Raw genomic sequence first — 922,746 nt, 5'->3', positions numbered from 1 at the left:
CTTGTTTCATCATAGAAAAAAATATCCATTATATCTCCGTTTCTCACAATTCTTTCACCTGTTTGCGGTATATCTTCCAAAGTGCAGATTTCCAGTGGTAGTGAATCCACGTTACAGGGGGTACCGTTTCCCAGTAAATTCATGTGGTAGTTGAATATTACAAATCCCTTACGTTTAAAATCAAGTCTGATTCCGTATGGACGGCTTGTAAGGAAGGCGTCTGCAGCTTTTGTTATATAATTCTCCATGATAGTTTTCTGATGTAAAAGTCATGCAAAGTTAAGGCTTTTTCCAAAGGTGTACAAAGCCTGTATCCTGTTTTTCTTGCCATTCGTCATGGTTGCCTGTGTTTGGCCAGCTCTTTCGGATATTCCCTGCAAAATTGTGGGGCTGCCTTTGTCAACCGTCAAACCGGGACACTGGCAGATTGCCTGTTCATGAAAAATCTTCCTCTGACATGCAGAGCGTATTTGTTCATGCCCTCATTTGTCTTGTTGCAGCAGTCCCACCCTATGGGCAGAAAATATCCCGATGGGCTGGCTGAAAGCCGGCAAGCAGAGGGAGTTAAACAAATGAGACTATGGCAGCAATCAACGAAAATCTGAAAAGGCAGTTGGCAAAGAAAATGTATCACTTCGTTAAATATTTCCCTGTACGCATCAGAAATGTAGGGGAAGATGCAGTCGAAAACCGTAAACTCGTATGGGGATTTAAGGATGCAAATCGTGAAGTCACACTTAAAGTGGCACAGATGACCGCATCATATCTCCTGAACGAATTTGGTGATAAGGTGAAAAGTATTGTTTTTGTATGTATTCCGGCAAGTACATGCGAACAGAACGAAAATAGGTACAGGTTCTTCTGCGAGCAGGTTAGCAGTCTGGCAGGTGTTATGAACGGATTTTCCCATATCCGGATTCTGGCTGACCGTCCGGCGGTTCACGAAAACCGGAAGAAAAAAACACATGTGGATTTTTCCGAACGGTTAATGAAATTTGATGAAGATTTCTTTAAGGAAAAAGACGTACTGATTTACGATGATGTTGTCACTACCGGAATGAGTTATGCAGAGCTGGCCGAACGTTTGGAATTTTTGGGAGCAAATGTTTTGGGAGGGCTCTTCTTGAGTCGTACATACTATAAATACCAATAAATATGGAAAAAACAAAAATTTGTAATAAAGGTGTCGCTTTTACAGGACACAGAGATATTTTGTGTTCTAAACGCAGAGAGTTAAGGCAAAGGTTATCTTTTTGCGTGAGGAATTTGTATCACGAAGGAATGTTGGACTTTTATTGTGGTGCAGCTTGGGGATTTGACCTTTTGGCAGCCGAAGTTGTATTGTCTTTGAAAGGTGAGTTGCCAGCCATTCGATTAATTTGTGTACTCCCATATAGGGGGCAGTCTGAAAAATGGAATTTGATTGAGCAAGCAAAATATAAACGTGTAATATCAAAAGCTGATGACGTTGTCATATTGAGTGAAAATTATTTTGGAGGCTGTTTTTTTCGTCGAAATGATTATTTGGTAAATCATTCATGTGGGATAGTTGCCTATTATGACGGAAAGCCAAAGGGAGGAACTTTCTATACGGTCAGAAAAGCCCAGGCGAAAAGTTTATGGGTGATAAACCTTTATCATTAAGGGTCGTTCTCATAAGAGTACTTTTCGAGGCCACTAAGTCCTTTAATGTTAATAATTCTTTGAAGGACTTAGTGGCTGAAGACTATTCCCTCTTTTAAATGTCAACGCTAACATTTATTCCGGTTTATTTTTCTTGTTTTTATTGCGTGGCCCACTGAATTTTCCCCGGTTTAACTTTACACCATATTTATTGAGAATGCGAAAAACGGAACTTCTGCTACTGAATCCGCTCATTTCAAAAATATCATCAATGGAATGTCCGTTGTTGTACATGTCAACTATCATTCTTTCACGCTCTGTTTTAGATATGGATCCTCCGGTTTTAGAGGGTTGCTTAATGTATTGTTGCAAATGCATTATATGCGAAGATGACTTGCGTAAGGCAGCAATTTCTTCAGGAAGAGAACCAAACATTTTAATAACATCTGATACTTTTGTATCCGGGAATAATTCATCTTTGGTATCTATCCCGTCATGTATGGAAATAATGCGTGCATCTTTTATACGACATAGTTCAAGGAACGTTGCCAATTCACGTGTACCACGTACTGCATTACTGAACTTCGATACAACTATTTCATCTCCTCTCTCAATACTGGCCATCAGTTGTTTCCATAGAGGACGCAAAATCTCATGATCGGTAGATTCCTCAAATACTTGTACACATCCATATTGTAGCATCCATTCCTTGTCTGCCTCAAGCATATCATACTGGTTTGCCATAAAAATGTAACCTACTTTTGCCATATATTTAGTTGATGTTATTGATAACAATTGCAAATATAGAAGTTTTATTCTGTATTAAATCATACTTTAATGAAATTTTGAAAATCGTCGATTCTAATCATTTATTCTTTCTCTTTTTATCATTGTAAATCAAACTATTGAATATGATAGTACAATTAAATCAAAATCTGTTTTTTGATGCATTGTTTCCTGAAAATAATATATAGATTTGCATAGTAAAATATGAATTAAGAATATGAAAATTAAAAAATCATACTTTGAAATCATGGGCTTGATAAACAGATTTGCGCCCATTTTATTTTCCATCTTGCTGTTTATTTCTTGCAGCGGAAAAAATGGAAAAAACATTGTTGATAGTGTAAATGATCCTGTCACAAAATACAAGACTTACTTGAACAAAGTGCGTAAAATTGAAAATATATCAGTGAGCGACCTTATATTGTATGTTAACGATTGGCAGAAACTTAAAGATACCGTATCGGTACTTATCAGTCAAGATACAATAAAGGCTCATTCTACAGCACAGATAGACTGTGCTCTTTTATATGATTCCATTCGCATGGAGTTTTCTCGATTAGTTATGGAAGTCCCTCGCACCTATAAAGAGGTGCTTATAATTAAAGAGCGTTTATCGCCATACGATTCTATTAAAGAACTTCAATCTTCAGTTGACAAGATAAGACCATTTTTTAGTTCTTTGGATAAGCATGCAACTCATAAAGAGGGCCGAAATGGTATCTTGACTATTTATCGTTCCCTTTTGAAAGAGACGCTGAATAAGGGTATTCATAACATAGATGAACTTAAGAACTTCATTGAAAAAGAAGATATAGTATTCAGATCATTTCTCCCATATATGAGTGAGTTGAATGATATGGACATAACTGATATCGCCAGAAATACGGATAAATGTTATTCTTTCGTTTTTTCTAAATACGGTTGCCATGACATAACCTACACTGATGCTATGGTATATATAGCAATGCGAACCAATCGTAGGTTAATTCAGAATGTCCGGATGTGTCTGGAAGACATACACCAAGGAAAAGTGAAGAACAAGCAACAGGCTTGGGCCTATATCTACATGATTCTACAGCCTTATGCTTCCTTGGATTATTTAAATACAGCAGTGCTTTCACATAGAGAAAAAGAAGAGCTGTATGATATGGCAGCCTGCATTCCCAGAGCTTTTGAGATACTGGCAGCAACTCTGGAAACTGAGGATAAAAGATTGAATGATCTGCCGGGTATGCTTATTGATATATTCATAAGTTCATTATAAATTCTATTTTGATATATTAGGTATTATGCTGAGACATTTTTTGGATGATTTTTTATCGTTTGTTCCACTCCAACTGCCACAACTGCTTGATGTGACAACAATGGAGGAGCCAAAGTTTTATGGCGATTATGTATTACTGACATTCCCTCTAAGAGATCCGTATGAATTGGAAGAAGTAATGGATATGTTTGAGGATGATATGGAGTTGATAACCCTTTATCATCATATTCCTATGCTGTCTGAAAAGTTTGGTCATTGCACTTGTGCTTATTCCAATCCTTCATTTGGCCAGATGTTTAAGATGAATGCACGGACAGATGATAAGGGAATGGTAACTTTCATCACAGCTACTGTGTATGATTCATTAGAACAGATGTATGGTGATTTGTGTCTTGATCTTGATGTGCATTCCAAAGGAGGAACTTTCAAATACAAGAAGGAGAAGGAAGACATATTGCTAGATTTTATGTAAGTCTACACAGAATGCGACATACTTTATACAAGCGGCTTGTTTATTGGATTGATGCCAACCAAACTTGGATAGAAGTGGTCAATGACAATCTTTACAAGGAGCAGCTCATCAAAGGATATGGACGAACAGGATACTGGGTTTCACGGAACCTGATGCTGAAAGCATACCGTTCCAATGGTGCATATAAAAAAGGAACGACTTGGATAATTCCCGAGAATGATTTGGATAAGGCATTGGCAGCTTATCGTAAAAAAGATCCTCTGTTCAAACAGCGCATTAAAAGGCATCCCGATAGTCTGACTGCCAAAGATACCGAGGTTATCATCCAAATGGCCACATATGGCCTTGTACGATTAGAACTAGATAAATATTCCATTTTTACAATTCCAGAAATATACAAACTATGACTTGGATTATCTTACATTTCATTTTCCTTTTAATACCGGTCGTTGTACCTGTTGCTTTGTACAGGAACAAAGGACGTATAATGACACATTTCTATTTGATAATGGCTATGAATGTCAAGGCACGAAAGTTCTATGTTCGATTCTGGCTTCTTTTGCTGCTACTATTTCATTACGACAGTACATTTTTGCTGAAGGACAGGTTGGGCATTATGTTATCGACAATATTTTGTATAATGATGTTTTCCTTCAAATGGTCTGACCGATGGATGAAAGATGTACATGACCGCATAAGGACAGTTGTCATTTTGTCTATAATGGCATTGGTTGCTGTTGCCATACCACAGTTGTACACACTGTCGATTAGTATTGTCCTATTTCTTACGGCATCTCTTTTTTACCCATCATCAAAGGTTATATCCGAATGTCAGGATACGGATAATGTCCAAAATTTATTGAAACATCCTGATGAGCTGATCAAAAGCTATTACAATTATCATCACGCATAAAGCCACGATTTTGCGGATAGTGGCATTGGGGTTCATCCGCATGAAAAATCAATCAATTAAAACATGACAGAATGAAAAATAAGCAAAAATTATCCGCTTCAATAGTAGCGGACGTGGAGGTCTTTGACTTCCTTAAAGAAAAAGTAGGTGAAAGGAAAACACGAACGGAAGCATATTGTGATTTATTGGACAAGTCACAAAATGGTTTTATTTCCCCTTTTTTAAGAAGAGTGGATTATGCACTTGAGCCGCATCAGTGTCATGTGACCATATCTGACCTTGCAACGGAATGGCGTTGGCATCGTGCTACTGTACGTTCGTTTTTGGACACCCTTGAGGAAATGGGGCAATTGAAAAGGGTTAAGTTGGCAAAAAGTGTAGTAATCACAATGGCATTGCATGAACAGGAAGAGAAGGCTGATAATGTACACGAAGAATCAGCTTTTACCATACGCTTGATGGAAGCATTGTCCAATTGGATTGTTGGCAAAACAGATTCAGTCATGACAGGTAAATCATGTACTGAGATAATACAACAGAAAACAGGTGTATTGTTCAACAAAGAAGACTTCTTGGTATCTGGTACCGTTTTAGATGAGTCGGCTTCTTATTGTGAACAGCAAAACGAAATTAGGGAAATAACAATGAGTTGTATTGCCTTTGCCGCATTACAAAAGGTCTTGAGAAAATCAAGGTTTGATGAAAGGAAGCCGTTACAGGAGTTTTTCCAGAATGATTGTTGTGGTCAATGGGATAATTTTCTTGAGTTATGCAAGACTCTTGCAGAACTTGTAGTAACCGGAACAGAAAATGGAGCTGATACAGATTCTCCAATAAAAAAAGAACTCAAATCCCTTCGTTCCCCTTTTCTTTCATTGCTTGCAAAATCGCAGGAGGTTATCTGAGTTCTAACCGATTTCAAATGATTGTATAACTACGGATATTTCTTATTGTTTCGGCAGTATGGCGTACTACCTTTTGTAAATGGCATCCGGGCTTGCCCGTCTGCCACGAAACAGAGGGAAGGGGGAGCCTAATACCCCTGGTGACTTACGTCACCGGGAGAGGTGTCCAGACAAGCAGCAAGCTGGGACACATGGATTATCCTGAATTAATAGAATTGTAGTATGGTTAAAGCAAAACAGGTACTTGATGTACATGTATCAAAAGGCATTACCAGGGCGCAAAGCAATGAGCATCTGCGTTGCCGTAGCGCAAAAGCCACAGAATATGCCATGAGCAAGGGAAACTATGATCCTACACGTGAACGCCTCAATTTTGAGATTGTTCGCGGTGGAAAGGTGCAGCAGGTAGATACCAGCCGCAGCATCCCGGACCGGATGGCGGTATTGTTGCGTAGCCGTGGAATAAAGGACCCTAATGAAGGACTGGCGGAACCTAAATACCGTACAGTGGTCAACATTATTTTTGGTGGTTCAAGAGAGCGTATGCAGGAACTTGCTTTCGGCAATCAGAATGTGGATTTTTCCAAAGATAGTGATAACTCCCATATTGTAAGAAAGCCGGAAATTGAACAATGGGCAAAAGACGTTTATTCATTTGTTTCTGATAAATATGGAGAGGAGAACATTGCAGCTTTTGTTGTACATCTCGATGAGCTGAACCCGCACGTCCATTGTACGCTTTTGCCAATCAAAAATGGGCGGTTTGCATACAAAGAAATTTTTGCGGGAAAGGATAAGTTTGAATATAGCGAACGAATGAAGCAGCTTCACAGTGATTTTGCGGAGGTGAACAGAAAATGGGGAATGTCACGAGGTACAAGTATTTCGGAGACAGGTGCTAAGCACAGATCCACGGAAGAATACCGACGTATGCTTTCCGAAGAGTGTACAACTAAAGAAGAACAGATTGAACGCCATAAGGCTGTCTTAGCTTCACTCCAGTCTGATATAAGATTGGCAGAACGAAGAGTGAAGGGCCTTACCTCCATGGTAGAGAATCTAAAGCATGATATGGAGAAAAAGCAGGCTCAGCTGTCATCATTGGAAAATGAATTGAAGGAACAAAAGGGCGATGCTTCTGCCATTTCGGAACAGAAAGAACGGCTTGAAAAAGAATTGGCTGCTATTCAATTGAAACTGGCAGACAAGCAGGAAAAGCTTGATGTCGCTGATAGACAGCTCTCTGATTTAAGGGAGAATATGAATGCCATTAAAGAGCGGACAGAAGAGCTGAAAGAAGAAGCTTATCGGTATTCTCGTGATGTACATTCTAAAGTGGACAGTTTGCTTAAAGACGCAATGCTGGAAGAAATGGTTAACGAACATCGTGGCTTATCGGCAAGGTTGCCTCTTTCAGAACGGCAGATTTTTGACGATTCACTTGTCCGATCTGTAGCAGAACGCGGTACTGAAGTCATGCAATGTGCTACAATGCTGTTTCTCGGAATGGTGGATGATGCCACTACTTTTGCCGAAACACATGGTGGTGGAGGTGGTGGAAGCGATCTCAAATGGGGACGTGATGAAGACGAGGACAACCGTGCCTGGGCACGGCGTTGCATGAGGATGGCATCACGTATGATGCGTCCTGCCAGTGGCAAGAAACCTAAGCGTTAATTGGCAAAGAATTGTCGTTAGGTAATTTTTTAACTCATAATTAATTCGAATATGATAAAACTGATTACTATTTGTTTTGTTACGTTATGTACGATACAAACGTATGCAAGTGAGCAATACCATTATACAGATACTGTACAATGTAAATCGCGTGAGTATAGCCAGGAGATTTTACAACCTCTGGAGCCAACCTGGCTTGATGGTGTGCTTGTTCCGGCAGGTAGAAGCGGCAACTGGTTTGTCACGGTTGCAGGTGGATTGAATGCATTTCTTGGAACACCGTTGGGGTGTGATGATTTGTTTGGCCGTATGAAGCCGGCCTACAGTTTTGCTGTAGGCAAATGGTTTACTCCGGCTGTAGGCGGCCGTATCAATTATAATGGGATGGCATTTAAAGATGGTTTGTTGTCCGATCAGAAGTATCATTATGTCCATGCGGATCTGATGTGGAATATATTTGGGCGCAGGTATGCCAGACAGGAACAGGTACGATGGACTGTCGCTCCTTTTGCAGGTGTCGGAATGATACATCACGCTACCAATGGTAATAATCCTTTTGCTCTGTCTTATGGCATCCAGGGACAATATAAACTCTCCAAAAGAGTAAGTCTGCTTATGGAACTTTCTGGCATGACTACCTTTCAGAATTTCGATGGTTTAGGCCGTCCGAATCGTCCAGGAGACAATATGCTTCTGCTTACAACGGGATTGTCATTCTCTATTGGAAAAACAGGATGGAAACGTGTTGTTGATGCCGGACCTTATATGCGAATGAATGAACAATTGGTTGGATATGCCAATTCTCTTTCAGCGGAAAACCGTTACTATGCCGGTAAGAATGAGAAGAACAAACGGACTTTGATTGAACTGAAAAAAATTATGGAGATAGAAGGATTACTCGATAAGTATTCCCATCTTTTTGCCGATAGTTGTGAACATGCCGGACACACTTACCCTGTAAATAATTATAGTGGTTTGAACTCGCTTTTGGCAAGATTGAAGAATAAGAAATGGAATGGCAAATCGGTTGACGAAAGTTCAAGTCAGATTCCTGTAACGTTTCCGAGAGATAGCCTGTGTTCAAATGACAATAATACTCAGGGGGTATGTACTGCTGAAGAATTGGAACCAAAATATTTTTCGGAAGTAGATTCTGCATATATGAAAAAATATGCCGGTTGTTTTTCTAATGGAATCATTGGTTCACCTGTATATTTCTTTTTCAATTTAAATTCGGTACAGCTTACCGATAGGTCACAATCCATTAATCTTGATGCGTTAGCCCGAGTTGCCGTTAAATACGATTTGTGTGTAAAGGTTACTGGTGCGGCTGATAAGGAAACAGGGAGCTTTGCTATCAATGACTCGTTGAGTCTGACAAGGGCCAATTATATCTCGGAGCAACTGCAATGCCGGGGTGTAAAAGCTGAAAAAATAATTGTGGATAGTAAAGGTGGCATATCAGATTATTTGCCTACAGAGGCTAACAGAAACACTAAAGTTGAACTGCTTGTTCCGGATATAGTGAGGGCTTCTGGAATGTAGGAAAAATAAGTATAGAGAAGGATTGTCTGATTGTTAAGTTTTGTGGTTGATCAGAAAGCAGGGCCGGATTTTGTTTTTGACCCTGCTTTCATTCGTTTTGTATAATAAGAAAATTATGTTATGAGCAGACAATTACCAGCTGTTGGTCAAAAAAGCATTTCCAACGATCAGGCTGTCGGCTGAGAGTGTTATTGTTGTAAAGAGTGGTCGCTTTTTGTCCACGTTAAATACTTCCTTGTAAAAAACTATATAGGCACATCTGAACTCAATAGTTCTAAAGACGGAATTGTCATCAGTTCTGTATAAAGTGATTTTCCCACTGACGGGTTTGAATTGGCTGTTCACCATTGATTCAAGAATTTCTGTATCCTTTGTGGCCTCTATGCTGAATGTTAGTCTTCCTCCTATAACAGATGTTACAGGTCTGCCTTTATTATCTGTCTTGCGACTGAATTCAATGTGAGAAAAAAGAATATCTATTTCTCTTCCACGCATACTTACGGTTGCTCTCAATGCTCCCATACTATTGTTGTTTAATGGTTATGAATCAGGATTAATAACATTCTGATTAAAGCAGAGCCCCGCTTTCGAAAAATAAAAAGGATGTCTCAAAAAACAAATATAGAATGAAAATGTATTTCTTCCAAACAGTTTTGGGAAAAAGGTATGTTTTTAGTTTGAAAAGTCATGAAAATAGCTATTCTTGTGGTAGATAAAAAGAAATAAAGATAAAGATATCGTAGAATTACACTGATTTTGTATCTTTGCTATATACGAACAACTGATAACTTAAAATTATGATTACTAGAAAAGACTTTGATACAATTGTTATAATTGCTGATAATATATGCTATTCCAAAGAATCTGTTGGAATTTACAGCAGAGAACCAGATAGAGCCCAAAAAAGCAATGTTGACAGTTTAATTGATAGCATGAAGAAAATATTCAACAATGTTGTTTTATATAATAATCCTGCACTATTTTTAGAAAAAGCTACATTACATAAAAATGATATAATTTTTCCTTACTGGCATGGAGAGAAATCGAGAAATAAGCAGGCACTTGTTGCTTCTATATGTGAGACTTACAATATGATTTATATTTGCATATTCCGGTGGATACCCGTTCAGCATTTCCGGTGATATCCGTTCAGTCCCCAGTTAGTATTCAGTATCGTTGGCAAAGTTAATACTTCTTTCTTAGGCTCTCTCCTTTGAGGTCAAATTTTATTGCCTTATGCACGATTCTGTCCAGACAGGCTTCTGCAATGAGCTCGCTTTGGAACACATCATACCAGTCTGCAACGGGAAGCTGACTGGCCAGAATGAGTGCTTTCCGGTTGTACCGGTCATCTATGATCTGTTCAAAGTCATGCTGTACTTGTCCGTCCAGCTTGACCATCCCAAAATCATCTATGATCAGAAGGTCATGTGCATTCAGCTTACGGAAGAAGTTTGTCTCCCGTCCTTCCAGGTGTACAAGCTTCAGGTTCTCGATGAGCATGTTCATCGTGAAGTACAGTACCTTCCGGCCGTTCCTGCATGCCCTGTCACCCAAGGCACAGGCGAAGTAGGACTTTCCTGTTCCTGCCGGTCCGGTAATGATGACCGTCATTCCGCCCGTGATGTAATTTCCGGTCGCAAGGTCGGCTGCAGAGCAGGCCTGTATTCCCCTTGCCGTGTCTGTTTCCAGTTCTTCCATCGAGGCTCTCAGACGGAAGCCGGCATTCTTTATAAGACGCTGTATGCGGTTGTTTCCTCTCGTGTCACGCTCGTGCTGGAGCATGATCTGCATGCCTTCACGCAGGGTAAGCTTGTCCAACTGATGTGTTTCTTCCAGGGAGCTCCAGCAGCTTGCCATTCCCGGAAGCTTCAGCTCGTGCAGTGTTCTTTCTGTTTCGTTGCTCATAATCATTTATTGTTGTTTGTTCATGTCATTTCCTGTAAAATAGCTTCTTCCACGCATGTTTCCGTGGTTTGCCGGTATAGGCGCGTGGAAGATTACCGTCTCGTCGGCAGATGCGTTCATACCGTTACGCCTGAGTATGGCTTCAAACTTGCTGTAGGAGTAAATACCGTACTCCATGCACTGGCGGCAGGTAAGGTCAAAAGTGGCCAGGTCGTACTTCCGTCTGAGGCTGACTATGGAGTTGCACAGCTTGTAATACACCTCTTCAGGCTGTGTGGTACGTTTTGGGTCAAAGATTCTCTTTACATACTCATGGCAGTCAGGCGATATGTCTTTCGCTTTCTCCACATAATAGGCCGCCGAACGTTCCATGATTGCCCTGCTGCTGGATGCGAGATGTTCCCTGACTGTGGTATAGCCGTATGTATGGCTGCGGATGTGTGAGGCTACCAGTTTCTGCTCCACATAGACCTTTACCCATGAACGCGTAAAGACTACTCTTGCCTGTTTTCCTACATGGATATAGGGTACGGAGTAGAAATGGGTCACCTTGTCCTGTCTCAGTTCCACATGGCAGTTTGCCTGTACTTTCAGGTCGGCATACAGGCGCATCTCATAAGGCTCCGGTTTCAAGGGTTTCAGCAGCTCCTTCTCCATGGCATGAAAGCGCTCCTCACGGCTGTAGGGACGCTTCTGCATACGTGTCCGGTTGTGCCTTTCCATCAGTTCCCATACGGCACGGTTCAGTTCCATGAGTGAATGGAAGGTGTGGCTACGCAGTCTGGCATAAATACGGTTGTATGTGATTCTTACAGAGTCCTCTACCAGAGCCTTCTGGGTGGGCGATGCAGGGTCACATGGCAGCACTACAAAATGGTAGTAGTTGCCCATGTCCTCAAGAGCCTTGTTCAGCTTCGGCTCATGCCTGTCATTGCTGATTACCGCCGATTTGAGATTGTCGGGAGTCAGTATGGGAGGCACGCCGCCCAGATGTTCCAGACACATCCTTATGGCATACAGGAAGTCCTCCGTTTTCTGTGAAGGTACACATGTCACATAGGTATAGTCGCTGTAAGGCATACAGGCGACAAACACCTCCACCTTTATGACTTCTCCGGTTTCGGCATCCACATAGCTGAGCTTGTCACCGGCAAAGTCCACCATAAGTTTCTCACCCGGTTTGTAGGTGCTGGCCAGTACGGCTGTAACATCCTTTCTGGCGACGAGATTCTGCTTCAGATGATAATAGAACTGGGACTTGCCGTAACCGTCGGGATGGGTCGTACGGTATTCATCGAACAGGACCTGCCGGCTTACATGGGATTTGGGATCCGTCAGCAGTTCCCTGTATCTGGGCAGCAGACTCAGGAACTCTTCCATTCTCCTGTCCGTATATGCCGGAGAACCGGCATGGAACATCCTTTCCAACTCGGGATCGTCAATCTCAAGGAGGTCGCTGATGTTCCATCCGTTGGCTTTTACTGTATTCACATAACCGTTGACGGTTTCCTTATCAATCGGTAACTTGCGGCTTACACCGCGGTTGGATTCTCCGGCCTGCTTGAGCTGGAGTACTTGTTTTATGAGACTCATATCCTTTGTTGTTCCTGCCATGATGCCGAAAACGGAGCATCCCCACCCACTCTGAACGGCTTAATCCATCCAGTTTTACCGCTAAATTGGCCTTGAAAAGTGCCTGAAAAACGGAGTATATCCGTTCATTTCAGCTAAAAACGCCACAAAACGCCATAAAAAACGGAGCATATCCGTTCAGTGGTTTGGATATTACGATAGAATCTCCGTTTTCTCTACAGAAATCGGAGTATATCCGTTCACTAATGAGAATGTAATAATACTATAATCAGTTGTCTACATACGGAAAACGGAGTATATCCGTTCACCTTCTCACAGAAACGACAATGCCTGCATAAAAAACGGAGCATGTCCGTTCACTTGCTACTCTTTTCCCGTATCTTGTATGCAGAAAACAATCTTCATACGATACGACTATGGCAGGAAAAAGTAAGAATATGAGCCAGATCAAACAACTTCTTCTACTAAAGAAGAGCGGAATCTCCAACCGCAAGGCTGCTGATATAATCGGCATGAACAAGGAGACAGTGAACAACTACATGAACAAGGTCAACGCTGACAGCCTGAGCCTTGATGAACTTATCAGGTTGGATGATCCCATTCTTGAGCACCGTCTCAAGGGCGGCAATCCTGCATATAGCGACAAGCGTTTTGAAACATTCAAAGCCCTTCTTCCATATCTTCAGGAGGAGATGAAGCGCAAGCATGTCACGCTGAAGCTGCTTTGGGAGGAATACCGTAATGAGCATCCGGATGACCACTACAGCCTGACACAGTTCCGTTTTCATTACAATCAGAACACAGAGGCCAGAAAGGAGTCGCCATCCACCATACTTGCCGACATGCGTACGGGCGGCGAAAAGCTTTTCCTCGATTTTGCCGGTGATACTATGGGGTACGTTGATATGGAAACCGGTGAGGTCGTCCAGTGCCAGGCTTTTGTAGCCACTCTGCCTGCAAGCGACTACGGTTATATCCTCTTCGTACGTTCACAGCGCACGGAAGACTTTGTATATGCCATAACGCAGTGCCTGAAACATCTTGGCGGCGTACCAAAGATGCTTGTCCCTGACAACCTTAAAGCTGCCGTTGTCAAGACAGACAGATATGAGCCTTCGCTTAACCGTGTAATGGAGGATATGGCCAATCATTACGGCACGGTCATCATACCGGCACGTCCCGCACACCCAAAAGATAAAAGCAACGTGGAAGGGACCGTGAGGCTTGTCTATATGCGTGTGTTTGCCGAACTCCGCAATGAAACCTTCCATTCACTGGAAGAGCTTAACCGGGCAGCCTCGCTCAAAATGAAAGCGCACAACCAGAAACGCATGCAGAAGCATCCTTATACGCGTGAGGAACGGTTCCTTGCCGTAGACAGGCCTAATCTTATGCCGCTGCCTGACAGGGATTTTGAGATTGTGTCATATACCGATTTGAAGGTGTCAACCAACTGCTGTATCTATCTCGGACGTGACCAGCACTATTATACAGTACCCTATCAGTATATATCCAAAACTGCACATGTTGCATATACACGCACATTGGTAAAAGTATATGTGGACGGTGAACTTGTAGCCACTCACATACGTGATTACAACAGGGGAAAGTATACTATCGTAAAGGAGCATCTTGCAAGCAACTCCCGGGAATACAGAGGGATGAGTGCAAAATCATACATAGAGCGTGCCGAGCGTGCATCCGGCATACTTGGAGATGTAATCCGCCGCATATTTTATTCTTCCACAATGCCTCCGGAGACTCATTACAAGACCTGCGACGGGCTTCTAAACCTGCAAAGGAGCAGTGATCCGGTCGTTTTCCAGAAAGCCTGCGAGACAGCCCTGAATGTAGACAGATGCAACTATCGCTTTATCCGTTTACTGGTAGAGAGCAAGTGTGCCGGTGTGGGGCAGCCTTCATTTTCCTTTGCTCCTCCGCAGCACTGTAATATCCGTGGAAAATCACAGTTCAAATGACAGACTTCTAACACTCAAAACAAATAACGATGGATGAAATTATCAATGCTCTAAGAAACCTTAAGATGCCCGGAATGGCCCATTACTGGGCTACCATGCAGGAGACGCGACAGGCAGAGTCGCTCTCCTTGAAAGACGGTCTGCAACTGCTTATACAGGCTGAACTGGATAACCGGAATCAAAGCCGGAATGCCCGTCTGATAAAAAAAGCACACTTCCGTTATCAGGCTTCCATAAGTGAAGTTATCTATGACTGCAAGCGTGGCGTGGACAAGCAGAAAGTACTTAATCTTGCCACTTGTGACTATGTGAAAAACGGGGTATCCATACTTATTACGGGTGCTGCCGGTACCGGTAAAAGCTGGTTGGGTACAGCGTTTGGTCATCAGGCCTGCATGAACGGATATAAGGTTGCTTATTATAACCTGTACAGGCTCTTCGAGGAAATAAGCCTTGCCCGCATATCCAGTACTCTGCATCGTTTCTTCGCCAAGCTGGCACAGACTGACCTGCTTATACTGGACGACTTCGGCATGAAAGTTCTTGACGGACAACAGTTGCTTGACTTTATGGAGATTATAGAAGACCGCCATGGACAAAAAGCTACGATCATCATATCACAACTGCCGGTTGCTAACTGGTACGATGTGATGAAAGGCAACACGACTGCAGCTGATGCAATATTAGACAGGCTGGTACACACAAGTGTGCGCTTCGAGCTACAAGGCAGCAGTTTACGTCAAAAAAGACATCAAAACTGCAACGTTACAGACGAAAATCAATAAATTTGCATCGCCATAGGTAAAGAGTATGAAAAGTGAACGGATATCCCCGTTTTGGGTGAACGGATATCAACCGTTTTCAGCAGCCATGATTGTGCTGTTTCGTATAAATTTACCAGCACAAAGGAAACTGAAATCGGAGAAAGAATGAACGGATATGCTCCGGAAATGAAGATATGCACGGATGATTCTATGCACGGTTGAACGGATATGTTCCGGAAAAATGGAGAGCATACGCTTAAAGTGAACGGGTATGCTCCGGAAAAAAGGTGTTGCAACGTGCAATTCTCGAAAGTGAACGGATATGCTCCGGAAAAATTGAGATTTTAATGTCTGGTTATCCATTTTTTCATCCTTTTAGGGGATGAACGGATATAAAATTGCGTTTTTAAGGCCTGGTTTTATGCCTTAATAAGCTGCCGGAAAGTGAACGGGTATGCTCCGGAATATGCATTATATTGGTGGAGATGCTTATACCAATATCGTTTGTTGCGACAAAATTTTATCAAAAGATATCTGTAGATTATCTGATATAAAAACGCCAAAACATATGGTGGTGAACAAACTAGTTACAGATATTGATTTATCACGACTTAAATACCCATTACTCATAAAGCCAACGTATGAAGGAACTTCTATAGGTATAACTCAGGATAACTTAATTTTTAGCGAAGATAAGTAAGCATTCGAAGAAATGCACCTTTTACACTTTGAGGTTTGGTTGTAGCTTTGCGGCAGTGAATACAATCAAACCTCAATTATTATGAACAGACAAGAATTTGAAGAATTAGAATTGCAGGTGCAACAAAGCGAGCTGCCGTTGAAGTCGTACCTTCAACAGATAGGTGTAAGTTATTCAACCTATCACTACTGGCGTAGAAAATGTTCCGTTGACAGGAGCAGTATCAAACACGAGTTGGCTCCTATCAGTTTTAAACAGGCATTTACGGAGTCTTCCCAAGAAGAACAATTGCCGCATGGTGTTGCGCTGCTGTTTCCCAATGGACTTCGTGCCCACTTCGGGAGCGGTTCTGAAGATTTGCTGAAGGAAATATTTACCCAAAGTCTTCGAAACGGTCATGTTTAACCTGAACGACACGATGCGCTACTTCCTGTGTCCTGGCAGGACAGATATGCGCAAGGGTATCAGTTCGCTATGCGGAGTGGTACATGAGAAAATGAACAGTGAAGTGAGGAACGGTGATGTCTTCATCTTCATCGGTTCCAGCCGCAGGCTAATGAAACTCCTTCATGCCGAAGACGGAGGTATGGTAATGTATGTAAAACGTCTGGAGGCCGGTCGCTTCAAGTTGCCGGAGTATGATCCCAAATCAAACAGCTATCCCATGGAGTGGCGCGATCTGGTGATGATGGTTGAAGGAATACAGGAAAACCCGGAGCAGAGGCTCCGGCGGTTAAGAGCCGAACGTAAGGAATACCATGTATAACATGTTTTTTATGTGAGTAAACTTTGGATATTGTTGCATAATTCACTGTTAATTAGTATATTTACATCATTAAAAGAAGTATAGACAATGGAAGAAAAAGAAATTTTACTCAAGACGATAGAAGGGCTGAATGCCTCTATAGCCTCATTGTCTACTACTAATAAGAATCAATCCGAACAGATAAAAAATCTGCAGGAACGTATCAAGGAGTTGACGGCTCAGGTCGCATGGCTGAACCGTCAGCTCTTTGGTCGTAAATCGGAGAAACTTCGCGTATATGATCCTAATATGCCAGATCTCTTTGCCGACGAGTTTTCCGGACTCCGGCAGCAGGCGGAAGAAAAGCGGGACGAGGCTGTGGAAAAGATTGAGAAGGAATCGGTGGAAGACGTAAAACGAAATCGTCAGAACCGCAAAATGATAGAGGACTTGCCCGTATTGGAAACCGATACAATAGAACCGAAAGGCGTAGACTTGTCTTTATACCGTAGAATAGGCGAAGAGATAACAAAAGTCGTCAAACACAAGCCGGGAATGCTTTACGTCAAGGTGATCATCCGTCCCAAATATGCTCTCAAGGATAGTACCCTGCTTCCTCCAGCCGGACAGAAAGGCGTAGAGATAGCTCCCATGCCGCTGATGCCGGTCGACAAGTGCATTGCTGACACCAGCCTGCTTGCCGAGATACTGCTTCAGAAGTATGAATATCATGTCCCGTTCTACCGTCAGATACAACAGTACCGCCATCTTGGAATGAAAGGCCTGACGGAAAGTACGCTGGACGGATGGTTCAAGAAAACAGTAGAACTGCTTAAGCCTCTGTATGAAGAACTCAAACGGGAAGTATTCTCCTGCGACTATGTACAGGCGGACGAGACTACAGTTCCGGTCATTAACAGAGAAAAACACAGAGCCGACAAGGAATATCTCTGGATGGTAAGATCAGTCATGGAGAAACTGGTCATCTTCCATTACGACGGGGGATCACGGGCCGGAGCGGTCATCGAATCCCTGGCAAATCAATATAACTTCAAGGGATATCTTCAATGTGACGGTTTTGCAGGTTATGAAACAGCCTTCAAGACCAACCCCGATGTGCGGCTACTCAACTGCCTGGTGCATATACGCCGTCATTTTGAGCAGGCTTTGGATGAAAACAGGGAGATGGCGCAACATGCACTGACTCAGATACAGCATATCTATAAAATAGAACGCCAGTGTGACGAAGCCGGCCTGGCATATGATGAGCGCAGACAGACGCGTCAGGAACTGTCCAGGCCAATCATGGAGGCAATGAAAGTATGGATGGAGACAGAAGGAATTAAATACAGTCCAAGTTCTTTGACAGGCAAGGCCATAACATATGCCTATACCAAATGGGATAATATTATGAGATGTCTGGACGATGGCCGCCTGTACTGGGACAACAATCTGGCGGAAAATGTCCAACGGCCCATCACTCTGAGCAGAAAAAATTTTCTTTTCTGTGGTAATCACGAAGCTGCGGTTAATATGTCTGTTATCTGTTCCCTATTGGCTACTTGTAAGGCACACGATGTAAACCCAAGGAATTACCTGAATGATGTAATCGCCCAAATGCCTTATCACAAGAATGCAACTCATGAGATACTTTTGGATCTGCTTCCACACAAGTGGAAGCTGAAACATCCGGAAAGCATATTAACAAAACAACATGGGGTATCTGACAACTAATGCCATATGCAACATATAGGTTCAACAAAATAATAGCGGCTGAAACTATTAGGTTCATAGTGACAGTCGCTATTGTTGTATATAAAGGTTTAAAACTTGTAGTTTATCGAATGCTTACGAAGATAAAAATCGAATTATTAAACTTATCAATAATCTATATGAGAATTTGAACCAACCTATCATTATAGAAGAATTTATAGGAGGTAAAGAATTAAGTGTAAGCATTATTGGGTGGAAAGACAATATAAAGACTTGGGGAGTTGTTGAGAGATATTCGGAATTTAATGACAATTATTTCAATAATAATATACATAGTTTTGAGGATAAATTATATCATAAAATAAAACTAAGAAACGGCAAACACTTATTAAACGATTACAACATATCTAACCTCTTTAAATTATTTAATTGGTTAGATAAAGTTGAATATATTAGAATTGATGGCAAGCTAGTTAATGATACCTTTTACTGTTTTGAATTATCGCATGATACAACATTAAATCCGTCAGGGGCATTCTTTACTCCATTTTATTATGAAGGCTATAATTATCTATCTGTTCTCGAATTACTTATTGATAATTGTTTAGAACGGTATAATAATCTATGTCCCAGTTAACAATTAACACAGGGAAAAAATCACTTCGGATAATAGATGGTACTTGTGGATAATTATTTGTCAATAGTTTGCTATAATGACTAGCTAAAAAAGGAATATTTTCTTCATCATCTATTAACTTTGCGTATTTATAGCAGTTATAGACAACAGATTGAAAAATTGAACTGTTTTGATAATAGGACTTTCGTAAAGAGACTAACAAATTTTGATAAAATTCAACACCGCTATTTTTATCTTTTTGAATTATACAACAGCATAATAAATTAGATTGTATTGCAATAGAATCATCTGAATTTGTACAAATTTCAAGTGCTCTATATAAATTTAATAAAACCTTTCCAGATATATCTTGCGCCAGTATTCCTAGTACAGATTGATTATTGTAAAACATATACATTGGGAATACGGCCTTTTGAATGTGGTAGCTAGCTTCATTCATCCATTTATTGGCTTTTTTATAGTTACCCATAAATAGATAATCTCGCATTAATGTTAAACAAGAAGCAATAATTCCGTATGAATTGTTTCGAGTTCTAAATATATTATAGGCTTCTTTTATACGTTTTATCCTAAACTCCAAATCATTGTGAATACATAAACATGAATAACGCAAGAAATCGCCTTCCCACAATGAATTATTAAATACTTTATTCTCATAATATTCCATCCATAAATTATAGCAGTCATGTTTCTTGCGAAGAGATCTTAGCGTTCTCAATTCAACAAGCTTAAGCCCTAGATTATAAATTGAATCTTTTTCTTTATTACTCATTATGATATTCATAGCTTCCTGTGGGCTCTCACTTGATAAGGCTGCTATATAACATAATTTCACTCGTATATCTTCTATTGTTGAAAAAGAAATCTCATCAATAATCTTTTTATAATAGCCACAACGGAAATAAATATAAACAGACCATTTAATGATTTCTTTGTCAAATTCGTCATCTAGTTTGTTCGCATCATATGTTGCTCGTATTAAATTTAAATAATTAAGAACTGTATCAATAGGGAAAGAAGCTAAATCATCGTTTATTTGCTCAAGTATTTCAATAATATCTAAAAAAGAGTTGAGTTTTAAATAAAATGAAATCAAGTATAAATAGTTGTTTATTCTCTCTTCAATGCTTAGTTTTTCTTGATTTTTTTCTTTGTAGTAGGCAGCCATTCTCCTTAAAACAACAATGTATATTTTTTTTAACTCATCAAGCTTATTTAGTTCTTTAAATAGGCTGTCATGTGTTAATTTAATATCTATTGGAGTACATTCTATTATGTAATTATCCATTAAGAGTCTCAATGAAGTATCGATTTCCCTGCAATTTATAAGATCTGATAAATGTGTCGCTATTAGCTCATACAATTTAGTATAAGAAATGCCATTTCTATGAGATTCTATAATTATCAAAATTGCCTTTATTGAGTTGTTAAAATTATTAACAAGATTCTTAATCGTTTCACTATAAACTAATTCTTTATGAAGCTTTAAACATTTGGCATCATTTAAAAGTAACGAAAGCTTAAAAAGATTCCCATCAGAAGTATCATATGATTCATTGAGAATGCCAATGATTATATCGTCCTTAACTCCAAGAGTTTTAATAATTTCAGCTTTGTCAAGTTTAGAAAGAGTATATTCAGATATATCTGCTGCTGCTTGAAAAAAATCATGTAACTCTGGAATAGAAAAGTTATAACGAATACCAGTAGTGTATTCAAAAATCAAATAAGCGTTATTTGTTGATTGAATAATTTCCTTTAAAACTTGTACCGAATAATTATCAATATTTTGGATATTTTCAATGGCTAAAATTAATTTTCTTCCTCTTAATACATACTTAATATATTCTTTTCCCAGTAATAGTAGATTAAATTCATTACCTAACCATTCTTGGATATTATCTTCCGTTGATTTTACATGATCAAGGTAATTATCAATACCTACTGAGGAAAATATTTTTTTTATTGTTATTTCACCAATTATTTCTAAAAGGTTTTTTTTTAATGAAAATTCATGAAATCTTAAATACCCGGCTTGATCGTGCAAAGCATTAATATCAAGCATCTTAACTATCCTTTTTATAAAAAAGCCAAGATCACATTCTTCAGATTCACTTTGTTTTATTTTTACTCTATGATCTAAATCGTAATTTAGCTTGTTTTTTACAACCTCATCAATTAATGATGATTTACCCAAACCTGATGGACTGCTTATTATGACTATTCTAGATTTAGAACGAGCTAATGTTATATCTTCTTGAAAAAATTTCTTTTCAATTTTCCTATTTATAAATATTCTAGTAATCATAATTTTAAGTTATCAGTTATTCATACCGGTATTTTTCCTGGTGATATTCACTTTCTCGATGCTTTGTATTTCTTTCCTTTGCGAAACTTTAATATATACCAGAATGAAAGAAGTAATTGAACAGCAGAGAAGTTATACAGCTATTAAAAATGTGATGAGTGACTTTTTGTCTCATTGTCGATATGAAAAAAGACTAAGTGAAAAGACGATTAAAGCCTATAAGGTAGATGGACTTCAGTTTGAAACTTTTGTCAACGGTGATTTTAATGTTACCTATTTTGAACACATAACCAAGGAAATGATAAAAAGATATATACAGACTATATCCACATTTAAGCCAAAGACAATTAAAAGAAAGATAGCATCACTGAAAGCATTATTCTCGTATTATGAATACGAAAATGATTTATTTGTAAATCCTATACGAAAAATTAGACTCCAGGTAAAAGAGCCTAAAGTATTGCCTGTAGTTATGCACTATAATGAGGTCGAGCAGATTCTCAGATATTTGTACGAAATAAGGGAAGAGAATGTTAAACCTCAAAGCTACACTTATTTGGCCAGAACACGTGATGTATGCATGATCGAAGTCCTGTTTGCTACTGGAATACGGGTTGCAGAACTATGCAGTCTGTCCTGTAATGATATAGATCTTGAGAATGGTGTTCTAAAAGTGAATGGTAAAGGCAGTAAGGAGCGAATAATACAAATATGCTCATCGGAAGTACTTGATATTCTAAAAGAGTATTATGTTTTAGTACAGCCCCAGACTTTTTTCTTCGTGAATCGCTTAGGGAATAGAATATCCGAGCAGTCAGTTAGATTGTTAATCAAAAAGTGTGTAACCGGTCTGCAGATGAACAAGAGAGTAACCCCTCATACATTTCGGCATACATTTGCTACATTACTTTTGGAAAGAGGAGTTGATATAAAATATATCCAGAATCTTCTCGGACATAGCAGTATCGTTACGACGCAAATCTATACGCATGTAAATATGAATATGCAAAAAGAAATACTACAAAGCAAACATCCAAGAAATGAATTGAAACTTATCGGTTTCAAAGCGGATGTTGATACTGAATTATAGCTATATTTAATGCCTATCTTTATATTGCTCAATTATTTGATTTATACAAAAATGCTTATGTAGTTTTATTGGGCAAGTCGATTGAAACAGTTTCCTATGAAAAAGGGAACCTTTTTTCGTATTGCTTACCAAACTTTGAAAGGAATAATCAGCGAACATACCAATAAAAGAAAGCCGGCTAATAAACAATTAGCTGGCTCTCTTTTTCACACTATTAATCAATCAAATTAGCTCAAAATGGTTATCTTTATTTCTCCTCTTTCCTTAAAGGATTATCAATAAATATCCAGGAAGAAGATTCCCAGACAGTATATTCACCGTTGCTTACAGATTGTCCTTCATACGTAACCTTTGCCTTGCCATCTTTGAAAGGGAAGGCAAATTTATAGCTTGGAGGGATGATTACTATTCCCAGAGTATCTGCAAATCCGATGGCACCATCTTCGTCTATAATTCTGAATAGCCCTTCTTGTGGGTAGTCTGGTCCATTGTCATACTTGAATACGTTAAAAAGCTTATTGCCTTTTTTGTCAAGGCATACTATTTTCCCGTTTCCTTCAGCCACAAATCCAATATGATTGATTGTGTCGGTATAGGCAAATGGATACATACATGGTATTACAGTATCACCATTTTCTGAGACATATCCGAATAAACCGTTATCTTCGACCACGAACAACTTCTCGTCAGGCGTTCTCGTACAACATGCAAGCCCGACTGTGCAGATGAATGAAAAATACAATAGGGTTCTGTTCATGATTCTTTCTATAGGTTATTGTAAAACATAGAGCTCAACATCGCCACAATCCGTAAAATAAGCTTTTCCTTCCACTTTTTCACCATTAAACAAATCCACATGTCCGGAAGCATCACTCCAATTACAGTTCTTGAAGATTATGATACCTTTTTTCCCTTTGAAGTCTTCCAGTTTTTTCCCTTTTATCGGTGTGCCGCCTATCTTTTGCTTGATGAAGCTAAGCATGTCAGTTACTCTATAAAGATACCATTTCTTGTCCTTTCCCGAAGATGTGGCACCGTCATAGCGTGATATGGGCATACCTGAATAGTTAAAGGCATACGACAGACGTATTGCGCATGCGTTGGTGAAGAAGCCGGCTTTTATGTTCTCTTCTACTTTTCCGCCGATTAGTTTACCGACCGCTGATGTTGGTAGATCCTTAACTTTGCTGAAGTTGGAACTCAGTGTTGAATAAGTAATGCTCATAATGTTCTTTTTTAGTTCGTTAAACATTCATTATAGAATAGCTTCAAGTAGTTGCTTCATCTTAAAGGAACCATAAGTTGGCTCGTAATATAATAAAACTTATTGATACTTGAAAATATTTTCAGGAACTTATTAATGTTAATAATGAAATTAGGTATCTTTGTAGAAGAAATTAAAAAATAATGCAATGGATATAAGGCAAATAATAAAGGAAAAGCGTGATATTTTTAAAGCCATGGATCAGGCAATAGACAAAACATTAAATGTACAAGATGCTCAAATGCGTAAAGAAGGTAGATTGGATCTGGATAAACTACGGGGCAAAGACCCGGCAGTACCTTTTTTTATCGGTTATGCGTATGAATTTGAATATGATTGTTCTAAAGATACAAAGTATGCCCAAAAAGCAATAGAAGAGTATAATAATCTTATTAATTATGAATATGCTTTTTTACATGCAAATATTGAACGGTTGCAGAGTGCTGTAAATAGTGTAAATCCATAAATGTATAAAGAATCTATATTCTTGAAAAGATGTTTGCTCGGGGTAAGAACAGACATCTTTTTTATTGTGAGTTTTGCTATATTCAATGAAGATTGATAAGATTGTCAAATATCTTAATTCTAACACAATTATGGGAAATAATATAAACCTTTGTGATAGTGTTGTTGACATAATATCATTGATATTATGGATATTACTAATGATGTTATTAGTAACAATGTGTTCTGGCAACAAATTCATGCATCGATTTTTACCTATTGGATTTGTAGAAAGTAAATGGAAATATTTCCTTATATCTTTTATTCTGGCTTTTGTGTTGATTTTTTTCTTACTTCTTGTTTGCATTTTTAATGAAGGGGAGTTTTTCTGGATAGTGAATAAGAATATCTCAACAGAATGGGAAACTTGGGGAGGTTTTGCCACTTGCTTGTCTGCAATCTTTACGTTGATAACTGTCTTTTATGCCTATACCGCATTTACGAATTCCAATAGGGCTTTGAAGTCACAACAGAAAGCTGCCGAAAGAGCCTCATTTGATGCGACTTTTACACAGATGTTTGCACAGCATAATATATTGTATGCCAAAAACAGATGTTTGAGGTACAAGCATTGTCATTTTGCAGAGTTTGTTGAGTTCTTTGAACGAATGTCCGTTAAGCAGGACATAAGTATATCCAAAATGTGGAGTAAATATAACGAAGTTCTGGATTGTGGTTGTGGTGCAGGATGTTCAAGTAACTTCAAGAACTATTTTAAGTATATACATAGGGAGCTGACTTTCATACGTGGAAAAATAGAAGCTCAAAATGGTATAAATGGAAGTTCTTCCTGTTGTTCTAACCGACAATATGAAGCGAATCCGATGCCTGCTTTCTTGGCTGATTCCATAAAGGAATATGTAAGGTTAATAGAGGGGCAGATGAATAATGACGAGTTGTTCTGCTATTTCATAAATCAGTTGGATTATTATGAGAACCATCTTAATGAAGAGAAGGAACTACAGTGGTATTTTCAATATTTAATAGATATGGCATTCTTCAAGGAGATATGTAAAGATACATACAAGTACCATAGCATGGTTAGACGGGCTGTTATGATATTTATGATAAATGGCGGTCAACATCAAAAACATCTTCCTATTAAGTTAGAGTGGATAAACTATAGCGAGTAATCCTCCTCGCTGTTGGTTTATTCTGCTTCTATGAGTTCAAGAAAGCAAGGATTTCATCACAGCAGGCCGCTGCATGTTTGAATCCTTTTGGTAATACCATTAGGCATCCATTGTCGCTGTATAGGGCACCTGTTCGGGGATTTTCGTTTTTATATAGTTGACGAATAACTCCATTGAAATCCCCACAATCAGTTATGCGACAAAGAAATCTTCCTTGATTCTGACTTAGCCAATATCCTCCATGCATTCTATTTTCTTTGGGAATCTTCCAAAAATCAATAAGTACAATGCGCTTTTGGTTTCCATGCAAGAAATTCATTCTTTCCAGGAGGTTATTGCAATACAAATCTCCAAAGCTATATCCTGCAATTACCAGTTTGTGATTTCTGATGATACAGTTGGTCATATTGGCATGATAAAAGTCAAATGGAACGCAGTTTAGCTTATCCGTTTTACGCAATCCTGTAACGATTGGAGAAGAATAATATGTTTCTCCTGATTGGGTACAAGGCTGGCTTTGTCCTCGTCCCATCATCAATCCTTTAACTATCTCATAGTCAGGATATTTATATAAGTCATTTGATAGATAATTATAAATATCAGTATTCGGATCTTTATATGACTGGAAGTAATAATTTATACATCCATGCAGATGATTTATAGTAGATAAGCCATTCGGATTTTCAAACAACTTCTTGGGATTGAACCGTAGGAATGCATCTTGAATTTCATCCAGTTCAAATCCATCCTCATAATTTTCTATTGATTTCTCAATTGTAGTGTCATAGTTTAATACAAAGAAGTCACTGTTTTCGCCAAACTGTTGATAAAATCTCCAATACCATTCATTCACCTGTTCTTTCATGATGTTGGAATCATACCCATTTACAATATCCATTATTCTGAGGATAAATTGGTCCATGACAGAACGAAGTGTATTAGGATCAAAGTCTATATTCGGTTTGGTGAAAGGAGCAAAAACCGGATATCTATTCGGATTATTACATTTTTTGTTCCATACCCAACTGTAAGCATCTAACATCTCTAATACGTGAAACAAATGTTCAAAATGAATATAGGGGGCAGGTGTTCCACTTATATATGGATTAGAACACTCTGATGGATAATTTTCCATGAGCCAGTTGTAGATATCATTTACAATAGTTATTGTATCCCCTTGAGTAAGATAATTTTTGTAAGGTCTGCAAACATCTTCTGTGATTTTTGTAGTTGCAGGTTTAATCACATCTTGTGGTAAAACCAAGTCAAGCGGTGTTCCTGCACCTATTAAAAATGTTGTACGATTATTTTCCATAATTCGCTATATTTACTCATTGAAACATTTCAGGAACTATATCTTCAATTTCAATTCCATCTATTACCTTGGCCGAGAGTTTTTTGCCAAAGTCGCGTACTTTATTACCTGCATACTTATCAAAGATATAAGTACTCTTGTGGGCGAAATCAAAGTTCTCCAATATCATTTTGTTAATTCCTTCGTCTTTACATCCATATCCTATGATTATCAGTTTTTCTGCATTTCGCAGGTTCTTTCTGAATCTTTTGAAGAGTTTCTTGAAAAGTAAAGGATTGTTGTATCTTTCTATTTTAGAGGTTGTGCCGGTCAGAAAATCGGCGTGGTAAGCAATCGGGCAACTTTCATAACCTATTTTGCTTCGTATTCCTCTTAATAAGTCACTCACGCCAATACCTTCCCTTATTTTCACATACTTAATGGGTATCATGAAATTGTTCTCAACAGTCTTGTAATAAGGCACATAATCTAAGCTACCATGTAATTTATAAAGCCTTATAGGAGCGTCGTATCTGGCTGCGTATCTTTCTAACCGGCAATGATAAGTAGCATTGTCTCTATTCAGTATTCCATAGAACTCCGAACCATATTCATCAAAGCCGTCAGAAATGCTACCATTGATATATTCAGTCTTATTAAAAGATTCAAAAAGTAAATCATGGTTCAGTGTATGCACATCAATGATATAATCTTCTTTCAAGTGATTTAGGTATTTCAGAAAGCCATCGTAATGTTCCACATATCCTACGTGGAATGGCTGGTTTTCGTAAAAAGAATTACCATCTTTATCTCTCAACAAATATCTCACCATCTGATTATAGATGTCGGGGAGACTGAAGACGAAACTTCCATAGTCTGTATATTCGTCTAATAAATCATCACACAATGTTTCGTAGCATGAGTTATATACTTCTTCACTTTTTATAAAGTCATAAAACTCTTCATAGTCGAACTTATGTGTCTCTGCATACTTTTTTATTAGACGCTTGCAAAATACGAAATGTTTTTGATGCAGATTAAGTATCCCTTCTTCTTGAAAAGCTGGTTTTTCTCCAGTTGTTGAGCAACATAATACACCACTTGGTGAAAAATCTGCATTATATTTTTCAAAGTCCAATATATTCTCATTCAGAGTATTTCCTATCGGATACCCTTGTGGCGCAGAAAAGCCAGCTCCAATTAAGATGGAGATGTGCTTTCTACCTGTCAAAGGCTTTTCTGGTATTTCATAGCCCAAATCTATATCTTTTTTCATAATGAGTCCTTTCTTTTATATAAACTTATTTATCAAATAATGTGTCTATATTTATGTACTAGCTTCTGCTCTGATTACAGTGGCGAGTTGTTGAAGATGGGCAGGAATGTCCGTTCTTTCATTCCCAACTTTCTGGATACTGGGAGTACAATCATTTTAATACCTTTATCAAAGGTGTAGTTTTTTCATTTTATCTTCAAAGTACGTTTTCATATTTTTCAAGATTTTACCATTAATACAAGTATTGTCATTAGGTGATGTACCTACCCCGATATTCCGATTCACTATAGATTAATTATTATAAGAATAAATATAACATAACTCCCATATTATATTTACAGTCTCATCTTTTCCAATCTTACAAAAAAAAGATTTTTGTTTTTGATTTAATTTGTTATATATATCAATTATTATTGGAGCTGTTTTTTTCTTATCCCTTAAAACAGCCTTATCTTTACATTTTTCAATTACTAATTGAAAAAATGGTAATATAAAATTATTGTATACATAGTTTCTTTCCAATCCAAAAGAAGGAGTAGTTAACTCTCTTTTAGATACCGTGATTAGATTTGACAATATATTAGAATCAATTATGTTGTTGATTCTGTTATGACAATTTTCAATTAAGGATTCATTATATAATGCATTTGTTACTATTTTTAATTCTATATTTGCAGATAAACTATATAACCCATCATCAGGCCTATCAATTGGACCAACCCACAGTGAGACGTTTATTGAATTTGATTGACTCAACCTAAATATAATATAGCTATAATATATATCCTCTAAATGTTTACAAAACACAAACAAGTCTTTATAGCATAATTTATTTAAACATTTATATCCATCTATATGGGGCGATGTTTCAATTGTTTTAACTATATGTTTCTTTAAAGAAATTCTATCCATTTACTTACTATAATAATTTTTACCATATGTCCAAGTAATACCACTTTTCTTCATTTTTCTTAGAAGGCTTCTCATTTCAGGACTTTTTCTTGGATCATGATCAAAATGCCAATGGGGATTAGCTTTCATTGATAATTTATTTGCTATATCCTTATTTAATTGAGTATTCATCCTTTTTAAAGACTCTTTACTTCTTGGACCTTTTGAGAAATTGTCAGATTTAAATTCGATATCTACCCCATCTACATATTTATCATAAACTCTTCCTCCAATCCGTCTACCATCACCCTCTCCAAAAATTTCTGTTGCACGTTTATCATGCCAAATCTTTGCGTAATTAAGCCATATACGTCCAGCCAATCCCAATATATCAATCCACGTATTGGAATCATTGACATACCCGTAAAGGTTATGTATTCCCCCAGCCAGCCCAATCGAATCTTGCGAGATATACATCCCCATTTGCGGCGAGTAATACCTGAATCGGTTGTACGCCAGCCCTGTCTCTCGGTCATAATACTGTCCTTGGAACAGGAACGGTATCATTCCGATATTTCCGGTCTCCTCGATGACTTCTCCGTTCATATCCAGAGTCCTGCTCCACACCTCGTTGCCTTGCGTGTCGTATGCCTCGGTTGGTGTACCCAGATGGTCTGTCAGTATAGAGTAGGCCCTGCCTTCTTTTATCATGGCGGCAGGCACGAAGGATTCCTCCTCAAAGAGCCAGAGCGTGCGGTCTTTACGCTCTTCCTCGGTCAGCCACGCATCCTCTTCCATTGAGTAGCTCCGTCTCTGCTTCCACTGGTGCAGTGGCACGTTCCCGTTCCACATCCATCGTGTCACGGTCGTTCCGAAGCTCTTCGAGAGCCTTCTTCCCAGCGCATCGTATTCGAATGTCACTTCCTCACCGTCAGGTCGTACCACCTTTGCCAGCGATCCGTCAGCGTTCCACCTGTATTTCCAGTGCTCCTTCTTTCCGTCCAGCCATCTTCCCGTACCGATGTATCGTTCTGTCAGATTCCCGTCCTTGTCATACTCGCAGTGCCACTTCCCGTCCTGTTCCATGGCTCCGCCTTTCAGGAAGCGGCGTACCATGCAGTCGGGGTCGGGGTACAGGTTTCCCAGGCTGTCGCTCTTTCTCCACTGTTCCGTTCCGTCTCCGTACTCGGCATACTCCAGCTGTCCGTTCGGAGTGTACCCGTACCGTGTCGTTCCCCGTCTGCTATCTTCCGTTGCGAGCAGCCGGTCAGCCTTGCCCCAGCGGTAGCGGCGCAGGTGTCGTGTCCGTGCATCCTTTCTCGTGCGTGCATCCACAAGGCGGCCAATGTTGTCGTAAGCGAAACTTCGCATTACGCCTCCGGGTAGCATACGTTCTGTTTCAAAGCCCAGTGTGTCATAGCTGTGCTGTGACTTCCACGGCATTTCACCGTTCCCGCAGCCGTCTCCGGCTCTGAACTCCGTCAGTTCTCCGAATTCGTTGCGTTTGTATTCCAGATTCGCCCCGAGCGTACTTTGCAGGGACAGTATCTGTCCGGTCCTGTCGTAGGTGCGTCTGATGGTCTCACCGTCTGCCGTTTCCATTACCGGCAGTCCTAGTGCGTTGTAGGCAAACTCCACTCGGCTTTCACCCCGTGTTGCTTCCACGAGCCTTCCCGATATTCCATATTGGTAGGTCTGGTCGGGCTCATCCGTTGTCACATACGACACCCTTGTTACCCTCGATGCATTGTCATATTCGTATTCCCTCACGATTCCGCTCGGCAGCCTTTCGCTGGTTACACGTCCGGCGATGTCACGTTGGTATATCCTTGTTCCCCGGTCAAACCCTGTTTCCCGGATTACGTTGCCTACGTCGTCAAGATCGAACTCATAGTATTGCATCCGCTCGTTTATCACGTGGCGCAACCGTTCTTCCCTGTCATAATGGAAACCTACTACACCTCGGCTGTCCTTGCGGTGTGTCAGCTTCCACATGCCCGAGTAGGTGTATTCCACTTTCTGCAGGTCGTCCCGGTATTCCAGCAGGTTGTCTATGCCGTCATATCTCAGGTGTATGTGGTTGCCGTCGAAGTCCTCCACTTCCGTCACGCGTCCTATGGCATCATAGTGTCTTGTCTGTACAGCACCTTTCGGATTTGTCACCTGTGTGCAGCGTCCCAGTCGGTCATAGCGGTAGCTTGAGGTGTTTCCCCGGCTGTCTGAGGCTTCCGTCAGGTTGCCGTCTTTGTCGTAGCTCAGTACAGTTTTTACACCATACGGGTCAGTGATACTTTCGGCCAGTCCTTCGCTGTACTCTATCTGTGTTTTCGCCCCTTCTGGGTTAGTACGTTTAGTCACATTTCCCTTTGTGTCATAGTCGAACTTCCATGTACCTCCGTCCGCTGTGGTCACGCTCAGCGGCCTGTTGCGCAATGCCCCCTTACGGAAAAACACGGCCGATACGCTGCCGCCTCCCGGATCGGAACTGTCGGTACAGTTTCCCCAGCGGTCGTATTTGTACAGGCTGCTGTTGCCTGCTGGATCAGTTTCCTGCAGGAGCTTGCGGTCCGAGTCGTATTTCCATCGGTGTTCGCCTCCGTTGGCATCCACCTTCCGATACACTAGTCCGTCCTTGTGGCAATATTCTGTCGGCTTGTCATGGCTGTCAAGCACTCTGGTCATGCCATCGAGGAATTGCAGTTTGTGGTCGTATATGCCTCCGTCTCCCCATGTATGTATGCATCGGGATCCGATTTCGCTGCCGTCGTATTCGAAGAACCAGTTCAGTCCGTTTCTCCATGTTTCCTTTACGATCAGCCTTCTTTGGTATTCATATCGCATGGCATCACCCACGGCGTTGCGCTGGCATATCATGTTTCCCTCCGCATCGTATTCGTATGATGCGAGTATTGTTTCTTCTCCCTTGTTCTCGGGATGAGGGCCTTTTATTATCAGAATGTGTCCGTTACGCTCGTCGCATTCTACGGTAAGCTTTCTTCCCGCACTGTCGGTAATCTCCTTCAGGTATCCCTTGTTGTTGTACCCGAACCGTATGGCGAACCCGTTCGCGTCCGACATGCTCTCCAGCAGGTGTACATCGTCATATTCTTTCTGTGTGAATCGGTAGTACAGGTCTTCGTCCATATCCCAGATGCAGTAGCCGTCCTTTTCTTTTCGTGCCTCCTTGCGTTCTGCACGGATGAACGAGGGCTTCTTCTCAGTAGGTAGCGGGAAGGCTACGGGTATTCCGTCAGACATTCGTAAGGTGAGGATACCGTCTTCCACTACGATGCCCATGTCGTATGCATGATGCCATCCATTGCCCAGTGGCCCCTGGTAGTCGCTTCGGCTGTACCAGGTACGTTCCCAGGAGAGAGGGATTGGACCGTCTATCCAGAAGTCCTCTTCATCTGTGAAGAATGTGCCGCTTGCCACGTCCACCGGGTGTCCGGTTACGGTACAGATGGTCTTGTGCAGCATGTCCTGCAACTTTCCGCTCTTTATCTTGTCATTTACGGCTCCATGCAGTTTGTCTGCCAGCTTCTCGGTTTTTTTCTTGTACAGTCTTCCGAAAGCCCCCATGCACTTGCGTGAGAGGGCAGCCATCGGGTTAAACGGCACGGGCACGGGGCTGGTCAGAATCTGTCTGACCGGAGGGATCGGGTTGATTACGCCTGTCGGCAGGAACAGTCCCGGCACCTTGTGTACGCTCGACATGCCCAGGTCGTTGCAGTCCAGATGCATGTGTGTTCCTCCTCCCGACAGCGGAAGTCCGTCGGCAAGTACGGTCAGACTTCCCATGAAGGCATGTCCGTTGTTTTTCGGGATTGGTATTGAGTTTGCGGCAAATCCGGCTCCCATCGGTACATGCGGTATGCTGCGTGTGGGGGTGGAAGCCACGGCACGTGGAATGAATCCGCCGATTTTTACGGTGGCACCCATCATGCCCACGGCCATGGTCAGTGCCGTGTGGCCTATCTCTGCGAGCTTGGCCGAGTCTGCATCCCCGGTTTCTTCCGCTGTGGGCGGAGGGGGGATATACGAGGCTACCGCCGCCGTCATGAAGTCCTGCGGACAAAGCAGTGTCCCTACATACGGGTGAGGCATCGGCACGCTTGTGGCCGGTGGTATGTTCACCAGGTGAATATCCACTCCGATTACAGGGTCGAGCTGTTTGGAGATGGGCAGGCACGCCTGTCCTTTCATCCCCAGTGCTCCGAGCACGGGGAGTACGGCTGCCTCGCTCACGTTGTCTGCCAGACTGCCCAAGGCTGTGGCTGCCTTCAGTCCGGTGTCAAGCGCGTTGACGGACGGGGATACACCCGCCTCCGCATTGGCGGAAGCTCCCGAAACCACACCCGACATCTGTGCTCCTACGGTGGCTTCAAGCTGTGCGCTTACCTGGTCGAAATACCCTGTTCCTGATGACATAGTTTATAGTTGTTTTTAGAGTGGGTTCAAGTTTTGAAAAACAGATAGGCCGACAATAGTATGGACAGCACTACGATAACTCCGAGCCAGAAACGGAATCCGTTTGGCCCCAGCAGGTCAAGCCAGAAGTTCCCTCCCCAGCTTCCGGGGCGGGCATAGGTCCATTTCCAGTCCAGTATCAGTCCTGTCAGCCATATCAGCAGAATCAGGATGACTACAAGGTAGCCCGATTTCGGGTTTTCCTTGATGTACCCTGGGCCTTCACTGAACATTTGCTGAAGGGTCGTCCATATTTTGTTGATCCATTCCATGATATTTTCCTAGATTTCGTTTGTATTCATACAGAAAGTCCTCCCAGTCTTTGCCGATAACACGGCTCAGCACGGAGTTGATTTCCTCATTGCTGACTGACGGCTGGCGTTTCCGGCTTTCCAGCAGCTTGAGCAGTAGCAAAGGGTAAGACGAATGCTTTATCAGGTCTGACGACAGTTTGTCTGCCAGTCGGAATCCCTCAATGTAGCACTCCGTGGCTCTTTCCGTATCGTATGCTTTCTCCCGGCACCACCCGCACATTCTCAGTGTTTCTGCCTGCATGAGGTAATCCTTGCAGTTTGCATAGGCGTCTGCCCCCATCCGGTAGGTTTCTGCGGCATCGTTCCATGCGGATTTCCGTATCTGTATGGATGCTTTCCCTACAAGCGAGCTGCCGAGAAGACGTCCCGAAAGAGACGGGTCTAGCTTTCCTTCTCCCATCCTTGCCGCTTCTACCGCTTTGTTGGCAAAATACAGAGCCATGTCCAGATCCTTATGATTAATGCGGTCTGTATATAGGATGGTATATACTGTTACGAACTGGCTCAGCCAGTTCATGTCTTTTTTTACATTGGCAAGTGCCATATCGAGGCATTTGCGTGCGTATAGGTCTGTTTGGGCAGCGTCTCCTTTCTTGACGCTGCTCATGAGTCTGGTCAGTGCCAGTCTGAATTCTGAGGCGGCAGGATCGCTCCGATCTTCGTTGGCTGCTTGTTCTGCCAGTTTTTCGGTTGCCCCGTCCATATCTATCGGAGGATAGATGGAAACCGTTTCCTTCGGATAGGTCGTCATGAGTTTTCCGAATTGTTCCTGGCCGGTGATATCTCCGGTTCCCCATACCATCTGTTTGTCAAATGGTTGGGAGAGTGCCTGATTGAACCATTGCCGGCATCCTTCATAGTCCGCAGTGCCTTCCAGATCGAAAATGAAGCTGCATTTCATGTCGGTACCGTTGACAAGTTCACGGGTCAGCCGGTTGAGATTTTCCACTACTGTCTGGGCTGCATTTCCGCTATTTATGGAGCTGTCGTTAGCCTGCCATTCCACTTTTTCAAAAATGATGTCTTCAGGCTTCTTGGAGTTGTTCCAGTACTCTATTTGTTTGCTGATATATTGCAGTACATCTTTGCTGAACTCCATTGCGGATGTAAATGGGAGAGTGATGATGAAGACCATGTCTTCTTCTTCGCTGTCGATGGCCAGCATGTAGTCATAGAAGGCCTTGAGCATGGTTTCGTCACCCGGATTGATGACAATGCGTATCATCTTTACCGGTTGTGTCACGGTATTCTCCCAAAGGTGGAGCATATTGTCCGCTATTTGTTGTATGGCATTGCTCATAGGTCAGTTCAGTTTTACGATTGTACCTGCTATGGCGGTTGTTCCGCTGGAGTCCACGGTTGCCTGCGTGGTACCCGAAAGGGTTGCCGTTTTGCTTCCCGTAGCGGTCACGTCACTTCCTTTTATGTTATATGCTTCTTCGGCACTGCTGTTTATTGTTTTTGCAGTCTGCGTTATTTCGTTGGCGGCCGTTTCCGTAATCTGGGCTTCTGCGGAGGATTTGATGTTTCCTTCGCTGTCCAGTTCAATGCTGGTATTGCCTACGCACAGCATGATGGATTTGGATGCGGAAATCTTGATGTTTCCTTTTCCGTCGGCGGCATAGCTGTTGCCGGCCTGATCCGTCATGGTGATGCTGCCTTCGTCATCATCTATGGTGAGGGTACATCCGCTCCGGGTGGTCAGGCTCTTTTTCTTGTTGCCGCTGTCACCGCCTGTTCCTGTCTTCCCGTTGAACAGGCTGCCCATTACGAACGGACGTTTCGGGTCGTCATACCGGAATCCAACCAGTACGATGTCGTCCTTTTCCGGAATGAAGACAAAACCTCTGTTGGTTGATACTTTATTGCTTATTCCGGCATCAGGAGTCATGACACGTATCCATGAGGTTGTCATGCCATCGCCCTGCCAGTTCATCTTTACCTGTACGCGTCCCTGTTTCTTGGGGTCATCGTTGCTTATCACTACCGCCTGCTGTGTCTGTGCCACGGGTAGAGGTACTTCCGGGGCAGGAAGACTTGTTGTCTGCGAGTAGAGTGCGGTAAAGTTGTTGTTATAGCTTTCTCCGGTTCCGGCTATATGGGTAATTTCAGTGATGAAATATTCACCTAAAGTCTTTTCAATAAAATCAAATTGGAAGTTCTGGATTGCGGTTTGTATTTCCACTACGCTGCCGAGTGTTATCCGGTTGCAGTCCGTTTCACAGGATATATAGTGTGAAGGCGAGGCATCGCTCTGCTGTTTCTTTTGGAAATGGTTTTCTGCCTGACTGTCGTTGGCAACCCTGATTTCCGTATGTTGGAATGCTTTCGATTTGAAGAGTTTGACAGATGCGTCAAAAGCTGTTTGTCCCAGCATGTTCATGCCGGTAGGAACATTGGAAGCGGCACCTTTGCTGAATTTGCCGTTGGCGGAGTCGTATGAGTTTCCCTCTACCAGGCGGGCAAGCGTCTGGATTCCGATGTTCAGGTCGGATATTTCGCGTCCGTAGCTCAGTGGTATGGCTGATGGCAGTTTGTCAGGCTTGCCGAATACAAGTTGTTTCCCGTCATAATACAGCCATTCGTGATATTGTCTGGCCAGCCTGCGGATAAAGTCGAAGTCGCTTTCCATATACTGGCATTCGTATTCTATGTCAGCTGTATATTCCGGCTTGATGGCGCAAGGCACACCGGCCCTGTCGCATATTTCCTTTACTATGCTGAATAGCGTGGTATTGGTCCACGAAGCACAGTTTAGTTCTGTTTCAAGGAGGAAGGTCAATGAATACCCCTGGATAAGCAGATAGCCGTGATTGCCTTTCGAGCGGTGCAGTCCCACATGTGTCACTATTCCTTTGAAGCTGTTGCCGCCCAAAAGGATTTCCGCTTGCTTGCCTATCCAGTTCATGCTGTTGTCAAGCGTATGAGTCTTGTAAAATTCACCGGACTCTATATCCATGTGAACTTCAAAATAATGATGATCATTGATGCACTGTTTCAACACAACCTGAAAAAAGGAAGGAAGAGGAACATCATCAATATTGACGGTTGTCATCTTCTGCTCAAGCATAACGGCAATGATTTTTTAGGTGAATAAATAAAATTGCCGCTTGACGGATTGAGCCCTTCAAGCGGCAATATCTTACATTCCGCTTAGGGGCGTTGCCCCGGAGCGTTTAGTTTTTCGGCCATCTGTTGTCAAGCGCAGCGTTGCCCACATTGATAAGCTCAGCGGAGAATGTGAGTGCGATGGTCATCGGCACGTCGTTGTTCACGTCAAGAGTTTCCTTGTAGTGTACGATGTAGGCGTTCTTGAACTCGATTTCCTTCATCTTAGCATCCTCTTCAATCTTCTTGTACACGATTTTTCCTTCCACCTGCTTGAACTGGCTGTTCAGCATGGCTTCGATGGTCGCAGTGTCGTCAGTTGATTCGATAACTACCGAAACACGTCCTCCCTGGATGTTTGAGGATGGTTTTCCCTTCGCGTCTGTTGTACGACTGAATTCATACTCAGAGTGCAGTACGTCATACTCTTTTCCTGCAAATTCCAATGTAGCTCTAAATGATGCCATAATTGATAGAATTTAAAAGTTTAACAATAAATTTGAATGACTCCGTTTCCCTTTTCTGAATCCTGTCGTCTTCCGTCAGAAAACAAAAAAAGAGAAAACTTCAAAAACGATCTTTTGAAATTTCCTCCGGTTCTTCCAGACGATTTCTGTTTTATTTGTGGAAAAAGAAGAAGAAAAATAAAACATCATCTTTGTCAATCGCAATTATAGGGAAATAAAATCATATATCCAAATATTTCTCCGATTTTTTTAGAAAAAGTTTTTTTGTAATCTTATATTATATGGATTTATCTTGTTGTAGTATTATGTTTTGCTCTTTTTCTTTGAACATTATTGTTTCTTTGGCAAAACTATAACGGATAATTTGTAGTTCAGATAAAAAACAATAGATTTGCAAATGTCACAATCTGAAATTTTGGAAATATATGAAAGAGAACAATACATTCGTGGCTCTATGTACAGAGTCTTTTACTTTCAATCATGCCGCAATATGTTCTGTTGCTATGGTGAAGGTGATTAATTCTGTAATAGTGCAGGAGCTCAATTCGCTTATCAGACCAGTTGCCGGTAAAGGAAACATGCTGGACACGTTTCTCTCCGTATTTGGTGGTAGTAAGTATGCCAATGCACCGGAGTTCCCGGAAGTGTTACGTTTGATGGAAATATTTACAGGTAATTGTAAGGTTGTGGTTTACGATGAGAAAGTAATTGTACGGTTGCGTAAAAACTGTAGATTCTTTGGCGCTGAGAGCACCTCTTTTTTTACTAATGAGTTTTTTTGTATTTCCCGTATGCCGGGAGAGGAGTTGGAGGAATCATGTGAGTGCTACAAGATTAAGCTGAAAGCTGATTGTTCTTTGCTTGATAAGGCACGTGCCTGTGCCGGATTGTATATGAAAGTCGGGCAGGCTCATAGGCTGTCTTCAAATGAATTGTGCGATGCTTGGGAACTTTTTTCAATGGGTAAGGAGGATTTGTATAATTTGCTTCCGGATCATGAGATTACAAACAGGAATACAATATTTTATCATAAGCATATTTTTATCTCCGGTATTTTTTCCCGATATCCGGATATCAATGTCTTGCTTTCCAAACTGCATAAGTTCGGAGCCATTAACTTGTTTTCATTTTCTTATACAGCCGATATGGTTGTTCTCGGAAAAGGGGCTGACCGCTCGGTTTGGGAAAAATTAAGACAAGATAATAATATTCAAATACTTACGGAAATTGCATTATATGATATTCTGGATGATATTGAAGGACGATAGAATTATGCTTTCGGTAGTTGGTATTCCCGTTCTATTTTAGCAGACAGTTCTTTTGAGTCTGCCTGCCAGTCTTCGCCATAAAGGTTTTCCATCCGTCTTGCTATTTCTTCACGTTCTTTTCCATCCAGAGAATATATTTTATCAATGTAGGTGCTTGCAATGAAAGAAAGGTTTACGGTTTTCAGTTCATTGTCATCAAGTGCATATCCGTATTCAAAGGCTTCTGTAAGGATTGGTTCATAAAAAAGCCTGTCTTTTTTAAGTGCGGCAAGCAGTGCATAGCCATATTGGTTGACTGCTATGGATTTCAATTCCTCTTTCTTGGCAATTTCAGCTCCTTTAAGGAAGCATTTTACAGCTTGTTTGGTATCTCTTGAAAGATTGAATGCGATACCCTTATAGTCATATAGCTGTATCAGAATCTGGTTGCATTCCTTGGTTTCTTCTTTAGCCGTTTGTACAATGCTGATTCCTCTATCTAGTATTTTATGAGTGAAGGCAGATTCGCTTTTGAAACTCAGCATGAATCCTCCATAAATCAGATAGGCTGAAGCCCACATTACCGTTCCTCCAATTTCACGGCATATATCCACAAGCTCTTCTCCCAAATTTTTCACTTCCTGCTTTTTGCCTGCATTTGCAGCTTCTCCCAGTTCAAATAGGCATTTTCTATATCTCACTTGTGGATCATGAGGGTCTCCTTGTGTGGCTATTTCCTTGTAGGCTCCTGACATATTCTGGTTAGGTATTTTAATCAGGCACGCCTTTTCCTTAAGCTTCTCTAGCAGTGGTTTGTATATTTCTCGGCCGTTATAGTCTGTTAATATCAGACTGGACTGGGTTGGAAGAATCTCCGCCAGTTCCTTTATGCACTTGTTTAGTGATTCCACATCTGCTATTTTGTAAACAACGACTGTTATACCCAGTATATTATCCGTGATTCCGGCAAAGGTTTTGAAACTGGTTACCAGACGGACATAAAATGATTTCATTTCGTCAATATCGTCATAGTTCAGTTCTTTTGCTTCCTGTTTCAGTTGTTCGAAGTCCGTCCATTTCCATTCCGGGTATTTTTTCATATCAGTCTCAAAGGACGTAATCCATTCAGTTATCAGAAAAGCATATAATGCCTTTGGCGATTCATAATCCGTCATGAATGCAAGAATAATGTCACTGCTTTTTCCGTAAGCAGATCCTTCCAGACGGATAAATCCTTCCACTAGTGGGTAGTCTTCCTGATTACAAGTTAGACAATATACCTTTGCATCTGGACATTCTTGCCTTTTCTCCATCCAAAGATTCTGTATATAGCCTACTCTGATAGCTATCGGATTATGTTCGTTATTTATCATATCGGATTATATTTCTATTGTTTTAGCAAACTTTGTACTCGTTATTGTATATTCTTTGTTCAAAGACAAAGTCATGTCAGTAAATCATGAGCCCGGATATTGGCGAATATTTTCTGTGGTTTCCGGAAAGCCTGTAATGATTTCGTGTAGTGTTCTTGATACATACGATTCCTTGAAGAATACCAGATCGTTGTTGGGCTTGTTGATGTCTGACTGCAAAGTTTTGTTGGCATAGGACAGGATATCTCGGTCTCTGCTGTTATCATGCTTTCCAATCCGTCCTGAAGCAGCGAGTTGAAACGCAGTTTGAATGGTGGACGGGTAATCTTCGCATTCTTCAGATAGAATCGGATATTCACCATTTTGTAGATGTATCTCATGAGTACAATAATCTTCATGATTGTACTCTTACAGCTGACAGACTTGTCGATAAATACGGTCAGTGGCTTGATATATCTTATTTCCACTTCTTTAAGTGGGCCTAAGTTTTTGATGATTATGGATTCTTTCATTATTTGAAGTTGTTTTCTTATAGACAAAGATAGAGAATAATTAATGGATTACGGGTGTGTGGGGACTGATTTTTCAATATTTAATTTGTTTGCCTCTGTCTCAAACGGTTTTAGTGTTTGTTTGACTACATGTGCCAACGTACATTAGAACAGTTAATAGCCTGTTTTCTTGGTTGTTTTCAGGTAAAAGGCTATCTTTGTAACCAAAATACATTGATTATGTGCAAATTCTCTGAATCTACTAAACAGAAACTTGGTAATGCGATTATATATATTGCGCGTCATACATCCAGTCTCAGCAAGACAAAGCTGTTGAAACTTTTGTATCTGATGGAGGAACGTATGGCGTTGAAATATCATGTCCCTTTCATTGGTATTCCGTTTGAGGTATGGCAGGCAGGCCCTGTAGCGAAGGATGTTTTCGTTGACCTTTCGGACGGCCCGTATCTTCTGAAGTCTTTTGTAAAGACAGATTTCAAGGATGGCGGTACCTTCATTGAGGCGGTAGCAGATTTTGATGACAGCGAATTCTCAGAATGTGAGATAGAGATGATGGACGAGATACTGGCAAAATATGGCAATATGACTGCTTCCGACTTGGTTGCAGAGACACACAAGGAGGGTACTCTTTGGTATCGGGTGGCTGCTCGCACGGGATTGCTGGAAGCATTCAATAAGCATGAATGCAACAACTCCGACCGGCAGATCGACTTTACTGAAGCAATGACTGATTGTGCGGCAGAGGATTATCGCGAGAGTTTGAATATACGGCAGACAGCTAACCTCTTAAATGCGGAATCCCATGTTTGAAGAAGGTAATTTGTTGTTTTTCCGTCCTTTTTTGTTCAAGAACGGAGCTGAGCCGCAGAACAAGTTTTTCCTTGTGCTTAAAAAAATGGAAAGTGATATTTTGCTTGCCAGTTTGCCTACATCTAAAGACCATGTACCATCAGATTTGGAGGTTAAGTATGGATGCTTGAACATTCCGGAGAGGATGCTGAATATTTTTGTGTTTATGGCTGGTGAGAATGTGGCTGTTAAGGATGACGGTACACCTTTTGCGTTTGATGAGAATACTTTTATTTATGGCTCCGATCTTGATACCTATCCGGCTGGACAGCTGGATTTACAGGAGCGTATGGCGCAGACTTCTATTGAAAAAATAGGTACATTGGATGAAGGTGTTTTTAATAATCTTATCGCTTGCCTGTCAGAAAGCAAAATGGTGAAGAATAAGTTCAGAAGAATACTGCAAGATTAGACGTATACTTATGTAAATCTCTATGATTGATTTAAATAATATTGTGGCCAAAGAGGGTATTGGTGAGGGAGGCAATTGGAAAGTATATAGATGCCTGTTGCAGGACTGTTCATCTGTGATTGTCAAGGAGTCTAAAGGTTTTGTTGATATGGTCATAAAAGGCAGTATAAAGAAATATCAGCTTATCAAAGCTTTAGATATTCCTACCACATCGTTTTTGGAAGTGGTTTCTCTGGATGGCAAGTCTGTATTGGTTACAGAGGATTTGAATAGTAATAATCTATGTTTTGTATCTCCTAATAGTGTTAAGACAGAAACAGATGAACTCCTGGCTTGCTTAAGGGATAATTCTATTCCTTGTTTATCTTCTGAAAGGATAGATTCTAAGGCTGAGCAGTATTTTTATAAGAACAAAATAAAGGAAATTTCAAACTTTCCGTCTTTTTTACAACGTGTTAAAGAAGATATTAACAAGGCTGCATGTCACAATATATCTATTGCCTTCGACTCTTATTTCTTCTCTATCGAGAAAGGTAAATTCTGTTCCGTTATTGATTATAGGATTGCAGATTGGGATAATATAGAGGAATGTGAAGATATAGATTTCAAGGAATTATTGAATGCTAATATTGTGGAGTTTCAGGATGCTATGTTTCGGTTCCTTGAATTATTTGTTCAGGAAGGAGAAAAAAGGGAACTTTATCAATCATTGATTTCAGGTCTGACTCCGTAATATTGTAATAAACTTACTGATATATTTTAAATTGATTATTGGTTTTATATATTTATGAATAACTTTTGGATTGTTTTTGTCAAGACTTTGAATCAGACATTAAACATGTTGACTTTGGTTTCTGTCATCCTTGTTTTTTGTTTGGATATGTGGCTTTTTGATATTCCTGCTCCCTGCCAGTTCTTTGTTGCTTGTGGAAAATTCTTTTATGGAGTCGGACTGTCGTTCATTGCCGCCTACATATTCTACCTCATAACAGTTCATTATCCTGAAGTAAAGAAGGCAAGGACTGTTTATAAGGTTTCTGACTTTCCGGCTATGGCAATAGTTACGAATATCGAACGGATATTCTTTGATATGGCAAAGAAGCAAGGAATGGATATTAAGAGGGAGAACCTGAATGAAAAGTTGATTAAGGATATTCTTTCTTCTACAAGATGTTATGATGATTCAACTCTCAATGATATTGATTCTCAAGGGAAAATAAAAGCAAAAAACTGGCTTGGGTATATTGTTTCCGTTGAAAAGACTTATCGCTCATTTATTAATGGTGTCAAACCACTCTATTCTCAGCTTGATTCAGAATATGTTGCTGCTATATCTGAGATTGAACAATGCGATTTTTCTCAGCCTATTATGGCGATGCTTCCCTTTTTAATATTACGACAACAGGCAAAACAGGAATCACAACAAAATACAGATTCAATTACTTTTGAGTTTGGTCTAGAGGATTTTTTTCTTAAGTTATATAATAAATCTCAAGTTTTGCGTAAGATTATTGAAGAACGTCGGCTGAGATATAAATATTAAATTTGTTTTGTATTTTAGCTCTATCCTAAATTGTAGAATAAGTCAACGAAAATCATCAGTGAAACATTATAAAATAGGCTTTTTATACTAACGTGAGTTCGATATAAGAATAAATATAATCTATTGAAAAATAGGAATATAGTAGTAAAGTGTTAAATTTATAGTGTCTAATTAGGGACATTCAGTAAATAGTATAAAATTAGCCAACTAATTCATACACAAAGTGTTGCGAATTAGTTGGCTTTTTTGTATCTTTAGGTATTCCCTCGCAAATAAGGTTTGGCAGCCAAAACGGGGGAAATTCCCCAACTAAGATATGGCTAAGATACAAAATATTTCAGAAATTCACCCTACTTTGGGCTTTACAGAATTTGATATTCTGGAAAAATACCGCAAGAGTTTTAACGAGAGTGAGCTTGGCAGGCTTCACTCGGTGTTTCCGTTTGAGCGTATGGCAAAAGCCTTGGGCCTGTCGGAACAGCGACTGGGACGCAGGAACATCTTCAGCCCTGCGGCAAAGATTGCTCTCATGGTCCTGAAGGCATACACCGGATTCTCCGACAAACAGCTGGTGGAACATCTGAACGTCAACATACACTACCAGATGTTCTGCGGAATCATGATAGACCCGTCCTTTCCCATAACCAACTACAAGATAGTCAGTGCCATCCGTAATGAGATGGCATCCCGTCTTGACATTGAATCCCTTCAGGAAGTGCTGGCCACACACTGGAAGCCGTATCTTGAAAACCTTCACGTGTGCATGACCGATGCCACATGCTACGAAAGCCACATGCGTTTCCCCACAGACATGAAACTCCTCTGGGAAAGCCTCGAATGGCTCTACAGGCATATGTGCCGTCATTGCAGGAATCTGGGCATAAGACGTCCCCGCAACAAATATGATGATGTTGCCAAGGCTTATCTGTCCTACTGTAAGAAAAGAAAGAGAAAGGCATCAAGGACAAGGATGCTCAAGCGCCGTATGATCAGACTCCTTGAAAAACTCCTTATGCAGAGGGATGGAATTCACAGGGAGTATGGAGCCTCACTCCGGTATACTCAGGATTACCGGAAGCGAATTTCCATCATCAGAAAGGTTCTTGTACAGGAGAAGGAAATGTTTGAAGGCCGGAAGGTCAGTGACCGCATCGTCAGTATTGACCGTCATTATGTGCATCCCATCGTCAGAGGAAAGGAAACGAAATCCGTTGAGTTCGGTGCGAAGGTAAACAACATACAGATAGACGGCATATCGTTCATCGAACACCTCTCGTTCAAGGCTTTCAACGAGGGTATACGCCTGAAGGACTGTATCCGCATGCAACAGAAGCTCATGAACGTGAGGGTAAGATGCGTGGCTGCCGATTCCATATATGCCAATAACGCCAACAGGAGGTTCTGCACGAAATACGGAATATCCACGTCCTTCGTACGCAAGGGAAGGGCGGCCAGGGATGAATCCTTGAGGAAGGTTCTCAGAAGTGAACTCTCCAAAGAAAGGGCCACCCGGCTTGAAGGAAGCTTCGGCACACAGAAGCAGCATTACTCGCTCTCCAGGGTAAAGGCACGGAACAGGAGGACGGAAATCCTGTGGATTTTCTTCGGAATACATACGGCAAATGCCGTACTGATGATTGACAAGATTAGGAACAGGGCGGTTAAAGCGGCATGATATGATTTTACTGACGGAATCGGAAGAGGTCATCTGGCTTCTTCAGAAGTGTCATGTCCTGACGGATAGAATTATGTAAGAATACATGGAAAAATGACAATAAAAAATGGCATATGAAGATGATAGACCATAATCATTTCATATGCCATCTTATTTTGGGGACATTTACTGAATATCCCTAATTATAACATTTAAACGATTACCACTATGTTCGCAGAGTCTAAAATTACAGAGATTTATTGTATGGCCGATGATTTTTGCAAGGAATTTGCGTTGCAACAGGAAAAATATATGATTGAAGATAAGAATACCAAGCAACGAAACAAACCAAACCGCATGAGCGATGCTGAAGTTATAGTGATTCTTATCCTGTTTCATTCCGGTGGTTTTCGTTGCTTCAAGCATTATTACAAGGAGTATATCTGCAAACATCTGAAAAACCTATTTCCGTGTCAGGTGTCCTACAACCGTTTTGTTGAACTGGAAAAGGAAGTACTGCTTCCCCTAACCATTTTCATCAAGAAAGTACTGTTAGGGACCTGTACCGGCATCAGCTTTGTTGATTCCACTCCCTTATATGTTTGCCGTAATCAGAGAATATTGATTTATAAGACATTCGAAGGACTTGCTGAACGTGAAAAATGTTCTATGGGATGGTTTTCGGATTTAAGATTCATCTGATTATTAATGACAAAGGTGAAATCCTCAATTCCATGTTTACTCCCGAGAATGTGGATGATCGGGAACCGTTGAAAAGGGGAAAGTTCCTGGAAAACATCAAAGGAAAACTATGTGCAGACAAGGGATATATCGGTCAGGCTCTATTCGAAAACCTTTTTCTTAACGGCATACAGCTTTTCACTAAAGTTAAAAATAACATGAAGAATACCCTAATGAGTATAGCCGGCAAGATTCTGCTTAGAAAAAGAGCTTTGATTGAAACTGTCAATGATGAATTGAAGAACATAGCACAGATAGAGCACTCCAGACACCGTTCCTTCAACAATTTTATTGCTAACTCTTAGTCGGCTATTGCAGCATACTGCTTCTTTGAGAAGAAACCCGCCATTGATGTTAATTTTATCAATGACGGGCAACTTCCTATCTTTTGATTTTATATCGAATTCACGTTGTATTAGAATAGCCTTTTTGTTCCCTATCCTTATAGCCCGTTCCCGATAGTTGTTTTAACCACTTAACACCTGTTTGTTTCCCTGAAAAAGAAAGCCCCCAATCCCTCAATTATCATACGGGGAGAAAAAACGAACAAATATGTACTAAGCACAAAGGGAAAGCTAATCCCTTAAAACCAACAGAAGAAGACAGGGAAAACAATTAAAATACCTGTTGATAACTTTTGGGGAGAAGGTGATTTTTTAATCATTGTATTACCATGTTTTATACTTATATAAGATTATTCGTTATTATTTATAGATTTTTCTTGAATGACTAATAAAGCATTATGAATGTAATCAATACTTCTCGAACTAAATAATTTTAATGGTGTATTAAAGTTCTCTTCAAAATCAATTATTCTTAAATTATTCTTATATAGCATTGAAACAGGACAAATTTCAAATATAATTTCTCCATTTCCAAAAGAAATATCTGCATAGAGTTTTATTTGAGATTGCTCCAACCTGATTTCAATGGATAATATAATTTCATCTATCCAATCTTCTTCTGATTTCTTCCAAGCCTTATTACATACAGTACTTATATTCCAATTATATATATCTTCTCTTAAATCTACTTCTATTCTCGAATACGCAACATTATCCATATTAAAATTCTTAATTGCTGAATTTATATGTGCTAATGTTGGTTTTATGAATAGTTCACTCCATTCTCCAAGACTTACAATATTGCTTAGCTTCTTACCCATAACCATTTTAATGACAAATTTTGACTGAATCTGTTCTTGCTTGTTGAACTTGTTCCGCTAATGGATTAGGAACACCTTCTTTACCCTTTAAGTTACCCCATTCGGTTATTTTAACTTTATCAGGATCATTTTTTGGTTTAATACTAATGTGTCCTCCACCGTCATCAACTGCTATCAAATCACTGCCTAATTTAGATAAATCTAAAACTTGAGCTTTCTTTACATTTGGTAATCTTTGTTTTAAGACATCAGTACTTGAAAATGTGGAAAGTCCTTCTATATCTTTCGGTAATGATGGAGTATAGTTATTTAAAGTATTTCCACCAGCTCTATATACTGTGCCCTCTGTTAAAATATCGCCTTTCGCTAGTCCAAATACATCAACCTGACTATTTATATCAAAAACATAAGCATACAGTGTCGGATTATTCCCTGCAAGCCCTATGGGGTCTTGCGATAAATAATTGCCAGTATTAGAATCATACCAGCGGAAACGATTGTAGTACAGCCCATCAAGTTCGCTTTCAGCGTACATTCCTTGCATACAGAACGGAATGAAGCATTTTTCTCCTGAATATTCTTTCGCGTTTCCGTACACGTCCAGCAGCATTTCCCAAACAAGCTTTCCCTTGCTATCGTATGCCTGCGTAGGCGTTCCCAGATAGTCATGCACAATCGTGTACCGTTCCTGTTCCGTCACCTTGGCTACGGGCGTGAAGTTCTGTCCGTCATACACCCATGTAATGACATTTTCAAATGTCACCTTATGGTCATAACTCTCCCTTCCCATGTCGTCCGTCACAAGCCGTGGCCGTTCGTTCTCCCTGCAGTCCCATTCATGCAGCAACACGTTGCCGTCCCAGCAGAACATCCTTGCCGTTCCGTCAGAGGTCTTTGCCGTGCGTCTGCCCAATGCGTCATACTCAAAGGTTACGGTCTTTCCTTCCGGTGTGATGACGCTTTCCAGCATACCGTTGGCCAGCCACGTGTAGCAGGTGTCTCCCGGCTGCCATGCCTGTGCATCGTCTGCTTTTGCTTTCTCACTTCCCGAGAAGATACCCAAGAATCCGTGCTTTGCCTGTGCCTTTGGCGCTTCTGTCAGATTTCTCCGGCTCTTGCATACGAGGTTCCCCTCGCAGTCATAGCTGTAGTGGAACTCGCCGTCGCTTAGCAGCCGTCCGCCCCTGTCGTAGGTGCGGTCTCTGCGGTTCTCGTCCTGGTAGATGTTTCCCACCAGGTCGGGTGTGCGGAAGATGCGGTCGAACATACCGTATTCTCCCCGTATGAGGTTTCCCACCGAGTCGTAGTCGAAGATTACCGGTTCTGCCGACAGGTTGCAGCGCATCGACATCAGCCTTGCGCCCACATCCCATCTGTAGCTGCGGAATCCCGTATGCCTTCCGCCTGAATACACGTGGCGCGAGCGCACCATTCCCGTGTCGTCATAGTCCGTGGCTATGCGTATTCCTCCCGTGGCGAAGCGTTCCACCTCGCGTCCGGCATCGTCACGTCTGATGCCGCTTTCCCATTTGGGATTGGCTTCCTTGCCGCAGCTTGCACTTACTCCGCTTACCAGTCCGAAGCTGTCATAGTCCAGCCTCACGTCTGCGCCCAGCGAACTCCGTACCCTTGTGCGGTTTCCGTAGCCATCGTATTCCGATTCCACGGAGGTCACTTCCACGGGTGTGTCTCCTCCGGGCAGTTCCATGCTTTCCCTGGTGATGCGTCCTGCCGCGTCACGCTCCAGCCGGATGCGTGCCGATGCGTTTGCCGCCATTACCAGGTTGCCGTTCTTGTCGTAGGAGTATTCCTCTTTCGTGCCGTCATGATATGATACAGTACACACGCGTCCCTTTGCGTTATATTCGTAAGCGGTGCTTCTTCCTCCGGGGCGTTCCACAAGTACGGTCTCTCCGGCACGGTTGCGTATGTAATTGCGCGTCATGCCGTCAAATCCCCTTTCCGTGCATACCTGTCCGGCCTTGTCACGGACGAAGCTGTATGAGTCGCCACGTTCATTCACCACGTCCGTCAGCCTTTCCATTCTGTCATAAAGGAATTTTACCTCACATTCGCCTTCCGCACGTGTGGCAAGGCTTCCCAGCGGAGTGTATGTCATCCTTACGTGGCGGTGTGCATCCCGTGCTTCCGTCACGCTGTCGTATGCGTCATATCCCAGTTCCACCGTGTTGCCGTCATGTGCGTACACGCGTGTGACACGTCCCAGCGCATCGTATTCGAAGCGGTCAGGCCGGAGCATGGGCGAGTGTTCTGCAGTCACCTGTCCCTTGTGGTCATAGTCCCACCGTCGCAGTGTCTTGCCGTTCTCGTTCCACGAAACGAGGTTGTACTGCTCGTCGTATGCCAGTTCGCTTACCCGGTCTCCTTGTGTCATTCTGACGAGCATTCCGTGTTCATCATATCCAAAGACCGTCACCTCTCCGGTTGGTCCTATGGTTCTGGCTACCAGATGTCCGCGTTCCTCATCGTACAGCCGGTGCGTACGGTGCCCTTCTGCATCCACCCGTATTATGGGGCGTCCCAGTTCGTCATATACATACATTTCACCGGTCCCGTCAGGATGTGTCACTCCAGTGAGGTTGCCTTCCGGATCATAGCTGTAGCCTGTTACGCGTCCTTCGGGATCGGTTACGCGATACAGTTCCGAATGTTCGGTATATTCATATCGGGTGATGTTGCCCAGAGGGTCTTCTTCCGAAGTGACGATTCCGTCCGGCCTATATCTGTAGGTGGTTACTCCACCCGTGGCATCGGTCACCAGGTTGTAGCCCTTTTCCGGATGGTACTCGATGCGTCCCTCCTGAATGCCGTCCTTGCCCCAGGTATGCACGCAGCGTTCCTTGCCGTCATATTCCCAGTGGAAGGTATCTCCGTTGCGGTCTGTCTTTTCTGTCATCAGATGTCCCTCGTACATGATGCGTGTGGTCTGTCCGAGTGCGTCAGTGATGGCCGTCATGTTTCCGTCCCTGTCATAGTCGTAGGCCACCAGTGTCTCTGTTCCCTTGTCTGTCTCAAGCGATAGCCGGGTGATGAAGCCGCGTCGTTCTGTTTCTATACGGATGCGCCTTCCGGTCGCATCTGTCATTCCCGACGGCTTTCCGTTGCTGAAGCCTATTGTGGTACCCAGTCCGTCCGGGTTCACCGCCTTTGTCATGCGGAAACGCAGTCCGTCACCTTCGCGCATATCAAACACATAGGTCATCCATGTGTCTTGGTCGTATGCCTCGTATCCTGTTTTTGTATGCTTCAGGGTGATTCGTTCTTCACGGAGGTAGAATTCTTCGCCTTCAGCTATAGCCGGAAATGCCACGGCCCGTCCGTCTTCCATGCGAAGTGCCACTGCATCGTCTTCGGGCAGTTCCTGTACGGTACGGTCATAGATACTATGCACACCGTGCCCCAGCCATCCCGTGTAGTGGGAGTCTGAGTACCATGACCGTTCCCAAGACAATGGCACCGGTGAAGGAAAACGAAAGTCCAGCCCTTCGTAAACCACCACGCCGCTTACCAGATCGACCGGCTCGAAGCCCATCTTACAGAATTTTTCGGACAGTTTCTTTGTGCCTGGCACTTTCTGCATTACCTTGCTTTTAAGTACCTTGTGGTTGAATTCTGTCAGTATCTTCTTGCCAATCTTGCTGCCGCTTTTTACAGCGGCCTTCAGCACGGAACTGAACCCGATGCTTGAAAGCAGTCCCATGGCCGCCCCTCCGATGTCCGGGATATATGGGCCGCCTACAAATACGGGCTTTCCCGTCGGGGCGGGGATGGAGAATGATGTCGGCGCGAAGAGCGTAGGCTTCAGCTTCTTTTTTCCTGCCTTGCTTTTTCCCATGGTGGCAGACAGCGGAAGCCCCGTGTCGTTACAGGTCATCACCATGTATCCTTTCGGACTCAGGCGGCTGCCGTCAGAGAATACACTCTGTGATGAGAAAAAGTTCATGCTTTCATGTCCGATGACGGGTGCCATCGTAAAGGCTCCCACCAGTGGGATATGCGACATGGTAAGCAGCATGCCGCTCGTATCGGACACACCTCTTTTCATTCCGTTTATGGTGACGTTTGTCCCGAGAAACGGAATGTAGTCGGCCGGGTCAATCACTATCCCTATGTAGGGATGGATGGGATTGTAGGGCGGTACGGTGGTTGTATGTACGTCCACGCCCGTAACCGATGTCATGTGTGTGTCCGCAAGCAACATAGAAAGTTTCTTTAACTTAAAGTGTTTATGTAAATGAATATATGCTTCTGTGACATAGCACCAAGATTCTTCAAGATTTTATCATAATTTTTGATAATATAAATTACTTGTTCCTTTCGTTAAGTTATTATTTATGGTCTATTGATAAAAAGTTTAACCGCATTAAATTCTTTTGCGTTGCATCTAATTTTGAAAATATTTTTTTTTGTTCTTTTATGAGTCATTATTAATTTGTTGTCTTTTAAATAAAAGACAACATTATTTAGGCTTGTTTTACCTTTTCCTCCATTACCCCATTTACAAGGGAAAAAATATAAAACTTGATTTTTTTCTTTGTTAATGTCTATAAATCCGTTTTTATTCTTTCCGCAAACAACTATTAAGCGAAGAGTGTTCTGGGTTTCTATATATGAATCCACAGAAGGTTTGGAACAAACCAATATACCTATAAGCATATGTATTAATACCATTTTCATTTACTTGCATTTATTTAATTTTTTTATTTTATCTGCTAGAATTGAAGGCGTTACACCAAATAAAAGATTTTTTTTGTACCATGGAATTTTTATCTCATTTATTCCCGCTGCTTGAGATGCTCCATATGCAAAACTTGCACATTGTCTATTTCTAAGGTTATAACCTATTCCATTTCCATTTTTTGAAGCAAATTCATTGATATAGCTTCTTAAATTGCTCATTTGAGTATCATCTATATCATAAGTTATACTAACTAAATCAGGGCTATGCAGATGGGATACATCATTATAATCCAACGCTCCTTGCATGTCTGAAAAAGTAATTCTTAGGATATCGCCTTTGCCACTAAATCCAGGATCAGGCCATTGACCTATATATTCAGTTGTACCATTTTCTGTAATACTAATAAAGGCATGTCCTATCGGATCTCCTTTAGGAGAATCTGAATATATTGTAATTTGTCCTTTTAATCCTAATAAGTCTATTTTTATATTAGCATTATTTACATAGGAATAAATATTTATACCTCCGATAATCGAAAGAGGATCTTTACTAGTATAATTTCCCATTTCAGGAGAGTAGTACCTGAACCTATTGTAATATAGACAAGTTTCGCTATCTTCATACTGTCCCTGATACCTGAACGGAACAAAACATTTTTCTCCTGTATATACCTTCGCGTTCCCGTACACATCCAGCAGCATCTCCCATACAAGTTTTCCCCTACTATCGTATGCCTGCGTAGGCGTACCCAGATAGTCGTGTACTATCGTGTACCGTTCCTGTTCCGTCACCTTGGCCACGGGCGTGAAGCTTTGTCCGTCATATACCCATGTGATGACATTTTCAAATGTCACCTCACGGTCATAGCTTTCCCGTCCCATGTCGTCCGTCACAAGCCTTGGGCGTTCGTTCTCCTTGCACTCCCATTCGTGCAGCAGCACGTTGCCGTTCCAGCAGAACATCCTTGCCGTTCCGTCGGAGGTTTTTGCCGTGCGTCTACCCAGTGAGTCATACTCAAAGGTCACGGTCTTTCCCTCCGGCGTGATGACGCTCTCCAGCATACCGTTGGCCAGCCATGTGTAGCAGGTGTCTCCCGGCTGCCATGCCTGTGTATCGTCCTTATCCGTTTTTTCACTGCCCGTGAAAATGTTCAGGAAGCCATGCCTTGCCTGTGCCTTTGGTGTTTCTGTCAGATTCCTCCGGCTCTTGTGTACGAGGTTCCCCTCGCAGTCATAGCTGTAGTGGAACTCACCGTCGTTCAGCAGCCGTCCGCCCCGGTCGTAGGTGCGGTCCCTGCGTTTCTCGTCCCGGTAGATGTTCCCCACCAGGTCGGGAGTCCGGAAGATACGGTCAAACATGCCGTATTCTCCCCGTATGAGGTTTCCCACCGAGTCATAGTCAAAGATGACCGGTTCTGCCGACAGGTTGCAGCGCATCGACATCAGCCTTGCGCCCACGTCCCATCTGTAGCTGCGGAATCCAGTATGCCGTCCGTCGGAATATACGTTTCGCGAGCGAACCATGCCCATGTCGTCATAGTCCGTGGCTATGCGTATTCCTCCCGTGGCGAAGCGTTCCACCTCGCGTTCGGCATCGTCACGCCTGATGCCGCTTTCCCATTTGGGATTGTCTTCCTTGCCGCAGCTTGCACTTACTCCGCTTACCAGGCCGAAGCTGTCATAGTCCAGCCTCACGTCTGCGCCCAGCGAACTCCGTACCCTTGTGCGGTTTCCGTAGCCATCGTATTCCGATTCCACGGAGGCCACTTCCACGGGTGTGTCTCCTCCGGGCAGTTCCATGCTTTCCTTGGTGATGCGTCCTGCCGCGTCACGCTTCAGCCGGATGCGTGCCGATGCGTTTGCCGCCATTACCAGGTTACCGTTCTTGTCGTAGGAGTATTCTTCTTTTGTACCGTCATGGTATGATACGGTACACACGCGTCCCCTTGCGTCATATTCGTAGGCGGTGCTTCTCCCTCCGGGACGTTCCACAAGTACGGTCTCTCCGGCACGGTTGCGTATGTAGTTGCGTATCATGCCGTCAAATCCCCTTTCCGTGCATACCTGTCCGGCCTTGTCACGGACGAAGCTGTATGAGTCGCCCCGTTCGTTCACCACGTCCGTCAGCCTTTCCATTCTGTCATAGAGGAATTTCACCTCACGTTCGCCTTCCGCACGTGTGGCGAGACTTCCCAGCGGAGTGTATGTCATCCTTACGTGGCGGTGTGCATCCCGTGCTTCCGTCACACTGTCGTATGCGTCATATCCCAGTTCCACCATGTTGCCGTCATGTGCGTACACGCGTGTGACACGTCCCAGCGCATCGTATTCGAAGCGGTCCGGTCGGAGCATGGGCGAGTGTTCTGCAGTCACCTGTCCCTTGTGGTCATAGTCCCACTGTCTCAAGGTCTTTCCATTCTCGGTCCACGAGACGAGGTTGTACCGCTCGTCGTATGCCAGTTCGCTTACCCGGTCTCCCTGTGTCATTCTGACGAGCATTCCATGTTTATCATATCCGAAGACTGTCACCTCTCCGGTCGGTCCTATGGTTCTGGCTACCAGATGCCCTCGTTCCTCATCGTACAGCCGGTGCGTACGGTGCCCTTCTGCATCCACCCGTATTATGGGGCGTCCCAGTTCGTCATATACGTACATTTCACCGGTTCCGTCAGGATGTGTCACTCCCGTGAGGTTGCCTTCCGGATCATAGCTGTAGCCTGTTACGCGTCCTTCGGGATCGGTTACGCGATACAGCTCCGAATGTTCGGTATATTCATATCGGGTAATGTTGCCCAGAGGGTCTTCTTCCGAAGTGACGATTCCGTCTGGCCTGTATCTGTAGGTGGTTACTCCACCCGTGGCATCGGTCACCAGGTTGTAGCCCTTTTCCGGATGGTACTCGATGTGTCCCTCCTGAATGCCGTCCTTGCCCCAGGTATGCACGCAGCGTCCCTTGCCGTCATATTCCCAGCGGAAGGTATCTCCGTTGCGGTCTGTCTTTTCTGTCATCAGATGTCCCTCGTACACGATGCGTGTGGTCTGTCCGAGTGCGTCAGTGATGGCCGTCATGTTTCCGTCCCTGTCATAGCCGTAAGCCACCAGTGTCTCTGTTCCCTTGTCTGTCTCAAGGGACAGCCGGGTGATGAAGCCGCGTCGTTCTGTTTCTATACGGATGCGCCTTCCTGCCGCATCTGTCATTCCCGACGGCTTCCCGTTGCTGAAGCCTATTGTGGTACCCAGTCCGTCCGGGTTCACCGCCTTTGTCATGCGGAAACTCTGTCCGTCACCTTCGCGCATATCAAACACATAGGTCATCCATGTGTCATGGTTGTATGCCTCGTAGCCTGTTTTTGTATGCTTCAGGGTGATTCGTTCTTCACGGAGGTAGAATTCTTCGCCTTCAGCTATGGCCGGAAATGCTACGGCCCGTCCGTCTTCCATGCGGAGTGCCACTGCATCATCTTCGGGCAGTTCCTGTATGGTACGGTCATAGATACTATGCACACCGTGCCCCAGCCATCCCGTGTAGTGGGAGTCTGAGTACCATGACCGTTCCCAAGACAATGGCACCGGTGAAGGAAAACGAAAGTCCAGCCCTTCGTAAACCACCACGCCGCTTACCAGATCGACCGGCTCGAAGCCCATCTTACAGAATTTTTCGGACAGTTTCTTTGTGCCTGGCACTTTCTGCATTACCTTGCTTTTAAGTACCTTGTGGTTGAATTCTGTCAGTATCTTCTTGCCAATCTTGCTGCCGCTTTTTACAGCGGCCTTCAGCACGGAACTGAACCCGATGCTTGAAAGCAGTCCCATGGCCGCCCCTCCGATGTCCGGGATATATGGGCCGCCTACAAATACGGGCTTTCCCGTCGGGGCGGGGATGGAGAATGATGTCGGCGCGAAGAGCGTAGGCTTCAGCTTCTTTTTTCCTGCCTTGCTTTTTCCCATGGTGGCAGACAGCGGAAGCCCCGTGTCGTTACAGGTCATCACCATGTATCCTTTCGGACTCAGGCGGCTGCCGTCAGAGAATACACTCTGTGATGAGAAAAAGTTCATGCTTTCATGTCCGATGACGGGTGCCATCGTAAAGGCTCCCACCAGTGGGATATGCGACATGGTAAGCAGCATGCCGCTCGTATCGGACACACCTCTTTTCATTCCGTTTATGGTGACGTTTGTCCCGAGAAACGGAATGTAGTCGGCCGGGTCAATCACTATCCCTATGTAGGGATGGATGGGATTGTATGGAGGCACGGTTGTCGTATGTACATCCACGCCCGTAACTGTTGTCATGTGGGTGTCCGCCAGTAACATAGGCTGTTCCTCCGATTTGTATTGTTGTTTTATTTTACATATTCAAGTTCAATATGCCACCTTTCACGTTGGTCATTGTTTTACCGTCCACATCAATCATAGTTCCTTTGATGGCAACGCTCTGTTTTCCCTCTGCTTCGATGGTAGGAGCGTTTTCTTTGATTACAGTAGAACTTTTGATTGCAGTTTCCGTAGTCCCGTCAATCTTGATTTTGTCACTTGTCATGCTTGCTTCTGTCTTACCGTTGGCATCTATCTTTTCATCGGCATGTATTTCGATTACTTTGGAATGTAGTGTAATCTTCTCTTCCGAGTCGATGGTAATGGTTTTATCACCGCCCAGCAATACTTTGCTACCGCTCGGATCTGTGATAAGGATACTTCCTGCATCATCATCTATGGTGATGGTGCATCCGCTCCGGGTAGTCAGGCTCTTTTTCTTGTTGCCACTGTCACCGCCTGCACCGGTATTTCCGTTGAACAGGCTGCCCATTACGAATGGACGGTTCGGGTCATCATGCCGGAAGCCTACCAGCACGATGTCGTCCTTTTCTGGGATGAAGACAAATCCCCTGTTGGTAGATACTTTGTCGCTCATTCCGGCATCCGGTGTCATGACACGTATCCATGAGGTCTTCATGTCCCCCGACTGCCAGTTCATCTTTACCTGTACACGTCCCTGCTTCTTGGGGTCATCGTTGCTTACCACTACCGCCTGTTGCGTCTGTGCCACGGGTAGAGGTACCTCCGGAGCCGGCAGGCTTGGTACAGTTGCGCTCAGTGCCGTAAAGGTATTGTAATAGCTGTTGCCAGACCCTATGATATGGGTGATTTCCGTAATGATATACGAGCCGAGTGTCTGTTCTGCAAAACTGAAGTTTTCGATTTGTATGGCCGTTTGTATGTCAACCACACTTCCTACTGTCAGGCTGTAGCAGTCGCTTTCGCTGGTAATGTAGTGTGAAGCCGCAGTATCGCTTTGTTGTTTCTTTTGGAAATAGCTGTCAAGTTCCCCTTTGTTGGATATACGGGGTTCGGCCGACTGATTGGCTGGTGATTTGAACAGCCCTATGGAAGCCTGAAATGCCGCGTGTCCTAAATTTCCGAGACCTTTTGGGGCATCAGGCGATGTTGATTCATACTTTTGTCCGTCCGGCGAATGATAGGATTGACCAGCCAGTGGGCGGGCAATGGTTTGGATGGAGATATCTAGGCTTTGCAGATTACGTCCATACATCAGCGGTATGCCTGCTGGTACAGCCGGCTTGCCAAATATGAGTTGCTTGCCGTCGTAGTACAACCATTCATGGTATTGTCTGGCCAGCCTGCGGATAAAGTCGAAGTTGCTTTCCCTGTATTGGCATTCGTACTCTATTTTCTCTGTATATTCAGGTGAAACCTGTGCGGTTACGCCTGCTTTCTCACAAATTTCGCTGACGATATTGGCCAGAGTCTTGTCCAGCCACGAAGCGCAGGTCTGGTCCGATTCCAGAAGGAATGTATTTGAATATCCGGTCAGAAGCAGACAGCCGTGGTTTCCGTCAGCTCGGTGCAGCGAAACATGAGTGGCGATTCCCACAAAGGTGTTTTCACCCATCTGTATGACTACTTTTTTCCCCAGCCAGTTTTTCGCCTGTTCCAGCGAATGCGTGGCATAGGTTTCTCCCACCTCTATATCAAGACTGATCTCGAAATAGTGATGGTCATTGATTACTTGTTTCAGCATGACCTGCAGAAAAGAGTGCAGCGGATTTCCATCTATGCTGATTGATATTTTCTTTTCTTCCAGCATGGCACAGTATGTTTAAAGTTCAACAACCGGAATTCTCTTACTGAAATATGTCAGGACATAAAAACAAAAAGAGAAAACTTCAAAGCCTGATCTTTTGAAATTTCCTCCTTGCCCTTCATCTGATTTCAGTTTTATTTAGAAGAAAAGGAGAAAAATAAAACATCATCCTTGCTAACCGCAAATATACGTGAATGAAAAGACAAAACCAAATTTTATATCTGGAATTTTATGCCGAGAGATATTCAATAAAAGCCAGATAATAACTCACTTAGAAAAATAAAGTGATTATTACTTGGCTTTTGTTCCCTTATTTTGTATTATATTCAACAATGCCGTATATCCATTTTGGGGAGTGGAAAGAATAGTCTTTATATTCTCCATTCTTATATGTAATAGACATTATTAAGAAATCATCAGTATCATAATATGAAGCTGCAAATTCAAATTTTTTCAAATATCGATCGCTTTCATTCTTTTTATCTGTAGCTTCTAGTTCTTGAAAGTCGGTATCATATTGATTTATAAAATCCAGAATTTCATTTTGGGCATTTGAATTTCTCTTGTTTATTATTTTTACAACTTTTCTTAATTTCAATCCATCTTCAGTTACGGTGATATTTTTCAACGGATATTCTTTTAAGGTTCGTTCATTATCTATTTTGAATACAATGAAACGGCCTATTAAATTACCCAACTCTTTTTCTGGATCCATTATTTTTATTTTTCTAACAAAAACTATTGCCCCATCTTTTATGCCAAAAGGTTCTAAGGATTTACCTACTACTTTTAGTTGTTCCAAGTTTGACATATCTACCTCGGCTATGCCTAGTTTGTATTTAGGGGCATTTTTGGGAAGAGGTGCAATATCTATGTTGGAAACATCGGATGATGGATGGCCTGCAAATACAATTTTATGTTTCACCGTCATTTTTTTCGTGATGAAATTCATGCAGATATAGGCTGCAGTTATTGCCAATATTATAATAGTTACTGTCATTTCCTTTAATTTATCTTTTTTCAACTTCATACGATGGACTAACCACATATAATGCTGAAACTTTTAATAATATGATACAACCGAATAAGCATGTAATACTTGCTATTTTTTGAAGCTCACAGGAATGATAAAAAATGCTTATTAACAATGTTACAAAAACAGAAAAGATCGCAAAGTATGATGCTTTTATCCAGGTTGGATTTAATTGCTCGTTTTTACCAATAGTCCAAAGTTGATAGAGAAAATCAACAAAAAATGCTATAATCCATATAAGCAGAGGAGCTATGATTTTTGTATAAAAATCTTCATTGGTAATGGGAGAAAAGTCTCCTTTTACTATTTTATGAATGGACGATATGATTTGATTGAATGAAGACACTAAAGAAACTATTGTCCAGAACAAAGTATAGACAATATTTTTTAGAGTGAAGACAAACTTTGTCTTATCAATTTTTATGTTAAATCTCATAATTATAACCCTTCATTAATGTATTTCATGAAAAAGATATGCAAAGATACTATTTTCCTTTTATATTTTCAATGATACACAATGACTTATTATAGAAGGACCTTATTCATCCTTCAGTATACTTGAGAAATGTTATGCTTTTTGTTGCAATGATTCACAACTCCAATGAACAATAAATATTGCCGCTTGAAGGTTCTTGCACCGTCAAGCGGCAATTCCTTTCTTCACTCTAATGGTCTTACCCCGGAGCGTTTAGTTTTTCGGCCATCTGTTGTCAAGCGCAGCGTTGCCCACATTGATAAGCTCAGCGGAGAATGTGAGTGCGATGGTCATCGGCACGTCGTTGTTCACGTCAAGAGTTTCCTTGTAGTGTACGATGTAGGCGTTCTTGAACTCGATTTCCTTCATCTTAGCATCCTCTTCAATCTTCTTGTACACGATTTTTCCTTCCACCTGCTTGAACTGGCTGTTCAGCATGGCTTCGATGGTCGCAGTGTCGTCAGTTGATTCGATAACTACCGAAACACGTCCTCCCTGGATGTTTGAGGATGGTTTTCCCTTCGCGTCTGTTGTACGACTGAATTCATACTCAGAGTGCAGTACGTCATACTCTTTTCCTGCAAATTCCAATGTAGCTCTAAATGATGCCATAATTGATAGAATTTAAAAGTTTAACAATAAATTTGAATGACTCCGTTTCCCTTTTCTGAGTCCTGCCGCCTTCCGTCAGAAAACAAAAAAAGAGAAAACTTCAAAAACGATCTTTTGAAATTTCCTCCGGTTCTTCCAGACGATTTCTGTTTTATTTGCGGAAAAAGAAGAAGAAAAATAAAACATCATCTTTGTTAGTCGCAATTATAATCAATTATTTTATAAAAAACAAATTTCCATTATTTGTTTTAATCTATTTAACATTATTCGAGGCAAATATCTCTAATAGTGTCCCATAAATATGAATTGTTCATTTCCTGTATTCATTTCAGTTACGTTTTCCATACCATGCTATCAGGAGCGAACTTGCTATCAGGATTGTTATACCGATAATCCACAGATAAATGTAGTTCTCGCGTTGGTTCTGCTCAATAATCCGTGTCTGATATCTGTTATATTCTACCAATGAACTTATCTGCTCTTGCTGGGAGCGGATTAAATCCAGCAATTCCTGATTGATTTCCTGTTGTCCTTTGAGCGATTGAGTCACATTCTTGAAGTTTCTGTTTATGGTGTACTCATCCTTGATATAGCCCATGGTACTGATTTTCATTTCCTGTATAGAGAGGCTGTCTTGCCTCTCTATAATAGGTGGGGTGATATCTTCTTTTTGGGCATAATGTTTGAAGCAGAGAATGCCAATAAGAATACCGCTCAAAAGAAAAGCTATGAGTGCTATAATGATATAGAACAGGTAGTTTTTACGCACAGTTGCGGTTGTATCTGTTCTGGCGTTTCTTATTTCAGTCTTGCTTTCATTCATTCCTGTGTTCTCTGGCTGTGGACTTGTATCTTGGTTCATTTCCTTTTCCTCCATGGCTTTTCTTTTACTCATCTCAATAAACTCTCGTTTGTTAATTTGGTACTTGTCACCTTGATATAGGACCACCTCATTTTTTACCAGCCAGTCCAAGGCTTCACGTACACTGCGTTCCGTAACTTTGATATTCTGGATGTTCCAGTATACTTCTGAGCAGGTTACCCAAACGGGCTTGACAAGAGATTTTGCATAGAGAATCTCCATGATCTCTTTCTGTAATTGTTCTTTGGTCTGTTCCATACGCTTTTACGGTAATAAATGTTTTGGAATGAAGTAATATGTTTCTCCCGACATTGATACGGTTTCGAATGACTGTTCCGCATACATTCCTTCCAGTATCTTAAGCTTGTTAATTACAGCCGGATAAATGGAATGGAAGCCGTTTTTCTTGCATTTTCTTTGTCTCAGTTTGCGGATCTTCAGGTTGTAAAGCAGTTCTTCTTCTGCTGGAATCCCTGTACGGTAATAAAACAGGTCTGATATTACCGCATTTCTTTTCAGAAGCTTGCGATGGAATGACCGGTTTATACCGCTTCTTTGTTTCCTATATACCTCAAATCCGCAACCGCCCTCATAAGATGACACAGAGGTCAAAAAGGTAGCGACACTGTGGCAAAAGAGGGTGCAACGCAGCAAAAATCGCCACAAAGACGCATTAAATCCCCTTACCCCACCATGCGACTTGAGGCAATACGCAAAATCACGACCATAAGTTGTCGGTGTCATCCAAAGTCATTCTGGAACACATCAGCATAAGCGTTGTTGCATGAATAGATATTCAGCACATACTGCCTTGATGTCCTGACCCATTTGGCTGGCACAGAGATGAACTTGAAGACAAACGCCTTGATGCGGCTTGTTGCTTTGAGTCCGAACCTCTTCACGTCAAGCCTCGCCATGATGAATTTATAGAAGTTGCGTATGAGTGCCGTAAGCAGAAGAAACACCGTGTTTTCTCCCATGAAGGATTTTGGAAGCCTGTTCCAGCCGAATCCGTTATTCATGTCATCGAAGATGCGTTCCTTCCCTCCACGGAGGTTATAGAATTCGACAATCTCTTTCTCGGAAGACTCGTAGTCATTTGTAAGGATGCAGCGGTAGGTGTATTCTCCTTCCCACAGGTCGAGTTCGCCGTCTATCCGCTTCTGTCTTTGAATCACAAGACGGTATGCCTTCCCTTTCCATTTCTCGATGAGAATGGAGGCCAGCTCAAACTCAATGCCGCCCAATTCCACTTTCTTCCAACCTCTGAGGGCAAAGATGTCATTGTAGAGCGAACTGCATCGGTTGGCACGGATATAGAAGGTCTTGCAGTGTTTAGCAATCTCTTCCACTATCTCTTCAGAACACGAGCCGCAATCAGCTCTGAAACGGTTGATCATAAGCTTGTTCTTTTCAAACCTTTCAAAGAACCTCTTCAGCGTGTCCTTCTGGTGGAAACGGACATTTGTGTTGCCGTCGCTGTTCTCAATGCCGACAATCAAGTCGCCAATAACCGCCACGCCAGGACGGTATCCGAGAAACTTCTTGTATGTGGGTTTCGCATCAAACTTCTCAGCCTCTATGAACTGGTGGTCGAAGTCAACGTCATACCCCTCGCCATCTTTCAGCTGCCCTGTGGACAATAGGCAATTGAGGAGCAGTGTATTCAGCATGTCTGCCGTGTTTAAGTCGTAGGTCTTGCCAGTGTCGGATGTGTAGGAAATGTTATCCTGGGTCAGTTCCTTTATGGCTCTGAGAATCGTGTCGGCACTGCATGTGCGAAGTGTCGGATGAAGCGAGAGGTGATACATCAGATGAGTGGTGACATCCTCTATGCATGAGCCGCCACAGAAATAAACGCTCATAAGCGAACGGATGATTTCGCTGTATTGATAACCATACAGCCTACATCTCATACCGAGGGTTGAGTCGATTACAGATGAGAGATTGGAGTCAAATTGCTCCATTATTGAAAAAATTCCTCCAAAAGGAGAGAGTTTCTCAGATTTTATTGCTACCTTTGCCATGTCTGTCGGGTTTGATACATATTTTGATTTGCAACACTAAGATAGGTGAAAAATCTGACATGGCAAAATCCTGAGCAACTTTTTGTTGCTCAGGTACTTATAAAATAAGTTAAACTAAAATGCTGCGGAATTTAGGATATATTCTTCGCAATATACGGAATTCCTTTTTTTGTATGCTGTCTGCAAATTCAGGGAGTAATCCACGATAGTTCTGCAATAGGTTTTCAAGTTCCTTTTCACTGAAGACATATCCTTCCTTATATTTCCAAAGTGATGAATCTGGTATGGAAAGTTTTGTGAAATAAGTGTCTGTTACGCTGTTACGGCTTATTCTTTCCATTCGTATGGTATCATTTTTATATACTTTTCTGACAATTTCTTTTAGATCATCTGTCGGACGGCTTCTTAATGTTCCCAGTTTGCTTTCATGATATTGCAAGGATTCTAGCAGTGTTGCATTTGTCGTCTGGATATTCATATTGATAGAGTCCAGTGCAAGTTCCAATGCTGTATTGTGCAGGATACCTCTTCCTTTTGGGAATATGATACCTCCTGCTGAAAGGCTCTTGGATGGTACGTCAAACAAAAAGATATTTGCCTCGTCTGTTTCCAGATTCCTGAAGAGTTCTGGCTTGATCAGCTTGTCATCTACAATATAGTTGGCTATATGGTTCACATATTGTCGTGACAGCTCATCCAGTGTAGATTTGGCTTGTAGGACAAAGTCTTGATATGGTGTGTCATAGGAGCGGTTTGTCTGTACAAACAGAAAACTGGCTGATTTTTGTCCCGCTCTGGCAATCAGGCTCTCATTTATTTTCAGGTTTTGATTGCTTCCTAATATGATGAACAGATTCTTGTCAAAGACATTTCCGTTTATCGTATTCATTATTCTGCTTAAAGCGCTGTTCAGTCCTGAATTTTCGCGTGATGTTGAAAATTGAATGCTGTCAGTCGTAATGAAATCGATCCATTTGGAAAAATCGGAAAGTACTTGAGAGTAACGGTTGCCGGTATTGGATATACATGTGGCGGTGAATCTGTATTGCACATCCGGAGATAATTTCATTTTCATGTTTTGCAGGGTATTGCAAAGCATATTCGCACGTTGCTGCTCATGCTCGAAATAAAGGAAATGGATGTTTACCAGATTATTTTCTTTTTCCATACGTCTGATATCAGAAGAATGGATATTTCCTCCTTTGATGTTTATCAGATTGTTCCATCTACTGTTCCATACCAGAACGGGAATATTGATATCCGTGTGTCCGGATTCCGACAAGCCGGATTGTCGGACATTCCCTGCATAGTCAAACAGTATCCTTGATTGTAGGCTGGCTTCCTGTATCTGAAGGGTATCATGCGTTTGGGTCAGTGCGGGAATTGAATCGGTATAGTGCGCATTGCTCAGCAGGAACGACCTGTTCTGGCCGACTTCTGCAATCAGGTCAGAAGGTACCCATCCGAATACTTTTCGGGAATCATCGTCCAGAGTGGGACAATCTGATACCAGGACAGATCGTTTGCTTTTGTCGTACTTATAGGCATAGACGATTTGTCCGCTTAACAGGCCGCCTTCCATCTTGTTTTTCAGGAGGGGCTCGCCGAAAACACACAATGTGTCTCCTCTGAAATATCTTCCCATGTCGAGCAATCGGTTCGGCATCGTCAGTCCTACACGGAATTTTACAGGCTGGTTGTTTTCTTTATCAATGTAGGCATGGTCAAACATCAGTATATTGTCCGCAGGAATCCATCCGGCATATTCGACCTTTGAAGGATCTTTGAAATGCCTTTTCTTGGATAACAGGAAACTGTAAAAGACCTTGGGCTTGCCTATAATGTCCTGATCGGCACGGACAAGACTGTAGTTCCCGTTTTCCTCATCAATGATGTAGTATGGGACGCCAATTTCTTGCTTTCCTCTTTTACGCTGGAAATAAGCATCCTCGTATGCCTGATTGCCATTTCTGTCGGAGTAGACAATCAGATTGCTTCTGTCTTTTTTGACTGCAGGATTTTTCCCTGCATCCGGCAGATAATTGAATATGTTTTTCCCTGTTGTTCTGGTTCTGTTCCATGCAGATACTTGCCCGGATACGTGTACGGGCATACTGCATCCGGCCCACACCAGAAATAATATGGCTATGGATTTGTAGTATTTCTGTTTCATCTCTCTGTGTAACTTTGGGTTATTTGGATAGTTGATACACAATGAAGTTTGTCGATAAGCACTTCATCAATGCGGACGCGTCGTTTGGTATTGCTTTCGAGGAAATGAAGCCCTTGGCAGTAACCGGTAAAGTCATTGTATTTGTCTCCGTTTACCACGACTGCGACCCTGTCAGCAGGGATACAGAAGTATTTGTTCCGTATGTAGTTATAGTGTTCGTAATAGACAGAGTGCTGTGAAACACGTGCATCTGCAATGGCTTGCAAATGTTGGCGAATGTCGTTCTGTGCCAGTACGAGTGAATCCACTGTTACTATTTCTTCTGCTTTTTCAAAGCGTGGCAGGATTGTTATGTGATGTTTTACAGGGTACTGCGTTGTATTCGTTTGCAGTTTTACAGTATATTCTCCCGGATTCTCATAGGTATATACCACCTGCTGGTCGTATGCATCAACAGTACCGCTCTCTCCAAATTCCCATTGCCAGGAATTCATGCCATATCCCTCTGCCGCAAAGACGAGCTCTTCCCCCTGATAGCCTTCAGTTACGCCATAAATATGCGGAACAGAATCAATGGCTGCACGTTCAGTTCCGGATATTACTTTTATGTATTTGTTGATAGTGTAGCTGTTGTCTATTTTCAGTGTTACCAGATATTTACCCGGAGATTCATAGCTGTATTTCATATTGCTTTTGTCGCTTATTGCATCACCGTTTCCCATCTGCCACAGCAGTTTCCTTCCTTTTACGGCAGCTGTATCGTTTATCATGAATTCCAGCTTCTCATTCACTTCGTAATGATAATTGTCATTGGAATCAAATACATAAAAGTCGATGTTGCTCAATTGAGATTTAGAGGGCAACAACAGGATGATGATTATACCTCCTATGGCAAGTATACCAAGGGCGGTGATGATAATTTTTCTCTTGTTATCCATATCGCTTATAGATTAGCTTTACATTCTTCCAGGTCTTTTTCTATTAGCTCATTGTTGTGTTTCAGTGCACTCAGTTCTTCCTGTATGTCGAAGTGGAATCTTAATGTTTTGGAAGTCAGTGCACCGAACATGAATCTCGAATTCATTCCGTTTTTGGTGTAGATTTCCTGAAGGCCATATATTTTTCCCTTTATTTCATCCATACGCTGTACCTGGTATGCGTTGAAATCCAATGAATCGATTTGATTCCATATTACCGAAGATTTTTTTGCATGTTCCTTTTGTTCGGTAAATATGGTTTCCGAGTGGTTGATGTCCTTGATCAGCTCCGAGCTTTCTTTCATTGGAACATCAAACACATACTTGCATAGGATGATAAAGGTCAGCACTACGGTAAACACCAGCAATATCGCAAAGCGTACATTACCCCATATATTTTCATCTTTTGTCATGGTTTCTGCAATTTTTCTTTTGTTAATTCCTGATACTTATTCCTGCATTTCTCCAATTGCTCAATATTGGATTCTCTTTTTTTAGCTTCACGGTCAAGGTTATCCATGGTAACCTGTATCTCTTTTATCTGGTCGAGCATTACCTTGTATACCTCATAGTTCTGCTTGTTGGATGCGAAGCTGGTTATCTCATTCTCCATCAGCTGGCGCTTCTTGGTTATCAGATTTTGCAAATGCTTGTGTTCGCTCGCATTTCGCTTCTTGGTTTTCAGACTGTTCAGTTCACGGAACAGTTCTTCAATCTGGAAATTGAGTTCAGCCTGTTTCTTGAACACTTCGTCGTATTCCGACTTTTTGTTTTCAAGAAGTGCGATTCCTCTCTGGGCTGTCACAATCGAGATGCTGCCGCATAAGGCAATGACCAGTAAGGTGACGACGAATATGATGGAGAATTTCCACTTGGCGCTTTTGCGCTCTTCTATGTTCATTGCTTCCATAATTCAGTTTTTTAATTACATGAAAGACCATTTCTTTTTCTTCTCTTCTTGGGGGGAAGCAGTGCTCTCTTCTCCGACTACAATATTTTCTCTCACTAGGCCGATATATTCAAGTTCTCCCATTTTGTGAAACATCCGTTCCAGAAGAGAAAGAAATGCGCCTAAAGTATGCAGTGAAGAACTGATATCCGTATGCTCGTATGTAATACCGGCGACTTTTTCAATGCTGTGCATAAAGTCTGATGGAGTAATATTGGTCCACTCGTAGTAATATTGCAGCAGCTCCTCACGCATGGTTTCAGACAAGGTCTGTAATGCGGAAACAAGCCCGTTGGCCAATTCATTGACGGCCTGGATAAGAAAAATAGGAGGCTGTTCTTGAGCTATCTGTTCTATAAAGAAGATATGGCTGTTATAAAAACTGCTGAAAGCATTGCACAGGACAAACGTATTGTTGGCCAGAGCATCCCTGCGCTTGTCTGACAGGTTACGGCTGTATATAGTCCTTATATCCTCCCGTATGTTGTGCAGAATGTGTGTCAGTTGGTTTATGAATGATTTCAAACCGTCATGATAGACAGATTTCTGCAATGGCGGTATATACTGGCGATTTACTGCAAATGCGTTTCCATGGGATTTTATTTCTCCGATTATCAGAAAGTTTTTGCTGTAGAATGCCTTGTTCGTTTGGTTTTTGGGTATAATATGCATTTTTATGCCTGGCAGTACATGAGGATGATGTAAGGGTACAACATCCGGATCTGGCTCGCCTATGGGTATCATTTCATAAGGGTTTATTGATACAAGAATGAGGAACACATTGTCCTCTATAGAGAGTGGATTGCTGTCTGGCAATGTAGCTGTAGGCACGTAATCTCCATATAGCCCTTCATAGAAGATGATTGGAATACCGCCTCTCGTCAGTCCGTTACATTTCTTCAGGCGTACACACAGGGTATCAAGGGATTCTCCGGTTATATCGAATTCTATATTGTCATTTGAGTTGTCAAGTGCTTTCCCGATTCCATAGTTGTAGTCAGTCAGTTGGCCCTCGATACTTCCATATAGAGATTCTATCATGTTATAATAATTCCCGAAGAAATGATCCTTTGTCAACTTTACTCCGTTGACCCAATTGATCGGTAAATGTTCTATCTTCATATGCTTACTCTTTTGTTGAAGTTAATTTTACTCTTCTGATATATATAGGTCGATTGTTCCTGATTTTGTTCTGCTTACTGTCCTTGTGGGGATCAAGAATCCGTATCAGCAGCGGATAACTGAACCATTTTGTTGTATAGAAAGTCCATCCGACCTTGTAACCGTCTTTTCCTGTTTCGATTCGGTTCTGCGGAAATCTGCGGTTTTGGTCTTCTATAAACCAGTTGAACCAATTACCCAGAGAAATGCCGTCCGGCAGCTTTACAACCAGCGAAACGTAATTCTTGTCACCTATCTTTCGGTTGATTTTTACTTTTACGGACTTGAACTCAAAGCTGTCAATATTGTCCCAATAGTTACGGTCGAAAGTCCCGAATTCCAGTTCCCACGGAGCATAGATGGGAGGCGGTATAAGCAGAAACAGTTTTCTGCCCAGCATAATCATGTATGGTACAATGAACCATAGTACATTCAGTGCTCCCCAAATGGCATACGGAAGATTGCTTATCCTCTCAAATATAAGGTAATATATCCATCCTCCGAGTATGCCGGAAACAGAAAGCAGCAGTATTGTTCCTCCGGTGGATTCTCCAAGTCCGACTGCTTTGAAAGAATCTGATTCTGTGTACTTCCAGAAGATAAAGCCCAGCCCGATGTAGCATAGGATTGTCAGAAGAAGTCCGCCCCATACGAATTCATTTCTGAGAAGTCCCAACAGGCAGGGAAGGGCAATTATCAAAGCTGAAACAAGTATGAAGATAATGGCTTTTTTCATACTCAGCTTCCGTTTCAGATTTTTCATGCCGTTCAGGAAAAACAGCATGACCGTTACGAGCAGCGGTGCTAACAGGTATTTCAAGAAAAAAGATAATAACATTTCCATATTCTAACTTTTTTATCTGTTGTTTATAGATTCATATCATATCCCAAACGGTTTTCTCCCAGAATACAGTCGGTACGTCCCTGTATCAGGTGTTTTATGTGTATTTCTCTGAATGAAAGTATAAAGAAGCTCAATATCTCTGTCACAATAGTGTCGATACGTGATTGCCTGTTGTAGTCATCTGAATTATCTGACTGTCCGAAGACTATGGTCGCTTCCATATCGTCGCCTTCACATTCTACATCTCCGTTCAATCCAAGATTTTCTCCCAGAATACCTTCATTGATAGGCGAATATTGTGAAACGGAAATCACATGCGGTATATATCTGAGCCTGACTTCAAGGTCAAGAACAACAGAAAACATCCTTTCAATGGCCGGGAGATTCTCCATGTATCCATCCGATTGGCAAAGAAAAAGGAACAATTTGTACTTTTGATGGCTGGTGATATCCAATGGTATGCCCAGCATCGTTTCTACAAGGTGGTTCAGATTTTCACGCATTGTTGGATTTGAAAAGAAATTCAAATCACGGTCGATGATTTTGACACGTTCCTTGAAGAAGGCTGTATCGAATGGAATAAAAAAAGAAATCAGCTCCTTCTCCTTTTTTTTGTTGGCACGTATCGCATCCACAATTTCCTTGTTGCTCATTCCCGGTGTGCTTATGACGAGAGGATGGAACAGGAGTTCCGGAAGCTGGTGATACATACTGTTCCTTGCTAGATGCAGGGCTACAAATTCCTTGTATGAATTTGACGTAGAGAAATAACGTAATGAAGCGCTCATAATGTCTTTGGAGTGGACACGCGGATTCATCCCGTGACAAATTATCATGAGAGAATCCAGCAGGTCTTCTTTGAGGATGAACTGCAATTCCTCAAAAAAGACTTCGGCAATGTAATTGTTTGCACTGCTGCGTTTCAGTTCGCTTATTTTTTCTTTCCTGTCTATTGGAGTTCCCATACAAGTTCGTTATTTCTTAAATTGACTACAATATTGTCACCTGGTTTGATCTGTTCCGAAACGATAAGTCTTGATACCGTTTTTTTAATATACGTTCTTATTACTCCTGCTATAGGGCGTGCACCGTATTTTGGTGAGAATCCTTTTTGTGAGAGGTACTGAAGTGCTTCTTCCGTCAGCTCAAGATTGATGTTCTTTTGTTCAAGTAACTGCTTTTTCAATCTTGAAAAATGCAATAAGAAGATTTCTTTGGCCACATTCTCATTTATAGGGGAAAATGGTACCACCTCTGTCAGTCGCCCAAGAAATTCAGGCCTGAAGTATTGGGCCATAACCTCTATAAGTTTTGCAGATGTTGGGGTATGGCCGGCCTGTATCTGATCCACAATCCATTGACTTCCAATGTTGGATGTGAAAATGATTATCGAGTTGGAAAAATCACCTTCTCTACCCAGTTTGTCATGTATCTTACCTTCATCCATCATTTGAAGAAATACATCATATACGCTGGAATGTGCTTTTTCGATTTCATCAAAAAGGACTACAGAGTAAGGCTTTTGTCTGATTTGTGTCACCAGCAGACCACCTTCTTCGTAGCCGACATATCCCGGAGGTGCTCCATAAAGCAGGGCAGCTGAATGCTCTTCCTTGAATTCGGACATATCAAACCTGATCATGGCAGATTCATTGTCAAACAGCAGTTCTGCCAATGATTTGGTCAGCTCAGTTTTACCTGTTCCGGTAGGTCCAAGGAAAAAGAAGGAGCCTATGGGCTTTTTGGGGTCACTCAATCCACTTCGTGATTCGATTATGGCATCAGACAAGGTAGTAATCGCTTTGTCCTGACCTTTGACTCTTTCCCTAAGCTTTGATTCTATACCGAGAAGTCGGTCTTTCTCCCTTGCCTGTATTTTTCCTATAGGAATATTGGTACATTCGGCCACGATTGCTTCAATTTCCGCTGCGGTTACGGTTCCTATGGTGCGGAGTGATAGATTTTCCAGCTCTGTCAGGATTTTATTAATCCATTGGAGTTTTACCTCATATTTGTCTTCATCATTCCATGTGTAGGTATCTGAAAGTTTCGATGTTATAACTGAACCTATTTTGTTGAAAATCATCCGGTAAAGTAATTGCAAATCGGAATTCTGAATTGTACCTTCTGCATTCTCCTGCAGGCGTTCGAATTCTGCCCGGATATTTTCTATTGTATTTCTTGCATTTTTGTTGCACAGACGGACTGCGGCAGAAGTTCTGTCCAAAAGATCAATTGCTGCAGATGGAAGACTGCGTTCCTTGAAATATCGGCGTGATAATTGTATTACATTTGGAATGCAGTCATCAGAAATTTCAAGACCGTAATGGCTTTCTATTTCCTTTTTGTGCAGGTGCAAGGCACATAATAGAGTGGAATAATCCAGCTCTTCCGCATTTATGATAACCAGTTTGCTTTCTATAGATTGCTTTTCTATGTGTTTGCGGTATGCATCTTTTGTAATGGTAAATATGAGATTGCAGGCTCCTTCACCAATCTGGGCATTGAGAATATTTATCAGAGTAGTTGATTTACCTGTATTCCCGTTTTCCAGTAACACATGAAGGTCATCTATCACAAGAACTACTTGCTCAATTTGTTTCAGTTTATGTATCAGGGCCACAGTCTTTTGGGATATCTCATTTTCTGATGATGTTCCGGCCAATAATTTGGCTGTGTCCATTCCTACAACAGAAACTTGTTGCAGCATTTCGTCTTTATTATAACAGATTTCTTTGACAAAAGCATTGATTATGGATGTTTTGCCTATACCTGAATCGCCTATTATCATTATGGCTTTATTTTCTGAGCGTTCCAGACATTCAAGCATGGTTCTGATTTCCTTGTCTCTGCCTACCACTATACTTCCGTTTTTGATGGTCGCTTCTGTTTTCAGATTCTCAGCGTATGGAAACGAGGCCAATATCTGGTTTTCTTCTCCTTGAAAGGAATAGGCCGGTGCAAGGGCGTCATAATATTTTAGAATATCCTCTTCACTTACTCCAAGTAATTCTATTTGCTGGTGCGAATAGATGACACCTTCTCTGGATATGGCTGTAAATACACAGAGGGCGTCTATGTGGTCACTTCCCAGCTTTATTTTGGAGCGTTCTGCTTCATCCAGTACTTTGGACAGTTCATCATCCGCGCATATTTCGTCTGAGTCGCTTTCCGACGATGTGTACATTTCTTTACGCGTGTCAAACCAGTCCATCAGATAGGCAACGTCCTTTTGCATGGATTGCAGGATCTCCTTAAGGCCTGTACTTTCTGTCAGCATGGCTAACACCAGATGTGGAACACCGTATGTACTTTGTCGTTCCTGCCGGGCCATTGATTGGGCTAATTTTATGGCAGAAACCAGACTGGGGCTGTAGTCGTTGTTTGTCATAAGAATACAATTTTATAAGATGAATTGCATACGGACTTTTCAGTCAGATCCTTTTCAAGAAAATGAGCGAAAACGGACAGATCCAAGAAGTCTCCTATATTTTGTTTTAATTTTATTTCAACTTGAACTATGCGGACAAACCCTTTTTTCCTTTCCGGAGAAATGGCTACACCGTCCTTAATCTGTATATTCTCTACATTGTTTCCTATCTTGTGGTAAATATAGTTATATATATCCTGCTTTGATACGATTCTGTCTCTGCTGACAAGTCCGTATCTCAGGCTGTGTACCAGATTGGATTCTTCTGTATGCACGATTCCGCCTTGAACGGGAGTTCTGAAAACAAGACTTGTAGCATCATATTTTTCCATGTTGAACTGTTGGATAAATGCCCTTTCATCAAGTCCGTTGGCCAGTCGTCCTGAAGTGATCCAGAATTTTACTTCCGCACTCGTAGCATTGGGGGCTGGTACCGTCAGAGCGAAAATACGTTGCCTTTTTTCATCCCTGCTTACGTTTTCTACAGTCTTTTCAATCTCGGAAAGTTTTGTGAACAGCTCTTTCAGTTGCGCTGTCAGCAAATCTGGATTTAATGCGGAAAAGGCATTTCCGTCTTCTCTGATTCTTTGTAGAATCTGGCTGATCAGATCAATGGCACTGTCCGAATCAAAGCGTTCCAGGTCTCCGAAGTACAAATCAAAAACACCTGTCGGATTTTCGTCATACTGCTGCAATCGGTTGGGGTACTCCTTTCCTGTATTGTCACAAATGGAGCGGATATTAAGGAAATAGGCTCCTTTTGGACATGGAAGAGGAATGTAACGCCCGTTGGTCGCAAAATTATGCTGTTTATAAACCAGCTTTCTGTTTACTACAGGGTATGTGTTCAGATATATGTTCAGTGAGTCAAGGGAATCTTGTGAATTGAAGACTTCAGGTAAACGGAGTTTTATCCAAAAGTATCCGTTCTTTATGTCTATATCCTGATTCTCCTGATTGGTCTGAGGTATAATTTGTGGTAATGCTTTGAGTGATTTGTCTGCTCCTGTTAGATTTATTTTAATAAAATAATCGTTGTAGAAGTCTTTTATTTCCTCAAAATAGTGAGCGTTATTGAACGGATCCTCCACAGTAAGACCAGATTGGGATGGCATCTTTTTCCCGTTGCAATCATAAAATTGGGCCATTTGCAAGAAGGGGACAAAGGACGTGTCGTCAGGAATCAGGCAAAGTGTCATTTCCTGTGTTTCTGCCAAATGTTCTTCGTCTATATCGATACCGAGCCAGACAACATATGATTCTATCTGATCTTTACGGCTGAGGAATACATTGGAAGCAGTACTCCTCTCAGAAAAGGTTTTGATGGTATCACCGTGGGCAACGAAACGGAGCCGGCCATTCACCAGAGGATAATTGAAGAGAGGAGTAAAGAATACTTGTACACTTTCTTTGCCGAAAATGAATTTCTCAGTATAGAAGTGGTCTTCCGCATTTAGTATGCAGGTTTCATTATTATTGGGGGTTACAGACATTAATGCGTGGGCCGGAATAGGCAAGGCCCATTTGTTGTCTATAAGTATACGTGACAACTGATGGAGCAAACGGGAGTCCGACGCTTTTATTTCCTGATGCAGACGGGCCGTTTCGTATGCGAAGACATCCAATAACAAATCGACTACGGGATCCATGTTGCGTGAGTCATTGATACCCCATAGTTCCATAGCGAATCTCAGAATTCTTTCCTTTATTTCAATATGTCTTTTGTCTGGCATAGTCTTTACTATTTTATTATTGTGATAACGGACTTATATAAACAAGCGTGCTGAAATAGAACGGTTGGTCCGTTGAACTTATGTTTCCTCTCACTGTTATTTGAGCTTTTCTGCGTACATGAGTATCTTTTTTATTCTCATCGTCAATCTCGGATAAAACCACATTTACGGTTACCTCTTTCAAGCGCTGTTCATACGTCGTTATGGCTTGTAACAAAGACTCCTGAACTTTATTCTCCCAATCGCTGATTTTTACCAATTGACTGAATTCCAGTTCCCATATTACAGAGCCATAACTTTCTTTACCAATTACCTCTCCATAACGTGAAACAATCAGCAACATTATCTGCTGTGCAATGGATTCTTCATAAGAACATCTTTCGAGTTTCCCGCTTACAGCTGCCTTCAAATCTATTGGTATTTTCAGATAACTCATGTCTTTTAGCTTTTATGTTTATTGTTGGTTTTCGCAAATATACGGTTTTTTATTAAAAACCCTAAGTTTTTCCATAAGATTCTTCTATATAAATTTGATGAAACAAAAATAAATTCGTATATTGCGCCCGATGCATCTTAAGAGTGAATTAAAACGGATTATTAACATATAAAGAAAAAATTTATGGGAATGTACAATTACGGAATTGGCGGCAATGAAGTTAAGGTCGATGCGAATGAGTCTATAGCCGAGATCCCTTCCAACCGAACTTTAATTGTCCAGAAACTGACAGACGATGCTCCTTCTGAGCCTGAGTGTGTTTACGGTTTGCAGACCATAGAAGATGTGTTTGGGCGTTTTGAGCCTACCGTGCAACTGGAACATGTAGATGCAGAAGGCAACGAAGTAAAGGAGGTTATGACTTTCAAAGGCCTTGGAGACTTTGGAGCGGGCAAAATTAAGGAGAACAGCGAGTTTTTGAGCGAGCTGGATATCGAACGTGAACAAAGTATCAAGATTGCCCGACAGCTTTCTTCTAATAAGGCTCTCCAGAAAGTGATAGAAAATCCTGCTTTAAGGGAAGCTTTGGCTGAAGTCCTGGAAATCTCTATGCAAGAGATTAATGAAGCTCAATCTAAGTCTAAAATTTAAAATTGAGATTTATGAAACCTGAAAATGAACAAAAACTACAACAGGCTGTAACGGCTACTTCTGTTCAAACAACCTCTCAAGGTAAGGCCGCTTCTGCCTCCGCAATAGATCGCCTGAAAGAATTCGGTGGCTTTTCATTCTTGGAAAATATTATTGACGGGTATTCAAACATGAACCCTAACAGAAAGGCTCGTCGAAATATTTTCTTGACTGATGCACAGTGGGATGCTGAGCGTAAAGCTCTCGTCAGACGTTTAGGTGTATGGGTAGATTTGCTCCGCAACAATACCACCACAGAGCAAATGCGTGATAAGGCTAAGGAAACTGCTCTTCAGGCCGAAGAATTGTTGAATAAGAATTTGAAAGCCGCATTGGCTCGTACCCATGATTTGGAAGTAGCTTACCGTTCCGTTGCATATTTCTATAAAAATACGGAAAATGACAAGGTCAAGAATGTTACAATTGTTAATGCCAGTATGGAACAGTTGCGTGATTTGGATAATACTGTTTTTGCTGACTATATCAACAAAGAATTGAAACAAAATTTTGACCGCCTGGATTTACGCCGTAATTATTCTTTGCTTGTTGTGCCTGGTTATTTGGGCTCTAATGCTATTTTGGACAAATGGTCTAAGATGGCTTATGACAACAAGGCATTCCTTATTACAGACTTCCAAGACTTGGAGTCTCCTGATGATGTAATTGATATATTCTTTAATGCAGATCACACAAGTGGTGATGCTTTCAAGTCAAATACAGTGATGACATGTAACTGGCTGCTTGGCCGTGCAAAGGAGGATTCCGTAGGAGAAGAAGAGAATCTTTATGTTCCGCCATCAACAGCACTCGCCGGTAAAATCTATGGGACATTGATGTCTCAGGTTGTTGCCGGAAAGAAATTTGGAGGACTCAATGAAGTTGAAAGTGTTCGTTTTGACTTGAAGCGTAGTGAAATCTCTGAACTTGAACGGATGGGACTTGTTCCGATGGTTAATGAATATAGCAAAGTAATGGCTTTCTCTGCCAAAACTTTGTTCAATGGAGATAACCTCGGTTTGCAGACTTATTCTGTTGTACGTGTGTTCGACTATATTACGAAAGTATTGTTTGACTTCCTCAACCGTCGTGCATTTGAAAACTGGAACACTCGTACAGAAGCGGATTTACGCTCTCAGATTGTAAAGTTCCTGGATAGTGTAATGGGGCCCAACAAACTTATCGAACGCTTTAAGGTGGTGAAGATTGAACAGGATCCGAACCAGAAAGACCGTATCTTGTTGGATATACATATTACACCGTTCTTCCCTGCTAAGAGTTTCGTCATTCAGCTTGCCGGTCACAAAGGTGACGGTCCGGAAGAAGCTGTTTGGGAAAGTGAGTACAAGCAAGAGTAAATTATTCTTTTACCAGCAAGCAATATGTCCTTTTTTGAGAAGGGATTATTGCTTGCTGTCTTTTTATACAATGGCTTTATGGATAATATCGAGAATTTAGGGTTAGTATCTTATCTTAATTCACAATTGGCATCGGCATGGCGTATGGCTGCTGATAGTTCAAGCTATGCAGAAACGCCAGAACAATATTTGTGTAAAACGATAAATATGTCTCTCAAAACAAACCCGCAAACAAAGGTTGAATTGGATTTATTTGCCCAAGAAGCAATGAAACAGTTGCTTTCGAACTCGATGCTGTTGAGGGAGAATGGAATTCCTACAGAAAATAATTCTTCTTTCTTTGACAATTCTTTAAATGTCGCAGGTAAAGTTAGTAGTGGTGTTGGATTTTATGCCGGTTATAAACAATACGACCTTTACATTGAAGCTAAGTGGAATAATGGTGTGGGGAAATGGAAAGGGAAAAACGGTGTATGGTATATGGAAAAAGTTGAAGGGAAAAAGAATTTCTTTGGAAATCAATATACCGGTGCAAGAAAAAATATTATTGCTGAATCAGAAAAATATGCTAATATTGGAAGCAAACTGTTTTGGATAGGTTGCGGTATTTCTATATATCAAGGTATTAAATCTTTTCAGGCGGGAGATGGTCAAGGGGTAATTAAAGCTGGAGCTGATATAGCCGTAGGAATTATAGCTACATGGGGTGGTCCGGTTGGATGGGCTATTAGCGGAATTTATATGTTTTTAGATTTGGCTGGAGCATTTGATCCAAGGTATACTAAGTGTGTATCACCTTATGCCAATAACCCTCATGTTCATTTGCGGGATAAAACCTATGTTAAACCTCCTGTTATGCCTACATATTTACCCAGGAGAGTGTCATCAGCTCCTACCAGCAATGCAGTATTCCGACAAGGTTATAAAAGATATTAATTTATATGAATGTTTGGAAATATATCTATATTAAGTTTTATAAATTTCGACGATGGGGGTTGGGTAAAACACTCGGAGAAGATTATGCTGCAATGTTGTTTGTAGCATCTTTTGATGTGCTTTTGTATTTTGGAATACTAATACTTATAGACAAATGGGTAGATAATGTATTATCAATAAAATATGAGCCATTGTATTTTGCTCTTTATTTATTGGGAATGTTTACTATTGAACGGCTTCGTAACCGTTCAATGTGTAAAAATGGAGCTTTTGAGCGTATTAAAAAGGAAGTTGAGAATGAACCTGAAAAGTTGAAATGGGGTCTTTTATCCATCCTATATATGATATTTGTGTTTCTCTTTTTTTTATCGTGTTGCTACATTGGAAAGTACGGATTAAACTTTTGAGGATGACTGTATGAACCAAATACAATATACCCCACTGGGTGTTTGAGAATATAGATCTATTGAAAGGAACTTTTTCAGTCGTTTATTTTATTTACGATTATATTTGTGACATTGGTCATGTATTGCAGATGTCGGTTTTAGCTTCATCTTGAAGACTATTTCAGAAGATCAGAAGCTCATTGTTGATTGGTGTCCTTTTTTGTCTAATGTTTTTTTACATGGATTGGTTTATATTGATTTTAGCATATTTTCATCATTCAACCATATAAAAGCATTGAGCCTTATTTTATTAAACTGGTATTATATTCTTCCTCCTTATTTCTCTGAGATAAATCCTATTTTACTCTGAATATTTAATTTCCTGTTTTAGACTTCGTACTAATTATCTTGCTGTTTATTTTGCTCTCTTGGCGTTATTGTCGGCCAGATTTTATTATGCAAAGATACATCTCAGGCTGTACCACATGTACCGCTTTGCTAATTTACGTCATATTTTTTCAGAAGTCTTCCACAAATCGTAGATTAGGGTATTCTATAAAAATATTCCTTCATTTACATGTCTGAACATCCCTTATCGCTGATATTCTAAGCATATAAAATTCATTCCCGACAATGCAAGCTAAGAGCTTCAAAAAAGAGGGAAAAAGATGTTTAACAATTAAAAACTTGGAATTATGCCAAATTGGTGCAGTAGCAGTTATGTCTTGATAGGCAGCGCAGATGAAGTGAAAGAACTTTATGGAATAATGAAAAAGCTGGAACAGAGAAAAAAAGCATCCATTGAAAACGGTTTCGGAATAACTTGGCTTGGCTGTCTTGTTGATGCATTGGGAGAAGACTGGAAAAAAGTGTCTTGCCGTGGGGAATGGAATGCAGTCAGCAAAAGAGGAAATACATTGAGGTTTACGACAGAAACGGCATGGGGACCTTGTAATCAGGTCTTTGACCTTGTTTGCAGAAAATATCCTTCTATCAGATATTATTTTCAGAGTGAAGAACCGGGAATGGTTGAATACCTTACCAATGATAAGGAGGGAAAATATTTCAAGGATAAGTATTGTGTCGATGTTTATACTCCGGAAAAAGAATTTAAGCATAGGCATTTTTTAGATGAACAAAGTCTGTATAAATGGCTTGGAGATATACTTGGTACTATCGTCACTTCTGCTGATGATGTTGAAAAACAAAATAAACGATGGTATGATACTGGCAGTTCGGCTTTTTGCCACATTTATGAGTTCAGGAAAATTTGAATATATTGTGAGTGGAACAGGAATGACATTATCCTGTTCCACTTTTTTGTAATCTTATGGGGATAAGATACTTTTATATACCATCGTGTCCTGCCTTTTCTAAAAAATAGTCTTTTTATTTTGGTAGCATATACCCTTGTCTCACCATTTATCCTTGCCGTCTTGATTTTACCATGCAAAGGTAAAGCGTACGGAAGGATTCCAAGTACCGTTTTCACTATCAGTTATCTGATTTTACCGGCAGCCTTCCACAAATCAAAGATTTGGGTATTCCAACAAAATCATTACTGCTTACTTGGCTTACCATCCTTTCACGCTTTTGTTTTCGGCATGAAAATTCATTCCCGACAATGAAATGGAGCGAAAAGCTTCAAGTAAAGGGAAAATAAGATGTTTAACAATTAAAAAACTTGGAATTATGCCAAATTGGTGCAGCAGTTCGTATGTCATTGAAGGTGACAAGAATGAGGTTAAGAAACTTTATGGTATCATGTCTGAACTCGAAAAAATGGAAACACCAGCCGTTGAAAACGGATTCGGGACAGCGTGGTTAGGATGTCTGGTAAATGCTCTTGGAGCTGATTGGAATAAAGTCTATTGCAGAGGAGATTGGAGCAGTCTTGAAATGGAGCGAGACACTTTGAAATTTTCGACAGAAACAGCATGGGGGCCTTGTAATGAAGTCTTTGACCTGATACAGCAAAAGTTCCCTTCATTGAGTTATTATTATCTGAGCGAAGAGCCAGGTATGGGAGTATTTCAGACAAATGATAAGGATGGCAAGTATTTTACGGATAAATTTCGTGCCGATATTTGTACTCCAGAAGAAGAGTACCAGTGCGAATATTTTGAAGATAAGCCAAGTATGTTCAAATGGTTGGAAGAGATATTCGGTCAGCCAGTCACTTCTGATGAAGATATTGAAAAATTAACTGATGAATGGGAGAATGCCAATGAGAATGCGTTTTGCAACATTGATGAATTTGTAGTGATAGAATAGAAATTGGTGAAGCAGGGTTATGGACACTAACATGACTCTGCTTTTTGTTCTTGGCAACATAGCTTTTATACCCTTTTTATTACTGGCCTGTACGGATTTTCTTTTTCCCTCTTTTATTTACCGCTTATAAGTATTCAGCTCATGCTTTTACGCAGTCGCCGGCCTATCCTTGCTACTGAATTTTATGATGCAAATTTACAGCATCGGGACGGACATCAAGTACCGCTCTGCTAATTTGCTTCTGAATTTGTCGGCAGCCTTCCACAAATCACAGATTGGGGTATTCCGTTAAATTCGTCTGCCATTTACTTGCCTTTACCATCCATTGAATGCTGTCGGTTGCATATAAAATTTCCTTCTGCAAGGAAGCCGGGAAAGCTTCTACAGGAAGGGAAAAAATGAAGTTTAACAATTTATTTTTTTTGTATTATGCACAGTAAGATTTTTCAAATTACCCAGAAACGTGTAGAAAAGGACTGTTATTTGAATGAGGATACTCTTATGCAGGGGGCAGGTAGTTTTTTTGACTATTGCGGAGAAATTGATGAGGAGGAACGTCAGTTACATATTGAAAATTTGGTGAATGGAGTATTGCCAAAAGGGATGTTTGAGTTTGTGTCCAAAGATACCATACGATACTTGGGGGGTGCAGATGAATGGAAACAAAACTTTGCCAAAGCAGTTCGCTTAAAGGCAGAAGACGTAATACCTGAGAAAGTACAAGAGTGGATTGGCCCGGTCTATCAGCTTGAGAAATTCCTTAAAAATCCTTTGGATACTGGCTATTGGTTTTACATGGATGAGAATGGCGTGCAGTCTTATGCAGAGCAATCCTACGAGTTCTTGCGTGAAGTTTGTGGTCTTGAGCCTGGTACATTGCTTTATATAGGTGGTGTTATTGATTATCATTTCTGATTTTATGTCATGTAGGTGGCTTGCTGGTATTCATTACCGGCAGGCTGCGTCTTAATTAGAGCAAGTACACTTTTATAGTTGCTTCCCCTTTTTATCTTTTTCATACTCTTCTTCCTTTTCTACATCTTTAGGAGAATCTCCGTATTTTGCAATAAACTCGCGTCATTTTGTTTTTTACTCAGCAAATGTACGGTGGACGGATGGCTGCCCAAGTACCGCTGTCGCTACATCGTCAAATTTTTCCGAAACTTTCCGGAATCACAGATTACGGTTTTTCATAAAATTTCATCCTCTGTTCCTTGTTTTTCATCCTTCTTTCCGCCGTGATGTTCGCACGTAAAAATCAACCTTTCGGCGAGTCTAAAGGCTCAAGATAAGGGAAATAAATAAACTTAATAAATATTTGATTATGGGAAAATATGATTTTATCAAGGAAGGAAATGTCTTGTTTTGGCACGACCCTGACAATGGACTCTCTGACGGTGTGTATCAAGTAGTTTCTGTGCCGGAAGTTATAGAGGACGATAGTATAATTCTTATTTCAGCATCAGGTTCTGAAGCGGAGGTTTATCCGACGGAACTGTCCCCGATAAATTCAGGCAGGAGTTACAAGGAAACATTCTTACGTTGGAAGGCCGAGCGTGAGGCAGACGGTAAGGTGTTTTATGACAGGCTTTCAAAGGTAATGAAAACGGACAGTAAAATGAAAGTCGGTGATAGGGTCATCTTTACAAACGATGCCGGTCTTGTGTACGGGCCTTATGAGGTGCTTGCTTTTGACAAGCCCGATAATGGCAGATCCCGGTGCGTATATATCGACCACGATTGCTATTGGCTTTCGGAAAGTCCCGACGATTTGCTGCTCGTTCCAAAAAAGAAGTACGTGATGACAAAGGAAGACAAATATCTTAGTAGGCTTTGCAAAAACATTATTGCTGGACGTTTTGATTGGCGTAAGTACTGTAGGCAACAGAGTTACTTCGGTCGTGAAATCTGTGTGACTCCATTGTTCTGCTCTTATGGGCAGGTAGGCTATACGGTTTACTTCCCATATTCCGGTATGCCGGATGTGGAATATGATTGGGAAATGAGAGAACTCACAATCGACGAAATGGATTATCGGAAATATTTTGAACAGGAGCAGGGGTGAAAGACAGAGAGGACGGGAAGGCACTCCCGTCCCTCTGTTTCGCCCCTCTGTTTTACCTTCTGAATCCGCTTCGTTCCATTTCTTCCTCTTCTTGGTATTCTTCCATACTTTCCAGCTTTTCATTCACTTCCGTCAGGTTGTCATCCAGCGCCTTATCATGGTTATACTCGAAGCTGTGCTGCACTGCCAGTCCCGAATTGGTTGCAGAGCCTACGTCCAATGTGTCTTTTTCCCTGTTATAGTTGATATACAGCACTTCGCCATTGGGCATCTCAAAGGCCGGAATATTCTTTTGTGATATTTCCGCAAATTGTTCTGCTACCATAGCTTTTGCCACCTCCTTTACGTCATTGCTGGCTCTGCCTATTCCATATCTGCGGATATGGTCACGTACTTCTTCTTCCGTATATTTCAGCATAATGTCATAGGTTCCACCTACGCTTCCGTTATACACCACGGCGAAGTTCTGGTCTTCAATCAGCAGGTCATCTCCACGATTCTGTAATGGTGATGAGTAAGTGTACTGTTCATCCATGCCGTTACCGTCATAATATTCTTTTGCAAGGGTTAGCAGACCGTTATAGTCCCCCTTGTCCTTCAGTTCTTCCAATTGCTTGGTATCATCCGCCATTTGCAGATAGGCTACAGATGCGTAATACATCTTTTCTTTTGGTGCTTCTGTCTGTTCCTGCTTTTCCGCCTTTTCTATTTCTATATCTCTGGCAATCTGGTCTATTTTCTGCGTAATCATGGATGATGCTTTCTTTACATCCATTAGCACAGTCTTAATGTACTGGGGGGACTCCTTCAGGTTATCCAGCCACGATTTCAGGTACGGACAGCTGTCTTCCTTGATATGCTTTGTAATGCCGTATCGTTGGGCTGTCAGTGCTCCGCATAACTCAGCCACAAGCTCCTCGTCGCTGTACTCCTTTGAACCGAATGCGGTCGGCTTAAAACGGTCTAGTACGCCTTCTGCGCCTGTCGAATGTCCCATTTCATGGAACAGGGTTCCATAAAATGATTCTCCGCTCTTGAACTGCACTTTCTCCGGAACGGTGATTTCGTTCTTGCTTATTGAATAGTAAGCATCATCCTGATGTCTCACATTGATGGGGCAGATCCACAGGTTGTCACGTATCATTCTGTCAGCCGGTTCAAAGCTGAACATTTCGCCTTCATGAACAAATGGGCGTCCGTTTTCCTGTTCCAGCTTTTCCCACAGTTCTGGACGAGCTTCTTTCAGATTTGTCTGAGCGACGTTAAACACGCGGAAAACCTGCATTTTGGGGTACACGTTATACTGTTCCTTCTCATCATTTGACAGACTCTTGTACTCATCATATTTGATCTTTTCCTTGGTTTCCTTGTGGATGCAGGTGAAGGTGGTCAGCATGACAGGAAACGATTTCTCGCCTTTCTGTACCGAAACCCGCGGCAATTCTTCACCGTCCTTGCCCGGCTTGTTCAGTCGCTGTACACAATCAAAGGTGCAGAACCTCGGTATATTGTATCCCTCTTTTTCGCAGTGAAACATGAGTAGGCTCGGTATGGGACGCCTTGTCGTCTTTCGGCGATAGGTTTCCCCATACCTGCCTCCAAACCGAACGTACATGTCTCCATGTATTCGGCTTTCCGTTGGTAATGTCAATTTTCTGTTAAACATAGCTTTGAATCAGTGTATTGCATTTTTCGCATACTGCCAATGTCTTGCGTCCTCTCTTCAGCATCAATCTATTCCACTCCGTATCTGCTTTCAGTTTACAGAGTGTTCTGACATGGTGCATTATCAGTGGCGCTTTATTTCCGCAAAGTTCGCACACACAGTTATTTAGCCTTTCTACAAGCGATGCCTGCGGCAGAAAATATGTATTCGGCATGTGGTCACATTCTGCAAAATCATTGACAGTTTTTCTTCTGAACCCCTCATTGTACAATACCCTGCACTTTTCTTGACCCTTGTTGTCCATATATCGGACAACAAAGTCCTGTCCTTCACGATAACGTTTCCATTCTTTACGCATGGTACTGTTATGTTTGTGTGCAAGAGTTTTAATGCAACTGCGTTTCATGATACCTCCGAAAGTACCTCCGACAGCTGAGATGTTATTGGCTATCGAATAGTAGTTATAGAACCCTCTTATTTCAAGGTTGTATCTGGCTATGATATCCTCCTCTTTCATGCTTGTTAGGAAACCTCTGGATTCAGCCCACCATATTTCTTTGCCATTGACTTGTTTTATTGCCATAGCATTCATAGCGAGCAGTTTCTCCCTTGCAATTTCAGTAGGGACATGTAGCCTTACATTTCCGTTGAACATTCGATTCGTTCTACCGAGGCTATTCTTTACCTTGCTTTCGGAACGTTGTACATAAATTTCATATCCGAGAAATTTTGCCTTGTCCTGTGCGTTTGTGATTAAGGTCTTTTCCTCAGACAGCTCAAGTTTTAGTTGTTCTTGCATGTACTTTTTGAGGTCTGCCTTTATCGCTTCACAGTCAGCTTTACTGCCGATAACCCCTATAAGGAAGTCGTCAGCATATCTCACGTATTTTAGTCGTCTGTACTGTTCATCCATGTCATTCCCATACGGGAGTTGTTGCATTTCTGTACGCATGTTTCTGATTTGCGAGATAAGGATTTTCCTTTTCTCCACGTCAGTTTCGGCGTTCAGTTTACGTTTCAGCGAGTTTCTTTTGTTGCAAATACGGTTGTAGGCTGGATTTACCCGTCTCTTGTTACCCTTGTCGAACCTCTTGGCATACTCGTTCATGAACTTATCAAACTTGTCAAGATAGATATTCGCCAGTATTGGACTGATGATTCCACCTTGAGGTGTTCCCGAATAAGTATGATTGAACTGCCAGTGTTCTACATATCCGGCTTTAAGGAACTTTCTAATCAAGCGAATAAAGCGAACATCGTTTATTCTTTCTTCAAGTATGCTTATCAGTACGCTATGGTCTATGTTGTCGAAGAATCCTTTAATGTCTCCCTCGATGAACCATTTAGCTCCGACAAACCTTTTCTGAATGCTTGATAGTGCGGTGTGGCAGCTTTTGAAAGGTCTAAACCCATGTGAGGTGTATTCAAAATACCCTTCATATATGGCTTCAAGTATCATTCTTACCACCTCCTGTACAAGTTTGTCTTCAAAGGAGGGTATGCCCAACGGACGCATTTTACCGTTCTTCTTGGGAATATATACCCTCTTTGCCGGATTAGGTTGATATGTCTCGTTTTTGAGACTTGCTATAAGAGATTCTATTCTTTGAATGCTCATTTGGTCAATGGTCTTGCCGTCAGTGCCAGGTGTCATATTGCCTTGCTTAGTGTAAATACGTTGATAAGCAACATAAAACATCTGTTCATTGAATAGATTTCGATACAGCCTTTCGAACCTGTAGCCCGAAACTTTGCTGTGTTCACATAAATTGTTTAATACTTGCTTTGGATTTCTCATAATGTCTCTCACATTATCCGTTGTTTGTATTAAAATTACCAACTGCTTCCCTTCGCCATGTACAAAGCTTTCCCTTGCTCAGACTACTACGGAAGCTCCGTTGCCATGTCGGGTATTCAGAGTCTTTACCCATAGCCTTTTGGCATCCCGATTTAGGCAATCTCCAGTTAGCACGCATAGTAACTATTGGCACGACAGATTGTCGGATGCGACTTTCGTTCTTTTCTTGCTTATCGCAAGTGCGTCGTGGTTGATACCTTTTGCCCATATTCCTAATGCTTTGGAATTGAGTACCACGAGAGGGCGTAGATATAACTGCCTTTCCGCCCACGCCACGCCTTATGCCGCTGAACTATCGTTGAACCAATGCAGGCTTCATCCTTATATCTGTCTTTCCCCCTCACGGAACTGTGTCGCATGACAGTTAGCCACACATTCCGTTTTACTGAAATGCTGTTTTCACCTTTTGCTTTCGCTCGGGGCTTATTCAGTTGGGAGTAGAACATATTGTATCCTATTCTAATCTCTTGCCACAGAGATATTTACTATGCGACCATTCTGGACGCACGCATCAACGCATTCATGCCGTTGTATTCGCGTCCGGCCAGATTACGGGGCCACTGGAGTGCTCCCTCTGTAAACCAGGGTTTTTTCCAGTCCTTACCGATGGTCTCCAGCTTTTCTATCATCATCTCAGCGAACAGGTCAAGAGCCTTGTCTTCGCTGTTCGGTCCGTCCGCATTGCGTTTCCTGTAACTTGCCATATCGTCAGTTGTCGTTAGATGCCGGAACGTATTGGTTTATCTCCTGACAACGGCATGTAATATCAACTTTGCCGTTATACAAGGAGAAATCGATTTCACCTTTTGCCTCTATTTTGGTAGCAGGCTGCAACCAGGATTCACGTTGTTTGTCGAAACAAAAGAATCTTACCCACAGGTATTCGAAATTTTCATTTACCTTTTCTGCGCTAAAGGCTGAAAAACTGAAGAACGGTTTGCCGTTTTTGTCCGTTCGTTCATCTACAGTTTTTCCAACTTTGCCGCGGAATGTGAGTTCCCCCTGCAGGCTGTCTGTGTCGCCTGCTCCGGCTGGTACGATACTTTCTGCCGACAGGTTGAAGTAAGTCTTGTCGCCCCTGTGTTTCGGTATCAGTACGCCTGTCACCTTTACACGCATACCGCTTCGCAGACGTGATGCTTCTTCCTGTGTACCGTCCATGCTGACGCTGATTTCCACTGTCCCGCTCTGGCCGTCCTTTCCTTGGATGGCGGTCTGTACGGTCATACTGACGAACTGTTTCCCTTCTTTTCCGTTTCTGATGATGGCATCACGGCTGATTAAGCCGCATACCGTTACATTACATTTGATCATAAAGTGTCTTGTTTATTAGTGTTACATGCCCACAGACCATGTATGTGCTGAATATTGATGTTGAATGCTGAAATGATTCTGTCTAATCGGGTGCACGGATTTTTATATAGACCATCCATGCGGCGATGGCTACCTGTACGGTTACGACGACTGCCGTACCTTTCCAGCCGACCAGCCGGTGGCATATCAGGATATGCATTGCCAGTGTGGATAGTCCGAGTACACATTTGCTTATTGTTATCACCACGCGTTTTGTCATGTCTTTTATGTGTTTGTTATGTCTATCTTTTCATGGTTTCCGTCTGTGTCTGCTGTTGCGACATGCCTTGTTCGAAATTACGGGAGGCGGTTTCCGAAAGAATTACGGTATTCAGCAGTCCGGTCACCCGCATCCGTTTGGCTTCTTCTGAAAGCTCGTTGTTGTTTAATACGGCAGACAGTCGGCTCAACTCGGCCGATGTCAGCTCGCGTGATATTTTCAGTTCGCCGTTATCTGCTTTCAGGATAGCCTTCCCGTTTTCTTCAATGCTCAGTTCACAAGTTCTCATGCCCGGCATCAGGGATGTCAGGTCAAGCCTGTGCCTGTCCATTGCAGCCGAGATTGCGGCATTCTGCTCTTCTTCGCTTTTCGCATCTATCTGCGTAGCTAATAGCATCAGTGATGTGAAAGCGGTCATCGCCATTTCTACGATGGGGTCATTGCATCCCGATATGCCGACACCGCTATCCTCCGAGGAAAGCAGTTTCTTCATCCAAGCATCAGGATTCATGGTCTTATCTATGTTTATGTTCTCGTTATCCCTGTACTTGGCTAGAAGGTCACTTCCGTTGTACATCACCTGCTGTTTTATATTTCCTTTTTGGGCGATCTCTGCTAGATAGGCCGCCGGATCCACCTCACGTTTCGTTCCGTCGCTGTATATGTTTGTCACACCGAAATGCAGATGCTCACCGGTTGTTCTGGTTCCCGTGTTTCCGGAGGTTCCGAGCCGTTGTCCTGCATTTACGCTGTCACCGGCTTTTACGGCGATGTCGCTCAGATGCATGTAGGTGCATTGTACCTTGTTCCCGTCCGGCCTACTGTATTCTACTGTTATCGTCTTACCTCCGCCAGAGTTCACATTATTGTTCACCGACACGACCTTTCCTCCGTTTTCCGTAGCCAGCACCGTGTCCCCCTTGCATCGTATGTCAAGTCCCTTGTGCATCTGCTGCTTCTCCTTGTTCATCGGATCCTGGCGCATACCGAAGGCCGACGTTACAAAGAGGAATTCCTTGCGTTCCACCGGAAATGAATACTTTTCTGCCGTTCCTGCCTTTTCTTCTCCGTGCAAAGGATTCTGCTCAATACCGAAATTTTTTCCCTGCGCGGCCATTTCCTGCATGACCTGACGATCGTATTTGTCAAGACCGTTATTTTCGATGATTTTCTGTAGTGTAGCTGCATAGTTTCCTCCAGTTGCATATCCGGCTTTTGCTATTCCTTCTGTCCATCCCTTATAGTCATCCGCACGGAGATTGAAGCACTCGGCATAGCGGCTGTTCTCTTTCAAAAATCTGGAATGATGTTCGAATGATTCGCCCACATTGTCATAGCTGCAGAATTTTTCGTTCGGCTTGTCATCTGTGTAAAGTCCGTATCGGCCACCCTGCGCAATCCAGTCGGGAGTAGCCTTGATCCCGAAGTGGTTATTCTCGTTCTGTGCCAGACGGCTCTGTCCGTTGCTGCTTTCCAGAATGCCTTGGGCAAGTGTCACGGATGCCGGTATGCCGTAGCGGCGCATCTGCTCCATGGCATACTCTGCATACTTGTCTGCATATTCTTTATTTTTACCTGCCATATCCTTATCTTCTTAATGTTGTACGTTGTTCCTCTGATTCTTTGCTCCCGTCTTGTCCGGGCACTTGGCCTGTATCTCTGGTTGTGCCTTCGGATTGCCTCCCACCCGACATGCCTTCAGACTGTTGCGCGGCTTTGCCTCTTGCTTTCTCCAGTTCCGGAGCATCACAGATGACTACACGTTCACCGCCTCTGATCAGTTTGGGCAGGTACTCGTCCAGTTTATGATAAGGAAACTCTGCCGATTGTGCAAAGCCCCGTTCACTTCCTCCCGAAAGCTTTTTTACGATAATTCCCAGTATGCTGGCACCCTTTTCTGCATCTTCATTGTACATACGGTAAAAGTCACCCTTCCGTACCAATTGCAGGGCATCAGGATGTTTTGCCTTTATCCTGTCCCAGGATTCCCGCTGTGCAGACGTTTCATTCTGTATCGTCTTTTCAGCACTGTCTTTTGCGGTCTCAGTTGTCTGTTGTCTTTCGGCATCCTTTTCCTGTTTTTCTCCGGCGTGTTCTTCCTGCGTCTGTCCCTGTTGCAGTACGTCTGCAAACAGCGTTGCAGCCAGGTTGCGTTTATACTCATTCTTGTCCTCTGCCAGCCACATGCGTTGCCACTGCTGGGGAGTCATGCTTCTCGGTTGCATACGGTTGCCGTCTATGGTAGCCGCACACTGGATGCCGTCTTTCTTCGTCTTGAATACGCAGACCTTCTGTATGCGGTTCAGGTCTATATCCCTGGTGTCAGTACTGAACAGGTCCACCTTCAGGTCTGGTTTTATCTCTGCCAGTGCATAATACTTGTGTGCCAGCTCCATGCGTACCTTGTCGATGTCATCCATTGCCTGTTTCAGCGTGGTGAAGAAACGGTTCACATCCTCCTTGTCCGGATAAACGCTGTATCCCGGTTCATTCTCCGGTTTCAGATACAGGGCCCAGCGGTTCTTGTCATCCTGTACCATCTGTATCTTGTCAAAGCATTTTTCATTGGCTTGTTTTACGGCTGGAGTAACGTCCAGCGTAGAGAGTACTTCCATTGTCCAGTTTTTCAAACGGGCCAGCGACACTTGTTTTTCTGCGAAATACGCATCATCGGGTCGGTAGCCCAAGGCACCGTCCGGATTGAAGAAACGTACGTTTTCTATACCTTCCAGTCGCAAGGCACGTTCGATACGTGCTTTGTTCATGCCCGGAACCTCATTGTCCACCTCCGTAGAAGCGCCTGCAGGCAGTACCACGTCTGCCTTCTTGCCCTGACGGTCTATGACAAGCACGATGTTCTTGTCTTCCTTGTTCGGATATCTGCTGATTTCATCCGCTACAAAATAGTGCTTTGGAAGCTGGTCGCGCAGGTCAGTTGTCTTTTGCCGGTTACGCAAAGTGGCATATTCTATTCTTTCGCCTTTCTCCGCTTTGTGAATCACCTCAAGGGCGTTGTTCACGTCACTTTCCAATGCGTCTATCAGAATAGGGTTTTCTTTGAGTTCCCTGTTCCAGTAGTCTGCCATCTTCATGCTTTCTTCCGTCAGTCGTGCCGGCAGGCCAAGTTCCAGCATCTTGATTCCGGATGCTATTTCTACTACCAGCCTTTCCTGTTTCAATGCATCTTCCGAAGGTGGCATCCCGTTTTTCATCACCATACCTTCTCGTGCAAGTCGCTGCTGGTGGCCGGTGGCACTCACAATCTGACGAAGGGCTTCCTGTATATAGTCATGGTAATGTTTGAAATCTCGCTGTCGGGGCATATACACCGCGTCACGGTCTGTCTCATAGTGGGGCATACCGCTTCCGTCCGAACGTACAGGGACAAGATACTCGCGCATTTTCAGCAGGAAATCGTTGAATCGGATGTGCAGCTTGCGTTCGTCAGCCTCCGAATATCCTTTCTCCGTGATGCCGCCGTCGGTCTTCAGAGCAAGGTCGTAGCCCCTTTCGTCCACAGAGGGAAATGTCGTCTGATCGATGTTGAACAGGGTGCGTATTTCACGGTTGTGAATGCCTTTGTACTGTTCCTTTACTTCCGGTTCCAGCAGGAGATAATCCCTTCGGGTGATAATATCCTCCGGGTTGTTGCGGTTCACATAGCGGTTCCAGTTGTAGTAGAGGAACGGGACTCCCTGCTCATGTTCCCTTACTGATGTGCCGCGTGCCTTGGCATCGGTGTACAGGGTGAACAGATTTGTCTTGCACCCTTTGCTGTCCGAATGCAGGGCCATAAACAAGGCGTTGAACGGACTGGCCGAGACTCCTTGCGGGTAGAGTCTCGGATAGTGCTTACCGGCTGCATTGAGCCAGTGGCCGTTGGCATCCGAAGCGCTGCTCAATGCCGACGAAAGCAGTTCTACTTGCTTTTGTGCGGCATTCTTCTCTATTTGCGACTTTTCTTTCATATATTGGATGTGTTTGTGTTGTTGATTTTCTGCTAGTTTTACTGGATACCTCTGCTTCTGGCCGCTGATTCCTGTTGGCTGCTGTCGTAATTTTCCGCAGCCATCTGACGCAGTCTGTCACTTTGGGCCAGTATGGCGTTGGCCAGTGTGTTCAGAGGCACTGCGCCGCTGCGGTAGGCATCCGCTACTGTCGGACTGATTTGTATGGTGCAGGGCACACGATCTATCGTGGCAATTAGCGTGCAGCCCTGCAATACCGGATTTGCGATACGTGGATTCAAAGGTTCGTCCGCGTACCGCTTGTATTGCAGGTTTCCGCTTTCTTTACGGGAATATCCGTTATCCTCGTTCTGTTGGTTTGACAGGGCCTCCTTACTGGCCTTGTTCAGCAGATTGGCACCGCCAAGTCCCATGAGAAGTATTTTCAGCAGCGGGTTTCGGACAAACAGTCCGGCTACAATGCTGGCTATCGGCAGAAGGTTGTCTTTCAGTCCGAGGGATTTCGTTTTTCCGGTAAATAGTCCCAGCAGCATATCCGGCAGCATGGCAATGATATAGCCCAGATTACCGGCTACTTTTCCCATTCCGTCAAGACCGAAAGAGCGCAGAAGACCGTCCCATCCGTTTATGTTGGTTTGTTCAGCTTGGCTTTCCGTCTTTTCCCGGGTTTCGATAGCTGTTTCGACATCCTCCGCATTTTGTCCGGTATATCCGTCGGTCTGTGTTTCAGTATTATTCTTTGTCTGTTCCCTTTCAGCTTCAGCTTTTTCCTTCAGCATTTCCTGTTCTTTCAGGTAGGCATCCTCATATCCCGGGGCTACCACAAGGGGGACGTCTTTGTACTGATCTTTACGTTCTTTTCCCGGCATACTGTAGTTCTTCATCCATACCGGTTTTTCATTTTCTTTTTTGCTCCAATCCATAAAACCAAAATTGATGACAGGTATTTTGTTTCTCAGCTGTCCGTTGACTTGGGCAATCAGTGTATTTTCCTTGGCTGGAATCATGGTCGCTTCCTTACGGAAAATGTCGAACACATTGTTCTCCTTCCCGAATACGCCTTTGCTGATACATTCCTCTACGGATTTTTCCCGGGGAGTATCAGGCATAAGGCTGTCGGCGGCAGCAGTCAGTGCCACATCCATACCCACGAATCTGGCAAGAGAGGCCCACGAGCCGGCACCTCCCAGCATAATGGCGTCAGCCGAAGCGCCCAGTACATTTCCGGCACCCTTTTCCAGCGTACTTGGATGATAGGCAGCCTCACTGCGTGATTCTATCTCTTCGGCCAGCGGCGAACGTCCCAGTGTCTGGGCCAGTCCCAGCAGACTCGATTGTCCGGCCTTTCGGATAATGTATTCGGCCGATGACTTGGGTATCCGGTCGTTCACCAGCTTGTCCACCATCAGTTGGTCCATCCGGTAGTCCAGATAGGCATACGCCAGATCACATCCCAGTTTCTCAGAAAGGGCATCGTAACGCTTACGTCCGATTTCCGCCACTACGGTTTCACGCCACCGACCGGCCATACAAGCCAGGTCACGCTGGATGTCATCCGAGGCCAGAATGCGTTCCTTACACATTCCGATATACTCTTCCGTAGTCTTTGAGTTCCATTCTCCGGTCAGTTTGAGTGTCTGGTATGGATCTCCTAAAGGTTGTCCTGCAGTTGCCATCATACCGAGAATACCGCTGACCGAGGTAGAGTATTCCTTCATTTCCTCCACCTGCTTACGGTTAAGATAAGCCTGCGTTTCATTCATTACCGGTACCAGGTAACAGCGGAAATAACTGCTTGCAAGAGCCTCCATTTCCGCAAACCGTCTGCTATTGATTCCGTCCATATCTTGTTATTGTTTCGCTATACCATGTTAATCTGTTTGAGCAACTGCTCCTTGGTCTGCTCGATGGCGTGGTGATATACTTCCATCTGTCTTGGAAAATATTCTTCCAGCCATTTGTCCTTCTCTATGTTGTCCTGCAGGAAGCGTACTGCCTGGTCACGTTCAATTTCCACCGATGCTTCTCCTTCATCATGGTTGTTGAACCATGCCTTTGTCCACCAGCGGATGCCGAACCGGTCAGGATATACAGAAACTATCCTCGGAATGTCGAAGCTCTGGATGTCTATATCCAGTCCCGCCAGCGGATCGATCACACCTCCGCTGGCTATTGCTTCGCTATGGAGTTTTTTTTTAATTCCTCATCAGTCGTATTCAGGAATATTTCGTGTCTGAGTGCCAGGTAGTTCAGAAAATCCCTGATAAGCAGGTTCTGTACCTTTCCGGCAAGTGGCAGGGCCCTGTGTCCGAGTCCCAGCGGATTGGCCATACTGGGCATTCTTTCATAGAAGTACTCCTTTACGGCTCCCATGGTGAACAGATGACGCAGGTTCTGTTCCGTATGTTCCGGAAGCGTATAAGCACCGGATCTCAGGTCGTCCATATAAAGTGGAAGGAAACGGAGCATCAGTTTTTCTATTTCCTCTCTGTCATTATCGTAGTCAGTTACTACGGTCATTCCTTCTTCGTCAAAGTCTGCTGCGCTGCCGGTTGTCTGTCTGGCTGCCCGGATATTTCCGTACAGCATGGTCAGAAATTCAAGCGGATTCAGTTCTTCTCCTTTGAAGCGGGTTTCCAGATGCAGCAGGTCACCGCTAAGTGCCACTGTCTGTCCGGCTTTTACACGCTGTCCGAACTGTGCAAATACGTTCGACAGATGCCCGTAGGTCACTTCGTAGCAGTCATATCGGATAGTCTGACAGATACCGTGCACCGGATTGTTTGACACGCCCGACACGATACCGTCCGCAAGGGCTGACAGCATCCGGCAGTGCACGTTGAAGTCAATGCCGTGATGAAAGAACTTTTCTCCAGTTGTCGGATGTACCTGTTCGCCATATCCCAGCGACATTTCCACATCTTTTCCACGTACTTCCTCAAACGGCATACAGTAGCCGCTTTTCGAGTGCAGGATCATTTCTTCTGTATATTTCATATATTGTATTGTTTTTAAGTTCTATCTTCTCATGCCTCCCGGTCGCACTTGCTCTTCTTCCGGGGCGGCTTGTGGTTGTGTCCTTACGGCATTTTCCTGTGTGGGTGTACGGGCAATACCCGAATTGTTGCCGATAAGCATCATTCCCAGCAGTGCACCGGCGATTTTGCCGAGCCATCCGAAACGGCCGAATACGAGGAATGCGGCCGCTACCAGTCCTGCGATGCTCAGGCCTGATACGTTTCCACGCCCCAGATTGCCGAAAAAGTTTCCTATCATCGTTCCAAGTCCTCCGCTTGTCGTTTCTTTCAGGAAGTTTGATATTCCGTCCAGTTTCCCGTCCAGCCCGGATACAGCTTCCGTTACTGTATCCATTGCCGCTCCGGCTTTTTCCTTCAGGGCTTTCATTCCATCGGTCGTACCGGCAAGGGTATCCGTAGCATTTTTGCCTACTACAGCTTCGCTCACAATCCTTGCCACGCTTTTGTCCGATGTCAGTTTTTCCCAGCCTACATAGCCCACAGCACCCGTTACCGTAGCTGCCTTTATAGCATGACCGGCCGTGCGCAATGTTCTCGTAGGATGCAATATTGCACTTCCGGCCGTTTTTCCGGTCTCGGCAGCTGCTGCTCCTACACCTTTGGCAGCCTTGCCGCCATATTTTAATAAACTGCTCCAAAATCCCATATCTTTTCGTATATTAAGGTCTTACATTCTTTCCTGCCTGTTTCCACCGCCTTTTGGCCGCTTCTACAATGTCCCGCTTGTCTGTCACGGGCCGTGCGCCTTCGTCTATCTCCAGCCAGATGTCACCAAACGTGGTGTACTTTACGGCTTTGGTCAGCCGTTGCAGTTTCTGGTTCATTATCCTTAGTTTGGGACGGATGCCGAATACGATTTCCATCCGTTCCTTTTCGGTCATCTTGTTGTCAGATATACAGACGGACCGTATGTCATTCACAATTTCCACGCTATTCAGTATCAGTTCCCTGTATATGGCATTTCGCCTGGCGGAGAGGGCTACTGCTACGGCGTTCGGAGAATTCCGTGCCAGCTGCCGGCTGAAGTCACCCATATTGTCCGTCAGTTTGGATACTTCGTGGTAGAATCCGTATGTCTGCGCCGCATAGCTGACTATCGAGCGGAACGAGTCCAGATAATTGTTGAATTCCCGTTGCAGGTCGGTAGTTGCTTCCACCTCTTCCTTGGTCCAGATATGACCAGTTGTCTGCATCAGCATTACCTTCTCCTGGTTCTTCAGTTCCTTTTCCGCTTTCTCCGTGTACAGCAGGATCATACCTGCAAGTACCGGGTCGTTCTGTGCCCGGACTTTTGAAAGCCCCGTACACAGCAGAAGTGTCATTATTAATATTATCCTGTTCATTTTGCCTTGTTTTATCGTGTCATGGCTGCAGCCCTCCGCCAGCGCGACATGGCTGTTCTGGCCACTTCTCCGTTATTTCGTTCTATCATCCCGGCTGTCACGTTGTTCCATACGTCATTCAGTGTATAATAGCGCACACTCAGATAGAGCAGATGCAGTTTGCGGCTGAAAGCCGACAGCTTGTCATTCAGTGCCCACAGTGTCTTGCTGCGTTCTGCGCCCGTCAGCATGTTCTCTGTTCCTCCCTTGGCTACGGCATCGTTCAGCAGCGTAAAGACAGACACCAGTTCGGTGGCCGTCTCTATATACAGGTTGTTCATGCTCATTCCGGCTGCGATACCCTGTGGATTGTCACGCACGGCCTTGCCAAGTTTTCCCAGTGTAAGAAAAATCCTCACTCCGTCGTTGTACAGATGGGTACAGGCTTTCAGCGACGATGCATAGCCGTTTACGGTCTTCAGATAGCTGTTGTACTGTTTCTCCCACTGGTGGATGCGGTTGAACTCTGCTGCAATGGTATTTTGTAACAGTGCAGTCTGTGTCTGTCCCTTAATCTGCTTTTCTATCTGTCCGTTTATCAGGTCATTGCCCTCGGCCAGCGCCATCCATTCCAGAGGATTCGAAGCTGCTACCTGTGCACGGAGCGCCTGTGGAACTATAATGGCAAGTGCCAGCAGTATGCTAATGATTGGTAATCTCATATATTCCCTTTTTTCGTTTGTTGTATTCCACGCGTTCGCGTATCAGAGTCACGATTCTGTCACTGCGTTTCATCCCCAGCAGATCAAGCCGGGGCGTGTTCCGGTCCATCGAGAGGATGCTTACTGTTTTCAGTCCGCATATCTGTTGTAGGATACTCTGTTTCTCCTGAAAATCCACGATGCGGTACAGTTCCATATAATCCACTTTTCTTAACAGAATACCGCGCTCGCATACAAGCTGTTCGGCAGTGATGTCGTAGCGTATTCTGCGCAGGTAGATGTAGCGGTACAGCAATACAAGAAGTGTTAATGCAGATATTATGGTCGCCATGCTGCTGAGAGGCATATTTTCCATGCCTCCGTATATCAGTCCAGCAATACAGACCGACATCAGCGGCAGTTCATTGATGACAAACTGTGCCGGATGCGGTCGGAAGTTGATGATATTGTAATGTGTCATTTGCATAGGCAGACTCTGTTTATCGGTGAAACCGTGGTTGGTTCTCTTCTTTTATCTCTGGTAAGGAATCGGATATCTCTTTTTCCAGGCGGGATAGTTCTTCCCGGATTTTGTACATCTCCTGGAAACCTTTTTCAGGCATTCCCTGATCTTGGGTTTCAAAGGAGAATATTATTTTGTCCGCACGCTCAATTCTCTGTCGTACAGCCTTATAGTCCGCTTCGTCATACGTCCCGGTACGGATATGTTCCGGATTGACTTCCGGCAAAGCTGCCAAAGCACGGTTCAGAGTGGCTTTTCCGCTTATCTCCTGAAGTTCGTTCCTCTTTTCTTCTATTGGCCTCCCTTGGTCTAGTAGCTGGTCGTTCCAGTCCTTGTAGCCGTCAGCTGCCGGCTCATAGATGATACGGGATGTGGTGTTAGGGTCCAAGGAATCCGGCCTTCTTGCCGCTTCGTTTGTATTTACCGGCTCTTCTCCCTGTTTCCCAAATGGTTGGATTATCTTGTCAAAGTCAAAGGGTTCCAGCTTTATTTCATGGCGTAGGTTTCCTTTTCCGTTTTCCTGAATGACAAGCAGGTCCGCTTCCGGGGTGAAGCTGGTAAATTCCATTCCGGCATGGGTGAGGGCAAAGGTTATTGCATAGATTTTTCCCGCACGGTCACGGTCAAAGCAAAGGTGGTGTGAAGCCTGTGGCGCTGCTTCAAGCATTCCTCTGAACTGCTGGCGGCTCGGTGAACCTCCGGTAGATACAAACACGGCCTTTCTCAAATCCCTGTTTGTTTTCTGGTGCAGCTGGTAATAGGCCATTGCGTCGTATGCGCTTTCAAACCAGTAGATATCTTTTGCGTCAGCCGGCTTGGTCTGTGCAGGACTGGCGGCCCAGACACCTTCATTCGAATTGCTTCCTTCTGCCTTTCCTTTGTAGCTTCCGCTTCCGTCTGGTCGCGGACGACCCCTTTCCTCAAATCCCACAGTCTTGTCCGGCTCTTTTGGCAGAATCAGCGGAAACGACAAGTTTGTATAGGATCTCCCGTCTTCCAGATGTCTGGTTGCCAGACAGAAATTCCTGTGAAAAGCATATTGGGTGTACAGGTCTATACCTCTGCTCTTGAAATAAGGATAAAATCTTTTCTGTGTTTCCCGATCCTGTGGGTTGAATTTATGCAACTCGTAATGTTCAATGTCAAAAGGCCTGATATCCCGTTTGGGCTGTAGGATGCGGGCACTGCGCTCCTCTATGGGGTGGTTGAGCAGACGGCAGCATACAAGGTTCACCAGTCTGTCAGGTGAGACTCCGGTTTTGTATTCGGCAAAAAGCTGCGGATGCTCCTTGATGAACGATATTATATTGTAAAGTTTCTGTTGCGGTGGCTGGAAACAGCATTGTCCGTTGGCTGTCACTATGAACTTGTCGCCACGGATACGTCGTCCGTCGCTGTCCGTGCGGACATACGAAGGATAGCGCAGGCCGTCCCGCCTGTTCAGGCGGTAACCCGCATCAATCAGCACATCCTGAATGTTCAGTCTGCGCAGATAGTCGTCGTATGTAAGGTCTCCGTCTCTCATATTTACCTTCCTAATCTCATATCTGTTATTTCCTGGTTCATTTCTGCTTCGAAGTAGCGTATTGCCACATCCCTTGGAGTGTCAACTCCCGGTTTGTAATAGGGTCTCGGTCCGCAGTAATGCTCGCTGTACACCTCAGGGGCATGATGGCACCGCAGGTTGTGTGCCACTTCCGAGGCTACCACCGTACCTGCAGTCAGTGCGGCAAGTATCTTTACGCCCAGCCCCTGTCGGGCTTCCGGACGCATTTTCATGTCCACTTCGTCAAACACTTTCGAGAACAGTTTCATCCTGTGATAGTCATCAACTGCAAGAAACTTGTCATATTCCTTCTGACTTATCTCATGGCTCACAACCTGTCCGTTAATTACGGCACTCATCCGGTACTTTCCCTCGGATTCAGCAGGATGTACGGCTATTTCACCCACTTCGACCTCACGTCCGTTTCTTTCTTCCCTGTACCAGCCCATCTTTTCGTTGATGGGTGTGAGGTCACGTCCGTCCACAGTAGCTGCTGCCTGTATGCCTGTTGTCATCCGTTGTTCCTGTACCTGCTGTTCCTGCAGGAAAGTGTTTTCCTGCAATTGGTTTTGCTGTTCTATTTCCTGACGTATTTCAGGATGCAGTCCGATGGCAATACGGCTGTTGCTGTTCAGCGTTTCCATACTTACCTTGTCGGCAAAGTCCGGACTGATGATATCGTTTATCAGGCTGATGCGTTTTTCTGCCGGATGCTCTTCTATCGAGTTGGAGGTCAGTATGGCTGCCTCTTCATCCGATAGGTCATAGACCATGTCCACCGTTTCTTGTTCCGACTGTACAGTCATGGTCTTGGCTTCCTGATCAATGATTATTCCGTGCGATGACAGGCATTCCTGCCATTTCTCATTGGAAAAATATACCGGAGACGTTATCAGTTCGCGGTATGGAATTGCCGGTTCCGCACTTCTCGGTCGGCTTGTCATCGGAGTGATTACAGCCTGAAGGTCCTGCAGTACGTCCCGTTCTTGCTGTGGCTGGGGTTGCTTGTTCCCCTTGTAGTAGAAGCCGTAACCGCCTGACTGCAGTTCTCCGGGTTTCATCCGTCCGTCCCATCGTTCCGGCACAGCCGGTCCTCCCGGATAGAACAGGTTGCCTCCCACTCTGCGCAGATGAAAGCCCCACTGGTTGCGTGGAGTCCATCCTAAAAACGGAGGCGGCATCCTGAGCCATGCAGTCCGTCCGTATTCTCCTATGCCTATCCTGTAGCCGTGTAGTCCCATGGCCACACGCCCGTTTGCGTTTCTTGCATGTACAAAGTTCTTGGGCAGATAAAAGTCACTGCCTATAATGCTGGTAAATACATTGTAGGCTTTCTTGTTTGCTGTGTTTGTTCCCCAGTCCGTAAGGGCCAGCATCTGGCGTTCGGTGATGGCGTAGGTCAGCAAAGGTGAGTCATGTCCCTGAACGACCAGTCTATATCCCGTGCCGTCAGACACCACATGGGCCTGCATCCCGTTGCGCATCAGTATTTTTTGCATTTCGGGTTGCAGATCCATTTCCCGTGGATTGGTATTTTTTCGTATCGCCATAGTCCGTTGTGTAGTCTTTTGTTAGTTGTTTTTCTATGCTTCTCCGTTTTCCATGGCAGCTTCAAGTTCAGCATCCTTATGGCGGACAAACTCGGCTGCTGATTCGTTTCCTATGGAAAAGCCGTTCTCTTCGCAATAGCGGCCGTACTCCTCCTGCCACTCAGCAGAATAATGGTTGATGTAGTCCAGCCAACCGTATTCGCCGCTTTCCATTTTTTCCACCAGAATATCTTCTGGATAATATTTTTGTTCTGACATCTTTTTTTATTTAATGATTTTATAATGCTGTCTTATTTATGAAGGGCTGTCGCACGGTTCCTTTCCCCGCTTTTCTTCTGCTCGTTCCAGATTTCTTCTGTGTACTCTTCTTCCGGCACATAATCCAGGTTACCATCATCGTCCATTACCCAGCATCCGTAGCAACCGAAGTTGTATTTGTCCCATTCACGTTTGTCACGCTCTTTCCATTTCTGTCCGTCACCGGAGCAGAATCGGATCCCTGTCGGGGTTGTCAGGTCGATACCTACCGTAACCGTATCGTCATCTACCAGTAGGGTAAGCGGATCTCCGTGCTGCATACTCTTGATTTCCACTGCCCCCAGACGCAGTTCCTCGGCGAGAACCTGAAGGTTGCGTCCGATGATGGGTGTGGGTACCGACATTACCTGTTTCGTCCCCGGATCTATCTGTACGAAAGCCTTGCCGTGTCTGCCGTCGGTCTGTATTACATCTGCAATGATGGCTTTCCCGTCCAATAATTCTTTTTGTTGTTCAGGTTTGTATTGTTCCAGTGGCGATGATTTCAGTACCGGATAGAATACTACGTCTGTCGTTCCGTCATCCTTTCGGATACATACAAAGCGTGTACGGCTCTCTGCAGTCTGTCCGTTCTCATCAGTTACGCGTACAGGTAATACCGGTGAATGTCTTCCGTTGCATATTTCTTTCAGTACACGCATGGGAAGGTCTTCTATCATTTCTCTGCTAAGCCCAAATTTTGACAGTACCTGATAAGGTAACTCACTAAGATCGAAATTATTATTTTTCATATTTTAATTCCATATTAAAATTATACTCTGCAAATATATCTTCAATATCTAATTGCTGTAAACTATCAGATATATAAAGAGTTATATTATATCTTTTTTATGATTTAAGTATGATTATACTCCAAAAATCATATTCTAATATTAAAATAATCATATTTTAATCACATAGTTTTGTGGAAATTCGTCCTGATATGTTGGTCCCATTATCTTTGCTCCATGAGAAAAAATATATTGATTGGTCTGATGGGTATTTCAATTTTTGCTGAGTCTGTTTATGCACGAGCGTGTCCACTTGTGACAATGGATGATTCCTATAAATCAGACATATTGATTCTAACTGACAATAGTGGTGCTGTCAAATCGTTCGGGAGTGTTAATCCTGATAATTCCGAGATGTCAGGAAAAGCGGACGAAGCAAGAAAGTTTTGGACAGAAAGATATTTGAGTGTAAGTCTTCCGCTGAAAGCCCTGACGGTAACGTCATCTTACGGTTATCGTACCGATCCTTTCACCGGAAAGAAAAAATTCCATGGAGGTCTTGATCTTCATGCCAGAAATGAAGCAGTTCTGGCTATGATGTCCGGAATAGTAGTTAAAGTCGGGCAGGATAATGCTTCTGGAAAATATGTTGTTCTACGTCATGGAAATTATCTGGTCAGTTATTGCCATCTTTCACGGATTCTGGTGGGTAAAGGAAAACAAGTAAACCCCGCAGAACCAGTCGGAATAACTGGTTCTACGGGGCGCAGTACGGGCGAGCATCTACACGTTACGTGCAAGCTAAACGGAAAAAGTATCGACCCGTGGATTCTTTTCCGCCACATCAAAAATATTAAGGATGAATGTGTAAGGGCTTTGAGAGACCTGTAATGGCATTTCAAGGTTTCATGCTTATGTCGCTGTTTCATCTTTTCCTCGTTTTCAGCAGGCATTTTACCTGAATATACCAGACGTGCATTCTCAGTAAAAAAAGCGGCGGAACTTCCACCGTCTTCCCATAGAAGATGGCAGCTGTTACCCGTCCGCCGTGCCGTTCTATCTCTTTCTTATACTCGGATACGCTCTGCCCGGTGGTCATCACGTCGTCCACGATGACGATGTTTTTTCCTTCTACCTCGCCGGTGATGCTATAGTTCCGTTTGAGAATACGTTTTTTGCCGCCTTTCATCTTGTGCAGGCTTTCGCGTGTTCCGGTTATCACCACATCGTTCAGTCCCGAGGTCATCTGCGGGCAATGCATGGATATATATTCGTCCAGCCGTCTGAAGCGGCGGATGTATTTCTCACGGCTGCTGCACGGCATGAACATGATATGCAGGTTCCCTTCTTCAAGATGCAGGGCTTCCATGCAGGATTTGAAGAATCTCACTCCGCTGATTCCACCGTCCTTAAATCTGAATAGCGCATGGCAGAACATCCGCTGCCTGTCACTCAGCAGCTTTTCGTAGCGCATGGGGTAGTAGTAGCCGTAGAAGGCCATTTTCATCCCCCGGAAGCTGTACGGTTTCAGCGGTTGGCGGCTCTCGTATATGTCCGTATGTGAAAAGAAGAACATTCGGCAGGCATTCCTGTTACCGGCCAGTACGGACAGTCGGCAATACCGCTCACGCTCTTTCTTGTCTATAGCGGCTTGTGCAGCAGCAAAGGCAGCATCGCCGGCTTTCCTTCGCCAGAATCCTATGACGTAAAACAGAATGCACACCAGCGTACATAGAAGCGTGAATACGGATTTCGCAAACATATCTGTTTTATCGGGGGCTTTGGAATAGTTTTCTGATATCCATCGAGAGGAAATTTTCTACGCTGATGCCGCCGTCGCCGACAATGAACGAAGCCTGTGGTGCAAACAGTTCCCTGAATTTATCCAGGCCGTCTGTCCTTTTCTCGGCATTGCTCTTTACCTCGATGGCTATTGTTCTGTCTTTCTTTCGGATGACAAAGTCCACTTCATCATTTCGTTCCCTCCAGTAGAACACTTCAAACCGGTGGATGAACCCCTGACTTACAAGGTATGCTCCGATGCCGGATTCAAATATATGGCCCCATACCCGACGGTCAAGCAGGGCTTGTTTGAATGATACAGGGCTGTACACCGTCTTCAGTGCATTGTTGAACACCTGGAACTTCGGAATGCTGGCTTTTCTTCGGGCCGTATCAATGCTGTACTTCTGTAAGCCGCACAGCAGTCCGCTTTCTTCCAGCAGATTGATGTAGCCGGCCAGTGTGGCCGTGTTCCCTGCATCCTGAAGGGAACCGAGCATCTTGTTCAGCGACAGCAGGTTGCCTGAGTATGCCGCTCCCAGTTCAAAGGTCTGTCGCAGCAATGCCGGCTTGCTGATGGGGGTATCCATCAGGATGTCTTTGTTGATGGTCGCCTCGATAATGGCAGACTGTATATATTGCTGGAAACGGTCTTCGTCACCGATAAGTGAGGCTGCGCCGGGATAGCCTCCGTAATAGAGATATTGATCGATTGAGAAACCGAAACTGTCCCTCATCTCCGTATAGCTCCAGTGGCTCATGCGTATCTCTTCGAATCTTCCGGCAAGAGATTCCGACAGTCCCTTTTCCAACAGCACGCGGCTGCTGCCCAACAGCAGCACCTTGATGTTGCGGTCATGAAATGTGTCATCGTCCCATTCCTTTTTTACTACCTCGCTCCAGTTGGATATCTTCTGTATTTCGTCTATTACCAGGACGATCTCTTCCCATCCGTTGTTTTCTTTGAGGCTGCGCACTGCCGCCCAGCAGTTGGATATCCATGCACTGTTCGTAGCCGGTACATTATCAGCGGAAAACAGCTGATACGGAATGGATATATCCTTCAATACCTGTTTAACTACTGTCGATTTTCCTATCTGGCGTGCACCCATCACGACCTGAATGAACCTTCTTGGTTCTTCTATTCTGCTTTTAATTATCTGGTATTCAGCTCTTTTATACATAGCTTTACATTTTACGCAGTGGAGTGCGTATTTTTACGCAGTGCAAATATAATAAATTTATCAGACTATATCAATTTATTGAAGTACAATATTTTGCAATTATGTTTTTGGCCATGCTGTTCTACAGTCGCACCTTTTTTATCTCAAGATCTGGACAATCCAGATGATATGTACTACAAGTCTGGTATATATTTTATTTATTGCATGTCTTGATATGCTGAGGAAGAAAAAGAGCCTACTTCTTATTTGATTTATATTATAATATCAACATAATTCCCAAACCAACATAAGGACAGAAAAGCTATCTATCTGTTAACGACACATAGGCATACAGAGCGGCCATTATATATTCCTTTATTGGAACCTGGAAGTTTAAGATATAAATGTGAGATAAGCACTGTATTATGAAAGGAACGAAAAGAATATGACAGAATTTCTTCCACGGAATTGGGTGAATTTAGAAGGATTCTATTCCGATATAGATATAATTTGATGTTATCAGTTTCGACTCAGGGGCGACCTCAACGAACCGTACCGAGTCGGGATAATTTATTCCTCTTTTGCATTACGTACTTTACGGAGGCTTACATAACATCTGACGGATGATGCATTCTAAGCAGTAATCGGGTGGTTTTCACACGGAAGCAAACTGGTCTATGCGATTGAAAAAAGAACTCAAAAATTTCAGGTGTTATGCATTAACTGAATAATATTACGTCAGTATGGAAAGGGCTTTTCCGTCTCATTGACGAATAAGATTTTAGGGTATATTGCTATATTTTCTAAAAAAAAATAAATAATTTGTTGTTTTGTTATTTGTTTTCTAAATTAGCATTAGATAGTATTTCTATTTTTATTAAAACGCACAAAATTTGTAAGTATATGAGCAATTCAATAGATGGTTGGACATATATATCCGCAATATTCCAAGTTATGATAGATTCTTTAGATAAAAATAATCTAATTGAACCTAGACTCATTTTTCGGGGAGTAACAAGTAGATACTTTTCATCCTCAAAATCTATACCTAGTTTTTTAGAAAAAAATCCTAATTTTGTAACATTAGATAAACATAAAGACTCAAAACAAGAAAGGGATAAAAAAGCTTATGAAGTGTTTTATAAAAGGTTTTGTACATATTATAAAGATGACCTAAAAAAGAGAGGAATTACAAGTATAGAAATTCTTCAAGAACTAATGAAATGTGAAGAATACAAATATGTACCGCCAGAGTATATCAAATCTGGTGCAGCAATAAGGATGCAAAAACTTAAGAATCGATCACATATCGACTATATTAATTATATTAAATATTTAATTCGTGATGCTAAAATCAGATTCCCAGAATATACAGAAAATTATTCTGATATTGAAATATTAGCAGATATTCAGCATAAGGGAGGAGCATCTTGTCTTGTTGATTTCAGTAACAATTTTCTTATTTCTCTATGGTTTGCTACACAGACAAATAATGATGATAATAATTTCGGGTATTTATTTTGTTACGACATCAATTCAGAAATGATAGAAAAAGACAATTTATCTATTTTGTCATATTGTCGTAGTAAAAGTAGAATCGAAGATTTATTATATGCTACAACAAAAAGTACAAGATATAGCGAAGAAAAATCTCATAGATTCTGGATATGGAAACCATCTTTCTTGAATGAAAGAATAGCTAGACAAGATAGTGTGTTCATTTTTGGATTAGACCCGTTTTATATCAAAGAACATGGAATTATTGTTATTCCAATACCAGCAGATTGGAAAAAAGCTATTCAAGTTGCATTGAAATCTTATTTTGGAATCACAGAAGAAAGTATATTTGGTGATAATAATGGTTTCGCAACATCACACGATAAATCAAAACCATATGAACGCGTTATATCTCATTATTTTAATGAACAATTTTCTCCAATATCAAAAAATAAAAACTTGATTCTTAGCAATTTACAGAATGGGATGTCTTGCTTATTTCATGATGAATATGATTTGGCTTTGAAGTACTTTTTATCTTTTGAATCAAGTATTAAAGATAAAATTAGAGACATTTTAGACAAGCGACCACGAATTTCTTCAATAGACGATAGTGCGCAAGATATCAAAATGTTTCTAATAGATATAGAATTACACTTTTCAAAAGCTTTATGTCTTAGACACTTAGACAATAAATATAGAGCCATAGAAGAGTATGAATTGACACGGAAACATTGTATTGTATTGATTGAGAAAATTGAAGAAAATATTAATCATTGGGACAATAAACATATATCTATAGAGGAAATAAGTAAAATTGAAAGACTCAAAATGTATGCTCTGACAAAATATCAAAAGACGATAAAGGATTTAATTGATTTATTATACGATACAAAACAATATAATAAGGCTTTAGATCTTGTATCCTCTATCAAGAAAGTAATGCCCCAATTATCAAAACCATTACTGGAAACGATAACAAATGAGCTTAATACATTACATGAATTGTTTAAAAATAAAAATAGCGAAAATAAGATAGATAGTAATATAATTAAATCTACTTCAGCTGGCACTATTCAACCTTTATGCTACGTTCTAAATTATTACTTTATTTGTATACTAAAATCTGTACGTAAACAACAGATAGATACAGAATCATTGAATAATTTATGCGAAAAAATAGCATCAAAAAAAAATATGGATTATTCAACACAATGTCATTTTACTCAATGGGATTTTTCGGATATAGTCTCTGCAATAGAATCTTATAAGGAATTTAATCCTAATTTATACCACGATTTAATTACTGTAACTGCAAAAGTTGAAGAATTTATGGGATTTATTAATGGCAAATTGAGAATACCTCCATATTAATAAATGTGTTTTATGAGAATTGAAGAGGCTGTGTCAAATTGAAGTGCACCCCAAAAGTTAGATACAAAACTTTTGGGGTGTTTTTTATGAAGTACAGTTACGAACAAAGGCTTATTATCGTAGCCGGGTAAAACAAGGAGAGTTAATAGCTCATTTGTCGAAAGAGTATCATATCAATAAGACTCAGATATTGGCATGGGTGAGAATGATGGGTAGCCACACATGTGTCCTCATGAGCTTTGTTAGGCTTTGGTTCATGTCTGTTATTGCTGATTACCGCAGATTTGAGGGTGTCCTAGTGTCAGTATTGGAGGTACATGTCATGCATGGGCATAGTCGCTGTAAGGCATAAAGGCAACAAACCCCTACTCTGATGATATCTTCGGTCTCGGTGTTCACATAGCATATCACTTTTATATTCCTCCTTTGGCAGATTTTCCATTTTTATCCGAACAGCAGTTCCTTTTTTACCGTTACATGTTCCGATTTATTTCCTGTTCCGCCTCACATATGGTACTCATCACCGGCATTGATTTTCTTCGCGAATCTACTGGCCGGTCCGAACCTACAGGTACCGCTCTGCTAACCGGGTACGGATTTGACGGCAGCCTTCCGCAAATCAAAGATTTTGGTTTTCCGTGAAATCCGCAGCCGCTTTCCCTGCTTTTGTCGTCCGCTTTTCCAGTCTTCATTGCTCAAAAATTCCAATCCCGGCATGAGAGTCCGAAATGGCTCGAACTAAGGGAAATTAACAATTAAAAAATACAGGTATGGACACAACAACAGCAACAACAATGCATCCGGCAGAAGCTTATCTCCGTAACGAACAGAACCCACCGGTCTTGTATGTCAGGATTTACGGGGAACGCCGGAAATTGTTTATCAACCGTGGTAGGGAGAACGTCGTCGGTATCATTGCGAAAGGCAAACGCAAACATGGCTACATCTTTTCAGACTGGAACCGCATCGAAAAAATCTATTACCCGTCACAGGAAAAGGAGAACGAAAAGGATTTAGACCGGAAAATGATACTCAAATACCAGCGGCTGGCCGCTCTTGCCACACATACCAACGACTGGCTCCGGAAGATTGCCGCAGCAGACCTTGAGAAGTCCCTGTACGAAAACCGTATTACCACAGGAACGGCTATTGACGGAAAGTGCATCCGCCTTTCCACGATTGAGAAGTATTGCGGAAGCTGGAACATGCAGCGGTTCCGCCAGGCCATGAAGAATAAGGAGAAATTCTCGACGCTTCGTTTCGACTTTTGCGGATACGACGGTACGCTTTGGTGCGAGCCGCGGGACAACGACGACATGGCTGCCGGTTTCAGCAAGGAATACCGGAATTGCGGCAACGGCTATTACTATCTGCTTATCAATGACGACTTCATGATTGGTTACGATATTGACTGATAATCCACGGACAGACCTTACCGGGGGGCCGGCAGGGTCTGTTCCGGCTTCGGTCTGCCGACGGCAAATTCCCTTTTTATCGATGGCATTGCCATGCGCCGTTCCTTTTTTACCTCAGATTTTCCTTTTCTATCTTTCCATCCGCCTGTTTTCAATCCTTTTTTATTCATCCCTCTTGTAGCTGCTCTTCCGTTCTCCACCGTGCGACCTCGGGGGATTGGATTTTTCAGCAAAGGTAACCGCCGGTTTCCATTCCTGCCAATGCCGGCATTCTGCCCGTGGGGTCTCGGAAAAATCTTCCTCTCCGGCTGTCGAGCGTATTTTTCCTTACCGGCCATGGCAGATGGCCACCGCCACCTTTCAAAGCAGAAAAATAATCCCTGCGGCCGCAAACGGGCCGAAAAAAGGGAAATAAAAAAATTAGGTTAAATCATGGGTTACAACAAATTGACATCATTATCGGCCAACATCAAGGCCATAGAGACAGCAGTAGCTATTCGCATACAGGGCAGGACGGCTACACAAGAGGAAAAACAGATATTGGCGCAGTATTCAGGTTTCGGCGGTATCAAGGACGTGCTGGACTTGGGTACGGACAAACCGCTTGACAAAGGCGTGTCCGAGCTGTTGAACCGTCTGCTGGATGCGTTAAGGACACTTGCAGGGGGTGACGAAGCCGCTTGCCGTTCACTTGTTGAAAGCATCAAGTCATCAGTCCTGACAGCGTTCTACACACCGCAATTCCTGATTGACGCAGTGGCGGCACAGATACACGGCACTTTTTCCGCAAACGGCTTGCAGATGCACAGCTTTCTTGAACCGAGCGCAGGCATCGGCGGTTTCCTGCCTGTAGCCATGTCCGGCACACACAGCTATGCTTTTGAAAAGGACACCATTACAGGACTTGTACTTTCGCTGCTGCATGAGGACGCAACCACCGTAACGGCAGGGTTTGAAACGATAGGCACACAGGAGCTGGAGCATCGGAAATTCGATGTCATTGCGTCCAATATTCCTTTCGGCAATTTCCGTGTATTCGATGCCGACCTGTGGAAAAAGGGCGGTATCTACGAACAGGCCACCAAGACCATACACAACTACTTTTTTGTCAAGGCTATGGAGCTGCTTTCCGAGGGCGGCCTGCTTGCCTTTGTCACTTCAAGAGGTGTGGCCGACACGGCAGGAAACAAATTTGTACGTGAGTATCTGGTGAGCCATGCCGACCTTGTCAGTGCAGTACGTTTGCCTGACGCTCTTTTCATGCAGACAAGCGGTATTGAAGTGGGCAGCGACCTGCTCATATTCCAGAAGCATACCAATAAGGCGGCACTTTCCGCACGTGAACAGATGTTTTTGCAGGTAGCCAAGGAAATGTACGACATGAACGGAACAATGACCGAAAATGCCAACAGGCTGTTTTCCATGCCGAAGACCGTACTGGCAACCGACAGCCGTATCGTGATGAACCAGCACGGCAAATATGTACGCAAACACCAGTGGCTCGGCTCTGATGCGGCCATGGCGCAATACCTTTCCGCACTTCTGAAATACGACTTTGACCGGTATTTCCGCAAAAGCCTTTTCGGACAGCAGGGCGAAGCGTCCGTACAGATGTCGCTGTTCGGGATGCAGGAGACGACCGCACTCTCCGTAAACAGAGGACGGAGGCCATATACTGAAAAGCTCGATGATTGGATGAAAAGCGGTACATTGGTAATGTTCGAGGGGCAGATTGGTACGGTCGTGTTCCGCAAGTCAAGCCACTATGTCGATGTGGCCGTGGATTTCGTTCCGGTGGACGAGGGAAAGGTCAATATGGAGCGTGCAACCGACTATTTCCCTGTCCGTGAGGCGTACTTTATGCTTTCTGTCAGGGAAAGGGATCTGCAGACCGAACAGACGGCCATACGTGAGCGGCTGAACACGCTGTATGATGCCTTTGTCACCAAATGGGGATTTTTCCATGAGAACGACAACAAGGAGTTTATCATGCTTGACAGCCTCGGTGTCGAGGTGTTCACTATTGAAATGCAGCTTGGCAGCGATATAGTCAAGGCCGACATCATGCGTGAGCCTGTAGCTTTCACAAAGATTGTGGCTGACCGCATTTTACAGCCGTCGGAAGCGCTGGCAAGCAGCCTCAATTTCTACGGGAAGGTGGAAATGGACTACATCATGCGCTCTACCGGCTTGTCTGATGAAGATGTAATCGCAGCACTGCAGGGCGAGATATACTACAATCCCCTCACGGAAGAATGGGAACACAAAGGCAGGTTCCTTGCCGGAAATGTGGTGGACAAGTACAAGGAACTCACATCCTGCCTTGACGACCTGTCCGGCAGGGAAAGGGATTGGGCGGAAATCTCCGCAAGGGCACTGGAGAACGCAACACCCGAACTGATACCTTATGAAGAGCTGGATATCAATATGGGCGAGCGTTGGATTGACCCCCAGCTTTACGCCGACTTTGCGGCAGACCTTTTCGGGGTGGAAGCCGAAGTGATGTACTTTGATGTAAACGATACCTATGTGGTACGTCTGAAAGGTTACTCCCCGGCAGCATACAACACCTATTCCGTGCGCAATTTCAACGGTGAAGACCTGTTTGTTCATGCCTTGCACGATACCGTACCCGAAATAACCAAAGAGGTGTATCGAAATGGTGATAAGATACGTGTGCCCGACGAGGAAGCCATTCAGGAAGCGGCTACCAAGATACAGGAAATCCGCAGCAATTTCAACCAGTGGCTCGATGCCTGTCCTCTGGAAGTCAGGGATGAACTGGTACGCACATACAACGAGCGTTTCAACTGCTATGTTCGTCCTGCCTATGACGGCTCGGCACAGACCTTTCCGCAGCTTTCCTTTGAGCAGTTCCCGTACAATGAACTCTACCCGTCGCAGAAAGACGCAATCTGGATGATTAAGCAGAACGGCGGCGGTATCTGCTGGCACGAAGTAGGTACAGGCAAGACGATGATAATGTGCGTCTCGGCCTATGAAATGAAGCGTCTGGGATTGGTACAGAAGCCTCTGATTATCGGCCTGAAAGCAAACGTCCACGAGATAGCCGACACATTCCGCAAGGCATACCCGAACGCCAAAGTCCTATACCCGGGCAAGGAAGACTTCACGCCGGCCAACCGCAAAGAGGTGTTTTCCAAAATCAAGAACAACAACTGGGATTGTATTATCCTGACGCACGACCAGTTCGCCAAGATACCGCAGTCCGAGGAAACCATGATAGAGATATTCACCGAAGAGCTTTACGATGTGGAGCGAAGCCTTGAAGTGTTGGAACAGTCCACCATGCGCTACCGCAGCCGTAAGATGCAGAAAGGGCTGGAAGTAAGGCAGGAGAACCTGAAAGCGAAGCTGTCCGAACTCCGTAGAAAACTGGACGACCGCAAGGATGATACCGTGGACTTTCATTCAATGGGTATAGACCATATCTTTGTCGATGAATGCCACATGTTCAAGAACCTCATGTTCCAGACACGCCACAACAGGGTGGCAGGTATCGGCAATACTAAAGGCTCGCAAAGGGCTATGAACCTGCTTTTTGCCATCCGTGACATCCAGCACCGCACAGGCCGTGACCTTGGGGCTACGTTCCTGTCCGGTACGGTGGTGGTAAATGCGCTGACAGAGCTTTATGTGATGTTCAAGTATTTGCGGCCACGTGAACTCAAGCGTCAGCAGATTAGCTGTTTCGATGCCTGGGCGGCCATATTTACAAAAAAGACAGCCGACTATGAGCTGAACGTGACAGGGGCAATCAAACGCAAGGAGCGTTTCCGCACTTATATCAAAGTGCCGGAACTGGCGATGTTCCTGCGTGAAATCACCGACTACCGTACCGCCGACATGATAAATCTTGATGTGCCGGAGAAAAACGTCCGCTTTCTCTCTCATGCACCGACAATCGAGCAGGAAGAAATGATCGGACGTCTCGTTTCCTTTGCCGGTAGCGGAAACTGGGAAGACCTCGGACTTGATACTCCCGAGCCGGACAACCTCGACAAGGCAAAGATGCTCATTGCTACCAATGTGGCACGCAAGATGGCTCTCGACATGCGTCTTTTGGGTGATAGGTTCAGCGATGATGCCAGTAACAAGGCTTCCATTTGTGCCCGAACCATCTATGACTATTATGTACGTTCGGCAGCCAATAAGGGTACGCAGTTTGTCTTCAGCGACCTAAGTACCTACAAGCCTAACGAGTGGAATATCTATACCGACATCAAGGAGAAGCTGGTACGCCTCGGCATCCCGGCTGATGAAATCCAGTTTATCCAGTGTGCCACCACGGAAAGGGCGAGGAAACGCCTCTTTGAAGACATGAACAGCGGCAGGGTACGTGTCCTCTTCGGTTCTACATCCATGCTCGGTACAGGGGTCAACGCCCAGCAGCGGGCTGTGGCAGTGCATCATCTGGAGATACCGTGGCGACCTGCCGACATGGAGCAGCGCAACGGTCGTGCGGTACGCAAGGGCAACACCGTGAAACTCTGGGGCGGTAACGTGGTGGATATTGTAATCTACGGAACGGAAAAGACGCTTGACGCCTACAAGTTCAACCTGCTCAAAAACAAGCAGATGTTCATCAACCAGATAAACAACGGCACTATCGCCGTGCGCCGCATCGACGAGGACAGCATGGACGAGGACAGCGGAATGAACTTTGCCGAGTTCGTGGCTATCCTTTCAGGAAATACCGACCTTTTGAACAAGGCCAAGCTCGACAACAGGATTATGCAGCTGGAGAAAGAGCAGGCCATATTCAAGAAAGAGCGCATCCGTGCAGAGCGTAAGATTGCAGCCAACACGGAAGCTGTCGGTATGGCAGAGCGCATCATGGCACAGGTTAGGCAGGATATGGAGTATATCGCATCCTATAACGGCAACAGGGAAACGCTGTTGCTCAATCTGCCGCAGGCTACCCGGGAAGAGACAGGTCGTGAACTGCACCGCATAGCCAAGACATACAGGAGCGAGGCATACCGAACCATAGGCAGCTATATGGGACTGAACCTGCTTGTCCGCAGCGAGTACACTCTTTCCGGCTCGTTCGACCGTAACGCTTTCTTTGTCGAGGGCGTAAGCGGACTGAAATACCGCTGTGGCGTGTCGGGAAGCCTGCCGTTGGGATTCGCTGAATCGGCACGCTACCCACAGGCCGCACTTGAAAGGATGCCGTCACTGATAGAGAAGCAGCAGAAACAGATAGCCATGCTGCAGCACGAAATACCTACCTTGCAGGAAATCACCGCCCGGAAGTGGAACAAGGCGGAAGAGCTGGAGCGGTTGAAACAGGAATGTAAGGACTTGCAGCAGCGGATTGACGAGGCACTTAAGGAAGCCGAGTGTCCGAAGCCGGAAGTTCCCGAAGAAGAAAACACTGTCAGGGCAGCCTGACCATGATTCATTGATTTAACCTTTTGCCTGTCCGGTCGTGATGATCGGGCAGGTTTTCCTGTGTTCTGTCCTGCCGGGGCCCAGTTGGCTTTTATAGCCTGGCATCTGCCTTTTTTATCCTCCTTTCCCCTTTTTATCGCCTCCCTTTATATCTGTCTTTCAATCCTTTTATATCTTTGTCCTTGCAGTCCGTCCTGACCTTCCGGCTTATTGTTCCGCGAAAGTAACGGATAACAGCTGTACCTTGCAAATCCTCACGGCCTGCGGTGGCCGACGGAAATCTTCCTTCTCGGGGAGAAGCGTATTTCTGTCGCCAGATTTGTCCGGTTGCCGTTATCACTTTCGTGATGCGGAAAAATAAATCCGGCAAAGGTCTTTAAGGACCGAAAGCAGGGAAAGAAAAAAGTAAACTTAAAAGAAGTAGCATTATGGAAAATGAAATCAGAGAAAGGGAAGTGGTTGTTGACGGCAAGACTCTGACATTGTTACGAAAGGACGGAAAATGGGTTTTTCCGCTTGTCACATATTACAAGCATGGACTCGGAACACCGCTTTGTCTGGCATTGTTGGCGTATGTGGAAGACAGTAACGAATTTGAGTCAGAAGCTGTTATTACGGTCAATCTTCCTGGTGCGGAACGCGGTGCCGGGTGTCAGTTCATCGACACGAACAACAACGGAGAAGAAGTTCTTGGCTGGCTTATGCTTTACGGCTTGTGTACTCCTACCGGCAAATACGCCGTTTCCGGTTTCTGCAAGTACCCCGAGGTGGACTTTTATCAGAGCGAACGCTTCATGCGACAGAAAGAGCTTTGTGACAGGTATTTCAACTTCGTTGATTGACAGGCAGGAGAAGGCGGTCATACAGGACTGCCTTCATGGCCTTGCCTGCCAGTGCCCTTTTATACGAATACCTTTCCGGTATTTCCTTCCTTTTCTATCCGGCTTTCCCACCCGAAGATCTAAGGTATGGTGTCTGTGCCGCAGTCCGCCCTTCACTTCAAGGTACGGAAGGCTGTGCCCGATCAACGGCAGTCTGCATCATGCCGCTTCATGCCGGAGCTTCGACCTGTCGAAACAACCGGTATTCCGCTATATGGGCATCCTGCCTGGTTGTTGCTCCGGCACATTTCGCCTTTTGTCCGCAGCTTTCCTTTCCGGGCCGACGGCGTCATGGGCAAACGGTGACACATTCTGCTTGTGCCGTCCGTCGAACCTCCGGAATGTCACAGTCAGAAAGAGTCCCCATTTTGTTTGCCCGGCAGACCGTTTCTTTTACCCGCCCAAGCCGTCATTCCTTTTATCAGATGCCTTTTATACAGGCCGATGGCCAATTCCATTTCTATTTGCGATTATTGCCTGCTGTCATTCCTTGTCTGCCACCGCATAGGTTTTATCGGGTGCGAATGTAGGCTGTCGCGCCTGATTCTTCCGTTTTGAAATGCATTTTGAAGGAAAATCTTCCTTGCGGGCAAGAGTATTTTGCTTCAAAAAAACGTCGAATGGGCTTTACCGACATCCATTGTCTGCACCATAAAACCCCAAGGCGGTTCGGCAGAAAGGAACCGACCAGAGGGAAATAAAAATATTATTAACAATTAAATTCGATGAATTATGGAAAAAACAGGAATGCAGTCAGTAGAAGAAAAGAACATCAGTATGGTAGCATTGGCAGACATTCAGCCGAGCGGTTACAACCCACGCAAGCATTTTGACGAGGCGAGCCTTGCGGAACTGGCAGACAGCATCCGTCAGCAAGGGGTCTTGCAGCCTATCGGTGTACGCCCGATTGAAGAAAGCGGAAAGTTTGAGATAGTGTTTGGAGAACGCAGATACCGAGCTTCCCTTATGGCAGACATGACGGAAATTCCTGCTGTCATTCTGAATGTGTCGGAAGAGGTGGCAGAGGAAATGGCGGTGACGGAGAACCTGCAACGTAAGGATGTCACACCTATTGAGGAAGCAAACGCATTTCAGAAACTCATTGAAAGCGGACGACACGACATTCAGTCTTTGGCCGTTCAGTTTGGCAAGAATGAAACCTATATTCGTACCCGATTGAAGTTCACAGCCCTTATTCCCGAGATAGCGGAACTTTTGGAAAAAGACGAACTGACTATCAGTGTGGCAAGTGAAATCTGCCGTTATGATACTGATATTCAGAAAGAAGTGTTCGACAAACATCTGAAAGAGGGTGTTATGTATGGCAGTTGGAGAGGTATGAAAGCTACCGAGGTGGCAAAGAACATTGAACGTAATTATACGACCGACCTTAGCCGTTACAACTTTGACAAGGCCGTTTGTGCTTCCTGTCCGCACAATACTAACAACATGACTCTGTTTTGTGAGGGTGGTTGTGGAAATTGTGCAAAGCGCAGTTGTCTTGCTGAAATGAATACGGCATTTATTGTTGAAAAGTCTGTTCAGGCGTTAAGTGCCCATCCGCTACTTTCTCTCGGGTACAATCAATACTGCTATGATATGGAAGCTGTAAACCGCCTTAAAGAGTTGGGCTATGAAGTTACAGAACTTTCAGGCAGATGTTACCAATACCCAGAATTGCCGGAAGAACCGCAGTCCTCTGACTATGAAACGGAAGATGCATTCCGGGAAGCCAGATTGGAGTATGACCAGGAAGTCAACGACTATATGGAAGAATGTAAGGAACTGGTTCGAAGAAACGAAGAGGGAGAGATAAGCCTGTATGCTCAGATAGGTCAGAAAGATATTTCCATGTGTTATGTGGAAGTGGCAACCCAAAGTTCAATTGGCGGACAGCCTACAGGACAGGAACAGCTCTCACCGATACAGAAGCTGGAAAAACAGGATAAGCGTAACAAGGAAATAGCACGTGAGAAGACGGTAGATGATACCAAGAGACGGATTTTTGAAGTTGATTTGACCGAAGCCAAATTCGGGGCAGATGAAGATAAAATGATATATTTCTTCCTGCTTTCATCGCTTCGCAAAGAGCATTTTGCAACCGTTGGATTGGTGGATGAAAATATTCCATATTTGACTGACGAGAACAAACTGAACATTATAGCAAATCTTACTCCAAAGGCAAAGGCTGTTATCCGCAGGGATTATCTGATTGCCAATTTCAAGAGTAACGCATACGGAAATAATGCAGTAGCCGACATGTTGCTTGAATTTGCACAGAAACACATGCCTGAAGAACTGGCTGAAATCAAGGGTACGCATGACGAGGTGTACGAAAAACGCCACCAGCGTATTGAGGAAAAGAAAGCTGTTCTGCAGGTGCAGGAACAGGCAAAGCAGGAGACAGGGCATTCAGAAAGTGATAGTACCGAACAACAGCCTCATTCACAAGAGGCTGCTGCCTGACCATAATTCATGATTTGTATCAGATACAGGGCGGAGGAATCTGTCCTGTATTTTTTTGTGTCGGTATCTCATGTGCCCGCCAGAATCACTTTTTTAATTACCTGCTTTTTCTCCGGTAGCCTGTAGCTACTGGAGATATTCGGTCCGGATCTATGGCTGATGACGGAATCCGGCACGAGCCGTCTTCTGTCATCGGCCGCTCCGGGAGCCTTTATAATCTTCCTCTTATATACGCCAGGGTTCTGGCTGTCCTTTTTATCAGCTTCTTGTCTTTCGGCAGCTTTTGGCTGCTGAAACAATACGCTCCGGGAATTTGGCTGATTTCTACTGACAGCACAAGCAGTCATCCGTCATCGGCCGTCCCGGGAGACTTTTATATCATTCCCTGTATCATGTGTGGTTAATGCTCTTTTTTATCCACCTCCTTATCTTCCGGTAGCCTGTGGCTACTGGAATCATCTCGGTCCGGATCTGTGGCTGATGACGGAATCCGGCACGAGCCGTCTTCTGTCATCGGCCGCTCCGGGAGCCTTTATAATTTCTCCGGTTATACACCATCCGTCACATTGCCCCGCCGCCACCCTTGTCCCTTTATATTTTCCCTTTTATACAGAAGTTACTGGATGTCGAGTTTTCCTTTCGCCCTTCCTTTGTCACCGCATTGGTTTTATCAGGTGCAAATTTAGTCAGCCGCGCCTGCTCCTCACGTTTTGAAATGAATTTCTTGATAAAATCTTCCTTGCCTGAACAAGAGTATTTTACCAAGAAAAAACGTCGGAATAGGCTTTTACGGCAGACATTTCTCGCACCATAAAACCCGAAGCGGCTCCGGTAATAAGGAAGCCGAACTGAGGGAAAAAATAAACGAGTTTTCAATTTAATAATAGAATCAACTATGGACAAAAACATTCAGGAGTCTAAAGAGTTCCGCCTTGCCAAGGATTGGGAAATGGCGGTGAACAGTTTTTCTTTCAATCCGAAACGCTTTGCGGCTGCAATCCCTACAATGCATCCTACGCTGCAACAATGCCTGTACAGACTGATTAGGGAATGTATCAAGGTTATGGCAGATGATACTCGTTACTACGATGACCGTAACATGGCTTCGCATGAGGAAGCGAAATGTTTGATGGAATACCTCAATAAACATGGACGTAACATACCGCTTAAATAATTGAATTATGAAAACAAAGGAATATCATTTTGACGGCAGCACTTATGTATGTCGTATTGTTCAAGCCAACGATGGTGAAGAACTTGTTATCGCACCTACCGCTTTGTTGGATGTCATCCAACCAGGTAGCATTGAAGATGAAAATGAAGGCTTTGCCAATAAGGAAGCCGAATATATTTATGACGAGATTTTTTTCTTTACTGATGCGGAAACTCTTGCTTTACCCGAGGAGCAGTTTATCGAAGAGCTGAAGAAAGATAACCGTGGGTAGTTTGAATAATTAGTATGTAATCATTAAATACTTTAGCATTATGGATAAAGATTATGTTATGCGTATAGCTGAGACTATCCGCGAACAGCTGGTAACAATGACCGACACAGCAGTCCTTTTGTCATGGGGTATTCATGAATTTATGGCAACGGTATATAAGGATTTGCCTGGATTGAAGTTCCGTGTCAACGGATGTCTCTTTCAGGGGTATGTTTTGATTTGTCTGAACAGTTCAGATTATTATGAGGTGTATCTTCAGAATGAGGAAGGAACTAGGTGCATTAGTGATGAAGTTTGTTTTGATAAACTGGGAGAGGTTATTGACTGGTATATCGAACTAAATATTGATGAAGGTGTCGTATGATTTGTTAGACTTAAAATAATTCTTTGATATATTTGTGAGTCATTTAATATTTATATTTTCTATAGAATCTTATACGTGAAATATTTATAGAAGTTCATAAATTAAAAGCTTAATAGGTGAATTTAATTAGGATTAAGACATGATGAATGCCTCATTATTGAATCTGTAAGAAAATGGATAGTTTATTTTTGATGTCACACTATAAATAAGTTTTTTGATATATCAATTTTCGGGTGACACCGAATTATAGCTTTATAATAGCAATTTTCTTCAGATTCTTTGAGGATTTCCCAAAAAAATACTACATTAGGGCCCGAAAGGTTGTTGCTTTATGAAAACATGAATATACTGTAACTTTTATTCAGAATGCTATCAAACGTTTTTTTACCGGTGCGTAGAAATTCGTAACTTTTATTAAAAAGAGGTGGAAGGGGCACCGACCTAATACCTCACAATACAAATAGTATGAAAATAGCTATTTTTTCAAGCGCAGCATTGTTGGACGAATCTTCTCTCCAGCAATTGAAGGGTGGTATTAATGACAAACTGGAGCATCTGGAATTGTCTAATTCTAACTCAAATTCGAATAGCAATTCGAATTCTAACAGTAGCATTGCTTCAATGCAAATGGCAAGTGGATGCAACTGTGGTTGTAGTTGTGGCTGTAACTGTTAAAGTGCAAAATGTTTTTATGTATGGGTTTATTCTTAAGCCCATACATAAAATAAATTAACAAAAGGATGAAAAAGTCTAGTAGATATAATCGATATATAATTGTTGATGATGAACTTTATGTTTATAATTTGTTGTCAAGAGCATTAATATGTCTTGGAAATATAGAGCTTGGTGATAAGCTTAGGAATAATTCTTTTTCTGATTTTGATGCGGTATCTTTGGACGTTTTGGAGAAGAATAAGTTTATCTGTGATGATTCTATAGACGAATATTTACAAATTGTACGTCTGCAAAGAATTATTAAATATGGAAATAGAAATGCTCGTCTAACAATTCTTCCAACGTTGAATTGTAATTTTAGATGTTGGTATTGTTATGAAGAACATACGGCAAAGAACCTATCAGAAAAAGATTGCGAGATTTTACTGAAATATGCAGAAAATCTTTTGAATAATAATCACTTAAATAGTCTAACTTTGGATTGGTTTGGGGGTGAGCCAATGCTTAAGTTTAATGATATAATTGTTCCTCTTTCATTAGAAATTAAACAGTTATGTGAGAAGAAAGGAGTTGTATTCTATAACATGATAACAACAAATGGCGCTCTCATTTCAGAAAAACAAATTGCAGACATGGATCGTATTGACCTTAAAAAGTTTCAGATTACGTTAGATGGTGGTAAGGAGTTTCATAATAAAACAAGATTTTCAAAGAAATTTCCTGATTCTTACGATTGCATTGTAAATAATATATCCATGTTAATTAATTGTTTGTCTAATCTTGATTTAACATTAAGGATTAATTGTACGCCGGAAAATATTGAATCAATTATGTCAATAATCGATTCTTTTTCTATGGAAGTAAGAGGTAAAATACATGTCAATTTTCAACCGATTTGGCAAGAAATAGATACCTTAAAAAAACTTTCTAAACGAGTAACGGAAATTACAGCCCATTTTTATGAAGCAGGTTTTTCTGTTCCATCATTTACTATACTCCCAACAACCCCCAATATATGTTATGTTGAAAATATGTTACATTATACAATAATACCAGGATTGGAAGTATATAAATGTACCGCAAGGGATTTTAAGAAAGATTCAGTAAATTATATTGGGAATATATCAGATGATGGGGCTTTTATTTCGAATGATAATATTTTAAGATATTATTGTAATTCTTTTTTGAAAATGAAAAGTGTAGAGAATGTGAAGTCCTTCCAGTATGCAGAGGAAACTGTATTCAGAAATGTGTTGAAAAAAATAGGTTGGATTGTCAAAAGGAAAATTTAATAAAAGGTGTTGATTCAATTGTAATTGCTATGATTAAACGTGCGAAGTCATAACAATGTCAGGAGATAATCTATTCTTTCATTACCATTATTTATAATTTGTTATGCTCCGTGTTATTCATAGACTTTTTGGAAAGTGTTTTCCTATTATTTTGCAGAAAGATAGCATGCAGTGTGGTGTCGCATGTTTGAGTATGATTAGTTCATATTACGGTCGTTCATATTCGTTAGATTTTCTGTCAAAAAAATGCTTTCCTACAAAGGAAGGTGTTTCTATGCTTTCTATATCTAAAGCAGCAAAACAAATCGGATTGGATAATATAACGGGATTGATAAGCCTAGAAGAGTTGATGCGTGCTCCATTACCATGTATTTTGCATTGGTCCCAAAATCATTTTGTTGTATTATATAAAGTTAAAAAATGTAATACATTTTATTTGTCTGACCCGGCAAAAGGTAAAGTAAAACTTTCCTTAAATGAGTTTTGTGCTCATTGGCTTAATCAAACAGGAAAAAACGAGAATAAAGGTGTTGCTATGTTTTTTGAGCCTGAGCCCGAGTTTAAAATGCATATGGAAACTAATGTGTCAGAAGTCCATTCTTTGAGGTTTCTAAACAAGTATGTTAAAGAATATAAAAAATACTTGTTTCAGATTCTTTTAGGATTAATATTGGGCTGTATTCTACAATTAATAATGCCTTTTTTGACTCAAGCAATTGTAGACATTGGAATAAAACATAATGATGTTAGTTTTATTTGGCTTGTATTAATTGGTGAGTTGATAATTGTAATTGGCAAGACCATAACTGATTTTATTAGAAGATGGTTAGTCTTGTACATCTCAATGCGAATTAATATTTCTTTGGTAAGTGATTTCTTTATTAAATTACTTAAACTTCCAATGGCTTTTTTTGATACCAAACTAATGGGAGATTTATTGCAACGTATAAATGATCACTCTCGTGTACAATCTTTTTTGACAAATCAAGTTCTTGGAGTTATCTTTACATTTCTCAGCTTTATTGTTTTTGGTGTTGTTCTGTTGATTTACAATCAAACAATTTTTTATATTTTTACTATTGGTAGCGTAATATACGGTTTATGGATAACAAAGTTTTTGCACAAACGAAAAATAATAGATTATGAATTGTTTGAGCAACAAGCCAAAAACCAGAATAAGACGTATCAATTGATTACTTCCATGCAAGAAATAAAGTTGCAAGATTGTGAACAGCGTCGTAGGTGGGAATGGGAAGATGTGCAGGCTGATATATTTTCAGTGCAAATGAAATCATTGAAGTTACAGCAAACGCAAGAGGCAGGATCTATTTTTATCAATGAAGTAAAAAATATAACTATTACCGTACTTGCAGCTACTGCTGTAATAAACGGTCAAATGACTCTTGGTGCAATGCTTGCAGTACAGTATATAATAGGGCAACTAAATTCCCCAGTAGAACAATTTATGTCTTTCATTTATTCTCTTCAGGATGTTAAGATTTCTCTTGAACGTATCAATGAAATACATGAAGGGAATGAGGAAGAAACAAGTGATAATAAAAGAAAAGGTTTCGATTCTGAGAAATCAATAAGAATAAGTAATATAGATTTTAAGTATGATCAATATGCGATGAAGAAAACTCTGGAAGGAGTTTCTTTTGAAATTCCCGCAGGGAAGGTTACGGCAATTGTTGGGGCATCTGGAAGTGGTAAAACTACTTTAATAAAGCTCATGCTTGGCTATTATAAGGTTATGTCAGGTAGTATTTTAATCGCTGGTCACGATATAAATGAATATAATCTTAAATGGTGGAGGCGCCATTGTGGTGTTGTATTACAGGATGGAGTGATTTTCTCCGAATCTATTGCTAGAAATATAGCAATAGGTGATGGTGATATAGATTGGGAGCAATTGGAATGGGCTGCTAAAATAGCCAATATACATGATTATGTAATAAGTTTGCCTTTAAAATATGAGACACTAATTGGACGAGATGGGATTGGTTTAAGTCAAGGGCAAAAGCAAAGAATTTTAATCGCGCGTGCAGTATATAAAAATCCAGATTTTATCTTTCTCGATGAAGCCACAAATGCTCTTGATGCAAAAAATGAAAAATTAATAGTGGAGCGACTTTCAGATTTTTATAGAGGAAAAACAGTAATAGTTGTGGCACATCGTCTTTCAACAGTTAAAAATGCTGATCAAATAATAGTTCTTGATGAGGGTAAGGTTGTAGAAATAGGTACTCATACGTCTTTAATTAATATCAGAGGTGTCTATTATAATCTAATTAAAAATCAATTGGAATTAGGTAGTAACTAAAATTGCAATAAATATGAAGAATTATTCTAAAATGAGTTTAAAGGTCTTTTTTTCTATATTTTGCTTTGTATGCTTCCCCTCATTGAGAGGAATAAGTCAAACACTCGATAGTATATCAACTATTGACTTGAAGGAAGTGGTAGTGAAAGCTCAGATGCATCGAACAGATGCATCCTCTTCTACTTTTACTCCTACAATAAATCAAAAAGCTTCCGCACAAAATGCAATAGACCTTTTGAAACAACTTGCTATTCCTCAAATCAACATAAACATGATGGACAATACAGTCACTACGCCAAGTGGACAGAGTGTAGCCATATACATCAACTATATTCTCGCTTCAGCAGAAGAAATGGAAGGTATATCCACTTCAGACGTACGGCGAGTGGAATATCTTGACTTTCCATCGGATCCTCGCTTCCAAGGAAATGAGCATGTGGTTAATTTTATTGTACAGAAATATGAATACGGTGGATATACAAAGGCGACATTGAATGAAAACTTTCTGATAGGCAAACTTTCAAGCCGGGCTTCGATTTATTCTAAGTTTGTGTATAAACGTATGACCTACGATTTGTATGTGGGGGCTTCCAATCACAATATCAATCATTCGGGCAATTCCGTTTCGGGAGTTTACAGTCTGGAGAATGAAGCGGGAGAAGCCTATCAGATAACTCGAAACGAAACATTAGAGGGTGCCCATCTCAAGTATAACCAGTATCCGGTTACGTTCCGGGCCGTCTATGACACAGATAAAATGCAAATAGCCAATACCGTCGGCTTCAACTTTGACCAGACTCCATTGTCGGAAACAAAGGGTATGTTGTCGTTTGTTCCTCAGCAAAACACGGATTATTCCTATTATAAGAATGAACCATCCACTAGCCGTTATTTTGTCTGGTCGGGTAATTATTATTTCATCCTTCCTCGGGATTTTCATCTTAGCGTATCGCCTGGCATGAATTATGGGCATACGAATTATTCGTATATTTATCAGACCTCATTGCCTGGCAATTCCAGTATCGCGAACATTTCAAGAGAAAATGTTTGGCAGTTTCGTGGAAGCGCTACTTTATTCAAAAAGTTAGCTGACAAGCAGAGTGCTTTCTTCCGGACATGGTTTGGATCGACATCCAATGATGTGAGCTATTCCGGTACTTCGCCCTACGATAATGAATTCTTAGATATGTACGCCGGTGCCGCACTGGGTTATAATTTCTCAAACGACAAATGGAACGTCCGGGCCGATGCCGCCTTCCAATGGGAAAAGAACCAGATTAATGATCAGTCTGTGGCGGAAGTCTATCCGCTACTGAACTTGTCTGCAGGTTTCTCTCCCTCACAAAAGCACTCGTTCCGTACTTTCTTCCATTTCGGGGCAAACTATCCAGGGGCCAGTGAAAAGACGCCAAATGTTCTTCAGCAGAACGAACTGATGTACTATACGGGAAATCCCACCATCGGACTTTCCCGACAGGTGACCTTCAACCTGTCCTACAACTGGATACCGACGAGTGCATTCTCTGCTTCGGCATTTATGCAGTACTTCGGCGAATATGACCTGTATGTGCCGGTTTACCAGCCTTATCAGGAAGGTAAGGCTTTGCTGCGTACGTTTGAAACGGATGGAGCATACAACCGGACACAGATAGGTTTGTCGTTTAATTACAGGTTACTCAATGGAAAACTGCAACTGGCGGCCTCTCCTTCGGTCTCCTTCTATCGCATGACAGGGCTTTTCGACATTTCGCAGTCCCCGTTCTACTGTAATGCCTCTGCCACTTATTATTTAGGTAACTTCTATTTTCAGGCAGCCTATCAGACCCGAAGCCTTACGGTACAGGGCAATCGGGGCGTAATTTATAAAGACCGTGATTTCTATCAGGTTTTAGCCGGATGGAGTCATTCCAACTGGAACATTCGTGTTAGCGGAATGAATCTGTTCCGGAAGGATTGGCTGTGTGCCACGAATCTATTGTCTACACCTCTTTATTCCGAAACCCAGCTTGTGGAGGGCAACAATTTCCATCAGCGCCTAAACTTGTCGGTTACCTATACATTCGGATATGGCAAAAAGGTTAAACGAGGGAACGAGGTCGGCGAACAATCAGGAGCAGCATCAGCAATTATGAAATAAAATGCATATTAGTAATGACAAAATATTAAAGTTATATTTGTCTGGTTGGTGATATGTATATCTTAATCACGCAAAAAATATAGAATAAAATTAAATGAATAATGAGTTCTCGAAAAATATTGATTCACGTTCAGAAAAGGTTCGTAATCTTTTGGGGGAAAAACCTCCTTTCTTTGTAAGGTGGGGTACATCAATAGTCGTAATTATGTTTTTGATTCTATTGTTGATACTTTTAGGTTTGCAGTATCCTTATTCAAATGGAGAAAGCATATTGCAACATTTACTTCGTTGAAATATGATTATTTTTAAATTCTGATGAGAAGAAATAAAGAAACAAATTTCTTCAATACAAAATAGCCATATAGAACTTTTTAGAAGTTTGTATGGCTATTTGTTTTTTACATTATGGGGTATATAGAAGATGTAATTCTATGAGCCTACGCCTTTTTATGGATGCAACTGATTTACCATTGTAGTAACAATAAGAAACATATTCCTCATAGATATTCCTGTCACCAACCTCCAGTTTTCGAATAAGTCTGCTTTTAGGCATTTTTTTTGTACCTAAAAGTCTGTAGGCTCCCACCTTATGTAAACTTTTACATAATGTCGGTTATGTAAGCAATTTTATTATGTAAATAAAGAAAATATAAATCATTGATTAACAAATAGTATATTCATTTTTCACAGGATTACTTTTTACATAATATTCCTAACTTATTAGGTAAAATCATAGCATTATTTCCTAATAAGAGATATATTGAAGCTCCATCAAATCAAATAGATGGAGCTTCAATTAATATCAAACAATAAATAATGTTTTTATGGAAGAAAGTAATTTTTATGATTTAAGGAAACAAGTTGTCCAGCAACTGCGTGAAAGACATTATGCACCTTTAACTATTTGTGCATTTAAGAGTAGTTATAATAAACTGGAATGTTATATGCTGGAAAATAGAATTGAAATCTATTCTGCTCGTGTAGGGGAAGATTTTTTGAAAACTCGCCATAAAGGTGTTGCATACGCCCAACTGTCTGATTTTGAGAAGAACATGGTTAGACATATAAGAATAATGAATGAAGTTCTGCATACAGGAATTATCATTGGAAAACCAACACCGCGAAGTCCCATGTTTGAATTCAAAGGAGATTTAGGCATACAATTCAATGAATTTATTTGTCATGAAAGGAGAATTAAAAGTCCTCTAACAGTAAGTAAATATCACTTGTATTTGAGAGATTTGTTTAATTTTCTAAAAGAGAACAACAAGCTCGTTAAAGACTTTGACATTCCCAGTTGCTTATTATTCTTACGTGATTTGAAGCGACAGAAACGTCCTTGGCCTCATGTTGTATCTTCTGTAAGGGCTTTTATTAGATACTCATGTGAACGTAACTTATTAGGAGATTGTAATTTTTTTCGTTGGGATAAAATATTATGTCTCCATCGTCCAAGAAACCCTCAATTGCCATCGTATTATAGTAAGGAGGAAATAGAGAAATTATTGGTCACAATAGACAGGTCTTCTCCGAAAGGCAAACGTGACTATGCAATGATTTTACTTGCAGCACGTTATGGGCTCCGCGCTTCAGATATAGTAGGAGTTACATACGCCAACTTTGAATGGGAACTCAATCGTTTGTCCCTTGTCCAGACAAAAACAGGAAAACCTGTTTCATTTCCATTATCAGAAGAAATTGGAAGTGCCATTATTGATTATATCAAATTTGGACGACCAGAAATTGACAGTCCATATGTCTTTTTGGAACACATGGCTCCATACCAAAGAATTTCCCCCCAGGCATTACCAGGAATTGTTTCTGAATGGATGCTTTCTGCCCAAATAGATATCTCAACACGTAAACACGGTCCTCATTCTTTACGTCATAGTCTTGCTATTAACTTGTTTGAGAATGGTGAAACTCCAAGCGTTATATCTGAAATACTTGGACATTCTAATTTATCAACCACTTTAAATTATGTGAAAGTTGATTTAAAGCATCTAAGACAATGTGCACTTGAAGTTCCTCAAATTCCTGAATTTTTTTATTTAGATATATATGAGAAAGAGAACTGGTAAATTATGCAGCGTATTCTCAGGGTTAATTACCCAATATGTAGAATATAAACAAAACATAGGTTGTAAAACAACCGTAATGGAATTTATGTTGAAGCGATTTGACAAGTTTGCTAATGACAGAAACGAGAAAGCCCTTGGTATTTCCAAAGACTTGGCAGATGCCTGGTGCTGTAAATTTTCTGGAGAGTCCGAAGAAAACCGCTATTATAGGATCGTCATTCTTCGAGGATTCTCTTCTTTCCTGCAAATAATTGGATATAATTCATATATTCCAATATTACCAAAACATCAATCAAATTTTACCCCCTATATTTATACATCTGATGAAATAGAGAAGATTTTCAAGGAATGTGATAGGATTAACTCCTATTATCACTTAGTCAATTCAGCCCGATTTTCCATGCCATGCCTAATCCGTTTACTATATGGGACAGGAATCCGTGTAGGTGAAGCTCTAAAATTGAAACACAGTGATATCGATTTCAAAAATGAATGCTTATTGCTTAGAGAATGTAAAAATGGGAAAGACAGGTATGTGCCTCTTTCTCCTTCCTTGGTACTAATGTGCCATGATTATGTAGCCCAAAAACAGAAATTTGGGTTTAGTATTAATCCAGAAAGCTATTTCTTTGTAAAATGTAATGATACTTCCATCTCACCAAGGACTGTTTCAAATCATTTCAATCATATATTAGAACGTGCTGGTATTATGCGAAACGAAAATAGAAAAGGTCCTCGTCTACACGATCTCCGACATACATTCTGTGTAAATTCATTTGTGCAATTATGCAAATCAGGGAAGGATATACATAATGTGATGCTAATACTAATGACATATATGGGACATCAATCCATTAAAGCCACAAATAAGTATGTCAGAATAGTAGAGGCTATGTTTCCTGAAATTGTAGAACAGGTGGATATGGCTCATAATCATATTTTCCCTAATATGAATGAAATGATTGATTAGTTATGCGTTAAGACTTGGAATTATGACAGATTTTGGAAAATATCTCACAGATTATTTAAACCGTTATCTCACAATGGAATGTGGTTGTTCCTATCAAACGGTAAAACAATATAGTGTAACATTTATGCTTTTTATACAATACATGTATAAAATTGAACTAATAGCTCCGGAAAAACTATGCCTTAAAGAATTTACAAAAGAAAGAGTTTTGGGATTTTTACATTGGCTGGAAGATACAAGAAAATGTTCAATATCAACAAGGAACAACCGTTTATGCGCCTTACGGTCATTTTTTAAATTTCTTCAATATCGTGAGGTTAAGGGTATGGCTTATTGGCAAGCTATATTGAGTATCAAACAGAAAAAGACACCTTTTAAGGAAATGTCTTATCTGACTACGGAAGGAGTAAGGGTATTGCTTGAACAACCGGATTTATCAACTCGCAAAGGGCGTAGAGACTTTGTTCTTATGGGGCTATTATACGACAGCGGTGCCAGGGTTCAAGAAATCATAAACCTCACCCCGGAAAATATAAGATTAGGAGAAACTACGACTGTAAAATTACATGGGAAAGGTAATAAAATCAGAGTAGTTCCTCTCTCTACCAACCAAGTGAAAAATTTAAGGTTGTATATGGACGAAAACAATCTTTTTGCAGCACAATATAGATGTCATCCATTATTCCCTAATCCCAAAGGAGAAAGGTTGACAAGAATGGCTGTATTAGATATTGTGAAAAGACATGCAGAAAATGCAAGGAAACAATATTCAGAGTTGATACCCAATAATATATCTTGTCATACTTTTCGACATTCAAAAGCTATGCATATGCTGGAAGCAGGTATAAATCTCGTTTATATTCGTGACTTTCTTGGACATACTTCTACAACAACAACGGAAATATATGCCAGGGCAAGTGAAAAAATAAAAGAACAGGCATTGAAGAAACTGACTTCTGGTATTATTCAAGAAAGCAAAACTACATGGCAAAAAGACGGAGATTTAATGGAATTCCTAAAAGCTTTACAAGTAAAATATAAATAGAGGAATAGAATAGAGTGAAGAGTATTAGTTTAAAATTCTCTTCACTCTATTAAATATAATGTAAACAATTCAATAACTACAAAGTTAATAATCAGATAATTAACAGATGCTTTTTACATAATAAAATTGCTTACATAACCAACCTGGTATGCCAGACAGGCTAAAAGCACTGAATCATGGCCAAATTTACTGAATAAACGGCAAAGTTTCATCATGTCCGCTCTTAAGATAGAATCTCCCTGAGCTTTTGTGATGTCGTTGGTAAATCTCTCTCCGGGAAGGACCTTATGTCCCCATCCAACATAAGGCCAGTGTCTTTTTTCCCCATGCCAACCTTCATAGAATTTTATACAACTTATAGCCCTTTCCAGCGGTGGAAGACTGTATATGGACAGTTGGGTGGATGCCGGTTTTGCTCTGTACCTTTCCTGCCCATATACTGTCGTCATAGCCGCTATCATCAGCATGAAGATAAATATTTTTCTATGCTTCATTTTGCTCCGCGTTTGTTTAGTACATCCTTAATCATTTCCTTCACATCCAGTCCTACCTGTACAAAGTTTTTGTACAGGATGCGTTCCCTTTCATCCCTTGAATTGAATGTATAAAATTTGGGCAGTGGTACATATCCGGCTTCTTCTTTCTTTATTTCTTCCATATCGAAATCCGTTTTACAGAAGAACTTTGTGGTCTTGAATTCTTCTGATTCCTGAATGTTCATTGTTCCTCCGTTTCCTACCTTTGTTTTCACAAAGTCACGGGCTGTCTGTCCGCATATCCATCCGGTAGGCATGTCGGATATCTTTGATGCAGGTACCAGGCTGTCCATATTCTCGTTCAGGTTGATACTTGTCTTGTCGCGGTCTATGGTTACGCCTTTTTTCAGCTGAACCACTTTTCCGAAGATGTCATTCGACAGCCATTCCAGTGTTTCTTTCGAGCGAGCAGAACCGCTTACCACGTTACCCACTGTAGTGATAATTTTCTGCATACCAACCTTGCCGTAGTCGGCTTCAAGCTGCGGCAGTTCTTGGAATCCCAGCGTCACGCTTACCTTGTTGCTTCGTGCTGTTCCTATAGCCGGTCTATCTTGTGGAAATATAGTGTCGGCAGCTCGTCCACGATGATGCTCACTGGGATATTCTTGCCCTGTCCGGTATTCACACGGGTTACAAGGCGGTTCAGGATAAGGGCGTTCAGCGCACCTATGATACTTTCCATTTCCGGATCGTTGGCTATGAGCAGGTAGCTTGGGTCCTTCGGGTCACTTACTTTCAGGTCGAAATCGTCCCCGTCCTTGTGGAATATCCAATATGATTCCTTGGTAGCCAGACGGGAGGTATATACTCTCAAGGTACCGATCATACCTTCCAGCTGCTCCATGGCCTTGTTCTTGAAAGCCGTTTGGAACGGGCCAAGAAGGGGAGCCACCTCATTGTCTGTTTCCAATACCTCGAAGATGGTCTGGTAGCTCTCGTTCAGGAATGACAAGATGTGTGGCATATCCGAGTATTTCCCCAGCCAGTAAGCAGGTTCTACAATATTGCCGTCTTTCTTGTCACGTACCACGCCGGTCGGCTTCCAGAATTTTGTTTCAGGATCCTGACGTTTCTCAGCATACAGCATGTTACCGTCCTTGTCGTAGGGTTCTCTCTCATAGTTGACAAAAAAGTAAATGCAAGCTGCCAGAAAGTTCACAGCGGAGGTCTGGAAGAATTGGTCGCTTCCGCCACCTCCTTCCTTCTTTCCTTTCTGCAATGATTCAAGCAAGGTCTCGGCAGTTTCGCTGGCGGCGGCCAGATTGTTTATATACTTTGCCTGTATGGGGTTCACACGACGGCTGTATTCTACATCCACAAAGTTGATGATGTTGAACTTGCAGCCTTTTGGCAGCTTGCCGAGTTTCTGGTTCTTCTTGTAATGATAATACAGTTTTGTCGCCAAGGTAGGGAACTTATAATCGTACACGACCATAGCGAATCCCTTGGCAGAGTGCTGTCTGATAAATGGTTCGATGATTGAAAATGTCTTACCACTACCCGGTGTACCTACTACCCATGTCCCGCGAAAGGGGTTGCTTATGCTTACCCAGCCCTTGCGGAATTTACCTTTATAGTAGTAGCGCATGGGGATATTTACACTGTATTTGTTTTCCTGTATTTCCTCGCTCTGCTCAAAACTCTCGTTCTCGAAGTTGAACCTGTCTTTCATCAGCCCGTCCTTCAGGAACTTTGAAATGTTGTCAAGGGCAATATGCGCCAGTATGACACCGGCAAGTGAGGTTGCCATGTAGAGCCAAATGTTCAGCGGCAAGGTGTACAGCCGCATGCCCATTTTATATCCGAACAGCCATACGGACAGTACAATCAGCCCTACACCGCCCACAAGCGGATACAGCACCATTCGCCGGGCATCAAATTCCAGCTGTTTTTTGTTGCGGGTGCCGATACAGGTGATACAGATGAGCAGGAAGGTTGCTACCTTGCTGTACACCAGGTGTCCGTCATTATATATCATCCAGCGCTTGATACGTCCGTGTATGTCACACAATATTCCGCTCCAACTGTCAAGCAGGGCCGGCTCCAGTGCATATTCAAAGAATTCCATAAGCACGGATATATAGATTACAGCCCGGAATATTCTGTAGAATCCCTGCAACTCTTTACTTTCTTCCATAATCTTTATTGAGTGTGTTTGTGTATGATGATAACCGTTTTCGAGTTGTTCTCTATTTTTATTTGTTCAGAGAGACAATAGGTCTTATACGGTGAGCTTGTGTCTTCGGTGTTTCCTGCATTGCTCCGCTGCCTAACGAATAGAGCCAGGCTTTTGCCGTCTGCTGTCCATCCACTTCTGTCGAAGTCCAATACCAGCAGTCCTCGGAGGTTTCCGGAAGCGGATCTCCACCGCATAGCTCTATTACGGGGTTTATAGTCTGGCGGGCAGTGTACAGCAAGCGCATCTCTGCTACTGAAGGGATAAAGGCACTCTGTCCGTATCTCCACATGTCAAGCACGGATTCTGCCATGGGAGAGGCAGTCTCATTTGTGTCGTAGAGGGCAAATGTATTGGCATTGCCGTCATAGGCATCTGTATTGGCAGATGTTCCTTGTTCGATACCCAGACTGTCTGCAAACGCCTGTTCCTTAAATTCCCAGAGATAGACGGCATACCCAATTCCTTTTTGACCGTCACGGATGCCTGTGTCAAATACTACAGCGATAGCTTTTTCCTTTGTCTTGTCGTACATTTCATAAGGTACAGTCGAACCGTCTTCACAAAGGATATGTCCTGGACGTACAGTCATGTCTGTTTCCTCGATGTGTGCATCACAAGCTGTCAGCATTGCGGCAATCAGCGTTGCCGGCAACAACCGGCAGATTCTTGTTATAGTCTTTCCTTTCATCTTTTCCCTTATTTTATCGGTAGTTTTACACCCAGTGCTATACCTGTACGAAACAGGTCAGCTCCATTGATCATCACGTCGTTTTTTACCTGCCAGTAAAAAGTCCAGCCTGAGCGTAGTACATAGTTATGCTCATAGCCCAGATGTATTCCTGCCACGAATTTCTGTGTGTCACTTCCTCCTGAACCTCCAATGCGAAGACTTCCGTAGTGGTTACGTCCTCTGATTACGCAGGGCTTGTATGCGATTCCGACTCCCCAGGTGCGATAATTCCTCCAGAAACTTTCCGGACATACATGTCCGCAGGTTCCGCAGTCCGTCCATTGCAGATAGCCGTTGGCAAAAAACTCCCATGTGTGTCTGTAGTTTACCTCATGTTCGTAGGCGAGTGTAGCTTCCATACCGTTCTTGTATAATAGTCCGGTACCAAGCAAAAGACGGCCGCTGTTACGTTGCGCCGATACGCTTATACAGAGGAACATGCACAAGAGGGAAAAACAAATCATCTTTTTCATGGCTATTCCTCCTCCAAAAGATTAGAATTAAACGAATCGGCCGAAAGGACATCTTCATAATCTATGTTCAGACTGATGTTGCGTCCGCTTATCTGCTTCTCTGTCATTTCAATGGTCAGCACCTTGTCATTGGGAAATGTCAGTTTCTTTATGGCAATCACGTTACGGTAACCGTGTCTGAATGTCTTGCCAGGTTCCAGAACAAGAGCCGGTGCCAGTTCGATTACCTGTGAATTGGTGGCTTTTGTTACTTTCTTGTCGGCAAGTTTGATACGTATTTCGTCAATGTCAAAGCGGATGTTGGTCTTGTTTTCAATGGAGAAGTCTATGAAAAAATAATCACCTACTGAATAGATGTTATTCAGGCGCATGACCATCCGATGCTCTTTGCTTGCTACGTTCCTGATTTTGGCCGGTGAATTCCAGATACGTCTGGCAAATCGGGCCATATCGGCAAGTGGCATCGAAACTGCCGGATTGTTGAAGGCTTCACGTTCTTGTAAAAGCACCTCTTTGTCCGTAACAGCTTCCCGCATCCGGGTTGTATAGAGTAAGGCATATTGCGTACGGTAGCGTTCTGTTACGATAGTCACAATAGCAAGTATGTCACCGTCTTCATGCCCGGCTTCTTTTGGCTTTAGGCGGATAATGTTGTCTATGGGCTGATCCCCAACAATTTTTTCAGTAGAGATATCTACAAAACGTATGGGTTCGGATGCTGTAATCACGGTTGTAACCTGTTCGTTTACTGTCAGATGTTCCATCTCTTCATAGGTACGCTGTGCCAGCACCTCACGTCCGGCAAACAGCCCCGTTGCGAGGAATAATACCATTATTGTTCTTTTCAAGTTCATATACATTTCGTTTTGTCCTTTTATTATTCTTTTGTTGCCTGTATTTCAGTATTATGTTGCTGCAGCTCTTCGTCAACACGTTTTTGGGCTATCTCATAATAGCTCTTTTCGGTTTCAAAGCCTATATAATGTCGCCCTGTCCGGATTGCGGCTACTGCAGTTGTGCCCGAGCCTATGCAATTGTCCAGAACTATGTCTTTTTCGTCCGTATAGGTTCGTATCAGATATTCCAGCAAGGCTACCGGCTTTTGCGTCGGATGATAGAATGTGCCCTTACGGTGTTCCTTGGGTATGGCGATTACCGAAGTGGGATATTTGTCATCAGCCATACGTATGGGAGACAGTTCTGTCTTGCCATAGCACCGGTTGGTAAATCCTTCTGTTTTCCGGCGGCTGTGGTTTCTTTGCTCCGGCAGGCTGGGCTTCATCTGCGGATGATAAACTGGTTGGTGCCTGTAGAAGATTATAATATCCTCATGCTGGCGCAGCGGCATCCGGTTGGCGTTCAAGTGTCCTGTTACCCTGTCCTTATGCCATACAAGGTTATACCTCCACATTTGTGGTTGCGAAAGCATCAGCTTTGCTGTAAACATGCCTTGTGAAAACAGGATGATGGGACTCTCCGGCTTGGCAATACGAAGATATTGTTCCCACAGCAGGTCCAAGGGAAGTTGTTTGTCCCATACTGCTGAATGGTTTCTGCTGTTCAGTACACCATACGGTAGGTCGGCAATGATGGCATCTACACTGTTGTCTGCCATTTGGTTCATTCCTTTCAGGCAGTCCATGTGGTATATGTGATCTGTTTCTATCATAATCTTTTATTGTTTGTTATTACCATTTACCAGATAGACAAAGGTTCCGTATTTCAGCTTCACCTTGTTTTTTTTGATGGCCTTGCCGATAGCGTTGCTCGTTTTCTGGTAGGCATTCTGCATTGCTTGCATTCCCCATTGGGCCAGACTGTTCCCGGCCCCCGTTGTGTTCATGCTGATGTTGCCTGTTACGGCACCACTTGCAACATCTTTGCTCGTTTCCCGGAACTGGCTGTTGGGTACATACAGTCCTTCCAGTCCATCCGTGTCATACAGTGACAGACTTACTTTCACCAGTTCGTCATCTACAAGTATGCTGTTGATGCTGCCTTTTACCCGCCCGGAAGAGAATCCGCTCATGGTGGCATACAGGTAAGAGCCGCGTTTGACTACATGTTCGTCAATTTCCACATCATCAAGTAGTCTTAGACGTACACGTGAACCGTCAACAGCCTTGATATTTTCATCAATGATGGCCTGTATGAGCTTTGGTTCACGGGAGTTTTTAGCCAGTGTATTGAAGTAGTCGGAGGTTGTCTTTACTTTCTTCACCACTTCACTGGCTTTTGCTGTTTCAGCAGGGGCTTTCACCGAACGGCTGTCTTCTTCAATTTTTCCCGCAGAATGGATTGTGTCCATGGGTATGGCTGTGGCATCAGAATCTCCAGCTATAGGTTCTATTGCTTTCTGTCCTTTTAACCTCGCTTCTGCCAAAGCCTTCTCCAGTTCCGCAAGGGCTTCTTTTTCTCTCTCTTTGGTATCGGTCTCTTGTGTGGCCATAGCCTTGTCTTTCTCCTGCTGGTCGAGCAGGGCGATGTCATTTTGTGTGTATTGCGATTCATAAGCTTGTTTGTTTTCGTCCGGTTCATCACGGTCGATGTTATCTACTGCGGAATAGTCTTGTATTTTACCCCATGATTTTGCCATGTTCTCATATTTGCTTCCGATTCCGTCTCCGTCTTTGATTTGGGCGTCCGGAAGCTCAGGATTCAGAAATTCCGTCGTCTGCAGCGTTTTATCCGGAATCTCTGCTTTTTCTGCATGGAACAGGTCGAAGATAAAGTACGATCCGCCCATCAGCGGAATGTAGAGGATTGCCGGTAACATAAATTTGGGCTGCCTCCAGTTGATTTGCTTGATTTTTTCCTTTATGTTCATTGCTCTCATTAATTGATTTGTACATATTTCCCTTCTAGGGCACACGTCTTTAATATTTCTGCATTGTCTTTTCCAAAGGCGATAAGGATACTTCCACATCCGGGCGAATCACCGCGTGTACCGTCCGGACGGTAGAATCTGATGCGGTGGCGTAGAAACTTCATGGCTATTGCTTTCTTGAAGATGATGTCCTGGAACATCTTGGAATCACATCGGTTATACAGCAATGCGATGCCGTTTCCATGTTCTGCCAGCCGGCGCACAAACTGCTCTATAAGTGGACGTGAGTAAGGTGGATTGAGCCATACGCGGCCTTCCCATTTTTGAGACAATCCGTCAATACGTTTGTCATACATGACTGTAGCTGTCGGCCACAGCGGAGCGACCGGTGCACAGGGGTCAAGGTCGAATTTTCCCAATGCCTCCAGTACATCTTTGGGAGTATACCATTCATCTGATGCCTTTTCAGTCCTTTCAAATCTTGTATTCATACGTGTCATGGTTGTGTTTGCTTTTTTCTGGATTTGTTTTTATGGGCTTTTTTCTTCTGCTTTGCTGCTGTTATGTTCAGATGGCGTGTAAAAGACTTTTCGCCGTTCTTTGAGTACGGAGTCTTGCATTTCGGTTGCTGTTCGTTGCACGGGCTGATGACGGTACACTACAGAAATGCGGTAAATGTTCCATACCAGTCCACCTAAGACAAAAGCAAAGACAATGACCAGAAACAGGTTCCGGTGCATGTTGGCAAACCCTTGCACTTTGGCTGCCGCCTTGTCTATTCTGGTTGCTTTGGCAAATTTGCGTCCGGCTTCTATGTCACGCTCGTAGCGTTCCTTGTATTGCGGATCATTCTTGTCCGGCATTTTCTCGCCGAACAGCATTCGTCTGAATCCTTTGGTATTCATGTTACTATAATTTTAGTAGTTTATTTTGGTTTTCTGTTCTATGTCTTTGTTCAGCAGCGTGCGCCAGTTGGTGATGAGCAGTCCGTGGGGGTTGTTATCGGTTCTCGGCACTCTTTTCAATTGGCCTGCTGTCACAAGTTCACGCATCAGGATGCTGCTGCGGCGTTCGATACGCTGCCTGCCATAGTAGGTGAACTCCATTTTTTCCTTGTCAAAGGCTATACTGTCACAGAAAATCGAAAACACGGCACTTGTTCCCAGAATATTGGAATAGAATCCTTTTTCTTTTAGTGTATTGTACTGTGCAAGTCCTGTCTCATCCACCAGATACATGGCTTTTTCCATCGTGTATCGGATATATTTGTCATCCGGTGCCAATGTGAAGAAATAGTGGTGGAACATTTCCACATGGCTTCTGGCTTCCACGTCCAGCGTTTCGTCCATAGTTGTGCGGTTTACAAGTATGGGGACGTTTCCGTCCAGTACATACACTTTTTTCTGGGCGTCAGTTACCATGGTACGGGCTGTCCAGATGCTCGACACACTGATGATGATACACCCTATGAGGAAGGCGGTACAGATAATACCTACCAGTTTTATCTTGTTCTCTAAGTTCTTTATTACCATAATTCTTTTATTTAGTTGTTCAATGTCCTCATATATTCCGCATGAAGCATTGGTATGAGGGTTAAGCGCAGTTCCGGCAACAGCCGGTCGAATTCTTTAGCGAAATACTTTACGTCATGTCCCAGTAGGATAACCTGTACAAATACCCACCAGATTCCTTCTCTGCGCTTCTTGGAGTTTTTTTTCAGTTTGGCACGGTGCAGTCTGTACACCAGATAATCTACTACCGGTACGACATACCGGTCGTCACGCCCGAAGCATTCATCCAGTTCCTCATATTTCAGGTCATACGGATAATTGTTCAGTATATACCTGGCTATTTCGGTAGTACGCTTTTGCGCGAAGCTCATGAATGCTTCATCTTCCAGCCATTTGTCAACTTTCTCTTTGCGTTTCATTTCTTCTTTTATATGTTGTTTTATCTCATTATTCCTCCTACGGCTCCGGTTGCCGTCATCTTGGCCTGTTGGGCAACTCCTTCTCCGAAGTTTCGGGTAGAGAATGCCGTATCGCCTTCCGGAATCATCCATGCCGCGAGGTCAGGTACGAGGTTCAGACACTTGAGTGCCACGATACTAGCCGCCATCAGATAGCCGGCAGAGAAGAACGAGTTTTGTAAGTAGGCTGCCATCGTTTGTTCGCTTGCGGTTATCGCCGTAAGGTTCTCTACCTGTATGCACAGTACGATGTCAAACAGCAGTAGCACGTAGAACCCCACAAAATACAGCATTGCCCCGTAGAAATGTACCGTCAAGTACCTTGTCAGCCATTTGGCCCAGGCACTTTCCCATTTCGGCAGGAGGGAAAATGCCCATTGTATAGGTCCGAAGATGGTCAGCATCCCCAGCAGGATCTGCTGGCAATATATGGTAGCCCACCAGCCTATGCGAAACACGATCAGGGCTATGAGCATGATGATTTTGTCAATCCCCACCATTACACCGGAAGTCAGTGAGGTAAACCACAGCTTGGCAGCATCCTTTTCCATCCCTGTCACTTCGTCCACACCGGTCTGTTCCATTGTAGCCTCTATCAGTCCGGGGTCTGATGTTCCCGTATGGGCCACGTCCGCCTGAGCCTGAAGGCTGGTGTAGAGTGTGTCGCGTACGTATATCAGTTCTTGTACTTCCGCGAACTTGTCTGATATTTGGGTGGCTTCCGCTTCATAGAGGTCATGCGTGTACGAACCGATGCAGTTGGGTATGTAGGACAGGAAGTCCAGAAAACACCAGCTGTTTCCGCTGTTCGCCATGCCTGTGTCCGCCGGAGGGTACCACCAGCATAGCACCACAGAAATAGCAAGAGGCCGGAACAGTTTCATCACGTCCAGAGGCTCGTGTTTTACCATCATTTTGTAAGTCATTCCGGCTGCCATAACAAGAGAAAACAGTGCGGCCAGTGCCATGCACATCTGCAGGATCCACCAGAAAGGGCCTTGTGACCCAGTAAAAGTCGCGTCAGTAAGAAATTCGTTCGTTTGGAATATCACGTCATCTATTTCCTCTTCAAGAATATTGATGCCGAAGTCTGATAGTATGTTTCCGTCTGCCATTTTTTCCTCCTTTTCCCTCTTATCTGTTTACTGTTTCTTCACCGTCACCGCCTTGTGTGCCGCCCGTATCCTGCGAACCGCGTACGGCAAAGCGTGATTCGTTCCATCGGTTCATCGCTTCCCTGGCAATGCTTCCTTTTTCGGGAGTTCTGTCCACCACATTCGCATTCAGCAGTTCACTTGTCAGCGAGGCGTTCTGTCTCTTTGCCAGATAGCATACAAGGATCTCGTTCTCTCGGGCCACATCCTCATAGATGCGCAGGTATTCCTTCTTGCGCTGTGCATTGGGCATATAGGCATCCCGAGTTGCGCTTATGGCGCATTCGTAGATTTGGTAGTATTCTGTCCACCGTTCTCTGTCGTCAGGGGTGCCGCCGGCAGTCAGGATGCGGTCGATGTTCCGCTTGAATCGTTCCATCTGTCCGTTTATCTTGTCTCCTTCAGCCTGCCATGCAAGGTCTATCTGGCGGTCTGCCACGTTCAGTGCCTCAATTTCCGCACGCTTTACCAGTGCGGAATCTATTGCTTCCGCATCGTCCACCTGTCCGTATAGGTTGGCTCCCGCAAGGGTACGGAAAGACAGTTTGTTTTTTGTCGCCGCCGTCTTCTTGTAGCTATTGTGCAGCGCCCAGTAATACAATTCAGGAGTGAGCGCACCCGTACCGGTTTCCATTACTGTAATCTGATTCTGCTTGGGTGAATCATGGTTGTAGGTCGCATACTGTGCATGAACCGTCGTAGCCTGAACGGCTATCACGGCAAGCAGGATAAATGTCCTTGATGTCTTCATATCTTTTTTGTTTTTATCGTTAATAATCCAGACGACCGGCACCGCGCCAGCGGCCGAAGGCACCGTCTATGATTTCCTGTTTGGTTCTTTCTCTGTATATCTTTGCTTTCCAGTAGCCGATTCTTACCTGAATGTATCTCCAGGTCTCTATGTAGGCCTGGTTCAGATGACGCTCGATGTCATCCAGCGATCGGTTCACCGATTCCAGTACCATCAGCAGGTCGGCGGTCGAGCAGGCGGCGGCACCCGTTGCATAAAGCACAAGGTCGCTAACCGACTTGTATAGCTGTTCCCCGTCATGGGCGATATCCCGTATGGCTCTTTCATTAATGGTGATTATCAGCAGGTCCGACGGATCTGCACGCCCATGCTGCAGTATCTTTTCGTTATAGGCCCCCAGCATGTCCTTGTAGTCACTTATGCGGTTGCTCACCGTGGTATAGGTGTTCTTTACGTTCAGCACCGTCCGCAGTGACTGGTACATCACGTCGATTATGTCAAAAGCTCTGGTATAACGGTCCAGATCAATATTCACTTCCTTGTAATTGCCTACCTCGTCCCGGCTGTATTCATGCAGCAGCTTGTTGCTGTATTCCAGTGTACTGCGTGCCAGCAGCAGACTGCGCTGTTTCTTGTGGTCGTTGATGTAGGCTTCTACCGATACAATATCAAAAGTCCATTGGGCTTTTGCTGCTTCCGGCAGAAGGATAATCAGCAACAGGCCGATAATCAGATAATGTTTCATGGCTCTACCTCCTTTCTGCTTGTCCTTTCCGGAAGGTTTCTGGCATTTTCCACCCACCGTTCATGGCATTCTTCCACCAGTGTCCGGCGGCGTCCTTCGTCCCAGTCCAGTGTAGGGGCGATGTCCTTCAATACGTCAATGATATTCCGTTTGTAGTGCATCATCTTTTCCAGTGATACAAGGTCGGCGTATATTTTCGTGATGCGCGAATCCACTTCTCTGGCTATCTCCAGACGGTCGCTTGACCAGAGCAGATGATATACCTCTCCGGTGGGTGTCTCTTCCAACGGAGGGGTTTTCATGTATTCCGTCGTAATCTTGCACGACGGGTACTGGCGGGCAATTTCCGCTATACGGTCATTTACCTGCTTTGTCTTCTCTGTATCGGACATGCCCGGGTCCAGCGTGATTACTTCGGCTACATGGGTATCCGTGTAGTCCGAGGTCAGTTCCCAGCTTATCTGTACGATAGCGCGGTGTATCTTGATGCCGAGAAAATATTTCGGTTTTCTGGCTATGGATACTGTCGCTTGGAAAGTGATTACCCCGTTAATGTTGGGCATGGTGGCCTTACGGACAAATGTGTAGCCGTTCCATGAACCGCTGTCCTCCCAGCGGAGTCCGTAGGTGGTCTTGCAGTCCTGCATGATGGCAGGTATGCGGTAATAGTCGTCCGTAGCCACCGAATTGTCCGCTGCGGCATCGGCTTTGGCCTGTTCGTATTCAGACAGTTTCCGTTCCCATTCGGAAAGCTCTGCCTTCAGCTTGTCTATCTGCGTCTTGTTCGCATTGTATTGCTGGCGGAGCACGGCAGCGTCTTCCACACTGGCTTCCGAGATTTTTTTCAGCAGTATGGCGTTCTCTTCCTCCAGTGCCTTGATCTGTGCTTCCAGCGATGCTTTCTTGTTTTGTGCTTCCTGAATTATGCCGTCCAGTTCCGACAGGTCCAGTTCGTCATCCGTCACCGAGGTCTGCATGGCACATTCTTTTGTGTGTGCGTTGGGAGAGCTGCCGCACTTTCTGCATTTGTATTGGGTACTCCCTTGTCCGAGAGTCACACCGTCCGAACAGGTTACGCTGATGGTCACGCTCTCACACCCCTGAAGCTTCACTTCATCCGTGGCCTGATAGTAGTTCCTGCCGTCCGATGCTATATAATAGGTGTAGCCGTCCTCGTTCTCATTGAACTCCGACAGCCGTGCGTTCAGTTGCGCCTTGAAGGTGTTCAGGTCCATCGAGTAGGAATCGAAGACCTCTTCATATACGATTTCCTCATGGTTCCAGCTTTTCTTTACATGAATCTCGTATGCATAGGCTTTCTTGGTCTGTTTGCCGCCCCGACTGATGATGTAGCTCTTCATCCAGTAGTTTATACTGTAGTTGTTTCCGTCATTTTGTCTGTTAAGCTGTTCCACACGGTTTCTCGACCATCCCGCGTAGCGTTCTGAGTTGGCCAGCGCCTGCTCTCTCTGCGATGCGTTCGGATAGAATCCGGCATCCGTGGTGGCAAAGCGTGTCCATTCGCCGCCGTTGAGGATACTGTTGTCGTCTGTGGGAGGATAGTAGTCACACAGTGCGATGCTTCCCTGGTCGCGGCGGGCTATGTACCACCGCTGGGTATAGTAGGTGCCGGCAGTTTCATCCAGATAGTCTGTTATCCATTGGGTGAGGTTATAGTTGCTGATGTCAAAGAGGCCTGCCACGTTGTCCGGACCGCCTACCATGTCTATCAGCAGTCCGCCGGCGTCCAGCTCGGCGCGTTCCATCAGTCCGCTGTAATGGTCGTAAAGGTTGAATATTTCCTCCACCTTTCCGTTCATCAGGTTGTGGAACGCACTCTTTTGCAGCAGGGCTTCCCCCAGATTGGCCGTACCGGCGGTGGCAAGTCCCACTCCCAGATTGTACAGGTTGTCTATGTCCTGACGCAGATTTTCTTTGGTAAAGTTACCCGGGACACTGGCCAGATCGTCCAGCATACGCTGCCAGTCAATGTTTCCAATTTCCGACAGTCTCAGAAGCGGGGCTATTTCCTCGCTGATTTTCAGAAAGGTGATGTCGGAGAAGGTCAGCGAACTGTTGGTTACGATGCTTTCAAACTGCATACACAGGTTTTTCGTGTCGTCGCAGACCTTCATCAGATAGCTCCCCCAGTAGATGGCCGTTTGCGGCGAATGGAGCATCTGTTTGGCCACAACCACAATTTTGGGCAAGATTTTTTCCGCTACCATGCGGTAAATGCGTCGGTAATAGTAATTTTCCGTACTGCTGCACCAGATTCCCAAGTCTGTAAAAGCCTTGTGCTGAAGAAATTTCGATGCGAATATTCCTGCTGCGGCCACTTCCGCGGCGTTGTAGTGCTTCAGAATATTATCCACCTGTTCACCGTAATAGCCCTCCGCTACGGCTTCCGTACCGAATGCGGCCGCCATGGCCGCCACGGTACGTGCGTCGTAGTTCACGCTGTAATACTGGGCATGTACGGGTCGGGTGACAGCCAGCAGTAGTATTGTTATGATAAGTGACAGATGTTTCATTATGGTTGCTTTTGCTATAGGTTACTCCAACAAATGGTATCATACACGTCTATTTCCCCTTGGCTCATGCTGGGATGCAGACCTTTTCGGCAAGCATGTCCTTTATGTGCTGTAGGTTCTTTCCTTTGATAAAGGGAATATTTGAAAGCTATTCTTCGGTTTTCCTGCACATTTCTCTATGGTTACAATATCCGCCTGCATCAGTGCCTTGCGGATAACCATATACGGACGTACCTATTGTGATGTGCATGATTGAGATATGCGTCTTTACATTCATTCCATCGTCTGCTTGTTTTTTGATGGCTTCAGATTCAATACTTTCCCGGCTTCATTCACTTTCTTTGCAAAGGGAAGTGATTTGCTGATTCCGCTGGCATCCCAATCACGACAGTAGGCTTCGATGGCTTCCTGATGAGAGCATCCCAGCTCTTTCTTGTATAGTTTCAAGGCTTCCTTTTCCGCACGTTCCGTCGTATAGGTCATATAGCATTCATGCGGTTCCTCCACACCATACACACCGCTTGTACTTCCTCTTCTGATAAATACCTCCCTGAAGAAACTTCGTCCCTCCTTGTTTTCAAGGCGGTTTACAGTGAATATCTTTTTGCAATCCACATCGGTAAGTCCGAGGATTGCCTTGATTTCATCAAAGCGTTCTCGGAATTTGCTTTGATCAAGCAGCATGACCACATCCGAATTGTTTATGATGGCTTCTTTTACTATCGGACTGCCGATAATATCCTGTATTTCCTGGGTTACAACTCCTACCGAAGCCCAGAATTTACGGGCGGTCTTGTACATAAATTTGATATACTCGGCCATCAGCGGGCTGGCGATGGCTTTCCATGCTTCCTCGATTACAAGCACCTTACGGTTCTTCTTGATACGCATCTTCTGCAGGAATACATCCATGATAATGAGCGTAACAAGAGGGAACAGGAGGGGATCATCTTTTATACTGTCGATTTCGAAAACAATGAATGTTTCATCAAACAGGCTGCTGTCCATGTTCTCGTTTAATGTCTTCTCATGGTTGCCGCCTCGATAGAAGTCTTTCATCATATACCGGTAGGTGGAAAGGTCAATCCCTGAAATTCTGTTTTCACTGCAAATGTCCGGGATACGCTGTACAGAGAACTCGTAAAAGGAATTGAAGGAAAGTTCCTTCACCTTCAGTTCTTTGCGTCGTCTTTCCATCTCGTTTATCATTCTGTCTATACGTGCATCCCGCTCTCTTTCGCTTTCATCCCGCCTGTCGTTGTGATTCCGCTCATCTATCTGAAGGCTCTTTTGTAAATCCTCACGCTGCGTTACGGTAAATCCTTCGAAACCATTAAAATACGTATCGTAGTATTCAGTGATTACCTGCTCTATCAGGCGGTCTTCCGTCTTTGTCACCGTACCCTGCGAGCCTTTCCAGATAAGCAGAACAAGATTTTTCAGGAAGCCGGTCTTTTCCACATTCAGTTCGGCACGGTTGATGCGGAACGGATTCATGGTTATCGGCTTTTCTTCCGTATAACTGATGTACTTGCCGTTCAGATATTCACAAAGTCCTTCATAGGAATTACCGGTATCTACCATCACTACATCCGTACCTTGCTCATATAACTGTCGTACTACCGAGTTCATGTGGAAGCTCTTGCCGCTTCCGGAAGGGCCGAGACAGAAGAAGTTCGAGTTGTCTGTCAACTTGTATTTTCCTTCTTTTCCTGTTATGTCGATAGCCACAGGTACACCCTGACGGTCAGTATAATATATTTTCAGTGGGGTTTCCTCACTGTGCTGGATACGTTCTTTATACATCAGACACATGGCCGCATCACTGAGCGTCAGAAAGCGGTCATAGTCCTCGCTCATACTGTAGCAGTTACCGGGGAAGGAGCTGACAAACAGTTCCAGTTGGTTATAGGCCCGTTTGCTGATATGGATGCCCAGACGTGAAAAAGTATTCTCCAGATGGTTTGTACATTTCTGCAAGTCAGTATCAGCCGGAACGGCTACTATCAGGTTATAATGGGTATAAACCAGTTGCTTGCTCTCTCTGGCGATTACTTCCTGTACTCGTTTTATGTCTTCTACTGCCATTTGGTTTCCAGGGTTTGGTATGCTTGCATGGCGGTTCTTCTTCTTGTCAAGTAAGGCCAATTCTCGTTTCTGGTTAGGCAGGAAGATAATCTGGTTATACACCACAGTTTCTGCATTTGGGATGCTGTCTATGGCCGAAAGCAGATCAACAGGCATCTCACTGTTGTTCACTTCAATATTTGAGTATGGACGTATAAGTGATGGCAGGCTTACACAGTCCACATCTACCAGGCTGTACACCTTGCAGCGTTTGTCACCCATTGACAGATTTTCATCACTCGCTTTGAAGTTGGTCATCGAAACTGTCTTGTTTTTGAAATCCATGGCAAAGAAGCGGTCTACATAACTGCTCGCCTCTGTTTCATTCAGGAATACTGCCTGTACACCTGCATCGTGCAGCAGGTCATGCACCTTGCGGATTTTTACCAGGAAGTCGCGCCACTTCTTGTTGTCAAATGAGAAAAGGCGGCTTTTCTTGGATTCCTGCGTAATTGTCAGATAGCATACACTGTCCGTGTAGTGTCGTCCGTTGAAATACCTGAAATAGGCTGCCGACAGGAATTCATGCTGATCTCCGCTTCCGTCTTCAAACTGTTTGCGGATAAATATGTCTTGCTTGTGAATGGCATACCCTTCGCCTAAAGTTTGTGCAATGGCAGAAAACAGATGTGTAAATTCATAATAGCTGTCTGTATTGGCCGAGTATTTCTGCACCGGATTTTCTATTTTCAGGATGGCGGAATATTCTCCGGTTTTGGTATAGATGATACCTATGCCATCTGTATTCTCTACAGAGAAATAGATGTCTCGGAAAATGTGCTTGCGTTTTCCGCCGGTACCGAAAGCATGGACAGAAATAGCCATTCCGATACATAAGGCGATGAAGATTAGAAGAATATATATTGTCATTTCTGTATTATTTCAATCAAATAAGGGCAGATTCACCTTCAGTGAAGGCGAACCTACCCGCATTCAAAATTTAACATTCAACTTGCCCACACATGTCTCATGATGGTTTATTTTTATTCAATCACATTTTCTTGGAACTTGCATAGACGAACACTCCCTTGTCGATTCGTTTGGAGTGCAGTCCCTGTCTTTGTTTCACGATGATCAGTGAGATGCCTGCCGACAGGATGGCCGTCAGGGCTATCAGTCCGGCAACAAAACCGAGCAGGCAGTAGGCGGCGATGAAGCCTACAATGGCTCCACCTGCCGTACCTGCAGCCCAGTAGATGTATCGCCCCTGAATCCCCATGAGTTCAAGCGGACGTTGCAATCCCTTGAACACCGGATAGTCAGGATAACGGGTCTCTTTGCTTTTCATCTTCTTTACACTGTTTTAGGCTGTGATTCCAAAGAACAACGGGAGTGCCTGAGCTGCTGCAATCAGGAAGATGCAGGCGCCTACTACCATCATAATCTTCTTCTTCACGTCCTGTTCCTCGTTGTTCATGGCGATATAGACGCTGATAGCACCCACAATGGCAACTACACCGGCAATGGCGTAGCACAGTTTAACCATGATTGGCACATACTTCGCAATTTCTTCCGCCACGGTGGACAGAGCATTTGTTCCTGCCGTGTAATCACCGGCCGTATTCTGTGCCATGAGCGAAGTTGCTCCGCACAGCAGCATAATCAAAAGCATCTGCACTTTCATGGATGCGGATGCTGTCATCCTTTTGAAAAACCCCTTTACTTGCTTGATCATTCTTTTTTACTTTTTTGTGTTATACTTGTGTTTGTTTTGGCCTCGTTTCTTCCATTCCGTTCCTTTATATGCGGTATCCGAAAAAGGCCGGAAAAACGATTGATGCTCCGATGATGAACAGGCAGGCGCCTACCAGAGTGGTAATTGATTTCGTGATACCGTCTTCACCTGTGTTCATTTTGATATAAATCTGGAGCGCGGACACGACAGCAAAGACTGAGGCGAATGCGTAGCAGATGTACAGGACATACAGCATCATTGTCACCACATAGTCGTGCATTGTCGCTAGTGAATCGGCGCCCCAACTGTAGTTTACGCTTCCGCATTTGGCGAATGCGTAATAGGGCATCAGACATAAAATACATAGTAGTTTTCTCGTTAGTTGCATTGTATTGTTTTACAGTTTGTCTCTGATTGGTTTCCAGGCTAAGGCCGGACGGTTGTCTATGTGTCCTCCCGATACCATTGCTTTGTACATTTCTTCTGTCGTAAATGCATCCGACAGATAAGGTTCGGTTTCTTCCATCCGTTCTTCGGCTTTTGCTTTCAGCCGTTGCAATTTCTCTTCCGGCGTTTCTGTTGGGGGAGCGGTTTCCGGTTCTTGCTGTTCTTCAGTAGCTGTACTGCCTTCTGTTTCATATTGCTCGCCACCTACGCTGAAACCGGTATCACTTTCTGTGACTGCGACGCTTTCCTCCTCGGACGGATCCAAGTCGAATACCTCTTCCTCTGTCTTTTCTTCCCTTTTTTTGCCATAAAGTTCCTGTGCGATGATTACGGCGTAGTAGATGATATATGCCACCGTTAGGACAATGGCGAAAATTAAGTATGATTCCATATTTTATTATGATATGATTATATGGTTTAAATATGATGATGCAAAGAAATATTTAAGATTCAATATTCTGAAATGCTTGAATATTAAATATATATCATCTTAATAAGATTTATCCAAAAACAAAAAATCATATTCAAAAATCATATTATAATATTGGATTGTATGAAGTAAAGTTTGATTTTACGGCAATAAATAATGGTATTCGTATTTCGATGTAACAATTCAAGAAGCTGATATCTGTATATATTACTTTTGAGATAATAATATTTATTAATGAGTTGGATTAAAATATTCGTTACTTTTGTAGATGGTGTAGTGAAACTGATATTTAGAATCACTCCTTGAATGTTTAATTTTAAGTGTAATTGTATATGGGAATAGTTAAAGACATGCAGGCAGACTACGAAAGCGGTCTTATGCATACTTTTGATGAAGATAGGAAAGTTTGTGCAGAACATTTTAGTGATCCATATTTGAAGGAGTATATTCGTAAGAACGGGTATAAAGGAAAATGTTCATATTGTGGCAAAACAAATACTTTAGTATTGGATATGAAAGGTTTTATGCAATATATTGAAGGACGATTGTCACAAAGATTATGTTCTTTGGATGATGCAAATTTGCCACTGGCTAGTTCATTCTACGATGATGACGAGGAAGAAATACCCGGTTTTTGCCGTGCCGGGTCTTATATCCTGCCTGAGAAAGTAGAAAAGTATGATGATGTACTAGATTTGATGGATAGCTATGGCCTTTGTACACAAAATGATGATCTTAATGAGGATATTGCTTCTTGTTTCAATGATAGCGAATGGACACAAACGGATGCTTTTGCAGAAGATCTTGATGAAGAATTGTCTTATGCATGGGATTATTTCTCCAAAATGGTTAAATACAAAAAGCGTTACACTTTTTTTCAGGATCCGCATTTCATAAGGCAAGAGGAATGGAAAGATGATGTATTGACAGAGCTAAACCAACTTTGCGGAAATATTCTTATATCCAGACTTAATAAGGGAACCCTCATATTCAGAGGACGTCCCAATGATACAGGTGTTCCACGTACTTCATTTAAGGATTTGACAGCACCTCCAACTGAGGCTGCCAAGGAAAATAGAATGAGCGCTGCAGGAATTTCTATGTTTTATGGTGCATTGGATAAGGAGACTCCGGTAAAGGAAATCAGAAATTATACTCCAGGTGCCGTGATAGATTTGGGTGAGTTTGAATTGAAAAGAGAACTTGTGGTTATCGACTTGTTCAAGATACCTGAACACCTGTCATTTTGGATGCCCAAATATTTCAGAGAATATAAATTCCTAAAGAAGTTTCATTCGGAAATAACACAACCTGTAGGTAAGAATCCGGGAATTGATTATGTGCCCACTCAAATTTTTACAGAATACATAAGGTTTATGAATAATTACCACATTGATGGTATTATATATCGAAGCTCTATGACTGGTGAAAAGAATATTGTACTTTTTTATGACAATGATACTTCCAGTGAAGTTCTATTGCTGAACAAGGTAGTTACAGCATAAATTTTGATATAAAAGGAGGGCTTCATAATGAGGCCCTCCTTTTATATGATTCCTTTAGCTTAAAGTAATTTGGCTTTAGAAAAACGGCACTTTATAGAGTAATGGCAGGGCTAAATATTTCTAATCATTTTTTGTCCTGTGTAGGATCAGTTTTTTTTAAAAACTCATATATTTTTTTTATTATTTCTTCTGCATCTTCTTTGGTTAATCCTATTATTTTATTTGCTTCTTGTAAATCTTTAATCGCTTTTTCTTTTTTCTTTTTCCATATTGAATAGCTGATTTCACCAATTGCAAATAAACTACTTATTATACTTAATGATTCTTCCACAATTGGAAGCCAATCTAGATTAAATCTTTGATCCTTACATCGTCTCTCTTTTACAGAAAGCAATTCATCAATCAAAAGTGATTTAATTTCAAATTCATTTTCATTAAAATAATGTTCAATCATCATTTTTAAAAAATCTTTTTTAAGTTAAACTCCAAATCTAATATATAATTATATAACATACAGTCTGGTGAATTACCCATTCCTTCTGGTACAATATAATTTCCTTCAGGTAATCTTGATATACGCATTCTACATCTTTTCTTTATAGAATCAAATTGTTTGAATTTCTGACAATAAGATCCATGGTGTGGACACATCGTTTGATTTAATGGACATTGAAAATATCCTGTTTCTAGGAATGTATTTTTTACAGCATGAGAAAATAGTCTGCATAATGTTTCTCTTATTGAACCTTGATTATTCTCAAGAATTTTCCTTATTTTTTCTTTATCTGAATCGAAATCAAAAAGTAGTTGCCGCTCTCTTATATTACTATTGAACCACTCCGTGTAAAAATTTGTAAGTCCAGTATTATAAATAATATAATTTCCTAGAAGGTGGATGATTTCTAGGCCTTGTCCATTGCAAAATAATATTTTTTGATGCATATATTGTAAAACACGTAATGCAGGCCAATTAAGAAAATCTTTATACTGCTCCTTTTTTATTAAAATGCCATTAAGTTGCTCGGTAATCATATTTTCTTTATGAGCAAAAAACCGTTTCATCAATGCATGATCTATCGACTGATACGTCTCTTCATAAGTTGGCCATCCAAGTTTGGTTGAGACCCAATCATGGAAAGTTATATAAAAATCCTCATTATCTTTTGCAGCAGGAAATCCTTGATTATCTCGTACAGCCTTTATTATTTTATAAAGGCGTAAGGGAGGACAAAAGTCCTCTTTTTTATAAGTTCCTGTTTCTGTTTTGTTTAAGATGTATTCTAAACTAGGTATATTCATTGAGACTTCTAAAATACATCTTGTAATATTATATATTTCTTCCGCCTTACTTTTTCTTAGATTTAATGGAATGTCGTGTTTATAGTAATCGAATAATTCTCTATAGTCATTTCTAATAAATGCAATGAATATAATGATTATATGGTTGACAAGCTGGTATTCATGATTAGCTTTAAGTTTAAGAATATCTATATTAATTTTTTCATTCTCGAATTTATATGGGAATAGTTTCTCTTCATTTGCGATTTGATGTAGAAGTTTGCATTCATCATTGTTTTCAGCCATATAAAAGACATCCCAGAAACTCTTATTATTTGCGCTACATTCAATTAAATCCTTGAATGATACGGCATAATTATCTAAAAATGATTCATTTGGGCTATGAAAGTTATATTCATCGTCTTTGGGCTTTTTATGTTTTTGTTCAAATAGATAATTTTTCAAATCTATAATTTTCCTTAACTCTTCTTTGGCTTGAGCATATTCTTCATTGAGTGTTAACTTATTATTGTATTCAATGTTTTTTGCATCTAAGAGAGGAAAACGAATGTCTGGATGGTGACTTAAAAATTTGATGTGACCAGCAATCCAGTCTGATATCTCTGCTTCTAATATGCAGGCAAAATTACTTAGATCTTGGACATAATGATTTAACTCATGCCAAAAATGGATACATTCACGCGTAGAATCAATATCAGCTATAGGGGAATAGGATAAATAGTTTTTTATTCTAGAATCAAATGAATATTTGTCTTCTCTATATTTATCTGGTTCAATAGGTTGCTTTATAAAAAAACAACCGCTATTATAAACCAAATTGTTGAAATTATCTTCTGATTGTGTCATAAAATTGTAAGTTAAAAAATATATTGAAAAAATTATTTAGCAATGATGGTGTCGTATTCTGTTATATCTGGAGACATGGCAGTGGTATTCTTCTGTTTGCTATCCAGGCCTGTTTTGTACCATATGTCTGTTATGCATGTGGAATTTATAAATATATTTAAGACTTTTGAAGCCTGCATAGACTATGGCATACCTTTCTCTTTCATGAACGCTTTGAACCCGTTCACAGTTATGTCATTGGCTTGTTCATACATGTCCTCCATACATTCAAGAATTTCCGGGTAGTACTCTTTGATGAAAAGTAAATCCTGAATCTGTCTGGATACAGCTTCCCTGATGTTGTTGCAGATATGCGTGTTGGGAGGGATGATTTTACCGTCTTTTATCAGTGTGGCCATACATAGCGTACAGAAATGTCCGGCCCAGCACGAACGGCATTCCTCACGGTTGATTATGCGGAAATAATCTGCGTACATCTGCTTTACAGTGCTTTCGTGGATGCCGTCAGCAACATTTCCTATCGGTTTGGAAAAGTCGGTGCGCTCGCACAAGTGCAGATTTCCCCTTGTGTCCACGAAATAGTTGGCTCTTCCGGCAAAGCATGAGTTAAAATAATTGCTGTATATCGCAGGTGTCGTGGCTGTTTTTTGCAGGATAGTGTAGATGAATTTCAGCCACGAGCGGACAAGAGGCTGGCTGACCAGGCTTTTGTATAGTTCGGAGCCTCTCAGTCCGGCATTATGCAGTTCGAGGATATTCTTTTTGATATCAAATTCCTGCAGCTGTCTGTCTTGCTCATGTTTATTTCTGTAATCACTGAACTCTATATAGTTGAGTTGTTTCACCCCGCCGATGGATTCTCCGATAGTACGGTTTCTGAAATAGCTATCCACCGCCGTATGGTCATAGTTGGGGGCGAGTACGGCCTGTATCTGTACATTGTTCAACAGATACGGTTCAGAAATTCTTCGTATCATACTGAATACTTTCTCTATTCTTTGGCCGGTTCCTTTTCCGTCTTTGAATACCCTGTTCTTGTCATTCTCTTCAGGGGGACCGTCATAGCTGATGGTGAGCGAAAAATTGTTCTGTATCAGAAAGTGAAGTTTCTCTTCTGTCAGCAGTGTCCCGTTTGTAGTGATATGAAACATCACTTTTTCATTGGGTATGTCGTACTTTTCCCATGGCAGCGTACGCGCATAGCGGCTTAATTCCTTCATCAGACCGAATTGCAACAATGCCTCGCCTCCGTAAAAGCCGATTGCGGGAGGATTCCTTTTGAGATAATATTCCCTGTATTGGCTGGGTACCTTGCCAAAGATATTTACATACGAGTTGAAATAGTTCTTTATTCCAGATTTTCCGGATTCTGCCGAAAGGGTGGCTGTCCCATGGGCTTTGCCATTTCCGTTTTCCTCATGAATGGTATATGGGCAATATTTGCAACGCAGATTACATGCGTTCGTCAGCTCAAGTGTAACCTTTTTGGGCACTGCATCATTCATGGCCTGCTGCCAGATTCTTTCTATATTATCTTCTTGCGTGTTGACCCTTGAGTCAAGTATGCCGGGAACCAGCACGTTATTTCGCTGTAGTTTTTTGATGAAATCTGTATCATCGGAAGAGAGATTCACATGGGCTTCCTCTTCCGATGACTCATTCAGACTCAGATATCGTGAAATAGTGTCACTTTCTTTGGGAGAAAGGCACAGAAAAATGTTTGCCCTTCCGTCATATAGATAAGTGTTGCCTTCTTTGGCGGCGAATGTCTTGATTAGAGGAAAGTTTTTGTATTTTTCTTTTTTCATGGATACCCGAGATTAAGTGTGACAATTCTGATTTCTTTTGTATGCAGCAGACGGCTTATTGCCAGGACATAGACCAGTAGTTCAGCTGCTGTCCCTGTGTGTCACCTTCTTGATAGCATACACATTCACAGACGCAATTATCCAAAACGGATGATTGTCCGCCTTTGATTTTTTCAAGCTGTTCAGCGTTGAGATCGTTCGCCGGTAGATCTTCAGGCCGGAGATTCAATTTTGACAGTTGTTTTTTCATAACATGTTAGATGGAGTTGGTTATGATGCCATATTTCTGCTACTCCTTTAGCAGATTAGGCCCTTTTTCAAATATACGAAAAAAAGTACAGAATCTTCTGTTTTGGAATGAAAAGAGTTCAAATATTTTGCAAAAAAAGAGAAAGAGTGACTTCCTACGATAAAAACAGATTCTATCGTTCACCATTTCACCCGTGTTCATAAAATCTGAACACGTCCGGACGAATGAACAGTCATAGCCATAAGCTTATGAAAATAATTTTCTATAAAAAATATTTTTATTAAAATGGATTGCGCTTCTTTACAGATGAAAGTATATAAAGCGGAAAAACGATGGGTATATCTAACAAGCCATCGGTAGAAGCTGATGATTTCTTTGGAAGAAAAAGGAAATTCGCAGGGCAGATGGGAGCGGAAAGACCTCATTGCTCAAAAGAATGTATTTCAGCATAGAGAATAGTGGCAAACAGCTTAAGCCGGTATTTATTGAGGGAAAAGAACTTTTCTCGACCGATGATATATGAAAGTTTTGTCCATTGCAGGATGATTCCTGCAGGACTGTTCTGTTGATTGACAATATCCAGCACTATTTCGAGAGGACTGATAATACCGAGCAGTATAATTTGAGGGGAAAGCTCAATAAAGCCGGTGCGCCCATTCTGATAGCGACATCCGACAAGGTGCTGCCGGCATTCACCGATTATGAGTCTGCTTTCTTCGAAGGATTGAAGATTTCTTATATACGGCCGCTTGCCGTTACTGATTACAGTATGTTCGTAGGGAACGAGACGGATATGGCACGTTTGGAAAATCTGATGTCTTACCTGCCTAAGACACCCCGTTCTGTACAGATAGCCGCAAAGATTATTGAAGATTCAGCAAGTCTGGAAACGGATATCATGCTTCTCATAGATTATTTCTCTTTCTATTATCAGGTAAAGTATGAGGGCTATGTAGTGCAGATTCAAAGGATTTTGTCGGCTATAGCAAGGGTTGAAGATGGAGTCAGTCTGCAGGAGATCTGTCAGATGACAGGTCAAGACAACGGTAAGATATTCCCGTATTTCAAACTGAAGGCTGACCGGAAAATTATAGATAAGACATCCAAAATCCAGCGGGGAGGTATATATAACATTGCAGACCCGCTGTTTAGATTATGGCTGCAAACTAATGTGTATTGTTCCCAGCATAATATTGTGACTCTAGTTGGAACGCTATGATGCGAAGTCTAAGAAAGACACACTCTTATTTCTAATAAAAAAGAGGAAAGTATATTGAATCTAATATTACTGAGCAATATGTTAAGCACAAAAAAGGGAGAGCACATAGACTCTCCCACAAATAATATAAATAAGTTAATCACTTACTAAAAGTACATTGTGCTATATAACCGGAAGAAGGAGTTGTCCCTTTTCCCTTAAATTCCCATTTAAATCCTTTATTTGGAACATTTGCATCCCAATATGAAGTCCAAGTAAATCTTGTGTTCCATAACGGCCCCGTTCCACTGAACGCTACACTTTCAGGTGTTAATATATTATCGTCCGGACTAGGTTTTGCGTTTGGATTTAATACTTCAAAGAAATAATAATTGAATGTAATGCTGTTATTAACAGCAACATCCATTATTAATGTTCTACTTGAATCATAAAAAACTCCAGTGGATGCGTCAGGAGATCCTCCGAATATATTAAGGGTTGGATAAATAGCTCTAGTTTGCGCAGTTACACCATTCGCTACAGAAAAGTCAAACCCGGCATCTTCTTTTACTTTCTTAACCAATGTCTTTCCATTTACTGAGAATACCATGTAGGCTGTATTAGGATTTGCGATGGCCTCTGCTACTTGTGCATTTAACACTTTCAATTCGGACTCATACTTTTCAAGACTTAACGGACTAACTTTTTCTAAATCTTGCCAATCCGAACCTGTAACGTAAGATAAGGCTCTTGTTTTCTTGTTCTCGTTAATGTAATACTCGTTTGTTGTTTCATTTACATCAACAAATCGGGAAATGACTTCCATGTCAGTCTGAGTGTTACTAACAACAGGTTCCATAACCTCATTATCACTACATGAACATACTGCAAGAGTTGCAAGAACTCCCAATGCGATTGAACTAATTTTTTTCATATTACCTCCGTTTTTGGTTAATGAATTGTATTTTCCACAAATATACATTTTTTTTTCGTATATTTGCATGGAATTCAATTTTTTTATAGCAATGAAAGCAAAAATCTTAATTATACTGTTCTCATTTCTTTTTATAAGCTGCATTGAAAGAAATGGATATTATTCTTACGAAGAAGAAAGTGTTATCTCACTTATTTGTGACATCACTTGGTCTACAAGTACATATAAAACAGAGAACGATGAAATAGGACAAACGACATACAATTTTAACCGAAACGGAATTTATAAGAGAACTGATATAGTAACAAATCAAAATGGAGAAGAAAAAAAATCTGAATATAATGGAAGATGGACTTTTGGAGACCCTAGTTTCAGTACTATATATTTCGGAGGTAATCATTATTGGGATATAGACAAATTGACCGAAAAAAAGTTTTCTTTCTATGATAGAACTGGAGAGTTTGGTGACCCCTTTATGTACAGAGAATATTACGAATTAATTCCTTATCAAACTTTAATTAATTAGTTCTATAAGATATTGAAACTTCTCAGGTGTTGGCGTAAACGAGTTTTTTGTTCGCGTCATACTCGTAGGCGTGGCTGTTGCGTGTCTTAATGATGTTAACAAAAAGAGGCAATCTGCCTCTTTTTGTTTTCTAGATTTTCAAATTGACTTTCATTTAATCATATGTATTCAATAATTTTTGCCGCAATTTATAGAACTCGTGTTTTGGAGGATAATCTTTATTTTTGAGTAAATCAAGCAGAGTTCTATTGTCGTCTTTTCCATATATGGTAATACGCCTATTAAGTGACATCCCTTTTTCATTGCATAAATAATCTACAATATCAAGTTTTTCTAAAACGACGGGATAATCAAGGATACATTCTCCATTAATCTCCATATAAGGGGATACATGCCCTTGTTCTATGAGTATTTTTGTATAAGTCAATGAAGTGCATACAGCTATAAATAATGGATTTTTCTTTAAACTTGTTGTTGAATCTAAAGTTACAATATTGGGATTTGCTCCAAAATTTAATAAATCTGTAATAAATCTTGGATCCGAGTTATAATTATCGTCAATCAAACCAGCTGCCAGTATTAGAGGAGTGTCGCCATTTTGGCAAATACTGTTTGGATTTGCTCCAAGTTCTAAAAGACATCTGAATGCTTTATATTTTCTATTGAATATAGTCCACATTAAAAGAGGCTTTCCGAAAATAGCATCAGGGGTGTCTATATTTAATTTTTTTTTATGAATATATAGTTTCATTTGAGTAGTATCTTCTCTATCTACAAGTTTTGCGAAATTCTCTATCGCAGTACCTTTATAACACTCAACATTATAAAATGTTATATTCGTTGTATTTTGACGGCAAGAAGCCGCCAAAATACAACAAAATGCAAGCCTTATGAAAGTAGCCAAATTCATTTCCTAATAATTTTTTCTTTTAATGTAGAAAGCGTATGATTCTTTACCCTTTGTCCTGAACGTATTAAATCGTCTATTTTTGTAAACGGTATTTTCGGACAATAATTTGCAGGTAAATATACCCTATTGCCTTCTGCATGCATATTTATTAAGCTTTGCAAATAGTCAACAATCTCTCCAGTTACGATATAAGCGGTTATATTGGGCTTATAATATAAATTTAGAGTTTCTTTTGTACTATTACTTAGTGCTGCGGCATTAAATGTTATAGCAGGATTACCTGTTGCCAAAGCATTTGCACTTGCTAGTCCGCCACCTAAAGAATGTCCAACAAATGTTAATTCTTTGTCGGAAATCATTTGGGAACGGGATAACAATCTAGCATTACTAACAGATTGATTGTATTGTTCTGATTTTCCAAATAATTGTTTGACATTATTATTCCAATCTTTATAACTATCAAATTTTGTTCCTGCTGTCGCGTAAACAAATTCAGTGTAAGTATCAGTTTTGTCATCATACCTTCCATACAACGCTGATTGGAATCCTGTTTCTTCATTTGATGTTCGAAATCCTGTTCCTAAATTTTTAGTGTTACGTATATATCGCCAATTTCCAGGTATTTTATTAGTACCAGGTGCATACGCATCTTCAGCCATTGCTAAAGCTTCTACATCTGTAGGTTCAAATCCATGGTCGTCAATATAATTAAGTGGATTATTAAATGTAAAACAGAGGCTACTAAAATTGGGATATTTTTCTTGCATCGGGTCTGTTGACATCCAAAGACTTATTCTTGGGTCATAATACCTTGCACCGTAGTAATACAGTCCTGTTTCCTCGTCGAATTCCTTCGCGTTGAAGAGGTAAGGCGTATTCCAAATGTTGTTCCGCTCTTCAATGAACACTTCGCCGAACGGCACGTACTCTATGTGTTGTACCACTTCGCCATCCAGGTTGGTGATGTAACTGCTGCTACCCAAATGATCGGAATGGTAGTAGAACTGCAGATTCTCGTAGACGTCGCCTTCCTGGAAGTTGTCCTCCAGTGCCTTTGCCATGGCACGTGTCTGGGCTGCTTCCATCGAGCCGTCGTCACAACAGAATCCCTCACCGTTTACATAGTCGTTGTTGTCCGTTCCGTTGTACGGCACCTCAAAGGTAACATAATTTTCTTTGATTGCCTCCTGTTGAGCCGAATATTTTCCGGCATAGTCCACAGATATGGCATCTGCCTCGCTTCCTGCATATTGTATGCGTCTCGGGTCCGAGCCGTAGGATGCGAAGTCACCTATCTTGGATACAATGCGCTGACTGCCTATATAGATGTGCTTGGTGTAGCGTCCGCCTTGGTTTGCCACGAGATAAGGGCTCACGTAGAGTGAGAATTTGGCCGTGTTGGTGCGTCCGCCGGCAAACTCTGAGTTCACATATACCTGCTCGCTCTCGCCGCTGGTCTTCACTGTGCGCTCGCCGTCTGCGTCATACCAGTAGTTGGTCACGAATCCGTCGTCGTCAGAGGCCAGCAGACGGTTCTCCTCGTCCCATTTCAGCTTGCGCTCATGGGCTTTCTCGTCTGTCGTTCCGTCCTTCTTTGTGCGTCCGGTATTTACGTAAACAAGGTTTCCGTTCGCGTCATACTCGTAGGCATGGCTGTTGCGGGTCTTCTGGTTTTCGTTCGGAGTGACTTCCGTGCGATAGTTCACGTCACTGACGTTGTCAAGCTGGAATTTCTTTCCATCTTCCTGTCCGTAGGTGTACGTCAGGTCATAGCCCACGTTCAGTGTGCCGTCAAACTGCAGGTTGCCCTGTGTCAGGTGCTGGCTCTTCGAGGTGATGCGGTGCATGTTGTCGTAGCCCATTGCCAGTGTGTAGCTTGCCGCCTTGCTGTCTGCACCCGTGTAGGTTCCGGTTGCGCCTGTCAGGCGATATAGTGCGTCGTAGGTATAGCTGTGGCTCATCTGTCCGCCGGCCTTGCCGCTCTGTGGCAGGGCTGCTCCGTTTGCCACGCTCAGCACGTTGCTCACTGCGTCATACGTGTAGGCGTTGTCCATGATGGTATTGCCTCCGGCATTTACTTTCAGGTTCTGCAGTCTGCGACGCTGCGGGTCGTAGGTGTAGAATGTCTCCGCTCCGTTGCAGTACTTCATGTACGTTCGCTGGCCGAATCTGTCATATCCTATGCGGTTCACATAGTCATATCCGTACGACTTGTATCCGTGTACGTTCGTAAGTTGTCCGCCCAGGTCATACGTATAGGTCACTTTCTCTTCGTCCGGGTAGATCATCTCCAGCAGTCGGTTGTGGCTGTCGTAGGTCCATTGTGTCACGTAGGTGGCGATGGCCTGGTTAGGCACGATCATAGTGCGTCGGGTCTTGGTTACTTCGCCCATCTTGCCGTAGAAGTATTCTATGGCACCTGTCCCGTCCTCACGCAGCATCAGTCGTCCTATGCGGTTCTGTGAGGCGTTGCGTCCGCCGTAGTAGTACTTCACGTTGTTCTCCGGATGGTCGGGATAGTTGATGCCCGTCAGTCGGTTGTAGTCGTAGTCATAGGTTATCGACTTGCCTTCCTTGGCCAGGTTGGCTGTCTGCTTGCTTGTCACGTTGCCCAGTGCATCGTAGGTGAATGTGGTCTTTCCGCTGGCCGGGTGGTTCACCTCCGTGCGGCGGTCGCCCATGTCATACGTCGAGGTCGTCACGTTGCCGTCAGCATCTGTTACACGTACAAGTCGCTGGATGCCGTCGTATCCGAATGTGGTAACTATGGCTCCGTCCGGACCGCTTTCCTGTATGCTCTTCAGCGTCTTTCCGCTGCCGCTCGTATGGATGGTCTGCACATTGTTCAGTGCGTCTTCCACGCTTGTCACCAATGCATGGCTGCTTCTTTCCATGCTGTATGTGGTCTTTGTCTCTGCATTGTCCGGCAGAGTTACCTTGATGGCACGATCGAGCACGTCATAGGCTGTGATAGTCGGGGTCACATTGTCAAAGGCCTTGTTGAAGGCAGCTTTGTTTCCCAGTGGCTCCGTGGTCGGATAGTAGGTCTTCGCTACGCGTCCGAATGCGTCATACACGTTCCGTCCGCTTACTATCATCACGTTCTCGGCGCTTGATGCGCTGCCGTTCGCCACGTCGGTCACTGTGCCGTCCTTCTTCACCTGTACCGCACGCCCGAATCCGTCAACGAATGTCACTGTTTCTATGTCGTCTTCAGGATGCTGTATGTCGTAGTGCTTCGTCACAGCGTATGCCGGGGCAGTGATGCCGTTTTCATTGAAGGTGGCTTTGGGCTGGTATTCAAATGCGATGATATAAGGCACACCTGTGGCCAGTTCGTTTGGTCCGCGCACGCCGGTAATACGGCCCAGATTGTCGATGTCGGTTTCGTAATAGAAATTGTTCAGGTCGCGGCGTTCCAGGGCGATACCGTAGCGGTAGTCGAAGTTGCCCGCTTCGCTTCGGTAGCCGAATGCATCCTCTACGCGTTCCACGTACATGTTCATTTCCGGCTCATAGCGGTACTTGTACCACATGCGCTGTCCTTCGGCGTTCTCCGGCAGGGTCTTCTGCGTGATGTTTCCGTATGCGTCATATTTGTAGTCGGTCACGGCTGTTCCGTTGCCCAGCTGCTGCGTTATCTGCGTCAGGTGGTTCGGATAGTTCGTATTATAGGTGGCCGATACATTGTGATATACCGTTCCGTCTCCGCCGGTTACGGTCACGTTCACGGGCAGACCGAGGATGTTCTTGGTACTGTTGGAGGTGTACTGGATGGCAGTCTGGTAGTCGAAGCTGCCGTTTCCGTCCTCACCGAGTGTGCCTTTGTCACTGTACTTGTACGATTTCAGCTCGCCGTGGTGGCCGGTCAGGTAGTATTCGTTCCATGCTTCCGAAGTGATCATGCCGTCAGCTGTACCTTCATACTGCAGGTTGGCCGTGTAGCGCAGCGGTACGAACGCCGATGCACGGTCGCTGCACAGGTTGCTCTGTGCCGTAAAGGTGTAGTCGTCACCGTTGGCTGTCAGATAGTAGCCGTCATATTCGTTCTTGGTTTCGGTGTACTTGTTGCCTGCTGCATCCTGTACGGAAGTATTGGTCAGGTTCCCCTGTACATAATAGTTGGCCACGTCGTATTCTTCCACGGCCTGACGGTACAGCGCATTGCCCTGTTCCGTGTCGAGGTTCTTGGTTATTACTTCACCGAATCCGAGGAACTCACGTTCATGGCGGTCACGCCGACCATTGCGGTATTCGAATGCGGTGGTCATTGTCGGTCCGTCATCGCGGATACCGTCGTCCACTGTCAGTTCCGACATTACCCATTTACCGCCCGGCAGTCCGTAGGTCGGGTCTGTATGTTCATAGTCGAGGGTAAAGGTTCCTCCCAGTGAATTCACTACCGATTTCAGCATGTTCGTGCGCCCGATAGCCGAACGGGTCACCTTCAGTTCGCTTTCCTTGTCAGATTCCACGATGTCAAGATATCCGTCGCCGTCCACATCCTGCAGCGTGTAGTTCACGCGGCTGATGCTGTTGCTCAGTGACACATTCGGATTGACAGAAAACTTGATAGGTATGATTTTCGGAGTGACGTTTACTGTAAAGGCCACATTGCCAGATTCGGAAGTTGATGCGGATTTGTTCAGGGCTGTTGCACCTTCCCACGAAATCGCTTCTGTAAATCCGTTTCCTATGTTGAAGGCTACCATGATGCCTTCTCCTGATACCCATACCTTGTCTGGCAGGCCGTCAGAGTTTACGTCCATCAGATTATACTGCTCACCATTCTGTGTGGTGACCATATTATATCCTCCGGCAAAACTCGTAGAACCGCTTTCCAGATTTTTGAATTTATTCTTAAATGGATTTTCACCGCCCGTTCCGCTTGCTCCTACATTGATGGAAGTTGCTTCACCGCCTTGTATGCGGTCAATGTCCCATTCAATAGGTTCAGAGAACGTATACCCATAGTTCAGACGAACTTTCTTATCCGATTGTATTTTGTCTGGCAGACCGTCACCGTTTACATCTACAAAGCTTTCTGTACTATGATCTTCATTATGCGGAATACCAAGAGAGACGTTGACACTTGCTTTTGAGTCTGCGCTTGATTTCTGGGTTTCTGAAGCGCGTTTCCATCCGGCTATGTGTCCTACCGTCATACTGGCAGATATGACAGGAGCACTTCCTGCTCCCCAAGTGGTTGCTTCGTTGGTACTGCTTATTGTTCCAATACCGGAATATCGTTCTCCGCTTATACCACCTAACGTATTGGTATATTGGATTGTTCCGTTGGCTATGATGTCAGGATAACCGTCTCCGTTCATGTCCATCATAGTGGAGCGTGTTGTACTTCCACCTGATGCTTCGCTCCTGGTGATTCCTACAAGTCCCACTTGTGTGACTGTGCTTGTACTGATTACTTCCTGAGTTATGGCTGCTGCTCCGGTTCCTTGCAGACAATCTCCGGTAAGTGCGGCCACATCTCCTAATTCGTCAAATGGATTGGTCAACACTACGTTTTGCTCAGTCAGGCGGGCAGTTCCCATTTCCGAAGCTGTAAGATATATCTCTGGCCTCTGTCCACTCCACCTGTCAAGGGTATTGAGGTCAGTCCCCACGGGAGTGAAAGCCCATGTCAATGGATCTATCTGGTCATTTTCATCTTCAGGCAGATTGAGCAAGGACTCATTGATGGGATTTGCATATCTGCCTTCTGCTGTATTATATGTGAATCCTCCCCAGCCGCGATATAGCGGTCCGAATCCAGTAGAGTTTTCCGATGTATATAAATTGACAGCGATTATTTTCGGGATTACTAACGATAGAGTGTCTTGTGGATTGTCTATTGAAACAGAAGCTTGCAATAGCTTATCTGACAATTGAGTGTCGTTGGAAAAGATTTCAAACCATACCGTATCACCCTCAATCTCACTGCGATTTATGATAATGGAGTCCGTTACAGATTCTTGTGTATTAATCTGGATAGAGCGTTTCCCAAATAGTTTGTTTATTCCCTTGACTGTCAGAGTGACATTTCCGTTATAATTGACTAACGGTTTGAATGTTAAAATTGGCTTGATGGACAATAATGAATCTTCTTCTGCAAATGCGTAAGGTTCAGCAGTGAATACATGGTTGGTATATAGCTTCATATCAGCACTGGTATTCCATTGCTGTTCATTGTTGTCTGAATCCTTATAAATAACTATCGGTTGCCATTTGATGTCTTCCCATCTGACGTTTGAGGATGCTGAAATCTCAAAGCGGAAGTTGGTGAACAAGTCCGGATTCTGGATTTGGAACTTCAGACTGTCATCAAACTCTTCGTTCCATGCAAATGTTCGTGCAAAAACTTCTTTTTCCTGATAGTTAGGATTCGCATTTCCTTCTCCATCTGCTTTATTATTGGACGCAAAAGCCTTGAGGATAACATCGTCAGATGTAACCGGTTTTACAAATTTACCGGAAACAGATACAATGCTGTTTCCTTCATCAATCATAGCTGATGAAGATGCATAGTAAACTGCTCCTTCGTCTGGTTTGTATATGTTGGACGTATATCCGTCAGGCGTTGTATGACTGACTCCTGTATATGTTATAACTGGTGACCAGTTAACATTGTCAAATGAGCCATTGCTCATTTCATTTGTACCGGACTGTACACGGAAATAGATCCTATCGTTTTTCTGAACGGTAAGATTATTTACATTCGCAGGATATGCAGTAGCATCCCCTTTGGATATTGTTTTATTCCAGCGTTCCGTACCCCCTGACTGTATGGCTACTCTTACTCCGTCAGCATGTTCATACTCGTTGGCATCATAGTCGCCTGAAGGAAGAATCAGATTAACTGTTCCGGTAATATTGACAATACCATTGTACGGGGCACGCCATACACGTACCATATCAACCATGGGGGAGGTTCGGATAAGCTCCGCTTGTTCCTCTGGATCAACGGCACCGATTGTTTTGTCTATGTTATTTGGGTCGTATATGATTGGGCTTGGAGTATCTGCACTGCTAAGAGTGAATGTCGGGATAGCGTTCCCGTTATCGTCAAACTCCAAATGGTTGAAATACACTTTCCCATTTGACACAAGGTCTATCAGCCCATCCCCGTTGATATCAGAGAAGTATTCTTTGGTCTTGGTATTGGTTCTTGAATTGTCAGAACCGGCAGTTCCAACTATTCCACCCCAACCGATTTTTACGTCACCTCCTCCTGAGTAAGAATTACTGCTGCTGGTCGAGAAGCTTGAAATACCTATGACTTTAATCGCTGCTCCGTATTCTACTGAACTGTTATTTGACGATTTTAATTGAGGACGGTAATAGACAGCCCCACCTTGACGGAAAACTTTGTCAGGCAAGCCGTCGCCGTTAAGATCTACAAATGTGGATAGTCCTTTTGTTTGGTCATTGCTGTAGTTGAATGATCCACCGGCTGTAGAACTTGTTGAAGGGCTTTGGTCATCTGGTCCGACACCGACATAGAACGAGCCACCGATAGAAGAACTGGTTGTTCCACCCAAAGCTGTTGGACGGTCACTGAATGTACCGAAAGATTGTAATGGATTGATGAATCCTGCATCCAGACCGTCGTCATGGAGGTTCCATGTCTCGCTGCTGCTTTGGAACGGTACATAGCCGTTGCCTGACTGTACGTCGTCATAATAGTCAAATGTCTGGAAGGCTACTTCCTGATTGTCGGAGTCAAACTGCCTCACGCTTTCCAGAACCTCCTTGAAGAAGGCACCATCCTTGTAGGTGAAGGCATAGCTTCTCAGCTCCTCTCCGAGGAAGTTTACAGTGACTTTCTCCAGCAGGCGGTTGGACGAGGTAAGGAATCCGTAACGTGCATTGTTCGATTTCAGTTGTTTTACCTTGTTTCCCTCAAATACGATAACCGTATGCGGTTCCTGTCCGGCGTTACCGGCATGTACTTCTTTCAGGTAGATGGCCTTTGCCTTCAGGCCTCCACGTACATCCTCGTCGGCCGTTTCATATACATATTCTATATAGTCACCGTGGGTTTCTTCCACACGTGCGAGTTTCCATTCGGAAATCACTTCCCGGGTTGCGCCGGTAGCGTCCGTTATAGTGCCTTTCAGCACGGCGTCCTCGCCTCCATAGGTGTATTTCACTCCCTGTTTGTCGGTCACTTCCCAGTAGTACTCCGTTGGCGAGTTTCCCTTGCGGATGATACGGGCGAAGTCGCCGCCCTGTCGGGTATAGAATTGCCGGTCGGCCTTTCGGCTCATCTTTTCGCCGCGGTGGGCCACACCCATGGTTCCATTTTCATCCATGGTGGAGAGCATGGCTCCCGACAGCAGGTAGGTCTCCGTTTCCTTTTCCGTGTCGTAGCGTGGTACACCCCAGCGTGTGTCCAGTGTGATGGACGGTACCGGCATGTTCCAGCCTTCTCCCAGCCAGCCGCTACCGCCCTCGCTGCTGTACTGGATGCCGAGCGAAGGTGTCATGCCGTTTCGGGCAGGAGGCATCTCAAAGGCATACTGTAGGTTGGCGGTTCCCCGGCTGTTGGCTGCCGGAGGTGCTATCACGTTGATTTTCGAAGTCGGATCAGCCGCCTTGATGTCGTTCATCATCGTAGGGGCAAACCCTTCAGTCTCCGGAGACTCGGGTGCCTGGATGACACCGTTTATCATGTCCGTGAAGTGGGTTGTCCTTGATACCACACAGGCAGCTTCCTTATCTACTTCCACTCTTTCCAGAGCTACCCAGTGACGGGTATCGGTATCAAAATAGTAGGTTCTGATATCATCTTCGGTATATCCGCTAGGTATTCTTGTCCGGTCGTATTTCAGTTTTACCGTAGCGCCTTCACCTGCGAAATGGTTACCATGAGGCAGGAAACGGTAGCCTTCACTTTCAGCAGTGACATTTGTCATGCCGAAGTCCAGAGCCGGTACATCAATGTCACGCAATGAGTTGACCGACAGTCTTCTGTCACTCAATAATATATCTTTTCCTACAACCAGCTTTCCTCCGCTGATGCTGATGCTGTCTGCGGTTTCCTTGTTGAAAAGCTTGGCTACAGGTCTTGATGTATATGCAGTATATTTACGGCTGAAATCGGCTTTCCCTCCGTCGCTTACTGCAAATGTTCTGGTAGCTATGCTTCCGTCGGCTTTCGACGCTGTGATGGTTACCTTTCCAGATTTGGCGCTGACCATTCCTTCAAATTCACCGTCGGTCAGATTAAGCGGTTCGCTTTCGGCTTTCACGGTATGGATGCCATTGCCTGTAAAACCGTGGATATATGTTTTTCCCTCATAGGCTATAGGCATGAGCGCAAGAGATATGCTCTCATCATTTCCATCTGCTGTTTCTATTCGCAAATTGCGTACGGAATATGCGGGCATTCCTTCCACGGCTGTGAACAGAATGCGGTTGGTGCCTTTATGTAACCATGAAGGATTGATTTCTTCGCGGACTGTAGTCCAGTCTTTGTTTACAACAGCATGGTAACCGCCTGTAGCGGGCCGGTCATTGATACTCTTGCTTACGCCGTTCCCGGAGCTGATACCATACAGGTCGTATGCCAGCCATACCCGTTTGTTGCCTGCAATATTTTCAGCCAGTTCTATTTCAAAGAGGTTGTCCTCAGGATTGTCCGAAGCTTTTCCTTCCGGTATTCCTATATGGCCTATACTTTGCTCCGAGGTTATTACCAGCATTGGAGTTGATGCTGGAGTTTCGGATTTCTCAGGGTCGGAAGATGGCGAACCTGCGGTTATGTTGCCATGTTTTTCAGACATCTGGTCATTTTGCTCAGCAACGGGTGCCGTTGGCTGATATCCTTTTCCGGACACAGTATCAGGAGAGTGGTCCGAAAAATGCCGTGATGTGGCAAAGCCGGCGACAGCCAGTACCAGGGCTGCCGTGGCAATTATATGTGATCTTCTCATAATATTGTTGCTTTAGTCGTTATTTTACAATAATTTTTCTTGTAAACTCTTTGCCGTCTGCTGTAAGGACTTTGATGATATAGACACCTGGACCAGGCACCCTGAATTCTGTATTTTTCACGGATTCACCTTCCATGTCCTTATTTTCTATCATTCTGCCCGATGCATCAAAGACAATCAGTGTTGCTGATGACGTTATGTCACGCTCCAGTACCGCATCATAAATTCGTGTGGCATTACCTTTTTCATTGACAATGAGGTTGTTGTGCTCTGTGTTTCCAGTATTGTTGCCGTTCTGGATTTCAAAGTTCTGTTTTTCCCTCATTTCCTCCGTACCGTTAGGGAGTGTATCGTCACATTCGCTGCCCACATGTACGGTCAGATTTACGGTATTCGACTTTGGCGTTTCAATTTGTACGCTTCCGGAAGTTGCAAATGATTCAACCGGCTTACCGTTTACCGTAAGATTGGTAATGTGTGTTTCTCCGGTTCCGTATTTGATGCAGAAACGCCATGACCGGAGTGACCAGACCGTTTCACGATGGAATACCACACCGTTCACACGGTAAACCACTTGCATACTACCCACCGAAACGCTCAGTACATCACCCTCTTTTATCGTGGCATACTGTGTTATGCTGGTATAACCGTCGTATATGATATGTGCTCTGTTGCCGCGTACGTCAAAACCGTATTGCGTGATTTCGTCGGTAAGAGCAGGCTCAAGTCCCACACGATAGTTGGAGTTGGTTTCAGCTACTGTCCATGTAATTTCACCGGACAGATAGGTATGTGTATCGTGCGAATAGCTGGTGTATAGCGCATTTCCGCTGCCGTAGATATCATTTCCACCTCCTTGTGTGACGGAAAGCGTATAGGTTCCCGGGGCAAGGCTGTCAATCCGGTGTGTGTCACCTATAAATGTTCCGCTTGCTACTGTGGTACCGTGTTCCATTCCTGCCACAGTATCTACCGACAAGATATAGTTATACACAGGGGTGCCTATATTTACTCCGATTTCTATCGAACCGTCGTTCTGCGGCACTCCGTTTTCACAGCTGGAAGGGGTTGGTTCCGCCTCAATATCCAGACCATCATAATAGGCAAAGGTGAACATGTCACTGCCGCTGCCGTCAGCATCCCAGAATATATTATGGAATATGGTCTTTCCTCTGGCTATGTCAGGTTTTGAACATCTCACTACTATCATGTTCTCTGGATCGAACGTTCCTTCTCCGCTAGGATCTATGAGCATGACAGTGCGCTTACGGCAGTAGTCGGCAAATTCACTTCCGGCTGTCAGATTATAACTGAGCTCTGCCTGGTTCCCGGTATCGCCGATACCTCCTGTACGTAGAGAGATAATAGACAGGGGTACTTCAGCCGATTGCGTCCGGATTATTCCGTTTGATGTTCCCGTAGTATCAGGTGCGGCCATAGTGTAGTTGGCGCTGCCTGAGCCGTCTATACGGAGAAACAGATAGCCGTTTTCACGACGGATTGAAAGCATTCTTCCGCTGACTCCGGTTGCCACAGTTCCGGAAGATACCTGCCCGTTATTGATGGTATATACAGAACCGTTATTGCCGATTCTGAATCCATAGACACATTCATTGCCACCGGCGGTAAAACCGATATCAAAGGTCGGATGTGTTGTCGGGCATCTGAACTCCATTGCTCCTCCTCCTGTTGGCATAGCTGGGGTTATGGCGTATGCTCCTGCTGTTGCAGTTGTTTGGGTAATATCGTCCAGGAATCCTTCGCTCGTTACATCAAGTCCGTTTCCGGTCCATCTGGCCATGAGGCTGTCTGCGCTTGCCGGCATATTGCTTTTTACTAGCCAGGTACGGTTCATGATATGCCACAGTGTGTCATTCGGTGCGGTATAGGTTGATGTCTGGGCATCATCGTCTCCCCAGAATACATAGCTGTTATCCGGCATCGTATTGCCATATTCTCGTCCCATAACCAGCAGGTGCGCAGCTGAAGGGAGATTGTATGAATTGGACTGATAATAACTGTCGTTCTCTTTTAATGACGAGTAGGCAGGGGCTTCTTCGTAAGAAGTGGAAGATAGCGGCTGCATGAGTTCTCCATTCACATCCTGGCCAAAGGCTGCCACTCTGTTATGATACGGCCGGTATTCGTCCCTGTCCCATATCAGGTTCCCTTCACTGTCGAGATATGATCCGTTTAATGTTATACCGTATTTTACAGCCAGATAACTTTCCACTTTTCTCCTTTCTATGGGAGTGAGATATCGGCTGTAAACAATATATTCTGGTGTGTAGCCGTCAAATTTCTCATTTCCGAAGGATGATACGTCAAAAGAAGTGCTGTAATCGGTATCTGTTGATGAATATGCACTGCCAAAAGATATGGCGGTTTGGCTGTCTTCTCCCCACAGATTGAAGTTCGGTCTGTCGGCTTTCAGGTAAGTCGCAATACGGGGTGATTGCTCCTTGAACTCATCTTCAGACAGCGAATCGGAAGACGAATATACCAGATCTTCTCCGTTTTCACTTCCGTAGTCAAGCGGGTCAGTTCCTTGTGTACGGACTGCTTTATCTTTCGTAAATACGGTACCGGAGCCTTTGCGGCCGTTGATGGCATATAATACCATGTCTTTATTGCTGCTTGTCGATAAAGGAGCAAATACTCCGAAAACGGTCGCTTGTGACAGGTTGGAATACTTCAGATGGGCAGACTTACCGAACGAACCCTCTGATAGGTTGAATGCTGGATGAAAGTTGATAGCATGCAATGTGGCACGTGACTGTGTAAATTCTGTAAGTACTGAACTGCCAAGCCTGCGTTGGTTAAGTCTCACGGAATCGCCGGAATGATCCAGCCAGTGATAGTACCCTTGCAAGTTGGATGTCACCGGTGATGCCTTGAACCAAAGATCGGTTCCATTTACACCACCAGGCGATTGTGCATGTGCATGCAACGCTCCAATTCCTAATAGAATTAGTAAAGTCTTTTTCATGGGTAAAGTTTTTGTTGTGTAATTGTAAAATGCATTGTAGAAAAGCAAAGTTTCAAATCATTTCAGACTTGAACTCATCGAGAGGATGCCACTTTCAGTGCTTGTTCGCAAAGAGGCTGATGGACTATACATACTTTCTAATAGGGGATAATATGCCGGCTATATCGAGTGTCCGGCTGACAATAGATTGTTGATTCTCCCCTAACCCCGTCTAAATTTATATATAATATTTTCGTGACAAAATATTTTGATGTTAAATTTTATTGATTTATAATTTTTTAATATTAAGTTTATATTCTATAAAATCTGAAAAGTATTGTTATATTGCATGGGGATGGCCGTATTGCTGGTTAAAAAAATAAGAGCCCACTTTTAAGGAGGGCTCTTGAAAAAAAAGTGATAATTGCACATTACATTTTTCTGTCACGTAAATAATCATTCAGATCCTTATATTCGAAATATCTTGATGATTCGTCGCTAGTGTGTTCTGCATAAATTCCAGAGATTGTCTCTACCGTCTTTTTCCCTGCCATGTCGTTGTCAAGGTAACAATGGATTTGTTGGTAGTCATTTATGACCCCCAGAGTTTTCTTCAGATTATTGACTGAATTCATGACAAGGTAATCAGAGGGAAAGTCAATACAGACCTCTTTGTTGTCGGACTGTTTCAGTGTCAGGTAGGAAAGAAAGTCCATGAAACCCTCGAATATACAAACATGGCATTGTATTTCGTCATGTCGGTGTCTGATAATAGATATATCTTTGGTTTTGATGCATCCTTTGTAATATGGATTCCGGATTTCAAATCCTTCTGACTGGTTTCTGAAGCCAAGGGCAAAATATTTTCGCCCTCTCAGTTCATAGTGTATCTCCTTGCAGAACATTTTTGCCACTTCTGTATTAATAAGTCGAGTCCTAAGATAGGAAAGCAAGGCATGGTTCTTGAGTGGAAGCACAATCAGATTGCTGATTTCCGGTTCTATCGGCTGTGATACTGGACTAGGCAAACGGATGTGTGGTATGACAGTTCCTTTTACATGTTGCTCTATGTTGGCCAGCACCTCACTCACACTGTTTGTCTGGTACAGATGCTTTCCCAGTTCCACCAGGTCACCGCCGGTTGCTGCTCCGAAATCGTACCATTCATTGATCCGGCTGTTTACCTTGAATGAAGGTGTCTGTTCTTGCCTGAATGGAGACCGGTACCAGTACTGTCCGGATTTTACACATTGTGCATGATACCCAAGCGATGCCAGGTAGTCCACGATGCATAATCGTTTTGCTTCTGCTATGGTCATATTGTTTATCTGTTTTACCTTTCGGTTTAGTTTGGTTTATTTCCTTTATATATAGATACTAAATTAAACTGAATTATATAGAGAACCGGCCGCCGTCATTCTTCATCAAAAAGCATGGCTTCGGCTTTGCTCATGTCATAATAGAAAAGTTTGTCTCGTTTTATAATCAGTTTCAGGTTGTCTGTCAGGTATTGCAATAATTTGACCATGACATTGCGTCCGCGTTTGAAGCCGATGCCTTCATAGGAGACCATCAAAGCCTGCAGCATGTTTTCAAATCCTTTGATAGGTTTGTCATTGAAGGCAGCTGACAGGGCTTCTCGGTGTTGCTCAATGCTGAGTTCGGTATAACTCGACCTTTGTCTGGGTTTCGGCTTATCCGGTGAGGTACTGCATTCTGCAAGAATCGGGAGTCCGTTGTCATCTATGGTAAAGGCAAATGGCTGGAACTCTTTTTCACGGATGTGCAAAGCATGCACCTCACTGACAGAAGGGTTTTCATTGTTTTTGCTGATTACAAGAACTGTTTCCGCCTTATTGCTCATCTCTGTGCCAATATGTCCGCGCACATTGTTGTCCCCTTTGTTGAGATGTAGGACACAGTGGATGTGCAGATCGTATTTTGATGACCATTCCATCATCTTATTGATAACCTCCACTGATTCGCTGGTGCTGTTGATATCCAGCATGAGGTCACGTATTCCGTCTATAATGACTAACCCGTATCCTCTTTTTTGTTGTAAGGCATAGTCAATTATCTGTATCCTCAATGACGGAGAATATTCTCGCAGACCGATAAAATCAAGATTATCGTTATCGGCTGTTGTAGGCATATCGGCTAGTTTTAGAATACGCTCAAGTACATTGTGACAATGGTATCTGCTCTGTTCGGTGTCTACATACAGTATTCTACGTTTGCCTTCAGGTAAATGGGCTCGGTAGTTCAACACTTGCTTGCCGGCTAGTGAAGCGGCTACGATGGCAGATACGTTAAAGGTCTTTTTTGATTTTGCCTTACCTGTTGATGCACTGAAATTTCCAAGCGTGGCTATTGTCGAATTGTCTATCCAGATTATTTGTGGAGGGGTTTCGTATGTGTCTGTTACCTTGATCTGGCAGGCTGACAGCATCTCTGATAGCTGGTTTATGTCAAGATCTCCACCGGATGTGTAATTAGTTTTTCTTTCTTCTTCCATATTGATTGTGATTCTTTAATGGTTGTGTTGCAGATATTTCAGTAGCTAAATGCATGGCTTCGTCTGCTGCTGGTTCGTAGTTCTGCAACAGCCAGTTGTCCAGATCTTTTTTTGTGAAATAAATTTTCTTTCCACGTGGCTTGTAATGGGGTATTACTTTGTTGGCGGTAAGTTTGTAGAGCAGACTTTCCGATACACCGATATAGACACAGGCTTCCTTGAATGTAAAGACATTCTTTGTCGTATAGATACTGTCTTCAAGTGTGTTCATACGCTCCAGGATTCCTTCTATGGGTCCCAGCTTTTTGATAGCAGCTTCCATTTCACTCAGCTGTTTGTTCAACCGTTCCATGAGTGTTGTTCTGTTCGACATATAATAACTTTTTAAAATTTGACAATAAGAATGTTCCTCCGTTGAGCGGCGCGCTAACGGAGGATAAAGGTACAATCTGTATTCTCTGATACCGAATTTATTGCGTGATACTAAACACGTATCACTGCTACTATCACGCTTTTACCTTTCACATTCTTTCATTTCAGTCTTTTCTTGTCATTTTCTCAGTCTTTCTATTGCCTCCCTTATATTGTAGGCAGCGGAAGTCATATTGTTCTTTGCCGCAGATAATGCGGAAGAAAGACTGGAAGCGGAAACGAATCTTTTACCGTCTTTTGAACGTAAAAAATGCCCTTTGCTAAGGATGGATTGCCAGTTTAACTGGATAAATCTGTTTTCCAAAAGGGCATCAAACAAAATGGCCAAAAGCCTGATATTATTTACTTGTATGCAGAACCCTTTTTCACAATAAAGAAGATTCTGCATATCCTTGATGGTAAGTGTAGAAACACAAAACAGATGGTAGGTATCAGCGCAAGCTGTAATACATACCATCTGTTCTGCTGTAATATTGCATCCCAAAGAAGGGGGAGGAGTACGCATGAGAGTGCTCAAACTATGTGCCTCAGTTGTTTTCGACGGAACTGATGAATCGTACATCTGTTTAAGTTCCATGCATTTCTCAAATGATAATGTACCGTGAGTAAAAGAACTTCTTACGATCCCAGAATACTCTGTCAACAGAATCTTCACTATGTGAATATTCATTTCATGACAATTCCTGCAAGCAACATCGTCACATTCTATGTAACGATGGCTGTTTACAAAATCATCGACATAGCGCGAGTACTGTTTGCTGCTTTCCAGTACTTCCTGCAAATAAACCTTTTGTGCTTCCTGTAGCAGGGTGCACAGTTCGTTAGCAACATCTTCTACTGTTACGAAATGGTTCACGTGTTTGCCTTTCCCAAAAAGAGAGAAGGCAATAGCCTAAATCTTTTTTCATAATAGAAACTTTGAATTAAGTTAAACGATATTATAATTGATTTTACTCCAGCCTTTTATATGACTGGAGCATAACTTGAGGTTTTCTTTTGCAGAATTATAGTGTCATTTTATTTTTTTCATTCAAATAATCCGTTGGTCAAATTTACTGCCAGTCCCTTACGCTGCTCAATCATTTTTGCGTACTCAAGAGCCATCTTTATATCTGAGAGCCCAAGTAATTGGGACGTTGTATAAAGATCGGCTCCTAGTGTGAGCATCATAGCAGCGAATGTATTACGTGCTGTCTGGAACGTTATTTTTTTTTGTATTCCTGCTGCCTTGCCCCAGGATTTGATAAGCAGGCTGATCATGACAGTTGAAGGCAAGTCGAAAACATAATCATCGGCTTTCTTTTGCCCGCGTTCAGGCATCCATTTTACCGCCTCTGAAGATAAAGGAATATGGATGGGGGATTTGCCTTTTCGTATTTCCATCTTCAAATGATATTGTCCGTTGTTAATATAAATGTGACTCCATTTCAGTTCACGTATATTGCCGATACGGAGTCCACAGAAACAAGAAAACAGGTAGGCACTCTTCACTTCTCTATTTTTCATTGGAGTTGCTATCAGTGTGCGTATTTCATCTAACGTCATATATTCCCTCCTGCACTCAGGTTTATGGATCTTGCAGTCAGAACTTATTTGAGTAAAAGGATTCACTTTTATATGGCCGGCTCGTACTGCGGCATTTAGTGCACTGTTAAAGACTCGGTAATAATTGTATAGTGTATAGTTCGATACGTTTTTTCCGTTCGGGCGGTACTTTTCAGTCAGGTAATTAATGAATCCTTGACAGAACTCCTTGTCAATATGTTCCAATAAAACTGGTGTTTGTACATAGTCGCCAAGGATCCGCGTGGCAACTTTTATTTGCTCACTGTCCTTTTTCCCTTTTTCTTTTTGATTTTTCTTATAGATATTCATCCAATCAGATAGAGATATTGCTTTCAGGGAATTATTGCCTGTTCCTGCTTCCTGATTGGCTAATTCAATTATTCGCTTTGTCTTGATTTTATTAGCAGCTGCCAATATAGCCTGATTTTGGTTTCGGGCATTATTATCGGTTTCTGGTATCAGATACATTTTCAAATACTCGTAAGAGCGTTGCCCGTTATGGTATATATCCAGATATAGGCTGTAGTTCCCATTTGTGAGTGCCTTCATCCGGAGCCGGACAGGTTCTTTTACCCTTGTTGATTTTTTCACTCGTGCCATAGGACATATTCTGTTGTCTATATAACAAAGTTAACGATTAGAATTGACAAAAAGAAACAAATAAGAAACAAAATATTCCTTGAAATCAACCATGGATCACATTCTGATATGCGGAATAAAATATATTATAATTCCCTGAATGATAGATAATTCATGTGAATAATAAAAGTGTTCAATTATTTTGTATTATTTGTCGATTAATAAATTTCTATAATTTATACACTAAAAGCATGGATTTGTCATAAAATAAACATTTGTAGTATTAATCTTTAATTAGAATCTGGCTATAGACTCATCTATTTCTATTTTGTGTCTCCCTGAAATTGTTCGTAAATTTTTCCTGACGGTCTCGAATGATGTATTCACAAACCATTCGCTGAATGTCTCCATTACAAATGTAGCTGTCGCTTCACTGCTTAGGTTATATTGGAAAGCAATATTCCAGGCAAAGTTCTTCAAGGAAATTTGTGTTACCGCCATTCTTTTTTTTATGTGAATGCCCTTAATGGAAAGAACCTTACGATTGGTAACAAAATAGCGGACACATTCATTTATTTGAAAGATTTCTGACTCGTCAAATCCCAATTGCTGGAACGTATCACGTGTATATCTTAATACGGCACATAGCTTTTTGTTTTCTTCTCTTTCTTTTTGTGAAATGTATTGCTGATGCTCTTGTTGATATTCATAATGAAATAGCTCCATTCTTTTTTTCAATAGAATCAGGTCACTTTCTTCCTGATTAACATCTTGGGAGGTATTCTCATTTACTCCATCTGTGGAAGTAGTTGATTCCAGTTCTTTGAACATGTATATGAAGTAATGAAATATGAGTTTGAGTGGAATATAGATGGACACAATAACTACGGGCAGTAAGATGAGTTTTGTACCAAACAGATTACATGCCTGGAATGCAAACATAGACGCCAACAGTATTGTTATGGCTTGGACTGTCAATGACCAGAATAGGTTTCGTTTTTGGCTCATATCTATTTTTATTTATTGATGTGACAAAGATATAATAGATTTCCATAAATAAAGAAAGACAAGAGCCCTCTGCCTGATTGTAATTTTTTGACTTATAGAAAGTTATGAAAAGAAGAGCCGAACAACTGCAAATAAATCCTCAAAAATGAAAGGATATGAAAGTAAAAAATACTCAGTTAAAAAAATATAAATATTCGTGATGGTAATTTATTGCTTAATTATATGTTATTGTATGAAGGGAGTAGAGTAGATTCTTCTTATTATGAAATTATCTTTTAATAAAAACAGACAGGATATTACCGCCCCTCCCGGAACAGACCTTCGATTATCGTAATACCATGAAGAACTTTACAATGAGATTATAATTTTCGATAAAAACGAAAGGTTTCTTAGCACAAAACACTTCATAATACCCTAATAATCGTTTTCTTGTAAAGAACTAATAGCAGACAAACTGTAAAGGATAGAGGATAGTAAGCATTGTATGTCGCTTTATTTTTTCCTCTGTTTTGCCTAACAGCTACCATCTTTATATTTCTGTCATGGATGCAATAAAGAACAACCAAGTAAAGCTGAACGGAAAATACGTTAATCGCTTACAATAGAGAGGAATATTTTTCAGTTCATCCCTATGACTGTCAACCGGCATTGTCAGAATTGTGACGGGCAGGTATTTTCGCAATAAAATAACTCTGCCGAGGTTGTACAGCTGAATGGTGAAACATGGGATAAAAGAGTTCTGTTAATAACAGGAAAGTGATATGCAATATAGAATGAAACGAGAAAAGCTGCTGATTTTTTTTAGAACAGAAAAAATGTGTTACTTTTGCAGCAACATGCTTACCCCGCTTCCCATAAGAACAGCGCGCTCAGGGTGAGCTTTTTATTTTATATACTCATGGAGACGAAAACGAATAAAATTCCTTATCCCAAGCATCAGACAAAAACTAATTTTTAGAGTATGGTGTTCCCAATGAGTCTCAAGCTATATTGAGTTACAAGGAGGAGCCATGAAGTAGAGAAAGAAAAATAAGATACAACTTTTACAGGACTTGAATATAGTACTGTTTGTAGTGCTATCGTTATTTGGCAGAAGATTGAAACTGATTTATTCAATATAAAATCTGCGAATATCCTTTGTGGTAAAATGCATGCCAGTGTGCATACACATTATTAAGAAAGCAGCAAAAAGAAAAATTCGGAAGTATATTGTCTAATAGTCTAAGCAAAAGACTAGATACCAAATTTGATAAGGTTTTGGGTGCTAATAACCAGTTTAGTTTAGTTTAGTTCCCCTATATATAGATACTAAATTAAACTGAATTATATAGAGGTCCGCGCGTGCCATCTTTTCCAAACATTGTGATAATTTGTGTAATATGTGAATAACTAGGTTTTTAGAAATTATTTTTGTAGCATGAGAAAATATTTCATAGCTCTTTAACTCTCCCGAAGGCATACAGGAAAGATGTAACCATTTGTTTATGCATCTCCATATAAATGTTTTCAACTTTACATTTTACTTCTAAAGAATAGATTCTTTGTTCTGTTTATTCCTGGTCTCAATGTTAAAAATATTTCACCTTTGCAGTACAAGTGTCTGCTAAAATCACCGATCGATGGATATGCTATGAAATTGCGACAACCATTGATCATGGAATTTCGTGGTTAAGGTTTATAATTGGCTTTAAGATATTACATTCTTTACTTCCAGCATATAGTTGTGCTTGTGAATTATGCGATGTTTATGAATATGCGCATTGATTGCCTACAACACTGAAAACTAACTGGGGACTGAACGGATATCACCAAAAATGCTGAACGGGTATCCACCGGAATATGCACATAGATGATTATTTAATAGTAAGAATTGGCTGTGAAACGATTTTTTTCGTATAATTGCTCAATCTTTTTTTGAGGGCTTTTTCCCCTATTTTAAGCTTCAAAAAGTACTGCTATAAAATACCCATATTTGTACCATGTTATACATAACTAACTGATTTTCAGCACACGTTATCTTTGAGGAAGTCAAATGATTCCGATAAGTAAACAAATAATAAACAATAAGCAAAAGCGTGCAGCTCAACGAGTTGCACGCTTTTTGCGTTTATAGGGTTCATGGTTTCTATGTGTTTTCTATAGGCTTTTTTATCTCTTATTTGCGACATATTTGCGACAAGACAAAAAAGTAGATAATGTGGAACTAAATTCTACTTATCTATACTAATACATACTTAAAAGTAGATAATATGCCAACAATCGGATTTGAAATCAAAAGGAAGTGCAAAGTCTGCGGCAAGGTTTTCGTCGCAAAGACACTTGACAGCTATTATTGTTCCCCAAAATGTGGTAAAGTGGCTTGGAAGCGCAAAAAGGATGTAAAAGATAGAAATGCAAAATTAGAAGCCATTGCCCAACAAGTACCAGACATCAGAGAATATATTTCTGTAAAGGAGGCAGTAGCAATGTTTGGGGTAGAACGTAGTACTCTCTATCGCTTAATCAAATTGGGACGTATTCCAGTCATCAATTTGGGTACAAGGCTCACGCGTATCAAACGCTCCGAAATGGAACAACTTTTCCTAAAGAGACCGGAAAGTATTGCCGAAAAAGAAAAACCTGTTCCTAAAACATATAGCTTAGAGCCAGAGGACTGTTATACCATTACAGAGATTTGTGAGAAGTACCATATTAATGATAGTTCAGTATGGGCGCATGTTAGAAAATACTCTATTCCTTCAAGACAAATAGGAAACTATGTATATGTACCCAAACAAGAAATAGACAATCTATATAAATCAGAAGTAGAATGAAGAAAGCATTACCAAACACCAAAGTGACCGTCAAACTCAGGAAATCAAATTATAAAGATGAGTGGTATCTTATTATAGAGTCATACCCGGTTTACAAGCGAGGCTCTAAACGGGCAAGCCGTGTGGTTGAATCAATTAACCGAACCATATCCACACCAATTTGGGACAAGTCTTCCATTGCACGAATCTTGCCGGATGGAACATTCAATTACAAACCTAAGCGTGATTTGAATGGAATCATCCAATGCCGTTCAACGATAGATCAAGAGGCTTGTATCTATGCCGACAATGTGCGTAAGTTACGGCAGCATGAATACGATAGCGCAATTCTATATACAGATAAAGAGAACGAAATCGCTGCACAAAACGAGCGGAGCGAACAAGACTTTATCAAGTACTTCAATAGCATTATCAGTAAAAGGCATCCCAACAGTTCCGATTCAATTATAGTCAACTGGAGACGTGTGGGCGAACTGTTGAAGATTTATTCTAAAGGACAACCAATCCCATTCAAGGAAATCTCCGTTAAACTACTCGAAGATATTAAGATGTTTCTGTTACGTGCCCCCATGGGAGGAAATAAAAAAGGAACGATCTCACAGAATACTGCATCTACCTATTTCTCTATACTCAAGGCCGGATTAAAACAAGCGTTCGTTGATGAATATCTTACCGTTGATATAGGTGCAAAAGTAAAGGGGATAACAAACATTGAGAAGCCTCGTGTTGCACTTAGTATGAATGAAGTGCAAATGTTGGTTGATACTCCTTGTAAGGACGATGTTTTAAAACGTGCTGCCTCCTGGATTTCACGTCCTCTGAAAGTTTGGATAGAAGCATCCGGTATAAAGAAGCATATCACCTTCCATTGCGGAAGACATACCACTTCTCCTTACACGTTGAAAACAAGTAATTTACAAAGAATATCAGCTTAACAGGTAACGATATAGAAACCAGCGGGCTTCTCTATTCTGCAATGTTCTGCACTAATCAAAAGAACGCTTTTCTTATTTGCAAAAGTAGTGTTTTTATCCCTTATTACCAAAGTTATTCTTCTGAAAAATAGAGAAAATCAAACATCTTTTCATTATTGCCATTAGTTGCTCATCTTGGTGATGAAAAATCAGTAGCACTGCACCCGCGTTTAAATTCATACTGTTCCTCAATTGTATTTAAGCTTTTCTGTTGACGGATTAGTCTGTTGGAAGGTTTGCCTGTCTGCCAGTGTGCCAGTAGGCAGGTAAGCTGGCGGGCCAGTCGGCAGGCAAGCAGGACGGCAGGCAGGTTGGAACGCGAGCTGGTTTGCAGGCCAGTGTGTGTATGTCCATACGCTTTTGTTTATTTATTGCTTCATTATTACATTGATAGCCAAATGTATTGTACCACAGATTTACATCATCCAAGCTCTACCCCTTAAAATCCGCACCCCATTGCTGATACTTTTATTTGAAGTTTTGCTGTTGTAAACCAGTACGACAGCAAAACGATAAATCAGCGTACCATTGAAACTATGTTGCAGCAAACCTGTATAGAATGAATTTTCTGAATGTTCGCTTCTGCCCGTCATCGTTTTTGCAAACCATTGGTTCCATGCGTTTGCAAACAAGCGAAGATGTATCTGCCTAAAATTGCATTTCTCTATTGGCATAAAGCTGATTTTGGCTGTAATTGGCACATATAGGCATCGAACTGACGCTATTGCCTGTATAGCAGAAGAAAGGAAACATAACTTTCATTCTCCGTATCCTCAAACTAAGGTTCAGACTTGTACACAGACTTATTCCCGTTCTTCTTTTGGGCAGTTTGGGCATCAGGAAACGATGCTTTGGGAGCCGTAATAACAGCACAATTTCCAATCCATTTGCTGACGGATTTCTTGTGCTCTTAAAAGCACAGCAAGGTGTCCTTCGAGTTACCCGAAGGCTTTTCGGTTACTGCCGAAAAGTGGCAGCAGCAAGGTATGTTTCGAGTTACTCGAAACCTTTCGGGTTACTCCGAAAGCCTTGCTGCCGGGTTGCCTCTCCGAAGTCGGGCAACCTGTTCTAACCTTGTGGTGTTCTTGGTCTATTCCTTGTACTTTATGCCGTATAATCTTATCTTGTTGTACAGCGTGGTACGTCCGATGCCGAGCAATGCCGCAGCCAATTTGCGGTTGCCTTTCGCCTGTTCCAGCGCACGGATAATCTGTTTCTTTTCCATATCGTCCATTTCCAGTGAAGCGTCAGACGTCAGCGGCATTTCATCGAATTCCAACGTGTCCGCCGTGACCGTATCGCCCTCGGTATGCAGCACCGCCAAATGCACGACCCGTTTCAGCTCTCTCACGTTGCCGCCCCACGTATAGGCAAGCAGTCGTTTTCTTGCCTCCGCGTCAAAGCCTTTTACTTGCTTTTCAAATTCCTCGTTGGCAAGTTGTAGGAAGAACTCCGCAAGCGGTATGATGTCCTCCTTGCACTCGCGCAGCGGCGGTATGTGCAGGGTGTATTCTTTCAGCCGTTGGTAGAGGTCAGCCCGGAAACGCTTTTCAGTTATGGCAACCTGCAAATTTTCGTTGGTGGCGGCGATGATGCGCACATCAGCCCGCTTGTCCTTGCTGCCGCCCGTGGGTCTGTACATTTTGGATTCCAACGCACGGAGCAGCATCTGCTGCACTTCTATGGGCAGGTTGCCTATCTCGTCAAGGAACAACGTGCCTCCGGCGGCTTCCTCCCAGAAACCTTGTTTCTTGCTTTCGGCTCCTGTGAACGCCCCTTTCTCATGTCCGAACAGGGCGGAGGCGGCAAGCTCCTTTGAAAGCAGGCCGCAGTCCACCGCCACGAATGGCTTGCCTGCCCGTTTGCTCCTCGCGTGTATCTTCCCGGCAATGTGTTCCTTTCCTGTTCCGCTTTCGCCTAATATCAATACGTTCATGTTGGTCGGGGCGACCAGCCTTATCCTGCGGTCTATCTCACGGAAAGCCGCGCTCTGCCGCTCGTAAATCGGTGTGTCGTGCCGCTCCGTCCTTTTCTGCAAGGTTTTCAGGAGCGGGAAAAAGTTGGCTTCAATCAGCGGCTTCGGGATGTAATCTTCCGCGCCTGACTTCATCGACCGGACGGCCGTGGGCACTTCGTCGTAGTCGGTCATGACGATGTAGGGATTGTTCATGCCCTGTCTCCGCAGTTCTTCCAGCAGGGCGATGCCGTCTCCGTCGGGCAGGCGCAGGTCGGCAAGCACGATGTCGTCCTCCCGCATCTTGGAAAACAGTTTCCTTGCCCCGTTGCAGGTGGAGGAGCTGACGCTTTGGAATCCCTTGCTCTCCAGCAGTCCGCACACATAACCGGCGAATACGGGATTGTCCTCTATCACGATTATCCGTCCCATCGTTCCGCCTCCTTCCTCGCCAAATCTACAATCAGTTTGCCTTGTGCCAGTACGGCGTCAACGGCTGCCTTCACTTCGTTATCTGATATTTTTCCTTTGTGGATTGTGTCATACAATACCGCCAACGGCTGTTCCGCCTTTATCAGCATCCACGAGCTTCTGAGGTGGTGTATCCAGCTGTCCAACGCCTCCATGCCCCCGGCTTCCGCCGCCTTGCGCACTTCATCCATGTCGGATTGTGTCGTGGCCGCCAGCTTTTCCAACGTGCGCTGCTTATCGCCGAAAGCGAGCAGGGGCGACAGATCTATATTGCTTGTGCCCTTTGGCTTGATGCAGCGTTCCGTGACTGCAAGCAGTTCGTCTATGGAATAAGGCTTGTACAGCACGGCGGCAAATCCTTTTTCCGTCAGTTCCTTTTCTTCCACATAGCCTGCGGCGGTGGCTGCAACAACGGGGATGGTCTGCGAGTTGCCGATCTCCGACGTGCGCAGCAGTTCCAGCACCTCATAACCATTCACCTCCGGCATCTTCAGGTCGGTTACCAGCAGGTCGTAGTCCTTTGTGCGCATACGGTCCGTCAGTTCGTCCACGCTTTGGCAGGTGTCGCACTTTACGCCGCTTTGCCTGTACATTTCCTTCATCATGTCCAGCAGCATCCCGTTGTTGTCTATCGCCAGCACGGAGTATCCGGAAAGCGTGGAATGCTTAACAGTTGTCTTTTCGGTGGCCATTGTTTCCTCCGCTTTGGGCAGTGGCAGGCTTACGGTGAAGCGGCTTCCTTTGCCCGGTTTGCTTTTCACTGTGATGCTTCCATTCAACAGTTTCACCGTGTCGCTGACGATGGCAAGCCCTAATCCGAAGCCGTCCTCCGTCACGGAGTTGCCCAGCCGCTCGAACGGGACGAATATCCGCAGTTGCTGTTCCTTTGTCATGCCCGTGCCTGTGTCTGACACTGACAAGGTAAATATGCCGCTGGTATATTCGGTTGTCAATGTGACACTTCCGTTTTTGGTAAATTTGATGGCGTTGGAGAGCAGGTTGCTCCCGATACTCAGGATGCGGTTTTTGTCACCACCCACTATCTCGTTCGCATGGTTTTTCACTGTGAAGGCAAGATGTTTGCTTGCTGCTAATGGCCCGAACTCCGTTTCCAATGTTCCGGCAATGGAGCATAGTTTGAACGGCTTTATGACGGGTGTTTCCTTGCCGCGGTCCAGACGGAAATACACCAGCAGGCTGTTTATCATCCCTGCCATGCGTCCAGCGGCATCATGGATGGCGTGTGCATGGCGCATGCGGCTGTCAGCCTCCGTGTCGTCCAGCAGCAGTTCGGCGTTGCCGCCGATGGCGGTCAGCGGGGTGCGCAGTTCGTGGGTGACGTTTTGGATGAGGTTGCGCCGCAACTTGATTAGCTTTTCATTTGCGTTATTGCTCTCCTGCAACTTTCCGATGAGTTGCTCACGCTGTTTCCGTTCGTGGTCGTTACGCCTGATTTCCCGGTGGATGGCAAGACCGGAGAGGAACAGCAGTACGATGGCGGCGGAGATGGTGGCGGTCAGCAGCCTGACGGACAGTGCCTGCGCCTCCGATATGTCCTGTTCTCGTGCGTCGAATGCGGCCTGTGCCTGCGTGTCGAGGTCGCGTATCAGCCGCCCCAGTTCCCTGTTCAGCGTCCGGTTGCGGATGCGCAGGCTGTCGGCGTATGCTTCCATCTCCGCCGCCTGTTTCCTTTGCAGGGCGGTCAGGCTGTCGCTGAAGGCGTGGAGTTCCCCGGCGGATGGCAGCACCTGTACGGTCTTCTTGCCGCCGAAGAAGCCTGCCAGCCCGCTTTTCTTCTTCCTCACGGTGCGGACACGTGTAGCCCGTCGGGCTACTTCGGGCAGGTGGTTCACCAGCAGGCTGTTTGCCTCGTCCTGCCGCTCCATCACCTCCATGATGTGCCGCAGATGGGTTTCCTTGTCCGTCAGGAGGGAGCGGAGCGTGTCTATCTGTGCCGGGCGCACGTATTCGCGGCAGAGCGGTTTCATGGCTTGCAGCAGGCTGTCGGTGCTCAGGAGCTGGGCATGGTAATGGCGGTAGTCCGTTTCGTCCCAGCCGACGACGCCCTCGCCCAACAGGGCAAGCCGGGTGATACAACGGTGGGCCTCACTTATGTCACGGCGCACCTGCCGGATGGTTTCCGTGCCGGCTTCTATCTCCCTGATGCGTTTGCGCTCATGCACCAAAATGGCGGCCATGCTGCCGATGACCGCCATCATGATAACGTAGCCTGCAAGAATTTTAAATTGTAACACTTAATAACAATCTGTAAATTTATGTAAATAGCTACACTTTGGCAAGAAGTTCATACGTAAGTTCTGTTACTGAAGAAACCAGCCTGTCAGCATGAACCGATGATAATTCTGCTTCTGAGCCATAGCCATAGAGAACACCAACACATTCCATTCCGATAGCATGGGCACCTGATACATCGAACTTGCGGTCACCCACCATTATGGCACTGTCCATATCGGTAATGTTTGCCAGCTGACATAAATAACGCATTACTTCGACCTTACTTTCCCGTGAACGATCGAAAGAAGCTCCTCCAATATAATCGAAAAAAACGGATAATCCAAAATGTTCCAATATCCGTACGGCGAATTCCGTGGGCTTGGAGGTTGCCACATAAAGATGCTTGCCTGCTTCACACAATGTCTTCAACATCTCCGGGATACCGGGATAGGCTGTGTTCTCGCACCAACCTTTTTCGGAAAAATATTCACAGTAATATCTTACCGCCTCGTCCGCCTGTGCATCGGAGAAATGATAAAATTCTCTGAACGAATAGGTCAATGGCGGTCCAATGAACGGGGTTAACTTATGCAAATCGTTTTCAACGATGCCATAGCGAGATAAGGCATATTGCACACTGTGGACTATACCTTTGAATGAGTCGGTCAGCGTGCCGTCCAAGTCAAATAGGATATGATGTTTGGAGCTCATATCTTACTTTCCTTAAATGTAAAACTGACCAGCAAGGACAAGGCAATGAAAGTCAGTCCCGCTATGGCTGTTCCCGTCCATTGAAAATGCTCCCAGCAGATGCCGGCTACAAACGTTCCCACAGAACCGCCAAGAAAATAAATGGTCATGTAAAGCGTGTTTACACGGTTGATGGCTTCAGCGTCAAGCGTTACTACACTGGTTTGATTGGCAAGATGAATGCTCTGCATTCCCGCATCAATCAGAAGAATGGCAATGATAATGCCTGCGTAGCTGTCGCCGCCCCACCATGCTGTCAGCCAAGCCACCAGCATAACGGCTCCACCCATGAGAGAAAAACGTCTGGCTCCATAAACAGAAATATATTTACTGATGAATACCACAGTAGCAGCTCCTGCCAATCCGCAAAATCCCAATGCCCCTATGATATCATCTCCGGCAAAAAAAGGGGCTTGCTTCATCTTGAAGGCAAGGCAACTCCATAAGGCAAAGAAAGCGCCATAAGCCAATGCCGCCCGAGCGGAAGCAATGCGCAGGTATGGATATTTCCGCAGAATATGCCATAGCGACTTCATCAGCCTTCCGTATGTTTCTTTTGCCTGTGCGGGCAATGCGGGAAGCACTTTGTACATCATCAACCAGCAATACGTCATCAGTCCGGCCGCTATGAAATACACCATGCGCCACCCCCAGGCATTGGCAATCAGTCCACTCAGTATCCGTGAGCCCAAAATTCCCACCAACAGACAGGACTGCATGATGCCTACATTGCGCGTCTTATGGCTTGGGGCTGAATGATAAGACACAAGCGGTATGAAGAACTGAGGCATGACAGACGTCGCTCCGGTTATCAGCGATGCCACCCATACGATACGGATGTCCTGTGCCGTACCAATCGCCAGCAGAGAGCAGGCTGCAAGAACGTAGTTGGTTAATATCAACTTACGGCGTGAAAGCAGGTCTCCCAATGGAATGACAAACAGCAGACCAAGCATATAGCCGACTTGCGTTAAGGTCGCTACCGCATTGGCGGATAAATCATTTATTTTAAAATCTGTGGCTATACTGCCCAACAAGGGCTGGTTATAGTAACAGTTGGCGACTGATAATCCGGTTGCAATGGAAAGCATGACCAGCAATGAAGCCGGAATACCCTGGTTGGCTTTCAATTCATATTTCATGTATTCCCCTTTCAGTAAGAAACAATCTTCAAACCTATCAAAGACGCTATCAGCGTGAACAAGAAGAAAAGCCGTATCGGTGTGGCCGGCTCCTTAAAGACAAAAATGCCTATCAGGACCGTACCTACCGCCCCGATACCCGTCCAAATGGCATAAGCTGTGCCTAACGGCAACGTTTGTACGGCCTTGGCAAGCAGTGTCATGCTTAATATTGTGGAGACAAGAAAACCTCCGCCCCAAAGATAGAACTCAAAACCGGATGCGGTCCGAGTCTTCCCCAAACAAAAAGTCAGGCTTACTTCAAAGAGTCCGGCCAATAATAAGATAATCCAATTCATAAAAAATCGCCTTAAGTAAATCGTGTGACATTTTTATCTAATTATACGGTAATACCCTTCTTTTCGTGTGACGGCAGGCGCTGGTTTGCCATCAGGATAGCCCAACGCCAAAGCACCGATGCCCATCAGTCCGTCAGGCAGCTCCCATGACCTTATCATCTCTTTCCCTTCATCCGTGATGAACATTTCTTTCTCTCTATGAATCCAACAGCTTCCCAAGTTCAAGGCATGAGCTGCAAGCATCATATTTTCAAGCACACAAGTTCCATCCTCGATAGCAGTATGAGCATTTGAGGGAGCAAAAACCAATACATAAGTGGGAGCATCGTAAAAAGGATTTGATTTGGATCCAATTACTGCCGCATTCATTGCAGCCAGTTTTTTGCGCTGCTCTTTATTCTGCACAGCTACGATAAACGCACTTTGGCGCCCTCCTGCTGAAGGTGCGTAAGTTCCTGCTTCAAGTACGGCATCCAATTCCACGCGAGAAATTTGTCTGTCCTGAAATTTACGACAACTGCGTCGCGTCTTAATAATCTCCAAAAAATCATGTTCCATATTATTCCGTGTTAAAGTTTGATGCAAAAGTAGGTACATCTTACACTAAACCTTTTTACATTTGGCAAAAAATGATTTCGCATTTGACAAAAAGAGACATGCTTCCTGATTTATGACGCATCTTTTTGTTACCTTCGCAGGGTGATAAGTGTTGATGGAGTATGAAACTGGAACAGATTTTAAGTTTAAGATACCCTCTGCCTGAAAAGTCTTTAGACAAATTGCATCGTTGTATGTCAGAGATTACATTGCCTAAAGGATTTCATATATTGGAAATAAACAAGGTAGAGAAAGATATATTTTTCATTAAACAGGGTATTGTCAGGGCTTTTACTTATGTTGACGGAAAAGAAATTACGTTTTGGATAGGCAAGGAAGGTGCTACCATTGTTTCTATGAAAGGATATGTAAACGACGAGGCTGGATATGAGACAATGGAACTGATGGAGGATTCTGTTCTGTATGTCTTGAAGAGGAAGAAATTGCAGGAATTGTTTTTGGAAGATTTGCATATTGCTAATTGGGGACGACGGTATGCGGAAATGGAACTTTTGGAGACTGAACAACGATTAATCTCCATGCTCTCAGCTATCGCCTCAGAGCGTTACAGGCAACTGGTTGAGATGGATCCGGAACTCTTGCAACGGCTGCCATTGGGCAGCATAGCCTCGTATCTTGGCATTACGCAGACAAGTTTAAGCAGGATAAGGTCACGAATGAAATAGCTTTATTTACAATTTAGCTTTTGCAACCATTTTGCAGTGTCACTTCATATAATAACGCCACAGGCTTCCATATCGGTGCCAAATGCTTCCACGCATGCACAAGGTGATTGGCTTTTGCCAACCTAGTCTTTACTTTGCGTTGCCATGCAAAACGATATTCCCAGAGTATGAAAGATTGGGACAGCAAAATGCCACAAGCTGCCACCTAATCGCATATCCATCTCATTACGGAGAATACCGATTTACTTTGCAGGCAAAAACCAAGTATCAACATTAAAAGCAGTATCGACAATGGAAATTTTGATTATTCAGAAAGAGGCATTCGAGGAAATGGCGGCGAAGTTCAGCCGTTTCGCGGAACGTGTGGATGCCCTCCTTGCCAAGCAGGGCGGCAAGTCATTAAACCGCTGGATGGACAACCAGGAAGTCTGCCAGCAGTTGAACATCAGTCCGCGCACGTTGCAGACGCTACGCGACAACGGCACGCTGGCCTATTCGCAGATTAACCACAAGGTGTTTTACAAGCCGGAGGATGTGCTGAGCATCGTAAAACTAATTGAGGGCAAACGGACGGACAGAGTCGTTTGATTATTATTGTCTTACCACTAAATCCAACGTGACAATGAGTGAAATGATAACCAAGAACCATGCGCTGGTCGCCCAGTTCGGCGACACGCTTGACCGTCTGCTGGACGGCATCGAGAATCTCGTGGCAAACAGCCGTCCGACATTGGGCGGCGAACGCTTCCTGACGGACAGGGAGGTGTCGGCACGGCTGAAAGTGAGCCGCCGCACCTTGCAGGACTACCGCAACAACGGGATGATTGCTTACTATCAGTTGGGTGGAAAGATTCTCTACAAGGAATCGGACATCGAAAAGATGCTTGCCGCCAATTACCGCGAAGCATTCAGGCGTGTCGGCACATAATGCCTGCCGTCCCATGATGAAGAAGCCGACAACGGAGAATTTGCCTTTCCTGCCTGTTGTCGGCTGTTCTTCCTTTCACCTTTTCTAATTGTTCACTCTCAAACCATTATATGGAGAGAGCGAAAAGAAAAGGTTTATCGGCTTGCTATTGCGGCTCGTAGTCAGGCATTCCACAACGAACCGTCTGAAAGCCATACATTCCCTGCTCCGCAGCTTGAAAGCGACGGCGACCACCATTTCAAGGCTGAACACATCATAGCTTATCCTTCCGTCCTGCCTGACATGGCGCACCGTTTCTTCCTCCGACAGTTCCTTGTTCTTGTAGATGGCAGCAATGACCTTGCGGACATAGCAACCGAACACATTGAACGCATCGGACATTTCCTGCTGCGTCATCCATACGGGAGCGGTCGGCATAGCGACCGCCCCGTTTTCCGTGATTGTGATGATTCCGCGTTCCATATTCATTACCCTATTTGCCCATTATCAAAGTCTGTTTCTTTTGGCAATTCTTGCCTTTTGTACCATTTGCCTGTTCCGTACATCATTCTGACCGCCATCAGGTTGTCCATGTCCTTTGAAATTTTCTTGTCCGTAACCTCCGCGTACCGCTGGGTTGTTCTTATACCGGAGTGGCCCATCATCTTGGCGATGCTTTCGATGGGTATTCCCTCCGAAATCAAAAATGTTCCGAAGGAGTGTCTGGCTTGATGGTAGGACAAGTTTTCTTCCCTTCCTATCGCAACGCCCAATTCGTGTATTTCGAACCACATCTCGTCACGGCTCGGAAGCGGAAAGACGGACTTGGTGTCGTCCGTGGTGTTGTAGAGGTCGAGTATCTGTTCCGCTATCGGGTGCAGGGGGATGAACGCCTCCACGTTGGTCTTCTTGCGGTTGATGCGGATGTAACGCCTGCCGTCCGCCGTCCTGCCGATATGGTGCGGATGAAGCAGCATGATGTCCACATACGCCAAACCGGTGAACGTCGAAAACAGGAATGCCCTGCGCCCCAATTCCTGCATGGGGTCGAGCATGGGAGTTTCAAGGATGTTTTTCAGTTCCGCACGGCTGATGTGCCTGTGCTTCGGTGCAGGCTTTTTCTCGTATTCCATGTCCTCCAACGGATTGGCGCGGAGTATCTCGTAGTCCACGGCAAGGTACACCAGCTTGCTCAGCCAGCACAGACACTTGTTCGTCTGTGACGGACTGAAGTTCTTGTAGCGTTTCAGAAAGGCTTTATAGGAATTGCCGAAATCCTCCGTGATGTCGGTGAACTCAATGTCCTCCTTGCCCAACGAGGTGAGGTATTCTTTCAGATATTTCTGATAATATCCCGAATGGCGGTAGGTGGACGTGGAGTTTATCTCCTTTGAACGGGCAAGCAGCCGTTCACGTTCCCTTTCGCCCATCTGTAACAGCTTGGTGGGGATAACTGCTCTTTTCGCCAATGTGTTTTTCAGCAGTTCGGCGCTCACCACGTTCTGTTTCTTCAACGAGTCCTCATAGGCAAGCTCAACGGATTTGCGGAACTCCTGCAAGCGGTTGTTCTCTCTGACGGTGCGGATTACGCCCGTCTTGTTGTTCCAGTCCTCCGGCCTGCAATAGATGCCCGTTGCCATCGTGGAACTCTTGCCGTCTATGGTGATGCGGCACAGGACGGCGGTCGTGCCGTCAGCTTTCACTTTGCTTCGGTTGATATACGGTAATATGGAAAATGTACTGCGCATAGATGTATTGTTTTTAAATTGCTGATTTTAATTGGTTACAAAACAAGTTTCAAGTCTTTGGTCGCTTCGATGTATTTGTCCATGTCCTCAAATAGCTTCTTCGGGGTGACACGGGCATAGACCTGCGTGGTCTGGATGTCGGAATGGCCCAGCATCCGGCTGATGGTTTCAATCGGCACTCCGGCCTCCAGCGTAATCAGCGAGGCGAACGAGTGACGTGCCTGATGATAGCACAAGGTACTGCTCACCCCTGCAAGAACGGCGAGCGATTTCATGTGTCGGCGGAGGTTTGGATGGTATATTATCGGGAACAGCGTCGGGCGGTTGTCGTCATGGTATTTCTCTATTAGGGCGAGTGCTTCGGGCAGCAACTTCACGCTTGCCCGAAGCTCGTTCTTCTTGCGGCGATATTTCAGCCAGAGGCTCCCATCGTCGTCCGTGTAGAGGTTCTCACGGGTGACGCTCACCACATCCGCATAGGCGGTTCCCGTATAGCAGGCAAACAGGAAAAGGTCGCGGACGAGTATGTGTGTGGTGCGCCATGCGGGTATCTCCACATCACGGATTTTCTCGAAGTCCTCGCGGCTCAACGCCCTCGGTGTCCGCTCTGTCTTTTGAGGCAGAGTGAAATTGGCAAAATGGCATCTTTCCGCATATCCCTCCTTGTAGGCTATGCTGCATACCTTTTTCAAGATGGCGAGGTAATGGCGCACCGTGTCCACCGCCAAGCCTTTCACGTCCATCACATAGTTCTGGTAATCGTGGATGAACTGTTCAGTAAGCTGCCCGAAAGCGATGTCCTTCGTCTTGAACTGCCACTCGATGAACTCGCCCAATGTCCTTCTCATGTAGTAATAGCCGGGATAGGTTCCTTTGGCACGGTCGATGCCGATATGCGACTTCAAGTCCTCGCAGATACGGTCGGTCATTCTCAGCAACGTCATCTGCGTGTCCATGCTTCCCTGAAACAAGTCCTTGACCGCCGTGGCGTCAAAGTCCCGCTCGCGCTCCACCAGCGTGTCGAACGCCGCATTGACCGCAAGCAGCAGCTTGTCCAGTTTTGCGTTGGTTTCCACCGCCTCGCGGCTCTTGCCGTCCAGACGGCTTTCTCGCGCGTTCCACAAATCCGGCCTGCACGACAGCTTGCATCCGAACTGCGCCATCGTACGGTTCACTGTGATACGACCCATTATCGGGGCTTTGCCCGACTTGTCCGTTCCGCTCTTTTTCAGGTAGAGCAGCACCTTGAATTTTTCTACTTTCATACGCTTACTGTTTTTGTTGCAAAATTAACTTATGAGTAAGCGTCCATTGATTTGCAGAACGGTGCGTATCAGCGCAATCGGCACGGGCGTACAACAATTTCATTTTCCGTGCGTTACCTGTCCTTGCTTCGGTAACTGACAGCTAACGGCTTGGTAACTGAAATGGTGCAATATTCCGCACTCCGTTGCGTTTCCGACATTTGGCAGAATAATGAAAAACCGCTCATTTCAAACGGGTTACGTTTTATCGTTACTTGTTTACCAACGGCTGCTTTGTGGGTTCTGTTCCACCACGGAGGACACAGCTTCGCTTCACTATTGCTGGAAAATGGTGTTGACATATATACCATTAAAGATTTAATGGGTCATACAAATGTCAGAACCACGCAGATTTATACGCATATCGTGAACGAGAAGAAAGAAAAAGCGGCTAATACGCTGCATATAGATAACCTGAATTTATAAGTCAAGGCAGAAATTCCGACTATTACAATTCAGCAACTCAGGTTAAGTAATCCTCAAATCCGCAACCGCCCTCATAAGATGACACAGAGGTCAAAAAGGTAGCGACACTGTGGCAAAAGAGGGTGCAACGCAGCAAAAATCGCCACAAAGACGCATTAAATCCCCTTACCCCACCATGCGACTTGAGGCAATACGCAAAATCACGACCATAAGTTGTCGGTGTCATCCAAAGTCATTCTGGAACACATCAGCATAAGCGTTGTTGCATGAATAGATATTCAGCACATACTGCCTTGATGTCCTGACCCATTTGGCTGGCACAGAGATGAACTTGAAGACAAACGCCTTGATGCGGCTTGTTGCTTTGAGTCCGAACCTCTTCACGTCAAGCCTCGCCATGATGAATTTATAGAAGTTGCGTATGAGTGCCGTAAGCAGAAGAAACACCGTGTTTTCTCCCATGAAGGATTTTGGAAGCCTGTTCCAGCCGAATCCGTTATTCATGTCATCGAAGATGCGTTCCTTCCCTCCACGGAGGTTATAGAATTCGACAATCTCTTTCTCGGAAGACTCGTAGTCATTTGTAAGGATGCAGCGGTAGGTGTATTCTCCTTCCCACAGGTCGAGTTCGCCGTCTATCCGCTTCTGTCTTTGAATCACAAGACGGTATGCCTTCCCTTTCCATTTCTCGATGAGAATGGAGGCCAGCTCAAACTCAATGCCGCCCAATTCCACTTTCTTCCAACCTCTGAGGGCAAAGATGTCATTGTAGAGCGAACTGCATCGGTTGGCACGGATATAGAAGGTCTTGCAGTGTTTAGCAATCTCTTCCACTATCTCTTCAGAACACGAGCCGCAATCAGCTCTGAAACGGTTGATCATAAGCTTGTTCTTTTCAAACCTTTCAAAGAACCTCTTCAGCGTGTCCTTCTGGTGGAAACGGACATTTGTGTTGCCGTCGCTGTTCTCAATGCCGACAATCAAGTCGCCAATAACCGCCACGCCAGGACGGTATCCGAGAAACTTCTTGTATGTGGGTTTCGCATCAAACTTCTCAGCCTCTATGAACTGGTGGTCGAAGTCAACGTCATACCCCTCGCCATCTTTCAGCTGCCCTGTGGACAATAGGCAATTGAGGAGCAGTGTATTCAGCATGTCTGCCGTGTTTAAGTCGTAGGTCTTGCCAGTGTCGGATGTGTAGGAAATGTTATCCTGGGTCAGTTCCTTTATGGCTCTGAGAATCGTGTCGGCACTGCATGTGCGAAGTGTCGGATGAAGCGAGAGGTGATACATCAGATGAGTGGTGACATCCTCTATGCATGAGCCGCCACAGAAATAAACGCTCATAAGCGAACGGATGATTTCGCTGTATTGATAACCATACAGCCTACATCTCATACCGAGGGTTGAGTCGATTACAGATGAGAGATTGGAGTCAAATTGCTCCATTATTGAAAAAATTCCTCCAAAAGGAGAGAGTTTCTCAGATTTTATTGCTACCTTTGCCATGTCTGTCGGGTTTGATACATATTTTGATTTGCAACACTAAGATAGGTGAAAAATCTGACATGGCAAAATCCTGAGCAACTTTTTGTTGCTCAGGTACTTATAAAATAAGTTAAACTAAAATGCTGCGGAATTTAGGGTAATTACATGTTTATCGTTATTTGCCCCTCATTAAGCACCGGATTTTTGAGGGGTATTTTTTACTGGTATGAATTTTTTTACCAAAGATTATAGATTAAATAGTCTATAATGATTTATATACAACATAACCTATAATTGTGTAGAAGGAAAAATACTTCGTTTTTCCACCTGCTTGATTCACTATAAAAAATTACCGGATAGCTAAATCTTTAATGTAGCATACAAACATTAGCCCCCCCAGATTTATATGCCCAGCGTGAACGAACAGAAAGAAAAAGCAGCTAATACATTACACATCGAAAATTTGACTTTGTAGGTCATGGTGGAAACTTCCACCCTTGAGCATCAATAACTTATAACAAAGAATCATAAACACATCATAATTTACCCCTCATTAAGCACCTGCTTTTGAGGGGTATTTTGCATCATAGACACTCTCAATGGAGAGCATTTTACTATAAAAAGAGTTTGCTCCCTCTTTTATTATCCTTTTGTGTTAATGAAAATTAAATCTATCGGTGGTGAATGAGTGGGTAATTGGTGACTTTCAAGCACCTATTTAGCACCCATAAACATAAATATACTTTTGCGGCATTAACTCCAAAATACGAAAGATATGGCTTATAAAGTAAATTCGTTGGAGGAGATGCCAAATGCATTGTCCTACCTGATTGAGTCCGTAGAGGCTCTACAATCTAAAGTAAATGCCCTGCAGAATAAGCAGGCAAGTAATTCACCCAAGTGGATGGATATAGACGAGCTTTGTGCTTACCTACCATCGCATCCTGCCAAGCAAACGGTTTATGGATGGGTTTCAGCCAAACAAATCCCCGTACATAAAATAAATAAGGCTCTGGCTTTTCTACAATCAGAAATTGATGACTGGTTGAAGAACAAATCGCATAAGACACAGGATGAATTGATGGAGGAAGCCAGACGATTTGTTGAATCCAAAAAGATTATCAGATGATGGGAACGGCTGATTATTGTTTTTCATTCTTTCGCAAACCCATCCAGAACATCGAACCGATAAGAGCTGTAGGTATTGTGGATGTGTACCGCTATATCACCGGGCATTATGCACAACCACAAACCGAAGCCTTACGTCTGATGGCTACTTCTCCTGAAGCCAAAAGGTACAAAGCCACCCATTTTGACTATTGTACCTTTTCTGGACTATTCCGTAAGCGGAATGAGAGGGAACTGATAATGCACTCCGGATTGATGTGTCTGGATTTTGATCATGTGGAAAATATTATGGAACTAAAGCAAAAGTTACTCAACCATGAGTATTTCGATACGGAGCTATTATTTGTCAGTCCATCCGGTAATGGATTAAAATGGATAATACCCGTTGACTTGAAAGGCTGGGAACATTCCCGGTACTTTAAGGCTGTTACCAACTGTATCAAAGCAACAGGCTTGCCGTTGGTAGATATGTCCGGAAGTGACGTTGCTCGTTCATGTTTTTTGCCACATGATCCACAAGCATATATTAACCCTAAATACAAAGATGATGTCGAAGAAAATATTTTTCGCCCAAGATTGGGAGAATGTCCCTTCTGAAACACAGCAAACAGATATGCCAAGTATCACTCCACTATATAATAAGGTGGAAGAAGATGTGGAACATATTGTCCGGGAAATAGAGCAGCGTGCCATTGATATAACACCCAATTATAAAGATTGGGTAGAATTGGGCTTTGCGCTTGTGGACGGATTGGGAGAAAATGGACGAGAGTATTATCACCGCATTAGCAGGTTTTACCCTAACTATCAAAGGGAAGAAACCGACAAACAATATACACATTGTCTGCAATCCAAAGGACAAGGTATTACCATTCGTTCTTTCTTCCATCTTGCGAACCAAGCCGGAATTTCGCTGGCTCCATTCAACAAAGAACATTTATCCATTTTGCCAAATATCCAAAATGGAAAAACGGGTAAATGGATAAAGTCAGAGGAAGAACTTCCAGCATTTCCTGAGTGTGTATTCGATCATCTTCCCTCTTTTCTAAATGAGGTTGTCAACAATTCTATATCGCTGGATGACCGTGATACAATATTGATTGGGGCGATTGTGTGTTTATCTGTCTGCTTTCACAATATTTGTGGAGTGTACGATGAACGCATCGTTTATCCGAACCTTTATCTGTTTGTAGTAGCAGATGCCGGTATGGGGAAAGGTGTGTTGACTTTGTGCCGGGAACTTGTAGCACCTATCAATCGTAATTTGCATGAACTTTCCAAACGATTGGAGCAGGAGTACAAGGAAGCAATGAACACTTACATCAAAGGCAAGAAAGATGGTGGAATGACCATGCCAACTGAACCGCCTATGCGAATGCTTGTCATTCCTGCCAACAGTAGCGCAAGTTCTTTCCTGAAGATATTGGGAGATAATGACGGAATCGGACTGCTATTTGAATCGGAAGGTGACACATTAAGCCAGACTTTGAAGTCGGACTATGGTAATTATTCAGATGTATTACGAAAGGCATTTCACCATGAGTTAGTCAGTTTAAGCCGCCGCAAGGACAGGGAATATTGCGAAGTCAGCAATCCAAGAGTGCCAGTCGCTTTGGCTGGAACTCCCGAACAGGTAAGGAAATTGATACCTGATGCGGAAAACGGTCTGATGAGCCGTTTCTGTTTTTATATCATTCGTTTCAAGAGAGGTATAAGAAACGTGTTTGCCACAAATGATATTTCCCAATCCAAGAATGCCATGTTCAAACTGATGGGGGATAAATTCTGCCATCTGCATGAAGAATTTGTCAGACAAGGTAATTATTCCTTTTCTCTTCCCTCTGATTTGCAGGAACACTTTATAGAATATCTAAGTCAGGTGAATGAGGAATGTTGCGACGAAGTAGATAACAAGATGCAGGGTGTAGTCCGACGGATGGGGCTGATTGCCTATCGTATAATGATGGTATTGACTGCTGTCCGACATTTGGAGAATATGCCCCACGAATCATCTTCCTTTGACAAGACTATACAATTGATTTGCCATAAATATGACTATTCCATAGCCATGAGTATCTGCGAGACCTTGCTTTGCCATGCAGTGTTCATCTATCGAAATTTGTCAGGAAATCAGCCCAAACGTCTACAATCCCTTTCACAAGAAACGGGCATTTACGCACGAAGGAATACCCTTTATAATATGTTGCCAGAAACATTCACCAAAAAAGATTATGACGCAACTGTTTTAGCTTTAGATGAAAATGGAAGTACGGCAAACAAATGGATAGAAGCCTTTATCAAAGATGGCAAACTAAGCCGAATAGAACAAGGTAAATATAGGAAGATTTTTTGAGTGGCAAGTTTGTGTTTTAGTGTCACTAAAACCTATATGGCAATCGGATAGAACTGCCACTCTCAAAAAATCAATTTATGTACATCAAAGTTTATATAAGTATGAAGGAAAAGAAACTTGGTGGTCGCCCAAGGTTGGCGAGTTACCAGAAACGCACGAAATGTTTCCGGGTAATGTTTACCGAGAACGACTATATCTATATACAATCCAAAGCCCAACAGGCAGGATTGTCTGTTAATGAATTTTGCCACCAGGCTGCAATGGGCTGTGAAGTCGGTCAGCGCATCAGTCCGGAAATGGCGTCGGCAATCCGTGACCTTTCCGGTATAGCCAATAATGTCAACCAGATCGCCCATCAGATGCACGTCTATGGTTTGGAAGCAGTGAAACAACAATGCTTTTCTATTATATCAGAAGTCAGCAGAATTATCACCCAAGTAAAAAATAACAGTCATGATAGCGAAGATTAAAACAAGAGCCGATTTTGGAGGAATAGTAAATTACGCCAATGACCAAAAGAACAAGAAAAAGAGTGCCACACTTTTGGCACATGAAGGTGTTTGTGCTATCAACAATAAAACCATAGCAGATTCTTTTCAGATACAAGCCTCTATGCGCCCGAAAGTAAAAAGTCCGGTGAAACACGTATCACTTGCTTTCTCTCCGCAAGATACCATCCATTTTCCCGACGACGAAAAAGGAAATGCGCTTATGGTGGAGATTGCCAAGAAATGGATGGAACAAATGGGGATTCGCAATACCCAATATATCATAGCCAGGCATCATGATACGGAACATCCACATTGCCATATCGTATTCAACCGGATAGACAATGACGGTAATCTCATTTCTGATAGCAACGAAAGGATACGAAATGCAAAAGTCTGTCGTGCTTTAACCAAAGAGTATAAACTTTACTTTGCTCCTAAAAACAGCAAAGCCAGAAATAAAAGCCGTTTGCGTCCTCATCAATTACGTAAGTATAATCTTCGTTCCTCAACTCTTGATGCTTTAGCAGCATCTCGCTCATGGCATGACTTTTTCCGTATGCTCAAAGAAAAGGGAATAGATGTACGTTTTAATCGTGCAGAAAACTCTGATAATATTCGTGGTATATCCTTTTGTATGGATGAATTTAGCATTGCCGGTTCTAAACTTGATTCAGATCTAAGTTTTAACCGTCTTTGTGCAACATTGGGTAATGTGGCAACAGAACTTATAGTGCAACCCCATCAAGCAATTGTTCCTAGTGCAGGCGGAGGAACCAGTAACGAACAGGGATGGCGGGATGATAAGAACAAGGATAACCAAAGAAACGAATCTTTTTATAAAACCTCAAAACGTAGAAGATAATGAAAGAAGATGTAGTAGCTGCAAATCTCGCAAATTTGCGTCAAAGTATCAATGAATTAAAGGAATGCGTTAATAGGCAGAATGTAACTCCAAACCAAACGGAGCAACATATAAAGGTGGATTTGGATGAAAAGACCATTTATAATGGAGTTGCCAAAAGCTTCTGTACTTGCTGGAACGATGCACTGTCAGTAGTGAAGAAACATGTTTGGAAACAACAACCTGATACATTGCCATTTTCACTATGGTTCCCCAAAATTGTTGACATATTCAAGCAAAAATCAAGGTTACTTGAATACATATATACCCACACTGCTGGGCACTTAGTCCCAGCTGATTTTCAATTGTTTATAATTTAGTTCTTTGACATTTTTGTAATCGCAATTGGTAAGCATCTCTCTTACAGGCGTTTTATCCAGTAGAGAAAAACTCAAAATTTGTAGGATTTCGTAGATTGGACGGTTAACTTTCAATTTGTAAGCGACAATGGCAACCAGACAGTATGTTATGATGGCACAGTAGACTTGTGTCTTGACTGCATTCATCGTGGTTCCCCAAAAAGATTTTACTTTCAGGTGTTGCTTTATCCATTTGAAAAATAGTTCCACCTGCCAACGGTTCTTGTATAGCAAGGCTACTTCCTCTGCTGAGAGTTCCATGTTGTTGGTGATGAACACAAATTCTCTGCCCAGTTCTTCATCGTAGTATTTAACCCGCCGAAGTTTGTCCGGATATGCTTTGAGCGATTTATACGTTTCAAGTATTCCAATCTGGTCACATTTTATTCCGGTTGTTTTATCGACTTCACGGGAATACATTCTACGGAATCTCATATTATCCTTTGCACGTGTAACGAAGTAAGCACCACAGGTGTGAAGCTTATGCAAACGGGTGAAGTCAACATATCCTTTATCCATGATATAGAAACTTCTCTTTTCATAACTCAACTCATCCAGCATGTTTACGTCATGTACTTTAGCATTGGTTACCAGTACGATTGTCGGTATGGAAGTCTTTACATCATACAAGGTATGAAGTTTGATGCCTCCTTTGTGTTTCCTAAATTCCGCCCACCAAAAAACATTCAGACAAAGGTCTATGGTGGAGGAATCAAAGGCATAAACATTACCGTCAACTTTCACCTCGAAGTCATTTTTGTTGTAGCTATTACGGGCTTCCGCAATCAGGGTATAAGCAAATTCTTCGTAGATACGATGATCTCTATTCCGGTTTGCTTTCCCCAGATTGGTACGGCTAACTGTTGCACCGAATCCCAAGTGATAGTACTTGCTCTTGTGTGCCTCAAGGCTGAGCATAAGCTCACGCATACTATCTCGGGCGGTCAGTTGTCCGAAAATCATGCACAGCATCTGATTCCAACAGGTGAATGTTCTGATTTTCTTATTCCCGGAATACTTCTCTACCAAACGGTCAAAGACACGACGGGGAAGAAAATCTGTAAGTTGAGCGAAGATATATTTGCCTTGGTTCATTGTTTTTAGCTTTTGGACAAAGCTAAAACAACTTTTCAATTCAAATCGTCACGCTCCAAAAAGATATTTAACTATGCGATTATCAAAGATTTCAAAGAACGATGTTTAATTTAAAGTGCCCACTAGTGATATGCCCACATTTGTGATTACAATCTCAATCGCCTTAATATTGAGATTAATACGGAGAACATATTAAGACGGCAGGATGAGATACTTTCAAAAATCAACGAACTGAAACATCCAATAACCATTATTCCACCCAATATAAATGGACTGTTTATACGGGGACATCATATTAAACTTCGATATGTTATAGTTATTGTAGCCTTAATTTTGACGTGGGCTGTTGCTGCTTCCGTTAGTAGTCTGAAATATAAGGAAGAATCTTTTGCGCATTATTCCATGTATCGGGCGGTGAAGGAGCAATTTGAAAGGGTGATTGGACAATAAAACAAATTACACTCTTCTTATACAGAATAAGGTATAATCAGCACGTACTTGTTTCCAATAGATATTATTAGATTATAGTAGTCCCGACTCAGAGGCGAATTTTAATGAATCGTACCGAGTCAGGGCTAATTTTTCTTATTTTATCTGAGACTTATGAAAATAAAGGCATAAGGAAAACAATTGTCTCCATTTATCAGACAGCCTTAACGATATAAATAGAATAGGCAGCAACACTATCCAATATTTTGTGTAAATGGAAACAGAATTGCGTCATAGTTTTCCTTTGATAATCTCATCTATTTACGAAATTCTTCCATTTAAGTTATACGATAGAACTAAGTTCATCCTTTATCTCCTCATATCTCCTGTCCATATAGCTTATCAACTTATAAAATAAGGCTTCTTCGTCGATGTGCTCAGTATATTCTTTTAGAATGCCGAAACCTGTATTTGCACACTTTTCGGCAAGGTTATATACCTCGTCGCGATTGCAAATATTGTCAATATTTTCGGGCTTATCTTTCAGCTCTTTTTCGTAGTACAAGCACGAAAGTAACGGTTCTACGTTGGTCAGGAACTCTGTGCGAACAATAGATTTCGTTGCGCCAACTGTTGATATAAGTGTAGGCTCTTTACTTTCCATCTCAGAGAGTGCTATGGCAAAACAATATAGGTCTGTGCGCGTTGTTACGTTCTTGTGGAGCTGGAAGTACTTGGTCTTCTCAATGTTCTCAATAAAACCGTCATCATATACTTTTGCTATGTTTAATGTTACTCTTGCCATAATTCTTATTCAATTACTGTTATACCATCTTCAATTGCTAATCTATTAAACGTGGCATATTGGTTCTGCAAAGCTGCCGCCACTTTTTCATCGTACTCTACAGGGGTGAACGTCAGTATTACTTGCTTAGTCTTGGCTATTTCGCAGAGTGTATTGACAAAATTCAAGCGGTTATCCTGATCTACACGACCAATAGGTGTGTCGATAAATAACAGGGAGTCGTGCATCGATACCTTCTGTAAGGCAAGTGTAAACGATAGGGCCAGCAGAGCTCGTTCGGCTGCACTACAAGAACCAAGTGTCTGTGAACCATATTTGTCAAGCAGACGGAAAGTGTAATCCTCCAGAATTTCTACTTTAGAGAAAGCGTCTTTCTTCCATAACAGTCGGGTGAATGTGTCGAATGTCTCTTGTTCCATTTCACGACGGCTTTCTTCTAACAAGTCAAGACGCGTTTCTTTTAAAATGTTCCGACATTTTTTACAATAGTCTGCTTGTTTATTTATTTTTTCGAGTTGCTGATTTTTTTCGATGAGTGACTTCAGCAATTTAGATTGATTATATAGCTGATTATCAAGTGCCTTTTTATGTTCCTCTTCAACACCTCTCTTGGCAACTATCTCGTCACGTTTCTGGCGATATTCTTTCTTATTCTCAATAGCCTTGGTTACAGCCTCAGTATTGGGGATATTCATCAAATAGATATTCAGTTGCTTCTCCTCTTCAAGATATTCGGTATATTGCTTGCGAAGTGCTTTTTCTTCCTCCATAAGAGTGGTACGACGTTCCTGATAATGTGACAATTTATCAATATACTGACGTAATACCACTACCGATTTGTTCAACAAAGCAGATGTCTCTGAGGACACTTCAAGTTCTTTTCTCAATTCTTTAATAAAACTATACGAATGGGCACTTAAATCTTGGTCACATATTAGGCAATGTTTGTGTTCCTCAATCGTCTTAAGCAGAAACTTATCTATGCGAGGTGGCAACTTACCGTGTTTGTCTTGCTCCTTTATATATGTATATAGATTTTTGATGGCAGGATATAGGGCAAAGTATTGAACATATTCACGGGCAAACATCATAAGTTCTGCTTTCTTCTTTGCAATATCACTTTTCAATGACTCTATCAAGTCATCAATTTCTTTTAACCTTGCCGTTTTCTCTGAAACGTGAATATGTCCGCTAATTATATTATCAAGTATTGCAATCTCATCATCACAATTATGGATTTGTCTTGTTAGGGTATTGATAGAATCTACGGTAGCATCAATGGCCTCCTGTGTTTTATCTAACTCTTTCTGTGCAGCAGAAATATCCTTAACAGAAGAATTAGCTATCTGAGGATTTAATACTCCAATCAAATAATTGTTAAAAGCAGCTTCTGCCTTCTCAATTATTTTTGCCTGCGTAAGTTCTTCTATGCCGTTCTTTATATTCTCAAACTGCCCTGCTTTGAAATAACTTTCAAGGTGCTCTCCGTCGAAGAATATGTATTCATGTATTTCCTCTGGTACATTCTTTTTCACAAGTGACAATGTTTCTTCTTCTGCATCTATTGAATTCCATTCTCCATCAACTAGATGCATAATCGAAAAATATGTATTTACAAGAATAACAGCTTCTTTTGTTACATTGAATTTACCTACCCTCTGGAATAGGATTTTCTCAGATGCATCATCTGATGAGAAAAGAATTCGTACGGTTGCATCACCAATCATACTTCCACCTTCTGGAAGATGCATACGCAGTTCATGAACCTTTTGATTGTTTAATATGGCAAGTGCCGTATTTTTATCTCCCAAATGCATTTCCTTGTCGTAAAGGCACCAAGTGATTGCATTGAGTACATTCGTCTTACCTACACCATTGTTGGCAAAGATAATATGCAAGTCATTCTCTCCATAGGAATGAGGAAACTTGAATGACAGATTTCGAAACTGACGAAAATTCTGAATTTCAATACTTTCTATTCTCATAGCATTATATAGATTTCATTATTTTGTCAATAATTCGTTTACCTTGACGGCCTTCTTCTATACCAGAAAGTACGCTCTTGATGTTCTTCTGCATAGCAATATCAGACTTCGTCTTTTCTGCTATCTTTACTAGGATCTTTTTGTTAATAGCCATATTAATCTAATGAATTTATTATTGTTAACGCATCTATTGAATTGATTGCATTTGCCGCAATTTCTTTGAGACGTATTTGTTCTTTCGCTCTTATTTTGCGTTCAAATTCAGCATAATCATCTCCCACAGAATGTACCGTATCAACGCAGATATCGTATAGCACTGCCGAATGTTTGTTAGGACTCTGGCGGATAATACGACCTATTCGCTGAACATATTCACGTGGATTTGTACTGGATGCCATCAATATTCCCACATCTGCCGTTGGAATGTCTATGCCTTCATCCATACATTTAATAGCAACAATTACCTGATAGTCTCTAGATTTGAACTTTGATATGATATGCTCCCGTTCAGACTTATTTCCAAAACGTTTCTCTACTTTGGTTCCTTCTTTCTCGGTTAACTTATGAAAAATGATTTCTCTTGACGCAAGGATATTAAGCACCTCCACCATTTGTTGGGGAGAGACAAATATGATTAAATTTTCTATTCTACCTTTTGCTTGTAACTCATCAAGAATTATCTCCAATTGATTATATTTTGCGGAGGCATTCTTGATGATGTTTGCCCTTTTCTCTATCAACCGCTCTAATGTTATAGTAGTATCTGGGGTATTATCTTTCAAGTTCCACAATTTACTAATCTTCGCTGAAATATTCTTGTATTCTTCAGTTTCATCTTCATCAAGCGAGACCTTGGAGATGAGATAATGGTAATTGACAAGGAAATGTTTACCTGTCATCGGGTTGTATTCCGTTAATGCATCTTTGATAGTAAACTCGAAATTCGCATTCCCATAGAAAGCTACAAGTTTGGCAGTACCCACATCGTCAAACCAACGGCTTGGAGTAGCGCTAAGTCCGATCCTGTATTTGTAACAAGGTAACAATGCATGCTGGAATTTATGCGCTCCCAGCCAATGAGTTTCATCACCTACGAACAAAACATCTGTACCATTTTGAAGATTCTGCTGAATAGCGTTCGTGAATTTATCAGAAGAAGCGGTATTGTGTGTTGTATATAAGCAGATATGATCAGCCATACCCGCCCCATTCTTTAATAGTAATTTAACCAGCAATCTATCCCATTGAGGCACAGAACCATCAATAATAACATTTTCATCAAAAGTAAGTTTCTGAGCATCCACTTCATCTTTCCATTGTTTAGAAAGCGTATTTTGCGGAGTAGTTATAATTGTAATAAGCCGTTTCCTTGTTTGATTCAGATATTTAATCCCAGCAATGGCTGTTCTGGTCTTTCCAGTACCAGTTGCCATCTCAAAGAGTAGTTTATAATTATTCGCCTTCCATTTATTTAATGCATCAGCCTGATAGAAAAATAATTTCTTGTCGTTCTTAAAGTCAAATTCCCTTAATCGGATAGTACGATATTTCTTTAAAGAGATGCTTTCCTTATCGAAGTCAGAGGAATAGTGGATAATATTTGATTTTATGGCTGACGGGAGATTGTAGACTTTTACGTTCTTTCGCTCGTCATTCCATATTTCATTGAATCGTTTTCTGTCTCTCACAAAATACTCACGTGCATCCGTCCACTCCTTGAACACCTTAAATTCTTCATCATTATTGACCCATGCTGAAGCGGTTTCGTTAATAGAACCACTAAACGACATTTCATTTCCTTCTGTATCCTTTAGTATTCCGACCTTCTGATGGAATAATCCTTTTTCGGATATAGTTTCATTGTCACAGATACTACCATCATCATTAAAGACAATAGCTAATTTCATTTCTAGTAAGCCTGATGCGAGCATCCAACCAAGTGCCTTTACGTGGTTTCTCTCAAATTCATTTTCAAGATTGTCCAAATCAATTCCAAAATCAGACATTGTAAGAGAGGAATCGTCTGCGACTATCTTCTTGACAATATCAATATCTTCTCTATTCAGCCTTGGACTTGTAATAAGTCTCATCCTACCACCATTAACAATAAAGTCGGCTATACCGCGAGCAGCCACAGCTAAGGATGTAGATGAAAAGAATCCTGTAATCCTGTCATATCGCATCGCAGCACCAAGGACAGGCACATAATAATCTTCTATTATATCATCTACACCAGATTCATAACATGGTTTAATATGTAAATCCCTAAAGCTCATAATCTATTGATTCCTTTATTGTATGAATGATAGTATTAACATTAGAACGTCTTCTTACCTGAGTGGTATGAGACAATATGCTAAGTATTTCATCACGAACTTTATCTGTGGCTCCTGCTATAAAATAGTTCTGAATGAAAGGTATATACAAACATAATTTTGGAAGAATGTTTCTTCTATCTGCTTCACTTAATTTAACAAAGCAACTACCTAGAGCATTGGCATTTCCACGACACCTCTCAAATCTGCAAAGTCCCAACTGTGCAGCTGTTTTCATGTGATTCTCACCATATTTCTTATCGGCAACATCCTTACGCTTTTCGGCTCGTAGCATATAACCCATTTTTGAGTAATCAACATCTTTTAACCCACAATTTTGAAGCATATACGGTACAGTATAATATGCATCTCTGAAATCGCTAAACTGCGATATATCCTTCTTGTCGATTTTCGCTGGCTCAAAGCCATCTTTAATAATTTTCAATATCTCGCTACATTTGTGTTTTTTTAGAACCTCTAACAGCAATTTACTTTTCTTCTCATCCTCCAAAAGACTCACATCTTTATGTGTATAGAATGCCTTCAATAAGACTTGCTCGTATACACTGTTGCCGATTAAGTTATCCCAAAAGTCGGTGTTAAGGGTAAATTTTACTCCTCCCAGTATTATCTCGGTATCACGATACCATAAGTTAGAATCTATCATCTGCTTAAACGACATATTGAAAAAAGATAAAAACAAATCTTTATGTTCCTTGAATTGATTCAGGAAATCTACAACAGTTTTCAGAGGGGTGGAAATTCCTATTTCATCATAATATCCATTATTATAGTCTTCCAAGAACTCCTCATAAGTTTTAAGTTTTGACGGTTCACGGCCAAGGGTATGTTCTTCCCAAAAAGTTTGATTTTTATAACAGAACTGCCAGAACGACAAGTTACGGAAAAAACCAGGTTGGTTACACCATCTAGCTATCTGCACATAAATGTTAGATAGAGGTGCTTTCTTGTAATCCTCATGTCGCATGATATACGGAAGACATCCATATCTCATCAGCACACAGATACGCATAAAGATTTCAGCCACATCCAATTGAAACTTCTTGTAGTCTTTCATAGACTGTCGGAAACCACAAAATAAGTAGAACTTGGTTTCTTTCTTGGGACAATAGTATTTCCATATTTTAAGTGCTTTTACAATAACCTTGCGGTCAGACCAATTGTCAAAAGCAAAGATGAAATCTCCATGATAATTGGCACTGGCCAATTTCCTTGCTATATCTTCTCCACGTTTATGTTGAGCTATCAATCGTTCGTCAAGTCCCTGTCTAAATTGAAAAGGACGTTTCGTTGCTATCAATTCGTCGAGCAAAGACTCCCAGTTGGGTGATGCTAAGAAATTATCATCCCAAAGATAAATATATGGACGCTTTAGTTTCCCAGTTTTCTCGTCAATCTCGTTGTCAAGAAAATCACTGAGTTTAGAATAAGGCATAACCTTGCGTTCCAACTTGTTAACGCAAAATGGGCAGCGACGGAAGCAACCTCGTGTTAGGAAACCAATGGAGTATTCTTTGTAATCCTTGTAATATACATCCGATGCCTTCACGTTCTCCATTGCACTGATGAAATCATCATACAGATGATAGTCAGGCATCTGTATCTGCATGTCTATTCCGTAACTACCCGACTTATTCTTCAAAGTATTCAAGAAAGCATCCTTTTCTAACTTGAGCATATCTTCTTCACGTTTCTCTGCAAAGCCTTGCTCTTCAGAAAGATTTGCGTAAGTGCCTGTTCCACCCATACGGACACGCTTTGATAATTTTTTATCATTGAGGAGGGTAGTTAGTACAAGTGGGGGATTATCAATGGTAAAAGTAAAGACACAAGAAACATAGAAATAGTTATACTTCTTTAGCTCCTCAAAGTTACTTTCATTCGTAATTAATTCGTAGCAATTGGCATCATCGGTATAGCCCCGCACATAGCCATTATCTCTAAAATATCCAGCGATCTTTAATAGTGCAAGATTAGGGTGCCTCGTCCCATTACAAAGCAGGTCGGCATCCACAAGCCCTATCTTAATCTTTCGTCTCGTCATATTTCTTAGTAAATCATGTTATGCAGCGTCAAAATAACATTGCACATGTATATATTAAGTAAATAAATTGTAGATTTTTTATCTACGAGTATCATCTAATCTCTATCCTTTTCTGCCAATCACTTGTTAATCAAGTCGCATTCTACAAGGACTACTTTAGTTCTATTTAATTTGCCATTATATTGTCATTTCCCTTCTTATTATTTTATATATTTTAATTATGTGCAAAATAAATGAAATAATATGAGGATATCCCATAAACTTTCAAAAAAGAAAAGTTTTAGACTATATATTCACAATTCTGTCGTTTATTTGATATCTCATATATTTTCTTTATCCCTTCTCTCTTTTACCCTTTCCTGTCCCGGCATTTTTTTAGCCAATACACTTTCTCCGGCAGGAAAATAGATAGGAAAAACTTTAAATGAATGTCCGCATGTTACCAAATTAGCAAAGTTTAAACTGCCCAATTGCCCCACAGGCATGTTTTGGAACACTTTATGCAGGATATAAAACGTAAGACAATAAACATATGCATTATGAACCTGCTTGATTTTTACCGTCAATATCCCGACGAGGCATCCTGTGAGGAAGCCCTTCGCCGTTTCCGTGAGCATCATGGCCTGTTCTGTAGTCAATGCGGCGGTTTGCGCCTGAGCTGGAATCCGAGCCACAAGTCCTGGACGTGCATGGATTGCAAACATGAGATGCAACTTCGTTCCGGTACGGTAATGCAAGGCAGTCATCTGCCTGTTCGTGACTGGTTTGCTGCCATGTTCCTTCTGACGGCGACAAAGCGTGCCATATCCACCAAGGAGATACAGCGCCAGATTGGCCGTAAGCGTTACCAGCCTGTATGGGAGATGGTACACAAGCTGCGCGACGTGATGGGCAAGCGCGACGGACGCTACCCTCTCCATGGGGACATGGAGGTTGACGAGGGCTTCTTCTCCACGGAAACGCCCGAAGAACAGAAAGATTGCCCGTTGAAGCGCGGACGGGGAAGCCAGCGCAAGACCCCTGTCCTTGTCATGGCGGAAAGCAGCCTGCCAAAGACGCCTCCGGCCAAGAAGTACAGTACGCCCAAGAGTGTCGGGCATATAAAGATGCAGGTCATCGATGATTTCAAGGCTTCCACCATTACCGGCAAGATTAGGCAAGGAACGGACGGGAATGCCGATATGACCACGGACGGGTTCAGCAGCTATGCCTCTCTTGGAAAGGACGGGGTGGCATCCTCCCATCATGCCGTCGTTACGGACGACAAAAGGAGTGTCGGGAAAGTCCTGCCATGGGTACACATTGTCATCAGCAACGCCAAGAGGAGCATACTGGACACTTACCATGACATAAAAGCGGAGTTCCTCCAGCTCTACCTCAACGAGTTCTGCTACAAGTTCAACAGAAGGTATTTCGGATGTAGCCTCTTTGAAAGGCTTGAACTTTGTGCGTGTTCCTATAGGGCGGACTTCAAACATAGAATTTACTAATTGGCAACTTGCGGACATTCATAAAACTTTATATAAGAAACTTACAATATCATTACGCTTCTTTCCCATATTGAAAAAAGCAGAACAAACAAAATACATAAGGTCTTGCTGACTACATGTATCTTTTTGCTGAATAGATATTGATGGAGCGATGATCAAGTCATGTTCTGCAAATGCGCAGGCACAGGCAAGAATAGCTTTCTGCTCTTCCTCAGTAAATACTTTGATTTTGTCTGTTAACCATTCAAGTTCTCCTTTGAGAAGTGATTTTTGCTTTTCATTTTGATGTTTTAATAGAGCATTTACATTTTTTTGTTGCTTTTCTGTCAAGGCATTTTCTAAAGCTTGATTTTTTTGTTTAAGAAGATTGAATTTCAGCAAACCGGCAATGTACATACAAAAATATCCCACCGCAATATCGAATATTAAAATAAGCAGGTATTCTTCACTTGAAATTTGCGTAAACTTAGTCAAATATTCATTGATAGGAATAACGGCAAATAGCATGATTATGGCTATTACATAAAGCACTATATATCGAGTTTTATGTTTTACTTGCTGTAAAGAAGCAAACAAAAAGGCGATTACCAAAATGGCAACTATAACACAAAGTGGTATAAGATATATTCCCATAGGTCTATTCTTCTGCTTTAGGATTAATTACAATACGCCAATAGCCACCATGATCTGCTCCCTCTCTGACAAGCAAACCTTTGGCTTTTAGATTTGCAATCTGCATTTCAATGGCTCGTTTACTGACTCCTATTTTTTCCGCCATCTTATCTTGAGATATAGAGCCATCTGATATAACAAGGTCAAGAATGCTTTGTGCTGTCCGTCCCAATCGCTTTTGTTTCACCGAAGAATTTTGCAAATCACCGAAGGTTTTCACCGAAGATTTCTGTAAATCACCGAAAGTTTTCACCGAAGATTCTTCATCGATAGAGTACTTTTCGAGGCTACTATTTACCCTGTTGGCAACTTCCTCTATAGGTATCCTTCCGTTCTCTCCCCAATTCAAATTATAGAATGTGGTATAGAAAGAAATTGCTTCCGTTTGATATTGTGGTTCTTTGCCCGGAAGGAAATTAGGCAGTTTTTCCGTAAGTTCCCGCATTTTCCTTAAGCCCGAACCACGTTTCTCCATATAGTCCAATTGAGTAAACATATCCGCAATAACTGGATTACGGCGCATGGACGGCACTTTGTATATGTCCCGGTCTTGAATTTGTGTACCATCAAGCATTGCTCCTGGTGATACCAATTCTACTCGGTCATCATAGATGTCAATATGTACTTCACCACCCATTACTGTGTAATCTCTATGGATAAGATGGTTTACCAACCCTTCAAAGATTGCACGATCGGAATAGTCGGGAAGGTTAAGTCGATAGTTCGGCATCTTCACCCATCCGCTCATAGTATAATTCTTGATGAAGTCCATACCATATTTCAAAAGCAATACAAGATTTGCCCGATGTTCCACGGAACTGATAGCATCGTCTTTATAAAGTCCTGTCCAACGGGTGCAGAAAATACGTGATTGGAATACAGTGCAATTATCCACAAACAGCAATCCGGCATTGGTCAGTTTCCCGTCAGATGTGACAAGTCCGAATGATTCCAAATACTTATCATTCCATTCCTGATGGGTTTGTTCGCGGAAAGTGTTGGCTAAGATAACGAAAGAATGTTTGTTGGCATCCACTTGTGTAGGCAGCGAATCCCAAGTCATGTGCGTACCCTTTAATACCAATGAAAGAAGTTGTTGCGAATTGCATTCCACACTTTCATTACCAACTCGTGTATAAGCTGTACGTGTTCCGTCTTGATAATAATAATATGGTGTCAGCGTTCCTGACTTTACTCTTACTTCAAGCAGGTTACGTCCTTCATGTTCAATCGGAATAAGTTGTACCTCTGGTACTGGGTCAAGTCTTGCCTTTATCATTTCACTGATAAAGTCAGCATCTGCTTGCGGATTCTCCAAACCTACAATCACTCCGTCATCATTTACTCCATAGAACAAACTGCCACCGTCCGTGTTGGCAAAAGCCGACACAGATTTAAGCCATGACTTTACTTTCTTACGTTCCAGCATTTCCTTGAAATCGTAAGACGAGCATTCCGCAATCAATGTATTGTTATGAATTTGCATCGTTTTCTTTTTGTTATTAGGGTACAATTTCCCAATATCATATACAAAGATAGGGATAAAACCGGATATTTTGTTAAAATCGCCCCATTGATTTGATTATTATGTGTTTATATCACGATATTTATCAAATAAATCTGTACTTTTGCAGTAAAGAGCTGTGGTTGCTTATGGATGCTTATTTTCGGGTTTCCGCTATATTTGCAACACGTTCACGCAAGTTGCTCATACAGAGATACTGTTGATTTTGAGGAAGTAAAATAGCCCCTCTAAGCAGTACATTATACAATAAGAAACGCGACTGTTTCAAGGAAACTTGAGGCAGCCGCGTTTCTGTTTTTATTCTGTTAAGTTTGTTCTTTCTTTATTTCCCACAAAATATTGGCATGAATTCTAATCCAAAGTCAAGTTTGTTCTTTTGGATACTTTTGCGGACTTCATCCGATACGATAATGTCGTTAATGACGGGTTGAGAGTTGAAGACATTTAGTGATTTCACCTTATTATAGTCGAGTTTTAGTTTAAGAATCGTATCTGTTCCTTCTACATAGAGGGTGTTTTGGGGATCTATTACGTCGAATATCTTTTTGAAGTGCATGATGTAATATATCTGATTGCCATATTCCTTGCTGATGGCCTTGACAGGTAGAAACTCTATGTCGTTGGCAGAGGTGACGTACGACTGTAATAAATCCTTCAGAGCTTGGTTGACCATGTTGGCTCCACCTATACACATGTGGAAAGGGCGATATTTTCCATCTCTTAATTCTACGACGAGCGATTCCCAGTTTTTCACTTCCTGTCCGTCTCTTGCGATAGGGTAGGGCCAGCTATCGGGAGCGTACAGTACTCCTCCTTTATCATTCCCTTTTACGATGAATTTATAATACCTGACGTCGGTATTTACTGTTTTGCTTTTATAGAAAATCTTTTTTAAGGTTTTGATATTCAATAGTTTCATTTTATTTCGTTTACTACATTTTATGCAGTGGACTGAAGATTTTTACGCAATGCTTATTTATAAGGAAGAACGAAACAATGTTCATCCTCGCGACAACACCAGCTCGGGCAACAGAACAGCTGTTTCCGGTTCTTCTTTGGGGGCATCTTTAGGCTTCCAGGCCACAACGAAACGGACGGAGGCAGACTTTACTTCGTAGCCTTTCTTGTTCCATTCCGATATTACTGTTTGCATGTTTGTCGACAGTCGGGCTACCGGCTTGTTGCCTGATGTTTCGTACAGCGTAAAGTCTTTGTACTTCAGGCTGTCTCCACTTCTCAGTGCCAGCACTTCCCGTTTGAGGTCTTTGAAGTATCCCAGAAAAACGTCTTTGTGCGAGAGTTGCAGCACAATTTCTTCGGGCATGCTATACTGGCGTGAGTCGGTGAGGTGCTGGTCGGCAGGCAGTTGGCTGAAGCAATCGCCGTCGGTGTGGATAAACAGCCGGTTCCGGGCGCGGGTCATGCCTACATAATATCGCCGCATCAGTCGGTCGTCTTTCTGGAAGTTGTCGGCTATCAGCATGTAGACGTCGTCAAACTCACGTCCTTTTGCCTTGTGGATGGTCGATACGACAACGTCAGCACCCGACACGTCGCAAAAGTCTTCGACCGACGATTCAAACACAAACTCCTTGAAATCGCTGACGTATTTTGCCTGGCTGGTCTGTTCGAACAGTTCCACGCACCGCTTCACGTATGTCAGGCTTTGGCTTCTTTCGTATGTCGCAAAGGTGGCACGCTTGGCTTCGTCCCACGTTTCTAGGGGAATGAGGGGCGTTTTTACCTGTTTGTCGATGTACTTCAGGAAGTATCTCATCTCGGCCATGTTCCAGAAGCGGAAGCCGTCCATCGTCTGTATCAGTTTGCTGCTGATGCCATGTTTCCGCAAGAGGGCTACCAGGATGACGGCTTCTTCGTTGGTCTGGGTCAGCACACACGAGGTACCGTTTCCACGGTGACTGATCAGGTCTTCGACGAGTGGCTGATACATATAGGCCGAGTAGTGGTGTGTCACCTCCACCCGTCCGTCTTCTTCTCGCATGGAGAGGATAGGGGTAGTTTTGATTCTTTTTCGGATGACTTTGGCAAATTCGTTGGCGAAACCGACCGGATGGCGTGCGCTTCGGTAGTTCTCGGTCATTTCGATAAACCGACTGCCGCTTTCCTTGGTCAGGCGGTACATGTATTCCGAGTCCGAACCGCGGAATTCGTAGATGTTCTGGTCGTCGTCGCCCACTGCAATGACGCGCATTTCTTCGTTATTGGCCATCAGGGCACGCACCAGTGCATATTCTTCGTCGCTCATGTCCTGTGCCTCGTCTATCACCAGTACCGTTTTCCCGATTCGGTTGGGTTCCACTTCACCCTGTTCTATCATTTCGGCAGCTTTGGCTACTACGTTTTTAGCTTCTTCCAGATTGCCTATCCGTCCCAACAGGTCGAAACAATAGGAATGGAAGGTCTTTATTTCGACAAAGTGGGCGGCGTTGCCGATCAGTTCCATCAGCCGTTGCTTGAATTCCGTTGCCGCTGCTCGTGAGAAGGTCAGCATCAGCAGTTGTTCGTGTTTGACGTCTTCGAGCAACAGCAGCGAGGCCAGCTTATGAACCAATACCCGTGTCTTTCCGCTTCCGGGGCCTGCCGCCACCACGATGCAGCGTGAGTCTCGGTCGGAGATGATTTCTCTCTGCCGCTGGGACAACTGGCCGAACAGTTGCCGGTATTTGCCGGGTGTCAGGTTGCGCTGTATCTCGCCGACTCTGTCTCCTTTGAAGTATTTGGCAATGAACTTCTTGTAGTCCATCTGGAAATAGTCCTGCACGTATTGCAGGGCGGCGTTGTAGTCTTTCACCATCAGGTTGGCATATTCGCCTACAATGTGTACCTGCTGTATTTTTTGCTTGTAGAATTCGTTCAGCATCCGGTAGTCGTCCTGCTTGTATCTCGACTTGTTGTCTTTGAGTCTTTTGATGTCCATGGCGTTGTAGAGCACCAGAAAGCCACCTTCGAGCTTGAGCGCGCCGATTTTCGACAGGTAGAGCAAGGCTTCTTCTACGTCCTCTAACTGTAGTTCGTCCAGTCCGCTGAAGAGGGGTTGCGGGTTGGCTTTGATGCTGTTCAGCAGTTCCACCACCGAGAACTGGATGGCCTGCTGTTCGTCCGAAGCCTCTTTTCCGGTTTCGGCAGCCAGACGGTATAGCCATTCGATGGCGAACCGGCTGATTTCCAGCCGCCTTTCGAAACGCTTCAGCAGGGCTTCCCTGTCGACCCGCAGGCTGATTTCCAGGTTGTGTGCCGCGTCTTCTTTCTTGCGGGTATAACCTTTGATGGTGAGGAAATAAAGCAGGGTTCGGATATCTTTCTCTCTGGATGTGCCTATTCCTGCATTGATGGCATTGTCGTTCAGCTGTTTGCACGATATCCGCCAGGTGGCGTCGGGTATGTTGTCCAGAATGTACCTTTCCAGCTTTGCAAAGCGTTCGAGCAACTGTCCTGACCTTCGTTCCGAACTGCCGGCATCAAGCAGGTAAGCCGAGATGTCTTTGCTGTCTGCCAGAATGCCTTCCTGTCGCATCCGTTCTACAGCCGACAACACTTCGCCTTTGCTCAGCCCCAATATGTCGGCCAGATAGTCGATGCGCGATTCTGCTTCCGAATCCTGTGCCTTGGCTATGTGTTTTTGCGAAATCAGCGATTTGATGATTCTGACCGCTTTCTCTATTTCGTCGCTACCGAACAGTACCGAAGCCGATATGCGCTGTCGGGCTTCGTCCATGTTGTTGACCGTGATGCCCGTGGCGTAAACATGGGGCACATTGTTTCCTCTAACCAAGTATCCGCTCTGTTCTAAAGCAGCCAGGGCCGTTCGCACCCGGGTTTCGATGTCCGATACCGAGTCGTCCCATCCTGCCTTGCGGGCAATTTCCAATGCCGAGCAGCATACCCTCATGCGCTGGCGGGTAAGGTCCTTCACTGCTTTCCAAATCTGTTGTATTTCGCTGATGCTCAGTTTGGTCTGGTTCAGCAGAATGAAGTGCTTGTCCAGATCGTTGTCGCTATACAGCACGTAGCAGCGTGCGTTGAGGTGAGGGTCGCGACCGGCACGTCCAGCCTCCTGCACGTAGTTCTCCAGCGAGTCCGAGATGTCGTAATGCACCACCAGACCTACGTCTTTCTTATCTACTCCCATGCCGAAAGCCGAAGTCGCTACAATGATGCGTACCTGGTCGTTCATGAAGGCATCCTGATTGGCCACTTTCTCGTCGGCATCCATCTTGCCGTTGAAGGGCAGGGCCTGATAACCGTCTCGGGTCAGCCTGACTGCCAGTTCGCGGGTGCGCTTGGTGCGCGATACGTAGACGATGGTCGGACACGGATTCTCGGCTACCAGACTTCTCAGTTTGGAGTATTTGTCCTCGTTCGTGTCGGCATGTATCACGGAGTAGCGCAGGTTCTTTCTCGATGCCGTCGAGGCAAACAGCTGCAAGTCCAAATCCAATGTTTGCTTGAAGTAGTCGCAGATGTCCTGCACTACCTTTTGCTTGGCTGTAGCCGTGAAGCAGGACACGGGGATGGCCGTCTTGCAGCCTTTCTTTTCCTGATAGTTGCGGATGAACTTGCCGATGTACAGATAGTCCACCCTGAAATCCTGTCCCCACGACGAGAAACAGTGGGCTTCGTCTATCACAAACCTGACAACGTGGCGTGCCAGCAGAATCTTTTCGATGGTCTTCGACCGAAGCATTTCGGGGGCGATGTACAGCAGCGACACTTCACCTTCCAGCACCCGCTGGATGCACAGTGCCCTTGTGATGGGGTCCAGCAGGCCGTTGATGGTTACGGCGTCGGTAATGCCCCGTTCGTCGAGGTTGTCCACCTGGTCCTTCATCAGCGATTGAAGCGGCGAGATGACGACCGTCAGCCCATGCACGGTGCGGCCTTCCATCAGGGCAGGCAGCTGAAAGGTGAGCGACTTGCCTCCGCCGGTAGGGAAGATGGCCAGCAACGATTTGCCTTTGACTGCCGCATCGGCAGCCTGTTCCTGTAGCGGTTCGCCTTCGTAGGTGCGGAACTGGTCGTAGCCGAAGAAGTTTTTCAGATTGCGGAATATGTCCAACTGGCTGTTGCAGTACGTACAGCCTTCGTTGCAGCGGGTATGCCGCAACAGGCGGATGACGTGTTCCACCAGCGGATACTGGTAGAGCACCCACGGCGGAGTGATGGAGCGATGGTCGGTGGTGTCGATCAGCGCCAGGGCGTATACCAGTTCGCACGGGTACTTTTCTATCAGGGTGTTCAGGTCGGCATGTCCGCAGATTTTTCCTTCGTACAGGTTTCGTATGGCTTCAGCCGTGTCCTTTTCCGTCGGTCGGGCTCCTACCATACGCAGAAAACCCTCAAACTCCTTTTGGCCTTTCAGCAGTGATGCATAGATCTGGCGTTTGCTTTCCGGCAGTAGGTTCCATTGCGCTATCTCGTCCTGTAGCAGGTTCTGGGCTTTCAGGCAGTCGTTCACCGGGTTATTCATCTGGTCGTTTACCAGTTTGTCGTCCTTCACCAGTTTGTGATAAGGACGTTCGGGAAACAGCAAGGGCGACATGTAGAGGGTATCTACCAGCGGACGGCGGTCGGTGGTGTCGGCAAACAGGTATCGGGCATCGTGGTGGATGATGTTGTGTCCGCAGATGTAGTCAGTATCACGCAGGAAGTCGAACAACTCCTTCTTCGAGGCTTTGTGAAAGGTGGCGCCGTCGTGCCGCAGTGCTCCGATGTCGTGTATTTTCCGGTCTTTTACTCCGACTTCCACATCGACAATGGTGTAACGTGGGGCTTCATCGGGTGGCGGCACATTCTCCTTGCCGGCGACTTTGTTGGTGTCTCCGGCGTTTTTCCATCCCATGAGCCTGCTCCATATTGACATCGTTTTTTCTTGTAAAGAGTTAAGGAACCAATTAGTATTTCACAAAGCTACGTAAAAAATGCGTAGATAGCGAAACTTTCGCTGGTTTATTTTCTCCGTAAGCGGTATGCGGGGTGTGAAACCGGTGTGTTCTGCCGTGCTTGCACGGCTTGCGAACGACACTTGCACGGCTCGCGAGCAACACTTGCGTGGCTCACGAGCCATGCTTGTGTTCCAGTCTGACATTGCTTATTGGGCACTCTGGCATTGCTTGTCCGATTGTCCGACATTATTTGTCGTGTGTCATCGCATTACTTCCTGTTTCTTTGGGGGCGGATGGTTGTTTCTGTTTGTAAAGAGGCACTTGACGGTCGTAAAGTGAAACTTTCGGACGTCAACTATGGACTTTATCCGCCTTTTCTCCCTGTTGAGAACTGTTTTTCCCGATTTATCCTTCACGCCTTCATCGTTGTCTTTCGTCGTTGAATGACAGTAAGATATGGTGAAAGGTGATGGTTCACCGCTAGTTTCACCGCGATTTTACGGAGCAGATTTCTTTTTTCGTATGTTTCACCGTAAGTTGTTTGTTGCTAGGTGGTTGTGGTGAAACTTCACGGGGTAAGTCTGGATTTTATAGGTGAAACCAGTGAATCTTTTCTAATTCTCCCCGTTATCGATGTCGCCTTTGCTGAAACGCAGCTGCTACTTGTGGAAAAAAAGAATTTTCAATATGACTTTTCGGTTCAGTTTCTTGCTTTTTTAACCGTTTTTCTTTTTCTTTGTGAAAGAGAGTAGCGAATAAAAACATGACTGAACTTATAGGAGGTAATGTAAATGAAACGGAATCTATTTTTCCTTTTAGCTTTTGTATTGGGTTTTGCCGTAGTAGCCTGTCAGTCTCAAGGGTCCTTGCTTGTACATTCACAGGCAGGTATCATCAATATGGATAGCGCTTCCACTGAACAATGGAGATATTCCGAACTGTTCAAAGATGTTCGTCTGATACCTTTAGAAACCAAAGACGTTTTGCTGTCGAGCATCAGCAAGATGGTGCCTGTGAACGATACGTTATATTTAATGGATCGTCGGGCGGAAGGAGTATATGCTTTCAAGAAAGACGGTTCCTTTATCCGAAAATTCGGGAACAATGGTCCGGCTCCCGGTGAATATGCCGGTTGCAGAGACTTTACTGTTGACGAGGAAAAGAAGAAACTGTATCTGTACGACTCATCACGCAACAAGATATTGAGATATGATTTGTTGACAGGTACTTTTGAGGATGAAATATCCTTAGACGGCCCACCGTTTTATGCCGATATAGCGTATCAGTCTGATTTTCTTTATGCTTACCAGTCGAACCATTGGCCTGCACAGGGCGATACTCCTTATTATCTGCTGCACCAGATAGATCTGTTGCAAGCTGGCAAAATGACTGCCAGCCTGCTGGATTATGATTCATATAATCAAGGTTGGCAAAATGAATTTCTGAATTTTGGTACCCCTTTTACTCGTGTCGGGGATGAACTTTGGTTCTGTACGGCGCTGATGGATACCGTCATGGCCATTCGTGAGGGGGAAGTATATCCTGTTTTGGCTATTCATGGGGAAAAAGTGATCAAACGCGACGACCTGCTCAAGGATAGCAATTTGCATTCGTCTGGCGACCCCGTTGCGCTCACCAAGAAAATGATGCAGCAGTATATGCACCTGACACAGAAGAAGTCTATTGGGGCTTTTGCAATTTCTATGTTCATCAGGGCTATCTTTGGTTTAATTGTTATGGAGGATCGCTTCTTAAAGTACGCCATCATCTGAAAAGTGGTCAGACTTCTATTTTCCAGACACAGAAAGACGATATCTTTTTTGCAGGAAACAAGCAAAACGGCGTTACGCTTCCCGGGTACTTGTGCGCGGATGCCGATGGTGTGTTTTACTTTTATAATACGGAGCAGTTGGCAGAGTTGAAAAGACTTTTCGAGTCCGGTCAGTTGTCTGATAAAGTTGTCAATAAAGAATTGATAAGGAGTTTGGAGAGCGATTCCAATCCGGTGCTGTTGTATTATGAGTTTAAAGACTAAAGCCTGACAGTAGTCAGGCTTTCTTTTTTCCCTAGTTAGGAAAATATTTTTTTTCTAACTAGAGAGGAATTTTTTCCTAACTGGGAAAAAATAAGGGGTAGGGAGGACTGTGTGTTAAGTTCTGAAAATCTTTTCGAAAAAGAGCAAGACGCAAGGTCGATATCTGTATAAACTGGACAGATTCCTTGTAACTTTGCACCGCTTTAAAGAAAGGATAAATGATGGTTAAAGAAAATTCTAAAGTTTTTTTGCTGATATTGCTGGGCATGCTGACGGCATTTGGCCCCTTTGTGACGGATATGTATCTGCCCAGTTTGCCTTCGATGGGCGAGTATTTTTCCACAACTTCTTCGATGGTTCAGTTAGGACTGACAACCAGTATGATAGGTCTGGCAGTGGGACAGATATTCTTCGGTCCGCTGAGCGACCGGTACGGTCGGCGGTTACCCTTGCTGGTGGCCATGTGGCTGTTTATTGCATCGACGCTGTTGTGCCTGTTTTCGCAGAGCATAGAGCAGTTTGTGGCGTTCCGTCTGTTGCAGGGCATAGCCGGTGCGGGTGGTATCGTCATATCGCGTTCGGTGGCAACGGACAAATATTCCGGACGCGAACTTGCCAAAATGCTGGCCGTAATTGGGGCCATTAACGGAGTGGCTCCGGTGGCGGCTCCGATTGTGGGCGGCCTGCTGACCGATGTGATAGGATGGCAGGGCATCTTCTGGATTCTGTTCGGCCTGGGACTGGTGTTATTGGCCTGTTGCTTACGTTTCAAGGAATCGTTGCCGCGTGAAAACCGTTCGGCTGAAAAATGGAGTGATACGTTCCGCAGTTTTGGAGTCGTGTTGCGCGACAGGCGTTACGTGTGCTATGTGCTTCAGATGGCTTTCGCACAGGGAGTGCTGTTTGCCAACATCGCCTCGTCGCCTTTCATCGTGCAGCAGCATTATGGGTTTTCGGCATTTGCGTTCAGCTTGTGTTTCGGAGTCAATGCGCTTGCGATAGGTGTTGCGGCTGCCTTGTCGGTCAAGTTTCGCCGTTCGGAGACCAGCACACTGGTTGGCTGTTGCGGAATGGTAGTGGCAGCCGTGTTACAGTGTGGGGCGTTAATGTCGGCGTGCAGCTTTTGGGTATACGAGGTTCTGATGCTGGTTCTGCTGTTCAGCATGGGGATGACGTTTACTTCGAGCACAGCTTTGGCCATGGAGAGTCAGCGCGAGAATTCGGGCACGGCATCGGCTCTTTTAGGTGCCGTATGTTTTGCGGCGGGAGGCATTGTTTCGCCATTGGTGGGCATCGGTAATATCCTTTCGTCCACGGGAGTGGTATTTGTGGTTTGTGCTTGCTGTTCGCTGCTGTGTATGCTGGTGGCTTTGGGGCGCCGGGGCACACGGCTGTATTTTGCTTTCAGCACGATACGAAAGCAATAAAACGTAACCTGCGCCACGGTTGCCAACTGTGTTTCAGCAAACCACTTCCGACAGAACGCTGTTTGTTGGTATTCAATACTTTTTGTGTGTTTTTGATTGCGGATATTCAAATAAATTCCTACATTTGCCGCTGTTTTGTTCCGTAATCTCCGTTCGGAGATGTGGATGAAAAGGGAATCGGGTGTGAATCCCGGACAGTCCCGCTGCTGTGTGTTTCAAGAGGAATGTATCATACTCGGATGCCACTGTTTTTCTGATAATAAAGAGAATGGGAAGGCGATACATTAGGAAACGAGTCAGAAGACCTGCAAAACAAAGTCGAAAAATTGTCTGTTCGAGGAAAGCAGTCAGTGCACACAAGAATAATGAAATAAAAGATTCTGCCGTTTGTTTATGAAGTGGAGTATGAAGATGCGATTGGTCTGCATCGTATTGTGCTGTATGATGCCCTGCCGGATGGTGGCACAGGAAGTGCAGGAAGATACGATTGCCGGCAAGGTGCATCAGATAGAGAAAGTGACGGTGACTGCCCGTAGGATGCCCAACAAGGTAACATCGACTGTGCCTGTGCAGACCATGTCGAAGCAGGACATCAGCCAGCTTGGCATACAGAACATGGCGGATGCCGTACGTCGCTTTGCCGGTGTCGACGTGAAGGATTACGGCGGTATAGGTGGACTGAAGACAGTCTCTATCCGCAACATGGGTGCAGCCCATACGGCTGTCAGCTACGACGGTGTGGCAGTCAGCAACTGTCAGGCTGGACAGATAGACATCGGACGTTTCTCGCTGGACAATGTGTCGATACTTTCTCTTTCCATCGGCCAGAGCGAAGACCTGTTGCAGTCGGCCCGTCTGTATGCGTCGGCCGGTGTGTTGAACATCGAAACAGAAAAACCTCACTTCGAAGGAAATCGTACTTCTGCTTTTCTGGCACGTGTCAGGGGCGGCTCGTTCGGATATGTAGCGCCCTCTGTCAGATGGTGGCAGAAACTGGGGGAGCGTACACGCCTCTCGGTAGATGTCGGCTATATGCGTGCCGACGGCAATTATCCGTTTACGCTGGTGAACGGGAAGTACGTGACACGGGAAAAACGGAACAACTCTCAAGTGGAGTCATGGCAGGGCGAAGCGACGCTTTATCATACGTTTAAAGATGGAGGGGAGTTGGATGTGAAAGGATATTATTACTATTCAGCCCGCGAACTGCCGGGAGGGGTAACTCTTTATAACCCGATTTCGGATGAAAAATTATGGGATGAGAACTTCTTTACACAAGCGCGCTATAAAAAGAAGTTTTCTGCCAAGTGGACATTGCAGGCGCAGGCCAAGTACAACCACAGTTGGAATCGCTATCAGGACAAAGGTGTGGAATATACCGATGGGGTTTATCGGGAAGTACATCGTCAGGATGAATATTATCTGTCGGCAACCTTGCTTTATCAGCCATTGGAGGACTTGACTTTTTCGTTGGCACAGGATGGAGTGGCGAACACCTTACGCAACAGTCTGCCAGCCTGTCCATTCCCTACCCGATACACTTCAATCAGTGCTTTGAATGGCCGTTATCGAACAGATTGGATGACTGCTACTGCTTCTTTGGTCTACACGGCCACTTCGGAACATGTGGAACAGGGCGATAAGCCGGATAATTTTCATCGTCTGGCTCCATCGGTAACGGTGAGCGTTCAACCTTGGCAGGACGAATCTTTGTTCTTTCGGCTGATGTACAAAAGCACTTTCCGTCTGCCAACTTTCAACGATTTGTACTATTTCAGGATGGGCAATCGAGATTTGCGTCCCGAGAAAGCTAACGAATATAATGTAGGCATCACATGGAGTCGCTCAAAATGGACTATTTTCGATTTTTTGTCGATGACCGTAGACGGATATTTTAATGATGTGACTGATAAGATAGTCGCTTTCCCTACGACTTACGTATGGAAGATGGCTAATTATGGGAAAGTACATGCAACGGGCGTGGACGCTACGTTGTCGGCTTCCATACCATTATTTAAATCTGTTGGATTGTTCGTGTCCGGCAATTATATGTGGCAGAAAGCCATTGATCTGACTGATCCTGACGGTCCTACTTATGAGGCTCAGTTGCCTTATACCCCGTTGCATAGCGGAAATGTGGCAATGGTGATCGAAAATCCGTGGGTGAATATAGGCTATTCGGTTGTGGGAGTGGGTAAACGATATTTTTTGTCGCAGAATATTCCGGCTAATGAGATAGACGGATATGTGGAGCACACTCTCAGTCTGTCGCATGAATTTGCTTTGAAAGATTACCGTTTGTCGGTGCAGGCCGAACTGGTGAACCTGACCGATGAACAGTATGACGTTATTAAGTACTATCCCATGCCGGGGCGTTCATGGCGGTTGACCGGTACCTTTAAGTTTTAAGGTGCTACTGATACAGACGGAAGAATATTGTGAGGATGCAGATTTATCAATATCAAACAAAATAAAGATGAAAAGTATGAAAGCCTCAAATCCGCAACCGCCCTCATAAGATGACACAGAGGTCAAAAAGGTAGCGACACTGTGGCAAAAGAGGGTGCAACGCAGCAAAAATCGCCACAAAGACGCATTAAATCCCCTTACCCCACCATGCGACTTGAGGCAATACGCAAAATCACGACCATAAGTTGTCGGTGTCATCCAAAGTCATTCTGGAACACATCAGCATAAGCGTTGTTGCATGAATAGATATTCAGCACATACTGCCTTGATGTCCTGACCCATTTGGCTGGCACAGAGATGAACTTGAAGACAAACGCCTTGATGCGGCTTGTTGCTTTGAGTCCGAACCTCTTCACGTCAAGCCTCGCCATGATGAATTTATAGAAGTTGCGTATGAGTGCCGTAAGCAGAAGAAACACCGTGTTTTCTCCCATGAAGGATTTTGGAAGCCTGTTCCAGCCGAATCCGTTATTCATGTCATCGAAGATGCGTTCCTTCCCTCCACGGAGGTTATAGAATTCGACAATCTCTTTCTCGGAAGACTCGTAGTCATTTGTAAGGATGCAGCGGTAGGTGTATTCTCCTTCCCACAGGTCGAGTTCGCCGTCTATCCGCTTCTGTCTTTGAATCACAAGACGGTATGCCTTCCCTTTCCATTTCTCGATGAGAATGGAGGCCAGCTCAAACTCAATGCCGCCCAATTCCACTTTCTTCCAACCTCTGAGGGCAAAGATGTCATTGTAGAGCGAACTGCATCGGTTGGCACGGATATAGAAGGTCTTGCAGTGTTTAGCAATCTCTTCCACTATCTCTTCAGAACACGAGCCGCAATCAGCTCTGAAACGGTTGATCATAAGCTTGTTCTTTTCAAACCTTTCAAAGAACCTCTTCAGCGTGTCCTTCTGGTGGAAACGGACATTTGTGTTGCCGTCGCTGTTCTCAATGCCGACAATCAAGTCGCCAATAACCGCCACGCCAGGACGGTATCCGAGAAACTTCTTGTATGTGGGTTTCGCATCAAACTTCTCAGCCTCTATGAACTGGTGGTCGAAGTCAACGTCATACCCCTCGCCATCTTTCAGCTGCCCTGTGGACAATAGGCAATTGAGGAGCAGTGTATTCAGCATGTCTGCCGTGTTTAAGTCGTAGGTCTTGCCAGTGTCGGATGTGTAGGAAATGTTATCCTGGGTCAGTTCCTTTATGGCTCTGAGAATCGTGTCGGCACTGCATGTGCGAAGTGTCGGATGAAGCGAGAGGTGATACATCAGATGAGTGGTGACATCCTCTATGCATGAGCCGCCACAGAAATAAACGCTCATAAGCGAACGGATGATTTCGCTGTATTGATAACCATACAGCCTACATCTCATACCGAGGGTTGAGTCGATTACAGATGAGAGATTGGAGTCAAATTGCTCCATTATTGAAAAAATTCCTCCAAAAGGAGAGAGTTTCTCAGATTTTATTGCTACCTTTGCCATGTCTGTCGGGTTTGATACATATTTTGATTTGCAACACTAAGATAGGTGAAAAATCTGACATGGCAAAATCCTGAGCAACTTTTTGTTGCTCAGGTACTTATAAAATAAGTTAAACTAAAATGCTGCGGAATTTAGGGAAAGTAAGAAGTTTTTTGTTTAGCATCTTGTGTATGCTGGCTTTAGGTGCAGGTTTTGCATCGTGTAGTGATGACGATGACGAAAAAGGTCCGGATGATACGGGTTCACAACTGACTTTGCCGCAGTCACGTATGTTCATTTTGAACGAAGGAGGTTATGGCAGTAACAATGCTGGTATTGCTTTTTATGCCCCTAATGGTGATGCAGACTTCATCAATGATATTTTCTTCTTGCAAAACGCTGCACAATTAGGCGAGACTGGACAGGACATGATTGAATATGAAGACCAGATTTTCGTGTCTGTTTATGGTTCGAACTATTTGGTAAAACTGAATGCTGCTGGTGTGGAGCAGGGACGGGTTTCTTTCGTAAATGATCCTGATTTGGCTGGTCGTATCCGTTATATGGATGCCGAAGATGGTTACATCTATGCTTCGTTCTGGGGCGGTGCTGTTGCCAAAATTAATGCCTCTACTATGGCTCTAGAAGCTAAGTTGACCGGTCTGGGCGACAATATGGAAGGTATTGCTGCCTGTGAGGGCAAACTCTATGTGGCTAACAGTTGTACTGCCGATTATACTACGTATCATAATGATGTAAAGGTAATCGATCTGAATACTTTTACGGTGGCCGAAACGTTGACAGTAGGAGTGAATCCGAACGCTATACTGGAGGAAGATGATAAGATATTCCTGATTTCTTGGGGTAATTACGGTGATGCGGGTTACTCATTGCAGATGATTGATCCGGCAAATAACAATAAGGTGACAGAACTGGGTGTAGCAAGCCGCATGTGTGCCGCTAACGATATGTTGTATTTGGTTTACTCTGATTATGCAGGTGCTGTACTGAATACATTCTTTACTTATGACATCAAAACCGGTCAGCTGAACAACACTTCTTTCCTGAAGAATATACCGGAGGCATTGAAGAATGCAACAATCTATATGCTGGAAGTGAATGAAAACAACGGTGATATTTATATCGGTACGACCGATTATAAGACTACTGGTACTATTTACCGTTTCAAAAAAGATGGAACGCTTGTAGAAGAGTTCAGCGCAGGTGGTATCAATCCTAGTTCTGCAGTTTTTTTTAATTGATGATGAATAAGTATTTATATTCAATAGGAATATTAGTAGCCTTGCTCCTTTCCTCGTGTGGAGGAAGGAGCAAGGCTTCTTTCGCTGATGGTGGTGACACCATCGCTTTGCGCTATGCCGAGAATCTGACACTGGTGTCCTATCCGGGTTATACGGTGGCTACGCTGCGCAATCCGTGGGACACACTGCGTACTTTGCACACCTATGTACTGGTGCCCGAGACGGAGCAGCTGCCGGAACAACTGCCGGAAGGTACCGTAGTGCGTACGCCGTTGAAGAAGTCTGTCATTTACTCGTCCGTACATTGTGCCCTGCTGGAAGAGCTGGGAACAGGCAATGCCATTGGGGGAGTGTGCGACCTGAAGTACATTCGCCTGGCTGCCATACACGAACGGGTAGCAGCTGGAAAAATAGCTGATTGTGGCGACGGCATGAATCCGGATATGGAAAAGATTATCGACTTGCATCCCGATGCCATCCTGCTGTCACCTTTCGAGAACAGTGGCGGCTACGGACGGGTGGAGAAGCTGAACATCCCTCTCATCGAATGCGCCGACTATATGGAGACGTCGGCTTTGGGACGTGCCGAGTGGATGCGCTTCTATGGTTTGTTGTTTGGTGCCGAAGCCGAGGCCGACAGCCTGTTTGCCGAAGTAGACAAACGCTATCAGGAATTGAAGCAGAAAGCCCGGAGTTCTTCTACTTCTTTGTCTATCCTGAGTGAATTGAAGAGTGGATCGGCCTGGTATGTACCGGGCGGGCGCAGCACGATAGGACGTCTGTTTGCCGATGCGTGCGGGCGTTATGCTTTCGCAAACGACAAGCATAGCGGTTCTGTTCCCTTGGCTTTCGAAACTGTTTTCGACAAGGCTGGCGATGCCGATGTGTGGGTTATCAAGTACAATCGTGACCGGGATATGACATACGCCGACCTACAGGCCGATTATATCGGTTATACCGGTTTCAAGGCATTCAAGGAACGTTCGGTGTACGGATGCAATACAGATAAGGTGCCCTATTACGAAGAAACTCCGTTTCATCCGGATTATCTGCTGTCCGACCTGATTCAGATTCTTCATCCGGAATTGGGCAGTTTGGGCGGTTTGCGCTATTTTTGCAAGCTGAAAGAATAATAGCATGAAACTTTCAGGAGTTATTGTCCAATGCTTCTCTATTCAGAGTCTATACTATTGGCCTTTAACTTCTAACGGTGCAAAGCGAAGTAATAACTTCCTTTCACTCCTTATAACTCTTTAAAAAAGCTTATGTCGAAAGGTTGGAAATATGGTTTGGGAATGGGAGTCCTGATAGTACTTCTGTTTATCGTTAATTTGCTGGTGGGTTCTGTATCTATTCCTGCCGGTGAAGTATTCCGTATCCTTTCGGGAGGCGAGGCCGGGAAAGCAAGCTGGAGCTTCATCCTGTGGGAATCGCGTTTACCTCAGGCACTTACAGCCTTGTTGTGCGGAGGAGCGCTGGCGGTATGCGGACTGATGTTGCAGACGGCTTTCAAGAATCCGCTGGCTGGCCCTTCCATTTTGGGAATCAATACAGGAGCCAGTCTGGGCGTGGCATGTGTCATGCTGCTGTTCGGCGGAAGCATTTCGGCCGGCACGTTCAGTCTGTCGGGCTTCTTTTCGGTACTGGCTGGTGCTTTTGTGGGTGCCATGACGATCATGGCTCTTATTCTGTTTCTGTCTACACTGATTCGCAGCAATGTGATGCTGCTGATAGCAGGTATTATGATAGGCTATATTGCTTCGTCGGTCATTTCGCTGCTCAACTTCTTTGCTACGGCCGAGGGCGTACAGTCGTATATGATTTGGGGAATGGGTAACTTTGGCGGTGTGTCCTTGCAACAGATGCCGGCATTTGCTTCGGTCACGGTGCTGGGGCTGATCGGGTCACTGCTGCTCATCAAGCCGCTGAACGCTTTGCTGCTGGGCGACCGTTATGCCGAAAATCTGGGAATCAATATCCGTAGTGTACGTAATTGGCTGCTGATTGTTACCGGTGTGCTGACGGCTATTACTACGGCATTTTGCGGTCCGGTTTCGTTCATCGGGCTGGCTGTTCCTCATGTGGCCCGGCTTATTCTGGGTACTTCCAATCACAATTCGCTGCTTCCCGTAACCATTCTTTGCGGGTCTGCTGTGGCTTTGATCTGTAACTTGTTGTGCGTACTACCGGGCGAAGCGGGAGTCATTCCGCTGAATGCAGTTACTCCTGTGATAGGTGCTCCGGTTGTAATCTATGTCATTGTAAGTCAACGAAAACCGGGTGCTTTCAATTGAACTTATGCAACCGATTACGGAAGAATCGGACGAAAAAATGATTAAAATCAACTTTCTATATTGCAGAAACAACTATCTTTGCGGCGGTATTAGTAACTAAAAAAGATTGAAGCAAATGGAATTACCCGAAGAACCGATGATGCTGTATAGCTTCATCAACATGAAATTACGTGATTTCTATCCTTCGCTGGATGCTCTTTGCGAGGATATGAATGTAGACAAAGAACACATCATCCGTAAACTGAAAGCTGTAGGCTTGGAATACAGTGCCGAGCGTAACCGTTTCTGGTGATTGTGAAAATTGAATAAGCTATTTAAGAGCCTCTGTAGCCATGGTCGTTACAGAGGCTTTTTTGTTAAATGCCGCGTTAATTAATACAAAATGTGTGTCTTCTCTTTTTTACTTTTTCCTTTTTCCGAGTTCTAATGTGATGTATACGGAAATTCTCTGGAGATGAACCACGAAAATGATTATAAACTAAAAAAAGAAGACTTATGAAGACAAGAATCGTTTATCTGTTTATTGCACTCCTCGTAGCAGGAAGCCAAGTTTCATTGTTTGCTCAACAACAAGCGGACCGTACGAAGAAGAAGCCGCGTTTCACTCCCGAGCAGATGATGGAGATGCAAACCAACCGCATTGTGAAAGCTTTGGCGCTGGATGATGCTACAACTGCCAAGTTTACGCCTGTCTATACTCAATATCTGAAAGATTTGCACGAATGCAGAGCAGAGGCATGGAAACAGATGAAGCAGGATAAGGCCGAAGCAGGCAAACAGCCTGATGCAAAGAAAGAAATGCTGACCGACGCTGAAGTAGAACAACGCATCAAGGATCGTTTTGCCCACAGCCGCAAGATGCTGGACTTACAGGAAAAGTATTATACTGAATTCCGCAAGGTGCTGTCGCCCAAGCAGATTGAAAAGATCTATCAGATGGAGAAGAAGCACGATGGTAACAGAATGCGGAAAGATATGCGTCCTGATAGCAAAGACAGAAAACCATTTCCACAACAGAAGAACAGATGACCTGAACGGTCGCTGTAGATAATTTGTTACGGGTTACAAGTATCGGGGAAAGGCGGAATGCAGAAGTTTGCAGAAACGCTTAACCGATGCTTGTAACCCGTAACTGTTTTTTAAGCCAAATCTCCTATTTCATCCAGGTTTTTCTGGATATCCTGGTCGGTAAGTTCGTAGTTGATCAGGTCGCCAGCCAGGTATTTGTCGTACGAGGCCATGTCGATAAGTCCGTGTCCGGAGAGGTTGAACAGGATGACTTTCTCTTCGCCTGTCTCCTTACACTTGTTGGCTTCGCGGATGGCGGCGGCGATGGCGTGGCACGATTCGGGAGCCGGGATGATACCTTCGACCTGTGCAAACAGTACGCCGGCATCAAACGATTCCAGTTGTCGGATGTCTACAGCCTCCATCAGTCCGTCTTTCAGCAGTTGCGATACGATGACACCGGCACCGTGGTAACGCAGACCGCCTGCATGTATGTTAGCCGGGGCAAAGTTGTGTCCCAGTGTGAACATGGGCAGCAGTGGGGTGTAACCGGCTTCGTCGCCAAAGTCGTACTGGAATTTGCCTCGTGTCAGTTTTGGGCAAGAGGCGGGTTCGGCAGCAATGAAGCGGGTTTTCTTTCCTTCAAGGATGTTGTGCCGCATGAAGGGGAAGGCGATACCTCCGAAGTTGGAGCCTCCGCCGAAGCAGGCGATCACCATGTCGGGATATTCGCCGGCCATGGCCATCTGCTTTTCAGCTTCCTGACCGATGATGGTCTGGTGCAGGGTGACGTGGCTCAGCACGGAGCCCAGCGTGTACTTACAGTTGGGAGTGGTGCGGGCCAGTTCGATGGCCTCGGAAATGGCTGTTCCCAGTGAACCCTGATGGTTGGGATGGGCAGTCAGGATGTCTTTTCCGGCACGGGTGGACATGGAGGGAGAAGCTGTAACCTGTGCGCCGAACGTGTGCATGATGCTACGACGGTAGGGCTTCTGCTCGTAACTGATCTTCACCTGGTAGACAGCAGCTTCGAGCCCGAACAGACGGGCGGCGTAAGCCAGCGAGGCACCCCATTGTCCGGCACCAGTCTCGGTGGTGACGTTGGTCACGCCTTCCTTTTTGCAGTAGTAGGCCTGCGGAATGGCGGAGTTCAGCTTATGCGAGCCCATGGGACTGACACTCTCGTTCTTGAAGTAAATGTGAGCCGGAGTATCGAGGGCTTTCTCCAGTCCGTAGGCACGTACCAGCGGTGTGCTGCGGTAGTATTTGTACATTTCGCGCACTTCTTCGGGGATCTCAATCCAGGCATCAGTCTGGTTCAGTTCCTGCCGGCAAAGCTCTTCGGCAAAGATGGGATACATGTCTTCGGGCTTCAGCGGTTGCTTGGTAGCAGGGTTCAGTGGGGGCATAGGTTTGTTCACCATGTCAGCCTGTATGTTGTACCAGTAGTGGGGTATTTCTTCTTCTGGAAGGATGAATCTTTTTGTTTTGTTGCTCATAGTGGTTAAAATATTTAATAATTACTGCCCAAATGTAGTTATTATTTTTAAAACGCTATCTTTTTTTCTTGTTTTTTTGCCCATATTGGTTTATTTGTATATGTTTGCCGCATTTCTTTAACAGGTATCAAGATGAAGATCTATCATAAGTATCTGCTTTATCAGAATAAGTGGATTCATCCGTATGTGCGGATCGTTCTGAACATATTTACTTCGCTTACTTATCTGGCTTCGTTACTGCTGATTATAGGAGTGGTGTACGAGCATGGATTTACCATTACTGCCGAAGAAGCACAGCAGGTGAACCGCCTGTATCATGGCGTCTGGATTGTGTTTCTGGTGGATGTCACGCTGCACATTCTGCTCGAATACAAGGATACGCGGCGAACGTTCAGCAAACTGACGTGGGTGCTGACCGGGCTGCTGTATCTGACGCTGGTGCCTGTCATTTTTCATCGGCCCGAGGTGGAAGGAGGGATTCTGGACTTCTGGAATTTCCTTCACGGGAAAGGCTACCGGCTGGTACTGCTGCTCTTGCTGTCGCTACTGACGTTGTCCAACGGAATGGTGCGCTTGCTGGGCCGGCGCACCAACCCTTCGCTGATACTGGCAGTCAGTTTCCTGATAATCGTACTGATAGGCACGGGGCTGCTGATGCTTCCCCGATGTACGGTGGATGGCATTTCGTGGGTCGACTCGCTGTTTATATCTACCAGTGCGGTGTGTGTCACGGGACTGACTTCGGTCGACGTGGCTTCGACGTTTACGCCGGCCGGTTTTGTGGTCATCATTATCCTGATTCAGATTGGCGGTTTGGGCGTGATGACGCTGACCAGTTTCTTTGCGATGTTCTTCATGGGCAATACGTCGCTCTACAATCAACTGGTGGTGCGCGATATGGTGAGTTCGGACTCGCTGAACTCGTTGCTGACGACGCTGGTCTACATTCTGGGCTTTACGCTGGCGATAGAGGGAGCGGGAATGCTGGCCATCTGGAGCGACATCCACGGCACGTTGGGCATGACGTTGGAGGAGGAACTGGCTTTTTCGGCTTTCCATTCCATTTCGGCTTTCTGCAATGCCGGTTTCTCAACGTTGCCCGGCAATTTGGGCAATCCGGCACTGATGTCGGGACACAATCCGCTGTATATCTACGTATCTTTCCTTGTTATATTGGGAGGTATTGGCTTCCCGATTCTGGTGAATTTCAAAGATATTCTGCTGCACTACGTGCGCCGTTTGTGGCATTTTATCCGCAGGGGCGAATGGGATGGTCGCCGTTTCTATCATTTGTACAATCTGAATACGAAGATTGTGCTGATCGTTACCCTGTTGCTGTTGGTAGTGGGTACGGTTGCCATTGCGGTGCTGGAGTGGAACGGTGCTTTTGCCGGAATGCCGGTGGGCGACAAGCTGACGCATGCTTTCTTCAATGCCGTGTGTCCACGTACGGCGGGTTTTGTCAGTGTGGACCTGACTACGCTGGGTGTACAGTCGCTGCTGATCTACCTGTTGCTGATGTGGGTGGGCGGTGGCTCGCAGTCGACGGCTGGCGGTATCAAAGTGAACGCCTTTGCGGTTGTCGTGTTGAATCTGGTGGCGGTATTGCGAGGTACGGAGCGAGTGGAAGTGTTTGGTCGCGAACTGTCGTCCGACTCTATCCGCCGGTCGAATGCCACGGTGGTGTTGTCGTTTGCCATTCTCTTTCTGTTCGTCTTCATTATCAGCATGCTTGAGCCGGAACATTCGTTGCTGGCGGTTACCTTCGAGTGTGTATCTGCGCTGAGTACGGTAGGTTCGAGCCTGAATCTGACCCCGCTGTTGCACGACGGTAGCAAACTACTCATAGTGGTACTGATGTTTGTGGGACGTGTCGGACTGATAACACTGATGTTGGGCATTGTGAAGCAGAAAAAGAATACGAAATACCGTTATCCCAGCGGTCAGATTATCATCAACTGACCTGTCCGGAAGCCTTTCTGGCGAGGGGTTTGTTCCACACTTGTGTTGCTCGTGAGCCGTGCAAGTGTCTCTCGCGAGCCGTACAAGTGTCTCTCGCGAGCCGTGCAAGTGTCTCTCACGGGCTGTGCAAATGCCGTTTAAAATACTTGTGAGGCAGGCGGATGAAGCCCTTTGGGAATGGGTGGTTTCATCCGCCTGTCTGTTTTTTATTCCTTGATGATTTCTTGTAGTTTGATGGCTTGGAACAGCATGTGGGCCGTGCTGCTTTCGTAGAAGATACCTACCGTCTCGCGGTCGATCATGGTGAGACAGGAGTAGCCCCAGCCGCCACCTTCGTCCAGCAGTACCTGATGCTGGGGCAGCCAGGTCAGTCCACCGTCCAGGCTGGCTTTCAGGGTAATCATGTTGCGGTTCTTGGTACTGTTGGGGTTGGAGAAGAGCAACAGGTCACGGTTCAGTACGTTTTCGGCAGCAGGCACATGGATGAGGCTGGCCATGCAGACCGGCTCGATCAGTGCCTTGCGCGACGACGGATGTTCCTGCCACGTGCGCCCCATGTCGCGGGTAATGGCTACGGCGCGGCTTCCGCCACGGTTGTCGCGCATGTTCAGCATCAGTACGCCGGGTTCTACCTCTGCAACCTGTGCTTCGGTGGTGTTGCTGCGTGCCGGCTGACTGATGTGCCATGTCTGGCCGTGGTCCTCGCTGTAGATAATGCAGGCGCAGGGAATGCGGTCGGCACCGATGTACTGGCCGGCAAAGACCAGCGTGCCGTTTTCCATGGATATGCCCCGTCCGGGTCCTTGGAGCAGGAAGAACCATTCGGGATCTTTCACCTGCGAGGTGATGTTGATGGGAGCCGACCATGTCTTTCCGTCATCGTCGCTGCGAGTCAGCATAAGTTGGGCCGTTTCGTTCAGTTCGTTCCCTTGTCCCGAGTTGAACCAGGCACGGAGGTTGCCCATGCCGTGTGTCCAGGCAGCCATAATCCAGATGGTACCCGTCTGACGGTCTACCAGGATGGCAGGATCGCCTACGCCGTTCTGGGCTTTCGGCAGATGGCCGTATTCGCCGAAGCTCATGGGGACACGCATCTTTTCCCATGTCTGTCCGCCGTCTGTGCTACGGCTGAGGCCGATGTCGATATGTTCTTGCAGATCGGCGCTGTTGTTGTAGCGTATGTCGTACACACCGAGCAAGGTTCCCTTGTTGCTGGTGACAATGCCCGGAATGCGGTAGGCAGCTGCGCCGTCATCGCCTGCATGGCGTACACCAATGCCCGTAAAGTGTTGTTGCGGCGAGGACAGTGCGTATTGCAAGGGAGCTGCACCCGCATCGGTCTTGACCGAACTGACGGTGGCGGATATGCGTGAAGTCAGTGAAGCATCGGGTTTCAGCTGTAGGCTGATCCAGAAATAGTTGATGCCTGGATATAAGGGTTGCGCTGCCTTCAGCGTAACGGTTTTGCCGGGTGAGGTAACCGTAGCTGCCAGTATCGAATATGACGGATTGGCTTTGCGGGTATAGAGCGGATTGTTACGCGACAGGTATGCCGCAGGGGCATAGAATGTTTTGCCTTCGCGCTGTACGCCTTCCGTACCGGCATAATACAGTTTCAGGGCTGTAATATCGTTCAGGTTGACTTGTGAACCGAAGTCCACGGTTACTTCTTCCAGCGTTTTACAGTGGCGGGCATCGATGCGCAAGTAGAACAGTTCGTTGTCCGAGCGGTCGATGAGGACAGGAACACGGGTTTCGCGAATGCGTACGGTGTCGGCTTCCGAGGCTTGCAGGCGAGGAGTGCAGAGCAAGATGAATAGGAGTGCCAGATAGCGGTAGGTAAAGAAAATCTTCATGATATATTCATTTAGGGTTTGGGCAAAGATAGCAAATCTTGAATTAAACTTTTATCTTTGTTGCAAAATAGCAAACGATATGAAGATTTTTCCTACAACAAGCATCAAGCAACTGGATGCATATACGATAGAAAATGAGCCGATAGATTCCATCGACCTGATGGAACGGGCTGCCAATTCATTGGCAAAAGCCATTGCGGAACGTTGGGACGACGTCGACACTCCTTTCGTTGTGTTCGCCGGACCGGGTAACAACGGAGGTGATGCACTGGCGGTGGCTCGTCTGTTGGCCGGACAGGGATATAGCATTGAAGTATATCTGTTCAACACCAAAGGGCAGCTTTCGCCGGATTGCGAAGCGAACAAGGAACGGTTGGGCGGACTGGCCGGTATTGTGTTTCACGAAATTACTTCCCAATTTGTGCCGCCCCAGCTGACGGAAGACCATGTAGTGATTGACGGTCTGTTTGGCAGCGGTCTGAACAAGCCTTTGAGCGGCGGCTTTGCTGCTGTGGTGAAGTACATTAATGCTTCGCCGGCGAAAGTGGTGGCCATCGATATTCCTTCGGGCCTGATGGGCGAGGACAATTCCTACAACGTGGCTTCCTGCATTGTCCGTGCCGATGTGACGCTGACGTTGCAGTTGCCCAAGCTGGCTTTCCTCTTTGCCGAGAATGCACCGTATGTAGGCGAGTGGGAGAGACTAGACATCGGGCTGAGTGAAGAAGCCATCGACGAAATGACTACCGATTATTATCTGACCGAACCGGACGACGTGAACTGGCGACTGAAAACGCGTGACAAGTTTGCGCATAAAGGCAACTTCGGCCGTGCTTTGCTGATAGCCGGTTCGCAGGGGATGGCCGGTGCATCGGTGCTGGCTGCCAAGGCCTGCTTGCGTTCGGGAGTAGGATTGCTGACGGTGCATGTACCTTTCTGCAACAACTTCATCGTGCAGACTGCCGTGCCCGAAGCTATGACGGAGATAGACTTCAGCGAGACGTGCTTCTCCGGTGCAACGGATACCGACGATTATCAGGCTGTAGGTATCGGTCCCGGTCTGGGGAAATCGCCCGAGACGGAGAATGCGTTGATTGATCAGATTGAATCCTGTCAGGTGCCGATGGTAGTCGATGCCGATGCCTTGAACCTGCTGGGCGAACATCGCAGCTATCTGGGACATCTGCCCAAAGGAAGCATCCTGACTCCGCATCCCAAAGAGCTGGAGCGTTTGGTGGGGAAATGTCAGAACTCGTACGAGCGGCTGATGAAAGCCCGTGAACTGGCACGGACAGCCGATGTGCACATTGTACTGAAAGGAGCCTATTCGGCTGTTATATCTCCGTCGGGACAATGCTGGTTCAACACGACCGGAAATCCGGGTATGGCTACGGGAGGCAGCGGTGATGTGCTGACCGGAGTGTTGCTTGCTTTGCTTGCACAGGGATACGATGCGGAAACTGCTGCGCGACTGGGTGTCTATGTGCATGGTCTGGCGGGTGACATCGCAGCCCGCAAACAAGGTGAAATCGGTATGACTGCCGGCGATATTGTAGCTTCGCTGCCGATGGCGTGGAGAATGATGGAGGGGTAGTCTGTTCCCCTCCATGCTGTAGCGGAAAGAACTTACAGAAGTTTATCGATCGTTTTGATCTTTAGCTCTTTAAGTTCTTCTATGGCACGGTTGTAGTATTTCTGTTCTTCCAGATACTTGCTGACGTGAGCGTCTACTCCGATGATGGCCGTACATCCTTCGGCAGCTGCGATATGCCAGAACTTGGGATGAGGGAACGATTCGGTTCCGTGCATTTCGTTGTATGAGGCATAGCTGATGTTATACTCCAACGGAATGTTGAGTCGGGCAGCGGCCCGGCAGATGTGTCGGCTGATGGTGGTACAGTGGTGGTCCCATTCGGGGTAAGACAGCATGAAGAGGTCGGGATGAGCCAGGCAGCAGAACAGTCCGCTTTCCATGCCTTCGATGGCACTTTCCTCGTACAGGTCGAGCATATCGTGGTTGTTGGTATTTCGTCCGAAGTAGGGGAACTTCTCATCCGTGTGATAGAAGTGGTTGCCGAATATCAGGTAATCCAGCTTGTATTCCTTGACTTGTTCTTTCAGCCACGAAATGTATTCGGGAAAATACTCGCATTCCAGTCCTATCTTGATGTCTATCTGATCGCGGTATTTTTCGCGCAAGGCACGCAGGCTTTCCACGTATCCGGGAAGTTCGTCGGGCAACATGCGGATATTTGATACATAATTGGTACGGTATTTCCAGGGAGTGTGGTCGGAAAAACCGAGTACCTGAAACCCGCCTTTGATGGCGCTCAATACAAATTCTTCATCGCTTCCTGTGGCATGCTGGCAGCGTGTGGTGTGGGTGTGATAATTTGTTTTCATTCTTTTGTTACGATTTCGTCCATGCGGATATCAAAAGGTTCCGCTGGAATTTCTTCTACTAATTGGAAGGGGAAACAGATACCTATCTTATAGGCCGACGGTATGCAGGGCAGCAGGCGGTCGTAGTAGCCTTTGCCTCGTCCTAGCCGGTTGCCCTGACGGTCGAAGCCTACACCGGGTACAATAATCAGATCGATGGCGTCGTAGTCGCAGAAAGGAGTGCCCGAAGGTTCCTCGATGCCATATTTGCCGACGGTCAGATCGTCGGGACCGGTATACTGGCGCAGTTCCAGATCGTCATTTACAACTGCCGGAAGCAGTATCCGCTTGTAGCGGCTCCACTTCCGGATGAAATTGTGGGTATCTACTTCGTCTTTCAGCGAGTGATACAATAATATGGTATGGGCTGCCTTGAAAGCCGGATGGTCTTCAAGGGCGGCCATGATTTCAGCAGACTGCTGCGTAGCGGAAGAGCTGTGTTGCGTCTTCAACAAAGCTATCTGCCTGCGCAGTTCTTTTTTCTTTTCCTTCATTGTCCGTTTCGTTTAGAGGCGTTGGGGCGGGAGCTTTAGGGAATGCTTCGCCTTTTTCCAATATTTCCAATGCAGTCTTAACCGTTGCATCGCTCTGGTTGAGGTAGCGGATGTAAGGTTCACGGCCTAGAATATTATAGATAATGTTACCGTAAAGACTCTTTTCCAGTAACTTATGAGATTTATGGATGAGGAGGTTACGGCGTTTCACACCCTTGGAGTCGGCAAAGCGGATGAATTGGTCTACAATGCCTTGACGGCGTAAATACTGATACATCTCGTCCTCGTTTTCGCATTCGCTCAGTTTGCTGCGGTTGCGGTCGCTATACTGGAAGCTGAATTGCAGAATCAAACCCTTGTTACTTACTTCTATCAGATAGGAAGATACGCCAGTCGTGTCTTGCGGTACGAATACGTCGGGCATGATACCTCCACCACCATAAACAGGACGTCCGAGGGTGGTGTAATATTTTTGGTCTTCATCGAGCTTGATGCTGTCTTTCGAGAAGAACTCGCCATGCTCGTAACGGTTGATCCAGTCCATTTCGTATTCGCTGTTGTTTCCGTTCTCGTAAGGACGCTGGATGCAGCGACCCGACGGGGTATAGTAGCGGGCGATAGTCAGACGGATGGCCGAACCGTCGCTGAAGTCGATAGGCTGTTGTACCAGTCCTTTTCCGAACGAGCGGCGGCCTACAATGGTACCGCGGTCGTTATCCTGTATGGCACCGGCAAAGATTTCGCTTGCCGAAGCAGAACCTTCGTTGACCAACACCACAATCGGCATCTTCTGGCAACTGCCTGTTCCGTTGGCATATTCTTCCATGCGCGGATATTTGCGTCCCTGGGTGTAAACAATCAGTTTGCCTTCGGGCAGGAATTCGTTGACCATGCGGGTGGCGGCTTCCATGTAGCCTCCGGTGTTGTCGCGCAAGTCGATAATCAGTCCCTGACAATCCTTATGGGTGAGCTGTGCGATGGCATAGAGCAGTTCAACGTGTGTAGTACGTCCGAATTTGCTGATTTGCACGTAGCCAAACTTATCGTTGATCATGTAAGCGGCATCGATGGTGTTTTGCGGAATGTCACCACGGGTAATGGTGAAGTCGAGCAATTCTTTTTCAGAGGCTCGTTTGATACCCAGCTTGACGGTGGTGCCTTTAGGTCCCTTCAGGTTGCGCATGGCTTTTTCGTTGGTCAGTCCTTTACCGACGAAAAGGCTGTCGTTGACCATGACGATGCGGTCGCCAGCCATCAGACCTACTTTCTCCGACGGGCCACCGGGCACTACACTGTTGATATGAATCGTGTCCTCCTGAATGGTGAACTGTACACCAATGCCACTAAAACTGCCTTCCAGTTCGGAGTTGACTTCTTCCAGCTTTTGTGCAGGGATGTAGGTGGAGTGGGGATCCAGTTCGGCCAGAATCTGAGGCATGGCCTTTTCGACCAGGTCTGTCATGTTGACGGTATCTACATACTGGTCGTCGATTACCCGCAACAAGGCATTAAGCTTGTTGGACGAACCGTTGATGATGCCAAGCTTTGTTCCGCCATAATGCTTGGCATAGAATGTTCCAATAAGAATGCCCACTACCACGCAGACAGCTATGACGAGCGGCATGAAGCGGGATGAATTCTTTGTACTCATGTATTTTTAGTAAATGATTAGTGGTTAATATAAATAGTTAGCTCTGTTCATTTTCAATGGGGATGTAGACAACTTCGATGCCTGCCCGTTTGAGCAGATCGAGCCCGTCCTCAAGGCGGTATTTCTCGGAGTACACCACCCGCTTGATGCCGGCCTGGATGATCAGCTTGGAACATTCGATGCAGGGCGAGGCGGTGACGTACATGGTAGCTCCATCGCTACTGTTGTTGGAGCGGGCTATTTTGGTGATGGCATTGGCTTCGGCATGAAGCACATAAGGCTTGGTAATATTGTTCTCGTCTTCGCATACGTTCTCGAAGCCGGAAGGAGTGCCGTTGTAACCATCCGAAATGATCATCTTGTCCTTGACGATGAGCGCACCTACCTGGCGACGCTTGCAATAGGAGTTTTCGGCCCAAATGCTTGCCATGCGTATGTAGCGTCTGTCCAAAGCTATCTGTTTTTCGTTTTCTGAGTTGTCCATATCGTTCTTATTGTTTTGCAAATCCTATCAGACAGGTTGTCTGACCTTCTTTATAATAAAGGGTGATTTGGTTCTCGTCGCCCTCGTATTTGAATACGTTTTGCATGCCTTTGATGAATTCTTTGGCAAGCGGATCGGTCTCGGAAGCTGAAATTTTCAGGTTCAGACTGATGTTACCGTTTTTGCCGTCAGCCGTCCAGGTGCCTGTGGCATTTTTTACTTTGACTCCATTGACAGTAACATTGTTTCCGCTCAGTTCTCCGTTCACTTCAATTCCCTCGAAGACGACGGTGAAGTTGTTTTCAGCCTTCAGAAGTTCGATGCTTTGGTTGTAGGCAGCTTCCGAGTCCCATACGATGGCTCCGAACTGTTCATTTTCTTTTCCTTCTATGGTAATCCGACTCATCTTCCATGTCTTTCCGGTAAAGATTCGGATAAGATCGTCTTCGGTATTGCAACCGCTGAAGACGGGAATCAGTGCCAGCATTAGCAACAAGTGACAAATATACAATGATTTTCTTTTCATTAGCATTCTTTTTTTATTCCGTTTCTTATTAATAATGCCTCAATCGTAGGTTCTTGTCCGCGGAAACGCTTGTAAAGGGTCATAGGGTGTTCGGTTCCACCTTTCGAGAGAATGTTTTCGCGGAAAGATGCGGCTACTTCGGGGTTGAAAATACCTTTTTGCCTGAAAAGCGAGAAGGCATCGGCGTCCAGTACCTCAGCCCACTTGTAGCTGTAGTAACCAGCGGCATATCCGCCTGCAAAGATGTGCGAGAACTGGGTACTCATGCAGGTTTCTTCGACTTGTGGCAGAATCTGAGCTTCGGCCCATGCCTGTTTTTCGTAGGTGCGGACATCACCGTCGAAAGGTGTGGTACGGGTGTACCAGGCCATGTCGAGCAAACCGAAGCTTACCTGACGCAGACAGGCATAAGCTACATTGAAGTTGCGTGCATCTATCAGACGTTGTACCAGTTCGTCGGGAATCAGTTCGCCTGTCTGGTAGTGGCGGGCAAAGGTATGCAGGAACTCTTTTTCGGTAGCAAAGTTTTCCATGAACTGGGATGGAAGCTCTACGAAATCCCAATAGACATTTGTTCCGCTCAGACTTTCGTATGTAGAATTGGCAAACATGCCGTGCAGACTGTGACCGAATTCGTGCAGAAATGTTTCGACTTCGCTGAAGGTCAGCAGGGCGGGCTTGTCCTGTGTGGGTTTGGTGAAGTTCATCACCAGTGATACGTGCGGACGGTTATTCTCGCCTGTCTGTTCGTCTATCCACTGTCCTTTGTAACTGGTCATCCAGGCTCCCGAACGCTTTCCGGCACGGGGATGGAAGTCGGTGTAGAGTACAGCCAGAAAACTTCCGTCGTGGTCGAATACTTCGTAAGCATCTACGTCCTTGTGGTAAACGGGGATCTCCGGATTCTTCTGGAAGGTGATGCCATAGAGGCGGGTAGCCAGGCCGAATACACCTTTCTTCACGTTCTCCAATTCGAAGTAGGGACGAAGCATTTCGTCGTTGATGTTGAAGGTACGGTCTTTCAGCTTTTGCGAATAATAACTCCAGTCCCACGGCATCAGGACGAAATCTTCACCTTGTTCTTCACGGGCCAGCGACTGCACCTCGGCATATTCCTTCAGAGCCGTCGGCTTGTAGGCCTCAAGCAGTTGGCTAAGCAGGTGATAGACGTTTGCGCTGTTTTGGGCCATGCGTCGTTCCAGTTTGTAGGAAGCATAGTCCTTGTATCCCAGTAGTCGGGCTATTTCCAGACGCGTATTGACCAGTTGCTTGACGATGTCCAGGTTATTGTAGTCATTAGGGTGCGTACATTTCGTATTGTAGGCCATGTAGAGCTCTTTCCGTAGTTCGCGGTTGTCGGCATAAGTCAGGAAAGGAACATAACTGGAGGCTTGCAGGGTGAAGATCCATCCTTCCTGTCCTTTCTCTTTGGCTGTTTCCCGGGCTGCTTCGATGGCGCTTTCGGGCAGACCTTTCAGTTGGCTTTCGTCTGTCAGTACCAGTTGATAGTCGTTGGTTTCCTTCAGGTTGTTTTCGCTGAATTGCAAGGTTAGCAGACTCAGTTGGCGCGACAGCTCGCGATACTTCTCCTTGTCGGCTCCTTGCAGGTTGGCTCCGCTGCGTTCAAATCCTTCGTACGTATCCTCGGTCAGTTTCCGTTGTTCGGCCGTCAGTGCTTCGTCGTAGCGATGTTCGTAAGCCGTCTTGACACGTTCGAAAAGGCGTTCGTTCAGTGTGATGTTGTTGGCATGCTCGCTAAGCAGGGGCATCAGCTCCTTGGCCAGTTCCTGCATGGCATCGTTGGTCTCGGCACTGAGCAGATTGTCGAATACTGTTTCGGCACGGCGCAGCAATTCTCCCGACAGTTCTAACGCCAATATTGTGTTTTGAAAGTCGGCGGGAGCGGGATTACAGACAATGGCATCTATTTCTTCGTTTTGGCGACGTATTCCTTCGCGTATGGCAGGGGCATAGTGTTCCACGGCAATGCGGTCGAAGGGAACGGTACCGTGAGGGGTATGGTTATTTTCAAAAAAAGGATTCTGAGTTTGTATCATCTTTGTAAAAGCTATCGTAAAACAACCGTTGTTGGTGCTTTTTCATCAGGTCCCTTGTCAAGGAACCTTTTTGAAACAATACGCAAAAGTGCAAAAAAAATAGGCGATTCAGTTCGAAGACGCCTATACTTTAATAATTTCTAACTGTTTATGCGAATGGTTGGAGTGGCTTCTGTTATTTTAGATGCTTCTATATGTGCTTTGCCGCTTCGGGCTTAATGTCTGATGGCGGTTCAGAACAGGTATAACCGGATGGTCTGTTAGTCGGCATTCTGTTCGCTGTATTTGGAGGGCGATACTCCAAATTGCGCCACGAAGTGTTTCCGTAGCGTACGCGCGTCGTTGTAGCCTACCATTTCGGCTATTTCCTGTATGCTGTACCGGTCTTCGAGGATGAGTGAGGCTGCTTTGCTCATGCGTACACTGCGGATCATGTCGATAGCTGCTAGTTCGCTCCGCTGCTTGATTTTGCGATAGAGGGTGGGCTGGCTCATGTGAAGCTGGTCGGCCAGCGTCTTTACGTTGAAGTTCTCGTCTGCCAGGTTGGCTTCTATTACCTGTATCACCTGTCGGATGAAATAGTCTTCCTTCTCCACTTTCTCTTCTCCGTTTTCTTCTTCCTTCAGCTTGAGCGTGCCTGCATAAAGCCGTTTCAGCCTTTCGCGTTGCCTGATGAGGCTGCGCACCTTTGTTTTCAGCATTTCGGGATTGAAGGGTTTCATCATGTAGTCGTCGGCGCCTATGCCCAAAGCGTGTATCACATCTGTGTCTTCCGACTTGGCGGTGAGCATTAGCACCGGTATGGAAGCAGTTTGTGGCGATTCCTTTAATTCGCGGCAACACTCCAGTCCGTCCTTGACGGGCATCATGATGTCGCAGATGACGAGGTCGGGAGCATATTCGTGCGCCAGCTGGATGCCTTCCTCTCCGTTAGCTCCTTCTACAACGGCGAACTCGCCCTCAAAGAGATGGTTTATATATTGCCGTATATCGGCGTTGTCCTCCACAATGAGCAGTTTCTTCCGCGGTTCCTTGCCTCCCGTTTCCGTCTGCGGGACGATGGGCGCGTCGGCGATGTCTGCCGTCCGGCGGGGAGATACGAAAGTCACCCTTTCGTTTTGTGGTTCGAAGTGTCTGTTGCCTTCGGGTATGTAGAGGCTGATGATGGTGCCGTGGCCGGGGCGATCGGCTGTCTTGATGTAGCCATGGTGCAGGTCGGTGATGTTCTTCACGATGCGCATCCCGATACCCGTCTGGGTGGAGTGTACAGGAGTGTTCACTCCCGTGGTAAAAGGTTCGAAAAGATGTTTTTTTACCTCCTGAGGGATGCCGGCTCCAGTGTCGCTGACGGTAATGTTGCAGAAGGGGTGTCCGTCTATGGTGGTGCGTCCCAATGTCAGTTCCACGCTACCCTGCGGCTGGGTGTACTTGAAAGCGTTGGATAGTAGGTTGCGTATGGCCGACGCCATTTTTTCCGCATCGACCCATAGCGTTAACGGCTCGGGTAGCAGACGGATGCAAAACTGATAGTGTCCTTTCTCGGCAATACCTTTGAAGGGGTCGCATACGTTGTTTACCAGCTGGTTGATGTCCGTTTCCGATACCTTGAGTCGTACCATGTTGGATTCTATCTTCTGTACAAACAGCAATTGGTCCATCAGGGCGTGCAGTGACTTGCTGTTTTCGTAAGCGGTATGGAGCTGGCGGCCGGTCTTTGCTGGTAGCCCTTCCGTGTGCAGCAGTTCCTGCAGGGGAGCCAGAATCAAGGTGAGCGGCGTGCGCAGTTCGTGGGCTATCTCGGTGAAGAAGCGTTCGCGCTCCATGCGCAGCTGTTTCTCCTTGTCGCGCTCCACATTGGCGGTGAATACCTCATGCTCCAGTTGCATTTCGTGTTCCAGCCGTTTGGCCCTCAGCCGGAATCGTCTGATGATGTACAGCACAATCAGCACTACTGTCACGAACACGCAGAAGCGGAACCAGACGCTGTTGCTCCAGTGGGGGGCAATGTCAATGTTCAGGGCGGTTATTTCGTTCGGGGCGTTGTCGGGGTGGACATTCTTTATTTCGAAGACGTACTTGCCTTGTTGCAGGTTGGTGTATGACACCTTCTCCTCTCCCTGTGTGTAAATCCATTCTTGCTGGTAGGGATAGAGGCGGTAAGCATACGTGTGTTGTTTGTTGGAGTAAGACAGGTTGCTGAACGTGAGGGAGAAGTTACGGTTCTTGTAGCTGAGCTGTATACCGGACAGGTAGGAGATGCCGTAAGGGAGGATGTTCTGTCCGTTGACGATCTGGTTGATGCTCACCGGCCGGTCGTTTACCTCCAGACCTGTGATCAGTACCTTTTGGGGGATTTCGAACTGGTCGGTTTTGTCTGGTTTGAAATAAGTCAGGTTCTTGTTGTTTCCCCAGAACAGAGTGCCTTTCCAGTATAGGGCAGAGCGGTTGCTGCCCGATACGTAATAGTTGTAGAAAAGTTCCTGTTCCCTGTCGTAGCGTGAGATACCCGAGTTGGAGCCTATCCAGATATTCCCTTTGTCGTCTTCGGTGATGCAACCTACGAAGTCGTTGCATAGTCCGTTCTGGGTTGTATAGGTGCGCAAAATGCGGTTCTGTTTGGGTGATAGAAGGGCAAATCGGTTCATGTAGCCGATGTAAAGCATACTGTTTTTCGAGGCCAGAAGGGAGCGTATGGAAGGATCGGGCATACCGACTTCGGTTTCATAGCCCGTATCTGTTTGGCAGGTTTCAGGATTGTAGCGGTACAATCCCTCGGTCGTTCCCAGCCACAGGTGTCCGTCGGACGTTTCAGCCAGTGCACGGATGCAGGGCGGGGGCAACGGCTTGCCGTCTTTACCTTTCAGAAGGGGTTGCCGACTTGTCAAGGTAGAGGAATTGACTTCAAAGAGTCCTGTCTGCGTGCCGGCCCAGATTCTTCCCTGCTTATCGGCCAGAAGGGTCCATACTGATAAGTTGCCGGCAGCTGCCGAATCGTCCGTCAGTTTTATGATTCTGAAGTTTTTGTTTCGGGCATCATATCGGCTCAGTGTTCCGTCGGCATTGCCGAACCACAGGTTGCCCTCCTTGTCTTTGGTGCTGCTCAGCACGGTATTCCGTTTCTGCACCTCCGGACTACCTGCTGGACTGAAATTCAGTTCTTCGTCCGGGCGGTAGGGGGCATTACTGCGCAGAATGCTCCGGTGGAAGGTCGTGAGCCAGAGGTAGCCTTCGTCGTCGTTCAGGATGGAGCATATCTCGTTGTGTCTGTCCTGATAGAATCGGTTGTAGAACTGTTCACGCAAGTCGGACCAGATGATTCCTCCTCCGTCTGTACCAATCCATAAGATGCCTTGTGGGTCATAATAAACGGCTATCATTCGCGTCTCTATGTCGCGGAACACGTAAGAAGTGGTGTTGTTGAAGACCTTGCCGGTCATTTCGTCCGGGTTGTTCTTGTTCAGGCTGACGAGGGTATATCCGTTCCATGTGGCGACGAGGTAGCGGTTTTTTTCCAGGCGCACCACCCCGAAAGCGTCGGTATGTGACAATTGGTTGGCCGTGTATTTGTTGTGGTACGTCATGCGTCCTGTTTTCTTTGATTTTACGTTATATCGTATAAGACCGTATGTAAGGGTCGAGAGCCAGATATTTCCGTCTTCGTCATACAGGATGTGGTTGATTTGCATGGGCTGGCCGACGCCTAAATCTACTGTCTGGTAGCAATCCATTCGTTTCGTGTCGGCTATCATGACTCTTCCATCCGTGTCTGTCACGCAGATATGCCTTTTGTCCGGATTCAGCGACATTCGGGTCAGAATGCCGCCTTTCTTGTTCCATTGCGAATAGTGCTTTACGATGTGGAAGGTCACCGTGTCGTCCTGCGGTCGGCTTCTTCTTTCGGCTAGCATCAGTTCGTTGTTGTCTAGCATCCAGAAAATTGAGTCGTTCACCGGTTCTATGGCGATGGCTTTGACGGGTTCTCTGTTTTCCGTCCGGATGGGGAGGAACTGTTCGCTCTTCAGGTCGAATGCATAGAGGTTGCCCCGGCTTTCAAAGCATAGCAGGTCGTCTGATATTTGTTTCAGGCTGTAGGTATTGGCACTTGCCCGGTTAAAGGGGAATACTTTGATTTGTTTGCCGTCATATCGGTTCAGTGCATCGCGTGTGCTAAACCAGATGAATCCGTTACGGTCCTTGCAGATGGAGTGTATGGTGTTGTCCGAAAGGCCGTTCTTCATGGTCAGTACATGAAGGTCTTTTTCAAAGAATGCCCGTCCCGGAAACGGGTGTAGACAGAGGCAGATGAAGATAGTACAGATTATCTTAAGGTTCATATTTTATTTATAATTATGCAATGCAAAGAAATAAAAAATAACTTATTTATTGAAATGAAATGTGAAAAAAGTCGGGACACTCTTGCTTTTTTTGCTGTGGTCGGAGGTAGATTGTAGAGCCTGCCCTATCCGTTTTCTTACTTTATGAGACTCTGATTTCACATGTTGCATTGTTCGTACCTCTGCCTTTCTTCAGGAGAGGCTGTTTTTGGTAAGTTTGGCGGATGAATTCTTAAAATTGAATGTGAAAATGCAGAGAATGTGTGGGGTGTATTAAACGTGCATGTTGAATGAAATGGTTATGTATGCCCTGTTAGTCGTTGGTCTTTTAATTTTGTAATCGAAATAACCTCATTGTCTAACTTTAAAAAGGAAAAACATGAAAAGAAACCTTATTTTCTTTCTGATGCTATGGTGTTGTATTTCCATGCATGCCCAGCATCTTACTATTACAGGTAAAGTCACAGACAAACAGAATGAGCCCATTATTGGTGCCAGTGTGGTTGTCAAGGGCACTTCCAACGGTGTGATAACCGACTTGGAAGGTTCGTTTACCATTAAAGATGTTCCGTCAAACGGAGTCTTGGCCGTTTCCTATATCGGCTATAAGGAGGTTGAGATTATAATCAATCCTTCGCAGAAATCCTATTCAGTCACATTGGAAGAAGACAATCAAATGCTGGACGAAGTGGTAGTGGTTGGTTTCGGTACACAGAAGAAGGTGAACCTGACGGGTGCCGTTGCTTCGGTGGACACCAAGAAGCTGGAATCCCGCCCCGTTACTTCAGTAGGACAGGCCTTGCAGGGTGTTGTTCCGGGTCTGAATGTCAGCATGCCTGATGCTGGTGGTAAGCTGGATGCCAGTCCTTCTTTCAATATCCGTGGTACGGGTAACTTGGGTACAGGTTCCAGTGCCTCACCTCTTGTCTTGATTGACGGTGTGGCCGGTGACATTAACCAGTTGAATCCGCAGGACATCGACAACATCTCTGTATTGATGGATGCCGCTTCGGCTGCCATCTACGGTTCGCGTGCTCCGTTTGGTGTGATTCTGGTAACGACCAAGAAAGGTAAACAGGGTAAGACGAGCATTTCTTACTCCAACAACTTGCGCTGGTCTCGTCCTACCAACATTCCTGACATGTTGGATGCCTATACTTTTGCCCAATATTTCAACCGTGCCATCGACAATTTTGGTAGCGGTGCGGCTCATTTCTTCTCGGATATTACGATGGAGCGTATCCAACAGTATATGCGTGGTGAAATCACGACTACGGCCGATCCTTCATTAAGTCAGGCCGGCAACTGCTTTGCATTCAATACCAACTCCAATGACAACCAGAACTGGCCTCGTAACTTCATCGACAAGACGGCTTTCGGTCAGGAGCACAATCTGAGCCTGTCGGGCGGTAATGATAAGGTACAATATTATGTATCAGGTGCCTTCCTTGACCAGGACGGCCAGATGAACTATGCGGACGATAACAAGAAACGCTACAATGCCAGTGCCCGCATCAGTGCCGAGATTACCAAGTGGATGCGTTTGGAGTTCAACAGCCGTTTCATCCGTGAAGACATCGGTATGCCTACCTTTCTGAAACTGTATGGCGACCGTTTCTTTTCCGAAACAACCAAGTTGCATCCCAACATGCCGCTTTACGATAACAACGGGCACTATACCCGTAACCCGAAACTGATGCAGCTGACGTCGGGCGGACGTTCCAACACACAAGACGACACCTATTTCACACAAGGTAGTTTAATTCTTACTCCTTTGAAGGGGTTGACTATCCATGGTGACTTGTCTTTGCGTACTGGTAGCTACGAGCATATTTACAACGTGGCTCGCGTTTATTTGTATGACAAGGAAAACAATCCGGTGCCGGAACAATGGCTGGGTGGTGATGCCGATCTGGCTGCCGGTAAGACATGGGCTTATAGTGAGCAGCAGCGCAGTTCGATGATTACTTCATCGGCTTATGCTGACTATTCACTTAATTTCCTCGAAAAACACAATCTGAAAGTGATGGTGGGTATGAACAGCGAGAGTTATCGTTATAATAATGTGTGGGCTAAGCGTTCGGACGTGATGAGCGACAGCAATCCTGACGTCAATACTTCTACGGGAACGCAGAGCAACGGTGCCTATCGCGGTGAATGGTCTTCTTTGGGTTACTTCGGTCGTGTGAACTACGACTTTGACGGACGCTATCTGTTCGAGTTCAACATCCGTCGTGACGGTTCTTCTCGTTTCCGTGCTGACCAGCGTTGGGCTACTTTCCCCTCTGTATCGGTAGGTTGGAACATTGCCCGTGAATCCTTCTGGGAGCCGATGTCCAAGTGGGTTAACACGTTGAAGCCTCGCTTCTCTTATGGTAGTCTCGGTAACCAGAATACTAACTCCTATTATCCTACGTATGCCATTCAGAATGTAACTGTGGGTAGCCCCGATGCCGGTGGCCGTTGGTTGCTTACCACAGACAGCAAATCGAATATCGCAGGTGCTCCCGGACTGGTAAGTTCGCTTTTGACTTGGGAGCGCGTTTATAGCTACAACTATGGTGTGGACTTTGGAGCCTTCAACAATCGCTTGAGCGGTTACTTCAACTACTTCATCCGCGACACCAAGGACATGGTAGGTCCCGCACAGGAAATCTCTCCGATTGTAGGTGCATCGGCACCGAGCCGCAACAATACCGCTTTGCGTACCAAAGGTTGGGAACTTCAGCTGAACTGGCAGGATCGTATTGGTGATTTCAACTACAATATTGCTTTCAATCTTTCCGACTCACGTACACATGTAACAGAATATCCCAATGCCAGCAAGAGCCTGGGCACTTATTATGAAGGGCAAGAATTGGGACAGATTTGGGGTTATGAATCTGTAGGTATGGCCAAGACCGATGAAGAAATGGCTGCACATCTGGAAAAAGTGGATCAGAACACGATACCGGGTATCAGTTTGGCTCCTTCCGGTTGGAAAGCCGGTGATATGATGTATGCCGACCTGGACGGTGACGGTAAGATTACTAACGGTGAAAATACGGTAGACAATCCGGGCGACCGTAAAGTAATTGGTAACAGCACGGCACGTTATCGTTTCGGATTGAATATCGGTGCTGAGTGGAAGGGCTTTGACTTGAGCATCTTCTTCCAAGGTGTGGCCAAACGCGACTATCTGTTGAGCGGTATGATATTCTGGGGTGTAAATGGTGATGCATGGTCTTCGACGGGATATAAGGAACACTGGGATTTCTTCCGTCCGGAAGGTGACCCCTTAGGCGCCAATACAGACGCTTATTATCCGCGTCCTCTTTGGACCTCCAACCAAAACCGTCAGAGTCAGTCGCAGTTCCTGCAGAATGCAGCCTACATTCGTCTGAAAAATTTGCAGATTGGTTATACATTGCCTAAGACATGGACTAACAAGGTCGGTTTGGAACGTGTTAGAGTATTCTTCTCGGGTGACAACCTGTGGACTGGTACTGCCATCAACAAGAACTTCGACCCCGAAGCCTTGTATCAGAACGGTATGACTTATCCATTGAGCCGTACGCTCTCTTGTGGTATTAATGTAACATTGTAACCTATAAAAGCATTTATAATTATGAAATTGAAATATATATTCTTATTTTCTGCAGCCTTGCTGATGGGTACTTCCTGCGCAGACTTTTTGGATAAAACCCCTATTTCGGACAATGTGGACGGTAACTTCTTTACCGCCGAAAATCAGCTGGAACCGTATTGTAACAACATGTATGGTCTGCTGCCCGACCACGGTACGGGTACAGGTACCTTCGGATATTTTACGACAGATAACAATAGTGACGACATGACAGCTGTCGGCCAAGTGGACAACTTCCTGCCGCAGCGCGTTCAGGTACCTTCCAGCGGTAGCTATGGCAGTTTCAGTACCATTCGTACTTGCAATCTTTTCCTGCAGCGCACCGCCGAGAATCTTGAGAACGGTACGCTGAGCAATGATGGTAATGTGAAGCATTACATCGGCGAGATGTATTTTTTCCGTGCTTATGTTTACTTCAGCTTGTTGAAGACTTACGGCGACTTTCCCATCGTGACCGAGGTTTTGACCGACGGTGACTATGCTGCTAACGTGGAAGCCAACAAGCGTAAGCCTCGTAATGAGGTAGCCCGTTTCATCTTGTCAGATTTGGATAAAGCCATTGAGCGTCTGTTCCCCAAGTCAAATAGTTTTACAGCCCATCGTTTGAACCGTGAATGCGCCTTGTTGTTCAAGTCGCGTGTCGCTTTGTACGAAGCTACGTGGGAGAAGTACCATGCAGGTACGGCACGTGTTCCGGGCGGACCGGGATGGCCGGGTGATGCTGCCTCTTTCAATACCGATATGAATGCTGAAATCAAATTCTTCCTGGATCAGGCAATCGAATCAGCCAAATTGGTAGGTGATGAGTCAACTTTGATGGACGATTATGCCGGTTTGTACAACAAGACAGATCTTTCAAATCAACGTAGTGAAGTCCTGTTGTGGCGTATGTACAGTGAGGATGCCAAGGTACAGAATCAGGTGGTTGGAGCCACTCACGGTTATGGATCCATTAAAACGGAAGAAGGAACATTTGTCTTTGTCCATGGTGATGGTACTGGTTTTACTCGTTCACTGGTCGACAGCTATTTGATGAGCAATGGTTTGCCCATCTATGCTACAGGGTCCAATTATCAAGGTGACAAGAGTCTGGTGAGCACAATGACCGACCGCGATCTGCGTTTGGTGACTTCTGTTGGAAAGCCCGGTGATAAGATTATGACTTTCAACGGCGAGGATATCATGTTTCAACTTCCGGGCTTGACGGCTGCTGCCGGTGGTATCCGTGTGACCAGTACCGGTTATATTCCCCGCAAAGGTTGGATAGACAATGATGTAGTTTATAATAATGCATATCCTTTGGCTTTACCTATTTTCCGTGCTGCAGAGGCCTATCTGAACTATATTGAAGCTTATTACTTGAGATATAATACATTGGAGGATGCTACTCTTGACAAGTATTGGAAAGCTTTGCGCAGCCGTGCCGGTGTTGACACTGACTACAAGAAGACCATTGCTGCCACTGATTTGACAAAGGAAATCGACCTGGCACGCTATTCCGGTACTCAGCTTGTAGATGCTACGCTCTATAACATCCGTCGTGAACGTCGCAGCGAGTTCATTGCTGAAGGTATGCGTAAGGCAGATTTGTATCGTTGGCGTGCTTTGGACATGATGCAGAACTATTGGGTGGAAGGTATGAACTATTGGGATGAGTTCCATACTGAATTTGAAGCAGCATGTGAGGCTTGTAAACAGACATATACGGCACCCAATGATGCATCTGTCAGCAAGTATTTGCGTCCGCAGGGCAAGAACGATTATGTAATCAAGAATAATGGTTATTGCTTTGAAACGGCCAATTATTTGTCTCCGATTTCTTATGATGTATTTCGTCTGTCAACTCCCGAAGAAGGTGGAGATGTTTCGACGTCCGTAGTTTATCAGAATCCAGGTTGGCCTATTGAAGCCGGTGCTTATGCCATTCAGTAAAAACAGATTTTTTTGAATAATTTATAAGTTAGGTGTACCAGGGATTAAAGCTTATTTTTTATTTTTGGTACACCTTTTTTGATATAAATATTTCTATTTGTGCTTGCTTAAACTTGCCCTTATTAAGGGTTGAGAAATATTAGGTGTAAGTAACTTTGATTTCTCTTAAAGTATAGTTGTTATGAATAGGTTTATGTATGTTTCTTGCGCATTTTCTTTGTGTGCAGCTTCTATAACGGCTCAGTCGAATTCTTCTCCCAATATAGTGTTGATTCTTTGTGATGATATGGGATTTTCGGACATCGGATGTTACGGGAGTGAGATACAGACTCCTCATTTGGACAGTCTGGCGCGTGAAGGTGTGCGCTTCACTCAGTTCAAGAATACGGGAAGAAGTTGTCCCACCCGTGCTTCCTTGCTGACCGGACGTTACCAGCATCAGGTCGGTATGGGATGGATGACGGCAGTGGATGAACACCGTCCCGGATACAGAGGGCAGATAGCGAAAGAATATCCCACCGTTGCAGAAGTGATGAAGGCCAACGGATATGGAACTTATATGTGCGGAAAGTGGCATGTGACGGTAGACGGTGCCTTTTATACGCCCAATGGAAGCTTCCCGGTTCAGCGGGGATTCGATCGTTATTATGGTTGTCTGACGGGTGGGGGAAGTTATTACAAACCCAAACCGCTCTACAATGATATGACGCTGGTGCCGGAGTATCCGGATGATTATTATTATACGACGGCTTTATCGGATTCGGCTGCAAGTTTTGTGAGCAGGCATCGGGCAGACGTGCCGATGTTCCTGTATGTCGCCTACTATGCACCGCACCTTCCGCTTCAGGCACCGGCCGATAGGGTGGAGAAGTGCAGAGACCGTTATAAGGTGGGCTATGACGTATTGCGGAAACAACGGTTTGAAAAGCAGAAAGCCATGGGACTTGTGCCGTCGGACATGGAACTGCCGGTTTACAACAAGGAATTCAGAGGCAAGCGTCCCGCGTGGGAAGATTTGACGGAAGAACAACGGCAGAAATGGATTGAAGACATGGCTACCTATGCAGCCATGATTGAGATTATGGACGATGGAATAGGGCGGATTATTGATGCTTTCCGTGAAAAGGGGAATCTGGATAATACTGTCTTTATGTTCCTGAGCGACAACGGTTCCACACTGGAAGGCGGCTATCTGGGGCAACTGATGGCAGATTTGTCCAACACGCCTTACCGCAGTTACAAGCAGTGGTGCTATCAGGGAGGTACCAGTACGCCCTTTATCCTGGCCTATGGCGATGCTGCTAGGAACAAGGTGAAAGGCGGATATTGCAATCAGCCGGCTCATGTCATCGACCTGCTGCCTACTTGCGTCGACCTGGCTTCGGGCGTTTATCCGTCCGGGAAGTTCGGACATGCCGACCTGCCCGGCATAAGCCTGTTGCCGGCCATAAAGAACGGTGAGTTGCAGAAACGTACTTTATATTTTGAGCATCAGAGCTCTTGTGCCGTCATTTCGGATAACTGGAAGCTGGTGCGCAATGACCGGAATTCTCCCTGGGAATTGATAAATCTGGATACAGACCCGTTTGAACAGGAGGATTTGTCTGCCCGCTATCCGGAGAAAGTGAAGACACTGGAAGGCGAGTGGAATGCTTGGGCTGAAAGCCATAAGGTGTTTCCGCTGGAGGACAAGCCTTGGCATGAAAGAATCAAGTATTACAAGGAACTGAATGAAGACCAAAGCGGCAAAGAATAATAGGTATGAGTAAATATATAGATTTGATAGAAAAAAGAATGATTATGAAAAGAATTATAGGTTTGTTTAGTAGCTTGTTGTTGGTCTTGTCAGTCCATTCGCAGACAAATCCTCAACCTGTGCCTGCCCCTCACCAGTTGAAGTGGCATGAAGCGGAGATGGGTGTCGTGTTCCATTATGACCTGCATGTGTTCGACGGACTGGTATATGGACAGGGCAACAACCGCATCAATCCCATAGAGGATTATAATATCTTCAATCCTACCCAACTAGATACGGACCAGTGGATTGAGGCGGCCAAGGCAGCCGGCGCCAAGTTTGCTGTGTTGACCGCTACCCATGAGACTGGATTTGGTTTGTGGCAGAGTGATGTGAATCCTTACTGTCTGAAGGCTGTGAAATGGCGCGACGGCAAAGGCGACGTAGTACGTGACTTTGTGAATTCCTGCCGTAAGTACGGCATTCAGCCGGGTATCTACATCGGTATTCGTTGGAATTCATTGTTGGGCATCCATAATTTCAAGGCGGAAGGCGACGGAGAGTTTGCCCGTAACCGCCAGGCATGGTACAAGCGCCTTTGCGAGAAGATGGTGACGGAATTGTGTACCCGTTATGGCGACTTGTTCATGATTTGGTTTGATGGAGGAGCCGACGATCCGAAAGGATTGGGGCCCGATGTGGAACCTATTGTGGCCAAGTATCAGCCGGAATGTCTGTTCTACCATAATGTGAACCGTGCGGATTTCCGTTGGGGAGGTTCGGAGAGTGGGACGGTAGGTTATCCCTGCTGGTCTGCTTTCCCTTATCCCTACAGTCACAGCAATGCGAACGAAGGTGTAAGAAATCATAATGAACTGCTGGCACATGGTGACGAAAACGGCGCATATTGGGTGCCTGCCATGGCTGATACCCCTCTGCGCGGCTACAACGGCCGTCACGAATGGTTCTGGGAACCGGGTGATGACGACAAGGCCGTCTATCCGCTGGAGAACCTGATGGACATGTATGAGAAGTCGGTGGGACGTAATGCCACCCTGATTGTAGGCCTTACACCCAATCCGGACGGCTTGCTGCCCGAAGGCGATGTGAAGCGGTTGAAAGAATGGGGGGAGGAGATAGACCGCCGCTTCGGTACGCCGCTGGTACAAACTTCTGGTAAGGCCAAAAAACTTTTGCTGAATTTGAAGGACAGTCAGACGGCTAACTATTATATCTTGCAGGAAGATATCAGCCAAGGGGAACGCATCCGTGCCTATCGGGTGGAAGCCCGAGTTGGCGGGAAGTGGGTAACTGTGGCCAAGGGTACTTCGGTGGGACACAAACGCATCGAGAGCTTCGAGCCGGTGGAGGCTTCTGCCTTCCGTTTGGTGGTGGAGCAGTGTACCGACACTCCGCAAATCAGGGATTTCAGTATCTATTCTAATTGAACGGAACTGGCAGGCGGTCAGTGGCAGACTGTCATTCCGCATGGATGCTGACTGCACCTGTTCACCGCTAACTGTTGGCGACCAGTCACAAAAGATTACTAACCTTTAATCACTATATAAATTATGAACAGATTCTTGTTGACAGCATTTTCTCTGACCCCTTTGGCTCCTGTGGTAAACGGATGGGGGACAACAGGGAACCGGACGGCAGAAAAACAGAAACGCCCCAACATCATCCTGTTTATGGTGGACGATATGGGATGGCAAGACACTTCTTTGCCTTTCTGGACACAAAAGACACACTACAACGAGGCGTACGAAACACCGAACATGGAACGGCTTGCCAAACAGGGGATGATGTTTACGCAGGCATACGCTTGTAATATCAGTTCGGCTACCCGTTGCAGCTTGATTACGGGCGCCAACAATGCCCGTCACCGGGTGACTAACTGGACATTGGAACGTGACAAGCAGACCGACCGCAAGAGTGAGACGGTGGAATTGCCCGATTGGAACTATAACGGTGTCAGTCAGGTGGAAGGGGTGAATAATACTTACGTAGGCACCTCCTTTGTGGAACTGCTCCGCCAGAGTGGTTATCACACCATTCATTGCGGCAAGGCACATTGGGGGTCCATTGACACTCCGGGAGAGAATCCTACCCATTGGGGATTCGAGGTGAACATCGCCGGTCATGCCGCCGGAGGACTGGCCACTTACCTGAGCGAACGGAACTACGGACATACGCGCGACGGCAAGGCCTATTCGCTGATGTCCATTCCCGGACTGGAGAATTACTGGGGTACGGGTGTCTTTGCTACCGAAGCCCTGACGCGTGAAGCCATCAAGGCGTTGGACAAGGCCAAGAAGTATAACCAGCCATTCTATTTGTACATGTCCCATTATGCCATCCATATCCCTATTGACAAGGATATGCGTTTTTTCCCAAAATACGTCCGTAAGGGACTGACGGACAAGGAAGCCGCATACGCTTCGCTTATTGAGGGAATGGACAAAAGTCTGGGTGACCTGATGGACTGGCTGGAGAAGAACGGCGAGGCAGACAATACTGTCGTCATCTTTATGAGCGATAACGGTGGTTTGGCTGCTGAACCGGAATGGAGAGACGGTGAAATACATACGCAGAACTATCCGTTGAACAGCGGTAAAGGTTCTTTGTATGAAGGCGGCATCCGCGAGCCGATGATTGTTAGCTGGCCGGGTGTGGTGAAGCCCGATACACGTTGCGACAAGTACCTCATGATTGAAGACTTTTATCCGACCCTGCTCGAAATGGCCGGAGTAAAGGACTACAAGACAGTTGCTCCGCTGGACGGTGTCAGCTTCATGCCCTTGCTGAAAGGAACGGGCGACCCCTCGAAAGGCCGTGCATTGGTATGGAATTTCCCCAATATCTGGGGTAACGATGGACCGGGCATCAATTTGGACTGTGCCATCCGCAAGGATGACTGGAAGTTGGTTTACTATTATGAAACGGGTAAGAAGGAATTGTTCAACATTCCCGAAGACATCGGTGAGAAGAACGACGTGGCTGCTCAGCATCCCGACATCGTACGCCGTCTGTCCAAGGAACTGGGTGAGTATCTGCGCAAGGTCGATGCCCAGCGTCCTACCTTTAAGAATAGTGGGGAACCTTGTCCGTGGCCGGACGAGCTGTAAGGAAAGGAGTCTTTCCTTGGGGCGTAAGACAGCTGAAATATACACCGGAGCTTGTATGTCGGCTTAACGTAATGTAACCCATCCGGAATCTTTCGTATTTTTTTTGAATGCCTGATATTTGCTCATTCAGAATAGTATGTAAGATTTCGGATGGGTTTTATTATGATTGTGTTTGAAGCGGTAGGTTGGAATGTATGGTGCTCTGAAACAGCTCTGGGCAATAAAGGAGATACGATTTTTTTCCCGAATAACTTATGCCGCATGAGTGCACTGCCTACTGCACTGCGAGTGCACTTACTATTGCACTGTGAGTGCAGTAACTGTTGCACTATAAAGCTCTAGTTGTTCCGTTTTTACGCGTTCATTTTTCGGTAATTATAGGAGAATGTCGGGCAAAGAAGAAGAGTTTTTGGAAAAAAAATAGGCGACTTCCGAAGAAGTCGCCTACATATTGATGTTTTTTACTGTCAATTAGCAGTTTACAGATGCCATGTGAGCGATCAGATCGAGAACTTTGTTAGAGTAACCGATTTCGTTGTCGTACCAAGATACAACCTTAACGAAAGTATCAGTCAAAGCGATACCAGCCTTAGCATCGAAGATAGAAGTGTGAGTGTCACCCAAGAAGTCAGAAGAAACAACTGCATCTTCAGTGTAACCCAGGATACCCTTCAGTTCGCCTTCAGAAGCTTCCTTCATAGCAGCGCAGATTTCAGCGTAAGTAGCAGGCTTAGCCAAGTTTACAGTCAAGTCAACTACAGATACATCCAAAGTCGGAACACGCATTGACATACCAGTCAGTTTGCCGTTCAGAGTCGGGATAACTTTACCTACAGCCTTAGCAGCACCAGTAGAAGACGGGATGATGTTGCCAGAAGCAGCACGACCACCTCTCCAATCCTTCATAGAAGGACCGTCAACAGTCTTTTGAGTAGCAGTTGTAGAGTGAACTGTAGTCATCAAACCATCAGTGATACCCCATTTGTCGTTCAGAACCTTAGCGATAGGAGCCAAACAGTTAGTAGTACAAGAAGCGTTAGATACGAATTGAGTACCTTTAACGTAAGTCTTTTCGTTAACACCGCATACGAACATCGGAGTGTCATCCTTAGAAGGAGCAGACATAACTACATATTTTGCACCAGCTTCGATGTGAGCTTGAGCTTTTTCTTTAGTCAGGAACAGACCTGTAGATTCTACTACGTATTCAGCACCTACAGCATCCCATTTCAAGTCAGCAGGGTTCTTTTCAGCTGTAACGCGGATTTCTTTGCCGTTTACAATCAGCTTGCTGTTTTCAACATCAGCTTCGATTGTACCGTCAAATTGACCGTGCATTGTATCATACTTCAGCATGTAAGCCAAGTAATCTACCGGGCAAAGGTCGTTAATACCAACGATTTGGATATCGTTTCTTTTTTGAGCTGCGCGGAATACGAAACGTCCGATACGTCCGAATCCATTAATACCTACTTTAATCATTTTGTTTAAACTTTTAAGGGTTTTATAATGTTTAAAAATAAACTTTCGAGTTTATCCAGACAATTCTTTCCGAATTGCGGTGCAAAAGTAAGAAAATGTTTTTATATTCGTGCTTAAAATCATTATTAAATAATTCAAAAGATGAGAAAAAGTAAATTTTTGCAAGATTTTAAAGCATTTGCCATGAAGGGAAATGTGGTAGATATGGCTGTCGGTGTGATTATCGGTGGGGCATTTGGCAAAATTGTCTCTTCGTTGGTGGCAGATATCATTATGCCAGTTTTCGGTCTGTTGGTGGGAGGTGTAAACTTTACCGATTTGAAGTGGGTTATGAAACCTGCTTGTGTGGTGGACGGGAAAGAGATTGCTGCGGTGACTTTGAATTATGGAAACTTCCTGCAGATGACCTTTGATTTCTTGATTATCGCTTTCTCCATATTCCTTTTTATTAAGTTGATTACACGTATTACTGCTAAACGGAAGGCAGCGGCCGATGCTGTTCCACCGGCACCTCCTGTTCCTTCGAAAGAAGAGATACTGCTGACTGAAATCCGCGACTTATTGAAAGAACAGAGCCAGGCAAACCGATAAAAACCGGTAAGAGCCAGCTTTTACAGCTGATAGTGCTTTGCTTGAAAGCCTGTTTTCGATGAATGTCTGATTCCTTTTTATCATTTTTGCTTCTAAAATAGAACGTATTCGATGGCTTTTTGCTAAATTTGCCAATTATTTATAAAACCATTATTGACATTATATGCAAGAGAAGATTATCATTCTTGATTTCGGTTCGCAGACTACGCAGCTCATCGGACGCCGCTTACGCGAACTGAACGTCTATTGCGAAATTGTGCCTTATAACAAGTTTCCGCACGACGATGAAAGCGTGAAGGGAGTAATCCTGTCGGGAAGTCCCTTTTCTGTGTACGACGAAAACGCCTTTAAGGTGGATCTGACTGGTATTCGTGGTAAGTATCCTATTTTGGGTATTTGTTACGGTGCACAGTTCATTTCTTATACGAATGGCGGAAAGGTAGAACCAGCTGGTAGCCGTGAGTATGGACGTGCTCATTTGCAGACGTTCGAAAAAGATAACCTGCTTTTCCACGGCGTGCGCGATAATTCACAAGTGTGGATGAGTCATGGCGATACCATCACAGCTATTCCTGACAATTTTAAAGTTATTGCTTCGACAGACAAGGTGCGCATTGCTGCTTACCAGGCCGAGGGCGAACAAATGTGGGGAGTACAGTTCCATCCCGAAGTGTTCCATAGCGAAGACGGAACTCAGATGCTGAGAAATTTCGTAGTCGAAGCTTGCGGTTGCCATCAGACGTGGAGCCCTGCTTCGTTTGTAGATACAACTGTAGCAGAATTGAAGGAACAGCTGGGCAATGATCGTGTTATTTTGGGCTTAAGCGGCGGAGTTGATTCTTCGGTAGCGGCGGTATTGCTGAACCGTGCCATTGGCAAGAACCTGACTTGTATTTTTGTGGATCATGGTTTGCTTCGTAAGAATGAGTTCCAGAATGTGATGCACGATTACGAATGCCTTGGCCTGAATGTGATTGGTGTGGATGCCAGTGACAAGTTCTTCAAAGATTTGGAAGGAGTAACTGATCCGGAGCAGAAGCGTAAGATTATAGGTCGCGATTTTGTGGAAGTGTTCAATGCCGAAGCTCATAAGATTACCGATGCCCGTTGGTTGGCACAAGGAACGATTTATCCTGACCGTATCGAAAGTCTGAATATTACAGGTAAGGTTATCAAGAGTCACCATAATGTGGGTGGTTTGCCTAAGGAAATGAATTTGCAACTTTGCGAACCGTTGAAGTGGCTGTTTAAAGATGAAGTACGTCGGGTTGGTCGTGAATTGGGTATTCCTGAACACCTGATAGGACGTCATCCCTTCCCGGGACCGGGATTGGCAGTACGTATTCTGGGCGATATCACACGTGAGAAAGTACGTATCTTGCAGGATGCTGATGATATTTTTATTCGCGGCTTGTGGGATTGGAAAGTGAAAGATGCCGACGGAGACGAAACGTGCCTCTATCATCAGGTATGGCAGGCAGGCGTTATCTTGCTTCCTGTTCAATCGGTGGGTGTGATGGGCGACGAACGGACTTATGAACGTGCCGTAGCTTTGCGTGCCGTGACTTCGACCGATGCGATGACTGCCGATTGGGCGCATCTGCCTTATGAGTTCTTGGGAAAGGTTTCCAATGATATTATAAATAAGGTGAAAGGCGTAAATCGAGTAACCTACGATATTTCTTCCAAACCACCTTCGACTATCGAGTGGGAATAAGGAAGCCGTTTTTCCAGAGTTTTTCTTTCCACTTTTAATCCCGTTCTTCTGGCAGATAATTTCTTTATTGAAATGTGAATGCAGCTTGAAGGGAATGAGGATGGGAAGAAAAACTCTTTTTTTTATCTCAGCTTTGCTTTTTATTGACGCGAGTTAGCTAATAAAGTTGCATCAGGAATAAAAATCTCTCCTCGGTGCAATTCAACCAGTCCTTTTTCCTGCATGCTATTTAATGTTTTTGATACGCTGATTCGAGTGTCGTTTGTGATCCGTGCCAGTTCTTCCATCTTGATTTTAAGGGTTTTTTCTCCATACGGACGCTCTATATGATTAAGTATAAAATCAATGATGCGTATTTCAAGACTGGCTCCTACAGGACTCCATAAGCGTTTATGCAGAATTTGATAACGGTTGCTGAGGATGTTCATGTAGTTCAGTCGGAAAATATCATATTTGAACAAGTTGTTCATTACAAAGCTTTTGCTGATATTAACCGTATGTGCAACAGTGCGCGCAGTGTAGGTCGATATATAATTCGTGGTCATTCCGAACATTGAGTAGGGCTCAATTAGGCAAGGAGCCTGAATGACTTCAATGAGACTGTACGAACCTTCTACTATGGTGGAAGAGGTTATTTCGCCGTTTAGTACAAAGACCAACTGATCACATGGGGTACCGGCGTTGATGAAAACTTCTCCAGTTTTGTGCTTAATAAAATGCAGTCGGACTTTTTCCAATATACAGGTGAAATCTTCTTGGGCCAGACCTTGAAAGAGTGGAAGCTGCAATAAAGTATCGAACATTGTATCCATAATGTTTTCCTCTTCGTATTTTCATGGCAAAGTTAGATATAATCGATATGTGTTGTAAAAAGATTGTACCTCTTTTTGTTTTTTTATTGTTTCTTAAGCGTGCTATTCATTCAGAGTTTTAGGTCTGTTGTGGCTACTTTTGCAACTTATCGCAGGCTTTTAAAGAGAGATGTATGTTGATGCTGTTGGATGAACGCTGCTGTCTTGGGTAAGACTTTCGTCTGACGGATCAGTGTTTTCTTCGCTGGATTCTTCTTCATTTTCAGTATCGGAATCTTCTTCCTCATCATCAAATGGGTCGGGGCGTTGAGGACCACGTTTCATAAAGATGATGGCACAAAGCGTGCCGGCAATGGCGCCGCTAAGATGTCCTTCCCAGGAAGTAGATGCTTTGGCAAATTGTGGAAACATATTCCATACCAGTCCGCCATAAAGGAATGTCACCAGTAGCGAAATGGCAATGAGTGGTACGTATTTTCGTAGCAGTCCACTGAAGAAAAGAAAAAATGCCAGTCCGTAGATTATACCGCTGCAACCGATGTGCCAACCTGGTTTCCCAATGCAAAAAGTCAATATGCCACAACAGATCCAGATGAGAAATAGAATGTAGGGCGCAATTTGCCGGTAAAAATAGAACAGGCACCATGAAAGAAAGAAAAAAGGCAGGGTGTTGGCAAACAAATGTTTGAAGCTGCTATGCACCAGTGGATGTGCGAAAACGCCGAACACGCCTCTTTGCTGCATTGGATATATGCCTAGCTTTGTGAACTCCCAATCCATGCCAACCTCCAATATTTTTAATATATACATAATAAATAGGATGAACAATGGAACGGCTGTGGCTAACGCCATTCTACGTATATCAGGTTTCATATTTCACAGATTTTTCTTTATTTTCTACAATACTACTGATTATTTGGGTAAAAACCGAAAAAAATCGGACTTTTTATTTTGTTTATAGGCATTAATTTGTACTTTTGGCACAGCTACACGTTGTGTAGCGGTGTTTGGCCTGAATAATTAACCTTTAAATAATAGCACAACTATGAGTTATTTACGATTTGACAAGACCCTGATGATTAACCTGCAAGAATCTTTGCCAAGGGAGATTTTGCGGTCAAATAAATCGGGCGCTTATCATTGTACAACTATTGTAGATTGTAACACACGCAAATATCATGGACTGTTGGTGATTCCTGTCCCCAACTTAGACGATGAAAATCATGTGCTGCTATCTTCTTTGGATGAAACGGTAATTCAGCATGGTGCAGAGTTTAACCTGGGTTTGCATAAATATCAAGGCAATCACTACAGTCCGAATGGCCATAAGTACATTCGTGAGTTTGATTGTGAGCATATCCCGGCAACTACTTACCGTGTAGGAGGCGTTATCCTCCGTAAAGAAAAGATTTTTGTACATCATGAGAACCGGATTCTGATCCGTTACACCTTGGTTGATGCCCACTCGGCAACTACTCTTCGTTTTCGACCCTTCCTGGCATTCCGCAGTGTGCGCGAATATACCCATGAGAATGCTCAGGCAAGTCGCGATTATCAGCTTGTAGAAAATGGAATAAAGACTTGCATGTATCCAGGATATCCTGAATTATTCATGCAGTTGAATAAGAAAAACGAATTCCATTTTCAGCCAGACTGGTATCGTGGAATTGAGTATGCCAAAGAGCAGGAACGCGGTTACGATTTTAATGAAGATTTGTATGTTCCCGGGTATTTTGAAGTGGATATCAAGAAGGGGGAAAGTATTGTTTTCTCTGCTGGTATATCCGAAGTGTCGACTCGCAAGCTGAAGCAGACTTTTGAAGCAGAAGTTGCAGACCGTACTCCACGGGACAGCTTCTACCATTGTTTGGTAAATTCAGCACATCAGTTCCATAATAAGCAAGGTGATGAACATTATGTTCTGGCCGGTTATCCATGGTTCAAATGCCGTGCGCGCGATTTGTTTATTTCTTTGCCAGGCCTTACATTAGCGATTGGTGAACTTGATGAATTCGAGGATGTGATGCGGACTGCTACAAAAGCTATTTATGAATTCATGAATGGCGAACCACGTACCTACAAAATTTATGAGATGGAGCATCCGGACATTCTGCTGTGGGCTGTGTGGACGCTGCAACAATATGCTAAAGCTACTTCGCGCGAGCAATGCCGTGAAAAATACGGTAATTTGTTAGAGGATATAATGGCTTATATCCGTGGAAGAAAACATGATAACCTCTTTTTGCATGATAACGGGTTGCTTTATACTAACGGAACTGAAAAGGCGGTAACATGGATGAACTCTACAGCCAATGGACGTCCTGTAGTTCCGAGAACAGGGTATGTAGTTGAAATTAATGCTCTGTGGTATAATGCACTTCGTTTTGTAGCTGATATGTCGCGCGAAGGAGGAAATACTGCTCTTGCTGATGAACTGGACATGCAGGCTGAGACTGCAGGAAAATCATTTGTAAGTGTATTCCGTAACGAATACGGATACCTTTTCGATTATGTGGATGGTTATATGATGGATTGGAGTGTCCGTCCCAACATGATCTTTACTGTAGCATTCGACTACTCTCCGTTGGACCGTTCGCAGAAGAAGCAAGTTCTGGATATTGTAACAAAAGAATTGCTTACTCCCAAAGGCTTGCGTACTCTTAGTCCGAAGAGCGGTGGATACAATCCTTATTATGTAGGTCCACAGATTCAACGCGATTATGCTTATCATCAGGGAAGTGCGTGGCCGTGGCTGATGGGTTTCTATATGGAGGCTTATTTGCGTATCTATAAAATGAGCGGAATCTCATTTGTAGAGCGTTACCTGATTGGTATGGAAGACGAAATGACCTGTCACTGCATCGGAACTTTGCCGGAACTGTTTGACGGGAATCCTCCTTTTACAGGACGTGGCGCTGTGTCGTTTGCAATGAATGTGGCCGAAATTCTGAGAATATTGAAATTGTTGTCGAAATTAAAATTATATGAGGAGGAAAAAGGATGAGAGTATTAATGTTTGGTTGGGAATTTCCTCCCAAAATATATGGTGGCCTTGCTGTAGCTTCGTATGGTATAACGAAAGGCTTGAGTCTGCAGGGGGATATGGAAACGATTTTCTGTATGCCTAAACCTACCGGACAGGAAGAACAGTTTCTGAAAATTGTTGGAATGAATCAGGTGCCTATTGTATGGCGTGATTTTGATCATGACACGTTGAAGTCACGTTTGTATGGGCAGATGACACCTGAAGACTATTATGCATATCGGGATCATATTTATGCAGACTTTTCGTATATGCATGTGAACGATATGGGCTGTATGGAGTTTGCCGGAGGTTATCCGGGAAATCTGCATGAAGAAATTAATAATTTCTCTATTATAGCTGGTGTAGTAGCTCGTAAGGAGCAGTTCGACATTATTCATGCTCACGATTGGTTGACTTATCCGGCCGGTGTACATGCCAAGATGGTTAGTGGAAAACCATTGTGTATTCATGTACACGCTACTGATTTCGACCGTTCGCGCGGTAAGGTGAATCCTACGGTTTATTCCATTGAAAAGAACGGTATGGACTATGCAGATTGCATTATGTGTGTGTCTGAATTGACACGACGTACTGTTATCAACGAATATCATCAGGATCCGCGTAAGGTGTTTGCCATGCACAATGCTGTATATCCGCTTTCTCAAGAGTATCAGGATATTCCTCGTCCGGAACATACCAAAGAAAAGGTTGTGACTTTCTTAGGGCGTATTACCATGCAGAAAGGACCGGAATATTTTGTTGAGGCGGCAGCTATGGTTTTGCGGCGTACCCGTAACATCCGGTTTGTGATGGCAGGTTCGGGCGATATGCTGAATGCGATGATTAATTTAGTGGCTGAGCGTGGTATTGCTGACCGTTTCCATTTCCCGGGTTTTATGAAAGGGAAGCAGGTATATGAAGTGTATAAGGATAGCGATGTGTTTGTGATGCCTTCGGTTTCCGAGCCTTTTGGTATAGCCCCGTTGGAAGCGATGCAGTGTGGTACGCCTTCTATCATATCCAAACAGTCGGGATGCGGTGAAATTCTCAATAATGTTATCAAGGTTGACTATTGGGATATTCATGCAATGGCTGACGCTATTTATGCCATTTGTAACTATCCTTCGCTTTTCCATTATTTGCAGGAAGAAGGAAAGAAGGAAGTGGATGGAATTACTTGGGAGAAAGTGGGCCTGAGAATCCGTGCCCTTTACGAGGATGTGTTAAGAAACTATAGGTAAACACTAAAACAATATTTAGAAATGAGAACAATCTGTCTTTATTTTGAAATACATCAAATTATTCATCTGAAACGTTATCGTTTCTTTGATATAGGCAATGATCATTATTATTATGATGATTACGCCAATGAAACCAGCATTAATGAAGTAGCTGAACGTTCGTATATCCCGGCTTTGAATGCGCTTATCGAGATGGCCAAGAATTCCGGTGGAACATTCAAGGTTGCACTTTCTATTTCGGGCGTAGCATTGGAACAATTGGAAATTCATGCTCCGGCTGTTATCGACTTATTGCATCAGTTGAATGAAACTGGCTGTTGTGAGTTCCTGGCAGAGCCTTATTCTCATGGCCTTTCTTCGTTGGCCAATGAAGATTGCTTCAAAGAGGAAGTTATGCGCCAGAGTGCCAAGATGAAACAAATGTTTGGTAAGGAACCTAAGGTATTCCGCAATTCAAGTTTGATCTATAATGATGAAATAGGTGCTATGGTAGCCAGCATGGGATTCAAGGGAATGCTGACCGAAGGTGCTAAATACATCCTGGGTTGGAAGAGTCCGCATTATGTATATCATTGCAACATGAATCCTAACTTGAAGTTGCTGTTGCGCGACTATAAGTTGTCCGATGACATCAGTTTGCGCTTCTCCAATTCAGAGTGGAATGAATATCCGTTGTTTGCAGATAAATATATTGGTTGGATTGATTCGCTGCCACAGGAAGAACAGGTAATCAACATCTTTATGGAGCTTTGTGCATTGGGTATGTCGCAACCGTTGTCTTCCAATATATTGGAATTCTTGAAGGCATTGCCGGCTTATGCAAAGGAAAAAGGCATTACTTTCTCTACACCGATCGAAATCGTCACCAAGCTGAAGTCTGTATCTCAGCTTGACGTACCTTATCCGATGTCTTGGGTAGATGAGGAAAGAGATACAAGCTGCTGGTTGGGTAATGCTATGCAACGTGAAGCCTTTAATAAACTGTATAGTGTGGCAGAGCGTGTACATCTTTGCGATGATCGCCGTATAAAGCAGGATTGGGATTACTTGCAGGCAAGTAACAACTTCCGTTTTATGACAACTAAAAACAGTGGTGTGGGGCTGAATCGAGGCATTTATGAGTCGCCATACGATGCTTTTACCAATTATATGAATATTCTGGGTGACTTCATCAAACGTGTAGATTCTCTTTATCCTGTAGATATAGACAATGAAGAGCTGAATGCTTTGTTGACTACTATCAAGAATCAGGGAGATGAGATTGAGAAGCTGAATAAGGAGTTGGAAAAGGCACAGGCTAAATTAGCTAAATTGGCACCCGAAAAGAAAACAACTGCCAAGAAGGCTGCTACTACAGCTAAGACAGCCAAGAAGGTAAAGGAAAGCAAATAAACAAACGTACATTTCAATAATAAAGGCTGCTCGAAAGGGCAGCCTTTATTATTATATAAAAAACGTGAGTTCGATATAAAATCAAAAAAAAGAAAGTTGTCTGTCATTGACAAAATTTATATCAATAGCTGGCTTCTTTTCAAAAAAGCAGTATGCTGCGATAGCCGACAAAGAGTTAGCTATAAAGTTATTGAATGAACGATGTCTGGAGTGCTCTATCTGTGCAATGTTCTTCAATTCGTCATTGACCGTTTCGATCAGGGCTCTTTTTCTGAGCAAGATCTTGTCGGCAATACTCATCAGTGAGTTCTTCATATTGTTCTTGACCTTGGTGACAAGTTGTATGCCATTAAGAAAAAGATTCTCGAACAGGGCCTGACCAATATATCCTTTGTCTGCACATAGTTTTCCTTTAATGTTCTTCAGGAACTTGCCCAGCTTCAAAGGCTCCCGGTCATCCACGTTTCCGGGAGTAAACATGAAATTGAGAATTTCCCCTTTGTCATTGATTATCAGATGCAACTTGAATCCGAAGAACCATCCCATTGAACATTTTCCACGCTCGGCAAGTCCTTCAAATGTCTTATGAATAAGGATTCTTTGGTTACGGCATACACGTAAGGGAGTGGAGTCCACAAAACTGATGCCGGTACAGGTTCCCAGCAGTACTTTTTTGATAAAGATGGTCAGGGGAAGTAGTACTTCCTTTTCCAATTCTACAAAACGGTTATAGGAAACTTGGCGCGGAAAAAGGTGTTTCAGATGTTTACAGACATACTCCTTGTAGTAATGCTTGAAACAGCGAAAACCACCGGAGTGAAACAGGATAAGAATAACCATAATCTCAGCATCACTCATACGGTTGGGTTTATTGCGATGCTTGGTCTTCTTATCATCAATCATATATTTTTCCTGTTGAAATGTAAATTCCTTGCAAAAATCATCGGCCATACAATAAATCTCTGTAACNGATGCCGGTACAGGTTCCCAGCAGTACTTTTTTGATAAAGATGGTCAGGGGAAGTAGTACTTCCTTTTCCAATTCTACAAAACGGTTATAGGAAACTTGGCGCGGAAAAAGGTGTTTCAGATGTTTACAGACATACTCCTTGTAGTAATGCTTGAAACAGCGAAAACCACCGGAGTGAAACAGGATAAGAATAACCATAATCTCAGCATCACTCATACGGTTGGGTTTATTGCGATGCTTGGTCTTCTTATCATCAATCATATATTTTTCCTGTTGAAATGTAAATTCCTTGCAAAAATCATCGGCCATACAATAAATCTCTGTAACTTTAGACTCTGGAAACATAGTGATAATCGTTTAAATGTTATAATTGTTCACTATAAATTTAATACTTTTATCGCTATGTTCCTAATTTTCAGTGAAATATTTATTTGCTTATATCGAACTCACGTTAACTACGCTCTTATCGCTGATAAAGAAAAGAGGGTGAATCGCGTATTACGACACACCCTCTTATTATTATATAAAAAAATAAACGGATACTTGTGAAGAGATAGTTGACAAGTACCCGTTTATTTCTTGTATAACTTGTTTGCTTTTATTTCTTGAAAGTCGTGTATGTTACTTCCAGTTTCAACTTGTCGCCGGTCGTTCCACCTTTAAGTTTGGCATAGCTGGGTTTTAGATCGTTCTGTATACCTATTAAAGTGGTTTTATTGGTATCGTATGACGCTGAAACCGGAATTAACCAGACTTTATCCCAATCAGGGTTCTCGGCAGTCCACTTGGCTTCCCATTCGGCTTCGTTCCAGTTGCTTCCAGCTTCCTTTTGTGCTTCGGCTTTCGCTGTATTTTTGATGCCGATGCACGATGTTACCAGGCGTGCAATATTGCTGAATGTGTATTGGTTGGTTGCAATATTGTTGTGAGCAACGGTGTACGATGTAATATTATCCGGTAACTGATTTTCTGTGAAGAATTTCTTGTAATCGGATTTGCGTATCAGCAATACGTTGTCGGGCGCACTCATGCTGAACTCGTAATTATCATTTTGGTGATAATTGGTAAAGGTCAGTTTAACGGCATTCAGTGTGTCGTTGGCAAGTTCCTTGTAAATTTCGTCGTAGGGCAGAACAGCTTCAGTGAAGATTCCGGCTGGCGATTTGATGTATGTCCAGTCTGTTTCCTGCAAGCGTTCCTGTAATTTGTCTGAATTGGTGAACTTGTTTGCCTGAACAACCTCTTTGGTCGAAGCGAAAACGGTAGCAGTACTATAATATAAAGAGTCTTCGCCTGCTTTTCCATTTTCATCATCAGACTTTTTCTTCAGGGCAAGTCCGGTCTCTTCGTCTACATAGTGGAAACGGAATTGCATCTGTAAGTCCACACGGTCGATATAAAGGATTGTGCCATCGCCGTAATCGCTTTTGGCATATATACCTTTAAAGATGTTGTTGATGAAGTTTTCGGCATTCTTGAAATAATCGTTTTTGCCTTCCTGGTATTCCCGGTTCAGTTTCAGAATCCTGTTGCCATACTGTTCTTTGTCGAGACGGAAAGCAACGTAAGGATAATAAATGGGATTACCATATGAGTCTGTTGCATTTCTTACAGAGTCGGGAATCGTTGCGTCGTAAGCACTGTATGCTTTTCTGCCAAGCAATTTGTTGGGGTCGTAATACTTGGTAATGTCGAAATCGGTATAACGGTAATTGTCGGCTGTCTTGCGGTCGTTCAGCCATTCGTCATTCAGCTCGTAAACGCTCATGCGGCAAGCATTCAGCGAATCGCCAAACCAACTTTTGTAGTATAGTACCAAGCTTACGGATACTACCGTGTCACCAGCCATCATACCGGTTCCGCTTGTTCCGTCTGCGCTTTCTTTGTATACGGCAGGGAATATATAGTCGTCTGTACAATTCAGCTCGCTTAGGAAGCTGGATTCATAATATCCGAAATCGGGGTCCGTGAATCGGCCGATATATCCGGTGCTTGTTTTAGAAAAAACTTGCTCTGCTTCAACTGAATAAGTTGTTACATCAAATGAAGCAGTGTGGGCTGACAAACCGTCTGAGTCGGGTAGCATTCCCATTCCCAGTGTTCCGGTGTTGTCGTCGCATCCGAAGATGCTTAACAGTGCCAATGACAGGATTCCTATATACTTGGCTTTCATAAATTTAGTGTCTTGGATTTGCTTTTATTGTTGTTCAGTTTCCCATACTTTGTCGTAGAAGTCGTTGCAGGCGTCGGCAAAATTGTCGGGCGACTGATAGTCTAATACCAGTTTTCCGGCCTGCCGTGCGTATTCCATTACTTCTTCGTTGACGTGCTCGCTTTGCTGGACAACGCCGTCGGAGAAGTCGACAGCCAGCTTGCAGAGCGTAGCATAGTCTATTGGGCTTTTCAGGTGTGCCACATCTTTTTTAGCAATGCCTTTCAGCAACAGCTTGTTGGGATAGTCTGGGTGGAAAGGTTGCTTGAAGTCGTCGCCGTATAACGAGAATACTACTTTGGCATTTCTGAAAGAAGGTTCGTCCTTGTAGGCCTTCTTTATATAAAGAGGAGCCAAAGCGGTCATCCATCCGTGACAATGAATGATGTCCGGACACCAGCGCAGTTTTTTGACGGTTTCCAGTACGCCACGGGCATAGAATATGGTACGAGCATCGTTGTCCTCGTATTCATTTCCGTTTTCGTCAGTGATTTGCAGGCGATTCTGGAAGTAATCGTCATTATCGATAAAGTATACTTGCATACGTGCAGCCTGTATGGATGCTACCTTGATGATAAGCGGATGGTCCGTGTCATCAATGATCAGATTCATACCGGAAAGGCGTATCACTTCGTGCAGCTGGTTTCTGCGTTCGTTGATATTTCCCCATTTGGGCATGAAAGTTCGTATTTCTCTGCCTTTTTCCTGGATGGCTTGCGGTAAGTGTCTGCCTACAAGAGACATCTCGGTCTCTGAAACGTATGGAGTGATTTCTTGTGTTATAAATAAAACCTTGTTCGCCTTTGTCATAATAATAACAATGTTCTCGATTATTTGGCAAAGATACAAAAAAATCGGGCAATCGGACAAAATAACCAGTCCTATTATTCCTTATGTTTTGTTAACTAATTGTATATCAGTAGCGATATTAAGCCCTCTGAACAGGAAAAGTGGCTGAAACCTGCATAATTTTACGATATTTCTTCTTTATGTGCTAAATATTGGTTTATTTTGCACCGTTTTAGCGAACAACAAAGTTATTTTTATAACCAATAGAAATGGAAATAGTACATACTATCAAGGACTTGCAGGCTGCTTTGGCGGCCTTGAGAGCCCAGGGTAAAACGGTAGGACTGGTACCTACAATGGGTGCCTTGCATGCCGGTCATGCTTCGCTGGTGAAGCGTTGTGTTGCCGAGAACGATGCAGCCGTAGTGAGTGTTTTTGTTAATCCCACGCAGTTTAACGACAAGAACGACCTGGCAAAGTATCCGCGTACGCTGGATGCTGATTGCCGTCTGCTGGAGCAGTGTGGCGCAGCCTTTGCCTTTGCTCCCTCTGTGGAAGAGATGTATCCCGAACCCGATACACGTCAGTTCAGCTATGCCCCGCTGGATACGGTGATGGAGGGTAAGTATCGTCCGGGGCACTTTAACGGTGTTTGCCAGATTGTGAGCAAGCTGTTCGAGGCCGTAAAGCCCGACCGTGCTTATTTTGGTGAAAAGGACTTCCAGCAGTTGGCCATCATTCGCGAGATGGTGCGTCAGTTAAAGTTCCCGCTGCAGATTGTGGGCTGTCCCATTGTCCGCGAGGAAGACGGCTTGGCTTTGAGTAGCCGTAACGCACGTCTTTCGGCCGAAGAACGTCAGCAGGCACTGAAGATTTCGCAAACGTTGTTTGCCAGCCGCGATTACGCCAAGTCGCATACGGTAGCCGAAACACAAAAGTTCGTGGAAGATGCCATTGAGGCCGCTCCCGGTTTGCGTCTGGAATACTTTGAACTGGTAGACGGAAACACGTTGCAGAAGATTGCCAACTGGGAAGATACGTCGTATGCGGTAGGCTGTATCACCGTGTTCTGCGGAGAGGTTCGTTTGATTGACAACATCAAGTATAAGGAGTAAATTCAATATCAATATATAAAAAGGAATAGTCGTATGATGATTGAAGTGCTGAAATCGAAAATACACTGTGCACGTGTTACGGAAGCTAACCTGAACTACATGGGAAGTATTACGATTGACGAAGACCTGATGGATGCCGCCAACATGATTGCCGGTGAGAAGGTTTACATTGCCGACAACAACAATGGAGAGCGTTTCGAAACCTATATTATCAAGGGCGAACGTGGCTCGGGTAAGATTTGTCTGAACGGTGCAGCAGCCCGCAAGGTGCAACCTGATGACATTGTCATTATCATGTCGTATGCGCTGATGGACTTTGAAGAGGCCAAGACGTTCAAACCGACGGTCATTTTCCCTGATCCGCAGACCAACAGCATTGTAAAATAAGTCTGTCCTCGGTCGAGGCTGACAAAAAATATTCTGAAGCCCCGTCGCAGGAAAGGTACAGTAGTCTTCCTGCCGACGGGGCTTTTTGTGTGTGGATGGCTGGGGTTTGTGTCCGAAACCTGTGGGCTTTTGTTTCGAAACTCGTGGGGTTTTACTTTGAAACTCGTGGGATTTTGCTTCAAAAGTCGTGGAGTTTTGCTTCGAAACTCCCGGCGTTTTGTTTCGGAAGTCCTGAGGAATGGATTTGAGGGAAGAAGAGGCTGCTCGGGACGAAGGAAAAGAAAAGTCCCTTCTGCTTTCCGTGTTTCTCTTTCGGCTGAAAGAGAAGCTGCGGAGAGGCAGAAGGGACTGTTGATATGTGCTTCGGATGTCCGAAGGCTAATGTCTGTCAGAGGTATTACTCTTGCAGGTTGGCGTGCATGGCAGCAGCTGCGCGTCGGCCGTCGCCCATGGCCAGAATAACGGTAGCTCCACCGCGTACGATGTCACCGCCGGCATAGATCGTCGGGATGGACGACTGCATGTTTTCGTTGACGGCGATGGTGTTCTTGCGACCCAGCTCCAGACCCTTTACCGATTTGGGCACAATGGGGTTGGGCGATACGCCTACGGCAACGACAGCCATGTCGATGTCCAGTGTAACCGTTGCTCCGGGAATGGCTACGGGACTGCGTCGGCCGCTGGCATCGGGCTCACCCAGTTCCATCTTCTGCAGTACTACCTGCTTCACGGCACCTTTCTCGTCGGCAATGTATTCGATGGGGTTGTGCAGCGTAAGGAATTCGATGCCTTCCTCCTTGGCATGCTTCACTTCTTCCAGTCGGGCAGGCATTTCGGCCTCGCTACGGCGGTAGACGATGAACACTTTCTCAGCTCCCAGACGCTTGGCTGTGCGGCACGAGTCCATAGCGGTGTTTCCGCCGCCTACTACCATCACGCGCTTGGCAGGGTTGATGGGGGTGTCGGTTTCAGGATTGGAAGCGTCCATCAGGTTGACACGTGTCAGATATTCGTTGCTCGACATGATGTTCACGCTGTTCTCGCCCGGTATACCCATGAAGTTGGGCAGTCCGGCTCCCGAAGCAATGAATACGCCTTTGTAACCTTCTTTCTGGAGTTCTTCTACACTTTCGGTCTTACCGATGATACAATCCTTCACGAAGTGTACGCCCATCTTTTCGAGGTTGTTGATTTCGACGTCCACAATCTTGTTGGGCAGGCGGAACTCGGGGATACCATATTTCAGCACACCGCCAATCTCGTGCAAGGCTTCGAATACGGTTACGTCGTAACCATACTTCACCATGTCGCCGGCAAAAGTCAGTCCGGCAGGGCCTGAACCTACAACGGCCACCTTTATGCCGTTCTTCGGAGCCAGTTCGGGCAGAACGATGTTACCGCTTTCGCGTTCGTAGTCGGCCACGAAACGTTCCAGATTACCGATGGCTACGGCCGGTTCGTTCATTTTCAGATGGATGCACTGGCTTTCGCATTGTTTTTCCTGTGGGCATACACGTCCGCAGACAGCGGGCAGCGACGAGGTTTGCTTCAGCACGCGGGCTGCTTCGAGGAAGGCGCCACGCTCTACGTTCTTGATGAACGACGGAATGTTGATGCTGACGGGGCAACCCTGCATACACGTCGGGTTGGCGCAGTCAAGGCAGCGTTTGGCTTCGGTCATGGCCTGCTCTTTGGTGTAGCCGGTATTTACTTCTTCCGTACGGATTGTGGCACGATAAACGGGGTCGAGCTCGTTCATCGGACAGCGGGGAATGGCGGTGCGTTCCTTCGGCTTCATGCTTTTGCGCAAAGCTTCGCGCCACGGGGCTTTGCGGTCGAGGAGTTCTTCCATCGGAGCCTGGGCCTGAGGAGCGTTTGCTTGCGAGGCCAATGCATCCGGCTGTGCGCCTTCCTGGGCAGTAGCATGACAAACGGAATCGGCCAGATGGCTCATTTCTTCGCGTTCTACATCCTTGAACGAGCCCATGCGCTTGAACATTTCGTCCCAGTCTACCTGATGGCCGTCGAATTCGGGGCCATCTACGCAGACGAACTTCGTCTTTCCACCCACGGTGATACGGCAGGCGCCACACATGCCCGTACCGTCTACCATGATGGTATTCAGCGAAACGTCGGTAGGAATATTATATTTTTGGGTCAGCAGACAGCAGAACTTCATCATGATGGCGGGGCCGATGGCAAAACATTTGTCCACCTTCTCGCGCTTGATGACGCTTTCGATGCCTTCGGTCACGAGGCCTTTGTTGCCATACGAGCCGTCGTCGGTCATGATGATAACCTCATCGGACGAACGGCGTACTTGTTCTTCCAGAATAATCAGGTCTTTGCTACGTCCGGCCAGTACGGAGATGACGCGGTTACCTGCCTCCTTCAGTGCCTGTATGATGGGCAACATGGGTGCTACACCTACACCGCCTCCGGCGCAGACAACAGTACCGAAGTTTTCGATGTGCGTGGCTTGTCCCAGCGGTCCTACTACGTCGAGGATGTAGTCGCCTTCGTTCAGTTGGCAAAGTTTGGTGGATGACAATCCGACCTCCTGCACCACCAGCGTGATGGTGCCTTTCTGTACGTCGGCACCGGCTATGGTCAGCGGCATTCGTTCGCCTCGGGCGTCGACACGTACAATGACGAAGTGTCCTGCCTTGCGGGAGCGGGCAATAAGCGGTGCTTCCACCTCGAACTTGAACACTTTCTCCGAAAATTGTTCTTTGCTGATGATTTTATTCATTTCCTTATTTTTTGTTGGTATAATTACGTAATTACTATCAGATTGATAGGTTTTGCAAAGATACGGCTTATTTGTAAATTACAAAGAAAGAAAGGAAAGAAAGTTTGGGAAAGGGAGAGGGGGAGGAAATAAGGAGTTAAGGAGTTAAGAAGTTAAGGAGTTAAGCCAATACCTTAGTGTGCAAAAACGGGCATTTGACTTAACTCCTTAACTTCTTAACTCCTTAACTCCTGATTACCGAGCTCTTACTTCGTCCGGATTTTGTAACCCGAGATGCTGTAATAGAGGATGAACAGGAAGCAGGGCAGGCAGAGCCAGTAGGCCTGTTGGGGACTGGTGACATCTTTCAGCCAGCCGTACAGGGTGGGAATGACGGCTCCGCCGAACATGGCCATGATGAGCAGCGACGACCCGGCTTTGGTGAACTTGCCTAAGTCGGCCATGGCAAGCGGCCACAGGGCAGGCCACATCAGCGAACAACCCAGTGCCATGAACGAGATGAAGTAGATGGAGATGTCCTGCGGCGTCAGTGCAACAAGCAGCGAACCGGCGATGGCCAGAATTGAACATATCTTCAGGGCAGCAGCCTGGCTGATGTATTTAGGTATGAAAATGATACCGCAGATGTAACCGATGACGATGCCGATAGGCGCAATCCACGCATAGTTGGCGGCACCCGGCAGGCCGAGTGAGTTGGCATAGTCGACAAGTGTGCCCAACGAGACTGTCTCGACTCCTACATACAGGAACAGCGCCAGGCAGCCCAGCAGCAGGTGCGGGAACTGGAATACGGAAGTCTTTCCCGCGGCATAGCTGGAAGCTTCGGAAGTGTTGTCGTTTTCGTCCTCGCCTTCGGCTTTCACTTCGGGCAGGGGAGCGAAGAAGGCCATAACGCCCAGTACGATGAAGGCACAGATGATGATTACAAACGGTTTGTTCAGGTCTTCAATACCGATGAGGTGCACGTCTTTGCCCAACAGCCACACGATAAAGATGGACGGGATGGGCCAGGCCAGCTTGTTGCAGATACCCATGATGCTGATGCGCTTGGCAGCACTCTCCAACGGGCCAAGAATGGTGATGTAGGGGTTGACGGACGCTTGCAGATAGGCATTGGCCGCTCCGCTGATGAACGATGCCAGCAGGAACAGGCTGAAACTCTTGTAATTGGCCGACAGAATAAACAGATAGAAGGCCACGGCAAAAATGATGAACGACAGCGACATGGTGCGTTTGTAGCCGATAGCTTTAATCGTCAGTCCGGCAGGATAGCCGAAAACAAGGAAGGGGATGAACGTTGCGGCGATAATCAGGTACGAAGCAGCGTTCGAAATGCCCAGCGAACCTTGCAGAACGGGAACAAGCAGCGAGTTGATGCCCAGCGCGAAGCCGATGGCAAAGAACATGATGCCGACGAATGTCAGCGGCAATGCGTAACTTTTGTTTTTAGCACTCATGATAAGTAGATTTATGGGGTTAGAAAATAAAATGATAATCCGTATTATTTTTTATATGATAAAGGCTTGTACGGACGGGGATGCCTTCTTTTTTGATTGTCTTTTTGCGGCAAGCGGAAGCAGCCAGTACAAGCCTTTATTTTTATAATGTATGATTAGGATGACAGACCTTGCAATGTTTTTAGTCTATCATGTCGAAACCACAGTAGGGAACCAATGCCTTGGGGATACGGATACCTTCGGGTGTCTGGTTGTTCTCTAGCAAGGCGGCCACGATGCGCGGCAGAGCCAGGGCGGAACCGTTCAGCGTGTGGCACAGTTCGGTTTTCTTTTCGGCTGTACGGTAACGGCATTTCAGACGGTTGGCCTGATAGGTGTCGAAGTTAGATACAGAGCTGACTTCCAGCCAACGCTTCTGTGCTTCGCTGTATACTTCGAAGTCGTAGCAGATGGCAGCCGTAAAGCTCATGTCGCCACCGCAAAGGCGCAGGATGCGGTAAGGCAGTTCCAGTTTCTGGAGCAGGCCTTCGACGTGATCCAACATTTCCTGATGGCTTTGCTTGCTGTGCTCGGGGGTATCGATGCGTACCAGTTCCACTTTCGAGAATTCGTGCAGACGGTTCAGTCCGCGTACGTCCTTACCGTAAGAACCGGCTTCGCGGCGGAAACACTCGGTGTAGGCGCAGTTCTTGATGGGGAGCTGCTTTTCGTCGAGGATGACGTCGCGGTAGATGTTTGTTACGGGTACTTCGGCTGTCGGGATGAGGTAGAGGTCGTCTACTTCGCAGTGGTACATCTGTCCTTCCTTGTCGGGCAGCTGGCCTGTGCCGTAACCCGAAGCGGCATTCACCACTGTGGGCGGCATGATTTCGGTATAGCCCGAGTTGCGTGCTTCGTCCAGGAAGAAGTTGATGAGGGCGCGTTGCAGGCGTGCACCTTTGCCTTTGTAGACGGGGAAGCCGGCACCGGTAATCTTAACACCCAGGTCGAAGTCGATGATGTCGTACTTCTTGGCCAGTTCCCAGTGGGGCAGGGCATCTTTGGGAAGTTCAGTCTCCATACCACCCATTTTCACAACGAGGTTGTCTTCGGCAGTAGCGCCTTCGGGCACTTCGTCGTAGGGCACGTTGGGAATGGTGTAGAGCAGCTGTTGCAGATCCTGAGCAGCCTGATCCATATCGGCTTGCAGGGTTTTGTTGGCTTCCTTCAGTTCGCCAACACGTGCTTTGGCTGTTTCGGCTTCTTCTTTTTTGCCTTCTTTCATCAGTTGGCCGATAGACTTGGAGAGTGAGTTGACTTCGGCGAGGTTGTTATCTAATACAGCTTGTGTACTTTTACGTTTGTTGTTGTAGGCCAGCACTTGCTCGATGGCTTCTTTGGCATTCTTGAAGTGCTTCTTTTCCAGTCCGCGGATCACCGCGTCTGTGTTTTCTGTGATTTGTTTAATGGTAAGCATATCTTGAATTTGTTTTTTATAATAACCTTGATTTGCAGTGCAAAGATAGTGAAAGGTGAGAGGAGAGACAAACGAAAAACGAAGTTTTTCAGGTTTGGCTATCCCGAACCACATCCTATCTTATGGAAAGATAGTGAAAGTCTCAGCAGAAAAAACAAGCTTGCTTGTTTTTTCTGCTGAGACGCATCCTATTTTATCAAAAGATAGGGAAAACAAATAGGGTGTAGTTTTTCGTATAAAAAGAAAGAGGATAAGCTTTTAGGGCTTATCCTCTTTTCCTGATTATTTTCTGTTGTTAGCGTTATGCTTCTGCACTTTCGGCGGGGATTACAGATACATAGCGTCTGTCTTCTCTACCTACTTTGAACTGTACAGTTCCGTCTACCAAGGCGTACAGAGTGTGGTCGCTACCCATACCGATGTTGTTTCCCGGATGGAATTCAGTACCTCTCTGACGAACGATGATGTTACCTGCCTTGCAAGCTTCGCCACCGAATATCTTAACGCCTAATCTCTTACTTGCTGATTCACGGCCGTTCTTAGAACTACCAACACCTTTTTTATGTGCCATTTCTTCTTACTGTTTTAAATTGATTAAGCTACTACTTCTTTGATTGTTAACTCTGTGAATTGTTGACGATGACCGTTCAACTTGCGGTAACCTTTTCTTCTCTTCTTGTGGAATACGAGAACTTTGTCACCTTTTACCAAAGCGGTAACTACTTCGCAAACTACTTTTGCGCCTTCTACTGTAGGAGCACCTACGGTGATGTTGCCGTCTTTGTCTACCAAAAGAACTTTTTCAAATTCTACTGTTGCACCAGCTTCTGCATTCTGCATGTGGTGAACGAACAGTTTCTTGCCAGCTTCTGCTTTGAATTGCTGACCGTTGATTTCTACAATTGCGTACATTTCTTATATATAATGTATAAGTTAGCTCCGTCGGGTGGTCTCCAATCACTTGGAAAGCTCTTTGTCGGACCCGGTTCGGAATAATCGGGCACAAAAGTACTGTTTTTCATTCAGACGAACAAATAATTCTGTAACTATTTTCTTGAGGAAATGGTGCGTGTCGTGATTTTTATATTTCGGACGAAAATCCGGTTAGGCTGGGATGGAGGCGGAAAGGATGGATAAGGAGAAACTGATTGCTTTGACGCAATTGGCTCATCAATAGCGAGTTAGTCCGTGTTGTACACGTCGGATGAAAGATGTCTGTATTCCGTTTGTGGGACACTTGCAATTCATTTGTTCGACACTTGCACGGCTCGCGAACAACACTTGTGTGGCTCGCGAGCCGTGCAAGTGTTGTTCGTAGGGGCTGTTAAAGATAGTCTGTCAGGGGATGTAAGCAGACGCAGTTTGTTATTTCTTTTCGTATCAGTTCCGGCTTTTCTTCAGAGCAGTTCTTCCAGCGACGACATGATGCAGACGTGCGGATAGCAGGCCAGCTCGTGGGCTGTGGTTACTCCGTGTGTCACTCCGGCAAAGTCTACTCCTGCCGACTGGGCTGTTTCGGCATCGACGGTGCTGTCGCCGATGTACAACACCTGTGTTTTGTCGGCCTGCAGCCGCTCAATGGCATACAGCAGTCCTTCGGGCGAGGGCTTGGGTTGTTTCACGTCTTCGCCGCCTACGATGATGTCGATTACCCCGTCGGGCAGGTGATGGTCGAGCAGTTCTTTGATGCGGTAGCGGTATTTGGTCGAGATGATTCCAACGTTGGCGCCTGCGTTTTTCAGGGCAGTCAGTGTCTGGATGGTTTCGGGGAAAAGAAACGTATTGGCAGTCATGTAGACGTCGGCTTCCTTGACATACTGTTTTCTGAATTCTTCCAGGCGTTCGCTGTCGGTTACGCCGGTCAGGATGGTGAACGATTCTTCCAGCGTCTTGCCGATGGTCCGTTTGATGGTCGTGTCGGCTACCTGAAGATAACCGTTCCGTTGCAGCACATGCTGAAAGCAGGTGACGATGCCGCGCGAGGAGTCGGCAAGTGTATAGTCGAAGTCGAACAGATAAGTAGAGTAATTCATTGGTCGCTTTTTGTGGCAAAGGTAGTGATTTTGTTTTTCTTTTGGCAGATTAGCTTTATCTTTGTCAGCCAGACGGACCATTTCGTCTGTCCAGTGGCATCTGCACGTATGATAGGTGCTGGCTTTACTATAACCTGTAATTATCTATATTTGTTATGAAAAAAATCTTTCTTTTTGTGTTGGCGCTTTGTAGCTTGTATGCCGGTGCCCAGCAGGCGGATCGCTTTCCGCTACATCAGTTCGATGAATTAACCGATACCAAGCCTCACGACGATGCAACAGTGTGGGAACAGCTGAAACAGACTACTTGTTTCAGTTGGGGCAGTACAGATGTGCGTTACCGAAAACTGGATGTTCCCGACATCAGTCGGAAGAGTTCGCTCCGTCTGAAAGGCTGGCGGGGCGAAAGAGTGAATGCGCAGGCTGTGCTTTGGACAAAAGCAGACTTGGGCAAGGTCCGGATAGAGGTATCCGACCTGACAAACGGCAAGCACCGGATTCCGGCATCGGCGGTCAAGGCAGGCTTTGTCAGATATGTCATGACCGACGAATTGAATAAGGACGGACAGGGCGGATGCGGTCATCGGCCCAATAAAGCAGACTGGGACTCGTCTCTGGTGGCCGATATGATTGATATCAACCTGGAACTTCCGGTCAAAGCACGTACCACACAACCCATCTGGATGAATGTCTGGATTCCGTCCGACAGTCAGCCGGGCATCTATCGTGGTAAGTTGTCAGTGTCGGGCGAAAAGTTGGCCAAGCAGTCTCTCGTGTTCGAGATAAAGGTGAGCAACCGGGTGTTGCCGGCTCCTGCAGACTGGAAGATGTATGTCGACTTGTGGCAGAATCCTTATGCCGTAGCCCGTTATTATCAGGTTCCGTTGTGGAGTAAAGAGCATTTCGATGCCATGCGTCCCATTATGCGGATGTTGGCCGATGCCGGGCAGCGGACTATTACTGCCAGCATTATGCACAAGCCTTGGGCCGGTCAGACACAAGACCATTATGACAGTATGATATTCCGGATGAAGCAACTGGACGGAACCTGGAAGTTCGATTATACGGTATTCGACAAGTGGGTCGATTTCATGATGAATGAGGTAGGAATTGATGACCTGATAAGCTGCTACACAATGGTTCCCTGGGACTTGAAGTTCGATTATTATGACCAGGCTACTAATCGGGTGCTTTTCGTTGAGGCTAAGCCGGGCGACCGTGCATATGCAGACTATTGGGGAACCTTCCTGAAAGATTTTGCGCGCCATCTTAAGGCAAAGGGATGGTTTGAAAAGACGGCCATTTCGATGGACGAGCGTCCTTTGAAAGACATGCAGGAAGCTATTAAAGTAGTGAAGGCTGCCGATCCCGGCTTCAAGATAATGCTTGCCGGCAACTATCATGCAGAGATTCAGTCCGATCTTTATTACTTGTGCATTCCTTACGGACAGGTATTCCCTCAAGAAGTCAAAGCCGAGCGCGAGCGGAAAGGTCAAATCAGTACATATTATACTTGTTGCACGGAGGCTTTCCCAAATATCTTTACGTTTTCGTCGCCGGCCGAGGCAGCCTGGACTGCCATTCATGCAGTTGCAGGAGGTTATGATGGCTATTTGCGATGGTCTACCATGAGCTGGCCGCTTGACCCGTTGCGCGATTCCCGTTTCCGTACTTGGGCAGCAGGCGATACATACTGTCTGTATCCGGGACCTCGCAGTAGCATACGTTTTGAACGTTTGGTCGAGGGCTTGCAGTGCTGTGAGAAAATCCTGTTATTACGCGAAGAGCTGACTCGCCGGAAGGCGACCCGTGCGCTGGACAAACTGAACAGGCTTGTCGGAAACTTCATGCCCGGTAACAGCACGGCCAAGACTGCTGCCGCAGTGGTGAACGAACTGAACGATTATGTGAATAGTCTCTGACGCTTGAAACGTTTTTCGGGGATAGCATCGTCTGAGAGTTTGGTTGCAAAAGACTATTGTGTTATTGCATCAGTCGTAACAAACCGGTACATGGGGAAATGCAGAGAATCGTACCGAAACAGGCAGATGGTTTACTTTATTCTTCCGCCCCGAAGCCAGTGTCGGGAATAATAGTCTTCTTTCAGACTGCTTACGATTACCCCACGACTGGTGCTGGCATGAATAAACTTGCCGTTTTTCAGATAGATGCCTACATGAGCCACTTTTTTGCGCGAGGTGCGACTGGTGAAAAATACAAGGTCGCCCTCGCGCAAATTGCGTCGTGACACTTTCCGGCTTTCTTCCAGTTGGCCGGAAGTGCTGCGTGGCAAACGTATGTGGTAGACTTTTTTATAGAGTTGTGCTACCAGTCCCGAACAGTCCGTTCCACGCTTGCTGGTGCCGCCGGCACGATAGGGGGTGCCTATCCATTCGGCGGCTTGTATGTACAGCTGGTGGTTGTCGGTCCGTTCGATGTCCATACCCAGTTTGAGGGAAGCGCGGGCCAGAGATTGATAGTTCAGTCGGGGAGCCGACGTGTGGCACGAACTCACTCCGATAGCCAGAAGCAGGAGGCAGAGGGCATGGACGATGGACTGTTTCATTGCAATTCGGTTTGGTTATCTTGCTTTTCTTCGTTTTGCTGGCTGGCTTCTTCTTCCAGTTCTTCTTCGACACGGACATTGAAGTAGTCTTCCAGTTCTTTTTCTGCTGAATTGTTTTCGTTGTGGATGTCGCGGATGATGACACCGTGTTCCAGCAAAGCGATGCGTGGGCAGATGTCGACCGTGTGGTTCAGGTTGTGGCTGGAGATGATGACCGTGGCCTGATGTTCGTCGCTATACTTTTTCAGCAGATGCTTGATGACAGCCTGCGAACTGGGGTCGAGGAAGTTGAACGGCTCGTCGAGTATCAGCAACTGGGGATAGTGCAGCATGGCAGAGATGATGCCTATTTTCTGCTTGTTTCCCATGGAGTAGTTGCGTATGAACTTCTTTTGTCCCAGCACCTCGTTGTTCATAAAGCGTTCGAATGGTTTCAGCCGTTCGTCTACCTCTTCCTTCTTCAGACCGTACATTTTGCCGATGAAGTAGAAGTATTCTTCAGGAGTCAGGTAGTCGATCAGGAAACCGTCGTCGATGTAGGCTCCGGTTATGCTTTTCCAGTCCTCGCTTCGGGCTACGTTGATATCATTGATGGTGACTTCGCCTTGGTCGGCTTGCAGCAGGTCGAGGATAAGGCGGAATAAAGTAGTTTTTCCGGCGCCGTTGTTACCTACGAGACCCAGCATTTCGCCCTTCCCGATGGTGTAATTGTCTATGTTGACGGCTATTTTTTCGCCGAACTTTTTCTGTAAATTGGTAATCTGAATCATAGTTTGTTTTTAAGCTGGATAGTTGATGATGGGGATATCCGAAGAACTGTTTTCTATGGGATAGCCCGGTTATTTCTGTCGGCTGTCGCGGAAGCCTTCCATGTTTTTATACCGCCGTTTCATGAAGCGGTTGTAGACGTTGCGCAGCCAGTATCTCGAAGTCAGTATAAAGGCGAGTCCGATGGCTATGAATATCCATGCGGTTGTTGTTTCGCCTGTCAGGAAGTGCAGCAGGAAATATAGCAGCAAGGGGACTATGAATACAGCCGACGAAATCAGGTTCTGCATGCCTGTACCGACGTTTCGCTGAGTCATCTTGTTGTTCATGTCTACTGTCCGGTTGTTGTATACAGCCATCTGGAACATACCGAAGTACACAAAGCCGGGGATGAAGAAAAACCATGAAATGGCGGTGAGCAGTGTTACTTTGCTCATAATGATGGCGGGAATGATCATAACCAGCGGAATAACCTGTCCGATGCTGTAGATGGCGTATTTGGCTTGCAGAAGCGAGTAAATGCTTTCCTTGCGGCTCATCAGCCCGTCTATATAGTTTCCTTCGTAGCCCATGATGGTGCTCAGGAACAGAATGCCGAATAATGCAAAGTTGTACATAACCAGAAAATCTTTCATTCCTCCCTGATAGGCATCTGTGAAGGCAATGAGAGCACTGAATACCAGTACCACGCCACCGGCCGAATAGAGTCCGCGCTTACAGATTTTGTTGCGCAGCAGCATCTTCAGTTCCAGCTTCATGTATTCGCCCACCTGGCCGTAACGTTCCAGGAAACGGTATTCCGATACATGTTTTACCTGCACAGTCGTATCTTCTACTTTATTGATTTCGCCGTAAATCATCTTTCCGATTACATAGCGGTCTAACAGGTAGAACAGAGCAATGATGGCCAAAGTAACGGCAAACGTCAGCCAGTTACCCAAAATGAAACCTTCGCCCACATTGATGCAGAAGTCGAATAGCGGACTTTCATCGGGAATGAAGAAGGCTGCTCCCAATGCGCCATAAACCAAGACCGGGAGTAAAAACCACCAGAAGCGTTCTCCCATAAGCATACGGCAAAGCAGGAACCAGTAGTTGTTGAGCAGCATTAGTAGCCAGATGCCTATCAGATAGGTTAAGACTCCTGTTACTCCGTAGAAACGGGCAATGGTCAGAATGGCAAACGGGACAAAGAAAAAGAACCAGAACAGATTGAATGAATCCAGACCGGAACGTGTCAGCAGACAGTCGATGAGCCGGCTGCGCTTAATGGGGAGCAGCATGTAGGGTTTGACTTCCTGTGAAGGTGTTTTTTGAAAAGGCAGGCGGATAACGAAATCGAGTGCAAGGATAAAAAGCAGTCCGCCGTTCAGTAAATGATAGGCTTCCTGTGCTCCTTCACTGAAAGCAAAGGCAAACGTTATGCCGAAAAAGATGAGATAGCCGGCCCAGAATACTACCATCAGATAGATCCAGAATTTGGCGAAGCGGCTTTTCTCGTACATGGGATTGCGCTGATTGGCAAGTTTGCCGTGGCGTCGGAGTTCTAAGAAAAGGTTCATTGTTTTTTAATAGGCAGTTATATACGATTTTAGAAAGAAGAAGGTGTGCCGAAAACGGACAATATTTTGTTGTTTCGACACACCCTCGTATGTTTGTGCTTGATTATCTTTTCAGATTATTCAACTTTCGCAAGCTCAAGTTACAGTTGACGAGTAACAGGTTGACGAGTTGACAAGGCATTTCCAACCCTGTAGACTTGTTGACTGAAGCCTTGTCAACTACTAAGTTGAGCATTTGCGAAACTTAAATTAGATTATTACTTCTCAGGCACTGTCATCACAACTGTAATCTTGTTACCTTGGTTAACCAAGTCGGCAGCAAATTTCTGTACGTCTTTGACGGTGATGTTGTTTACAGCTTCTTCGTAACCCTGAGTGTAATCTACACCTGTATAGAAGTACTCGTCCAGATTGTTCAGCCAGTAGCCGTTTTCTTTCTGGTTGTCTTTGTACTTCTTCAGCATGTATTCTTTGATCTTTTGCAGATGCTCTTCAGTCGGACCTTCGGAAGCCATCTTCTTCATTTGTGCGTCGATGATACCGTTCAGGTGATCTTTCTTGGCAGGGTCTGTCTGATAAACGATTTGCAGCATGAATTTCTCATTCGGATGTTTAGACAGTTGTCCGTAGCTGCTTACACCGTATGTACCACCTTCTTTTTCGCGAACTTCTTCAGTATAAACCATGTCAAGAGCCTGAGTCAGGAAGCTCATCAGAAGATTGTCTTTCAGATCATATTTGCACTTGCCGGAATAAAGCATGAATACGGTAGCCATCGGGGTTTGTTGTTCTTTGGCGTAAGTATTTTCCAGCATACCTTTGGCTATATCCATGTGGTTGTCGCGGAAGGTTTCTTTGCGTCCGGTCGAAGGCAGTGCGCCCAGATATTGCTCGATCAGCGGTTTTACCTTTTCGATGTCAACGTTACCTACCAGGAAGAAACGGAAGTCGCTGGCATCGGCAAAACGGTCTTTGTACATCTCGATGATGCGATCGTAGTTGATCTGGTCTACCATTTCAGGCTTCATGCTGAAGTAGCGTGGGTGGTAACCGTACATCATCTTCTGGATAGTATCGTTGATGCTGCTCAACGGATTCGATTCAGCACTTTCCAGTTGGGCTTTGATGCGGCTTTTCAGTGATGCAAAGGCATCCATATCCTTGCGGGGAGCTGTGAAGCTCAGGTAAGTAAGCTGCATCATGGTTTCGAAATCTTTGGGCGAGCAGCTTCCGGTGATGCCTTCTGTATTGGCACCGACTGCGGCGTTGACAGATACTTTCTTGCCAGCCAACATCTTGGTCAGGTCTACTTTGCTGAAGTTGCCAAGTCCACCAGCTTGTATGACACTGTTCAGGTAACTCATTTCGAGTTTATCATTATCGGGGAAGAGGCTTGTACCGCCCAGGCTTACGCCTTTCATCTGGATTTCGTCGGCTTTGAAGTCAGTCTTCTTGATGTAGACTTTCACACCGTTCGACAGGGTCAGTTCTGTTGTTCCGTAAATGGCATTCGTGTTTTCCGATACGATTTTGCCACCTTTCGGAGCTTCTTTCATCAGCGGTTCGTTGGATACTTTGTCAACATAAGCTTCTACCTTGAGGTCTTTCATGCCTTTCAGCTGTGCGACAACCTCTTCTTTGGTAGGACAAACAATTCCTTCTTTTTCAGGAGCAGCAATGAATACTACCTGGTTGTTGTCGGGCAGCAGACCACCTTGTTGGATTGCCTGGTTGATGGCCATTATCGGGATGTTCGGAGCAATCTGATTCATGGTCGTATATTCGAATTCGATGCCGGGGATCGGTTCTGCCATCAGGAAGTGGTTGATATATTCGTTGACGTAAGAATCGTTTTTGGTCTTCTCGCGTTCATTGTAAGCCGATTCCAGACGTTGCAGGTAGTTGGCACGTGCGCGTTTGTATTCGCTTTCGGTGAATCCGTAGCGGCGTACGCGTTCCAGTTCGGTCAATCCGGCTTTCAGGGCTTCGTTAATGCCTTCTGCCTTGCTGCTGATGCTTAAAGTAAAGGCATCTTTGGTCTGTGCAAGGAAGTAATTTCCATAATAGCATCCGGCATAGATGAACGGAGGATTGGCAGACTGACGCAATTCGTTCAAGCGGGAGTTGAGCATGCTGGTAGTCATGCTAAGCATGTATTGCTGCAGCAGGTAAGCCATGTTCCCTTTAATGGAGTCGGGTGTCGGGTCTTGCTTGAAGTAGATTTCGATAGTCGGGTCGTCAATTTCTTTATCCTTACCGATGTAAACCAAAGGTTCCTGGTTGTCGGCTACCGGATAATAAACACGTTCGGCCGGGTTGACGGGCTTCTTCACGTCAGCAAATACTGACTTGATTTTGGCTTCCATCTGGTCAACGTCTATGTCGCCCACAATGATGATTCCCTGCAGGTCGGGACGATACCATTTGGCGTAATAGTCGCGGATAGCCTGATAGGGGAAGTTATCAATGACATCAATGCTTCCGATAGGCATACAGTCTGCATATTTGTCTCCCGGGTACATCACGGCCTGGGCTTCGGTGTACAGACGCATGATGCCGCTGTTCCGGCTACGCCATTCTTCGTGAATGACGCCGCGCTCTTTATCGATTTCTTTGTCTGACAGCAGTACGGCGTTGCTCCAGTCATGCAGAATGAGCAAGCAGGAGTCTACTACGCTTTGATCATCAGTAGGCACATTGCTGATGCGATAAACAGTCTGGTCTACTGAAGTATAGGCATTGAGGTTCACACCAAACTTGATACCTTTGGTTTCGCACCACTGTACGATGCCCAGTCCTTTTTCATCGCCCGGGAAGTTCTTGGTTCCGTTGAAGGCCATGTGCTCCAGGAAGTGAGCCAAACCACGTTGTTGTGGTTCTTCAAGGATAGAACCTACTTTTTGAGCAATGTGGAATTCGACACGATGCTCGGGCAGGGCGTTGTGGCGGATGTAATAGGTCAGACCGTTGTCAAGATGTCCGATACGTACATCTTTATCTACCGGGATGGGAGGCATCTGCATCTGAGCCGATGCCAGTTGGAAACTGCCGCATAACATGATAACGGCAAATCCTAATTTACGAAATAGATGTTTCATTTCTTTTTGTAATTAAGTTGTTTTCTGACTTATCTGTCGGAAAGAAAAGCGATAAATCACACAGAAGCCTAAAAATATTTTGGAATTTAGTCTTCTGTTTCTTTAATGGCTTTCCTTATTCTTACTAATTTGGTGAGCAGTCCTTCCAGCAAGTCCAGCTTCAGCATGTTCGCACCGTCGCTCTTGGCTACAGCCGGATTCTCGTGTGTTTCGATGAACAGCCCGTCTACTCCTACTGCAATACCAGCTTTAGCCACTGTTTCAATAAGCTGAGGCATTCCTCCGGTTACTCCACTGGCTTGATTCGGCTGCTGTAAGGAGTGGGTAGCATCAAGGATTACTGGGAAGCCGAACGATTGCATTTCAGGAATACCCCGATAGTCTATTACCAGATCCTGATAGCCGAAGGTAGTACCGCGTTCGGTCAGCATGACGTGTTTATTGCCGGCTTCAATCACTTTTTCGGCGGCAAAACGCATGGCAAGCGGCGACAGGAATTGTCCTTTTTTGATGTTGATGGTCTTACCCGTCTTGGCTGCAGCTATCAGCAGGTCCGTTTGCCGGCAAAGGAAAGCAGGAATTTGCAGAATGTCAACGTATTCGGCTGCCATTTCTGCTTCGTCGGCTGCATGGATGTCTGTTACAGTCGGTACGCCGAACGTATCGTGTACTTTTTTGAGTATCTTCAGGGCTTTTTCGTCGCCGATTCCCATGAATGAGTCCAGACGCGAGCGGTTGGCTTTCCGATAAGAGCCTTTGAACACGTAAGGTATCTGTAACTTTTCGGTGATGCCCACAATGCGTTCTGCAATGCGCAAGGCCATTTCTTCTCCTTCAATTACACAAGGACCGGCAATCAGGAAAAAGTTGCCGGCAGGATTGTTTTTTAGTTCTATCATAATAAGTTCTAATATCTGTCTTTGTAATAAGACTTATTTAATTTGCTTTTTATTAGCTGAAATAGTATGGCTTACTGTCAATTGGGGATAATCAGCGTGATAGCTTCATGCAACACTCCGATATCCAACGGGAAGTGGCGGTCGAGAATTCGTCCGTCCAAATCGACAGAAGCGTTTTGAGCCCGCAATACTTTGACTTTCTGAGTCCGGTAGGGTCTGACTACTTTGTGGTTGAGGATTCGTCCCTGGATAAGCATCCACAATCCGGACCAAAGTTGCAGTAATTCCGGACGATAGATGACCGATACATCCAGCCATCCGTTATAAGGAACGGCACTGGGGGCTTGTCCATATCCCCATGCGCTGCCTATGCATACGGTCATGATGCGTCCGCGGATGTGCTCGCCGTTGATTTTCAGATGCATCCGATAGAGCTTGCGTTCGAATATGATGGAAAGCAAGGCCATGAAGTACGACAGGGCTTTTACTCCCCAGAAACGCTTACACTGGTCGGTGATTTTTACGATACGTGCTCCCAGTCCGATGTTGATGGCATTCAGAAAATAGCGGGTCTGATGCTTTTCACCATCATAATAGTAGCAGGTACCGACGTCTATCTTGCGTCGTCTGCCTTCGATGAGGTAGTCCACGGCCTCTTTGTACTCGGAGCCGATGTCCCAATATTTGGCAAAGTCGTTCCCGATGCCATTGGGGATGATTCCGATGGCAATGTTTTCCTTGTCTTCTGCGTCGGAGTGCATAATGCCGTTGATGGCATCGTTCAGTGCGCCGTCTCCCCCTACGATGACAATGGTGCGGTAGCCGTTGTTTGCCAGTATGCCAGCCAGCCGTTCCACGGACCCGAATCCTTCGGATTGTACATAGTCGTAAGACACACCTTTACTGTCCATGTACTCTTTGATTTCTTTCCATCGTTTTTGGACTTTCCGTGTTCCGGCTTTGGGGTTATATATGATTCCCCATTTATTGGGTTCTACGCTCATGAGTCTCTTTTTTATTGTTCGATTAATTGGGTTACAAATGCTATTTTCTCTTCCATACTCCATTGGGCATTCATCCAGTGGATGGTAAATCCACGGCGTTCCATGCCTCTGAACCATGTCATCTGCCGTTTGGCAAACTGATGGATGGCTATTTCCAGGTCGTGGAACATCTGTTCGTAAGTCAGTTCTCCTATAACGTACAGAGTCAGGTATTTATATTCCAGACCATAATAAATGAGGTCTTCAGGTTTGATGCCTTTCTTTATCAGGTCGCGTACTTCTTCCACCATTCCTTCTTCGAGCCGCTGTTGCAGGCGTCGTGTTATTTTTTCACGGCGCAGTTCGCGGTCAATGTCTATTCCTACAATCAGACTGTTCAGTTGCGGAAAAGCCCGTTCGTCTACGGGTGTATGTGCGTAATACTCTTCTATTTCGATGGCGCGTATGGCACGTTTGGCGGTGTCAACGTCGGTCGTATTGTGCAGGGTTTTATATTGTTTCAATATCTCGGTCAGTTCATCGAGCGATTTGCCGTTCAGCCGTGCGCGCAGTTCCGGGTTCTCAGGAACAGGGAGCAGGCGGTAGCCTTTTAATACCGACTCCAGATACATGCCTGTACCTCCACACATGATGGGCAATTTGCCTTTGAGCCTGACGGTTTCGTATGCTTTCAGAAAATCGCGTTGGTATTCGAATACGTTATATTTATATCCCGGCTCGGCTATGTCGATAAGGTGGTATGGGATCTGCTTGCCGTTTACGGTATAGTCGGCCAGATCTTTTCCGGTGCCAAGGTTCATTTCTTTGTAAATCTGGCGCGAATCGGCACTAATGATTTCCGTATCCAGTCTGCTGGCCAAAGCGGCTGCAAACTGGGTTTTTCCGGAAGCGGTCGGGCCTAAAATGGCTATTAAATCATAATCGGACATATTTGATTACATAGTTTAGGCTTCAAAGATAAGCAAAAGGACGTGAAATCAGTGTACTTGACTGTTAAAAAGGTGTTATGCGAAATATTTTCTATACTAAAGAACGCCGTCTGAAACAGAAAAACTCATCTTTGCAAAGCGGAAACTGTCCGGAAACTCTTTTACGGACTAACATTTTGTCATTCTGAGCAAAGCGAAGAATCTTAAAAATGCTACTTGTTCCTTTAAATTCTTCGGCTTTATTCAGAATGACATTTTGTTATAATTGTATTTTTCTGTTTTATCCTTTCCTCAATAAGGAAAGTACGGCTTTTATATCCGGGTTATCCAATTGTTTTTGTGCTTCCTGTATAAGGCGCTCTTCTTTTTGTTTTTCATCTTTCCTATTTAGAAAGTTCAGATAGCATAAGACGATGAGTGAGCATAAGATGACAAAAATCAGTATTGATGAGTCGCCACCAATGTCTATTCGCATTTCTCGAATAGCGCTTCTACCGTCCGTCTGATAAAACAGTTCCAAAAGTTTGTAGATGGTCGGGACGATGACTATCCCTATCATCACCGAAAGAGGATCTATCAGTGTGCGTGTGTATATTTTCTTTCGGTTCATCAGAATACATAGTTCGTTGATAAGGTTCTTTTTTCGTTGAGTTTTTTGGGGTTGAATGTACATAAGGCTTTTTAATTTTCGTTTGATAATATTTTGTCCCATAGAGTGTAATCATCCATGTTCTCTTTATATTTGAAGATGATTGTTGTCCAATCGTTGTCCATAATCAATCGTTCGTCTCCTTCGTCTTTGAATACCATGTTCAGTTCGTCAGCGAGAATCTTCTTATCAGATATAGTATAATTACTAAAGGTCTTCTTAGTGATTCTGTGTGTGTTATAACTCAGAAATAACAGCTTCTTGTCGTTGATAAATACCAGAAAAGCACCTCCTTCATCATTGCTGGCTGCATAACATTTGCCGCCATATTTCCCTTTAGGCTCTATCCTTTTAACTCTTTTATCCGGTTTGTAGATTTGATTTTGAATTTTGATGCCATCTTTTTCGAAATAAATACGCTCGTTCGTGGTGTCAGTACCGTTCATGAGGTATGCAAATCCGTCACCCTTTTGATAATTGGCTGCTAACATTGTTTGTCCGTAACACATGTATAGGTCTTCGTTTTCATCGAACTTCCACAATGGTATTCCTGAAACAAGTATTTTCCCGTTTTCAAACATTTGTATGGCTGTCAGGAATTCCCCGTCTGTTCGGGTATAAATTACACCCGTTTCGTCATTTCTGCATCCGGTACCTAAGACGATGATCATAAGTACTGTGATAATGTTCAATAACCTTTTCATTATTCTGTTGTTTTTAAATTTGTTTTTTGCTTTTATTTCGATGGTTTTGTTCTATCGGCTTGGGTTAAATGTTTTTGGGTAAGGCGTATTCAACATGATGTACGTGTTGTATTGATAATAGATACACCTTCCTTTCAGTCTGTTGTTTAATTTACGTATGGTCCTGTTCTTGAACTGGTGAATTGAGAAATGATGACGCATTTCTTGGGTGATATCCACAATCTCATTGTTTGTTAACTTGGCTATTACGAAATAGCCAAATTCTTTTTGATTAGCGTAATAGGTATGTGTATAGATACCATGCTCGATTTTTTGAATGATTCCTTTCATCGTTTTTTTGTATATTAGTTTGATTCCTTTTATTGGTGCAAAGATATTGGTAGCTTGCACACGAAAATGATGCATCCTTTCGCTATTTTTGTGCACAAAAAATTGGATAGAATAATATATGAAGTATGAAAAACCGGATAAGTATATGGTTGGTAAGCTTGTTGTTGCGCCGCAAACGTGCCAGACTGGCAGAAATACAGGATGCCTGGCAGGAGTATAGTGGAGAGTACGGCATGGAATTGCATCGCAATACCTTTATGAAATATAAGCGGATGGCCGAAGAGATGTTTGACATCAACATAGAATGTGATCGTCGTACAAACGAATATTATATTGATTCTCCCGAAATGCTTAATCGTTCGGCATTGAATCAGTGGCTTATCCAAACTGCTTCTTCTTCTGATGTGATTGCACGGCGTAAAAAGTTGGCCGACCGGATTGTATTGGAAACCACTTTTGGTGGCGAGGAACATCTGGATGCTATAACTGAAGCGATGATGAAGAATAAGTGTATCACGCTTGTCTATCATTCCTATTGGGCCGAAGCTCATACGTTTACAGTGGAGCCTTATTTTGTGAAGTTCTTCAAACAGCGTTGGTATCTGGTTGGCTTTTGCAGGGAACGGGAAGGATTACGGGTGTATTCGTTCGATCGTATGGGCAGTGCGGAAGTCAGCCGCGAAGGCTTCAAGATGCAGTCGGGCAAATTACCACAAGTCTTGTTTGACGATACTTACGGCATTATTCGCGACGATACCCCAGTAGAAGATGTTGTGTTGAGATTCAATCTGCAGCAAGGTAACTATATCAAGACCCGTCCCCTTCATCATAGTCAGGTTCTTATGTCGCAGGATGAACTCTCTATGACGTTTCGTATGAGGTTACGTCCCACACTCGATTTTGTACAGGAGTTGCTTTCGTATGGCTCAGCTTTGAAAATCCTTGCTCCGGATTTTTTAATAGACAAAATGCGTGGGATTGTTAGAGATATGTATAGACAATACGAGTAGGGAACTGTGTATATTTTAAATCGCTGAATAGAACTGAATAAAAGCAAAAATAATTTGATGAAAAAAGAGTGCCATATTGAACAAAAACGTATATTTGCAGTGTATTGACTGCCTAAGCGGTCAATATGTTTACATAAGAAAGCGTTTTTTGCTTTATCCTAAAATCGAAATCGCCAAATTTCAAAGTAGAAGGATAGAGACAATATGGCGCTCATTCGTGTTTGTATATGTATGCCCATATTGGCTTATGCCAGTATGGATTACTTACATATCAATACGGCGTGAGTATTGTTTCTTTATTCATTTCTACGAGGCGTTTGGCGATGCCTGATTTTGATGAAGGGAGGAGGCAAGGGGCTCACGCTTTTTTTAGTTAATTTGTGAAATTGAAAAGGACTTGTATGCGAGGTAAGGTAGTTTGGATTGAAGATGGAGTAAATGAGAGAGTGGAATATAGAACAGGAAATCACATTGAAAACAGTTATATTCATTGGGTATTTGCAACTGTAAAAGATAGGCACGGTAAGAAGTATGATGTAGACATAACCGATGATGTATATGTATATTTTGATTGTGAAAGGCTTTCTAGAAAGATGATTGGTGAAGTTATAAATGGTTTAAAGGGAAATTTTGTTGATTTTTATTATGACGAAGATGAGAAAAAGTATCTGCTTGATGGTGATTTGTCCGATTATATGTAGGAAGCAGTGAATCACTGTTGGGTTAGAAGAATCTGAAAGGGGAACTTAGTATGAAGATAGTTTAGAAACTACGATGACAGATACTCTTTGGTGAAAGTATGTATTTTCATAATGCCAAAGTATCTCTAGTAGTAGATACGCAGAGAGGACTTACAGACATACAGATATACATATATAAACTTATCTCAAGTTTCGCAAGTGCGAAACTTGCAGGAGTTAAAGGAGTTAGAAGAAGTTATCGCCCACTAAGGTGGGCTTAGAAGTTAAAAGTCAATAGACCTGTTACTGCCAATTTTCCCTTTTGCAAGTCTATCAGCTTTAACTTCTAACAAAGCAAAGCGGAGTGATAACTTCTAACTTCTAGGAAAGTATTACATGTGAAACTTAAATTATTTATATACAATGGAAAAAAAATCAGTTTTTGGATTGACTGTAGAACAAAGCGAGATTCTTTTTGCTCTACAAAGAAAATTAACATTCAATGATGTACATGAAGAGGGTAAAAAGAAGCTAATTTTAGGTTCAAATAAGAGAGGCCAAAAGCAACTTTGGTTGAATACATGGGATAAATCTATTGATGATTATCTGAAATCATTTGGAGGTAATTCGTCACAGATTAAATTAAGTAATTTAGATTTGAAAACTAAAATAAATAGATTAGATATAAATGCTCAGAATAAAGTATGGAAGTATATGGTGTTTTTAGAATGTGTTTTATATTCACCATACTATCCGTTAAGTGATAATAAGGAAGCCTATAAGCCTTTTAAAGGATTGGCTATTGATAAAAAGGTAAGGCAAGAAACTCTCGATGAAATTGCTGATATTCTTTGTATTGATAAGAAATATATTAAAGTATTTGAAAATTCTCATAAATTAGCTGTAAAAAAACTTTCAGGTTATTGGACAAAAGTTGCAATGGGGGCTGGAATAGGAATTGTTGTACTTTTAATTGCAATAGTTACATTTCAATATGAGATAATTGCTTTTTTTGCAGCAAATGGTTTGTCTGGTGCTGCTGCAATTTCTGCCGGTCTTGCAGCACTTGGTGGTGGTGCCGTAGCTGCTGGTGGATTTGGTATGGCAGGAGGTATTGCCGTATTAGTTGGTGGCGGCTCTTTACTAGGTGCAACTGCAGGTGCTGCTGTAGGTGTTTCAATAGCATCACTTGGTTCCAATGCAGTTTTATCTGAAGCAGCAAAATTACAAGTAGTGCTTAAAGAAATAGTTTTAGCAATACAAAAGGATACATCGTATTTTCAACAGATACTTTTAAATATTAATCAACAGGTAAGTCAATTGAAATCGGAAGTTATTAAACTTAAAACAGCTAATGAAAAGAACAAAAAGAAAATAAAAAGTCTAGAAGAAAGCATTAAGATTCTAGAGAAATTAGTTAAAGACGCAGCATAATATGGAGGATTTTCATAGTTTATCAAATAGAATTTCTGATCTTCAAAAAGATATTTTTGCGGTAAAAAAACAAACATCAGTTCTCGCTTCAGATATAAAAGAAGATGACAAAAAATTAGAAGAATTAAATAATAGAATTAAATCACTTTTTGATAAAGCGGGGATTGATGAATCGAACATGTCTTCTGAGTCAACTATAGAGGACATTCAGCAGATTAATACAGAAATAGATTCTATATTATTTTCTGTTAATAGTAAGACTGAGGCAGATAAAGCACTTGATGTTAATAACGTGGATTTATTAGTAGCTTGTCTTGCTGGTGGTTTGGCTGTAATTGTTGATTTTGTACTTGTCAAAGTCCCCAAAACTATGGATATAAAACTTAATGGAGAGAAAGTTCATTGTGAGGGTAGTCCTTTAACAACTATATTTAAGAAAATAGGCACAACAAATGACGGTAAGGAGGCTAAGTGGATAAAGACATTAGAGAAATGGTTTCATGTTAATTATGATGCGTCAATTAAAGAAAATATTCCTGGTATGTATCCCAAAAACCATAGAGTATATAGTCTAGGACATGATCCAAGCATTTTAGGACTTATATGGGGTATTAAGGATATTGTTTCTGGAACATTTTCATACATAGATAAGAATGGAGTACTTCATATTGATAAGGTTATTGAGTCAGATCTAAAAAAGATATTTTATGCACCTTTCTTATGGTTAGGTCATATTATTTCAGATGTATTCACAAAACAGGGGATTCCAATTCCTGGAACGTCTGTTCTAAGAATGTTTCAAGTTGGTAGTTTGGGTGAAAAAGAAAGAACAATTGGTGAACTGGTCACTTATATGTATGAACAAGGTTATGACCTGCGACATTTAGCTACAATGTCTACATGTAGACTTGTAATAAATATAGTTGTTGATATTTATTGTTTCTTTACAATGCATAAAGAAAGTGATTCTACATTACCATTATTTGAAAGAGATTATATCCGTGTGAAGAATGAACAAAAAAAGAAAAAAATATTTTTTATAGCTTATTCTGTAGCTGTTGCAGGTAATATAGGCAAGGTTGCTGCATATCAGGGGAATCCATTCGCAATAAACATAGCTATATGGTATCAGTTTGCACGGGAGGCTGTTACTCAGACTGTAATATATTTTGATGAAGGGAAATGTTCCATAAAAGCAATTGAGAATCGCCATCTTATTGATGAAACATTTGAACTTCTTTTAAAAACATCTCAATGAAAATAAATATAACTATTTCATTAGTGTCTATTTTTATTGGACACTAATGAGCCGGAATGTTAAAATAAAAATATTTTCTTGCGGATATTTTTATTTTATTGGCTGAAAAACAGCCGGTAAAATTGTCGTGGCGGAAAATAGAATGATTACTTTCTATGTTTAAGTACAATCACTGTTATATCTTTATGTAGCATAAATAACTACCTTAGTTAGATATTATCTTAACTTTTTACAGCCTTACTGTTTCTCCCTCCGTTTTCTAACCATGAGAATAATCCTCGCTAACTTGTCAATGCTGAATATCTGCTTTGATTCTTATTCGAACTGTTTGGCTCGCCTTGAAAATTGTGAAGGGATTGATCATATTCGTTCCAAAAAATGTAGCAAACCTTATTTATTCGTTCGAAAAAGTGTAATGGCTTTTGTTTATTCGCTTGGAAAAATGTAAATTTGCAAAGGTTAATCGAAGAAACTATGCTTAAAAGGAAGATAGAAACATATTTGGCCAAGTGGAAAAAGTCTGAGAATAAAAAGCCTCTTGTTATAAAAGGTATTCGTCAGTGTGGAAAGACATATATCGTCCGGAAATTTGCAAAGGAGAACTACGAGAGCGTGGTTTATATGAACTTCATTCTTGAACCAGATAAAAAGTCTGCTTTTACCGGCAATATGGATGTCGATACGATTGTCCTCAACCTTTCGGCTTTGATTCCTGGCAGTCGTTTCATCGATGGGAAAACCTGCATTATCCTTGACGAGATTCAGGAGTGTAAGGAAGCACGGACAGCCTTGAAATCATTTCATATAGACGGTCGTTTTGATGTTATTGCGACAGGCTCTCTTTTAGGTGTGAAAGGATACGGAAGAAGTAAAAAAAATAAGGAGGAGGGAGAAGGACAAGATTCTGTTCCTGTAGGGTATGAGACTGTGATTGATATGTATCCACTGGATTTTGAGGAATTTTTATGGGCAAACGGAATCAGTGATATGGTTATTGATTCCGTTAAATCATGTTTTGAAAACGAAAGGGCTGTTCCAAGTGGGATTCATAAAGCTATGATGGAGCTGCTGTACAGATATGTCATTGTCGGAGGTTTGCCGGAAGTGGTGAATTGTTTTCTTAAAACCAAAAATATTGAGCTTATATATAAGGTGCAGCGCAATCTTATAGCCGGATACGAAGAGGATATGGTTAAATATGCGGATGATGCAGATAAACCTCGTATTCGCGAATGTTTTGAGTCTATACCCAAGCAATTGGCTAAGGAAAACAAGAAGTTTCAGTATTCCATCGTCCGGAAAGGAGGAAGGGCTTCACAATATATCGGTAGCATCCAATGGCTGGAGGATGCAGGGGTAGTCAGGAGGTGCTATAACACACAGATTACGGAACTGCCATTAGAGGGTAATTCCATTAAAGACAGTTTCAAAATATATACTACAGATATAGGTCTTCTTATGGCTATGCTTGACTATGGCACGCAGGCAGACATCCTGAAGGGGAATCTTCTTGGATACAAAGGAGCAATCTTCGAGAATCTCATGGCCGATTTTTTGTGTAAGTCCGGGCAAAAACTGTATTATTTCCATAAGGATAGTGGGCTTGAGTTAGACTTCCTGATAAGATTCAAGGGGGAATGCGTTATTCTTGAAGTGAAGGCTAAGAGTGGTAAGACCAAAAGCATGACCACGGTTCTTAAGAACAAGGACGTATATCATGTCAGCCATGCAATTAAGCTGGGCCAGTATAATGTAGGGCGCGAGGGAGAAGTACTTACCATTCCGCTTTATATGGGATTTCTTGTCAAGGATAAGATCGCAGACGTTGTCATTCCAGATATTGATTTGAGTTTGTTGACTGTTTGATGGTCTTTATTGAAGTCTCGCAACTTTTGTTTAAGGGGGGAAAAATGAAGTTATCACTTCATTTCGTTCCTTACCATTTCCCTCCCGTTCTCTAACCATGAGAATAATCCTCACTAACTTGTCAATGCTGAATATCTGATGTGATTCTTATCCGAACTGTTTGATTCGCTTGGAAAAGTGTGTGGGAATGATGATATTCGTTCCAAAAAGTGTAGCCAATTCTATTTATTCGCTTGAAAAAATGTAATGGGACGCTTGCCCAGATATGTTATGAACAGTCGGAAGGGGTTCGGATTAGTGAAAAGAAGCTTATATAAAACACTTGCATTGTTCCTGAACAACACTTGTACGGCTCGCGTTCCACACTTGTACGGCTTGCGAGCGACACTTGTGTGCTAGAAATGCTTACTCGTGGTGGGTGAAACATCGCCTGTTGCCGGAATGTGGCAGACTGTGGTTTCACCCACCACTTGATTTTATTTTTTTCGAAATTGCTTTCACGCCTTCACGCACGGTTTAAGAATTGATATACAGTATGATATGGTGAAACATCATGTTTCACAATTGTTGCATTGAGGTTCTCACCACATGATAACAGGATGGCTGTATAACCCGTCTGTTTTTTCCCAGTTAGGAAAAAATTTTTTTCTAACTAGGCAATTATTTTTTCCTAACTGGGGAAAAATAATAGCAAGACTGGCATCAGCTTTCACCTCTTTTGAGAAAATTCATTCTGTCCGTATTTTTTTTGCCATAACCAAGTCGGTTTCCCGTATATCTTTCACCACAATCCATTCATACCTATCTGCTTAAGGTGAAACTTCACCCCCAAAAAAACTCAGCCAAACGAAATAATAAATAATAAAATCCGCGTTCATCCGCTCCATCTGTGTCGTCCGCGTATCCATCTTTCACCGCAAACAGTTTATTATTAAAATATTACGGTGAAACGTCACCCTACAAGCTGGTGAAAAAAGAATACAGCTTGCTCTGCCGGTGACACCAGCCGTGAAACCTCGCTTTCACCGGAACACGTTTGTAATGAATGCGTTACGGTGAAGTGAAAGCGTGAAGGCACTTTCGGGGAAATAAAATCCAAAGTAGGGTGAAAGCATGAGTAATGTGGCCGTTGAACATGCTAAAGTCGCTCTTTGGCGGCGTAAAGTGCCTCTTGGGCAGGCTAAAGTGGCACTTTAGATGCCTTGCTGATAATCGGTGAGCAGATTTTTGGGAAATTGATTTTTGTCGCATCGGAGTGGAAAAACAAAGATTTTCCGTAAGTTTGCTGCATCAAATGGAAAATAAAATATGTTGGTTATAACAGGGAAAAAAGGGGAATGTGTGGTAGCAGGCAGTCGATGGTGTGCCGTATGGAGATTGGTATGCCTAGCATGTCTGCTTGCTGTTGCCTTACCCGTTTTCCCAGAGAAGCATTACGCTTTTACTCCGATAGGTGCTTTGCAAGGGTTGTCGAGTAATAAGGTGAGAAACGTTGCCCAGTTGCCCGACGGACGTATGATGATTATGACGGAAGGCCAACTGAACATTTACGATGGAACAAGCTTCAGCTATTTGCACTATGACCAAAGGCACTTTTGCCGTTTGTCCGAGTATTCGGGATTTCACCATTCTTATATAGACGATAGCGGTTACGTCTGGATCAAGAATCAGCATACATTCATGGTGGTTGATATCGGGCGTGAACAGTTCGTGGAACGCCCGGACAGTTTGCTGGCACAGTGGGGAATAGATACTCCTGTGAAAGATCTGTTTATGGATAAGGAACAGACGTTGTGGCTGATAAACGGACGTGACGAGCTGGTTCGGCTTGGCAAAGACAAGCGGGAGCCATCTGTTTTCATGCGGAATGTTTCAGAAAGTGACGACCAGCTTTATGATTTGGGTGTGCTCGAAGGCAAGCTGTATCTGTTTTACCGTTCCGGTACGTTGGTCTGCCACGATCTTGCATCAGGGAAAGAACTTTATCGGCTCGAACAGCCCGAGGGGCTGCCGGCGGGGCACTATGGAAATACGTCGTATGTTGTGCAGGGTGAGCATTCTTTCTATCAGTTATGCAACGGGTATTCGGGTGGAATAATGCTGAATTATGATGTCGACAAAAAGAACTGGGAAGTAGTGATGAGTACGGATGCCTGGTTCAACTATCTGTCTATTGACCGTGACAAAAGCATCTGGGTCAGTGGTCCGGAAGGTCTGATCAATATCTCGGCTGATTTGAAAAAGAAACAATATATCCCTACCTTAAAGTTGGTAGACGGACAGAAGATTGATACAGAGGTAAGTACCTTTTATAACGACCGTCAGGGAGGCATGTGGATAGGCACGCTGAACCGCGGTCTGTTTTATTATCATCCGAACCGGTTCCGCTTTCAGAATATCGGCAAGGCTTTGTTTCCTCTGTCGGACGAGGAAGCAGTGGCTGTGAAGGGATTTGCTGAGACTGCTGCCGGGAAGATAATAGTCAGATCCGACGATCAGGATTATCTTTTTGCTCCTTCGCTTGGGGAATTGTCCGTTTGTCGGGAAAGACTTCCTTTGGCCGATGCAAAACCGGACCTGAAGATACAGGAGACTGACGAAGCTATCCTTCAGACGGTCGTTGCAGGCCGTGATACATTGGCCGGCATTACGCGCCACGGGTGGTTTATCAGTGACAGGCAAAGCGGGAAGACCGATTTCTATCCGTCTTGCCATCCTTGCCATGCGATTGCCGATGCCGGACAGGGATGTTTCTGGATAGGATTGGAAGACGGACTTATGCTGTGGGAGGCGGTTACGGGTCGGCAACGTATCTTTTATACGTCGGATGGTCTGGTGAACAACTCCGTACGTTCTGTCATCCGTACTTCCGATGGTGCGGTGTGGATTTCGACGGCTAACGGCATCAGCAGACTGACGGTTCAACGGACGGCCAATGACACGCTGTACACTTTTGTGAATTTCAATAGCTTTGATGGGGTTATAGCCAATGAGTTTTGTGAGCGTTCTGTTTTTGAAGCCTCGGACGGAACATTGTACTGGGGTGGAATTGATGGCTTCAACCGTCTGAATCCTTCGTCCGTGGTAGAAGAACCGACAACTTATTTCCCTTTGTTCGTGGGTTTCAGTCTGTTCGGTGAGCGGATAGAGAGTGGCAAGGCATATCATGGCAATGTGATATTGGAGCGTTCGATGACGGTGACTCGTGATATTGTGTTGGAGCATGACCAGAACTTCTTTACCATAGAGTTTTCGGCCATGAACTATGCAAACCCTACACAGACCTATTACCGCTATCAGCTGGAGGGCATCGACAAGGCGGAACGCGAGATTCACTCGGCCGACGGCAAGGGATATGCGACGTACACCGATTTACCTTCCGGAGATTACGTCTTCAAGGTGCGTGCGGCAGGTAATGACAAGACTTGGACGGAGCATTATGCCCAGCTTCATATTCTGGTGAAAACTCCCTTTTGGCGTACCGGATATGCTATTACGATCTATGTGTTTCTGCTGGCAGGAAGTGTCTGTCTGCTTCTCATGGGGTATATCAAGCGCAAACGTCGTATTCTGGTACGCGAACAGAAAGAACGGTTGGACGAGATGAAGACTACATTTCTCCAAAACATCAATCAGGAACTGGAAGAGCCGATTAAAAAGATTGCTGTCCCGTTGGACTCCTTATTAAAACATACGGATGAGGGGAGGGACAAGATTCAGTTGCAAGTCATACAGCAGAATGTCTCCGAGTTGAAGTCTGTAGTGAGTCAGCTTTCCGAAGGTGTATTGTTGCCGCTTCCTGCCGATGAGAGTTCGTTGAAGCTGGAAGAACTGCTGGTTGATATGCGGCGGTTGCTGGAGCAGCAGGAAGTTCGGAAGGAGCAGTTGCGTACAGCATCAGAGGAGCAGGCCGACGAACAGACGCTGCTGACCGATGTTGACGAAGCGTTTATACGAAAGGCATTGCACTTTGTCGAATTGAACCTGAATAATCCGGAGTATTCCGTAGAAATATTGAGCCACGACATGGGAATGGATCGCACCGGATTGTATCGGAAGTTGGTGGCTGTGGTTGGAAAAACTCCGACAAACTTCATCCGTTCTGTCCGTTTGAAGCGCGCTGCCCGATTGCTGGAACAGGGCTATACGGTGGCCGAAGTAACCGATAGCGTAGGTTTCAGTACATCGAGTTATTTCAGTAAGTGTTTTCAGGAAGAGTTTGGTGTGCGGCCTTCGCAGTACGTCAATAGCACTAGGAAAAAGTAAATAAAGTGCCTTTTTCAACGAGAGTGTTGTTTGTTTCAACATTTGTATCCCCCTTCTACAGCTGTTTTTCACTAATTTTGCTCCAGTTGTTAAATCAATTACATCTATATCATGGAAAGAGTAAAATTAGGAATTGCCGGACTGCTTTTAGGTGTGTCCGGGTTGATGATGGCACAAAATGCCAATAGTGAGTGGCCCAAATTGAATATGCCCATTATTCAGACTAAATATACGGCCGACCCAGCACCGCTGGTTTATAATGATACGATTTATCTTTACACAAGCCACGACGAGGACGATGCCGAAGGCTTTAAGATGCAGAACTGGCTGCTCTATACTTCGACCGATATGGTGAATTGGCAGGATCGTGGTCCGGTTGCTTCATTGCGGGATTTTAATAAGTGGTATAAAGGCGATAACGGCGCTTGGGCTATCAGCGTGGTACACCGTAACGGAAAGTGGTACATGTATTGCCCGATTCACGGTCATGGTATCGGCGTATTGGTGAGCGATTCTCCTTACGGACCGTTCAAAGATCCTATTGGAAAACCACTGGTTTGGCAGAAGGAACATTGGGACGATATCGACCCGAGTGTATTTGTCGATGATGACGGTCAGGCTTATATGTACTGGGGAAATCCTAATACGTATTATGTAAAGCTCAACGAGGATATGATTTCTTATTCGGGCGACATTGTGAAACTTCCGAAGATACAAGACTATCAGGAAGGCCCCTGGTTCTACAAGCGCAACGGACATTATTACCTGGCTTTTGCTTCCACCTGCTGTCCCGAAGGTATTGGTTATGCCATGAGCGACAGTCCTACAGGTCCGTGGGAGTATAAGGGTCACATCATGGATCATACGCCTCGTACTCGTGGCAATCACCCCGGTATTATTGATTACAAGGGCAAATCCTATTGCTTTGGTCAGAACTACGACATCTTCCGTTTCCAGACCAGCCGTCATGCCGAGCGTCGTTCGGTGTCGGCAGCCGAAATGGAATATAATGCCGATGGTACAATCAAGGAATTGCCTTACTTCCAGGATTGTAAGCTGGAACAGATAGAAAACTTCAATCCTTATCGGAAGGTTGAGGCTGAAACCATGGCATGGGGATATGGCCTGAAAACTACTCAAAAGAATCCTTGGGCACGCGATCATTGGAATCAGCTGGTGACCGACATTGACGAAGGCGAATATCTGATGGTGAAAGGTGTTGATTTCAAGAAAGGTGCTTCTTCGTTTAAGGTTTCAGCTTCCTGCCATCTTTATGGCGGCTTTATGGAAATACGTCTTGACTCCAAGGAAGGTACTTGTATCGGTACTGTAAAGATTGACCATACCAAGGGCGAATTGCGCGAATTCGAGACTAAGCTGAAGAGTGTGCAAGGCGTACACGACCTGTATTTCGTATTCAAAGGTTCACCCATGCAGAAAGGTAACCTCTTTATGTTGGATTGGTGGGAAATTAAGTAATATATAAATAAGGTAAAAATATGAAGCGAAACATTGCAACAATGGCTTTCTGTCTGTGTGCAGCCTGGAGCTGGGCGCAAACCTATCAGCAGACAGAAAACGGAATCAAGACTTCCATTTCCGGCAAGCAGGTGGATGTGGAAGTACAGTGGTTCAATCCCAACAGCTTGCGGGTGTTGAAGACTCCGCAGGGCAAGACGGTAGAAAAGAAGAGTCTTTCGGTGATTGCTCTTCCAGAGAAGTCGGACGTAAAAGTGTCTACATCGGGCAATGGCGAGATTGTCATGAAGAGTCCCGTGCTGGTGGTGACGCTTGATACGAAGACGGGTGTATTGTCGTATGCAAAGACAGACGGTAGTCTGTTGCTGAAGGAGCAGGAGAACAACAAGGCTTTTACTCCCTTCAACGATGCAGGAAAGTCCACTTACTCCGTGTATCAGGGCTTTACGGTAGATAAAGAAGAAGGCCTCTACGGTCTCGGACAGTTGCAGAACGGTCAGATGATGCAGCGCAATATGACCAAAGTACTGGTACAGGGCAATGTGGAAGATGTATCTCCCATTTTCCAGTCGACCAAAGGCTATGGCGTATTCTGGGACAATTATTCAGCTACTACCTATACCGATAACGAAAAGGAAACTTCTTTCCGTTCGGAAGTAGGCGAATGCATTGATTACTATTTCATGTACGGAGGTTCGGCCGACGGTGTTATTGCACAGGTACGTGCGCTGACAGGCGAAGTGCCCATGATGCCGTTGTGGAGCTACGGTTTCATGCAGAGCAAGGAACGCTATAAAAGCCAGGAAGAAACAGTAGGAGTAGTAAAGAAGTACCGCGAACTGGGCATTCCTTTGGACTGTATTATTCAGGACTGGCAATATTGGGGACACAATTATCTGTGGAACGCCATGGACTTCCAGAATCCGACTTTCAGCCGTCCGAAGCAGATGATTGACGATGTACATGCGCTGAATGCACACATGATGATTTCTATCTGGTCTTCTTTCGGACCGGCCACGAAACCTTACCGTGCATTGGATAAGGAAGGCTTGCTGTTCGACATTGAGACATGGCCGCAATCCGGAGTAGAAGGCTGGCCGCCCAATCCAGAATATCCGTCGGGCGTACGTGTATACGATGCTTACAGTCCGAAGGCTCGCGACATTTATTGGGATCATCTGAACAAAGGTATCTTCCAGTTGGGTATGGATGGCTGGTGGATGGATTCTACTGAACCTGACCACTTCAACCATAAGGACAGCGACTTTGACCGTCAGACTTATCTGGGCTCTTACCGCAGTGTACGCAATGCCTATCCGTTGATGACGGTAGGTGGTGTTTCTGATCACCAACGCGAAGTAACCAAAGACAAACGTGTGATTATCCTGACCCGTTCGGGCTTCCTGGGACAACAGCGTTATGGTTCTAATGTATGGTCGGGCGATGTTCAGTCGTCGTGGGATATGTTCCGCCGTCAGGTGACTGCCGGACTGAACTTCTCGCTGACTGGTATGCCGCACTGGAATTCCGACTTGGGCGGTTTCTTTGCCGGTTCGTACAATGCAAGTTTTGGCGACAACAGTGCAACAAAGAATCCTATGTATCAGGAATTGTATGTCCGTTGGGTACAGTTCGGAGCTTTCTGTCCGATGATGCGTAGCCATGGTGCCGACGTGTCTCGTGAGTTTTACTGGTATGGCAAGGCCGGCGAGCCGGTTTACGATGCGTTGGTCGATGCCGTGAAACTGCGTTATTCGCTGTTGCCCTATCTGTATTCTACAGCATGGGAAGTCAGCCATCGTCAGTCAACTTTCATGCGTGCGCTCTTCATGGACTTCCTGAACGACAAGAAGACCTGGAACATCGGTAATGAATATATGTTTGGTAAGTCGCTGCTGGTAGCACCGGTTCTGCATGCCCAGTACACTCCCGAACAGAAGCAGAAACAGCTGAAAGAGAATGAAGGCTGGGGACAAGGAAACAAAGGTAAGGGAACTCCCGTCCTGAATGCCGACTTTACTCAATCCAAGGAGATGGAGGTTTACTTGCCTGCCGGATGCGGATGGTACGATTACTGGACCAACGACTTCTCGGAAGGTGGCCAGAACCTGAAAATCAAGACAACTCTTGGCCGTATTCCTCTCTTTGTACGTGCCGGAAGCATTGTTCCTATAGGTCCTGATGTGCAATATACTGGCGAGAAGAAATGGGATAATCTGGTAGTACGTGTCTATCCGGGTGCTAATGGTGACTTTGTTCTTTACGAAGACGAAGGCGACAATTACAATTACGAGTCGGGTGCTTACACCGAGATTCCTATGACTTGGAACGATGCCAAACGCACCCTGACCATTGGTGCACGCAAGGGTGCTTACGAAGGAATGCTGGCTGAACGCAAGTTTACGGTTCGCACTCCGGACGGAAAAGAAAAGGTAGTTGATTATAAGGGTAAGAAGGTGACGGTAAAGTTCTGATGCCTGTTACTTTCTAAAAGTTAGTTGTTTGACAGGAGGAATGTGAACTGGGCAAGCCGGAAGAAAACGTGGCTTGTCTGGTTTGCATTCCTTTTTTGTTTGGGATTTTGCTCTGCGCTCACTTTTCATATCTTTAGATAACCGTAGGATACGGTTCGGCATAGCCAAATTTGAAAACTTTGGTTTTCATTTGTCTCTGCGCTCACCTTTCACTATCTTTAGATAAGATAGGATGCGTCTCAGCAAAAAAATTAAGCAAGCTTATTTTTTTGCATTCGACTTTCACTATCTTTGCGGGGTCAAGCGATATAAATTAAGAAAAGAAAATGAAGAGATTCCTCTATTTGTTTGCATGGGTTGCGATTGGCTTACTGGCTGCCTGTTCGTCTTCCAAGAAAGACAAGGCCGACGATTTACAGGTACTTACCCAGGATAGTCTGGATGCAAAAGGACCGCAGCGCATGCAAGTGTCCGATATAAAGACTCCGATTGATTATCGGGGGAAGAAGTACGTTTCGGTCGTCAAGCGTCAGCCCGACGAAAGCCTTCCGCTGGTTGTCAACGAGCAGGGCGAGAAGTTTGTAGACAATCGCATCAGGCTGCGCCTTACCTGTGGCGAACGCACGGTGCTCGACAAGGAATTCACCAAAGAGACCTTTGCCTCGCTGGTCGATGCAAAGTTCCTGAAGAACTCCATTCTCGAAGGGCTGGTGTTCGATCAGACTACTTCTCAGGGGTTCATTTATGCAGCCAGTGTCTGCTATCCGCAAACCGATCTTTATATTCCTTTGAGGATTACGGTAACTCCCGACGGGAAGGTGTCGATGGTACAGGAGGAACTGTTGGAGGATTTGTATCAGGATGAAGATGCACAGTAATTCCTAAAAGATTCCAGAATTGTGAATTTCCTTTGTGGCCATGAAAATACTGATTGTTGAAGACGAACAGGACTTGCGCGAAACCATCCGTGCCTCGCTCCTGAAAGAAAAGTTTGTCGTAGAGACTGCTGCCGACTACTACTCGGCACTCGACAAAATCAATGATTACGACTACGACTGCATCCTGCTGGACATTATGCTGCCCGGCGGTAGCGGCCTTGACCTGCTTCGCGAGCTGAAACGCCTGCGCCGCAGCGACAGTGTACTTATTATCTCGGCCAAGGATTCGCTCGACGACAAAGTAGACGGGCTGGAGCTGGGAGCTGACGACTATCTGACCAAACCTTTCCATCTGGCCGAACTGAACGCACGCATCAAGTCGCTGATACGCCGGCGGCAGAACAATGGCGATACCAGTGTGTCGATAGGCAATCTGTTGCTTTATCCCGACAAGCGTCAGGCTACGGTTGAGGGTGTTGCCCTGCAACTGAACCGGAAAGAATTCGATTTGCTCTACTACTTCGTGGTCAATCCCAACCGCGTCATCAACAAGATGAGCCTGGCTGAATCGGTGTGGGGTGACAATATCGATCAGGCCGACTCGCTGGACTTTATCTATTCGCAGGTGAAGAATCTGCGCAAGAAGCTGAAGCAGGCTGGCGCCACGGTGGAACTGAAAGCTGTTTACGGCTTCGGATATAAACTGTCGGAAGTATGAAGCTGCTGCACTATACCTATCGCAAGCTGTCGCTCTGGCTGCTGGGGCTGATGGCTGTGTGGGGTGTGTTGTTCTATTATACCATTATTTACGAGGTGATGGACGAGACCGACGACACCCTGGAGAACTATGCCCAGATTATCATCAACAATGCCCTGTACGACCCTGCCACTCTTCAGACCGAGGGCGATAATCTGATGTCTTTCTATTATTTTCGTCCTATCTCGGTGAAGGAAGGTGAGCACTATCGCGACATGTTCTACGATTCGTTTGTCTATGTGGAAAGCGAGAACGAGGACGAACCTGTGCGCGTCTACCGTACTGCTTTCCGAATGCCCGACGGACAGTTCTATGAACTGGAACTGATGATTTCGACCCTCGAACGCGACGACATGGTCAATGCCATGCTGTGGTATCTGCTGGCGTTGTTTGCCCTCTTCCTGTGCTGCACTACGATTGGTACCCGCCTCATCCTGCAGAAAATATTCAAACCGATGAACCGTCTGATGGACTGGTTGCAACGCCTGCAACCCGGTGGTGAGGTTCCTCCGCTGGAGAACGAGACCGGCATACGCGAGTTCCGCCTACTGGGCAATGCTGCTTTCGACATGGCTTCGCGCAGCCACAAGGCCTACGAGGAACAGAAACAGTTCATCGAAAATGCGTCGCACGAACTGCAGACTCCGTTGGCCATTGCCCGCGGCAAGCTGGAACTGCTGGCCGAAAGTGAAGGCATGAACGAAGAACAGCTGAAGGAACTCGACGCGATTTACTCAACACTGGGGCGTGCCGTGAAGTTGAACAAGGCATTGCTGCTACTGTCGCGCATCGAGAACGGCCAGTATGCCGAGACGGAAGACGTGTCGGTAGACGACCTTCTGGACGAGTTACTTCCCGACCTGATGGACATCTATGAGCATAAGCAGATTGTGTTGGAGCGGGTGAAAGGGGAGAGTCCTTTTATCGTTCGCTGTAATGCCTCGCTGGCACATATTCTGGTGAGCAATCTGGTGAAGAACGCACTGCTGCACAACGTAGACGGTGGTCGGCTGGTGGTCGAAACGACGCCTTCGTCACTTGTAATAAAGAACACTGGTACAGTCCCATTGAATGCCGATACTTTATTCCGCCGCTTTGCCCACAGCGTGGATCGCAAGAAGGAGTCGAACGGATTGGGCCTTGCCATCAGTCAGGCCATTGCTTCGAACAGTTCGCTTCGGCTGACGTATCGTTGGGAAGAAGGTTTGCATGTCTTTTCGTTGGTTAAATAGTGTAAAAGGACAGAAAGTGTTCTGTTTTTCCCAATTCTTTCCTAAATCGTATACTTTCTTTGCAGTATCAAAATTAGTAAAACAAGTATTTAACCCTACATTAAAAAACAAAGCGTATGAAAAAGATTTTTGCATTCTTAGTGATGGCTCTTCTGACAATCCAATTCTCTGTAGCCAGTGACGTGATAACCATGAACCCGAAGGATCTTCCGGCTGCGGCCCAGACTTTCATCAAACAGTATTTCGGCGACAGAAAAGTTTCGTATATCAAGGTGGAAAGCGAGCTGTTTTCGAAGACTTATGAAGTAGTGATGACCGACCGTACCAAGATAGAATTCGACGGTAAGGGCAGTTGGGAAGAAGTAGACTGCAAACGGGGTGTTTTGCCGGAAGCGTTGGTTCCTTCGTATGCCAAGACGTTTATCGGAACACAGTATCCGGGCGTAACCTGCAATAAGATTGAACGCGACCGCGGCGAAGTGGAAGTGGGATTGAGCAACGGACTTCCTCTGAAATTCAACAAGAAAGGTCAGCTGATCGATATTGACGACTGATGGTAATACCGGCCATCGATGTGTGAGGGTGTGTCTCTTGATTTGACACACCCTTTTTGTTATATTGTCTGTCGGCAAGCCTTTGTTTCGCCAAGCTTACGGGTTGCGGTTACTGCATACACGTTGCACTGTCGCTGCATGCAGGTTGCACAGTTACTGCACGCAGGTTGCAGCGTTACTGCACACAGGTTGCAGCGTTACTGCATCCTTGTTTGCAGTGCGACTGTACACGGCTTTGCAGTGTCACTGCATCCCCGTTTGCAGTGAAGCTGCAAGCAGGATGCAGTAAGTTGTACACTGGTTGTTGTCGGCGACAAGTCTTATTTCTGGCAGGCGGACTCCCGTTGGGAAGGGGCCGAACTACCTGTCTGTCGTGGGTTTACATCGGACGGTAATCCTTGGCCAGTCCGCCTTCGCTGGTTTCCTTGTAGAGTGAAGGCAGGTCGTTGCCCGTTTGCTTCATTACGTCGACTACCTTGTCGAACGAAACGCGGTGCATACCGTCGGTGAACGATGAGTAGAGATTGGCGTCCAACGCACGGGCGGCGGCATAGGCATTGCGCTCGATGCAAGGAATCTGAACCAGTCCGCACACGGGGTCGCACGTCATGCCCAGGTGGTGTTCCAGTCCCATTTCGGCAGCATACTCTATTTGGGCGGGGCTTCCTCCGAACAGTTGGTTGGCGGCTGCCGATGCCATCGAGCAGGCGGTTCCTACTTCGGCCTGGCATCCGGCTTCGGCACCCGAGATGGAGGCATTCTGTTTCACAATGTTGCCGATGAGGCCGGCTGTGGCCAACGCGCGCAGGATGCGGATGTCGCTGAACTCGCGGCTCTTCTGCAAGTGGTAGAGCACAGCGGGTACCACACCGCACGAGCCGCAGGTGGGAGCCGTTACGATGGTGCCTCCGGCAGCGTTCTCTTCGCTTACGGCAAGGGCATAGGCAAATACCAGTCCGCGCGACTGTAGAGATGCCTTATATCCGCTGGCTCGAATGAAGTAGGTTGAGGCTTTGCGGCGCAGGTTCAGCGGACCGGGCAGTACGCCTTCGTTGTCCAGTCCGCGGCGGATGGCATCTTTCATCGTAGTCCATACCTCGGCCAGGTAGTCCCAGATGTCGCTTTCCTCGCATTCTTTTACGTATTCCCAGTAGCTTTTTCCGGTACGTTCGCACCAGTGCAGTATCTCGGTCAGGTGGTTCATTTCGTAGACGTCGGGAGTGTTGACCGATGTACTGCCGTCTTTCTCTTCGGCCAGTGCGCCTCCGCCTACGCTGAACACCGTCCACGAGTCGGTCTCTTTGCCTTCAGCATCCACCGATACGAACTTCATTCCGTTGGGGTGGAAGGGGAGGAATACTTTCGGTTCCCAGATAATTTCTACCGGTGCGGCCGGTTGCAGAGTTTCGGTGATGGCCACGTTGGTCATGTGTCCCTTACCCGTTGCGGCCAAGCTGCCGTACAGGGTCACCTTGAACGCAGCGGCTTCGGGATGCCGTTGCAGAAAGATTTCGGCGGCCTTGCGCGGTCCCATGGTGTGACTGCTCGACGGGCCTGTTCCGATGCGATAGAGTTCTTTGATCGATTTCATAAGTATATGTTAGGGTTACGTTTGTTCTATATATATATGTATTACAGGTCTACTACTGTTATGCCGGCTCCGCCAAACTGTACGTGCTCGTCCTGAAAGTGGCGGACACCGGGTACGGTTTGCAGGTACTGGCGTATCAGGGTGCGCAGGATGCCTGTGCCCGTGCCGTGCAGGATACGTACGCGCGAGACACCTACCAGTATGGCATCGTCGATGAAATAGGTAACGGCCTGCAAGGCTTCGTCGCCCCTCATGCCGCGCACGTCGATGTCTTGCTTGAAGTGCAGTTTCTTTTCGTACATACTGTCCTGAGTCTGGCTACTGATGAAGGTGCTTTTGGTCGACACGTCGGCCTGACGCGGCTGGGCGTTGGTCCGCTCCAGGCGGTCTATGCGTACGGTAGTCTTGATGCTGCCAAAAGCCACAGTGGCATTCTTGCCATTCACTTCCATCACTTCGCCTACGGTGGTCTGACCTTTTATCCTGACGGCTGCTCCCGGTACGATGGCTGCCAGACGTTCGGCTTCCAGACGTGCCTGGCGTGCAGCCTGCTCTTCGGCCGACAGGGTGGCGGCGTTGGCATCGCGGTTCTTCTTTTCCTTTTTCCGGTTCTGCTTCTCCTTCAGCTTTTCCATCTTGCGGGCAATCTTTTCTTCCTGCTCCTTGTTGGCCAGTGCTTCCAGCGACTCCTTGAAGTCGGTCAGTTCCTGCCGCGCCTGGCGGGTTTTCTCTTTCTCGGCCTGCGTCTCCTTGATGGTACGTATGGTGTTCTCGATGCGGGCGTTGGCTTCCTGCATCAGTTGTTCGGCTTCTTCCTTGGCTTTGCGCAGAATCTCCTTGCGCGACTTCTGCAACTCTTCCATCTCGGCCTGATAGCGGGCAATGGTTTCTTCCATCTGCTTTTCGCGCTGGCGGATGTTCTGTCGCTTGGTTTCCCAATAACGTTTGTCGCGCACAATGTCTTGCAGGTATTTGTCGCTCTGGATGTACTCGCTGCCCACTATCTCCGAGGCGTCGGCAATGACATCCTCCGGCAGACCTATCTTTCGGGCTATCTCGACCGCGAACGAACTGCCCGGGTTGCCTATCTGCAACTGGAAGAGGGCTTGCATCAGATGGCGGTCGTACAGCATGGCACCGTTCACCACTCCTTCATGGTTTTCGGCAAAGTGCTTCAGGTTCTGGTAGTGGGTGGTGATGACGCCGAACGTCTTTTTCAGGTTAAAACGCTTCAGCACGGCTTCGGCAATGGCACCGCCTATCTGCGGTTCGGTTCCTCCGCCAAACTCGTCAATCAGGATGAGGCTGCGTTCGTTGCAGTTCTTCATCATGATTTTCATATTGGTCAGATGCGAAGAGTAGGTACTTAAGTCGTCCTCGATGGACTGTTCGTCGCCGATGTCGATGAATATACTACTGAAGATACCGGCATGGCTACGTTCGTGCATCGGGATAAGCAGTCCGCACTGCAACATGTATTGCAGCAGACCTACTGTCTTCAGGCAGACCGACTTTCCGCCTGCGTTGGGGCCGGAGATGATGAGGATGCGCCGTTGCTGGTCCAGTTCGATGTCGAGTGGCACCACTTTCTTGCCGTGCTTGGCCAGCGACAGTTGCAACAGCGGATGCACAGCCATGGTCCAGTCTATGATCTGTTTATTTTCGAGTGCCGGCTTCAGTGCTGCTGTCTGTTCGGCAAACAAGGCTTTGGCACGGATAAAGTCGATCTCGGCCAGGAACTCGTAGGACAGTAGTACGTCGGGTATCGAAGGCCGTAACTGGTTGGAGAACTCCGTCAGTATGCGGATAATTTCGCGCCGTTCTTCGCCTTCCAGTTCACGGATGCGGTTGTTGGCTTCCACTACTTCGGCCGGTTCGATGAATACCGTCTTTCCGCTGGCCGATTCGTCGTGTACTATACCTTTTATCTTTCGTTTCAGAGCAGGTACAACGGGAATTACCAGTCGTCCGTCGCGCATGGTGGGCGTGACATCCTTATCAATGATGCCCTCCGACTGCGCATTGCGCAAGATGCTGTTCAGCGACCGCGAGATGCTTCCCATGGTGCTGGCCAGTTCGCGCCGGATGCGTGCCAGTTCGGTAGAGGCATTGTCCTTTATCTTACCGTAGGGCGACAGAATTCCATTGATTTTCGCTATCAGCTGTGGGAATACGGTGATGTCACCTGCCAGTCTGCTTAGGCAAGGGTAGGGGGAGGCTTCTTCTTCATCCTCGTTCTTCACTTGCAGAAAGCGTACGATGTCCCGGATGGTTTCCAACGAGCGGCGCAGGTCGAACAATTCCTGTTCGTCCAAGTACATGCCTTCTACGCGAATACGTTTCAGCGACGGCCGTACATCGAAAAAATATTGTGCGGGAAAGTTGTCTTCTTCCTGGAGGATGCGGACAAATTCGCTGACCTGGTCCAGTTTTTCCTTTACCTCATTAAAACGGTCGGAAAACTCCATGTCTGTGACTCTCTCTTCTCCCAGCGTGCTTAAACACTTCTCTTTCAGCAGCTGGCGTATCTGGTCGAAACCTATTTTCTGTTCAAAATTCTGTGGGTATATCATTGGCTTAGCCTAATTTGGAGACAAAAATACGATTTATTCATGAAAAAAAGCCCAAAAAGTTTGCAGATTTAAAAAATATCCGTACCTTTGCAGCGCTTTAAGAGAGAAGCAAACAACAAAACAGTATTGGAGAGGTGGCAGAGTGGTCGATTGCGGCGGTCTTGAAAACCGTTGTGCTGCGAGGCACCCGGGGTTCGAATCCCTGTCTCTCCGCAATAAACATTGGAAATCAATGGCTTACAAGGTTAACACCCGATTTTACACCCAAGAATGTAAAGTCGGGTGTTTTTATATTCATTTAAGGAATCATGTTCTAGTGGTTATAATAATTTGCGCATGACAAAATTTGTCAGTTCCAGTTTGTTTGCCCTATACTTCTGTATTTTGACTATTTCATATCCTTTCTTTTCAAAGAACGGTCTGGCTGTCAGGCTTACTTCGGATGTTATTTCAGCAACTTCCAATTGCTTGGCAATGCGTTCAACTTCAGAAAGAAGTTGTGTGGCCACACCTTTGCCTTGCCAATCCTTGTGTACGAACATGGAATGCAGATAGCCGTCTTTATTCATAGATGAAAAGCCAACCATGCGGCCCGCCTCATCAAAAGCACCTATAAAATGATTGTGTGACAGAAGCTCTTTCAAATGCTCTACACTGTCACCACAAGATGCCCAATCTTCTACCTCTTCTTGTGTATAATGCCTGATATTAACATTCAGCACGGTAGAGCGAAATAATTCCTGCATTTCGGGAATGTCCTTTTCTTCGAGTGGGAGAAGCCTATATTGGGGGCTTAACCATCTAATCACTTTACATGGATTTCCAGCAGCAAGACAATTCTCAGGTATTGATTTTGTAACCACACTTCCTGCACCAATTACACTACCTTTTCCAATGGTTACTCCGGCAAGAATGATACTACCACCGCCAATCCATGCATTATCTTCTACGGTGATTGGTAAAGCTTTGGTTCTGAAAAATAGTTCCCCCGAATCTTCATTCCAATTTTCCACAAATCTCTCATCAAAATTAATTGGATGAGTAGCCGTATAAAACTGCACGTTTGGAGCAACTAGTACTCTATCACCAATATGAATCTGATTTTCATCCATCATCGTACAGTTCTTATTAATAATAGTTTGTTCACCAATAAAAATATGCTTACCACATTGACAAGTAAAGTTTTGTCCTACGCTTGAATGATTTCCAATGTTTCCTAACATTTTGGAAAGGATTTCTTTTTTTTCATTTTCCGCTGTTTTTATGTCATTTAACACGGACAAATAACCTTTTGTTCTATTTATCATCACTAACACTTCTGCATCCAGATAGTTACAATATTCTCCTGACAAAAAATGTTGGTAATTGCTCATTTTTTTATTCAATTCATTTACCATTAAGAATTCCTCCAATGTCTCTTTTATTATTTTGAATCCCAACTTAAGATACATATTAACTGCATAGTTGGCTTTTTGTACAGAAAGAGATACACGATTATATCCCTTATCTTTAAGGGATGCTAACATTTCGTTCATTAAATGACTTCCAATACCTTTATTACGGTATTCTTTATATAAAGAAATGGAAAGGGAGGGAGTTTGGTTGTCTATATGTCCGTAATCATTCATAATCCGTACCCATACAGCACCAATTACTTTTCCTGCACAATCAGCGACCAAACAAAAATCATCCTTTTTTGTTCCAAAGTTTTCAATATATAATTTTAATTCAGGTGCATTTATAACCTCTTTTGAGGGAGTTTCTATTCCTTTTGGGATGAAAATAGCTTCATAAAGGAATTCTCTTAATAAGAACGTTTCCTCTTGACGTAAAGGACGAGTTTTATAATTTATTGCATTACTCATAGCGTTCACACTTTCGTTGTAAATCTGATACATATTGTTTCTGTTGTTTTTTCAAATACCATTTGGCAAATGGATATAACCACCATTTCTTTACAGAAATCATTTCTATAAATTTAATTTCAGTTTTTGTATCAACTTGCTTGAAATATCCAGTCCACGTACCATATAAGTTTTTGTTATCCAAATCAAATGAATATTGGCTATATGGCTCAAACACTCTGACTATAAAATGTGTGATAATATCATCGCTATTTCTTTCAGTAAAATGCCTTTTATCAGAAAAGCTAATAGAAACAATATCACTACGCCATGAATAGTCATTTAAGGATGTTACAACTTTCCAAACTGTTTGTATATTACAGTTTAATGTGGCACAAATTGTTGATTTTATTTGTTTATCCATATAATTCAGTATTATAAGTGATGCCATAAAGATACGAAAAAGGAGCAACCAAAATAGCATTTGATTACTCCTCTCTTCTAAATTTGAGCGATTTAACAATTACAATTTGAATCCTCTGCTTTTTCTTGGCTCTTCTGTTGGTCTTCGTAAACTTTGCCGTAATTTATCAAACTGCTCTTTGAACCATTCTCCCATCTGTATCCTGTTTATAGTCAGTATGAGCTTACCGCTATCCATCGGATGTTTCTCAACCCTGAAAACATCGTTTTTGATATCAAACTTATGTCTGTGTTCTTCGGAATAAATTTTGCCACTACATTGTATGGCTTCTTTCTTTGTCAAGAGGCTCTCTATCATTTCTTTGGTGAATCCGATGGTAGCACACAATTTTTCCATTCTCAGCATCTCTTTAAGCATCGGAAACCACTTGAATGCCTTTTCAAGCAAGGTGTTAAGCCGGGAAATTTCCCTGTCTTTGGCTTCAAGCTCTTGATTGTGTATTCCTTGAAGATTGCGTATCTGTTTGCCGTGCTGTTCCTGCATTTGTTGCATCTTGGCTTTTAATGCATCAATACCTTTATCACGCTTGACAACTTCCTGACGCAATTTTTCATTGGCTTGTTCCAAATCTTTCAACTTTCCACTACCGAAAAGAGAACCGACACCGCTTGCTATGGCGGTGGCTGCATTGGTGGCTGTTTTCTTTAGCTTGTCGGTGCGTATTTCTGATTTCACCTGTTTCAGTTCCTGTTCAGCAAGACCTATCTGTTCTTCTTTGTGCCGTTTTGCAGCATCCATGCGTTGCAGTTCGGCTTTCTGCTTCTCAATGATGAAATCGTTACGCTCCAGATGCTCCTTGCCAGTAACAGCCTTTGACTGCCCACGCTCCATCAGGAGAATGTCGGATGCCAAACTCTGCATTTCCGTCATATCCTCGTCATTGAGCTTTCGGCTTTTACCTGTATCGTGGTTCATCCAGTCGAAAACGATATGTGCATGGTAATTCGGCTTGAACCACTTTTCACCGACTTGGAAACTCTCCCTATCTCCGGCTTCGGGTTGTCCACTAAGCCAGTGTCCCTCGTCCTTGTGCAGGAAGATTTGCAGCGGTGTGATACCCCAGCGTCTTTGGCATTCCTCACCGAATTTACGCACGTCTGCCAGTGTCGTATCCGGTCTGATGAGTAATACTCCCTCACGGATTGGTGAGCATCCAGCCACTTTTATAATCTTCCCATTCTTTCCCTTGCGTTCACGCTCCTTTTCCTGCATCGCTCGTCCGGTCTTTTCCTTGACCATCCGTTTGATGTTTTCATAGTGCGCCTGCAGGTCAGGACTACCGAAGCTGGGGTTTATCCACTGCTCGTTATTGGAAGTCAGTTCGGGCACGATGTAGATTTGAGATTTGCCGATATTGCGCATATACTCTGCTGCTCTTCGGTTATGAGCCCCGCTTGATGTAATTCTGCAGGGCTTGATATGTATGCTTGATTTTGTTGCCATATTCTTAAAATTTGATTTGGATTGTTGGTGAAATTTTCTGTTGTCCGCTCATAACCGCACAGGGTTCTTAGGGGTGTAACCCATAAGCGGAGATTGCAAAGAGAGGGTCACTCTTTGCTCTGGGTTCTCAGGGGAGAAACGCCCTGAGTGGGTTATTAGGGTAAAACCCTAATCCCCTCGGGAGAGCCCACAACTACGTAAGCGAAGCGTGTAGTTATAGTGGGCTATAACCGGAAGCCTTTCGGTTTCTTGGATAGCGTATCATTCCTCTTTTTGACAGATTGCGCTTGCTCTTTCCTATCGGCTATTCGTTTCTGTAAATATTCGTTCAGATCTTTACATCCACTGTAGATTTGCGAGGCGTCACGTATATACCGGGTAGCATCATACTCCTTTCGGATTTGCTGTATTGCTTCCATTCCTGCACGGTCATTGTCAAAGAAACAGTGGATGCGCTCATAGCTTCCCAACGGATAGAGTGCCTTGGGAACATTGGCTACGGAATTAAGAACTATGTAATCCTGTCTGTCGAAATCGGGTGATTGCGGACAGCTTTCCAGCCTTAAGGTAAGAAAGGAAAGGTAATCCATAAATCCCTCAAAAACGTAACATGCACTCCTTGGCTTTCCTGACTGTCTGATATGGGATATTTCTTTCGGTGCGATACATCCCTTGAAATATCGGTTGCGGATTTCATATCCGCCCGATATGTTCGGAAAAGCAATGGCGAAATACCGTTTGCCGTTGTGGGTGAAACGGGCTTCCTTACATTCTCTTTTCGCCAGTGCCGTGTTTATCCCTCTTTCCTGTAGGTAGGCAAGCAGGGCAGGAGAAGCCAGCAGCACAATGTCCAATTGCTGAAAACTCGGTTCGGAAAATGATTGCTTTCCAAAAGAGAAAGATACGGGACGTATGTACGGTGTCTGTTCCTCGATTTTCTGCAGAAGATAAGGCACATAGTCGGAACAGTAGAGTTCCTGTGCCAGTGCGATGATATTTCCACCTTTGCCGATTGCAAAATCATACCATTGGTTGCGCTCGGTATTTACTTTGAATGAAGGTTCTGTTTCTTCCCGTAGCGGGGATTTATACCACAGGTTGATACCTTGCTGCTTGACGGGAGAATGTCCCAAACTGTACAGAAAATCCGCTATCCTGATTTGTTTTGCTGTTTGTATATCCATAATAAGATGAGTGCTTGAATAATGGTTGGAATATTTATTTCTCTTTTCGCCCGTACCTTTTTGTGAAGTACGGTCTGTATAATCACTTCACTTTATTTTCGTATATATAGGATACGGTAATAAAGTGAAGCGGTTTTACATTCTCTGCAACCGCTTCGCTTTATCCTTAATATATAGACCTGCCGAATAAAGTGAAGTGATTACAGGTTAGACGGTCTAATAGTGAAAGTCCGGCTTGAACGTGTATTTCCTGCCGTTCTCCTGTACTATCATCCGTTTGTTCCGGAGCATGGTGATAAGTGATACTGCTTTTTGATGGTTCAGTTTTACACCTACCGACATATATGACTTGATTAAGGCGGTTTCCAAATCCTTGTAGCCGTATTCCTCTTTCAGTCCGAAAGCCGCTTCCAGTGCTATGCGGTGCTGTTGTTCGGTAATATGCCTGTAAGGGTCGAACTTTTCCTCTTCCGGTCTTCCGGGTTTCTTCGCTTCGGGTCTGTACCCCTCTATGAGTTCAGGCAATGCATTGTCGTTGATACGGAAAGCGAAAGGCTCGAAATCCATTGCACGGATGTGCATGGCTGAAACATTGCTTATATCCCCGTTGCTCTTGTCCTTTTCCACCAGCAGAACAGTTTCCGCCTTGTTGTTCAGCTCCGTACCGATATGCCCTCTTGCGTTTTCATCGCCTTTGTTTTGGTGGAGTATCGTATGGATGTGTATCTGCCTGTCATCCGTCCACTGCATCAGTTTGGATATAATGCGTGTCGATTCTCCCGGACTGTTGATGTCATATACCATATCACGGATGCCGTCTATGATTACAAGCCCTATGTCCGGTGTATTATAGATAGCCTGTTCGACAATCCTGATACGCTGTTCGGGCGTGTATTTCCTCAAAGCGAGAAACTCCAGATGTTCATTATCCCTGTCATCAGGAAGACCAGCAAGCCGTAAAATACGTTTCATGACTTTCAGACAGTGATAATGGCTTTGTTCCGTGTCCACATAAAGAATCTTCCTTTTTTCTTCCGGTAGTTCCGCAACATACCGCAGTACCGTACCGTTTTTCAATGCGGCGGCTACGATAGCCGATACATTGAAAGTCTTTTTACTCTTGGCTTTGCCGATGGATGCACTGAAATTGCCCAGTGTACCAATGACCGAACCTTGCACTTTTAGAATCTCAGGTGCTTTTTCGTAGATTTTCGACAGGCTCAGGCGTGAGGCTTGCCAAAGGATTATAGCCTGTTCTGCCGAAATCTCCTTTATTTCTTTCATATAGTCCATAAGCATACCTCCCATTATTTCCGTCCTCCTGTTTTCTTCCCGGCAAGTTCAAGAGCCAATTCCGCATCTACGATAATCTTGCGCCCTATCTGGGTAATCGCCTTGTCTATCTTACCGCTTTTCTTTATGCGGTTGGCAGTGGGCAGACTGCACCCGAACAGTTTGGCTATGCCGAGTATTCCGTACACATACTTCTTTTCCGTGTCTGTAACGGGTTGCGGCAATGCTTCGGCCTGACCTGAAGCGTGCTTACTCAGGAATATGAATTCTTCGCCTGTCATCTGCCAGACGGGTTTTGATAATAATTCTTGGATATTTGTCATCGTCCAATCTATTTAGTCGTTAAACAATCAGCCCTGCGCACTGGCTGTTATTTCTGTTCTCGAACGATGCAAAATTAGGTAGGGTTATGAGTGGTAAGGATGGGGACGGTACAAACTGAATATCATTGTATCTTATTGAATATCAGAAAATAAAAATACCACTCAAAAATTATTTTGAGTGGTAAAAGTGGAACTTTCGTAAAGTATCAGGATATATCACGGATTATCTGAATATATGTTCCATTTCCTTGGCGAAATTTTGGTTGCTGTCACTGGGGAAATCTGAAACAGGCTCCTTGTACTTGGATTTGTAGTAGCTGTCGTCAATATCCAGCAGTTTCAGTATTCTGTCTTTCCATTTGTCCCTGTCCTGTTTGGAGAGTTTCTCGCTCATCAGGAATATCAGATAGCATACACGTATTTTCTCTCTCGGTTTTATTTTCAGCTTGCAGTTGCAGGGGTGAAGATTCATATTGGCATAAAAATCCGGTGCGGAAATTTCTTCGAACTGTTCTCCTTCGCACACCTCATGAATGAGCGAAAGTAATTTCATGCTGAAATATTCCTGCTGTTCTTCTGTTGTTTCCCGTTGATTGATTGGTTTATCCGGTTCATACTCTTGCTGCCCGTCAGGAATGTATTTCTTCAATATATCCAGAAAAAGGCAGCTTTGACGGTATATGTCCGCACAACAGTTCTTCATATATTGGAATGCCTCTGTTCTTGTAGCCTTTTGCTGGTCATAGAGTTTGTTCAGTTTGGCTTTTTCCCTGTCATATTCAGCCTTGCAGCGTTCATATTCTTTCTCTGCCTGTTTTTCCTCTTCGGCTGTATGCTCCCTGTAACCAATGGAATCATACCTGTTGTTGGCTTCATTCAGCGGCTTGCTCAGACTTCTTGTAACATCCAGCTGGGCTTCAATTTCCTGAGAATACCTTTCCATGTGCTGATAGCAAGCACGTTCTATGGCTCTGTCACTTAACGGGCGTATCTCATAAGCCTGTATGCTCTTTTCTATTTCAGTTTTCAGGCTGTTGAGTATCAAGGTGTATTGCTCTTTTTGCTTGTCAAGCACCAGTTCAAGGATAGCGGCTTCAAAAGATTTCATGTCATTATACTCCTGATAGAAATCCGATATGAATTTCTGCCTGTCAAAAGAAAAAGCGTAATTATCTATATAGTCTCTGTATATTCTGTTGAGTTCTCCATATTGGGGAATCATCGTCTGTATCTTTCCTGCCATATACTTTATATTATGGGTTCTTGTCCTTGTCAAGGAATAAGGTCAGTTCTTCTTCCATTTCTTCTATACTCGGTAGGGCAGATTTCAGATTTTCGGGTACTGCCTTGCTCAGTTGGTAATCGCTGATACCTATCGGCTGGTCATAGCCTGTCAATGCGTATTGTGCTACAACTTCGTCTTTTCCCTTGCACAGCAACAACCCGATAGTCTTGTTGTCATTCTCTCCCCTCAGTTTATCATCCACCACATTGATGTAGAAGTTCAGTTGCCCTGCATACTCCGGTTTGAATGGGGTAGCCTTTAATTCTACCACGATATATGCGTGCAGTGGAATAGAATATAGTATCAGGTCTGCATAGAAATCGCTGTTTCCGACTTGGAAATGTTTCTGTCGTGCAACGAAAGCAAAGCCATTGCCCATTTCCAGCAAGTAACGGGTAACGTGCTTATAATTATACCATATCCGGAACCCGCATGGTAGTGCGGATAAAATCAGAGGTTCCCTAGGGTTAAACTTAACTACTATTTTTCTTTGCGATATAAAATACATAACTGTAATAATCTACTACCAATCTAAAATAAAGCGATTATAAGCTATCCTTTTTCCTGTGTTTGTTTTAAAGTTTTCACCTATACACTTTTTTATCTTTTCCTGTTCTTTTTCTTTATCCATAACCGTTAAATTTTCAAGCAAATCAGCTTCCCATTGTATTTGAAAATCAAGTCCATCAATTTTAGATGGAGTATGATGGTTGCCTATTATAAAGCATATTCTATCAATATTTTTGTTATAGCCTACCTTTTTTAATATTTCTTTCGCTACTGCTGGTCCTTCCTTTTCTTGATAGACACCATCAATAGAACCGTATTTTTTTTGTGCTTCAACCGCACCAATATCATGTAGTATAGCAATAATACTGATGAATTCTTTTTCTTCCTCTCCGATATTTTCTCCTTTCATTATATCTTCTGCATTTTTCAAAACTTTGAGAGTATGCTCTATGCCAAAAGGAATTTCTTTGAATACTTCTTTCATCTCTATAATAATTTTTTCTTTAAACATAAATTACCTCCATTTATACCTTATAGGTGTTTTAGTTCTATCTATCCACTTTTTTGTTCGCCGATACAATCAGCATCATGGGACGGCGCATTTCATCCTGCATCCCCGGAATATCCATCATGTTTTCCGGCGGCTGCGGCTCCACAATATGATTTATTATAAAACCATTTGAAAGCAGTGTATTTAGATATGTGGTCAGTGTTCTATGATATTTTGTAACCTTTTCTCCCAAAAACACAGCTGTCCGTTTGCCCTCATAATAATAATTATCCACCGGAAAATGCAGTATTTCTCCTTTTTCGTTATAATGCCAGTCTTGTGTTCCATAGGCAGTAAAAACAGGATGTTCAACCGTAAAAACTAGCTTACCACCAGACTTCAGTATTCTATATATCTTTTTTACTAAAATCTCATAATCTGCTACATAGTGAAACGCAAGTGAACTTAATATTACATCAAAACTCTCCTCTGGGAATTCCACATCTTCTATAGCACAGCATTTATATTCAACCTGTGGAAAATGTGTTTTTTCTTTGGCTACCTCGAGCATTTTATGAGAAATATCAACACCTACAACAGAAGAAGCACCGTGTTCCATCGCATAAATACAGTGCCATCCATAGCCGCATCCTAAATCAAGCACACGCTTATCTTTAAAATCCGGCAGCAGCTTTCTCAATGTTTCCCATTCTCCTGCACCGGCTAGTCCCTGCTGTGAGCGACTCATTTGACTGTATTTTTGAAAAAATATATTATCATCATATTTGTTTTCTTTCATCTGAATTCCCCCTCGTTTAAAAAGTTATTTATCTCCGTTGCAATTTTTTTCACTTCTTTATAAAGCTTCTCGGTCATATCGTAGCATTCAAAAAGTGAAAGACCGAGTACTTCAAAAATATGATTAACCCTTTCGGCATATTTTTCAGGTTTATATTCAAAAGTTTCAAGCAGTTTTATAGCTTTCTTTTCGTTAATGCAATAAGCATTATTGCATGCAAATAGTACTTGATTTAAGCATGAAATAATACGAAAAACATGGCCTGCAATATAATATTTATCCTCTGCTCCCGCATTTGCTTTTACAAACATTAAAGAGAACTCTGCTTCAAATATAAAAAAGTTTATCAAGCTCTTCTTTAGAGCACCAGGGTAAATTTCCGCCTGATTTTTTAATTCGCATAAGCTTTCATTTTTAGCATATTGTATCTTGCTGATAGCCAATTCTCCACGATACATAGCACTTATATAACCATGGGGATGCCCGGTCTGATAATTTGCAGTAACAATTCCTTGCTCCGTATCCTTGATTATTTGTTCCACCCGTTTTATATCACGTAAAATCAAATCAACATGATACCCGTTCATAACTAACCATCCGCCGCCATTGATCCAATCACCCCACGCTCCGGGAGGTACAACAAGGTTGTTTCTATTCTCATCATCCAATTCTGTAGCAATTTGATTAATCGCTGTCAGGTCAAATGATTCTGAATTGTAATAGATTCCGATATCTATATCAGAATCCTCTGTATGGGTGCCTCTTGCACGGGAACTCCCTAATACGATGCCTTCTATATAAGGCAAAGAGGATAATTTTTCTGTCACTGATTGAATAATATTATCTATCATACTGAATCACTCCTTTCAATATCAAAAGCTATATCCCATGCTGAGAAACGCCTTTTTTGCCATGTGTTCCTTATGCTTTACGTATATTTCTATGGAAAGAGGGCCTTCAAAATTCATCTTGAAGGCCTTATTTTTTCTGATTAGAGGTCTAACCTACTTAACGTTTAGTTAAAATCAATAACCTCTTTCACGGCCTACTTACGATCTGTCAAATACGAAAAGTAAAATAATTATCGGACTAAGTTTAATTTCTTATCTTTAATTTCATAAATTACATCAGCCACATTTTCAAGTAACCGTTTGTCATGGGTGATAAACATGATCGTTCCTGCATATTCCTTCATTAGTATTTCCAAGGCCTCCAGGCTTGGTATGTCAAGGAAGTTACTGGGTTCATCCATTAGTAGGATGTTATATCTACCCATAAGCATTTTAGCTAGCAATAATTTCATAATTTCGCCACCGCTTAAAATAGATAAGCTTTTTCCAATATCGTTCTGCTTAAACCCCATGGATGCAAGCACGGAACGAATTTCTGAAACATTGTAATCACAATCCTCCTTCATAAACTCCATAACATTCTGATTACTGTTGTACTTGTAACCATTTTGTGCAAAGTAACCTATTTTTGCCTTAGGTGAAATAGAAATTCCTTCTTCATGGTTTAAGATCATTCGGATTAAAGTTGTTTTTCCGGTTCCATTACCACCAGTTAACGCCACTTTTGCTCCTAGAGGAATTTGAAAAGATGCATTTTCAAACAGTGCCTTATCCCCAAATATTTTATTAATTTCCGTACCGACTATAGGGTATGGATTATGGAGCTCCAATGCTTTACTTTGCCTGAAACGAATTCTGCGAATGTCTTCCGGAGCTTCTACATTTCCTAAGGCTGCAATCCTGTGCTCTAGGGATTTAGCGGCATTATGCATCTTTTTTTCCTTACTTCCTATTGATTTTTGATGAGCTAAACGCCCTCCGCCTTCAGTACTTTTTTTCTTTGAAGCACCTTTCGCCTTCTGTTCTATTTTACGAGCCTGTTTTCGCTTTTCCTCCGCAGCCCTTTCCAATCGGGCACGTTCCGCAATAAATTGTTCGTATTCTGCAGCTTGACTCTTGCGTTCTTCCTCTTTCTGGCGAAGATAATCAGAATAGTTTCCCCAATACTCAGTGATTTTGCAATCTTTCAGCTCCCATATTTTATCTACTACCTCATCAAGAAAATATCGGTCATGGCTAATAACTAACAGTGCACCTGTAAAATATTTTAGTTGTCCAATTAGAAAATCAATTCCTTCACGGTCTAAATGGCTCGTAGGTTCATCCGCTAAAATACCATGAACCTGTGCCGATAAGGCCTGTGCTATTTTAAGCCTTGTTTCTTCACCACCGCTCATGGTCTGTATATCTAATTGCTCAACACCGAGCTTGCCTACAAGTGCAAAATCTTTTTCCACCTGCAAAGTTACCTCGTCCAACTGGGGAATATAGGCAAGTTCACCCAGACGATTCATTTTACATCCTGGGGGAGTTAATTCTCCTAAAAGTACCCTGAGTAAAGTGCTTTTTCCAGCACCATTTGCTCCTACTAAACCAATACGGTCATAATCATATATTTCTAATTCTTCTATATCTAAAACATCGCGTCCTTTGAATTCCACACGAATGTCTTTAGCTTTTAATATCAATTCCATAAAATTTTCCTCCTGTCTATAATCGCATGTTTTCATTTGCTTGTACGCAGGGAAAACCCTGCGATTTTAGCAGGAAGAATTACATGAAAATAAGATACATAAATATCCCTCCAATATTGTTTATTTTAAATCTAATTTCCTAATCTCAGTTATCATCGGGCAAGCTATGGCAATGCAAATAATTAAAATACCTGATAGTAAAAACCAATAATTTACACCGATTCTATCAGCAAAGAACCCAGAAAGAATTAATCCAATTGGCATAGCAAGTGACATGATACTACCAGTCAAAGAAAATACACGTCCTAAATATTCAGGTTTAATTTTCTCCTGAAAAAGAGCTGTTTGCACGCCGCTATAAAATGGCACCGAAAGCCCCATTATTGCACAGCAAATTACAAATATAACAAATCCACTTGTAGGAAGTATTCCTGAAACGGCTAAACTGGCCCCCATGATAAAAAATGAACCTGTTATTAGTAGTACACGCTTTTTGAAACTTCCTAATCTCCCCAATAGTAAGCCTCCTACTAGCATTCCAGATGCAAAAGCGATTTCGGTAATAGAACTATGCACAGGTGTTCCATTAAAGTATTCCATGCTTATTAAAGGAAATAGTGCATTAATTGGCATATAAACAAAAGTATATAGTGTTCCTAAGAGTAATAAGGCAAATAATCCTTTGTTTTGTCTCAGTACGACAATTCCTTCTTTCATTTCTCTTATGAAATTTGGTTTCAAGCTTTGCACTTGAACGCCCAGCTTAGGAATACGTACAATTGCTACCGTAATAGACGCCATCACTGCCCCCAATACATCGATGGCAATAATAGCATTTAATTCCCAAACGGAATATAACAATGCTGCAACCGCCGGACTAACAATATAGCTTATAGACTGTAAAGACTGACTATAGCCTGCACATTTCGTAAGCTGTTCTTCTGGTACTAAAAGTGGCGTAACAGCATTGAGTGCTGGGGTATGAAAAGCCGTTCCAATGCTACGGATAAACAATACTACCATAACCATCCAGATAGGTAGCTCCATATACAATGCAACAATAGCAAGCACTGCCCCAGCTGCTGCGATAATTAAATCAGCACCAATCATTATCTTCTTCCTATCATGACGATCCACTAATACACCAATGGCTGGTCCAAAGACCGCATAGGGTAAAAAACCTACTAGTGAAGCCATAGACAAGACCATCGCAGATCCTGTTTTCTCTGTAAGGTAAAAAATAATCGCCATTTGCAGGATGGCACTAGTGATTAATGATACTGCCTGCCCTGCCCATATTGTATAAAACTTAAGTTTCCAATTGTTGTATTTTTCCATTGATATTATCTCCTGCATATTATTTTGCTTGAATTTCTATTTTGATTAGTAATGTTTTGAATATTGGGGACAGACAGTATTGAATCTGTTTCAATAAAACTACGAAGTACATTTAACGGATATAAACGGGCAAACTGGCACATATAAGTAAGATTACGCTCCGAATATCCTTTCTTTTCCGGGTAATTGAATCGGATTGCCTGCGCCAACTTCTTGATAATTTTACCTCCCCACCCATGCAGGTTTTGATGATACAGTATATAGTTGCCCATTTTCCAGTAATGGAACAACATCTGGGCATTGGCTGCGGTAATTAACCGGATTTGTGCCTGTTCTATTTCCGAACCGACAGCATGGACAAAGGCATCAAAATGACCTTTCTTTATATTATGTTCGTTGTTATTTTCCATATCACTAACTATTACTTAACAAAGATAACTCTAATAATGGATAATCTGTGAAACTGACTGATACTTTTAGAGTTGGTTAAACTTGTTCATTGCATTGGCCTTAATATCATCTGCTATGTCAATGTAAGGCTTCATGGCTTTATAATCACTGTGCCCTGTCCATTTCATTACAACCTGTGCAGGAATACCGAGAGCCAGTGCATTACAGATGAATGTCCTTCTTCCTGCATGTGTGCTGAGTAATGCGTATTTCGGTGTAACTTCATCTATACGTTCATTTCCTTTGTAGTAGGTTTCACGTATAGGTTCGTTAATTTCTGCCAGTTCGCCCAGCTCTTTCAGGTAATCGTTCATCTTCTGGTTGCTGATGACGGGCAGAGCCATGTAATTCTCGAAATGGATGTCCTTGTATTTGTCCAGTATGGCTTTGCTGTATTTGTTCAGTTCAATCGTCAGGCTGTCGGCAGTCTTGACTGTGGTTATTTCGATGTGGTCGGACTTCACATCGCTTCTTTTCAGATTGCGAACATCCGAATACCGCAAACTCGTAAAGCAGCAGAACAGGAAAACATCACGCACACGTTCCAGGTATTGCTTATCCTTGGGTATCTGGTAGTCTTTCAGCTTGTTCAGTTCATCCCAAGTCAGGAAGATTACTTTTTTCGAGGTGGTTTTCAGTTTCGGTTTGAACGTATCGTATGCAATGTTCTGATGATGTCCTTTCTTGAAGCTCCAGCGCAGGAACCATTTGAGGAATCCCATTTGTTTACCGATGGTACTGTTTCTCATGTCTTTCTTGTCGCGCAGGAAATTGACATATTCGTTCAGTCCGAATTCATTGAAATATTCAAAGGTTAAATCTTCCTTGAACTCTTTAAGGTGATTTTTTACGGCTGCAAACTTTTCGTATGTGGATTCAGTCCAGTTATTCTGATTGCCGCATTCTTTTACAAATTCATCGAACACCTCCCAAAAACTTATCTGTGCTTCTTCCTGCTGTTCTTCGTTGGCATTCTTCATCCGCAGGTTGAATGCATCCTTTAGTTGTTGGGTAGTTGGCATGGTTTCCTGTACCTCAAACTCCTTGAACACATTTTGAATTTCGGCATAGTATTTCAGCAGATCGGCATTGATTTCAGATGCACTTTGCTTTAGTTTGTTGGTACACCCGTTCTTTACTCGCTGCTTGTCGGAATCCCATTTGGCTACATCGATGCGGTAACCCGTTGTAAACTCAATGCGCTGGCTTGCGTATATGACGCGCATACGGATGGGGACATTCTCCACAATTGGCACACCGTTCTTTTTCCGGCTTTCCAATGCAAAAATGATGTTTCGTTTGATATTCATAATTGGGTGCGTTTGAAATTCTACACCCAAATATACACCCAATATTTGGAATAGCAAAAGATATTCAGAAAGATTTAGATTTACTATGTATTCCAAATTGTGTGTGATTATCAGTAATTTGTAATTTTATGATATTTCTTGAATATGTAGGTTTGAGAGCCTGTCTCTCCGCTGAAACCTAAGACATTAGGTAGGCAGATTAAGGAAAGTCCCGTAAAATCAACGTTTTACGGGACTTTTTCTATTTAGCCGATGGACAACCGAAAGACATTAAAATGGCCACTTCTGACATGCTTTCGTTACTAAATCGTTACTGAAAATTGGGAAAATCTTCTGTAACGATTTTGGGGGTAAATACTTGATTTGTTGTTTGTTGATGCTTAAATGTCTGTTTATAACCCAATTGTTAATTATTCCTTTGCAGAGGAAAGTTATTACACCTATATATTTTCATTCTTTAATAACCTGTCAATATCTCCACTTGTAAGATAGGGCAAACATTGCTTGATTTTCTCGTAAGACCAATCCCACCATTTTAATGCTTCCATTTTTTGAATTGTATCGTCTGTAAAACGTTTCCTTATCGGTTTGGCAGGAACACCACCAACTATCGTATAAGGCGGTACATCTTTCGTAACAACAGCACGGGCGGCTATGATTGCTCCGTTGCCGATGTGAACGCCAGCCATAATCAATGCTTCATAGCCTATCCATACATCGTTGCCTATCACGATGTCGCCTTTGTTATCCCAAGCTGTTGCTACATCTGATTTTTCTAAATTCCAATCTTCATAAAAAAGCGGAAAAGTATAGGTGGATAATGACTTTAGCATATGGTTGGCACAGTTGAACAGAAATTTCACACCGCAGGCAATGGAACAAAACTTGCCAATTATCAGCCGCTCATGGTTAATAGGATAATGATAAAGCACATTGTTCTGCTCGAAAAGTAACGGGTCGGATACGAAATCATTGTAGATGGTGTAGTCGCCCACTTCGATAGACGGGTCTTTTACAACCGCATTCAGGTACACAGTCTGCGTGTCGCCTGTTCGTGGATATATCTTTTTCATCATGACATTCAGTTTTTAATAGTGTTTATATTTAAGATAGATAACAGACTGCACCCCAAGTCCAATCACGAACAAGTATTCTACCGTCCAATAAACGGCAAGGGGTACATCCCAATAGCTCAATCCCCACAGGTAGAGCAGATAGGCAACAATGGTTGTCGCCTGAAAGATGAAAGCTGTTCGTGTTGCTCCTGTTCCCGTTATAGCATTCATATAGACATAACCGGGTAAGGCAAAGACGTAGTTAAGCAACATGACCACAAATGGCAACCATGCAGTTTGTACGATATTCGAATTATCTGTATAGACACTGACAACAGGCTGATGGAATACCAACGCAAGCGTAATCAGCGGTAAGCCGATGGCATAGCCTAATCGGATTACCCTGCTGCATAGCGGAAACACTTGTCCTCTTTCGTTTGCTCCAATCAGATTGCTTACCAACGAGCCAGTTGTGGTGGCAAACGAACTGACGATGACAAAGAACAGGGCAGATATGCTTCGGAGAATGTTTGCCACTGCCAGTTGCAATTCTCCCAAATGTTCTATTGCTACGAAGAACAGGAACCAAGGGGCTACGCTGATAAACGAATGGAACATGCTCCAAACGGATACACGACAAACATGGAGTAATACACCTTTGTCGAAGCTCCAAGACAAGCCATAAAGCCTTTTATCCATTATACGTGAAACACGGATTGCCAGCACTGCCAACGAGCATGCTTCGGAAAAAGACGATGCGATGGCTGCACCTGCTATTCCCATGTTCCAATGGAATATGAGCAGCCAATTACTTGGAATGTTTACTAATACGGCTGTCAGAGCCGCCATGTTCAAGGCTTTTGTATAGGTAATACCGACCATGAACGAACGTAAAGCAAGGAATGGAAAGGAGAACAACAGTCCCCAAATTCACCCGTCCAAATAATCAATCACAGCATGATAGACTTCCGCAGAAGCAATCAGCTTACTTAGAATAATCGGGGAAAACAGTTTGGAGAACAAATACAAAAAGACAGCAAGTCCCGACAGGAAAAACAATCCTTGAAAAAATGTCTTCCCTGTTTCGGAATAATGCTGCTCGCCATTACGCCGTGCGATAACGACTTGTAAACCCAAACTGAAACCGAAACCAAGCATATAGATAGCCAGATACCAAATCCCGGCAAGGGCGGATGCACCCAGTTCTATTTCTCCTACATGCCCCAAGAAAATAGCATCGGTAATATTGATAAGTTGTTCGATAAGGATGCTCATCATTACGGGAAAGTTGATGAGCCAAATATTCTTATATGTATAGTTCATTGTTCAACTTGATATGATACGACAAGTCCTGCTGCACAAGGGCGGCATGACACATCGCATAATTGTGAATTTGGAATAATGGCAAAACAAGAAAGGACAAACCTGTTATAAGCCTGTCCGTTGCTGAATAGCTATGATTAAAATGCTATCCGTTAAGCGTAGCTATATGCACACTTGCCATTTCATATGGGTTGAACAACTCTATTTTTTGTTAGTATTGCAAATATAGCATTTGTTCTTGATTATACCTCCAAGTTCTTGATTTCTTTTTGTAGATTTTCCAAAAAACGGGAAGCATGTGCGCCATCCATTTGTGTATGGTGAAACTGAAAAGAGACCGTCAATGTACGCTTCCACAACCTTCGTTTATATTTACCCCAGATTAAAAACGGATTATTGAACACACCGCTGTACATACCTACTGCCCCATCTATCTCATATTGTGCAAGAGCAGATGTACCAATGACCATGCTGTCCGTCAGGTCATGATTTTGGCAACTTTCAGAAACTTGCTTCGTAAGTCTCAGATAATCAGTATTGAACTGCTGCAAATTATTGGAAAAAGGAATATCGCAGGAACTAACTTCGCCCTCTCGATTGGCTACAATAGAACAGACAGCAAGATTGTCGTATTGCATTAACTTCTTGTCAACAGGAAGCATATAGAACTCTTTTATGTCGCTTGCTGCTTTTCCGATACACCAGCACATCAACATATTGAACTTTAGCCTTGTCCGTTTGCTGATTTGGGTTAGGCGAGTAACATCTATGGTCTTGAAAAAGGTGAGCATGGGCATGGGGGCATTCATCCACAATTCAAATGCATAGGCACGGGTTGTTTCTTTTGGATTTACTTCTTTCATTCTATCATTCATTTTAAGTTTAATCAGAGCAAAGGTAAGTCGGCTATCAAACTATGGATAGAATAAAAGGGACATTATATAGGGTTGTTAAACAAATCGGAATAAGGCTTGCATACGTTTAACAAAGACAATGGCGTATAACCGCTAAATTGTTTAAACTCCCGGATAAAATGCGATTGGTCTGCGTAGCCACATTGATATGCAATTTGAGCCAGATTTGTATCTTCTGTGTAATGCTGTAGCAGTTTCAATGATTTCTGGAAACGAACAATTCTTGCATATTCCTTCGGATTCGCACCTACCAGCTCATTGAACAGACGCTCAAATTGTTTTTTGCTCAAACAGACAGTAGAAGCCAGTTCTGTGACGGAAATGGCAGGCATGGTGAATAGTTGTTGGATTGCGGAAGCTATTCTTTTGAGATTGCATGTAGTTTTTGAAGTCAATGCGTCTATTATTCGAGATAACAGCCATTGCTCTATTATTGTAATACATGAGTTGGTATCTTCATAATTAAAGATTTGCGCAGCCAGTTGTTTTAATTTTGCGTTTTCAATGTCATAACCGGAAATCTCTTGATTATGTAATAAAGATATGGGCATATTCAAGAAGGCTTTTAGAACGTATGGCTGAAACACAACCACTATCATTTCCACATTTCCATCCGCATATAAATGGGAAGGATAATTTACCTGACCGCTGATGCAAAATTCCGATTGGGCGGTTTGCAACTCCGGGATATAGAGTGGTGTTTGTTTGTGGAAAATGATTTGAGGACAACCAATAGGAAAAGTAAGAGTATTCAGCGGTTGATTGCTTTTGAATACCCAATAATATCGAACGTAAGGTTGTAATAACTTACATGGCTTATAAAATTGGAATTTATCTTGAATCATTTTACAAAGGTAAGGCTTTTTGTTGTTTCTTATTGGCTATGAACAAAAATATAGCTGCAAATAAAATAACTTGCAGACATTTTTAATCTATTAACACGTGTTAGTTTTTTCGTTGAGACCTAAAGGTATTAAAATGCCTACTTCTGACAAGGTTCCGTTACAAAATCGTTACAGGAAAATCGGGAAAATCTTCTGTAACGGTTTCCGATGTAAGTCGTTGATTTGTTGTTTGTTGATATTTAAATCTCTTTTGTAGCGTTAAGAAGCAAAAATAAAATAGGATACTATATTAATTATAATATCCTATTTTATTCACTATCTCTTGTTGCGACTTCAATATGATTCTCCTCGTATAAACATATTCTGATAGTTAATCACCAGCCGTTTGAATGATAATACGAAATCTACTCCCAATGAACCAGAAAACAACTGGCTGTCGTTTTCTGTATTCTTAATGACTTCTGTATTATGTAGTGTTACAGTAGAACCTGCCGCCTCGAAACAGAATTCTGGCAATGTTACTGCTTTTATCTGCGATATTCCGCCAAAACCTCCACGGGAAGTGGGCTGTTCTGTGAGTCCGTCAATGGCATCGGGGAATGTTTTCGCAAACTTGTTCCCTAAATCGGACTTTACATTTCCGGTATCAAATATCAAATCAAACGGTTGCCCATTATAGTTGATTCTCACTTGGGGTGTGTTTGATGACAGATACATATTGGGTTCTCCTGCAGATGCTTTTTGCGGGAAAACAAATCTTCCGGCTTCATTGTCTATGATGATTTCCTTTGCATCCCTGATAAAGTGGTAGCCAAGCACTCCGTCAAATGCAAATATCGAATCGAGTTCATTGTCAAGAGGTGCAACCATAAAAATGGGGTTGTGATATATCATCTCTCCAATTTTCATAGAATCTGCCGTAGCAAGTTTTACAAACCCTATCTCCATGCCTGATACCGGAATCGAATCTGCTACAATTTTTAGACCGGCTTCTTCTGCATATTTTTCTGAAACGAAATTGCCAAAAGAACAACCTGTGTCGAAAATATAGTTTTTCGTTACGCCGTTTACTTCTACAGGTATATAAATATGTTTGCCTCTTCCTACTGTTTCCACGCTTAACGGTACTGTAACATCTTGGTTGGGGCGTTCAAGATATGGTTTGGGCATATTGGCAAGTGCTTTGCCTATTTTCTCTATAAACACAAAACTGTAAAGGGCTTCAAACGGGACGGAGTTTTTGAGTGCATTCACCAAATTTGCTCCAACTTCTCCTGCTTGCTCGTACATGTCCAGATTTAAAAAGTTCATGCCTTGCAAAGCAGCCATGCCTATTGAGGTTTCTGCCCCCATTTCATTTTGGTGATGGAGCAACAGGCTGTCAAGGGCAACGGCGGCACTTTCCGGCTTATTAAATCCAATGCCTAATTGTGCATCAGCTATCAGATTAAGCATTTTGATACTCACAGAGTCTCTTAGATTCGGATATTCTTTTCTTAATTGAAACAAATCGCCGTTATTCAGAATTTCGCCCATTCTCACATCTGCCTGTGTTTGAGAATAAGCAGAATTGTATGCCAATAAAAAGGCGATAAGGAGAAACGAAAGTCTATTTATAATTCTCATATTGATTTTGATTTATGTATTAAACAGTGAACAAATATAGCATATAAAACATGATGGAGGAGCAAATAAAATGCATTTGGCTGCTTCTTTCTGCAAAATTTGAGCAATTTAACGGATATCAATGATTTGGGTATAAATCTCAGTAAAAGGTATACAGCATGGGAGCGGAATAAGATCTACTTTTGTAGTGAAAACAAATTGCTAACTGATTAAAATGGTGGAGTTATGAGATTTAAACTGATTTTAGTATTTAGCGCATTGGTAATAAACAGTACAATTATTATGGCACAGAAAACAATTAAACAGACTGCTGGAAGAGATCAGCTGGGAGAGTTTGCTCCTAAATTTGCGGAATTGAATGATGATGTTCTTTTTGGTGAGGTGTGGAGCCGTACGGACAAGTTGGGACTGCGCGACCGCAGTCTGGTGACTATCACTGCCTTGATCAGTCAGGGAATTACTGACAGTTCATTGATTTATCATCTTCAGTCGGCCAAACAGAATGGAATTACCCGTACTGAGATTGCTGAGATTCTTACGCATATGGGGTTCTATGCGGGTTGGCCAAAGGTATGGGCGGCTTTTAGACTGGCCAAGGATGTTTGGACGGAGGATGTTGCCGGAACAGATGCGAAGTCTGCTTTCCAGCGTGAAATGATTTTTCCGATAGGCGAACCTAATACGGCGTATGCTCAGTATTTTATAGGAAATAGTTATTTGGCTCCTGTTTCGAAAGAGCAGGTTCCGGTTTCTAATGTAACCTTTGAGCCTGGATGCCGGAATAACTGGCATGTTCATCGCGCAACAAAGGGAGGTGGACAGATGCTGATTGGAGTGGCAGGCCGTGGCTGGTATCAGGAAGAAAGAAAACCTGCAGTTGAAATCTTGCCCGGTACCGTAATCCATATACCGGCGAATGTCAAGCACTGGCATGGAGCGGCTGCTGACAGTTGGTTTGCTCATCTGGCTTTTGAGGTGGCTGGAGAAAATACTTCGAACGAATGGTTGGAGCCGGTGTCGGATGAGGAGTATGGCAAGATGAAGTGATGGATTCTTGGAGGTCTTCTAGTAATTAGAAGAATCTCATGCAGATATTTCCCTAACTAGGAAAAAATATTTTCCCAGTTTGGGAAATTTTTTTCTCTAACTGGGCGGGAAAAACGGCTTAATAGTCCAAGATGTTTTTTTAGTGGAAGGGAAGAATAGGTTTATGAAAGGTGGGTAACAAAAAAGCTCTGATTCATTTCGAATCAGAGCTTTTTGCGGTGCGTACGGGACTTTAACTTACACAATCAAGAAATCTCATAAAACTGCAATATACTGATAATAATCAAGTTATTATAAATCGGCTATATTACTAAATATCATTAAATACCTTTTGCTATTTCAATTATTGGGTGTATATTTGGGTGTTGAATTTCAAACGCACCCAATTATGAATATCAAACGAAACATCATCTTTTCATTGGAAAGCCGGAAGAAGAACGGAGTGCCAATCGTGGAGAATGTCCCTATCCGTATGCGTGTGGTTTTCGCCAGCCACCGCATTGAGTTCACAACGGGCTACCGCATTGATGTCGCCAAATGGGATGCCGACAAGCAGCGGGTAAAGAACGGATGCACCAACAAGCTGAAGCAAAGCGCATCGGAAATCAATGCGGACTTGCTGAAATACTACACCGAAATACAGAATATCTTCAAGGAGTTCGAGGTGCAGGGATTCATGCCCACTACCGAACAGGTAAAGGATGCGTTCAACAGATTGCACGATGGGAAAAAGGAAGAGGAGGAAGCCCCGGTGGTGTTTCTTCCGTTGGAGGTATTTGATGAGTTCATTAAGGAGTGCGGCACGCAAAACGGTTGGTCTGATGCCACCTATGAGAAATTTGCCGCAGTAAGGAAACATCTTGAAAAGTTTGACAAGGGACTGACTTTTGAATCGTTGGACGAACCCAAGCTAACAAAGTATGTGAATTTCCTGAAAGACACCGAAGATATGCGGAACACGTCCATCATGAAACAGGTTGCTTATCTGAAATGGTTCCTGCGCTGGTGTACCAAGAAAGGGTATTGCATGAACAATGCCTATGAAGATTTCAACCCCAAATTACGAAGCACACCGAAAAAGGTGATATTCCTCACTTGGGAAGAACTGAACAAACTCAAAAATTATCAGATACCCGACACAAAGCAATACCTTGAACGGGTGAGGGATGTCTTTCTGTTCTGTTGCTTTACCGGACTCCGGTATTCGGATGTGCATAATCTGAAGAAAAGCGACATCAGGGACGGATATATAGAAATTACTACCGTAAAGACCGCCGAAAGGCTCATCATCGAACTTAACAACCACAGCAAGGCAATACTCGACAAATACAAGGGTGTGGAATTTGAGGGGCACAAGGCTCTCCCTGTCATAAGCAACCAAAAGATGAATGACTATTTGAAGGAACTGGGCGAACTTGCCGAAATCAACGAACCTGTAAGTGAAACCTACTACAAAGGAAGCAGCCGTATAGACACCATTACACCCAAATACGCATTGCTGGGTACCCATGCCGGGAGAAGGACTTTCATCTGTAACGCTCTGGCTCTCGGTATTCCGGCACAGGTAGTGATGAAATGGACGGGACATAGCGACTACAAGGCTATGAAACCCTACATCGACATTGCCGATGATGTGAAAGCCAGTGCGATGAACAAATTCAACCAACTATAAAAACAATCAGCAAGTTTCACGGGATGCCTGTTATTGGGCTTATCTTTGTAACTTTCAATACATATAACAATGAGCAACAACGATAACAATATAGAGAAAAGGAGTTTCGAGGCTTTTGTCAATGCCATTGGGTCAGAAATAGAGCAGGCGCAAGTCCGGCTCATTAGTGCCGCCAATGCGCAGATGCTGTTCCATTACTGGAAGATGGGCAACTACATATTGTACCACCAGAACCGACAAGGCTGGGGCGGCAAGGTCATCAAGAAACTGGCGCAGGCGATACGGTTCAATTATCCCGAAAAGAAAGGATATTCGGTCAGGAACTTGGCTTATATGTGCCAGTTCGCACGTTCATATCCATTGACCGTATTACGGAGTTTCATCGAAACCGATGCGAAATTGATTACTCCAAGTGTGCGGAAAATCACGGATGAAATCCAAAGCCTGAACAATGTGCCATTTACGCAAGAACCTCTTGCGCAAATACAATCCTCAGACAACAAGGAAGTTGCAATTGTGCAAGAACCTCTTGCGCAAATTCAGGATGTAACCCAGACAGTAGCCGTCGTTTACCGGATGCCGATTGAGGACATGGAAAAACTGTTCCTAGCATCACCTGTTGCAAGAATCAATTGGGCAAGCCATGTGATTCTGCTGAACAGTTCCCTTCCGTTAGGTGTCGATTACTGGTATATGAAGCAATCCGTGGAAATGGGCTGGAGCAGCAATGTTCTTAAAATGCAGATTGAAAGCAAATTGTTTGAACGGCAAATCAACAGCCGCAAAATCAATAATTTTACCGCCACGCTTCCCGCACCGCAAAGCGACCTTGCCAATTACCTGTTGAAAGACCCGTATATCTTTGACTTGGCGGGAGCCAAAGAACGTGCGGACGAAAGGGACATAGAAGAACAGTTGGTGAAGCATGTCACCCGTTATCTTTTGGAAATGGGCAACGGATTCGCCTTTGTCGCAAGGCAGAAACATTTCCAGATTGGCGACAGCGATTTCTATGCCGACCTAATCCTGTATAACATAAAACTCCATGCCTATGTGGTCGTGGAACTGAAAGCGACCCCGTTCAAGCCGGAATATGCAGGACAGTTGAACTTCTACATCAATGTAGTGGATGACAAGCTGAGGGGAGAGAACGACAACAAGACCATCGGGCTGCTGTTGTGCAAGGGTAAGGATGAGATTGTCGCACAATATGCGCTGACCGGCTATGACCAACCTATCGGCATCAGCGATTATCAGCTTAGCAAGGCTGTGCCGGAAAACCTGAAATCGGCACTGCCGAGTATAGAACAGGTGGAAGAAGAACTGACGATGCTTCTTGACAATGAAAGGAACAGACAAAAGTAGGACACCTATGGCAGACAATATACAGACGATGATTCCCCGATACGGGGAACTCAACAGAATATATAGGGACTATATAGACAATAGAGTTTTCTCTTTTGACAGGCAAAAATTCATTTCCGATTTCTGTCAGGAATACAATGACATGAAGTCTTTTGAAGCCGCCATCCTTGAACTGGTGCTTGACAGGCAAAAAGAACAATACACCTTGATACTCAACAGCCTGAAAACCGAAATAGAAAAGAGCATACAGGCTTATGAAACACACCCCATAAGTGATAGTGCCGTAGAGCGTGCTTGCTATCAACACATGGAAAGGTATTCCCTTGAAATTGAAGCCCAACAGGATGTAACAAGGAGCCTAAGCAAGCCGCTGAATGAAGCCAACAACAGGTATGATTCCATTGGCTACAGGGAACATACTGCCGAAGAGGAAAAACAGGCTGAAAAAGAATATGAACGCTGCAAGGCTGAATATGACAAGGAAAGAGCCAAACTGAATGAACTCTATGACCAGCAAAAGGCAGCAAGGAAAGAGGCATTCCAATATATGAAGAACCGTTGTGAGGACATGTACCGTCAAAGTTGCCTTTTTCTGGATATATTGAAGAAATACATTCCTGACGGGAAACGACAGGACGAGCCGAGCAAGCCAATCAGTCAGCAGGAAACGGCGGATGAACAACAAGAGTATTTCAGCATGAAATTGCTTTCGCTCATTCATGAGGTATGTGTTGGAGAACAGTTCGATGAAATTTCCGCACCGGATTTTTATGCCAATATGAACTTGCACCCCTGCAACTGCAAGTTGAGAATTAAACCGAGAGAGAAGATACGTGTATGTTATCTGATATTCCTCATGAGCGAAAAACTCTCCAAACAGGACAAGGACAAATGGAAAGCCGGGATACTGAAACTGCTGGATATTGATGACAGCTACTACAAGTCCAAGTACAAGGAGCCAGTTTCTGATTTCCCCAGTGACAGCAACCAGAAATTCGCCAAAGAAATGGAGCATATATTCAGATAATCGGTGACATATCCTGATATTTTACGAAAGTTCCACTTTTACCACTCAAATTAATTTTTGAGTGGTATTTTTATTTTCTGATATTCAATAAGATACAGCGATGCTCGGATTATACCGTCCCCATCCTTACCACCCATAACCCTACCTAATTTTGCACCGTTCGAGAACAGAAATAACAGCCAGTGCGCAGGGCTGATTGTTGAATCAAAAAAGTAGAACTATGCAAAATCTACAAGAATTATTATCCAAACCCGTCTGGCAGATGACGGGTGAAGAGTTCATAATGTTAAGCAGACACGCTTCCGTTCAGACGGAAGCGCAGCCACAGCCCGTAACGGACACAAACAGAAAGTATGTGTACGGAATACCCGGCATAGCCAGACTGTTCGGATGCAGCCTGCCCACCGCCAACCGCATAAAGAAAAGCGGAAAAATAGACAAGGCTATCACCCAGATAGGGCGCAAGATTATCGTGGATGCGGAACTTGCCCTTGAACTGGCAGGGAAGAAAACAGGCGGACGCAAGTAACGGGAGGAATTGCTATGGACTATATGAAAGACATCCGGGAAATATCGGACGAACAGGCGGTAATCCTCTGGCAAGCCTCACGGTTGAGCCTGTCGGGAAAATACGAGAAAGCGCCAGAAATCCTCAGCGTGAAAGGTTCTGTAATCGGCACGTTGGGAAATTTCAGTGCATCCATCGGCAAAGCCAAAAGCAAGAAGACATTCAATGTGTCGGCTATCGTGGCTGCGGCTTTGAAGAACGGCACGGTGCTCAGGTATGCGGCTGAACTTCCCGAAGCCAAGCGGAAAGTGCTGTATGTCGATACGGAGCAAAGCCCCCACCACTGCCTGAATGTGATGGAACGCATCATGCGCATGGCAGGGCTGCCCGATGACAGGGACAACGAGAACCTTGAGTTCCTTGCCCTGCGGAAATATACGCCGGAGCAACGCATAAGGATTGTCGAACAGGCAATCTACCATACACCGAACCTCGGTATGGTGGTGATAGACGGTATCCGTGACATGGTGTATGACATCAACAGCCCCAGCGAATCGACACGCATCATATCGAAACTGATGCAGTGGACGGACGACAGGCAGATACATATCCACACGATACTCCACCAGAACAAGGGGGATGAGAACGCAAGGGGACATATCGGCACGGAACTGAACAACAAGGCTGAAACCGTACTGCTCGTTGAAAAGGACAAAAGTAACGGGGACATCAGCAAGGTTTCCGCCATGCACATCCGTGCGATGGACTTCGAGCCGTTTGCCTTCCGCATCAATGAAAGGGCATTGCCTGAACTGATGGAGGATTACCAGACAGAAGCCAAAGCGCCCGGCAGACCCCAAGGCGAAAGGTTTGATGCCTGCAAGGACATTTCCGAGCAACAACACCGGATAGCACTGGAAGCAGCATTTTCGTTGCAGGACGAATACGGATATAAGGAACTGAGCAAAGCATTGAAAGAGTCGTATGCCTTGGTGGGTGTTCCGTTAAGCGACAACAAGCTGGTTAAACTCATCACAGTGTTGAAGAACAAGCGGATGATAGTGCAGGAAAATGGCAGGAAGTACAGATACGAACCGGATTTCCACTATTGACACGCTTCCTGCAATCACTTCACTTTATTCTCCGGGTCTATATATTAGGATAAAGCGAAGTGGTTGCAGGAGCGCATCAAACCGCTTCACTTTAAGCCGTATCCTATATATACGACAATAAAGTGAAGTGGTTATACAGCCAGTAACCTATAAACAGATACTGGCGAAAAGAAAAACAAACAATAACCGATAAAGACAATCATTTATGGACATACAGACAGCAAAACAAATCAGGCTGGAAGAATACCTTCACAGCTTGGGATATAGCCCGGTGAAGCGGCAGGGCATCAATCTTTGGTACAAATCACCGTTCAGGGAAGAAACCGAAGCCTCGTTCAAGGTGAACACCGAGCGGAACCAATGGTATGATTTTGCGCTCGGCAAGGGCGGCAACATCATTGCGCTGGCTTCGCACCTCTATGCAACGGACAGCGTGCCGTACCTTTTGAAACGCATAGAGGAACAAGCACCGCACGTGCACCCCGTTTCTTTCTCTTTTCGCAAGCAGTCATTTACAGAGCCGAGTTTCCAACAGTTGGAAATCGTGCCGCTTTCTTCTCCTGCCTTGCTCGCTTACTTGCAGGAAAGGGGGATAAATCCGGCACTGGCGAAAAAAGAATGTAAGGAAGCGCGGTTTACGCACAACGGCAAACGGTACTTCGCCATTGCGTTTCCCAACATGTCGGGCGGCTATGAAATCCGAAACCGATATTTCAAGGGCTGCATTGCACCGAAAGAAATATCCCATATCAGGCAATCGGGAGAGCCAAGAAACGCGTGTTTCGTTTTCGAGGGATTTATGGACTACCTCTCATTTCTGACCCTGCGGCTCGAAAGCTATCCGCAATACCCTGATTTCGACAGGCAGGACTACATGGTTCTGAACTCTGTTGCCAATGTTTCCAAAGCACTTTATCCGTTGGGAAGCTATGAGCGAATCCACTGTTTTTTTGACAATGACCGTGCAGGAATGGAAGTCCTTCAGCAAATCCGCAAGGAATATGAAAGCACACGGCATATACGGGACGCTTCACAAATCTACTGCGGATGCAAAGACCTGAACGAGTATTTGCAGAAGCGCATGGCGGATAGAAAGGAACAAATACAGTCCGTCAGAAAGAAGAATGATACGCTATCCAAGAAACCGAAAGGCTTCCGGTTATAGCCCACTATAACTACACGCTCCGCTTGCGTAGTTGTGGGCTCTCCCGAGGGGCTTAGGACGCTGCCCTAAGAACCCGGCAAGGGCTTTCAGCCCTATGCAACCCGACCAAAGAGTGACCCTCTCTTTGGAAACTCCGCTCATGGGTTGCACCCCTAAGAACCTCTTGCGGATATGAGTGGAAAGCAACAAACAGATTTAGTAAACAACCCAATCAGAATTAAAAAATGGCAACAAAATCAAGCATACATATCAAGCCTTGCAACGTGGCATCAAGCGAGGCTCATAACCGGAGAACTGCCGAGTATATGCGCAACATCGGAAAATCCAAAGTATATGTGGTATCCGAACTCTCTGCAAATAACGAGCAGTGGATAAACCCGGACTTCGGTAGTCCCGAATTGCAGGCGCACTATGAGGACATCAAACGGATGGTCAAGGAAAAGACAGGTCGTGCCATGCAGGAAAAAGAACGTGAGCGCAAAGGCAAGAACGGCAAGATTATCAAAGTGGCAGGATGTTCACCCATACGTGAGGGAGTGTTGCTCATCAGACCTGACACCACACTGGCAGATGTGCATAAGTTTGGCGAGGAGTGCCAAAGACGCTGGGGCATCACACCGCTCCAAATCTTCCTGCACAAGGACGAAGGGCATTGGCTGAACGGACAGCCTGACCCGGAGGACAGGGAGAGTTTCAAGGTAGGCGAAAGGTGGTTCAAGCCGAATTACCATGCGCATATCGTATTCGACTGGATGAACCACGATACAGGCAAGAGCCGCAAGCTCAATGACGATGACATGATGCAGATGCAGACCTTGGCATCCGACATCCTTCTGATGGAGCGTGGTAAGTCAAAAGCCGTAACAGGCAAAGAACATCTGGAACGGAACGATTTCATCATTGAGAAGCAGAAAGCCGAACTGCAACGCATAGAAGCCGTAAAGCGGCATAAGGAGCAACAGGTGAATCTTGCCGAACAGGAACTCAGACAGGTGAAATCGGAGATACGCACGGACAAGCTCAAAAGTGCAGCCACCGATGCCGCTACGGTTATAGCAAGCGGAGTGGGTTCTCTCTTCGGCAGCGGGAAAATGAAGAAACTGGAACAATCCAATGAAGAATTGCGTCAGGAAATTGCCAAACGGGACAAGGGCATTGATGACTTGAAAGCCCAAATGCAACTCATGCAAGAGCAGCATGGCAAGCAGATACGCAATCTTCAAGGAATACATAATCGGGAACTTGAAGCCAGAGACAAGGAAATATCACGGCTGAATATCCTGCTTGAAAAGGCTTTCAAGTGGTTTCCGATGCTCAGGGAGATGCTGAGAATGGAAAAGTTGTGCGCTGCCATCGGCTTCACCAAAGAAATGATAGAGAGCCTTCTGACAAAGAAAGAAGCTATCAGATGCAACGGCAGGATTTATTCCGAAGAACACAGGCGGAAGTTTGACATCAGGAATGATATTTTCAAAGTAGAAAAGAATCCGACAGATGACAGCAAACTGGTACTGACCATAAACAGACAACCGATTGGCGAATGGTTCAAAGAACAGTTTGATAAATTACGGCATAGTTTACGTAAATCAGCAGAAGAGCCAAGAAAAAGTAGAGGATTTAGGATGTAATTCGATGGTACTTGATTGGATTTCAATAAAATTCTGTATTTTTGCAAACGGATTGAGGCAACTCTTTCCAAGACATAAGAGAAAAAGAAGAAGCGTTATGCTTATCTTGTACTTGAAAACGTAGGAAATTTTCAAATTAGATGCAAGGATAGCATAGTGGTTCTCACGCTATAGCGTGGGCTGCTATTGTTAATCTGCATCTATGGTTTCCTACGACCTTCAAGTTAAGACGTAGCATAGTTGGCTCACGTTTTCTGCTATTATTAACTTAACATCTTGACAGGGTCAATCAAGAACATAACAGTCAGAATATGAATAAACTTATCACTTCATTTCTGTTCATCACAGTTTTTCTGTTATCAGCTTGCAGTGATGATGAGCCCCAAGATTCAGTCAAAGAGATTAGAATGCTGGTTTCAGCAGAAACAGGCGTAATGTATGCATGGGGCGACGACAAAAAGGAGAATCCCATAGAGTGCATGCTCGTCAAGACGGAAGGTGATTCCGAAGAATGGCAACCTCTCGGATTCAACAGCATTGAGGGCTTTACTTACATAAAAGGACACGAATACTATCTATCGGTAAAGCGGACAATTCTCGCCAATCCACCTGCGGATGGTTCCGACCGTACGTATTCGCTTATCCGTATTCTCCAAGACAGACTTGTGACAGAACCGGAAATTCCGGTCGATGAGGAGATAACATCCGAAGAAGATATTGAATATCAAGATTTGTGTCCTTTTGAGAAATATGCCATCAGCAAAGGGTATATTGTTGATGAGAATGGTAAAATAGTCTATGACGATGGGTATGATTCAATGCTGCCATCCTACAGTTCAGCGCGTATATGGCTGGAAGATGTCCTTGACAAAGAAGACCCGAATTGGGTGAAATTTGAGTCCGTGCCTTACATGGCTATTTATTCGTTTGTTCTGTCTCCGTTTACAGATGAAATTCGTTTGGTACGCAACGAATCACACGGTCCGATGTTCAAAGATGTTGTACCCGAAGATGAGTTTACCCACATTACACAATCCATGCAGTCCGGCGAAGAAGTTCGTTACGCACTCATCCTTGCCAATGTTTATAAAAAGGGACTTCAAAAGGTGGAATTTACCATAAAAAAACAATAACACATAGTCATGATGAATAAACTTATCGCTCCCTTTTTTATTATCATCAGTCTATTTATCTCTGCATGTAACGATGACAATAATGAAAATGAACCAATGTCCCCGTTCAGCCTTGAAAAGACCTATTATGAAGTAAGATTGTGGCGCGGCATCACTGAGATTCCCATTACCAATGGAAGCGGCGACATCAGCCTGTCCGTAGCGGACGAAACGATAGTAGAAGCCAACAAGGTTCAGAATGAAGGAGGAAGTACCTATGTTGCCTTGCAAGGCAAACAGAAAGGAACTACTACGCTTACTCTGACGGACAATGTGACAGGCGACAAGGAAACAGTCGAAGTGAAAGTCACAGACTGCTACATTGCATACGGCATTGCTGAAAGCAATCATCCCACGCTGACTTCAAACCTTATGCTCTATCTGGTTAACAATAAAGCGCGGGATTGCTATTTTTTTACAATGGACAATATGCAGCACCAATTGAATAATACACCACTTGCCGAAGGCACTTATGAGTTCTTTGTCAAGCAGAATGGAGAGGAAACAGTTTCTTATTTGCGTCTGAGTTATTCAGCCGATTCATCCGGAAACTTTGCACAAAATGCTCCAATGGAAATCCACGACTTCGCCCTATCGTTTAGTGATTCTCAAGCAGTACTGGAAATTATCAAAAGCTATTTGGATGTGGATTGGGTGGAACTTATCAGCAATGCCACGACAAAAAGCGTTCCCCCAAGAGACTACACCATGATACTGACCGTTCCCGAAACAGACTATGAAATAATAGGAGCATTTGCAACAGCATCCATTCCTGAATACATCCTGAATTGATAATGATATATTAAGCAGATAAGCCTGCATATCATATAAAGCAAATGAAGAAAACTTGGTTGTTCTTTTCGTTTGCTTTATTTTTATCCTCTACCACAAAGATGATAAATTAAATAATACAAAAAAACACCCGACTTTACATTCTTGGGTGTAAAGTCGGGTGTTTGTTCTGTAAAACATTGATTTTCAATGTTTATTGCGGTGCGTACGGGACTCGAACCCGTGACCCCATGCGTGACAGGCATGTATTCTAACCAGCTGAACTAACGCACCATTATTTCATTGTTTTGTTGCTATCTCTCTCGATTGCGGTTGCAAAGGTAGATATTTATTTTGAATCTGCAATAGCATTCTGATTTTTTCTTGTATAAAATCTCATTTTTCTATCTGTTTTGTCGCAAATATGGGTCGTCGGGGGGATTTGCATTGTTTCAGAGGGCTTGGATACCAGGTTTGTGAGGGAGAATATCCGATGTGTAGCGGGGCTCATGTGATTATTGAACCTATATAGTAGGAATGGGTAGTTGGGTAGAAATATGGTTCCAGACTGACTGTGAAATAACGATAGAGAAAGTTATAGCCTTGTTTTATTAGGAAAACGGAACTTTAAAAGATGATTTTAAAACTTATTGCTTGAAAAATTCGTTATTTAGCAATAAATGGTTATTTTTGCCTTCCTAAAAATGAGACTGATATAAAGATGTAGTAAATAAAAGTATTTTGGTATGATGAAAACAGCCAAATTGTTGCTGTATTGCCCTGACAGACCTGGAATTCTGGCAGAAGTAACAGACTTTATAACGGTAAACAAGGGCAATATTATCTATCTGGACCAGCATGTAGATCATGTGGAGAATATCTTTTTTATGCGGATAGAGTGGGAATTGAAAGATTTTTTGATTCCTCAGGAAAAAATAGAGGATTATTTTGAAACGTTATATGCACAGAAATACGGAATGTACTTTCGCTTGTATTTCTCGGATGTGAAACCGAGGATGGCTATTTTTGTGTCTAAAATGTCGCACTGCTTGTTTGACTTGCTGGCACGTTATACGGCAGGTGAGTGGAATGTAGAGGTTTCTCTTATCATAAGTAATCATCCTGATTTGCAACATGTGGCAGAAAGGTTTGGCATTCCTTTTTATCTTTTCCCTATTACCAAAGAAAACAAGCAGGAACAGGAAAGAAGAGAGATGGAGGTGCTTGCCAAGCATAAAGTGAACTTTATCGTACTGGCGCGTTATATGCAGGTTGTTTCCGAGCATTTGATAAATGCGTATCCGAACCGCATTATTAATATTCACCATTCTTTTCTGCCGGCTTTTGTGGGGGCAAAGCCCTATCACGCTGCTTTCGAACGTGGAGTGAAAATTATAGGAGCTACCAGCCACTATGTGACTACCGAACTGGATGCTGGTCCTATTATCGAACAGGATGTGGTGCGTATCTCGCATAAAGATACGGTGAATGATTTGGTGAACAAAGGTAAGGATCTGGAAAAAATAGTTCTTTCGCGAGCTGTTCAGAAACATATCGAAAGAAAGGTGCTGACTTATAAAAATAAAACGGTTATATTTAGCTGATTTTATTAATGTGCTACACTTTATAGAATAAATAAAAGGCAGGTTGATATGAAAGTGGCAATAATCAAATATAATGCAGGCAACATTTGTTCTGTGGATTATGCGTTGAGGCGTCTTGGGGTGACTCCTGTTATAACAGCCGATAAGGAGGAATTGCTTAGTGCGGATAAAATTATCTTTCCGGGTGTAGGAGAAGCTGAGACGACCATGCGTTTTCTGCGTTCGTGTGGGATGGACCGGTTGATAAAAGAACTTAATCGGCCTTTGCTGGGTATCTGCTTGGGAATGCAGTTGATGTGCAGGCATTCGGAAGAAGGTGATGTAGATTGTCTGGGTATTTTCGACACGGAAGTGAAGCGCTTTGTGCCATTGAAACATGAGGATAAGGTGCCGCATATGGGCTGGAACACGATAGGACAGACATGTAGTGGCCTGTTTGAGGGCTTTACCAAAGAGGAATACGTATACTTTGTACATAGTTACTATGTACCGGTTAATGATTGTACGGCTGCTGTGACGGATTATATCCATCCGTTCAGTGCTGCTTTGCATAAGGACAATTTTTATGCCACCCAGTTTCACCCGGAGAAAAGCGGTAGTGTCGGCGAACGTATTCTGAGTAATTTTTTGGCATTGTAACAGTATATATAATAATAGTATATTCCTTAATATGATAGAACTTATTCCGGCCATTGATATAATTGATGGAAAGTGTGTGCGGCTTTCGCAAGGCGATTACAATAGCAAGAAGGTGTATAATGACGATCCGTTGGAGGTGGCGAAAGAGTTGGAGGCTCATGGCATCAGACGTCTGCATGTCGTCGATTTGGATGGAGCGGCTTCTCATCATGTAGTCAACTATCGTACGTTGCAGCGGATTGCTTCAGGCACTGCATTGGTGATTGATTTTGGAGGTGGAGTGAAGAGCGATGAAGACTTGAGAATTGCTTTCGAAAGTGGTGCGCGGATGGTTACGGGCGGAAGTATTGCGGTGACCAATCCGGATATGTTTTGCCATTGGCTGGACTTGTATGGACAGGAGAAAATAATATTGGGAGCTGATGTTAAGGATGAGAAGGTGGCCGTCGGTGGATGGAAGGAAGAGAGTGTCTGGAGGCTGTTTCCTTTTCTGAAGGACTATCATGCTCGGGGAGTTACGAAGGTGATCTGTACGGATATCGGTTGTGATGGTATGTTGCAAGGACCTGCCGTTGCGCTCTATAAAAAGATACTGGCGGAATTTCCGGAACTTTATCTGATAGCCAGTGGAGGTGTGGGAAGCATGGCTGATATTGAAATGCTGGAGTTGGCGGGAGTCCCGGCGGTTATTTTTGGAAAAGCATTGTACGAGGGACGTATTACGTTGAAAGAGTTGGAGAAGAAACTTGCCTGAATGATGCCCTACAGCAACTGACAGGTGCATGAGAAGATAAAGAATGATGAAATAATAAATAATAGAATTGTGTTAGCGAAAAGAATAATACCTTGTCTTGACATCAAGAATGGACAAACCGTAAAAGGCACGAATTTTGTGAATCTGCGTCAGGCGGGCGATCCTGTTGAACTGGCTCGTGCCTACAGTGAACAGGGAGCGGACGAATTAGTCTTTTTGGATATTACAGCCAGTTTTGAAGGTCGTAAGACTTTTGTTGAATTGGTGAAACGTATCGCTGCCAATATCAGCATACCTTTTACGGTTGGTGGGGGAATTCACGAATTGAGTGACGTAGACCGGTTGTTGAGTGCAGGTGCTGATAAGATATCTGTTAATTCGGCAGCTATCCGTCGGCCTGAACTGATAGACGAGATAGCCAAGCATTTCGGTTCGCAGGTGTGTGTGCTGGCTGTTGACGCCAAACTGTCGGATAAAGGATGGTGGTGTTATCTTAATGGTGGACGGGTGGAAACTGACAAAGAACTGTTTGCTTGGGTGAAAGAAGCTCAGGAACGGGGAGCAGGAGAAGTCTTGTTTACCAGTATGGATCACGATGGTGTGAAAAACGGGTATGCCAATGAGGCGCTTTCGGCGATGTCGGAAACTTTGTCCATACCGGTTATTGCATCTGGTGGAGCAGGGAAAAAAGAGCATTTCAGAGACGTTTTTATGCAGGGAAAAGCCGACGCTGCGTTGGCTGCCAGTGTTTTTCATTTCGGAGAAATAAAAATTCCCGAATTAAAATCGTATCTTTGTGCCCAAGGTATTGCAATGAGACGTTAAGTTGATCTGTAAAATAACTAATTTTTGAATGGAAATGGATTTTGATAAGATGAATGGACTTGTTCCAGCTATTATACAGGATGCAGATACTGCTAAAGTCCTGATGTTGGGCTTTATGAACAAAGAAGCTTATGATAAAACGGTGGAGACCGGAAAAGTGACCTTTTTCAGCCGGACAAAGAACCGTTTGTGGACAAAAGGTGAAGAAAGTGGCAATTTCCTGAATGTAGTTTCTATGAAGGAAGATTGCGATAAAGATACATTGTTGATTCAGGTTCATCCGGTAGGACCGGTGTGTCATCTTGGAACAGATACTTGCTGGGGTGAGAAAAATGAAGAGCCTGTCATGTTTCTGAAGTTATTGCAGGATTTTATAGACAAACGTCACGAAGAAATGCCTGAGGGTTCGTATACGACCAGCCTGTTTCGTTCTGGAGTGAATAAAATGGCACAAAAGGTAGGCGAGGAAGCTGTTGAAACGGTGATTGAAGCCTGTAACGGAACAGACGAGAGACTGATTTACGAAGGAGCTGATTTGTTGTATCACCTGATTGTACTGTTGACGTCGAAGGGATACCGCATTGAAGACCTGGCACGCGAATTGCAGGAACGTCACAGTTCGACGTGGAAAAAACATTGATAGGAGAAACCGGCATAGGCTGATGACTTGCAGTACATATGGAGGATGTCTTGATAAAATATGAAAATGTAGAAATACGTCAGCAAGAACTGAGCATACTGAATGATGTAAATTTGCAGTTCCGAAGGGGAGAATTTATTTTCCTGATAGGAAAGGTAGGCTCGGGAAAGACCAGTTTGCTGAAGACATTTTATGGTGAGCTGGATATTGCTGCCGGTGAAGCGGAAGTGTTGGGGTATGATATGAGGCACATAAAGCGGAAACATATCCCGCAGTTACGTCGGAAACTGGGCATTGTGTTTCAGGACTTCCAGCTGCTCATTGACCGTACCGTAAATGATAATCTGGAGTTTGTGCTTCGTGCCACCGGTTGGAAGAACAAGGCTGAGATTAAGGAACGTATAGCTGAGGTTCTGGAACTGGTAGGAATGGGAAACAAAGGATATAAATTCCCGAATGAATTATCTGGCGGTGAACAGCAGCGCATTGTGATAGCGCGCGCGGTTCTGAATTCTCCGGAAATTATCTTGGCCGATGAGCCAACCGGAAATCTGGATGTGGAGACCGGACATGCTATTGTGAACCTGTTGCATGGTTTGAGTGAACAGGGAGCATTGGTTGTTATGACGACGCACAACTTGCAGCTGTTGCGTGAATTTGCAGGAAGAATATACCGCTGTTCCGATCATCGTATTCAGGAAGTGACAGAAAAAGAATAAATATGTAAAATAAGAAGTTGTAGGTGTTTGCCTTGCGACTTGTAACAATAAACTAATAAATATTAAGAACGAAAATGAAAGTATTAAAGTTTGGAGGTACTTCAGTAGGCTCGGCTCAACGGATGAAAGAAGTGGCCAAATTGATTACCGATGGTGAACGTAAGATTGTGGTCCTTTCAGCCATGTCGGGTACCACAAACACATTAGTGGAAATTTCGGATTATCTGTATAAAAAGAATCCGGAGGGTGCTAATGAGATTATCAATAGACTGGAGTCGAAATATCGCCAGCACATTGATGAACTTTATGCTACTTCTGAGTATAAGCAAAAAGGCTTGGAACTAATCAAATCTCATTTTGATTATATCCGTTCTTATACAAAGGATCTTTTTACTTTATTCGAGGAAAAAGTAGTTTTGGCACAGGGGGAACTGATTTCTACATCCATGATGAATTACTACCTTCAGGAATGCGGAGTGAAGTCTGTTTTGCTTCCGGCTTTGGAGTTTATGCGTACGGACAAAAATGCGGAACCCGATCCTGTTTATATAAAGGAGAAATTGCAGATGCAGCTGGAGTTGTATCCTGATGCAGAGATTTATATTACGCAAGGCTTCATCTGCCGCAATGCATATGGCGAGATTGATAATTTGCAGCGAGGAGGAAGTGACTATACAGCTTCGTTGATCGGTGCAGCTGTCAATGCAGATGAAATACAGATCTGGACAGATATTGACGGAATGCACAACAATGATCCGCGTATTGTAGACAAGACTTCACCGGTGCGTCATTTGCATTTTGAAGAAGCTGCAGAGTTGGCTTACTTCGGTGCTAAGATATTGCATCCTACTTGCATTCAGCCTGCCAAGTATGCCAATATTCCGGTGCGTTTGCTGAACACTATGGATCCTACAGCTCCTGGTACTTTGATTTCCAATGATACTGAGAAAGGTAAGATTAAGGCTGTTGCAGCCAAGGATAATATCACGGCAATCAAAATTAAGTCAAGCCGTATGTTGCTGGCTTATGGTTTCTTGCGTAAGGTATTTGAGATTTTTGAAAGCTATCAGACTTCTATCGATATGATCTGTACTTCTGAAGTCGGAGTTTCTGTATCTATTGACAATACGAAACATCTGAATGAGATTTTGGATGATCTGAAGAAATATGGTACGGTCACTGTAGACAAGGATATGTGTATTATCTGCGTTGTAGGCGATTTGGAATGGGAGAATGTGGGCTTTGAAGCAAAGGCTCTTGACGCTATGCGTGATATCCCTGTCCGTATGATTTCTTTTGGAGGAAGTAATTATAATATTTCTTTCCTTATTCGTGAGTGTGATAAGAAGCAAGCGTTGCAATCGCTCAGCGATATGTTGTTCAACGAATAAAAATCTGGTATAACCATTTGATATGAAACGCGCATTATATGAACTGTACGGGGAATGTTTTTGTTTAGAACATACTGTGCGGTTTATATGATTCGCGTTTTTTATATTTAACTGAACAAAGTTTTGATTTATGAAAGGTGTATTTCCTGTTGACAAGTTTCGCGAATTGCGGACTCCATTTTATTATTATGATACGAAGATCCTGCGTGATACGTTGGACTGTATTCGCCGAGAATTAGCAAAGTATGATAATTATTTTGTTCATTATGCTGTAAAAGCCAATGCAAATCCAAAGTTGCTGACTATCATTCGTGAGAGTGGATTGGGAGCTGATTGTGTGAGTGGGGGTGAAATACGTGCAGCTATTAAGGCTGGTTTCCCTGCTGATAAGATTGTTTATGCTGGTGTAGGTAAGGCAGATTGGGAAATCAATCTGGGATTGGATTATAACATATTTTGTTTTAATGTGGAATCTATTCCTGAATTAGAGATTATTAATGAACTGGCTGCGGCAAAAGGAAAAGTGGCTAATGTTGCTTTCCGGATTAATCCTGATGTAGGTGCTCATACACATGCCAATATCACGACTGGGCTGGCAGAGAACAAGTTTGGTATTAATATGGCTGATATGGACCGTGTAATAGACTTGGCGCAAGATTTGAAAAACGTGAAGTTTATTGGTTTGCATTTTCATATTGGTTCACAAATTTTGGATATGGGTGACTTTGCTGCACTTTGTAATCGTGTAAATGAGTTGCAGGATAAGCTGGAGGCGCGGCACATTCGTATTGAATATGTAAATGTTGGGGGAGGACTAGGCATTGATTATGCACATCCGAACCGTCAGGCTGTTCCCGATTTCAAAAGTTATTTTGAAACTTATGATAATTGCCTGAAGTTGCGTTCTTATCAGACTTTGCATTTCGAATTAGGCCGCTCAGTCGTTGCGCAGTGTGGTTCGCTGATATCAAAAGTATTATATGTAAAACAGGGTACTAATAAACAGTTTGCCATTCTGGATGCCGGTATGACCGATCTTATTCGTCCTGCTCTTTATCAGGCATATCATAAGATTGAAAATATAACTTCTGATGAGGCTCCTGAAACTTATGACGTAGTTGGACCTATTTGTGAATCTTCGGATGTGTTTGGTAAGGCCATTGATTTAAATAAGGTAAGGCGCGGCGATCTGATTGCTCTACGTTCGGCTGGTGCTTACGGGGAAATTATGGCTTCCAGTTACAATTGCCGTGAATTGCCGCAAAGCTATACTTCTGATGAATATAGTTTTTTTGTATAAAAAATGTTATTGGAAGAACAATTTTACTGTGTTGTTGTTATATTTGTAATCATTACAAATATAAACTTTTAAATAACTCATAATTATGATAACAGAAAAATTACAAAACGCAATCAATGAGCAGATTACTGCTGAAATGTGGTCTTCTAACCTGTATTTAGCAATGTCTTTCTATATGGAAAAGGAAGGCTATTGTGGAATGGCTTCTTGGCTGAAAAAACAATCATTTGAAGAGCACTCACATGCATGTGAACTGGCTTCTTATATTATTAAGCGTGGTGGAAAGGCTGCGTTGGACAAGATTGATGTTGTTCCGAATGATTTTGGTACTCCATTGGAAGTCTTCGAGCAGGTTTATGAACACGAATGCCGTGTATCAAAGATGATTGATGCACTTGTTGATGTTGCTGCGGCCGAAAAAGACAAGGCTTCTCAGGACTTCTTGTGGGGATTTGTACGCGAGCAAGTTGAGGAAGAGGCTACAGCTGCTGGTGTGGTGGATATGATAAAGAAGGCTGGTGCTGCTGGTATTTTCTTCATCGACTCTAAGCTGGGAGAACGCAAGTAAGCGATTGTATACACAAATATAATAGAAGCGGTAAAGTTGCTGATTTATTGGGCAATCTTTACCGCTTCTTTGTTTTACTTATGGACGCTGAATATTATTTCAGTACATTAAGTTCTTTTCCTACTTTTATGAATGCCTCGATGCATTTGTCCAAATGTTCTTTTTCGTGACCTGCAGAAATCTGTACACGAATACGAGCCTGGCCTTTAGGCACTACGGGATAATAGAAACCTGTTACATAGATACCTTCTTCTTGCATGCGTGCTGCATAGATTTGCGATAACTTGGCATCATAGAGCATTACGGCACAGATTGCACTTTGAGTCGGCTTGATGTCGAATCCGGCAGCGGTCATTTTGTCTCTGAAGTAATTGACATTTTCTACCAGCTTATCATGCAATGCGTTGCTCTCTTTCAGCATTTTGAAAACTTCCAGACTGGCACCGATTACGGCAGGAGCTACAGAATTAGAGAACAGGTAAGGACGACTACGCTGACGAAGCAAGTCGATGATTTCTTTGCGTCCGGTAGTAAAGCCACCCATAGCACCGCCAAACGCTTTTCCTAATGTTCCGGTATAAATATCTACCCGGCCATAAGTGTTGTACAATTCGCTGACACCATGTCCGGTTGCTCCTACTACTCCGGCTGAGTGAGATTCGTCGACCATAACAAGAGCATCGTATTTCTCGGCAAGATCACAGATCTTATCCATTGGAGCGACATTGCCATCCATTGAGAATACTCCGTCGGTAACTACGATGCGGAAACGTTGAGCTTGAGCTTCTTGCAGGCACTTCTCCAGTTCTTCCATGTTGGCGTTGGCATAACGGTAGCGTTTAGCTTTGCACAGGCGCACACCGTCGATGATGGAAGCGTGGTTTAATGAATCGGAGATGATGGCATCTTCTTCGGTAAAGAGTGGCTCGAAGACACCGCCGTTGGCATCGAAGCAGGCGGCATACAGGATTGTGTCTTCGGTGTGGAAGTAATCGGAAATGGCGGCTTCCAGTTCTTTATGAATATCTTGTGTTCCACAGATGAAGCGTACAGACGACATACCGTATCCGCGGCGATCCATCATCTGCTGAGCTGCGGCAATCAGGCGAGGATTGTTGGACAATCCGAGGTAATTGTTGGCGCAGAAGTTCAGAACTTCTTTCCCTTTTACTGTGATGGCAGCCTGTTGTGGGCTTTCGATGAGCCGTTCTTCTTTGTAGAGTCCGGCTTCTTTAATCTCGGCAAGTGTCTTGCTGAGATAATCTTGCATTTTACCGTACATAATTTTATCTTTTAAGGTGATATGTTCTTTTGTTACATTCTCTACAAAGAACATCATTTTTCTCTAAATAAACAATAGCAAGTTGATAGAAAAATGAAAAAAAAGTGCGTATATTTGCCTCCCGATACTAACAACACCTTAATAAATAAGTCGTATGAAGAATATTTTGGTAATTGGAGCTACCGGGCAGATCGGTTCTGAGCTCACATTAGAGTTGCGTAAACGTTATGGTGATGACCATGTTGTGGCCGGATATATCCCAAGTGCTATGCCACAAGGAGAGTTAAAGGCGTCAGGCCCTTCGGCTATAGCTGACGTAACCGATCGTCAATCCATTGAGGTGGTAGCACGTCAATTTAAGATTGATACGATTTACAACTTGGCTGCATTGTTGTCTGTTGTTGCAGAAAGTCGTCCGGCTATGGCTTGGAAGGTCGGCATTGACGGGTTATGGAATGTCTTGGAAGTTGCACGCGAGTATGGATGTGCTGTGTTTACTCCAAGTTCTATTGGTTCGTTTGGAGAATCTACTCCTCATGTTAAAACTCCTCAGGATACCATTCAGCGTCCTCGTACGATGTATGGCGTTACGAAAGTAACTACAGAGCTGTTGAGTGATTATTATTACACGAAATATGGCGTAGATACCCGTGCTGTTCGTTTCCCAGGTATCATTTCCAATGTGACTCCTCCGGGTGGTGGAACAACCGATTATGCAGTTGATATCTACTATTCTGCAGTGAAGGGTGAAAAGTTTATTTGTCCGATTAAGGAGGGTACATATATGGATATGATGTACATGCCCGATGCATTGAATGCTGCTATTTCGTTGATGGAAGCTGACCCTGCCCGATTGAAACATCGCAATGCGTTTAATGTTGCTTCCATGAGTTTTTCTCCCGAAATTATTTATGCGGCAATCAAAAAGCATGTTCCCGATTTTGAAATGGAATATAAGGTTGATCCGCTGAAACAAGCTATTGCAGATAGCTGGCCCGATTCGTTGGATGATTCTTGTGCCCGTGAAGAATGGGACTGGAAGCCTCAATATGATCTTGAGTCAATGACTGTTGATATGCTTGAAAAACTGAGAGCTAAATTTAAAAAGTGACCTTGAGGTCCGTAAAAGATGAAAAAAATATTTTTAGGGTTCTTCATCTTGGCTGTTTGTTGTTCTTGTGGGAATAAGAAAGTTAAGATAGACCCTTTTACCTCTATAACAGATTTAGTGGATTCAGCTTCGCATCAGGGTAGCGAAGCTGATTCCTTGAATCAAATAGCAGAAGCAGAGACTCCTAAACCGATGGAGGCAGATGAGCTATTTGATGATTTTATTTTTAATTATGCTTCCGATGAGGCTTTGCAACGGCAAAGAACAGTTTTCCCCCTGCCTTATTATAACGTTGATACCCCTTTGCGTATCCAAAAGGAAGAGTGGAAGCATGATTATTTGTTCACTCGTCAAAGTTATTACACCATGCTTTTCGATAACGAAGAAGATATGGACTTGATTGGGGATACGACTTTGACCTCTGTGCAAGTTGAGTGGATTTTCTTGCAGACACATATGGTGAAGAAATACTATTTTGAGCGTAAAAAAGGTATGTGGATGCTCGAAGCCATTAATTTGCGGCATATGGAGAAAGATGCAAATCAGAACTTTGTAGATTTTTATGCGCATTTTGCTTCCGATAGTTTGTATCAGAGGACGCATATTTGTAATCCGTTGAGATTTGTAACAATCGATCCGGACGACGAATTCTCAATATTGGAAACAACATTATCTGTAGATCAGTGGTTTGCTTTTCGGCCTACCTTGCCGACGGATCAGTTGTCTAACATCAATTACGGACAGAAGAATGAGGATTTGTCCGATTCGAAAATTCTCAAGGTGAACGGAATTGGAAATGGTTACTCCAATGTGTTTTATTTTCGGAAGAAGAAGGGCGAATGGGAATTGTATAAGTACGAAGATACAAGTATTTAAGCTTTTGGAATATGATTTTCGAAAAAGGGAGAAACATACCTAATACATTTGGTCTTGATGTCAAAGCTGGAAGGTGGCTTGAATATGCCTCGGTGGAAGAATTGAAGGCCTTGATTGCAGAGGGACAGATTTCCTCTCCTTATTTGCATGTCGGGAGCGGCAGTAATTTGTTGTTTTTAGGCGATTTTGAAGGAACTGTATTACATTCGGCTATCAAATCGATTGAAATGGTGAATCAGGATGCCGAAAAAGTATGGTTGCGTGTAGGTGCAGGTGTCATTTGGGATGATTTTGTTGCTTATTGCGTAGAGCACGGATATTATGGTGCCGAAAATCTTTCCCTGATACCCGGTGAGGTAGGAGCCAGCGCCGTACAGAATATTGGTGCCTATGGCGTCGAAGTGAAAGATCTGATAAGCTGTGTGGAAACGGTGGATGTGCACGGAGACAAGCGAGTTTTCGGCGTTGAAGAGTGTGGTTATGCCTATCGGAACAGTGTGTTTAAGAGACCTGACATGAAATCTTTCTTTGTGACTCATGTAACTTTTGCTTTGAATAAGGCTGAACAATACACGTTGAACTATGGCACGATTCGTCAGGAGCTGGAGAAATATCCCCAAATTGATCTGGCAACGGTCAGACAGGTGATTGTGAGCATTCGCGAAAGTAAACTGCCCGATCCGAAAGTGCTTGGAAACGCAGGAAGCTTTTTCATGAATCCGATTGTTCCGCGTGCAAAATATGAAACGTTGTTGCAGGAATATCCTTCCATGCCATCCTATCAGGTGGATGCTACGCATGTGAAGATTCCGGCTGGCTGGATGATTGAACAGTGCGGTTGGAAAGGTAAAAGCTTGGGGAATGCGGCTGTGCACGATAAGCAGGCGCTGGTACTGGTCAACTGTGGCGGAGCTACCGGTGCGGACATTGTAGCTTTGTCGGATGCAGTACGAGCTGCGGTACGCGAGAAGTTTGGCGTGGAAATACATCCGGAGGTGAATATGATTTGAACTGTTTCGGATAGGCTCGGATAGGTTAAAGTGATTAACTGATTAAAAGGTATTGAAGTGAAATTAAGGATATTAGGCAGTGGAACTTCGACGGGAGTTCCTGAAGTAGGGTGTACATGCCCGGTTTGTACTTCGACAGATCCTAGAGACAACCGTTTGCGTGCGTCGTCTCTGATACATACCGATGATGCGGTGATTCTGATTGATTGTGGGCCTGATTTCAGGGAACAGATGCTTCGGGTATCTCCTTTTGAAAGGATAGATGCGGTGCTGATAACACACGAGCATTACGACCATGTAGGAGGGCTTGATGACTTGCGCCCGTTCTGCCGCTTCGGTGAAATTCCTGTTTATACGGACGGCTATATCGTCGAGCATCTTTGCGCACGTATGCCATATTGCTTTGTCGATAAAAAATATCCTGGAATTCCGCGTATTTATCTGAAGCAGGTGGAAGCCGGAAAACCGTTTTATGTTCATACGACAGAGGTCTTGCCGGTGCGGGTTATGCATGGAAAATTGCCCATCCTGGGTTATCGCATTGGAGGACGTTTAGGGTACATCACCGATATGTCTGCCATGCCGGACGAATCATACGAGCAACTGAAAGGCGTAGAAGTATTGGTTATCAATGCGCTGCGTCCGCAACCGCACCCTACGCACCAGACAATTTCGGAAGCGCTGGCTGCTGCCGAACGTATCGGGGCGCGCGAAACCTATTTTATTCATATGAGCCATCATGCCGGCTTGCATCGTGTGATAAGCGAACAGCTGCCCCCACACATACATTTTGCCTATGACGGATTGGAAGTAGACTTATAAACTTTTGCAACATTTATTTTGTTTTGTTAGTTGTTTTTTTTATTTTTGCCAAAACAAGATGAATGTGTGCCATGAAGTTCCGCCTGCTCATACGAATAATTGTGATAGTGTCCGTAGTGCTGGTATGCACAGGTTTTGGTGTGTATTCCTTTTTGTGGCTGGATACTGTCGAACGGCAGAAAGACTTCGATCTTCACACATTAGTTCCGCAGGATGCGATAGCTGTGCTTCAGACGGACAGAATGGCAGAACTTGTGCAGGATGTCAACGGATTGCAGTGTAGCGAAGAGGGGCATTTTTTATACGTTTCCGACCTTTTTACTTATCTGAAAAAATACCTCCAGACGTTTGTCGATGATACGCCTCATGGGCTGAGTGTCCAGATGAACCGGATGCTGATAAGCTTTCACGAGCCCGACAATAAATTGAATCAGGTGCTGTATTGCAGCCTGGGTGCCGGTGACTCGAAGCTGGTAGAGGCATTCATTCAGAAATATACTTCCAGCCATTTTCCGGCAAAGCAGACCGATTATCGGGGCAGAAGCATTTCCATCTATCCGATGTCGGGCGGGCGTTTTCTGGCGGCTTATTTTACTTCCGATTATCTGGTGGTCAGTTTTCAGAAGCGGCTGATAGAGCAGGTTATCGATGCTGTTGCTGACAAGAGTTCGCTGATGGAGCTTCCGTCTTTCCGGTCGATGCATTTGGGTAAACGGGCCAATGTTTCCGCCACACTTTACGTACGCATGAAATCCATTGATATGGGTGGAGATGCCGATACTGTCCGTACTGCTGCCCAGCTGGGCGGATGGGGAGAATTTGACCTGAAACTGAAAGACGATGCTGTTTATTGTTCGGGACTGAGTCATGGGGCTGACTCGACACTGACCTTTGTCAACGCATTGCGCAAGCAGAGGCCTATTGAACTGTTCCCCGGGCAGCTGCTTCCCGGAACTACTTTCTTTTATGATTTCTGGTCCGTCTCGGACGGGCAAGAGGTGTGGAACTTTGTTCAGTCGCAGCAATACGCCGGAAGCGGATATTCGGATTACATCAAGGCGCGTGATGAAGAATGGATTGGTTTCCTGAACGAATACGGCGGTGGCCGCATACTTTCCTGTCTGTTCCATCCGAAAGATACTGTCGATACGCGTCCTTGCGCCGTAATGAGGGTGCCGATTGTAGATGTGCTTCATGCCGAGCGGAAACTGCAATCGTTGTTGTATGCCACTCCGCGCGAGAAAGACGCTCCTCCTTTCCAATGGAGGTCGCCTCAGTACAAGCTTTATCCTCAGGCGCGTCCGTATCGGCAATATGTATTGCCCCGTAACACCTTGCTTGCTCGCTTGGCCGGCATTGCCGGGGCGGCTCTGCATACGTATGCCTGTTTCTATAAAGGCTCGCTGCTTCTGGCTCCGGATGCCCGCAGCCTTTCCGCTTATATCTGTGCGATGGAGGAGAACGACTTGCTGGAGGGAATACCCCTGTACGAGGCAAGTGTGGAAGGACTTGCTCCGGTTTACAACTTTCTTATGATGGCCGATATGGAGGAGATTATGTCGCAGGAAGAAACATCTGTCCGCCTGGTGCCCAATTTCTTTTTCCGGCATTCCGATTTCTTCCGTCACTTCATTCTGTCCATACAGTTTACGTGTACGGATGGCGTGGTTTATCCCAATGTGGTCTTGTTGTATAAGGGCGGATGAGTCGTACCCGGCTTGTTCTGCCTCTGTAGGAATAGTAAAAGGGGATGTGCGGTGTTTGCACATCCCCTTTTATATTTGATTACGGTTGTTTTTCAGCTGTCGACGTATTTTACTGTCGTTGCCTGCATTTGTCAGAACGGCAGGTCGTCGTTGGCGTCGCCTACAGTAAATTCGGGTGTAGCAGTAGGAGCGGGCGGCGGAACGGGAGCTCCGGCAGCGGCAGGGGCTGCAGTGGCAGCTGCGCTTACGCGTTCTACTTTCCAGGCGCGGATACTGTTGAACCAGCGGTCTTGCCATTGGCGTGCGTCGATGTCGAACGATACGGTCAGCTCTTCACCCATCTGGATGTTGAACTGTTCTATTTTGTCGGCTCCAAAAATGTCGAAACACATTTTACGGGGATATTGACCGTGGTCTTCAATCACGTATTCCTGTACTTTCCATTCATTGCCGGTCTTTGAAACTCCGCTTCTTGCAGGGAGTATAGCGATGATTTTTCCTGTAAATTCCATTGTTCTCTTTGTTTTAATGATGCGGCGAAGTTACAATTTTTTAGGAATATCCGACGAATAAATTCTGTTTTTTTGATTTTACTTTTCGAAGTGTGCCGGTGGCAATGCCGGAGGTGGTTGCTGTACGGCTGCTGTTCGATGGCTTTTGCCATGCCACAAGTATGTGTGTCCGTTCCCTTACTAGGGAACGCCGATTCCCTTTTGAGGGAACGGCAGTTTCCTAACTGGGGAACTCCAGTTTCCACAAGTGGGAACGGTTGGAAACGGCAAATGCTTTTTTTTCTTTCCGTATTTTTTGTCATAGGGAATTCTTTTTTTAACTTTGTCCGTCAGTTAAATAGGGTGGAGTGTGCTCCTCCCTGTGGTTGTACAATACAGGATTATAAAAACTTAAATATACGAAACATATGAAATTTATCGTCTCAAGTACTGCACTCTCCAGTCATTTGCAGGCTGTCAGTCGCGTGATTAATTCGAAAAATGCATTGCCCATTCTGGATTGCTTCCTTTTTGAACTGCAAGATGGGACTTTGTCGGTAACAGCATCCGATAGTGAAACCACGATGGTCACAACGGTTGAGGTGAACGAAAGCGATGCGGACGGACGTTTTGCCGTCACAGCCAAGACTTTGCTGGATGCCTTGAAGGAGATCCCCGAACAGCCTTTGACATTTGATGTGGACATGAACACGTTGGAAATCACCGTGCAGTATCAGAATGGTAAATACAGCCTCATGGGACAGAATGCTGACGAGTTTCCGCAGTCGGCCATGCTGGGCGAGAACGCAGTCCGTGTAGAAATGGAGGCTTCCATTCTGCTGGGAGGCATCAACCGTGCAGTGTTTGCTACTGCCGACGACGAACTTCGCCCTGTGATGAACGGTATCTATTTCGATATTACGACCGAAGATATTACGATGGTGGCTTCCGACGGCCATAAGCTGGTACGCTGCAAGACACTGGCTGCCAAGGGTAACGAACGTGCCGCTTTCATCCTGCCCAAGAAACCGGCTTCGCTGCTGAAGAACCTGCTGCCGAAGGAGCAGGGCACAGTGGTAGTCGAGTTTGACGAACGCAATGCAGTGTTCACACTCGAAAACTATCGCATGGTGTGCCGTCTGATCGAAGGCCGTTATCCGAACTACAACTCCGTTATTCCGCAGAACAACCCGTATAAAGTGACGGTCGACCGCATGCAGCTGCTCGGAGCCTTGCGCCGTGTATCCATCTTCTCTTCTCAGGCAAGCAGCCTTATCAAGCTGCGCATGCAGGAGAATCTGATTGTGATTTCCGCTCAGGACATCGACTTCTCCACTTCGGCCGAAGAAAGCCTGACGTGCCAGTATGTGGGCAATCCGATGAGCATCGGCTTCAAGTCGACTTTCCTTATCGACATTCTGAACAACATCTCTGCCGAAGAGGTAGTCATCGAACTGGCCGATCCTTCGCGTGCAGGAGTCATTATCCCTGCCGAGCAGGAAGAGAATGAAGACCTGCTGATGCTGCTGATGCCGATGATGCTGAACGACTGATATATAAATGAATACTTGACTTAGCGGACGAGTTGGCAGCTTGGCAAGCGGTGTGGAGCGGTAGCTTTCTTCTGCTTGGCAATCTGCCGACTCGTTTCCTTGTCGGGCACTAAACAAATCATAGAATGAAACTGAATTTAAAGAACCCGATTGTCTTCTTCGATCTGGAGACGACCGGAACCAATATCAATACAGACCGGATTGTAGAAATCTGCTATCTGAAAGTATATCCCAATGGCAACGAAGAAGCCAAAACCATGCGTATCAATCCCGAAATGCACATCCCGGCCGAAGCCTCGGCTGTGCATGGCATATACGATGCCGACGTGGCCGATTGTCCCACTTTCAAGGAAGTGGCACGCAGCATAGCCAACGACATCGAAGGATGCGACCTGGCCGGCTTCAATTCCAATCGTTTCGACATCCCCGTGCTGGCCGAAGAATTCCTCCGTGCCAATGTGGATATCGACATGAGCCGCCGGAAGTTTGTCGACGTGCAGGTTATCTTCCATAAGATGGAGCAACGCACCTTGTCGGCTGCTTACAAATTCTATTGTGGCAAGAATCTGGAAGATGCTCATACAGCCGAAGCCGATACACGTGCTACTTACGAAGTGTTGATGTCGCAGCTCGACCGTTATCCGGAGTTGCAGAACGATATCGCTTTTCTGGCCGACTTCTCCAGTTTCAACCGCAATGTCGACTTTGCAGGCCGTATGGTGTACGACGACAACGGAGTGGAAGTCTTTAACTTCGGCAAGTACAAAGGCATGTCCGTATCCGAAGTGTTGAAGCGCGATCCGGGATATTACGGCTGGATGCTGAACAGTGACTTTACGTTGAATACAAAAGCCATGCTGACAAAGATTCGTCTGCGTGAAATGACTCAGAAGTAATTATGGCAAATATACTGAAAGGGAAGAAAATCGTATTGGGCATTACGGGCAGCATTGCCGCCTATAAGGCTTGTCTCATCATCCGCGGACTGATAAAGAAAGGGGCTGAGGTGCAGGTGGTCATCACCCCAGCGGGCAAGGAATTTATTACTCCCATCACCTTGTCGGCCCTGACCAGCAAACCCGTTATCAGCGAGTTTTTTGCCCAGCGCGACGGCACGTGGAACAGCCACGTCGACCTGGGCTTGTGGGCCGACGCCATGCTGATAGCTCCCGCTACAGCCTCGACCATTGGCAAGATGGCTAACGGAGTGGCCGACAACATGCTGGTCACCACTTACCTCTCGGCCAAGGCGCCGGTGTTTGTGGCTCCGGCAATGGACTTGGACATGTATGCCCATCCTTCTACCCAGAAGAATCTGGAGATACTCCGTTCGTACGGAAATCACATCATAGAGCCGGGAACCGGCGAGCTGGCCAGCCACCTGGTAGGCAAAGGCCGGATGGAAGAACCGGAAAACATTATCCGCCATCTGGAAGAATACTTCGCAGCCAAGGAAGGCGACCTGACAGGTAAAACCATTCTGATAACAGCCGGACCAACGTACGAAAAGATAGATCCGGTGCGCTTCATTGGGAATTACTCGTCGGGCAAGATGGGCTTTGCGCTGGCCGACGAATGTGCGGCGCGCGGTGCGAAGGTGATACTTGTGGCAGGCCCTGTACAGCGGAACACCTATTTCCCCGTGCAGCGCTGCAATGTAGAGAGTGCCGGGCAGATGTACGAAGAAACTTGCAAACATTTTCCGCAGGCCGATGCGGTTATCCTGTCGGCTGCTGTGGCCGACTATACGCCCGAGCAAGTGGCAGATCACAAGATCAAGCGCGAAAAGACGGGAGACATGACGCTGTCGCTGAAGCCTACTCAGGACATTGCCGCAGCCTTGGGGCTGATGAAGAAAGAGCAATTCCCCGACAAGGTATTGGTGGGCTTTGCGCTTGAGACCAACGACGAGCAGCACAATGCCGAAGACAAGCTGCAGCGGAAGAATCTGGACTTCATTGTGCTTAATTCCCTGAACGACAAGGGAGCCGGATTCCGTTACGATACCAACAAAGTCAGCATTATCGACCGTAACGGAAAGACCGATTATCCGCTGAAGTCGAAAGCGGAGGTCGCAGCCGACATCGTCGATCATCTGGCGGCAGTGTTGAAACGGGATGTACAATCGTAATCAGTCAGAATTATGTTGCGCTCACTTTACATACAAAATTATGCGCTGATCGAGCAGCTCGATATCCGGCTGGAGAACGGCTTTTCGGTGATTACGGGCGAAACGGGTGCCGGAAAGTCTATTATTCTGGGAGCCATCGGCCTGTTGCTGGGGCAGCGTGCCGACGTAAAGGCTATACGCCGGGGAGCTTCGAAGTGTATCATCGAAGCCCGTTTCGAAATAGCCGCTTATGGCATGCAACCATTTTTCGAGGCCAACGACTTGGAATATGAGGACGAGTGCATCCTGCGGCGCGAGGTATATGCTTCGGGCAAGAGCCGTGCTTTTATCAACGATACTCCCGCTTCGCTGGCACAGATGAAAGAACTGGGCGAGATGCTGATTGATGTGCACTCGCAACACCAGAACCTGTTGCTCAACAAAGAGGGCTTCCAGTTGAATGTACTCGACATTCTGGCTCACAACGACGGCGCCTTGTCCGTGTATGCCGATTGCTACGGCAGCTGGAAGAAGGCGCAACAGCAGTTGGAAGAGTTGATAGCCCGTGCCGAACGTGATAAGGCTGACGAAGACTTTGTACGCTTCCAACTGGAGCAGTTGGAAGAAGCTAATTTGACAGCTGGCGAGCAGGAAGAATTGGAGCAGGAAGCCGAGTTGCTGAGCCATGCCGAAGACATCAAGGCGGGTTTGTATCGGGTAGGTCAAGGCCTGTCGGCCGATGAAGGCGGATTGCTTCCCTTGCTGAACGATTGCTTGAGCACCATGCAGTCCATGCGTAAAGTCTATCCTGCGGCCGAGGAACTCTCCGAACGTCTGGAAAGCTCTTACATCGAGCTGAAAGACATTGCACAGGAAGTGGCAGGACGGGAAGAAGAAGTAGAGTTCAATCCCGCCCGTCTGGACGAGGTGAATGCGCGGCTGAATCTGATATATACGCTTCAGCAGAAGCATCGTGTCTCTACGGTGGACGAACTGCTGACCTTGCAGGAAGAATACGCTTCGCGTTTGTCGGCCATTACTTCGTCTGATGATCAGATTGAGGATTTGAAGCAACAGTGTGCCGACCTATATAATAAGGTAAAGCAACAGGCAGCTGTGTTGACAGAGTCGCGTGTGGCGGCAGCCCGCGAGGTCGAAAAGCAAATGGCATCTCGCTTGGTGCCGTTGGGTATGCCCAACGTGCGTTTTCAGGTGGAAGTAGGTGCCCGTAAAGAGCCGGGAGTACACGGAGCCGATACAGTGAGCTTTCTGTTCTCGGCCAACAAGAATGGAACTCTGCAGAGTATTTCTTCGGTAGCTTCGGGAGGTGAAATAGCCCGTGTCATGCTGTCGTTGAAGGCCATGATTGCCGGAGCCGTCAAGTTGCCGACCATCGTGTTCGACGAAATAGACACCGGAGTGTCGGGCGAAATTGCCGACCGTATGGCCGACATCATGCAGGAAATGGGTGACAGTAACCGTCAGGTTATCAGCATTACCCACTTGCCGCAGATTGCCGCTCGCGGACGCGTTCATTACAAAGTATACAAAGAAGATAACGAAAACGAAACCAACAGCCACATCCGTCGGTTGACAGACGAGGAAAGGGTAGAAGAACTGGCTCACATGCTGAGCGGTGCTACGCTGACTGAAGCTGCGCTGAACAATGCACGGGCACTGTTGGGCAAAGCATAAAAGTCGATATGATTGATAAGAATGAAATGATTTTTGGCGTACGCGCCGTGATAGAAGCTATTCAGGCAGGTAAGGACATCGACCGGATTCTGGTGAAGAAAGATATCCAGAGCGACTTGTCAAAGGAGTTGTTTGCTGCTTTGAAGGGAACCCTCATACCGGTGCAGCGCGTGCCGGTAGAACGTATTAACCGGATTACCCGCAAGAACCATCAGGGTGTGGTTGCTTTTATGTCGGCAGTAACCTATCAGCGGACAGAAGACCTGGTACCTTTTCTGTTTGAGCAAGGGAAGAATCCGCTTTTTGTCATGCTCGACGGCATTACGGATGTGCGCAACTTCGGAGCCATTGCACGTACTTGCGAGTGTGCAGCCGTTGATGCGGTGATTATTCCTGCCCGGAACAGTGTAACCGTCAATGCCGATGCCATAAAGACCTCGGCCGGAGCACTGCACACTTTGCCTGTCTGCAGGGAACAAAGCCTGAAAGATACGCTTCAATACCTGAAGAACAGTGGCTTCCACATTGTGGCCGCTACGGAGAAAGGCGACTACGACTATACGAAGGCCGATTACACAGGACCGATGTGCATCATTATGGGAGCGGAAGATAAAGGTGTTTCGTACGACAACCTGGCTTTATGCGACGAATGGGTGAAGATTCCGATGCTTGGCAGCATCGAGTCGCTCAATGTTTCGGTTGCTGCGGGAATTTTGATTTATGAAGCTGTGAAACAACGAATAAATTAGTGCGAATGAAAAAGAAATATTTAGTATTGTTTGTTTTGTGCCTGCTGGCCCAGTGGACAATGGCTCAGGCACCCAAATGGGTAGAGAAGGCCAAGAAAGCTGTCTTCTCGGTGATCACTTACGATAAGGATGACAAAATACTGAACACGGGCAATGGCTTCTTTGTCAGTGAAGACGGCGTAGCCCTGTCGGACTACTCTTTATTTAAGGGAGCGGAACGTGCCCTGATATTGAACTCGGAAGGTAAGCAGATGCCCGTCGAGGAAATTATGGGAGCCGATGATATGTACGACGTCATCAAATTCAAGGTAGCTATTACCGAGAAGAAAGTTCCGGCTTTGCAAATGGCTGCAACGGTTCCGGCTGTCGATTCGGATGTTTATCTTTTGCCTTATTCCACGCGGAAGGACCGTTCTTGCACTTCGGGCAAAGTGAAGGGAGTAGACAAGGTTGCCGACAATTACAATTATTATACGCTGAACATGCATCTGAAGGAGAAGATGGTAAGCTGTCCTGTTATGACGCCAGAGGGAGAAGTCTTCGGACTGGCACAGCAGTCGTCTGGCAAGGATACGGCAACGATCTGTTATGCTGTTGACGCTCGCTTTGTGATGGCTCTGAAAATCAATCCACTTTCTTTTAATGATATGGCTTTACGCAATATTCAGATTAAGAAGGCATTGCCCGATACGGAAGAGGAGGCACTGGTATTTCTCTATATGGCATCTTCGCAGGTTACGCCAGAGAAATATGCTGAATTGCTGGACGATTTTATAGCCCGGTATCCGGCAAATGCAGACGGCTATGTGCGCCGAGCTACCAACCTTTTGTATAAGTCGAAAGATGACGCTACAATGGAGAAAGTGGTTGCCGATTTGGACAAGGCATTGGAGGTTGCTTCCAAGAAGGACGATGTGTATTATAACATAGCCAAGCTGATATACGGTTATATGCTCGAAAACCCCGAGAAGGTGTATAAAGACTGGTCGTACGATAAGGCTTTGGAAGCAATAAGCAAGGCTGTAGAGCTTAATCCGCTTCCTGTATACATCCAGTTGCAAGGCGATATCCAGTTTGCCAAGCAGGATTATGCAGCTTCGCTCGCTTCTTACGAGCAGGTCAACCGAAGCAGTATGGCTTCGCCTGCGACATTCTTTACGACAGCTAAAATCAAGGAGGTGATGCAGGCACCGCAGGAAGAAATTCTGGCTTTGATGGACAGTTGTGTGGTTCGCTTTACTCCGCCTTATACGGAAGCGGCTGCTCCTTATCTGCTGGGACGTGCACAGGCACGCATGAATGCAGACCGTCCTCGTCAGGCTTTACTCGATTATGATGAATATTTCAAGGCCATGAATGGTCAGGTCAACGATGTGTTCTATTATTACAGGGAGCAGGCTGCCTTGAAGTCGAAGCAATATCAACGGGCTTTGGACGATATGGCAAAGGCTATCGAATTGAATCCGAAAGATCTGACCTATCGTGCCGAGCTGGCCGTTATCAATATCCGGGTAGGACGCAATGAAGAAGCGTTGAAAGTGCTGGATGAGGCTTTGAAGATCGATCCCAAGTATGCGGAAGCTTATCGCCTGAAAGGTATTGCACAACTGCAGCTGAAGCAGAAAGCTGAGGCATGCGAAAGTTTTGCCAAGGCAAAAGAATTGGGAGATCCGAATGTAGATTCTTTGATTAGCAAGCATTGCAAGTAAGCACTGTTTATAATGCAAAGAAGAGGGGCGCTTCGTCAACGCTCCTCTTCTTTGTCAGGGATTTCTTTCCCTTTGCATAAACATTAAAGTTAGGTCTATATAAAAGTTAAGTTTAGGTATAGGTGTATTTTTATCGTATCTGTTATAATAAATGCACCGTTTTAAAGAATACTGCATGCCGGGTGCATGTTTTTTCTTGTTGAATGGATTATCTTATATATTATACTATCACTAAATTTAGTTGAATATGAAAAAAGTTATTTGCAGTCAGAAGGCACCGGGTGCTATCGGCCCCTATAGCCAGGCTATCGAAGCCAACGGAATGGTTTTTGTTTCAGGTCAGTTGCCTATTGATGCGGCTACCGGCGTGATGCCCGAAGGCGTGGAAGCCCAAGCCCGCCAGTCTTTGGAGAATGTGAAGCACATTCTGGAAGAAGCAGGATTGGGCATGGCAAACATTGTAAAGACAACGGTATTTCTGGCCGACATGTCTTTGTTTGCTGATATGAATAAGGTATATGCCACTTATTTCAGCGGCGATTATCCGGCACGTTCGGCTGTAGCTGTCAAAGCATTGCCGAAGGATGCGTTAGTGGAGATTGAGTGCATCGCGGCTCGCTAACAAGTCGGCTACTATAAAGCTACTGCCTCCTACGAAGATGAAGTCTTCTGGGAGGCTTTTTTCTTGCGCGGCACGGACGGCTGTCGGTACGTCGGGGTAGCATTCGCCCTGCAGGCCGGCTGCATTGGCCAGGCGGGTCAGTTCGGCTTCGGGCAGTGCACGCTTCACGCTGGCTTTGGTGAAGTAGTAGTCGGCATCGCGTGGAAGCAGTGCCAGTACACCGCGGATGTCCTTGTCGTTGACCATACCCATTACGATGTGCAGCTTCCGGTAGGTCTGCTGCTTCAGCTGCTCGGCTATGTAGGTGATGCCGCCAACGTTATGTCCAGTGTCGCAAATCAGGGTGGGAGCGTCTTGCAGCTTCTGCCAGCGGCCCATCAGTCCGGTCAGTTCGCATACGTGGGCGAAGCCGTTGCGTATGGCCTGTTCGCTGAGGTGGTAACCGGCTTTTTTCAGCAGTGGCAGGGCTGTCAGTAACGTCCGCCGGTTCTTTTCCTGATAGAGTCCTTTCAGTTCATAATCCATGTCGGAATATTCTTCCGGCACATGGTCTTCGGCGAAACAGATGGGAGCCTGTACCGCTTGTGCTTTCTCTGCGAATACCGGACGGGTTTCGGGGGTGGTTTCACCAATCACGACGGGGATGTCTTGCTTGATGATTCCTGCCTTTTCGCTGGCTATCTGAGCCAGTGTGCTGCCAAGGAACTGGGTGTGGTCGAAACTGATGTTGGTAATGATGCACAAGTCGGGGCGGATAATGTTGGTACAGTCCAACCGGCCGCCCAGGCCTACTTCGATGATAGCTACGTCGACTTTCTGGTCGGCAAAATAACGGAACGCCATGGCCGTAGTCAGTTCGAAGAACGAGGGAGACAGAGGTTCGAAAAAACTGCGTTCCTCTTCGACAAAGCGTATGACGTATTCTTCAGGGACGGGTTGTCCGTTGACTCGGATACGTTCGCGGAAGTCGACCAGATGGGGCGAAGTATACAGTCCTGTCCGGTAGCCTGCTTCCTGCAGGATGGCTGCCAGGGTGTGCGAGCAGGAACCTTTTCCGTTGGTACCTGCTACGTGTATGGTGCGGAAGTTGCGGTGGGGGTGTCCGAAGTGTTCGTCCAGTGCGAGGGTGTTCTCCAATCCCTCCTTGTAAGCACTGCTGCCTACTTGCTGAAACATGGGGACACTGTTGTATAAGTACTCTAAAGTGTGCTGATAATCCATCTTTTATAAACTTTAACGGCAAAGGAAAGTCAATTCCTTCATTAATTTGTTATCTTTATAAGCAACAAAGATATTAACTATTTAAATCTAACGGATATGGGAGCAAAGAAAAATTTTGTAATTGATACGAATGTGATTCTTCACGATTATAACTGCTTGAAGAATTTTCAGGAAAATGACATTTATCTTCCTATCGTGGTGCTCGAAGAACTGGATAAGTTCAAGAAAGGTAATGAGCAGATTAATTTCAATGCCCGTGAATTTGTTCGCGAGCTTGACCTGATTACCGATGATGACCTCTTTACGAAAGGTGCTCCTTTGGGTGAAGGACTGGGCCGCCTGTTTGTGGTGGCTGGTTTGGTGGAATCGACTAAGGTGCACGAATCCTTCCCTGAACGTATTCCCGACCATCAGATACTGGCGGTGACCGACTACGTAGGGCGGAAACACCCTGACATGAAGACTGTGCTGGTGACCAAGGACGTCAATCTGCGCATGAAGGCTCGCTCCATCGGTTTGCTGTGCGAGGACTATATCACTGACAAGGTGATGAATGTTGATATCTTCGAGAAGTCGAACGAGGTGTTCGAAGGTATTGATCCGGCTTTGATCGACCGTATCTATTCTTCGAGAGAAGGCATTGATATCAGCGAGTTCGACTTTAAGGACGTTCTCCATCCCAACGAATGTTTTGTACTGAAGAGCGACCGCAACAGTGTGCTGGCGCGATACAATCCGTTCCTGCATGCCGTCTGTCGTGTCAATAAGACGAAAAACTATGGCATCGAGCCGCGCAATGCCGAGCAGAGCTTTGCCTTCGAAGTGCTGAACGACCCGAACATCAAACTTGTAGCCCTGACGGGAAAAGCCGGTACGGGTAAGACCTTGTTGGCTTTGGCGGCAGCCTTGGGCAAACTGACGGACTACAAACAGATATTGCTGGCACGACCTATCGTGGCACTGTCCAACAAGGATCTGGGCTTCCTGCCGGGAGATGCCAAGGAAAAGGTGGCACCTTATATGCAACCCTTGTTCGACAATCTGAATGTCATCAAGCATCAGTTTGCCTCCAACTCCAGCGAAGTAAAACGGCTGGAAGATATGCAGAAGAGCGACCAGCTGGTGATCGAGGCGTTGGCTTTTATCCGCGGACGTAGTCTGAGCGAGACATACTGCATCATCGACGAATCGCAGAACCTGACTCCTCACGAAATCAAGACCATCATTACCCGTGCGGGCGAAGGAACCAAAATGGTGTTTACGGGCGATATTCAGCAGATCGACCAGCCTTATTTGGACAGCCAATCCAATGGTCTGGTTTATATGATCGACCGTATGCGCGACCAGAATCTTTTTGCCCACGTCAATCTGGTGAAAGGCGAGCGTAGCGAACTGAGCGAGCTGGCCAGCAACCTGATGTAAACAGGGCGTTTCTGTAACACTTGCATGGCTTGCTACGTGCTTTCACATTGTTTGTTGCGCATGCTGACATTGTTTGTTAGGCGCACTAACATTGCTTGTTGCGGTGCGTAATATCCCTTTTTCAGTAGGCTAATGTTTCACTTTACGTTTCCAAAGTAGGTATTTGGCGGGCTAAAGTAGGGTGTTAGTTCTTCTATGGAATAGCTTTCACGCTTTCACCTGATTGTAAGCTATTGGGAATAAGTTGTTTGTGGTGAAAGATGAAGCTTCACGGGTGAAAGCAAAAATGCCAAAACGAATAAGGGCGTCTTATTCATTTTGGCATTTTTATTTGTCGGTCAATATCGCTGTCGTGGACTTATTCGTGCGATGCGAAATACTTCAGGAACTGTGTACGCTCAAAAGTGTTCACACCTTTCACGTCGCCTACGTTCAGACGGCCTTTGAATTGTGCGATGTTTTCCATGCCTTTGCCGTCCATCCATTTTGCGATGAACTGATTATACTGCTCGATGACAGCAGGCGATTCTTTGTAGAGCACGCTACAGATTTCTACAGCCGATGCACCTGCCAGTATAGCTTTCACTACGCCTTCGGCCGAGTGGATTCCGCCTGAGACGGCATAGTCTATCTTGCTGACAGCAGCCGATGCGATGCCTGTCCAGCGGAGCGACTTGGAAAGGTCGGCTTCGTTGCTGAACACGTCACCTGCCACTTGAGTCATCTTGTCGATGTTGATGTCCGGCTGGTAGAAGCGGTTGAACAAGACAACAGCTGCCGCACCGTTGGCATAGAGTTGGTTGATGAGTGCTACGGGATTGGTCAGGTTGTCGCCCAGCTTCATGATGACGGGTATCTTGACTGTATTCTTAATGTGGCGCAAGATGTCGATGTGGCGTTGTTCGAAGCTGCCGTATGTATATTGTACGTCAGTCTGCAGAGCCAGGATGTTGATTTCGAGTGCATCGGCTCCCGCTTCTTCTATCTTTTTGGCAAAGTTAATCCAGTCTGCATCCTGATAGCAGTTGATGCTGGCAATGATAGGTATGTTGCATACCTTCTTGCTCTCGCTGATGAGGCGCAGGTATTCGCCCAGCTTGTGTTCACGAATATATCCGACCAAGTAGTCGCTGCCTTCCGGATACATGTTAGGATCGCCCATCCAGTCTGCCTCCATCATAATCTGTTCCTCGAACAGCGATTTCAGTACGATGGCTCCTGCTCCTGCTTCGCAGAGTTTCTTGTTTTTGTCCGCACTGTCTGTCAGGCCGCAGCTGCTGACGATAATCGGGTTTTTAAGTTTCAACCCTGCAAAAGTCGTTTCTAATGTTGCCATGATAGTAAATTTTATAGGTGATAAATGATTTAATAGTTTCTTTCTCCAAAAATTTTGCTTCCTACGCGCACCAGTGTACTTCCGGCTGCTATGGCTTCGTGATAGTCGTGCGACATGCCCATGGAGAGTTCCTTGAAGCTGTCGGAGCCGGCAAACCACGTAGATTTCACTTCCTCGAAGAATTCATGTAAAGAACAGAATTCTTTGCGTATTTGTTCTACGTTGTCGGTGTTCGATGCCATGCCCATCAGGCCGCATATCTGTACGTTATGCAGGTTTTTCCATTCGCCGGCCTGCAACATTTCGCGGCATTCCTCAAAGCTGAAACCGAATTTGGTCTCCTCCTGAGCTATGTACAATTGTAGCAGGCAGCGGACTGTGCGGTTGGCTTTGGCAGCCTGTTTGTCTACTTCGGCAAGCAGCTTGTAAGAGTCTATCCCGTGTATAAGCGCTACGTAGGGAACAATGTATTTCACTTTGTTTGTTTGCAGATGCCCGATGAAATGCCATTCGATGTCTTGAGGCAGACTTTCATGTTTGGCATCCATTTCCTGTACTTTGCTTTCGCCGAAAATCCGTTGTCCGGCGCGGTAAGCTTCTTCTATTGCTTCGTTGGGGTGAAATTTGGAAACGGCAACCAGCCGCACCCCTGCGGGCAATTCATTCAATACTTGTTTCAGATTTTCTGCAATCATGGGTGATAATACTTAGGTGTTTTCTATTTCTTATTGTACTTCCGGCTTGTCGTTGGGTTCGGCGCTGTATGGATATACATCCATGATGGCTGTTTCGGCTACAGAGCCAATCTGATAGTCGGCCATGGTACCTTTCATGCCTTCGTCTAGTTTCTTGACGGCATCTCTCAGGTCGGCAGCCTGCACAAGAACCTGCGTTGACGATTTCTTTTCGGCACCGCTTTTCTCGTCCAGTGTGATGAAGATCAGCTTGCATTTGAACCAGCGGTCGGCAGCTTCTTCATCCGAAGGAAAGAGTTCGCTGTAATTGGCACGTTTGATGTCAGAAACCGTAAATTCGCCTGTGATGAACGGAGTCATTTCTTCGATGATACGGGCTTCTGCTTCAGTAAAGCTGAGTGCGTCTACCAGATAGGGTTCAGTAACTTTCTTGTTCATACCGTTTTCCATTGTTTTCTCGTAGCGGATTTTACACTCAAACCAAGTATGCATTGACATAATTTTCTAATTTTAAGTTAGTTGTAAAGTTATTATTGTTTATCTTTTCGCGTTTAAGCGAATGCTTTGTTGTAAAGCGCAGGACAAATGTAGTACATTATTTCTTAGTAACGAAAAATACTTCTCTTTTTTTGTATTATTGGAAATATTGAATATCTTTGCGCCCGCAAAACGAAAAATAGTCGGTTTAACCCGCATTGGAGAGGTGCTCGAGTGGTTGAAGAGGCACGCCTGGAAAGCGTGTATACCCCTAAAGGGTATCACGAGTTCGAATCTCGTTCTCTCCGCGAAGTTAGATTGCTGTGATGAAAAAAAGGTCTTGCAAGTGTTTTCTTGCAGGGCCTTTTTTATTTAGCGGCGATTGGGAGTGGTTGTCATTTTATAGCTGTCCAAACGATAATCCATACATTATGAAAAAAGAACGAGAATATGCTTTGGGGCACATTCTCGTTCGTCGGTCAATATAATAAGGTTTTAGGTTGTATCATTGAAAATCTATTGTCTGATAACTGATGCCGTTGTATAGCGTGTTGACGCGGATGTTCAGCCCTCGCTTTCCTTCGGCCAGTTGTCTGATGTTGTTCAACCTGAACGAAACTATTCCCGGACCTAATTTGCGTTGCGCCTCGCCATAAGCGTTGTGGCGGAATTCCAGTGTCAGATAGTCTTCCTTGTCATTTTTATCATCTGCAGCTTCGTTCACAATCAGATTCAGCATGTGACTTTTGTTTGAAGTGTCGTCATAGTGTATCTGATATTGGATGTTCAGATGGTCGTTGGCTATCCACATGTTTGTAATATTGATGCGGTCGTCTCCGATGCTGTCTTCTTTTTCGGCGGGCATAAGGTAAATGTCCTTCGTCAGAATATTCTCGATACGGTAGATGGCAGCGTTGTAATCGTAACCGGAAACCTTTTCTTCCAGCAGGTCGAAATATACAAAGGCACGCTGTTCGGGAACAACAGTATAGTTGTGTATGTTTGTCGTATCACCGGGGTACATCTTTGTACCTTCATCCAATGCGAAGTAATATTCCTGTCCGTCCACTACTTTGATTGTGCCGATAGTAAGCTGGTGATGATTGGTCGTATCATCGTCCAGGCAAGCATGCAACAATGGCATCAGCAGTGCAGCTATAAATATGATAAATATTGGTCTCTTTGTTTTCATAAGCCAATTAGCAGTCCTTGAAAATCTTGTTGTCAAAACTTTGATCGTTTACTTAAGTTTCGCAAGTGCTCAACTTATTAGTTGACAAGGCTTCAGTTAACAAGTCTACTAGGCTGGAACTCCCTGTTTGATAAAGTGCCGCTTGAAACGGCTCGTTACAAACGCCTTGTCAACTCGTCAACTTGTTGCTTGTCAACTGCAACTTGAGCTTGCGAAAGTTGAATCGTTTATTTAAATGCATTGTCCGGCTGATTACTGCACAGATAAATGTTAAAGAAATACAAGAAAAAAAACTTCTGCTGCCGATGCAGTATTTTTGCGGCCATTGCATTTTTAGAATAAACACGTGTTGAAAGAAAGGATGGAAGAACAAGTACTGGCAGAACGGTGTAGGCAAGGCGACAATATTGCCCGCAAGGAGTTGTATGAGCATTATGCAGGGCGTATGTTCAGCGTTTGCCTCCGTTATATAACCGATAGGGAGGTTGCACAGGACTTGTTGCACGATGGTTTCTTGAAGATATTCGATTCTTTCGATAAGTTTACGTGGCGGGGCGAAGGTTCTCTGCGTGCGTGGATGGAGCGTGTCATGGTGAATACAGTATTGCAATATTTGCGTAAGAACGATGTAATGAATCAGGCGACAGCCTTGGAGAATGTTCCTCAGGTGTATGAAGAACCGGACGCGTCTTCGATTGATGTTATTCCCCAAAAGGTGCTGATGCGTTTCATCAATGAATTGCCGACAGGCTATCGTACTGTATTCAATTTATACGTATTTGAAGAAAAATCACATAAAGAAATTGCCCAGTTGCTGGGCATTAACGAAAAATCGTCTGCTTCACAATTAGTGCGTGCGAAGGCTGCGCTGGCTACTAAGATTCGTGAGTGGATGAAAAACAATGCTTAAACAGATGAAAAGCGTATGAAAGAGGAATTGTGGTTGAAAAAGATGAAAGAACGTCTCGACGATTATTCTGAACCGTTGCCGTCTGATGGTTGGGAACGGTTGGAAAAGGCATTGCAGCCTTCTCCTGTCAGAATGAAGCGGACGATATTTTTCCGTCGCTGGACGGTAGCTGCTGCTGTTGCTTTACTGCTTGTAGTCTCTTCGGTGGGAGTCTGGCTGTTGCAAAGTCCGGTAGCAGATGAAATCAGGAATACAAGTATGCCTGCTTTGGCTGTAGTTCCCGATGAGTTGCCGGAGCCGGCTGTGCAGGAAAAGCAGACTGAGATGCCTGAGCCTGTTTATTATAATAAAGGTAGAAAGGCACGGACGAAGAATCTGGTGGCACAGCAGATTGATTTGCGGGACAATCTGGAGGAAAACGTGCTAAAAGAAGAAGAGACTAGAACCCAGCCTGTTGTATCTGAAGAAAAAGCTGGAAATAACAAGGCTGAGAGAGAAGAAGATAAAGCCACTGTTCCCGCATCGAACGAGGAGAAGAAACAGGCTGCACAGCGTCGGCCTGTGAAGAAGGAAAAGCTGACTTATCCGACTGAAATGAAAAAGCATAAGAAGTCGAAAGGCTGGTCGGTAGGTATATCTGTGGGAAATACTGGTGGCAATTCGTTAAACAACACTGATTCTTGGATGCAGGATTACAGTGTCAGCTCGGTACCCAATGGAAGTAAAGTCGATTTGATTTCTACATCAAATGGTATGGTTACCATACCGGAAGGACAGGAAGTTGTGTTCCAGGGAGGAATCCCTTATTTATTGGGAAGAAGCAATCAGGTTGTTTCCATCGATCACAAACAGCCGGTTACAGTGGGGCTTTCGTTGCGTAAAGGTCTTCCTAAAGGCTTTTCGTTGGAAACCGGACTTACCTATACCTATCTTGCCTCGGATGTTAAATATGCCGGCAGTTCGGACATTGTAAGCCAGAAGCTGCATTATATAGGTATACCTTTGAGGGCCAACTGGAATTTCATTGATACGAAGACATTCACCGTTTACGTATCGGCAGGAGGCGCTGTAGAAAAGTGTGTGTATGGCACCATCGACAGCGAAAAAGAAACGGTCAAGCCGTTGCAGCTTTCTGTATTGGGTGCTGTCGGTGCACAGCTGAACCTGACCAATCACTTGGGATTCTATGTCGAGCCGGGTGTGTCGTATTTCTTCGATGATGGATCTGATATACAGACTATCCGTAAGGAGAACCCTTGTAATTTTACGTTGCAGGCTGGCTTCCGTCTTTCTTATTAGCCCTGTTATTCGGACAGTCTAATATCCGGATAAGGCAAGGGCTTCTTCGGCGGCTTTTTTGCCGCTTTCAACGATGGACGCAGCACGATGGAAATCCATCATATCGTATTCATCACCGGACATCTGTATCAGTAGGTCTGGAGAATATTGAGCAATTTCGCGTCGGGTTATTTCCTGCATCATGAGTCTGGACGACTTGGTCAATATCAAGTATGGATTGAAGCGTCTTGCACTTTCGTCTGTGGATGGTGCGTTGACATCGACAGCTATCAGCAGTGTATCCTCTTTTCGCGGGGCATGCCGTATAGGCAATGGGTTCAGAATGCCGCCGTCTACCAGAACTCTTCCGTCTTTGCGTACAGGGCAGAACAACATAGGAATGGACATTGAAGCGCGGATGGCTTCGAGCAGGCTGCCTTGTACAAATCTTACTTCTTCGTCGTGGGCAATGTCGGTTGCCAAAGCCGTATAGGGTAGGGGCAGGCTTTCGATGCTGACATCCGGAATAATGCGGCCAAGCTCGCGGATAAAACGATTTCCTTTTACCAGCCCGCTTCGGCTTATCGTGACATCGGCCATTTGCAGCATTTTCCATCTGTTCCAGGAACAGAACCAGTTTTTGCACTCTTCCAGTTTGCCGGTAGCATACATGGCTCCGACCATAGCTCCCATAGAACTGCCGGTGATGGAAGTTATCTCGAAATGATGTTTCAGCAGTGTTTCTATTACGCCGATGTGGGCTATTCCTCGTGCACCTCCCATCGAGAGTACCAATGCTACTTTTTGTTTGTCCATAGTTATATTTCTTAAGTTTCGCAAGTGCTCAACTTATTAGTAGACAAGGCTTCAGTTAACAAGTCTACTAGGCTGGAACTCCCTGTTTGATAAAGTGCCGCTTGAAACGGCTCACTACAAACGCCTTGTTAACTCGTCAACTTGTTACTTGTCAACTGCAACTTGAGCTTGCGAAAGTTGAGTTATATTTCTTCTTTTGTGCTTTTCTGTTTTCTGATACAAAGAAAGTGAATTGTTCCCATTAAAAGAAATGCTATAACCAGAAGTTATATCCTATAAAAAGAAACGATTGGTGTGGTAATAGAAAGAAGCGTACCTTTGCGGTCGAAATCGAGGAATTAAACAGTTTTATTAACTAAAAAATAGATTTAATATGGCATCACATCAGGCGACAAAGGCTATAAGCCTGTCTGCATTGCAGCGGAACAATAAAATGATTTATGTGTCTCTGCTTTTTATCCTTTCTTTCTTCTTGCTTTTGGACTACGTACCAGGTATGCAGGCTTATTCGGCATGGGTCACTCCTCCTGTAGCTTTGTTCCTGGGATTGGCATTTGCACTGTCGTGTGGACAGGCACATCCGAAATTCAATAAGAAGGTTTCAAAATATCTGCTTCAGTATTCTGTCGTCGGACTGGGATTCGGCATGAATCTTCATGCTTCGTTGGCTTCGGGAAAAGAGGGCATGGAGTTTACGATTATCTCGGTGATTGGTACTTTGCTCATCGGTTGGGTGATAGGACGTAAGTTCCTGAAAGTAGACCGTGACACTTCGTACCTGATCAGTACCGGTACAGCCATTTGCGGCGGTAGTGCCATTGCGGCTGTAGGCCCTGTGCTGAAGGCAAAAGATACTGAAATGTCGGTCGCTTTGGGCACCATCTTTATACTGAATGCCATTGCTTTATTCATATTCCCGGTGATAGGTCATGCGCTTGATATGAGCCAACAGGAATTTGGAACGTGGGCAGCTATTGCCATTCACGATACCAGTTCGGTGGTAGGTGCCGGTGCGGCTTACGGTGAAGAGGCTCTGAAGATTGCTACTACAATCAAACTGACTCGTGCCCTTTGGATTATTCCGTTGGCCTTTGTCACATCCTTTATATTTAAGAGCAAAGGTCAGAAAGTCAGCATCCCCTGGTTCATATTCTTTTTCGTATTGGCTATGGTGTTCAATACCTATGTGCTGGGTACTACTTCTACAGGAATGATGATAGGTGAAGGCATTAATGAATTTGCCCGCAAGACGCTGACGATTACTTTGTTCTTCATCGGTGCCTCTCTCTCGCGCGATGTCCTGAAGGCTGTAGGTATTAAGCCACTGATTCAAGGCGTTTTGTTGTGGGTAGTTATCAGCTTGAGTACTTTGGCATATATCTATTGGTTTTAAAGATATTCTGTAGCAAAATTTTCCTAACTAGGGAAAAAATATTCCCCAGTTAGGAAAAAATTTTTTCCCAGTTAGAGAAAAATGAAGGGCCTTGCTGGCTTCGGATGACTGCCCTAAAAACAATAGGGCTGTTACCTTTTGTTTTGCTACGTACCTTTACAGATAAAATCAGGCGGAACTTTACAGAATCGATGATATTCGTAAAGTTCCGCCTGTATTTATTATCTCTATATGATAGCCGAAAAGGCTGAAGAGAAGCTTTTATTTCTCTTTTTTCAGTTCGGCAAAGATAAGTCCTTCCAGTTCTTCTGCCAGTTCAGGATTGTCCATGATGACTTGCTTGGCCGCATCGCGTCCTTGTGCCAGCTTGGTATCGTTGTAGCTGAACCAGGAACCGCTTTTCTTGATGATGCCCAGTTCGGCACCCAAGTCAATGATTTCGCCTGCACGCGACACACCCTCGCCAAACATGATGTCGAACTCTGCTTTGCGGAAGGGAGGAGCCACTTTGTTCTTGACAACCTTCACTTTGGTCTGCTTGCCTAAGATTTCTTCTCCGTTCTTGATGGCTTGTCCGGGGCGGATGTCGATACGTACCGAAGCATAGAATTTCAGTGCGTTACCACCTGTAGTCGTTTCAGGATTGCCAAACATTACTCCGATTTTTTCACGCAATTGGTTGATGAAGATACAGCAGGTACGTGTTTTGCTGATAGCAGACGTCAGTTTGCGCAGGGCTTGCGACATCAGACGTGCCTGAAGTCCCACTTTGTTGTCTCCCATGTCGCCTTCTATTTCAGCTTTCGGGGTCAGTGCGGCTACAGAGTCAATAACGATGATGTCGATGGCTGATGAATGAATCAGCTGGTCGGCTATTTCCAGCGCCTGTTCTCCATTGTCGGGCTGCGAGATGAGCAGGTTGTCGATATCTACTCCCAATTTGGCCGCATAGAAGCGGTCGAATGCATGTTCGGCATCGATGAATGCAGCGATACCGCCCGCTTTTTGTGCTTCGGCGATGGCATGGATGGCAAGCGTTGTTTTACCGGAAGATTCCGGACCATAGATTTCGATGATACGTCCACGTGGATAACCACCTACCCCCAAAGCGGCATTCAGGCCGATGGAGCCGGTAGGAATCACGTCGATCGGCTCGATTTCTTCGCCTCCCATTCTCATGATTGAGCCTTTTCCGAAGCTTTTTTCTATTTTGTCCATGGCAGCTTGCAATGCTTTCAGCTTTTCGCTGGAAGCCTGTGGAGCTGTACCATTCTCGTCAAAATTAAGTTCGTCTTTTTTTGCCATAAGCTGTTTTTTTGATAGTTGGATAATTAAGTAGCCTCAAGGTTGTTATTCTCCAAGAATCTGTTTGGCATGTTCCTTGGTTTTTACCTCTTTAGGGCCGATGATGCGTTCTATCACCCCTTCTTCGTTAATCAGGAAGGTAGTGCGAAACGTTCCCATGTATTTACGCCCGTACATGCTTTTTTCTCCCCATACTCCGAATTCTTCTACCAGTTTTTTGTCGGTATCGGTAATCAGCGTAAACGGAAGCGCATTTTTTTCGATGAATTTCTGATGCGATTTGGCGCTGTCTACGCTTACTCCTATCACTTCGTATCCGGCCTGACGCAATTCGCTGTAATTGTCGCGCAGGTTACATGCCTGAGCCGTACAGCCCGAAGTACTGTCTTTAGGGTAGAAGTAGAGTACAATCTTCTTGCCTTTATAGTTGCTGAGACGGATTTCTTCGCCTTTTTCGTTTACACCCAGCAGTTCGGGTGCTTTGTCTCCTACGTTCATGCGGGATAATGATTAATGGTTAATAATATAAGTATGCAGTTCTTTAGTTTTTGAGTTTGTAAGTTTATTGGTTATTGCTTTATTTCAATTCAAAAGCTTATAACTTACAAACTTAGAAACTCAAAAACTCATAAACTTACAAACTCAGAGTTCCAGATCGCCGTCGAATACTTCGTGCCAGGGCAGTCCCTGCTTGTTAAGCTGCTCCATGAACGGATCCGGATCGAATTCCTCTACGTTCCATACTCCCGGCTTTTTCCAGATGCCTTTCAGGAACATCATGGCTCCGATCATGGCCGGAACGCCAGTGGTGTAGCTCACTCCCTGCATACCGGTTTCCTTATAGGCTGCCTGATGGCTGCAGTTATTGTATACGTAGTAGGTGCGTTCTTTTCCGTCTTTCAGTCCGCGGATGCGGCATCCGATAGAGGTTTCGCCTTCGTAATTCTCGCCCAGATCCTGCGGGTTAGGCAATACAGCCTTCAGGAATTGGAGCGGAACGATTTTTACGCCGTTGTATTCCACTTCGTCGATACGAGCCATACCGATGTTTTGGATAACGCGCAAGTGTGTCAGGTATTCCTGTCCGAAAGTCATCCAGAAGCGTGCCCGTTTGATGGTGGGGAAATTCTTTACCAGTGATTCCAGCTCTTCGTGATAGAGCAAGTAAGAATCGCGCGGACCGATGTTAGGATAAGTCAGGTCTTTGTGGATTTCCATCGGTTGGGTAGTTATCCACTGGCCGTTTTCATAATAACGTCCGTTCTGTGTGATTTCGCGGATGTTGATTTCGGGATTGAAGTTAGTCGCAAAAGCTTTATGGTGATTACCGGCGTTGCAATCGACAATGTCCAGATACTGTATTTCGTCGAAATGATGCTTGGCTGCATAGGCTGTATAGACACCACTGACACCCGGGTCGAAACCACATCCCAGGATAGCGGTCAGACCGGCATCCTCGAAGCGTTTCTTGTAAGCCCATTGCCAGCTATATTCGAAGTGGGCCACGTCCTTCGGTTCGTAGTTGGCAGTATCCAGATAGTTTACTCCGGTTTTCAGGCAGGCTTCCATGATGGTAAGATCCTGATAGGGAAGGGCCACGTTGATAACGATTTCCGGCTTGAAGCTGTTGAACAGTGCCACCAGTTCGTCTACGTTGTCTGCATCCACCTGAGCGGTTTGGATGTTAGGGTTACCGATTGCTTTTACTACTGCATCGCATTTTGATTTGGTGCGGCTGGCAATCATGATTTCGGTGAATACATCAGGATTTTGAGCCACTTTGTGGGCAACAACGGTACCTACACCGCCTGCACCAATAATAAGAACTTTACCCATTTTCTTGTTATATTAATAAGGTTACGAAATAAATTCCTTTTAAAGTAATTTTGAGCAAATATACGGGTTAATTCTCACATAAGCATTAAAATCGTGCTAAATACTTGGGAGAATTTAGCCCTGTTCTTGAACATTCTGTTTCTTTTCTGGTTATTTTGTTGTGTTTAATAAGGAATATAGTTTATATTTGCCCATGAATTCATGTGGTTGTGATATGCTTTCACTAACGTCTTTCTGTCTTTCAGAAGATTAGGTGATGGATTTATTAACTTAAAACTTAAATAATAACGAATGATGATGAAAAATGTTTTTGTTTCTTTATGTATGGTATTAACGATGGTGATTGCTTCGTCTTGTGCATCGACAAAAAATGCGGCAACTGTAGCCGACATCAGTGGAGAGTGGAATATCATTGAACTGAATGGTGCGGCAGTGGTTCCGGCACCGGGTCAGGCGTTTCCTTTCATCGGTTTCGATGTTGCGCAGGGAACAGTGTATGGCAACAGCGGATGTAACCGTATGACTGGCCGTTTCGATGTAAATGCTAAGCCGGGTACTATCGATTTGGGAGCTTTGGGAAGTACGCGTATGATGTGTCCTGACATGACTGTCGAAAAAAATGTCTTGGCAGCCCTGTCGCAAGTGAAAAAGTATAAGAAGCTGGGCGATGATCAGATAGCCTTGTGCGGTTCGTCCAAACGCCCTATTGCAGTATTGCAGAAACGGCCGGCGACGGTGACGCTGAACGATTTGTCCGGTAAGTGGCTCATCAGTGAAGTAAGCGGAGTAGCTGTTCCCGACAGTCTGGAGAATAAACCTTTCCTTGAATTCAACGTGGCAGAAAAGCGTCTGCACGGAAATGCTGGTTGCAATGTCATTAACGGAGGTATTCAGACCGAGGATGCAAATTCTGCAGCAGTGTCTTTCCCGCAAGTTATCAGTACCATGATGGCATGTCCGGATATGGAAATCGAAAGCAGCATTCTTAAGGCATTGAATTCTGTTCGTTCCTTTGGTAAGTTGGCCAACGGCGGCGTAGGTCTCTACAATGCAGAAAATACGCTGGTTTTGGTACTGACGAAGGAGTAATTTCTCCCATTCAGCATTATGAAATATATTGTTATCGGTTTAAACAATTACGGTAGTGTACTTGCTGAAGAACTTTCAGCTTTGGGACACGAGGTGATAGGTGCAGATATTAATGCCAGTAGGGCAGACTGTCTGAAGGATAAGATTGCAGCTACTTTTGTCATCGACGCAACCGACGAGCAGGCTCTTTCCGTTCTTCCGCTCAATACGGTCGATGTTGTGATCGTTTCCGTAGGAAAGAATTTGGGAGTTTCCATCCGTACGGTAGCGTTGCTGAAGCAGAAGAAAGTAAAGCGCATCTATGCCCGTGCCATCGATTCGGTTCATCGTGCCATACTCGAAGCTTTCGGATTGGAACGCATTCTTACTCCCGAAGCCGATGCTGCCCGTTCGTTGGTTCGTATGCTTGAGTTTGGAGCCGATATGGAGACTTTCCAGATAGATTCGGAATACTATGTTGTAAAGTTCACCGCACCTTCCCGTCTGGTGGGATATTATGTAAGCGAACTGAAACTGGACTCAGAGTTCCATTTGCAACTTCTGGCTTTGAAGCGTGCCGGGACTCAGAAGAATGCTCTCGACATATCGTTTGTTGAACGTACTGTAGTCGAAGGAGCTTTCGACAAAGAGCAAGTTCAGGAAGGCGATCAGCTGGTTTGCTATGGCCGTTACCACGATTTCCGAAAATTCTGGAAGGCCTTGAAATAATTCTTTCCTTTTAGAACTTTTTTCAAAAAAGCTATGTTACGTTTGCCAAGTGCCACTTGGTAAACGTAACTATCTATATAAGCCAAATCGGCTTAGATGTTAATTCCCGATTCTATAATAATCAATCTTATTGTGGGTGACATGTAACGTTGCGCTGAACAACAAGTATTGTTCACGAACGGAACAAGTGTCGCTCGCGAGCCGTGCAAGTGTGGCTCGCGAGCGACACTTGCATTCTATATTTGTATTGTTTGTCTGTTTAGTTTCGATTTTCTCCCCCTTTTATCTTTTTGCTTATTCAATGCTTGCAGCTACTCCTCGGGAACGGATAATTTTGTTTCCTTCATATTTGCACATACGTTACATTTGTTTTTCTGTACGTTACATTTTCACATTTCCGTTTGCCGCTACACTTTTTTGTATGTCGTTAAAATCTGGACTTTTGTGGCATCTCTACAGCTTCAAAAATGATTTTTGTAAAATATTAATATACAGATAGTTGTGTTTTGTAACGTTACGTAATCTAATAATAATGTTACATAATCAAAAAAATGATTTATGACGAAAAATGTAATGTAACGTACATGAAAGAAGATGTAACAAGCGTGAATAATCGTTTAAAAATCATTTAATAGATTTGTGGCAGAAAAAGAGTTCTATGTAGACCGGAAAGTGGCTTTTAATAGAAGTATTAATAAGATCATTTTTCATATTTAGATCAACTTTTTATGTGATTTTTTTAATTATATGTAGTATTAGCAATAACAATGTGATTATGGGAAAACACTATGATGATGGTTAGTATGCTGTTGGTAAATAATAGCTGTAGAAAAATGAGAATGTATTATTAACATCTTAAACTAATGGTAATGAAAAATGTAAGATTGAAAATTCAAAAAATTCCTTACCTGTTCCTTTTGATGCTTTTCAGTTGTTTGACAGTATCAGCTCAAAAAGGAATAACGGTAAAAGGTACTGTATTTGACAGTACAGGTGAAACGGTCATTGGTGCTTCGGTCGTGGTTAAAGGTAATACATCAATAGGTACGATTTCAGATATAGACGGTAATTTTGTGTTGACCGTGCCCAATGAAAATGCAATTCTTGTGGTATCGTTTGTTGGTATGAAATCACAAGAGGTGAAAGCTACTCCTACTAAATTAATAAAGGTAACCTTGGTGGATGATTCTCAGCAACTGGAAGAAGTTGTTGTTGTAGGTTATGGTCAACAGAAAAAGGCTTCGGTGGTAGGTGCTATTACACAAACCTCTGCTAAGGTACTTGAACGTGCTGGTGGTGTATCTGATTTGGGCTCTGCACTGACTGGTAATTTACCGGGCGTTATTACAACAGCTTCTACTGGTATGCCGGGCGAAGAAGATCCTCAAATTGTTATTCGTGGTGCCAGTTCTTGGAATAATAGTTCACCATTGATCTTAGTAGATGGTATCGAACGTCCTATGAGCGGTATTGATGTGAATTCTGTAGAGTCAATTTCTGTATTAAAGGATGCTTCTGCTACAGCCGTTTATGGTGTAAAGGGTGCTAACGGCGTAATTCTTATTACAACAAAGCGTGGTAAAGAGGGTAAGGCTACTATTAATGTTAGCGGTAGTATGGCCTTGAAAATGCCTTCAAAGCTACCTAATAAGTTAGATTCGTATGATGCACTTCAGCTTCGTAATGATGCGGTGGAATATGAATTAGGTTTGACTCCGGATTCTTGGATGTACATGATGCCACAGGAACAAATCGACAAGTACCGTTATCCGGCCAATCAGGCTGAAGCAGAGCGTTACCCCAATATCGACTGGGCAGATTGGATGTTTAAAGATTATGCTTTTTCAGAAAATGCAAATGTCAGTGTCAGTGGTGGTACACGCTTTGTGAAATATTATGCAGCCATTGACTATCAACACGAAGGTGACTTGTTTAAAGAATATGATAATGGCCGTGGTTATCAGACTACTTATGGCTATAATCGTGTGAATATGCGTAGTAACCTTGATTTTCAGTTGACTAAAACAACTTTGCTGAAAACAAATCTTTCAGGTTCACATGGCGTGAAAATGGGACCGCGTACTGCTTACGAGTACAACATTTGGGGTAGTGCCTATACCACTCCTCCTAATGTGTTTTATCCCAAATACTCAGATGGCACTTGGGGTTATGATCCTATTAACAATGCCAACAACTCAGTTGCCCAGTTGGCTTTGGCCGGACAGAATACCCGTACTACAACCCGTTTGACTACGGACTTTACGTTGGAACAGAAATTAGACTTTTTGTTGAAAGGTTTAAGTGCTAAAGCTTCGGTTTCTTGGGATAATGTATTTTATGAACAGAATCGTGGCGTGAATTCTACGGATCAGGCTTTATATAAATATATTGATCCGGATACGGGTGCTGTTAGTTACAACCCCAGTCAAGGTAGCCATAATTTTGATTTCCACGAACAAATCAACTGGGTAACTGAAGGTGGTTCTATAGATAACAGTGCAACTGAACGTCATCTTTATTACTCAGCCCAGATCGATTACAACAACACATTTGGCAAACATAATGTAGGCGCGATGGGATTATTTAGCCGTCAGGAACGTGCTCGTGGTAGTATTGTTCCCAACTATCGTGAAGACTGGGCTTTCCGTGTCACTTACAACTATGCTGACAAATACTTCCTGGAATACAACGGTGCTTACAATGGATCTGATAAGTTTAGTGCCGACAATCGCTTTGTATTCTTTAATTCGGGAGCTCTTGGCTGGATGATCAGTGAAGAGAAGTTTATGAAAGGTCTGAAGTTCCTTGACATGTTGAAGCTGAGAGCATCGTATGGTGAAATTGGTAATGACGTGATTGGTAGCGAATGGGATACTTCTCGCCGTTGGCTCTATATGGACCAGTGGTCAATGGGTGGTAACATTAAAACTGGTTTATATAATGTAGATAGTCCCTATTCATTCTATAGTCAGACTACAGTTGGTAATGCAGACATTCACTGGGAAGTTGTCCGTAAGTTTAATTTTGGTATCGATTACTCATTCTTAGGCGGTTTGTTAGCTGGTAATGTGGAAATATTCAGAGACAAGCGTACAGATATCTTGATCAGTGGTGCTGACCGTGCTATGCCTTCCTACTTCGGTGGTACCATTACAGCTCCTTGGGTGAACATGGGTAAGGTGAAGAACCGTGGCTACGAGTTAGAGCTTCGCGTCAACAAGACCTTGAAGAACGGTTTACATTTGTGGGCTAACATGAATATGACTCATGCAGTGAACGAGGTGATTGATGCAGATGACCCTGAATTGCTTCCCGATTATCAGAAGGATGCTGGTAAGCAGATAGGCCAAACACATACTTATGTCGATCATGGTTATACACAGACGATGGATGATGTATACGGAAGTACAGCTTTCGAGTCGAATGATGACCAGAAGTTACCGGGTACCTATTATATCCTTGATTACAATGGCGATGGTATTATTAACTCTTATGACCAGATTCCTTACGGATACTCCGGCAGTCCGCAGAATACATACAGTGCTTCTTTGGGTTTTGACTGGAAGGGTTGGAGTTTCTTTGTTCAGTTCTATGGCGTAAATAATGTAACTCGTCAGGTCGTATTTTCCACTTTCGGTCAAAAACAATTGATCGCCTACGACGAAGGCTCTCGTTGGACCAAGTACAATACGAATCCTGATGTACCGATGCCGCGTTTTGGCTCTACTACCAACGGCTATTATGATGCTGCCCGTTACTTTTATGACGGTTCTTACATCCGCTTGAAGAATATTGAGTTAGCTTATACCTTTACTAGCGGTTGGGTAAAGAGTCTGGGACTTTCCAATCTGAAGTTGTACGTCAACGGTAATAACCTTTGGGTATGGACTCGTATGCCCGATGACCGTGAATCGAACTTTGCCGGTACCGGTTGGGCTTCGCAAGGTGCTTATCCGACGGTAAAACGTATTAATTTCGGTTTAAAATTCACATTATAAAATTGCAGAATATGAAAAGAAAATATATACGTACATTATTCTATGGTGGACTTCTTTCGTTGTGCTGCTTAGGGTTGGCTTCCTGTGAGGACTATCTGGACAAGGCACCCGAAAGCAGCGTGAATCCCGATGATGCGTTCAAAAATTTCCGTAATTTCCAGGGATTTACAGAAGAACTATATTATTGTATTCCCGACTTTGCCCATGGTTATTGGAACAATTCTTTCAATTGGGGTGAGGATGAAATCATTTCTTTCAGCATCGATTACCACATGGGCTATAAAATCGATATGGGTGATTTTTGGGGTTGGCAGTCTGAGCATGACGGCTGGCAGTGTGGTTGGATGGACCGTAGCAATACAGTCGCCAATTCGACAGATCGATTTCAAAAATCTTTGTGGAAATTGGCTTGGTATGGCATTCGTAAATGCAATTTAGGTTTGGAAAATATAGATAAGCTGGTGGAAGCTACAGACGAACAGCGTAATATGATTCTAGGTCAGCTTTACTTTTTCCGTGGCTGGTTCCATTTTGAACTGATGCAGTATTTTGGCGGTCTGCCTTATATTGATTCAGTGCCTTCTTCTACCGAGCCGCTTCGCAATCCGCGTCTAAGTTACCAGGAATGTGCAGACCGTGCAGCTGAGGATTTTCGCATGGCAGCCGATTTGCTTCCCATTGACTGGGATGATACAGCTACAGGTGCACCAACTTTTGGGAATAACCAACAGCGCATCAACAAAGTTATGGCTTTGGGCTATTTAGGAAAGAATTATCTGTGGGCTGGTAGTCCGTTGATGAACTATGCTACCAATGGTAGTCGTACCTACAATGCTGACTATTGCAAGAAGGCTGCTGACGCTTTTGCAGAATTGTTGAATCTGGTAGAAAGTGGTCAGACCCAGTATGCGTTGGTTGATTTTGAACATTACTCGGATATCTTCTATTCGTTCAAGCAGAACAGTAAAAATCCTGGTTCTACTGAGGCTATTTTCCAGACCCCGATGTATGATTGGTGGATGGGATCCGGTTGGTGTTTGGGTCCTCAGTTTGTTCCTTCAACTATGGCTAACGAGACCAATGGAGTAGTATTCTCGCCGACAGCTAACTATGTGAACTATTATGGTATGGCCAATGGTCTTCCTTTGACCGATCCTGATTCTGGATTCGACAAAGAGTATCCATGGCGCGATCGTGATCCTCGTTTTTATAACGATATCACTTACGATGGATTACAGGTGATTCAAAATACGGCAAAGTTCAATGAGGAACAACGTAATAAGCAGATTCAGTATGCTAATCTTTATACTGGCGGTTGCTACCGTGACGTTAAGAATGAAAGTCGTACGGGATATTTGTTGCATAAGTTCGCTCCACTGTTAGTCAACGGTTTTGATGAAGGTCTTCGTGACTATGGCGATGCTTTGACTATTCAGGTAAGCTGGATGCGTTTGGCGGACATTTATTTGATGTATGCCGAAGCTGCAGCCAATGCTTATGGAACTCCAGCAGCTACCGGTAACGGATGTTCATTGACCGCTCTTGATGCAGTCAATAAGATTCGCGAACGTGCAGGTGTGGGAGCCGTAGCCGACAAATATAGTGGTTCTTTGGATGGTTTTATGAGCGAATTGAGGCGTGAGCGTGCCGTAGAATTGGCTTACGAAGGTCATCGCTTCAACGACTTACGTCGTTGGTTATTATTGACCGAATATCCTTATACCATTAAGACTTCGCAGGAGTTCGATCGTGTTGAACTGAATGAGGATGATCCGACTCAGAGCCGCGTGGCTAACTTTAGAGAGGAAGTAATCCTTACTCGTAACTATGGAGAAAAACACTATTGGATGCCTTTAAAGGTCGCTGACGTGAATATCTATCCGGAATTTTATCAAAATCCGGGTTGGTAATGGTCTTGAGAATTTTTGAACGCTAAACAAAAAGGAACAAAAAAATGAAAAGCATACGAATAAAGTCCGTTTTATGTATGGCATTTGCCGCTTCTTCATTGTATGTAGGTGCACAGGATTTGCAACCGGAGGTATTCGGTACAGATTCACTGTCGGCTACTGAAGATGAAATGGTGCAAATTGCTTATCGGAAGGTCAACAAGAATGACCTGTTGGGAGGAGTCTCTTCGGTTAATGTGGAAGAACTCATGAAGAAGAATTATTTTACCTATAGCCTGAGCGATATGCAAAGTATGGTGAGCGGCTGGAATGGTAATAGTTTGTGGGGTATGGATTCTTACTTGGTATTGGTAGATGGTGTGCCTCGTGACGCCAACAACGTAATGCCTTCTGAAATTAAAGATATTACTTTCTTGAAGGGGGCTTCTGCTGTTGTTCTTTATGGTAGCCGTGCTGCCAAAGGTGTTATCTACATCACTACGAAGCGTGGTCAGGTAGGTGATACTCGCATTGATGTTCGTGGTAATACGGGTTTCCATGTACCTATCAGCTATCCTAAGTATTTAGGTGCTGCCGAATATATGACGCTTTATAATGAAGCGCGTGTGAATGACGGAATGGATCCCTTATACAGCGCAGCCGAAATTTATAATCATGGTTCTGGCATCAATCCCTACCGTTATCCGGATGTAAACCTTTATTCAGATGAATATTTGAAGAAGGCTTATAACGAGTCGGATGTGACTGCTGAGATTTCTGGTGGTTCCGAAAAAGCTCGTTTCTATACTAATATTAACCTCTACAACATCGGTTCATTGGTGAAAGTGGGTAACGCTAAGGATGATCGTACTACCCGTTTTAGTGTACGTGGTAACATTGATGTCAACTTGGGCGATTACGTGAAGACTTATGTAAATGCTAATGCTACCTTTTACGACGGTCGTGGAGCACGTGGTAATTTTTGGAGTGCAGCTGCTTCGTTACGTCCTAACCGTATTTCTCCTCTCATTCCCATCGATTATGTAATGCAGAACAATACTGATGCGTGGAATTTCATAAACAATAGCAGTCACTTGATAGATGGCAAATATTTGCTGGGTGGTACTCAGGTGGATCAAACTAACGAGATTGCTAATCTGTATGCTGCTGGTGTCAATACCTATACGAGTCGTCAGTACCAGTTTGATATGGGGGTAGATGTCGATCTTTCTATGGTTTTGAAAGGCTTGTCTTTTCAGACACGTTTTGCTATCGATTATGCAACAACCTATAATCGTTATTACGGTGATACGTACGCGACTTATGAGCCTCAGTGGGCGAACGTGAATGGAAAAGACCTGATTGTTGGTTTGACCAAATTTGGCGATGACGTACACGATGGTGTTCAGCACGTTGCTGATAGTTGGAATCGTCAGACCATGGCTTTTTCCGCACAACTTAATTATAACAACAAGTTTGCCGATAATCACACCTTGTCAGCAATGTTAATTGCTGCCGGTTATCAACAGGGTGAGAGTGGTGTTTATCACAAGACTAGTAATGTGAACTTAGGTTTACAGGTTGATTACGATTACCTGAGTAAGTATTATGCGAGTTTTGGAGGCGCTTTGATTCACTCTGCACGTCTGCCCGAAGGTAATCGAAATGCGTTTTCTCCGTCTCTCACTTTGGGTTGGCGTCTGAGTAAAGAAGCCTTCATGGAAGATGCAACGGTTTTGGATGACCTGATGCTGACTGCTTCTGCTTCCGTCTTGAATACAGATTTGGGTATTGATGAATATTATATGTATCAAACTACGTATGATCAGGCCAATGGTGCTTGGTGGGGATGGGCAGACGGTAACCAAAGTCATGCTACAGAGTCTAGGCGTGGTAATAATCCCGATTTGTCTTTCATCAAACGTAAAGAGATTAGTGTAGGCTTGCGTGGTTCGTTGTGGAAGAACATGCTGAGTTTCGACGCTTCGTTTTTCAAGAATAGTCTTGAAGGTATGTTAGTGCAACCTACTACCAGTTATCCTAATTATTTCGTATCTTATTGGCCAGAAAGCAGTTTGTTGCCATATGTAAATTATAATAATAGTACTCGTACAGGTTTCGATCTGGCTTTAAATTTCCATAAGAAAGTAAGTCAGGTAGATGTTAATCTGGGTGTGAATGCTACTTATTTTACAAATGAGAACACGAAAGTGAATGAGTTGTACGAAGATGAATATCGTTATACTAAGGGTAAACCGACAGATGGTATCTGGGGGTTGCAGACCGATGGATTCTATCAAAGTGAAGAAGAAATTTTGAATTCGGGTATTTCTTCTTCTTATAATGGTGAATTAAAACCGGGCGATTTGAAATATATTGATCAAAATGGTGACAAGGTAATTGATGAGAAAGATGAAGTTTATTTAGGCGAACGGTATGGTTGGCAAGGTTCTCCGTTAACGTTGGGATTGAACCTGACATTAAAGTGGAAAAACTTTACTTTGTTTGCTGTAGGTACAGGCTATTGGGGCGCTTCTGCATTCATGAGTGGTGATTATTATTGGGTGTATGGTGATAAGAAATATTCAGAAGTGGTACGCGGACGCTGGACTCCGGAAACAGCAGAAACTGCAACTTATCCACGTTTGACAACACAAACCGATAATCATAATTACCGTAATTCTGATTTCTGGTTATATAGCACAAATCGCTTTAATCTTTCACGGTTGCAATTGACTTATGATTTGCCTCAGCAATGGTTACGTGGATCGTTTGTACACAGTTTGTCGGTATATGCTTATGCCAGCAATCTGTTGACCATCTCGAAAGAGCGTGAGAAATTGGAACTGACTACAGGAGCGGCTCCTCAGAACCGTTTCTACAACATTGGTTTCAAGATCGGTTTCTAAACAAACATTTTATAAAGTAGACTCTTATGAAAAAGATATTCACTGTTTTTGTCGCAGCTCTTTTGCTGGTGGGATGCGACGACTTGTTTACACCGGCTATAGAAAACAACAAGCAGGTTTCAGATGGCTTAAATGATCCGTTGTATGCCGAAGGCATTCTGGCAAATGCTTATACCCGAAATCCTTATAGCTCGCAATCGTTTAATGATGTGGCTACAGATGATGCTGTGACTAACCAGACTGCCAACAGTTATCTGAAGATGGCTACCGGTTCGTGGACCTCTAATAATAACCCTATGGATCAGTGGGGCTCTTGCAAGGCTGCTATTCACTATCTCAATCTTTTTCTGACTATGGTGGATCAGGTTTCGTGGGCAAACACTCCAATTGTGAACCAGATGTTCTGTGATCGGCTGAAAGGTGAAGCTTATGGATTGCGTGCAATGTTCTCTTTTTATATGTTGCAAGCACATGCTGGCTGGACTGCTGATGGACGTTTGTTGGGGGTACCCATTGTGGAAACTGTAGAAGATGAGAATTCAGATTTTAATTATCCGCGTAATACTTTCGATGAATGTGTTCAGGCTATTTATGATGACGTAGCAATGGCTGAAGAACTGCTACCTTTAGATTATGAAAATATTTCATCGGATGAACAAGTTCCGACGAAGTATCGTACTGAGGGGGCTAATTTTAGCCAATATAATATCGTTTTTGGAGATAACTTCCGTTCTCGTATGAGTGGTCGTATTGCTTTGGCTTTTCGTGCTAAGACTGCTTTGTTGGCTGCTAGCCCGGCTTTTGCAGAAGGTAGCAGTGCGACATGGAGCGAAGCAGCCGACTATAACGGAGAAATTCTGGATTTGATTGGTGGTGTTTCTGGTTTGGCCGCTCAGGGACATACTTGGTATAAGAATGCCGCTGAGATTAACGATCTGACTGGCGGATCCAATCCTCCTGAGATGATTTGGAGAAATGGTAAGGATGCTACCGCTTATTCTTTGGAGCAGGCTCAGTTTCCGCCCAGCTTGTTTGGAAGCGGACAAGTCAATCCGACTCAGAATCTCGTAGACGCTTTCCCCATGGCGAATGGCTATCCTATCTCTTCTTCCGAATCGGGTTACAATTCACAGGATCCTTATGCCAATCGTGACCCGCGTTTGAGTTTGTATATTGTAGTGAACGGTACAGTGATGGGCAACGATAGCAAAACGATCGATACAAGCGTGGACAATACGGCCAACAGAGATGGCTTGAATCGTGAAAATGGTTATTCAACCCGTACAGGTTACTACCTGCGTAAACATCTTCGTGAGGATGTTTACCTGAGTTCTACTACAACGACTGGCCAGCCTCATTATAGCCCTCGCATCCGTTATACGGAAATTTTTCTGAATTATGCGGAAGCTGCCAATGAGGCATGGGGACCTACGGGCATGGGTACGCATGGCTATTCGGCTTACGATGTCATTAAGGCTATTCGTCAACGTGCTGGTGTAGGTACTGATAATGGCGACCCGTATTTGGAAAGTGTGAAGAACGATCAAACTCAAATGCGCGAACTGATTCGCAATGAACGTCGTCTGGAACTGTGCTTCGAAGGTTTCCGTTTTTGGGATTTGCGTCGTTGGAACTTAAGTTTGAACGAACCGGCTAAAGGTGTGCGCATCAGTGCTGGGACATATCAGGTGTTTGATGTGGAGAGCCGTACCTATAACGATTTCATGCGGTTTGGACCGATACCATATAGTGAAGTGGTGAAATTCGATGCTTTGGAACAGAACCAAGGTTGGTAATTAGAATTATTCTGAACGACTTAAAATTTAGTAGAAAATGAAAAAAATATTTTATCTGTTTTCATTGATTGTGCTGACGGTTTTTTCATCATGCGAGAATCAGGAATGGTCTTTCCCTGATTACGGAACAACAACCGTGTATTTTGCTTATCAATATCCGATAAGAACGATCGTCTTGGGTAATGACGAGACTTTTGACAACACAATAGACAATCAACATAAGTGTATCATTAAGGCTACTATGGGCGGTGTTTATGAAAATAACACAACGCCTACGGTAGATATTGCTGTGGTGAACTCATTGTGCGATAATCTGTCTTTTGCCAGTGGTGAACCGGTAGAACCGATGCCTTCCAATTATTATACGTTGGCTTCCAATCAAATTGTGATTCCTAAGGGCGAAATTAGCGGAGGAGTAGAAGTACAGTTGACCGATGCTTTCTTTGCTGATCCCAAGTCTATTGAGACTACGTATGTGATTCCTTTGGTAATGTCCAACGTACAGAATGCGGATTCTATCTTGTCTGGTTCTCCGATGGTTGATGATGCTGACCGTTGTAATAAAGGAGATTGGAATGTAGTTCCTAAAGATTATATCTTGTATGCTGTGAAATATATTAATCCGTGGGATGCCGTATATTTACGTCGGGGTGTAGACCAAGTGACTGCTGGGGGCTCTACTTCTACTATAGTGCGTCATGAACAATATGTAGAGAACGATGAGGTTTGCGAATTGACTACCCGTTCACTGAAGGATGCCAATTTTGCTCTGACACTTGGTGGTCAGAATTGCAATCTGATTCTAACATTTAATGATAACAACGAATGTACACTTTCTACCGATACACCGGGATGTACGGTTACAGGTAATGGTAAGTATGTAGAGAAAGGCGAAAAGAACTCGTTCAATCATAAGGATCGCGATGTGCTGTATTTGGATTACACGGTAGATTTGGGTACAGTGACTTACGCTACCAAGGACACTTTGGTGATGCGTGATCGCCAAGTAAAGGCCGAATGGTTTGATGTTACTTATAATAATTAACCTTAAAAGAAAAAGAACATGAAACGATACATGAAATTGCTTCCTGTGCTGGCATTGGGTTTGGCAATGGGATCGTGCGTTGATGATGCTATTTTGCCTTATCCGGTGGAAAAACCGGAAAGCATTGCTCAATATGAGTATTTGAATAATTATGATGTACTGAAATCATATATAGACCGCACTAAATATCCCAACTTTAAGTTGGGATTGGCGGCGGCAGTGAACGATTTTGTTCAGCATGGCGTAGTTTATGAAGCTGTTACGACTAACTTTGATGAAATGACTGCTGGTAATGCTATGAAGTATGCTTCTGTCGTAAATGATGAAGGTGTCATGAATTTCTCTACAGTATCTAATTTTGTAGATGAAGCTAAGGCTGCTGGTATTACAATATATGGACATACATTGGCGTGGCATTCACAGCAAAATATGACTTATTTGAATGGATTGATCGCTGATAAAGAAATGGAAGGTGATTTGGAAGAAATTCAAGACGCGTATTTTGATTACTCCACTTATACAGAGTTTCCTTTTCATGTTATGGGATATACTCCAGAATTTGTAGACGGTTGCATGGTTAGCCATTATCCGGGCGAATGGTACCAGTATTTCGTAGCAGACCAAATACCAACAACGGTTGGGCAAACTTATAAGGTAACAGTTTGCATTCAGGGTTCAGCACCGGGCTCTTTGAATGCTCAATTTGGAAACTGGGGTAATATCCTGGAACAGACTATTTCTTTTAATGAAGAATGGCAGGAAGTAAGTGTCGAATATGATAACTGCCCGGTTACATCTAGTTTTGTTGTTTTCCAACCAGGAACTTTTGAGGGTGATATTAGAATCAAATGGTTGAAAGTTACCCATACAGAAGTTGCGGCAACAGCGAAAGAGGTGCCCGTTATTGAACATGATTTCTCAGATGGTACTCCTATTGGTGGCTGGGGAGATGGACTTTCTATTTCGGTTGTAGATGGTGTGTGTGTTATTGAGAATCCTTTAGCAGCTCAGAACTGGGAAAAACAACTGTGTTATGAACAGTCTACTCCGTTTGAAAATGGTAAGAAGTATTTCTTGAGGCTAAAAGTAAAGGGATCAAAAGATGGTGCAATTGTTGCGGGTTTCCAAAATCCTAACGGGTATGTTGGCTGTGGAGACTTTCCAGCGTTTGCTGTTACAACAGATTGGAAAGAAATAACAGTCTCCACAACTTGTAGTGGTGATGGTGCTACTCGTTTGTTGTTTAATGTAGGTGACTATGAAGGTTCTCTTTATTTTGATGATATATGTCTATATTATGAGGAGAAGACAAATATTATTGAAATGACTCCTGAAGAAAAGAAGGATACCCTTACTTGGGCCATGGATAACTGGATCAAGGGTATGATGGAAGCTACTGGTGGTTATGTAACCACATGGGATGCAGTTAATGAAGCTATTTCTGGAACCGACGCTGATGGCGATGGATATTATGACCTTCAGTCTGCATCGAATGGTGATCCTACAACGAATTTCTATTGGCAGGATTATTTGGGTAACGAAGATTACGTACGTATCGTAGTCGCTAAAGCCCGTCAATACTTCCAGGAATATGGTGGCAATCCTTCCGACTTGAAGCTCTTTATCAACGATTATAACTTGGAAACGTGGTGGGATGGTAATAAAAAAGCCGAGAGTTTGGTGCACTGGATTGAAACCTGGGAATCTGATGGTGTGACAAAGATTGATGGTATTGGTACACAGATGCATGTTACTTACATCTTGAATGAGGCTGATCAGAAGGCTCAGGAAGATGCCATTGTTAACATGTTCCAGATATTGGCTGCCAGCGGTAAACTGATTAAGATTTCGGAATTGGATATGGGTATTTGCGAAAAAGCATTTGGTACTGGCCTTAAAACAGAAGAAGTGACTTTTGAGCAACAACAAAAGATGGCAGAGTTCTATACATTCATTATCCGTAAGTATTTTGAGATTATTCCTGTTGAGCAACAGTATGGTATCACTCAGTGGTGCGCTACGGATAGTCCAGCTGACTCAGGCTGGAGAGGTGGAGAGCCTGTAGGTCTTTGGGATATCAACTACAACCGTAAGCCGACTTATGAAGGATTCCTGAAAGGTTTATCTGGAGAAGAATAACACAAGTTTTATTTGATAAGAGTTAAGGGAAATTCTTTCGTTTTGAAATTTGAAAGATTAATTACTTCTTATAATAGCCTGCATTATCTGCGAAGATAGTGCAGGTTTTTTTATTACTAATCGGCAAATGATTTTTTCTATGATACAATTTATTTTCTTCCCCTATTATCCACAATATTTTCCCCAGTTAGCTCTTCGTACTGCAACAGTTAATGCAGTAACGCTGCATAATTGGTGTAGCAACACTGTAACAGTTAGTGCAGTCGAAGTGCATAGTTGGCAAAAAAACGATGTGCAATAAGCAAATCGGATACTGAATAACCATAATTTAATCAATTTTTGCTTGTGATGTTACGTGAACGAAAGTTTATGTAACATATCAATAAGGTCTGTTCGCTAAAAAGGAACTATATTTGTAACAATAGAAATTTTTTATAACCGTTTTTTTATTATGAAGAACTATAAAACGCTATTACTACTATTTTTCCTTTTGGCTTTGCCATTATATGTGTGGGGAACTGTTACGTCAGAACGAACTTCGGAGAAGGGACGTGAGACAACGTTGTTGAATCGCTTATGGAAATATAAGCAGGGAGATGTGGCGGGTGCGGCTCAGCCACAATATAACGATGCCGATTGGGAACCTATCGGATTGCCTCATTCGTTCAGCATCCCTTATTTTCTATCGAAAGATTTTTATGTAGGCTATGGCTGGTATAGGAAACACCTTCAGCTGGGAAAAAAAGACTTGTCGAAGCGACTTTTTCTGGAATTCGATGGCGTTTTTCAGGAAGCAGAAGTTTATGTCAATGGACGGCTGGCTGGAAGCCATGCAGGTGGATATACAGGATTCAGTATCGACTTTACTCCGTATGCAATGGAGGGAGACAATGTGATAGCCGTCAGAGTGAATAATCTTTGGCAAGCTACCCTGGCTCCACGGGGTGGTGAGCATGTGTTTAGTGGAGGTATTTATCGGAATGTCCGTTTGGTGAAAAAACATCCGGTTTATTTGGATTGGTACGGTACGGCTGTTACTACTCCGACGCTGGAGAAGAATGCAGGTAAATCGTCGTCAGTAAGGGTAAAAGCCTGTGTGAAGAACACTGATGACCGAATGGGAGACTATACCTTATATATAATAGTAAAGAACTCTTTGGGACAGAAGGTTGCAGAGTGCTCAAAAACGAAACGCATTGAGGCTGGCAAGGAGACGCTTTATGACGTACAAACTCCGGAAATAGTTTCTCCGGCTCTTTGGTCTCCGGCTTCTCCAGCTCTTTATACATTGGTCAGCAAGTTGTATGACGGAAAACGCTTGCTGGATTCGGAAGAAATCACGTTTGGTTTCCGATGGTTTGAGTGGACTGCGGATAAGGGATTTTTCCTGAATGGGGAGCATTATTATTTTAGAGGAGCAAATGTACACCAGGATCAGGCTGGATGGGGTGATGCTGTGACCGATGCTGCAGCCCGTAGGGATGTGCGGTTGATGAAAGAAGCGGGCTTTGATATGATTCGTGGTTCACACTATCCGCATTCTCCGGCTTTCACGGATGCTTGCGACCGTGAAGGCATGTTGTTCTGGTCTGAAGCTCCTTTCTGGAGTACAGCAGGTCCGAAAGTAGACGGTGGGTGGACAGCCGGAGCTTATCCGCTGAATGCTGCCGATACGGCGGCGTTCGAGGCTGATGTATTGCGTCAGCTGGAAGAAATGATACGCATTCATCGCAACCATCCGTCGGTGTTTGTCTGGAGTATGTGTAACGAACCTTTCTTTACCGATGGACAGACCATGCCGGGGGTGAAAAGATTGTTAAAGCGGATGGTTGAAAAAACTCACATGCTGGATGATACCCGTAAGGCTGCGGTTGGTGGAGTACAACGTCCGTTGGGAGAGGAACGCATCGATTTGATTGGTGACGTAGCTGGCTATAATGGCGATGGAGCTAATATCCCTGATTTCCAGCAGCCGCCTGTGCCTTCGGTAGTTACTGAATATGGTAGCACGACAGCAGACCGTCCGGGACAATATATACCCGGTTGGGGAGATCTGGCACGTGATGATAGTTGGAAAGGACGTACTTGGAGAAGCGGTCAGGCAATCTGGTGTGGTTTCGATCATGGCAGCATATTTGGTAGCGATATGGCTAAGATGGGTATTGTAGATTATTTCCGTTTACCGAAACGTTCCTGGTACTGGTATCGGAATGCTTATACCAAGGTGGCTCCACCTGAGTGGCCTGCCGAAGGGGAGGCTGCCCGCTTGCTGCTGAAAGCTTCGAAAACGGACAATATTGCAACAGATGGAACAGACGACACACAACTGATTGTAGTGGTAACAGATGCCGATGGCCGGGAATTGAGCAATACACCGACAGTGACATTGCGAGTAGTGTCGGGACCAGGTGAGTTTCCTACAGGAAAGTCTATTACTTTCCGCCCGGACAGTGATATTCGCATTCAGGATGGTAAGGCCGCCATTGCTTTTCGGTCTTATTATGCCGGAAATACAGTGGTGGAAGCTTCATCGCCCGGACTGTCTTCTGCTCGCTTGACATTACGCTTTGAGGGTGAACAGGCATATCAGGAAGGGGTTAGTCCAGAGGTTGTGGACCGTCCTTACATACGTTATATAAAAGGTATTGAAGGTGGCGAAATGCAAACTTATGGTCTGAATAATCCGACGTTTGCTTCAAGTTCGCAGAAAGGGCATTCACCGGGACTGGCTGCTGATGGGGATGAAGAAAGTTATTGGCAACCAGCGGCAGAGGAAAACTCGGCTTATTGGATATTGGATACAGAAAGAGGACTTTGGCTGCATACTATAACGGCCCGGTTTGCAGAAAAAGTAAACTGCCGTTTTAAAATAGAAATTTCTGCCGATAAAGAAACGTGGCAGCTTGTGGGTGATTATAGTACAACTACAGGTGAGAAACAAGATGTAAGGCTTTCTTTTGAACAGCCATTGAAGATGCGTTTTGTACGTTTTTCTTTCAGTATGGATGAAGGAAATATTTGGCCTCGATTGGCAGAAGTCAGGGTACAAGGCCGTGTAGCTGATTAAGTATTTGAATATAGGGTAATAAAATGAATAGAATGAATATGAAACAAATTTTAATGTCTTTATTGTTGCTGCTAACGACGTCGCTTTATGCTACTGATGTTGTGACGGTGAGTTACGAGGGTGGCATTAATAAAGTAGAACTGACTAAAGCTGCAATCTTATATGATGCCGATGATTGGGAGGTTGCTAAAAAAGCTGCCTGTCTGCTTGCGGCAGATATTGAACGGGTGACAGGAAATTCGATTGTGGCGCAAACTACAGCATTGCAGAATGGAGAAGCTGTAATTGTAGGTACTATTGGATATAGTCGTTGGATAGACCGGTTGGTAGAAGAAGGGAAACTGGATATCTCGACTATTCAGGGTGGTTGGGAACGTTTTATCGTTCGTACTATTGAGCATCCGTTTGACGGAGTGAAACGTGCTATAGTAGTGGCTGGTAGCGATCGTCGTGGAACCGCTTATGGTGTTTTCTCTATCAGCGAGGCTATTGGTGTTTCGCCCTGGTATTGGTGGGCCGATGTGCCAGTAGTACATAGGGACGCCGTTTTTGTAGAGGCAAACTATGTATCTGACACGCCATCGATAAAGTATCGTGGCATTTTTATCAATGATGAAGATTGGGGCATGAAACCTTGGGCTTCCAAGAACTTCGAAAAGGAACTGAACGATATAGGTCCTAAGACATATGCGAAGGTATGCGAACTGATTCTTCGTCTGAAAGGAAATATGTTAGCTCCGGCTATGCATACCTGTACAGGGGCCTTTTATTCTCATCCGGGCAGTAAGAAGGTGGCTGATGAATACGGCATTCTTATTACTACGTCGCATTGCGAACCTTTGCTGTTCAATAATGCTTCGACATGGGAGTGGAATAAGGGACGGGATGGTGAATGGAATTATAAGACCAACCGGAAGACTATATTGAAAAAGCTGGATAACCGTGTAAAAGAGGCTGCCCCTTATGAAAACGTATATACGTTGGCTATGCGCGGATTGCACGACGAGGGAATGCGTGGCGACATGAGTGAAGAAGAAAAAGTCGAAATGTTGTCGCAAGCCATCACAGACCAGCGCAAGATTTTAAAGAAATACATTGATAAACCACTTGAAGAGGTTCCACAGATATTTGTTCCTTACAAAGAGGCATTGGAGTTGTACGAAGCGGGTCTGAAAGTTCCGGACGAGTTACTTTGGTTTGGGTGGATGATAACTATGGTTATTTAAAGCGCTTAAGCAATCCGGATGAACAAAAGCGTACAGGACGTGCAGGAGTATATTATCATACATCTTATTTGGGAGCTCCTCATGATTATTTGTGGCTTAATACAACTCCTCCCGTGTTGATGTACGAAGAGTTGAAGAAGGCTTACGATACGGGGGCCGACCGATATTGGTTGCTTAATGTAGGAGACATCAAGCCAATGGAGTTGGCTGTAACGACATTCTTTGATATGGCTTGGGATTTTGATCGTTTTGATTATCAGAATGTGAATCGTCATCAGGCTGATTACCTGGCTGGTGTATTTGGACAGACTTTCCGAGGCGAGTTCCAGACTTTGCTTGACGATTATTACCGTTTGGCTTGGAGTCGTAAGCCTGAGTTTATGGGATGGGAGAGAGAGTGGGATGCGCCTCATTTAGAAAAACTGAGTGATACGGAATATTCGTTTGCCAATTATAATGATGCACGAGGACGTCTGGCTGATTATCGGCTGTTATCGGATAAAGTAAAAAAATTGCTTGACGTGATGCCAAAGGCATATCGTCCGGCTTTTTACGAGATGGTGGCTTATCCGGCTATGGCTTCGTATCAGATGAACCGTAAATTCCTGATGGCACAACTGAATCATGAATTGCTGAAACAGAATGATGTGGCTGGCGCTAATTGGGCTGCCCGTGAATCGAAATTAGCTTTTGACAGTATCCAGGCATTGAACGATTGCTATAATAGTTTGTTGGATGGTAAATGGAATTATATGATGGAACTGGCTCCGGGATGGTGTGCCAAATATCAGAATATGCCTGATGTTACTTTTACCGAAGGAGTGGTTGCACAAGAGGTTGATATTAATCCATTACCCAATGAGGATGTATTGCAAGGTTGTGCGGTGCTCGATTTGGCTGATTATAAGAGTAAAACAGAATCTGCAACTCATTCCTTACAATTGCTTGAGGGATTGGGCTATGATTGGCGTTGCATTCAGCTGGGTGAGGCTACACAACCGGTTGTTGATCCGAGAGCCAAGGATGCACCCCGTTTTGAATATGAATTAGGCAAAATAGATGCAGACAGTGTGGAGGTAACGGTATATACATTGCCATTTTTCCCGATATACGAAGGGCGTAGTACGCGTTTCGGTGTTTCTGTAGATCTGTCGGAAGTTGCTATTGGTGAAAATCTTCCAAAAGAATATTCGCCGGAGTGGAAGACACAAGTTTTGCAAAACGGTGCTGTTTTTAAAGCAGTCTTCCCGATAGATCTGATGAAAGAAAAGCATACATTGGCTTTGATATGTGGAGACCCCGGTATGATTGTGCAACGGGTTGTTGTTGACTGGGGAGGTCTGAAGAAAACCTATGTTGGTCCAAGAAGTTATGGAAAATAATATCCGGTTGAGCTGGGTAATGAAAGTTTTTTGAGTTTTAGAATTGTTTTTCTGATTCATATAATAGAAGTAAAATGAAACGATTATCATACATTATATATAGTTTATTGGTGCTTTTGTCGGCACAACCTTTGGCGGCTAAAATACGTTTGCCAAAACTTGTCAGTGACCGGATGGTGCTTCAGCGTGATACGGAACTGAAAATCTGGGGATGGGCTGATCCTGCTGAAAAAGTAACAGTACGCTTTAGAGGTAGTTTTTACAATACGGAAGCTGATGATAAAGGCAACTGGCAGGTGATGTTGCCGGCTCAGACGGCTGGCGGTCCTTTCATTATGGAAGTAAATGAGTTGACGATACGTGATGTATTGGTCGGTGATGTGTGGCTGATGTCCGGACAATCCAATCAGGAAACGCCTATTCATCGGCTGGTTGAAAAATTCCCGGAGATACCAGTGTCCAATAATCACATGATTCGTCATTATAAGGTTCCTACACAAGATTCAAAAGAAGAGTTGAAGGAAGAGATTGCTGGTGATGCCGTATGGCATTCGGCTACTTCGTCGGAAGTGATGAATTGGACTTCGTTGGCCTATTTTTTTGCAGTAGAAACGTATAACTATACAGGTCTTCCCGTTGGAGTGATTGTTTCAAGCCTTGGAGGATCGTCCATACAGTCGTGGGTCAGTCAGGAACATCTGAAAGAAGTGCCTCGTTATGTCGTTGACCAAGAGGCTTTTGAAGCTGTAAAACAGGCTCGTCAGGATAAAGGTGAAGGCTTGTGGTACAAGAAAGATTGGAATGATTCGGATTGGCAGACGATAGATGTACCGAGTACATGGGCTGAAAAAGGTATTCAGACGAAAGGGGCTATCTGGTACAGGAAAAGTTTTGTATGTCCGGCTTCCATGGTAGGGCGTCATGCTAAACTGTATATGGGACGTATGGCGGATGACGACAGGGTATATGTGAATGGATGCCTGGTTGGCCATACAACCTACTTTGGTCCTCCTCGTAAATATGATGTTCCTGCCGGTGTGTTGGTTGAGGGGGTGAATAATATAACTTTAAGACTGGAAGCAGCAAACGGATACGGTGAGATTGTACCGGACAAACCCTATTTGTTGAAAGGAGATGCAGATGAAGTAAATCTGGAAGGTGAGTGGAAATATGCAGTCGGTTATGATAAACGTGAAGCGGATAAATATGCTGACCGATTGAAAAATCTGCGTCAAGCCGGTTCTGGACTTTATAATGGAATGATTTATCCGATTCGTCATTGGAAAGTTCGTGGAGCAGTATGGTATCAAGGTGAAAGCAATACGGGACGTCCTGATGAGTATTATCCGATGTTGAAAGGGTTGGTAGAGAATTGGCGTGAATTGTGGAATATGCCTGATATGCCATTCTTTTTGGTTCAGCTTCCTAATTATATGAAGAAACATGATAAACCGACGGATAGCGGATGGGCTCGATTGCGTGAAGCGCAACTGAAGGCTGCATTGACAATTCCTAATACATCATTGGCTGTAACTTATGATGTCGGTGAGTGGAATGACATTCATCCTTTGGATAAAAAAAGTGTGGCAAAAAGATTATTCTTGGGAGCGAAAAAGTTGGCTTATGGGGAAAAATTGGTTTGTCAAGGCCCTGTTTATAAAGATATGAAGATAGAGGGCAACCGTATAATACTTACTTTCGACACGCAAGGACGTGGCTTAAAGTCTCGTGGTGGTGCTTTGAAACATTTTGCGATAGCTGGTGAAGATCGGAAATTTGTTTGGGCTGATGCTGTGATAAAAGGGAATAAAGTAGTTGTTAGTAGCTCGGAAATAGACCATCCCGTAGCTGTCCGTTATGCATGGAGTGACAATCCGTCGGATGCGAATTTGTGTAATAAGGATGGCTTGTTGGCATCGCCATTTCGGACGGATGTTTGGTAGGGATTTAAGATTTTGAAGATAAAATTTCAATTTGGGCTTGTTTTTCATGTGTAATTAACAAATTTAAACGCGTGATGTTACGTAAGCGAAAGTTTATGTAACATAAACATAAGGTGTATTTGGAATAGAGAGGCTATTTTTGCTTCATCACTAATATCATTAAACACACACATTTTTGCATATGAAAACACTATGGAATTTATTTCTGTTTTTGGCATTGTTTGTTGTGTCATCATGTTCGGATGACAAAATGCCAGAAGAATCGGGAGAGTCAGACGTTGAAACACCAGAAGAAAAGCCGGGAGATACTCCGGATATAGGTAATATGCCTAAACTTTCGGTTGTTGGACGTTATTTGAGAAATGAAGAGGGTGATATTGTTAATCTGCATGGATTTGCAATGACTTTTAGCCCATTCTTTAATCAGAACACATGGGGAGATTATGATGTAGACGGATGTATGCGTCATAATAAAAAACAGATAGACGGAATGTTGAGTGCAGGATGGAGGGTGAACTTTGTGCGTATGCATTTGGACCCGTATTGGAGTGATGATCCTGCACTGCCGTCTGTTCGTTATGAAGGTCATGAACGTTTTTCGGAATCGCGCTTTCGTAAGTATTTGGATGAACTGTTTGTTCCTATGGCTGAATACGCCAATGAAAGAGGAATATACGTAGTAATGCGTCCGCCTGGAGTTTCTCCGGATACAATAGCTGTAGGAGATGACTATAATGACTTCCTGATAAAAGTATGGGATATCGTTTCTCAGCATCCTAAATTGAAGAATAATAAAGGTGTCATGTTTGAATTGGCTAATGAGCCAATCAATATTATGACTGCGGATGGTAGCCGTTGTGGAAGTGGAGAACAAATCTTTTATGATCAGATGAAGATTTTCTGTCAGGCTATTGTCGACAAGATACGGGATAATGGGGCTCGGAATCTAATTTGAGTGCCAGGATTGGGCTATCAGTCACAATATAGTGGTTATGCCATCAATCCTATTGAAGGGGATAATATAGGTTATGCCATTCATGTATATCCTGGTTGGTATGGCAGTGATGCCGAAAAGGAAAGTGCAGAACAGGGCGGCTCCTAGGGAGGTGGTTATGAATCGTTCCAGCAGGGTTGGGACAATTCAATACAGCCTGCAGCCAATATAGCACCTATTATGGTGACTGAAATGGATTGGGCTCCGGCTAAATATGATTCAACCTGGGGTAAAAGTTATACAGGTGTAGCTGGTGGCTATGGGTTTGGTGCTAACTTTAAATATATTGTTGATAAGTGTGGAAATGTGAGTTGGTTACTTTTTGCGGGCTCTCATTTATTGATTGATTTTAAAGATGTGCCGGGCGAAGAAGGGGCCTATACTTTCCTGAACGATCCGGAAGCATGTCCTTGGCCTGTATATCATTGGTTTAAGGAATATGCTGGTGAAGAAATTCCTGAAGGCGATCTGGAAAGTCTGGAATTGGTTAATGTGAATACAGAGAATGAAATCAGAATGGGAGATGCTTGTTATGCAGCCATAAAGGCTGTGTATGCAGATGGAAGTAGCCAGATGGTGACCGAAAAAGTAAAATTCACTTGTGATAATCCGGATATAGTAACTGTAGGGGAGTTAGGTAAGATTTCAGCTCTTAAACAAGGTGAGGCTACGGTAATAGCATCTTATACTTCGCAGAAGGATGTAACTAAGGAGATAAGTTTTAAAGTCCGTGTTTTGAATCCATTTTTGTTGACTATGGAGATGTTTAATCCGTCGATTTTTGGTACTGGCTCATTTGATGAAGATACACATGTATTGATAACCGGTCAGTGGGGATTTGGTGGCTGGGAATATAAAAGCGGCCTTGATTTGTCGGGATACAAAAGCATACATGTAGAATTGGGAAATGATTATGCTGATCCAAATTTTCCAGTATCATTCCGATTATTTGATGAGAATACTTATTGGTCTTCGCCCGCATCGTATGATTTTGTAAATACGCGGGAAATTACGGTTGATTTGCACAATATGAAAGATGGTAACGGCGATAAGTTAGACCCTTCGCACTTGTATATAATTGGTTTCTGGTCGAGTGGCGGAAATGAGATTGTAATAAAGGATGTGACTTTGGAAGAATGATGAACTGATGATACATACAAATCAAATTATGAAAGGAAAAAAATTGTTGTTAATAATGGTGGCTGGTGCCGCATTATGTGCTTGTGCTACCCGTACGTCTCAGGCTGTTGTAAAAGAAGAACCAACTTTGAAATCTGTTTTAGGTGATAAATTCCTGATAGGCGTAGCCATGAATACGTTTCAGTCTTCTGGGCGAGATACAAATGGAGTAAATATAGTGAAAAAACATTTTAATGCTATTGTGGCGGAAAATTGTATGAAATGCCAAACCATTCATCCTCAGGAAGACAGATATAATTTTCGTCAGGCTGATGAATTTGTTAAATTTGGCGAGGATAATGGATTGACAGTTACTGGTCATTGTCTGATATGGCATTCACAATTGGCACCTTGGTTCTGTGTAGATAAAGATGGAAATAATGTGTCTCCAGAAGTTTTGAAGCAGCGTATGAAAGATCATATTATGACGGTTGTTGGTCGTTATAAAGGACGGATTAAAGGCTGGGATGTTGTGAATGAGGCTATCATGGAGAATGGCTCTTATAGAAATAGTAAATTTTATCAGATTTTGGGAGAAGAATTTATTCCTTTAGCTTTCCAATATGCCCATGAGGCAGATCCAGATGCAGAATTGTATTACAACGATTATAATATGCATTTTAAAGGGAAACGCGATGCTGTTGTTAAGCTGGTTAATGATATGAAGGCTAGAGGATTGCGGGTAGATGCTGTTGGAATGCAAGGACATGTTGGAATGAACTATCCAGATTTGGCTGATTTTGAACAGAGTATCGTGGCTTTTGCTTCAACAGGGGCCAAAGTCATGATTACAGAATGGGATATGAGCGCACTTCCAGAAGTGAATCGTACGGCAAATATTGCTGATACGGTTGCTTTTCGCAAAGCATTAAATCCTTATCCGGTTTCTTTGCCTGATAGTGTTTCTGAAAAGTGGAATAAACGAATGGCTGAGTTTATGAATCTTTTTGTTAAACATTCTGATGTGATTAGCAGAGTTACAGCATGGGGAGTAAGTGACGGAGATTCGTGGAAGAATGGATTTCCCGTACGTGGACGTAAAGATTATGCGTTGCTTTTTGATCGTGACTATCAACCGAAACCTTTTGTGAAAGATTTGTTGGAAAAATCTATTACGAAGTAAAAGTTATTAGGTTCTGAATATGATGCAAAGTAATAAATATTAGGTGATTTTTTGTACATTTGCATCGTTGTGTTATTTTTATATTTGTCCAATTATGATTAATAAAAAAAATATTTTTATTGCAGCCTTTTGTCTTGTGGGCATTATGCCGAATAGTGTTGCTCAGGATAAATTATATTCCAATACGTTTCCATTAGGAGAGGTTAAGTTGTTGGATGGCCCATTTAAACATGCATGTGACTTGAATGTGGATGTGCTGTTGAAGTATGACGTAGACCGTTTGCTGGCTCCTTTCTTGAAAGAAGCAGGCTTGACTCCTAAAGGAGAAAGTTTCCCGAATTGGAAAGATTTGGACGGGCATGTTGGAGGTCATTACCTGTCAGCGTTGGCTATTCATTATGCGGCTACAGGAAATGAAGCGTGTAAACAGCGTATGGATTATATGCTTGCCGAACTGAAGCGTTGTCAACAAAAACATGGTAACGGCTACGTTGGTGGTGTGCCTAATGGTATGGTGGCTTGGAATGAGATAAAGAAAGGCAACGTTGGAATTGTTTGGAAGTACTGGGTGCCTTGGTATAATATGCATAAGATTTATGCTGGTTTGAGAGATGCATGGTCGTATGGAGGAAGCGAAGAAGCACGTCAAATGTTTTTAGATCTTTGCGATTGGGGATTGACGATCATCGCTCCTCTTAATGAAGAACAAATGGAGCAGATGTTGGGTAATGAGTTTGGTGGCATGGATGAAGTATATGCTGATGCTTATCAGATGACCGGTGATTTGAAATATTTGGATGCCGCTAAACGTTTCTCTCATCATTGGTTGTTGGATAGTATGGTTGCTGGAGTGGACAATTTGGATAACAAACACGCCAATACCCAAGTTCCTAAAGTTGTAGGATATCAACGTATTGCAGAATTGAGCGATATGGCTGGTAGAGAACAGGATAAATCTACTTACGATTCTGCGGCATGCTTCTTTTGGAATACAGTGGTGAATAATCGTTCTTTAGCTTTGGGTGGTAATAGTCGTCGTGAACATTTTCCTGCTGCTACTGATTGTAAAAGTTACGTAGAGGATCGTGAAGGCCCTGAGTCTTGTAATACCAATAATATGCTGAAGTTGACGGAAGGTCTTTTCCGTATGCATCCGGAAGCTCGTTATGCCGATTTCTACGAGCGAGCAATGTTCAATCATATTCTTTCTACTCAGCATCCTGAACATGGAGGATACGTGTATTTTACATCTGCACGTCCGGCTCACTATCGTGTTTACTCTGCACCGAACAGTGCTATGTGGTGTTGTGTAGGTACGGGTATGGAAAATCATGGGAAATATGGTGAGTTCATTTATACTCATCATGGTGATGATTTGTATGTGAATCTATTTGTTGCTTCTGAATTGAACTGGAAAGAGAAAGGAATTACCTTAACTCAAGAAACATCTTTCCCTGATGAAGAAAGCAGTCGGCTGGTATTGCATGTGAAGAAAGCAGTAAAAGCAAAGTTGCTTATTCGGCATCCTTGGTGGTGTGAAGCAGGCGCAATGAAGGTCGTTTGTCGGGGAAAAGACTATGCGGTAGATTCTAAGCCCTCAAGTTATATTGAGATAGACCGAAAATGGAAGGATGGGGATGTGATTGAAATAACCACTCCGATGAAAGTTACTGTAGAAGAGTTGCCGAATGTGTCTAATTATATTGCGATTATGCGAGGTCCTATTTTGTTGGGAGCACGTATGGGCACTGAACATTTGGATGGCTTAATTGCAGATGATGATCGCTGGGGGCACATCGCTCATGGTCCGCTGGTTTCTGTGTTTGATACTCCGTTTATCATAGGTGATCGTAAGACAGTACTTTCTAAATTGGAAAATATGCAACCGGTAGCAGGTAAAAAAATGTGTTATACTGTTCCCGATTTGTTTACTTTGAAGGGAGAAAAACTTTCAGATTTGGTATTGGAACCTTTCTTCCGCATACATGATTGCCGTTATATGATGTACTGGCTTTCGATGAATGATGCAGAATATGCGGAATTTCAGAAAGCAGAGCGTGAAGCAGAACAACGTAAATTGTTGCTTGACCAACGTACAGTGGATGCCGTAGCTACTGCAGAACAGCAGCCTGAAGTAGATCATAAGATGAAATATGAAAAATCACAAACTGGTCATTTCCAGGGTGAACCGTGGCGTGATGCTCGTGATGGTGGATACTTCCAATATAATCTGGCAACAGATAGTAAGACAGATCTTTCGTTGATGGTTCGTTATTGGGGAAATGAAACTTCTAACCGTTCGTTTGATATTCTGATTGATGGCGAATTATTGGTTGAGGAGAACTTGGTTGGTAAATGGAATAGGGAAGAATTGGTCAATGTAGAATATCCGATACCGGTAAATATGTTAGAAGGTAAATCCTCAATCACGGTTACTTTCCGTAGTAAACCAGGACAGATTGCTGGTGGAGTATTTTATATCAGATTGCTGAAAAAGAATATCGAAAACGAGTAGATTTTGCTATTTGGAAATGAAGTATAAAGTGTGCTTACGGAAAAGTGAATAGCAGACTTTTTTAAACTAGTGAAGGTCGGAGGGCTTACACAAAGTGTGAGGTGCTTCGACCTTTTTAGTTAAGAAGACTAGTCTTTTGAGATTTGATAAAGAATTTGAAGTTAATACAATATTTTGGACGTAATAAATGTTATGAAAGCATTATTCTTAATTTGTCTGTTTGTAATGACTACTTCTGTTTTTGCACAAGAAACTGAGGGGAATATTTCGTGGACTGCAGATAATGGAAATGGTACCTATACGAATCCATTATTTTATGATGAATTCTCTGATCCGGATATAATTAGGGTTGGAGATGATTTTTATTTAGCGGGAACAACAATGCACGCTACTCCAGGTTTAGTAATTCTGCATTCAAAAGATCTGGTTAATTGGAAATTCATGAGTTATTGTTTTGACCGTTTCAATATGGGGGATGAATTTAAGCTGGAAAACGGGAAAGAAGCATATGGACAGGGTATATGGGCACCTTGTATCCGTTATCATGATGGTAAATTTTATGTTTTCAGTAATATAAATGGGCATGGACTACAAGTGTTTATAGCTGAGAATCCAGCTGGGCCTTGGAAACATATTAATATAGGCGGTCGCATTTATGATCTTTCTGTTTTGTTTGATGATGATGGAAAAATATATGCTGTATATAAGTATAATGAAGTGCATTTAATTGAAATGAAACCGGACCTTACAGGTTTTGTGGAGGGTAGTGAGCGTGTAATTATTCCGGCAGGGAATGCCATGGGAGAAGGACATCATTTTTATAAAATAAACGGTAAGTATTTTATTATCAGTGCAAATTATGCTCCTGTTGGACGTATGCAATGTGCGCGTGCCGATCGGCCTGAGGGACCCTACGAAACGGTTACTATCAGTGCTAAAGAAACAATGGGAACACGGCGTGTGCATTCAGTGAATAATGTCGGATTAGGTAGTCCTGTACCGGAAGATGGTTTTGATTTTAAAGTTTCGGGTGATGATGGCAATTATTTTAGTGCTGTGCCTTTGCATCAAGGAGGAATTGTAGATTTACCTAATGGTGAATGGTGGGGAATTTCTATGACCGACTTTCGTGCTGTGGGGCGAACGGTCTGTTTGTCGCCCGTGACATGGGCAGATGGTTGGCCATATTTTGGATTGCCGGGTAATTTAGGACGTACTCCGCGTACTTGGTTTAAACCGAATGTAGAGTCAGTATCGCTTCCTCATGCTCCTTATGTTCGTAGTGATAACTTTGATAATGATAAACTTTTACCCATTTGGCAATGGAATCATGAACCTGTAGATAAGAAATGGGCATTGAAAAATGGTAAGTTACGTTTGCAGACTATGCCTGCACGAAGTTTCCTTTGGGCCAAGAATACGTTGACACAACGTTGTATTGGTCCTGTGTCTACCGCTACTGTGGAGTTGGACGCTTCTAGTTTGAGAGATGGTGATGTGGCAGGTTTAGGATTGCTAAATATGCCTTATGCGTGGTTAGGAGTAGTATGTACAGGAAAAGCAAAGGATCTTGTAATGAAGGTACAACAAGGAAATAAAACAATTTCATTACAGAGGCAGATGGAGGTGAATGATCCTGCGTACAAAGGAACTGTTTATCTGAGAATTGCGGTGGACTTAGATGCTGATTTAGCCCAATTCTATTATAGTTTGACTGGAAGTGAGTATGAAAAAGCTGGTGAAAAAGTGTTGCTCCCTTATCAATTAAAGACGTTCCAAGGATCGCGTTATTCTCTTTTTGCATATAATGAGAAGGAAAGAGAGGGAGGATATGCTTGTTTTGATAATTTTGTAGTTGACGAACCAATGTCAGATCGGACTTCTAACCTGCCAATAGGGAAAGTTATAAGTTTGTGCAATTTGTCTAATGGTACTTATGCTTGGGCTAATCCGCATGGGATGCTTCATTCTGCAGGTAAAGGTAGCCGTGAATACCAGAATGGAGGATGTTTTTTCAAGGTGCATGATCGCGGTAAAGGTCGTATTGCTTTAGAAGCGATGAATGGCACTGGGTTCCTGACTGTTGTAGGGGCAGGATTGTCAGCGGATGTGCGTATGATGGAAAAGGAGAGTGATGCAAGTCTCTTTTTATGGCAAGATATGCTTCGTGGACAATGTATGCTTTTATCCTTGAGCACGAACCGTTATATTGGCATTGATCCTGTAACCGGTGAACCATATGGTGCTGATTGGACAGGCTGTCGCCCGGACAGAAAAGATGGGACCGTGTTCAAATGGACAGTTATAGATAGTGATGGAAGTGTGAAAAAGACGGAAAAAAGTGCAACTTATTAATAATAGTTCGGCAGGAAAAAAATAGAATCTTGCCGAGCTTTTTCTTTTTTACTTCATCAATGTTTATTTTGAGTTCTGAAGTTCAATTTTATGTTTTTGAAGAAGAAGAGCCCCTTTTAATTCGAAAAAAATGCATTTTTTGCTCATGATGTAACATGAACGAATGTATTTGTAACATTCTTTTTGGGTTAATTGCTCGAAGTTGCTTTACTTTGTAATTGTCTTCAGGACGAAAAGGTTGAAAGTCGGAAGAACTGTTTTATAGGAAAAAAATATATAATAAATATTGAAGTGAATACCATGAAAAAGAAATTATTGTTTACGACTGTTGCTTGTGCGTGTGCGGCAGTCTTGTGCCCTCTTGCAGCACAAAACCCGATAGTACAGACGTGCTATACGACCGATCCGGCTCCTATGGTACATGATGGTACTCTTTATGTTTATACCGGACATGATGAAGATCGTGCCGACTTTTTCTGGATGCAGGAATGGCGGGTTTATTCTACTACCGATATGGTGAATTGGACTGACCACGGATCCCCTCTTGCGATTGAATCGTTTGAATGGGCAGATGATCGGGCTTGGGCTGCGCAATGTATAGAACGTAATGGAAAGTTCTATTGGTATGTTTGCCTTCATTCCAAGTTGACCAATGCGATGGCTATTGGGGTGGCTGTTGGTGATAGTCCTACTGGCCCTTTTAAAGATGCAATTGGGAAACCGCTTTGTGATGGCAGTTGGGATTATATAGATCCTACTGTTTGGATTGATGATGATGGACAGGCTTATCTTTATTGGGGAAATCCTAATGTTTACTACGCAAAGTTGAATGATGATATGATCTCCATAAAGGGTGAAGTCGGTAAAATAGAACAAACTGTTGAAAGTTTTGGTGCTCCTAATCCTGAAAAAAGGGTAAAAGGACAGAAATATAAAGATATCTATACCGAAGGTCCTTGGTTGCATAAGCGCAACGGAAAATATTATCTGCTTTATGCGGCAGGCGGGGTACCAGAACATATTGCATATTCTATGGCAGATGCACCGTTGGGGCCTTGGAAATATATGGGTGAGATAATGCCTTTACAGGATACAGGCTCTTTTACGAACCATTGCGGTATTATTGATTATAAAGGCAATTCGTACTTCTTCTATCATACAGGTAAATTGCCAGGTGGGGGAGGCTTTGGTCGAAGTGCTGCGGTAGAACAATTTACATTTAACGACGATGGAACATTCCCTATTATTAACGCCACAAAAGAAGGAGTGAAGCCTGTTGGAACTTTGAATCCTCGTCAACGTGTTGAGGCGGAAACTATTGCTTTCAGTGAAGGGTTGAAAACAGAGCCGAATGGTGATAATGGGGTATATGTTTCGGAAATTCATAACGGTGATTATATAAAAGTGCGTGAGGTCGATTTCGGCAATCAATCACCTCGTCGGTTTATTGCTTCTATTAGCAGTGCGTTGCGTGGTGGAACATTGGAGGTTCATTTGGATAGTATTCGTGGGGAACAGATCACAGAAATAAAAGTACCTCATACGGGAGGTTGGGAGCGTTGGATGACAGTTGAGGCTTCTTTGCAAAAACAGGCAACAGGCTTACATGATGTATATTTTGTGTTTAAAGGCCGGAAAGGTTGCAAGCTCTTCAATTTTGATTGGTGGCAATTCTCGGATGAAGAGGCACAAGATATAATGAAAGATACGCAAGCGGCTGTTACCAATGTGCCAGGTTATGAGTATCCTCGTCTTGATAATGAACGTCGTGCCCATTTCCGCTTTTATGCTCCAGCCTGTAGTAGGATGCAGGTCGATATCTGTGGTAAGAAATATGATATGCAAAAAGATGCCAAAGGCTTCTGGACGGCGACTACCGATCCGTTGGTAGTAGGTTTTCATTATTATTTCCTTATTGTAGATGGCGTGCAGGTTTGCGATCCGTCAAGTGAAACATTCTTTGGTTGTTGTCGTGAATCAAGCGGTATCGAAGTGCCCGAAGGTGAAGAAGGCAATTATTATCGTCCGCAACAAGGAGTACCTCAGGGGCAGGTTCGTTCGGTTTCTTATTATGCAGAAAGTCAGAAATCCTTCCGTCGTGCCATGGTCTATACGCCAGCCGAATATGAGACTTCAGGAAAGAAACGTTATCCTGTTCTTTATTTGCAACATGGAATGGGTGAAGATGAAACAGGATGGAGTACACAAGGCCGTATGCAATTCATTATGGACAATCTGATAGCCAGTGGTAAATGTGTACCTATGATTGTAGTGATGGAGAGTGGTGATGTTAAGGCTCCTTTTGTACCTCGGCGAGGTAAAAATGTGAATAATGAACGTAACCTTTATGGAGCTTCGTTCTATGATGTGATTCTGAAAGACTTAATACCGATGGTTGACAAAACGTTCCGTACTAAATCTGACCGTCAGAATCGTGCTATGGCAGGATTGTCTTGGGGAGGACATCAGACTTTTAATACCGTATTGCCTAACTTGGATATGTTCTCTTACTTGGGTACTTTTAGTGGAGCCCTTTTCGGCGTTGATCTGAAAACTTGTTTCAATGGAGTATTTGCTGATGCCAAGAAGTTCAATAAACAGGTAAATTATATGTTTATGGGATGCGGATCGGAAGAGAATTTTGGCACAGAAAAAATGGTTAACGAACTGAAAAGAATGGGCATTGAGGTAGATTTTTATGAATCACCAGGCACTCATCATGAATGGTTGACTTGGAGACGTTGCCTGAAAGAGTTTTTGCCTCATTTGTTTAAAAAATGATAGTCTCTGAAGAGTAGATTACCGGTTATTTGTTTAATTTTGCTTCATTCTCTATACTAAAGTATTGCATTGTCAATGATAGTATTCTTGTCGCTTGAAAAGAGGAAACTTATAGAGGTTTAGTCAATGTTTTAACGAGGAAAAGTCAATCCTTTTGCAAGAATAAAATAATGCTTGGATAGAGGTGAAGCAAATGTTGACAGTTTTTTATGTGAATGAAAGAGCCCTGTCAGGTGTTGAAAGAGCTATGAATATTTTACACAAACATCAATATATAAATATGAAAGGCATCCATCAAATAGTTTTCTTACTGTTTGTTTGTGCAGTTAATATGATGGCACAAAATCCAATTATCAGAGATCATTTCTCGGCTGATCCTACAGCACGGGTATTCGAAGGTAAAATGTATCTTTATCCTTCTCATGATATTCCCAGCCCAATTGAACGGCTGAAGGAGTGGTTCTGTATGGCTGATTATCATGTGTATTCGTCCGACGATTTAGTCGATTGGACAGATCATGGAGTGATTGTGACTCAAAATCGTGTTCCTTGGGTTCAGCCAGATTCCTATTCCATGTGGGCTCCCGATTGTGTCTATAAAGATGGGAAATATTACTTTTATTTTCCTTCTACTCCGCGAGGAGAGGGAAAACGTGGTTTTGCAGTAGGGGTAGCCATTGCTGATAAACCTTATGGACCGTTTGTGCCACAACGCCGCGCGATAGAAGGAGTAAATGGTATAGACCCTTGCGTCTTGGTCGATCGTGATGGGCAAAGTTATATCTATTGGGCAGGACGGGGATTACAGGTTGCAAAGTTGAAAGAAAATATGGTAGAACTGGCTTCGGAGCCGATGCAAATAGAGGGAATGCCTGACGGTTTTAAAGAAGGTCCTTTTGCTTTTGAACGAAATGGAAAGTATTATTTTACTTTTCCATGGGTGAAGGATAAGACAGAGACGCTGGCTTATGCCATGGGAGACAGTCCTATGGGGCCATTTGAATTCAAAGGTATTATTATGGATGAATCTCCTTCAGGCTGTTGGACCAACCATCATTCTATTGTGGAGTATAAAGATCAATGGTATCTTTTTTATCATCATAACGATTATTCTCCTGAGTTTGACAAAAATCGTTCGGTCAGAATTGATTCTTTGTCCTTCAATGCTGATGGGACAATTCAGAAAGTAATACCGACCTTGCGTGGTGTAGGCATTACAAAAGCCCGATCGAGAATTCAGATAGACAGATATAGCCAGATAAGTCCTACGGGTGTTTCCATTTCATTTATCAATAATAGTAATAAGTTTGAAGGATGGAAAAGTGTTTTTACCCGGAAAAAGGCTTGGATACGTTATAATCGGGTAGATTTTGGAAAAGAACCTGTTGCGACGATACGTGTGCGTGCTAAATCTGAAAAAGGGGCTACTTTATTGCTTAGTACATCCGAAGGAAGTAGAATAGGACAAATTTCTATACCTAAAAGCTCTGATTGGATGGAGGTTACGACAACAGTCGAGAATGCTCCTACTGGCATTTGCGATTTGCAATGCAGCCTTTTAAAAGGAGGACAAGTGGAAATTGATTGGCTTGGGTTTGATGCTTTGCCTTGGGATAAAGGGGCTTTTGCAACACGGAAATATCGGAATTTGTTTGCTGAATTAGGATATAAGGAAACAGATATCAATGCAAAGATAACTTCTGTTTTTAATGATTTATTCTCAGGTCCGAATAAAATTTATTTTGAGGTAGGTGATTCATTAGCTTATATATCTGACCTGAAGAATCATGATGTCCGGACAGAAGGAATGTCGTATGGTATGATGATTGCCGTACAGTTTGACCGACAAGACATCTTTGATCGATTGTGGCGTTGGAGCAAAAAATACATGCAACATCAGGATGGCCCGTTGAAAGGCTATTTTGCCTGGAGTTGTCAGACTGACGGGAAACGCAATGCGCAAGGGCCAGCTTCTGATGGAGAATTATATTATGTAACTTCGCTTATTTTTGCATCCAATCGTTGGGGAAATGATACCGGGATAAATTACTTGGCCGAGGCTCAGAATATATTAGACTGTTCTATGCAAAAAGCTGGGATGGATCGGGTATCGCCCTTGATTAATTTGCAACATCAGCTGATAACTTTTACACCTGATCCATGGGGTGGGAGCTTTACCGACCCATCTTATCATGTTCCGGCTTTTTATGAGGTCTGGGCGCGTTGGGCAGAAGATGGACGGAGCAGTTTCTGGCGTGAATGTGCCGAAAAGAGCCGTGCATATTTACGGAAGTGCATCCATCCTATTACAGGCTTGAATCCGGATTATTGCAATTATGATGGAACTTTACTTGGCAGTAACAGAATCATAGGTGATGCTTTCCGTTTTGATTCATGGCGTGTTCCTATGAATATTGCTTTGGACTATTCATGGGCATGTGCCGATAAGGAATGGCAACAATCCTATGGGAATAGAATTCAGAACTTCTTGTATGCCGAAGGGATTGATACTTTTGTTGACCAGTATAATGTTGATGGCACCCAGGTAAATGAGATTCTTGGTGCAGGAGGATATAAGAAACTCCGTCATTCGTTAGGTTTGGTTGCTACATCGGCGGCAGTTTCATTAGTTTGTACTCATAGTAAAATCTGTGATTTTATTGATCGGCTGTGGAATGCAGAACATGTACCCTATGATGATGGATACTTTGATGCTTATTACGATGGGTTATTACGTTTGTTTGCATTTATGCATTTAAGTGGCAAGTATCAGATTATTTTTCCCAAAGAATGATAGTAATCTTATAGTTAATATGAGAAAAACATTAATATTTAAGTTATGAATGCGAAGAAAATATTATTAATGTGTTTGGTTGGTATGTGTGCTGTTTTTTCAGCTTATGCCCAACGCACATTTGTTTATGAAGGAAATCCGTTAATAACAGATAAGTTTACAGCCGATCCAGCTCCGTTGGTGCATGATGGCAAATTATATTTATATGTCGGTCATGATGAGTACTATGATGGTCAGGATACGGCATCGGGCGGAAAGGAGTTTAATATAACGGAATGGCTTTGTTATTCTACGGAGGATATGAAGACGTGGACCGATCATGGTTCTGTATTGCGTCCGACCGACTTTAAGTGGGCAGTGGGTGAGGCCTGGGCTTCACAGGTTGTTGAAAAAGATGGCAAATTTTATTATTATACGACAGTTCAGGGAGGAGGAAAATATACAGGAAAAGCGGTTGGCGTGGCTGTTGCTGATACGCCTGTTGGTCCGTTTGTAGATGCTATAGGAAAGCCATTGGTAAGTGATGATATGACGTCCAACGGAGCACGTGGCTGGTGGAATGATATCGATCCGACCGTGCTGATTGAAAAGAACGGACAGGCTTGGTTGTGCTGGGGAAATGGTACATGTTTTATGGCTAAACTGAAGCCGAATATGATTGAACTGGATGGCGAGATTAAAGTTATTGATTTGCCCAAGTATGTAGAAGGTCCTTGGCTTCACGAACGTAATGGTATCTATTATCTGACTTATGCTTCCATGGGGAAAGGGCGTGAAAATATATCTTATGCTACATCGAAAAGTATGGAAGGACCGTGGGAGTATCAAGGTGAACTTACAGGTATGGCGGAAAACAGTTTTACTATTCACCCGGGTATTGCTGAGTTTAAAGACAAGTGGTATTTGTTTTATCATAATGCTGTGCTTACTATTGATGGTCATAAAGGAGCTATCGGACGCCGTTCAGTTTGTGTGGATGAGCTCTTTTACAATGAAGACGGTACAATGAAGTATGTTGAGCAAACCCGTTCCATCTCTTCTCCTAATGGAAAGATACAATTAAAGTATACAACAAGTGCAGAAAACCATTTTTCTTTTGATGTGAATTACATGGATGCGAAGGGGCAACATGAAATATTGTCTATACCTGTTATCGGCATGTATACGCAGGATGGAGGAGGACGTGGGTTGATACTGAAAAGTGTTAGTCAACCCCGTCTTGTAAAAGAAGATTACACAATGCTAACAGGAAAGCGCAAGCACTGTTTCAATGAAGGATTTGAATATGTATATTTGTTTACTGATTCTCTTCACCGTGAACTGAGATTGAACTTCCGTCTTTATAATGATGGTATTGCTTTCAGGTATGAGTTACCCAAACTTAATCAGACGGTTCTTTCCGAGGAACTTACTACTTATCGTATTACTGAGGGAACAAAACGTTGGATGCAAAAATATAACTCTGGGTATGAGGATTTTTTTCCAATGACTACAATAGGCGAGAACTCTAATCATCATTGGGGGTATCCGGCACTGATTCAAACGGCCGATGATGTTTGGACCTTGATTTCAGAAGCAGGTATTGACCGACAGAATAGCGCCTCTTCTTTGAAAAATGAACAACTTGTTACTGATTATAAGGTATGTCCTGCTGAGAATACAAAGCCAATTACTGGAAATTGGACTTCACCATGGCGTGTAATGATCATCGGATCGCTGGCTGATGTTGTTGAATCTACTCTGGTCACTGACGTGAGTGCTCCCTGCATTTTGGAAGATACTGACTGGATTCATCCAGGGAATGTCTCATGGATATATTGGGCCTATAATCACGGATCCAAGGATTTTCAGATAGTGAAAAAATACATTGATATGGCTGCTAAGTTGAAATGGCCTTATGTATTGATTGACTGGGAATGGGATGTGATGGAAAATGGTGGCACAATTCAAGATGCATTGAAGTATGCAGAGCAACGTGGTGTGCGTACTCTTTTGTGGTATAATTCTTCTACGGCTTGGATAAACAACGGTGCAGCCGGTCCACTGTTTAAGTTGAATTCTCCGGAAAATCGCGAAAAAGAATTTGCTTGGCTGGAAGAAAATAAGGTGGCAGGAGTAAAAATCGATTTTTTTGCGGGTGATACGGAAGAAACAATGGCCTATTGCCTGGATCTGTTAGAGTCAGCTGCCAAACATCATTTGCTTGTGAATTTTCACGGTGCAACAATTCCGCGTGGGTGGCAGCGTACATATCCTAACCTGATGTCGGTAGAAGCTGTTTACGGTGCAGAATGGTATAATAATGCTCCTGTACTTACCAATAAAGCTGCTTCTCATAACACTACTTTACCGTTTACGCGCAATGTGGTAGGTCCTATGGATTATACTCCTTGCACTTTCTCTGATTCACAGCATCCGCATATTACGACACATGCACACGAGCTGGCATTGATGGTTGTGTTCGAATCGGCCTTACAACATTGGGCTGACCGTCCGGAAAGCTATCTGATACAACCTGAATCAGTGAAGAATTTTATGGGGCAACTGCCTACAGTGTGGGACGATACACATTTGATTTCAGGTTATCCCGGTGAATATGTTGTGATGGCTCGTCAAAAGGGTGATGCTTGGTATATTGCAGGGCTGAATGGTACTGATCAGGAAAAAATGTTGGACCTCGATTGGAAATTCCTTAAGAATGGTAAGTATCAGATTACTCTGTTTCAAGACAGTGGTAATAAGGAACAGCAGTGGAAAGTATCGTCTGAAGTAAAAGATTTATCTCAGCTTCCCAACCAGATGAACAGTTTGGCACGTGGAGGTTTTGTAGCAGTAATTAAACCAACCAATTAAATATAAAATACGAAAAATGAATAAAAGTACAATTTTATTATGTTCTTGTCTTTTGTGGACGGCCTCGGCCTTTGCCATAGAGAAAAATGTTTCCAGTCCTGATGGAAAAGTAGTTGTAGCAGTGTCCGATGAGGGCGGAGCTCCATCCTATAGTGTAACATACAATGGCATACCTTTTTTGCTGAAGTCTCCTTTGGGAATAGAGACAAATCTGGGGAATTATACGTCTCAGATGGAGTTGTCTTCAGCATCAGAAAATCAGGCTCTGAATGAAACATACCAGTTGCCGAATATTAAGCAGAGTCATGTAGAATATCAGGCCAATCGTCAAGTCTTTACATTCTCAAAAGATGGAAAGAAAATTTATGATGTCATATTTCAGGTAAGCAATCGGGATGTTGCTTTCAGGTATAAACTCTATCCGCAAAAGCAGACTTTGTGTTGTGTGGTACTAAAGGAAGCTACTGGCTTTACAATGCCGCAGGGAACGACTACATTCATGTGTCCGCAAAGTAAGCCGATGGGAGGTTTTGCACGGACTTCTCCAAGTTATGAAACAGGCTATACTCCCGATGATGCGATAGGCAAGAACGGCTGGGGAGAAGGATATACCTTCCCTTGTCTGTTCCGACTGAATGAAAACGGTTGGGTGTTGATTTCCGAGACTGGAACGGATGGTGGCTATTGTGGCTGCCGTTTGCTGGGTCAGGAGAATGGACTTTATACGATAGGTTTCCCGCAAGAAGGCGAGATGAATGGAAATGCTTCTGTCTATCCGGGTATGGCATTACCAGGCGAAACTCCTTGGCGTACGATTACGTTAGGCGAGACGTTGGCTCCGATTGTAGAGACTACTGTAGCTTTTGATGTGGTAAAGCCTAAGTACGAAGCTTCTAAAAAATATGAGTATGGTAAAGGCTCGTGGAGTTGGATAATTGGTATGGATGTAAGCACCAACTATGAAGAACAGCTTCGTTACATCGATTTTTCGGCAGCAATGGGTTATCAGTCAGTTTTGATTGATGCTCTGTGGGATAAGCAGATAGGATATGATAGAATTGAAGAATTAGCCAAATATGGTGCCAAGAAGGGGGTTGCTCTTTACCTGTGGTATAATTCAAATGGTTATTGGAACGATGCTCCGCAAAGTCCACGTGGCATTATGGATAATGCTATTGCCCGTCGTCGCGAAATGGCTTGGATGAAGGAAGTGGGCATCAGAGGTATAAAAGTCGATTTCTTTGGTGGTGATAAACAAGCCACGATGCAACTTTATGAAGATATATTGGCTGATGCAAACGATTATGGTCTGTTAGTCATTTTCCATGGTTGTACTTTGCCTCGTGGTTGGGAGCGTATGTATCCTAATTATGCAGCAAGCGAGGCTGTACTGGCGAGTGAAAACTTGCATTTTTCTCAAGGAAGTTGCGATGCTGAAGCGTTTAATGCCTGTTTGCATCCTTTTATCCGCAACACGGTAGGTAGCATGGATTTTGGCGGAAGTGTTTTGAACAAATATTATAATGCGAAGAACGAACCAAGAGGAAGCCGTCGTGTAACATCAGATGTATTTGCTTTAGCAACAGCTGTTCTGTTCCAAAGTGCCGTACAGCATTTCGCTTTGGCTCCAAATAATCTGACCGATGCGCCTGCGTGGGCTATTGATTTCATGAAACAAGTGCCTTCTACCTGGGATGAAGTCCGTTTCATTGACGGTTATCCTGGTAAATATGTTGTTTTGGCTCGTCGTCATGCCGATAAGTGGTATATTGCAGGTATCAGTGCACAAAAAGAAACATTGAAGTTGAAAATCAAATTACCCATGTTTACTGCTGGGGAAGAACTTCAATGCTACAGTGATGACAAGAAATTGGAGGGTAGTGTGAAATCCTTTAAGTTGAACAAGAAACAAGAAGTCGAAATCACAATACCTGAAAATGGAGGATTGGTCATAACCAAATAACTAAGTGAGAAAAGCAATGATGAATAAATGTATATTGACAAGTTGTGTTGCTTTGCTATGGTGCCTGCTTTTGCAGGCACAGGGCAACCCTTGGAATAATTCTGTGGTATCTCCTAAAGTTGGTTCGAATGGTGAAGTTACATTTGCTATTCAGGATGCTCATGCCAGGCGAGTCGAGTTGAGCGGTCAGTTTATGGACGGACTCCGTTCGCTGACAAAAGGTGAGAATGATGTTTGGAGCGTTACAGTAAAGATTGATAAGCCGGACATTTATCCGTATTCATTTATTGTGGATGGTGTGCAAGTGGCCGACCCAAGCAATATGCTTTTGTTTCCGAATGAGCGTTTCAAGGCCAGTTTGCTCGAAATGCCCGATTCGTCAGCATTATATACGGTGAACGATGTGCCTCATGGCAAAGTGTCATATTGCATTTATTCATCTAATGTATTGGGCATGAACCGTCCGTTGCTGGTTTATACACCAGTGGGTTATGAAGCTTGGAAAAAACAATATCCGGTATTATATTTAGTCAGCGGAACGACCGATACGGAGGAAACCTGGTTTAAAGTAGGACGTGTAAATACGATATTGGATAATCTGATAGCTCAGGGAAAGGCCGAACCGATGATTGTAGTCATGCCTTATGGCTATATGATGAACGGCACTCCTATGCCATCGTCGATGGAGGCTGCAGAAATGTATACTGTATTTTCGGAGGAGATGGTTAAGTGTGTCATTCCTTTTGTTGAGTCTTCTTTCCGTGTACGTACCGATAGGGAAGGACGTGCCATTGCCGGTTTTTCCCGAGGAGGAGGGCAGTCTTTGTTTACTGCGTTTTCTCATTTGGATAAATTTGCCTGGCTGGCATCATACAGTGCTTATCTTACTCCGCAAGTAATGGACCATTATTTCAAGGAACTGATGGTTCCTTCTTTATCTGAGTCGAAGTTGAAATTATTATGGTTCGGTGTAGGAAAGTCTGACTTCTTATATCAGGACGTGATAAAGAATCTGGATTATTTTGACAATAAAGGTATTCGTTATAAAAGTCTGATTACCGAAGGTGGACATACATGGATGAATGCCCGTACGTATTTGGCTGAGACGGTGCAGCAGTTTTTTAAGTGATTTATGTCTGGCCACTTGGTTTATTTGGATTTACCCTAATCAGACTGAAAGTTTACTACTGATAAACTGTGAGTTTATTACTAATAAACTGGCGATTTATTACTGATAAACTGACAGTTTACAACTGATAAAACAAAATAAACCGTTATGCTTTTATGAATCAGGTATTTAGTTCGGATCAGCTGGCAGAATGGCAGACAGATGAAACTTTAGTTGAATGGAAAATAGTTTTTTGAATATGAAAAAGATATTGATAGCTTTATTCGTTTGTTTAGGAGGATGTGCATTGCTTCATGCACAGGGATTTCCTCAAAGTCGCATTGTGACTGATACAATTTATAGTGAAGTATTACAGGCTAAACGGGCATATACTGTGTTTTTGCCGTTGAGTTTCGATATGGATACTCAAAAGCAGTACCCTGTTCTGTACCTGTTGCATGGCATGTGGGAAAACAACTCCGTATGGGCTAATCGCGGTCATGTAAAAGATGTTATGGACAGATTGACCGCCAGTGGCGAAGCTTGTGAAATGATCATCGTAACTCCTGATGCGGGTGGTGGCAATCCGGAAGTTTTTCAGAATGGCTATTTTGATATGCCGGGCTGGAAGTACGAAACATTCTTTTATACGGAATTCCTGCCTTTCATTGAGAAAAAATATCGTGTGATAGGCGATAAACAGCATCGTGCTATCGCAGGTCTTTCGATGGGTGGCGGTGGTGCCACGGTTTATGGTCAGCATCATACAGATATGTTTTGCGCAGTGTATGCCATGAGTGCTCTGATGAGCATTCCTGAACAGGGAGCAGCCCGTTATGATAATCCCGATGGTAAATTGGCCATTCTGACACGTTCGGTCATCGAAAACAGCAGTGTGGATTATGTACTCAAGGCTGATGAAAGTCGTAAAGCCAACTTGCGTTCAGTAGTTTGGTATGTAGATTGCGGTGATGATGATTTCTTGCTCGATCGTAATATTGAGTTTTATCAGGCGATGCGGAATGCAGGCATACCTTGTCAGTTCAGAGTACGTGATGGCGGTCATGATTGGGAATATTGGCATTCGGCATTGTATCAGTGCTTGCCGTTTGTAAGCCGGATGTTCTTAAGATAAGTGTTACAAATTTGATAAGTCGACAGATATGAAAAATAAAAGTTTGTATGGATTGATTGCTATCCTTTTCTTCACATTCCTTTTTCCAGTAAAGGGGGAATGTGCTGAAAAGGAAAAGCAATCTGAAACAAAGAGTATAGATGTACTTATACAAGGCGATACACTTCGTTTGCTTCCTTTAGCCGATAATGCCGTCAGGGTGCAATATAAGAAGGGCGAATCGCGCAAGTTGCCTGAATGGGTATATGTAGGTACGTCATGTCCTCAGTATAAAGTGAAAGAGAACAAGGAAACAGTTGAAGTACAATTGGAACAGATGTCGGTAATTTGCGAAAAGCTGAGTGGACGCCTGACTTTCCTGAATAAAAAAGGTCAGAAGATTGTTTCAGAAATTGATACGAAGCTGAGTCCTGCTGTTATACAGGGAGAAAATACCTATTGTGCAGAATTGCATATAGACTCCCCGGAAGACGAAGCTTTGTTCGGGTTAGGGCAATTTCAAGATGGATATTTGGACGTGCGTGGACTTTTAAGAAGATTGACACAAGTTAACACCCAGATTTCTATTCCTTTTTTCTATTCAAGTCGTGGTTTCGGACTGTTGTGGAACAATTATGGTATGACCGAATTTAATCCAGCCGATCAGAAAGTCGAGTTTCAGAAAAAAGGTGCGGTGGGGGATAAGGTTACTGTAAATGTCACTTCAACAGAAGGTGGAAAAGCAGAAGTACGCGAAAGCAATGTCTTTGTTTCTACATTGACTGTGTCGGAAAAAGGTAAATATGTATTGTTGCTGGATGTCGGACAGAAAATGGCCAGAAGCCATCACCTGGAAATTGATGGAAAGAAAGTGTTAGAGATGAAGAATCTCTGGCTTCCGCCTACAGCCTCTACCATTGTCGAATTGGAAGCTGGTACTCATCAGTTGCAAGCTCGTCTGGAAAAGGATGACAAACCTGTTGTATATTATAAAAAAGTAGATAACGAAACTGTGCTTCGTTCGCCCGTAGCAGCATGTGTCGACTATACCATATTTATAGGTGAGGCAGACGATGTTATTGCTTCTTATCGGAACTTGACAGGTAACGCTCCTCTGATGCCTCAGTGGGCATTGGGATATATTCATTGTCGGGAACGTTTCCATTCGCAGGATGAAATATTGGCTACAACAAAGAAATTCCGTGAAAACAAACTGCCGCTGGACCTCATTGTTCAGGATTGGCAATATTGGGGACGTTACGGATGGAATGCCATGCGTTTTGATGAAAGTTTCTACCCGGATCCTAAAAAACTGGTAGACGAATTACATGCGATGAATACTCGTTTGATGCTTTCTGTATGGTCTAAAATCGATCCGCAAAGTGAGGTCGGTAAGGAAATGATGCAGAAAGGATATTATATCGATCAGACGTCGTGGATTGACTTTTTTAATCCGAATGCTGCGGCTACTTATTGGAGTAATTTCAGTAACCGCTTACTGAAACCTTATGGTATAGATGCCTGGTGGCAGGATGCTACCGAGCCGGAAAATGACGATTTGGAGGGAAGAAAGGTGATGGATAATACTTTGCCGGGTGAGTTTGTACGTAATATTTATCCGTTGATGGTCAACAAGACGGTGTATGAAGGTAGTCGGAAAGATGCTCCTGAACATCGTACAATGATATTGACCAGAAGTGGCTTTTCCGGAATACAGCGTTACGGAGCTGCCTTATGGTCAGGGGATGTTGGAAATGATTGGGAAACATTACGAAGACAAATCACTGGCGGACTTAGCCTTATGACTTCCGGAATACCTTGGTGGACTTATGATGCTGGTGGTTTTTTCCGTCCGTATAACCAATATAACGATCCTCGGTTCCATGAGCGTTTTATCCGTTGGCTGCAAATATCAACTTTCTTGCCTTTGATGCGTGTTCATGGATATATGACTGATACCGAGTTTTGGAATTACGGTGAGGAGGTTGTTCGCCTGGCAAGTTATTCTTTGAATCTGCGTTATCGACTTTTGCCATATATCTATTCGGAAAATGCAAATATTGCTTTACGGGGTGGAACACTGATGCGTCCGTTAGTGATGGATTTTCGAACAGATCCGGAAGCGCTGAAACAAAAGTATCAGTATATGTTTGGGCCTGCTCTGCTGGTAGTTCCTGTTGTGGATGAGAATATAAAGGAACAGGAGGTGTATTTGCCTGAAAACAAAGGTGGCTGGTATGATTTCTATACGGGACAGAAAATGGAAAAGACCTCTGGAAATGTTCGTGTACCTGTCGTGATGGAGCATATTCCAGTTTTTGTAAAAGCAGGTTCTGTATTACCCTTGTCCGAAGCTTGTCAATATTCGGGTGAAGTGGCTAATAAGCCTTGGGAAATCAATATTTATCCGGGAGCAGACGGCAAGTTTGAAGTATACGAGGACGAAGGTATCAATTATGAGTATGAAAAAGGGAAATATGCTACGTTTACAATCGAATGGAAAGACAAGCAAAATAAAGTGATTTTGCATCCGCGTAAGGGAAATTATTCAGGAATGCCCGTTCAGCGTAATCTGAAGATTGTGAAAATGGATCCTACGTCTAAAGATGGAAAGATTGTAAAGGAGATAGTTTATAACGGTGAAAAGCAAATTATAAAATTATAAGATATTATGAAGAAGTTAAAAGCTTTGCTATGCATGTCATTGTTGAGTGTGGCAATGGTTGCACAGGATAAGGACTTCCATGTTTATCTTTGTCTGGGACAATCGAATATGGAAGGCAATGCAAAAATTGAGGCACAAGATACTTGTGGCGTTGACGAGCGGTTTAAGGTAATGGCTGCAGTCGACTGTCCTGACTTGGGACGGCAACAGGGTGAATGGTATACGGCTGTTCCTCCTTTAGCTCGTTGCTATACAGGGTTGACTCCTGCCGATTATTTCGGTCGTACGATGGTAGCCAATCTTCCAACGAGAATCAAGGTCGGAGTCATCAATGTGGCTGTAGGTGGTTGCAAGATTGAGCTGTTTGATAAAGATCATTATAATGAATATATTGTTTCGCAGCCCGACTGGATGAAAAACATGGTGAAAGAATATGGAGGTAATCCTTATGGCCGTTTAGTCGATTTGGCTCGTCAGGCGCAGAAGCAAGGTGTCATTAAAGGCATTTTGTTACATCAGGGAGAATCGAATACGGGTGATAAGGAGTGGCCTCGGAAAGTGAAGAAAGTATATGAAAATCTGTTGAGTGATCTCAATCTGAAGGCTGAAGATGTTCCCTTGTTGGCTGGAGAGGTGGTACATGCTGATCAGAAGGGAGCTTGTGCCAGTATGAATGCAATTATAGATACATTGTCGCGAGTGATTCCTACTGCTCATGTTATTCCCTCGGCTGGATGTCCGGTTGCAAAGGACCATTTACATTTTACCGCAGAAGGTTATCGTATATTGGGTACTCGCTATGCATCTACCATGTTGTCTTTATTGGGATATGATGCTTTACGCGATGAAACCATGGGCCCACGGATGAAATTGTGGTATACGCATCCGGCACGTAATTGGACTGAGGCGCTTCCTTTAGGTAATTCCCGTCTTGGAGCAATGATCTTTGGAGGTGTTGGCAGTGAAGAACTACAGTTGAATGAAGAAACGTTCTGGGCAGGAGGTCCTTATAGTAATAACAATCCGAAAGGGCGCGAAGCTTTACCCAAAATACGTGAATTGATCTTTCAGAATAAGTTTGGCGAAGCCCAAAAGATGATCGATGATAACTTCAATACTCCTCAAAACGGTATGCGTTATCTGACGTTAGGCAGTTTGTTCCTCAACTTTCCGGGGCATGAAAATCCGTTGAATTATTATCGCGATCTGGATATAGAGAAAGCGGTTGCCACGGTTCGGTACGAGGTTGATGGAGTGGTATATAAACGTACAGCCTTTTCTTCTTTTACAGACGATGTGATTATTGTCCGTATTGAAGCAGACAAGGAAAAAGCTTTGAACTTTTCGGTAGCTTATAAATGTCCGTTAGAATCAGTTATATCGGCCAAGGGTAATAAACTTACTATGCAATGCAAAGGCTGCGAGCAAGAAGGTATTCCAGCAGCTTTAAATGCCGAATGCCAGATACAGGTGAAAACTAATGGTAAGGTGAAAGGGGATGGTGAGAAATTATCAGTTTCCGATGCTACTACAGCAACATTGTACATATCGGCTGCCACCAATTTTATAAATTATAACGATGTCAGCGGTAATGCGTCCAAACGTGTTGCCGATAAAATGAAGAAAGCCCTTAAGGTATCATATGCAGATGCTTTGGCTTCCCATACAGCTGCTTATCAGAAACAGTTCGGGCGGGTATCGTTTACACTTCCGTCTACCGATGCTTCAAAAAAAGAAACCGATATACGTGTACGTGACTTCAATAAGACTGATGATCAGAATCTGACAACGTTGCTTTTCCAGTACGGGCGTTATTTGTTGATTTCTTCTTCACAGCCAGGAGGACAACCGGCCAATCTGCAAGGATTATGGAATCAAAGCATGTATGCTCCATGGGATAGTAAATATACTATTAACATCAATACAGAAATGAATTATTGGCCTGCTGAGGTAACCAATCTTTCTGAGACGCACGAACCTTTGTTTAAGATGCTGACAGAATTGGCTGTGAAAGGAGGAGAAACCGCACGTGAACTTTATGGGGCTAAAGGATGGGTTGCTCATCACAACACAGATATATGGAGGGCATGTGGTCCTGTAGATGGAGCTTATTTTGGTATGTGGCCTAATGGTGGAGCTTGGCTGGCTCAACATCTGTGGCAGCATTATCTTTTTACCGGTGATCAGGCTTTTCTGAAACAATACTATCCGATATTAAAAGGTACTGCAGATTTTTATATGAGCCATCTTGTAGAGCATCCGAAATATGGCTGGTTAGTGACCGCTCCGTCTATGTCGCCCGAACATGGTTATGCCGGTCCTAGTAGCATTACGGCTGGATGTACTATGGACAATCAGATAGCATACGATGCTTTATATAATACTTTATTGGCTACCCGTACGTTGGGTGGAGATAAAGCTTATGCCGATTCTTTGGAACAGACATTACGGCGTTTGCCGCCTATGCAGATCGGTCGTTACAATCAGTTGCAGGAATGGCTTGCCGATGCAGATGATCCGAAAGACCAGCATCGTCATATTTCTCATTTGTATGGACTTTATCCGAGCAATCAGATTACTCCTTCTCAAAGTCCTTTGCTGTTTCAGGCTGCACGTAATACGTTGCTTCAGCGTGGTGATATGGCTACTGGCTGGAGTATTGGTTGGAAGATTAATTTCTGGGCACGTATGCTCGATGGTAATCATGCGTACCGTATCATACGAAATATGCTTTGCCTGTTGCCTGGTGATGATAAACAAAGGGAATACCCTGAGGGACGTACTTATCCCAACCTTTTTGATGCTCATCCACCTTTCCAGATTGATGGTAATTTCGGTTATACGGCGGGAGTTGCCGAGATGCTTTTGCAGAGTCACGATGGAGCAGTTCATTTGTTGCCGGCTGTACCTGAAGAGTGGAGTGAGGGTGCTGTAAAAGGTTTAGTTGCTCGTGGAGGTTTTGAAGTTGATATGGATTGGGAAGGCGGACAGCTGCTTCAAGCAAAGATTCATTCCCGCATTGGAGGAGTGTTACGCCTGCGTTCATATGTACCATTGAAAGGAAAAGGTCTGAAAGTTGCAGAAGGGGCATGTCCTAACCCATTGAATGCTCCTGTTACACTTTTGACCAAGCCTTTGGTTTCTAAAGAACTGAAATCGCCAGAACAACCAATATTATATCAAATTTATGAATATGATATCGAAACACAACCTGGTGAAGAGTATATTGTAGAACGTGAATGAGAGATCTGATCCTTTATTTTAGAAAAAGATAAAATATAAAAAGAACCATATTAAGCTCAATGTGAGTAAAATATGGTTCTTTTTGTATTATGCCGTAACAACTATGGTTTTATTTTTCAGCTTTTTCCTCTTTGTCGCTATCTGCCTTTTCTTCTATATTCTCTTCTTTTTGATAACGTTCCATATATGCTGACGGTGATATGCCGAAAAGCTCTTTGAATGAGGTTGAAAAATAAGTGGTACTGGTAAATCCGGTCATTATCGCTACTTCTGTAATGTTACGGTGTTTATCAGCCAACAAAGCAGCAGCTTGTTTCAGACGCAAATTTTTTATCAGTTCACGTGGAGCTTGGTTAGTCAGTTCCTTTAATTTCCGATGCAGATGCACACGGCTGATTCCAACTTCTTGCGCTATCATTTCAACATTCAGATCTGGGTTACCGATGTTATCATTTATCATTTTCATTACACGGTCAAGTAGTCTCTCATCGGGCGAATCTGCATCAATCTTTTGCAGGCGTTCTTCCTGCTCTTGATTGCCAGTGAAGTTATTTTTCAGAATCTCACGGCTCCTAATGAGGTTGGTGACAGTTCTTTTGAGAATTTCGATACTAAAAGGTTTCATGATATAGGCATCTGCTCCCATTTCCAAGCCTTCCAAATTGTCTTCTTCGCGTGTTTTGGCTGTCAGCAGTATCACTGGTATGTGGTTGATATTGATATTCTGTTTTATTTTTCGGCATAAAGTAAGTCCATTCATTTCCGGCATCATGATGTCGCTGATGACAAGATCTGGAGGTGTTTTTGCAAAAATCAGATTCATGGCCTCTTTCCCGTTGGGGCACTCTTTTACATGAAATTCTGTACTTAATTCCTGAGCGATGTATTGTCTTATCTCCTTGTCGTCTTCTACAATAAGAACCTGATATTTGGTTTTAGTTCTGGGTTTGTTCTTATCGTTTTCTTCTTCATATTCAAAGCCTGCAGGCAGAGTGTTGGAAGTTGATTCCGATATGATAATATCTTCCGATGGCGTATCATCTATTTCTTCTGCTTTCAAGTGTTTTCTGCCTATGGGAAGGCGGATAATGAAGTGGCAGCCAGGTCCTTTGACATTATTTTCTGCCATGATAATACCGTGGTGGAGTTCCACCAGTGAGCGCGTCAGGTGAAGTCCTATTCCACTGCCTATAGTCGACTTGGTCTGACTGTTTCGTATTTGGTAAAAACGGTCAAATATACGTTCAATATCCTCTTGTTTGATGCCAATGCCTGTATCTTCTATGATAATTTCAAAATAATGCCGCAAAGCAGGTTGGGCACTTTCTGGATCTTCGCCTGTATGTAGGTAGATAGATATTTTTCCATTTTCAGGAGTAAATTTGAATGCATTTGACAGTACATTCAGTATGATTTTATCAAAGTTCTTGGGATCTATCCAAGCGTTCAGCATTTCGAAATCAGGTTGGAATATAAATTCGATATGTTTAGCATTAGCCTGATATTCAAAAGTCTGGTATTGATCGCGTATAAAGGAAACAATATCTGTTTCATGGAATTTTAGCTGCATTTGTCCTTTATCGATTTTCCGGATGTCCATAAGCTGGTTTACCAGATGCAGAATTCGTTCGGCATTACGATAGATCATTTTATATGTCTGTTGCCGTGTTTCGTCTGTATCGTTGGTTATAAGTTTTTGTAATGGACTGATGATAAGTGACATCGGCGTCCGTATCTCATGCGAGATGTTGATAAAGAATTGCAGTTTGGCTTCGTGTAGCTGTTCGTTATGGATATGTTCAAGCATCTTTTGACGTGCGATGTAGCGTTGTCGTACTTGATATGCAATAGTACCGATAACTGCACAGACTATGATCACATAAATAATTTGTGCCCACCAGGATGAATACCAGGGTGGGGAAATGATGATAGTTATTGCTTTGATATCCGAATATGAATTATAATCTTTCGATTTTACTTGAAATTTATATTTGCCGGGAGCCAAATCGCTGAACGAAACTCGATTACTTCCTTGTTGTAGATTGACCCAATGGCTATTGTTGAAGCTATATGCATAACTGATTCGTTCGGGGCTGTAGAATTCCATGGCCGAGAACTCAATACTGAAAGAATTGTCTTTATGAGACAGATGGAAAGTTGTTGCATCGGGAACAGATGCTTTTACAATATCATATCTGCCTGATTTCATCCCCAATCTTACTTGGCGGTCGTGGATATAGAAATCTGCAATGCGGATTTCTGGCTTTTTATTGTGATTGATGATTTTTAGAGGGTCAAAGATGGTTACTCCTCCTGTTCCGCCGAATATCAGTTTGTTTTCTGTGGCAAAGGCGGTTCCTTTGGTAAATTCATTACCTTGTAATCCATCGCTAGCGTAGAAATTTACGAAATTGTTTGCTTTTTTATCGAAATGGGATATTCCGAAGTTTGTACTGATCCATAGATGATCTTCTGAGTCTCCTTTTATCGCTGAAATGGAGTTACTTGGTAGTCCATCCTTCATACCATATTCTTTGATTTCTCCAGTTTCGGGAGTCAGACAGCGCAATCCTTGTGCCGTTCCTATCCAAATTAGTCCTTCTGCATCTTCGTAAAGTGCGTAAATGACTTCGCCTGTCAGAAGTCGGTTCACTTTGTACGTTGTAGCAAAATTCATGGTAGGTATGTCGAGACAGCCCAAACCGTCATAAGTACCTATGTATAGTTTATCATTACGGGTATGGAGCAGACAGTTTATCCATCTGTTGTGCAGCATATTGCCGTCTGAGCGATATTCCAATCCGTTTTGTGGACTGGGGCAGGTGTATATTTCACCTGTTTTGAGGCTGATACGGTAAAGGCCGGTACCCATCGTTCCTATCCATAACTGTTGGTGATTGTCTTCAACGATGCTGTATACACTTTGTACTTTCTCGCCATTGGGCAGTTTCAATTTTACGTAGTCGCAATGTCCGTTGTGTGGATTCATTTTTGCCAGTCCATCGCGATAAGATCCTAGCCATAAGTCATGCTGGGAATCTTCATAAATGCTCATTAAGGTTGGAGAAACGGAATGAGAATCGTTTGAGGGGGTGAAGTGCCGGCAGCTCGAAGCATTAGAGCTAATGCCATAAATACCGTCGTTATCGGTTCCTACCCATAGCGTTCCGTCATGCGACTGGCATACCGACATGACACAGCTGGACCCGATGATATTTTGGGTCGATGATTTGTAACCAATATAGTTGAAATTGTTGATAATAGTGGGCACTATCATAACTCCTTTTTGGAATAATCCCAGCCAGATATTTCCCTGTTTATCTTTTAGAATAGAATGTACTTTAGATTTTTTGAAATCGAAGCTGACTGTATTGATATTGCCTTCTTCAATGGTTTGTTTTTCGGTGTTGTAGATTCTAAGTCCATTTCCGTCTGTACCGATATAGATTTTATTCTCTATCGGATAAAGGGTTTTGATAGGAAGTGGAGTTTTGTTATATGAAATATGTATGAGCCTTTTTTGCTTGCGGTCGTATCTGAACAGGCCATTTTTCAGGCAGCCTATATATAAGTCCCCTTTATTGTCTTCACAAATGCTTGATGGCCAAATAATTCCATCAGAACTATTATAGTTGGATATTTTTTTATTTTTGTTTATGTGGAATATTCCTTTATCATGTGTGACTATCCATAATGCCTCGTCATGGTCCTCGTATACATAGTCTACTAAGTAGCTAGGTACTAAATCCAATTGCTGTAAGGCTTCTTTTTTTTCCTGAGCTGGATTAATAATAAATATGCCGTGTCCTGAAGTTCCTATGACAATATCACCATTTTTACGCTCTATGATAGAAGAAATATTGGCATTTCCATAGTAGTCGCCTGTCGTGAATTTCATGGGAATTGTTGTAAACGATTCGCGTGCACGGTCATACAGCTGAAGTCCTGTCAAGGTACCCACATAAAAATTGTCTTTGCTGTCTTCGAACATAATGCGGGTATAGTTATTCTTTAGTGTGTTTTCGTTTTGAGGATCATTTTTGTAGACTGTGAATTTTGCTGCGTCGTAGCGGTTCAGTCCGTCTTCAGTTGCTATCCATACAACTCCTTCTTTGTCTTGATAGACACTATTTATCATGCTGCTCGACAATTCTTTGTCTGCGGTAAATATTTTGCCTTCTTGTCCGTAGCAAACGATTGCTATACAAAAATAGAGTAATAGAATATGTACTTTCTTTATCATTTTCCCAATATTAACTTTGCAAAGATAAAAAAAGGTGGGTGTCGAGACAAAGGAAAAACAAGTTTTCAGTGTTGTTTCTACAGGCTATTTTTTATTTTTATCCGATTGTCTTTCATCTTTGTATGTGAAGTAGCTTTCTTCCTTAAATAAACTATTTATGCGAATTGACGGTTGAAAATGTTTTTTGTACAATTTGAGGATATGTATTCCTGTTTTTAGAAGGATAATTTTGGGATCGATGAATTTTATATGTGCTTGACAAAATTAATTTGTGTTCAATATAAAATCAGCCTATCTTCGTATCGGATGTTGCCTACTATCGTATCGGATGTTGCCTACTATCGCATCGAATGTTGCCTACCTTCGACTTGAATGTTGCCTACTATCCCCAAAGGTTTTGGTAATATACGATATATTGTTGGATAATATGTTGAAATATAGATATTTATCTGTGGATAGGTGGCGGAAGTTGTAAATGTTAAAGTCTTTCTTAACTATTATTCTCATATTGGAATATATTTCACTTTCCAATCGAACCATTTTCTTGTAGTCATGATAATGTAAAAATGCAGTAAAACAATCGAAATGACATAAGCGTGTTGAGTAGAAATACGATTTAATTCGTATCTTTATAAAACAGAAATCAGAATAAAGATATGAAAAGACTTGAAACGGTATTGTTTTTTCTATGCATGGCGGTTGTGTTATGGTCGCAAAACAGTGTAAATCTGTCGCAATTGCCTCAGGAACATCCACGTTATCTTACTACTCCACAGGGCAAGGATGAAGCATGGAAGTTGATAGAAAATGAGAGTTGGGCAAAGGACGTATTTGAAAAACTGAAGCAACGTACGGATAAATACACTGAACGGACGGAAAGTCAACCGGATTGGTTACTGTCGCGATTGGCTATGTACTGGACTTCACATGCAACCGATGTTTATATCAAGGGGGAAGTATTTGACCATGCAGGTGGGGCGAAAGCACCTGTCCCTACTGTACGTTATACGGGAACCCGTGGAACAGTTGCTACTTATGGACGCCCCCGGTTGGAAGATGTGAAACCGTACGATGATGATGAAGCTGGTAATGTTACCTTTCACAATAATACCTTGCCCGGACGCCCTTTAGAGAAAGTGCATCCTTCTAAAACCGGACGTAATATTGAGAGCCTGAACCGTGAGATTGTTGGGATTGCGCGCGATGCTGCTTTTCTTTATTGGATGACCGATGACGAAAAGTACGCACGACTGGCAGCTGGCGTATTCGATACTTATATGCAAGGCATTTATTATCGTAATGTTCCGGTCGATCTGAATCATGGGCATCAGCAAACCTTGGTGGGTATGAGTTCGTTTGAGGTGATTCACGAAGACATTCTTTACGATCTCGTTCCGTTGTACGACTTTCTGTATAATTATCTGAAGGAACATTATGCCGCCAGTATGGAAATTTATGCCGGCGCTTTCAAAAAATGGGCGGACAATATCATTGCCAACGGGGTTCCCCACAACAACTGGAATCTGATGCAGGCTCGTTATGTGATGGATATCGGCCTTGTGCTGGAGGATGATGACGCTTATGCGGATCGTAAGGGGCGCAGATATTATATAGATTATGTACTCAACCGTTCCAGTATCCGTCAATGGAGTTTGAAACGCCTGGCCGATTATGGCTATGACCCTCAAACCGGTATTTGGGCCGAATGTCCCGGTTATAGTAATGTGGTACTGAACGATTATACCAGTTTTACCACTCTTTTCGACCGCAATTTGCATGTCGACCTTACTTCCGAATTACCGGTTATTCCGAAAGCTGTTTCGGCTTTACCTCAATATCTGTTCCCAAATCGTATGATATGTGGCTTTGGTGATACGCATCCGGGATATCTGAACACGACTCCTATTGTCCGTATGATACGGAACGCTCGTGCCAACGGTAAGAAAGAGCAGGAGAACTTTTTCACAGCCATGCTGAAGTGCTTCGATCCTGAGTCGGCTACCCAGACGGAGACTTCCGGTAAAGTGCCCGTTTCCATTCATTCTTTTTTTGGAGAGAAGCCACTTACTCTTGATGAAGAGATAGCCGCCGGTAAGGTTGAAGATTATGTATCTCCTTTATTCTATGCTCCAAACGTGTCGTGGTTGGTACAGCGCAACGGAATGAACCGTCGCCACAGCTTGATGGTTTCTCTAAATGGCAGCGAAGGCAATCACATGCATGCCAATGGTATTTCGATGGAATTATATGGTAAAGGATATGTGCTGGGACCTGATGCCGGTATCGGACAGTACTCATACAGTGGTTTGGATTATTTGGAATATTATTCCCAGTTTCCCAGCCATAATACGGTGTGTGTGGACGGTATATCAAGTTATCCGGTCATGAAGAGTAATCATGCTTTCAAGCTTCAATCCTGTTATCCGGCTCCCGCACTTGCTTCACTTGCTGGTGAAGACAAATTTCCGCCTGTCACTTATAGCGAAGTATATTTCCGTGAGCCGGAAAGCCGTGCTGACCAGACCCGACTGATCGGCATTGTAACTACGGGGGCAGAATCAGGATATTATGTCGATATCTTCCGTAGCCGTAAAGAATTGGGAGGAGACAAGATGCACGATTATTTCTATCATAATCTGGGGCAGACAATGAATCTGACCGCTTCGGACGGTACCGATCTGCTTTTACAGCCTACCGATGAACTAGCTTTTGCCGGAGCTCATTTATATGCCTATTCCTATTTGTATGATAAGTCGTGTACCCTTACCGATAAGGATATCAAGGCTACCTTTACCATACAGATGCCGGATAAAGATGATATTTATATGAATATGTGGATGAAAGGTCAGCCGCAGCGTACTGTTTTCAAGGCGCTTAGTCCCATGACCGAAGGACTGAGCCGTACTCCGGGCATGCCTTATAATATAAAGGAACAGCCTACGCTTACCTTCGTAGCACGTCAGGAGGGAGAAGCTTGGAATCGTCCCTTTGTAGCAATCTACGAGCCTTCGTCTGCCATGGAGCCCAGTCTGATAGAATCTGTTACGTTCCCTGAGGTGACTTCTAATGCAGAGGGCAGCCATGTGGGCATTTGTGTGAAACAGAAGAAAGAACGTACCGACCATATTCTTTCGTCGGACACTGCTGCACATGTATGTAGCATGGGGCAAATGAAAGCGGCTGCTACGTATGCTTTGTGGGGGAAACAAGGTGAAACAGATCACATATTTTTTATGGGTAATGGTACTTATGCGGAAACTCCTCGTCTGACAATAAAGGCTGATAAGAATATAAATGTTCTTTTGGAAAATCTGGATGGAGAATGGTATTATACAGCATCTGGCCCCTGCCGAATTTCTTTGGATGGAAAACAGTATGTCATCAGTCGTGCGGTTGAAGTGAAGACTCTGCTGCATTAATGGGAAAGTCTACTTTGATTATCTTTTTTCTATTATTTTTCTGAAGATGATTAGGCGTATGTTGAGGAATCTTCGTATAACCAGCAGTACAAACTAAAAAATATGAATATAGAAATGAGATTGAAAAGAACCCTGTTGGTTACAGGTGCCTTGTTAGGCATTGTTTACAATGCTTGGGCACAGAATCGACTGATTACTTATCCCGCTCCCGAAGGCGAGGAGATGAAAAACGACTTCGTTGTCGATGTGCGTGAACCGGGAGGCGAGTGGAAGCAAGTAGATACGTACGCTGTCAAAGTGGATGAAGTAAGAGATACCAAACATCATGTGGAAAAGGCTTCGTTGGGCTATTTCGACTTTTCGGGCGAGGTGGAAGTTAAAGTCCGTTTTTGTCATGGTAGCATCGAGACCGCCCGTGTGCGTCCTCTTTCATACGGTATTGTACCGACTGTAACGGATAGCGTACTGACTTTCCGGTTGGATCGTCCACGCAATCTTTCGGTAGAGGTCAACGGTGATATTTTTCACAATCTTCACTTGTTTGCCAATCCGATTGACGTGAACAATCCGCTGGAAGGAACGACGCTGAAGAAACTGAAGCGGCGTCGTGACCTGATTTATTTCGGTCCCGGTGTACATCGTCTGCCGGGCGATACGTTGAATGTTCCGTCTGGAAAGACGGTCTATGTAGCAGGTGGTGCTGTAGTCAAGGGATGTATCCGTGCAGTGAATGTGCGCGATGTCAAGATACTGGGACGCGGAAAAGTGCACCCTGAAGGCAGAGGAGCCGGGTTGAGCATTGTTAACTCGAAAAATGTGCTGGTCGATGGTTTGATTTCTACCCAATGCCCTACGGGCGGTTCGGACAGCGTGACGATACGCAACGTGAAGGTCATCAGTTCCTATGGCTGGGGTGACGGACTGAACGTATTTGCCAGCAACAATGTCCTTTTCGACGGAGTGTTTTGCCGCAATTCGGACGACTGTACCACCGTTTATGGCACACGTATGGGATTCGTAGGCGGATGCCGTAATATTACGATGCAGAACTCTACGCTGTGGGCCGACGTGGCTCATCCCATCTTTATTGGTATTCACGGTAATGTAAAAAATCCAGAGGTGTTGGAGAATCTGAATTATGTAAACATCGACATTCTGGATCATAAAGAGAAACAACTAGACTATCAAGGTTGCCTTGCTATCAATGCTGGCGACAATAACCTGATTCGTCATGTCCGTTTCGAGAATATCCGTATTGAGAATTTCCGTCAGGGCCAGTTGTTGAATCTGCGTATTTTCTATAACAAGAAGTATTGCCAGGCACCGGGCCGAGGTATCGAAGATGTATTTTTCAAAGATATTGTATATACAGGCAGCAATGCGGAGGTCTCACAGATTATCGGCTACGACAAAGAACGTCGTGTGAAGAACATCCGTTTCGAGAACCTGGTCATTAACGGTGTGCGTATCGCAGATAACATGCCCGGTAAGCCGACCTGGTACAAGACAGGCGACATGGCACGTATCTTTGTGGGTGAACATACCGAGGGAGTGACGTTTGAGTAAGAATGGATCGGTTCTGAAGTTTATGAGTCTTTTGATTTGGTGAATTAAAGGGTGGAAGAATGAAGGAAGAGAAAAAGAGATGTTTTTTGGGTTGCACAATCCGAACTTTCTGTCTATCTTTCGGCTCATTATTATTCATTGAAGGCTGTTGGAGTGAGGACGTATAGTTCTGTAACTGACGGCTAACAAAACTGATATTTGTTATGAGAAACATCACTTCTTCCGCTTCGTTTGCCGACTCCAAGCCTCATTATGAGATTCTTGATGGATTGAGGGGCGTAGCAGCATTGCTGGTCATCTGGTATCATGTTTTCGAAGGTTTTGCAACCAGTCCTGTCGATCAGAGATTCAATCACGGCTATCTGGCTGTCGATTTTTTCTTTGTTCTTTCTGGCTTTGTGGTGGGGTATGCTTACGATGACCGCTGGAAACGGATGAGGTTGGGCGATTTTTTCAAGCGACGCCTTATCCGTTTGCATCCCATGCTGGTAATGGGTGTTCTGTTGGGGGCTTTGTCTTTTATGGTGCAAGGTAGTGTGAAATGGGACGGGACACCGGTTACTTTTTCTGATGTGACGTTGGCCACATTGCTGGGCTTGTTTCTGATTCCGGCTCTTCCCGCTTCAGCACCGGAGGTACGTGGAAATGGTGAGATGTTTCCGCTCAATGGTCCCAGTTGGTCACTTTTTTTCGAGTACATCGGCAATGTGCTTTATGCCTTGTTCCTCCGCCGTTTGTCTACAAGGTGGCTGACTGTATGGGTGGTGCTGACAGGGGCTGGACTGGCTTCGTTCGCTTTATTCAATTTATCAGGATTCGGGCATTTGGGCGTGGGATGGTCCTTGTTGGAATACAATCTGCCCGGTGGTTTACTGCGTATGATGTTTTCCTTTTCGGTAGGATTACTGATGTCGCGTCTATTCAAGCCTGTACACATTCGGGGGGCTTTCTGGTGGTGCAGTTTGGGAGTAGCCATATTGCTATGTGTGCCTCATTTGGGGACTGGTGGTGCGTGGTGGCATAATGGGCTTTACGATTCCCTTTGTGTCCTTTTTGCTTTTCCGTTGTTGGTATGGTTTGGTGCTTCGGGGCAAACGACAGACCGTGCTTCCACACGTGTTTGCAAGTTTCTGGGTGATATTTCCTATCCGCTTTATATCATCCATTATCCCTTTATGTATTTGTTCTATGCTTGGGTATGGCGCAAAGAACTTTCTTTCTCTCAGGCGTGGCCGGTGGCGACAGCTGTATTTTTAGGCAGTATTCTGCTGGCTTATCTTTGTCTGAAGCTGTATGATGAACCGATTCGTCGATGGCTGAGCAGAAAGTTCCTTGAACGTAAGTCTTGACCGTAGTTATCTTGGGGAGAAATGTGGTGGAATTTGGCTTTTTTTCTATTTTTGCATATTCTTATTTGCTATATAGGAGAACGAGAAAATGCCTTTGCTAAGATTTTTTTTGATATTTGTGCTGTTGTTTGTTGCGGCAGGAGGTGCTTCCGCTGACGAGTATACTGTAACGGCTATCGGCAATGATGAAATAACATGCCGTTTCGAAGACAATCGTATTAACGCCATTTATAAGGATTCGGACGGTTTTGTCTGGATAGGTACAGGAGCTACTGTGGAACGGGTCGGCGGTCGCCGTTCGTTGGCCTATCATTTTGCTGAAGAAAGGCAAGGCATAGCTCCAGCTCCATTTCTGGTAAATGCACTTATCGAAGCCCAAAAACATGAACTATGGGCAGCTACCATTCAGGGGGTCTGGCGTATGAATCATGTGGCTCATACGATGGAACGGATGTTTGCCGACGAAATAAACTTTCCCGTACAGGCTTTAGGTAAAGACGAATCGGGAACCCTCTACATAGCTACTACCAACGGACTTTATATCTACGATGGCAGCCGCTTGCGTCATATTGTGATGGACGAGAAAAATGCTATTTCCGCTCGTAATCTGATTATGGACATAGCTGTAGTGGGGTCGCAGGAAGCTTGGCTGTTGACAGCCGAGGGACTGGTGCTATGTGACACTCGTTCGGGCGCATTGAAATTTTATCCTTGTCCATTAGCTTCTGCGGGTCGTCTGTTTTGTCTTGTGGAACGGGAAGGCTGTCTGTATATTGGAACCCAGCAAGGTGAGGTTATCACCTTCGACTTGTCGAAGCGTACTTTTTCTTCTTTCTGGAAAAGCGATGTACAGGTGCCGGTTGTAGCTTTGGATTGGGAAGCCGGTCTGCTTGGTGTAGCAACCAAAGGACAGGGACTTTATCTGCTTTCAGCTACGGAAGGAGCAACCATGCGTCACTTTACTTACGATGGTGAAACAGGTCAGGGGCTATTATCCAATATGCTTTCTTCGGTCTTGCTTGCCGGGGACGAAATCTGGTGCGGAACCGATTATTATCAAGGGATGAACCTGTTGAAAAAGAGAGATGCCTCGTACCGGCGTTATGCACGTGGTCTGTTTGCACGCCACGATGTCGGGGTGCGCAGTTTCCTTAAAACCGGTCATTATACGTTTGTCGGAACACGCGAAGGATTTTATTGTGTAGACGAACGTACTGGCAACATTCGTCTGGTCAGTGTTTCGAGAGCAGGGGAGGGGCATCTGCGTTCTAACCTGATTTTCTCTTTTTTCGATAACGGTGATGAAGTCTGGGTCGGGACCTGTGGCGGTGGTCTGGCTGTGTTCAATCCTAAGGACGGGACTTTCCGCGAAACTCCGTTGACCCGGACCTGTGTATCTAACGACATTTTTATGTTTCAGGACGATGGCGAGGGGCTGGTATGGCTGGCGGCTTCCGACGGACTTTATTCTTACGACCGGCGTTCCGGCGATATACGCGACTATAACGCTTCGGGCAGTGGGATGCCGGGAAATATTGTTTACGGCATTTATGTGGACTCGAAACAGCGTTTTTGGGTCGGGACGGACAAGGGACTGACGCTGTTCGACCGCTCTACCGGACGTTGTTCTTCAGCCGGATTGCCTTCAGTCTGTTCTGCTGCAGTACGTTCCATTTACGAAGGGCGTGACGGAACCTTGTTTTTCTGCCTGCTCGACAATCGGCTGCTCGTGGCCGACAACGAACTGAAACATTTCCGGATGTTGGATGCGGTGAGGTGCCATACGGTGATGCAGGACAGCTTGGGCTTTTATTGGTTGGGCGATGCAACCGGTTTGCTGCGGATGGACGAGAAACTGGAAGGTTATCGGCTTTTCGGTATGGAGGCAGGTTTGTCTGTCAGTTCCGGAGCTCCGATTGCGAAAGATGAGAACGGGCAGTTATGGGTGTGTGCCACGAAAGGAGTGTATACCATTATTCCGCAACAGGAATATCCGGACCTGTCAGTGCGCATCACGGAAATGTTTGTCAACGGTAAGCCGTATGCCGACCACTATGTGTTGTGTTCCGATACGGTACTTGTGTTGGAGCCGGATGAGAATACGGTGACTTTTCAATTCTTCCCGTTGGGCTATCGTGCACCGGGACAGGCCAGATACCAGTATATGCTCGAAGGTAAGGATTCCACTTGGATCGACTTAAGCGGTGAAGACAAAGTATCTTTCTTTGGTTTGCCCTCCGGACAGTATAAATTCAGGGTTCGCGAGTATATGAATCGCGATTCCGAGGATTTTGTTTCGTTTGTTGTCGGCACTCAGCGTTCGTGGTTGCTTTATGTGGTTGTCTTGGGAGGCGTGTTGGCAATATCTGCATTTGTTGTTTACAGAATACGGAACAGGAAACCTGTTGCAGATGTTCAGGTAGAAAGTCCGGTACAGGCCCTGCCACCAGTTCAACCGTCGGAACCGGCACCTGAGGCTGTGCAGTCGTCTGCGGAAAGTTACTCGAAACTGAACGAAGCCGAGGCACAAGCTGTCATCGAAGCCTTGAAGCGCTATATGGAGGAGCAGCAACCTTATCTCAATGTCGACTTAAAGCAGTCGGACGTAGCGGTAGCTGTGGGGTATCCCACTTATCTGCTTTCCGCAGTATTTACCCACCACCTGAAGATGGGCTACTACGACTTTGTCAACAGCTATCGGGTAGAGCGTTTCAAACAGTCGGTAGCCGAAGGACTTCATAAAAAATATACACTGGTCACCTTGGCCGAGAAATGCGGCTTCAAATCGAAGGCCTCCTTCTTCCGTGCTTTCAAGAAGTTCACGGGCAGCACGCCAAGTGAGTATATCCAGCAGCATGGCGGGGAGTAATATGCTTGTCAGAGCATAGCGGCGATTTTGTGAACTTGTGCCAGTTTTTCCATGAATGACTGGTCTTTTCGGGCAGTCTGCATATTATATTTCAGTTGTAAACGCATTAAGGGTTCTGCTTCTATTCCCAAAGCAGCCTCAAACAGTAATGCTGTTTTCTCTGTTAGCGGGCGGTGGGCATTGAGTATTTCGTTTAGCACGGAATATTGCATGCCCATTTGTTCTGCCAGTTTCCGTTGAGATATCCCTCTGTATTCGATTTCTTCTTTCAGGATTTCTCCAGGATGTGTAGGGTAAGCGGGTTTTAACTGGTTGGCACACATTTCTGTTTTCTTTTCGGTATCCATCTTTTTACTTATTGATAGTGGTTAGACAAATCTGTTATGTTGCGCATATTGTTGCAAGGATTTCACCATCTTTTACTTTTTCTTCAAACTCTATTCTGTATTGATCATTGACTCGTACTGATGAAAGCCCTACTTTATTCCCTTTCAGTTTTTCGTAGTTTAACGAATTGTAGTTTAAAAGAGATTGTACATTCGGTAGTTCTATCATCAGGTCAATAATCCGGATGTATTTACGGATTATCTGTGGTTGGTATCGGTGTTTTTTGTCGGATACCCCTTCTGTGTATAATTGTTCTAAATACTTTTCGTTGAAGTAGATTTCCATCTGATGCCCTTTTACAACGTTATTATATTGCAAAGATATGATTCTTTTTTGAATATTCGCAAAAAAAGCGAATGTTGTGTATATTAGAGTGAGCATTCAGCTCGTTTAACTCCCTCTTTAGCGTCCCCAAGTCCCTCTTTAGCACTCTAACTATGCTTGTGAGCCGCACTTGCATTGCTTGTGAGCCGCACTTGCATTGCTTGTGAGCCACGCTTGCATTGCTTGTGAGCCACGCTTGCATTGCTTGTGAGCCACGCTTGCATTGCTTGTGAGCCACGCTTGCATTGCTTGTGAGCCGCACTTGCATTGCTTGCGAGCCGCACTTGCATTACTTGTGAGCCGTGCTTGCATTACTTGCGAGCCGTGCTTGCATTGCTTCTCGGCAATCCGTTTGCCTGTTTTTCATTTTACCATTTCACTTTTCAGATGGGTAGGGTGAAAGCTGTGGTCATCTTGTTTCATCCGCGTCATTGGTGGGGTATCCTTTCACCCCGTTTTGAGAATAGTTTTTCCGAATCTGCCTTCACGCCTTCACTTTGCACGTAAATCGCTGACGACGGGGGGATTATGGTGAAACTTCACGCTTCACCGTCTCTCACCATGAGTCTCACTCGTTTGTGAGAATTCTGTATATAGCTGATAATCAATGCTAATTGCTTATGAAGTCTCATGCTTGTGAAAGATACGTTTCACCATGCTTTTTCTTTCATTTTTCAATTCCGATTGCTTATATTTGTAAAGTGAACTACAGAGGGATGCCTCTATGGAAAACAAAAACTGATAAATTGTTTGCTTTATGAGCTGGAAAATCTTCTTCCCGATGTTTCTGGGACTATTGTTCTGCCTGTTGCCAGCAGGTGTCTGTGCCGATGAACGCGTTCCGCGGCTGGAAGGAATGAGTGTGGAATATGTGGAAATGCCGTTGGCTGTCGATGTAAGCTGTCCGCGTTTCGGATGGCGTATGGTGGGCGACAGCACCGTGCGCGGACTGCGGCAGGTGGCTTACCAACTGGAAGTGACCGATGAGCATGGCACATTGGTGTGGAACTCGGGTTGGGTGAAAGATAGCCGTTCGCAGAACATTGAATATAAGGGAAAAACGTTGAAACCACTGACGCGTTACGACTGGCAGGTGACGGTGTGGGACAGCGAAGGCCGGCGCCTGCAACAGACTTCCCACTTCGAAACCAGCCTGCTCACCACGGACGGCGTGGAAGGCTGGGGAGGAGCCCGCTGGATTGGTGGGGGAGACGATGACCGGATGTTTTATTCGCCTTACCTGCCTGTATTCAAGCTTAACCTCACTTTCCGCCTGCGCGAGGGAGCCGCTTCGCGCAAGTTGGCTTTCGTGTACGGTGCCAACGACCGCCGGCTGATGGATGCCAACATGAATCTGGAGCATTTGGAGAACGGGCGTGACAGTTCTTATATAAAGGTTGAGTCCGACCTTGCACCATTAGACTCCGGCCGTGCCGCCCGTCTGAATGTCTATCGGGTGGGGTACGCTGCTGCCGACCGTGCGGACGTTCCTCTCCGTTCTTTTGAAATACCGCTCGCTGTGCTGGATAAAAGTCGGATGCACGCCCTCCAGTGTTTTACTCTCTATTCCGATTTGGGTTTTACCCGTTTCTATAAGGACGATACACTTTTGGGCGAGGAAAATCTCAATCCGTTGGGGCGGGGTGGTGACTTCATCGCTTTTCCGGTGGTGGGCGATGTCGGGTTCAGCGTTGGCCATCCGGCAGACCTGGAGGAAGCAAACATCGAAATCTGCAACTTCCGCAGTCCCGAGAACCGTCTGGCTTTGGTGAAGATGGAGCAGGAGCGACTGGAGCAGTCGGCATACGGCTATTATCTGGTGAATCCCAGCCGCAATGCCGCGCCCATGCTGCGTACGGAGTTCAGCACCCGACGGGCGAAGGTCAGCAAGGCACGCCTGTGCGTCACGGCACGGGGTATCTACGAAATCTACCTGAACGGCCGGCGCGTGGGCAACGATTACTTCAACCCCGGCATGACGCAATACAACAAGACCCATTTGTATCAGATTTACGACGTCACTTCCCTGCTGACCGAAGGCCGGAATGTCTTGGGTGCCGTGTTGGCCGAAGGCTGGTGGAGCGGGGGAGCCACCTATGCGGGCGAGAACTGGAACTTCTTCGGCGACCGCCAGTCGCTGTTGGCACAGCTTGTCCTGACCTACGACGACGGTACCGAGCAACGCATCGTCACCTCGCCCGACACTTGGAAGTGTTTCACCGGCGGGCCGGTGATTTACGGCAGCTTCTTCCAGGGTGAGGTTTACGACGCGACTCGTGAGATGGCTGTCGTAGGTTGGGCACGGGTCGGTTACGACGACTCGGCCTGGCGTCCCGCAGTGGAGGTGGCAACGGCAGGCAACGTCAGCACCGTGGGCGGGGGCAACACGCCGCGTGTGGACGACTACTCCCGTTTCCGGCTTGTAGCCCAGTACGGGCAGACGGTAAAAGCGGTGCGGAAACTGACGGCACGCTCGGTAGAAGAAGTGCGGCCGGGCGTCTTCGTTTATGACATGGGGCAGAATATGGCCGGCGTGCCCGAAATCGCGCTGGAGGGCATGGAGCCCGGACGACAAATCTGCCTGCGCTTTGCCGAGGTGAAATATCCCGACCTGCCCCGCTATGCCGGAAACACGGGTATGATAATGCTCGAAAACATCCGGGCAGCCATGGCACAGGATCTTTACACCACCCGTGGCGGACGAGAAACCATCGCGCCCCGTTTTACCTTCCACGGTTACCGCTATGTGGAGATTACCGGCATTGACCGGGCACTGCCTGTGGAGGCTGTCCGCGGCGTGGTGCTCAGTTCGGTGGATCGTCTGGCTTCCCACTACGAAACTTCGAATGAGAAGGTCAACCGCCTGTGGCAGAATATCGTATGGTCCACTTACGCCAATTTCCTTTCCATCCCTACAGACTGTCCGCAGCGCAATGAGCGTATGGGCTGGGCAGGCGACATCTCTGTCTTTTCGCGCACGTCCACTTACCTGACGGATGCCGGACAGTTTCTACGCCGTTACCTTCGCGCTATGCGCGATGTGCAGCGCGAGGACGGTCGCTTCCCCGACGTGGCGCCGATGGGAGTAGGCTTCGGAGGATTGCTGTGGGGCAGCGCGGGTATCACCGTGCCCTGGGAGGTCTACCGGCAGTATGGCGACCGCGCCCTGCTGGCCGAACACTACGAGGCCATGTGTCGCTATATCGACTATGTGCTAGCCAAGAATATCGACCCACAGACTGGCGTGCTGGTGCAGGAAAAGGTGTGGGGCAACCTGGGCGACTGGCTCGGCCCCGAGGACAACAAGAACGACAAGACCCTGATGTGGGAGGCCTACTTCCTCTACGATTTGGAAATCATGTCGAAGGTGGCTGCCCTGCTGGGGCGTGAGACCGATGCGGAGCGCTACCGTTCGCTTTACAAAGAACGGCTCGACTTCTTCCGTCGCACTTATATTTGTCCTACGACAGGCAAGACCATCGCTTCCGGTGCTGACGGTCCTGCCAAAGGGCAAGCGGTGGACATACAGGCCTCGTACGTGCTGCCGCTGGCTTTCGGATTGGTGGAAGACAGCCTGAAGACCCGCTTCGCTGCGAACCTGGCGCATACCATCAGCCGTGCCAATGTGGCGGACAACGGTCGGCAGTGTCCATCCTATTCGCTGATGACGGGCTTCATCGGAACCGCCTGGATTTGTAAGGCACTTTCGGACGGCGGGTACGATGACGTGGCCTACCGCCTGTTGCAACAGACTTCCTATCCTTCGTGGCTTTACTCCGTGGAGCAAGGTGCCACCACCATTTGGGAACGGCTCGACTCGTACACCCACACCGACGGTTTCGGCGAGAACAATCGCATGAACTCCTTCAACCACTATTCTTTTGGGGCGGTGGGCGCCTGGATGTATGGCTATTCATTGGGTATTCAGTGCGATGAGGCTTCGCCCGGCTTCCATCATTTTGTGCTTCGTCCCACTCCCGACCCGACGGGACAGATGAAATACGCCAAAGGATATTACGATTCTCTTTATGGCCGCATCCGCAGCGAGTGGCGGTTGGCCGACGACGGCAGCGTACACTATTTGTTCAGCATCCCCGCCAACACTACGGCCACGCTTTACCTGCGTGCAGATTCTGCTGACAGCCTCACCGAAGGTGGCCGGAAGTTATGCCGCGGCAGTCGTGGTGTGGAGCAGCTGACCTGTCGCGACGGGTGGGTAATTCTGGAACTCCAGTCCGGTACTTACAGCTTTGTAAGGCATTAATAGGGGCGGGTTGCCCCTACGATATAGGGGGGTAAAACAAAAGTGACCGCATTTTGATATTTTAGGCACGGATTACGCGGAAAGCACGGAGGAAGAAAATGAATATTAATCCGTATAGTTTCGCGTAATCTCTGTGTCTAAAGGAAAGAGTTTCCTTAATCTGTATTCTTTTCATTTCATCACCCGAAGGGGGGCAAAACAAAAGTATCAGAAACTCTCCTCTTTCGGGAAGGTTGTTCTCCCCCGATAACGGGGGAGGTAAGAGGGGGTGAGTACCCGAAGGGGGAGGTGGTAGGTGAAAACATAAAGTGTTAATATACAGCGTGTCGTAAAACCTACCACCCCGCCCGTTGGGCACCCCTCCTTCTCGAAGGAGGGGAGTCAGATACCATCACTTGGTTTTGACACAGCCACCCGATTTCCTTTGCTTTCAGATGCATGTTAGCGACAAAAAGGCTGCGCACGGGGAGACGCAAGATTTTGCGTCTCTACAAAACGGTGTGTGCAATACTGCAAATGGTTATTGTTTTTTCTTTTTCTCTTTCTCGTCGAGTATCACTCATTTGTGATACTGTTGTATGCTATTGATAATCAGTATATATTCTTAAGGTTGTATCATGCTTATGCGTGATACGTATTCCGCCTTCTTTTTGTTTTTCATGTCTCGGGTTCATTCTATTTTTGCATTGAGCTCCTCGGAAAGAGGGCGCGATGAATTGTATAATTTGAACCTACAAAAACTAAGAATCATGGAAGACATGAAAACCACATCCAACGAACTTGTTGCCAACTCCTACCGGCAATATTCACGGCCTGTGCATGCCTACCTATTTAATAGGATAGACGACTGGGAGACTGCTCGCGACCTGACTCAGGACGTCTTCCTGCGTCTGCTCGACTACAAACCGATGCTTCGTCCCGAGACGGTGAAGAGTTTCATCTTTACCATCGCTTCCAATCTGCTGGTGGACTATTGGCGTCGTAGTGGACTGAAGCAGGAATATACCTCTTATATATATGACTGCTGTCCGACGTCGGTAGAAGATGTAGAAAGCCGTGTGGTGGTAAAAGATTTGTTGACCTTAGAACGATACACCTTAAACAAACTTTCGGAACAACGCCGGAAAGTGTATGCTATGAAACGCTTTCAGGACAAAGACGTTCCCGAGATTGCTGCCGAATTGCAACTTTCCATCCGTACGGTGGAGAATCATTTGCGTTTGGGACGTAAGACAGTACGTGAATTTATCAGACAATGTATCTGAAAAAAGACTTCGGTCGGATGATGCGAAAGAATTGAGTTAATAACATAAATCTAATTTAATTTTATTGTTTATGAAAAATGGATCATTGAATCTGCTACAGGTAAGAAGTCTGCTTCTTTTCCTGTTTGCCACTTGTGTGGCATCCGTTTTCTATTCCTGCAATGATGAGGAGGGACGGATTACGATTGACAATTCGGCTCCTGCTCAGGTCACCAATGTGCAGGCAGTTGCCGGTCCGGGTGAGGTTACCTTGAGCTGGACCAATCCCGACAGTCCCAGCTTCATGTACACCAAGATTTCTTACACTAATTCCAAAGGTGAAGAGAAGTATGTGCTGGTAGCAAAAGACAAACCTTCGACTGCCACCGTGAAAGGATTTGCCAGTACGGACGAATGCAAGTTTTCGCTGTATGCCTGCTCGGTGAAAGGAAATAATGCCGGTGCGGTAGAAGTATCGTTTGCTCCCGGTGCTCCGGCTTATCTGGAAGTGGTGAAGACCATTACACTGAGTCCGGTATTGGGCGGTACATTGGTGAACTATAAGAATGAGTTCAATACGACGGTACTGATAGCATTGGAATACCATCAGGCAAGTGATGCCAGCAAGACAGGAAGCACCAAGTTCGAGGTGCCAGCCAACAGTGAAGGCACACAGTTAGTAATGCTGATGGACAGTAACAACGAATTCCTGCAGGGTGAGTGCGTTGTCAGAGTCAGTGCAGAAGATGAGTACGAGAATGCTTCCGAACCGATTGAGAAGACGATTACACCGATACCGGCAGTTAAGATAGACCGTTCTTTATGGAGTTTCCCCGGTTACAATGAAAATTCGAATGACGCAACCATCGGCTACAGCTCTCAGGAAGCACAGGGCGAAGGCGATAAAGACGGCCTGAAGAACGGACGTGTAGTTTCGATGATAGACAGCAGTCTGAATACTTATTGGCATGCTTCCTGGAAAGTGGCTACCAACTATCCGCATTGGTTCATTCTGGATATGGGTAAGGAAGTAACCGTTGCCAGCGTGGAACTGACCCGTCGTCAGGGAGATGCCCGTGGACAGAAAGGACAGCATATCTATACTTGTACGGAAGCCGGTGCGACCGATCCCAGCAATTCGGACAGTTGGCAGTGGACCGATCATGGTGATTTTGCTTTCGATCCCAATACCGACGTGCCTCAGTCTTGCGGCTTGCCTACAACGCCCCGTGCCCGATATATTAAGGTGTACTTCGGTACCGAACACAAAGGTACGGGTTCGCAAGCCATGTTGGCAGACTTGAATGTCTATGGTGCAGAAGAGTAAATCTAATACGAATACATAAAAATACGTTTTTACATCATGAGAAAGAAATTCATATGGGTTGCCGCCTTGTGTGCGGCCTCCCTATATCCCGCATCGCAGGTACGTGCGGCGGTAGAAGTGGTACAGGAAGTACAGCAAAGCGGAAAGACCGTGAAAGGTAAAGTTCTGGATAAAAACGGCGAACCGGTCATTGGTGCCAACGTGATGGTGAAAGGAACAACAAACGGTGTGATAACCGATATTGACGGTAACTTTACGCTGAACAATGCTTCGGGCACGTTGGTCATCTCTTACATCGGTTACCAGACAGTGGAGATCAAGGTCGGTGCTCAAAACGATTATAATGTAACCTTGCAGGAAGATTCCGAATTGCTGGAAGAAGTGGTAGTAGTAGGTTACGGTACGCAGAAGAAGGCATCACTGACGAGTGCCATCACACAGGTAAAAGGTGAAGAGGCTTTCAGCAATAAAGGTATCACCAATGCTACTGTAGCTTTGCAGGGCGAGGTTCCGGGACTGGTCATTACGCGTACGTCCAGCCGTCCGGGTAGTGAGAATGCTTCTATGAAGATTCGTGGTGATGTTTCTATCAACGGTGATGGTAATCCGTTGGTGATCATTGACGGTATGTCCGGTTCGTTGGATGACTTGAACGCCATGAATGCCAATGATATTGAGAACATCTCTGTGTTGAAGGACGCTTCGGCCGCCATCTACGGTGCCCGTTCTGCTTCGGGTGTTGTGTTGGTTACTACGAAACGTGGAAAGAAAGGCAAGGCGCAGGTGACTTATAATGGCGCCATCAGCCGTTCTATTACCGGTATTCAGCCTTCGTTTACGACCAACAGTGAATGGCTGGACATGTTCTATCAGGCTCAATACTACGATGCGATAGCTGCAAATCCCAGCCTGAGTACGCCGGAGGAAGTACATAAGAACATCAACTGGTGGATATTCAATTCGTTTGGAGGACCGACACTGGATGCTTCGGATGTAGATCCGACAACTGGTAATCCGGTTGTATATAAAGGGGAGACACTGTTCAACGCCCTGCGTGCAGGCCGGGTACTGACTTTGCAGAACGGCGACAAGGTAGAGCGCTGGGATCCGAATGTCTATATGCAGGATGTATTGTATGGTAGTGCTACTTCACAACGTCACGCAGTGACCATCTCCGGTGCAGATGACAAATTCGGATACTATGCTTCGTTGAGCTATTCGGATGCCAATTCGCAGTTGAAGATAGCCGAAGATGGTGAGAAAAAATACGGTGCCCGACTGAACATGGATTATCAGGCTTACGATTTCCTGAAGTTCGAGACCGGCATGTCGTATGAGAAGCGCGACATTACCACTCCTTCGACCGATGTCGGTGCGGGTTGGTTCGACCCTTGGTTCTGGCCTGTATATAACCAGAACGGCGATGCTTACGATACATTTAGTGGAAACCGTAACCCGGTTGGTGGTTTGACACAGGGTGGACAGATAAAGAACTCGTTTACCAACTTCCGTGCAAACGGCAAGGTGACGCTCGACCTCAACAAATGGGTACAGGGACTTTCTTTCTCTGCTACGGGTAATTATAAACTGGCTCAGCGTGCCACACAGACTGCCAAGAATAAGGTGCAGTATTACGACTGGGTAGGCACACAGACCGGAAACAAGCAGGGACCCGGTTCGCTGGAAGAAAAGATGGAACGTTGGGAGAATGTGACTTTGGGAGGTTATGCCAACTATGAGCGCACATTTGCCGAAGTTCACAGTTTGTCTGCCATGTTGGGTATGACGGCCGAACAGGAAAGTTATAAGAAAGTGACCGCTTCACGTGGTATGGGCCCTCTCTATCCGGGATCTGGTCTGACGGATTTGGATGTATGGATTGACGGAGCTACCAAGTCGGCTGGTGGTGGACAGAGCTCATGGGGTTTTGTTTCCTACTTGGGACGTCTGAACTATATCTACGATGACAAGTACTCGGTAGAAGTGTTGGCACGTCGTGACGGTTCGTCGAAACTCTCCAAAGAGCAACGTTGGAAGAACTTCTATTCTGTTTCCGGCTTCTGGAGAATCTCACGGGAGAATTTCCTGAAGGACATCAACTGGCTGGATGACTTGAAAGTGCGTTACAATTACGGTAAGACCGGTAATGTGAACGGTATCGACAATTACGAACGCTTTTCTACTATTAGTACCGGTACTACGTTGTTTGGCACTACAGCTACTCAACATACTTCGTTGTGGGTGGCCAACATGACTTCAGACCAACGTACTTGGGAAACCATTTACAGCCACAATGCAGGTGTTGACTTTGCTGTGTTGAGCAATCGGTTGAGAGGTTCGTTCGATTACTTTGTGAAGACCAACGATGGTATGTTCATCGACGTAACGTATCCTTCTGTATTAGGTGCATCTGCTCCGAAGACCAACAACGGTAAGTTGCGTACCAAAGGTTGGGAAATAGCCTTGAACTGGAACGACCAGATTGGACAGGTAAGATACAACATCGGTGCTTCGTTGGCCGATGCATCTACTGAATTGCTGGAGTTGACGAACAATGAAAACGTGCCCGATCCGGGTAAGAACACGAACCGTTTGGTTGGCAGACCGTTGAATGCCATCTATGTGTACCAGACAGACGGAATCTTCCAGACTCAGGAAGAAGTGGACGCTTACTATGAAATGTATTACTGGAATGCCGATCGCACAGGCCCTAAAGCTAACAACATCCTGCCGGCTCCGTCCGAAACAGGTACCAACCGCTTGCGTCCGGGTGCCCGCCGCTATGTAGACTTGAATGGCGATGGTGCCATTACGACCGAGGACCTGTATTATGCCGGCGATGCCGCTCCGCGTCTGACATTCGGTATTAAGTTGGGTCTTGAGTGGAAAGGTATTGACTTTTCAGCCTTCTTCCAGGGCGTAGGCAAGCAGAATATTCTGAGAACGGGTAATGTCTATGCTCCGTTTGTAACAAATTACACGCTGCAGAACAGTACCTTCCTGAACAAGACATGGACGCCAGATTATACAGATGCTGAATATCCGATTATTTCGCGTGACCAGAACTTCAACAAGTTTAACTATAACAACGTGGATGCTAGTGTACAGAACAACCGTTACATCCGTCTGAAGTCTTTGGTAGTAGGTTATTCGCTTCCCAAACAATGGATTGCCAAGGCCGGACTGAACAAGGTGCGGGTTTACTTCTCGGGCGATGACCTGTGGGAATGGACCAAAGTGAAAGATGGTTATGACCCGGAAAATGGTGAGGCTTCAAACAACACGTTCCCCTTCAGCCGTTTGTTGACTTTTGGTGTGGACGTAACTTTCTAACTAAATTCTTAAAACTTGAAATATGAAAACAATATTGAACAAGATATTTCTGGCTTCGGCTATGACCTTGTCTTTGACGGCATGTAGCGATTTCCTGAATAAGGAACCCTTGTCACAGGGTACGGAAGCTATCGTCTTCAAAACACCGGAGCATTTTGAGCAGGCTGCCAATGCGCTTTACAATGTAGAAGCGTGGAAGAATTACAACAATCAGGCAAATTATGACAGCATGGACCGCAATCTGGATATTTCCGGATTGGGTAGTAATGGAGGCGGTTCGGCTCCTGAAAGCAACTATCAGTGGGATAAACCGTACAGTCATATCCGTACTTGTAACATTCTGTTGCAGAAGGCGGCAGAATATACAGGCGATCAGGCAGAAATTGCCCAGTCGGTAGGTACGGCTTACTTCTTCCGTGCATGGCAGCATTTCTATCTGTTACGTATCTTTGGTGGTGTGCCCATTGTCGATCATGTACTTGACGTCAACGATGAAGTGCTTTACGGTCCGCGCAAGAGCCGTTACGAAGTCGCTGCATTCATTATTTCCGACCTGGAAAAGGCTATTCCGATGTTGCCTCAGGAAAAGAATATTCCTGCTGATTCCAAAGGAAAGGTCAGCCAGGAAGCCGCCAAGTCTTTCCTGGCCCGTGTACTGCTTTACGAGGCAACATGGGAGAAATATGTACCGACCATTGGTTACGACCTGGACGGAGACGGTGTGAACACGGGTGCCGGTACAGCCAAACCGGAAGGATACTACAGCATCGAGAAAATGTTGAGCGAGGCCAAACGCCTTTCAGGTGAAGTGATTGACGAGGCCGAGAGCGGTACCTTCGAATTGTGGAACGAATGTGATAGCCTGAGCTACTTCTATCTGTTCAATATCGACGATGGTGCGGGCAACATTCCTAACTTCATGGGTGCAGGCAAGAGTACCAACAAGGAGTTCATCTTCTTCAAGAAGTACGATTATGATTTGGGACGTGGTGGCATCAACCTCTCACACACCGTGGCTACCTGGCAGGGTTCCAACATCAGTTCCAGCTTCGGCGAGTCCTTCCTCTGCCGCAACGGTCTGCCTATCCGCATCAGCTATACGGGCGACATGAAGGATGCACAGAACAATCCCCAGTTCGAGGGCTATGATACGTTTGTGGGTGAGTTCCGCAACCGTGACTATCGTTTCATCGGTTGCTGTATGTCCATCCCCGACCGGACATTCTGGAGCAGCCGTCCGGAAGATGGCCGACAGCTGACGGAGACTGGTAAACCTTATCCCGATCCGGTATTCCCCAAGAACAATGACGTGTATGATTCAAGCGATCCTGCATACAGCAGCACTTGTGCCGTGTTTAAGCCGACTCTTCGCAACAACTCTACCGCCAGCAGTTATGGTAGCCGCAAGTTCCTGATTGAAGGTGCAGGCAGACCCAGTGAAACGGAATCGGCCGATTATCCGTTGATCCGTTTGGCCGAAGTACACCTGATTTACGCCGAAGCTACTTGCGAACTGAATGGTGGAACGATTTCGGATGAGGATTTGGATAAGTCTATTAACAAGAATCGTGCTCGTGCCCGTGTGGCTCCGTTGACCAATGCATTGATTGCCAACGTATGGGATGCCGGTTGGTTTGACCACGCTACCGGAAAAACCATCTGTAAGAAGATGAATATGCTGGACGAGATACGCCGCGAGCGTGCTTGCGAGCTCTTTGGTGAGGGCTTCCGTCTGGATGACTTGAAGCGCTGGGGTATTGCCCACATCAACCTGACCGGACAGAAACTGGGTCATAAGATTTTGGGTACTGCCTACGAGACCGAAAAGGCCAACGATGCTACTTACTTTGGTGAACCCTGCTATTATCCCGAGAAATATCCGTTGCTCTACGGCATTTACGAAGGAAGTGGACCGGACGATCCTGACTATGGACGTTCCATCGCTACTTTGGCAGGTAACTTGCTTTTCAGCCAACGCGACTATCTCTCTCCGATACCAAGAACACAAATGCGTCTGAATAGCCAGTTGAAGCAGAATCCCGGCTGGTAATCCCTGCTTGTTTATATTGCGATAAGAAAGTCTGATTGTCTTCTGCCTGGTTGCGGACAATCAGACTTTTTTCTTATTTTTGTCCGAACTCATTAAAATATATGATTATGAAACAAGTCATTCTTATTTTCATTTGTATGTTGGTGCAATCCGTCGGCTCGTTGTGTGCGCAGACCGAAAAGGACTCTGTACGTGTACTCTATATCGGGAACAGTTATACTTACTATCACGACTTGCCGCTCATGGTGCAGAAGATTGCCCGGAACATTGCAGTGGACCATCGGATGAACATTGCCTGGCAGGCTTATACCCCTGGTGGGTGTACATTTAAAAAGCACTTGCAACGGAAGGAGGAACAGGAAGCTATCCGGAAGGGGAACTGGGATTATGTGATTTTGCAGGAGCAGAGCGCCGCTCCCGCCAAGCAGACCGCCATTGTGCAACGGGAAACCTATTCGTATGCCCGCCAGCTGGACAGTCTGGTTCATGTGTACAATCCGCAGGCACATGTCATCTTTTATATGACGTGGGGACATAAAGACGGCTGTCAGGAACCGCATGAAGCATATCCGTTGATCGATACGTATGAAGGCATGCAGGACCGGCTGATAACCAGTTATCTGGAAATGGCTTATCAGAACGATGCCTGGTGTGCACCGGTCGGGATGGCTTGGAAGCGTGTTCGGGCCGAGCGTCCCTATCAGTCGCTGTATTGGCCGGACGGTAGTCACCCCTCTGTCTTGGGAACCTACCTGGCAGCCAACGTAATCTTTTCCACTCTTTTTCAGCGTCATTATCAGACAACCTATACGGCAGATCTCGATGCCGAACTGGCGGAATACATACAGCAAGTGGCTCAGCAGACCGTGCTGGATAACCGGAGGCTGCTGAATCTTCCTCAATAACAAGCTGGCCGCCGCTAATCGGACATATCTCATTGAGCGTACGGAGGAGCTTATTCGTAATAGTATATAAATTCAGGTTTCGGATTTTATCTTAACCTGCTATTTCCTTGTCTTACTGACTTTGGGTCGTTCTCTAAGCATGAGAACTACATTCTCACTGAATGAGAATTTCTTTCTCATGCCTATGAGAATCTTTTTCTCATAACTGTGAGAATAGTTTTCTCATACTTGTGAGAATAACTTTCTCATAGCTGTGAGAAACTGTTGAGACAAGAGCCTGTTGCGTAAAACCCAAGCAAGCAGTTGGAAGTAGGGCAGAGATTCATATACGCTTCTGTTGTGCTTTTGCCTAAAAAAGGTAGGTGGCTGTCTGCCTCCCCAAGTGCTGTGTATAAATGTGATAATAAAATAACCTATTTAACTGGTATCTTTTTTATGAAAGCAAATTTTCTTTTTCTCCTTTTTGTGTTCTTGTCGTGGCAAGTGCAATCGCAAGAGTATCCTAAATGTATCTTGCCGGGGGATTATCCCGATCCGAGCATTCTGCGCGATGGCAAGGATTACTACATGACACATTCTCCATTCTATTATGCGCCGGGCTTTTTAATCTGGCATTCTCAGGATTTGGAACATTGGGAACCCGTTTGCCGTGCCATGACGGAATGGCAAGGCTCTGCTATGGCTCCCGATTTGGTCAAGTATGGCGAACGCTATTATATCTATTATCCGGCGGCAGGTACCAATTGGGTGATTTGGGCCGACCGGATACAAGGCCCTTGGAATGAACCTGTCGATCTGAAGGTGGGAGGCATTGACCCCGGACATATCGTAGATAAGGACGGAAATCGATTTCTTTATGTGTCTGAAGGCAAAGTCGTTCCTTTGTCGAAGGACGGACTTTCGGTCAGTGGCGAAGTGACGAAGGTGTATGACGGTTGGCCGATTCCCAAGCACTGGGTTACAGAAGGCATGTATCTGGAATCGCCAAAGCTGTTTTTCCACGACGGCTATTATTACCTGGTTTCGGCCGAAGGAGGAACAGCCGGTCCCGCTACAAGCCACATGATAGTAATGGCCCGTTCGAAAAGTGTGCTGGGACCGTGGGAAAATTCTCCTTTTAATCCGCTGGTACATACGTATAGCGCCAACGACAATTGGTGGTCGAAAGGCCACGGTACGCTGGTTGACGATGTAAACGGCAACTGGTGGGTAGTCTATCATGCTTATGCCAACGGCTACCATACATTGGGAAGACAGACATTGGTTGAACCGATAGAATGGACTTCGGACGGCTGGTGCCGTACGGCAGAGAAGCCGAAATCCCGTCTTGACAATCTGTCTGATATAAAACACGGAATAAAGCTGTCGGACGATTTTGCCGGTCCGGAATTGGGAATGCAGTGGACCTTCTGGAAGGAGTATGCTCCGAAAGCATTGAAGTTCGACAAGAATACCCTGTGGCTGGATGCGAAAGGAAAAACACCAGCAGACGGACGCCTCTTGCTGGTGACAGCTGAAGACAAGAATTATGAGACTCAAGTCGATATGCAGACAGGCAAGGGAAACAAAGCCGGGCTGGTATTGTATTATAATGAGCAGGCTTATGCCGGTCTTGTTTCCGACGGTAAGGTGTTTACCGTCTACCGTCATGCAGATAAACCGGTGGAAGTCCCTAATACTGTCGGACGGAACTTCTCTGTCAAGATTAAAAATCAGGGAAATCATGTTTCTGTTTGGGTTAGTAAGGATCGGAAAGACTGGACTGCCATAGCCGAGGACATCGACGTGTCTGGCATGCATCACAATGTCTACAAAGGCTTCTATGCATTGCGAATCGGTCTGGTAAGTATGGGAAAAGGCAAAGCCGGATTCAGCCATTTCCGATATAAGAATGCGGTGCCGCAGGAAAAAGACATGAGTGCTTATCTGATGGTATTCCATAAGGATGAAACCCATGGGCTGTATATGGCAATCAGTCGCGACGGATATTCGTTTACGGCTTTAAATGGTGGAGAACCGGTATTGGCTGGTGACACTATTGCCAGCCAGCGGGGCATTCGCGATCCTTACATCTATCGTGGTCCGGACGGGGCGTTTTATCTTGCTATGACCGACTTGCATGTATTTGCGAAAAGAGACGGTTATCGGGATACAGAATGGGAACGTGATGGAAAACTTTATGGCTGGGGAAATAACAAAGGACTGGTTCTGATGAAGTCGTGGGATCTGATACACTGGAACCGTGCCAACATCCGTTTTGACAAACTGACCGCCGGACTGTCTGAGATAGGTTGTGCCTGGGCACCGGAAATCTGTTTTGACGAACAAAAAGGGAAATTGATGATATATTATACCATGCGTTTCCGTAATGAAAGGAATAAGTTGTATTATGTATATGTAAACGATGATTTTAATCAGATAGAGAGTTTGCCTCAATTGCTTTACGAGTATCCCGATGAAAACATTTCGGCCATAGATGGAGATATAACACAGGTGGGCGACCGCTATCATCTGTTCTATGTAGCACATGATGGGACACCGGGTATCAAGCAGGCGGTATCAGACCGTATCAATGGAGGATACAGATACGATTCTAAATGGTACGATTTTGAGCCCAAGGCTTGTGAGGCACCGACCGTATGGAAACGGATCGGAGAGGAGAAATGGGTATTGATGTATGATGTATACAGCGTTACACCACATAATTTCGGATTTACGGAAACAACCGATTTTGTAACGTTTAAAAATCTGGGACGGTTTAATGACGGTGTGATGAAGTCGACCAATTTCAATGCTCCCAAACATGGAGCTGTCATTCATCTGACGGCGGACGAGGCTGACCGTCTGGAACTGTACTGGAAAGAGAATGGAAGAAAATTTGTTCCGTCCAGGGATAATGTGATGATAAAATAGAAGATGAAAACTGTCGGCCCTATCGCTACAGCCTGAGGGCTGACAGTTTTTCTATATTCCTCTTTTATATTCGCAAAGAAAGACAGACATGAAGAAAAATTGGTTTATAATGACGTTGCTTTGCTTGTCTTTGTGGGGCAGCAAGGCTTTTCCAGCCGAATGGCAATGGTCAGTGCCGGTGACGGCAGTAGTTTCTGATGAGACGGGCGGGCATCCGCAGGCTTTCCTGTGGGTGCCGCCTTCGTGCAATAGGGTGAAGGCCTTGATCGTGGGACAGCACAATATGTGTGAAGAAACGTTGTTCGAAAATCCGCTTTTCAGGCGCGAAATGGAGGAAGCAGGCATAGCGTTGGTGTGGATTTCTCCTATCCTCGACTTTCCGTGGGATGTGACGAACGGGTGTAACGACGCGCTGTTGGAAGCACTGGACAGTCTGGCAGAGGTGAGTGGCTATTCAGAGCTGGCGTATGCCCCCATTGTTCCACTGGGACATTCGGCTATGGCTACTTTCCCCTGGAACTTTGCCGCCTGGAATCCGGAACGGACGCTGGCCGTTGTTTCTTACCACGGAGATGCACCACGCACCAATCTGACAGGATATGGCCGGGCCAATCTGGAGTGGGGACGGACGCGCAACATTGACGGCATACCGGGGTTGATGATTGAAGGAGAATATGAGTGGTGGGAAGCACGGGTGCGGCCCGCATTGGCTTTCCGTATGATGTATCCGCAGAGTTGCATCTCTTTTCTGTGCGATGCAGGACGGGGACATTTCGATGTGTCCGACCGCACAGCCCGTTACATTGCGCTATTTTTGAAGAAGGCATTGGAGTGGCGTTTGCCTGAGATGTCGGGTGACGGACCGGTGAAGTTGAAGCAAGTGAATCCGAAGGACGGATGGCTGGCCGAACGTTGGCGTCGGGGCGATGACATTGAAGGTGAAACTCGTCTGCCTGCTCCGCCGCGGCAACCCAAGCGTCCCCGTCCCGCACCTTACGGGGCATACAAAGGCGATCCGCACGATGCTTTCTGGTACTTCGATCGTGAGATGGCGGAACTGACCGAGTCCATTTATCGGGAGGAGCGGGGAAAGCAGCCGCAATACTTGTGCTTTGTGCAGGACGGCAAGTTGCTTTCGTATGACGAAAAGGCACATCAGCGGGTGGCTGCCCGTTTCGTGCCCGAAGCAGACGGACTGACTTTCTGCCTGAAAGCAGTTTATACAGACAGTATTTATCGTTCTGTAACGGAACGGCATGCCGCTGTCAGTCCCACCATTACCCGTATCTGCGGCCCTGTGAAACAAATGGACGATACGACTTTCCGCGTCAGCTTCTATCGCATGGGACTGTATAACCGTAAACGGACGGGGAGTATCACGTTGTTGGCTGCCAGTTCCGGTGACCGTCACTATAAGAGTACGGTGCAGGAACTGAGTTTCAATATTCCCTACCGGAATACGGAGGGGAAGCGACAACACATTCTGTTCCCCGGTTTGCCCGATGTGGAGTTTGGCATCGACACGTTGTCGCTGGGTGCTACATCCGATTGCGGCTTACCCGTATCGTACTATGTGAAGGAAGGACCTGCCGAGATAGTGGGCAACAAGCTGGTGTTCACTTCCATTCCGCCCCGCAGCCGCTTTCCGCTGAAGGTGACAGTGGTGGCCTGGCAGTACGGATTGGCGGGCCGGGTACAGACTGCGGAACCGGTGGAAAGGTCATTCTATATTGTGCGCTGACATTTCTTCCGGGCTATTAGGTAGTTTGTGCTTTTCATTCGTATTTATCTATGTGTGGATTAAATATAAGTTGAGATATGAAAAGAATAGGATTATTTCTGTGGACATTGGCTACTGCCACTGCATTATGGGCCGGTGAAGAGAAAGACTTGCAACTTGCTTCGCCCGACGGAACACATCGTATCGCTTTCTGGCAGAAGACAGTGTCACCGGGAGTCAACGAACTGTGTTACCGGGTGGATTATAAAGGAAAAACGGTGCTCGGTGAGTCGCGTGCCGGACTCGATATGGACAACCGTGTGTGGGAAATGGCACTTGGCGAACGTAGCCTGAAGCAGCCAGACTGCTGGATGGACAATCTGGAAGTCGACTCGGTGAGTTATTTCCCTTTGGCCGACCGTACCTGGCATCCGCTTTATGGGGAACGAAGCACGGTGCGCGACTGTTACCGTTCGGCTACAATGTATCTTTCGAAGAAAGATGGATCGCAATACCGGCTGAATATCGAAGTACGGGCTTACAACGAGGGAATTGCTTTCCGCTATTATTTTCCGGAGCATCCGAAAGCCATTTTCCACAAGGTGGTGGCCGACCTGACGGAATACACTTTTCCGGCCGGAAGCATGGCATGGGCCGAAGAGTGGGCGCAGGCACGGTTCGAACGTTTAGCCGTAGGGGATATCCGACGTCCGGTAGAAAGAGCACTGACATTGGAACTGCCCGGAGGAGTATGGGCTGCCCTGACCGATGCCGATGTGGATGACTGGTGTCTGACCAAGTTTGTCGCTTCGGACAAGAAGAGCAATACGCTTACTTCTGTCATGTACAGTCCTGTGGACATCGTGACCTACTATGCCACACCCTGGAAAGTGATTATGGCAGCCGACCGTCCGGGCGACCTGCTGGAGCATAACGACATCATACAGAATCTGAATCCTCCCTGTGCAATAGCCGATGCCGACCAATGGGTGAAGCCGGGCAAAATTATGCGTGAAACAACTATTACGACTGAAGGAGCCATAGCCACCATCGACTTCTGTGCGGAACATTGCATTCCTTACATGCTGTTCGACTGGAAGTGGTACATGCCCTGCACTTCGCACGATGGCGATGCGACAAAGGTAGTGCCCGAAGTCGACATGCCGCGTGTGGTGGCTTACGGTAGGGAAAAAGGTGTGGGCATCTGGCTGTACGTCAACCAGCACGCACTGATGAAACAGGCACGCGAACTTTTTCCGTTGTTGCGCGAGTGGGGCATTGTCGGTGTCAAGTCGGGCTTTGTGCAGTATGCCAGCCATCGCTGGGCCACGTGGTTGCACGACTTGGTTCGTCTGGCTGCCGAGAATCATTTGTTGATGAACATTCACGACGAGTTTCGTCCTTCGGGTTTCAGCCGTACCTATCCGAATCTGCTGACACAGGAAGGCATCTGTGGCAACGAGGAGTTTCCCGATGCTACACACAACACCATCCTTCCTTTCACCCGCATGATAAACGGGGCGGCCGACTATACGATCTGTTACTACGACAAACGGCTGAAGAACACACATGCCCATCAGCTGGCTGCGTCGCTGATCTTTTACAGTCCTTTGCAGACGATTTTCTGGTACGACCGTCCTTCCTTCTATCAGGGCGAACCCGAGATAGAATGGTTCGAACATCTTCAGACGGTGTTCGACGACTCCAAAGTGCTTTCGGGTGAGCCGGGAAAAGGCATCGTGATGGCGCGACGTAAGGGAGAAGAATGGTTTGTAGCCGCCATGACCAACAACGAAGGTTCGCAACAGACAGTAAACCTTTCGTTTCTGGACAAAGGCAAGCCGTATCTGGCCTATATTTATACCGATGGCGGGGAAGAGGTAAAGACGCGGACACACGTGCGGTGTACTTATTTGCTGGTAGATGCCTCGCAACGTCTGCATTTCACCTTACAGCCCCGTGGCGGAGCTGCCATCCGTCTGGTGCCGGCCACAGGGGAAGAGACCGGGAAGTATAAGAAGTATCGGAAGAACATGAAACTGTAACGGAACGGACGGTTTGTTCGATGCTGGTTTTATTTGTATGCGGCGTTGAGTGTCCGGGCTTTGTTATTCGTATTATATCGTGTAAGGATGCTGAATAGAGCAGATATGAGGAGGGGCTGACTTTTAGGCACGGATTACACGGAATATACGGGGAAAGAACAAGAATAATCCGTGAATTCCCGTGTAATCCGTTCCTAAAGGAAAGTGATTCTTTATTTTGACACATCCCCGGATGACATCAGACACAGAACAATTTTAGAGATAACAGAATATGAAAAGACTGATAATGGTACTGGCCCTGTTGGGTAGTTGGCAAATGAATGCGGAAGCACAATACGTATCGGACGTATGGGTGTCCGATCAGTCGGACGGAACGTATGTCAATCCGGTGCTTCATGCCGATTATTCTGACCCCGACGTGTGTGCGGTAGGCGATGACTTCTACATGACGGCTTCCAGCTTTCAGTGTACGCCGGGTTTGCCTATTCTGCACTCCAAGGATCTGGTCAACTGGCAATTGGTCAACTATGCCCTGAAGGAGGTGGAACCGAAGGATTTTTACCGCAAACCACAGCACGGAAAAGGTGTCTGGGCGCCCTGCATCCGTCATCATAACGGCGAATTCTACATCTATTGGGGCGATCCGGACTGGGGAATCTTTATGGTGAAGACCAAAGACCCCAAAGGCGAGTGGGAGAAGCCGATACTGGTGAAAGCCGGTCGGGGAATGATTGATCCTTCGCCTTTATGGGACGAGGACGGAAAGGTGTATCTGGCTCATGCCTGGGCAGGCAGTCGGGCTGGATTCAACAGCATCATTACCATTTGCGAGATGAATGCGGAAGGTACGCAGGTAATTGGCGAACCGGTACTGGTGTTCGACGGTAACGACGGAGTGAACCATACGGTGGAAGGCGCAAAATTCTATAAAAACAATGGGTATTACTATATATTGGCTCCGGCAGGCGGAGTGGTTGAAGGCTGGCAGATAGCCTTGCGCTCGAAACATGTGTATGGTCCGTACGAATCGAAAATCGTCATGGCACAGGGAAGTACCGACATCAACGGTCCGCATCAGGGAGGCTGGGTGAAAACCCGCGCCGGTGAGTCGTGGTTCGTACACTTTCAGGATAAAGGTGCCTACGGACGTGTTATCCATCTGAACCCGGTGGAGTGGAAAGACAATTGGCCTGTCATCGGGACAGACAAGGATGGAGATGGTTGTGGCGAGCCGATGAAGCGGCATCGCAAGCCGGATGTAGGACGCAACTGGCCGGTACAGACTCCGGTGGAAAGTGATGAGTTTGATTCGCGCAAGCTGGGACTGCAGTGGGAGTGGCATGCCAATTATCAGGATTGTTTTGGCTTTACTTCCGATCTGGGATATATTCGTATTTACTCGCACATCCTGTCGGAGCACTTCGTGAACTGTTGGGAGGTGCCCAACCTGCTGTTGCAGAAGTTTCCGGCCGAGGAGTTTACTGTCACCACTAAACTGAAGGTATCGGCCAAGGACGACGGACAGCAGTCGGGCCTGATAGTGATGGGTTGGGACTATTGCCGCATCGGTGTGGAAAAGCAGGGAGAAGCATTTGTGCTGAAGCAAACCGTCTGCAAGGATGCCGAACAGGGCATGCCGGAGACGGTTGTCACCCTGGCCGAAGTACCGGTGAGCCGGAAGTTTGAGGCCGGACTGCATCCCAACTATGAGCGTGACATTTTTTTGCGTGTGCAGGTAGGCAAGGGAGCTGTATGCCGCTTCTATTACAGCCTCGACGGCAAGAAGTTTATGCAAGCAGGGGCACCGTTTACGGCCCGGCAAGGGAAATGGATCGGTGCTAAGGTAGGCCTGTTCAGCGTTACTCCTTATGGCAAGGAACGTGGCTGGGTAGACGTTGACTGGTTTCGTGTGAGTAAATGAAAGATATATAAAGATTAAAGTTTGAAAAAGGTATGAAGAATTTAGTTTTTGGGATGAGCATGGGGATGTTTCTGCTGGCGGCTTGCTCGGTTTCCGACCGTACATTCAGTGCGGACAATGAGTTGGACTATTGCAGCCGTCAGGTAGAACGTACGCTGAAAGACCTGAAGGATGAAAACGGAGTGACGGATTACACGATGATGCCCCGTAATATCCTGCAAGGTGAAACACGATGGAACTGCCGTAAGGCAACCAGCGAAGAATGGTGCAGTGGTTTCTGGCCCGGTGTGCTGTGGTACGATTATGAGTATACGCAGGACGAAAGCATCCGTCAGGAAGCCGAGAAGTTTACGGCTTCGCTGAAGTTTCTGTCCGAGAAACCGGCCTACGATCATGATCTGGGTTTTCTGGTATTTTGCAGCTATGGCAACGGCTATCGTTTGACCCGCAATCCGGAGTACAAACAGGTGATTCTGGATACAGCCGATACGTTGGCCACTTTGTTCCGCCCCAAAGCAGGCACCATACTGTCGTGGCCGCGCAATGTGCAGATGTTTGGCGGATATAACACGATTATGGACAACATGATAAATCTGGAACTGTTGTTCTGGGCATCGAAAAACGGAGGCAACCCTTACCTGGCCGACATAGCGATATCGCATGCCGACCGTACCATGAAGTATCAGTTCCGTCCGGACTATACGTCCTATCATGTGGCTGTATACGACACGCTGAGCGGTGAATTCCTGCGCGGAGTGACTCACCAGGGTTACGGAGACAACACCATGTGGGCACGTGGACAGGCATGGGCCATCTACGGTTTTACGGTGATGTATCGAGAGACGAAAGATGTTCGTTATCTGGACTTTGTGCAGAAAGTAGCCGATGTTTACCTGTCGCGCCTTCCGGAAGATGCTGTACCTTATTGGGATTTCGACGATCCGTCCATTCCCGAGGCTCCGCGTGACGCGTCGGCTGCCGCGGTGGTTGCTTCGGCTTTGTTGGAGTTGTCCACTTACTTGCCTGCCGAACGGGGAAGTGCATACAAGGATTCTGCCGTGCGGATGCTGACCAGCCTTAGCTCGGAGAAGTATCAAAGCAGGAAGACCAATACAGCCTTTCTGCTGCACTCAACAGGGCACTGGCCTGCGAAGTCGGAGATAGATGCTTCCATTATTTATGCAGACTATTATTACATCGAGGCTTTACTGAGGCTGAAGAAACTGGAAGAGGGGAAACCACTGTTCTGAAAGATGCCTTTCTGAGACTTCTGGAGGGGGTGGTGAGCCACACAAGTGCGGCTCGTGAACAACACAAGTACGGCTCGCGAGCCATGCAAGTGTCGCTCACGAGCCGTACAAGTGTTTTATAAAAGGGGTATCTGTACCTTATTTCCGACTGAGTTCGTCGCGGACTACAGCCATCATTCCTTCGACTTGGGCCAGGGCCAGCATACGTCCGTGGAAGGAGTATCCCGGATTGTAGCCTTTGGCTTCGTCGCCCAGCATGGTGCGTCCGTGGTCTACGCGCATGGGCAGTGCGGGGTTCTCCTGCTCGAAGATGCGGATCAGGTCGATCAGATGTCCGCGTCCTTCGAGGTGCGAGCTTTCGATGAAGTTGCCGCCCGGCATGGCTTTGGTACTGCGCAGGTGGACAAAGTGGGTACGCTTGGCAAACTTGCGGGCCAGTTCGCGGGTGTCGTTCTGTTCGCCTGCACTGAGCGAGCCGGCGCAGAAGGTCAGTCCGTTGTGCGGATTGTCCACAGCTTGCAGGAACCATTCGATGTCGGCCTCGTCCGTTACGATGCGTGGCAGACCCAGCACCTGGAAGGGAGGATCGTCGGGGTGAACGCACATGTTGACACCGTATTCATCGCACACCGGCATAACGGCTGCCAGGAAGTAGCGCATGTTCTCGCGCAGGGCATCGCGGTCGATGCCTTTGTACAAAGCCAGCAGGTTGCGGAAGATGTTCACGGGGTTCTTGTCGCCTTCCTTGATGTTGCCGTTGACGAAGCCTTGTGTCTTGACGATGATGGTATCAATCAGTTCGTCCTTTTCGGCTTCGGTAATGGTTTTGTCCAGTTCGGCCACCTTCTGCAATTCTTCGGCGGTATAGTCGGCTTCGGCTCCTTCGCGTTGCAGAATCTTGACGTCGAAGTAGGCAAAGCGGATGCGGTCGAAGTAAAGGGAAGAAGTCCCGTCGGCCCAAGGGTGTTGCAGGTCGGTGCGTATCCAGTCGATGACCGGCATGAAGTTGTAGCATACGGTCTTGATGCCAGCCTTGCCCAGATTGGCCAGACTTACTTTGTAGTTTTCAATCAGTTGTTCCCGTTCGGGACCGGCGTATTTGATAGCCTCGCATACGGGCAGGCTTTCTACCACCGACCAGCGCAGGCCGTGCGCTTCGATGTAACTTTTCAGGTTGTTGATGGCCTCCAGAGTCCAGATTTCACCGTTGGGCACATCGTGCAGAGCGGTGACAATACCTTCTACGCCAATCTGGCGCAGCATATCGAGCGTGATTTTGTCTTTCTTACCAAACCATCTCCAAGTCTTTTCCATACTATATTATATTTATTGTTTTGTGGGTTTAACGATGCAAATATAATCACAGTTTTCTAAAGTCAGTCATCTTACGGTGGCTATCTTTATCTGTTGCGGTTCAGCAGTTCTCCCGAAGGACATTCGTAGTTGCTGATACCGAGTTGTACTTTCTCCAAGTCGTCCAACTCGTGTATGGGGCGTTCGATGTCGTAGGGTATGGGCATTTGCGAGAATTGTTGGAAGTAGAGCAGACAAGCGTCTTTCCACCAGACGGCATCGCGTGCCTGGATTTTCAGGCGCGACTGTACATCCTTGAAGCAGTCTGCATCGACAAACGCCTCGGCTTTGTCCCATGTCTTCTGGAACTTTTTGACCTGTTGCACACCGGCATCGTAGTGGCGGCACAATTCGTCCCAAAGGGTACGGCCGCTCTTCATTGTGTGCCTCCAGGGTACGTGGTGGAACCACAGCAGGTATTCTTCGGGACAGGTGGCGAGGTTGTTGTAGAGGCGGGCCAGCGAGTCGGGATATTGTGCTACGGCGTTGCTGCCTGTCGAGCTGCGGTCGAAACCGATTCCTTGTGCGTCGGCTTTGTGATAATAGCTCGGCAACCAGTCGGGGCGTGCGCCGGGCACTTTACACCAGGGCTCGGGACCATAGTGGTGTCCCCAGGCAAAGAGGTGATGCAGACCAAGTGGCATCATATAGTCGACAACGGCTTCGCGGCTTTCGAGCATCATCTTCTTCAGGTCGGTATGAATCGGGCTGATGTCCGTTACTCCTTCCTTATAAATAGTTTGCTTCAGCCATTCGTCTGCAATCTCGTCGGAACCGAGTTGCGGATTCCATGCCAGACGGCCGAAGGCGTACCAGTTGGCTTGCGCAAAGGGATGTCCGCACCAGTTGGCGTCCGTACCGATGTTGCTGACGCCGGCAATGGCTTTCTGCGAAGTGGCAGGTACAAATTGGAAGAACTCTTCCCACATGGGAGCCAGGTAGGCAATGTGGTTGGAGTGTCCCAGATACTCCTGTGTAATCTGGAATTCGGCCATCAGGGACGTATGCTTCATACTTCCGAACAGCGGGCTATAGGGTTCGCGTGGCTGGAAATCGACCGGGCCGTTCTTGACCTGTACGATGACGTTCGGACGGAACTGTCCGTCCAGTGGCTGGAATTCGAGATAGGCCTGTTTGGCGCGGTCGGCATCCGAGGGACTGTAGACGAAAGCGCGCCACATGACAATACCTTTATAAGGCTTCAGAGCATCGGCCAGCATGTTGGCACCTTCGGCATGAGTGCGCCCGAAGTCGCAAGGGCCGGGCTGGCCTTCGGAGTTAGCTTTCACTAAGAATCCGCCGAAGTCGGGGATCAGTTTGTAGATTTCTTTGGTTTTGTTTTTCCACCAGCGGATGACTTCTTTGTCCAAAGGATCGGCGGTGGGCAGGCTGTCGAGTACCATAGGAGAAGCAAAGTTGACAGACAGGTATACCCGTATGCCATACGGGCGGAAGACGTCGGCCAGGGCTTTTACTTTTTGCAGGTATTCGGCAGATAATATTTGTGGAGATGCGTTTACGTTGTTCAGCACTGTGCCGTTGATGCCGATGGAGGCATTGGCGCGTGCATAGGCTTCATAGCGGTCGGAAAGAGTGTTGGGCAGTTCGTCCCAGTTCCAAAGTGATTTGCCGGCATATCCGCGTTCGATGGTGCGGTCCATATTGTCCCAATGGTTGAGGATGCGGAGCTGGTAGGCCGGGTTTTCGATAATTTCGTTGTCTGTTTTCAGGTCGTTGCTTTGAAGGGCCTGTAATCGGAGCAGGTGGTAGGTACCATACAGAAGACCGATTTCGTCGGGCGAGGTAATGGTTAGTCCGTCCGAAGTGTGCCGGATGCGGAATCCGTCTTTGTCCAGTTGCTTGTCCTTTTTCAGTTCAAGGGTTACAGGTGCTCCTTGCCACGCCTGCTGCAATTCCCGCGTAGCAAGGCCGATGGTAGGCGATTGCTTGTTGGCTGTGACTTGTGCATGCGCATTCTGTGGTTGCCGGAGCCACAGACGGCTTCCGTCTTCGGCCTGCAAGATCGAGAATGAGGACAACAGGAGACCTATAAGAAGATAGATTTTATGTTTCATGCTTTTGTATCATTAAGGATTGGTTTACCAAACAGAGAGTGCATAGCTTCTTTCGGTCACAGGCAGTTTTCCGGATGGCCGGCTGAAGTTATGCACTCTTATATATTACTGACAGGGACGTCTGCTTATTCGCCTCCTCCGTCGATGGTCAGGATGCGGCCGTTTTCGTCGTACTCCAGTTCGCACACTTTCAGGCTGCGGAGCCATGACTTTCCGCCTGAGGGCACACTGTCGTGATGGAACAGATACCACTTACCTTTGTATTCTACGATGGAGTGGTGGGTTGTCCAACCAACAACAGGCGTCAGGATAACTCCCTGGTAGGTAAAGGGACCGTAAGGATTGTCACCAATGGCATAGCACAGCATGTGAGTATCGCCTGTAGAGTAAGAGAAGTAGTATTTGCCATTGTACTTGTGCATCCAGCTGGCTTCGAAGAAGCGGTGCGGGTCGTTGGCTTTCAGCGGCTCGCCGTTTTCGTCTACTACCAGTACCGGACGTGGTTCTTCGGCAAATTGAAGCATGTCTTTGCTCAGCTTAACCACGCGGCTTGGCAAAGCAGGTTGATCGCCTTCGGGCAGTTCGGGGATTTCCAAGGCTTTGTTGTCCTTGTAGCGTTGGAGTTGTCCGCCCCAGATGCCGCCGAAATACATGTAGTAATCTTCCCCTTCTTTCAGTACGGCAATGTCGATACTGTAGCTGCCGCGGATAGGATCGGGCTGGGGAATGAACGGACCTTCGGGACGGTCGCCGATGGCTACACCGATACGGAAGATATCGGTCTTGTCCTTCAGCGGGAAGTACAGGTAATACTTGCCGTCTTTTTCGGCCACATCGCTGTCCCACAGCTGGCGGCCAGCCCAAGGAATGTCGGCAATGTCGAGTGCCTTGCCATGGTCGATAACTTCGCCGTGCATGGGATCGTCGGTCGAAAGTACGTGACTGTCCTTCATTACATATTGGTCGCCGTTGTCGTTTTCAACATTGGCGCATTCCCAATCGTGCGAAGGGTAAATGTAGATACGGTCGTTGAATACATGTACCGATGGGTCGGCCATGTAGTCGGCCGGGAATAAGTATCTTTTTTCTTTTTCCATAATGCGTTGTTTTTAAAGGTTATTTTGGTTGGTTTTCAGTTGTCTTGTTTTCGTTTATCAGTTCTTTCAGGAATGGTTTCATCTCGTAGTTGCGGTCGAACAGCAGGGGATATTCCTTGCGTCCGCGTACCGGGAAATTGTTTTTCCAGGAATCACCATCGCTTACTCCCCAGGCAGTTACACGCTCTACGATGTCGGCATGTTTCAGGAAGAGGTTGAAGAATGCTTTCATGCGTGCGTTCCATACGGCGGATACCGAGTCGGGCAGAGCTTCGGGATAAGGGTTCATCGCTTTTCGGAAAGTAACTGTATCCGAGATATTGGCACTCCGTTTTACAGTAGGCAGGGCACTCATGTCCCATTCTGTAATCATTACCTTTACGCCGGTTCCTGCAAAAGCGAGCATACTTGCTTCGAAATCTTCTATGGTAGGATAGTCCATTCCCATGTGTCCCTGCATACCTACAGCATCAATGCGAAGACCTTTTGCTTTCAGCGAATTTACCAGTTTGACTACAGCATCACGTCGTCCGGGAACGTTCATTCCGTAATCGTTGTAATATAACTCAGCATCGGGGTCAGCTTCGTGGGCATATTGGAAAGCGAGGGGAATGTATTCTTCGCCCAATATTTCGTAGAATTTGGTTTTACGATAGGAGCCGTCTTCTTCAATGGCTTCATTAACGACGTCCCATCCTTTGATTTTTCCTTTGTATCGGGTAACAATAGTAGTAATGTGGTCTTTCATCCGTTGCTTCAGCACCTCGGCCGATACGTTGTTTCCTTTCTGATCGACACAGAACCAAGGTGCAAGCTGCGAATGCCAGATGAGGCAGTGTCCGATGATGGCCATGTTATTCTCTTGTCCGAATTTCACAAACTGGTCAGCTTGCTCAAAGTTGTAACGGTCTTCTTCGGGATGGATATTGGCACTCTTCATGCAGTCTTCTGCCACAATCGAATTGAAGTGTTTTTTGATGATTTTCACTGAGGCTGTATCTACTTCTGACGACTGGCGGACGTTGACAGCTACGCCTACCAGAAATTTATCGCCAAAAACATCTTTCAAAGCAGGCTCTTCCGTAATAGTTGCCTGTTTCCCATTGCCGCAGGAAACTACTAGCATAGATGCGAACAATGTTAAAATAACATGCGTAATTTTCATGATACGATAAAATTATAATTAGTAAAATTTGTGAGTACCTTTCTCTTGTTTACTAGGCTGTTTTATTTATGACGCAATTCGATTTCTTTATTTATTTCATCGATCTTCTCGTCGCTCAGCTCGTACTTGGAAATGATGAACATAGCCAGAGCCAACAGAATAGCAGGAATAACGGCTACCAGCCAAAGGATGCCTTGTTCTGCAAAAGGAGATTGGCTGACAGCATTTTCCTGATCGAAACCTACATATGCCAATACCAGTCCGGGCACTACACCTCCCAATGCCATACCGGCCTTGTAGAAGATTCCGGTCAGGGCGTTGACAATGCCTGATATACGTTTGCCGGTAGTATATTCTCCATATGAGATTACTTCGGGTACAAGCGCCCACATGTATCCGGTAGCTACGATAACACCTGTTGACTTGATGAACTGTGCTACATAAACCAGCCAGATTTGAGTTTTCAGCGATGGAGTCATCGATATCACATAAAGCATGGCCATACCGATAATGGCGACGGATAAGAATACATTGAACATGGCACGCTTTCCGATTTTCCGTTTAATCCAGGGAACCAGTGGCATGAAAATGAAAGCCGGAATAGAACCTAATGCCATGAAATTGGCCATTTGGTCACTGGTACCTTTTACATTATAAATCATGTAATAGGATCCTGCTGAGTTGCCTACCGCCATCATGGCAAATGCTGTGATGAAGAAGAATGCCAGTACACGCAGAGGCTTGTTGCGTTTGAACTCGACCCAGAGGTCGGATACCTTCACGTTTTCGGTTTCTTTGGCATCCATAACGACACGTTCGCGGCATTGTGTGAAGCAGAATATGAGCAGAGCCAGTCCGACTATGCCATAAATGGTCATTGTGATGAACCAGGCATGGGCACTGGTTGTAGTATTGGTCATTCCGTCTGGTGAAATGGCTGCTACAATTTTGGGAATACCATAAGCTACCGCCAGTCCGCCAGTGTTGGCCAGGAACATACGCACACTGGTCAATGTCGTGATTTCGTCGGTGTCGCGAGTCAGCGATGCGTTGAGGGCACCATAAGGTACATTAATTAATGTATAAAGCATGGACAGTCCTACATAGGTAATGTAAGCATAAACCAAAGAGCCGGAGAAACCGTTCCAAAAGCAAAGAATGGCAAAGCCTGTAAGGGGAATACCTGCCAATACCAGATAAGAACGGTATTTACCCAGCGGGGGATTGTGCTTGTCGACAAAAGCACCTACCAGCGGGTCCCATAAAACATCGACTACGCGAACTATCAGGAACATGAAAGCTGCCACTTCGGGTTTCAGACCGTATACGTTGGTATAAAATATCAGCAAGTACATGCAGACTGTCTGATAGATAAGGTTTTGGGCTAGGTCTCCCGAGCCGAATCCTATGCGTTGAAGCCAGGAAAGTTTGTAGAATCCTTTTGATTCTTCGTTTGTTTTTGCAATAGATTCCATAGATATTTATTTTTTAGTATTTGCACTGTTTATTTTTTGTCGTCAGTTTGTTTTAAGGCTGCATCTGCTACACGCTCACCCAATGTTTTCTTGTTTAATGGATGGATATCATTCCATTCACCCAAGTCTCTGTTTTTGATGAGAGTAGTATGAGTATTCTGTTTGGCTGCCTTGGCTTGTTCCTGCCTCATTTCAGCCCAGGCTTTGCGTCCGTCAATATCGTCTTTGGAAAGGAAGTCTGCCAATTCGACAATATAGAACGGCAGGTCCTGGCGGTTGAAAGTGCGTCGCCAGTCTGCTATCATGGCTGTCAGCAAAGATGCATATTCGTTACGCCGTGATACATTCGATTCTCCCTGATACCATATTACTCCGTTGAAAGTGTAGTTTTTTAAGGGGGCTATCATGGCGTTGTACAGACAAACTGGCTTGTAGCAGAAGAACATCATGCTTGGTGCGTTGGGCATGGGAGCACCAAGACGGTATTTCCATGTACCTTCTAGGCTGATTTCTTCGTTTTGTCCTTCTGAGGGAATAATGATCTTGTATGGCTTTTCCGGAACAAAGCTCGGTTGGCCGCCATTGCTGATGAGGCGGACGGTAACATTGTTCTTGCCGGCTTTCAGTAATCCGGCAGGTATTTTGTATATACGTGGCGGATATTGATAACCTGTTGTTCCGACAAACTGTCCATTGACATAGACCGAATCGGCATCAACAATACAGCCTAAACGCAGGATAGCTTCCTTGCCGCTATAATTTTGTGGTATATCAACGTCTTTGCGTAACCAATGTGAGCCGCCTATGGGATTTAGTCCGTTGTTGCTCCAGTCGGCAGAAAACATGTCGACGTTTTTCCAATGGCTGTCGTCGTAATCGGTGGCATACCATGGAGTAGATTCGTGCAAACCGGCATCACCCAAATAAAGCGACCGATTCCAACGGCTGAAGTTTTCACTTTCTACCTTTTTTATATGTGCACAGAAAGCGTCGTCTTCGTATTGGCGTTTGTCGTTAATGTACAGTGGAAATTCTTTCAGACCTTCTTCACTGATCCATGCTTCAACAGGAGTGCCGCCCCAGCTTGAATTGACAAGTCCTACCGGAATGCCATTCTTCTCGTAGGATGCTTTGGCAAAGAAGTAGGCCAAGGCAGAGAATTGCATCACATTCTGTTGATTCAGTGCTTTCCAGCTTGTTTGAGGTGTGTCTTCCTGCGGTGCATGGAAATTGTATACTTTGGGAATGATGATGTGGCGAATCTTATCGTTGTTGTAAGATGCAATTTCTTCGGCAAACATATCGGTAACCCGACTGACAGGCAATTCCATATTGGATTGCCCGGAGCAAAGCCATACATCACCTATCAGAATGTCTTTGATTTCGATGTCGTTTACTGACATGAGATAAGGGCCTCCTGCTTTCATGGGAGGAAGTGTAATGCTCCATTTTCCGGAATTGTCGGCTGTTGCAGTAAATGTATCTTTTAGTTTACCACCTTTTGTTATAGAAGGAAGGGCTATTTTTACGTTATCAGCCGATTTTCCTTTTAAAAATCTGACTGTGACGGTTTCGCCCGCATCGGCAGTTCCCCATACTTTGACGGTTTGTTCGCGTTGCAACACCATACCGTCGGAAATAAGAGCAGGCAACTTCACCTTTGCTTCTGCCATTGAGGCAGAGCAAAGGCAAAGTAACACTGCAACTCCTAACCTAAACTTAATATAAACTTTATTTTTATGCATGTTTCTTATATATTTTACTTGTTTGTTATTCGTATTCGTATAATTTTACATGTAATATTTTGAAGTCCCCAACACTAATACGGACATGACGACCTTGGTGGGTCTGATCGCCGTTTAAGCGGCGAATATACCCGAAACTACCGTCAGGATTGATTTGGATTTCATCAACGGAACCGAGTCCACAGCGTTTTCCTTGGAACTTCTTTGATTCAGTGTAGCTGTGTTGCTCGTTTTCACCTTTTAGTTTGAAGCCATCTTCGCCTAACAGTTCTTTGGCGTTTCCGGATGCCTTTTCTGTACTTTTAGCAAATTCTACAACGATTCCACTGCCGGCTACAATATATTCTTTGCTACTTAATTTGAGTATGATGCCTCCACCTTCGGGCCATTTGCTTCCATCGGTAGCTCTCGGATCCCACGGCAGGGTGAAATAGTGACGACATGTAATGACCAGATCGTCATTGTGCAGAATACGTTCTTTATTTTCCTGGTCAAACAGCAGTCCTTTCATGACTCCTTTTCCTTGGTATTGGGTGAGTAAGGGCATCATTTCCTTTAATTTGCCATAGCTTTGTACTAAAGGAGCCTGCTGTGAGTCACTTCCATCCTCGATGGAGAAGGGGCTGAAGCCTATGGCATCGTGTTCGCCAAATACATAGAATGCTCTTACACCATCATCGTCTGCCAGTCGGATTTCTGGAATGAAAAGTGGATTGTTGTGCAGATGGTATTGGGCAACCCAATCCTTGAATCCATTATCGTAAAGGTCAGGGGCAAGAATGTCAATAGATGGTGCACCGCAGTGCCATATATCAATAAGGTGTGCCAGCGGACCGGCTGAAGGATATTCTCCCGGTTGGCGGCCACGACTGTTCATCGCTGCATTGACATATAAAGGTACGTTGTATATGGAACGTGCTGTTTGGGCCAGTTCTTCTACATAGTTGGCATAGTGCCATGCCATAAAGATTTCGTCCGTATAGATATCTGAACCAAAAACTGCTTGCCAATTACCTTGTCGGGGACAGCCTTGTGCTTCCCATTTTTTCAGCATCTGCGGATGAAGCTTTTTCTTGTTCTTTTGCAGGTAATTCATTAATTTCTCTGGAACCGGTGCCTGGAAAGCTTGATTAGCAGCTTGGGAATAGTCGCGTGCGCTCTCAAGCATACCTATTTCATTTTCAATTTGAATCATGATGACTGTTCCATGTGTTTTATCCACATCGGCTATGTGTTTCATCCATTCAGTGAAAGCCCGGTTGTCTGCCTGACGGACATTGTCGGAAAAGGCACTTGCTATTTCTAACGGCTTACCGTTTTGAGTAATGGCTCGCGGATATTTATTATAGTTTGTCTTGAACCATAGTGGTGTGTAGCAGCTCATGGAGTTTTTCCATGCTCCAAACCACAGGAATATTATTTTCAGATTGTTTGCCCGAGCCTGTTCGATGGCCTTATCGGTCAGGGTAAAATCATATTGTCCTTCTACGGGTTCTATTAAATCCCAGTAGGCAGGAACAAGTACAGTATTTAATCCCATCCGTTGGAGTTTCGGAAAGATACGCTCAATGTCTTGTGTACAGGCTGCTGAAGAATTACCCAGTTCACCTCCTAATATAAGGAAAGGTTTTCCCTCGACAAGGAGTTGAGTGAATGTATCTTCCCTGTGTAAAGAACTTTTCTGCGTGGATAAGGTTGCCGACAACAGAATGAAAAGGAGGAGTAGGGTTGTCTTTTTCATGGTGATACAGGTATCAATTTTAATGTTATCTCTGTTTACAAAGATACGAATCAGCTTTGTATTTCATTTCAAATAATGTATCATAAACATTCCTATAGGTAACATACACTTTATTCTACGTTACATTTTCTTGTATATAGAGTACATTCGGCTTAAAAGTCGTGTTTTATATAGGATGTTACCATTGCTATAGTTATTGTATTCGAAGTGTATATCAATATTAGAAAAATATGCTTGTTGAAGCAGGTAAAATAGTGGGCTGATGTAGCTATTTTTCTTTTTAGGGGCTTTTATCCTGGCCTGTTTTTTATTATGGATGAATTTATTACCTTTTTAGTAAGTGAAATATGGCAGGATTATCTAATTTTAGGCTACTATCTGGGTATCTTATTAGGCTAATGATATGCTATTTTTGAGTATATGTGTTTGTCGTTTGCGTTGATTTCAGATCCATTTTGTGCTTGTCTTTTGTGGAAAAGTTATAATTTTGGTGGATAAACTTTAGTCTACGTTACATAATCTTTCTTCCATGTAACATTTGTGTTTTTTAATGTTTCAATATTGGTGAAATGCATTATCTTTGAACGATTTTTATAGATATCACAAACCTTATACCATGAACCAATATATTCGTATTATTCTCTTTGTAATATTCTTTTGCACTCCTTTTGTGCCTGGAATGGCACAAACCGGTCGTTTTTATTCTATGGAAAGCGGATTGTCCAGCAGCCTGGTGAATAAGCTTCTGCAAGACAGCCGTGGTTTTGTATGGATTGCAACAGAATACGGTTTAAACCGTTTTGATGGTATACGCTTTACCAATTACAAGCACATTCCCGGTGATTCTACTTCTATTAAAAATAACTATGTGCATACGTTGTTTGAAGACAGTCGGAAAAATCTGTTTGTAGGCTGTATTGATGGGTTGATGAAGTATGATCGTGACACTGATACATTCATCGAAATACCCATGATGCGTGGTGGTCGCAGAGTATATCCGCACGTGACTCAAATGCGTGAATTGCGCAATGGCGAAATCTGGATTACTACAACCGGTCAAGGTATGTTCCGTTTAGACATTCAGGGAGATAAGGCTCTGTCTTTGGATAATATATTGCATCAGGCCAATTACAACTATCAGCAGAACTTTTACGAGGATTCCAACAGTAATATATGGATTGGTACTGAAGGAAATGGTTTGATTTGCTATTTACCGGCAACAAGAGAAATACGTATTTTTAAATATCCGGAAATAAATGATAATAATATTTCGGCTATCATAGAGGACAGCCAAGGCAACTTGTTTGTCGGAACGCCTAAAAAGGGCCTTTCGCGCTATGATAAGGAATCCAACCGGTTTGTGTCTGTCCCTTGTGAAGGCTCTCAGTCTATATCAGTATATTGTCTGCTGATGGTATCCGGCAAGTTGCTGGTAGGTACCGATGGGCAGGGAATAAAGACGTATAATCCGGCTCTTGAGGCTTTGGAAGATTATAGTATAAATTCTGCTCCGATGGACTTCTCCAAAGGCAAGGTTCATGCCATGATGGGAGATAAGGACAAGAATTTATGGTTGGGATTATTTCAGAAAGGAATTATGCTGATACCGAAGCAGGAAAATCCTTTTGAATATTATGGCAGCAAATCTACTTATTATAACCCTATAGGCGAAGGATGTGTGATGTCTGTTTTTCAGGACAGTGATTATCATTTATGGGTAGGAGCGGACAATGAAGGCTTGTTTGAACTGGGGATAGACGGGAAACGTATACGGCATTATCAGCCGGATGGTTCTTCGAGTTCTGTTGCCAGTACGGTGATGTGTATGTACGAAGATTCGAACGGAGATTTTTGGGTTGGATCGTATACACGTGGCTTGGCCAGAATGGACAGGAAAACAGGGAAGTGTGACTATCTGCCACAGATCGGTAATAAAAAGGTGTTGTCGATAGCGGAAGATGGACGGAAAAACCTGTATATCGCAACTTTGGGTTCGGGTTTTTACCGATATAATCTGCAGACGAAAGAGTTGAAGCATTACGAATCGTCCAAGGACGAAGCGGGCGATTTGAATCGGAATGAGTTGGCTAACGATTGGGTAAACTATTTATTTTGTGATAAAGATGGGATTGTATGGCTGGCGCATTATAAAGGAATCAGTTGCTTTAATCCCCAGACTGGCAGTTTCCTGAACTATAGGCAATCCAATACACTGATAACCGACTGCGTAGGTTATGCCTTGCTGGAAGATAGCAATGGTTATATCTGGGCAGGAACGACTGGTGGTCTGTTCCGTTTTAATAAGAAAACAGAGGAGATCGAGAAATTTACCGTCAAGGATGGTTTGTCTAATGATGTTATTTGCGGATTGTGCGAAGACGGACAACACAATATCTGGATTAGTACGTACAATGGTATCAGTAAGTTTGATGTTGTAGAGAAACGTTTCATAAACTATTACGCGGGCGATGGAATACAAGGCAATGAATTCACGCACGGAGCTTTTTATCGTGCTCCGTCGGGAAAGATTTTCTTTGGTGGTGTGAATGGTATTACAGCTTTCTTGCCGGACGCCATCAGTAGTGAGTCCAAGACAGCAGAGGTTTGCATTACTGACTTCTTTATATTCAATCAGCCTGTACGCAAAAATACCGAATCGGGTGGTCGGCCGGTTATTCAGGGGAGTGTTCAGGATGCGAAACGCTTTCAGTTGGCTTATGATGACAATACGTTTAGTATTGTCTTTTCCACTTTGCAATATAATAGTCCGGAACAGATAACTTACCAGTATAAGATTGAGGAACTGGGATCGAAGTGGCTGTCGACCGAACCGGGGGTAAATTTGGTGACTTATAACAACTTGCCTCCCGGCAAATATACTTTCTCGGTGCGTGCTTTGAATCATGGAAATCTTTCGGAAATACGTAATATCGAAATTCTGATTACTCCTCCTTGGTATGCGACTTGGTGGGCTTATTTCATTTATTGCATCCTGTTGGGACTGTTAGTCTATGGTGTTGTAAACCATATCCGTTCGCGGATGCGGCATCGCCGTGAGCTTATGAAGCGTGAACATGCCGAACAGCTGAACGAAGCCAAACTGCAGTTTTTTATCAACATCTCTCACGAAATACGTACACCGATGATGCTGATCATCAATCCGCTGGAGAAGTTGCTTGCCGATAAGAAAGATGCGGAACTGCATAAGACTTACCTGATGATTTATCGTAATGCCCAGCGCATTTTGCGCCTGATCAATCAGTTGATGGATATTCGTAAGCTGGATAAGGGGCAGATGTTCCTGAAGTTCCGCGAGACGGATATGGTGGGCTTTATCGACGATGTAATGATGACATTCGATTATCTGGCGCGAAAGAAGAAGATACACTTCACGTTCGAGCATGATATGCCTGAACTGAAAGTCTGGATTGACTTGAATAACTTTGATAAGATTCTGATGAATATCCTTTCCAATGCCTTTAAGTATACGCCGGAAGAAGGGGAGGTGCTGGTTCGGCTGTCTACCGGCAAGGACGCTACCCGTAGGGATGCTTTGAGGGAGTATTTTGAGATAACCGTTTCGGATAGTGGCATCGGCATCGACAAGAATAAGATTGAACGTATATTCGAACGCTTCTACCAGATAGACAACGATGTAACCAAGTCTAACTTTGGTACGGGAATCGGTCTGCACCTGTCCCGTTCGTTGGTATTGCTGCATCATGGCGAGATTTTTGCCGAAAATCGGGAAGACACTTCGGGTAGTCGTTTTGTTATCCGTATTCCGATGGGAGCGGCGCACCTGCGTAGCGATGAACTGGAAGCTGGCGAAAGCAGTATGAAGATAGAGCCGGTTCCGCTGAAGCCTCGTGTACATCCGGAAGTACTGAGCGAAGTTCCGGAAGATCTGCAGGCGGAAGAGGAAAAGAACGTTAAAGCCAAGACCAACCAGAAAGTGCTGATTGTAGAAGACGAAGAGGAGATACGCACTTATCTGAAGAATGAGTTGGCCGATGAATACCGGATACAGACTTGCGTGAATGGCAAGGAAGCCTACGAACTGATGCTGACCGATATGCCCGATCTGATAATCAGTGATGTAATGATGCCTGAAATGGACGGACTTACGTTGTGTCGCAAAATCAAGCAAAATACCAATATCAATCACATTCCGGTAGTGTTGCTGACGGCAAAGTCGAAGCCCGAAGATTGTCTGGAAGGCATGGACATTGGAGCCGATGCCTATGTCGTGAAGCCGTTTAATACGGAATTACTGAAAGGAACGATTGCCAACTTGCTGCACAATCGTCGGATGCTGAAGAATAAGTTTAGCGGTACGCAGCAGCAGGAAGACAAGATAGACAAACTGGAAATGCAGTCGGGCGATGAGAAGCTGATGGAGAAAATCATGAAAGTGGTGAACGAACATCTGGCCGATCCCGACTTGAATGCAGAATTGCTGGCCACAGAAGTCGGACTGAGCAGAGTGCACATTCATCGGAAGCTGAAGGAACTGACAAATCTTTCAGCTCGCGACTTCATTAAGAATATTCGTCTGCAACAGGCAGCCAAGCTGCTGGCCGAGAATAAAAAGCTGACTATTTCCGAGATAGCTTATGCTACGGGTTATACCAGTTTGTCTCATTTCTCCAACTCGTTCAAAGAACGGTATGGCTTGTCTCCTAAAGACTACATCATTAAACATCAAAAAGATTGAGATGAAAGGTTTACGGAACCATACACAGCGGTGAAGGCTTCGTGAACCTTTTATCTTTTAATGTATTTTCGCCTTCCATCCATTCTTTTCTCATCAGATTCCGATGCTGTCTGAGACGGTAGTATATGTCGTGGCTGATAGGGTGTAATGTGGCAGTGCTTAACAAGCAATGTCAGAGGGCGTAACAATCAATGTTAGAGAGCGTAAGAAGCAATGTGCCAGGCGTTGCAAATATGGCTTGTGAGCTGTGCAAGTGTTGCTCGTGAGCCGTGCAAGTGTTGCTCGTGAGCCGTGCAAGTGTTGCTCGTGAGCCGTACAAGTGTTGCTCGCGAGCCGTGCAAGTGTTGTTCACAAGCCGTATAGACGTCGTTCAGAGCAGGTTTTTTTATCGGATAGAAGAAGGCGCGGACTACAGGGGAATGATGTTGCAAAAGGGATAATTCCATTGCAAAATGTCCTGTGGTCCGTGCCCGAAAAGTTTGAAATTATTTGGATGCACCGTTCTTCCAGATGTCGTTCACCTTTTTTCGTATGCTTAGGATGTTGACCAGCGAAACAAAGACAAACAGCAGGCTTCCCGTCAGTATGCAAGGCCATAAAGAGCCTGTTTCCAGTTGCGGGAACAGATTCTGAAGGGTATCTGTGTAATAACTGCGAATCCACATCACCCCGCCTGCTGACAGCAGAAGTACAATCAGATTCAGACCGATGGTCAGCAAGTCGTACGGCAGGGCTACTTTCGTGGGACTGTAGCCAATGAGCAGCAGGGTCTCCAGCTTTACGGTATTCTTCTGTAATAGCAGGAATATGCTCAGCATCAGGATGTAGAACGACAGAAGACTGATAAACAGTCCTATACTGATAACAATGCCAGTGATAAGCCGTAAGAAGTAGGTTGTCTTTCCGGCATCCAGGTTATTGCCTTCGGTCTCGTAATTCTTTTGCTGGAAGTAGTCGGCGATGGCTGTGTCGGTTGGGTTGTTCACTTCGACAATCAGCCGTGACGGCTGTGCTTCCTGGTCGGGAGCAAAAGTCTGGTTGGCCCAGTTCATGAACGATTGCGGAACCAGTATCGTATTCAGGCGGTTGGAGAAGCCTACGATATTGCCTTTATACTGTTCTACGCGTCCGTTGCCGCGCAGAATGATGTCCATCCGAATCAGGCTCATCACACCTTCCGACAGCTTGGGCAGGCTGCGACTTTGGGCAAAACCGAAGTTGTAGAGGTTGAGGTAGTTGCGCGGGATGATGATGGGGATGGTACGGCTGTTTTCATCGAAGTGCCATTTGTCCAGGTTGACGTCTACATATTCGTCGGGTACCGACTCGAAGAACATTTCGGTAGACAGGTGGATGCCTGCTTCCTGCATACCCAGCCCGGCTGATACTTTAAAGAGCGAAGGGGTAAAAGCCCCGATGCTGCGGGTGAACGGCTGCTGTTGCAGTTCCTTGATTTCTTCTTTGGTAAAGGTATTGCTGCGCCCGGCAAAGCTACCGAGGGTGCTGATTTTTTTGGTGGCGATGATATACTCTTTCTTCATAAAGCTGTCCCCTTGGGTGAACAGCGGCAATACATCGCGATAGAACTGTATGCTTAGCAGGACGATTGTCATGCCAAACAGATTGGCCAGGAAGAAGCCGGCCAGTTGTCCCACGCTGATGTGTTGACGAAGAAGTCGCCAGACGAGTTTGTTCATTGTTTCTTTCAGAGTTAAAGTTTGAATACTTCGTTGTAATCCAGTGGCAGGTGCTTGCCTATTGATGTCACGATGATACCGGCTTGTTGCCGTTCGGCTTCCTCTGTCAACAGCCGGCTCATGATGATGCCGTTTTCGTCGTCAAGGTGGCTGACGGGTTCGTCCAAAATTATGAAGTCGAAAGGTTGGCAAAGACTGCGGATAAAAGCTACCCGTTGCTGCTGTCCGAAGGACAGTTTGCCGGCTTGTACGTCGATTTTGTCGGCTATCCCCAATGTTTCAAAAAGGGCCACGATGTCCTTTCTCTTTTTATGGTGGGTCAGCTGGTTCTTCAGCAGAACATTTTCGAGTGCCGTCAGTTCGGGGAAGATGCGCAGTTCTTGAAACAGAATGCTGAGTGAGTGTCGCCGGATGTTTCCCCATTCGCTTACGGAGAGCGAACGTATGTTGCGTTCATCGAAGTTGATGATGCCCTGATAGTCGCGCCGGTATCCGTAGATGTAACTGCAAAGCGAAGATTTGCCTGTGCCCGAAGCGGCTTCAATCAGGTAACGCTTCCCTTTGCAGAATGTGATGTCGTGATGCCATATGTCAGAGGTGATGGCATCACGGTCGGCAAACACTTGTGGAAGTGTTTGCCGCAGGTGAATATTGTTCATTGTTTAATTAGACTGTTCGTTGACAGTTGACGCTCTATAGCGTTAGTGTCGGCTTACATGCCGGCAAACTGTCTTGCGAAGTTGACGATTTGTTTAAGTGAATTGACTTCTTTATTCTTCATTTTCAAGCTGAAGTTTGCTTTCTGTATGTCTCCTGTCACTTCCAGATAAGTGAGGTTGTCGCACAGCGAGAGGGCGGAGGCAGCTTGTTGTCCGCCGAATTGTGCCAGCATCTTGACTACCGGTAAAGAGCAGATAGACTCAATATTGATGATAAAGGCCATGTTCTTTCCTTTGATTTCGGATGCGTATTCGGCTTTGGCGGCAGAAGGATCTGATGCTTTACCGATGCTTTTGTAAAGCAGTTCATCATTGGTTGCATAGAACGTCTTGTCCTTTATGCCGAAGAATACGTTCAGCTTACGCGATTTGTACACATATTCGTTCTCGTTCAATCGGATGATGTCAGCACCTCGTTGCAGACCCAGTTCGTTCTTCTTTTCATAAAGAGCTTTCAGCACATCGTTGTTCTTGGCCTCGGCATAAGCCAGGAAGGCCGGAGCATTTTGCATGGTGACGTTGATCAGTCCTATGGTTATGTCGTTCTGAAAAGCATCGAAAAAGACTTTCAGGTCGTTGAACTGCTTCATGGATATGCTCTTCTGGAAATCTTCGTTTTCTTGAAGGTATTTGAATACTTCTTCTCCGTTGATGCCCATGCTGAACAATGCCAGTGAGGATTGCGGGAAATATTTCAGCAGATTGTTCTGGATAGGGCGTGTTGTAGCTTTGGCCTGTTGTTCCAGCTTTTTCCTCAGTTCATCATTATTGGTATACCATTCGGCTTCAAAGTTTATTTCTCCCTTTTCAAAGCTTAGGCTGCCCAGCAGGAACATCTCTTCCCAGTTCTCGCTGTTCGGCAGTCTTTGTTTCATCATCTGGGCATAGCTGTTTGACAGTTCGTTCAGGGCAATGAATACGTTGATTTCGCCATTCTTCTTCATGGCCTTCTTGAAACCTTCGCTGTTGGCAATGCTTTGTTCGGCAGTCTGCTTCAATAGGTTGCTGACTTGGCCTTTTGCATTTTCCAGCTGTGCCTCTCCGCTATAACTTACCATGACAAGTGCAGAAGGGGTGAATGCCAGTATGGCCTGATTGCTGAGCGTAGCGTAGCGGTATCCGTCGACTTCTGCAACAGTAGAACTGATTTGTTCTTTTTCTGTCACTTGAAGCAGATTCTCTAGATCGTCTTCATTGCTGACTTTGGCTACCAGGGCAGCTTTCATATTGGGAGTATTGAACAGGTAGACTGGCGATTTCAGGTCGATACCTGCTTTATTCGGATCTTTCAGCACCGTTTCCAGCTGTTGGAAAGTGGCTGCATTCATTTCGTTTTTCAATACGTCGGTCAGCTTCTGCAGAGCTTCCTTGTTTTCTTTATCGTCTATGCCGGCTTTTTCACCCAATGATTTGAGGTTGAGTGCTACTACCGACGTGGCATCGGCAGGAATAGCGTTGGTGTACTCCGTTGTTTTGGAACATGAACTGATAAATGCTATCAGTATCGCTAAAACCGATAAATGGAGAAATAAACCTTTTTTCATATCGTTAAAGTGTTAAAAGTGAATATCATTGGTTTTCCAGATTCAATATATGGCAGGCTACCAGTGCTGCTGTTTCTGTCCTTAGCCTTGAGCGTCCCAGGCTGATAGGCTGAAATCCTTGTCCGATAGCTTTTTCTACTTCTTCCTCGCTGAAGTCACCTTCCGGACCTATCATCACCAGTGCATTCTCGCCTTTTCGGATGATGTCTTTTAACAGGGGCTTTTCTCCTTCATAGCAATGTGCAATGAATTTCTGTCCGTCGAAAGGCTGGGCAATGAAGCGGTCGAAGTCGGTCATCTCGTTTAGCTTTGGCAGGCGGGCTTTAAGCGACTGCTTGATGGCGGAGATAAGAATCTTCGAGATACGTTCGGTCTTGATAACCCGCCTCTCCGAAAAGCGGCAATTCAGGAAGGTAAGTTCGTCGAATCCTATCTCGGTGGCTTTCTCGGCAAACCACTCTGTGCGGTCCATATTCTTGGTAGGTGCCATGGCAATGTGCAGATAGCCACTCCAAAGCGGTTCTTGAGCTATGGTTTCCAGTACTCGTACCAAACAGCGTTTGTTGGTAGCGGTACTGATTTCGGCACGATAGAAGTTGCCTTGTCCGTCGGTAAGCATTACTTCGTCGCCTGTTTGAAGACGCAATACCCGTATCGCATGAGCTGCTTCTTCTTCAGGCAGTTCGTTACTGTTTTGTATGTCTGGTGTGTAGAATACGTGCATGTTCGAAATGTTATATTGTATGTGATAGCGCTGAGGTGCCTACATCTTTTTGCGTTGATTGATTTGGTCGCGCAGTTGGGCGGCACGTTCGTAATTCTCGTTTGCTATGGCTTCGGCCAGGGCTGCTTTCAGTGACTCTATGTTTTCTTCTTTGGGTTGCTCGTCCTGTTGTGGAGCCTCGGAGAAGAAATCCGAGCGTATTCCCTCATCTTCCAAAATATCTTCATACACATAGATCGGTGCATGCATTCGCAAAGCCAAAGCTACGGCATCGCTTGTACGCGCATCCATTCGCATGAAGGTGTTGTCCGATTTGAAGTAGACATACGAGTAGAATACCCCATTGTTTACATGATAGATGAGGACTCGCGCCAACTTGACTTTTAATGTTTCGAGTACGGAAGCAAAAAGATGATGCGTCAGGGGGCGTGGAGATGTGATGCCTTTCAGCTCAATGAGCATGTATTGAGCTTCGCTGGTACCGATGATAATGGGCAACTGGCGATCACCGTTTATTTCGCCCAATACCAAGGCGAAAGCTCCAGCCTGCTCCTGACTGTTGGATATGTTCAGAACTTGCAGTTCTATTTTCTTTCTGTTCATTCCGTTACGGTTATAGTTGTTCCGGCCGGTGTTTATATTTGAAGGCAAATGCGAATACAACGGCTACTACCAGTGCATAAGCGGCAAAGGTATACCATGCATATTGCCATTGTTCGATTTGCGGGGCTTCGCTGTTGAAGTCGACAAAATGATTGACTACAGCTTGTGCTCCCAATGTACCGATGGTTGCACCGAATCCGTTGGTCATGATGACAAACAGACCCTGGGCGCTCGACCGTATGCCTTTGTCTGTCTCACGGTCAACAAACAGAGAACCGGATATATTAAAGAAATCGAATGCCACTCCATAGACGATCATCGAAAGGATAAACATCCATACGCCGCTGCCCGGATTGCCAGCACCGAACAAACCAAATCGGAGTACCCAGGCAAACATGGCAATCAGCATCACATACTTGATACCAAATCTTTTCAGGAAGAATGGGATCAGCAGTATGCAGAGTGTTTCGGATATTTGTGACAATGAAATCAGGATATTGGCATGCTGTACACCGAAGGTCTCGGCATATTCGGGAATGCTTCCGAAGCTGCTGATGTAGGGATTGGCAAATCCGTTTGTGATTTGCAGCGATACGCCCAACAGCATGGAGAATATAAAGAAGATAGCCATCTTTTTCTGTTTGAACAATGTGAAGGCACGCAACCCCATTGCTTCTGTAAGTGATTTGCTTTCGCCTCCTTTATTGACAGGACAGGCAGGGAGGGTCAGTGCATAAACGCCGTATACCAATCCGATAAGGGCACAAGCGAAGAACTGGCCGTAATTGTTCTGAAGTCCCAATATATCCACCATCCACATGGAGCAGATGAATCCGATGGTACCGAATATACGGATAGGGGGGAAGTTCTTGATGGTATCAAGCCCGGCTTTGTCCAGTGCCGTATAGGCTACCGAGTTGGAAAGTGCAAGGGTGGGTATATAGAACGCCACACTTAGCGAGTATAAAGTAAAAAGTATGCCGAATTCGACATTGCTTCCGCTGGTCATGCCGTAATAACCTGCCAATGCCATGAATAAAGCCGCTGTAAAGTGACTGAAGCTTAACAGCTTCTGAGCCGGTACCCAGCGGTCGGCAATGATACCCAGAATGGCTGGCATAAATAGGGAAACGATACCTTGCATGGCGTAGAATGTTCCGATATGTGCTGCTTGACCGACGTTGACCAGATAACTGCCCATGGATGTCAGGTAAGCTCCCCACACGGCGAACTGTAGGAAGTTCATAATGACTAAGCGGACTTTGATGTTCATAGTTTTTCTTGTTTTGGATTCTTAAAGATAAACAAATGCTATTTTGTACAGCGTCTTGCAAAGGTACGATACCGGTCGGAGAAATGCAAATAACCTATCACTTTTTTTAGTCTGTCCAGAAAGGGGATTTTTTGATATTTCCGAAGGTTGGAAAAGTGTGCAGAAGCAGCCTGTTTCGTATGCCTGGAAAGGCAGGAATGGAATCTGAAGGGGTATATAAAAAAAGAAGGGTATCTATCCCAGACACCCAATCTTTGTTAACCTTAAATCTAATACCATGAAAAACACAGTGCAAATGTAGAGGTTTTATGTTATATAACATAATAAAACGGCCAAAAAATGCCTTTTCTTAACTCTATTTAAGAATAAAGGGGCCGTATAGCCCCTTTTCTGTTATCTTTTTAAATAATCGGATGTTTTTTTATTCTACGTAGAGTACCAGTCCTTTCAGGTATTCACCTTCGGGGTGATAGATGTTGACCGGGTGGTCGGCAGGCTGGGTGAGCTGGTGCAAGATGCGTACGCTGCGTCCCGACATGGCGGCTGCGGTGAATACGGCCGTACGGAAGTTCTCCTTGCTGACTGCCTGCGAGCACGAGAAAGTGAACAGGATGCCGCCCGGCTTGATTTTCTCGAATGCTTTCACGTTCAGCTTCCGGTAGCCCTGGAGTGCGTTGCGCAAGGCGTCGCGATGCTTGGCGAAAGCGGGTGGATCGAGGATAATGAGGTCGTACTGGTCGCCCATGCGGTCGAGGTACTTAAAGGCGTCTTCGGCATAGGCAGCGTGACGGGTGTCGCCAGGGAAGTTCAGCTTCATGTTCTTGTTGGTCAGGTCGATGGCTTTGGCCGAACTGTCTACCGAGTGTACCAGCTTGGCTCCTCCACGCATGGCGTAGACCGAGAATCCGCCGGTGTAGCAGAACATGTTCAGTACGTTGCGGCCCTTTGCATAGCGTTCCAGCAGGGCACGGTTTTCGCGTTGGTCGACGAAGAAACCAGTCTTTTGTCCTTTCAGCCAGTCGATATGGAACTTCAGGCCGTATTCGGTAGCGATGTTGTCCGTGCTGCCTCCGCGCAGAAATCCGTTTTCAGGGAAGAGGTCGGCTTTGAAGGGCAGTGTCGTTTCCGATTTGTAATAGATGTTGTCGATCTGGTTGCCCATCATTTCGGCCAGTGCTTCGGCTATGGTCATGCGTTCCAGGTGCATTCCTGCAGAGTGGGCCTGCATGACGGCGGTCCGTGCATAAATGTCTATCACCAGTCCGGGCAGGTTGTCGCCTTCGCCATGTACCAGGCGGTAGGTGTTGTTGTCGGGTGCTTCGGCAATGCCGATACTGCGGCGCATGTTGTAGGCTATCTGCAATTTCCGTTTCCAGAAATCGGTGTCGATCGTTTCGTCCTGATTGAATGTCAGTACCCGTACGGCGATGCTGCCTATTTGCCAATGGCCTTTGGCTATGAATTCGTTCTTCGAAGTGTAGATCTCTACTACTTCGCCTTCTATCGGCTCTCCGTCAATGCGGGCGATGGCGCCGGAGAATACCCAAGGGTGAAAACGTTTCAGGGATTCTTCCTTGCCGGGTTTCAGATATACTTTATACATGGATTTATTTTAATTAGTTCGGTTTTCGGGTTCTGTGCTGTCGGCTGGCGGGGTGTCGGGGGCTATTTCGAAGTCGCCCGTCCGTTTCAGTTCCTGCAGCTTGTTGTAGATGTTGAGGCATGCCCAGGCGTCGGTTGCCGCGTATTGTTGCTGGGGAAGCGTCAGTACGTCGGCTTCCCAGTTGGACAGGCGCTGGCTTTTGGATATTTTCTCTCCGAACAGGATGCCGTAAATCTTCTGCAGGCTTTTCTCCTGAATGCCGAAGGGGCGTACAAACTCTTGCAGCTCGATGCAGGAATGCTGTTCGAAGGGGGCACGCTTGTGCAGCATCATGAAGTCGTCTTTCAGTGAGAGGCCTACTTTAATGATGTTGGGATTTTCCAGCAGCAGAATGACGGGCAGTGTGAGGCCTGTCAGGTTCAGCCGGAAAAGGAAGCAGTGCTCGTCCGAGGCGATTTGCAGCAGTGCCACTTTGTAGACGTGGCCTTTGGTGAACGAGGGGCGTGTTTCGCTGTCGATGCCCAGCAGCGGGCAGGTCTTCAGGTAGGCTACGGCTCGTTCGGCTTCTTGTGGAGTTTGTACAACGTGTATCTGGCCGGGGAAGAGGGCTTTGGGCATGTCCTGTAGCTCCTCTTTATTGATCGTTCTTTTGATTACCATAATTACAGCTTGCAGTTAAAGGGTGTGTTCGGTGTTGTAGTCGAGGTCGTCAGTCTCGTCCGACGGATTTTCGTCTTCACTGTCTGCTTGCGCATACTTCACGTCGTGCAGTGCGCGCAGGGTGTTCACCAGCTTTTGTCCCCAGTAGAGGGCAAAGTTCTCCTGACAGATGGCCAGGGCGTCGTTCATGGTTTCGTTCAGTCCCAGCTGGAAGACGAAGATGAAGTCCTTGATGTCCTGATAGATGTCGGCCAGGTCTTCGGAGATATATTTGGTGATGGGTTGGTCGCTGTACTTCATGTCCGACACGAATACGTCCAGGTAGTCGTCCTTTTCGGCCAATATGCCGGCCAGGTTCATGCGTACTATTTCGTATGTCTCTTCCGTGACAAAGTTCTCCGGCATGTCTTCGCCCATCATTTCGCATTTGGGCATCATGGAGGCTTTGAGGTAGAGCAATGGCAGTATTTTTAAGGATGTATCGACGAATGTGGCGCGTTTCATGCCCTCGGCCTGCTCCAGAAATTTACAAAATTCGGCAGCCACGGTTACAAATTCCACTACATTGCGGTCGAATATCACTTGACTTTCTTTTTTCATATCTTTTTAGATTCGAAGCATTAGTCTGCTTATGTTTGGTTTGCAAAGATAGGAAAAAGGTTTGTTTCTTCCTAGAAAAAGTGTGTGATATACTCCTTTGCAAAGGATGTACGGATCATGTGACGGTGTGCGTGGCTGCCGGTAGGATGGCGGGGCAGGTCAGCTGCCCCGGTAAGTGGAATATCCGTAGGGCGAAAGGGTGATGGGGACGTGATAGTGGTTGTTGTCCCTGATTTCGAATACCACTTCGATGAAGGGGTAGAACGTAGATTGCTTCTGTGCCTCGAAGTAGGGGGCCACGTGATAGGTCAGCTTGTAGATGCCTGCGTGGTCGTTTCCGTCTCTTTCCAGGAAGTCTTTCACCCGGCCGTCTTTGTCGGTCAGTTTTTCGTCTACTACGGTCCATTGGGCATCTTTGTCCTGCTTCGACAGGGTGATTCTGACTCCGGGAGCAGGCTGTCCCTGGTTGATGTCGAGGATGTGGCTCGATAGCTGATACTCTTTTGTCTGGCCGAAGGCTGTCAGGATGCTGACGAGCACGGCGGTTGCAAATAAATAGATACGTTTTTTCATGGTCGGTTGGTTTAAATGAAATGAATAATGGTTTAGGTGACAAAGATAATATAAATTGTAATCATTACAAATCTGATTCTTTTTTAGGACTTCTTTTTCCGTTTTATTAAGGCTTTTACTGATATTTTTCGATGGGCCGACTGCCGGTTTCGGCATCTGTCGGATGGACGGAGTGTGTGTCTGTTCCGTTAAGAATATTCTTAGGGCGATAGACTGCTCTATGAGTTCGTTTAACCAATTGATTTAGAGTGTATTTTAGGGTCGTAATCAACCTATACGACTTAGACACCCTAAGTATACGACCGAGGGTACCTAAGTATACGACTGAGGGGGCCTAAGTATACGACTGTGATAGCCTTCCAGTATTGACGGGGGTACGATGTAAAGGAAAATTGCCTGTCGGCCTTGTTCGGGAATCTACGGGCTGTCTGGGCTTGAGTGGTGTGCCTGCCAAACTGCTGGCCGCTTTACATGCAGAGTTCAGCCCGCCGCCGATACCGGGCAGCGAGAAAAACTATTCTTTAGTTCCCGAATTTATAGTTTATTTATTACTTTTGCACCGAACTTAAAGGGCTGTTTGGGTACAGATCTTCTCCGTACGGAGCTAGGGAAGTGCCGGTATCGGCTGCTCCTTTTGCAAGGGGGAGCAACGGGCGGTTTGCGGCAAACCCGGGCAGACTTTCTATACATTATTATAATAGGGAGATTTAATTCATGGCAAAAAAAGGTACAACTAAAGATACGGAGCAGAAACCGACACTGTATCAGAAAATCGTTTCTGCATTCCGAAGTGAGACTATCCGCTTTGTTATAGGACTGGTACTGGTGATTTTTTCCGTCTACTTGTTGCTGGCTTTTTCTTCGTTCTTCTTTACAGGGGCAGCCGACCAGAGCATCATCGACAGCGGCAATGCGCAGGAGTTGGCTTCGGTGAACAATGGAGTGAAGAATTATGCCGGATCGCGCGGGGCGCAGCTGGCCAGCTACTTGATAAACGACTGCTTCGGAGTGTCGTCCTTCTTTATTTTGGTATTTCTGGCCGTGGCCGGACTGAAGCTGATGAAGGTGCGCGTGGTGCGGCTGTGGAAGTGGTTCATAGGCTGTGCGCTGCTGCTGGTGTGGTTCTCCGTCTTTTTCGGGTTTGTATTTATGGACCAGTACAAGGACTCCTTCCTCTATCTGGGCGGTATGCACGGCTATAATGTCAGTAACTGGCTCGTGTCCCAGGTGGGAGTGCCGGGCGTGTGGATGATTCTGCTGTTCACAGCCATCTGTTTCCTTATCTATCTTAGCGCGCGTACCATTATCTGGTTGCGTGGGCTGTTCTCGCTGAATTTCCTGAAGAAAAAGCAGGCAAAGGCAAGTGCCGAAGGCGAGGTGCCCGAAGAGTTTACCGACTCGTGGACCGTCAAGGGCAAGCGTAAGGCCGTGAAGGAGGCCCCTGCATCCGTGCCCGAGGAAGCTGAAGCGGCAGACAACCACGTGGCAGAAGCGGCAGAAGATGCTCCGCGCCACGAGGAAGAACATGCTACCAAGGAATCTGAAGACAATCAGATAACATTGGACTTAGGCGGTAGTCATCCGGAGGAAAGACGTCAGAAGCGGGGCGACGATGAAGTGACAATGACTATCGAAACGCCCGAACCCGAACCGGCCGAACCCCAGCACAAGGCCGAAACTGCCAAGGAACCGGGCTTCGAAGTAGAGGCTGGAGAGGACGAAGAGGAATACCACGGTCCGGAGCTGGAGCCTTACAATCCGCGCCTTGACCTGGAGAATTATCATTTCCCGACAATCGACCTGATGAAGCACTACGACGACAATGGACCTACCATCGACATGGACGAGCAGAATGCCAATAAGGACAAGATTGTGAACACGCTGCGCAGCTTTGGCATCGAAATCAGTACCATAAAGGCGACCGTCGGACCTACCGTAACCCTATACGAGATTACGCCCGAACAAGGGGTGCGTATCTCCAAAATCCGTGGTCTGGAAGATGATATTGCCTTAAGCCTTTCGGCCTTGGGTATCCGTATTATAGCCCCCATCCCCGGTAAGGGAACAATCGGTATCGAGGTGCCGAACTCCAATCCGAAGATCGTGTCGGGGCAGAGCATCATAGGCAGCAAGAAGTTCCAGGAATCGACCTACGAACTGCCTATCGCGTTGGGTAAGACCATTACGAACGAGGTCTTTATGGTAGACCTGGCCAAGATGCCGCACGTACTGGTAGCCGGTGCCACCGGTCAAGGTAAGTCGGTAGGTCTGAATGCTATCATCACCTCCCTGCTTTATAAAAAGCATCCGGCCGAATTGAAGTTTGTGTTGGTCGACCCGAAGAAAGTAGAGTTCAGCATTTATTCCGTCATCGAGCACCATTTCCTTGCCAAACTGCCCGACGGAGAAGATGCCATCATCACCGATGTGACAAAGGTGGTACAGACCCTCAACTCGCTTTGTGTCGAGATGGATACACGCTACGACCTGCTGAAGGCAGCACACGTGCGCAACATCAAGGAGTACAATGAGAAGTTCATTAACCGTCGTCTGAACCCTGAGAAAGGACACAAATATATGCCTTATATCGTGGTTGTGATCGATGAGTTCGGTGACCTGATTATGACGGCGGGCAAGGATGTCGAGCTTCCGATAGCCCGCATCGCCCAGCTGGCGCGTGCGGTCGGTATCCACATGATTATTGCTACCCAGCGTCCTACAACCAACATCATTACAGGTACCATTAAAGCCAACTTCCCGGCTCGTATCGCTTTCAGGGTGTCGGCTATGGTCGACTCACGAACCATTCTCGACCGTCCGGGAGCCAATCAGCTCATTGGCCGGGGCGATATGCTGTTCTTGCAGGGAGCCGATCCGGTGCGTGTGCAGTGTGCCTTTATCGATACGCCCGAGGTGGCAGAGATTACTAAGTTCATTGCCCGTCAGCAGGGTTACCCGACCGCCTTCTATCTGCCCGAATATGTGGACGAGAATGCCGGTGGCGATTTGGGCGATGTGGATATGGGACGCTTGGATCCGCTGTTCGAAGATGCAGCCCGTCTGATAGTTGTTCACCAGCAGGGCTCTACCTCGCTGATTCAGCGTAAGTTCTCCATTGGTTACAACCGTGCAGGACGCATTATGGACCAGCTGGAGAAAGCGGGTATTGTGGGCCCGGCCCAAGGCAGCAAGCCCCGTGAGGTATGCTGCATGGACGAAACCGATCTGGAAATGCGGCTGAACAATCTGCAATAATCGCTTGTTTTCTTTTCTTTAGTTCTTTTATTGGATATGAGTTTGAACAGAATGCGAATCAATATCTTCCTGCTTGTCGTCCACATGCTGTTGCTGACGTCCCTGCCGGCATACTCCCAGCAGACACCGACAGAGGCAGAGACAGTCATGAACCGAACAGCCGAGGCTTTCCGCCAGGCAGGGGGGATCAAAGCAACGTTTACGGTGCGTGCCCGCGAGGGAGTATCAGAAGGTACCATTTACCTGAAGGGAGAGAAGTTTGTCCTCGAAAGCGAAGGAGTGAAAACCTGGTTCGACGGTCGTACGCAGTGGAGCTATGTGGCTTCGAACGACGAGGTGAACATCACGGAACCTACTGCGGAAGAGCTTCAGTCGTTGAATCCTTATGCCTGGCTGTACATGTACAAACAAGGCTACAAACTGAAGATGGGTAAGAATAACGCAGCAGGAAAATCGGCCTATGAAGTGGTGATGAATGCTGCCGATCCGCATCAGGACTTGCAGTGCATCATCCTGTATGTGGCGAAAGACACCTACCGCCCTTTGAAGATAAGCATGGCGCAGCGCGGAGGGAAAAACGCGACACTGATTGTTGTGAATGACTTTCAGACAGGACAGTCCTATCCGGACCGGTTCTTTACCTTCGACAAGAAAGCATATCCGTCGGCCGAGGAGATTGACCTGCGCTGATGTATGTAACAGAGTGAGATTATGAAACGTTTTTATCGTAAATAAAAATACAATATGGAAACAGAAAAAGTAAGATGCCTGATTATAGGCTCCGGTCCTGCCGGATATACAGCTGCTATTTATGCCGGTCGTGCTAACCTGTCGCCGGTGTTGTACGAAGGCTTGCAGCCGGGTGGACAATTGACCACCACTACCGATGTGGAGAACTTTCCCGGTTATCCGGAAGGAATCAGCGGTCCGCAGCTGATGGAAGACCTGCGCAAGCAAGCCGGCCGCTTCGGGGCAGACTTGCGCTACGGTGTAGCTACTTCGGCCGATTTAAACCAACGGCCTTATAAAATAACAATCGACGAAGAAAAAGTGATCGAAGCCGAAACCCTGATTATCGCTACGGGTGCAGCTGCCAAATATCTGGGCCTGGAAGACGAGAAGAAATATGCGGGCATGGGTGTAAGTGCCTGTGCAACGTGCGACGGTTTCTTCTACCGCAAAAAGACGGTTGCCGTAGTAGGCGGTGGCGATACGGCTTGTGAGGAGGCTTCTTATCTGGCCAGTCTCGCATCGAAGGTCTATCTGATTGTCCGCAAGCCTTTCCTTCGTGCCTCTAGAATCATGCAGGAACGTGTGATGAATAATGAAAAAATAGAAGTACTCTTCGAGCACAATGCGGTAGGTCTGTACGGCGAAAATGGCGTAGAAGGTGTGCACCTGGTAAAACGCATGGGACAACCCGATGAAGAACGTTACGACCGTGCCATTGACGGATTCTTCCTGGCTATCGGCCATGAACCCAATTCGAAGATTTTCAAGCCCTATCTGGATACAGACGAAGTAGGCTATATCCTGACCGAGCCGGGTACACCGCGTACCAAGTTGCCAGGCGTGTTTGCTGCCGGCGATGTGGCCGATCCTCATTATCGTCAGGCTATTACCGCTGCTGCCAGTGGATGTAAGGCAGCCATTGAGGCTGAACGCTTCCTCCAGTTGGGAGAATAAAATACAGACCGGTTTATCTGCTAAAGTTCACTTCATGCGGATAAACCGGTCTGCTGATATGTTTCATAGAAAATACTAGTGCTTTTTCTATAGTTAGGAAAAAATATTTCTCTAACTGGAAAAAGATTTTTCTCCAACTGGGGAAAAATATTATCCGATTTTGCTGATCTTTTTCAGCTTCTCTTCATCGATGATTTTTATTTTCCGTCCGTCGATGGTGATAAGGCGTTCGGTTGCGAATTGCGACAACGTACGGATGGCGTTTGAGGTAGTCATGTTGGATAAGTTGGCTAAATCCTCACGCGAGAGATAGATACTTAAGGTGGAACCATCTTCTTCCAGTCCATAACTTTCTTTCAGGAAGAGCAGCGATTCAGCCAGTCGTCCACGAATGTGTTTCTGAGTCAGGTTTACTGTGCGTTCATCGGCAATACCCAAATCGATAGACAGCTGTTTGATGAAAAACATAGCCAGATTGTTGTTTTGTGTCACCAATGTCATGATGGCACTCATGGGTATCAGGCAGATGATGGACGGTTCGAAAGCAGTAGCAGCAGTAACGTAGTCTTCTTTGGCAAAGTAGGCGCGATAACCGAAATATTCAACAGGCTTGATCATGCGGATGATCTGGCTTCGTCCTCCTACGCCATCTTTATATATTTTGACTTTTCCGGTCAGCAGGCACATTAGGTAGGCGGGGCTTTCTCCCTCACAATAAATCACTTCGTTCTTTTTGTAGTTCTGGAGTGTAAAGTGGTTTGAAAGGAACTCCCGTTGCTCCTCATTCAGAGGCGACCACATATCGGCTATTAGTTCCGGAATATTTATATCTGATAAGTTTATTTTCACCATACTGCTGCAAAGCTGTGTTCTACAGCACAAATGTAGGAAGAAAAAATTAAATATTACGCATTTGTTGGAAAAATGTGCAAGGTTTTTTGTAAAGATTCTATTGAAAAATAGAATTGCTATAGAAAAACAGGCTGGACATTCCTGCTTTTGTAGGGCAGGATATCCAGCCTGTATTGTAAAAAAATAGAATATCCGGTTTCTTATTTTGTGAATAAAAGTTCCCTATATTTGGGCAATGGCCATATCTCGTCGTCTATCTCCATTTCCAGACGGTCGATGTGGTCGCGAATGCTTTCCAGATACGGACGTACATTCTCTTCATAAGCGAAAGCTCTATCTTTGTAGTTATCCATGTGGTTGGCTACTTTGCGTGCCTCGGTCATTTCGCGTACTTGCATCTTGATGGCTGTAACTCTTCGTGAGATTTCGCGTATCAGTTCCTTGCGGTCGGCACTGAGTTCTTCGTATTCTTCGGGGGAGAATGTTTCGCGTAGTCCACGCAGATTTTCCAATAACCGGTTCTGGTAGCTGACAGCTGTGGGCACAATGTGATTGATGGCCAGGTCGCCCAACACACGGCTTTCAATCTGAACTTTCATCGTAAATTTCTCCAGTTCTACTTCCAGACGGCTGGCTAACTCTGTTTCGTTGAATATGTGTTCACCAATCAGAACTGCTTTGGCCTGGTTGTCCATATAGCGCATCAGAGCTTCGGGCACATGGCAGATGTTGGTCAGACCACGTCGGGCAGCTTCCTGCTTCCATTCTTCCGAATATCCGTCACCTTCGAATCGGATGGGTTCGGAAGCAATGATGGTTTCCTTGAGAATGCGGAAGATGGCTTCTTCTTTGCTGCTTCCTTCTTCCATGGCTTTGTCTATCGAGGCCTTGAATTCGTTCAGCTGGTTGGCCATGGCTGCGTTGATGGCGATCATGGCTGCAGCACAGTTGGCTGACGAACCTGCAGCTCTGAACTCGAAACGGTTTCCTGTGAAAGCAAATGGAGAGGTGCGGTTGCGGTCGGTAGTATCCAGTAATATTTCGGGGATACGGCCGATGCCCAGTTTCAGCGTTGTTTTCTCTTCGGCTGTCATCTTGCTATTGCTTATCTGACGTGTGAATTCGTCAAGAATGCTGCTTAATTGTTTGCCTAAGAAGATGGACAGAATAGCGGGAGGTGCTTCGTTGGCTCCTAAACGATAGCTGTTCCCTGCGCTGCTGATAGAGGCACGCAACAGATCCTGGTTTTTGTAGACCATCATCAGGACATTGACCAGGAATGTGAGAAACAGCATGTTGCTTTTGGGGTTTTTGCCGGGAGCAAACAGGTTAATACCCGTATCTGTACACAACGACCAGTTGTTATGTTTGCCGGAACCGTTGACCCCGTTGTAGGGTTTCTCGTGCAGTAACACGGCGAAGTTGTGCTTGCGGGCAATTCGCTTCATCAGGTCCATTACCAGCTGGTTATGGTCGTTGGCCAAGTTGACGTTCTCGAAAATGGGCGCTAACTCGAACTGGTTGGGAGCTACTTCGTTGTGGCGGGTTTTTACGGGAATGCCTAATTTGTGGCACTCTATCTCCAGTTCCTTCATGAAGGCTGTCACTCTTGGGGGAATAGAGCCGAAGTAATGGTCTTCGAGCTGCTGGTCTTTGGCCGACGAGTGGCCCATGAGTGTACGCCCGGTCAGGCAAAGGTCGGGGCGGGCATTGTAGAGGGCCAGATCGACCAAAAAGTATTCCTGTTCCCATCCTAGATTGGCAAATACTCTGGTGACGTTTTTGTCAAATAGCTGACATACTTCGGTTGCGGCTTTATCTACGGCAGCAAGAGCTTTCAGCAAAGGTGTCTTGTAGTCCAGGGCTTCTCCTGTATAGGATATAAAGATAGTAGGAATACAGAGGGTGGTATCTACCACAAAAGCCGGTGACGATACGTCCCATGCGGTATATCCGCGTGCTTCGAATGTGTTACGGATGCCCCCGTTGGGGAAAGATGAAGCATCGGGCTCTTGCTGGATAAGCAGTTTGCCTGAAAAGCGTTCGATCACTTCAGCGTCTTCGCCGAACTCGATGAATCCATCGTGCTTCTCGGCTGTTCCGTCGGTCAATGGCTGAAACCAGTGGGTGTAGTGGGTTACATTCAGCGATTTTGCCCAGCTTTTCATTCCGTTGGCAATTAAATCTGCCATTTCGCGGCTGATGGGAGTGCCTTTTTCTATGGCATCTGTAACCGCTTTGTAAGCTTCTTTAGGCAGATATTCCTGCATTTTTTTTCGGTCGAAAACGTGGCTGCCGTAATAATCGGACAGCTTGTTTGAGGGGATTGTGACTTCCAGAGGACGGCGATTGGCCAGCTCCTGTAAAGCAAAAAATCTCATTTTTGACATAGTTGCCTTCTCTTTTTGTTGGTTGTTTGGCTGCAAAAATACACCTTTTTTTCTATATTTGCCCCTGTCTATAATAAGATATTACGGGTGAAACGTTTAATATATATATGGATTGAATTTATGGTGCTGCTTTTGATTGTTGCGGAAGCGGCAGCAAAAGACATCTCTAATATATACGGTAAACGTGGCGTTTCAGCCGATTCGATTATGGAAAAAGTTATCTTCTTTGCCCCATTTTATGAGAGTATAGTAAACGAATATCGTGCAGAACTGTATATAAAAGGAAGAGTCAATATCCGGAAAAAGAATCATATAATTCGTTTTTTACCTACTATGTTCCGGATACGGAAGGGGGTGAACGAATATATGATGGAGACTTACAGTGATCTGCATTTTACGGCTCCGGATATTTATGACCAAAAGGTAAAGGCTGGTGTGGGTACTGCTTCGGAATTTTGGGAAGCTGACGGCCGGTTGTTGGAGTACTTTCATATTAATATATATTCGTCTACGTTGCTTTATGATAAATTGCTTTCGCCCTTGGCTAGCAATGCGAAAAAATACTATACCTATTATATTGATTCGATAATGGGACCGGAATTTAACCGGCAATATAAGATTCGTTTTATTCCTAAAAGCAAGAGTTTCCAGCTGGTTGGTGGCTATATGGTGGTTAGCGATAACGTGTGGAGTGTTCGTGAGATCCGTTTTGCCGGTCGTTCCGAGATGTTTCGTTTCGATAATCTGTTGCAGTTGGGGGAAGTGGGAGCACCAGATGAATTTCTGCCGGTTCGCTACATGGTAGAAGGTTCTTTCCGGTTCTTGGGGAATGTAATAGATGGCAGCTATACAGCTTCGCTTAAATATAGTGAGATATCTCAAAAGGATACCGGTCGGGAGGTCGAAGAGCAGAAAAAGGAAAAGTATGATCTGACAGAATCTTATACGTTGAGTAACGATACGAATGCTTATCAGCGTGATACGGCCTATTTCAACTCGTTGCGTCCTATACCGTTGACTCAGCATGAGCAGTCGTTGTATCAGGACTATTTTTTGCGGCGCGACACGGTGGGGGTAACGAAAAAAAAGTTGAATAAGAACCTGGAGTTTTGGGGGCAAATTGGTGATGCATTGATCAGTCGGTATACGGTCAATCTGGATAAACTGGGTAGTGTCAGATGTTCTCCTTTAATCAATCCTTTTTTGCTGAGTTATAGTGGATCGAACGGAATTTCGTATCGTCAGGAATTCAAATACAACCGTTTGTTTCCTGGTGACCGTCTTCTGAGAATAGTGCCCCGGATCGGTTATAACTTTAAGCAAAAGGAGTTCTATTGGAGGGTAAGGAGTGACTTTGATTATTGGCCTCGTAAACGGGCTGCTTTGCATGTAGAGTTGGGTAATGGTAACCGTATTTACAGTAGTGATGTACTGGATGATTTGAAGGCTATTCCTGACAGTCTGTTTGATTTCAATCAAATTCATCTGGATTATTTTAATGACTTGTATCTGAATGTGGAGCATAGTTGGGAGATAGTTAATGGACTGACATTGGACGTAGGTTTGTCAATCCACCGTCGTACAGAGGTCGAACGTTCTAATTTTGATATTGTGTTTCCCGATACGCCTCCTACACGTTTAGTCAGTGATGGTCAGTCGTATCTTCCGGGGTTTGATCCGGAAATACTGAACAAGTTTCGCCATACCTATAACAGTTTTGCGCCAAGAGTGCGCTTAACCTGGAAACCGGGACAGTATTATTATATGAATGGAGACCGTAAAGTGAATCTGCATTCCAAATATCCTACTGTGTCGGTTGATTGGGAGCGTGGAATAAAAGGAGTGCTTCAGAGTTCAGGAAGTTATGAACGGGTTGAAGTCGACTTTCAGCACAATGTACCGTTGGGTTTGATGCGTGATTTATATTTCCGTTTGGGATGGGGAGCATTTACACGGCAGGAAGAACTTTATTTTGTCGATTTTGCCAATCTGCGTCGTTCCAATCTGCCTACCGGTTGGAATGATGATATTGGTGGGGTGTTTCAACTGTTGGATGGCCGTTGGTACAACTCGTCTCGAAAATATGCGCGTGCTCATGCGGTTTATGAGGCTCCTTTCCTTCTTATCAGGCACCTGAATAAATATACGCAATATGTGTTGAACGAACGTTTGTATTTCAATATGTTGTTTGTCCCTCACTTGAATCCTTACTTGGAGCTTGGATATGGCATTGGCACTCATGTCTTTGATTTTGGCGTATTTACAAGTTTTGCCAATTGGAAGTATCAGGAAATAGGTGTGAAGTTTACGTTCGAGCTGTTTAACCGTTAATTATAAAAAGGTGTGATATCATTAATGGTTGAAGTCGCCTTTTTTACGAGGCTCTATTTTTATGGAAGTCTTTAGACTTTTTCTCAATGTTTTTAGATTGAAGTTTTTGTTGTTCAAGAAAATACTATTATCTTTGCGCCCGATTTATTGAGTCAATATAAAGTCTCACTTAATTAACGAGTTAAACAAACAATTTTATTAATGGAAAATTTAAAAAATGTTGCTCCCATTGAAGACTTCAACTGGGATGCGTACGAAAACGGTGAAGCCGTATCAAATGTAAGTCATGAAGACTTGGAGAAAGCGTATGACAATACGCTGAACAAAATTAACGACCGTGAGGTTGTTGACGGTACCGTGATCGCAATGAACAAGCGTGAAGTAGTTGTGAACATCGGTTACAAATCAGACGGTATCATTCCGATGAGTGAATTCCGTTACAATCCGGATCTGAAAGTAGGTGATACAGTAGAAGTATTCATTGAAAATCAGGAAGACAAAAAAGGACAGCTGGTTCTGTCTCACCGCAAAGCTCGTGCTACTCGCTCTTGGGATCGTGTTAACGCAGCTTTGGAGAACGAAGAAATTATCAAGGGTTACATCAAGTGCCGTACCAAGGGTGGTATGATCGTAGACGTATTCGGCATCGAAGCCTTCTTGCCGGGTTCTCAGATTGATGTGAAGCCTATCCGTGACTACGATGTATTCGTAGGTAAGACTATGGAATTCAAGGTTGTTAAGATCAACCAGGAATTCAAGAACGTAGTTGTTTCTCACAAGGCTCTTATTGAGGCTGAACTGGAACAACAGAAGAAAGAAATCATCGGTAAGCTCGAAAAAGGACAAGTTCTTGAGGGTACCGTTAAGAATATCACTTCCTATGGTGTATTTATCGACCTGGGTGGCGTAGACGGTTTGATTCATATCACAGATCTTTCTTGGGGCCGTGTTAGCGATCCGAAAGAAGTGGTTGAACTCGACCAGAAACTCAATGTTGTTATCTTGGACTTCGACGATGAGAAGAAGCGTATTGCATTGGGCTTGAAGCAGCTGACTCCGCATCCTTGGGATGCTCTTGATCCGAACTTGAAGGTTGGCGATCATGTGAAGGGTAAAGTAGTTGTGATGGCTGACTACGGTGCATTTATCGAAATCGCTCCGGGTGTTGAAGGTCTGATCCACGTTTCTGAAATGTCTTGGAGCCAGCATTTGCGTTCTGCACAGGACTTCATGAAAGTTGGTGACGAGGTAGAAGCTGTAGTATTGACACTGGATCGTGAAGAACGTAAGATGTCTTTGGGTATCAAACAGCTGAAACCGGATCCATGGGAAACTATCGAAGAGAAGTATCCTGTAGGCAGCAAGCACACTGCTAAGGTTCGTAACTTCACTAACTTCGGTGTATTCGTTGAAATCGAAGAAGGTGTTGATGGTTTGATTCACATCTCTGACTTGTCTTGGACGAAGAAAGTTAAGCATCCGTCTGAGTTTACTCAAATCGGTGCCGATATTGAAGTTCAGGTATTGGAAATCGACAAGGAGAACCGTCGTCTCAGCTTGGGTCACAAGCAGCTCGAAGAAAATCCTTGGGATGTATTCGAAACCGTATTTACTGTAGGTTCCGTACACGAAGGTACTATCATCGAAATGTTGGATAAGGGCGCTGTTGTAGCTCTGCCTTATGGTGTTGAAGGTTTCGCTACTCCGAAACACCTCGTTAAGGAAGACGGAACTCAGGCACAGCTGGATGAGAAACTGCCGTTCAAGGTTATCGAGTTCAACAAAGATGCAAAACGCATCATCTTGTCTCACAGCCGTATTTTCGAAGATGCTGCAAAAGCTGAAGAAAGAGCCGAAAAGAAGGCTGCTAAGAAGGCTAACAGTAAGAAAGAAGAAACTCCGGTAATCCAGAACCAGGCTGCATCTACTACATTGGGTGACATCGACGCTCTGGCTGCCTTGAAGGAGCAAATGGAAGCTGAAAAGAAATAATCGGTTTTATTGCGTAAATTTTTAAACTAGGATAAGAAGGGCGCTTGTCGAAAAAACAAGTGCCCTTTCTTTTATTGTAACAGGATGGAAAAGTTTGAGCTACATATTTTGGGATGTGGATCAGCACTGCCTACTACACGGCATTTCCCGACTTCGCAAGTGTTGAATGTACGTGATAAATTGTACATGATTGACTGTGGAGAGGGTGCACAGTTGCAGTTTCGTAAATCACGCTTGAAGTTTTCGAGGCTGAATCACATTTTTATATCCCATTTGCACGGTGATCATTGTTTTGGATTGCTGGGCCTGATTTCTACGCTCAATCTTTTGGGACGAACGGCCGAGCTTCATATTTATTCACCTGTCGGTTTAGAGCAGTTGTTGCAGCCAATGCTCGACTTCTTTAACCATCAGATGACCTATAAGGTGATATTTCATGAGTTTGAAACGAAAGATTCACTTTTGATATACGAAGACCATTCGATTACAGTAACTACTATTCCTTTACGCCATCGGATGCCATGTTGTGGCTTTATATTTGCAGAGAAGCCTCGCCCCAGTCATATCGTGCGTGAGATGATAGACTTTTATCAGGTACCGCTTTACGAACTGAACAGGATTAAAAACGGAGCCGATTATGTGACGCCCGACGGTGAAGTCATTCCTAACTCCCGCCTGACTCGTCCTTCGGATTTGCCACGGCGTTATGCTTATTGTTCTGACACCTGTTACCTTCCACACCTGGTTTCACAATTGAAAGGAGTAGACCTGTTATTTCATGAAGCGACTTTTGTCAACGCGGATGCTTCCCGGGCTAAAGAGACTTTTCATACCACTGCCGGACAGGCGGCACAATTGGCACGGGATGCGGAAGTAAAGTCTTTGCTGATCGGGCATTTTTCTGCCCGTTATGAAGATGAAAGCTGCCTGCTGGAGGAAGCAAGGAGTGTTTTCCCACATACACGGCTTGCGCAAGAGACGTTGTGCGTACAGGTAGGAGAGACTTTCTTTCAGGCCTGAATTAAACTTTTATTCGGAACAGATGTCTAAACGATAAATATGCATAGATAAATATGAATTCACCTTATAACGAACGCGAGGTGTTGGCACTTTTGCAAGACGAGAGCACACAAAAGCGAGGATTTGAGATGATTGTTGCCAAATACAGCGAACAGTTGTATTGGCAGATCCGTCGTATGGTGCTTTCACACGAAGATGCCAATGATTTGCTTCAGAATACTTTTATCAAAGCATGGACTAATATAGATTATTTTCGGGCCGAGGCGAAAATATCCACTTGGCTCTATCGTATAGCTTTGAATGAATGCCTTACTTTCCTGAACAAGCAGCGCGCCATGTCTACCGTCTCGCTGGACGATCCGGATGCAAACGCTATCGGGCGGCTGGAGAGTGATCCGTACTTCTCGGGCGACAAGATACAGCTGGCTTTGCAGAAGGCTTTGCTGACTTTGCCGGAAAAGCAGCGTATGGTGTTCAATCTGAAGTATTATCAGGAAATGAAGTACGAGGAAATGTCTGAGATATTTGGAACTTCTGTAGGGGCTTTGAAGTCGTCATATCATTATGCCGTGAAAAAGATTGAAAAATTTTTAGAGGATGAATATTAAACCTTCTATCAGAAATACTATCTAAACATACAGAAAGGAGACTTTTTATGAAAGAAGAAGATTACATTTTGAGAAAGGTGGGAACGGAGAATTCTTTCCGTGTGCCTGAAGGATATTTTGAAGGACTAACTTCGGATATAATGAATAAGCTTCCTGAAAAAGAAAAGCCTGCTTTTGTGCAGAAAGAGCCAACAATGTGGGACAAGGTGAAGCCGTGGCTGTATATGGCTGCCATGTTTGCGGGAGCAGCTTTGATTATCCGGGTAGCTTCTGCCGATCGCCAGCCGGCTTCGAATGCCGATTATGTAGCGGCTGAAGAGACCGACAAAGAAATGCAATATATCAACGAGGTGGTAGATAACTCTATGTTGGACGACTATTCCTTGTATGTCTACCTCTCTGATATGGAAGCAGAATGAGACAAGGATTTTAATACTTAGAATAGAATGATGAAAAAACTGAGTGTACTGATTGTGGTGTTGTGCAGTCTGGTTTCTGTAGCTTGGGGAGCAGACGGGTGCGATCAACACCGACTGAGCAGGGAAGAATTTCGTGCTAAGCAGCAAGCTTTTATCACGCAACATGCCGGTTTGACCAAAGAAGAAGCTGATAAGTTTTTTCCTGTTTATTTCGAATTACAGGATCGTAAGAAGCAGCTGAACGATGAAGCATGGGACTTGCTTCGCAAAGGTAAAGACGAAAAGACTACAGAAGCCCAATACGGCGAGATTCTGGAAGGTGTCTATGACGCCCGCATGTCTGCCGACCGTTTGGATAAGACTTATCTTGCAAAGTTCAAGAAGATTCTTTCTTACAAGAAGATTTATCTGGTTCAACGGGCCGAGATGCGTTTTCAGCGGGAACTTCTAAAAGGAATGCAGCGCAATGACAAAAAACCTGGCAAACCTCAAAGAAGATAAGACTGAGCCGGCAATAGGTATAAATATATAGTGAAATGATTTTTTTGAAGGGTACATGTGTGAGGCATGTACCCTTTTTTAGTATGCTCGGTTGTGCGGGAACGAGGAAGAACCGCCGTATGCAGATGCATACGAAGATTATGATTCTTCAGTCTTTTCTGCCTGCTTTTCCAGTTCCTTCGCTTCGTTCCACAGTTTGTCCATCTCGGCCAGACTCATGTCGTGCAGGTTGCGGCCTTCCTTGATGGTGTGGGCTTCCAGATAGTTGAAGCGGCGGATGAATTTCTGGTTGGTGTGTTCCAGCGCGTTGTCCGGATTGATCTTGTAAAGGCGGGCAGCATTGATGAGGCTGAACAGAACGTCGCCGAACTCTTCTTCGGCTTTCTGTTTGTCCATATTGGCTACTTCGGCCTGAAACTCCTGAATCTCTTCTTTCACCTTGTCCCATACCTGTTCGCGTTCTTCCCAGTCGAAGCCTACGTTGCGTGCCTTGTCCTGAATGCGATAGGCCTTGATGAGTGTAGGCAAGGCAGCAGGCACACCACTCAACACGGTTTTGTTTCCACCTTTTTCTTTCAGCTTCAGCTGTTCCCAGTTTTCCACTACCTGAGCGGCGCTTTCGGCTTTGGCATCGCCGAATACGTGCGGATGGCGGTAGATGAGCTTTTCGCAGAGGCGGTCGCAGACGTCCTTGATGTCGAAGTCGCCTGTCTCGCTGCCTATCTTGGCGTAGAAGGCCACGTGCAGCAGAACGTCGCCCAGCTCCTTGCAGATGTCCTGCTTGTCGTCGCGCATCAGGGCGTCGCACAGTTCGTACGTTTCTTCAATGGTGTTGGGGCGCAGACTCTCGTTGGTCTGTTTGCGGTCCCACGGACATTTTTCGCGCAGTTCGTCCAGTATGTCGAGGAAGCGTCCGAAAGCTTCCATCTGTTCTTTACGTGTATGTTGCATCATCGTTGTTGGTTTTAAAAATCTCGGGCAAAGGTACAAAGTTTTTTTCAGATAAAGTGCTGAGAACGAAACATTAGTAGTTTCCTTCCGTTTCCAGCTTAGGAAACTCCCGTTTCCTGCTTAGGATACGGCCGTTCCCTCCTTAGGATACGAGCGTTTCCTCCTTAGGGAACGGGCGTAACCTCTTGTGGAAACGGAGAGGATAACAGAGGTGGATGAGGGAAACTGAGTTTAGTGTTTGTCCTTCTGCCTCATTTCGTACGAAATCAGCAGTCCTACCACTTGCGAATAGTTCTGTCGTCCGCTTTCAATCTTGTTGCCTTTCAGGTAGAGGTCGTACATCCAGTCTTGTATCGAGCCGATGAGGGGACTGTACTTTTCAGTCCAGTACAGTCGGTTCTGCTCGTAGACTTCGACCACTTCGGGACGGATGCGGCCGGCAAGAGCTTCGAATTCTTCCTGCGTGAGCAGTGGGCGGGCGTTGGACAGCACGTGAGGCAGCAGAGACAGGTAGCCGCTGAAGCGCATGGCTTGCCAGCGGGAACGGCTGCACACCTGATAGGCGTAGAAGTTGGCCTCGGCCTCGCTGGTGATGCCCAGCAGGTGGGCCAGTTCGTGGGTGTAGGTGGCAGGGTACTGGTTGGGCAACAGGTCGCCGTTGACGGTGAATTCGCAGAAGAACGGCCCCATGCTGCCCGTCACGCCCACGGCAGAAATGAGTGGTGTGAAAACCATGGTCTTCACACGTGGTTGCGGATGGAAAGGCCGGTGTACGGCCAGTTCGGGGGCTATGCTGTTGTAGCCTTCGACGGCGGCGTCGCGTATCAGTCGTTTATCGGTGAGGGGGTGAGGCGTGAAGCTGGCATTCAGGCTGTCGATGTAGCGGTCGGCGAAATCCAGAAAGACTTCTTTGGAGTATTCGGCCGGCTCGATGCCGGTACGCGCGTAAAATCCCGGTTGCGAGTAGTTCAGTCCCCACGTCAGGTAGAACCAGGCATACACCCAAAGCAGATATTCGCCCACCTTGCGAAGCGCACGCAGCAGTTGCTGCTTGCGGCGGACGACGGCATAGACCGGATAGAGCACTACCCATGCGATGCTGAGGGCTATGAACACATCGCCGATGGCAAAGGGGAAGAGGGCCGAGAAGGCCGAAAGTACATAAGCGATGCCGGGGTAGAGGTGCTGGGCATACCACTGTCCCCACGAAGGAATCTGCTGGGTCAGGACGACGTACAGCAACAGAAGCAGCAACAGGCCGTGACGGGGGCTGACATGCGAGCGTATGCGTGTGAACGTGCGATTCATATAAAGCGGATGTTTTTTTAGAAGAATGCTCCGGCAAAAGTAATACTAATTTTGAAAATCCTGTCCGTCAGTATCGCCGGATGCCAATAAATTTGTAAATTTGCCGCCAAATAAACTATAATCAATGATTTGAAGACAATGGAATTAGCAAGTAAGTACAATCCCGCTGATGTGGAAGGGAAGTGGTACCAGTATTGGTTGGACCACAAACTGTTCAGTTCGAAACCCGATGGTCGTGAGCCTTACACCGTCGTCATCCCGCCCCCAAACGTCACCGGAGTATTGCACATGGGACACATGTTGAATAATACCATTCAAGATATTCTGGTGCGTCGTGCCCGTATGGAAGGCAAGAATGCCTGCTGGGTGCCGGGTACCGACCATGCCTCGATAGCCACCGAAGCCAAAGTGGTGAACAAACTGGCTGCACAGGGCATCAAGAAGACCGACCTGACGCGTGAGGAATTTCTGAAACACGCCTGGGACTGGACACACGAACACGGAGGCATCATCCTGAAACAGCTCCGCAAGCTGGGCGCATCGTGCGACTGGGACCGCACCGCATTCACCATGGACGAGAAGCGCAGCGAGAGCGTCATCAAGGTATTTGTTGACCTGTACAACAAAGGTCTGATTTACCGTGGCGTACGTATGGTGAACTGGGACCCCAAGGCACTTACTGCCCTGAGCGACGAGGAAGTAATCTATAAGGAAGAGCACAGCAAGCTCTACTACCTGCGTTACAAGGTAGAGGGCGATGCCGAAGGCCGTTATGCCATCGTGGCTACTACCCGTCCCGAAACCATCATGGGCGATACAGCCATGTGTATCAACCCGAACGACCCGAAGAACGAATGGTTGAAGGGAAAGAAAGTGATTGTGCCGCTGGTAGGCCGTGTCATTCCGGTGATCGAGGACGATTATGTAGACATCGAGTTCGGTACCGGCTGTCTGAAAGTGACTCCGGCTCACGACGTGAACGACTACATGCTGGGCGAGAAGTACAACCTGCCGAGCATCGACATCTTCAACGACAACGGCACCCTGAGCGAAGCCGCTGGCCTGTATGTCGGTATGGACCGCTTCGACGTGCGCAAGCAGATTGAGAAAGACCTGGACGAAGCCGGATTGCTGGAGAAAGTAGAAGCTTATACCAACAAGGTAGGTTTCTCCGAGCGTACCAATGTGCCCATCGAACCGAAGCTCTCCATGCAGTGGTTCCTCAAGATGCAGCACTTTGCCGACATGGCTTTGCCGCCGGTAATGAACGACGAACTGAAGTTCTATCCGGCCAAATATGTGAACATTTACAAGAACTGGCTGGAGAACATCAAGGACTGGTGTATCAGTCGTCAGCTGTGGTGGGGACACCGCATTCCGGCCTACTACCTGCCCAAAGGCGGATACGTTGTAGCCGAGACTGCCGAACAGGCACTGGAATTGGCCAAGGCCAAGACCGGCAACGCAGACATGACATTGGCCGACCTGCGTCAGGACGAAGACTGTCTGGATACGTGGTTCTCTTCGTGGCTGTGGCCCATCTCGTTGTTCGACGGCATCAACAATCCCGGCAACGAAGAAATCAAATACTATTATCCTACCAGCGACCTGGTGACAGCACCGGATATTATCTTCTTCTGGGTGGCCCGTATGATTATGGCCGGTTACGAATACATGGGCGACATGCCTTTCAAGAACGTATACTTCACCGGTATCGTGCGCGACAAGCTCGGCCGTAAGATGTCCAAATCGCTCGGTAACTCGCCCGACCCGCTGGATCTGATCGAGAAGTACGGTGCCGACGGTGTACGTATGGGAATGATGCTTTCGGCTCCTGCCGGAAACGACATCCTCTTCGACGATGCATTGTGCGAACAGGGACGTAACTTCAACAACAAGATATGGAATGCTTTCCGCCTCGTTAAAGGTTGGGAAGTAAGCGACGATGCCGCTGTGCCCGAAGCTGCCGAGCTGGCTATGCGCTGGTTCGACGCCAAGCAGAATGCCGTAGCAGCCGAAGTAGCTGACTTGTTTGGCAAGTATCGTCTGAGCGAAGCGCTGATGGCAGTCTACAAACTGTTCTGGGACGAGTTCTCGGCCTGGTATCTGGAGATGATCAAGCCTGCTTACGGACAGCCCGTCAGCCGCAAGGTGTACGATACGACCATTGCTTTCTTCGACAACTTGCTGCACCTGCTGCATCCGTTCATGCCTTTCATCACCGAAGAGCTGTGGCAGCACATTGCCGACCGCAAGGATGGCGAAAGCCTGATGGTAAGCCCGATGGCTGCTCCTGCTGCCTACGACGAAGAGCTGCTTAAGCAGTTCGAGGCTGTGAAGGAAGTAATCAGTAATATCCGTGCCATCCGTCTGCAGAAGAATATCGCCCAGAAAGAAGAGCTGGAGTTGCAGGTGGTAGGTGAAAATCCGGTAGCCGCTTATACGGCAGTCATCACTAAGATGTGCAACCTTTCTGCCATTCAGTCGGTAGCCTCAAAGACCGAAGGTGCTGCTTCGTTCATGGTCGGCACAACGGAATATGCAGTTCCGCTGGGTAACCTGATTGATGTGGAAGCCGAAATAGCCCGTATGGAAGCCGAGCTGAAGCACAAGGAAGGTTTCTTGCAGGGAGTTATGAAGAAGCTGAGCAACGAGAAGTTTGTGAACAATGCTCCGGCTGCTGTCATCGAACTGGAACGTAAGAAACAGGCCGATGCCGAAAGCATCATCAAGTCTTTGAAAGAAAGCATTGCAGCTTTGAAGAAAGCCTAAGCTGACATAAGACCATAAAAAAGATTCACGCTGATGCAGCAACCAGAAAGGTAAAACTGCAATCAGCGTGAATTTTTTGTTTTAATAGATATCTCTCTTAGTCAGAATGTTCCTGGAAAAAATAAAAGGGGAGAGGGGGAGAGGAAGCAAAATCCGGGTAACTTATTCCAGTAGTTTCTTCAGGAAGTCATCCAGCTCTTCGTCCAATCCTTTCAGCAACTCGTCGTTTACCAGCAATGTATCGTCGTCCATCAGGAGCAGTTCGGCAATGGTTTCCTTTTCCTCGTCCACCAGAACGAAAGAATAGGGTTTCATGATGGTCAGCTTGTCGAATGCACCTTCTTTCTTCATGTTGCCAAGCATGTTGGCAAATATGCGTTCTACGTTCTCGTAAAAGTCGTCACCCTCGTAGGTCATCCACTCTTCGACAGTGGCATGTGCCAGTTCGTTGTCGTCGTCATCGAAAATCAGCAAGTCTCCGGAACTCTGGACGGGTTGCAGATGAATGTCGGTGACGATGGTTTGTTCGCAACCGCAGGCAAATTTGGCGATTGCTTTCTTGATGGTTTCTTCTATGAGCGATAATGTAGATTGGCTGAGTTTCATATGCTTCTTTCTTTATGCGTGCGTCAAAGGTAGGGAAAATAATTAATAATCGGTTAAAAAAAGCCGGGAAACTTCGGTACACTGTTATTTTTCAGTTTCCCTGAAGCGGCCCATTTGCATGTCGAGCATGTGTATGCTGGCTTGCCGTTTCTCCAGTTCTACCACATACATGCTGGTCAGCAAATAGTTGGGGACACTGCTGGCATCGACTCCTCGGGTAGTTTTCTTCTGTTCTACCTGATCTATTTCGGCTGCTACAGCCTGTGCCTTTTGTGCCCAGGACAATGCGCTCTGTATGCTGTCCTGCATTTCGTAACCCAATGCCAGGTTGTAGGCGGCATACATTTTCTGCTTACCTTTCTTTTTGTTGTATTCTTTTTCCCAAAGGGCAACTGCGCCCGGCCAGTTTTTCTCTTTTACATAGATGGCTGCGTCGCGCATGTTCACCGAGCCACCGGTGAAGAAGTATCTCCGTTCCGTAGTCCAGTAAGGGAGCAGATGTTTTACGGGAATCGTTCCGGCAAAAATAGAAGCCTCCTTTATCAGGTCCTCATCCTTGATGAGACGGGCTCTTACCTGTTCTATTCCGATCCCAACGTTTTCCCAATAAATGCTGTCTGAAGGAGTCAGGCTGGCAATGGGCTTGCTGCGGTTGGGTACGTATATTCTGACAGTGGGGTATACGGCCAGGTCGGTAGTGCCGAGGTAAGTGTTGTAAGGAGAAATAGACTCTATCTTGCGGATAGCTTTCATTTGTATGTTTTCTATCGCAATAAGGAAATCAACCTTTAATTGCCGGGTCAGTGCATCTACTTCTTCCATGCTTAAGGTGGTTTCGCGAGGAGTGATGTCGTTGCTGCGCAGGGCTGAGTCGCAGATGATGACTTCGTCGAAGTAGTTTTCATCGGCAATGGCCTGTGCCAGCGATTCGGTTGCCAGTACGGGGTTTCCGTTATAGTACTGGACAAGTCGGGTTACTTCTCTTTCTGTTTTGGGTGCATCCTGCTTTTGGTTTATCAGCTGGTTGTTGGGTGTATCGGGCATATTGTTGACGATGGCTACCCGTTTCAGCATGGGAGGAAAACTTATTTCAGCAGGAATCATGTAGTCTATCGAAAGCTGTTCCAGACTTTGGCAACTGCTTAACAACAGGCAGAAAAAAATGAAAGAATAAATATACTTTGTCATGGTCTTTATCTGTTTATTCGCATGAACAAAAATACACTTTTCTCGCTATAAATAAAAAGCCTTGAACAGTTTTTAACCGTTCAAGGCTTTGTGTTGCTAGTTTGAAAAGATTGCTAACGGAACTTATTGGTTTCTTCCATGGCAGTTCTTATATTTCTTGCCGCTTCCGCAAGGGCAGGGATCGTTACGACCTACAGTCTTTTCAGTACGGATCGGTTCGCGTTTCTGTTGTTCGCGAGTATCCTGTGCGGCTGCTGCCTGCTGGTTCGGATCGTTCAGATCTTCTTTCTGCTCCCGGTACTTACTCATGTCCTGACGTTGTTCGGGGGCAGCCTGGCGTACTTCTACGTGTTGCTGAGGAGCCTGTTGCTGTGCAGGCTGTGCATCCTGCGGCTGTTGAGGCTGTTGCGACTGTGCAGGAGCTTCCTGTACAGGGATCTGTCCACGCATCAGGATGGAAACAGTTTCGTTATTGATCTTGTTGACCATATTGTCGAACAGATTAACTGACTCCAGCTTGTAGATAAGCAACGGGTCTTTCTGTTCGTAGCTTGCATTCTGTACTGAGTGTTTCAGTTCGTCCAGTTCGCGCAGGTTTTCTTTCCATGCTTCGTCAATGACATGCAGCAGGATTGATTTCTCGAACGATTTTACTACTTCCTTACATTCGCTTTCGTAAGCAGCTTTCAGGTTGCATGAGATGTTGTAGATACGTTTTCCGTCTGTGATAGGTATCAGAATGTTTTCGTACATGAATCCCTGCTGTTCGTATACCTGCTTGATGACCGGATTGGCAATCTGTGCCATACGTTCGGTACGGCGTTTGAACAGTTCCATTGCGGCATCGAATACACGTTCGGCCAGTTTTTCTTTCTTTTCATTCTTGAATTCTTCTTCGGTGAATGGAACTTCCATGGCAAGTACCTGAAGTACGTCCATCTTGCAGCTCTCATAATCGGCTGCTTCGACAGCGCTGGCAGCACGGTCCCATATCATGTTGACGATATCCATACCGATACGCTCGCCCATCAAGGCGTGACGGCGTTTGGTGTAGACAACCGTACGTTGCTTGTTCATCACGTCATCGTATTCCAGCAAACGTTTACGAATACCAAAGTTGTTTTCTTCCACCTTCTTCTGGGCACGCTCGATTGATTTGGAAATCATGCTGTGCTCGATCATTTCACCTTCTTTGAAGCCTAATTTGTCCATCACACCGGCAATACGGTCGGAAGAGAACAGACGCATCAGGTCGTCTTCCAATGAAACGAAGAATACAGAAGAACCCGGGTCACCCTGACGACCGGCACGACCACGCAACTGACGGTCTACACGACGTGATTCGTGACGTTCCGTACCAATGATAGCCAAACCGCCGGCAGCTTTTACTTCGGGGCTTAACTTGATATCGGTACCACGACCGGCCATGTTGGTAGCGATGGTTACCGTACTGCTTTGTCCGGCTTGGGCTACGATATCAGCTTCTTTCTGGTGTAACTTGGCGTTCAATACATTGTGAGGAATCTTGCGCATGGTCAGCATCTTGCTCAGCATTTCCGAGATTTCGACCGAGGTAGTACCTACCAGTACCGGACGTCCGGCCTGAACCATGGCTTCGATTTCTTCGATGACGGCTTTATATTTTTCGCGTTTGGTTTTGTAAACGCGGTCGTTCATGTCTTTACGGGCAATGGGGCGGTTGGTCGGAATAACCACTACATCCAGTTTGTAGATATCCCAGAACTCGCCGGCTTCTGTTTCGGCCGTACCGGTCATACCCGACAGCTTGTGATACATACGGAAATAATTCTGTAATGTAATGGTAGCAAAAGTCTGGGTAGCGGCTTCTACTTTTACTCTTTCCTTAGCCTCGATAGCCTGGTGCAAACCATCAGAGTAACGACGGCCTTCCATGATACGACCCGTTTGCTCGTCCACAATCTTCACTTGTCCGTCGATGACTACGTATTCGTCGTCTTTCTCGAACATAGTATATGCTTTCAGCAATTGGTTGATGGTATGTACACGTTCCGACTTGATGGCATAGTTGGTCATCAAAGCATCCTTCTTGGCCAGACGCTGTTCGTCGGTCAGATCTTTTTCATTCTCCAAGGCTGAGAGTTGGGCTGCGATATCAGGCAAAACAAAGAGGGTCGGATCTTCGGAGTTACCGGTAATCAGGTCGACACCTTTATCTGTCAGGTCTACACTGTTCAGCTTTTCATCGATAACGAAATACAACGGATCGGTAACTTCGTGCATACGTTTGTTGTTCTGCTCCATGTAGATCTCTTCTGTCTTGAGCATTCCGGCCTTGATACCCTGTTCGCTAAGGAACTTGATCAAAGCTTTGTTCTTGGGCAGACACTTGTGGCTGCGGTACAGAGCAAGGAAGCCTTCTTCCTGATCTTTCTTATCATCGGAAGCAATCAGACGCTTGGCCTCGGCAAGATATTTGGTTGCCAATACTTTCTGTGCTTCTACCAGGCGTTCAACCAACGGACGGAGTTGTTCGAACAGCTGATCGTCGCCTTTGGGTACAGGACCAGAGATGATCAACGGAGTTCGTGCATCATCAATCAATACGGAGTCTACCTCATCGACGATGGCGTAGTTGTGTTGGCGCTGAACGAGATCTTTCGGGCTGATGGCCATGTTGTCACGCAAGTAGTCGAAACCAAATTCGTTGTTGGTACCGAAAGTAATATCTGCCATATAAGCCTGACGGCGTGCGTCTGAGTTGGGACGATGTTTGTCGATACAGTCTACGCTCAGTCCATGGAACATGTACAACGGTCCCATCCATTCGGAGTCACGTTTAGACAGGTAGTCGTTTACAGTAACGACATGTACTCCGTTTCCTGTCAGTGCATTGAGGAATACGGGTAAAGTTGCTACCAATGTTTTACCTTCACCGGTTGCCATTTCGGCAATTTTGCCTTTATGAAGAACAACACCACCAAACAGCTGTACGTCATAGTGTACCATGTTCCAGGTAACTTCGTTTCCGCCGGCCATCCAGTGGTTCTGGTAAATGGCTTTGTCTCCTTCGATGCGTACGAAATCTTTGGTAGCAGCCAGATGCCGGTCGAAATCAGTAGCAGTAACCACAATTTCTTCGTTTTCGGCAAATCTTCTGGCAGTATCTTTCACGATGGCAAAAGCTACCGGCAATACATCATCGAGGGCTTTTTCGTAGATATCCAGTATCTCTTTCTCGATTTTGTCAATTTGTGTAAAGAGTGCTTCGCGGTCCTCCAGTTCAGTAGACTCAACACTGGCTTTCAGTTCATCTACTTTGGCCCGCTGCTCGGCTGCAGAATTGCGGATGTAGGCCTTCAGTTCTTCTGTTTTGGCGCGCAGGCCATCATTGTCGAGCTTGGCTACTTCCGGATAGGCAGCTTTGATTTTGTTCACCCACGGCTGTATTTCTTTCATGTCGCGTGTGGACTTATTGCCAAAGATCGAGCTTAAAAATTCATTAAATCCCATTTTATATATTTGTTTTTATTATTATTAGCTATATGATTGATATACTTTGCGATGCAAAGGTAATAAATTCGGCATAGAGGACGTAGTCTTTCAGCATAGTTTTTTCCTATGAAACCCGATTAATTCGTAATGAGAACCGCAGTTTGGAAAGAATACAATAATGCCAATGAATTTCTGTAGAAATAAAAATCAGAAATCGAGCGGGGTTGATTGACAAGCATTAGGTGCACGGATACGCAGGGCCTTTGCCAAAGTGGGGGCAACTCGGTCTGTGCAGACAGGAATGCGTACTGTTTCGGGTTTGATGCCTGGGCCTAATAATATAAGTGGAGCTGGTATCTCAGCAGAACGTACTACGCGATTATCGGTATTGTTTTCTTGCATTACACTCCATCCTGGCAATACTTTTATGAGTAAGTCACCAGAACGTTTGCGGTGAAAACTGTTTCGGATACGTTCAATTTGTGGTGACCAAGGACCTAATAAAAGGCGATTGGCTGAATAGACTTCATTTACGCCACTGAACTGGACTAAGAACTGGGCAGATTTTTCCTGTATATCGTTTAAGTCCAGCTGTTTGCTTTCTATCAGCTTGTGGTTCAGATATATTTGCAGATTATGGTAACCTTCTACGTATTGGCCTTCTCCGTATGTAGCCATAAGGTACATGTTCAGTAAGGTTGCACAACGGTTCAGGTAGAATTCACCGCCTGGAACACGGTAGATGCCAACATCGGCTGCTTCAGGATCTGCATAGCCGGTGGAAGTGATGCATAAAAGGATATTCTGCAATCCTATGTGGCGGTCGAGCATGTCAAGCAAGTTGGCAATACTGCGGTCCAAGCGCGCATAGGTATCTTGCATTTCCATAGCACACTCTTGTGTGCTTTTATGGTTATAGTTGCCAGCATAATAGGTAAGGGCTAATAGGTCGGGTATTTCGTCTTTACCTAAGGTACTTTTGGATAGTAATTCTTCGGTCAGCAGATTTACTTCGTCGTTTGCAAACGGACTGAGAATTAATCTGCGGAAACTATTTGTACGGTCGTTATTTAAATGATATTTGAAGGCATCGGTTCTCCATTCGGGGAGAAACGTATAGCTGGTAACCGGGAACAGTGGGTCCCATACCATATCTTTGATACGGAAATCCGGAGAGTTGCGGTCATTATATTGGCTTATCCACCACGGAAAATCGTTATAATAAGTGGTGCTACACCATTTTCCTGTCATCTTATTCAGCCAAAAGGCACCGTTTCCTGCATGTCCGGCTGCCAAAATGGCTGCATCGCGAAAGGGAGAGATAGAATAAACTAAGGCACGATTGCGTGTAGCTATTTTAAGTTCGTCAGATAAAGTAGAGGTGAGCAATTGGGAAGCCGAACTGTTCTCATCGGTGTAATTGCCCATAAAGTCGGGATCGTCCACACAGTTTCGGGGACGAAGCGTTTGTGTATCCATCCATGTACTGGCTATGATACCGTGCATCGATGGGGTGGTGCCTGTATAAAGGGTGGCAATGGCAGAGGCCCGATCTGTTTCATCGAATGGAAACTGTGCCTGGCTAAATACTTTGCCTTCACGCAACAGGCGTTTGAATCCTTTTTCTCCATACAAAGAGGAAAATGCTTCCATGTAATCCGTGCGTAACTGGTCGATAGTCAGTGTTACCACCAGCTTGGGAGTAGCAGGCATCGGCTGAGCCTGTAATCCGCTGAATGTAAGCGCAAGTATGGAAGTGATCAGTCCTTTTTTCATTACTTTCTTATATATGTGAGATAAAGGTTGCTTGCAGAACGTATCCACAAACTGAGTGCCAAAGGTAATACAGCTAAGTTAAATTCTTGCGGTATTATTCCCCAAAGCAGTATAAAAAAAGTTAAAACTATAATATTTGCCCACATATAGATGCTTTTTTCTTTCTTTCTTACTCTTTTTATCATCCATGGTAGGCACAAAAGATGCAAGGGATGAAATAAGAAAAGGAGATAATTGGGGCTGACGGCAGGATGCTGGGAGAAGCTTGCAAGGAATGCCAGTATGCAACCTGCTACACCGGCAGCCAGAAACAACAGAAGATCAAGCAGCCATAGACTTTTTCTCCGATAAATGCCATAAGCTGTAGCAATAGTTACTATAGTAAACAACAGGAAGGCTGTTTGGAGTGGGCTTGGGGTTTCTTCTGTACTTGTCTGTTGAGGGCTTTGTATGATATGGTCTTCGGAAGAGACAAGCGGTCGCTCCATACCTTGTGCATTCTTTAGCTGAGCTTTTGCAAGAAAGTCTTTCAGGTAAAAAGGAGCAAACATCATTTGCCGGCGGGTGATGTCTTTATCCGCTTGGCTACCTAAGCAAAGATCAATGCCAAAACGTGCCCAAGAATGCCCTATCGTGTATTGATGGACAATATCACGGAAACTAATTCCGGTTTGGAATGAGGTCATGTCATCGGCATATTCCAGCGTACCTTGTACGGCGCGTTCTATCTGGTCGCGTGGTCGTGTGGCGCAGTTGTCGTAAAAAAAGTTGTAGCGGTATATGCGGTTTTGAGGAAGATAGTTTTCTTCTAATAGGGCAAGCAGCTTTTTCTTTTCTTCTGCATTCAGGTTCAGAGTCTGCTGCCATACATCCCGTCCCGTCCAAGTGTATTCGTATGCAAATTGTTTATAGGAAGTAACCCCCAGTTGGTAATCTGTTTCTCCAAGTGTGAAACGGAGAATGAAGTTGGGGGTATTGAAGCTGAATATTCCATAATTGAATACAGCGTCAATGCCCCTAGTAAAGTTCTCGTATCGGATAGCCGTATGCCCAAAAAGAGAGTAAATCTCTTCACCAGCGCCACAAGTCAGAAGGCTGAAGCGTATGCTGTCTTCCGTTGCAGGAGGAACAGCTTGCTTTTGTACCATAGTCTGTGCCTGTATTGCCTGGGGAAATATACTTCCCAGGGTGCAGAAAAACAATGTTAATGATAAAAAAGTCAATTTCATTGTTATATGTAATATGCTATTGTGGCAGATTGCTTTTATGTCTCAGGCATTTATATAATTTATCGGCTTGAAACTTTGGATACAATCGAACGTTTCCCGAATACAATGGTTTCTGCCAGAAAATAATTGAATAGTCCGGAAATGAGGAGAGCTGCAAGGTTGCAATATACTACATTCCAGCCGAAAATCTTCTGAAACAGCAGCAAGAATAACATCTTGACCAAGAAACCTAGTACCGAGGAAAAATTGAATATGAGGAATCGGTAAGTGAAATCCTTGATATTCTTGTTGGTAATACGTTCTTTCCATATCCAATAATAGGAACATACGAAATTGCTGAATACGGCAAACTCGAATGAGATGACAGGAGAAACGACATAGATCCCCCAGTAATCATGGAATATGAATTTGGAACATATCCACAGTACAAAGGTATCGACTCCTGTACCGAATAAACGGCTAACAACAAATTCTATATATGTACGCACGGACGATTTCGTTTGTTTTAGTTTTTATTTTTTAGGGTTATAGGGCTTAAGAGGATCTTGCTTGGCCAGCAGATTACGGTCTTTGACAAACTGCATGAAAAACATGGAGAATAGGATAACTACAATGACCATGCCGGCCACATCGAATAAGCCAAACTCGTATCCATGGAAATTGTAAGAGACTTCCACCCATGGTGTATACATGATGAGTGTATTCAAAAGGATAATCACCAGTCGGAACTCGGTAGGACCGAAACAGCCATAAGTCAGAAGAAATTCTCCTTTTAATATGGTTCCGATATATGTATAAATAGATAAGACCAAATATCCGGCAAGTACCAGCAATGCTATGTCGAGACGGAAGATTGGAGACAAGCCTGCTCCTATACATATAATACATATAGTAATGGCGTCTAATGTGTGGTCGATGAAGAAACCGTAAATGGGTCGCTGAGCCTGTCGGACACGAGCTAATGTCCCGTCTAAGCTGTCACCATACCAATTGATTACGAAACCTAGTGATGAAATCCACAAATACTGGAGGTTCTGATTTGCTAAGATATAGCCTAACGCACATACAAAAGCTCCTCCAAGGCCAATGTACGTCAGCATATCGGAAGTTACCCATTTAGGCTGTCTTTCTGCCAGCCAGATAAGAACCTTTTTTTCTGCCGCGTTAAGAATAGAAGTTTGAATTCTATTTGATAATTCTTTTCCCATACATTTTTTTTTATCGTGCAAAATTACAGCATTTTTTTCAAAATTCATTTTAAGTTTAACATTCTTGCAACACTTTAACAATATCTGTTACAAAACTACTAGCTTTTATAAGCTTTTATCTGATTATGACACCGTCTTATTGGAGTGTTGAAAAGAATAGAACAGAAAATTGTTCTGTTTTATTATGCTTCTCTTTTCTGCTGTATATGGATGATGGTATATGTTTCCTAGAATTGATGGTGTGTTATATTGGTATTTGATGCCCAACGTAACCGACAATAGAACCATTTCTTATGGAAATGAAATTCGGAAACGGGTCCAGCCATCGTTGTAAGTACGCAGTGAGAATGTACATCCATGGCGATTCAGCACTTCGCGGATAAAGATAAGTCCGATGCCTTGCCCGTGGGGCTTGGTTGAAAAGAAGGGACTGAATAGTTTTTCTTCTGTTTCCTTGCTGATGCCCGGACCGTTGTCGGCTACTTCGAGCGATGCAGGAGCGGTGGTGGTGATTCTGATTTCTCCGTCCTGGCCGATGCTTTCGACAGCATTCTTGATGATGTTGACTAATACCTGTTCGAAAAGCGAGGTGTCCAGATTGACGTCTCCTACATCGGGAGCGCATTGCAGTGTGAGCTGGATGTGATGGTCGTTGCATAGTCCTTCCATAAAGCGTACACAGGTGGTGGCTGTTTCGTTCAGGCTGTTCCGCGAGAGGAGTGGTTCTGGTATTTTTACCACATCGGCAAAGCGGGTGATGAACTTGCTCATCGAAAAACAGCGTTCGGTACATACGTGCATGACGTCGCAGATTTCTTCCATATCTTTTTCGGTGGCCAGTGCCTGCTCTACCGTGTCCAGCGTAGAGGTGATGCCTGCGGTCGTGTTGTTTACTTCGTGGGCTATCATGCGTATCACCTTCTCGTAGGCTTTCTTCTCGGCACGTATCACTTCGTCGGTCATGCGCTCTATCAGGTAGAAAGGATGCTGGAAGCCGCGGTCGATGAAGAAGGTGAAAGTGCAGCGGTAGATGTTGGCATCGTTCAGACGGACCACCCGCGTCTCTTCTTTGCTGAGGGCTGCCAGCTCGGTGGCCAGCGGGGAGTCTATTTTCTCTATCGGTTTGTTTAAGAGACTTTCAAGATGGATGCCCAGCATCTTGATGGCCATGGGGTTGGCCTGCGATATGTTTCCGTCCAGATCGGTGATGATGACGCCCATAGGCGAGGCCTGTATCAGAAGGTCGAGGAAATGATTCTGTTCGCGCAGGCGCAAGCGTTCGTTCTTCAGCTGGTCCATCATGCGGTTGAAGATGTTCACAATGCGGTCGGCTTCGTGTTGTCCCACGGGGCTGAGGCGGCTGCTGAAGTCTTGTTCGCGCAGAAGTTCCATACCGTTTCCGATGGTGTGCATGGGCTTCACAATCTTATTATAAAAGACGATGAGGTAGATCAGGATGAATGCGATCGTTCCTTCCATTATATAATAAGGTAGGCGGCTGTCAGGCAGATGGGTTGCCCAATATGCCAGAGCGCCTGACAATGCCAGCAGTATCAGAGCCAGTATGATGAAGAAGGACTTGATGCGCACGTTGGTTATGGTTTATGAGTTTTACGAAAGATTGTTGACCGCAATGTTGTATTTCTCCAACCGGCGGTAAAGGGCAGCCCGGCTGATGCCTAACGCCAGGGCTACCTGGCTGAGGTTTCCTTTGTGACGTTCGAGCGCCTGAAGTATGGTGTGGCGTTCGATTTCGTCCAGCGTCATGTTGGCATACGATACGTTCTCGGTGGCTTGAGGTTGCTCGTTGGTGCGTAGGTATTGGGTATCGAAGTCGGCAGCGGTGATGATGGATTTGCCGCTGACAAGGATGGTGCGCTCGACGAGGTTCTTCAGCTCACGGATGTTTCCTGGGTAGGGGAGTTTCGACAGGAAGCTCAGGGCATCGGATGCAAACTCGGTGTGGGGCAGTCCGTTGGCTTCGGCCTGGCGGTCGGCGAAGTAGCGTGCCAGCAAAGGGATGTCTTCGCGGCGTTCGCGCAGGGCGGGAAGCTTGATGGTGATGAGGTTGATGCGGTAGAAGAGGTCCTCGCGGAAAGTACGTTCGGATACCATTTTGCGCAGGTCGGCATTGGTGGCCGATACGATGCGCACGTCTACTTTGCGGGGACGGCTGTCGCCGAGCACTTCGAAGGTCTGGTCCTGCAATACGCGGAGCAGTTTCACCTGACAGGAAAGGTCGAGGTCGCCGATTTCGTCAAGGAAGATGGTTCCTTTATTGGCCAGTTCGAAACGGCCGATGCGATCGGCGCTGGCATCGGTGAAGGCGCCTTTCTTGTGGCCGAACATTTCGCTTTCGAAAAGGCTTTGCGAGATACCGCCCAAATTGACTTTCACGAAGGGTTGTTTGGCGCGCTGGCTATTGATGTGGATGGCTTCGGCTATCAGTTCTTTGCCGGTGCCGCTTTCGCCAGTGATGAGAACCGAAGCATTGGTGCGTGCGATGCGTGCTACGGTATTTAGCACTTCCGTCAGTCCGCGCGATTTTCCGATGATGTGGCTGCGGTCCAGTGTGTCGGCCTTCTCGGTGGTGCTTTCTGTCTGCGGCGCATTCAGTTCGAGGGCTGTCTCGATGCGTTGCAGCAGGGCGGCGTTGTTCCACGGTTTGGTGATGAAGTCGAAGGCGCCGGCCTGCATGCCTTGTACGGCCAGCTGGATGCTGCCCCAGGCGGTCATCAGTATGACAGGTGTTTCGGGGCGGAATATTTTTACTTGTTTCAGCAGGGTAAGTCCTTCTTCGCCGGTTGTAGAGAGGGTGAAGTTCATATCCATCAGTATCAGTGCCGGAGCTTCGGCGCGGACGGTGTCGATGGCTTCGCGTGGGCCTGGCACGGCCTTTACTTCGTAGCCGGCGCGTTTCAGCATGAAGCTGAGCGAAGAACGTACTGCGCTATCGTCGTCAATTACAAGAATCATGTTTATATATATAATAAGGTATAGTTAAATGTATGTGCAAAGTTAGCAATTCTCTTTGCACGTTGCAAGCGGTCGGCCCGTCTTTCGTGCGTGGAACGTACGTGGGCGGACGGCTTTATCTTTTCACAATGTCCTCGAAGTCGGCTTCGAGCTCGGTGTTGCGTTCGAAGTCCCACAGGGTGAGGCTGCGTATCTGGTAGAAATAGTACCAGTAATAATATAGCTCGGAGATGTGTTTCTGGCGGGCTTCGTCTTTCGAGTTCTGGGCGTCGTTCAGGTCGAGGGTGCTGATTTTTCCTATCATAAAAGTTTCTACGCTGGTTCGGTAGCGCTTCTCGGCGATGAGGTCGGCTTCCTGGGCGATGTTGAGCTGCTGTGCCTGGTTGTTGAAGTTCTCGACCAGCAGGAAGATGTTCTGGTTGAAGTCCATCTGTTCCTGGCGTATTTTGGAGAGCACCACTTCACGATTGCTTTTGGCCACCCGTACTTGTCCGCGCCGTTTTCCCCAGTCGAGGATGGGGATCTTGACGCCGACTTGCACCACTTGGTTATCTACCAGTCCGCGGTAGGCTGTCGACAGTGCGTTCGACTGACCTGTGTAGCCCACACTGGCAAAGAGGTCGATGCTGCGCAAGTTGCCGCGGGCGGTAGCCACTTCGTAATCGGCTTCCAGCTGGCGGCGTCGGATGTTCTGGGCGAAGGAGTTGCGTTCCAATGCTTTTTCGAGCACGCGTTTATATTCCATGTTGAGCATGGGGACGGAGGTAGGCAGCGTCGGGTTCAGGTTTTCCTGTTCGGACACGCCGAGGAAGGAACGCAGCTGGAACATTTTGGCGTTCAGATTACTTTCTGCGGCAGTGACGTCGGCCTTGCTTTGCAGGGCGTTGAGCTTCAGTTGCAGCAGGTCGTTTTCGGATATCTGTCCCATCTTGCGCTTGGCAATGGCTACTTCGTACAGGCGGTCGGCGTTGGTCTTGTTCTGGCGTTCGGTGGCGAGCGACTCTTTGGCCAGCAGCAGTTCGAAGTAGTAGGTGATGGCTTTCATCGTCACTTCCTCGGTGGCGCTTATAAAGGCGGCTTTGGCTTCGGAGTAGCGCACGGGCTCGATGCGGCGGTCCCACTTCAGGGTGTTGACTCCGAAGATGGGTTGCGTCAGTTCTAGACTGACGGGGACGGACATGAACTGTTTGCTGCCGTTCGAGCCCAGCTCCTTCAGATAGTCGAGCGAGGAGGTGAGCGAGAGTTTACCTCCCGTCAGCCAGATGTTCTGGTCGATGGACACTTCGCCCGAAAGCCCCAACACGTTATCGCGTACGTACGAGTAGGTACCGTCGGCGTTCTGGTACGAGTTGTATATCTTCCGATAGTTGGGCAGCGTGCCTGTGAAGTTGACTTCGGGCAACAGGTTGGCCCGGAACGTGCGGTATTCCCAATAGGCGGTCTTCAGTTCGTTCAGGGCGACGGCGGCGTCTACCGACTGTATACGTGCCAGGGCGATGGCTTCGTTCAGGGTGATGTCCCGTTCGTGCGTCAGTGTATCGTTCTGTGCGTGGAGCATCAGGGGCATCCACAGGCAGGCTGCAAGTAAAATCTTCTTCATCTTAGTTTGGCTATTAATTTTTCTGTTTCCGTGGTAACCGTAGTTACCGTGGCTTGCCAAAGTAAAGCAAAGAGCGTGCCAAGCGCTCAGAAGTGTCTGTGGGGGCGGTGGTGTTCGGAATCGGACACTTCTGTTGTTCGTTTACGGACGGCGGACGGTTGTAAGCCGGGCCGGGGCTGTGGCTTTGACGTTTTGACATTTTGCCGGTGGAAGCCGTCGAGAATCCGTTATTTCCGTACGTTGGGGCGTTTGCCCGGAAATTTACGAGCGGTTTTCTGTATTCCTTTCATTTATAGTGGGGTATCGAAATGTTTACATCTGAAATAGAAGAAAAAAGTATCCAAATGGCTACCAAAAGCAGTGTTCGCAGGGGTGAAAGCTGTTTCGGTGAGCGCCACAAGCAGTCTGGACGAGCCGCACAAGCAATCTGGAAGTACAACACAAGCAATCTTGCTGTCCGCCGCAAGCATTGTTCAGTGCGAAATGAAGCGTTTTTGTCGTGTTTTTCTGCATATTTATACGTTATAAGGCTGCTTTTTATGCGTTTCGGCTTCTATTTGCAGGTTGCCGATAAAGGTTGTGGTTAGCAAAAGGAGCTTTTCTCTGACTTTTTGAGTAAGAACCGGCTTGACTAGTATCGATGTGGCAACTGTACTTGTCGCTTCCGAGAGGCTTTAAATGTGCTGTCGGAGGGTTGTTTATGGGGCAGAACAGGGGGAATACTGCCCGTCAACTCATCTTCTTGCGCATATTGTGTCGAAAATTCAAAATTCAGTCGTATCTTTGCGCCCGCTTAACAAAAAGAGTTTTCAATGAATCTGATTATCGACATCGGTAATACCGTCGCCAAACTGGCGGCTTTCGACGGAGATGAATTGCTCGAAGTGGTGCACGACTCGAACGAGACGCTGGAACACTTGCCCGCTTTCTGCCAGAAATATCCTTTCCGAAAGGCCATTCTCGCCACGGTTATCGATCTGACGGCCGATGTGCAGGATCGCTTGAAGGAGCTTCCCGTTCCTTTGCTCTATCTGGGGGCCGATACTCCGTTGCCGGTCGAGAACCTTTACGAGACGCCCCGTACGCTGGGGTACGACCGTATGGCGGCCGTGGTAGGTGCCAACGCCCTTTGCCCCGGCCGCGACCTGCTGGTGATAGATGCGGGTACCTGCATTACATACGAGTTTATCGATGCTTCGGGTCGCTATCATGGAGGCAACATTTCGCCGGGATTGCAGATGCGTTTCAAGGCCCTGCACCAGTTTACCGGCCGCCTGCCCCAGGTGCAAGCCGAGGGTCGTCTGCTGCCTTTGGGCAAGGATACCGATACCGCCATCCGTTCCGGTGTTCTGCAAGGAATGGAGTATGAGATTTCAGGCTATATTCAAACGATGAAGCATAAATATCCTGAACTTTTGGTTTTTTTAACGGGCGGGAATGAATTTTCTTTTGATACAAACTTAAAAAATATCATCTTTGCAGACAAATTTTTAGTGTTGAAAGGATTAAACCGAATATTGAACTATAATGACAGGATATAGACAAACGCTTGTGACGCTCGTGCTCACGTTGTTATCCGGAGTGGCATTCGCTCAGAATAATACGAATTCTCCCTATACAAGATATGGATACGGACAATTAGCCGACCAGGGTCCGGGAAGCAGTAAGGCAATGGGAGGCATTGCCTACGGCTTGCGCGATAACTCCCAGGTCAACTTCGCCAATCCGGCATCCTATAGCGCCGTAGATTCGCTGACCTTTATATTCGACGGTGGTATTTCGTTGCAGAATACCAATTTCAGCAACGGTGTGCTGAAGCAAAATGCCAAGAATTCGAGTTTCGACTATATCACCATGCAGTTCCGTGCAGCCAAGTGGGCGGGCATCAGTTTAGGTTTGCTTCCTTACTCCAATGTCGGATACAACATCGGCGAAACCCGTGAAGTGGAACAAGTCTCTTATACCGGTGACGGTGGTTTGCACCAAATTTATCTGGGTACTGGACTTAAAATATTTAAAAACTTTTCTATTGGTGCGAATATTTCGTATCTTTGGGGAGACATCACACATACTGTAAACGTGACTTATCCCAATACGTCGTCGGCTTTCGCTTTCGAACGCGAACAAAATGTGTCGGTGACCAGCTATAAGCTCGATTTGGGTGCGCAATATACGCATCAGTTCGGCAAGAAGCATCAGGTGACGTTGGGTGTTGTTTTCTCGCCCGGTCACGACTTGAACAACGATGCTTATACGCAGACTACTACTGGCAACAGTTCGATGGGATACACCGTATCGCAACGTGATACGGTTGCTACGTGTGGCATACCTACAACGTTAGGTGCCGGATTCACCTACGTGTACGACGGTCGTCTGACAGTGGGAGCCGATGTGATGTTGCAGAATTGGAGCAAGACATCGTTTATGAACAGCTCTGATGCTTTCAGCAACCGTCGCCGCATAAGCCTCGGTGCAGAGTACATGCCGAATCCAATGGGCAGAAGTTATCTGTCGGTTGTGAAATATCGTGTGGGAGCCTATTACTCCCAGCCTTATTATAAAATGGAAGGAAAGCGGGCGGCTGATGAGTACGGCGTAACTGCCGGTTTCGGATTGCCCATTCCGAGAACACGTTCGATATTGAGCATTTCCGGTCAGTACGTCAGAGTATCTGGCAAACATGCCGGCTTGCTGGATGAAAACACATTCCGGGTTTGCATCGGAGTAACCTTCAACGAACGTTGGTTCTTCAAGCGTAAAGTGAATTAAAGAATAGACAAAAATATCACAACTAAAATTTTGATACAATGAAAATTAAGACGCTTGTGGCTGCTGTATTGCTCCTTTCGGGTGGAGCAACCAGCGTTTTTGCACAAAACGATTGTAATGCGAACAGTAGTATCTCGCACGAGGCCGTGCGGGCAGGTAACTTTAAAGATGCCTATGCTCCGTGTATGGCTGTATTGAAAGAGTGTCCGACTTTGAGATATTACACATTTACGGATGCCATTAAAATTCTGCAAAATTTCTTGCAAACCAACAAAGATCGTAATTCTGCCGACTACAAAAAATATTTCGACGAACTGATGCAGGTTCACGATTTGCGTATTCAGAATCTTCCGGAATTTGCCAAAAAATATAAGAGCGGAATTCCCAGCCCGGCTTCAGCTAGGGGTACAAAGGCTGTAGACTACTTGCAGTATGCTCCAGTACCGGATCTGAATCAGGCTTATACTTGGCTGAGAGAATCGGTTTCTGAGGCGCAAGGCGAATCTGACGGTGCTGTGTTGCATTACTTTTTGGATGTGTCCATGCAGAAAGTAAAGGCTGACAGTAATCATACTGATCAGTTCTTTCAGGATTATTTGGATGCTTCCAAATATACCGAGGATGCTATCGCTACCGAAACCAATGCTGCCAAGAAGAAAAATCTTGAAGCTATTAAGGAGAACTTGGTTGCCATGTTCGTTAACAGTGGTGTAGCCGACTGCGAATCTCTGCAGAATATCTATGGTCCGAAAGTAGAAGCTAACCAAAATGACTCAACTTTCCTGAAGAAGACCATCGCTATCCTGAAGATGATGAAATGTAATGAAAGCGAAGCATACTTCAAGGCTTCTGATTACCTGTATCGTATCGACCCGAGTGCAGATGCTGCTGTAGGTGTAGCCTATATGTATTATAAGAAAGGCGACTACGATAACGCCGTGAAGTATTTCGACGAAGCTTTGGGCATGGAAACTGACAATGCAAAGAAAGCCGAAATGGCTTATGCTACTGCAGCAGCTCTGTTCAGTGCCAAGAAGCTTTCTCTGGCAAGATCTTACTGCCACAAGGCCCTTTCTTTCAAAGAAGACTACGGACAGGCATATATCATGTTGGCACACATCTATGCTTCCAATCCGAAGTGGAGTGATGAGCCTGCTTTGAACAAATGTACTTACTTCCTCGTAATCGACAAGCTTCAGAAAGCTAAATCGATCGATCCGAGCGTGGCCGAGGAAGCCAATAAGCTTATTTCTACCTATTCAGCTTATACCCCGCAGGCAAAAGACTTGTTTATGTTGGGTTATAAGGCTGGCGACCGTGTAACTATCGGTGGCTGGATAGGTGAGTCTACAACCATTCGATAATATGATGTCATCACAATCGAAGGGCGTAATATATTTTAGAAATCTGAGCATAACCATTGTCTTAGGGGGAATGGTTATGCTCCTTTTATTTTCGGCCTGCTCTGGAAAGAAGCAAGAACTGGGCGCAGCCATTACCGAACGTGATTCGATGCCGGTGATGGATACGCGGGGAGTCACGACGCTTATTTCAGACTCTGGTGTTACGCGTTACCGCATTCTTACCGAGGAGTGGAAGGTGTTCGATCGTAAGTCTCCTTCTTATTGGTCTTTCGAAAAGGGAGTCTATCTGGAGAAGTTCGATACCTTGTTTCAGGTCGAAGCAAGTATCAAGTCTGATACTGCTTATTTTTACGACAAGCAGAAGCTTTGGAAACTGATAGGCAATGTACATATACAGAACCTGAAGGGAGAGAAGTTTGACACAGAGTTGCTTTATTGGGATCAGACGAAAAAGAAGGTTTATTCGGACAAGCGTGTGCGTATCGAGCAGCCCGATCAGATTATTTATGCATGGGGCTTTGAATCGAATGAACAAATGACAAAATATCGTTTCTTCAAGACTGACGGTATATTCTATATCGACGAGGAAGAGGGAGCCGCTCCTTCCGACAGCCTGAAGACGGACAGTATCGGATAAGTATGTTAGACACTATTATTTATTTGCTGATAACCATGGCTTTCTCTGCCTTTTTCTCGGGAATGGAGATTGCCTTTGTTTCGGTCGACAAGCTACGTTTTGAAATGGACAAGAAAGCTGGTGTAACGTCTGCCATTCTTTCTTATTTCTTCCGCAATCCTAACGATTTCATTTCGACAATGCTGGTGGGCAATAATATTGCGCTGGTTATTTACGGTATTTTTATGGCGCAGATTATCGAAGGGAATCTATTGGCCGGAGTTATTTCGAATCATTTTGCGGTAGTACTGATACAAACGATTATTTCAACACTGGTTATCTTGGTGACGGGTGAGTTCCTACCTAAAACATTGTTTAAGATCAATCCCAATCTGGCCTTACGTGTATGTGCCATGCCGTTGTTTGTATGCTATGTAGTCTTGTTTCCGGTCTCTAAATTAGCTTCAGGGCTTTCGTCTGTCTTTTTGTATATTTTCGGCGTACGTATTAATAAAGAGGCGCGTGCCAGAGCATTTGGAAAGGTCGATTTGGATTATTTCGTCCAGTCGAGTATCGAAAATGCCGAAAGTGAGGAGAATCTGGATGCCGAGGTGAAAATATTTCAGAATGCGCTCGACTTCTCGAATATCAAGATACGTGATTGTATTGTGCCGCGTACCGAAGTTGTAGCAGTTGATGTCAGTGCTTCACTGGACGAGCTGAAAAGTCTTTTTGTGGAGTCGGGTATTTCGAAAATAATAGTGTACGACGGTAGTATAGATAATGTGATAGGTTATATTCATTCGTCGGAGATGTTCCGTAATCCGGCCGATTGGCGAAATAATGTGAAGGATGTTCCCATTGTTCCCGAAACGATGGCGGCTCACAAACTGATGAAACTGTTTATGCAACAGAAGAAAACGATTGCAGTTGTGGTAGATGAGTTTGGCGGGACCTCTGGTATTGTTTCTTTGGAGGATTTGGTAGAAGAAATCTTTGGAGACATAGAAGACGAACATGACAATACGTCGTATGTATGTAAACAAATTGGAGAGAATGAATATGTTTTGTCTGCGCGTCTGGAAATTGAGAAGGTAAACGAAACGTTTGGTCTGGATCTTCCGGAATCGGATGATTATTTGACGGTAGGCGGGCTTATTCTGAACAGTTACCAAAACTTTCCCAAGCTGCACGAAGTGGTAACAGTAGACCGTTATCAGTTTAAGATTATTAAGGTTACAGCTACTAAAATTGAACTGGTGCGGCTCAAAGTAACCGAATAATGCTATTTAGATGCAAAATTTCGGCGAATAAATAGATGCGTATTAGCATTTTTTGTATCTTCGTGCGCTAAAATCGGTAAAAATAAGAAAGTAATAAATAAACAAATAAATCTAATTAACAAAAATGGCAACATTACAAAACATTCGGTCGAAAGGACCTTTATTGGTGATTGTAATTGGTGTGGCGTTGTTTGCTTTCATCGCGGGTGATGCATGGAAGGTTCTTCAGCCGCATCAGTCACAAGACGTAGGAGAAGTGAACGGAGAAACTATTTCCGCTCAAGATTATCAGACAATGGTGGAAGAATATACGGAAGTCGTTAAGTTCTCTACCGGTAGATCAACATTGAGTGATGAAGAAACCAATCAGATTAAAGATGAAGTTTGGCAAAGATATGTCAACAATAAGCTGATTGAGAATGAAGCTGAGAAGTTAGGCCTGACAGTTTCGAAAGCAGAAATACAGTCCATTATAGATGAAGGAACGCACTACATGTTGCAAAGAACTCCTTTTGTGAATGCCCAGACAGGTGCTTTCGATAAGGATATGTTGAAGAAGTTCCTGGTTGATTATTCAAAGATGAACAGAGCACAGATGCCTGCTCAATATGTAGAACAATACGATGCAATGTACAAGCTGTGGGCATTTATCGAACAATCTCTGATTGAAGCTCGCTTGCAGGAAAAATACACATCGTTGATCGCCAAATCTCTGTTCGCTAACTCTGTTGAGGCACAGGATGCGTTTGATGCACGTATAAATCAGACCGATCTGCTTTTAGCAGCCATTCCTTACTCTTCTGTTACAGATTCTACGATTACAGTAAGCGATGCTGATTTGCAGGCTGCATACGATAAAAAGAAAGAGCAATTCAAGCAATATGTTGAAACTCGTAACATCCGTTATATTGATGTTCAGGTAACAGCAAGTGCTGAAGACCGTGCTGCTTTGCAAAAGGAAATGGAAGAATATACAGCTCAATTGGCTTCTACTTCTTCTGATTATACATCGTTTATCCGTTCTACTGGTTCTGAAACTCCGTATGTAGATTTGTTCTACACAACAAGAACTTTGCCTTCTGACGTTACTGCACGTTTGGATTCAGTAAATGTAGGAGAGGTGTTTGGTCCCTATTATAATGTAGCAGACAATACTCTGAATACATTCAAGAAATTGGCTGAAACTTCAATGCCTGACTCTATCGAATATCGTCAGATTCAGGTAGTAGCCGAAGATGCTGATAAAACTAAGACTTTGGCTGACAGTATCTATAATGCCATTAAGGGTGGTGCTGATTTTGCTGAAGTAGCTAAGAAGTATGGACAGACTGGCGAAGCTGTATGGATTACTTCTGCCAATTACGAAGGTGCCCAGCTGGATGGTGATAATCTGAAGTATGTAACTGCTGTTACTACTATGGGACAGAATGAACTGCAGAATCTGGCTTTAGGTCAAGCTAATGTTATTTTGCAGGTAACTAATAAGAAAGCTGTGAAGGATAAATATAAAGTAGCAGTGATTAAACGTCCTGTTGAGTTTAGCAAGGAAACCTATAATAAGGCATACAATGATTTCAGCCAGTTTATAGCTGCTAATAATACGCTTGAAAAGATGATGGCCAATGCTGAAGACGCTGGTTACAGACTCTTCCCTAAAGATGACTTGTATAGCTCAGAACATGGAATTGGTGGTATCCGTGGAACAAAGGATGCACTGAAATGGGCTTTCGAAGCTAAGGTTGGTGAAGTTTCTGGTTTGTATGAGTGTGGCGAGAGCGATCATATGCTGGTTGTAGGTTTGGCTGGCATCGTTAAAGAAGGATATCGTCCTTTGGCTCTGGTGAAAGATCAGTTGAGAGCTGAAGTTATCCGTGACAAGAAAGCTGAGAAGATTATGGCTGATATGAAGGCTGCTGGTGCGACTTCATTTGATCAGTATAAGAATATGGCTAATGCAGTGAGCGATTCAGTGAAACATGTTACTTTCTCGGCTCCCGCTTATGTATCAGCATTGCACAGCAGTGAGCCTGCAGTAAGTGCTTATGCATCGGTTGCAGAAGTTAATAAGCTGAGTGCTCCGATTAAAGGTCAGGGTGGTGTCTTTGTTCTTCAACCTTATGCAAAAGAAAAACTGAACGAAACCTTTAATAAGGAAACTGAAGAGACTACATTGGAAAACATGCATGCACGTATGGCAGGTCAGTTTATGAGTGACTTGTATCTGAAAGCCAATGTGAAAGATACTCGTTATCTCTTCTTCTAATAAGTTAGAATAGAGGTTTTACTCTAAAAAATACATCCGGGCTTTAGGTTTCAGAATATCGGGTCTGAAATCTGAGCCCGGATTTTTTGTATATATTCTGATAGTCCTGTTGTTTTTCGATACGTGGGGCAAGTTTCTATTGCCACCGTTGTCTTTATATTACTTTATTTGTACCTTTGCAAGATAAAAGAATATAAGAATATGGCACAAAAACTTCCCCTTTTGGGATTGACTCTTTCTGAATTGCAGTCTGTTGTAAAGAATCTTGGCATGCCAAGCTTTTCAGCCAAACAAATAGCTTCTTGGCTGTATGATAAAAAAGTTTTTTCAATAGATGAAATGACCAATTTGTCGTTAAAACATAGAGAACTGCTGAAAGAACAGTATGAGGTTGGAGCTGAGGGACCGATAGATGCGATGCGTTCGGTTGATGGTACTGTAAAGTATCTGTTCCGTGTCGGTGAAAACCATTTTGTTGAATCTGTTTATATCCCTGATGATGACCGTGCTACGTTGTGTGTGTCTTCACAAGTAGGTTGCAAAATGAATTGTAAGTTTTGTATGACTGGAAAACAAGGATTTACTGCTAACCTTACGGCTAATCAGATAATAAATCAGATAAACTCTTTGCCGGAACGTGATAATCTGACCAATGTAGTAATGATGGGGATGGGAGAGCCTTTGGATAATCTTAATGAGGTATTGAAGGCTTTGGAAATAATGACCTCTGATTACGGATATGGTTGGAGCCCGAAAAGAGTGACTCTCTCTACTGTAGGCCTCCGCAAGGGGTTACAACGTTTTATTGAGGAATCCGATTGTCATTTGGCTGTTAGTCTTCATTCTCCGTTACCGCTGCAACGCCGTGACTTGATGCCTGCTGAAAAGGCTTTCTCAATAACTGAAATAGTTGATCTGTTGCGCAACTATGATTTCAGCAAACAGCGGAGACTTTCTTTTGAATATATCATGTTTAAGGGAGTCAACGACTCTCTGCCTTATGCCAAAGAACTTTTGAAACTATTGCGTGGCGTAGATTGCAGAATTAATTTGATTCGTTTCCATGCAATTCCAGGTGTTGATTTGCAGGGAGCTGATATGGATACTATGGTTACTTTCCGGGATTATCTGACTTCACATGGATTGTTTACTACAATACGTGCTTCACGAGGTGAGGATATATTTGCAGCCTGTGGAATGCTCTCTACGGCGAAGCAAGAGGAGAATAAACAAGAATTAATATAAATTATTAACTTTGCCCGAAAGGATTTACTGATTTTTCGTAGTTTTGTAGAAACTAAAATAATGTGATTATGAAAAGGCACTTGGTTTATTTGAGCATGTTCCTTATGTCTGTTTTGTTTGTGGCATGTGGTAATGGTAAAAAGAAGAGTATGTTTACCCCGACCTCAAGTGGGCGTGCATATGAAGTTCTTGTTGTAATAGATTTGGATATGTGGGAGCGGCCGGCTGGTAGAGCTTTGTTTGACGTACTCGACTCTGATGTACCGGGATTGCCTCAATCAGAACGCTCTTTCCGCATTATGTATACTGATCCGTCGAATTATGACGCTACCTTAAAAATTATCCGTAACATTATCGTAGTAGAGGTGAACAAAGACCTCTATACACAGCCTAAGTTAAAGTCTGCTCAGAATGTCTATGCTGCACCGCAGTCTATCTTGACAATTCAGGCTCCTGATGAAAAGACATTTGGTGAGTTTGTTACAAAAAACAAACAAGTCATTATAGACTATTTTACTCATGCAGAGATGAACCGGCAAATTTTTGCTTTGGAAACCAATCATAGTGATTATGTCACAACGAAAGTAAAGAGTATGTTTGATTGTGATGTATGGGTACCTGGCGAGTTGACAGCAACGAAACAAGGCGAGAACTTTTTCTGGGCAGGAACTAATGCTGCAACTGGCGATCAGAATTTTGTTATTTATACTTATCCATATACCGATAAGAATACTTTCACAAAAGAATATTTTGTTCACAAACGTGATTCTGTGATGAAAATCAATATTCCAGGAGCACGCGAAGGAATGTATATGATGACTGATTCGTTGATGACTGATGTACGTCCTATTAGTGTGCAAGGCGAGTATGCGCTGGAAGTTCGTGGGCTGTGGCGTATTAAGGGCGATTTTATGGGTGGCCCGTTTGTGTCTCACGTTCGTTTGGACAGAGCTAACCAACAAATTGTTGTTTCAGAGATATTTGTTTACTCTCCTGATAAGATGAAACGGAATCTTGTACGTCAGATGGAAGCTTCTCTTTATACTTTGAAGTTACCAAATAGCCGACAGGTAGAAGTAACAATACCGGCTATTGTGATAAGTAATGATTCAACTACTAATAAAAAATAAGAATGGAAGATAACAAAATAAGAATTGGCATAACACAAGGTGACATTAATGGAGTGGGATATGAAGTGATTCTGAAGACTTTTGAAGATCCCATGATGTTGGAATTGTGTACACCGATTATATATGGTTCTCCTAAGGTTGCAGCCTATCATCGGAAGTCTTTAGACCTCTCTACTAATTTTAGTATTGTGAATTCGGCTTCAGAGGCTATGCCAGATAAGCTGAGTGTGGTTAATTGTACTGATGATGAAGTAAAGGTAGAGTTCTCGAAGGCTGATCCCGAAGCAGGGAAAGCTGCTTTAAGTGCTTTGGAGAAAGCTATAGAAGAGTATCGGGAAGGTTTGATCGATGCTATTGTGACTGCACCTATAAACAAGCACACCATTCAGTCTGAGGAGTTCTCTTTTCCCGGCCATACCGAATACATTGAGGAACGGTTGGGCGATGGTGAAAAGGCTCTTATGATTCTGATGAAAGGTGATTTTCGTGTAGCATTGGTTACTGGACATATTCCCATTGCTCAGGTTGCTTCGACCATTACCAAGGAATTGATAGAAGAAAAATTGGAGATTTTCAATCGGTCTTTAAAACAGGATTTTGGTATAGGAGCACCACGTATCGCAGTATTAGCTTTGAATCCTCATGCCGGTGATGGTGGATTATTGGGAATGGAGGAACAGGAAATTATAATCCCTGCTATTCAGGAGATGGCTGCCAAGGGGGTACTTTGTTTCGGACCTTATCCTGCTGACGGATTTATGGGTTCGGGCAATCTTTCCCATTTCGATGGAGTATTGGCCATGTATCACGATCAGGGTTTGGCACCATTTAAAGCACTGGCAATGGATGAAGGAGTGAACTATACGGCTGGTTTGCCTGTCGTTCGTACTTCGCCGGCGCATGGCACTGCTTATGATATTGCAGGAAAGGGTGTAGCTTCGGAAGATTCGTTCCGCCAGGCTGTTTATGTAGCGATTGATGTGTTCCGTAACCGTTTGCATGAAAAGAATATGCGTGCAAATCCACTGCGAAAGCAATATTACGAGAAACGTGATGATAGTGACAAGTTGAAGCTTGACAGTATAGAAGAGGAATTATAAATATGACGAAAGCAGAAATACAGCAAGTGAAGTTGCGTTTTGGCATCATTGGTAACAATGATGGATTGACGCGCGCCATTGATATAGCGATTCAGGTGGCACCTACTGACTTGTCTGTCTTGATAACTGGGGAAAGCGGTGTAGGTAAGGAAAGTTTTCCCCAAATCATCCATCAGTATAGCCGACGTAAACACGGGCAATACATTGCAGTGAACTGTGGAGCTATTCCGGAAGGTACTATCGATTCGGAGCTTTTCGGCCATGAAAAAGGAGCCTTTACAGGAGCTATCGGCGAGCGAAAAGGATATTTTGGAGAAGCAAATGGTGGTACTATCTTTCTGGATGAAGTAGGAGAGTTGCCTTTGCCTACTCAGGCCCGTTTGCTTCGAGTACTTGAAACGGGAGAATTTATCAAGGTAGGTTCGTCGAAAGTAGAAAAGACGGATGTGCGTATTGTTGCTGCTACAAACGTAAATTTGACTCAGGCTATTGCGGACGGCCGTTTTCGTGAGGATCTGTATTATCGTTTGAATACAGTTCCTATACAGATTCCTCCTTTGCGAGAGAGAGGTGAAGATGTGGTTCTGCTGTTCCGAAAGTTTGCGACCGATTTTGCGGATAAATACAGGATGCCTGCCATTCAGTTGACGGAAGATGCCAAACGTGAATTAATGTCTTATTCGTGGCCAGGTAATGTCCGTCAGTTGAAGAATATTACAGAGCAGATCTCAATTATTGAAACTAACCGTGAAATAGATGCTTCTATTTTGAAGGGATATCTGCCGTTGCAAAGTAATGTGCAGAAACTTCCTGCTTTGTTCGGAGCAAAGGAACACAAGAGTTTTGAGAGTGAACGTGAGATACTTTATCAGGTCCTTTTTGATATGCGTCAGGATGTTACGGAGTTAAAGAAACTGGTGCATGAGATTATGACTGAACGTGCTGCGGGAATTTCGTCTGCATCTCCTTCACCTTATTTATCCTCCGAGGCTTCTATTGTGACTCCGGCACAACCCTCAGTACCTGCTATTATTCATTCTCCGATTAAGGCAGTTACGCCTGTCGATGATGATATTCAGGATACGGAAGAGTATGTGGAAGAATCGTTGTCACTGGATGATGTAGAAAAAGAAATGATACGGAAAGCACTTGAAAAGCATCATGGCAAACGCAAAGCGGCGGCACATGATCTGAACATTTCCGAACGGACTTTATACAGAAAGATTAAAGAATATGGGTTGGATTAGAAAGATATCATTAATACTTTTATTGGCAATATCGGGCATTGTGCTGTATTCTTGTAGCATAAAGATAGGTCTTGCTCCGATTAGTTCAATAGATTATACGAAAGTTAAGACAATTTCGATTGCTGATTTTGAGAATCATGCCGATTATGTTTATGCACCTTTGGCGATCGAATTCAATCAGAAGCTGAAAGACATGTTCATTCAGCAGACAAGTCTTCGTTTGGTTGATTCGGGAGGAGATTTGGAGATTAGCGGTGAAATTATAGGATATAATCAGTATAATGAAGCTGTAGATGCCAGTGGTTATTCTTCGAAAGTAAAACTGACTTTGACGGTGAAAGTGTCGTATGTCAATAATACCAATCACGAAGAAGACTTTACCGACCAGCAATTCTCTGCTTTCCAGACGTACGACTCATCGCAATTGCTGACCTCGGTACAGGACGGACTGATTACCGTGATGGTTAAAGATATTGCAGAGCAAATATTTAATTCAACAGTAGCTAACTGGTAATATAGGGAAATGACATCTGTACATTTGCAACAGTGGATTGAGCATCCGGAGATGCTGAACAGGGATACTTTGTACGAGCTTCGTACGATGGTAGCCCGTTATCCTTATTTCCAGTCACTTCGTTTGTTGTACCTGAAGAATTTGTATTTGTTGCACGATACAGCTTTTGGTTCAGAGTTGCGGAAGGCAGTACTTTATGTTGCCGATCGTCGTGTCTTGTTCTACCTGATAGAAGGTGATCGTTATAAGTTGCAGGCTCAGAAACTGTCCAATAGGATAGATACTGAATTGAAAGAAGAGCCTAGCGTCGATCGTACTCTTTTCCTGATTGATACTTTTTTGGCAACTATGCCGGAGGAGCAGACTCAACCGATGGAATTGGACTATTCGATGGATTATACAGCCTATCTGCTGAGTGAAGACAATGGATTGAATGAAGAAAGCCCGCAAGAGGAAGTGCCTAAGCTGAGGGGGCAGAATCTCATTGATGATTTCTTGAAGAGAGACGAGAAGGAAACTGTGGAAGAAGCAGTTCCGTCTGCTACAGATACAAAATTGGATGCAATGCCTGAACAGCCGGATGATGCAGCGGAAAGTGTTGAGGAATGTAGTTCGTCTCAATCATCGATGCTGGAGGCTACAGCAGAGCAACCTATAGAAGGCACTTGTCAAATAATCGGTGTAGATGAGTCTTCCGAGACAGCTGATCAGGCAGCCGGTGATGATTTGGATAATGAAGAGCCGGATGAGGAGAATTTGGATGATATTTACGGCAAAGAAGAGTTGGATGACAGCTGTTTTACCGAAACTTTGGCAAAAATATACATCAAACAGCACCGATATGATAAAGCTCTTGAAATTATTAAAAAATTAAGTTTGAATTATCCAAAAAAAAATGCTTACTTTGCAGACCAAATCAGATTTTTGGAGAAATTGATTATTAACGCTAAATCAAAATAACAAAATGTATTCATTATTAATTATCTTAATGCTGATTGCATCAGTATTGATGTGTTTCATTGTTTTAATCCAGAATTCAAAGGGTGGAGGTCTGGCATCAGGCTTTTCTTCATCCAATGCGATTATGGGTGTACGCAAAACTACCGATTTCCTGGAAAAAGCAACATGGACATTAGCTGCGGCTATGGTTATATTCAGTGTTGTTGCTGCTTATACTGTTCCTTCTGCTTCCAGCAAGAGTGGTGATGTGATATTGGAACAAGCACAGCAAGAAGAGAAGACAAATCCGTATAATATGCCCGTAGGTACAACAGCACCGCAGACTGAAGCTCCTGCTGCTGCTACACCTGCTCCTGCTGCTTCTGATTCAGCAGCCAATTAAGGACAGAACGGCATGGCCGTCATGCGTGATTTGAGATAATTTAGGCACGGATTACATGAATTTGAAGGGGTAATTTACTCCCTATTTTCATGTAATCCGTGTTTTTTATATCTGTATGTTTAATAAAGTCTGATTATCGGTATTCTTTTTTAGCATAATAGCTGGAAAGACTAGCATATTTTCATTATTTTTGTTGCTTAATAAATTAACTAATAACATACTAATTGAAATGATGACATCTGAAAAAAATCTCCAGACGTTGCGCGATTCAGCGGCTATGCGCTGGATGGTACTGCTTTTCTTGGCTTTTGCCATGTTCTGTTCATACATCTTTATGGACATTCTTTCACCTATTAAAGATTTGATGCAATCTACACGAGGCTGGGATTCTACAGCTTTTGGTACGATGCAGGGTTCTGAAACGTTTTTGAATGTTTTTGTATTCTTTCTGATTTTTGCCGGTATCATTCTGGATAAGATGGGAGTACGTTTTACAGCCCTTCTTTCAGGAACAGTGATGCTAATAGGTGCTATTATCAATTGGTATGCCGTTACCGAAAGTTTTCAAGGCAGCGGACTTGAGAACTGGTTTAATAATAATCTGAATTATATCCCGGTTTTTGATGAATTGGGCATTTCTCCTTTTTATAGAGGTATGCCTGCCTCAGCCAAGTTTGCAGCCATTGGTTTTATGATCTTCGGCTGTGGTGTTGAGATGGCGGGTATTACAGTTTCCAGAGGATTGATTAAATGGTTTAAAGGCCGCGAGCTGGCATTGGCTATGGGTTCGGAAATGGCACTTGCACGTTTAGGTGTGGCAACCTGTATGATCTTCTCTCCGGTATTTGCCAAGTTGGGAGGTGTAATTGACGTTTCCCGTTCTGTAGCATTCGGTGTAGTACTGCTGATGATAGCCTTGATCATGTTTATCGTTTATTTCTTTATGGATAAGAAGCTTGACGCACAGACTGGCGAGGCAGAAGAAAAAGATGATCCCTTTAAGATTTCCGATTTGAAGAAGATTCTTACAAGCGGTGGATTCTGGTTGGTTGCATTGCTGTGCGTGCTTTATTACTCTGCCATTTTCCCGTTCCAGAAGTATGCTGTAAATATGTTGCAATGTAACCTGATATTTACTGATGTGCCAGCCGATTCGTTCTGGGCAACTAATACGGTGACCATAATTCAATACTGTATCATGCTGGTTGTGGCTGCTGCCGCTTTTGCCAGCAATTTCTCCAAGCGTGTCAGTATGAAATACGGATTACTGGTTGTTGCAGCAGTGGCATTGGTTGCTTTCTGTTATATGGGTTATATGCGTCAAAGCGCCGAGACTGTTTTTGCTGTATTCCCGTTGCTGGCAGTAGGTATTACACCTATATTGGGCAATTATGTCGATCATAAAGGAAAAGCAGCAACCATGCTTGTGGTTGGTTCTATTCTGCTGATCTTCTGTCATTTGACTTTCGCTTTTGTATTGCCGCAATTCAAGGATAATGCGATTGGTGGTGTGATTATTGCTTATCTTACCATTCTTGTACTCGGAGCAAGTTTCTCGTTGGTTCCTGCTTCTTTGTGGCCTAGTGTGCCTAAGTTGGTCGATGCTAAAATCATTGGTAGTGCCTATGCGCTTATCTTCTGGATTCAGAATATCGGTTTGTGGCTTTTCCCGCTTCTGATAGGAAAGGTTCTCGACCGTACCAATCCGCAGCTTGTGGCCGATTTGCAGAATGGAGTCATTACACCGGAAGAAGCAGCTGTCTCTTATGATTATACAGCGCCGCTTGTAATGCTTGCCTGTCTGGGTGTTGCCGCATTGATTCTTGGTTTTGTATTGAAGGTAGTCGACCGTAAGAAGGGCCTTGGCTTGGAAGAACCTAACATTAAGGAATAAGTAATATGCCGGATACAGTAGACAAAATTAGTTTGTTGAATGCCATTCCGGTTCGTAGTGAACAGGTAAAAACTGAATGGAAAGGTGAGTACGTTGTGCTCGCCTTTCCTCGGTTTAAGAAGGAATGGATGCGTCGTTTCTGGTTGTTTAAAGGGCTGTCGCAGGATATACATGTAACGTTGGAAGAGCATGGGACAGCCGTTTGGCAATTAATAAACGGCCAGCGTACCGTTAATGAAATAGTGGAACTGCTGGCCGTTCATTTCTCGAACGAAGCGGATTATGCTTCGCGTGTTGCAACTTACATCATGCAGTTGCATAAAGATGGTTTTATTCGCCTCTGTCTACCTTCAGCAAGCCACCCGTTGTAGTGTCGAAAAGCACTTGGGTAACACTGTTCTTATTGAATAGTACAGGAGCAAGGTATTCCGTGGTGCCAAATTGGCTCACCGGAAGTTCGTCCTCAAACAATTTCTGGTGTTTGTATTTTATCTCTATTTTGGCTTTACCGGGTGCATTGTAGGCCACTCCTTCTATTTTCTTCTTTTGATCTTTCTCGTCGACTGGCGGAATGTTGATTGTTTTAAGGTCGGTGATGCTGATGTATATAGGCTCGCCGGCCAGATTATTGCTGTCTACGACTCCCAGACGTGTAGAGAAGCGTGAAATTACTGCATTTTGCATTTCTTTGGGAGTAATGCGTACGGTGAATGTTTGGGATTGCTCGACCGTTTTTCCGGTAAACATTTCCGTCATGGCTTTTTCCTGACGATTCAGGTTGTCGAGCATCAGTTTAAGCTGTTCTCCGTCTTTGGGCATGTTGTCTGCCTCGCCTCTTAGCAGAGCGTTTTTGCTTTCGCGTATGTTGTAGATTTCCTGTGCAACCAGTTCGGCCATTTTAGCACTTGAGCTGGCCATAAGAATTTCCTGCGTGAGGAAAGTACGCGGGTCAAGTGTCTCGGATGCCGCATTGAGTGGGGCAGAGACTTGTTTCTTTTCTTTCTTTCCGCTATAAGGCATATTGATGGAGCGTACAATGCCGTCTTCGGTCAGTTCCATAAGAGGAGCAACCGTTTTGTCTTTCAGCTTTACGAAATAAACTTTATCCTTGTCCGGTACTCCGATAGTGGAAGTTTGTATTTTGTCCAGTGTCCAATATTCTCTTGACAGTGGAGAAATGCCTGTCAGTTTCAGAAACTGTTCGGCATATTTGCAAAATTCTCCCGGAGTGTATGTATGTTTGGTTGCCACAATGGTAAGCTGAATTTCAGTTTTCGGCAGCAGATAAGTCACTCCATAGTCCTTACCACGCATCACACCGGCAGTAACTTCCGTCTGGGCGTACGTACCGGTTGTGAGTAGCAGAAGACCTGCCAGTTGTATGATTCTTTTTTTCATAAAAGGATATTAATAATAAGTTATTCATTTGCTTTAGATAGAAATGCAAAGCCGGTGTGGCGGTGCATTTACAGCTCGACCTGGTTTTGTTCTACTTCTATCTTAAATAACAAAGATAATGAACTCCGCTGTTGTACGACACTTATTTACGAAAGATTAACGTACGAACTGAATGCATACGGGTTTGTTGATAGCTATATCTTTGTTGATGTTTTCCAATAATCCTGTTGTCTCATCTCGCCGGTATACCTGTATCACGTGGCTGTCGCGGCAAGCTACCAACAGGTACTTACCGTTGGGAGTGATATTAAAGTTACGGGGATGAATGCCGGTAAGCTGATATCCGACTTTGGCCAGCATGCCGTTTTCTTCGTTGACGGCATAGATGGCTATTCCGTCACCTTTCAGCCGGTTGGAGGCATATAGATATTTGCCATCGGGACTGAGGTGGATGTCTGCACTTCCGCGGGCGGCCAGTGTGTCGGCTGTGATGGTCTGTATCTGTTTCAGGCAACCGTCGTTGTAGCTGTAGGCAATGACTTTACCCGACAGTTCATTAATAAGGTAAGCATATTCTCCGTTGGGGCTGAACGTCAGATGACGCGGACCTGAACCGGGAGCCACTTCTGTAGCTTCGGCCGAGGGATGCGGAACGATATCTTTCGGATGAAGGACAAAGCGCAGGATGCGGTCGGAACTGAAGTCGGTGGCAAATATATATTTCCCGTCAGGCGAGAAGACGGCACAGTGCATGTGCGGGCTGTTCTGTCTTTCCGGATCGGCATTGTTGGCCATTCCTTCGAATAGGGTGTCGACCGGTTCTACGCTTCCGTTGCTACGCAGGGGAAATACAGCCATTGTGCCACCGGAATAGTTGGCGGTCAGCACTTCCTTTCCGTTGGTAGATATATAGCAAGGACCTGCGCTTAAGGTAGGTTCGCTGTTCAGCAGGCGCAGTTCTCCGGTTGTTTTGTCGAAAGACAATGCATTGACAGCTGCTTGTTTGCCGTCCATTTCGCTGACGGCATAGACAAACTGTCCGTCTTCCGATACGGCCATGTAGGAAGGATTGGGCAGTTCGAACGAGTTGAGGGCCGTAGAAACACCGGTTTCCTGATTAAAGCGGAAAGTGTAAATACCTTTGCTTCCTCCGTCCGTGTAGGTTCCTACCAACATGGCGATTTCAGCAGATTCCGCCTTGGCTGGCTTCTGTGGCATGCAGGCGGCGCAGAGCAGTGCTATCATGCAGTAAAGTAGCTTTTTCATTGTATTATACCAGATTAATGTGTCTTTTTACGAGGAGTATTATTCTTTGATATACTTTTTCATACCTTCGGTGCAAAACGTCTTGAATTTCCCGTCATTGTCGCTGTAGATGAAGTAAGCGTCAATTTCGGGGTTGGCGTTGGCAAAACGTTCGGCCTCTTCCAGTCCCATTACCATAAAGGCAGTGGCGTAGGCGTCGGCACTCATACAGTCGCGGGCTATGACCGTGGCTGACAGTATGCTGTGCTGTACGGGATAACCGGTGCGCGGGTCGATGGTATGTGCATACTTCTTTCCGTCTTTGTAATAGAAGTTGCGGTAGTTGCCCGAGGTGGCTATACCGGCATTGCTGATTTGCAGAACTGTCTGCAATTCCTGGTTGATCGCCAGTGAGTCGTCTATCGGTTTGTTGATACCGATTCTCCACGGAGTATTCTGCGGGTTGTTGCCATGTACTACCACTTCACCGCCGATGTCTACCATATAGTTCTGTATTCCTTTCTTTTCGAGCAGTTGTGCTACGATGTCTACGGCATATCCTTTAGCTACGGCACTGCACGTCAGCATGATGCGTGGGTCTTGCTTGACGATTTTTCCTTCGGCCGACAGGCTGACTTTCGTATATCCCGTGATGTCGAGCAGACTGTCTACCATCAGTGAGTCGGGGAAGTGTCCTTTTTTGAAGCCGAATCCCCAGGCATTGACCAGCGGGGCAACAGTGATGTCGAAAGCACCGTTGGTTTCCCGGGATATTTCCATACTTCTATGGAACACGTTGGTGAAGAAGGTGTCCGGCATGATGTCTTCATTCCGGTTGATGCGTGTGATGGTAGCTGTATCGTTGAAGGGAGACAGTGATCCGTCGAAACGCTTCAGCTCGGCATCTATCTCAGCGTGCAGGTTCTGGTCGTACTGATAGGTGATGTTGTATATGGTTCCGAAAATCTGTCCGCTGTCTTTCTGGTAGGGGGCAACACGGTTGTGGCGTGCCAGAATCCAGATGGTTCCCAATACCAGTAGGGCAATCCATAAAAAGTTTCTTTGCGTTCTTTTTTCCATAATTTGTCTTTTCCGTTTGATGTTCTTCCGAAGTCTATCCTAAAAACAGGTGTTCTATCAGTATTTTGCTTCCGATGGCAATAAGGATGATTCCTCCCCACATTTCAGCTCTTAGTTTGCGTGCAAGGCCGCATCCGAAGCGGATTCCAAATATCAGTCCTATCAGCGAAAGGGCAAACGAGACGAAGCCGATAATGCCGATGGGGTAGAGTATTCCGGTAATTCCTCTGATGCCCAGGAATGCGAAAGACACCCCGACGGCCAGTGCGTCGATACTGGTTGCTACGGCCAGTGCCAATACTACTTTCAGGCTGGTAGGGTCGTATTCGTTTTTACATTCTTCGTCTTTAAACGATTCGCGTACCATACGGCCTCCTAGAAATGCCAGAATGGCAAAGGCAATCCAGTGGTCTATACTTTCGATGAGGTGGCTGAACATACTTGCACCGATCCATCCCAGAAAAGGCATCATAGCCTGAAAGAAGCCGAAAAAGAATGCCATTACCAACATGGGGCGCCACAGGGTACGCTTCAGAATGATGCCGCTGGCTATAGACACGGCAAAGCAATCCATTGCCAGACCGGCCGCCAGCAGCCAGATTTCTAAGTTAGTCATTGTTTATCGTTTCATTATAATTATCAGATAGAAGAGGTTGCCGCTGGTGCAGCACATGGGCTCAGCCTTTGCTTAGAAAGGCAGTTTGTAAGTGATTGTGTATATCACTCCCATGGTGTTCGACCCGTATTTGCCGAAGCCGGGGACGTACGACGGATCGCCGTATTGTCCGGTGGTGGCCGACAGCTTGTACTTCATACGTACCGACCATCCCATCGACACATTTTTCCAGATGTTGGCTCTGATGCCCAGGCATATTTCGAGCCATTGCATGCTTCCTTTCATGCCGGTATGATTGTACGGGAGACTTCCGCCCCAGATGTCGTCGGTCAGGTTAGGATTGCCTACTCCTCCGCCGTAAATGGGGTCTTCCAGTCCCAGTGCTTCGATGTCGTATTTGAAGTTGGTCATTCCGTAGCGCACTCCTACCGTAAACAGATGCCCGTGCTGTTTCTTGTAGAGTGCGTTATAGTCTATACCGATACGGACATAGGGGGCTTGCGTCTTGTAGCGGATGCCCAGGTCGCCTTCTTCGTTGTTGCTTGCATAGCCAAGTTCTACGGTGGGGAAGAAGCGGTGCTTCAGGTCTACGTCTACTACGACTTCTGTGCTGAGGGTATTTCCTCCCAGGGCTTTACTGCCCAGTCCCCACAAGTCGACACCTACCGAAACGCCGTTGTACAACGGATATTGCGGTCCTTCCTTGGCGTCCTTCTGCTCTTTCTTTGGCAGTTTCTGAGCAGCGGCGGCAGGCGGATTACTGTTTTGCGCACCGACAGGCAGCGAGCATAGCAGGCAAAGCAGCAGACTAATAGAATAATTTAATATTTTCTGTACCATAGATGCTGGCTTCGGGGTTTGAGATATAAATAGAGTCGAGCACGTGCCGGCTGTATGTGCAACCTGTGACGGATTGTTGCATCTGGTAGCCGCAATCCATTGAGAGGAAGTAAGGGGTGTTGGTGTGCCTGAAGACAACAGTATCGGTCTGCTTTTCGTTGTAGCGGAAGATCAGTACCGTCGAGTCTTCGGTATAGCGCAGGGGCAAAGTCAGATCCTTCACTTCCTTTTGGTTGTTTACGATGACGGAATCGGTTCCGTATGCAGTGATGGTCAGCGAGTCGAGTGTATCTTTCTCTACTATGTTGGTTTCTGCCAGGATGGTGTAGAGGTTGCAGTTCAGCATGCCGCGTGCAGCTTGCGAGCAGTCGGCCTCTTCCGAGCAGGAAAGGATGCTGCCGGCTGCAGGAAGCAGGATGGCGCAAAGTATGATTAATTGGACGAGTTTTTTCATTGTCAGATGGTTTTCTCTATTTGGTATTTGTTACGTTCGGGTGCATTACGCGAAATCAGTTCGCCCAGGAAGCCTGCTACAAACAGCTGGGTACCGATAATCATGGAGGTCAGCGCCAGGAAGAAGTAAGGCGAATCGGTCACCAGACGGTAGGGCATGCCGTTGTGCATATTATACAACTTGCTGGCTCCTACGATGATGACGGCTATAAAGCCGAGTACAAACATCAGCGAGCCCAGCAGGCCGAAGAAGTGCATGGGCTTTACTCCGAAGGTGGAGAGGAACCAGAGGGAGATGAGGTCCAGATAGCCGTTGACAAAGCGGTTCAGGCCGAATTTGGTCTTGCCGTACTTGCGTGCCTGGTGGTGTACAACCTTCTCGCCGATTTTGGCAAAGCCGGCGTTCTTGGCCAGGTAGGGGATGTAGCGGTGCATTTCGCCGTAGACTTCGATGTTCTTGATGACATCCTTGCGATAGGCTTTCAGTCCGCAGTTGAAGTCGTGCAGGTTCTTGATGCCCGACACTTTGCGTGCGGTGGCGTTGAACAGCTTGGTAGGAATGGTTTTCGACAACGGGTCGTAGCGTTTCTTTTTCCAGCCCGATACAAGGTCGTAGCCTTCCTGCGTAATCATGCGGTACAGTTCAGGTATTTCATCGGGGCTGTCTTGCAGGTCGGCATCCATGGTGATGACGACGTCACCCTGTGCCTGTGCAAAGCCACAGTACAAAGCCGGCGATTTACCGTAGTTCCGGCGGAACTTTATGCCCCGCACTGCGTCCGATTGTGTTTTCAGCTGTTCGATGACTTGCCAGGAGCGGTCGGTGCTTCCGTCGTTCACGAAGATTACTTCGTAAGTGAATCCGTTGGCTTCCATTACCCGTTTGATCCAAGCGAAGAGTTCGGGCAGGGATTCTTCTTCGTTATATAAGGGGACTACAACAGAAATATCCATTTGTGTACGATTTAGTTTTATTATATGATGAATGTTGTAAACATGCTTTTTTCTTTTTTCCACTCCGGGCTATCCGGCCACTTCGTCTTTCCGTCTTCTCATGGCAAACAGGGCTGTGGGTAATGCCAGCAGCGAGCAGTAGAAGACGTTTTGCGACATCAGCTGGAAGGTGATGTCTATCGGACTCAAGGCACGTATGGCGTCGAGGGCTTCGTTCAGCTGTTTCAGGTAAGCCTCTATACCGGGCACGTTGCTGGCGGACAGGCTGCTCAGCAGATTTTCGTAGGTGTCGAGTATGAAGCCGTGGTCGATGTAGCGGAAGTATATGTAGTGTGCTACGGCAGTCAGCAGGGCCGAGAATATATACATGGAGACCGTGAACAGCCATGCTGGCAAGAAGTTGATGGCTCCTCCGCATACCTGGTTACGGTATATTCTCAGGTAGTAATAGCCCATGAAGGGTACGCACAGCGTAAGGCCCATGAAGAGGAAAGATAGAAAGGGCAGGTTGTATTTCAGCCCCAGGGGAAAGAGTATGAACTTCAGTATCCAGAATACACCCATGTAGGTGCCGAATAGCATTGCATATCGTTGCATGTAACCTTTGTTTTCTGCCATTGATGTCATTAAAATGTAAAGAAGAGGTCGCCGTTGCCGCCAGCCTCCGTTATGGAAAAATAACTTTGCAAAGTTACAAATATAGTTGGATACAGTGGCATGCAGGCTGTAGATTTTTAATAAATTAGGGGATGGGGCGGGGATATACGAAAAAAGCGGAGAATGTTCGGTGACATCTTCCGCTTTTTCTGAGCCTCTTGTCGGATTCGAACCAACGACCCCGAGATTACAAATCACGTGCTCTGGCCAACTGAGCTAAAGAGGCGGGTGGGTAAGCTTGCTATATCGCGCCGCTACAACCAACTACCTTTGCTGCGATCAAGCCCTGGAGGATTCGAAGGGAGCTGGCCGTATAGGACTTACCCGTTTTTTCTGTTTTGCGGTTGCAAAGGTACGCATTTATTTTAAATCTGCAATAGCTGGAGCGATTTTTTTCGAAATATTTTTTCGATACCCCTCCTCAGGCCTTCCCAGAGGCTTCTGGAGGGGGATGCTGTCAGCGGGTATAGTTGCTGATAAGCGCACCTCCCAGCATGGCTGCGGCTACTCCCAGTGCTACGCTCAGTACGATGTACAGCAGAAACAGGCCGTGCAATCCTTGTTTCAACAAGATCAGACTGTCGTTGCTGAAGGTCGAAAAGGTGGTGAAGCCACCGCAAAGTCCGGTGGTGAGCAGAAGCCGTATGTCGGTAGCCAGGTTGAAACGGGCGGAAAGAGCATAAAACATGCCTATCAGGAAACTGCCTACGATGTTGACGGTGAAGGTGGCCCAGGGAAAGTTGTAGGGCACAATGCGTTCGTGCAAGGCCAGTTGCACGCAGTAGCGGAGTACGCTTCCCGTGCCTCCGCCAAGAAAAATACAAATCAGTGCTTTTGTCATTGCTCTGTTCTTGCTGCTTGTTGGGGATAATAATATAAGTGGTTGGAATATAAAGTGTTATAGTTTCCTTCTGTTCCCATGTTAGGAAACGGCCGTTTCCTCCTTGGGGAACTGTCGTTCCCTCTTTAGGTTACGGCCGTAACCTCCTTAGGGAACGGGCGTAACCATTAGTGGAAACGGAGGGGAACTCTTGCTTTGGGGCAGGGCAGGTTCAATGTCCTGTTCTGTCACTTCTCAAATTGTACGGCTGCCCAGCGGTTTTTCTCTTTGTGATGAACGAAGCGGAGTCCGTTGCGTTCGGCCTCTTCGCGGATGGCAGGAATGTCGTCCGTATAGAAACCGCTCATAAAGAGGTGGGCGCCTGGATTCATGCGCGCCACATAGTGCTTCATGTCGTTCAGCAGGATGTTACGGTTGATGTTGGCTATCACCACATCGAACGGGCCCTTGTCGGGCAGGATGGATGCGTCGCCCTGGAATACGCTGATACTATCAACGTGGTTCAGCTCGATGTTTTCGAGCGAATTGCGCACACACCATTCGTCAATGTCGATGGCCGTACAGGGAGCGGCGCCACGCATCCGCGCCAGAATGGCAAGTATCGACGTGCCGCATCCCATGTCGAGCAGCGCTTTGCCTTGAAGGTCGGCTTCCAGCAGTTCGCCTATGATGAGGCTGGTGGTTTCGTGGTGTCCTGTTCCGAAGGCCATTTGCGGATTGATGACAATGTCGTATTCTGCCTGAGGTACATCGTGGTGGAAGGTGCTGTGGATGACGCAACGGTTGCCGATGACGATGGGTTGGAAGAAGTTCTTTTCCCATTCTTCGTTCCAGTCCTTGTCTTCTGCTTCCTTATAAGTATAGGTAAGGGTAGTGTCGGCCAGCGGAAAACTGTCCAGTGCCGACTTCAGGGCTTCTTCGTCGTACAGGGCGGTCTGTATGTAGGCAGCTATGCCGCCCTCCTGTTCTACAAAACTTTCGAAGCCGACTTCGCCCAATACGGCGGAGAGGACATCGTTGACTACCTCCATGCATGGTTCGGTATGGAAGATAAATTCTAAATATTTCATAGGGAATGAGATGTTTTGTTAAACTTGAGGCAAAGGTAGTGCATTTTTTCTAATGCCGAACTTCTTTTGCCGATTTGATGTGCATGGCTAAAAGTTTGTGCAGATTTTGTCTGTTTGAAACATTTTATTACCTTTGTGACTGTACAGCTCAGTAAAAGCAAGGAAATGAAAACAAGGGAAGAATACATATCTCTGATAGTGTCCCATGCCGATGACCTAAGAACCAACTTCGGGGTTAAGTCGTTAAGGTTGTTCGGGTCGGTATCGCGTGGCGAGAACCATGAAGGTAGCGATGTGGACGTATGTGTCGATATGGAGCCGAAAGCGTATATGTTGGTAGCATTGAAGCGTTTTCTCAGTAATCTTCTGCAATGTTCTGTTGATGTGGTAAGAATGCACAAGCATATCAATCCTTTTTTGCTTGATGAAATAGAAAGAGATGGAATATATGTCATCAGATAGCCGCATATACGGCATGTTTTGCCAGATAAGGAAAGCGATTCTGCAACTTTTGGAATGGAACGAGGAAGTCCATTCTCCGGAAGACTATTACTCTTCAGCGGAAGGAATGAAAAATCTTGCGGCAAGTTGCATGCTTATTGAAGCTATAGGCGAAGGCATAAAACGTATAGACGACATTACCCGGTCAAAGTTGCTTGTCGAGCGTCCGGAAATACCTTGGATTGATGTTATAGGGATTCGCAATCATATAGCGCATGGATATTTTGATATTGACGGCGACATTGTTTACGATGTCGTAAAGAACAATCTACAGGATTTGCTTCTCGCCGTCGATTACTTTCTAGAGAAAATGAAGCCTTCATTAAACCGGACGGAGGGGTAATGGCTCTTCCTTTTGTTGTCGGGCAGTTGAAATCTCGTCTTTGTTCATTGTTTGTCCTCACCTTTCAGACGGTTTAGGGAAATCCCTATCAATCTTTGGGGAAAAACTGCTGTGTGTAGTGGATTTCGGCATTAACTTTGTAACGCGAAGAAATAGATAGAAATGAAAACTAAAAATAGACGGAATATGAAAAAGATTGTTTTTTTATCGCTTTTGGCTTTTTGCCTTCCGTGGACGCTGGCAGCGCAAAGTATAGATGACGATCTGTACTATGTGCCTTCCAAGAAGCAGGAGGAGAAGAAAGAGCAGGCAGAAGAGGCGAAAGCTCCCGAACGGAAGACGGTAGTGGTGAAGACCAATGCACCTACAACAACCGTCGTTTCGCCTGGCAATACGACAGTAGTAGTTAGAGACCGTAAGGGCAATGTCCGCGACGTGGACGAGTATAACCGCCGTTACGAAGCCGACGATTATGAATTCTCGCAGGAGAACGACACGCTTTATATCGACGAGAAAGCCGACGACGGACTGGACGGTGAGTGGGTAAACGGATTCGACGGTTCGGCCGACGAATACGAGTATGCCACGCGCATTATCCGTTTCCGCAATCCGCGTTTTGCCGTCAGCATCAGCAGCCCTTATTACTGGGACATTGTATACGGCCTGAATTCGTGGGAATGGAACGTATATGTCGATGATTTTTATGCTTATGCTTTCCCCACTTTCAGTAATCCGTTGTGGTGGGACTGGCGTTATAGCTCGTATGGCTGGTGGGGATATCCCTATTATGGCTGGGGCTGGAACAGCTGGTACGGTCCTCATTGGGGCTTCGGCTGGGGAGGCTGGTATGGCGGTTGGCATGGTGGCTGGTATGCCGGCTGGCATGGCGGCTGGGGATACCCGCACTATCATTACCCGGCTTGGGGACATTCTTCGTACTGGGGAAATGCTTTGACGCAACGCCGTTCGTACGGAACGAGTCGTGCTTCTTTGGGCAGTCGTCGTAGTTTGGACGGAACCCGCCGTTCGACGGTCAATAGCGGACAGTCGGTACGCCGCAGTGCCGGAACTTCCAGTCAGGTACGCCGTAGTACGTCGGGCACATCGGCACGCCGTGTCGTAGGAACCCGTACTTCGTCTTCCGAACGTTCCAGCTCGTCTTCGGTTCGCTCCAGCTCGTCTTCACTTCGCTCCAGTTCGTCTACCCGGCGTTCTACCTATACACGTCCGAGCAGCACACGCAGCAGTTCGGTGAACCGCAGCACAGGAAGCGTACGTCGCAGTAGTGGCATATCGACCGGAACTTCATCCAGCCGTCCTTCTACTACCTACAGCCGTGGATCAAGTTCGAGCAATACGCGAACCTATTCGAACGACTACAACCGCAGCAGCGAACGTTCTTATTCTGCTCCTACACGTTCGTCCAGCAGTTCCCGTTCGTCCAGCTTCTCGACAGGAGGCAGCACCCGCTCATCGGGTAGTTTCTCGGGAGGTGGCGGTGGTAGCAGCCGTTCAAGCAGCGGAGGCCGCAGAAGATAAGCGTACGACAGCAAGGTGTGGCAACGTGTCCGGTGACTGGCATCGGGCACGGAGCAACCCCATATGATATAGAAGAATCTGGTATCGAAAAAAAAGAACGTTAAGTATGAAAAAGAAACTGATGATAATAGCACTTGCCGCATTGGCTTCGGCAGGTGCAAAGGCACAAACCGTATACGATGCAGTAAACATTGCGCAGAAGGACCTGAACGGTACCGCCCGTTTTGTTGGTATGGGAGGAGCCATGGGCGCTTTGGGTGGTGATATCTCCACCATAAGCACCAACCCGGCAGGTATAGGTATCTATCGGAGCAACGATGCGATGGTGACCATGGGCTACTCCATTACCGGTTCGGAAAGCAAATTCGGAGGCAATACCTTCGAAGCCAATAAAAACCGCTGGAGCTTTGACAATGCCGGATTTGTCATTTCCACCAAAATCGGCAATCTGACACCGTTGCGCTATGTCAACTTCGGCTTTAACTACCACAAGTCCAAATCGTTTTACAAGAATATGACGATGGGCGGTCTGCTGGGCAAAGTGGGCAGTGACTACGTTTCGCAAGTAGCCTCGATGGCTATGCAGGCTACTGACGGAGCCTATGCGTACTATCAGGACTATTCCTCCTATCTGGATTACGGAAAGAGCGACATCTATCGCAACGACTATGCCGGATGGCTGGGATCTATGGGCTTTCAAAGCGGCCTCCTGTTTGAAGACACTGAAACGGAAGCTTATAATACCTATATACCTTATATACCCAGCGAAGCAGACGCTTTGTTCCTGTCGCGCGAGCGGGGCGGTGTAGATGAATACGACTTCAATGTATCGTTCAATGTCAACGACCGTTTCTATTTCGGTGTGACGTTGGGTGCTTATGCCGTAGACTACAGCAAGTACTCTTTCTATGACGAGAACTACCAGTATACTTGGGAAGACGGAAAACAGTACGAAGAAGGCTATTCGTTGGAAAGCTTCAACCGCATTCACGGAGCAGGAATAGACCTGAAACTGGGTGCCATTTTCCGCCCGATAGAAGACTCGCCTCTGCGTGTCGGTCTGGCTATACACTCTCCCGTATACTACAAGCTGACTTATACCACTGGTGCTTTGCTGAGTTCTGACCTGTTTTTGCCGGCAGAAGACGGCAGCGAGGTGATGACGCATACAACGGTAGATACGTACAGCGAATTGGGCGGACGGGATATGGACCGTGACTTCGAACTTCAGACCCCGTGGCTGTTCAATGTCAGCCTGGGATATACCGTAGGCTCTTCGCTGGCCTTGGGAGCCGAATATGAATACGAGGATTACTCTTCGATGAAATTCTACTATCCAGGGTCTTCCGAAGAAATGGCATGGGAAACCGGCGAGGCCGATCTTTGCCTGAAAGGGGTAAGTACGTTCCGTCTGGGAGCCGAGTATAAGCCTATACCTGCATTTGCACTCCGCTTGGGCTACAACTACAGCAGTGCGGCTTTCAAGGACGATGCCATCAAGGCACTGCCGACCAATTCGATTAATACCGATACCGACTTTGCCAACAACGAATCGATGAATACGTTTACAATAGGTATCGGCTATCGTGGCTCCAGAGTCTATGCAGACCTGGCTTACAAATATCATACGTATCAGTCGAAGTTTTATCCGTTTGTCGACGATCTGGGCGCGCTTCAGGCAACCAAAGTTACCAACGACCGCAGCCAGGCATTGCTGACACTGGGTATACGTTTCTAAAGAGACAGGAAATAAATAGCATTACATTTGCAAATAATCTTCATTCCTTCGGGCACGGAAATCCCGGAAAGGTTGCATGCGAATAAAGTATGTATGCAGTCTTTCCGGGTTCCGTGCCCGTTGTGTGTGATATGGGGTGTACTCGTTTTTACCAGTACCAGGCAATACCGAAGGAGTAGGGAGACATTTCGGGACCTTTATCCTTTTGGAACAGACTGGTAGTAGAATAGCGCAAGTACAGACCGAAGTCGCCATATCCGGCTTGTGCCAGCAGATTGACACCTACAGGATTGACATACATGTCTTTGCCCATTCTTTGCTTTTTTCCGCCGTTGATGTGGGTGAACGATTTTACGCCGTGGCGGATTTCAAACTCCGGACCTATGTTGAAGAAAAGTTTGTTGCTTCTTCCCAGCCTTTGTTGCCACTCCAATGTGATAGGAATACGGAAGAAGAAATGGCGGAGCCGGCTGCTGCTGTAGCTGTTTTCTTCGTCGCCTTCAGCAAAATAGCTCTGTCCGTCGGCTTTGAGCAGGGCACGGTTGCCGTCGAAACTGAATGAGCGGTAGCCCCAATTGACGCCAAAGTTCAGTCCCCAATGAGGATTCTTCTTGAAGTTGTGGTACAGGGAGATGACATTAAATCCGAATTCCCACGAACGGGACAGGTTCAGGTCGGCTTTTGCACTGTTGTCAAAAGAGAGGAAGTCGTTGCTCATTCTGCTGTATCCGATGAAGATACCGGAATTATGCGGTTTATAGGCATTGTCTTTCTTCTTTTGGGGGATGAAGGGCAAGGCGTCGAGGAAAGTGCGTTTGTCCGATTCTACACGTTCCAGATAGACACCTTCGTATATTTCCACTTCTTTTGATTCTCCGTCGGTGGGCTGTTCTTCATATACACGGATACGCATGTTGCCGCTTCCTTTGCGGATGATGATGGAGTCGCCCTCGGTAGTGATGGTGGCACGCTGTGAGGGGGCGGTTTGTTGTGCTGTGGCATAGCTTGCCGCCATGGAGAGCAGGCAGGCAAAAATTACATTCTTTGTCTTCATATTGTTTTCTTATGTTTTTGGTTTTATTGTTCTTTATATAGCATATTCATCAGCTCTTCTTCGTTGAGGCTACCTTCGATGTAGACTAAGGTGGCTGTGGTTTTCTTGCCCAGTTTGAAGATGATGTACCGTTGTTTGCCGTCCGAAGGATGCAGCTGGTAGTAGGCACTGCGCAGTATTCCGTCTTCCATTACTTCCTGGGTCTTATTGACCTGTCCGGGCTGTTCCTTGTCATGCTTCAGGCATTTCTGGATTTCTGCCAGATAGGGAGTAACGTCTTTGAAGACAAGACTCCGGTATTTGGACATTTTGTAAGACTTCAGTATCTTGCCGTTCAGTTCGACCATGGTGACGTTCTGTCGGTCGCCGTATTTTTCGAATAGGGTCGAAATCTGAAGTCCTTCCTGAGCCTGTAGCCTGTAGGATGAGAGGCATAACCCGAGGGACAGGAGCAATACATATTTATATAGTAATCGTTTCATGGCTTTGTATGATTAGAATTGAAACAACAAATCATTGATTTCTTCGTCGGTGAAGTGTACGTTCTGCAAGGCTTCCATGGCTTTTTCCTTTATAAGTGCTTCGTCCGTATAACGCTTTCCGTTGATGATGACGTAGTTTTCAGAAGCATTGGGCACCGGAAACAGTTGCATGCTGCCTATGAACAAGGCTATTGAGGCGGCGGCACCACCCAAGAAGTAAAGCCAGCGACGCCGTTTGAGCGAATAAGATTGCACGGGGGCGGTCTTCTTCTTCTCTGTCTCTGATTGTTCAAGGCGGAACTTTTGTGCTTCCTGGTCCAGACAAGCGAACAGGGGACGGTAGACTTGCAGTTCTTCCGGCACTTCTTCCTCGGCAAAGAAGCGTCGCAGCTCGCGTTCTTCTTCGCAGGATGTTTCGCCGTCGAAGTATTTGTTTAGTAACTCGTTAATTTTCATTGTTCGTTTCTCCTTTTTCTTGCTTGTATGGTTTGCAGATATGTATCTCTCACTTTTTTGCGGGCTCTCGACAGATTGCTCCGTATGGCTTCGGCCGAGCATCCGGTTATTTCTGCTATTTCGTCAGTTTCATACTCTTCGATGTCTTTCATCTGCATGATGGTACGTTGCAGGGGTGGCAGCGATTGTATGATGGTACGCATCAGCTTTATTTCGTCTTTTATCTCCAGTAGCTGTTCCGGAGTTGCTTCGGATGTGCTGTTGGACACATTGTCCAGCGAAACGTATTCGTTTCGCCGGGTTCGCCAGAGGTCCATGCACAGGTTGTGAACCAATGTCATGGCGAAGGCTTCGATGCTGCGGTATTGCTCCAGTTCTGTTCGGCGGTTCCATAGTCTGAGCATGGTTTCCTGCACGGCATCTTCGGCATCATCCGGGTCATCGGTCAGTCTTCGGGCATAGTTCAGCAACTTGCTGCGAAGCGGAAGTACGGCTATTTTAAATTGTTTTAGTTCCATTTTTCATTGGTAAGACGAACAGAAAAGCCAAACGTGACATCAAAGATGGTATTTTTTTGCCTGATTACTTACACTCACGTAACATTTTCTTTCGTTGGTGTTACATCCGGAACTTTTTTTAATGATGATATATAAACGAAAGTTTCTGTAACAAAATTATGCTGCCGGTATAGAACAGAACGTTTATCTTTGAAGGAGAAATTTAAGAAAAGCGATATATTCATTAATCAATTTAATCACATGAAAACATCCAAATTTAATTTTGAATGGTTGTGCAACCGGAAGACCATGGCGGTGCTTACCTGCCTGTTCTTGGCTTCGGGAGTTTCGGTTGAGGCCAAAGAGAAAGCGCCGAAAAACGCGCCGGTATTTACCAACTTCGTCTATCAGGGCGATGACAAAATCTATAAGGAAAATCCGTTGCAGCCGGGTGAATTCTATAATCCGATTTTGCAGGGATGCTATCCCGACCCAAGCATTACGCGCAAGGGAGGCGATTATTATCTGGTCAATTCATCCTTTGCCATGTTTCCGGGTGTGCCTATTTTCCATTCGACCGACCTGGTGAACTGGAAGCAGATTGGCCACGTGCTCGACCGTGAGTCTCAGTTGAAGGTGGAAGACTGCGGCATCAGTGCAGGAGTATATGCTCCGGCTATATCTTATAATAAGAATAATGATACTTTCTACATGATTACTACTCAGTTCTCGGGTGGCTTTGGCAACATGGTTGTGAAGACACAAGACCCGATGAAAGGCTGGAGTGATCCTATCAAGTTGCAGTTCGGCGGTATTGACCCTTCCTTGTTTTTTGATGATAATGGAAAGGCTTACCTGGTACACAATGATGCACCGGACAGAGGAAAAGAACAATACGAAGGACACCGTGTCATTAAGATTTGGGATTATGATGTCGAGAACGACCGTGTGATTCCGGGTACGGATAAAATCATTGTCGATGGTGGTGTAGACATCAAGAAGAAACCCATCTGGATTGAAGGTCCGCACATTTATAAAAAGGACGGACGTTACTACCTGATGTGTGCCGAAGGCGGTACAGGTGGTTGGCACAGTGAAGTGATTTTTGTGGCAGACGACCCGAAAGGTCCTTATACGCCCGCTCCTTCCAATCCCATCCTGACCCAACGTTATTTCCCGCAGAATCGTGCCAACAAGGTAGACTGGGCTGGACATGCCGACTTGGTAGAAGGTCCGGACGGAAAGTATTACGGTGTGTTCCTGGCTATTCGTCCTAATGAAAAGGACATGGTGAACGCTGGTCGTGAGACATTCATCCTACCTGTAGACTGGAGCGGCGACTTCCCCGTATTCGAGAATGGTCTGATTCCTTTGGAGTGCAAGCTGAAACTGCCGAAAGGTGTTGAATATAAGGCTGGCAAAGACGGTTTCTTCCCGAACGGTAACTTCAAGTTCGAAGACAGTTTTGCTTCAGACAGTCTGGACCTGCGTTGGATAGGTCTGCGTGGTCCTCGTGAGAAGTTCATTTCTATCGCCAAGAAAGGAGGTCTGCAGATTACTCCGTTTGCAACCAATATTAAAGAGGTAAAACCGACTTCTACCTTGTTCTATCGTCAGCAGCACAGCAGCTTCTCGGCTTCAACAACACTGAAGTTCAAGCCTAAAGCCGAAAACGAACTGGCCGGACTGACTTGCTATCAGAACGAACGTTTCAACTATGTATTTGGTGTGACCAAGAAGGATAAGGACTATCTGCTCGTATTGGCAAAGACAGCTAAAGGCCAGACTACGATTGTAGCAAGTACGAAAATCGACGTGGAGGCTCCTGTTTCCTTGCAGGTAGTGGCCGATGGTAACGATTATCGTTTCAACTATGCTGTCGAAGGTGGCGAATACACCAATCTGGGCGGAACCGTTTCGGGCGATATTCTTTCGACAAATGTAGCAGGCGGATTTACCGGCAGCCTGATTGGACTGTATGCTACACTGACCAATGATATTCGTCCGTAAGCAATTGCTGTACCTGAAAACAAACTGTCGGTTTAGTCGGTCGCATTAAACCGACAGCTTAGTACGGATAAACCTGATTTAAACTACTGTGAAACCCGAATAAAACAATATACGATGAAGAAAATTATAGTTTCATTAATGCTCCTGTCTTCGCTTGGAAGTTACGGAGCACAGCTTCAGGCATTGCAAGCACCTGCGGACACCACGAAGTTTGTCAATCCCATGATGTGGGCCGATGTGCCCGACCCGGATGTAATCCGTGTAGGTGACGATTTCTATCTGGTCAGTACAACCATGCACCTGATGCCCGGCGCGCCGGTCATGCACTCGAAGGATTTGGTCAATTGGGAGATAGCCAGTTATGTATTCGACAAGCTGACGGACACTCCGCGCTACGACCTGAAAGAAGGTACGGCTTACGGACGCGGACAGTGGGCAACCTCTATCCGTTACCATAAGGGAAAGTTCTATCTGTATTTCTCGCCCAACGACCAGCCTTACAGAGGGTATGTATACACAACAACCGATCCGAAAAAGGGTTGGACACTGGCTGCGCGCACACCGCATTTTCACGATGCTTCGCTCTTCTTCGATGACGATGACAAGGTATACGTGTTCTACGGAACAGGCGAGATGCGCGAGTTGAAACCCGACTTGTCAGACGTAATGCCTGGCAGTAAGCCTATCAAGGTGTTCGAACGCGATGCAAGCGAAAACGGTTTGCTCGAAGGTAGCCGTTTCATCAAGCATGATGGCAAGTACTATCTGCTGATGATTTCCTGGCCCCAGGGCGGGAAACGTCGTCAGGTATGCTACCGTGCCGACAACATTGCAGGACCGTATGAAAAGAAAGTTATCCTGGAGAGCGATTTCGGTGGCTTCCCCTACGTAGGCCAAGGAACGATTGTCGACGACAGTAAGGGTAACTGGTACGGGGTTATCTTCCAAGACAGAGGCGGAGTAGGACGTGTACTTACCCTGATGCCTTGCCGTTGGATTGACGGTTGGCCGATGCTGGGCGATGAAAACGGACGTGTACCTTTGACGATGAAGAAGCCTGTACAGGGTTGTCCTACCATTCCGTTGGTGGTAAGCGATTCGTTCGATGCCGATAAGCTGGACATTCATTGGCAATGGAACCACAATCCGGTGAATGAAGCCTGGTCGCTGACAGACCGCTCGGGATTCTTGCGTTTGAAGACGTCAAGGGTGGTCGATAACATCTTCCTAGCTCCCAACACGCTGACACAACGTATGGAAGGTCCGCAATGTAGCGGAGTTGTTGCATTGGACATTTCGCACATGAAGGATGGCGACATTTCCGGATTCTCGGCCTTTAATGGCGATTCCGGTCTGCTGTCCATTATTGCAGAAGGAAATAAGCGTTATCTGACCATGTCTACCGCCGTAGTGAAGTTGCGCGACTCTGATAAAGCTGTCTTGGGAGTAGATGCTGAAGAAAAAGAACGTGTAGAGTTGAAGCAGGATAAGATTTATCTGCGTATCGATGCTGACTTCCGTGTCCACAAAGACATCGCTGCTTTCTATTACAGCCTTGACAATAAGAACTGGAAGAAGATAGGTACGGACTTCAAGATGATATTTGATTATCGCAGATTCTTCATGGGTACCAAGTTCGGTATCTTCAACTATGCGACGAAACAACTTGGTGGTTATGTCGACGTGGATTTCTTTAACTATACCCGAATACAATAAGGTGTATCATAAACAAAGCATATCCGCAAGCTAAGGAATATGCAAGAAAACAGAAGAAGGTGTGTCAAAAAGCACACCTTCTTTTTTTTAGCACAAAGCCCCGACTTTCACAAGCTGGGGCTTTGTTATTACCTAAAGATTTTGTATCTTTAAGCATAAAGATCTATACATATGACAAAGATACATTTTCGTCCATACACTCCCAACCAAACGGTACTTTTTCCGCAAAGAATCGATGAAGATATTGCCGAAAACGATCCTGTACGCATGGTTGACGCTTTGGTTGAAAGCCTGAATCTTGAAGGTTTCAGGAAGTTATATAAAGAATGCGGCCGTAGTCCTTACCATCCCAAGATGATGCTAAAGGTTATCTTGTATGCCTATATGAACAATATATACTCCTGCCGGAAAATAGAAAGGCTTCTTCATCGTGATATCCATTACATTTGGTTAGCCGGTTATGAGAAACCGGACTTTATTACTATCAACCGTTTCCGTAATCGGGTGAAGAAGGAGATTAACGAAGTGTTTACCCAAACCGTACTTCTGCTTTCATCCAAAGGTTTCATCAGTCTGAATGTGGAATATATTGACGGAACAAAGATTGAGTCCAAGGCCAACAAATATACTTTTGTATGGCGGAAGACTGTTGAACATAATCGTGAACGCCTGATGAAGAAAATCAGTGTTTTGTTAAGCCAAATAGATGACGTCATCGCTCAGGAAAAAGCTTCGGAAAACAACGATGGAATTGAGTTTACCCCTTCCATGTTGACAGAAATGGCTGGGGAATTACGCAATGTCCTTGAACAGGCTGCAGAGCCTTCCACGAAAGAGCAGAAATCTGCGCTGAAAAAGAAACGCAAGCAGCTGAAAGAACTGGAAGCACATAGAGATAAGCTTCAGGAATACAATAACCATCTGGACAATCTCCAGGATCGTAACTCTTATTCCAAGACAGACAAAGAAGCCACCTTTATGAGAATGAAGGAGGATGCCATGCGTAACGGTCAGACAAAGCCCGGATATAATCTTCAGATTGCTACGGAAAATCAATTCATTATCGATTATTCTCTTTTTCCGAATCCGACTGACACCTTGACGATGATTCCCTTTCTGAAGTCCTTTGCCGACAGATACGGGCAGTTGGCTCATACGGTGGTTGCTGATTCCGGTTACGGATCAGAAGAGAATTACCACTTTATGTCGGAAAACGGGATGGAAGCATACGTCAAATACAATTATTTCCACATGGAGCAGCGGCCAAGATTTAAACCGGATCCTTTTAAGGCCGAAAACTTTTTCTACAATGAAGAACAGGATTACTGCGTCTGTCCAATGGGGCAAAAGATGCAGAGGGTAGGTACCAGGCATACGAAAACCGAATCCGGATATGTAGTCGAATATGTCAGGTATAGGGCTGTCAGATGCGAAGGATGTCCGTTAAGATGTCTGTGTTTTAAAGCTAAAGGAAACAGGACGATAGAACTGAATCACCGACTCAGGATATACAAACAGAAAGCCCGGGAACTTCTCTGTTCCGAAGAAGGGTTGAAATACAGAGGGCAAAGGTGTATAGAGCCGGAAGCTGTATTTGGACAGATAAAATTCAACATGAACTACAAGCGCTTCCGTCATTTTGGGAAGGACAAGGTTCTTATGGACTTTTCCTTCCTGGCCATCGCCTTCAATATAAAAAAGATGTGTACCAAGATGAATAAAGAGGGTATAAATTGGCCAATTAAACACCTTTACGGCCTTATTACCGCTCATTTAAGCTATTGGGAACAAAATAATCGAGATTATCTTCAGAATATCGCTGCCTGAAAGAGTTAACTACGCTCTTATCGCTGATAAAGAAAAGAGGGTGAATCGCGTATTACGACACACCCTCTTTGTTTTGGGTATAAAACCAACCAGGTTTTCGTACAAAACCAGGCTTGTTTTCAATGAAAACCTGACTTGTTTTTATGTAAAACCCGACTTGTTTTTGTGCAAAACCAGGCTCGTTTTTACACAAAACCTGCCAGGTTTTTATATAAGACCTTACTTGGTCGTTTTCTGAGTCATCTTGGCATAAATGATGAGAGCGATGGCCGAGATGGCACCGATACCGGTGAACCAATACCAGATGTAATGTGCGTTTGCCGATGCTGCCTCCCATTCTGCGGTAGTGTCGAACAGGGCAGGGTCGGGGCAGTAGGCTGTAAGCAGTATACCCGACAGACCGAAGCCCAGCACAGATGCCAGGAATGAGTGCAGATGGCTGAAGCCCAGATACAGTCCTTCTTCTCCTTTAGGAGCCTGTAGCGAAAAGAATTCCATATAGCGCGGCGAGATAAAGCACTCTGCTATGGCCTGTACGGCAATACCGGCAATCATCATGACGGTGATAGGATGCATGCCCATAATGTCACCGCTAAAGAGATTTCCTGCCGCCATAATCAGTGCCGACAGCGGAATGAGGAACATGCCTACGGTCATCGAGGTCAAAGCCTTGCGGCGTGCCATCAGCCGGGTGACAAGGTTGACCAGCAAGACAACAACAAACGGATTGACATTGGCTATCCAGCCCGGACGAGCCGTCTCGCCAGCCATACGGATGACATACTTGGGCATGGTGGCGTACATCTGATGCTGAATCATCCAGAAACCGGTAACAATCAGTATCAGGAGCAGCAGACGCCCGTTGGTGAATACTTTGCCCAATCCTTTGAAAACTTCGGCCATGCTTTTGCCCTGTCCACTTGTGTTGGTTGAGTGGAAAAACAGGAAGATGGTGGCTAACGCTACGAAACATAAGGTGGCCGACAGAAAGTTGATATAGATATAAGCCTCATCGCCTACGATCGAGCGGAGCGGATCGACGAAACACTTTCCTGTGAAGGCACCGATGTTGACCATCATATAGAAGATGGAGTAGCCGCGTGCCCGGGTTTCCGAAGTCGTTTCGCGTGCTACCGAAGCCGAAATGATGGACTTGATGAACGAGCCGCCTACGACGAGGATAATCATAATGGGTACGATGAGCATGCGCAGGTTGCTGGTCTCAATACCCGTAAACTGGGTTTTCTCACCATACACTACCAGTCCCGATGATTCGAGCATCAAAGGGAGCATTCCCAAGCCCAGATAACCGATAGTCAGCAGGGTGAAGGCTATCAGGATAGCTTTCCGGTAACCTATTTTGTCGGCAAAGGCACCGGTAAACATGGGCAGAAAATAAAGTCCGCCCGAGAATAAACCTGATATCAGACTGGCTTCGAGGTCGTTGAAACCAAGTGTGTTGGACAAATAAAGGGTAATTACGATAAAAATGGCATAGTAGGCCATACGTTCAAACAGCTCGGAGGCGTTGGCTGTCCAAAAGGCGCGCGAGAATTTGATCATTTAAATAAGAGTTTTTTAATGGTTTGTAATCAATCATTTTTCCGGTTGCAAAGATAATTTAAACCAAGTGGAATAAAAAATGAAAATATCTTTTTGGGGGGTATTGTCCGAGAAGCAAAAATAAAACTGGTTCCAACCCGAGCATGTGCCCTATGAGTTGGAACCAGTATAGTTTATCACGTTGAGTGATATTTATCAGATAGTTAGGCTACTAATATCTATTTATTTGAAATAGCGGTTGTACAGGCCTTCGAAACCTTTACCGTGACGAGCCTCGTCCTTAGCCATTTCGTGAACTGTATCGTGGATAGCATCCAGATTCAGTGCTTTAGCACGAGTAGCGATACGCTTCTTGTCTTCGCAAGCGCCAGACTCAGCGTTCATTCTCTTTTCAAGGTTAGTCTTGGTGTCCCATACGCAGTCGCCCAGCAATTCAGCGAATTTAGCTGCATGTTCAGCTTCTTCCCAAGCATAACGCTTGAAAGCTTCAGCTACTTCAGGATAGCCTTCGCGGTCAGCCTGACGGCTCATAGCCAAGTACATACCAACTTCTGTACATTCGCCCATGAAGTGGTTGTTCAAGTCCTTGATCATTTCGTCGTCGCAACCTTTGGCTACACCGATAACATGTTCGTCAGCGAATGTCAAAGGACCGCCAGCTACAGCTTCTTCTACTTCTACAAACTTGCTTGCAGGTGCTTTACACAAAGGGCATTTCTCGGGAGCTGCGTCTCCTTCATATACGTAACCGCAGACTGTGCATCTAAACTTTTTCATTTTTCTCAGATTTTAAATTAATTAGTTGAAATTACTTTAGTTATCTCTTGTTTGTTTCTTGTTCTTCAATACAATGTTTGCAAATACCTTTGAAATAATAGTGCATCTCGTGCACGCTATGTCCTTCTACATTCATTTCTTCTGTTGGTTGGTTGGCTATTTGTGTACCCAAATCGTAAATCTTCCCACACCGTTTGCACAGAAAATGAGCATGAGGAGCCGTATCGGCATCATAGCATGTATTCCGCTCATCTATCGTCAAGGTCAGAGCAGCACCTTGTTCGCTCAACAGCTTCAATGTGTTGTATACAGTGGTCTTCGACAAGGTCGGAATTTCCGGAGAGAGTGCTGTATAGATGTCGTCTACTGTAGGATGTGTGCAATGTTCCATCAGGTATTTCATAATAGCAATACGTTGAACTGATGGTTTAATGTTATGCACTTGCAGACGTTCTATGACATTTATACTCTCCATTAAAATCTTCAAACTTGTAATGATTACATTTTTAATTCTTTTGCAAAGATAGTCACTTCCTGGAAATATCCAAAAGATTTTGGTGAAAAAACAAAGTTTATCTCTATTTTTGCATTTTATAATATAATAATGTGGTTATCTGCAAATTTCGGTAAATGCTCAGTGAGGACATTGGACTTTGGGCAATCAGTTCGCCGTTTGGGGCTGGAAGGGTAGCAGATATTCATTATAACTATATAGAATATGAATTACGGATATGTAAAAGTGGCGGCTGCCATTCCTTGTGTCAAGGTGGCAGACTGTAAGTTTAATGCAGGACAGATAGAAAAGCAAATTATCATTGCCGAAGGAAAAGGTGTTCAGATTATCACTTTTCCGGAACTGAGTATCACAGGGTATACTTGTGGTGACCTGTTTGCCCAGCAACTTCTGATAGAAGAAGCTGAAATGGGTTTGATTCAGATTGTAAACAATACACGCCAGCTTGACATTATTTCGATTGTCGGGATGCCTGTTGCTCTGAATGGCTCGTTACTGAATGCGGCAGTAGTTATTCAGAAAGGAAAAGTGCTGGGCGTAGTGCCTAAGACATATTTACCCAATTATAAAGAGTTTTACGAGAAGCGCTGGTTTACTTCGGCTTGTGAGATAAAGGACGACTCTGTTCGCTTATGCGGCCAGGTGGCTCCCTTAGGAAAGAATCTGTTGTTCGAAACTTCTGATACGACTTTCGGCATAGAAATCTGTGAGGATCTGTGGGCCCCCGTTCCACCGAGTTCTATGTTGGCTTTGCAGGGAGCCGAAATTGTGTTCAATATGTCGGCCGATACGGAAGCGATAGGTAAACATGCTTATCTTCGTTCGCTCATCAGTCAGCAGTCGGCCCGTTGCATTGCCGGATATGTATTTAGTTCGTGCGGTTTTGGTGAGTCTACGACCGATGTTGTTTTTGCCGGCAATGGGTTGATTTATGAGAATGGCACTTTGCTGGCGGCAAGCAAGCGTTTCTCGTTCGAAGAACAGATTGTTATCGGCGAGATTGATGTAGAATATCTTCGAACCGAGCGTAGGGTGAATACAACGTTTGCAACGTGCCGTTCGTATACGCCGCTTGATGCTCCCGTGTCGCGTATCTCTACGGAATATGTGAACAGTAAGGAACTGAACCTGACCCGTACGTTTGACGCTCATCCGTTTGTGCCGCAGGGATCTACGCTGGACGAACGTTGCGAGGAGATTTTTGCTATCCAGACTTCGGGACTTGCACAGAGGCTGCAACACACTCATGCTAAAAGTGCCGTTGTGGGCATTTCGGGCGGATTGGACTCTACATTGGCCTTATTGGTGTGCGTAAGGACTTTCGATAAACTGGGATGGTCGCGCAAAGGGATTGTAGGTGTGACTATGCCTGGATTTGGTACTACCGACCGTACACATACCAATGCGGTAGAACTGATGAATTCGTTGGGAGTTACAGTACGCGAGGTAAGCATTAAGGAAGCTTGCATTCAGCATTTCAAGGATATAGACCATGACATAAACGTGCACGATGTGGTATATGAAAATTCGCAGGCCCGTGAACGTACTCAGATACTGATGGATATCGCCAACCAGACTTCCGGACTGGTGATCGGTACAGGCGATTTGTCGGAGCTGGCTTTGGGATGGGCTACTTACAATGGAGACCACATGTCCATGTATGGGGTCAACGGAAGTGTTCCCAAAACATTGGTAAAACATCTGGTGAAGTGGGTAGCAGAGAATGGTATGGACGAAACATCGCGTGCAACTCTGCTCGATATTGTAGATACACCCATCAGTCCGGAGCTGATTCCTGCCGACGAAGCCGGTAACATCAAGCAGATTACCGAAGACTTGGTAGGCCCTTACGAATTGCATGACTTTTTCCTTTATTATTTCCTGCGTTGCGGTTTCCGTCCTTCCAAGATATATCTGTTGGCGACACGCACCTTTAAGGGCGTTTACGATGACGAAACCATCAAGAAGTGGTTGTCGACTTTCTTCCGTCGCTTCTTTAACCAGCAGTTCAAGCGTTCTTGTCTGCCTGATGGTCCGAAGGTGGGAAGTATTGCCATCAGCCCTCGTGGCGATTGGAGGATGCCAAGCGATGCCTCTTCCAGTGCATGGCTGAAAGAAATTGAAGTCTTAGGTTGATTTTCCTAAGGCTTCAAATAATATTTCTGATATAGCTTCTTGTATGTCTGGGTCTTCTTGAAAGTATCGAGCCAGGTGTTGAGACTGTCCAGCAGGGCTGGCGACTGTTTGCTGACTGCCCAGGAATAGAACTGCGTAAAACTGATGTCGGTAGAAATATCAATTTGAGGCAGGCTGTCGATAGCCATGCGGGCTATGCTTTCGTTGCATACGGCATAATCAATGTCACCGTGTGCTACCATTGCTATCAGTTGCTCAGGTCCGTATTTCTCTATTTCTTTTATATAGATTGTGTCGGCTATCTCATGGCTCAGGTTGCGGATGCGCAGAATCGAAGGAGCGTCTTTGACTACGTGCAGTGTCTTTCCGGCCAGTTCCAGTTGATTTTTGATGAACAAGGCTGAGTCTTGCGAAGTATGTGGCTTGCGTTGTACCAGCACTTCTTTGTTCAGCGCAATCGGATGGGTGAGCAAGAGCGAGTCCTTCAGTTCGCTGGTGGCAAGGACGTCGTAAGCTATCACGTCAAACTTCCCTTCGGCCAGTCCTTGCAGCCGTTTTTCAAAACTCATTTCAGGAGTGATGACTGTTTTCAGGCTGTGGTCGCGTGCGAATGCTTCAATCAGTTCGTAGTGGAATCCGGATAATGTATCGCCGTTAACAAAGAAACTGATGGAATTGTATTCGGTTGCCACATGGATGGTGCCTTCGCCTGCTATCTCATGATAGTCGCGGGGATGGGTGACTTGTTTTTCTTTCGAAGGAAGAAGAAACGTGGCAATCAGCGTTGCAACGATTCCGAGTACAAGATATTTCAGTAATTTCTTCTTGTTCATGGATGGGTTTCTAGCTCTCTCTTTGATAAATTAATCATAGAAGTTCCACGATACACCCAGTTTCAGCAGACGGGGGTTGATGGGGTGGTGCGGAACAAGGAAATAGTTGCGGTTGCCCATACCAGCGTTGACGTGATACATCATGACGAAGATACGTGTACGCTTCAACTGCAGATTGGCATAGACATTGACTATCGGGTAACCACCAATTTTCACCTGATCATCGGCTGCCTGAAGGGTGAACTGCTGGATAGCCGGGGTGTATGCAGGTGCATGGTATTCGGTGAAGTAGCGTACGTCGGCTCCCAGTTGAACAGTCAAGACTTTCTTGGCAATCTTGGTCAGCAGATAGAAGTTGTGGTAAAGAGAAAGTTGCGGTAACGGCAGGACTGTCTCGTTACTCGATTTCTGCCAGGTGACTTCATTGTCCAGATGGAAAATACCAAGTTTGAAGTCCTGTTTCAGTGTAGCATCAATCACCTGGATGTTGCCACTGTTTTGGGCAGGTAATGCATGCTGATTGAAGTAGGTGTAGTTCTTTATGTTTTCTACACCGGCCCGCAGGTTGGTTCTCCAGCGGTCAATGTTCAGCTCGCCTTCGACACGGGTACGGAACTCTTTATCCATATTGTCATTGTCCCAATAGAAGTGGTTGGAGTGATAATGACGCATATAGAAAGAGGGCAATGTATTCGTGATGTAGCCGCGTGCATAAAGGTTGACGGTATCTTTCCATAAACGGAAATTCAGATCCAAATCGCCGTGCACACGGAACTGTCCCAATGCCTTGTCTACGATACCTACCTCGCCGTCTACTCTGTAGTGCAAGGTCTTTCCTTCGCGTTTGGCCAGTTCGCCTCCTACATACACTTCCTGTTCGGTGTACTGGCTGAGTGGGCGGGGAGCTGTAATCAACGTGTCACCCATCATCTCGTATCGGCTGAATTTATGTGAGATGTAGGCTGTAAGTCCGGCCTTGGCATATTTGTTGAATCCTTCGAGCAGAGCTATACCGAATGTATTTTTCACACTGAACGCAACTGTCGAGTCGTTACTGAATCCGTTCTGGTAATAAGTACGGTTGTACATACCGTCGGTTTCGCTTCCGGCACGGTAGCGATGGCTGGAGCGTTCTATTTTCAGTGTATGGATGAAGCTGGTGACCGGAACAAATTCCGTGGTAACCGTCGTGTCCTGTGGCACAGGCGGAATGCTATCGCCCTGTTGTGCCATAGCTTTCATCTGCTGATTGTCTTTCTTCTCTTCTACTTTGACTGTTTCGCGTTCGAAGCCAAGGCGGTAGCGATGAGTCAGGTAGACGTAGAAATTATGGTTACGGTTGGAGGTCTGCTCCATCTTGACAGGAATGTTGGTCGATTCATATTCCTGTTTGCCTTCCGACATGTTTTCCGGACGGGTAATGTACTGGTCATCGGCAATACCACCGTTTTCGTTCATCTTCATGAAGAAGTTGTTGTACATAGCCTGCAGCTGATACTTCTGGCCGATGTAACTGGCGAAAAGTCCTGCATTGAAATGGGCTGTAGACTGGTTGGCGTAGTAGCCGCGGCCATACAGATAGTCGATATTGAATCCGAAAGCCAACCGTTTGTTGGCGTTGACCGAAAAATACGATTTAAACCGTTCTTCTCCGTTTATTTTGCTTCCGGCTTTGTAGTAAGTCAGGTTGCTGTAGGGGATGTTACTGTTGGTAAAGTTGAACTGATCCGGACGGAAGAAGAAACTGGAGAAAGGTTCTATAAAAATGGTCGGTGCTTCCTCTTGTCCCCGTTCGAAGAAGAGGCGTGACATGCGGGGAGAACCCAAATTACCCAGATAGTTATAGTGTCCGTTCATTCCTTCTACCAAATTGGTGTTCTGGAAGTTGAGGGTTACGGTGTCTACTGGTACAATGGTCCGGTCGCCCAGTTTTTCACTCAAATGCCACATGTATAGTTTAGGAGGAAGGCTTTCGATTTGGGTACTTGTGCTGTCTGTCAGGTTGTCTGGCTGCGTACTAGGATCGACCTGATTACCATACTGATCGCGCATTGTTGTACCCGAATTGACGGGAGTGAGGGTATTTTGTGCCTTCAGTCCCAAAGTCCCTATAATGGCTAATAATATATATGTCAGTACAAATCTTCTCATAATTAGGCGCAAAGATACAATAAATTCTTATTCGCATCTTTAATTCTCCCTTTTTTACTTCTTTTTTAGGATTGGAAGTCAGTAAGTGCTGGCCCAGGCGCATAACTGAAGAAAAATAGTGCACTACCTACTGCACTATGAGTGCAACAGGTATTGCACTGTCGGTGCAGTAGGTATTGCACAGTGAGTGCAGTAGTTATTGCACTGTAAGTAGAAGGTTGGGCGGTGGAGAGGGGCTAAGAGAAGAAATGTCTTTTCTTGATTTTAATTAGATGCTTTGGGGTTTAATAGACTATATCAGTAGACAGTTTTTGGAAACTATCTCTGCTTAGCTGGACACTTTGTCAAACATCGTTCATTCTTAATTGTTCATGTACAGATACAAAAAAAGGATGCGATTATCGCATCCTTTTTTACTCAACTGAATATTTGTGCCTTGCGGCTTATACTTCTTTGATCAGCTCCATGCCTCGTTTGATGGCTTCCTCGTTCATGGGGATGAGGTGATGATGCCGTTCGGGCAGGGTTTTCTTCAGGCCTTTGATGACGTTTTCCAGTGTGACGATAGGCATGATTTTCAGCAGACCGCCCAGTACAATCATGTTGAACGCCTTGGCGTTGTTCATTTCGTTGGCTGCATCCATAGCGTCGATGCGGTAAACGTGAATGTCTTTACGGGTGGGTGGGTTGATGATGCCGTATCCGTCGTAGATCAGGACACCACCGGGTTTAACCTTGCTTTCGAACTTTTCGAGCGATGGCTGGTTCAGGATGATGGCCGCATCGTACTTACTGAGGATGGGGGAGGAGATCTTATCATCGCTTACGATGACAGTTACGTTGGCCGTACCTCCACGCTGCTCCGGTCCGTAGGCAGGCATCCATGTCACTTCCTTGTCTTCCATCAATCCCGAGTAAGCCAGGATTTTACCCATGGACAGTACACCTTGTCCGCCGAAGCCAGATATGATGATTTCTGTTTTCATTGTCTTTCTTCTTTTGAATTATTTATCTTTCAAGTCTCCCAGCGGATAGAAGGGGAACATGTTCTCTTCCATCCATTTGTTAGCCTTCTCCGGCGACATTTTCCAGCCCGAGTTGCAGGTCGATACAATTTCGACAAGGTTGCTGCCTTTTCCGGCCATGGAGTTTTCGAATGCCTTGCGGATGGCTTTCTTGGCCTTGCGGATGGCGGGTACGGATTGTACGCTCTGGCGCGTTACGTAGGCTGTGCCTTCCAGTTGTGCGGCGATATCGGCCATCTTCAGCGGATAGCCGTGCAGGTGTACGTCGCGTCCGTAAGGACAGGTAGCTGTCTTCATGCCGACAAGGGTAGTCGGAGCCATTTGTCCGCCGGTCATACCGTAGATGGCGTTGTTGATGAAGATGATGGTGATGTTTTCACCACGGTTCAGCGCATGGATGGTTTCGGCTGTACCGATGCAGGCCAAGTCGCCATCGCCCTGATAGGTGAATACCAGTCGGCTGGGCCAGAGGCGCTTGATGGCAGTGGCCAGTGCGGGCGCACGTCCGTGTGCGGCTTCCTGCCAGTCGATATCCAAATAGTTGTAGATGAATACGGCGCATCCTACCGGAGAGATTCCGATAGCTTTGTCTTCCATGCCCATCTCTTCGATTACCTCGGCTATCAGCTTGTGGACTACACCGTGGCTGCATCCCGGACAGTAGTGCATGGGGTTGTCGTTCATCAGAGTCGGTTTCTTGTAAACCAGATTCTCGGGCTTTATAATATCTTCTTTTGTCATAATCACTTCTCCTTATCTGTTGGTGAAACGTATGAAAAACTCCATTACCTTGACGAAAATGGCTGCGCTGCAGACGTAGACGAACATCATGAAATCGTCTTTGGCCACAAAGTAAGTAATGACAGCTGCTACGGCAAGTATCAGGAAGAGGATGTTCAGCACGTTTCTTATTTTGTCAGAATCCATTCTTTACGTTCTTTATCCGTTGATTACTTTTTCTTTCAGAGCTGCCACGATTTCGTCGGGGTCGGGCACGATACCACCCAAGCGTCCGAAGTGTTCTACCTTGACTTTTCCGTTCACGGCCAGACGTACATCTTCTACCATTTGGCCGGCATTCAGCTCTGTTACGAGGATACCTTTTACCTTGTCGGCATATGCAGCAATTGCCTGTGTCGGGAAAGGCCACAGAGTGATAGGACGCAAGATTCCGACTTTGATTCCTTCCTTACGTGCCAGTTCCATGCTTTTCTGTCCGATACGTGCCATTGAGCCAAAGGCTATGATGAGGTAGTCGGCATCTTCGCAGTTGATTTCCTCGAAGCGCACTTCGTTCTTTTCAATTTCCCTGTATTTGGCCTGGAAACGGATGTTGTTCTTTTCCATTTCTTCGGGTTTCAGTTCGAGGGAAGTGATGATGTTGGGTTTGCGGTCTTTGGTCTTTCCGGTAGTGGCCCAAGGACATTGAGCGATAACTTCTTCGTCGGTGCGGCGTGGCTTTTGAGGAGGAAGCACTACTTTTTCCATCATCTGTCCGATAACGCCGTCGGCCAGGATGATAGCGGGGTTGCGGTACTTGAAAGCCAGTTCGAATCCCAGTCCTACGAAATCGGCCATTTCCTGTACCGAAGCCGGTGCAAGGGCTATCAGACGGTAATCGCCGTGTCCGCCGCCTTTGACGGTCTGGAAGTAATCGGCCTGGCTGGGCTGAATGGTTCCCAGTCCGGGGCCGCCGCGCATTACGTTTACAATGAGGCAGGGCAATTCGGCTCCGGCCAAGTATGAGATACCTTCCTGTTTCAGGCTGACACCCGGGCTCGACGACGAGGTCATCACCATTTTACCGCTTCCTGCACCTCCATATACCATGTTGATGGCGGCTACTTCACTTTCTGCCTGAAGCACTACCATGCCGGTGGTTTCCCAAGGCTTCAGTTCTGCAAGAGTTTCCAAAACCTCCGATTGAGGAGTGATGGGGTAACCGAAGTAACCGTCGGCTCCGCAACGTATAGCTGCGTGGGCGATGGCTTCGTTACCTTTCATTAATACAACTTCTTCTGCCATATTCAATCTGATTTATTCAACTTTTACTTTATAAACAGAGATACATCCGTCCGGACAAACTGTAGCGCACGATGCGCATCCGTTACACGTATCTTCCAATATCTGGTGGGCATAGTTATACCCTTTTACGTTCACCTCTTTGGTGAGGGCTATTACATGGAGTGGACAAGCCACGGCACACAGGTTGCAGCCTTTGCAACGTTCGGTGTCAACAACGATTGCTCCTTTGATTTTTGCCATAATTTACGTTCCTTTATATGTTATTGATTATACATGTCTTTGTTGTAGAAATTTAGAATATCCATCACCATGCGGTGGGCTTCCTTGGCAGGACTTTGTGGGTTGATGTCGATGGCATACTGATAATTGTTGAGTGCCTGTTGCCAGTTGCCCAGTTTCCGATAGGCATTTCCGCGCAGATAGTAAGCTTCGTCGAGGCACGAGGAAGCACTTTGCAGAAATTCGTCAAGTTGCCGGATGGCTTGTTCTACATTTCCTTGGTTGATAAGCTCTTTGATGGTGACTAATGATTCCATATTTTATTCAGCATCGGGTTTATTCAACCACAAAGATAGTTTTTATTTGCAGACATCAAGCATCTTATATGTGAAAAATAGTAATGAATCGCCTTACTTACAGTGTTTTTCTATCAGAATGTCAGAAAAGTGAGGTGTATGAACAGAATTCTAAAGAATGCTGCTTTACAGGTGATGGTGTTCTGTTGTTTGTGTAGATAGTGTTCGCGAGGTATGCAAGTGTTGCTCGCAAGCCGTTTGAAGGGGGCTGTCAAGAGGTGGGAGAGTATTGGGGAGTCGACTGTGAAGTAGCGGATAGAAAGATAATAAAAAAAACAGGTATAGAACAATCGTGACTTCTACTGCTGGTTGTAATAGGGCAGTGCTGGTCACTATTCTTCTATACCTGAATGGAGAAAGCAAAACAAGGAGCTTTCTTTGTAGAGAAACGCTTTTGCTGTATTTTCTCTTATTTGCTTACGGGAATCTTATCGATTCGACGTTGGTGGCGTCCACCTTCGAATGCTGTGTTGAAGAATTCGGTAAGAATCTTGTCTGCTTCGTCTGTGGTGATGAAACGACCGGGCATCACGAGCACATTGGCATCGTTGTGCTGGCGTGCCAGATGAGATATTTCGGGGATCCAGCACAGTGCGGCACGAATGCTTTGGTGTTTGTTCAGGGTCATGTTGATTCCGTTACCGCTTCCGCAGATGGCAATGCCCGGATAGCACTCGCCTGCTTCTACAGCGTTGGCCAGCGGATGGGCGAAGTCGGCATAGTCGCAACTTTCGGTAGAGTAGGTGCCAAAATCCTTATATTCCCAGCCTTTGGCTTCCAACCAGGTACGGACGTATTGCTTCAGTTCGTATCCTGCGTGGTCGGAACAAATTCCTATTGTTTTCATTTCTTATGTCGGTTTAAGATTTACTATTCTGATTGCAATGATTGACAGAACGCAGGCAGGCAAAAGAAGTTGCACTGTCTGCGTTCAATATGGTTTGGACGAGAGGTCTTCAACCGTTTAGAGCATGGCTTTTACCTGCTTGTAAACGTTGTCGGCCGTAAAGCCCAATTTTTCATCCAATACTTTGTAAGGAGCAGAGAAACCGAATGATTCCAAGCCCCAGATTTTACCATGTGCACCTACCAAACCTTGCAGGTTGACAGGCAGACCGGCAGTCAGACCGAATACTTTGGCATCGGCCGGAATAATGCTTTCCTGATATCCGGGTGCCTGGCTGCGGAACAGACCTTCGGACGGAGCTGATACGATACGTACCTTGACACCATCTTTACGCAACAGTTCGGCTCCTGCTACCAGTGTAGACACTTCAGAACCAGAAGCTACCAGGATAACATCGGGATTGGCATCGGAACCTGCTACGATGTAAGCACCCTTGGCTGCTTGTGAGTAGTCGTTGCCTGCGGGCAGATTGGCAATGTTCTGACGTGAGAAGATCAGAGCTGTAGGAGTAGTCGTATTCTCCATGGCCAGTCTCCATGCTACAGTAGTCTCTTCGGCATCGGCCGGGCGGAGTACCAATGTAGAATTGTGACCTTTATGATTCTTCAGTTTCTCCATCAGACGGATTTGTGCTTCCTGTTCTACCGGTTCGTGAGTCGGGCCATCTTCGCCTACGCGGAAGGCATCGTGTGTCCAGATGAACTTCACAGGAACTTCCATGAGGGCAGCCATACGAACTGCGGGCTTCATGTAGTCGGAGAATACGAAGAATGTACCGCAAGCCGGAATTACACCACCGTGCAGAGCCATACCGATGCAGCAGCAAGCCATAGTCAGCTCGGCTACACCTGCCTGGAAGAAAGCACCGGTGAAGTCACCTTTCTGGAAGGCATGTGTCTTCTTCAGGAAACCGTCGGTCTTGTCAGAGTTGGAAAGGTCGGCAGAAGCAACGATCATGTTTTCTACCTGAGTTGCCAAAGCACCCAGTACGGTAGCCGATGCGGCACGTGTGGCAGCTCCAGCCTTTTGCTCGATAGCTTCCCAGTTGACTTGAGGAGCTTTGCCAGAGAAGAATTGCTCCAGTTTGGCTGCCTTTTCCGGGTTAGCCTGAGCCCAAGCAGCTTTTTCAGCATACTTTTGCTTCATGATTTCTTTCAGTTCGGCAGCACGTTTGGCATACAGTTCTTCTACTTCGGGGAAGATGACAAACGGATTGGTAGGATCGCCACCCAGATTCTTGATGGTATTGATGTATGCATCGCCACCCAGCGGGGCACCGTGTGTAGCACAGTTGGCTTCGTAGCTGCTGCCGTCGGCCTTGCGTGCTCCCTTACCCATAACAGTATGACCGATGATGAGGGTAGGACGTTCTTGTTCAGCCTTAGCCTCGTTCAGGGCATTGCGAATTTCGTCGGCATTATTTCCGTCGATCTTAATCACTTTCCAACCCCATGCCTCATATTTCTTGGCAGTATCTTCGATAGTTACAGCTTTGGTTTCGGTAGAAAGCTGAATATCGTTGGAGTCGTAGAACATGATCAGGTTGTCCAATCCCAGTGTTCCTGCAATACGTCCTGCACCTTGAGAAATCTCTTCCTGTATACCACCATCGGATATATAAGCATAAATGGTCTGATTCATAACCTCGCCAAAACGTGCTTTCAGGAATTTGGCTGCGATGGCTGCACCTACAGCAAAAGTATGTCCTTGACCGAGCGGGCCGGATGTGTTTTCAATTCCACGCATAACGTCACGTTCGGGATGTCCCGGAGTCGGGCTTCCCCATTGACGGAATTCTTTTAATTCATCCAATGTGAACTTGCCTGTTAATGCGAGCTGTGAGTAAAGCATCGGTGACATATGACCCGGGTCAAGGAAGAAGCGGTCGCGTCCTTCCCATGTCGGGTTTTCAGGATCATATACCAGAAATTCAGAGAACAGTACATTGACAAAGTCGGCGCCACCCATTGCGCCACCCGGGTGTCCGGAATTAGCTTTCTCAACCATAGAAGCAGCAAGGATACGAATGTTGTTTGCTGCAAGGTTCATAAGTTTGTTGTCGTTCATATTGATAATAAATTAGTTTTTGTTAGCTTGATAGAGCAGAGTAACTAACGCTTGTTCATAAATGACAGGGACAAAGATAACTCTTTATGTGCAATTAGCAACAAGGATAGTTACTCTTTTTTTTCAGATATTTTTGCCTTCTTCTTGTTTAAAGTACAATAAGTCTTTTGCTCTGATTTACTGTAACTCGACAGTAACAATCGACTTGGCCGGAAGTTTGATTTTCATAACGCCTTTATTGATTTTTACTTCTTTAAAGGGAGCTGGTTTGACTTTTTCCGGATTTTCGAATGAGTTATAGTCGGTAACATCCTTAGAAGTAAGTATTTCGCCTACAGCTTTCTTTGCTTCAATGCCGGGCAGGTTTACAATAACTTCCTGAGCATTTTCTACATCAACATTGGAGATTGAAAGGTGAACTTTACCGTTCTTGTCTTTCGAAGCTGTTGCACTGATCATAGGCAGTTTGCGGTTGTCGCGTACGTTCATCGTGTCGCAGTTCAGTTCGAGAGGCAGATAGGTAGCGTCCTGATGTACTTTATACATTTTGAATACGTAATACGTAGGGGTCAATACCATCTCTTTACCTTTGGTCAGAATCATAGACTGGAGTACATTGACAATTTGTGCAATGTTTGCCATTTTCAGACGATCGGTATATTTGTGGAAAATATCCAGTGACAGAGAAGCTACAAAAGCATCGCGCAGTGTGTTTTGCTGATAGAGATGCCCTTTGATGGTACCCGGTTCTTCGTCCCACCATGTGCCCCATTCGTCCAGAATCAGTGCTACGTTTTTCTGAGGATCATATTGGTCCATAATGGCACAGTGCTTCTTGATGACATCTTCTATCTCGCGGCATTTGCCCATGGTCCAGTAATAATCTTCCGTATTAAACTGGGTAGCCGAACCTTTGCTTCCGCTCCATCCGGTTACTGTGTAATAGTGCAAAGACAATCCGTTCATGCGCGCTCCTACACGATCCATCAGAACTTTTGTCCAGTTGTAGTCGTAGTCGCTGGCACCACTGGCTATCTTGTACAGATTGTTTCCATCGTAATTGCGGCAGTAGGTAGAGTAACGGCGGTACAAATCGGCGTAATATTCAGGACGCATGCTGCCACCGCATCCCCAGCTTTCGTTTCCTACTCCCAGATATTTTACCTTCCAGGCTTTGTCGCGGCCGTTTTTCCGGCGCAGATTAGCCATCGGAGAGTCGCCTTCCGAAGTCATATATTCTACCCATTTGGCCAGTTCTTCTACAGTACCGCTACCTACATTTCCGCTGATGTATGGCTCACAGCCCAACATCTCGCAAAGGTTCAGGAACTCGTGCGTTCCGAAGCTGTTGTCTTCGATGGTACCTCCCCAGTTGTTGTTTACCATTTTGGGGCGATTTTCTTTGGGACCGATACCGTCCATCCAGTGGTATTCGTCGGCAAAGCAACCACCCGGCCAGCGGAGCACTGGGACTTGCAGATCTTTGAGGGCATTGAATACGTCGGTGCGGTAACCTTTGATATTGGGAATATCAGAGTTCTCGCCTACCCATAAGCCTCCATAGATACAGGTACCCAGATGTTCGGCAAACTGGCCATAGATTTCCTTGGGGATAATTTGTGTACCTTGTTCGGCCTGTACAGTGATAGTTGCATTCTTTTGTGCGGACAGTGACAGGGAAGCTGTCAAGAAAAGACCGCTGATGATTAATTTACTTTTCATAAAAGTAGTCTTTTTTCTGTTGGGTTATTTTTTGAATTTTGCAGCTGCTTCTTCAATAGGTAAACCAGCTTTATAGTTTTCGATATATGCGTTGAAGCCTGCAACGTCTTCTGCCGTCGGAGCAATCTCGACACCGGCATCTCCGGCAAATACTTTTTCGTCCAGGAAGTCGGCCAACGACTGTTTCTTGTCATTGTTTACCAGATACGATCCTAACAGGGCAATACCCCAGGCACCACCTTCACCGGCAGTTTCCATAACCGAGATAGGAGAGTTGATAGCAGCAGCCAATATTCTTTGACCTACTCCTTTGGTCTTGAACAAGCCACCATGGCCGGTAATTCGGTCTACTTTAATCTTTTCTTCGTTGAAGAGAATGTCGTTACCTATTTTAAGTACTCCTACAGATGCATGGAGGTGTGCACGCATGAAGTTGGCCAAATTGAACTTATCGTTGGCTGAACGTACAAACAAAGGTCTTCCTTCAGCAAGGCCAGTAACAGGTTCTCCTGAAATATAGTTGTATGAGATCAAGCCTCCGCAGTCGGTGTCGCCTGTCAGTGCGTGGTTGTAGAGCTTACCATAGATTTCGTTCATGTCTACAGGAATGCCCATGAGTTCCTGATATTCCTTGAACAGATTGACCCAGGCATTGAGGTCGGAAGTACAGTTGTTGCAATGTACCATAGCTACCAGGCTGCCGTCGGGGGTAGTAACCATATCGATCATCTCGTAAGGTTTCGACAGGTCCTTTTCAAGTACAATCATCGAGAATGAGGAAGTTCCGGCAGAAACGTTTCCTGTGCGTTGTTTTACAGCATTGGTAGCAACCATACCTGTACCAGCGTCGCCTTCTGGCGGACATACGGGAATACCGGCTTTCAGGTGTCCGGATACATCAAGTCTCTTGGCTCCTTCGGCTGTAAGGGTACCTGCATTTTCACCAGCCAGTAATACTTTGGGAAGAATGTCGAGTAATGTCCATTTGAATCCTTGGGGAGCAATAAGATTATTGAATTTGGAAACCATTTCGGCTGAATAATCTTTCGTATTCGGATCGATGGGGAGCATACCGGATGCGTCGCCAATGCCTAATACCTTCTGGCCTGTAATCTGCCAGTGTACGTAGCCGGCAAGAGTGGTCAGGAAATCGATGTCTTTTACATGCTCTTCTTTGTTTAAGATAGCTTGATACAAGTGTGAAATGCTCCATCTCAGAGGGATGTTGTAGACAAACAGCTCGGACAGGGTAGCAGCTGCTTCTCCTGTATTAGTATTTCTCCAAGTGCGGAAAGGAACAAGGATTTCTTGTTCTTTGTTGAACGCCATGTAACCATGCATCATGGCGCTGATACCGATGGCTGCCAGAGTCTCTATTTCGATGCCATATAACTCTTTTACATTGGAACGAAGATCTGAATAGCAGTCTTGCAATCCGTTCCAAATGGCATCAATACTATATGTCCAAAGGCCATCGACCAATTGGTTTTCCCATGTATGGCTGCCTTGCGCAATGGGTTTGTTTTCCTGGTCGATTAAAACTGCTTTGATTCTTGTGGATCCGAATTCTATACCAAGGATGGCTTTACCAGTTTCGATAGTTGATTTTGCATCTAATTTCATAATGGAACTAATGGTTTAAGGTACAACGTTAATGTAAAGTTAGAAATATCTGTAATTTGCAGCTTTTGCAACTTACTTAAAAGTATAAAAGTGCTGCAAACGATTGCTCGTTGAGCACTTTTATACATGGTTATGCTATTGGATGATTAGCAAAGAGCTTTGTTCAGCATATAGTACACTTCGTTCATGCGCAGTTCTTTCTTGAATTCGCTGATTGTAGTGTCTTTGTTGATATGTACCATTTCGATACCTGCGATTTCGGCATAGTCTTCCCAATATTCGGCAGTGAGGTCGTAAGAGAAGCATGAATGGTGAGTACCACCAGCCAGAATCCATGCACCTGCGCCAATTTCGAAATTAGGCATCGGTTTCCACAAAGCAGAAGCAACGGGCAACTTAGGCAGTGGCTTCGGCTCGATGCATTCTACATCGTTTACGATGAGGCGGAAGCGGTTGCCAAGGTCAACAACTGTAGCTGTACATCCTTTGCCTACCTTTGAAGTAAATACCAGACGGGCAGTTTCGCTCTTGCGGATACCTATACCCAGGAAATGTACTTCCAAACGTGGCTTTTTAGCGGCGATTAACGGACATACCTCCAACATGTGTGCCTGAAGGATAGAGCTGTTCTCTCCATTGAAGTTCAAAGTGTAGTCTTCGAGGAATGAGCAACCTGTAGGCAGACCTTGATTCATTACCCAAACAGTGCGGTAGAGTGCTGCTGATTTCCAGTCGCCTTCGGCACCAAAACCATAACCTTCGGCCATCAGACGTTGTGATGCCAAGCCAGGAATTTGGTCGAAATAGCTGCCGTCAGTTTGTCCGAGGTCGTCGAAGTTGGTTGTGAAACCTTTGGCGCCTTTGTCCTTCAATATAGCGCGCAATGCAAGCTCTGCTTTGGCAGAGTTCCATACCTTTTGATATGCTTCAGTAGACTTGTCTTCAAGGGCAGCGTCGTGATCGTACTCGTTGAAGTAAGTTTGTACCAAAGCGTCAACATCGGCATCTTTAATTTGCTTGTGATATTCCATCAGCTCGCTAACCGGGCAGTAATCTACATGGTAGCCCATACGTTGTTCTGCTTCAACTTTATCACCATCGGTTACGGCTACGTTGTTCATCTGGTCGCCGAAACGGATGATGAGCATGTCTTGTGCATCGGCCCATCCGGCGCAAACACGCATCCAAACTGCGATCTTGTTTTGTGTTTCTTCTTCTTTCCAGTAGCCTACTACTACTTTGCGACGAATACGCATGCGTGTGCAAATGTGGCCAAATTCACGGTCGCCGTGTGCACTTTGGTTCAAGTTCATGAAGTCCATATCCATGGTATCCCAAGGAATTTCCTTGTTGTACTGTGTGTGCAAGTGGAGCAAAGGTTTCTTTAATTGCTGCAAACCATGAATCCACATTTTGGCGGGCGAGAAGGTGTGCATCCAAGTGATAACACCGATACACTTTTCTTCATTGTTGGCAGCTTTAAAAACTGCTTCTACTTCTTTTGAAGAATTGGCTGTTCCTTTATATACAACTTTTACAGGCAGTTTACCTGACTCATTCAGTCCTTTTACCATTTCATTGCTGTGTGCGTCTACTGCGATTACAGCGTCTCCTCCGTACAGAAGCTGTGCTCCTGTTACGAACCATACTTCATATTGATCAAATGCGTTCATAATACTATTATTTTTAAGTGGTTGGTTAATTATTCTTGTTAGTTATTATTGTATGTCTTAAGTTTCTTGTTTAAAATAGGGGGCAGGGCATTACTATTTTATTTTTGCCCATAATAAGCATTAGGACCATGTTTGCGGTTGAAATGCTTCTCGATGAGCAATGGATTCATAGTCAAATTGGGATTGACAGCATAGGCTATTGAGGCCATTTTAGCTACTTGCTCCATAACGACGGCATTATGTACGGCATCATGTGCATCTTTCCCCCATGAGAATGGTCCGTGATTTTTTACCAATACTCCTGGTGTATGTACAGGATTCAGTCCTTCGAAACGTTTAACGATGACATTTCCTGTTTCCAATTCGTAAGCGCCTTTAACTTCGGCTTCTGTCATGTCGGCAGTGCAGGGGATAGCATCGTGGAAATAGTCGGCATGGGTTGTGCCGATATTCGGAATATCGCATCCTGCTTGTGCCCAAGCTGTGGCATATGTAGAGTGTGTATGTACTACTCCGCCAATTTCTGGGAAAGCTTTGTATAATACTATATGGGTAGGAGTATCTGAAGATGGTTTGAGTTTGCCTTCCACGACTTTTCCGTCGAGGTCTACTACAACCATGTCTTCAGCTTTCATTTCGTCATAACTTACGCCACTTGGTTTAATGACGACCAAGCCAGTTTCGCGGTCAATTCCGGAAACATTGCCCCAAGTAAAGATGACCAGGCCATGCTTTACTAAATCGAGGTTGGCACGAAATACTTTTTCTTTTAATTCTTCTAACATATGTTTTTATGTTTAAATGTTACAGTTTAAATTTCGGAGCTTTGCGATAAACTTTTTCATTGAACTGATAGAGGGCAGCACCTCGTTTCGAACTTGTTTTGTCTATGAGGTCTGTTTTCTCTATATAATCCATTTCTGCTATCCGTTTGCGGAAGTTCCGTTTGTCTATGGCTTCTCCATAAATGGCTTCGTACAAGCTTTGCAGTTGTGATAAGGTGAATAATTTAGGCAGAAGATTGAAGCCGATAGGAGCAACCGATGCTTTTTGTTGCATGAGGGCACGTGCTTGCTCTACCATTGCTTGGTGATCGAATATCAATGGTGGAAGTTCATTTATATTAACCCAAAATGCATTGTGTCTTTGTACTAGTTCGCGGTCGTATTCGTTGATGTTGATAAGTGCATAATAGGCAATGGACACAACTCGTTCGCCTGGGTCACGGTCTATAGCTCCAAAAGAGCTGACTTGTTCCATATATACTTGATCCAATCCGGTGAGTTCTGCTAAAACTCGTTTCGCTGCATCGTCTACACTCTCATTCTCTTGAACGAATCCACCCATTAGTGACCATTCGCCTAATGCAGGTTCAAAATTTCGTTTCAGGAGTAATAAATTCAGTTCTCCTTCATAAAATCCAAAAATGATACAGTCTACAGATACGTAGAACTTAGGATTGATGCTGTAATAATTGCTCATTGATAAATGCACTGTTAAGTGAGTAATACAACTTTCGCAACATTTATAATTAGGAGTTTTGTAACTCCTAATTATAAATATGATTTCTATTCGTGAAATGTGAACATTTCATGAAATTACCAGAAGTAGGCATAGAACAAAGCGCAGAGGATGATTACGCCCAAAGTAGCGATAACATCCCATTTGTTCCAGCTCTTCGCGATTTCTTCTTTGTAGCTTCCGGTAAATGTAATGGCTTCTATCTGTTCTGCTGTAGGTTTCGGAGTGAAGCAAGAAACAACTGCCATCAATACAAGCAGGAATACTAATAACCAGACTTCGAAGATCAGCCAGTTTGTTTGCCAGAACCATGAGGTGTATTCCCAGAAGGCGCCGTCCATAGTGGCTTTACCGGAATCTGTGATAACATTGGTAAGCAAACGTACCATACCAATCAGAAAACCGCCGATAAGTCCCCATTCACCAGCTTTGGGAGTAATTCTTTTGGAGAATATACCCAATGTGAATACGGCTACCATAGCAGGAGCGATTAATGATTGGATATCTTGCAGATACGAGTACAGGTTACCCATATTCATCATGATAGGCATCCATGCCAATCCCAGAAGAACTACAACGACAGTTGCGATACGGCCTACAAGTACGTAATGGCTTTCGCTCATGCCTTTTTTCATAGGTTTGTAGAAATCTTCTGTAAATAAGGTAGCGCAGCTATTGAAGAATGCGGCCAAAGATGCAACAAGGGCGCAGATAAATCCGATAGTAACAATACCTTTGACACCTGCGGGCAATATGTTTTTCACCATCATGGCAAATGCACCGTCTGTGTCATGAGTATTGGTAATATCCATAACGATACCACTACCAGTCTTCTGTGCAAGTGCGTAAGCTACCATTCCAGGAATCAGGAACATAAATACGGGTAACAATTTAAAGTATCCGGCAGCAATACTACCACGACGAGCACGTTTCATTACTACATCATTGGCCTCTCCTTTTTGTTGACCCAATACACGTTGCACGATATGCTGGTCGGTACACCAATACCAAAAACCGATGATAGAAGCACCAAGGAAAACTACATATCCGGGGAATTGCTGATACATAGGATCGGCGGGATCGGTATGGAACATGTGGGTTGTACCAAAACCGTCGTGAGCAGCGTTACATACAGCCATCATTTGTGACCATCCTTCGCTTATGCTGCCATCTCCTAACATGTTAAGACCCAGGAACAAAACAAGGAAAGAACCGATGATAAGAATCGGAGTCTGAATGGCAGACAAAGTCATTACGCCTTTCATACCTCCAAAGACCGTAAACACTGCAGTAACAACAATCAGACCAATGGCACCATACCAGAACGGTAGACCGAGAAGGTATTCAAAGAAAATACCACCTGTGAAAGCTGTTACAGAAACTTTTGTCAGGACGTATGCGATCAGCGTGATGATTGACAGCCAAGAACCGGTACGTTGTGTATAGCGGAACTTCAGGAAGTCGGGCATTGTGATGATTTTACCCATTTTGTTGTTCAACAATTGATAAAATGGTACGAACAACCATCCCAAGATAAGTATCATCCAGCCTTGCATTTCCCAGTGTGCCATTCCTACACCGTCTTTAGCTCCAGTACCTGCAAGACCTACCAGGTGTTCTGATCCAATATTGGCTGCGAAAATAGCTGCACCAATAATATACCAAGGTTCACCTTTTCCAAAGAGGTAGTCCTGACTGTCGGCTCCTTTCATCTTTTCTTTGTCTTTCTTTATGGCATGACAAATTGCCCATACGATAGCAATGATGCCAACGGCAAGAACAGCCCAATCGAGCCAGATAAATTCATTTGTATTCCAATTCATAATTGCTCAATGTTTTATAGTATTAAATTAAGATTTATTTCTCTACACCGAATTTAAAGATACATTCGCTGTTGTAAGTTTGACCTGGCTCAAGGATTACAGAAGGCCACTCGGGCTTATTGGGGCTATCAGGATAGTGTTGTGTTTCCAGACAAACAGAGGCACGTTGATTATATACTATACCTTTCTTTCCTGTAACAGTTCCGTCAAGGAAATTACCGGAATATACTTGGATTCCTGGCTCGTTGGTATATACTTCCAGCGTGATGCCGGTTTCGGGTGATGTCAGTTTTGCCGCCAGCTTGGTGATATCGCCATTGGTATTTAATACCCAATTGTGGTCATATCCGTTTCCGTTTTTCAATTGGATAAAGTCGTAATTATTGATATCTTGTCCTACAGCTTTAGGAGTTGTAAAGTCCATAGGAGTATCTTTCACAGGCAGAATTTCTCCAGTGGTCATGAATGTGCTGTCAACAGGAGTATAGTTGTCTGCATTTACATATAAGATGTGGTCTGTTGCTGCTTTGGCAGGATTTCCCGACAAGTTGAAATAAGAATGGTTGGTCATATTAATAACAGTTTTCTTGTCGGTAGTTGCACTGTATTTGATGTCAATGGCATTGTCTTCTGTCAGTTTGTAGGTTACTTTGGCTGTAACATTACCGGGGAAGTTTTCATCTCCATCAGGTGAAATACGTGTCAATTCCAATGTCGTGCCGTCAATAGGGTTGGCATTATATACTTGATATTGCCATCCTTTAGGACCGCCATGCAGGCAATGTCCGAAATTGTTTTGGGGCAGTTGTATAGTGTCTCCATCCAATACAATCCGGCCTTGGTTGATTCGGTTTGCATAACGTCCGATAGAAGCTCCAAAATCGCTCGGAACATTAATGTAGTCGGCGATGCTGTCGAATCCTAAAACCACATCTTGCATATTTCCGTTTTTATCAGGAACCATTATGGAAACAATACGGCCACCGAAGTTCGTGATACAAACTTCCATTCCAGCTTTATTCTTTAATGTATAAAGGTTGGTTTGGGCGTTGTTTACCTCTGTTTGAAACTTTGTGGGATTTAAACCGGATAAGGTAAGCTGAGTTTCCGGTTTCTGTGTGCAGGATGCTAATATACATGCAGCTATTCCTGCTGAAAGAAAGTAATTCTTCATGGCGTTATTTTTATTTGTGAATTAGATGTTTATCTTATTTCGGGTGTAAAAGTAACACTTTTATTTGGTGTGAGGTATACACTTCTGTATGTTATGTAACATATTATGTGAAAAAAATGCCTGGAGCAGTCAAGACATCCAGGCAATTCTCCTTATATAAATGAGCGATTATTTATTCTTCTTACCCCAATAAGTTTTAAAATTATCTCCGTAACCGGCGTAAACGATGGTGTGTGTTCTGGGAGTTGATTCCCAGTCTGTCTCACGTTTTAAATAAAGCTCGATTCCATTAGCCGTTAAAATCTGTTTCTCTGCATCGTAACTCCATGTACCACCTTTCCAAGTTCCTTCTGTAATAGTATGGTCGGCGGCTAATGTCATTGTTGCTGCAGATTTCTGTTCACCATAGCTATAAGAAAGATCGATATGTTCCCATTTTCCAATTAACTCTTCTTCTTTGATAGTCACTTGTGGAACGGCACCATAGCGCTCGGGCATTACTAAAGGCCATCCGTCTTTGGTCCATAAGATGCTGCGGACATGTCCTAACATGACTGCGTTATCTATATTTGCAGGTAAACGTCCTTGTGAAGAATAGTACCAGTGGCCATTGCCATCGTTAAAGATTGCGCAATGAGAGAGGCCGACCCAACCATCGCTATTGGCAAATTTATAGGGGTGGGTAACTACAGGTAGCATATCTGCTCCTTCAGTGACATTAGCACCATCAATGCCCAAATAGGGACCGGTAATGTTTTTGGAACGTGCAACTCGGGTGTTATAAGGAACATCCAATGCATCATAGGCTACAAACAGATAATAATACCCGGTATTGGGGTTGTATACAATTTCAGGACCTTCGCTTGCTTGCCAGCGATTACCCATTTCTCGGGTTGCTATCAGTTGACCATATGCGGCAATATCTTCATTAGTTCCCCATGGGTTGGGTAGTTCAGCCTTAACTTTTCCAGTTTCTGCATTCAGTTCGACTAAAGCGATACCACTGTTCCATGATCCGTAAATCAAATAATGTTTTCCATCTTCTGCAATGATATAACTGGGGTCAATGGCATTCCATTTATAATAGCAGTTTGCCCAATCATTTGGTGCAACATGAAAATTTAGACCTTTATCAGATGCATTGGTAATGACATATCCTTTGTCTACCCAGCCATTATTATTAGAAGGATCGGTGTTTTCCATCATACCGATAAAAGCTCGTTCTGCCCACGAATTTTCTCCATCAATATTTCCGGGACATACAATCGAGTAATACATGCGGTAAAGACCGTCTTTAACTTTTCGTACGCATGGAGCCCAATAGCCGAATTCATCTGTATTGGGAGTGGCCTCTTTCAGTCCCATATCTGTACGGATTTCGTTTAGTTTAGGTATTACCCATTCCGGTAATGATTGCATTGTTCCTCCTAAATACTCCCAATTAACTAAATCCTTAGAACGTCGTGCGTGGAAATGACCACCTGCAGTATGTTTATTGTCATATGAAGCGTCTGTCTGATACATATAGTAATAGCCGTCTTCTGCCAATACTACTGAAGGATCGTGCACATTGGACAGATTCCATTGATCACGTAAATCCCACGAAGCTATCGAACGATAATCATCTAAATATTGTGGTGCCTGATAATTGATTAACTCATTATCTTCCAAACCCTCAGAAGGCATAATCTGAATATCTGAAGAGTATAAAGTTTCTCCTTGATAAATGCAGATATAAGCCCGTACGTGGTAAGTAGTATAAGGAGTAAGCCCATCAATTGTGGCTGATACAGTACCGTTGGTTAAAGTCGATTTAATTGTAGCATCGTAAATCGTAGGATTCTCATGAAGGCTATAGCAGAATCCTGCACTAACATAGCGTATATCATCGCGTAAATCGAAAGTACAACTTACCGACACACTTTTTAAAGTAGCTTCTGTAGCGACTGGTTCTTCAATGATAACTCCTGTCTCTCCATAATTGTTTTCATCGTCGCTGCACGCTCCCATAGTGAGAGCGGCTGCGAACAATAAACTAATCCATTTATAATGTTTCATAATAGTTGGCTTTAATTGATATTTTATACTTTCATTAATTACCACTTTCATTGATTATCAGTTTGCTTCTGTTGAAGTGGCAGTTAATTCCCAACCACTATTTTGTCCCAAATTAGGAAGACGTTTTACTTCATCGTCAGGAATTGGGAAATAATAATTCTTTGGACTGTTGAATGCGCGTGAAGTGTAAGTTTCCGAGTAGCCGTAATTATATACAGTACCTGCATTGGGGGTAATTTGTACTCCATATAAATTGTATACTTGCTGATAATAAGGCTTGTTTTGTTCACTAGCGGCTGTAACTCCTTCGAACAGTTTCCAACGGCGTTCATCAAAGAATCGGTGGTCCTCAAAACATAATTCAATACGACGTTCATTACGAATGCGTTCCCGCAGTTTGTCTTGTGTCATATTACTATAAGCTGGCATGCCTACACGTGCACGTACCTGATTGACATATTCGTATGCTTCAGAAGTACGTCCTGCTTCGTTCAATGCTTCTGCTGCGTTTAACAGAACTTCTGCATAGCGGAAGATCGGACAAGCATGTGTGTAGGTGGTAGGGCTTTTCCATGACATGTTATTGAGGAACTTTTTAGTATAATATCCAGTTACGGTACCACCATGCAATTCCTGATAATCTAAACCTGTACCATACGTAATATCTACCATACGTTCTTCTTCTTGTTCGGGGTCACCCCAGATAGAACCATGATGCAGAATGGTCTGTTCAAGGCGTGGATCCCGGTTTACATATGGATTTTGTGGATCATAACTGGGATCTTGGTCGATGGGAAGTCCATTGATAGTTTCATAGCTGTCTACCAGATTTTGGGTCGGATTGGTACGTCCAGTAGAATTAGCAGATCCGCTAAATCCACAAGGTGCTAAAAATTCTTCAATAGCCCGTGTTTGCCATTCAGAGCGACTTAAAATATATTCGTTATTCAAGTGCGGAGTTGACACAAAACATTGATAATAGTTTTGTTCGGGATCTCCGATGTCATAAAGCCGGTACGGATTACTCTGTGTCGCATTTTTGCGAATAAAGTCAAGAGCTGCTTCTGCGGCGGCTTCCCATTGACTCTGGTCATTTGAAGGATTGTTTAAAGGAGAAGCTTTATAGAGTAGGGCTCTGGCTTTTAATGCATAAGCTGAAGCTCCATTTACACGTCCCCAATTAAGTTCTTCCTGTGCATAGCGGAACGGCAAAACATCTTTTACTTTGTCACATTCGTCTGCAATCCATTGCAATGCATCAGCAGCGGGTGTGCGAGGCTGGTTCATAGCTTCTGTATTAGTTGTCTCAAAAATGATTGGGTTGCCTTCTGCATCATCGCCGACGATAGGTATTGCTCCAAAGTAGCTGACCAAATCAAAATGGAATATGGCACGTAAAAAACGTGCTTCAGCCATGTTACGATCGTATAAACGGTTGTTATCATCATTGGTCTCTTCATTACCGATTACACTTTCTTTTGCATAGGTCAGAAAGTTGTTGGCTGCACGAATGGCCTGGAAATTGCGTGACCAAAAGTAATTAGCAAACTGATGGTTAGTTGCATCATATGAATCACGTAATACGCTATGGTAATAATGCACATTCCAAAAAGAGATGGCGTTATCTGTCATACAGTCGCGTGAAGCTCCACGGTATTGCCCGTCTGTATAACCAACAAATGCATCTGGTAAATAGGTATAGATGTTTGCGAGCAAGCCGCGCGTATTTTCGGCTTTGTCAAAAACGTCTTCGGCTCCAAGAGTTAGATCTACTTCTTTGTCAAGGAATCCGCTGCAGGCGGTGAAGTTCACCGCCAGCAGGGTTGCTGCCATATATTTGATGTATTTCTTCATATTATTAATATTTATTTGTTAGAATCCTATATTGACACCAAAAGTGAATGTACGAGTTTTGGGATACCACCATACGTAACTCATCGGTTTTTCAGGATCAAGTCCGTCAGGCAGACCGCTCCATGTATAAAGGTTATAACCACTAAAATAGAAACGGCATTTAGTCATACAAGCTTTGGCTATTAATTTTTTAGGTAGAGAATAGCCGATTTCTATATTACGCAATGAGAGGAAGTTACCATTCACAATCCAGATATCATTTTGATATGTACCTGTATCGCGGTCTGAGTCAATAGCGTTGAATCCGCCGTATGTCGGGCGGGGATATTTGGCATTGACGTTTCGTGGATCGTTCGGATCATCAGTATAATATCCCCAAGAATTAACTACTTCATGAGTACCCATGTTACTCCAACCAGAGTAGGATAATGCAGGAGAAAGGAATACGTCACGATTTAAATAGGCTGTCAGTACAGCACGTGCATCAAAACCTTTATAGCTGAAACCGAATGTCAAGGTAGGAATTAACTCAGGTATTACAGTATAAGTGTCTGGTACCATGTCATTCGAATCGATCATACGGTCTCCATTTAAGTCTTTAAATACGGCTGTTCCTAGTTTTTGAGCTCCGTTTGATGCACTATTATACGGATATTTTTCCGGATGGTCGATTGCATCCTGCTGACTGGTAGCAATCAGATTGGGGTCTGAAGCCCATTGTACGAACTTGTAGCGATTCCATCCTCCAACAGTATTGTTGAATGAGCTTTCGTATAGGGCTTGTACAGAAGTGTAGTCAAGAATACGATTACCAGTCTTACGTTGCCACTCTACGTTCGGTTCCGTTTCGTCCATTTCAGTGATCTTGTTAGTGTTGTAGGTTACCATACCTTGGAGGTAATAGCTGAAATCGCCGATGTGGTTCTGATGTCCTATTGTAACTTCAAAACCTTTGGTTTCAGCCTTACCGTATGAATCTTGAGCTACACTGATACCAAGCATGTCAGGTACACTTGTACGTGTTACCAAAATATTGGATCTCCATTCTTTGAAGGCGTCGATAGAACCATATAATTTTTTGTTCCAAAAATCAAAGTCCAGACCTAGGTTCAACATATCAGAAATTTCCCATTTGTTGTTGGCATTTCCTGCCATAGTCTCTGCAAATCCGTTTACATATGAACCCGAATAACCGAATCCATACCCTGTAGATGAGCCATATGTATTCTGGTAGGGGTAGCGTCCGGCTCCAGTAACTGCTTGTCCGGCACGTCCATAAGAAACGCGGAGTTTTAACATATCTATTTTATCGTTTTTCAACCAAGGTTCTTCTGATGCAACCCAGCCTCCTGATACGCCATAGAATGTACCCCAGCGTTCATCTTTACGGAAATTGTCGCTACCCATGCGTGAAATGTTGCCAGAGAAAATGTAACGGTTAGCATAATCGTATGTCAGTTGGCCGTTCCACGATAAATAACGATTCGAAGAATTATATTGTGCATTATTAGGTTCCAGCACATTGTTTTGATTCCGATAAGAACGGGCAAAAGCACGTGCACTAATGTTGTGATTGCCGAAGCTGTTCTCATAGCTGAAGCCTCCCAACATATTCAGGTTGTAATAGTGAGCACGCTGATTACCACCACTACCTGATGTGTAATGCAAAGCGGTATATGAAGAAAACTTGGTATATTCTATCTGTGAGATATCGCTTACATTCAGGTTGGCATAATCATAATTATATGAATTGATGTCATTGGCTTGTGTTGTCTGGAACACTTCATACGAGTCGAAACTTACGGTTGCATTTACTTTCAGCCCAGGAAGAATCTTTTTCAAATCGCCGTTAACAGTTACTGTTGAATAGAGGTTACGGCGTCTGTTCTTATCTTGACCGGATGAGGCTAATAAGCGTCCTGCGTTATTTGCTGTAGACGAAGCATATATTTCTCCGTTTGGACAGTATACAGGTTCCATAGGATTAGCTTCAACGGCACCAAATGTTGTCAGATTGAATACCGATGTGAGCGGTTGTGAAATATTATCGATACGTCCGCCTAAATCCAATGATACATTCAAATATTCATTGACATCAATATCAAGATTAGAACGTAAGTTCCAACGATTCAACATGTGTGTCGTATTATAATCTTTGTTATAATTGGTCCATTTGTCATTCCACATACCTTCCTGACGGAGATAAGAAAATGATACGTAGTAGCGTGCACGGTCGTTACCTCCGTTAATCTGTAAGTTTGTTTTGTACATAGGAGCTGTTTCGCGATACAATTCATCAAACCAATTGGTATTGAAGTATTTGTACTGGTCCATTCCGGTCAACTGTTCTCCTTCGCACACACGACGGTACATTTCTATTTGCTCATTGGTATACATGGGTTGTAATCCGTCAAGATAACGTACGCGATTACGTGTTAGTGCCATGTTATATGAGTTCTGGTTTTCCATTTTGTTACTTAACATTTGGAATCCGACCTCTTGAGTAAAATTAACGTTTGTTTTACCAGCTTCTCCACGTTTAGTAGTGACAATGATGGCACCATTGGCTCCTCGCATACCATAAATAGCAGTTGCCGCAGCATCTTTCAGAATTGTAATGTTTTCGATGGGGAATGCATCTAGAAATGAAAGGTCGCGTTCAACGTTGTCTACCATTACCAGCGGAGCACGGGCACCACTGTTCATTGTACGAATACCGCGGATATACATAGCACTTTCTGTCCATCCCGGTTCAGATGACCATTCGTAAGTTTCTACACCATTAACTGTAGAAGTAAACGCATTCTGTAATACAGTAATAGGATGTTTTTGTAGTTCTTCTCCTGTAACAACCGAAGTTGCTTCTGTCATGATTTTACGTGTTTTGCGTCCGAACGGAACAGGCATAGTATGCAAATATTCATCAAGGTCTTCTTGAATTTCAATGTTGAAGTTTTCATTAAATTCTGCTGGAACCTGTACGTTTTTATATCCGACACAACTTACGCATATTTCATCAGTTGGCTTTACATTATTTAAGCTGAAATAGCCATCAGCGTCAGAAAGAACGATTCGACTTTCTTCTGCTACATTGATGACGGCACCAGCTACGGGCTTACCTTCTGTGTCTACAATACGGCCTTTTAATATTTGCGAGTTTTGCGCATATACGTTGGCTGCTGCAAACAATAATGTTGCCGTCAGCAGTGTTTTGCCTGCTTTGGCTGTTTTGGTTATGATATGATTAACTTTGTTCATATTCTTATCAGATTAAGATTAATTCCACCCCGGATTATTCTCTATTCCTGTTTTCCAGTATTCGGTTTCTGGAATTGGATAAAGGTACATCTTCTCTTCGAATACACGCTTTTGGGTTACTTTACGTGTGATAGTACCGTCGCTTGCTACATCAATTCCGATGATGTCGCGTCCTAAAGCTTGTTCGGCTACTCCCCAGCGGCGTACATCCCAGAACCGATGCTCTTCGAATGCTAATTCGATTGTCCGTTCTTTGTGGATGAAGTTACGCATAGCATCTTTTGTTTTTAGATCAGCACGGTCGGCTACATTACCTGTAATGCCAGCACGATGACGAATTTGGTCAAGAAGATTACATACTTCTTCGGTAGGACCCTCTACTTCGTTTAAGGCTTCTGCACGATTCAGTAGAATTTCTGCATATCGAATGTAAGTCCATAGACGGCGTGAGTTTCCACCATGCTCGTTGCTTAAAATCGTTTCAGGTATCAACTTGCGTACATAATAACCTGTTTGAGTTGCGTTGGCATTTCCTATCGGATTATCTCGTTGTCCGCGTACTACATTGATGACTCCGTTGCCCCAAGTTACTCCATTATATAGAATAGTCGCTTCTAGACGTTTGTCGCGGTTCTCCCACATGTGGGCATCACTATAGCCACTGGCTTCGTTAACGTCAGGAGTTGTTCCGTGATAAACGGGTGCACCTGTTTCATCGTATTCGGTGAATGGAGATGAACCGTCTATCATATCGTACATGTCAACTAGATTCTGTGAAGGGCATAAACCTCCATTTCCACCTTCTCCAACTGGAGTGTCATTAGCGATACCGCTCCAACCGATTGTTCCGTCATTACGATAGAAAATTATTTCTGTATTGTTTTCGGTATAAGGGGTCAGTAACCAAGCGTTGGTCAATGCTGCTTTGGGATCGGATTCATTAGTTATTAAAGCATAATTGCTTCCATAATCATCGATGAAACTTTGAGCTGCATCGGCTGCTTGCTGCCAGGTTATGCCAGACTCATTGCTATAACGTGGACTTGCCATGTAGAGCATGATATGGCTATATAGCGCACGTGCTACGGGCTGCATAATACGTCCTCCGTAAGTGCTTTCGGTATTGTATGTCATTAAACCACTTTCGCATTCCTGAAGCTCTTTGAGTACAAAGTCTACCACATATTCTTTTAAAGATGGGCGCTCTGTATAATCGCTTAATAGATCTCCGTCCGGATCAAGGACGGTAGTTACCAAAGGAATAGGACCATAACGTAAGAAAAGTTCCCAATAGAAATAAGCGCGGAAGAAACGTGCTTCTGAGATGTATTGTGTCTTTTGTCTCTGGTAGTTTTCTTCACTTAAATCGGTATCCTTAGGTACGTTTTCAATACGTTCAAGTATCATGTTACATTTACGGATAGCACGATAGTAATGTTCCCAAGTATCGGTCAATTCTGCTGCGCCTCCGCTTCCGTAGTAATTCCCAATGTTGAAAGTGGTACGTACTCCTCCGTTGGCATAACTGGTATGTCCCAGATCGGTTGCGGCATCGAGCCATGAGTTGTTGATGCGAAGTGCACCATGGCGCAGGAAGTTATATGTATCAAAATGGAATTGCTCCATCAGACCCCAATCGCTGAATACTTCGTCTCCTGTCAGCTCACCACTGGGTTGTTTATCCAGAAAGTCGCCAAACATTTCTTCACAAGAAGTCAGCGTAGTAGAAGCGATGGACAATGTGAATAGACTGTATAATAATGTTTTCTTCATAATATTTCTGTTAGAAATTAATGTTTACACCAAAGTTTACGGTTTTCATGATAGGATAACGGTTCGAACCATTACTTTCGGGGTCTGTCAATCCGTCCAGATGATCCCATGTTACCAGATTGTTTGCATTGACATAAAGGCGACAATTACTCATGCCTACTACTTTAATCCATTCTTTGGGTAAAGTATAACTCAGTTCGATGTTTTTCAAACGGACAAATGCACCGTTTTTCAAGAAGAATGAATTCTGTCGCTGGTTGTGATCGCCATAGCTGTCGTAATGGAGGAGGGGGTATTTGGCATTGGCCAAGTTGTATTCCTCGCTTTGTGCCGGATCCCAACGTTGCAGATGGTGTTCTTTCACTTTACCTCCGTTGACGAATGCATACATGGCCTCGGCATCGTAGTAACGGCTTACTTTGTTGACACCTTGGAACATGATACTGAATCCCCAGCCTTTGTAGTTGGCACCTAAAGTTAGGGCAAACATGTTCTCGGGTACATCACTATAGCCGATAAAGGTTTCATCACGTTCGTCAATGAATCCGTCGTTGTTCATATCGCGGTACTTCAAGTCACCGACTTTGACATCGCCGAATGTTGAAGTCGGTAATTGTCCGCCGTCGATATCGGCTTGTGTTACGAATCCGTCGCAAACTAGACCATAATACTGACCGATGGGGTGTCCTTCCTCTTTGCGGTATTCGGTCATCAGTGCAGGTTCGTCTTTCGAAGTGATTTCATTCTTGGCATGCGAGAAGGTGAAACCGACAGTATAATCGAAATCCTTACCGATTGTATTATGGTGTTTCAGCTCGATTTCATAACCCTTATTGGTTGTTTTTCCAAGGTTTCCTGCAGCCATGTTTACTCCTACCCATTCAGGGCGTGTCTGGTAAGTGGTCAAAATGTCGTTACGTTTTTCGTAGAAGACATCCACATTACCATTGAGTAAACCATTGAACAATCCGAATTCGATACCGAGATTGTATTTGTGAGCACGTTCCCAAGTTACTCTGTAGTTAGGATATTGTGCCTCGTAAATACCTGTCTGACCACTTGTTCCGAATGTATAGTCATTGGCTATCTGATTCCAAGCTTCTTCATAAAGGAAACGCTGAACTACGCCGTTCACGCTGTAGATATCGTTACCTACTTGTCCGTAGCTAGCACGTATTTTCAGATTATTCAGCCAGTTGCTGTACTTTTCCATGAAACTTTCGTTGCTGACACGCCATCCTACTGAGAATGCGGGGAAGAAACCGAAGCGTCTGCCCTTCATGAAGTTTTCAGATCCGTTGTAGCCGAAGTTTACTTCTGCCAGATATCGGTCATCGTAAACATAGGTAGCACGTCCTACCAGACCCTGATAGCGGCGGGCCAGTTCATCGTTTACGCGGTGATCGTTCTGGTTGTACAATACCATACCTGTTACATCGTGCTTGCCAAAGGTGCGAGCGTAGTTCACTTGGGCTTCCATATAGAGCTTGTAGTCGGCTGCATGCGATTGAGAACCGGCCAGTTCTCCGTCTGAGTTGAAGCGGTTCCATGATTTCAGTTCACTAGGGTTACTGGTGTCTGTCAGCTGATATGTGGCGAAACTCTTGCTGTAGAGTTTGCGATTATATGAGTCGTAGTCGAACGAAAGCATACCCTTGACACTTAAGCCAGGTGTCAGCCAATCCATCTTGTAGTCGGCGATGAAGTTGGTCTCGTTGATCGTATTGGTCGCACGGTAGAAGCCGGCTTCTGCCAGACGGCCTACGATGTTGTTCTGATATTGTGAAGTACCACCATAAATGGTCTCAGTCTTTTCGCCGTTCTGTACTTGGGCTGATACTGGGAAGAGCCAACCGGGAGTATGGTTCATTTCGTAGAAGATTTCGCTATAGCTACTCGATTCGTTTGAGTTGGGGCCTCCACGCTCTTCGAAACGAGTACCGAAGTTGACAGATACGGTCAAATCCTTGATCAGGAAAAAGTCCATATTAGCACGGAAGGCATAACGACGGAAGCTGGGACTTGAAGAGTTCCCATAGGCATCATTGCTTAAGTCTTTCACCAATCCTTGCTGGTCGTAGAGTTCGGCAGAGGCATAGTAACGCATACGTTTTGTACCACCACGCACACTGACGTTGTAGCGTTGGGCAGGAGCTGTGCTGTTCAATACTTCGTCATACCAGTCTACATTGGGGTAGAGCATGGCATCTACTCCGGTCAGTTCTCCGGCTACAGAGCGGCGGAACATTTCAATATCGGAAGCACTGTATTGCGAAGGAAGTCCGTCGTTGGCCAATGCTTCTTCGAGCAACATCACAGACTGATAAGAGTCCAGATACGTGTCTGTGCGGGTAGGGCTTTGGATTTGCCAGTTGGCTGTCAGGCTGACTTCGGGCTTTTGCTCTTTACCGCGTTTGGTGGTAATCAGCATAACGCCGTTTGCACCACGCACACCATAAACGGCCGTAGCCGAGGCGTCTTTCAATACAGAGATGGTCTCGATGTCATCGGGGGCAATTTGTGAGAACTCACGTTCTACTCCGTCGACCAACACCAGCGGTTGGGCATCGCCAGCGAAGGTTGCACGACCACGGATGTAAATTTGTGTGTCGTCCGAACCGGGTGCACCCGAGGTCTGCGAGGTGATCACACCTGCGATTTTACCAGAGATGGCTTGCGATACGTTGGCTGCGGGCGATTGCAACAGTTCCTTGTTCGAAACTTGCGAGATGGCGCCCACGACGCTTTCCTTTTTCTGAGCACCGTAACCTACTACAACGACTTCTTCCAGCATCTCGCTGTCTTCTTTCAGGGTGATGTTGAAAGATGTTTTTCCTTTTACGGGGACCTCCTGTGTGGTGTAGCCTACATAGCTGATTTGCAATACGGCATTGTCGTTGACAGTCAGTATGAATTTGCCGTCCAAGTCGGTAATTGTACCGTTGGTGGTTCCTTTTTCCAGTACACTGGCGCCGATGACGGTTTCACCTGTTCCGTCGGTTACGACACCACTAACTTGCTTGGTCTGTGCCCAAGCATTCATTCCTGCCAATAATAGAATTATTATCGGTAATAACCGTTGAAACTTTGCGCTCAACGCCTTATTCACTTTTATTCGATAGTGTTTCATACAGATTTAAGTATTATATTATTGCACAACGTCACTTGCATAGGGGAAATAGCCTACGGTACAGATGTCAAGACTTGCTCCTTCAGCAGTGAGGAATACTCCTACTTCGTCGGTCGAGATTCCTGTATGGCTGTATGTGTAGGGAGTCAGTACGCTGCCCGAAGCTGTTCTTATGATGGTGTTCATAGACAGATTGGTATTGTTGCGGTTGACGAACAAACGTACATAGGCTCCTTGCATATCGTCTTTGAAGGTATCCCAATTGAATCCATGGCTGATGTTGTCGCCCGAATAGTTGGCATCGCCCCAGCCGTAGGCATCGGCGCGCAGCACGAAGTATTCGGCATAGCCAGCACCGTTCAGAGGTACACCGTTGGTGGCTACCAGTATCCAGTTATTCCAATTGTTTTGTCCGTTGGTGTTGTTGGTGAAGATGATTCCGAACGGATATTCATTGTTGCCTTTGATGACGTAGTTGTCGGAGAATACACTCCACCAGCCGGCACTGCAATCTTCAGGACCTACCAGATAGCTGCCCGGTGTGAAGCTTTCGCCATCGGCATATACTTGTTCGGCATCGAGCTTGATGTAGTTCTTTTCGCCTGTGATGAATGCGCCTACCGTTTCTTCCAACTCGCCTGTGTAGCTGAAGTTGTATGTATAGGTCTGTCCGCTGGAACCTGTTACAACGGCTGCCATGTTGACGGTATTCTCGTTGCGTGTCAGCGTGATGTCGACGTAAGCGCCGTTCATTTCGGAGGTGAAGTTGTCAAAATTGAAGGTATGATTGATTTGTGTACCGTCGTAGTGGGCATCTCCCCAACCGTAGGCATCGCCTCGGAGTACGAAGTGCTCGGCATAGCCCGATTCGCCAAAGGCTTTTCCGTTGGTCAGTACGATAACCCAGTTGTTCCAGTTGGCTGCCATGTCGGTATAGTTGTAGAAACCAAAGTGAGCCGATGTCTTGAATTTGACCAACTTGGTCTGTACGGCAAAGAATCCATCGGTGAAGTCTTCGCTTCCGCTGATGACCCAGTTATGATAGTCGGCTTCTCCTCCACTAGGCACAGCTTGTTCGCTACTGCCAATCTGATTGCGGTAGATTTTGATGTCGTCGATCCAAAATTCGGGCAGGGCTTCGTCTTCGGTACCGGCTCCTTCACCTATATACATATAGGCGCAGCTGGCCATGAACTGAACGATTTTGCTGAAGTCGAAATTGGTGACTGTTTCGTTGACACGCTGTTTGCCGTCGACAAATACATTGTATCCGTCGTTGCGTACGGTGAGGGCAACGTAATGCCATTCGCCGGCTCCGTCCAGCATACCTGTTTCCACATTTTCGGGGTTGAGGGCTTCGTATTCACCATCTACTCCGTCGTACGACAGCCAGCCGTTGGCTGTGAAAAACAGTTTTTGGGTAGCATTCTCGTTTTGGAAAGAGAACAGGGCGCTTGTCAGATCGTTTTCTTTTGTCTCGTCTGTTTCTTCATCGACAATCAGGGGTTGTTTGACCCAGAAGGTGAGTGAAACTCCGTTTTGAGCTTTGTAGCTGGTCATCGGATTGAAGATGCGCGCATAACCTCCGGGCAGGTGCAGTACTTTGCCACGTGCTTCGTCGTCTTTTACTACTTCGGCCACTTCGCCGTTGGGATAGGCGTAATAATCCATGCTTGTCGGATCGAATGCGTCATCCTCGAAGGTGATGTTGGCTACTTGTTCTAATTTCGGATAAGTGTCGTTACCTGCTGGTGGGTCTGCTTTTCCCCACTCTTCACAAGCTCCGAATGAAAAAACCGTAAATGCCGCCAATAGGATGGACGGCCACTTTCTTGCCTTTTTCATAATATCGAATTAATAGTTAAACAATAAATGATACTTTTTACGTGTTGCAAATGTATAGATAGATGTAAATATTGAGGTGGACAAATGGACTTGATAGGTGGACAAACGGAAAATCAATGTAAAAACTACACTAATTGTATCGGTGAGTAGAAAGGTTATTGTATTGTAAATGTGATAGTTTTGTAAGAATCGTGTGTAGGAATGTGGTGTGCAGAATGGTGCGCCCATCTATTTGTTTTACGTACTTAAAAGGGATGCTTTGCGAGCGCTCACGAAGGACGCAAGTGTGGCTCACGAAGGACACAAGTGCGGCTCATGAGGGACACAAATGTGGCTCATGAGCCATGCAAGCGTGGCTCGTACGGGGGAGTAGAGGAGGGGGGGCTGGGCTTTACTCCTTAGGCTTCTTTGCTCAGCAGCTCGCGGGGAGTGATGTTGAACTCCTTGGTGAAGCAGCGGGTAAAGTATTTCGGATCGTTGAAGCCGACTTCGTAGGCTATCTCGGAGATGCTGGTGTCTTTCTGCCCGCGATGCTTCAGGAGGAGGTCGCGTGCCAGATTCAGTCGATAGTTGCGGATGAACTGGCCTGCTGATTGTCCTACGAGGCTTTGCAGTTTCTGATTCAGCATGGTCTTGCTGACGCCTACTGCTTCGCAGAAGTTGGCGACTTCGAATTCGGGGTTCTTGTAGTTCTCCTTCATTACGTCCATGACGTGGTTCAGGAATTTTTTATCGCCCGACTTTTCGTCGATGTTCAGTTCGTCCACCTGCATATTCAGGGCGAACTTCCGCTGATAGCGTTTGCGGTTCTCCAGTATGTTTTCGATGCGTGCCAGCAGCAAGGTGTCGTCGAAAGGCTTCAGCAGATAGTCGTCCACACCGACACGGTAGCTTTCGATGCGCGATTCCTGTGAGGTTTTAGCCGTAAGCATCAGGAAGGGGATGTGCGAGATGGCGATGTTGGCCTTTACCCTTCTCGACAGTTCAAGGCCATCCATGCCTGGCATCATCAGGTCGCTGATGATGAAGTCGACGGGGTGGGCATTGAGCACTTCCAAGGCTTCGATGCCGTTGGCTGCTTCGCTCACGTGGTATTTATCGCGTAGAATAGACCGGATGTAGGCTCGCATGTCGGCATTGTCTTCTACGACCAGTATGTGCAGCTCCTTCTTGGTTTCGCTTGCGTTTTCGGACTTGGCAACTGCCTCGGCCGACGGAGTAGAGGGAATAGCTACATGGGCTGTCGCATCTTCTTGCCCGATGGGCAGCAGAATGCGGAACGAGCAGCCGACGGTGTGGTTGTTGCAGGCATGTATGTCGCCGTCGAGCATCTGTATGATGCGCTTGCACAGGTAGAGGCCGATGCCGCTTCCAGTCTGTCCGTACATGGGGTATTTGTTTTGCCCTTTCGACTGATAGAAGCGGTTGAATATCTTGTCGATGTCTTCGGTCGGGATGCCTCCGCCTGTATCGCTGACGCAGATGTAGAGGGTGGCACCGCGCTGGTCGGTGGGTGGCAGTTGGGCGATGTAGAGGGCGATGCGTCCGCCGTCGGGGGTGAACTTGATGGCGTTGCTCAGCAGATTGGTCAGCACTTTGTGCATGGCTTCTTCGTCGTACGTAAATTCGGGCGAGGGCAGGCGGTAGTAGTGCTTCAGGCTGATGTTGCGCCCTTTGGCAAAGACTTCGAAGGGGGTGATGAGTTCGTCGGCAAACTTCTGGAAGTTGTGCCGGCTCTTCACGATTTCGAGTTTGCCCGATTCTACCTTGCGGAAGTCCATCAGCTGGTTGACGAGCGAGAGCAGGTATTTCGAATTGCGTTCTACGAAGTGCAGCTGCTCGATGACCTGCGGGTTGTAGCTCAGTTTCAGTGCCCGTTCTATGGGGCCGATGATGAGCGTGATGGGAGTACGGAACTCGTGGGTGATGTTGGTGAAGAAAGCTATCTTGTCCAGTGTGAGTTCTTGTATTTTGCGTGCCATTTTAGCCAGCTGTGTTTTCTGGCGGGTGATTTTTTCGTTTTGCTCTTTCAGCATCAGGTTCTGTCGTGAAAGTTCTTCAGTCTGCTGTTCCAGCAGTTCTTTTTGTTTGTTCAGTTCGCGGGTGCGCTGTTCTACTTTCTGGTGGAGCAGTTCGCGCTGCTTGACGAAGTTGCGGATGCGCCATTGGTAGAATTGCCAAGTCAGTATCAGGGCTATGACGGTCATCAGCAGTACGAACCAAGGCTGTTTGTAGAAGTAGGGTTTGATGATGATTTTCAGTTCGGTCAGATTTTCCTGGCTGTTTGCATCGTCGGGGCAATACTTCACTTGCAGGGTGTAGGTGCCTGGCGAGAGGTTGGTGTAGCTGGCAAAGCGGCGGTCGCAGGGCACTTTGATCCACTTCGAGTCGAAGCCCACGAGGCGATATGCGTAGGTGGCTGTATGTTCGGACTCGAAGTTCAGGGCCGAGAACTCCAGCGAGAAGGATTTCTGTTTCTCGTGTATTTCGATTTCGCGGGTCACGGCGATGTCTTGTGGCAGTTGTTCGCTGCCCGCATAGATTTCTTCATTGCCTACCAACAGGCGTGTGAACCTTACTTGTGAGGGCTGTTCGGGCACCGTCGGCAGGTCGTATTTGATAGAGGTCAGTCCTTTCAGATGGCCGAAGTACAGTTCGCCCTCGGTCGAATTGCAGGCGGCATTCCAATAGAATTGGGTGTCGGCCAGTCCGTCTTGTCGGGTGTAGTTGGTGATGTGGCCTGTGTTGGGGTGCAGTCTTGATATGCCGTTGTAGGTAGCTATCCATAGCAGCCCTTTGTCGTCTTCGAGTATTCCTCGGACGCTGTTGTTGGCCAGTCCGTGTTGAGTGGTGTAGGCGGTAAAGGTTTCGTTGCCTTGTTCGTCGGTGCTTCGCCGATAGATGCCGTTGCCGTTGCTGCCCAGCCATAGCGTGCCGTCTTTGGCCTGATACATACAGGTGATTTTCTCCACTTGTCTGGAGGTGGGGATGTCCAGTTTGTACTTCAGATGGCGGTATTCGAAGTAGGTGTTGTCGTCCGATTGCGGGCGTGTGTGCAAGTCGATGATGTAGACACCGTCCATGCACCCCATCCACAGGTGTCCTTCCTTATCGACGAGCGATCCGATGCAACCGCGTATGTTGGCGTTCACCTGTTCGGGCAGGGGCAGGATGAACTTGCTTTGTTGCAGGTCGTAGAAGTAGATGCCCTGGTTGGTGCCTATCCACATGCCATTGTTGATGGAGTCGTACGTCAGTGCTCCGATGAAGCTACCGGGATATTTATTGTCGTCGGAAGGCGAGAAGATGCTCTTCAGCACACGGCGTGGATTTTTGTGGTCGAGCAGGTTGATGCCTCCTCCCCAGGTTCCTATCCACAGGCGGCCTTGTGGATCGGTGGTGATGGCGCTGACCGAGTTGTGGCTCAGTATGCCGTCTTCGTGCGTATAGTGTGTGAAGCTGTCGCTTCCTTTTTCTTTTCTGTTCAGTCCGCCTTCTACGGTTCCAACCCACAGGGTACCTTCGCGGTCTTCGTAGATGGCGTTTACGGGGTTATGCGACAGGGTATGACTGTTTTGCGGGTCGTGGCGATAGTTTTGTATAGACAGGCGCTTGGTGGTAAACTTATTGATACCTCCGTTGTCGGTGCCTATCCAGATGTGGTTGCCTTCGACAGTGATGCAGTTGACGAAGTTGCTGTTCAGCAGGTTGCTGCCAGTGTGCGAGTATTCGTTTTCGATTCGTTCGAAGTTGTCTTTGATGGGGTTGTAGACGTTGAGGCCTTTCAGACTACCGATGATGAGCTGCTTGTCGCTGGTGATGGCCAGATCGGTCAGGTAGTTTTGCGATAGTGAGTAGGGGTCGTGTGGCTGGTGTTGGTAATGCTTCACAATGTTCTCTTTCTTGTTGTATCGGTACAGTCCGTAGTTGGTCGTTATCCAAAGTTCGTTTTCCTTGATGATGAAGTCGTTGAAGTATGTATCGGCCTTGAAGGAGAAGCTGCCTGTGATGGGGTTGGCGGTGAGCTTGCCTTGGGTGTCCATGCTTACTTTGTACAGTTTTCCGTTGAGGCCCATCCATATTTTTCCGTCGGCATCGAAATCGCACAGGATGGCTGCATCGCGGAAGGAGCTGTTGGTTTGCAGTGAGCATACGTTGCGTATGCCTCCTTGCTCGTCCAGTTCGATGCGGTGCAGGAATTTGTCGGCATACAGCCAGATGTAGCCTTGCGTATCGTTCAGAATGTAGGAAGCGGGTTGCCATGTCAGTTCCTGATGGGGGAGACCTTTCAGCAGCGGAACGGGGCGCAACGTGTTGAGGTCGATGATGTCGGTTCCGCCTTCCGAAATCACCCATAGGCGTTGGAAGCGGTCTTCGAAGACCCTGTACACGAAATTGCTTTTCAGCGGACAGTGGGGAGTGCTAACGCTGAAGTTAACAAAACCGTAACCGTCGTATCTTGATAGGCCACCTCCTTGTGTCGAAATCCACAGAAAGCCGTGGCTGTCTTTGTAGATGTCGTCGATGAAGTTGTTGGGCAGTCCCTCGTTCATGGTGATGTACGAGATGTTGTATCGGTCGGCAAACGTTTCTTGTGCCCATGCTGAGGCGGGGCACGACAGAAACAGACTGTATAATATAATAAGGTACAGGTTGAGATTTGTTTTCATTTTTCTTGGTATTAGTGCTGGCAAAGATAATGGATTCGGCGAGATGTGAAAGTATGTGTGGCGGGCTTTTTGCCTCTGGTGGCCTATTGTCCACCTAAAAAGTTCGTTTGTCCACCTTTCGAAGTTGGGTCGGTGCGTATTTTTGCTAAAAAATAAAAATGCTGGTATTATGAGAAACCTTTTCTGCCTGACTGCAGGTTTAGCGAGTCTCTTTTTAGTGAGTTGTTCTCAGTCGGCTTTTGTACCGACTGCTTCGCCCAATCCCTGGAGCGACGATTATCATCATGTGTCTGCGATGGAGGACTACCGTCAATGGGGAACGTATAACGTTCACGACCCTTCGTGTCGGAAGATTGGCGACTATTATTATATGTACTCCACCGACGCCATCTATCGTGAAAACCGCAAGCAGGCCGAAGAAAAGGGCGTACCCTTGGGCTACATTCAGATGCGCCGTTCGAAGGACTTGGTGCATTGGGAGTTCCTCGGATGGGTATTCCCCGAGATTCCTCGCGAAGCCGTCGAGTGGGTGCACGCTCATGCGGGAGGGCAGGGGGCTACCAACATCTGGGCGCCCTACATCGTTCCGTATAAGGACAGATACCGACTTTATTTCAGCGTTTCGGCCTTCGGTCGGAAAACGTCTTATATAGGGCTGGCCGAATCGGCTTCGCCCGAAGGTCCCTGGAAGCAGATGGGATGTGTAGTCCGGACGGATGAAACGACAGCAATGAATGCCATCGACCCCAGCGTCGTGGTTGACCCTGCGAACGGAAAATGGTGGTTGCATTATGGTTCCTTCTTTGGTGGCTTGTATTGCCTGGAGTTGAATCCGTCGACCGGGCTTCCGCTGGTCGAGGGCGACAAGGGGCATCTGATAGCACGCCGCGCCAATTATCGGAAAGACAATCTGGAGGCTCCCGAAATAATCTATCACCCCGAGCTGAAGCAATACTACCTCTTTACGTCGTACGACCCGCTGATGACCACCTACAACGTGCGCGTAGGCCGTTCGGACAAGGCCGAGGGACCCTTTACCGACTTCTTCGGCAAGCAGCTGAAGGACACGACCAACAACTTCCCCATACTGACGGCTCCGTATCGCTTCGACAATCATCCGGGCTGGGCGGGCACGGCGCATTGCAGCGTCTTTACGACCGACGACGGACGATTCTTCATGGCTCATCAGGGGCGTCTTTCGCCTCACAACCTGATGATGGACTTACACGTGCGTCAGGTGTTCTTCACCGACGACGGATGGCCTGTCGTGTCGCCCGAACGCTATGCCGGCACTCAGCCTCGCCGCTTCAGGGCGGCCGACCTCGTAGGCGAGTGGGAGGTAATCCGTGTGCAGGAGCCCCTGTACGAACGTCGCCTGGAGGCTGGACAGATTCTGTGGGGCGAAGGCGAACTGAAGGAGGAAGAATGGAACCGCTCGCGCAAGTTGCAGTTTGCCAAGGGCGGAGAGCTGGCCAACGGGGCAGGTAGTTGGGCCTTTGTCGAGGACAAGCAAGGCCTTACGCTGACGCTCGACGGCGAGCCGATCGACAACCTCATCGTCTTTGCCGGCCACGACTGGGAGAACGAACAGGAAACGGTACTCTTCACTGGACTCGACGCGCGCGGACGCTCGGTGTGGGGAAAGAGGGTGAAGTGAATGAAGAACGAAGAATGAAGAACGAGAGAGGAGGAGGAAGGCTTCTATTATTCTAATTTACTTAACTGTAACTGTAATACTGTAACGCTATAACTGCGAAAAATATTTGAAAACCAAAAACTTACATTAAAAATAATAACCATGATGAAAACCAAAAGACTACTGACGACGATGGCGCTGGCCGTGGGCATGACCCTGCAGGCGCAGACGCACGAGTTTGTCATTCAGACAAAAAAAGTGGGCGCCGAGATTCAGCCCACCATGTACGGACTCTTTTTCGAGGACATCAACTATGCGGCCGACGGAGGCCTGTATGCCGAACTGGTGAAGAACCGTTCGTTCGAGTTTCCGCAACACCTGATGGGGTGGAAGAGCTTCGGCAAGGTGACAGTGAAGGACGACGGCCTCTTCGAACGCAATCCGCACTACGTACGCCTGGCTTACGCCGGACACCCGCACAAACAGACGGGGCTCGACAACGAAGGCTTCTTCGGCATCGGCGTCAGTCGCGACGCCGAATATCGCTTCTCGGTGTGGGCACGCATCCCCGACGGCAAGGAGGCCGGAAAGATCCGCGTCGAACTGGTCGATACCAAGTCGATGGGCGAGCAGCAGGCCTTTGCCACCGCCACGCTGGACATCGACTCGAAGGAGTGGAAGAAGTATCAGGTAGTGTTGAAGTCGCCCGTAACCAATCCCAAAGCCGTCCTCCGCATCTTCCTGGCGTCGCCGCAGACGGTCGATCTGGAGCACATCTCGCTCTTCCCCGTCGATACGTGGAAGGGGCACGAAAACGGCTTGCGTAAAGACCTGGCGCAGGCGCTCGCCGACCTGAAGCCCGGCATCTTCCGCTTCCCCGGCGGATGCATCGTCGAGGGTACCGACCTGGCCACCCGCTATAATTGGAAAAACTCGGTAGGCCCCGTCGAGAACCGTCCGCTGAACGAAAACCGCTGGCAGTACACCTTCGCCCACCGTTTCTATCCCGACTATTATCAGAGCTACGGACTGGGCTTCTACGAGTTTTTCCAGCTGTCCGAAGAAATAGGCGCCGAGCCGCTGCCGGTGCTGAGCTGCGGCCTTGCCTGCCAGTTTCAGAACCCCAACGCCGACGCCCATGTGCCCGTCTGTGAGTTGCAGGACTACGTGCAGGATGCGCTCGACCTAATTGAGTTTGCCAACGGCGACACGACCACCACCTGGGGCAAGCTGCGTGCCGACATGGGGCATCCCGCGCCGTTCAACCTGAAGTTCATCGGCATCGGCAACGAACAGTGGGGCAGCGAGTATCCCGAGCATCTGGAACCCTTCGTCAAGGCCATCCGCAAGGCCTATCCCGACATCAGGATTGTGGGCAGTTCGGGTCCCGACTCCGAAGGAAAGCAGTTCGACTACCTGTGGCCCGAGATGAAGCGTCTGAAGGCCGACTTGGTGGACGAGCACTTCTACCGCCCCGAATCGTGGTTCCTCGGCCAGGGCGCGCGCTACGACGGCTACGACCGCAAGGGTCCCAAGGTGTTTGCCGGCGAATATGCCTGCCACGGCAAGGGCAAGAAGTGGAACCACTTCCACGCCTCGCTGCTCGAAGCCGCCTTTATGACGGGGCTTGAGCGCAATGCCGACATCGTCCACATGGCTACCTACGCCCCGCTCTTTGCCCACGTCGAGGGCTGGCAGTGGCGCCCCGACCTCATCTGGTACGACAACCTGCGCTCCGTGCGCTCCGTCAGCTACTATGTGCAGCAGCTCTACGGGCTGTATAAGGGTACCTACGTGCTGCCGCTCACCATGGACAAACGCCCCGTGACGGGTGCCGAAGGCCAGGACGGACTCTTTGCCAGCGCAGTGATCGACAAGGACAAGAACCGGTACATCGTCAAGGTGGCCAACACCTCGGACAAGGCGCAGAGCATCCGGCTGACCTTCGACGGCATGAAGAAGAAAGCCGCCCTGACCGCCGGACGCTGCGTCAAGCTGGCCTCGCCCGACCCGGACAAGGACAACACCCTCGACGCCCCCTCGGCCATCGTGCCTCGGGAATCGGCGCTGACGGTCGAAGCGCAGGGCGCGCAGGTGGAAATCGAACCGAATACATTTGCTGTCTATATCTTTGAATTGTAATCTTTATGCAAGTACATAGTTTTTTTAAGGTTGTTGTTTTTATGGTAACTTCTTGGCTGGCAGCCCCCTGCGGGCTGTCGGCTCAAGAAGACACCACGTTTGTGGCCGGCGGCAATCCGCTGGTGAAGTACAAGTACACGGCCGACCCCGGCGCCATGGTTCACGACGGCAGGCTCTACATCTACGCCGGGCACGACGAATGTCCGCCCACGGCCGAACACTACTTGCTGAACGAGTGGTGCGTCTTCTCCTCGTCCGACCTGAAGACGTGGACCGAACACCCCGTCCCCCTGCGTGCCAAAGACTTCGCCTGGGCCAAGGGCGAGGCATGGGCCAGTCAGGTCATCGAGCGCGACGGCAAGTTCTACTGGTATGTGACCGTCGAACACGCCACCATCCCCGGCAAGTCCATCGGCGTGGCCGTGTCCGACTCGCCCACGGGTCCCTTCGTTGACGCCCGCGGCTCGGCCTTGATAACCAACGACATGACTACCGAGCGCAGCAAAAGCTACTGGGACGACATCGACCCCACCGTCTTCATCGACGACGACGGACAGGCCTACCTGTATTGGGGCAACACTCAGTGCTACTACGCCAAGCTGAAGAAGAATATGATCGAGCTGGACGGCCCCATCGTGCCCGTCGACCTGCCTCGCTTCACCGAAGCCCCCTGGCTGCACAAGCGTGGCGACTGGTACTACCTGTCGTATGCCTCGGAGTTCCCCGAGAAAATCTGCTACGCCATGAGCCGCAGCATCACCGGCCCGTGGGAGTACAAGGGCGTCCTGAACGAGCTGGCCGGCAACTCCAACACCAACCATCAGGCCATCATCGAGTTTGGCGGCCAGTGGTATTTCATCTACCACAACGGCGCCATCAACCCCACGGGTGGCAGCTTCCGCCGTTCGGTGTGCATCGACCGCCTCTACTACAACGAGGACGGCACCCTGAAGCGCGTGCAGATGACGACCGAAGGCATCTGGTAAGAAACAAGCCGCAAGCGAAAAAGGCCGGTATCGGAATACCGAAAAAAAGACTGCCGCAGGCGATCGGAAATGGGTCGCCCGTGGGCAGTCTTTCTTTTTTTTGAAAAAAAACTAACTGTAATCTGTAATACTGTAACGCGGAAGTCGGGGATCGGGGAGAGGAAAGTGGGGGAGGTAACCGTAGCCTTCCCTCTTTTTTCCCTTCTTTTTTTACATTGTACAACTAATTACTCCGAACGTCGTGCTAATAGCCGTCAGAATCTTGATTAAGGTCTGAATGAACATTTTTCCAAATAGATTTCTTGTTTATAGCAGTTTTGAGTGTTTTAATGGTAGTTGACTCAGTAACTTGTCTTTTTGTCCTTCTTTTGTCAGAATAGGGATACAGGCTAATTAATAGAAAGTTATAAAAGTTTATATTTGGCGTGAAATTTATTAGTAAAATAGAAGATTAATGATGATAAAACTAATTTGTTGGAAGTTAGTGCGTAAGAGGAATTTATATATACGCCTTTTTATCTTTGTAAATTCTCTGTTTTTTATTTCAGAGTTGGTTTACGCATACTATAATTGTGTAACACTTCATTTTGGGAAATTTAATAGCATAATCATTTTATTGTAAATAGTTGGCTGCACTGTTTCTTAAACAATAATAGTTACAACTGTGGTAATTACAGTACTTACAAGTATATATTAAACATAAGAAAATGATACTGACCGGGATCAGGGTGAGCTGACGCTAAAAAAGATGTAGGAAGAAAGCCTCACGGTTTCCTTCCTACTTTTAACCAATTGATTATTTAATTATGAAAAACACGAGTCTTTCAACCCGCTTTTTTTTATTCCAAGCGTCTTGCGCCGTCGCTGATCACTACGTCGTAGATCTTCGGGCTACGGCCAAACTTGTTCTTGAAGTCTTCTTTTGCTTTGTTGATGAATGTAGAATACAGTTCTTCCTTCACCAGGTTGATGGTGCATCCGCCAAATCCGCCACCCATGACGCGCGATCCGGTTACACCGCAGTCGAATGCCAGGTCGTTCAGGAAGTCGAGCTCTTCGCAGCTTACTTCGTACAGCTTGCTCATGCCGTGGTGAGTTTCGTACATCTTCTGGCCAACGGTTTCGTAGTCGCCTCTTTCCAGAGCGTCGCAAACGTCGAGCACGCGTTGGATTTCTTCGATGACGTATTCGGCACGCATGTAGTCTTCTTCGCTGACTTCGGCTTTGACTTCGTTCAGCATTTCCATCGTGCAGTCGCGCAGGAACTCAACGTGCGGATGCTTCTTCTGAACAGCAGCCACAACGGCTTCGCAGCTCTGACGGCGCTTGTTGTAGGCCGACGATGCCAGTTCGTGCTTCACCACCGAGTCAACCAACACCAGGCGATAGCCTTGCGGGTCGAAGGGGAAGTACTGGTATTCGAGCGAACGGCAGTCGAGGCGGATCAGATGGCCTTTCTTGCCAAATACGGAAGCAAACTGGTCCATGATACCGCAGTTCACGCCGCAGTAGTTGTGCTCGGTAGCCTGTCCTACCTTGGCCAGCTCGAACTTGTCGATCTTGTTGTCGCCGAAGAGGTCGTTCAGGGCATAAGCATACGTGCTTTCGAGGGCGGCCGATGAAGACATGCCGGCACCCAGGGGAACGTCGCCTGCAAAAGCAGTGTTGAAGCCTTTTACTTCTACACCACGCTTGATCATTTCGCGGCAAACGCCGAAGATATATCTTGCCCAGCTTGCACGAGGAGCGTCAGCCTCTTCCAAACCAAATTCTACATAATCTTTCAGGTCGATGGAGTAAGCCTTCACGATGTTGGTACCGTTTGGCTTGATTTCGGCTATCATGCCTTTATCGATTGCTCCAGGGAATACAAAACCGCCGTTGTAGTCGGTATGTTCGCCGATAAGATTAATGCGACCCGGAGAAGCGTAAACTGCTCCTGTTGTTCCATCAAAATGCTTGATGAAACGGCTTCTTACGTATTCTATATCCATAATACTAATATTTTTAATAAGGTGAATAATTAAAATTACCTATATGTGTTTTTCTCTTCTTCTATTATTCTACTGGAATGTTCTTGTTGACGTTCTTGCATCCTACCAGGCCGTAGTACAGCAGATAGGCCAGACCGGCGATGATGAGCCAGTAGCTTGCCATGTAGCCTACGCCGTCGGCGATAGCGTTCTGGATGAGCGGCAGGATACCGCCACCTACTACCATCATCATGAAGATGCCCGATGCCTGTGCGGTGTACTTGCCCAGTCCTTCAACAGCCAGGTTGAAGATACCGCCCCACATGACCGATGTGCAGAGTCCGCACAATACCAGCAGGAAGGCGCTCAGGGGTACCTTCGGAGTGGCCAGCGAGCCTACCATTTCTTCGGGAGCCATAGCGGCTTCTTCCTTCAGTGCTTCGGCATACGACGAGAGGTCGACCGATGCGGGGTTGGCGATGAAGGCAGAGATCTGGTCGGCAGGAACACCGGCGTTGGTCAGGATTTCGGTAGTTTTGGCTACGGGGTCGTAAACGATCTTGGGCACATCGATACCGATGTTCTTGGGCAAGAACATGGCGATGACGATGAGTACGATGGCTGTGGCCGAAACGACAATCAGCTGAGTGCGGGTAGACACCTTACCGCTGATGGCGCTACTGGCCGAACGTCCGACAAGCATCAGCAGCCAGTAGATGGCAGCGATGGCTCCACCGATGGCAGCACCGTTGATAAGGATGCCGGCTCCCTTGCTCGAAGCGTCGGCCAGGTAGAAGTTGAGCGTGCCGGGGATACCGATTTCGATACCTACATAGATGAAGATACCGATAACGCCCAATACGGTGTGGCGGAAGCTCCAGGGGCTGTATTCGAATTTTTCCTTCTGTGCGCCGCCTTTTCTGAGGTGGGGCTCAGGGATGGATACGAACGAAATGATGATGAAGGCAGCTACGAATACGGCCATCGCGATGAACAGCAGCGGGGCTACGTCGGACATGGCGGTTTTCGAAGTTACTGTGCCGATCAGGGCGCCTACGAAGAGCGGAGTCAGTGTGCCCGACAGCGAGTTCAGCGCACCACCTGTCTGAATCAGCTGGTTACCCTTGTTGCCGCCGCCTCCGAGAAGGTTCAGCATGGGGTTCACCACGGTGTTGAGCATACATACGCAGAAACCGCAGACGAAGGCTCCGAGCAGGTAGATGATGAAGTTGAGCTTGATGGCGTATTCGCCCAGCGAGAAGACGTCGACATTGGCGCCTACGAGGCTAGACAGATACTGGATGAAGAGGCCGATGAAGCCGACGGCCATCGCGATGAGGGCGGTCTTCTTGTAGCCGATTTTGACAAGCATGTTACCAGCCGGGATACCCATGAAGAGGTAGGCCAGGAAGTTCATCATGTTACCCATCATACCCAGTGTGTTGGCACCGGCATATTGATTTTTCCATATCGTACCGAAGGGTGCGGCAAGATTGGTTACGAAAGAGATCATCGCAAAAATAAAGAACATGGTAATAATTGCGACGAGATTACCGTTCTGTTTTTGTTGTGTCATGGTTTTTTGAAAAAGTTAGGAGTTTATAATTATATTAAGTTAGTTTCAAAACATGGTTGGTCACGATTCTGTTACCCCAAACTTGTAAACGGTAATCTGCTGGTATTCATCGCCCGGCAGCAATACGCACGAGGGGAAGTGCGGCTTGTTGGGGGTATCGGGGAAGCATTGTGCTTCGAAGCAGACAGCGCTTCGGGCAGGGAAGGTAGCGCCGTGTGCGCCTGCAAATCCACCCAGCCAGTTGCCAGTGTACACCTGTACGCCGTTTTCGGTCGTATATACTTCCATGGTTCGTCCACTTTCAGGCTCGGTGCAGGTGGCTGCCAGGCTCAATTCGCCCGCCTCGGTCTTGTTAAGCACATAGCAGTGGTCGTAGCCAGTGCCGTTGATCAGCTGCTGGAATGGCTCGTCGATGCGTTCGCCAATGGTATGCGGTGTGCGGAAGTCCATCGGAGTGCCTTCTACCTTGCTGATTTCGCCCGTCGGGATGGATACCTCGTCGATGGGGACGTAGAAGTCGGCGTTGATGGTAACAATGTTGTTCAGAACGGTAGGAGTGGGGTTGGCTATGCCGGCCAGGTTGAAGAAGCCGTGGTTGGTCAGGTTGACTACCGTAGCCTTGTCGGTAGTGGCTCTGTATTCGATTACCAGAGCGTTTGCTTCGTTCTCCAGGCGATAGGTCATTTCTACTTTCAGGTTGCCGGGGAAGCCTTCTTCGCCGTCGGCCGATGTGTAGTTGAAGATGACGGTTGTCGGATCGGGTTGTACAGCATCCCATACGCGTGTGTGGAAGCCTGTGGGACCACCGTGCAGGGAGTTGGGTCCGTTGTTGATGGCCAGCTGGTGTTTTTCGCCATACAGGGTGAACTCTCCTTTGGCAATTCGGTTGCCGTATCGTCCGATGGTGGTGTTCAGGAAGGGTTCGGGACTGTGGATGACGCTTTCAATATTGTCGTGTCCTAAAACGACGTTGGCATACTGTCCCTTTTTGTCGGGAACCATGATGGAAAGGATGGCGCATCCGTAATTGGTTACTGCAACTTCCATTCCTAATGCATTCTTAAGGATAAACAGATCTGTCTTTTTACTATCTATTTCCTTTTGAAAGTCCTTTCTGTCCAATCCGGACAAATTGCTTTCTGTTGGGGTAGTGTTTATCATAAACGTGGTATTAATTAAATTTCTTGCAAATAAAAAGAAATTCTTTTGTATACCCAAGTAATTGGAATGAAATGTGGAAAACATTTTAGGAAAGTTTAGCGTTTTGCGTCCTTGAATCGAATGAATATTTTTTGTATGTTTGCCGCCATAATTTAAAAATACTTATGTTTTTATTGAACATTTAACGAAAAACAACGAATGTATCCTCTAAAATTTGAGCCTATCTTGAAGCAGACGCTTTGGGGAGGTGATAAAATCATCCCGTTCAAACATTTGAATGAAAATTTGCCCAATGTGGGTGAAAGCTGGGAAATCTCTGCTGTAGAAGGGAGCGAGTCTGTCGTAGCAAATGGAGCTGACAAGGGCTTGACACTGCCCGAAATGGTCAGAAAATATAAAGAAGAGTTAGTGGGAGAAGCCAATTATATGCGCTTCGGCAATAAATTCCCTTTGCTCATCAAGTTTATTGATGCGAAGCTGGATTTGTCGATTCAGGTGCACCCCAACGACGAGCTGGCAAGAAAAAGACACAATAGCTTTGGCAAAAACGAAATGTGGTATGTGATTGCGGCCGACAAGGGTGCAAAGCTGATTTCAGGATTCGCCGAACAGATTACCCCCAAGGAGTACAAGGAGAGGGTGTACAATGGCACCTTTGCTGAAGTTTTGCAGACGTGCGAGATCAAGCCGGGCGATGTTTTCTATGTGCCGGCCGGTCGGGTGCATGGGATTGGCGCCGGTTCTTTCATTGCGGAAATCCAGCAGACTTCGGACGTGACTTATCGTATTTTCGACTATAATAGAAAAGATCAGAACGGCAAGGCCAGAGAGCTGCATACCAACCAGGCGATGGATGCCATCAACTTTGCCGATGTGCAGGATGACTTCCGTACGGAGTATGAACTGACCGAAAACGAGCCGATAGAAGTAGTAGCAAGTCCGTATTTTACGACTTCGGTTTACGATATGACAGAAGAAATCACTTGCGACTATTCGGAGCTCGATTCTTTTGTGATTTTCATCTGTACGGAGGGTTCTTGTAAGATAACCGACGACAGTAAGAATGAACTGACGTTGTGTGCGGGCGAAACAATATTGCTGCCGGCTTCTACGCAAGAGGTAACGATTACTCCCGACGGCAGGGTGAAGTTGCTCGAAACGTATGTGTGATGTCTGTAGAGAATAGATAAAGAATTCTATACGGGAAGGCACTGTCGTTTTTCGAGGAATGATGAGTGCCTTCTTTTGTATATATGTATTATATACCTTAATGTAGTTTTCTGTATCGGGCTTAGTATTTTCTTAAGAATCTTCTGAGCCTTTTCATGAGCTTCAGCCCCATCATGGCTCCGTCGAATACAGCCATGCCCGTATTGAAGGCTCGCATGATGGCGCCCGTCTTGCTTGTGGCAGGGGCAAGTGGTGCAACGAGGCTGCGGGTTAGCTCAGTCATAACCTCTTTTTGCTGAAGAATGGCCTGGCGCAGTTCTTTCTTCTGCTGTGCGATGCTTTCGAGTGTCAGCGGAGGGGTGGGGGTATTATTTTGATCCATAGCCTGTTATTTGTCGTTATTGGTTGTTTTGTCAAAGAATAGCCCTGCGATAAACTTCAGCATGGGGTTGATGATGATCGTTTTTCGGAAGCTGACAAGCAGCACGATGAGCAGAACGTGGAAGCAAGCGATGATGCCGAAGCTTGTCGTTACGCCTCCTACGTAGGGAGTCAGCATGTAGGCGATTGTGAAGGATAGGTAAAACAAAGCCACCATGCCCAGTATGATAACCGTCAGCACCAGTATGAGTGTGGAAAGCAATACGGTCAGCTTTTCGGTGATCTCCAGCTTGGTGTATTGCTTTTGCAACTCCAGATATTTCTTGAACTCAATAAACAGTTGCTGTATGTTTTCAATGCTTTTATCGTCTGCAAACATGATGGCTTTGTCTTTTATTAGAATGATTCTTATTCAGCTGCCTCTGCTTTTATTTCAGAAGCAATTTCGTCGACCAGATCTTCCATTTCGTTTCGATTCAGGCGGATGCCCTTCTTACGCAGAATATCTGCAATCTTCTGACGGGTGTCTTCTCCCTTTTCCGGAGCGAATAGAATACCAACGGCTGCACCTACTACTGCACCGCCTAAAAAAGCTGCTAAAACATTTAATCCTTTCATACTATACTCCTTTCTTTTTATTAGGTTTCTATAGCTACAAAACTAATGTTTTTTTTTGAAGTTTTTTCTGTTTCGGTCGTTTTTTTGTGGCAGATTTGTAAGTTCTGCTTATGTTTAATGTTATTTAACGGGATTGCCATACCTGCATTTGAGGCTATTGGCGTACCTTTGCTCCTTAAATGAAAGGAACTTTGCACTTTTTGTGCATTATCCTTTGAAAGATGGCGATTTTTCTATTAATTTGCCGCCAATTTTGAACACTAAGGATGATTGTTATTAAATAAAAAACTATAAGAAGATGAGAAAATTAGCAGTTTTAGGTATGGGAGTGTGCGTGCTATTGGCATTCTCCTCCTGTAAGTCGAGTGAAAGTGCTTATAAAAAGGCCTACGAGAAAGCTAAACAGCAGGAATTGGCTGATAGCCAGAATGTAACTCCGGCAGAAGAAGTAGCTCCGGTAGTAAGCGCCCCTGTAGAAACGAAGGTGGTAGAAAGTGCACCGGCGGCTGATGTACGTCAGGAGAAAGTTACAGTTGTAACAGGCAATGAAAATGGCTTAAAGGATTACAGCGTAGTGTGCGGAAGCTTTGGAGTAAAAGCCAATGCGGATAATCTTAAGAGCTTCTTGGATAAAGAAGGATATAACGCTATCATTGTATTCAATTCGGAGAAAGCTATGTATCGTGTAGTTGTAAGCACATTTGCCGACAGAGCATCGGCCGCTAAGGCTCGCGACGCTTTCAAGGCTAAGTATCCTAATCGTGATGATTTCCAAGGATCTTGGTTGCTGTATCGTATCAACTAATAACAGAAATTCTTTTTGGTAATTTTATAGAAAGGGTTGAAAACCTTTCATATCGGGGCGGTGACTGGGAAGTTGCCGCTTTTTTATTCTCTAATAATTCTGTATTTAAGAAAAAAAACGTATTTTTGGCAGTTGTTTGATTATTCACCCTAAAAGATAAATTTGTATGAGAAAAATCGGTTTTTTGGTGTTGTGTGCATGCTTGGCATTAACTGCTTGCAATAGCACGAAAACAGCAGAACAGCAAGTATCGGAAAATGGTACAAAATGGAGCTGGGATAAAGGTACTATTGTGGTTGAGACTCCTGAGCGTCCGGCAGGACAACAGAGTGTGATTGGTCTGGCTCTTCCGAAAATGGAAGTTGTACGTGTAGGCTTCGTCGGATTGGGTATGCGTGGCCCTGGTGCAGTAGAGCGCTTTACATACATCCCAGGTGTGGAGATTGTAGCCCTGTGCGATTATGAGAAAGAAAGAGCGGAAGCTTGCCAGAAATACTTGAAGAATGCATCAATGCCGAAAGCCGCTGTTTATTATGGCGAGAAAGGTTATGAAGAATTGTGCAAGCGTGATGATATCGACTTGGTTTATATTGCTACCGACTGGCTTCATCATTTCCCTGTAGCATTGTGTGCGATGGAGAATGGAAAGAATGTAGCGATAGAAGTGCCCTCGGCGATGAATCTGAAAGACTGCTGGACATTGATCGATATGAGCGAGAAGACGCGCAAGCATTGTATGATATTGGAGAATTGTTGCTACGACTGGTTCGAAATGAATACGCTTAACATGGCTCAGCAGGGCGTGTTTGGTGAAGTGATCCGTGCGCAGGGAGCATACATTCACAATCTGGACGCTTTCTGGGATTATTATTGGAAGAATGGAGAAAGCGATAAGTTGGGCTGGCGCTTGGAGTATAATATGAAACATCGTGGTGATGTATACCCGACACATGGTCTGGGCCCAGTAGCACAAGCATTGGATATTCATCGTGGCGATCGTATGAAAACGCTGGTTGCTATGGATACGAAGTCGGTGGTAGGTAAGGCGTTAGTAGAGGAAAGAACAAAACAACCGTGCGAAGACTTCCGCAATGGTGATCACACAACAACATTGATTCGTACGGAAAAAGGTAAGGTGATCGAAATTCAACATAACGTGATGACGCCGCAGCCTTACAATCGTCTCTATCAGCTGACAGGAACCAAGGGTTTCGCCAATAAATATCCGGTTGAAGGATATGCGTTGGATGCTGACCAGATGAAAGCATCAGGCGTTGCTCCGAAGGTGGATAATCTGAATTCACATGGTTTTATGCCGAAAGCAGAAATGGATGCATTGGTAGAAAAATATCAGCATCCTATCCTGAAGAAATATGGTGAAATGGCAAAAGAAGTTGGTGGACATGGAGGTATGGACTTTATTATGGATAGCCGTTTGGTATATTGTCTCCAAAACGGTTTGCCGCTGGATATGGATGTATACGATCTGGCAGAATGGTGCTGTTTGGCCGAATTGGGCGAGTTGTCGATGGATAACAATTGTGCTTCGGTAGCAATACCCGATTTCACCCGTGGCGAATGGGATAAAATCAAGGGCTACAAACATGCTTATGCTTCTCCTGAAGATGAAAAAGCAGCAATGGAGAAAGCACGTGCCTTTACTGCCAAGCTGAAGGAGCGTGGTGCTAAGGAATGGGCTGAGGCTCAATGATGACAAGGCAGCACAAGAGTTTGTATAATATTAAAAGAAGTTATAAAATGAAGTAGAAAACTTTCCTTACGGGGAAAGTTTTCTACTTTTGTGCTTTATCATAGAATAAGATATGAAAGCGATGGAACAGCACTATATTTTGAACGCTATTGAAGCTGCCTTGCGGGCAGGAGGACAGATACTCTCCATTTATAATGATCCGTCATCGGATTTTCAGGTCGAGAGGAAAGCTGATAATTCACCTTTAACGATAGCCGACAGAAAAGCTCACGAGACAATTGTGGAAATCTTGAAAGATACTCCTTTTCCTATATTGAGCGAAGAAGGTAAAAGTTTGCCTTTTGAAATGAGAAACGGCTGGGAGACTTTGTGGATTGTGGATCCACTTGATGGAACCAAGGAGTTTATCAAACGAAATGGAGAGTTTACGGTAAATATAGCGTTGGTCCTTAAAGGAAAACCTGTGATGGGAGTCATTTATGTTCCAGTGAAGACAGTTCTTTATTTTGCGGAAGATACATTGGGAGCTTATAAGATAGAAGGAATAAAAGACTTGGATCACAAAAGCTTGGACGACTTGATAAGCGAAGCCGTGCGTTTGCCGGATAAAAGCATTTCTCGTACCAATTTTGTGATGGTGGCATCTCGCTCTCATCTGACTCCCGAAACCGAAATTTATATCGATAAAATGCGTGCCGTGCATGGCGATTTGGAACTGGTATCGATAGGTAGCTCGCTGAAGATATGTCTGGTTGCCGAAGGTCGTGCTGATGTATATCCGCGTTTTGCCCCTACAATGGAATGGGATACTGCTGCCGGACATGCCATTGCAAGCGCTGCAGGAATGGAAGTTTATCAGGCGGAAACCGATCTTCCTTTGCAATACAACAAACAGGATTTGCTTAATCCTTGGTTTGTGGTAGAGAAGAAACATGAACGTGAAATAAAATAGTGATTGTATGACATTTGAAATTGCATTTGTGCTTTTGGCCCTGGTTGGGATGGTGATTGCCTTGGTGTTGGATAAAATGCGTCCGGGCATGATCTTGTTTTCAGTTGTCGTATTATTCCTTTGTGCAGGTATTCTGACTCCGAAAGAAATGCTTGAAGGTTTCAGCAACAAGGGGATGATAACGGTAGCGATGCTGTTTCTGGTAAGTGAAGGTATTCGTCAGTCAGGTGCATTGGGACAGCTTATCAAGCGATTGCTTCCACAAGGGAAAACCACTGTTTTCAAGGCACAATTGCGCATGTTGCCTACCATATCATTTATATCGGCTTTTTTGAATAACACACCGGTAGTGGTTATTTTTGCACCTATTATTAAACGTTGGGCCGAATCGGTGAAATTGCCTGCTACGAAATTTCTGATACCGCTTTCTTATGTTACGATTTTAGGAGGTATCTGTACGTTGATAGGTACGTCGACAAATCTGGTAGTGCATGGTATGATACTTGAGTCGGGACACGAAGGATTTACGATGTTTGAGTTGGGAAAAGTGGGTATATTCATTGCAGTGGCAGGAATCATTTATCTGTTGCTTTTCTCTTCTAAACTATTGCCAGATACGCGTAAAGATGCTGTGAAGGATGAAGAAGAGGCCGAAGAACATAACAGTGATTTGCATACTGTCGAGGTCGTGTTGGGCGCTCGTTTCCCTGGTATTAATAAAAAGTTAAAGGACTTCAACTTCAAACGGCATTATGGCGCGGAGGTCAAGGAAATAAAGCGTAATGGCCAGAGCATTGCTCGAAATCTGGAAGGAGAACATTTTCGTGAAGGAGATACGCTTGTGTTGATGGCCGATGACTCGTTTGTGCAGACGTGGGGCGAATCTTCAGTCTTTGTGCTCTTGGCCAATGGCAAAGATACAGAGCCTGTTCCTAGCAAAAGAAAACGGTGGTTTGCCCTGACGTTGTTGATTCTGATGATTGTAGGAGCTACCGTAGGCGAATTGCCTATTGTGAAAGAAATGTTTCCTGAAATAAAATTAGATATGTTTTTCTTTGTTTCTGTGACTACTATTATTATGGCATGGACGAAGATTTTCCCTGCTCGCAAATATACGAAGTACATTTCGTGGGATATCCTGATAACGATTGCTTGTGCTTTTGCGATCAGCAAGGCAATGGTCAATTCGGGAGTGGCTGATGCGGTGGCAAGCTATATCATAGGTATGACCGAGCATTATGGTCCTCAAGTATTACTGGCAGCAGTGTTCATCATAACAAACTTGTTTACAGAACTGATTACTAATAATGCGGCGGCGGCTTTGGCATTTCCGTTAGCATTGTCTATTTCTTCTCAATTGGGAGTCGATCCGATGCCATTTTTTGTTGTGATCTGTATGGCAGCGTCGGCCAGTTTCTCTACTCCGATTGGATATCAGACTAACCTGATTGTGCAAGGTATAGGAAATTATAAGTTTACAGATTTTGTACGTATTGGTTTACCATTGAATATTATTACATTCTTAATTTCAATTTTTCTTGTGCCATTGATTTGGCCATTTTAATTCGTAAGGATTATGACAGAGAATGAAAATCATATATATCCTATCTTTGACAGAATGCTGACAAGGCAGGATAAAGAATCGCTTTTAAGACAACACGGGGTGATGGTTTGGTTTACAGGCCTGAGCGGATCGGGTAAAAGTACCATTGCCATAGCGTTGGAGCGTGAATTGCACAAGCGAGGGTTACTGTGTCGCATATTGGATGGTGATAACATCCGTTCGGGTATTAATAACAATCTGGGTTTTTCGGAGGCAGATCGGGTGGAAAACATCCGTCGTATAGCTGAGGTATCCAAACTGTTTATTGATACGGGCATTGTGACAATCGCCGCTTTTATCAGCCCTAACAATGATATTCGCGAAATGGCTGCTAACATTATAGGAAAGGAAGACTTTCTGGAGATATATGTTAGCACTCCGCTTGAGGAGTGTGAACGGCGGGATGTCAAAGGGCTTTATGCCAAAGCACGCCGTGGTGAGATTAAAAACTTTACAGGAATATCTGCTCCATTTGAAGCACCGGTGCATCCAGCTCTGACACTCGACACATCGTTGTTGAGCCTGGAAGAGTCGGTCAATCGCCTGTTGGAGCTTGTTTTACCAAGAATTCAGAAGAAATAGTATAAAATGGAAGAAAGTTATAAGTTAAGTCATTTGAAGGAACTTGAGGCTGAATCGATTCACATCATACGTGAAGTGGCTGCCGAGTTCGAGAATCCTGTGATGTTATATAGCATCGGTAAGGATTCGTCCGTCATGGTTCGTTTGGCCGAGAAGGCTTTTTATCCGGGTAAGGTACCCTTCCCGCTGATGCATATCGACTCGAAGTGGAAGTTTAAGGAAATGATCCAGTTCCGCGATGAATATGCCAAGAAGTACGGATGGAATCTGATTGTTGAGAGCAATATGGAGGCTTTCCGGGCAGGAGTAGGCCCCTTTACGCACGGTAGTAAGGTGCATACCGACTTGATGAAAACGCAGGCTTTGCTTCATGCGCTCGATAAGTATAAATTCGATGCAGCATTTGGTGGAGCACGTCGTGATGAGGAAAAGTCGCGTGCCAAAGAGCGTATCTTTTCTTTCCGTGACCGCTTCCATCAGTGGGATCCGAAGAATCAACGCCCCGAATTGTGGGATATATATAATGCCCGTGTGCATAAGGGCGAGAGTATTCGTGTCTTCCCATTGAGCAACTGGACTGAGCTAGACATCTGGCAATATATCCGTTTGGAGAATATTCCTATTGTGCCTTTGTATTTCGCCAAGGAACGTCCTTGTGTAGAGATAGACGGTAATCTGATTATGGCCGACGACGACCGCTTACCCGAACAATATCGCGATAAAATCAAGATGCGTATGGTGCGCTTCCGTACGTTGGGCTGTTGGCCGTTGACAGGCGCGGTAGAAAGTAATGCTGATACGATAGAGAAAATCGTAGAAGAGATGATGACTACTACCAAGAGCGAACGTACTACACGTGTGATAGACTTCGATCAGGAAGCCAGCATGGAGCAGAAGAAACGCGAAGGTTATTTTTAAGGATTTTGGCTATTAAGATGAAAGAAAATGGAGAATAATTTAGATATAAAGGCATTCTTGGATAAGGATGAACAGAAAGATCTGCTTCGTTTCTTAACCGCAGGTTCGGTAGACGACGGAAAGTCTACCTTGATAGGCCGGCTTTTGTTCGACAGTAAGAAATTGTACGAAGACCAGCTTGATGCTTTGGAGCGTGATAGTAAGAGAATGGGAAATGCTGGCGAGCACATAGATTATGCTTTGTTACTAGATGGATTGAAGGCAGAGCGCGAGCAGGGTATTACCATCGATGTGGCCTATCGCTATTTTTCTACCAACAATCGAAAGTTTATCATTGCCGATACTCCGGGGCATGAACAATATACTCGTAATATGATTACAGGCGGATCTACTGCCAATCTTGCGATTATTTTGGTCGATGCACGCACGGGCGTTATTACTCAGACGCGTCGACATACTTTTTTGGTCTCTCTGCTGGGCATCAAACATGTAGTATTGGCGGTGAACAAGATGGACCTTGTAGACTTTTCGAAAGAGTGTTTCGACAAGATTGTGAAGGACTATCTCGACTTTGTTATTCCATTGGGTATTCCTGATGTGACATGTATTCCACTTTCTGCTTTGGAAGGTGATAATGTGGTTGTAAAATCAGAACGTACTCCTTGGTATCAGGGTAGCTCTTTGCTCGACTTCTTGGAAACGGTGCATATTGACAATGATCATAATTTGAATGATTTCCGCTTCCCTGTTCAGTATGTATTGCGTCCAAATCTTGATTTCCGGGGATTCAGTGGTAAGGTTGCTTCGGGAGTTGTTCGCAAGGGAGATGAAGTTATGGCTTTGCCTTCAGGTAAAAAGTCACGTATCAAGAGCATTGTTACTTATGACGGAGATTTAGAGTATGCTTTTCCTCCTCAGTCGGTAACACTTACTTTAGAAGATGAAATTGATGTTTCGAGAGGTGAAATGCTGGTTCATCCTGATAATATGCCTATTATGGACCGCAATTTCGAAGCCATGATGGTGTGGATGGATGAAGAACCGATGGACATGAATAAATCGTTTTTCATTAAACAAACTACCAATTTGAGCCGTACACGCATTGATAATATCAAGTATAAGGTAGATGTCAATACGATGGAACATCTTTCTGTAGAAAACGGGCGACTGGACAAGAAAGACGAGCCTATGCAGTTGAATCAGATAGCACGTGTGGTATTGACTACGGCTAAAGAACTCTTTTTCGACCCTTACTCGAAAAACAAGGCTACAGGTTCTTTTATTCTGATTGATCCGATCAGTAACAATACGAGTGCAGTCGGCATGATTATCGATCGGATAGAGGATAAGGACATGCATCTGGACGAATCGGTACCTGTATTGAATTTGCCCAAGATGGGAATCGCTTCCGATCAATATGAAGTCATCGAAAAGGCTGTAAAAGAACTGGAGCGTCAAGGCATTGAAGTAAAAGTCATTAAATAAGGAAAAGTTTATGGGATTATTAGAATTCAGTAAATTACCAATAAATACATTGGTAGGTGCTGATTGGAAGACTTTTAAGGACATAACAGAAGGCAGGGAAATAGATGCTGCATATAAAGGTAAGTATCGTTTGACGAAGGCGGTATGCCGTTTGCTGTCTCCGTTGTCCGCTTTGCAAGACCGACGCTATGAGAAGATGCTGGCCGACAAACCGTTGGAGCACGATCCTGTATTTATCTTGGGACATTGGCGCAGTGGGACTACTTTTGTTCACAACGTTTTTTCGTGCGATAAGCATTTTGGCTACAATACAACTTATCAGACAGTATTTCCACATCTGATGATGTGGGGGCAGCCTTTTTTCAAGAAGAATATGAGCTGGCTGATGCCTGATAAACGTCCGACTGATAATATGGAGTTGGCTGTCGACCTTCCTCAGGAAGAAGAGTTTGCCTTGGCCAATATGATGCCCTATACCTATTATAACTTTTGGTTTCTTCCAAAATATCAGCAAGAATATGCCGACAAGTATCTTCTTTTTGACGACATAACAGATGCTGAATTGAAAGTTTTTGAGGAGACTTTTGTCAAGTTGATAAAGATTTCGTTGTGGAATACCCATGGCACCCAGTTCTTGAGTAAGAATCCGCCTCATACAGGACGTGTAAAGGAATTGGTGAAAATGTTTCCCAATGCGAAATTTATCTATCTGATGCGTAATCCTTATACTGTTTTCGAGAGTACGCGTAGTTTCTTTACCAATACAATTCAGCCTTTGAAGCTACAGGATATTAGCAATGAACAACTCGAACAGAATATATTGTCGATATATGCCAAGTTGTATCATAAATACGAGGCTGATAAGTCGTGTATTCCTGCAGGCAACCTGATTGAAGTGAAATTTGAGGATTTTGAGGCTGATGCTATGGGGATGACAGAACATATCTATAAAGAACTGAATATACCAGGTTTTGCTGCTTCGCGTGCTGATATTGAAAAGTATGTAGGCGGAAAGAAGGGTTATAAGAAGAATAAATATAAGTATGATGACCGCACTGTGCAGCTTGTCCAGGACAATTGGGGATTTGCGTTGAAGCAGTGGGGATATGAACTTTAAAGAAAGTAACTGTTATTGAAAGGAGGAGAATTATGTTGCAAAAGAAAATATGGGGATGGGGGATGTTGTTTGCATTGAGTTGTCCTATGGTATCTGCCCAACAGCATACAACAGAAATGCTTCCCTTTGGTAATATGGATCAGTGGATTGACCGCCAGATTAAGGAATCGGGTATTATTGGTGGAGAAACCAAGCATGTTTATGCTATAGGGCCTACTAAAACGATTACAGACAACAGTGCATATAAGAATATGGGAGGCTCTCCATGGGCTACTTCAAATGTTATGGCACGTGTAGCGGGAATTACAAAGACAAATACCTCTGTATTTCCTGAACAACGGGGAGATGGTTTCTGCGCCCGTATGGATACCCGTATGGAGAGTGTAAAAGTCTTTGGATTAGTGGATATTACTGTGCTGGCTGCAGGCTCCATGTTTTTAGGCGAGGTACACGAGCCTATCAAAGGAACGAAGAATCCACAAAAAATGTTGGATTCGGGTATACCTTATACTAAGAAACCGGTGGCTATTCAGTTCGATTATAAAGTGAAAATGTCCGACCGTGAGAAGCGTATTCGTGCAACAGGGTTCAGTCGCATTACCGATGTGGAGGGAAAAGACTTTCCTGAGGTAAACCTTTTCTTGCAGAAGCGATGGGAAGATAAAGATGGTAATATCTATGCCAAGCGTATCGGTACAATGGTTGTTCGCTATTATAAGACCACTGATGAATGGCGCAATAATGCAACGTATGCCATTATGTATGGTGATATTACGGGGGATCCTGCGTATAAACCTCACATGATGCGTTTGCAGGTAATCGAACGTTATGCAGTGAATAGTAAGGGTGAAAGTGTGCCGGTTAAGGAAGTGGCGTGGGGGGAGCCCGATGAAACTCCTACGCATCTGTTGCTCCAATTCACTTCAAGTCATGGTGGTGCATATATAGGATCTCCAGGAAATACTCTTTGGATTGATAATGTAAAGCTCGTATATTAATACGGGCTTTTTTATGAAGTGTTTTGAATCTTCTGTGAACATAAAAGTATGAACAGTTGTTTCATAGTGAAAAGCAATTATTGCCTCCTTCTATTCTGACAATAGTTCGTTAAAAATTAGCCTAGCCTAAGCGGCTCTGGCAGTAAATAAAATGAGTTCTTTGAAAAGTTTGTCAATTAATTGCGTGTTTGGTTCAATCCCAGACACGCAAATAAATCGTTCAAGCATGTAAGCATTGTGTATGACTGACTTGCATGATGATATGGAATATTTTATTCCCATCTTCTTACAGGCAGCCTTGGCGAGGTTTATCGCTGCAAGTGATGCATTAAAGTGGAATGCCAGTTTCCTGAAGTCTGTAGACTGACAGTTTGTTATTCCTGCATGTTGCTTGGCATCCCGAAAGCAGAATTCGAGTTGGAAACGTGTCCTGTAAAAGTCCAGTACATCCTGTGCGTTCTGTATTTCGTTTGTAGAGAAATACAGCTGCCATTTGTCCGTTCTTCCATCCATGGGATACCATACAGCCAGGCTCACAAAGCGTTTGAGTGCTTTGGAGTATGCTTTCAGTCCGTAAAGTTTACCCTTGTTTACTTTGTATTCGGTACATCTTGTAATGTCCAGATATTCAAAGTCAATCTTTCCGTCATACAATTTTGGACGTCCGCGTTTTCCTGTCCCATTTTCTAAGGTGGGATAAAACAACGCTGCATCATTTCTGAAACGGCTTATAACGTGGAATCCGTTCTCGCATAATGGTTTGATGAAAGTTGCCTTTGAAAAGAACGCATCACATACGACAGTGTCGGAAATCCGTTTCAGATGTTCCTGTATGCTGATAAGGTAAGAACTGTACCAGTCTACAAGATTCTTCCCGCGGCTTTCCAGCGTTGTGTTGTCAGGTGTCTGTACAGAGGCCAAAGTCATACATTCATGGTTGTCAACGTCTATAACTCCAATACCGGTTATCTCCAGTCCGCGTTTGTATTCGCCGGCACAACCGGACCAGAAATAGCCAATCCACGGTGTTTTGCTGCCGGATTTTGGAATGAAAGACGGATCAATGGCTATTGCCTTGCGACAGCCTTTAAGGTGTTCTCTGATGATGGCTTCATTGAAGGAAAACCAGTCAAAGTCATCATTCTCAAAATTGTTGCGGTATGTCTGTTCCGAGAAACATCCATATCGTCCCATTTGCAGGAAATTGATGCGGTCAGGTATAGCCATGAATAATTTCATTGCATCCATGAATACTTTCTGAAAAGATTTGCTTATATTTACAGCTGATTCGAGAGCGTTTCTGCACTCGGATTGGTATTGCATAAGGAGTGATTCTTTAGTCATAATTAAAAGTGGTGAAGTACTTCTAATTTATTAAAAATCAGTGAATTATGCAATACTTTTCCTCTTTGTCTTCAGCTGTTTAGCATATATTTTCATCCCTTTTCTTACTCCTTAACGATTCATTCTTGACAGTATTTCAATGATCTCTTTAATGTAATTTTGAACCGGCTAACACCGATTCTATTGTTTTATTTTTATTTATCGGTAAAAATTTACCGAAGTATTGATTCTGAAGAAAATAATTATATTGAAAGCACTAATATTTAATGCTGGAGTCTTAAAATGTTATTGTAGGTAGTTTATGTTACACTGTTTTTGAATAAAAGAAATAGCTTTATGAATGTTTAGGAATAAACTGTGGCTCGTATAGAAAAATGAAATGAAAAAAAAGAAAATCAAGATAGAATGTTGTGGTATGGCAGTATAAAGTGACTGTTTTGTATGAATATCAGGAAAATGAAAATAATTAGCTATGCGTATAAGAGATTATATTTAGAATAAAAAATAGGTTCGGATAGCATTAGCACATGATATGTACTCCCTTTAAATGACTAAATAATGTGATCTGTGAAAAAATAGATACAGACTGGCCAATTTTCATATGATTTTCTTTGGTATTATTAAAAATGTATTTATTTTTGCACCGTATTTTTGTTATACGAAAGTTAAACGAATGAGGTGTAATAGCTCTAATACAACTAAACGCCCAACTATAGGATTTATAGTTTATTATAGTGCGTTCTTTCTTCTCTGTTTATTCCCTTTGAAGGGGTTTTCGCAGGATGGGGATAGAACTGTAGACGCTTTAGTTGAGATGGGCTTTGAAAATGTTGGATGGGCGGACGATGGCAACGAACGCATATATACCTTGCAAAACTCTGCATACCGTTTGAATGGAGTGGGGATTGGGAAGGCTGTAGATGTGATTCGTGAAATAGGGCTTCCTGAGGGGAAACCTTGTCGCATTATCGTTTTGGACAACAACATCCCTCAGATTTCTCTTTGCTTTCTGCCGGTGTGGGAAGATAGCGTATATACAGGTGAACGCCGTGATTGGCACGTAAGTTACGATTTGGGCGGCACTTGGAAGAAGATGCGGAAGGTAAAGAAGAAAAATAGTTCTTTGTTTAAGGTTGATATTTTGGTCTATCCTCAGCTGTCGTTCAAGAATTTGATTATTACACAGATTTATCAAGCTTTGTTCGACTTAAGTCCGGCGATAGAAGTGTCGTTGTGGAAGGGAATGAAACTTACTGGTCAGTTGGTGATTCCTGTTTATAATGACGGATATGGACGATTGGAAGAGGTGGTGCATCCGGGGCATTTGACAGTATCGCAAAGTTTTCGCTTACCATACAATATCTTTGGTAAGCTGACGGCGGGACTTTTTAATGCCAGCCAGTATGGTGTCGATTTGGATATGGCATATCGTTTTCCCGACGAGCGTTTTTCCTTGTTGGCACGGGTAGGGGCTACCGGAAATGGCTTTTGGGATGCTTTTACTTATCATTACGATCCTACCATTACTTTTACGTGGTCGTTAGGGGGAAGCTTTTATTGGCCTTTATACAATACGCAGTTTAACTTGAAGGTAGAACGGTATCTGCAGAAGGAAGTGGGTGCGAAGTTTGAAGTCATACGCCATTTTCGCTATTGCTCTATTGGACTTTATGCGATGAAAGCAAAAGGGATCAATATCAATGGTGGTTGGCGTTTTCAGGTCGCCTTGCCTCCCTATAAGTATAAAAGAACTAAACATTGGCCGAGGGTGATGCTCTCGCGAAATTTTGGAATTTTGTATAATGCAGGTAACGAACAGCAATACTATAAACAGTATAAAGCTGAGGCGAGCGATAATATAATGAAAGAAAATAGTTTTAATCCATATTTTATTAAGTCAGAATTGTTAAATTTTTAATTTATTATTGAGATGAAAAGAATGAAATTCTTGAACGGTATTGGTGCAATGTTTGCGCTGGCCGTAGTAGCTTTGGCTACAACTCTTACTTCTTGTGAGAAAGAGGAGTTCAACATTAATGTTGATCCTATTAATGCACAGGCTACAATCAGCCCGACAGTTCTTTATGTAGACGGAACAACTACAACAAATGTTACTGATCAGGCCGCTATTACTTATTCAGACGGACCTGTATTTGTTGGAAATCCTGGTATCGAAGCAAAAACTGTTACCGTTACGGCTAAATATAATAATTTGGAAGGTTCTAATACGGTAAACGTTCCTGCTTTGCAAGCTGGTCAGTTCCTTACTTTGACTACTACTATCGTTCTGCAGGCTGAACCGGAACCAGGTGAACCAGTAGTTACCATTGTGAATGAGGCTAAAGAAGAGGATGCAAAGGATATTGCTGGTGATGTTGTAGAAATCCCGAATGTTACTGATTATTACTATGAAGAATCTGTTTCATACACCTTCAAGAGTGGCTCTAAAGTTGTAGAGAAAACATTTGCTGAAGATTGTACTTTCGAAGAAAAAGCTTTGGTTGGTGGTTTTATAAATACATTGGATGAAACTTATACTGAAGAACAAAGATCTAAAGAAGTGACAATTTATGCTCACTCTATGACAAAAGTAAACGCTGTTTATACAATTGTTCCGACCGTTTATACTTTCAAACGTGTTACTACGGTAGAAGGTGGAGTTACAGAGGAAGTTCAGATTGCTACAGTAACAGTAGACGATTATACTTCTTTCAATTTGAAAATAGAAGATAATCAGCAAATCCCAGGTCATGATCATGCACCTGCAGGTCACGGACATGGTCACGGTCACGGTAGTGGCAACGCCGGTGGTGGTATCGTAATTCCTGATTAATTAGTTTGTCAAGTCATATTTTAAACCGAGAGAAAAATGAAAAGAAAATTTATAATGGCTTCATTGTTACTTGCAGGTGCATGCTTGACAATGAATGCGCAAGAAAAAGATAAATATTATACCGAGAAAGGTTCGGATAATATTTTTGTAGGAGTTGGTGTCGGCGGTATGGCTGTCTTCAACGATGGTATGAATACTCCGACTTTCAATTTCAATGTTTCAGTAGGAAAGTATATCAATCCGGTTTGGGGTGTTCGCGGTCAGATTGGTGGACTGTGGCAAAGCCTGGATAAGCAGGATAACGGTTACTATGGTTATTGCAAGAAGTTCGGTGAAATCAATCTGGACGCTATGCTGAATCTGATTAACTTGTTTGGTGGTTATAATCCGGATCGTGCTTTCAACCTCTATCTGTTTGGTGGTCCTACAATGAATCTTGGTAAGGCAGTTGATACTAATATTACATTGAATGCTGCTACAGGTGCACAATCTTATACTTATTCAGAACATGGCTTGAAAGCTCGTTTCGGTGCCACAGTTGGTTTAGGATTGGGTTATGACATTACTGACAAGTGGGCTTTGAATCTGGAAGCTCGTGCTGGTGTAACTCCTTCTATCTTCGGTGATGCAAGCGATTGCCGCAAAGCAGAAGCTACTGGTCGTTTGACAATCGGTGCTGCTTATACATTTGGTGGTAAGAAGTTTGTTCCGCTGGTTTCTAAGATTGAAAAGGACGCTATCAACGAAGAAATCAATAAGTACAGAAGCGAATTGGCAAAAGCTCAAGCTGACTTGGCTGATGCTAAGAATGCATTGGCTAACGTTAAGCCTGAAGTTAAAGAAGTTGTTAAGGAAGTACAAGTTGCTGGTCCGCGTGCTATCTTCTTCAAGATTGGTAGCGCTAAGATCGACGGCTACGGTAAGGTTAACATCCAGTTGGCTGCTAAGATCCTGAAGGCTAATCCGGATAAGAAGTACAAGATTGCTGGTTATGCTGATAAGGCTACTGGTAGCGTATCTCTGAACCAGAAGTTGTCTGAAAAACGTGCACAGGCTGTTTACGATGCTTTGGTTGCTGAAGGCGTAAATGGTGATCAGCTTGAACTCGTAGGCTTCGGTGGTACTGAAAACATGTTCGGTAAGAACTATCTGAACCGTGTTGTTATTCTTGAATAATACGATAGCAGATATATAATATGGAAAAGGGCGGACTTCGGTTCGCCCTTTTTTATTGTTATTGTGTAACCTTCCGAAATCCAACTTGGGCTGCGATTTTTTTCTAACTGGAGAAAAATTTTTTCCTAACTGGGAAGGAATTTTTTCCTAACTAGGGAAAAAATGATGGGGCAGAAGAGTAAGCATTCGAAGAAATGCACCTTTTACACTTTGAGGTTTGGTTGTAGCTTTGCGGCAGTGAATACAATCAAACCTCAATTATTATGAACAGACAAGAATTTGAAGAATTAGAATTGCAGGTGCAACAAAGCGAGCTGCCGTTGAAGTCGTACCTTCAACAGATAGGTGTAAGTTATTCAACCTATCACTACTGGCGTAGAAAATGTTCCGTTGACAGGAGCAGTATCAAACACGAGTTGGCTCCTATCAGTTTTAAACAGGCATTTACGGAGTCTTCCCAAGAAGAACAATTGCCGCATGGTGTTGCGCTGCTGTTTCCCAATGGACTTCGTGCCCACTTCGGGAGCGGTTCTGAAGATTTGCTGAAGGAAATATTTACCCAAAGTCTTCGAAACGGTCATGTTTAACCTGAACGACACGATGCGCTACTTCCTGTGTCCTGGCAGGACAGATATGCGCAAGGGTATCAGTTCGCTATGCGGAGTGGTACATGAGAAAATGAACAGTGAAGTGAGGAACGGTGATGTCTTCATCTTCATCGGTTCCAGCCGCAGGCTAATGAAACTCCTTCATGCCGAAGACGGAGGTATGGTAATGTATGTAAAACGTCTGGAGGCCGGTCGCTTCAAGTTGCCGGAGTATGATCCCAAATCAAACAGCTATCCCATGGAGTGGCGCGATCTGGTGATGATGGTTGAAGGAATACAGGAAAACCCGGAGCAGAGGCTCCGGCGGTTAAGAGCCGAACGTAAGGAATACCATGTATAACATGTTTTTTATGTGAGTAAACTTTGGATATTGTTGCATAATTCACTGTTAATTAGTATATTTACATCATTAAAAGAAGTATAGACAATGGAAGAAAAAGAAATTTTACTCAAGACGATAGAAGGGCTGAATGCCTCTATAGCCTCATTGTCTACTACTAATAAGAATCAATCCGAACAGATAAAAAATCTGCAGGAACGTATCAAGGAGTTGACGGCTCAGGTCGCATGGCTGAACCGTCAGCTCTTTGGTCGTAAATCGGAGAAACTTCGCGTATATGATCCTAATATGCCAGATCTCTTTGCCGACGAGTTTTCCGGACTCCGGCAGCAGGCGGAAGAAAAGCGGGACGAGGCTGTGGAAAAGATTGAGAAGGAATCGGTGGAAGACGTAAAACGAAATCGTCAGAACCGCAAAATGATAGAGGACTTGCCCGTATTGGAAACCGATACAATAGAACCGAAAGGCGTAGACTTGTCTTTATACCGTAGAATAGGCGAAGAGATAACAAAAGTCGTCAAACACAAGCCGGGAATGCTTTACGTCAAGGTGATCATCCGTCCCAAATATGCTCTCAAGGATAGTACCCTGCTTCCTCCAGCCGGACAGAAAGGCGTAGAGATAGCTCCCATGCCGCTGATGCCGGTCGACAAGTGCATTGCTGACACCAGCCTGCTTGCCGAGATACTGCTTCAGAAGTATGAATATCATGTCCCGTTCTACCGTCAGATACAACAGTACCGCCATCTTGGAATGAAAGGCCTGACGGAAAGTACGCTGGACGGATGGTTCAAGAAAACAGTAGAACTGCTTAAGCCTCTGTATGAAGAACTCAAACGGGAAGTATTCTCCTGCGACTATGTACAGGCGGACGAGACTACAGTTCCGGTCATTAACAGAGAAAAACACAGAGCCGACAAGGAATATCTCTGGATGGTAAGATCAGTCATGGAGAAACTGGTCATCTTCCATTACGACGGGGGATCACGGGCCGGAGCGGTCATCGAATCCCTGGCAAATCAATATAACTTCAAGGGATATCTTCAATGTGACGGTTTTGCAGGTTATGAAACAGCCTTCAAGACCAACCCCGATGTGCGGCTACTCAACTGCCTGGTGCATATACGCCGTCATTTTGAGCAGGCTTTGGATGAAAACAGGGAGATGGCGCAACATGCACTGACTCAGATACAGCATATCTATAAAATAGAACGCCAGTGTGACGAAGCCGGCCTGGCATATGATGAGCGCAGACAGACGCGTCAGGAACTGTCCAGGCCAATCATGGAGGCAATGAAGGTATGGATGGAGACAGAAGGAATTAAATACAGTCCAAGTTCTTTGACAGGCAAGGCCATAACATATGCCTATACCAAATGGGATAATATTATGAGATGTCTGGACGATGGCCGCCTGTACTGGGACAACAATCTGGCGGAAAATGTCCAACGGCCCATCACTCTGAGCAGAAAAAATTTTCTTTTCTGTGGTAATCACGAAGCTGCGGTTAATATGTCTGTTATCTGTTCCCTATTGGCTACTTGTAAGGCACACGATGTAAACCCAAGGAATTACCTGAATGATGTAATCGCCCAAATGCCTTATCACAAGAATGCAACTCATGAGATACTTTTGGATCTGCTTCCACACAAGTGGAAGCTGAAACATCCGGAAAGCATATTAACAAAACAACATGGGGTATCTGACAACTAATGCCATATGCAACATATAGGTTCAACAAAATAATAGCGGCTGAAACTATTAGGTTCATAGTGACAGTCGCTATTGTTGTATATAAAGGTTTAAAACTTGTAGTTTATCGAATGCTTACGCAGAAGACGCATTTAGTAGAGTAGATAGATGTTTTTTTTGAGGGCTAAGATCGCAACTTTTCTGAAACAAAAAACGGTGGATTTCGGATAGATACGCAGTAAAGACATGCCATTTTCTCTGCTGGAAGGGTGTATGCAAACGTTTGTATTGCTTTCTTAAGTCTTTTCTGTTTGTCCTTCTTCTTTAAAAGTCTTTTCCTTTTTATCTTTGTGGTATGATAATTATTAATCAACCATATAACATGAGAAACATGAAAACTATCTGTACGAAATTTGCTTGTTTTATCTTTGCGCTTTTTGCTTGTAGCGCAGCTATGGCAGAAAGTATCACTTCTCCTAATGGGCAACTTCAGCTTAACTTTTCTGTAAATGCGCAGGGGGAACCCGTTTATGAACTTTCTTATAAAGGAAAGGTTGTCATCAAGCCTTCTAAGTTAGGGTTGGAGTTGAAAGATGATCCCGGTCTGATGAATGGTTTTACACTGACCGATACCAAAACTTCCACTTTTGATGAAACTTGGGAACCCGTTTGGGGAGAAGAAAAGCAGATACGCAACTATTACAATGAACTTGCCGTTACGCTGAATCAGAAGGCACAGGAACGTAATATCATTATCCGTTTCCGTCTGTTCGACGATGGTTTGGGCTTTCGTTACGAGTTTCCTTTACAGAAAAATCTGAATTACTTTGTGATTAAGGAGGAGCATACTCAGTTTGCCATGACGGGCGACCATACTGCTTTCTGGATTCCCGGTGACTATGACACACAGGAGTATGACTATACCGAATCTAAACTTTCGGAAATACGTGGTTTGATGGAAGGAGCCATCACTCCTAACTCTTCGCAAACTCCGTTTTCTCCTACAGGTGTGCAGACCTCGCTTCAACTGAAGACGGCTGACGGATTGTATATCAATCTGCACGAAGCCGCTTTGGTAGATTACTCTTGTATGCATCTTAATCTGGATGACAAGAATTTCATTTTTGAGTCTTGGCTTACTCCTGATGCGCAAGGAAATAAGGGTTATCTGCAAGCTCCTTGTACATCACCTTGGCGTACAGTGATTGTCAGTGATGATGCCCGCGACATATTGGCTTCGCGTATTACACTTAACCTGAACGAACCTTGTGCTTACGAGGATGTATCGTGGATTAAGCCTGTTAAGTATGTAGGCGTATGGTGGGAAATGATTGCCGGTAAGAGTACCTGGGCTTATACAGACGAACTTCCTTCAGTGAAGCTGGGTGAGACTGATTATAAAAAGACCAAGCCAAACGGACGTCATGGTGCTACCAACGAAAACGTGAAACGCTATATCGATTTCGCTGCAGAAAACGGACTGGACCAGGTTCTTGTCGAAGGTTGGAATGAAGGTTGGGAAGACTGGTTCGGACATTCCAAGGATTATGTGTTCGACTTTGTCACACCTTATCCGGACTTTGATGTGAAGATGCTTAATGAGTATGCTCATAGTAAGGGAGTCAAACTGATGATGCATCACGAAACTTCTTCTTCCGTTCGCAATTATGAACGTCACATGGATCAGGCCTATCAGTTTATGGTAGACAATGGTTATAATGCAGTAAAAAGCGGCTATGTAGGCAACATCATTCCTCGTGGTGAACATCATTACGGACAGTGGATGAACAACCATTATCTTTATGCTGTGAAGAAAGCTGCCGAATATAAGATTTGTGTCAATGCTCACGAGGCTGTCCGTCCTACAGGTCTGTGCCGTACTTATCCTAATCTGATAGGGAACGAATCGGCACGCGGAACCGAGTACGAAGCCTTTGGTGGCAGCAAGCCATTCCATACCACATTGCTTCCTTTTACCCGACTGATTGGCGGTCCGATGGATTATACTCCGGGAATTTTCGATACTAAACTGGAGTTTATGGGCGATTTGCCACATGGCCAGGTGCAAACTACATTGTGCAAACAGCTGGCGCTTTATGTAACGCTCTATAGTCCTTTGCAGATGGCTGCCGATTTGGTGCAGAATTACGAGAAGCACATGGATGCTTTCCAGTTCATTAAAGATGTGGCGGTTGATTGGGACGAAAGCAAGTACATCGAAGCCGAGCCGGGTGACTACCTGACTATCGCACGTAAAGCCAAAGGTACAAGTAACTGGTTTGTGGGAGGTATTACTGACGAGAATACCCGCACAGCTACATTTGCTCTTGATTTTCTGGAGCCGGGTAAGAAATATGTCGCAACTTTATATGCCGACGGAAAGACGGCCGATTACAAGGAGAATCCGACCGAATATCAGATAAAGAAGGGAATTGTAACGTCTAAAACCCGTCTGTCTGTCAAAGAAGCACGAAGTGGTGGTTTTGCTTTAAGTCTGATAGAGGCCACTCCTGAAAATTCCAAAGGTGTGAAGAAATGGAAATAACATGCTTAAGGTAAAAAGAAGTTTGATTTAGGCATTAGTTGTGTCCCGTAGGATTATGATTTCTACGGGACATTTTTTATCTTCGCTGCTACATTAATAATTTATAGTTCTAAGGTCATAAAAATAGAGGCTATGAGAAAGATTATCAATCCATGGAAAGATATGGAAGGCTATAATTGTTTTGGCTGTTCGCCTGATAATGAAGCTGGAGTGAGAATGGTGTTTTATGAAGACGGTGACGAGATAGTTAGTGTATGGAAACCTCGTCCCGAGTATCAGGGATGGCTGAATACGTTGCATGGTGGCATCCAGTCAGTGTTGCTTGACGAGATCTGCGGTTGGGTCGTATTTCGTAAATTGCAGACAGGCGGTGTGACTTCGAAAATGGAAACGCGTTTCCGGAAGTCTATCTCAACAAATGATACACATGTTGTGTTGCGTGCTTCATTGCGCGAACAGAAAAGAAACCTAGCTGTCATCGAAGCACGTTTGTACAACAGTGCCGGTGAACTCTGTACAGAAGCTATCTGTACTTATTTCACTTTTCCGCGTGAGAAAGCTGAGCAAGAGATGCATTTCCATCATTGTGATGTTGAGTCGGAGGAGATTTTACCTTTGGTTTGATGTCTTTTGTAGCATTTTTGTTTTTGCATGGTGAAAAAGTGATAGGTAAACGGAATATTTTGTGATAAATCTTTGGATATTACAAACGAATACTTTACTTTTGTCGCTGTAACAATAAAGAAAGAGCATGAGAACAGTCATTACACATCATCACCATCATCATCCTGGCGAATAATTCGGTGGGCGAATGAGTGTATGTGTAATGTAAAAAAGACATAAATGAACGAGGCTTACCGGATATGGGGTAGGTCTCGTTTTTTATTTGTACTTACCTGATTTATTGTTTGAGAAATAATAATCATGAATACTAATATATAAACAGTTAGATGAAGTTATGTTACTAAGAATTGCAGTGCAGGCCAAGGGGCGTCTTTATGACGAGACCATGTCATTTCTTGAAGAGTCGGATATAAAACTTAGTGCGACAAAGCGTACCCTGTTGGTACAATCGACTAATTTCCCTGTGGAAGTGTTGTTCTTGCGCGACGACGACATACCACAGACCGTGGCAACCGGAGTAGCCGATATCGGTATCGTTGGTGAAAATGAATTTATGGAGAAAGGCGAAGATGCTGAAATCATCAAACGTCTGGGGTTCAGTAAATGCCGTTTGTCATTGGCTATGCCGAAGGACATTGAGTATTCGGGCATTCAGTGGTTCGAGGGGAAGAAGATAGCTACATCGTATCCCGGCATCTTGTCGAACTTTTTGAAAGAACAGGGAGTGAATGCCGAAGTTCATGTCATCACCGGATCGGTAGAGGTTTCGCCGGGTATCGGTTTGGCCGATGCGATTTTCGATATTGTCAGTTCAGGTTCGACATTGGTAAGTAACCGCTTGAAAGAAGTAGAAGTGGTAATGAAATCCGAAGCGCTACTGATTGGCAACAAGAATCTCTGTCCGGAGAAACAAGAAATTCTTCGCGAACTGCTTTTCCGTATGGATGCAGTGCGTACGGCAGAAGATAAGAAATATGTACTGATGAATGTGCCAGAAGAGAAACTGAAGGAAATCGTTGCCGTACTGCCGGGAATGAAGAGTCCGACGGTAATGCCGTTGGCACAAAAAGGATGGTGCTCTGTACATACGGTACTTGATGAACAGTGCTTTTGGGAAATTATTGGTAAGCTGAAAGCATTGGGAGCTGAGGGTATCCTGGTGTTGCCGATAGAAAAAATGATTATTTAACCGTTTATTACTATGATTCTTGTTACATATCCAGATAAGGCTCAATGGGCTGATTTGCTGAAACGTCCGGTTATGAATACCGAGGACTTGTTTGACACGGTACGAAGCGTCATTAATCGAGTGAAGGCCGAAGGCGATCGTGCTGTCCTGGCTTATGAAGAGCAGTTTGACAAAGTGCAACTTGCTTCGCTTGCTGTTTCCGAAGAAGAGTGGGCCGAAGCAGACAGCCTGATTGATGAAGAACTGAAACAGGCCATCCGTTTGGCTAAACAAAACATAGAGACTTTCCATGCTGCGCAACGATTTGAGGGTAAGAAAGTGACAACCAGTGCAGGAGTAACCTGCTGGCAAAAGGCAGTGCCCATTGAAAAGGTTGGTCTTTATATTCCCGGTGGTACGGCTCCCTTGTTTTCTACCGTACTGATGCTGGCTGTGCCGGCCAAGATTGCAGGTTGTGGAGAAATTGTGCTTTGTACCCCTCCGGGACGTGACGGCAAGGTACATCCGGCCGTACTTTTTGCCGCCAAGGTAGCAGGCGTAAGTCGTATCTTCAAGGCTGGTGGAATACAGGCCATTGCTTCTATGGCTTATGGTACGGAGAGTGTGCCACGAGTATACAAAATATTTGGTCCTGGTAATCAGTACGTCACGGCAGCCAAACAGCTGGTCAGCCTGCGCGATGTAGCTATTGATATGCCTGCCGGTCCGTCCGAAGTAGAGGTGCTGGCCGACGAAACAGCCAATCCGGCTTTTGTTGCCGCCGATTTGTTGAGTCAGGCCGAGCATGGAGTAGACAGCCAGGCTATGTTGATTACCACTTCCGAGTCGTTACAGCAAGCCGTCAAGGCCGAAGTAGAGCGACAGCTTGAACTTCTGCCCCGTAAGGAGATTGCCAGCAAGTCGCTTGCCAACAGTAAGCTGATTGTGGTACGCAGTCTGGACGAAGCCATCGAACTGACCAATGCCTATGCCCCCGAGCACCTGATTGTAGAGACGGCCGATTATCTGTCGGTTGCCGAGCGGGTGGTGAATGCCGGTTCCGTATTTCTTGGTCACCTTTCTCCCGAGAGTGCGGGCGATTATGCTTCGGGTACCAATCACACGTTGCCTACCAATGGCTATGCCAAGGCTTATAGCGGGGTGAGCCTCGACAGTTTTATCCGTAAGATTACTTTCCAGGAGATTCAGCCGGAAGGCATTCGCCATATCGGTCCGGCCATTGAAGTCATGGCAGCCAATGAGCATTTGGATGCACATAAGAATGCGATAACCGTGAGATTGAAAGCCTTACAATAACTTAAAACGACTAATCATGAAAACAATACAGGAACTGACCCGTCCGAACATTTGGCGCTTGAAGCCTTATTCTTCGGCACGCGATGAATATAAGGGAGTAGAGGCTTCTGTTTTTTTGGATGCCAATGAGAATCCCTATAACGGTCCTCACAACCGTTATCCAGATCCTTTGCAATGCGAACTGAAAAACGAATTAGCTAAAGTAAAGAAAGTTGGCGCCGATCATATCTTTCTGGGGAATGGCAGTGACGAAGCTATCGACTTGGTATTCCGTGCCTTTTGCGAGCCCCGTATAGACAACGTTGTGGCGATCGACCCAACTTACGGCATGTATCAGGTATGTGCTGAGGTCAACGATGTAGAGTATCGGAAGGTGTTGCTGGATGAACAATTCTGCTTTTCGGCCGACAAGCTGCTGGCTGCTGCCGACGAGCACACGAAAGTTATCTTTCTATGTTCTCCCAACAATCCTACAGGCAATGATTTGCCGCGTGCAGAAATAGAAAAGCTGCTTTCGTCTTTTCAGGGGCTGGTCGTTTTGGATGAGGCCTACAACGACTTTTCCGAAGTGCCATCTTTCCTTGCCGACCTGGAGAAATATCCCAATCTTATTGTCCTGCAGACGTTCTCCAAAGCCTGGGGATGTGCGGCTATCCGACTCGGAATGGCTTTCGCTTCTCCTCAGATTATTGCCGTGTTCAACAAGATAAAGTATCCATATAATGTCAACCTCCTGACACAGAAACAGGCCATTGAGATGCTGCACCGTTATTACGAAGTAGAGCGTTGGGTGCGGACCTTGAAAGAAGAACGTGGATACCTGGAGGCAGCGTTTGCCAAGTTGCCTTGTACGGTCAAGATGTATCCGTCGAATGCCAACTTCTTCTTGGTGCGGGTGACAGATGCCGTCAAGATATACAATTATCTGGTAGGGCAGGGCATCATCGTGCGCAACCGTCATTCGGTGACGTTGTGCGGAAACTGTCTGCGCGTGACGGTCGGCACCCGGATTGAGAATAACAAACTGATAGAAGCATTGAAAAACTTTTCGTGAGCAGATGATGAAAAAAGTTCTTTTTATTGACCGCGACGGTACGCTGGTTATCGAGCCGCCAGTCGATTATCAGCTGGATTCGTTGGAGAAGCTGGAGTTTTACCCCAAGGTGATGCGCAATTTGGGTTTCATACGCAGTAAGCTTGACTTTGAGTTTGTCATGGTGACCAATCAGGATGGACTGGGCACCGCTTCGTTTCCTGAAGAGACTTTCTGGCCGGCTCATAACCTGATGATGAAAACGCTAGCTGGCGAAGGTATCACGTTCGATGAAGTCTGCATTGACCGAAGTATGCCTGCCGACAATGCACCCACCCGGAAGCCGCGTACAGGGATGTTGGAAAAGTATCTTCACAATCCAGAATACGACTTGGCGAACAGTTTTGTGATAGGCGATCGTCCGACCGATGTGGAATTGGCTAAGAATCTGGGTTGCCGTGCTATATTTTTGAACGACAACGTACAACTCTTGAAGCCTGTAGCAGAAGGCGGACAGGCTGCTTGCGAAGGACTTCTGCAAGTGTGTGCATTGGCCACGACAGACTGGGATAAGGTTGCCGAGTTCCTCTTTGCCGGCGAACGCAGGGCAGAAGTCCGCCGTACGACGAAAGAGACCGATATCTATGTGGCAGTCAACCTGGACGGTGACGGAAAGTGTGATATTGATACCGGCTTGGGCTTCTTCGACCACATGCTGGAGCAGATAGGCAAGCATGGAGGAATGGATTTGACCATTCGTGTGAAAGGCGACCTGGAAGTAGACGAACACCACACCATTGAGGATACGGCACTGGCTTTGGGCGAATGTCTGTATCAGGCTTTGGGCAGCAAACGGGGAATTGAACGTTACGGTTATGCTTTGCCGATGGACGATTGTTTGTGTCAGGTTTGCTTGGACTTTGGCGGACGCCCCTGGCTGGTTTGGGATGCTGAGTTTCGCCGTGAAAAGATAGGCGAGATGCCTACGGAAATGTTTCTTCACTTCTTCAAGTCGTTGAGCGATGCTGCCCGCATGAACCTGAACATCAAAGCCGAAGGACAGAACGAACATCACAAGATAGAAGGCATCTTTAAGGCATTGGCCCGTGCGCTGAAGATGGCTGTGAAGCGTGATATTTATCATTTCGAATTGCCCAGTTCGAAAGGCGTACTATAGGAATACAGGCGCTGTGAGCCACACTTGTGTTGCTCATGAGCCGTGCAAGTGTCTCTCGCGAGCCGTACAAGTGTCTCTCATGAGCCATGCAAGTGTCGCTCAACAGCGGTTATAGTAGTGTTATCTTAAAACACAATTGGCACAAACTGACGCAAACAATTTCTATTGAATATTTACGTCAGCTTGTGCCAATTTACATTTCAGGACGTTCCTGACAGCGTGCCTGTTACAGCTTTATTTCTGCTACGCCTACCAGGTCATCTTTCAACACGATGCGCAGGTCACTTGCGGTACTTCCCTTGAATTGGTAGGTGATTGCTTTCCCGTATTCGCTTACGGTGCCCGAGTATACTGTGAGGAATTGTCCGCCTCCGCCTGACAGCTGTATTTCAAATTCGGCTGGTAGGTTGTTTTCGCGGACAAATGTAATATCCACTTTCTCTACGTGCGGCGAATTGTCCAGCGACAGGGTGATGTAATCTCCCTTATTCCCTTGCCACGAAGTTTCAGCTTTGCCGTCTAGTACCAGGCTTGTGCTTTCCGGATTGGTACTGGCCGTGACGGGGCTTTGCGTTTTTTGTGCTTCGATGGCTTGCAGGCGGGTTGCGTATTCTTCTACCTGAAGCATTCCGCTCAGGCGGATGTCTTCGGATGAGGCTCCTGCCATGATGCTGAATTCGCCCGGTTCTACTACCCACTTCATGTCAGCATTCAACAGTTCAAAGTGCTTACGGTCGAGGGTGAATGTAACCGTTTGTGTTTCGCCCGGACGGAGGTGGATGCGTTCGAATCCGGCCAGATTCTTCTCGTAAGTAGTAACAGAACTGATGACATCGCGCGTATAGAGCTGTACTACCTCGTCGCCGGCTCTTTTTCCGGTATTGGTCACTTTAAGACTTACTTGTACGCGTTCGTTGGGAGTAATGACCTTCGGTGAGATTTCGAGGTCGGAATACTCGAATGTCGTATAGCTCAGACCATAACCAAAGGGGTAGAGGGCACCGTTTACACGGGTCATGTTGCCGTCCAGTCCCATGTTCTGTCCGCCGTCAACCTGTGACGAAGGTTTGCAGGGGAAGTTGAAAGGTATCTGTCCGACGCTTTTGGGGAAGGTTACAGTCAGCTTGCCTCCCGGATTGTAGTCACCGAACAGGATGTCGGCCAATGCTGTTCCTCCCTTGGAACCGGGGTACCATGCTTCGAGGATGGCCGGTACGAACTCGTCGGCCCAGTTGATAGAGAGCGGACGCCCGTTGATCAGAATCAGTACGACGGGTTTGCCTGTTGCCTGTACGGCCTGAAGCAGTTGCAATTGACGTCCCGGCAGGTCGAGGCTGCTGCGCGACTTGTTTTCTCCACAAGTCCGTTGGCCACCGCCTAATACAACGACGGCCACGTCCGACTGGCGTGCATTCTCGACGGCACGGTCTATTTCGGCTTGTTCCTCTGCTGTCAGCGGATAGTCTATCAGTTCGCTTTCCGGCCAGTGGGCATCTACCAGTTCGCAACCTTTGGTATAGACTACTTCGGCACGGCCTTTTACCTTGGCCTGTATGCCTTCGAGTACGGTGGTCACGTCTACTGCCAGCGGGCCGTAATGAGTCAGGGCATATCCTTCTTCATCCGCATTCGGACCACATACGGCGATACGCTTTACCTGGTTGATGTCGAGCGGCAGCAGTTCCGATTCGTTCTTCAGCAATACGATGCTTTCGCGTGAGGCCTGAAGAGCTACTGCTTCATTTTCGGCTTTTTCCACTTCTTTGTCGGCACCGGCCAGGTCGGTCTGATAAGGAGAATCGAACAAACCTACCAGGAATTTTACCCGCAGGATGTCGCGTACACGGTCGTTGATCAGTTCTTCACTCAGTCCGCCTTCTTTTACCAGTTCGCGCAAGGGGTATACGAACGATTCGGGTGAACGGAACGTGCAGCGTACATTCAGTCCGGCTTCTACGCTCTGGCGTACAGCTTCTTTCATATCTTTGGCAGTGCCGTGCTTGGTATAAAGGTACTCTACGGCATCACTGTCGGACACGACGTATCCGCGGAAACCCATTTCACCACGCAGGCGGGTAGTCAGCCAGTAGTAGCTGCCTTGTATGGGGAAACCGTCGTAGTCGTTGTACGAACTCATGATGCCCAGCATGCCTGCTTCTTGAATGACACGGCGGAAGGGGTATACGTGAACATTTTCTACTTCGCGTGGCGACATTTGCGGGTCAACACGTGCCATGCCTTCGCGTGCACCTTTATTGTTGCTGTATGCTACGAAGTGTTTTCCTGTAGAAGTTACTTGGTGGTTATGCTGTAACCCTCGTACCATTTCGATACCCAGTTCAGCTACCAGATAAGGTGATTCGCCATAAACTTCTTCGTAGCGTCCCCATCTTTGGTCGCGACCCACGTCGAGGATGGGAGCGTATACATTAGTGTAGCCCAGCATGCGTGCTTCACGGCCGGTGATGAGTCCTACCTGATGAATCAGTTTGCGGTTCCAAGTATGTCCCAAACCTAACTGAGTGGGGAAGTTAGTGGCCCGGAAACTTTCGATTCCGCGGATGCCTTCGTTGGTGAAGTCGGTGGGGATGCCCAGGCGTGTTTCTTCTACAAAGAAACGTTGTACTTCGTTCAGTGCCCAGGCGTGTCGTGAAGCAGGCCATACATAAGGATTGTCCGAGGGTGGAAGACCCCATTGCTGAAAACCGTTGAGGTGTTCGTCGATGGCACCGATACCGTCTTTCCAAAGCGATTGTTTCCATTCGGCTGTAGGCAGATCGTCCTTCAATACCCGTTTGTAACCGTAGAGGGTTACCATCTGGCAAGTTTTCTCTTCCAGTGTCATCTGGCCGAGCAGGTTTTCAATGCGGGCTTCGACAGGGGCGGAGGGATCTTCATATACGTCTTTTACACCGTTCTTGTTGAAGTCGATCCAACCTTTATGGTACATTTCGCTTTTCGACGGTTTGTATGTTTCAGGGATGCGGGGCACAGTTTGTCCCGATAAAAAGGTGCTGCCGCTTAGTAGCAAGGTAGCAATGAATAGCTTGTTCATGGTCCTTTTTCTGTTTTAAGGTTAGTTAATAAATAAAAGCACTGCAAAAATAGTGGATAGATCGGTCTGAAAGTGGTAAAAATATACATTTTGTGTCTCTTATTATTCAATAGAAGGTAAGGTTACAGTTTTTTCCTGCTAAATAGGTGAAAGATGTATGGCTTTTCGAAAATTATTCCTATCTTTGCCGTTCGAACGCTGAAAAGCATGAAAAAGTCATGGGGTTGACTGGATTTGACAGCGGGCAGAAATGGTAAGTAAGCATGCAGTGCGTCGTCGATTGGCACTTAAATCTCAGTCTTCAAAATTTTATCTGGCGAAAACAATTACGCTCTCGCTGCTTAATCGAAGTACAGTAGATTGAAGCTTAATCCCGGTACAAGGTACTGGGACGGGACATCACTCGGAAGCTGTTGCTCCGAAGCATTCCGGTCAAGTGGTGCAGCTACATCGGGGATAGTTTGCGGTGGCCTCGCACTGTAAATGAAGTTTTAGAGGATAAGGCAGCGGTTGATGGCTTTGGTTCTGCCGTTGCACGAAAATTTAGGCAAAGATAAGCATGTAGAAAGCTTATGATTTCCTCGTTTGGACGAGGGTTCGATTCCCTCCAGCTCCACATGAATAAAAAAAGTCGCTGATTTCTCAGCGGCTTTTTTTATTGAGGAAGTAGTTATTTCTTTAGCAGAACTAGTGTTAAGTGGTTGGAAAGTAAAAAGGTTGCTTTGGTAAAAAGTGGTGTGTTTCTTGATCAGTATATTATTTCCTCAAGTTATAGTATAACAGTTTAGTCGGTTATATTCTTTAAGACATGCGATATTGTTTCGGTGAAATGCCAGTTATACGTTTGAAGTATTTGCCGAAAAACGTTTGTGTTGGAAAGTTTAATTTATAGGCGATTTCCTGAATGGTTAGGTTGGTATGTTTTAACATCGTTTTGGCTTCAAGGATTACAGATTCTTCAATCCATTCTGTTGCAGTTCTGCCACTGTATTCTTTTACTCTACACGAAAGATAGTTTGGGGTAAGGTTTAGTCTTTGTGCAAAGAATGACAAAGAGTGTTTGGTGCCATTAAATAGATTGAGTTCTTTAATAAAATCTTCAAATACAATTTCACATCGTTCGGGTATTTTTCTTGTGTACTCCTTTTCTTTTAGTTTCTTGATAAGTATATCATATATCTTATATAAAAAAGAACTTGTTACCCCGATAGTCATACGGTCTTTGTAGGTTGTTTCCGATTGCAGTATGCTCTCCATTAAATAATAGTACTTTTCTAATATATGAATATCTTCATATTGTAAGTCTAATACAGGCGAAGTTTTGGCTGCCATATACAGGTTCATCAGATCTTTGGTTTCAAAATGTATCTTTTGTATGAATTCTGATGATATAATAAATGGATATACAATCAGATTTTCACAAGAATTGATCTGAATAATGTTTTCAGGAACATGAAGGGCTAAAGTTCCGCTTTTTAGAACATATTTCTTTAGGTTTATCTGAACTTCTGCCTTACCACTGACACAAAAAATGGCAGCGAATGCATCCATTCGGCTTGGATGTTTGAATAGCGTATCGTCAAAACCAAGGTTAGCAGATAACAATATGTCAGATTTTAATCTGTTTTGGGCAAGCTTTTTATTATCAAGCTGCTGAATTGATATAGACTCTATCTTTTTCATCTTTACTCGTTTTTTTGAAACAAATGTATTTTATAAATTCCTATTATGCAACTTTGTTGATTAATAGGGACAATTCTATCTTTAATATGACCTTTTTCTATGATTTCTTATATCCGATATTTGCAGACGAAAAAATATGGATAGGACTATTAATCTGAGTATTAATTAAAAATAATGAATATCGAAGATGAAGAAAATGTGTTTAGTACCATTCCTGGCTATACCGATGTTTTTAATAGGGTGCCAGGAAAACTCAGCTAATCAGGCTGTTAATAGAAAGGTTACGAAGGTGAATTTTATGCAAGTAACAAGCATTCCATTATCTATGGATAAGAGGTATTCGGGTACGGTTGAAGAATCAAATGGAACTTCTTTAAGTTTCTCCGTATTGGGTACAATAGACAGGATATATGTGAAAACTGGCGATCGTGTAGTAAAAGGACAAATTATAGCTTCTATAGATACAACAACCTTTAAGAGTAGCTATAATGTGGCAAAAGCTTCTTTATGTCAGGCACAAGATGCTTATAATAGGCTAAAGGTTCTGTATGAAGAGAATAGTTTGCCCGAAATAAAATGGGTAGATGTACAAAGCAAACTTCAGCAGGCACAAGCAATGGAAGAAATGGCTGAGAAAAAATTAAATGACTGTTTCCTTAAAGCTCCATTTAGTGGAGTTATTGCAGATAAAAAAGTGGAAATAGGACAAAATGTAGCTCCGGGAGTGCCGGTTGCAGAATTAGTGTCTATGCAGCAAGTTAAAATAAAGGTGTTTGTACCGGAAAGTGATATTAACGATATACAGATAGGTAACAAGGCGACAGTCATTATTTCTGCTGCAGATGATATGTGTTTTGAAGGTTATGTTGTCGAGAAAGGAATTGTAGCAAATTCTTTGTCCCGTTCGTATGAAGTAAAAATAATGGTAGAAAATATAAATAATCAGCTTTTGCCCGGAATGGTGACGGATGTTTTTGTGATGGGCGAAAAATGTAAAACAGCCATTGTACTTCCAGCCAACGTTATTCAAATAGATGAGCACAATAAAACTTTTGTATGGGTAAACCAGAATGGTATGGCAATAAAAAGATTTGTGACTTGTGGAAAATATATCGCTGATGGTATTGTGATTGAATCTGGGCTACAAACTGGTGATGAAATAGTAGTATCCGGTCAACATAAGGTGTGTGAAGGTACTGTTATATCATTATAAGAATTTATGGAATAAAAACTCTCACAAAGATGAAACGAAAAAAAAGAAATGCAGTAGAATGGGCCATGCACTACCGTCAGATTATAATTCTGGTAGTATGTTGTTTAGTTGCATTAGGTATATACAGCCTTCCTGAAATGCGGAAGAATGAATTTCCTGATTTTACTGTCCGTCAGGGCTTAGTTGTGGCAGTAGCACCAGGCAATACCTCAGAGGAAATGGTAGAACAGGTGACGAAGCCCCTTGAAAATTATATTTTCAGTTATAAAGAAGTAAAAAAGGAAAAGAGTTTTTCGACTAACCGGGATGGCATAACATATATTCAGGTGGAACTCAATGATGAGGTGAATAATAAGGATGAATTCTGGAGCAAATTTAAGCATGGCATATCAGGCTTTAAATCACAACTTCCTGCTAATGTTTTAGCAATTCAAGTATTAGATGACTTTGGAGATACTTCTGCTTTGCTAATAACCATGGAAAGTCAGGATAAAACTTATCGTGAGCTGAAAGACTATATGGATGATTTGCAAGACAGATTGCGTAAAGTGAAAAGTGTAGGCCGTATGACTGTATATGGTATGCAGAAAGAACAGATCTCGGTGGTACTTAATCAGGATAAGTTGGCCAAATATGTCGTAGGCTCGGCACTCGGCGCCTTGCCGCATTTCTGCGGTAGGTTTCCGAGAGCCTGCCCCCGAACCGTGCTTACATGTCTCCATGTACACGGCTCTCCGTTATAATTCAACTTAGTGTTATACATTGCCATGTATTTTAGCATTACATTCTGGACAGACTGCCAATGTTTTACGGTGCATTTTGAGCATGATGCGTTCCCATTCGTTCTTGCCTGTCAAGTCTTTCAAGGCACGAACATGGTGCATCACCGTTTTGCCATGCGCTCCGCATACCTCGCACTGTTCCGCCTTTAGTCTCTCAACAAGACTTGAGGCTGGCAGAAAATTGGTGTTTGGCATTATGTCGCATTTAGCATCACATTGAGCGTCTTTTCTCTTGAAACCCTCATTAAAGAACACACGGCATTTGCATTGCCCTTTTGCATCCGTGTAACTGATTACAAAGTCTTTGTCTTTCGAGTATTTCTTTTTAATCTTCCGTACACTGCTGCTTTGCTTTTTGGCGATGCTTTTGTACATACTGTATTCCATAATATAACCGAACCTTTTGCAAAGAGTAGATACATTGTTCGCTATCGAGTAATAATTGTAGAATCCTCTTATCTCCTTATTGAATTGGGCTACAATATCCTCCGGTTTGCAGTTCATCATATAACTGCGTGCCTTTGGCTTCCAATCCTCCTTGCCATTGGTTTGTATAACCCTCATGGCTTTGTAGTCAATCAACTTGTTCTTGACCACCTCTCTCGGGAGTAGAAGCACAACCTTGCGGTTGAACATTCTTTTGAGCACTCCATTCTTATCTCTCTTGGTGGCTTTGGAGTTGCGTACGGTTATTTCATATCCCAGAAATTTAGCTTTTTCTTGTGCTTGGGTTATAAGCGTTTTCTCTGCCGACAGTTCAAGTTTTAGCTTATCTTTCATGAATTGTGTGATATTCGCTTTGATTTGCCCACATTCTTCATGGCTGCCGACAACCCCAATCAAGAAATCGTCTGCGTATCTGACATATTTCAACCGTCTGTACTCTTCATCCATTTCCATGACACAAGGCATTTGTTGCATCTGTCGGTAATACCCTTTGATTTTATCAATAAGGTCTTTCCGTACCTTTGTATCGGTTTCGGATTTCAGTTTCTTTTCCAGCTTGTTCTTACGGTCTTTAATCCGACGGTAATCCTTATCCAATCTTCTGCTTGCGCCTTTATTGAAAGATTGGGCGTATTCCTCCATGTACTTGTCGAACTTGTCAAGGTAAATATTAGCCAGTATGGGACTAATGATGCCGCCTTGCGGAGTTCCACTGTACGTGTGTCTGTATTTCCAATTTTCAATATACCCAGCGTTCAGAAATTTACGGATGAGCCTTATGAACCTCTCGTCCGCTATGCGTTCTTCGAGTATGCCAATCAGAACGTTATGGTCTATGTTGTCGAAGAAGCCTTTTATGTCCCCCTCTATAAACCATTTTGTTCCGAGAAACGTATCTTGAATTTGGTTTAATGCAGTCTGGCAACTCCTACGTGGTCTGAATCCATGTGAGGTATTTTCAAAACTTCCCTCGTATATGGCTTCCAGTATCATGTGTACCACTTCCTGCACCAACTTGTCTTCAAAAGACGGGATGCCCAACGGGCGTTTCTTTCCGTTCTTCTTAGGGATATAGACCCTTTTGGCTGGGTTGGGTTTGTAACTTTCGTCTCTAAGCTTGGAGATTAGATTTTCTATTCTCTGAATGCTCATTTCGTCAACTGTCTTGCCGTCTGTCCCAGCGGTCATATTGCCCTGTTTGGCATAGATTCGCTGGTAGGCGGTATAGAACATCTGTTCATTGAATAGAATACGATACAACCGTTCGAACTTATAGCCCGATACATTGCTGTGTTTCACTAAGTTGTTCAATACATTCTTTGGATTTCTCATAATGTCTCTCACATTTTCCTTTGATTATATTGATTATATAACTGCTTCCCTTCGCCATGTGCAGGGCATTACCCTGCTCGGACTACTACGGAAGCTCCGTTGCCATGCCGAATATTCAAGAACGACTTCTATAGCCTTTCGGCGTTTCGGTTTAGGCAATCCCCATTTAGCGGGTGTAATAACAAGCATGACAGACTGTCGGATGCAACGTTCGTCCGTTAATCTGCTTATTGCAGACGTGTCGCAGTCAGTTCTTTGCCCCATACAACCTAAACACTTGCTGGGGTACATGCGATATGGCGTTGGTAACTGCCTTCCGCCACAGCCCTAGTATGTGCCACTGGATTGTTGTTCAACCAGTTCAGGCTTCATCCTCATGTCCGTCTTTCTGTCTTGCCATTCAGTCGCAGCGTGGCAGTTGGCTGACTTATGGCTTCTCCGACATGCTACACTCCCCCTCGGGTTTCCCTCTGGGATAAGTCGGATGACAGTAGGTCTTATTTTCATAGAACTCTACCCTAATCTATTGCTAAATAGATATTTATTACACCGCCTTATGGGCGCACCTTAACGACCAGATGATAGCAGCCAAATTGTTTGCAAAAGGATTCACAACATCAGGAGGAAGAATAAAAGATGATTCATATACTCAACCTATTTATGTAGCAGAATCGTTGAATACAGTTTATGATATTCAGCAACTCATTGTCTATACTGATCCTTTGGGCAACCATATAAGATTGAAAGACATTGCTGATGTAAAAAGAGAGTATGCACCATTTGAAAGTTACATAACCAATAATGGTAAAAAATGTATTTTGCTTAGTGTAGAGATGAAGAAGGGGCAAAATATTGTCAAAATGGGTGAGGAGGTAAATCGAACATTGGATGCATATAAAAGTACTTTGCCATCGGATGTTGGCATTTATAGAATAACAGACCAAAGTGAAGTTGTGGATGATAGCGTACAGAATTTCTTGCGCGAACTGTTGATTGCTATCGTGGCTGTTGTCATTGTGGTTATGTTATTGTTGCCTATGAAAGTGGCTTTGGTCGCAGCTTCTACAATACCTATTACCATATTTATCTCGCTTGGGTTGTTTCATGCGTTTGGTGTGGAACTGAATACTGTGACATTGGCAGCCTTGATTGTAACTTTAGGAATGATTGTAGATAATTCTATTGTAATAATCGATAGTTATTTGGAACGTTTGTCCGAGGGTATGTCTCGTTGGCATGCTTCGATAGAGAGTACGATACATTTCTTTAAATCAATTTTATCGGCTACACTTGCTATCAGCATTACATTCTTTCCGTTTCTGATGATAACAGTTGGATTAGTACATGATTTTCTATTAAGCTTTCCTTGGGCTATCTCTTTGATTTTAGCAATATCACTATTGGTTGCGGTGCTTTTGGTACCTTTCATGCAATTCTATTTTATTCGTAAGCCGATTGCGAAGAAGCAGGGTACTGAAAAACATTTTTCATTTCTTGATACTTTGCAGTCATTTTATGATAAGGTACTTGCATTATGTTTTGCATATCCCAAAACAGTTGTCGCTATCGGAATAATATCTGTTGTGATAGGAAGTGTTATGCTGGCCAGACAACCACAGAGTATGTTGCCTACAGCCGATCGTAATCAGTTTGCTGTGGAAATTTATATGCCGACAGGCACTTCAATCGAGAAAACCGCTATGGTGGCAGACAGTTTGGAACGTATCATTCGGAAAGATGAGAGGGTAGTATCAGTTACTTCGTTTAAGGGATGTAACTCTCCCCGATTCCATTCATCATATGCTCCTCAGATACCAGGAAGTAATTTCGCTCAATTCATAGTGAATACCAAAGGTGTGAAAGAAACTGTCGAAATATTGGATGAACTGGCTCCTAAATATACAAACTATTTTCCTGAGGCTACTATTAAATTTAAGCAATTGATATATAGTATGGCTACTTATCCTATTGAGATAAGGTTAAGTGGTGAAAACCCAGATTCGTTGAAATATTATGCACAACAGATAGTTGCATTGATGAAAAATATGCCTGAGATGCAACATGTACGTACAGACCGTAACGAACCTCTTGCCTGTACAGAGGTTAGGCTTAAGGAAGACGAAGCTTCGCGTTTGGGCATCAGCAACATGGTATTGGAGGGGACATTGGCATTGCGATATGGTAGTGGATTGCCTCTGGCAAATGTGTGGGAAGGAGATTATAATGTCCCCATCGTTGTGAAAAGTACCAAATCCGATAAGTCAACTAATGTAGACTTGATGAATGAGCAAATTCCGGCTTATGGTGGTATGAGTAATGTTCTCTTAAGGCAAGTGGCAGATATTGTTCCTATCTGGAAGGATGGTCAGATTGTACGTAGGAATGGGGTGGATATAGTTACAATACTTGGTGAGCCCTGTAGGGGATACAATACTTTATCTGTCAATGAAAAAGTAGATAAGTTGATTAAAGGTTTGAATTTGCCTTCTACAATTCATGTTGAGTATGGTGGTGAATTGGAAGAGAATCAGGATAACATGCCTACTATCATGGTTGCTCTGCAGATTGCTGCTTTTATGATATTTTTTATCCTGTTAGCTCATTTCCATCGGATAAACATAGCATTATTGATATTTGGCAGTATGGGATTGTGTGTGTTTGGTACTGCTGTCGGATTAAGAATTATGGGGTTGGATTTTGGAGTAACTTGTGTTTTGGGTATCACGAGCCTTATGGGTATTATTGTACGTAATGGAATAATCATGGTCGATTATGCTGAAGAATTAAGAGATAAGGCAGGAATGCGTGTGAAGGATGCCATTTATTATTCAGCATCTCGGCGTATGCGCCCTATTTTTCTGACATCGGCTGCTGCTTCTATGGGAGTTATTCCTATGATTTTGGGAGGAAGTGGACTTTGGATGCCTATGGGGACAGTGATATTTTTCGGAACACTGATTACAATGATATTTCTGTTGACTGTGCTCCCCGTATGCTACTGGATGATATTCAGTGGAAGCAGTGAAAAGAGAAAAAGATTGTTACAGTTTGAAAACCAGTAATATAATGAAATGTTATGTTGGATATGAAAATTAGATTCTTGATATTAAGCATATTGTTTGTTGGAACAGTATCAGAGGTTATTGCACAGGAGAAACGCATTCTTACATTGGAAGAATGTAAGGGAATGGCTTTAAAGAACAATGTAGATATGCAAACTGGCCGGATAGATGTTGCTGCCGCCAAACAGACTCAAAAGGATGCTTTCACAAAATATTTTCCTAAGATTACGGCTGGGGCTGTTTCTTATAAGGCCGATGATAATTTGATTGAAGGTGTCATACCGCCAATTCCCTCTTTAGGATTGGAGACACCAATGGAAGTGGGTGTTTTGGAGGAAGGAAATTTGATAACGGCATCTGCCATACAACCTATTTTTGCAGGAGGGCAGATTGTAAACTCTAATAAATTGGCTAAAACGGCATTGGAGGCGTCACGTTTACAACTTAATATGACGGCCGACAAAGTGGAACTGGAAACAGAGACATACTTTGGGAAAATAGTGTCTTTGAAGGAAGCAGAAAAAACATTAGCCATACTTGATACGCTGTTACAGAATTTGCATAAAGATGTAAGCCTTGCTGTAAAAACAGGCATAACAACTCATAACGATTTGTTGACTGTACAGCTAAAACAGAATGAATTGCAGAGTACACGGTTGCAGGTAGAGAATGGAATGCAGCTTTCTAAAATGGCTTTGTGTCAGTATATAGGCATTCCGCTCGATTCCGCATCATATATTGATGTTCCTGAAATTGATGTTGAGATAAAAAATCCCGCAGAATATTTAGTGGATCATCAGTCCATGTTGCCTTCATTATCTGCTTATAAATTATTAGGTAAGAATGTGGAAGTACATGAGTTGAAACGAAAAATTGTTTTGGGTCAACAATTGCCTACGGTAGGAGTAGGAGTTACTTATGCATACGAAGATTGGATGTTTGATAGAAGCCGCAATCATTTTGTGATGATGGCTACGCTCAGTGTACCAATTTCTGATTGGTGGGGAGGAAGCCATAAGTTTAAGCGTTCAAAGTTAGAGGAAAAGAAGGCACTACAGCAGCAACAGGATGGCGGGGAGAAGTTACAGTTGAAAATGCAGCAGAGCTGGAATTTATTGACTGAGTCATATAAGCAGATTATACTTGCAGAATCAGCTGTCAGCGAATCGGAAGAGAATCTGAGGATGCAGACAAACAATTATCATTCGGGGATATGTTCATTGTCCGAGTTGCTTGATGCACAGGGACTATATCAGAAGAGCCGCAATAGATATACAGATGCTTGTATTGATTATAAGATAAAGGTAACTCAGTATCAGAAAGATACAGGACAATAAAACGGCGTTTGTCTGTTATTGGGCTATATAATTTTACTGTCAGATAATGTTTGAATACTTCAAATATTTATCTGATGGTTTTTATGACGTTTTTGTATTGTTTGCAATTATGAAGTGGAGAGCTGATTATGCGGAACAACCAGCGGTGATAATTATGCGAAAGTAAGATCATTTAAGTTCAAGATGTGGAATTTTATGGGATTGATAAAATATGATATAGTTATGATAAAGCAGACTTTGAGTAAGTACGCAATTTGTCTTGTTCTGTTATGTCTGTGTTTTACGAATGGGCTAATGGCGCAGGGCGAGGTGAGGCCTAAAGTGGGTTTGGTTCTCAGTGGAGGAGGAGCCAAAGGAGTGGCCCATATTGGAGTTCTTAAAGTATTGGAAGAAGCTGAAATACCTATAGATTTTATTAGCGGTACAAGTATGGGAGCAATAATAGGTGGTCTTTATTCCATTGGCTATACTGCCGAAGAACTTGACAGTATGGTCAGGACACAGGATTGGATGTTCCTTTTAACCGACCAGATAGCACGTCCGTACAGTTCGTTTAATACGAAATATGAAAAAGAGCATTTCCTTGTAAATGTCTCTTTAGGGGCAGATAAGAAGATATCTGCTCCATCTGGCATCATTAAAGGGCAAGGCATACTGAATAAATTTACAGGGTTGACAGCAGGGTATCATCAGATAGAATCATTCGATTCTTTACCTATACCCTTTGCTTGTGTAGCAGGAGACTTGAAAAGTGGAAAAGAAATTGTGATCAGGAAAGGCAATTTGCCTTTGGCAATGCGGACCAGTATGGCAGTGCCCGGTGTTTTCGAGCCGGTATATAGGAATGACATGGTACTGGTGGATGGAGGAATTTTCAATAATTTCCCTGTTGATGTAGCAAAAGAAATGGGGGCTGATATAACTATTGGGGTCGATTTAAGTACAGAAGCCTTTGTTGAACCAGACTACGGGAATGTAGTGAGTATTGCCAACAGGATAGCATTTTTATCAGGAGAAGAAAAATACAGGAAAAACAAGAAGGATGTTGACTTGTATATGAATCCGGGACTAAAAGGGTATACATCGGCAGATTTCAAGCAATCGGCTATAGATACAATGATAGCAATGGGCGAGAAAGTTGCTAGAGAGCATTGGGACGATATCATCGCTTTGAAAAAGAAGTTGGGTGATTATATTCCGCTACAAAAGACTGCTTTTAGGAAAAAAGCAAATCAGGTTTATATAAGCTCTATTCGTGTAGAAGGTTTGGAGACGTTGGATGAAATGAGTCTTTATAAGATGTTGAAGATTGATAAAGATATGACTATTTCTGCTGCCGATGCAGAGAGCGTAGTGTGGAGTTTACAGGGATTAGGATTATTTGACCGTGTTTCTTATTTGATAGTTCCAGACAATGGTGCCAATGAAAATACTCTGGTTATATCTGTGCACGAAAAGGGAAAAGGAAATATTGGTATAGGGGTGCATATTGATACGGAAGATATTGCATCGGTACTTCTGAAAGCTCAAGGTGCGATTGGTAAATGGAAGAAACATAATGTAACGGCTACCGCCAAAATCAATAAAAATGCCTGGCTGGATTTAGACTATAATTTCAGAATTAATAATATTAGTGGTGCGATAAAAACCACATCACTGTAGTTAAACGATTAATTTTAAATCAAATATAAGCGTTCATTGATTTTTTGATTTGAAAATGATTTATTAGTCCTGTAGTTTCAACATATCAGGATTATGAATCAGGGCAAGTTTGTATTTTCCCAAGTTGTCGAGTATATACCGCGATATCAGTTTGATAAACTCGTAAAGCAATATCAAGGAGATTGGCATACCAAAAATCTCAGCAGTTACAGTCACCTCCTTCATCTCCTTTTCGGACAGTTGACGGGATGTGATTCTCTGAGGGATATTTGTCTATGCCTCGAAGCCCATAACAAGATGCTTTATCATCTCGGCTTTCGTAAGGCCGTGAACCATACCTCATTGTCTCGTGCAAACGAAAGCAGGGATTACCGCATCTTTGAAGGGTTGGGCCTTTATTTAATTGACATGCTCAGACCGATATACTCAAATATCCAACTGTCTCAAATTACCATTGATAACGAGATATATGCACTTGATTCCACGACCATATCGACCAGTATAAAGCTTGCAACGTGGGCTTTGGGGAAATACAGCAAAGGAGCTATCAAGATGCACACCCTGTTGGATTTGAGAGGCAACATACCTACCAATATCCATATCACGGACGGCAAGTGGCATGACAGCAACGAACTTGACGCACTGACACCAGAGCCTTATGCTTTCTACGTGATGGATAAGGCTTATGTTGACTTTAAAGCACTTTTTAGATTTCATCAGGCTCAGTCATTTTGGGTATCACGTCCAAAAGAGAACATGAAATTCGATACTGTCGAGCAAATGGATATTGCCGATGTCAAGTCTGGCATACTGGAAGACTCCCGTATAAGGGTAACAGGATATAACTCAAGCAAGCTGTATCCCGAAGACATGAGATTTGTCCGCGTTTATGACCCTGATAATGACACTATTGTGGACTTTATATCCAACAATTTTGAAGTCAGTGCCTTAGAAATATCCAACTTGTACCGCCATCGATGGGATATAGAGGTATTCTTCAAGTGGATTAAACAGAACATTACCGTAAAGACTCTGTGGGGATATTCGGAAAATGCTGTCAAAATCCATCTTTGGGCTGCCATCATATCGTATCTGACAGTGGCAAGAATAAAGGTTGACTGCAACAGCCCATATTCAATCACCGAGGTGGCTACCCTGATTAGAATATCCGCGTTGGAAAGAACAGACCTGCGGTCGTTGATAACAAAACAAGACTCATCAATCATTTCAAACCAAAATGTCAAAGAACTCTCGTTATTTGGTGATATTTAAAATCAATGCGATTTTATCGCACCAGTAGTAAATTAATAATATGAATAAATTGGGAGCTTCATATCGCATTGCATATAAAGACTTTATTTTAAAAATATATGGTGAAGACAAAGAACATTTGTCGTATTTGAATAATCATGTCGAAGTATACATGAAAAACGATTCGCATAGAAGATTCAATTATAAAACAGGTATTCAATATGACTGGTTCAGCAATACGTCACAGTGGTATTCGGCATACAATGATGCTTTGCATCAGAAAATGGGAAACTATTTCTTATCGGGATATTTTGATGTAGAATATGATAATTTTGATGATAAAGAACTGCCTACCCGTGGCGTCAATGTTCGTCTGATTCCCGAATTGTATGTAGGCAGGATATTTGATGAAAGCCGCTATATGTTTTTCCCTTTTGTGTTTAGAATTAAAGGAGCGTATAGCATAAGCGATAAAATCTGTGTATTGCCGGAATTGTTTGGACGTTTTGTTTTCGGAGATAAAGTCCCCGGATATTATTCCAATTTTGTAGGGGGAGAATGTTATGATCGGTATATGTTTGGACAGCAATCATTTTATGGCATTCACTATACCGAGCATGTAGAGAATAAAGCGATAGGAACTCGGATTGACTTAAGGTTCAAGTTGGCAGAAAAACATTATTTGTCATGTGTGGGCAATTATATGTTGCATGCAGGCCAAATGGATGAAATACTGCATGGAGAAGATATGTGGGGAATGGGTATAAAATATTCTTATAACAGTTTCTGGGGACCTGTCAGTGCTACTATTGATTATTCGGATCGGGTGAAGAAAATAGGTTTTTATGCAAGTATCGGCTATTGCTTTTGATTTTAGAAATATCCTATTGCAACATGTTGGGATGCATGGAAATAGGAGTCGGGTATTTTACGGGAAGGATAAGTTTGCTGCATAATTTGTGGGGAATATATTGTTCGGCATTCAGAAAAATATTATTTTCGTATGTAAAATTCGTGTATACTGTTATGTCCTGTTTATGAAACGCTTGGATATCTTTTTTAGTCTGTTGCTGCTGGGTGTGCTTGTCGGATGTCGCGAGGCCGGCAAGCAGGTGACGCCTGCGTCGGAAACGTATAAGCCGGAAGTCATGACCTCAGAGATAGTCGATACGTTGGCGGCAGAACCTCTTCCTGTCGAAGAAAAGCTGTTGAGGGCAGACGACATTCACCTGACCAAAGAATTGCTGTACGATAAATATACGTTGGATGATACCTATCCTTATCAGGACACGGTGCGTTCGTTCAAGTGGGACGTCATCCGCAACTGCCTGGCCTATATCGAAAACATGCAACGGGGGCAGGAGCGATGGGTAGTGCTCCAGAACTACAAGAACCTGAACCGTGAGGCTCCTTTGGTGCGCAAGTATGTGCGCAATGCCTACAAGCGGGTGGCCGATACGTTGGGAGTGGAGCGTTATCAGTCCGTGCCGATGTATTTGCCGGGTGATACGCTGGTGCCCGAACGCTATGGGCGCGACGGAACGTTGGCCTATCTGCGGGGGCAGGTAGGCAGTTTCTGCAGGGTCTATCCGGTGACGTGGGAGGAGGAGTGGCTGGTGCCCGAACGCTATCTGAAACAGTTGAGCGACAGTACGATTTTCAATCATGTTGTCTTCGTCGACCGCCTCGACCAGAACATTACAACCCTGGAGCGTACCGCCCCGGGCGAATGGGCCATCCGCAGCATGAATCCGGCAACTACCGGCCGCCATGCTCCGCCTTATGCGCAGGAAACACCCTTGGGCATGTATCTGCTGCAGCAGAAAAAGCAGAAGATGGTGTTTCTGAAAGACGGCTCCTCGGCAACGGGCGGCTATGCACCTTATGCCAGCCGTTTCACAAACGGTGCCTATATCCACGGCGTACCCGTCAACGTGCCACGGACGGCCATGATAGAGTACAGCTGGTCGTTGGGGACCATCCCCCGCTCGCACATGTGTGTGCGCAATGCCACGTCGCATTCGAAGTTTGTCTACGATTGGGCGCCGACCGAGAAATCACTGATTGTTGTCATCGAGTAGAGTTGCATCTGGCTTCCTTCTCAGGCAGGGAAGGGGATGAAATGTATAGCCTTTGGGTGCAATCATCCCGGATGATTCCTACAATCAACGGGGATGATTCATACAATCATCCGGGATGATTGGTGTCTCCCTCCTTATATCGGTGCGGCAAAGGCTGTGAAGAACAGGGGGAAACTTGTATTATTTAACTTTATGCGTAGTGAACGTATGGCAGAAAAGCAGTAATTTTGCGCAGTTTTTTTAGGGTAATCGAAAAGAATCGTATCGTATTGTGTTGAATAATAGGTTATTGTTGTTGATTGTTTTTCTGTGTCTGCCGCATGTGACTTGGGTGGAAGACAGAGAATGCATGCCTTCGCTTTCCGTCTCCGAGGGGATGGGGTGCGCGGCCCTGTATCGTTCGATGGATTTGGAAGGGGTTGTCGGCTGGGAAGCTTTCAGGCAGGCAGTAACCGGATATTATAAGGTGGCAGGACGCAAGCGCGACGTGCTGACGCTGATAGACTTTTCGCAACCATCGACCCGTGAGCGGCTTTTCGTATTCGACATGAAGGAACGTAAGATGCTGTTCTCGTCTCTGGTGGCTCACGGAAAGAATAGCGGAGAGATGTACGCCACTTCTTTTTCGAACGAAAACGGCTCACTGAAAAGTTCCTTAGGATTTTATCTGACCGAATCGACCTATCAGGGCAGCAATGGTTATTCGCTGATTCTGAACGGACTGGAGAAGGGCATCAACGACCACGCCCGCGAGCGTGCCATCGTGATGCACGGTGCCGACTATGCCGACCCTTCTGTCATCAGCGGTGGGCGGCGCCTGGGGCGCAGTTTCGGATGTCCGGCCGTTCCCCGTGCCCTTTCACGCCCCATTATCGACGCTATCAAGGGAGGGAGTGTGATGTTTATATACGCTGAAACGCCCGATTATCTGGCGCAAAGCAGTTTTTTCAGTTGAAAGGAAACCAATATGGCAAGCATTAAACCAATGACGGAAGGCCGTTCCCTTCCATTGATATTTAATTTTGCTTTACCTCTTCTTTTAGGCAATCTGCTCCAGCAGACTTATTCGCTGGTAGATGCGGCCATTGTCGGACGTTTCTTGGGCATTGATGCGCTGGCATCGGTGGGTGCCAGCACGTCGGTCGTCTTTCTTATTCTGGGTTTTTGCAACGGATGTTGTGGCGGCTTTGGCATTCCCATCGCACAGAAGTTCGGTGCATGCGACTATACGACGATGCGCCGTTATGTGTTCGTCAGTCTGCAGTTGGCAGTGGTGATGTCGGTTGTGATAGCCGTAGTTACCAGTCTGCTGTGCGGCAATATCCTGCACTGGATGCGTACGCCGGACAATATCTTCGAGGGAGCATACCGCTATCTGCTGTTCACCTTTATCGGTGTACCCTGTACGTTCTTCTACAATCTGCTGTCCAGCATCATCCGTGCCTTGGGCGACAGTAAGACTCCGTTCTGGTTCCTGTTGCTTTCGACGGTGTTGAACATTGTGCTCGACCTTTTCTGCATCCTCGTCCTGGGGTGGGGAGTAGCCGGTGCGGCCATTGCCACGCTGGTGTCGCAGGCTGTTTCGGCTGTCCTTTGCTACTTCTATATGGTGAAGAAGTTCGATATTCTTCGTACGACGCCTGCCGAACGTAAGTACGATGCTTCGTTGGCCCGCCGGCTGATGTATATCGGGGTGCCGATGGGACTTCAGTTCTCGATAACGGCCATTGGCAGTATCATGTTGCAGAGTGCCAACAATGCGCTGGGAACCGCCTGTGTGGCTGCTTTTACGGCTGCCATGCGCATCAAGATGTTCTTCATGTGCCCGTTTGAAAGTCTCGGCATAGCCATGGCTACGTATTCGGGACAGAATTACGGTGCGGGTAAGCCTGAACGTGTCTGGCAAGGGGTGAAGTCGAGTGCGTTGATGATGATGATCTATTGGGCCTTTACCTTCGTGGTACTGATGACCAGTGCCTGTACGATTGCCTTGCTGTTTGTCGATGCTTCCGAGATCGAGATTCTGAAGGATACGGCCTTGTTCCTGCATGTTTCGGTATCGTTCTTTCCCGTGCTGGGCTTGCTCTGCATTCTGCGCTACACCATTCAGGGAGTCGGATATACCAGTCTGGCCATGCTTTCCGGTGTGTCCGAGATGATAGCCAGAATCCTGGTCAGTGTGTTTGCCGTACCGGTATTCGGTTATTTGGCCGTCTGCTTTGGCGACCCTACGGCATGGGTGTTTGCAGATGCTTTCCTGATTCCTGCATTCATATACGTCTATCGGCGGATGAGGCGTAAGATGTAGATGAAAAGGTTGGGGCCGATACCTTTCTTTTCATGAGATTTTTTTCTGTTGTCGCATGCAAGGTCTTCTTGTATCCGACCGTCTGTTTCCTGTACCGGGCCGATGGCCGGAGGTAACAGATTTTGCCTGTTTTGCCTTCAGGTTTCGATATTTTCTCTTGCAGATGTCGATTAAATTGCCAATATTGCATGTACGTTTTACACGCAATAATAGACGAGGAGTTGCGGATGTATCCTTAACGGTTTGTCTATCAGTGATGTGTAAACATTGAGACAGATGTTTTTAATTTGCTGAAGCCTTGCAGAATATCAGCAAAAAGTATTCCTTAAAATTAATAATTTATGAAACTCAAGAGAAATGGACAAAAAAGAAGGCCAAGCACCTTCTTGTATGTAGCCGCACTTTCGCTGGCTGCTAGTGGATGGGCTTTTTCTTCGAAAACGGATGATGGCGGGGAAGCTGTTAAAGAGCCTGTGTTTGAAAGTATCGGTAACCCTTATCTCCCTTTGTGGGAACATGTGCCCGATGGAGAACCACGCGTGTTTGAGGACCCGGACAATCCCGGTAAGTACAGAGTGTACATCATCGGTTCGCACGATTTGCGCCTCGACAGCTATTGCGGACCGGATATCCGTGCTTGGTCTGCTCCGGTAGAGGACTTGCAGAACTGGCGTGACGAAGGCCCGATTTTCACCTATCACATTGACGGGCAATGGGACGTGATGTATGCTCCCGACCTCGTGGAGGTGAACCGTCGGGATGGTACTCGCGAGTACTACCTGTATCCGCATAGCCGTGGCCCGTTCCGCGAGGCAATGGTTGCAAAGAGCACTCGTCCGGACGGACCGTTTACTCCGGTGAATGTGACCGAAGACGGTCGGAAGGCATTGCCGGGCAGTATCATGGGCTTTGACCCTTCGGTTTATGTAGAGCAGATCACCGACCCGAACGATCCGGATTACGAAATCGGCTTCCGTGCCTACGGCTTCTGGGGATTCCAGCGCTCGTCGGCCGCCGAATTGGACCAGAACACTATGTATTCGGTACGTCCCGGTAAGGAGGTGATTCCGTTTAATATGCCGGCAGGACGTCGGTATGGCGTAGTTCGCGACCCGGCCGATGCCGTTTATCCCAACGTCTATCCGGGACAGGATTTGGGGGCTTTCAACTTCTTCGAAGCTTCCTCCATCCGTAAAGTAGGAAATAAGTATGTATCGGTTTATAGTGGATACTCTGGTCCCGACTATGGTATGGGAAGCAGTAACTCCACCCTGCGTTATGCTTATGGTGACACTCCGCTCGGACCGTGGAAAATCGGTGGCGTCGTTGTAGACTCGCGTGGTCCGGAAGTAAGCGAGGACGGTAAGTCACTGGTATCTACCAATGGCGGACACAATACGCACGGCAGTATCGAGGAAATCAACGGTCAGTGGTATGTATTCTATCACCGTCCACCCCGTAACTTCGGTTTTGCGCGTCAGGCTGTAGTGGCTCCCATCAAGGTAGAGTGGGAAGAGAAACCGGTATCCGAAGGCGGTAAAGTGACCATTACCGGTTACGACGCTTATGCCGACGACCATAAGTGGACAGCCAAAGACAGCAACGGCCACGAATATACTGGAGCGGAAGTTACCTCCGAGGGATTCCACATCTTCGGTCTCGATCCGTATCGTTATTACTCGGCCGGTTATGCCTGCTACCTGTCCGATACCGGCGTTCAGCAGGATTCCTGGGACGTATGGGACAACCACATGCCGATAACAGGAGTACGCAACGGTGTCATCATCGGCTATAAGTACTTTGGTTTTGGCGGACTGGATAAGAACAGGAACGGTATCAAGGCTTTCGAAGGCACGAAGCCCGGAAACGGTACGGTGTTCAACCTCTTCATCACTCCGCGTACCGACAAGGCATTCAAGGTAAATGTATGGCTGGATGCTCCGTGGGACAATGCCGTATGGAAAGGCAAGAAGATTGGCGTGATCGAAGTTCCGGCAGGTGCTGCACAGAAAGAAACCAAGTTCACTCTGAATGTGGCTGATGTGGTAGATCATCTGGATAAGAAACATGCCATCTATCTGGTGGCCGAGGGCGAAGGCCAGGCTCCGCTGTTCGATATGTCAGGTTTGGGATTCAGCTCGGCCAAGCATCCGATTGTCCGTCCGGTAGTTCCCGAAGTGACGGTGAAGGTAGGAGGCGAAGTAATCGAACTGCCCAAGACGCCGGTACGCTCGACAAACGAAAACGGTATTGCCGACTATTCGCACTACGAGGTAGTCTACGAAGTTGCCGCAGCCGGCAAGTCGTTCCCTAAAGTTACTGCCAAGGCATCGAATAAGAAAGTTGATATCAAGATCGACCAGGCCAAGGCAGACGAAGGCTTTGCTACCGTAACATGCCGTTATAACGGTATGCCTAAGATCTATAAGATTATTTTCAAGTCGAAATAATCGGTTATAAACTTCCTGTCCGCTCTTCACATGCATCCGGAGACGGGCAGGAAGTTCTTTTTTTATCCTTTCATTTTTTTCTCATCCCCTCCGTTGTATTTGACTTCTGTCATTCCTTTATTTCGTAAAAGTGCACTATATTTGTCCTTGTCTTGCCGAAAAAAGGAAAGCTGACAATGGAACGTAAAATCATACACATCGACATGGATGCCTTCTATGCATCCGTAGAACAGCGCGACCATCCCGAGTTGCGGGGCAAACCTATTGCCGTGGGGCGTGCCGAAGAGCGGGGAGTAGTGGCTACGGCCAGTTACGAGGCTCGCCGCTATGGAGTGCGGTCGGCCATGTCGTCGCAGAAGGCCAAACGTTTGTGCCCTTCTCTGATTTTCATTCCCGGCAGGATGGACGTGTACAAGGCAGTGTCGCGTCAGATACACGAGATATTCCACGAGTATACCGACCTGATAGAACCTCTTTCGCTGGATGAGGCTTTCCTGGATGTCACCCATAACAAGCCGGGCATGGAACTGGCTGTCGACATAGCCCGCGAGATAAAGCAGAAGATACGCGACCAACTGAATCTGGTGGCCTCAGCCGGTGTTTCCTACAATAAATTTCTGGCCAAGATTGCTTCCGACTACCGCAAGCCCGACGGACTGTGTACCATTCATCCCGACCAGGCACTCGACTTCATTGCCCGTTTGCCTATCGAAAGTTTCTGGGGAGTAGGGCCTGTCACAGCCAAGAAGATGCACCTGCTGGGCATACACAACGGCGAACAGCTTCGTACCCGTTCGCTTGCGATGCTGACGCATGAATTTGGCAAGATGGGGAACGTTTATTACGACTTTGCCCGAGGCATCGATTTGCGTCCTGTCGAGGCGGTGCGCATCCGTAAGTCGGTAGGTTGCGAGCATACGTTGGAGAAGGACATTTCCCGCCGTTCGTCGGTAATCATCGAGCTGTATCATGTAGCGGTGGAACTGACAGGCAGGCTGGAGCGTCATAACTTCAAGGGGAATACGCTGACGTTGAAGATTAAGTTTCACGACTTCAGTCAGATAACCCGCAGCACGACCCGTCCGCAGGAACTTCATACGCTCGACGAGATTCTGCCATTGGCCAAGCAACTGCTGAAGGAAGTCGATTACGAGCAGCATCCCATCCGGCTCATCGGCCTTTCCATCTCCAATCCGCACGAGGAAGAGGCGAAGAAAGGAGTATGGGAGCAGCTCAGTTTCGAGTTCAGCGACTGGGAGTAAGTGAAGGTCGGGGCGAGGTTGGTAGTTGTTACCTTCTCCTTGTGCAGGGATAAAGAAAAAAGAGAATGTATCTTTTTGCGATACATCCTCTTCACTCATTTTATTTAAAGGGTTGTTTATTTACATTTTATCAGGCTTGCGGAGGCAAGCGCTTTTACATTCAGTTCCGATTACTGCTTGGCAAGCAGTTTCTGGAGTTTTCCACTAAGGGCTTGGCACATGGCACCGTTTCTCATCGACTGATAACGTTTGATACGGTACTGCAACATCATAATTTCATTTACGTCTTTTTTCATAATCGTCTTCTTTTTGTGCTTCCCGCATTTCGGAAAGCGGTTCTTACTTCTTTTTCTTTTCTCTAATAACACTGCAAAGATACAAATTGTTCGCAAGGTATATGTTGTAGAACATAAAAATAATGCTTGTATATTCTATTTTCTTTTGAAGAAACCCTGTTTTGCTATCCGGATATTACAAATATATTGTATATCTTTGCCCGTCTTATATAAAAAGCAATGAAAAAGCTGATAAAACTTCTGCAAACTCCTTATCCGGCGCTGTGCAAACGTTGGAAAACGGTAGTGGTGCCTTCGCTGATCGTCTTTCTGATTATTTATCTGTTGCAGCCGTTCGGCATTTCGCGGATGGAGACCGGCAAGCTGTCTGTGCTGCTGGGCTATGCCGTGGTGTCTTCCGCAGCACTGGGCATCATGGTCTATCTGTTGCCCTGGCTGTTTCCCGCCTATCACAAGGAACAGAACTGGACAGTGGGCAAGGAGTTGCTCCACACGCTGATTGTCTGTCTGCTGATAGGGTTGTTCAACTGGCTGTATACGGCGTGGGTGTTCGGCTTGTCGCCCGATTGGCGTTTGCTGGGTATCAGTATGGTTTGGGTACTGTTGTTGGCGCCTTTCCCCATTGTTTTCTTTATTATGTGGAACCGTAACTTAGTGCTGGCGCGTAATCTGAGGGAGGCTACCGAGCTGAATGCCTGTCTGAAGCATCCGGGACGGGCAGCTGTCGTGGCCGAAAAGAGGGGTACCGCCGCCGGGAGTTCGCACCTGGTTTTTGCCGGAACTACTAAGGAAGTTCTCGAAATGGAGGCGGCCGACTTCCTGTTTGCCGAAGCCGAAGGCAACTACGTGAAGATTACTTGTCGCCCTGCAGGGCAGCACAATGTTCCGGAGAGTGGGAGCGTAGAGAGAGAAGTGCGGAAGACGTTGCGCATCACCATGAAGCAGATGGAGCAGGCAGTGGAAGGCTGTCCCTTCATCGTGCGTTGCCATCGGGCTTTTCTGGTCAACATCGGCAAGGTGACCGATGTGTCGGGCAATTCGCAGGGATACCGCTTGCGCCTGGAGGGTTGCCGGGACGAAGTGCCGGTCTCGCGGGCGTATGCAAAGCAGGTTAAGACAATGATAGAGAAGGTGATGAACGCTTAGTCGTTCGTCACAGAGGCAGGCCGTTCGTCACACGAGGCCGTCTGCCGGTCACATATCCGGGCTATCTGTCCCGGATATTTTTGTGCCTTGTTTTCTTCGTCTATGTTTGCTGTCGGAATCAAACAAAAACGATGAAGACAATGAGGAGAAAAGCAATTCTATGGATGGGATATTTCCTTGCTTTTGCGTGCGTAGCTGTTGCCCGTGCGCAGACGACCACGACCGATACGATACGCCTGCAACTATTTACGGACAGTGTGGACTTGGGCGAAGTGGTGGTCAGAGGTCACAGGACTCCGGCCGCCAACAGTCGTTGGAGCGATTTGCAACCCGTCGGACTGGCAACCGTGGGCGGTGCGAACGGCGACCTGTACAAGGCCTTGCAGACATTGCCGGGGACGCAGGTCGAGGGCGAAAGCGGGCGTTTATTGGTGCGCGGAGGCAGCAGTTACGAGACACAGACGTACATCGACGGCATGCACGTGCTCAATCCTTATACCTCGGTCAGTTTGAACACTCCGGCGCGCAGCCGTTATTCTACCTTTATGTTCAGTGGGGTCAATCTGGCTTCGGGCGGTGCGCCGTTGGAGTATGGTGAGGCCTTGTCGGCCGTGCTGCCGCTTGAGACGAAAGACCACAGTCCCGTCACCAAGTTGGGAGTGAATGCTTCGGTGGTAGGAGCAGGGGGTGGAGGTACGCGTGCTTTCGCGAAAGGGTCGGTTTCGGTCGACCTTAACTATCAGAATCTGAGCCTTTACGACCGTATCTTCAGCGGACGGCGCGACTTCGAGAAGCCTTACCGGATGTATTCGGCCGCCTCGCAGGCACGCTATACGCCCGACGACCGCACGGTGCTGAAAGTCTATGCCCAGTACGACCGCACCGACTTCTCCCTGTACGAGGGAGACGAGTGGCGACTGTTTGCCTTGGGCGAGGATAATGTTTACTTCAACTCGACGTTTCGCCGCCGGGCAACCGACGGCTGGGAGTGGTTTGGCGGAGTGGCTTATTCGCACTATTCGCGACAGATAGGCGGAGCAGCCGTGGCAGGCGACCGCTGGCAGGAGCAACAGCAGGAGTGGCACCTGAAGGCAAAGGCCGGAAAACGTTTTTCGCCGACTTTCCGCATGGAGGCGGGCATGGAAGGATTCTTCCGGCACTACGAGGATGCTTACGCCTTCGCTTCGGCCGGTGTGGACAGCCGCAACCGCATCAGCCCCACTATAGGGGCGGGCTTCCTTTCGGCCGTTTACTATCCGTGGGAGTCGCTCAAAGCGGAGCTTTCCTGCCGGACGGAATATGTGTCGGCTGGCCGTACGTGGAACTTTTCGCCCCGTGTGGCACTGAATTACTATCGCGACCGCTGGATGTTTTCGGCTACGGCGGGCCGCTACACGCAGTTGCCCGAGAATGCCTGGCTGGTACAGCAGTCCCGTCCGGCCTCGGAGGTCTGTGTACAATACAACGTGGGTGCCCGGTACGATTGTAATGGCCGCCTGCTGAAAGCCGAATGTTACTACAAGGACTATAGCCGGCTGGCGCTTGCCGAGACCGACGGGGCAGGTGTCCGTCAGGTTACTTCGCACGGTTACGGCTACAGCAAGGGGTTCGACCTCTTCTTCTTCGACGACGTGTCGTTGCACAATTTCGAGTATTATCTTTCCTATACCTATAATATATCCCGCAGGAAGTATCGGGAGTATGCCGAACTGACGACGCCCCAATACGCCACCCGCCACAATGCGTCGCTCACACTGAAGTACTCCGTGCCACGCCTGCGCACCATTATCGGTGTGACCAACCGCTTCAGCAGCGGTCGTCCGTACCACAATGCGCAGCTGCCCGGCCTGATGAACGACGAAGTGAAGCCCTACAACAGCCTGGACTTGGGGCTGACGTTCCTCCCGAGTAAGAAAGTCATCGTCCACGCCTCGGCCACGAACATCCTGGGACGCCGCAACGAGTTCGGTCGGGTGGACGGGCAGCCCGTATGGGCGTCGGACGATCATTTCTTCTATGTCGGCATTTTCATCACCTTGGGCAAGAAGGCGGCTTACGACGTCTCCAACTTCTGAGGCGGGGGCAGCCCGGCTGTATGAGTCATATTATTCACTTTATATTATTCACATCACTATTTACACAGCTTATGAAAACATGGTTTATTTCCCTTGGATGCCTCCTGCTGGCCGAAGCATTTGCCGGCACGTCGGGCACACCGAATCTGACAATCGAAGTACGCGGCATCGAGCGGCCGGAGGGTTCCCTCTTCGTAGCCGTTTACGCGTCGGAAGAGACTTTTCTGAAGAAACCTTTGACCGGGTTTCGGGTCGAAGCAAAAGACAGCACCGTCCGCATTCCCTGTCAGGGACTTCCCGCAGGAAGTTACGCCATTTCCGTCTTTCACGATGCCAACGGAAACGGTCGGCTGGACACAGGCACTTACGGCATCCCGCTGGAGAAGTATGGCTTCAGCAACGATGCCGAAGGCGTGATGGGACCGCCGGCCTATAAGGATTGCCGCTTCGAGTTGAAGGCCGACACCACCTTGGTGCTGACGTTGAAGTGACGTTCCGCCGGTGCCGGAAGCAGTGCACGCCCGTTGCACTGTCGCTGCAAAGCGGTTTGCAGTGATGCTGCAACGCCTTTGCAGTGATGCTGCAACCTGTTTGCAGTGGCTGTGCAGCCAGCGTGCACTGTCCGACAGGCTTGGAGTTCTGTCCGAAGATGCCAGCCTTTTCCGTGATAAAAAGCAGTCTGCCGATTCGGAAACGGAAGGGGAGGGATGCGGTTCGGCAATAAAAAATAAGCAGGCTTCTTTTTGTATTGCGCTCATCATTCAGTATCTTTGTCCGAGTAACCAACATAAATTTAATCTTATGCGAACTCGTTTTCTTCCCCTTTACTTCTTATTGCTGTCGTGCTTGCTTGCAGCGTGCGGCAATTCCCATTTTATCAAAGATGCCGAATACCGTGCCAAGGTAGAACAAGACCTGGAACTGAAAAAGAAACAGATGCCGCAGGGCGACCTGTTTGCCGTGCTCGACACCGACCTTGACACGTACGAGCGCGAGGCACTGGAGTTTCTTTATGCCTACATGCCCCTGGCCGACATTACCGATTATCCGGGCGAATTCCACTTGATGAACGTACGTGCATCGCGTCAGGCAGCCGACGAAATGCCCTGGGGCGGCGATATTCCCGAAGAACTGTTCCGTCACTTTGTGCTTCCGGCGCGGGTGAACAACGAGCATCTGGACAGTGCACGTGTCGTATTCTATAAGGAACTGAAAGACCGCGTGAAGCAACTTTCGCTGCACGACGCCATCCTCGAAGTGAACCACTGGTGTCACGAGAAGGCCGTCTATCAGCCAAGCGATGCCCGCACCAGTTCGCCTATGGCTACTGTCCGTACGGCTTATGGCCGTTGCGGCGAAGAGTCTACCTTGCTGGTGGCCGCTTTGCGTTCGGTAGGCATACCGGCGCGTCAGGTCTATACGCCCCGTTGGGCGCACACCGACGACAATCATGCCTGGGTGGAGGCCTGGGCCGACGGCAAGTGGCACTTCTTGGGAGCCTGCGAGCCCGAGCCCGTACTCGACTTGGGATGGTTCAACGCCCCAGCCAGCCGGGGAATGCTGATGCACACCAAGGTGTTCGGACGCTACGAAGGCCCCGAAGAAGTAATGTCCGTGACCAATTGCTATACGGAAATCAATGTGATAGACAATTACGCCCCGACAGCCCGTGCCGTGGTGCAGGTAGTAGACGCCGGAGGCAAGTCTGTGCCCGATGCCATTGTCGAGTTCAAACTCTATAACTATGCCGAATTCTATACCGTAGCCCGCAAGCAGACCGATGCCGAAGGCAAGGCCTCGCTGACTGCCGGCAAGGGCGATATGCTGGTGTGGGCATCGAAAGGCGGAAAGACAGGCTTTGCCAAACTTTCTTTCGGCAAGGACAGCGAGCTGCAAGTGAAGCTTGATAAAGAGCCGGGTGCCGCGTTTGCCGTCGATCTGGACATCGTGCCTCCTGCCGAGAATGCCAACCTGCCCGAAGTAACGCCCGAGCAACGCGCCGAGAACGACCGCCGTCTGGCACACGAAGACTCTATCCGCAATGCCTATACCGCCACCTTCATGACCGACGAGAAGGCGCGTGAGTTTGCCCGTCTGTATCGTTTGGACGAGGACGCTGCTGCCCGCATCCTGGTGGCTTCGCGTGGCAATCATGCCGTCATCACCAACTTTATGGCCCGTCTGCGCTCCGAGAAGTCGAAGGTGGGTGGTTTCGACCTGCTGCAACGCATTTCGGAGAAAGACCTGCGCGATGTTACCCTCGACGTATTGCTGGACCACATGTTGTCGCGTCTTTGCCCCAATGCCGACCTTTTCCGCCGCTATGTGCGCAATCCGCGTGTCAGCAACGAGGCACTGACGCCTTATAAAGCCTTCTTCAAGCAAGTGGTTTCCGAGGAAGAGTGCAAAGCTTACGTGGCCGAACCGATGAAACTTGTCGCTTGGGTGTCGGAAAACATCCGTGTGGACAAGAACTGTAATCTGGGTGCTTCGCCCATATCTCCGGCCGGTGTATGGAAAGCCCGTCTGGCCGATCCGCACAGTCGCGACATCTTCTTCGTATCGATGGCACGCAGCATGGGTATCCCCGCACGCATTCACGAAGTGACGGGTAAGGTTCAATTGCTGAACGACAACGGAGCCATTGATGTAGATTTCGAGAAAACAACTTCGGAAGTAGAAGAAGGAAAGAGTGGTAAACTGGTGGCAACTTATACTCCTATTAAGTTGTTGGACAATCCTAAATATTATTCGCACTTCACTTTGTCGAAACTTACCCCCGAAGGTATGCTGCAGTTGCTGACCTACGAAGAAGGCAATGCCAACAATGCGGAAGGCACCACCTGGGCCGGCTTGCTGAAGAACGGTACTTCGCTGGATGCCGGCAGCTATGTGTTGGTCACCGGAACCCGTCTGGCCAGTGGCGCTGTCCTTGCGCGGATGGTTTCATTCAGCATCGAACCGGGACAGACAACCCGCATCGATCTTGTGATGCGCGAAAGTCAGGATGAAGTACAGGTGATAGGCAACTTCAACTCCGAATCGCTCTTTACCCGTTGGGATGGCAAGGCAACGGACGAACAGCAAAGCCTGTTGCAGGCTTGCGGACGCGGCTACTTCGTAGTGGGTGTATTAGGTGTCAACCAGGAACCTACGAATCATGCTTTGCGCGACATAGCTGCCTTGAAAGCCGACCTGGAGAAGTGGGGACGCAAGATGGTGTTGCTGTTCCCCGACGAGAAGCAGGCTTCCAAGTTCACGCCTTCTTCTTTCCCGGCTCTTCCTTCGACGGTGATCTATGGTATCGACACCGACGGTATAGCCGAACAGATAGCCGAGAACATGAAGCTGAGGCGGTCAGGCAATTTGCCTGTCTTCATCATCGCCGATACGTTCAACCGTGTAGTCTTCGTCTCGCAGGGATATACCATCGGTCTTGGTGAGCAATTGATGAAGACCATAAAGGGGATTGAATAAGAAATGGATGAGTAGAAAAGAAGATAAGTCTGTCATTGGCAAAGCGACGTTTTGTTTGCTATTTTGACCGACCGATGATAAGTCAATCTGTCCTGTTAAGCAGAGAGCCTTAAAGAGGCTTTGCACGTAGAAATTGAGAGATTTCGGTTGCAAGATATTCTGCTTAGGGGGACAGATTGTTTGTTTTTTTATTATTTTTGCTGGCGCATTGAGGTGACATTAGATGCAATGATCGATAAAAAAGTTCTATTAATCAGAGTATTAACAAGTCGTATGTATACAGTTATCAAACGCATGGAGGTATCGGCTGCACACAGTCTGAGCCTTTCTTATCGTAGCAAATGCGAGAATTTGCATGGTCACAATTGGATTATCACAGTGTATTGCCGTTCGAAGGAGCTGAATGCCGATGGGATGGTAGTCGACTTCAGCCACATCAAGCAGGTGGTGAAAGAGAAACTCGATCACCGCAATCTGAACGAAGTACTTCCTTTTAATCCTACAGCCGAAAACATAGCCCGTTGGGTATGTGAGCAGATACCCACCTGTTTTAAAGTTGAAGTGCAGGAGTCTGAGTCAAACATGGCTGTCTATGAGAAAGATTAACGAGATATTCTATAGCCTGCAAGGCGAAGGATTTCACACGGGTACGCCTGCGGTATTTGTACGTTTTTCGGGCTGCAACCTGAAGTGCTCTTTTTGCGATACGCAGCACGAAAGCGGAGTGATGATGTCCGACGACGACATCGTGGCCGAAGTCAGCCGATATCCTTCTACGATGGTGATTTTGACGGGTGGCGAACCTTCGCTGTGGATCGACGAGGCGTTTGTCGACCGTTTGCACGAGGCAGGAAAATACGTTTGCATCGAAACCAACGGTACCCGTCCTCTTCCAGCGAACATCGACTGGGTGACCTGTTCGCCCAAGCAGGGTGGAGAGTTGAGGCTGACGCGTATGGACGAAGTAAAGGTGGTGTACGAAGGGCAGGACTTGGCCTGTTACGAGCAGCTGCCTGCCAGACATTTCTTCCTTCAGCCTTGTTCGTGTCTGAACACGGCCGAGACGGTGGCTTGCGTCTTGGAGCATCCGCGTTGGAGGCTTAGCTTGCAGACGCATAAGCTGATCAATATTCAATAAATGATTAACAATACATTATAATCTGATGAACCCATGAAGGTAGGTTTGTTTATTCCATGTTATATCAACGCCATCTATCCGCAAGTGGGAGTGGCGTCTTACAAACTGCTGAAAAGCCTGGGTGTGGACGTCGATTATCCGCTCGACCAGACTTGTTGCGGCCAGCCGATGGCCAATGCGGGTTTCGAGGACAAAGCCTCGGAAATGGCCCGTCGATTCGAGGATTTGTTCAAGGCTTACGACTACATTGTCGGCCCTTCGGCTAGTTGTGTGGCCTTTGTGAAACTGAATCATCCCGGCATCTTAAAGCACGAAGGGCATCAGTGTCAAAGTGCAGGGAAAATATACGACCTGTGTGAGTTTGTACACGATGTACTGAAGCCTTCTTCGCTGAAAGCCAGCTTCCCCCACAAAGTGAGTATTCACAACAGCTGCCACGGCGTGCGCGAGTTGAATCTTTCATCGCCCAGCGAGCGCAACATTCCTTATTACAACAAACTCCGCGACCTGCTGTCGATGGTGCAGGGGATCGAAGTCTTCGAACCAGCTCATCCCGACGAGTGCTGCGGTTTTGGAGGTATGTTTGCCGTCGAAGAGCAGGCGGTATCCGTCTGCATGGCTCAGGATAAAATCAGACATCACATGGAGACGGGAGCCGAATATATCACCGGTGCCGACAGCTCTTGCCTGATGCACATGCAGGGTGTCATCGATCGTGAGCATCTGCCCGTGAAAACCATTCATATTGTCGAAATATTAGCTTCACAACTATGAGTACCAAGCATTCAAAAGCCGCCGAGAAGTTCCTTCAGAATAAGGATATGGTGGCATGGCACAACGAAACCCTCTGGATGGTGCGTGCCAAACGAGATAAGATAAGCCGTGAACTGCCCGAATGGGAGGACTTGCGCGAGAAGGCCTGCCAGCTGAAACTATACTCCAACAGCCACCTGGACGAGTTGTTGGTAGAGTTTGAAAAGAATGCAACAGCCAACGGCGCCATTGTGCATTGGGCTAAAGATGCCGAAGAATATCGTCAGATTATCTACGACCTGCTCAGCAGCCACGGTGTGAAGCGCTTTGTAAAGAGTAAGTCCATGCTTTCCGAAGAGTGCGAACTCGATCCCTTCCTGATATCGAAAGGTATCGACACTGTAGAGACCGACTTGGGCGAGCGCATTTTGCAACTGATGCACCTGCCGCCCAGCCATGTAGTGTTGCCCGCTATCCACATCAAGCGGCAGCAGGTGGGCGAGCTCTTCGAAAAAGAGATGGGGGCCGAGAAAGGCAACTACGATCCTACTTATCTGACGCACGTAGCCCGCAAGAATCTGCGTAATATCTTTCTGAATGCGGATGCAGCCATGACAGGGGCTAACTTCGCAGTAGCCTCGACGGGCGATGTGGTGGTGTGCACCAACGAAGGCAATGCCGACATGGGCATGTCCTGTCCTAAGCTGAACATATCGGCTTTCGGGCTCGAAAAGATTGTGCCCGACATGGATGCGTTGGGTGTTTTCACTCGTTTGCTGGCACGTTCGGGCACCGGACAACCCAGCACTACCTATACTTCACATTTCCGCTCGCCGCGTCAGGGAGGCGAGTACCACATCATCATCGTGGACAACGGGCGGACAGAAATGTTGGCCAACACCGACCACATCCGTCTGCTGAACTGCATCCGATGCGGAGCGTGCATGAACACCTGCCCCGTTTACCGCCGCAGCGGGGGATACTCTTACACCTACTTCATCCCCGGCCCCATCGGTATCAATCTGGGCATGGCTCACGACCCGCAGAAGTACTACGACAACCTGTCGGCCTGTTCGCTTTGCCTGTCCTGCTCCAACGTTTGCCCGGCCAAGGTTGACCTGGGCGAGCAGATATACAAATGGCGTCAGGGTTTGAAAGCCATCGGCAAGGCCAGCACCGAGAAACAATATATGTCGGAAGGTATGGAATTCCTGATGGAGCGTCCGCACCTGTTTAATGCTGCTTTGTGGGCAGCTCCGATGGTGAATGCCTTGCCTCGGTTTATGAAGTACAACGGACTGAACGACTGGGGAAAGGGACGTGAATTGCCCAAGTTTGCTTCCGAGTCGTTTAACGAAATGTGGAAGAAGAATAAAGTTCAAGGAAAGGAGGAGAAATAACCATGAGCAGCCGTGATGAAATTTTAAACAAGATACGCCTCAACACCCGCCAGCGTTTCGATTATCCCCAGTGGGCGGTGAAGGCAACGACTTATGCAGACAAGATCAGTCAGTTTTGCGATGTCAGCCGTCAGGTGGGAGGCAATGCCGTTTTGTGGCAAGAGGGTGACACCCTCGACTCGCTGATTCGTACTTACTTCCCCGAGGCGCGGAGCATTGCTTCGAACCTGCCCGAAGTTACATGTGCTACGCTCAATCCTGACGATTTGGAGCGTGCGCAGGAGCTGAACGGCATTGATCTGGCTGTTGTTCCAGGCGAGATAGGAGTGGCCGAAAACGGCGCTGTGTGGATACCTCAGGCCGTGAAGCATAAGCTGCTCTATTTCATAGCCGAGGCCTTGCTCATCGTTGTCGACCGCAACCGCCTTGTCAATAACATGCACGAAGCCTATGCTGCTCTGAAGTCGGAGGCTTATCCTTATGGGGTTTTCATTTCGGGTCCTTCGAAGACGGCCGATATCGAGCAGGCATTGGTGATGGGGGCCCACGGAGCCCGCAAGGTGCTGGTGGTGCTGAAGTAATGCTGCACACACAAGGGGCTTAGAAGCAAGAAAACGAGAACGGAAACAGAAAGAAAAACTATTTCAGCGTCTTGTACGACAGGATGTGGCAGCTGATGCCCGCGGCCAACGCCAGCAGCAACAGCTTCAGCCATACTTGCGGAAGCAGAAAGACTACGCAATAGAGGATGGTGAGCCACGTCAGGCCTACGGAGACGATTTTGGCATGAAGCGGTATGGCTTTATGTTCGCGGAAGTTGCGGATGTAAGGGCCCAGCCGCTTTTGTCGTAGCAGCCAGTCGTACAGGCGTGGCGAGCCGCGGAAGTAGAGAGCTGCCGTCAGTAGCAGAAAGGGGGTGGTGGGCAGTATCGGCAGGAAGATGCCGGCTACTCCCAGCCCGAGCGACAGGCTTCCGAGGATGATGTAGAGGGTTTTCATGACGCGCCAAATGCTGCTTATCTGATACAAAAAAAGGAAGCTGTAACTCATTTCAGTTTCAACTTCCTTCGGTTGGCACGGGAAGAGAGGCTCGAACTCCCGACACTCGGTTTTGGAGACCGATGCTCTACCAACTGAGCTATTCCCGTGTTTGCGGCTGCAAAGGTAATGGAAAGTTTTGAATATGCAAGCACTTCGACAAATAAAAGTTTGTCAAAGCATCTGCAAGTCCTGATACATAAGGCGATAGACGGCCGCTTTTTTTTCCAGCGCCAGCGGATAGGCTCGCGAGGATGAGGGCATCCGATACAGACGCATGGGGCGTCCGTCGAAGACGAACTCGCCGAAGTCGCCTACCCTGGGGGCTTCGATGCCGAACAGTGTACAGAGGGTATCGGTAGCTTTTTCGCCTGTGGTGACGACGGCGCGGCACACTGGCAGACGGCGGAGCAGAGCAGAAACGTCGGTGGGCTGCACTACTTCGAGGTACTTGTCCGACGCATTGTCTTGCAGGCGGCGTACGGCGGTTGCGGTGTCGAACAGGGCAATCCCCTTCTGGCGCAGGAAGCTGACGAGGCGTTCGCGGTCGAAGCGTTTCTGTTGCTTATCTACGAAGTGCTCCTTATCGCCGAAGAAGATGAGGCCTGTGATTCGCCACATATCGTTGTTCCAGTTGGGGTAATAGAACTCCATCGACCACCGCTTACGTTGCGGCGGAAAGCTTCCCAGCATCAGCACTTGGGCGTTTTCGGGCAGGAAAGGTTCCAGGGGATGTTGCTCTATGTTCATTGGCCTTTTGTTTAGTCAACTCATTTCTCAGTCTCTTCCTTCTTCTTTCCAGCTTCTTTCTTGGCCAGCATCACGATGTTGTAGACGTATTCTGTCATCCATTGTTCGGAGTAGCCCAGGCGTTCTTTGTATTGGCGTACGGATGCGGCTGTCTTGTGCACGTCGTCTTTCTTCCACACGGTTTTGGTGCATACTTCGTGTACGGTCTTCTCGGTCATGGTGCGCAGGGCTCCTTTGAAGATGGAGGGCATGCGGAATTTCCATTGCATCAGGTTGCCCATCAGCATCATCAGGTCGTTCGAAAATCCCTGATACATAAAGAGGTAGGACTGTACGTCGTTCTGCGTACGGCAGTGCTTCTTGACGGATGAGTCGATTTCCTTGAAGAAGTTTTCGCTCAGGCCGTAGTCTTGCATCAGCATCTTCTTCGAAGCTGTTTTTTCGGCTTGTCCCAGCCGTCCGCCCTGGGTAGGGATCTTGAACAGGCGCTTAAAGTTGGCCACGTCGGGCACAAAGCGTATGTTGGTGATGCCCAGGTTGGCAGCGATGACCGACTGAAAATATACGCGGGTCAGCGACACGAAGTCTTCTACGTTTTTTGAAGAATTCTCTTCAGTATTTTTTTTGAATAAGTTGGTAAATATTCCCATATCGTTTGATGAATAGTATTGAAATTGTGCTACAAAAGTACGAAATAAGTCGGTTTACACCAATATTGTGCATGGCTTATTTCTTAATTTTTCTTCGGCCAGCATTCCAGATCGTCTTCTATGCCTCCAGCCGGTCGGCAATCAGGGGGGAGGGAGGAGAGAACCTTACCTCAGCTCAGCTTCAGGCGGAAGTGGAACTTGTGCCCTTCGAACACGGTCTCTACAATGCCGTAGCGGATGAACTTGGCCAGCAGATGCTCGGCGGCGTGGCGCGAGAGGCGGGCCATGCGGCAGTAGCGGTTCAGCGACAGAAGCTCGTTCTCGCGCAACAGGTCGAGCAGCAGCTGTTCGCGCTGGGTGTACTCGATGAGTTCGCCTTGCGGATTGCCGCTTTGCTGCCACACGCGCAGGTGTACGGGCGTGGCCAGTATGTTTTCGTCCTTGATGCGCAGATAGGCCAGGTTCTTGCCCGATTCGTCGCGGGCGTAGACGGGTTTCTGCCGGCTTTCTTCTACTTCGACCACGAGGACACTCCGTCCTTCGGCCAGGTAGGTGTGCATGCGATAGTCCACTTGCGGCGAGCAATACAGCTGTGCGGCGGCCTCTATCATATATTGCTCTTCGTCCGAGCGTACGCCGGCTATTTTTCCGTTGTCTTTCACGCCGATCAGCAGCCGTCCGCCGTCGGTGTTGGCAAATGCCGAAAGGGTTTTGGCTATCTTGCGCGCATCGGATATTTCGAACTTGAAGTCCTGTTGCTGATGTTCGCCTTCGGCTATCAAGGCGTGTATATATTCTGTATCAGTAAACGTTTTCATGGCTGCAAAAGTAGGTGAAAAAAAGCGGATATGCCTGCTTTTTGAACAAAATCAGCTTTTATTTCAAAAAAAAATCTTTTTTTCTGCATTTATTCCAGGAAAGAATGTATTTTTGCCAAACATTATTAACAGAGTAATTTTAAAGGATTATGAAAGAATTAGTTGAAAAGGTTGCTGAATTGTATGCAGCGTTCGAAAAAGATGCGAAGGCACAGATTGAAACTGGTAATAAAGCCGCTGGAACCCGTGCCCGTAAGGCTTCTTTGGAAATCGAAAAAGCAATGAAAGCTTTCCGTAAAGCATCTTTGGAAGCCGCTAAATAAGTATAGCCTTCTGAAGAAGAAAAGAAGACTGCCCCGATTGGTGAGGCAGTCTTTTTTTGTATAGATATGTAAATGTCCGAAGCTGGCGGAAGGGCAGACGGCCGGAATCTTAAAAATAGGCTTTCTGCGCATCAGGATGCAGAGATTTTTGTATTTTTGTCCGGCCGATAGTGAGGGATTCCGGCGAATGATTATGAACGAAAATGTACTGAATAAACTGAAGATACTGGCCGAGTCGGCCAAGTACGACGTCTCCTGTTCGAGCAGCGGAACGGTGCGCTCCAACCGCGCCGGCATGCTGGGCAACACCGTAGGCGGCGTGGGCATCTGCCACAGCTTTGCCGAGGACGGGCGCTGCATCTCCCTGCTGAAGGTGATGCTGACCAACTATTGCATCTACGACTGTGCCTACTGCATCAACCGCCGCAGCAACGATCTGCCGCGCGCCACGCTGTCGGTCAGCGAGTTGGTGGACCTGACCATCGAGTTCTACCGCCGCAATTACATCGAGGGCCTCTTCCTGAGCAGCGGAGTGGTGCGCAATCCCGACTACACGATGGAGCGCCTGGTGCGCGTGGCCAAAGATCTGCGCCTGGTGCACCGCTTCAACGGCTACATCCACCTGAAGAGCATCCCCGGCGCCAGCCGCGAGCTGGTGAACGAAGCCGGCCTCTACGCCGACCGTCTGAGCGTCAACATCGAGATTCCCCGCGAGGAGAACCTGAAGCTGCTGGCGCCCGAGAAAGATCATCAGAGTGTCTTCGCCCCCATGCGATACATCCAGCAGGGTGTGCTCGAAAGCGCCGAGGAGCGCAAGAAGCATCGCCACGCGCCCCGATTTGCCCCCGCCGGACAGAGCACGCAGATGATTGTGGGTGCCACGTCGGAGACCGACCGCGACATCCTCACGCTGTCGTCCGCCCTGTACAGCCGCCCCACGATGCGCCGTGTCTACTATTCGGGCTACGTCTCGGTGAACACCTACGACAAACGCCTGCCCGCCCTGAAACAGCCTCCGCTGGTGCGCGAGAACCGCCTGTATCAGGCCGACTGGCTGTTGCGCTTCTATCAGTTCAAGGTCGACGAGATTGTCGACGACGCCTATCCCGACCTTGACCTCGAAGTCGACCCCAAACTGGCCTGGGCTCTTCGCCATCCCGAGCAGTTCCCCGTCGACGTGAACCGTGCCGACTACGAACTGCTGCTGCGCATCCCCGGCGTGGGTGTGAAGTCTGCCCGCCTCATCGTGGCCTCGCGCCGCTTCTCGCGACTGAGCTTCTACGAGCTGAAGAAGATGGGCGTGGTGATGAAGAAAGCGCAATACTTCCTGACCTGCAACGAACTACCCGCCCGCACCATCCACGAGCTGACCCCGCAAGGCGTCCGCCGACTGCTGGTGACCAAGCCCAAGAAACTGACGGACGAGCGGCAGCTGAGTATAGAGTGGGGGGAGAGCCTCACCCCCTGAAAATGAAGAATTAAGAATGTCGGCTACGCCTCCGAATGAAGAATTGTTTCCACCCGCAGGCGATTCTTCATTTTCAGAAGATTCTTCATTCTTAATTCTTTATTCTTCATCTCAGAAAATTCTTCATTCTTAATTCTTCATTCTTCATTCACATGACCGTCTTCCAGTTCGACAACACCTTTCCCGGCCTTCTGACAGCCGTTTTCGAGGCCTACGCCCGCCGCACCTTCCCCGACGCATTGCAAGGCATGGACGAGCCCCTGCTGCTGTTCTGCGACGAGGTGTTTGCCGTACATACCGACGATACCAAGGCCGACCGTGTGTGGCGCGGTTTGCAGAAGAAGCTGTCGGCATCGGCCATGAACTGCCTGGCGCAGTGCTGGCTGGCCGAGGAGGCGGAGACGCCCATGCTCCTCTTCCGCTACATCCGCAAAGCTGTCGACGCCCCGCGCTCCATCGAGACCAACTTTGCCGACCCCGACGTGCTGGCCTTCACCCGCATGTGGAGGCGAGTCAGCCAGGAGGCCCACCGGCTGATGCAGTTTGTCCGCTTCCAGAAGACGGCCGACGGCACCTACTTTGCCGCCATCGAGCCGCAGAAGAACGCCCTGCCGCTGATTGTGGCCCACTTCCGCGACCGCTTTGCCGACCAGCGCTGGCTGATCTACGACGTGGGCCGCGCCTATGGTTTCTACTACGACCTGACGGACCTTCGCCGCGTCACCTTCGACGAGGAGGACAACCTGCCACACCTTGCCTCCGGCCGCCTGGACGACAGTCTGCTGGACAAGGACGAACGCCTCTTTCAGCAGCTGTGGCAAACTTACTTCAAGGCCATCTGCATCAAGGAGCGCCTCAATCCGCGTAAGCACCGGCAGGACATGCCCGTGCGCTATTGGAAGTATCTGACCGAAAAGCAGCAGTAGTACATGTTGTTGGGGCTGTTTCGTGTCGGCCTCTACCTGCTGATTTCTGATTTTTACTTAACTGTAACTGTAATACTGTAACGCCGACAGGATAAGCCGATTCTGTCCGATTTTGCAAATAAAAATAAACAAATGAGGTGAAATCGTATAAAATTCCCTCCGGCGCGCTGTCTTTCAACGAGTTAGCTTTATTAACACTGAATTGGCGTTTTATTAACAGATTTTCACACGATAGAACAGCCTGTTTTATGGCTCTCCGACCGCTTGTCTGTATCTTTGTTGGGGCAAGGAGGAGGCAAGAGGGCAGATTGGCGGGTGAACAGGTTGGCAAGTTGGCGAAAAGGGGGGCGCCGACGTGCTGCCGACGACGAGAAACGACAGCGGCGACGACGACGGGGAGGGAGAAACGCCCGCAGGCGTTTCAGTCGATCACCCACTCTCGCCGATGAGGCACCGTCTGCCGCGGGTCGTAGTTCATGCCCGCCTGTGTAGGAATCTTCAGCACGTAAGTGCGGCGGCTTTTGTTGGCCAGCGAGCGTTCGCGCAGCCAGGGGTTGGCATCCTTCAGCTGGGCGTAGGTGATGCCCTCGCGGCGGGCAAAGACGGCCAGCGAGTCGATGCCGGTGTCGACGGTCACTTCGCGGTAGGGGATGGGCGGATAGAGGTGTTCGCGTTTCAGCAGGAAGCCGTAGCGCTGCGGTTCGCTGACGACGGCCTTGGCGGCCAACAGGCGGAACATGTAGCGCGAGGTTTCTTCCACCAGCCACAGGTCGACGGCTTGACTGGCCAGCTGCTTCTTCATTTCGGACGAAATGCGACCCTGTCCGGCGTTGTACGAGGCGGCCACGCACAGCCAGTTGCCGAAGCGCTCGTAAGCATCCTTCAGGTAGCGGCAGGCGGCTCGCGTCTCCTTCTCCACGTGGTAGCGCTCGTCGATGTTGGCATTCACCTCCAGCCCGTATTCGCGCCCCGTGGCGGGCATGAATTGCCACAGGCCTGCGGCTCCGGCCGGACTTCGCGCCAGGGTGTTGAGGCTGCTCTCGATGACGGCCAGGTACTTGAAGTCGTCGGGCACGCCGTTCTCCTTCAGGATGGGCTCGATGATGGGAAAGTAGCGGTTGGCGCGCTTGATGGTGAGCATGGTGCTGGAGTGCATGTAGGTGAACGACATCAGTTCGCGATCCATCCGCTCGCGGTGGTCGTAGCGCTTCAGGTCGATGGTTTGTCCGGCAAAGACAATCTGATCGGGCACGCTGGGCGGTGCTACGCAGTAGGGCACTTCGGACTTCACCGAGTCGCGCGTCGGGTCGAACGGGCTTCCCCCCGTCAGCAGGGGCAAGGCGGCACCGATGCACAGGGCGATGCCGGCGGTCAGTATGATGGGTATGGGTTTTTGTTTCATTTTAATGGTAACTGGTTAATTCTTCATTCTTAATTCTTCATTCTTCATTCTTCATTCTTCATTTTTTCTCCCTACCGGCATTCGCTTCCATATCGTCCGTGGAATGAGCCTCCAGAAGAACACCAGCAGCCGATAGCGAACGTCGATGATGGCCACCCGTTTGCGTTGCTCCAGCGCCCTTACGATGTGCTGTGCTACGCGCTCAGGACGCATCAGCATGGGGTAGTTGCCACCTCGCAGCAGGTCGGTCGCTACGAAGCCCGGACGGATGTCGGTGAAGCAGATGCGCAGGTGCTGCATGCGGGCCAGCTGCTCCAGAGCGTCGATGTAGGTGTTCTGAAAGCGTTTGGTGGCCGAGTAAGCCGGTGCGGCTCCCAGCCCCTTGGTGCCTGCGATGGAGCTGATGACGGCGATGTGTCCGCCCTCGCTCGGCAGTCGGCCCTCGGTCTGCTGTTGCCTGAAGTAGTCGAAAGCAGCCGTCGTCATGCGGGTGAAGCCCTCGACGTTGGTGCGCGCCGTGCGTAGTTCGATGTTGGGGTCGAGTGTCGGATTCTGATAGCCGATGCCCGAGCTGAGGAAGAACAGGTCCATGCCGCCCAGCCGGTCGATGAGCGCCCTCAGGCGTTCGGGAGCGTCGTCGCGGGTGACGTCGATGCGTGCCGTTTCCACCTGTTCGGGTGCCGTGCTACGCAGCGCTTGTAAAGCCTCTTCGCGCCGTCCGGCCACGCCGATACGCCATCCCCGCCGAAGCAGCAGGCGAGCCACTTCGAGCCCTATGCCGGATGTGGCTCCGATAATAATAGCTTTCTTCATTGTTTAGTTACGAGTTACAAGCTACGAGCTACAAGCTACAAGCTACGAGCTACGAGTTATGGGTTATGAGTTATGAGTTACGAGTGGTTGTCGCAGGTCGGTTATTCGTTAGAAATTCTTCATTCTTCATTTTTCATTCTTCATTTATCCAACGACCGTCGCCACAATCCGCCTTCCTCCGCCTCGGTTTCGGAACTCGCACAGGTAGATGCCCTGCCAGATGCCCATGTTCAGGTGTCCGTGGCTGATGGGGATGGTGAGCGAGGCTCCCACCAGTGTCGATTTGGCGTGCGCTGGCATGTCGTCGTCGCCCTCGCAGGTATGTTGATAGTAAGGTTCGCGTTCGCGCACCAGGCGGTCGAAAATGGCTGTCATGTCCGTCTGTACGTCGGGGTCGGCATTCTCGTTGATGCTCAGCGCGGCCGATGTGTGCTTGATGAACAGATGCAGCAGCCCCGCTTCGGGCAGGGGCGGCAGATTGCGCACTATTTCGTCGGTCACCAGGTGGAAGCCCCTCCGGTGGGGCGTCAGGGTAAATTCTTTTTGCGTTATCATTTTTTCGGTTCTTCAGAAGTTTGGCGTCCGCCGGCTTTCATCTTCTTCCGTGGGCGGACTTTGTGCAAATATACGCCAAAATTGGCTTTTATCGGGCATATCCTTGCGCTTATCTTTTGCCTTTTGGCGAAAAAAGGCGATATTTGCTGGCCGTTATAAATCTAAAAAGAAATTTATGGAAAAAGTTGTTATCAATTCGTACGAGGATTTTGAAAAATTAGTAGGACAGCGCATCGGCGTGTCCGACTATGTAGAATTGCCGCAGGAGCGCATCAATCTGTTTGCCGACGCTACGCTCGACCATCAGTGGATTCACGTCGACACCGAGCGTGCTAAGGTGGAGAGCCCCTTCCACAGCACCATCGCGCACGGGTATCTCACTCTTTCGATGCTGCCTTACTTGTGGGGCCAGATCATCGAGGTGAACAACCTGAAGATGATGATCAACTATGGCATGGAGAAGATGAAGTTCGGACAGGCTGTTCTTTCGGGTCAGCGCATCCGTCTGGTGGCCGATCTGCAATCGCTGGCCAATCTGCGCGGTGTGGCCAAAGCCGAAATCAAGTTTGCCATCGAGATTGAGGGCGAGAAGAAGAAAGCTCTCGAAGGTGTGGCCGTTTTCTTGTACTACTTCAATTAAGCCTCTCGCTACGGCGTTTTTCGATATTCACCACGGATTATTCAGGGCGTTGCATATTTTTATCTTATTCTATGCAAATCTGTATAATTCGTGGTGATTTATTTTACTATCAGGCGTGCGGCGTCTATTTCGAAAAATACTCCCTCCACAAATGTCGGACAGCCGCTATCGGATGATAGAGCAGCATCCGCGGACCGGCATAGCGCATCACCTCTTTCATCCGCTCCTTCATCTGCGGTTTGTAGCAATGCACAGTGCAGAGGCGGCAGGTGGGCTTCTCCTCGCCAAAAGGACAGTGCGACAGGCGTTTACAAGCATACGCCTCCAGTTCGCGGCAAGCTGCGCACAGGCTTTTGTTCTTCTCCTTCCGCCGGCAGTAAAGGCGTATCATCTGGCGGACGGTCTGCTGTTCTTCTTCGATGCGTGAACTCATATCAGTTACATTTCTTCGTTTTCGTTTTCCTTGTTCTTCCAACTCTCCAGCCAGAAGTCGATTTTCCGACGGAGGTGCATCTGCTTGCCCGTAATGGGGTGGACAAACTCCAGCGATTCGGCATGCAGACAGAGGCGTGAACCCTTGTGCCCATACAGTTCATCGCCCACAATGGGGCAATCTAATCCCAGCGGATGGGCGGCATGCACCCGAAGCTGGTGGGTGCGGCCCGTCAGCGGGTAGAAGGCTATCAGTGTGCGGCCATCTCTGCGGCACAGCACTTCGTAGTCGGTGATGGCTTCTTTGCCATAGATGGTGTGCACCAGTTGCCGCGGACGGTCGTGCGGGTCGGGGCAGAGGGGCAGTGTGATGCGGCCTTTGTCGTTCGGCACGGCTCCTTCGAGCAGGGCGGTGTAGCGTTTTCGTACGCGGTGCTCTTCGAATTGTTTCTGCAAAGCCTCGTGCACCCGTTTCACTTTGCTGACGATGAGCAGGCCCGAGGTGTTCATGTCCAGACGGTGTACCATCATAGGCTCTTCGGCATTGGGGTAGCGCTGGCGCATCAGGCTGTATACCGATACGCAGTTTGGGGTCTTGCCGGGTACGGAGAGCATGCCCGCAGGCTTGTCGACTACCACCAGCCATTTGTCTTCGTAGACGATGGGCAGTGCCTGGGGCATGGTGTGGTAGTTTTCCATCGGATTGTCGTCTACATCCAGACCGACGAGCATATGCGATAGGATAGGCCCGCACTTGCCCTTACAGGCGGGGTAGAAATTGCCCTGCCGACGTATTTCGGTTTTGGGCGACTGGCCCCACCAGAATTCGGCCATAGCTATGGGTTGCCAACCGTTCAGATAGGCTTGCTGAAGCAGTTTGGGGGCAGCACATTCGCCGGCTCCTGCGGGGGGTATTTTTTCGAAATCTTGGATAAATATATCGTGCAGGCTCTTGCGTTCGCCCTTAGCGTTCAGCAGGGTGAATTGGTCGAACAGACGCCGTTGCAGGGCGGCGGAACGCTGGCGGCGCTCCGACCTCAGACAAGCCATCTTTTCCTCTGCTTCGTTGGTCAGACTACGCGAGGCATCGAGCCATGCGGACAAGCGTTTTTCGAGCCGTTTGTATTGGGCCTTCTGAAACTGGCTTTCACGTATCAGGGCGGCTTCTTCGTCGGGAGCGAGGCGACCTTTGGGCGTCAGTGAGGCTTCTTTTCGGCGTTCTTCTCGCCGCAGGCGGGCTTCTCTCATCGCGGTTTTGGCATCGTCGAGCACCTTGTGTACGGCTCTCTCTCTTTGGAGTAGTGTGTTTTTCTGGCGTACGTACTGTTCGTCGGTCTGCATAGCGTCGATGCGTGCGTTGAGCTGCGAGATCTGCTCTTCTTCGATCTTAAAGAAACCGTCGGGCTGAAGCAGGTCGTAGACAGGCGGTACGAAGAAAGGGTGCATGTTTTTACCAGCCAATATGCCCGAGAAAGCCGCCAGATAACCCAACTGGCCGTCGGCAGTGCGCACTACCAGTACGCCAAACATCTTACCAGCGTCGAGCTCCTGCTTCCATTGGGCCTGCTGCTTCAGGTATTCCTGCACTTCGTAGGAAGCTATGAGGCAGAGGGGGTGGGGTGTATAGCAGAAGGGATAAGTGAATTTTGTCGGCAAGGCGATGTGGTCGATGGGAACGTGAAAACGGTGTAGCATATTGTCGGTGAGGCGTTAACTGAGTTTTTTGCGATAGTACGAGTGGGCGGTATAGAGCGTGGCGGCGGGGTTGTTGCCCGTTACACGGTCTTTGGTGACCAGTGTTGTTACGTAGGCGTCAGAATATTTGTAGAAGAGGCTGTCGTGCCCCACACACAGGCCGATGACTACGTTCAGGTCGGTCTGGGCTTTGTTCAGCAGGCGTGCTTGCAGGATGGGGTTACACATGGCTGCACCGATGCTTTCGCACTGCTGTGGGATGCCGACTGATGATTTGGCCTGTCCGGCCACCTTGCAGACGACGGAATAGACCTCGAAGCCGTTTTCACGCAGGATGCGGGCAAAGATGCGCGCTTCGCTGACGAGGCCGATGCAGTTGGCGATGCCTATCTTGTGGGCGCCTATCTTACGGGCAAAATGCATGATTTCTTCCACACGCGTCCATTGGCAATAGCCTTCGTATTCGACTTCGGCACTGGCCACCATGATGTCGTGGTTACGTCCTTCGTCGTAACGCTCCAAGGCCCATTGCTGGTCGGCAGGGTCGAGGTGGGTAGTCAGACAGAAGTCAGGATAAGTCTTGGTCTTGTATTTACAGTTTTGGGTGCCGCAGTCCACGCACGAGGGCGGTGTGGTTCCTGTGTCGGACTTTACGCTTTCGACAGGCGTTGTGCTTTCGGCAGATGTCGCCTTGTCGGTTGTCGGCGGGGTGGTGGGATGCGTCTTTCGCTTGCCAAGTTTTTTTTCTCGCTCCCAGGCGGCTTTGCGTGCTTGGTATTGCTCGAATTGGTTTTCAAGATAGTTGTCAGCCATATATGTATTAAGTTTTTTAGTTTATCAGTTTATTCGTTTGTAAGTATATGAGTTTGTGAACCGTTGCTCTGTTCTCACTTGGAAACGTAAGTCTTACAAACGGCTTTTTCAGTGCGATTTGTTTTCTGCTTCTCTCTCCGAACAAGGCTGTGGAGGGTGAAAATCGCGTTTAGGGGCGCAAGTTACGAATTAATCTGTTCGGATGTATCGTTGCAGACTTGCTATTTTTCGTTCACGGGCGGTTCGGATAAAATAAGTACCTGCATGCGGACACCTTATCAGATTTTATTCGTATGTTTGTGTCTACCATTTGATTTTATTATAAGGAGGAAATACAGAAATGCTTGCATATACTTACATTGAGAAAGGCCGCTTCGCCTTAACCGAAAAACCGATTCCGCAATTGATTGATCCGCGCGATGTACTGGTGCGCGTTACCCTGGGAAGCATCTGCACCAGCGATTTGCATATTAAGCATGGCAGTGTGCCTCGCGCTGTGCCCGGTATCACCGTGGGGCACGAGATGGTAGGCATCGTCGAGCAAGTAGGCTCCGCTGTAAAGACGGTGAAGCCCGGCGACAGGGTGACGGTCAACGTAGAAACCTTCTGCGGCGAATGCTTCTTTTGCCGCCATGGCTATGTAAACAATTGCACCGATGCCAATGGCGGTTGGGCGTTGGGCTGTCGCATCGACGGTGGACAGGCCGAATACGTGCGTGTTCCCTATGCCGATCAAGGGCTGAACCGCATCCCCGACTCGGTGAGCGACGAACAGGCTCTTTTCGTGGGCGATATTCTGGCTACAGGCTATTGGGCAGCCCGCATATCCGAGATTAAGCCCGATGATACAGTGCTGCTTATCGGAGCAGGTCCGACGGGCATCTGCACCTTGCTTTGCGCCTTTTTGAAGCAGCCTCGGCGCATCATTGTCTGTGAGAAGTCGGCCGAAAGGAGACGCTTTGTCGAAGAACACTATCCTGATGTGTTGGTGACGGAACCCGACGCGTGTCAGGACTTTGTACTTGCACACAGCCTTCATGGAGGCGCCGATGTGGTAATAGAAGTAGCTGGTTCGGACGATAGCTTCCGCCTGGCATGGCAGTGCGCACGCCCCAATGCTGTGGTCACCGTCGTAGCCCTCTACGACCGTCCGCAGGTGCTTCCGCTGCCCGACATGTATGGTAAGAATCTGACTTTCAAGACAGGTGGAGTGGATGGATGCGATTGCGCCGAGATACTCCGTCTGATCGAACAGGGTAAGATAGATACCACACCGCTCATCACCCACCGTTTTCCGCTCTCCGACATTGAAGAAGCTTACCGCCTGTTCGAAAACCGTGCGGATGGAGTAATCAAGGTGGCCATTACCATGGAAGGAGGATGCCGATGAAGCCAAACATCATCCTGATGAATTTCACTCACGTTTACGAAGAAGAGAACTTCATAAAGAATCGCCGCTTCCGATGGATTGACTGCACCGACCTGAACGGTGTGGATTGCTATTGCGATGTCGATGCCCGTCGTCGGCTCGAAGAGAAGATAGCTTCGTTTTCGCCCGAGGGCATTCACTTTATCGATTCGGGCAACTATCACTATCTGAGCAAATTGTGGACGGATAAAATTCGTGAACCTTTCTCGTTGGTCGTTTTCGATCATCACCCCGACATGCAGCCTACATTGTTCGAGGATATGCTATCGTGTGGATCGTGGGTGAAGGATGTGCTCGAAACCAACTCTTTTCTGCATAAAGTGTTCATCGTGGGGGCTGCCGAACCGTTGGTCGAAGCCATGACGACGGGCTATGGCGACAAGGTGAAGTGTTATAGCGAAACCGACTTATCGCACGAAGAGGGCTGGAACCGTTTTTCGGAAGAACATGTCGATTGCCCCGTTTATATATCTGTCGATAAGGATGTGTTGAACGGAGCATCAGCCGCTACCAATTGGGATCAGGGCTCACTTACACTGGACGAACTCGAAAGTTTGCTGGGCATTATCCTGAAAAAAGAAGCCGTTGTAGGGGTGGATATTTGTGGCGAATGTTCTCGTTCGCTCAATTTCTTTGAAGAAAAAAGAGAACTCGCCATAAACGGAAAAGCCAATAGCGAGCTGCTGGCTTTGTTTCTGAAATCAGCCGAATCGCATGGATGCCGTAAACATGTTACATTTATGTCTCGTAAATGAGATTTTAAAAAGGCTTTGAATGCCGCTGTACCGTTTTGTAGGGGCGTTTGCGGATTGTTATCATTAGTTTTTTTAGTTAAAAAGCTATTTTTCAAAGAATAATATGTATTTTTGCGGGCACAATAAAGTTGAGATATAATGACATATATGACTAGAGAACTACTGACCCCCGATTATATTTTTGAAGCAAGTTGGGAGGTATGTAATAAAGTAGGTGGTATTTATACGGTTTTGTCGACAAGGGCAAATACTTTACAAAATAAGTTTCGTGACAGAGTGATCTTTATAGGGCCTGATTTCTGGCAGGGAAAGGAAAATCCCCTGTTTGTCGAATCAGACAATTTATGTGCGGCATGGAAAAAACATGCGACAGAGAAAGATCAGCTCGCAGTGCGTGTAGGCCGTTGGCAGATTCCTGGAGAACCGATTGTCATACTCGTTGACTTTCAGCCTTTTTATTCACAGAAGAATGAAATTTATACCGAAATGTGGAATCGCTATCAGGTTGATTCCCTGCATGCGTATGGCGATTATGACGAAGCGTCTATGTTTGCTTATGCAGCTGGCCGTGTTGTGGAAAGTTTTTATCGCTACAACCTGACGACAGCCGACAAGGTAGTTTTTCAGGCACACGAATGGATGACAGGCATGGGAGCCCTTTATCTGAAAACGGCTGTTCCTGAGATAGCAACCATTTTTACTACACACGCCACTTCGATAGGTCGCTCGATTGCAGGTAATGACAAACCGCTGTACGATTATCTCTTCGCTTACAACGGCGATCAGATGGCGGTCGAACTGAATATGCAATCCAAGCACTCCATCGAGAAGCAGACAGCCCACAACGTCGATTGCTTTACAACCGTCAGCGAGATAACCAATAACGAATGCCGCGAGTTGCTCGACAAGTCGGCCGATGTCATCCTGATGAACGGATTCGAAAACGATTTTGTTCCGAAGGGGGCTACTTTTACAGGTAAGCGCAAGCGCGCACGCGCCCTGATGCTGCGTGTGGCCAATTGTCTGTTGGGCGACAACCTGGACGATGATACACTGATTATCGGTACGAGCGGACGCTATGAATTTAAGAATAAGGGTATCAATGTCTTTCTGGAATCATTGAATCGCCTGAATCGTGATAAGAATCTGAAAAAGAAAGTACTGGCCTTTGTCAATGTGCCCGGATGGGTAGGCGATCCGCGCGAAGACCTTCAAGCCCGTTTGAAAAAGAAAGACGGCAAATACGATACTCCGCTCGAATGTCCCTTTATCACCCACTGGTTGAGGAACATGACGCACGATCAGGTGCTTGACATGTTGAAATATCTGGGCATGGGCAATCGGGTAGAAGATAAGGTAAAGGTTATCTTCGTGCCCTGCTATCTGGATGGAAAAGACGGTATCCTGAACAAACATTATTATGACGTCATTCTGGGCGAGGACCTCAGCGTCTATCCTTCGTATTACGAGCCGTGGGGATATACGCCGCTGGAGAGTGTGGCTTTCCATGTGCCCACCGTTACAACCGACCTTGCCGGCTTCGGGCTTTGGGTAAAAAGTTTGAAGAACCAGCATGGCATCGACGATGGCGTAGAAGTGTTGCATCGTTCGGACTATAATTATTCGGAAGTGGCCGACGGCATCAAAGATACCATATCGGCGTTCTCGGCTAAGACCGAATCCGAAATCAAAGAAATACGTAAAAGAGCAAGCCAGGTAGCCGAACAGGCTTTATGGAAGCACTTTATACAATATTATTATGAGGCTTATGACGTTGCCTTGCGCAATGCCATGAAGCGTCAGTTGGGTTAACGTAATTATTTATCAATCAAGTTATCATACAATGAAGATTAAAGTTAGTAATGTAAACACTCCGAATTGGAGGGAAGTGAATGTGAAATCTCATATTCCTGAAGAACTGGAGAAGTTGTCTGAATTGGCACGAAACATCTGGTGGTCGTGGAACTATGAAGCTACTGAGTTGTTTAAAGACCTTGATCCGGCTCTTTGGAAAGAAGTGGGACAAAATCCCGTTCTACTATTGGAACGTATGAGTTTTGCCAAACTTGAAGCATTGGCAAATGATAAAGTAATTCTTCGCAGATTGGAAGCGGTTTACTCCAAGTTCCGTACTTATATGGATGTAGAGCCGGACAAAAAACGTCCTTCTGTAGCCTATTTCAGTATGGAGTATGGTTTGAACCATGTTCTTAAAATATATTCAGGCGGTTTGGGTGTACTGGCCGGTGACTATCTGAAGGAAGCTTCGGACAGCAATATCGACTTGTGCGCGGTAGGTTTCCTCTATCGTTATGGCTATTTCACTCAGACACTGTCGATGGACGGCCAGCAGATTGCCAATTACGAGGCACAGAACTTCGGCCAGTTGCCTATCGACCGTGTGCTCGATGAAAACGGTCAGCAAGTAATTGTCGATGTACCTTATCTCGACTATTATGTACATGCTTATGTATGGAGAGTAAACGTAGGTCGTGTTTCTCTGTATCTGCTTGATACGGACAACGAAATGAATAGCGAGTTCGACCGTTCTATTACTCATCAGCTTTATGGTGGTGACTGGGAAAACCGTCTGAAACAGGAAATCCTGTTGGGTATCGGTGGTATCCTGACACTGAAGAAGTTGGGTATCAAGAAAGATATCTATCACTGCAACGAAGGACATGCTGCTCTTATCAATGTTCAGCGTATCTGCGACTATGTAGCCGAAGGACTGACTTACAACCAGGCTATCGAATTGGTTCGTGCTTCTTCGCTTTACACCGTTCATACACCTGTGCCTGCCGGTCACGATTATTTCGACGAAGGCTTGTTCGGTAAGTACATGGGAGGCTATCCTTCAAGAATGGGTATCACTTGGGATGAACTGATGGACTTGGGCCGCAACAATCCGGGCGACAAGGGCGAGCGCTTCTGTATGTCTATCTTTGCCTGCAACACTTCTCAGGAAGTCAACGGCGTAAGCTGGTTGCACGGAAAAGTATCGCAAGAAATGTTTGCACCTATCTGGAAGGGCTACTTCCCCGAAGAAATGCACGTAGGTTATGTAACCAACGGTGTACACTTCCCGACATGGAGTGCAACCGAGTGGAAACAGCTTTATGCTGCTCACTTCGACGAAAACTTCTGGTTCGACCAGTCGAATGCAAAGATCTGGGAAGCCATTTACAATGTGCCCGATGAAGAGATCTGGAAGACCCGCATGGGATTGAAGAACAAGCTGATTGACTACATCCGCCGTCAGTTCCGTGAAAGCTGGCTGAAGAATCAGGGTGATCCTTCTCGCATCGTATCTCTGCTCGACAAGATCAATCCGAATGCATTGCTGATTGGATTCGGTCGTCGTTTCGCTACTTACAAGCGTGCTCACCTGCTGTTCACCGACTTGGATCGTCTGGCCAAGATTGTGAACAACCCCGACTATCCTGTTCAGTTCCTCTTCACTGGTAAAGCTCACCCGCACGATGGTGCTGGCCAGGGATTGATCAAGAAGATTATCGAAATCTCTCGTCGCCCTGAGTTCTTGGGTAAGATCATCTTCCTTGAGAACTACGATATGCAATTGGCACGTCGTCTTATTTCGGGTGTTGACATTTGGTTGAATACACCAACTCGTCCGCTCGAAGCATCTGGTACATCTGGCGAAAAGGCATTGATGAATGGTGTAGTCAACTTCTCTGTACTCGACGGTTGGTGGCTCGAAGGCTATCGCGAAGGTGCTGGTTGGGCTTTGACCGAGAAACGTACTTATCAGAACCAGGAACATCAGGATCAGCTCGATGCTGCTACTATCTACAGTATCCTGGAAACTGAAATTCTGCCTTTGTACTATGCTCGCAACAAGAAGGGATATTCTGAAGGCTGGATCAAGACGATCAAGAATTCTATCGCTCAGGTTGCACCTCACTATACAATGAAGCGTCAGCTGGACGATTACTATAGCAAGTTCTACAATAAGGAAGCCAAACGTTTCCATTTGCTGGAAGCCAACGGTTATGCGAAAGCCAAGGAAATTGCCGCATGGAAAGAAACTGTGGCTGAAAAGTGGGATAGCATCGAGATTGTTTCGAGTGAAAAGTCTGAAGAAGTTAGACAAGGATCTATCGAAAGCGGTAAGGAATATACCATTACTTATGTAATAGATGAGAAAGGCTTGGACGACGCTATTGGTTTGGAATTGGTTACTACCTATACTGCAGCCGATGGTAAGCAGCACGTATACTCTGTAGAACCGTTCGAAGTAGTGAAGAAAGAAGGTAATCTCTATACTTTCCGTGTAAGTCACAAGTTGGAGAATGCTGGAAGCTTTAAGGTAGCATATCGTATGTTCCCCAAGAATCCGGATCTGCCTCATCGTCAAGATTTCTGTTACGTTCGTTGGTTTATCTGATACGAAGTAAACGATAATCAGGATTGGGGTTTCCTGTCCTGACAAAAGAATAGGCTGCGTCGGCAAAGTGTCAATGACAGATTTTGCTGATGCAGCCTTTTTTGTGTTCGGGTGTTTGTCGCAATGTTTCGGGCAGGTTGGTGTATGCGGGCAGTTTCTATTTTTTGTGTACTTTTTTAGTTTCTTCAAAATTTTATTTGTAAGTTTGTCAAATAAAAGAAGAATGATATGGATATTTCCGTTATATTCCAATTTTTGAAAGATTTGGCCGCAAACAATAATCGCGAATGGTTCAATGCGCACCGCGATTACTACGAGGCCGCCCGTAGCGAGTTCGATCATTTACTTTCTGCGGTTATCTCTCGGATTGCCCTGTTCGACGAGAGTGTCCGGTGTCTGGAGCCTAAAGACTGCACCTATCGGATTTATAGAGATACCCGTTTTTCGGAGGACAAGACTCCTTATAAGATACATTTTGGCGGGTATATCAATGCAAAAGGGAAAAAGTCTTATCATTGCGGATATTATGTGCATTTGCAGCCGGACAATTGTCTGCTGGCAGGAGGCAGTTATTGTTTGCCGTCGCCTTTGTTACGTGCTATAAGGCAGGCGGTGTACGACAATATGACAGAGTATCGCAGTATTGTAGAAGATCCTCTCTTCAAACAGTATTTTCCGGTTGTAGGAGAGACCTTCCTGAAAACCGCTCCCAAGGGTTTTCCGAAAGATTATCCTTATTTGAAGTATTTGCAATGCAAGGAATATACAGTGGCTTGTAGTCAGCCGGATCATTTCTTTCTTGAACCGGATTGTCTGGATCGCATCGATGATATTTTCAGGCAGATGAAGCGCTTTTCAGACTTTATAAACTATACAATCGATGAGTTCGAATATGAATAATGCTTATATGATAATAACCAACTAACATCTTAAAACTATGGTAATAGACAAATTGGAGCATATAGGAAAGTACGTCTCTCTGCATCCGTTGTTTGCACAGGTGGCAGAATTCTTGAAATCGTGCGATTTGAAGAATATGGAAGTCGGAAAAACAGAGTTGAAGGGTAAAGAGCTTTGGGTAAATGTGGCTCAGACACAGCCGAAAACTTCAGAGCAGGCCCGACTGGAAGCTCATCAGGAATATATAGACATTCAGATTCCTCTTTCAGGAGATGAAATCATGGGGTATACGCCGGTTCAGGATTGCCTTTCGGTAAGTACACCTTATAATGCGGAAAAGGATATTGTCTTCTTTGACGGTCCTGCCGAAAGCTATATTACTGTCAAGCCTGGCATGTTTGCCATCTTTTTCCCTCAGGATGGTCATGCTCCCGGCATCACACCCGATGGAGTGAAAAAAATTATTGTGAAAATAAAAGTCTGACTGTATAAAATCCTAAGATAGTATTTTATGGAAACATTGAACTTGATAAAGAATGACCCGTGGCTTGAACCTTATGCTGACGCTATCAATGGTCGTCATCAGCATGCCATAGACAAGGAAGCCGAACTGACCAACAAGGGAAAGAATACTTTGTCGGACTTCGCATCCGGTTATTTGTATTTTGGCTTGCATCGTACTGCCGACGGATGGGTATTTCGTGAGTGGGCTCCTAACGCAACTCAGATATTCTTAATCGGAACTTTCAATAATTGGAAAGAAGAAAAGAAATATAGCCTGAAGCGCAAGGCCAATGGTAATTGGGAAATCAAATTGCCTGCAAATGCCATGAAGCATGGCGACCTGTACAAAATGATGGTACATTGGGAAGGCGGTCAGGGCGAACGCATCCCTGCATGGGCTACACGTGTGGTGCAGGACGAACAGACAAAGATTTTCAGCGCACAGGTTTGGGCTCCCGAGAAACCGTATAAGATGAAGAAACGGGCATTTAAGCCTGTGAAAAATGTGCCTCTGTTGATTTACGAGTGCCACATCGGTATGGCTCAACGCGAGGAGAAGGTTGGCACTTATAAGGAATTTCAGGAAAATGTGCTTCCGCGTATAGCCAAGGATGGTTACAACTGCATTCAGATTATGGCTATTCAGGAGCATCCATACTATGGAAGCTTTGGCTATCATGTTTCCAGTTTCTTTGCTGCATCATCGCGTTTTGGTACGCCCGAAGAACTGAAGGAACTTATTGATACCGCTCACAGCATGGGCATCGCCGTAATCATGGATATTGTCCATTCTCATGCCGTAAAGAATGAGGTCGAGGGACTGGGTAATCTGGCAGGCGATCCCAATCAGTATTTCTATCCGGGCGATCGTCATGAGCATCCGGCTTGGGATTCGCTGTGTTTCGATTACGGAAAGAATGAAGTGCTTCATTTCCTTCTGTCTAATTGCAAATACTGGCTCGAAGAGTACCACTTCGACGGATTCCGTTTCGACGGAGTTACTTCCATGCTTTACTATAGTCATGGTTTGGGCGAAGCTTTCTGCAACTATGGCGACTACTTTAACGGACATCAGGATGATAATGCGATCTGCTATCTGACGCTTGCCAACCGACTGATTCATCAGGTCAATCCTTTGGCTATCACTATTGCTGAAGAAGTATCAGGTATGCCTGGTTTGGCAGCCAAGTACGAAGATGGCGGATATGGCTTCGATTATCGGATGGCCATGAATATCCCCGACTACTGGATAAAGACTATCAAGGAAAAGATTGATGAAGACTGGAAGCCTTCCAGCATGTTCTGGGAAGTAACCAATCGTCGTAGCGATGAAAAGACTATTTCGTATGTCGAAAGCCACGACCAGGCCTTGGTGGGCGACAAGACCATCATTTTCCGACTGATCGATTCGGATATGTATTGGCATATGCAGAAGGGTGACGAGAACTATCGCGTTCATCGCGGTATTGCCCTTCACAAGATGATTCGTTTGCTTACTGCTACTACCATCAATGGTGGTTATCTGAACTTTATGGGTAATGAGTTCGGCCATCCTGAATGGATCGATTTCCCACGCGAAGGTAACGGATGGTCGTGCAAGTATGCTCGCCGTCAGTGGGATTTGGTCGACAATCATAATCTGGCATATCACTATATGGGCGATTTTGATGTCGATATGTTGTCTGTCATCAAGGGAATGAAAAATTTCCAGGATACTCCTGTACAGGAAATCTGGCATAACGATGGCGATCAGATATTGGCTTATATGCGTAAGGATCTTGTGTTTGTTTTCAACTTCAATCCTAAACAGTCGTTCACCGATTATGGCTTCCTGGTACCTGCAGGTTCTTATGAAGTAGTTTTGAATACTGATAATCCTGCCTATGGTGGCTATGGGTTCAGTGACGATACCATTAAACATTTCACCATGCCCGATCCTCTTTATAAGAAAGAGAAGAAAGAGTGGCTGAAGTTGTATGTACCTGCGCGTACGGCAGTTGTATTGAAGAAAACAAAATAAGAAATACGAAACGTTTTGAGTAGCGTTTTAAGCAAGGAGGGTGTTTGTACATCCTCCTTTTTTGTCAGTGCCGATGCGTTTTCTTGCCGAATCGTACTTGAGCCCTAATTCAGGCAAGTGCTCGATGCGAGCCACACAAGTGTCTGAGGTGAGCTGCACAAGTGTTCAATAAATGGATTACAAGTGTCTGGCGGGGTAGGGGCTTGATGAGAGGAAACAGAAAAGGAAGCCTCAAAACTGTTTCCTGTATTTTGCAGACTTCCTTTCTCTGTGATTCCGTTGCGATTCGAACGCAAGACCCACGCCTTAGAAGGGCGTTGCTCTATCCAGCTGAGCTACGGAACCAGCCTTAATTGCGGTGCAAAGGTACGCTTTTTTATGAAATCTACAAATGTTTCTGGATAAAAATATTCAGATTTTGGTTTTTGGAGTACTTTCTTCACGAATTATATGAGAAATATGGCTATCTTTGACTCTATATCCTGATAAAATAACAAGAAACTAAAACTAAGATGGAAGAACAGCAAATACAGCTCAATGAGCATAATAAGGAGGAATTTCCTCCCATGCACACCTGTGAACACATTGTTAACCAGACAATGATTCGTCTGTTTGGTTGTGGTCGTTCTGTATCGGCGCACATTGAGCGCAAAAAGAGTAAATTGGATTACCGGCTGGAGCAGCGTCCGACGGAAGATGATGTGAAACGGTTGGAAGAGGCTGTGAACGAAGTGATACAATCGCATTTGCCCGTCACTACAGAGTTCATTTCACAACAAGAGGCAGAAGGCCGGTTCGATTTGAATCGCCTGCCCGACGATGCTTCATCGACAGTGCGTGTCGTTAAAGTAGGAGACTATGACGAATGTTTGTGCATAGGGAAGCATGTGGCTAACACGTCTGAAATAGGTGTTTTCAAGATTATCAGCCATGATTGGAATGAAGAAGACAAGCGTTGGAGGATTCGTTTTAAACTGACTTGAAATTAATGCTTTCTTTGAAGTAGTAGCAAAATGTCATAAAATCGGTAGAATAGTCATTAAATGGATGACATATTGTCAATGAATATGCTTTTTCTTTCTTGGCATATAGTTTGCAATATCTCTAGCGAACGACGGTTCAGAAACCGAGAGTGAAGCATTCGGGAGTGCTTCCGAAAGAAGTCGCTTGAAAGTGCGAAGCTTGAGATTTCGAGAATGGTTGTTCAGAATTAATTGGAATGTTAAACTAAACTATAGGAGATTACAACTATGATGCCTGTTAGAAGAAATCAAAATTGGTTACCGAGTATTTTTAATGACTTTTTTGATAACGATTGGATGGAAAAAGCAAATGCTACAGCTCCTGCAATCAACGTGTTCGAAACAGAGAAAGAATATAAAGTCGAGTTGGCTGCACCGGGTATGACAAAAGATGACTTCAATGTTCATATCGACGAAGATAACAATCTGGTTATCACAATGGAGAAGAAGAATGAGAGTAAGGAAGAGGATAAGAAGGAGGGACGTTACTTGCGTCGTGAGTTCTCTTACTCTAAATTCCAACAGACAATGATTCTGCCGGAAGATGTTGATAAGGAACAGATCGCTGCCCATGTAGAGAATGGCGTATTGAACATAGAATTGCCTAAATATACAGAGCAGGAGAAGGCAAAATCGAAAAGAGTGATCGATATTCATTAAGGTGCCGGTAATTTAATCGACCGCTTTTCATCAATGAAAGAAGCGGTTGGAATATAAATAGAGTGGCTGTTGATTCTGAGAAAGAAAGAATCGGCAGCCACTTTTTTTATTGTTTTCTTCTTGAATAGAGTTCTTAATAGCACTTTCAGTGTGGATGCTTACTCGTTTAGGCGTTTTATATCAGGGGTTTATGATTTGTATGGATGTGAAAATTTACGTTGTATAACGTTTGTTATAACAAACGTAAAAAACTCAAAAAAGTTAAAAAGGTTTTGATGGTTGCTTTCTGTCTGTTACTTTTGAGAAGTCGATTTAAAAACAACTAAAGCATATGAAAAAATTAATTTTATCTCTTGCACTTTGTTGTGCAGCTACAACTTTTTTTGCGCAGGAAGCTACTGATCCTGCAAAATTGATTAACGAAGGTAAAGCAGCTCTGGAAGCAAAGAACTATCAGGAAGCTTACACAAAATTCAGCACTTATCTGACGCAAACCAACAATCAAGACTCTGTAATCGCTTATAACTGTGGAGTTTGTGCCGACAAAATTAAAAAACCGGCAGAAGCCGTTAAGTATTTTGATATTGCCGTTCAGAAGAAATACAACTTGGCTAACGCTTACATTGGAAAAGCTGGTGCTTTGAAGGACTTGAAGAAAAACGATGAATATGTAGCTACTTTGAAAGAAGGTTTGGAAGCAGTTCCCGGAAATAAGACTTTGACCAAATTGTATTCCAATTATTATATCAATGCTGGTATTACCGCTCAAAAGGCTGGTAAGGTAGAAGAAGCCGAAGAAGCTTACAAGCAGGTTTTGGCTTTCCAGGGAAATAACGTAAACGCATTGTACAGCTTGGGTGCTTTGTATTTCAACAACGGTGCCACTATCCTGAAGAAAGCTACTCCGCTGGCAACTTCCGACCGTGCAAAATACGATGAAGAAGCAGCAAAAGCCGATAAGGACTTTAAGGAGGCTAAGACATATCTGGAAAAACTCGTTCCGCTGTTGTCTGCTGACAAACCGGCTCAAAAGAAGATGCTGGATAATGCAAATAACTTGTTGAAGCAGGTTGCTGAGCAATTGAAATAAGAATAGAATAGTTTAAATATTGGGCCCATGAGGTAAGAAGGGTACGTTCTTCTTGCTTGAATGGATTTGGGAAATATCCCGTTTGTTTGGTTGTATTCGTCTTTATTATGGCGTGTGCACCAAATAGACGGGATATTCTTTTAGGTATAAATAGTGCATAATCCCGAAAAATAGCCGAGTCCAAATATCATGAAAAGAGATTTTTTTTGTTTTATAGAACGTCATTGCAAAAGTGCTTTTTCCTGTTAAAATGTAAATAGCCTTGCCTGTTGGCTTACAGATTGAAATATGGTTTGCGCAAGGACGGAAAACTGGCTGTAAATGCGAATTAAAAGGATTTTAAAAAGCCTTTTGAGGCATTAAAAAAAGTAGCATAAATGTAATATAAATCTTGTTTTAATTAGTTATATTTGCAACTCGGAACATAAATTAATGTTTAATTAACACTATCTATTAACTAAAAGAAGGATTATGAGAAGAAATCTAATTCATTTCCTATTAGTTGCTGTGATGTCTGTGCTCAGCTCGTACGCGATGGCTCAGACTACAGTAAAAGGTCAACTTGTTGACGCAGAAACAGGTGAACCGTTAGTGGGAGCTGCCGTTATGGTAGAAGGTACTACGCAAGGTTCGGTAACCGACATTGACGGTTATTTCAAGCAAGGCGTTGCTCCGAATGCCACTTTGGTATTCAAGTATGTGGGTTACAAGGACCTGAAACAGAAAATCACACAGAAGGGCGCTTCTGTTGATTTGGGAGTTCTTAAAATGGAGTCAGATGCACAGATGTTAAGCGATGTTGTGATTACTTCTTCTATAGCTATAGCTCGTAAGACTCCGGTTGCTGTTTCCAGTGTCCCTATGAGTTTTATTGAGGAGAAATTGGGTACACAGGAGTTCCCTGAAGTATTAAAATCAACTCCAGGTGTGCATGCCAATAAGGCTGGCGGTGGCTATGGAGACTCGGAAATATATATGCGTGGCTTTGAAAATAGTAATATTGCGGTGATGGTGAACGGTGTGCCGATGAATGATATGGAGTGGGGCGGTATCTATTGGTCCAATTGGGCCGGTTTGACAGATGTTACCCGTACAATGCAAACTCAGCGTGGTTTGGGAGCCTCTAAGGTTTCTGCTCCTTCAGTTGGTGGTACCATCAATATTATAACTAAAGGTTTAGAGAGTAAACAAGGAGGGACGATCTCATATTCGGTTGGTAATGATGGAATGAACAAAATGTTGTTTAGTGCTTCGACCGGTGTCTCTAAGACCGGATGGTCAATGACTTTATTGGGTGCCAAGACTTGGGGTAATGGTTATGTACAAGGTACCGATTTCGAAGGTTATAATTACTTTTTGAGTATATCAAAACGTATTAACGATGAACATCAGTTGACATTGACAGCTTTTGGTGCTCCACAGAAACATTACCAGCGTAGTGGTGCAATGACCATTAAGGATTGGGAAATGGCAGAGAAAGTCTATGGTGTCAAAAACTATAAATATAACTCTACTTATGGTTTTGATAACAACGGTCAGCGACAGAGTGCTGAATACAATGTATATCACAAACCTCAAATAAGTCTGAACCACCAATGGCAGATAAACAGAAACTCTTCTTTGAGTACGGTTGCATATGTTTCTATTGGACGTGGATACGGTAATTCGGGTCAGGGAAATGAAGATTACGGATATTCTTATCGTGATTGGAACGGTGCTTATTATGGAGCGTTACAGACAAAATTCCGGAAAAGTGATGGTACGTTTGATTATGGAGCTATTCAGGATATCAATGCTGCCAGCGAGCATGGGTCTATGTTAGTGATGAGTCAGTCTAAAAACTATCATAACTGGTACGGATTGTTGTCTACTTATACTACTAAGTTTGGTGAATATATAGATTTTTATGGTGGGGTTGATTTCCGTTATTATAAGGGAACTCACACAAATGAAATCTCCGATTTGTTTGGAGGTAGTTACTTTATCGACTCTACACGTGGTGATGTTTATTCAGAGAACAATATCAATGCATCCAATCCTTCATGGCGTTATCAGAAGTTAGGTGTAGGTGATGTCGTTTATCGTGATTATGATGGATTCGTGATGCAGGAAGGTGCTTTCTTCCAAGCAGAATACAACCGTGACAAACTATCTACTTTTGTGGCTGGTTCTTTGTCTAATACGACTTATTGGCGTTATGACCGTTTCTATTATGATGAGGCACATGCTGAGTCTGATAAGGTGAGTTTCTTGGGCTTTACTGTAAAAGGAGGAGCAAATTACAACCTAACCGAGAATCATAATGTATTCTTCAATTTGGGGTATATAAGTCGTGCACCGAAATTCTCATATGGTGCATTTATGCAGGCTACAACCAGTCATGCCATTAATGAAAATGCGAAGAACGAAAAGGTACTTTCATTTGAGTTGGGTTATGGATTCCGCAACAGCTGGCTGACGGCTAATCTGAATGCCTATTATACGAAATGGATTGATAAGACCATGACCAAGAGTGGTACGTTGGATAATCAGATGGAGTATTACATGAATATGACTGGTGTTGACGCGCTTCATAAGGGAGTGGAACTGGATGTGAAGGTAAATCCGTTGGATTGGCTTGAATTATCTGGTATGTTGTCTATTGGTGACTGGAAATGGGATAGTAATGCTACCGGTTATGCATACGATGCACATGGTATTCCTTTAACAGCAAGTGGGGAGACTACTACTGTAGGTGCTGCTGATCATGCATATGCTTCTATCAATTTGAAGGGAGTTCGTGTTGGTGGTTCTGCGCAGACGACTGCTGCTTTGGGGGCTACGTTCAAGTTGAACAAGTCTATTCGCGTGGGTGCTGATTGGACTTACTATGGACGTAATTATGCTTATTATTCTTTGTCAGGAAGCAATCTTTCTTTGGGTAAAGAAGTAAGCGTGTTGGATCCGTGGAAGATCCCTGCTGCAAGTCAGATTGATATGAACGCTTCTTATCGATTTAAATTGGGTAAGTTAGATGCTGTACTCTCAGGTAACGTTAATAACCTGCTGAACTATCAGTATATATCGAAGGCTTATAATCCTAATACTATTTCATCTGCTTCATTGCAAGAAGCTACTGCCGACAATATATATTGTTACTATGCATTTGGGCGTACATACAGCTTGAGATTGAAAGTAAACTTCTAATTAGCTAAAGAATATCAGTTTATGAAAAAAATAATATTTGCTTCATTAGCATCGCTGGCTTTCCTGACGGCATGTGAAGATTATAACGATCAGTTCAATCTGGACAGTTCGATTACGGACGTGAAGAATTCGGCCTTTACATTGGCGGACAGCGATTATGGGACGGTGGCCAATCTGGCGGCTAATCAGGAATTGGCTTTGTCCAAAGATCCGGAAACGGGCTCTTTTGTGGAGGCATTGAACAAAGTGGGTTCAGACAAGTATTTCACCACGTTGGCTCCGGCTGAAGATTACTTGCCGGCATTCATTAATAATCAATATCCTGAGGCAGACAACGGTTCACGTTTTGTCGTGACTGCCAATGTCTATAAAGAACCTTCCGGTTATTTGGCCGATTTCAAGAATATTTCGGTATATAACCTGAGCTCTGCCGATTACGAGACGGTGTGGGGTGATTATATCAAGGCCTCTTTTCTGTCGCCAGCTTCCCTGTCGAAGATTCCCGCCTTGCTGGGTGCCAATGTGACGGGCGCACAGGACGGTGACATGAAGGTGGTGAACTATGCCTACTCTGAGACTGAGCCGAGTACGGGTGGCGGAACTGCAATTCCTGTCGTATATCAATTGGTGGATGAATTTGAAGAAGGTGCCAACTATGTGATTGCTGCCAAGGGACAGGACGGCAATTATTATCCCTTCGGCAAATTGCAGAAAGAAAGCTATAGCTACGGATATATGTATCCGGAAGCCATCACCGTGACTGACGGTGTCATCTCAGGCGATGATGGTGCCGAACAGGTGATGACTGTGGAAAAGACCGCTGACGGTTATGCGTTGAAGAATGCATGGGGACAATATCTCTATATGTCGGGTACTTTTGACAGCTTCAATGTGACCACCTCACTTCCCACTGAAGGAGGGTCATGGCTGTTCAATGCGAATGGTGACGGTACTTTTGCCATTCAGAATGTGGAAAAGGAAAAGACTGTCAAGCTGACATTGTATAACGGATCCTATTCATACGGCTCTTACGCGGCTTCCAAGTATGAGACTAAGGAATATCTGTCTGCCATCGGTACTGAAAGCGACGGCAGCTTTACTCCAGTAGACGTGGCACTTCCCGAAGGCTCTACATATGTGTGGAAGTTTGATTCGAAGTATGGTTACTGGAAAGGATCGGCTTATGTAGGTGGCAACAAGCCTGCCGAAAGTTGGCTTATTTCGCCGGCCATTGATTTAGCAGATGCCAAGGTGCCCGAACTTACGTTTGATGCTGCTTGCCGTTATTTTAACGGTACTCCTGAATCTTATATGACAGTCTGGATTTCAGAGGACTATGCTGGTGATGTGGCTACTGCTACATGGACGGAACTGGAGGTGAACAACTGGTCGGATGGCAATAGTTGGGACTTTTATAACAGTGGTGCTATGGATTTGAGTGCTTATAAGGGTAAGACAGTGTATGTAGCTTTTAAATACAAGAGCACAGCTGAAGCTGCTCCGACGTGGGAGATTAAAAATGTAAAAGTGAAGGAACAATCTCTTTATTGGGATGTGTGTCTGTTCAAGGAAGTGGCAGCAGACGGGTCAACAGCAGTGACTCGAATGGTTACTACTCGTGCTGATATTCAGGCTAATGCTTCGGCTCTATATGTATATAACAACAATAATTGGCAACTTTACAGTAACAGTGACGCTAAGGTGGCTGTTGTTGATCCTTCTGTATACGCTTCGTTGGGAAGTGATGTAATTGCCGACCCTGAAACTGTTATTCCTATTTATTTGAGCAAAACATATCCGTATGCTGTTGAAGGTGACCGTGTGGCTGTGGTTTATAATGAGAGTGCGGATAAAACTGTAGTGGCTGAATATACATTCCAAGCTGGTTGGGCTGCTTCATTGGATTATGAACCGATTACTATTACTTTCGTGAAAGAGAATGGGTTATTCTCTGCTCAGATGAGTACTTATATTGATGAGACATTCTTGGGTAGTGAAGGTGGATTTACGGTACAGAATGTGAACTTGGGTGGCTTGAACTATGTATGGCAGAATACTTCTACTTATGGATGGAAAGCATCAGCCTATTATAATAATACGAATAATGTGGCTGAAAGTTGGCTGATATCACCAGCTGTCAACTTCAAGAAAGCTGTGGTTCCTGAAATGATCTTTGATGAAGCTCATCGCTATCTGAACAATGCGCCCCTCGAAGATTATATGAAAGTGAAGATTTCATCCAATTATAAGGGTGATGTGACTACATGTGATTGGACTACATTGACTGTGACCGGTTGGTCGGACGGGCAGACATGGGATTTTGTGACAATTGATGCCATTGATTTGAGTGAATTTGTGGGACAGACGGTTTATATTGCGTTCCAATATAATAGCGATGCAACGGCTGCTCCGACTTGGGAAATTATGAACTTGAAGGTTCGTGAACGTGAATCTGAAAATGCTGAATGATTATGAAAAAACAGTTATTTGCGCTTTTTTTCATTGCAGGGCTGTTGTTCGCATCTTGTGATGAGTATAACGACATCCCTAATGGTTATATTGAAACTACGCAAGAAGATGCAATTACTCTCGTGCTTAAAGGGTACGAGAGTAGTGCACAGGGTTTCTCTGTTTTTCAACCGGAGGGTTTTGATGCTCCGTTTTATATTATGAACAAGCAGTTTGTCGGTAATATGTACGAGTTTGCTGCGGCTGTTGAGCCACGTCTTGACGAGATGACCGTTATGCCTTCTGATTTGTCTTGGCAGAAGAATGCTGATATTCTAAACGGAAAGACTTATTGGGTGAGGTATGCTTCTTATTTGGAGTATAGATATGTGAAAATCAGAGTGGCTGATGTTAGTGGTAATAATGTGTCTATAGAATATGTATTTGGAGACATACAGAATCGCAATCAGAATGCTAACTTGGGTTATGACAAGACTTCCGTAACGTATTTCGAAATGCCTGCTTTGAATGCAGACTATCTTTACGTAGATCATTATGCTACATATGCAGGTGTTGATGTTTTTAATTATGCGTTTGAGTGGGACGCTTCAAAGAATCATGCCGCTTGGGTAGCGTTTTCTTTCGATGATGTTACTTGTAAGGATTTGTTTGACCGGACCGATGCGTGGGATGTAGATCCGGAACTGCCTGTTGAGATGCAGACTTCGAACGATAACCATAAGAATGACGGATTTGATAGGGGACACATTTGTGCATCGGAAGATAGGGTCTATTCATTAGATGCTAATCAGCAGACCTTCTATTTTAGTAATATGTCACCACAATTGGCTTCTTTCAATCAAGGCTATTGGCAGGCTCTTGAAAAGGTTGTCCAGAAATGGGGACGTTCAATTCCTAGTGTTTATGATAAGGTCTATGTAACTAAAGGTGCTTCTTTAAACCAGTTGCTTGTGAATTTTACCGGTGAAAAGAAAGGGGGAGATGGATTTTATCCCACCACTGATGAAAATGGGTTTACTAAGGGTAATCTAGCTTGCCCGAAGTATTATTTTATGGCTGTTTTATCTGAAAAAGGCGATACCTACCATGCTATAGGTTTTTGGGTAGAACACAGTGAGTATCTTCCGGAACAACCTACGGTGGAAGAATTGCAAGCTTATGTTCTTAGCATCGACGAACTCGAACAGAATACCGGTCTCGACTTCTTCTGCAATCTGCCCGATGTGATAGAGGATGAGGTTGAAAGTTCTTGCAATGTCAACGACTGGGCTTGGTAAAGCATTCCGAATAGGAATTCCCTGACAGAGAATGCAGGGAATGTGATAAAGGCATTGTTTTAGCCATTACAACAGGCATGCACGGCTTTGTGCAAATGCATGCTTTTGTATAGGCTGAAACAATGCCTTTTTTTGATATTGGCATGTGTGGAGGTTGGGAGGCGGAGTCCGGGATTTAAGAAATCCGTAATCGGGGTAGGCATCACGGGGATTTGTATACCATGTCGTTACCGGTAACTTTCTATTTTTGCATCAGGTAATCATCCTGAGGAGAGTTCGTTGCGAACAGTTTTTTTATATCTTTGCCGGCCGAAAGCCGATCGGCAGTGGCAGGATAGGAAACTGGTCTGCCATGCAGGCGTTCGGGCAAGGCAACTCTTTCTCGGAGAAGTTGTAGCATTGATAATTATTCAACCATAAAGATTTAGTTTATGAATATTATTAGAGATACCGAGTTTGGAGGAGAACGTCCCTTATTCGAGTCACACAACCTCCGTCTGGAGAATGTAGTCATCCGTGCCGGAGAATCGGCCATAAAAGAGTGCAGCAACATCGAAGCCTTCGAGTGCCGTTTCGAGGGAAATTATCCTTTCTGGCACGTACACGGTTTCACCATCGAACGTTGCTATTTCGATGTAGGAGGACGCTCTGCCTTGTGGTATTCCGATCATCTGACGATGAAGGACACTGTTATCGACGCTCCCAAGATGTTTCGCGAGATGGAAGAAATCGATATAGAGAACGTGACGATGAACGATGCAGACGAGGTCTTCTGGCGTTGCAACGGCATCCGCGTAAAGAACCTCAAACTGCATGGCGGAACCTATCCGTTCATGTTCAGCAACAACATTCGTGTCGACGGTTTGGAGAGTGACAGTAAATATGTATTCCAGTATGTGAAGAACGTAGAGATCCGTAACGCCAGGATCACCACCAAAGATGCTTTCTGGGAGGTAGAGAATGTGACGATCTACGATTCCGAGCTCAACGGCGAGTATCTGGGGTGGCATTCCAGAAACCTCCGTTTGGTCAATTGTCACATTACCGGCGAGCAACCGCTGTGTTATGCGCACGATCTGGTGCTGGAAAACTGTACGTTTGGTCCTGACTGCGACCGTGCCTTTGAGTACAGCACGCTGCATGCCGACATACGTGGGGCAATAACCAATATCAAAAATCCTACTTCGGGCACGATTGTGGCAGACGCTATCGGTTCGGTCACCCTGGACGCGAACATCAAGGCGCCTGCAGATTGCCGGATCAGGCTGCGAGACGGGCGTTCCTTCACCGATTAAAACAAACAGACGATGAAATATAACTTTGATGAGATTGTGCCGCGGCGGCATACGAATTCGTATAAATGGGACAGTGCGCCGGCTGGCAAAGAAGTGCTTCCCCTGTGGGTGGCAGATATGGATTTTCGCACCGCTCCGGCTGTTGTCGATGCTTTGGAGCGGCGGGTACGTCATGGCATTTTTGGTTATGTCCGTGTGCCGGATGCCTATTACGAATCGGTCAGCAGCTGGTTCGGACGCCGTCACGACTGGAAGGTGGAGAAGGATTGGATGATTTACACGTCCGGGGTTGTTCCGGCTCTTTCGGCAGTCATCAAGGCGCTGACGGAACCGGGCGACGGGGTGCTGGTACAGACACCGGTATATAATTGTTTCTTTTCGTCTATCCGCAACAACGGATGCCGGATTGTGACCAGTCCGCTGAAATACGAAAACCGTACGTATCACATCGATTTTGAAGATCTGGAGCGCAAGACGGCCGAGCAGAGTGTCAAACTTATGTTGCTTTGCAACCCTCATAATCCGGCAGGGCGCGTATGGACCCGCGATGAGTTGTGCCGCATCGGGGAAATCTGCCGGAAGAATCAGGTGAAGGTGATTGCAGATGAGATTCATTGCGAACTGGTGTTCCCGGGGCATGTCTATACTCCGTTTGCTTCCATCAGTGAAGACCATTTGTGGAATTCGGTGACCTGCGTTTCTCCGAGCAAATCGTTCAATCTGGCCGGATTGCAGATTGCTACCATCATCGCCCGTGACGAGGCTGTCCGGCAGCGCATCGATCGGGCCATTAATATCAACGAGGTGTGCGATGTCAATCCTTTCGGTATCGAGGCCACCATAGCTGCTTATAACGAAGGGGAGGACTGGCTGTTGCAGTTACTGGAATATCTGAAAGGCAATTACGACTACCTGTGCGAATTCTTCTGCATGCACCTGCCACACATTCCGGTTACGCAGCTGGAAGGAACTTATCTGGTATGGGCCGATTGCCGGAGCCTGAACATCCTTTCGGAGACGTTGCAGTCGCGTCTGCTCGAAGAAACCGGGCTGTGGCTGAATAGTGGAACCATGTACGGAGCGGAAGGGGAAGGCTTTCTGCGTTGGAACATCGCCTGTCCGCGTGCGGTGCTGCAAGATGCTTTGATGCGTTTTCAAGGCTTTGTCCGCTCGTTGGGATGTGATGTTATGTCGGCACAAGACACGGAAGCTTTAGCGAATGCCGGCGCTCGGAAGGATGTATAACCCTGTCAGAAAGTATAACGGATAATGATTCAGTTAAAAAAGGCCGACGGGCTGCTTGCACTGATCCGCAATGGTCAACCGTTGACCTTGGGACAACAGTTGCGCCTGACGGTGCAGCTCAGTATTCCGGCGGTTATTGCGCAGTTGTCTTCCATCGTCATGCAGTATATCGATGCGGCGATGGTCGGCAGTCTGGGAGCCGAAGCATCTGCTTCCATTGGGCTGGTGTCTACAACGACCTGGCTTTTCTCCGGGGTATGCGCGGCTGCTTCGACGGCATTTTCCGTTCAGGTGGCCCATCGGATCGGAGCCGGAGACATGCATAGTGCGCGTGCCTTGTTGCGGCAGGCGTTGACGGCTACTTCTGTTTTCAGTCTGTTGCTGGCCATCGTTGGGATGGCAGTCAGTCCGGTGTTGCCTGTCTGGCTGGGAGGCGATGCATCCATTCATTCCGATGCCACTCTTTATTTTTTCATCTTCTCGCTCTTTTTGCCTGCTTTGCAGATCAATTTCTTGTCGGGCGGTATGCTTCGGTGCAGCGGTAACATGCATGTGCCCAGTCTGCTTGGCGTGGTGATGTGCGCGCTGGATGTGCTGTTCAACTTCTTTCTGATTTTTCCTTCGCGTGAGTTGGTTTGCGCGGGTTTCTCTTTCACGATGCCCGGAGCAGGGCTCGGTGTGGCAGGTGCGGCCTTGGGCACGGCTGCTGCCGAAATGGTGGTTGCCGGCGTATTGTTGTGGTATCTCTGGACCCGCTCGAACGAATTGAAGCAGAGTGGGGAGAGGGGTGGCTTCCGTCCGAAAGCAGTCACGTTGAGAAATGCGCTTCGCATCGGTCTTCCGATGGGGATTGAGCACATGGTCATTTGCGGAGCACAGATTGTGACAACCGTCATTGTGGCTCCGTTAGGTGTTTTTGCCATCGCGGCCAACTCTTTTGCCATTACGGCCGAAAGTCTTTGCTATATGCCCGGTTACGGCATTGCCGAGGCTGCTACGACACTGGTCGGGCAAAGCATCGGTGCCGGACGCTGGCGGTTGACCCGCAGTTTCGGACGCATCACTGTGTTTATGGGAATGGGGGTGATGGGAGTGATGGGGGTACTTATGTATCTGTTTGCCCCTCAGATTATCGGTTTGATGACTCCTGTCGAGGAGATTCGGGAATTGGGGGTAATGGCCTTGCGTATTGAGGCGTTTGCTGAACCTATGTTTGCAGCATCGATTGTCGCATATGGAGTATTTGTCGGGGCGGCTGATACGTTGGTGCCGTGCCTGATGAATCTTTTCAGTATTTGGGCGGTACGCTTGTCATTGGCCGCTTTGCTTGCTCCGACGCTGGGACTGAAAGGGGTATGGATTGCCATGTGCATTGAATTGTGTTTCCGGGGTATGATTTTCCTTGTACGACTGATGCGGGAGAAGTGGCTGAAAAAAGTATGAAACTTGCAAACTTGCAAACTTGCAGGCTTCCTCACACACACACACACGCGCGTACGCGCGTTAGAAATCGGATCGGACATGCCTAAAAATACCCCTTACTCAAGTTTCGCAAGTGCGAAACTTAAGAACCCTATATCGTAATCAATGCCGAAGATGTGCTCAATGAATATGAAAAAACGTTTGATGTTGAAGTGACATATACACAAACTACACCAACGTGAAATATAAATTGCCTGAGGGGATAGAATACTATCAGTTTGCCGATATAGACCCCGAAATAGTGAAGTTATGCGAATTCCGTACAAACAGGCTGTGGGACTTTGACATACCTGAGGACACATTCAATAAATGCATTATCTATCAAGACCAGTTTTTCGACAACAAGCACGTTTGTTGTATAAACAATAGCGCAGGCACTATCAAGTTCTACCAGCACATGATGTACCTGCAACGGGTGGTGAACGACCCTAACGATGAAGAATTTGTAGAGCTGGAGATTATACCTGCTGAAATTTATTTGAGAGAAAACGGGGATTTCAATCTTTTCACTGTTCCGCTGGCAAGAAATGTACTGGAGGTATCAGACAGTTCACAGAATAAGCAAGGTCTGATAGATTACATAAAAGTTGGTATTGAAGAGAAACAACCTCCTAATCACTTGTTTATTGCATTTTACGAGGGGTACCAAAATTATTTCATTTCTGTTGATAACTCAACAGGAGAATCTGTGCGAAGTAGTTCAGCATATAGAATACCGATATATCGTACAACTCTTTTTCATTATGGTTCATACAACATTGGTGATGCGGCTTTTTATGCAGTATACCCCGACAAGGAAACAACGTTACAGATTGATGGCGAATACGGACTATACAATAAGCTGTATAAAGACAACCCGAAAGTTAACAAAAAACTGAATATAAGTTTAGCTTCTTACGAAAAGGACAATGGTACGAGCCTACAGATATATTCCTAATCGGTAACCAACCGTATTTTTGTGAAGAACTGAAATACAACATGGAAAGTAAAGGATGCCCTGAAGTAGTGGAGGGTACTTTTTTCAGGTTAGAATAAAAAAATCCCCGCAGCGGCTCGAACTGCGGGGAATAGGGTGTTCAATATAACGTCTGTCAAGCTATGGATATGGAACCAAGTTTCCTGCTGATGTCCTGCAAGGCAAAGTTGAATGTCTCCAGGTCTTCTTTGCTCAGCGTATAGACCTTACCCCTCACTTTGGTACCGTTGATGCGTTGGCTCAGCCAGGCTGTACTCTTCCCGAAATATTTCTTGGCAATATAGCCCAGCGGAATAATGTCAGCATAGGGGGCAATCTGCTGTTTCACGGTCACGTAGTTTATCATTTCCTCCGCCTCCTGTCCCAGTTCTTTATATCCGTTCAACAAGAAATCGGCTATCTCGCTCGCATCTTCCGGCGACTGGTACTTGGCGGTTATCTCATCAGACAAGGCCGTATAACGCTCCATGGCGTCTGGTGCGTCCGAACGGGCAATTTCATTCAGTTTTTTCAAATCATCTTTCAGTGCCATATATGTTACAGTATTGTGCTCCCTCTCTGTCGCAGGGGGCTTGTTCATAAATCATTTTTCGCTGTCATTCAGAATTTTTTCCAGCATCTCTATCTGTCTTTCCGTTTCGAGCTTCGCATCCAGCAATGCGTTCATCTCTTTTTCGCTCATTTTGTTTCCCGCATTGCGGAAGGTATGCTCATACATCTTCGACATCAGCTTCAATTTGGTCAATTTGGACAACAACCTCATTCTTGTTTCCTTTTCCATTTCTCGTTCTTTTATTGACACAACAAAGATACATAAACTTTTCTTTATGTACAAGCCCACATAAAGAAAAGTTTATGCGGCAATCATTTTTTTATCTTGAAATATATTAATACCCCAACCTTCGTAAGCTCAAGTTGCAGTTGACAAGCAATAAGTTGACGAGTTGACAAGGCGTTTGTAGCGAACCGTTTCAAGCGGCACTTTGTCAAACAGGGTGTTCCAGCTTGGTAGACTTATTAACTGAAGCATTGTCAACTAATAAGTTGAGCACTTGCGAACTTAGACACCCCTTATTTTTTCCCAGTTAGGAAAAAATATTTTCCCAGTTAGAGAAATTTTTTTTCCTAGTTAGGAAAAAAATGGGGTATAGTAGGGGGTTCTGCTTGTATGAAACTATTATAAATCTTCAGGCATGGGGATGACAAGGATAGAGTCACTACACCGGATTCCGTAGAATACGTCACGAACCCGCCCTTGCTGAGGTATCAGAATACCTTTCTCTACCAGGTCTTTTATGTCGCGTGCTGCAGTATCTGGCGATACCTTTACACGTTTTGCCCAGTTCTTAGCCGTCAGTTTGCCGGGATAACCGTCCAAATATAAATTCAAGACCTCGCGTTGTCGTTCGGACAGGACTGTTTCGGCATGTTTTTGCCAGAATATGGCCTTGTTAAGAACCTTCGACAATGTTTCGTCGGATTGCTCGACGGAACGGAGCAGGCAGTCAAGATACCAGGTGATCCATTCTGTAATCTCGCAATCTCCTTTCTGTGTTTTCTCCAATATGTCGTAATACTGTTTTTTATCTTTGTTTATCTGATGGGAGATGCTGAAGAAACGCATCTTTGAGTTTTCAGCCTGTGAAAGTGCCATATCAGCAATGGCTCGTCCGATTCGTCCGTTTCCGTCATCGAAAGGATGGATACAGACAAACCACAAATGAGCTATTGCCGATTTGACATAGCCGTTATGTGTATCTGAATTGAACCAGTCCAGAAACCGATTCATTTCTTCGTCTATTTTTTCAGGAGCAGGCGCTACATAATGTACCTTTTCCCGACCGAACATTCCAGAAACAACTTTCATCTCTCCACTGCGGTATCGGGCTACATCTATTCTTGTTGGACCGCTCCATCCGGTAGGAAACAGGCAGTTGTGCCAGCCGAATAGTCTTTCATGGGTAAGCGGACTGTTGAAATTGACGGTTGCGTCAAGTGCCATTTCAACTATTCCGTCTATATATCGTGAGGATTCGGTCGGATTCGGTAGTTGTACTCCGAGTTTGCGGGCTACAGATGAACGTACCTGCTCATTGTTCAATTCCACTCCTTCAATTTCTGAAGATGCAATGATGTCATGGGAGATGGATTCAACTACGGCGGACATCTTGTCGTTAAAACCGATTACACTAAGACGTCCCATCAGATAGCCGACAGCCTTGTTTACCTTGTTCAGCTTCTCGCCGACAAGTTCCTTGTCCCACGAAAAGGAAGGCCATTCTTTATGTTCATGTATATACATAGGCATCACTGTTTTCTGCAAATATACGGTTTTGCGGATAATAAACCGCAAATTTTGCGGCTTATTATCCGCATGAAACAGTGAAATCAGTATTTATCAGCATTTAATAAAACACGTTTCGTAGCAAAGTTAGCTGTTATGCCTCCTCCTTTATGAAATTATCGGCTTTAACTTCTAACACTGCGAAGCAAAGTGATAACTTCTATTTTCCAAAGGAATATTAAACCCGAAACTTAAATATTAAACAACTTATTTTTGCATTTAAATGTACGCGCGTATGCGCATGCGCGTGTGTGGGTGTGAGGGCTATGCAAGTTTGCAAGTTTTGCAAGTTTTGCAGGATTCCATCTTTATTTTCTTTCCCTGTGTATTTCCGCGTAATCCGTTCCTAAAAGCAACAAGATGTCAGTCGTTTGCGAAAAAAACACTATTTTTGAACCGATTTTATGTAAATACCTATTTTGCTATATGGAACTTCAGGACATTCTTCATCACTTGAATATCGAACAGCTGAACCCTATGCAGGAAGCTGCCTGTAAGGCGTATGCTGCCAGCTGTAACCTTGTATTGCTTTCGCCCACGGGGTCGGGTAAGACGTTGGCTTTCCTTTTGCCGCTGGTAGGCTCGTTGAAACCCGATGTGCAGGGCGTGCAGGCAGTGGTGCTGGTACCCTCGCGCGAACTGGCGTTGCAGATAGAAGGCGTGTTCAAGGCCATGAATACGCCTTTCAAGGCGATGAGCTGTTACGGCGGGCGTCCGGCTATGGACGAGCACCGTACGATGAAGGGACTGAACCCGGCGGTCATCATCGGCACACCGGGGCGCATGAACGACCATTTGCAGAAACAGAATTTCGATGCCGGACGGGTGACAACGCTGGTCATCGACGAGTTCGACAAGTGTCTGGAGTTCGGCTTTCAGGACGAGATGGCTGAAGTCATCGGTCAGCTGCCTTCGCTACGGAAGCGCGTATTGCTTTCGGCAACCGATGCCGAAGAGATTCCGCAGTTTGCCGGTGTGGACGGGGAGGGGCTGGTGAAGCTCGACTTCCTGCCGGCGGAAAAGACCGGAGCACGTCTGAGCCTGCAACAGGTACTTTCGCCTGAAAAGGACAAGCTGGAGACACTGTACAACCTGTTGTGTTGCTTGGGTAATGCCTCGACGCTGGTGTTTGTGAATTACCGTGAGAGTGTGGAGCGCGTGGTGCAGTACCTGCGTTCGCGGAAGTTTCCTTGCGAAATGTTTCACGGCGGCATGGAGCAACCCGACCGTGAGCGAGCCCTTTACAAGTTTCGCAATGGAAGCAGCCCCGTGCTGGTGTCGACCGACCTGGCTGCGCGCGGACTCGACATCCCGGGTATGGACAACGTGGTGCACTACCACTTGCCGGTCAACGAAGAAGCCTTTACCCACCGCAACGGACGTACGGCACGATGGGACGCCAGCGGATCGGCCTATCTGATACTGCATCCCGAAGAACACCTGCCCGCGTATCTGTCCGATGAGGTTCCTTGCTTTGAAATGCCGGTGCAGATACCCAAACCGATGAAGTCGCGATGGGCGACCTTATATATAGGGAAAGGAAAGAAGGACAAGCTGAACAAGGTGGACATTGTCGGTTTCTTGTATAAGAAAGGTGGCCTGACGCGTGAGGATGTGGGGCAGGTAGACGTGAAAGAGCATTATGCCTTTGTGGCTGTGCGTCGCAGCAAGGTGAAACAGCTGTTGACGTTGGTGCGTGGCGAAAAGATCAAGGGGATGAAGACAATCATCGAGGAAGCCAAATAAAAATAGTGAAAAACGGCGGAAACATGCTGCTGAACATACTAGAAAAGGTGCTATGTGATAAATATGCATTTTATTTGCAGTTTTTTCTGCTTAATAGTTGCTAATGGAGGCCATAAACTTTCAGTTTGCCTTTTTGTTAGGTGACTTGGCAAGTATATGTAACAAATTGGTGTATATTTCCTGTATAAACCAATAAAAAGATAGGAAAATACGTTTAAAAATGGTTTTTTCATAAGGAAAGATTTGTTTTAAAGAAATAATTCCGTAATTTCGCCATGTCGAAAGACAGAAATGAACGAATTGTATAACCAAAAACACACTTTAAATGAAAAAGCATAATTTCAATGCAGGACCCTCCATCCTTCCGCGCGAGGTGATCGAAGACACAGCGAAAGCTATCTTGGACTTTAACGGTTCCGGTCTCTCACTGATGGAAATCAGCCATCGTGCCAAAGATTTTCAGCCCGTTGTGGACGAAGCTGTGGCATTGTTCAAAGAATTACTTAATATTCCCGAAGGTTATTCAGTATTGTTTTTGGGTGGTGGTGCCAGTCTGGAATTCTGCATGGTCCCCTACAACTTCCTGGAAAAGAAAGCAGCCTATCTGAATACCGGTACATGGGCCAAGAAAGCCATGAAGGAAGCAAAGGCTTTCGGTGAAGTAGTAGAGGTGGCTTCTTCGGCTGACGCAAACTTTACTTTCATCCCGAAAGACTATACAATCCCTGCTGACGTCGATTATTTCCACATCACGACGAACAATACTATTTTCGGTACCGAAATCAAGCACGATCTTGACGTGAATGTTCCGATGATTGCCGATATGTCTTCTGATATTTTCTCGCGTCCGGTCGACGTGTCCAAATATATCTGTATCTATGGCGGTGCACAGAAGAATCTGGCTCCTGCCGGCGTAACGTTCGTCATTGTGAAAAACGATGCAGTAGGCAAGGTTTCGCGTTACATCCCGACCATGCTGAACTATCAGACACATATCGATGGCGGTTCAATGTTCAATACACCGCCGGTAGTGCCCATTTACTCGGCCATGCTTACATTGCGCTGGATCAAGGCTCAGGGTGGCGTGAAGGAAATGGAACGCCGTGCCATCGAAAAGGCTGACATGCTGTACGCTGAAATCGACCGCAACAAGATGTTTGTGGGAACAGCTGCCAAGGAAGACCGTTCGCGCATGAACATCTGCTTCGTTATGGCTCCCGAATACAAGGATCTGGAAGCTGACTTCCTGAAGTTTGCTACCGAAAAGGGTATGGTAGGTATCAAGGGACATCGTTCGGTTGGCGGTTTCCGTGCATCGTGCTATAACGCCATGCCGAAGGAAAGTGTACAGGCTCTGATCGACTGCATGCAAGAATTCGAGAAACTTCATTAATCTGAAATAAACCAATTATAGTTCACCACAGATTGCACAGATTACCACAGATACTCTTTTTCGGATGATGGCTGTGATGATGGGTGTATTCTGTGGTGAATTTTTTTTCTAATATCATAAAACTATGAAAGTATTAGTTGCAACAGACAAACCGTTTGCCAAAGTGGCCGTAGACGGTATTCGTAAGGAAATAGAAGCAGCAGGCTACGAATTGGCCCTGCTGGAAAAATATGGTGAGAAAGCCAAGTTACTGGATGCGGTAAAGGATGCCGATGCCATCATTATCCGCAGCGATATCATTGACGCAGAAGTATTGGACGCTGCCAAGCAGCTGAAGATTGTGGTACGTGCCGGTGCCGGTTACGACAATGTAGACCTGGAAGCTGCTACTGCTCACAATGTATGTGTGATGAATACGCCGGGACAGAACTCGAACGCCGTAGCCGAACTGGCTTTCGGACTGATGGTGATGGCTGTGCGCAATATGTATAACGGTACTTCGGGCACGGAGTTGAAAGGTAAGAAACTGGGTATCCATGCCTATGGAAATGTAGGTCGCAACGTGGCACGCATCGCCAAGGGATTTGGCATGGAAATCTATGCTTACGACGCATTCTGCCCGAAAGAGGTTATCGAAAATGATGGCGTGAAAGCGGTTGGTTCGGCCGAGGAACTGTACGCTACATGTGATGTCGTTTCCTTGCATATTCCGGCTACTGCCGAAACAAAGAACTCTATCAATCATGCTTTGGTAGGCAAGATGCCGAAAGGCGGACTGCTGGTGAACACAGCCCGTAAGGAGGTTATCAACGAGGCCGAACTGATTCAGCTGATGGAAGAGCGTACCGACCTGAAGTACATGACCGACATCATGCCGGCTGCTCACGAAACGTTTGCTGCCAAGTTTGCAGGTCGCTATTTCTCTACACCCAAGAAGATGGGTGCACAGACCGCCGAAGCCAACATCAATGCCGGTATTGCTGCCGCTAAACAGATTGTAGGCTTCCTGAAAGACGGTTGCGAGAAGTTCCGCGTGAACAAATAAAATAAAAGGTACGGCTATGAAGAAGGAAACCAAAGAGTGCATACAGATATACATTCCGTTGATATTGGCTGTTTCGCTGAACGGGTTGACAGGTCTGGTCAGCATGTCCGATTATGCGGAAGGCTTTTTACAGGGAATGGCATTGCTTCTGTTGTGCGTGGCAGCCTTCGAAATAGTGTTTGCCTTTAAGCGTAGAATGAAAACAACTTCAAAAGAAAACTGAGTATTTATGGCAACAATCAAACCATTCAAGGGACTCCGTCCCCCCAAAGAGCTGGTGGAAAAAGTAGCTTCCCGCCCTTACGACGTGCTGAACTCTGAAGAAGCGCGTGCCGAGGCCGAAGGCAATGAGATGTCTCTCTACCACATTATCAAGCCCGAGATAGACTTCCCTGTAGGTACCGACGAACACGATCCGCGTGTTTACCAGAAGGCTGCCGAGAATTTCCAGAAATTCCAGGATAAAGGCTGGCTGGTGCAGGACGAGAAAGAAAACTATTACATCTATGCCCAGACGATGAATGGCAAGACGCAGTTCGGACTGGTGGTAGGCGCTTACGTGCCCGACTACATGAACGGTGTCATCAGGAAGCATGAGCTGACCCGCCGCGACAAGGAAGAAGACCGCATGAAACACGTCCGCGTGAACAATGCGAACATCGAACCGGTCTTTTTTGCCTATCCCGACAACAAGACGCTTGATGCGCTGATTGCCCGCTATACGGCACAGCCGCCCGTGTACGACTTTGTGGCTCCTGACGATGGTTTCGGTCATACATTCTGGGTGATTGACCGTCCGGAAGATATCGCTGCCATTACCCGCGAGTTTGCCAAGATGCCGGCTCTCTACATTGCCGACGGACACCACCGCAGTGCCGCTGCAGCGTTGGTTGGTGCCGAGAAGGCAAAGCAGAACCCGAATCACCGGGGCGATGAAGAGTATAACTACTTCATGGCGGTGTGCTTCCCTGCCAACCAACTGACGATTATCGACTACAACCGTGTCGTGAAGGATCTGAACGGTCTGACTCCTGCACAGTTCCTTGAAGCGGTAAGCCGTCATTTCGATGTAGAGGAAAAGGGCGCCGAGATCTACAAACCGGCCTGTCTGCACAACTTCTCGCTTTATCTGGACGGCAAGTGGTACAGCCTGACTGCCAAACCGGGTACTTACGACGATAACGACCCGATCGGGGTGCTTGACGTGACGATTTCTTCCAACCTGATTCTCGACGAGATATTGGGCATCAAGGACCTCCGTTCGGACAAGCGCATTGACTTTGTCGGCGGAATCCGTGGATTGGGCGAGTTGAAGCGCCGTGTGGACAGTGGCGAGATGAAGATGGCACTGGCACTCTATCCGGTCAGCATGAAGCAGCTGATGGATATTGCCGATACGGGCAACATCATGCCTCCCAAGACAACGTGGTTCGAACCTAAGTTGCGTTCAGGACTGATTATCCACAAGCTTTCTTAAAGAGAAGGTTGCGTCGTTGCTTGACGCCGAGTATATAGAGAGTGTATCAATTGAAGAATAACTGGCTTATGTGAAATGAGCACAGAATTACCCGGAAGAAGAAGTAATCCGTGAATCTCCGTGTAATCCATGCCTGAGAAAAGCCGTTTCTTCATTTGATACACTCTCTTTTTATGCCCGTTTATGCTTGTTTCAGTGGAAGGCTTTATAAAACAGACGTTCCGTCCCATATCCGGCAGATCTGTTCGACGGTCTGCATGATGTTTCGGCAGGCCGTGGACGGTCGCATGGCTTCTTCCAAAGACATCGGAGCCGGAGTAATGGAAAAGGCGGCACGGAAGCCGGCCTGGTTCAGGATATCGGCATCTTCGATGCTGCCGGATACGAGGATGACGGGGATGCCTTGCCGCCTGGCCCGTTTCAGGATGCCCGACGGAACTTTGCCCATCACCGTCTGGCGGTCCGATTTTCCTTCGCCGGTGATGATGAGGTCGGCACCTTCGATTAGCTTGTCAAAGTCCGTCAGGTCGAGCAGCAAGTCTATGCCGGGCTTCAGTTCGGCGTTGAGCAGGGCAGACAAGGTGCCTCCCATGCCTCCGGCTGCTCCGGCGCCGGGTAAGGTGGCGATGTCGCGTCCGGTGGTCTGCCGGATGACTTGCGCCAGGTGTTGCAGTCCTTTGTCCAGTGCTGCCACCATTTCCGGGTCTGCTCCCTTTTGCGGTGCAAAGACGCAGGCGGCTCCTTCGGGACCGAAGAACGGATTGCATACATCGCAGGCGGCGGTGAAACGGGCTTCGCGCAACGCAGGTAGGGCGGTGGAGGAGTCAATGAAGGCTATCTCGTTCAGCAGTTGCCCGCACATGGGTTGGGCTTTACCTAATTCGTTGCCGTACCTGTCCCGGAAGCGGAACCCCAGGGCTTGCAGCATACCCAGTCCTGCATCGTTGGTGGCACTGCCTCCCAGCCCGATGACGAAACGACGGCAGCCGCGGTTCAGGGCATCTTTGATCAGTTCGCCCGTTCCGTAGGTGGTGGTCAGCGACGGATTGCGCTGCCGGAGCGGAACTAACGGTAGCCCGCTGATGGCGGCCATTTCGATAAAAGCCGTTGTACCGTCGCCCGACAGACCGTATGCCGTCTGGCGCATCTGCATCAACGGGTCGTGGGCTGACAACCGGATTTCCCGACCGTTCAAGGCTTCGGTCAGGACTCTCTGCATGCCTTCTCCGCCGTCGGCCACGGGCAGGCAGATGGTTTCACACGTGGGGAATGCGTGGCGTATGCCCTGTGCGGCGGCTGTTTCTGCCTCTTTCGAACTGAGGCAGCCTTTAAAGGAATCAATGGCAAGAATTACTTTTCTCATGAGTGAACGGATGATTAGGGTGAACACGATGCTGTGCAGTCTGTCGGGCGCAGCCGGTCGGACAGTTTTCGCCGGTAGTACCATACGCCTGCCACGTCGGCCAGTGCCCAGCCAATGGGTACCGACCACCAGATGCCGGTGTAGCCCACCGAAGGAATGGCTGCCAGTACGTAGGCCAGTAGCACGCGGCTGCCCAGTGAAATGACGGTCAGAACTACCGACATGGAGGGTAGGGCTACGGCACGGTAGAAACCGTAGAGCAGAAACAGGTAGCCGATGCCTACATAGAAGCTGCCTTCGATGCGGAGATACTCTACGCCTATGGCGATGATGCCGGTTTCGGAGGGTGGAACAAACAGCGACATCAGCCATGGCGACAAGACAAAGACGGCAGCCGAAACCAGCAGGGCGAAAACGGTAGTCAGCACCACGGCGCTACGGATGCCACGACGGATGCGTTCGTGCCGGCCGGCACCGTAGTTCTGGGCGATGAAGGTGGAGAAGGCGTTGCCAAAATCCTGCACGGGCATGTAGGCGAAAGAGTCTATCTTGACCGCAGCGGCGAAGGCAGCCATGACGGCGGTGCCAAACGTATTGACTAGGCCTTGCACCATTAGGATACCGAAGTTCATGACCGATTGCTGCACACACGTCAGGAACGAGTAGGAAGCGATGCGGCGGATGGAACGGAAGTCGGTCACGCGGTCGGCTTGCGACAGCCGAAGTTCGGGGAAATGGCTGTGTGTGTAGGCATACAGCCCTATGGCGGCTACGGTTTGCGCTATTACCGTGGCCCAGGCAGCTCCTTCCACTCCCATGCCCAGACCAAGCATCAGGGCAAGGTCGAGCCCGATGTTGAGAACGACCGATACCAGCAGAAATACCAGTGGTACGACCGAATTGCCTATGGCACGGAGCAGAAAAGCATAGAAGTTGTAGATGCAGACCGGTATCATGCCCAGAAAGACGATAAACAGATAGCGGTAGGTCATCTGTTCGACTTCGGCCGGTGTTTGCAGCAGGCGGATGATAGGAGTCAGAAAGGCCAGCGATATAATGTTGAGCAGGAGGGTGACACCACCGACAATCAGCATGGCGGAAAAGATGCTGCGCCGCATGGCTGCCAGATCGCGTGCGCCATATTGCATGGAGAACACAGCACTGCATCCCATGCAAAGACCGATAAAGACAGACGTTACAAATATGATGAGGGCATACGACGAGCCTACCGCGGCCAGTGCCTGTGCACCCAGTACGCGGCCAACGATGAGCGTATCGGCAATGTTGTAGCACTGCTGCAGCAGGTTGCCCAGCATCAGCGGAAAAGCAAAGCGGAGCATGGTTCCCGTAATGCTTCCTTCCGTCAGATTTCCTTGATTGGTAATGCGCATTGGTATGATTGTAAATTGTGCCAAAATTACGTCATGCGTACCAGATACACAAATGTTCGGAAGAAAGTTTTTAAGCTGCCGGCAGCCGGTGTAGAAAGTTTTGCGAGCAGTTTCTTCTGCTTTAGGTGTGGGATTATATGGGAATATACCGTGGAAGGTAATCCGAGCACCCATTAGTAAATACTAAACCTGAAAAAGTTAGTGACGCAATTAAAAATGAATATTTATTTGGAATATATGCAGAAAAGTTCTACCTTTGCCGCCGAAAACAGAAAGAAACTTATGAACCAGATGATGAATTATACTTTTTACGCGTCCTATCGGCCTGTCTGCCAGCAGAATGGTACAGACAGCCAGCAGACGGTGCATGTGCACTGGTTCAGTGGTTTTATCTAAGTCCGACTCTCCATGTAATTTTTTTATAATCTCCTCCTTCCTGTCTTTATTGTAGACAGAGGGGGAGTTACCTATTCAGGTCCTGCTTTACATCGGGATCCGATGATGTGTGTGCTATAAAATTTACCACAACTTTTTTCTTGTAATCAAAAGTTATGTTCAGCATTATATCTACTATGTTGGCTGGTTTTGTTATCGGCCATTTTCTGCACGAAGGAAAGTTTCTTCAGAAGATTGAGAAAACTACTTCGCTGACCGTATTTGCCTTGCTTTTTGTGTTGGGATTGTCCATCGGGTCGAATCATCTGATTGTGGACAATTTGGGACGATTCGGATGGCAGGCAGCTATACTGGCCGTTTTAAGTTTGAGTGGCAGCATCGTGGCAGCCCGTATCGTATTTCAATTGTTTTTCAAGAAAGGAGAGGAAAGAAATGAAGAATAGTCTGATCGTTATTGCCATTTTTGCCGTGGGATGTCTGGCAGGAACTTACTGGCATCCGGAGGCTGATATGCACAACTGGTCGCTTTGCATCCTTTATGCGCTGATGTTGCAGGTGGGCATCGGACTGGGCAGTAATAAAGTTTTGCGCAGTGAGCTGAAGCAGCTAAGTCCGAAGATGCTGCTGGTTCCGTTGGCCACCATTACCGGTACACTGATTTTTTCGGCCATTGCCAGCTTGCTGTTGAGCCAGTGGAGCGTGTTCGATTGCATGGCAGTGGGCAGTGGATTCGCATACTATTCGCTGTCGTCCATCCTGATCACTCAGTTCAAGGAGCCCTCTATCGGCCTGCAACTGGCTACCGAGCTGGGTACGATTGCTTTGCTGAGCAATATTATCCGCGAGATGATGTCGCTGGTAGGCGCACCGCTGATACGGAAATACTTTGGCCGTCTGGCACCTATTTCGGCAGCAGGTGTCAATTCGATGGACGTCCTTCTGCCTTCCATTGCCCGTTGTTCGGGGAAGGAGATGATGCCGATAGCTATCTTTCATGGCATCCTGATCGACTTGAGCGTACCCATCTTTGTGAAGCTGTTCTGTAGTCTGTGATGCTAACTAAGGGGCTGCCGCTGATGCCCGTCAGCCAGCCGCGGAGGTGACAGATAAAAATCAATCCTTGAGTCGGAATGATTTTCTGATTTTTATTTCCAAATAGTAGACATCATTCAATGCGAAGATGTGTAGACTTTGCTATTGAATGTAGATTAAATTTCCCCAATAACAAATAGATGAATTAATTTTATATTTGTCAGCCTGAACACCAGTGAAGAATTATCTCAACGCTGTTGAAGATATTTTATTTACTACCGGTATTCAGGCTGACATTTTTCTTTCTGTCAGAGTTTTTCGCCATTGATCAGTGTCTGCACGATGCGTTCGGCGGTGCGTCCGTCCCAGCGGTCGGGCAGGGTGGTGTGCTTCCAGTCGCCGTGCAGCAGCTTGTCGAGGGCGGCAGCCAGTGCAAACGAGTTTTCGCCCACCAGCTCGTTGGTGCCGATGCGCCATGTTTCGGGGTGTTCGGCGTAGGTGTTCAGCGTGATGCAGGGCACGTCGAGGAAGGTGGCTTCTTCGGCGATGTTGCCCGAGTCGGTGACGATGCCTTTGGCCTGGTTGATGAGGAAGCCGAAGTGCAGGTAGCTTTGGGGCGGCAGGATGTGCAGGTTGGCGGCGGGCAGGTCGAGTGCCTTGACGGCCTTCTCCACGTAGGGGTGCAGCGGAGCCACGATGGGCATGCCGTCGGCTTTTTCGATGACGGTCTGCAGCAGCGACTGTACGACGGCTTTTTTGTCGAGCAGGTCGTGGCGGTTGAGCGTCAGCAGCAGGTAGTTGCCCTTCTTCAGTCCCAGCGAGTCGAACCAGCGGGGCTGTATCAGCCGGTGGCGGTTGTAGCGTATGTTGTCGATGAGGATGTTGCCCACGTAGTGGATGTATTCGGGGATCATGCCTTCCTGGTTCAGGTTGCGGTTGGCCACCATGCCGGCAGTGAACAGGTAGTCGGAGATGGCGTCGACGATGGTGCGGTTCACCTCGCGCGGCATGTTCATGTCGAACGAGCGGGTTCCGGCGATGACGTGTGCCACCTTCAGTCCGCGCTTTTTGGCTACGATGGCGCAGCTCATGGTGGCTGTCAGGTCGTCGACCACGAGTATCACCTGTGCGGGGTGGGCATCGAGTTCTTTTTCGAAGGCCAGCATGATGGCGGCTGCCGTTTCCGACTGTCCTTGCGCGCTTACGCCCAGGCAGGCGTCGGGCTTCCTCATGTTCAGGTCGGAGAAGAGCGAGGCTTCCAGGCTGTTGTCGGCTTCGGGGCCTGTATATACTATGCGGTAGGTAATGTCCTTTCCGCTTTCCCTTGCCGCGTCGATGGCACGGCAGATGGGCGCTATCTTCATGAAGTTGGGACGTGCGCCCGATACGATTGTTATTTTCATTATTTGAGTCAAGATGAAAAAATGATGAGACAAAAATACGGTTTCTTAGGGAATTTATTTGTTACTTTGCTGATAAAATTGATGTGATATGCCAACATTTGTTCAGATTCTCGATTTTATAGGTACGTTTGCCTTTGCCATCAGCGGCATCCGTTTAGCTTCGGCCAAGCGGTTCGACTGGTTCGGGGCATACGTTGTAGGCTTTGTGACCGCCATTGGCGGAGGTACCATTCGCGACTTGTTGCTCGACGTCACTCCCGGCTGGATGACCGATCCCATTTACCTGATCTGTACCGGTCTGGCCCTGCTGTGGGTGATTCTGTTCGGAAAGCATCTGATTCATCTGAACAACACGTTCTTCATTTTCGACAGCATCGGTCTGGCCCTGTTCACTGTGGTGGGTGTGGAGAAGAGCATCCTGCTGGGCTATCCCTTCTGGGTGGCCATCATCATGGGCAGCATTACGGGTGCGGCAGGCGGTGTGTTCCGCGACGTGTTCATCAACGAGATTCCGCTGATTTTCCGCAAGGAGATTTATGCGATGGCCTGTGTGGTGGGCGGTACTGTTTATTTCCTCTGCCAGCTGGTGGGTCTGGATGCGTATATCTGCCAGATTGTGGGCGGCGTGTCGGTATTTCTGGCTCGTATCCTGGCCGTCAAGTATAAGATTTGCCTGCCCATCCTTTCGGGTGCGGGCGAGGAAGAGGAGAAGCGGTAGGAGCGGAGAGAAAACAGTTCAGGCACGGATTACACGGATTTTCGCGGAGTATTTATTTTTTTCTCCGTATTTTCCGTGCGGTCCGTGCCTGAATCAAATAAATTAAGAATGAAGAATTAAGAATGTATCTGTCATTCTGAGCGACAGCGAAGAATCTCGACAGCCAGCTGAAGTGAGATGCTTCACTACGTTCAGCATGACAATGAAGAATGAGGAATTTTTAGGAGTTAAAGGGAATTAGAAACCCAATTCTTCATTCCTCATTCTTCATTCTTCATTTATTTCATTCTTCATTAAAACAGCGTATCCTTCGTGTTGAACAGCTTGCGGTCGTTCAGTCGGACAACTTTGCCGTATTTCTCCAACTTCTTCACGTCGATGTCCTTCGGGTTGCCCATGATGCCGATGCAGTAGGGCTTGCCCTTGATGTTGTCTTCGTAGAACTTCACGATGTCGTCGAAGGTCAGGGCATCGATTTTCGGCAGGTTTTCCTTGGCAGGGTCTTCGCTATAGCCGACGCGTTGCAGCGAGTTGAGGGTCTCGGCCTTGCTGCGGAACGACGGGTGAGTGGTCAGCGCTTCCTGGCGCATGTAGCTCTTGATGTTGTCGATGCGGTCGGCATTCTTCGGCATGTCGGTCACCAGACCCATGAATACGTCCAGCGCGTCGTTGGCCTTGTCGTTCTGTGTGCCGATGTTGCCAAACAGATAAGTCGGGTTGCCGGGCAGGGCAGGCGTGCCGATGTAGGCTCCGGCCGAGTAGGCCATGGAACGTTTTTCGCGGATTTCGTTCATCACCAGTCCGTTGAAACCTCCGGAGAAGTACTGGTTGAAGGCGTCGCGCAGCACGTCATCTTTCTTGTCGTACTGGCCCAATGGCATGAAGAACCAGATCTGTGCCTGTTCGGCGTCGGAGTTGGGCAGGAAGTAAACCGTATTCTCGGTGACAGAGGCCAGCGGCTTGTCTTGCGGCGAGGTCGATGGGCGTTCGTTGGCAACCAGCGGCAGGTTCTTGCTGAGGATGTCGTAAGCATTGTCGAAAGGCATCGTGCCGCAGTAGAAGATTTCGGCCTCGTAGTTGGCGGCGCGGTTGATGTCGCCGGTCAGCTCGGAGATGGAGAGTTCGTAGATTTCCTTATCGGTCAGTTCGTCGATGAAGCTCGACTTGTCCTGATAGATCATGTACTGCATCAGGGCAGACGACAGGGTGTTCACATTCTCCTTACGCTGCTGGCGTGCGCCCAGAAGCGAGCCTTTGATACGTGCCAGCTGCTTTTCGTCCAGCTGCGGCATCAGGATCTGGCGCGACAGCAGCTGGCAGGCTTGCGGCAAGGTTGCTTCGTAGCCCTCCATGGTGATGTACAGGTAGTTGTCGCTGGCGCTTACGCTGCAGGTGGCGTTCAGCTTGCTCAGCTCTTCCTTCAGCTGCTGGGGCTGGTAGGCACCCATCACGCCGGCATCGTTCATCAGCTGTGCGGCAATGCCCAGCTTGGGGAACTCGCGTTCGCCCACGCCGTATCGCAGGGTGAGGCTGAACACGTTGTTTTCGGGATTGACCGAATAGTACATCTTCGAGCGGTCGTTCAGCTTCTTGACCTGCACGTCGGTAAAGTCGATGAACTTTTCCTCGACATGTCCGATGGGCATGCTCTTGAACTGCAGGGCGTAGAGCGACTGCTTGCCTACGGGCGGCTCGATGGGCTTGTAGCCGGGCTTCTTGATTTTTCCGCTGTTGCCGGTCTTGCCCTTTTCGATGTAAAGGGCCAGGTAGTTGCCGGTCAGGTATTGCTTGGCCACGCGCTTGATGTCTTCGGTGGTGATGGCCATGATTTCGTCCTTGTAGCTGAGCACTTTGCCCAGATCTTCTTCGTTGATGAAGGCCTGCATCAGTATCATGGCCTTGTTGGTGTTCGACTCCATGGTCAGGTCGAAGTCGCGGCACATGTTGGCCTTGATGGCTTCGATCTGCCAGTCTTCAAATTCGCCGTTGGCAATCTGCTCGATGGCTTTCAGGGCTTTCTTCTCGGCACTCTTGTTCGACTCGAAGCGGCGCTGGTTCTCGTCGTACAGGGGGATGGCATACACCATGTTGCGTCCCTGCTCGCGGCGGAAGTCGGTTGAGGCTCCGCAGCTGGTCAGTTCGCCGTCCAGGGTCAGCTTGTCCAGCGTGCCGGTGTTGCTGCTGTTGTGCAGCAGCGACATGGCTATCTCCAGCGGTTTCTCGTCGGGATGTCCCGAGGGCACGCCCTTATAGGCCAGGCATACCATGGGGTAGTAGCCCACCTTGGCGGTGTACTGCTTGCGTCCCTTGATGTCGAGGTCGGGGTAGGTCTTGCGTTCGGGCGTGGGGCGTTTGGGCAGGCGTCCGAAGGTGGCGTTGATGCGTCCGCTGATCTGCTGTGCGTTGACGTTGCCCACCAGAATCAGTACCATGTTTTCGGGGGTGTACCAGTTGTTGTAGAACTCGATGAGCTTGCTCAGGCGCGGGTTCTTCAGGTGTTCGGGCAGGCCGATGATGGGGCGCGCATAGGGATGTCCCTCGAATGCCTTGCTCGATATAAACTCGCGTTGTACGCTTCCGGGGTCGTCCTGATACATATTATATTCCTCGTACACACTTTCCAGCTCGGTCTGGAACAGGCGGAATACGGGGTTGATGAGGCGTTGCGAATAGATTTCGAGCCATTTGTTGATCTGGTACGGGGGGAACGAGTTGTGGTAGTAGGTGACGTCGTAGCTGGTACCTGCGTTCAGGCCTTTTCCACCCATGCTCTCGATGAGGTTCATAAACTCGTTGGAAACGCTGATCTTGCCTTCTTCCACGGTCAGGTCGTTGATCTCTTTTCCGATGGCTTCTTTCTTCAGCGGGTCGGTCTCTTCGGCCATTTCATCGTACTTGGCGATGATCTGTTCGTAGATGGGCTTTTCCTTTTCCCAGTCCAGGGCGCCGATCTTGTCGGTACCTTTGAACATGACGTGCTCCAGATAGTGGGCCAGACCGGTGTACTCGGCCGGGTCGTTGACCGAACCGGTGCGGCAGGCTACGATACCATACACGTCGGACTTGGTGTTGTCTTCCCATATATATACGGAAAGACCGTTCTTCAGTTTGAAGGCTTTCAGCCCTTGTCCGAAGGAGGGCAGGGCAAGCAATGCGAAAGCCAGCAGAAGAATCGACTGCAATTTCAATGATTTCATAAAGTAAGTTATTTAGTTTTGGGTTTTTAAGTTTCTGAGTTTTTGAGTTCTTAAGTTCTTGAGTTTCTCGGTTATTGGGCTTTTAAGTTTTTGAGTTCTTCGTTCTTTTGGGTTTGTATTCCCCCAACTTAAAAACTAAAAAACTCAAAAACTGATAGAGTTTATAGGCTCATAAGTTTTCGTATTCCTCAGCTTAAAAACTAAAAAACTCAAGAACTCAAAAACTAAAAGCCGTAAGGCTGTTTACTTGTATGTAGGCAAAACTATAAAAAAATCACAGATGTTTTACGATTTTTTCGGAAAAAATAAGGAATGCATATCGGAAAGGGGAATGAAGAATGAAGCCGATTCTGACAATATGATATATAACATATCTTTTGGGTGAAAGAAATCTGCTCTTTTATTGTCGATATGTCAGAATTATCTGCTATATTTGTCTATGTTAAGTTAACCGAACAAATAATACCTTTAATTCCCCTACCGTTATGAAAAAGGAGATTAAATTCAGTCTTGTCTATCGTGACATGTGGCAATCGTCCGGAAAGTACCAGCCACGGGTGGACCAGTTGGTCCGCATTGCTCCGGTAATTATAGAAATGGGATGCTTTGCCCGCGTTGAGACCAATGGCGGCGCTTTCGAACAGGTGAACCTGCTTTATGGTGAGAATCCGAATAAGGCCGTGCGTGCCTTTACCAAACCTTTCAGGGAGGCAGGCATACAGACCCACATGCTGGACCGCGGACTGAATGCACTGCGCATGTATCCGGTGCCGGCCGACGTACGCCGGCTGATGTATAAGGTGAAGCATGCCCAGGGGGTGGACATCACCCGTATCTTCTGCGGACTGAACGAAACGCGCAACATCATCCCTTCCATCAAGTATGCGCTTGAGGCAGGCATGATTCCCCAGGCTACGCTTTGCATTACCCATTCGCCCGTACATACCGTGGAATATTACGCGGCCATTGCCGACCAGCTGATCGAGGCGGGTGCTCCCGAAATCTGTCTGAAGGACATGGCAGGCATCGGACGTCCGGGCATGCTGGGACGTTTGACAAAAGCCATCAAGGATAAACATCCGGATATCATCATCCAGTATCACGGCCATAGCGGTCCGGGACTGTCGATGGCCTCCATCCTGGAAGTGTGCGAGAACGGGGCCGACATCATCGACGTGGCGATGGAACCCATGTCGTGGGGAAAGGTGCATCCCGACGTTATCTCGGTGCAGGCCATGCTGCGCGACAAGGGATTCCAGGTGCCCGACATCAACATGAAGGCTTACATGAAAGCCCGCTCGCTGACGCAGGAGTTCATCGACGACTTCCTGGGCTACTTCATGGACCCAAGCAACAAGCACATGTCGTCGCTACTGCTGAAGTGCGGACTGCCGGGCGGAATGATGGGCTCGATGATGGCCGACCTGAAAGGCGTGCATGCCGGCATCAACCTGATACTGAAAGGTAAGGGCGAACCGGAACTGAGCATCGACGACCTGCTGGTGATGCTGTTCGACGAGGTGGAATACGTATGGCCCAAGCTGGGTTATCCGCCATTGGTGACCCCCTTCAGCCAGTATGTGAAGAATGTGGCACTGATGAATGTCATGTCGCAGGTGAAGGGCGAAGAGCGCTGGACGATGATCGACAACAACACGTGGGGCATGATTTTGGGCAAGAGCGGACGTCTGCCGGGCAAGCTGGATCCGGAAATCGTGGAACTGGCCCGGAAGAACAACTACGAGTTTACCGATGCCGATCCGCAATCGTACTATCCCGACCAGTTGGACGAGTACCGCAAGGAGATGAAGGAGAACGGCTGGGACGTGGGCGAAGACGAAGAAGAACTGTTCGAGCTGGCTATGCACGACCGCCAGTATCGCGACTATAAGTCGGGCGTGGCCCGCAAACGTTTCGAGACCGACCTGCAGCGTGCCAAGGAATCGGCCTTGCTGGGCAAGGGCTTCTCGGACGAAGATGTGAAGAAACTGAAGCGTGCCAAGGCAGAGCCTATCACGGCACCGGCGAAGGGAACGGTGATTTGGGAAATAGATGTGACCAACCCGTCCATGTCACCCGAGCCCGGTCACAAGTACGAGCCCGACGATACCTTCTGCTACATCACCACGCCGTGGGGAACGCACGACAAGGTGACGGCCAACTTCAGCGGACGCATCATCGAGGTATGTGCCAAGCAGGGCAGCTATGTGAAGAAAGGTGACGTGCTGGCTTATATCGAGCGCGGGGAGGAACCGGCGTAAGGAGATTGTCCTTAGGAGTTATAGAAGTTATAGAAGTTAAAGCCGATACCTAAGATAATTGAGAATTGAGAATGGATAATGGATAATGAAGAATGAACACGCGCAAACTCATTCTCAATTATCCATTATCAATTCTCCATTTAATAAGTTCTTCATTCTCCTTCAAATCAGAAGGCTTCCGTCATATTGAAATAGAAGAGAGTCTGATTGTTGACGGTGTTCTTCCCGAGATCCAGGCGTACGTTCATACGGGGCTGTACTTCGATGCGCAGTCCGACGCCGTAATTGGGAAGGACACCTTCTATTTTGCCCATCGTAGGACCCATGAAGCCGCATCCGGTCCATGCCACGAATCCCAGCCGATGCAGGACGCGTTTGAACCAGTTGCTTTGGTCGGTGTTGATCATCTGGCGGTATTCGGCCAGTACGACGTGCGATGAATAGTCGCGGTATTGTCCCATGTAGTAGCCGCGCAGGTCGAAAGGAGTACCGGTCAGGGCATATTGCGTAAGGGGCACGTTGCCGAATACGTTTTTGGTCTGTACGGTCCAGGCCAGCACTTTCCGGTTGCCCAGAGGCTTGTACTGGCGGTAGTCTATCTCCAGCCGGTAGAAGTTCTGGTCGCTTCCGATGATTTTCGAGTAGGCCATGCCACGTACGTCCAGATAAAGGCCGGTGTAGGCATTGGCAGGTACGTCGCGGCTGTCGTAGGTCAGCAGGAAGCCGATACCCGAGCTGAGCTGTTTATAGCCCTTGTCGGTTCCGCCGGCTGCCCGGTAGGTAGGCTCGTTGACGAGGTGTTTGGCTGGATCGGTCAGGTGGTCGTAATTGATGTCGATCTGCGGTCCGGCAAAGAAGTTGCTTTCACCCAGACGGAAGAGGAACCACGGATTCACCTGTATGCCGCTGTAACGGTACTGGCTGGTGGTGTCGCTACGCACATAGTCGCGGTTGGTGGTATAGCCTAAGCCGTAGAAATTCTCCTGCGTATTCTTGTACGAGAACTTACCGAAGATGCGGAAACGGTCGCCCTTGAAGAAGAGCTGTGGCTTGGAAAAGAGGTTGATGCCGCCGTTGAACATGAAGGCAAGTGCCATGGGGACTACTGAACGTCGCTGGGTGGTGTCGCTGGGGTTCATGCGGAAAGTCAGCAATGCGCTTCCTCCCAATACGGCTCCAAAGTCGGGGGTATAGCTGGGACCGCCCAGAATGTTGTAGTGCAGATTGCGTCGCGCCACTTTTTGCTTATGCAGTTCTTTACGGGTCAGTGCGTGGCTGTCTTCGGTCTTTACAGAGTCTGTCTGCACTTCTTGTGCAGGCAAAAGGCTGGTCAGTGCCAGCAGGGCTATCAAGCTCAGGATAAATTTCTTCATATCGTACGAATGAGGGTGCAAAGAAAACTATTTTATTTGAATCAGTTTCCTTATAAATGGACAATTATTCTAAAGACAATACTAAATTTTTCAAAAAAGGTGTTATATTTGTCAGCTTGGGAGGGATTTTGATAAATGAAGAATGGAGAAAAATGAAGAATGAAGAATTAAGAATGAAGAATGAAGAATAAAATAAATGAAGAATGAAGAATGAAGAATGAAGAATTTCTTAGGCTATTCACCATTGACCATTAACCATTCACCATTAATCATTGACCATTCACCATTAATCATCATATTTTATCAACAATAAAAACTGTTTCGATCGTTATGAAAAAACATTTGTTATCTGTATTTGTTCTCGCCACGACGGCTTTTCTTTCGGCCAGTGCGCAGGGAGGCGGTGAAGGAGGAATCAGTCCTTCTATGCTCGAACAGATTCGTCAAAGTTATCAGGGGACACCTGCCGACAAGGCACTACGCAATGCCATCGGCAACAACGATATCCGTCGTCTGGCCCTGAACCAGGAGAATATGAAAGGTATGGACACACACTTCTCGGTTCGTGTCAAGTCCAGCGGCATCACCGACCAGAAGTCGTCCGGTCGTTGCTGGCTGTTTACGGGGCTGAACGTGATGCGTGCCAAGACGATGGCGCGTTTCGGCTTTCCGTCGTTCGAGTTTTCCGAAGTTTATCCTTTCTTCTGGGATCAGCTGGAGAAGTCGAACCTCTTCCTGCAAGGCGTTATCGACACCGGCAAGCTGCCCATGAGCGACCAGACGGTGGAGTGGCTCTTCAAGCATCCGCTGAGCGACGGCGGTACGTTTACGGGAGTGGCCGACATCGTGTCGAAGTACGGACTGGTGCCTGCCGAGGCCATGCCCGAGACAAACAGCAGTTCGAACACCTCGCGTATGGCATCGCTCATCAGCCTGAAGCTGAAGGAATATGGCCTGCAACTGCGTGACATGGTGGCACGTGGTGCCAAGGCCGACGAGCTGGAGCGGGAGAAGACCGCCATGCTGGGTACTGTCTACCGCATGCTGGTGCTCAACCTGGGCATGCCGCCTGCCGAGTTCGACTATGTGCGCAAGGACGCCAAGGGCAATCCGGTAGAAACGGAACACCACACGCCGATGACCTTCCTCCAGAAGTATGGCGATACCAAGCTGCTGACCGACTACGTGATGCTGATGAACGATCCTACGCGCGAATACTATAAGACTTACGAGATAGACTACGACCGCCACCGTTACGACGGACACAACTGGACGTACGTCAACCTGCCTATTGAAGATATCAAGCAGATGGCCATCGCTTCGCTGAAGGACAGTACGATGATGTACTTCTCGTGCGACGTGGGTCAGCAACTCAACTCCGAGCGCGGCCTGCTGGACGTGAACAATTACGACTATGCTTCGCTGATGGGAGTTACCTTCGGCATGGACAAGAAGCAGCGCATCGCCACCTTCTCCAGCGGATCGAGCCACGCCATGACCCTGGCCGGTGTCGACCTTGACAAGGACGGCAAGCCCGTGAAGTGGTTGGTGGAGAACAGCTGGGGAGCGTCGAGCGGCTGGCAAGGACACCTCATCATGACCGACCGCTGGTTTGACGAATATATGTTCCGTCTGGTAGTCGAGACGAAGTATGTGCCCGAAAAGGTGATGAAGCTTTTCCGTCAGGAGCCGATCAAGTTGCCTGCCTGGGATCCGATGTTTGCCGAAGAGGAATAAAGTTTCTCTTTTACGTTGTCCGGTATAAATGATAGCCGGCTGCGGGATAGAAGCGGTGCGAAGAGTTGCACTCTCTTCCGATTTGTCTGCTTATATCCTGTAGCCGGCTGTTCTTTTTTCTTGGCATGACATCCGGGTATTATAGGTGTCTCTTGTTCTCTCTCTTGCTGCCGGATAGGTACTTATGAATGTCAGAAGCGTAGGGCTTAGGAACGAAATGAGGAAACAAAAGTCGTTTTTGTCGTATAAGAAGTCGTTTTTACCGTATTCCAGTAAAAAGAAATCTGTTACATTTGAGGCTGTCAAAATAGGAGAGTTGCCATTAAAACGCAACGCTCGGGATGACGGGGTGTATAGCTCAACTTTGACTTCGTCGATTTTCAATTTGCAAGCTCAAGTTGCAGTTGACGAGTAACGAGTAGCAAGTTGATGAGTTGACAAGGTGTTTGTAGCGAGCTGTTTCAAACGGCTGTTTATCAAATAGTTGAGTTCCAGCCTAGTAGACTTGTTAACTGAAGCCTTGTCAACTAATAAGTTGGGCATTTGCGAAACTTAAATAAATGATAATATCAAACATGAACTGTATGAAGGAGATTTATGGGGTGGTATTATGCCTTTTCCTCTTGGCGTCCTGTTATCCTGTTGCAGAATGATAAGATGGAACCTTGCTTTACATTGTGGGATCTTTCGGACAGTAGGCATTATTTCTCTTTCGGGCAGATAGGAAACGGTCCTGACGACGAACGCTTATAATGATAAATTTTGCTCATTCTACATCGTTCGGACTTTGTGCCTTCACCGGCGGAAGCGAGTTGATTTGGGGTGTGGATGGGGCTTTGAATCGCCTTCAGGAATGGATACATACGTCTGAAATAGTGTATAAAATCGTTCACCGGCATTACAAAATCGTTCGGAAACGTTTCAATGTTGTGCTATTTATAGGCGTAATCTGCTGGATATAAGGGTTGTCAGTTTTTGTCAGTCAGATCTGTTTGCAAAGCTCGAATCCTTTGCATACTTTTGGAAATCCTTAAGTGGAACAGGAAAAGTATACATGTGAAAACAAGATAATAATACCATTGAAAACAAATAACTATAAGAATACGATGAAAATACTTTTTTACACTTGCGTATTTTGTGGAATGCTCCCTTTCCTGTTGGGAGCGTGTTCGGAAGCCGGTAAGGAAAAAACGGTGGAAGAAGAGGGAGTGAATACCGTGCTGCCGGACAAGAAAACTGAAGTGACGGTGGTGCCTCTGAAACGACAGACCTTCTATCATGAACTGGTGAGCAACGGCAAAATGAAAGCGGCAGAAGAAGCAGCCCTGAATTTCGAAACCGGAGGAGTGGTGGCAAAAATATATGTGAAAAACGGAACACGTGTGAAAAAGAATCAGCCACTGGCCGAACTGGACCCTTTCCTTCTGCAGAATAAGACGGCTCAGGCAACTGACGCGCTGGCAAAAGCCAAACTGGAATTGCAGGACGTACTGATAGGGCAGGGATATGCTGTAGGCGATACGGCCAGTGTGCCCGCCGACGTCATGCGGTTGGCCAAGGTGAAAAGCGGCTACGACCAGGCTCTTTATCAATACGAAATAGCACGCTACGAAGAAGAACATGCTACGCTGCGGGCACCTTTCGACGGGGTGGTGGCCAATCTTTTTGCAAAGCCTTATAACAGGGTGTCGACTGCCGATGCCTTCTGTACGGTGATCGGTTCCAACCGGATGGAAGTAGACTTTACGGTGCTGGAAAATGAATTGCCCCTGATCAAGCAGGGCGATAAGGTGACGGTGTCGCCTTATGCCAATCCCGGAGCCAAATACGAAGGACGCATCTCGGAAATCAATCCCCTGGTAGATGAAAAAGGCATGGTGAACGTGAAAGCAACGGTGGCAAGCCGCGGCGAACTGTTCAGCGGAATGAACGTGCGGGTGAAGGTACGCCGCGAACTGCCCGACCAGTTGGTGATACCGAAGAGTGCGCTGGTGCTGCGCTCGGGCAAGCAGGTGGTGTTTACGCTGAAGAACGATATGGCGATATGGAACTATGTGCAGACACAGCTTGAGAACTCGGACAGCTATACGCTCGTGGGGGAAGAGATAAAAGAAGGCGACCTGGTGATAGCCACCGGCAACGTGAATTTGGCCCATGAAGCGCCCGTCACCGTAGTAGAGGAAACAAAGTAGTAACAACAGGACAAGACAGAGAGGGTTATGATAAAGTTCTTGATACAGCGGCCCATTGCCGTGCTGATGGCATTCGCGGCATGCTTCATCGTGGGGCTGGTGACTTATTCTACTTTGCCCGTGTCGTTGCTGCCCGACATCGCCATACCCGAAATTACCGTGCAGGTGTCGGTGGCCAACACTTCGGCGCGCGAACTGGAGAACACGGTGGTAAGGCCCCTGCGCCAACAGTTGGTGCAAGTCTCGAAACTGAGGGACATGAGCAGCGAGACCCGAGACGGTGCCGGCATCATCCGGCTGAGCTTCGACTACGGCACCAATACCGACCTGGCTTTCATCGAGGTGAACGAGAAGATAGACGCCGCCATGAACTATCTGCCGAAGGATACGGACCGGCCCAAGGTGGTGAAGGCAAGCGCGACGGACATCCCCGTTTTCTACCTGAACCTGACGTTGAAGGACGACAGCATCGGAAACATGCAGGCCGACGACCGCTTTCTGGATTTGTGCGAGTTTGCCGAAAACGTAATCAGAAGACGCATCGAACAGCTGCCCGAAGTGGCGATGGTCGACGTGACCGGACTGGTAGAGAAAGAAGTGAGCATTGTTCCCGATCCGGCCAAGCTGGCTGTGCTGGGACTGACGATAGGCGACATCGAGAGCGCCTTGTCGCAGAACAACGTAGAGCCGGGCAGCATGAGCGTGCGCGACGGATATTACGAATACAGCATCAAGTTCTCGACCCTGCTGCGTACGGAGGAAGACGTCAGAAACATCCTGCTGCGTAAGGGCGACCGCATTGTCCGATTGGGCGACTTCTGCCAGGTAGGCATTGTGCCGGTCGATGAGCGTGGACTGTCGGTCAGCAACGGCAAGCGCGCCGTGACGCTGGCTGTCATCAAGCAGGCCGACGAGAATATGGACAAGATGAAGGAAGCGGTGAACGGTGTGATGAATTATTTCCGTTGGGTTTATCCCGAAATCGACTTCAGCATCAGCCGCAACCAGACGGAACTGCTGGACTACACCATCGACAACCTGCAACAGAACCTGTCATTGGGTTTCCTGTTCATCTGCATTGTGGCGGTATTGTTCCTGGGCGACGTGCGTTCGCCGCTCATCATCGGGCTGAGTATGGTGGTGTCGCTGATAGTCTGCTTTCTGGTCTTCTACCTGTTCAACATGTCGCTCAACATCATTTCGCTGTCCGGACTGATACTGGCGCAGGGTATGATGGTGGACAACAGCATCATTGTCACCGAAAACATCTCGCAGTACCGCGAGCGGGGCTTTACCCTGCACCGTGCCTGCATCGCCGGAGCCAGTGAAGTCATCACGCCCATGCTGAGTTCGTCGCTGACGACGGTGGCGGTGTTCGTCCCGCTGATATTCATGAGCGGCATTGCCGGTGCCCTGTTCTACGATCAGGCGTTTGCCGTAACGGCAGGTTTGCTTGTGTCCTATTTCACGGGCATCCTGTTGCTGCCCGTTCTCTATTCGCTGGCTTATGGGACAAAGCTGCACCAGAAGTCGTGGCTCAGCCGGGTTCGCATCCCCAATCCGCTGAAGGAGCATACCATGGATCGCTTCTACGATGCCGGAGTCGACTGGGTATTCCGGCATAAGGCAGTCAGCCTGTTGTTCTGTGCAGTCTCCATCCCCCTTTGCGTGTTCATGTTCCGCTTCATCGACAAAGAGCGGATGCCGGCCGTCGATCAGAACGAGCTGCTGGCACGCGTCGAGTGGAACGAGAACATCCACGTGGATGAAAACCGCGACAGGGTGGACCGTCTGCTGGAGCATTTTGCCGGAAAGACGGTGGAACGCACCGCAGCCATCGGTCAGCAGGACTACCTGCTGGAACGCGACCGCCCCCTTTCGTCGTCGGAAGCGGAACTGTACTTCAAGACAGAGAAGCCCGAAGAAATCGCTCCGTTGCAGAAAGCGGTCTATGCCTATGTGGCCGAGCACTATCCGTATGCGGTCATTTCGTTTTCGCCTCCCGAGACGGTGTTCGAGAAACTGTTTGTCACCGGCGAGGCCGATGTCGTAGCCGAACTGTATGCCCGGAGCAAGGAACGGACTCCCGAAGCGGAAAAGTTGCGCGAGTTGGAAAAGCAGCTGGCAAAGACTACCGGTAATCCTCCTGTGGGCATCGCATTCGAAAACCAGCTGAACATCAGTATTCTGCAAGAACGTCTGCTGCTCTACAACGTGGCTTACGACGAACTGTACCGGACCCTGAAAACAGCTTTCAAGGAGAACAGCGTGGCCATGCTCCACTCTTATCAGCAGTATTTGCCCGTCAGCATCGTGGGCGAGGAGCAGACGGTCAACGAGATTCTGCAGAACACCCTGATACAGACACGCCCCGACGGACTGGGGCAGGTAGAGTACGTCCCCCTTTCGATGCTGGTGAAAGTGACGGCAGGTGAAGACCTGAAGACCATCACTGCCGGAAAGAGCGGGGAATACATTCCCTTCCGCTTCTACGACGTGGAAGATGCGCCCGAGCTGATGGCTGGGGTGGACAAGGTGACCGAGGCTTCGGACGAGTGGGACACCGTGTTCAGCGGAAGCTTCTTCTCGAACCAGAAGATGCTGGACGAGCTGGTCGTTATCCTGTTCGTTTCCATCCTACTGATGTATTTCATCCTGGCGGCACAGTTCGAAAGTTTCCTGCAACCGCTCATCGTGCTGTTCGAGATTCCGGTCGATGTCGCCTTCTCGCTGGTGCTGCTGTGGGTATGCGGGCATACGCTGAACCTGATGTCGGCCATCGGACTGATAGTGACCTGCGGTATCATCATCAACGACTCCATCCTGAAGCTGGATGCCATCAACGAGCTGCGTAAGGGCGGGATGCCGCTGCTGGAGGCCATACACGAGGCAGGCCGCAGGCGTTTGCGTCCCATTGTGATGACTTCGCTGACCACCATATTTGCCATGGTGCCCTTGCTGTTCTCGTTCGACATGGGCTCGGAGCTGCAAAAGCCGCTTTCCATCGCCATGATCGGAGCCATGCTGATAGGCACGTTAGTCAGTCTGTTTATTATTCCGCTGATATATTGGTACATATATAGAAAAAGTGAACGAAAGGTAAAGAGTGAGACAGCATCGTGCTGACTCTGTATTGAGGAGATTAATTCGAACAAACAGATGAAAAAACTTATTTTTCTGATAGGATGGGGGCTCGGCATCTGCCTGCCGGCCGTGCAAACCGAAGCCCAGCAACTGGTGGTATTGGATCTGGAGAAAACCATCAGACTGGCCAACGACAGTTCGCTGGAAGCTTTCCGCACGCAGAACATGTATCTGGCAGGCTACTGGGAGTATCGCACGTACAAGGCCAACCGCCTGCCCAGCCTGACGCTGAACATGACGCCCGCCCAGTATAACCGCGACATTACACGCCGGTACGACTCGGAACAGGACCTGGACATCTATCGCAGCCAGCAGTCGTTTTACGCGTATGGCAACCTGGCCATCCGGCAGAATCTGGACCTGACGGGCGGTACCTTCTACATCGACACGGAACTGGGCTTCATGCGTAGCTTCGGGTCCAACCAATATACGCAGTATACCAGCGTGCCTATCCGGTTGGGATACTCGCAGAGCCTGGTGGGTTACAATGCCTTCCGCTGGGAACGCAAGATAGAGCCTCTGAAGTACGAGAAGGTGAAGAAAGAATACATTTACAACGCCGAACAGGTGTCCGAGCTGGCCACCACCTACTTCTTCGACCTGGCCATGGCACAGGCAGAATACGACTTGGCCAAGGACAACGTGGCTTCGACAGATACGCTGTACAGCATCGGCATGCAACGCCTGAAGATAGCGTCCATCAGCCGTGCCGACCTGCTGACCTTGAAGCTCGACGTGGTGAATGCCCACAACACCTTGCAGAATGCGGCCAGTTCACTGAAGCGTGCCATGTTTGCGCTGGCTTCGTTCCTCAATATGGAGAAGAACACCCAGATACGGCTGGAGCTGCCCGGTACGCCGCGTTCGCTGGTTGTGCCGGTGGATGAGGCTCTGGCCGCCGCCCGCACCAACAATCCGGATTTCCTGGAACTGAAGCAGAACATACTGGAGGCCGAGCAGAATGTGGACCGCACCAAGAAGGAGTCGCGCTTCAACGCCAGCATCAATGCCAGCATCGGTTTCAACCAGGTGGCCGAACAGTTTGGCGAGGCATACCGACGGCCTATGCAGCAGGAGATGGTGTCGGTCAGCGTCAGCATCCCGCTGGTGGACTGGGGCGTGAGGAAAGGCAAATACAACATGGCTCGCAACAACCTGAATGTGGTAAGGACTTCAGCACGTCAGAGCGAAGCAAGCATCGAGGAAGAAGTGGTGATGACGGTCAGCGACTTCAACATACAGCAAAGCCTGGTAAGCAGTGCGGAAGAGGCACTCGACCTGGCCATACTGGCTTACGAAGAGACGCGTCAGCGGTTCATCATCGGTAAGGCAGACATCAACAGCCTTACCCTGTCGCTGAACCGTCAGCAGGAGGCGCAACGCAACTACATATCGGCCTTAAAGAATTACTGGCTGAACTACTACAAGATACGTAAACTGACGTTGCACGACTTCATGTCGGGCTTCTCGCTGTCGGAAAAGTTCGATTATGACAATTGACAGCCGTAGAACAGGCGTCCGCCTTCCGCACCGCGGGAGGTGAATGCGACTCAGGCAAAAGCCGGGGAGTTTCCGTTGGAAAGCCGAGGGGTTTTCGGGGAAAAGCCGGCGGATTTTGCGTGAAAAGCCGGCGGGAATTGCGTGAAAAGCCGCCGGGAATTGTAGATAGTAAAGCCGAAACTTAAATTAATAAGTCACTAATGAGACATTCTTCTTTTACAGTCATCGTTTCCTTTATCTGCCTTGCGCTGGTGGGGCTGGCATTAGTGCCGTTGCTGCCTGTCAAGCTGAATCCGTCGCGTGCCTTGCCGGGCTTCAGTGTCGGCTTCAACATGCCGGGAGCTTCGTCGCGGGTGGTCGAGATGGAAGTGACAAGTAAGTTGGAAGCCATGCTGGCACGCATCCGGGGAGTCAGGAACCTGAATTCGACTTCGGGAAACGGATGGGGAAGAATTGATGTCGATTTGGACAAACATGCCGACATCGACGTGGTACGCTTCGAAGCCTCTACCGTGGTGAGGCAGGCCTGGTCGGGACTGCCGGATGGGGTAAGCTATCCGTACATCCAGATGCGGATGCCCGAAGACGATGCCAACCGTCCGTTTATTTCGTTCACGTTGAATGCGCCTTCTTCCCCCATCTGGATTCAGCAATACGCCGAGGAACACATCAAGCCCCGTCTGGCCGCCTTGCCGGGCGTGTACAAGGTGGACGTAAGCGGAGCCACCCCGATGGAGTGGAGGCTGGAGTACGACAGCGAAAAGCTGCGTACGCTGGGAATCAGCCCGTACGATATTCAGGCTGCCATTCAGCAGGCGTACCGGAAAGAGTTCCTGGGCACGCACAACGTGGACAACGGACGCGGCGGCAAGCAGTGGATCAGACTGGCGCTGGTCCCGGAAAAGACCGATTTCGGCTTCGACCCGACTACCATTACGGTGACGGCCTCCAACGGAAGACTGTTCCGGCTGGACCAGCTGGTCAGCGTCGTCCACACCGAAGAAGAGCCTCAAAGCTATTACCGCATCAACGGACTGAACTCCATCTACCTGTCCGTCACAGCCGAGGAAACGGCCAACCAGCTGGAACTGAGCAAACTGGTGGAACAGGAAATGGAAAGCATACAGCAGGTATTGCCCGCCGGATATGAAGTGCATATCGGATACGATGCTACCGAATACATACATGCGGAGATGAATAAAATCTATCTGCGGACCGGTCTGACGGTGCTCATCCTGTTTGTCTTCGTATGGCTCATCACACGGAAAGGTAAGTATCTGTTGCTGATTGTCAGCAGTCTGTTTATCAACATAGCGGTGGCCATCATTTTCTATTACTTGTTCGGACTGGAGATGCAGCTTTACTCGCTGGCCGGTATCACCATTTCGCTGAATCTGGTGATAGACAGTACCATTGTGATGACCGACCACATTCTGCACCGCCGCAATCTGAAGGCGTTCATGTCGGTGCTGGCAGCCACGCTGACGACGATGGGAGCCCTGGTCATTGTCTTCTTCCTGGACGAACGTATCCGGCTGAATCTGCAAGACTTTGCGGCAGTGGTCATTATCAATCTGGCCGTTTCGCTGTTCGTGGCCCTGTTCTTCGTACCGGCCATGATCGAAAAGACGGGACTGACCTATCAGCCGTCAACGAAGAAACGCCGGTTGCTGTTCCTGCAACGCTGGCGTCAGCGGATGGCAGACAAATGGCACCGGACGTTCAGCGCAAAGCGGTGTGCGGTCTGGTTCTCTCATTACTACATCCGTCAGATCAAGTTTCTGCAACGCTGGCGCTGGGCGGTAGCCGTAGTGCTGGTGCTGGCATTCGGGTTGCCGGTCTTCCTGTTGCCCGAAAAGCTGGAGGGCGAAGGCACGTGGCCGGACTTGTATAACAAGACGTTAGGCTCTACCACATACAAGGAATCGGTGAAACCCATCGTGGACAAAGTCTTGGGAGGCAGTTGGCGGCTGTTTGTGGAGAAGGTGTACGAAGGCAGTTACTTTACCCGCAACGAGGAAGTGGTGCTGACCGCCAATGCCAATCTGCCCAACGGCAGCACGCTGGAGCAGATGAACACGCTGGTGAAGCGGATGGAAACCTATCTGACGCAGTTCAGCGAAATCAGACAGTTCCAGACCAATGTTTACAATGCCCGCCGGGCCAGCATCAACGTTTATTTCAAGAAGGAAGCAGAAAAAAGCGGTTTCCCCTATACGCTGAAAGCGGGCATCATCTCGAAAGCACTGGAGCTGGGTGGAGGCAGTTGGAGCGTTTACGGTCTGCAGGATCAGGGCTTCAGCAACGACGTGCGCGAAAGTGCCGGTTCGTACCGCATCCGCATGTACGGATACAATTACGACGAGCTGTACAAATGGGCCGAAGCGCTGAAAGACACCTTGCTGACCCACCGGCGTATAAAGGAAGTCACCATCAACTCGGAGTTTTCGTGGTGGAAGGACGATTACCAGGAGTTCTATTTCGATTTGGACAAGCAGCGCATGGCAGAGGAAGGAGTCAATGCAAGCATGCTGTTCAATGCCGTGGAACCTATTTTCAGTAAAAACATATCGGTGGGAACGGTTCCTACCGAGAATGGTTCGGAACGGTTGAATCTGTCCTCCAGGCAGTCGGGCGAGTACGACAGTTGGGCCATGCAGTACTATCCTTACGGCTATTCGGCCGACAAGCAGTATAAGCTGTCCGACCTGTCTGTGGTGGAGAAAGGACAGATGCCCCAGAACATTGCGAAGGAGAACCAGCAGTACCGCCTGTGTCTGCAATACGAATATATCGGTTCGTACGAAATGGGCAACCGGGTGCAGGAGCGCGATCTGGAAGCCATCAAGAAGCTGCTCCCGATGGGGTATACGGCCGAGTCGGAGCGCCAGACATGGGGGTGGGGCGGAGGCATCAACAAGCAGTACTTGCTTCTGCTCATCGTGATATCCATCATTTTCTGTACGACCAGCATCCTGTTTAACTCGCTGAAGCAACCGCTGGCCATTATATTCATCATACCGGTTTCGTACATCGGCGTTTTCCTGACGTTCTATTGGTTCCAGCTGAACTTCGATCAGGGAGGATTTGCCTCATTTGTATTGTTGTGTGGCATTACGGTCAATGCGAGTATCTACATCCTGAACGAATACAATGGCATTTGCCGGCGCTTCCCGCACATGTCCCGATATTATGCTTATGTGAAGGCTTGGAATGCGAAGATTGTTCCGATTTTCCTGACTGTGATATCTACCGTGTTAGGATTTATTCCATTCATGGTAGGTACCGAAAAGGAAGGTTTCTGGTTTCCGTTGGCAGCAGGTACGATCGGCGGACTGGTGATGTCGGTCATCGGTATTTTTTTCTTCCTTCCGTTGCTTTGCCTGAAGAAGGATAAGTCCACGAAGACAGTGAAAAAATGATAGTCGTGTGGGGCACGCAGACAAGGGGTGGCAGGCGTGTCCAGCCCTTGTTTTGTACGTGAAACAGTAACTTCGTGCTCGTTAACGGAATGTATTACGGAAATTTCTCTTTAATTCCTTTAACTTTTACTCTTTATTCACATTCTTTTTTGTTACTTTTGCCGCAAATTTAATGAAACCATTATTTTAGATAAACGCATGGCAAATGTAATTAAGTTACGCAAAGGCCTTGACATCAACCTGAAAGGCAAAGCCGCGGAAGAGCTTGTTACCGTAAAAGAGCCGGGATTCTATTCATTGGTTCCCGATGATTTTACCGGTATCACTCCGAAAGTGGTGGTCAAAGAACAGGAATATGTGATGGCCGGAGGACCCTTGTTTATTGACAAGAATCATCCCGAATTAAATTTTGTTTCGCCCGTGAGTGGCGTAGTGACAAGCGTGGAGCGCGGTGCACGCCGTAAGGTGTTGAACATCGTAGTAGAAGCTGCTACTGAACAGGATTACGAGGAGTTCGGCAAGATGGATCCGTCGAAGATGAACGCAGAGGAGGTAAAAGCTGCTCTCTTGAAAGCCGGTATGTTTGCTTTCATCCGTCAGCGTCCTTACGATGTGATCGCCGATCCGACAGTTGCTCCGAAAGCAATCTTTGTATCGGCATTCGACAGCAATCCGCTGGCTCCCAATTTCGAGTTTGCCCTGAAAGGCGAGGAGAAGAACTTCCAGACAGGACTCGACGCTTTGGCTAAGATGGCCAAGACTTACCTGAGCATCAGCGTGAAGCAGAAGAGTGCAGCTCTGACAGGTGCAAAGAATGTAACCATCACGGCTTTCGACGGTCCGCATCCTGCCGGTAATGTAGGTGTGCAGATCAACCACATTTCGCCGATTGTGAAAGGTGAAACAGTATGGACGATTGGTGCCGAAGCTGTTATCTTCATCGGCCGTCTGATGAATACAGGTCGGGTAGACCTGACCCGCACGGTGGCCGTAACAGGAAGCGAAGTTCTGAAACCTGCTTATTGCAAGCTGAAAGTCGGTGCGCTGCTGACCAACGTGTTCAAGGGAAATGTCACTACCGACAAGGACCTGCGTTATATCAGCGGTAACGTGCTGACCGGAAAGAAAGTGTCTCCGAACGGTTATCTGGGCGCTTTTGACAGCCAGCTCACCGTTATCCCCGAAGGCGACGAAACACACGAAATGCTCGGATGGATTATGCCGCGTTTCAATCAGTTCAGCGTAAGCCACTCTTACTTCAGCTGGCTGATGGGTAAGAAAGAATATGTGATTGACGCCCGTGTGAAGGGAGGCGAACGTCACATGATCATGTCGAACGAATACGACCGCGTGTTCCCGATGGACATTTATCCGGAATACCTGGTGAAAGCCATCATTGCCGGTGACATTGACCGCATGGAGGCTTTGGGTATTTACGAAGTGGCTCCCGAAGATTTTGCCCTTTGCGAATTTGTATGTTCGTCCAAGGTCGAAGTTCAGCGCATCGTGCGTGCGGGTCTTGACATGCTCCGTGCCGAAATGGCGTAATTCACGAATCAGAAACATTTATAAAATAGCAGAATATTAATGAAAGCGTTAAGAAATTATCTCGACAAGATAAAGCCTAACTTTGAAGAGGGCGGCAAATTCCACGCATTTCGTTCGGTGTTCGATGGTTTCGAAACATTCCTGTTCGTGCCTAACACCACTTCGAAATCGGGAACGCATATTCATGACTCCATCGACAGCAAACGTATCATGTCTATGGTAGTCATTGCGCTGATACCGGCACTTCTGTTCGGTATGTACAATGTGGGTTATCAGCACTTCCATGCTACTGGCGCAACCGGTAGTTTTATTGAGATGTTTGGCTATGGCTTCCTGGCCGTATTGCCGAAAATCATTGTTTCGTATGTAGTAGGTCTGGGCATTGAGTTCGTTGTTGCCCAATGGAAGAAGGAAGAGATTCAGGAAGGTTTCCTGGTATCGGGTATCCTGATTCCGATGATTGTGCCGGTTGACTGTCCGTTGTGGATTCTGGCCATTGCTACTGCATTCTCCGTTATTTTTGCCAAAGAAGTGTTTGGTGGTACAGGTATGAACGTGTTCAACGTAGCCTTGATCACCCGTGCATTCCTTTTCTTTGCTTATCCTACCAAGATGTCGGGTGATGCTGTTTGGGTTTCAGGCGATTCTATCTGTGGCCTTGGACAGCAGGTCGACGGTCTGACAGTGGCTACTCCGCTGGGTGTGGCTTCTACGACTGGTGCTTATCCCGAATTCTCGTGGGACATGGTGACCGGTCTTATCCCCGGTTCTATCGGTGAGACCAGTGTCATTGCCATTGCTTTGGGTGCCATCCTGTTGCTGTGGACCGGCATTGCCAGCTGGAAGACTATGTTCTCCGTATTCGTAGGTGGTGCGTTTATGGCATGGGTATTCAATACCGTTGGTCCTGACACCCCGATGGCACAGATGCCCTGGTACGAACACCTCGTGCTCGGTGGTTTCTGTTTCGGTGCCGTGTTTATGGCTACCGACCCTGTTACTTCAGCACGTACCGAGACCGGAAAATACATTTTCGGATTCCTGATCGGTGCAATGGCTATCATTATCCGTGTGCTCAACCCCGGTTATCCCGAAGGTATGATGCTGGCCATCCTGCTGATGAACATCTTTGCTCCGCTGATCGACTACTGTGTAGTGCAGAGCAACATCAACAACCGTGCCAAACGTGCAACTAAGTCTAACCGCTAAAAATACCGAAAGAAAATGAATACCAATAGCAATAGTTATACTATCATTTATGCTTCGGTAATGGTGATTATCGTTGCATTCCTGCTGGCATTCGTAAGTTCTTCGCTGAAAGAGACTCAGAACAAGAATGTAGAGCTCGATACGAAGAAGCAGATTCTTGCTGCCCTCAACGTGAAGGAGGTGAAGGATGCCGAAGCCGAATATAATAAATATGTAAAGAGCGACATGCTGGTGAACGAAGACGGTTCGCTGACCGAATACACCGGCAAGTTTGTGACTGCTTTCGAGAAAGAAGCTAAAGAAAACAACCGCCTGCACGTGTTTGTAGCCGAGGTTGATGGTGAAACCAAGTATGTATTCCCCGTTTACGGTGCCGGTTTGTGGGGCGCCATCTGGGGATATGTGGCTTTGAACGGCGATAAGGATACCGTATACGGTGTATACTTCTCGCATGCCAGCGAAACTCCGGGTCTGGGTGCCGAAATTGCCGGTGCACACTTCCAGGGCGAATTCCCGGGAAAGAAAACGCTGGAAAACGGCGAGATAGCCTTGGGCGTTGTAAAGAACGGTAAGGTAGAAAAACCGGAATATCAGGTGGACGGAATTTCGGGAGGTACCATTACCTCGGTTGGTGTTGACGCCATGCTGAAGAATTGTCTGAGCAGTTACAAGAGTTTTTTAACCAATAATAATGAGGAGGAATAAGAATATGGGACAGTTGTTTTCGAAGAAGAATAAAGAAGTATTCTCAACTCCGATCGGAATGAACAATCCTGTCACCGTGCAGGTATTGGGTATCTGTTCCGCATTGGCTGTAACTGCCAAGCTGGAACCGGCCATCGTGATGGGTCTTTCCGTAACCGTCATTACCGCTTTTTCAAATGTAGTGATTTCACTGATACGTAAGACGATCCCCAACCGCATTCGTATCATTGTCCAGTTGGTTGTCGTAGCTGCGTTGGTGACCATTGTGAGCGAGATCCTGAAAGCGTTTGCTTATGACGTCAGCGTTCAGCTTTCGGTATATGTAGGTCTGATTATTACCAACTGTATCCTGATGGGACGTTTGGAAGCATTTGCCATGCAAAACGGTCCGTGGGAATCTTTCCTCGACGGTATCGGAAACGGTTTGGGATATGCCAAGATTCTTGTGATTGTAGCTTTCTTCCGCGAGCTGCTCGGATCGGGTACGCTGTTCGGATTCAATATCCTGAATTACGAACCCCTTCAGAAGATCGGTTACGTGAACAACGGTTTGATGCTGATGCCGCCTATGGCACTGATCATCCTTGCCTGCATTATCTGGTACCAGCGTTCGCGTCATAAAGAGTTGCAAGATAAATAATATATAATGAAGAATGAAGAATGAAAAATGAAGAATCCGTTATGGGAAATTCTTAATACTTAATTCTGAATTCTCAATTCAAGATAAATTATGGAACATTTATTAAGTTTATTCGTCCGCTCCATTTTCGTGGACAACATGATATTCGCATTCTTCCTGGGTATGTGCTCCTATCTGGCCGTATCGAAGAATGTGAAGACTGCCGTCGGACTGGGAATTGCGGTAACCTTCGTGTTGGTGGTTACGCTGCCGGTCAACTATCTGTTGCAGACTAAAGTGCTGGGTCCGAACGCTCTCATCGAGGGTGTGGATTTGAGCTTCCTTAGTTTTATTCTTTTCATTGCCGTGATTGCAGCTATCGTACAGCTGGTAGAAATGATTGTAGAGCGTTTCAGCCCTTCATTGTATGCCTCGTTGGGTATCTTCCTGCCGCTGATTGCCGTTAACTGTGCCATCATGGGTGCCTCTCTGTTCATGCAGCAGCGTATTACGCTGGGCGAAAGCGATCCGAAGTACATCGGTGACGTTTGGGATTCTATCTCTTACGCTCTTGGTTCGGGTCTGGGCTGGTTGCTGGCTATCGTAGGTCTGGCTGCCATTCGCGAAAAGATGGCTTATTCGGACGTTCCTGCCCCGCTGAAAGGTCTGGGTATTACGTTTATCACAGTAGGCCTCATGGCAATGGCATTTATGTGTTTCTCTGGTTTGAACATCTAATAAAGAAAGGAATAAGACAATGGATATGAATATGATATTAGCAAGCATTGGAGTATTCCTGGTGGTTGTTCTGTTGCTTGTGATAATTCTGCTGGTTGCCAAGAACTTCCTGGTGCCTTCAGGAAACGTGAAACTTACCATGAACGGCGACAAAGTGCTGGATGTTGCATCTGGCGGTACTTTGCTGAATACCTTGGCTGTTAATGGTGTGTATCTTTCTTCTGCCTGTGGTGGAAAAGGATCGTGCGGACAATGTAAATGTCAGGTTGTAGAAGGTGGCGGTGAAATTCTGCCTTCTGAAGTTCCTCACTTCAGCCGTAAACAACAGAAAGACCACTGGCGTCTGGGTTGTCAGGTCAAGGTGAAGGGTGACATGTCAATCAAGGTGCCCGAAAGTGTATTGGGAGTGAAAGAGTACGAGTGTACCGTTATCTCCAACAAGAACGTGGCTACCTTTATCAAGGAGTTCAAGGTTCAGCTTCCTGCTGGTGCCCATATGGACTTCCTGCCGGGTTCGTATGCACAGATTAAGATTCCTGCATTCACGATGGATTATGACAAGGATATCGATAAAGGCCTTATCGGCGACGAGTATTTGCCGGCATGGCAGAAGTTTGGCCTCTTCCCGTTGAAGTGTGTCAACCCTGAGCCTACCGTACGTGCTTACTCTATGGCCAACTATCCGGCCGAGGGTGATGTGTTCATGCTGACAGTACGTATCGCTACTCCTCCGTTCAAGCCCGACCGCAGTGGCTTTATGGATGTTAATCCGGGTATCGCTTCTTCTTACATCTTTACCCTGAAACCGGGTGACAAGGTGACGATGAGTGGTCCTTACGGAGACTTCCATCCGCACTTCGATTCGAAGAAGGAGATGATCTGGGTAGGTGGTGGTGCCGGTATGGCTCCGTTGCGTGCACAAATCATGCACATGACCAAGACACTGAATACTCGCGACCGCGAAATGCACTACTTCTACGGTGCACGTGCCTTGAACGAAGTATTCTACCTGGACGACTTCCTCGGACTGGAAAAAGAATTCCCCAACTTCCACTTCCATCTGGCACTCGACCGTCCCGATCCTGCTGCCGATGCTGCAGGCGTGAAGTATACTCCGGGCTTCGTTCATACGGTTATGTACGACACATATCTGAAGAATCACGAGGCTCCCGAAGATATTGAATACTACATGTGTGGTCCTGGCCCGATGTCGAAGGCTGTGGTCAACATGCTTGACGGTCTGGGTGTTGAGTCATCCAGCATTATGTACGATAACTTCGGCGGATAATTAACCTGCCTGAAACTGGATAAATGCGGAGCGGCAACTGGATTTCGAAACAGTTGTCGCTCCGTCGTTTTTATATAGATAAACATTCGTCTTGTTTCTTTAGGATTATAAATGTTTTGGGTTTGGCGGTAATTTCGTAACTTTGCGGTCTGATTATGGAATGTATGAAGCATATATATACCGTTTTATTCTTCTGTCTGGTGTCTCTATTCATATCTTTTGACGCTTCTGCCCAGATAAAAGGTGTGGTTACGGATTCCTTGACCAATGAGCCTCTGATGTATATTACCGTTCAGTACGAGGGAAAAGGAGTGGGCGCCATAACGAATGCCGAGGGTGAATATCAAGTCGAGACACGTAAGGGCTGGGATGAGCTGATGTTTTCAGCTATTGGATATATTACAAAGCGGGTGAAGCTGACTCCGGATACCAAGGTTCTTAATGTACAATTGGCACCGGCTGATGTGATGCTGTCCGAAGTCGTAGTAAAGCCCAAAAAGGAAAAATATTCGCGTAAGAATAATCCTGCCGTGGATTTCATGCGAAAAGTAATTGCCAATAAGAAGGCTTTGAAGCTGGAAGAGAATGACTATTACCAGTACCAGAAGTACGAGAAGATGAAGATGTCCATCAACGATGTCACTCCGGAGAAGATGGAAAAAGGCATCTATAAGAAATTCTCTTTCTTCAAAGACCAGGTAGAAGTCTCGCCCAAGACCAACAAGATGATTCTTCCCATTTCGATCAAGGAAACGGCTTCCCGAACCATTTACCGGAAGAGTCCGAAAAGCGAGAAGACCATCATTGAAGGAATGAATTCAACCGGTATCGAAGAGTTCTTTAATACCGGCGATATGCTGGGTACTATCTTGAATGATGTCTTTTCGGACATTAATATCTACGATGATGATATCCGTCTGTTGCAACGCCGTTTTGTGAGCCCCATCGGTCGGGGAGCCATTACTTTCTACAAATATTATCTGATGGATACCTTGATGGTGGACAAACAGGAGTGTGTGCACCTGACTTTTGTGCCTCAGAATCCGCAAGACTTTGGCTTTACCGGACATTTGTATGTGGTGAAAGACTCTACGTATGCAGTGAAACGCTGTACCATGAATCTGCCCAAACGAACGGGGGTGAACTTTGTGGATAATATGGATATCGTTCAGGAATATGAGCAGCTGCCCGACGGTAACTGGGTGCTGACCGACGATGATATGACGGTGGAACTGGTTTTTGTGAAAGGCATTCAGGGACTGGAAGTGCAACGTACCACCAAATATACGGATTATAAATTCGATGAAATAGAACCGCGGCTTTTCCGTTTGAAAGGAAATGTTATCAAGGAAGCCAATATGCTGGCCAAGAGTGATGAATATTGGGCCAAGGTTCGGCAGGTTCCTCTCACCAAGAAAGAGAGCAACATGGACATATTCATGAACCGGATTGAGCAGATACCAGGTTTCAAATACGTCATCTTTGGTGCCAAGGCGCTGATCGAGAATTTCGTGGAAACAGGTAGCAAAGAGCATCCGAGCAAAGTGGATATTGGTCCTATCAATACAATGATTACCAGTAACTATGTCAACGGCACCCGTTTCCGTCTGAGTGCTATGACTACCGGAAACCTGCATCCACACTGGAGTTTCAGCGGTTATGGAGCCTATGGTACGAAAGACAAGAAATGGTTTTATTCCGGTCAGGCGGCCTATTCTTTCAACAAGCGCGAATATGTGCTGTGGGAGTTCCCCAAACATTATCTGGCCTTTAAGTATACTTACGACGTCATGTCGCCTATGGACAAGTATCTGATGACCGATAAGGATAATATGTTTGTCGGATGGAAGTGGACCACTGTCGACCAGATGTCCTATATACGCGATGCTACGCTGACTTATGAGCTTGAAACCAATAGCGGATTCTCCGTAATGGCTATGGCACGCCACCGCAACGATCAGCCTGCCGGCGTGTTGCAGTACTGGAAGAACAATGGCAAGGTGGCCGGCCAGTGGGATGCCACGAATACGCTGGTGCACGACATGACTACCACCGAACTGGGAGTTACGTTGCGCTATGCTCCTGGCGAGACGTTTGTCAATACCAAGCAGCGCCGTGTACCGGTGTCGCTCGATGCTCCGGTATTCACACTGTCGCATACGGCCGGCTTTAAGGGAGTGCTGGGTGGAGAATACAACTTCAACCTGACAGAACTCAGTTTGCGTAAGCGTATATGGTTTGGCTCGTGGGGCAAGCTGGATGTTACGGCCCGTGCCGGCGCACAATGGAACACGGTTCCGTTCCCCTTGCTGAATCTGCCTATGGCCAATCTTTCGTACATTACCCAGAATAATGAGTCATTTAACCTCATTGACAATATGGAGTTCTTGAACGACCGCTATGCGTCGTTGGCACTGAGCTATGACATGAACGGAAAACTTTTCAACCGTATTCCGCTTATCAAGCGCCTGAAGTGGCGTGAGCGTTTCCGCATCCGGGGCTTGTGGGGAACACTGACAGACAAGAACAATCCGTACAAGAGCAACAATCCCGACCTGTTCCTGTTTCCGATGCGCAACGGATTGCCAACCAGTTACGTGATGGGCAAGACGCCTTATGTCGAAGCAAGTGTGGGAATATATAACATCTTCAAGCTGATACATATCGAATATGTCCGGCGTCTGACCTATACCAATATGCCGGGGGTACAGAAAGATGGCATACGTTTTATGATATTGACGATATTCTAAAGAAAAGAAAGGAAGTACACGTGCAACCATTAGCAGAAAGGCTCAGGCCTAAGACATTAGATGAATACATCGGCCAAAAACATTTAGTTGGCCAGGGAGCTGTATTACGTAAGATGATCGATGCCGGGCGCATTTCTTCCTTCATATTGTGGGGCCCTCCCGGAGTAGGAAAAACAACTTTGGCACAAATCATAGCCAATAAGCTGGAGACTCCTTTCTACACATTGAGCGCTGTTACGAGCGGCGTGAAAGACGTGCGTGACGTGATAGACCGTGCCAAGAGCAACCGTTTCTTCTCGCAGGCCAGTCCTATTCTTTTCATCGACGAAATTCATCGTTTCAGCAAGTCGCAGCAGGATTCGTTGTTGGGAGCCGTCGAGCAGGGAGTTGTTACGCTGATTGGAGCCACTACCGAGAATCCTTCTTTCGAGGTTATCCGTCCGTTGTTGTCGCGCTGCCAGCTCTATGTGCTGAAGTCGCTTGAAAAGGACGACCTGCTTGAACTGCTGAACCGCGCCATTACTACCGACGTGGTATTGCGCGAACGTACCATCGAACTTCGCGAGACAACAGCCATGTTGCGCTACAGTGGTGGCGATGCCCGTAAGTTGCTCAATATTCTCGATCTGGTTGTTTCGTCCGAGTCGGATGATCCGGTTGTCATTACCGACCAGCTGGTGACCGACCGTTTGCAGCAGAATCCGCTTGCTTACGACAAGGATGGCGAAATGCACTACGACATCATATCCGCTTTCATCAAGTCTATTCGTGGCAGCGATCCCGATGCGGCTATCTACTGGTTGGCCCGTATGGTCGAGGGTGGGGAGGACCCGGCGTTTATAGCCCGCCGGTTGGTCATTTCGGCTTCCGAAGACATCGGCCTGGCCAATCCTAACGCCATGCTTTTGGCCAATGCCTGTTTCGATGCGGTGATGAAGGTAGGATGGCCCGAAGGACGTATCCCTTTGGCCGAGACAACGATTTATCTGGCAACCAGTCCCAAGAGCAATTCGGCTTATAACGCCATCAACGATGCACTGGAGCTTGTCCGGCAGACGGGTAACCTGCCAGTCCCCCTGCACTTGCGCAATGCTCCTACCAAGCTGATGAAACAGTTGGGCTATGGCGACAACTATAAGTACGCACACGACTATCCGGGACATTTTGTCCGTCAGCAGTTTATGCCCGACGACCTGAAGGAGCATCGCATCTGGCAGCCGCAGGACAATGCAGCGGAGCAGAAACACAGTGACCGTATGCAAGCTTTGTGGGGCGAGCGTTTTAAGAAGAAATGAAAGAGTGAATGATAATAATAACAGAATAAAATTGTAGAATCTATGAAAATTGTAGCATTAGACGGCTATGCCGCCAATCCGGGAGACCTTTCCTGGGATGAACTGAAGGCTTTGGGCGAATGTGTCATTTACGACCGTACTGCTCCTGAAGAAGTACTTGAACGTGCCGCCGATGCCGAGGTGGTGCTGACCAATAAGGTTGTCATTACAGCCGAAATGATGGCTGCATTGCCACAATTGAAATATATCGGAGTGATGGCTACCGGATATAACATCGTTGATATCGATGCAGCCCGCGAACGCGGCATTATCGTTACCAATATACCTTCGTATAGCACTGATTCGGTAGCGCAGATGGTTTTTGCCCATATCCTGAACATTGCTCAGCAGGTGCAGCACCATTCCGAAGCGGTACATCAGGGACGTTGGACTTCCAGCAAGGACTTCTGCTTCTGGGACACACCGCTTATCGAACTGCGTGGCAAGAAGCTGGGTATCGTAGGACTGGGCAATACGGGATATACGACGGCACGCATAGCCATCGGTTTTGGCATGGAAGTGTATGCATATACCTCCAAATCTTCTTTCCAGCTTCCGCCCGAAATCAAGAAAATGGAGCTGGACCAGCTGTTCAGCGAGTGCGACATCATCAGCCTTCACTGCCTGCTGACCGACAAGACACGCGAGCTGGTCAATGCAGCGCGTTTAAAACTGATGAAGCCTACAGCCATCCTTATCAATACCGGACGTGGACAGCTGGTCAACGAGCAGGATTTGGCCGATGCGCTTAACAACGGACAGATCTATGCAGCCGGACTGGATGTGCTTTCGCAGGAACCTCCTAAGGCAGACAATCCGTTGCTGACAGCCCGCAACTGCTACATCACTCCCCACATAGCCTGGGCAAGTGCTGCGGCTCGCGAACGGCTGATGGGAATCTTGCTCGACAACCTGAAAGGGTATATGGAAGGCAAGGTTATCAATAATGTTGCAAAGTGAAACAGTACCGATGAGTGAAGATACCTATAAGACCATTGTTGCTCCTTCCGAAGGTATATACACCGAGAAGCGCAGTAAGTTCATAGCCATGGCTTTTCCTGTGCGTACGGTAGACGAAATCAAGGTGCATCTCGAAGCTTGTCAGAAGAAGTATTACGATGCCCGCCACGTGTGCTATGCCTACATGTTGGGGCACGAGCGGAAAGACTTCCGGGCCAACGACAACGGAGAACCTTCGGGCACGGCAGGAAAGCCGATACTGGGACAGATCAACTCCAACGAACTGACGGACATCCTGATCGTGGTTGTGCGTTATTTCGGTGGCATCAAGCTGGGGACCAGCGGGCTGATACAAGCCTACAAGGCAGCAGCGGCCGAAGCCATTGCAGCTGCGGAGTTTGTCGAACGGACAGTGGACGATGTAGTGTCTTTTCTATTCGAGTATCCTTTTATGAACGATGTGATGCGTGTTGTCAAGGAGATGAATCCCGAAATCGTGCAACAGGCTTATGACATGGATTGCAGTATGACACTTCGCATCCGTCGTTCGCTGATGCCTGCCCTTAAAGCGCGGCTCGAAAAAGTAGAAACCCTCCGTTATCCGGAGTAAATGATAGATTATTTATTTCATTTATATTATAAAGTAGTATGTCTTTCAACGCAACCAAACGAGAACTGGGCGAGATTTATACCTTTTTCCGCTTATTGGCTGATGGCGTAGTCGCAATGGGCACTCCGCAAGCTGTGGCCGATGAGGGCAAACGCTGGCCTGTGGCCATGATACAACGTGAAGAGCACGATGGCACCCGCCGTTATTATGTAGGCGAAGACATCCGGACGGTCTCCGGAAGTCTGGAAAAGAACGGAATTTTTCTGCCCCGTCCCGACAGTGAGCGTCATTTCCCGCGCGAAGACTTTGCAACTGCTGCCACACTTGTGCTGGATCTGTTGAAGTTGCCGGGCGAAGAAGTGGAAGTCGATGACAGCCTGGAGGCTTTTCTTGATGCGGTCTGCATCTACGACCTCGAAGCCCGCACCGACGACCGTACCGATTTTTCTATCGCATTCTGGCATGCCGATGCGCCTCTTATGGGGTTTGCCGTCCGTTGCCGTCTCAGTCCGATGAATCCTTTGCTTGACGGAGGACGTACAGCCAATCTGAAGTTCGAACAGACGGGGATAAAGTTTGCCGTACCTACTGTGAACAAGATCAATGCCCTGCCCGAAGCTCCTAACGAGGTGGCCGACCGCATGCTGATGATAGAGCGTCTGGGCGGTGTACTGAAGTATGCCGATGTAGCCGATCGGGTGTTCCGTTGCAATCTGCTGATGATCGATCTTCACTTTCCGCGTATGCTGGCCGAGATGGTCCGGCTGATGCATCTGGAAGGCATTACCCGCGTCAGCGAACTGACCGAACGTATCCGTGAAATCAACCCGCTGAAGATAAAGGACGAACTGATTCAGAAACATCATTTCTATGAGTACAAGATGAAACAGTTCCTCATGGCCTTGGCTTTGGGCATGCGTCCGGCCAAAATCTATAATGGTACCGACTCGGCTGTCGAAGGCATGCTGCTGACCGATGGCAAGGGGGAGGTAATCTGTTATCACCGTTCACGTTATCAGGTGTTTGCCGATTTCCTTTTTCAGAATACCCGTTTCGAGAAGGGCTCGCTTGACAAGGACAAATACGGATTCCTGGAAAGGGAGAATGGCAGCTATTATTTCAAACTGAATGCCAAGATAGGGCTGGTGAAACGCTGACGTCTGTCCTTTGGGGACTGGACAGTTTGGGAAATATCAAACGATATAATAAAACATATTATTATTTCAACTTTCACAAGCTCAAGTTGCAGTTGGCGAGCAACAAGTTAACGAGTTGACAAGGTGTTTGTAGCGAGCCGTTTCAAGCGGCACTTTATCAAACAGGGCATTCCAGCCTAGTAGACTTGTTGACTGAAGCCTTGTCAACTAATAAGTTGAGCACTTGCGAAACTTAAATTATTATTATGAACGAAGTATTACAGAACATCAAGGCACGTCACAGTACACGTGTCTACACCGAAAAGCAAGTTTCTGTCGAGGACTTGTCTTTGATATTGGAGGCTGCGACTCATGCTCCCAGTGGTATGAATTTTCAGGACTGGCATTTTACAGCCATCCAGAATGCCGATCTGTTGCGCCAGCTCAACGACAAAGTAAAGGAAGCCTTTGCTGCAAGTGATAATCCGCAGTGGCAGGAGCGTGGCCACAGCGATTCGTATTGCTGCTACTATCATGCTCCTACACTGGTGATTGTGTCGGGCAAGGCGGACAGCTCGTTGGCTCCTTTCGATTGTGCCTGTGCACTTGAGAACATTTTTCTGGCCGCTACTTCCCTCGGCATTGACTCTTGCTGGATCAATCAGCCCGGACAGACGTGCGACCATCCGGCCATGCGCACGTTTCTTACCGAGGAACTCGGCATCCCGTCCGACTATCGCGTATTCGGTTGTGCAGCTTTGGGATATGCTCCCGCAGGTACACCTGTCAAGGAACGTAAACTCAAGGAATATACAGTGACGATGATCCGATGAAAGCACATTGATTTTTCCCTAACTGGAGAATTATTTTTTCCCAGTTGGGGAAAAATCTTTTTCTAACTGGGCAATTTTTCCTGACTTTGTCTATTTGAATTTCTTCAGGTAGTTCTGCCTTGCAATGATTGGCATATTGGACCCGATAGGTTCCTTTATAGGGAATTATGGTATAATGATTGAGGCTGTCCCCCCCTAAAAATTCAGCTTGATAGGAGTAGATATTTGAGAAGGAAAGAGAATTTATTATGTATTTTTGATAAAGAAACTGCAATAAAATTGACTTTATGTTCGTGAAAAAGCATATCTTTGCACTGCAAATATTAAAACTGTAAACTATTATGTGTGGAATCGTAGGCTATATAGGTCACAGAAAAGCCTACCCCATTCTTATCAAAGGACTGAAGCGGTTGGAGTATCGCGGGTATGATAGTGCTGGGGTAGCATTGATCAGTGACAGTTGTCAGTTGAATGTATACAAGACGAAAGGGAAAGTGGCAGACCTTGAAACTTTCGTCAGTCAAAAAGATATTTCCGGTACTATCGGTATTGCCCATACTCGTTGGGCCACTCACGGGGAACCTTGTTCCGCCAACGCTCATCCTCATTATTCCTCTTCCGGGCGCTTCGCCCTTATTCATAACGGTATTATTGAAAATTATGCAGTGCTGAAGGAAAAACTTCAGGCAAAAGGCTATCACTTCAACAGCAGTACAGATACGGAAGTGCTGGTGCAGCTGATAGAGTATATCCAGTCGGCCGACCACATCGACCTGCTCACAGCCGTACAGCTTGCCTTGAGAGAGGTGATAGGGGCATACGCCATCGCCGTGATGGACCGCGACAATCCCGATGAAATCGTCGCAGCCCGCAAGAGCAGTCCGCTGGTAGTCGGGATTGGCGAAGGCGAATTTTTCCTGGCTTCCGACGCTACTCCTATCGTTGAGTATACCGACAAGGTGGTGTATCTGGAGGACGAGGAGATTGCGGTAATCCGTCGCGACAGTCCGCTGAAGGTAGTCAATCTGAATAATGTAGAATGTCCGCACAAGGTACAGACGGTATCAATGAACTTGGGGCAGCTGGAAAAGGGCGGTTATCCGCACTTCATGCTGAAAGAGATTTTCGAGCAGCCGGCCTGCATCAACGATTGTATGCGGGGACGTGTCAACATAGAAGGAAACAATGTGGTATTGTCTGCCGTCATCGACTATAAGGAACGTCTGCTGGCGGCCAAACGCTTCATTATCGTGGCGTGCGGCACGTCGTGGCATGCCGGGCTGATAGGCAAGCAACTGATAGAAACGTTTTGCCGTATTCCGGTTGAGGTGGAATATGCTTCGGAATTCCGCTATCGCGACCCGGTAATCGGTCCGGACGATGTCGTGATAGCCATTTCGCAGAGTGGCGAGACAGCCGATACGCTGGCTGCCGTAGAGCTGGCCAAGAGCCGGGGAGCTTTCATATACGGCATCTGCAATGCCGTCGGTTCGAGCATTCCTCGGGCTACCGATACGGGGTCGTACATACACGTTGGTCCCGAAATCGGTGTGGCTTCTACCAAGGCCTTTACGGGGCAGGTGACGGTGCTTGCCATGCTGGCACTGACGTTGGGACGCGAGAAGGGGACGATAGACGAAGCCAAGTTCGTGTCCGTAGTGCAAGAGCTGCAGCACATTCCGGAGAAGATGGAAGAAGTGCTGAAGCTGAACGACCGCATAGCCGAACTGTCCAAGATATTCACCTATGCGCATAACTTCATCTACCTGGGTCGCGGATATGCCTATCCGGTGGCACTGGAGGGTGCGCTGAAGCTGAAAGAAATATCCTACATACATGCCGAGGGTTATCCGGCTGCCGAGATGAAGCACGGTCCTATTGCCTTGATCGATGCCGAAATGCCGGTCGTTGTGGTGGCCACGCAGAACGGACTTTACGAAAAGGTACTGAGCAACATACAGGAGATAAAGGCACGCAAGGGCAGGGTAGTGGCACTCGTGACCAAGGGAGACAACATTATTAGCCGCGTGGCCGACACGGTGATCGAACTGCCTGCCGTCATGGAATGCCTCGACCCGCTGATAACAACTGTTCCCTTGCAGCTGCTGGCCTATCACATTGCTGTGTGCAAGGGCATGGATGTGGATCAGCCGAGAAACCTGGCAAAGTCGGTTACAGTAGAATAATAGAATAATCCGGATAATGATATGGAACAATTGAAACATGAATGCGGTGTGGCGATGATACGCCTTCTAAAGCCGCTCGATTATTACCAGAAGAAGTATGGCACGTGGATGTACGGGCTCAACAAGCTCTATCTGCTTATGGAGAAACAGCACAACCGCGGACAGGAAGGAGCCGGATTGGCCTGTGTCAAGCTGGCTGCCAATCCCGGCGAGGAATACATGTTCCGCGAGCGTGCTTTGGGTTCGGGTGCCATTACCGAAATCTTCTCGACGGTGCAGAGCCACTTCAAGGATCTGACTCCCGAACAGCTGGCCGATGCCGGTTATGCCGAGAAGTGCCTGCCGTTTGCCGGCGAAGTCTACATGGGGCATTTGCGCTATTCCACTACCGGCAAGTCGGGACTGACCTATGTGCACCCCTTCCTGCGCCGCAACAACTGGCGGGCCAAGAATCTGGCTCTTTGCGGTAACTTCAATCTGACCAACGTTGACGAAATATTTGCCCGCATCACGGCCATGGGCCAACATCCCCGCAAGTATGCCGATACGTATATCATGCTCGAACAGGTAGGCCATCGTCTGGACCGCGAGGTAGAACGTCTGTTCAACATGGCCGAAGCCGAAGGACTGACCGGCATGGATATTACGCACTATATCGAAGAGCATGTCGACCTGGCCAATGTCCTGCGTACTTCGAGCAAGGACTGGGATGGCGGCTACGTGATGTGCGGTCTGACAGGCAGCGGCGAGAGCTTTGCCGTGCGCGACCCTTGGGGCATCCGTACCGCCTTCTGGTATCAGGATGACGAGATAGCCGTGCTGGCCAGCGAGCGTCCCGTGATACAGACCGTACTCAATGTCCCGGCCGACAGCATTCGCGAACTTCAGCCCGGACAGGCCATTTTCATCAGCAAGGCAGGCCGCTTGCGCACAGTGCAGATCAACAAGCCGCGCGGACTGAAGCCCTGTTCCTTCGAACGCATCTACTTCAGCCGTGGCAGCGATATGGATATTTATCGCGAGCGGAAACTGCTGGGTGAGAAGTTAGTGCCCAGCATTCTGAAAGCTGTCAATTACGACATCGACCATACCGTCTTCTCCTTCATCCCAAATACGGCCGAGGTAGCCTTCTACGGAATGCTTCAGGGACTGGACGAGTATCTGAACGAGGAGAAGGTGAAACAAATAGCCGCCTTGGGCCACAACCCCAGTCACGACGAACTGGAACGCATCCTTTCGCGCCGCATCCGTAGTGAGAAGGTGGCCATCAAGGACATCAAGCTGCGCACGTTCATCGCCGAAGGCAACACGCGCAACGACTTGGCGGCTCACGTTTACGACATCACCTACGGCAGTCTGGAGCCGGGCGTGGACAATCTCGTCATCATCGACGACTCCATCGTTCGCGGTACTACCTTGCGTCAGAGCATTATCGGCATTCTGGACCGTCTCAATCCGAAGAAGATTGTCATCGTCAGCTCTTCGCCACAGGTGCGCTATCCCGACTATTATGGCATCGACATGGCCCGCATGAGCGAGTTCATCGCCTTCCGTGCTGCCATCGAGCTGTTGCGCGACCGCGACATGAAGGACGTCATTGCCGCTGCCTACCGCAAGGCCAAGGCGCAGGCCGACCTGCCCAAGGAGCAGATGGTGAACTACGTGAAGGACATTTACGCCCCCTTCACCGACGACGAGATAGCGGCCAAGATGGTGGAACTGCTCAAGCCTGATAGCGTCCGTGCCAAGGTGCAGATTGTCTACCAGCCCCTCGAAGGGCTGCACGAGGCCTGCCCCAACCATCCGGGCGACTGGTACTTCAGCGGCGACTATCCCACGCCCGGCGGCGTGAAGCTGCTCAACAGGGCCTTCATCGACTACATCGAACAAGTCTATCAATTCTAAGTATATGGAAGAACAGAAGCAGAAGGACAAAGAATACATCGACGGTTCCTCGCTGGCCATCGGCCTGTCATTAGGTACGGCCTTCGGCATCATTTTCGACAACCTGGCCCTCTGGTTGCCCATGGGCGTAGCCATGGCCTTTGCCCTGAGTGTGATGAAGAAGAGGAAGAACAAAGACAACAACAGTAACAATAACGATACGAACAGACAATGAGAAACGTAACCCTTATCCTCGACGACGGTACCCGCTTCCGCGGCCAGTCGTTCGGTTATGAAAAGCCGGTAGCAGGCGAGGTGGTGTTCAATACGGCCATGACGGGATATCCCGAGAGCCTGACGGACCCCTCGTATGCCGGCCAGTTGATGACTCTGACCTACCCGCTGGTGGGCAACTACGGCGTGCCGCCCTTCACCATCGAAGGCAACGGACTGGCCACTTTCATGGAGAGTGAGAAGATTCATGCCGAGGCCATCATCGTGAGCGACTATTCCGAAAACTACAGCCACTGGAACGCCGTGGAGAGCCTGGCCGACTGGCTGAAGCGCGAACACGTGCCCGGCATCACGGGCATCGACACCCGCGAACTGACCAAGGTGTTGCGCGAGCATGGGGTGATGATGGGGCGCATCGTATTCGATGATAATGAAGAATTAAGAATGAAGAATGAAGAATCAACCTTCGGTGGAAATGAAGAATTAAGAATGAAGAATGAAGAATCAGGCTGCGCTGCTGCGCCGCATGGCAATTCTTCATTCGGAGGCGAAGCCGACATTCTTCATTCTTCATTTAATTACGGTGAGGTGAACTATGTAGACCGCGTTTCCTGCAAGGACATTATCGTTTACGCCGGCGACAAGAGTTATTCGCTGGCCACCGTCTTGTCTAAAGAAGAGCTGAACACCTCCATCGCGCAGCTCGATTCTTCATTCTTCATTCCTCATTCTTCATTGAGAAAGAAGGTCGTCCTTGTCGATTGCGGCGTAAAGACCAACATCCTGCGTTGTCTGCTGAAGCGTGGGGTCGAAGTAATCCGTGTGCCTTGGGATTACGACTTCAACGGTTTGCAGTTCGACGGCCTGTTCATCTCCAACGGACCGGGCGACCCTGATACGTGCGACGCCGCCGTGCAGAACATCCGCAAGGCTATGGCCAATGAAAAGCTCCCCATCTTCGGCATCTGCATGGGCAACCAGCTCCTCTCGAAGGCAGGCGGGGCCAAGATATACAAACTGAAGTACGGACACCGCAGCCACAATCAGCCCGTGCGCATGGTGGGCACCGAACGTTGCTTCATCACCAGTCAGAATCATGGTTACGCGGTGGACAACAACACGCTGGGCGCCGACTGGGAACCGCTGTTCGTCAACATGAACGACGGATCGAACGAGGGCATCCGCCACAAGCGCAATCCCTGGTTCTCTGCTCAGTTCCACCCCGAAGCTGCCTCTGGTCCTACAGATACGGAGTTCCTTTTCGACGAGTTCGTGAAGCTGCTCTGAATGTAGAAAAAACGCGCCGCCTTTTGTGGCAAAACTCACCGCGTTTTGTGACAAAATGCGCCGCATTTAATGAGCAAATGCGCCGCATTTAGTGAGCAAACGCGTCGCCTTTGGCGGACAACCTTCTGAGGTATAAAAACATTAACGACCATTTAGCAACGAAAAAACAAGATATGAAAGAGAACAACATACGAAAAGTCCTGCTGCTCGGAAGCGGCGCGCTGAAGATCGGCGAGGCCGGCGAGTTCGACTACTCCGGTTCGCAGGCACTTAAGGCCCTCAAGGAAGAGGGCATCCAGACCGTCCTCATCAACCCCAACATTGCCACCGTGCAGACTTCGGAGGGTGTGGCCGATCAGATTTACTTCCTGCCCGTCACCCCTTACTTCGTCGAGAAGGTGATTGAAAAGGAACGCCCCGACGGCATCATGCTGGCCTTCGGCGGACAGACGGCGCTGAACTGCGGCGTGGCACTCTATAAGGAAGGCGTGCTGGAGAAGTACAACGTGCAGGTGCTGGGCACCCCCGTACAGGCCATCATCGACACCGAAGACCGCGAACTCTTCGTGCAGAAACTGAACGAAATCGACGTGAAGACCATCAAGAGCGAGGCCGTCGAGAACGCCGAAGACGCCCGTCGCGCCGCCCGCGAGCTGGGCTATCCGGTCATCGTCCGTGCCGCCTATGCCTTGGGCGGACTGGGTTCGGGCTTCTGCGACAACGAGGAGGAACTGAACGTGCTGGTCGAGAAGGCCTTCTCCTTCTCGCCACAGGTGCTTGTCGAGAAGAGCCTGCGCGGCTGGAAGGAAGTGGAGTACGAGGTAGTGCGCGACCGCTTCGACAACTGTATCACCGTCTGCAACATGGAGAACTTCGACCCGCTGGGCATCCACACGGGCGAAAGTATCGTCATCGCTCCCAGCCAGACACTGTCGAACACCGACTACCACAAGCTGCGCGAGCTGGCCATCCGCATCATCCGCCACATTGGCATCGTGGGCGAGTGTAACGTGCAGTATGCCTACGACCCGCAATCCGAGGACTACCGCGTCATCGAGGTCAATGCCCGCCTTAGCCGCTCGTCGGCTCTGGCGTCGAAGGCTACCGGCTATCCGCTGGCATTTGTGGCTGCCAAGCTGGGCTTGGGCTACGGACTGTTCGACCTGAAGAACTCCGTCACCAAGACCACTTCGGCCTTCTTCGAACCTGCGCTGGACTACGTGGTGTGCAAGATACCGCGCTGGGACCTCGGCAAGTTCCACGGCGTAGACAAGGAACTGGGCTCGTCGATGAAGTCCGTGGGCGAGGTCATGGCCATCGGCCGCACCTTCGAGGAAGCCATTCAGAAAGGCCTGCGTATGATAGGCCAAGGCATGCACGGCTTTGTCGAGAACAAGGAACTCGTCATTCCCGACATAGACAAGGCACTGCGCGAGCCGACCGATAAACGTATTTTCGTCATCTCGAAAGCCTTCCGTGCCGGCTACACCGTAGATCAGATACACGAGCTGACCAAGATAGACCGCTGGTTCCTGGAGAAGCTGATGAACATCATGCGCACCTCGAAGGAACTGCACGAGTGGGCAGGCAACCACAAGCTGCTTGCCAACCTGCCCGACGACCTGTTGCGTAGGGCCAAGCGTCAGGGCTTCTCCGACTTCCAGGTGGCCCGCGCCATCGGCATGGAAGGCGAGATGGAAGACGCCATCGTCACCCTGCGCCGCCACCGCAAGGAGCGCGGCATCGTCCCCGTGGTGAAGCAGATAGACACACTGGCTGCCGAATATCCGGCACAGACCAACTATTTGTACCTGACCTATAGCGGTGTGGCCAACGATGTCCACTATTTGGGCGACCACCGCAGTATCGTGGTACTGGGCTCGGGTGCCTATCGCATCGGCTCCAGCGTGGAGTTTGACTGGTGCGGGGTGCAGGCCTTGAATACCATCCGTAAGGAGGGTTACCGTTCTGTGATGATCAACTACAACCCCGAGACCGTGTCTACCGACTACGACATGTGCGACCGCCTCTACTTCGACGAGCTCACCTTCGAGCGCGTCATGGATATCCTCGACCTGGAGAATCCGCACGGCGTCATCGTCTCTACCGGCGGACAGATACCGAACAACCTGGCTTTGCGCCTTGACGCACAGCACGTCCGCATCCTCGGCACTTCGGCTCAGAGCATCGACAATGCCGAAGACCGTGACAAGTTCTCGGCCATGCTCGACCGCATCGGCGTGGACCAGCCCGAATGGAGTGCGCTGACTTCGATGGAAGACATCAACGCTTTCATCCAGAAGGTAGGTTTCCCCGTGCTTGTACGTCCGTCGTATGTGCTCAGTGGTGCTGCCATGAACGTCTGCTCCAATCAGGAAGAGTTGGAACGCTTCCTGCAGCTGGCCGCCAATGTATCGAAAAAACATCCCGTAGTAGTGAGTCAGTTCATCGAACACGCCAAGGAAGTCGAGATGGATGCTGTGGCACAGAATGGCGAAATCATCGCCTATGCCATCTCCGAGCACATCGAGTTTGCCGGTGTGCACTCGGGCGACGCCACCATTCAGTTCCCGCCGCAGAAGCTCTATGTGGAGACCGTGCGCCGCATCAAGCGCATCAGCCGCCAGATTGCCAAGGAGCTGAACATTTCCGGTCCCTTTAACATCCAGTTCCTGGCACGCGACAACGATATCAAGGTCATCGAATGTAACCTCCGTGCTTCCCGCTCGTTCCCCTTTGTCAGCAAGGTGCTGAAGCTCAACTTCATCGAGCTGGCTACGAAGGTCATGCTGGGCATCCCCGTGCAGAAGCCGGACAAGAACCTCTTCGACCTGGACTACGTGGGCATCAAAGCTTCGCAATTCTCCTTCAACCGCTTGCAGAAGGCCGACCCCGTGCTGGGTGTCGATATGGCCTCTACGGGCGAGGTGGGCTGCATCGGCGACGATACCTCGTGTGCCGTGCTCAAGGCCATGCTGTCTGTGGGCTACCGCATCCCGCAGAAGAACATCCTGCTGTCCACCGGCTCCACGGAGCAGAAGGTAGACATGCTGCCTGCTGCCCGACAGTTGCAGCGTAAGGGTTACAAGCTCTTCGCTACGGGTGGTACGTCGAAGTTCCTCACCGAGAACGGCATTGAAAACACCCGCGTCTACTGGCCCAGCGAGGACGGTCAGCCTCAGGCTTTGGACATGCTCCACAAAAAGGAAATCGATATGGTGGTCAACATCCCCAAAAACCTGACGGCGGGCGAGTTGAGTAACGGTTACAAGATACGCCGTGCCGCTATCGACCTCAACATTCCGCTCATCACCAACGCCCGTCTGGCCGGTGCCTTCATCAATGCTTTCTGCACGATGTCGGTCGATGACTTGGGCATCAAGTCGTGGGCTGAGTACAAGTAAGACTGCTTATCGCTTTTATAATATAGGGAGTCCCCGGCGTTGTTTTTTGACAGCTGCCGGGGATTTCTGTTTACTTGGGCTTCGCCGGTTGGCGGTTATTGGCTATATTTGAGCTTTCAGAGAAAAAAGCAAAAAAAGTTCTTGTCCTTTGTAACAAGCGATCGCTCTTTTCCGTCTGACGGGTATAAGACTGATGATAGAATAGGAGAAAGTGCATGGATGCCGAGAGTTTTAAAAGAATGTTTTTACCTTGTCACGCTAAACTGTATGGGGTGGCCTACAGGCTGTTGGAGAATGCTTCCGATGCCGAAGATGTGCTGCAGGAGGCCTACCTGAAACTGTGGAGCAAGCGGGAAGAACTGACGGTTATCAGCAATCCGGAAGCCTTTGCCGTCACGATGGTGAAGAATATGTGCTTCGACTTGCTTCGTTCGGGCCAGTATCTTTCCGACAGGCAAAACCTGCCACTGACCGAGGAAGTGCAGCGCGTCGGCCTCTCTTCTGACGGTTGGGAAACGAAAGAGGATGCCAGAGTGGTGAAAACGCTGATAGCGCGTCTGCCTTTGCAACAGCGGCTGGTGATTACCTTGCGCGATGTGAAAGGCTGTTCTTACGAAGAGGTGGAGCGGCTGACGGGGCTGAACTCGGTTAATGTGCGTGTGTTACTGTCGAGGGCGAGAAAGAAAATACGTGAGGAATTTACTAAATGGAACAACTATGAAAGTCGATGAAGTGGAAAGATTGCTCGCTGCCTATTACGAAGGGGCAACGGACGAGCACGAAGAAAAAAGGTTGAAGGAGGCTTTGCTGTCACAGGATCTGCCGGAACATCTGGAACCGGATGGACGACTGCTGGCAGCGTTGGAAGCAGAAAACATGGAGGAAATACCTGTGCCGGCCGGACTGGAAGAAAGACTTTCGTGCCTGATAGACCGGAAAGATGAAGAGGCTCCACACTTCCTGCGCCGTAACCGTGTGCGGAGAAACTGGCGTTGGGTGGCCGGTATAGCAGCCACATTCCTATTGCTGACAGTGATCGGGTGGGGAGTGTCGACGATGGACAAGCAGACTGTTCCGCCTACACCGCTGGACACGTTCAGCGATCCACAGGAAGCCTATCAGGTGTTGCAGGCCACACTCTCGGAAATGTCGAGCAACTGGAGGGCTGGGTTGGAACAGATGCAGGAAGTACAGTTGCAGATGAACGTGGTACAGAAAGAAGTGAAACAAGAATTATCCAAATAAAAACCGTAGATTGTTATGAGAACCGTCAGATTACTTTTAGTCAGCCTATTGCTGGCATTCCCCCTGCTGAGCCAGGCCCAACAGGAGTTGTTCAAGAAATACAGCGACATGAAGAACGTGTCGTCTGTCTACATTTCCAAAGCCATGCTGGAGATGAACCCCAGCCTGTTTACAAAGGACATCTACATTGGCAAGGCGGCTTCGCAGCTGAACTCGGTGCAGATCATCTCGACGATGGACAAAATGATCAAAGCGGATTTGCTGAAAGACATCCGTGAGATGGTTAAGTCCTCGCGCTACGAGCTGCTGATGAAGCAGAAGGGAACGGTATCATCTTCCGAATTCTACGTCAGCCGCAAGGGCGACAAGGTAAAGGAACTGGTAATGATAACCAACGGCGCCGCCACACTGAAGTTCGTCTATCTGGAAGGAGAGATGACGACGAAAGACGTACAGAGCCTGTTGCTTTATCAGAACGCGAGCGGATATGTATCTCCAGCCCGTGTGTACCAGCGGGGGGAACTGGAAAGCATGGGCATACACATGCCCGATATGGATTGGGACAACCTGCAGAAAACTTTCAAGTCGGATGAATGGAAGAAGTTTGTGAAGGACATCAAGGAGCTGAGTGATAGCTCAAAGTTGCAGGAGTAGAAGCATTGTATAGTTAGCAATTTGCATAATCAGGACAGATATACTGGGAAAAAGATAGTATATCTGTCCTGTTTTTTTTTATCTTTGCAAAGTAACAACAACGATCTAATTTGCTTTGCTTATGAAGAGATATGGCTTATCCGTCTTGTTTTTGTTTGCACTGTTTCTTCCTGTGCTGCATGCCCAGCTTACGTTGTACGAATGCAGGCAGCAGGCACGCGACAATTATCCCCTTATCCGCCGGTATGGTTTGATTGAAAAAGCTGCGCAATACAGCGTGGCCAATGCGGCAAAAGCCTATTTGCCGCAGGTCAGCCTCTCGGCCAAGGCTTCCTATCAGAGCGATGTGACCCGCTTACCTTTCGAACTGCCGGGCATCGATGTAGACTTTATGCCGAAAGATCAGTATCAGGTGATGATACAGGTACAGCAGTCCGTTTGGGATGGAGGCGAGACAAAGTGGCGCAAACAGCAGGTTCGTGCCGATGCGGAGGTAGACAGGGAGAAACTGAATGTAGATATGTATGCCTTGGACGAACGGGTAAACCAGCTTTTCTTCGGTATCTTGTTGCTCGATGAGCAGTTGGAACAAAACCGCTTGTTGCTCGACGATCTGGATCGTACCCACCGTACGGTAAGCATTTGTATCGACAATGGGACTGCAAACCGCAGCGACTTGGACGAAGTGGCCGTGGAGCAGCTTTCGATCCGCCAGCAACAGGTGTCTTTGGAAGCTTCCAGGCGGGCGTATGCCGATATGTTGTTACTCTATCTGGGGCGTAAGCCTGAAGAAGAAATCAAGCTGCAGAAACCGGTTGCCGAGGAACCGTCGGACTGGCAGAACCGTCGGCCTGAATTGCGTTGGTACGATGCACAGTCGGCTTTGTTGGGAGTGCAGGATGCGTCGCTGGCGGCAGGGTTCATGCCACGTCTGGGAGTTTTCATGCAAGGAGCTTATGGCAATCCGGGACTGAATATGTTGCAGGACAAATTCAAGTCTTACTTTGTGGCCGGTGTCAGTCTGTCCTGGAATCTGGGAAGGCTGTATACCTTGAAGAACGACCGCCGACTGATCGAAAACAATCGCCTGATGTTGGAGACGGGCCGGCAGACGTTTCTGTTCAATACCAGCCTGGAAGTGACCCGTCAGGAAGCAGACGTGAACGCTTTACGCCGTCAGATGGCGGATGATGACGAGATTATCCGTTTGCGTACCCGCATCCGGCAAGCATCGGAAGCCAAACTGCAGAACGGTGCATATACCGTAAACGATCTGTTGCGTGACATTACAGAAGAAAATCTGGCGCGTCGGCAAAAGGCCCTGCATGAAGTACAGCTGTTGATGAAGCTATACGACTGGAAGCATGCAGTGGGAGAGTGATGATCCTACGCTCCCGGAGCCATAACGGATTCTTTTTTGATAAAACAATAAAAGCGATTAAAATACAGGTATCTATGAAAACATTTGCAACAATATTCTTGCTTATTGCCTGTGTGTCCTGCTCGGACGGAACCGGTCATTACGATGCTACAGGTACTTTTGAAACAACCGAGGTCGTTGTGTCGTCCGAGACGTCGGGCAAACTTCTGCGTATGGACGTAGAAGAAGGGATGAGGCTGAAAGCCGGTCAGACAGTCGGGATTGTAGACACAGTGCAGCTTTACCTGAAAAAACTGCAGTTGGAGGCCAATGCCCGTTCTGTACAGGGACAGCGTCCCGACATACGGAAGCAGATTGCAGCCACACAGGAACAGATACGCCAGGCCGAGCGCGAACGTGACCGTGTGAAACGTTTGTTCGAAGCCGATGCCGCTAACCGCAAGCAACTGGACGATGCCGAATCTTTGCTTCAGGTGCTTCGCAAACAGTTGGATGCTCAGAATTCGACGCTACAGAATAGCGACCGGAGCCTGACGTGGCAGTCTTCATCGGTAGATATCCAGGTGGCACAAGTGAACGATCAGTTGGCCAAGTGCCACATTACGGTTCCCATGCAGGGAACTGTCTTGGCGCAATATGCGGAAGCGGGCGAGTTTGTAGCTCCCGGTACTCCGCTATTCCGTTTGGGCGATATGGAGCAGATGTATCTTCGTGCCTATATTACCAGCGACCAGCTGGCCGATGTCCGTTTGGGGCAGAAAGTGAAGGTGGTGGCTGATTATGGAGGCGAACAGCAGCATGAGTATGAGGGAAAGGTGACGTGGATTTCGGATACGTCGGAATTTACTCCTAAAAATATTCTGACCAAAGACGAACGTGCCAATCTGGTCTATGCCATAAAAGTTTCTGTCCGCAACGACGGTATGTTGAAGATTGGCATGTATGGAGGCATTGTGTTCGACTGATACGGAGGCTTTGAGTATGGATGAAGTGGTTGTTGCAGATAACCTGCGGAAAAGTTACGGGCGGGTGACGGCACTCGACGGTGTATCCTTGCGTGTGCGGAAGGGTGAGATATTTGGACTTATCGGCCCTGATGGGGCAGGTAAGACTACCTTGTTCCGCATCCTGACTACCTTGTTGCTGGCTGATAGCGGTAGGGCTACGGTGGCCGGCTTCGATGTAGAACGGCAATACAAGGAGATACGGCGGAGAGTAGGGTACATGCCGGGACGCTTTTCGCTTTATCAGGACCTGACAGTAGAAGAGAATTTGCAGTTTTTTGCGACAGTGTTTGGCACTACAATTCGCGAGAACTACGAATTGGTGCGCGATATTTACAGTCAGATAGAGCCTTTCCGTACGCGTAGGGCCGGAGCCTTGTCGGGTGGCATGAAGCAGAAGCTGGCGTTAAGCTGTGCCCTGATTCACAAACCGGAAGTCCTGTTTCTTGACGAACCTACCACAGGGGTAGACCCCGTCTCACGCCGCGAGTTGTGGGACATGCTCCGACGTCTGCGCGAGCAGGGCATTACCATTGTTGTTTCTACCCCTATCGTCGACGAGGCACGGCAGTGCGACCGCATTGCCTTTATCAGCGAAGGACAGGTGCGGGGCATTGATACTCCAGACATTATTCTGGAGCGTTTTGCCGATATACTTTGTCCGGCAGGGTTGTCGCACAGTGAGAAAAACAACAAGGGTACTCCTGTGATTGAAGTAGAAAATCTGACCAAACAGTTCGGTTCGTTTGTTGCTGTCGACCATATATCCTTTGAGGTACGCCGCGGCGAGATATTTGGTTTTCTGGGAGCAAACGGAGCGGGCAAGACGACAGCCATGCGCATGCTGACGGGCTTGAGCCGTCCGTCGGCAGGAAGGGCTACGGTGGCCGGCTTCGATGTAGGGCGACAACCGGAAGAAGTGAAGCGGCATATCGGATATATGAGCCAGAAGTTTTCGCTTTACGAGGATTTGAAGGTGTGGGAAAACATCCGTTTGTTTGCCGGTATCTATGGAGTGAAAGAGGCTGACATAAAGCGGCGGACCGATGAAGTACTGCAACGGATCGGACTGGAAAAAGAACGGAACAGCCTGGTTAGCAGTTTGCCGTTGGGTTGGAAGCAGAAACTGGCTTTTTCGGTAGCGGTGTTTCACAATCCGGAAATTGTTTTTCTGGATGAACCGACAGGTGGGGTAGACCCTGCTACCCGCCGTCAGTTCTGGGAATTGATTTATCAGGCTGCCGACAGGGGCATTACGGTGTTTGTCACGACTCATTTCATGGACGAGGCCGAATACTGCGACCGCATTTCCATCATGGTAGACGGCAAGATACGTGCCCTTGACTCGCCCGACGGACTAAAACGCACTTTTCATGCAGCTACGATGGACGAAGTATTCCGCCAACTGGCCCGTGCAGCGGAGAGGGCGGCTTGTTGAGGCCGGTGTCTGATTTCTGGTATCAAAAAAACGATGATTGACGATTATGAAACAGTTTCTCATATTTGCAGGCAAGGAGTTCCGGCACATTTTCCGCGACCGGCGGACGATGCTCATCCTGCTTGTCATGCCTGTGGTGCAGATTATTCTTTTCGGTTTTGCCATCACTACCGAAGTACAGAATGTACGGATGGCGGTGCTTGACCCATCGGATGATGTGCTGACACGGCGCATTATCGAACAACTGGATGCTTCGGAATACTTTACTTTGTCTGCCCGCTTCCAGACTCCGCAGGAGATGGACGAAGCTTTTCGCCGCTCGCAGGTAGACATGGCTGTTGTGTTCACTCCTGATTTTTCCGACCGGCTTTATACGGGTGAGTCGGCCGTGCAGCTTGTTTGCGATGCCACCGATCCTAATACGGCAACCATGCAGACCAGCTATGCTACAGGTATTATTGCCGCTGCCACGCGCCAACTGTTACCGGCTGGTGTTTCTGTCCCAACCATCCAACCCGAAGTGAAGTTACTTTATAATCCTCAGATGAAGAGCGTCTACAACTTTGTGCCTGGCGTCATGGGACTCATTCTGATGCTGATTTGCGCCATGATGACTTCCATATCAATTGTACGCGAGAAAGAGACGGGCACGATGGAAGTGTTGTTAGTATCACCTGTACGGCCATTCTTTCTGATTCTGTCGAAGGCAGTTCCTTATTTTGTCTTGTCGTTTGTCAATCTTGCTACCATCCTGTTGTTATCGGTTTATGTGCTTCATGTACCTGTAGCGGGCAGTTTGTTGTGGCTTGTGGCAGTGTCGTTGCTTTTCATTTTTGTGTCGCTTTCGTTAGGCTTGCTCATTTCTACGGTGACGCAGACTCAGGTGGCAGCCATGTTGGCTTCGGGGTTGATGCTGATGATGCCTACAATGCTGTTATCCGGTATGATTTTCCCGGTCGAGAGTATGCCGTGGGTACTTCAGGGCATTTCGGCTCTCATTCCGGCACGCTGGTATATACAGGCTGTGCGAAAACTGATGATACAAGGGGTAGATGTAGTTAATGTGCTTTCCGAAGTTGCAGTATTGTCGGGGATGGCTGTTCTGCTGATAACAGTCAGTTTGAAGAAGTTTAAAAACAGATTGGAGTAACCGCTATGATAAAATATCTGATAGAAAAAGAGTTTAAACAGCTTTTCCGGAATCCGTTCATTCCGAAACTGATTCTGTTGTTTCCCTGCATGATTATGATTCTGATGCCTTGGGCAGCCAGTCTGGAGATAAAGAACATACGGCTGGATATTGTGGATGGTGATCATAGCGCATTGTCGAGGAGGCTGGTAGAGAAAGTGATGGCTTCTACCTACTTTCATGTCAAGGCCTGTCCGGATACGTACGACGAAGGGTTGCGACATGTCGAGGAAGGCATGGCGGATATTGTATTGGAAATTCCACGTAATTTTGAGAAAGACTGGATGACAGGTCATAGTCCCCGCCTGCTGATTGCAGCCAATGCGGTGAATGGTACAAAAGGAGGTATGGGGAGTTCTTATCTGGCTTCTATTGTTTCTGATTATGCCCGTGATTTGGCAGAAAGCGAAGGGCGGTCTGCTTCTTCCGTTGTCCGTTTGCCTCAAGTAGAAGTACAGACACTGAATCTTTTCAATCCCAGGCTCAATTACAAGCTTTTTATGGTACCGGCATTGATGGTAATGCTGCTGACGCTGATATGCGGGGCACTGCCGGCGCTGAATGTGGTCGGTGAGAAAGAAGCGGGTACTATCGAACAAATCAACGTGACGCCGGTTGGGAAATTTACTTTCATCATTGCCAAACTGATTCATTACTGGCTGATAGGGCTTTTGGTACTTTCCATCTGCTTCTTGCTGGCCTGGGCATTGTATGGCATTTTGCCTGTAGGACATTTCCTCACCATCTATTTCTTCTCAATTATCTTTTTGCTGTTGATATCCGGATTCGGTCTGGTGGTTTCCAATTATTCTTCTACGCTCCAGCAGGCCATGTTTGTTATGTTTTTCTTTATTCTGATTCTGGTACTGATGAGCGGTTTGTTTACTCCTATTCACAGCATGCCCCGTTGGGCGCAAACCATTACTTACATCAATCCTTTGCGATACTTTGTCGAAGTAATGCGTACGGTATACCTTCGTGGAGGAGGAATCCTTGATTTGCTTCCGCAATTAGGCGCGTTGATCCTGTTTGCTGTAGGCTTCAACTTGTGGGCGGTCGTGAGTTACAGGAAGAACAGTTGACGTAGAAGCATAAAAGAAAAAAGTATGCGATAACCGATCTTTTTGTTACTTTTGCCGGAAAATAGAAAACTATGTCAGAAGAATCGAAAAATACTTATGATGAGTCTTCGGTGAAGGCTTTACTGGAATGGGCTCAAACTGTAAAACTGCCTAAAGAGTTGGAACTGAGCGATGCGGAATATGTTTTTGATACATCCATGTATTTGCAGTCGAATATCAGCGATATAAAAGCACACTATCCCGATCCGTTCTACAATGCGGCCATCGACCGTCTGAATAAACTGAAAGCAAAAGTAGAAGCCGATAATCTGTAAGGCTTGCGACCGGTTGTATCTCTCATTTTAAGTGCCGGTCTTTTCCTTCCCGCCAGGCTTCTATCAGTCTGCGGGCAATGCTCAGTTTTCGGGGAAGTTCCGGCAGATTGTCCCGATGATAAAAAGCACCGGCACTGAGTTCGTCTTTCTGCAATTTTATTTCTCCGCTTTCGTAGTCGGCAAAGAAACCCACCATCAGTCCGCTGGGATAGGGCCAAGGCTGGCTGTCGAAATAGGTAATGTTGCGGATGGTCAGGCCGGTTTCTTCCATCACTTCGCGGCGGACGCATTGCTCCAGTGTTTCGCCAGCCTCAAGAAATCCTGCTACGAGCCCGTAGAAGGTGCCACGGAAGTTGTGAGCGTGTACCAGCAGAATCTCTTCACCCCGACGTACCAGTACGATGATGGCTGTGGCAATGGGAGGATACATTTCGTTGCCGCATCGGGGACATTTCTTCATGATGTCTGTCTGTTGTTCAGTGGCTGTGCCACATACGGGGCAGTAGCGGCTGTGTGCATCCCAATAAAGTATCTGGTAAGCTTTTCCGGCAGCCTTGTATTCTTCTAACGGAAGATAGTCGAACGAAGCCCGCAGGCCGGTCATGATCCATTGGTCTGTCTCTGCGATGGGATGATTGATGGAAAAGGTGTAGACCTGTGTACCGTTAGGCAGTGTCACCCGGTGCACATGCTGTTCTTCGGAAGGCGCAACGGGCAATTGGTTGCCGGTAGGCACAGTGCATGTGCCATCAGCTTGTTTCTGCATCAGCAGGTTGTCCTTGAAGAAGACAAACCATTGTGCTGCCTTATCACTCGTATCTTTCATTGCTTTTTTCTCTTTTTTAGGGTCAGAAGTTCACGTTTATGCCTCCCATGAAAGTCGCTTTCGGCATGGGGTATCCGGCGTTGATTTCGTAACGTTGTGCCAGCAGGTTTTCTCCTTTCACGAAAAGGCTTGCAAAGTTACACAGTCGATAGCTTGCATTCAAGTCCCAGAGCACAAAACTTTCCTGTTTTTCCTGTCCTTTCGTAACCGAAGTATAAAGTCCTTTGATGTATTGCATGCCGCTTGTCAGTGTCCATCGGCCTTGCCGGTAGCTGATACCTGCGTACAGTTTGTGCTCCGGAGCGGCCAGTACGGGGTTCTCCATGTGCAGCCAGCTGTAGTTGGCATTGGCTTGCCAGCGGGCATTGAAGCGGTAGGCTATGTTAGTTTCTACTCCCCAGTTTTCTATTTTTCCCGAGTTCATGTTTTTGCGCTGCGAAGGATCTACCATGATGATGTTTTTACCATTGATGTAATATAGGTTGAGTCCATAGTTCAGGCGGTTGTCGCAGAGGCGTTGGGTGTATGACAGTTCGTAGTTCACGAGGCTTTCCGGCTTCAGGTCAGGATTCTTGGAGAACATGAACATTTCGCGGATCGTCGGGTTACGGAATCCTTTGCTTACCATAGCCTTCATTTCGGCTTGCTGGGGCAGGTGGAAGGCCAGACCACCCTGCGGGATCCATTCGGTACCCGTGTGCGAGTGGTAGTCGATACGCAGGCCGGCATCGAGCGACAGCCAGGTGCTGATGTTCTGTCGGAAATCGACGTAGCCCGCAAACTCATCCAGTTGTTTGTCTACCTGAGGTTGTCTTTCGCCTGTTGCCAGTACCTGATACCACGATTCTCCGCCAAAATGCTGGTAGTCGAATCCGGCTGTGATGCGGTTGCCTTCGAACAGGGTTGCACTTTGGTACAGCGAGATTCCCATCATGCGGTCTTTGGAGTTGAAGTGGGAAGTCTGTGGCTCTTCGTCCGGATGGTAACCGTCGTTTATCTTGTGGCGCCCCCAGTTGTAGAAGAAACTCAAGGCACCCGAGGTACGGTCGTAATGGTTTTCGAGGGCGGCCGATGCCATGCCGCGTGTGATGCGCGAGTCGTTGTCGATGTAAGGAGCTGCAATTGTACCGGGGTTGGAGGCATTGAAGTGAGTAGCGTTCAGGTCGCCCCACACTTTCCAGTGGTTGCTGAGGTCGTAGCCCAGTTTGACGTAGCCGCCATATTGCTCAAATTCCATGTCGGGACGGTGCCCGTCACTTCGGTTATACGAGCCGGTAGCGACGCTTCTGAACCGTCCGTGCTTCACGCGGTTGGATACCTCGGTCTGTAGTGTGTTGTACGAGCCATAGCCAAGTTGCAGATCGGTCTTTGTTCCTTCTTCCTGCATTTGTCGGGTGACGATGTTGATAACGCCTCCCATGGCATTCGAACCGTAGAGTACCGATGCCGGTCCACGCAGCACTTCGACCCGTTCGGTCATCATCGTCTGGTAGGCATCGGCTATGGGGTGTCCCATCAGGCCCATGTATTGCGGATGTCCGTCGATAAGCACTAGCAGACCGGCTGTAGGGCTTCCTCCCACACCTCGCAGGCTCATGCCTCCGGCAGCACCGGTCGATACTCCGTAGCCCATAATGCCTCGGCTGGTGGTAAAGAAGCCGGGAACCTGTTCGGTCAGTGTTGGCAACACCGAAGGCTGGTAATTGCTTTCCAGTTGCTTCCGGTCTACCACCGAGATGGTCATGGGCAGGTGGCGTATATCGGTTTCGTTACGGGTGCCTGTCACAACGACTTCGTCGGTTGTCAGCGTGCGGGCAATGCGGGTACTGTCTTCTTGTCCACGGACAGGAAGAACGGTCAGGAACAGGAAGGCACACATGCCTTCCAGCAGGTTCAGTTTCTTCATGCGTTTTTTCTCTGATTGGAGATAAATTTTTCTATAACTGGGAAAATTTCTTTGGCCGATTGGAGGTCACGGCTGGCTTGCTCCAGCGGACACCATCCGGTACGGTCGCGGTTGATGATGTGGTCTACCACTTCGTCGCAGCTTACCTTGGCGCCGGCTTCTTGTAACAACCGGAGGGCTGGCTCACTGATGGTGCGGGTATAGACTTCGGCTACGCCGCCCAGCACCATGAGCGAGGCGGCAGCTTTTCCGATTACCTTGTCGGCAATGGAAGCGCCTTGGAGAAAATCCGGCTCTGTCACCAACAGGTCATACAGATCGGCTACACCCCGTTGTGTGAACGTACGGATGCAGTCACCATGAGCTATCACGCAGGAGTATCCTCCTGCGTGAAGCATTTCTATCAGTTCTTTCATTCTTGTTTTTGTTACAGCGTTTCTTGTTTCAGTTGTTCCACATATCGGTCGATGCGGTGCAACTCTTTGGGGATGTCAATGCTTTGCGGGCAGTGCGAGTTGCATTGTTTGCATCCGATGCAATGACTGGCCTGGCGCAGACGGGGTACACTGCGGTCGTAGCCTACCAGGAAAGCGCGGCGTGCTTCGCGATAGTTGGCATGTTCCTGCGAGGTGGGCAGGTTGCCTTCGTTCACACATTTGTTGTAGTGAAGCAGTACGGCAGGAATGTCGATGCCGTAGGGGCAGGGCATGCAGTACTTGCAATCGTTGCAAGGGATGGTAGGGTACTGTTTCATCAGGTCGGCTGTCTGCTGCAGAAATTCGAAATCGTCGTCAGTCAGTGGTACGAGTGGTGAGTAGGTCCGCAGGTTGTCTTGCAGATGTTCCATGTAGGTCATGCCGCTCAATACAGTAAGAACACCGGGGAACGTGCCTGCAAAGCGGAAGGCCCAGGATGCTACACTTGCTTCAGGCCCACGTTGCTTGATGCGTGCCACCAGATGCTCGGGCAGTTTCGAGAGGCGGCCACCCAGCAGCGGTTCCATGATGATGGCGGGAATATGGCGTTTCTCCAGTTCGGCGTACAGGTAGTCGGCATTTACGTTGTTGCCCGAGGCGTATTGCCAGTCTACGTAATTGAGTTGTATCTGTACGAAGTCCCAATGCACCTGGTCGTGCATGGCCAGCACTTCGTCGAACACTTCTTTGGTTCCGTGGAACGAGAATCCCAGATTGCGGATACGTCCCGCTTCACGTTCCTTCATCAGGAAGTCTATCATGCCGTTTTCGATGTAGCGGGCACGGAAGGTCTCGATGCCACCGTTACCGATGGAGTGCAGCAGATAGTAGTCAATGTAGTCCACCTGTAGTTCCGAAAACGAGCGGTTGTACATGGCGATGGAGTTCTCGCGTGTATAGTTGGAGAAGTTGGACAGCTTGGTGGCCACGAAGAACTTCTCGCGTGGATGGCGTTTCAGGGCGATGCCGGTCGACTTCTCCGACCATCCCTGTACGTATACGGGCGACGTGTCGTAGTAGTTCACACCGTGTGCCATGGCGTAATCTATCAGTTCGTTTACGGCATCCTGGTCGATGACGTTACCTCCTTTTTCAGGAGCGGGCAGGGTAGGCCAGCGCATACATCCGTATCCCAGTAAGGAGACTTTTTCTTTTGTTTTCGGATTTTCGCGCAGGGTCATTTTGTCGGTCGGAACTTCTCCCTGTGCCTGTAGCGAGGCCGAGTTCGAATCCTTCGGTCCGCATCCCGTCAGCGCTACGGTTGCAGTAGCTGTACTGATGCCTACAATTTTCAGAAATTCGCGGCGGGAAATGTCTTTATGATGATTTTGATCGTTCATTGTTGCAAAGTGTTTAGTAATAAAGTGTAAAGAAGTTATAGAAGTCGGGCAGGTGTTTTGTGCTTATTGCTTGCTGCCCGTTCCTCTTTATTAAATAATCCGGTGGCGTTCATGTCCTTCCACATAGATGGCTGTGAACGGACGTGCCGGACAAAGGTTCTCGCAGGCGCCGCAGCCGATACAGCGTTCGGTGTCGATAGCGGGGAACTTGCGCGAGTCCGGATTGTTGGCATCCGAAGGTACCATTGTTATGGCGCCTGTCGGACAGTGGCGGGCACAATTGCCGCATTCTACACCGTCGGTTTTCACCACACAGTTTCGTTTGATCCATACGGCATGGCCTATCTGGATAGCCGACTTATCGGCTACCGTGATCGGTTTGATGGCTCCCGTAGGGCAGACGTCCGAACACTTGGTACACTCGGGACGGCAGTAGCCGCGTTCGTACGAAGAGAAAGGTTGCATCAGTGTCATCAGATCTGTTGAAGGACGCAGTACTTCGTTGGGACATACCGATACGCAAAGCTGGCAGGCGGTACAATGTTGTGCAAAGTGTCGTGCTCCCTGAGCTCCCGGTGGCAGGATGGGTGTCTTGCGGTTGGGTATCTTTTTGTCTTCGATGGTAGCCAGCCCGCCATCTACTTTCATTTCCTGAGCTTTCAGTACGGCTGCCGAGGCTGCCAGTGCCGACGATGCCAGGAAGGCACGACGTGAGCTATCTTTTTCGGTTTTTGGTTCTGCTTTCGCAACTCCGGCTTTGACCGGATGTCTGTAGCTCACTGCCTGGTGTTTGCATTTGTCCAGACAATCCATGCAGGCCACGCAACGGCTGTAGTCTATTTGGTGATTCTTGATGTCGATACACGAAGCTTTGCAATTGCGTGCGCAAAGGTTGCAGTTGATGCACTTATCCGTGTCGATAACCGGCTTCAAATAAGCATATCTGGACAGGAAGCCGAGTATGGTACCTACCGGGCAAATGGTGTTGCAATAGGTTCGTCCGCTTCTCCATGCCAGTACGATGAGGATTACCAGGGTAACGGCTGCAATGACGAAAGTCGGGACGCTCTTCAGCCACACGGTGGTATCGTAGAACGCATAACTGTCGGCACGTTCGGCCAGGTAGGCCAGCAGATTGTTTCCCCACTGGTAGAGGGGAGCAAACAGGTTGTTGGCAATACGTCCGTATGCACTGTAGGGAGCCAGTAGGGCGACAAACGAGTGTACACCTGCCACCAGTGCGACGGCGAATACTCCCAATACACCGTATCGCAGCCACGACAGGGCGGGCGAGTAGCGGTAACGGTTCTTCTTGGTCTTTTTGGAAAACCAGGCCACTATGTCCTGAAATACTCCCAGCGGACAAATGACCGAACAGTAGACACGTCCCAGCAACAGCGTGAGGATCACCAGCGCCAGCACTACTCCCACGTTGAGAGCCAGCAGGGCAGGCAGAAACTGAATTTTAGCCATCCAGCCGAACCACGTATGCAACGTTCCCGTAAAGTCGAGGAACAGCAACGTAATGAGTGCGAAGAACAGGACAGCAAGTGTTAGTCTGATTTTACGTAACATAAATAGTAGTTATTAGAAATTTGTGTGTATCTTAATTAAAATAGTTTTATAACCGTGCAAATATAGCAATTCTGACTTTACGGTTGATTATCCTTTTTACGCTTTTTGCAACATCTTGCAACAGCAGATTGGGGGATAATGTACAGTTCCTTTTTCCCGGATTGCTTATTTGGGTATTTGGGGCTCTATTTTTTCTCTGTTTTTTGTTGGGAGGAAGCGCAGATAGTTTTATATTTGCCCCGATGCTAATCCTTAAAAATCTGCTTGCTATGAAGCAATCACTGACAAACGTATGGAGATTTTATCGCGACGGTTTTCGTGGTATGACCTTGGGACGTACGCTGTGGCTTATTATCCTGATAAAGCTGTTCGTTATTTTCTTTGTACTCCGCCTGTTTTTCTTCCCCGATTTTCTTAATAGCCGGGCATCCGATGAAGCCGGACAGAGCGATTATGTAGGCCGTGAACTCATTCAGCGGGCAGTAAAGTGAGGATAGCTTTTTATGGCTGAATTTTATGTGTAATTTAACCCGATCTTTTATCTATGTTCGAGAGTATTGACACTTCCCTGATCGACTGGTCAAGAGCACAATTTGCCTTGACAGCTATCTATCACTGGATTTTTGTTCCGCTGACTTTGGGATTGGCGGTGATTATGGGCATTATGGAGACGATATATTATCGTACCCGTAATGAGTTCTGGAAGCAGGCTGCCCAGTTCTGGATGCGACTTTTTGGCATCAATTTTGCCATAGGTGTGGCCACCGGGCTGATACTGGAGTTTGAGTTCGGTACCAATTGGAGTAACTATAGCTGGTTTGTGGGCGATATTTTCGGAGCGCCGTTGGCCATCGAGGGAATACTGGCTTTCTTTATGGAAGCTACTTTCATTGCAGTCATGTTTTTCGGCTGGGGGAAGGTGAGTCGCCGTTTTCATCTTACTTCTACCTGGCTCACCGGACTGGGGGCAACGATTTCTGCCTGGTGGATTCTGGTTGCCAATGCCTGGATGCAGAATCCTGTCGGTATGGTGTTCAACCCCGATACGGCACGCAACGAAATGGTCGACTTCTGGGCTGTGGCCACATCGCCGATGGCCGTTAATAAGTTTTTTCATAGCATACTTTCGGGCTGGGTATTGGGTGCCGTTTTTGTAGTGGGTGTCAGTTGCTGGTACCTGTTGCGGCGCCGTCACAAGGAGTTTGCGCTGGCCAGTATCAGGGTAGGGGCCTGGGTAGGTTTGTTTGCCGCACTGATGTCGGCCTGGACGGGTGATGGTTCCGGGTATCAGGTAGCCCAGAAACAGCCTATGAAGCTGGCAGCCATGGAAGGCTATTACGAAGGACAGCAAGGAGCCGGACTGGTGGCTTTCGGCATTCTGAATCCGGACAAACAGACACCGGCTGACGGGGTAGAACCTTTTCTGATGCGTATCGAATTGCCCAAGATGCTATCGCTCCTGGCCGAACGCGATCCGAATGCTTTTGTGCCGGGCATCAATAATTTGTTGGAAGGAGGCTACCGGCTGAAAGATGGCAGTCAGGCTTTGTCGGCTGAGGAGAAGATGGCGCGTGGCCGGAAGGCAATAGCTGCTTTTGCCGCTTATCGCACGGCTAAGGCCGACGGCAATGAAGAAGTTGCGGCTGAAGCAGCCGTAGTGTTGCAGGACAATGTAGCTTATTTTGGTTACGGGTATATAAAGGATGTCAACGAGCTGGTGCCTAATGTGCCGCTTACGTTCTACATGTTCCGGGTCATGGTGATGCTGGGTGGATATTTCATCCTGTTTTTTGCAGTGCTTCTGTTTTTGGTCTACCGGAAGAATCTGGCAGAGATGCGCTGGATGCATTGGATTGCCCTGTTCACTATTCCGTTGGGTTATCTGGCCGGACAGGCCGGTTGGGTAGTGGCCGAATGCGGCCGTCAGCCTTGGGCCATACAGGACATGCTGCCTACTTCGGCTGCCATTTCGAGGCTCGACGTGGGTTCGGTGCAGACAACTTTCTTCATCTTCTTAGTCCTCTTCACGGTATTGCTGATAGCCGAGATAGGCATCATGCTACGAGCCATTCGCAAGGGATTCTAAACACTGTCGTTTTATCGTAAAATCAAAAAAAGAATATTCTGTATTTATGGATACTTATGCTTTTCTTCAGCAATATTGGTGGGCAATAGTTTCGCTACTGGGTGCTTTTCTTGTATTCCTGTTGTTTGTGCAGGGTGGTAACTCATTGCTGTTCTGTCTGGGCAAGACGGAAGAACACCGCAAAATGATGATCAATTCGACGGGACGTAAGTGGGAGTTTACGTTTACTACACTGGTTACTTTCGGTGGTGCGTTTTTCGCTTCTTTCCCATTGTTCTATAGCACCAGTTTCGGCGGTGCCTACTGGCTTTGGATGATTATTCTGTTCAGTTTCGTATTGCAGGCTGTCAGTTACGAATTTCAGTCGCAGGCGGGCAATCTTTTGGGTAAGAACACCTATCGTGTGTTTCTGGTCATCAACGGAGTAGTGGGGCCTGTGCTGTTGGGCGGTGCGGTAGCGACGTTTTTTACCGGTTCTGCATTCATTATCGACAAGGATAATATGGGTGATACGCTGATGCCCGTCATCAGTCGCTGGGCCAACGGCTGGCATGGGCTGGACGCACTGGCAAATCCGTGGAACGTGGTAATGGGACTGGCTGTCTTTTTCCTGGCGCGGGTGCTGGGTGCTCTCTACTTTATCAACAACATAGCCGATACGGAGCTTGTTGCGCGTTGTCGCCGTTCGTTGTGGGGAAACTCCGTGCTGTTCCTGATTTTCTTTCTGGCGTTTCTGGTACGTACGCTGGTAGCCGACGGCTTTGCCGTACAGCCCGAAAACGGCTGGATTTGCATGGAGCCATACAAATATCTGCACAACTTTCTGGCTATGCCCTGGGTACTTGTCATTTTTCTGTTAGGAGTTGCAGGGGTGCTGGGTGGCATTGTCCGTACCTTATGGAAACCCGGTTATGACAAAGGAATCTGGTTGTCTGGTGCGGGAACGATACTTGCGGTCTTTGCTCTTTTACTGACGGCAGGCTATAACCATACGGCTTATTATCCTTCCGTGGCCGACCTGCAAAGTTCGCTGACGCTGGCCAACAGTTGCTCCAGCCGTTTTACGCTCGAAGTGATGGCTTATGTTTCCATCCTGGTACCTTTTGTGCTGGCCTACATCTTCTATGCCTGGCGTCGTATCGACAGCCATAAGATTGATGCAGACGAAATGAAAGACGGGCATACTTATTGATGCCCGTCCTATGCTATATCATTTGACTTCCATGTTCGATGCGTCGAACGAAAGCGGAAGCAGATCGCCAACGCGTTTTATCTCGTAAATGCCTTTCCGTCCATACAGCAGGATGCGCATAGGGCGCTGGTGGCGTGTTTCGGTTTCGAGCATCACCTGACGGCAGGCACCGCAGGGAGGAATCGGATCGTCAAGAAATTCGCCTTGTTCGTTGCGGGCGGCGATGGCCAGTGTGGTCACGGCTTGTTCGGGATAGCGTGAGTTGGCGTAGAACAGGGTCGTACGTTCGGCACAGAGTCCCGACGGATAGGCTGCGTTTTCCTGGTTGCTGCCACATACGACAGTACCGTCGGCCAGGCGTGCGGCAGCTCCTACCGAGAAGTGCGAGTAGGGCGAATAGCTGCGGTGGGTAGCCTCGCAGGCGTTGTCTATCAGTTCGCGGTCGGCGTTGTCCAGTTCGTCGTAAGCATATACCTGGACATCGATACGGATATTCAGTTGTTTCATGGTGCAAGGTTTATTATAAGTGAATGATTATCGGGGTTAAGCCTTTTCCCTGCTTGCCGGATTTATATTCCCAGCAGCTTCATCGCTTTTTCTTGTTCGAAAAGCGAAAGGGATTTGGTTACGGTTTCGTAATTCTCTTTGTCGACGATGCGGGGCGCGAATATTCTCAGCACTTCCATCTTGTCGTCATCGAAGACATACAGTGACATCATGCGGGCGCATTGCTGGCAGGTGAAGTATTTGTTGTCGGCGCCGGCACGTATCAGTTTCATCTGTTCGTCTTTAAAAAGACGTGCCTTCACTTTGTTGTAGAAGTCGGTGAACTGTTTGTCGCTGATGGCACGTACCACGGGACGCGGCTTATGTCCCGGAACAACAACTACCGGTGGTTCCTGCGGGGCAGTGACGGGCGGCTCGGGCATGACTGGCTGGCGTTCCGATGTCTTGAAAGAATCCATGTAGACCAGGCGCCCCTCTTCGAAGCGTACGATGATGACGGTGGCTTCACTATCCAGCGGGTTCAGCATTTTCCGGTACTCCCATTCCTCCAGTCCGTAGTCCAGGCGGCGGTATTCGGGTTCTCCCAGTATTTTTGTGGTTTCTTCGGGTGACATGCCCTGTTTGATTTGGCCCAGAACATTGGAGTTGGAATAGAACATGCTTGAGCAGGAAGTCTGCAAGAGCAGATACATGGCTGCTACTCCTATAAGATAGCGTTTACATTTCATTTTTGTTTTCGGATAAGGTTGTTAACTCGGTTTCAAATGTAGCCAATTTAACTTATTTATGCCTCATCGGGTAGCTAATAAATAGTAAAAGGATTGTTTTTTTCGATTCTTTTGCAGATTTTTGCGCCGAAATCAAAGGTAAAGAAATGAAATATACGTTCCGACTGTGGGCTTTTGTAGCCTTATTAATTCTGTTTCTGCCTGCCTCGGCGCAGCGCCGGAACTCTCGTTACAACGACTATATCAAGCAATATTCCGAACTGGCCATCGACCAGATGAACCGTTATAAGATTCCGGCCAGTATCACTTTGGCGCAAGGATTGCTGGAGAGCGGAGCGGGGCAGAGTGTGCTGGCCCGTAAAAGCAACAACCATTTCGGCATCAAGTGTCACAATACCTGGCGCGGTCGCAAAGTCTATCACGACGATGATGCCCGTGGCGAATGTTTCAGGGCTTATCGCAAGGTAGAGGACTCGTACGAAGATCACTCGAAATTCCTGAGGCAGGGTGCCCGCTATGCTTTCCTCTTCAAACTGAAGATTACCGACTACAAGGGCTGGGCAAAGGGGTTGAAGAAAGCGGGATATGCCACTGATCCGTCGTATGCCAACCGTCTGATTACCATTATCGAGGATTACGAGCTCTATAAGTACGACACCAAGGGCATGAGCAAGCGCGAGGCGCGTCGCTGGGAAAAGGAGCTGAAGAAGAAACCCTGGCTGGCCAATCCGCATCAGGTATATCTGGCCAACGGTCTGGCTTACGTCGTGGCACGCGACGGCGATACGTTCCGTCTGCTGGGCGGTGAGTTCGACATCAGCTGGAAGAAGCTGGTCGATTACAACGACCTGCATAAGGAGTACACCATCGAGGCGGGCGACATCATCTACCTGAAGAAGAAAAACAAGAAGGCGCAGAAACCTTATACGGTCCACATCGTGCGCGACGGTGAGTCCATGCACTCCATTGCCCAGAAGTACGGCATCCGGCTGAAGAACCTCTATAAGATGAACCGTAAGGATGTCGAAGAGTACGTTCCCGAGGTAGGCGACCGCCTGCGCCTGCGCTGACAACTGTCCTGCGGCTGTTGCGGGATAGTGGCGCAGGGAGGTTTTGGCTACAGTTCGTCTTCCAGCGGCATGTATGCGCAGTCGATGTTGTCCTGTTCGGGGATGCTGAAGTCTTTGTCGGCAAACAGGTCGGCCAGTCCCGAAATCTGTTTCAGGCGAAGCAGTTCGTCGCGGTCCATCCCGATGTGTTTCATAATCCACTGGTCGGACATGCCGGCTTTGTCCAGTTCGGCCACGATGTGACACATCAGTTCGATGTTGTGTGTGCCCCGGGCACGGTTGTGCCGGATGGTGGAAGCCATGCGGTTCGACAGGTCTTTGTCTATCACCACTACGGGTAACAGGCCTTTTTCGCGTTCGAATATCCGCCGCGAGGTTTTCATCACCTGGTAGCGGTGGTAGCCGTCCACCAGAATGTAGGTATCGGTTTCGCGGTCGTAATAGCAGACACAGGGCATGGTGAAACCGTCTTCCCAGATGGACAGTTCCAGCAGCCGCATTTCGGGTGGAGCTACTACGTTGGGATTGTAGTCGTTGGCCTGTACTTTCTCGATAGGTACGGCCTGTACGTTGTATACCGGGCTTGGACTTTCGTTCATAGGTGCATATTTTTAAATTGTTCCATAATCTTGTTGCGTTTGCGCACTTCTTCCTTGGTCAGCGAGAAGCCCATGTACTTGCAGGCATGGTCGTTCTTCAGAATGCAGATGCACATGCGTTTGTAGGTGGGTATTTCGCGGAACTCGGGGATGTCGATGTCGTCCAGATATTCCATCCGGACGGGTTTCTTGGTGGTCTTGTAATTGGTAGTCTCCATTACTTCGAAGTTCACTCCGGCTTCCTTGAGGCGCTGGATGGTTGTTTCGCTGAGGCATCCGCCCCGTGTGCGCCAGAATTCTATGCTGACGGTCAGTTTCCGCTGATAATTGCGCCGGGTTGGTTCGGGCAGGGTAGAGAGCAGGAATTGCATGAATTCTTTCCACGTGTATCCTTGCGGCAGGCGTATGCTTTGCCATCCCATGACGTGCGTACCTCCGTAGATGCCTGTGAAGTTCACTCCGTTGACGCGGCCTATCATCTTTCCCCACATGTCGGGGTCGATGGTCTTGTACAGGGAGAGGCTTTCCATCGCCTCGCACAGGAAGGGGCTGGCTACCCGTTGCCGTTCCAGATTGACGCCTGCCTTGTAGTAGAGGTCGTAAAGGCGGTTGTAGTCGAAGCGGAACTTACCGTTGGCTGTCCATACGTCGGTGGTTTTCCAGTCGTACAGGGGATAGGCATTGTAGACGTCGTTGCCGATGCGCGATGTCCAGCGATAGTTGTGGTACATGTGTATTTTGCGGTTCAGGTGGATGCTGCGCCAGCGGTTCAGGCTTTCCTGTGTGCGGATGCCTATCAGGAAGCAGGAGCGTACGGCGTCTTTCCGAGCGTGCAGCCACTTGGCAAAGTGCATCTGAAATTCGTAGTCCCACATCTTTTCGTAGTAGAAGGGGAAGTCGCTCCGGGTGTAGCAGTCGGCGGGCATGGGGCGCACCCAGATGTCTTTCATCCGTTCGTCCCACGGCCGCCAGAAGCTCTGGTACATGGATGTGCAGGTGGGCACGCGGAAGGGCACACAGATGCGGTACACTTCCAGAATGTCGCGGTTGGCCTCCAGGATGCGGTTCACGAAGTCGATGGTATGGGTGTACTGTATTTCGTAGTCCATGTGGAATACGCAGATTTTCCGGTTCAGGCGGTTCCGCCGCACGTAGTCGATGCAGAGGTTCAGCAGCAGTCCGCTGTCCTTTCCACCCGAGAAGGATACGCACACGTTGTCAAAGTCTCTGAAGATCATTGCAAGCCGTTCCTGAGTCAGTTCGTAGACGTTTTTATTGTTTTTCATGGAGTCTTTCTTTAATCTTTCCTCATCCGGACGTAGCGTGTCCATTTTTTCTCGACGACGAATGCTTGTCCCTCGAACACATCGGCATCGTCCAGCAACGCTACCGCATACAGGGGCAGGCTGCCGGCCGTGTCTTCCGCAATCTGCTTTAGCAGGGCTTCCAGCACGGGTGCCGCCTTGCCTTCGATGTAGTAGTTGTTGATGACGTAGCCGTTTTTTTTCTGCTCCAGTGGCACGAAGCCCACCACATGTTTCTCCTCCCGGGCTATGTACCATGTGTAGCTTTCCGATGTACGGAAGGGGTAGTTGTTGTTCTGCTTCAGCACTTTGGGATTCATCACCAAGGGGCCTACCAGTGGATAGAGCCTTTCGTCCGTTCCGTCCAGTTTTGTAATTTCCATCATATTCTGTTTGCGCTTATTGGGCTTTAAAAGTAAGGCTTTTCGGGGTTGTGTCGCTATTCCCTTAGTGAAAATTAACAATGAGCTGCTTTCTGATGTGCTCCAGACCACCAGCATCGAGATGCTTGATGCGGTATCGTTTTTGAATGTCGGCAACCTCGTCAGGAAAAGCATGTGGAGGGAACGGGCAAAACTCCCCGGGTTTTGTCGGAAAACTCCCCGGGTTTGCAAACGAAACTCCTCGGATTTTGTCGGAAAACTCCTCGGGTTTTGTGAGAAAAGTCCTCGGGTTTTCCATCGTTTTAAAGCTGCATAGGCGATGCCGTCAGCCGTTTCGTCTCATCTGCAGGGGCGACATCCCCGTCTGCTTCCTGAAGAAGGTGCCGAAGTAGGAAGGGTTGGGGAAGTTCAGTTCTTCGGAGATTTCGAGGACGGACTTCTGTGTGTTCTTCAGCAGGGAGATGGCTTCGCGGACGATGGCCTTGAACACGAGTTCCTGCACGGTGTAGCCGCTGACGGCTTTGGACAGGTTGGACAGGTACTTGGGCGAGAGGCAGAGCTTGTCGGCATAGAACTCGACGCCGCGTTCGTTGCGGAAGTTCTGTTCGATGAGGGCGACGAGGCGGATGAAGGTCTCGTCCTTGTGGCTCACGGCGTCGCGGCGGTTGACGAGCTTGCGGCTGTAGATGCCGCACAGGCGGTAGGTCAGTCCGATGAGCAGCAGTTTCTGTTCGAACGTGTTGAACAGCTCCTGTCCGTGCATCAGGGTGTTGTCTAACAGGGCGATGTAGCGCAACAGCTCTTCTTCCTCGCCGGTGTGCCACACGTAGCACGTCTCGGCCGACAGCTCGGTGTAGGGGTACATGGACAAGGCCAGGTTGCCCATGATGTCGCGTATGGGCTCGATGTGGTAGGCAAAGATGACCACGGCCAAGTCGTCGGTGTGGGCTGTGACCTTGATGGTGGCGTTTTCGGGAACGAAGAGCGTCTGGCCTTCGTGGGCGGTGAAGTCGCGGCCGTTCAGACGGAAGTCGAAGCTGCCCCGGCGGCACAGCATCAAGCACAGGCCACATAGGCGGTAGGAGCGGCGCAGGGAAGCGGGAAAGGCAGTCAGTATGCCTTCGGAACTGCAGATAAGTTGGTTGGCTTGAAGTGCCTGTTCGAGCCTTTGCAGGCGGTCTTCTTCGTTCATGGGGCGGTTCATAATGGTTATACGGGGGCTAAGTTAGTGAAAAATATTGGTTGGTTCACCACGGAGAGCGGTGTAGAGACGCAAAATTTTGCGCCTCTATCACACGCAACGGCTGCGCGTTGACAGGGAAGCTCGCTGGAAGACGCAAAATTTTGCGTCTCTACGAGATATGGGTATTTGTAGTGATTCGCCTTTTGCGATAGGGCATCACCATCACCAGCACGGCGCAACCCATGCAGGCATAGAGCGTCCAGCCGGACATCTCCTTGACCGATGCCAGCGTGGCCTGTACCTGCACCTTGCCTTTGGCCGACAGGGCAGCCATCTGTTCGGCCTCCTGACGGCTCTTGCCCTGTAGCATCATGCCCCGGACGGTGGCGGTGTAGCTGGCGGCGGTTTCGGGCGACGTCAGGTCGGCATCGTGAGCCAGGCGGGTGATGTAGTGCTGTTGGCGTTGCTGCATCACGTTGGTGTAGAGGGCGGTGCCGACGGCCGGGCCGAGCATCATGCGCACGGTCAGCATGATGCAGATCCACGTGGACAGATACTTGTAGGGCATGCGCTGGTTGGCCAGTACAGCGGTCAGCGAGTAGAGCAGCATCATGCCCGTGGCGCGGATGATGACCGGATACTTCATGCGCTCGTACAGTCCGGCCGTCTGCACCTCGAAGTACATGAACAGGGCCGACAGACCGATGAAGACAAAGCCCAAGGCGAAGAGATACTTCAGGTGTACGCCCCGTTTGCCCAGCGCGATGGCTACGACGGCGCCGATGAAGTAGCCCAGGATGGCCCAGTTGTTCAGTGCGGCGTTCTGCCAGTTGTCTATCTTCATGCCCACGCCGGTGAACACGTTAACGAACAGGGCGCTGGAGTTCAGCACCATCAGCAGCAGGAAAAGCAGGATGCCTGTGCGGATGGTGCGCAGGCGGAACACGTCCATCAGGAAGTAGGGCGAACGGTGTGTGGACTCCATATAGACGAACAGCCCGGTGAACAGGAGGGCGGCCGCCGTGGCCCAGCGGATGGTGGGGGCGTCGTACCAGTCGAGCACCTTGCCATAGACCAGCACATAGACCACCGACGTGCACATGGCACAGAAGATGACCACGCTGCCGAACTTGCGGAAATTGATGGGGAAGCGTCGGCCGGGATAGCGGTGGTAGGGCATGGTGACGAAGATGACGAGGATGGCAACCAGTGTCATGCCCATCATGTAGTAATAGACGTACTGCCACTCGTACTCGTAAGCCAACCAGGCGGTGAGCGAGGTTCCTATCTGTCCCAGTATCATGAAGAACAGATAGATGGTGGGCATGCTGACGCTCTTCTCGCTGTCCAAGCGATCCCAACCTTCGGCATCGCGGGGCTCGTTGCCGGGCGTGATGTTGCGCGTAGCCTCCATGCCGAAGGCGTATTTGATGAGGGTGAAGAGATTCACCATCATCAGCACCATGCGCAGAAAGCCCATGATGAGGCTGCACAGGGCAAGGAGGAAAACACTGTCGGTACGTGTGCACACGTAGCTCAGGGCGTACATCGCGGCAAAGCCTGTAAGGCACATCATCTTTTCGCGGCGGATGCACACTAATTCGTAGAAAAAGGGCGAGAAGGCTGCCATGCCGATGGAGGTAAGGAAGCCGACAAACTGGATATGCTCGGACTGAATGCCCAGCCCACTCATCATCTCGCCGCTGTTGGCGGTATAGACACCGCCCACAGTGAGGATGGGGATAAAGAGCAGCACCAGTATCAGGATGCCTAAAGGTTTGGGCACCCAGTTGTAGAACGGATAGTTTTTGGGATAGGAAGACATAAGGAAATGAAGAATGAAGAATTAAGAATGAAGAATTTTGGGAAATGAAGAATCTTTGAAAATGAAGAATTAAGAATTAAGAATGAAGAATTTTTTTTAATGAAGAATGTCACGTTCCGCATGGAAATTCTTCATTCTTCATTCTTCGTTCTTCATTTAACCGTCTTTACCACCACCATCATCCCGGCGGCCAGTCGTTCGTTGTCCTCGCGGCTCAGGTGGTCGAAGTCGATGCGGACGGGGATGCGCTGCTGTATCTTCACGAAGTTGCCGGCGGAGTTGTCGGTGGGCACGAGCGAGTACTTGGAACCGGTGGCACCCGAGATGGCGGTGATGCGTCCGGTGAATTCCTTGCCTTTGACGGCATCCACCCGGATGCGTACCTGCTGGCCGATGGCGAGGTTCTCCACCTGCGTTTCCTTGTAGTTGGCTACAATCCACTTTTGCGTGTCGGGCACGATGTAAGTGATGGTCTGTCCGGCACCGATGAACTGGCCTTCTTCCAGTGCGCGGCGACCTAACTTGCCGTCGCAGGGAGCGGTCACTACACAGTACGACAGGTTGAGGCGGGCCATGTCGAGGGCAGCCTGTGCACGCTGGATGGAGGCTTCGATGTTCTGACGGCGTTGCGATACTTCGTTCACACCCGAACGGGCTGCCTTCTGCTGGCGCTGCAGAGCATCGAGCTTCTTGCGGGTGGCTTCGTATTCGGTCTCAATCTGTTCTAATTGGATAGGAGTGGCGGCATTCCGCTTCAGCAGGTTGGCGTAGCGCTGGCGGTCTTTCTCCAGTTTGGCCAGACGGATTTCCACTTCGGCGATGGAGGCTTCGAACACCGATGCGTTGTTTCGGGTGGTCTGCAAGGTGGCATCCATGACGGTGGCACCGGCCATAGCATCCTTCAGGGCGGCTTCGGCTTCCATCACGCGGATGCGATATTCGCGGTCGTCCAGTATCAGCAAGGTGTCGCCCTTGCGTACGTTCTGGTGTTCGGTGAAGCAGATCTTCTGGATGTAGCCCGATGCGCGCAGGTTGACGGGCGAAATGTACTGTTCCACTTGGGCGTCGTTGCTGGTCTCGGTGTTCTTGTAGTCCAGAAAGAGGATGGCTGCCTGCACCACTCCCCAGGCGAGGACGGCAATGCCCAGCAGGCTGGCTATACGTTGACGACGGCGCATTTTGCGCAGTTTTTTGGCTTTTTCTTGTAAAGTGTTATTCGTTTCCATGATGTTTATATGATTTTGAATGTTGTTTTTAAGTTAGTTGACAAGTTGACGAGGCTTCAGGCAACGAGGGGGTTGGGTTAGTTGACGAGTTGACGAGGCTTCAGGCAACAAGGACATTCCTTATTCCCTTGTTAACTTGTTAACTCGTCAACTCGTTCCCTCGTCTCCTCCTATTCCAGTAGGCTTTCCGTTTGTCCAGTCAGCTTCAGCAGGGTCAGGTTGGTGACGCGGTAGTTGTAGTGGGCGCTGATGTAGTTGTTCTGCGCCTCGCTCATGCGCATCTCGTCCTGTAGGACTTCGGTCATCGAGGCAATGCCTTCGCGGTAGCGGTCGGTGGTCACTTCGTAGACCTCCTCGGCCAGGCGGTAGTTGTCCTTTTGTTTCACGAAGTTGCGGTGGTTGTTCATCAGGTCGTTCGTGGCGTTCAGGTACTGCGTTTCGAGGTTCTTCTGCATGTTCTCCTGATTCAGGCGGATGTTTTCGATGTCAATCTTCGCTTTCCGCAGTTTCGAGCGTTTGTCCAATCCGTCGAAGATGGGGATTCTCAGCGTCAGGCCGATGCCGTTGGAGTCGTACCAGTGGTTGGACGGGCCGGAATGGAACCAATTCTTGGCCTTATCCGTGTAGGCCGAGTACATCCAGTTGGCGGTCAGGCTGAGCGAAGGTAAGTACCCTTGGCTAATCATCCGTTTCTGCCGTTCGGCCAGTTCGCCTTGCGAGCGGAGCAGTTGCAGTTCGTACTGATTGGTGTCCAGTCCGGTCAGTTCGGCAGTCCGGATGTTTTCGGTGTCCACAGGCTCCAGGGCGATGTCGGCGTTGGCGGGATAGTCCATGACGTACTTCAGCAGGTTGAGCTGTTGGGTCAGCATGGCTTGGGCGTTGTCATATTGCACCTGCATGTTCTCCAAGTTGATGTTGACGCGCTTCAGGTCCACTTCCATCGCCATGCCGTTGTCGTAGAAGGCTTGGGTGATGTCGCGCAGTTCGCGCAGGCGGCCGATGTTCTCCCGGACGATGCCTATCTGTTCGGCAGTGCTTTGTCCCAGGTAGTACATCCTGGCTATCTGTAGGATGAGGTCTTCGCGTGCCTTTTCGTAGGTCAGCCGGTTGATGTTGTCCAGCGTGCGGGCAATGTCCACTGCCGTGTAGGCGGTCTGGTTGTAGAGCGGCATCTGCAGTTGCAGGCCTGCGCTGGCGTTGTACTGCAGGGTCTTCGTCACGTTGTACGGGTTGCCGTAGGCCGAGCCGTCGGTCACCGATACGGGCGGGTTGAAGTTGTCGTTGAAGGAGGCTACAGCATTGATTTGCGGTAACAGTTTGGCGCGGTTCTCGCTGATGGCGTGACGGCCTTTGCACACCTCGTTCTGCTTGGTCTGCAGTCCGAGGTTGTTCTCGATGCCTATCCGGATGCATTGCCCTAAAGATAGTATTTCCTGGGCTTCTGCACTCCCTATGAGCAGACAGGCAAATGTAAATGTGAACAATTTCTTTATCATAGCTTTCTTTTGTTATTTGTTGCAAAGATAGATGGTTATGCTGGTAGTATGACGTCTATATTTCTTCTACGAATGTTCATATTTTTGCTTTTGTTCATATTTTCCCCGGTACTGCACTCGTTTCGTCCCTTTACAGCTATGGATTCAGGTTCCGGTATTCACTTTGGAAGGCTTTAGGATGGTGCAAGTGTTCGGAATAGATTATCCAAAAGTGTACACAGTGTTCGGAATCGGACACTGTGTATTTTCTTGGTTTTGTTGTAAATCAGTAAGTTGCGTTTTTGGCACGTATTTCGTAGGAAAAGGGTGTAAGTCTTTTCAGATTGTCCGTTTCCGTCAGCCGGAAAGGAAAATCAGACAGAAAAGTAAAAGCAAGGAAAATAAGAACAATATAATATATAAGGTATGGATAGAGAAATTCCGAAAGAAGTGCGCCGCAAGGAGCGCAACAAAAGGTGGATGCGCTACGGCATCGCAGGAGCGTCGGGCGTGGTAGTCATCAGTGTACTCATCTCGCTGATGCGGACGGGAGTGAAGGAGAAGGACCTCGTCTTTTCGCAAGTGGACCGGGGAACCATTGAGGTCAGTGTCAGTGCCTCGGGCAAGGTGGTGCCGGCGTTCGAGGAAATCATCAACTCGCCCATCAATACCCGCATCCTCGAAGTCTATAAGAAAGGTGGCGACAGCGTGGACGTGGGCACGCCCATCCTGAAGCTGGACCTGCAGAGTGCCGAGACCGAATACAAGAAACAGCTGGACGAGGAGCAGATGCGCACCTACAAGCTGCAGCAGTTGCAGGTGAACAACGAGACCAAACTGAAAGATCTGGCCATGCAGATCAAGGTGTCCGAGATGAAGCTGAACCGCATGAAGGTGGAGTTGCGCAACGAGCAGTATCTCGACAGTCTCGGTTCGGGTACCACCGACAAGGTACGTCAGGCCGAACTGAGTGTCAACGTGGCCCAGCTGGAACTGGAACAGCTGCGCCAGCAGTACGAAAACGAACAGGAGGTGCTGGCAGCCGAATACAAGGTGCAGGAACTGGACCTGAGCATCTTCCGCAAGAGCCTGGCCGAAACCAAGCGTACGCTGGACGACGCACAGGTACGTTCGCCCCGCAAGGCCATCCTTACCTATATCAATAACCAGATTGGTGCGCAGGTGGGAGAGGGCACACAGATAGCCGTCATCAGCGACCTGAGCCACTTCAAGGTAGAGGGCGAGATAGCCGATACCTACGGCGACCGTGTGGCAGCCGGCGGACGGGCCATCGTGAAGATAGGCAGCGAGAAGCTGGAAGGGCAGGTGAGCAGTGTCACTCCGCTTTCGAAGAACGGTGTCATCTCCTTCACCGTGCAGCTGGAGGACGACAGCAACCGCCGCCTGCGTTCGGGCCTGAAGACAGACGTCTACGTGATGAACGCCGTGAAGGAAGACGTGATGCGCGTGGCCAATGCTTCGTACTATGTGGGCCGTGGCGAGTACGAACTCTTTGTGCGCGACGGCGAAGGTCAGCTTGTGAAGCGCAAGGTGCAACTGGGCGACTCCAACTTCGAGTATGTCGAAGTGGTTTCGGGGCTCCAGCCGGGCGACCAGGTGGTGGTGAGCGACATGAGCCAATATAAGAACAAGAACAAACTGAAACTGAAGAAATGAGAGTTGACGAGTGAACAAGTTGACAAGACAAGTCCTTGTGGTCTGAAGCCTCGTCCCCTTGTCAACTTCCTTGTCAACTAAAACAGATAAACATTATGCTGAAAAACTACTTCAAACAAGCCTGGACCCTGATGCGGCAGAACCGCCTCTTCACGGGTATCTACGTGGTGGGCACGGGTTTGTCCATCGCGTTGGTGATGACGCTGTTCATCATCTTCTACGTCAAGTTCGGGCCCGTCTACCCCGAGTATAACCGCGACCGCACGCTGGTGGTGAAGCCCGTGAAGCGCTATCCCAAGGGCAAGCCCGAGAACTGGAACATCTACGGCGGCGTGGCCTACTATGTGGTGGACCAGATGCTGCCGGGGCTGCCTCATGTGGAGCGGGTGGCGGGCAGTATGATTGATTTCTGGGAGAATTACCAGGTGTCCGCCACGGACGTAAAGCCCTTCAAAGCTACTCCCCGTTTTGCCAACGGCGCTTTCTGGAAAGTCTTTTCCTTCCGTTTTGTTGACGGCCAGCCATTCACGCAGGAAGATGTGGAGGCCAAAGCGCAAGTGGCCGTCATCGGTGAGTCGATGGCCAAGCGGTTGTTTGCCGCCGTCGAGGGAGTGACGGGCAGGCACTTCGCCTTCAACGGGCGCGACTACCGCGTGTGTGGCGTGGTGCGGGATGTTTCCAATGCCACACCCGAAACGGCAGGCGACCTGTGGCTGCCCTTGCTCAATGCGCAGTATATCTCCAAGGAGCTGGACAGGCAGGGATTGCTGGGCAATGTGTTTGTGTCGCTGCTGGTGGACGATGCGGAGAACTTCGAAACCGTGCGCAGCGAGGTGCAGGATGTGTTCCGGCGCTTCTCCCTGCAGGACAAGGACTATGAATACGACCTGATGGGGCAGCCCGACCCTTACTGGCTCAGCACTTTCCGCCAGGATGTGGAGAAGGCGCCCGACACGATGGAACTGGCCAAGGATTTTCTCTACATTCTGCTGGCACTACTCTTCATCCCTGCCTTGAATCTGAGTGGCATGATTTCCTCGCGTATGGACAGCCGCATTGCCGAGCTGGGCATCCGTAAGGCCTATGGGGCTACGCGCCGCCGCCTGCTGGAGCAGGTGCTCTGCGAGAACCTGTTGCTCACGCTGCTGGGCGGTCTGGCAGGCCTGTTGTTCTCCTACCTGATTGTGTTGACGGCCAGCGACTGGATTCTGACGCTGTTCGACAAGAACATCTACGACACTTCGCTCTCCACGTCGCTTACGCCCGAGATGCTGTTCAATCCCGCCGTGTTCGGCTGCGCGCTGGCCGTGTGTGTGGTGCTCAATGTGGTGTCGGCCCTCGTGCCCGCGCTGGGGGCAATGCGCCACCCGATTATGGAATCATTGAATACGAAAAGATAAAATCTCATGCTTCAAACCATCTTACATCAACTATGGAACCAGCGTCGTCAGAACGCCTGGATATTTCTGGAACTGCTGGTCGTCAGTTTCTTCCTTTGGACCGTTATCGACCCTATCTATGTATTGACTGCCAACCATGCCATCGACCGGGGCTACAATCCCGAAGGACTTTACGTGGTGAACATCGGCATGTACGACGAGACGAACGGCCACTTCGACCCCGACATGGCTTCCGACTCGATGAACCTGGTGGCCTACACGCGCCTGGCCCGCATCGTGCGCGAGCAGCCCGAAGTGGACAGCTGGGCCATTGCCGGTAATCAAAGTTTCCCTTGTAGCAACTCGTGGAGCGGTACGCAAATCTATGCCGATACCGCCTCTTTGCACAAAAGGGAAGGTTTCGTACATGCCCAGTCTTATTGCTTTGTGGCAACCGATGGCAGCAATATGCTTCATACCTATGGCATGAAGGATGCCCGTACGGGTGGTGACATCCAGGTGCCTGAACAGGTGGAAGACAAGGCATTCATCTCCGAACGGCTGGCTCAGCGCCTGTTCGGTACGGCCGATGTCGTGGGGAAGAAAGTCTATCAGGGCGAGGACGCTTTGGAGGTAGCGGGTGTATTCCGTGACTTCAAGCACCGCGACTACGAGCAGCCTTATCCGCTCATTGTCACCATGTACAGCGAAATGTATGGAAGCCCGTATATGCCGTGGTGGTACAATTTTGTTATCCGTCTGAAGCCGGGTGTGGACGTATCGGCCTTCAAACAGCGTTTCCAGCAGGAAGTGGCACCGCAACTCTCCGTCGGCAACTTCTATTTCGACAGCCTGAAGGAATTCTCGGAGCTGAGCGAGGACTATGCCATGAAGAGCGGTGTCACCAACAAGCTCCGCCTGCAATACGCCCTGACGGGTTTCGCCCTGCTCTGCATCTTCCTGGGCATGGTGGGCACCTTCTGGATACGCAGCAACGCCCGTCGCGGCGAGATTGGAGTGATGCGCAGTATGGGCGCTTCGCAAGGGTGCATCGTGCGGCAGTTCCTCCTCGAGGCCTGGCTGTTGCTGACGATAGCCTTCGTGCTGGTCATCCCCTTCCTGTTCTATCATGCACACGCCAACGGCCTGTACACGGTAGAGATGAATGACAAGTTCGTGCCCAATCCCGCCTACGGGCAAAACCGTTTCGGCTTCCACTTCACCGTGGTGTTGGCTCTTAGTTACGTTGTTCTGATGTTGATAGCGCTGGTCGGAACGTATATTCCTGTGCGCCGTGCGGCACGTGCGCTGCCGGTGGAGGCGTTGAGGGAAGAATAAAGCCTCACCCCTAACCCCTCTCCCAAGGAGAGGGAAATTAAGAATGATAGAAATAATAGAAATATATATAATGTAATAAATAACCGGTCATATCTTTCCTCCCCTCTCCTTGGGAGAGGGGCTGGGGGTGAGGCCATAAATTATCATGCTGAAGACCTATTTCAAACAAGCCCTTGCGTTGTTCAGGCAGAACCGCCTGTTCAGTACGCTCTACATTGCCGGCACAGGGCTGGCTATTGCCATGACGGTTGTGATGGCGGTGGTTTACTATGTGAAGCTGGCACCTGTGTATCCCGAGGTAAACCGGGAAAATACGTTGTATCTGACTCATGCCAGTTTTCGTTCGGAGGGATATACCGTTCAGGCTGGACTGTCGTTTCAGGCTGTGCAGGAGTGGATGTATCCGTTAAAGAACGTAGAGGCAGTTTCTGCCATTGTGGACTATGGCATGGATGAATCCTTTTACATACAGCCAACCGATTTGAGCGGTGACTTTAAAGTGGCTTTAAAGCTTACAGATCCAGCCTTTTTCCGCATCTACTCATTCCACTTTTTGGAAGGAAATCCTTTCACCGATTCCGATTTGGCAAGTGGCATCCATACGGCTGTGATCTCCGATGACCTGGCGCGTCGTCTGTTCGGTACGACCCAAAATGTTGTCGGACGTTCGTTTTCGTTGGATTATGTCAACTATCGTGTGTGCGGCGTTGTACGCGGTGCCAGCTATCTCACCTCGAAGTCGTATGCTCAGGTCTATTTGCCTTATTCGGTTTTCGGAAATTATACGAAACCGTATTCAGACAAGTTCCCGTATAGTGGCATTTTCTCCGTCACTTTTCTTGTGAAGGACAAGGCACAGGCTGATGCTTTGCGGGCAGAAATCAGAGACCTGACGAGGCGGGTGAACCTGCAGTACAAGGATCAGTGGCAGTTGGAGTTGTGGAAGCAGCCAACTTCGCACTGGCTCAGTGTTTTCCAAAGTCATCCATCGGATGCAGGTTTCAATCCTTGGAAGACGGCGGGTTATCTGATCGTCGTGGTACTGGTGTTGCTATTGGTGCCTGCCCTCAACCTGAGCGGACTTATTGCCAGTCGTATGGAGAGCCGCTTGCCCGAGATGGGAGTACGTAAGTCGTTTGGCGCAGGACGCAACATACTGCTTTCGCAAGTGATGTGGGAAAACTTCTTCCTGACACTGGCCGGTGGTCTGCTGGGATTGGTATTGGCGTGGATCGTTGTCTATGTAGGACGTGAATGGGTTTTCACGTTGCTCGACCAGTGGCCCGAAGCTGTGCCGCAAGGTGTCGATGCCTATGTATCGGGCGAGATGCTTTTTGCACCTGCCGTCTTTGTCATCGCCTTCCTGCTCTGCCTGGCACTGAACCTTCTGTCGGCCCTTCTGCCGGCGTGGATGTCGCTCCGCAAACCGATTGTGTATTCGCTGTATGAAAAAAGATAATTATTTAATGAAGAATGAAGAATTAAGAATGAAGAATTGCCATGCGGATGCTGACATTGACATTCCTCATTCGTATAAATTCTTCATTCCTCATTTCTATAAATTCCTCATTCGTATAAATTCTTCATTTTTCATTCTTCATTCTTCATTTTTATGTTTACCCTTATCTTAAAAACCCTATGGACCCGTCGCCGCCGCAATGGCTGGCTGCTGGCCGAACTGATACTGGTTGCTGTTCTTTCGTGGATTATCTTCGATCCTGTTATTGTGGTGACCTACGACCGTCACCTTCCGCTTGGCTACGATGCCGACCGCCTCTGCATGGTGTCCGTCGGTATGTTGCAACCGCAGGCGCCGGGCTATGATGCTCAGGCTACCGACTCTGCTTCGCTGATGCAGGCGTATCTGAATATCGTGGAACGTGCACGCCAGCATCCCGATGTAGAGCAGGCCACTCCCGTACTTTCTTTCGCATATCCCGGTTCGCAAGGAAGCAGTACTTCCACCCTGATGGCAGAAGGTGATACGGTGGGGCTTGACCTTATGTATGTTGAGTTTCTGCCCCATACACATTTCTTTGAAACATTCGGCTTCCGACCCGTGCAGGGCAGCATGACGCCCGAAGAATTGTCGGATCATACGTATGGCGGGATGAATGTTGTACTGAGTGAGTATGCACAGGAAGCCTTGTTTCACACCCGTGTTTACAACAAGAATCTGCGTTGCTGGATGACGAACGAGACGGATACGGTCTATTTGCCCGTTGTGGTAGGTGCGGTAGGAACTTTCAAGTACACCAACGACTGTCGTCCTGTTCCTGTCGCCTTCGAGCCGATATTGCATCCCGATATTCTTTCCAGTGTGAACGATATGCACGTAGTCATCCGTTTGAAGGAGGGTGTCAGCATGGACCGCTTCCTGCATGAGTTCCGTCCTTGGATGGTTCGCCAGATGCGGGCTGGTAACCTTTATGCACGCGACTTGCAGTCGTACGACAGCATCAACCGGATCAGTGAGTTTGGTACTGCGACGTCACTCTATCGCCGCAACCTGAGTATAGCCCTGTTCTTCCTTGTCAACCTCTGTTTAGGTGTTGTCGGTACCTTTTGGCTACAGACCCGTACGCGGCGCGAGGAGGTAGGCATTATGCTGTCCTACGGTGCTACGCCACGCCGCATTCGGCTTCAGTTGATGGGCGAAGGTGTGGTACTCACGACGGTAGCTACCCTGATAGGCTGCTTCCTCTACCTGCAATACGGGCTCAGCGAGGGACTGAATAAGGGAAGTGCCTGGATGACGAGCACCATGCCCTGTTGGGTGGACCACTTCGGGCTGCATTTCGCTATCGTGTCGCTCATCATCTACTTCATCCTGCTGGTCGTGGTACTGGTAGGTATCTATATTCCTGCGCGACGTATCAGCACCATTCCGCCGACGGAAGCGCTTAGGGATGAATAAAGTTGTCCTTATCTGTACGGATGTTCGCTGAAATCGAACAGAGTGTTCATTATCGGACACAGAACGAATTTTGTAAAGTGCAGATAATCAGATAAAAGCCTTTTTGGCATGACTTTTGAATTAAGTTCACTACAGAGGACACAGAGTTTCACAGAGGAGAAAAATGTAACTTTGTTCTCTCTATGGTGAATGAGACACCACAGATTACACAGATTTACACGGATTTAATTTGCCATCTGTGTTAATCTGAGTAATCTGTGGTAAAACAGAGATCTCAGTGTACTCTGAGGTGCAAAACAAAGAATATAATAACTATAAACAACATACAATTATGAACATGATTAAATTGACCGGTATCAACAAGATCTACCGTACAGACGAGATTGAAACTCAAGCATTGGAGAACGTGAACCTCGAAGTAGAACAAGGCGAATTCCTGAGTATTATGGGACCTTCCGGATGTGGAAAGTCCACTTTGCTTAACATTATGGGCTTGCTTGACACTCCTACCAGCGGTACCATCGAAATAGCCGGTACACGTGTTGAAGGAATGAAGGACAAAGAACTGGCTGCTTTCCGCAACAAGAATCTGGGCTTTGTGTTCCAGTCGTTCCATCTGATCAATTCGCTGAATGTGATAGACAATGTAGAATTGCCGTTGCTATATCGCAAGGTCTCTGCCAAGGAACGCCGTCGCCTGGCCGAAGAAGTATTGGAAAAGGTAGGACTTAGCCACCGTATGCGCCACATGCCTACACAGCTTTCCGGCGGTCAGTGCCAGCGTGTAGCCATAGCGCGTGCCATCATCGGAAATCCGGAGATTATCCTTGCCGACGAGCCTACCGGTAATTTGGACTCCAAGATGGGTGCCGAGGTTATGGATTTGTTGCACCAGCTGAACAAGGAAGACGGACGTACCATCGTAATGGTAACACACAACGAAAGCCAGGCCAAACAGACTACCCGTACCATCCGCTTCTTCGACGGACGTCAGATAGGATAAATTTAAATTATCAATCGGAACAGTGAAATGAAAACAAATATTATAGGTGTAATGATTGCATTGCTCTTGGCTTTTGCCGGAGCAATAGGTGCGTTGGCACAAGATGAACGGGTGAACGAAGTGCGGAAGGTGGACGATTTTTCTTCCATCAGGATAAAGGCGGTAGCCAATGTCGAGTTCACGCAGGGCGATAAATACTCCCTCCGCCTGGAAGGCAAGGAGAAATGGGTGAAGCTCACCACGACCGAAGTGAAGGACGGTTGCCTGGTCATCGATTTTAAAAGAGGTGAACAGAAGTCCATCAAAAAAATGGATGGTTTGAAACTGTACATCACAGCTCCTACTTTGGAATCGGCAGAAGTGACCGGCGTGGGTAGCCTGGAGTGTAAGGAACCCTTGAAACTGGACGACTTCACGTTGCGTATCAGCGGTGTAGGGTCTGCCGAAGTGGATGATCTGACTTGCCGTCGTTTCAACGTCAGTCTGAGCGGGGTGGGCGATGCCGAGGTGAACGTCGATTGCGACTACCTGAAAGCCCGCATGAGTGGCATCGGCAGTCTGGAGTTGAGAGGCAATGCCGATGAGGCCGACATATCGCGCAGCGGTATAGGCAGTGTGAATACGAAACGATTAAAAATTAAGAATTAAGAATTAAGAATGAAGAATTTATGGTGAATGAGAACGTATTGTTTACTCCAATTCATCATTCTTCATTCATCATTCTTCATTAATAACAGATTCTTCATTAAAAAGATGATCAAACAATATTTTCAACAAGCTTGGGCACAGCTCCGCCAGCAGCCGCTCATCAGCGGGGTGACGGTGGCGGGTACTGCCCTTTCCATCTTCCTCATCATGCTGGTGGTGATGATGCAGCAGGTGCAGGTCGAGCCTTTTGCGCCCGAAAGCAACCGCAACCGCTTTCTGCACGTGAAGTGGGGTAGCATCACCAACGAAGCGTGGGGCGACAGCAACAGCAATGGCCCGTGGAGCGCAACTACGCTGAAAGAAATCTACGGCAAGCTGACGACGCCCGAGGCTGTCACCGTCTATGTGGTCTATTCCCTACCCAAACCAATCAGCCTGCCCGGACAGCCCACTACGGCGGTCGATGTGCGCGAAACGGACAACCAGTTCTGGACGGTGTTCGACTTCGCCTTCACCGACGGAAAGCCCTTCGACCAGGCCACGTTCGATGCCGGCCGGCCGGTGGCCGTCATTACCGAAAGTGTGGCGCGCCTGCTGTTCGGCACGACAAAAGCCGTGGGAAAAGAATTTCTGCTGGCCCATGCGCCTTATCGGGTGTGCGGCGTGGTGACGGACGTATCGACGCTGGCCGAAACGGCCTACGCGCAGGTGTGGATTCCCTATACCTCGACCGACCAGGTGAACAACACGTGGGAGCACGACCTGATGGGCCTGATGAGTTGCACCATCCTGGCGCACGACCGCAGCGACTTCCCTGCCATCCGCGAGGAGGCTGCCCGGCGGTTGGATGAATTCAATAAGGTGATAGGCGAGAACGGTTATAAAATTATCAACCGCAACCGTCCTTACGATCAGGAGAAGAATGCCCTGGTAGCCGGCGCCAATGTGGAGCCGGATGTGACGGCTGCCCGCCGGACCCGTTTCATCATCTTCCTCATCCTGCTCATCGTGCCTGCCATCAACTTGAGCAGCATGACGCAGAGCCGCCTGCGCCGTCGTGTGGCGGAGATCGGGGTGCGTCGTGCCTTTGGCTGCACACGCATGGAACTGCTGGGACAGATACTGGGAGAGAACTTCATCGTCACCCTGCTGGCAGGTGTGTTGGGGCTGATAATCAGCCTGCTCTTTGCCTTCTTGTTGGGCGATATCCTTTTTGTACAGAGCTGGAACACTACGCTCAATCCGCCCGTGGTCGATGCCTCTATCCTGATACATGCCTCCACCTTCGGCTGGGCGTTGCTCTTCTGCTTCGTGCTCAACCTGCTCAGTACCGGTATTCCTGCCTGGCGGGCTTCGCGGATGAATATTGTGGAGGCGATAAATGGGAAGGCACATTAATCAAGTGGACAAGGAAACGAGTTAACGAGACCACAAGGAATTATGGTTAGTTGACAAGGAAACGAGGCTTCAGACCACAAGGACTAGCCTTGTTAACTCGTCAACTTGTCAACTCGTCAACTAAAAATAAGAAAATATGAACAAGAAACTATTTACCCAAATACGAAACGAATGGCGCAGCAACCTGTGGCTGGCGCTGGAGTTGCTGGTGGTGAGTGTGGTGATGTGGTACATTATCGATCTGCTCTACTGCCGCGTGGCTACCTATATGGAGCCGCGTGGCTTCGACACGGAGCATTGCTACCTGATAGATATGGGCGTGCTCACCGACAAGAGTCCCGACTATACATCTTATAGCGATACCCACAAGCAGAGCGACGAAGTGCGCGAGCTGGTGGAACGTTTGCGCCGCCGCCCCGAGGTGGAAGCTGTCAGCTTGTCGCAAAATTCCTATCCTTATAATGGTAGTAACGGCTCAGCGGAAGTGGACTACGACACGCTTCATGCGCCCCGCTGGACCATCCGTCGCATTGTGACGCCCGACTTCGTACGCGTGTTCCGTTACCAGGGAACGCGCGGTGAGACGTCCGAACAGCTGGCTGAAATATTGGAGCGCGGCGACTTCCTGGCTTCGGACAACCTGTATCGCAAGTACAGCATCCCGATGACGTCGCTGGTTGGCAAGAAGGAATTTTACCTGTTCGGAGATACGGCCCAGATGTACCGTTTGGGCGCCGCCTTGCAGAATGTGCGCTACGACGACTTCAGTCAGGCACGTTCCAGCTATTCCATGGCGTTCAACATGAATTTGCTGTCGGATGATTGGATTCATGCTGACAATGAACTCTGCGTCCGCGTCCGTGCCGACCGTGACCAGAACTTCATGGAGAACCTGAAAGCCGACAGCGAGAAGCAGTTCCGCATAGGCAATCTCTACATCAGTGACATCAGGAGTTTCAAGGACATCCGTCGCAGCTTCCAGCAAGGCGAGACCAGCGAGATGCGCAACTTGGTTGTGGGCATGGGCTTCCTGCTGCTGAATATTTTCTTGGGACTGCTCGGTACGTTCTGGTTCCGTACGCAGCAGCGCCGGGGCGAGATTGCTCTGCACAAGGCGATGGGTGCCACGGACGGTGCGGTGTTCGGCCGCCTGATGAGTGAAGGTATTTTCCTGTTACTGATCGTTACCGTGCTTGCCGTCATTATTGACATCGTACTGGCTCACTTCGAACTGAACAGCTGGCGCAACGGCACTACACTGGAGTGGCCACGCCTGGCTTTCTGTATTGCCTCTACCTTTATTCTTATTGCCGCTATGATCGGTGTCGGCATTGGCATTCCGGCACGACGCGCCATGAAGGTGCAGCCGGCGGAAGCGTTGCACGATGAGTAAGGGGCCTCACCCCTGGCCCCTCTCCCAGAGAGAGGAGAGGAAAGGAGGGGATTGGGCTTCCGAGACTTGGGCAGTTTGCTCTGGTTTAATATGGATAAACTTGCAGTTTAGTACGGATAAACTCACAGTTTAATACGGATAAACTGGCAGTTTAATGCGGTTAAACTCACAGTTTAATATGGATAAATAAAAATAAACTGGCATGTTTCTATCTGTCAGCTGGTTAGAAATAAGCGTAACTGCCAATTCATGCCCGTAAGACTTGAACTGTTCGTTTGCGAACCCTAAATGAAATTGTTATTATAAAGAAATGACTGAAATGAAAAAAACTTCCCATACCTTCCACTTTCCCCTCTCCTTGGGAGAGGGGTCGGGGGTAAGGCTCTATTTCCAGCAGGCTCTTTACCACCTGCGCGAGAACCCTGTCATCAGCTGGATATCCGTGCTGGGTACGGCGTTGTCCATCTGTATGATTATGGTCATCGTCATTACCTTGCGGGTACGTATAGCCGACTGCGAACCGGAGGTGAACCGTAGTCGTTCGCTCTACGTGCCCAACATGTCCTACCGAGCCAAGGGCGATACAAGCGGCAGTTCGGCCAATTCGAGCATGTCGGTACAGACGGGGCGCGAATGTTTCAAAACGCTGACCACGGCCGAGGCTGTCACACTGGCATCGAATCCCGGCAAGGTGCGTGTCTCGCTGCCTGCCGGTGCCAAGATGACGGCCGACATGGTGCAGACCGATGAGGCCTTCTGGCAGGTGTTTCGCTTCCGCTTTCTCGACGGCAAGCCCTTCACGGCAGCCGATCTGAGCAGCGGTCTGCCCCGTGCCGTCATTGCAGCCTCGGTGGCCCGTCGCCTGTTCGGGCGGACGGACGTCAGCGGGCAGCACATAGAGCTGAACCACGTGGACTTCCAGGTGTGCGGCGTGGTGGCCGACGTCTCCATGTTGGCTACGGATGCCTATGCTCAGGTATGGATACCCTATACGGCGGGCGACGCGGAGGCCAACTCGTGGGGCTACAATCTGATGGGGCCGATGCGTGCCGTTATCCTGGCTCGCAGTCGGGCAGACTTTCCCGCCATCCGCGAGGAGTGCGAACGCCTGCGGCAGAAGTATAACGATGCGCAGGAGGGAGTGGAGGTGTTCTACCGCGGACAACCCGACACACAGTTCACACACCTTTACCGCTCGTGGAGCCAGGAGCCCGACGTGCAGGGCGTGGTGTTGCGCTACGTGGCCGTGATGCTCATCCTGCTCATCGTGCCTGCCATCAACCTGAGCAGCATGACCCTGTCGCGGATGCGGAAACGAATGGCAGAAATCGGGGTACGCAAGGCCTTCGGTGCTACGGCCAACGAACTGATGCGCCAGGTCTTTCTGGAGAATCTGCTGCTGACCTGTCTGGCAGGCCTGTTGGGACTGCTGCTGAGCTATGCCGCCACCTTTGTGCTGAACGGCTTCCTCTTCGGCAACTCTACCAACGCCTATCTGTCGGGTGAGACCAGTCTGACGGCGGGCGAATTGCTCAGTCCGTGGATCTTCCTGGCTGCCTTTGGCTTCTGCCTGCTGATGAACCTGCTCAGCGCAGGCATTCCCGCCTGGCGGGCGTCGAGGATGAATATTGTGGAGGCAATAAATGGGAAGGCATAGCCTCACCCCTAACCCCTCTCCCAAGGAGAGGGGAAATGAGAATGATAGGTAGTATTATAGTATAATAAATAACCGCCATATCCTTCCTCCCCTCTCCTTGGGAGAGGGGTCGGGGGTGAGGCTTTACATTATGAACAAGAAACTATTTACTCAAATACGGAATGAATGGCGCAGCAATTTCTTCCTTGCGCTGGAGCTGCTGGTAGTCTTCGTGGTGCTGTGGTACATTGTGGACTGGTGCTGTACGACGGCGCGTGTCTACTTTGCACCGATGGGCTTCGATACGGAGCATTGTTATAACCTGACGATGAACCGGCTGACTCCCAACTCCGCCCTCTATGAAGAAGGCCATACGGCGGAGGACGATATGGATGCCCTGCTGGAGATAGCCGAACGCTTGCGCCACCGTCCCGGCGTGGAGGCGGTAGCCATTTCGCAGAACAGCGTTCCTTATAATAACGGAAGTAACGGCATTGAAACGTTTGTAGATACGGTGTCTGTTTATGCCATGCTCCGTCTGGTGCAGCCCGACTTTATGCGCCTGTTCCGCATTCGTGGGGTAGCTGTGCAGGATGCCGGCGGAAAGACGGTGCGGACTGCAAGTCCTGACTCGCTGGCCGCCGTGCTGGGTCCGGGAACGATGATCCTGTCGCGCAACGTGACAGCGAAGTATGAGGAACTGAACATGGCTGATGCCACACCGTTGCTGGGTCGTCAACTGCCTTTGTGGGAGCAGGACAGTGACTCCCGTCTGCGCGTAGCCGGCATTGCCGAGCCCATGCGCTGGAATCATTTCACGACAGCCGACCAGTGGGGAGGCCCCTTCCTGGCGACGGACTTCCCGCGCGAGGCGATGGTGCAATACGAAAATCCCGCGTACCTGCAACTGAGCTTGCGCGTCACCCCCGAGGCCGACCATGGCTTTGTGGACGAGCTGATGGCCGATGCCGATCGTCTCTATCGTGTAGGGAATGTTTATATTCTGGATGTTCAGCCCTTCACACAGTTGCGCTATATCAGCGAACTGGAGGATGTGAACGAAGTGCGCACGCAGCTCTGCATCCTGGGCTTCCTGTTGCTTAATATCTTCCTGGGCGTTATCGGTACCTTCTGGTTTCGTACGCAACACCGTCGTCAGGAGGTAGCCCTCCGCATGGCGATGGGCAGCACACGGCGGGGCATCTTCCTTCGCCTGATTACCGAAGGGCTGTTGCTGCTGACGCTGGCTGCTGTGCCTGCCACGGTTATTGCCTTGAACATTGGCGTGGCCGAATTGGTGGACGTCAATAGGTTGCCTTTCGACACTTTGCGCTTCCTGCTTGCCCTTGTGCTCTCGTGGCTGCTGATGGCACTGATGATTGTGGTGGGCGTGTGGTATCCGGCCCGTCGGGCGATGAAGGTGCAGCCGGCGGAGGCGTTGCACGATGAGTAAGGGGCCTCACCCCCGGCCCCTCTCCCGGGGAGAGGGGAGATGAAAACGATTGTATGTGCAATGATAGACAGTTTGGCGGGTAACCGTTTTTCAATTAACCATTAACCATTTATAATTAACCATTTTATAATGAAACATGCTTTGTTACACAATTTACGCTCTCTTCTCAACCAGCTGAAGCAGCACCGTTTTTATACGGCGGTGTGTGTGGTGGGAACGGCGGTTACCATTGCCTTTGTGATGGTGGTGGTGATGGTCTACGATTTTCGTACGGCCGATGTCGCGCCGGAGACCCGACGCAGCCGTGTGCTTTACAATTACGGTACCCAGTGCATGCGCCCCGATGGCACGAACATGTGGGGCTATCGGGCCTTGGGGCCTACGGCGTTCCATGCCTTCTTCGACAGCCTGCCGGGCGTGGACGAACTGACCTGGCACAGCGGACTGAGCAAGGCGGTGTGTTCCTTGCCTGCTTCGTCCGACCGCCATTCCGTATTGCTTCGTGCCGTGGCTGCCAACTGGTTCGACTTTTTCCGTTACGACTTTGTAGCCGGACGTCCTTTTACCAAGGCCGAATACGATGCCGGACGTGCAGCCTTCGAGAAAGCCGATGACGAGTGGCGGCTTGTCCGCAACCGTGAAGACGACGTAGTGCGCCGTTTCGTCGTCATCAGCGAGCGGCTGGCAGGACAGTTGTTTGGCGGAGCTGCCGGGGCAGTGGGCAAGCAACTGTTGCTGGACTTTCAGGAGGCGCGCGTAGTGGGCGTGGTGCGTGACGTCAGCTCCATCTTTCAGACCGCCTATGCCGACGTGTGGGAACCTTTCACCCTGATGAATGAGGAGCACCTCGATCCGAACCTCGCTACTGCCGGTCTGCTGGGCTTCCGCTATGCCGTCCTCCATCTGTCGCCCGGCACATCGCCTGACGCAGTACGTACCGAAGTGAACCGGCGGATGGAGCAGCTCAACAAGCAAGGGCTGGAGTATGTCCTGAAGGATCCGCGGCTCTATACACATACGGACTACACCTTCTTCCGCGACAGCAGTATCAGTGCCAGTCTGGTCTATGTGCTGTTGCTGCTGATTCTGTTAGTGGTACCTGCCGTGGGCATATCGGGGCTGGTGCATGCTCAGATGCAGAGTCGCCTGGGCGAGATAGCCATCCGCAAGGCTTATGGAGCCTCTAATGCCAACATCATCGGTCACTTGTTTGCCGAGAGCCTGTGTACTACCTTGATAGGCGGTGTGCTGGGCTATGCCTTGTCGTGCGTGCTGGTGGTGGCGGGCGGTACGTGGCTGTTCGGTACGGGCGGTGTAGAGTTGGAAGGTATCCTGTTGGGCAGCGACCTGCTGCTGCGGCCTTCGTTGTTCGTGGCAGTGCTGGCGGCGTGCCTGGTGTTCAACGCACTATCTACGCTGCTGCCGGCCTGGATGGCGGTACACCGCAACATTTCATACACATTAACGGGAGGAGAATAAGATTATGTGGAGACAAATATACAGACAGATGTGGAACCAACGGCGTGCCAACGCATGGCTGTGGGTGGAGTTGTGTATCGTAACCGTACTGCTGTGGTATGGCATCGATTTAGTGTACAATTACGAAGGAGCCGCCTGGCAGCCTAAAGGTTACGACACGTCGTGTGTGTTCGACCTGACCGTGGGGGACAAACCATTGGAAGTCATCAACGATGCCGACAACCAGCAGGCGGGGAAAGATTTCGCTTACCTGTACAACCTGATTAAGGACTATCCCGGCGTGGAGGAAGTCTGTGCCTATCACGGCAGCATTCCCTATACGGGCGATGCAATGTTAGAGGGTTATGCCTCTCATACCGATTCGGCACATGTGGTGTCGTGTTTCATCCGTTATGTCACGCCTTCTTATTTCAAGGTGTTCCGTCTGAAACCCATTGCCGGGCAACTGGACGAAGCGCACTGGTCGCCGGCCGAATATCCCATGCCCGCCCTGATGAGTGTAGACCTGACAGATTCCCTGTTCCATCAGCCCAACGTGGCCGACGCTGTAGGCAAGACCTGTTTCAATCCCTACTGGCTGAAGCGGGACAATCCGGTGACCAATTATCGGGTGGCTGCTGTCCTGCCCCGGCACAAGCTGGGCGATTACGAGCGCTACGAACCGTTTATCTATCTGCCTGCCCAGCAGGCTTTCTGGTGGCAGCACGTGGCGATACGCGTTGCTCCCGATCAGGTGGCCGGTTTTGCCGAGCGTTTTCGCAAGGATATGCAGCCGGTGTTCGACCGGGGCATCTTCTACCTGAACACCATCCGGTCGTACGACGACATGAAAGAAGCCTACGACATACAGCAGGGCACGGTGAACTACCTGAATACAGTCTATGCCGTGGCGGCCTTTTTCCTGTTCAATATCTTCCTGTGTGTGTTTGCCACTTTCTGGTATCGCACCCGCAAGCGCCGTTGCGAAGTGGCCCTGCGTATGGCTATGGGCAGCAGCCGTCGCACGGTGATGGGGTATTTTCTGCTGGAAGGTCTTGCACTTCTGTTGCTGGCAGCCGTTCCGGCCTTGCTCATCGCTTTCAACATTCAGCTGGCCGACCTCACGGTACATACGCTGGTCGATGTTTCGGCTGCCCGTTTTGTGGGATGTTTCTGTGCGGCGTTGCTGCTGATGGCACTGATCATTCTTGCCGGTATCTGGTATCCTGCCCGTCAGGCGATGAAAGTGCAGCCCGCCGAAGCGTTGCACGACGAGTAGTCCACGCAGATAAAGAGGGCGTTATTTTTTCCTAGTTAGGAAAAAAATATTCCCCAGTTAGCAAAAAATTTTTTCCTAACTGGGGAATTTTTCTTTCTTGTTTTCAGGAGTTATATCTCATTCCGTCCGTTTGCAGGCATTCACCTGGAAGAATTCGTTGAATATGGTTTCGTAGTTGCCATGCAGCAGGATGTGATGATTTCCCAACGGGTTCTTCAGGAAATAATCAGCCGGTGAGTTCAGGCGGACACGTACCTGTGTGCGGCACATGTTGATGTAGTTGGTGTTCTCGGTCAGCGTGCCGGTAGTCAGGTAGTATTCGTCCAGGCATTCGCCTCCGCATTTGACGATGGTCACGTCGCCGGTAGGCAGCAAGCCCTGAATGCCGATGCTCAGTTCGGTCTCGAAGTGACTGCGAAGGATGAACTTCTCGGTCTGTTTCAGTCCTACGGTGCAGTGGGCCAATACAATTTCGTTGGTACGTGCGTTGATCATGGAAGGGTTGGCCATGAATGCCGATTTACCTGTGAGAGTCTTTACCACCAGCATGGTGAAAACCGACTGCAGGTCGCCTTCGCATCCGGCAATGATGCCTTCGTCGTTCAGCAGCGAGAGGGCCAGACAGCCTGTAGCCCCCGTCAGCTCTATCAGCTTGAAGCAGCTCAATGTCAGGGCCGAGAGTTTTTCTTCTTCTACGATGCGCTTGACGGCCTGGTATATCTTCATGGCTTTCAGCATGTCGTCGGCCGATGCTTCACGGCAGGCCAGTGCCTGTCCGGCCAGCTGGGCAGCGGCTTCGCCCACTTCGTCGTCGGTAAGTGCATTGAAATATTCAACGACCCGTTCCAGCGGGATGTCTACGTATTCGATGCCCCAGCGGCGTTTGGCCAGCAGATAATCCACATTGCTGGAGATGAGCCAGCTTGAAGGCGTACCGATAACACCGATGCGCGATCCGGAGATTTGATGTTGCGCCTTGAAGTTATTGTACATGACAAATATGCGTCTGACGATTTCCGTCAGTTCGCCATGCAGAATTTCGCTTTTCATGCCTCGCGTACGGAGCCAGGATGATATCTCAAGAGCAGCAGCCAGCGAGTTCTGCATTCCGTCGGCTAAAAATACGGCCGGGCGGGGCAACGATTCAAAATGCTGGATAACCATCCGTTCTACTCCGCCGGTAGCGATAAACAACAGGCAGAAATCGTCGGGAGATATTTTGTCTATATCTTGACAATCGATGAATTTGAGGGTGAAATATTTTTCCAACTCGGTCAGTACCGTTTCGTGAGAACTGCGGATGGAAGCTTGCTTGTGCAGTGGAGATGCAAATGTAATCAGATTGAGGACCATGATATTATTTTTGGTTTTAGCTATTAACGGTTTAGTAACTCAAAGGTAAGGCTTTCTTTTTATTTGGCATAACGTTTTTAATATAGATAAGGTTTTTAAAGTTTTTATGTCTGCTGTTTCCGTTGATTCCAAATAAATCGCTACTTTTGTGGCTTTAAACAAAAAGAATGCAAATTATTGAATAATAGAAGAAGATTTTAAAGTTCGAATCATGCCTAAAATATCTATTCGTGGAACAGAGATGCCCGCTTCGCCTATCCGCAAGCTGGCTCCTCTGGCAGATGCAGCCAAACAAAGAGGAATACACGTCTTTCATCTGAACATCGGACAGCCCGACCTGCCCACGCCGCAGGTGGCGATCGATGCGATACGCAATATTGACCGGACTGTCTTGGAGTATAGCCCGAGCCAGGGATACCGCAGTTACCGCGAAAAGCTGGTGGGCTATTACGAAAAGTACAATATACACCTGACTGCCGACGACATTATCATTACGTCCGGCGGTTCCGAGGCGGTGCTTTTCTCGTTCATGGCCTGCCTGAACCCGGGAGACGAAATCATCGTTCCCGAGCCGGCGTATGCCAACTACATGGCATTTGCCATTTCGGCGGGTGCCAAGATACGCACCATTGCAACGACCATTGAAGAGGGATTCTCGTTGCCGAAGGTGGAGAAATTCGAAGAACTGATCAACGAGCGTACCCGTGCCATCCTGATCTGCAACCCGAACAATCCGACCGGCTATTTGTATACCCGTCGCGAGATGAACCAGATACGCGATCTGGTGAAGAAGTATGACCTGTTCCTCTTCTCCGATGAGGTGTATCGTGAGTTTATCTATACCGGTTCGCCTTACATCTCGGCTTGCCATCTGGAAGGTATCGAGCAGAATGTGGTGTTGATTGATTCTGTTTCCAAGCGTTATTCGGAGTGCGGTATCCGTATCGGTGCTCTGATTACGAAGAACAAGGAGATACGCGATGCTGTGATGAAGTTCTGTCAGGCACGTCTCAGTCCTCCGTTGATTGGGCAGATTGCTGCCGAGGCTTCGCTCGATGCCGGCGAGGATTACTTGCGCGATACGTACGACGAATATGTAGAACGCCGTAAATGCCTGATCGATGGTCTGAACCGTATTCCCGGTGTTTATTCGCCCATTCCGATGGGTGCTTTCTATACGGTGGCCAAACTTCCGGTCGACGATTCCGACAAGTTCTGTGCCTGGTGTTTGTCCGAGTTCGAATACGAAGGGCAGACAGTGTTCATGGCTCCGGCTTCGGGGTTCTATACCACTCCGGGAGCCGGGCGCAATGAAGTGCGTATTGCCTATGTATTGAAGAAAGAAGATCTGACCCGTGCCCTTTTTGTACTGCAGAAAGCGCTTGAGGCCTATCCGGGGAGAGTAGACTGATGAGTCTTTCCTTGTTTCTAGCCAGACGTATTTATCGGGGAGACGATGCCGGCCGGCAAGTCTCCCGTCCGGCGGTGCTGATTGCCATGACAGGCATTGCCATCGGGCTGGCGGTGATGATTATTACCGTGTCGGTGATAGTGGGCTTCAAAAGTGAGGTACGCGAAAAGATAATTGGTTTCGGTTCGCACATACAAGTCACCAATCTGGAACAGGCCCGTTCTTACGAGACTTTTCCGGTAGTGGCCGACGATAGTCTGCTGGCCATACTTTCCGACTATCCCGAGGTGAGCCATGTGCAGCGCTATTCCACCAAGATGGGAATGGTAAAGACAGCCGAGGCTTTTCAAGGTATGCTGCTGAAAGGCATCGGACCGGAGTATGACCTGTCCTTTTTCCGGAATCATCTGTTGGAAGGGGAGTTTCCGCAGTTCAGCGATTCGGCTTCGTCCAACAGGGTGGTTATCTCGAAATCGCTGGCCGACAAACTGAAGTTGAAGCTGGGCGACAAGATTGATACGTATTACATACAAGACGATATCCGTGCCCGTCGGTTGAAAATTGTGGGTATTTACCAGACTAATCTGGCCGAGTATGACAATCTGTTTATGCTGACCGACTTGTGCCTTGTGAACCGTTTGAACAAATGGGAGTCTGACCAGGCGAGCGGCATTGAACTATCTTTGCGCGATTACAATCGTCTGGAAGAGATGACCTACGAGATTGGGGACGACCTGAATGGGGTAATCGACCGTTTCGGACAGGAATACTGTGTGCGTAACATCGAACAGCTCAATCCTTCCATCTTTGCCTGGCTCGGCATTCTGGACGTCAACATCTGGGTGATTCTGGTGCTGATGATCGGTGTGGCCGGCTTTACCATGATTTCGGGCCTTCTGATTATCATTATCGAGCGCACTTCGATGATCGGTGTGCTGAAGTCTTTAGGAGCCAACAATGATACCATACGCAGACTGTTCCTGTGGTTTGCCGTCTTTCTTATCGGGAAAGGCATGCTGTGGGGCAATGCTATCGGACTGGCTTTCTACTTCGTACAGCGTCATTTCGGATTGTTCAAGCTCGATCCCGAAACCTATTATATGGACACCGTCCCTGTATCTTTCAACATCTGGCTGTTTCTGCTGCTGAATGTGGGCACGTTGCTGGCTTCGGTGCTGATGCTGCTGGGACCCTCGTACCTTATTACGCGCATCCATCCGGCCAATTCCATGCGTTACGAATAGGAAGTTCTATTGTACCCGCTTGCATTTTCCGCTGAACCGACGGATTTCCAGTTTGATGATTTCAGTGCGATGAAAAGATTTCTCTGCATATTTCAGCCCAACGGTCGTATCGTTGGGCGAATATTTTTGTAGCAACAGCTGTAAGGCATGTTTCCGCTCTTTAGCCTCCAGTCCGATACGAGCCAGACAATCCAGCACAATACTTTCATAGCCGGTGGTGAATTTGTTGGAAACAACATGCGTAGCTCCGACTACGCAGAATGAAACCTCCGGATGAGCAGCGATGCAGCGTAGCTTTCGGCCTTGCGGAGCACAGTGCAGGTAGATGGCATCTTTGCCGTCCCATACATAATTGATGGGGATTCCGTATGCGGCTTTCCCCGCTTCATCGGTCATGGACAGCACTCCGTATTCTCCTTCTTTCAGCAAGGCGTATGCACGTTCGTTGTCCAAAAGGCGATCTTGTCTTCTTACAGCTTCGTTTGTATATTCCATATTGTATTTTCAGTTTGCAGGATTATGTTCAGGGGGCATTTATTTCTTTTCGTACATGTCCTCCAGCAGTCTGATGCCAGTCGGAGTCCGGAAGATGCGTTGTTTTATTATTCTGATGTTTTCAGCCGGCAGTTCGTCTTCATAGATGTTTACCAGAAAGTCGGCTTCCACCAGAATCTGGTAGTCTATTCCTTCGATATCCTTATAAGTATGGTGATGACCTACCAACCAGCAGACGCGTTCGATCTGTTCTTCCGTATAGTTGCCTGTTGTAGCCAGCAGTTTTCTGGCTTCGGCAGGTCCTTCCAGTTCCTGATGTTTTCCGTCGCACATGTGGTATTTCTGTTCGCAAATACGGATTCCTATATCGTGAACGATGGCAGCGGTTTCCAGCACGAAGAGGGTTTCTTCGTCCACCTGTTCCAATGTACCGATCACGGAGGCCAGTTGGAATACTTTGATAAAATGCTGGATGCGTTTGGGATCACCGGCATTGTATGCTGTCATGAGGGCAGTCAGTTGGGCATGTTTCCGATTCATATTGTTGTATGAGTTCTATTTGTTTGCAGATTGTTTCTTTTTATTTTCGTAGGAATTCCCGCTTGTCGCGGAAAAGGTAAAACAGCTTCCAGCACAGGGATTGGAGTGGCTGGAGGATGTCAAACAGCGGGAGTGTCAGCCGATAGCGATATCGCTCGTTCAGCGACTTGGCCGTGGAGTTTATTACCAGTGCCTGGACGATGAAGCGAACCAGGAAAAGCAGCACACCGATTCCGGCAACCAGCCAGTGGAAATGAAGAATGCCCCACACAGTCATAGCGATCCATGCCGCATAGAACAACAGACGACTTAGGGTTTCGAACCCTGCCAGCCAGCGTTGCAGGCCTTTGTATTGGCGGGCTGTCGAAGCATACCCTATTTTTTCTTCACGCCAGTCTTTACTTCTGTAGACGGGTTGCATCCGTACCGCAGCCTCTGGGGCCGTTTCTACCCGTGTATTGTCACCGTTGGCTACCTGATTGACGAAGAGGTCGTCGTCGCCGCGCCGCAGGTTCAGATGGGCAGAAAATCCTTTTTGGTCGTAGAAGAGCTGTTTCCTGTAAGCCAGGTTTCGCCCGATGCCCATATACGGATGTCCGCCCAGGGCAAATCCCAGATAGCGCATGGCGGTGAACAGGCTGTCGAAAGCTGTGCAGCGGTGAAGCCAGCTTTTTCCGCGTTCGTATCCGCTGTAGCCCAGTACGACTCCGGTATGCGGTGTAAAGTTGCGTGCCATCAGGCGTAACCATTGATTGCTTTGAGGCTGGCAGTTGGCTTCGGTCAGCACCAGCCAGTCGTGACGCGAGGCACGGATGCCAAGGGTGACGGCCAGCTTCTTGCGGCTGATGTAGCGCGACGAGTCGGGCACAAAGCTGTGGTATAGGTTACGGTACTGCTCTTCGAGTTGCAGCAGATAGTCTTCGCTTTCGTTCTTCTCGCCGTCGTTGATGACGATCACCTCAAAATCCGGATAGTCCTGTGCCAGTATGGCGGGCAGGTTGCGGCGCAGATTCTCCACTTCGTCGTGTGCACAGATGATGACCGACAGAGGAGGAAGCCCCTGAGTAAAGTGAAGTTCGTTACGTTGCTCCTTGCGGTTGCGCCGCCCGATACGGCTGTAGAGGACAAGGTAGTAGATGATCTGAACGGCTAACAGAATGCCGGCTGCCATGAGCAGATATTGTTCGGTAGAATTGATGGCAAATGTTTCCATTGAGTTTGCGATAGTTGAATAATGTAACGTGCAAAAGTACAAATTTTCGTCCACACCTTGTACTGCCTGTCCTCTCTTTTTCTTACTTCGCCGTCAGTACGGGCACCGTCAGAAAACGGCAAGCAGGGAAGTGACGGGTCAGGTAACGTTGCAGGTACTGCTGGGTATCTTCCTGAATGGTGGTGTCCTCGATGGTCGGGTACAGGTTGTAGAGTACGGTATGCAGTTCGATGCCCCGTCGGGCTACGGCTTCCAGACTCAGCAGGGTGTGGTTGATGCTGCCCAGCTTGCCCGAGGTGACAAATACCAGCGGATAACCTTTCTCGGCAATGTAGTCGATGGTCAGATACTCGTCTTTCAGCGGAACCATCAGGCCACCAGCTCCTTCCACCAGGACGGTCTCGTAGCGGCGGGCCAGTTCCAGCGTGGCTTGTTCTATCTTGGCAAAGTCAATAGGACGCCGGTCGATGCGCGAGGCCAGGTCGGGCGATGCCGGATAGGAGAAGATTTCGGGCATGGTCAGTCCTTCCTTGTCTTCGGGCAGGTAGCCGGTACCCATCAGACGGCGGTGCAGGTCGATGTCCTCGCTGTGACCTACGTTGCCTGTCTGGATAAATTTCTGGGTAATGACCCGTTTGCCTTCCTTGATAAGCTGCTCCGCATACCAGGCGGTGCAGTACGATTTTCCGGCATCCGTATCGATGCCGCTGACGAAATAGATGTTGTTCGTATTCATAATTGAATGTTTTTAAGTACTGAGTTACTCAAGTTTCGCAAGTTTATTAATAGGTTGTAGTTAAGGAGTTAAGAAGTTAAGTAGTGAAGCCAATACCTTTGTGAAAAGGATACCGGCCATACACTCAATCTATCGGCTTTAACTCCTAGCCCACCTTGGTGGGCGATAACTCCTTTTAACTCCTTTAACTCCTGTTCTTTATTGCTTGTATCGGCAAATCACATAAATCGGCTGGTACGTCAGGCTGACTCCTTCGGCCGAACTGAAGCGGTTGCGGTATTCGTCGCAGAACGTTTGCAGGCGTCCGCGGCTCCAGGTGTGCTTCTCGGTTCCCGTGACGCCGGTCATGCGCAGGTGGTGCAGCACGTCGATAGGCGTGGGGAAGTGCAGCACAGCTTCCTCTTCTTCGAGGTACAGCACTTCGTAACCTGCGGCTTCCAGTTCCTTTTTCAGCTGTTCGGGGGGCGTGTATTCCAGTCCGTTGCCGGTCAGTGTGCGTATCTCGTGCAGGTTGCGCAGCCCGAACGTGCTGAATGCCAATACGCCGCCGGGACGAAGCAGGGCGGTACTGCGGCCGAAGAAATCGGCTGGCGCGACGAACCATTGCAGGGTGGAGCACGAGGTCAGCAGGTCCAAGCGGTCGGGCAGGGGACAGGTTTCGGCATCACCTGCTTCGAAGCAGACACCGCTGTTGCCGGTCAGTTCCGTCAGGCAAAAGCGCATCTCCGGGCAAAGGTCGTTCAGATGCAGCAACGACGGATGCCAGGTGTCGAATAGCAGTTGCGAGTAAAGTCCCGTACCGCAGCCGAACTCGGCAATGCGGTCGAAGCCGGCATCGGGCACGGTGCGTTGCAGCAGGCGAATCATCTTCTCGGCTACCTGTTGCTGTACGCGTGCTTCGCGGCTGTAAGTGGCACGGGCACGGGCAAATCGTTCGGCGATCAGTTGTTTGTCCATCGGTCTTGCAAGTAATGTTTAAAGAGTGATTCCTGATAATGTGCATCCTCGGTTTGCATTGCCGCAGTGCCCAGTTCGTGCCAGGCATTCAGCTGGTTGGCAGGCGGGATGATACGGTCGTTGCTTCCTACGATGGCTTCGGTCCACTTCAGCGTGGGCTGTGGCTGTCCGGCATATTGCCGGGCGATGCAGTCCAGTTCGTCGCGTACCTCTTCCAAAGGCCGGCGGGGAGTACAGCTCAGGAAGTCGCGGAAAGCAGCACTGTCGGCACACATGCGTCGCAGAAACTTGTGGAGCGAAGCCCCCGTCAGGCCTTCCAGTGTTCCCCGGAAGATGACAGGCGGAATGCCTCGCCGTTCGTCGATGGGGAAAGGAGTTCCGTTGATGGCCGTACTGCAGCCAATGTTTAGGCCGAGGGTAGGGACAACGTGCGATGCTGCCCATACGCCCATCGACCAGCCTACGACGTGTATCTCGGCGTAGCCTTGGAGCAACGATGCGTCGAAGTCCAGTGTCCGGTAGTCGTAGCACAGCATGAAGTCCATGCCCTGCGGACGGTAGTGGCTGAACGGTGTCTCGTCTGCCGCCCATCCGGCAAAGAACAGCAGCAGCTTCGGATGGTTTTCGTGGATGATATATACTTGTTTCATTTCTTGGTTGAACTTATAAGTTGATGATTTGAATCAGGTTGCAGTGACAGTCACTGTCCGGTTTATTAGGGGCTATCCGCCATAAACTGACAATTTATCGCCTTTAAACTCACAGTTTACCGGCTTTAAACTGACAGTTTATTGCCTTTAAACTGATAATTTATCGCCTTTAAACTGGAATAATCTCCGTAGCTTCAGAGAGGAATCCGGTCGATTTCCTCTTCCGTCAGTGCAGCCGTCAGCGAGAAGCGGATGCGCGAAGTTCCTTCGGGCACCGTAGGCGGGCGGACAGGCAGTGCGTAGAAGCCGTGGCGTTGCAGGTTCTCGGCTCGTATCACGGTGTCGGCACTGGGCCCTACAATCATGGGAACAATCTGGCTGACGCTGGGCGTGGTGTATCCCTGTTCTGCCAACCGGCTGCGCAACCGTTCGCCCAGGTGTTGTACATGTTTCCGCCGTTCGTTCATGCCTGCCAGCCGCCGGACGATAAACAGTGTCCAGGCTATGCAGACCGGAGGCAGGGCAGTTGTGAAGATGAAAGGACGCATGCGGTTCACCAGGTATTCGCGTACCGTACGACTGCACAGTACGTATGCCCCGGCCGATGCGACTGCCTTGCCAAAGGTGCCTACCAGGAAGTCGATGTCGCCGATGCAGCCTTCTTCTTCGGCACATCCCAGGCCGGTAGGGCCGAAGACACCGAAGCCGTGCGCTTCGTCCACGTACAGCAATACGTTGTCGCGACTCCGTTTCAGTCGTACCAGTTCGCGCAGGTCGGTACGGTCGCCGTCCATGCTGAATACGCTTTCGGTGACGATGATGATGCGCCGGTATTCATCGCCATGCTGGCTTATGAGGCGTTCCAATTGGTTCAGGTCGTTGTGGCGGTAGCGGATGCAGCGGGCAGGTGCCGCCAGGCGGATGCCGTCTATCAGGCTGGCATGTACCAGCTTGTCGGCCAGAATCAGGGTCTGACCGTCGGCCACGGCAGGCAGGATGCCCGTATTGGCATGGTAGCCGCAGTTGAAAACCAGTGCAGCCTCGGTGCCGAACAGTCGGGCCAGTTCGTCCTCCAGTTCGTCGTATATGTGGAAATTTCCCGTCAGCAGGCGCGATGATGACGATGTCGGCAGAAACGTTTCCGGCGTCAGTGTCTCCAGAAACTCTTTCCGCAACTCGATGTCGGCCGCCAGTCCCAGGTAGTCGTTCGACGACAGGTTCAGCATCCGCTGCCCATTGGTGCAGATGTAGCGTCCGTCATGTTCCAGGGCAGGCAGTCGCCGCAGGTTTCCTTTGGCTTGCAAGGCATCGAGCTCTTGTTTCAGTTCTTGGGTAAAGTTCATATGTTTCTTTTGTTTTTCCTTATTTCATTTCCGATACGATCTTCAGCAATCCTCCCGTCAGTCGGCTCAGCTGTTCCGGTTCGATGACGAAGGGCGGCATCAGGTAAACCAAACGTCCGAAGGGGCGCACCCAGATGCCTTCTTCCACAAAGCGGCGCTGCATCCAGGCCATGTCCACGGGTTTCCGGGTTTCTATCACTCCGATGGCACCCAGCACCCGAACGTCGGCCACCTGTGGCAGTGCACGGGCAGGCTCCAGTTCCCGGCGCAGCTGTGCTTCAATGCGTTGTACCCGTCCCTGCCAGTCGTACTCGGGCGAGGTAAGCAGACGCACCGAGGCGCAGGCACAGGCACAGGCCAGCGGGTTGCCCATGAAGGTAGGCCCGTGCATGAAACAGCCAGGTTCGTGGTTCGAGATAGTGTCTGCCACTTCGTTCGATGCCAGCACCGCTGACAGCGTCATGTATCCTCCCGTCAGTGCCTTGCCGATGCACATGATGTCCGGTTCCACTCCGGCATGTTCCCAGGCAAAGAGCTTGCCCGTCCGTCCGAATCCGGTTGCTATTTCGTCGAAGATGAGCAACAGACCGTACTCGCGGCACAGGCGTTCTGCCTCGCGCAGGTATTGCGGATGATAGAACCACATTCCGCCGGCTCCCTGCACCACGGGCTCCAGAATCAGGGCCGCCAGTTCGTTGTGATGCTGTTCGATGACCTCCTTCAGCGGTACGATGTCTTCCGGATTCCATTCGCCGTCGAAGCGCGAACGGGGTTGCGGCACAAAGTATCTTACAGGCAGTGCACTACCGAAGAGCGAATGCATGCCGGTCACGGGGTCGCATACCGACATGGCGTTCCATGTATCGCCGTGATAGCCCGAACGGATGGTGACGAAGTTGTTCTTTTGCTCCTTCCCTTTACCGAACCAGTACTGTACAGCCATCTTCAGCGCAACCTCTACAGCTACCGAACCCGAGTCAGCGTAGAATATCTTCTGCATTGACGGCGGTACCAGTGGCAGCAGCAGACGAGCCAGTTCGATGGCCGGTTCGTGTGTCAGCCCGCCGAACATCACGTGCGACATTTTCTTCAGCTGTTCCTCTACGGCACGGTTCAGTATCGGATTATTATAACCATGTACCTGGCACCACCACGACGACATACCCTCTACCAGCGTCTCACCTGTCTCCAGTGTGATGGTAGCGCCCTGCGCACTCTTCACCTTATAGACCGGCAGCGGATGGCTGGTCGATGTGTAGGGATGCCACAGGTGTTCGCGGTCGAACTGCGAGTCGCACAGCCGATACCCCGCTTCCCGGATCAGTTCCTTATCTTCGGCCACCTTCGATCCAAGAGTAGTGAGCAGATCGCCCACAATGGCCGAGTTTATTCCTATATACAGTGCTTTCTTCACTGCCTCACGGCTCAGTTGGGAGCGTCCGCCGGCAAAGCGCAAGTAGGCTGTCGGATTGATGAAACGGAACAGGGCAATGGTAGTCAGTATCTCTTCTTCGGACAGGGGTGCCTGGTGTTCCAGCGGTGTTCCGGGGATGGGACTGAGCAGATTGATGGGGATCGACTGTACACCGAGCCGTTGCAAGGTGAAAGCCAGTTCGATGCGTTGCTCCATCGTCTCGCCCATGCCGATGATGCCTCCGCTGCACACGTCCATGCCAATGCGGCGTGCAGCCTGCAGCGTCTTGATTTTCTCTTCCTGCGTATGGGTCGAGCAGAGGGTGGGGAAGTAGCTGGGAGCCGTCTCCAGGTTGCAGTGATAGCGCGTCACGCCCGCTCCGTACAGTGCCCGCAGTTCGTCTTCATCCGCCAGTCCCAGTGAGGCACAAAGCTGGATGGACGAGTGGCGGCGCAGGTAGCGCACCGTGTCGCAAAGCTGTTCAATCTGTTTTTTCGAGGGTTTTCGTCCGCTGGTCACCAGCGAGAAGCGGTTGACGTCCTGCTCTTCGTTGGCACGGGCGTGCCGCAGGCATTCTTCAGCGGGCAGCAGGTCGTAGATGTCGGCCTGAGTGTGGTAGTGGGAAGATTGTGCACACCATTTGCAGTTTTCCGGGCATCGGCCCGACTTGGCATTTACGATGGAACACATGTCAAATTCGCGTGGAGCGCATGCCACGGTGATTTCGTGGGCAGCGCGATACAGCGCCTCACGGTCGGCCAGTCCGGCCAGCCACGACGCTTCTTCGGGCGACAGGGCCATGCCTGCCAGTACCCGTTGTTTCAGTAAGTCAAGGGTCATAATAGATGATGATATAGATGTGTGAAGAAGATTGCCTGCCGCCTTCACCTGTTTGCGCAGCGAGCTGTCGGCCGCCTCTTTTCGCAGGCAGCCTATGGTGACAGTCCGCCCTATACTGGCAAAAGCCGCATAACTTTTGCGGCTCCAGCGCCTGAAGCGTATGGCGTTCTGATGTATTCTTTTCTTCTTCACGATGGTTTTCTTTATCTGTTCAGGAGGAGCAAAGATAGTGCAAAGTTGTCGAAATGCAAAGCAAATGCCAGATTCTTCCTGTGCTTTACTCCCAACCTGTTTTGATGCGATAAATCGAGGTGTATTTTTTTCGCTCACTATCTTTCATTGAAAAAACTATCAGCATCTAACTTCCTTTAACTTTTTATTGCCTCGTTATTCTATCATTTATCGTTCTTTTGTGACATTTGGTCACATTCTTATCGGTTGGCAAATCTTTGAAAAACAAAAAAAGGAAAATAGATGTTGCTTCCTGCTATGGAATCTAGGCTCTTTTATGTGGCTATGAGATTTATATTGAAGTTATAAAAGTCAAGGATAATTATACGCATATTCATCTATAAAATCATAGTTATATGGCAACAGTTAAAGTTAAGTTTCGTGCATCTTCCGTCAAGACGAGGGAAGGCACATTGTATTTTCAGGTGATCCACAACAGGGTGGCACGGCAGGTAACTACCGACCATAAACTTTTTCCGTCTGAATGGGACAGATTTCATTCCAGGATTTTACTTTCGGAATGTATGGATGACCAACGTCGTGAGTACCTGCTTTCTTTGAACGGACAGGTTAGTCGTGAACTAGCCTTTCTCAAGTCTATCATATTCCGGATGGAGGGTAGTGGGACTCCGTTTACTTCCGATGAGATTGTCAAAGCCTATCAGCAGGCGTTCGACGGAAACGGATTCTTCTCTTTCATCCGTCAGCAGATGGAGCATCTGGAGAAAATCGGGCGTCGTTCAGCTCTCGAAAAGCTTAGATCCGCCTTCAACAGTTTCCTTTTGTTCTATGGCAAAGATGATATGCCTTTCACTGATGTCGATACGGTCCTCATGGAGGAGTATGAAAGCTTTTTGCACGAAAAGGGTCTATGCATGAATACGATTTCCTTCTATATGCGTATTCTCCGTTCTGTGTATAATACAGCCGTGGCTCGCGGTCTTACGATACAGCAATATCCGTTTAAGTCCGTATATACAGGCATTGACCAGACTGTAAAAAGAGCCATATCACTGAAAACAGTCCGGCGGATACGTGGTCTGAATCTGACTTCATTCCCTGTCATGGAATGGGCGCGCGATCTGTTCATGTTCTCCTTTTACACCCGTGGCATGTCCTTCGTCGATATGGCTTATTTAAAGAAAACCGATCTGCAAAATGGTGTCCTGGTATACCGTCGGCAAAAGACCAATCAGCAGCTTACCATTAAGTGGGAGAAACCTATGCAGGATATTGTCAATAAATACGCTAGTCCCGAAAGTCCCTATTTGTTACCTATTATAAGAGATACGCATGCCGATGCCCGGCTTCAGTACAAGAATGCTATTCATCTGGTCAACAACAAGCTGAAACTGATTGGTAAGGAGATAGGGTTAGGCATTCCATTAACTACTTATGTGGCCCGTCATGGTTGGGCGAGTATAGCTAAACATAAAAATATACCTATTGGAATTATCAGTGAAGCTCTCGGTCACGATTCCGAGAAAACAACCCGTATCTATCTTGATTCGTTGGATACTTCAGCTGTTGATAAAGCCAATAGCCAGATTTTAAATTCACTTTAATATCTCCTGATACGGATTTCTCTATAAAGGAAACACGATAAAATGCGAAATATTGACAAATATTATAAAATAACAGTAGTATATGTGAATGCTGATGTATGAATATGCATATTTGAAGATGTGAAAATTGTATTATGATATTCTGACACTAAAACAGTAAAATAAGTAGTGTCTAATGCGCTTTGGAGTGGTTTATCTCTCTCTCTGTAAGAGATGTATTAAGACGGTGCAAATATAGCGAAAAAAAGATTTATGGCAAAAAAATGGTAAAAAAAAGATATTGATTTGCTATTTTCTTTTGGAGGAAGAATGTTGATTAAAAGGATTAACTCAACATTTGTTGAGTTAATCGGAAGTTGGTTGAACTTATTTATGCTCGTGTTTCAAGAAGTTATAAATATAGTAAACGGTTAATATATCTCTTACAGAGAGATGAAGCAATAGTAAAACAAGTAGACTTATTTTGTTGAGGATTATAAGAGGGTACTATTGATAAGAGATGAATAAAAGGGATTTTGTCCCGCAACTTTTTTATAAATACATTGTAACTGCTTGAAATATAATGATATATATATACCAGCAGGATTAGAAGTATTACCTTTTATCAAATTGTGTATTCAGAAAAAATATCTTTTAAAACAGCTTTTCACCAAGCTGATGACGGGCTGTTACAGGAGCCGGATGCTCCTAAACATTGGTATGTAATGCGCGATCTGAAACGATTCAATGCCAAACTGCCAGCTTATAAACAATTGCAGACCGAGGATGTAGAAGTTTTTACGCCTATGCGTTGGAAACTGACTGTAAAACTGGGCAAACGGATACGTGAAAAAGTCCCTTTCATTCAGGATTTGCTGTTCGTGCACGATACTCGAAAACATCTTGATGCTTTCGTTGAAAAAATACCGACTTTGCAATACCGCTATCAGAAAGGTGCGGGATATTGTGAGCCGATGATTGTTCCTGATTCCGATATGGATCGTTTTATCTATGCTGTAAATGGCATGGATCTTCCCCGTTATTACCTTCCGGAAGAATTGACTCCTTCTATGTTCGGTCGTAAGATCCGCATTATCGGAGGCTACCTGGACGGTTACGAGGGGTATCTGCTCACCACCCGCGGGTCGCGTGTCAAGCGTCTGCTGGTCGATTTACCCAATTGGATTACGGCTGCTGTCGAGGTTAATCCGGAGTTTATACAGTTATTGTAATATTTACTTAAGTTTAACTTCGTTGATTTTCAATTCGCAAGTGCTCAACTTATTAGTTGACAAGGCTTCAGTTAACAAGTCTACTAGGCTGGAATGCCCTGCAACTGCAACTTGAGCTTGCGAATTGAAAATCGACGAAGTCAAAGTTGAGATATTTTATATGAGCGAAATATTGTCCGATAAAGCTTACCCTTCTGCACGGTTGGCCGAGAAAGAGCGGGAGTTGTTTGAGCAAATACATCAGACGATTGTCGAACAACAGTTATTTTTAGATCCCGGTTTTTCTCGAACCAAATTCATAAAAATAGGGTTAGTCAATAAGAATAAGGTAGCTCGGATGCTCCAGCAGTATGCCGGTACCAATCTGAACGGGTATATCAATGGCATGAGGCTGGAATATGCAGCCCGGTTGTTGCGCGAACATCCTGCCGATCCTATCAAGGCCATTGCAGCCAACAGTGGGTTCAACAGTGTACGTACTTTCTATCGTCTTTTTTCTGAAAAGTACGGGATGAGTCCTGTCGAATACAAAGAGAAGTTATGAAATTACAGATTGCCGACTGGTTCATGCAAGTCGATTGTGACGATGCCGTAACCGGACAACTGCCCAACTTGTGTCCGTTCCTAGTATCGGACCCTCTTTCTTCCGATGCCGATATCCTGTTCCGTTTACAGTTGGGTGTTTCTCTGTCTCCCGAAAAGACAGTACCCGTACTGGTCAACGAGTTGGAAGGCCGTACCCTGCGTCTGTGGCTGATGCCCGATCATTGCAGTATCTCTCTGACATTGGCTGATTCCCAGCAGACCTACTGGTTGCGTGCCAGCCGTGATTGGAAGCAGATCGTTTCCGATTGGAAGCCCGATTATCCCGGTTCTTATTCCGTTCTGAACGATTTCCTGATGATTGCTTTCATCTACAGTTCTGCATTCCGCGATACGGTTCTTCTCCATGCTTCGTGTGTGGCGGTCGGATCAGAAGGCTGTGCTTTCATAGGGCCTTCCGGAGTGGGCAAAAGTACACATTCCCGTCTGTGGTTGGAACATATCCCCGATAGTCGCCTGCTCAACGACGATCAGCCTGTACTGCGTCGGATGCCCGATGGCAGCATGCGTATATACGGTTCTCCCTGGAGTGGCAAAACGTTTTGCTACCGCAACGAGGGAGTCCGTCTCAGCGCGTTGTTTTTCATGGAGCAGGCAGCAGAAAATCGTGCCATTCGTCTGGACGGTATTCATACGTTCTGTCGTTTGCTCGAAGCCGCATCGGCCATCGGGCGCGACTCCAGAACCTTTTCGCCGGTCAGTGAAACGCTGGCTTGGGTAGCCGGAACTATACCAGCTTACCTCCTGAAAAATCTTCCAGAAAAGTCGGCAGCACTTCTCAGTGCGAAGGTGGTTTTTGAATTAAAAGTTTAGGGTTTATGGTTTAGGGTTTATGGTTTATGGTTTAGGGTTTATGGTTAATGGTTAATGATTAATAAATTCTTCATTCTTCATTCCTCATTCTTCATTTATTTTGTTCTTCATTTATTTTGTTCTTCATTTTTTTGTCTCTATGATTATTGCAGTCGATTTCGACGGAACCATCGTCGCACACCGCTATCCCGCCATTGGTCCGGAAATACCGTTTGCTGTCGATACCTTGAAACTTCTGGCCCGCGAGCGTCATAAACTGATTTTATGGACCGTTCGCGAAGGCGATTTGCTCAACGAGGCTGTCGAATTCTGTCGCAATCGTGGTTTGGAGTTTTATGCAGTCAATAGCAATTATCCGGAAGAAAAGCCATCGCATAGCGGTTATTCCCGCAAGCTGAAGGCCGACCTTTTCATCGACGACCGCAATTTGGGAGGCTTGCCCGATTGGGGTCTTATTTACCGTATGATTCAGGAAGGGTTATCTTTCGAAGACATATATAGCCATCATCTTTCACAGCCTCCGATGCCGGCAAAGCCGCTGGGCTTTTGGGAAAGGCTGAGGAAAATTAAAAGTTAAAGATTAAAAGTTTATGGTTTAGGGTTTAGTGTTTAGCGTAGTTTATCTATTGGCTTAACTCCTTAACTTCTATAACTTCTTATCTTCCAAAGAAATCTTCAATTTTAAACTTAAATATCTTATAAAACATTTTTCATTCTTACCATGTTTTCATTCAGACGTTATCTGTTAGTACTGTTGCTTCCGTTGCTTTTGGCCGGATGCGCTTCTTATAAAAAATCGGTGTATCTTCGTCACGACCAGGTGCTCGCTGATATTGAGCAGCAAGGTAAGCTTTACGAATACCGCATCATGCCCAAAGACGAACTGATTATCGTCGTCAGTACGTCCGATCCCGCCTCCTCCGTGCCCTTCCTTCGCAAGCTGGGGCAGAATAAGGAAATGAGCCAGAACTCACAAGGCACGGGCAATGCCAAACTGCTGAATTATCTGGTCGACAACCAGGGCTGCATCGACTATCCCGTTTTGGGCAAGCTTCCCGTTTCCGGTCTTTCTTGCCGTCAATGCGAAGACCTTATCCGTCAGAAGTTGGAGGCCTACCTCAACGAAGTCCCCAATGTCACAGTCCGCATCGACAATTTCAAGGTCAGTGTATTGGGCGAAGTCAACCATCCGGGTACGTTTACTGTCACCGACGAACGCATCAATATCTTTCAGGCCCTGGCCCAGGCAGGCGATATGACCCTCTTTGCCGATCGCGACGATGTTCAGCTCCTACGCGAAGACTCCATCGGTCGTCGTCAGGTCATTCATCTCGACCTTACCGAGGCCGGCATCGCCCTTGCTCCGGAGTATTATTTGCAGCAGAACGACATAGTCTACGTCAAGCCCACCAAGGCCAAAGTACGTTCCAATACATTCAGCAACAATGCTTCCATCTGGATCAGTCTGCTGAGCCTGGCCTCTACTCTTGCTTCACTGGTCATTATTGCACTACAATAAACTAAGGAGTTAAGAAATTAAGAAGTTAGAGAAGTTAGGGAGTTAGAAAGTTAAGGAGTTAGAGAAGTTAAGGAGTTAAGAAGTTAAGGAGTTAAGCCGATAGATAGATTACTCTAAACGCTCAACTCTAAACGCTCTACGCCCTCAACGCTATTAATTTTTAACTTTTAACTTTTAAATTTCAACGTTTTTAATTTCCCAACGCCCCATTATCCATTATCCATTATCCATTATCCATTATCCATTATCTATGAGCGATTCCACCTACAACGATATTTTCAACGACGGCGGCAAGCCCGTCGATTACAAGGCACTTATTTTCGAATACCTGCTCCATTGGCCCATTATTCTGGCCTGTCTGGTACTGGCTTTGGGTGGTGCATACGTCTATTTGCGCTATCAGCCGCCTGTCTACAGCATCAGTTCCACCATCCTCATTAAGCAGGGCGACAAAACCAAGTCTTCTGCCATCGGTCAGCTGGCTGCCATGCAGGATTTGGGAACCGTGTCCATGGCCAACAATTTCGACAACGAAGTCGAGATTCTGCAGTCCTATTCCCTCATCCGGAAGGTTGTCGACCGCCTCGGCCTGTACGTCGAATATGCAGCCGAACGGAAAGGCGGTTACGACATTTCGCTTTATAAGAACGTGCCCGTCCATGTCTGGATGTCGGCCGATGATGCCGACCGTCTTCCTTCCGCCTTGCAGGTACAGATTAACGGCACCGCCGGTGCTTCCCACGAAGCTGTCGTCAACTATCAGCTCGATGGAGACAAGCATACACTCAGCAAGACTTTCAAGCAGCTTCCGGCTGTCTTCATTACTCCTGTCGGTACCCTCAGCCTGACAGCCGATAGTGTAGCCGTTGCCGGTTCTTCTTATTCGCTTCGGGCTACAGTTACGGCTCCCTCTGTGGTAGCAGCCCAATATAAATCCCGCCTCAGTGCCACCCCTACCAGCGAATTTACGTCCATTGTACGCCTTACCGTCAACGATACCAATATCCCCCGGGGCGAAGATTTCCTGAATACGCTTGTCACCATTTACAACGACGAAGCCAACGACGATAAGAATCAGGTAGCCATGCATACCGCCCAGTTCATCGACGAACGTATTGCCGTCATCAACGACGAACTGGGAGTCACCGAGACCGAGCTGGCCGACTACAAGCAGCGGGCCGGCATCACCGATCTCAGTACCGATGCCCAGCAGGCTTTGCAAGGTAGTTCCGAGTACGAGCAGAAACGCGCCGACAACACCAATCAGCTTCGCCTTGTCGGCGACTTGCGCCGCTATCTGGAAGATCCTGCCAATCGCGACGAAGTCATTCCCGCCAACGTCGGTCTTGCCGACGACGGCCTTTCCAACATTGTCAACCAGTACAACGAGATGATGATCGAACGCAAGCGTCTGCTGCGTACTTCCAAGCCCACCAGCCCGGCAGTCATCAGTCTCGACGAAGCCATTGCCGCTACCCGTACTACCGTTCTTACCACGGTAGCCAATGTCGAACGTACTCTTCAGATCACCCGCAACAACCTCGATCTGGAGGCAGGCAAATACCGTACCCGTATCAGCAATGCCCCCCGTCAGGAGCAGGAGTTGCGCAACATCAGCCGTCAGCAGGAAATCAAGGCCGACCTCTACCTCATGCTCCTTCAGAAGCGCGAGGAGAATGCCATTACCTTGGCTGCCAAGGCCAATAACGGCCGTACGGTCGAGACTCCCCGTGTATCAGGTCTGGTCGCTCCCAATGGCCGCAACCTCTATATGATTGCTTTTGTGCTTGGGTTGGGTGTCCCTGTCGGAGGCATCTGGCTGTCGCGTCAGCTGCGGTTCCGCATCGAAGGGCGTACCGATGTCGAACGCATCACCGATGTAACTGTGGTAGGCGACATTCCCCAAGTGAAAGAAGCGGATAAAAAAGCCCCGATTGTCATCAGCGAAAACCGCAACGAAATCATGGAAGAAGTCTTCCGCAGCCTGCGTACCAATCTCCAGTACATGCTGCAGGAAGGTCAGAAAGTCATTCTTTTCACCTCTACCAGTTCCGGCGAAGGCAAATCATTTACTGCTACCAATCTGGCAGCCAGCTTTGCCTTTATGGACAAGAAAACCGTCATCGTAGGCCTCGACATCCGCAAGCCCACCTTAGGCCATATCTTTTCGATGGATAAGCATCTGCCCGGCATCACCCAGTACCTCGCCGCTCCCTCCGAGCACGATTTACTGTCACTTTGCCGACCTAGCAATGTGTCTCCCAATTTGTATGTCTTGCCCAGCGGTGCTTTGCCACCCAATCCTACCGAACTGGTGGCCCGTCCGTCCTTGGAGACAGCTATCGGCATCCTTCGCCAACATTTCGATTATGTCATTCTCGACACTGCTCCCATCGGTATGGTCACCGACACCCAGCTTGTAGCCCGCACTGCCGATCTTTGTGTATACGTCTGTCGGGCCGATCATACCCGCAAAAGCGAGTTTGCTCTCATCAACGACATCCGTCACGATAAGAATATTTCCAATCTTTGTGTGCTTATCAATGGCATTAATATGGATAAGCGGAAGAACGGTTATTATTATGGGTACGGGAAGTATGGGAAATACGGGAAGTACGGGTATGGGAGGAAGTATAAATATGGTTACGGTAAGTAAAGAATTAGGATGTCTAGCTCAATAGTCAATAACAGGCGAATTGCTAAAAATACACTGTTGCTCTATGCCCGCATGTTGTTAATGATGGGCATCAGCCTGTTCACCAGTCGAATCACCTTAGCGGCATTGGGTATTACCGATTACGGCATCTATAATGTCGTAGGTGGCATGGTAGCCATGTTTTCCATTCTTTCCGGCTCTTTATCTTTGTCGATAAGCCGGTATACTACGATGGAAGTTGGTAAGGGCAATATCGAGAAGTTGAAAACGATCTTCTCTACTTCCGTCTCCATTCAATTGTTTATGGCGCTTCTGGTTGGCATCTTAGCCGAAGTGGCAGGAGTATGGTTCTTGAACCACAAGATGGTGATACCGTCCGACCGACTTTATGCAGCTCATTGGGTGTTACATTTCTCAATTCTGACGTTTATGATAGGCTTAATTAGCGTACCTTATAATGCTCTGATTATTGCACACGAAAAGATGTCCGCTTTTGCCTATGTCTCTATATTGGATGCCAGCCTGAAATTACTGATTGTCTATTTATTATATATTTCTCCCGTAGACAAGCTTATTGTTTATGCCGGTTTGTTAGCTTGTGTTTCCATCGTGATACGGATTGTCTATGGCATTTATTGTAAGCGTCATTTTGTAGAGGCTCATTACGATTTCCGTCTGAACAAGCAGTTATTGCGTGATATGTTTGGTTTTATCGGATGGACGTTTTGGGGAAACGGCGTTGTTGTTCTCAAGGATCAGGGAACCAATATTCTTTTGAATATGTTTTGTGGTCCTGCTGTTAATGCGGCTCGGGGAGTGGCTATGCAGGTTAATGGAGCTATTTATGGTTTTGTTCAGAATTTTATGGTCGCGGTCAATCCTCAGATTACAAAATCCTATTCTGTAGGCAATCTTCCTGATATGCACAAACTTATCATTCGTAGTACTAAGTTTGCTTTTTTTATCCTGCTGCTTTTGCTTATACCGGTTTGTGCTAATATTGATTATATTCTCGATTTATGGTTAGTTGAGGTTCCAGAGCATACAGCAAGCTTTGTTATCCTGATTCTGTTATATTCTTTGATGGATTGTTTTGCGAATCCTTTGATTACGGGCGTGCTGGCCCAGGGAGATATCAAACCCTATGAGATAGCATTGACTTTCATCTATTTGATTAATTTTTTTGCTTCTTATGTTTGTTTAAAAGCGGGTATGGTTGTTGAAACCGTATTTGTACTGAACATCATATTCAAAGCTTGTGTTGTTTTTGCTTTGCTTTTGCAGTCGCGATCCAAATATGCATTCCCCATTAGCCAATTTTTTCAAAAATGCCTGATGCCTTCGCTGACAGTTTTCCTACTCTCCACTTTGTTCGTTTCTATTTTACCAGGGAGGGAAAACCCTACATTTGCTATTTTTGTCGGAAGGGCATTAACTATCGTTATTTTCATTGGCATCCTTTCATACACTATTGGGATGACAAAGAACGAAAAAAAATACATGTGGAATATGTTCATAGAAAAGGTTTATAAAAGAGTGAAACGTTGATACATTTTTCAGAAATATAGGTACGATTTATATAAAAGATTATGAGCTATAATAAAACAATAGAGATTACAAAAATCAATACTACAGGCAACGTCATCCAATATGAGATACAAGATAATACTGGTTTAAATTTACTAAAGAATCAGACTGTAGAGGCATGGGTAGAATATCACCATGCCGAGAGTTTTGATTTCTCTTTGAATGGTTTACCTGAGTCGATATTGGCCATACCTGCTACACTCTATCTTCTACCTGTTACGTGGTTCTATGGGGTGGAACTGGTTGTTCCATCCATGGACAAAATGCTTTCTGAGCATCTTTCTAATATCTATTCTGCTTATTCCAAAATCTATGGTCCTTTTAAGAAGGAATGGTGTGGAAAAGTAACAGCTAAGGGTATTGTTGAAAACCATTTGCCTGACAGCCGTTTTGACAATATTATTTTCTTTTCTGGTGGGGTGGATGCTGTACATGCTGGCATTAATCATACGGGCAGAAGAAACGTGCTTGTGAGTGTACCTAGCATTGAAGCCATGTCAAGAGCAAAAAAGGAAAATGTTGGTGTAGATTTTATTAACATAAAATCAACGCTCATTCGGGAATTTTCTGCTATGTCTGGGAGTGACTGGTTATTGATTACAAACAATTTTATTGCTGATATTTTTAATGATACGTTCATACAAGCTGATTTAAAAAATACTTTCTACTTATCCAGTGAAGCCTTTTTGTTTGACGGATGGTTTGGCATTAAGTATTTGGGTAATTTACTTTCTTCCATTCCATTTGCTTATGCCATGGGGATAAGAAGCTTGATTATGGGGTCTTCATATGAACAGTTAGAAAGTAGGCCTACAATAAATCTTGATGGTTCAAATCCTGAACTCACAGATGCTTTTAAGATAGCTGGTATCTTTTTTACGGAGCAAGATGGCTTATATACCCGTCGTTCTTTAAAAGTTAAAAATATCATAGAATGGGGACATGCACACAATAAAAAACTAAAATTATGGGTCTGTTTTAATGATAAAAATGAGCAATGTGGTGTTTGTACAAAGTGTATCAGGACGCAACTGAATATTTTATGTACGGGTGAAAATCCAGCTGATTGGGGATTTAAGAATTTCAATGAAAGAAAGTTTTCCAAACTCATTCGTAGTTATCATTATTATGAGAGAAACCCATGTTGGCCATGGGATATTATCGATTCTATTGATGAAAATACAGTTTATCCTTATTGTAATGACCTTTTGCATTGGATGAAAGAAATGGGTTATAAAACATATCAGGAGAATGCACATCGCCAAAATAAAAAACCTAATATTCTACGTTTTTATAACTATCCTCATTATATGAAAAAGTTATTTCATAAAATTTTAGGATAGTGAAAAGTTTGATCATGGGTCTGTTTATAACTAAAATGATACATGCATTAATAATAAAGATAACCAATGACTATTAAAGCTATTGCAAAAAAAACCATAAAATTGATTTTTGCTAAACGTCCGGTTTATACAACTGCGAACATTGTGACATTGTCACCTCATAATCGCCTAGTTAATAAAAAAATCGTAATTACAGGAGGAAGTCGAGGATTAGGATATTTTATGGCCAAAAAGTTTGTCTCCGAGGGAGCCGAGGTTTTGATTGCCGGGCGGAATGCTTCAACTCTTCAAAAAGTTGCTAATGAGATTGGTTGCAAATACTTATTGTTGGATGTTCAGAATGTCTCTTCTTTTGAAGATTTCTTAAAGGAGTCGGATCGCCTTCTTGGAGGTATCAATTGTTTGGTGAATAATGCAGGAATATCTTTGCACGAAGATGGGATACTTCATGTTTCACCCGAAGATTTTGATGTGCAAATTAATACAAACTTTAAGGGAACCTTCTTTTTATCCAAAGCATTTATTGCGAGATGTAATGAGAAAAAAGAAAACTGTATAAAGAATATCTTGTTTGTTACTTCTGAAACAGGTATTACAGTCGACGAACGCCCTTATGGTTTGACCAAAGCTGCATTGAATAGTTTGGTTCAAGGATTGGCTTATCGGTTCGTATCTCAAGGCTATCGCATTAATGCCATTGCTCCTGGTATAACGGCTACAGAAATGACAGGTATAAACAGAGAGGGAAATTTATATTGTGATAGTATGCCTACCAAACGTTATTATCTGCCGGAAGAAGTTGCCGAGATTGCTTGTTTCATGCTTTCAGATGCTTCTAATCTTCTGAATGGACAAATCCTCGTATGCAATGAAGGAAAAACAATTAATGCTAGATGGAGATGAAAAGAGTCATATTGCTCTTCCTAAAATATAAGCTGTATTTTCCGTACGTATTTTATCGGTTTATATATTACAATTTTTTTAGGATTAGAAGAGAGAACGTACGCTCTGTACTTTTTTTCTCTCGTTATTCTATTTTTGATGTGTCCAAATCTGCACAAATATGCCTGACACAGCCAATATTGTTTGGATGGTGTAATATGCGTAAATCCAGATTGGAAACGTCATTGTATATGAATAATAAATCATGTATTCATTTTAATGGAAAAGGAAGGAATATCATGAGGATTGGATATGGATCTTATATCCATGTGGGTACTTGTGCTTATTTACAAATAGGAAATACTTTTATTCATAGGGAGGTGAAAATAATATGTAATAAGCGGATTACAATAGGGAATGATTGTATAATAGCCATGGGTGCAGTTATCAGAGATAATGACGGAGGAAATCATAAAATACTTTCATCCAATTATACTAATTGTAAGCCTGTAACGATAGGCAATCATGTTTGGATTGGTGAAAATGCTATGATTTTAAAGGGGGTTACGATAGGAGATGGAGCAATTATAGCAGCAGGTTCCCTAGTAACCAAAGACATACCGCCACATTGTTTGGCTATGGGTTCGCCAGCTAAAATAGTTCGTGAAAATGTCGAATGGCAAGCCTAAAATATTAACCAAGATCCTTATTTTATGGAAACAAAATATTATACAGTAGAACGCGGACAGCAAATATTGGTGTCCTTATTGAAACAACATGGCATTCGGAAAGTTATCGCTTCTCCCGGAACGACCAATATCACCTTTGTAGCCAGTGTGATGAACGATCCTTTTTTCGAGATTTATTCTTCAGTTGACGAACGATCTGCTGCTTACATGGCTGTGGGTATGGCCGAAGAAACCGGTGAGGTTGTGGTGTTATCTTGTACCGGTGCTACGGCTTCACGCAATTACATTCCAGGATTGACCGAAGCCTATTATCGTAAACTTCCTATTTTGGCAGTAACGGCTACACAAAATGAAAATCGGGTTGGTCACCTGATTCCACAGGTGATAGATCGTTCTCAACAACCCAAAGACTGTTGCGTGCATAGCGAGCATATTGCAGTTCCACGCGATGTCGATGATGAATGGGATGCAACTATCCGACTGAACCGGGCTATCCTTGCACTAACTCATCGTGGAGGTGGCCCTGTTCATATCAATTTGGCTACAAATTATAACCGTGATTTTTCTGTGAAAGAACTTCCTGTAGCTCGTTGTATTCGGCGTTATATGTCCAGTGATGAACTTCCTGTACTTTCCACAGGCCGTATTGCTATTCTTGTAGGCAACCATCTTCCGTGGTCTGCTTCGCTTACCGAGGCTGTTAATCGTTTTTGTAAGGCTTACGGTGCAGTTGTGTTTTGTGAACATGCCAGTAATTATTCAGGTCCCTATCGGGTATATAACGCTATTTTAAATCAGCAAAGTTACTGTAAAAAAGAGTCTTTTCGAACTGATGTATTGATACATATTGGTGAAGTCAGCGGTTATGGAAACAATGTAGCAGGCATTAAAGCTGGTGAAGTATGGAGGGTGAACGAAGACGGTGAATTGCGTGATCCTTTCCATAAACTGACCCAAGTGTTTGAGATGGCAGAAGAAGTGTTTTTCAACCGTTATGCGGATTTAGTTGGCGAACGGAACGAACAGCAGAAGGCAGGAAAAGCTTGGTTGGAGCAGTGTCATGCCGAATATCAGAAATTGCAGGCAGCCATTCCCGAACTTCCTTTTTCTAATATTTGGATAGCTCAACAAACCGCTCATCGTCTACCTGAAGGTTGTGTTCTCCATTTAGGTATTCTTAATTCGTTGCGTGCTTGGGAAATGTTTGACGTTCCTGCATCCGTACAGAGTAATGGATTTGTCAATACTGGTGGTTTTGGTATTGATGGTTGCATGTCCTCTATGATTGGAGGTGCTATCGCCCGTCCTGATCAGTTGCATTTTTTGGTGATTGGTGACCTGGCCTTTTTCTACGATCTCAATTCATTGGGAAATCGTCATGTAGGTAATAATCTTCGTATCCTTTTGGTCAATAACGGTAAGGGGACAGAGTTCCGTAATTACAATCACCCTGCTGCCCAGTTTGGTGAAGATGCAGATAAATACATGGCGGCAGCAGGGCACTATGGTAACAAGTCTCTCCAGTTGGTTCGTCATTATGCCGAAGATTTAGGCTATGAATATATGAAGGCTTCTGATAAAGAAGAATATCTCATCAATATAGATAGATTTTTAATGTCTGACATTACTGACAAACCGATGCTTTTCGAAGTGTTTACCAACAATGAAGATGAGAGTAGTGCATTGAAATTGATGAATACTTTGATTGAGGATTTATCATTTAATTTTCGGAAAACTGTTAGGACAGTTATACCTAATTTCATTAAAAATGTTTTAAAATAATGATTAAATAACCGTTGAAAAACGTATTTTTAATATGAAAATTGGTATTCTTACTCTTCCACTCCATACAAACTATGGAGGCATTCTACAAGCATACGCTTTACAAACGATTATAGAACGAATGGGTCATGAGCCGCATCTGATTAAACGCTTAATGGTCAAAAGGTCAACCAAGAAGATGCTGATATATAAATCCAAGTCTTTAATAAAAAAAGTTATCTGCTTTTTGACGTTGGATGCAAATGATAAGATGAGAAAATCTTTGGGAATAAGGAGTTTTATTAAACAATATATCATAGTGGATGAATTCGATAGTTTCGAACAAATAAAAAAAAATCAGTATGACATAATAATCGTTGGGAGTGACCAAATTTGGCGTCCTTTATATGTTAAAGATATTGAAAATACATATTTGAATTTTGCTGTTGGTTGGAATATCAAACGTATAGCTTATGGTGCTTCTTTTGGAGTTTCTGATTGGGAATATACACTAGAACAGACTTTGGTGTGTAAAAAACTATTACGTGAATTTGATGCGGTTTCTGTACGAGAACTATCTGGCGTTAAATTGTGTAAAGAACACTTTAATGTTGATGCACAATGGGTATTAGATCCTACTATGTTGCTTGATAAAGATGATTATATAAATAGATTTAATTTAACCCGAATTTCTAAGAACACAGACTATATGTTTGACTACATATTGGATGAAACATGTGATAAAAATGCATTTATTGAACGTATTGCGAATAAAACTTGTCTTCAGCCCTTTTGGAGGAGAAATATAAATGAAAAAACAGAGCTACCTTCAGTTATAGAATGGTTGGATGCTTTCTATAACTCAGAGTTTGTAGTAACAGATTCTTTTCATGGATGTGTTTTTTCAATTATATTTCAAAAAAAATTTATTGTATTTGGCAATGAAAAACGTGGTATGGCTCGCATCCAGTCCCTTTTAAATCTTTTGGGGCTTGAGAATAGATTAGTGATGAATTTTGAGCAATTGAATGAGGTATGCGTACACCATATAGATTGGGTTATAATAGCTGAGAAATTGCAAGAATTCCGTAATAATTCGATATGTTTTCTTAGAAATAATATTTGAACAAGATGAATAGTCCTATTATTTCGGTAATTATACCGTTGTATAATAAAGAAAATACAATTAAATACACTATTGAATCGGTCTTGAATCAGTCTTTTACAGATTTTGAACTGATAATAATTGATGATGGTTCTACTGATAGTAGTGCCAAAATAGTTAGTTTATATGAGGATAAAAGAATACGATATATATGTAAGGAAAATGGAGGTGTATCATCTGCAAGGAATGAAGGTGTTAGAATAGCTATAGGTGAATGGATCCTTTTTTTAGATGCCGATGATATATTATACAATCAAGCTTTAGAATCTTTATTTACTCCAATTATTAATTGTCCGGAAGTTGGAATAGTATGTGGACAATTTCATTTTAAAAAAGGGAATACTTATATTACACATTTAGCTTCGAATTTTGAGGGAATAGTAACTAATAATTTTAAATTTTACTTTATTAATAAAATCCAATTAAGGATGGGGAATTTTATTATCCGAAAGTCAATTGTACAAAAACATTATTTTAACGAGAACCTTTCAAGATATGAAGATATGCAATCTCTATTAGATTGGATGCGTGTTGTAAAGATGTATGCTGTTAGTAAATATGTAATGTGTTATAATACTGATGCTTCTTCGTTGAGTCGGCCTTCAGGGAATATGGAAAAAGATTTTGTCTGGCATTTAGATTTTAGGCGAAAAACATTTTGGGAAAAATGTAAATTAGGAGAATTGATGTATTTAGGATTAGTTAATTATCCAAATCATAGATGTGATATAGTAAAAAAATATTATAAATATGTTTGTTTTATGATTATTGCTAAATTAAAATTACTTGTAGAATAGTATGATAGTAAAATATTTTATGAGGTTTATTGTCTTGTTATTGTATAGATGTTTTAGGAAGATTTGCTATCTCTTGCAAAGATCAATTATCTATTGTGAGATGCAGAATTTAGGATCTTACGGAAAAAATGTAAGAATTGAATATCCTGCTAAGTTAAATAATAAAATTTTTATAGAAGATAATGTTACTATACTAGGTCATTCTAAGTTTATTATAGGCTTCGGAGGTAAGCTTATTATAAAAAAGAACACAGTGTGTTCAAGTGCTTTAACTGTAATAACAGGAGAACATGGGTATCGACTGGGACGTTGGAGGAAAAATATGATAGAAACTAGAGAAAACGATACTGAATCTTCTGTAATTATCTCTGAAGATGTTTTAATAGGAGCAAATGTTACTTTATTACCGAATGTTGTTATAGGAAGAGGTGCTCAAGTTGGTGCTTGTTCTGTTGTTACAAGGGAGATACCTCCATATGCTGTTGCTGTCGGTAATCCAGCACGTGTTATTCGTTTCCTTTTCGGTCCTGAGGAAATAATAGACCATGAAATGATGCTTTATCCTGAAAACGATAGATTTAAATATGAATTTTTAAAATCCATACAAGAAAGATATAATAGGTGATAGAATAATATATTTGAAAGAACAAGTATCTATAATGAGAACACCATCTAATCTTTTTAGAAAAATTGGACGAATACCTTTGAAAATACGAGTTGCTTTCTATCGTAAATGGAATCTTTTTCGTTTTTTTTTCTGCGGTATTAAGTATGGACGAAACTTGAAAGTTTCGACTCATTGTAACTTGCATCTAGAGCAAAATGCCCAGTTGATTATAGGTGATGATTTTAGGTTGTCGAGTGGAAGTTTTCTTAATCCTCTCTGTCGCAACCTTGAAGCTGGTATGTATGTGCATTCAGATGCAAAATTGATTATAGGTAACAATGTAGGTATGAGCTCCCCTTGCTTATGGGCAAGGAAGGCTATAATTATAGGCAATCATGTTAACATAGGTGGCGATACTATTATTATGGATTGTGACGCCCATAGTTTGGATTATTTGATAAGGAGAAGTAAGGATGATCAGAAATATGCACAATCTGCTCCGATAGTTATAGAAGACGATGTTTTTATTGGTACCCGAAGCATTATTCTTAAAGGAGTAACAATTGGTGCCCGCTCTATAATTGCAGCCGGGAGTGTGGTAACTAAAAGTATTCCTGCTGATTGTATTGCTGGTGGGAATCCATGTCAAATAATACGGAGGAATACTAATGTATAAAACATCTATAGTAAATTCTTTTTTTTGTAATAAATTCTTAATATTGCTCTTGTCGATCTTTTCTCACATGATGGTAAATATCGGAGGAGAAATGTCTGTTTCCTTTTTATTTATAGCAGCTACAACCCCGTTTTGGTTTAAAGGAAGATATGTTGAAAAAGACAGGATTTTAGCAAAAACATTCAAATTAATATTATCTTTGATTGTTGTTCAGTGTTTATGGGCGCTATTTCATTCATACACCGATGCTCTTACTCAATTAAAAGGGATTATGGTGACAGTGTATGGCTTGATTCAATTTCTGTTTTATTATTTGGCAGGTTCGAAAAATCCAAGCATTATTAAATGGTATGTTTTAGGAACTTTTGTTTCGTCCTTTTTCTTTTTCGATATGATTGCTTTGCGCGAAGCCGAAGTGATAGAGGAATATACGATGTGGAAATTTCAGATATATCCGCGCATCATTATGGCTATACTTTGCATTTATTTGTTTTTTCTGAAAAATAAAATTATAAATAACTATATTGAAATTGTTTTTGTTGCGATAGGCTTATTAGGACTTGCTACTGGCTCCCGTAGTGCAGGTTTACCTCCATTATTAGCAGGAACAGTTATATTACTGATTAAAAGAAGTAGGAATCTCAATTTGAGTGTAGTAAGAAAACGTTTAGTCATTGGAACTTTATTTTTATACGCTTTGTATGCATTGGTTTATGTACCTAATGTATTGAATGGGTCTATCAGTGGAGGAAACTCCACGCAACTTCTTAAAGCTAAAGACCCATATAATCCTTTGTACCTACTGATGGTGGGACGTTCTGATGCGGTAACTCCCTTTATTGCTTTTTTCGATAAACCTATATTTGGATGGGGGTATAATACTAAAGATCCTGATAATAAATATCATCGGATAAATGCTTTATTTCAGCAAAATAAATTTGAAATAGAACGTGTGCGATATGATAATATACCAGGTCATAGTATTTTAGGATTTTATGCTTGTAGTTATGGTATATTGACATTTGTTATTTTTATACTGCTAATGAAAATTGTTTTAAAGAAATACACTTATTTTTTAAAGAATCCTGATGATATGTCATTATATGCTTCATACCTTTTGTTTGGCTTATTGTGGAGTTTGTTATTTAATCCAATGCCGGCTTTCAAACTTACTTGGACCGTTAACTTAGCATTCTTTTTGGTACTTAGCAATTACAACATAATAAAATATGGAAAAAACTAAATCAATTTGTTTTGTGACAACTGGTGATATAAAATCTATCTCAACAGCTAAACGAGCCTTAGGTATGGCAAATCCTTTGGCTAATCGTGGGTGGAAAGTTTCCATTATTATGGAAGATACTGAAGAAAACAGAATCAGAGTCGCTTTGGAATGCAATGATAAAGTTAGATTATATTTCTTTAAAACAACATCTGTACTTAAAGAAATTAGAGAAAAGAATAGAATCATTCAACAAATTCGTCCTGATTATCTATATATTTGTGCTTTTGTAACAAGAAACATTATAGCTTTAGGTTCTTCTTACAAGAAAATAGTGGAACACAGTGAACTTCAATCGGGTATACCGGATATGAAAGGAATGCACAAATTACGAGTTTTATTCAATGAATTTTTTTCCATATTTTATGCTGATTATTTACTGAATGCTAGCAAGTATCTTCAGAATTGCTATTTACGTAGATGTCGTAAAATAGGGCAATGCAAGCTACCTAATTTCTATTTTCCATATGCTTATTCTAAAGAGGTCTTGAACCCGATAAATATTGATTATAAAAATGATCGTTTTAAACCTTATCAGGGGAAAACAATTTTTGTCTTTTTAGGTACGGTCACACGTAATTATGGAGTTTTCACTATTCTTGAGGCTGTTGAAAAATTGAAATCTAAGTATAAGGACTTCAAAGTTCTTATTTTCGGAAGAGGTCGTCATTATGAAGAAGCAATATCTTATATAAAAACGCATCATTTAAGTGATTATGTAGAGATGCCTGGGTACATTCGGGAAGAAGATATTTCTGCTTATTTTTCATTGGCAGATTGCTTTATCTCACCTATGAATGATACTGTACAAGATTGGGCACGGTGTCCGAGCAAGTTGTATATGTATCTTCCTTTTGAGAAGCCAGTGATTACGTGTAAGATTGGTGAACCCTACGAGGTTCTGAAAGAGACAGGTTTATATTATTCACCGGGTAATTCGGCAGAAATGTCTCAACAAATGGAACATGTGATTATGAAGGACTTTAAGTTCATTCCAGTTGACGCGTCACTTCATTCATGGAATTATCGTACTCAAGAATTTGTCAATTGGATTAATCAACATCAATAAATGAATCAATTTAAATGATACAGTGTGCAACTCCCAGAAACCAACATCATCTGTTTGGATTTCATGATTTGATAGCATTCAATCGGTCTGGCGATAAACTTTTGTCTTTGGAGACTGATGTTATTAATCGCCCTCCATTGCCTGGTGAAGAATTTGGAGTCGGGTATAGTCTGTGGCAGGAGCAGCGTTTTGTCAGATTAGGGACAACAGTAGCCATGAACTATCCCCAAGGAGCTAGGCAGCAATGGCTGAACGATAGACAGTTTATCGTCAATAATCGCATAGGTAATCATTGGGGAGCCGATATATACGATGTAGAATTACAGAAAAAATTAGCATCAATAGGCTCTACTGCTCATGTGGTTACTTCTGACTCCAAATATGCGTTAGGTATAAATTATTCCAGGTTACACAGGTTAGGAGGATATGGGTATATTGGTATAGACGATTTTGGGAAAGAGGAAGAAGCTCCTTCTGATGACGGTATTTACATAACCGACATTACCCAAAATATGACCCGACTATTGGTCTCAATTCGGGAAGTGTCTGAATGCAAATCAGAAAGTAGTGCCCACAATGGATTTCATCACTACCTTACTCATCTTGTTTTGAGCCCGGACAATAAGCGGGTAGCTTTTTTACATCGTTTTTTTCTGTCTGATGGAGGATTGAGAACCCGATTAATGACGATAGGCATTGATGGAAAAGATCTGAGATGCTTGGGATTTGGTTTTTTAAGTCATTTCGATTGGAAAGATAACAATCATATATTTATCTGGGGAAGGACTGGGTCTTCAGTAGATGCCATTCGCAGTAACAAGTTGTTGTCAAACCCTTTGGTTTCACCTTTGTTGAAGCCACTTAAATCTATAGTAAGGACTGTACTAAAGAAATCAAGTGGATTGACCAATTCCTTTTTATTAATAGAGGATTCTGCTAATGCCTCGTATGAAACGGTAGCTAAAGGTATAATCGATTGTGACGGCCATCCCATGTTTTGTCCGACAAATCGGAATTTAATAATTTGCGATACTTATCCGGATAAGAATGAATCCAGATATTTATTCTTTTACGATTTTGAGAAAAACGAAAGGACAAATATCGGTTATTTCAGGCGTTTGCTGGAGTTACCAGATATATCCATGCAGGACTCATATACGAAAGGGGTAGATAAAAGAATTTTGGGCTTAATGAGTCCGGAACTTTTCAGCTTTACTCGGTCTGGTTTGCATTGTGATTTACATCCGCGATGGAATTTTGATGGTACAAAAGTGGCTTTTGATTCTATTCATGAAGGTACGCGACAAATTTATATTGCTTCAAAAGAAAATGAATAAGGATAAAAATGTAAAAAATAGATCGATTGCTATTTTACAACCAGAAGTCCCTCATTATAGAGAAGAGTTTTTCTTTTTACTGAATCATTCTATTAACTCAGATATTTATGTATTCAATTATCCGGAGCTAAGTAGTAAACAAGGATTTAAATTAGGGAATAATCCACTAATCTATTTGCAGAATAAAAAAATAAAAGGCTTTTTGCTTTATTCACCTTTACCTTTTTTATCTAAAAAATATAATACGGTTGTATTGATGCTTCATTTTGCACACATTACAACCTGGTTTCTTCTTTTGACTAAATTTATTCATCGGAAAAAAATAATTTTATGGGGACAAGGTATTTCCGTGAAACGTTATTTGCAAGAAGAAAAGAAACCGGACTGGAAACTTCGATTACAGATAGCACTCTCTGATGGAGTGTGGCTTTACATGGAGAAGGAGAGAGAGATGTGGCAAAAGGTTTTCCCAAGAAAAAAGATCGTAGCATTAAATAATACTTTGACTGGGATAGAGGAAATGCTCTCTTATGAAAGTCCTTTATCGAAAGAAGCGTTAAAAATCAAATATCAGATTAAAGAAAGAATTATATTGATTTTTTGTGCCCGTTTTGAATCTAATTATCGTAGGACAGATTTATTGTTGGAAACGATAAGAAGGCTTGATAAACAGAAGTTTGGATTTGTCATTATTGGTGCTGGGAAAAATAAACCTGATTTTGGTCTGTTTACTAATGTACATGATTTCGGAGCCGTTTATGATACTGACATAAAAAGAGAGTTGTTTTCTATCGCTGATATTTATTATCAACCGGGATGGGTTGGGTTGTCAATTGTTGAAGCAATGGCTTATGGTAAACCAATATTTACTTTTAAAAGGTCTGAGTGTACCAAGCAATGTGTTGAGTATAGTTATATACAACCATCGTATAACGGAATGATTTTTGATCAGGTGGAAGAATGTATTAAAACAATAGAACAAATTTCTATACAGGAACTTGTTCGAATGGGACAGAATGCCAAATCAACAGCAATGGAACTGACTCCTGTCAATATGGTAAAAAATGCGATTTCAATATTATAATTCTATGCGCATCCTCCACTTCATCCCCAGCATCGACCGCTCCTCCGGCGGTGTAGGTGCCTACATGCAACTACTTGCCAAAGAATTGGGTAAGCTATGCGACCTGACTATTGCTATGTTTCTATTGGATCTTCGCTGTTCATTGGACAGACATGAGGAGATAAAGTAGAGACAATTCTGTTAGGAAAAGCCTTGGAGACTGTTAGAAAGTAAATTAGTTGTGTGTTTGGCAAATCACGAAAAAGAAGAAACTGTTGCGGATTTTCTTATGAGTACGATAAATATAGATACTAACAATAAAAATAAATATGATTACCTCCTATCTCAGCGATAAATTTCGCCTCTTATCTTTCTTCTCCATCATCCTTGTCCTATATATTCATTCCGGTTTTCACGACTATCCTCATGAAATACAAGGAATGACATTCAATTTCAAGTTGCAGGAGTTCATCAGTGGAATGATGGGACGTTGTGCTGTGCCACTGTTTTTTGCTATTAGTGGTTACTTGTTTTTTCAAGGTATAGATAAAGATGACGCTCAAGCGTATGCAAAATTATGGATGAAGATAAGAAAGCGAATCCGGACGTTGTTGATTCCTTATCTGATTGCCTGTCTGTTTCCTGCAATATTCTATTTAATATTGGAATATACTACTGGTGCGATAAAATCGCATTGATTTTAAATATCACCAAATAACGAGAGTTCTTTGACATTTTGGTTTGAAATGATTGATGAGTCTTGTTTTGTTATCAACGACCGCAGGTCTGTTCTTTCCAACGCGGATATTCTAATCAGGGTAGCCACCTCGGTGATTGAATATGGGCTGTTGCAGTCAACCTTTATTCTTGCCACTGTCAGATACGATATGATGGCAGCCCAAAGATGGATTTTGACAGCATTTTCCGAATATCCCCACAGAGTCTTTACGGTAATGTTCTGTTTAATCCACTTGAAGAATACCTCTATATCCCATCGATGGCGGTACAAGTTGGATATTTCTAAGGCACTGACTTCAAAATTGTTGGATATAAAGTCCACAATAGTGTCATTATCAGGGTCATAAACGCGGACAAATCTCATGTCTTCGGGATACAGCTTGCTTGAGTTATATCCTGTTACCCTTATACGGGAGTCTTCCAGTATGCCAGACTTGACATCGGCAATATCCATTTGCTCGACAGTATCGAATTTCATGTTCTCTTTTGGACGTGATACCCAAAATGACTGAGCCTGATGAAATCTAAAAAGTGCTTTAAAGTCAACATAAGCCTTATCCATCACGTAGAAAGCATAAGGCTCTGGTGTCAGTGCGTCAAGTTCGTTGCTGTCATGCCACTTGCCGTCCGTGATATGGATATTGGTAGGTATGTTGCCTCTCAAATCCAACAGGGTGTGCATCTTGATAGCTCCTTTGCTGTATTTCCCCAAAGCCCACGTTGCAAGCTTTATACTGGTCGATATGGTCGTGGAATCAAGTGCATATATCTCGTTATCAATGGTAATTTGAGACAGTTGGATATTTGAGTATATCGGTCTGAGCATGTCAATTAAATAAAGGCCCAACCCTTCAAAGATGCGGTAATCCCTGCTTTCGTTTGCACGAGACAATGAGGTATGGTTCACGGCCTTACGAAAGCCGAGATGATAAAGCATCTTGTTATGGGCTTCGAGGCATAGACAAATATCCCTCAGAGAATCACATCCCGTCAACTGTCCGAAAAGGAGATGAAGGAGGTGACTGTAACTGCTGAGATTTTTGGTATGCCAATCTCCTTGATATTGCTTTACGAGTTTATCAAACTGATATCGCGGTATATACTCGACAACTTGGGAAAATACAAACTTGCCCTGATTCATAATCCTGATATGTTGAAACTACAGGACTAATAAATCATTTTCAAATCAAAAAATCAATGAACGCTTATATTTGATTTAAAATTAATCGTTTAACTACAGTGATGTGGTTTTTATCGCACCACTAATAATTGGAATATATTCCCGGAGTAGATGGGTTTATGAATACTAAAGGATTTTCTGAAAACTTTGAAAAGCCTTTGCTTGAGTTAGGCTATTTTTTATTTTGGGATGCAGGAAACGGATCTCCATATGCGTTTCATTTATGGTTTTTACGTGATTTAATATTGATTGTGGTATTGACTCCCTTGTTCTATGTGATGAATAAATGGATGGGGAAAGCAATTGTTTGCGGACTATTTTTTGTTTTAGACTATTTCTCCATTCCTGTGTTACCAATATATGGCATATTCTGGTTTTTATTAGGTGCGTGCTTTTTAGATAAATTTTCGGGTATTAAATCGTTTGGGGTTCCTATCGTATTTTTATTGTTTTGTGTACTTGAAATGATTTTTCCAGTATTCATTTGGGAATATTTGCAAATTCCAATCATACTGTCAGGTATCTTAAGTTTTTGGACTCTGTATGATAAACTGGTACCTGCGACGTTTGATCTTGGCAGACATAAACACTGGATGACTTTCTGTAGTTTTACTTTTTTCATTTATTTGTATCATGAACCTACGTTGAATGTAGTAAGGAAATTGTTGGTAGTTCCTTTTCCTCATTCCAGTTTTGGCTTTGCATTTAGTTATTTGGCTAGTCCGTGGTTGTTTGCATTGATTTGGGTAGGTGTTGGGATCGTTTTTAAGAGACATTTTCCGAGAATTTATGGAATTTGTATGGGGGGACGTTAATATGATGCGCATCCTCCACTTCATCCCCAGCATCGACCGCTCCTCCGGCGGTGTAGGTGCCTACATGCAACTACTTGCCAAAGAATTGGGTAAGCTGTGCGACCTGACTATCGCTACGGTGGCATCGGAACATCCGCTGTCGATAGAGAACGCACGGGTGGTTACGTTGCCAGCGGGCTTGTCGCAATATGGTGCTTTGAAGAGGGCATGGCGGAAGCTGCTGGATGAGACCTGCCCAAACGTGGTACACGTGAACTGCTGCTGGATGCCGCAAAGTGCTTGGACACAAAAGTGGGCACAACAGGCCGGATATAAGGTGGTGCTTAGTCCGCACGGCATGTTGGAGCCGTGGATCTTGGCACGGCATTACTGGACAAGGAAAGTACCGGCACTCTGGCTCTATCAGAAACAGGCAGTGGTGAAAGCTGACCGATTGCATGCTACTGCGGAGAGTGAAAAACAGAATCTGCTGAAGCTGGGTTATAACAACCGGATCACCGTAATTGCCAATGGCATTGATGTAGAGCAGATTGATATAAAAGCTGGTTGGGAGCGGAAAAAACAGATTCTGTTCCTTTCCAGAATCCATGTGAAAAAGGGAATTGAGTTCTTGCTGGAGGCTGTAGCGGCTTTGAAGGAGCGGTTGGAGGGATATACCGTCCGCATTGCGGGTGAAGGGGAAGCGGAATACATCGAACAGCTTCGACAAAAAGCTCTTCAGCTGGACATCCAAGATAAAGTGGATTTTTGCGGAGGGGTATACGGTGACCGGAAGTGGGAATTGTTCCGGGAGGCGGATTTGTTTGTATTGCCTACGTATTCTGAGAATTTCGGTATCGTGGTGGCGGAAGCCTTGGCTTGCGGAACTCCTGTGATAACAACAACCGGTACTCCCTGGGAGGAACTGAATACCTGGCATTGTGGCTGGTGGACAGAGATAGGAACCGAACCGACCATTCATGCATTGAACGAATTTCTGGATTTATCGGAAAAGGAACTGGAACAGATGGGACGTAACGGTCGCCGTTTAGTAGAAACACAGTATTCTTCTAAAAAGGTGGCAGAGGAAATGGTGAGGATGTATGAGGTGTTGAAGGTTTAGGGTTGAAGGTTTAGGGTAGTCTGTCTAATGGCTTCTCCTATAAAAAGAAAAACGACTGTGTAATTCTGTGTCCTCCGTGGTGAATGAAGTTTAAATTGAAAACTTTGGTTTTCATTTGCTTCTGCGTTTACCTTTTACTATCTTTGCTCAAACAAAAAATATTCAGCTATGGCACTGGAAGGACTTCAAGAACGATATGTAAATTTCTATACGGATTTCGCTTTTAAGAAACTGTTCGGAACCGAGGTGAACAAGGATTTGCTCATCAGTTTTTTGAATGCGTTGTTGTCGGGTGAGGAGGAAATCAAGGATCTGACCTATTTGAACACCGAACATTTGGGTGAACACGAAGAAGAACGAAAAGCTGTTTTTGATGTATATTGTGTGAACGAAAAGGGAGAGCGCTTTCTGGTAGAGATGCAGAAAGCTGAACAGCGTTTTTTTAAGGATCGTAGTGTCTATTATTCTACTTTCCCTATTCGGGAGCAAGGTCCCAAGGGGAACTGGAACTATGAATTGAAAGCTGTGTACACCATTGGCATTCTGAATTTTAGTTTTGATGACAGCGATCCGAACTACTATCACCATGAAGTCAAGTTGGTAGATATGAAAACAATGAAAGTATTCTACGACAAGCTGACTTACATTTATTTGGAAATGCCTAAATTTCGCAAGACGGAAAATGAACTGGAGAATCTTTTTGAGAAATGGCTTTATGCCATCAGTCATTTGCCTGCCTTGATGGAACGTCCTAAAGCCTTACGTGAAGCGGTTTTCGAGAAGTTTTTCCGTGTGGCTGAAATCGCCTGCTTTACCCAGCAGGAACGTGTAGCCTATGAAGGAAGTCTGAAAAATTATCGTGACTGGTACAGCATAGCCGAAACAGCGGAATACCGGGGCTGGGAACGCGGCCATAGCAGAGGCTTATCGGAAGGACGTGCGGAAGGACGTGCGGAAGGACGTGCGGAAGGACGTGCGGAAGGACGTGCGGAAGGTCGCAATGAAGAAAAGCGGTTGATAGCCGAGAATATGATAAAGATGGGAATGACAGTGGACGATGTTTGCCGCATTACGGGATTGTCTATGGAGGAAGTGGAAAATATTCGCCCATGAAAAACACAGATTATCGCAGAATAAATAATCTGCGATAATTTGCGTCTATCTGCGTTTCATTATCATACAATATCTGTGCGCCTCTGTGCCCTCCGTGGTGAAATGCCCGCAGACACGTCGTTTTTAATTATTCATTATTCATTTTTCATTCTCCAAGTATCCGAACACCGCCCTTGTATCCAGGCAGGGACAGGCTTTGGGAGTGACGCCGGGCAGGTCTCTGTGGCCCACCAGACGGGCATGTGGAAAGAGCTTCCGTAGTTTCAGGAAAAGGAGAATCAGCTGTTCGGTCTGTTCGGGGGTACGCGTGTCGGCGGGGTGCCCGTCAGCATCCAGACCTCCTTCGTAGCAGACACCGATGGAGCAGCGGTTGAAAGGACGGCAATGGGCTCCGACTTCCAACAGGCGGCGGTGCTGGCTGATGCTGCCGTCCCGACGGATGTAGAAATGATAACCGATGGTGCGAAAGCCACGGGCTTTGTGATCGCGTAAAAGCTGTTCTACCGGATAGTCGCGGTTGCAACGGGTAGCGGAACAGTGCAGAATGATGTAGCGTACGGAGTCGATGGAGTCCATCAGCAGACCGCTCTCTACTTGAGTAAGGAGGGTACGTTCATCAGGGACTTCTGTACCGGCGACGGTGAGGGGGAAGGTTTCTTGGATCATAGGTTTTGAGGTTTTAAGTTTTTAAGGTTTTAAGTTTTTGAGTTTTTGGGTTTTAAGGTTTGAGGTTTTATGTTCTTTCAACTTGAAACTAACACTCCATAAACTCAAAAACTTAAAAACTCAAAAACTCAAGTTACATAGAGGCTTCTTAAAGCAGGGCTGCACAACTGGAGACACCGAGGGCTGTGAGGGCGGCAACGATGGCTTGGACAATGGCGTGGAGGATGGTTACCCAGGTGGATTTTTTCTTGGTTTCGGACATGGTGAGAATTAAAAGTTAATAGTTAAAATTTAATAGTTGAGGGATTAGGGGTGAGGGTTTAGGGCTGAGTGTTGAGGGTTTAAGGTTTAGGGTTGAGAGTTTAGGGGGAGTCTATGTATTGGCTTAACTTCTCTAACTTCTTAACTACTTGAATAGTTTAGGGTTTATGGTTAGGGGTTCTTATTAAACTCTTCCTACTTTCATCTCCCCTCCTTGCTCCCCTCTCTTTGGGAGAGGGGATGGGGGGAGGCTTCTCTTAGCCTAACGGATCTTCGGCTTCACCGCCACCGTCGGAACCGGTGCCAGTGTCATCGGGATCTTCGTCTACTGTACCACCATCGGCCGAGTTGACTTGCTTGATGACGTTACCGTCCTTGTCGTAACAGGTGATGTTGATGGAAGTGTCCTTCAGTTCCTGCTTGATTGCACTGCTGGGGGTGAAGATGACACGGCGGGAGGTGATGAGCGAGGTGCTGACCTCTTCTACTTTTTCCACGGAGTTGGCACGGACGCCGAAACGCATGGTGCCCAGACCAGGGATGGGAACGGAATGGCCTTCGGTGGCCCAACTCTTGATGACGTCGCCAATGGCTTCCCACGTGGCATTGATGGTGCCTTTGGAAATGCCGGACCGCAGGGCGGCCTCACTGATGACTTTGTCTTCTTTCAGCGTACTGTAAATGTCCGCTAACATGATAAACCGATACTGTCCTGCAGAAGGACCTACTGCCAGTTTCATCTGGCGTGCTTTGACTTTGATACCCATGAGGAGAATTAAAAATTAAAAGTTAAAAATTAATAGTTTAGGGTTTAGGGTTGAGCGTTGAGGGTTTAGGGTTGAGGGTTTAGGGTTTAGGGTTGAGCGTTGAGGGTTTAGAGTAGTCTATGTATTGGCTTAACTTCTCTAACTTCTCTAACTTCTTAACTCCTTAACTTATCAACTCATCACCTTGTCACCTTGTTAACTCGTCAACTTGTCAACTCGTTAACTTGTCGCAAAGATACGGCAGGGGAAAAGGGGAGTTATGGGTTTTTGAAGGTTTCTGAAGGTTACGGTTCTCCCAAGTGATGAATGATCAGTGATACCTGGCGGGCGGTGAGCAACTTCTGCGAGCGGTGATAGTCGGTTTGTGACAGATCTTTCATGAGTGGAGGACAATTGTGAATCCAGCGCATCAGTCGGTTGGTTCCGATGCTGGTGGGAGACTCAGGAAAATAAAGACGGGCCAGTTCGCCTTTTTTCATGGTGACGGGGCGGAAGAAAGAGGACATGTGGTAAGTTAAAAATTAAAAGTTAAAAATTAATAGTGAGAAATTAAAAGTTGAGGGTTTAGGGTTGAGCGTTGAGGGCTTAGGGTTGAGGGTTTAGGGTTTAGGGTTGAGGGTTTAGGGCTGAGGGTTTAGTGTAGTCTATGTATTGGCTTAACTTCTTAACTCATCAACTCATCAACTCCTTAACTCCCTGCCTTGGGTTGGCTGCTGATTTTTTCCCAGTTAGGAAAAAATTATTCCCTAACTAGGCCGTATTTTTTTCCTAACTAGGAAAAAAACGGGGGCTTGGGAGGGGTGGAATCAGCTGTTCGAGGGGGCAGAAACTTGCAAACTTGCAAAACTTGCAGCCGCCTCACCCACACACGTGCGCATGCGCGTAGCAAACTCGTATTCGCCACGCTGAGTTTTCTGCAAAATGCCTTTTTCGGTCATCCGTTTCAGCTTCGAGTCGATGGTATTACGGGCTATCCCATACCGTTGCCCTTCTTCAAGAACACTCTGGCGACTGAACCGATGGGGCAGACGATCGAAAAAGGCATCCACGGACAAAGTGCTTTGGCGCACAGTCTCGGTGGCAGGCAGCAGCGAGAGAACGTAGCAAGCGTGTTGGTACAAAGGCTCGGCGAGGGAAAGAACTGCTTGAAAATCCGTTTCGGTGACGTTCAGGCGAAACAGAGGAATCACTCCGTCGCGTATGTTTTCGGACGGTATGCGCGGGTCGGGCGAAAGGCCGGGACAAGCGATGAGCTGGCGGGTGAGGTCGTTGTAGACCGTTTCCTTTCCGCCATCGCTGGAGGGAAGCAGCGCAGCAAGCGACCGGAGCAGGGCTATGACACTCAACATACGGCAAAGGTTGATGGCGATACGGGTGACGGTGCTCTTCATGGGATCACCATGAATGGCTCCGGCACGGACGAAAAGACGGGCCAGATGCTGGTTGAACGCCTGTTTCTGCTCGGGAGACAACTCCAGACGGATGTTGCTTATGTTGGCAGCCAGACTGTCGAGCAACTGTTTCCAGTCTTCTCCCCACTGCGTGAAGATCCGGTCGTAATCGGCATCGGAAAGGTTGAACTGGTCGGCCCATTCATCGATGGGAGGCATGCAATAAAATACCTGGCGGGAGAACAGACCGTTCTCGGCTGAAGGGATAAGCGGACGCACCTGTGCCGGGGTACCGCTAAGCAAAACACTGAGGTAAGACTGTTTGCACTCACGGTACTCGTGGTTGGTACGGCGGTTATAGGCCAGACGCTCGTGGTCGAAACTTTTGCGAAGCGTGTCGCTCCAATGTCCGTATTCGCTGCCAATGGCGGTACTGACGGTGTCGGCTTCGGCCTCGCAGATCAGTCCTGCCCCGTCGGCATCCATCAGGTTTTCGAGCATACCGGTACCGGAGTTGTCACCGGTGATAAGAAACATTTTCATGCGAGGCTGTTCAGGTTCGGGCTGGTTTGTTTTCTCTTTGCCCATTGCATCCCGGCGCATTTTTTCCTGCCGGTAGTCTTGCAACTTCCGGTTGTAGGCATCGAGCAGGGAATCGTGAATAGGTTCGGCCAGCCGGCGTACCCAGGTCAGGGCTCCTTTTCCCGAAGCCGGGGGAGCCACAACAAAAGTCTGGAGGCAGGGATATTTCTTCTTACGTCCATACGTAAAACTGATCAGCTTGTTGAGGGTGGCTCCGATGACGGTGATGGCTCCCAACAGCAAAATATCGCGTTGGGCGGGTGAATCGCCACAATCTATGATCTGTTGCAGGAAAGGAGGCCAGTTGTAATCGGAAAAACAGGGAAGGGGTGGTACCTGCGTTTCGTCGTCTGCCACCTGCGTTTCGGTACTTGCGTTTTGGGGCTCGCAGCCTGTTGTTTTTCGCTCCTCGCGCGTGCGCGTGTGTGGGTGAGGGGGCTGCAAGTTTTGCAAGTTTGCAAGTTTTCGGTCCAGTCGGATGCCTGTCCGTTCGGCCAGGTGGAACACGGTGCCGAGTGAATTGGCACCGGATCCTTGCTGCAAGGCGTGGTCGTAAAGTTTGTCTGCTTCCTCCGACTTGTATTTCTCGGAGATGCGGCATAGGCGGTGAAAAGAGGAACGTCCTTCTTCGCCACAACTGTTGGCAATGGCAAATGCCATCGGCATGTATTCCTGGTAGGTAGGTGCTACGTTGGCACCGGATTTTTCAACAGCGTCTACCAAACGCTGTAATGATTCGATGTTGTTCATATTGTTTTAAGTTTTTGAGTCTTTAAGTTTTTGAGTTTTTGGGTTTTTGAGTTTTTGGGTTTTTGAGTTTTTGAGTTTTTGAGATTTTGAGTTTTTGGGTTTTTGGTTTTTTGAGTTTTTGGGTTTTTGGTTTTTTGAGTTTCTGAATTAAGCTTCATTCTCAATTATCCATTCTCAATTATCCATTCTCAATTATCCATTCTCAATTATCCATTCTCAATTCTCCATTCTCAGTTTCGCCCCCGCGTCGTGCGCCAGGAAACAGGCTCTTGACATGTCGGAGTTGGCGGTGTCTACTTTCAGACCGTGTTTCCATTCGAGGTAGTCCCAGGCGGTATGCAAGGCTTTGTCGAACGATTCTTTGATGCTTTCGTTCGGACATAACCGATAAGGGACGAACAGTTTGACTCCTTTGGCACCGGGACTGATAAAGGCAAGGTCGGGATGAAGCACGTCATCGGCAAACAACCGGTTGCGCCATTCCTCCGCCTCGGCGGCGGTGTCCAGATGGTCGATGTCGATGACGAACAGTCCGGAAGGAAGTGTCAGACAAAGTTCTTTGCAGTAAGGAAAGATGCCGGCAGGTGTGACATAAGGCAGTAATTGCTGCTTCTTTTTCCGGAAGAGTTGTCCGTCGGCCAGTGTGGCGCGTACTTCGTTTGTCAGTTGCTCCAGTTGTTTGTCGGACGTGAGATAAGTGTGAAGTCCGGTCAGGTTGCATACCCCCGCCGGCACTTTGTTGGTGACGGGGGCATGGAAAAAACTCATAATGCTTTCTTTCATAATGTATGTGTGTTTTTTAGTAAGATATGATGCGAATATATGTCAATTTAGTGGAGTGAGAATGTTCATTGAGAAGCATTGAGATTTTATTGAGTGTTTGTTGAGACTTATTAAGTAGGAGCATCCAAATAGGAATATTTCTTGCTCAGTTCAACATACCAGAATGAAAGTGTTACTTTATTTGACACATCCACAGCGCAATTTTGCATGAAAAAATTAAAATAAACTTTTTACATCACGAAAATGGATGATAAAACAAGAATCGTTATTAATATCAACGGTGGGACGAATACGATAGTGCCTTCAGCGACTTCTATTGTGCAAAATTTTTATGGAGAACAGCAGGCCGATTCTATTGTTCAGAAAAAAGAGATTGTCAATACAAAGGAGACAATGACCCGGCAGGAGCAGGAGCTGTATCGGTATGTGCATGATGTGGAGAAGTTACACTTCTATGTGAAGCAGATTGGCAATTGCAACTCGGCACATGAATTGGCCGATGTGGTAAAGCTGATGCTCGAAGATGGACAGGTGCGCAAGGAAATTGTGGTAAAAGCTGCCTTCATTCAGCGGCTTCTTCCTTTTGCTACCAACCTGACATCAGGGGGGAAAGTGGATAATGTGCGGTTGCAGATTAATAATATGCTGGCGGCGAGGAGGAAGAAGGAGAAGATGGAGATGATGGTGAAGAAAGGGGGGTAGTAGACTGATAGTATGCAATATTGATACTTATAACAAATTTGATTATGGGATTTGAAAAACATGCAGTTGGCCGTGTACTTATTCGGACTAAAATAAGACGGGCTTTGTGGAACTGTGTCTCTTTCTTTTTGTTTCGGCCTTTTGTAACAAAGTTTTTTCGTGTTTGGCGTGTTGCATTATTAAAAATATTTGGGGCAAAATTAGCATGGGATGCTGAAGTTTATTCCTCGGTAAAGATATGGGCACCTTGGAAATTGCAAATGGGGCATCGGGCGTGTTTAGGTCCGAATGTGATTTGCTATAATCAGGATTGGGTAATATTGGAAGATGACGCAGTGGTCTCACAATATGCTTATCTCTGTACAGCTTCTCATGAGGTAGATAAACTGAATACGGCGAATGATTCTTTGATAACAGCACCTATCCGGATAAGAAATAAGGCCTGGATTGGAACGAAAGCTTTTATCGGGTTGGGTGTTTGTATAGGAACAGCTGCTGTGGTAGGAGCTACCGCTTCGGTATATAAAAATGTAGATGATTATCATGTGGTAGGAGGAAATCCTGCCAAGACGTTGAAAATAAGAAATCTGAAATGAGTAACAATTCAATAGCAGCCATCATTCTTACCAAGAATGAAGAGAAACATCTGGAAAGATGCATCCGGTCGTTGAAGGGAGTCTGTGACGAGATAATTGTAATCGATTCTTTCAGTACGGATCGTACGTGTGAAATGGCTGAACAGATGGGGGCGAAGGTTTACAGAAATCCTTGGAAAAACTATGCAACGCAATTTAATTACGGGGTATACCAATGTCCGATACAATCGGAATGGATTTGGCGGATAGATGCCGATGAGTTTTTGGAAGGGAATATCGGACTGGCTGTGAAAGATGCGGTGAGTCGATGTAATGCGGATGTGAATGGTGTATATGTGCGGAAAAGAATTGATTTTATGGGCAGGCCATTGTTGCATGGTGGTTGGTATCCGTCTTATCATCTGAAGGTATTTCGGAAGGGGCATGGAGACTGTGAAAACCGCTGGATGGATGAACATATTCGCATTTTTGATGGAACGACTATCACTGTCAAAGAGGGGAATCAGGTAGATGCTAATCTGAATGATTTGACGTGGTGGACAGAAAAGCATAACGGATATGCGACCCGGGAAATGGTGGATATGCTGATGATGGAATACGGTATGGATGCTAAAGCGGAAGAGGTCATTCCAAAGTTTTTCGGAACAGAAGAACAACGGAAACGTTGGCTGAAAATAAAATACGTCAAGGCTCCTTTGTTTATCCGACCGTTTATCAATTTCTTCTTGCGTTATGTACTGAAAGCCGGATTCTTGGATGGGAAAGAAGGTTTTATTTGGCATATTCTGCAAGGATTCTGGTACCGGATGCTGGTGGATGCCAAGATATATGAAATCAAGAAGCGGTTCAAATGGAACAAAAGTGATATTATTGCTAATATTAATGAATTGATAAGTAAATAGTATGGACTTGAAAACATTTTATTTTTTTGTTTGGATACGAGTTTATTATTACAATAACAGATTTATCTTAAATATTAAAAGAAAGCATAAAAATAAATTAGGGAATTTTATGCTTTTATTGTCACTTCCATATATTCTAATTCGTTATTTGCTTGGTGTATTAATTGAAAAATTGCGAACTTCTTATATTAGAAAAACGAATGTAAAGGAGAGCAAAGAGAACTTTGAACATGAAATCGCAATAGTTGCTATTGCTAAAAATGAAGGTCCTTATATACGTGAATGGATTGAGTATCATCGCTTGCTTGGAGTAACTAAGTTTTATTTCTATGATAATGAAAGTGAAGACCAGACAAAGGAAATTTTGAAATCATATATCCAGTCTAATTTAGTTTCTTATTTTTTTATTAGAGGAAAAGCCAGACAGTTGGATGCTTATAATGATGCGATTAAACGTTTTAAATATGTTTGTCGGTATATGGCTTTTATTGATTTAGATGAATATTTAATGCCTACAATTCCTTATCAACCGATTGAGAGAATCGTGGACGAAGCAATAACTAAGTATGGAAAAGGTGCTTCGGGAATAGGGGTTAATTGGGCTATATATGGTTCATCTGGTTACGATAAGGCTCCTAAAGGATTGATAACACAGGTATTTAATCATCGAGGAAATAATAGAGCTGTGGGCAATGCCCATATAAAAACGATTTGCAACCCAAGAAGGGTGAAGGATTATATTTCTCCACATTATCCTTTGTATCAATTGGGGGCATATTCGGTGAATGAAACAGGTGATGAACGGTTATATGTGTGGTTTTGCCTTGACCGGAAATATAAGAATATAAGAATTAACCACTATTATACCAAATCGAAAGAACAGTATTTAGGTAAAATAGCTAGGGGACTTGGGGATAGAGTAGGAGAGTATAAAATGGAACAATTTGCAAAATATGATCATAATGAGATAGAAGATAATTCGATGAATGCATATGCGGCAAAACTAAATGAAAATCTCAAGAGCGAATAATAAAATATTAGGATTTTATTGGGGAAGGATTATGAGCTCATCACAAAGATTTTATATGAAAAAATCATAAGAGGATTTGAGTGAAATTAATGAAGAGTCTGTGTTCATCCGCCAATTCTGAGCCATCAGCGTATCAATTCCCCACAGAGTTTTATTTCACCACCAATCACACAGATGGATTTACATGTCGTGGTGTAACCAATAACTATTATTTATGAAAGTTTCTATTATCACTTCCTGCTTCAACCGGGAAGCGACCATCGCACATGCCATTGAAAGCGTACTGGCACAGGATTATCCGGACATTGAATACATTGTGGTGGATGGAGCCAGCCGGGACCGTTCGTTACAGGTAATTGAACAGTACAGCGATCGCATTGCCCGGATTATCTCGGAGCCGGACAGCGGGATGTACGAGGGTATCAACAAAGGAATACGGGTGGCGACGGGCGATATCGTGGGGCTGTTGCATTCGGATGATTTTCTTTATGCTACGGACATCATCAGCCGGATTGTAAGGCGGTTTGAGGAAACCGGTGCGGACTTTGTGTATGGAAACGGCTTGTTTGTTGATGCAGACGACACGAACCGGGTGGTGCGCAACTGGATAGGGGGAAGCTACAGCAAATGGAAAGTAAGGCACGGGTGGTTGCCGCTGCATCCTACTTGCTACATCCGCAAGGCTTGTATGGACCGGTTGGGGCTGTACGACGAAAGTTACCGGATTGCAGCGGATTCGGATCTGCTGTTCCGCTACCTGTACGAAGCGGACCTGAAAGTGGAATATCTGAACGAATATATTGTAAGGATGCGGATGGGAGGACTAAGCACGGACAGCAAGCGGAGGAAACAGATGTGGGAGGAGGATGTGCGGATGTACCGGAGTCATGGAATGCCTGCTGTATGGACCAAACTGCAAAAGATGGCATGGAAGGTGCCGCAGTTTGTGAATCTGGGGTCTCTGTGATGAGAAAACACAGATTAACACAGATTTACGCAGAATAAATAAGTCTACTCAAGTTTCGCAAGTGCGAAACTTACAGGAGTTAAAGAAGTTAAAAGAAGTTATCGCCCACCAAGGTGGGCTTAGAAGTTAAAAGCCTTACCATTAACCATTTACCATTCATAAAAGGTATCGGCTTAACTCCTTAACTTCTTAACTCCTTAATTACCAGAAAAATATTAAATCCGAAACTTAAGTATGGAAACTCTTTTCTTTTATTTCCTGCGTAGAGGATTGTGGGAAACGAAAGAAGAATATAAGGGTAGTAAGGCTATCGGACCGGAGGATTGGGAAAGACTGTTTGCGATGGCACACGAGCAGGCAGTGACCGGATGGCTGATAGACGGCGTGGGCCGGACGGCCATGCGCCCGGCTAGAAATGTGTGGGAACAGTGGCTGTTTCATCTGCTTTATCTGGAACAGATGAACAGGCTTGCAGAGCGTTGTGGACAGCAGTGGCTGGAAAGACTGGAAAAAGCCGGCATGCCTGCTTTTGTGTTCAAGGGGACATCGGTGGCTTTATGGTATCAGCAGCCGTTGCATCGCAGTCCGGGGGATGTGGATGTGGTATTGAAGGATGGCTGGAGTCGGCTGAAACCTATGTTGACGGAAGCCGGTATTGCATTTCGGGATGAAAACGGAGACATCGTGGTGCAGGAGAATGAACGGGTACCGGTAGAACTGCATGCCCGGTGGGAGTATGTATACAACCCGGTGGTGAATGCCCGCCTGCAACGTTTGTGCAAAGAAGCAGACGAAACGGATCGGGAACTGTATCTGGTCTGCCTGATGCTGCACATACGCAGACATTTTCTGACGTACGGCATCGGGCTGAAACAGGTATGTGATGTGGCGGTGATGTTGCGGTATGCCGAACTGGACGGGAAGAAAGTAGCGGCTTTGCTGAAACGGCTGCATGCTGAAAGATTCGGCCGGATTCTATTTGGATTTATCGAGAATTATATAGGAGGAACAGAGGCTTATCCCTTGAAACCGCTCAGACGGGGAAAAGGAGTTGAGCTGTTTAGGAACGTCGTGCTGAAAGATGGTTATCGCCTGAAAATGGAACGGGAGGAGAAAGCCCGGAATATGCGTTTCAGGATAGGCTGCATTGTGGGAAATGCCTGGTTCTGGGTACGGCGCGGGTGGACGCTGCTGGGTATTATGCCTGGTGAAGTGATGAGCTTTCTGGCGTACAAGGTGGGAAAGCGGATTTTTAGGCACGGATGACACGGATTTTTACAGATTGGATTTTTAAGTTTCGTAAGTGCGAATTGAAACCTAACAACCTTCCAGAAGGAGGGGAGTCAGATACCACTTCAGGAATGAAGAACAAAAAAATGAAGAATGAGGACTATACTTCTATGTGAAAAATCAAAAGATTTTTTGAGCGAGGCTAATGAAGAATTTCTACGACTCATTCTCCATTCTCCATTCTCAATTCTCAATTATCTATTAAATCAATTAATATGTATGTAGAACGTATGGGAAAAACGGTAGACTATTTTTCTTGTGGATCACCATTGGACTGTCTCGGAAACCGGTTGCTGAAACGGGCGTTCGATTTTGTCTGTTCGCTGGTGTTCCTTTGTACTTTGTTTCCGGTGTTGGTCATAATTGTTGCCATTATGACGGAGTCGACGATGCCCGGAAGGCTCTTCTTTGTACAGAAACGGACGGGATGGAGAGGAAGGACATTCCGATGTATAAAGTTTCGTACGATGAGGGCCAGTGCCGATGCAGACACCCGGCAGGCTACCCGGACGGATGCGCGGATTACGAAATGGGGACACATTATGCGGAAAACCAATCTGGACGAGATGCCGCAATTCCTGAATGTGCTGATGGGAGACATGAGCATTGTAGGACCGCGGCCACACATGGTGAAGCATACGGAGGAATATTCGAGGCAGATAGATGAATACATGGTGCGGCACTGCATAAAACCGGGCATTACGGGCTGGAGCCAGGTAAACGGTTTCCGGGGAGAAACACCCAGGCTGGCCGATATGAAAAACCGGGTGAAGTATGACATCTGGTATATCAAGAACTGGAAATTTACGCTGGATTTGTACATTATTTGGAAAACAGTAGAGAGTTGCTTCTTTACGGATGCGAAGGCGTATTGATTGGGTTAGTTGGTGAGTTGGTGAGTTGATAAGTTGATGAGTTGGAGAGTTAGTGAGTTGAAAGGGGAGATGTTTTACCACAGATTTCTCAGATTATTTCGGATTGAATCATTAACTAATCTGTAGATGAGGATGTGCTGAAACTTAGTTATGTTATCTGGCTCCCCTCCTTCTGGAAGGAGGAGAGTCTCAGATACTTACCCTCCCCACGCGGCATCTTGAATTTAATCTGTGTCTTTCTCTGTAATCCGTGGTGCGCATTGAAATATAACCTCTGTGGAACTCTATGTCCTCTGTGGTGAAAACACTTTTAATTGAAAATATTTTTTAAACATTAATTATAAACAGAAATGAGAAAATTTGTATGGAGTATGCTGGTGTTGCTGTCCGTAGGATGGGGCAGTGCATCGGCGCAAGAGATCGTCAGCAGTGACACAACGGTATGTGAAGTCAATCAGACTCCGCAACCGACGGATGATCATTACCGGATTGTGACCAATCGTTTTTGGGACAACTGGTTTATTTTGGCAAATATAGGTGAGCATGCTTTCGTGGGTGACTATGGCAGCGTAGGAAAGTTCTCGGGGTTATTATCGCCGGACTTTAATGTGGGAATCGGTAAGTGGTTCACGCCAGGCATTGGTGCTAAACTTCAGTTCGGTATCGGTAATTCGAAAGGCTACAGTAAAGAAGATACTCATTACACGTATGGTGACTGGTTGACCAATGGAGACGGGGTACCTTACCTGAAGTCGAAAAACAAATGGTGGGATCTGAATGTGAGTGCCATGTTTAATCTGTCACGTTTGTTTTGCGGTTACGAAGGTAAGATATCGGACAAGTTGATGAACCAGTTCATTGCGTCGGTAGGTATTGGCGGATTGCATCATAGGGCCATCAAAGCTCAGCGTAACGAGTGGAGCGGGCATTTTGAGTTGCAATACAGCCGCTTCTTTGATAAGGAAAAGAAGTTTTCATTGGATTTGAAAGCGCGTGCCATGTTGTATCAGACCAATTTCGATGGTATTACTTTGAAGAAAACAAAGGAAAACAGTGTGTGGTTTGATGCTAATTTAGGATTCAGTGTGGGCTTTACTTATTACTTTAAAAAACGCCATTGGGACAGATGTCTGCCGTGTGAGAACCCTGTATACATCAACAACGTGATAGCTGCACCGGCTACCATCGTCAACGAGTGTCCGGAATACGGAGTACTGGAATTCTATGTGTTCTTCCCGAACAACTATTCAGGACGTAACGATGCGCCGACCATGGTGGATGCGCCGGTGAACGCCATCGATTACCTGGCTTCGGGTATCTTTACCCAGACCAAGTTTGACAATACGGATGCAGTGGCTAAGCGTCTGGCATCGGGAGCCAGTCTGTCGGGGCTGAAGACTTCGGACATACCGACCCAGAAAGCAGGGGAAGCACCGGAGATTGCAGGGGTGACACGCGGATATGAAATGTCGCTGTCGCCGATTTCACTGAGTATGGACGCTGAAAGCATGAACCGTTTCAAGGAACAGACCGGTTACTACTATGCACCGATGTACTGTCAGGGAAATACATGGCACTATCGTGTTGATACGGAAACTGCCATGCAGAAGCTGATCAGTGAAGATAACTATAAAGAGGGACAGTCGTTCGGACTGAACGCACACAGCGGACTGGGCATTGTAGAACAGAACATGCGCCCCGGAGCCGACTCGAAGCTGGTTAGCTTTGCGGATATATATGCGGCTGTAGAGAATAACAAAGGAAATGTGGCACTGGCCAGTGACTCGGCTACGGTGGGCAGACTGAACGAGATTTTTGAAAAGGGACGTCTGCTGTATGTGGTGGCTGAAGGTCTGGCAACCAGCCAGGACAACTACATTGGCGAAAATGCTGAGGAGATTGGTCTGGAACGTAATAAGAAACTGGCTTACAACCGTGCCTTTACGGTAGTGAACTGGTTGAAGACAAATCCGAAATTCAAGAATATGCCTGGAAATGCCTTCTTGGTAAATGCGCTGGTGAACCCGGTTGTGGAACTGAACGATGAAAGTGTTCAGGGATTGAACGCCAAGGTAAAGCGTAGTGTAAAGGTAAGGATATTCTATGCAATTGACTAATGGATTATAAAAAAGTCACCGTGAGGTGATTCGGGAGCCTGCTTTGAGCTTAGCGAAGCCGGGGCAGGCGTTACTTATCTATCGAGATAAGTGATTGTTTGTTTTGTTTGTCAAGCCATGTCGCTTTTTAGCGGCATGGCTTGTTTTCGTTTTGCAAAAAGAGGATGAAAAAGTTTTTTGATAATGAAATTTTGATGGCAGAGATTGCCGGATGGTTGCGGGAAGGAAAAACGGTGACCATACCGGTGAAAGGGAACAGTATGAAACCGTTTTTGACGGACGGACGGGACAGGGTTACGCTGTGTGGCTGTCGGGCTGAAGAACTGTCGCCGGGAGACGTGGTGCTGGCTGGTGTGAACGACGGCGGAAGTACCGTGCTTCACCGGGTTGTAGAACGGCGGGGAACCCGTTTGCTGTTGCAGGGAGATGCCAATGAGACAACGGAAGAGACCGGACTGCAGGAGGTGTTGGGAAAGGCGGTTGCCATGGAACGCAAAGGGCGGACGTATGAAGTGGATGGAAAGGTTTGGCGCTGCTATTCGGCCGTCTGGATGAAGGTGTTGGCTGGCAGGCGTTACCGGCAGAAGGTTCACGGTATGTTGGCTTATTTGAGGCAGGCACTGGGCGGGCATGGCAGGAGTGTAGGGCTGAGCTGCCTGACAGGGGTGCTGTCGGTGGGGCTTTCGCTATTGTTCATTTATTTTTCCAAACAGGCTATTGACGCGGCTACGGAGGGGAGGGCAGAGGAACTTCCACTTTGGGCTGGTGTGTTGGTCGTGAACATGCTGCTGCAACTGGCGTGCAATGCATGGGACAACTGGGTGGCTGTGCGGGCACAGGTCGGGATGGGAAACGGATTGAGATACCGGATTTTCGGTCACCTGTTGCGGAGCCGCTGGAAGGAACTGGAACGTTTCCATACCGGAGACGTGATGAACAGGGTAGCAGGAGATACAGCAACTCTGACCAGTCTGCTGACGATGACTCTGCCGGCCTTTGTGATTCTGGGCATACAGCTGCTGGCGGCTTTTGCTTTCTTTTACTGGCTGGATGCGCGACTGGTCTGGCTGGTGGTAGGGATTCTGCCCTTTTTCCTGCTGGGAAGCCGGCTGTACATGAAGCGTATGTATGGCTATGCAAGCCGGATCAGGAGGACGGACAGCCGGATACAGGCGGTGATTCAGGAAAGTCTGCAGCAGCGGAATGTGGTACGGGCTCTGGAAATAGGCAGGAAACGGCTTCATAGACTGGAGGGGGAACAGGAGAGTTTGCGGATGCGCCTGCTGAAGCGTACCCGTTTCTCGATATGGACCCGTGCCTGTGTGTCGGGGGCTTTCTCGGGCGGCTATCTGGTGGCATTCTGTTGGGGAGTATGGGGACTGAGTGACGGCAGCATCACATTCGGTACGATGGCGGCTTTTCTGCAACTGGTGGGGAAGATACAGCAGCCTGTATGGGACATGGCTCGGCTGATTCCTTCGCTGGTGGAGGGGATGGCATCGGTTCGCCGGTTGAGGGAGCTGGAGAGTTTGCCGGAAGAGGAAGCGGGAAGTTCTTTGCGGCTGGCAGAGACGCCGGATGTGGACGTGGAAGGGATAGACTTTGCGTATGCTCCGGGGGACCGACCGGTGTTCCACAACTTTTCGTGCCGTTTCCCGGCCGGGAGCCGTACGGCGGTGATGGGCGAGACCGGAGCAGGCAAGACAACATTGGTGCGACTGTTGCTGGCATTCGACAAACCGCAGGCGGGAGCTATCCGGCTGAGGACGGGAAAGGAGACGGTGGAGGTGTCGGCGCGTACGCGGTGTAACTTTACGTATGTGCCTCAAGGGAACACGTTGTTCAGCGGGACGATCCGTGAGAACTTGCGGATGGGAAATCCGGAAGCGACGGGGGAAGAAATGTGCCGGGCTTTGCGGACGGCTGTTGCGGATTTTGTGTTTGCTTTGCCCAACGGTTTGGATTCGTTTATCGGGGAACAGGGCAGCGGACTGAGTGAAGGGCAGGCGCAGCGAATTGCCATTGCCCGCGCTTTGTTGCGCAACAGTTCGATATTGTTGCTGGACGAAGCGACATCGGCGCTGGATGAGGAGACGGAACGGATATTGATGGAGAACCTGGAACGGGATTATACGGACCGGACCTTTATTTTTGTGACGCATCATGCGGCAGTGGCGGAGCGATGCGGACAGGTGGTGAAAATGAAGAATGAGGAATGAAGAATGAAGAATGAGGAGTATACTTCTTTGTAAAAAATCAAAAGAGGTTTTGAGCGAGGCTAATGGGGAAATTTCACCACAGAGGACACGGGGTTGCACAGAGGATTGTGTGAGGGGGAAACGCAGATGAACGCAGATTATCACAGATTATTTAGTCTGTGTTAATCGGTACTTAAATATTCACGCAGTTTTATCCGTGAATTTCCGTGTAATCCGTCCTAAAGGAAATTAGTAAACGATTTATTCTGTGTTAATCTGTGTTTTTTCATGAACGTATCCTTTTTCACAAAGGTATTGGCTTAACTTCTTACTTCTTAACTACTAGAGAGATATTAATTCCGAAGCTTAAATATCTTAAAACAAATGTATGCACAAGAATCCCAATATTCCTTCCCACAGTTTCTGGCTATGTAAGTCCCAATGATTGGTATTGGTATAGTCCCTATTCGCTTCCTTAATTTTTTTCTTTTCCGACTTGGAATCTCCTAGCAGGACTTCCAGATATGCATATATCTTAGTTTTCTTTGCAGGGATAGTCAAAGGCATCCCACCTTTCCAAGGCAAGATGATATCTTTAAGTGAATCTTCATACATTCTCCAACAATTCATTACCGGTCGGTTGTCTGAATTAATAATTTGTTCCAGCAGATCCTCCAATTCTCCTGCAGCCTTATCATCCGGAAACAAAAATAGTTCAAATTCAACTCCTACTTTATTTTTCCATTCCAATAATTCTTTTCGTCGTTTCTCACAATCATCATCCGCATCGAAAATAACAAGATTAACACCTCCATCATCTGAATTTCTTTTCATCTGATTAGCGTACGTATTTCCTGTTTTTGCAGACAATAAGTTTGTATACCCTCCAGTAATAATGATGCTATCCTCTTTGACTTGTCCCCAATGATATCCAATCAGTTGCCTCAGAAAGCATTCGTCAGCAATTCCTTCTACAAAAATCCGATAATCTTCCTTCATCTTCTGATTTCTATTTCGTTATCAATGGCTTCTTTTAGTTCCTCATACGTATATTTATATGCCTGATGCCCTTTGTTTTTGGTTTTAGCAATATTATATACATGAACCAGTTCCTGAAAGGTTTCATTTTCCTGTATTGCATTTTTCAATCCCTGTATACAATCCAAGTTATGGGTCGTCACAAAAATTTGCATATTCCGCTGTTTTACAAAACTAAGAATTGTCTTCCACATACATTTGTGCGCGCTATAATGTAATCCATTGTCTATTTCGTCTATCAAAACGGTATGATAGTCCTCATTCGCTATAGTCGAAAGAATGTTAATCATGCGCCTGACACCATCTCCAGCCATACCGATAGGTAACAATTCCTGTACTTTTTCCATTTTCAGGAACAACCCATCCGGCAATGCCTCAATTGCCTCTATCTCTGGATCGAAATTGCGCAACGCGTCAACCACCTCCTGTTTCCTATTTCTTTTTACCAGTAAGGCAAAATTGGATGTAGCGTTATTATCATTTTTATCAGCAGAAATGAACAGGCAATTCATATCCTCTTGATAACCACTAGCTACCATTTGCTGCATATTTCCTACTGCATCTGTATATAATCTCGTATGATAAGTATATCCTTCTCCTTCGACAACGTCAAAATCCAAATCCAGCTGTTTAATGGTCGTTCTGGAAGACATTCCGCTTGAAGTAATATCAGCCACATCATTTGCCATTACAGGGACAAAAGTAAGTTTTCTAATCCCTTCTTTCATACCAGCCTCCAATACCGGCTTTTGTGTAAAATCCAAATTATGAAATAAATATCTGGCACTGTCCACGGTAGCCGTAGTCAATGTTCTCCAATAGTTAACCTTTGTCGGCATGAGTGGATTCGACATTCCTGATAACATAAACAGAGCCTCCAGTATTGAAGTTTTTCCTACATTATTCGCTCCAACGAAAACATTGACATTAGCAAAATCATTTATGAATAGATGGTCGAATCCTCTGAAATTGCTAATTAATATTTTATTATAACATTTACTCATAATAACACGGATTTATGATTGCAAAGATAATGAAAGGTTCGGCATAGTCAAATCCTGTTATCAAAAAGATAGTATAAGATTACCTAAAACCTTCAAGCCAGAACCTTCCTTTCACCACGGAGGACACGGGGGGCACAGAGGATTGTGTGAAGTGAAACGCAGATTGACGCAGATTATCACAGATTATTTAGTCTGTGTTAATCGGTACTTAAATACTCACGCAGTTTTATCCGTGAATTTCCGTGTAATCCGTCCTAAAGGAAATTAGTAAACGATTTATTCTGTGTTAATCTGTGTTTTGTTTCCCGGACTATAATGGTGCAAGCTGGAGATGATGAAGTGGCATTGGAACGGGTAGACCTTTCTTTTCGGTTTCGGCAACTTTGCAGAGATTGATTTTTTATAAATCGGTCATTGAGGGGAACCGGAATTCTGTGATTATGCTCGAAGAGATAGAAGCGCATTCGTACCCGCCATATATTTCCAAAGTGACAAACTGCATTCTGGATGATGAGAGTAACCAGTATTTCATTACGACTCATAGTCCGTATGTAGTGAATGATTTTTTGGAAAAAAAAGATAAGGATGTGGCGATATACCTTGTTGATTTACAAGATGGGAAAAACATTGTCCGCAAATTGTCAGACAATGAATTGGAAGAGGTTTACGATGACGGGATTGATTTGTTCTTTAACGGAGATATGTTCTTGAAATAACAGCTTAAACAATATGAATGACAATTGCATTATCCCTGAATGTTATATTGATACCAATCTGATTGAAACATTGGTTCCTCCCTCTCGTGGGTATAATCATCTTTTATAATTTACCACGGAGGACACGGGGGGGCACAGAGATTATATTTTTTTGTTTGCTTATTTGGAAACAAATAGCTACCTTTGCATTTGAAGTTAAATATGATGGAAGTAAAAAATATAAAAGTCATATTGAGTGAAGAAACTGAAAATTTTGTGAGGCTTCAACCTGTTAAAGCGTAGCAGAAGATTACTTATAACATTCGTAAACTGGAAAGTGGAGTAATGGATAATAATCTATTTAAGAAACTGGATAATTCCGAAATCTGGGAGTTGCGCACATTGTTTAGTGGTATATGCTACAGGTTGTTCGCTTTTTGGGATACAGAAACACTTGTTGTTGCCACACACGGAATCATAAAGAAAACGCAGAAAACCCCGCAAAAAGAAATACAACGGGCAGAAGAAATAAGAAAAGAATATTTTAACGATAAAAATAATGTATTATGACAAAAATGAAGTTTGCCCCTGCAGACAATCTGGTGGATGAAGTATGGGGGAAAGTAGGGACTCCCGAAAGAGATGTGATGGAAACGCAGCTCAAAGACGAGGTAGATGCTTACTTCGTAGGGGAAGCTATTAAGAACGCACGCCTGAAACAAAACCTCACACAAGAGGAACTTGGTGAACGTATAGGTGTGAAGCGTTCCCAGATAAGCAAACTGGAAAGCGGAAAATGCTCAATCACTCTTTCCACTATGCGAAAGGTATTCCGTGCTTTGGGAATAGCTACCGCCACATTGGACTTAGGCGTGGAAGGGAAAGTTGCTTTGTGGTAGAAATGAAAAATATAATTGCACTTATTCGCTGATCACCACTACTCCTTGCTCCGCTAACTGTCGGATGAGTGCTTCGGTGTCGGCCAGTGCTTCGGGGTAGGTGACGTTGTACTCCTCGTTGAGGCATTGGGCGAGGGCTTCGGTGGTGGCGATGCCTTCTTGTAATTTCCGGATGAGGAAGACGGCTGTTTCGTTGACCATCAGCATGTGGGAAAGATTGATCTGTTCGCCGCATCCGATGAGGATGTGTTCGCCGGCGATGGTACGGATGAGGTAGTCGGGGTGGATGGTTACTTTCATGTATGAATGTGGATTTTGAAAGAAAGGAAGAGGGTGTGTCAGAACTCGTAGAACCACTGATTACTTGTTTTTCAGATGACTGATTGAGATGAAAATGTCTGCATCTGTGTAATCGTGGCGAGTTGTGACACACCCTCTATTATGAAGAATTAGTAAACGTCGCAAATTACTTTTGCATTTTCCAATTTAAACTCGCGGACAGGAGCACCGGAGAGACTGCGGGTGGTTGAGGAAGATGAATAATTATCTCCTCCATTAGCATCCCATGCAGCTTTAAACTGAGTCAAGTCCATTATCAGGCCCAAAGAATAGAAATTATTATTTTGCGGAAAGTTTTTTGCATCACTAACCATTGTAGTTTGCAAAGCACCTATATCACTCTTCAACCAGTCAGAACTCGGACTACCAGGTTCTCCATCGGGATCATTCTCCTGAGTCCAATGTTTCACCAAAATATACACATTAACTTCAGATTGTCCGGCTACAGGTGTAAACAATTGGTTACCAGTTTTTGTATAATATCCATAACTTTGATAAGTAACAGAACCTGTACCATATTGGTTTTGAGAGAAAGGCAAATATTGTTGATTATCCAACTGACCGCCTTCAAACTTATCGCCATCACCGCTTGAATAATAACCATTAGGATAACTGTTTGTTGCCGTATTTGTCTCAATGTTATATTGATCCGGATAACATGATCCACCAATATAAATCTTAATATACCAATCGTCAGGCGAAGATCCCATTATTTTTTCAAATGTCTCCTCGGACATATTATAAGTAGTACTATTACCAAAATCGGATTTGGAATTTGAATCATAAAAAAGTCCCAATACATTAAAACCTGCACAAGCTCGAACTATGGTCAAGTCACCATTCTTCTGCAAATCGCTAATTTCTAAATTGCTCTCACTTCGATAAATCTCTTGGTTTACATTCTTATCTCTATAATAAAAATAATATTTATTATCGGGGTCACTAGCCCACTGTTCATTAGATATTTGACCTTTCTCCAATGCCCAATTATCAGACGACCAAGAGGAAAAATAGCATGTTTGGTTTGCATCTAGAGTGATAGATGTTTCTAAATATTCTCCATTACTATCTATTGGAGTAATAGTAGCTTTTCCATCTTCTTCTACTACCATGCGATAACGGAATCCTTTACATGTACCTCCCTCTGAGTTTGGGCAATTGTCATATACAGGAAGTTCCAAATAGTTGTCCGAATCAATGGCGTGAAGATAGATATAATCGGGATCATAATTTGAGTCAAAATCGTGATTATCCAAAACACCTCTTGTTTCAAGAGAGGGAGTAAGATTCGTTTCGATGTAATAAATACCCGGTTCTACAATTTTTATTGCATCTTCCTTATCTGTACAAGATGTTGTATTTAAACACAATCCTAAACAGACTGCCATAAAAGCTAATTTATTATTCAATTTACTGAAATATTCCATTTAAAACTAAGATTTAGCAAAACAAAATCAATAATTGACAACGTTCACATTTTATTAATCATTGGGAGCCTACACGACTCCACACTCCTGTCCTATCCGATCTGATTTCAGTCTGATTAAGCATAGTTCCTTTCTTAATATTCAAGCACGTAGCATAACTATTTGTCGTCACTGTCTGGCAGACCGCCTCACTGAAATTCCATTCGACCAGCTTTGCACTTGGTTTAGTGTATTCTTTCTTTTTCATATCCATTTTATTCTCTTTTTAAAGTCAAATATTCGATGCAAAAGTAAGGATTCATAATGAAAATCAGAAAGTTGGAGGGAAGGAATGAGTGTCAAATGGTCATGTTGATGTGTCAGAAAGTCAAAGGAGGGGGCACCACGGGGGACACGGAGTAGCACAGTTGGAAGAAAGAGGCATTTGTGACACTTGTGTGGTACAACAAAGAGGTAGGGGTGAAAGCTTATTTCGACCTTTTTGACTAAAAGATTTATTTCTGAATCATTTATCTTTCCAAAGACTCTCGTTTTTCCAATCGTCTGGAAAACCCATGGCCCGGACATCAATGGTCGGATAACGGCTCAAGAGAGCGTTGAATCTCGAAATAATTGAATGGTTGGGATTGATTGTATTCAGCAAGTATATAATCATGCTCAATATAAAATAGACCTGCGGTGTTCCGCTGGCCGGCAATTTGATGAAAGTATTGCGCGGAGAGCGTGGCATTAATGGACGGATGCTTAAAGTCTTGTTCCACAAGCGGCTGTGGTGTGCACAAATATTCCGCACATACACAACACTATGCAACCATGATGCGAAAACCTTATCAGCCAGTCCGAAATATGCAGCTATGGAACGCTTGATTTTTCCAGGCAAGAGATTTTCGTATAATATGGAAAGCGTTCCGAATGAGGTTATTTCCATTGTTATCCAGCTTGGCGGGAAATGGTTGGAATATTTCGACTTGAATGATTTGATGAATTCTTCATCGCTGCGGCTGTATTCGTTGTCAATTTTTGACAGTAACTTTGCATGGCGGACTGGGTTTGAGAAAAGCGAGGAATCTTCAAACCAGTACGAACCATACTGTAAAGAAAGGATATATGCTGTTTGTGTACGGACTGCAACCTCTATTTTTTCAATCTCTGCAATAATCAGTTTGCGGAGTTCACTGTCAAACTTATAGATGTTATAGGCCGTTTCAAATGTGCTACCCGGTTTGAAAATATGCTGTTGTTTGTCTGTCAGTAGAGGATACCAATAACCGCTCAAACGATAATAACTGATATTCTGTAACAGGTGCAGGGCTTTCGGTTCATCCTCGAAAACCATTCCTCTTTGTTTGAGCAGGTTTATCTGGTCTGTAAAGGATATGAGATGCTTGGGATAAGGTACCTTATTCGTTGTCATGGGTATATAAAAATAAAAAGCTCACCCTGAGCGCGCTGTTCTTACGGGAAGCGGGGTAAGCATGTTGTCGCAAAGATAACACATTTTTTCTGTCCGACAAAACTTTCATCTGCTTTTCTTTTTTATAATATATCCCTGTTACGTAAAGCCTACCACTTCGCCCGTTGGGCAGAGGGTGTCAAAACTAAAAGTGACTGACATTTTGTTATTCTTAGGCACGGATTACAGATGGTTGGACTTGGTATTCTGGAGGTAAGAGGTCTCTGTGGCACTCTGTGTAATCTGTGGTGCAATAAAAAGGTAGGGGAAGCTTATTTCGACCTTTTTGACTAAAAGATTTTGGTAGATTAGGATAGATGATGTACCTTTGTATACAAAGGTTATTTTAAAGTAGTATTCCAATAAATTATATCACAGGAAATATGACTATGCTATATCCGGTTGGTATTCAGAGCTTCAAAGAAATTCGCGAAGGCGGATATTTATATGTGGACAAGACTGCATTGATGTATAATCTTGTGTCCACAGGAAAATATTATTTTCTTAGCCGTCCTCGCAGGTTTGGCAAAAGTCTGTTGACTTCCACGCTGGAGGCATATTTTAAAGGTGAAAAAGAGCTTTTTAGAGGACTTGCCATTGAATCTTTTGAAAAGGACTGGACGGAATATCCTGTACTGCATATTGACTTCAGCGGAGTTGCCTACAAGGCTGAATCTGATCTTCAGAAGATATTGAATCAGGTTCTGACCGAATGGGAAGACAAATACGGAATAACTGCTCAGTCTGATCTTCCGGGACTCAGATTCAGACAGATTATTGATGCAGCATACGAAGTAACCGGACGTAAGGTAGTAGTGCTTATTGACGAGTATGGCAAACCGGTAGAAGACAATCTGACAAATGAAGAGTTAGGTGAAACCTATAGAACTGTACTTCAGGGGTTTTACAGCACCCTGAAAGTCAAGGATGAAAAAATTAAGTTTGCCTTTCTGACAGGCGTATCTAAAATAGGAAAAGTCAGTGTGTTCAGCGGAATGAACAATTTGAGGGACATATCCATGGTGCTTCAGTATGCAGAACTTTGTGGCATTTCTGAAACGGAACTACAGGAATACTTTGATGAAAGTATTGCGATAATGGCGAATGAGCATAAAATTTCAAAGGAAACCTGTTACAGGAAACTTAAAGAACAGTACGACGGGTACCGTTTCCATCCGGATAGTGAGGGGGTCTATAATCCATTTAGTCTTTTGAATGCTTTGCAGGACAGGGAATACGGAAACTATTGGTTTGAGACCGGTACACCTTCCATGCTTGTCAATGTGTTGAGAAAGACAACGTTTGACATTACGACTCTTGATAAGCAGGAAGTGATTGCATCGACTCTGAATGGGGCTGATTCTATCGTTGATAATCCGGTGCCACTTTTGTTTCAGACAGGTTACCTGACAATTAAGGGTTACGATTCGGATAGTAAACTATATACGCTTGGATATCCAAACGGAGAGGTTAAGGAAGGATTTCTTAATTCGCTGATCACCTATTATTTGCGGTCATCAAATCCTGAAGAGAGTAAAGCCAAAGTCCCGAAGATGCGTGCAGCGCTTATAAAAGGAAGACCTGAAGACTTTATGGACCATCTGGCTGCATTCTTCGCCAATATAAGTTATCAGATTCAAGGCGATACAGAGAAAAATTTTCAATATGCGATGTACATCATACTCGATTTAATCGGTATGGATGTGGAGGTTGAGCGTGCTACAAGCAACGGACGTATAGATTTAACTGTTCAGACGAAGGATTATATTTATATTATTGAATTGAAAATCAATTCTTCTGCTGAAAAAGCATTGCAACAAATTGAGGAAAAAGGGTATGCCAGTCCGTTCGCGACCAATCCGCGCAAACTGTATAAAATAGGAGTTAACTTTTCTACTATTACCCGTCGTATCGAAGACTGGAAAATCGTGGGATAAATGGAAAATGCCGCATGGTGCTGAGGGTGTGTCAAAACTAAAAGTGACTGCCATCTTGTTATTTTTAGGCACGGATTACGCGGAAAAACGCAGAGAAAGAAGAATAATCATCCGCGAAATTCCGTGTAATCCGTGCCTAAAGGAAAGCGGTTTCTTAATTTGACACACCTTCTGCCCAACGGGCGGGGTGGTAGGTTTTACATCGCTCTGTATATCAATACTTTATGGTTTCGCCTACCACCTCCCCCTTCGGGTACTCACCCCCTCTTAACTCCCCCGTTATCAGGGGAGGACAACCTTCCAGAAGGAGGAGAATTTCAGATACCTTTGTTTTTACACACTTTTGTTGGGGTGAGGCTCCCTATCTCTTCTTCCCATACAGCTTATCAATCAGATCCGTACGACCGATGCGGCGAAGCTCGTTGAGGATGTTTTTACGTTCTTCGGGTTTGTACCAGAAGAAGAACAGGCGCTGGGCCAGTTTCTCGCGTTGGGTGCGCGCGCTGAACACGGGTTCGAGGGTGTAAGGATGGTAGCCCGTATACCATGTTTCGGTAGAGACCGTCATGGGGGTGGGCGTGAAGTCCTGCACCTGCTCCAGTTGGAAGTTCAGACGGCGGGTGATGACGGCAAGCTCGGCCATATCTTCTTCCTTGCAGCCGGGGTGGCTGGAGATGAAATAGGGAATGAGCTGCTGGCGCAATCCTTCCTGGCGGTTGATGGCATCGAACTGCTTCTTGAAGGTTTCGAACTGGCTGAACGATGGTTTCCGCATGATGCGGAGCACACGGTCGGACGTATGTTCGGGTGCTACTTTCAGCCGGCCGCTGACATGGCGGGCAATAAGCTCGTGGGTATACTGACGGGTGCTGCGGTTGATTTCCGGGTCTTTGCTTTCGTGCAACAGCAGGTCGTAGCGTACGCCACTGCCGATGAACGACTTCTTGATGCCCGGCAGGGCGTCGACAGCATGGTAAATGTCGAGCAGCGGGCGGTGGTCAGTGTTCAGGTTGGGACAAACCTGCGGATGGATGCACGACGGACGCTTGCACTTGTGGCAGAGCTCGGGATTGTTGCCATGCATGCGGTACATGTTGGCACTGGGACCACCCAGGTCGCTGAGGTAGCCTTTGAAGTCGGGCAGTTGCATGATGGCCTTGACTTCGCGCAGGATGCTTTCCTTGGAGCGACTGACGATGAACTTGCCCTGATGGGCAGAGATGGTGCAGAAAGCACAGCCTCCGAAACAGCCCCGATGGATGTTGACCGAAAACTTGATCATGTCGTAGGCGGGGATGCGTTTTCCCTTGTACTTGGGATGCGGCAGCCGGGTATAGGGCAGATCGAACGAGTGGTCGAGTTCGGCTTCGGTAAGCGGCGGATAGGGCGGATTGACGACGACCGTCTGACGGCCTACTACCTGCAGGATGCGCGAAGCGGCGTACTTGTTGCTCTCTTCCTCGATGTGCCGGAAGTTGGCCGCCTGTTTCTTCTTGTCTTTCAGGCATTCTTCGTGAGAGAAGAGAAGGATGTCGTCTTCGTGCGAAACAGGATGGGCATCGAGGTAAGCCATCTGGGGAATGTCGGCAATACATTGCCGGAAGTGCGGACCGACGGTACATGGTTCGGTACCGGCTGCGGACAGCCGGCGGACAAGCTCGACAACAGGCTTTTCGCCCATGCCGTAGATAAGGGCATCGGCACCGCTGTCTACCAGAATGCTGGGCAGCACCTTGGCCTGCCAGTAGTCGTAGTGCGTGAGCCGGCGCATACTGGCTTCGATGCCTCCGAGTACGACGGGGACATCGGGATAGAGACGCTTCAGTATTTGGGTATAGACGATAGACGGATATTCGGGCCGCATGTCCGGACGGGCATCGGGAGTATAGGCATCGTCGCTGCGCAGACGCTTGTTGGCCGTATATTTGTTGACCATCGAGTCCATGCAGCCGGCACTGATGCCGAAAAACAGGCGAGGGCGTCCCAGCTTCTTGAAATCGCGCAGGTCGTCGCGCCAGTTGGGTTGGGGTACAATGGCTACCCGCAAGCCTTCGGCTTCGAGGATACGGCCAATGACAGCCGCACCGAACGAGGGGTGGTCTACATAAGCATCGCCGCTGAAAAGGATGACATCCAATTCGTCCCATCCACGGAGTTCCACTTCTTTTTTGGTAGTGGGCAACCAGTCTGTAAGCCGGTATTCTTTCATGGGCGGGGAGAGGGGATGAATTGTAAAGTCAGCTGTTCGCCGTTGTAGATTTCGCGGAAGCCGATCTGCTGCTCTGAAAGATATTCCTTCAGGTCGTTGAATGCCAGGGAATCATCCATGATGATTTCCAACTGCTCGCCTTCGGCTGCTTCGCATATCGCTTTCATGGCGGGGATGAGTGGACTGTAATGCCGTTGTCCGCAGGTATTGACTGTTTTCATTCTTCTTCGTCTTCTTCTGAGGGCATCTGGTTGGGAAGCCATTGGAGGTACAACTTGATGAGTTGCTGCAGACCAAATGCCTTCATATTGTTGTGGTAGATAACGTCGATGCACAGGTCGAGCAGGTCCTTGCTGTTCTCTTCCTGAGAAGCAATCAGGGAGCGGATGTTCAGTTTCAGTTTGTCGAGAACGGTTTCGTCGACAATGCCGTTGCTGTCAATCAGATGGCGGAAAAGACCGTATCTTTCGATCGTAGAGAGATTCTCGTCGGAAACCTCGATGCTGCGTGTCCCGCTGGGGTTGGCTTGTATGGTGTACATGGCTTTTGAGTTTTTAAGTTTTAAGTTTTAAGTTTTTGAGTTCTTAAGTTTTTGAGTTTCTGAGTTCTTGAGTTTTTGGTTTTTGAGTTTGTAAGTGATCGTTTTACTTTAACTTAAAAATTCATCAACTCATCAACTTAAAAACTTAAAAGCTCATTAACTCTTTCCGTATTTCGTTTGTGGCAAAGATAGAAGTTTTTTTTGATTATTCAAAAAACTTCAGTATGGATGCCATGATGCCTGCCCTGTCTGATTCGGAACGGATAGACTCGAAGGGGAATCCCATGACGAACGTCCGGTAATCGTTTCCTTTGTAGGCAACGGCCGAGGCGGTGCGGCTGTCGGTGTAGACCATGGCGGCAAAGGCGGATGCAGTGGGTTGGAGGCAGTCGGCCGAAGCGATGGGGCAGGTCGAACTGTTGGGGGCACTGGGAATGCTCAGGTTGCGGCCCAGGCCCTGAACGGAAATCGGATTGCCGCCGGGTTTGAACTGTCCGGCATATCTGTATTTCAATACATCCTGTGTGAATGTGCGTTCGCCTTGCGAGCTGTTCATGTCGCTGGCAACGTATGCACCGCTGACCAGCAGACGGCCGCCTGACTGGCAGTAGGAAGTGAGAGCCCGCTGCATGGGGGAGGAGAAAGTCTTATAATAGACATTGCGGGCAGGATTGCTGTCGCGGTCGTCTTTCTCCATGCCCAGGATATAGTCGACGATGGGATAATCTTCGAGGCTGACGTGTCCTTCTTCGACGGCTTCGTCGCTGCACGATACGAAGCTGTATCTGCCTGCGGCCTGTATGGCCTTGCCGTGGATGAAGGGATAGTCGAAACGGTTGCCTGCTATTTTTATTCCTTCCAGTTCGTCGCCGCTTTCGCCCAGGGTGGTGCCGGCATTCTTACGGTTGAAGTCCTGCTGGTAGCCGCAGAGGGAAATGTCGTAAAGGTAAGGTACGCCGATATCCTGTGTCAGGTCGAACCCTGCCTGCACATCGTTGCTGAGGACGGCAGGACCACTGATGCGGTCGAATCCGTTGACGATGAGCACCTGTTTTTCTTCGTGGCGGGCTTTGTAGACCGACAGAATTTCGGACGGAAAACTTTCACCGCCCCGGTTGACGGCAGTCACTTTGAAAGAATAGATGATGCCCGGTTCTATCTTCATGGTATAGGAGGGACTGCTGACGCGTACACCGTTGTCGAAACCGCCTCGTCCGATGCGTGTGTAGACAATGTATTCGTTCGGACTGGCTGTCGGTTCGGCAGGGTCTGCAACCGGTTTCCAGGTAAGCTCGACCGTATTCTTTTTCCGACCGAACTGAGCGGAAAAGCGGTTGACCGGCAGGGGCTGTACGACATAGGGGCGGTCGCGCTGGGTGCACAGATATTTCAGAATGGCTTTGTAGAGCGAGCGTCCGACGGTGAACTTGAAATGCGGGTCGTGTCCCAGCCGCATGTCGGCAAAGTTCTGGTGGGACAACAATTCGACAATGGTAGAGGGGACGACGGGGAGGCGGGTTTCGCTGTAGTTGCGGTTCCACATGCTGCGGCGTGTCCAGTCGACATTGAACGTAGAGCGGAGGTCGCGCTGGAGTTGGGAGAGCAGCAGGTCGGAGAGGTCGCGGGAAGCATAGCGGTCGGTACCGGCACCCAGTGGTTCGTCGACGGTACGGGCGGTATAGATGCCCAGGGTACCGATGATACAGTCCTCCTTGTTGACTCCGGCGTCGCTGTGGAGTGCCATGCTCATTTCGAACGGGATGCCCTTGCCCGGCTCATCGGGGTTGAAGACGGAACCACCGGACAGGTAGTTGATGGTGCGCGAACGGGCGTTGATGTCGTCGGCATAGTCGTTATCGGCTTCAGGGCGGCCGTAGACCTGTGCAGGCATGCCGGCCCATTGGGCAGCGTAACGGGCTCCTTCGAGGTAGCGGGGAAGTCCGCTGGTCTGCCCGCCCCGGGCTATGTTCCCCATTCCTCCTCCGAAGCGGACTGCATCGGCACAGACCACCCCGTTTTCCTGACTTTCGTTGCTCAGTACAACCATGCCGTAATCGTTGACTCCCTTATCGAATGAGAACGTGCCCAGATAAACCCAGGTACCGCCACCGATTTGCTGGTTGACTTTGAACTCGGTGACTCCACCGTTGTGAAAGACCAGGTATTTGGCATCGCTGACGCTCTCGGGCAAGGTCTGGTAGGATACGTATACGGCATATTCGCCGGTTTCGGGGATGTCGGGAATCCATTCGGCGAAGGCTTTTTCTTTTTTCTTTTCGGTGCGGGCAAAGCGGGCAGTGCCGTCGGTAAAGGGATTCTCTCCATCTTGGTAGACGATTTTCCGCCAGGCGAATCCGGGCAGGGAGGCATCGGCCCAGCGAGCTCTCCGACTTTTCTCTTCGAGGTAGATGGAACGCGTCCTTACGGGAGCACCGTCGTTGTCGACGATGACTTCGTGGGACTGTGTGTCGCGCTCGCGTGGCGTATAGACACAGGCTCCGGCGTTTTCGAGCATGGGGATGAGGTAGGGCAATACAAACGACTGGGTGAACTGGTCTTCGGTGGTGCAGAACAACCGGGGGCGTTGCCAGCCCCATTGGTTCTTGCTGTTGATGTAGTACTGACCGTGACTTTGCCAGATGGCGATATGACGTCCGGCAAGGCCGCGGGTGATGTCGTAAGGACGGGAAAGGCTACTGACCCACGGAGCAGTCTTGGATTCGAGGTTATGAAACAGGCGTTTCTTGTCTTTTTTCCCTTTGCGGTAGAAGTTGGGAATAAGGTCTTCGATGCTTCGTCCTTCAGCATACAGAGTAATGTCGAAGTAGTTCACCGGTCCGGGCAGAAGCTGACGGATGCTGCGGTAGATTCCGTCGGCGATTTCGGGGCGGAAGGGCTGGTTGGCAAAGCGGTCGCCAGCATAAATATGTATCTCTTTCCGGGAATAGTCGATGCGGAAACTGTCCAGGCGGCATGTGCCGAGACGGGTAGCCGAGCAGGTGTAGTTGTGGAAAAAATTCTGTAGCCGCTCTTCGACATTGCGTTCAATGTCTTGTGCGTGCAAGCTGGCGGCTGCCAGACAAAGAAGAAAAGAAAACGAGAATTTCTTCATCGGGAAAATTCTTGTAATAAAGTGACAGGAAAGAAGGATGTGTCAAAATGGGGAAGTATATTCATTATGTTAATGTCATCCTGAACGAAGTGAAGGATCTTGATACATGAATAACTGTTTTCGAGATTCTTCGCTTTGCTCAGAATGACAAAATAACAAAAGGTCAGCCACTTTGGGCTTTGGCACACTCTCCTTTATAGAGGAATATATTCGACGAAAGCTTCCATGGCTTCGTAGCTGGCCAGACCCAGTTTGTTGTACAGGTTGGCTGTGGCGCGGTTGCGGTCTTCGCTGCGTTGCCAGAACAGGCGTTCGTCGTTGCCCAGGAACGGGGCGCTTTCCATTTGCGACTGATGCTTGAGGATGGAATTGCGTTTAGCACGCAGTTCTTCCGGACTGATGGGTACTGCCATTTCGATGTTCTCGATTTCCCACTCGGCCCATGCTCCGCGGTACATCCAGATGCGGCAATCCTTCAGCCATTCGGCATCTTCTTCCTTTTCGAGGTCGATAGCGGCAAATACGGCATCGGTGCAGACACGGTGTGTGCCGTGCGGGTCGGCCAGGTCACCGGCTACGAATATCTGGTGAGGCTTCACTTCGCGCAACAGGTTACGTACGATTTCCACATCGGCTTCGCTGATAGGGTTCTTCTGGATTTTGCCGGTTTCGTAGAAAGGCAGATCAAGGAAGTGGCAATGGTCGAGGGGAATGTTGTTGTACGTGCAGGCAGTACGTGCTTCGCCCCGACGGATCAGTCCCTTGATTGTCAGGATGTCGCGCGTGTCCATGTCTCCGTCTTGCTTTTCGCGCAGGTATTTGCGGATTTCAGCGTATTTTTCGTTGATTACCTGGTCCTCGCTGTTATTGAAAAGCTGGTTGAAACCGTTGATGAAATGCAGGAAACGGATCACTTCCTCATCGCCTACGGCAATGTTGCCGGAAGTTTCGTAAGCTACATGTACATCGTGCTTCTGTTCTACCAGACGGCGGATGGTGCCTCCCATAGAAATGACATCGTCATCGGGATGGGGAGAGAAGACAATAACTCGCTTTGGATACGGATTGGCGCGCTCGGGACGGTACGTATCGTCGGCGTTGGGTTTGCCACCCGGCCATCCGGTGATGGTGTGTTGCAGGTCGTTGAATATCTTGATGTTGACATTGTAGGCAGAACCGTAGAGTGCCAGCAATTCGCTCAAACCGTTCTCGTTATAGTCTTTGTTGGTCAGTTTCAGGATGGGTTTGCCGGTAAGCTGACACAGCCAGACAATGGCGCTCCGGATGAGCTTGTCGTTCCACTCGCATGAAGTGACCAGCCACGGGCGTTGGATACGGGTCAGGTTGGCAGCTGCTGACAGGTCGATGGCGATGTGCGCATTGTTGTGGGTCTGCAGGTAAGATGCCGGAATTGTATCGGTGATGTTGCCTTCGACACACTCTTTGATCATTTGCGCCTTTTCTTCACCCCAGGCCATCAGGTATACTTTCTTTGCAGCGAGAATGGTGGATACGCCCATGGTGATGGAGCTGATGGGAGTATTTTCGATGTTGCCGAACATCTTGGAAGCTTCGTTGCGTGAAGCGTTGTCCAGCAAAATCAGACGGGTGGTGGAATTCAGTCGCGATCCGGGCTCGTTGAAGCCAATGTTACCAACACGTCCGATGCCCAGCACTGCAACGTCGATGCCTCCAAAGCTTTCGATGCGCTGTTCGTACAGGCGGCAATATTCGAAGATGGTATCTTTGGCGATGCTGCCACTGGGGCTGAAAATATTCTGCGGGTCAATGTCTACGTGGTTGAGCAACATTTCCTTTAAAGAATTGAGGTTGCTGCTTACCGCATTTTCTGACAATGGGTAGTATTCGTAAAGATTGAACACAATGACGTTGCGGAAACTCAGTCCTTCTTCACGATGCATACGGATGAGGGCTGAATATACGTTACGCGGAGAATTGCCACCGGCTAAAGCTAAAACGCAGAAGCGGCCTGCTTTCTGCTTGTCGCGGATGATCTGCGCAATGTCGAGAGCAACCTGGTTGGCACCTTCTTCGGGTGATTCATAAATGTCTGTCGGTATCTTTTCCAGCCGGGTAAGGACGGAACGTTCGAATGCATTCTCAGGTCTGTAGTACCTGGGGGATACTCTGTTGAGAGTGATTTGAGAACTTAGATTGGTTTTCATAAACTTGTGATATTATAAATGGTTATAATCGTTTTTGAGCCTTTAAGCTGATGAGTCGCAGATTGGATATGCTCTTGTAGAAACTTAAATCTGAAAACAAACAAACTTGCCAACTCAAAAAACAGATAAACTTGCCAACTTAAAAAAAAATTATGAGAGTGTATTGGTTTCTGGTATCAACCGGCCCATAGCCCATACTGCTCTGATCTTGAGATCGTCGTCCATGACGATGATATCGGCGTCTTTTCCTTTCTGGAGTGAACCTTTGCGGTCGTAGACTCCCATGATACGCGCCGGTGTTTCCGAAGCCATACGTACAGCGTCGGCCAGAGGTATGTCGGCCTTTTGCACCATTGTACGTATCAGACGGTCCATTGTGGCAATACTGCCGGCCAGTGCGGAACGGTCGGCCAGCTTGCATACACCGTCTTCGATGATGACGCGAGGGTCGAATGCTTCCTGGCTGTCACTGGCTGCGCAAGCCAATGCATCGGTGATGAGACAGGTGCGTTCCACACCTTTTATCTTGTAGACAAGGCGCAGGATCGTGGGAGGCACATGTATGCCGTCGGCAACTACTTCTACTGTCATGTCGTCCAACAGGTAGATACTTTCTACCGTACCTTCGTACTTGTATTCACGACGCTTGTGGAATCCGGGCATGGCATTGTAGAAATGAGTGGCATGCGTATATCCGGCTTCGTAAGCTGTGCGGATGTCTTCGAATTCAGCCTGTGTATGGGCGACTGATGCCAGTATGCCTTTGGCTGAAATATATTTGCCAAACTGCATGGCGCCCGGCAACTCGGGAGCTGCATCCCATCGCTTGATACAATTCCATTTTTCTACAATGGGAATATATTCATTGGGGTCGGGGTTCTTGATGTTTTCGGGCATCTGACCGCCGGCCATTGCCATATTCAGATAATGGCCTTCGAGATGCAGACCCAATATGGGGCTGTCTTTTTCCTGCATCAGTTTCGTACATGTTTCAGCAGCCTGTTCGATCATAGGCACTGTGGATGAAGACAAGGTGGGGAAAATACTGGTTGTGCCGTAACGCATGTGTGTGTTTACAGCTGTGCGGAATGCATCTTCCGTACATTCCATAAAGTCGCGTCCTCCTCCGCCGTGGGCATGGATTTCTACACCACCAGGCAGTACATACATGCCTTTGACATCGATCAGTTGGGCGCCGATTACGGCGAGGTCGCAATTGGTTACTTCCAATATTTTATTGTCCCTTATCAATACGGAACCGTCTTTAAGCCATCCTTGAGGAGTAAGGATGCGTGCGTTGATTAATTGAGTCAACATAGGATTTAGTTGGTTAGTTTATTAAGATTAAGTATTTTCTTGCCTGTGTGATAAAAACACACTTCAAAATACAAATGTAGGGACTTTTTGCCTATGTTGCACTCATTTATTGCAGGTATTTTCTTTAAAAAGTCAAAATAAAGCTGTCAAAAGATATAGGACGCATTGGAAAATGATAGAAATATATGCCTTTGAACGCTTCCAAATCAGGTTTGGCTAAAAAACGTGGAAGTGGTGTAGTTTAAAATTCTTTAAAAAGAAGGCTCTATGCAGATATTTCTTTATGTTTGGGGTGTTATATACTTAAGTCTTGGATTTATTAAAATTAATAGGGTGCAAAAGGCCTATGATTAAGCATTAAAAGCGGGAAATGAGATCTTGCTATGCTGTTGCTTTTGACTTTGGCAAAGTGGTTATTTCTATAGTGATTTAATTTTCAGCAGAATATAAAAAACGTAACTTAAATATTTAACCGTTTATGAAAAACTGGAGAATTGAAGCGATTATTATCGCCATCGGTATCATTATGCTGGGTGTGATGATACGAAACGGTATCAACGATTTTAGAGAAAAAGATCGGGTGGTAACAGTGAAAGGATTGGCTGAAATGGAAGTTCCGGCTGATAAAGTTGTATGGCCCCTGATGTATAAGGACATCGGGAATGATCCGGCTGTGCTGTATGCTAATCTGGAACAGAAAAACAAGGCAATTGTGCAGTTCCTGAAATCGAACGGAATCTCTGATGATGAAATCAGCATTGCACCGCCCGAAGTAATAGATATGCAGGCTGAACGGTATGCCGACCGTAATGTGAACTATCGTTATAATGCCACTTCGGTGATAACCGTGACATCGAAAAATGTGGATAAGGTGCGTAAATTGATGTCAGAACAGGCCGAACTGATGAAACAGGGAATCACGATAACGGGAGGGGATTACCGGTATAATGTAGTGTATGAGTTTACGGGACTGAATGAGGTAAAGCCGCAGATGATAGAAGAGGCAACCAAAAATGCACGGGCCGCGGCTGAAAAATTTGCCAAAGACTCGGACAGCAAGCTGGGTAAGATACGGAATGCGTCGCAGGGGCAGTTTACGATTACCGATCGTGACGCCAATACACCTTATATTAAAAGTATACGTGTGGTGACTACCGTGAATTATTATCTGAGAAAATAGAAAAACGGTCGGCATCTTGCCATACGGGAAACTTCTTCCGGAAGTTTTGCAGTTGATTGAAAGAGAGTGTTGCGGTGGCAATGCTCTCTTTGTCGTTAGGGACGGACGCCAGCGCTTCTCCTTTGGGCGAGTACAGGATGCTTCCTCCGTTGTAGATAAGTCCGTTTCCGTCTGTTCCAATACGGTTTACTCCGCATGTGTAGCAGAGGTTTTCCTGGGCGCGTGCCTGAAGCAGGATATCCCAAGCATTGCGGCGGGAAGAGGGCCAGCTGGCTACATAAATTAGCAGATCGTATTCGTTGTCGACATTGCGGCTCCATACCGGGAAACGCAGGTCGTAACAAATTAGCAGTAGAATGTGCCAACCTTTGTAAGTGATGATTGGACGTTGGTTGCCAGCTGTGTATTGTTCGCCTTCCATGCCGATGCGAAACAGATGCCGCTTATCGTAAAAGTGGCTTTCGCCTTCGGGGGTAAGGAAAAAGCCACGGTTGTAATAGTGTTGTACCGAAGCGGGGTCGGAATCGCTTGCAATGAAACTCCCGGTAATGGCCATTTGGTATTGTTTGGACCATTGCTGCAGGGTGGTAATGCTCTCTCCGGTCACAGGTTCAGCCAAGGCTGCGGGTGACATGCTGAAACCGGTCGAGAACATTTCGGGCAAAACAAGGATGTCCGTTTTTCCACAGAGGGATTGCAGTTTCTCGTGTACGCGGCGAAGGTTTTCTGTTTTGTTTTCCCAAATGATGTCTGTTTGCAGAAGGCTAATGCGTAATGAGTCCATGACAAGGGTGCGTGATAGAAGTTTGTTATACATCTCCAATCGTGAAATTGGCAGGATGTTTGCCCCGGAATGCTTTGAAGTAAAGCTTTATTTCGCGCATTTCCTTTTCGAAATCTCCTGTAGGGATGACTACTTTGGTGGCATAGATTGTTTTTGACGGATAGTCTACTCCGATGAGTACAATGGGTACCTGCGCTTTCAGGGCAATGTAGTAAAACCCTTTTTTCCATTCTGGATTGGCCTTGCGTGTACCTTCGGGCGTAATGGCCAAATGAAACTGGGTGCTGTTGGCAAATCGTTCGGCCATCTGGTCGACCATGGAAGTTCTTTTATCGCGATTGACCGGGATGCCACCGATCGCTTTGAAAAATATGCCTAACGGGAAGAAAAACCATTCTTTTTTCATCATGAAGCAGGCTTTCCGTCCAAGTGAACCATAGAACAGTTTTCCGATGAAAAGATCCCAATTGGACGTATGAGGAGCGGCACAAATTACGCACTTGTCGTAATTGGGCACTTCCAGACGGGTTTTCCATCCCAATAGGCGGTAAAAGATGAAGCTATAAAAGGATTTCTTCATTATTTATCCTAATTTGCTCATGGCATCAATAATCTCGTTCACTTTAGCGTTGAAGTCTGAATGGAATTTTTTATAGAATCCTTTTACATTGCCCGGTTCGGTGTGGCTGATGCGACTGATAAACTCGTCTTGCATGTTCAGAATTTCGCCCATCAGTTCGTCAGCTTTCTGCTTGTCTGCTCCCGGAACAAATTTACTGATAACCAGACATTCGGTAAACAACTCTCCTGCAATATAGTTAACGCTCTTCTTCAAATTCTTTCTGCTTGCCATAATTTTCCGTTTTTTAAGTGAATAATTGGTTTTCCAAAAATATAGAAGGCTCGATTCTTTACAGGCCAGGACGAAATTGAATGATTCTTTCCTGCAAATAAAAAGCCTGCTAAAAAGTCATTGCCTTTTATTTTCGGTAAAGATACTACTTTTTTATCAATAAAAGGAAAAAAGAAAATATTTTTAGAACAACGCTTGGGTATATTTGTGTTTGCCTGAGAATGGGGTGGTGTGGAAAAAGTCTACAGGCTGATGTGGAGTTTCTACACAATCCACATTGGCGGATTGGTTGGATGGAAGGATTTTGATATGGCTTTATTTGTTGAAAACGAGAGATTTGCGTATCTTTGTACTCCTTAAGCCGGTTTTGGCATCGGACTTGCATTCTTATATCAGAAAATAACAGGGTTAAATTTAATAAACAAACAAGCATGAAACTGTTTTTTACAAAAAAAGAATTGAAGCTGAAGAGAAAGAGAGTTATAGGCATGGTTGCCTGTATGGCTGTATTGGTGGGCGGATACATCATCTGGACATGGCCTGAAAAAGTTCAACCTCAAGTTCCTATTGTAATGGTAGAACCTGCTGCTACCGAGGATGTAGAAATTTACGGCGATTATGTGGGACGTATCAGAGCACAGCAATTTGTGGAAGTACGTGCACGTGTGGAGGGTTTCCTCGAAAGCATGGAGTTTGCCGAAGGTACTTATGTGACCAAAAACCAGGTCTTGTTTGTCATAGACCCCAAGCAATATCGTGCCAAAGCTGACAAAGCGCGGGCACAGTTGCGTAAAGATTCGGCTTCGGTGAGAAAAACCAAGCGCGATTTGGAACGTATACGTCCTTTGTTCGAACAAAACGCTGCCAGTCAGCTCGATCTGGACAATGCTATTGCGGCTTATGAAACGGCCGTGGCCAGCATGGGTATGAGTCAGGCCGATCTGGATCAGGCAGAACAGGAATTGGGATATACGTGGGTGCGCTCGCCGATATCGGGACACATCAGTGAACGTTATGTCGATCTGGGTACGCTGGTGGGTACGGCTGGAAAATCATTGCTGGCTACAGTGGTCAAGAGTGACACGGTGCTGGTGGACTTCAGTATGACAGCACTCGACTATCTGAAAAGTAAAGAACGTAACGTAACTTTGGGACAGAAAGACTCCACCCGTTCGTGGCAGCCTACTGTTACCATTACTCTGCCTGATAATAGTGTGTATCCTTATAAAGGTTTGGTGGACTTTGCCGAACCGCAGGTTGATCCTAAAACAGGAACTTTCTCGGTTCGTGCCGAAATGCCTAATCCTGACCGGGTGCTTCTGCCTGGACAGTTTACCAAGGTAAGATTGCTGCTCGACGTACGTGAGAATGCAACCGTCATTCCGCAAAAGTCGCTTATTATAGAAAAAGGAGGTGCGTATGTGTTCGTCATGCGTCGTGATTCGACAGTGGAACGCCGCTTTATCGAACTGGGACCTGAGTTCGGAAACAGTGTAGTTGTAGAGCGTGGATTGGCACACGGCGAAATGGTAGTGAGTGAAGGCTATCATAAACTCAGCCCGGGTATCAAGGTACGGGTAGGAGAAGCTGTGCCTTCTCAGGAAGAGGAAGAGAATAAGAAGTCATAACCTAAACGCAGAACCAGTAGCATGAAAGTAAGTTTTTTTATAGACAGGCCCGTTTTTTCGGCTGTCATATCTATATTGATTGTCATTGTGGGTATCATCGGCCTGACGATGCTCCCTATTGACCAGTATCCTCAGATTACTCCGCCGGTCGTGAAGATCAGCGCATCGTATCCGGGAGCCAGCGCGCTGACCGTGTCTCAGGCTGTGGCTACTCCGATCGAACAGGAGTTGAACGGTACGCCGGGTATGCTCTACATGGAGTCGAACAGTTCCAACTCGGGAGGTTTTTCGGCAACCGTCACATTTGATATTTCTGCCGATCCTGACCTGGCGGCTGTAGAAATTCAGAACCGTATCAAGCTGGCAGAATCGCGTTTGCCGGCCGAGGTGGTGCAGAACGGTATTGAAATAGAAAAGCAGGCAGCCAGTCAGTTGATGACGCTCTGCTTGACGTCGGATGATCCTAAATTTGACGAAATCTATTTAAGTAACTTTGCTACCATTAATGTGCTCGACCTGTTGCGCCGTATTCCCGGAGTAGGACGTGTGTCGAATATCGGAAGCCGTTATTATGCCATGCAGATCTGGGTGGATCCGGCCCGTCTGGCCAATTTTGGTTTGACAGTGCAGGATGTACAGAATGCATTGAAGGATCAGAACCGTGAATCGGCTGCCGGTGTATTGGGTCAACAACCTGTAACAGGACTTGATATTACAATTCCTATTACTGCTCAGGGACGTTTGTCCAGTGCGGCCGAGTTTGAAGAAATTGTGCTTCGTGCCAATGCTGACGGTTCACTGATACGTTTGCGCGATGTGGCACGTGTTTCGCTCGAAGCGCAGTCGTACAATACGGAGAGTGGTATCAACGGTGGAAATGCAGCAGTGTTGGGTATATACATGCTGCCGGGAGCCAATGCCATGGAAGTGGCCGAGAATGTGAAGAAAACAATGTTGGAAATCAGCAAGAGTTTTCCCGAAGGCCTGTCGTATGAGTTCCCCTTCGATATGACGACTTACATATCAGAGTCTATTCACGAGGTGTACAAAACACTGTTTGAAGCATTATTCCTGGTAATTGTGGTGGTATTCCTTTCGCTCCAGAGCTGGCGTGCTACCGTGATTCCGATTGTAGCTGTGCCTATCTCGCTGATCGGTACTTTCGGATTCATGCTTATCTTCGGGTTTTCGCTCAATATATTGACTTTGTTGGGATTGGTGCTTGCCATCGGTCTGGTGGTGGATGATGCCATTGTGGTTGTGGAGAATGTAGAGCGTATTATGGAGGAGGAACATCTGAACGCTTACGAAGCCACCAAGAAAGCCATGGACGGACTGACCAGTGCTTTGATAGCCACTTCGCTTGTTCTTGCTGCTGTGTTTGTGCCGGTTAGCTTTTTGTCAGGTATTACAGGACAGTTGTATCGTCAGTTTAGTGTGACGATTGCTGTGTCGGTATTGCTTTCGACAGTAGTGGCATTGACGCTGAGCCCTGTGATGTGTTCGCTGATCCTGAAGCCGACTGATCCCAATAAACCTAAAAACCGTGTGTTCCGTGCCATTAACCGCTGGCTCGACTTGGGAAATCACCGTTATGTGGCTATTATCAAGCGTGTCATTAAGAATCCGCGTAGAGTGATGGCTGGTTTTGGAATGGTACTGGTGCTTATCTTTGTATTTTATCGACTGATACCGACCAGCTTCTTGCCTGTAGAAGATCAGGGGTATTTCACAGTAGAGCTGGAAATGCCGGAAGGTACTACTTTGGAACGTACACGTACTGTGACAGACCGCGCCATAGACTTCTTGATGAAGATGCCGGAAGTGGAGTATGTTCAGAGTGTTGCCGGTACCAGCCCGCGTGTGGGAACAAGTCAGGCGCGCAGTCAGCTGACAGTGATTCTGAAGGAATGGAAGGAACGTGACGATACGACTATCGATAAGATTATGAACCGTGTGAGCCGTGAGTTCAATGAATATCCCGAGTGTAAGGTATATCTGTCGACTCCGCCTGTTATTCCGGGACTGGGTACATCGGGAGGTTTTGAAATGCAGCTCGAAGCTCGTGGTGATGCTACGTACGAAAATCTGGTACAGGCAGCCGATACTTTGATGTATTATGCGTCGCAACGTAAGGAGCTGAGCAGTCTGTCTTCGTCATTGCAGGCCGAGATTCCACAGCTGTATTTCGATGTAGACCGCGACAAGGTGAAAATGGTGGGAGTACCTATGGCCGATGTATTTTCAACGGTGAAAGCCTATACGGGTTCGGTTTATGTGAACGACTTCAATATGTTCAACCGTATTTATCGTGTGTATTTGCAGGCAGAAGCATCTTATCGTGAGCATCGCGATAATATCAACCTTTTCTTCGTAAGAGGAAGCAATGGTGCCATGATTCCGCTTACTGCACTGGGTAATACAGAATATACGACGGGACCTGGAAGCATCAAACGTTTTAATATGTTCAATACGGCTGTTATCCGTGGTACGGCAGCTCAGGGCTATAGCTCGGGACAGGCAATGGAACTGATGGAACAGATTGCCCGTGAACATTTGCCGGATAATATCGGTATTGAATGGAGTGGATTGTCTTATCAGGAAAAGCAGGCTGGCGGACAGACAGGTCTGATTCTGACACTGGTATTCCTGTTTGTATTCCTTTTCCTTGCTGCGCTTTACGAAAGTTGGAGCATCCCCATCGCTGTATTGCTTTCGTTGCCGGTGGCTGCGTTGGGAGCTTATATGGGTGTTGCGGCATGTGGACTTGAAAATGATACTTATTTCCAGATCGGTCTGGTAATGTTGGTGGGACTGGCTGCCAAGAATGCCATCCTTATCGTAGAGTTTGCTAAAGACGAAGCCGATGCCGGAAAGGATGTTGTACAGGCTGCCTTACATGCTTCACACTTGCGTTTCCGTCCTATTCTGATGACTTCATTGGCCTTTATCCTGGGTATGTTGCCTATGGTGATTGCCAGCGGACCGGGTTCTGCCAGCCGTCAGGCTATCGGTACGGGTGTTTTCTTCGGAATGATTGTGGCGGTTACGGTAGGAATCGTGCTGGTACCTTTCTTCTTTGTCATGATATACAAGGCGAAGAACAAGCTGAAAAAGGTGCGCTCGTAAAGGACCTGAGTTTTTATCTACAAACAATAAATAACAGATTATGATACATACCTTATATAATAGACTTTCGTTGTTTCTTGTTGCCCTTTTGTTGCTTTCGGGGTGTCAGCTGGGCAAACATTATACACGTCCGGAGCTCGAACTGCCAGCTTCGTTGCAGGATTCGGCTCACCGATCGGATGCCTTGTATACCGATACAACCAGTTTTGCCGATTATCCCTGGGAGTGGCTGTATGCGGATACTTTGTTGCAGGGACTGATTCGCAAGACACTGGTTTATAACAAAGACATGCAGATGGCTGCAGCCCGGGTGAAAGAACTGGCCGCTATGAAGCGCATTGACGTTGCCAACATGTTCCCTTCGGTCGGACTACGTGCTTATGCAGAGAAAGAAGCTGATGATTATGGTGGTGATCACTACAATCCGGATAATGAATTTGAACTGAAAGGAGTGATTTCATGGGAACTTGATCTTTGGGGAAAACTTCGCTGGGCGCGTGATGCCAGCCTGGCAGAGTTTGTCGGTTCAATTGAAAGTCGGCGTGCTTTGCAGATGAGTCTTGTGGCACAGGTGGCTCAGGCTTATTTCGAACTGGTGGCACTGGATAACGAGTTGGCTATTGTACAACAAACGTTAGAGGCACGTCGGGAGAGTCTTCACCTGGTACGTTTGCGTTATGAAGGAGGACTTATTTCTGAAATTCCCTTCCGTCAGGCGCAGGTGGAATTGGCGAAAACTGAAACTTTGGTCCCGGATTTGGAACGAAAGATTACGCTGAAGGAGAATGAATTGTCTTTCCTGACCGGTGAGTATCCGCACAGCATACGGCGTACACCTATTACGGTAGATATCGTGTTGCCCGAGAATTTGCCTGTAGGTCTTCCTTCCACTTTGCTTGAACGTCGTCCAGACGTTCGTCAGGCCGAGCAGGATTTGATAGCAGCCAATGCAGCGGTAGGTGTGGCTTTTACGAGCCTGTTCCCCAGTATTACACTGACTGCAAACCTGGGTGCTGAGAGTGAAGAACTGTCGGACATTCTGAAGTCGCCTTATCATTTGCTGAGCGGTACACTGTTGCAACCTATCTTTGCCATGGGCAAGAATCGCGCCCGTCTTAAAGCCAAGAAGGCCGCTTGCGAACGTGCTGCTTATGCTTACGAGAAAGCTGTGCTCAGTGCATTCAAAGATGCCTATAATGCAATTACCGAGTTCAATAAGATTAAGGATATCTATGATACGCGTCAGCGTCTGGAACAGTCGGCCAAGTCCACGCTCGAACTGGCACAGTTACAGTATGTGAACGGAGCTATTGGTTACATGGATCTGCTCGATGCCCAGCGTACCTATTTCGATGCCCAGCTTAGTTTGAGCTATGCCATCCGTGACAAGCGTATTACGATGGTCAACCTTTACAAAGCACTTGGTGGGGGATGGGAATAAGCTGAAAAACGCAACTCTACTACGGATAACTCCGGTTTTTACAGGTTATATATCTTTTGCTTGTCAACAAGAGAAAATCCCTGTGAAAATCGGAGTTATTCGTGATAAGAGTTTGTTTGGGAACCAGGATTCTTTTTGAAAGTAGGAGGCATTCAGTACAAAGAAAACCTGCCGAATTAAGATGTTGCTTTCATTCCGTCATGTTGACCGGAACGAAGCGGAACCGAATCATCTCCATACTTATTTAGAATCATAATTCTCCTATCGCTTTTAATACAAGGAACAAAATCAGCATAGCGGCAAGGCTGAAGGCCAGGAGGTTGAATAAACCTGATGTAAGCAGACACTTTACAGTAGTCTTGCCCCATCCATCGCGGTAGACGGTGTGCATGGATACAAGCTGGTAGAACAGCAACACCACAGGTGAGAGGAAGATAATGGCATCTTGTACAGTACCAGTGTTGATATCGTTGTCACGTCCCAGGTTGAATTCCCAAAGTAAGATACTTGCAGGTACGGCCATCAGTACAAGCAGGAAACTGCTCAGATGTGTGGCATGGGCAAAGTGTTCCATGTATCGTCGGCGTGGATAGAAAGCCTTAAACAGTAATGCCTGTAGGGGCAGGAGGAACATCAGGAACATGGGGGTCCACTTGGACAACTGACCCAGTACGAACGATGCCGTGGCCTGATGGTGAAGCTGGTCTTTCTGATCAATACGCGTCATCCAGTCATACGTGTCAGCTGTAATACGTCCTGTTACCGAGTCGCTAGGCATGTTGTGGTAGAACAGTTCTTCCTCATCCATTTCGCCCAGTTTGGCAGTCTTGCGCAATATGTTGGCTTCAGTCTGATTCTCCTCGTGAAGGGCAGTACGTGTCAGGCAGGAGTCGAAGAGCAGGCGGGGGATCGTGACCAGATTCAGTTCGTCGCCGCGGTCCTCGTAATGCAGACGGACAAGGCTGTCGGCCTGTGTTGCTCCGCGTGCATCCAGCACCTTGCGCAGCGTTTCCATATTGTAGGCGTAGATGGTAGTGTCTGGCAGTGTTGTAGCATCTGCCTGTCGCAGCGTGTTCATCACTGTGTCAGGAATCTGTTCTCCTGCCATTGTCAGCAGTGCACGTCCGGTAATCCGTTCGGTAGCCATGAAGAAGAAGGTGAAGAACACGACGGAAATGAACATGTATAGGCGGAAGGGGTGAACGTAGGAGTTGATTTTACCTTCGTTGAACTCGTTGGTCAGAAATCCCGGTCGGGTAAACATCAGCCGGAGCGTCATCCATACCTTACCGTCGAACTGATACATGTTTTCGAAGTACTGACGGATGTATTTCCACATGGGCTGATGGATATCGAGCGCATACTGTCCACACTGGTGGCAATACATGCCTTTCAGTTTCGTTCCGCAATTCATGCAGTATGTGTAGCTGGGGCGGGTATGACGACGGATACGGCGCAGACGCATGGCTTCGATGTTGCGACGGATACGTCGTCGGCGTTGGTTGAGTATTTCAGTGATTCTCATTGTTCATTCTTTATTTTTCATTCTTTCGTTCTTTATCTCATTTATATGGCATCTGCTTCCGTTGCCAGTAACCATAACAATAGGGCACTAGCCAGCAACGTGGCTATAAGGGTGAACAAGGTAAAAAACAGCAAGGCTTTCAAGCTTGTTTTCACCCACCCCTGGCGGTAGACTGTATGGAAAGACACCAGCATATAGATGAACATGACAAGGGGGAAACCGACAAGGGTGATGCGAAGAGAATTCAATTGTACTGTGTTGAGTGTCTGCTGGTTTGCCAACAGATCGTCGATGCCGTATGCGAAAAGCGGTATCAGCGGAACACAAAGCAGGATGAGGAAGACGGTGTTCAGATGGATAGCATGAACAAAATGCCACATGTAAGGCATACGTTTGCTTTTGTAGAACAGTTTTAGCATGGCTGCAAAAAGAGGTAGGAGGAACATCATATAAAAAGGTGTCCATTTGGAAAGGCCCCCTACAACGTTGTTGGTAAACTGTTCCTTTTGCAGAGTATCTACTTCTGCGTCTTTCTCTACGTCATCGGTCCAAATGTAGACTTTTTGCGGTTGCAATACCAGGCTGTCGTTTTCTGTACGTATACTGTCAACCCGGAAAGCCCGAATGGCTGCTACGTTGTCAGGACCGTAATTCTTGCCGTCTATCCAGTTTTCTATATTCAGATTTTTTAAGGCACGTGCTTGTTTGATGAAATCCCAGTCTTGTTGCGCGATCTTGGTCTGGCGGAAACAGGAGTCAACCAGCAGGCGGGGAAGGGTAGTGCGCGAGAGGCCATAAGGATTGTCTACGGGCTGGAAGCGTATCAGGCTATCAGCATTTTCCATATTGAAACGCAGTGAGAGGGTTTTGACCAGTCGGGGGACTTGATACAGGTAAACGGTAGTATCGGCCTTGGTTTCGGATTTCTTCATCTGCTCTACAATATTACTGCGGAGCAATCCGTCGTTCAGGGCGTTGAAATCGTTTGCCCGTTCACCCACCAGCATGAAGAATACGGCGAAGAATACCACCGAGATACACATATATAAACGGAAAGGGTGAACGTAGGAATTGATTTTGCCGGCATTGAATTCGGCGGTAAGAAAGCCTGGGCGCGTGAACATGTACCACAGGGTACGCCATATCTTGGTGTCGAATTGATAAACGTTTTCGAAATATTGCCGGATGTATTTCCAGAATGGTTGCTCGACATCTAACGCGTACTGTCCGCATCGGTAACAGTACATGCCTTCCAACGGTGTGCCACAGTTTTTGCAATAGGAATATTTGGGTATTTTCTTTTTACGTATCCGTTTCAGACGGACAAGTTCTATTTTGCGGTGTACACGCCGTGAGCGTGTTTCCCAGTATTCTTTCCACTTTTTTAGCATACGATGTAGTATTGATTTCCTTGCTTATCGGGCGGCAAAAATATAAAAAATGTGATAGATACTTACTTTTCGCTACCAAAAGTTATGTAATCTACCGAAAAAAGCCGAAATTTGCGAGGTTTTAAAAATGTATATACACCTTTAAATTGAATAAATATGACTAAAAGTGCATTGCAGATTGCAAGGGCTGCTTATCAGCCCAAACTTCCGAAAGCGTTGAAAGGAAATGTAAAGGCTGTGGCAGGTGCTGCTACTCAGTCTGTTGCTGACCAGGAAGAAATCAAGAAATTGTTCCCTAACACGTATGGAATGCCTTTGATTAAGTTCGAGGCTACCGATGAAGCTACCAGCTTCCCCGCTTTTAATGTGGGTGTGATTCTTTCAGGTGGACAGGCTCCTGGTGGACATAACGTGATTTCCGGTTTGTTCGACGGTATTAAGAAACTGAACAAAGACAGCCGTCTTTATGGCTTCATCCTTGGCCCTGGCGGTCTGGTAGACCATAATTATATGGAGTTGACAGCTGATATTATTGATGAATATCGTAACACCGGTGGTTTTGATATCATCGGATCGGGTCGTACCAAGCTGGAGAAGGAAGATCAGTTCGAAAAAGGATATGAGATCTTGAAAGAATTGAATATCAAAGCTCTGGTTATTATCGGTGGTGACGACTCTAATACCAATGCCTGTGTATTGGCCGAATATTATGCAGCCAAGAATTATGGTATACAGGTAATCGGTTGTCCTAAGACTATCGACGGTGACTTGAAGAATGAAATGATTGAAACCAGCTTCGGATTCGATACTGCCTGCAAGACTTATTCTGAAGTAATCGGTAACATCCAACGTGACTGTAACTCAGCACGCAAGTACTGGCACTTCATCAAGCTGATGGGTCGTTCGGCTTCTCACATCGCTTTGGAGTGTGCCCTGCAGGTACAGCCTAACATCTGTATCGTTTCAGAAGAGGTAGAGGCAAAGAACATGTCTTTGGACGATGTTGTAACTTACATTGCCAATGCTGTAGCTGCCCGTGCTGCCGAAGGTAATAACTTTGGTACGGTTCTTATCCCCGAAGGTCTGATCGAGTTCATTCCTGCCATGAAACGTCTGATTGCCGAACTGAATGACTTCCTGGCTGCCAATTCAGAAGAATTTGCACAGATCAAGAAGTCTGCTCAGCGCGACTATATTATCCGCAAGCTGTCTCCTGAAAATTCAGCTATTTATGCAAGCCTTCCCGAAGGCGTGGCACGCCAGCTGACTTTGGATCGTGACCCGCACGGAAATGTACAGGTATCTCTGATCGAGACTGAAAAACTGTTGTCTGAAATGGTTGCAACTAAGTTGTCTCAGTGGAAAGCCGAAGGCAAGTTTGTTGGCAAGTTTGCTGCTCAGCACCACTTCTTCGGTTACGAAGGCCGTTGCGCTGCTCCTTCTAACTTCGATGCAGACTATTGCTACTCATTGGGTTATACAGCAGCATCGCTGATTGCTAATGGTAAGACCGGTTACATGTCATCTGTACGCAATACTACAGCTCCTGCTGAAGAATGGATTGCCGGTGGTGTGCCCATCACTATGATGATGAACATGGAACGCCGTAACGGTGAGATGAAACCTGTGATCCAGAAAGCATTGGTTAAGCTGGATGGTGCTCCTTTCAAGGCTTTCGCCGCACAGCGTGACCGTTGGGCTAAAGAAACGGATTATGTATATCCGGGACCGATCCAGTACTTCGGACCTACAGAAGTATGCGATCAGCCTACTAAGACATTGCAACTGGAGCAAGGTAAGTAATGTATTATAAGCAAGGCTTGTCAGTCCTGGACTGACAGGTAGATAGGCTACAAGGCAAGTAAACCGGTATATGCCGTTTTACCTCCTTGTAGTCTTTCGCTTTATAGAGATTTTGGGCAATTCTTTTTTATTTTCAGGTTATTATTAAAGGTTTATATTTTGTCCACTAAAAAAAGAAACACAGCAAGCCGTAAGCCCTCTTCTTCTTCCCGTTCTTCGGGCGGACGCAGGGTAAAAAGACAGACTCAGACACGTACGATGCCTAAATGGTTGCGCAATGTGCTGGCTGTATGCATAGTTTTGTTTCTTTCGGCATCTTTTTATTGGTTTTTTGTCCGTCCTTATGCTTATCGTTGGAAGCCTTGTTATGGCAGGAAGGGGTATGGCGTATGTATACCTTGCAGTTACGAAGTGCATGGAATTGACATTTCTCATTATCAGGGAGATATTGACTGGCCGATGCTGGCACGTAACAGGCAGTCCGATTTCCCGATTCATTTTATTTTTATGAAGGCTACCGAGGGAGGAGATCATGGTGACTCTTGTTTTGCCAGAAACTTCAGTAAAGCACATGAATATGGTTTTGTTAGGGGAGCATATCATTATTTTATTCCCCAGACAGATCCTGTGAGACAGGCCGATTTTTTTATTCATACCGTACAATTGGACAGTGGAGACTTGCCACCGGTACTTGATGTGGAAACTCTTGGCCGTAAGACTGTGGATGAATTGAAGGCCTCGGTGAAAATATGGCTCAATCGGGTAGAACAGCATTATGGCATTAAGCCTATTTTATATACTTCGTATAAATTCAAGCAACGCTATCTTAACGACTCAGTCTTTAATACCTATCCTTATTGGATTGCTCATTACTATGTGGACTCTGTTCGTTACAGGGGGCGTTGGGACTTCTGGCAACATACAGATGTAGGGCGTGTGCCGGGTATTGAAGAAGAAGTGGATTTGAATGTTTTTAATGGAACATTGGAAGAGTTGACAGGGATGACACTGAAGTGATTGCGGCATTTTTATCTGTTTTGTTCACAGATGATTTGCGCCTTTTGATAAGATAAGATGCAGTTAGGTTTGGTCAAATTTGAAAACTTTGGTTTTCATTTGTCTCTGCGCTCACCTTTCATTATCTTTGCCGGCTCAGAAGTAGAAAGGTATAGTTTTACTTATTTAGGAAAAAGTATGGATAACGAACAGAAAAAGATTGCAGTTCTTTTCGATTTTGACGGAGTTGTCATGGATACAGAAAAGCAGTATAGCATATTCTGGCATAAGATTGGAGTAGACTATTTGTCCATGGACAATCTCGAACTTCTTATTAAAGGTCAGACGTTGACTTACATATATGATAATTTCTTTTCGGGAAAAGAACAGGAATTACAGAAAATAACAGAGCAGCTGGATAACTTCGAGCAACAAATGAAGTACGAATATATTCCGGGTGTGCTCGATTTTATTGCAGATTTACGGAAGCATGATGTAAAGATCGCAGTTGTAACAAGTTCGAATGATAAAAAAATGGGAGCTGTTTACCGTGCCTGTCCGGAAGTGAAGACACTTTTCGACCGGATTCTGACTGCGGAGATGTTTACCCGTTCGAAACCTGCTCCCGATTGCTTCCTGTTGGGGATGGAGGTGTTTGGCACTGAGCCCGAAAATACATATGTTTTTGAAGATTCATTCAATGGACTGAAAGCCGGTATGGCTTCTGGGGCGAATGTCGTCGGACTGGCTACAACCAACTCCCGTGAGAGTATCGCTCCGTTCTGCCATTATATTTTGAATGATTTCGAAGGTTTCACATACAAGAAAATGCTCGAAATCCGAAAATAGGAACCTATAGGGAAGAGGCAGAAACTTATATTTATTTGGTACATGAAAAAGTAATAACTTAATATTTATAGAAATGGCTGGATATATTTCAGATGACACTCGTAAAGTGACTACACATCGCCTTGTAGAAATGAAACAGAGAGGCGAAAAAATTTCTATGCTGACTTCGTATGACTATACTATGGCACAGATTGTAGACGGTGCAGGTGTAGATGTGATACTGGTTGGCGATTCGGCATCGAATGTAATGGCTGGTAATGTGACTACATTGCCTATTACTCTTGATCAGATGATTTATCATGGAAAATCTGTAGTACGTGGCGTGAAACGTGCCATGGTAGTAGTCGACATGCCTTTCGGTTCTTATCAGGGTAATGAGATGGAAGGATTGGCATCGGCTATACGTATTATGAAAGAGAGCCATGCAGATGCGTTGAAGCTGGAAGGCGGAGAAGAAATCATCGGTACAGTGAAACGTATACTTAGTGCAGGTATTCCCATTATGGGACATTTGGGACTGATGCCGCAATCCATCAATAAATATGGTACGTATACCGTACGCGCCAAAGATGAAGCTGAAGCCGAGAAACTGGTGCGCGATGCTCATTTGCTTGAAGAAGCAGGTTGCTTTGCCATCGTATTGGAGAAGATCCCGGCAGTTTTGGCTGAGCGGGTGGCACGCGAGTTGACTATCCCTGTCATTGGTATAGGTGCTGGTGGCGGAGTAGACGGACAGGTTTTGGTTGTTCAGGATATGTTGGGTATGAACAATGGGTTCCGTCCACGTTTTCTGCGTCGTTATGCCGATTTGCATACAGTGATGACTGACGCTATTAGCTGTTATGTCTCTGATGTAAAGAATTTGGATTTCCCGAATGAAAAAGAACAATATTGAGCATACGCAACTCTCTCCAGGATTCAGGCGGATGTGCATGGCAGGATTTTTCCTCCATGCAGCCGCCTATATGCCGTTCCCGTTGTTGACTGTCGGATTGGGCAGTGAGGGTGTGTATTTCTATTTGCTGATGCTGGCAGGCTTGTTTCTGTCCGGACCGTTCAATGCATATTTGGGAGATGCCTGCTATCGGAAAAGCGTGTTTGTATGGCCTGCTGCCATTTTGCTGGTTGCATTGTTTGGCTATATTTATGCAGACGGTTTGGCGGAATGGGGAGCATTGGCTCTGATAGAGGGTGCATGCTGGGGCCTGACTTCTGCTGCCGGGGTTACCTTGAGCATCGATGTGACCGAATCAGGGAATCGTACCCGGGCGAATGTCGCCTATGCACGTTGGAATTGCATTGGAATGGCTGTCGGTATGTTTTTGGGCTTCTGGCTATACTGGCAATATGCCATTACAGTGGTTTTGTATGTTGCAACAGTAGTGGGCGTATTGGGCATATTGGAAGCCAGCCGTATTCATGTACCGTTTCGGGCACCTATGGGAATGAGGCTCTGCAATCTTGACCGTTTCATATTGCCGCGTGCCTGGTTGCCGGCTTTGAATGTGTATTTGCTGACTCTGGCCTGTGGGATATTTGCTTCACTAGTGGTATGGGAGGCTGATGCGTTTTGGCTGTATGGGCTGCTGTTGTTGGTTATGATTTTGTTGCTGTCCGCCGTCCCCTTGGTGCGTATGTTTGTCCGGCTTTCGCAGCATTGTCAACGTGGAACGAGCAATACTACCCTGAACCTGGCTATTGATGCCGGTATGATAAGTGGTTTTGCGGTAGCAAGCTGGCAGCCCAATGAAACATCACTGTATATTGGAAGTGTTACTACGGCTGTGTCAGTGCTGATGTTTATAGTGGCTACCTGTCCGTATTATAGAAATAAAAGAGTGAGATGATGTTATTTTCTCACTCTTTTTTATTTTTGGAATAAACCGGTTAAATAGGGGATAAAGATAATAAGCCCTATGATGACTGCTATGCATGCGCATACCAATACAGCACCTGCCGCAATATCTTTCACCTGTCCTGCTATGGGATGTCTTTGTGGAGAAACAAGATCTACCAATCTTTCGATGGCTGTATTAAAAAGCTCGGCACTGATAACCATACCGATGCACAGCAGAATAACAAGCCATTCGGTTCGTGTGATATGGAACAGGAATCCGGCAATGATGACTAATACAGTGGCAATCAGGTGAAAGCTAAGGTTCTGCTCCTTCCCTATGCAACTGTATAAGCCATGCCATGCATATCCGAAACTTCTTATCTGTTTTTTGAAATCGTATTTCATATTCAGTTTCTTGATACCTGTTTTACTCCTTTTACGGTTCTCAGTTTTTTGATGAGAGCTTCCAGACGGCCCGTATCACCAACCATTACGGTCAGTGTTCCCGAGAATAGTCCGTCGTGAGAATCAATACTGATACTACGCAGGGTAATTCCCATTTCTTTAGAGATAATAGAGGTAATATTGGTAACAATGCCAATATCATCATGCCCGACTACACGCAATGTGATAGGATATTGTGTGCCTTGTGATTTTCCGGCCCAACGTGCTTTCACGATACGGTAGCCAAAGCGTTCGCGTAAGTCGCTGGCGTTGGGACAGTCGGTGCGGTGGATTTTGATTCCGCCGGTAACACTGACGAAGCCGAATACGTCATCTCCATAAATAGGATTACAGCAACGTGCCAGTTTGAATTCCAGTCCCTTCAGGTTCTGGTCGATGACGAGCACATCTTCCTTGTTGCTTGTTTCTTCAAGCAAGGGAGATTGAAGGTTGTATCCTTCTGCGCTGCGGTACACAACCTCATCATGCGCATCGTTTTCTTTTTTCTGCAGTTCGATGTATTTATCCAGTATGTCGTTGACGTCAATCGTTTCATTAGCAATCGCCTGATAGAAATCTGTCACCACTTTATAACCCATGCGTTTGATGAGACGCATCATGATGGCTTCATCGTATTCCAGCTTCCGGTTCTTGAACTTGCGCTCCAGTGTCTCTTTGGCAAAGTCATGCTGTCCGGCAGCCATTTCTTTCAGAGCTTGGCGTATTTTGGTACGGGCTTTCGACGTGGTTACAATGTTCAGCCAGTCTTGTTTGGGAGTCTGGGTATTCGATGTCATTATTTCTACCTGGTCACCACTATGCAATACTTGCCTGAGTTGGGCGTTCTTGCCGTTTACTTTGGCACCGATGCATTTACAACCCAATTTGCTGTGAATGTGAAAAGCGAAATCGAGTACAGTAGCTCCTTTGCCCAGTTTGAACAGGTCGCCTTTTGGGGTGAAGACAAAGACTTCATCTTCATACAAGTCCAGTTTGAACTGATCCATTGTTTCCAGTCCGTTACTGTCCGAACTTTCCAATGCTTCGCGTACGGAAGTCAGCCATTCGTCCAGTCCGCTTTCGCCTTTTATCCCTTTATAGCGCCAGTGGGCAGCCAGACCACGTTCGGCGATTTCGTCCATTCTTTCGGTACGGATCTGTACTTCCACCCACTTGCCTTCCGGTCCCATTACCGTGATGTGGAGCGATTCGTAACCGTTGCTCTTAGGCACAGACAGCCAGTCGCGCAAACGCTTGGGATTGGGCTGATACATATCTGTTACGATAGAATACGCCTGCCAGCATTCCAGCTTTTCTTTGTCCCGTTCAGAGTCGAGGATTACCCGGATGGCAAACAAGTCGTACACACCCTCGAACGGACATTTCTGTTTTTTCATCTTCTGATAGATGGAATGTATTGATTTGGTCCGTCCTTTGATGTGGAACTTCAGTCCGGCCTCTTCCAGTTTCTTTTGTACCGGGGCAATGAAAGAGGCAATGTATTTGTCGCGCGAAGCTTTGGTTTCGTTCAGTTTATCCTTGATGTGATAATATACCTCTTTCTCCGTATATTTCAGTGAAAGGTCTTCCAGTTCCGATTTCAGTTTATACAGTCCCAGCTTGTGAGCGAGTGGGGCATAAAGGTATGCGGCTTCATTGGCAACCTGTCGGCGAGCCTCGTCGTTCTCGCTGTTCCTGATCTGTCGCATCACGTTTACACGGTCGGCAATCATAATCAGTATGACCCGCATGTCTTCGGCAAATGTAAGCAACAGGTTTCTGAAATTTTCCGATTCGATGGTAGGGCTTTTCGTGTACAGTTCCTGTATACGTATCAGCCCTTGTATGATTCTTGCAACATCTTCTCCATACTCGGCCTGTACCTGTTCGAGGCTATAGCTGCCGCACCGGACAGAGTCATGCAGCATCAGGGCCAGGATGGAGGCACGGCGCATACCGATTTCTTCGGCCGTTATAACCGCTGTCTGCATATCCTTGATGATAGGGTTCAAGCCGAATATATCCCGTTGGATAAAGTTCTGTTGTATGGCATTGATAAGGTGAGTTTTCAGCTTTTTACAGTCATCCTTTTGCAATGTGTCACCCGAAAGTTTCAGCAGTTTGCGGTAAAGTGAGAATAGTTCTTTTTTCTCATCTGTAGTGAAAAAAATCTCTGTTGCCATGGTCATTTGTATTTTATTTGCCAAAGGTAGTTTTTTTCTTGTTTTTTCTTATCACAGTTGCATTTTTTTTATACTTTTGGGGGTCAATTAATAAATTTAGATAAATATGATAACACCCCAGGACAAAGATTTGCTTGTAAAGAAAGGCATTTCGGAAGAACAGATTGCAGAACAGTTGGCATGTTTTGAGAAAGGTTTTCCTTTTTTGAAGTTATATGCAGCTGCTTCTGTTGAAAATGGTATATTGGCTCCCGATGCTGAGGTTCAGAAAACATATCTGGACGCATGGGAAGCTTATACACAGACTGATAAAACAGTGGTAAAATTTGTACCAGCTTCGGGTGCGGCCAGCCGCATGTTTAAGAATATGTTTGAGTTTTTGGGCGCTGATTATAATGTCCCTCAGACAGATTTTGAAAAGAAGTTCTTTGAGAAGATTGAGCATTTTGCTTTTTACGATGATTTGAATGCGGCGTGTCTGAAGACCAAAGGCAAGGATATTCCTGCTTTGCTGAACGAGGGCGACTATAAGGCTGTGGTAGCAGCTTTGCTGGAATCGGCAGGCTTGAATTACGGCTCTTTGCCCAAAGGATTGCTGAAATTCCATAAATATGAAGACGGAAGCCGTACTCCGGTAGAGGAACATCTGGTAGAAGGTGCTTTGTATGCAGCCAACCGCAATGGCAAGGTTAATGTACATTTCACTGTATCTCCCGAACATCGTGCTTTCTTTAAGGCTCTGATCGAGGAAAAGGCTGCTCTTTATGCCAAGAAATATGGAGTGGATTATAATATTACATTCTCTGAGCAGAAACCGAGCACAGATACCATTGCTGCAGATATGAACAATCAGCCTTTCCGTGATAAGGGACAACTCCTGTTCCGTCCGGGTGGACATGGTGCTTTGATTGAGAACTTGAATGATCTGGATGCTGACGTTATTTTTATCAAGAACATCGATAACGTTGTACCTGACAAGCTGAAAGGCGACACCGTTTTATATAAAAAACTGATAGCAGGTGTACTGATTACCTTGCAACAACAGGCTTTTGCATATCTGCAATTGCTGGACAGCGGGAAATATACTCATGAACAGATTCTGGACGTATTGCAGTTCTTGCAAAAGAAACTTTGCTGCAAGAATCCGGAAGTGAAGAATCTGGAGGATGCCGAACTGGTTATTTACCTGAAAAAGAAACTGAATCGTCCGATGCGTGTATGCGGTATGGTGAAGAATGTAGGCGAACCCGGTGGAGGTCCGTTCCTGGCCTATAACAGCGATGGCACTATTTCGTTGCAGATACTGGAAAGTTCGCAGATTGATATGAACGATCCGCAGAAGAAAGAAATGTTCGAAAAGGGAACTCATTTCAATCCGGTAGACCTGGTTTGTGCAGTGCGCGACTATAAGGGACATAAATTCGACCTTACGAAGTACGTAGACAAATCGACCGGATTCATATCCCATAAATCGAAAAACGGAAAGGAACTGAAAGCATTGGAACTTCCCGGACTGTGGAACGGAGCCATGAGTGACTGGAACACGATATTTGTAGAAGTGCCGTTAAGCACATTCAATCCGGTGAAGACCGTGAACGATTTGTTAAGAGAACAGCATCAATAACTGTTCGTTCGTTGGATTTGAAAAAGAATGGAGGGTGCAGCGTATTTTTGATGCACCCTCGCATATAAAATTAGTAGATAGATAATGAAAAAAATTTTGTTGTTAGGCTCTGGTGAATTAGGTAAAGAGTTTGTAATAGCCGCTCAACGTAAAGGACAATATGTGATAGCTTGCGATTCGTATGCCGGAGCACCGGCCATGCAGGTCGCCGATGAATGCGAAGTGTTCAGCATGCTCGACGGAGATGCTTTGGAGCGCGCAGTACGTAAGCACAATCCGGATATCATTGTGCCGGAAATCGAAGCTATCCGTACGGAACGTTTATACGATTTCGAGAAAGAAGGCATTCAGGTGGTACCCAGTGCACGAGCCGTGAACTATACGATGAACCGTAAGGCCATCCGCGATTTGGCTGCACAGGAATTGGGATTGAAGACTGCCAAGTATTATTATGCCAAATCGTTGGAAGAGTTGAAAACTGCTGCCGAAAAGATTGGCTTCCCTTGTGTGGTTAAACCCTTGATGTCTTCTTCGGGCAAGGGTCAGTCGCTGGTCAAGAGTGCCGACGAACTGGAACATGCCTGGGAGTATGGTTGCAGCGGAAGCCGCGGAGATATAAAGGAACTGATCATCGAGGAATTCATCCACTTCGATAGTGAAATTACGCTGTTGACCGTCACTCAGAAGAATGGTCCTACGTTGTTCTGTCCTCCCATCGGACATGTGCAGAAAGGCGGAGACTATCGTGAAAGTTTCCAGCCGGCTTACATCGATCCGGCACATTTGAAAGAGGCACAGGAAATGGCTGAAAAGGTGACCAGAGCTTTGACCGGTTACGGTATATGGGGAGTGGAATTCTTCTTGAGCCATGAAAATGGTGTGTATTTCTCGGAATTGTCTCCGCGTCCTCATGACACAGGCATGGTTACACTGGCCGGTACTCAAAACCTGAATGAGTTCGAACTGCACCTGCGTGCTGTTTTAGGTTTGCCCATTCCTGGCATCAAACTGGAGCGTATGGGTGCCAGTGCAGTTATCCTTTCGCCGATAGCCAGCCAGGAGCAGCCTAATTATAGAGGACTGGAAGAAGTCACTAAAGAAGAGGATACCTATTTGCGGATTTTCGGAAAGCCTACTACACGTGTCAATCGCCGTATGGGAGTCGTATTGTGCTATGCGCCTCTAGGCAGCGATCTGGATGCTTTGCGTGACAAGACAAAGAGCATTGCAGCCAGGGTAGAGGTTTATTAAGTGCCGCTCCATCCTGAATAAGCTAAAAAGCCTTGAAAAGGGTTTTGTTATCAGCATGTCGGCAACAGGAAAGTGCGTCAGATTAAGGAACCGCTTTCCTTTAGGCACGTATTACACGGAATTTTGCGGATGATTATTCTTCTTTCTCTGCGTTCCTCCGTGTAATCCGTGCCTAAAATATATCAAAATGTCAGCCACTTTTGGCTTTGACACCTCCTCTTTTTCTGTATGTGTGAAAAGAGTCGTATGGCCTGAATTTTGCTGGGCTGACTGGCCCGATTTTTTCCCAGTTAGGAAAAAATATTTTCCCAGTTAGGAAAATAATTTTCTCTAGTTAGGAAAGAAATATTGGCTAACTGGAAAGAATCTCTCTTTGGGGCGGCATGGAGATACGGCTTTATCCCATCATATCCAATGTTAACTGATGTTGCAGTTCTTGCATTAAAATGTCCTTTTTCTACCTTTAATCATTCAAAAAAGTATTTTTTGTCCAAAAAATCTTATTGGGAAGAACAACCACATGCAATTTGTTCGTAAATTTGTGACGAAGTTAATTACGATAATAAAAAAAAGCTTATGTCACAGATTGTCGGACATATCTCGCAGGTGATTGGACCTGTTGTAGACGTCTATTTTGAAGGTACAGAGACTGAACTGGTGCTGCCAAGCATTCATGACGCATTGGAGATCAAGCGTCCGCATGGGAAACGACTGATAGTCGAAGTACAGCAACATATTGGTGAGAATACAGTACGAACTGTAGCCATGGACAGTACGGATGGCTTGCAACGTGGTATGAACGTATACCCGTTGGGAGGCCCGATTACCATGCCGGTAGGCGACCAGATTAAGGGCCGTCTGATGAATGTGGTGGGTGACTCTATCGATGGTATGAAGGAATTGGACCGTACGGGAGCTTATCCTATCCATCGCGAACCGCCCAAGTTTGAAGACTTGACAACTGTTCAGGAAGTTCTCTATACAGGTATTAAGGTAATCGACTTGCTCGAACCTTACAGTAAAGGTGGTAAGATCGGACTGTTTGGTGGTGCCGGTGTAGGAAAGACGGTGCTCATCCAGGAGCTGATCAACAACATCGCCAAGAAACAGCACGGTTTCTCCGTGTTTGCCGGAGTAGGTGAGCGTACCCGTGAAGGTAACGACTTGCTGAGGGAAATGATCGAATCCGGTGTTATCCGTTATGGTGAAGAATTCAAGAAGAGTATGGAAGAAGGCAACTGGGACTTGTCCAAGGTCGATTATAATGAAGTGGCCAAGTCGCAGGTATCGCTGATATTCGGTCAGATGAATGAACCCCCTGGAGCACGTCAGTCCGTAGCCCTGTCAGGACTTACGGTAGCTGAATCCTTCCGCGACCGTGGTGCTGAAACAGACGGACCGCGCGATATCCTGTTCTTTATCGACAATATCTTCCGTTTCACCCAGGCTGGTTCCGAAGTATCGGCTTTGTTGGGACGTATGCCTTCGGCTGTAGGATACCAACCGACACTGGCTACGGAAATGGGTGCCATGCAGGAACGTATCACGTCTACACGCAACGGCTCTATTACTTCCGTACAGGCTGTATATGTGCCGGCCGACGACTTGACCGACCCTGCACCTGCTACAACCTTTACCCACTTGGATGCAACAACCGTACTTAGCCGTAAGATTACGGAATTGGGCATTTATCCTGCCGTAGATCCGTTGGAGTCTACTTCGCGTATTCTTGATCCGCACATTGTAGGTCAGGAACACTACGACGTGGCACAACGTGTGAAGCAGATTCTGCAGCGTAACAAGGAATTGCAGGATATCATCTCCATCCTTGGTATGGAAGAGCTGTCGGATGCCGACCGCACGCTGGTGAACCGTGCCCGTCGCGTACAGCGTTTCCTTTCACAGCCATTTGCTGTGGCCGAACAGTTTACCGGCGTTCCCGGTACGATGGTTTCTATCGAAGACACGATTAAAGGCTTTAAGATGATTCTTGACGGCGAAGTGGACTATTTGCCGGAACCGGCTTTCCTGAATGTCGGAACCATTGAAGAAGCAATCGAGAAAGGCAAGAAACTGTTGGAACAGGCTAAGAGATAACGGAAATGAAGGATTTGCATTTAAATATTGTTTCGCCCGAGAAGGAAATCTTTGACGGAGAAGTAGACAGCGTTACATTGCCGGGTGCGATGGGGTCGTTTACCATACTGCCGCAACATGCACCCATCGTTTCGTCACTGAAGGCCGGATTGGTCTCCTACGTGACGAAAGATGGTAAAGAGCATTCGCAGGAGATTCATGGAGGCTTTATCGAAATGAGCAATGACACCGTTTCCGTTTGCATCGAGTAAAAAAGATGCCGGATTAAGATAGTAAAAAAAGAGAGAGGACTTAAATCAAAATACAGGAAAAAGTGAGCATTAGTATAACTAAACGTAATTATTTGTTACAATCGGCTTTGCTGACATTGCTGATTGGTGTGTGTGGAGGCGGAATCTATTTTTCTTT

705 protein-coding genes, 6 tRNA genes, 1 other RNA gene, 22 pseudogenes and 1 riboswitch (2 of these 735 only partly in view) are annotated in these 922,746 nt (G+C 45.8%); of the genes and pseudogenes, 398 read left to right on the top strand and 336 right to left on the bottom strand.

Features of this window, described 5'->3' with window-relative positions; all coding sequences use genetic code 11:
* Positions 1-248, bottom strand: the 5' portion of a protein-coding gene (locus BQ5591_RS17240; protein WP_071150267.1) for a hypothetical protein. 97 nt of this gene lie to the left of the window's left edge; 248 of the gene's 345 nt are visible here — the first part of the coding sequence; its start codon is at positions 246-248; its stop codon lies off the left edge, out of view.
* 365 nt (positions 249-613) lie between these two features.
* On the opposite strand from BQ5591_RS17240, the gene BQ5591_RS17235 reads away from it, so the two are divergent.
* Together BQ5591_RS17235 and BQ5591_RS17230 are read left to right on the top strand one after the other, a co-directional pair.
* A complete protein-coding gene (locus BQ5591_RS17235) occupies positions 614-1,153 on the top strand; it encodes a phosphoribosyltransferase (RefSeq protein ID WP_235817108.1) in 540 nt (179 codons plus the stop codon).
* A gap of 2 nt (positions 1,154-1,155) precedes the next feature.
* Entirely contained in the window at positions 1,156-1,644 is a 489-nt protein-coding gene (locus BQ5591_RS17230; protein WP_071150265.1) for an SLOG family protein, read from the top strand.
* Positions 1,645-1,758: 114 nt separating this feature from the next.
* On the opposite strand, the gene BQ5591_RS17225 is transcribed toward BQ5591_RS17230, so the two are convergent.
* The gene (locus BQ5591_RS17225) at positions 1,759-2,391 is read right to left on the bottom strand and encodes a recombinase family protein (protein WP_071150264.1); all 633 of its coding nucleotides are present in this window, start codon (positions 2,389-2,391) and stop codon (positions 1,759-1,761) included.
* Positions 2,392-2,626: 235 nt separating this feature from the next.
* Between BQ5591_RS17225 and BQ5591_RS17220 the strand changes: the two genes are divergently transcribed.
* The 6 genes from BQ5591_RS17220 (at position 2,627) to BQ5591_RS17190 (ending at position 9,185) form a co-directional block, all read left to right on the top strand.
* Positions 2,627-3,673 (top strand): hypothetical protein, encoded by a 1,047-nt coding sequence (locus BQ5591_RS17220; RefSeq protein WP_071150263.1) that lies wholly within the window; start codon positions 2,627-2,629, stop codon positions 3,671-3,673.
* Positions 3,674-3,698: 25 nt separating this feature from the next.
* On the top strand, positions 3,699-4,145 hold the full coding sequence (locus BQ5591_RS17215) for a hypothetical protein (protein ID WP_071150262.1): 447 nt from the start codon (positions 3,699-3,701) through the stop codon (positions 4,143-4,145).
* An 11-nt stretch (positions 4,146-4,156) separates the two neighbouring features.
* Positions 4,157-4,552, top strand: a complete 396-nt coding sequence (locus BQ5591_RS17210; RefSeq protein ID WP_071150261.1) for a hypothetical protein — start codon at positions 4,157-4,159, stop codon at positions 4,550-4,552.
* Positions 4,553-5,129: 577 nt separating this feature from the next.
* A complete protein-coding gene (locus BQ5591_RS17200) occupies positions 5,130-5,963 on the top strand; it encodes a MarR family transcriptional regulator (RefSeq protein ID WP_071150259.1) in 834 nt (277 codons plus the stop codon).
* Positions 5,964-6,185: 222 nt separating this feature from the next.
* Entirely contained in the window at positions 6,186-7,640 is a 1,455-nt protein-coding gene (gene mobV, locus BQ5591_RS17195) for a MobV family relaxase (RefSeq protein WP_071150258.1), read from the top strand.
* 51 nt (positions 7,641-7,691) lie between these two features.
* Entirely contained in the window at positions 7,692-9,185 is a 1,494-nt protein-coding gene (locus tag BQ5591_RS17190; protein WP_071150257.1) for an OmpA family protein, read from the top strand.
* Positions 9,186-9,317: 132 nt separating this feature from the next.
* Here BQ5591_RS17190 and tssD (BQ5591_RS17185) read toward each other — a convergent pair whose 3' ends face one another.
* Entirely contained in the window at positions 9,318-9,707 is a 390-nt protein-coding gene (gene tssD, locus BQ5591_RS17185) for a type VI secretion system tube protein TssD (RefSeq protein WP_071150256.1), read from the bottom strand.
* Between the two features lie 275 nt (positions 9,708-9,982).
* Between tssD (BQ5591_RS17185) and BQ5591_RS17180 the strand changes: the two genes are divergently transcribed.
* Positions 9,983-10,327 carry a hypothetical protein gene (locus tag BQ5591_RS17180; protein ID WP_071150255.1) on the top strand — a complete coding sequence of 115 codons (345 nt, stop codon included), beginning with the start codon at positions 9,983-9,985 and terminating at the stop codon, positions 10,325-10,327.
* Positions 10,328-10,370: 43 nt separating this feature from the next.
* Here the strand turns inward: BQ5591_RS17180 and istB (BQ5591_RS17175) are convergent, their stop codons facing one another.
* A complete protein-coding gene (gene istB, locus BQ5591_RS17175; RefSeq protein WP_071150800.1) occupies positions 10,371-11,093 on the bottom strand; it encodes an IS21-like element helper ATPase IstB in 723 nt (240 codons plus the stop codon).
* A 6-nt stretch (positions 11,094-11,099) separates the two neighbouring features.
* Entirely contained in the window at positions 11,100-12,686 is a 1,587-nt protein-coding gene (istA, locus tag BQ5591_RS17170) for an IS21 family transposase (RefSeq protein WP_235817107.1), read from the bottom strand.
* A 437-nt stretch (positions 12,687-13,123) separates the two neighbouring features.
* On the opposite strand from istA (BQ5591_RS17170), the gene istA (BQ5591_RS17165) reads away from it, so the two are divergent.
* The 6 genes from istA (BQ5591_RS17165) to BQ5591_RS17140 all read left to right on the top strand — a co-directional run bounded on the left by istA (BQ5591_RS17165) (position 13,124) and on the right by BQ5591_RS17140 (position 19,224).
* A complete protein-coding gene (gene istA / locus BQ5591_RS17165) occupies positions 13,124-14,665 on the top strand; it encodes an IS21 family transposase (protein ID WP_083381016.1) in 1,542 nt (513 codons plus the stop codon).
* A gap of 29 nt (positions 14,666-14,694) precedes the next feature.
* Positions 14,695-15,450 (top strand): IS21-like element helper ATPase IstB, encoded by a 756-nt coding sequence (gene istB / locus BQ5591_RS17160; protein ID WP_071150252.1) that lies wholly within the window; start codon positions 14,695-14,697, stop codon positions 15,448-15,450.
* A 760-nt stretch (positions 15,451-16,210) separates the two neighbouring features.
* On the top strand, positions 16,211-16,534 hold the full coding sequence (gene tnpA / locus BQ5591_RS17155) for an IS66 family insertion sequence element accessory protein TnpA (protein WP_022233666.1): 324 nt from the start codon (positions 16,211-16,213) through the stop codon (positions 16,532-16,534).
* A complete protein-coding gene (tnpB, locus tag BQ5591_RS17150; protein ID WP_071149928.1) occupies positions 16,527-16,895 on the top strand; it encodes an IS66 family insertion sequence element accessory protein TnpB in 369 nt (122 codons plus the stop codon). The genes tnpA (BQ5591_RS17155) and tnpB (BQ5591_RS17150) overlap by 8 nt, the downstream gene beginning before the upstream one ends.
* A gap of 87 nt (positions 16,896-16,982) precedes the next feature.
* Positions 16,983-18,608: an IS66 family transposase gene (tnpC, locus tag BQ5591_RS17145; protein WP_071149927.1), complete on the top strand. Its 1,626-nt coding sequence runs from the start codon at positions 16,983-16,985 to the stop codon at positions 18,606-18,608.
* Positions 18,609-18,774: 166 nt separating this feature from the next.
* Complete coding sequence (locus BQ5591_RS17140) at positions 18,775-19,224, top strand: ATP-grasp domain-containing protein (protein ID WP_071150251.1); 450 nt, start codon at positions 18,775-18,777, stop codon at positions 19,222-19,224.
* Here BQ5591_RS17140 and BQ5591_RS17135 read toward each other — a convergent pair.
* Positions 19,178-21,532, bottom strand: coding sequence for a hypothetical protein (locus tag BQ5591_RS17135; RefSeq protein ID WP_071150250.1), 2,355 nt, complete (start codon positions 21,530-21,532; stop codon positions 19,178-19,180). The two genes, BQ5591_RS17140 and BQ5591_RS17135, sit on opposite strands and share 47 nt — an antisense overlap.
* 103 nt (positions 21,533-21,635) lie before the next feature.
* Here BQ5591_RS17135 and BQ5591_RS17130 point away from each other — a divergent pair, with 103 nt between their 5' ends.
* Positions 21,636-22,622, top strand: coding sequence for a tyrosine-type recombinase/integrase (locus tag BQ5591_RS17130; protein ID WP_071150249.1), 987 nt, complete (start codon positions 21,636-21,638; stop codon positions 22,620-22,622).
* A 247-nt stretch (positions 22,623-22,869) separates the two neighbouring features.
* Here BQ5591_RS17130 and BQ5591_RS17125 read toward each other — a convergent pair whose 3' ends face one another.
* Positions 22,870-23,379, bottom strand: a complete 510-nt coding sequence (locus BQ5591_RS17125) for a WG repeat-containing protein (RefSeq protein WP_071150248.1) — start codon at positions 23,377-23,379, stop codon at positions 22,870-22,872.
* Between the two features lie 15 nt (positions 23,380-23,394).
* Complete coding sequence (locus BQ5591_RS17120) at positions 23,395-23,847, bottom strand: type VI secretion system amidase effector protein Tae4 (protein ID WP_235817106.1); 453 nt, start codon at positions 23,845-23,847, stop codon at positions 23,395-23,397.
* 187 nt (positions 23,848-24,034) lie between these two features.
* On the opposite strand from BQ5591_RS17120, the gene BQ5591_RS17115 reads away from it, so the two are divergent.
* Together BQ5591_RS17115 and BQ5591_RS17110 are read left to right on the top strand one after the other, a co-directional pair.
* Positions 24,035-24,352, top strand: a complete 318-nt coding sequence (locus tag BQ5591_RS17115; RefSeq protein ID WP_071150247.1) for a hypothetical protein — start codon at positions 24,035-24,037, stop codon at positions 24,350-24,352.
* Between the two features lie 199 nt (positions 24,353-24,551).
* A complete protein-coding gene (locus BQ5591_RS17110; RefSeq protein WP_205410647.1) occupies positions 24,552-25,523 on the top strand; it encodes a hypothetical protein in 972 nt (323 codons plus the stop codon).
* A gap of 28 nt (positions 25,524-25,551) precedes the next feature.
* Here the strand turns inward: BQ5591_RS17110 and BQ5591_RS17105 are convergent, their stop codons facing one another.
* The 8 genes from BQ5591_RS17105 to tssD (BQ5591_RS17070) all read right to left on the bottom strand — a co-directional run bounded on the left by BQ5591_RS17105 (position 25,552) and on the right by tssD (BQ5591_RS17070) (position 37,343).
* On the bottom strand, positions 25,552-26,838 hold the full coding sequence (locus BQ5591_RS17105; RefSeq protein WP_071150245.1) for an SIR2 family protein: 1,287 nt from the start codon (positions 26,836-26,838) through the stop codon (positions 25,552-25,554).
* 16 nt (positions 26,839-26,854) lie between these two features.
* Complete coding sequence (locus BQ5591_RS17100; RefSeq protein WP_071150244.1) at positions 26,855-28,093, bottom strand: hypothetical protein; 1,239 nt, start codon at positions 28,091-28,093, stop codon at positions 26,855-26,857.
* 291 nt (positions 28,094-28,384) lie between these two features.
* On the bottom strand, positions 28,385-29,005 hold the full coding sequence (locus BQ5591_RS17095) for an Imm25 family immunity protein (RefSeq protein WP_071150243.1): 621 nt from the start codon (positions 29,003-29,005) through the stop codon (positions 28,385-28,387).
* Complete coding sequence (locus tag BQ5591_RS17090) at positions 29,006-33,415, bottom strand: DUF6531 domain-containing protein (protein ID WP_083381015.1); 4,410 nt, start codon at positions 33,413-33,415, stop codon at positions 29,006-29,008.
* A 26-nt stretch (positions 33,416-33,441) separates the two neighbouring features.
* Positions 33,442-33,726, bottom strand: a complete 285-nt coding sequence (locus BQ5591_RS17085) for an immunity 17 family protein (RefSeq protein WP_071150242.1) — start codon at positions 33,724-33,726, stop codon at positions 33,442-33,444.
* Positions 33,677-35,068: a hypothetical protein gene (locus tag BQ5591_RS17080; protein WP_071150241.1), complete on the bottom strand. Its 1,392-nt coding sequence runs from the start codon at positions 35,066-35,068 to the stop codon at positions 33,677-33,679. The genes BQ5591_RS17085 and BQ5591_RS17080 overlap by 50 nt, the downstream gene beginning before the upstream one ends.
* Positions 35,069-35,071: 3 nt before the next feature.
* Positions 35,072-36,838 (bottom strand): type VI secretion system Vgr family protein, encoded by a 1,767-nt coding sequence (locus tag BQ5591_RS17075; protein ID WP_071150240.1) that lies wholly within the window; start codon positions 36,836-36,838, stop codon positions 35,072-35,074.
* 106 nt (positions 36,839-36,944) lie between these two features.
* The gene (gene tssD / locus BQ5591_RS17070) at positions 36,945-37,343 is read right to left on the bottom strand and encodes a type VI secretion system tube protein TssD (RefSeq protein ID WP_071150226.1); all 399 of its coding nucleotides are present in this window, start codon (positions 37,341-37,343) and stop codon (positions 36,945-36,947) included.
* Between the two features lie 425 nt (positions 37,344-37,768).
* Between tssD (BQ5591_RS17070) and BQ5591_RS17065 the strand changes: the two genes are divergently transcribed.
* Complete coding sequence (locus tag BQ5591_RS17065; RefSeq protein ID WP_071150239.1) at positions 37,769-38,611, top strand: hypothetical protein; 843 nt, start codon at positions 37,769-37,771, stop codon at positions 38,609-38,611.
* A 2-nt stretch (positions 38,612-38,613) separates the two neighbouring features.
* Here BQ5591_RS17065 and BQ5591_RS17060 read toward each other — a convergent pair whose 3' ends face one another.
* Complete coding sequence (locus tag BQ5591_RS17060; protein WP_071150238.1) at positions 38,614-39,963, bottom strand: hypothetical protein; 1,350 nt, start codon at positions 39,961-39,963, stop codon at positions 38,614-38,616.
* A 71-nt stretch (positions 39,964-40,034) separates the two neighbouring features.
* Positions 40,035-40,475, bottom strand: coding sequence for a hypothetical protein (locus BQ5591_RS17055; protein ID WP_071150237.1), 441 nt, complete (start codon positions 40,473-40,475; stop codon positions 40,035-40,037).
* A 219-nt stretch (positions 40,476-40,694) separates the two neighbouring features.
* Between BQ5591_RS17055 and BQ5591_RS17050 the strand changes: the two genes are divergently transcribed.
* From BQ5591_RS17050 to BQ5591_RS17025, 6 genes and pseudogenes are all read left to right on the top strand, one after another.
* On the top strand, positions 40,695-41,285 hold the full coding sequence (locus BQ5591_RS17050; RefSeq protein WP_071150236.1) for a Panacea domain-containing protein: 591 nt from the start codon (positions 40,695-40,697) through the stop codon (positions 41,283-41,285).
* Positions 41,278-41,736, top strand: a complete 459-nt coding sequence (locus tag BQ5591_RS17045; RefSeq protein WP_071150235.1) for a hypothetical protein — start codon at positions 41,278-41,280, stop codon at positions 41,734-41,736. The genes BQ5591_RS17050 and BQ5591_RS17045 overlap by 8 nt, the downstream gene beginning before the upstream one ends.
* Before the next feature lie 22 nt (positions 41,737-41,758).
* Positions 41,759-42,469 carry a hypothetical protein gene (locus tag BQ5591_RS17040; RefSeq protein WP_071150234.1) on the top strand — a complete coding sequence of 237 codons (711 nt, stop codon included), beginning with the start codon at positions 41,759-41,761 and terminating at the stop codon, positions 42,467-42,469.
* 105 nt (positions 42,470-42,574) lie between these two features.
* Complete coding sequence (locus BQ5591_RS17035) at positions 42,575-43,279, top strand: hypothetical protein (RefSeq protein WP_071150233.1); 705 nt, start codon at positions 42,575-42,577, stop codon at positions 43,277-43,279.
* A 316-nt stretch (positions 43,280-43,595) separates the two neighbouring features.
* Entirely contained in the window at positions 43,596-44,954 is a 1,359-nt protein-coding gene (locus BQ5591_RS17030) for a transposase (RefSeq protein ID WP_071150232.1), read from the top strand.
* 207 nt (positions 44,955-45,161) lie between these two features.
* A pseudogene (locus tag BQ5591_RS17025) lies at positions 45,162-46,066 on the top strand (IS982 family transposase).
* Positions 46,067-46,368: 302 nt separating this feature from the next.
* Here the strand turns inward: BQ5591_RS17025 and BQ5591_RS17020 are convergent.
* The 21 genes from BQ5591_RS17020 to BQ5591_RS16920 all read right to left on the bottom strand — a co-directional run bounded on the left by BQ5591_RS17020 (position 46,369) and on the right by BQ5591_RS16920 (position 74,355).
* Positions 46,369-46,839, bottom strand: coding sequence for a hypothetical protein (locus tag BQ5591_RS17020; protein WP_159434503.1), 471 nt, complete (start codon positions 46,837-46,839; stop codon positions 46,369-46,371).
* A 7-nt stretch (positions 46,840-46,846) separates the two neighbouring features.
* Positions 46,847-51,061, bottom strand: a complete 4,215-nt coding sequence (locus tag BQ5591_RS17015; RefSeq protein WP_235817105.1) for a DUF6531 domain-containing protein — start codon at positions 51,059-51,061, stop codon at positions 46,847-46,849.
* 131 nt (positions 51,062-51,192) lie between these two features.
* Positions 51,193-51,537, bottom strand: a complete 345-nt coding sequence (locus tag BQ5591_RS17010) for a hypothetical protein (RefSeq protein WP_071150230.1) — start codon at positions 51,535-51,537, stop codon at positions 51,193-51,195.
* The gene (locus BQ5591_RS22320; RefSeq protein ID WP_235817104.1) at positions 51,538-55,854 is read right to left on the bottom strand and encodes an RHS repeat-associated core domain-containing protein; all 4,317 of its coding nucleotides are present in this window, start codon (positions 55,852-55,854) and stop codon (positions 51,538-51,540) included. It abuts the gene before it with no gap.
* Positions 55,855-55,888: 34 nt separating this feature from the next.
* On the bottom strand, positions 55,889-57,646 hold the full coding sequence (locus BQ5591_RS17000) for a type VI secretion system Vgr family protein (RefSeq protein WP_071150229.1): 1,758 nt from the start codon (positions 57,644-57,646) through the stop codon (positions 55,889-55,891).
* Positions 57,647-57,953: 307 nt separating this feature from the next.
* Positions 57,954-58,643, bottom strand: a complete 690-nt coding sequence (locus tag BQ5591_RS16995; RefSeq protein WP_159434502.1) for a LexA family transcriptional regulator — start codon at positions 58,641-58,643, stop codon at positions 57,954-57,956.
* A 10-nt stretch (positions 58,644-58,653) separates the two neighbouring features.
* The gene (locus tag BQ5591_RS16990; RefSeq protein ID WP_071150227.1) at positions 58,654-59,112 is read right to left on the bottom strand and encodes a hypothetical protein; all 459 of its coding nucleotides are present in this window, start codon (positions 59,110-59,112) and stop codon (positions 58,654-58,656) included.
* Positions 59,113-59,364: 252 nt separating this feature from the next.
* Positions 59,365-59,763 (bottom strand): type VI secretion system tube protein TssD, encoded by a 399-nt coding sequence (gene tssD, locus BQ5591_RS16985; protein ID WP_071150226.1) that lies wholly within the window; start codon positions 59,761-59,763, stop codon positions 59,365-59,367.
* A 328-nt stretch (positions 59,764-60,091) separates the two neighbouring features.
* Complete coding sequence (locus BQ5591_RS16980; protein ID WP_071150225.1) at positions 60,092-60,883, bottom strand: DUF5457 domain-containing protein; 792 nt, start codon at positions 60,881-60,883, stop codon at positions 60,092-60,094.
* Between the two features lie 6 nt (positions 60,884-60,889).
* The gene (locus BQ5591_RS16975) at positions 60,890-61,369 is read right to left on the bottom strand and encodes a hypothetical protein (protein ID WP_159434501.1); all 480 of its coding nucleotides are present in this window, start codon (positions 61,367-61,369) and stop codon (positions 60,890-60,892) included.
* A complete protein-coding gene (locus BQ5591_RS16970) occupies positions 61,366-62,652 on the bottom strand; it encodes an IS1380 family transposase (protein WP_071147970.1) in 1,287 nt (428 codons plus the stop codon). The genes BQ5591_RS16975 and BQ5591_RS16970 overlap by 4 nt, the downstream gene beginning before the upstream one ends.
* A 109-nt stretch (positions 62,653-62,761) precedes the next feature.
* On the bottom strand, positions 62,762-64,825 hold the full coding sequence (gene tssR / locus BQ5591_RS16965) for a type VI secretion system protein TssR domain-containing protein (RefSeq protein ID WP_071150223.1): 2,064 nt from the start codon (positions 64,823-64,825) through the stop codon (positions 62,762-62,764).
* Positions 64,822-65,763 (bottom strand): PKD domain-containing protein, encoded by a 942-nt coding sequence (locus tag BQ5591_RS16960; protein ID WP_071150222.1) that lies wholly within the window; start codon positions 65,761-65,763, stop codon positions 64,822-64,824. The genes tssR and BQ5591_RS16960 overlap by 4 nt, the downstream gene beginning before the upstream one ends.
* 5 nt (positions 65,764-65,768) lie before the next feature.
* A complete protein-coding gene (tssO, locus tag BQ5591_RS16955; RefSeq protein ID WP_071150221.1) occupies positions 65,769-66,215 on the bottom strand; it encodes a type VI secretion system TssO in 447 nt (148 codons plus the stop codon).
* Complete coding sequence (gene tssO / locus BQ5591_RS16950; RefSeq protein WP_071150220.1) at positions 66,212-66,712, bottom strand: type VI secretion system TssO; 501 nt, start codon at positions 66,710-66,712, stop codon at positions 66,212-66,214. Before tssO (BQ5591_RS16950) ends, tssO (BQ5591_RS16955) begins: the two co-directional genes overlap by 4 nt.
* A 15-nt stretch (positions 66,713-66,727) precedes the next feature.
* The gene (locus tag BQ5591_RS16945) at positions 66,728-67,873 is read right to left on the bottom strand and encodes a hypothetical protein (protein WP_071150219.1); all 1,146 of its coding nucleotides are present in this window, start codon (positions 67,871-67,873) and stop codon (positions 66,728-66,730) included.
* 4 nt (positions 67,874-67,877) lie between these two features.
* Entirely contained in the window at positions 67,878-68,756 is an 879-nt protein-coding gene (locus tag BQ5591_RS16940; RefSeq protein ID WP_071150218.1) for a TssN family type VI secretion system protein, read from the bottom strand.
* A 23-nt stretch (positions 68,757-68,779) separates the two neighbouring features.
* Positions 68,780-69,721, bottom strand: coding sequence for a hypothetical protein (locus tag BQ5591_RS16935; protein WP_071150217.1), 942 nt, complete (start codon positions 69,719-69,721; stop codon positions 68,780-68,782).
* Positions 69,706-72,147 carry an AAA family ATPase gene (locus BQ5591_RS16930; RefSeq protein ID WP_071150216.1) on the bottom strand — a complete coding sequence of 814 codons (2,442 nt, stop codon included), beginning with the start codon at positions 72,145-72,147 and terminating at the stop codon, positions 69,706-69,708. Before BQ5591_RS16930 ends, BQ5591_RS16935 begins: the two co-directional genes overlap by 16 nt.
* Positions 72,144-73,919 (bottom strand): type VI secretion system baseplate subunit TssF, encoded by a 1,776-nt coding sequence (locus BQ5591_RS16925; RefSeq protein ID WP_071150215.1) that lies wholly within the window; start codon positions 73,917-73,919, stop codon positions 72,144-72,146. Before BQ5591_RS16925 ends, BQ5591_RS16930 begins: the two co-directional genes overlap by 4 nt.
* Positions 73,920-73,935: 16 nt before the next feature.
* On the bottom strand, positions 73,936-74,355 hold the full coding sequence (locus tag BQ5591_RS16920; RefSeq protein WP_071150214.1) for a GPW/gp25 family protein: 420 nt from the start codon (positions 74,353-74,355) through the stop codon (positions 73,936-73,938).
* A gap of 183 nt (positions 74,356-74,538) precedes the next feature.
* Here BQ5591_RS16920 and BQ5591_RS16915 point away from each other — a divergent pair, with 183 nt between their 5' ends.
* The 9 genes and pseudogenes from BQ5591_RS16915 (at position 74,539) to BQ5591_RS20975 (ending at position 82,061) form a co-directional block, all read left to right on the top strand.
* A complete protein-coding gene (locus BQ5591_RS16915) occupies positions 74,539-75,006 on the top strand; it encodes a hypothetical protein (protein WP_071150213.1) in 468 nt (155 codons plus the stop codon).
* Positions 75,007-75,017: 11 nt separating this feature from the next.
* Complete coding sequence (locus BQ5591_RS16910; protein ID WP_071150212.1) at positions 75,018-76,400, top strand: DUF5458 family protein; 1,383 nt, start codon at positions 75,018-75,020, stop codon at positions 76,398-76,400.
* Positions 76,401-76,478: 78 nt separating this feature from the next.
* Positions 76,479-77,336 (top strand): hypothetical protein, encoded by an 858-nt coding sequence (locus BQ5591_RS16905; RefSeq protein WP_159434500.1) that lies wholly within the window; start codon positions 76,479-76,481, stop codon positions 77,334-77,336.
* 5 nt (positions 77,337-77,341) lie between these two features.
* Positions 77,342-77,743, top strand: coding sequence for a hypothetical protein (locus BQ5591_RS16900; RefSeq protein ID WP_071150210.1), 402 nt, complete (start codon positions 77,342-77,344; stop codon positions 77,741-77,743).
* 674 nt (positions 77,744-78,417) lie between these two features.
* Entirely contained in the window at positions 78,418-78,996 is a 579-nt protein-coding gene (locus BQ5591_RS16895; protein ID WP_071150209.1) for a hypothetical protein, read from the top strand.
* Between the two features lie 418 nt (positions 78,997-79,414).
* Entirely contained in the window at positions 79,415-79,996 is a 582-nt protein-coding gene (locus BQ5591_RS16890; RefSeq protein WP_071150208.1) for a hypothetical protein, read from the top strand.
* 429 nt (positions 79,997-80,425) lie between these two features.
* Complete coding sequence (locus BQ5591_RS16885) at positions 80,426-80,911, top strand: hypothetical protein (RefSeq protein WP_071150207.1); 486 nt, start codon at positions 80,426-80,428, stop codon at positions 80,909-80,911.
* Between the two features lie 409 nt (positions 80,912-81,320).
* A pseudogene (locus BQ5591_RS16880) lies at positions 81,321-81,779 on the top strand (hypothetical protein); the annotation flags it as partial.
* Between the two features lie 18 nt (positions 81,780-81,797).
* Positions 81,798-82,061, top strand: coding sequence for a hypothetical protein (locus tag BQ5591_RS20975; RefSeq protein WP_083381060.1), 264 nt, complete (start codon positions 81,798-81,800; stop codon positions 82,059-82,061).
* Positions 82,062-82,113: 52 nt separating this feature from the next.
* Here BQ5591_RS20975 and BQ5591_RS16875 read toward each other — a convergent pair whose 3' ends face one another.
* From BQ5591_RS16875 to BQ5591_RS16795, 18 genes and pseudogenes are all read right to left on the bottom strand, one after another.
* Complete coding sequence (locus tag BQ5591_RS16875; protein WP_239496915.1) at positions 82,114-83,676, bottom strand: zincin-like metallopeptidase domain-containing protein; 1,563 nt, start codon at positions 83,674-83,676, stop codon at positions 82,114-82,116.
* Between the two features lie 43 nt (positions 83,677-83,719).
* Entirely contained in the window at positions 83,720-85,525 is a 1,806-nt protein-coding gene (locus BQ5591_RS16870; protein ID WP_071150798.1) for a reverse transcriptase/maturase family protein, read from the bottom strand.
* A gap of 569 nt (positions 85,526-86,094) precedes the next feature.
* A pseudogene (locus BQ5591_RS16865) lies at positions 86,095-86,289 on the bottom strand (ArdC family protein); the annotation flags it as partial.
* Between the two features lie 4 nt (positions 86,290-86,293).
* Complete coding sequence (locus tag BQ5591_RS16860; protein WP_071150205.1) at positions 86,294-86,899, bottom strand: OB-fold nucleic acid binding domain-containing protein; 606 nt, start codon at positions 86,897-86,899, stop codon at positions 86,294-86,296.
* A gap of 82 nt (positions 86,900-86,981) precedes the next feature.
* Positions 86,982-87,158: a hypothetical protein gene (locus BQ5591_RS21630; protein ID WP_162841933.1), complete on the bottom strand. Its 177-nt coding sequence runs from the start codon at positions 87,156-87,158 to the stop codon at positions 86,982-86,984.
* Between the two features lie 22 nt (positions 87,159-87,180).
* Complete coding sequence (locus tag BQ5591_RS16855; RefSeq protein WP_071150204.1) at positions 87,181-88,740, bottom strand: glucosaminidase domain-containing protein; 1,560 nt, start codon at positions 88,738-88,740, stop codon at positions 87,181-87,183.
* 4 nt (positions 88,741-88,744) lie between these two features.
* Positions 88,745-91,126: a MutS N-terminal domain-containing protein gene (locus tag BQ5591_RS16850; RefSeq protein ID WP_071150203.1), complete on the bottom strand. Its 2,382-nt coding sequence runs from the start codon at positions 91,124-91,126 to the stop codon at positions 88,745-88,747.
* 38 nt (positions 91,127-91,164) lie between these two features.
* Positions 91,165-92,970, bottom strand: a complete 1,806-nt coding sequence (locus BQ5591_RS16845; protein ID WP_071150202.1) for a hypothetical protein — start codon at positions 92,968-92,970, stop codon at positions 91,165-91,167.
* A gap of 17 nt (positions 92,971-92,987) precedes the next feature.
* Positions 92,988-93,272, bottom strand: coding sequence for a hypothetical protein (locus BQ5591_RS16840; protein ID WP_071150797.1), 285 nt, complete (start codon positions 93,270-93,272; stop codon positions 92,988-92,990).
* A 23-nt stretch (positions 93,273-93,295) separates the two neighbouring features.
* Entirely contained in the window at positions 93,296-94,123 is an 828-nt protein-coding gene (locus BQ5591_RS16835) for a M23 family metallopeptidase (protein WP_071150201.1), read from the bottom strand.
* Positions 94,124-94,144: 21 nt separating this feature from the next.
* On the bottom strand, positions 94,145-94,810 hold the full coding sequence (locus BQ5591_RS16830) for a hypothetical protein (RefSeq protein WP_071150200.1): 666 nt from the start codon (positions 94,808-94,810) through the stop codon (positions 94,145-94,147).
* A 13-nt stretch (positions 94,811-94,823) separates the two neighbouring features.
* Positions 94,824-95,507 (bottom strand): hypothetical protein, encoded by a 684-nt coding sequence (locus tag BQ5591_RS16825; RefSeq protein ID WP_071150199.1) that lies wholly within the window; start codon positions 95,505-95,507, stop codon positions 94,824-94,826.
* An 11-nt stretch (positions 95,508-95,518) separates the two neighbouring features.
* Positions 95,519-96,208, bottom strand: coding sequence for a hypothetical protein (locus BQ5591_RS16820; protein ID WP_071150198.1), 690 nt, complete (start codon positions 96,206-96,208; stop codon positions 95,519-95,521).
* Complete coding sequence (locus tag BQ5591_RS16815) at positions 96,189-96,674, bottom strand: PH domain-containing protein (RefSeq protein WP_071150197.1); 486 nt, start codon at positions 96,672-96,674, stop codon at positions 96,189-96,191. Before BQ5591_RS16815 ends, BQ5591_RS16820 begins: the two co-directional genes overlap by 20 nt.
* Before the next feature lie 13 nt (positions 96,675-96,687).
* Positions 96,688-98,235: a toprim domain-containing protein gene (locus BQ5591_RS16810; RefSeq protein WP_071150196.1), complete on the bottom strand. Its 1,548-nt coding sequence runs from the start codon at positions 98,233-98,235 to the stop codon at positions 96,688-96,690.
* Positions 98,236-98,237: 2 nt separating this feature from the next.
* Positions 98,238-99,806, bottom strand: coding sequence for a hypothetical protein (locus BQ5591_RS16805; protein ID WP_071150195.1), 1,569 nt, complete (start codon positions 99,804-99,806; stop codon positions 98,238-98,240).
* A 33-nt stretch (positions 99,807-99,839) separates the two neighbouring features.
* Positions 99,840-100,064 carry a hypothetical protein gene (locus BQ5591_RS16800; protein ID WP_071150194.1) on the bottom strand — a complete coding sequence of 75 codons (225 nt, stop codon included), beginning with the start codon at positions 100,062-100,064 and terminating at the stop codon, positions 99,840-99,842.
* Positions 100,065-100,096: 32 nt separating this feature from the next.
* A complete protein-coding gene (locus BQ5591_RS16795) occupies positions 100,097-100,855 on the bottom strand; it encodes a DUF4099 domain-containing protein (RefSeq protein ID WP_071150193.1) in 759 nt (252 codons plus the stop codon).
* A 216-nt stretch (positions 100,856-101,071) separates the two neighbouring features.
* On the opposite strand from BQ5591_RS16795, the gene BQ5591_RS16790 reads away from it, so the two are divergent.
* The gene (locus BQ5591_RS16790; protein WP_071150192.1) at positions 101,072-101,725 is read left to right on the top strand and encodes a M23 family metallopeptidase; all 654 of its coding nucleotides are present in this window, start codon (positions 101,072-101,074) and stop codon (positions 101,723-101,725) included.
* Between the two features lie 34 nt (positions 101,726-101,759).
* Here BQ5591_RS16790 and BQ5591_RS16785 read toward each other — a convergent pair whose 3' ends face one another.
* Positions 101,760-102,596, bottom strand: a complete 837-nt coding sequence (locus BQ5591_RS16785) for a phosphoribosyltransferase family protein (protein WP_071150191.1) — start codon at positions 102,594-102,596, stop codon at positions 101,760-101,762.
* A 7-nt stretch (positions 102,597-102,603) separates the two neighbouring features.
* On the bottom strand, positions 102,604-103,800 hold the full coding sequence (locus BQ5591_RS16780; protein ID WP_071150190.1) for an ATP-binding protein: 1,197 nt from the start codon (positions 103,798-103,800) through the stop codon (positions 102,604-102,606).
* A gap of 882 nt (positions 103,801-104,682) precedes the next feature.
* Between BQ5591_RS16780 and BQ5591_RS16775 the strand changes: the two genes are divergently transcribed.
* The 16 genes from BQ5591_RS16775 (at position 104,683) to BQ5591_RS16695 (ending at position 129,162) form a co-directional block, all read left to right on the top strand.
* Entirely contained in the window at positions 104,683-106,650 is a 1,968-nt protein-coding gene (locus BQ5591_RS16775) for an FRG domain-containing protein (RefSeq protein ID WP_159434499.1), read from the top strand.
* A 770-nt stretch (positions 106,651-107,420) separates the two neighbouring features.
* Positions 107,421-108,065 (top strand): hypothetical protein, encoded by a 645-nt coding sequence (locus BQ5591_RS16770; protein WP_071150188.1) that lies wholly within the window; start codon positions 107,421-107,423, stop codon positions 108,063-108,065.
* Positions 108,066-108,158: 93 nt separating this feature from the next.
* On the top strand, positions 108,159-108,494 hold the full coding sequence (locus BQ5591_RS21470; protein WP_159434498.1) for a hypothetical protein: 336 nt from the start codon (positions 108,159-108,161) through the stop codon (positions 108,492-108,494).
* Positions 108,495-108,497: 3 nt separating this feature from the next.
* Entirely contained in the window at positions 108,498-113,483 is a 4,986-nt protein-coding gene (locus BQ5591_RS16760; RefSeq protein ID WP_071150186.1) for an N-6 DNA methylase, read from the top strand.
* 428 nt (positions 113,484-113,911) lie between these two features.
* Positions 113,912-114,325 carry a DUF4313 domain-containing protein gene (locus tag BQ5591_RS16755; protein ID WP_071150185.1) on the top strand — a complete coding sequence of 138 codons (414 nt, stop codon included), beginning with the start codon at positions 113,912-113,914 and terminating at the stop codon, positions 114,323-114,325.
* 126 nt (positions 114,326-114,451) lie between these two features.
* The gene (locus BQ5591_RS16750) at positions 114,452-114,670 is read left to right on the top strand and encodes a hypothetical protein (RefSeq protein WP_071150184.1); all 219 of its coding nucleotides are present in this window, start codon (positions 114,452-114,454) and stop codon (positions 114,668-114,670) included.
* A 426-nt stretch (positions 114,671-115,096) separates the two neighbouring features.
* Entirely contained in the window at positions 115,097-116,830 is a 1,734-nt protein-coding gene (locus BQ5591_RS16745; protein WP_071150183.1) for a ParB/RepB/Spo0J family partition protein, read from the top strand.
* An 895-nt stretch (positions 116,831-117,725) separates the two neighbouring features.
* Positions 117,726-118,004, top strand: coding sequence for a hypothetical protein (locus BQ5591_RS16735; protein WP_071150181.1), 279 nt, complete (start codon positions 117,726-117,728; stop codon positions 118,002-118,004).
* Between the two features lie 7 nt (positions 118,005-118,011).
* Entirely contained in the window at positions 118,012-118,275 is a 264-nt protein-coding gene (locus tag BQ5591_RS16730; protein ID WP_071150180.1) for a hypothetical protein, read from the top strand.
* 40 nt (positions 118,276-118,315) lie between these two features.
* Positions 118,316-118,639: a hypothetical protein gene (locus tag BQ5591_RS16725; protein WP_071150179.1), complete on the top strand. Its 324-nt coding sequence runs from the start codon at positions 118,316-118,318 to the stop codon at positions 118,637-118,639.
* Positions 118,640-119,379: 740 nt separating this feature from the next.
* A complete protein-coding gene (locus BQ5591_RS16720; protein WP_071150178.1) occupies positions 119,380-120,606 on the top strand; it encodes a radical SAM protein in 1,227 nt (408 codons plus the stop codon).
* Positions 120,607-120,709: 103 nt separating this feature from the next.
* Positions 120,710-122,929: a peptidase domain-containing ABC transporter gene (locus tag BQ5591_RS16715; protein WP_071150177.1), complete on the top strand. Its 2,220-nt coding sequence runs from the start codon at positions 120,710-120,712 to the stop codon at positions 122,927-122,929.
* A 271-nt stretch (positions 122,930-123,200) separates the two neighbouring features.
* Positions 123,201-125,066, top strand: a complete 1,866-nt coding sequence (locus tag BQ5591_RS16710) for an outer membrane beta-barrel family protein (protein WP_235817103.1) — start codon at positions 123,201-123,203, stop codon at positions 125,064-125,066.
* 824 nt (positions 125,067-125,890) lie between these two features.
* Positions 125,891-127,147, top strand: coding sequence for a site-specific integrase (locus BQ5591_RS16705; protein WP_083381013.1), 1,257 nt, complete (start codon positions 125,891-125,893; stop codon positions 127,145-127,147).
* Positions 127,128-128,117 carry a tyrosine-type recombinase/integrase gene (locus BQ5591_RS16700; RefSeq protein WP_071150175.1) on the top strand — a complete coding sequence of 330 codons (990 nt, stop codon included), beginning with the start codon at positions 127,128-127,130 and terminating at the stop codon, positions 128,115-128,117. Before BQ5591_RS16705 ends, BQ5591_RS16700 begins: the two co-directional genes overlap by 20 nt.
* A gap of 22 nt (positions 128,118-128,139) precedes the next feature.
* Positions 128,140-129,162 (top strand): tyrosine-type recombinase/integrase, encoded by a 1,023-nt coding sequence (locus BQ5591_RS16695; protein ID WP_071150174.1) that lies wholly within the window; start codon positions 128,140-128,142, stop codon positions 129,160-129,162.
* Positions 129,163-129,299: 137 nt separating this feature from the next.
* Here BQ5591_RS16695 and BQ5591_RS16690 read toward each other — a convergent pair.
* The 20 genes and pseudogenes from BQ5591_RS16690 to BQ5591_RS16595 all read right to left on the bottom strand — a co-directional run.
* Positions 129,300-129,611, bottom strand: a pseudogene (locus BQ5591_RS16690) (glycoside hydrolase family protein); the annotation flags it as partial.
* A 41-nt stretch (positions 129,612-129,652) separates the two neighbouring features.
* A pseudogene (locus BQ5591_RS16685) lies at positions 129,653-131,838 on the bottom strand (type IV secretory system conjugative DNA transfer family protein).
* Positions 131,839-131,896: 58 nt separating this feature from the next.
* A complete protein-coding gene (locus tag BQ5591_RS16680) occupies positions 131,897-132,508 on the bottom strand; it encodes an Lcl C-terminal domain-containing protein (protein WP_113740929.1) in 612 nt (203 codons plus the stop codon).
* 68 nt (positions 132,509-132,576) lie between these two features.
* Positions 132,577-133,083 carry a hypothetical protein gene (locus BQ5591_RS16675; protein ID WP_113740896.1) on the bottom strand — a complete coding sequence of 169 codons (507 nt, stop codon included), beginning with the start codon at positions 133,081-133,083 and terminating at the stop codon, positions 132,577-132,579.
* Between the two features lie 2 nt (positions 133,084-133,085).
* The gene (gene traN, locus BQ5591_RS16670) at positions 133,086-133,916 is read right to left on the bottom strand and encodes a conjugative transposon protein TraN (protein WP_235817139.1); all 831 of its coding nucleotides are present in this window, start codon (positions 133,914-133,916) and stop codon (positions 133,086-133,088) included.
* 44 nt (positions 133,917-133,960) lie between these two features.
* A complete protein-coding gene (locus tag BQ5591_RS16665; RefSeq protein ID WP_071150171.1) occupies positions 133,961-134,752 on the bottom strand; it encodes a DNA-methyltransferase in 792 nt (263 codons plus the stop codon).
* A 6-nt stretch (positions 134,753-134,758) separates the two neighbouring features.
* Positions 134,759-135,910, bottom strand: coding sequence for a conjugative transposon protein TraM (gene traM, locus BQ5591_RS16660; RefSeq protein WP_071150794.1), 1,152 nt, complete (start codon positions 135,908-135,910; stop codon positions 134,759-134,761).
* 8 nt (positions 135,911-135,918) lie between these two features.
* Positions 135,919-136,401: a DNA N-6-adenine-methyltransferase gene (locus BQ5591_RS16655; RefSeq protein WP_071150793.1), complete on the bottom strand. Its 483-nt coding sequence runs from the start codon at positions 136,399-136,401 to the stop codon at positions 135,919-135,921.
* A 39-nt stretch (positions 136,402-136,440) separates the two neighbouring features.
* Positions 136,441-136,815: a hypothetical protein gene (locus BQ5591_RS16650; RefSeq protein ID WP_071150170.1), complete on the bottom strand. Its 375-nt coding sequence runs from the start codon at positions 136,813-136,815 to the stop codon at positions 136,441-136,443.
* Between the two features lie 12 nt (positions 136,816-136,827).
* The gene (gene traK, locus BQ5591_RS16645; RefSeq protein WP_071150169.1) at positions 136,828-137,442 is read right to left on the bottom strand and encodes a conjugative transposon protein TraK; all 615 of its coding nucleotides are present in this window, start codon (positions 137,440-137,442) and stop codon (positions 136,828-136,830) included.
* An 11-nt stretch (positions 137,443-137,453) separates the two neighbouring features.
* Positions 137,454-137,840 (bottom strand): hypothetical protein, encoded by a 387-nt coding sequence (locus BQ5591_RS16640; RefSeq protein ID WP_071150168.1) that lies wholly within the window; start codon positions 137,838-137,840, stop codon positions 137,454-137,456.
* Positions 137,841-137,860: 20 nt separating this feature from the next.
* Positions 137,861-138,994, bottom strand: a complete 1,134-nt coding sequence (locus BQ5591_RS16635) for a hypothetical protein (RefSeq protein WP_071150167.1) — start codon at positions 138,992-138,994, stop codon at positions 137,861-137,863.
* A 19-nt stretch (positions 138,995-139,013) separates the two neighbouring features.
* A complete protein-coding gene (locus BQ5591_RS16630; protein WP_071150166.1) occupies positions 139,014-139,784 on the bottom strand; it encodes a DUF5045 domain-containing protein in 771 nt (256 codons plus the stop codon).
* Positions 139,785-139,803: 19 nt separating this feature from the next.
* Complete coding sequence (locus BQ5591_RS16625; RefSeq protein ID WP_071150165.1) at positions 139,804-140,529, bottom strand: hypothetical protein; 726 nt, start codon at positions 140,527-140,529, stop codon at positions 139,804-139,806.
* Positions 140,526-143,063: a hypothetical protein gene (locus BQ5591_RS16620; protein ID WP_071150164.1), complete on the bottom strand. Its 2,538-nt coding sequence runs from the start codon at positions 143,061-143,063 to the stop codon at positions 140,526-140,528. Before BQ5591_RS16620 ends, BQ5591_RS16625 begins: the two co-directional genes overlap by 4 nt.
* 273 nt (positions 143,064-143,336) lie before the next feature.
* Entirely contained in the window at positions 143,337-146,060 is a 2,724-nt protein-coding gene (locus BQ5591_RS16615; protein WP_071150163.1) for a TraG/VirB4 family ATPase, read from the bottom strand.
* Positions 146,061-146,181: 121 nt separating this feature from the next.
* Positions 146,182-146,478 carry a DUF4133 domain-containing protein gene (locus BQ5591_RS16610; protein ID WP_071150162.1) on the bottom strand — a complete coding sequence of 99 codons (297 nt, stop codon included), beginning with the start codon at positions 146,476-146,478 and terminating at the stop codon, positions 146,182-146,184.
* 15 nt (positions 146,479-146,493) lie between these two features.
* Entirely contained in the window at positions 146,494-146,865 is a 372-nt protein-coding gene (locus BQ5591_RS16605) for a DUF4134 domain-containing protein (RefSeq protein WP_071150161.1), read from the bottom strand.
* A 64-nt stretch (positions 146,866-146,929) separates the two neighbouring features.
* The gene (locus tag BQ5591_RS16600) at positions 146,930-147,253 is read right to left on the bottom strand and encodes a DUF4134 domain-containing protein (RefSeq protein ID WP_071150160.1); all 324 of its coding nucleotides are present in this window, start codon (positions 147,251-147,253) and stop codon (positions 146,930-146,932) included.
* Between the two features lie 9 nt (positions 147,254-147,262).
* Positions 147,263-147,703: a hypothetical protein gene (locus BQ5591_RS16595; protein ID WP_071150159.1), complete on the bottom strand. Its 441-nt coding sequence runs from the start codon at positions 147,701-147,703 to the stop codon at positions 147,263-147,265.
* 371 nt (positions 147,704-148,074) lie between these two features.
* On the opposite strand from BQ5591_RS16595, the gene BQ5591_RS16590 reads away from it, so the two are divergent.
* On the top strand, positions 148,075-149,247 hold the full coding sequence (locus tag BQ5591_RS16590; protein ID WP_071150158.1) for a HEPN-associated N-terminal domain-containing protein: 1,173 nt from the start codon (positions 148,075-148,077) through the stop codon (positions 149,245-149,247).
* A 124-nt stretch (positions 149,248-149,371) separates the two neighbouring features.
* Here BQ5591_RS16590 and BQ5591_RS16585 read toward each other — a convergent pair whose 3' ends face one another.
* From BQ5591_RS16585 to BQ5591_RS16570, 4 genes are all read right to left on the bottom strand, one after another.
* The gene (locus tag BQ5591_RS16585) at positions 149,372-149,704 is read right to left on the bottom strand and encodes a hypothetical protein (protein ID WP_071150157.1); all 333 of its coding nucleotides are present in this window, start codon (positions 149,702-149,704) and stop codon (positions 149,372-149,374) included.
* 2 nt (positions 149,705-149,706) lie between these two features.
* On the bottom strand, positions 149,707-151,392 hold the full coding sequence (locus tag BQ5591_RS16580; RefSeq protein ID WP_071150156.1) for a hypothetical protein: 1,686 nt from the start codon (positions 151,390-151,392) through the stop codon (positions 149,707-149,709).
* Positions 151,393-151,574: 182 nt separating this feature from the next.
* A complete protein-coding gene (locus BQ5591_RS16575; protein ID WP_071150155.1) occupies positions 151,575-153,200 on the bottom strand; it encodes a radical SAM/SPASM domain-containing protein in 1,626 nt (541 codons plus the stop codon).
* A gap of 55 nt (positions 153,201-153,255) precedes the next feature.
* Complete coding sequence (locus BQ5591_RS16570) at positions 153,256-153,450, bottom strand: hypothetical protein (protein WP_071150154.1); 195 nt, start codon at positions 153,448-153,450, stop codon at positions 153,256-153,258.
* Between the two features lie 565 nt (positions 153,451-154,015).
* Here BQ5591_RS16570 and BQ5591_RS16565 point away from each other — a divergent pair.
* Positions 154,016-154,669, top strand: a complete 654-nt coding sequence (locus BQ5591_RS16565; RefSeq protein ID WP_071150153.1) for an ATP-binding protein — start codon at positions 154,016-154,018, stop codon at positions 154,667-154,669.
* Positions 154,670-154,808: 139 nt separating this feature from the next.
* Here the strand turns inward: BQ5591_RS16565 and BQ5591_RS16560 are convergent, their stop codons facing one another.
* Complete coding sequence (locus BQ5591_RS16560) at positions 154,809-155,582, bottom strand: hypothetical protein (protein ID WP_071150152.1); 774 nt, start codon at positions 155,580-155,582, stop codon at positions 154,809-154,811.
* Positions 155,583-155,673: 91 nt separating this feature from the next.
* On the opposite strand from BQ5591_RS16560, the gene BQ5591_RS16555 reads away from it, so the two are divergent.
* The gene (locus BQ5591_RS16555) at positions 155,674-156,108 is read left to right on the top strand and encodes a hypothetical protein (RefSeq protein ID WP_235817101.1); all 435 of its coding nucleotides are present in this window, start codon (positions 155,674-155,676) and stop codon (positions 156,106-156,108) included.
* Positions 156,109-156,262: 154 nt separating this feature from the next.
* Here the strand turns inward: BQ5591_RS16555 and BQ5591_RS16550 are convergent, their stop codons facing one another.
* From BQ5591_RS16550 to BQ5591_RS16510, 9 genes are all read right to left on the bottom strand, one after another.
* A complete protein-coding gene (locus BQ5591_RS16550; RefSeq protein WP_071150151.1) occupies positions 156,263-157,018 on the bottom strand; it encodes an ankyrin repeat domain-containing protein in 756 nt (251 codons plus the stop codon).
* Positions 157,015-166,953, bottom strand: coding sequence for a Tle-like phospholipase domain-containing protein (locus tag BQ5591_RS16545; RefSeq protein WP_071150150.1), 9,939 nt, complete (start codon positions 166,951-166,953; stop codon positions 157,015-157,017). The genes BQ5591_RS16550 and BQ5591_RS16545 overlap by 4 nt, the downstream gene beginning before the upstream one ends.
* A 19-nt stretch (positions 166,954-166,972) precedes the next feature.
* Positions 166,973-169,942 (bottom strand): DUF8202 domain-containing protein, encoded by a 2,970-nt coding sequence (locus tag BQ5591_RS16540; protein WP_071150149.1) that lies wholly within the window; start codon positions 169,940-169,942, stop codon positions 166,973-166,975.
* A gap of 410 nt (positions 169,943-170,352) precedes the next feature.
* Positions 170,353-171,240: a toprim domain-containing protein gene (locus BQ5591_RS16535; RefSeq protein WP_071150148.1), complete on the bottom strand. Its 888-nt coding sequence runs from the start codon at positions 171,238-171,240 to the stop codon at positions 170,353-170,355.
* 95 nt (positions 171,241-171,335) lie between these two features.
* Positions 171,336-172,436, bottom strand: coding sequence for an AAA family ATPase (locus BQ5591_RS16530; RefSeq protein ID WP_071150147.1), 1,101 nt, complete (start codon positions 172,434-172,436; stop codon positions 171,336-171,338).
* Positions 172,414-172,788, bottom strand: coding sequence for a helix-turn-helix domain-containing protein (locus BQ5591_RS16525; protein WP_083381012.1), 375 nt, complete (start codon positions 172,786-172,788; stop codon positions 172,414-172,416). Before BQ5591_RS16525 ends, BQ5591_RS16530 begins: the two co-directional genes overlap by 23 nt.
* Before the next feature lie 198 nt (positions 172,789-172,986).
* Positions 172,987-173,757 carry a hypothetical protein gene (locus BQ5591_RS16520; RefSeq protein WP_071150145.1) on the bottom strand — a complete coding sequence of 257 codons (771 nt, stop codon included), beginning with the start codon at positions 173,755-173,757 and terminating at the stop codon, positions 172,987-172,989.
* Between the two features lie 137 nt (positions 173,758-173,894).
* Entirely contained in the window at positions 173,895-175,034 is a 1,140-nt protein-coding gene (locus BQ5591_RS16515) for a site-specific integrase (RefSeq protein WP_071150144.1), read from the bottom strand.
* Between the two features lie 273 nt (positions 175,035-175,307).
* Positions 175,308-175,844 (bottom strand): hypothetical protein, encoded by a 537-nt coding sequence (locus BQ5591_RS16510; protein ID WP_317042533.1) that lies wholly within the window; start codon positions 175,842-175,844, stop codon positions 175,308-175,310.
* 2,426 nt (positions 175,845-178,270) lie between these two features.
* Here BQ5591_RS16510 and BQ5591_RS16505 point away from each other — a divergent pair.
* Both BQ5591_RS16505 and BQ5591_RS16500 read left to right on the top strand, forming a co-directional pair.
* Positions 178,271-178,834 (top strand): helix-turn-helix domain-containing protein, encoded by a 564-nt coding sequence (locus BQ5591_RS16505; RefSeq protein WP_071150142.1) that lies wholly within the window; start codon positions 178,271-178,273, stop codon positions 178,832-178,834.
* Positions 178,831-179,769, top strand: a complete 939-nt coding sequence (locus tag BQ5591_RS16500; RefSeq protein ID WP_071150141.1) for a phage integrase SAM-like domain and Arm DNA-binding domain-containing protein — start codon at positions 178,831-178,833, stop codon at positions 179,767-179,769. Before BQ5591_RS16505 ends, BQ5591_RS16500 begins: the two co-directional genes overlap by 4 nt.
* A 455-nt stretch (positions 179,770-180,224) precedes the next feature.
* On the opposite strand, the gene BQ5591_RS21465 is transcribed toward BQ5591_RS16500, so the two are convergent.
* The 7 genes from BQ5591_RS21465 to BQ5591_RS16470 all read right to left on the bottom strand — a co-directional run bounded on the left by BQ5591_RS21465 (position 180,225) and on the right by BQ5591_RS16470 (position 187,256).
* Positions 180,225-180,482, bottom strand: a complete 258-nt coding sequence (locus tag BQ5591_RS21465) for a hypothetical protein (RefSeq protein ID WP_159434497.1) — start codon at positions 180,480-180,482, stop codon at positions 180,225-180,227.
* A 416-nt stretch (positions 180,483-180,898) separates the two neighbouring features.
* Positions 180,899-182,194: a sigma-54-dependent transcriptional regulator gene (locus BQ5591_RS16495; protein ID WP_071150140.1), complete on the bottom strand. Its 1,296-nt coding sequence runs from the start codon at positions 182,192-182,194 to the stop codon at positions 180,899-180,901.
* Positions 182,182-184,488: a hybrid sensor histidine kinase/response regulator gene (locus tag BQ5591_RS16490; protein WP_071150139.1), complete on the bottom strand. Its 2,307-nt coding sequence runs from the start codon at positions 184,486-184,488 to the stop codon at positions 182,182-182,184. The genes BQ5591_RS16495 and BQ5591_RS16490 overlap by 13 nt, the downstream gene beginning before the upstream one ends.
* Positions 184,489-184,519: 31 nt before the next feature.
* Positions 184,520-185,179: an HAD hydrolase-like protein gene (locus BQ5591_RS16485; protein ID WP_071150138.1), complete on the bottom strand. Its 660-nt coding sequence runs from the start codon at positions 185,177-185,179 to the stop codon at positions 184,520-184,522.
* A complete protein-coding gene (locus BQ5591_RS16480; RefSeq protein WP_071150137.1) occupies positions 185,176-186,360 on the bottom strand; it encodes an MFS transporter in 1,185 nt (394 codons plus the stop codon). The genes BQ5591_RS16485 and BQ5591_RS16480 overlap by 4 nt, the downstream gene beginning before the upstream one ends.
* Positions 186,361-186,371: 11 nt before the next feature.
* Positions 186,372-186,698, bottom strand: coding sequence for a DMT family transporter (locus tag BQ5591_RS16475; RefSeq protein ID WP_071150136.1), 327 nt, complete (start codon positions 186,696-186,698; stop codon positions 186,372-186,374).
* A 33-nt stretch (positions 186,699-186,731) separates the two neighbouring features.
* Positions 186,732-187,256: a nitroreductase family protein gene (locus BQ5591_RS16470; protein WP_071150791.1), complete on the bottom strand. Its 525-nt coding sequence runs from the start codon at positions 187,254-187,256 to the stop codon at positions 186,732-186,734.
* 161 nt (positions 187,257-187,417) lie between these two features.
* Here BQ5591_RS16470 and BQ5591_RS16465 point away from each other — a divergent pair, with 161 nt between their 5' ends.
* The 3 genes from BQ5591_RS16465 to BQ5591_RS16455 all read left to right on the top strand — a co-directional run bounded on the left by BQ5591_RS16465 (position 187,418) and on the right by BQ5591_RS16455 (position 188,909).
* Positions 187,418-187,981, top strand: coding sequence for a Crp/Fnr family transcriptional regulator (locus BQ5591_RS16465; protein WP_068855421.1), 564 nt, complete (start codon positions 187,418-187,420; stop codon positions 187,979-187,981).
* A gap of 291 nt (positions 187,982-188,272) precedes the next feature.
* Positions 188,273-188,569, top strand: a complete 297-nt coding sequence (locus BQ5591_RS16460) for a helix-turn-helix domain-containing protein (RefSeq protein WP_071150135.1) — start codon at positions 188,273-188,275, stop codon at positions 188,567-188,569.
* A 34-nt stretch (positions 188,570-188,603) separates the two neighbouring features.
* Complete coding sequence (locus BQ5591_RS16455) at positions 188,604-188,909, top strand: helix-turn-helix domain-containing protein (protein ID WP_071150134.1); 306 nt, start codon at positions 188,604-188,606, stop codon at positions 188,907-188,909.
* A gap of 84 nt (positions 188,910-188,993) precedes the next feature.
* Here BQ5591_RS16455 and BQ5591_RS16450 read toward each other — a convergent pair whose 3' ends face one another.
* The 3 genes from BQ5591_RS16450 to BQ5591_RS16440 are packed head-to-tail and all read right to left on the bottom strand — an operon-like array spanning position 188,994 to position 191,901.
* On the bottom strand, positions 188,994-189,371 hold the full coding sequence (locus BQ5591_RS16450) for a transporter (protein WP_071150790.1): 378 nt from the start codon (positions 189,369-189,371) through the stop codon (positions 188,994-188,996).
* Between the two features lie 5 nt (positions 189,372-189,376).
* The gene (locus BQ5591_RS16445; RefSeq protein ID WP_071150133.1) at positions 189,377-190,636 is read right to left on the bottom strand and encodes a site-specific integrase; all 1,260 of its coding nucleotides are present in this window, start codon (positions 190,634-190,636) and stop codon (positions 189,377-189,379) included.
* A 35-nt stretch (positions 190,637-190,671) separates the two neighbouring features.
* Positions 190,672-191,901, bottom strand: coding sequence for a site-specific integrase (locus BQ5591_RS16440; RefSeq protein WP_071150132.1), 1,230 nt, complete (start codon positions 191,899-191,901; stop codon positions 190,672-190,674).
* Positions 191,902-192,186: 285 nt separating this feature from the next.
* Between BQ5591_RS16440 and BQ5591_RS21930 the strand changes: the two are divergent.
* Positions 192,187-192,366: pseudogene (locus tag BQ5591_RS21930) on the top strand (tyrosine-type recombinase/integrase); the annotation flags it as partial.
* 222 nt (positions 192,367-192,588) lie between these two features.
* Here the strand turns inward: BQ5591_RS21930 and BQ5591_RS16430 are convergent.
* Complete coding sequence (locus BQ5591_RS16430) at positions 192,589-193,875, bottom strand: IS1380 family transposase (RefSeq protein WP_071147970.1); 1,287 nt, start codon at positions 193,873-193,875, stop codon at positions 192,589-192,591.
* Positions 193,876-194,251: 376 nt separating this feature from the next.
* Here BQ5591_RS16430 and BQ5591_RS22315 point away from each other — a divergent pair.
* The 7 genes and pseudogenes from BQ5591_RS22315 to BQ5591_RS16400 all read left to right on the top strand — a co-directional run.
* Positions 194,252-194,329: pseudogene (locus tag BQ5591_RS22315) on the top strand (tyrosine-type recombinase/integrase); the annotation flags it as partial.
* 300 nt (positions 194,330-194,629) lie between these two features.
* On the top strand, positions 194,630-194,983 hold the full coding sequence (gene mads1 / locus BQ5591_RS16425; protein WP_048927615.1) for a methylation-associated defense system helix-turn-helix domain-containing protein MAD1: 354 nt from the start codon (positions 194,630-194,632) through the stop codon (positions 194,981-194,983).
* Entirely contained in the window at positions 194,980-195,579 is a 600-nt protein-coding gene (locus tag BQ5591_RS16420; protein ID WP_071150131.1) for a BT4734/BF3469 family protein, read from the top strand. The genes mads1 and BQ5591_RS16420 overlap by 4 nt, the downstream gene beginning before the upstream one ends.
* Positions 195,530-197,335 carry a DUF3987 domain-containing protein gene (locus BQ5591_RS16415; protein ID WP_071150130.1) on the top strand — a complete coding sequence of 602 codons (1,806 nt, stop codon included), beginning with the start codon at positions 195,530-195,532 and terminating at the stop codon, positions 197,333-197,335. Before BQ5591_RS16420 ends, BQ5591_RS16415 begins: the two co-directional genes overlap by 50 nt.
* Positions 197,336-197,436: 101 nt before the next feature.
* Positions 197,437-197,805: a MobC family plasmid mobilization relaxosome protein gene (locus tag BQ5591_RS16410; RefSeq protein WP_071150788.1), complete on the top strand. Its 369-nt coding sequence runs from the start codon at positions 197,437-197,439 to the stop codon at positions 197,803-197,805.
* Positions 197,789-198,688, top strand: coding sequence for a relaxase/mobilization nuclease domain-containing protein (locus tag BQ5591_RS16405; protein WP_071150129.1), 900 nt, complete (start codon positions 197,789-197,791; stop codon positions 198,686-198,688). Before BQ5591_RS16410 ends, BQ5591_RS16405 begins: the two co-directional genes overlap by 17 nt.
* Positions 198,688-199,011, top strand: a pseudogene (locus BQ5591_RS16400) (hypothetical protein); the annotation flags it as partial. The gene BQ5591_RS16405 and the pseudogene BQ5591_RS16400, both read left to right, overlap by 1 nt.
* On the opposite strand, the gene BQ5591_RS16395 reads toward BQ5591_RS16400, so the two are convergent.
* A complete protein-coding gene (locus tag BQ5591_RS16395) occupies positions 199,012-200,181 on the bottom strand; it encodes an IS4 family transposase (RefSeq protein ID WP_071150128.1) in 1,170 nt (389 codons plus the stop codon).
* 129 nt (positions 200,182-200,310) lie between these two features.
* Between BQ5591_RS16395 and BQ5591_RS21925 the strand changes: the two are divergent.
* Positions 200,311-200,631, top strand: a pseudogene (locus BQ5591_RS21925) (hypothetical protein); the annotation flags it as partial.
* A gap of 322 nt (positions 200,632-200,953) precedes the next feature.
* Here the strand turns inward: BQ5591_RS21925 and BQ5591_RS16390 are convergent.
* The 4 genes from BQ5591_RS16390 to BQ5591_RS16375 form a co-directional block, all read right to left on the bottom strand.
* Positions 200,954-201,415, bottom strand: a complete 462-nt coding sequence (locus BQ5591_RS16390) for a hypothetical protein (protein ID WP_071150127.1) — start codon at positions 201,413-201,415, stop codon at positions 200,954-200,956.
* Positions 201,416-201,420: 5 nt separating this feature from the next.
* Positions 201,421-203,400, bottom strand: a complete 1,980-nt coding sequence (locus tag BQ5591_RS16385) for an ATP-binding protein (RefSeq protein WP_071150126.1) — start codon at positions 203,398-203,400, stop codon at positions 201,421-201,423.
* Positions 203,401-203,555: 155 nt separating this feature from the next.
* Positions 203,556-205,676 carry a DEAD/DEAH box helicase family protein gene (locus BQ5591_RS16380; protein ID WP_071150125.1) on the bottom strand — a complete coding sequence of 707 codons (2,121 nt, stop codon included), beginning with the start codon at positions 205,674-205,676 and terminating at the stop codon, positions 203,556-203,558.
* Positions 205,666-207,780, bottom strand: a complete 2,115-nt coding sequence (locus BQ5591_RS16375) for a radical SAM protein (protein ID WP_071150124.1) — start codon at positions 207,778-207,780, stop codon at positions 205,666-205,668. The genes BQ5591_RS16380 and BQ5591_RS16375 overlap by 11 nt, the downstream gene beginning before the upstream one ends.
* Before the next feature lie 539 nt (positions 207,781-208,319).
* Between BQ5591_RS16375 and BQ5591_RS16370 the strand changes: the two genes are divergently transcribed.
* Positions 208,320-209,270, top strand: a complete 951-nt coding sequence (locus BQ5591_RS16370; protein ID WP_071150123.1) for an IS1595 family transposase — start codon at positions 208,320-208,322, stop codon at positions 209,268-209,270.
* Between the two features lie 18 nt (positions 209,271-209,288).
* On the opposite strand, the gene BQ5591_RS16365 is transcribed toward BQ5591_RS16370, so the two are convergent.
* The 4 genes from BQ5591_RS16365 to BQ5591_RS16350 form a co-directional block, all read right to left on the bottom strand.
* A complete protein-coding gene (locus BQ5591_RS16365) occupies positions 209,289-209,903 on the bottom strand; it encodes a hypothetical protein (RefSeq protein ID WP_071150122.1) in 615 nt (204 codons plus the stop codon).
* Positions 209,904-209,907: 4 nt separating this feature from the next.
* Positions 209,908-211,428: an RNA-binding domain-containing protein gene (locus BQ5591_RS16360; RefSeq protein WP_071150121.1), complete on the bottom strand. Its 1,521-nt coding sequence runs from the start codon at positions 211,426-211,428 to the stop codon at positions 209,908-209,910.
* 361 nt (positions 211,429-211,789) lie between these two features.
* Complete coding sequence (locus BQ5591_RS16355; protein WP_071150120.1) at positions 211,790-212,386, bottom strand: imm11 family protein; 597 nt, start codon at positions 212,384-212,386, stop codon at positions 211,790-211,792.
* 81 nt (positions 212,387-212,467) lie between these two features.
* Positions 212,468-217,348 (bottom strand): RecQ family ATP-dependent DNA helicase, encoded by a 4,881-nt coding sequence (locus BQ5591_RS16350; protein ID WP_071150119.1) that lies wholly within the window; start codon positions 217,346-217,348, stop codon positions 212,468-212,470.
* 813 nt (positions 217,349-218,161) lie between these two features.
* Here BQ5591_RS16350 and BQ5591_RS16345 point away from each other — a divergent pair.
* The 3 genes from BQ5591_RS16345 to BQ5591_RS16335 all read left to right on the top strand — a co-directional run bounded on the left by BQ5591_RS16345 (position 218,162) and on the right by BQ5591_RS16335 (position 223,241).
* A complete protein-coding gene (locus BQ5591_RS16345; protein ID WP_071150118.1) occupies positions 218,162-219,142 on the top strand; it encodes a 6-bladed beta-propeller in 981 nt (326 codons plus the stop codon).
* A gap of 484 nt (positions 219,143-219,626) precedes the next feature.
* Positions 219,627-220,832: a multidrug effflux MFS transporter gene (locus BQ5591_RS16340; RefSeq protein WP_071150787.1), complete on the top strand. Its 1,206-nt coding sequence runs from the start codon at positions 219,627-219,629 to the stop codon at positions 220,830-220,832.
* A gap of 118 nt (positions 220,833-220,950) precedes the next feature.
* Positions 220,951-221,159: riboswitch (cobalamin riboswitch) on the top strand.
* A gap of 78 nt (positions 221,160-221,237) precedes the next feature.
* Positions 221,238-223,241, top strand: coding sequence for a TonB-dependent receptor plug domain-containing protein (locus tag BQ5591_RS16335; RefSeq protein ID WP_394331811.1), 2,004 nt, complete (start codon positions 221,238-221,240; stop codon positions 223,239-223,241).
* Positions 223,242-223,495: 254 nt separating this feature from the next.
* On the opposite strand, the gene BQ5591_RS16330 is transcribed toward BQ5591_RS16335, so the two are convergent.
* Positions 223,496-224,782 carry an IS1380 family transposase gene (locus BQ5591_RS16330; protein WP_071147970.1) on the bottom strand — a complete coding sequence of 429 codons (1,287 nt, stop codon included), beginning with the start codon at positions 224,780-224,782 and terminating at the stop codon, positions 223,496-223,498.
* Positions 224,783-224,952: 170 nt separating this feature from the next.
* Between BQ5591_RS16330 and BQ5591_RS16325 the strand changes: the two genes are divergently transcribed.
* From BQ5591_RS16325 to BQ5591_RS16305, 5 genes are all read left to right on the top strand, one after another.
* On the top strand, positions 224,953-226,023 hold the full coding sequence (locus BQ5591_RS16325) for a YncE family protein (protein ID WP_205410646.1): 1,071 nt from the start codon (positions 224,953-224,955) through the stop codon (positions 226,021-226,023).
* Positions 226,023-227,156 (top strand): ABC transporter substrate-binding protein, encoded by a 1,134-nt coding sequence (locus BQ5591_RS16320; RefSeq protein WP_113740894.1) that lies wholly within the window; start codon positions 226,023-226,025, stop codon positions 227,154-227,156. Before BQ5591_RS16325 ends, BQ5591_RS16320 begins: the two co-directional genes overlap by 1 nt.
* A gap of 132 nt (positions 227,157-227,288) precedes the next feature.
* Positions 227,289-228,317 carry an iron ABC transporter permease gene (locus tag BQ5591_RS16315; protein WP_071150115.1) on the top strand — a complete coding sequence of 343 codons (1,029 nt, stop codon included), beginning with the start codon at positions 227,289-227,291 and terminating at the stop codon, positions 228,315-228,317.
* A gap of 115 nt (positions 228,318-228,432) precedes the next feature.
* Positions 228,433-228,609, top strand: coding sequence for a DUF4250 domain-containing protein (locus BQ5591_RS16310; RefSeq protein WP_022164291.1), 177 nt, complete (start codon positions 228,433-228,435; stop codon positions 228,607-228,609).
* A 203-nt stretch (positions 228,610-228,812) separates the two neighbouring features.
* Positions 228,813-229,346: a hypothetical protein gene (locus BQ5591_RS16305; RefSeq protein ID WP_022164290.1), complete on the top strand. Its 534-nt coding sequence runs from the start codon at positions 228,813-228,815 to the stop codon at positions 229,344-229,346.
* 110 nt (positions 229,347-229,456) lie between these two features.
* On the opposite strand, the gene BQ5591_RS16300 is transcribed toward BQ5591_RS16305, so the two are convergent.
* Positions 229,457-230,824, bottom strand: coding sequence for a TrpB-like pyridoxal phosphate-dependent enzyme (locus BQ5591_RS16300; RefSeq protein WP_022164289.1), 1,368 nt, complete (start codon positions 230,822-230,824; stop codon positions 229,457-229,459).
* A 132-nt stretch (positions 230,825-230,956) separates the two neighbouring features.
* On the opposite strand from BQ5591_RS16300, the gene BQ5591_RS16295 reads away from it, so the two are divergent.
* A complete protein-coding gene (locus BQ5591_RS16295; RefSeq protein ID WP_071150114.1) occupies positions 230,957-232,786 on the top strand; it encodes a TrkH family potassium uptake protein in 1,830 nt (609 codons plus the stop codon).
* Positions 232,787-232,992: 206 nt separating this feature from the next.
* Here the strand turns inward: BQ5591_RS16295 and BQ5591_RS16290 are convergent, their stop codons facing one another.
* Positions 232,993-234,642: a sialidase family protein gene (locus tag BQ5591_RS16290; RefSeq protein WP_071150113.1), complete on the bottom strand. Its 1,650-nt coding sequence runs from the start codon at positions 234,640-234,642 to the stop codon at positions 232,993-232,995.
* A 79-nt stretch (positions 234,643-234,721) separates the two neighbouring features.
* Between BQ5591_RS16290 and BQ5591_RS16285 the strand changes: the two genes are divergently transcribed.
* On the top strand, positions 234,722-236,236 hold the full coding sequence (locus BQ5591_RS16285; protein ID WP_071150112.1) for a bifunctional ADP-dependent NAD(P)H-hydrate dehydratase/NAD(P)H-hydrate epimerase: 1,515 nt from the start codon (positions 234,722-234,724) through the stop codon (positions 236,234-236,236).
* 32 nt (positions 236,237-236,268) lie between these two features.
* Here BQ5591_RS16285 and BQ5591_RS16280 read toward each other — a convergent pair whose 3' ends face one another.
* The 7 genes from BQ5591_RS16280 to BQ5591_RS16250 all read right to left on the bottom strand — a co-directional run bounded on the left by BQ5591_RS16280 (position 236,269) and on the right by BQ5591_RS16250 (position 246,630).
* Entirely contained in the window at positions 236,269-237,045 is a 777-nt protein-coding gene (locus tag BQ5591_RS16280) for a histidinol-phosphatase (RefSeq protein WP_022161654.1), read from the bottom strand.
* Positions 237,042-237,578, bottom strand: coding sequence for a 5-formyltetrahydrofolate cyclo-ligase (locus BQ5591_RS16275; RefSeq protein WP_083381008.1), 537 nt, complete (start codon positions 237,576-237,578; stop codon positions 237,042-237,044). The genes BQ5591_RS16280 and BQ5591_RS16275 overlap by 4 nt, the downstream gene beginning before the upstream one ends.
* The gene (locus BQ5591_RS16270) at positions 237,493-239,229 is read right to left on the bottom strand and encodes a S41 family peptidase (protein ID WP_071150111.1); all 1,737 of its coding nucleotides are present in this window, start codon (positions 239,227-239,229) and stop codon (positions 237,493-237,495) included. Before BQ5591_RS16270 ends, BQ5591_RS16275 begins: the two co-directional genes overlap by 86 nt.
* A gap of 37 nt (positions 239,230-239,266) precedes the next feature.
* Positions 239,267-239,713 carry a deoxycytidylate deaminase gene (locus BQ5591_RS16265; protein ID WP_022161651.1) on the bottom strand — a complete coding sequence of 149 codons (447 nt, stop codon included), beginning with the start codon at positions 239,711-239,713 and terminating at the stop codon, positions 239,267-239,269.
* Positions 239,714-239,720: 7 nt separating this feature from the next.
* The gene (locus tag BQ5591_RS16260; RefSeq protein WP_071150110.1) at positions 239,721-240,239 is read right to left on the bottom strand and encodes a DUF4847 family protein; all 519 of its coding nucleotides are present in this window, start codon (positions 240,237-240,239) and stop codon (positions 239,721-239,723) included.
* Complete coding sequence (locus tag BQ5591_RS16255; protein WP_071150109.1) at positions 240,239-242,296, bottom strand: M3 family metallopeptidase; 2,058 nt, start codon at positions 242,294-242,296, stop codon at positions 240,239-240,241. Before BQ5591_RS16255 ends, BQ5591_RS16260 begins: the two co-directional genes overlap by 1 nt.
* A 260-nt stretch (positions 242,297-242,556) precedes the next feature.
* A complete protein-coding gene (locus BQ5591_RS16250; protein WP_071150108.1) occupies positions 242,557-246,630 on the bottom strand; it encodes a hybrid sensor histidine kinase/response regulator transcription factor in 4,074 nt (1,357 codons plus the stop codon).
* Between the two features lie 379 nt (positions 246,631-247,009).
* Between BQ5591_RS16250 and BQ5591_RS16245 the strand changes: the two genes are divergently transcribed.
* The 5 genes from BQ5591_RS16245 (at position 247,010) to BQ5591_RS16225 (ending at position 257,050) form a co-directional block, all read left to right on the top strand.
* Positions 247,010-250,216, top strand: coding sequence for a SusC/RagA family TonB-linked outer membrane protein (locus BQ5591_RS16245; protein WP_071150107.1), 3,207 nt, complete (start codon positions 247,010-247,012; stop codon positions 250,214-250,216).
* Between the two features lie 21 nt (positions 250,217-250,237).
* Positions 250,238-252,187 (top strand): RagB/SusD family nutrient uptake outer membrane protein, encoded by a 1,950-nt coding sequence (locus BQ5591_RS16240; RefSeq protein WP_071150106.1) that lies wholly within the window; start codon positions 250,238-250,240, stop codon positions 252,185-252,187.
* 193 nt (positions 252,188-252,380) lie between these two features.
* Positions 252,381-253,943: an arylsulfatase gene (locus tag BQ5591_RS16235; RefSeq protein ID WP_235817137.1), complete on the top strand. Its 1,563-nt coding sequence runs from the start codon at positions 252,381-252,383 to the stop codon at positions 253,941-253,943.
* Between the two features lie 44 nt (positions 253,944-253,987).
* The gene (locus tag BQ5591_RS16230; RefSeq protein WP_071150784.1) at positions 253,988-255,370 is read left to right on the top strand and encodes an alpha-L-fucosidase; all 1,383 of its coding nucleotides are present in this window, start codon (positions 253,988-253,990) and stop codon (positions 255,368-255,370) included.
* Positions 255,371-255,493: 123 nt separating this feature from the next.
* Complete coding sequence (locus BQ5591_RS16225) at positions 255,494-257,050, top strand: sulfatase (RefSeq protein ID WP_071150104.1); 1,557 nt, start codon at positions 255,494-255,496, stop codon at positions 257,048-257,050.
* Between the two features lie 471 nt (positions 257,051-257,521).
* Here BQ5591_RS16225 and gap read toward each other — a convergent pair whose 3' ends face one another.
* Positions 257,522-258,532: a type I glyceraldehyde-3-phosphate dehydrogenase gene (gene gap, locus BQ5591_RS16220; protein WP_022162642.1), complete on the bottom strand. Its 1,011-nt coding sequence runs from the start codon at positions 258,530-258,532 to the stop codon at positions 257,522-257,524.
* A 141-nt stretch (positions 258,533-258,673) separates the two neighbouring features.
* Between gap and mscL the strand changes: the two genes are divergently transcribed.
* Together mscL and guaA are read left to right on the top strand one after the other, a co-directional pair.
* Positions 258,674-259,123, top strand: coding sequence for a large-conductance mechanosensitive channel protein MscL (mscL, locus tag BQ5591_RS16215; RefSeq protein ID WP_022162641.1), 450 nt, complete (start codon positions 258,674-258,676; stop codon positions 259,121-259,123).
* Positions 259,124-259,286: 163 nt separating this feature from the next.
* Complete coding sequence (gene guaA, locus BQ5591_RS16210; protein WP_071150103.1) at positions 259,287-260,840, top strand: glutamine-hydrolyzing GMP synthase; 1,554 nt, start codon at positions 259,287-259,289, stop codon at positions 260,838-260,840.
* A 140-nt stretch (positions 260,841-260,980) separates the two neighbouring features.
* Here the strand turns inward: guaA and BQ5591_RS16205 are convergent, their stop codons facing one another.
* Together BQ5591_RS16205 and BQ5591_RS16200 are read right to left on the bottom strand one after the other, a co-directional pair.
* Positions 260,981-261,652, bottom strand: coding sequence for a Crp/Fnr family transcriptional regulator (locus BQ5591_RS16205; RefSeq protein ID WP_071150102.1), 672 nt, complete (start codon positions 261,650-261,652; stop codon positions 260,981-260,983).
* A gap of 159 nt (positions 261,653-261,811) precedes the next feature.
* Entirely contained in the window at positions 261,812-262,525 is a 714-nt protein-coding gene (locus tag BQ5591_RS16200; protein ID WP_071150101.1) for a rhomboid family intramembrane serine protease, read from the bottom strand.
* Between the two features lie 172 nt (positions 262,526-262,697).
* Here BQ5591_RS16200 and BQ5591_RS16195 point away from each other — a divergent pair, with 172 nt between their 5' ends.
* The 3 genes from BQ5591_RS16195 to BQ5591_RS16185 are packed head-to-tail and all read left to right on the top strand — an operon-like array spanning position 262,698 to position 267,310.
* Positions 262,698-264,656, top strand: a complete 1,959-nt coding sequence (locus tag BQ5591_RS16195) for a glycogen debranching enzyme N-terminal domain-containing protein (RefSeq protein WP_071150100.1) — start codon at positions 262,698-262,700, stop codon at positions 264,654-264,656.
* The gene (locus BQ5591_RS16190) at positions 264,653-265,918 is read left to right on the top strand and encodes a glycosyltransferase family 4 protein (protein WP_071150099.1); all 1,266 of its coding nucleotides are present in this window, start codon (positions 264,653-264,655) and stop codon (positions 265,916-265,918) included. The genes BQ5591_RS16195 and BQ5591_RS16190 overlap by 4 nt, the downstream gene beginning before the upstream one ends.
* A gap of 21 nt (positions 265,919-265,939) precedes the next feature.
* On the top strand, positions 265,940-267,310 hold the full coding sequence (locus tag BQ5591_RS16185) for a glycoside hydrolase family 57 protein (RefSeq protein ID WP_071150098.1): 1,371 nt from the start codon (positions 265,940-265,942) through the stop codon (positions 267,308-267,310).
* A gap of 81 nt (positions 267,311-267,391) precedes the next feature.
* On the opposite strand, the gene BQ5591_RS16180 is transcribed toward BQ5591_RS16185, so the two are convergent.
* The 3 genes from BQ5591_RS16180 to BQ5591_RS16165 form a co-directional block, all read right to left on the bottom strand.
* Positions 267,392-268,261 (bottom strand): IS982 family transposase, encoded by an 870-nt coding sequence (locus BQ5591_RS16180; RefSeq protein WP_071149575.1) that lies wholly within the window; start codon positions 268,259-268,261, stop codon positions 267,392-267,394.
* A 617-nt stretch (positions 268,262-268,878) separates the two neighbouring features.
* Positions 268,879-270,453 carry a BamH family beta-barrel-assembly machinery protein gene (locus BQ5591_RS16170; RefSeq protein WP_071150096.1) on the bottom strand — a complete coding sequence of 525 codons (1,575 nt, stop codon included), beginning with the start codon at positions 270,451-270,453 and terminating at the stop codon, positions 268,879-268,881.
* 24 nt (positions 270,454-270,477) lie between these two features.
* Positions 270,478-271,302: a glycogen/starch synthase gene (locus BQ5591_RS16165; RefSeq protein WP_071150095.1), complete on the bottom strand. Its 825-nt coding sequence runs from the start codon at positions 271,300-271,302 to the stop codon at positions 270,478-270,480.
* Positions 271,303-271,550: 248 nt separating this feature from the next.
* Here BQ5591_RS16165 and panC point away from each other — a divergent pair, with 248 nt between their 5' ends.
* Together panC and panD are read left to right on the top strand one after the other, a co-directional pair.
* A complete protein-coding gene (gene panC, locus BQ5591_RS16160) occupies positions 271,551-272,396 on the top strand; it encodes a pantoate--beta-alanine ligase (RefSeq protein WP_071150094.1) in 846 nt (281 codons plus the stop codon).
* A gap of 33 nt (positions 272,397-272,429) precedes the next feature.
* Positions 272,430-272,783: an aspartate 1-decarboxylase gene (gene panD, locus BQ5591_RS16155; RefSeq protein WP_022162630.1), complete on the top strand. Its 354-nt coding sequence runs from the start codon at positions 272,430-272,432 to the stop codon at positions 272,781-272,783.
* Between the two features lie 397 nt (positions 272,784-273,180).
* Here panD and BQ5591_RS16150 read toward each other — a convergent pair whose 3' ends face one another.
* From BQ5591_RS16150 to BQ5591_RS16125, 6 genes and pseudogenes are all read right to left on the bottom strand, one after another.
* Positions 273,181-275,535 carry a bifunctional dihydroorotate dehydrogenase B NAD binding subunit/NADPH-dependent glutamate synthase gene (locus tag BQ5591_RS16150; protein WP_071150093.1) on the bottom strand — a complete coding sequence of 785 codons (2,355 nt, stop codon included), beginning with the start codon at positions 275,533-275,535 and terminating at the stop codon, positions 273,181-273,183.
* Positions 275,536-275,780: 245 nt separating this feature from the next.
* Positions 275,781-276,992, bottom strand: a complete 1,212-nt coding sequence (gene gluP, locus BQ5591_RS16145; protein WP_071150092.1) for a glucose/galactose MFS transporter — start codon at positions 276,990-276,992, stop codon at positions 275,781-275,783.
* Between the two features lie 181 nt (positions 276,993-277,173).
* The gene (gene serS / locus BQ5591_RS16140; protein WP_022162626.1) at positions 277,174-278,448 is read right to left on the bottom strand and encodes a serine--tRNA ligase; all 1,275 of its coding nucleotides are present in this window, start codon (positions 278,446-278,448) and stop codon (positions 277,174-277,176) included.
* 301 nt (positions 278,449-278,749) lie between these two features.
* Positions 278,750-279,019 carry a 50S ribosomal protein L27 gene (gene rpmA / locus BQ5591_RS16135; protein ID WP_021847156.1) on the bottom strand — a complete coding sequence of 90 codons (270 nt, stop codon included), beginning with the start codon at positions 279,017-279,019 and terminating at the stop codon, positions 278,750-278,752.
* A 23-nt stretch (positions 279,020-279,042) separates the two neighbouring features.
* Positions 279,043-279,360, bottom strand: coding sequence for a 50S ribosomal protein L21 (gene rplU / locus BQ5591_RS16130; RefSeq protein ID WP_071150091.1), 318 nt, complete (start codon positions 279,358-279,360; stop codon positions 279,043-279,045).
* Positions 279,361-279,848: 488 nt separating this feature from the next.
* Positions 279,849-280,481, bottom strand: a pseudogene (locus tag BQ5591_RS16125) (HAD family hydrolase); the annotation flags it as partial.
* Between the two features lie 155 nt (positions 280,482-280,636).
* Between BQ5591_RS16125 and BQ5591_RS16120 the strand changes: the two are divergent.
* Positions 280,637-282,403, top strand: a complete 1,767-nt coding sequence (locus BQ5591_RS16120) for a DUF4091 domain-containing protein (RefSeq protein ID WP_071150090.1) — start codon at positions 280,637-280,639, stop codon at positions 282,401-282,403.
* 131 nt (positions 282,404-282,534) lie between these two features.
* Here BQ5591_RS16120 and BQ5591_RS16115 read toward each other — a convergent pair whose 3' ends face one another.
* The 9 genes from BQ5591_RS16115 to BQ5591_RS16075 form a co-directional block, all read right to left on the bottom strand.
* A complete protein-coding gene (locus tag BQ5591_RS16115; RefSeq protein ID WP_071150089.1) occupies positions 282,535-283,047 on the bottom strand; it encodes a C40 family peptidase in 513 nt (170 codons plus the stop codon).
* On the bottom strand, positions 283,044-283,817 hold the full coding sequence (locus tag BQ5591_RS16110; RefSeq protein WP_022162587.1) for an ABC transporter ATP-binding protein: 774 nt from the start codon (positions 283,815-283,817) through the stop codon (positions 283,044-283,046). Before BQ5591_RS16110 ends, BQ5591_RS16115 begins: the two co-directional genes overlap by 4 nt.
* A 69-nt stretch (positions 283,818-283,886) precedes the next feature.
* Entirely contained in the window at positions 283,887-285,377 is a 1,491-nt protein-coding gene (locus BQ5591_RS16105) for a DUF5687 family protein (protein ID WP_071150088.1), read from the bottom strand.
* A gap of 257 nt (positions 285,378-285,634) precedes the next feature.
* Entirely contained in the window at positions 285,635-288,475 is a 2,841-nt protein-coding gene (locus BQ5591_RS16100; protein WP_071150087.1) for a M16 family metallopeptidase, read from the bottom strand.
* Positions 288,476-288,561: 86 nt separating this feature from the next.
* Entirely contained in the window at positions 288,562-289,374 is an 813-nt protein-coding gene (gene kdsA / locus BQ5591_RS16095) for a 3-deoxy-8-phosphooctulonate synthase (protein WP_022162583.1), read from the bottom strand.
* A 77-nt stretch (positions 289,375-289,451) separates the two neighbouring features.
* Positions 289,452-290,378 carry a diacylglycerol/lipid kinase family protein gene (locus tag BQ5591_RS16090; RefSeq protein ID WP_071150086.1) on the bottom strand — a complete coding sequence of 309 codons (927 nt, stop codon included), beginning with the start codon at positions 290,376-290,378 and terminating at the stop codon, positions 289,452-289,454.
* 11 nt (positions 290,379-290,389) lie between these two features.
* The gene (miaA, locus tag BQ5591_RS16085; RefSeq protein ID WP_022162581.1) at positions 290,390-291,307 is read right to left on the bottom strand and encodes a tRNA (adenosine(37)-N6)-dimethylallyltransferase MiaA; all 918 of its coding nucleotides are present in this window, start codon (positions 291,305-291,307) and stop codon (positions 290,390-290,392) included.
* A gap of 280 nt (positions 291,308-291,587) precedes the next feature.
* Positions 291,588-291,917 carry a hypothetical protein gene (locus BQ5591_RS16080; protein WP_159434494.1) on the bottom strand — a complete coding sequence of 110 codons (330 nt, stop codon included), beginning with the start codon at positions 291,915-291,917 and terminating at the stop codon, positions 291,588-291,590.
* 71 nt (positions 291,918-291,988) lie between these two features.
* Positions 291,989-292,660, bottom strand: a complete 672-nt coding sequence (locus tag BQ5591_RS16075; RefSeq protein ID WP_071150084.1) for a hypothetical protein — start codon at positions 292,658-292,660, stop codon at positions 291,989-291,991.
* Between the two features lie 455 nt (positions 292,661-293,115).
* Here BQ5591_RS16075 and BQ5591_RS16065 point away from each other — a divergent pair, with 455 nt between their 5' ends.
* The 12 genes from BQ5591_RS16065 (at position 293,116) to BQ5591_RS16010 (ending at position 310,878) form a co-directional block, all read left to right on the top strand.
* Positions 293,116-294,000, top strand: a complete 885-nt coding sequence (locus tag BQ5591_RS16065) for a helix-turn-helix transcriptional regulator (RefSeq protein WP_071150082.1) — start codon at positions 293,116-293,118, stop codon at positions 293,998-294,000.
* A 401-nt stretch (positions 294,001-294,401) separates the two neighbouring features.
* A complete protein-coding gene (locus tag BQ5591_RS16060) occupies positions 294,402-294,701 on the top strand; it encodes a hypothetical protein (protein WP_071150081.1) in 300 nt (99 codons plus the stop codon).
* Positions 294,702-295,103: 402 nt separating this feature from the next.
* Complete coding sequence (locus BQ5591_RS16055) at positions 295,104-296,114, top strand: hypothetical protein (protein ID WP_071150080.1); 1,011 nt, start codon at positions 295,104-295,106, stop codon at positions 296,112-296,114.
* Between the two features lies 1 nt (position 296,115).
* On the top strand, positions 296,116-297,372 hold the full coding sequence (locus BQ5591_RS16050; RefSeq protein WP_071150079.1) for a hypothetical protein: 1,257 nt from the start codon (positions 296,116-296,118) through the stop codon (positions 297,370-297,372).
* A 474-nt stretch (positions 297,373-297,846) separates the two neighbouring features.
* Positions 297,847-299,238 carry an ATP-binding protein gene (locus tag BQ5591_RS16045; RefSeq protein ID WP_071150078.1) on the top strand — a complete coding sequence of 464 codons (1,392 nt, stop codon included), beginning with the start codon at positions 297,847-297,849 and terminating at the stop codon, positions 299,236-299,238.
* Between the two features lie 1,308 nt (positions 299,239-300,546).
* Positions 300,547-303,504: a ligand-binding sensor domain-containing protein gene (locus BQ5591_RS16040; RefSeq protein WP_083381006.1), complete on the top strand. Its 2,958-nt coding sequence runs from the start codon at positions 300,547-300,549 to the stop codon at positions 303,502-303,504.
* A 165-nt stretch (positions 303,505-303,669) separates the two neighbouring features.
* Entirely contained in the window at positions 303,670-304,983 is a 1,314-nt protein-coding gene (locus BQ5591_RS16035; RefSeq protein WP_071150782.1) for a glycoside hydrolase family 43 protein, read from the top strand.
* 20 nt (positions 304,984-305,003) lie between these two features.
* Positions 305,004-307,457 (top strand): glycoside hydrolase family 31 protein, encoded by a 2,454-nt coding sequence (locus BQ5591_RS16030; RefSeq protein ID WP_071150077.1) that lies wholly within the window; start codon positions 305,004-305,006, stop codon positions 307,455-307,457.
* Between the two features lie 326 nt (positions 307,458-307,783).
* Entirely contained in the window at positions 307,784-308,335 is a 552-nt protein-coding gene (locus BQ5591_RS16025) for a DUF4738 domain-containing protein (RefSeq protein WP_022162573.1), read from the top strand.
* A 40-nt stretch (positions 308,336-308,375) separates the two neighbouring features.
* Positions 308,376-309,053 carry a response regulator transcription factor gene (locus BQ5591_RS16020; RefSeq protein ID WP_022162572.1) on the top strand — a complete coding sequence of 226 codons (678 nt, stop codon included), beginning with the start codon at positions 308,376-308,378 and terminating at the stop codon, positions 309,051-309,053.
* The gene (locus tag BQ5591_RS16015; protein WP_071150076.1) at positions 309,050-310,324 is read left to right on the top strand and encodes a sensor histidine kinase; all 1,275 of its coding nucleotides are present in this window, start codon (positions 309,050-309,052) and stop codon (positions 310,322-310,324) included. The genes BQ5591_RS16020 and BQ5591_RS16015 overlap by 4 nt, the downstream gene beginning before the upstream one ends.
* Positions 310,325-310,440: 116 nt before the next feature.
* Positions 310,441-310,878 (top strand): PepSY-like domain-containing protein, encoded by a 438-nt coding sequence (locus tag BQ5591_RS16010; RefSeq protein ID WP_071150075.1) that lies wholly within the window; start codon positions 310,441-310,443, stop codon positions 310,876-310,878.
* Between the two features lie 379 nt (positions 310,879-311,257).
* Here BQ5591_RS16010 and BQ5591_RS16005 read toward each other — a convergent pair whose 3' ends face one another.
* Entirely contained in the window at positions 311,258-312,469 is a 1,212-nt protein-coding gene (locus tag BQ5591_RS16005; protein ID WP_071150074.1) for an L-serine ammonia-lyase, read from the bottom strand.
* Positions 312,470-312,510: 41 nt separating this feature from the next.
* A complete protein-coding gene (locus BQ5591_RS16000; protein ID WP_022161610.1) occupies positions 312,511-315,042 on the bottom strand; it encodes an endonuclease MutS2 in 2,532 nt (843 codons plus the stop codon).
* A 128-nt stretch (positions 315,043-315,170) separates the two neighbouring features.
* Here BQ5591_RS16000 and BQ5591_RS15995 point away from each other — a divergent pair.
* A tRNA-Ser gene (locus BQ5591_RS15995) sits at positions 315,171-315,255 on the top strand.
* A 107-nt stretch (positions 315,256-315,362) separates the two neighbouring features.
* Here the strand turns inward: BQ5591_RS15995 and BQ5591_RS22230 are convergent.
* From BQ5591_RS22230 to BQ5591_RS15890, 22 genes and pseudogenes are all read right to left on the bottom strand, one after another.
* A pseudogene (locus BQ5591_RS22230) lies at positions 315,363-315,734 on the bottom strand (GNAT family N-acetyltransferase); the annotation flags it as partial.
* A 108-nt stretch (positions 315,735-315,842) separates the two neighbouring features.
* Positions 315,843-316,415 (bottom strand): annotated as a pseudogene (locus BQ5591_RS22225) (sugar O-acetyltransferase); the annotation flags it as partial.
* A 93-nt stretch (positions 316,416-316,508) separates the two neighbouring features.
* Positions 316,509-316,907, bottom strand: a pseudogene (locus BQ5591_RS22220) (GNAT family N-acetyltransferase); the annotation flags it as partial.
* The gene (locus BQ5591_RS15980; protein ID WP_071150780.1) at positions 316,900-317,310 is read right to left on the bottom strand and encodes a hypothetical protein; all 411 of its coding nucleotides are present in this window, start codon (positions 317,308-317,310) and stop codon (positions 316,900-316,902) included. The pseudogene BQ5591_RS22220 and the gene BQ5591_RS15980, both read right to left, overlap by 8 nt.
* A 99-nt stretch (positions 317,311-317,409) precedes the next feature.
* Positions 317,410-318,813: a mobilization protein gene (locus tag BQ5591_RS15975; protein ID WP_071150073.1), complete on the bottom strand. Its 1,404-nt coding sequence runs from the start codon at positions 318,811-318,813 to the stop codon at positions 317,410-317,412.
* A 224-nt stretch (positions 318,814-319,037) separates the two neighbouring features.
* A complete protein-coding gene (locus tag BQ5591_RS15970) occupies positions 319,038-319,997 on the bottom strand; it encodes a toprim domain-containing protein (protein WP_071150072.1) in 960 nt (319 codons plus the stop codon).
* Positions 319,998-320,213: 216 nt separating this feature from the next.
* Positions 320,214-321,290: an AAA family ATPase gene (locus BQ5591_RS15965; RefSeq protein ID WP_071150779.1), complete on the bottom strand. Its 1,077-nt coding sequence runs from the start codon at positions 321,288-321,290 to the stop codon at positions 320,214-320,216.
* Between the two features lie 14 nt (positions 321,291-321,304).
* The gene (locus tag BQ5591_RS15960; protein ID WP_007842330.1) at positions 321,305-321,613 is read right to left on the bottom strand and encodes a DUF3853 family protein; all 309 of its coding nucleotides are present in this window, start codon (positions 321,611-321,613) and stop codon (positions 321,305-321,307) included.
* 223 nt (positions 321,614-321,836) lie between these two features.
* Positions 321,837-322,856 carry a hypothetical protein gene (locus BQ5591_RS15955; protein ID WP_071150071.1) on the bottom strand — a complete coding sequence of 340 codons (1,020 nt, stop codon included), beginning with the start codon at positions 322,854-322,856 and terminating at the stop codon, positions 321,837-321,839.
* Between the two features lie 10 nt (positions 322,857-322,866).
* Positions 322,867-323,304: pseudogene (locus BQ5591_RS15950) on the bottom strand (PDDEXK nuclease domain-containing protein); the annotation flags it as partial.
* A gap of 117 nt (positions 323,305-323,421) precedes the next feature.
* Positions 323,422-323,919, bottom strand: a complete 498-nt coding sequence (locus tag BQ5591_RS15945) for an HD domain-containing protein (protein ID WP_071150069.1) — start codon at positions 323,917-323,919, stop codon at positions 323,422-323,424.
* A 37-nt stretch (positions 323,920-323,956) separates the two neighbouring features.
* Positions 323,957-324,697: a class I SAM-dependent methyltransferase gene (locus BQ5591_RS15940; RefSeq protein ID WP_008766909.1), complete on the bottom strand. Its 741-nt coding sequence runs from the start codon at positions 324,695-324,697 to the stop codon at positions 323,957-323,959.
* Positions 324,694-325,548: a nucleotidyltransferase domain-containing protein gene (locus BQ5591_RS15935; RefSeq protein WP_071150068.1), complete on the bottom strand. Its 855-nt coding sequence runs from the start codon at positions 325,546-325,548 to the stop codon at positions 324,694-324,696. Before BQ5591_RS15935 ends, BQ5591_RS15940 begins: the two co-directional genes overlap by 4 nt.
* Before the next feature lie 230 nt (positions 325,549-325,778).
* Positions 325,779-327,242 carry an ABC-F type ribosomal protection protein Msr(D) gene (gene msr(D) / locus BQ5591_RS15930; protein WP_071150067.1) on the bottom strand — a complete coding sequence of 488 codons (1,464 nt, stop codon included), beginning with the start codon at positions 327,240-327,242 and terminating at the stop codon, positions 325,779-325,781.
* A gap of 120 nt (positions 327,243-327,362) precedes the next feature.
* Positions 327,363-328,580, bottom strand: a complete 1,218-nt coding sequence (gene mef(A), locus BQ5591_RS15925; protein WP_071150778.1) for a macrolide efflux MFS transporter Mef(A) — start codon at positions 328,578-328,580, stop codon at positions 327,363-327,365.
* 41 nt (positions 328,581-328,621) lie between these two features.
* A pseudogene (locus BQ5591_RS15920) lies at positions 328,622-328,990 on the bottom strand (DUF1016 N-terminal domain-containing protein); the annotation flags it as partial.
* A gap of 66 nt (positions 328,991-329,056) precedes the next feature.
* A complete protein-coding gene (locus BQ5591_RS15915) occupies positions 329,057-330,340 on the bottom strand; it encodes a site-specific integrase (protein ID WP_071150065.1) in 1,284 nt (427 codons plus the stop codon).
* Positions 330,341-330,780: 440 nt separating this feature from the next.
* The gene (locus tag BQ5591_RS15910) at positions 330,781-331,416 is read right to left on the bottom strand and encodes a CatB-related O-acetyltransferase (RefSeq protein ID WP_083381005.1); all 636 of its coding nucleotides are present in this window, start codon (positions 331,414-331,416) and stop codon (positions 330,781-330,783) included.
* 12 nt (positions 331,417-331,428) lie between these two features.
* Positions 331,429-332,718: pseudogene (locus tag BQ5591_RS15905) on the bottom strand (MATE family efflux transporter).
* A 242-nt stretch (positions 332,719-332,960) separates the two neighbouring features.
* Positions 332,961-333,581, bottom strand: a complete 621-nt coding sequence (locus BQ5591_RS15900) for a CatA-like O-acetyltransferase, family 2 (protein ID WP_071150064.1) — start codon at positions 333,579-333,581, stop codon at positions 332,961-332,963.
* A gap of 74 nt (positions 333,582-333,655) precedes the next feature.
* Positions 333,656-334,477: a helix-turn-helix domain-containing protein gene (locus BQ5591_RS15895; protein WP_071150063.1), complete on the bottom strand. Its 822-nt coding sequence runs from the start codon at positions 334,475-334,477 to the stop codon at positions 333,656-333,658.
* 333 nt (positions 334,478-334,810) lie between these two features.
* On the bottom strand, positions 334,811-336,103 hold the full coding sequence (locus tag BQ5591_RS15890) for a retropepsin-like aspartic protease (protein WP_071150062.1): 1,293 nt from the start codon (positions 336,101-336,103) through the stop codon (positions 334,811-334,813).
* Between the two features lie 225 nt (positions 336,104-336,328).
* Between BQ5591_RS15890 and BQ5591_RS15885 the strand changes: the two genes are divergently transcribed.
* From BQ5591_RS15885 to BQ5591_RS15840, 10 genes are all read left to right on the top strand, one after another.
* Positions 336,329-337,150, top strand: coding sequence for a carboxymuconolactone decarboxylase family protein (locus BQ5591_RS15885; RefSeq protein WP_083381004.1), 822 nt, complete (start codon positions 336,329-336,331; stop codon positions 337,148-337,150).
* A 388-nt stretch (positions 337,151-337,538) separates the two neighbouring features.
* Positions 337,539-338,822 carry a site-specific integrase gene (locus BQ5591_RS15880; RefSeq protein ID WP_071150061.1) on the top strand — a complete coding sequence of 428 codons (1,284 nt, stop codon included), beginning with the start codon at positions 337,539-337,541 and terminating at the stop codon, positions 338,820-338,822.
* Positions 338,823-338,891: 69 nt separating this feature from the next.
* Positions 338,892-340,187: a PDDEXK nuclease domain-containing protein gene (locus BQ5591_RS15875; protein ID WP_071150060.1), complete on the top strand. Its 1,296-nt coding sequence runs from the start codon at positions 338,892-338,894 to the stop codon at positions 340,185-340,187.
* Positions 340,188-340,194: 7 nt separating this feature from the next.
* Positions 340,195-341,214 (top strand): hypothetical protein, encoded by a 1,020-nt coding sequence (locus BQ5591_RS15870; protein ID WP_071150775.1) that lies wholly within the window; start codon positions 340,195-340,197, stop codon positions 341,212-341,214.
* Between the two features lie 220 nt (positions 341,215-341,434).
* A complete protein-coding gene (locus tag BQ5591_RS15865; RefSeq protein WP_025066904.1) occupies positions 341,435-341,743 on the top strand; it encodes a DUF3853 family protein in 309 nt (102 codons plus the stop codon).
* 14 nt (positions 341,744-341,757) lie between these two features.
* A complete protein-coding gene (locus tag BQ5591_RS15860; protein WP_071150059.1) occupies positions 341,758-342,834 on the top strand; it encodes an AAA family ATPase in 1,077 nt (358 codons plus the stop codon).
* 205 nt (positions 342,835-343,039) lie between these two features.
* Positions 343,040-343,999 (top strand): toprim domain-containing protein, encoded by a 960-nt coding sequence (locus BQ5591_RS15855; protein ID WP_071150058.1) that lies wholly within the window; start codon positions 343,040-343,042, stop codon positions 343,997-343,999.
* A 224-nt stretch (positions 344,000-344,223) separates the two neighbouring features.
* Positions 344,224-345,627, top strand: a complete 1,404-nt coding sequence (locus tag BQ5591_RS15850; protein WP_071150057.1) for a coiled-coil domain-containing protein — start codon at positions 344,224-344,226, stop codon at positions 345,625-345,627.
* A gap of 311 nt (positions 345,628-345,938) precedes the next feature.
* The gene (locus BQ5591_RS15845; RefSeq protein WP_071150056.1) at positions 345,939-346,760 is read left to right on the top strand and encodes a DUF4377 domain-containing protein; all 822 of its coding nucleotides are present in this window, start codon (positions 345,939-345,941) and stop codon (positions 346,758-346,760) included.
* Positions 346,761-346,769: 9 nt separating this feature from the next.
* On the top strand, positions 346,770-347,591 hold the full coding sequence (locus tag BQ5591_RS15840; RefSeq protein ID WP_071150055.1) for a hypothetical protein: 822 nt from the start codon (positions 346,770-346,772) through the stop codon (positions 347,589-347,591).
* A 199-nt stretch (positions 347,592-347,790) separates the two neighbouring features.
* Here BQ5591_RS15840 and BQ5591_RS15835 read toward each other — a convergent pair.
* Positions 347,791-347,864: transfer RNA gene (locus BQ5591_RS15835), tRNA-Asp, on the bottom strand.
* 452 nt (positions 347,865-348,316) lie between these two features.
* Between BQ5591_RS15835 and purU the strand changes: the two genes are divergently transcribed.
* The 9 genes from purU to BQ5591_RS15790 all read left to right on the top strand — a co-directional run bounded on the left by purU (position 348,317) and on the right by BQ5591_RS15790 (position 356,010).
* Positions 348,317-349,174: a formyltetrahydrofolate deformylase gene (purU, locus tag BQ5591_RS15830; RefSeq protein WP_022163046.1), complete on the top strand. Its 858-nt coding sequence runs from the start codon at positions 348,317-348,319 to the stop codon at positions 349,172-349,174.
* Positions 349,175-349,222: 48 nt separating this feature from the next.
* Positions 349,223-349,813: an imidazole glycerol phosphate synthase subunit HisH gene (hisH, locus tag BQ5591_RS15825; protein ID WP_071150054.1), complete on the top strand. Its 591-nt coding sequence runs from the start codon at positions 349,223-349,225 to the stop codon at positions 349,811-349,813.
* A 31-nt stretch (positions 349,814-349,844) separates the two neighbouring features.
* Positions 349,845-350,567: a 1-(5-phosphoribosyl)-5-[(5-phosphoribosylamino)methylideneamino]imidazole-4-carboxamide isomerase gene (hisA, locus tag BQ5591_RS15820; protein ID WP_071150053.1), complete on the top strand. Its 723-nt coding sequence runs from the start codon at positions 349,845-349,847 to the stop codon at positions 350,565-350,567.
* Between the two features lie 69 nt (positions 350,568-350,636).
* Entirely contained in the window at positions 350,637-351,392 is a 756-nt protein-coding gene (hisF, locus tag BQ5591_RS15815; protein WP_022163049.1) for an imidazole glycerol phosphate synthase subunit HisF, read from the top strand.
* Between the two features lie 28 nt (positions 351,393-351,420).
* Positions 351,421-352,032 carry a bifunctional phosphoribosyl-AMP cyclohydrolase/phosphoribosyl-ATP diphosphatase HisIE gene (gene hisIE, locus BQ5591_RS15810; protein ID WP_071150052.1) on the top strand — a complete coding sequence of 204 codons (612 nt, stop codon included), beginning with the start codon at positions 351,421-351,423 and terminating at the stop codon, positions 352,030-352,032.
* A gap of 38 nt (positions 352,033-352,070) precedes the next feature.
* Complete coding sequence (locus BQ5591_RS15805; protein ID WP_022163051.1) at positions 352,071-352,751, top strand: cell division ATP-binding protein FtsE; 681 nt, start codon at positions 352,071-352,073, stop codon at positions 352,749-352,751.
* 74 nt (positions 352,752-352,825) lie between these two features.
* On the top strand, positions 352,826-354,142 hold the full coding sequence (locus BQ5591_RS15800) for an aspartate kinase (protein ID WP_022163052.1): 1,317 nt from the start codon (positions 352,826-352,828) through the stop codon (positions 354,140-354,142).
* Between the two features lie 130 nt (positions 354,143-354,272).
* Positions 354,273-355,442 (top strand): diaminopimelate decarboxylase, encoded by a 1,170-nt coding sequence (gene lysA / locus BQ5591_RS15795; protein ID WP_022163053.1) that lies wholly within the window; start codon positions 354,273-354,275, stop codon positions 355,440-355,442.
* A gap of 85 nt (positions 355,443-355,527) precedes the next feature.
* On the top strand, positions 355,528-356,010 hold the full coding sequence (locus BQ5591_RS15790) for a ferritin (protein ID WP_022163054.1): 483 nt from the start codon (positions 355,528-355,530) through the stop codon (positions 356,008-356,010).
* A gap of 94 nt (positions 356,011-356,104) precedes the next feature.
* On the opposite strand, the gene kbl is transcribed toward BQ5591_RS15790, so the two are convergent.
* The gene (gene kbl, locus BQ5591_RS15785) at positions 356,105-357,292 is read right to left on the bottom strand and encodes a glycine C-acetyltransferase (protein WP_071150774.1); all 1,188 of its coding nucleotides are present in this window, start codon (positions 357,290-357,292) and stop codon (positions 356,105-356,107) included.
* A gap of 154 nt (positions 357,293-357,446) precedes the next feature.
* On the opposite strand from kbl, the gene BQ5591_RS15780 reads away from it, so the two are divergent.
* From BQ5591_RS15780 to BQ5591_RS15760, 5 genes are all read left to right on the top strand, one after another.
* Complete coding sequence (locus BQ5591_RS15780; protein ID WP_022163056.1) at positions 357,447-358,403, top strand: NAD-dependent epimerase/dehydratase family protein; 957 nt, start codon at positions 357,447-357,449, stop codon at positions 358,401-358,403.
* Between the two features lie 18 nt (positions 358,404-358,421).
* A complete protein-coding gene (locus BQ5591_RS15775; RefSeq protein ID WP_022163057.1) occupies positions 358,422-359,279 on the top strand; it encodes a DUF4348 domain-containing protein in 858 nt (285 codons plus the stop codon).
* 11 nt (positions 359,280-359,290) lie between these two features.
* Positions 359,291-360,289 carry a UDP-N-acetylmuramate dehydrogenase gene (gene murB / locus BQ5591_RS15770; protein WP_071150051.1) on the top strand — a complete coding sequence of 333 codons (999 nt, stop codon included), beginning with the start codon at positions 359,291-359,293 and terminating at the stop codon, positions 360,287-360,289.
* Positions 360,290-360,346: 57 nt separating this feature from the next.
* Positions 360,347-361,111 (top strand): MBL fold metallo-hydrolase, encoded by a 765-nt coding sequence (locus tag BQ5591_RS15765; RefSeq protein ID WP_071150050.1) that lies wholly within the window; start codon positions 360,347-360,349, stop codon positions 361,109-361,111.
* Between the two features lie 71 nt (positions 361,112-361,182).
* Positions 361,183-362,817, top strand: a complete 1,635-nt coding sequence (locus BQ5591_RS15760) for a DUF3352 domain-containing protein (RefSeq protein WP_071150773.1) — start codon at positions 361,183-361,185, stop codon at positions 362,815-362,817.
* Between the two features lie 131 nt (positions 362,818-362,948).
* Here the strand turns inward: BQ5591_RS15760 and BQ5591_RS15755 are convergent, their stop codons facing one another.
* Complete coding sequence (locus tag BQ5591_RS15755; RefSeq protein WP_071150049.1) at positions 362,949-363,329, bottom strand: DUF3127 domain-containing protein; 381 nt, start codon at positions 363,327-363,329, stop codon at positions 362,949-362,951.
* 407 nt (positions 363,330-363,736) lie between these two features.
* Here BQ5591_RS15755 and dnaN point away from each other — a divergent pair, with 407 nt between their 5' ends.
* The 7 genes from dnaN to BQ5591_RS15720 all read left to right on the top strand — a co-directional run bounded on the left by dnaN (position 363,737) and on the right by BQ5591_RS15720 (position 371,746).
* A complete protein-coding gene (gene dnaN / locus BQ5591_RS15750) occupies positions 363,737-364,861 on the top strand; it encodes a DNA polymerase III subunit beta (RefSeq protein ID WP_022163062.1) in 1,125 nt (374 codons plus the stop codon).
* A 125-nt stretch (positions 364,862-364,986) separates the two neighbouring features.
* On the top strand, positions 364,987-365,757 hold the full coding sequence (locus BQ5591_RS15745) for a 3'-5' exonuclease (protein ID WP_022163063.1): 771 nt from the start codon (positions 364,987-364,989) through the stop codon (positions 365,755-365,757).
* Between the two features lie 2 nt (positions 365,758-365,759).
* Positions 365,760-366,992: a bifunctional phosphopantothenoylcysteine decarboxylase/phosphopantothenate--cysteine ligase CoaBC gene (coaBC, locus tag BQ5591_RS15740; RefSeq protein WP_022163064.1), complete on the top strand. Its 1,233-nt coding sequence runs from the start codon at positions 365,760-365,762 to the stop codon at positions 366,990-366,992.
* A gap of 12 nt (positions 366,993-367,004) precedes the next feature.
* Positions 367,005-368,666, top strand: coding sequence for a DNA repair protein RecN (recN, locus tag BQ5591_RS15735; protein WP_071150048.1), 1,662 nt, complete (start codon positions 367,005-367,007; stop codon positions 368,664-368,666).
* Positions 368,667-368,674: 8 nt separating this feature from the next.
* Entirely contained in the window at positions 368,675-369,415 is a 741-nt protein-coding gene (gene rlmB / locus BQ5591_RS15730; protein WP_022163066.1) for a 23S rRNA (guanosine(2251)-2'-O)-methyltransferase RlmB, read from the top strand.
* 5 nt (positions 369,416-369,420) lie between these two features.
* On the top strand, positions 369,421-371,124 hold the full coding sequence (locus tag BQ5591_RS15725) for a tetratricopeptide repeat-containing S1 family peptidase (RefSeq protein ID WP_071150047.1): 1,704 nt from the start codon (positions 369,421-369,423) through the stop codon (positions 371,122-371,124).
* A 247-nt stretch (positions 371,125-371,371) separates the two neighbouring features.
* Positions 371,372-371,746 (top strand): RidA family protein, encoded by a 375-nt coding sequence (locus tag BQ5591_RS15720; protein WP_022163069.1) that lies wholly within the window; start codon positions 371,372-371,374, stop codon positions 371,744-371,746.
* Here the strand turns inward: BQ5591_RS15720 and BQ5591_RS15715 are convergent.
* Entirely contained in the window at positions 371,714-372,967 is a 1,254-nt protein-coding gene (locus BQ5591_RS15715) for a bifunctional folylpolyglutamate synthase/dihydrofolate synthase (protein ID WP_071150046.1), read from the bottom strand. The two genes, BQ5591_RS15720 and BQ5591_RS15715, sit on opposite strands and share 33 nt — an antisense overlap.
* 96 nt (positions 372,968-373,063) lie before the next feature.
* Here BQ5591_RS15715 and BQ5591_RS15710 point away from each other — a divergent pair, with 96 nt between their 5' ends.
* Positions 373,064-374,389, top strand: a complete 1,326-nt coding sequence (locus BQ5591_RS15710; protein WP_022163071.1) for a PhoH family protein — start codon at positions 373,064-373,066, stop codon at positions 374,387-374,389.
* A gap of 358 nt (positions 374,390-374,747) precedes the next feature.
* Here the strand turns inward: BQ5591_RS15710 and BQ5591_RS15705 are convergent, their stop codons facing one another.
* Genes BQ5591_RS15705 through BQ5591_RS15695 form a run of 3 tightly spaced genes read right to left on the bottom strand, consistent with a single transcriptional unit; the run spans position 374,748 to position 376,918 of the window.
* Complete coding sequence (locus BQ5591_RS15705; protein WP_022163072.1) at positions 374,748-375,725, bottom strand: dihydroorotate dehydrogenase-like protein; 978 nt, start codon at positions 375,723-375,725, stop codon at positions 374,748-374,750.
* Between the two features lie 29 nt (positions 375,726-375,754).
* Positions 375,755-376,420 (bottom strand): YggS family pyridoxal phosphate-dependent enzyme, encoded by a 666-nt coding sequence (locus BQ5591_RS15700; protein ID WP_071150045.1) that lies wholly within the window; start codon positions 376,418-376,420, stop codon positions 375,755-375,757.
* Between the two features lie 30 nt (positions 376,421-376,450).
* Positions 376,451-376,918: a DUF4494 domain-containing protein gene (locus BQ5591_RS15695; protein ID WP_022163074.1), complete on the bottom strand. Its 468-nt coding sequence runs from the start codon at positions 376,916-376,918 to the stop codon at positions 376,451-376,453.
* Positions 376,919-377,117: 199 nt separating this feature from the next.
* On the opposite strand from BQ5591_RS15695, the gene BQ5591_RS15690 reads away from it, so the two are divergent.
* A tRNA-Ser gene (locus BQ5591_RS15690) sits at positions 377,118-377,205 on the top strand.
* Positions 377,206-377,402: 197 nt separating this feature from the next.
* On the opposite strand, the gene BQ5591_RS15685 is transcribed toward BQ5591_RS15690, so the two are convergent.
* Positions 377,403-378,089 carry a NigD1/NigD2 family lipoprotein gene (locus BQ5591_RS15685; RefSeq protein ID WP_022163076.1) on the bottom strand — a complete coding sequence of 229 codons (687 nt, stop codon included), beginning with the start codon at positions 378,087-378,089 and terminating at the stop codon, positions 377,403-377,405.
* Between the two features lie 361 nt (positions 378,090-378,450).
* Here BQ5591_RS15685 and BQ5591_RS15680 point away from each other — a divergent pair, with 361 nt between their 5' ends.
* A complete protein-coding gene (locus tag BQ5591_RS15680) occupies positions 378,451-378,999 on the top strand; it encodes an RNA polymerase sigma factor (protein ID WP_071150044.1) in 549 nt (182 codons plus the stop codon).
* A gap of 15 nt (positions 379,000-379,014) precedes the next feature.
* Positions 379,015-380,298 (top strand): porin family protein, encoded by a 1,284-nt coding sequence (locus BQ5591_RS15675; RefSeq protein ID WP_071150043.1) that lies wholly within the window; start codon positions 379,015-379,017, stop codon positions 380,296-380,298.
* 18 nt (positions 380,299-380,316) lie between these two features.
* Here BQ5591_RS15675 and BQ5591_RS15670 read toward each other — a convergent pair whose 3' ends face one another.
* On the bottom strand, positions 380,317-381,093 hold the full coding sequence (locus BQ5591_RS15670; RefSeq protein ID WP_071150042.1) for a patatin-like phospholipase family protein: 777 nt from the start codon (positions 381,091-381,093) through the stop codon (positions 380,317-380,319).
* A gap of 373 nt (positions 381,094-381,466) precedes the next feature.
* Here BQ5591_RS15670 and BQ5591_RS15665 point away from each other — a divergent pair, with 373 nt between their 5' ends.
* The gene (locus tag BQ5591_RS15665; RefSeq protein ID WP_071150041.1) at positions 381,467-382,486 is read left to right on the top strand and encodes a YeiH family protein; all 1,020 of its coding nucleotides are present in this window, start codon (positions 381,467-381,469) and stop codon (positions 382,484-382,486) included.
* Between the two features lie 261 nt (positions 382,487-382,747).
* Here the strand turns inward: BQ5591_RS15665 and recA are convergent, their stop codons facing one another.
* From recA to BQ5591_RS15650, 3 genes are all read right to left on the bottom strand, one after another.
* Positions 382,748-383,791: a recombinase RecA gene (recA, locus tag BQ5591_RS15660; protein ID WP_022162217.1), complete on the bottom strand. Its 1,044-nt coding sequence runs from the start codon at positions 383,789-383,791 to the stop codon at positions 382,748-382,750.
* A 45-nt stretch (positions 383,792-383,836) separates the two neighbouring features.
* A complete protein-coding gene (gene bcp, locus BQ5591_RS15655; RefSeq protein WP_022162216.1) occupies positions 383,837-384,289 on the bottom strand; it encodes a thioredoxin-dependent thiol peroxidase in 453 nt (150 codons plus the stop codon).
* Positions 384,290-384,433: 144 nt separating this feature from the next.
* Positions 384,434-385,627, bottom strand: coding sequence for a saccharopine dehydrogenase family protein (locus tag BQ5591_RS15650; RefSeq protein WP_071150040.1), 1,194 nt, complete (start codon positions 385,625-385,627; stop codon positions 384,434-384,436).
* 297 nt (positions 385,628-385,924) lie between these two features.
* On the opposite strand from BQ5591_RS15650, the gene BQ5591_RS15645 reads away from it, so the two are divergent.
* The 25 genes and pseudogenes from BQ5591_RS15645 to BQ5591_RS15530 all read left to right on the top strand — a co-directional run bounded on the left by BQ5591_RS15645 (position 385,925) and on the right by BQ5591_RS15530 (position 435,505).
* Positions 385,925-386,716: an META domain-containing protein gene (locus tag BQ5591_RS15645; RefSeq protein ID WP_071150772.1), complete on the top strand. Its 792-nt coding sequence runs from the start codon at positions 385,925-385,927 to the stop codon at positions 386,714-386,716.
* 18 nt (positions 386,717-386,734) lie between these two features.
* The gene (locus BQ5591_RS15640; RefSeq protein WP_071150039.1) at positions 386,735-387,424 is read left to right on the top strand and encodes a potassium channel family protein; all 690 of its coding nucleotides are present in this window, start codon (positions 386,735-386,737) and stop codon (positions 387,422-387,424) included.
* A gap of 863 nt (positions 387,425-388,287) precedes the next feature.
* A complete protein-coding gene (locus tag BQ5591_RS15635) occupies positions 388,288-391,422 on the top strand; it encodes a SusC/RagA family TonB-linked outer membrane protein (protein ID WP_071150038.1) in 3,135 nt (1,044 codons plus the stop codon).
* 11 nt (positions 391,423-391,433) lie between these two features.
* Positions 391,434-393,332: a RagB/SusD family nutrient uptake outer membrane protein gene (locus BQ5591_RS15630; RefSeq protein ID WP_071150771.1), complete on the top strand. Its 1,899-nt coding sequence runs from the start codon at positions 391,434-391,436 to the stop codon at positions 393,330-393,332.
* A gap of 44 nt (positions 393,333-393,376) precedes the next feature.
* Positions 393,377-396,220, top strand: a complete 2,844-nt coding sequence (locus tag BQ5591_RS15625; RefSeq protein ID WP_071150037.1) for a SusC/RagA family TonB-linked outer membrane protein — start codon at positions 393,377-393,379, stop codon at positions 396,218-396,220.
* Between the two features lie 26 nt (positions 396,221-396,246).
* Positions 396,247-398,016, top strand: a complete 1,770-nt coding sequence (locus tag BQ5591_RS15620) for a RagB/SusD family nutrient uptake outer membrane protein (protein ID WP_071150036.1) — start codon at positions 396,247-396,249, stop codon at positions 398,014-398,016.
* Positions 398,017-398,053: 37 nt separating this feature from the next.
* Entirely contained in the window at positions 398,054-399,061 is a 1,008-nt protein-coding gene (locus BQ5591_RS15615) for a DUF5627 domain-containing protein (RefSeq protein WP_071150035.1), read from the top strand.
* An 18-nt stretch (positions 399,062-399,079) separates the two neighbouring features.
* Positions 399,080-401,200 carry an endo-1,4-beta-xylanase gene (locus BQ5591_RS15610; RefSeq protein ID WP_071150034.1) on the top strand — a complete coding sequence of 707 codons (2,121 nt, stop codon included), beginning with the start codon at positions 399,080-399,082 and terminating at the stop codon, positions 401,198-401,200.
* 451 nt (positions 401,201-401,651) lie between these two features.
* Positions 401,652-404,267, top strand: coding sequence for a glycoside hydrolase family 2 protein (locus BQ5591_RS15605; protein ID WP_071150033.1), 2,616 nt, complete (start codon positions 401,652-401,654; stop codon positions 404,265-404,267).
* Between the two features lie 23 nt (positions 404,268-404,290).
* Positions 404,291-405,813: pseudogene (locus tag BQ5591_RS15600) on the top strand (glycosyl hydrolase 115 family protein); the annotation flags it as partial.
* 60 nt (positions 405,814-405,873) lie between these two features.
* Positions 405,874-406,875 carry a hypothetical protein gene (locus tag BQ5591_RS15595; protein WP_394331822.1) on the top strand — a complete coding sequence of 334 codons (1,002 nt, stop codon included), beginning with the start codon at positions 405,874-405,876 and terminating at the stop codon, positions 406,873-406,875.
* 74 nt (positions 406,876-406,949) lie between these two features.
* The gene (locus tag BQ5591_RS15590) at positions 406,950-408,818 is read left to right on the top strand and encodes a sialate O-acetylesterase (RefSeq protein WP_071150030.1); all 1,869 of its coding nucleotides are present in this window, start codon (positions 406,950-406,952) and stop codon (positions 408,816-408,818) included.
* A gap of 181 nt (positions 408,819-408,999) precedes the next feature.
* A pseudogene (locus BQ5591_RS22310) lies at positions 409,000-410,952 on the top strand (glycoside hydrolase family 5 protein).
* Between the two features lie 28 nt (positions 410,953-410,980).
* Positions 410,981-412,114, top strand: coding sequence for an endo-1,4-beta-xylanase (locus BQ5591_RS15580; RefSeq protein ID WP_071150770.1), 1,134 nt, complete (start codon positions 410,981-410,983; stop codon positions 412,112-412,114).
* Between the two features lie 94 nt (positions 412,115-412,208).
* Positions 412,209-414,629, top strand: a complete 2,421-nt coding sequence (locus BQ5591_RS15575) for a glycoside hydrolase family 127 protein (RefSeq protein WP_071150029.1) — start codon at positions 412,209-412,211, stop codon at positions 414,627-414,629.
* A gap of 192 nt (positions 414,630-414,821) precedes the next feature.
* Positions 414,822-416,984, top strand: a complete 2,163-nt coding sequence (locus BQ5591_RS15570; protein WP_071150769.1) for a glycoside hydrolase family 43 protein — start codon at positions 414,822-414,824, stop codon at positions 416,982-416,984.
* Positions 416,985-417,284: 300 nt separating this feature from the next.
* Positions 417,285-419,765, top strand: a complete 2,481-nt coding sequence (locus BQ5591_RS15565; RefSeq protein ID WP_083381001.1) for a family 43 glycosylhydrolase — start codon at positions 417,285-417,287, stop codon at positions 419,763-419,765.
* A 280-nt stretch (positions 419,766-420,045) separates the two neighbouring features.
* Positions 420,046-422,559 carry a glycosyl hydrolase family 8 gene (locus BQ5591_RS20935; protein ID WP_083381055.1) on the top strand — a complete coding sequence of 838 codons (2,514 nt, stop codon included), beginning with the start codon at positions 420,046-420,048 and terminating at the stop codon, positions 422,557-422,559.
* Between the two features lie 69 nt (positions 422,560-422,628).
* A pseudogene (locus BQ5591_RS22215) lies at positions 422,629-424,311 on the top strand (glycoside hydrolase family 97 N-terminal domain-containing protein); the annotation flags it as partial.
* The gene (locus BQ5591_RS22210; protein ID WP_394331821.1) at positions 424,312-425,412 is read left to right on the top strand and encodes a glycoside hydrolase family 97 catalytic domain-containing protein; all 1,101 of its coding nucleotides are present in this window, start codon (positions 424,312-424,314) and stop codon (positions 425,410-425,412) included.
* Positions 425,413-425,428: 16 nt separating this feature from the next.
* Complete coding sequence (locus BQ5591_RS15550; RefSeq protein WP_071150028.1) at positions 425,429-427,375, top strand: glycoside hydrolase family 97 protein; 1,947 nt, start codon at positions 425,429-425,431, stop codon at positions 427,373-427,375.
* Positions 427,376-427,391: 16 nt separating this feature from the next.
* A complete protein-coding gene (locus BQ5591_RS15545) occupies positions 427,392-428,504 on the top strand; it encodes an esterase (RefSeq protein WP_113740891.1) in 1,113 nt (370 codons plus the stop codon).
* 238 nt (positions 428,505-428,742) lie between these two features.
* A complete protein-coding gene (locus BQ5591_RS15540; protein WP_071150027.1) occupies positions 428,743-429,618 on the top strand; it encodes an alpha/beta hydrolase in 876 nt (291 codons plus the stop codon).
* A gap of 28 nt (positions 429,619-429,646) precedes the next feature.
* Positions 429,647-432,262: a glycoside hydrolase family 31 protein gene (locus BQ5591_RS15535; protein ID WP_071150026.1), complete on the top strand. Its 2,616-nt coding sequence runs from the start codon at positions 429,647-429,649 to the stop codon at positions 432,260-432,262.
* 6 nt (positions 432,263-432,268) lie between these two features.
* On the top strand, positions 432,269-435,505 hold the full coding sequence (locus BQ5591_RS15530; protein WP_235817098.1) for a glycosyl hydrolase family 95 catalytic domain-containing protein: 3,237 nt from the start codon (positions 432,269-432,271) through the stop codon (positions 435,503-435,505).
* 109 nt (positions 435,506-435,614) lie between these two features.
* Here BQ5591_RS15530 and BQ5591_RS15525 read toward each other — a convergent pair whose 3' ends face one another.
* Positions 435,615-439,748, bottom strand: coding sequence for a hybrid sensor histidine kinase/response regulator transcription factor (locus BQ5591_RS15525; protein ID WP_071150024.1), 4,134 nt, complete (start codon positions 439,746-439,748; stop codon positions 435,615-435,617).
* A gap of 692 nt (positions 439,749-440,440) precedes the next feature.
* Here BQ5591_RS15525 and BQ5591_RS15520 point away from each other — a divergent pair.
* The 4 genes from BQ5591_RS15520 to BQ5591_RS15505 all read left to right on the top strand — a co-directional run bounded on the left by BQ5591_RS15520 (position 440,441) and on the right by BQ5591_RS15505 (position 448,951).
* Positions 440,441-443,167, top strand: coding sequence for a heparinase II/III domain-containing protein (locus BQ5591_RS15520; protein ID WP_235817136.1), 2,727 nt, complete (start codon positions 440,441-440,443; stop codon positions 443,165-443,167).
* A gap of 114 nt (positions 443,168-443,281) precedes the next feature.
* The gene (locus tag BQ5591_RS15515; protein WP_071150764.1) at positions 443,282-444,733 is read left to right on the top strand and encodes a glycosyl hydrolase family 28 protein; all 1,452 of its coding nucleotides are present in this window, start codon (positions 443,282-443,284) and stop codon (positions 444,731-444,733) included.
* A gap of 203 nt (positions 444,734-444,936) precedes the next feature.
* On the top strand, positions 444,937-446,082 hold the full coding sequence (locus BQ5591_RS15510; protein ID WP_071150022.1) for an acyltransferase family protein: 1,146 nt from the start codon (positions 444,937-444,939) through the stop codon (positions 446,080-446,082).
* An 88-nt stretch (positions 446,083-446,170) separates the two neighbouring features.
* Positions 446,171-448,951, top strand: a complete 2,781-nt coding sequence (locus BQ5591_RS15505) for a two-component regulator propeller domain-containing protein (RefSeq protein WP_071150021.1) — start codon at positions 446,171-446,173, stop codon at positions 448,949-448,951.
* Between the two features lie 8 nt (positions 448,952-448,959).
* Here BQ5591_RS15505 and BQ5591_RS15500 read toward each other — a convergent pair whose 3' ends face one another.
* Entirely contained in the window at positions 448,960-449,298 is a 339-nt protein-coding gene (locus BQ5591_RS15500) for a HigA family addiction module antitoxin (RefSeq protein ID WP_071150020.1), read from the bottom strand.
* Positions 449,299-449,332: 34 nt separating this feature from the next.
* A complete protein-coding gene (locus BQ5591_RS15495; protein ID WP_317042584.1) occupies positions 449,333-449,623 on the bottom strand; it encodes a type II toxin-antitoxin system RelE/ParE family toxin in 291 nt (96 codons plus the stop codon).
* A gap of 796 nt (positions 449,624-450,419) precedes the next feature.
* On the opposite strand from BQ5591_RS15495, the gene BQ5591_RS15490 reads away from it, so the two are divergent.
* From BQ5591_RS15490 to BQ5591_RS15440, 11 genes are all read left to right on the top strand, one after another.
* Positions 450,420-453,926 (top strand): alpha-L-rhamnosidase, encoded by a 3,507-nt coding sequence (locus tag BQ5591_RS15490; RefSeq protein WP_071150019.1) that lies wholly within the window; start codon positions 450,420-450,422, stop codon positions 453,924-453,926.
* Positions 453,927-454,675: 749 nt separating this feature from the next.
* Entirely contained in the window at positions 454,676-455,191 is a 516-nt protein-coding gene (locus BQ5591_RS15485; protein ID WP_071150018.1) for a sigma-70 family RNA polymerase sigma factor, read from the top strand.
* A gap of 70 nt (positions 455,192-455,261) precedes the next feature.
* Complete coding sequence (locus BQ5591_RS15480) at positions 455,262-456,497, top strand: DUF4959 domain-containing protein (protein WP_083381054.1); 1,236 nt, start codon at positions 455,262-455,264, stop codon at positions 456,495-456,497.
* Between the two features lie 36 nt (positions 456,498-456,533).
* Positions 456,534-459,830 (top strand): SusC/RagA family TonB-linked outer membrane protein, encoded by a 3,297-nt coding sequence (locus BQ5591_RS15475; RefSeq protein ID WP_113740889.1) that lies wholly within the window; start codon positions 456,534-456,536, stop codon positions 459,828-459,830.
* A 22-nt stretch (positions 459,831-459,852) separates the two neighbouring features.
* A complete protein-coding gene (locus tag BQ5591_RS15470) occupies positions 459,853-461,880 on the top strand; it encodes a RagB/SusD family nutrient uptake outer membrane protein (RefSeq protein WP_071150015.1) in 2,028 nt (675 codons plus the stop codon).
* 107 nt (positions 461,881-461,987) lie between these two features.
* Positions 461,988-462,785, top strand: a complete 798-nt coding sequence (locus tag BQ5591_RS15465) for a DUF4886 domain-containing protein (RefSeq protein ID WP_205410644.1) — start codon at positions 461,988-461,990, stop codon at positions 462,783-462,785.
* A gap of 435 nt (positions 462,786-463,220) precedes the next feature.
* On the top strand, positions 463,221-465,698 hold the full coding sequence (locus BQ5591_RS15460; protein WP_071150014.1) for a family 43 glycosylhydrolase: 2,478 nt from the start codon (positions 463,221-463,223) through the stop codon (positions 465,696-465,698).
* A gap of 88 nt (positions 465,699-465,786) precedes the next feature.
* Positions 465,787-467,439, top strand: a complete 1,653-nt coding sequence (locus tag BQ5591_RS15455) for a hypothetical protein (RefSeq protein WP_071150013.1) — start codon at positions 465,787-465,789, stop codon at positions 467,437-467,439.
* A 77-nt stretch (positions 467,440-467,516) separates the two neighbouring features.
* Complete coding sequence (locus tag BQ5591_RS15450) at positions 467,517-469,463, top strand: glycoside hydrolase family 97 protein (protein ID WP_071150012.1); 1,947 nt, start codon at positions 467,517-467,519, stop codon at positions 469,461-469,463.
* 271 nt (positions 469,464-469,734) lie between these two features.
* Positions 469,735-471,384 (top strand): glycoside hydrolase family 43 protein, encoded by a 1,650-nt coding sequence (locus BQ5591_RS15445; protein WP_071150011.1) that lies wholly within the window; start codon positions 469,735-469,737, stop codon positions 471,382-471,384.
* A 32-nt stretch (positions 471,385-471,416) separates the two neighbouring features.
* On the top strand, positions 471,417-472,634 hold the full coding sequence (locus tag BQ5591_RS15440) for a glycoside hydrolase family 88 protein (protein WP_071150010.1): 1,218 nt from the start codon (positions 471,417-471,419) through the stop codon (positions 472,632-472,634).
* Between the two features lie 138 nt (positions 472,635-472,772).
* Here the strand turns inward: BQ5591_RS15440 and uxuA are convergent, their stop codons facing one another.
* The 7 genes from uxuA to BQ5591_RS15405 form a co-directional block, all read right to left on the bottom strand.
* Positions 472,773-473,948 (bottom strand): mannonate dehydratase, encoded by a 1,176-nt coding sequence (gene uxuA / locus BQ5591_RS15435; protein ID WP_071150009.1) that lies wholly within the window; start codon positions 473,946-473,948, stop codon positions 472,773-472,775.
* An 86-nt stretch (positions 473,949-474,034) separates the two neighbouring features.
* Positions 474,035-476,062, bottom strand: coding sequence for an alpha-glucuronidase family glycosyl hydrolase (locus tag BQ5591_RS15430; RefSeq protein ID WP_071150008.1), 2,028 nt, complete (start codon positions 476,060-476,062; stop codon positions 474,035-474,037).
* Between the two features lie 125 nt (positions 476,063-476,187).
* Positions 476,188-477,159 carry a glycoside hydrolase family 43 protein gene (locus tag BQ5591_RS15425; RefSeq protein ID WP_071150007.1) on the bottom strand — a complete coding sequence of 324 codons (972 nt, stop codon included), beginning with the start codon at positions 477,157-477,159 and terminating at the stop codon, positions 476,188-476,190.
* 19 nt (positions 477,160-477,178) lie between these two features.
* A complete protein-coding gene (locus tag BQ5591_RS15420; protein WP_277120256.1) occupies positions 477,179-478,285 on the bottom strand; it encodes an endo-1,4-beta-xylanase in 1,107 nt (368 codons plus the stop codon).
* Positions 478,286-478,386: 101 nt separating this feature from the next.
* A complete protein-coding gene (locus tag BQ5591_RS15415; protein WP_022163889.1) occupies positions 478,387-479,799 on the bottom strand; it encodes an MFS transporter in 1,413 nt (470 codons plus the stop codon).
* A 29-nt stretch (positions 479,800-479,828) separates the two neighbouring features.
* The gene (locus tag BQ5591_RS15410; protein ID WP_071150005.1) at positions 479,829-481,544 is read right to left on the bottom strand and encodes a sialate O-acetylesterase; all 1,716 of its coding nucleotides are present in this window, start codon (positions 481,542-481,544) and stop codon (positions 479,829-479,831) included.
* A gap of 25 nt (positions 481,545-481,569) precedes the next feature.
* The gene (locus tag BQ5591_RS15405; RefSeq protein ID WP_071150004.1) at positions 481,570-483,285 is read right to left on the bottom strand and encodes a GH35 family beta-galactosidase; all 1,716 of its coding nucleotides are present in this window, start codon (positions 483,283-483,285) and stop codon (positions 481,570-481,572) included.
* A gap of 616 nt (positions 483,286-483,901) precedes the next feature.
* Here BQ5591_RS15405 and BQ5591_RS15400 point away from each other — a divergent pair.
* Positions 483,902-488,002 (top strand): hybrid sensor histidine kinase/response regulator transcription factor, encoded by a 4,101-nt coding sequence (locus tag BQ5591_RS15400; protein ID WP_071150003.1) that lies wholly within the window; start codon positions 483,902-483,904, stop codon positions 488,000-488,002.
* Positions 488,003-488,487: 485 nt separating this feature from the next.
* On the opposite strand, the gene BQ5591_RS15395 is transcribed toward BQ5591_RS15400, so the two are convergent.
* From BQ5591_RS15395 to uraH, 10 genes are all read right to left on the bottom strand, one after another.
* Positions 488,488-489,699, bottom strand: a complete 1,212-nt coding sequence (locus BQ5591_RS15395) for a hypothetical protein (protein ID WP_071150002.1) — start codon at positions 489,697-489,699, stop codon at positions 488,488-488,490.
* A 14-nt stretch (positions 489,700-489,713) separates the two neighbouring features.
* Entirely contained in the window at positions 489,714-490,358 is a 645-nt protein-coding gene (locus BQ5591_RS15390; protein ID WP_071150001.1) for an ATP-binding cassette domain-containing protein, read from the bottom strand.
* A gap of 53 nt (positions 490,359-490,411) precedes the next feature.
* A complete protein-coding gene (locus BQ5591_RS15385) occupies positions 490,412-491,962 on the bottom strand; it encodes a DUF4836 family protein (protein WP_071150000.1) in 1,551 nt (516 codons plus the stop codon).
* Positions 491,963-491,987: 25 nt separating this feature from the next.
* Complete coding sequence (locus BQ5591_RS15380) at positions 491,988-492,686, bottom strand: 16S rRNA (uracil(1498)-N(3))-methyltransferase (RefSeq protein ID WP_071149999.1); 699 nt, start codon at positions 492,684-492,686, stop codon at positions 491,988-491,990.
* A 39-nt stretch (positions 492,687-492,725) separates the two neighbouring features.
* Positions 492,726-493,289 carry a bifunctional nuclease family protein gene (locus BQ5591_RS15375; RefSeq protein WP_071149998.1) on the bottom strand — a complete coding sequence of 188 codons (564 nt, stop codon included), beginning with the start codon at positions 493,287-493,289 and terminating at the stop codon, positions 492,726-492,728.
* Between the two features lie 10 nt (positions 493,290-493,299).
* Entirely contained in the window at positions 493,300-494,562 is a 1,263-nt protein-coding gene (locus tag BQ5591_RS15370; protein WP_071149997.1) for an MFS transporter, read from the bottom strand.
* Positions 494,563-494,983: 421 nt separating this feature from the next.
* Positions 494,984-496,165, bottom strand: a complete 1,182-nt coding sequence (locus BQ5591_RS15365) for a class I SAM-dependent rRNA methyltransferase (protein ID WP_071149996.1) — start codon at positions 496,163-496,165, stop codon at positions 494,984-494,986.
* 9 nt (positions 496,166-496,174) lie between these two features.
* Entirely contained in the window at positions 496,175-496,825 is a 651-nt protein-coding gene (locus BQ5591_RS15360) for a 3'-5' exonuclease (RefSeq protein WP_022162079.1), read from the bottom strand.
* A 15-nt stretch (positions 496,826-496,840) separates the two neighbouring features.
* Positions 496,841-497,425, bottom strand: coding sequence for a DUF5063 domain-containing protein (locus BQ5591_RS15355; protein WP_071149995.1), 585 nt, complete (start codon positions 497,423-497,425; stop codon positions 496,841-496,843).
* A 159-nt stretch (positions 497,426-497,584) separates the two neighbouring features.
* The gene (gene uraH, locus BQ5591_RS15350) at positions 497,585-497,998 is read right to left on the bottom strand and encodes a hydroxyisourate hydrolase (protein ID WP_022162081.1); all 414 of its coding nucleotides are present in this window, start codon (positions 497,996-497,998) and stop codon (positions 497,585-497,587) included.
* A 714-nt stretch (positions 497,999-498,712) separates the two neighbouring features.
* Between uraH and BQ5591_RS15345 the strand changes: the two genes are divergently transcribed.
* The 3 genes from BQ5591_RS15345 to trxB are packed head-to-tail and all read left to right on the top strand — an operon-like array spanning position 498,713 to position 502,939.
* Positions 498,713-501,253 (top strand): FtsK/SpoIIIE family DNA translocase, encoded by a 2,541-nt coding sequence (locus tag BQ5591_RS15345; RefSeq protein ID WP_071149994.1) that lies wholly within the window; start codon positions 498,713-498,715, stop codon positions 501,251-501,253.
* A 36-nt stretch (positions 501,254-501,289) separates the two neighbouring features.
* Entirely contained in the window at positions 501,290-501,943 is a 654-nt protein-coding gene (locus BQ5591_RS15340; protein ID WP_394331809.1) for an outer membrane lipoprotein periplasmic chaperone LolA1, read from the top strand.
* 54 nt (positions 501,944-501,997) lie between these two features.
* On the top strand, positions 501,998-502,939 hold the full coding sequence (trxB, locus tag BQ5591_RS15335) for a thioredoxin-disulfide reductase (RefSeq protein ID WP_071149992.1): 942 nt from the start codon (positions 501,998-502,000) through the stop codon (positions 502,937-502,939).
* Between the two features lie 150 nt (positions 502,940-503,089).
* Here trxB and BQ5591_RS15330 read toward each other — a convergent pair whose 3' ends face one another.
* Positions 503,090-503,791, bottom strand: coding sequence for a Crp/Fnr family transcriptional regulator (locus BQ5591_RS15330; RefSeq protein WP_071149991.1), 702 nt, complete (start codon positions 503,789-503,791; stop codon positions 503,090-503,092).
* Between the two features lie 200 nt (positions 503,792-503,991).
* Positions 503,992-506,181 (bottom strand): glutamine synthetase III family protein, encoded by a 2,190-nt coding sequence (locus tag BQ5591_RS15325; RefSeq protein WP_022162086.1) that lies wholly within the window; start codon positions 506,179-506,181, stop codon positions 503,992-503,994.
* A 120-nt stretch (positions 506,182-506,301) separates the two neighbouring features.
* On the opposite strand from BQ5591_RS15325, the gene BQ5591_RS15320 reads away from it, so the two are divergent.
* The 6 genes from BQ5591_RS15320 (at position 506,302) to BQ5591_RS15295 (ending at position 513,052) form a co-directional block, all read left to right on the top strand.
* Positions 506,302-508,512 (top strand): DUF5686 family protein, encoded by a 2,211-nt coding sequence (locus tag BQ5591_RS15320; protein WP_083380998.1) that lies wholly within the window; start codon positions 506,302-506,304, stop codon positions 508,510-508,512.
* Positions 508,513-508,713: 201 nt separating this feature from the next.
* Positions 508,714-510,504 carry a 30S ribosomal protein S1 gene (rpsA, locus tag BQ5591_RS15315; RefSeq protein WP_071149990.1) on the top strand — a complete coding sequence of 597 codons (1,791 nt, stop codon included), beginning with the start codon at positions 508,714-508,716 and terminating at the stop codon, positions 510,502-510,504.
* An 84-nt stretch (positions 510,505-510,588) separates the two neighbouring features.
* Positions 510,589-511,524 carry a ribonuclease Z gene (locus BQ5591_RS15310; protein WP_071149989.1) on the top strand — a complete coding sequence of 312 codons (936 nt, stop codon included), beginning with the start codon at positions 510,589-510,591 and terminating at the stop codon, positions 511,522-511,524.
* A gap of 53 nt (positions 511,525-511,577) precedes the next feature.
* Complete coding sequence (locus BQ5591_RS15305) at positions 511,578-512,132, top strand: RNA polymerase sigma factor (RefSeq protein ID WP_022162090.1); 555 nt, start codon at positions 511,578-511,580, stop codon at positions 512,130-512,132.
* 47 nt (positions 512,133-512,179) lie between these two features.
* On the top strand, positions 512,180-512,551 hold the full coding sequence (locus BQ5591_RS15300; protein WP_022162380.1) for a hypothetical protein: 372 nt from the start codon (positions 512,180-512,182) through the stop codon (positions 512,549-512,551).
* 30 nt (positions 512,552-512,581) lie between these two features.
* Positions 512,582-513,052 (top strand): hypothetical protein, encoded by a 471-nt coding sequence (locus BQ5591_RS15295; protein WP_071150761.1) that lies wholly within the window; start codon positions 512,582-512,584, stop codon positions 513,050-513,052.
* Positions 513,053-513,190: 138 nt separating this feature from the next.
* On the opposite strand, the gene mazG is transcribed toward BQ5591_RS15295, so the two are convergent.
* On the bottom strand, positions 513,191-514,003 hold the full coding sequence (mazG, locus tag BQ5591_RS15290) for a nucleoside triphosphate pyrophosphohydrolase (RefSeq protein ID WP_071150760.1): 813 nt from the start codon (positions 514,001-514,003) through the stop codon (positions 513,191-513,193).
* Between the two features lie 231 nt (positions 514,004-514,234).
* Entirely contained in the window at positions 514,235-515,311 is a 1,077-nt protein-coding gene (locus BQ5591_RS15285; RefSeq protein ID WP_071149988.1) for a DUF3810 domain-containing protein, read from the bottom strand.
* A gap of 138 nt (positions 515,312-515,449) precedes the next feature.
* On the opposite strand from BQ5591_RS15285, the gene BQ5591_RS15280 reads away from it, so the two are divergent.
* The gene (locus BQ5591_RS15280) at positions 515,450-518,083 is read left to right on the top strand and encodes a valine--tRNA ligase (RefSeq protein WP_071149987.1); all 2,634 of its coding nucleotides are present in this window, start codon (positions 515,450-515,452) and stop codon (positions 518,081-518,083) included.
* A 162-nt stretch (positions 518,084-518,245) separates the two neighbouring features.
* Here the strand turns inward: BQ5591_RS15280 and BQ5591_RS15275 are convergent, their stop codons facing one another.
* The 10 genes from BQ5591_RS15275 to BQ5591_RS15230 all read right to left on the bottom strand — a co-directional run bounded on the left by BQ5591_RS15275 (position 518,246) and on the right by BQ5591_RS15230 (position 532,140).
* The gene (locus BQ5591_RS15275; protein ID WP_071149986.1) at positions 518,246-518,689 is read right to left on the bottom strand and encodes a hypothetical protein; all 444 of its coding nucleotides are present in this window, start codon (positions 518,687-518,689) and stop codon (positions 518,246-518,248) included.
* 84 nt (positions 518,690-518,773) lie between these two features.
* Complete coding sequence (locus tag BQ5591_RS15270; RefSeq protein WP_071149985.1) at positions 518,774-519,877, bottom strand: DUF6340 family protein; 1,104 nt, start codon at positions 519,875-519,877, stop codon at positions 518,774-518,776.
* Between the two features lie 123 nt (positions 519,878-520,000).
* Positions 520,001-523,369 (bottom strand): preprotein translocase subunit SecA, encoded by a 3,369-nt coding sequence (gene secA / locus BQ5591_RS15265; RefSeq protein WP_071149984.1) that lies wholly within the window; start codon positions 523,367-523,369, stop codon positions 520,001-520,003.
* Between the two features lie 189 nt (positions 523,370-523,558).
* Positions 523,559-525,127 (bottom strand): alkaline phosphatase family protein, encoded by a 1,569-nt coding sequence (locus tag BQ5591_RS15260; RefSeq protein ID WP_071149983.1) that lies wholly within the window; start codon positions 525,125-525,127, stop codon positions 523,559-523,561.
* Entirely contained in the window at positions 525,127-526,356 is a 1,230-nt protein-coding gene (gene lnb / locus BQ5591_RS15255; protein WP_071149982.1) for a lipoprotein N-acyltransferase Lnb, read from the bottom strand. Before lnb ends, BQ5591_RS15260 begins: the two co-directional genes overlap by 1 nt.
* A gap of 59 nt (positions 526,357-526,415) precedes the next feature.
* Positions 526,416-526,844, bottom strand: a complete 429-nt coding sequence (locus tag BQ5591_RS15250; protein ID WP_022162393.1) for a GtrA family protein — start codon at positions 526,842-526,844, stop codon at positions 526,416-526,418.
* 24 nt (positions 526,845-526,868) lie between these two features.
* Positions 526,869-527,564, bottom strand: a complete 696-nt coding sequence (locus BQ5591_RS15245) for a CDP-alcohol phosphatidyltransferase family protein (RefSeq protein WP_071149981.1) — start codon at positions 527,562-527,564, stop codon at positions 526,869-526,871.
* A gap of 291 nt (positions 527,565-527,855) precedes the next feature.
* Complete coding sequence (locus tag BQ5591_RS15240; RefSeq protein WP_071149980.1) at positions 527,856-529,154, bottom strand: sensor histidine kinase; 1,299 nt, start codon at positions 529,152-529,154, stop codon at positions 527,856-527,858.
* Between the two features lie 21 nt (positions 529,155-529,175).
* Entirely contained in the window at positions 529,176-530,540 is a 1,365-nt protein-coding gene (locus BQ5591_RS15235) for a sigma-54-dependent transcriptional regulator (RefSeq protein ID WP_071149979.1), read from the bottom strand.
* Between the two features lie 115 nt (positions 530,541-530,655).
* Positions 530,656-532,140 (bottom strand): TolC family protein, encoded by a 1,485-nt coding sequence (locus tag BQ5591_RS15230; RefSeq protein ID WP_071149978.1) that lies wholly within the window; start codon positions 532,138-532,140, stop codon positions 530,656-530,658.
* Between the two features lie 344 nt (positions 532,141-532,484).
* Between BQ5591_RS15230 and BQ5591_RS15225 the strand changes: the two genes are divergently transcribed.
* The 16 genes from BQ5591_RS15225 to BQ5591_RS15150 all read left to right on the top strand — a co-directional run bounded on the left by BQ5591_RS15225 (position 532,485) and on the right by BQ5591_RS15150 (position 549,278).
* Complete coding sequence (locus BQ5591_RS15225; RefSeq protein WP_071149977.1) at positions 532,485-532,727, top strand: hypothetical protein; 243 nt, start codon at positions 532,485-532,487, stop codon at positions 532,725-532,727.
* A 225-nt stretch (positions 532,728-532,952) separates the two neighbouring features.
* The gene (locus tag BQ5591_RS15220) at positions 532,953-533,681 is read left to right on the top strand and encodes a type III pantothenate kinase (protein ID WP_071149976.1); all 729 of its coding nucleotides are present in this window, start codon (positions 532,953-532,955) and stop codon (positions 533,679-533,681) included.
* The gene (locus BQ5591_RS15215; RefSeq protein ID WP_071149975.1) at positions 533,668-534,909 is read left to right on the top strand and encodes a BamG family beta-barrel-assembly machinery protein; all 1,242 of its coding nucleotides are present in this window, start codon (positions 533,668-533,670) and stop codon (positions 534,907-534,909) included. The genes BQ5591_RS15220 and BQ5591_RS15215 overlap by 14 nt, the downstream gene beginning before the upstream one ends.
* Before the next feature lie 38 nt (positions 534,910-534,947).
* On the top strand, positions 534,948-536,273 hold the full coding sequence (locus tag BQ5591_RS15210) for a tetratricopeptide repeat protein (protein ID WP_071149974.1): 1,326 nt from the start codon (positions 534,948-534,950) through the stop codon (positions 536,271-536,273).
* Between the two features lie 4 nt (positions 536,274-536,277).
* Positions 536,278-536,910 (top strand): LPS export ABC transporter periplasmic protein LptC, encoded by a 633-nt coding sequence (gene lptC / locus BQ5591_RS15205; protein WP_071150759.1) that lies wholly within the window; start codon positions 536,278-536,280, stop codon positions 536,908-536,910.
* Positions 536,911-536,912: 2 nt separating this feature from the next.
* A complete protein-coding gene (locus tag BQ5591_RS15200) occupies positions 536,913-538,172 on the top strand; it encodes a hemolysin family protein (RefSeq protein WP_071149973.1) in 1,260 nt (419 codons plus the stop codon).
* A gap of 124 nt (positions 538,173-538,296) precedes the next feature.
* The gene (locus tag BQ5591_RS15195; protein WP_071149972.1) at positions 538,297-540,435 is read left to right on the top strand and encodes a peptidylprolyl isomerase; all 2,139 of its coding nucleotides are present in this window, start codon (positions 538,297-538,299) and stop codon (positions 540,433-540,435) included.
* Between the two features lie 201 nt (positions 540,436-540,636).
* Positions 540,637-541,680 carry a dual-specificity RNA methyltransferase RlmN gene (rlmN, locus tag BQ5591_RS15190; protein WP_022162404.1) on the top strand — a complete coding sequence of 348 codons (1,044 nt, stop codon included), beginning with the start codon at positions 540,637-540,639 and terminating at the stop codon, positions 541,678-541,680.
* Positions 541,681-541,748: 68 nt separating this feature from the next.
* Complete coding sequence (locus BQ5591_RS15185; RefSeq protein ID WP_022162405.1) at positions 541,749-542,810, top strand: DUF4837 family protein; 1,062 nt, start codon at positions 541,749-541,751, stop codon at positions 542,808-542,810.
* Positions 542,811-542,812: 2 nt separating this feature from the next.
* A complete protein-coding gene (pdxA, locus tag BQ5591_RS15180; RefSeq protein ID WP_022162406.1) occupies positions 542,813-543,910 on the top strand; it encodes a 4-hydroxythreonine-4-phosphate dehydrogenase PdxA in 1,098 nt (365 codons plus the stop codon).
* Between the two features lie 2 nt (positions 543,911-543,912).
* On the top strand, positions 543,913-545,157 hold the full coding sequence (locus BQ5591_RS15175) for a sigma-54 interaction domain-containing protein (RefSeq protein ID WP_022162407.1): 1,245 nt from the start codon (positions 543,913-543,915) through the stop codon (positions 545,155-545,157).
* Positions 545,144-545,671 (top strand): LptE family protein, encoded by a 528-nt coding sequence (locus BQ5591_RS15170; protein ID WP_022162408.1) that lies wholly within the window; start codon positions 545,144-545,146, stop codon positions 545,669-545,671. Before BQ5591_RS15175 ends, BQ5591_RS15170 begins: the two co-directional genes overlap by 14 nt.
* A 9-nt stretch (positions 545,672-545,680) precedes the next feature.
* On the top strand, positions 545,681-546,631 hold the full coding sequence (locus BQ5591_RS15165; protein WP_071149971.1) for a hypothetical protein: 951 nt from the start codon (positions 545,681-545,683) through the stop codon (positions 546,629-546,631).
* Positions 546,632-546,635: 4 nt separating this feature from the next.
* Positions 546,636-547,013: a preprotein translocase subunit SecG gene (gene secG / locus BQ5591_RS15160; protein WP_022162410.1), complete on the top strand. Its 378-nt coding sequence runs from the start codon at positions 546,636-546,638 to the stop codon at positions 547,011-547,013.
* 232 nt (positions 547,014-547,245) lie between these two features.
* Positions 547,246-548,907, top strand: a complete 1,662-nt coding sequence (locus BQ5591_RS15155) for an MFS transporter (RefSeq protein ID WP_394331820.1) — start codon at positions 547,246-547,248, stop codon at positions 548,905-548,907.
* A gap of 5 nt (positions 548,908-548,912) precedes the next feature.
* Positions 548,913-549,278, top strand: coding sequence for a PqqD family protein (locus BQ5591_RS15150; RefSeq protein WP_022162412.1), 366 nt, complete (start codon positions 548,913-548,915; stop codon positions 549,276-549,278).
* Here the strand turns inward: BQ5591_RS15150 and BQ5591_RS15145 are convergent.
* The 11 genes from BQ5591_RS15145 to prmA all read right to left on the bottom strand — a co-directional run bounded on the left by BQ5591_RS15145 (position 549,238) and on the right by prmA (position 558,061).
* On the bottom strand, positions 549,238-550,305 hold the full coding sequence (locus BQ5591_RS15145; RefSeq protein ID WP_071149970.1) for a DUF4831 family protein: 1,068 nt from the start codon (positions 550,303-550,305) through the stop codon (positions 549,238-549,240). The two genes, BQ5591_RS15150 and BQ5591_RS15145, sit on opposite strands and share 41 nt — an antisense overlap.
* A 156-nt stretch (positions 550,306-550,461) precedes the next feature.
* Positions 550,462-551,571 (bottom strand): lactonase family protein, encoded by a 1,110-nt coding sequence (locus BQ5591_RS15140; RefSeq protein WP_071149969.1) that lies wholly within the window; start codon positions 551,569-551,571, stop codon positions 550,462-550,464.
* A gap of 39 nt (positions 551,572-551,610) precedes the next feature.
* The gene (locus BQ5591_RS15135; protein ID WP_071149968.1) at positions 551,611-552,630 is read right to left on the bottom strand and encodes an FAD:protein FMN transferase; all 1,020 of its coding nucleotides are present in this window, start codon (positions 552,628-552,630) and stop codon (positions 551,611-551,613) included.
* 34 nt (positions 552,631-552,664) lie between these two features.
* Positions 552,665-553,246, bottom strand: a complete 582-nt coding sequence (locus BQ5591_RS15130) for a manganese efflux pump MntP (protein ID WP_022162416.1) — start codon at positions 553,244-553,246, stop codon at positions 552,665-552,667.
* 72 nt (positions 553,247-553,318) lie between these two features.
* Positions 553,319-554,086, bottom strand: coding sequence for a DUF6048 family protein (locus BQ5591_RS15125; RefSeq protein WP_071150758.1), 768 nt, complete (start codon positions 554,084-554,086; stop codon positions 553,319-553,321).
* Positions 554,055-554,540, bottom strand: a complete 486-nt coding sequence (locus BQ5591_RS15120) for a DUF6452 family protein (protein WP_022162418.1) — start codon at positions 554,538-554,540, stop codon at positions 554,055-554,057. Before BQ5591_RS15120 ends, BQ5591_RS15125 begins: the two co-directional genes overlap by 32 nt.
* A gap of 2 nt (positions 554,541-554,542) precedes the next feature.
* The gene (locus tag BQ5591_RS15115) at positions 554,543-555,493 is read right to left on the bottom strand and encodes a glycosyltransferase family 2 protein (protein WP_022162419.1); all 951 of its coding nucleotides are present in this window, start codon (positions 555,491-555,493) and stop codon (positions 554,543-554,545) included.
* Positions 555,494-555,562: 69 nt separating this feature from the next.
* Positions 555,563-556,111, bottom strand: coding sequence for a DUF4199 domain-containing protein (locus BQ5591_RS15110; protein WP_071149967.1), 549 nt, complete (start codon positions 556,109-556,111; stop codon positions 555,563-555,565).
* A 191-nt stretch (positions 556,112-556,302) separates the two neighbouring features.
* A tRNA-Thr gene (locus BQ5591_RS15105) sits at positions 556,303-556,376 on the bottom strand.
* Between the two features lie 231 nt (positions 556,377-556,607).
* Positions 556,608-556,991: a fluoride efflux transporter CrcB gene (crcB, locus tag BQ5591_RS15100; protein WP_071149966.1), complete on the bottom strand. Its 384-nt coding sequence runs from the start codon at positions 556,989-556,991 to the stop codon at positions 556,608-556,610.
* 227 nt (positions 556,992-557,218) lie between these two features.
* Positions 557,219-558,061 carry a 50S ribosomal protein L11 methyltransferase gene (gene prmA / locus BQ5591_RS15095; protein ID WP_071149965.1) on the bottom strand — a complete coding sequence of 281 codons (843 nt, stop codon included), beginning with the start codon at positions 558,059-558,061 and terminating at the stop codon, positions 557,219-557,221.
* A gap of 165 nt (positions 558,062-558,226) precedes the next feature.
* On the opposite strand from prmA, the gene BQ5591_RS15090 reads away from it, so the two are divergent.
* From BQ5591_RS15090 to BQ5591_RS15075, 4 genes are all read left to right on the top strand, one after another.
* The gene (locus BQ5591_RS15090) at positions 558,227-558,523 is read left to right on the top strand and encodes a nucleotidyltransferase family protein (RefSeq protein WP_071150757.1); all 297 of its coding nucleotides are present in this window, start codon (positions 558,227-558,229) and stop codon (positions 558,521-558,523) included.
* Positions 558,510-558,905 (top strand): HepT-like ribonuclease domain-containing protein, encoded by a 396-nt coding sequence (locus BQ5591_RS15085; protein WP_071149964.1) that lies wholly within the window; start codon positions 558,510-558,512, stop codon positions 558,903-558,905. Before BQ5591_RS15090 ends, BQ5591_RS15085 begins: the two co-directional genes overlap by 14 nt.
* Positions 558,906-559,091: 186 nt before the next feature.
* A complete protein-coding gene (locus tag BQ5591_RS15080; RefSeq protein WP_071149963.1) occupies positions 559,092-560,444 on the top strand; it encodes a hypothetical protein in 1,353 nt (450 codons plus the stop codon).
* A gap of 106 nt (positions 560,445-560,550) precedes the next feature.
* Positions 560,551-562,182: an outer membrane protein transport protein gene (locus BQ5591_RS15075; RefSeq protein ID WP_022162427.1), complete on the top strand. Its 1,632-nt coding sequence runs from the start codon at positions 560,551-560,553 to the stop codon at positions 562,180-562,182.
* A 148-nt stretch (positions 562,183-562,330) separates the two neighbouring features.
* Here BQ5591_RS15075 and BQ5591_RS15070 read toward each other — a convergent pair whose 3' ends face one another.
* Genes BQ5591_RS15070 through BQ5591_RS15055 form a run of 4 tightly spaced genes read right to left on the bottom strand, consistent with a single transcriptional unit; the run spans position 562,331 to position 564,692 of the window.
* Positions 562,331-563,236, bottom strand: coding sequence for an outer membrane beta-barrel protein (locus tag BQ5591_RS15070; protein ID WP_071149962.1), 906 nt, complete (start codon positions 563,234-563,236; stop codon positions 562,331-562,333).
* A 23-nt stretch (positions 563,237-563,259) separates the two neighbouring features.
* On the bottom strand, positions 563,260-563,718 hold the full coding sequence (locus tag BQ5591_RS15065; protein WP_071149961.1) for a DUF6108 family protein: 459 nt from the start codon (positions 563,716-563,718) through the stop codon (positions 563,260-563,262).
* 12 nt (positions 563,719-563,730) lie between these two features.
* Positions 563,731-564,174, bottom strand: a complete 444-nt coding sequence (locus BQ5591_RS15060) for a hypothetical protein (RefSeq protein WP_071149960.1) — start codon at positions 564,172-564,174, stop codon at positions 563,731-563,733.
* Positions 564,171-564,692: an RNA polymerase sigma factor gene (locus BQ5591_RS15055; protein WP_071149959.1), complete on the bottom strand. Its 522-nt coding sequence runs from the start codon at positions 564,690-564,692 to the stop codon at positions 564,171-564,173. Before BQ5591_RS15055 ends, BQ5591_RS15060 begins: the two co-directional genes overlap by 4 nt.
* 288 nt (positions 564,693-564,980) lie before the next feature.
* Between BQ5591_RS15055 and BQ5591_RS15050 the strand changes: the two genes are divergently transcribed.
* The 3 genes from BQ5591_RS15050 (at position 564,981) to BQ5591_RS15040 (ending at position 570,224) form a co-directional block, all read left to right on the top strand.
* Positions 564,981-566,681 carry a glycoside hydrolase family 43 protein gene (locus BQ5591_RS15050; protein ID WP_113740925.1) on the top strand — a complete coding sequence of 567 codons (1,701 nt, stop codon included), beginning with the start codon at positions 564,981-564,983 and terminating at the stop codon, positions 566,679-566,681.
* A 114-nt stretch (positions 566,682-566,795) separates the two neighbouring features.
* A complete protein-coding gene (locus BQ5591_RS15045) occupies positions 566,796-568,397 on the top strand; it encodes a glycoside hydrolase family 43 protein (protein WP_071149957.1) in 1,602 nt (533 codons plus the stop codon).
* Between the two features lie 171 nt (positions 568,398-568,568).
* Positions 568,569-570,224: an IS1182 family transposase gene (locus BQ5591_RS15040; RefSeq protein ID WP_071149956.1), complete on the top strand. Its 1,656-nt coding sequence runs from the start codon at positions 568,569-568,571 to the stop codon at positions 570,222-570,224.
* 219 nt (positions 570,225-570,443) lie between these two features.
* On the opposite strand, the gene BQ5591_RS15035 is transcribed toward BQ5591_RS15040, so the two are convergent.
* From BQ5591_RS15035 to BQ5591_RS15025, 3 genes are all read right to left on the bottom strand, one after another.
* A complete protein-coding gene (locus tag BQ5591_RS15035; RefSeq protein ID WP_071149955.1) occupies positions 570,444-571,787 on the bottom strand; it encodes an MFS transporter in 1,344 nt (447 codons plus the stop codon).
* A gap of 222 nt (positions 571,788-572,009) precedes the next feature.
* Entirely contained in the window at positions 572,010-572,564 is a 555-nt protein-coding gene (locus BQ5591_RS15030) for an NADH peroxidase (RefSeq protein WP_022162436.1), read from the bottom strand.
* 40 nt (positions 572,565-572,604) lie between these two features.
* Positions 572,605-573,039 carry a Fur family transcriptional regulator gene (locus BQ5591_RS15025; RefSeq protein WP_071149954.1) on the bottom strand — a complete coding sequence of 145 codons (435 nt, stop codon included), beginning with the start codon at positions 573,037-573,039 and terminating at the stop codon, positions 572,605-572,607.
* Between the two features lie 243 nt (positions 573,040-573,282).
* Here BQ5591_RS15025 and BQ5591_RS15020 point away from each other — a divergent pair, with 243 nt between their 5' ends.
* On the top strand, positions 573,283-575,214 hold the full coding sequence (locus BQ5591_RS15020) for an NAD(+) synthase (RefSeq protein ID WP_071149953.1): 1,932 nt from the start codon (positions 573,283-573,285) through the stop codon (positions 575,212-575,214).
* A gap of 5 nt (positions 575,215-575,219) precedes the next feature.
* On the opposite strand, the gene BQ5591_RS15015 is transcribed toward BQ5591_RS15020, so the two are convergent.
* From BQ5591_RS15015 to BQ5591_RS14910, 24 genes are all read right to left on the bottom strand, one after another.
* Positions 575,220-576,047, bottom strand: a complete 828-nt coding sequence (locus BQ5591_RS15015; protein ID WP_071149952.1) for a transporter substrate-binding domain-containing protein — start codon at positions 576,045-576,047, stop codon at positions 575,220-575,222.
* Between the two features lie 30 nt (positions 576,048-576,077).
* On the bottom strand, positions 576,078-578,198 hold the full coding sequence (locus BQ5591_RS15010) for a putative porin (protein ID WP_071149951.1): 2,121 nt from the start codon (positions 578,196-578,198) through the stop codon (positions 576,078-576,080).
* Between the two features lie 443 nt (positions 578,199-578,641).
* Positions 578,642-579,184 (bottom strand): 2-oxoacid:acceptor oxidoreductase family protein, encoded by a 543-nt coding sequence (locus BQ5591_RS15005; RefSeq protein WP_022162441.1) that lies wholly within the window; start codon positions 579,182-579,184, stop codon positions 578,642-578,644.
* 18 nt (positions 579,185-579,202) lie between these two features.
* Positions 579,203-579,964, bottom strand: a complete 762-nt coding sequence (locus BQ5591_RS15000) for a thiamine pyrophosphate-dependent enzyme (RefSeq protein ID WP_022162442.1) — start codon at positions 579,962-579,964, stop codon at positions 579,203-579,205.
* Positions 579,965-579,976: 12 nt separating this feature from the next.
* Positions 579,977-580,150, bottom strand: coding sequence for a hypothetical protein (locus tag BQ5591_RS21620; protein ID WP_022162443.1), 174 nt, complete (start codon positions 580,148-580,150; stop codon positions 579,977-579,979).
* Between the two features lie 12 nt (positions 580,151-580,162).
* The gene (locus tag BQ5591_RS14995) at positions 580,163-581,248 is read right to left on the bottom strand and encodes a 3-methyl-2-oxobutanoate dehydrogenase subunit VorB (protein ID WP_022162444.1); all 1,086 of its coding nucleotides are present in this window, start codon (positions 581,246-581,248) and stop codon (positions 580,163-580,165) included.
* A gap of 12 nt (positions 581,249-581,260) precedes the next feature.
* Entirely contained in the window at positions 581,261-581,488 is a 228-nt protein-coding gene (locus tag BQ5591_RS20925; protein ID WP_022162445.1) for a 4Fe-4S dicluster domain-containing protein, read from the bottom strand.
* Between the two features lie 20 nt (positions 581,489-581,508).
* Positions 581,509-581,784 (bottom strand): tetratricopeptide repeat protein, encoded by a 276-nt coding sequence (locus BQ5591_RS14990; protein ID WP_022162446.1) that lies wholly within the window; start codon positions 581,782-581,784, stop codon positions 581,509-581,511.
* A 448-nt stretch (positions 581,785-582,232) separates the two neighbouring features.
* Positions 582,233-582,670, bottom strand: a complete 438-nt coding sequence (gene rpiB, locus BQ5591_RS14985) for a ribose 5-phosphate isomerase B (RefSeq protein ID WP_071149950.1) — start codon at positions 582,668-582,670, stop codon at positions 582,233-582,235.
* A 117-nt stretch (positions 582,671-582,787) separates the two neighbouring features.
* A complete protein-coding gene (locus tag BQ5591_RS14980; protein WP_022162448.1) occupies positions 582,788-584,797 on the bottom strand; it encodes a transketolase family protein in 2,010 nt (669 codons plus the stop codon).
* Positions 584,798-584,974: 177 nt separating this feature from the next.
* On the bottom strand, positions 584,975-586,519 hold the full coding sequence (locus BQ5591_RS14975) for an alpha-N-arabinofuranosidase (protein ID WP_022162449.1): 1,545 nt from the start codon (positions 586,517-586,519) through the stop codon (positions 584,975-584,977).
* Positions 586,520-586,543: 24 nt separating this feature from the next.
* Positions 586,544-588,142 carry a xylulokinase gene (locus BQ5591_RS14970; RefSeq protein ID WP_071149949.1) on the bottom strand — a complete coding sequence of 533 codons (1,599 nt, stop codon included), beginning with the start codon at positions 588,140-588,142 and terminating at the stop codon, positions 586,544-586,546.
* Between the two features lie 146 nt (positions 588,143-588,288).
* Positions 588,289-589,815: an L-arabinose isomerase gene (gene araA / locus BQ5591_RS14965; RefSeq protein ID WP_071149948.1), complete on the bottom strand. Its 1,527-nt coding sequence runs from the start codon at positions 589,813-589,815 to the stop codon at positions 588,289-588,291.
* 98 nt (positions 589,816-589,913) lie between these two features.
* Positions 589,914-590,600 carry an L-ribulose-5-phosphate 4-epimerase gene (locus tag BQ5591_RS14960; protein ID WP_022162452.1) on the bottom strand — a complete coding sequence of 229 codons (687 nt, stop codon included), beginning with the start codon at positions 590,598-590,600 and terminating at the stop codon, positions 589,914-589,916.
* A 19-nt stretch (positions 590,601-590,619) separates the two neighbouring features.
* Complete coding sequence (locus tag BQ5591_RS14955) at positions 590,620-591,297, bottom strand: NUDIX hydrolase (RefSeq protein ID WP_022162453.1); 678 nt, start codon at positions 591,295-591,297, stop codon at positions 590,620-590,622.
* Between the two features lie 116 nt (positions 591,298-591,413).
* Entirely contained in the window at positions 591,414-593,159 is a 1,746-nt protein-coding gene (locus BQ5591_RS14950; RefSeq protein ID WP_071149947.1) for a sodium:solute symporter, read from the bottom strand.
* Between the two features lie 34 nt (positions 593,160-593,193).
* Positions 593,194-594,333 (bottom strand): aldose epimerase family protein, encoded by a 1,140-nt coding sequence (locus BQ5591_RS14945; RefSeq protein ID WP_071149946.1) that lies wholly within the window; start codon positions 594,331-594,333, stop codon positions 593,194-593,196.
* A 168-nt stretch (positions 594,334-594,501) separates the two neighbouring features.
* Positions 594,502-596,391, bottom strand: a complete 1,890-nt coding sequence (locus BQ5591_RS14940; RefSeq protein WP_071150756.1) for an arabinan endo-1,5-alpha-L-arabinosidase — start codon at positions 596,389-596,391, stop codon at positions 594,502-594,504.
* Positions 596,392-596,448: 57 nt separating this feature from the next.
* Entirely contained in the window at positions 596,449-598,245 is a 1,797-nt protein-coding gene (locus tag BQ5591_RS14935; RefSeq protein ID WP_022162457.1) for a RagB/SusD family nutrient uptake outer membrane protein, read from the bottom strand.
* Between the two features lie 18 nt (positions 598,246-598,263).
* Complete coding sequence (locus tag BQ5591_RS14930; protein ID WP_071149945.1) at positions 598,264-601,503, bottom strand: SusC/RagA family TonB-linked outer membrane protein; 3,240 nt, start codon at positions 601,501-601,503, stop codon at positions 598,264-598,266.
* Positions 601,504-601,521: 18 nt separating this feature from the next.
* Positions 601,522-603,276: a RagB/SusD family nutrient uptake outer membrane protein gene (locus BQ5591_RS14925; protein ID WP_071149944.1), complete on the bottom strand. Its 1,755-nt coding sequence runs from the start codon at positions 603,274-603,276 to the stop codon at positions 601,522-601,524.
* A 10-nt stretch (positions 603,277-603,286) separates the two neighbouring features.
* Positions 603,287-606,319 (bottom strand): SusC/RagA family TonB-linked outer membrane protein, encoded by a 3,033-nt coding sequence (locus BQ5591_RS14920; protein ID WP_235817132.1) that lies wholly within the window; start codon positions 606,317-606,319, stop codon positions 603,287-603,289.
* A gap of 105 nt (positions 606,320-606,424) precedes the next feature.
* Positions 606,425-608,251 (bottom strand): LamG domain-containing protein, encoded by a 1,827-nt coding sequence (locus BQ5591_RS14915; RefSeq protein ID WP_071149942.1) that lies wholly within the window; start codon positions 608,249-608,251, stop codon positions 606,425-606,427.
* Positions 608,252-608,649: 398 nt separating this feature from the next.
* The gene (locus BQ5591_RS14910; RefSeq protein ID WP_071149941.1) at positions 608,650-612,921 is read right to left on the bottom strand and encodes a hybrid sensor histidine kinase/response regulator transcription factor; all 4,272 of its coding nucleotides are present in this window, start codon (positions 612,919-612,921) and stop codon (positions 608,650-608,652) included.
* Positions 612,922-613,090: 169 nt separating this feature from the next.
* On the opposite strand from BQ5591_RS14910, the gene BQ5591_RS14905 reads away from it, so the two are divergent.
* The 3 genes from BQ5591_RS14905 (at position 613,091) to BQ5591_RS14895 (ending at position 617,685) form a co-directional block, all read left to right on the top strand.
* Complete coding sequence (locus BQ5591_RS14905) at positions 613,091-614,578, top strand: arabinan endo-1,5-alpha-L-arabinosidase (protein ID WP_071149940.1); 1,488 nt, start codon at positions 613,091-613,093, stop codon at positions 614,576-614,578.
* A gap of 141 nt (positions 614,579-614,719) precedes the next feature.
* Positions 614,720-616,699, top strand: a complete 1,980-nt coding sequence (locus BQ5591_RS14900; RefSeq protein WP_071149939.1) for an alpha-L-arabinofuranosidase C-terminal domain-containing protein — start codon at positions 614,720-614,722, stop codon at positions 616,697-616,699.
* 41 nt (positions 616,700-616,740) lie between these two features.
* Positions 616,741-617,685: a glycoside hydrolase family 43 protein gene (locus BQ5591_RS14895; RefSeq protein ID WP_071149938.1), complete on the top strand. Its 945-nt coding sequence runs from the start codon at positions 616,741-616,743 to the stop codon at positions 617,683-617,685.
* A gap of 839 nt (positions 617,686-618,524) precedes the next feature.
* Here the strand turns inward: BQ5591_RS14895 and galK are convergent.
* The 3 genes from galK to BQ5591_RS14880 form a co-directional block, all read right to left on the bottom strand.
* The gene (gene galK, locus BQ5591_RS14890) at positions 618,525-619,679 is read right to left on the bottom strand and encodes a galactokinase (RefSeq protein ID WP_022162467.1); all 1,155 of its coding nucleotides are present in this window, start codon (positions 619,677-619,679) and stop codon (positions 618,525-618,527) included.
* 64 nt (positions 619,680-619,743) lie between these two features.
* A complete protein-coding gene (locus BQ5591_RS14885) occupies positions 619,744-621,234 on the bottom strand; it encodes an MFS transporter (RefSeq protein WP_071149937.1) in 1,491 nt (496 codons plus the stop codon).
* A 60-nt stretch (positions 621,235-621,294) separates the two neighbouring features.
* Positions 621,295-622,395, bottom strand: coding sequence for an aldose epimerase family protein (locus BQ5591_RS14880; RefSeq protein ID WP_022162470.1), 1,101 nt, complete (start codon positions 622,393-622,395; stop codon positions 621,295-621,297).
* A 198-nt stretch (positions 622,396-622,593) separates the two neighbouring features.
* Between BQ5591_RS14880 and BQ5591_RS14875 the strand changes: the two genes are divergently transcribed.
* Positions 622,594-623,565: a type I phosphomannose isomerase catalytic subunit gene (locus tag BQ5591_RS14875; protein ID WP_022162471.1), complete on the top strand. Its 972-nt coding sequence runs from the start codon at positions 622,594-622,596 to the stop codon at positions 623,563-623,565.
* Between the two features lie 121 nt (positions 623,566-623,686).
* Here BQ5591_RS14875 and BQ5591_RS14870 read toward each other — a convergent pair whose 3' ends face one another.
* From BQ5591_RS14870 to BQ5591_RS14860, 3 genes are read right to left on the bottom strand one after another with little or no spacing between them, the layout of a single operon-like run.
* Positions 623,687-623,947: a hypothetical protein gene (locus BQ5591_RS14870; protein WP_022162967.1), complete on the bottom strand. Its 261-nt coding sequence runs from the start codon at positions 623,945-623,947 to the stop codon at positions 623,687-623,689.
* Positions 623,948-623,953: 6 nt separating this feature from the next.
* Positions 623,954-624,325, bottom strand: a complete 372-nt coding sequence (locus tag BQ5591_RS14865; protein WP_071149936.1) for a phage holin family protein — start codon at positions 624,323-624,325, stop codon at positions 623,954-623,956.
* Between the two features lie 29 nt (positions 624,326-624,354).
* On the bottom strand, positions 624,355-624,564 hold the full coding sequence (locus tag BQ5591_RS14860; protein ID WP_022162965.1) for a YtxH domain-containing protein: 210 nt from the start codon (positions 624,562-624,564) through the stop codon (positions 624,355-624,357).
* 298 nt (positions 624,565-624,862) lie between these two features.
* On the opposite strand from BQ5591_RS14860, the gene BQ5591_RS14855 reads away from it, so the two are divergent.
* The 9 genes from BQ5591_RS14855 (at position 624,863) to BQ5591_RS14815 (ending at position 634,735) form a co-directional block, all read left to right on the top strand.
* A complete protein-coding gene (locus BQ5591_RS14855; protein ID WP_022162963.1) occupies positions 624,863-625,369 on the top strand; it encodes an SPOR domain-containing protein in 507 nt (168 codons plus the stop codon).
* A gap of 166 nt (positions 625,370-625,535) precedes the next feature.
* The gene (locus tag BQ5591_RS14850; protein WP_071149935.1) at positions 625,536-627,080 is read left to right on the top strand and encodes a Gfo/Idh/MocA family protein; all 1,545 of its coding nucleotides are present in this window, start codon (positions 625,536-625,538) and stop codon (positions 627,078-627,080) included.
* Between the two features lie 121 nt (positions 627,081-627,201).
* Complete coding sequence (gene cysQ, locus BQ5591_RS14845) at positions 627,202-628,032, top strand: 3'(2'),5'-bisphosphate nucleotidase CysQ (RefSeq protein WP_071149934.1); 831 nt, start codon at positions 627,202-627,204, stop codon at positions 628,030-628,032.
* A 7-nt stretch (positions 628,033-628,039) separates the two neighbouring features.
* A complete protein-coding gene (locus BQ5591_RS14840; RefSeq protein WP_022162960.1) occupies positions 628,040-629,596 on the top strand; it encodes an SLC13 family permease in 1,557 nt (518 codons plus the stop codon).
* 12 nt (positions 629,597-629,608) lie between these two features.
* The gene (gene cysC, locus BQ5591_RS14835; protein WP_071149933.1) at positions 629,609-630,217 is read left to right on the top strand and encodes an adenylyl-sulfate kinase; all 609 of its coding nucleotides are present in this window, start codon (positions 629,609-629,611) and stop codon (positions 630,215-630,217) included.
* A 6-nt stretch (positions 630,218-630,223) separates the two neighbouring features.
* Complete coding sequence (gene cysD / locus BQ5591_RS14830; RefSeq protein ID WP_022162958.1) at positions 630,224-631,135, top strand: sulfate adenylyltransferase subunit CysD; 912 nt, start codon at positions 630,224-630,226, stop codon at positions 631,133-631,135.
* A gap of 27 nt (positions 631,136-631,162) precedes the next feature.
* Positions 631,163-632,620, top strand: coding sequence for a sulfate adenylyltransferase subunit CysN (gene cysN, locus BQ5591_RS14825; RefSeq protein WP_071149932.1), 1,458 nt, complete (start codon positions 631,163-631,165; stop codon positions 632,618-632,620).
* 10 nt (positions 632,621-632,630) lie between these two features.
* Complete coding sequence (locus tag BQ5591_RS14820) at positions 632,631-633,737, top strand: sulfotransferase family protein (protein ID WP_022162956.1); 1,107 nt, start codon at positions 632,631-632,633, stop codon at positions 633,735-633,737.
* Between the two features lie 32 nt (positions 633,738-633,769).
* On the top strand, positions 633,770-634,735 hold the full coding sequence (locus BQ5591_RS14815; protein ID WP_071149931.1) for a PCMD domain-containing protein: 966 nt from the start codon (positions 633,770-633,772) through the stop codon (positions 634,733-634,735).
* Positions 634,736-634,861: 126 nt separating this feature from the next.
* On the opposite strand, the gene BQ5591_RS14810 is transcribed toward BQ5591_RS14815, so the two are convergent.
* Positions 634,862-636,079: a transposase gene (locus tag BQ5591_RS14810; protein WP_071148854.1), complete on the bottom strand. Its 1,218-nt coding sequence runs from the start codon at positions 636,077-636,079 to the stop codon at positions 634,862-634,864.
* A gap of 673 nt (positions 636,080-636,752) precedes the next feature.
* Here BQ5591_RS14810 and BQ5591_RS14805 point away from each other — a divergent pair.
* The 12 genes from BQ5591_RS14805 (at position 636,753) to hisB (ending at position 650,592) form a co-directional block, all read left to right on the top strand.
* A complete protein-coding gene (locus tag BQ5591_RS14805; RefSeq protein WP_071150755.1) occupies positions 636,753-637,997 on the top strand; it encodes a hypothetical protein in 1,245 nt (414 codons plus the stop codon).
* Between the two features lie 12 nt (positions 637,998-638,009).
* Positions 638,010-638,912 (top strand): DUF3869 domain-containing protein, encoded by a 903-nt coding sequence (locus BQ5591_RS14800; RefSeq protein WP_071149930.1) that lies wholly within the window; start codon positions 638,010-638,012, stop codon positions 638,910-638,912.
* Positions 638,913-638,948: 36 nt separating this feature from the next.
* Complete coding sequence (locus tag BQ5591_RS14795) at positions 638,949-640,088, top strand: OmpA family protein (protein ID WP_071149929.1); 1,140 nt, start codon at positions 638,949-638,951, stop codon at positions 640,086-640,088.
* 263 nt (positions 640,089-640,351) lie between these two features.
* Positions 640,352-640,675 (top strand): IS66 family insertion sequence element accessory protein TnpA, encoded by a 324-nt coding sequence (tnpA, locus tag BQ5591_RS14790; protein ID WP_022233666.1) that lies wholly within the window; start codon positions 640,352-640,354, stop codon positions 640,673-640,675.
* Positions 640,668-641,036 (top strand): IS66 family insertion sequence element accessory protein TnpB, encoded by a 369-nt coding sequence (gene tnpB, locus BQ5591_RS14785; protein ID WP_071149928.1) that lies wholly within the window; start codon positions 640,668-640,670, stop codon positions 641,034-641,036. The genes tnpA (BQ5591_RS14790) and tnpB (BQ5591_RS14785) overlap by 8 nt, the downstream gene beginning before the upstream one ends.
* An 87-nt stretch (positions 641,037-641,123) precedes the next feature.
* Positions 641,124-642,749, top strand: coding sequence for an IS66 family transposase (gene tnpC / locus BQ5591_RS14780; protein WP_071149927.1), 1,626 nt, complete (start codon positions 641,124-641,126; stop codon positions 642,747-642,749).
* Between the two features lie 361 nt (positions 642,750-643,110).
* On the top strand, positions 643,111-645,273 hold the full coding sequence (locus tag BQ5591_RS14775; RefSeq protein WP_071149926.1) for a glycoside hydrolase family 97 protein: 2,163 nt from the start codon (positions 643,111-643,113) through the stop codon (positions 645,271-645,273).
* 132 nt (positions 645,274-645,405) lie between these two features.
* The gene (locus tag BQ5591_RS14770) at positions 645,406-645,897 is read left to right on the top strand and encodes a PaaI family thioesterase (RefSeq protein ID WP_071149925.1); all 492 of its coding nucleotides are present in this window, start codon (positions 645,406-645,408) and stop codon (positions 645,895-645,897) included.
* A gap of 334 nt (positions 645,898-646,231) precedes the next feature.
* Positions 646,232-647,086 carry an ATP phosphoribosyltransferase gene (hisG, locus tag BQ5591_RS14765; RefSeq protein WP_071149924.1) on the top strand — a complete coding sequence of 285 codons (855 nt, stop codon included), beginning with the start codon at positions 646,232-646,234 and terminating at the stop codon, positions 647,084-647,086.
* 12 nt (positions 647,087-647,098) lie between these two features.
* Positions 647,099-648,382 (top strand): histidinol dehydrogenase, encoded by a 1,284-nt coding sequence (gene hisD, locus BQ5591_RS14760; protein WP_022163280.1) that lies wholly within the window; start codon positions 647,099-647,101, stop codon positions 648,380-648,382.
* Positions 648,383-648,398: 16 nt separating this feature from the next.
* Complete coding sequence (gene hisC, locus BQ5591_RS14755; RefSeq protein WP_071149923.1) at positions 648,399-649,436, top strand: histidinol-phosphate transaminase; 1,038 nt, start codon at positions 648,399-648,401, stop codon at positions 649,434-649,436.
* 4 nt (positions 649,437-649,440) lie between these two features.
* Positions 649,441-650,592 carry a bifunctional histidinol-phosphatase/imidazoleglycerol-phosphate dehydratase HisB gene (gene hisB, locus BQ5591_RS14750; RefSeq protein ID WP_022163278.1) on the top strand — a complete coding sequence of 384 codons (1,152 nt, stop codon included), beginning with the start codon at positions 649,441-649,443 and terminating at the stop codon, positions 650,590-650,592.
* Positions 650,593-650,818: 226 nt separating this feature from the next.
* On the opposite strand, the gene BQ5591_RS14745 is transcribed toward hisB, so the two are convergent.
* The gene (locus tag BQ5591_RS14745) at positions 650,819-653,647 is read right to left on the bottom strand and encodes a glycoside hydrolase family 3 N-terminal domain-containing protein (protein WP_071149922.1); all 2,829 of its coding nucleotides are present in this window, start codon (positions 653,645-653,647) and stop codon (positions 650,819-650,821) included.
* A 220-nt stretch (positions 653,648-653,867) separates the two neighbouring features.
* Between BQ5591_RS14745 and ssrA the strand changes: the two genes are divergently transcribed.
* Positions 653,868-654,266: a transfer-messenger RNA gene (gene ssrA, locus BQ5591_RS14740) on the top strand.
* Between the two features lie 182 nt (positions 654,267-654,448).
* Here ssrA and BQ5591_RS14735 read toward each other — a convergent pair.
* A complete protein-coding gene (locus BQ5591_RS14735; RefSeq protein WP_071149921.1) occupies positions 654,449-655,330 on the bottom strand; it encodes a helix-turn-helix domain-containing protein in 882 nt (293 codons plus the stop codon).
* Between the two features lie 187 nt (positions 655,331-655,517).
* On the opposite strand from BQ5591_RS14735, the gene BQ5591_RS14730 reads away from it, so the two are divergent.
* Positions 655,518-656,543 carry an efflux RND transporter periplasmic adaptor subunit gene (locus BQ5591_RS14730; RefSeq protein WP_071149920.1) on the top strand — a complete coding sequence of 342 codons (1,026 nt, stop codon included), beginning with the start codon at positions 655,518-655,520 and terminating at the stop codon, positions 656,541-656,543.
* Positions 656,544-656,572: 29 nt separating this feature from the next.
* A pseudogene (locus BQ5591_RS14725) lies at positions 656,573-657,178 on the top strand (efflux RND transporter permease subunit); the annotation flags it as partial.
* Positions 657,179-657,298: 120 nt separating this feature from the next.
* Here BQ5591_RS14725 and ltrA read toward each other — a convergent pair.
* Positions 657,299-659,104, bottom strand: coding sequence for a group II intron reverse transcriptase/maturase (ltrA, locus tag BQ5591_RS14720; protein ID WP_071149918.1), 1,806 nt, complete (start codon positions 659,102-659,104; stop codon positions 657,299-657,301).
* 578 nt (positions 659,105-659,682) lie between these two features.
* On the opposite strand from ltrA, the gene BQ5591_RS14715 reads away from it, so the two are divergent.
* The 10 genes from BQ5591_RS14715 to dinB all read left to right on the top strand — a co-directional run bounded on the left by BQ5591_RS14715 (position 659,683) and on the right by dinB (position 674,517).
* Complete coding sequence (locus BQ5591_RS14715; protein WP_071149917.1) at positions 659,683-662,166, top strand: efflux RND transporter permease subunit; 2,484 nt, start codon at positions 659,683-659,685, stop codon at positions 662,164-662,166.
* A 23-nt stretch (positions 662,167-662,189) separates the two neighbouring features.
* Entirely contained in the window at positions 662,190-663,503 is a 1,314-nt protein-coding gene (locus BQ5591_RS14710) for a TolC family protein (RefSeq protein ID WP_071150754.1), read from the top strand.
* Positions 663,504-663,725: 222 nt separating this feature from the next.
* Positions 663,726-665,165, top strand: a complete 1,440-nt coding sequence (locus tag BQ5591_RS14705; protein ID WP_159434491.1) for a patatin-like phospholipase family protein — start codon at positions 663,726-663,728, stop codon at positions 665,163-665,165.
* A 93-nt stretch (positions 665,166-665,258) separates the two neighbouring features.
* Positions 665,259-666,437, top strand: coding sequence for an IS4 family transposase (locus BQ5591_RS14700; RefSeq protein ID WP_071148875.1), 1,179 nt, complete (start codon positions 665,259-665,261; stop codon positions 666,435-666,437).
* Positions 666,438-666,477: 40 nt separating this feature from the next.
* Complete coding sequence (locus BQ5591_RS14695; RefSeq protein WP_071149915.1) at positions 666,478-667,287, top strand: hypothetical protein; 810 nt, start codon at positions 666,478-666,480, stop codon at positions 667,285-667,287.
* Positions 667,288-667,453: 166 nt separating this feature from the next.
* Positions 667,454-668,497, top strand: a complete 1,044-nt coding sequence (locus tag BQ5591_RS14690) for a L,D-transpeptidase (RefSeq protein ID WP_071150753.1) — start codon at positions 667,454-667,456, stop codon at positions 668,495-668,497.
* A gap of 349 nt (positions 668,498-668,846) precedes the next feature.
* Complete coding sequence (locus BQ5591_RS14685; RefSeq protein WP_235817131.1) at positions 668,847-669,452, top strand: murein L,D-transpeptidase catalytic domain family protein; 606 nt, start codon at positions 668,847-668,849, stop codon at positions 669,450-669,452.
* 12 nt (positions 669,453-669,464) lie between these two features.
* Complete coding sequence (locus BQ5591_RS14680; RefSeq protein WP_071149914.1) at positions 669,465-670,805, top strand: MATE family efflux transporter; 1,341 nt, start codon at positions 669,465-669,467, stop codon at positions 670,803-670,805.
* A 341-nt stretch (positions 670,806-671,146) separates the two neighbouring features.
* Positions 671,147-673,255 carry a hypothetical protein gene (locus BQ5591_RS14675; RefSeq protein WP_235817097.1) on the top strand — a complete coding sequence of 703 codons (2,109 nt, stop codon included), beginning with the start codon at positions 671,147-671,149 and terminating at the stop codon, positions 673,253-673,255.
* 176 nt (positions 673,256-673,431) lie between these two features.
* Entirely contained in the window at positions 673,432-674,517 is a 1,086-nt protein-coding gene (gene dinB / locus BQ5591_RS14670) for a DNA polymerase IV (protein WP_071149913.1), read from the top strand.
* Between the two features lie 170 nt (positions 674,518-674,687).
* On the opposite strand, the gene BQ5591_RS22045 is transcribed toward dinB, so the two are convergent.
* Positions 674,688-674,813: a hypothetical protein gene (locus BQ5591_RS22045; RefSeq protein WP_262483118.1), complete on the bottom strand. Its 126-nt coding sequence runs from the start codon at positions 674,811-674,813 to the stop codon at positions 674,688-674,690.
* A gap of 219 nt (positions 674,814-675,032) precedes the next feature.
* Here BQ5591_RS22045 and BQ5591_RS14665 point away from each other — a divergent pair, with 219 nt between their 5' ends.
* The 9 genes from BQ5591_RS14665 to BQ5591_RS14625 all read left to right on the top strand — a co-directional run bounded on the left by BQ5591_RS14665 (position 675,033) and on the right by BQ5591_RS14625 (position 685,383).
* Entirely contained in the window at positions 675,033-675,959 is a 927-nt protein-coding gene (locus BQ5591_RS14665; protein WP_071149912.1) for a LytTR family DNA-binding domain-containing protein, read from the top strand.
* Between the two features lie 140 nt (positions 675,960-676,099).
* Positions 676,100-678,034 (top strand): TonB-dependent receptor plug domain-containing protein, encoded by a 1,935-nt coding sequence (locus BQ5591_RS14660; protein ID WP_071150750.1) that lies wholly within the window; start codon positions 676,100-676,102, stop codon positions 678,032-678,034.
* Positions 678,035-678,105: 71 nt separating this feature from the next.
* A complete protein-coding gene (locus BQ5591_RS14655; protein WP_071149911.1) occupies positions 678,106-678,525 on the top strand; it encodes a DUF2141 domain-containing protein in 420 nt (139 codons plus the stop codon).
* A 310-nt stretch (positions 678,526-678,835) separates the two neighbouring features.
* Positions 678,836-681,511 (top strand): transglutaminase family protein, encoded by a 2,676-nt coding sequence (locus tag BQ5591_RS14650; RefSeq protein WP_071150749.1) that lies wholly within the window; start codon positions 678,836-678,838, stop codon positions 681,509-681,511.
* A 273-nt stretch (positions 681,512-681,784) separates the two neighbouring features.
* On the top strand, positions 681,785-682,117 hold the full coding sequence (queD, locus tag BQ5591_RS14645; protein WP_022162108.1) for a 6-carboxytetrahydropterin synthase QueD: 333 nt from the start codon (positions 681,785-681,787) through the stop codon (positions 682,115-682,117).
* Positions 682,104-682,649, top strand: coding sequence for a 7-carboxy-7-deazaguanine synthase QueE (locus BQ5591_RS14640; protein WP_071149910.1), 546 nt, complete (start codon positions 682,104-682,106; stop codon positions 682,647-682,649). Before queD ends, BQ5591_RS14640 begins: the two co-directional genes overlap by 14 nt.
* 33 nt (positions 682,650-682,682) lie before the next feature.
* The gene (locus BQ5591_RS14635; RefSeq protein ID WP_071149909.1) at positions 682,683-683,423 is read left to right on the top strand and encodes a (Fe-S)-binding protein; all 741 of its coding nucleotides are present in this window, start codon (positions 682,683-682,685) and stop codon (positions 683,421-683,423) included.
* The gene (locus BQ5591_RS14630; protein WP_071149908.1) at positions 683,420-684,802 is read left to right on the top strand and encodes a lactate utilization protein B; all 1,383 of its coding nucleotides are present in this window, start codon (positions 683,420-683,422) and stop codon (positions 684,800-684,802) included. Before BQ5591_RS14635 ends, BQ5591_RS14630 begins: the two co-directional genes overlap by 4 nt.
* Positions 684,803-684,804: 2 nt before the next feature.
* Positions 684,805-685,383: a LutC/YkgG family protein gene (locus tag BQ5591_RS14625; RefSeq protein WP_022162112.1), complete on the top strand. Its 579-nt coding sequence runs from the start codon at positions 684,805-684,807 to the stop codon at positions 685,381-685,383.
* A gap of 58 nt (positions 685,384-685,441) precedes the next feature.
* Here BQ5591_RS14625 and BQ5591_RS14620 read toward each other — a convergent pair whose 3' ends face one another.
* From BQ5591_RS14620 to BQ5591_RS14600, 5 genes are all read right to left on the bottom strand, one after another.
* Positions 685,442-685,852, bottom strand: coding sequence for a YbaN family protein (locus BQ5591_RS14620; protein WP_083380995.1), 411 nt, complete (start codon positions 685,850-685,852; stop codon positions 685,442-685,444).
* Positions 685,853-685,874: 22 nt separating this feature from the next.
* A tRNA-Trp gene (locus tag BQ5591_RS14615) sits at positions 685,875-685,950 on the bottom strand.
* Between the two features lie 64 nt (positions 685,951-686,014).
* Complete coding sequence (locus BQ5591_RS14610; protein ID WP_022162127.1) at positions 686,015-686,590, bottom strand: uracil-DNA glycosylase family protein; 576 nt, start codon at positions 686,588-686,590, stop codon at positions 686,015-686,017.
* Positions 686,591-686,610: 20 nt separating this feature from the next.
* A complete protein-coding gene (locus BQ5591_RS14605) occupies positions 686,611-687,240 on the bottom strand; it encodes a hypothetical protein (RefSeq protein WP_071149907.1) in 630 nt (209 codons plus the stop codon).
* Positions 687,241-687,410: 170 nt separating this feature from the next.
* Complete coding sequence (locus BQ5591_RS14600) at positions 687,411-688,058, bottom strand: AlbA family DNA-binding domain-containing protein (RefSeq protein ID WP_071149906.1); 648 nt, start codon at positions 688,056-688,058, stop codon at positions 687,411-687,413.
* Between BQ5591_RS14600 and BQ5591_RS21450 the strand changes: the two genes are divergently transcribed.
* The 4 genes from BQ5591_RS21450 (at position 688,057) to BQ5591_RS14585 (ending at position 690,775) form a co-directional block, all read left to right on the top strand.
* Entirely contained in the window at positions 688,057-688,224 is a 168-nt protein-coding gene (locus BQ5591_RS21450; RefSeq protein WP_159434490.1) for a hypothetical protein, read from the top strand. The two genes, BQ5591_RS14600 and BQ5591_RS21450, sit on opposite strands and share 2 nt — an antisense overlap.
* Positions 688,208-688,381: a hypothetical protein gene (locus BQ5591_RS14595; protein ID WP_022162130.1), complete on the top strand. Its 174-nt coding sequence runs from the start codon at positions 688,208-688,210 to the stop codon at positions 688,379-688,381. Before BQ5591_RS21450 ends, BQ5591_RS14595 begins: the two co-directional genes overlap by 17 nt.
* A 193-nt stretch (positions 688,382-688,574) precedes the next feature.
* On the top strand, positions 688,575-689,849 hold the full coding sequence (locus BQ5591_RS14590) for a putative DNA modification/repair radical SAM protein (protein ID WP_071150747.1): 1,275 nt from the start codon (positions 688,575-688,577) through the stop codon (positions 689,847-689,849).
* Between the two features lie 152 nt (positions 689,850-690,001).
* Positions 690,002-690,775: a TIGR03915 family putative DNA repair protein gene (locus tag BQ5591_RS14585; protein ID WP_071149905.1), complete on the top strand. Its 774-nt coding sequence runs from the start codon at positions 690,002-690,004 to the stop codon at positions 690,773-690,775.
* A 421-nt stretch (positions 690,776-691,196) separates the two neighbouring features.
* On the opposite strand, the gene BQ5591_RS14580 is transcribed toward BQ5591_RS14585, so the two are convergent.
* The 3 genes from BQ5591_RS14580 to BQ5591_RS14570 form a co-directional block, all read right to left on the bottom strand.
* On the bottom strand, positions 691,197-692,177 hold the full coding sequence (locus tag BQ5591_RS14580; protein ID WP_071149904.1) for a lytic transglycosylase domain-containing protein: 981 nt from the start codon (positions 692,175-692,177) through the stop codon (positions 691,197-691,199).
* Positions 692,178-692,228: 51 nt separating this feature from the next.
* On the bottom strand, positions 692,229-692,990 hold the full coding sequence (locus BQ5591_RS14575) for an SDR family NAD(P)-dependent oxidoreductase (protein ID WP_071149903.1): 762 nt from the start codon (positions 692,988-692,990) through the stop codon (positions 692,229-692,231).
* 144 nt (positions 692,991-693,134) lie between these two features.
* Complete coding sequence (locus tag BQ5591_RS14570) at positions 693,135-693,545, bottom strand: secondary thiamine-phosphate synthase enzyme YjbQ (RefSeq protein ID WP_071149902.1); 411 nt, start codon at positions 693,543-693,545, stop codon at positions 693,135-693,137.
* Between the two features lie 175 nt (positions 693,546-693,720).
* Between BQ5591_RS14570 and BQ5591_RS14565 the strand changes: the two genes are divergently transcribed.
* Positions 693,721-694,185, top strand: a complete 465-nt coding sequence (locus BQ5591_RS14565) for a MaoC family dehydratase (RefSeq protein WP_022164086.1) — start codon at positions 693,721-693,723, stop codon at positions 694,183-694,185.
* A 124-nt stretch (positions 694,186-694,309) separates the two neighbouring features.
* Here the strand turns inward: BQ5591_RS14565 and BQ5591_RS14560 are convergent, their stop codons facing one another.
* The 3 genes from BQ5591_RS14560 to BQ5591_RS14550 are packed head-to-tail and all read right to left on the bottom strand — an operon-like array spanning position 694,310 to position 697,125.
* Positions 694,310-694,618, bottom strand: a complete 309-nt coding sequence (locus tag BQ5591_RS14560) for a nitrous oxide-stimulated promoter family protein (protein ID WP_071149901.1) — start codon at positions 694,616-694,618, stop codon at positions 694,310-694,312.
* A 5-nt stretch (positions 694,619-694,623) separates the two neighbouring features.
* The gene (locus tag BQ5591_RS14555) at positions 694,624-696,312 is read right to left on the bottom strand and encodes an RluA family pseudouridine synthase (RefSeq protein WP_071149900.1); all 1,689 of its coding nucleotides are present in this window, start codon (positions 696,310-696,312) and stop codon (positions 694,624-694,626) included.
* Positions 696,313-696,327: 15 nt separating this feature from the next.
* The gene (locus BQ5591_RS14550) at positions 696,328-697,125 is read right to left on the bottom strand and encodes a DUF1847 domain-containing protein (RefSeq protein WP_083380994.1); all 798 of its coding nucleotides are present in this window, start codon (positions 697,123-697,125) and stop codon (positions 696,328-696,330) included.
* Positions 697,126-697,465: 340 nt separating this feature from the next.
* Between BQ5591_RS14550 and BQ5591_RS14545 the strand changes: the two genes are divergently transcribed.
* The 7 genes from BQ5591_RS14545 (at position 697,466) to BQ5591_RS14515 (ending at position 707,141) form a co-directional block, all read left to right on the top strand.
* A complete protein-coding gene (locus BQ5591_RS14545; protein WP_071149899.1) occupies positions 697,466-698,515 on the top strand; it encodes an alcohol dehydrogenase in 1,050 nt (349 codons plus the stop codon).
* Complete coding sequence (locus BQ5591_RS14540; protein ID WP_071149898.1) at positions 698,512-699,309, top strand: arginase family protein; 798 nt, start codon at positions 698,512-698,514, stop codon at positions 699,307-699,309. Before BQ5591_RS14545 ends, BQ5591_RS14540 begins: the two co-directional genes overlap by 4 nt.
* Positions 699,310-699,456: 147 nt before the next feature.
* Positions 699,457-701,121, top strand: coding sequence for a glycogen/starch synthase (locus tag BQ5591_RS14535; protein WP_071150745.1), 1,665 nt, complete (start codon positions 699,457-699,459; stop codon positions 701,119-701,121).
* A gap of 31 nt (positions 701,122-701,152) precedes the next feature.
* Complete coding sequence (locus tag BQ5591_RS14530; RefSeq protein ID WP_071149897.1) at positions 701,153-703,717, top strand: glycosyltransferase family 1 protein; 2,565 nt, start codon at positions 701,153-701,155, stop codon at positions 703,715-703,717.
* Between the two features lie 228 nt (positions 703,718-703,945).
* The gene (locus BQ5591_RS14525) at positions 703,946-704,617 is read left to right on the top strand and encodes a DUF2461 domain-containing protein (protein WP_071149896.1); all 672 of its coding nucleotides are present in this window, start codon (positions 703,946-703,948) and stop codon (positions 704,615-704,617) included.
* Positions 704,618-704,654: 37 nt separating this feature from the next.
* Positions 704,655-705,101 carry a NanQ anomerase/TabA/YiaL family protein gene (locus BQ5591_RS14520; RefSeq protein WP_022163031.1) on the top strand — a complete coding sequence of 149 codons (447 nt, stop codon included), beginning with the start codon at positions 704,655-704,657 and terminating at the stop codon, positions 705,099-705,101.
* A 27-nt stretch (positions 705,102-705,128) separates the two neighbouring features.
* On the top strand, positions 705,129-707,141 hold the full coding sequence (locus BQ5591_RS14515; protein ID WP_071149895.1) for an alpha amylase C-terminal domain-containing protein: 2,013 nt from the start codon (positions 705,129-705,131) through the stop codon (positions 707,139-707,141).
* A 271-nt stretch (positions 707,142-707,412) separates the two neighbouring features.
* Here BQ5591_RS14515 and BQ5591_RS14510 read toward each other — a convergent pair.
* A tRNA-Arg gene (locus BQ5591_RS14510) sits at positions 707,413-707,486 on the bottom strand.
* A 167-nt stretch (positions 707,487-707,653) separates the two neighbouring features.
* Between BQ5591_RS14510 and BQ5591_RS14505 the strand changes: the two genes are divergently transcribed.
* The 10 genes from BQ5591_RS14505 (at position 707,654) to BQ5591_RS14460 (ending at position 721,804) form a co-directional block, all read left to right on the top strand.
* Complete coding sequence (locus BQ5591_RS14505; protein WP_022163029.1) at positions 707,654-708,124, top strand: alanyl-tRNA editing protein; 471 nt, start codon at positions 707,654-707,656, stop codon at positions 708,122-708,124.
* Between the two features lie 267 nt (positions 708,125-708,391).
* A complete protein-coding gene (locus tag BQ5591_RS14500; protein WP_205410643.1) occupies positions 708,392-708,823 on the top strand; it encodes an Hsp20/alpha crystallin family protein in 432 nt (143 codons plus the stop codon).
* Between the two features lie 331 nt (positions 708,824-709,154).
* Positions 709,155-709,913, top strand: a complete 759-nt coding sequence (locus tag BQ5591_RS14495) for a tetratricopeptide repeat protein (RefSeq protein ID WP_071149894.1) — start codon at positions 709,155-709,157, stop codon at positions 709,911-709,913.
* A gap of 471 nt (positions 709,914-710,384) precedes the next feature.
* Positions 710,385-713,099: a TonB-dependent receptor gene (locus BQ5591_RS14490; RefSeq protein ID WP_071149893.1), complete on the top strand. Its 2,715-nt coding sequence runs from the start codon at positions 710,385-710,387 to the stop codon at positions 713,097-713,099.
* 21 nt (positions 713,100-713,120) lie between these two features.
* On the top strand, positions 713,121-715,568 hold the full coding sequence (locus BQ5591_RS14485; RefSeq protein ID WP_071149892.1) for a choice-of-anchor J domain-containing protein: 2,448 nt from the start codon (positions 713,121-713,123) through the stop codon (positions 715,566-715,568).
* 2 nt (positions 715,569-715,570) lie between these two features.
* Positions 715,571-716,845: a DNA/RNA non-specific endonuclease gene (locus BQ5591_RS14480; protein ID WP_071150743.1), complete on the top strand. Its 1,275-nt coding sequence runs from the start codon at positions 715,571-715,573 to the stop codon at positions 716,843-716,845.
* Between the two features lie 431 nt (positions 716,846-717,276).
* Positions 717,277-718,140, top strand: a complete 864-nt coding sequence (locus BQ5591_RS14475; protein WP_022163023.1) for a DUF3737 family protein — start codon at positions 717,277-717,279, stop codon at positions 718,138-718,140.
* A gap of 12 nt (positions 718,141-718,152) precedes the next feature.
* On the top strand, positions 718,153-719,385 hold the full coding sequence (locus tag BQ5591_RS14470) for a MalY/PatB family protein (protein ID WP_083380993.1): 1,233 nt from the start codon (positions 718,153-718,155) through the stop codon (positions 719,383-719,385).
* A 24-nt stretch (positions 719,386-719,409) separates the two neighbouring features.
* On the top strand, positions 719,410-720,828 hold the full coding sequence (locus BQ5591_RS14465; protein ID WP_071149891.1) for an MATE family efflux transporter: 1,419 nt from the start codon (positions 719,410-719,412) through the stop codon (positions 720,826-720,828).
* A gap of 217 nt (positions 720,829-721,045) precedes the next feature.
* On the top strand, positions 721,046-721,804 hold the full coding sequence (locus BQ5591_RS14460; RefSeq protein ID WP_159434489.1) for a hypothetical protein: 759 nt from the start codon (positions 721,046-721,048) through the stop codon (positions 721,802-721,804).
* A 154-nt stretch (positions 721,805-721,958) separates the two neighbouring features.
* On the opposite strand, the gene BQ5591_RS14455 is transcribed toward BQ5591_RS14460, so the two are convergent.
* The 3 genes from BQ5591_RS14455 to BQ5591_RS14445 form a co-directional block, all read right to left on the bottom strand.
* Positions 721,959-722,375 (bottom strand): DUF5053 domain-containing protein, encoded by a 417-nt coding sequence (locus BQ5591_RS14455; protein ID WP_071150742.1) that lies wholly within the window; start codon positions 722,373-722,375, stop codon positions 721,959-721,961.
* Positions 722,376-722,426: 51 nt separating this feature from the next.
* Positions 722,427-722,624: a hypothetical protein gene (locus BQ5591_RS14450; RefSeq protein WP_022163017.1), complete on the bottom strand. Its 198-nt coding sequence runs from the start codon at positions 722,622-722,624 to the stop codon at positions 722,427-722,429.
* Between the two features lie 396 nt (positions 722,625-723,020).
* Positions 723,021-724,145, bottom strand: a complete 1,125-nt coding sequence (locus BQ5591_RS14445; protein WP_162841932.1) for a Fic family protein — start codon at positions 724,143-724,145, stop codon at positions 723,021-723,023.
* Positions 724,146-724,613: 468 nt separating this feature from the next.
* Here BQ5591_RS14445 and BQ5591_RS14440 point away from each other — a divergent pair, with 468 nt between their 5' ends.
* The 5 genes from BQ5591_RS14440 (at position 724,614) to BQ5591_RS14420 (ending at position 729,848) form a co-directional block, all read left to right on the top strand.
* Positions 724,614-725,933 carry a DEAD/DEAH box helicase gene (locus BQ5591_RS14440; protein WP_071149887.1) on the top strand — a complete coding sequence of 440 codons (1,320 nt, stop codon included), beginning with the start codon at positions 724,614-724,616 and terminating at the stop codon, positions 725,931-725,933.
* 325 nt (positions 725,934-726,258) lie between these two features.
* Complete coding sequence (gene serC, locus BQ5591_RS14435; protein WP_022163271.1) at positions 726,259-727,326, top strand: 3-phosphoserine/phosphohydroxythreonine transaminase; 1,068 nt, start codon at positions 726,259-726,261, stop codon at positions 727,324-727,326.
* 124 nt (positions 727,327-727,450) lie between these two features.
* Positions 727,451-728,371 (top strand): NAD(P)-dependent oxidoreductase, encoded by a 921-nt coding sequence (locus BQ5591_RS14430; RefSeq protein WP_071149886.1) that lies wholly within the window; start codon positions 727,451-727,453, stop codon positions 728,369-728,371.
* 16 nt (positions 728,372-728,387) lie between these two features.
* Complete coding sequence (locus BQ5591_RS14425) at positions 728,388-728,594, top strand: hypothetical protein (protein ID WP_071149885.1); 207 nt, start codon at positions 728,388-728,390, stop codon at positions 728,592-728,594.
* Between the two features lie 6 nt (positions 728,595-728,600).
* Positions 728,601-729,848 (top strand): DUF1015 domain-containing protein, encoded by a 1,248-nt coding sequence (locus BQ5591_RS14420; RefSeq protein WP_071149884.1) that lies wholly within the window; start codon positions 728,601-728,603, stop codon positions 729,846-729,848.
* A 205-nt stretch (positions 729,849-730,053) separates the two neighbouring features.
* Here the strand turns inward: BQ5591_RS14420 and BQ5591_RS14415 are convergent, their stop codons facing one another.
* Both BQ5591_RS14415 and BQ5591_RS14410 read right to left on the bottom strand, forming a co-directional pair.
* Positions 730,054-731,211 carry a glycerate kinase family protein gene (locus BQ5591_RS14415; RefSeq protein WP_071149883.1) on the bottom strand — a complete coding sequence of 386 codons (1,158 nt, stop codon included), beginning with the start codon at positions 731,209-731,211 and terminating at the stop codon, positions 730,054-730,056.
* A 14-nt stretch (positions 731,212-731,225) separates the two neighbouring features.
* Positions 731,226-732,596, bottom strand: coding sequence for an MATE family efflux transporter (locus BQ5591_RS14410; RefSeq protein WP_113740924.1), 1,371 nt, complete (start codon positions 732,594-732,596; stop codon positions 731,226-731,228).
* A gap of 222 nt (positions 732,597-732,818) precedes the next feature.
* On the opposite strand from BQ5591_RS14410, the gene BQ5591_RS14405 reads away from it, so the two are divergent.
* From BQ5591_RS14405 to BQ5591_RS14395, 3 genes are all read left to right on the top strand, one after another.
* On the top strand, positions 732,819-732,998 hold the full coding sequence (locus tag BQ5591_RS14405) for a hypothetical protein (protein WP_071149881.1): 180 nt from the start codon (positions 732,819-732,821) through the stop codon (positions 732,996-732,998).
* A gap of 155 nt (positions 732,999-733,153) precedes the next feature.
* Positions 733,154-733,441, top strand: coding sequence for a LysO family transporter (locus BQ5591_RS14400; RefSeq protein ID WP_071149880.1), 288 nt, complete (start codon positions 733,154-733,156; stop codon positions 733,439-733,441).
* Positions 733,431-734,051 (top strand): LysO family transporter, encoded by a 621-nt coding sequence (locus BQ5591_RS14395; protein ID WP_022162025.1) that lies wholly within the window; start codon positions 733,431-733,433, stop codon positions 734,049-734,051. Before BQ5591_RS14400 ends, BQ5591_RS14395 begins: the two co-directional genes overlap by 11 nt.
* Positions 734,052-734,338: 287 nt before the next feature.
* On the opposite strand, the gene BQ5591_RS14390 is transcribed toward BQ5591_RS14395, so the two are convergent.
* Entirely contained in the window at positions 734,339-735,433 is a 1,095-nt protein-coding gene (locus BQ5591_RS14390) for a UDP-N-acetyl glucosamine 2-epimerase (protein WP_071149879.1), read from the bottom strand.
* 88 nt (positions 735,434-735,521) lie between these two features.
* Here BQ5591_RS14390 and BQ5591_RS14385 point away from each other — a divergent pair, with 88 nt between their 5' ends.
* Positions 735,522-736,151 (top strand): trimeric intracellular cation channel family protein, encoded by a 630-nt coding sequence (locus tag BQ5591_RS14385; protein ID WP_022162530.1) that lies wholly within the window; start codon positions 735,522-735,524, stop codon positions 736,149-736,151.
* 293 nt (positions 736,152-736,444) lie between these two features.
* Here the strand turns inward: BQ5591_RS14385 and BQ5591_RS14380 are convergent, their stop codons facing one another.
* The gene (locus BQ5591_RS14380; RefSeq protein ID WP_071149878.1) at positions 736,445-739,348 is read right to left on the bottom strand and encodes a M16 family metallopeptidase; all 2,904 of its coding nucleotides are present in this window, start codon (positions 739,346-739,348) and stop codon (positions 736,445-736,447) included.
* Between the two features lie 485 nt (positions 739,349-739,833).
* Here BQ5591_RS14380 and BQ5591_RS14375 point away from each other — a divergent pair, with 485 nt between their 5' ends.
* Complete coding sequence (locus tag BQ5591_RS14375; RefSeq protein WP_071149877.1) at positions 739,834-741,609, top strand: biotin/lipoyl-binding protein; 1,776 nt, start codon at positions 739,834-739,836, stop codon at positions 741,607-741,609.
* A gap of 167 nt (positions 741,610-741,776) precedes the next feature.
* Here BQ5591_RS14375 and BQ5591_RS14370 read toward each other — a convergent pair whose 3' ends face one another.
* Complete coding sequence (locus tag BQ5591_RS14370) at positions 741,777-742,982, bottom strand: BamA/TamA family outer membrane protein (protein WP_071149876.1); 1,206 nt, start codon at positions 742,980-742,982, stop codon at positions 741,777-741,779.
* 330 nt (positions 742,983-743,312) lie between these two features.
* On the opposite strand from BQ5591_RS14370, the gene BQ5591_RS14365 reads away from it, so the two are divergent.
* From BQ5591_RS14365 to BQ5591_RS14210, 32 genes are all read left to right on the top strand, one after another.
* Positions 743,313-744,719 (top strand): C1 family peptidase, encoded by a 1,407-nt coding sequence (locus BQ5591_RS14365; protein WP_071149875.1) that lies wholly within the window; start codon positions 743,313-743,315, stop codon positions 744,717-744,719.
* 597 nt (positions 744,720-745,316) lie between these two features.
* Complete coding sequence (locus BQ5591_RS21445; RefSeq protein ID WP_159434488.1) at positions 745,317-745,472, top strand: hypothetical protein; 156 nt, start codon at positions 745,317-745,319, stop codon at positions 745,470-745,472.
* A 353-nt stretch (positions 745,473-745,825) separates the two neighbouring features.
* Positions 745,826-746,911, top strand: coding sequence for an efflux RND transporter periplasmic adaptor subunit (locus tag BQ5591_RS14360; protein ID WP_071149874.1), 1,086 nt, complete (start codon positions 745,826-745,828; stop codon positions 746,909-746,911).
* A gap of 27 nt (positions 746,912-746,938) precedes the next feature.
* Positions 746,939-750,037, top strand: coding sequence for an efflux RND transporter permease subunit (locus BQ5591_RS14355; RefSeq protein WP_071149873.1), 3,099 nt, complete (start codon positions 746,939-746,941; stop codon positions 750,035-750,037).
* Positions 750,038-750,070: 33 nt separating this feature from the next.
* Positions 750,071-751,555, top strand: coding sequence for a TolC family protein (locus tag BQ5591_RS14350; protein ID WP_071149872.1), 1,485 nt, complete (start codon positions 750,071-750,073; stop codon positions 751,553-751,555).
* A gap of 200 nt (positions 751,556-751,755) precedes the next feature.
* Positions 751,756-754,977, top strand: coding sequence for an efflux RND transporter permease subunit (locus BQ5591_RS14340; RefSeq protein WP_071149870.1), 3,222 nt, complete (start codon positions 751,756-751,758; stop codon positions 754,975-754,977).
* A 198-nt stretch (positions 754,978-755,175) separates the two neighbouring features.
* Complete coding sequence (locus BQ5591_RS14335) at positions 755,176-756,525, top strand: Na(+)-translocating NADH-quinone reductase subunit A (protein WP_022163791.1); 1,350 nt, start codon at positions 755,176-755,178, stop codon at positions 756,523-756,525.
* Positions 756,526-756,564: 39 nt separating this feature from the next.
* Positions 756,565-757,734: an NADH:ubiquinone reductase (Na(+)-transporting) subunit B gene (locus tag BQ5591_RS14330; RefSeq protein WP_022163792.1), complete on the top strand. Its 1,170-nt coding sequence runs from the start codon at positions 756,565-756,567 to the stop codon at positions 757,732-757,734.
* A gap of 15 nt (positions 757,735-757,749) precedes the next feature.
* Positions 757,750-758,439, top strand: a complete 690-nt coding sequence (locus BQ5591_RS14325; protein ID WP_071149869.1) for a Na(+)-translocating NADH-quinone reductase subunit C — start codon at positions 757,750-757,752, stop codon at positions 758,437-758,439.
* A gap of 4 nt (positions 758,440-758,443) precedes the next feature.
* A complete protein-coding gene (locus tag BQ5591_RS14320) occupies positions 758,444-759,079 on the top strand; it encodes an NADH:ubiquinone reductase (Na(+)-transporting) subunit D (protein ID WP_071149868.1) in 636 nt (211 codons plus the stop codon).
* A 90-nt stretch (positions 759,080-759,169) separates the two neighbouring features.
* On the top strand, positions 759,170-759,796 hold the full coding sequence (nqrE, locus tag BQ5591_RS14315; RefSeq protein WP_071149867.1) for an NADH:ubiquinone reductase (Na(+)-transporting) subunit E: 627 nt from the start codon (positions 759,170-759,172) through the stop codon (positions 759,794-759,796).
* Positions 759,797-759,815: 19 nt separating this feature from the next.
* On the top strand, positions 759,816-761,084 hold the full coding sequence (nqrF, locus tag BQ5591_RS14310) for an NADH:ubiquinone reductase (Na(+)-transporting) subunit F (RefSeq protein ID WP_071149866.1): 1,269 nt from the start codon (positions 759,816-759,818) through the stop codon (positions 761,082-761,084).
* A gap of 164 nt (positions 761,085-761,248) precedes the next feature.
* Positions 761,249-763,834 (top strand): DUF5686 and carboxypeptidase-like regulatory domain-containing protein, encoded by a 2,586-nt coding sequence (locus BQ5591_RS14305; protein WP_071150741.1) that lies wholly within the window; start codon positions 761,249-761,251, stop codon positions 763,832-763,834.
* Between the two features lie 20 nt (positions 763,835-763,854).
* On the top strand, positions 763,855-765,129 hold the full coding sequence (locus BQ5591_RS14300; protein WP_022163798.1) for a replication-associated recombination protein A: 1,275 nt from the start codon (positions 763,855-763,857) through the stop codon (positions 765,127-765,129).
* 42 nt (positions 765,130-765,171) lie between these two features.
* A complete protein-coding gene (locus BQ5591_RS14295; protein WP_071149865.1) occupies positions 765,172-766,128 on the top strand; it encodes a D-2-hydroxyacid dehydrogenase in 957 nt (318 codons plus the stop codon).
* A 10-nt stretch (positions 766,129-766,138) separates the two neighbouring features.
* The gene (locus tag BQ5591_RS14290; RefSeq protein ID WP_022163800.1) at positions 766,139-766,738 is read left to right on the top strand and encodes an IMPACT family protein; all 600 of its coding nucleotides are present in this window, start codon (positions 766,139-766,141) and stop codon (positions 766,736-766,738) included.
* A gap of 38 nt (positions 766,739-766,776) precedes the next feature.
* Positions 766,777-767,895, top strand: coding sequence for an HpaII family restriction endonuclease (locus BQ5591_RS14285; protein ID WP_071149864.1), 1,119 nt, complete (start codon positions 766,777-766,779; stop codon positions 767,893-767,895).
* 245 nt (positions 767,896-768,140) lie between these two features.
* On the top strand, positions 768,141-768,707 hold the full coding sequence (locus tag BQ5591_RS14280) for a nitroreductase family protein (RefSeq protein WP_071149863.1): 567 nt from the start codon (positions 768,141-768,143) through the stop codon (positions 768,705-768,707).
* Between the two features lie 341 nt (positions 768,708-769,048).
* Complete coding sequence (gene glmS, locus BQ5591_RS14275) at positions 769,049-770,893, top strand: glutamine--fructose-6-phosphate transaminase (isomerizing) (protein ID WP_071149862.1); 1,845 nt, start codon at positions 769,049-769,051, stop codon at positions 770,891-770,893.
* 21 nt (positions 770,894-770,914) lie between these two features.
* Positions 770,915-772,798, top strand: coding sequence for an amidophosphoribosyltransferase (locus BQ5591_RS14270; protein WP_071149861.1), 1,884 nt, complete (start codon positions 770,915-770,917; stop codon positions 772,796-772,798).
* Between the two features lie 4 nt (positions 772,799-772,802).
* Complete coding sequence (locus BQ5591_RS14265) at positions 772,803-773,012, top strand: glycine zipper domain-containing protein (RefSeq protein ID WP_071149860.1); 210 nt, start codon at positions 772,803-772,805, stop codon at positions 773,010-773,012.
* Complete coding sequence (gene carA / locus BQ5591_RS14260) at positions 773,009-774,298, top strand: glutamine-hydrolyzing carbamoyl-phosphate synthase small subunit (RefSeq protein WP_071149859.1); 1,290 nt, start codon at positions 773,009-773,011, stop codon at positions 774,296-774,298. The genes BQ5591_RS14265 and carA overlap by 4 nt, the downstream gene beginning before the upstream one ends.
* A gap of 173 nt (positions 774,299-774,471) precedes the next feature.
* Positions 774,472-777,702 (top strand): carbamoyl-phosphate synthase (glutamine-hydrolyzing) large subunit, encoded by a 3,231-nt coding sequence (gene carB, locus BQ5591_RS14255; RefSeq protein WP_071149858.1) that lies wholly within the window; start codon positions 774,472-774,474, stop codon positions 777,700-777,702.
* A 215-nt stretch (positions 777,703-777,917) separates the two neighbouring features.
* Positions 777,918-778,433: an RNA polymerase sigma factor gene (locus BQ5591_RS14250; RefSeq protein WP_071149857.1), complete on the top strand. Its 516-nt coding sequence runs from the start codon at positions 777,918-777,920 to the stop codon at positions 778,431-778,433.
* Positions 778,420-778,947 carry a hypothetical protein gene (locus tag BQ5591_RS14245; RefSeq protein ID WP_022162281.1) on the top strand — a complete coding sequence of 176 codons (528 nt, stop codon included), beginning with the start codon at positions 778,420-778,422 and terminating at the stop codon, positions 778,945-778,947. Before BQ5591_RS14250 ends, BQ5591_RS14245 begins: the two co-directional genes overlap by 14 nt.
* A 15-nt stretch (positions 778,948-778,962) precedes the next feature.
* A complete protein-coding gene (locus tag BQ5591_RS14240; RefSeq protein ID WP_071149856.1) occupies positions 778,963-779,601 on the top strand; it encodes a DUF4252 domain-containing protein in 639 nt (212 codons plus the stop codon).
* 121 nt (positions 779,602-779,722) lie between these two features.
* Positions 779,723-780,982: a TolC family protein gene (locus BQ5591_RS14235; protein ID WP_071149855.1), complete on the top strand. Its 1,260-nt coding sequence runs from the start codon at positions 779,723-779,725 to the stop codon at positions 780,980-780,982.
* 74 nt (positions 780,983-781,056) lie between these two features.
* Positions 781,057-781,947 carry an HlyD family secretion protein gene (locus BQ5591_RS14230; RefSeq protein ID WP_071149854.1) on the top strand — a complete coding sequence of 297 codons (891 nt, stop codon included), beginning with the start codon at positions 781,057-781,059 and terminating at the stop codon, positions 781,945-781,947.
* A gap of 16 nt (positions 781,948-781,963) precedes the next feature.
* On the top strand, positions 781,964-783,424 hold the full coding sequence (locus BQ5591_RS14225; protein ID WP_071150740.1) for an ATP-binding cassette domain-containing protein: 1,461 nt from the start codon (positions 781,964-781,966) through the stop codon (positions 783,422-783,424).
* A gap of 46 nt (positions 783,425-783,470) precedes the next feature.
* Positions 783,471-784,574 carry an ABC transporter permease gene (locus BQ5591_RS14220; RefSeq protein ID WP_071149853.1) on the top strand — a complete coding sequence of 368 codons (1,104 nt, stop codon included), beginning with the start codon at positions 783,471-783,473 and terminating at the stop codon, positions 784,572-784,574.
* Positions 784,575-784,579: 5 nt separating this feature from the next.
* On the top strand, positions 784,580-785,695 hold the full coding sequence (locus tag BQ5591_RS14215) for an ABC transporter permease (RefSeq protein ID WP_071149852.1): 1,116 nt from the start codon (positions 784,580-784,582) through the stop codon (positions 785,693-785,695).
* Positions 785,696-785,766: 71 nt separating this feature from the next.
* A complete protein-coding gene (locus BQ5591_RS14210; RefSeq protein WP_022162273.1) occupies positions 785,767-786,009 on the top strand; it encodes a DUF6965 family protein in 243 nt (80 codons plus the stop codon).
* A gap of 22 nt (positions 786,010-786,031) precedes the next feature.
* Here the strand turns inward: BQ5591_RS14210 and nudC are convergent, their stop codons facing one another.
* The 5 genes from nudC to BQ5591_RS14185 form a co-directional block, all read right to left on the bottom strand.
* Positions 786,032-786,835, bottom strand: coding sequence for an NAD(+) diphosphatase (nudC, locus tag BQ5591_RS14205; protein WP_071149851.1), 804 nt, complete (start codon positions 786,833-786,835; stop codon positions 786,032-786,034).
* Between the two features lie 22 nt (positions 786,836-786,857).
* Complete coding sequence (locus tag BQ5591_RS14200) at positions 786,858-788,741, bottom strand: TonB-dependent receptor (RefSeq protein WP_083380990.1); 1,884 nt, start codon at positions 788,739-788,741, stop codon at positions 786,858-786,860.
* Positions 788,738-789,157 (bottom strand): DUF1893 domain-containing protein, encoded by a 420-nt coding sequence (locus BQ5591_RS14195; RefSeq protein WP_071149850.1) that lies wholly within the window; start codon positions 789,155-789,157, stop codon positions 788,738-788,740. The genes BQ5591_RS14200 and BQ5591_RS14195 overlap by 4 nt, the downstream gene beginning before the upstream one ends.
* Before the next feature lie 11 nt (positions 789,158-789,168).
* On the bottom strand, positions 789,169-790,557 hold the full coding sequence (locus tag BQ5591_RS14190) for an aldo/keto reductase (RefSeq protein ID WP_022163966.1): 1,389 nt from the start codon (positions 790,555-790,557) through the stop codon (positions 789,169-789,171).
* A 90-nt stretch (positions 790,558-790,647) separates the two neighbouring features.
* Positions 790,648-792,132 carry a 4Fe-4S binding protein gene (locus BQ5591_RS14185; protein ID WP_071149849.1) on the bottom strand — a complete coding sequence of 495 codons (1,485 nt, stop codon included), beginning with the start codon at positions 792,130-792,132 and terminating at the stop codon, positions 790,648-790,650.
* Positions 792,133-792,401: 269 nt separating this feature from the next.
* Between BQ5591_RS14185 and BQ5591_RS14180 the strand changes: the two genes are divergently transcribed.
* Genes BQ5591_RS14180 through BQ5591_RS14170 form a run of 3 tightly spaced genes read left to right on the top strand, consistent with a single transcriptional unit; the run spans position 792,402 to position 795,410 of the window.
* Positions 792,402-792,623: a DUF4492 domain-containing protein gene (locus BQ5591_RS14180; protein WP_022163969.1), complete on the top strand. Its 222-nt coding sequence runs from the start codon at positions 792,402-792,404 to the stop codon at positions 792,621-792,623.
* 53 nt (positions 792,624-792,676) lie between these two features.
* Positions 792,677-794,218: a cytochrome ubiquinol oxidase subunit I gene (locus BQ5591_RS14175; RefSeq protein WP_071149848.1), complete on the top strand. Its 1,542-nt coding sequence runs from the start codon at positions 792,677-792,679 to the stop codon at positions 794,216-794,218.
* 46 nt (positions 794,219-794,264) lie between these two features.
* Positions 794,265-795,410 (top strand): cytochrome d ubiquinol oxidase subunit II, encoded by a 1,146-nt coding sequence (locus BQ5591_RS14170; protein WP_071149847.1) that lies wholly within the window; start codon positions 794,265-794,267, stop codon positions 795,408-795,410.
* An 18-nt stretch (positions 795,411-795,428) separates the two neighbouring features.
* Here the strand turns inward: BQ5591_RS14170 and cdd are convergent, their stop codons facing one another.
* Both cdd and BQ5591_RS14160 read right to left on the bottom strand, forming a co-directional pair.
* A complete protein-coding gene (gene cdd, locus BQ5591_RS14165) occupies positions 795,429-795,917 on the bottom strand; it encodes a cytidine deaminase (RefSeq protein ID WP_022163972.1) in 489 nt (162 codons plus the stop codon).
* A gap of 62 nt (positions 795,918-795,979) precedes the next feature.
* Positions 795,980-796,645, bottom strand: coding sequence for a DUF4476 domain-containing protein (locus BQ5591_RS14160; RefSeq protein ID WP_071149846.1), 666 nt, complete (start codon positions 796,643-796,645; stop codon positions 795,980-795,982).
* 146 nt (positions 796,646-796,791) lie between these two features.
* Between BQ5591_RS14160 and BQ5591_RS14155 the strand changes: the two genes are divergently transcribed.
* A complete protein-coding gene (locus BQ5591_RS14155) occupies positions 796,792-797,715 on the top strand; it encodes a glucosaminidase domain-containing protein (protein WP_022163974.1) in 924 nt (307 codons plus the stop codon).
* Positions 797,716-797,762: 47 nt separating this feature from the next.
* On the opposite strand, the gene BQ5591_RS14150 is transcribed toward BQ5591_RS14155, so the two are convergent.
* From BQ5591_RS14150 to BQ5591_RS14115, 8 genes are all read right to left on the bottom strand, one after another.
* Entirely contained in the window at positions 797,763-798,314 is a 552-nt protein-coding gene (locus BQ5591_RS14150) for an IbrB-like domain-containing protein (protein ID WP_071149845.1), read from the bottom strand.
* Entirely contained in the window at positions 798,311-799,600 is a 1,290-nt protein-coding gene (locus BQ5591_RS14145) for a DUF3440 domain-containing protein (protein WP_071149844.1), read from the bottom strand. The genes BQ5591_RS14150 and BQ5591_RS14145 overlap by 4 nt, the downstream gene beginning before the upstream one ends.
* A gap of 11 nt (positions 799,601-799,611) precedes the next feature.
* The gene (locus BQ5591_RS14140) at positions 799,612-800,004 is read right to left on the bottom strand and encodes a hypothetical protein (protein WP_071149843.1); all 393 of its coding nucleotides are present in this window, start codon (positions 800,002-800,004) and stop codon (positions 799,612-799,614) included.
* Between the two features lie 61 nt (positions 800,005-800,065).
* Complete coding sequence (locus BQ5591_RS14135) at positions 800,066-800,299, bottom strand: hypothetical protein (RefSeq protein WP_071149842.1); 234 nt, start codon at positions 800,297-800,299, stop codon at positions 800,066-800,068.
* Positions 800,300-800,326: 27 nt separating this feature from the next.
* Positions 800,327-801,193 carry a helix-turn-helix domain-containing protein gene (locus BQ5591_RS14130; protein WP_071150738.1) on the bottom strand — a complete coding sequence of 289 codons (867 nt, stop codon included), beginning with the start codon at positions 801,191-801,193 and terminating at the stop codon, positions 800,327-800,329.
* Positions 801,194-801,353: 160 nt separating this feature from the next.
* Positions 801,354-803,009 carry an MFS transporter gene (locus BQ5591_RS14125; RefSeq protein ID WP_071149841.1) on the bottom strand — a complete coding sequence of 552 codons (1,656 nt, stop codon included), beginning with the start codon at positions 803,007-803,009 and terminating at the stop codon, positions 801,354-801,356.
* Positions 803,010-803,161: 152 nt separating this feature from the next.
* Entirely contained in the window at positions 803,162-804,235 is a 1,074-nt protein-coding gene (locus BQ5591_RS14120; RefSeq protein WP_071149840.1) for an HlyD family secretion protein, read from the bottom strand.
* 170 nt (positions 804,236-804,405) lie between these two features.
* Positions 804,406-805,731 carry a TolC family protein gene (locus tag BQ5591_RS14115; protein ID WP_071149839.1) on the bottom strand — a complete coding sequence of 442 codons (1,326 nt, stop codon included), beginning with the start codon at positions 805,729-805,731 and terminating at the stop codon, positions 804,406-804,408.
* 405 nt (positions 805,732-806,136) lie between these two features.
* Here BQ5591_RS14115 and BQ5591_RS14110 point away from each other — a divergent pair, with 405 nt between their 5' ends.
* From BQ5591_RS14110 to BQ5591_RS14050, 13 genes are all read left to right on the top strand, one after another.
* Positions 806,137-807,387: an efflux RND transporter periplasmic adaptor subunit gene (locus BQ5591_RS14110; protein ID WP_071149838.1), complete on the top strand. Its 1,251-nt coding sequence runs from the start codon at positions 806,137-806,139 to the stop codon at positions 807,385-807,387.
* 95 nt (positions 807,388-807,482) lie between these two features.
* Positions 807,483-808,787, top strand: a complete 1,305-nt coding sequence (locus BQ5591_RS14105; protein WP_071149837.1) for an ABC transporter permease — start codon at positions 807,483-807,485, stop codon at positions 808,785-808,787.
* A gap of 6 nt (positions 808,788-808,793) precedes the next feature.
* A complete protein-coding gene (locus BQ5591_RS14100) occupies positions 808,794-810,104 on the top strand; it encodes an ABC transporter permease (RefSeq protein ID WP_071149836.1) in 1,311 nt (436 codons plus the stop codon).
* A gap of 145 nt (positions 810,105-810,249) precedes the next feature.
* Positions 810,250-811,563: an ABC transporter permease gene (locus tag BQ5591_RS14095; RefSeq protein WP_071149835.1), complete on the top strand. Its 1,314-nt coding sequence runs from the start codon at positions 810,250-810,252 to the stop codon at positions 811,561-811,563.
* A gap of 153 nt (positions 811,564-811,716) precedes the next feature.
* The gene (locus tag BQ5591_RS14090; protein ID WP_071149834.1) at positions 811,717-813,021 is read left to right on the top strand and encodes an ABC transporter permease; all 1,305 of its coding nucleotides are present in this window, start codon (positions 811,717-811,719) and stop codon (positions 813,019-813,021) included.
* A gap of 337 nt (positions 813,022-813,358) precedes the next feature.
* Positions 813,359-814,024 (top strand): ABC transporter ATP-binding protein, encoded by a 666-nt coding sequence (locus BQ5591_RS14085; protein WP_071150737.1) that lies wholly within the window; start codon positions 813,359-813,361, stop codon positions 814,022-814,024.
* A gap of 27 nt (positions 814,025-814,051) precedes the next feature.
* Complete coding sequence (locus BQ5591_RS14080; RefSeq protein ID WP_071149833.1) at positions 814,052-814,672, top strand: head GIN domain-containing protein; 621 nt, start codon at positions 814,052-814,054, stop codon at positions 814,670-814,672.
* A gap of 105 nt (positions 814,673-814,777) precedes the next feature.
* On the top strand, positions 814,778-816,070 hold the full coding sequence (locus tag BQ5591_RS14075) for an ABC transporter permease (protein ID WP_071149832.1): 1,293 nt from the start codon (positions 814,778-814,780) through the stop codon (positions 816,068-816,070).
* A gap of 136 nt (positions 816,071-816,206) precedes the next feature.
* Positions 816,207-817,463 (top strand): ABC transporter permease, encoded by a 1,257-nt coding sequence (locus tag BQ5591_RS14070; protein ID WP_071149831.1) that lies wholly within the window; start codon positions 816,207-816,209, stop codon positions 817,461-817,463.
* 319 nt (positions 817,464-817,782) lie between these two features.
* Positions 817,783-819,120 carry an ABC transporter permease gene (locus BQ5591_RS14065; RefSeq protein WP_071150736.1) on the top strand — a complete coding sequence of 446 codons (1,338 nt, stop codon included), beginning with the start codon at positions 817,783-817,785 and terminating at the stop codon, positions 819,118-819,120.
* A 130-nt stretch (positions 819,121-819,250) separates the two neighbouring features.
* Positions 819,251-820,552, top strand: coding sequence for an ABC transporter permease (locus BQ5591_RS14060; RefSeq protein WP_071149830.1), 1,302 nt, complete (start codon positions 819,251-819,253; stop codon positions 820,550-820,552).
* Positions 820,553-820,693: 141 nt separating this feature from the next.
* Positions 820,694-822,031 carry an ABC transporter permease gene (locus tag BQ5591_RS14055; protein ID WP_235817096.1) on the top strand — a complete coding sequence of 446 codons (1,338 nt, stop codon included), beginning with the start codon at positions 820,694-820,696 and terminating at the stop codon, positions 822,029-822,031.
* 4 nt (positions 822,032-822,035) lie between these two features.
* On the top strand, positions 822,036-823,289 hold the full coding sequence (locus BQ5591_RS14050) for an ABC transporter permease (RefSeq protein WP_071149828.1): 1,254 nt from the start codon (positions 822,036-822,038) through the stop codon (positions 823,287-823,289).
* Between the two features lie 117 nt (positions 823,290-823,406).
* Here BQ5591_RS14050 and BQ5591_RS14045 read toward each other — a convergent pair whose 3' ends face one another.
* Positions 823,407-824,642: a fucose isomerase gene (locus BQ5591_RS14045; protein WP_071149827.1), complete on the bottom strand. Its 1,236-nt coding sequence runs from the start codon at positions 824,640-824,642 to the stop codon at positions 823,407-823,409.
* A 211-nt stretch (positions 824,643-824,853) separates the two neighbouring features.
* Here BQ5591_RS14045 and BQ5591_RS14040 point away from each other — a divergent pair, with 211 nt between their 5' ends.
* Positions 824,854-826,053 carry a pyridoxal phosphate-dependent aminotransferase gene (locus tag BQ5591_RS14040; protein ID WP_022163986.1) on the top strand — a complete coding sequence of 400 codons (1,200 nt, stop codon included), beginning with the start codon at positions 824,854-824,856 and terminating at the stop codon, positions 826,051-826,053.
* Positions 826,053-827,297 (top strand): ABC transporter permease, encoded by a 1,245-nt coding sequence (locus BQ5591_RS14035; RefSeq protein WP_071149826.1) that lies wholly within the window; start codon positions 826,053-826,055, stop codon positions 827,295-827,297. Before BQ5591_RS14040 ends, BQ5591_RS14035 begins: the two co-directional genes overlap by 1 nt.
* Before the next feature lie 6 nt (positions 827,298-827,303).
* Here the strand turns inward: BQ5591_RS14035 and BQ5591_RS14030 are convergent, their stop codons facing one another.
* From BQ5591_RS14030 to bioA, 8 genes are all read right to left on the bottom strand, one after another.
* A complete protein-coding gene (locus tag BQ5591_RS14030; RefSeq protein WP_071149825.1) occupies positions 827,304-827,792 on the bottom strand; it encodes a pyridoxamine 5'-phosphate oxidase family protein in 489 nt (162 codons plus the stop codon).
* Between the two features lie 39 nt (positions 827,793-827,831).
* Entirely contained in the window at positions 827,832-828,332 is a 501-nt protein-coding gene (locus tag BQ5591_RS14025) for an HD domain-containing protein (RefSeq protein WP_071149824.1), read from the bottom strand.
* 40 nt (positions 828,333-828,372) lie between these two features.
* Positions 828,373-829,545 carry a glycosyltransferase gene (locus BQ5591_RS14020; RefSeq protein WP_071149823.1) on the bottom strand — a complete coding sequence of 391 codons (1,173 nt, stop codon included), beginning with the start codon at positions 829,543-829,545 and terminating at the stop codon, positions 828,373-828,375.
* A gap of 82 nt (positions 829,546-829,627) precedes the next feature.
* Positions 829,628-830,281 carry a dethiobiotin synthase gene (bioD, locus tag BQ5591_RS14015; RefSeq protein WP_022163990.1) on the bottom strand — a complete coding sequence of 218 codons (654 nt, stop codon included), beginning with the start codon at positions 830,279-830,281 and terminating at the stop codon, positions 829,628-829,630.
* 198 nt (positions 830,282-830,479) lie between these two features.
* A complete protein-coding gene (gene bioC / locus BQ5591_RS14010; protein ID WP_071149822.1) occupies positions 830,480-831,238 on the bottom strand; it encodes a malonyl-ACP O-methyltransferase BioC in 759 nt (252 codons plus the stop codon).
* Positions 831,223-831,888, bottom strand: a complete 666-nt coding sequence (locus tag BQ5591_RS14005) for a DUF452 family protein (RefSeq protein ID WP_071149821.1) — start codon at positions 831,886-831,888, stop codon at positions 831,223-831,225. Before BQ5591_RS14005 ends, bioC begins: the two co-directional genes overlap by 16 nt.
* Before the next feature lie 194 nt (positions 831,889-832,082).
* On the bottom strand, positions 832,083-833,231 hold the full coding sequence (locus tag BQ5591_RS14000) for an 8-amino-7-oxononanoate synthase (protein ID WP_071149820.1): 1,149 nt from the start codon (positions 833,229-833,231) through the stop codon (positions 832,083-832,085).
* A 19-nt stretch (positions 833,232-833,250) separates the two neighbouring features.
* Positions 833,251-835,677 (bottom strand): adenosylmethionine--8-amino-7-oxononanoate transaminase, encoded by a 2,427-nt coding sequence (gene bioA, locus BQ5591_RS13995; RefSeq protein WP_083380989.1) that lies wholly within the window; start codon positions 835,675-835,677, stop codon positions 833,251-833,253.
* A 395-nt stretch (positions 835,678-836,072) separates the two neighbouring features.
* Here bioA and BQ5591_RS13990 point away from each other — a divergent pair, with 395 nt between their 5' ends.
* The 22 genes from BQ5591_RS13990 (at position 836,073) to BQ5591_RS13890 (ending at position 859,039) form a co-directional block, all read left to right on the top strand.
* Positions 836,073-837,281 carry a tyrosine-type recombinase/integrase gene (locus BQ5591_RS13990; RefSeq protein ID WP_071149819.1) on the top strand — a complete coding sequence of 403 codons (1,209 nt, stop codon included), beginning with the start codon at positions 836,073-836,075 and terminating at the stop codon, positions 837,279-837,281.
* Between the two features lie 665 nt (positions 837,282-837,946).
* Entirely contained in the window at positions 837,947-838,492 is a 546-nt protein-coding gene (locus BQ5591_RS13985; protein WP_262483132.1) for a UpxY family transcription antiterminator, read from the top strand.
* 160 nt (positions 838,493-838,652) lie between these two features.
* Entirely contained in the window at positions 838,653-839,036 is a 384-nt protein-coding gene (locus BQ5591_RS13980) for a helix-turn-helix transcriptional regulator (RefSeq protein ID WP_159434487.1), read from the top strand.
* Positions 839,033-839,908 carry a hypothetical protein gene (locus BQ5591_RS13975; protein ID WP_071149817.1) on the top strand — a complete coding sequence of 292 codons (876 nt, stop codon included), beginning with the start codon at positions 839,033-839,035 and terminating at the stop codon, positions 839,906-839,908. Before BQ5591_RS13980 ends, BQ5591_RS13975 begins: the two co-directional genes overlap by 4 nt.
* A 139-nt stretch (positions 839,909-840,047) precedes the next feature.
* Positions 840,048-840,485 (top strand): BT0820 family HAD-type phosphatase, encoded by a 438-nt coding sequence (locus tag BQ5591_RS13970; RefSeq protein ID WP_071150734.1) that lies wholly within the window; start codon positions 840,048-840,050, stop codon positions 840,483-840,485.
* Positions 840,486-840,629: 144 nt separating this feature from the next.
* The gene (locus BQ5591_RS13965; RefSeq protein WP_071149816.1) at positions 840,630-841,427 is read left to right on the top strand and encodes a polysaccharide biosynthesis/export family protein; all 798 of its coding nucleotides are present in this window, start codon (positions 840,630-840,632) and stop codon (positions 841,425-841,427) included.
* A 250-nt stretch (positions 841,428-841,677) separates the two neighbouring features.
* On the top strand, positions 841,678-844,083 hold the full coding sequence (locus tag BQ5591_RS13960; RefSeq protein ID WP_071149815.1) for a GumC family protein: 2,406 nt from the start codon (positions 841,678-841,680) through the stop codon (positions 844,081-844,083).
* Between the two features lie 9 nt (positions 844,084-844,092).
* A complete protein-coding gene (locus BQ5591_RS13955; RefSeq protein ID WP_071149814.1) occupies positions 844,093-845,631 on the top strand; it encodes an MATE family efflux transporter in 1,539 nt (512 codons plus the stop codon).
* Positions 845,632-845,672: 41 nt separating this feature from the next.
* Positions 845,673-847,013: a hypothetical protein gene (locus BQ5591_RS13950; protein ID WP_071149813.1), complete on the top strand. Its 1,341-nt coding sequence runs from the start codon at positions 845,673-845,675 to the stop codon at positions 847,011-847,013.
* Between the two features lie 66 nt (positions 847,014-847,079).
* The gene (locus tag BQ5591_RS13945; protein ID WP_071149812.1) at positions 847,080-847,916 is read left to right on the top strand and encodes an SDR family NAD(P)-dependent oxidoreductase; all 837 of its coding nucleotides are present in this window, start codon (positions 847,080-847,082) and stop codon (positions 847,914-847,916) included.
* 230 nt (positions 847,917-848,146) lie between these two features.
* Positions 848,147-848,584, top strand: coding sequence for an acyltransferase (locus BQ5591_RS22100; protein ID WP_317042582.1), 438 nt, complete (start codon positions 848,147-848,149; stop codon positions 848,582-848,584).
* Between the two features lie 24 nt (positions 848,585-848,608).
* Positions 848,609-850,366 (top strand): thiamine pyrophosphate-binding protein, encoded by a 1,758-nt coding sequence (locus BQ5591_RS13935; protein WP_071149810.1) that lies wholly within the window; start codon positions 848,609-848,611, stop codon positions 850,364-850,366.
* Between the two features lie 34 nt (positions 850,367-850,400).
* Positions 850,401-851,471, top strand: coding sequence for a polysaccharide pyruvyl transferase family protein (locus tag BQ5591_RS13930; protein WP_071149809.1), 1,071 nt, complete (start codon positions 850,401-850,403; stop codon positions 851,469-851,471).
* Between the two features lie 5 nt (positions 851,472-851,476).
* Positions 851,477-852,307 carry a glycosyltransferase family 2 protein gene (locus tag BQ5591_RS13925; RefSeq protein WP_083381052.1) on the top strand — a complete coding sequence of 277 codons (831 nt, stop codon included), beginning with the start codon at positions 851,477-851,479 and terminating at the stop codon, positions 852,305-852,307.
* Between the two features lie 100 nt (positions 852,308-852,407).
* The gene (locus BQ5591_RS22095) at positions 852,408-852,932 is read left to right on the top strand and encodes an acyltransferase (RefSeq protein ID WP_317042581.1); all 525 of its coding nucleotides are present in this window, start codon (positions 852,408-852,410) and stop codon (positions 852,930-852,932) included.
* Between the two features lie 13 nt (positions 852,933-852,945).
* Entirely contained in the window at positions 852,946-853,590 is a 645-nt protein-coding gene (locus tag BQ5591_RS13915; RefSeq protein WP_235817095.1) for an acyltransferase, read from the top strand.
* 67 nt (positions 853,591-853,657) lie between these two features.
* The gene (locus BQ5591_RS13910; protein ID WP_071149805.1) at positions 853,658-854,833 is read left to right on the top strand and encodes a hypothetical protein; all 1,176 of its coding nucleotides are present in this window, start codon (positions 853,658-853,660) and stop codon (positions 854,831-854,833) included.
* A complete protein-coding gene (locus BQ5591_RS13905; RefSeq protein WP_071149804.1) occupies positions 854,820-855,941 on the top strand; it encodes a glycosyltransferase family 4 protein in 1,122 nt (373 codons plus the stop codon). The genes BQ5591_RS13910 and BQ5591_RS13905 overlap by 14 nt, the downstream gene beginning before the upstream one ends.
* A 14-nt stretch (positions 855,942-855,955) precedes the next feature.
* Complete coding sequence (locus tag BQ5591_RS13900; RefSeq protein ID WP_071149803.1) at positions 855,956-857,278, top strand: hypothetical protein; 1,323 nt, start codon at positions 855,956-855,958, stop codon at positions 857,276-857,278.
* Complete coding sequence (locus tag BQ5591_RS13895) at positions 857,271-858,362, top strand: glycosyltransferase (RefSeq protein ID WP_071150733.1); 1,092 nt, start codon at positions 857,271-857,273, stop codon at positions 858,360-858,362. Before BQ5591_RS13900 ends, BQ5591_RS13895 begins: the two co-directional genes overlap by 8 nt.
* The gene (locus BQ5591_RS21440) at positions 858,343-858,531 is read left to right on the top strand and encodes a hypothetical protein (RefSeq protein ID WP_159434485.1); all 189 of its coding nucleotides are present in this window, start codon (positions 858,343-858,345) and stop codon (positions 858,529-858,531) included. The genes BQ5591_RS13895 and BQ5591_RS21440 overlap by 20 nt, the downstream gene beginning before the upstream one ends.
* 139 nt (positions 858,532-858,670) lie before the next feature.
* Positions 858,671-859,039, top strand: coding sequence for an acyltransferase family protein (locus BQ5591_RS13890; RefSeq protein WP_071149802.1), 369 nt, complete (start codon positions 858,671-858,673; stop codon positions 859,037-859,039).
* 2 nt (positions 859,040-859,041) lie between these two features.
* Here BQ5591_RS13890 and BQ5591_RS13885 read toward each other — a convergent pair whose 3' ends face one another.
* Positions 859,042-860,220, bottom strand: a complete 1,179-nt coding sequence (locus tag BQ5591_RS13885) for an IS4 family transposase (protein ID WP_071148875.1) — start codon at positions 860,218-860,220, stop codon at positions 859,042-859,044.
* A gap of 158 nt (positions 860,221-860,378) precedes the next feature.
* Between BQ5591_RS13885 and BQ5591_RS13880 the strand changes: the two genes are divergently transcribed.
* From BQ5591_RS13880 to BQ5591_RS13870, 3 genes are all read left to right on the top strand, one after another.
* A complete protein-coding gene (locus BQ5591_RS13880) occupies positions 860,379-861,074 on the top strand; it encodes a hypothetical protein (protein WP_071149801.1) in 696 nt (231 codons plus the stop codon).
* Between the two features lie 4 nt (positions 861,075-861,078).
* A complete protein-coding gene (locus tag BQ5591_RS13875) occupies positions 861,079-862,176 on the top strand; it encodes a glycosyltransferase (RefSeq protein ID WP_071150732.1) in 1,098 nt (365 codons plus the stop codon).
* Positions 862,177-862,344: 168 nt separating this feature from the next.
* Positions 862,345-863,289: an Rpn family recombination-promoting nuclease/putative transposase gene (locus BQ5591_RS13870; RefSeq protein WP_071149800.1), complete on the top strand. Its 945-nt coding sequence runs from the start codon at positions 862,345-862,347 to the stop codon at positions 863,287-863,289.
* 138 nt (positions 863,290-863,427) lie between these two features.
* Here the strand turns inward: BQ5591_RS13870 and BQ5591_RS13865 are convergent, their stop codons facing one another.
* The 6 genes from BQ5591_RS13865 to BQ5591_RS13845 form a co-directional block, all read right to left on the bottom strand.
* The gene (locus BQ5591_RS13865) at positions 863,428-863,955 is read right to left on the bottom strand and encodes an N-acetylmuramoyl-L-alanine amidase (RefSeq protein ID WP_071149799.1); all 528 of its coding nucleotides are present in this window, start codon (positions 863,953-863,955) and stop codon (positions 863,428-863,430) included.
* Positions 863,956-864,103: 148 nt separating this feature from the next.
* Entirely contained in the window at positions 864,104-864,217 is a 114-nt protein-coding gene (locus tag BQ5591_RS21435) for a smalltalk protein (RefSeq protein WP_159434484.1), read from the bottom strand.
* A gap of 256 nt (positions 864,218-864,473) precedes the next feature.
* Positions 864,474-864,983, bottom strand: coding sequence for an HU family DNA-binding protein (locus BQ5591_RS13860; RefSeq protein ID WP_071149798.1), 510 nt, complete (start codon positions 864,981-864,983; stop codon positions 864,474-864,476).
* 284 nt (positions 864,984-865,267) lie between these two features.
* Positions 865,268-865,489 carry a DUF4248 domain-containing protein gene (locus BQ5591_RS13855; protein ID WP_022163478.1) on the bottom strand — a complete coding sequence of 74 codons (222 nt, stop codon included), beginning with the start codon at positions 865,487-865,489 and terminating at the stop codon, positions 865,268-865,270.
* Positions 865,490-865,789: 300 nt separating this feature from the next.
* Entirely contained in the window at positions 865,790-867,706 is a 1,917-nt protein-coding gene (locus BQ5591_RS13850) for a DUF3987 domain-containing protein (RefSeq protein ID WP_071149797.1), read from the bottom strand.
* 216 nt (positions 867,707-867,922) lie between these two features.
* Complete coding sequence (locus BQ5591_RS13845; RefSeq protein WP_071149796.1) at positions 867,923-868,489, bottom strand: BT4734/BF3469 family protein; 567 nt, start codon at positions 868,487-868,489, stop codon at positions 867,923-867,925.
* A 243-nt stretch (positions 868,490-868,732) separates the two neighbouring features.
* Between BQ5591_RS13845 and BQ5591_RS13840 the strand changes: the two genes are divergently transcribed.
* The 9 genes and pseudogenes from BQ5591_RS13840 (at position 868,733) to BQ5591_RS13800 (ending at position 879,187) form a co-directional block, all read left to right on the top strand.
* Positions 868,733-869,191 (top strand): hypothetical protein, encoded by a 459-nt coding sequence (locus BQ5591_RS13840; protein ID WP_071149795.1) that lies wholly within the window; start codon positions 868,733-868,735, stop codon positions 869,189-869,191.
* A 44-nt stretch (positions 869,192-869,235) separates the two neighbouring features.
* Positions 869,236-869,787, top strand: a complete 552-nt coding sequence (locus BQ5591_RS13835) for an LbetaH domain-containing protein (RefSeq protein ID WP_071150731.1) — start codon at positions 869,236-869,238, stop codon at positions 869,785-869,787.
* Positions 869,784-870,689 carry a glycosyltransferase family 2 protein gene (locus BQ5591_RS13830; protein ID WP_071149794.1) on the top strand — a complete coding sequence of 302 codons (906 nt, stop codon included), beginning with the start codon at positions 869,784-869,786 and terminating at the stop codon, positions 870,687-870,689. Before BQ5591_RS13835 ends, BQ5591_RS13830 begins: the two co-directional genes overlap by 4 nt.
* Position 870,690: 1 nt before the next feature.
* A complete protein-coding gene (locus tag BQ5591_RS13825; RefSeq protein WP_071149793.1) occupies positions 870,691-871,719 on the top strand; it encodes a glycosyltransferase family 92 protein in 1,029 nt (342 codons plus the stop codon).
* Positions 871,720-871,933: 214 nt separating this feature from the next.
* Positions 871,934-872,686, top strand: coding sequence for a glycosyltransferase family 2 protein (locus BQ5591_RS13820; RefSeq protein WP_071149792.1), 753 nt, complete (start codon positions 871,934-871,936; stop codon positions 872,684-872,686).
* Between the two features lie 234 nt (positions 872,687-872,920).
* Positions 872,921-873,952: a nucleotidyltransferase family protein gene (locus tag BQ5591_RS13815; protein WP_071149791.1), complete on the top strand. Its 1,032-nt coding sequence runs from the start codon at positions 872,921-872,923 to the stop codon at positions 873,950-873,952.
* Between the two features lie 290 nt (positions 873,953-874,242).
* Positions 874,243-874,851 (top strand): annotated as a pseudogene (locus BQ5591_RS13810) (sugar transferase); the annotation flags it as partial.
* A gap of 350 nt (positions 874,852-875,201) precedes the next feature.
* The gene (locus BQ5591_RS13805; RefSeq protein WP_071149789.1) at positions 875,202-876,968 is read left to right on the top strand and encodes a hypothetical protein; all 1,767 of its coding nucleotides are present in this window, start codon (positions 875,202-875,204) and stop codon (positions 876,966-876,968) included.
* 164 nt (positions 876,969-877,132) lie between these two features.
* The gene (locus BQ5591_RS13800; protein WP_235817094.1) at positions 877,133-879,187 is read left to right on the top strand and encodes an ABC transporter transmembrane domain-containing protein; all 2,055 of its coding nucleotides are present in this window, start codon (positions 877,133-877,135) and stop codon (positions 879,185-879,187) included.
* A gap of 354 nt (positions 879,188-879,541) precedes the next feature.
* On the opposite strand, the gene BQ5591_RS13795 is transcribed toward BQ5591_RS13800, so the two are convergent.
* Positions 879,542-880,165 carry a DUF3226 domain-containing protein gene (locus BQ5591_RS13795; protein ID WP_071149788.1) on the bottom strand — a complete coding sequence of 208 codons (624 nt, stop codon included), beginning with the start codon at positions 880,163-880,165 and terminating at the stop codon, positions 879,542-879,544.
* Entirely contained in the window at positions 880,162-881,208 is a 1,047-nt protein-coding gene (locus BQ5591_RS13790; protein ID WP_071149787.1) for an AAA family ATPase, read from the bottom strand. The genes BQ5591_RS13795 and BQ5591_RS13790 overlap by 4 nt, the downstream gene beginning before the upstream one ends.
* A 344-nt stretch (positions 881,209-881,552) precedes the next feature.
* Here BQ5591_RS13790 and BQ5591_RS13785 point away from each other — a divergent pair, with 344 nt between their 5' ends.
* From BQ5591_RS13785 to BQ5591_RS13775, 3 genes and pseudogenes are all read left to right on the top strand, one after another.
* Positions 881,553-881,924, top strand: a complete 372-nt coding sequence (locus BQ5591_RS13785) for an ATP-binding protein (protein ID WP_113740884.1) — start codon at positions 881,553-881,555, stop codon at positions 881,922-881,924.
* A gap of 204 nt (positions 881,925-882,128) precedes the next feature.
* Positions 882,129-882,473: pseudogene (locus BQ5591_RS13780) on the top strand (type II toxin-antitoxin system RelE/ParE family toxin).
* Complete coding sequence (locus BQ5591_RS13775; protein ID WP_071149785.1) at positions 882,470-882,802, top strand: helix-turn-helix domain-containing protein; 333 nt, start codon at positions 882,470-882,472, stop codon at positions 882,800-882,802. The pseudogene BQ5591_RS13780 and the gene BQ5591_RS13775 overlap by 4 nt, the downstream one beginning before the upstream one ends.
* A gap of 21 nt (positions 882,803-882,823) precedes the next feature.
* Here the strand turns inward: BQ5591_RS13775 and BQ5591_RS13770 are convergent, their stop codons facing one another.
* From BQ5591_RS13770 to BQ5591_RS13755, 3 genes are all read right to left on the bottom strand, one after another.
* The gene (locus BQ5591_RS13770; protein WP_071149784.1) at positions 882,824-883,102 is read right to left on the bottom strand and encodes a PqqD family protein; all 279 of its coding nucleotides are present in this window, start codon (positions 883,100-883,102) and stop codon (positions 882,824-882,826) included.
* A gap of 149 nt (positions 883,103-883,251) precedes the next feature.
* The gene (locus tag BQ5591_RS13765; protein ID WP_071149783.1) at positions 883,252-884,568 is read right to left on the bottom strand and encodes a hypothetical protein; all 1,317 of its coding nucleotides are present in this window, start codon (positions 884,566-884,568) and stop codon (positions 883,252-883,254) included.
* A 505-nt stretch (positions 884,569-885,073) separates the two neighbouring features.
* On the bottom strand, positions 885,074-885,982 hold the full coding sequence (locus BQ5591_RS13755) for an Abi family protein (protein ID WP_022163458.1): 909 nt from the start codon (positions 885,980-885,982) through the stop codon (positions 885,074-885,076).
* Positions 885,983-886,404: 422 nt separating this feature from the next.
* On the opposite strand from BQ5591_RS13755, the gene BQ5591_RS13750 reads away from it, so the two are divergent.
* Complete coding sequence (locus tag BQ5591_RS13750; protein ID WP_071149781.1) at positions 886,405-887,958, top strand: ATP-binding protein; 1,554 nt, start codon at positions 886,405-886,407, stop codon at positions 887,956-887,958.
* 361 nt (positions 887,959-888,319) lie between these two features.
* On the opposite strand, the gene BQ5591_RS13745 is transcribed toward BQ5591_RS13750, so the two are convergent.
* The 6 genes from BQ5591_RS13745 to nagA all read right to left on the bottom strand — a co-directional run bounded on the left by BQ5591_RS13745 (position 888,320) and on the right by nagA (position 897,323).
* The gene (locus BQ5591_RS13745; protein WP_071149780.1) at positions 888,320-890,167 is read right to left on the bottom strand and encodes a YgiQ family radical SAM protein; all 1,848 of its coding nucleotides are present in this window, start codon (positions 890,165-890,167) and stop codon (positions 888,320-888,322) included.
* Complete coding sequence (locus tag BQ5591_RS13740; protein WP_022163454.1) at positions 890,164-890,388, bottom strand: sulfurtransferase TusA family protein; 225 nt, start codon at positions 890,386-890,388, stop codon at positions 890,164-890,166. Before BQ5591_RS13740 ends, BQ5591_RS13745 begins: the two co-directional genes overlap by 4 nt.
* Positions 890,385-890,708, bottom strand: coding sequence for a hypothetical protein (locus BQ5591_RS13735; RefSeq protein WP_071149779.1), 324 nt, complete (start codon positions 890,706-890,708; stop codon positions 890,385-890,387). Before BQ5591_RS13735 ends, BQ5591_RS13740 begins: the two co-directional genes overlap by 4 nt.
* Before the next feature lie 205 nt (positions 890,709-890,913).
* Positions 890,914-893,820, bottom strand: a complete 2,907-nt coding sequence (locus tag BQ5591_RS13730; RefSeq protein WP_071149778.1) for a golvesin C-terminal-like domain-containing protein — start codon at positions 893,818-893,820, stop codon at positions 890,914-890,916.
* Positions 893,821-894,014: 194 nt separating this feature from the next.
* Positions 894,015-896,006: a glucosamine-6-phosphate deaminase gene (locus BQ5591_RS13725; protein WP_022163451.1), complete on the bottom strand. Its 1,992-nt coding sequence runs from the start codon at positions 896,004-896,006 to the stop codon at positions 894,015-894,017.
* Positions 896,007-896,156: 150 nt separating this feature from the next.
* Positions 896,157-897,323 carry an N-acetylglucosamine-6-phosphate deacetylase gene (gene nagA, locus BQ5591_RS13720; protein WP_022163450.1) on the bottom strand — a complete coding sequence of 389 codons (1,167 nt, stop codon included), beginning with the start codon at positions 897,321-897,323 and terminating at the stop codon, positions 896,157-896,159.
* Positions 897,324-897,801: 478 nt separating this feature from the next.
* On the opposite strand from nagA, the gene BQ5591_RS13715 reads away from it, so the two are divergent.
* Positions 897,802-898,503, top strand: coding sequence for an SIMPL domain-containing protein (locus BQ5591_RS13715; protein ID WP_071149777.1), 702 nt, complete (start codon positions 897,802-897,804; stop codon positions 898,501-898,503).
* Here BQ5591_RS13715 and BQ5591_RS13710 read toward each other — a convergent pair.
* Genes BQ5591_RS13710 through BQ5591_RS13700 form a run of 3 tightly spaced genes read right to left on the bottom strand, consistent with a single transcriptional unit; the run spans position 898,475 to position 900,140 of the window.
* Entirely contained in the window at positions 898,475-899,287 is an 813-nt protein-coding gene (locus BQ5591_RS13710; RefSeq protein ID WP_071150729.1) for an amidohydrolase, read from the bottom strand. The genes BQ5591_RS13715 and BQ5591_RS13710 overlap by 29 nt on opposite strands.
* A 25-nt stretch (positions 899,288-899,312) precedes the next feature.
* The gene (locus BQ5591_RS13705) at positions 899,313-899,867 is read right to left on the bottom strand and encodes a 1-acyl-sn-glycerol-3-phosphate acyltransferase (protein ID WP_071149776.1); all 555 of its coding nucleotides are present in this window, start codon (positions 899,865-899,867) and stop codon (positions 899,313-899,315) included.
* A gap of 3 nt (positions 899,868-899,870) precedes the next feature.
* On the bottom strand, positions 899,871-900,140 hold the full coding sequence (locus BQ5591_RS13700; RefSeq protein ID WP_022163446.1) for a hypothetical protein: 270 nt from the start codon (positions 900,138-900,140) through the stop codon (positions 899,871-899,873).
* A gap of 431 nt (positions 900,141-900,571) precedes the next feature.
* On the opposite strand from BQ5591_RS13700, the gene BQ5591_RS13695 reads away from it, so the two are divergent.
* From BQ5591_RS13695 to BQ5591_RS13685, 3 genes are read left to right on the top strand one after another with little or no spacing between them, the layout of a single operon-like run.
* Positions 900,572-901,768, top strand: coding sequence for an efflux RND transporter periplasmic adaptor subunit (locus tag BQ5591_RS13695; protein WP_071149775.1), 1,197 nt, complete (start codon positions 900,572-900,574; stop codon positions 901,766-901,768).
* A 21-nt stretch (positions 901,769-901,789) separates the two neighbouring features.
* Positions 901,790-904,897 carry an efflux RND transporter permease subunit gene (locus tag BQ5591_RS13690; protein WP_022163444.1) on the top strand — a complete coding sequence of 1,036 codons (3,108 nt, stop codon included), beginning with the start codon at positions 901,790-901,792 and terminating at the stop codon, positions 904,895-904,897.
* 37 nt (positions 904,898-904,934) lie between these two features.
* Positions 904,935-906,338, top strand: coding sequence for an efflux transporter outer membrane subunit (locus BQ5591_RS13685; protein WP_071149774.1), 1,404 nt, complete (start codon positions 904,935-904,937; stop codon positions 906,336-906,338).
* Between the two features lie 250 nt (positions 906,339-906,588).
* Here the strand turns inward: BQ5591_RS13685 and BQ5591_RS13680 are convergent, their stop codons facing one another.
* Together BQ5591_RS13680 and BQ5591_RS13675 are read right to left on the bottom strand one after the other, a co-directional pair.
* Positions 906,589-907,863, bottom strand: coding sequence for a DUF3667 domain-containing protein (locus BQ5591_RS13680; RefSeq protein WP_071149773.1), 1,275 nt, complete (start codon positions 907,861-907,863; stop codon positions 906,589-906,591).
* 41 nt (positions 907,864-907,904) lie between these two features.
* Positions 907,905-909,254 carry a DUF3667 domain-containing protein gene (locus BQ5591_RS13675; RefSeq protein ID WP_071149772.1) on the bottom strand — a complete coding sequence of 450 codons (1,350 nt, stop codon included), beginning with the start codon at positions 909,252-909,254 and terminating at the stop codon, positions 907,905-907,907.
* Between the two features lie 156 nt (positions 909,255-909,410).
* Between BQ5591_RS13675 and BQ5591_RS13670 the strand changes: the two genes are divergently transcribed.
* From BQ5591_RS13670 to BQ5591_RS13650, 5 genes are all read left to right on the top strand, one after another.
* The gene (locus BQ5591_RS13670; RefSeq protein WP_071149771.1) at positions 909,411-911,057 is read left to right on the top strand and encodes a diphosphate--fructose-6-phosphate 1-phosphotransferase; all 1,647 of its coding nucleotides are present in this window, start codon (positions 909,411-909,413) and stop codon (positions 911,055-911,057) included.
* 159 nt (positions 911,058-911,216) lie between these two features.
* A complete protein-coding gene (locus tag BQ5591_RS13665) occupies positions 911,217-912,074 on the top strand; it encodes a glycoside hydrolase family 25 protein (protein WP_394331808.1) in 858 nt (285 codons plus the stop codon).
* A gap of 177 nt (positions 912,075-912,251) precedes the next feature.
* Positions 912,252-912,902 (top strand): HAD family hydrolase, encoded by a 651-nt coding sequence (locus BQ5591_RS13660; protein ID WP_071149769.1) that lies wholly within the window; start codon positions 912,252-912,254, stop codon positions 912,900-912,902.
* A gap of 73 nt (positions 912,903-912,975) precedes the next feature.
* Positions 912,976-913,797, top strand: coding sequence for a 3-methyl-2-oxobutanoate hydroxymethyltransferase (gene panB / locus BQ5591_RS13655; protein ID WP_071149768.1), 822 nt, complete (start codon positions 912,976-912,978; stop codon positions 913,795-913,797).
* Entirely contained in the window at positions 913,778-914,749 is a 972-nt protein-coding gene (locus BQ5591_RS13650; protein ID WP_071149767.1) for an MFS transporter, read from the top strand. Before panB ends, BQ5591_RS13650 begins: the two co-directional genes overlap by 20 nt.
* A 20-nt stretch (positions 914,750-914,769) precedes the next feature.
* Here the strand turns inward: BQ5591_RS13650 and BQ5591_RS13645 are convergent, their stop codons facing one another.
* Entirely contained in the window at positions 914,770-915,144 is a 375-nt protein-coding gene (locus BQ5591_RS13645; RefSeq protein WP_022163435.1) for a diacylglycerol kinase family protein, read from the bottom strand.
* Between the two features lie 2 nt (positions 915,145-915,146).
* Positions 915,147-917,366 carry a RelA/SpoT family protein gene (locus tag BQ5591_RS13640; protein WP_022163434.1) on the bottom strand — a complete coding sequence of 740 codons (2,220 nt, stop codon included), beginning with the start codon at positions 917,364-917,366 and terminating at the stop codon, positions 915,147-915,149.
* A gap of 106 nt (positions 917,367-917,472) precedes the next feature.
* Between BQ5591_RS13640 and BQ5591_RS13635 the strand changes: the two genes are divergently transcribed.
* The 5 genes from BQ5591_RS13635 to BQ5591_RS13615 form a co-directional block, all read left to right on the top strand.
* Entirely contained in the window at positions 917,473-918,990 is a 1,518-nt protein-coding gene (locus BQ5591_RS13635) for a DUF4301 family protein (RefSeq protein WP_022163433.1), read from the top strand.
* Positions 918,991-919,074: 84 nt separating this feature from the next.
* Positions 919,075-920,241 (top strand): formate-dependent phosphoribosylglycinamide formyltransferase, encoded by a 1,167-nt coding sequence (gene purT, locus BQ5591_RS13630; protein WP_022163432.1) that lies wholly within the window; start codon positions 919,075-919,077, stop codon positions 920,239-920,241.
* Between the two features lie 576 nt (positions 920,242-920,817).
* Positions 920,818-922,338, top strand: coding sequence for a F0F1 ATP synthase subunit beta (atpD, locus tag BQ5591_RS13625; protein ID WP_071149766.1), 1,521 nt, complete (start codon positions 920,818-920,820; stop codon positions 922,336-922,338).
* 5 nt (positions 922,339-922,343) lie between these two features.
* The gene (atpC, locus tag BQ5591_RS13620) at positions 922,344-922,589 is read left to right on the top strand and encodes an ATP synthase F1 subunit epsilon (RefSeq protein WP_022163430.1); all 246 of its coding nucleotides are present in this window, start codon (positions 922,344-922,346) and stop codon (positions 922,587-922,589) included.
* A gap of 68 nt (positions 922,590-922,657) precedes the next feature.
* Positions 922,658-922,746: the 5' end (the start) of a hypothetical protein gene (locus tag BQ5591_RS13615; protein ID WP_071150728.1), read on the top strand. Its footprint extends 331 nt past the window's final position; only the first 89 of its 420 coding nucleotides appear in the window; its start codon is at positions 922,658-922,660; its stop codon lies off the right edge, out of view.

Origin of the sequence: Bacteroides ndongoniae (genome assembly GCF_900108345.1) — a bacterium.
Classification (GTDB): domain Bacteria; phylum Bacteroidota; class Bacteroidia; order Bacteroidales; family Bacteroidaceae; genus Bacteroides; species Bacteroides ndongoniae.
The sequence above is the reverse complement of the archived record's forward strand: the minus strand, read 5'-3'. Positions and strand labels throughout refer to the sequence as shown.

Excerpts from the sequence above, each read along its gene's own strand:
- BQ5591_RS14075 (WP_071149832.1), top strand. The coding sequence starts at position 814,778 with ATGATCAAACAATATTTTCAACAAGCTTGGGCACAGCTCCGCCAGCAG.
- lptC (WP_071150759.1), top strand. The coding sequence starts at position 536,278 with ATGTCATCACAATCGAAGGGCGTAATATATTTTAGAAATCTGAGCATA.
- BQ5591_RS14335 (WP_022163791.1), top strand. The coding sequence starts at position 755,176 with ATGGCAAATGTAATTAAGTTACGCAAAGGCCTTGACATCAACCTGAAA.
- BQ5591_RS14525 (WP_071149896.1), top strand. The coding sequence starts at position 703,946 with ATGGATATTTCCGTTATATTCCAATTTTTGAAAGATTTGGCCGCAAAC.
- hisB (WP_022163278.1), top strand. The coding sequence starts at position 649,441 with ATGATGAAAAAAGTTCTTTTTATTGACCGCGACGGTACGCTGGTTATC.
- BQ5591_RS15390 (WP_071150001.1), bottom strand. The coding sequence starts at position 490,358 with ATGAACAATATTCACCTGCGGCAAACACTTCCACAAGTGTTTGCCGAC.
- BQ5591_RS16655 (WP_071150793.1), bottom strand. The coding sequence starts at position 136,401 with ATGAATACAAGATTTGAAAGGACTGAAAAGGCATCAGATGAATGGTAT.
- BQ5591_RS15320 (WP_083380998.1), top strand. The coding sequence starts at position 506,302 with ATGGTGCTGCTTTTGATTGTTGCGGAAGCGGCAGCAAAAGACATCTCT.
- BQ5591_RS15935 (WP_071150068.1), bottom strand. The coding sequence starts at position 325,548 with ATGATAGATAATATTATTCAATCAGTGACAGAAAAATTATCCTCTTTG.
- cysQ (WP_071149934.1), top strand. The coding sequence starts at position 627,202 with ATGGAACAGCACTATATTTTGAACGCTATTGAAGCTGCCTTGCGGGCA.
- BQ5591_RS14235 (WP_071149855.1), top strand. The coding sequence starts at position 779,723 with ATGAAGAGATATGGCTTATCCGTCTTGTTTTTGTTTGCACTGTTTCTT.
- cdd (WP_022163972.1), bottom strand. The coding sequence starts at position 795,917 with ATGAAACAACTGAATATCCGTATCGATGTCCAGGTATATGCTTACGAC.
- BQ5591_RS16190 (WP_071150099.1), top strand. The coding sequence starts at position 264,653 with ATGAGAGTATTAATGTTTGGTTGGGAATTTCCTCCCAAAATATATGGT.
- BQ5591_RS17080 (WP_071150241.1), bottom strand. The coding sequence starts at position 35,068 with ATGAGCAATGCCATACAACAAATAGCGGACAATATGCTCCACCTTTGG.
- BQ5591_RS14060 (WP_071149830.1), top strand. The coding sequence starts at position 819,251 with ATGAACAAGAAACTATTTACTCAAATACGGAATGAATGGCGCAGCAAT.
- BQ5591_RS14120 (WP_071149840.1), bottom strand. The coding sequence starts at position 804,235 with ATGGAAACGAATAACACTTTACAAGAAAAAGCCAAAAAACTGCGCAAA.
- BQ5591_RS17130 (WP_071150249.1), top strand. The coding sequence starts at position 21,636 with ATGAAAGAAGTAATTGAACAGCAGAGAAGTTATACAGCTATTAAAAAT.
- BQ5591_RS16295 (WP_071150114.1), top strand. The coding sequence starts at position 230,957 with ATGAAGATCTATCATAAGTATCTGCTTTATCAGAATAAGTGGATTCAT.
- BQ5591_RS13890 (WP_071149802.1), top strand. The coding sequence starts at position 858,671 with ATGATTACCTCCTATCTCAGCGATAAATTTCGCCTCTTATCTTTCTTC.
- BQ5591_RS14905 (WP_071149940.1), top strand. The coding sequence starts at position 613,091 with ATGAGAAACCTTTTCTGCCTGACTGCAGGTTTAGCGAGTCTCTTTTTA.
- BQ5591_RS16770 (WP_071150188.1), top strand. The coding sequence starts at position 107,421 with ATGGACACAACAACAGCAACAACAATGCATCCGGCAGAAGCTTATCTC.
- BQ5591_RS17050 (WP_071150236.1), top strand. The coding sequence starts at position 40,695 with ATGTGCAAATTCTCTGAATCTACTAAACAGAAACTTGGTAATGCGATT.
- BQ5591_RS15755 (WP_071150049.1), bottom strand. The coding sequence starts at position 363,329 with ATGGAATTTACAGGAAAAATCATCGCTATACTCCCTGCAAGAAGCGGA.
- BQ5591_RS14700 (WP_071148875.1), top strand. The coding sequence starts at position 665,259 with ATGAATCAGGGCAAGTTTGTATTTTCCCAAGTTGTCGAGTATATACCG.
- BQ5591_RS14885 (WP_071149937.1), bottom strand. The coding sequence starts at position 621,234 with ATGACACAACAAAAACAGAACGGTAATCTCGTCGCAATTATTACCATG.
- BQ5591_RS14050 (WP_071149828.1), top strand. The coding sequence starts at position 822,036 with ATGTGGAGACAAATATACAGACAGATGTGGAACCAACGGCGTGCCAAC.
- BQ5591_RS14320 (WP_071149868.1), top strand. The coding sequence starts at position 758,444 with ATGGGACAGTTGTTTTCGAAGAAGAATAAAGAAGTATTCTCAACTCCG.
- BQ5591_RS16185 (WP_071150098.1), top strand. The coding sequence starts at position 265,940 with ATGAGAACAATCTGTCTTTATTTTGAAATACATCAAATTATTCATCTG.
- BQ5591_RS17010 (WP_071150230.1), bottom strand. The coding sequence starts at position 51,537 with ATGAAAATGGTATTAATACATATGCTTATAGGTATATTGGTTTGTTCC.
- tnpC (WP_071149927.1), top strand. The coding sequence starts at position 641,124 with ATGGAAGAAAAAGAAATTTTACTCAAGACGATAGAAGGGCTGAATGCC.
- BQ5591_RS14215 (WP_071149852.1), top strand. The coding sequence starts at position 784,580 with ATGATAAAATATCTGATAGAAAAAGAGTTTAAACAGCTTTTCCGGAAT.
- BQ5591_RS16165 (WP_071150095.1), bottom strand. The coding sequence starts at position 271,302 with ATGACAAAGGCGAACAAGGTTTTATTTATAACACAAGAAATCACTCCA.
- BQ5591_RS14025 (WP_071149824.1), bottom strand. The coding sequence starts at position 828,332 with ATGAATCGGAAACATGCCCAACTGACTGCCCTCATGACAGCATACAAT.
- BQ5591_RS16375 (WP_071150124.1), bottom strand. The coding sequence starts at position 207,780 with ATGACGAGACGAAAGATTAAGATAGGGCTTGTGGATGCCGACCTGCTT.
- BQ5591_RS14840 (WP_022162960.1), top strand. The coding sequence starts at position 628,040 with ATGACATTTGAAATTGCATTTGTGCTTTTGGCCCTGGTTGGGATGGTG.
- BQ5591_RS16735 (WP_071150181.1), top strand. The coding sequence starts at position 117,726 with ATGGACAAAAACATTCAGGAGTCTAAAGAGTTCCGCCTTGCCAAGGAT.
- BQ5591_RS16195 (WP_071150100.1), top strand. The coding sequence starts at position 262,698 with ATGAGTTATTTACGATTTGACAAGACCCTGATGATTAACCTGCAAGAA.
- BQ5591_RS16100 (WP_071150087.1), bottom strand. The coding sequence starts at position 288,475 with ATGAAACATCTATTTCGTAAATTAGGATTTGCCGTTATCATGTTATGC.
- BQ5591_RS14625 (WP_022162112.1), top strand. The coding sequence starts at position 684,805 with ATGAGCAGCCGTGATGAAATTTTAAACAAGATACGCCTCAACACCCGC.
- BQ5591_RS15940 (WP_008766909.1), bottom strand. The coding sequence starts at position 324,697 with ATGAAAGAAAACAAATATGATGATAATATATTTTTTCAAAAATACAGT.
- BQ5591_RS16505 (WP_071150142.1), top strand. The coding sequence starts at position 178,271 with ATGCCAACAATCGGATTTGAAATCAAAAGGAAGTGCAAAGTCTGCGGC.
- BQ5591_RS16530 (WP_071150147.1), bottom strand. The coding sequence starts at position 172,436 with ATGGAAGAAGAAAGAAAAACTAATTACACATCCGGTGGAGATCTTGAC.
- coaBC (WP_022163064.1), top strand. The coding sequence starts at position 365,760 with ATGGCAAATATACTGAAAGGGAAGAAAATCGTATTGGGCATTACGGGC.
- BQ5591_RS15625 (WP_071150037.1), top strand. The coding sequence starts at position 393,377 with ATGAAAAGCATACGAATAAAGTCCGTTTTATGTATGGCATTTGCCGCT.
- BQ5591_RS15455 (WP_071150013.1), top strand. The coding sequence starts at position 465,787 with ATGAAGAAAAATTGGTTTATAATGACGTTGCTTTGCTTGTCTTTGTGG.
- BQ5591_RS15440 (WP_071150010.1), top strand. The coding sequence starts at position 471,417 with ATGAAGAATTTAGTTTTTGGGATGAGCATGGGGATGTTTCTGCTGGCG.
- BQ5591_RS16945 (WP_071150219.1), bottom strand. The coding sequence starts at position 67,873 with ATGAAGATAGAACATTTACCGATCAATTGGGTCAACGGAGTAAAGTTG.
- BQ5591_RS15210 (WP_071149974.1), top strand. The coding sequence starts at position 534,948 with ATGAAAATTAAGACGCTTGTGGCTGCTGTATTGCTCCTTTCGGGTGGA.
- BQ5591_RS14130 (WP_071150738.1), bottom strand. The coding sequence starts at position 801,193 with ATGAACGAAGAAGACCGCCTGCAAAGGCTCGAACAGGCACTTCAAGCC.
- BQ5591_RS16890 (WP_071150208.1), top strand. The coding sequence starts at position 79,415 with ATGCCAAATTGGTGCAGCAGTTCGTATGTCATTGAAGGTGACAAGAAT.
- BQ5591_RS13660 (WP_071149769.1), top strand. The coding sequence starts at position 912,252 with ATGGATAACGAACAGAAAAAGATTGCAGTTCTTTTCGATTTTGACGGA.
- BQ5591_RS17090 (WP_083381015.1), bottom strand. The coding sequence starts at position 33,415 with ATGTCATCAGGAACAGGGTATTTCGACCAGGTAAGCGCACAGCTTGAA.
- BQ5591_RS13670 (WP_071149771.1), top strand. The coding sequence starts at position 909,411 with ATGACTAAAAGTGCATTGCAGATTGCAAGGGCTGCTTATCAGCCCAAA.
- BQ5591_RS14535 (WP_071150745.1), top strand. The coding sequence starts at position 699,457 with ATGACTAGAGAACTACTGACCCCCGATTATATTTTTGAAGCAAGTTGG.
- BQ5591_RS14070 (WP_071149831.1), top strand. The coding sequence starts at position 816,207 with ATGAACAAGAAACTATTTACCCAAATACGAAACGAATGGCGCAGCAAC.
- BQ5591_RS13835 (WP_071150731.1), top strand. The coding sequence starts at position 869,236 with ATGGGATTTGAAAAACATGCAGTTGGCCGTGTACTTATTCGGACTAAA.
- galK (WP_022162467.1), bottom strand. The coding sequence starts at position 619,679 with ATGGATATAGAATACGTAAGAAGCCGTTTCATCAAGCATTTTGATGGA.
- BQ5591_RS14465 (WP_071149891.1), top strand. The coding sequence starts at position 719,410 with ATGATTCAGTTAAAAAAGGCCGACGGGCTGCTTGCACTGATCCGCAAT.
- BQ5591_RS15975 (WP_071150073.1), bottom strand. The coding sequence starts at position 318,813 with ATGGCAACAAAATCAAGCATACATATCAAGCCCTGCAGAATTACATCA.
- BQ5591_RS15420 (WP_277120256.1), bottom strand. The coding sequence starts at position 478,285 with ATGCTAGTAGTTTCCTGCGGCAATGGGAAACAGGCAACTATTACGGAA.
- BQ5591_RS15630 (WP_071150771.1), top strand. The coding sequence starts at position 391,434 with ATGAAAAGAAAATATATACGTACATTATTCTATGGTGGACTTCTTTCG.
- BQ5591_RS13960 (WP_071149815.1), top strand. The coding sequence starts at position 841,678 with ATGAGCGATTCCACCTACAACGATATTTTCAACGACGGCGGCAAGCCC.
- BQ5591_RS15400 (WP_071150003.1), top strand. The coding sequence starts at position 483,902 with ATGAACCAATATATTCGTATTATTCTCTTTGTAATATTCTTTTGCACT.
- BQ5591_RS15430 (WP_071150008.1), bottom strand. The coding sequence starts at position 476,062 with ATGAAACATAAAATCTATCTTCTTATAGGTCTCCTGTTGTCCTCATTC.
- BQ5591_RS14920 (WP_235817132.1), bottom strand. The coding sequence starts at position 606,319 with ATGAATGCTTGGGCACAGACCAAGCAAGTTAGTGGTGTCGTAACCGAC.
- BQ5591_RS14910 (WP_071149941.1), bottom strand. The coding sequence starts at position 612,921 with ATGAAAACAAATCTCAACCTGTACCTTATTATATTATACAGTCTGTTT.
- BQ5591_RS16065 (WP_071150082.1), top strand. The coding sequence starts at position 293,116 with ATGAAAAACCGGATAAGTATATGGTTGGTAAGCTTGTTGTTGCGCCGC.
- BQ5591_RS14505 (WP_022163029.1), top strand. The coding sequence starts at position 707,654 with ATGGAAGAACAGCAAATACAGCTCAATGAGCATAATAAGGAGGAATTT.
- BQ5591_RS15115 (WP_022162419.1), bottom strand. The coding sequence starts at position 555,493 with ATGGATATTTCTGTTGTAGTCCCCTTATATAACGAAGAAGAATCCCTG.
- nqrE (WP_071149867.1), top strand. The coding sequence starts at position 759,170 with ATGGAACATTTATTAAGTTTATTCGTCCGCTCCATTTTCGTGGACAAC.
- BQ5591_RS15590 (WP_071150030.1), top strand. The coding sequence starts at position 406,950 with ATGAAACGATTATCATACATTATATATAGTTTATTGGTGCTTTTGTCG.
- BQ5591_RS14690 (WP_071150753.1), top strand. The coding sequence starts at position 667,454 with ATGAAACGCTTGGATATCTTTTTTAGTCTGTTGCTGCTGGGTGTGCTT.
- BQ5591_RS13695 (WP_071149775.1), top strand. The coding sequence starts at position 900,572 with ATGAAACTGTTTTTTACAAAAAAAGAATTGAAGCTGAAGAGAAAGAGA.
- BQ5591_RS14975 (WP_022162449.1), bottom strand. The coding sequence starts at position 586,519 with ATGAAAAGTAAATTAATCATCAGCGGTCTTTTCTTGACAGCTTCCCTG.
- nqrF (WP_071149866.1), top strand. The coding sequence starts at position 759,816 with ATGGATATGAATATGATATTAGCAAGCATTGGAGTATTCCTGGTGGTT.
- murB (WP_071150051.1), top strand. The coding sequence starts at position 359,291 with ATGATTTTCGAAAAAGGGAGAAACATACCTAATACATTTGGTCTTGAT.
- BQ5591_RS15640 (WP_071150039.1), top strand. The coding sequence starts at position 386,735 with ATGAAATATATTGTTATCGGTTTAAACAATTACGGTAGTGTACTTGCT.
- BQ5591_RS16680 (WP_113740929.1), bottom strand. The coding sequence starts at position 132,508 with ATGCTGACAGCTTGTGATGCACACATCGAGGAAACAGACATGACTGTA.
- BQ5591_RS16365 (WP_071150122.1), bottom strand. The coding sequence starts at position 209,903 with ATGGGAATATATCTTATACCACTTTGTGTTATAGTTGCCATTTTGGTA.
- BQ5591_RS15325 (WP_022162086.1), bottom strand. The coding sequence starts at position 506,181 with ATGTCAAAAATGAGATTTTTTGCTTTACAGGAGCTGGCCAATCGCCGT.
- BQ5591_RS16810 (WP_071150196.1), bottom strand. The coding sequence starts at position 98,235 with ATGAGAGACGGAGACCTTACATACGACGACTATCTGCGCAGACTGAAC.
- BQ5591_RS15850 (WP_071150057.1), top strand. The coding sequence starts at position 344,224 with ATGGCAACAAAATCAAGCATACATATCAAGCCTTGCAACGTGGCATCA.
- BQ5591_RS14185 (WP_071149849.1), bottom strand. The coding sequence starts at position 792,132 with ATGTTACGTAAAATCAGACTAACACTTGCTGTCCTGTTCTTCGCACTC.
- gluP (WP_071150092.1), bottom strand. The coding sequence starts at position 276,992 with ATGAGTGCTAAAAACAAAAGTTACGCATTGCCGCTGACATTCGTCGGC.
- BQ5591_RS15485 (WP_071150018.1), top strand. The coding sequence starts at position 454,676 with ATGGAAGACATGAAAACCACATCCAACGAACTTGTTGCCAACTCCTAC.
- BQ5591_RS14375 (WP_071149877.1), top strand. The coding sequence starts at position 739,834 with ATGAAAAAGGAGATTAAATTCAGTCTTGTCTATCGTGACATGTGGCAA.
- BQ5591_RS16120 (WP_071150090.1), top strand. The coding sequence starts at position 280,637 with ATGAAAAAAATCTTTCTTTTTGTGTTGGCGCTTTGTAGCTTGTATGCC.
- BQ5591_RS13845 (WP_071149796.1), bottom strand. The coding sequence starts at position 868,489 with ATGAAAGAAAGCATTATGAGTTTTTTCCATGCCCCCGTCACCAACAAA.
- BQ5591_RS16610 (WP_071150162.1), bottom strand. The coding sequence starts at position 146,478 with ATGAAAAGCAAAGAGACCCGTTATCCTGACTATCCGGTGTTCAAGGGA.
- BQ5591_RS13700 (WP_022163446.1), bottom strand. The coding sequence starts at position 900,140 with ATGGCAAGCAGAAAGAATTTGAAGAAGAGCGTTAACTATATTGCAGGA.
- BQ5591_RS14155 (WP_022163974.1), top strand. The coding sequence starts at position 796,792 with ATGAAATATACGTTCCGACTGTGGGCTTTTGTAGCCTTATTAATTCTG.
- BQ5591_RS15520 (WP_235817136.1), top strand. The coding sequence starts at position 440,441 with ATGGCGGTTGTGTTATGGTCGCAAAACAGTGTAAATCTGTCGCAATTG.
- istB (WP_071150800.1), bottom strand. The coding sequence starts at position 11,093 with ATGAGCAACGAAACAGAAAGAACACTGCACGAGCTGAAGCTTCCGGGA.
- BQ5591_RS16600 (WP_071150160.1), bottom strand. The coding sequence starts at position 147,253 with ATGCAACTAACGAGAAAACTACTATGTATTTTATGTCTGATGCCCTAT.
- BQ5591_RS16710 (WP_235817103.1), top strand. The coding sequence starts at position 123,201 with ATGATGGACAATACAGTCACTACGCCAAGTGGACAGAGTGTAGCCATA.
- BQ5591_RS16255 (WP_071150109.1), bottom strand. The coding sequence starts at position 242,296 with ATGATACAAACTCAGAATCCTTTTTTTGAAAATAACCATACCCCTCAC.
- BQ5591_RS15020 (WP_071149953.1), top strand. The coding sequence starts at position 573,283 with ATGAATTACGGATATGTAAAAGTGGCGGCTGCCATTCCTTGTGTCAAG.
- BQ5591_RS16290 (WP_071150113.1), bottom strand. The coding sequence starts at position 234,642 with ATGAAGATTTTCTTTACCTACCGCTATCTGGCACTCCTATTCATCTTG.
- BQ5591_RS13955 (WP_071149814.1), top strand. The coding sequence starts at position 844,093 with ATGTCTAGCTCAATAGTCAATAACAGGCGAATTGCTAAAAATACACTG.
- BQ5591_RS16450 (WP_071150790.1), bottom strand. The coding sequence starts at position 189,371 with ATGGAACGCGGAATCATCACAATCACGGAAAACGGGGCGGTCGCTATG.
- BQ5591_RS21445 (WP_159434488.1), top strand. The coding sequence starts at position 745,317 with ATGGGGTGGTATTATGCCTTTTCCTCTTGGCGTCCTGTTATCCTGTTG.
- BQ5591_RS15865 (WP_025066904.1), top strand. The coding sequence starts at position 341,435 with ATGCAAAATCTACAAGAATTATTATCCAAACCCGTCTGGCAGATGACG.
- BQ5591_RS16870 (WP_071150798.1), bottom strand. The coding sequence starts at position 85,525 with ATGAGAAATCCAAAGCAAGTATTAAACAATTTATGTGAACACAGCAAA.
- BQ5591_RS14665 (WP_071149912.1), top strand. The coding sequence starts at position 675,033 with ATGAAAAAGCTGATAAAACTTCTGCAAACTCCTTATCCGGCGCTGTGC.
- BQ5591_RS13740 (WP_022163454.1), bottom strand. The coding sequence starts at position 890,388 with ATGAAAACAGTCAATACCTGCGGACAACGGCATTACAGTCCACTCATC.
- BQ5591_RS15680 (WP_071150044.1), top strand. The coding sequence starts at position 378,451 with ATGGAAGAACAAGTACTGGCAGAACGGTGTAGGCAAGGCGACAATATT.
- BQ5591_RS15805 (WP_022163051.1), top strand. The coding sequence starts at position 352,071 with ATGGAGGATGTCTTGATAAAATATGAAAATGTAGAAATACGTCAGCAA.
- BQ5591_RS14290 (WP_022163800.1), top strand. The coding sequence starts at position 766,139 with ATGAGTGAAGATACCTATAAGACCATTGTTGCTCCTTCCGAAGGTATA.
- BQ5591_RS14330 (WP_022163792.1), top strand. The coding sequence starts at position 756,565 with ATGAAAGCGTTAAGAAATTATCTCGACAAGATAAAGCCTAACTTTGAA.
- BQ5591_RS13775 (WP_071149785.1), top strand. The coding sequence starts at position 882,470 with ATGACAAAAATGAAGTTTGCCCCTGCAGACAATCTGGTGGATGAAGTA.
- BQ5591_RS16320 (WP_113740894.1), top strand. The coding sequence starts at position 226,023 with ATGATGAATAAGTATTTATATTCAATAGGAATATTAGTAGCCTTGCTC.
- BQ5591_RS15165 (WP_071149971.1), top strand. The coding sequence starts at position 545,681 with ATGACATCTGTACATTTGCAACAGTGGATTGAGCATCCGGAGATGCTG.
- BQ5591_RS14970 (WP_071149949.1), bottom strand. The coding sequence starts at position 588,142 with ATGAAATTAGATGCAAAATCAACTATCGAAACTGGTAAAGCCATCCTT.
- carA (WP_071149859.1), top strand. The coding sequence starts at position 773,009 with ATGAGAAACGTAACCCTTATCCTCGACGACGGTACCCGCTTCCGCGGC.
- BQ5591_RS13825 (WP_071149793.1), top strand. The coding sequence starts at position 870,691 with ATGGACTTGAAAACATTTTATTTTTTTGTTTGGATACGAGTTTATTAT.
- BQ5591_RS15200 (WP_071149973.1), top strand. The coding sequence starts at position 536,913 with ATGTTAGACACTATTATTTATTTGCTGATAACCATGGCTTTCTCTGCC.
- BQ5591_RS14880 (WP_022162470.1), bottom strand. The coding sequence starts at position 622,395 with ATGATAAACACTACCCCAACAGAAAGCAATTTGTCCGGATTGGACAGA.
- crcB (WP_071149966.1), bottom strand. The coding sequence starts at position 556,991 with ATGACAAAAGCACTGATTTGTATTTTTCTTGGCGGAGGCACGGGAAGC.
- BQ5591_RS13840 (WP_071149795.1), top strand. The coding sequence starts at position 868,733 with ATGGATGATAAAACAAGAATCGTTATTAATATCAACGGTGGGACGAAT.
- BQ5591_RS15745 (WP_022163063.1), top strand. The coding sequence starts at position 364,987 with ATGAAACTGAATTTAAAGAACCCGATTGTCTTCTTCGATCTGGAGACG.
- BQ5591_RS15855 (WP_071150058.1), top strand. The coding sequence starts at position 343,040 with ATGGACATACAGACAGCAAAACAAATCAGGCTGGAAGAATACCTTCAC.
- BQ5591_RS14600 (WP_071149906.1), bottom strand. The coding sequence starts at position 688,058 with ATGAAAACGTTTACTGATACAGAATATATACACGCCTTGATAGCCGAA.
- BQ5591_RS16385 (WP_071150126.1), bottom strand. The coding sequence starts at position 203,400 with ATGAGAATAGAAAGTATTGAAATTCAGAATTTTCGTCAGTTTCGAAAT.
- BQ5591_RS17190 (WP_071150257.1), top strand. The coding sequence starts at position 7,692 with ATGATAAAACTGATTACTATTTGTTTTGTTACGTTATGTACGATACAA.
- BQ5591_RS13770 (WP_071149784.1), bottom strand. The coding sequence starts at position 883,102 with ATGAAAGTAACCATCCACCCCGACTACCTCATCCGTACCATCGCCGGC.
- BQ5591_RS14650 (WP_071150749.1), top strand. The coding sequence starts at position 678,836 with ATGCGAACTCGTTTTCTTCCCCTTTACTTCTTATTGCTGTCGTGCTTG.
- BQ5591_RS14620 (WP_083380995.1), bottom strand. The coding sequence starts at position 685,852 with ATGAGTTACAGCTTCCTTTTTTTGTATCAGATAAGCAGCATTTGGCGC.
- BQ5591_RS14675 (WP_235817097.1), top strand. The coding sequence starts at position 671,147 with ATGAAACTCAAGAGAAATGGACAAAAAAGAAGGCCAAGCACCTTCTTG.
- BQ5591_RS22095 (WP_317042581.1), top strand. The coding sequence starts at position 852,408 with ATGCAGAATTTAGGATCTTACGGAAAAAATGTAAGAATTGAATATCCT.
- BQ5591_RS16980 (WP_071150225.1), bottom strand. The coding sequence starts at position 60,883 with ATGGAACAGACCAAAGAACAATTACAGAAAGAGATCATGGAGATTCTC.
- recN (WP_071150048.1), top strand. The coding sequence starts at position 367,005 with ATGTTGCGCTCACTTTACATACAAAATTATGCGCTGATCGAGCAGCTC.
- cysD (WP_022162958.1), top strand. The coding sequence starts at position 630,224 with ATGGAAGAAAGTTATAAGTTAAGTCATTTGAAGGAACTTGAGGCTGAA.
- BQ5591_RS16885 (WP_071150207.1), top strand. The coding sequence starts at position 80,426 with ATGCACAGTAAGATTTTTCAAATTACCCAGAAACGTGTAGAAAAGGAC.
- BQ5591_RS16010 (WP_071150075.1), top strand. The coding sequence starts at position 310,441 with ATGAAAAAGATTTTTGCATTCTTAGTGATGGCTCTTCTGACAATCCAA.
- BQ5591_RS13970 (WP_071150734.1), top strand. The coding sequence starts at position 840,048 with ATGATTATTGCAGTCGATTTCGACGGAACCATCGTCGCACACCGCTAT.
- prmA (WP_071149965.1), bottom strand. The coding sequence starts at position 558,061 with ATGAAATATTTAGAATTTATCTTCCATACCGAACCATGCATGGAGGTA.
- BQ5591_RS14605 (WP_071149907.1), bottom strand. The coding sequence starts at position 687,240 with ATGGGAATATTTACCAACTTATTCAAAAAAAATACTGAAGAGAATTCT.
- BQ5591_RS15875 (WP_071150060.1), top strand. The coding sequence starts at position 338,892 with ATGAGCAACAACGATAACAATATAGAGAAAAGGAGTTTCGAGGCTTTT.
- BQ5591_RS14180 (WP_022163969.1), top strand. The coding sequence starts at position 792,402 with ATGAAGCAATCACTGACAAACGTATGGAGATTTTATCGCGACGGTTTT.
- BQ5591_RS17210 (WP_071150261.1), top strand. The coding sequence starts at position 4,157 with ATGCGACATACTTTATACAAGCGGCTTGTTTATTGGATTGATGCCAAC.
- BQ5591_RS16960 (WP_071150222.1), bottom strand. The coding sequence starts at position 65,763 with ATGGATAACAAGAGAAAAATTATCATCACCGCCCTTGGTATACTTGCC.
- BQ5591_RS15010 (WP_071149951.1), bottom strand. The coding sequence starts at position 578,198 with ATGAGAAGATTTGTACTGACATATATATTATTAGCCATTATAGGGACT.
- BQ5591_RS14550 (WP_083380994.1), bottom strand. The coding sequence starts at position 697,125 with ATGGCTGACAACTATCTTGAAAACCAATTCGAGCAATACCAAGCACGC.
- BQ5591_RS17100 (WP_071150244.1), bottom strand. The coding sequence starts at position 28,093 with ATGAAAAAAGATATAGATTTGGGCTATGAAATACCAGAAAAGCCTTTG.
- glmS (WP_071149862.1), top strand. The coding sequence starts at position 769,049 with ATGTGTGGAATCGTAGGCTATATAGGTCACAGAAAAGCCTACCCCATT.
- BQ5591_RS15080 (WP_071149963.1), top strand. The coding sequence starts at position 559,092 with ATGAAAAAGATTGTTTTTTTATCGCTTTTGGCTTTTTGCCTTCCGTGG.
- BQ5591_RS14140 (WP_071149843.1), bottom strand. The coding sequence starts at position 800,004 with ATGATGGAAATTACAAAACTGGACGGAACGGACGAAAGGCTCTATCCA.
- BQ5591_RS16925 (WP_071150215.1), bottom strand. The coding sequence starts at position 73,919 with ATGCCAGACAAAAGACATATTGAAATAAAGGAAAGAATTCTGAGATTC.
- BQ5591_RS14490 (WP_071149893.1), top strand. The coding sequence starts at position 710,385 with ATGAGAAGAAATCTAATTCATTTCCTATTAGTTGCTGTGATGTCTGTG.
- hisD (WP_022163280.1), top strand. The coding sequence starts at position 647,099 with ATGATTCTTGTTACATATCCAGATAAGGCTCAATGGGCTGATTTGCTG.
- BQ5591_RS16905 (WP_159434500.1), top strand. The coding sequence starts at position 76,479 with ATGGATAATATCGAGAATTTAGGGTTAGTATCTTATCTTAATTCACAA.
- BQ5591_RS16045 (WP_071150078.1), top strand. The coding sequence starts at position 297,847 with ATGCTTAAAAGGAAGATAGAAACATATTTGGCCAAGTGGAAAAAGTCT.
- hisG (WP_071149924.1), top strand. The coding sequence starts at position 646,232 with ATGTTACTAAGAATTGCAGTGCAGGCCAAGGGGCGTCTTTATGACGAG.
- BQ5591_RS14960 (WP_022162452.1), bottom strand. The coding sequence starts at position 590,600 with ATGTTAGAAGAATTAAAAGAAAAAGTATTTCGTGCCAACCTCGATTTA.
- BQ5591_RS13730 (WP_071149778.1), bottom strand. The coding sequence starts at position 893,820 with ATGAAGAAATTCTCGTTTTCTTTTCTTCTTTGTCTGGCAGCCGCCAGC.
- BQ5591_RS14590 (WP_071150747.1), top strand. The coding sequence starts at position 688,575 with ATGAACGAAAATGTACTGAATAAACTGAAGATACTGGCCGAGTCGGCC.
- BQ5591_RS16000 (WP_022161610.1), bottom strand. The coding sequence starts at position 315,042 with ATGATATACCCACAGAATTTTGAACAGAAAATAGGTTTCGACCAGATA.
- nagA (WP_022163450.1), bottom strand. The coding sequence starts at position 897,323 with ATGTTGACTCAATTAATCAACGCACGCATCCTTACTCCTCAAGGATGG.
- BQ5591_RS15610 (WP_071150034.1), top strand. The coding sequence starts at position 399,080 with ATGAAACGATACATGAAATTGCTTCCTGTGCTGGCATTGGGTTTGGCA.
- BQ5591_RS14895 (WP_071149938.1), top strand. The coding sequence starts at position 616,741 with ATGGTAACTTCTTGGCTGGCAGCCCCCTGCGGGCTGTCGGCTCAAGAA.
- BQ5591_RS15175 (WP_022162407.1), top strand. The coding sequence starts at position 543,913 with ATGACGAAAGCAGAAATACAGCAAGTGAAGTTGCGTTTTGGCATCATT.
- BQ5591_RS14020 (WP_071149823.1), bottom strand. The coding sequence starts at position 829,545 with ATGGAAACATTTGCCATCAATTCTACCGAACAATATCTGCTCATGGCA.
- BQ5591_RS15965 (WP_071150779.1), bottom strand. The coding sequence starts at position 321,290 with ATGGACTATATGAAAGAAATAAAGGAGATTTCGGCAGAACAGGCTATA.
- BQ5591_RS17225 (WP_071150264.1), bottom strand. The coding sequence starts at position 2,391 with ATGGCAAAAGTAGGTTACATTTTTATGGCAAACCAGTATGATATGCTT.
- BQ5591_RS16930 (WP_071150216.1), bottom strand. The coding sequence starts at position 72,147 with ATGACAAACAACGACTACAGCCCCAGTCTGGTTTCTGCCATAAAATTA.
- BQ5591_RS16875 (WP_239496915.1), bottom strand. The coding sequence starts at position 83,676 with ATGTACGTTCGGTTTGGAGGCAGGTATGGGGAAACCTATCGCCGAAAG.
- BQ5591_RS16395 (WP_071150128.1), bottom strand. The coding sequence starts at position 200,181 with ATGAACCAAGGCAAATATATCTTCGCTCAACTTACAGATTTTCTTCCC.
- BQ5591_RS15270 (WP_071149985.1), bottom strand. The coding sequence starts at position 519,877 with ATGACAAAGTATATTTATTCTTTCATTTTTTTCTGCCTGTTGTTAAGC.
- BQ5591_RS16900 (WP_071150210.1), top strand. The coding sequence starts at position 77,342 with ATGAATGTTTGGAAATATATCTATATTAAGTTTTATAAATTTCGACGA.
- BQ5591_RS16470 (WP_071150791.1), bottom strand. The coding sequence starts at position 187,256 with ATGGAACATGATTTTTTGGAGATTATTAAGACGCGACGCAGTTGTCGT.
- BQ5591_RS16330 (WP_071147970.1), bottom strand. The coding sequence starts at position 224,782 with ATGGCAAAGGTAGCAATAAAATCTGAGAAACTCTCTCCTTTTGGAGGA.
- BQ5591_RS16835 (WP_071150201.1), bottom strand. The coding sequence starts at position 94,123 with ATGAAATATACAGAAGAAATGATCCTGCACTCGAAAAGCGGCTACTGT.
- araA (WP_071149948.1), bottom strand. The coding sequence starts at position 589,815 with ATGAACGCATTTGATCAATATGAAGTATGGTTCGTAACAGGAGCACAG.
- BQ5591_RS16335 (WP_394331811.1), top strand. The coding sequence starts at position 221,238 with ATGAAGATGCGATTGGTCTGCATCGTATTGTGCTGTATGATGCCCTGC.
- BQ5591_RS16305 (WP_022164290.1), top strand. The coding sequence starts at position 228,813 with ATGAAGACAAGAATCGTTTATCTGTTTATTGCACTCCTCGTAGCAGGA.
- BQ5591_RS14480 (WP_071150743.1), top strand. The coding sequence starts at position 715,571 with ATGAAAAAACAGTTATTTGCGCTTTTTTTCATTGCAGGGCTGTTGTTC.
- secG (WP_022162410.1), top strand. The coding sequence starts at position 546,636 with ATGTATTCATTATTAATTATCTTAATGCTGATTGCATCAGTATTGATG.
- tssD (WP_071150226.1), bottom strand. The coding sequence starts at position 37,343 with ATGGCATCATTTAGAGCTACATTGGAATTTGCAGGAAAAGAGTATGAC.
- pdxA (WP_022162406.1), top strand. The coding sequence starts at position 542,813 with ATGGAAGATAACAAAATAAGAATTGGCATAACACAAGGTGACATTAAT.
- BQ5591_RS15860 (WP_071150059.1), top strand. The coding sequence starts at position 341,758 with ATGGACTATATGAAAGACATCCGGGAAATATCGGACGAACAGGCGGTA.
- BQ5591_RS14515 (WP_071149895.1), top strand. The coding sequence starts at position 705,129 with ATGGAAACATTGAACTTGATAAAGAATGACCCGTGGCTTGAACCTTAT.
- BQ5591_RS14360 (WP_071149874.1), top strand. The coding sequence starts at position 745,826 with ATGAAAATACTTTTTTACACTTGCGTATTTTGTGGAATGCTCCCTTTC.
- BQ5591_RS16440 (WP_071150132.1), bottom strand. The coding sequence starts at position 191,901 with ATGAAAGTAGAAAAATTCAAGGTGCTGCTCTACCTGAAAAAGAGCGGA.
- BQ5591_RS15550 (WP_071150028.1), top strand. The coding sequence starts at position 425,429 with ATGAATAAAAGTACAATTTTATTATGTTCTTGTCTTTTGTGGACGGCC.
- BQ5591_RS16260 (WP_071150110.1), bottom strand. The coding sequence starts at position 240,239 with ATGAAAAGAAAATCATTGTATATTTGTCACTTGTTGCTAATGCTGGCA.
- BQ5591_RS15700 (WP_071150045.1), bottom strand. The coding sequence starts at position 376,420 with ATGATTGCAGAAAATCTGAAACAAGTATTGAATGAATTGCCCGCAGGG.
- BQ5591_RS15970 (WP_071150072.1), bottom strand. The coding sequence starts at position 319,997 with ATGGATATACAAACAGCAAAACAAATCAGGATAGCGGATTTTCTGTAC.
- BQ5591_RS15495 (WP_317042584.1), bottom strand. The coding sequence starts at position 449,623 with ATGGAAATCTACTTCAACGAAAAGTATTTAGAACAATTATACACAGAA.
- BQ5591_RS21435 (WP_159434484.1), bottom strand. The coding sequence starts at position 864,217 with ATGTCCGAAACCAAGAAAAAATCCACCTGGGTAACCATCCTCCACGCC.
- BQ5591_RS16780 (WP_071150190.1), bottom strand. The coding sequence starts at position 103,800 with ATGTATAAAAGAGCTGAATACCAGATAATTAAAAGCAGAATAGAAGAA.
- BQ5591_RS15120 (WP_022162418.1), bottom strand. The coding sequence starts at position 554,540 with ATGAAAAAACTCGTCCAATTAATCATACTTTGCGCCATCCTGCTTCCT.
- BQ5591_RS15040 (WP_071149956.1), top strand. The coding sequence starts at position 568,569 with ATGACAAAGATACATTTTCGTCCATACACTCCCAACCAAACGGTACTT.
- BQ5591_RS16355 (WP_071150120.1), bottom strand. The coding sequence starts at position 212,386 with ATGAAACTATTGAATATCAAAACCTTAAAAAAGATTTTCTATAAAAGC.
- serC (WP_022163271.1), top strand. The coding sequence starts at position 726,259 with ATGAAAAAGCATAATTTCAATGCAGGACCCTCCATCCTTCCGCGCGAG.
- BQ5591_RS13950 (WP_071149813.1), top strand. The coding sequence starts at position 845,673 with ATGAGCTATAATAAAACAATAGAGATTACAAAAATCAATACTACAGGC.
- BQ5591_RS16940 (WP_071150218.1), bottom strand. The coding sequence starts at position 68,756 with ATGGAAATGTTATTATCTTTTTTCTTGAAATACCTGTTAGCACCGCTG.
- BQ5591_RS14685 (WP_235817131.1), top strand. The coding sequence starts at position 668,847 with ATGCCTTCGCTTTCCGTCTCCGAGGGGATGGGGTGCGCGGCCCTGTAT.
- BQ5591_RS16455 (WP_071150134.1), top strand. The coding sequence starts at position 188,604 with ATGAGTGAAATGATAACCAAGAACCATGCGCTGGTCGCCCAGTTCGGC.
- BQ5591_RS14955 (WP_022162453.1), bottom strand. The coding sequence starts at position 591,297 with ATGAGCAATTATTACAGCATCAATCCTAAGTTCTACGTATCTGTAGAC.
- BQ5591_RS14730 (WP_071149920.1), top strand. The coding sequence starts at position 655,518 with ATGAAGAAAATGTGTTTAGTACCATTCCTGGCTATACCGATGTTTTTA.
- BQ5591_RS13725 (WP_022163451.1), bottom strand. The coding sequence starts at position 896,006 with ATGAAAACCAATCTAAGTTCTCAAATCACTCTCAACAGAGTATCCCCC.
- BQ5591_RS15880 (WP_071150061.1), top strand. The coding sequence starts at position 337,539 with ATGAATATCAAACGAAACATCATCTTTTCATTGGAAAGCCGGAAGAAG.
- BQ5591_RS13885 (WP_071148875.1), bottom strand. The coding sequence starts at position 860,220 with ATGAATCAGGGCAAGTTTGTATTTTCCCAAGTTGTCGAGTATATACCG.
- BQ5591_RS16990 (WP_071150227.1), bottom strand. The coding sequence starts at position 59,112 with ATGAGATTTAACATAAAAATTGATAAGACAAAGTTTGTCTTCACTCTA.
- BQ5591_RS13800 (WP_235817094.1), top strand. The coding sequence starts at position 877,133 with ATGAAAAAGTTTTTTGATAATGAAATTTTGATGGCAGAGATTGCCGGA.
- BQ5591_RS15110 (WP_071149967.1), bottom strand. The coding sequence starts at position 556,111 with ATGGCAGAAAACAAAGGTTACATGCAACGATATGCAATGCTATTCGGC.
- BQ5591_RS14200 (WP_083380990.1), bottom strand. The coding sequence starts at position 788,741 with ATGAAGAAACTGAACCTGCTGGAAGGCATGTGTGCCTTCCTGTTCCTG.
- BQ5591_RS15725 (WP_071150047.1), top strand. The coding sequence starts at position 369,421 with ATGAAAAAGAAATATTTAGTATTGTTTGTTTTGTGCCTGCTGGCCCAG.
- BQ5591_RS20975 (WP_083381060.1), top strand. The coding sequence starts at position 81,798 with ATGACAAAGGAAGACAAATATCTTAGTAGGCTTTGCAAAAACATTATT.
- BQ5591_RS16170 (WP_071150096.1), bottom strand. The coding sequence starts at position 270,453 with ATGAAAGCCAAGTATATAGGAATCCTGTCATTGGCACTGTTAAGCATC.
- BQ5591_RS16485 (WP_071150138.1), bottom strand. The coding sequence starts at position 185,179 with ATGAGCTCCAAACATCATATCCTATTTGACTTGGACGGCACGCTGACC.
- BQ5591_RS17015 (WP_235817105.1), bottom strand. The coding sequence starts at position 51,061 with ATGTTGCTTGCGGACACACACATGACATCGGTTACGGGCGTGGACGTA.
- BQ5591_RS16035 (WP_071150782.1), top strand. The coding sequence starts at position 303,670 with ATGATGGCACAAAATGCCAATAGTGAGTGGCCCAAATTGAATATGCCC.
- BQ5591_RS16820 (WP_071150198.1), bottom strand. The coding sequence starts at position 96,208 with ATGAGATTACCAATCATTAGCATACTGCTGGCACTTGCCATTATAGTT.
- tnpA (WP_022233666.1), top strand. The coding sequence starts at position 640,352 with ATGAACAGACAAGAATTTGAAGAATTAGAATTGCAGGTGCAACAAAGC.
- BQ5591_RS16615 (WP_071150163.1), bottom strand. The coding sequence starts at position 146,060 with ATGACAATATATATTCTTCTAATCTTCATCGCCTTATGTATCGGAATG.
- BQ5591_RS15710 (WP_022163071.1), top strand. The coding sequence starts at position 373,064 with ATGGGAGCAAAGAAAAATTTTGTAATTGATACGAATGTGATTCTTCAC.
- BQ5591_RS15480 (WP_083381054.1), top strand. The coding sequence starts at position 455,262 with ATGAAAAATGGATCATTGAATCTGCTACAGGTAAGAAGTCTGCTTCTT.
- BQ5591_RS14930 (WP_071149945.1), bottom strand. The coding sequence starts at position 601,503 with ATGAACAAAGTTAATCATATCATAACCAAAACAGCCAAAGCAGGCAAA.
- BQ5591_RS14470 (WP_083380993.1), top strand. The coding sequence starts at position 718,153 with ATGAAATATAACTTTGATGAGATTGTGCCGCGGCGGCATACGAATTCG.
- BQ5591_RS14860 (WP_022162965.1), bottom strand. The coding sequence starts at position 624,564 with ATGAAAGGATTAAATGTTTTAGCAGCTTTTTTAGGCGGTGCAGTAGTA.
- BQ5591_RS15140 (WP_071149969.1), bottom strand. The coding sequence starts at position 551,571 with ATGAAAAAGCTACTTTACTGCATGATAGCACTGCTCTGCGCCGCCTGC.
- istB (WP_071150252.1), top strand. The coding sequence starts at position 14,695 with ATGGATGAAATTATCAATGCTCTAAGAAACCTTAAGATGCCCGGAATG.
- BQ5591_RS14570 (WP_071149902.1), bottom strand. The coding sequence starts at position 693,545 with ATGATAACGCAAAAAGAATTTACCCTGACGCCCCACCGGAGGGGCTTC.
- BQ5591_RS17120 (WP_235817106.1), bottom strand. The coding sequence starts at position 23,847 with ATGAGCATTACTTATTCAACACTGAGTTCCAACTTCAGCAAAGTTAAG.
- BQ5591_RS17105 (WP_071150245.1), bottom strand. The coding sequence starts at position 26,838 with ATGGAAAATAATCGTACAACATTTTTAATAGGTGCAGGAACACCGCTT.
- BQ5591_RS16115 (WP_071150089.1), bottom strand. The coding sequence starts at position 283,047 with ATGAAACAGTCCATCGTCCATGCCCTCTGCCTCCTGCTTCTGGCTATC.
- BQ5591_RS17060 (WP_071150238.1), bottom strand. The coding sequence starts at position 39,963 with ATGATAAATAACGAACATAATCCGATAGCTATCAGAGTAGGCTATATA.
- BQ5591_RS16015 (WP_071150076.1), top strand. The coding sequence starts at position 309,050 with ATGAAGCTGCTGCACTATACCTATCGCAAGCTGTCGCTCTGGCTGCTG.
- BQ5591_RS16545 (WP_071150150.1), bottom strand. The coding sequence starts at position 166,953 with ATGAGAAGATCACATATAATTGCCACGGCAGCCCTGGTACTGGCTGTC.
- BQ5591_RS15510 (WP_071150022.1), top strand. The coding sequence starts at position 444,937 with ATGAGAAACATCACTTCTTCCGCTTCGTTTGCCGACTCCAAGCCTCAT.
- BQ5591_RS15575 (WP_071150029.1), top strand. The coding sequence starts at position 412,209 with ATGATTAATAAAAAAAATATTTTTATTGCAGCCTTTTGTCTTGTGGGC.
- BQ5591_RS14565 (WP_022164086.1), top strand. The coding sequence starts at position 693,721 with ATGGAAAAAGTTGTTATCAATTCGTACGAGGATTTTGAAAAATTAGTA.
- BQ5591_RS17200 (WP_071150259.1), top strand. The coding sequence starts at position 5,130 with ATGAAAAATAAGCAAAAATTATCCGCTTCAATAGTAGCGGACGTGGAG.
- BQ5591_RS17220 (WP_071150263.1), top strand. The coding sequence starts at position 2,627 with ATGAAAATTAAAAAATCATACTTTGAAATCATGGGCTTGATAAACAGA.
- BQ5591_RS15980 (WP_071150780.1), bottom strand. The coding sequence starts at position 317,310 with ATGGATAAACAAATAAAATCAACAATTTGTGCCACATTAAACTGTAAT.
- BQ5591_RS15840 (WP_071150055.1), top strand. The coding sequence starts at position 346,770 with ATGATGAATAAACTTATCGCTCCCTTTTTTATTATCATCAGTCTATTT.
- BQ5591_RS16465 (WP_068855421.1), top strand. The coding sequence starts at position 187,418 with ATGAAACTGGAACAGATTTTAAGTTTAAGATACCCTCTGCCTGAAAAG.
- BQ5591_RS15775 (WP_022163057.1), top strand. The coding sequence starts at position 358,422 with ATGAAAAAAATATTTTTAGGGTTCTTCATCTTGGCTGTTTGTTGTTCT.
- BQ5591_RS16935 (WP_071150217.1), bottom strand. The coding sequence starts at position 69,721 with ATGGGAACTCCAATAGACAGGAAAGAAAAAATAAGCGAACTGAAACGC.
- BQ5591_RS16340 (WP_071150787.1), top strand. The coding sequence starts at position 219,627 with ATGGTTAAAGAAAATTCTAAAGTTTTTTTGCTGATATTGCTGGGCATG.
- BQ5591_RS15125 (WP_071150758.1), bottom strand. The coding sequence starts at position 554,086 with ATGGTACAGAAAATATTAAATTATTCTATTAGTCTGCTGCTTTGCCTG.
- BQ5591_RS16235 (WP_235817137.1), top strand. The coding sequence starts at position 252,381 with ATGTATGTTTCTTGCGCATTTTCTTTGTGTGCAGCTTCTATAACGGCT.
- cysC (WP_071149933.1), top strand. The coding sequence starts at position 629,609 with ATGACAGAGAATGAAAATCATATATATCCTATCTTTGACAGAATGCTG.
- serS (WP_022162626.1), bottom strand. The coding sequence starts at position 278,448 with ATGCTTACCATTAAACAAATCACAGAAAACACAGACGCGGTGATCCGC.
- mazG (WP_071150760.1), bottom strand. The coding sequence starts at position 514,003 with ATGCAACATACACGTAAAGAACAGATGGAAGCTTTCGGACGCTTCCTC.
- BQ5591_RS13865 (WP_071149799.1), bottom strand. The coding sequence starts at position 863,955 with ATGATCCAAGAAACCTTCCCCCTCACCGTCGCCGGTACAGAAGTCCCT.
- BQ5591_RS14380 (WP_071149878.1), bottom strand. The coding sequence starts at position 739,348 with ATGAAATCATTGAAATTGCAGTCGATTCTTCTGCTGGCTTTCGCATTG.
- BQ5591_RS17095 (WP_071150243.1), bottom strand. The coding sequence starts at position 29,005 with ATGGATAGAATTTCTTTAAAGAAACATATAGTTAAAACAATTGAAACA.
- BQ5591_RS13935 (WP_071149810.1), top strand. The coding sequence starts at position 848,609 with ATGGAAACAAAATATTATACAGTAGAACGCGGACAGCAAATATTGGTG.
- BQ5591_RS15515 (WP_071150764.1), top strand. The coding sequence starts at position 443,282 with ATGAGATTGAAAAGAACCCTGTTGGTTACAGGTGCCTTGTTAGGCATT.
- BQ5591_RS14745 (WP_071149922.1), bottom strand. The coding sequence starts at position 653,647 with ATGAACAAGCTATTCATTGCTACCTTGCTACTAAGCGGCAGCACCTTT.
- BQ5591_RS15170 (WP_022162408.1), top strand. The coding sequence starts at position 545,144 with ATGGGTTGGATTAGAAAGATATCATTAATACTTTTATTGGCAATATCG.
- BQ5591_RS17055 (WP_071150237.1), bottom strand. The coding sequence starts at position 40,475 with ATGAAAGAATCCATAATCATCAAAAACTTAGGCCCACTTAAAGAAGTG.
- BQ5591_RS16755 (WP_071150185.1), top strand. The coding sequence starts at position 113,912 with ATGGAAAATGAAATCAGAGAAAGGGAAGTGGTTGTTGACGGCAAGACT.
- BQ5591_RS14715 (WP_071149917.1), top strand. The coding sequence starts at position 659,683 with ATGATAGCAGCCAAATTGTTTGCAAAAGGATTCACAACATCAGGAGGA.
- BQ5591_RS16275 (WP_083381008.1), bottom strand. The coding sequence starts at position 237,578 with ATGAAGGAAAAGAAAAAAGAACTGCGCAGGCAGATAGCTTTGTTGAAG.
- BQ5591_RS16420 (WP_071150131.1), top strand. The coding sequence starts at position 194,980 with ATGATGGGAACGGCTGATTATTGTTTTTCATTCTTTCGCAAACCCATC.
- BQ5591_RS15360 (WP_022162079.1), bottom strand. The coding sequence starts at position 496,825 with ATGGTAATCAAAAGAACGATCAATAAAGAGGAGCTACAGGACATGCCC.
- nudC (WP_071149851.1), bottom strand. The coding sequence starts at position 786,835 with ATGAAAGATACGAGTGATAAGGCAGCACAATGGTTTGTCTTCTTCAAG.
- atpD (WP_071149766.1), top strand. The coding sequence starts at position 920,818 with ATGTCACAGATTGTCGGACATATCTCGCAGGTGATTGGACCTGTTGTA.
- BQ5591_RS17000 (WP_071150229.1), bottom strand. The coding sequence starts at position 57,646 with ATGCTGGAAGAAAAGAAAATATCAATCAGCATAGATGGAAATCCGCTG.
- dinB (WP_071149913.1), top strand. The coding sequence starts at position 673,432 with ATGGAACGTAAAATCATACACATCGACATGGATGCCTTCTATGCATCC.
- BQ5591_RS16970 (WP_071147970.1), bottom strand. The coding sequence starts at position 62,652 with ATGGCAAAGGTAGCAATAAAATCTGAGAAACTCTCTCCTTTTGGAGGA.
- BQ5591_RS22320 (WP_235817104.1), bottom strand. The coding sequence starts at position 55,854 with ATGTTACTGGCGGACACCCACATGACAACAGTTACGGGCGTGGATGTA.
- BQ5591_RS13690 (WP_022163444.1), top strand. The coding sequence starts at position 901,790 with ATGAAAGTAAGTTTTTTTATAGACAGGCCCGTTTTTTCGGCTGTCATA.
- BQ5591_RS16850 (WP_071150203.1), bottom strand. The coding sequence starts at position 91,126 with ATGAAAGAAAAGTCGCAAATAGAGAAGAATGCCGCACAAAAGCAAGTA.
- BQ5591_RS16225 (WP_071150104.1), top strand. The coding sequence starts at position 255,494 with ATGAACAGATTCTTGTTGACAGCATTTTCTCTGACCCCTTTGGCTCCT.
- BQ5591_RS15005 (WP_022162441.1), bottom strand. The coding sequence starts at position 579,184 with ATGAAAACAGAAATCATCATATCTGGCTTCGGCGGACAAGGTGTACTG.
- BQ5591_RS14210 (WP_022162273.1), top strand. The coding sequence starts at position 785,767 with ATGTCAGAAGAATCGAAAAATACTTATGATGAGTCTTCGGTGAAGGCT.
- uraH (WP_022162081.1), bottom strand. The coding sequence starts at position 497,998 with ATGAAAAAACGTATCTATTTATTTGCAACCGCCGTGCTCGTCAGCATC.
- BQ5591_RS13765 (WP_071149783.1), bottom strand. The coding sequence starts at position 884,568 with ATGGAATATTTCAGTAAATTGAATAATAAATTAGCTTTTATGGCAGTC.
- BQ5591_RS14030 (WP_071149825.1), bottom strand. The coding sequence starts at position 827,792 with ATGGAATATACAAACGAAGCTGTAAGAAGACAAGATCGCCTTTTGGAC.
- BQ5591_RS16150 (WP_071150093.1), bottom strand. The coding sequence starts at position 275,535 with ATGAATAAAATCATCAGCAAAGAACAATTTTCGGAGAAAGTGTTCAAG.
- BQ5591_RS15470 (WP_071150015.1), top strand. The coding sequence starts at position 459,853 with ATGAAAACAATATTGAACAAGATATTTCTGGCTTCGGCTATGACCTTG.
- panC (WP_071150094.1), top strand. The coding sequence starts at position 271,551 with ATGGAAATAGTACATACTATCAAGGACTTGCAGGCTGCTTTGGCGGCC.
- BQ5591_RS17040 (WP_071150234.1), top strand. The coding sequence starts at position 41,759 with ATGATTGATTTAAATAATATTGTGGCCAAAGAGGGTATTGGTGAGGGA.
- BQ5591_RS15580 (WP_071150770.1), top strand. The coding sequence starts at position 410,981 with ATGAAAGGAAAAAAATTGTTGTTAATAATGGTGGCTGGTGCCGCATTA.
- BQ5591_RS14455 (WP_071150742.1), bottom strand. The coding sequence starts at position 722,375 with ATGGCACTGAAAGATGATTTGAAAAAACTGAATGAAATTGCCCGTTCG.
- BQ5591_RS14065 (WP_071150736.1), top strand. The coding sequence starts at position 817,783 with ATGAAAAAAACTTCCCATACCTTCCACTTTCCCCTCTCCTTGGGAGAG.
- trxB (WP_071149992.1), top strand. The coding sequence starts at position 501,998 with ATGGAAACAGAAAAAGTAAGATGCCTGATTATAGGCTCCGGTCCTGCC.
- BQ5591_RS15150 (WP_022162412.1), top strand. The coding sequence starts at position 548,913 with ATGCCGGATACAGTAGACAAAATTAGTTTGTTGAATGCCATTCCGGTT.
- BQ5591_RS13900 (WP_071149803.1), top strand. The coding sequence starts at position 855,956 with ATGATACAGTGTGCAACTCCCAGAAACCAACATCATCTGTTTGGATTT.
- BQ5591_RS14105 (WP_071149837.1), top strand. The coding sequence starts at position 807,483 with ATGCTGAAAAACTACTTCAAACAAGCCTGGACCCTGATGCGGCAGAAC.
- BQ5591_RS15800 (WP_022163052.1), top strand. The coding sequence starts at position 352,826 with ATGAAAGTATTAAAGTTTGGAGGTACTTCAGTAGGCTCGGCTCAACGG.
- rpiB (WP_071149950.1), bottom strand. The coding sequence starts at position 582,670 with ATGAAAACAATAGGAATTTGTTCCGACCACGCAGGATACGAACTGAAG.
- BQ5591_RS17215 (WP_071150262.1), top strand. The coding sequence starts at position 3,699 with ATGCTGAGACATTTTTTGGATGATTTTTTATCGTTTGTTCCACTCCAA.
- BQ5591_RS15545 (WP_113740891.1), top strand. The coding sequence starts at position 427,392 with ATGATGAATAAATGTATATTGACAAGTTGTGTTGCTTTGCTATGGTGC.
- BQ5591_RS13925 (WP_083381052.1), top strand. The coding sequence starts at position 851,477 with ATGAATAGTCCTATTATTTCGGTAATTATACCGTTGTATAATAAAGAA.
- BQ5591_RS15380 (WP_071149999.1), bottom strand. The coding sequence starts at position 492,686 with ATGCACGTATTCTACACACCAGACATACAAAACAGTAACGAACTGCCT.
- hisA (WP_071150053.1), top strand. The coding sequence starts at position 349,845 with ATGATAGAACTTATTCCGGCCATTGATATAATTGATGGAAAGTGTGTG.
- BQ5591_RS14400 (WP_071149880.1), top strand. The coding sequence starts at position 733,154 with ATGTTCAGCATTATATCTACTATGTTGGCTGGTTTTGTTATCGGCCAT.
- BQ5591_RS16040 (WP_083381006.1), top strand. The coding sequence starts at position 300,547 with ATGTTGGTTATAACAGGGAAAAAAGGGGAATGTGTGGTAGCAGGCAGT.
- BQ5591_RS15065 (WP_071149961.1), bottom strand. The coding sequence starts at position 563,718 with ATGAAACGATTACTATATAAATATGTATTGCTCCTGTCCCTCGGGTTA.
- BQ5591_RS13790 (WP_071149787.1), bottom strand. The coding sequence starts at position 881,208 with ATGAGTAAATGTTATAATAAAATATTAATTAGCAATTTCAGAGGATTC.
- tssO (WP_071150220.1), bottom strand. The coding sequence starts at position 66,712 with ATGGAAGCAATGAACATAGAAGAGCGCAAAAGCGCCAAGTGGAAATTC.
- BQ5591_RS15705 (WP_022163072.1), bottom strand. The coding sequence starts at position 375,725 with ATGGCAACATTAGAAACGACTTTTGCAGGGTTGAAACTTAAAAACCCG.
- BQ5591_RS14595 (WP_022162130.1), top strand. The coding sequence starts at position 688,208 with ATGAAAGAATTAGTTGAAAAGGTTGCTGAATTGTATGCAGCGTTCGAA.
- BQ5591_RS14935 (WP_022162457.1), bottom strand. The coding sequence starts at position 598,245 with ATGAAGAAATACATCAAATATATGGCAGCAACCCTGCTGGCGGTGAAC.
- traN (WP_235817139.1), bottom strand. The coding sequence starts at position 133,916 with ATGGTATTATTCCTCGCAACGGGGCTGTTTGCCGGACGTGAGGTGCTG.
- BQ5591_RS15540 (WP_071150027.1), top strand. The coding sequence starts at position 428,743 with ATGAAAAAGATATTGATAGCTTTATTCGTTTGTTTAGGAGGATGTGCA.
- BQ5591_RS14545 (WP_071149899.1), top strand. The coding sequence starts at position 697,466 with ATGCTTGCATATACTTACATTGAGAAAGGCCGCTTCGCCTTAACCGAA.
- BQ5591_RS15870 (WP_071150775.1), top strand. The coding sequence starts at position 340,195 with ATGGCAGACAATATACAGACGATGATTCCCCGATACGGGGAACTCAAC.
- BQ5591_RS15670 (WP_071150042.1), bottom strand. The coding sequence starts at position 381,093 with ATGGACAAACAAAAAGTAGCATTGGTACTCTCGATGGGAGGTGCACGA.
- bioD (WP_022163990.1), bottom strand. The coding sequence starts at position 830,281 with ATGAATACGAACAACATCTATTTCGTCAGCGGCATCGATACGGATGCC.
- BQ5591_RS14585 (WP_071149905.1), top strand. The coding sequence starts at position 690,002 with ATGACCGTCTTCCAGTTCGACAACACCTTTCCCGGCCTTCTGACAGCC.
- BQ5591_RS15015 (WP_071149952.1), bottom strand. The coding sequence starts at position 576,047 with ATGAACAAGAAGAAATTACTGAAATATCTTGTACTCGGAATCGTTGCA.
- BQ5591_RS14815 (WP_071149931.1), top strand. The coding sequence starts at position 633,770 with ATGTTGCAAAAGAAAATATGGGGATGGGGGATGTTGTTTGCATTGAGT.
- BQ5591_RS13640 (WP_022163434.1), bottom strand. The coding sequence starts at position 917,366 with ATGGCAACAGAGATTTTTTTCACTACAGATGAGAAAAAAGAACTATTC.
- BQ5591_RS13910 (WP_071149805.1), top strand. The coding sequence starts at position 853,658 with ATGATGGTAAATATCGGAGGAGAAATGTCTGTTTCCTTTTTATTTATA.
- BQ5591_RS15790 (WP_022163054.1), top strand. The coding sequence starts at position 355,528 with ATGATAACAGAAAAATTACAAAACGCAATCAATGAGCAGATTACTGCT.
- BQ5591_RS15695 (WP_022163074.1), bottom strand. The coding sequence starts at position 376,918 with ATGTCAATGCATACTTGGTTTGAGTGTAAAATCCGCTACGAGAAAACA.
- BQ5591_RS15035 (WP_071149955.1), bottom strand. The coding sequence starts at position 571,787 with ATGATCAAATTCTCGCGCGCCTTTTGGACAGCCAACGCCTCCGAGCTG.
- BQ5591_RS15220 (WP_071149976.1), top strand. The coding sequence starts at position 532,953 with ATGAATCTGATTATCGACATCGGTAATACCGTCGCCAAACTGGCGGCT.
- BQ5591_RS14770 (WP_071149925.1), top strand. The coding sequence starts at position 645,406 with ATGAGAAAGATTATCAATCCATGGAAAGATATGGAAGGCTATAATTGT.
- BQ5591_RS13650 (WP_071149767.1), top strand. The coding sequence starts at position 913,778 with ATGAAAAAGAACAATATTGAGCATACGCAACTCTCTCCAGGATTCAGG.
- BQ5591_RS20925 (WP_022162445.1), bottom strand. The coding sequence starts at position 581,488 with ATGGCAAAAATCAAAGGAGCAATCGTTGTTGACACCGAACGTTGCAAA.
- BQ5591_RS16405 (WP_071150129.1), top strand. The coding sequence starts at position 197,789 with ATGATAGCGAAGATTAAAACAAGAGCCGATTTTGGAGGAATAGTAAAT.
- BQ5591_RS15465 (WP_205410644.1), top strand. The coding sequence starts at position 461,988 with ATGAAACAAGTCATTCTTATTTTCATTTGTATGTTGGTGCAATCCGTC.
- BQ5591_RS14295 (WP_071149865.1), top strand. The coding sequence starts at position 765,172 with ATGAAAATTGTAGCATTAGACGGCTATGCCGCCAATCCGGGAGACCTT.
- BQ5591_RS14385 (WP_022162530.1), top strand. The coding sequence starts at position 735,522 with ATGCCAACATTTGTTCAGATTCTCGATTTTATAGGTACGTTTGCCTTT.
- BQ5591_RS14875 (WP_022162471.1), top strand. The coding sequence starts at position 622,594 with ATGTATCCTCTAAAATTTGAGCCTATCTTGAAGCAGACGCTTTGGGGA.
- BQ5591_RS16495 (WP_071150140.1), bottom strand. The coding sequence starts at position 182,194 with ATGGGACGGATAATCGTGATAGAGGACAATCCCGTATTCGCCGGTTAT.
- BQ5591_RS14150 (WP_071149845.1), bottom strand. The coding sequence starts at position 798,314 with ATGAACGAAAGTCCAAGCCCGGTATACAACGTACAGGCCGTACCTATC.
- BQ5591_RS14270 (WP_071149861.1), top strand. The coding sequence starts at position 770,915 with ATGGAACAATTGAAACATGAATGCGGTGTGGCGATGATACGCCTTCTA.
- BQ5591_RS15475 (WP_113740889.1), top strand. The coding sequence starts at position 456,534 with ATGAGAAAGAAATTCATATGGGTTGCCGCCTTGTGTGCGGCCTCCCTA.
- BQ5591_RS16700 (WP_071150175.1), top strand. The coding sequence starts at position 127,128 with ATGAGAAAGAGAACTGGTAAATTATGCAGCGTATTCTCAGGGTTAATT.
- BQ5591_RS14695 (WP_071149915.1), top strand. The coding sequence starts at position 666,478 with ATGAATAAATTGGGAGCTTCATATCGCATTGCATATAAAGACTTTATT.
- BQ5591_RS14160 (WP_071149846.1), bottom strand. The coding sequence starts at position 796,645 with ATGAAATGTAAACGCTATCTTATAGGAGTAGCAGCCATGTATCTGCTC.
- BQ5591_RS14405 (WP_071149881.1), top strand. The coding sequence starts at position 732,819 with ATGAATATTTATTTGGAATATATGCAGAAAAGTTCTACCTTTGCCGCC.
- BQ5591_RS22100 (WP_317042582.1), top strand. The coding sequence starts at position 848,147 with ATGAATAATAAATCATGTATTCATTTTAATGGAAAAGGAAGGAATATC.
- istA (WP_235817107.1), bottom strand. The coding sequence starts at position 12,686 with ATGAGTCTCATAAAACAAGTACTCCAGCTCAAGCAGGCCGGAGAATCC.
- BQ5591_RS16705 (WP_083381013.1), top strand. The coding sequence starts at position 125,891 with ATGGAAGAAAGTAATTTTTATGATTTAAGGAAACAAGTTGTCCAGCAA.
- istA (WP_083381016.1), top strand. The coding sequence starts at position 13,124 with ATGAGCCAGATCAAACAACTTCTTCTACTAAAGAAGAGCGGAATCTCC.
- BQ5591_RS14805 (WP_071150755.1), top strand. The coding sequence starts at position 636,753 with ATGAGGTGTAATAGCTCTAATACAACTAAACGCCCAACTATAGGATTT.
- traK (WP_071150169.1), bottom strand. The coding sequence starts at position 137,442 with ATGGTAATAAAGAACTTAGAGAACAAGATAAAACTGGTAGGTATTATC.
- BQ5591_RS14280 (WP_071149863.1), top strand. The coding sequence starts at position 768,141 with ATGAACGAAGTATTACAGAACATCAAGGCACGTCACAGTACACGTGTC.
- BQ5591_RS15525 (WP_071150024.1), bottom strand. The coding sequence starts at position 439,748 with ATGATAAAGAAAGTACATATTCTATTACTCTATTTTTGTATAGCAATC.
- BQ5591_RS13895 (WP_071150733.1), top strand. The coding sequence starts at position 857,271 with ATGAATAAGGATAAAAATGTAAAAAATAGATCGATTGCTATTTTACAA.
- BQ5591_RS22045 (WP_262483118.1), bottom strand. The coding sequence starts at position 674,813 with ATGAAAAAAGACGTAAATGAAATTATGATGTTGCAGTACCGTATCAAA.
- BQ5591_RS13820 (WP_071149792.1), top strand. The coding sequence starts at position 871,934 with ATGAAAGTTTCTATTATCACTTCCTGCTTCAACCGGGAAGCGACCATC.
- BQ5591_RS15450 (WP_071150012.1), top strand. The coding sequence starts at position 467,517 with ATGAAAAGAATAGGATTATTTCTGTGGACATTGGCTACTGCCACTGCA.
- BQ5591_RS14365 (WP_071149875.1), top strand. The coding sequence starts at position 743,313 with ATGAAAAAACATTTGTTATCTGTATTTGTTCTCGCCACGACGGCTTTT.
- BQ5591_RS15000 (WP_022162442.1), bottom strand. The coding sequence starts at position 579,964 with ATGACAAAAGAAGATATTATAAAGCCCGAGAATCTGGTTTACAAGAAA.
- BQ5591_RS13830 (WP_071149794.1), top strand. The coding sequence starts at position 869,784 with ATGAGTAACAATTCAATAGCAGCCATCATTCTTACCAAGAATGAAGAG.
- hisIE (WP_071150052.1), top strand. The coding sequence starts at position 351,421 with ATGGAAATGGATTTTGATAAGATGAATGGACTTGTTCCAGCTATTATA.
- BQ5591_RS13675 (WP_071149772.1), bottom strand. The coding sequence starts at position 909,254 with ATGCTAAAAAAGTGGAAAGAATACTGGGAAACACGCTCACGGCGTGTA.
- BQ5591_RS16540 (WP_071150149.1), bottom strand. The coding sequence starts at position 169,942 with ATGAAAAAGACTTTACTAATTCTATTAGGAATTGGAGCGTTGCATGCA.
- BQ5591_RS13815 (WP_071149791.1), top strand. The coding sequence starts at position 872,921 with ATGGAAACTCTTTTCTTTTATTTCCTGCGTAGAGGATTGTGGGAAACG.
- hisC (WP_071149923.1), top strand. The coding sequence starts at position 648,399 with ATGAAAACAATACAGGAACTGACCCGTCCGAACATTTGGCGCTTGAAG.
- BQ5591_RS16080 (WP_159434494.1), bottom strand. The coding sequence starts at position 291,917 with ATGAACCGAAAGAAAATATACACACGCACACTGATAGATCCTCTTTCG.
- BQ5591_RS14085 (WP_071150737.1), top strand. The coding sequence starts at position 813,359 with ATGATTAAATTGACCGGTATCAACAAGATCTACCGTACAGACGAGATT.
- BQ5591_RS15415 (WP_022163889.1), bottom strand. The coding sequence starts at position 479,799 with ATGGAATCTATTGCAAAAACAAACGAAGAATCAAAAGGATTCTACAAA.
- BQ5591_RS15565 (WP_083381001.1), top strand. The coding sequence starts at position 417,285 with ATGAAAAAGAAATTATTGTTTACGACTGTTGCTTGTGCGTGTGCGGCA.
- BQ5591_RS15085 (WP_071149964.1), top strand. The coding sequence starts at position 558,510 with ATGTCATCAGATAGCCGCATATACGGCATGTTTTGCCAGATAAGGAAA.
- BQ5591_RS15595 (WP_394331822.1), top strand. The coding sequence starts at position 405,874 with ATGGGATGGGAGAGAGAGTGGGATGCGCCTCATTTAGAAAAACTGAGT.
- BQ5591_RS16895 (WP_071150209.1), top strand. The coding sequence starts at position 78,418 with ATGCCAAATTGGTGCAGTAGCAGTTATGTCTTGATAGGCAGCGCAGAT.
- BQ5591_RS14250 (WP_071149857.1), top strand. The coding sequence starts at position 777,918 with ATGGATGCCGAGAGTTTTAAAAGAATGTTTTTACCTTGTCACGCTAAA.
- BQ5591_RS17065 (WP_071150239.1), top strand. The coding sequence starts at position 37,769 with ATGAAAGAGAACAATACATTCGTGGCTCTATGTACAGAGTCTTTTACT.
- BQ5591_RS16745 (WP_071150183.1), top strand. The coding sequence starts at position 115,097 with ATGGAAAAAACAGGAATGCAGTCAGTAGAAGAAAAGAACATCAGTATG.
- BQ5591_RS15310 (WP_071149989.1), top strand. The coding sequence starts at position 510,589 with ATGGAAAAGTTTGAGCTACATATTTTGGGATGTGGATCAGCACTGCCT.
- BQ5591_RS15885 (WP_083381004.1), top strand. The coding sequence starts at position 336,329 with ATGAGATTTAAACTGATTTTAGTATTTAGCGCATTGGTAATAAACAGT.
- BQ5591_RS14540 (WP_071149898.1), top strand. The coding sequence starts at position 698,512 with ATGAAGCCAAACATCATCCTGATGAATTTCACTCACGTTTACGAAGAA.
- BQ5591_RS15195 (WP_071149972.1), top strand. The coding sequence starts at position 538,297 with ATGGCAACATTACAAAACATTCGGTCGAAAGGACCTTTATTGGTGATT.
- BQ5591_RS16695 (WP_071150174.1), top strand. The coding sequence starts at position 128,140 with ATGACAGATTTTGGAAAATATCTCACAGATTATTTAAACCGTTATCTC.
- BQ5591_RS16715 (WP_071150177.1), top strand. The coding sequence starts at position 120,710 with ATGCTCCGTGTTATTCATAGACTTTTTGGAAAGTGTTTTCCTATTATT.
- BQ5591_RS15760 (WP_071150773.1), top strand. The coding sequence starts at position 361,183 with ATGAAGTTCCGCCTGCTCATACGAATAATTGTGATAGTGTCCGTAGTG.
- BQ5591_RS14220 (WP_071149853.1), top strand. The coding sequence starts at position 783,471 with ATGAAACAGTTTCTCATATTTGCAGGCAAGGAGTTCCGGCACATTTTC.
- cysN (WP_071149932.1), top strand. The coding sequence starts at position 631,163 with ATGGAGAATAATTTAGATATAAAGGCATTCTTGGATAAGGATGAACAG.
- BQ5591_RS15500 (WP_071150020.1), bottom strand. The coding sequence starts at position 449,298 with ATGGATACCGAAAAGAAAACAGAAATGTGTGCCAACCAGTTAAAACCC.
- BQ5591_RS15460 (WP_071150014.1), top strand. The coding sequence starts at position 463,221 with ATGAAAGCAAATTTTCTTTTTCTCCTTTTTGTGTTCTTGTCGTGGCAA.
- BQ5591_RS16180 (WP_071149575.1), bottom strand. The coding sequence starts at position 268,261 with ATGGCCGATGATTTTTGCAAGGAATTTACATTTCAACAGGAAAAATAT.
- BQ5591_RS15945 (WP_071150069.1), bottom strand. The coding sequence starts at position 323,919 with ATGTTTAAAGAAAAAATTATTATAGAGATGAAAGAAGTATTCAAAGAA.
- BQ5591_RS15155 (WP_394331820.1), top strand. The coding sequence starts at position 547,246 with ATGACATCTGAAAAAAATCTCCAGACGTTGCGCGATTCAGCGGCTATG.
- BQ5591_RS16205 (WP_071150102.1), bottom strand. The coding sequence starts at position 261,652 with ATGGATACAATGTTCGATACTTTATTGCAGCTTCCACTCTTTCAAGGT.
- uxuA (WP_071150009.1), bottom strand. The coding sequence starts at position 473,948 with ATGGAAAAGACTTGGAGATGGTTTGGTAAGAAAGACAAAATCACGCTC.
- BQ5591_RS15535 (WP_071150026.1), top strand. The coding sequence starts at position 429,647 with ATGAAAAATAAAAGTTTGTATGGATTGATTGCTATCCTTTTCTTCACA.
- traM (WP_071150794.1), bottom strand. The coding sequence starts at position 135,910 with ATGAACATAAAGGAAAAAATCAAGCAAATCAACTGGAGGCAGCCCAAA.
- BQ5591_RS14095 (WP_071149835.1), top strand. The coding sequence starts at position 810,250 with ATGCTGAAGACCTATTTCAAACAAGCCCTTGCGTTGTTCAGGCAGAAC.
- bcp (WP_022162216.1), bottom strand. The coding sequence starts at position 384,289 with ATGAACGTAGGAGACAAAGCACCCGAACTGCTGGGTGTAAACGAAAAA.
- BQ5591_RS14940 (WP_071150756.1), bottom strand. The coding sequence starts at position 596,391 with ATGAAACATTATAAATGGATTAGTTTATTGTTCGCAGCCGCTCTCACT.
- BQ5591_RS15030 (WP_022162436.1), bottom strand. The coding sequence starts at position 572,564 with ATGAAAAAGTTTAGATGCACAGTCTGCGGTTACGTATATGAAGGAGAC.
- BQ5591_RS16310 (WP_022164291.1), top strand. The coding sequence starts at position 228,433 with ATGGAATTACCCGAAGAACCGATGATGCTGTATAGCTTCATCAACATG.
- BQ5591_RS15505 (WP_071150021.1), top strand. The coding sequence starts at position 446,171 with ATGCCTTTGCTAAGATTTTTTTTGATATTTGTGCTGTTGTTTGTTGCG.
- BQ5591_RS14870 (WP_022162967.1), bottom strand. The coding sequence starts at position 623,947 with ATGGATCAAAATAATACCCCCACCCCTCCGCTGACACTCGAAAGCATC.
- BQ5591_RS16360 (WP_071150121.1), bottom strand. The coding sequence starts at position 211,428 with ATGCAAATTCATAACAATACATTGATTGCGGAATGCTCGTCTTACGAT.
- BQ5591_RS14555 (WP_071149900.1), bottom strand. The coding sequence starts at position 696,312 with ATGCTACACCGTTTTCACGTTCCCATCGACCACATCGCCTTGCCGACA.
- BQ5591_RS16830 (WP_071150200.1), bottom strand. The coding sequence starts at position 94,810 with ATGGGATTTTGGAGCAGTTTATTAAAATATGGCGGCAAGGCTGCCAAA.
- BQ5591_RS16370 (WP_071150123.1), top strand. The coding sequence starts at position 208,320 with ATGAACCTGCTTGATTTTTACCGTCAATATCCCGACGAGGCATCCTGT.
- BQ5591_RS15960 (WP_007842330.1), bottom strand. The coding sequence starts at position 321,613 with ATGACAAATATCCAAGAATTATTATCAAAACCCGTCTGGCAGATGACA.
- BQ5591_RS15490 (WP_071150019.1), top strand. The coding sequence starts at position 450,420 with ATGAGCTGGAAAATCTTCTTCCCGATGTTTCTGGGACTATTGTTCTGC.
- BQ5591_RS14390 (WP_071149879.1), bottom strand. The coding sequence starts at position 735,433 with ATGAAAATAACAATCGTATCGGGCGCACGTCCCAACTTCATGAAGATA.
- mads1 (WP_048927615.1), top strand. The coding sequence starts at position 194,630 with ATGGCTTATAAAGTAAATTCGTTGGAGGAGATGCCAAATGCATTGTCC.
- BQ5591_RS14440 (WP_071149887.1), top strand. The coding sequence starts at position 724,614 with ATGGAACTTCAGGACATTCTTCATCACTTGAATATCGAACAGCTGAAC.
- tssO (WP_071150221.1), bottom strand. The coding sequence starts at position 66,215 with ATGACAAAAGATGAAAATATATGGGGTAATGTACGCTTTGCGATATTG.
- BQ5591_RS15145 (WP_071149970.1), bottom strand. The coding sequence starts at position 550,305 with ATGAAAAAAAGAATCATACAACTGGCAGGTCTTCTGCTACTCACAACC.
- BQ5591_RS16560 (WP_071150152.1), bottom strand. The coding sequence starts at position 155,582 with ATGAAAAAAATTAGTTCAATCGCATTGGGAGTTCTTGCAACTCTTGCA.
- BQ5591_RS16625 (WP_071150165.1), bottom strand. The coding sequence starts at position 140,529 with ATGAAACATTATCTGATTATCGGCCTGTTGCTGATTATCCTTCTGCCG.
- BQ5591_RS16055 (WP_071150080.1), top strand. The coding sequence starts at position 295,104 with ATGGAAAAAAAATCAGTTTTTGGATTGACTGTAGAACAAAGCGAGATT.
- BQ5591_RS14950 (WP_071149947.1), bottom strand. The coding sequence starts at position 593,159 with ATGAATTGGAATACAAATGAATTTATCTGGCTCGATTGGGCTGTTCTT.
- BQ5591_RS16240 (WP_071150106.1), top strand. The coding sequence starts at position 250,238 with ATGAAATTGAAATATATATTCTTATTTTCTGCAGCCTTGCTGATGGGT.
- BQ5591_RS21620 (WP_022162443.1), bottom strand. The coding sequence starts at position 580,150 with ATGGATTCTGACAAAATAAGAAACGTGCTGAACATCCTCTTCCTGATA.
- BQ5591_RS14495 (WP_071149894.1), top strand. The coding sequence starts at position 709,155 with ATGAAAAAATTAATTTTATCTCTTGCACTTTGTTGTGCAGCTACAACT.
- BQ5591_RS14560 (WP_071149901.1), bottom strand. The coding sequence starts at position 694,618 with ATGAGTTCACGCATCGAAGAAGAACAGCAGACCGTCCGCCAGATGATA.
- BQ5591_RS13990 (WP_071149819.1), top strand. The coding sequence starts at position 836,073 with ATGGCAACAGTTAAAGTTAAGTTTCGTGCATCTTCCGTCAAGACGAGG.
- BQ5591_RS15090 (WP_071150757.1), top strand. The coding sequence starts at position 558,227 with ATGAAAACAAGGGAAGAATACATATCTCTGATAGTGTCCCATGCCGAT.
- BQ5591_RS16845 (WP_071150202.1), bottom strand. The coding sequence starts at position 92,970 with ATGGACGGAATCAATAGCAGACGGTTTGCGGAAATGGAGGCTCTTGCA.
- rpmA (WP_021847156.1), bottom strand. The coding sequence starts at position 279,019 with ATGGCACATAAAAAAGGTGTTGGTAGTTCTAAGAACGGCCGTGAATCA.
- BQ5591_RS14850 (WP_071149935.1), top strand. The coding sequence starts at position 625,536 with ATGAGAAAAATCGGTTTTTTGGTGTTGTGTGCATGCTTGGCATTAACT.
- BQ5591_RS15295 (WP_071150761.1), top strand. The coding sequence starts at position 512,582 with ATGAAAAAACTGAGTGTACTGATTGTGGTGTTGTGCAGTCTGGTTTCT.
- BQ5591_RS16915 (WP_071150213.1), top strand. The coding sequence starts at position 74,539 with ATGGGAATGTACAATTACGGAATTGGCGGCAATGAAGTTAAGGTCGAT.
- hisH (WP_071150054.1), top strand. The coding sequence starts at position 349,223 with ATGAAAGTGGCAATAATCAAATATAATGCAGGCAACATTTGTTCTGTG.
- BQ5591_RS16550 (WP_071150151.1), bottom strand. The coding sequence starts at position 157,018 with ATGAATTTGGCTACTTTCATAAGGCTTGCATTTTGTTGTATTTTGGCG.
- BQ5591_RS15665 (WP_071150041.1), top strand. The coding sequence starts at position 381,467 with ATGGCATCACATCAGGCGACAAAGGCTATAAGCCTGTCTGCATTGCAG.
- BQ5591_RS15245 (WP_071149981.1), bottom strand. The coding sequence starts at position 527,564 with ATGGGAAAAGAATTATCAAATAGAATTCAAACTTCTATTCTTAACGCG.
- BQ5591_RS17110 (WP_205410647.1), top strand. The coding sequence starts at position 24,552 with ATGATGTTATTAGTAACAATGTGTTCTGGCAACAAATTCATGCATCGA.
- BQ5591_RS14035 (WP_071149826.1), top strand. The coding sequence starts at position 826,053 with ATGAGTCTTTCCTTGTTTCTAGCCAGACGTATTTATCGGGGAGACGAT.
- BQ5591_RS13975 (WP_071149817.1), top strand. The coding sequence starts at position 839,033 with ATGAAATTACAGATTGCCGACTGGTTCATGCAAGTCGATTGTGACGAT.
- BQ5591_RS13710 (WP_071150729.1), bottom strand. The coding sequence starts at position 899,287 with ATGGACTCATTACGCATTAGCCTTCTGCAAACAGACATCATTTGGGAA.
- BQ5591_RS14425 (WP_071149885.1), top strand. The coding sequence starts at position 728,388 with ATGAAGAAGGAAACCAAAGAGTGCATACAGATATACATTCCGTTGATA.
- BQ5591_RS16200 (WP_071150101.1), bottom strand. The coding sequence starts at position 262,525 with ATGAAACCTGATATACGTAGAATGGCGTTAGCCACAGCCGTTCCATTG.
- BQ5591_RS14445 (WP_162841932.1), bottom strand. The coding sequence starts at position 724,145 with ATGTATATACATGAACATAAAGAATGGCCTTCCTTTTCGTGGGACAAG.
- BQ5591_RS16760 (WP_071150186.1), top strand. The coding sequence starts at position 108,498 with ATGGGTTACAACAAATTGACATCATTATCGGCCAACATCAAGGCCATA.
- BQ5591_RS15285 (WP_071149988.1), bottom strand. The coding sequence starts at position 515,311 with ATGAATCGCACGTTCACACGCATACGCTCGCATGTCAGCCCCCGTCAC.
- BQ5591_RS14370 (WP_071149876.1), bottom strand. The coding sequence starts at position 742,982 with ATGAAGAAATTTATCCTGAGCTTGATAGCCCTGCTGGCACTGACCAGC.
- secA (WP_071149984.1), bottom strand. The coding sequence starts at position 523,369 with ATGGGATTTAATGAATTTTTAAGCTCGATCTTTGGCAATAAGTCCACA.
- BQ5591_RS15650 (WP_071150040.1), bottom strand. The coding sequence starts at position 385,627 with ATGGGTAAAGTTCTTATTATTGGTGCAGGCGGTGTAGGTACCGTTGTT.
- dnaN (WP_022163062.1), top strand. The coding sequence starts at position 363,737 with ATGAAATTTATCGTCTCAAGTACTGCACTCTCCAGTCATTTGCAGGCT.
- BQ5591_RS17085 (WP_071150242.1), bottom strand. The coding sequence starts at position 33,726 with ATGGAATGGATCAACAAAATATGGACGACCCTTCAGCAAATGTTCAGT.
- BQ5591_RS15225 (WP_071149977.1), top strand. The coding sequence starts at position 532,485 with ATGGCTACCAAAAGCAGTGTTCGCAGGGGTGAAAGCTGTTTCGGTGAG.
- BQ5591_RS14355 (WP_071149873.1), top strand. The coding sequence starts at position 746,939 with ATGATAAAGTTCTTGATACAGCGGCCCATTGCCGTGCTGATGGCATTC.
- BQ5591_RS13715 (WP_071149777.1), top strand. The coding sequence starts at position 897,802 with ATGAAAAACTGGAGAATTGAAGCGATTATTATCGCCATCGGTATCATT.
- BQ5591_RS16390 (WP_071150127.1), bottom strand. The coding sequence starts at position 201,415 with ATGGCAAGAGTAACATTAAACATAGCAAAAGTATATGATGACGGTTTT.
- BQ5591_RS14415 (WP_071149883.1), bottom strand. The coding sequence starts at position 731,211 with ATGAGAAAAGTAATTCTTGCCATTGATTCCTTTAAAGGCTGCCTCAGT.
- BQ5591_RS17135 (WP_071150250.1), bottom strand. The coding sequence starts at position 21,532 with ATGATTACTAGAATATTTATAAATAGGAAAATTGAAAAGAAATTTTTT.
- lnb (WP_071149982.1), bottom strand. The coding sequence starts at position 526,356 with ATGAAATTGACTTTTTTATCATTAACATTGTTTTTCTGCACCCTGGGA.
- BQ5591_RS15230 (WP_071149978.1), bottom strand. The coding sequence starts at position 532,140 with ATGAAGAAGATTTTACTTGCAGCCTGCCTGTGGATGCCCCTGATGCTC.
- BQ5591_RS13745 (WP_071149780.1), bottom strand. The coding sequence starts at position 890,167 with ATGAAAGAATACCGGCTTACAGACTGGTTGCCCACTACCAAAAAAGAA.
- BQ5591_RS15890 (WP_071150062.1), bottom strand. The coding sequence starts at position 336,103 with ATGAGAATTATAAATAGACTTTCGTTTCTCCTTATCGCCTTTTTATTG.
- BQ5591_RS14635 (WP_071149909.1), top strand. The coding sequence starts at position 682,683 with ATGAAGGTAGGTTTGTTTATTCCATGTTATATCAACGCCATCTATCCG.
- BQ5591_RS16570 (WP_071150154.1), bottom strand. The coding sequence starts at position 153,450 with ATGAAAAAACAACTGTCAAAATTGAATCTCCGGCCTGAAGATCTACCG.
- BQ5591_RS13705 (WP_071149776.1), bottom strand. The coding sequence starts at position 899,867 with ATGAAGAAATCCTTTTATAGCTTCATCTTTTACCGCCTATTGGGATGG.
- BQ5591_RS15425 (WP_071150007.1), bottom strand. The coding sequence starts at position 477,159 with ATGGAAAAAGAAAAAAGATACTTATTCCCGGCCGACTACATGGCCGAC.
- BQ5591_RS15370 (WP_071149997.1), bottom strand. The coding sequence starts at position 494,562 with ATGAACATCAAAGTCCGCTTAGTCATTATGAACTTCCTACAGTTCGCC.
- BQ5591_RS13795 (WP_071149788.1), bottom strand. The coding sequence starts at position 880,165 with ATGAAGGAAGATTATCGGATTTTTGTAGAAGGAATTGCTGACGAATGC.
- BQ5591_RS16030 (WP_071150077.1), top strand. The coding sequence starts at position 305,004 with ATGAAGCGAAACATTGCAACAATGGCTTTCTGTCTGTGTGCAGCCTGG.
- BQ5591_RS13750 (WP_071149781.1), top strand. The coding sequence starts at position 886,405 with ATGACTATGCTATATCCGGTTGGTATTCAGAGCTTCAAAGAAATTCGC.
- BQ5591_RS15275 (WP_071149986.1), bottom strand. The coding sequence starts at position 518,689 with ATGAAACTCAGCCAATCTACATTATCGCTCATAGAAGAAACCATCAAG.
- BQ5591_RS15720 (WP_022163069.1), top strand. The coding sequence starts at position 371,372 with ATGAAAAAAGTTATTTGCAGTCAGAAGGCACCGGGTGCTATCGGCCCC.
- BQ5591_RS15060 (WP_071149960.1), bottom strand. The coding sequence starts at position 564,174 with ATGAAAATTAACGAGTTACTAAACAAATACTTCGACGGCGAAACATCC.
- BQ5591_RS14475 (WP_022163023.1), top strand. The coding sequence starts at position 717,277 with ATGAATATTATTAGAGATACCGAGTTTGGAGGAGAACGTCCCTTATTC.
- BQ5591_RS16650 (WP_071150170.1), bottom strand. The coding sequence starts at position 136,815 with ATGAATACCAAAGGATTCAGACGAATGCTGTTCGGCGAGAAAATGCCG.
- rplU (WP_071150091.1), bottom strand. The coding sequence starts at position 279,360 with ATGTACGCAATTGTAGAAATCAACGGTCAGCAATTCAAAGCAGAAGCT.
- tnpC (WP_071149927.1), top strand. The coding sequence starts at position 16,983 with ATGGAAGAAAAAGAAATTTTACTCAAGACGATAGAAGGGCTGAATGCC.
- recA (WP_022162217.1), bottom strand. The coding sequence starts at position 383,791 with ATGGCAAAAAAAGACGAACTTAATTTTGACGAGAATGGTACAGCTCCA.
- BQ5591_RS14990 (WP_022162446.1), bottom strand. The coding sequence starts at position 581,784 with ATGGAATCATTAGTCACCATCAAAGAGCTTATCAACCAAGGAAATGTA.
- BQ5591_RS14430 (WP_071149886.1), top strand. The coding sequence starts at position 727,451 with ATGAAAGTATTAGTTGCAACAGACAAACCGTTTGCCAAAGTGGCCGTA.
- BQ5591_RS16110 (WP_022162587.1), bottom strand. The coding sequence starts at position 283,817 with ATGATTCAGATTACCAATTTACAGAAAAAGTTCGGCGAAAAAATAGCC.
- BQ5591_RS13870 (WP_071149800.1), top strand. The coding sequence starts at position 862,345 with ATGGCACTGGAAGGACTTCAAGAACGATATGTAAATTTCTATACGGAT.
- BQ5591_RS14945 (WP_071149946.1), bottom strand. The coding sequence starts at position 594,333 with ATGAAGAATTACTTTCTTTCAGCAGGAATAGCTGCATGTATATTAGCA.
- BQ5591_RS13735 (WP_071149779.1), bottom strand. The coding sequence starts at position 890,708 with ATGTACACCATACAAGCCAACCCCAGCGGGACACGCAGCATCGAGGTT.
- tssD (WP_071150226.1), bottom strand. The coding sequence starts at position 59,763 with ATGGCATCATTTAGAGCTACATTGGAATTTGCAGGAAAAGAGTATGAC.
- BQ5591_RS16285 (WP_071150112.1), top strand. The coding sequence starts at position 234,722 with ATGAAGATTTTTCCTACAACAAGCATCAAGCAACTGGATGCATATACG.
- BQ5591_RS16280 (WP_022161654.1), bottom strand. The coding sequence starts at position 237,045 with ATGAAAACAAATTATCACACCCACACCACACGCTGCCAGCATGCCACA.
- BQ5591_RS14450 (WP_022163017.1), bottom strand. The coding sequence starts at position 722,624 with ATGGAAAAGGAAACAAGAATGAGGTTGTTGTCCAAATTGACCAAATTG.
- BQ5591_RS17075 (WP_071150240.1), bottom strand. The coding sequence starts at position 36,838 with ATGCTTGAGCAGAAGATGACAACCGTCAATATTGATGATGTTCCTCTT.
- BQ5591_RS15780 (WP_022163056.1), top strand. The coding sequence starts at position 357,447 with ATGAAGAATATTTTGGTAATTGGAGCTACCGGGCAGATCGGTTCTGAG.
- BQ5591_RS14040 (WP_022163986.1), top strand. The coding sequence starts at position 824,854 with ATGCCTAAAATATCTATTCGTGGAACAGAGATGCCCGCTTCGCCTATC.
- BQ5591_RS14485 (WP_071149892.1), top strand. The coding sequence starts at position 713,121 with ATGAAAAAAATAATATTTGCTTCATTAGCATCGCTGGCTTTCCTGACG.
- BQ5591_RS17180 (WP_071150255.1), top strand. The coding sequence starts at position 9,983 with ATGATTACTAGAAAAGACTTTGATACAATTGTTATAATTGCTGATAAT.
- BQ5591_RS15215 (WP_071149975.1), top strand. The coding sequence starts at position 533,668 with ATGACAGGATATAGACAAACGCTTGTGACGCTCGTGCTCACGTTGTTA.
- BQ5591_RS14855 (WP_022162963.1), top strand. The coding sequence starts at position 624,863 with ATGAGAAAATTAGCAGTTTTAGGTATGGGAGTGTGCGTGCTATTGGCA.
- rpsA (WP_071149990.1), top strand. The coding sequence starts at position 508,714 with ATGGAAAATTTAAAAAATGTTGCTCCCATTGAAGACTTCAACTGGGAT.
- BQ5591_RS14500 (WP_205410643.1), top strand. The coding sequence starts at position 708,392 with ATGATGCCTGTTAGAAGAAATCAAAATTGGTTACCGAGTATTTTTAAT.
- BQ5591_RS14660 (WP_071150750.1), top strand. The coding sequence starts at position 676,100 with ATGAGGAGAAAAGCAATTCTATGGATGGGATATTTCCTTGCTTTTGCG.
- kdsA (WP_022162583.1), bottom strand. The coding sequence starts at position 289,374 with ATGATAGAACTAAAAAACAATCCTGCCGGCAACTTTTTCCTGATTGCC.
- mscL (WP_022162641.1), top strand. The coding sequence starts at position 258,674 with ATGAGAAAAAGTAAATTTTTGCAAGATTTTAAAGCATTTGCCATGAAG.
- BQ5591_RS15045 (WP_071149957.1), top strand. The coding sequence starts at position 566,796 with ATGAAGAAAATTATAGTTTCATTAATGCTCCTGTCTTCGCTTGGAAGT.
- BQ5591_RS21450 (WP_159434490.1), top strand. The coding sequence starts at position 688,057 with ATGGCTGCAAAAGTAGGTGAAAAAAAGCGGATATGCCTGCTTTTTGAA.
- BQ5591_RS14915 (WP_071149942.1), bottom strand. The coding sequence starts at position 608,251 with ATGAAAAAGGCAAGAAAGTGGCCGTCCATCCTATTGGCGGCATTTACG.
- BQ5591_RS16790 (WP_071150192.1), top strand. The coding sequence starts at position 101,072 with ATGAGAAAAAATATATTGATTGGTCTGATGGGTATTTCAATTTTTGCT.
- BQ5591_RS16105 (WP_071150088.1), bottom strand. The coding sequence starts at position 285,377 with ATGAACCTTTTCTTAGAACTCCGACGCCACGGCAAACTTGCCAATCAG.
- BQ5591_RS14395 (WP_022162025.1), top strand. The coding sequence starts at position 733,431 with ATGAAGAATAGTCTGATCGTTATTGCCATTTTTGCCGTGGGATGTCTG.
- BQ5591_RS13635 (WP_022163433.1), top strand. The coding sequence starts at position 917,473 with ATGATAACACCCCAGGACAAAGATTTGCTTGTAAAGAAAGGCATTTCG.
- BQ5591_RS16725 (WP_071150179.1), top strand. The coding sequence starts at position 118,316 with ATGGATAAAGATTATGTTATGCGTATAGCTGAGACTATCCGCGAACAG.
- BQ5591_RS13855 (WP_022163478.1), bottom strand. The coding sequence starts at position 865,489 with ATGTCCTCTTTCTTCCGCCCCGTCACCATGAAAAAAGGCGAACTGGCC.
- BQ5591_RS16445 (WP_071150133.1), bottom strand. The coding sequence starts at position 190,636 with ATGCGCAGTACATTTTCCATATTACCGTATATCAACCGAAGCAAAGTG.
- BQ5591_RS14175 (WP_071149848.1), top strand. The coding sequence starts at position 792,677 with ATGTTCGAGAGTATTGACACTTCCCTGATCGACTGGTCAAGAGCACAA.
- BQ5591_RS15405 (WP_071150004.1), bottom strand. The coding sequence starts at position 483,285 with ATGAAAAAGACAACCCTACTCCTCCTTTTCATTCTGTTGTCGGCAACC.
- BQ5591_RS14125 (WP_071149841.1), bottom strand. The coding sequence starts at position 803,009 with ATGTCTTCCTATCCCAAAAACTATCCGTTCTACAACTGGGTGCCCAAA.
- BQ5591_RS14230 (WP_071149854.1), top strand. The coding sequence starts at position 781,057 with ATGAAAACATTTGCAACAATATTCTTGCTTATTGCCTGTGTGTCCTGC.
- BQ5591_RS14115 (WP_071149839.1), bottom strand. The coding sequence starts at position 805,731 with ATGATAAAGAAATTGTTCACATTTACATTTGCCTGTCTGCTCATAGGG.
- BQ5591_RS14630 (WP_071149908.1), top strand. The coding sequence starts at position 683,420 with ATGAGTACCAAGCATTCAAAAGCCGCCGAGAAGTTCCTTCAGAATAAG.
- BQ5591_RS16020 (WP_022162572.1), top strand. The coding sequence starts at position 308,376 with ATGAAAATACTGATTGTTGAAGACGAACAGGACTTGCGCGAAACCATC.
- BQ5591_RS16860 (WP_071150205.1), bottom strand. The coding sequence starts at position 86,899 with ATGATCAAATGTAATGTAACGGTATGCGGCTTAATCAGCCGTGATGCC.
- BQ5591_RS16250 (WP_071150108.1), bottom strand. The coding sequence starts at position 246,630 with ATGAACCTTAAGATAATCTGTACTATCTTCATCTGCCTCTGTCTACAC.
- BQ5591_RS16090 (WP_071150086.1), bottom strand. The coding sequence starts at position 290,378 with ATGAGCGTAGAACCCAATAAATGGGGAATCATATATAACCCCAAAGCC.
- BQ5591_RS14775 (WP_071149926.1), top strand. The coding sequence starts at position 643,111 with ATGAGAAACATGAAAACTATCTGTACGAAATTTGCTTGTTTTATCTTT.
- BQ5591_RS13645 (WP_022163435.1), bottom strand. The coding sequence starts at position 915,144 with ATGAAATACGATTTCAAAAAACAGATAAGAAGTTTCGGATATGCATGG.
- BQ5591_RS16415 (WP_071150130.1), top strand. The coding sequence starts at position 195,530 with ATGTCGAAGAAAATATTTTTCGCCCAAGATTGGGAGAATGTCCCTTCT.
- BQ5591_RS16640 (WP_071150168.1), bottom strand. The coding sequence starts at position 137,840 with ATGAAACGCAAAGAGAAAGTTGACAAATGGCTGGAAGATGAAGCATTC.
- BQ5591_RS14980 (WP_022162448.1), bottom strand. The coding sequence starts at position 584,797 with ATGAACGACAACAAACTTATGAACCTTGCAGCAAACAACATTCGTATC.
- BQ5591_RS15075 (WP_022162427.1), top strand. The coding sequence starts at position 560,551 with ATGAAAAAGAAACTGATGATAATAGCACTTGCCGCATTGGCTTCGGCA.
- BQ5591_RS14110 (WP_071149838.1), top strand. The coding sequence starts at position 806,137 with ATGGATAGAGAAATTCCGAAAGAAGTGCGCCGCAAGGAGCGCAACAAA.
- BQ5591_RS15385 (WP_071150000.1), bottom strand. The coding sequence starts at position 491,962 with ATGAAAAAAGGTTTATTTCTCCATTTATCGGTTTTAGCGATACTGATA.
- BQ5591_RS17045 (WP_071150235.1), top strand. The coding sequence starts at position 41,278 with ATGTTTGAAGAAGGTAATTTGTTGTTTTTCCGTCCTTTTTTGTTCAAG.
- BQ5591_RS14265 (WP_071149860.1), top strand. The coding sequence starts at position 772,803 with ATGGAAGAACAGAAGCAGAAGGACAAAGAATACATCGACGGTTCCTCG.
- BQ5591_RS15375 (WP_071149998.1), bottom strand. The coding sequence starts at position 493,289 with ATGAACAGAAAGAAAATAGAACTGCAAGTTCTGAACATATCCAACAGT.
- BQ5591_RS15365 (WP_071149996.1), bottom strand. The coding sequence starts at position 496,165 with ATGTATAAAGTATATCTGAAACCCGGCAAGGAAGAATCCCTGAAACGT.
- BQ5591_RS13805 (WP_071149789.1), top strand. The coding sequence starts at position 875,202 with ATGAGAAAATTTGTATGGAGTATGCTGGTGTTGCTGTCCGTAGGATGG.
- BQ5591_RS15845 (WP_071150056.1), top strand. The coding sequence starts at position 345,939 with ATGAATAAACTTATCACTTCATTTCTGTTCATCACAGTTTTTCTGTTA.
- BQ5591_RS17230 (WP_071150265.1), top strand. The coding sequence starts at position 1,156 with ATGGAAAAAACAAAAATTTGTAATAAAGGTGTCGCTTTTACAGGACAC.
- BQ5591_RS16315 (WP_071150115.1), top strand. The coding sequence starts at position 227,289 with ATGTCGAAAGGTTGGAAATATGGTTTGGGAATGGGAGTCCTGATAGTA.
- BQ5591_RS17030 (WP_071150232.1), top strand. The coding sequence starts at position 43,596 with ATGGCTAAGATACAAAATATTTCAGAAATTCACCCTACTTTGGGCTTT.
- BQ5591_RS21440 (WP_159434485.1), top strand. The coding sequence starts at position 858,343 with ATGCGATTTCAATATTATAATTCTATGCGCATCCTCCACTTCATCCCC.
- BQ5591_RS15355 (WP_071149995.1), bottom strand. The coding sequence starts at position 497,425 with ATGAAAAAAGAAAGTCAAGTGATATTCGACCGCAATGTAGTGGAATTT.
- BQ5591_RS13930 (WP_071149809.1), top strand. The coding sequence starts at position 850,401 with ATGAAAATTGGTATTCTTACTCTTCCACTCCATACAAACTATGGAGGC.
- BQ5591_RS13755 (WP_022163458.1), bottom strand. The coding sequence starts at position 885,982 with ATGACAACGAATAAGGTACCTTATCCCAAGCATCTCATATCCTTTACA.
- BQ5591_RS14655 (WP_071149911.1), top strand. The coding sequence starts at position 678,106 with ATGAAAACATGGTTTATTTCCCTTGGATGCCTCCTGCTGGCCGAAGCA.
- BQ5591_RS16325 (WP_205410646.1), top strand. The coding sequence starts at position 224,953 with ATGCTGGCTTTAGGTGCAGGTTTTGCATCGTGTAGTGATGACGATGAC.
- BQ5591_RS14240 (WP_071149856.1), top strand. The coding sequence starts at position 778,963 with ATGAGAACCGTCAGATTACTTTTAGTCAGCCTATTGCTGGCATTCCCC.
- BQ5591_RS21465 (WP_159434497.1), bottom strand. The coding sequence starts at position 180,482 with ATGCCAATAGAGAAATGCAATTTTAGGCAGATACATCTTCGCTTGTTT.
- BQ5591_RS17125 (WP_071150248.1), bottom strand. The coding sequence starts at position 23,379 with ATGAACAGAACCCTATTGTATTTTTCATTCATCTGCACAGTCGGGCTT.
- carB (WP_071149858.1), top strand. The coding sequence starts at position 774,472 with ATGAAAGAGAACAACATACGAAAAGTCCTGCTGCTCGGAAGCGGCGCG.
- BQ5591_RS14305 (WP_071150741.1), top strand. The coding sequence starts at position 761,249 with ATGAAGCATATATATACCGTTTTATTCTTCTGTCTGGTGTCTCTATTC.
- BQ5591_RS16975 (WP_159434501.1), bottom strand. The coding sequence starts at position 61,369 with ATGACACCGACAACTTATGGTCGTGATTTTGCGTATTGCCTCAAGTCG.
- BQ5591_RS16515 (WP_071150144.1), bottom strand. The coding sequence starts at position 175,034 with ATGGCACGAGTGAAAAAATCAACAAGGGTAAAAGAACCTGTCCGGCTC.
- miaA (WP_022162581.1), bottom strand. The coding sequence starts at position 291,307 with ATGTCCGATTATGATTTAATAGCCATTTTAGGCCCGACCGCTTCCGGA.
- BQ5591_RS15895 (WP_071150063.1), bottom strand. The coding sequence starts at position 334,477 with ATGATTCAAGATAAATTCCAATTTTATAAGCCATGTAAGTTATTACAA.
- purT (WP_022163432.1), top strand. The coding sequence starts at position 919,075 with ATGAAAAAAATTTTGTTGTTAGGCTCTGGTGAATTAGGTAAAGAGTTT.
- BQ5591_RS16480 (WP_071150137.1), bottom strand. The coding sequence starts at position 186,360 with ATGAAATATGAATTGAAAGCCAACCAGGGTATTCCGGCTTCATTGCTG.
- BQ5591_RS16580 (WP_071150156.1), bottom strand. The coding sequence starts at position 151,392 with ATGACACAATCAGAAGATAATTTCAACAATTTGGTTTATAATAGCGGT.
- lysA (WP_022163053.1), top strand. The coding sequence starts at position 354,273 with ATGAAAGGTGTATTTCCTGTTGACAAGTTTCGCGAATTGCGGACTCCA.
- BQ5591_RS16025 (WP_022162573.1), top strand. The coding sequence starts at position 307,784 with ATGAAGAGATTCCTCTATTTGTTTGCATGGGTTGCGATTGGCTTACTG.
- BQ5591_RS16005 (WP_071150074.1), bottom strand. The coding sequence starts at position 312,469 with ATGAAATCGATCAAAGAACTCTATCGCATCGGAACAGGCCCGTCGAGC.
- BQ5591_RS14005 (WP_071149821.1), bottom strand. The coding sequence starts at position 831,888 with ATGAAACAAGTATATATCATCCACGAAAACCATCCGAAGCTGCTGCTG.
- BQ5591_RS14640 (WP_071149910.1), top strand. The coding sequence starts at position 682,104 with ATGAGAAAGATTAACGAGATATTCTATAGCCTGCAAGGCGAAGGATTT.
- BQ5591_RS15305 (WP_022162090.1), top strand. The coding sequence starts at position 511,578 with ATGAATTCACCTTATAACGAACGCGAGGTGTTGGCACTTTTGCAAGAC.
- BQ5591_RS14865 (WP_071149936.1), bottom strand. The coding sequence starts at position 624,325 with ATGTTTGCAGACGATAAAAGCATTGAAAACATACAGCAACTGTTTATT.
- BQ5591_RS14530 (WP_071149897.1), top strand. The coding sequence starts at position 701,153 with ATGAAGATTAAAGTTAGTAATGTAAACACTCCGAATTGGAGGGAAGTG.
- BQ5591_RS21470 (WP_159434498.1), top strand. The coding sequence starts at position 108,159 with ATGCGCCGTTCCTTTTTTACCTCAGATTTTCCTTTTCTATCTTTCCAT.
- tnpB (WP_071149928.1), top strand. The coding sequence starts at position 640,668 with ATGTTTAACCTGAACGACACGATGCGCTACTTCCTGTGTCCTGGCAGG.
- BQ5591_RS16590 (WP_071150158.1), top strand. The coding sequence starts at position 148,075 with ATGGGAATAGTTAAAGACATGCAGGCAGACTACGAAAGCGGTCTTATG.
- atpC (WP_022163430.1), top strand. The coding sequence starts at position 922,344 with ATGAAGGATTTGCATTTAAATATTGTTTCGCCCGAGAAGGAAATCTTT.
- guaA (WP_071150103.1), top strand. The coding sequence starts at position 259,287 with ATGCAAGAGAAGATTATCATTCTTGATTTCGGTTCGCAGACTACGCAG.
- BQ5591_RS17115 (WP_071150247.1), top strand. The coding sequence starts at position 24,035 with ATGGATATAAGGCAAATAATAAAGGAAAAGCGTGATATTTTTAAAGCC.
- BQ5591_RS16920 (WP_071150214.1), bottom strand. The coding sequence starts at position 74,355 with ATGAGTTATCTGAAAATACCAATAGATTTGAAGGCAGCTGTAAGCGGG.
- tssD (WP_071150256.1), bottom strand. The coding sequence starts at position 9,707 with ATGGGAGCATTGAGAGCAACCGTAAGTATGCGTGGAAGAGAAATAGAT.
- BQ5591_RS16510 (WP_317042533.1), bottom strand. The coding sequence starts at position 175,844 with ATGTTCAAAGAACTGGAATCAACTACTTCCACAGATGGAGTAAATGAG.
- tssR (WP_071150223.1), bottom strand. The coding sequence starts at position 64,825 with ATGAAACAGAAATACTACAAATCCATAGCCATATTATTTCTGGTGTGG.
- BQ5591_RS13850 (WP_071149797.1), bottom strand. The coding sequence starts at position 867,706 with ATGAACAACATCGAATCATTACAGCGTTTGGTAGACGCTGTTGAAAAA.
- BQ5591_RS14820 (WP_022162956.1), top strand. The coding sequence starts at position 632,631 with ATGGGATTATTAGAATTCAGTAAATTACCAATAAATACATTGGTAGGT.
- BQ5591_RS14680 (WP_071149914.1), top strand. The coding sequence starts at position 669,465 with ATGGCAAGCATTAAACCAATGACGGAAGGCCGTTCCCTTCCATTGATA.
- BQ5591_RS14800 (WP_071149930.1), top strand. The coding sequence starts at position 638,010 with ATGAAAAGAATGAAATTCTTGAACGGTATTGGTGCAATGTTTGCGCTG.
- BQ5591_RS14810 (WP_071148854.1), bottom strand. The coding sequence starts at position 636,079 with ATGACTAAAGAATCACTCCTTATGCAATACCAATCCGAGTGCAGAAAC.
- BQ5591_RS16410 (WP_071150788.1), top strand. The coding sequence starts at position 197,437 with ATGAAGGAAAAGAAACTTGGTGGTCGCCCAAGGTTGGCGAGTTACCAG.
- BQ5591_RS15025 (WP_071149954.1), bottom strand. The coding sequence starts at position 573,039 with ATGGAGAGTATAAATGTCATAGAACGTCTGCAAGTGCATAACATTAAA.
- BQ5591_RS16635 (WP_071150167.1), bottom strand. The coding sequence starts at position 138,994 with ATGGCAGACGGAAACATACTATCAGACTTCGGCATCAATATTCTTGAA.
- BQ5591_RS16270 (WP_071150111.1), bottom strand. The coding sequence starts at position 239,229 with ATGAGTACAAAGAATTCATCCCGCTTCATGCCGCTCGTCATAGCTGTC.
- BQ5591_RS15185 (WP_022162405.1), top strand. The coding sequence starts at position 541,749 with ATGAAAAGGCACTTGGTTTATTTGAGCATGTTCCTTATGTCTGTTTTG.
- BQ5591_RS15130 (WP_022162416.1), bottom strand. The coding sequence starts at position 553,246 with ATGACTAACTTAGAAATCTGGCTGCTGGCGGCCGGTCTGGCAATGGAT.
- BQ5591_RS14420 (WP_071149884.1), top strand. The coding sequence starts at position 728,601 with ATGGCAACAATCAAACCATTCAAGGGACTCCGTCCCCCCAAAGAGCTG.
- queD (WP_022162108.1), top strand. The coding sequence starts at position 681,785 with ATGTATACAGTTATCAAACGCATGGAGGTATCGGCTGCACACAGTCTG.
- BQ5591_RS16050 (WP_071150079.1), top strand. The coding sequence starts at position 296,116 with ATGGAGGATTTTCATAGTTTATCAAATAGAATTTCTGATCTTCAAAAA.
- BQ5591_RS16585 (WP_071150157.1), bottom strand. The coding sequence starts at position 149,704 with ATGATGATTGAACATTATTTTAATGAAAATGAATTTGAAATTAAATCA.
- BQ5591_RS16815 (WP_071150197.1), bottom strand. The coding sequence starts at position 96,674 with ATGCAAATGACACATTACAATATCATCAACTTCCGACCGCATCCGGCA.
- BQ5591_RS15445 (WP_071150011.1), top strand. The coding sequence starts at position 469,735 with ATGAAAAGACTGATAATGGTACTGGCCCTGTTGGGTAGTTGGCAAATG.
- BQ5591_RS16995 (WP_159434502.1), bottom strand. The coding sequence starts at position 58,643 with ATGACAGTAACTATTATAATATTGGCAATAACTGCAGCCTATATCTGC.
- panD (WP_022162630.1), top strand. The coding sequence starts at position 272,430 with ATGATGATTGAAGTGCTGAAATCGAAAATACACTGTGCACGTGTTACG.
- BQ5591_RS13680 (WP_071149773.1), bottom strand. The coding sequence starts at position 907,863 with ATGAGAATCACTGAAATACTCAACCAACGCCGACGACGTATCCGTCGC.
- BQ5591_RS13980 (WP_159434487.1), top strand. The coding sequence starts at position 838,653 with ATGAGCGAAATATTGTCCGATAAAGCTTACCCTTCTGCACGGTTGGCC.
- BQ5591_RS14795 (WP_071149929.1), top strand. The coding sequence starts at position 638,949 with ATGAAAAGAAAATTTATAATGGCTTCATTGTTACTTGCAGGTGCATGC.
- BQ5591_RS16855 (WP_071150204.1), bottom strand. The coding sequence starts at position 88,740 with ATGGCAGGTAAAAATAAAGAATATGCAGACAAGTATGCAGAGTATGCC.
- BQ5591_RS16825 (WP_071150199.1), bottom strand. The coding sequence starts at position 95,507 with ATGAACAGGATAATATTAATAATGACACTTCTGCTGTGTACGGGGCTT.
- BQ5591_RS14045 (WP_071149827.1), bottom strand. The coding sequence starts at position 824,642 with ATGGTCCTCAATCTGATTACATTTGCATCTCCACTGCACAAGCAAGCT.
- BQ5591_RS14145 (WP_071149844.1), bottom strand. The coding sequence starts at position 799,600 with ATGAAAAACAATAAAAACGTCTACGAACTGACTCAGGAACGGCTTGCA.
- BQ5591_RS15645 (WP_071150772.1), top strand. The coding sequence starts at position 385,925 with ATGAAAAATGTTTTTGTTTCTTTATGTATGGTATTAACGATGGTGATT.
- BQ5591_RS15910 (WP_083381005.1), bottom strand. The coding sequence starts at position 331,416 with ATGATGAAAAAGATATATCCACGAACAGGCGACACGCAGACTGTGTAC.
- BQ5591_RS15050 (WP_113740925.1), top strand. The coding sequence starts at position 564,981 with ATGGCGGTGCTTACCTGCCTGTTCTTGGCTTCGGGAGTTTCGGTTGAG.
- BQ5591_RS15070 (WP_071149962.1), bottom strand. The coding sequence starts at position 563,236 with ATGAAGACAAAGAATGTAATTTTTGCCTGCCTGCTCTCCATGGCGGCA.
- mobV (WP_071150258.1), top strand. The coding sequence starts at position 6,186 with ATGGTTAAAGCAAAACAGGTACTTGATGTACATGTATCAAAAGGCATT.
- BQ5591_RS15675 (WP_071150043.1), top strand. The coding sequence starts at position 379,015 with ATGAAAGAGGAATTGTGGTTGAAAAAGATGAAAGAACGTCTCGACGAT.
- BQ5591_RS14575 (WP_071149903.1), bottom strand. The coding sequence starts at position 692,990 with ATGAAGAAAGCTATTATTATCGGAGCCACATCCGGCATAGGGCTCGAA.
- BQ5591_RS13875 (WP_071150732.1), top strand. The coding sequence starts at position 861,079 with ATGCGCATCCTCCACTTCATCCCCAGCATCGACCGCTCCTCCGGCGGT.
- BQ5591_RS16430 (WP_071147970.1), bottom strand. The coding sequence starts at position 193,875 with ATGGCAAAGGTAGCAATAAAATCTGAGAAACTCTCTCCTTTTGGAGGA.
- BQ5591_RS14710 (WP_071150754.1), top strand. The coding sequence starts at position 662,190 with ATGAAAATTAGATTCTTGATATTAAGCATATTGTTTGTTGGAACAGTA.
- BQ5591_RS14170 (WP_071149847.1), top strand. The coding sequence starts at position 794,265 with ATGGATACTTATGCTTTTCTTCAGCAATATTGGTGGGCAATAGTTTCG.
- BQ5591_RS14995 (WP_022162444.1), bottom strand. The coding sequence starts at position 581,248 with ATGGCAGAAGAAGTTGTATTAATGAAAGGTAACGAAGCCATCGCCCAC.
- BQ5591_RS16785 (WP_071150191.1), bottom strand. The coding sequence starts at position 102,596 with ATGTTTGCGAAATCCGTATTCACGCTTCTATGTACGCTGGTGTGCATT.
- BQ5591_RS15900 (WP_071150064.1), bottom strand. The coding sequence starts at position 333,581 with ATGAAAGAAGTAAATCCAAAAGAAACAACCCGTGCCTATGCATTTGAA.
- BQ5591_RS15330 (WP_071149991.1), bottom strand. The coding sequence starts at position 503,791 with ATGGTGAAAATAAACTTATCAGATATAAATATTCCGGAACTAATAGCC.
- BQ5591_RS16265 (WP_022161651.1), bottom strand. The coding sequence starts at position 239,713 with ATGGACAACTCAGAAAACGAAAAACAGATAGCTTTGGACAGACGCTAC.
- BQ5591_RS14340 (WP_071149870.1), top strand. The coding sequence starts at position 751,756 with ATGAGACATTCTTCTTTTACAGTCATCGTTTCCTTTATCTGCCTTGCG.
- BQ5591_RS15345 (WP_071149994.1), top strand. The coding sequence starts at position 498,713 with ATGGCAAAAAAAGGTACAACTAAAGATACGGAGCAGAAACCGACACTG.
- BQ5591_RS16800 (WP_071150194.1), bottom strand. The coding sequence starts at position 100,064 with ATGTCAGAACAAAAATATTATCCAGAAGATATTCTGGTGGAAAAAATG.
- purU (WP_022163046.1), top strand. The coding sequence starts at position 348,317 with ATGATGAAAACAGCCAAATTGTTGCTGTATTGCCCTGACAGACCTGGA.
- BQ5591_RS16460 (WP_071150135.1), top strand. The coding sequence starts at position 188,273 with ATGGAAATTTTGATTATTCAGAAAGAGGCATTCGAGGAAATGGCGGCG.
- BQ5591_RS14080 (WP_071149833.1), top strand. The coding sequence starts at position 814,052 with ATGAAAACAAATATTATAGGTGTAATGATTGCATTGCTCTTGGCTTTT.
- BQ5591_RS15055 (WP_071149959.1), bottom strand. The coding sequence starts at position 564,692 with ATGGAACTAAAACAATTTAAAATAGCCGTACTTCCGCTTCGCAGCAAG.
- BQ5591_RS14735 (WP_071149921.1), bottom strand. The coding sequence starts at position 655,330 with ATGAAAAAGATAGAGTCTATATCAATTCAGCAGCTTGATAATAAAAAG.
- BQ5591_RS16775 (WP_159434499.1), top strand. The coding sequence starts at position 104,683 with ATGAGCAATTCAATAGATGGTTGGACATATATATCCGCAATATTCCAA.
- BQ5591_RS16555 (WP_235817101.1), top strand. The coding sequence starts at position 155,674 with ATGAAAGCAAAAATCTTAATTATACTGTTCTCATTTCTTTTTATAAGC.
- BQ5591_RS15620 (WP_071150036.1), top strand. The coding sequence starts at position 396,247 with ATGAAAAAGATATTCACTGTTTTTGTCGCAGCTCTTTTGCTGGTGGGA.
- BQ5591_RS14520 (WP_022163031.1), top strand. The coding sequence starts at position 704,655 with ATGGTAATAGACAAATTGGAGCATATAGGAAAGTACGTCTCTCTGCAT.
- BQ5591_RS13880 (WP_071149801.1), top strand. The coding sequence starts at position 860,379 with ATGAATACTAAAGGATTTTCTGAAAACTTTGAAAAGCCTTTGCTTGAG.
- BQ5591_RS14245 (WP_022162281.1), top strand. The coding sequence starts at position 778,420 with ATGAAAGTCGATGAAGTGGAAAGATTGCTCGCTGCCTATTACGAAGGG.
- kbl (WP_071150774.1), bottom strand. The coding sequence starts at position 357,292 with ATGTACGGTAAAATGCAAGATTATCTCAGCAAGACACTTGCCGAGATT.
- BQ5591_RS16475 (WP_071150136.1), bottom strand. The coding sequence starts at position 186,698 with ATGAATTGGATTATCTTATTATTGGCCGGACTCTTTGAAGTAAGCCTG.
- BQ5591_RS14580 (WP_071149904.1), bottom strand. The coding sequence starts at position 692,177 with ATGAAACAAAAACCCATACCCATCATACTGACCGCCGGCATCGCCCTG.
- BQ5591_RS16060 (WP_071150081.1), top strand. The coding sequence starts at position 294,402 with ATGCGAGGTAAGGTAGTTTGGATTGAAGATGGAGTAAATGAGAGAGTG.
- BQ5591_RS13860 (WP_071149798.1), bottom strand. The coding sequence starts at position 864,983 with ATGGGTATCAAAGTCAAAGCACGCCAGATGAAACTGGCAGTAGGTCCT.
- BQ5591_RS16300 (WP_022164289.1), bottom strand. The coding sequence starts at position 230,824 with ATGAGCAACAAAACAAAAAGATTCATCCTTCCAGAAGAAGAAATACCC.
- BQ5591_RS13965 (WP_071149816.1), top strand. The coding sequence starts at position 840,630 with ATGTTTTCATTCAGACGTTATCTGTTAGTACTGTTGCTTCCGTTGCTT.
- BQ5591_RS16500 (WP_071150141.1), top strand. The coding sequence starts at position 178,831 with ATGAAGAAAGCATTACCAAACACCAAAGTGACCGTCAAACTCAGGAAA.
- tnpB (WP_071149928.1), top strand. The coding sequence starts at position 16,527 with ATGTTTAACCTGAACGACACGATGCGCTACTTCCTGTGTCCTGGCAGG.
- BQ5591_RS16245 (WP_071150107.1), top strand. The coding sequence starts at position 247,010 with ATGAAAAGAAACCTTATTTTCTTTCTGATGCTATGGTGTTGTATTTCC.
- BQ5591_RS14090 (WP_071149834.1), top strand. The coding sequence starts at position 811,717 with ATGTTTACCCTTATCTTAAAAACCCTATGGACCCGTCGCCGCCGCAAT.
- BQ5591_RS15340 (WP_394331809.1), top strand. The coding sequence starts at position 501,290 with ATGAGTTTGAACAGAATGCGAATCAATATCTTCCTGCTTGTCGTCCAC.
- BQ5591_RS16620 (WP_071150164.1), bottom strand. The coding sequence starts at position 143,063 with ATGAAACATCTGTCACTTATCATAACAATACTACTGCTGGCTGTCACC.
- BQ5591_RS15605 (WP_071150033.1), top strand. The coding sequence starts at position 401,652 with ATGAAGAACTATAAAACGCTATTACTACTATTTTTCCTTTTGGCTTTG.
- BQ5591_RS14325 (WP_071149869.1), top strand. The coding sequence starts at position 757,750 with ATGAATACCAATAGCAATAGTTATACTATCATTTATGCTTCGGTAATG.
- BQ5591_RS15685 (WP_022163076.1), bottom strand. The coding sequence starts at position 378,089 with ATGAAAACAAAGAGACCAATATTTATCATATTTATAGCTGCACTGCTG.
- BQ5591_RS15715 (WP_071150046.1), bottom strand. The coding sequence starts at position 372,967 with ATGGATTATCAGCACACTTTAGAGTACTTATACAACAGTGTCCCCATG.
- BQ5591_RS16730 (WP_071150180.1), top strand. The coding sequence starts at position 118,012 with ATGAAAACAAAGGAATATCATTTTGACGGCAGCACTTATGTATGTCGT.
- BQ5591_RS15280 (WP_071149987.1), top strand. The coding sequence starts at position 515,450 with ATGGAATTAGCAAGTAAGTACAATCCCGCTGATGTGGAAGGGAAGTGG.
- BQ5591_RS15955 (WP_071150071.1), bottom strand. The coding sequence starts at position 322,856 with ATGGCAGGAAAGATACAGACGATGATTCCCCAATATGGAGAACTCAAC.
- BQ5591_RS15570 (WP_071150769.1), top strand. The coding sequence starts at position 414,822 with ATGAAAGCATTATTCTTAATTTGTCTGTTTGTAATGACTACTTCTGTT.
- BQ5591_RS14000 (WP_071149820.1), bottom strand. The coding sequence starts at position 833,231 with ATGAACTTTACCCAAGAACTGAAACAAGAGCTCGATGCCTTGCAAGCC.
- BQ5591_RS16345 (WP_071150118.1), top strand. The coding sequence starts at position 218,162 with ATGAAACGGAATCTATTTTTCCTTTTAGCTTTTGTATTGGGTTTTGCC.
- BQ5591_RS14135 (WP_071149842.1), bottom strand. The coding sequence starts at position 800,299 with ATGGAAAACCCGAGGACTTTTCTCACAAAACCCGAGGAGTTTTCCGAC.
- BQ5591_RS15395 (WP_071150002.1), bottom strand. The coding sequence starts at position 489,699 with ATGAACAAACTCGTCTGGCGACTTCTTCGTCAACACATCAGCGTGGGA.
- BQ5591_RS16910 (WP_071150212.1), top strand. The coding sequence starts at position 75,018 with ATGAAACCTGAAAATGAACAAAAACTACAACAGGCTGTAACGGCTACT.
- BQ5591_RS16575 (WP_071150155.1), bottom strand. The coding sequence starts at position 153,200 with ATGAAAAAAGAAAAATACAAAAACTTTCCTCTAATCAAGACATTCGCC.
- BQ5591_RS16535 (WP_071150148.1), bottom strand. The coding sequence starts at position 171,240 with ATGACCATAGCAGAAGCAAAACGATTATGCATCGTGGACTACCTGGCA.
- ltrA (WP_071149918.1), bottom strand. The coding sequence starts at position 659,104 with ATGAGAAATCCAAAGAATGTATTGAACAACTTAGTGAAACACAGCAAT.
- BQ5591_RS17020 (WP_159434503.1), bottom strand. The coding sequence starts at position 46,839 with ATGGGTAAGAAGCTAAGCAATATTGTAAGTCTTGGAGAATGGAGTGAA.
- BQ5591_RS15635 (WP_071150038.1), top strand. The coding sequence starts at position 388,288 with ATGGTAATGAAAAATGTAAGATTGAAAATTCAAAAAATTCCTTACCTG.
- BQ5591_RS16805 (WP_071150195.1), bottom strand. The coding sequence starts at position 99,806 with ATGGCGATACGAAAAAATACCAATCCACGGGAAATGGATCTGCAACCC.
- BQ5591_RS16750 (WP_071150184.1), top strand. The coding sequence starts at position 114,452 with ATGGTGTCTGTGCCGCAGTCCGCCCTTCACTTCAAGGTACGGAAGGCT.
- BQ5591_RS16720 (WP_071150178.1), top strand. The coding sequence starts at position 119,380 with ATGAAAAAGTCTAGTAGATATAATCGATATATAATTGTTGATGATGAA.
- BQ5591_RS16675 (WP_113740896.1), bottom strand. The coding sequence starts at position 133,083 with ATGAAAAAGATGATTTGTTTTTCCCTCTTGTGCATGTTCCTCTGTATA.
- BQ5591_RS14100 (WP_071149836.1), top strand. The coding sequence starts at position 808,794 with ATGCTTCAAACCATCTTACATCAACTATGGAACCAGCGTCGTCAGAAC.
- bioC (WP_071149822.1), bottom strand. The coding sequence starts at position 831,238 with ATGGACAAACAACTGATCGCCGAACGATTTGCCCGTGCCCGTGCCACT.
- rlmB (WP_022163066.1), top strand. The coding sequence starts at position 368,675 with ATGATTGATAAGAATGAAATGATTTTTGGCGTACGCGCCGTGATAGAA.
- BQ5591_RS20935 (WP_083381055.1), top strand. The coding sequence starts at position 420,046 with ATGAAAGGCATCCATCAAATAGTTTTCTTACTGTTTGTTTGTGCAGTT.
- BQ5591_RS16630 (WP_071150166.1), bottom strand. The coding sequence starts at position 139,784 with ATGAAGACATCAAGGACATTTATCCTGCTTGCCGTGATAGCCGTTCAG.
- rlmN (WP_022162404.1), top strand. The coding sequence starts at position 540,637 with ATGGCACAAAAACTTCCCCTTTTGGGATTGACTCTTTCTGAATTGCAG.
- BQ5591_RS15915 (WP_071150065.1), bottom strand. The coding sequence starts at position 330,340 with ATGAATATCAAACGAAACATCATTTTTGCATTGGAAAGCCGGAAAAAG.
- BQ5591_RS15615 (WP_071150035.1), top strand. The coding sequence starts at position 398,054 with ATGAAAAAAATATTTTATCTGTTTTCATTGATTGTGCTGACGGTTTTT.
- tnpA (WP_022233666.1), top strand. The coding sequence starts at position 16,211 with ATGAACAGACAAGAATTTGAAGAATTAGAATTGCAGGTGCAACAAAGC.
- BQ5591_RS15410 (WP_071150005.1), bottom strand. The coding sequence starts at position 481,544 with ATGCATAAAAATAAAGTTTATATTAAGTTTAGGTTAGGAGTTGCAGTG.
- BQ5591_RS14285 (WP_071149864.1), top strand. The coding sequence starts at position 766,777 with ATGTCTTTCAACGCAACCAAACGAGAACTGGGCGAGATTTATACCTTT.
- BQ5591_RS14195 (WP_071149850.1), bottom strand. The coding sequence starts at position 789,157 with ATGAAAGAACTGATAGAAATGCTTCACGCAGGAGGATACTCCTGCGTG.
- BQ5591_RS14925 (WP_071149944.1), bottom strand. The coding sequence starts at position 603,276 with ATGAAGAAAACATTATTATACAGTCTATTCACATTGTCCATCGCTTCT.
- BQ5591_RS16230 (WP_071150784.1), top strand. The coding sequence starts at position 253,988 with ATGAAAAGAATTATAGGTTTGTTTAGTAGCTTGTTGTTGGTCTTGTCA.
- panB (WP_071149768.1), top strand. The coding sequence starts at position 912,976 with ATGGCTGGATATATTTCAGATGACACTCGTAAAGTGACTACACATCGC.
- BQ5591_RS13905 (WP_071149804.1), top strand. The coding sequence starts at position 854,820 with ATGGAAAAAACTAAATCAATTTGTTTTGTGACAACTGGTGATATAAAA.
- BQ5591_RS16380 (WP_071150125.1), bottom strand. The coding sequence starts at position 205,676 with ATGAGCTTTAGGGATTTACATATTAAACCATGTTATGAATCTGGTGTA.
- BQ5591_RS16605 (WP_071150161.1), bottom strand. The coding sequence starts at position 146,865 with ATGATCAAGCAAGTAAAGGGGTTTTTCAAAAGGATGACAGCATCCGCA.
- BQ5591_RS15530 (WP_235817098.1), top strand. The coding sequence starts at position 432,269 with ATGAAGAAGTTAAAAGCTTTGCTATGCATGTCATTGTTGAGTGTGGCA.
- BQ5591_RS15260 (WP_071149983.1), bottom strand. The coding sequence starts at position 525,127 with ATGAAAAAAGGACTGATCACTTCCATACTTGCGCTTACATTCAGCGGA.
- BQ5591_RS14610 (WP_022162127.1), bottom strand. The coding sequence starts at position 686,590 with ATGAACATAGAGCAACATCCCCTGGAACCTTTCCTGCCCGAAAACGCC.
- BQ5591_RS17035 (WP_071150233.1), top strand. The coding sequence starts at position 42,575 with ATGTTGACTTTGGTTTCTGTCATCCTTGTTTTTTGTTTGGATATGTGG.
- BQ5591_RS16350 (WP_071150119.1), bottom strand. The coding sequence starts at position 217,348 with ATGTCAATATGGAGCAGGCTCATGGGATGGAAAAACGCCGGAGACACC.
- BQ5591_RS14900 (WP_071149939.1), top strand. The coding sequence starts at position 614,720 with ATGATGAAAACCAAAAGACTACTGACGACGATGGCGCTGGCCGTGGGC.
- BQ5591_RS14225 (WP_071150740.1), top strand. The coding sequence starts at position 781,964 with ATGGATGAAGTGGTTGTTGCAGATAACCTGCGGAAAAGTTACGGGCGG.
- gap (WP_022162642.1), bottom strand. The coding sequence starts at position 258,532 with ATGATTAAAGTAGGTATTAATGGATTCGGACGTATCGGACGTTTCGTA.
- BQ5591_RS14190 (WP_022163966.1), bottom strand. The coding sequence starts at position 790,557 with ATGAACGATCAAAATCATCATAAAGACATTTCCCGCCGCGAATTTCTG.
- BQ5591_RS13945 (WP_071149812.1), top strand. The coding sequence starts at position 847,080 with ATGACTATTAAAGCTATTGCAAAAAAAACCATAAAATTGATTTTTGCT.
- BQ5591_RS15135 (WP_071149968.1), bottom strand. The coding sequence starts at position 552,630 with ATGGAAAAAAGAACGCAAAGAAACTTTTTATGGATTGCCCTACTGGTA.
- BQ5591_RS14350 (WP_071149872.1), top strand. The coding sequence starts at position 750,071 with ATGAAAAAACTTATTTTTCTGATAGGATGGGGGCTCGGCATCTGCCTG.
- BQ5591_RS16525 (WP_083381012.1), bottom strand. The coding sequence starts at position 172,788 with ATGGAACGGTTGAACAAACAGCTGAGTGAAATGGAAGCTGCTATCAAA.
- BQ5591_RS16075 (WP_071150084.1), bottom strand. The coding sequence starts at position 292,660 with ATGAAAAGGTTATTGAACATTATCACAGTACTTATGATCATCGTCTTA.
- BQ5591_RS15235 (WP_071149979.1), bottom strand. The coding sequence starts at position 530,540 with ATGATTCTTGTAATTGACGACGATAGCGCAGTACGTTCTTCGCTCAGC.
- BQ5591_RS14705 (WP_159434491.1), top strand. The coding sequence starts at position 663,726 with ATGATAAAGCAGACTTTGAGTAAGTACGCAATTTGTCTTGTTCTGTTA.
- BQ5591_RS15300 (WP_022162380.1), top strand. The coding sequence starts at position 512,180 with ATGAAAGAAGAAGATTACATTTTGAGAAAGGTGGGAACGGAGAATTCT.
- BQ5591_RS16795 (WP_071150193.1), bottom strand. The coding sequence starts at position 100,855 with ATGAAAAATAATAATTTCGATCTTAGTGAGTTACCTTATCAGGTACTG.
- BQ5591_RS16595 (WP_071150159.1), bottom strand. The coding sequence starts at position 147,703 with ATGGAATCATACTTAATTTTCGCCATTGTCCTAACGGTGGCATATATC.
- BQ5591_RS16665 (WP_071150171.1), bottom strand. The coding sequence starts at position 134,752 with ATGATAGAAACAGATCACATATACCACATGGACTGCCTGAAAGGAATG.
- BQ5591_RS21630 (WP_162841933.1), bottom strand. The coding sequence starts at position 87,158 with ATGACAAAACGCGTGGTGATAACAATAAGCAAATGTGTACTCGGACTA.